The following is a 910,070-nucleotide window of genomic DNA, read 5'->3' on the forward strand; positions in this document are numbered from 1 at the left end:
GGTGGTGCTGGTGCGCGAGCACGGTGTGCTGCGCCACGCCAGCGCGACCGGGCTGGCCGATCGCGAGTCGGCCACGCCGATGCAGCGCGATCAGTTGTTCCGGCTGGCATCGGTCAGCAAGCCGCTGTTGACCACGGTGATCCTGCGCCTGGTAGCCGAAGGCGTGCTGGACCTGGATGCGCCGGTACAGCGCTGGCTGCCGGACTTCCGCCCGGCGCTGGCCGATGGCAGCACGCCGCCGATCAGCCTGCGCCAACTGCTCAGCCATAGCAGCGGGCTGGGTTACCGCTTCCTCGAAGCCGATGCGGATGGCCCGTACGCCCAGGCCGGCGTCAGCGATGGCATGGATGCGAATCCGCTGACGCTGACCGACAACGTGCATCGCATCGCGCAGGCGCCGCTGCTGTTCGCGCCGGGCAGCCAATGGTTGTACTCATTGGGCGTGGACGTCGCGGGCGCCGTGGCTGAAGCCGCGACTGGTGAAACGCTGCAGGCATTGTTCGCACGCCTGTTGGCCACGCCGCTGGGCCTGAGCGATACCGCGTTTGCCATCGACGATGCCGCACGGCTGGCCGCGCCCTATGTCACCGACGCGCCGCAGCCGCATCGCCTGCAGGAAGGCGAGGTGGTCGCTCCATTCGAGGGTACCGTCGGCATCGAGTACAGCCTCGCCCGTGCTACCGATGCCAGCCGTTTCCCTTCGGCCGGTGCTGGATTGATTGGCAGCGCCGACGAGGTGATGGCGGTGTTGGAGGCCTTGCGCGATGTGCAAGCTTCGAATCTGTTGCCGCCCGCGCTGGTGGCGGAGATGGCCAGCCCGCAGGTGGGCGAGCAGGGGCCGCCGGAACCGGCCGGCTGGGGCTTCGGGTTGGGCTTTGCGGTGCTGCGCGATGCCGCCGCCAGTGGCACACCGCAGAGCGAAGGCACCTGGCGCTGGGGCGGTGCCTACGGCCATAGCTGGTTTGTCGATCCTGCGCGTGGGCTGAGCGTGGTGGCGCTGACCAACACCCTGTACGAAGGCATGGACGGTGCCTTCGTTGATGAGCTGCGTGACGCGGTCTACGCCGATCTGGAGGCTGCGCGATGAGCGGCCATGCCATTGATGCGGCCAGCCCGGCCGGTGAAGCCACGCGCCTGCCGTGGGCGGGGCTGCTGGCGCTGGCCGGCGGCGGCTTCATCACCCTGCTGACCGAAACCCTGCCGGCCGGTGTACTGCGGCCGATGGGCGAGAGCCTGGGCGTGAGTGATGCGGCGGTGGGCCAGCTGGTCAGCGTGTACGCGCTGGGATCGGTGATGGCCGCACTGCCGATGACCGCGTTGACCCAGCGCCTGCCGCGACGCCCCTTGTTGCTGGCCGCCATTGCCGGCTTCGTGGTGGTCAACACGCTGACCGCCGTGAGCAGCAGCTATCCGCTGATCCTGGCCGCGCGTTTCCTGGCCGGTGTGAGTGGTGGCCTGCTGTGGTCGCTGGTGGCCGGCTACGCGGCGCGCATGGTGGTGCCGTCGCTGCAGGGCCGGGCAATCGCGGTGGCGATGGTTGGATCGCCGTTGGCGCTGTCGCTGGGCGTACCGGCGGGCACGTTGCTGGGCCAGCAGATCGGCTGGCGCTGGGCGTTCGCGTTGATGAGCGTGCTGGGTGTCGGACTGCTGGCGTACGCGCGCTGGACACTGCCGGCGTTGCCGGCTGCCGGTGCCGGCCAGCGCACGTCATTGGGCACGGTGTGGCGCATGCCCGGCGTGCGCAGCGCGCTGGCGGTGATGGTGCTGTACGTGCTGGCGCACAACGTGCTCTACACCTACATCGAACCGCTGGCGGTGGAGGCCGGCGCCGGCCCGTGGCTGGACCGCCTGCTGCTGGCCTTCGGCGTGGCTGCCATCGTTGGTATCGGCATTGCCGGTTGGGGCGTGGACCGTCATCTGCGCACGCTGGTGTGGGCGGCCGTGATCGGTTTCATTCTTCCGGTGTTGGCCCTGCTGTTGTGGCCAGGAGAGGCCACACCGCTGCTGCTGGCAACGATCCTGTGGGGCGTGGCGTTCGGGTCGGTTGCGACCCTGTTCCAGACCGCGCTCGCACGCCGTGCCGGTGCTGCTGCCGACCTGGCGCAGTCGATGCTGGTGACCGGCTGGAACCTGGCGATTGCCGCCGGTGGCGTAGCAGGCGGTGTGCTGCTGCAGGCCAGTGGCCCGAGCCAGCTGGGATGGCTGCCGTTGCTGCTGCTGGCGGTGACCGTGGCGTGGCTGCTGGCACGGCCGAAGGCCTGGGCGTAGGCGCAGACCAGACGTTACCGAGGTGCCGGCCAGCGGCCGGCACTACCGTGGTCCACGCCATCCACGCATGGCGTGGATCCACCGAGCGCAGCGACCCGCGTTTGCTTTTGCTTTTGCTTTCTTCTGTTGATTCCGTGGTGGGACGCCGCCGCAATGTGTCCGTGGCCGGGTGGGTGGGTTGCGCAGGGGCGTGAGCCGCATGGATGCGGCGACCGAGCTTACATGGACGTACTTGCAGCGCCCCCTGCGCGACCCATCCACCCGGCCCCAACTGATGGATCCACTGGGCGCGACCCACCACGAGGGGCTCCGCCGTTGGCCGTCCTACTCGATCCCCTCACGCTCGATCGGCACGCTGCGCGGATTCTGCATGTGCTCCCGCGCCGCGCCATAGCGCTGCTGCCGCTTGTGATGGAACACCACGAACTCATCCCGCGGCAGCGGCCGCGAGAACAGCCAACCCTGCGCGAACTCGACCTTCCGGGTATGCAGATACGCCAGCTGTGCCTCGGTCTCCACGCCCTCGGCCACCACCCACAGGCCCAGCTCCTTGGCCATGTCGATGATGTGCGGGGTTACCGGGCTGGTGGCGCTCTCGGTGTCGATCGCATCGATGAATGACTTGTCGATCTTCAACGCGTCCAGCGGCAGCTGTTCCAGGTACTGCAGGCTGGAGAAGCCGACGCCGAAATCGTCAATGGCCACGCTGTGTCCGGCCCGACGCGCCTGCGCCAGCATCGTGCGGGCGCGGTCCAGATCCAGGAAGCCGCGCTCGGTGGCCTCCATCCAGATCTGCTGCGGCAGGATGCCGCTGCCGGCCATGTGCTTGGAGATCATCTTCAGCGCACGGCCGCTGCTGATATCTTCGGCGGCCAGGTTGATCGCGATGTGCGCGCTGCGGTCGGCCACCAGCAGTTCACGCATGTCGCGCACCACGTTCTCGATCACCAGATCGGTGACCGCGCCGATCATGCCGGCCTCTTCGGCCAGCGGAATGAACAGGTCCGGCCGCACCTGGGTGCCATCCGGGCGCTGCCAGCGCACCAGCGCTTCGGCGCCGACGCAGATGCCGGTATCCAGCTCGATGATCGGCTGGTAGTGCAGGTACAGCTCGCGGCGGCGGATCGCTGTGGCCAGCTCGCCGCGCAGGGACAGGCGGCGACGCGACAGCCAGATCACCAGGCCGGCACCGGCAGCGGCCAGCAGAACGCCGATCGGCACGAACAGCCACGCCTGCTGGCGGAAGGTCGCGGCAAGCGCGGTACGCGGCATGGTCGCGATCGCCAACCACTCTTCGTTGCGGGCGGTGGCATACAGGGTGTGGTGGTCCAGGCCTTCATCGGGGGCGCGCAGCAGGGTCTCCAGCAATGCCGGATCCATGCCGTCCTGCCTCGCCAGGAGACGCCCATCGGGGCTGGCCAGGGCAAGGCGCACGTTCGGGTCGGCGATGACATCGACGAAGCGGCGCGGATCGACCAGCACGTCGTAGTTGCCGTACAGGAACGACAGGACCTGGCGCCGTCCGCTGGCCTCGGGGCGCACATCCACGGCGATGCCGGCGCCATCACTGGTGACGTGGTCGGCCTTGGGCTGGTTGACGTCGGACAGGAACGGCCCCCACGACGTACAGCGCAGCTTGCCACCCTCGAAGTAGCCCATCTGGTCGACCGACGGCGAGGTCATCACCAGTGTCTGCATGCGCCGGATATGGTCGGGCCCGCAGGCGTCGTGGGCGCCGACCTCGGCCGACTGCAGTGCCGCCAGCGCTTCCTGGTAGGACTGGTCGGCGCGGCGCAGCGCGCGACCGGCGATGTCGCGCAGCCGCTGCTGCTCGACGCTGACTGCACGGTCCCAGGTGGCATAGGCCATCACCGCGATCGGCACGGCCGCGGCCAGCAGCGCCAGCGCGGTGCCACCAATGATCACGCGCAGCCGACTCAAGGCCGGAGCTCCAGCGGGGCGGGCAGGGCAGGGCACATGGTCGGGCCGATCCTTGGGCAGGTGCGGCTATCTGAGCATGACGCCGGGCCGGGCGGAATGGGACGAATCCGGTATTCGGTCACAATGTGATGAAAGCGACCATCATTGACGTAATCGGGCCGTCCAGCGCTGGCGCTCCGGGCCGGGGAGGACTAACGTCGAACGCTTCGCCCGCCCCAGTGCACGCCCATGACCGAGCCCGCAACGCCCCCCGAGCACCTGCGCCGCAGCCTGTCCAACCGCCACCTGCAGTTGATCGCCATCGGTGGTGCCATCGGCACCGGCCTGTTCATGGGCTCGGGCAAGACCATCAGCCTGGCCGGCCCGTCCATCGTCTTCGTCTACCTGATCATCGGCGCGATGCTGTTCTTCGTGATGCGCGCGATGGGCGAGCTGCTGCTGTCCAACCTGCAGTACAAATCCTTCATCGATTTCTCCACCGATCTGCTCGGTCCCTGGGCTGGCTTCTTCTGTGGATGGACGTACTGGTTCTGCTGGATCGTCACCGCCATCGCCGACGTGATCGCGATTGCCGCCTACGCGCAGTTCTGGTTCCCCGGGCTGGATGCGTGGATACCGGCACTGGCCTGCGTGCTGCTGTTGCTGGCACTGAACCTGGTGACGGTTAAGCTGTTCGGCGAGATGGAGTTCTGGTTCGCGCTGATCAAGATCGTGGCGATCTGTGCGCTGATCATCACCGGCGCCGGGCTGGTGGCGTGGGGCTTCACCTCGCCCAGCGGTCACACCGCGTCGTTGTCGAACCTGTGGAATGACGGCGGTATGTTCCCGATGGGCCTGGTCGGTTTCTTCGCCGGTTTCCAGATCGCGGTGTTCGCTTTCGTCGGCATCGAGCTGGTGGGAACCACCGCCGCTGAAACCGCAGACCCCGAGCGCAACCTGCCCAAGGCGATCAACTCGATCCCGGTGCGCATCATCATCTTCTACGTGCTGGCGCTGATCGCGATCATGGCGGTCACCCCGTGGCGCCAGGTGGTGCCGGACAAGAGCCCGTTCGTGCAGCTGTTCGTGCTGGCCGGCATTCCCGCCGCGGCCAGCCTGATCAACTTCGTGGTGCTGACCTCGGCCACGTCTTCGGCCAACAGCGGCATCTTCTCCACCAGCCGCATGCTGTACGGCCTGGCCGAAGAGGGCCACGCACCGCGCGGGTTGTCGAAGTTGTCACGCGCCGCAGTGCCCGCCCGTGGCCTGCTGTTCTCGTGCCTGTGCCTGCTGGGCGGCACGTTGCTGATCTACCTGATCCCGAACCTGGTGACCGCCTTCACCCTGGTGACGACGCTGGCCACCGTGCTCTTCATCTTCGTCTGGTCGCTGATCCTGGTGGCCTACATGGCCTACCGCCGCCGCTACCCGGAACGCCACGCCGCCTCGATCTTCAAGATGCCCGGCGGCGTCGCCATGTGCTGGGCCTGCCTGGTGTTCTTCGCCGCCGTGCTGGTGCTGCTGAGCCTGCAGGCCGACACCCGCCAGGCGCTGGTCGCCAGCCCGGTGTGGTTCGTGCTGTTGGGCGTGGGGTATTGGGTGCGGCGGAGGACCGCGAAGTAACCCAGCGTTTGCGTTCCATCGATTGATCCAGAGATCTCTCTGGAGTGGGGTCAGAGACCGTTGCGCAGCAACGGGATCCGACCCCCGCAGGAAATCGGCCGTTGCCGTTGCTGTTGAGGTTGCCGGCCAGCGGCCGGCACTACCACGGGTGCAGGGCGCAGCCCTGCCGACCCCCATTCACCCAGCATTAGCGGGCGCGGCCGGATGATCCGGCCGCCATGTTCCGTCGCCCTCTCCTGCTTGCGCTGTTGCTGCTGCCCAGCCTGTGGCCCGGGCTGGCGGCCGCGCGCACCGTCTACCGCTGCGTGCAGGGCAACACCGTCAGCCTGGCCACCGCGCCGGAACCCGGTTCACGCTGCACCCCGAAGGAAATCGACGACAACGCCATCCAGACCCCGAACCTGTGGGGCAACATGGGCGTGTTCAGCGGCGTGCTGTACGAGCGCGAGCAGGATGGCGCGCTGGTCTACTCCACCCGCAACCTGCCCGGCTCGCGGGTGTTCCTGAAGTTCACCATGGCCACGCCGCCGGGTGAACCTGCCCACGAAGGCCTGGGCAAGGTGGGCAAGCCGCAGCTGGCGCAGCATGCCAAACAGTTCAAGGCCGCCGCCAAGGCCACCGGCGTGGATGACGCGTGGCTGCGCGCGATCGCCCATGCCGAAAGCAACTTCGATGCACTGGCGGTGTCCAGCAAGGGCGCACAGGGCGTGATGCAGTTGATGCCGGACACCGCGCAGGAGTACGGGGTGAATGATCCGTTCTCGCCGCAGCAGTCGATCGATGGCGGCGCCCGCTACATGCGCGCGTTGCTGCGTCGCTACAACGGTGATCGGCCGCTGGCAGCGGCCGCCTACAACGCCGGCATCGGCGCGGTCACCCGCTACAAGGGCGTGCCGCCCTATGCCGAAACCCTGGCCTACGTGGACAAGGTGATGGCCCTGTACGCACGCTACCGCGAGGCGATGGGCATCCGTACCGAGGTGCCGGCGCGCTAGGCGGGTGGTGCTGCACGCACGTGGTTCTACATGGGAGCTTGCTCAGCGCGAGGTGGAGGTGCTGACCAGTTCGTAGCGTTCGATGCGGCCCAGGCGGGCAACCTCGGCCTGCACGTCGGCGCGCTGCTTCAGCGCACGCCAGGCCGCATCGATCTTCACGTCACCGGGCAGCGACGGATAGGTGCGCATGTCCTGCAGGCTGGCCAGCGTTTCACCGCGTTCAACGGGTGAGCGCAACTGTTCGATCAGCACGGCAGCTGCGCCGTCGAGATTGCCCTCGTCCAGCAGCATCTCGCGCTGGAACAGGCGCGCGTCATCGCCCTGGGCCAGGATCGCTGCACGCGCGGCCTGTTCGGCCTTGGCATCGCCACGTTCACGGGCGGCAACGAACTGCAGCAGTGCCTGGGCCGCCTTGCCGTAACCGGCCAGGCCCGGCATGTCATTCACTGCCGTGGCGGCATCCTGCATGCGGCCCAGCGAACTGAACACGAAGCCGACGTTGAACTGGTGCTCGGCACCATCCGGGCCCAGTGCACCGATGCGTGCGGCCAGCTTGGCTGCCGCCAGCGCATCCTCGTTGCGACCCAGCCGGCGCAGCGCCGTGAGCCGGCTGTTGAGCAGCCATGCCACCCATTCGGCTTCCGCCGCCGAGGGCGACTCACCTTCGGCCGCCGCAGCGGCCATGCCATCGGTCAGTGCCAGCACTTCCTCGTTGCGGTCCAGCATCAGCAGCGTACTGCTGAACTCGGCCATGCGTGCGTCCAGCGCCCGGTCGAGCAGGCCGGAGACCCGCAGTTCGTCGAGGTGTTTCTGTGCAGCCTGCACCGGATCGAAGCGGACATCGGCGCGGTCGACATAGCGATCAAACCGCTTGTCACTGCGCAGGCGGATGATCTCGGCGGGGCCGGTGATGCGCGCCAGCGTGGCGGGAATCCTGTCGCCACGGCCGTTGTCGGCCTGCAGCGTGGCCAGCGCCAGCCACAGCCCGGTGGGTTCCAGGCCGCCGCTCTTCCAGCCGTTGTCGAACAGCGCCTGCAGCAGTTCCATACGCTGCTGCGGCTGGTCCCGCAGGCGGAACTGCAGGTAGTTGATCGCGTGGTGGTCCACCGGCAACGGCGCGCCGGCATGCTTCAGCGCCTGCACCAGGTGCTTGGTGGCAGGCGCCGGTTGGTTCTCGGACAGTTCCACCGAGACCAGGGTCAGCAGGATCTGCGCATCGTCCGGCAGTGCCTCCTGCGCGCGCTGCAGATAGCGGCGAGCCTGGTCCGGCTTCTTCTGCACCATCGCGGTCCAGCCGGCCACCTGCGCGGCGCGGCCGCGATGTTCAGCATCGAAGTCATCCAGCATCGGATCTTCCATCAGCCGTTCCATCGCGATCAGTGCGCCCAGCGTGTTGCCACTGCGTGACTGCTGGATCGCCTCATCCCATCGCGTGGCATAGGCCTGGTGCATCGCATCGGCGGTGACTGACGGCTTCTGTGGTGCCACCGAGATCGAGGCGGAGGCCGGCGCGCTGGCCAGTGCGGCCACCAGCAGGGCGGCGAGGGGGAAGATGCGGGGCATGGAGGATCTCCATCCGTGGGAAGAGCATTGAACCCGCTGTAGCCAGGGAGAACAAGCGCGACGCATGGAACTCTGGTATCCGGCAGTACGTTTGGCCTTGGCGGATCCTGCGTTCAGCGTCTATTGTCGGTGTCTCTTCAGACAGCAGGCAGGCAGCGCAGCACGATGGCACGGTGGCAATGGATGGCGGCAGGCGTAGCGTTGGCGACCGTAGTGGCACTGGCCGCGACCTGGTGGGAGACGCCGCTGCATACGCCGGCTGAACCGGCAGGTCCGGTTCCAACGCCGCTGGCGTGGACCGCGCAGATCGAGCCGCTGGCCGGCGATGGCCACCCGGGTGACCGCGATGGCGCGTCCGCGCAGGCGCGTTTCGCCGATCCGTACGCGTTGCTGCGCAGTGCCGATGGCAGCGTCTATTTCACCGATGCCGGTGACAACAACCGGATCCGTCGCCGACTTCCCGATGGCCGCGTTGAAACGGTGGCCGGGCAGGGCGAGGGGCGTATCGATGGCCCGGCACTGCAGGCCAGTTTCAATACGCCCTCGGGCATCGCCGCCGACGCGCAGGGCAACCTGTATGTGGCCGACACCGGCAACCACGCGATCCGCCGTATCGGCACCGATGGCCAGGTGACCACGCTGGCCGGTGGCGAACAGGGCTATGCCGATGGCCCTGCCGCGCAGGCCCGCTTCGATGCGCCGATGGGCATCGCAGTGGATGCGCAGGGCCAGGTCTACGTGGCCGATACGTTCAACGATCGCATCCGGGTGATCGGTACCGATGGCAGCGTGCGCACCCTGGCCGGTGGCGATCGGCCAGGCTTTGCCGACGGCGTGGGTGCCGCCGCGCGTTTTGATACGCCGGTGGCGCTGGCCTTCGATGCACACGGTGCGCTGCTGGTGGCCGACCTGTTCAACAACGCGGTTCGCCGGGTGGCGGCCGATGGCACGGTCAGCACCGTGGTCGCCGCCGGTGGCGTGATCAATGGGCCGCTGTCACTGGCCACCACTCACGACGGCGTGCTGTACGTGGGTGACCTTGATGGCCGCATCGTGCAGGTAACACCGCAGGGCCACCAGATCGCGCTGGTGGGCAACGGCCGCCTGCCACGCCTGGCCCGCCCCAGTGGCCTGGCGATGGATGCCGATGGCAGCGTGCTGGTGGCCGATTCTGCCAGCTATCGCCTGCACCGCCTGCGCCCGCTGCCGGTGGGTGACCTGCCGGCACCGGCGCTGGTCGGGCCCGCTGCCGATGCAGCATTGCCGGACACCGGTGGGCGCTGGCCATTGGCACCCCAGGATGGCTGGCATGAAGTGGTCGGCACGCTGGGCGAGGTGCGCGGCAACTTCAAGGGCGAGAGCCGCCACCACCTGCACGGCGGTTTCGATGTGCGCGGCGATGTCGGCCAGACCGTGCTGGCGATCGCCGATGGCAAGATCAGCAGCCCGGTAGCGGCGTGGAGCCTGGGTGGGCAGGCCGAGGGCCTGGCCGTGGACCGCCTCAAGTACATCCACATGCGGGTCGGCCGCACACCGCGCGACCAGCCGTTCGATGCGCGCTGGCAGGCGCTGTACGACGAACAGGGCAAGCTGGAGCGGATGCGGGTGCGTCGCGGCACGCGCATCCACGTCGGCGATCGCCTGGGCAGCATCAACAACCAGGCGCACGTGCACCTGGCGGTGGGCACCGGCGGCTTCGAAACCAACGCCGTGGCGCTGGGCTTCCACAACTACGCCGACCACTTCGCACCGCGCATCACCGATGTGGCGCTGCTGGACGACAACGACCAGCCACTGGCGGCGGGCAGCGACGGCGTGGTGATGCTGGCGCGGCAGGGACGTGGCGTGCAGATCGTGGTCGAGGCCTGGGACCAGGTCGACAACAACCTGCCGCGGCGCCGGCTGGGCATGTACCAGGTGGGCTACCAGATCCTCGATGCTGCCGGGCAGCCGCTGCAGGGTTATGAGCAGCCGCGCTGGAACATCGTGTTCAACCGCATGCCGCCGCAGACCGAAGCGGTGCGCGTGGCCTACGCACCGGACAGCGGCATCACCGTGCATGGCAGCGCGGTGACCCGTTTCCGCTACCTCGCCACCAACACCGTGCGTGACGGCCTGATGGAAACCGGGCGCTGGCAGCCGGCGGCATTGCCTCCGGGCGAGTACACCGTGCGCGCCAGCGTGCGCGACTACAGCGGCAACGAAGGCGTGGGCCCTCGCGAGATCAGGGTACGGCTGCTGCCATAGCCGCAGCCGGGGCGCCGCAGCGTTCGCGCTCGGCGTCCATGTCTTCCAGCGGCCGCACCTCGATGCTGCCGAAGCGCGCCCAGGGGAAGTCGCGGGCGATGCGCATGGCTTCGTCGCGGTCGCGGGCGACGATCAGGTTGAAGCCGGCCAGCAGTTCGCGGGTTTCGGCGAACGGGCCATCCAATACACGGCTGTGGCCATCGCGCACGCGCAGGGTCTGCGCGGTGTCGACCGGCTGCAGCTTCTGCGCGGCCAGCAGCGTGCCTTCCGCCTGCAGTTTGTCGGCGTGGGCGAGGCAGTCGCGCATCAGCGCGTTGAATTCTTCGGTGGGCAGGGCCTGCAGCAGGGCAGGCTCGATGTAGATCAGAAGCAGGTACTGCTGCATGGGACGGTCCTGGCGGGGGCGGGGTGCCCATGATGGCGCAGGTTTGCCTGCCGGCATGCTGCAGCGCGAAAGGCCGCCTGCGGCGGGCGATCGGCGAACGGCGGAGCCCCTCCGTGGTGGGGTGGGTTGGTTGCTGAAAGCTGGGTTTCTGCGGGTGGGCCGGGCGGGTGGGATTGGCGGGGACGCCGTGAATCCGTCCGTGGAGGCTTAGCCGCGCCATCCATGGCGCGGATACCCCGCCAACCCCACCCGCCCGGCCCCAGACAGATTCCGGTCGCCGAGTCACCACGGGAAATCAACAACAAGAGCAAAAGCGGGTCGCTTCGCTCGCAAAGCCGAGGCCGCCAGCCAACCGCCGTTGCTGTTGCTTTTGTTTTTTTTCTTGATCTTCCCGTGGTGGAACGGAGACAGGAACTTGTCCAAGGCCGGGTGGGTAGGCGGGGCGGGGGTGTCCGCGGCATGGATGCCGCGGCCAAGCCCCCAGGGACGGGTTTACGGCGTCCCCCGACCCGCCTACCCACCCGGCCAAACCCATGAACCCGAGCTTTTCAGCGACCAACCCACCCCCACCACGGAGGGGCTCCGCCGTTCGCCGACGCCCGCCGAAGGCGCGCTTTCCACGGAAGAAATAATTTTCAAAAGACGTGTCGATTCCCAGCCCCCTGGTTCGTTGTACCCAGTGAAGGGCACGCACCACGCGTCCCCACGGGAGACCGCAATGAAAGTGATGGTGATCGTGAAGGCCAACGCCGACTCCGAAGCCGGCCGCATGCCCAGCGAACAGGAATTGTCCGAAATGGGCGCCTTCAACGAACAGCTCGTGGCCGCCGGCATCATGCTGGCCGGTGAAGGCCTGCATGCCACCCAGCGCGGACGTCGCATTCATTTCGGCAGTGGCGCGCCCAAGGTCGAGGCCGGCCCGTTTGGACCCGCCAGCGAGCAGATCGCCGGCTTCTGGCTGTGGGACGTGCGCTCGCTGGACGAGGCCGTCGAGTGGGCCAGCCGTGCGCCGTTCGGCAGTGGCGGCACCCTCGAACTGCGTCCCTTGATCTCCGCTGAAGACTTCGGCGAAGCCTTCACCCCCGAATTACAGCAGCAGGAACAGCGTCTGCGTGCACAGCTGGAAGGTTGACCCGATTCAATTCCGCCGCCGGGCATGGCCCGGCGCTACCACCCTGAAATCCACGACGGAGCATCGCCATGAAATTGATTCCCTTCCTCGGCTTCAGCGGCCAGGCCCATGAGGCGATGGCGTTCTATGCCAAGGCACTCGGTGGCCAGGTCACCTCGGAAATGAAATACCGCGACATGCCGCCCTCCGATGGCTCGCCGGGCTGCAATGAGATGCCGCCGGAAACCCTGGACCACGTCGCGCACAGCCAGCTGGAAATCGGTAGCGCCATCGTGATGGCGGCCGACGGTCCCGGCGGTGGCGAGGGTGGCTCGACCACCATCAATGTCGACGTCGACAGCATCGAAGAAGCCGAACGCGTGTTCGCCGCGCTGGCCGACGGTGGCCAGGTGCAGATGCCGATCGCCGAAACGTTCTGGGCGCACCGCTGGGGCATGTTGATCGACCGCTACGGCAAGCCGTGGATGGTCAACTGCATGAAGCAGCCCTGATCCCTCTTCTTTTCATCCACAAGGAGCTTCACCGATGAATGCACCGCAACCGCAGATGATCTTCGTCAATCTTCCGGTGAAGGACCTGGAGAAATCCAAGGCCTTCTTCACCGCGCTGGGCTACAGCTTCAATCCAACTTACACAAACGATGACGCGGCAGGCATGGTCATCAGCGAGAGCATCTACGTGATGCTGCTGACCCAACCTTTTTTCCAGCAGTTCACCAACAAGCCGATTGCCGATGCGCACACTCACACGGAAGTGATCAACGCACTCTCGGCACCCAGTCGCAAGGCAGTTGACGAGTTGGTGGACAAGGCACTGGCCGCCGGCGGCAGCGAACCGCAGCCGGCGCGCGACCTGGGCTTCATGTACCAGCGCGGCTTCCAGGATCTGGATGGCCATCTCTGGGAAATCGCACACATGGACGGCGAGCCGGGCTGACGGCCGCCGCAGGGAGAATCCTCATGGCTTACGTGGATGCTTACGTGCTGCCGTGCCCCCAGGACAAGGTGGCGGCCTACCGCCGCCTTGCCCGCAAGGCCGGTACGGTGTGGAAGGACCATGGCGCGCTGCAGTACATGGAATGCGTGGCTGACGATGTGGAACCGGGAAAGAGCACGTCGTTTCCGCGTGCGGTCAAGGCCAAACCGGGCGAAACGGTGATCGTCGCCTTCGTGGTGTTCCGTTCGCGCGCGGCGCGCGACCGTATTAACGCGAAAGTAATGGCGGCCCCGCGGCTGGCGTCACTGGGCCCGAAGGACATGCCGTTCGACACCAAACGCATGTTCTGGGGCGGCTTCAAGCCGATTGTTGAAGCATGAGCCACGGCGCTTGTGCGGGCCACGCCTGCGTGCTGTGATCGGCGCATGCTCGAGCCCGCACTGACGCAGCGTCTGGAAACCCTCTGGCGGATGGAGTCGCCGGTGTTGATCGCGCGCCTGGCGCGGCTGCTCGGGGGCGATGTCGGCCGCGCCGAGGAGCTGGCCCAGGACACCTGGCTGGCCGCGCTGGAGCGCTGGCCGGAGCAGGGCATCCCGGACAACCCCGGAGCCTGGCTGATGACCACTGCGCGCAACCGTGCCATTGATGTGCTGCGCCAGCACCAGCGGGTGGCGCAGCAGCATGCGCAGTGGGGCGAGGAACTGCATCCGGCGCCACTGCCGGCGCCCGATGACAGTCAAGCGCTGGAAGATGATCTGGGTGACGACCTGCTGCGGCTGATGTTCGTGGCCTGCCATCCGGTGCTGCCGGCCGATGCACGGGTGGCATTGACCCTGCGCCTGCTCGGTGGCCTGACCACTGTCGAGATCGCGCGCGCCTTCCTGCAGCCCGAGCCGACCATCGCCCAGCGCATCGTGCGCGCCAAGCGCACCTTGGCGCAGAAGCAGGTGCCCTACGAGGTCCCGCGTGCTGACGCGATGCCCGAGCGGCTGACATCGGTGCTGGAGGCGATCTACCTGGTGTTCAACGAAGGCTATGCGGCCAGTGCCGGTGATGACTGGATGCGTCCGGCGCTGTGCGAGGAGGCATTGCGGCTCGCGCGCATCCTGGCGCACCGGCTGCCGGTGCCGCCGGTGCTGGGCCTGCTGGCGCTGATGGAGCTGCAGGCCTCGCGTGCTGCGGCACGGACCGATGCGCAGGGCGTGCCGGTACTGCTGGACCAGCAGAACCGCGCGCGCTGGGACTGGCTGCAGATTGAACGCGGGCAGCAGGTGCTGGCGCGCGCGCTGGCCGCCGGTGGCGCTGATGATCCCTATGTACTGCAGGCGCGTATCGCAGCGTGCCATGCAGCGGCGCGCCGCCCCGAGGATACCGACTGGCCGCGCATCGCAGCGCTCTATACGCAGCTGCTGCAGGTGCAGCCCTCGCCGGTTGTTGCATTGAACCGGGTCGTGGCGGTGCTGCGCAGTGACGGTGCCTTCGCGGCGTGGGCGCAGCTGCAGCCGTTGCTGGTGGACGCGCGGCTGCGCGAGTACGCGCCGCTGCAGGTGGTGCGCGGGGAGTTACTACAGGCGCTGGGGCGCGACCTGGACGCACGTCACGCTTTTGCGGAAGCCGCCAGACTCAGCCAGAACCAGGCAGAGCGGGGCCTGCTGCGGCAACGGGCCGGCCTGCCTCCCACGGAGTGACCTCGACGAAGGCAGCACTTGTCGGCGGGCCCGCGAGCCGTTATGTTTCGCGCCCAGCGGACGCGTCAGCGTCCACTTTCCATGCGTATTGACCGAGGAGCGGTTGGATGTATTCAAGGACGAAGAGCGCATCGCGCGCTTTTGCGCGCCTGCTTGCCTGTGCCCTGTGCCTGGCCGTATGGCCGATGGCCGTGCAGGCGGCAGACAAATCACAGCAGGCCTATTGGGCCGGTTTTGCCTATACCGCTGATGCCGCTGCCGTGCAGGCGACCACGCCGCATGCGCATGCCGTGCTGGAAAAGCGTGGCTTGATCCCGCTCAACCAGACCCTGGGGCAGGGGCTCAAGCGTCGCCCGCCGGCCAATCTGGAACTGATCGACCAGCCGGTGGCGATGCTCGACGGCACCACCAGTGCGACAGTGCTGGCCGCGGCACTGGACCGCGAACTGGTCTCGGTCGAGCCGATCGGCGACCAGTACAAGGTGCTGGTGGAAGTGGCGCTGCAGGCGCTGTTCTTCGATTTCCGCGAGCGCCAGGTGATCGCGTCCTATCCGCTTACCCTGCAGCGCATCGACGTGCAGGATTACCGGCCGGACAACGACGATATCGACGCGATCGTCGCCGATCTCCTGTATGGCAGCGCCGATACCAGCCTGTCGCAGGTGCTGGCTGCCAGCCTCGCCCAGGCCAGGCTGCCCGATGCCGCCGTGCGTCGCCTGCAGGTCGGTGGCGTAACCCTGTCCGACGTGGTCCGCGCCAAGCTGCCCGACCCGAAGTGGGAAGCCCCGCTGCGCGCCACGCTGGCCCATGAGCTGTCCAAGACGCTGTCGTCCAATACCGGCGTCGGCCTGCTGCCGCCGGCCTCGGGCCAGGCGATCGGTGGTGCGATGGCGGCGCGCTTTGCCGACGGCAAGGTCTACCAGCTGAAGATTCCCGAGCCGGACTACGTCATCAACCTGCAGGTGGATGCGCTGAAGAACGGCGTGATCGAAGAAACGCCGGCGATGAAGACGATGCTGTTCGGCGCGTTCTTCACCGCCAAGGTGACCGAGCCGTTCTCCGGCAAGGTCTATTTCGAACAGCCGCTGCGCAAGGGTGCCACCAAGGTGGTGCCGGTCACGCAGTGGCAGGTCGACCAGTGGTCGGCCAGCTACGAAACCCTGCTGGCCGGCTTCGACGCCTTCGCCGGCGCCGCCGCCAAGCGCGCCGATTCGCGCGGCTGGCTGGACGAACAGAAGCCGGGCGGCCGCCCGTTGCAGCAGCAGACCCAAGCCCTCCAGGAGTTGATCAAGTCATGTCGTTGATGCGTACCATCCTGCTCATCCTCATCGCCCTGGTGGTGGCCTCCCCGGTCGCTGCACAGACCGCCAGTTCACGCGGTACCGGTTCGGCCAGCTACGGCCTGCGCCTGAGTGCCGACACCCGCGCCCAGGCCCTGAACAAGGCCAAGGTCAATGCACTGGAGGCGTACATCGCCGAAACCGGTGCGGCCAAGCTGCGCCTGTTCGAAGCACGTCGCGCCGAGTTCATCGGCGAGATCGACCGCTACGTGCTCAGCGCCGTGCAGCTGTCGGACACCGAAGACAAGAAGGCCAAGACCTACACCGTCACCGTCCGCGCCGAGATCAACACCACACTGCTGCAGACCAAGCTGGATGCCGGCTCGGCCGTGGCCGGTGCCACCGCCTCGCAGCGCTCGCTGCTGACCTTCCTGTTCATGGCGCGCTCGCAGGACACCGTGCAGTCGTTCCAGGACAAGGAATACCGCCGCGTCGACGCCAGCAGCAGCTACAGTGAGAACACCCGTGAAGGCGACAGCTTCCGCGGCAACTCGGTCAGCACCAACGGCAGCATCAACCAGAACGGTTCGATGTCGGTCACCAGCGGCGGCAGCACCACCCAGCGCAGCGACAACATCAGCTGGAAGGTGGCCAACGCCGCCGAAGTGAACACCGCGATGACCGGTGCCTTCAGCGCCGCCGGCTACGAAGTGGTTGAAGCCGAATACGTGGAAGGCGAGTCGCGCGGCCTGCTCAGCATCGAGCGTATCCGCAAGGACTTCAGCACCGGCAACGACCTGGCTCCGGCCACCCTGCGTGATACCGCTAACGGCATCCGTGCGGCCAACATCCCGTACATCGCCGTCGGCACCCTCGACGTCGGCATGCGCGACCGCGACCCGGCCAGCGGCAACACCCGCGTGTTCGTCACGGTCACCGGCAAGGTGCTGGACGTGACCGGTCGCTTCCCGCGCACAGTGTCGTCGGTGGGCCCGGTGCAGTTCTCCGGTACCGGCCCGAACGAAACCGTCGCCCGTACCAACGCGCTGCAGCTGGCGGCTGAAAAGGCTGCCCAGCAGATGATCAACGAACTGAACGTCAAGGCAGTTCGTTGATCCGCCACCCCGGTGGGTGCCGAGCTCGCTCGGCATCGCCCTGGGGTTACCGATTTCCCACGTGCCGCTTCGCGGCCGTCTCTCCCAAAAGGACACTCACATGATCCGCAATACCGCTCTTGTCGTGGCCATCGCTGCCGCCACCCTGTCGATGCCGGCCCATGCTGGCCTGGGCAAGCTGAAGGACCTGGCTGGCGCCGCTACCGGCACCTCCAGCAGCAGCGCCTCCAGCGCCGCCGCTCCGGACGAAGCCGCGCAGGAAGCGCTGGTGCGTCGTTTCGTCAGCTCGCAGTCGCACTCGCTGCAGGCCCAGACCTCGTTTGCCCGCGCCTTCGGCCTGGCCGAGCAGGTGCAGCTGCTGGAAGCAGAGCGCCAGGCGCTGTCGTCGGGTTCGGTCAGCGTCGATGCGATGAAGAAGTCGGTGTCGGTCAGTGAAGCTGCGCAGGCGGCGATCAACGAGCGCCAGGCCGCACAGCCGGAACTGAACGCTGAATCCAAGCAGCACTACGCCGAAGGCCTGGTCTCGCTGCTGTCCTCGGCGGCCGAAGCACAGAAGCTGGGCGGCGAAGCCAGCAACTTCACCGCCGGCATGAAGAACCTGGGCGCGACCCAGCTGGCCACCGTCGGCCGCAAGCTGGCAGCAGGTGCATGGGTGGCCAAGGAATCGCCGGGCTTCATCCAGGGCCTGTACGGTTCGACCAAGTCGGCCGTGACCTTCGCCAAGAAGAGCAAGGTGAAGGTGCCGTCCAACGCCGATTCGATGCTCGACACGCTCTGATCCGAGGCGAATCTCCATGCGTATGACCTACCGTTTGATCGGCCTGGGCCTGGCTGCCACGCTGCTTGCAGCCTGTGGCAAGCAGGACACCCCGGCCGCCGCGCCCGCCAAGGACAAGGCAACCAGTGCACTGGCCAGCAATGCGCCAGTGGAAGCAGCGCCCCTGCGTGGCACGCCGGATTTCGGCGGCACCACCCAGGTCGCGCGCGAAGCCGACGGCATCGGCAGCACCCCGGAACTGGCGGTGCTGGCGGCATTGCAGTCGGCGGTGGCGCAGGTCAACGGCGTACGCGTGGCCAGTCAGATGCAGAGCCTGCGTGCAGGCCTGCATGTGGATGTGGATGACGAACACGTCGGCGATATCCGCGCCGACGCGTTCACCCAGCAGATGATCGCCGGCTCGCAGGGCGCGGTGCTGGGCTATGAAATCCTGTCGCAGGATGAAGTGCGGCAGCTGGACGAGGAAACCATCGCCCGCGTGCGCGCCAGCGACGAAGGCTGGAGCTTCAAGGGCTCGGCGTCGGCCAGTGCCTCCGGCGAAGCATCGGCCAAGAGCGGTTCGGCCTCGGCCAGCGTCAGGGAAAGCTACGACGAGAAGGTCAACGTCGATGCCAAGCGTGGCGCCAGTTCGTTCGATTCCGACGTGACCCATCGCAGCATGCGCAGCTACTGGAAGGTGCGCGTGCGCGCACAGATTGCCCAGTACCGCGCGCCGGACGAGCAGGGCAAGCCGAAGATCGTGGTTGCACTGCCGCGCACCAAGGCCGGCAGCTATGCCGTGGGCGACGGCCGCGTGGACGCGGACGAAGTGGCCGATGCGATCCGCGCACGGCTGTCCGACACGCTGACCCAGACCCAGCGCTTCATCGTGCTGGACCGCGAATTCGGCGACGAACTGCAGGCCGAGATCGACCACATCAACAGTGGCAACGTGCGCCTGCAGGACACCGCACGCGTGGGCCAGCAGCTGGCGACCGACCTGATCCTGATCCCGACCATCGAACGCTTCGAGTACCCGCGCAGCGTGCGCAACCTGCGCATGTCCGACCGCCAGGTGACCTCGTACTCCGGTGGCGGCCGCATTACCCTGCGCCTGATCAACGCCACCACCGGCCAGGTGGTGATGTCCGACAGCTTCGATCACCAGCTGGCCTCGACCGGCCCGAGCACCCTGCCGCGCGTGGTCAACGGCCGCAACATGGCCGCGGCGATGATGGAATCGCTGTCCGGCCAGATCGGCACCACCATCGTCACCACGCTGTTCCCGGTGTCGGTGGTTTCGGTGGACGGTGACCAGGTGGTGCTGAGCCAGGGCGGTGACACCGTGCAGGCCGGCCAGCGCTGGCAGGCCGTGCGCCTGGGCGAAGAACTGAAGGACCCGCAGACCGGCCGCTCGCTGGGCCGCAGCGAACACCCGTGCTGCACCATCCGCATCGACCGCGTGGCCGCACAGACCTCCTACGGCACCATCGAAGACGGCGTTGACGCCATGCGCGGCGGCTTCCGTCCGGGCCAGATTGAACTGCGCCAGAAGCTGGGCAGCAAGCCGGCTGCTGCCGCTGCCGGCGCAACGGCCTCGGCTGCACCGGCCGCCGCCGCGCGCCCGGCGGCCAAGCCGAAGCCCAAGCCCGCTGCCGCCCCGGCCGAAGACCCGAACTGGTAACACGCCAAGGCAGCACACAGATGGGGTCAGAGCCCTTTCCCACCGGGAAAGGGAACTGACCCCTTCTTGTTTCCGTCCGTGTCGACCAAGGTCGACCCCTACCAACAGCGGCGTGTCGACCAAGGTCGACACCTACCAACAGCGGCGTGCCGACCAAGGTCGACACCCACCAACAGCAGCGGGAACCTGTCGAAGGCGGGGTGGGTCCGGTTGCGGGGGTGTAAGCGCCATGGATGGCGCGCCCAAGCCTCCAGGGACGGATTCACGGCGTCCCCCGCAACCGGACCCACCCCGCCTACCCTCAGGAACCCAGCTTTTGCTGTTGCTTCGGCCGTTGTCGTTGTTTCTGCGGGTGCAGGGCGCAGCCCTGCCGAACCCCTTACACTCCAGAAGGATTTCCCTGCTGGAGAGAGCAATGAAACGAGTGGTACTGGGCGTGCTGGCCCTGTCGGTATCGAGCGCACTGATGGCGGCCACCCCGAAATTCGATGGCGCGCGGATCTCCGCCGACGTCAAGGAACTGGCCTCCGACGCCTACGAAGGCCGCTCCCCGGCCACCGCCGGCGAAGAGAAGACCATCGCCTTCCTCAGCAAGCAGTTCGCCGACGCCGGCCTGCAGCCGGGCGGTGACCTCAAGGATGGCAAGCGCCTGTGGACCCAGGCCGTGCCGCTGCGCAAGGGCGACATCGTCGGCGTACCGCAGCTGGCGCTGCACCAGGGCGGCAAGACCGTTGCGCTGGAGCAGGGCAAGCAGATCGCCGTGCGCGCTGCCATGAACGGCGCCAGCAACGTCGACATCAGCAAGGCCCCGCTGGTGTTCCTCGGCTACGGCGTGAAGGCACCGGAGCGCAACTGGGACGACTTCAAGGGCGTGGACCTGAAGGGCAAGATCGCCGTCGTGCTGATCAACGACCCGGACTTCGAAACCGGCCAGGGCGATTTCGACGGCAAGGGCATGACCTACTACGGCCGTTGGACCTACAAGTACGAAGAAGGCGCCCGCCAGGGCGCGCTGGGCGTGCTGATCGTGCACGAGACCGCACCGGCGTCGTACGGCTGGGCCACCGTGGCCGGTTCCAACACCAACACTATGTTCGATGTGGTGCGCGACAACCCGGCCGACAGCCACCCGCTGCTGGAAGGCTGGATCCAGCGCGACCTGGCCGTGGAGCTGTTCCGCTCGGCCGGCCAGGACTTCGAGGCGCTGAAGAAGAAGGCGCAGCAGCGCGACTTCACCCCGGTGCCGCTGACCGGCGCCAGCCTGGACGCGAAGTACGCGGTGAAGACCGAAGTGATCACCTCGCACAACGTGGCCGCACGCCTGGAGGGCAGCAGCCACCCGGACGAGACCATCGTCTACAGCGCGCACTGGGACCACATCGGCGTGGGCGAGCCCGACGCACGTGGCGACCGGATCTTCAATGGCGCTCTGGACAACGCCAGTGGCACCGCATCGCTGATCGAACTGGCCCGTGGCTTCGCCAAGGCCAAGCGCCCGCAGCGTTCGCTGCTGTTCCTGGCGGTCACCGCCGAGGAAAAGGGCCTGCTGGGTTCGGAGTACTACGCCACCCATCCGCTGTATCCGCTGGAAAAGACCGTGGCGGTGATCAACATGGATGGCATGGCGCCGTTCGGGCCGTCGCGTGATTTCGGCATCTACGGTGCCGCGCGCTTCGAGCTGCTGGACCAGCTGAAGGACGTGGCCAAGGGCTGGGATATCCGCTACACCCCGGACCCGAAGCCGGAAGCCGGCCTGTTCTTCCGCTCCGATCACTTCCCGTTCGCCAAGCGTGGCGTTCCGGCACTGTCGTGGTCGGCCGGCCAGGACTGGGTGGACGGTGGGGTGGCCGCAGGCAAGAAGGCCTCCGAGGACTACACCGCCAAGCGCTACCACCAGCAGGGCGACGAGTGGCAGCCGGACTGGGTGTTCGCCGGTGCCGCCCGCGACCTGGAAGTGCTGTACACGCTGGGCAACCAGCTGGCCAACTCGCGCAGCTGGCCGAACTGGAGCAAGGACGAATCGTTCCGCGCCGTGCGTGACGCCAGCGCCGACCAGCGCAAGTAAGGGAATGCGCCGGGCTTGCCCGGCGCCTCCCGGGTAGTGCCGGCCGCTGGCCGGCAACCTTGTGATGCTTGTGGAGGTCATGGGGAGCCGGCCAGCGGCCGGCTCTACCAGAATGGCTTCCATCCCCGCTTTCCGGCCCTTCGTCGCAACCCGCTTGTTTGCCCGGCGGGCCGCCCTATGCTCGGCTCACCCCCTTCCTCCAAGGCGCCGCCGTGTTCGCCAGCCTCTCTCTCCTGCTTCGTCACCTGCTGGCCTGGGCTGCGGCGCTGTTCGTCGCCGGCATGGTCTGGAGCGGCATCTTCAGCGGCATGAACGATGGCCCCGGCTGGATCTTCGGCCTGCTGGCGATGTTCCTGATGATTTCCGCGCTGGGCAGCGCGATTACCCATGTACGCCGCGTCTGGCTGGTCGCCGGCCGGCTGGATTCGACCACGCTCTCCGGCCGCCAGCGCCGCCAGGTGGAACTGCCGATGGATGCCGGCCAGGCATTCTCGGTGGTGGAAGCGGCCATCGCTGAGCTGCCGCGCGTTGAAGACGTGGAAAGTTCGGCCGGCAGCCTGCAGGTGCGGGCCTACGTGCGCCGCGTGGATGCCTGGAACGGCCGCCAGCCATCGCGCTGGAACCTGCCGGCACGGCTGGCGATCAAGCGCAACAGCGTGCTGGCGACGGTCACGCCGGGGCAGGGCACCAGTACCGTCACCCTGTTGTTTGAGCCGGATGCCGGCTGGTGGGCCGACCTGCTGGCACTGGATGAGGGCAGCAACTTCGAGAACGCCGAAGCGGTCACCCGCGCGATCAGCCGCCGTGTTGCCGACCAGCGTCGCGACGAGCAGGCCGCGGCCGAGCAGACCCAGGTGGAAAAGGAGCTGTCGGTGGCCCGGTTGAACCTGCTGCACGCGCAGGTGGAACCGCACTTCCTCTACAACACGCTGGCCAACGCGCAGGTGCTGACCCGCACCGACCCGGCACGTGCCGACCAGATGCTGGGCCACCTGATCCAGTACCTGCGCAGCTCGTTGCCACAGGTGGACGAATCGCTGTCCACGCTGGGCGTGGAGCTGGAGCGTACCCGTGCCTACCTGGAGATCCTGCGTATCCGCATGGGCGCACGGCTGGGGGTGGAGGTGCAGGTACCGAACGAACTGCACGGCGTGCAGCTGCCGGCGATGGCGCTGCAGACGCTGGTGGAGAACGCGATCAAGCATGGCCTGGAACCGAAGCCCGGCGGTGGCACGATCTGGATCCTGGCGCGTGGCTTCGATGACCATGTAACGGTGACGGTGGCCGACGATGGCCTCGGCTTCGGCCAGGGCACCAGCGGTACCGGCATCGGCCTGAAGAACCTGCGCGAGCGCCTGCGCCTGACCTGCGGCGAGCAGGCCGGCGTGGCGATCGTCGCCAACTTCCCCAGCGGCGTGGCCGCGACCATGACCCTGCCGCAGTCGAGCAAGGAGCGCAGCCATGCCGCTTGAGGCGCTCATTGCCGAAGACGAGGAACTGCTGCGGCAGTCACTGGTCGAGCAGCTGGGCCGGTTGTGGCCGGACCTGAAGCTGGTGGCCGAGTGCGAGGATGGCGCCAGTGCGCTGGAACAGCTGGCCGAGAAACAGCCGGACATCGCCTTCCTCGATATCCGCATGCCCGGCATCAGTGGCATTGAAGTGGCCCGTTCGCTGTCCGAACTGAGCCCGCGCACCCAGGTGGTGTTCGTTACCGCCTACGACCAGTACGCCATCGACGCGTTCGAGCAGGGTGCGATGGACTACCTGCTGAAGCCGGTCAGCGATGAGCGCCTGCTGGCCACGCGCGAACGCATCCTGTCGCGGCTGCCATCAACGCGCCAGGACGATGCCGTACTCGAACGCCTGCTTCAGCGCCTGGGGCCGTCGCAGAGGGCGGCAGAGCGCCCGCCCTTGGCCTGGATCACCGCCAGCAACGGCCGCGAGACGCAGCTGATCATGCTGGAAGACGTGGCCTACTTCCGTGCTGACAACAAGTACACCACCGTGATGACCGCGGCCGGTGAGAGCCTGCTGCGCACACCGTTGCGCGAGCTGCTGGAAGTGCTCGATCCGCAGCACTTCCGCCAGATCCATCGCTCGACCATCGTCAACATGAAGGCGGTGGCAGCGGTCAGCCGCGACGATACCGGGCGCGGGATGCTGCGCCTGCGTGGGCGTACGGAGACGCTGGTGGTCAGCCAACCGTTCATGAGCCTGTTCCGCGGCATGTAGCCGCACCCTGGAGGCACCATGCGCCTGTTCCTGTTTGCCTGCGTTGCTGCGCTGTCATTGGCCGGCTGCGAGAAGTCCAGCGAAACCTCGATCACCCGTACCAATGCCAACGGCGTGGACACGCTGTACAGCAAACGCACCGTGGTCGATGGCGAGGCGCGGTTCCAGTGCATTGCCAGCAGCAGTGGCGCCTGCCACTACCTGGTGCTTGATCCGGCCTGCAGCCCCGACGCCGCGTGTGCCACGCCGCCGCTGCGCCGGTTCGCGGTGGCGGTGGGAAAGACGGAGGCCATGCGTGGCCTGCCCAACGGCTTCCGCCAGTGCGTCAGCCAGGACCCGATAGAACAATGCCACCGTGAGTGATCACGGTGGCATTGTGGGTCCCCCCGCTTCCCTGAAGGGTCAGTAGGCAGGTTGCAGTGTCAGGTCGTGGTGGTGCTCGTTCTCACCCACATGGTTCAGGCGGCCGACCAGTTCTGAGTGCTGCTTCATGCGCCCGATCTCGGTCATGATGCGGATGTCCTCATGGCGCAGCTCGCGCTTGGCGGTGACGGCCTGCTTGTAGTCCAGCACTTCCGGGTAGTGCTCGGCCAGGTCCAGTGCCTCAGCCACGTGCTCGACGCTGTCGGCCTTGGAGCTGATGCGGGCGCGGCTGTTGAAGGCCTTCATCCAACGCTCGAAACCGGCGGTGCGGTCGAACATGTTGGCCATGAACCAGATCACGAACAGGATCGAGATCCATGAGCCGAACACCACGACCACGCGGGTGAAGGTGATGTGGTAATCGTCGCGCCACAGGTAGTTGGTGATCAGCCCGAGGATCAGCAGCGAGGCCGCCTGCCAGCCGACGATCGAGGCGATCAGCCATTGGCACTTGGCCTGGGCCAGCACAGCCACTTCATCGCGGATCTGCTGCTCGCTGAGGCTGCGCCAGTGCGCGACCTGTTTTTCGAACGGGCTGCTGTAGAGCTCGTTGTCGCGAAGCAGTAGTCCCAAACCCTTGAACAAAGCAATCATGGCTGGCTCCTTGTGGAACGTGCGTCGATCAGCGTTGGACGGTGTGGCGGGTTCAGTTCTAGCACTTCCAGCGAGCCGTGCAATGGGCGCAATGCCTAGCGGCGTAAGGGTTTTGTCTGAATGGGTGAATGTTGTTGCATTGCAACATCATGGTCGCAGCCTGCGACAGGATGTCGCAGGGTGAAACGTGCTGCGGCTGCACATGAAACCGTGGCTGAGCGCGGAGACTCGCCGTCGGCGTCGTGATCGCCCAGAATCGGGGCCGACCGCGCAACCTGCGGCCGCTCTTCCGCCTTTCCTGGACCTGTGATGCCGGCTCTGCTGCAGCGACTCTCCCGCCCCGTCACCGCGCCTATCCGGCGCTGGGTACTGGAGGCCTTTCCGCGTGGCCAGAGCGGCATCGATTACGACCACCCGCTGGGAGACCCGGGCTGGTTCGGCCCGGACAGCGTCACCTGGCGGCTGCACGCCGAGTTCCCCTCGATGCTGGCCGGAGGCCTGTGTGCGCTGATGCTGCAGACCCTGCACCCGCGCGCGCTGGCCGGCGTCTACGACCACTCCAATTTCCGCCAGGACCTGGTGGGACGCCTGCGCCGCACCACCGCCTTCGTTGCCGGCACCAGCTATGCGCCCAGCGGCGAGGTGGAGGCGCTGGTGGCCAAGGTACGCCGCATCCATGCGCAGATCCGCGGCCAGACCGTGCAGGGGGAGCCCTATGCGGCGGACGATCCGCAGCTGCTGACGTGGGTGCACGTGACCGAGGCGTTTGGCTTCCTGCAAGGCTTCCGCCGCTACGGGCGCGAGGTGCCGGCGCACATCGCCGATCGCTACTACGACGAGTACCGCTGCGTGGCCGAGGCACTGGGTGCGGTGGATGTGCCGCGCAGTGAAGCGGAAGTGGCCGCGTACTTCTGCGCGCGGCAGCCGGAACTGCGCGTCGACGAACGCTCGCGCGAAGTGCTGGAGGTGTTGTCCGGCGTGCGCCTGCCGGTACCGGTGCCGGGCCTGTCGCGCGAAGTGTTCCTCGGCGCCGGTGCCGCGCTGCTGCCGGACTGGGCCGAAGGCATGCTCGAGCGCAATGGCCGCCAACGGGCGCAGGCGGCCGCGTCGGCGAAATTGATGCGGGGCATGGCGCCGCTGTTCCGCCGCGCACTGCCCGATGGCCTGGCCAGCCGCGCCTGCACGCGCGTGGGCGTGCCGGTGGATGTGCTGCGCGAGTGGCCGACCGTTCCCTGGTAGGTGCCAACCTTGGTTGGCACGCATTTCGCGCAGTGCCGCAGAAGCGCCAACCAAGGTTGGCCTCTACCAGAGCGGATTCCGCAGTAAGTGGATCTACTGACACCATGGTTCTGGTAGCTGCCGACCTTGGTCGGCACGCATTTCGCGCGGTGCCGCAGAAGCGCCAACCAAGGTTGGCCTCTACCAGAGCGGATTCCGCAGTAGATCCACGCCATGCGTGGATGGGCGTTACCCGGCCGACTTCAACCCACGCAACAGCATCTCCAGCGCCGCCGTCGCCTGCTGCAGGCGCGCGTCGCCATCCTCGCCCTCGGCGATCCAGAACGCGGCCTCGGCCAGGCTGCCGTAGATCAGCGACGCCAGCGCCTGCGCGTCCACCGGCGCCACCACGCCCTGCGCCACCAGATGTTCGATCAGGTGCTGCATCGAGTGCACGCAGTGGCGCTGCGATTCCGGTGAGGCGCCACCCAGTACCGCGCGCGCATCGCGCAGCACGATGCGCTGGATTTCCGGCTCCAGTGCCATCTCCAGATAGGCGCGGCAACGCTGCACGAAGCCGTCCCAGGCATCATCCGCGCCATCGCTGATCGCCTGCAGACGCAGGTCGGTCTCGGCATCGAGCTGGGTGACGACAGCCGCCAGCAGACCCTTCTTGTCGCCGAAGTGGTGGTACAGCGCGCCGCGGGTCAGCCCGGCCTGGGCGGTCAGGTCGTCCATCGAGGTGGCGGCATAGCCATGCGCGCTGAACACCCGGCGGGCGGTGGCCAGCAGGGTGGCGCGGGTTTCTTCCATCTCGGCGCGGGTGCGACGAACCATCCGGAGCTCCTTACATACACAGTGCATGATTATTTACATACGGTACGTATGAATGTAGCCTCTTATTCATACGCTCTGTATGTATTGTCGTGGCGCCCGGTGCGCCAGGCAAGTCACTGCCCTGGAGAACCTGATGGCCACCCCCTATCGCGACCTGTTCGCTGCCCCCGGCACCGCCGGCCTCGCTCTGGCCGGGCTGCTGGCACGCCTTCCTCTACCGATGACCGGTATCGGCATCATCACCCTGCTGTCCCAGCTGCGCGGCAGCTATGCACTGGCCGGTGCGGTGTCGGCCACCTTCGTGCTGACCTACGCGTTGCTGTCGCCGCAGGTATCGCGCTGGGTCGACCGGCGCGGGCAGGGCAGGGTGCTGCCGTGGGCCACCGCGGCCAGTGCGGCCGGGTTGCTGTTGCTGCTTGCGTGCACGCTGCTGGCCGCGCCGGACTGGACGCTGTTCATTGCGGCGATGCTGGCCGGTTGCATGCCCAGCGTGTCGGCGATGGTGCGCGCGCGCTGGACCGCGATCCATCGCGGGCGCCCGCAGCTGCAGACCGCGTATTCGCTGGAGACCGTGTTCGACGAGGTGACCTTCATCGCCGGGCCACCGTTGTCCGTCGGGTTGTCGGTGGCGGTATGGCCGCAGGCCGGCGTGCTGGCCGCCGCCCTGCTGCTGGTGCTCGGGGTGACCGCACTGGTTCTGCAACGCGGTACCGAACCACCGCTGCAGCACTGCGAAGGCGCAACACCCTCGCGCTCGCTGCTGCGGCAAGCGGAGATCCGCATGCTGGCGTTGCTGATGCTGGCGATGGGTGTGATTGTCGGTACCGTCGACATCACCAGCGTGGCCTTCGCCGAACAGCGCGGGCAGCCACTGGCTGCCAGTTGGGTGCTGTCGGCCTATGCGCTGGGCAGCTGCGCGGCGGGCCTGCTGTTTGGTGCGCTGAAGCTGCAGATCCCGTTGCCGCGCCTGTTGCTGACCGGAGCAGCGGCCACTGCATTGGCCACGCTACCGCTGCTGTGGGTCGGCAGCCTGCCTGCCCTGGCCGTTGCCGTGTTGCTGGCCGGGGTGTTCTTCGCGCCGACGATGATCGTGGCGATGTCGCTGGTCGAACAGTACGTGCCCGAATCGCGCCTGACCGAAGGCATGACCTGGTTGCTGGCCGGATTGAACATCGGCGTGGCGCTGGGCGCGGCACTGTCCGGGCAGGGTGTTGATGCGGGGGGCGTGCGCAGCGGTTTTGCTGTTGCGCTGGTGGCAGGCGGTGGCGTGCTGCTGTTCGCCGTGCTCGCGCACCGTGCACTGCGCCCGTCCGCCTCGACCACATCCCCTGAAGGAATCGTCCCGTGAGCGCTTCATCGCCTGCGCACGCCGCGCCTGTGCCTCGTCATCCGTGGTGGGCGGTTTCCGCCGTCGGCCTCGCCACGTTCTCGGTGGTCACCACCGAAATGCTGCCGGTCGGCCTGCTGACCCCGATCGCCGAAGATCTCGGCGCGTCCACCGGCACCGCCGGCCTGATGATCTCGCTGCCGGCCCTGCTGGCGGCAGTATTCGCACCGCAGGTGGTGATCGCAGCCGGTGGCATCGATCGCCGTCGCATCCTGTGCGCGCTGCTTGCGCTCCTGCTGGTCGCCAACCTCGCGTCGGCGCTGGCACCGGGCATCGGCTGGCTGCTGGCCGCGCGCGTACTGGTGGGGTTCTGCATGGGCGGGATCTGGGCCATCGCCGGCGGTCTGGCCGCGCGCCTGGTGCCGGCCCACCGCATCGGCCTCGCCACCTCGATCATCTTCGGCGGCGTGGCCGCGGCATCGGTGCTGGGCGTGCCACTGGGCGCGCTGATCGGCGATGCACTGGGCTGGCGCTGCGCGTTCGCGGCGATGGCGCTGTTCAGCGCGGCGGTGATGCTGCTGCATCTGCGCGTGGTTCCGGCGTTGCCGGTCAGCACATCGGTGCAGGCGCGGCAGTTCGTGCAGCAGCTCGGTCATCGCGGCCTGCAGCGAGGACTCTGGCTGACCCTGCTGCTGGTGGCAGGGCACTTCATCGCGTTCACCTATGTGCGGCCGCTGCTGACGTCCGTCTCGGGCGTGGAGGCGTCGTGGATCGGTGCACTGCTGTTTGCCTACGGCCTGGCCGGCATCGCCGGCAACTTCATTGCCGGGCCGCTGGCAGCGCGCCATCCGCGCGGTACGTTGCTGGCGATCGCATCGGGCCTGCTGCTGACGCCGCTGCTGTTGCTGTGGCTGGGGGGCACGCCGAGCGGTGGCATTGCGGTGCTGCTGCTATGGGGCCTGGCCTATGGCGGCGTATCGGTGGGCATGATGAGCTGGATGATGAAAGCGGTGCCGCAGGCCGTGGAGATCGCCACCGCCCTGTATGTGGGCGTGTTCAACATCGGTATCGCGCTCGGCGCGTGGGGCGGGGGACGGCTGCTGGATGGTGTCGGGCCATACGCCACGCTTTGGGCTGCTGCGGTGTTGGCTGCGAGCGCTCTGCTGATGGTTGCCACCACCCGCAGGTAGATCCACGCCATGCGTGGATTCCCACGCCCGTGCCAACCAAGGTTGGCACCCACCAGAGCGGGGCATGTGCCAACCAAGGTTGGCACCCACCAGAGCGGGGCATGTGCCGGCCAAGGTTGGCACCCACCAGAGCGGGGCATGTGCCGACCAAGGTCGGCAGCTACCAGAGCGGGGCATGTGCCGACCAGGGTCGGCAGCTACCGGGAAATGAAACGGGCGCCTTGCGGCGCCCGTTCCGGCTACATCACCACACCTTGACCCGCTTGTCCGGGGCCAGGTACAGCTTCTGGCCTTCCTTCACTTCGAACGCCGGGTACCAGGCGTCGATGTTGCGCACGGTGAGTGCGCGGAACTGGCCCGGTGCATGCACATCAGTCAGCAGCGAGTTGCGCAGCGCCTGCTCGCGGCTCTTGCTGCGCCACGCCTGGGCGAAGCCGAGGAAGAAACGCTGGTCGGGGGTGAAGCCTTCCAGGGTCTGGCCCGGCTTGCCCTGCAGCGACAGCTGGTAGGCATCGTAGGCGGTACCCAGGCCAGCCACGTCGGCGATGTTCTCGCCCAGGGTCAGCTTGCCGTTCACATGCACGCCCGGGAACGGCTCGTAGCTGCTGAACTGTGCGGCCAGCGCATCACCAGCGGCGTTGAACTGCTTCAGGTCTTCAGCGGTCCACCAGTTGTGCAGCTTGCCGGTCTCGTCGAACAGCGCACCGGCGTTGTCGAAGCCGTGGCTGATCTCGTGGCCGATCACTGCGCCGATGGCGCCGTAGTTCACCGCGTCGTCGGCAGCACCGTCGAAGAACGGCGGCTGCAGGATCGCGGCCGGGAACACCAGGCGGTTCTCCAGCGGCACGTTCATCGCGTTGATGGTCTGCGGCAGCATCGCCCACTCGCTGTGGTCGACCGCCTTGCCCAGCTTGGCGATGTTGCGCTGGTACTCGAACAGTTCGGCGCGCTGCGCATTGCCCAGCGCGTCATCACGGCGGATCTCCAGGCCGGTGTAATCACGCCACTTTTCCGGGTAACCCATGCCCACGGTCAGGCCGGCCACCTTGGCCTTGGCGCTGGCCTTGGTCTGCGGCGACATCCACGCGAGCGCGTCGATGCGCTTGGCGAAGGCGGCGATGATGTTCTTTGCCATCTCGTCCGCGCGTTCCTTGGTCTTGGCGTCGAAGTGCTTCTCGACGTAACGCTTGCCGATCGCTTCGCCGATGGCATGGTTGGCGTCGTCTACTGCACGCTTCCAGCGGTCGCTCTGCTGCGGCGTGCCGCTCAGCGTGGTGCCGTGGAAGGCGAAGCGGGCATCAGCGAATTTCTTCGGCAGGTAGGCAGCGGCGCGGTCCAGCGCGTGGAAGGCCAGGTAATCCTTCCAGACATCCAGCGGCTCGGTGGCGACCAGCTTGGACAGGCCGGCCACGGCCTTGGGCTGCCAGACGATGAAGTCCTGCTGCTTGCCCAGCGCGGCCGCGTCGAGGAAGGCGTTCCAGTCCATGCCCGGCGCCTTGGCATTGAAGTCGGCCTGGGTCCAGGGATTGGCACCCTTGGTCACATCATTGGTTTCTTCCTGGGTGGCGTGCGCCTGCGCGATCTTCGTCTCCAGCGCGAGGATGCGCTGCGCCTTGCCCGCCGGATCGGCGACACCGGCCAACTGCAGCATCTGTGCGATGTAGGCCTGGTACTGCTTGCGCAGCTCGGCCATGCGGCCGCCGCCCAGGTAGAAGTCACGGTCGGGCATGCCCAGGCCGCCCTGCACCAGGTAGGGCGCGTTGCGGTCCGGCTGCAGCAGGTCCACCGACACCCACAGGCCGAACAGGCGGTCGGTGTAGAAGTTGGTCGCATTGAGCAGGTCGACATCGGCACGCACGTCGCCGCCGAGGGCACGGGCCAGCCCGGCCTTGTCGGCGATCGCATCGATGGCCTTCAGCTGCGGCTGCACCGGCGCGATGCCGTGCTGCTCGATGCCGGCTTCGTCCATGTAGGCGGCGTAGTAGTCGCCGATCAGCTTGTCATCACCGCTGGCCTGGGTGTTGCCGGCGGCGCCTTCGAGAATGGCGCGGGTGTCGGCCAGGGTCTTCTCGGCGATGACGTTGAAGCTGCCGAAGCGCGAGCGGTCGGCCGGGATCTCGGTGTTCTTCACCCAGGTGCCGTTGGCGAAGCCGAAGAAATCATCGCCGGCGTTGATGCTGCGGTCCATGCCGCTGGCATCGAAGCCGAAGCTGCCCAGCATCGGCTTGGCGGCCGCAGGTGCGGCATCGGCAGGCGCGGCGGTGCCGGCAGCCGGATCGGCCGGGCGATCGCAGGCGGCCAGGGACAGGCTGGCAACGATGGCCAGTGCCAGGGTGGGACGGCGCAGCTTGGACATGGACTTCTCTTGCAGCGGAAAACCCCAAGTCTAATCTGCTCCGCCCCGGCTGGCCCTCCCGTAGTGCCGCCCGCCCTGTGCGGGATCTGGCTGAACGCGCAGAAGCGATCTTCACGCCGTCACCGGTGTGGTGCATGCTGGCCTCAGGAGCCCTGCGCGGACACGGGGAGGTGGCCATGCGGGGGCGGGTCAGGCGTCAAGAATGGCGCCCGCCGGCCGTTGAGGTCGGGGATGTGGAGGATTCGTTCGCGCATGAAGCCAGCCGACTGCACAAGGAAGACCAACCGATGCCCGCGCTGAAACGGGCGTTGGCCCGGCCGCTGCGCGCCATTACCTGGGGCGGGGTGTTGCTGGGCATTCTGCTGGTGGCCGGGTTGACCACCATGCTGGCCAACGACCATCACCGCCGGCTGGAGGCCGCACAGCGCCAGAGCCGTGCACTGGCGGTGGGCAGCGAGCGCCTGCTGGCGCTGGAGCTGCGCAACCTGGAGCGGGCGATGTCCGGCATCGCCGCCGATGCCGTTGAAGTGTTCCGCAGCGTGCCCGCGCAGGCGCCGGCGCTGCTTGATGCCTCCATCGGCGGCGTGCTGCGCCGGCATGCCGAGCTGCACAGCATCGTGGTGCTGGACAGCTATGGCCGCGCCCTGACGGCCGGCAAAGGTGACCTGAACCTGCCGCTGTGGACCGATCCGCAGCGCCGCGGCCTGGGCAGTTCGCTGTACATCGGCCCGCCGCTGCGCGCCAGCGACGGTGGCTGGGTGGTGCCGCTCGCGCTGCCGATGGCCGGTGACCGCTGGTTGCTGGCGCGGCTGCGCTGCGGCGAACTGCAGCGCATCATCGGCGGCCTCGATGTTGGCCCGAACGGGCTGGTGTCGATCAGCGATGCGGAAGGCTACATGCTGGCCCGCGTACCGGACCCGCACGGTACGGTCGGCCGTCGCTACGATCTCCCGCATCGCGACCTGCTCGGCAAGCAGGCCGTGGTCGAGTTGGGCAGCCTGCCGGGCGCGGTCGATGGTGTGCAGCGCATCATCACCATCAGCACGCTGGAGCGCAGCCCGCTGGCGGTGCAGGTCGGGTTGGCCGATGAGGACGTGCTGGCGCCATGGTGGCCCTACCTGCAGGCGTCAGTAGCGATCGTGCTGGCCTACGTCGGGGTGCTGCTGGTCCTGCTGTACGCGGTGCGCCGCAGCACCCGCCGCCAGCAGTCGATGGCGGAGGAACTGAAGACCGGGCATGCCGAGCTGCGCCTGGCCCACCAGGTCGGGCGCGTCTGCACCTGGTACGTGGACGAGGATGCCGCACTGTTGCGCTGGTCACCGCTGGCGCGTGAGATCTTCGGCGTGCAGACCGATGCGCTGCCGGTGGCCGATTTCTTCGCGCGCGTGCATCGTGATGATGCAGCGCGCCTGCAGCAGGCCTTCGACCAGGCCTTCGCCGGTGGCGCGGTGCTCGACCAGGTGTTCCGCCTGGTACTGCCCGGAGGCGCAGTGCGCTGGGTGGGCGCACGCGGGCAGCGGGTGGAGGTGGCCGACAGCGAGCGCCGCATGATCGGTGCCCTGACCGACCTGAGCGAACGCTACCAGGCCCGCGAGCAGATGAGCGAAGTGGAACGCCGCTTCCGCCTGTTGTTCGACCGCAATCCAGCACCGTTCTGGGTGTTCGATCCGGATACGCTGCGCTTCATCGAGGTCAACGATGCCGCCGTGCGCCAGTACGGCTACAGCCGCGAGGAATTCCTGGCGATGAGCATCCTCGACATCCGCCCGCGCGAAGGCTGGGACGAGGTGAAGGGTGCGATCGCCAAGGCCCGTGTCGGCGAGCTGCAGGATGCCACCGTGCGCCTGCACCGGCGCAAGGACGGCAGTGTGTTCGAAGTGCGCGCACACCTGTCCAAGCTCGATTTCGATGGCCAGCCCGCCTGCCTGGTGCTGGCCGAGGATGTGAGCGAACGGCTGGCTTACGAGCGCGACCTGGCCTACCAGGCGCGGCACAACCCGGCCACCGGCCTGCTCAACGTGCGTGCGTTGACCGAACAGCTGGACGAGCAGCAGGAGGGCTACACCATCGCCTTCGTGCAGTTGCGAGGGCTGCAGCTGGTGGCCGACACGCTGGGCCGCGAGATCGGCGATGCGGTGCTGCAGTCGATGGCGACCCGGCTCGGTGGCCTGGGCGCGCGCTGCGGCACGCTGGCATTCCAGCCGGCGGAGGACTTCGTGTTCGCCATCGGTGCCGAGCACGATACCCAGCGCGTGCTGGACGACCTGCTGCAGATCGTGTCGGCACCGATGCGCGGCAAGGATTCGCTGCACCAGTTCGAGCCGCGCATCGGCGTGGCCGTGCATGTGCCGGGTGATGGCCACTCGGCCGAGCAGGTGATCGGCATGGCTGCACAGGCCGCGCATGCCGCGCGCGCCGAAGGCAACGTGGTGGTCTGGTTCGACGCGGCGGTGACCACGCGGCTGGCCGACCGCCTGCGCCTGGCCGGACGCATCCACGCCGCCATCGACAACGAGTTCCAGCTGTATTTCCAGCCGATCCGGCACGCCAGCGATGGCAGTCCGGCCGCGCTGGAGGCTCTGCTGCGCTGGCCGCAGGCCGATGGCAGCTTCATCCCGCCCAACGAGTTCATCCAGCTGTGTGAGGACACCGGGCTGATCCTGGCACTGGGGCGCTGGGTGATCCGTGCGGCGGCGAAGGCGCAGCGCCGGCTGGTCGAGGCCGGTTGGGGCGAGCTGCCGATCGCGGTCAATGTATCGGCGGTGCAGTTCTTCAACAGCGATCTGGTGGCCGAGTTCACCCGCGCGCAGCAGGAGTTCGGCCTGGCCCGCGGCGCGCTGCACGTGGAGCTGACCGAGAGCAGCCTGATGCGCAAGCCGGCGCAGGCGATGCAGACCATGCAGCGGCTGCACGAGCAGGGCATCAGTGTGTCGCTGGATGACTTCGGTACCGGCTATTCCAGCATGTCCTACCTGCAGCACCTGCCGCTGGACATCCTGAAGATCGACCGCAGCTTCGTCGCCGACGTGGAAACCAACCCACGCAATGCCTCGATCTGCCGCGCGCTGTTGTCGCTGGGCCACAGCATGGGCCTGACCATCATCGCCGAGGGCGTGGAAACGCCGGGGCAGCTGGACTGGCTGGCTGCGCACGGCTGCGACCAGGTGCAGGGTTACCTGCTTGGGCGACCGGCGCCGCTGGAACGGATCATCGAGGCGCTGGATGAGGTTGCCGCCTAAGTGGTAGTGCCGTCCGCTGGCCGGCATTCGCCCAGGACCGGGATGTGTCTGATTGCCGGCCAGCGGCCGGCACTACCGGCAAGCGCCAGATTCGGCTACACCCCGGCCTCCACCAGATGGTCGATGAAACTGCGCACCTTCGGTGCCAGATGGCTGCGGCTGGTATACACCGCGAAGATGCCGATCGGCGAGGCCTCCCATTCGGGCAGGATGCGCACCAGGCGACCATCGGCCAGCGCGTCTTCCAGCAGGAAATCGGGCTGCAGGATCACGCCCATGCCGGCGATTGCTGCTTCGCGCAGCACGTCGCCGTTGTTGGCGTGCAGCAGGCTGCTCACCGCCACCTTCACTTCGCCGCCCGGCCCCTGCAGCGGCCAATGGTCGCCGGCGGCCCAGTAGCTGTAGCTCAGGCAGGCGTGGGCCTGCAGCTCCTGCGGCGTCTGTGGCGTACCGCGTGCGGACAGGTAGGCCGGCGCGGCGCACAGGCTCACCCGCGATTCGCCCAGACGTCGCGCGATCAACGTCGGCCCCGGCTCGCGGGTGATGCGAATGGCGACGTCGTAGCCTTCCTCGACCATGTCCACCAGCCGGTCGGACAGGGCCAGGTCCAGTTCCACCTGCGGGAAGCGTTCGCGGTAGCTGGCCAGCAGCGGGCCGAGGCGGGCGATGCCCCAGCTGACCGGTGCGTTGATGCGCAGCGTGCCGGAGGGCTCCAGCGCCTGCGCGCCGATGCTGGCCTCCAGCGCGTCGAACTCGGCCAGCAGGCGCACGCACTGGGCGTAGTAGGCGGCACCGGCACTGGTCGGGCTGACCCGGCGCGTGGTGCGGTGGAGCAGGCGGGTGGACAGGCGCTTTTCCAGCGCGGCGACCTGGCGGGTGACGCCGGCAGTGGACATGTCCAGGGCCTGGGCGGCGGCACTGAAGCCGTTGCGCTCGACCACCGCCACGAACACGCGCATCGCCTCGAGGGTGTCCATTGTTGCGCCTTTTGAAATAAATACGGTCAATCCATCGTATTTATTGGTCCACGAAGGCGCAATAACCTGTGCCCACTCCCTTCAAGGTGTTTCCCCATGCACACCACGACCGCTCCTGTTTCGCCGCTGGCCCCGTACGGCGCCACCCTGCTGCGCCTGGCCCTGGGCGTGCTGTTCCTGGTCCATGCGCTGACCAAGCTGCTGGTATTCACCCCGGCCGGCACGGCGGCGTTCTTCGAGTCGCTGGGCCTGCCCGGCGTGCTCGGCTACCTCACCATCGGCGTCGAGCTGGTGATCACCGTCGCGCTCCTGCTGGGCATCTACGCGCGCTGGGTGGGCCTGGTCGGCGTGCCGCTGCTGCTGGGCACCATCATCACCGTGCATGGTGCCAACGGCTTCGGTTTCGCCAATGCCGGCGGCGGCTGGGAATACCCGGCGTTCTGGGCACTGGCGCTGGTAGTGCTGTTCCTGGTCGGCGACGGCAAGTGGACCCTGCGTTCGCGCTGATCGCCGCCTGACCCTGCAACTGGAGAATTCCATGTCCCGCCTGCCTTCGCTGTACATCTCGCATGGTTCGCCGATGACCGCCCTGCATCCGGGCCAGGTTGGCGTGCGCCTGGCCGAGCTGGCGCGCGACCTGCCGACGCCGCGCGCCATCGTGATGGCCTCGGCGCACTGGCTGGGCCGGCAGCCGCTGGTCGGCGCGCATCCGCAGCCACCGACCATCCATGACTTCGGCGGCTTCCCGCGCGCGCTGTTTGAACTGCAGTACCCGGCGCCGGGCGATCCGGCGCTGGCCGAAGAGGTGGCCGGCCGCATCGCCGCCGCTGGCCTGCCGGTGGCACTCGACCCGCAGCGTGGCCTCGACCACGGTGCCTGGGTGCCGCTGCGGCTGCTGCGCCCGCAGGCCGACATCCCGGTGGTGCCGGTGTCGATCCAGCCGATGCTCGGCCCCGAGCACCAGTTCGCGCTCGGCCGCGCGCTGGCGCCGCTGCGCGAGCAGGGCGTGCTGCTGGTCGGCTCGGGCAGCATCACCCACAACCTGCACGACTGGGGCGACTACCAGGACGGCAAGGAAGCGCCGTACGTGCGGCCCTTCATCGAGTGGGTGGAGCAGCGCCTGGCCGCCGACGACCGCCAGGCCCTGCTCGATTACCGCCGGCAGGCGCCGTTCGCCGAACGTGCGCACCCGACCGACGAGCACCTGCTGCCGCTGTTCTTCGCGATGGGCGCGGCCGGCGAGGGCGGCTTCGGTGCACGCCGCATCGACGCCGGTATCGATGCTGGCTTCCTCGCCATGGATCTGTACCGCTTCGACGGGGCATGAGCCGGGGCTGACGCGCGGCGGCCCCGGCCGTCGCGGTCATGGCCGCATGTGGTAGTTTTTTCCGGGTTTCCGGCGCTGGCTTGCGAGCCTCCCCGCGCGCCGCTTCCTGGAAGAAGCATGCATACCATTGAAGTCGTCCTGGCGATGCTGGTGGCCGTTGTCGCCAGCGGCTACCTGGTTCGTGTCCTGCCGTTCTCGTTGCCGCTGCCGCTGGTGCAGATCGGCCTGGGTGCGGTCATCGCCGGCGTGTTCAACCGCGGCCACGCGCTGGAGCCGGAAGTGTTCTTCCTGCTGTTCCTGCCGCCGCTGCTGTTCCTGGATGGCTGGCGTATTCCCAAACAGGGCCTGTTCCGCGACAAGGGCGCGATCCTCGAGCTGGCGTTCGGCCTGGTGGTGTTCACCGTCATCGGCGCCGGCTTCCTCATCCACTGGCTGATTCCAGTGATGCCACTGGCGGTGTGCTTCGCGCTGGCGGCCATCGTGTCGCCGACCGACCCGGTGGCGGTCGGGGCCATCGCTTCCAAGGCGCCGATTCCCAAGCGCCTGATGCACATCCTTGAGGGCGAGTCGCTGCTGAACGATGCCTCGGGCCTGGTCTGCTTCCGCTTCGCGGTGGCGGCAGTGATGACCGGCACCTTCTCGCTGGCCACGGCCTCGCTGACCTTCGTATGGGTGGCGGTGGCCGGCCTTGCTGTGGGCGTGGCAGTGACGCTGGGTGTGTCCACCTTCCAGCGCTGGCTGTGGCGTCGCTTCGGCGAAGAGCCGGGCGCGGCGATGCTGGTCAACCTGCTCATTCCGTTCGCGGCCTACCTGCTGGCCGAAGAGATCCATGCCTCGGGCATCCTCGCCGCGGTCGCCGCCGGTATCGCGATGAGCTATGTCGAGCTGACCGGCCGCGTCTCCGGCAGCATGCGCGTGCAGCGCGCCGGGGTCTGGAACATGCTGCAGTTCAGCTTCAACGGCATCATGTTCGTGCTGCTGGGCGAGCAGCTGCCGGGCATCGTCGAACGCGCCACCACCACCATGAACGAGACCGGCCACCAGAGTGCGTGGTGGCTGCTGGTGTATGTGGTGGTGATCAATCTGGCACTGGTCGTGCTGCGCCTGCTGTGGGTGTGGCTGTCGCTGCGCTGGAACCTGCTGCGCGCGCGTCGTCGCGGCCTGGAGCGGGGCGAGGCGCCGAACTGGCGCATCGTGGTGGCGACCTCGGTGGCCGGCGTGCGCGGTGCGATTACCCTGGCCGGCGTGTTGACCCTGCCGCTGTTCCTGCCCGACGGCAGTGCGTTCCCGGCGCGTGACCTGGTGATCTTCCTGGCCGCGTCGGTGATCCTGTTCTCGCTGCTGGGCGCCAGCATCGCGCTGCCGCGGCTGTTGAAAGGCCTGCAGCTGCCGTCCGATTCGGGTGAGCGCAAGGAAGAGGATCTGGCACGCCGGCTGTCGTCGAAGGCGGCGCTGGCCGGGGTCGAGCGCATGCGCCAGCAGATGGTGATGAACCAGAACACCGAGAACGTGCAGCTGTACAACGACGCCGCCTCGCGGGTCAGCCTGCTGTACCAGCGCCACCTGGAGAAGGACAGCGACGGGCCCGACGTGGACCCGGAGAAGGTGCGGCGCATGGAACTGGGCTACCGCCAGCTGCGCAGCGCCGGCCTGAATGCCGAGCGCGAGGAACTGTTCCGGCTGACCCGGCGCGGGGTGATCTCCGATGAGATCTCGCGGCGCCTGATCCGCAACCTGGACCTGCTGGAATCGCGCAAGCGCGAGTGACCCTGCCCCGAAACGTAGAGTCGAGCTTGCTCGACTGCTCTTGCCCCAGGCGTCATGAACCCGGAACGGAAAGCAGTCGAGCATGGCTTGTATGTTCCTCCCGGCTCCTACGCGGTATGTAGGAGCCAGGGTGGAGGGACCGTCAAGCATGCATCTGCGGATACTAGCCGACAGACGAGTCGAGCGATCCCCATCCCGCACACGAACGTCGATAAAGGATCGTACGGCCCCCAAAGGGGATCGTCGATGTAGGCAAGCTAACGTCGGTGCGGTACCACCCCAGCCCCTTAAAGATAGCTGGGAGCCGTACAAATGTCTGATTCTCTCGATATTGGCGTGGACGTGGACTCCAAGGAGTTCGTACCGGCAGTGGCCGACCGCAAGGCCGGCGACAGGATCGCCAACACCCGGGCCGGCATAGCCCAGTGGCTCAACACCTTGCCCCAGCGATGCCGGATTGGCATGGAGGCGACGGGGCGGTACTACGAGTTGTTGGCTCGGATGGCTGGCCAGGCAGGCCACGTTGTCTATGTGATCAATCCACGTCTGATCAAGCACTACGGCCGGGCGACGGGCTCGCGTGGCAAGACGGACGCCATGGACGCCGAAGCGATCGCCCGATACGTGAAGAAGGAGAACGATCGCCTGCGTGAATACGTACCGCGTACCGATGAGCAGCAGCAGATGCACGATTTGCTGCGCAAGCGGCAGACGCTGGTAAAGACACGCGCGCGCCTGGAGCAATCCTTCGGGGTAAGCAAAAGTGCCCCCGGGGAGCTGTCAGATCTGTTCTGCGCTCTGGCTGGGACGCTGTCCGAGCTGGAAAGCGAACTGCAGCGCTTGGGTCGCGATGGAGAGCATGGCACGCTCTACAAGCGCCTGTTGACCATCCCTGGTATCGGCCCCGCTGTCGCCGCTCACCTGATCTACTACATGACGCGCTGGCCGTTGGCCAACGCCAACGCGTGGATCGCCTGCACCGGCCTGGATCCCCGGCCCAACGAGTCTGGCGGAAGAACGGGACGGCGTCGGCTGTCCAAACAGGGCGCGCCAGTGCTGCGCCAGATGCTCTACATGGCCGCCATGGGGCTCAAGCGGTGTCGCCGGGGGCAACCGCTCTACGACGAGCTGTCAAAACGCGGTCACCCCAGCACCGCCGTCTTCAACATCCTGGCCAGAAAGCTGGCCAGGATCGCCTGGGGTGTCTTCAAAAGCGGCCGGGACTTCGATCCGGCCATGCTGAAGGTGGGTCAAGCCTGCTTCCAGCAGGCTTGACCACGAACATAGGATCTCGACTCTACCGATCCGACGGCGCGGGTTATTCCGGCTTCTGGTCCAGGAAATACGCCTCGACCTTGCCCTTGACCTTGATGGTCATCGGGTTGCCGCGGCGGTCGCGGGCCTTGCCGGCCTGCACGCGGATCCAGCCTTCGCTGACCGAGTATTCCTCGACGTTGTCGCGCTCGACGTCGTTGAAACGCACGCCAACGCCGCGCTCCAGCGCCTGCGCATCATGGAAGGGGCTGGCCGGGTTGATCGCCAGGTGGTCGGGAGGGGTATCGCTCATCGCTTCATTCACAGTGACGGCCACCAAGGCCGGCTTCAGCGGCACAGGATAAACCGTAGAATGCCGGCCTGCCCCAGAGGAAGTTCCGCCATGCCCGACAACAGCGACTATTTCGACTTCGAGGAAGACATCCACGACTTCGACGAAGACGGCTTCGAGGCGCGGGTCTGGAACCTGCTGGTACTGATCAACCCGGGCGACGAAGAGCTGGCCCTGCAGCAGTTCAACCGCTGGCGCGAGCACCTGGCCGAGGACGGGCAGCCGCTGGAAGCGGACAGCGACTGGCTGCCAGCGCTGTTCACGGCCATTGCCTGGCAGTCCGGTTTCGAGGTGGAACGAGATGACCTGGAATCGCTGCAGTCGGCGGTGAACGAGCTGTCGGCGCGCTTCAACCTGCAGCTGGACTGGGGCGGCGACCTGGACGACGAGGACTTCGCCGAAGACCTGGACGGCGTGCAGCTGATGTCCACCGCATTCGACCGCCTGCGCGAGCACAATTACACGCTGTGGAGCGTGGATGCCGGCAGCGACGGCTTCACCGGCGTGATGGCGCTGACCCGCGACGACGACGCGATGCTGGCGCTGTGCTCGCTGCTGAACGTGGAAATCCGGCTGGGCAGCGACCCGTTCTGAGATTGATCGGTAGCGCCGGGCCATGCCCGGCGCTCCCATCTACGGCCGGTACTGCGCCCTGGCGTTGGCGATCACCGCTTTGACCAGCGCGCGGTCGGTGTGCCTTGAGATCGCCCGCGCACCGAGCGCGATCGCCTGCGTACGCAGTTCGGCGGTGACGTCGTAGTGGGCGCCGCTGGCCTTGTTCTGGAAGGCCCGCAGGGGAATGCCGAGCTGCGCCGCCATCGCGTGCAGCTCGGCCAGGGTGTCGGCCATCAGGTGCGCCCAGCGCTGTCCGCGCCAGGGATGCACCGCGTCATCGACGTAGACCGTCACCGCCGCGGCCGGTTCAGGCCTGCGGCTTGCTGTCGCTGTCAGCGGCCGGAGCGGCCGGAGCGGCCGGAGCGGCCTCGGCAGCGGCTTCTTCGGCCACGTCGCCCTCGGCGGCTTCGCCTTCCTCGCCCTCAGCAGCGTCGACGCCTTCGAACTCGGCGACCAGCTTGTCCAGGTACTCGTCGGCGGTCTGCTCGGATTCGGCGGCCAGGGTGTCCAGCAGCTTCTGCAGCAGTTCGGAGTACTCCAGGTTGACCTTGCGGCCTTCCTTCTCCTGCACGTTGGCCAGGTGCTTGAGCATGGCCAGCATCGGCACCGGGTTCTCGGCGTTGCCCATGGTCTGGCCGCCGATGGCCAGCAGCCACTCACGGCCCTGCAGGCCGATGGCCGCGACCACCTGGCCGTCTTCGTTGGTCAGCACGGCATGGTTCTGCACCTGCTGCTGGGCGTTCAGGCGGAGGAACGGGCGCTTGGCCTGCTGCTTCTTGCGCTTGTCGCGCTTGGCCTTGGAGTTCTGGGACATGGGGTGGAGTCACCTGGAAACGGAAAGACCGCCATTGTAGCGGGTGCGCCGGGTCATGCCCCTGGTGGGTGCGGACCTTGGTCCGCACGCTTTTCCCGGATGTGCGGACCAAGGTCCGCACCTACCGTTTACTTTGCCGGACCCTGCGCGGTCTGCACGTCCGGGTCGGCGGCGGGGGCCGACAGCCCCACCTGCGGGCCGGCACCGGCCAGGGCGGCTGCTTCGGCGGCCTGGGTCATCACCACGATGCTGATGCGGCGGTTGATCGGATTCTGCGGGTCGGCCTTGTCGAACAGCACCGACGAAGACAGGCCGACCACGCGGGTGATCTTGCTGTCCTCCAGGCCGCCGTCCACCAGTGCGCGCCGTGCGGCGTTGGCACGATCGGCGCTCAGTTCCCAGTTGCCGTAGCCGCGCGCGGCCGAATAGGCGGTGATGTCGGTGTGGCCGGTCAGGCTGATCCGGTTCGGCACGTGGTTCAGGTAGTTGGCCAACTCGTGCAGGATCTGCTGCGTGTACGGCTTCAGCGTGGCGCTGCCGAGGTCGAACATCGGCCGGTTCTGCTTGTCCACGATCTGGATGCGCAGGCCTTCCGGGGTCAGATCCAGCAGCAGCTGGTCCTTGAACGGCTCCAGCGCCTGGCTCTTGCTGATCGCCTCCTGCAGTTCCTTCATCAGCGCTTCCAGCTGCTGCTTGTCGCGCTGCTGCTGGTCCACCGGCTGCGGCACCGCTTCCTTCTGGTTCTGGAAGGGATCGTTGCTGCTGCCCCGCGAGATGTCGGTGGCACCACCGAGCTTGATCATCGAGGTGCTGGCGCCACCCGGGCCGGCCATGCCGGGCGCCGGCGTGGCGTTCTGCCCGCTCAGCGGGCTGGGGTTGCGGAAGTACTCGGAAATGGCCGCACGGTCGTTCTTGTTGGTGGTGGCCATCAGCCACAACACCAGGAAGAACGCCATCATCGCGGTCACGAAGTCGGCATACGCCACCTTCCACGAACCGCCATGATGGGCGGCGTGGCCGGCCTTCTTGACCCGACGGACGATGACGGTGGGCTTGGTCTCGGCCATGGCTTACTTGACCGTCTTCAGGTGCTGCTCGAAATCGGAGAAGGCCGGGCGCACGTTCGACGGCAGCGTCTTGCGGGCGAATTCCAGCGCGATCTTCGGGTTGTAGCCACGCAGGCAGGCCAGCAGCGCGGTCTTCACCGATTCGTAGATGCGGCTGTCCTGCTCGGCGCGCGCTTCCATCGCTGCCGCCATCGGGCCGACGAAACCGTAGCCCAGCAGGATGCCCAGGAAGGTACCGACCAGCGCGCCGGCCACATGGCCGCCGACCTCGACGATATCCCCGCCGATCGAACCCATGGTGATGACGATGCCGAGCACCGCCGCGACGATGCCGAAACCGGGCAGTCCGTCGGCGACCTTGGTCAGCACCTGCGACGGCGCCATGGCCTCGGCGTGGTGCTTTTCCAGCTCCAGTTCCAGCAGCGGCTCCAGCTCGTGTGGCTCGATGTTGCTGCCGATCATCAGGCGCAGGCAGTCGGTGATGAAGTCGATCAGGTGGTGGTCGGCCTGCACCTTGGGGTAGTTGCCGAACAGCGCGCTTTCGGCCGGGCGCTCGACGTGGTCTTCCAGCGCCATGAAGCCTTCGCGGCGGGCCTTGTTGAGCAGTTCATAGAGCAGGCTGAGCACATCGATGTAGTCCTGCTGCTTGTAGCGCGGGCCCTTGAACACGCCGACCATGGCCTGCAGGGTCTGCTTGACCGTCTTGGCCGGGGTGCCGACCAGGAAGGCGCCGAGCGCGGCGCCACCGATGATGACCAGCTCGTAGGGCTGCCAGAGGGCACCCAGGCGGCCGTGGGCACCGAGATAGCCCCCGATCACGCTGACGATGACGACCAGGAATCCAACGATGATGAGCATGGGGCGACGCAAGGAGAGGGGATATCTCCTTGTCGGCCCGTCGCCCGGATTTCTGAAGAGGGAATTCTGTGAAATCGGTCAGCGGGGTGTTTCAGCCCGCCACGCCACTTTCGGCGCCGCCACGCTGCAACGGGTCGGGCCAGGGCTCGCCATTGCCGGTGAACGAAAGTGAGACGGAGTTCAGGCAGTGGCGCTCGTAGGTGGGTGGCGGGCCGTCCGGGAAAACGTGACCCAGGTGGCTGCCGCAGCGCGCGCAGGTGATCTCGGTGCGGACCATGCCGTGGCTGGTATCGCGGATCTCGCGCACGTGTGCCGGGTCGAACGGGGCGAAGAAGCTCGGCCAACCGGTGCCGGAATCGAACTTGGTGCTGGAGCGGAACAGCGGCAGCGCGCACAGCCGGCAGCAATAGACGCCCTCGCGCTTGTTGTCGAGGAACACGCCGCAGAACGGCGCCTCGGTACCGTGCTGCAGCAGCACGCGGCGCTCTTCACTGCTGAGGCCGGCGATCAGCGCCTCGGTCTGGGTGGCGGTGGGGGGCGTCAGGTCGAAGGCAGTCATGGCGGCGCTCCGTGGGGTTGATGGCCTGGGGATGGCGGAAAACGTGGGGGTGCCGGCGCGCGCTTGCAAGTGTGATGGCCGTTCATGGCCGGCACACAGGTGCAGGCGCAAGGTAAATGTGATCCACGCCGGAGCGTGACATGAAACCGACCCTTTCCCTGCTGTTGATGGCCCTGTTGCCCCTGGTCGCGCAGGCCCAGGTACCGACGTCGTCGAGCCCGACCGCCACCCGCAGTGCCACCACCGTGGCACCGCAGCCGGTGATGCCGCCGCCGCAGGCCGCTCGCCCGCAGCCGCAGGTCCTGCCGTCGCCGCAGCCGGCGCAGCCGATCAGGTCCACCGGTCCCGCCCAGATCGCGCCCACCCCGGCGCCGAAGCCGGCCGACAAGGTGTACGACCGCAATGGCCGCATCGTCCCCGGGGTACGCCCGGCCGGTCCGAACCGCGTGTTCGATTCGCGTACCGGCCGCTATTACGACAGCGTGCCGGCCGGCGATGGCCAGCAGATCAAGCGCTGATCTCGGGTGCCAGCCAAGGTTGGCAGCTACCGCACGCTGTCCGGCCTGAACGCACGAAAACAACGTCCTGCAGATCACTGCTTTTTCGCCTGCGATTAACCGTTCCGGGACCAACGTGACCGTGCGCCGGCATTGCGCCGCCGCATGTCCTTCGTCCACTGGATCGCGATCATGAAAAACCAGCAGAACCGTCATCCCGGCAAGGAACCGCAGGGCCGCAACCCGCAGCAACAACAGCAGCAACAGCAACAGCAGCAGATGGAGCCGCAGCAGCCGCACAAGGGTGGCAAGCAGCAGGAACAGCGCTCGCAGAAGCAACCGCAGCAGCGCTGACGGACCCGGGGGTCAGAGCCCGCTGCACGGGATCTGGCCCCACTACCGTTCCGGACTCAATCCGGAATCGGCAGGCTCAGCGTTTCCTTCACTTCTTCCATCACGATGTAGCTCTTCGACTCTCGTACATGCGGCAGTGTCAGCAAGGTGCTGCCGAGCAGCTTGCGGTAGGAGGCCATCTCGCTGATCCGCGCCTTCAGCAGGTAATCGAAGTCGCCCGAGACCAGATGGCACTCCAGCACGTTGGGCAGCTTCAGGGCCGCGCGCCGGAACTCCTCGAAGATGTCGCCGGACTTGTAGGCCAGGCTGATCTCCACGAACACCAGCAGGCTGGCTTTCACCGCCGCCGGATCGAGGTGGGCGTGGTAGCCGGTGATCACCCCTTCGCGCTCGAGGCGACGCACGCGCTCGGTGCACGGGGTGGTGGACAGGCCGACCCGCTCGCCCAGTTCGGTGAAGGAGATACGGCCCTCGGCCTGCAGGATGCGCAGGATCTTGCGGTCGATCTTGTCCAGTTCGCGGGTACGGGTGGCCATGGCCGTCAACCTTGGGGAATGAATTGCAGGGGAACATCCTGCCGGTTGATTGCAAATCAGGCAAATCAACTGGGAATGGCTGTCTATACTTCCCCAATTATGGTCCCGGCACGCTCCAGTGCAGGGAATGATCGGGTTGGAGAAGTCCCATGCGAGTCCTAGTTCTCGGCAGCGGCGTGATCGGCACCACCAGTGCCTGGTACCTGCGACAGGCCGGGTTTGAAGTCACGGTCATCGACCGCCAACCCGGCCCGGCGCTGGAAACCAGCTTTGCCAATGCCGGCCAGCTGTCGTTCGGCTACACCTCGCCGTGGGCCGCCCCGGGCGTGCCGAAGAAGGCCATCGGTTGGCTGTTCGAGAAGCATGCGCCGCTGGCGATCAAGCCGGGCATGGACCTGGCCCAGTACCGCTGGCTGTGGCAGATGCTGCGCAACTGCACCCACGAGCGCTACGCGATCAACAAGGCGCGCATGGTGCGCATGTCCGAGTACAGCCGCGACTGCCTGAACGAGCTGCGCGCGCAGATCGGCATCGAGTTCGAAGGCCGCGACCTGGGCACCACCCAGCTGTTCCGCACCCAGCAGCAGCTGGATGCCTCGGCGCAGGACATCGAGATCCTGGCCCAGTACGGCGTGCCGTACGAGGTACTGGACCGCGCCGGCATCATCCAGGCCGAACCGGCCCTGGCCCATGTCGACGGCCTGGTCGGCGCGCTGCGCCTGCCGCGTGACCAGACCGGCGACTGCCAGCTGTTCACCCGCCGCCTGGCGCAGATGTGCGTGGATGCCGGGGTCGAGTTCCGTTTCGACCAGGACATCACCGGCCTGGAATTCGATGGCGACCGCATCACCGGCGTACGCATCGACGGCAAGCTGGAAACCGCCGACCGCTTCGTGGTCGCGCTCGGCAGCTACTCGCCGGCGCTGGTCGCATCGTTGGGCATGCGCCTGCCGGTGTATCCGCTGAAGGGTTACTCGCTGACGCTGCCGATCACCGACCCGGCGATGGCGCCGACCTCGACCATCCTCGATGAGAGCTACAAGGTGGCGGTGACCCGCTTCGACGACCGCATCCGCGTCGGTGGCATGGCCGAAGTGGCCGGCTTCGACCTGTCGCTGTCGCAGCGCCGTCGCGAGACCCTGGAGCTGGTGGTCAGCGATCTCTACCCGAAGGGCGGCGACCTGTCGCGCGCGCAGTTCTGGACCGGCCTGCGCCCGGCCACGCCGGACGGTACGCCGGTGATCGGCGCCACGCCATTCCGCAACCTGTACCTCAACACCGGCCACGGCACGCTGGGCTGGACCATGGCCTGCGGCTCGGGCCGCTACCTGGCCGACCTGATGAGCGCGCGCCAGCCGCAGATCAGCACCGAAGGCCTGGATATTTTCCGCTACGGCCAGTACGGTCACGCGCCGCAACAAGAGAACCGCACATGCGTCCTGCCCGCGCGCTGATCGATCTGGGCGCCCTGCGCAGCAACTACCGGCTCGCCCGTGAACTGGGCGGTGGCAAGGCCCTGGCGATCATCAAGGCCGATGCCTATGGCCACGGCGCAGTGCGCTGTGCGCAGGCACTGGAAGGCGAGGCCGATGGTTTCGGCGTGGCTACCATCGAAGAGGCGCTGGAACTGCGCCAGGCCGGCATCCGTGCGCCGATCCTGCTGCTGGAAGGCATCTTCGAGCCCAGCGACATGGCGCTGGTGGCCGAGCATGATTTCTGGTTCGCCGTCGGTTCGCCGTGGCAACTGGAAGCCGTCGCTGCCTTCGACAGTCCGCGTCCGTTGACGGTGTGGCTGAAGCTGGACAGCGGCATGCATCGCCTCGGCCTGGACGTGGACAGCTTCCGCGCCGCGCATGCACGCCTGTCGGCGCTGCCGCAGGTCGAACGGATCGTGCTGATGACCCACCTGGCGCGTGCCGACGAGCTGGACAGCGAGCGCACCCACGAGCAGGCCGCGACCTTCGCCCGCGCCACTGACGGGTTGGAAGGCGAGACCAGTGTGTGCAACTCGCCGGCGCTGCTGGGCTGGCCGGATGTGCGCAGCGACTGGGTGCGCCCGGGCCTGATGCTGTACGGCGCCAATCCGCTGCCTGACAACACCGTACTGACCGAGCGCCTGCGCCCGGTGATGACGATGCAGTCGAAGGTGATCGCCGAGCGCTGGATCGAGGCCGGTGAGCCGGTGGGCTATGGCGCGCGCTTCGTGGCCAAGGCACGCACCCGCGTGGGCGTGGTCGCGCTCGGCTATGCCGACGGTTATCCGCAGTTTGCCCCGAATGGCACCCCGGCGCTGATCGATGGTCAGCCCGGTGCCCTGATCGGGCGCGTGTCGATGGACATGCTGACCGTGGACCTGACCGCGCACGCGCAGGCCGGCATCGGAAGCGTGGTGGAACTGTGGGGCAGTGCACCGACGCTGTCCGAACTGGCGCCGCGCTGCGGCGTGAGTGCGTACCAGCTGCCCTGCGCGGTCAAGCGCGTGGCGAAGGTCTATCAGGACTGACCGAACGCTGGCCGTGCACGGCTCTGGTAGAGGCCGACCTTGGTCAGCGCTGTGAATGCGTGTCGACCAAGGTCGACACCTACCGATGGGTCTAACGCGCAGTGGCCGCCGGGCGCGGCTCTGGTAGAGGCCGACCTTGGTCAGCGCTGTGAATGCGTGTCGACCAAGGTCGACACCTACCGGTAGGGACCGGTCGGCGCGCACGGCTCTGGTAGCGGCCGACCTTGGTCGGCGCTCTGAATGCGTGTCGACCAAGGTCGACACCTACCGGTAGGGACCGGTCGGCGCGCACGGCTCTGGTAGCGGCCGACCTTGGTCGGCGCTCTGAATGCGTGTCGACCAAGGTCGACACCTACCGGTAGGGACCGGTCGGCGCGCACGGCTCTGGTAGCGGCCGACCTTGGTCGGCGCTCTGAATGCGTGTCGACCAAGGTCGACACCTACCGGTAGGGACTGGTCGGCGCGCTCGGCTCTGGTAGCGGCCGACCTTGGTCGGCGCTTTGAATGCGTGTCGACCAAGGTCGACACCTACCGGTGAGTCGCGCCGCCCGGGATCATCGCGCGGCGGTGGCCTGGCTGGCCAGCTGCCGCTTCACCCAGTCATCGATCAGGCGCTTCTCGTAGCGCAGCGGATCACTGTCGCTCTTCAGCCCCAGGTTGTGCAGGTAGCCGGTATCGCTGAGGCGCGCATCGCCCTCGCTGACGATACGGCCGCTGGCGTCCTTCAACGTGTACTGCAGGCTGATCCGCGGCGGGTAGATGTCACGCATGATCCGGATGTCGCGGCCACGCGGGCCATGCCACGGCTCGTAGTCACCGGCGCGCTTGATGTCGACCAGGGTCACATCGAGGGTCTGCCCAGGCTGCAGCGGCTTGGCGGCGGTGGTCTGCAGGTAGCGTGCCAGCTGCTGTACCCAGTCGCCACGCTCGGCCTCGAAGCGGTTGGTGCTCTGGCGGATCTCGGTGAATTTGGCCGGGTCCTCCCATTTCACGCTGACCGGGCCATCGGCCTGCAACGCACGTGGCGCGTCCGCATCGGTCACGGTGCGCGGTGCAGCGGCGGCGCCGCCCGCCACCAGGGCGCCTGCCAGCAGGGCAATCGCGAGTGAGCGTTTCATGACGGTCTCCTGCGTCCCCGCGATGGGGACGATGTTGATCACAGATCGAGTGTGATCCTGCGGCCGGGGCGCCGCAATGGCAGATTGCGTCATGCGCAAGAGTGGTTGCCGCCAATTCATCGTCGTCAACCATGACTGACGGCGCTTGACGCTGTGAATACGCCCTTTGGAAGATGCTGTGCCTCCAACCCGGCCTGCACTGACGCCCTTGTCCACACTGCCGCCCCTCGTGGAGCGCCCACCGATGATGGTGCCGGCGCCCGAACCCGACCTGCATCATGGCGTGCTTGAGCGCATCAACGCCGGTTTCTGCGTGATCCAGGTGCTGTTCGAGGGCGATCGTGCGGTCGACTATCGTTTCATCGAGGTCAACGACGCCTTCGAGCGCCACACCGGCCTGAAGGATGCGCGTGGCCAGCGCATGACGGCGCTGGAACCGGGCCACGAGGAAGACTGGTTCCGCATCTACGGCGAAGTTGCCCGCAGTGGCCGGCCGGCACAGTTCGAGATGGAAGCACGTGCGCTGGGCCGCTCGTTCGCGGTGGATGCGGTGCGCGTGGGCCGCCCGGGTGAGGACAAGGTCGGCATCCTGTTCTTCGACATCACCGCGCGCAAGCAGATGGAAGTGGAGCTGGGCGAAAGCGAAGCCCGCTTCAGTGCGCTGGCCGATGGCCTGCCGATGCCGGTGTGGGTGCTCGACGAGCGCGGCCATGCCCGTTTCGTCAACAGCGCTTTCAGTGAGTTCTTCGGCGGCGACGAGACGCGCGTGCCGGAAGATGTCTGGCGTGGCCTGGTGCACCCGGACGATGCGTCGGTGTTCGAGTACGAACTGCAGGAAGCGCTGAAGGCGCAGCGGTCGATGCATGCGCTGGTGCGGGCCCGACGCGCCGATGGCGACTGGCGTTGGTTGGAGATGAACGCGCGTCCGCGCTTCTCGCGGATGGGCCGCTTCATCGGCCTGGCCGGCAGCAGCCCGGACGTGACCGAACGCCGCGAGATCGAACTGGCCCGCGAGGAGCTGCTGCAGTCCGAGCGTGCCGCGCGCAGCGCAGCCGAGAACATGGCGCGACTGAAGGACGAGTTCCTGGCCACGCTGTCGCATGAACTGCGTACGCCACTGACCACCATCCTCGGTTGGAGCGAACTGCTGCTGCAGCGCGTGGACAACACCAGCCCGCTGTACAAGGGCCTGAACGTGATCGCCAACAGCGCCGGTGCGCAGAAGCGGCTGATCTCGGACATGCTCGACCTCAGCAGCATGCTGCTGGGCAAGGTGCAGCTGGAGGTGGAGATACTGGATCTGCGCGACCTGCTGGGCGAAGCCATCGGCGCGCAGGAGCTGGTCGCCGAAGGCAAGGCGCTGGACGTGAGCCTGCAGCTGCCGGAGCAGCCCAGCCTGGTGCTGGGCGATGCCACCCGCCTGCAGCAGGTGTTGTGGAACCTGCTGTCGAATGCGATCAAGTTCACCCCGGCCGAAGGCCGCATCGATCTGCAGCTGCAGGCCGACGGCAACCACTGGGTGATCACCGTGCGCGACACCGGCGACGGCATCGCGCCCGAATTCCTCAATCATCTGTTCAGCCGCTTCCGCCAGGCCGATGGCACCACCACTCGACGGCATGGCGGCCTCGGCCTGGGTCTGGCAATCGTGCAGCAGCTGGTCGAACTGCATGGTGGTACCGTCACCGCTGCCAGCGAGGGCCATGGCCACGGCGCCACCTTCACCGTGCGCCTGCCGCAGCACATTCCCGATGCCGAACGGCGGCCGCTGCGCGAAGTGATCAGCGGACCGATCCTGGAGCCGGTGATCGTCGAGCCGTATCCGCTGCGTGGCATGCACGTGCTGGCGGTGGAAGACCAGCCGGAAGTGCTGGAGTACCTGCGGCGCATGCTGGAAGAGCAGGGCGCAAGCGTGTCGGCAGCCAGCTCGGCCGGTGAAGCGCTGGCGCTGCTGGCCGATACCGGGCACCTGCAGTACCACGTGATGCTGACCGACATCGGCATGCCGGGCATGGATGGCTATGGCCTGGTGCGCACGCTGCGCGAGGACATGGGCGTGGATGCGATGACCCTGCCGGCGGTTGCCGTGACCGCGCTGGCACGTGCCGATGACCGGCGCCGAGCGTTGGCGTCGGGCTTCCAGGAACACGTGGCCAAGCCGTACTCGGTGGCACAGCTGGTGGCTGCGGTACGCAAAGTGCAGGTGCCACGCGCGGACAGCGCGCTGCACTGAGCATTCACGGCCGATCGGCGACCCTGCACGCAGGAGGTCGCCGATGTCCCGTACAGCTCCCCGCATCCATACCGATCCGGCGCAGATCGCGCGCCTGGAAGCCCTGCTGCCGCAGCTGGAAGGCGAAACGCAGGTGGAACTGACCCTGCAGGATGGTCGCCGGTTGCTCGGCACCGTCGCCGTGAAACCGACGGTGCAGCAATACCGCAACGAGGCCGGCGACGAAGGCAGCAACGGCCAGCTGCGGCTGGATGACTACGATACGCCGGTGCAGCAGCACCACGTGTGGCTGGACGAGATCGCCAGCATCCGCAGGTTGCCGCCCAGGGTCTGACGGCAACCTGCCAACCCCATCCACGCATGGCGTGGATCTACTGGAAAGGGCCACGCATGGATGTGCGTGACCTCGTCATCGGCCAGGCCTCATGCCGTCCACGCACAGCGTGGATTTTCCAGAGGTTGCAGTAGAGCCACGCCATGCGTGGCTGTTGGGATCAATGCTCGAACAACGTAGGCGTCGCCTCGAACCGGCGCGCGTAGGCGCGTTCTTCCGCGACCCTCGCCACCTCGTCGTCGGCCAGGTCCGGTGCGCCGTACACCGCATAGGCCACGCTTCCGTCGGCACCATGGCCGACCTGGTGTAGCCGGTAGCGCGAGTGGCCACCGCCGGTGTCCTCGGGGTAATGCACGGGCGGATGGCTGCCTTCCAGGTCCATTTCACTGTTGTCGACCACGCCACCGACGAACAAGGCTCGCATGCAGGTTCTCCTGGGTTTCCGGGGGAGCCTCTACCCTGAACGTTTCAATGTTGCTGGCAGATCAAGGCCCCGTTCGGGTTTCGCAAAGCGGCCGCCGGGGCCGGCCCGGCCAAGCCGGTACAATGGACGGCCCTCACGCTTGAAGTACCCGCGCCGATGGCCTCCAGCGACGACGCCCCCCTGCAGACCCTGTTCCTGCCGTTCTCCCAAGGCGCCCTGCGCTGGCCGGAGGGCCCGGTGGCCTTCCTGCGTGCCCGCGACGGCTGGCCGCTGCGCGAAGTGGCCGGCAACCGCGAAGTGCATTGCGAGCAGAGCTTTGCCCCGTTCGCGCAGCCGCTGCAGCAGGCCGCCGGCTGGACCGTCAGCGGCCAGCTGGATGATGTGGCCGGCAAGGGCCGCTACCCGCTGGTGCTGGTGCTGCCGCCGCGCCAGCGCGAGGAGGCCCGTGCCCTGTTCGCGCGCGCGCTGGCGCTGGTCGCCGACGGCGGCCGCATCGTCGCCTGCCAGTCCAACAACGAAGGTGCACGTTCGGGCGAGGGTGACCTGAAGCAACTGACCGGCCTCGGCGGCAGCCTGACCAAGAACCACTGTCGCGTGTACTGGACCGCCCCGATGCAGGGCCAGCACGACGCGGACCTGGCCAAGCGCTGGTCGGCACTGGATGCGGTGCGGCCGATCGTCGGCGGCCGTTTCCTCAGCCGCCCGGGCGTGTTCGCCTGGGATCGCATCGACCCGGCGTCGGCGCTGTTGGCCGAGCACCTGCCGGCCGACCTGGCCGGGCGTGCCGCCGACCTCGGCGCGGGCTATGGCTACCTGTCGCGCGAGCTGCTGGAACGCTGCCCGAAGATCACCGCGCTGGATCTGTACGAAGCCGAGCAGCGTGCGTTGGCCCTGGCCGAACTGAACCTGGCGCCGCCGCCGCGCCCGCTGCCGCTGCGCTTCCTGTGGCAGGACGTCACCGCGGGTATCGAACCGGGCTACGACGTCATCATCAGCAACCCGCCGTTCCACACGCCGTCGCGCGCCGATCGCCCGGACATCGGCCAGCGCTTCATCGCCGTGGCCGCGCAGGCGCTGCGCCCGGGCGGACGCCTGTACGTGGTGGCCAACCGCCACCTGCCGTACGAGTACACGCTCAACGAGAGCTTTGGCGCGGTGCGCGTGATCGCCGAGCGTGATGGCTTCAAGCTGGTGGAAGCGGTGAAGGGGAAGGGCAAGTGAAGCTGGTCAAGCTCATCGCCAACCTGGGCTATGGCAGCCGCAAGCAGGTGCAGTGGATGTTCCGCGAAGGCCGCGTCACCGACGCCGACGGCGAGGTGCTGTATGCCGACGACCGGGTGCCGCACGAGGCGATCCGGGTCGACGGCGAGCCGCTGGACCCGCCGGTGGGGCTGTCGATCGCGCTGCACAAGCCGGCCGGCTACACCTGTTCGACCAAGGACACCGGCCGCCTGATCTACGACCTGCTGCCGCCGCGCTTCCGCGACCGCGATCCGGTGCTGTCCACCGTGGGCCGCCTCGACCGCGAGACCAGCGGCCTGCTGCTGCTGACCGACGATGGCGGCCTGCTGCACCGGATCATCTCGCCGAAGTCGAAGCTGCCCAAGGTCTACGAAGTGGAACTGAGCGACGACCTGCGCGGCGACGAAGTGGCGTTGTTCGCCAGCGGTACGCTGATGCTGGAGTCCGAGAAGACCCCCCTGCTGCCGGCTGAACTGGAAGTGCTGGATGCGCGTCGCGCACGCCTGGTACTGCATGAAGGCCGCTACCATCAGGTACGCCGCATGTTCGCCGCCACCGGCAACCGCGTGCAGACCCTGCACCGCAGCCGCGTCGGCGGGCTGGACCTGCAGGGACTGGACGAGGGGCAATGGCGGCAGCTCACCTCCACCGATCTGGATACGCTGTTCGCTCCATGACCACCATCGCTGCGCTGCCGTTCCTGCCCGACGCCGTCATCTTTGACATGGACGGCCTGATGATCGACAGCGAGCGGGTCTCGCTGGCCTGCTGGAGCGAGGCGGCCGACGAATTCGGGCTGGGCCTGGACGAGACCGTGTTCCTGCGCATGGTCGGCCTCGGTGACCGTGACACGCACGCGTTGCTGCGTGCGCAGGGTATCGAGGACAGCGTGATCGAAGCGGTGGCCGCACGCTGCCATGAGCTGTACGAAGCACGCACACAGACCGGCCTGCCGCTGCGTCCGGGCATTCTGGAGCTGCTGGAGCTGCTGAAAGCGCACGCGGTACCGCGCGCGGTGGCAACCACCACGCGGCAGCCGCGGGCCAACCGCAAGCTGGCCGCTGCCGGCCTGCTGCCGTATTTCGATGCCGTGATCACCAGTGGTGATGTGGCGCGGCCGAAGCCGGCGCCGGATATCTACCTGCTGGCCGCGCAGCGGCTGGGCCAGGTGCCCGAGCGCTGCCTGGCGCTGGAAGACTCACCGGCCGGCACGCGTGCAGCGCTGGCTGCCGGCATGACCGTGATCCAGGTGCCGGACCTGGTGCATCCGGATGAAGAGCTGCGCGCACTGGGTCACCGCATCGTCGGCTCGCTGGTGGACGCGCACGCGCTGCTGCTGCCGTTGCTGCCGAGGTAACGGTGGGCGCCGACCGTGGGTCGGCACACCCAATGCCCCGGTAGGTGCCAACCTTGGTTGGCACGCCCAAACGCCCTGGTAGGTGCCGACCTTGGTTGGCACGCCCAAACGCCCCGGTAGGTGCCAACCTTGGCTGGCACGCCCCAAATCTCCGGTAGGTGCCGACCGTTGGTCGGCACGCCTTCCCATCACACCCGGCCGAACACCAGCGCAGCGTTGGTGCCACCGAAGCCAAAGCTGTTGGACATCACCGTATTCAGCTTCTGCTCGCGGCTCTCGCGCAGGATCGGGAAGCTTTCCACCTTCGGGTCCAGTTCGCCGATGTTGGCCGAACCGGCAACGAAGCCATCGCGCATCATCAGCAGGCAGTAGATCGCCTCATGCACGCTGGCCGCACCCAGCGAGTGGCCGGACAACGCCTTGGTCGAGGACAGCGGTGGCACCGCATCGCCGAACACTTCGCGGATCGCGTTGAGCTCGGTGACGTCGCCCAGCGGCGTGGAAGTGCCGTGGGTGTTGAGGTAGTCAAGCGGACGATCGACGCCCTGCAGCGCCATCTTCATGCAGCGCACCGCGCCTTCACCGGACGGCGCGACCATGTCGGCGCCATCGGACGTCACGCCATAGCCGATCAGCTCGGCATGGATGCGCGCACCGCGCGCAACGGCGTGGTCGTAGTCCTCCAGCACCAGCATGCCGCCGCCACCGGCGATGACGAAGCCGTCGCGGTCCTTGTCGTACGGACGCGAGGCGCTGGCCGGGGTCTCGTTGAAGCTGGTCGACAGCGCACCCATCGCATCGAACATCACGCTCATCGACCAGTGCAGGTCTTCACCGCCACCGGCGAACATGATGTCCTGCGCGCCATGGCGGATCATGTCCGCGGCGGCGCCGATGCAGTGCGCCGAGGTCGCGCAGGCGGCCGACAGCGAGTAGCTGACACCCTTGATCTGGTAGGCGGTGGCCAGGCAGGCCGAGACCGTCGAGCACATCGTGCGCGGCACCATGTACGGGCCGACCTTGCGCACACCACGTTCGCGCAGCAGGTCGACTGCGCCGATCTGCCATTCGCTGGAGCCGCCGCCGGAACCGGCGATCAGGCCCGTGCGCAGGTTGCTGACCTGCTCGGGGCTGAGCCCGGCATCGGCGATCGCATCGCGCATGGACAGGTAGGCGAAGGCCGCCGCATCGCTCATGAAGCGCTTCTGCTTGCGGTCGATCAGCGCCTCCAGGTCGAGGTCGACGCGACCGCCTACCTGGCTGCGCAGGCCCGCTTCGGCGTGGTCGGCCAGGGCGGTGATGCCCGAGCGCCCTTCGCGCAGCGCAGCCGAAACGGTATCCAGATCATTGCCGAGGCAGGACGTGATGCCCATGCCGGTGATGACGACGCGACGCATCAGAAGCTCCCGGTTTCAGTGAACAGGCCGACGCGCAGGTCGCGCGCGCTGTAGATTTCGCGGTCATCCACGTACATGCGGGCGTCCGACTGGGCCATCACCAGCTTGCGGTTGATGACACGGCTGATGTCGATCTCGTAGCGCACCAGCTTGGCCTCCGGCAGTACCTGGCCGGTGAACTTCACCTCGCCGCAGCCCAGGGCGCGGCCCTTGCCGGGGGCGCCCAGCCAGGTCAGGAAGAAGCCGGTCAGCTGCCACATGGCATCCAGGCCGAGGCAGCCGGGCATCACCGGGTCGCCGATGAAGTGGCAGCCGAAGAACCACAGGTCCGGGCGGATATCCAGTTCGGCGCGTACCATGCCCTTGCCATGCGGTCCGCCGTCCTCGCGGATGTCGGTGATGCGGTCGAACATCAGCATCGGATCGTTGGGCAAACGGCCGGCGGCGGTGCCGAACAGTTCACCGCGTGCGCTGGCCAGCAGCTGTTCGCGGTTGAACGCGTGGAGACGGGTCATGAAGCACAATCCTGGAAGCGGGGAAACAGGGAAACAAGCGCTCGAGGATGCCCGTGGAAACTGCGCCGATCAAACATTTCAACCGTACGCAACCGTAGTGTTTTCAATGGAATACGCGCATCCTGTTGATGTGCAACGACCATACTTCGGCGTGTGGCCCGTTCGGCACGCCCCCGCCCTTTCCGCCTGACATGACCCGACTGCGCAAGATCATCCACGTCGACATGGACGCGTTCTACGCGTCGGTGGAGCAGCGCGACGATCCGTCACTGCGCGGCAAACCAGTGGTTGTGGCATGGCGTGGTGCACGCTCGGTGGTGTGCGCGGCCTCGTACGAGGCACGCGTGTTTGGCGTGCGTTCGGCGATGCCTGCCGTGCGTGCCGAGCGCCTGTGCCCGGACGCGATCTTCGTGCCGCCGGACTTCGCGCGTTACAAGGCGGTGTCACAACAGGTACGCGCGATCTTCCTGCGCCATACCGACCTGGTCGAGCCGCTGTCGCTGGACGAGGCCTACCTGGACGTGACCGAGCCGAAGAGTGGCATCGAACTGGCCACCGACATCGCCCGCACCATCCGCGCGCAGATCCGCGAGGAGACGAACCTGACCGCTTCAGCCGGGATCGCGCCGAACAAGTTCCTGGCCAAGATCGCTTCGGACTGGCGCAAGCCCGACGGCCAGTTCGTGATTCCACCGCAGCGGGTGGACGCCTTCCTGCTGCCATTGCCGGTGAACCGCGTGCCCGGCGTCGGCAAGGTGATGGAAGGCAAGCTGGCCGCGCGCGGCATCGTCACCTGCGGCGACCTGCGGCAGTGGGCACTGATCGACCTGGAAGAGGCGTTCGGCAGTTTCGGCCGCAGCCTATACAACCGCGCACGCGGCATCGACGAGCGGCCGGTGGAGCCGGACCAGCAGGTGCAGTCGATTTCCTCCGAAGACACCTTCGCCGAGGATCTGCCGCTGGAAGATCTGGGTGAGGCCATCGTGCAGCTGGCGGAGAAGACCTGGAACGCCACCCGCAAGACCGAACGCGTCGGCCATACCGTGGTGCTGAAACTGAAGACCGCGCAGTTCCGCATCCTCACCCGCAGTTTCACCCCGGAGCGCCCGCCGGAATCGATGGAAGAACTGCGCGACATCGCCCTGGCCCTGCGCGCCCGCGTCGACCTGCCGGCGGAGACACGTTACCGCCTGGTCGGCGTCGGGCTGGGCGGCTTCCGCGAAAAGGAACCGATGGTGCAGGGCGAATTGTTCGAGCACGGGCCGAACGAGTCCCCACGTAGCTGATCTTCGTGTCGACCAAGGTCGACACCTACCAAGAGCAGGTCATGCCATCCAGACAGGTTGCGGAGACATGCCATCCCACAGATAGGCAGCTGTTGCTGTTGCTTCGGCTGTTGCTGTTGCCTCTGCAGGTGCAGGGCGCAGCCCTGCAAAAGAAAACCGCCTACCTCATGGCCACTGCATCTCGCCCTTGGCCACCTTCGCACTCAGTTCCAGCGATGCCACGCCGTCCAGCTTCGGGTAGCGCGCCTGCATCGCCTTCATCAGCGCCGCACTGTCCTTGGCCTTTGCCGCCTCCGCATCGAACGCGCGGATGTAGTCCGCGGTGAAGCGCAGCGCACTGGCATCCAGCGCCGCGCCCGGCGCGTAGTGCCCCGGCACTACCACCTTCGGCTTCAGTGCCTGCAGCCGCTGCAGGGTCTGCAGCCAGTCGGCATGTGACTTCGGCGTCTGCGTGTCGGCCATCCACACGTGTTCGCCCGCCACCACCGGAATACCACCGACGATCGCGCGCAGCGACGGCACCCACAGCACCGTGCGGTCCGGGGTCGGGCCATCGAGGCCGATCAGCGGCAGGCGCTGGCCTTCCAGTTGCAGGGCATCGCCGTCCAGCACCTGCGGCACCACGATGCGCGCCGGCACGTCGGCGCCCATCTTCGGTCCCCAGTAGGCCAGCTTGCCGGCCTGGGTCTGCTGGATGTGGGCGACGGTCTGCGCAGTGGCGACGATGCGCGCCTGCGGGAACGCGTCCTGCAGCGTGGCCAGGCCGAAGTAGTAGTCCGGATCGCCGTGGCTGATGTAGATGGTGGTCAGCTGCTTGCCGCTGGCGCGGATCAGCTCGACCAGCTTGCGCGCGTCACTGGCACCAAACTGCGTATTGACCAGGATCGCGTCGTGGCGGCCTTCGATCAGCACCGAGGATACCGAGAACATCGCCTGCGGGCCGGGATCGAAGGTCTGCAGGTGCAGCTGGGATTTCGTCGCCGTGGCCGGCGCTGCGGTGGCCGGCGCGGCCAGCAGCGGCGCACTGGTGAAGGTGGCGGCCAGGGCGAGGGGAAGCAGCAGGGCAGCGGTACGCATCGGAATTCCTTGTGTAGAGCCGAGCCAATGCCCGGCTGCAGGTTCGCGCAGCGCCGGGCGCGGGCTCGGCGCTGCAAGGGACGCACGTGGATCAATACGCCGCGGTGATGATCTGCTTCGGATACGCGTGCGCTTCCAGCTCGGCGACGAACGCCGCGCCGTAGTCGGCGTAGCTGATGCGGCTGTGCCCGCTGGCATCAGCCAGGAAGGCCTTGGGCTGTACGCGGTACTGGCCGCGCTCTTCACCCGGGCCGATTTCGGCGGCCGGCGAGAAGAAGGTCCAGTCCAGGTCATCCACCGCCTGCAGGCGGTTGAACGCCTCACGGTGGGCCAGTGCGTACGGCTTGTAGGCCTCCGGGAAGGTGGGGGTATCGACCAGCTGCACGCCGGGTGCGACTTCGAGGCTGCCGGCGCCACCGACCACCACCAGGCGGGGCACGCCGGCCTTGCGTGCGGCGGCGGCCAGCTGCGCGGCGACCTCGCCGACGCGGCCGATGTCATCGCCCGGGCGCGGGCCGTAGGCACTGGCCAGCACGTCGTGGCCGGTGATGGCGGCAACCAGCGCGTCCTGGTCATCCAGCGAGGCGATCACCGGATGGGCACCGGCCAGCTCGGCCGGGAGGTCCTGCGCGCTGCGTACGATGACAGTGAGTTCGTGGCCGCGGGCCAGCGCGTGGCGGGCGATCTGGCGGCCGATGTTGCCGGTGGAACCAACGAGGGCGATCTTCATGGCAGGACTCCGTGGGGCGGTGTGGGGTGGGAACGGGGCCACTCTAGGCTGCTGCAGTTGATCGAAAAACAGCGTATAACGCGCTTGTTTGTTGCATGGATCGAGCATATGGACCGATTGACCGCCATGACCGTCTTCGTCGAGGTGGCCGAGCGCGGCAGCCTCACCGCCGCCGCCGAGGTGCTGGACATGTCGCGGGCGATGGTCAGCCGCTACCTGGCCGAGGTCGAGGGCTGGCTGGGCGCACGGCTGCTGCACCGGACCACGCGCCGGGTCAGCCTGACCGGTCCTGGAGAGGCGGCACTGGCGCGCTTCCGGCAGATGCTGGCGATCGGTGAAGAACTGCAGGGCGAACTGGCCAGCGATGATCCCGAGCCGCATGGCACGTTGCGGGTGACCTGCAGCGTCTCGTTCGGGCAGAGCCATCTGGCACGGGCGGTGGCTGGCTTCGTCGCGCGCCATCCGGCGGCGCGCATCGAGCTGCTGCTGGTCGACCGCACGGTGAACCTGGTGGAAGAGCGCGTGGATCTGGCGGTGCGCATCGCCCGCCAGATCGACCCGAGCCTGATCGCGCGGCGGCTGGCCACCTGCCGTTCGGTGCTGTGCGCGACGCCGTCCTACCTGCAGGCGCGTGGCACACCGACCGCTCCCGAGCACCTGGCCGCGCACAACTGCCTGACCCACCACTACGTCGGCAAGAGCCTGTGGCAGCTGCACCGCGACGGTCGTTCGCTGTCGGTGGCGGTGGGTGGCAACATCAGCGCCAACGAGGCCTCGCTGCTGCTGGAGGCGGTGCGCGCCGGTGCCGGCATCGCCATGCTGCCGACCTACCAGGTGGCGCCGCTGCTGCGCAGTGGCGAGCTGATCGAATTGCTGCCCGAATTCAGCCTGGACGAACTCGGCATTCATGCCGTGTACGCGTCACGGCGCCAGCAGCCCGCTATCATGCGGCGATTCCTGGATTTCCTGGGCGAGTGTTTCGCCAGCCCGGCCTTCCAGGATCTGGATTGGCGCCCACCGGGCAAGGAGAACACATGAACCATGGACAGGCCTTGATCGACCACAACCGTGCTGCCTGGGACCGCCAGGCCAGCGAAGTGCGCGAATGGTCGCGCCCGGTGGAAAGTTCAACGATTGCCGCCGCGCGCGAAGGCCGCTGGCAGGTGCACCTGACGCCCCGCGCGTTGCCACTGGACTGGATGGGTGATGTGCGCGGCCGTCGCATCCTGTGCCTGGCCTCAGGCGGTGGCCAGCAGGCACCGGTGCTGGCCGCTGCGGGCGCTGACGTCACCGTGTTCGATCTCTCCGACGGGCAGCTGGAACAGGACCGCAGGGTCGCCGCGCGCGATGGCCTGCAGCTGCGCACCGTGCAGGGCGACATGCGCGATCTGCACGTGTTTGCCAACGACAGCTTCGATGTGGTGTTCCACCCGATCTCCAACCTGTATGTGCCCGATGTGCGCCCGGTGTGGACCGAATGCCGCCGCGTGCTGGCGCGTGATGGCATGCTGATGGCCAGCTTCTACAACCCGGTGCTGTTCGTCGGTGCGCGCGATCCGCAGCTGGATGCACAGGGCCTGATCCGGCCGCAGTACGCCATTCCCTATTCGGACCTGGAAGACCTGCCACCGGCCGAGCGCGAGGCGAAGCTGGCGCGGGGCGATGCGCTGACCTTCGGCCACAGCCTGACCGAACTGATCGGTGGACAGCTGGATGCCGGCTTCGTCATCGATCGCTTCATGGAAGACTGGCAGCCGCAGCCGCGCTTCCTGATCGACCGCTATCTGCCCACCTACCTGGCTACCCGCGCGCGCCGGATCGGTTGAGGCAGGCCTGCCCAAAATACTGCGGCGTACAATGGACGGCCCCACGTCGCACAGGTGCCGTTCCCTTGTCGTATCCCTATCCGCTGGTCGTGTTCGACCTCGATGGCACGCTGGTCGACAGCGCTGCCGATATTGCCGAAGCACTGAACCGCACGCTGGAAGACATCGGCCTGGCACGCGTGCCGGAAACCACGGTGCTCGGTTGGATCGGCGACGGTGTGCGCCGCCTGGTCGAGCAGGCCGTGCAGGCCGCCGGCCGCGAGGTGGACCTGGCCGAGGTGATGCCGGTGTTCATGGTGCACTACCGTGAGTGCCTGCTGCGCAGCCCGCGCCTGTTCGACGGCGTGGCCGAAGCGCTGACGCAGCTGCGTGCACGCCATGTGCCGCTGGCGATCTGCACCAACAAGCCCGAAGCGCTGGTGCCGCCGCTGCTGCAGCACCTGGGCATCGGTGATGCGTTCGCGCTGGTGCTGGGTGGTGATTCGCTGCCGCAGCGCAAGCCCAGCGGTGAGCCGCTGCGGCATATCGCTGCGCACTTCGGGCTGCCGATCGACGCCTGCCTGATGGTGGGTGACTCGCTGACCGACTACCGCGCCGCCGAAGATGCAGGGATGCCGATCGCGCTGGTGCGTTACGGCTACCCGCGTGGCCTGGACCTGGCCACCGCACAGGCGGTGGCGGTGATCGACGACCTGCGTGAACTGCCGGGGTTGCAGGGCTGAGGCAACGGACATCCCTGGTCGCTGGCCGGTAACCCGGGCCGACGCAATGGGTAGTGCCGGCCGCTGGCCGGCAACCCGGGATGCGCTGCCGAAGGTCATGATGTTGCCGGCCAGCGGCCGGCACTACCATGACCGTCGCGCTCACTTCGGCTGGTAACGCACGCTCAGCTGGTACTCGCGGCCGGGCTGGTTGAACCACGCCACCGTCTCGTAGCGGCGATCGAACACGTTGGCGGCACGGGCCAGTAGCGACCACTCCGGCGTCAGCGCGTACTCCGCGCGCAGGTCCAGCGTGCCGTAGCCGCCGACCTTCACTGCGTTGGCCGCATCGTCATAGCGCTTGCCCGCACCCTGCACGGTCAGGCCGGCGCGGAAATCGCCGAAGCGGCGGTCGACGTCCAGGCGTGCGGTCTGCTGTGCACGGCGCGGCAGCCAGTTGTCGAACTGGGTGCTGCCATGGGTGCGGTTGCGCGGATCGGTGTAGCTCAGCTGCGCGTTGATGTCGAAGCCGGCCAACAGCACGCCACCGGTCAGCTCGGCACCACGGATGCGCGCCTTCTCCACCTGCTGCATTTTCATCGTGGACGCATCGTAGGTGATGAGGTCATCGATGCGGGTCTCGTAGACGTCCAGGCCCCAATGCCAGCCCTGGCCCTGCTGCGAAACACCGAGGTTGGCACTCTTCGACTTCTCCGGGTTCAACGTTGGCACGCCGCTCCACGGGTCGTACAGGTCGCTGAAGGTCGGTGCCTTGAACGCGGTGCCGTAGCTGGCGTTGACGCGCAGGCCGTGGTCCAGCTGCATCGCCCAGCCGAGACTGCCGGTGGCGTGGTTGCCGAATTGCTGGTTGTCGTCGTTGCGTACGCTGGCCTGCAGCTGGTGGCGGCCGAAGCGGCCCTGATACTGCACGAACACGCCGGTGTTGCGACGGCTGTCGACGAGGTAGCCCGCGCTGCTGCCATCCAGGTTGTCTTCGCTCCAATCCACGCCTGCACTCAGCAGCTGGCCCTCGGCCACGCCGAAGTCGCCCTGCAGCGAGGCGCTGTCACGATGGGTCTGGGCGCTGCCGAACACCCCCGGTGCGCCGAAGTTGTCCGACTCGTTGTCACTGCGGCCGACGTTGGCGGTGAATGCCAGGCGTTCAGACGGGGTGTAGCGCACTTTGCCAGCGAGCACCTGCTGGCGGGTTTCCGAATAGTTGTAGTAACCGTCGTAGTGGTTCTTGCCGTCGGCGCGCAGCGCGCTGCCTTCCACGTTCCACTGGTCGTTGAAGGTGTAGCCGCCACGCAGGCTCTTGGACAGGTTGCGGTAGCCGTCGCGGTCGGGTTCGTCGGCGAAGCAACCGGTGAACAGCGTCGCCGAGCCACGGCAGGCATCGATGCCATCGGAATGCTGGTAGGCGATGTCGGCGCCGAACCAGCCGCGTTCGGTGCCACCACCGATGCCGCCGCTGGCTTCGCGCAGGCCGTTGCTGCCGCCACCGAGCTGGAAGTGCGGAGCGAAATCACCCTGGTTGCGGCGCGTGAAGATCTGGATCACGCCACCGATGGCGTCGGCGCCGTACAGGCTGGACTGCGGGCCGCGCACGATTTCCACGCGCTCGATCTGCGCCAGCGGCAGGTCCTGGTACATGGCCAGGCCGAGGTCGGCACTGTTGATGCGCACGCCATCGACCAGCACTACGGTGTGGCCCGAGTTGGTGCCGCGCAGGAACAGCGAGCTCTGCTTGCCGAGGCCGCCGGCATTGGTCAGGTTGATGCCGGCACGGCCGCGCAGCAGCTCCTGCAGCGAGGTGGCCTGGCTGGATTCGATCTGCGCGCGGTCGATCACCTGCGCTGGCGCGATGCTGTCCTGCAGGGAGATCGGGGTGCGGGTGGCGGTGACCAGGATCTGGTCGAGCGCGGTGGTGTCATCGGCGGCCTGGACCAGCGCGGGCAGGGCGGCCAGCACGGCCAGGGACAGCATTCGGGACTGCAGCTTCATGGGGGACTCCAAGTGCCACGCACGCCCGCGTGGCGAAGGGGAGGAGCCGCGAAGGCAGGCATGCGCCGACGCCGCAGCGCAGGCTGCGGTCATCCAGCGCCATGCCCACCGCATCGCGACCTGAGGCTTCCTGGCCGGTCTCCGGGCTTGCCGCCGGGTGGCGCGAGGCCACCGTCCAGGCGCCTTCCCATGCCTGCGGCACAGTGGCGTTGTTGCCTGGAACTGACGTGCTTACCGTTGCGGGGGCAGCGCCGGCCTGGCGTGGATCCACGCGTCACCGGCTTCCCGTTTCAACCTGCCGGCCGTGGCCGCAGGTCACCTGGAAGTGCGCGCAGTCTACGGCATCGCAGGCGGCCCGTAGCGTCGAGCCTGCTCGACTGCCTTTGCTGTGCCCTTAGAATGGTCCCTCGATCCCGTGGTGCCGTTGCCGATGTCCGCCCGTTTTCCGCTGTTCCCGCGTTGCCTGTACAGGACGCACGCATGATCCTCGACCTGGTCCGCCATGCCGGCAACGGTCGCGATGAGTTCCTCGATGGCCGCAGTGATCCACCGCAGCTGGCCCGCCTGCCGCAGGAACTGGTCGACGCCTACGCTGCGCAGCCCTGGGAGCGGGTGATCAGTTCGCCACGGCTGCGCTCGCTGCACACGGCGATGGCCCTGGCCACGCCGCGTGGGCTGGACGTGGAAGCGGACGAGGAATGGGAAGAGCTGGATTTCGGCGATTGGGACGGGCAGTCGCTGTTCGACCTGCCGGAGGACGCATTGGCGGCCTTCCATGCCGACCCGCATGCATTCCCGCCGCCGAACGGCGAAAGCTGGGGCCACTTCGAGCGGCGCATCGCGCGCGCGCTGGATCGCCTGCTTGATGATGACGATCCGGTACCGACGCTGGTGGTCAGCCACGGCGGCCCGCTGCGCATGGTGCTGTCGCAGGTCTGCGGCCTGCCGATGTCGCTGTGCTGGGCCCTGCGTATTGACCACGGCACACGCCTGCGGGTGTGGCTGGAGCGCGGCGAGGTCGGGCTGGTGGGCGAACTGCTGGAGCTGCAGCAGCCCTGACCGCACTCGCCGGGCATGACCCGGCGCTACCGATCCCGCATCACAGTGGTAGTGCCGGCCGCTGGCCGGCATCCCCAGGAACGCGGAGGCCTCAATCCTCGTCCGCGCGCTCGGCCACGCTGTCCTCAGCGTCGTCGTCAGCATCGAAGCGCTGCTCATGCACCGGGCCCGAAGCGGGGCCGGCCGCCTTCAGCGGATGCGCAGCGATGCGCGCTTCGTAATCCTGCACCAGCGCCTCACGCTGCGGCTCGCTCAGTTCCTGCCAATGGCAGTCCAGCAACGCGCCTTCCAGTGAATAGAGCAGGTTCAGGCTGGGCTTGAAGCCGGCGCGCTTGACCTTGACGAAGGCACCGACCGCGCCGATCGCAACCAGATCCTCGCGGCTGCGCAGGCCGACCTGACGCAGCCACGCCGCACTCTTCGGGCCGATGTTGCGCAGCTTCGGTGCGCTCATCCCAGCGCCTCGACGAACACGCGGGCGATGGCTTCCAGGCCGGCTTGGTCGTCGGCATCGAAGCGGCCGACTTTCGGGCTGTCGATGTCGAATACGCCGATCAGTTCATCGCCGCGCAGCAGCGGCACCACCAGTTCCGAGCGCGAGGCCGAATCGCAGGCGATGTGGCCGGGGAAGGCATCGACGTCCTCCACGCGCTGGGTCACGCGCTGGCTGGCGGCGGCACCGCACACGCCCTTGTCCAGCGGGATGCGCACGCAGGCCGGCAGGCCCTGGAATGGCCCGACCACCAGTTCCTTGCCGTCGTACAGGTAGAAGCCCACCCAGTTCAGGTCGGGCAGAGCGTGATAGACCAGTGCGGAGAGGTTGGCCGCGTTGGCGATGCGGTCGGACTCGGCGTAGACCAGGCCGCGGGCCTGTTCCAGCAGCTGGGCGTATTGTTCCGGCTTGCTGCCGGTGAGCGAGGCATTGGCGAACATGCCCGCAGTCTAGCAAGCGCGCCGGGCCGGCGATAATGCAGGCTCTGTTGCCCCGCTGGAGCTTATCGATGCCGTTGCCCGCCACGCTGCCGCCTGCCCTGTTCGTCACCGGCACCGATACCGGGATCGGCAAGACCGCAGCCAGCACCGCGCTGCTGCATGCACTGCGCCGGCGCGGCCTGCGCGCGGTTGGCATGAAGCCGGTGGCCAGCGGCAGCGAAGACCTGGGGCAGGGCCTGCGCAACGAGGACGCGCTGGCGCTGCAGGCGGCCAGTTGGCCGGTGCCGGACTATGCCGACCTGAATCCGTACGCGCTGCGGCAACCGCTGGCGCCGGAGCTGGCCGCTGCCGAGGATGGCGTGCAGGTGGAACTGGCGCCGATCGTGGCAGCGTTCGCGCGCCTGCGTGCGCAGGCCGATGTCGTGGTGGTGGAGGGCGTTGGCGGTTGGCTGGCGCCGGTCTCGGCCACGCTCGACCAGCTCGACCTGGTGCGTGCATTGCATCTGCCGGTAGTACTTGTGGTCGGCATGCGGCTGGGCTGCGTCAACCACGCACGGCTGACTGCGCAGTCGCTGCAGGCCAGCGGCGTGGAGTGCCTGGGCTGGATCGGCAACCACATCGACCCGGTGATGCAGCGCCAGGATGAGAACATCGCGACGCTGCAGCAGCGCCTGCCGATGCCGTGCTGGGGGCGGCTGCCGTATCTGCCGGGAGCGGATGGCGAAGCACTGAGCGCGTACCTGCTCGAGTGACCCTGGGTAGTGCCGGCCGCTGGCCGGCAACTGCATCCACCCGGCGATCCCGAGGTTGCCGGCCAGCGGCCGGCACTACCGTGTTGCAGCTGCCAGCTCCTTCGCGATCGCACCGAGCCGCTCCACCGCGCCGATGAAGCGCGCATCCAGCATCTGGCAGCACGACAGCCGCAGGCAGTGGCGATAGCGCGCGCCGCGCGAGTACACGCGGCGCTGGGCGTGCACCTGCTTGAGTGATCCTAGGTAGTGCCGGCCGCTGGCCGGCAACTGCATCCACCTGGCGATCCCGAGGTTGCCGGCCAGCGGCCGGCGTTACCGTGCTGCAGCCGCCAGCTCCCGCGCGATCGCACCCAGCCGCTCCACCGCACCGATGAAGCGCGCATCCAAGGTCTGGCAGCACGACAGCCGCAGGCAGTGGCGGTAACGCGCACCACGCGAATACACCTGGCCGGGCATGAACACGATGTCCTCTACCAGCGCACGTTCGAACAGCTCACGCGTATCCACGCCCGGCAGTTCGAGCCACAGCAGGAAGCCGCCTTGCGGCTCGGTGGCACGGGTGCCGGCCGGGAAGTGTTCGGCCACCAGCTGGCGCAGCCGTCCCACCTGTTCGCGGTACAGCCGGCGCATGCGGTGCAGGTGATGCTCGTAGCTTCCGGCTTCCAGATACGCCGCCACCGCATCGCCGAGCAGTTGAGGCTCGCCACCGGTGGACTGGAATTTCAGCAGCGCGATGCGCTCGGCGAAGCGGCCGCCATCCAGCCAGCCGATACGGTAATCCGGCGCCAGTGTCTTGGAGAACCCACCGACCACCATCACCCAGCCATCGCGATCGAAGGCCTTCAGCAAGGGCGCCGGCGGTTCGCAGAACTGCAGCTCGGCGTACACCGCATCCTCGATCAGCGGCAGTTGCCGTGCGTTGACCAGTTCGGCCAGGCGTTGCTTGGCGGGTGTCGGCATGGTGCAGCCCAGCGGATTGTGCACGGTGGGCATCACCACCAGTGCGGCCAGCGGCGTGTGCTCCAGCAGCGCATCCAATGCGTCGACATCCAGCCCGTGCTGCGGGTGGGTGGGCAGCTCGATGGCCTGCAGGCCGAGGTTGGCCAGCAAGGGGTAGAGGTTGAAGTAGGACGGCGCCTCGATGCCGACCGCGTCGCCGGGCTGGGTGACCGCGCGCAACGCCAGCTGCAGGGCCTCCATCGCGCCGTGGGTCAGCAGCAGCCGCTCGCTATGGGTGTGCAGGCCCATGCGTGGACCGCGACGCACGATCTGCGCCAGCAGCCTGGGGGAGCCGTTTGGGCGCGCGTAGGTTTCCACTGTCTGCTGGCCGTGCCGCAGCACCTGCGCGGTATGCCGGGCCAGCTGCGCGCCCGGATAGAACTGGCGACCGCGCGGACCGGCGAAGGCCAGGTCGATCACTCCGGAGCGACGTTGTGCCTCCAGCACGCGCGCCATCAGCACCTGCTGCAGTGGTGCGGTGGGGGCGGACGGGGTATCACGCAGCGAACGCTCTGGCACCGACAATCGCGGCGCGACCTCGAAGCCGGCCTTTGGCCGCGGAATGACCAGGCCGGCGTCCTCCAGCTGGCGATAGGCCGCGATCACCGTGTTCAGGCTGAGCCTTCGCTGCAGGGCCATCTGCCGCAGTGAAGGCAGGCGGCTGCCGACCGGGAGACGTCCGCCGTGAATGGCCTCGGCCAGTTCGTCGGACAGCCGTTGGTAGCGGGGTGGGATCATCGCGCTCTGGTCATCTGTATCCATCGAACTTCCCGCCATCTGGTTCTGTACCCATGATGATGGCGAGCCTAGCATGTCGTTGTCGGACGGGCCTGATCGGGGCACGGCCGATACTTCCCAAGCGCACGGCTGGATGGCCGTGCGTCTTTTTTTGGAGGTGGTACCGGCCGCTGGCCGGCGATCCCCAGATCCGCAGGAGCCGGCCAGCGGCCGGCACTACCCGGGTCGTTACCGCATCGGCACCAGTGCCGCGTCGCGCCGGTACAGCGCCGGGAACTGCTTGCCCAGTGCCGCCAGCTTCGGTGCGTCGTAGTAGCGGATGTAGGCCGCCTGCGGGTAGTTGGTCATGTAGTTCTGGTGGTAGCTCTCGGCCGGGTAGAAGTGCTGGCCGCTGACCAGCTGGGTGACGATCGGTGCGCGGTAGCTGCCGGCCTGGCCGAGCTGGGCGATGTAGGCGCGGCTGGCCGCCTGCTGGCGTGCGTCATCACTGAAGATCGCCGAGCGGTACTGACTGCCGTGGTCCGGCCCCTGTCGATTGAGCTGGGTCGGATCGTGCACCACCGAGAAGAACACCTGCATCAGCTGGCCATAGCTGACCTGGCGCGGGTCGTAGTCGATCTTCACCGCCTCGGCATGACCGGTCTGGCCACCGCTGACGCGCTCATAGCGCGCATTGGCCGCGCTGCCACCGATGTAGCCGGACACCGCATTGCTCACGCCTTTGACGTGCTGGAACACGCCCTGCACGCCCCAGAAGCAACCGCCGGCGAACACCACGCTGGCATGGGTGGCGTCATCGCGGAACGCGGCGTCGCCGCTGGGCGCCGGTAGTGCCTTGGCCTGCGCGCTGGCTTCCAGCGGTGCCGCGACTGCGCCGTGGTCGACCAGCAGCACGCCAGCGATCAATGCAGTAGCTACCAAGCCGGCGACACCGGCGGCGATACCTTGTTCAAAAGAGAGTTTCATCGTGTGCTCGCGTTTCAACCGAAGGTGAAGGCATAGGCCTGCACGCCCGCATCGAGGAATTCGATCTCGAAGCGATGCGGGCCGACCGCGCCGCGCTGGCGCACCAGCTGGTACAAGCGGTGTTCGTTGACCACGCCGCTGCCATCGGCGCCGACATCGCTGCCGGCATCGGCGATGGGCAGCGGCTTGCCATCCAGCCAGACGCGGAAGCGCACTGGCTTGCCGTCCTCGCTCGGTGCCAGCACCAAGTGCAGGTCGCGCGCATGGAACTGGAATGCAATGCGGCCACCGGCCTGCTGCAGCTGCGCAGCTTCATCGGTAACGGTCCAGCGCCCCGACAGTCCCCACCGGTTCAACGCCAGGGTGGCCGGCAGGTTGTAGTCGAACGCGGTGTCGCTGCGCTGCCCGCCGGGCGAGGCGAACTGCTCGGCGCGGGCGTGGCCCAGGTAGGTTTCCGGCGAACGCAGGTTGCCCATGTCGGCCTGCACGGCCACGCCCTTCAGGTCGGCGGCAGCGGGATCGGCCGGTGGTGGCAGGTTGGTCTGCCCGGCTTCGGTCAGCAGGCGACGGATCATCTGTTCCGAGCGCGCATAGTTGCCCTCGCCGAACTGGTGGCCGCGGATATTGCCCTGCGCGTCGACGAAGTACTGCGCCGGCCAGTAGCGGTTGTTGAACGCGCGCCAGATCGTGTACTGGTTGTCGAGCGCCACCGGGTACTCGACCTTCAGTTCCTGCACCGCTTTCATCACGTTGCTCGGGTTGCGTTCGAAGGCGAACTCCGGCGTGTGCACGCCGATCACCACCAGCCCATGGTCACGGTAGCGACGCTCCCATTCGTGCACGAACGGCATCGCGCGCAGGCAGTTGATGCAGGAATAGGTCCAGATATCGACCAGCACCACCTTGCCGCGCAGCTGCTGTGCACTCAGCGGCGGGCTGTTGAGCCAGCCGGTGGCGCCATCCAGCGCGGGCAGGGTGCCTTCCACCGGCAGCGGTGCATCGGCACCTGCATTGGCGCCGGCCATCATCATCATCGGTGGTGCCGCCGGCTGCGCGCCGGGCACTGCGTCCAGCAGGCTTTGCTCGATACGCGCGGTGCTGACCGTGGACAGGCGGGTCAGCAGGCCGGTATCCCAGCCGAGGCCGATCGCCACGACGGCCAGCAGCGCGGCTACACCCAGCACCTTGCGCAGGACATCGCCGAGGCCGAGCCTCGCCTGCAGCGCACGGAACACCCGGCCGCCGGCCCACACCGCCAGCGCCAGCGCGGTGATCGCACCCGATGCATAGGCAAGCAGCAGGGTGCTGGTACCGACGCTGGCGCCATGCAGGGCAGCACCGGTCAGCACCAGGCCGAGGATCGGCCCGGCGCACGGTGCCCACAGCAGGCCGGTGGCGATGCCGATCAGCAGCGAGGTCCACGCGCCGCCGTGCCCCGCGGCATCAGCGGCATCGGCACGCGCGCTCAGGCGTGCACCCACACGCTGGAACGGCGCCAGCAGATGGTCGGCCAGCCGCGGCCAGAGCAGGGCGACCGCGAACAACGCCATCAGCAGCAGGGCGATCCAGCGTCCAACCTGGTTGGCCTGCGCCACCCATTGGCTGCCCACCGCGGCCAGGCTGGCGACCACGGTGAAGGTGAGCGCCATGCCCAGCAGCAACGGCAGCGTGCTGCGCAGGAACGGGCGATCGGCACGCGCGAACACGAACGGCAGCACCGGCAGGATGCAGGGGCTGAGCAGGGTCAGCGCGCCCCCGAGGTAGGCAAGCAGCAACAGCAGCATCGTCAGGCTCCGGAAGCAGGGGAAGAACCGACCGGCACCCGCCAGCCGTCGGCAGTGCCATCAGTGGCACCGGGAACGAACACCATCGCCGCACCGTTCATGCAGTAGCGCAGCCCGGTCGGGCGTGGCCCATCGTTGAACACATGGCCGAGATGGCCGCCGCAGCGGCGGCAATGCACCTCCACCCGCAGCATCCCGAAGGTGACGTCGCGGTCTTCGCCGATGGCGTTGTGCAGCGGTGCCCAGAAGCTGGGCCAGCCGGTGCCGCTCTCGAACTTGGTGGACGAGGAGAACAGCGGCAGTGCACAGCCGGCGCAAGCGAAGGTGCCCTGCCGATGTTCCTTGTTGAGCGGGCTGCTGTACGGGCGCTCGGTGGCCTGCTGGCGCAGCACCGCGTACTGCGCCGGGGTCAGCTGCTGGCGCCACTGAGCATCGCTGCGCATGACCTCGAACTGTCGCGACGGACGCGCTTCGGCGGCGGCCGGGGCGGCGCGGCTGCAGGCCCCCAGGCCGAGCAGGCCGGCGGCGGTGGCAACACCACCCAGGCCGAGTAGATGGCGGCGGGAGAGGGGCATGGCGGACTCCGGGAAGGGGCGACGGGGCCATGCTGCGCCCGCCCGGGTCAACGAATCCTCACGCAGGATTCAATTTTTCGTGAGGTATCGGCGGCCGTCCCGCGCCACAATGCAGCCAGCTTCCCCACTGGCTCCGAGCTGCCGATGTCGACCAAACGCGTGCTGATCGTCGAAGACGATGCCCACATCGCTGACCTGCTGCGCATGCACCTGGGCGATGAAGGCTATGACGTGGCCCACGCCGCCAGCGGTGACGGTGGCCTGCGCCTGCTGGAACAGGACGGCCCATGGGATGCGCTGGTGCTGGACGTGATGCTGCCCGGTGTCGACGGCCTGCAGGTGTGCCAGCGTGCACGCGCGATGGCGCGCTACGTGCCGATCATCATCATCAGCGCGCGCGGCAGTGAGACCCAGCGCATTGTCGGCCTGGAGCTGGGCGCGGACGACTACCTGGCAAAACCCTTCTCGATGCCGGAACTGGTGGCACGGGTGCGCGCCCTGCTGCGCCGCGCCGAGGCGATGGCACAGAGCGCACGCATCGATGCCGGCGCGATCGAGCTGGGTGGGCTGCAACTCGATCCGGTCGCGCGCACCGCGTCGGTGGATGGCAATGCGCTGGAGCTGACGCCGCGCGAATTTGATCTGCTGCTGTTCTTCGCCCGTCATCCGGACCAGGTGTTCGCGCGCATGGAACTGCTCAACCAGGTCTGGGGCTACCAGCACGATGGTTACGAGCACACGGTCAACACCCACATCAACCGCCTGCGCAGCAAGATCGAACCCGACCCGGCGAACCCGCGGCGATTGCTGACGGTGTGGGGCCGCGGCTACAAGCTGGTCGATCCGGCCGGGGCGGCGGCATGATCAAGCCCAATCTGTGGCAGAAGCTGGCGGTGGTGACCGCCGCGCTGATGCTGATGTGCTGCATGGCGTTGCTGGCACTGCAGATGCGCGCCAACACCCGCCATGAGCAGGAAGTGGTGCAGCGGCTGTCGCTGGGCCTGGCCGAACACATCGCCCAACGCAGCGAACTGATGGACACCAGCGGCATGCGCGATGCTGCGGTGCGTGCGCTGTTCGGCCAGCTGATGGCGGTCAATCCCAGCGTCGAGGTCTACCTGCTGGACGACCAAGGCCGCATTCTCGGCCACGACGCGCCCAGCGGCCATCTGGTGCGCAACAAGGTGGACGTGGCACCGCTGCGCCGCCTGCTGTCGGGTGCGCCACTGCCGATCCTCGGCGATGACCCGCGCAGCGCCGAGGGCCGCAAGGTGTTCAGTGCTGCACCGTTGATCGTGCAGGGCCGCCAGGCCGGTTATGTGTACGTGGTGCTGGTGGGCGAACACCGGCAGATGCTCGCCGACGATCTCGCCGCCGGCAGCCAATGGAACACCACATGGTGGTCAGTCGTGCTGGTGGGGGGCCTCGGCCTGTTTGCCGGGCTGGTGGCGTTCTACTGGGTGACGCGTCCGCTGCGGCGCCTGACCCGACGCATCCAGGCGTTCGACATCGACGCGCCGACCCCACTGCCGCCGCCGGAGCCACTGCGGCCCGGTGAGCGCGATGAACTGGTGATCCTGGAACACGCGCATGCGCAGATGGCGCAGCGGCTGGGTGAGCAATGGCAGCAGTTGCGCCAGCAGGACCTGCAGCGGCGCGAGCTGGTTGCCAACATCTCGCACGACCTGCGTACGCCGTTGTCGTCGCTGCATGGCTACCTGGAAACGCTGGCGCTGAAGGACGCCACGCTGTCACCGGACGAGCGCCGCCGCTACCTCGGTATCGCGCTGGCACAGAGCGCCAAGGTTGGCCGGCTGGCGCGCGCGCTGTTCGAGCTGGCGCGGCTGGAGCACGGTGAAGTGCGTCTGGAGTGGGAAGTGTTCGCGCTGCCGGAGCTGCTGCAGGACGTACTGCAGAAGTTCGAGCTGGCCGCGCAGGCGCGCAACCAGCGCCTGCACGCGGAATTTCCGCCCGGCCTGCCGCTGGTACGTGCCGACCTGGGCCTGGTCGAGCGGGTGCTGACCAACCTGCTCGACAATGCATTGCGGCACGCGCCGGAAGGTGGGCGGATCGAAGTGTGCCTGCGTGCGACCGCGGACAGCATCGAGGTGAGCGTGGCCGATGATGGTCCCGGTGTGGCAGCGGCGCTGCGCGCACAGTTGTTCCAGGCGCCGGCCGCACTGGGCGCACGGCGTGGCGAGAACGGTGGCCTCGGCCTGTTGATCGTGCAGCGTATCGTGCAGCTGCATGGCCGCCGCATCGAACTGCGCGACAGTGAGCGTGGCGCGCTGTTCGTGTTCGCGTTGCCGCGCGCGGAGCCGGCGGCCTAGCAGGCCGCCTCGCTCACCACGGCACCGCCGCTTTCCAGAGGCAGGTGCAGGCGGATGCAGGCACCGCCCAGTTCGGAGTCGGTCACTTCAACGTGGCCGCCATGCTTGTCAGCCACCACCTGCACCAGTGCCAGGCCGAGACCGAAACCGGGGCTGCCCGGGTCCAGCCGCACATAGGGTTGCAGCACCTGGCCGCGCAGTTCGGGCGCGATGCCGGGGCCGTCGTCCTCCACCTGCAGGCACAGCCAGCCATCGTTGACCGTGCTGGCGATGCGGATCTGCCGCCGCGCATAGCGCAAGGCATTGCCGAGCAGATTGCGCAGCGCCAGTTCCAGCATATGCCGGTTGACGTTGACCAGGCCTGCTGGCGACAGCGCCTGCTGTACCGGCAGCGGCAGCGGTGCGAACTGGGCCACCACGCCACGGACCAGCGCGGCCAGCTGCAGGCGCTGGCGGGTCAGCTGATGGCAGCGGCCCAGCGCGGCGTACTCGACGCCGGCATCGGTGAGGTGCTGCAGGCGATCGACGTCGGTGCGCAGGCCACCCAGCGCATCGCGCTGGATCTCGTCGAGTGCGGTGTCCTCCAGGTCGGCCAGGCCGAAGCGCATCCGCGCCAACGGCGTGCGCACTTCATGCGCGACCGCCTGCGCCAGCACGCGCTGGCTCTCCAGCAGCTGCTGCAGCTGCTCGGCCATGTGGTTGAAGGCATTGGCCAGCGGCCGCACCAGCGCGGTGCCGGCACGCGGCGCACGCGTATCCAGCTGGCCGTCGCGCATCTGCCGCGCCGCCTGTGCCAGCTGCGACACATCGCGCCACAGGCGGTAGACCATCACGTACATCGGCAGCGCCACGGCCACCATCAGGATCAGCAGCAGGATCGCCACGCCGGACACTTCGCTGTCCTGCCAGCCTTCCTCAGGCAACGCTTCATCCAGTGGCCCCAGCATCACGGCATAGTTGCTGTCGCCGATCCGCTGCAGGCTGCGCATGTGTTCCAGGTCGATCTGCACACGGCCGTTGTTGAACGGCGGTCGCTGGCTGGCCGACAGCGCCTTCTCCGCCTCGGCCAGCGGCACCATTCGCAGGGCATAGGCGAAGTCGGCGTCGAGCCCTCGTGCCAGCGCCGGCCACTGGTCACGTGGTGTTTCCGCGAAGCGTTGCTGCAGCAGCGCATGGGTGCCACGCATCTCGGCCAGCAGGCTGGCTTCGGTGCGGTCTTCCAGCAGCGCATCCCAGGCCCACAGGCCCAGCACGATCAGCAGCAGGTGGGCGACCAGGAAGCCGATGCCGTAGCGCAGGAAGTGGAAGGCGTGGCCGCGCATCGCCGAGTGCGTGCGCTTCATCCCCATGCCGAGCGGCTGAACAGGTAGCCGCGTCCACGGACGGTCTTGATCCGCTCCGGTTGTTCAGGGTTGTCGCCCAGCTTGCGGCGCAGGCGCGAGATGCGCGCATCGATCGAACGGTCCAGGCCGTCAAAGGCGATGCCACGCAGGCCGCGCAGCAGCGCATCGCGGTCCAGGATCTGGCCGGCGTTGCTGGCCAGCAGGAACAGCAGGTCGAACTCGGCCGTGGTCAGCTCCAGCAGGCCGCCCTGCAGGTGCACGTTGCGGGTGGACGGGTCGATGTTCAGCTCGCCGAAGCGCAGGCTGCCGTCGCGCGGTTCGACCCGGCGGTGGCGGCGCAGATGGGCACGCAGGCGGGCGAGCAGCACCCGCGGTTCGATGGGTTTACCGATGTAATCGTCGGCCCCCAGCTCCAGTCCCAGCACCTGGTCAATGTTGTCGGTGCGGGCGGTCAGCACACAGATGATGCCGTCATAGTGGGGCCGGATCTGCCGACACACTTCGAAACCATCCTGGTCGGGCAGGCCGACATCGAGCAGGACCAGGGCCGGCTTCTCGGCCAGGATCCGGGCCACCGCGCGCTCGCCACTGCGCTCATGGGCCACCTGGTAGCCATGCCGCCGCAGATAGTCGCTGACCATCGTACCCAGGCGGGCATCGTCTTCAACCAGTACGATATCCAGCATTTTCAAGGCCTCCGTGGGCGCAAACGTACCGCCACGGCACGAGCGCGGCGATGCTATCCCAGCCTGCGGGCCGCCCGGGTCCCGGGGGCGGGCGCCATTCAGCCGGGGTTGCTGGCGCTCGGGCCGGGCCTCAGGCCTGGCAACAACTTGGCGTCCAGCATAGCTTGTTGCCGTTACAAAACGTTACCTTCGTGATACGTCTGGTGACCATCGCTGACAGCAAAGCGACTGACGCGGGGCAGGTGGGGCGCCGAGCATGGAGTCTCCTCCGCTCCGCGTGCCGTTCCCATGTCGCTCGCCGCCCCCTGCCTGCTGAACCCGTCCCGCCGCTGCCGCTGCGGAGGTGCCCGATGAGCGGCGTGGTCGGGGCCTGGTTGCCGCCCGCCGAGGACGAGCACCTGCTGCAGCAGCTGGCGCCGATGCTGCGCGCCCTGCAGCAGCGTGGCCGGGGCCGCATCGGTTACTGGACCGACGCCGAGGCCGGTCTGGCGCTGGGTCACTGCCGGGCGCCGACCGACACTCCGCTGCAGCCACTGAGCTCGGATTGCGGCCGCTACGTGTTGTGCCTGGACGGCCGCCTGTACAACCGCGCCGACCTGCAGGCGCAGCTGCGCGAGCTGCCACGCAGCTGCAGTGACGCCCGGCTGTTGCTGCAGGCGATCGTTGAATGGGGCGTGGAGCGGGCGCTGTCGCGTATCGAAGGCGCGTTCGGTTTCAGCGTCTGGGACCGCGAATCGCGTGAGTTGTGGCTGGCGCGTGATCCGGTGGGCGAGCGGCCGCTGTATTACGGCTGGTTCCAGGGCCAGTTCCTGTTCGCCTCGGAAATGAAGGCGCTGCAGGCCTTCGCCGGCTTCGCGCCGAGCATCGACCAGGATGCGCTGAGCCTGCTGCTGCGCCACGACTATGTGCCGGCGCCGCACACCATCTACCGGGGCATCCACAAGCTGGTGGCCGGCGCGGTGCTGCGCGTCGATCTGGATGACCACGCTGCCGGCGGTTCCAGCCAGGCGGCGGAAGGGGGCGCGCGCTACTGGTGCGCACGCGATGCGATGCAGAGTGCGCTGCAGGAACCCCTGCAGCCGGCGCCGAGCCTGGAACAGGCCACCGACCAGCTGGAAGTGGTGTTGCAGAAGGCGATCGCGGCACGCATGCATTCGCCGCTGGCCTGCGGTGCGTTCCTGTCCGGCGGCACCGACTCGTCGCTGGTGACCGCGATGATGCAGGCGCAGTCGACGCTGCCGATCGAGGCCTGGACGGTCGGCTTCGACGATCCCGGCCACGACGAAAGCGATTGGGCCTCGCAGGTCGCTCGCCACCTGGGTGTGCAGCACCATCTGCACCGGATGGATGCGCGCCAGGGCCTGGACCTGCTGCAGCGCCTGCCGCAGGTCTGGTGCGAGCCCTTCGCCGATGCCTCGCAGCTGCCGACCCTGCTGGCCAGTGAACTGCTGGGCGCGCGCAAACCGGTGGCGCTGACCGGCGACGGTGGCGATGAACTGTTCTTCGGTCATCCCAGCTATGGCCGGGCGCTGCGCAATGCACGCCTCTGTGGTGGCTTGCCGGACTGGGTGCGTGATCTGGCGCGGCGCAGTGGCAACCGCATGAACGTCGAGCGTGGCCGCCTGGGCGGCTGGCGTGCGCTGGTGGCCGAGGTTGCCGCCAACGATGTGGAAGGGCATTACCTGCAACGTGTCACCCGCTGGCGGCAGCCGGCGCAGGTGGTGCTGGGCGCACGTGAGCCGATGACGATCTTCCAGCAGCAGGACTCTGCGCTGCCGGCCGAGGCGCGCATCCAGCTGTTGGATTTCCGCATGGATCTGGCCGAGGGCATCCTCGCCAAGGTCGACCGTGCCGGCATGGCGGCGGGCGTGGAGACGCGTGCGCCGCTGCTGGACATGGAGGTGGTGCGTCTGGCCTGGCGCCTGCCGCAGCACCTGAAGTACCACGATGGTGAGCACAAGCGGATCCTCAAGCACCTGCTGGCGCGCTACCTGCCGGAACCGCTGGTGTACCGCCCCAAGCGCGGTTTTGGCCCGCCGATGGCGCGTTGGCTGGCGGGCCCGCTGCGCGATTGGGCGGAGGCGCTGCTGGATCCGCAGCTGCTGCGCAACCAAGGGTGTTTCGATGTTGCGCGCGTGCGCGGTATCTGGGAGGCGTTCCTGCGTGGTGAGCGCAAGTGGCACACGCACCTGTGGAACGTGCTGATGTTCCAGGCGTGGCATCAGCACTGGCACGGTGGTCGCGGGCGCTGAGCGATTTCTGCATCGCGTGCGGCGGATTGAATCATCGTGGCGCGGGGCGGATGCCCTTGCGTACGAATGTCCTCCGGCGCCTAGTTGAAAGGCGCCACGAGCGCTGCGCTTTACCTGCCGTAAGCCGAGTCTCGTCGGGGCGGGCAGGGGTCTGGGCAAAGTAAAAGTAAAGGAGGAGGTGACGGCCAACGGCCGGCGCCGGGGGACATTTGCCCAGGCCCCTGCCTGTCCCGGCGGGGCCCTTCAGTTCGCGGCGAATCCAGACGAGGAAGCGCTCTTCAATGCAGACGCCAGGCAAAAAAAGACCCGGCAGAGGGAGGGATCTGCCGGGTCCGGATTGCGCGGGGGGAGGGACCCACGCAATGAGCGTTGCGTCGCGTCAGTGGTTGTTCGCGTCCGCCGTTGATTCGTTGTAGCCGTGCACCAGTTCGGACCAGGCCTTGCCGGCCTGCAGGCCAAGGCCGACCACGTCCTGCTGGGCCTGGCCGAGCCGCTGCAGGTTGTCCTGCCACAGCTGTGCGCCCTTGTTGAGCACCCCGGCCGCGTCGTCACTGCGGGCCAGCTCGCCGAGCCAGCCGCCGGTCGCGGTCAGGTTGCGCTCCATCGCCTTCAGCTGCACCCCGAACATGCTTTCCGCGTTCTCCAACGCCAACCGGTTCGCACGCGTTGCCGCGGCGGCGAGCTGGCGGGTGGCATCACTGAAGCGATCGCTGAAGGCGGTGGCCATGGGGGCATCAGGGAGTGGCTTGATGCAGTGCAGCATACGCCGTTGATGCGGCAATGCAACAAAAATAACAAAGGCGCCCAGGGCGCCTTTGAAACACCTTTCAGATCAATGGGTTGATCAGGCTGTTGGGCCGCGGTAACGGCAACCCGAGGTGCAGGTTTCGTGCACGGTGATCTCGCTCAGCGCCGGCAGGCCCGGCTTCAGCTCGTTCCAGATCCACACCGCCAGGTTCTCGCTGGTCGGGTTCTCCAGGCCGGGGATGTCATTGAGGTAGTGATGGTCCAGGCGGTCGTAGATCGGCTGGAAGGCCGCCTTCACGTCGCCGAAATCCATGATCCAGCCGGTCTGCGCACCCGGCTCGCCCTCGACCTTCAGTTCCACCCGGAACGAGTGGCCGTGCAGGCGCGCGCACTTGTGCCCCGGCGGCACGTTGGGGAGGCGGTGCGCCGCCTCGAGCATGAAGACTTTGAAGATTTCCATGGCGCGATTGTACGCCGCAGGTGGCCGGCCAGCCTGAGCGGAGGTTGGGCTTTCGTGAAGAAAGTCTTTCCATCCGGATGAAGAGATGATAATTTCTCTTATATCCGTATGAAGAGATGTTATTGGCCGGACCCCGGCCAGGCATGGACTACTGCGGAACTTCGTCGCCCTTACCACCTCCCCCACATCGTCATGCCCAAGCACACCCTGCTCGTGGCGGCCCTGGCCGTCGCTCTGGCCGCGCCTTTGTCCGCCGCCGCCGAAACCTCCGCCGACGCCAGTGGCGAAGCCAGCACCCTGGCCGCCGTGCGCGTCACCGGTTCCAACATCAAGCGCACCGATACCGAGGCCTCCAACCCGGTGCAGGTGATCGGCCGCCAGCAGCTGGAACAGACCGGCAAGGCCACCGTGGCCGATGTGCTGCGCTCGATCTCGGCCAACACCGGCAACGCCAGCAACGAAACCACCAACAACGGCTGGGCCTCCGGCTCGGCCGGCATCGGCCTGCGTGGCCTGTCGCAGAAGAACACGCTGGTGCTGCTCAATGGCCGTCGCCTGGCCAACTACGGCTTCCCGGCCGGTGGCCTGTCCGACACCTTTGTCGATCTCAACGCGTTGCCGCTGGTCGCGGTCGAACGCATCGAAGTGCTCAAGGATGGCGCCTCGGCGGTCTACGGCTCCGACGCCGTGGCCGGTGTGGTCAACATCATCACCCGGCAGAACTTCGAAGGCGCCGAGATCGGCGGCAGCTTCGGCGGCGCCGACCAGGGCGGCCTGCACGAGCAGAACCTGAAGTTCGTCGGCGGCCTCGGTGATCTCGATACCGATGGCTACAACATCCTCTTCAGCCTGCAGGGCTACAACCGCGAACGCCTGGATCAGGACGAACGCAACCTGACAAAGAGCGGCATCTACACCGACAAGCCCGGCGGCCGCTGGAACGGCTGGTCGGCCAAGGGCGCGCGCTACCTGGTCAACGGCGTCTCGGTGCCGATGCTCGATGCCAACGGTAACTGCCCGACCGGCACCACCCGCGTGGCCAGCGCACCGATCGACGGCCTGGCCGGCGACACCTGCGGCTTCAACCAGGCACCGTTCACCACGCTGATCCCCTCGACCAAGCGCTACCAGGCCTACGCCAACGGTACCTTCCGCCTGAACGACAACGTCGAAGCGTTCGGCGAAGTGCTGTACAGCCAGATCAAGAGTGCTGCGTGGTTCGGCAGCAGCCCGTTCTTCACCCTGGAGAGCGGCCGCTTCGCACTGAACGCGAACAGCGGCCTGGCCGAGCCGGTGTCGTCGCTGCTGCCGGCCAACAATCCGTACAACCCGTACGGCCGCGCGATCCCGATCGAGTACACCTTCTTCGACCTGGGCGGCACGATCAAGACCAACCGTTCCACCGCCTACCGCGGCGTGTTCGGCCTGCGTGGCACCACCGCGTCGTGGGACTGGGAAGTGGCCGCGTTCGGTGCACGCAGCAGCGAGCGCGAGAGCGTGTCCGGTGGCTTCGCCAACCGCTGGGCGCTGGCCGATGCGCTGGCCACCGGCAGTTACAACCTGCTGAACCCGGCCGCCACGCCGCAGTCGGTGCGTGACTCGATCAACATCGCCACACTGCGTCCGGCCGAGTCCAAGCTGCAGGGCATCGACGCGAAGATCTCCGGCAGCCTGGGTCATACCTGGGCAGGTGAGATCGGCTTCGCTGCCGGTGCCGAGTGGCGCCGTGAGAAGCTCGATTCCAACAACCCGTGGCAGATCGATGCCGGCCTGCAGGTGCGCCCGGCGATCGCCGAAGTGCACGGCAAACGCCAGGTCAGTGCGGCCTACGCCGAAGTGAACGTGCCGCTGGCATCGACGCTGGAGCTGTCCGCTGCCGCGCGCGCCGATCACTACGATGATTTCGGCGATGCGTTCTCGCCGAAGATCGGCCTGCGCTGGCAGCCGCTCGACTTCCTGCTGGTGCGTGCCTCGGCCTCGAAGGGCTTCCGCGCTCCGTCGCTGTCGGAGAACTCCAACAGCACCAGCATCGCCTACGGCAGCGTGGTCGATCCGCGTGACCCGGACGTGCCGGGCTCGCGCCAGAACCCGACCTTCTTCACCGTCGGCAACAACGAACTGAAGCCCGAGCGCACCAAGAGCGTGAACTTCGGCGTGGTGCTGTCGCCGTGGGCCAATACCAACCTGAGCGTGGACTACTACCGCATCCAGCTGGACAACCTGGTCGGTACCAACAACACCCAGACCCTGGTCAACGACAACGTGGCCGGCGCCGTGCAGCGCGATGAGCGCGGCAAGCTGCAGGCGGTCTACAACCGCTACCAGAACCTGAGCGAGCTGAAGACCTCGGGCATCGACGTCGAGCTGCGCCAGCGCATCCCGACCGCTGCGCTGGGTGACTTCACCGTGTCCTCGGCCTACACCCACGTGCGCGACTACCGTCGCCCGACCGTGGTCGGCGGCCCACTGGTGGACTACGCCGGCAGCAACCTGGGCGCAACCCTGCCCAAGGACAAGGCCACCACCACGCTGGACTGGAAGTACGGCGACTTCAACGCAGCCGTGACCTGGTACTACACCAGCAGCTACCGCCAGGAAGCCAGTACCGCCGCCAAGGCCGTGCAGCAGCGTGTCGGCAGCTACAGCCAGTACGACCTGTACCTGGCCTACACCGGCATCGACAAGCTGACCGTGTACGCCAAGGTGCAGAACCTGGCCGACAAGACGCCGCCGTACGACGCCTCGTTCCCGGGCATCCGCGCGCCGTACGACTTCAGCCAGTACGACCTGCGTGGCCGCTACTTCACGCTGGGCTTCGATTACCGCTTCTGATCCATCCGCCGCGGCCGGTCACCTGAAGGGACCGGCCGCGCGACTGTCTGCCGTTGTGTTCCAGGGGAGTCATCGTGTCCTTGCATCGCCGTGCCGTTCTTCCGTTGCTGCTTGCCGCCGCCACCGCACTGTCCTCGCCGCAGCCGGCGCAGGCACAGAGCGCGTACTTCTTCCCGCAGGTGACCGACGCAGCGGCGTTCGATGCAGCGGTGCCCACGCCGGAGCAGTTCCTCGGCTACCCGATCGGCAGCCGTTACACCCGGCACGACCAGCTGGTGGCGTACTTCCAGGAACTTGCGAAACGCTCGGACAAGATCAGCGTGCGCGAGATCGGCCGCAGCTATGAAGGTCGCCCGCTGCTGATCGCCACCGTCACTGCTGCAGGCAACCACGCGCGGCTGGAACAGATCCGCCAGCAGCACGCGACCCTGGCCGATCCGGGGCAGCCGCGCAGCGCCGCCGGTGACAGCCCGGTGGTGGTGTGGCTGGGCTACAGCGTGCATGGCAACGAGACCTCCAGTGCCGAAGCGGCGATGCTGACGGCGTACTACCTGGTGGCCAACCGCAGCGCCGAAACCCAGCAGTGGCTGCAGCAGGCGGTGGTGCTGTTCGACCCGGCACAGAATCCGGATGGCCGTGATCGTGCCGCCAACTGGCACAACGCCTGGGCCTCTGATCCGGCCTCGGCCGACCCGGCCGACAAGGAACACGTTGAGCCGTTCCCGCAGGGCCGCACCAACCACTACTTCACCGATCTCAACCGCGACTGGCTGGCCCTGACCCAGCAGGACTCGCGGCCGAAGGTGGAGGTGTTCCACCAGTGGTACCCGAACGTGCAGATTGATTTCCACGAGATGGGCAAGGACAGCACCTATTACTTCGAACCGTCGCCGAAGAGCATGCACAGCCCGCTGATTCCGGCGGCGTCGTACGAATTCAACAAGACTCTGGCCAAGTACCACGCGCAGGCGCTGGATGCGCTGGGCTCGCTGTACTACACCGGCGAGAACTTCGACAACTTCTCGCCGGTGTACGGCTCGACCTATCCTGATTTCCACGGTGCCGTCGGCGTTACCGTCGAGCAGGCCAGCTCGCGGGGCCGCGTGCAGGAGTCGATGAATGGTCTGCTGACGTTCCCGTTCACCATCCGCAACCAGGTGGCTACCGGGCTGGGCACGGTGCGCGGCGCGTTAGCCGAGCGCAGCGGCCTGTTCGACCTGCAGAAGCAGTTCTTCCAGAGCGCGTTGAAGCAGGCCGCACAGCAGCCGGTGAAGAGCTTCGTATTCGGCGATGCGCATGACCCCGCATTGACCCGTCGTTTGCTGGAGCTGTTGCTGCTGCATCGCATCGAGGTGCGCGCGCTGGATCGTGACGTCAGTGTCGATGGTCAGCGCTTCGATGCCGGCAGCGCCTACGTGGTGCCGGTGCAGCAGGCGCAGTTCCGCCTGGTGCATTCGATCTTTGCCGAGACGCCGCCGATCAAGGGCGATGTGTTCTACGGCAGCACCAGCTACGCGATTGCACCGGCCTACGGCGTGGCCTTCGCCGGTAGCCGCAGCCGCATCGACGGCGGCGCACGCGTGGCGGCGCTGCCGGCGGAGCAGGGCACCGTGCTGGGCGGCCAGGCAGGATTCGCCTACGCGATCGACTGGCGCGACTACAATGCCGGGCGCGCGCTGGCCGCGCTGCAGGGCAAGGGCGTGAATGCACGCGCGGCATTCCAGCCGTTCACCACCGCGACCGCGCAGGGCGAGGTCAGCTTCGCCGCCGGCAGCCTGGTCATTCCGGTCACTGGGCAGTCGCTGCAGGGTGCGGCGCTGCTTGAGGCAGTGACATCCGCCGCACGCGAGGCAGGTGTGCAGGTGCACGCGCTGTCCAGTGGCCGCAGCCGCGAAGGCATCGACCTCGGCAGTGACGGCGTCAAAGCGCTGCGCAAGCCTGCGGTGGCACTCGTGATGGGCGAGGGCGTGGCCGCCACCGAAATCGGATCGGCGTGGTTCCTGTTGGACCAACAGCTGCGGTTGCCGGCCAGCAAGCTGGATCCGCAACAGCTGGGCAAAGTGCCGCTGGACCGCTACACCACCATCGTGTTGTCCGGCGGCACCTATACCGGCGTCGATGCCACGGCGGTGGCTGCACTGAAGCGCTGGGTGCAGGCCGGTGGTTCGTTGGTGACCTACGGCAGTGCCTCGAAATGGGCGATCGAACAGAAGCTGGCCGACGGCGAGAAGCTTGGCAAGGAAGAAGAAACCGCTGACGAGAGCCGCCGTGCGTTTGGTGACCAGCGTGACATCGCTGCGATCGAGCGGGTCAGCGGCAATATCCTCAGTGCCGACGTGGATACCAGTCATCCGCTGGCGTTCGGTGTGCCACGCCGGCAGCTGGCGATCAACAAGGAGAACACGGTAACGCTGCAGCCGAGCACGAACCCGTTCTCGACGGTGGTGCGCATCGACACGCCGCCGCGGGTGAATGGTTATCTGTCCGAGCGCAACCGCGCGCGGGTGGCAGGCAGCGCGTGGCTGCTGGTGTCGGCGCAAGGGCAGGGCAACGTGGTGCTGTTTGCCGATGATCCGGCGCATCGCAAGTACTGGCACGGGACGGATCGACTGCTGGTCAACGCGATCTTCTTCGGAAGTCTGGTGAATCCGAGTAAAGTGCGGGGTTGAGGCTTTACGCGCTTTGATTGATGCGTGTGGGGGAGGCCGGGCGGGCCGCGCAGGACACGCTGTAAATACGTCCATGTAAGCTCGATCGGCGCATCCATGCGCCTCACGGTCCTGCGCAGCCCGCCCGGCCTCCCCTCGACAGTTTCCTGCGGGCGCGGACGCATCAAACCCAAGGCGGGAGCAAGGGCAAAAGCAAAAGCAAAAGCAAAAGCATCAGCACTTGCTCTTGAACTTGATCTTGATCCTTCTTCGCCCGGCTACCCGGCGGGAGAAGAAGGCGCAGGCAATGCTTGAAGCGGATGGGCGTGGGGCCAGCGCAAAACCGTGAGGCGCATGGATGCGCCGACCGAGCCCCCATGGATGGGTTTACGGCGTGTTTTGCGCTGGCCCCACGCCCATCCGCCCTCAGCGCAACGCACCGCCGGCTTCTACTCACGGTAGCCAGCAACAAAAAAGGACGGCGCGTCAGCGCCGTCCCTCGATAGCCTTCCCGCGCAGCGGGAAGCACAACAGCTGTCAGCTGGGATCAGCCGGCGCGACCGCCGCCGTTGCCACCCTGGCCGCGGCCACGGCCGCCACCATTGCCGCCACCGCCACGACGCTGGCCCTGACCGGCGCCTGCACGCTGCTGGCCATTGCCACCGCCCTCGCGACGGCCACCACCGGCCTTCTTCGGGCCCGCATGCGCATGGCGCGGCGCATCGCCGTGCGGACGGCGTGCGTGGCTCTTGCGCGGTGCGCGCTCGCCGGTATCGTGCTCGGCCTTGCCCGGCGCACTGTTGCCCCAGCGGATCGGCGTCTGCAGCTCGAAGCCCGGCACATCGCGGATGTCCATGTCGCGGCCCAGCAGGCGCACGATCGCGCGCAGCAGCTTCACTTCATCCTGCGCCACCAGCGAGATCGCCTGGCCGGTCGCGCCGTTGCGGCCGGTGCGGCCGATGCGGTGCACGTAATCTTCGGCCACCATCGGCAGGTCGAAGTTGATCACCTTCGGCAGCTCGTTGATGTCGATGCCGCGCGCGGCGATGTCGGTGGCCACCAGCACGGTCACGCGGCCGGCCTTGAAGTCGCCCAGCGCACGCAGGCGCTGGCCCTGGCTCTTGTTGCCGTGGATCGCCGCGGTCTTGATGCCCGACTTTTCCAGGAACGTGGCCAGCTTGTCGCTGCCGTGCTTGGTGCGGGCGAACACCAGGGTCTGCTCGCGGCTGTCCTGCGCCAGCAGGTGCAGCAGCAGGTCGCGCTTGCGGCCGGCATCGACCGGGTGCACGCGATGGGTGATGGTTTCGGCCACGGTGTTCTTCGGCGTCACCTGGATCTGTTCCGGGTTGCGCATGAACTCCAGCGCCAGCTGGCGGATGTTGTCCTCGAAGGTGGCCGAGAACAGCAGGGTCTGGCGGTTCTGCTTCGGCAGCTTGGCCAGGATGCGCTTGATCGACGGCAGGAAGCCCATGTCGAGCATGCGGTCGGCTTCGTCCAGCACCAGCAGTTCAATGCCGGACAGGTCGATGCTGCGACGCTCCAGGTGGTCGATCAGGCGGCCCGGGCAGGCCACCAGTAGGTCCACGCCACGGCGCAGGATGTCCAGCTGGTTGCCCATGCCGACGCCACCGTAGATGCAGGCGCTGGGGATGCGCAGGTACTTGCTGTAGCCGCGCAGGCTGTCATGCACCTGAGTGGCCAGCTCGCGGGTCGGGGCCAGGATCAGCGCGCGCGGCTTGCGCGGGCCGCTGCGCACTTCCTGCGAGGCGGTGCCCAGGTGCTGCAGCAGCGGCAGGCCAAAGGCAGCGGTCTTGCCGGTACCGGTCTGTGCACCGGCCAGCAGGTCGCGACCGGCCAGCGCCAGCGGGATCGCCTGCTGCTGGATCGGGGTCGGGTTTTCGTAGCCCTGCTCGGCGAGCGCACGCAGCAGGAAGGGCGCCAGGCCCAGCGATTCAAAAGACATTGAGATTGCTCCAAGTACAAGAAACGCCTGTCCGAACGGACAGACGGGGGCAGATCAAACTGATCGGCTGACTCGGAGCGTTCCCGTGAACCGCGCTGCGAGAATTGGGTGCAGCCGGCACGGAGCGCAGGCTGGAATGCGTGACGAACGGCGTCGGAGTGGGGGCGGGCGAAGAGGGCGGACCCTAGTCGCCGGCGGTCCCGGAGGGAAACGGACGGCCGCTGCAGACCCTGCAAGTCTAAACGATGTTTGAGACTTCACGCAAAAAGGCCTGTTCAGGTAGGGGGGCTCTCTGCAGGGCTGCGCCCTGCACCCGCAGAGGCCGAAGCAACGTCAGCGTCAACGTCAAAAGCCGGTTTCCTGAGGGATGCGGGGTGGGTCCGGTTGCGGGGGGCGCTGCAAGTACCCCTCCGGGGCCCGGCCCAGCCGCTGGCGGCTGTGCGTTCGGGCGCTTGCGAAGCGGTGCTTCGCAAGCAAAGCGCCCTCACCCATGTAAGCTCGGTCGCCGCATCCATGCGGCTCACGCCCCCGCAACCGGACCCACCCCGCCTTCGAGAGTTTTCCGCGATCTGTCGAATCTCATTCGATCAATTTCGATATCTGACGGATTTCGACGATGAATGATGTGGATGTTCGATCCGTCATCGGGAAATTGTCAGGGGTGGGACGGTGTGGGTGGGCAGGACCGTTGGCGCCATGGATGGCGCCATCGAGCCACCAGGGACGGGTTTACGGCGTGTCCTGCCCACCCACACCGTCCCGCCCAGCTCACAGACAACCCAGAGCCGGCTGTTGCTGTTGACGTTGCCCTGGCTTGAAGCAGGTGCAGGGTGCAACCCTGCCGAACCCCCCACTACGGTAGGGTGGGCCGATGCCGCGCTGCAGCTTGGCGTCGACGCAGATTTGATTACACTTGAAACTTGTTTGCCCACGACTCCGGACACCCACCAATGAAGCTTGGTTCTTTGAAGGAAGGCGGCCGCGACGGCACCCTGATCGTCGTCTCGCGTGACCTGCGCCACGGCGTGCGCGCCACCGGCATTGCCGCCACCCTGCAGCAGGCCCTGGAGGACTGGAGCCACATCGCGCCGCGCCTGAACGCCCTGTACGAATCGCTCAACGCGGGCGACGCCGATGGCGTGTTCGACCTGGACCCGCAGGCGCTGGCCGCGCCGATGCCGCGTGCCTATGAGTTCGTCGATGGCAGCGCCTACCTGCCGCATGTCGAGCGCGTGCGCCGCGCCCGTGGCGCCGAGGTGCCGGAGAGCTTCTACACCGACCCGCTGATGTACCAGGCGACCAGCGCCGGTTTCTACGGTCCGCGCGACGCGGTCAAGGTGGTCAGCGAGGACTATGGCATCGACCTGGAAGCAGAGATCGTGGTGATCACCGACGACGTGCCGATGGCCGCCACCCCGGAACAGGCCGCAGGCCATATCCAGCTGGTCGGCCTGGTCAACGATGTCTCGCTGCGCAACCTGATTCCGGGCGAGCTGGCCAAGGGCTTCGGCTTCCTGCAGTCCAAGCCGCGCTCGGCGCTGTCGCCGGTGTTCGTCACCCCCGACGAGCTGGGCGCCGCGTGGCAGGACAGCAAGGTGCACCTGCCGCTGCTGACCCACATCAACGGGCACTGGTTCGGTGCGCCGGAAGCGGGCGTGGACATGCAGTTCAACTTCGCCCAGCTGGTTGCGCATGCGGCCAAGACCCGTCCGCTCAGCGCCGGCACCATCGTTGGCTCTGGCACCATCGCCAACGAAGACACCAGCAAGGGTGCTTCGTGCTTCGCCGAACAGCGCGTGGTCGAAACCCTGCGCGACGGCAAGCCGAGCACGCCGTTCATGTCCTTCGGCGACGTGGTCCGCATCGAGATGCTCGATGCCGCCGGCAACAGCATCTTCGGTGCGATCGAGCAGCGCATCGAACAGGCGACCAGGCCCTGAGCAGAGAGGCGGCGATGGAGATCCCGGTCGACGACGGCATCGTGCTGTACACCTACTGGCGATCCAGCGCCGCCTACCGCGTGCGCATCGGCCTGGAGCTGAAGGGCCTGGCCTGGGAAGCCCGGCCGGTGCACCTGGTGCGCGACGGTGGCGAGCAGCATCTGGATGCCTATCGCGCGCTCAATCCGCAGCAGCTGGTGCCGACCCTGCTGCACGAGGGGCATGCGCTGACCCAGTCGCTGGCGATCGTGGAGTATCTGGATGAGCGCTTCCCGCAGGTGCCGCTGCTGCCAGCTGATGCTGCCGGCCGTGCGCGGGTGCGTGCGCTGGCCCAGCTGGTGGCCTGCGACATCCACCCGATCAACAACCTGCGGGTGATGCAGTACCTGGAGCGCACCCTGCAGGTGCCGGCCGATGCCCGTACGCAGTGGACCCTGCACTGGATCGCCGAAGGCTTTGCGGCGATGGAAGCGATGCTGGCCAACAGCCGCGACACCGGCATCTTCTGCCACGGCGATCGCCCCGGGTTGGCCGATCTCTGCCTGCTGCCGCAGCTCTACAACGCGCATCGCTTCGGCCTGGACCTGACGCCGTACCCGACCCTGCGCCGTATCGAAGCTGCCTGCCAGGCACTGGACGCCTTCGACCGCGCACGCCCGGAAAACCAGCCCGACGCCGCCTGAAAGGAGAGGGGACGGAGGGGATTAAGTCGTTTGTGCAGTTACGACTTAATCCCCTCCGTCCCCTTTTTGTTGCAATCGGGCCAGATCATCGCGGAACAGTCGATAGGCATCCTCGCGGCGCGCATCGTCGGTCTGCCGCAATACCCATGCCGGGTGTACCGTGGCATAACCGCGGGTGCCGTCCTCGAGGGTGTGCCAGCGTCCGCGGTCGCGTGAAAGGTCGAACCCACGACCAAACACCGAGGCTGCCGCTGTCGCGCCGAGGCACACGATCACCTGGGGCCGCACGCGCGCGATCTCACCCATCAGCCAGGGGCGGCAGGCCTGGATGTGCCGGCTTTCCGGTCGCTTGTGCAGTCGCACCTTGCCACGCCGTTCATGATGGAAGTGCTTCACGGCGTTGGTGAGGTACAGCGCCGCGCGATCGATTCCCAACTCGGTCAGCGCACGGTCCAGTAGCTGACCGGCAGGACCCATGAACGGCTGTCCGCGCAGATCCTCGGTGTCGCCAGGTTGTTCCCCGATCAGCATCATGCGGGCGTCTGCAGGCCCCTGCCCGAACACGGTCTGCGTGGCCTGCTCCCAGAGCGGGCACTGGCGGCAAGCGCTGGCCTGTCCGCGCAGATTCTCCAGGCTGCTGGCATCGGTCGCCGATGTCGCAGTGTTCGCCCGCAGGGGAATCCGGCGCTGCGGTGCCTGCGCGGGACGGTCATGCATTTCCTGCACGCGGTCGGCCGCATCGCGCACCAGGCGTGGCAGCAGCTGGGCCTCCGGCAGGTGGCGCCAGTACTTTGCCGGCATCTCCTGCATCATCATCCGTGTATTGAGTCGCGCCGGATTGAAGATGTTGGCGTAGTAAGTCTGCCACAGTGATTCGCGCGCATCCTCGGCCGGGGCATCCTCGCGCCGTGCGCCGGGGCCGAAGGCGAGCGCCTGCCCATCCCATGCGACGCTGCGCGGAGGCGTGAGGATCGCCCAGCGCATGCCGGTGAAGCGGCGCGCGAAGAAGGGCGCGACCCGGTCGACAATGTGGTGCTGTGGCTCAAACCAGGCGATGAACGCATCAGGCTGGCCAGGCACCTCGCGGAAGCGCACGAATGCCTTCATCTTGTGCGTGTCACGGCGGACGGCCTGGGCGAGCGCCGTTGCGCGCAGGACATCGGCGTCGGCGGGGTTGCTCAGCACCGAACGCTCGCCATGGACGATGCGCCACAGCAGGCGATACAGCAAGGCCAGTCGCTGGGGGTCGCGATGGCACAGGCAGGTGGCCGCCAGTTCCAGGAAATCGCGGGGCACGTTGGGTGCACTGGCATCAGCCAGCATCGGCGCCCGCTGCACGGCCGGCGCATCCAGCAACGACGTTTCGCTCCCTTCCAGCCAGTCCAGCTGAGGCGGGGCCACGCCTCGCAGCAACGCTTCGCGCGCAGCGTCGCGCCAGGCCTGCAGCGACCACTGCGGGTCCACCCGCAGCGACCAGCGCTGCGCGTCAGGCGGCGGGCGGTGCATCAAACAGCGATCCCTGACGAGGCGGTGGGGCCAACTGCGCGCGCAGCGCCGCCGGATCGTCCAGCGATTTGCGTGGATGGTGGTCAGCCAGCTGCACAAACGGAAGCAGTTTGCTCATCGGTGCCTTCAGGCGTGCTACATCGGCAACCCGCAGGCGACCGTGGCGGCGTGCCATCAGCACCCGTTTCACGTTGCGCACGCCCAGCCCGGGTACGCGAAGCAGCATTTCCTTCGGCGCGCGGTTGAGATCCACGGGAAAGCGCTCGGGGTGACGGATCGCCCAAGCCATTTTCGGGTCGATGTCCAGGTCGAGCATGCCGTCCTGGGTGGTATCGGTAATCTCATCCACGCCGTAACCGTAGAAGCGCAGCAACCAGTCGGCCTGGTAGAGGCGATGTTCGCGCTGCAGCGGAGGCGGTTGCAGTGGCAGCTGCCGGCTGGCGTCCGGAATCGGGCTGAACGCGGAGTAGTACACCCGGCGCATGCGGTAGTTGCCGTACAGCGCATCGGCGCTGGCCAGGATCTGTTGGTCGTTGGCCCCGTCCGCGCCGACGATCATCTGCGTGCTCTGCCCGGCGGGTGCGAAACGGGGAGGGCGTGGACTGCGGTTGGCCCTCGGTGCCATCGCTGCGGGGGCTTTGCGCGCCTCCTTGGCTTCCTCGATGCGCCAGCGTAGTTCGCCCATCGCGCCGCGGATCGAATGCACCGTCTTCTCCGGCGCCAAGGCGCTCAGGCCGGCTTCGGTCGGCAGTTCCACGTTGATGGACAGGCGGTCGGCATAGCGCCCGGCGCTGGCCAGCAGCTCCGGCGAGGCCTCGGGAATGGTCTTGAGGTGGATGTAGCCGGCGTAGCGGTGTTCTTCGCGCAGCTGCCGGGCCACTTCCACCATCTGTTCCATGGTGTAGTCCGCATTGCGGATGATGCCGCTGGACAGGAACAGGCCCTCGATGTAGTTGCGCTTGTAGAAGTCCAGGGTGAGTGTGACCACCTCGTCCACGCTGAAACGTGCGCGGGGCACGTTGCTGGAGACGCGGTTCACGCAATAGGCGCAGTCGTAGATGCAGAAGTTGGTCAGCAGGATCTTCAGCAACGAAACGCAGCGGCCATCGGGCGTGTAGCTGTGACAGATGCCCATGCCCTCGGTGCTGCCGATACCGCCACTGACGCGCGAATCGCGCTTGCCCGAGCCGCTGGAGGCGCAGGAGGCATCGTACTTGGCGGCATCGGCCAGAATGGCCAGCTTGCGGATGGTTTCCATTGAGGAAACCTACGGATGAGGGGTCTCATTGGATGAGACCGCCCCTGAATTCTTCAGGAAAAGGGGACGGAGGGGATTAAGTCGTAAATGCACTTACGACTTAATCCCCTCCGTCCCCTTTTTCGTGCGGTCAGAAGCCGTGGGTGATGCTTGGCTGCCCGGCCGAGAAATCCGCATACGGGTCGTGCTCGCCGCTGCTGCCTTCGGACAGGCGGAACTTCAGGGCCAGGCCATCGCGCGAGTCGGCCGCGCGCAGCGCTTCCTCCTGCTCGATGATGCCAGCCTTGGCCAGACGGAACAGGCACTGGTCGAAACTCTCCATGCCTTCCTCCAGCGAGCCTTCCATCGCCGCCTTGATCTCGTGCACCTGGCCGCGACGCAGCAGGTCACGGATCATCGGCGTGTTGATCAGCACCTCGGTGGCCGGCAGGCGACGGCCCTCCTTGTTCTTCACCAGGCGCTGGCTGATCACCGCACGCAGGTTCAGCGCCAGGTTCATCAGCACGTTCTTGTGCGCGCTTTCCGGGAAGAAGTTGAGGATGCGCTCGATGGTCTGGTCGGCGTTGTTGGAGTGCAGGGTGGCCAGGCACAGGTGGCCGGTTTCGGCGAAGGCGATCGCCGCCTCCATCGTTTCCGCATCCAGGATCTCGCCGATCAGGATCACGTCCGGCGCTTCACGCATCGCGTTCTTCAGCGCGTTGTGGAAGGCATGGGTGTCCAGCCCGACCTCGCGCTGGTTGACGATCGACATCTTGTGCTTGTGCAGGTACTCGATCGGGTCCTCGATGGTGAGGATGTGACCGGTGGTGGTGCTGTTGCGGTGGTCGATCATCGACGCCAGCGAGGTGGACTTGCCGGAACCGGTGGACCCCACCACCAGCACCAGCCCGCGCGGGGTCATGATGACGTCCTTCAGCACCTGCGGCAGGTTCAGCTCCTCGATGCTCGGGATGCGGCTGCGGATGGCGCGGATGACCATGCCCACTTCGCCGCGCTGCTTGAACACGTTGACGCGGAAGCGCCCGGCATCGGGCAGGGCGATGGCCATGTTGAGCTCCAGCTCGCGCTCGAACTGCGGCACCTGGCCTTCGTCCATCAGTGAGTAGGCGATCTTCTTGACCATGCCCGGCGGCAGGCCGGTGTTGCCCAGCGGATAAAGCTTCCCCTCGATCTTGATGTAGACCGGTGCCCCGGTGGTCAGGAACATGTCCGAAGCGTTCTTTTCGGTCATCAGCTTCAGGAAGTAGCCGATATCCATTGCGAATTTTCCCCAACGAAACGGCCGACGCCCGTTGCCAGCACGGTGTCGGCTTGACGACAATGGCCGTGAACCGACAACCGGTACGGCCTCCCCAATGAAACGACTTAGCTTCGCACGAATGCGCCATGGCCTGTATGTGATGGCGTTTGCATTCGCACTGTCTGCCCCCGCCTGGGCGCAGGACGGCGCACTGGAACTGGCCCAGGCCCGGCAGGCGGTCGACAAGGCCACCCAGGCCGACGCCGACCAGTACGCCCCGGACCTGATCGGGCTGGCCCGGCAGGGGCTGGAACAAGCCCAGCGTGCTGCCGGCGACCGCCGCGAGCGCAAGAACGCCCCGGCGATCGCCCTGCGCGCCGCTGCCGATGCCGACCTGGCCCGCGCCCGCAGCGAGGAAGCCACCGTCACCGCGCAGCTGCAGCTGCGCCGCAACGAGGTCAACCAGCTGCAGCGCCAGCTGTCCACCGGGGAGGACCGCCGGTGAAGCCGATGACTGCCACAACCCTGGCTGCGCTGCTGGCGCTGCCGACCCTGGCCCTGGCCGCCGACAACCCGATGGTGGCGCAGCTGAGCCAGCGTCTGATGGCCATCCAGGCCAATCCCGACACGGCTGAGCTGGGCGCCTTCGAGCGCATGCAGGCCCAGCAGGCCATCGCCACCCTGGACAAGGCCAAGCGCCGCGACCAGGAGCTGGCCACCTACCTGGCCGAGCGCCGGGTGGAGATTGCCGAGACTGCCGTGCGTGCCGCACTGGCCGCGCGTGAGGTCGATCGCCTCGAGCGCACCCGCAGTGATCTGCTGATCGAGGCCAGCCGCCGCGATGCCGCCCGTGCCCGCCAGGAGGCCGAGCAGCTGCGCATGCAGGCGCAGATGCAGGCCGAGGAGGCTGAGCGCCTGCGCCAGGCCGCCGAGGCCGAGACCCTGGCCCGCCAGGATGCCGAGAATGCTCTGACCAGCGTGGCCGGCAAGCAGCAGCAGCGCCTCAGCGCCGCCCAGCAGAACGCCGCCAAGCTGGCCCGCGAGGAAGCCGAGCTGGTATCCGGGCAGAAGCTGCCGGGCTCGAAGTTCGATGGCCGTGGTGAGGTCTTCACCTTCAATGGTGACGCATTCGCCGCTGGCGCCGCCAGCCTGTCCGGTGGGGCCCGCAACCAGGCCAAGGCGCTGGCCGAGTACCTGAACATCGGCAAGAAGGGCCGCCTGCGCATCGAGGCCTATGACAGCGCCAACGGGGTCGGTCAGAAGCGTGCCGAGGCCCTGCGCGATGCCCTGGTGGCGGCGGGTGTCGCGAGCAACCGGATCCAGCTCAGCGGCAAGAAGGCGGCGTCCACCCGGGCACGCTCGGCCGAGGTCATCATCGCCCCGTAATTGCTTGATATTGTTTGTTTTTCGTTGCGATGAGCATTCAGCCTGAACCCCGCCCCGGCGGGGTTCGGTCTTTTTGCCGCAGGGGTCTTGTACCCCGCCTTGAGCAGGCGTAGGGTCAATCGTCCGGGACGCAATGCCGCGGACCGGACGATGGGAGGGCCGGGCCGATGCAAACAGGGCGCGAACCGCAGCAGATCGACGTGCGCAGGCCAGTGCCGCAGGTCGTTGCAGGCGTCCAGGTGGCCATCGACCGGCGCTCCTCCATGAACAACGCCCCGTGCCTTGCGGCCGGGGCGTTCGTGTATCTGTCGAAGGAGGTCCATCATGTTTGAAGATCAGCCCCAGAGCGAGATCGACGCCCGTCGCGCGCGTGATCCGGAGTTCAGGGCACTCCATGACCAGCACCGCAAGTTGAACAAGAAGTGCATGGACGCGGAGTTGGGTGTACTCCCGATCGATGATGTCACCCTGGGTCGCATGAAGCGCGAGAAGCTGCTGGCCAAGCAACGACTTCTGCGAATGTACGAAACACCGCTCCCAATGACGTCCCCCACGCTTTGACGCACCCCGTCACGCCCGGAACGGCGTGACCCGGCCATCGATGGCCCCGCCGGGCGCTCCTGCCCCGGCATCGCGGCACCGCCGATGAGGCGGCCGCGCCAAGGCACCACAGGCCGTGGTGCCTTGGCCTGCAGGCACAGCTCACCGATGCGGGCGGTACCGGTCTCCTCGTCGATCCGGGGCCGTCCGCATCTCTTTTTTACGGTGGACAGGCTGCGGCCCTGCCGACCTGACTTTCATCGCCATCCGTCGGATAATCATCGGTCCGGCCCTGTGCGGCGCGAACCGAAAGTCCTCCGAATGCCCATCCATTCTTCCGTCCTCGAACTCATCGGCCAGACCCCGATCGTCAAGGCCCAGCGCCTGGACACCGGCGTCTGCGAGCTCTACCTGAAGCTGGAGAGCGCCAACCCGGGCGGATCGATCAAGGATCGCATCGGCCTGTCGATGATCGAGGCGGCGGAAAAGCGCGGCGACCTGAAGCCCGGTGCCACCCTGGTCGAGGGCACGGCTGGCAACACCGGCCTGGGCCTGGCGCTGGTGGCCCAGCAGAAGGGCTATAAGCTCATTCTGGTCGTTCCCGACAAGATGAGCCGGGAAAAGATCTTCAATCTGAAGGCGATGGGCGCCGAAGTGCGCCTGACGCGCTCGGACGTGGCCAAGGGCCATCCGGAGTACTACCAGGACCTGGCCAAGACCATCGCCGAGCAGACCCCGGGCGCCTACTTCATCAACCAGTTCGGCAACCCGGACAATCCGGCCGCGCATGAATTCGGTACCGGCCCGGAAATCCTCGAGCAGATGGGCGGCGACCTCGATGCCATCGTGTTCGGCTGCGGCAGCTCCGGCACCATGACCGGCCTGTCGCGCGCCTTCGCCAAGCTGTCGCCGAAGACCGAGCTGGTGCTGGCCGACCCGGTCGGCTCGATCCTGGCCGAGTACATCAACGACGGCAATCTGAACGACAAGTCGGGCAGCTGGCTGGTGGAAGGCATCGGCGAGGACTTCCTGCCGTCGATCTCCGATTTCAGCCGCGTCAAGAAGGCTTATGCCATCAGCGACGCCGAGAGCTTCCACACCGCACGCGAACTGCTGGGCAAGGAAGGCATCCTGGGTGGCTCGTCCACCGGCACCCTGCTGGCCGCCGGCCTGAAGTACTGCAAGGAGCAGACCACGCCGAAGAAGGTGCTGGTGCTGGTGCCGGATACCGGCAACAAGTACCTGTCGAAGATGTACAACGACTACTGGATGCTGGACAACGGTTTCCTGCAGCGCCCGCAGCACGGCGACCTGCGCGACCTGATCCTGCGCCCTTACGGCCAGCGCGACACCGTGGTGATCGGTCCGAACGACCTGCTGACCACTGCCTACCAGCGCATGAAGCTGTACGACGTGTCGCAGCTGCCGGTGATGGACGGCGAGCAGCTGGTCGGCATCGTCGACGAAAGCGACGTGCTGCTGCACGTGTATGGCGATGAGGCACGCTTCCGCGACACCGTCGCCACCGCGATGGTCAGCAAGCTGGACCGGCTGGACGTGAAGTCGCCGATCGAGGCGCTGCTGCCGGTGTTCGACCGCGGCCAGGTGGCGATCGTGATGGACGGCGACACTTTCCTGGGCCTGATCACCCGTATCGATCTGCTGAACTATCTGCGCCGTCGCGTGCAGTAAGCCGCTGATCGCCGACGTTCACCGCTGAATCCTGGTTTATCCGCGTCAAAGGTCGTTAAGGCCGCGCTGGTAGACTTCCGCACCTTCGATGGCGCCGTGCGTCGGCGCCCCTCAGGAAAGAACATGTCCAACGCAACTTCCCAGGATCGCGCCCTGGCCCTGGCTACCCTGGCCATCCACGGTGGCCAGTCGCCCGACCCCAGCACCGGCGCGGTGATGCCGCCGATCTACGCCACCTCGACCTACGCCCAGTCCAGCCCGGGCGAGCATCAGGGCTTCGAGTACTCGCGCACCCACAACCCGACCCGCTTCGCCTATGAGCGTTGCGTGGCGTCGCTGGAAGGCGGCACCCGCGGCTTTGCCTTCGCTTCGGGCATGGCGGCCAGCTCGACCGTGATCGAGCTGCTGGACGCCGGCAGCCATGTGGTGGCAATGGACGATATCTACGGCGGCAGCTTCCGTCTCTTCGAGCGCGTGCGTCGCCGCACCGCCGGGCTGGACTTCAGCTTCGTCGACCTGACCGATCTGGCGGCGTTTGAAGCCTCCATCACGCCGAAGACGAAGATGGTGTGGATCGAGACCCCGACCAACCCGATGCTGAAGATCGTCGACATCGCTGCGGTCGCTGCCATCGCCAAGCGCCATGGCCTGATCGTCGTCGTCGACAACACCTTCGCCTCGCCGATGCTGCAGCGCCCGCTGGAGCTGGGCGCTGACCTGGTCCTGCATTCGGCCACCAAGTATCTCAATGGCCACTCGGACATGGTCGGCGGCATGGTCGTGGTCGGCGACAACGCCGAACTGGCCGAGCAGATGGCCTTCCTGCAGAACTCGGTGGGTGGTGTGCAGGGCCCGTTCGACAGCTTCCTGGCCCTGCGTGGCCTGAAGACCCTGCCGCTGCGCATGAAGGCGCACTGCGCCAATGCGCTGGCCCTGGCACAGTGGCTGGAGAAGCACCCGGCCGTGGAAAAAGTGATCTACCCGGGCCTGCCGTCTCACCCGCAGCATGAGCTGGCCGGCAAGCAGATGGCCGGCTACGGCGGCATCGTCTCGATCGTGCTCAAGGGCGGGTTCGAGGCGGCCAAGCGCTTCTGCGAGAAGACCGAACTGTTCACTCTGGCCGAGTCGCTGGGCGGCGTGGAAAGCCTGGTCAACCACCCGGCGGTGATGACGCATGCCTCGATCCCGGTTGCGCGGCGGGAGCAGCTGGGTATCAGCGATGCGCTGGTAAGGCTGAGCGTGGGTGTTGAAGAGTTGGGGGATCTGCAGGTGGATCTGGAACGGGCGCTGGGCGGCTGACCGAGGTCGTGCCCCAGCGCTCTATCGACTGTCCACCCAAAGGGGCAGGCAAGCCATGAATCCAGGAAGTCCAAGCATGTTCAATTCAAATCAAGCGATGAGCATGGCGCCGACGACGGCGCTGCGCTCCATCTTCCACTACCGAACGCTGATCCTGGAGATGGTGAAGCGGGAAGTGATCGGGCGCTATCGTGGATCGGTCATGGGGCTCTTGTGGTCGTTCTTTACCCCTGTGCTCATGCTGGTTGTGTACACCTTTGTCTTCAGTGTCGTGTTTCGTGCGCGTTGGGCTGGAGGATCTGGCTCCAAAACTGAGTTCGCGGTGGTTCTGTTCGTGGGCATGATGATCTTCGGACTGTTCTCTGAATGCATCAATCGGGCGCCGTCGCTCATCCTGTCCAATGCGAACTACGTGAAAAAGGTGATCTTCCCCCTGGAGATTCTTCCAGTGGTGTCGTTGGGTGCGGCGCTGTTCCACTTTGCCATCAGCATGGTGGTCTGGGTGCTGTTCTACCTGATCCTGTTTGGTATCCCCTCGGTCCAAGCGCTTTGGTTGCCGATCGTGATGGTGCCCTTGTTGATCCTGTGTGTTGGCGTGTCATGGTTCCTTGCGTCGCTGGGGGTCTACCTGCGTGACGTTGGCCAGGTGATCGTGGTCGTCACGACCGCGCTCATGTTCATGTCGCCCGTGTTCTTCCCGGCAGTTGCGATGCCTGAGGAATTTCGGCCCTATCTGTACATCAGTCCGATCACTTACTTCATTGAACAGTCCCGCGAGCTCCTCATCTGGCACGGCAGTATGCATTGGGGCATGTGGCTGAAGATGCTGGGTGTTTCCATTGCGGTCGCGGTACTGGGCTTTGCATGGTTCCAGAAGACCAGAAAGGGTTTTGCCGATGTCATCTGAAAACGCCATTGAGGTCGAGAGCCTCAGCAAGTGCTACCAGATTTACGACAAGCCCCGCGACCGGTTGATGCAGATGCTGCTGGGCAATGACGAGCGGCGTTTCTACCGGGAGTTCTGGGCTCTTCGTGATGTGTCGTTCAAGATTCCCAAGGGGCAGGTGTACGGCATCCTTGGCAAGAACGGCGCGGGCAAATCGACGCTGCTGCAGATCATCTGCGGTACCTTGGCGGCGACGTCCGGCGAGGCCAGGGTCGCTGGTCGCGTCTCGGCTCTGCTGGAGCTCGGCTCGGGGTTCAATCCCGAGTTCACGGGTATCGAAAACATCTACATGAACGCCCAGCTGCTGGGCCTGACCCGCAAGGAAGTTGACGGCAAGCTGGACAAGATCATCAGCTTTGCCGACATCGGCGATCATGTCAGCCAGCCGGTCAAGACCTATTCGAGCGGCATGTTCGCGCGACTGGCATTTTCTGTAGCCATCCATGTCGATCCAGACATCCTCATTGTTGATGAGACGCTCAGCGTTGGTGACGCCTGGTTCCAGCACAAGAGCATGGCGCGAATGCGCAAGCTCATGGAAAGCGGTTGCACCGTGCTCTTCGTCAGTCACTCCATCGACGCAGTGCGGGCACTCTGTGATTACGCCATCTGGATCGATGGTGGCACCCTCAAGATGCAGGGAAATGTCACCGAGGTGACCAATGCCTACATGAATGACGTGTTCGTCGAGCACAACCGACTCATCTTGGAAGCGAGCCAGGGGGGGATCCATGACGAGCCTGGCAGCGTAGCAATGGCCACCCCTACTACGTCTGGGCCGGCCGACCAGGCAGGGGATGACATGATCGACGCCGAGCAGGTCACAGACCGCACTGTGCTCAACGTTCAGGCAGTCCAGATCCTGAATACGGACGGACAACCAACAGACCAGATTGAACAGCGCGACGAGCTTACATTGGCCATCGATGTCAAGTTCTACAAGGCATTGAAGAACGTCAGCATCGGATTCCTCATCAAGGACCAGTTCGGCCAGGAATTGACGGGCGAGAGTATCTTTAACAGCTTCCGTAAGGGAGTAGAGGTATGTGCGGGGCAGCTGTTGCAGGTCAGATTCAGAGGGGCGAATTTGCTGAGAGGAGGGCAATCCTACTCCATTGCCATTCGCATCAATCAGGTCAGCCATTGGGACCGCAGCGATAACGTCGTCATATATGCCGACGAACTGGCCGCGGTCTTTGATGTGCGGACAGACAAAGATGAACCCATGTGGTTCAAGTTCAGAATGCCATTCAAGGTGGAATGCAAGTGAATCGTATGGAAGTCAGCGTAGTTTTGAACTTGCACCGTGAAGCTCTTCTTCTGACACCAACGTTGCTCTCGCTTGACGCGTGCGCTCGCGAGGCCCGGGCTGCAGGTATCTCCGTGGAGCTCATTGCGGTATTTGACCGCACGGATGATGCTACCCGGGACGCGTTTAATGCGCAGCCTATGGGAGGGTTTGATCGCATCGAGACGTTGGAAGTGGATGTAGGCTCACTTGGTCTAGCTCGAAATGCGGGAATCGAGCGTGCGACCGGCGAATACATCTGGACCTCCGATTCTGATGACATCGTGTCATCCAACTCGATCGTTGCCCTGCTGCAGACCGCCCGGAGACACCCCAACCCCAAGGTGGTCGTCTTCATCGAATACCTCTGCGCATTCGGTGACCGCTACCACAATGTTCGCTACTTTGATTCAAGGTACCTCACTGCGGGGGATTTTGCGTTTCAGCATCCCTACATTTCTCGAATCTTTGTGCCAAGGGCCGCCTTTGACAGACTTCGTTACGGCGACTTGCGCGTCGCATCGGGATTCGCCTACGAAGATTGGGATTTCAACTGCAATCTGCGTGCAGATGGCTACGATATGGTTGTCGCGCCGGAGACAGTCATCTTCTACCGCCAGCGCAATGGCAGTCTGCTGAGGCAGGCTGACGCCGCTTCCTCGCGCCTGATTCCTCACGGTCCATTGTTTGATCGCAGGACTTTCTTGGGCGACATGCAGCGTTCGCGCGCGGGGGACTGGGCCAGGCTCTGCCGAGAGCGCCAGGAAATACTCTTGGCGGACAACACGCAGTTGTTCACCTCATCGCCGAAGATGATGGGATACCTGAATGACGCCATCGAGCTGGAGCCGGAAATCGAGCCGTACAGGGTCGAGACAGCGGGCAGCTACAGCCCCATGCCTTGGAGCCCGGCGCATTGGGGAATGCAGCTGGAGAGCCTTTATCGAATGATTGGAGATGGGCCCTTCACTGACATCGTGCTGTTGCCATGGCTGCGGCCAGGAGGGGGGGAGAAGTACATTCTGCAGATTTTGGACGAGATTTCAGCGCAGGAGCCCGATTCGCGTTTCCTGGTTGTAGCGGGCGAATCCGTACCTCGGCATGAGTGGGTGGCACGCCTCCCTTCCGGAAGCGTGTTCATCGACATTTGCAATGCCTTCCCCTCGCTTGATGCGGGCGATCGCGATGCATTGCTCATCCGCGCATTGTTGGCGGTTTCCTCCGTTCGCGCCCGTCTACATGTGAAATCGTCGGGTTTTGCCCACCGCCTTCTGGATTCCTTCGCCCCGGTCATGAGCGCCAGCTTCCGCATTGTGTACTACCGGTTCTGCGACGGAACGTATAGTTGGGGCGGGAAGATGCGGCGCGGGCCTTGGGGAATCGAGGTGATGAGAAAGCACCTTCGAGGATTCTGGAAAGTCGTGACAGACTGTCAGGCAACCCTGTCCGAAGATCAGCGTTTCCTTGGGCCGCTTCCCAGTTACGAGGTGGTCTATGCGGAATGCGACACGCCGCGAGCGGTTGAGTCGCAGCGTATCCCCACCAAGCGCCTCCTTTGGGCTTCACGGGTAGACCCGCAAAAGCGGCCGGAGCGGTTGGCTCAAATTGCGAGTGCCCTGAGCGATGCAGGTATCGAGGTGGAAATTGATGCGTATGGTTCGGCAGATCCGGGCGTGGACGCAAAGATGATTTTCAACGGTGGCAAGAATGTCCGCTATCGAGGGGGGTTCTCAGCCGTGTCGGATTTGCCTCTCGAAAAGTACGATGCATTCATCTATACAAGTGACTTTGATGGTCTCCCGAACATCCTGCTCGAAATGCTGGGCGCTGGATTGCCTGCGATCGCACCGGATGTTGGTGGGATTCGTGAGGCTGTCATCAATGGCGTCACTGGCAAATTGGTGAGCGGAGCTGATGAGGAATCGCTTGTCCTCGCATACGTGGATGCTGTGAAGGATACATATGGCGATTGGAGTGCCACGCTTCAGGCTGGGCTTCGGGCGCGTGAACTGGTTCTGACCCAGCATGGACCAGCTCTATTCTCCCAAAGAGTAGCCGGGGTCCTTGAACTCGCTCGTTTGAACTCCCGCAAGGCTTCTTGATGTCAACAATGTTCTTTTACGCTGACGCAGAGAGTATTGATGTTCTGCGTTCTGGTCGCTCCAAGGCGCTGATGCTTGGCAGCGACTTTGGCTACGGCAATTTCGGCGATGTGCTCCAGCACGTTGGAGCTCTGTCTCGCCTGCGGGACACCTCGGCTTTGGAGCTGGTTTCGATCTTCGCGTTGGAGGCGATCTCCAGGTTTGTCGCGGTCGACGCACTCAGGAAGATCTACAGAGTCAATGCGTTGATGTTTGTCGCCTCTCAACCTCTCCGGGCTGACGATTTGACCAGGTTGGGCCTTCAGCAGGTGCTTGTCGTCAACAATGTTGCAATGCTTCATCTTTACGGTGGGGGCTTCCTCAATGAAATGTGGGGGGACTTCTCCCTAGATATTGCCGAAAGCCTGCTTCAGAAGCTTCCCAGTGCCATCTACGTTATTTCCGGGCAGCAGGTGGCCGCTGGCTATTCAGGTCGGGTCGTCGAGCACATCGCCAATTACAAGCCCGCTTTGGTCGGTGTGCGTGATCGCGACTCGCTGCGCAACGTTCAGGAGCATGGCGCTGCTGCCGAGTTCTCCTTCGACGATGCGGTTGAGCAACTTCTGTCGCTGTCCAGACTGTTCCAGATACGTCGAGGTGCTGGTGCATTCCTACATCTGAACTCCTCCGGATACACCGGCAATGACACTGCGCTGCTGGAAATGACCCAGCACCTTTCGCTTGTGACGCAGCGAGTGGGCTCGTCGAAGCAGGCGGTTCTCTTCCAAGCATTCCAGGACGGCCGTGAAGAAGTGGTTGATTCGCTTGAGACCGTCAAGCGGCTTGAGCGGGCTTTCCCTTTCGCCAGTGTGCAGACGGCATTGCTGGTCGAGGCAATTCTGGCTCCTTCCGGGAAATGGTCGCCGCGTGTACTCCAGGGTGAATTCGGCTACTCCTGCTCTTACCACGTCACCATGTGGCTGCAGCTCAATGGCATTCCCTGCTGGTTGCGTGGCAGCAACAGCTACTATGACCAGAAGCGCCGTTCATTGGGAGTGGAGGGTGACTTCGAATCGTTCTTGGAAACTCTGCCATGCGTCGACCATGGAGAGAATCTCGACGCGCGTGCTCAATGGCATGCCAAACTAGATGCCGTGGTTGATGCTGCGGGTCGCGCTCAGAATAGCGTCACGTGGGATCCGGCTTCCGGTGAGGGGAGAGTATTCCATTTCAAAGGCGAACCCCGCCTTGAAGCGCGGCTTGGCGATAGTTGGAAGACGGTCAGTCAGCTGCTGGAGGAGAGAGAAGCATTATCTGAGAGTCGGACGTCGCTGGCTACTGAGAAGCAGGCCATGTTTGAACGGCTCGAAGAGGTGGAAACCAGATTCGACCAAGTAAGCCTAACGCTTCGGGAAGTGGAGCGGGAGCGCGATGAGCTGTCCCTGCAATTGCAGAGCACCAATGAACGCTGCGAGTCCTTGGATCTGCAATTGCATGAGGCCAAGGTTGCCGCAGCAGAAGCCACTGATCAGCTTAAACTACTGTTTGACGACGCTCTGTCGGCGGGAGCGCGTGTCGGCTCCCTAGGTGCCGTCCGGGATTACGCGCAGGAGCAGCGGTTCGAAATCGAGGATCGGTTGTTGGCCTGCAATGAGCGGCTGACCGAGGTGGGCTTCGACGCCGGGCGATACCGAAAGCAGGCTGAATCCGAGCATGATGCACGCGTCTATCATATGGAGCGGGCCCAAGCGGCCACCAACTTGCTAAAGGAAATGATGGCAAGCCGCTCGTGGCGTTGGACGTCGCCGCTTCGGGTCGCCAATCGATTCGCCAGAACGCGACGATTTGATGCGGCGGGCGACGTGGGTCTGTTCGAAATCCTACGTCTTGCAGGGATGCGAATGCCGGTTCCCCAAAGCATGAAATCTCGCTTAGGGAGTTGGCTGAGGGGCTTGCGCAGGCGTTGATGGTGGCTTAGCCGCACTTGGTCTCAGGCGTCCGCATAACCCTCGATTTTGCACATATCCCGCGCGAACGCCTCCCAAGTGAATGTTGCGACCTGCAGGTTCTGTATGCAAAGACGTTGCTGACGGACGTGGTTATCCGACAACCGCTCAATGTCCTTCACGTAATCCAGTGCGGCAGCGCGAGTGCCCAGCAGCGATTGCGCGGGTACAAGATCTCTGATGCCGCCAACATCGGGCGCTACGATCGGGAGGCCTGCGGCTGCGGCCTCCAGCAGAACGTTGGGAAGGCCGTCCCAGGCGGTCGTATAGACGTAAGCCCGATGCTGCGGCAGAACGATATCTTGAAAGCGGTCAAATGGACCATGCAGGGTTACGTTGTCCAGTCGGATGAGCGCAGCCAGATGCGGATCGTCCGCCGACAGCGCGGTTCCATGAACGTCCCAGTGGACATCCTTGAGCATGGTAGCGATTTCAACCAGAAGATCAGGTCGCTTCTGCCGCTCAAGACGGCTTGCCCACAGGACGCGCTTGCCTGGTTGCAGCGTGAAGCTTGGCGCATTGTCCATCGAGGGAGCGGGGAAGTGCACAACCCGAAAAAGGTCACGGCGAATACCAAGCTGCTGACACCAGCTTTCGGGCGAGGCGCTGTTGTCAGTGATGACTGCGTCCAGCCATTGGGAAGTGGTCGGGAGGTGCTGCTGTGCGAGGCCCTGTGCGCGGCCGCTTTCTGCCAACTCATCGCAGTAGAGTGAAGCGAAGATACGGGTTCTTTGGCGAATAGCTAGTCCAAATCGCTCCAGCATTCTCCATGCGGAATGGGAGTTGATGATATGGATCCGGGATGGTGCCAGCTGAAGAATCAATCGCGCAAGAACGATTTCCCGCTCTTCCATTGCAGTGCTTAGTCCGCGAAATTCTTTGCCCGCATCAATGTACAGTGAAGTTCTCGGCAAGCGATCTGCCCAAGGGGAGTCTCCATCTTCAGTGGCAAGGACCAATGTTCGATGCCCCAGCTCACCACTGCAGAGTCTGGCATGGTACAGCGCAGCCAGATCTGCCCCGCCACGCTTCAACCATGGTACGAATAGAATGGTGTCGAAACGTCGGCTTCCAATCAGATCCAGGATTCGCTGATAGGCCTTGCCCGCCTGTGTCCAATGGGTGGGTGCGTAGCGCGCCTGCGGGTGCGAGCTCAGGAACTCGCCGGGCGATAGCAGTGGATCTACCCGCAGTGAGAGACTCTCCATGTCTTCAACCGCCCACTGGGGCAGCGTCCGAAGCGCTGCCACGGGTTCGCGTAGGCTCCTGCGATCCAGTACATGGTCTGCCGAGACTGGCCATTTCGCCGATGGATGGATACGCTTGCCCAGGCTCAGGAGTTGCGAGATCAGCTTGCGCTGGATGTGATCGGGTAGCCGGGAGAGCAGCTGTCGGTCCAGCAGGTGATAGGCCCGACGGGCAAAGGATCGTGAAATCATGGACGGGGGGCGAACAACTGGGTGGGGGCGATCAGCGCGCGGTTGCTGGCGTGCGCTTGGTTCAATGAGCCGACTTTCTTCTTGCGTACATAATGCACGGTCCGTTCCGCGATCAGGTGGGGGTGGCCTAGCGAGAGTGTCTGGCAGTTCCAATGCCAGTCTTCGAAGCCGAATCCTGATTCGCCTGGGCGGGAGAGGGTATATGGGGTCTGGAGATAAATACTCTTGGCAGCGAAGCTGCATGCATTCCAAGGGTTGGTTACCAGCATGCAGTCAGGGTCAAAGCCGTAGGCGTCGCTTCCTGTTTGCCACCAAATGCCCTGCTCAGCATCGAAAGTAACAATCAACTCGGGGTGAATAATGGAGTTCTCGTTTCCTGCTGCGGTTTCCAAGCAGCGGATGACAAAGTCCGCAGAAAGATAGTCATCACCATCACATATCAGGACCCAGTGGCCCGCTACAGATTCAATTGCCTTGTTCCGCGAAACCCCCAGATCACCGCACTCCAGCTCCAGTACTTTATCGATCAAACCGGTATGGTGATGCCAGGTGATCACGCGTGTCGTTTCAGCGTCGGCGTGGTCAAGGGTGGCGACGACTTCCACCGAAATACCGTGCTCCGCTGCGGCAAGCTTGCAACGGAGCAATGACAGCAGGGACTTGTGCGCCAGGAGACCTTCCCTGTGGAATGTGATGACTGCCGAGACCTCAGGCTTCATTGGAACGCTCCCGCAAATCAGGCTGTACCCCGGTCGTTGTGAACCTGCCAGCGCCATGCATCAACACACATCTGGTCCAAGCTCCGCTCCGCGGTCCAGCCCAAAAGGCAGTGAGCGAGGGATGGGTCGGCAAAGCAACTGGCTGCATCTCCAGGCCGCCGCGCCACGACACGGAACGGTACGCTTCGGCCGCTTGCGCGTTCAAACGCGGCAACGACGTCCAAGACGCTGTATCCCTTGCCTGTACCAAGATTGACTGTAAGACTCTGATTCATTTCCGTGATGTAGTCCAGCGCGCGCACATGGGCTGCTGCGAGATCCATGACATGGATGTAATCACGCACGCCGGTGCCGTCATGTGTTTCGTAGTCGTCGCCGAATACTTGAAGGTACTCGCGCTGCCCGAAGGCAACCTGGGAAACATACGGCATCAGGTTATTGGGCGTTCCAGTCGGAGCTTCGCCTATGAGGCCGGATGGATGTGCGCCTACGGGATTGAAGTAACGAAGCGTGGCTACTTGGAATTTCGGATCAGAAGCCGCCTTGTCAGCTAGCAACTGTTCGCAGATGAGTTTGGTTCGGCCGTACGGATTGGTCGTTCGGGTCACTGCTGATTCGGGTATCGGGCAGAAGTCCGGGTCACCATAAACCGTTGCAGAAGAACTGAAGACAAAGTTTCGTACACCAGTGTCCTCCATCGCCTGCAGGAGCGTAATTGTTCCCGAGATGTTGTTGTCGAAATAATCAAGCGGGCGTTTCCAAGATTCGCCGACTGACTTGAGCGCGGCGAAATGGATTACTGCGTCGATCTGGTGATCCCGCAGGACAGTACGAAGAGTGGAGCCGTCGCGGACATCACCCTCGATGAATGCAGGTAGTTTTCCTGTGATCTCTTCGATCGCCTTCAGCGTTCCCTTCTGGCTATTGTCCAGGTTGTCGAGGATGGTTACCTCGCTCCCGCGCGCTAGTAGATCGACGCAAGTATGGGAGCCAATAAAGCCAAGGCCGCCAGTTACAAGGATATTCATCTTTATATATACCTGGAAAGTTCTGCAAATTCTAGGGTTGCAGATTGCACTGAACGGTGAAAGTCCAAGATTGCTGTGACTATTGAATCATGCAGACGAGGATGCTGCCGTCTGCTTGCTTTGACACCGATGCTTGCGACGGCCATGCGGCGATCCCGTTGCACATCTCTTTTTTTGTTCCACGGATATCCAATTTTTCCCCCGTCGACACGGCAAACAGTCCGGGCAGTGACCAATCATAGAGGAAGGCGGATTCATTGATGCCTTCGCCTGTCATGGATTGGGTTCTGGTGTGGGCGGGCCATCCTGCCGCAATCTGGAGGCGCGGAATGTCGTCAAACTCCAATGCGCGCGCGTAGATTGCGTTAGCGGTTCGTTGATCCCATTGTGTTACAAGTAACTGCTGGTAGAACAGAGTTGACCCGATGGCGCAGAAGGCGAGCACAAGTGGAGTCAATGGAATCAATAGCAACTTGCCAAAGGGGGGGCGAATTCCTGCCCAGACCATGCAGATGAAGAGAGCAAAGCAGAGGCCCACCGGCGAAAAGGTGCGGGGTACATGCCCCCCCCAGGAAAGAGCAAGCGGGCTTACTGTCGCTAGCAGACCGGCGGCTAGAAAGAGCGCTGCCGAGAGTGCTCTGAACCAGTCGCGGGCTAAGCAGAACAAGAACATCGATAGCAATACAACACCCAAAAGAATCTTGAGCCACAAGGCCATGATCGGCTCGCCTCGAAGCAGTATTCCGTAAGCCAAGCTTAGTCCGGAGTGGAGTGTGTTGATCACTCCACCCTGAAGATGAGGTGTATAGGTTTCCGATGCACCTACGCCCAGGATGCTTCGTAGGACGCTGCTTGTTAAAAGGTAAACGGTGGTGCTTAGGAGCAGCGCCGCCAGAACAAAGACGATGCCGTACAGAGCTTGGGGCCATTCGCCGTTCCGCTGCTTGACCTCGCACATCAAGTTGATTGCCCATGCCCCGGCCGCGAGGGCATACAGGATTAGAATCGCTTGGTTGGCGTGGCTACAGATGACCAACACAAGCAAACTCAGCGTGAACTTTATGCCTGTCTTCAATTGGGTTGTCAGAACGAGTAGGGCGAAGAACAGGGACAGATAGACGAACGCATGTGTGATCGCACTCATGCGGAACAGGAAGTACGAGGTCAGGTAAGGATGGGTTGCTGCGAAAACGGCTGCGGCGTAATGGACAAAACCGTTGCGCTCACTGACACGGGTTAGCGAAACGGCCGCTGCAATTGCCAGTGAGATCGAGCTGAATGCAAGCAATGACGTGAAGAACGAGATGCCGGTAAGCGAAAGTCCGGTTACGTCCACGCTTTGGGTAAGTAGGGACAGCACCACCCTTCCCTGAGAGACAAAGTTCTCCAGGTTTCCCGCAGCGTCACCTTGGAAGGCAAAGGCGTAGTCGTCGGGCGCCATTCCCGGAAGTAGCGTTGCGCCTTTGCTTAGCAGGTTGCCAACAAGGGCGGTGAGAAAGAGCAGCCAGAAGCTTCTTTGGAGAAGCAGGCCGCTTTCGCTGCTAGGCAGAGAAGGAGGATGGATCACTGAGTGACCTGCATTGCTTGTTCCGCCGCCTCAGTTACAAGGTCGAGTTGCTCCTCAAGATCCAGCCACAGCGGAAGACGGACCAGTCTGTTGCTGATGTCGTCCGTAACATCAAGATTGCCAGATGTGCGGCCGAGCTGCTCTCCCGCAGGCGAAGAATGTAGGGGGATGTAGTGAAATACCGTCTGCACTCCGTTTTCCTTCATGCTGGAAATGAATTTCGTACGTGCTTCCAGATTGGGAAGAAGCAAGTAGTACATGTGTGCGTTGTGGACACATTCTTCCGGAACTATCGGGCGACGTAGCGCACCCGCTGCCTCATGTGGCGCTGCCCATGCATGATAGCGGTCCCATATCGCGAGGCGTCGAGACGTAATGTCCTCGGCTTCATTCAGTTGGGCATTCAAGAATGCTGCGATGATCTCCCCGGGAAGATAGGAGGAGCCAACGTCGACCCAAGTGTATTTGTCGACTTGACCGCGGAAGAAGCGACTCCGGTTTGTGCCCTTCTCACGGATGATTTCCGCACGCTCGCCGAACTCGGCGTCACGGCACAGTAGAGCGCCGCCTTCGCCGGAAATGACATTTTTGGTCTCGTGGAAACTAAACGCCCCGAGCTCGCCAATTGTTCCCAATGCGCGCCCCTTGTAACTGGACATGATTCCTTGGGCCGCATCTTCCACAACAGCCACGCCGTGCCGTTGAGCGATTTCGGTGATGGTATCCATTTCGCAGGCGACGCCGGCGTAATGGACGACACAGATTGCTCGCGTGCGGGGAGTGATGGCGGCTTCGATCAGAGCTTCGTCGATGTTGAGAGTGTCGCTCCGTATGTCGACGAATACTGGTACCGCACCACGCAGTGCGAAGGCATTGGCCGTCGACACGAACGTGAATGAGGGCATGATCACTTCATCGCCGGGTTCAAGGTCCAGCAGAAGAGCGGCCATTTCAAGTGCTGCGGTGCACGAGTGGGTGAGCAGGGCACTCGCAGCGCCTGTGCGTTCTCGCAACCACTGGTGGCACTTCTTCGTAAACGGACCGTCTCCCGAAAGATGGCCATTGGCGTGCGCCTGGCCGATCATGGGAAGTTCCTTGCCGGTCATGAACGGGCGATTGAACGGAATCATGAGGTCTCTTTGGTGTGAGCAGTTGATATCAGCCTTGGCTGATGATGATCAGGCCGGCGACAACGGTCGCCAGGCCGACCGCCTTTGATAGGGTAAAAGCTTCGCCAAACAGCGGAATGGCCGCAACGCAGACGATCAGGAAGTTCAGTGCCATGAATGGATAGGCACGACTAAGTTCCAGTCGCGAAACCGCCAGCATCCAGCAAAGGGATGCAGCGAACGCCGCGACAAACGCAGAAATCACCCAGGGCTGCAAGAGTAACTGGATGACAGGAGGGAGTTTCCCTAGCAGTCCGGTCGTCGTTGCCTGGTACGAACTCGCCTGCCATTTGATGACGAGCTGACCATAGCTGGTCAGCAGAATCGTTGCGGCGACCATGAACCAGGGGAAGAAGGGGGTTGTGGAGTTCACGGCTTGCTCCGCTGTGCAGCCAGGCGGCGGTCGATATGAAACGTATCGTAAGCTCTCGCCAGAAACAGACCGGCACGCGCCCATTGTCTCTGCACGGTGTAGTTCCATATCTGGGTGGAGATACTCAGGCGCGCCAACCCCGCTCCTGCGTAGTGGTGCAGCAGGTGACGCAACAGCGTGCCGTAGTGACCTCGTCTCGCGAACGCCGGATGAACTGCGTTGAGCACGATCTCCACGCTGCCGTCATGCACATCGCAGGTAGCGAAACCAGCGGCAACGTCGCCATCGAACACCAGCCAGGTATCGCTGGTTGTGTCGGTCGGGTCGGCACGGCTTTGGGCCCACTCTATGTATCCGTCCAGAATCTGTGCGGCGGGCAATAGTGGATTGGCCGCATAATGGGCGCGGTAGTCTTGAAAGGCTGCGGAGGCGATGACGCGAATTGCCTCAAGGTCGCTCAGTTGCGCGCGGCGAACATTGGGAGCCGCGTTTCCCGCAGAAGCTGGCAGCCGCGCTTCATAGTAGGCAAGCGTGTCTGCATGAATCATCGCTTCTCCCCGTTGCAGCAACGCATTGGGAATCGCGCAGTCGCCTGCAGGAAAGCGCGCAATGATCAGGTCAGCAGGCGAGGCCAGAATAGCCTCGACTACAGACTCGACGGGCGCGTCGGATTCGATACTCGTACGCTCGACGTGGATGGCAAATCGGTTCGAGTCCAGGGTCGAGTAGTTGAGCAAGGACTGTTCAGGCATTGTCGTTGCTCCAGGAGTCATACCAGATCAGGTACTGCGGACGTCTCTTGGTTTCGTTGTGCATACGACCGACGTAAAGGCCGACCACCCCGATGCTTGCCATGAGGAAGCTTCCCACCAGCCAGACCGAAGCAAGGATACTGGTGAATCCCGCAACTCGAATATCGCCCATCAGATAGCGGTACACGGCGAACGCCGCAACGCAGAGGCCCACGCCGGCGAGTGCGAACGAAGCGGACATTACCAATCTCAGCGGTTTGTCCGAGAATGAAAGGGCGATGCGGGTCGCCATCTGCAACAGCTTGCTGAGCGTGTAACTGCTCTTGCCTTCGGTACGCTCCCCGTGCACAACGGGGGTACGGACCGTCCGAAACCCCGTCCATCTGGCAAGCAGAGGAAGGAATCTGTCCGTTTCCGGCATCGCATTCATCGCGTCGATGACTTTGCGGCTGTAGGCGCCGAAGTTGGCAGTGCTCGGATCGTAGTTGGTATCGGTCAACCAGCCCAAAGTACGGTAGAAAGCGCGCGAGCCAGCCTGCTTGAACCAGGTGTCCTGACGTTCGATGCGTTGTCCGAGGACGATCTCGACATCGTCCTTAAGGCCTGCCAGAAGCGTGGGAATCTCTTCAGGTATGTCCTGCAGGTCACAGTCCATCACAATCATGGACCTGCCTCGTGCTCGTGCGATTCCAGCGCTTATCGCTGCGTGTTGCCCAAAATTCCGTGAAAGCTTGAGCCCTCGTACTTCGGCGTGGAGTTGAGACAACTCCAGGATGCGTTCCCATGCCTGGTCTGGGCTGTTGTCGTCGACGAAGATGATTTCGACTGTTCTGCTCTCATTCTTGACCGCAGCCAGGACCCTTTGGGTCAGCTCTTCCAGGCAGCTTGAGCATCCGTAGACCGGAATGACCACGGATACGTCCGGGACGAATGAGAAATCCCGAGACGGTGCCTGATTCTGGACGGTCTTTGACATGGGCTTTGACGGTTGCGGAGACACGCTGGTAAGGGGTCCAATAGCCGGAGCGGGAAGAGCATCGGCCGCACTAGGCGGCCGATGCAGCAAAGCCTACTATTTCACAACGTACCTTACAGCGCCTTTTCCAGCTCTGGCAGGATCGCAAACAGATCCCCCACCAGGCCGATATCGGCAATCTCGAAGATCGGCGCATCGCCGTCCTTGTTGATCGCGACGATCGTGCCGGCATCCTTGATGCCGGTCAGGTGCTGGATCGCACCACTGATGCCGACGGCTACATACAGTTCCGGCGCGATGATCTTGCCGGTCTGGCCGACCTGCAGGTCACTGGGAACGTAGCCGGCATCAACCGCGGCGCGCGAGGCGCCGACGGCGGCACCGAGCTTGTCGGCCAGCTGGAAGATGACCTTGAAGTTCTCTTCCGAACCGACGCCACGGCCACCCGAAACCACGCGCTTGGCGCTCTGCAGGTCCGGACGGTCGCTGGCACCGGCGGCCAGGCCGACGAAGCGGGTATGGGTCGGCAGGGCAGCGTCGACGCTGGCTGCTTCAACGGCGGCATTGCCACCTTGGGCAGCTTCCGGCCACGAGGCGGCACGCACGGTGGCGACCACGATCTGGTCGGCCGGGGCTTCCACGGTGATGATCGCGTTGCCGGCGTAGATCGGGCGCTTGAAGGTGTGGCTGCCTTCAACGCTCATCAGGTCGGAGACCTGGTTGACGCCGAGCAGGGCGGCCACGCACGGCATCAGGTCCTTGCCGAAGGTGGTCGACGGGCCGAATACGTGGGTGTAGCCCTTGGCCAGCTGTGCGATCTGCGGCGCCAGCACCTGGGCGATGGCCTGCGCGTTGGCAGCGTTGGCGACGGTCAGGACCTTGGCGACCCCAGCGATCTTCGCGGCTTCAGCGGCGACAGCGGCCGGATCGGCGGCCAGCACCAGCACGTCGATGCTGGCACCGCTGATGGCGGCGGCGGCGCTGACGGTCTTGGCGGTGGCGGCATTGAGCTTGCCGTCGTGGTGCTCGGCGATGACGAGAATCCTGCTCATTACAGCAACCCCTTCTGCTTGAGTGCGGCAACCAGTTCGGCCGCGTCCTTGACCATCACACCCTTGCTGCGCTTGGACGGCGCGGCGTACTGGGTGGTCTTGAAGGTGTCGGCGGCTTCAACGCCGAGGTCGGCCAGCTGCAGGGTCTCCAGCGGCTTGGCCTTGGCCTTCATGATGTCCGGCAGCTTGATGAAGCGCGGCTCGTTCAGGCGCAGATCGGTGGTGACCACGGCCGGCAGATCCACTTCCAGCGTTTCCAGGCCGGCGTCGACTTCACGGGTCACCGTGGCCTTGCCATCGGCAATTTCGAGCTTGCTGGCGAAGGTCGCCTGCGGGCGGCCCCAGAGTGTGGCCAGCATCTGGCCGGTCTGGTTGGCGTCGTCATCAATGGCCTGCTTGCCAAGGATCACCAGGTCCGGCTGTTCCTTTTCGATCAGCTTGAGCAGGGTGCGCGACGCGGTCAGCGGCTGGATGGCCTGGTCGGTGACGACGTGGATGGCACGGTTTGCGCCCATGGCCAGGCCGTTGCGCAGGTGCGCCTGGGCGTCGGCCGGAGCGATGGTGGCGACCACGACTTCGCTGGCGATGCCCTTGTCGCGCAGGCGCAGGGCTTCTTCCAAGGCGATTTCATCGAAGGGGTTGGGGGACAGCTTGACGCCGTCGGTGACCACGCCGGAACCGTCCGGCTTGACCTGAATGCGGACGTTGTAGTCCACCACGCGCTTGTACGCGACGAGGATTTTCATCTGGTACGGGGTCCTTCAATAACGGAGAGAACGTCCGGTCCTGGAGCAGCAACCGGTTCGGGGGTGGGACTCCGATTCTAGCTGGCTTGGGGTGACCATGCGAATGCGTATGGTTATGCTGCGGCGCCGCAGGGAAGCCGCCTCCGCGAGTTCGCGTTCACGTCACGCAGGCGGTCGTGAAGGCCATCGGGATGTATCCTGTCACGCTGCGCTGGGGCGCCCGTGGGCGCTCCTTGGATGAATTTCGATCAGGAGAACAGGTAGTGCCCACATGGCTTGTCACCGGCGGCGCCGGATTCATTGGCAGTAACTTTGTTCTCGAAGCCGTCGCCCGTGGCATCAAGGTCGTCAATCTCGACGCTCTGACCTACGCCGGTAACCTGAAGACCCTGTCCAGCCTGGACGGCAATCCCACCCATGTGTTCGTGCAGGGCGACATTGGCGACAGCGCCCTGGTGGCCCGCCTGCTGGCCGAACACCAGCCCGGCGCGGTGCTGAACTTCGCCGCCGAAAGCCACGTGGACCGTTCCATCGACGGCCCGGGCGCGTTCATCCAGACCAACGTGGTCGGCACCCTGGGCCTGCTGGAGGCGGTGCGCGACTACTGGAAGGCGCTGCCGGCCGAGCAGGGCGCGGCCTTCCGTTTCCTGCACGTGTCCACCGACGAGGTGTACGGCACGCTGGGTGAGACCGGCAAATTCAGCGAAACCACTCCGTACGCCCCGAATTCACCGTACTCGGCGTCGAAGGCGGCTTCGGACCATCTGGTGCGTGCGTTCCACCACACCTACGGGTTGCCGGTGCTGACCACCAACTGCTCCAACAACTACGGCCCGTACCACTTCCCCGAGAAGCTGATCCCGCTGGTGATCGCCAAGGCGCTGGCCGGCGAGCCGCTGCCGGTGTACGGCGACGGCAAGCAGGTGCGTGACTGGCTGTTCGTGTCCGACCACTGCGAGGCGATCCGTACCGTGCTGGCCAAGGGCCAGGTCGGCGAGACCTACAACGTCGGCGGGAACTCGGAAAAGCAGAACATCGAAGTGGTGCAGGCCATCTGCGCGCTGCTCGATGCGCGCCGCCCGCGTGAGGATGGCCTGCCGCGCAGCAGCCAGATCACCTACGTCACCGACCGCCCGGGCCATGACCGCCGTTACGCGATCGATGCATCGAAGCTGAAGAACGACCTGGGCTGGGAACCGGCCTACACCTTCGAGCAGGGCATCGCCTTCACCGTCGACTGGTACCTGGACAACCAGGACTGGGTCAACGGTGTGCTCGACGGCAGCTACCGTCTGCAGCGCATCGGCACCACGGCTTGAACCCAGGAGACACCATGACCCAGCGCAAGGGCATCATCCTCGCCGGTGGTTCCGGCACCCGCCTTTATCCGATCACCAAGGGCGTCAGCAAGCAGCTGCTGCCGGTGTACGACAAGCCGATGATCTACTACCCGCTCAGCGTGCTGATGCTGGCGGGCATCCGTGAAGTGCTGATCATCAACACCCCGCACGAGCAGGCGTTGTTCCAGCAGTTGCTGGGCGATGGTTCGCAGTGGGGCATGGACATCCAGTACGCGGTGCAGCCGAGCCCGGATGGGCTGGCCCAGGCTTACCTGATCGGCCGCGACTTCGTCGCCGGCAAGCCGAGCTGCCTGGTGCTGGGCGACAACATCTTCCACGGCCACGGCCTGCGCGAAGTGCTCAAGCGCGCCGACGAGCGCGTGGACGGCTCGACCGTGTTCGGCTACTGGGTGAACGACCCGGAGCGTTATGGCGTCGCAGAGTTCGACACGAGCGGCAAGGTCATCGATCTGGTCGAGAAGCCGGAGAATCCCCGTTCGAACTACGCAGTCACCGGCCTGTACTTCTACGATGGCAAGGCCAGTGACTACGCTTCCGAGCTGAAGCCGTCGCCGCGCGGCGAGCTGGAGATCACCGATCTCAACAAGCGTTACCTGGAAGAAGGCAATCTGCACCTGGAGGCACTCGGCCGTGGCTATGCCTGGCTCGATACCGGCACCCACCAGTCGCTGCTGGAAGCTTCCAACTTCATCGAGACCATCCAGACCCGCCAGGGGCTGCAGGTCTGTTGCCCTGAAGAAATCGCTTTCGGCAAGGGTTGGATAAGCGCCGAACAGTTGCAGGCGCTGGCCGCGCCGTTGATCAAGAATGGCTATGGTCAGTACTTGAACAAGCTGGCTGAACGAGGCGTAGTGCCGTGAAGATCGTTGAGACTTCGCTGGCAGGATGCCGGGTGATCGAACCGGCAGTGTTCGGCGACTCGCGCGGATTCTTCTTTGAGACCTGGAATGCCGAACGCTTCCAGGACCAAGGCCTGCCGGGCAGTTTCGTGCAGAGCAACGTATCCTCGTCCGTCCGCGGTGTGCTGCGCGGTTTGCACTACCAATGGCCACGCCCGCAGGGCAAGCTGGTCAGCGTGCTGGAGGGCGAGGTCTATGACGTGGCCGTGGACATCCGTCGTGGCTCGCCGACCTTCGGCCAGTGGGAAGCGGTGGTGCTGAGTGCTGAAAACAGGAAGCAGTTCTGGATTCCGGAAGGCTTCGCGCATGGGTTTGCCGTGCTGTCCGAACGTGCGCTGTTCAGCTACCTGTGCACCGATGTCTACGTCAAGGAGGTGGATGCGGGTATCCGCTGGAACGATGCTGATATCGCGGTGGACTGGCCGGTCAGCGCACCGACCTTGTCGGCCAAGGACGAGAACGCGCCGTTCCTGAAGGACATCGCTGAAGATCGTCTGCCGGTCTACGTGCCATGACCGTTCTGGTGTTCGGCGGCAATGGCCAGGTCGGCCAGGAGCTGCTGCGCGCGCTGGCGCCGCTGGGCAAGGTGGTCGCAACTACCCGCAGCGGGCAACTGCCCGACGGAAGTGCCTGCGAAACCGCCGATTTCGGCCAGCCCGACAGCCTGCCGGCATTGCTGGATCGCCTGCAGCCATCGGTGGTGGTCAACGCGGCCGCCTACACGGCGGTCGATCGCGCCGAGCAGGATGCCGAGGCCGCCTTCGCCGCCAATGCGCAGGCGCCGGGCGTGATCGCGCGCTGGTGTGCGGCGCACGGCGTGCCCTTCGTGCATTACTCCACCGACTACGTGTTCGATGGCCAGGGCAGCGCGCCCTACCGCGAAGACGAGCCGACCGCGCCATTGGGTGTGTATGGCGCCAGCAAGCGTGATGGCGAAGAGGCCGTGCGCGCTGCCGGTGGCCGCCATCTGATCTTCCGCACGGCGTGGGTGTACGCCTCGCATGGCGCCAATTTCCTGCGCACGATGCTGCGGGTGGGTGCCGAGCGCGACCAGTTGCGTGTGGTAGCCGATCAGATCGGCACGCCGACACCGGCTGCGCTGATCGCTGATGTCACCGCGCAGGCACTGCAGCATCCGGGGCAGCTGTCCGGCACCTGGCATCTGACGGCCAGCGGCCAGACCAGTTGGCATGGGTTCGCCGAGGCGATCTTCGCCGAAGCGCTGGCGACCGGCGTGTTGGCGAAGGTGCCGACCGTCGAGGCGATTCCCAGTTCCGAGTACCCGACCCCGGCCAAGCGCCCGGCCTGGTCGGTGCTGGACAACCGCAAGCTGCAGCAGGATTTCGGCATCGTGCTGCCGACATGGCAGGACGGGCTGAAGCGGGTGATGGCGGAGATTGCCTGACCCGGTAGGCGACGTGCCGACCGACGGTCGGCACCCGCCGCAGGGCGTCGGATCAACTACGCCCGTACGTGTCCTCGAAACGCACGATGTCATCCTCCCCCAGGTAACTGCCGGACTGCACCTCGATCAGCTCCAGCGGCAGCTTGCCCGGGTTGCGCAGGCGATGGGTCACGCCCAGCGGAATGTAGGTGCTCTGGTTCTCGCTGAGCAGGATCAGCTCGTCGCCACGCGTGACCTCAGCGGTGCCGCTGACCACGATCCAGTGCTCGGCGCGATGGTGATGCATCTGCAGGCTCAGCGTGCCGCCGGGCTTGACCGTGATCCGCTTGACCTGGAAGCGCTCGCCGTTGTCGATCGAATCGTAGGCACCCCACGGGCGATAGACCTTGCGGTGCCAGGTGGCCTCGCTGCGGCCCTCGGCCTTGAGCTGCGCGACCACCGTCTTGACGTCCTGCATGCGGTCGGCCTTGCCGACCAGCACCGCGTCGTCGGTCTCGACCACGATCACGTCATCCAGGCCGACCAGTGCCACCAGGCGCTGTGCATAGGCATAGGTGTTGCGGCAGTCGATCGCGATCACGTCACCCTGATGCGCATTGCCATCGCCATCCTGATGCGAGACATCGCGCAGTGCGGTCCACGAGCCGACATCGTTCCAGCCGGCGTCCAGCGGAATCACCGCGGCGTCTTCGGTTTTTTCCATCACGGCATAGTCGATGGAATCGGAGGGAACGGTGGCGAACGCCTCCTTGTCGAGGCGGGTGAAATCCGAATCGCGACGGGCCTGCTGCCAGGCCTGGCGGCTGCCGGCCAGCATGTCGGGCTGGAAGCGCTCCAGTTCCTGCAGGTAGCGCGAGGCCTTGAACAGGAACATGCCGCTGTTCCAGTAGTACTGGCCGCTGGCCACATAGCCGGTGGCGATGTCCAGGTCGGGCTTTTCGACGAAACGCTCGACGGCACGCAGGCCCTGCCCATTGGCGGCCTTGATATAGCCGTAGCCGGTTTCCGGACCGGTCGGCACGATGCCGAAGGTCACCAGCTTGCCGGCCTCGGCAGCGCTGGCTGCAGCCTGCACGACTGCACGGAACGCAGCCTCATCGGTGATCACATGGTCCGAGGGCAGCACCAGCAGCAGCGCATCGGCGCCGTCGCGGGTGGCCTCCAATGCTGCGACCGCAATCGCCGGCGCCGTATTGCGGCCAACCGGTTCCAGGATGATGGCAGCCGGCTCGGCGCCGACCTGCTGCAGCTGCTCGGCAGCGACGAAGCGGTGCTCTTCGTTGGCGATCACCAACGGGCCGTGGGTGGCGATGGGCGCGACGCGCTGCCAGGTGGCCTGCAGCATCGTCAGTTCGCCTGCCAGCGGCAGGAACTGCTTCGGATACGCCTCGCGCGACAGTGGCCACAGGCGGGTGCCGGAACCACCGGACAGGATGACGGGCTGGATGTTGCTCATGATCTTCCTTGATTACTGCTGGATAAGGCGGGAGATTTCGTCGGTGCGCGCCTGCATCAGCGCTGCGTCGCCGCGGGCTTCAACGTTCAGGCGCAGCAGCGGCTCGGTGTTGGAACTGCGCAGGTTGAAGCGCCAGTCGCCGAAATCGGCGCTGATGCCATCGGTATGGTCCAGCGCGGGCGACCGCGCGGCGAAGTGCTCCATCACGCGGGCCACGGCGGCCTTGGCATCGGCCACCTTGAAGTTGATCTCGCCGCTGCAGGGATAGGCCGCCATGCGGTCTTCGACCCAGTCGGCCAGCGAGCGGCCGCTCTCGGAGATCAGCTGCGCGATCAGCAGCCACGGGATCATGCCGGAGTCGGCATAGGCGAATTCGCGGAAGTAGTGGTGGGCGCTCATCTCGCCGCCGTACACCGCATCTTCGGCGCGCATCTTTTCCTTGATGAAAGCGTGGCCGCTCTTGCACAGCACCGGCACGCCGCCTGCCTGTTCAACCATTTCCACGGTGTTCCAGACCAGCCGCGGGTCGTGCACGATCTTGCCACCGGGATTGCGTGCCAGGATGGCCTTGGCCAGCAGGCCGACCAGATAGTAGCCCTCGATGAAGCGGCCGGTATGGTCGAAGAAGAAGCAGCGATCGAAGTCACCGTCCCAGGCAATGCCGAAGTCGGCGCCGTGTTCGCGCACCGCATTGGCGGTGGCGGCGCGGTTTTCCGGCAGCAGCGGGTTGGGAATGCCATTGGGGAAGCTGCCATCGGGTTCGTGGCAGATGCGGATGAACTCGAACGGCAGGTGCGGTGCCAGCAGGTCGACGATGGCGCCCGCACCACCGTTGCCGGCATTGACCACCAGCTTCAGCGGCTTGAGCTTGGCGGCGTCGACGTAGCTCAGCAGATGCTGGATATAGGCGCTCTTGTCATGCTGGGCGGTCTGCCCGGCGCGTGGCGGCTGGGCCTCGGACGTATCGACGGCGACCGCATCGGAGATCGCGAACAGGCCGGTATCGGAGCTGATCGGGCGGGCGTTCTCCTTGACCAGCTTCATCCCGTTGTAGTCCATCGGGTTGTGGCTGGCGGTCACCATCACGCCGCCGGCCGCGCCGAGGTGATCGGTCTGGAAGTAGACCTCTTCGGTACCGCACAGACCGATGTCGATCACCTCACGACCGGTACCACGCAGGCCTGCGGCCAGTGCATCCTGCAGCGCCGGGCTGGTCAGGCGCACATCGTGGCCGAGGACCACCGGGCCGGGAGCGAGCTGCGCAGCCAGGGCGACGCCGATGCGGCGGGCCAGGTCTTCGTTCAGTTCTTCCGGCACGCGGCCGCGGATATCGTAGGCCTTGAAGGCGGGCAGGGGCATCGATCAGATCCTTTGTGAGCTCAGCCCTCAATTGTAGTCCCAGTCCCGTTTGGGAATCGTTTCCATCGGAGAACGCCACCTGACTGGCGCCACGGATCAGGCCTGCGGCGATCGTCGGCCTGGCCGGCGGGTGCGCTTGGCCGGCAGGCCCGGCAACGGCGCCAGCAGCGCCTGGACGTCTTCCTCACTGAAGCGTGGACCCGTGCTGCCGCCGCCTTCCAGAATCGATTCCGCCAGCAGGGCCTTGCGTTCCTGCAGCTCGGCAATCCGTTCTTCGATGCTGCCTGCGGCGATCAGCCGGTAGACGAACACCGGCTGCTGCTGGCCGATGCGATGGGCGCGGTCACTGGCCTGGTTTTCGGCCGCCGGGTTCCACCAGGGATCGAAGTGGATGACGGTGTCTGCAGCAGTCAGGTTCAATCCGACGCCACCCGCCTTCAGGCTGATCAGGAACACGGGTACCTCGCCCTGCATGAAGCGCTGCACCGGTGTGGCCCGGTCCTGGGTATCGCCGGTCAGCGTCACATAGGCCAGCCCGAGCTCCTCCAGCGCCTGCGCGATCAGCGCCAGCATGCCGGTGAACTGCGAGAACACCAGGATCCGCCTGCCTTCCTCGACCATCGACGGCAGCATGTCGCGCAGCAGCTCCAGCTTGGCCGAGCCGGCATTGCGTGTCGGTGCGTCGCCCGGCAGCAGGCGCGGATCGCAGCAGACCTGGCGCAGCTTCAGCAAGGCATCCAGCACCACGATATGGCTGCGCGCCAGCCCGCTGCCGCTGATGGCTTCGCGCACCTGCTTTTCCATCGCGGCACGCACGGTTTCATAGAGATCACGCTGGCCACCCTCCATCTCCACCGCGCGGGTAATGAGGGTCTTGGGCGGAAGCTCTGACGCGACCTGATCCTTGCGCCGGCGCAGGATGAAGGGGCGCAGACGCTGCGCCAGCAACGTGGCGCGACGGTGATCGCTGCCGCGTTCGATCGGATGGCGCCAATGCTGGTTGAACTGTTTCTCGCTGCCGAGCAGGCCGGGCAGTAGGAAATCGAACTGCGTCCACAGTTCGCCCAGATGGTTTTCCAGCGGCGTACCGGTCAGGCACAGGCGATGGCGGGCCTGCAGCGTGCGCAGGGTGACCGCCGCACGTGATTTCGGATTCTTCACCTGCTGGGCCTCGTCGAGGATCAGCAGATGGTAGGCATGTGCCTGCAGCGCCTGCTCGTCGCGCCACAGCAGGGGATACGTGGTCAGTACAAGATCGTGCTCGGGGATCGCCTCGAACAGTGCTTCACGTGCCGGTCCGTGCAGGGTCAGTGCGCGCAGGCCCGGAGTGAAGCGTGCCGCTTCGCTCTGCCAGTTGTGCAGCAGCGAGGTCGGCACCACCAGCAGCGCCGGCTGGTCCAGGCGGCCACTTTCCTTTTCGACCAGCAGATGCGCCAGTGTCTGCAGGGTCTTGCCCAGCCCCATGTCATCGGCCAGCACCCCGCCCAGCCCCTGCTGGCGCAGGTACTGCAGCCACGACAGGCCCTCCAGCTGGTAGGGACGCAGCGTTGCCACCAGCCCCGCTGGTGGCGGCACTTCGCCAAGTGCGGGTGCCTGCATCAGCCGCTGCACCAGCGCCTGGGTATCCTTGCGGCCCCGGAACTGCAGCCGCGCCGTGTCCTGCAGTGCCTGCAGGCGGCCACGGTCAAGCGCTGACAAGCGCAGCGGCGCGCCACGCTGGGCGAACAGGTCCGCCAACAGGGCCATGATCGGCTTCAGTCGCGCGGCCCGCAGTGCCAGGCGGGTGTTGTCGCCTGCCATCAACAGGACGTTCTCGTCGTCGCCGATGGCGTCCAGCTGGCCACGCATCCAGCGGGGATCGGACTGCAGCACCTGCTGCAGCAGCGGAACCATCGATACGTTGCGGCCTTCCACCTGGATGTCCAGACCCAGGTTGAACCAGCCCGCATCCGTCGGGTCCGCCTGGATGTCCAGGTCGATCTCATCCACCCGGGTGATGCGATGGCGGAAATCGTCGTCCGTCTCCACCTTCCAGCCCAAGGCTTCCAGGCGCGGCACGTCATCCAGCAGGAACCGTGTCCAGTCATGGGTGCGCAGCTGGAACTGCGGGCCAGCGCCGTCCAATGGCGCCCGCGGGTCCGTGTCGCGATACAGTCCCACCGTGCGCAGCTGGGCCTCGCGCCGTGATTCCTCAGCCAGGTCACGGGGCAGCAGGGCGAGCTGGCCCTCCGGATCGAGTGCGAACAGGCTCGGATCATCCAGGAACCGCACGTGCTCGTCGTACTCGAAGGCCACGGTCGCGATATCGGCCCATTGCGACGGGTCGCGGCGACCGAGCCATGCCGGCCGGAACTCAATCGTATGCAGGCGCAGCACGGGGATCATCGCGCTGATCTGCAGGGTGGGCAGCGTGTCGCTTGCACCGGGGCGCGGCAGGGCAGGGTCGATCTGTTGCAGCATCTGTGCGACCACCGCTTCTTCGTTGGGTAACAGATTGGGCAGGCTCAGGAAGGCGTCGGCGTCCTCGGCCCTGACATCCAGCAGCAGCGGACCGACCTCGCCGGTGACCGGGTCCAGATAGCACGCACTCCGGCCCAGGACCACGCCTCTGGCGCCGCCCTCCACGCTCAACGCGGGTTCCAGCAGCGTCGCGCCCTGCGTCATGCCAACGGTCCAGCCCAGTTCGCCGCGGCGTGGAGCTCCTGACCGGGCCGGCACGTCGCCGTGCGTACCGCAGGAGACCCAGCCATGGCCGCTGGAGACGATCAACTGCAGGGTGGCCGCGAAGTCGATCCATTCGTCCTTCGTCGCGGGCTGCCGCTGGGTGCGTAGCTGGATCATCACCGCCAGATCAGTCGGCGTGAGATAGGCCGGAGGATCCAGCAGCAGGTCCGCAGTGATATCCATCCACTTGCCCGTGCTGATCGCACCATCGGTCCCGTACTTGACGCGCCGGACCAGCACGGCGGGGTGGTGGTTGTAGGTGGACAGTTCGAAGATGACACCGTTCCGGCGTGGCTGGGCCGGCCGGATCCGCGCGCTCTGCCAACGCGAAAGCTCTGCCAGCAGTTCAGGACGCGGCGGTTGCGTCAGGTCCTGTTCGGTCAGGGGGCTCTCGTCGTCCATGGCAAGCGAATCCAGCATGTACGAGACCAGCACCGCCGCCACATGCTTGCAGGTGCGGCCGACGGGGCAGGAACAGGCACTCTGCAGGCGGCTGCGCGCGGTGCGCGTACTGGCCGTCAGATCGATCTCCACGTAGTAGGGATGCCTGGCCGAACCCTGTACCTCGGCCGTCAGCAGGCCATCGCGGAGTTGCCGGTTGCGCACGCCACCCAGGCACTGCTCGCTTTTCTGCAGTGTCCATTCGTCGATCCAGCGGAACAGGTCTTCGTCTGTGAAGGTCGGCGTCATCGTAGATCGAGGGGCGTAGGCGCTGAAGCACCCTTCTGCGTGGAATCGCCCATTCTACCCAATGCCCGCCTGGTGCTCCGTCAATGCTGCGGCGCATCCAGGCCCTTCGCCGCCCTCCAGCTAGAATGCGGTCATCCTCAACGTGCAGGGTAGTACAGCAATGCAGCAATCGACTTCCACCGGCAAGCGCGGCAAGCGCTTCGCCAGTGCGGCGGAGGCCCTGCAAGGGGTGGTCGCCGATGGCCAGACGCTGGCCGTGGGCGGCTTCGGCCTGTGTGGCATTCCCGAGGCGCTGATCGCCGCGCTGCGCGACAGTGGCGCCAAGGGCCTGACCGTGATCTCCAACAATGCCGGCGTCGATGGTTTCGGCCTGGGCCAGCTGCTGGAAACCCGCCAGATCAAGAAGATGATCTCGTCCTACGTGGGCGAGAACAAGGAATTCGAGCGCCAGTTCCTGGCTGGCGAGCTGGAGCTGGAATTCAATCCGCAGGGTACCCTGGCCGAGCGCCTGCGTGCCGGTGGCGCGGGCATCCCGGCGTTCTTCACAGCCACTGGCTACGGCACGGTGGTGGCCGAGGGCAAGGAAACCCGCGAGTTCGACGGCAAGCACTACGTGATGGAGACCGCGCTGCGTGCCGATGTCGCGCTGGTCAAGGCGTGGAAGGCCGACGAAGCGGGCAACCTGGTGTTCCGCAAGACCGCGCGCAACTTCAACCCGGCCTGCGCGATGGCCGGCAAGGTCTGCATCGTGGAAGTGGAGGAGGTGGTGCCGGTCGGCGCCATCGATCCGGACCAGGTGCACCTGCCCGGTATCTACGTGCATCGCATCGTGCACAACCCGCATCCAGAAAAGCGTATCGAACAGCGCACCATCCGCGCGGAGGGCAACTGACATGGCGTGGACCCGCGATGAGATGGCGGCACGCGCCGCCCGCGAACTGACTGATGGCGCCTACGTGAACCTGGGCATCGGCCTGCCGACCCTGGTTGCCAACCACATTCCCGAAGGCGTGGACGTATGGCTGCAGTCGGAGAATGGCCTGCTCGGTATCGGCCCGTTCCCGACCGATGCCGAAGTCGATGCCGACCTGATCAACGCCGGCAAGCAGACCGTGACCGCACGCGCCGGTGCCAGCTACTTCGGCAGCCACGACAGCTTCGCGATGATCCGCGGCGGCCACGTCAACCTGGCCATCCTCGGCGCCATGCAGGTCACCCACAAGGGCGACCTGGCCAATTGGATGGTGCCCGGCAAGATGGTCAAGGGCATGGGCGGCGCGATGGACCTGGTGGCCGGCGTGCAGCGCGTGGTGGTGCTGATGGAGCACACCGCCAAGAACGGCGAGCACAAGATCCTGACCGAATGCACGCTGCCGCTGACCGGTGTGGGCGTGGTCGACCGCATCATCACCGATCTGGCCGTGTTCGACGTCACCGACAAGGGCCTGTTGCTGGTGGAAGCGGCGCCGGGCGTCAGCGATGACGAGTTGAAGGAAAAGACGGGCGTGGCGTTCGTTCGCGGTTGAAGGTCCGGGGCGGCCCGGCTCAGGGACGCCCCATTCTCAGGTAGCGCCATGCTGTTCCCTCACGACCTGCCCGATGCCGATGTCCAGCACCTGTCGGGCTGGCTGGCCGCGACCGATGCCGACCGGCTCCTGTCCGTGCTGCAGGCCGAAGTCCCCTGGGAAGTCCACCGCATCCGCATGTTCGGCAACTGGGTGGATTCGCCGCGGCTGAGCTGCTGGATCGGCGATCCGCAGGCGCGCTACCGCTATTCCGGGGCTGAATTCGTGCCGCACCCCTGGCCACCCGCGTTGCAGGCCATGCGTGATCGCCTGCAGGTGGAGGGCCTCGGCCGCTTCAACAGCGTGCTGCTGAACCGCTATCGCGGCGGCGGTGATTACATGGGCTGGCACAGCGATGACGAGCCGGAGCTGGGGCCGGCCCCGGTGATTGCTTCGCTGAGCCTGGGCGCGGCGCGGCGCTTCCTGCTACGCCGGGGCGATGACCCGGCGCGGAAGGCCGAGTATCTGCTCGGCCACGGCGATCTGCTGGTGATGGCCGGTCAGACCCAACAGTTCTATCAGCACGCGCTGCCGAAGATGGCGCGGGTGCAGGGCGAGCGGATCAACCTGACGTTCCGCTGGATCACGCCGCGCTGATCGATCAGCGCGCGACGGTCGGCTGGTCGGCCTGTCCGCTCAGCAGCGTCCAGCCCACCACATCCTGCGCCAGCTGCTGCAGGCCGCGCTCGAAGGCCGCGGTCACCGCCGGTACGTCGGTGCTGCCGACCGGCTGCGCCTGGCGGAAGGTGCGGTCCGCGACCACGCGCTGGTCGGCGACGTGGATCAGCTTGGCGTTGACCTCGATCACCACCGTCGGCGTGGCCTGTCCCTGGTAATCCGATTCGAAGCGGCGCACGTCGGTGGACAGCTTGTAGTCGGCGCGGATGCCGGCGGTGCTGCGGGCCACGCCACGGATGCGGCCGGAATCCTCGAAGCCGCGCAGCAGGGTGTCCTCGATCATGTCGGTGGCCGGCTGCGCCCAGCTGGCGCCCTTGTAGATCTCCAGCTGAGACGGCGTCGGCCGCACGTTGATGCGCGGGCTGTCGACCATGCGCGCGGCGCTGGGCTTGGCCAGTACCAGCTGCCAGCTGGCCTGTGGCCACGCCGGGTCCGCCTTGACCTGCACGGACGGCGAGTACAGCGTCACTGCGGTTTTCTCGCTGCTGCCAAGGATGGAGCAGCCGCCCAGCAGGGTGACCATCGAAGCGGCCAGCAGCAGGCGCGGAAGGGTGGTCGGGCTCATTTGGGTTCGAACTCCTTCGGTGCGTCGCGGCCCAGCAGGTAGCGCGCGGGGTTGTTCTCGAGGCGGTCGCTGACCCGGCGCAGGTCGCGGATCAGGCCGCGCAGTTCGGTCAGCGTCGGGCCGAGCTGGCCGAGGCCATCGTTGGCGAAGCTGTTGATGGCAGCGCGGTTCTCGCCAAGGATCGAATCGGCGTTGCCGGCGGCCGAATCAAGCTTGGCCAGGGTGCCGTCGAGCTTGTCGATGATGCCGGGCAGCTGCTGCACCAGGTTCTTGTCGAGGCGCTCGATGGTGCCGTTGGTGGTCTTCAGCGTGGTGTCCAGGCTGCGGGCGGCATCGCGCGCGCTGAGCAGCAGCGCCTGCGTGCCCTGGTCACGGTCGGCCAACCCCCCGCTGATGGTTTCCAGGTTGGCCAGTGTCGCGTTGATCGAAGCCACGTTGCGGTCGCTGAGGATCTGGTCCATGCGCTCGACGATGCGGTTGGCGACGTCGGTGATGTTCTGCAGCGCCGACGGCGTGGTCGGGATGATCGGCGCCGGGTCCTTGTTGACCGTGGTCAGCGCCGGCGACTGTGGCGTGCCACCGCTGAGCTGGATGATCGACGGGCCGGTCAGGCTGGTGATCGCCAGCTTGGCGCGGGTATCGGTCTTGACCGGCGTGTTGGAGTTCAGGCGGATGCGCGCGACCACCTGGCGCGGGTCGTCCGGTACCAGGTTCAGTTCGGTGATCGAGCCCACCGCGATGCCGTTGTACTGCACCGGGCTGCCCACCGACAGCCCGGTCACCGCTTCGCGGAACACCACGCGGTATTCCTGCCAGGTGCGGTCGGAAGAGTACTTGGCGGCCCACAGGCCGAAGGCCAGCAGGGCCAGGCCGGTGATCAGGGTGAACGCGCCGATCAGCACGTAGTTGGCTTTGGTTTCCATGGCTCAGGCACTCTCGATCTGTTCGCCACGCGCGGCGCGCGCGCGGGGTCCGTGGAAGTATTCCTGGATCCACGGATGATCCAGTTTCTCGATGTCAGGCAAGGGTGCGTTGGCCACCACCCTGCGGTCGGCTATCACCGCGACCCGGTCGCAGATCGCGTACAGCGTGTCCAGGTCGTGGGTGATCAGGAACACGGTCAGCCCCAGCGCTTCCTGCAGGGTCTTGATCAGGCGGTCGAATGCAGCCGCACCGATCGGGTCGAGGCCTGCGGTCGGTTCGTCCAGGAACAGCAGCGGCGGGTCCAGCGCCAATGCACGGGCCAGGCCGGCGCGCTTGCGCATGCCACCGGACAACTGCGAGGGCAGCTTGTTGATCGCATCGGCGGGCAGGCCGGCCAACTTCACCTTCAGCAGCGCCAGCTCGTAATGCCAGCGCTCGGGCAGTTCGCGATGGTGCTCCTTCAGTGGCACCTGCACGTTCTCGCCCACGGTCAGCGAGGAGAACAGGGCGCCGTCCTGGAACAGCACGCCGGTGTTGCGCTCGATGTGCAGGCGGCTCTCGGTATCGTCGGCACGCGCGTCGCGGCCGAGCACTTCGATCTGCCCGGCATCGGGCACGCGCAGGCCGAGGATCGAACGCATCAGCACCGATTTGCCGGTACCCGAACCACCCACCACGCCCAGGATCTCGCCGCGGCGCACGTCCAGGTCCAGGTCTTCATGCACGGTCTGGCTGCCGAAACGGTTGACCAGCCCGCGCACGCGGATGGCCAGCTCGTGGCCGCTCTCGTCCTGCATGGGAATTTCTTCGGGCGTCGGATGCGTGCTCATGTCACCAGTCCATGTGCATGAACCACAACGCCGCGAAGGCGTCGATGATGATCACCAGCGAGATGGTCTGCACCACGCTGGAGGTGGTGCGTTCGCCAACCGACTGCGCCGTGCCTTCGACCTTCAGGCCTTCCAGGCAGCCGATCAGGCCGATCACCAGCGCGAACACCGGCGCCTTCGACAGGCCGACCAGCATGTGCCGCACTTCCATCGTCTCGTGCATGCGCGCGATGTACATCTGTGGCGGAATATCCAGATCGAACGCACCCACCGTGATGCCGCCGGCCAGGCCGGCGACCATGGCGATGAAGGTCAGCAGGGGCAGGGTGACCAGTAGCGCCAGCAGTCGTGGCAGCACCAGCAGGTCGATCGGGTCCAGGCCCAGGGTGCGCATCGCATCGATTTCCTCGCGCGCCTTCATCGCACCGATCTGCGCGGTGAAGGCGCTGGCGGTGCGGCCGGCCAGCACGATCGCGGTCAGCAGCACCGCGAACTCGCGCAGGAAGGCGATGTTGACCAGCTCGACCACGTAAATTTCGGCGCCGAAATCGCGCAGGATGGTCGAGCCGAGGAAGGCGATCACCGCGCCGACCAGGTAGGACAGTAGCGCCACCAGCGGTACCGCATCCAGCCCGACCTGCTCCATCTGGTGCACGGTGGCGGTCAGGCGGAAACGGCGGGGTTCCTTGACCAGGCGCGCGGCCTTGACCAGGTTCTCGCCGAGGAAACTGCACAGCGCCTTGATGTTGTGGCCGGTGGCATGGACGCTGACACCCAGCCGTTCCAGCGCAGCCAGCACGCCGAAGTCGCGCTTGGGCTTGGGCCGGTCGTCGGCCACTTCCTCGATGGTGCACACCAGCGCCTGGTGGTCCGGGCGGAACTTCAGTGCGTCCTCACCGAGGTCGGCGCGATGGGCCACGCGCAGCACCTGCAGCACGCCGGCCGAATCCATCTTCTCGATGGCGGTGGCATCGATGCCGGTCAGCGTGTCGGGAACGCCGCGCAGGACTTCGGCCGCGGCCAGCGCGGTCTTCAAGGTCCAGGTGCCGGACAGGCGGATCACGCCCGGGTCATGGGCATCCTGTTCGAGCTGGGGGGCGTGGTTCGGGGTCACTTGGGCCATTCGGGTCGCAGCATAACCGTTCTGTATTGGGCATCGCGTCGAACTCGGATGAATTTCTCCGGTAAGGCCCAGCCTAGGTAATACTACGGCGCATGTCCGCAGACGCTCACACGATCCCCACGCCCCAGGCCACCTACGCGCAGCGCGTGGCCTTCGTTTCCGAGATCGCCGGACGCCTGCACAGCTACGGCACAACGGCCCAGCGCCTGGAAACGGCAGTGGTGGCACTGGCCCGCCAGCTCGATCTGGATTGTGAACCGTGGTCGAATCCCACCGGTATCATCCTCAGCTTCAGCGACCCTGCGCAGGCGATCGGCTCCAGTGACATCACCCGCGTGATCCGCCTGGCCCCCGGCGAGAACGACCTGCACAAGCTCAGCGTGGCCGACCATATCGCCGAGGAAGTGGCCAACGGGCGGATGAGCATCGCCCAGGGCCACACCGCGCTGCGCCAGCTGGACAAGGATCCGGGTCGGCGCGGCAAGCTGCGCACCATCCTCTCATTCACCCTTGGCGCAGCCGGTGTGGCCGGCATGTGGAAGCTGCCGTGGCTGGACATTGCCACCGCCGGTGTCATCGGCCTGATGATCGGCCTGCTCGGCATGGTCACCGACCGTCGCCCGGCCACCCGCGAAGCGGCCGAGGCGCTGGCGGCGCTGCTGGCCGGCCTGGTCGCCACCCTGGTGGCGTCCTTCATCGGCGCGCTCAACCTCAACACGGTGATCATCGCCTCGCTGGTGGTGCTGCTGCCCGGCATGTCGCTGACCAATGCGGTCAATGAGCTGGCCAGCCAGCACTGGGTGTCTGGTACCGCGCGCTTTGCCGGTGCGCTGACCACCATCATGAAGCTCAGCGTCGGCGCGATGATCGCGGTGACCCTGGCCGATGTGCTCGGCCTCGATCCGGTGATCCGCGCCACGCGGCCGCAGGGGCCGTGGGTGGAGTGGGGCTCACTGCTGACCGCGGCGTTTGCCTTCGCGATGCTGTTCAAGGCCAACCGCCGCGATTATCCGTGGGTGATCGCGGCCTCGGTCGCTGGTTATGCGATCTCCAAGTTCGGTGGCCACGCCTGGGGGGCGCCGGCTGGCATCTTCCTGTCGGCGATGCTGCTGACCGCCGGTGGCAATCTGTTCGGCCGCCTCGTCGGCCGCCCGGGCGCAATCATCCGCCTGCCCGGCATCATCATGATGGTGCCCGGCAGCACCAGCCTGCGCGGCGTGCTGACCCTGGTCCAGCAGCAGGACGTGGGCGCCGGCCAGAGCGTGTTCCTCACCGTGCTCAACGTGGTGATGGCGCTGGTCGCTGGCCTGCTGTTCGGCAACCTGCTGATGCCGGCCCGCAAAACCCTGTAATCGCCCTCTGGGCTGCTTCCTGTGGGTGTGGACCGTTGGTCCACACCCCTTTCCTTTCCGGGGAATGAAAAAACGCCGGCTTTCGCCGGCGTTTTTCAGTGCATCCCGATCCGGCCTCAGGCCTTCTTGATCAGGAAATCTTCCGGCTTCTTGCTGCCCTTGGCGGTCAGCTCGGCCATCCAGCGCGGCTGCTTGCCACGGCCGGTCCAGGTTTCCTTCGGATTGGCCGGGTTGCGGTACTTCGGCGCAACCTTGCCCAGCTTGCGGCCAGCGGTCTTCGACGGTGCCTTGGCGGCCTTGGCCACCTTGCGCGCGCGGGGGGCCGGGGCGTCGCCAAACAGTTCCTCGATGGTGTAACCCTCGGTCTTGGCCAGCTTGGTCAGCTGTGCCCGGACCTTGGTGATCGGCCGGCGCTTGGCGACGATGGTCTGCTGTTTCTTGGCGGTGCGGATCAGGGCGCCCAGCTCGCGTGCCGACAGGCCGGTCAGGTCAATGCTCATTTACGGTTACTCCGGAAACTAATAAGTGGACGGGACGAGCCAGTCCCTGGCGTCGCGGGACAGAATAAAGATGAATTAATCCCAGCACAAATGCAGACCGGTCATGGCCTGGCAGCATCCCGGCTGCATTGCGTCGATTTTGACCGGATTATGTCCGCTGCAATATTGCTCAAATGGGCGTCAGGCAAAAAAAGACCGGGGCATGCCCCGGTCTTTTCCTGATCAACCCTGCAGGCGCTGCAGCAGGGTGGCCTTGTCCAGGCTTTCCGCTTCGCTGGCACGACGCGAGCGGTACTCGTAGGTGCCGGCGGCCAGACCACGTTCGCTCACCACCACGCGGTGCGGGATGCCGATCAGTTCCATGTCGGCGAACATCGCGCCCGGGCGCAGGCCACGGTCGTCGAGTGCCGCGTCCAGGCCCGCATCGCGCAGCTCCTGCAGCAGGTTGGCCGCGGCGTCGGCCACGGCGGCGTCACCCTTCGGGTTGATCACGCACACCACCACCTGCCACGGCGCCATCGCGTCCGGCCAGATGATGCCGGCATCGTCATGGTTCTGTTCGATCGCGGCAGCCACCACGCGCGAGATACCGATGCCATAGCAGCCCATCGCCATCACCGCCGCCTTGCCGTTCTCGTCCAGAACGGTGGCATCCAGCGCTTCGGCGTACTTGCGGCCGAGCTGGAACACGTGGCCGACTTCGATGCCACGGGCGATCTTCAGTTCACCACCGTCCAGCGCGCGGTCACCGGCACGCACGTTGCGGATGTCGGCCACTTCCGGTTCCGGCAGGTCGCGGCCCCAGTTGACGCCAGCCAGGTGGAAACCGGCTTCGTTGGCGCCGACGACGAAGTCGGACATCGCCGCCACTTCGCGATCGGCCACCACGCGGATGGCCTTCGTCGGGGCGACCGGGCCGAGGAAGCCCGGCACGCTGCCCAGGTGCTCGGCGATTTCCGCCTCACTGGCGAAGCGCTGTTCGTCCAGGCCGGCAACCTTGGCCAGCTTGATCTCGTTGACCTCATGGTCGCCGCGTACCAGCAGCAGCACGAACTGCTGTGCCTTGCCTTCGCCGGCGATCAGCGCCACCGATTTCACCGTGCGCTGCAGGTCGATGCCGAGCAGCGCCGCGACATCCTCGCAGGTCTTCTGGGTGGGGGTATCGACCTTGCGCATGGCTTCGCTGGCGGCCGCACGCGGTGCCGGATCGGCAGCGATTGCCGCTTCCATGTTGGCCGCGTAGTCCGAACCGGTGGAGAACACCAGCGCGTCTTCGCCGGAATCGGCGATGACGTGGAACTCCTGCGAGGCATCACCGCCGATCGCGCCGGAGTCGGCCTGCACCATGCGGAAATCCAGGCCGAGTCGGGTGAAGATGCGGCTGTAGGCCGACTTCATGTTCTCGTACTCGCGTACCAGGCACTCATCGTGCAGGTGGAACGAATAGGCGTCCTTCATCAGGAACTCGCGCGAACGCATCACGCCGAAGCGCGGACGGATCTCGTCGCGGAACTTGGTCTGCACCTGGTAGAAGTTGACCGGCAGCTGCTTGTAGCTGGACAGCTCGCTGCGCGCGAAGTCGCAGGCGGCTTCTTCGGCGGTCGGGCTGTAGCAGAACACCTGGTCCTTGCGGTCCTTGATCTTCAACAGCTGCGGGCCGAACTTCTGCCAGCGGCCGGTCTGCTCCCACAGTTCCTTCGGCTGGATGGTCGGGATCTGGAATTCCACGGCACCGGCGCGGTCCATTTCCTCGCGCACGATGCGCTCGACCTTGCGCAGCACGCGCAGGCCCAGCGGCGACCAGGTGTACAGGCCCGATGCCAGCTTGCGGATCATGCCCGCGCGCAGCATCAGCCGGTGGCTGGTCAGCTCGGCGTCGCTGGGGGTTTCCTTGGTGGTGTGCAGGTGAAACTGGGAGAGGCGCATCGTCGGCTTCGGATAACGGCAGAGACGCCTATTCTGCCAGCCCGGCCGGGGGGAGGGGTATCGGCAGGGCTGCGCCCTGCACCCGCCTCAAGCAACGTCAACTGCAACTGCAACAGCGGGCTTCCCGTGGGATGGCGGGGTGGGTCCGGTTGCGGGGGACGCCGTAAATACGTCCCTGTGGCTCGGTCGCGCCATCCATGGCGCTCACGCCCTCGCAACCGGACCCACCCCGCCTTCGACAGTTTTCCGCGATCTGTCGCCCTTTTGTAGGGCCGAGCCATGCTCGGCTGCTGTTCGATCAATTCTCGAACTATTCGATTTCCATGGAGATTCATCCACGCATGGCGTGGATCTACTGACCACCGGGAATCTGTCGGGGGTGGGGCGGTGTCGGGTTGCGGGGTGTCAGCCGCATGGATGCGGCTGCCAAGCCTACATGGACGTACTTGCGGCGTCCCCGCAATCCGACACCGCCCCGCCATTCCACGGAATGCCCGCTTTTGACGTTGCCCTTGCCATTGCCTCTGCGGGTGCAGGGCTGCAAGCCCTGCCGATAACCCTCACTCCGCCGGGCAGTACGCCTTGATGGCGGCTTCAGCCAATCCCTTCTGCGCGCTGCGCTGCTCCGGAGCCAACGGGGTATCGGCCTTGCCATCACCATCGGTGTCCTGCATCACCTGGCCGCCGCCCTCCAGCAGGGCCAGGTTGGCGCGGGCGGTGCTGCACTGCTCGGGCACCGGCGCGGCCGGGGTCTCGGCGCTGGCCGCCGCCTGGGGACTGCGCGCCTGCGCCCGGGTCTCGAACTTCCTGCCCGCCGGCGGGGTCTCCGAATACTGGGTCACGCCATTGGCGTCCTTCCATTTATAGACCGGGCCGGCCACGGCGTTGGCACTGGCCAACAACAGCAGGCATCCAAGGCAGGACAGGGCACGCATGGCAAACTCCACGGAATGGGCGTAGAACGCCGATTGCAGCATTGGCGCCGAGCACTGGCAAGTCGATTAAACTGGATTCCATGGACCCGATCACACCGCCGCCGCGTTCGCGCACGATTTACCTGCTGCCCAACCTGTTCACCACCGCCGGCCTGTTTGCCGGCTTCTACGCGATCATCGCCGCGGCCAACGGGGACTTCGTCAACGCCAGCATCGCCGTGTTCGTGGCGGCGGTGATGGATGGCCTGGATGGGCGCGTGGCGCGCCTGACCGGCACCAGCAGCGAATTCGGCGTGCAGTACGACTCGCTGGCCGACCTGGTCAGCTTCGGCATGGCCCCGGCGCTGGTGATGTACCACTGGTCGCTGTCGTGGCTGAAGTTCGACGACCCGCTGCTGGGTCGCGTCGGCTGGGCCGTGGCCTTCCTGTATGCCGCCTGCGCGGCGCTGCGCCTGGCCCGCTTCAATACCCAGGTAGCGGTGGTCGACAAGCGCTGGTTCGTCGGCCTTGCCAGCCCGGCCGCGGCCGGCCTGATGATGTCCTTCGTCTGGGCGTTCGCCGATGGCAACCTGGGCTGGGACGGCAACCAGCTGCGCTACGTGGCGCTGGCGGTGACGATCATCGCGGCGCTGCTGATGGTCAGCCGCATCCGCTTCTGGAGCTTCAAGGGCGGCGGCGCCAAGGGCACCCGCTCCGACCGCGTGCCGTTCCTGGTACTGGCCCTGGTGCCAGTGGCGATCGCCATTGCGGTCATCGACCTGCCGCGCGTGCTGTTCGCGGTGGGCATCCTGTACGCCTTGTCGGGCCCGGTGATGTGGGCCGTGCAGCGCCTGCGCAAGAAGCCCGAGGCCGCGTGAGCGAGGACCTGCCCGTGCTGTGGTCACCGGCCCAGCAGGCCTGGCTGCAGGCCATGGGCTACACCGTCTATCACGACGGCCAGCTGGCCGCCGAGCTGGATGCCGCGCTGCAGCTGAGCGTGGCCGAAGCCGAGGCGGCTGCCACACCAGCGGCGGAGCAGGCGCGGGCGTCGACCGCACCCGCGCGCGAACCTCTGGCTGCGGCCGCACCGGTTTCCCGCCAGGAACGCCCGGCGCCAGCGCGTCGCGAGACCCCGATCAGCGCACCGGACACCGCGCCCGCGGCTGCCCGGCCGCTGCCTGGCGGCAATGCCCGGCAGCCGGTGGTGCGCCTGCCGGATCGCCTGCAGATCGCCTTGCTGCGCGCGTCCGGCTGCAATCCCAATGATCCGGCCACGCAGGCGCTGATGGACAGCTGGCCGCTGGACCAGCTGCGTCAGGACCCGGCCGCCAAGCGCGCGCTGTGGCCGCAGCTGCGCGCCCTGCGCAAGCGGGGCGCGCCATGAGTGCGGTCAGCCAGCCCGGTCCGGTCAGCCTGCGCGCGCTGCGCGAGAGCGACCTCAACGCGGTGATGGCGATTGAAGTACGCGGCTATCCGTTTCCCTGGACCCGCGGCATCTTCGTCGACTGCCTGCGTGCGGGCTATCCGGGCCTGGCCATGGAGCGCGATGGCCAGTTGATCGGCTATGGCGTACTCAGCATCGCGGCCGACGAAGCCCATGTGCTGAACGTCTGCATCGACCCGCTGACGCAGTCGCGTGGGCTCGGGCGCCAGCTGCTGCGCGCGCTGGTACAGCTGGCCGGCGACCGGGGTGCGCAGCGTGTGTTCCTGGAAGTGCGTCCGTCCAACACACCCGCGCTGGCCTTGTACCACAGCGAAGGCTTCAACGAGATCGGTCGCCGCCCGCGTTACTACCCGGCCGCACAGGGCCGCGAAGACGCGGTGGTGATGGCGATCGAACTGGTCGACGGCGACCTGCAGGCGATGCCGCCGCTGTAACGGAGAAGGGGTGCCGGCCAGCGGCCAGCACTACCGATGGATCTCCGCTGTCATCGACACATCACCTACCGTGGTAGGTGCCAACCTTGGTTGGCACGCTTTCCTCACGCCAGCCGCAGTGCCAACACACCCCCGACGATCAACGCCGCCGCCAGCCAGCGCGCGCGCGGAATCCGTTCGCGCAGCAGGAACACCGAGATCAGCAACGCGAACAGGATCGACGATTCGCGCAACGCCGAGACCATCGCCACCGGCGCCTGGGTCATTGCCCACAACGCCATCGCATACGAGGCGGTGGTGCCGACGCCACCGGCCAGCCCCAGCGGCCAGTGCTGCCGCGCATAGTCCAGCACCGCGCCGCGGCGCGTGTACAGCGCCCACAGTGGCAGTGGAATGCCCGACAGCAGGAACAGCCACAACGTATAGCTGAGTGCGCTGCCGGACTGACGCGCGCCCTGCGCATCGACCAGCGTGTAGGTGGCGATCATCGCCGCGGTCAGCAGCGGCAGGCGCAGCTGACCGCCACGCGCGCCCAGCGCCATGCACAGGATGCCGGTGCTGACCAGCACCACGCCCAGCCACGCTGCCGGTGGCAGCTGCTCGCCGAGCAGGGTGCCCGCCAACGCGACCAGGATCGGCGCGCTGCCACGCATCAGCGGGTAGGCCAGGCTCATGTCGACCTGCTGGTAACAGCGTGCGACCAGGCCGTAGTAGGTCACCTGCAGCAGCACCGACGCGCCCAGCCACGGCCAGCTGTGCGCGGCGGGAAATGGCAGGAAGGGCAGGGCAGCCGCCGACAGCAGTGCGGCGCTGCCGGTGACCAGCACGGTGCCGAGGAACTTGTCCGGCCCGCGTTTGACGATCGCGTTCCAGCTGGCGTGCAGGGCTGCAGCGGCGAGAACCAGCAGGAAGATGGAAAGCGGCATCCAGCGATGATGCCATGCGCGGGAAATGTAGAGTCGAGCCATGCTCGACTGCTGTCATGAGTCGAGCACGGCTCGACTCTACAAAAGGAAACGCCGGGCAGTACCCGGCGTTTCCCTGCACTTACAGCTTCGCGCGCTGCTCGCGCAGGCCGGCCAGCTGGGTGTTCCAGTCGACCAGGCGCACGCGCTCCTGCTCGACCACCGCCGGCGGCACCTTGTCGGTGAACTTGGCCAGCTTGGTTTCGCTCTTCTCCTGCTCGCCTTCCACGCGCTTGATCTCCTTGTCCAGGCGGGCACGCTCGGCATCGAGATCGACCAGGCCTTCCAGCGGCACCAGCAGCTTCAGTTCACCGACGATCGCGGCGGCAGCCGGCGGTGCACTTTCGCCTTCAGCCAGCCACTGGATGCTGTCCAGCTTGAGCAGGAACGACAGCGAGGCGCTGAAACGTTCGATGCGCACGCGGTCCTGCTCCAGACCGGCCTGCAGGCGCAGCGGCACCAGCTTGGACGGCGCGACGTTCAGCTCACTGCGCACGCGGCGCACGGCACTGATCACGGCCTTCAGCCATTCCACGTCGGCCTCGGCCTGGGCGAAATCGCCTTCGAACTCGGCGGCGGTCGGGTACGGACGCAGCGACAGCGTGGTTTCGGCCAGGCCCAGGCGCGGGGCCAGCTGCTGCCACAGCTGTTCGGTGATGAACGGCGTGAGCGGGTGCAGCAGGCGCAGCAGCGCTTCCAGCACGTACAGCAGAGTGTGGCGGGTGCTTTCGGCGTCGGCGGCATCGGCACCATTCAGTGCCGGCTTGCTCAGCTCCAGGAACCAGTCGCAGAACTCGTTCCAGGCGAACTCGTACAGGCACTGCGCCAGCAGGTCGAAGCGGTAGTTGGCGTAGTGGCCCTGCGCCTCGGTGGACACCGCCGCCAGGCGCGCAAGGATCCAGCGCTCGGCATCGGTGCGCGGCGTCGGCACGCCGGTGAACGTTGCACCCTCGGTGTTCATCAGGGTGAAGCGGCTGGCGTTCCACAGCTTGTTGCAGAAGTTCTTGTAGCCCTCGGCGCGGTTCATGTCGAACTTGATGTCGCGGCCGTGGGTGGCCAGCGCGGCGATGGTGAAGCGCAGCGCATCGGCACCGTGGGCAGCAATGCCGTCCGGGAATTCCTTGCGGGTGGCCTTCTCGATCTTCTCCACCATCTTCGGCTGCATCAGGCCGCCGGTGCGCTTGGCGACCAGATCGTCGATGGTGATGCCGTCGATGATGTCCAGCGGATCGAGCACGTTGCCCTTGCTCTTGGACATCTTCTGGCCCTGGCCGTCGCGGATCAGGCCGGTGAAGTAGACGTCCTTGAACGGGATCTTCCCGACCAGGTTGTCGGTGGCCATGATCATGCGCGCCACCCAGAAGAAGATGATGTCGAAGCCGGTGATCAGCACCGACGACGGCAGGTAGCGGTCGAAGCCGCGCTCGGCCATGGCCTGTTCGTTCGGCCAGCCCAGGGTGGAGAACGGCCACAGCTGCGAGGAGAACCAGGTCTCCAGCACGTCGCTTTCCTGGTTCAGCACCACGTCGCTGCCCAGGTTGTGCTTCGCCCGCACTTCCTCTTCGCTGCGACCGACGTAGCAGCTGCCGGTGGCTTCGTCGAACCACGCCGGAATGCGGTGGCCCCACCACAGCTGGCGGCTGATGCACCAGTCCTGGATGTTGTTCATCCAGTGACGGTAGGTGTTGATCCAGTTCGGCGGCACGAAGGAAATGCTGCCGTCTTCGACCAGCTCCAGGCCACGCTTGGCCAGGTCGTCCATCTTCACGAACCACTGGTCGGTCAGGTACGGCTCGATCACCTGGCCGGTACGGTCGCCGCGCGGCACCTGCAGCTTGTGCGCCTTGGTCTCGACCAGGATGCCCAGGTCTTCCAGCTCGGCCAGCACGGCCTTGCGCGCGGCGTAGCGGTCCAGGCCCTGGAAGCGCTCCGGCGCGTTTTCGTTCAGCGCCGCCACCGGGGTGAACAGGTTGATCATCGGCAGGCTGTGGCGCACACCCACTTCGTAGTCGTTGAAATCGTGCGCCGGGGTGACCTTGACCACGCCGGTGCCGAACGCACGGTCCACGTAGTCATCGGCGATCACCGGGACGCGGCGGCCGGTCAGCGGCAGCACCACGCTCTTGCCGATCAGGTGCGCATAACGCGCGTCTTCCGGGTGCACCATCACCGCGGTATCGCCCAGCAGGGTTTCCGGGCGGGTGGTGGCGACAACCAGGTAGTCGCGGGTTTCGCGCAGGGTTTCCACGCCGTCGGCATCGCGCTCGACGTGTTCGTAGCTCAGGCCCTCATCCAGCGTGTAGGCGATCGACCACAGGAAGCCGTCTTCCTCGGCGCTTTCCACTTCCAGGTCGGAAATGGCGGTCTTCAGCACCGGGTCCCAGTTGACCAGGCGCTGGCCGCGGTAGATCAGGCCCTGCTCGTACCAGCGCACGAAGGCCTCGTTGACCGCCGCCGACGGCTGCGGGTCCATGGTGAAGGTGCTGCGCGACCAGTCGGCGGAGGTGCCGAGGCGGCGCATCTGGCGTTCGATGGTGTCGCCGGACTGCTGCTTCCACTCCCAGACCTTGCCGATGAAGCCTTCGCGGCCCAGCGAATCGCGGGTCTCGCCCTTGCCTTCCAGCGCCAGGTTGCGGCTGACCACCATTTCGGTGGCGATGCCGGCATGATCGGTACCGACCTGCCACAGCGTGTCGTAGCCACGCATGCGGTGGTAGCGCACCAGCGCGTCCATCAGGGTCTGCTGGAAGGCGTGGCCCATGTGCAGGGTGCCGGTCACGTTCGGCGGCGGCAGCAGGATGGTGTAAGGCTCGCCCGTGCCGGACGGCTTGAAGTGGCCGGCCTTCTCCCAGGCCTCGTAGAGGTTGGTCTCGAAGGACTTCGGGTCGTAACTGGAGGCGAGTTGGGTCATGCGGGGGAACCGGTAATCAAGGCGGAAGGGAGATCAGCGCGGCCCGAGGGCGCGCCGGATCTTCTGGTCGGTGTGGTACTGGCTGACCGCGTAGGCGGCCCAGATGGCGGCGGGCAGCCAGCCGATCAGGGTGATCTGCAGGATCAGGCAGACAATGCCGGCAAACGGCCGGCCGATGGTGAAGAAGGACAGCCAGGGAAGAATCAGGGCGATCAACAGGCGCATCAAGGGGTCCTCGCTGGACTTACATGTCGTGCTTGTTCAGGTCGTAACCGGCGGTCTTGTACTGGCGCCAGCGTTCGCGCAGCGGTTCGCGCGCTTCCGGGTCGGCCGGAACCACTTCCAGCACGCGCTCGCACTCGCCCAGCCAGGGTTCATCACGCAGGTTGATCACCAGCGGGCGCGCCGGTGCCTCGGTGCCCGGCACGGCGATCAGCACCAGGGCTTCTTCCTCGTCCATGTCCTCGCCGGCGATCTGGTGCGGGATGTAGGCATCGTTGTCGAACGCCCACAGCAGTTCGTCCAGCTCCTCGGCCTGGGCCTGGTCGCGGGCCAGCACCAGGGTGAACAACCCGGCGTCGTTGGCCTTGCGCGCCAGCTCGCAGACCAGGCGCAACGGCTCGGTCAGGAAGCGGGGCTTGGCGATCAGGTAGAAGTCGGCGCGGGGCATGGCAGGGTCCGGGTCAGGCAGGGGCCCGGCAGTGCCGGGCGAGGCCCTGGCCGGCGGGGCCGGCCAGGGTCGGGTACGGCATCAGGCGCGGGCGGCCTGGTCCAGCAGCCACTGGCTCAGCAGGCCGACCGGGCGGCCGGTGGCCATGCCACGCTTGCCTTCATCGCTGGCCACGCCGGCGATGTCCAGGTGGGCCCAGCGCTGGCCTTCGGCGAAGCGCGACAGGAAGCAGCCAGCGGTGATCGCGCCGGCCCAGCGGCCGCCGATGTTGTAGACGTCGGCGAAGGTCGAATCCAGCATCGGCTGGTATTCGTCCCACAGCGGCAGGCGCCAGGCGCGGTCGAACACCTGCTCGCCGGCGGCCAGCAGCTCGTTGGCCAGGTCGTCGTGCTTGCTCATCAGGCCGGCGGTCTGGTGGCCCAGGGCGACCATGCAGGCACCGGTCAGGGTGGCGACGTCGACCAGCGCGGCCGGCTCGAAGCGCTGCGCGTAGGTCAGCGCGTCGCACAGGATCAGGCGGCCTTCGGCGTCGGTGTTGCCCACTTCGATGGTCTTGCCCGACATCGAGGTGATCACGTCGGACGGACGGTAGGCGTTGCCGTCGATGGCGTTTTCCACCGCCGGCACCACCACCACCAGGTTCAGCGGCAGCTTGGCCTTGACCGCAGCGACGAAGGTGCCGATGACGTTGGCGCCACCGCACATGTCGTACTTCATCTCTTCGATGCCGCCCTGGGTCTTCAGGTTGACGCCACCGGTATCGAAGGTGATGCCCTTGCCGACCAGCACGTACGGCTTGGCGTCGCCGCCATTGCTCCACTTCAGCACGACCAGGCGCGGGCGGTTGGCCGAACCACGGGCCACGGCCAGCAGCGAGCCCATGCCCAGTGCTTCCATCTGGTGCTCGTCGAGGATCTCGGCTTCGGCACCGTCGTGCTCGCCGGCGAACTTCACGCCGACCTCGGCCAGATGGGCCGGGGTGCAGTAGTTCGGCGGCAGGTTGCCCAGTTCGCGGGCGAACTCGACACCGGCGGCGATGGCCTGGCCCTGGGCCAGGGCCTGCGCGTCGTCACCGGCGATGGCCAGCTGGGCCAGGCCGGCGTCGTCGGCCTTCTTCTTGCCCAGGGTGGCGGTGTAGCGGTACGCGGCATGATCGGCGGCGATCACCGCCTGGCGGATCGCCCAGGCCGCGTCGCGGTCCTTCACCGCCACTTCGGACAGGGTGAACAGTGCGCTGCGGGCAGCACCGGCCTTCAGCGCGCGCACGGCGTCGCCGACGGCCTTCAGGTACTGCGGCACGCCGAAGCGGGCGGCTTCGCCCAGGCCGACCACCAGCACGCGCGGGGCGGTCACGCCCGGCAGGTCGTGCAGCAGGGTGGTGGCGCCGGTCTTGCCGGACAGGTCGCCGCGCTGGGCCAGGGCGGCCAGGCGGCCACCGCTGGCGGCGTCCAGGGCCTGTGCGGCCGGGGTCAGGGTATGGTCGGCATACGCGCCAACCACCAGGCAATCGACGGTGGCGGCGGCCGGAGCAACGTGGTTCAGGGTGAATTCGAGGGCCATTGAGCAGATTCCATTGGCGAGTCCGTACAATCGCAGGCCGTTTACGCCCAGACAGTAGACTGGGCGGCACCGCGAACGAACCCCAGAGTTTAAACCACCGCCCCATGCTGAAGCTCGACCGATACCTGCTGGGCGATTTCGTCCAGAGTTTCCTGGCTACCCTGATCGTCCTGCTGGTGGTCAGCGTGGGCGGCGTGCTGGTGGACATCCTCGGCAACATCGCCGACGGGCGCCTGCCGGCCAAGCTGCTGTTCTCGCAGCTGGGCCTGCAGTTCATCGCCTACCTGCCGCTGATCCTGCCGCTGGCGCTGATGCTGGGCCTGCTGCTGGCCATCGCCCGCCTGTACCGCGACTCGGAAATGGCAGTGATCACCGCCATTGGTGTCGGCCCCAAGCGACTGCTGCGGCCACTGCTGATGCTGGTGGTGCCGGTGGTGGCACTGGTGGGCGCCTGCTCGCTGTGGCTGGGCCCGTGGGCCGGCCGGGTGGCCGAGCAGATGATCATCGAGGCCAACCGCAGCGTGCTGATGGCCGGTCTGGAGCCGGGCCGCTTCACCCCGCTGCCCAACGGCGGCGTGGTCTACCTGTCCTCGATCTCGCCCGATGGCACCCAGCTGGGCAAGGTGTTCCTGCAGCGCCAGAAGGATGACCGCCTGGAGGTGGTGTCGGCCAATGGCGGCCGCATGTTCTTCGAGGGCACCCGTCAGCGCTTCCTGGAGCTGGATGACGGCCACCAGGTGGAAGGGCCGGTGGCTGGTGGCCTGGACTACCGCCTGGCGACCTTCGCCCGCAATGACGTGGCCCTGCCCGATGGCGCGCAGACCCGCACCGAGGATGACCCGGAACTGATGCCGACCCTGCAGCTGATCGGCGATGAGCGTCCGCAGGCGCAGGCGCAGCTGCACCGCCGCCTGGCGCCGCCGCTGATCGCGCTGGCGTTCGCCCTGCTGACCGTGCCGCTGGGCCGCAGCTCGCCGCGCCAGCAGCGCTACGGCCGCATGATGCTGGCGCTGATGGCCTACATGGTCGGTACCAATCTGATGTTCATCGGCAGCGGCTGGATCGCCAACGGCAAGATCCCCCCAGCGCTCGGCCTGTGGTGGTTGACCCTGCCGTTGCTGGCGCTGGCAATCTGGATGTATGCACGTGATGGCCGCCTGGGCCGCTCGAAGGGAGCCCGCGCATGAGGCTGCGCCCGATGCGTTTCGACCTGTACCTGGGCCGGTCGGTGTTCACCACGGTGCTGCTGACCTGGGCCGTGCTGGTTGGCCTGGACGTGGTGATGGCGTTCTCCGGCGAGTTCAAGGACATCGGCAAGAACGGCTACACGCTGGGCCATGCCGCCGCATGGGTGCTGTACACGGTGCCACGCCGCGCCTACACCATGTTCCCCACCGCCGCGGTGATCGGTGCACTGATGGGCCTGGGCCAGCTGGCGGCGACCTCGGAGCTGACCGCGCTGCGAGCGCTGGGCCTGTCGCGCAAGCGCCTGAGCGTTTCAGTGGCGATCGCGCTGTCGCTGCTGACCGCGGTGATGGTGTTCAGCGCCGAGACCCTGGGCCCCTGGGGCCAGGACCGCGCCGATGCGTTGAAGTCCAGCGCCAAGTGGGGGCGGGATATCGCCACCAGCCGTTACTCGGGCCTGTGGGCACGCGAGGGCGATACCTTCCTCAACGCGCAGAGCGGCGAGGAGCAGCTGGTCGGCGACAAGGGCACGCGCCTGATCCTGCGCGACGTGCGCCTGTACCGCATCGCCGAGAATGGGGGCATCGCCTCATTGACCCATGCCGACACCGCCGAGCATGACAGGGATGGCTGGGTGCTGACCGGGGTACGTCGCGATACCTTCGGCGAGCGCTCGGCGACCCGCCAGGAAATCGCGCGCGAACCGTGGAATTCGAAGCTGGATGCGGCCGCATTGGCCACCGGCATCGCCAAGCCGCGCAACCTCAGCCTGGCCGAACTGAGCACCAGCATCACCTACCGGCAGCGCAACGGGCTGGACGCGCGTGACTTCGAGGACGTGTACTGGAGCCGCTGGTTCTACCCGTTGAACGTGCTGGCGCTGTGCCTGGCGGCGGTGCCGTTCGCGTTCGGTTCGCTGCGCAGCGGCGGCATGGGCAAGCGCCTGTTCCTGGGCATCCTGTTCGCGCTGGGCTTCTGGCTGCTGCAGCTGTTCTTCGGCCGCATGGCCGGCGCGCTGAAGTTCGATTACCGCATTGCCTATGCGCTGCCACCGATCGTGATGCTGGTGGTGTCCGGACTGCTGTTCCGGCGCAAATCAGGTTGATTCCCAGGGAGCCGGGCAAGGCCCGGCTGTTTCCGTTTCACTTCAAGGACGAACATGAGCTTCCAACGCTTTCTGCCGTACATCGCGGCCGTGCTGCTTTCTGCCGGCTGCAGCCGGTCCACCGTCGACTTCGAGATCGACAACCCGACGGATGCACCGCTGACCTTGTCGGTCGACCAGCAGGTGCATACCCTGCCGCCGCACACCTCCATGCCCCTGGTCCTGGAGCCGGGCCAGTACCGGCTGCAGAGCGAGAAAATCGGCAGCGTACGCATGGTTGTCTACGCCGACGGGATCGGTGGGCTGATCAACCCGGCCATGGCCGAGTACGTGATCGTCACCGAGCAGTACGTCACCAGCAAAACCAATACCGGCAACCTGGCATCGAAGATCGAACTGAACGATGTGGAGATCGAGGGTCCCTACGTGAAGGCGACCGGCTTCTTCATTCCGCGCCGCTGGGACGCAGGACTGAAGGGCGAGCTGCCTGACACGGTGGTCTCCAGCAGCCCGGATACCTCGTCCGACTACCGGACCAAGCTCTACAACGTGCCTGGCTTCTTCGAATACCTGGATGCCGGGGACGAGCTGAAGGAGGCTTTCGGGCCGGATGGCTACCGGCCGCCGGCAGCATCGGTGGCTTTCACTGCCGCCCAGCTGCCGCCGCTTCCGGCGGCCTATGAGGCCCAGGGCAAACCGATGCGCGAGCTGTACGCGCAGTACCTTGCCGCAACCGATGCAGGCGAGCAGAAGCGCCTGAAGAAGGCCAGCCTGAAACTGTGGCAGGAGTTCGTGAAGACCCGTGCGCAATTGAGCGGACAGTCGCCGGTGGCCGATGATGTGCAGGCCAATGCGTTTGCGTCCGCCTTCTTCGACCTCTGGACGCAGCCGGCGGTGATCCTGCCGGACCCGGCGCCAGCCGGCTGACCGCTGCGTTGATCGTGTAGAGCCGAGCCCATGCTCGGCTCTACACGTGGTGCATCACTGCTTCGGCATGCGCATCAGGCGGGTGCCGCTGGCGCGGTCGTGCCAGGTCAGGCGGTCGCGGTCGACCCATGCCCACCAGAACCCCAGTCCACCCAGCAGCAGCGACAGTGAGCCCACCGCGAAGCGCAGCCACAGTTGGCCGCGCCGCAGCGGCGTGCCATCGCTCGATTGCAGTTTCAGCCGCCACGGTCGCATGCCCAGCGTCTGCCCGCCGCGTCGCCAGCTGGCCGTGGCGTACCCCCCCGTGATCACCCAGCACACCGCCCACAGCAGCCACTGCCAGGCACTGAACGGTGCGATGTTCTCGCGCTGCGCGTGGCCGCTGAAGGTGTAGGCGAGGGTGAACAGCGTGCCGGCCAGCATCCACAGCGCCAGCACCGGCAGTGCGTCGTAGACCATCGCCAGCACGCGCCAGACCAACAAGGCACGTGGGCGCGGCGCTTCGGTAGTGGCCGCAGGGGCGGTGTCGGTGACGGGGCGGGACATGCGCCGAGCATACGCAAAGCTGGCCGTGCCCGCAGTGGCCCTCGTATCCTGCACCCATGGCCCTTGTTTCAACCCCCGCCGAACGCCGCCAGCTGGTGCAGCAACTGCCCGAACTGCGCGCCGACGACAGCGTGCGCATCCAGCGCTTCCTCGATGCGATCTGGGCCGAGAACGGCCTGGCCCGCGCCACCCTCGACAGCTACCGGCGCGACCTGGAAGGGCTTGCGCGCTGGATGGATGGGCGCGACGGTGGCCTGGCCGGCATCGAGCGCCCGGGGCTGTTCGATTACCTGGCCTGGCGCACCCGGCATGGCTGGTCGCCGCGCAGCAATGCGCGCCTGCTGTCGGCGCTGCGCGCGTTCTTCGCCGATGGCGTGCGCCGTGGTGAACGCAGCGAGGACCCCAGTGCACTGCTGGACCCGCCGAAGCTGCCGCGGCTGTTGCCGAAGGCGCTGGCCGAAAGCCAGATCGACGCACTGCTGGCGGCGCCGGACATCGACAGTCCGCTGGGCCTGCGCGATCGCGCCATGCTGGAGCTGATGTATGCCGCCGGCCTGCGCGTGAGCGAGCTGGTGCTGCTGCCGGCCACGGCAGTCAACCTGCGCCAGGGCGTGCTGCGGGTCACGGGCAAGGGCAGCAAGGAGCGGCTGGTGCCGCTGGGCGAGGAATCGCAGCACTGGCTGGAACGCTACCTGCAGCAGTCGCGGCCGCAGCTGGTCGGCAGGGGCAGGGTGCAGGCACTGGCCGATGGGCAGACGCCGTTGTTCGTCGAGCCGACGCTGCATGCGCTGACCCGGCAGGCCTTCTGGCACCTGGTCAAGCGCCACGCGCAGGTGGCCGGTATCGACCCGGTGCGGATCAGCCCGCATGGCCTGCGCCACAGCTTCGCCACCCACCTGCTCAACCGCGGCGCCGACCTGCGCGCGCTGCAGATGCTGCTCGGCCACAGCTCGCTGTCGACCACCCAGATCTACACCCTGGTGGCCCGCGAACACCTGCAGAAGCTGCACGCGCGCCACCATCCGCGCGGCTGAGCAGCGGCCTGAACCCCGGCCTCGGACGGTGGGCGGTGTCGCGGCCCGGTAGCGGCGGCTGTGTCAGAATCCGGGGTCTTCTTCTGTCGCGGACCGCTCCATGCTCCGATTTGCCATCGCCGCCGTGTTCGGTGCGCTCAGCCTGACCGCCTGCGCCCAGCCGGCTCCGCCGGCCGCCAAGGCACCCGCCGCGGCTGCGGCCAAGGCCGTCCCGGCCGCCAACGCTTCGGCCGACCAGGCCGTACGCGCCGCGCTGACCGCCCTGAATCCCGGCTTCCAGGTGGACTACATCGGCGCTGCGCCGTTCCCCGGCTTCCGCGAAGTGGTGGTCTCCGGCCAGTTGCTGTACGTGTCCGACGATGGCCGCTACCTGTTCCAGTCGCAGCCCTACGACACGCGTGCCAAGGGCCCGGCCAACAGCGAGGGCCTGCTCGGCTACCGCCGCGATCTGCTGGCCAAGGCCAACCACGGCGACCGCATCGTATTCGCTGCGCCCAACGCCAAGTACACCATCAGCGTGTTCACCGACATCGAGTGCGGCTACTGCCGCAAGCTGCATCAGGACATCGCGGAGCTCAACCGCAACGGCATCTCGGTCGAGTACCTGGCATTCCCGCGCATGGGCCTGGGCAGCAAGGACTACACCGACATGATTTCGGTCTGGTGTGCAGCGGATCGCCGCCAGGCCCTGACCAACGCCAAGCGCGGTGGCAGTGTGCCGGCCAAGAACTGCACCAACCCGGTGGCGATGCAGTACGCGCTGGGCCAGCAGTTGGGCGTGAACGGCACGCCGGCGATCTTCGCGCCGGATGGCACCCAGCTGGGCGGTTACCTGCCGCCGGCGCAGCTGCGTGCGGCGCTGGAAAAGCTGTCGGCCAAGCGCTGATCGCCGCCGACCTCTACAGGTGGGAGGCCGGGGATGCGTGCCGCATCCCCGGCTTTTTTCTTACTTCAGGCCATCACTGACCGCCTTGGTCAGCGTGCCCTGTGCATCGTCACCACTGAACTCCCAGACGAACGCGCCGCCCAGGCCCTGGGTCTTCACGTAGCCCATCTTGCGGGTGATGTTGGCCGGGGTATCGAAGCTCCACAGCGTGCTGCCGTTGTAGATCCAGGTGGCACCGGCCGTGTTGTCGGTGTAGCCCGGCCACGCCAGGTTCTTCAGCACCTTCCAGTCTTCGATGCCGGCTTCATACGTGCCCGGGGCGGCACCGGTCGCGGTCTGGTACAGGCCGTTGTTGGCGTTGGTCACACCGGTCCAGCCACGCCCGTAGTAGCCGATGCCCAGGTTGAGCTTGGCGGCGGGCACGCCACGGCTGATGAAGGCCTCGATGGCGTCGTTGCTGTTGTAGAGCTTCTGGTCGCCGGTGGACGGATCATTCGGCGAATCGAACAGCGCCGACTGGTGATTGGTCTTCGCATCCCACGCGCCGTGGAAGTCGTAGGTCATCACGTTGATGTAGTCCAGGTACGGGTGGTACGCGGCCGGATCAGTGACGCGGATCTTGTCGATGCCGGCACCCACCGCCACCGTCAGCAACAGGCCCGGACGCACCGCATCGAGCTGGCGGCGGAACTCGGCCATCAGCGCGGTGAAGTTGGCGTTGTCCTCCGGCTTGCCGCATTCGATACCACAGGCCACCGGGTACTCCCAGTCGACGTCGATGCCGTCGAACACGCCCAGTGCGGCACCGGCGCCACCGGCACCGTCGGTCACCGGCAGGTTGCCCTTGATGTAGGCGTCGATGCACGAGGCGACGAAGGCCTGGCGGTTTTCCGGACGCGCCGCGCTGGAGAAACCACGCGACCAGGTCCAGCCACCCAGCGAGATCAGCACCTTCATGCCCGGGTACTTGGCCTTGAGCTGCTTGAGCTGGTTCCAGTTGCCGCGCAGCGGCTGATCCCAGGTATCGGCGCTGCCGCTGACGCTCTCGGCGGCACTGAAGGCCTTGGTGTAGTCGGCGAAGGCATCGCCACCGGCACCGCTGTTCGGATCCGACGGCTGGGTGATGCCCACTTCGCAACGGTTGTTGCGCACATTGCCGAACGCGTAGTTGATGTGGGTCAGGCGTGCGGCCGAGCCACTGCTGTCGATGTTCTTGACCCGGTAGTTGCGGCCGTAGATGCCCCACTGGGTGAAGTAACCGATCACCCGCTTGCCGGTGGTGCCGCCGTCGCCGGCCAGCGTAGTGGCGCTGATCTCGGTGCCCTGGGCCGAGGCGTTGCCGGCGTTGTCGCGGGCACGAACCCGGTAGCGGTAGGTGGTGGAGGCAGTCAGCCCGCCATCGATGTAGCTGGCGCTGGACGGTGAACCGACCAGGCTGCCGTTGCGGTACACGTCGTAGCCGGCCACGCCGCTGCCACCGGTGTTGTCGGTGGACGGGCTCCAGCTGAGCGCGATGCTGTTGGCGGTGCGGGTGCCGACCGCCAGCCCGCCCGGCACGCTCGGTGCGGTGGTATCGCCACCGGCGGCGTTGACGGTGATGGTGATGGTCGCGGTGCTGGTGGTGGCGTTGTTGTTGTCGGTCGCGACTGCACGCAGGGTGTGGCTGCCGGCGCTGGCATTGGCCCAGCTGGCCGCGTACGGCGCACTGGTGGCCACGCCCAGCGTGCTGCCATCGCGGAAGAACTCGACCTTGGCGACGCTGCCGTCCGGATCACTGGCGTTGGCGGTCACGTTGACCGTGCTGCCGGCGCTGAAGGTGGCGCCGTTGGCCGGCGAGGTCAGGCTGACCACCGGCGGCTGGTTGCTGCCGCTGCCATCGCAGGCACCGAGGTTGGTGTAGTAGGGCGCACCGGCCGGATGGTCCGGCGGCGCGTTCCAGATGTCCTGGTTCGCCCGATAGAGGACGCCTCCTTTCTGCAGGGTATCGCCGGCCCGGTAGATCTTGGCCTGGTCCCACTGGGCCACCCCGGCACAGCTGGCGGCCTGCGCCAGGCCGGGCAGGGCGGCGGTACCGGCGGCCAGGGCAAGCAGCCAGGCCAGGCGGCGGGGACGACAGCTTCGGGTCGAACGTTCGGCACTGCGCACAATCGGGTCGTACATGGGTAAGTCTCCGATCAAAGGGCGCGCGGGCCCCGATGGCGCCGCGCGTGACGCAGGTCCGGGCGTCGCCGGGGAAGGCGACGGAGGGGGCGGACGGAGGTACCTGGGAGGCCGGGGAGAGAGTCCGGCGCCAGGTAGGGACAACGTTGTCATCAATCGTGTGGTCAATCCGTGAGCGAGTGCATGGTTCGGGGATTTGGCGGAGAGCGGCGCTGGTGCGCGGTCGGCGGCCATCGGCGGAGCCCCTCGTGGCTGGGGTGGGTCGCTGAAAGCGGGTTTCTGAGAGTTGGCCGGGTGGGTGGGCTGCGCAGGGGACGCTGCAAGTACGTCCATGTAAGCTCGATCGCCGCATCCATGCGGCTCACGCCCCTGCGCAGCCCACCCGCACGGCCACGGACAGGTTCCTGCGCGGCCAGCCACGGAAGACAGAACAAAAAATCAAAAGCAAAAGCCGTTCGCTTCGCTCTTCAATGCCTGACTTCTGAGATTTCCCTGGTTGCCGGCCAGCGGCCGGCACTACCGGGGAGCATCCACGCATGGCGTGGATCTACTGCAGATCGCGGAAATCTGTCGAAGGTGGGGTGGGTCCGGTTGCGGGGGCGTGAGCCGCATGGATGCGGCGATCGAGCCTCCATGGACGGATTCACGGCGTCCCCCGCAACCGGACCCACCCCGCCATCCCACGGGAACCCCGCTTTTGCTTTGGCAGTTGCCGTTGCCTTGGCCTCTGCGGGTGCCGGGCGCCGCCCGGCCAAAGCCCTTCCCCCGCTTCCGGTACAATGTCGGGCCCGTTTCCCAACTACGGTTCCCCGGACATGATGGTCCTCGAGGGCGCGCCCGCCCTGTCGCCGTTCCGCCGCGAACGTCTTGAATCCCGCCTGCAGTCCATCGCTCCCTCCCTGCGCATCAGCGGTGCCTGGCACGTCTACTTCGTGCAGCCCGAAGGCAGCGCCGCCCCCGACCTGACCACCCTGTGCCGCATCCTCGAAGCCGCGCCGCAGGCCGAGGCCGTGGCCGACGGCGCGGTCAGCCGCATCGTGGTGCCGCGCCTGGGCACGCTGTCGCCGTGGTCGAGCAAGGCCACCGAACTGGTCCGTGGTGCCGGGCAGCCGGTCAGCCGGGTCGAGCGTGGCCTGCGCATCGACGTGCAGGGGTGGCCGGCCGATGCCGCCGCCCAGCAGGCGCTGGTCAAGGCGCTGCACGACCCGATGACGCAGTCGGTGCTGGAGACCGTGGAACAGGGCCAAGCGCTGTTCTCGGCGCCGGCCCGCGGTGAACTGGAACGCGTGCCGGTGGACCAGCTGGAAGCCGCCAACCAGCGCCTCGGCCTGGCCATGGCCCAGGACGAGATCGACTACCTGCGCGAACGCTTCACCGCGCTCGGCCGCGCGCCGTCCGACGTCGAGCTGATGATGTTCGCGCAGGCCAACTCCGAGCACTGCCGGCACAAGATCTTCAACGCCAGCTGGACCATCGACGGCCAGGAGCAGGACCGCTCGCTGTTCCGGATGATCAAGAACACCCACCAGCAGACCCCGCAGCACACGCTCAGCGCGTACAGCGACAACGCCGCGGTGATCGAAGGCCATCCGGCGTCGCGTTACCGCCCGGATCCGGCCAGCGGCGAATACCGCCGCGAGCCGCAGGTGCCCAGCGCGTTCCAGATCAAGGTTGAAACGCATAACCATCCGACCGCGATCGCGCCGTTCCCGGGTGCATCGACCGGCAACGGTGGCGAGATCCGCGACGAAGGCGCGACCGGCCGCGGCGGCAAGCCGAAGGCGGGCCTGTCCGGGTTCTCGGTCTCGCACCTGCGCATTCCGGAACTGCCGCAGCCGTGGGAAGCGCCGCGCGCGCTGAACCCGCGCATGGCACCGGCGCTGGAAATCATGACCGACGGCCCGCTTGGCGGCGCCGCGTTCAACAACGAGTTCGGCCGCCCGAACCTGCTCGGCTACTTCCGCAGCTTCGAACTGCCGGAAGGCGCCGATCTGGTGCGCGCGTACGACAAGCCGATCATGCTGGCCGGTGGCCTCGGCGCGATCGACCGCGTGCAGGTTGACAAGATCCAGCTGCAGGCCGGTGACGCGGTGATCGTGCTGGGTGGCCCGGCAATGCTGATCGGCCTGGGCGGCGGTGCCGCCAGCTCGGTGGCCTCCGGCGAAAGTGCCGAGGATCTGGACTTCGCCAGCGTGCAGCGCGACAACCCGGAAATGGAACGTCGCTGCCAGGAGGTCATCGACCGCTGCGTGGCGATGGGCGCCAACAACCCGATCAAGTTCTTCCACGACGTCGGTGCCGGTGGCCTGTCCAATGCCATCCCGGAACTGCTGCACGACTCCAAGGTCGGCGGTGTCATCGATCTGGGCAAGGTGCCCACCGATGATCCGTCGCTGTCGCCGATGCAGCTGTGGTGCAACGAGTCGCAGGAACGCTACGTGCTGGGCGTGGCCCACGAGCGCCTGGCCGAGTTCGCCGCACTGTGCGCCCGCGAGCGCTGCCCGTTCGCCGCGGTTGGCGTGGCGACTGCCGAGGAGCACCTGGTGGTGGCCTACGGTGCCGTGCCGGGCCATACCCCGGCCGATGCGCCGATCGACCTGCCGATGGATGTGCTGTTCGGCAAGCCGCCGAAGATGCACCGCGACACCGCGCATCCGCCGGCCCCGCGCTGGCCGGCGCTGAAGACCGGCGGCCTGGACCTGCAGGAAGCCGGCCTTCGCGTGCTCGCGCACCCGACGGTGGCGTCAAAGAACTTCCTGGTCACCATCGGTGACCGCAGCGTCGGTGGCCTGACCGCACGCGAACAGATGGTCGGCCCGTGGCAGCTGCCGGTGGCCGACGTGGCGATCACCCTGGCCGACTTCGACGGCGTGTCCGGTGAAGCGATGTCGATCGGCGAGCGCACCCCGCTGGCCCTGCTCGACGCCGCTGCTTCGGCACGCATGGCGGTGGGCGAAGCGTTGACCAACCTGTGCGCGGCCCCGGTCGATGCGCTGGATGAGATCAAGCTGTCGGCGAACTGGATGGCCGCGGCCGGCCACCCGGGCGAAGACGCGCTGCTGTACGACGCGGTGAAGGCGGTGGGCATGGAACTGTGCCCGCAGCTGGACATCAGCATCCCGGTGGGCAAGGACTCGCTGTCGATGCAGGCGCAGTGGCACGACCAGGGCGAAGCGCACAAGAGCGTGTCGCCGGTGTCACTGGTGATCTCGGCGTTTGCGCCGGTGGCTGACGTGCGCCAGCAGCTGACGCCGCTGCTCGACCGCGACGTGGAAAGCGAGCTGTGGCTGATCGGCCTGGGCGCCGGCAAGCAGCGCCTGGGCGGTTCGATTCTGGCCCAGGTGCATGCCGACCACGGCGAGCTGCCGGCTTTCGCCGGTGCCGCTCCGGACCTGGACGACCCGCAGCGCCTGCGTGGCTTCTTCGAACTGATCCGCGATGCGCGCCAGTCCGGGCTGCTGCTGGCCTACCACGACCGCAGCGACGGCGGTGCCTTCGCTGCGCTGTGCGAAATGGCGTTCACCTCGCGCCTGGGCCTGGACATCACTCTCGATGCCTGGGGCGATGATCCGTTCCGCAGCCTGTTCAACGAAGAGCTGGGCGCGGTGGTGCAGATCGCGCGCGAAGACCGTGCGGCCTTCGCCGACTTGGTTGAGCGCCATGCACTGACCGAATGCGCGCAGCGCATCGCCAAGCCGACCACCGCACCGGTGGTGCGCGTGTCGCTGGGTGGCGAGAACCTGGCCGAGTGGCGCTGGGACGCGCTGTTCGATGCCTGGTGGTCGGTCACCCACGCCATGCAGAAGCGCCGCGACAACCCGGCCAACGCCGACGCCGAGCGCGAGATTGCGCGTTCCTTCACGGCGCCGGGCCTGAAGCCCAAGCTCAGCTTCGACCTCAACGAAGACGTGGCGGCGCCGTTCATCAGCACCGGTGCGCGCCCGCGCGTGGCCGTGCTGCGCGAGCAGGGCGTGAACGGCCAGATTGAAATGGCCAACGCCTTCGAACGTGCCGGCTTCCGCGCCTTCGACGTGCATATGAGCGACCTGATCGAAGGCCGCGTGGCCCTGCAGGACTTCACCGGCCTGGTCGCCTGTGGTGGCTTCAGCTACGGCGACGTGCTCGGTGCCGGCCGTGGCTGGGCCACCTCGATCCTGGAGCGCAGCGCGCTGCGTGATGCCTTCGCTGCGTTCTTCGCCCGCGAGGACAGCTTCGCGCTGGGCGTGTGCAACGGCTGCCAGATGATGAGCCAGCTGAAGGGCATCATCCCCGGTGCCGAGCACTGGCCGCAGTTCCGCCGCAACGCCAGCGAGCAGTTCGAAGCCCGCACTGCGTTGCTGGAAGTGGTGGAATCGCCGTCGATCCTGCTGCGTGGCATGGCCGGCTCGCGCCTGCAGGTGGCGGTGGCGCATGGTGAAGGCCAGGCGGTGTTCGACAACGCCGTCGACCAGGCCGCCGCACGCGTCTCGCTGCGCTACATCGACGGCAATGGCAACGTCGCCAGCCAGTACCCGCTGAACCCGAACGGTTCGCCGGACGGCATCACCGGCCTGACCAGCAGTGACGGCCGCGTCACCATCATGATGCCGCACCCGGAACGCACCCCGCGCGCGCTCAACCTGAGCTGGGCTCCGGCCGAGTGGCAGGGGGACTCGCCGTGGATGCGCATGTTCCGCAACGCGCGGGTGTGGTGCGGCTGATTGCACTGCATCGCGCAGGCCTCAATGCCATCGCGTATGGAAAAACCCGCCGTTGATCGGCGGGTTTTTCTTTGCGCGCTTGAAACTCCAGTCGCGACCGCTAGTTACATGCATTTTCATGCGTCGAGGAATCGTCACGCATGCATAACAAAATCCTTTCATAAACACGTGAAATAGTGATGTGCTTCACGGCAATAGGATTTGCTGTGTCAAAGTCTTGACGATCTGCAAAGTTGCCGTTAACACTTGAACCCCGTTTCAGAATCATTCATTTCGCAGTAACCGCTTGGCGCACGCGCTCGGTTTTCTGTCGCTGCGCGCCGTTCGGCAATACCCCGCAGTAAATCACGCGAATAAACGCCCCCAGGGGACGTTGGGCCGGAAAGCCCAGCGGTGGCGTTGCTTTGCCCAAAACCAGTCCAATCAGGAGCCGTACCGATGAATCGGATTTATCGCAAGGTCTGGAACAAAGCATTGGGTCAGTTGGTGGTGGCCTCGGAACTGGCCTCCTCCGACAGCGGCGGCGGGGTCGTCGACCAGCGCCGCGATGCAACGCAGGCTGCGCCCGCAAGGTTGGCGATGGCACTGGGCCTGGTATTGGGATTGGGCATGAGCGGTATCGCCGCAGCACAGTCGGTGCAGATCGGCGGCAGCGCCACCTGCGTGGCATTCAGCGGCAAGCTGCTCGAAAAGTGCCTGATCGAAGGCTCGGCCACGGCCAAGGGCAGCAACGCGGTGGCGATCGGCAGCAACAGCAGCGCCAGTGCGGCCAACAGCGTAGCGCTGGGCGCCGGCTCCAAGGCCACGCGTGCCAACACGGTGTCCGTGGGTGATACCGGCAAGGAACGGCAGATCACCAATGTTGCCGCAGGCAGCCAGGCCACCGATGCGGTGAACAAGGCGCAGCTGGACGCGCAGGCGCGCGCCACGCAGGCCGCGCTGGCCGATGTCGCCGCAGACGGCAATCGTTATTTCAAGGCCGATGGCGCAGGCGATGACAGCGACGCGGCGAAGATCGACGGGCAGGGCGCAGTCGCGGCCGGTGCCGGCGCACAGTCGCTGGCCAATGCCACCACTGCCATCGGTACCCAGGCCATTGCCGCGGGCCTGGGCGCAAGCGCGTTCGGCCAGGGCGCCTTGGCAATCGGCGATGCCAGCGTGGTGGTCGGGCAGAGCGCTGCGGCCTTCGGTCTCGGCGACACCGCGGTTGGCGCAAGCGCGACCGCCGCCAGCGAGAACGGCGCGGCCACCGCGCTGGGTGCGCTGTCCGAAGCGACTGCCGATGGCGCCACCGCTGTTGGCGGCGGTGCCGTGGCGATGGGCCCGGGCAGCACCGCGCTGGGCCGCGGCGCTACCGCAGCCAACGAAGCATCGATCGCGGTGGGTGCGTTCAGCACCGCCGTCGGTGAATACAGCACCGCGCTGGGTTCGAATTCCGCGGCGGTGGCCACCGGCAGCGTGGCGCTCGGCGCGGGCTCGCTGGCCGACCGCGTCGATACCGTGTCCGTTGGTGCCGCCGAATACGGGCTGACCCGGCAGATCACCAGCGTGGCCGCAGGCACCGAAGACAACGATGCAGTCAATGTCGGTCAGCTGAAGGACGTCGCCGCCGTGGCCGATGCCACCGCCAAGCGCTTCCAGGCCAATGGCAGCAGCAACAGCGATGCCGGTGCACTGGCCGAGGGCGACGAGGCGCTGGCGGCCGGCGAGGCTGCCAATGCCATCGGCAACGGCACCACTGCAGTCGGTGCCGGCGCCACCGCCGTCGCGCAGAACGCCACTGCCGTTGGCAACAACGCGCTGGCCTCGGGCCAGAACAGTGCCGCGTTCGGCAACAACGCGCAGGCCAACGGTCCAGGCAGCGTTGCCGTGGGTGGCGCTGCGGTGGATGCCGATGGCAACCCGCTGATCACCAGCGGCGGCGTGCCGGTGGAAACCGGCGCAACCAGCGCAGGCGTCGGCGGCACTGCGGTCGGCGCCAGTGCCGAAGCCAGTGGTTTTGCGGCGTCGTCCTACGGCGTCGGCGCCTATGCGGCCGGTGCGCAGGCGTCGGCCTTCGGCGCCGTGGCCAATGCCATCGGTGACTACTCCACCGCGCTGGGTACGCAGAGCAACGCGACGGGCACCAGCAGCGTCGCCATCGGTGGTCCGGCTGACCTGATCCCCGGCCTGGGCTTCTTCGTGCAGACTCAGGCCAGTGGCGAAGCCGCCACCGCCGTCGGTGCCGGTGCCATCGCCAGTGGCGACCGTGCCGTGGCCAACGGCAGCCTCAGCGAAGCCTCCGGCGCCGAAGCGACCGCGGTCGGCTACTTCGCCTATGCACCGGGCGAGAACGCCAGTGCCCTGGGCGCGCAGACCTGGGCGAGCGGAGCGCAGAGCACGGCCGTGGGTTACTACGCCACCGCACGCGGCGCGAACAGTGTGGCACTCGGCGCGAATTCCGAAGCGGTGCGCGCCAACAGCGTGGCCGTCGGCAGCGCCGGCAACGAGCGGCAGATCACCAGCGTCGCTGCGGGCAGCGAAGCCACCGATGCGGTGAACAAAGCCCAGCTCGACGCCGTGGCCGGCACTGCCGACACCACCGCGCGTTTCTTCCAGGCACAGCCGGAGGCGGGCAGTGATGCTGGCGCACTGGCTGATGGCGAAGGCTCCATCGCTGTGGGTTCGTCGAGCAATGCGATCGGCGCAGGTGCCATTGCACATGGTGCTGCCGCGTCGGCCATCGGCGATGACAGCGTGGCCGTGGGCCGCAACAGCGCGGCCACCGGTAATGGCGGTGTCGCCATCGGTGGCCTCGGCCAGGCCTACGACGAGTTCAACCAGCCGATCATCGGTGCCGATGGCACGGCGCAGCAGGTGGGCACCACCGCTGTTGCCGATGCCACCGCAGTCGGCAGCGGTGCGCAGGCCACCGGGGCTGCCAGCAGCGCCTTCGGCAACGCGGCCAAGGCCAGTGGTGACAACAGCTTCGCCGCAGGCGGCAAGTCGCGCGCCACCGGCAACTATGCGGTTGCGGTCGGCGACAGCGCATTCGCCAGCAGCGATGACAGCACCGCAGTAGGCGGATACAGCTGGGCCACTGCCAGTGGCGCAGCAGCATTCGGTTCGGGTGCATGGGCCACTGCCACCAATGCCTCGGCGTTCGGCAACGCGGCCTGGGCCAGTGGCAGCGGCGCAACATCCATCGGTTACAACAGCTGGGCCAACGGCGCCAGCTCCACAGCGGTCGGCCGTGGTGCCTTCGGCTATGGCGACAACAGCGTGGCGCTGGGCTTCCAGGCGCTGGGCAACAGCATCAACAGCATCGCCATCGGCACCAACACGGTAGCCGGTGGTGAAAGCGCGATCGCGCTGGGTGCGGGCAGCAATGCCAGCGCCAGCAATACGGTCGCGCTGGGTGCCGGTTCGGTCGCCAACCGCGCGCGCACGGTGTCGGTGGGCAGCGCCGGCAACGAACGCCAGGTCACCAACGTCGCCGCCGGCACCCAGGCCACCGATGCGGTGAACAAGGCGCAGCTGGATGCGGTGGCGACCACGGCCACCACCACCAGCCGCTTCTTCCAGGCCAGCGGCAACGGCGACGACGTAGCCGGTGCATTGGTGGAAGGTGACAACGCACTGGCGGCCGGTGATGCCGCCAACGCCATCGGCAACGGCGCCACCGCACTGGGTAGCGGCGCCAATGCGCTGGCCAGCAACGCACAGGCGCTGGGCTTCAATGCGTTGGCGACCGCAGCCAACGCCAGCGCTGTTGGTGCCAACGCACAGGCCACGGGCGAGTACGCCACCGCGCATGGCGCGGAAAGCGAAGCCAGCGGCGAGCAGAGCGCGGCGTTCGGTGCGGCCAGCATCGCCAGCGGCGCCGGTAGCACTGCCAATGGCGTGCTGTCCGAAGCGTCCGGCGAAGAAGCCGTGGCTGTGGGTTACTTCAGCAATGCCAGCGGTGACGCGGCCACCGCTGTCGGTAGCGAGAGCGTAGCCAGTGGTACGGCGTCGGCGGCCTTCGGTATCGGTGCCGAAGCCAGCGGCGGTTACAGCACCGCCATCGGTGGCTACGCACAGGCCTCGGCGTTCAACGCCACCGCGTTCGGCAACTTCGCCAACGCCTCCGGCTCCAACAGCGTGGCCGTGGGTGGCGACTCGGAAGCGTCCGGCGCCTACAGCACCGCCACCGGCCAGGGCAGCCTGGCCACCGGCACCAACAGTGTCGCCGTTGGCGGCTCGCTGTTCGGTCTGCTGGCCACCGAGGCATCGGGCAACTACTCCACTGCGGTGGGTGGTGGCGCCTGGTCGGGGGGCATCAACAGCACCGCACTGGGCAACGCCGCCGAATCGCGCGGTGCCAACAGCGTGGCGCTGGGTGCGGACTCGATTGCCGACCGCGACAACACCGTGTCGGTGGGCGGCGGCGGCAATACCCGCCAGATCACCAACGTGGCCGACGGCACCCAGGGCAATGATGCGGTCAACAGGAATCAGCTCGATGCCGTAGCCGCGGCAGCGGAAAAGACCAGCCGGCAGTTCCAGGCCAGCGGCAATGCCGATGGTGAAACCGGGGCGCTGGTGGAGGGCGACAACGCGCTGGCCGCAGGTGACGCCGCCAATGCCATCGGCAACGGCGCCACCGCGCTGGGCAGTGGTGCCAATGCGCTCGCGGCCAACGCCACGGCGGTAGGCATCGATGCGCTGGCCACCGGCAGCAACGCGGCTGCCCTGGGCAGCACGGCACAGGCCACCGGCGAAGACAGCCTGGCGCTCGGTACCGGCGCCAGCGCCAGTGAACTGGGCGCCACAGCCACCGGTGCGCGTGCGCAGGCCAGTGGTGCGTACAGCACCGCCAGCGGCGCCGAAGCCAATGCCAGCGGCACCCAGGCACTGGCCAGCGGCTTCCGCAGCGCAGCGTCCGCCGATGGCACTACCGCTGTCGGCGGTTATGCCGAAGCCAGCGGTCGGCTCGGCACGGCACTGGGCTACGGTTCGGCGGCCAGTGGCGCCAACACCACGGCGGTCGGCTTCGGTGCCGCCGCCGCCGGTACCGGTGCAGTAGCGGTCGGTCAGTCCAGCGAAGCCAGTGGCGAAGAAAGCGTGGCGATCGGCGGCAGCACCTTCTTCGGCCTGATCCCGTCGCGTGCCAGTGGCACCGGTGCCGCGGCATTCGGTGCGGGCGCGTGGGCCACCGAAGACTACGCGACCGCCATTGGCTGGAATTCGTGGGCGGCAGGCAGCAGTGCCACCGCGCTGGGTGCCAATGCCACCGCCAACGGCAGCAACAGCGTCGCGCTCGGCGCCGGCTCCAAGGCCGACCGTGACAACACGGTGGCCGTCGGCAAGGCGGGCGGTGAGCGCCAGGTCACCCATGTCGCAGCCGGTACCGAAGCCACCGATGCGGTGAACAAGGGCCAGTTGGATGCAGTCGCCAGCGTCGCCGACAAGACCAGCCGGCAGTTCCAGGCCAGCGGCAATGCCGATGGCGAGGCCGGTGCCCTGGTGGACGGTGACAACGCACTGGCCGCCGGCAACGCGGCCAACGCCATCGGCAACGGCGCCACCGCGCTGGGCAGTGGTGCCAATGCCATGGCCGGCAATGCCACGGCCGTGGGCTTCGATGCGCTGGCCACCGGCAACAATGCGGCGGCGCTCGGCAACGCGGCGCAGGCTGCTGGTGTCGACAGCGTAGCCGTGGGCAGTGGCGCCAGCGCCAGCGAACTCGGCGCCAGTGCTACCGGCGCCGGCGCCCAGGCCAAGGGCGCTTACAGCACTGCCAGCGGCGCGCAGGCCACGGCCAGCGGCACCCAGTCGCAGGCCAGTGGTTTCCGCGCCAATGCTTCGGCCGACGGCGCTTCGGCGCTGGGCAGCTATGCCGAAGCCAGTGGTCGCCTTGGCACTGCAGTGGGTTACGGCAGCAAGGCCACCGGCGCCAATGCCACTGCGGTGGGTGTCAGTGCCAACGCGTCGGCGGCCGGCAGCATCGCACTGGGCGCAGGCTCGGTGGCCGACCGTGCCAACACCGTGTCGGTGGGCAGCAGCACCAGTGATCGTCAGATCACCCGCGTCGCTGCCGGTACCGAGCGCACCGATGCGGTCAATCGCGGCCAGCTTGATGCGGTCGCAGCGACCGCCGATGGCACGGCACGTTACGTCAAGGCCACCGGCGCAGGTATCGCCAGCGCCAGCGGCAGTGATGCCGCCGCGATCGGTTCGGCGGCCAGTGCCAGCGGCGCACGCAGCAATGCGCTGGGCGCCAACGCGATGGCGATCGGCAACGGTGCACTTGCACTGGGCAACAGTGCCGGCGCATCCGGTGCCAACTCGGTGGCGCTGGGTGCAGGCTCGCGTGCGCTCGATGCCAACGTGGTGTCGGTCGGCGGTGGCAATGGCACCGATGGTCCAGCCACGCGCCGCATCGTCAATGTGGCCGATGGCCGCATCGCCGCCGGCAGCAGCGATGCCATCACCGGCTCCCAGCTCAACGTCACCAACCAGCGGGTGGGCGCGGTGGAAACGCGCGTGGGCGATTTCGATTCGCGCATCGCCACCGTGGAAACCACCGCGGCCAGCGCGGTCGGTTACGACGACGCCAGCCGTGACCGCCTGACCCTGTCCGGTTTCCAGGGCACTACCATCGACAACGTCGGTGCCGGCAGCATTGCCGCGGGCAGTCGCCAGGCGATCAACGGCGGCCAGCTGTTCCAGTCGCTCAGCGATGCCGCCAGCTTCCTCGGCGGTGGTGCCAGCGTCGGCATGCAGGGTGTGTTCGTGGCCCCGAACTACGTGATCCAGGGCGCCACCTACAGCAACGTCGGCGATGCGCTCGGCGCGCTGGACCGCAAGGTCAGCGAGATCGACCGCAGAACCGCCGGTGGCTCGCGTGCCGGGACTGCCAACCTGCGCGCGATGAGTGCCTCGCTGGATGAGAGCCCGCTGGCAAGCACCGCTGATGCACCTGCAACGGCCGACGCGGCACCGGCCAGCACCGCGCGTGTGCAGGGCACGCCGACCGCTGCTGCCGCCGGTGCCGGGATTCCGGTTGGCACTCCCGCGACGGGCTTCAATGCCGTCGCCATGGGCGAGGGCGCCGTCGCCAGTGGCGCTTCGTCCACGGCCATCGGCCAGGGCGCCAATGCCACTGCGGCAAATGCCGTGGCGCTGGGCCAGGGCTCGGTTGCCGATCGTGCCAACACGGTCTCGGTGGGCAGTGAAGGCAACGAGCGCCAGGTCACCAATGTGGCGGCGGGTACCACGGCCACCGATGCGGTCAACAAGGGCCAGCTCGACCGTGGCATGGCCACGGCCAACAGCTACACCGACAGCCGCGTCCAGGCCGTCGCCGACAGCTTCGATGTGTTCAAGGGCGAGATCGACGGACGCCTGCGCCACATGGATCGCCGCATCGACCGCCAGGGTGCGATGAGCGCGGCGATGCTCAACATGGCCACCAGTGCCGCCGGTATCCGCACCCAGAACCGGGTCGGCGTCGGCATTGGTTTCCAGGGCGGCGAGTCGGCGTTGTCGCTGGGCTACCAGCGTGCGATCAGCGATCGCGCCACGGTGACCTTCGGCGGTGCTTTCAGCAGCGACGACAGCTCGGTTGGCGTCGGTGCCGGCTTCGGCTGGTAAGCCACTCCATCGCGCCGGCGGCCACCCACGCCGGCGCAGCACCTGCAATGAGGGCCTGGGGGGAGGTCACGGCAATCCCGGCTGGGCCGGCCGGGAGTCGTCAAGGAATGATGGCCGCAGTGTTGGTTCGATCCATGACCCAGAAGAGGAATTCGACGTGATCAAGAAGCAGAACCTTCGCATCAATGTGCTTGCCGCCGCCGTGCTGTCGATGACGGCCGTCGGTGCCGTCCACGCCGCCGGCCTGCCGACCCGCGAACCGGTGCGCCAGGCCAGCACCGCCCAGCCGGGCGCCGAGCGCATCATCGTCAAGTACCGGGCCGGCGCTGCCGCCGCCACCGACCGCTCGGCGAAGCTGTCCACCGTGCAGTCGGCGCTGACCCGGGCCAGCCTCTCCGGCGGTACCTCACGTGCCAGTACCCTCGGCCCGCAGGTGGTACGCAAGCTCGCTACCGGTGCGGACCTGATCCGCGTGCAGGGCCGCCTGGCCCCGGCCGAACTGCAGCGTGTGCTGAAGGAACTGCAGGCCGACCCGTCGGTGCAGTACGCCGAAGCCGACGTCAAGCTGCGCCGCACCGAGCTGCGTGCCGGCAACGTACAGCCGGCGCTGGTGCCGAACGATCCCTTCTACCAGCAGAACCAGTGGCACCTGCACAACGCCGTCGGCGGCATCAACGCACCGGCGGCATGGGATGTCTCGCAGGGTGAGGGCATCGTGGTGGCGGTGATCGATACCGGCATCCTGCCGCAGCATCCGGACCTGGTCGGCAACCTGCTGGAAGGTTACGACTTCATCAGCGATGCGGAGACCTCGCGGCGCCCGACCAACGATCGTGTGCCGGGTGCGCAGGACTACGGTGACTGGGTCGAGAACGACAACGAGTGCTATGACGGCTCGCTGGCCGAGGACAGTTCCTGGCACGGCACCCACGTCGCTGGCACCGTGGCCGAGCAGACCAACAACGGCGTCGGCATGGCCGGTGTCGCCTACAAGGCCAAGGTGCTGCCGGTACGTGTGCTGGGCAAGTGCGGCGGTTACCTGTCCGACATCGCCGACGCGGTGGTCTGGGCATCGGGTGGCACGGTGACCGGTATTCCGGCCAACACCAATCCGGCCGAGATCATCAACATGAGCCTGGGCGGCAGCGGTACCTGCGGCAGCACCTACCAGGACGCCATCAATGGCGCGATCTCGCGTGGCACCACCGTGGTGGTCGCGGCGGGCAATGAAGCCGACAACGCATCCAAGTACCGTCCGGCCAGCTGCGAAGGCGTGGTGACCGTGGGTGCCACGCGCATCACCGGCGGCATCACCTACTACTCCAACTACGGCACCCGCGTGGACCTGTCCGGTCCGGGTGGCGGCGGCAGTGTCGACGGCAACCCGGGTGGCTACATCTGGCAGACCGGCTCCAATGCGGCCACCACGCCGGAATCGGGCACGCCGGGTTACATGGGCATGGGCGGTACCTCGATGGCTTCGCCGCATGTGGCCGCCGTTGCCGCACTGGTGCAGAGCGCGCTGATCGCCAAGGGCAAGGATCCGTTGACCCCGGCCGCGATGCGTACCCTGCTGAAGGAAACCGCACGTCCGTTCCCGGTCGCCATCCCGGCGGCCACCCCGATCGGTACCGGCATCCTCGACGCCAAGGCTGCGCTGGCCAAGGCACTGGAAGAACCGTGCACCGAGAACTGCGGGCCGGTGGCCACACCGCTGACCAACAAGGCCGCCGTCGGTGGCCTGTCCGGTGCGGCCGGCAGCAGCAAGCTCTACAGCTTCGAAGCGGCTGCCGGCAAGCAGTTCAGCGTGATCACCTACGGTGGCACCGGCAACGTTTCGGTCTACGTGGCTGAAGGCCGTGAGCCCAGTGCCAGCGACAACGACGCCAAGTCGACCCGTCCGGGCACCTCCGAGACGGTGCGGGTGACCAAGCCGGTGGCGGCCACCTACTACATCAAGGTGGTGGGTGAAGCGGCCTACAACGGGGTGAGCATTCTCGCCACGCAGTAAGCTTGAACTGTCGTAGTTGAATGGCCGAAGCCCGTCATCCCATGTGACGGGCTTCGTCTTTTTACGAAAGGTGGCGCAGGGGCGGCGGAAATCATGGCTTAACTGTTAAAGTCGAGCCGATTGACAGGAGAGTCATGTGAACGCGCTTGCTGCTACCGCCGCTGCCGACGACGCTGAAGGCCGCATCCTGGATGCGCTGCTGGCGCGCGGCCGGCTGAAGGAAGGCGATCTGGCACGTGCGCGGCCGCTGCACGCAGAGGCCGGCGGTAGCCTGCTGGGCCTGCTGGTGCGGCTGGGGCTGGTGTCCGAGCGTGACCAGGCCCAGGCCAGCGCCGAAGTGCTGGGGCTGCCGCTGCTGGAAGGCAAACAGCTGCCGGAAGCACCGCCACAAGGGCTGGCGGAAGGCTTGCCGTTGTCGCTGCGCTTCCTCAAGCAGTTCCATGTCTGCCCGCTGGCGCTGGATGAACAGGGGGTCCGGCTGTGGCTGGCCGATGCCCATGATCCTTATCCGCAGCAGGCCGTGCAGCTGGCACTGGGTGTACCGGTGACACCGGTGCTGGGCATGCGCGCAGAAATTGATGACCTGGTCGAACGCTGGTTCGGCCAGGGCCGCAGCGCGATGGGCGCGATCGTCGAAACCGCCGATGGCGAGGGCGGTGTGGTCGATGACATCGAGCATCTGCGTGACCTCGCCTCGGAAGCGCCGGTGATCCGCCTGGTCAACCTGGTGATCCAGCGTGCAGTGGAGCTGCGCGCTTCGGACATCCATGTCGAACCGTTCGAAAGCCGGTTGAAGGTGCGTTACCGCGTCGATGGCGTGCTGGTGGAAGGCGAAAGCCCGCCGGCCAACCTCACTGCTGCGGTGATCAGCCGCATCAAGATCATGGCCCGGCTCAACATCGCCGAGCGCCGCCTGCCGCAGGACGGCCGCATCATGCTGCGCGTGCAGGGCAAGGAGCTGGACCTGCGCGTGAGCACGGTGCCGACCGCGCACGGCGAAAGCGTGGTGATGCGATTGCTGGACCGCGAAACGGTGGTGTTCGATTTCCATCGTCTCGGTTTCACTGACGCCTTCCTGCCGCAGTTCCGCAAGGTGCTGGAACAGCCGCACGGCATCCTGCTGGTGACCGGCCCGACCGGTTCAGGCAAGACCACCACGCTGTACACCGCGCTGAGCCAGCTGAACACTGCCGACGTCAAGATCATCACGGTCGAAGACCCGGTGGAATACCAGATCGAAGGCATCAACCAGATCCAGGCCAAGCCGCAGATCGGCCTGGACTTCGCCAACGCCCTGCGCAGCATCGTGCGCCAGGACCCGGACATCATCATGATCGGCGAAATGCGCGACCTGGAAACCGCGCGCATCGCGATCCAGTCGGCGCTGACCGGCCACCTGGTGCTGTCCACCCTGCATACCAACAACGCAGCCGGCGGCATCACCCGCCTGCTCGACATGGGCGTGGAAGACTACCTGCTTACCTCCACCATCAACGGCATCCTGGCCCAGCGCCTGGTGCGTCGGCTGGAGCCGACCCATGCCGAGCGCTATGAAGCCTCGCCGGAGGAGATCGAACGCTTCGAGCTGCGCCGCCTGCAGCCGGAAGGACCGATCCACCTGTACCGCCCGAAGCCCTCCGCGCTGGCGCCGACCGGTTACCTCGGCCGGACCACCATCATGGAATTCCTGGTGATGAACGACGCGCTGCGGCGCGCGGTGATGCGCCGCGACGGCATGGGCGAGATCGAACGCATTGCCCGCGAAGCCGGTATGCGCACGATGTACGAAGATGGTCTGTCCAAGGCCCTCAGTGGTCAGACGACCATCGAGGAAGTGCTGCGTGTCACCGAGGAAAGCTGATGCGCGCAGGACGCCGGGGCTGACATGCCGACCTACCGTTACAAGGCACTGAATCCGCACGGCGAGATCTTCGACGGGCAGATGGAAGCGGCCAGCGAGGCCGAGCTGGTCGCGCGCCTGCAGGACCAGGGCCATCTGCCGATGGAGACCCAGCTGGCCGATGGCGGTGCGATCGGTGGCAGTACCTGGCGCAACCTGTTCCGCCAACGGCCGCTGCAGGGTGCGGCATTGCTGCAGTTCACCCAGCAGCTGGCGACACTGCTCGGTGCAGGCCAGCCGCTGGATCGCGCGCTGTCGATCCTGCTCGGGTTGCCCGAAGACGAACGCTCGCGCCGCGCGATCACCGACATCCGCGATGTGGTGCGCGGTGGCGCGCCGCTGTCGACCGCACTGGAGCGCCAGCATGGGTTGTTCTCGCGCCTGTACGTGAACATGGTGCGGGCCGGTGAAGCCGGCGGCAGCCTGCACGAAACCCTGCAGCGCCTGGCCGACTACCTCGAACGCAGCCGCGCGTTGCAGGGCAAGGTGATCAACGCGCTGGTGTACCCGGCCATCCTGCTGGTGGTGGTGGGTGGCGCGCTGCTGTTCCTGCTCGGCTACGTGGTGCCGCAGTTCGCGCAGATGTACGAAAGCCTGGATGTGGCGCTGCCGTGGTTCACCAACGCGGTGCTGCAGCTGGGCCTGTTCGTGCGCGACTGGTGGGTGTTGCTGCTGGTGGTGCCAGGGATACTTGCGCTGTTCTTCGAACGCAAGGCGCGGCAACCGGCCTTCCGGCTGGCGCTGGATGGCTGGCTGCTGCAGCGTCGCGGCATCGGCCGCCTGCTCGGCGAACTGGAAACCGCGCGGCTGGCCCGCACGCTGGGCACCCTGCTGCGCAATGGCGTGCCGTTGCTGGGTGCCTTGGGCATCGCCCGCAACGTGCTGGGCAACCGCGCGCTGGCCGCCGATGTGGAAGCCGCCGCGGATGAAGTGAAGAACGGTACCGGCCTGTCGCTGGCGCTGTCGCGCGGCAAGCGTTTCCCGCGCCTGGCGCTGCAGATGATCCAGGTCGGCGAGGAATCCGGTGCACTCGATACCATGCTGCTGAAAGCCGCCGATACCTTCGAACAGGACAGCGCCCGGCGCATCGACCGCCTGCTGGCGGCGATGGTGCCGGCGATCACCCTGGTGCTGGCCTCGGTGGTCGGTGCGGTGATCGTTGCCGTGCTGGTACCGCTGTACGACCTGACCAATGCCATCGGTTGACGATGGATCCCTACGCAACCCCGACACTCCGCAACTGAAAGGACCGACCATGATTGCTTCCCGTCGACCGATCCGCCTTTCCTTCACCGCCGCGCGCAACCAGTCGGGCATGAGCCTGCTGGAAATCATCATCGTCATCGTGCTGATCGGTGCGGTGCTGACCCTGGTCGCCAGCCGCGTGCTGGGCGGCGCCGATCGCGGCAAGGCCAACATCGCCAAGGCGCAGGTGCAGACCGTTGCGTCCAAGGTCGACAACTACCAGATCGATACCGGCAAGCTGCCCGGCTCGCTCAACGATCTGGTGACCGCACCGGCGGGTGTCGGTGGCTGGCTGGGGCCGTATGCCAAGCCGGCTGACCTGAACGACCCGTGGGGCCACGCGCTGGAGTACCGTGCGCCGGGCGAAGGCCAGCCGTACGAGCTGATCAGCCTCGGCAAGGATGGCAAGGCCGGCGGCAGCAGCGTCGATGCCGACATCCGCTACCAGCCGTAATCCTGCATGACGTATTTCCTGCCGCGCCGGCTGCCTCGCCCGCGCCTGCACGGCAGGCGCGCAGCAGGCCTGTCGCTGCTGGAAATGCTGCTGGTGATCGCGCTGATCGCAGCGATCGGCCTGATTACCGCCGCCGGCCTGTCGCGCGGCTTCGCCGGCATGCAGCTGCGCAGCACCGGCAAGGACATCGCCAACCAGCTGCGGGTAGTACGCGCGCAGGCGATCGCCCGCGGCGAGCCGCAGCGCTTTGTCATCGAACCGGCAAAGCGGCGCTGGGAAGGCGCCAACCAGCGCCATGGTGACGTGCCGGCACAGCTGCAGGTGCAGTTCGAAGGCGCCGCGCAGCTGGCCACCGCGCCAGGGCAGGGCGTGATCGAGTTCCATCCCGATGGTGGCTCCAGCGGTGGCCGCATCCGGCTGCAGCGTGACGATGCCGAATGGCGCATCGACGTGGGCTGGCTGACCGGTGAGGTCCGCTCCGGCCCCTGGCGGTCGCAATGAGGCGGCGCGCCCGCGGCTTCACCCTGCTGGAAGTGATCATCGCCTTTGCCCTGCTCGGGCTGGCGCTGACCCTGCTGCTGGGCAGTCTGTCCGGTGGTGCCAGGCAGGTGCGCGAGGCCGAGCTGCGCACGCGCGCGATACTGCATGCGCAGTCGCTGCTGGCTGAAACCGGTGTCGCCACGCCACTGCAGGTGGGTAGCCAGCAGGGCGACTGGGAACAGGGACGCTACCACTGGGAGCTGCAGGTGCAGCCGTGGGTGGAGCCACGTGCCGGCAACGCCGTGCAGTCACAGTCGGCCGGTGCCCCCTGGCTGGCCGAACTGCAGCTGCAGGTGCGTTGGGGCGACAGCGAACGCGAGCAGCTGCGCTGGCGCAGCCTGCGCCTGCTGCCGCCGGACCTGGAGAGCGCGCGATGAAGCGCCGCGCCGCGGGTTTCACGCTGGTTGAAGTGATGCTGGCCACGGTGCTGCTGGCCGGTGGCCTGGCGCTGGCGTTCGCCAGCGTCCGCTCGGCAATGGCAGTCAGTCAGCGTGGCGAGCAGATCGCGGCCGAGAGTGAGCGCATGCGCGCGGTGCAGGCGCTGTTGCGGCGGCAGCTGGCCGGTGCGCTGCGCACGCCGCTGGAAGTACCCGATCCCACCCGCGAACCGATCTTCTTCCAGGGCGAAGAGCAGCGCATGTTGTTCGCCGCCGATCTGCCGGGTTACCTCGGCCGCGGCGGACCCTACCTGCACGCGCTGCAGGTGGACGGCCGCGATGGCCAGCAGCGCCTGCTGCTGGACCTGGTGCTGCTGCAGGAAGGCGAGCGCATCGCCGAGAACCCGCCGCGCCCGCCGGAAGTGCTGGTGGAAAACCTGAAGTCGGTACAACTGCGCTATCGCGGCATCGATGCCAGTACCGGCCAGGTGAGCGACTGGATGCCGCGCTGGGACGATACCCGCCGCCTGCCGATGCTGGTGGAGATCAAGATCGTCCCGGCCAGGGGCGCGCCCTGGCCGACGCTGGTGGTGGCGCCGCGTAACGGTGGCAGCGGAGGCGCGCGATGAACCGGCAACACGGTGCGGCACTGGTACTGGTGCTGTGGTTGATCGCATTGATGACCGCGCTGGTCGGTGCATTCGCACTGAGCGCACGGGTCGAGCATCTGCAGCAGCGGGTGCTGGATGACGACGCACGCGGCCAGGAACGGGCGCGCGCCGGCCTGGAGTACGCGCTGCTGCGCCTGTCCGCCGATCCGCTGCGGGCGCCCTGGCGCGCTGATGGCCGAACCTACCGCTGGCAGTTCGATGACGCCAGCATCGAGATCAAGGTGCTGGACGAGAACGGCAAGATCAACCTGAACCTGGCCGACGTGACCTTGCTGACCGCGTTCCTCAAGGCGCTCGGCGAAGACGAAGGGGCAGCCCTGCAGCTGGCCGGTGCCATTGTCGACTGGCGTGATGAAGACAGCCTGCTGCAGCCGGGCGGCGGTGCCGAAGCCCCGGACTATGCGGCGGCGGGGTTGCCGTATGGCCCACGCAACAAGCGTTTCGAGACGCTCGGTGAACTGCAGCGGGTACTGGGCATGCGCGGCCCGCTGTACAAGGCCATGCTGCCGCACCTGACCCTGTACAGCCGCCAGGCACGCCCGGATCCCCAGTTCGCCAGCGCGCCGGTGCTGACCGCACTGGGCCTGGATGCGGATACCGTGCTGGCGCAGCGCGCACAGCAGGAGCGTGACGCAGATACCGCTGGCGGTGCGACAACGCTTGCCAGCAGCAGCGGCACCTATAGTATCGAGTCTCGTGCAACCGACGGCAGTGGACGCCGGTCGGTGTTGCAGGCAGTGGTACGCAATGGCTCGGGCGGGGTTCCCGGGCGGTCCTACACAGTGCTTCGCTGGGAGCAGGGAATGACAGCAAGATGACGGCATGGCAGGACAGTGTGCGGCAGGTGCAGGGCCGGATCGGCCCTGGCGCCGGCCGTTTCCTGCGCTGGTGGCGGCAATCGCTGCTGGCCTGGGTGCCGGCACGTTGGCAGTGGGCACTGGGCTGGGCACAGGCGCGCCTGCTGCTGCAGCGCCAGGGTGAGCAGCTGCAGGTCTGGCGAGAGGCCGGAGAACGCCGCGAAGCAGTTGCCAGCGTGCCATGGCCGCTGTCGCCGGCCGAACTGGACCGCGTGCTGGAACCGCGACTGCGCAGCCTGCCGCGGGTGTGGCTGCTGCCGGCCAGCGAGGTACTGCGTCGTCATCTGCGCCTGCCTGCGGCTGCGGCCGACCGGCTGCGCGCTGTGGTCGGTTTCGAGATCGACCGCCAGACGCCGTTCGAATCCAGCCAGGTCAGCTATGACGTGCGTGAACTCGGGAGCGCCGCCGAGGGCCAGCTGCAGGTCGAACTGATCGCCTGGCCACTGCGCCAGCTTGAGGCGTGGCGGGCCAGCGTAGGCGAATGGGCCGATGCACTGGCCGGTGTCGATGCCATCGACACCGAGGGTGAATCCCTGCAGGTGAATCTGTTGCCACCGGGGCAGCGCCAGCTGCGGGCAGACCCGACGCGGCGCTGGAATGTGCTGCTGGCCGCGGCCGCGCTGGTGATGCTGGTGCTGGCGGCCCTGCAGCTGCTCGACAACCGCCGCGCCGCCGCCGACGAACTGCGTGCGCAGGTCGAGCGCAGTGCACGCAGTGCGCGTGGTGTCGCCAGCGAACGCGCGCAGCTGCAGGCGCTGATCGATGGTGCCGCATTCCTGGAAAAGCAGCGCAGCCAGCGCGCCGGAACGGTGGAAATCTGGAATGAACTGACCCGGCGCCTGCCGGAGGGCACCTACCTGGAAAAGCTGGCCATCGAGAACAACAACCTGCAGCTGATCGGCCTGAGCCGCGAGGCCTCGCAGCTGGTGCAGCTGCTGCAGGACGCACCGCAGTGGCGCAAGGTCAATCTGACCGGCGTACTGCAGGCCGATGGCGCCGCCAGTGGCCGTGACCGCTTCACCATGACCGCCGAACTGCAGCCGTTGTCGGCTGCGGCCCCGACCCGGGAGGCGGCCGATGCCGATGCCAAGCGCACGCCGTGACCGCTGGCTGGCACTGGCGCTGCTGCTGGCAGTGCTGGGCCTGGCGTACCTGCTGCTGGTGCACCCCTGGTTCACCCAGCCACTGCGCGAAATCGACGCCGACGTGGCTGCCCTGCGCGAGCGCGAGCAGCGCGTGCAGGCGCAGCTGCAGCAGCAGCCGCAGATCGAACAGCGCCTGCGCGCCACCCGCGAGGCACTGCAGCAGCGGCCGGGCTTCCTGCGCGAAGCCACCGCCGAAGCTGCGGCCGCTGCGCTGGGCGCGAAGCTGCAGGATGCGGTGGCGATGGCCAGCCCGGGCAACCGCAGCTGCACCATCAGCAACCGTACGCCACTGACCGACAACCGCCGTGACGCCGAATTCGTGCGCGTGGCCATGCAGGTGCGCCTGCGTTGCGGTGTGGCCGAACTGGCCACGGTGCTGCACAGCCTGGAAACCGGCAGCCCGCGCCTGTTCGTCGACAACCTCAACCTGATCGCGCAGCGCTTCCAGCAGTCGCCCAACGAGTCCGGGCTCGGCCTGGACGTGTCGTTCGAACTGGCCGGTTACCTGCTGCCCGGTGCTGCGGCCGATGGCGCTGCGCCGGCACCTGCAGCCGAACCGGGCGCGGCGCCGCAACCGCCTTCGGCCACACCTTCACCGGCCGCCGCACCGGCTGCGCCGGAAGAAGGGCAGGAGGTGGCCGATGAAGCTTGAGCAGATCAGCCTGCGCACCGGCTTCCTGCTGGCACTGGCCGGCTGGGCGGCAGCGGTCTGGCTGGCCACCGGCTTCGGTCTGGGCAGCCAGCTGCCAGGTGCGGACGGTGATGCCGATGCAGTGCCTTCGTTGCCGGTGCTGCCGCCGTTGGCCGCAGAACGCATGGCCAGCGCCGACAGCTACAGCGCGATCGGCGAGCGACCGCTGTTCGCCGAGGACCGCAGGCCGAAGCCCTACCTGCTCGGCGGCAGCGAGCCCGCCGCCAGCGCCGCGCTGCGCCTGACCGGCGTGCTGCTGACCGGCGACTTCGGCATGGCCACCTTCACCACCGAACAGAACCGCTCGCTGCGCCTGCGCCTCAACGGTGAAGCCGTCGACGGCTGGCAGCTGGTCGCACTGCAGCCGCGCCAGGCCACCGTGATCGGCCCCGGTGGCAACCAGGTGCTGGAACTGGCGGTATTCAACGGGCAGGGGGGGGAACCGCCGACCGTGCTGCGCGGCGCCAACGGTGCGCCACCGGCCGGTGCGATCGTTGTGCCGCCCCCGGCAGGCGCTCCGCCGGCACCGCCGCCGGCTGCGGCAACCGCATCGCCGTCGCCTGTTGGCAGTGCGCCGGCATCCTCGGCTGCGGCGGCCGCCACACCGCCTGCCAACAACAACGGCCCCAGCGAAGCGCAGATGCAGGCCATCCGCGAACGCATCCAGGCCCGTCGCCGCCAGCTGCAGCAACAACAACAGCAGCAACAACCGTCGCCGCCCCCGGGCGATGGCACCAACCGATAGAGTGAATGCATGAGCCTGCGTTTCCTTCCCTGGTCCTTTGCCCTCGCGCTGCTGGTCGGCTGCAGCACCGTGTCCGCACCGCATGTGCAGCGCAAGGGCAATCTGTCGCCCACTGCCGAGGCCGGCCAGGCGGCCGAAGTCGCCGCTGATGCTGCCCGTGACGCCCAGGGCGCTCCGCAGGCGGTGATCCGCCGTGGCACCGGCACCATGATCAACCGCGAAGCAGCACGCGCACCGGCTCCGGCACTGCATGGCGCCAGCACCGGTGAAGCAACCTTCAATTTCGAAGGCGAATCGGTGCATGCGGTGGTCAAGGCCATCCTCGGTGACATGCTGGGCCAGAACTACGTGATTGCACCGGGGGTGCAGGGCACGGTCACCCTGGCCACGCCCAAGCCGGTGTCGCCGGCACAGGCGTTGAACCTGCTGGAAATGGTGCTGGGCTGGAACAATGCCCGCATGGTGTACAGCGGCGGCCGCTACAACATCGTCGCCGCCGACCAGGCATTGGCCGGCACCGTCGCACCGAGTACGGCCCCGGCGGCCAGCGCACGCGGTTTCGAGGTGCGGGTGATCCCGCTGCAGTTCATCTCCGCAACTGAAATGAAGAAGGTGCTGGAGCCGTACGCGCGCCCCAACGCCATCGTCAACGTCGACAGCGGCCGCAACGTGATCACCCTGGGCGGTACCCGCGCCGAGCTGGAAAACTACATGCGCACCGTCGAGATCTTCGACGTCGACTGGCTGTCGGGCATGTCGGTGGGCGTGTTCCCGATCCAGTCCGGCAAGGCCGAGCAGGTGGCCGCCGACCTGGAGAAGGTGTTCGGCGAGGAGAGCAAGACGCCCAGCGCCGGCATGTTCCGCTTCCTGCCGCTGGAAAACGCCAACGCGGTGCTGGTGATCACCCCGCAGGTGCGTTACCTGGACCAGATCCAGCAGTGGCTGGACCGCATCGACACCGCCGGTGGCAGCGCCCGCCTGTTCTCCTATGAGCTGCGCTACATCAAGGCGCGCGATCTGGCCGAACGCCTCAGTGAAGCCTTCGCCAGCAGCGGCAATCGCGGCGGCTCCAGCCCGGCCTCGCTGGCACCGGGTGCAATGCCGTCGCAGCTGGGCAGCGACGGTGATCGTGGCATGGACAGCAACAACAGCAGCAATTTCGGTTCGACGCCGGGCAGTGGCTCCAGTGGCACCGGCAACGGCAGCATGAACCTGCCGCAGCGCCAGTCCGGCAATGTCAGCGTCAGCCTGGAAGTGGAAGGCGATCGCGTGGGCGTGTCGGCGGTGGAGGAAACCAACACCCTGCTGGTGCGCTCGACCCCGCAGGCCTGGCGTTCGATCCGCGAAGTGATCGAGAAGCTGGACGTGATGCCGCTGCAGGTGCATATCGAAGCGCAGGTGGCCGAGGTCGCACTGGAGGGGGACCTGAAGTACGGCGTGAACTGGTTCTTCGACAACGCGGTGGCCGGGCGCGCGCTGACCGGCGCATTGGCCGGCGTGACCCTGCCGGCCGCCGCCGGCGGCTCCTGGAGCAGCTTTGCCGGTGCCGCGACCGGTGGCGAAGGCCTTGGCTGGGCATTCACCGGCCACAATGGCGCGGCGGTGGTGAGCGCGCTGGACAAGGTCACCGATGTGCGCCTGCTGCAGACCCCCTCGGTGTTCGTGCGCAACAACGCCGAGGCCACGCTCAACGTGGGTGACAAGGTGCCGATCAATACCACCACGGTGAACACCGGTATCGGCACCAGCAGCTACAGCTCGGTACAGTACATCGACACCGGCGTGATCCTGAAGGTACGCCCGCGCGTCACCCGCGACGGCACGGTATTCCTCGACATCGTGCAGGAAGTGAGCAGCGCCTCGAACGTGCCGGAGAACTGCAACCCGCAGGAGCGCAACTGCAACCCGCGGATTTCCACCAAGAAGCTGTCGACCGAAGCGGCGGTGCAGAGCGGCGACACCATCATGCTGGCCGGCCTGATCACCGACACGGGCACCGATGGCAGCAGCGGCATCCCCGGCCTGAGCCGGATTCCGGTGGTGGGCGCACTGTTCGGGCAGAAGAGCCGCACCAGCCGCCGTTCGGAGGTGATCGTGCTGCTGACGCCGAGCATCGTGCGCAACGGGCAGGAGGCACGCACCCTGACCGACGAGTACAGCCAGCGCTTCCGCGCGATGGAACCGCTGAACCAGCCGCGCGCAAAGAAGTAAGGGGTTACGGCCGGGCTGCGCCCGGCACCCGCAGAGGCCAGAGCTGGAGCAACGGCAACAGCGGGTTTACTGAGGGGGGGCGGGGCACTGTGGGTTTGCGGGGACGCCGTAAATCCGTCCATGGAGGCTTGGTCGCCGCATCCATGCGGCTCACACCCCGCAAACCCACAGTGCCCCGCCTTCGACAGTTTCCTGCTGCTGTTGGTAGGTGTCGACCTTGGTCGACACGCTGGATCCACGCCATGCGTGGAAGACTCTCCATCGAAATCGAATATTTCGATATCTGTGAGATCTGAGCCGAGCAAGGCTCGGCTCTACAGAAGGCAATGCCCGACAGATCGCGGAAAACTGTCGAAGGCGGGGTGGGTCCGGTTGCGGGGGGGGGCCGCGGCATGGATGCCGCGGCCAAGCCCCCATGGGTGAGGGCGCTTTGCTTGCGAAGCACTGCTTCGCAAGCGCCCGAACGCACAGCCGCCAGCGGCTGGGCCGGACCCCGGAGGGGGGTTAACGGCGTCCCCCGCAACCGGACCCACCCCGCCATGCCACGGATAGCCGGCTTCTGCTGTTGCTTCGGCTCTGGCCTCTGCAGGCGCCGGGTGCAACCCGGCCGATACCCTCCCAGTGCTAGGCTGTGGCTACCGACAACCACGGAGGCGGGATGGGGGCGATCGTGTTGTTGCCGCTGTGCGTGGACGATGCCGCACTCGACCGCTGCCTGGCTGCGCTGGATGCCGGCACCGCGCCGGGAACCGCGGTCTGGCTGGCCGATGACGCGCAGACCGGCCCGCGTGCGCAGGCGGTGGTGGAGCATTGGTTGGCGCATACGCCGTTGCAGGCCGAATACACCCGTCGCGCGCGGCCGTTGGGCGAGGTCGCCCATCTGGATGAGATGCTGCGCGCCTGCGAGGGCATGGACGTGGCGGTGCTGGCGCCGGACAGCGTGCCCGCGCCGGGCTGGCTGCAGCAGCTGCAGGATGCCTTCGCCCGCGACGCCGCCATCGCCACCGCAACCCCGTGGTGCAATGCCGGCGAAACCGCTGCATGGCCGCGGCTGGGCGAGATCAATCCGGAACCGGAGGACCCGGCGCTGCTGGCACACACCTGTGCCACGCTGCCGGTGCTGCATCCGGAGCTGCCCTCGGCGGTCACCCACGCGGTACTGGTGCGCGGCAACGCGCGCCGGCGTGCCGGCGGCCTGGACGTGGACAGCTACGTGGGTTGGAACGCGGCACTGGTGGACCTGAGCCTGCGTATGGCTGGCCTGGGATGGCGCAACGTGCTGTGCGAGACCGCCTTCGTCAGCCGGGCAGGGGAGGCGGTCAGCCGTGATGGCGATCTCGAGGCCCTGGCCGCGCGCTGGCCGGGGTGGGTGCCACGGTTGGCTGACTTCCTCATGCACGATCCGCTGCGTGGCCTGCGTGTCGATCTGCAGCAGCGCATGCGGCAGGCGATAATGCCGAAGGAACAGGGTGACCTGTTCGTCTCGTCTTCCGCGCCGGAGCCTCCTGCTTGAATGTTGCCATTGCCGCCATCGTCGTCACCTACCAGAGCGGCAGCACCATCGACGCCTGCCTCTCGCGTCTGCGCCAGGCGCAGGACGTGGCCGAGATCCGGGTGATCGACAATGGCTCGATGGATGGCACGCTGGATATCGTGCAGCGCCATGCCAGCCACGACCCGCGCGTGCGTTTCGTCGGCAATCCGGACAATCCCGGCTTTGCCGCCGCCAACAACCAGGGCGTGGCCGATTCGCACAGCCCATGGCTGGCCTTCATCAACCCGGACCTGATGGTCGAACCGGAGACGTTGGCCGCACTGCGCAGCCGCGCGGAAGGACTGGGCGACTGCCTGCTCGGTGTCGAGCAGGTGGACGAGCAGGGCCATGCCGACGAAGCCGTGCGCCGCCGCGACCCGGATTTCCTGATGATGCTGCGCTCGCCGGGCAAGGGCTCGAAGCTGGCGGTGCCGCGTGACCCGCAGCAGGCGCTGCAGCGGGTGCCGGCGCTGTCCGGTGCGCTGCTGGTGATGCCGCGTGCATTGTTCGACTGCATCGGAGGTTGGGACGCCGGCTATCGTCTGCATGCCGAAGACCTGGACCTGTGCCGGCGTGCACGCGAAGCCGGAGCAGTGGTGGCGATCGCCAATGACCTGCAGGTCACCCACGTTCGTGGCGTCTCCAGCCGCTCGCGGCCGTTCTTCGTTGAATGGCACAAGCACAAGGGCCTGTGGCGCTATTTCCAGAAGTTCGAGGCCAGGCAGCGTTCGCTGCCGGTGCGGGTAGCGGTGTGGGGCGCGATCTGGGCGCACGCGCTGATGCTGGTGCCGAAGCTGCTGCGCAAGGCGCTGTAGCGCCGCAAGAGCATCCACGCATGGCGTGGATCTACCAATGTTGTTTCCCGTGAGCTGAGTGTGGCCGCAGGCACCCCGGTTCACCCTGCCGGGCGCATAATCCGCCCCATGCCTATCATCCAGTCCCTGCTCGACACCGACCTGTACAAGTTCACCATGATGCAGGCGGTGCTCCACCAGCACCCCGGCGCCCAGGTGCAGTACCGGTTCAAGTGCCGCACGCCCGGCATCGACCTGGCCCGTTACATCGACCAGATCGACGAAGAGATCGACCATCTGTGCAGCCTGCGTTTCAGCGACGCGGAGCTGGACTACATGCGTGGCCTGCGCTTCGTGAAGCCGGACTTCGCCGATTTCCTCGGCCTGTTCCACCTCGACCGCAAGTACATCCAGCTGCGCGCGTCGAAGACCGTGCCCGGCGAGATCGAACTGGACATCACCGGGCCCTGGCTGCACACCATTCTGTTCGAAGTGCCGCTGCTGGCGATCATCAACGAAGTCTGGTTCCGCAACACCACCACCGCCGACTTCGCCGAGGGCGAGCGCCGCCTGCAGGCCAAGGCCGCGCTGCTGCGTGATACCCCCGGCTTCGAGCAGTGCCGCATCGCCGACTACGGCAGCCGCCGCCGCTACTCGCGCGACTGGCATGCCCGCCTGCTGCCGTTGCTGCGCGACGCCCTCGGGCCGCAGCTGGTCGGCACCAGCAACGTGCATTTCGCCCGCCTGTACGGCATGACCCCGCACGGCACCATGGCCCATGAGTACCTGCAGGCGTTCCAGGCGCTGGGCCCGCGCCTGCGCGATTCGCAGGTGGCGGCACTGGAGTCGTGGGCACGCGAGTATCGCGGCGACCTCGGCATCGCGCTGTCCGACGTGGTCGGCCTGGATGCGTTCCTGCGCGACTTCGACATGTACTTCTGCAAGCTGTTCGACGGCGTCCGCCATGACTCCGGCGATCCGTTCGACTGGGGCGACCGCATGCTGGGGCACTTCCAGCAGCGCCGGGTGGATGCACGCAGCAAGGTGCTGGTGTTCAGCGATGGGCTCGACATCGCCAAGGTGATGCGCCTGTACGACTACTTCCGTGGTCGCTGCCAGGTCGCCTTCGGCGTCGGCACCCACCTGACCAATGATCTGGGGCCAACGCCGCTCAACATCGTCATCAAGATGGTCCGCTGCAACGGCCAGCCGGTGGCCAAGCTCAGCGATTCGCCGGGCAAGAGCATGTGCGACGACCCGGGCTACCTGGCCTATCTGCGCCAGGTCTTCGAGCTGCCGCCGGCGTAAACACGCCGGCTTACAGGTAGTCGACCACCACCAGGTAGGCGCCCTGCAGCGGCTGCTGCTTCGAAGCCTGCACGCTGTAACGCTCGGAGAAGGCGATATCGCCGGCGCGCATCGCGCTGGCCGACACCGACAGCTTCTGGCCCTGGCGCTTGCCGTCGCGCAGCGTCGCGGCCTGGCCATCGGCCAGCGCCGTCACGGCCACCGTCGAGCCCTTGGCCGAGGGCGGGCAGGCGGCCAGGCTCAGCTCACCCTGGGACAGGTTCGTCGTGCAGCCCGGCTCGGCGATACGGCCGCTGAAACGGATGCTGCCGCTGCTGGCTTGGGCGAGCGCACTGACGGACATCAGGGCCACACACAGCAGAATGGAGTTCCTCATGACACGTTCTCTGGTTCGGTGTGTCCTAGTTAGCGACAGGTTCGATCCGTCTTTAATAGGACAAATCCGAATCTGCTAGGGCCATCACCAAGAAAGAGTGATGCGCATCAAATAAGGCGATTTCTACCTGAAAAAGGCCTGTTTTCGCGCATGCCGAACGCGCCACGGGAAGCGTCATGCAGGGTCGTTTGTGACCTGATCGCCTTGCCGTCAAATCCCCCACGCCCGCCGGGCTCTCATTCCGCCTACCACGTCACATTTGAGGCGTCAATGAATTGGCGTTCAGAAAAATAATGAGACTTTCATCACAGTTGTGCCTATACTTGCGTCACGGATTCAGGGGAAGGTATGTCCGAGTCCGGCCACAGGTGAGACGCAAGGATGGGTCTTGATAGCCCGGCAGTGCTCCTTGCTTCCTCCTCTACTTCTCATCTCTTCAGTAGGGTTAGGTAAAAGCGAATGCACAAGATCAATATCATCGCCGCTCTGATGCTGGCCGCCGCTCCGCTGGCCGCCAACGCCGCCGACGGCACCATCACCTTCAACGGCAAGGTGACCGACAAGACCTGCACCATCTCGACCCCGGGCGGCAAGGACTTCTCCGTCAACCTGCCGACCGTGTCCAAGAACACCCTGGCCGCCGCCGGTAACGTTGCCGGTCGCACCCCGTTCGCCATCAACCTGACCAAGTGCAGCGCCGGCAACGTCGCGACCTACTTCGAGCCGGGTTCGACCGTTGACTTCAACACCGGCCGCCTTCTGAACCAGGCTTCGGCCAACGCTGCCACCAACGTGCAGCTGCAGCTGCTGGGTTCGAACAACCAGGTCCTGCCGATCAAGGCTGCAGGCGCTGGCCAGGCCCAGACCAACTCGCAGTGGGTCACCGTCGGCACCGACGGCTCGGCCGATCTGAACTACTACGCTGAGTACTACGCCACTGCCGCCGCCACCCCGGGCGACGTCACCAGCAGCGTCAAGTACACGATCATCTACAACTGATCGTAGTCGTACCCGCACTGGCCGGCGTACGCGCCGGCCAGTGCATCGCGGCCCCTGGCCACATACCTCGAGCGTAGTACTTCCGATGAAAGCATTCTTTCCCCGGGCGCTGCTGCTGGCAGCGTTCACGCTGCCCTTCTGCCAGAACGCTCTGGCCGGCGTGGTGGTCAATGGCACGCGAGTGATCTATCCGGCGCAGGCGCGCGAAGTCACCGTGCAGGTCGACAACGTGGGCGATTCGCCGGCGCTGGTGCAGGCCTGGATCGACAGCGGCGACGCCAACCAGACCGCCGACACCAGCGATGCCCCGTTCGTGCTGACGCCGCCGATCGCGCGCGTCGAACCGGGCCGCAGCCAGGCGCTGCGACTGATCTTCTCCGGCGCGCAGCTGCCGACCGACCGTGAGTCGGTGTTCTGGCTCAACGTGCTGGATGTTCCGCCGTCCCCGGACAACGCCGACAGCGGCGAACAGAATTACCTGCAGGTCGCGTTCCGTTCGCGCCTGAAGCTTTTCTACCGGCCGCAGGGCCTGAAGGGCGTCGCCAACGACGCGCCGGCAGCGCTGCGCTGGACCCGCACGGGCGACCGTCTGCGGGTGGAAAACCCGAGCCCCTTCCACGTCACTCTGGCCGAAGTACATGCCGTGACCGGCAGCAGTGAAAAGGCCGTCGAGGACAAGGGCGCGATGGTCGCGCCGAAGCAGAGCCTGGAGTTCGCCGCACCGGCGGGCACCGACCAGGTCCGCTTCATCACCATCAACGACTACGGCGGCCGGGTGGAACACACCATCCGCCTCGGCAGCACCGGGGGCTGAACGCGCCGCGCCGGCCTTGGGCCTGCGCATCCCGCCACCGCCGCTGTGCGGCGAATTGAAGGAATGTCAGTGTGATCGGAAACAGATTGACATTGTCGATCCATCAGGCGCTTTGCCTGTTGGTTGCTGGCGTGGCCTGCCCAGGATGGGCGCTGGCTGCCCCGGCCAATCTCGGCGAACAGGCGCTGATGGCGCAGAGTGGTGCGGCCAATGCGCGTGCACCGGAATCGGCCCAGTTCAACTCCAGCTTCCTGTCTGGCCAGGCCAAGCAGGTCGATCTGGCGGCCTTCAGCAACGGCAACCCGATGGTGGCCGGCAACTACCGTGTCGACGTCTACGTCAACGGTGCCTGGCAGGGCCGTCGCGATCTGCAGTTCAAGGCCGATGCGCAGGGCCGTGTCGACGCCTGCCTGCCGCTGCCGATGCTGGAAGAAATGGGCGTGGACAGCGAAGCCGTGCTGCTGCAGCAGGATCCGTCCGTGCCGACCGACAAGACCAGCTGCGTGCCGGTCCAGCAGCGCATGGCCAATGCCTATGGTGTCTATGACAGCGGCAACCTGCGCTACGACCTGAGCATCCCGCAGGTGTTCCTGCGCCGTGAGGCACGCGGCTACGTCAACCCGGCGCTGTGGGACCGCGGTATCAATGCCGGCTTCGTCGGCTACAGCTTCAATGCCATCGACAGCGACAGCCGTGTCGAAGGTGGCCAGCGCAACCGCAGTGCCTACCTCGGCCTCAACGCCGGCCTGAACCTGGGTGGCTGGCAGTTCCGCCACGATTCGAACCTGACCTGGTCCGAGGGCGATGGCCGCCATTGGCAGAGCATCGCCACCTATGCGCAGCGCGGCATCCCGCAGGTGCGCGGCATGCTCACCATCGGTGAGGCCTACACCACCGGTGAACTGTTCGACTCGATCGGTTACCGCGGTGCCAGCCTGGCCAGCGACGACCGCATGCTGCCCGATTCGCTGCGCGGTTACGCGCCGGTCGTGCGCGGCATCGCCGAGACCAACGCACGCATCGAAGTGCGCCAGAACGAGCAGCTGATCTACTCCTCCACCGTGTCGCCGGGCAGCTTCGTCATCGACGACCTGTACCCGACCGGCTACGGCGGCGACCTGGAAGTGAGCGTGATCGAGGCCGATGGCCGCCGCCGCGAATTCAAGGTGCCGTTCGGTTCGGTGCCGCAGATGCTGCGCGAAGGCGTGTCGCGTTACTCGCTGACCGCCGGCCAGGTGCGCAACAAGCTGCTGGCCGATGAGCCGTGGCTGGTGCAGGGCACCTACCAGCGCGGTATCGGCAACCAGCTGACGCTGTACGGCGGCAGTGCACTGAGCGATGGCTACCTGTCGCTGCTGTACGGCGTCGGCCTGTCCACGCCGGTTGGCGCGTTCGCCGCCGACGTCACCCACGCACGTACGACGTTCGACCACTACGGCAACCACACCGGTGCCAGCGTGCGCTTGAGCTACAGCAACATGATCGGCGAGACCGGGACCAACCTGACCCTGGCCGCCTACCGCTATTCGACCGAAGGCTTCTACAGCCTGCAGGACGCGCTGTATGGCCGTGATTCGGACAAGCGCGGCATCGATCCGACCACCCGTGGCCGTCAGCGCAGCCAGTTCCAGGTAACGCTGAACCAGCCGCTGGGCCGTCGCGGCGGCGCGCTGTACGTGACCGGCTCGGTGCGTGACTTCTACGACCGCCCCGGCACCTCCAAGCAGTACCAGGTCGGCTACAACAACGCCTGGCGTTCGGTGAACTACGGCTTCTCGGCGCTGCGCACCGAAGAGGGCGTGCTCGGCCGTTCCGATACCCAGTACCTGCTGTCGATGAGCGTGCCGCTGGGCCGTGGTTCGCACCCGGTGTCGTTCAGCGCCGACCTCGGCGTGCGCGAGCGCGGTGGCTACGACAACAGCCGCGTTGGCATCACCGGTTCGACCGGCATCGACAACAACTTCAGCTACGGTGTGGCGCTGTCCGACTCCCGCGAAGGTGGCACCACCGCGGTGGGCAGTGCGGAGTACCGCAGCCGCTACAGCGCGTTGAACGCGACCTACAGCCACTCGCGCGATTTCCGCCAGGCGTCGGTCGGTGCCAACGGCAGCGTGGTCGTGCATCCGGGTGGCTTCACCTTCACCCCGCAGCGTGGCGACACCATGGTGCTGGTGGAAGCGCCGGGCGCACGCGATGCGATCGTCAGCAACGCCCCGGGCCTGCGCGTCGACGGCCGCGGCTACGCGGTGGTCCCGTACGTGTCGCCGTACCGCCTCAACACCGTCACCCTCGACCCGCAGGGCATGGCCCACGACGTCGAGCTGGAAAGCACCAGCCAGTCGATCGCGCCGTTCGCCGGTGCCATCAGCTACCTGCGCTTCGATACCCGCAAGGGCAACGCGCTGCTGATCCAGGTGCGCAACACCGATGGCCGCACCATGCCGTTCGGTGCGCAGGTCAAGGATGAGCAGGGCCAGCCGGTGGGCATGGTCAGCCAGGGCGGCCGCCTGTACGTGCGCAGTGACAAGAACCAGGGCAGCCTGCTGGTGGAGTGGGGCGCCGGCGCCGACCAGCGCTGCACGGTCGATTACCAGGTTCCGGCGGGCGCCGATGCGTCCAAGACCGGCTTCATCCCGCTGGAGGCAGCATGCCGATGATTTCTTCCCGTGGCCGCAAGGCGCTGAGTGCCCTTGCATTGCTGGGCAGCGTGCTGCTGGCCCAGCAAGCCAGCGCCGCGTGCCGTATCAGCTCAAGCTGGTTCACCGCACAGGACGTCACCATGGACATGGGCCAGATCGTGATTCTGCCCAGCACCCCGGTCGGCGGCGTGATCAAGGAGATCAGTGAATCGATCACTCAGCGCGATCGGGTTGCCAGCTGCGACTACTGGTCCGGAGGCCGTTCGATCGGTGAGTACGTCAACGCCGCGCAGAAGCGCCCGGTGCCGGGCTTCTCGGATACGTATGAAACCGATGTTCCTGGCGTGGGCATCAAACTGTTCCGTGATTCGGGATCGATCCAGGTCTACTACCCCCATCAGCTGAGCTTCGGCGGTGGCAGCAGTGTTACGTTGATCGGCGGTCGCTTCCGCATCCAGTTGATCAAGACTGCCGCACAGACGGGTTCGGGCGTGATCGCGCCGAATGGTCGCTTCACTACGTATTACTTTGATGGTGATGGTCCCAGCAAGCCAGTGCTGACCTCGACCTTCAGGGGCTCGGGCACCACCGTGGTCAGCCCGACCTGCGAAGTGCAGGCGGGCAGTCGCAACATTGCTGTCGATTTCGGCAGCGTGCCCAACACCACGTTCACCGGTGTCGGTTCCAAGGCTGTCGATCGCGATTTCGAGATCCGCCTGAACTGCCAGGGCAGCAATGTCGCGCAGTATCAGAGCAAGATCGGTATCCGCCTGGATGCCGACCAGGACAGCTCGAACATGCCGGGCGTGCTGAAGCTCAGCGCGGCCACCAACAGTGCCACCCGCATCGGCATCCAGATGGTCCAGCGTGATGGCAGCACCGAGCGCGAAGTGCGTTTCGGCCAGACCGTCAACGTCGGTACCACCACGCCCGGCACCAGCACGATGACCTTGCCGCTGCGTGCGCGTTACGTGCAGACCCAGGCCGGCACGGTGGGTGCAGGTGTCGCAAACGGCCAGGCCACCTTCACCATCCAGTACGAGTAAGTCGGCCGCAGGCCGCGCCACGGCTGCGTTCCACCGCAACGTCGCCCGTTCCACGGGCGGCGTTGACTGCGTCTTGATCTTCCAACGATGAAGATCAATGCCACGACGCACGTACCATCATTCGAATGTGATGTACGTCGCGATTTTGGAGTTTCCTCATGAGGTGACCGTCTCCTGCCTAAGGGTGTTGGACGGGAACGCCGAAAGGATCCAGACGTGGCTACAGCTCCTGGCATTCCCTCGCGCCGGCCTTTCGGAGCGCTGCGATGAAGGTTCTGTCGGTGTTCGGCACGCGACCGGAAGCGATCAAGATGGGGCCGCTGGTAAGGGCCTTGGCGGAGGCTGCGGACATCGAATCGGTGGTCTGCATCACCGGCCAGCACCGGGCGATGCTGGACCAAGTGATGTCGCTGTTCGCGATCACCGCCGACCATGACCTCGATGTCATGGTGCCCAACCAGACCCTCAATGGCCTGTGTTCCAAGCTGTTCGAACAGCTTGACGCGCTCTACACGCAGGTTCGCCCGGACCGGGTGCTGGTGCACGGCGATACCACCACGGCGATGACCGCCGCACTGGCCGCGTTCCACCACCGCATTCCGATCGGCCATGTCGAGGCCGGCCTGCGCACCGGCGACATCAACCGGCCGTGGCCGGAGGAAATGAACCGGCGGGTGATCGATGTGGTCGGCCACCAGCTGTACGCGCCCACGCCCAGCTCGCGCGCCAACCTGGCCGGTGAACACCTGGGCGGGCAGATCCTGGTCACCGGCAATACCGTCATCGATGCCCTGCAGCAGACCGTAGAGCGGCTGGATGCCGACCCGGCGCTGCGTGCGCGGGCTGACGAACCCTTCCACATGCTTGACCCCGATCGTCGCCTGCTGCTGGTCACCGGCCACCGCCGCGAGAGCTTCGGCCAGGGCTTCGAGGACATCTGCCGTGCACTGGCCGAACTGGCCCGGCGGCCGGACCTGCAGGTGCTGTACCCGGTGCATCTCAACCCGAACGTGCAGGGACCGGTCAACGCCCACCTCGGCCATCTCGACAACGTGCACCTGGTGCCGCCGCAGGACTACCTGCGCTTCGTGCGCCTGATGCAGCGCGCCGACGTCATCCTCACCGACTCCGGTGGCGTGCAGGAAGAAGCGCCTGCGCTGGCCAAGCCCGTGCTGGTCATGCGCGACGTCACCGAACGCCCGGAGGCGGTCGAGGCCGGAGTGGTGACGCTGGTCGGCACCAGGCCCTCGCGCATTGTCGAGGCGGTCAACGCGGCACTGGCCCAACCACCGCACCCGACCCGCTTCGATCCCGACGCCAGTCCCTACGGCGATGGCCGTGCCAGCGCGCGCATCGTCGCCGCCCTGCGTGGCACGCCGCTTCCCGAATTCTCGCCCGGCCTCCGCAACAGCGGTGCCGCCCACTCCCATCCACGCGAAGTGACGCCATGACCCAGACCGGCCGCTCTCCCCTGTTTGCATCCGCCGCCGCGTTCGTCCTGTCGGGCGTGGTTGCCAGTGCCCATGCCGCCGACAGCGTCGCCGGCCAATTCGCCGAATGGAGCGGCGACAGCACGGTCAACCGGCAGATGACCCTGCGTGAACTCGGTTTCCGCCAATCGCTGGTGCTCAGCGGGCAGGAGAGCCAGCGCGAGGTCTACCTGCCGGTGCCGGCCGGCGTCGCCACCCGCGATGCGCAGCTGCAGCTGGACGGGCGCTATGTGCGCGGCCACGCCGGGCGCACTTCCGGCCTGTGGTCGGTCGATGGCGATCCGATCGCCGCGCGCTCGATCACCGATGCGCAGGGCGACGCCAGCCAGCTGCTGGCCATTGATGGCGAACCTCGCCAGAACGGCTTCGTGCGGGTCGGCGTCGGCTGGTGGTCGATCGTCTCCGACTACCAATGTGCCGACCAGAGCGCGCCGGCCAACGTGTTGCGGCTGTCGCCGGACTCGCGTTTCAGCTACCGCTTCGATGGCCGGGCCGTGGACACCGTGGCCAAGGCCTGGGGCGCGCTGCCACCGCAGGTGCGGCTGCTGGTGGATGGCAAGGCGCTGCAGGCGCCGGCCTACGACGCCGCTTGGCGCATCGGTACCGCGTTGCAGGCCGGCGGCAAGCAGGTGCAGGTGGTGGCGCTGCCCAAGGTCGGTGACAGCGTCGACCTGGCCGGCATCAGCATCCCGGCCAGCCTGCAGGGCGTGCCGGCCTATGCCGCGCTGGTTGCCGGCGAGCGTACGCATGCGATCAAGGACCTGGCCGAAGTGGGGGCGCTGCTGTCGTTGCGTGACAGTGGGCCCTTGGCCGCTGACGTGATGATCGGCAGCGAAGCGTTGCGGACCGGCATGCGCGCGGCACTGGACGCGCTGGCCGTACAGGTTGCGGCTACGGGTGCCGATGCGGGCGCTGCCTTCGCCGCGTGGCGCGGTACCGATATGGGTGGCCTGGAAAAGCCCACGGCCAACGCATCGGTCAGCGTGGTCGCCGTTGCTGGCCGTCCGACGCTGGTGGTCGACCCGGCGGCGGCAGGCAAGGTCGCCGGACTGTTCGCCGAACAGTGGCGCAGCTATGCGCTGGGCCGCAGCCTGCAGGTCAGCGCGGCGGGAACACCGAAGCTGGACGGTGACCAGGTGCTGCTGAGCCGGCTCGGCAACATCGCCGGCACGATGGATGTGGTCACCCGCGCGGACCGCAGTGCCACCTTCGACCTCGGCGTGCTGTCGGCCGATGGGCGCCTGCCCGAGGACGTGGTGATCGATGTCTCGGCGGCGCCCAACGCCGCCGGGCAGGGCGCGGTGGCCACGATCCATTTCAACGATTACCTGCTGGGCGGCAAGGTGCTGTCGGCCAATGGCCAGCCGCAACGGCTGGTGGCCAAGGTGCCGGCCTACGCGCTGTCGGCGCGCAACGAGATCCGCGTCAGCTTCCTGCGCCAGCCGGCACGACCTTATTGCCACGATCCGGCCACCGCCTATCCGGTCTCGATCCTGCCCAGCAGCCACCTGACCCTGGCCAAGCGGTCGCTGGGCAGTGATTTCGTCGGCGCCAGCAGTCAGCTGTCGCGCGGCAACCAGGTGTTCGTGCCGGCCACGTGGCTGCAGGATGCACCGGCATCGCTGCGCAAGGTGATTGCGGTGGCCAGTGCAGTGGGTGCCTCGCCGGAGGCGTCGGAACTGAAGGTGGTCGATGCCGGTGCGGCGGTCAGCCCGGGCGCACCGTGGCTGGCGTTCGGTGTGGCGCCATCGGGTGTCGATGTGGCCGGCCTGAAGGGCGGTCATCTGCTGATCGGCGGGAAGCCGCAGCCGCTGCTGGATGTCAGCGGGTTGGATCGTGCCGCGGTGGTGCAGGTCGGCACCTCCGGCGGCCAGCTCGGCGTGCTGTACAGCGACCTGGGCGCACAGGCACCGTCATTCGGCGCACCGTTCCGGCTGCTGCGCGGTGATCTCGCTGTGCTCGACGGCAGTGATGCCGTGCGCGAATTCGACCGCCAGGATCCTTACGGGAGCCGCGTTGCACAGGATGGCAATCCGCAATCGAAGTGGGAACGGCACATGGTCTGGTTGCTGCTGCTGGTCGGCGTGATCGTGTTCGCGCTGCTGGCCGCCCGCGTCACCCAGGTGCGCCGCCGCAAGTCCGCCAACACAGGGCACTGATCCACCGTGGACGGTCTGTTCTGGAATATCCAGCTGGCCAACTACTACGCCGCCCTGGAAACCACGGCGGCGGCGGTGGCCGTGCTGATCCTGATCTCCAGCCTCGATGACCTGTTCATCGATGTCTGGTACTGGGTGCGCGAGAGCTGGCGGGCGCTCACCATCAAGCGTCGCGAGGCGTACCGGCCACTGAGCCAGGAAGACCTGCTGCAGCGGCCGCAACAGCCGCTGGCGATCATGGTGCCGGCGTGGATGGAGTACGACGTCATCGCGCAGATGGTGGAGAACATGATCAACGTGCTCGACTACCGCGAGTACGTGGTGTTCGTCGGCACCTATCCCAACGACCAGCAGACCATCGACGAAGTGGAGCGCATGCGCCGCCGCTACAAGCGCCTGCGCCGCGTGGAAGTGCCGCATGACGGGCCGACCAGCAAGGCCGACTGCCTGAACTGGCTGATCCTGGCCATCTTCGATTACGAGAAACGCCACGACATCGAGTTCGCCGGGGTGATCCTGCACGACAGCGAGGACGTGCTGCACCCGATGGAACTGCGCTTCTACAACTACCTGTTGCCGCGCAAGGACATGATCCAGTTGCCGGTCACCTCGCTGGACCGCGAGTGGTACGAACTGGTGGCCGGCGTCTACATGGACGAGTTCGCCGAATGGCATGCCAAGGATCTGGTGGTGCGCGAAAGTGTTTCCGGCATGGTGCCGTCGGCGGGCGTCGGTACCTGCTTCTCGCGGCGCGCGCTGCTGGCGTTGAGTGCACAGACCGACAACCAGCCCTTCAACACCGACAGCCTCACCGAGGACTACGACGTCGGTGCACGTTTGGCGGCGATGGGCATGCAGTCGATCTTCGCGCGCTTCCCGGTGCAGTTCCGCGTGCGCCGCCCGTCCTGGTTCGGTTGGGGACCGGTGCGCGAGCGCACCCAGCTGATGGCGCTGTGCGTGCGCGAGTACTTCCCCGACAACTTCCGCGCATCGTACCGGCAGAAGGCGCGGTGGGTGCTGGGCATCGGCCTGCAGAGCTGGGAGTCGCTGGGCTGGCGCGGCTCGCTGGCCACCAAGTACCTGCTGGCGCGCGACCGCAAGGGCATCATCACCTCGTTCGTCAGCATCATCGCCTACCTCATCTTCCTGCAGCTGCTGCTGTTCTGGCTGCTGAAAATGACCGGGCTGTGGACGATGCAGTTTCCCAGCGTGTTCCAGGCCGGTACCTGGCAGATGAACGTGGCGCTGCTGACCACGGCGGCGCTGGCCACCCGTGTCGTGCAGCGCTTCTACTTCGTCAACCGGCTGTATGGCTGGGAGCATGCGCTGATGTCGATCCCGCGCATGGTGGTCGGCAACATGATCAATTTCATGGCCACCGCACGCGCGTGGAAGGTTTTCCTGGCCTACCTGCTGTTCGGCAAGCGCATGGTCTGGGACAAGACCATGCACGACTTCCCGGATGCGGCGCAGCTGGTGCAGACCCGCAAGCAGCTCGGTGAGCTGTTGAGCACCTGGCAGGCGGTGGAGCCCGAACGCCTGCAGCAGGCGCTGGATCAGCAGCAGGCAGGCCGCCAGCAGCCGTTGGGCCGCATCCTGCTCACCCAGGGCTGGCTGGATGATGAAACGCTGGCCGAGGCGATCGCCTTCCAGGGCGACCTGCCACGCGCGGTCATCGACGTGGACTACCTGCGCGCCTGCCAGTTCCCGGTCAGTGCCGATGCCTGCGTGCAATGGCGCATGCTGCCGCTGCCACCGCGCCAGCAAGGCACCCTGCGGCTGGCCGTGACCAGCCCATTGCCCGAAGAGGCGTTGGCACTGCTGAAGCAGGAAACCCGCAGCGAGCACGTTGAACAGAGCATCGCCCGCGAAAGCGAAATCAACGCGGGCCTGCGCCTGATCGGCGGTGACCGGCAGTGGCACCTGGACAACGTGCCCTTGCTGGGCGACCTGCTGGTGGAGATGCGCCTGATCGACCACGCGCGGTTCGAGATCGCACTGGATGACTACATGCCGCAGCGCGACGGCCGCATCGGCGATTACCTGGTCAAGCAGGGCATCACCACCGAGGAGGCCGTGGCCCAGGCCATGCAGGAGCAGCGTCGACGTGCGGCCGCGCTGCAGTCACCGCCTCCCGGAGCCTTGCCGGCATGAAGACCACGCTGCTGTCCACCGTCATTGCCGTCGCGTTGGCCACGGCCAGCGTATCGGTACAGGCCCAGGCCGATGCGCAGCTGCCATTGTCTGGAGCTGCCTACCGTATCGCCGAACAGGCGTTTGCCGCCTATGAGCGTGGTGACTACCGAGCGGCGTACCAGCAGTCCACTGAAGCGATCCGGCTGCGCCCGGATGTGGTGCGGCTGCGCCTGCTGCAGATCTATGCGCTGCAGAAGCTCGGGCGTGGCGCAGAAGCGCAGCAGCAGGCGCGGCGTGCGCTGGACGCGGGGATGAAGGATCCGGCCTTGCCGGCGCTGGCCGCCGCTGCGCCCAGGACGGCCACAGGTGCGGCGCGTAGCGCAGCGGTACCGCGTGCACCCGCAACAGCGGCCGACCGCAACAACCGGCAGGCCTACATGCTGGCAACCGAAGCCTATGCGGCCTACGGCGCCGGGCAGATGGGCATCGCCGCCAGCAAGGCCGAACAGGCGTTCCGGCAGCAGCCGAAACAGGGCGCATGGGCCCTGCTGTGGGTGGCGGCACTGGAGGCACAGCAACAGCCCGAACAGGCCGACGCCGCCATCGGCACCGCGCTGCAGCTGGGTGCACCGAATGCCGAGGCGCTGCGCGCGCGGCGCGTGGCACTGGGTCGCCAACGCGCCCTGCTGCAGGCCCAGCAGGCCTATCAATCGCTGTCCGCAGGCGAGGATGCCGCCGCCATTGAGCAGGCGCACGCTGCCGTGGAACTGGCCCCCGACGTGGCTTCATACCGGCTGCTATTGATCACCGCGCAGCTGCAGGGCGATCAGCTGGCCGACGCTGAGCACAGTGCTGATCAGGCATTGCAGGTAGATGCCAACGACCTCAATGCACGGGTCATGCGCGGTTACCTGCGCCAGCGCCAGGGCAGCACGTTGCGGGCCAATGAAGATTTCGACGCCGCGCTTGCCACGCCGGGATCAACCGCGCAGCAGCGCAACGTGCGACTGCTGGCGGTAGATGCGGCACTGGCCGCAGGTGATCGGGTACGCGCTGCTGCACTGCTGGCACCGTTGCAGGCGACGGTACCGCCAGCTGAAGGCGATGCACGGACACGGCAGCTTCTGCAGCAGGGCATCGAGCAACGCAGCCGGGCGATCCGCTCCAGTCGCGAGCTTCCGCGTATGAGCGCGCAGACCTATCCGGTGCCGTTCCAGCACTGCCAGTCGGGCGACACAGGCAATGTCTGCGAGTTGATGCCGGCCGACCTGCAGGGCGACGGCGGTGCCGCACAGCGTGCCTATGCTGCCTACGCGCGCCAGGATTACACCGATGCCATCGGTGAGGCACGGCAGGCCGTGCAACTCGCACCGGACGACGCGAACCTGCAAGCCCTGCTGACCACCACGCTGGCAGCGGGCAACCGCGCACAGCAGGACGAAGCACGGCAGCGCCTGGATGCGGCACTGGCACAGCGTCCTGACGATGCGGAGGCGCTGATGCAGCGCGGCTACCTCAACCAGAAGGCGCACGAACCTGCGCAGGCACTGGCCGACTTCCGTGCCGCCGAGGCCACCGGCAAGGCACCGAAAAGCGTGGTGCTGGACCAGGCCTACGCCAGCGCAGCCAACGGCGATCATCCACAGGCGGTGTCACTGCTGCGTAGCGCCATCGACCGCGCCGACGTCGGTGAGCTGCCGCTGGATGAGCATCAGCGCTACAACGTGCGCAATGCCATCGCCAACTATTCACGCGAGTGGGGCGTGGTCGCCTCGGCGGGTTTCCGGGGTGCGCGCCAGGCCGCAACCAATGTCGGCGGTGCGGCGATCAGTACGCCCGGCGATTCGGTGTTCAGTACGCTGGAAGCGTTCTGGCGGCCACCAGCGTTCAATGACCAGCATGGCACGCTGGAGCTCTACGCACGCCTGCTCAACACGCTGTACGACGAGGGTGGCACCTACGAGTCGATCCGTGCGGTGGATCCGTGCACCGGCGAATCAACGCCGGATGCGCGTGCACGCGCCGAGCGCCTCAGTCATTCGCGCTCGACCACCGGCTGGCCGTCCACCATCGCCTCGTTCGGCCTGCGCTACGCCTTTGGCCAGACCGGTTTGAGCGCCGGCATCGAGCGCCGCCAGTTCCTGGGCAGTGCCACCCGCCAGGGCGAGGTCTACCCCGCATCGGCAGCGGTGCAGTGCCGCCTGCAGCTGGCCCTGAACCGGCCACTGGAAGCCAGCACGCTGGCGCGCTACCGCTTGGCCAGCGGTTCGGGTGGATGGATGTCCTACCTGACCTACGGTTATTACCACGGCACCGATCTGCGCACCGATGTGAACCAGTGGTGGATGGTCAGTGGCTATGCGCAGGGGGGATATACCTGGGACGACAACGGTGCCACCTTCACCCTCGACGCGCTCGATGCCAACGGCACGCCGGTGCGGCGGATCGGCGACGCCAACGGGCGCCTGCATCGCGAACAGTGGTTCGCTGCTGGTGAACTGCGCGCCGGGCGCAGCTTCCGTTTCGGTGCCGGGCAGACGCACTGGGTGGTGACACCCTATGTCGTGGTTGGCGCCGATTGGCTGGACCAGCGCTCGCGCGTGCGTGACATCCGTTATCCGCCGTTCCCGGCGCAGTCGTTCGCGCTCAACGATACACAGCGCAGCTGGTCACTTGGCGCAGGGCCAGGCGTGGGCGTGCGTTACTGGTTCCGCGAGGACCACTACAACACGCCGCGTTCCTACCTGGACCTGACCGTGCAGTACCGCATCGCGATCGGCGGTGGTGATACGCAGCGTGCCAAGGGCCTGTTCGCCACCGCCATCCTCTACTACTGAGGCAGGCCCCAGCGTCGCCGCAGCGCTGCGGCCTGCGGTGTGTCCTGGGTCAGCCATGGCTCCAGTGCATAGACCAGCACGTGCTGTGCGCCGCTGTCGCGTGCCCATGCCAACTGCCGCTGGATGCGTGCGGCATCGGCCGTTTCGCCCTTGAATCCGCTGCCGTCGGCGGGGCCGCCGGGCAGTTCGCGGAACAGTTCAACGATCGCATCGAAACCGATGCCGTTGGCATGGAGATGATCGAGCAGCGGTTGCAGCTGCTGCACGTTGCCGGCGCCGGCCACCCCCACGCCGTCCTGCACCATGGGCCGCACGGCCGCGCGCGCGAGTACCGCCTGCCACAGCGTGACCAAGTTGCCATCGGTCTGCAGGCGGCTGAAGTAGCAGGACATCGCGCAGTCGCCACCGCGTGCGCTGGCGGCCTGCACCAGCCCGTGCAGCCACTGCGCCAGCCACAGCTGGCGTGCCGGATCGGCCCAGTGATACTGCTCCAGCTCGTAGGGCAGGTACCAGCCCCCGAAGGCCGGCTGCTGCGCCCAGGGTGCCTGTGCCAACCAGCTGCGTGCGTGCGCCAGGCTCTCGGCCAGGAAGGCCTGCAGCGTTGCGTCGTCTGCGCCGATGGCCTGCCACCAGCGCTGCTGGAAGGGCAGGCCGACGCGGATGCGGATGTCGTTCTCGCTGGCAGCGGTGAACAGCTGCTGCAGGCTGCCGTCGGGCAATGACCAGTCGCCGTCACTGCCACCGACGATGCCGGTCCATTGCAGCACCAGCTGCCTGCAGCCCAGCGTACGTGCAAGCTTCAAGGATCGCTGCCAGTCGGCCAGGCCCCACTGCAGGTGGCTGCGCCAGGGCTGCAGGAAGGTGCCATCGACCTGCACCGGCAACGAGCAGCCGGGCAGGATGGTCAGCGCAGCGGCCAGCGGTGCCAGCACTGCCGCACGCAGCAGCCGGCGGCGCAACGGCGAAGACGGATCCGCGGGAAGGTCAGGCCGAACCATGCCCGCATCATCCCAGAGCACCGTGCGCAGCAGGTGAACCAGCGCCCGGTAGCGCCGGCCGCTGGCCGAAGCGTGCTCCGGTAGTGCCGGCCGCTGGCCGGCATCACCTACCGCTTATTCCAACGCGTAGCGCAGGGTGAACAGCACCGCCACCAGCCACACCGCCGGATGCACTTCGCGCCAGCGCCCGGTACCGGCCTTCAGTGCGGCATAGGCGATGAAGCCGAACGCCAGGCCATTGGCGATGGAGTAGGTGAACGGCATCGCCAGCGCACACAGCGCGGCCGGCACCGATTCGGTCAGGTCGCTCCAGTCCACTTCCACCAGCTCACGCAGCATCAGCCCGGCCACGAACAGCAGTGCTGGCGCAGTGGCATAGCTGGGCACCATCGCCGCCAGCGGCGAGAACAGCAGCGCGGCCAGGAACAGTGCCGATACCACCAGTGCGGTCAGGCCGGTGCGGCCGCCGACCTGCACGCCCGAGGCGCTTTCGGCAAAGGCCGTGGTGCTGCTGGTGCCGAGCATCGAACCGGCCACGATCGCGGTGCTGTCGGCCAGCAGCGCACGGCCGAAGCGCTTCTGCGCGCCCGGAAGTTTCAGCAGGCCGGCGCGACCGACCACGCCGTACAGCGTGCCGGTGGCATCGAACACTTCCACCAGCACGAACACCAGCACCACCTGCAGCAGCACCGCGATCGGCGCACCGCCGTCATGGTGCAGCAGGCCCGGCAGGTCCAGCTGCAGGAAGGTGGGTGCCAGGCTCGGCGGCAGCGAGACCAGGCCCTGGTACTGCACGTCGCCCAGCGCCCAACCGGCGCCGGTCACCGCCAGGATGCCGATCAGGATCGCGCCACGGATGCGACGCGCTTCCAGCACCGCGATCAGCAGGAAACCGGCCAGCGCCAGCAGCGGCGGCGCCGTGTTCAACGGGCCCAGCGCCACCAGCGTGTCTTCATTGCCGACGATCACGCCGGACTTCTGCAGCGCGATGATCGCCAGGAACAGGCCGATGCCGGCCACGATGGCCGAGCGCAGCGACGAAGGAATGCCCGACACCAGCCATGCACGCACACCGGTCAGCGACAGCACCAGGAACACCAGGCCGGAGATGAACACCGCTCCCAGTGCCTGCTGCCACGGCAGGCCGGCAGCGCCGACCACGGTGAAGGCGAAGAACGCGTTCAGGCCCATGCCGGGCGCCATGCCGACCGGGAAGTTGGCGGCCAGCGCCATCACCGCCGAACCCAGTGCAGCAGCCAGGCAGGTGGCCACGAACACCGCGCCCGCGTCCATGCCGGTGGTGCCGAGGATTTCGGGGTTCACGAAGACGATGTAGGACATCGTCAGGAAGGTGGTGACACCGGCCAGCAGCTCGGTGCGCACGGTGGTGCCGTGCTGCTGCAGCTGGAACAGGCGCTCGAACAGGGACATGGGGTCGCTCATGGGTAGATGCCGGCCGCTGGCCGGCATGCATGGTCGGTACACATTGCAAAAGGAGAAAGGCCGCGCGAGCGCGGCCTTTCCTGTTGCCTTACTTCAGCGCCTTGAAGCGCAGGCGCTTCGGCGCGGCGTCGTCGCCCATGCGGCGGCGCTTGTCTTCTTCGTACTCGCGGTAGTTGCCCTGGAAGAACTCCACGTGCGAGTCGCCTTCGAACGCCAGGATGTGGGTCGCGATGCGATCCAGGAACCAGCGGTCATGCGAAATGACGAAGGTGTTGCCCGGGAATTCCAGCAGCGCATCTTCCAGCGCACGCAGGGTTTCGATGTCCAGATCGTTGGACGGTTCGTCGAGCAGCAGCACGTTGCCACCCTGCAGCAGGGTCTTGGCCATGTGCAGGCGGCCACGCTCACCACCGGACAGCGAACCAACCATCTTCTGCTGGTCCTGGCCCTTGAAGTTGAAGCGGCCGATGTAGGCGCGCGACTGGATCTCGATGCCGTTGATGTTGAGGATGTCCAGGCCGCCAGCGATTTCCTGGAAGACGTTGTGGTTGCCTTCCAGCGCGTCGCGGCTCTGGTCCACGTAGGAGAGCTTCACGGTCGGGCCGACCACGATCTCGCCGGTATCCGGCTTTTCCTGGCCGGTGATCATCTTGAACAGGGTCGACTTACCGGCACCGTTCGGGCCGATGATGCCGACGATGGCGCCGGCCGGCACCAGGAAGCTCAGGTTGTCGAACAGCAGGCGGTCGCCGAACTTCTTGGAGACGTTCTTGAACTCCATCACCGCATTGCCCAGGCGCTCGCCCGGCGGAATGAAGATTTCATTGGTCTCGTTGCGCTTCTGGTAATCGACCGACTGCAGCTCTTCCAGGCGGGCCAGACGGGCCTTGCCCTTGGTGCGGCCGCCCTTGGCGTTCTGGCGCGACCACTCCAGTTCCTTCTGGATCGCCTTCTGGCGAGCCTTTTCCTGGTTGTCTTCCTGCTTCAGGCGCTCATCCTTCTGGGTCAGCCAGTCGGTGTAGTTGCCCTTCCACGGAATGCCGCGGCCGCGGTCCAGTTCCAGGATCCACTCGGCGGCGTTGTCCAGGAAGTAGCGATCGTGGGTGACCGCCACCACGGTGCCGGTGTAGCGCGCCAGGAACTGTTCCAGCCATTCCACCGACTCGGCGTCGAGGTGGTTGGTCGGTTCGTCGAGCAGCAGCATGTCCGGCTTCTGCAGCAGCAGGCGGCACAGCGCCACGCGGCGCTTTTCACCACCGGACAGCTTGCCGACCACGGCATCCCACGGCGGCAGGCGCAGCGCATCGGCGGCCACGTCCAGCTGGTTCTCCAGGGTGTGCGCGTCGCCAGCGGCCAGGATCGCCTCCAGGCGCTCCTGTTCCTTGGCCAGCGCGTCGAAGTCGGCGCCTTCCTCGGCGTAGGCCAGGTACACCGCGTCCAGCGCGGCCTGGGCCTGCAGCACTTCGCCCACGCCTTCCTCGACCGCTTCACGCACGGTCTTGGTCGGGTCCAGTTCCGGTTCCTGCGCCAGGTAGCCGACCTTGATGCCCGGCTGCGGGCGGGCTTCGCCCTCGAAATCGGTGTCCACGCCGGCCATGATCTTCAGCACGGTGGACTTGCCGGCGCCGTTCAGGCCCAGCAGGCCGATCTTCGCGCCCGGGAAGAAGGACAGCGAGATGTCCTTGATGATCTGCCGCTTGGGCGGGACCACCTTGGACACGCGGTTCATGGTGTAGATGTATTGCGAGGACATGCGGTCTCCGTAGGCGCGGCCCTGCGCCCGACCCGTCACGGGAACATCCCGTTGCGGCAGCGGGCACAGACTGAAATGGAATACCGCCAATTATAGCCGGAACCGGTTCCGGGCCGCGCCCGGGCAGGGGCGCCGGGCTGGCCGCGGCCTGAATACCCGGTCACAGTCCTGTAGCGGGAAGCGTTTCCAGCCGGAAACGGTTCAGATCGGGTGCGCAATATGGGCTCACCACCCACCCGAGCAGAGGTCTGACATGCGCATCAATCGAGTAATGGCCGGCGCCGTGGCCTCTGTGCTGGCGCTCGGCGCCGTGGCCCCGGCCTTCGCCGACAACGACCACCGCCGCGACCACGACCGCCGCGAGTGGCGCGAGGACCGCCGCGAATGGCGCCAGGACCGTCGTGACTGGGAACGCGACCGCCGCGAGGCCCGGCGCGACTACCGCCAGGATCGCCGCGAGTGGCACCGCGACCATGACCGCTACTACCGCCCGGCACCGCCGCGTGTGGTGTACCGCCCGGCCTATGGCCCGGGATACGGCTGGAAGGTCGGCCATCGCTACCGCGACTACTACCGTGGCCCGGTCTATGTGGTGAACGACTACCCGCGCTATCACCTGCGTCGCCCGCCGTATGGCCACCACTGGATCCGCGATGACCGCGGCAACATGCTGCTGGTGGCCATCGCCACCGGTGTGATCGCCCAGTACGTGCTCAGCAGCCGCTGAGTCCGCAGCCACCTCCACGCATGGCGTGGATCTACCGGTACGCCGGTACAGCGCACTCGAAACCATACGGGGCCGGATTCCTTCGGGGATGCCGGCCCCGTCCGTTTCGGCCCCGGCAGGCCCGGTGCGGGGCTACAATCGGGGGCTGAGCCGTACCCCCTTTTCCCTGCCTGCTGGAGTACCCGATGTTCCCGCGTGACGTCCGCATCGAATCCTACGATCCCGAACTGGCCAAGGCCATCGCCGCTGAAACCCAGCGCCAGGAAGACCACGTCGAGCTGATCGCCAGCGAGAACTACACCAGCCCGGCGGTGATGGAAGCGCAGGGCAGCCAGCTGACCAACAAGTACGCCGAAGGCTACCCGGGCAAGCGCTACTACGGTGGCTGCGAATACGTGGACATCGCCGAGCAGCTGGCGATCGACCGCTTGAAGCAGCTGTTCGGCGCCGACTACGCCAACGTGCAGCCGCACAGCGGCTCGCAGGCCAACCAGGCCGTGTACTTCGCCCTGCTGCAGCCGGGTGACACCATCCTCGGCATGAGCCTGGCCCACGGCGGCCACCTCACCCACGGTGCCAAGGTCAACGCCTCGGGCAAGCTGTTCAACGCCGTGCAGTATGGTGTGAACGACCAGGGCCTGATCGATTACGACGAAGTCGAGCGCCTGGCCCTGGAGCACAAGCCGAAGATGGTCGTGGCCGGCTTCTCGGCCTACTCGCAGGTGATCGACTGGGCGCGCTTCCGCGCCATCGCCGACAAGGTCGGTGCCTACCTGTTCGTCGACATGGCCCACGTCGCCGGCCTGGTTGCTGCTGGCGTCTATCCCAGCCCGCTGGAACACGCGCACGTGGTCACCTCGACCACCCACAAGACCCTGCGCGGCCCGCGTGGCGGCATCATCGTCGCCAAGGGCGCCGACGAAGACCTGGTCAAGAAGCTGCAGTCGATCGTGTTCCCGGGCATCCAGGGCGGTCCGCTGATGCACGTCATCGCCGGCAAGGCCGTGGCCTTCAAGGAAGCGCTGGAACCGGGCTTCAAGGCCTACCAGCAGCAGGTGGTGAAGAACGCCCAGGCGATGGCCAACACGCTGATCGCGCGCGGCTACAAGATCGTCTCCGGCGGCACCCAGAACCACCTGATGCTGGTCGACATGATCGGCAAGGACGTGTCCGGCAAGGACGCGGAAGCCGCGCTGGGCAAGGCCCACATCACCGTCAACAAGAACTCGGTGCCGAACGATCCGCGTTCGCCGTTCGTGACCTCGGGCCTGCGCCTGGGCACCCCGGCGGTGACCACCCGTGGTTACGTCGAACAGGATTGCGTGGACCTGGCCAACTGGATCGCCGACGTGCTCGACGCACCGAACGATGACGCCGTCATCGCCCGCGTGCGCGACGCCGTCAGCGCGCAGTGCCGCAAGTACCCGGTCTACGGCTGATCGCAGCAGGGGTCGGATCCCTTCCCGCCGGGAAGGGCTCCGACCCCGAAGCCCGGATCGAAGCAGGGGTCGGATCCCTTCCCGCAGGGAAGGGCTCTGACCCCGGTATCGGAGCAACCGCGCATGGATGAGCGCCACCTCAAGTACCTCTACGCCGCGCTGGCGGTGCTGTTCGGCCTGCCCAGCCTGGCGATGGGCGGCGCGGCGGCGACGATGCTGTTGCTGATGGGGCTGGGCCAGTTTGGTCATGGCACGCTGGTCTCGGTAACGGTGATGCCGCTGTGGGGCCTGGCCGGCATTGCCGGCTGCCTGGCCTGGTTGTGGCTGAGCGCGGGTTTTCTGTTGCAGGGGCGTGCCGGGCTGCACGTGCACCGCCTCTGGTGGTGGATGCTGCTGGCGGGCGGTCTCGCCGCCTTGCCCCCGCTGGGGCTGGCGCTGTGGTGGGGCATCGCCGTGCACGGCGAAGGCCTCGGCTTGTTGCTGCTGGGCCCGTCGATGCTGGTGCCGGCTGCGATGCTGGTGTGGATCAAACGCTGCGGATGATGCGGCCCAGGGAAGGAAACCGAACGCATGGATGAGCGTCTGCACAAACGCTGGATGGCCATTGCCGGCCTATTGGTGGGCCTGCCCACGGTGGCCGCCGGAGGCACGGGTGCCGTGCTGGGTCTGATGGTCGTATGGGATGGCAAGTACCTGACCGGTGACGAGTACAGGATCCTGCTGCTGTGGTCGTCGGCCGGGATCATCGGCCTGCTGTCGTGGTTGTGGCTGAGCGGCCTGTTCCTGTGGCGCGGTGTTACCGGCCTGCGCCAATCGCCGGTTGTCGCCTGGATAGGCCTGGCGCTGGGAAGCCTGGCCGCGCTGGGCGTGGTCGCCGCCACGCTGTACTTCACCTTCAAGCGCGGGGAGATCTCGACCCTGGCCTTCTTCGGGTTCGGCCCGCCGCTGTTGGTGATGGCAGGGCATCTGGCGTGGCTGCGTTGGGCGCGCGCGGCCTCGGCGCCGCCGGCACCCGGTTGAACGCGCAGCGCTGACCGCGCTGGCGGTTCTGTTCGGCCGAAATGCAGGCACTTCCGCGCAGACAGCATTTGCTGCGGGGCCCTTTCTCAGGTACCTTTGCGACGCTGCCATGACCGTGGCAATAGGTACTTTCCTGAGCCAGGCGTTCCATGCACTGCCCCTTCTGCCAACATGCCGATACCCGGGTCATCGACTCGCGCGTCTCCGAAGACGGCGCGACGATCCGTCGTCGGCGTGAATGCGAAGCCTGTGGCGAGCGCTTCAGCACCATGGAAACGGTGGAGTTGAAACTGCCCGCCATCGTCAAGAGCGATGGCACTCGTGAAGCATTCGACCAGCGCAAGGTCCGCGCTGGCTTCGACCGCGCGCTGCAGAAGCGTGCGGTGGCCGAAGACAAGATCGAAGCGGCGGTACGCGCCGTGGTCCATCAGCTGCGCATCAGCGGCGAGCGCGAAGTGCCCTCGATCAAGGTCGGCGAGTTCGTCATGAATGAACTGCGCAAGCTCGATCATGTCGGCTATGTGCGCTTCGCTTCGGTCTACCGCAGCTTCGAGGACGTGGCCGATTTCCGAGAGGAGATCGAGAAGCTGGAGCGTGATCTGCCCTCCAGTACCGAACAGCTGCAGCTGCTGGGCGACGTGATCGCCCTGACCAAGAAGAAGAAGGGCTGACCGCCCCGGTAGATGCCAACCTTGGTTGGCACAGATATCTGCTTCGGTGGGTGCCAACCTTGGTTGGCACAGTGGCGCCCCTCCACGCATGGCGTGGATCTACACCGGCACCGGCGGCGTTACCATGGCCGCATGACCAACCCGTTCTCCGTCCTTGACCACCTGCACATGGCCAACGCACTGCGCCTGGCCGAGCGTGCCGCCTACACCACCCGCCCCAACCCGATGGTCGGCTGCGTGATCGCCCACGGCGAACGCGTGGTCGGGCAGGGCTGGCACCAGCGTGCCGGTGGACCGCACGCCGAAGTGTTCGCGCTGCGCGAGGCAGGAAGCGAGGCGCGCGGTGCCACCGCCTACGTCACCCTGGAGCCTTGTGCGCACTACGGGCGCACACCGCCGTGTGCGCTGGCCTTGATCGAAGCGGGTGTGTCGCGCGTCGTTGCCGCGATGCGCGATCCGTTCCCGAAGGTCGATGGGGGTGGCTTCGATCTGCTGCGCAATGCCGGCATCGAAGTCGCTGAAGGGCTGATGGCGACGCAGGCACGTGAGCTCAACAAGGGCTTCCTGTCGCGTGTGGAGCGCAACCGGCCGTGGCTGCGGGTGAAGCTGGCGGTCAGCCTCGACGGTCGCACCGCGATGGCCGATGGTAGCTCCAAGTGGATCACCGGCCCGGCCGCGCGCGAAGACGTGCAGCACTGGCGCGCGCGCGCAGGTGCGATCCTGACCGGCGCCGAAACCGTGCTGGCCGACGATCCGATGCTGACCGTGCGCCTGGCGGACACCGAAGTGATGCCGCCACTGCGCGTGGTGCTCGATTCGCGCCTGCGTTCGCTCGAATGCAGCCGCGTGCGCGAGGGCGGGGCACCGACGCTGTACCTGCACGATGCTGCAGTGAGTGCACCGGATGCGGCCGATGCCGAATTCGCCAGCGTGCCCAGTGTTGACGGCCGTCTCGATCTTGGCGCGGTGTTGGCACTGCTGGCCGAACGCGGCATCAACGAGGTGCATACCGAAGCCGGCGCGACGCTGGCCGGTGCCTTGCTGCACGGCGGCTGGGTGGACGAACTGCTGCTGTATCAGGCGCCCACGCTGCTGGGCGATACCGGTCGCCCGCTGCTGGCTGGCCTCGGCATCGATGCCATGGACCAGCAGCGCCGCCTGCGCGTGGTTGACCAGCGTCAGGTCGGTGAGGACATCAGGCTGCTGCTGCGCCCGTGAGGGAATGACGCGAAGCAGGGGCGATGCCCTTGTCGTCAGGCTTCCTCGTCGTCTTCTTCGCCGACGGGGCACTGGCCCTTCCACTGCTGCTTCCACAGCCCATGCAGGTTGCGGCAGTACGCGCCCAGTGCCTCGCCCGGCAGTTTCCTCGCCTTCAATCGCAGCTGGTGACGGGTAAAACCGTCGTCGTACTCATGCGGCAATACCAGCACTGCGCACTGATCGTGATACATCAGGAACGCGTGGCAGTCGTCGTCTTCGCTCATCCACGCATCCAGCTGCCTGTCGCTCAGCAGGGTTGACTCGAAGGCAACCGCTGGGATGACCGAGAAGGTCGTAATCCTGGACTTGGGAGCTTTGGCTTGCCCGCACGCCACAAGCGCCAGCAGCGTCAGCAACATGACCATGGTCGACGTCGTGCGGTGTTTCATGCGGTTGCCCCGATGGAAGAGGGCAACAGCATTGACCATGCAGGCCACGCAGGGCCATGCAACGGTTCTGAAAGTGCGGCCGCCCTCGTCGTCGGCGACAATGAGCCGAGCGTGGGCTCGGCTCTACACGAGGCTCACGCGCACTCGTCGGTCCACATCATCTCGGCGATCGGGCGCAGTGCCTTGCACTCCTGCGTCATCTCATCGGCCGACTGCACCTGTGCCTTGGCCTTCAGCTCCTCGGCCATGGCGTCCACGCCGCTGATCTGGTCCGGTGCGACCTTCGCCACGCAGGCACGATGCTGCTGCAGCAACAGGTCGCAGCCCGGTACGCCGGTCACCTTCGGCGCGTTGGCCGCCTGCGCGTCCTGCATCCAGTCCTCGAACGGTGCCAGCGCACCGGCCACGGTGCCCACCAGGTCATCGAAGTTGCCGCTGTACCAGTAGCCGTTGTCCTTGGCCGGGTACAGGGTGAAGGTGCCGATGACCGGCACGCGCGCGCCACTCTGCAGCGCCTGGGTGTAGGCATCGGTGAACTGCTTGCGCGAGGCCGGGCTGGCATCGGATGCGAGGCTGGCGGCGAACAGCGGGCGCACCTTGCCCAGGTCGGGCAGCTGGCAGCTGAAGGTGATCCGCGCCAGCTTCTGGTCTTCAACGTATTCGTTGTCTTCGATCACGCTCTTGGTCGCGCGGCACTTCGAATCACGCAGCGCCTTGGCATACAGCGCTTCGGTGGCCGCAGCGTCGACCTTGGCGCCGGTGCTGGCGAGGACGGTCTGCCAGGGTTCGGCCAGCGCCTTGGCCAGCGCACCCGGGTTCGGGGTCACGGCGTCCTGGCCTTCGAATGCCGGTTTCAGTGCGTCGTTGAGCGTGCGCGTGGCGGCCGCGTCGTCTTCCAGCAGGGTGCGTGCATACAGGTCGAACGCCTGTTCGGGCGACAGCGTGGCCGGGGCGGCCGTGGCGATCAGCGGGGCGCACAGCAGCATGCTGGCCAGCAGAGTACGGGTGGGGGTCTTCATGACGGTGTTTTCCTGTTCCAGAGGCGCGCAAGCCTAGCGCATCTGCGTGGACTTTCGATGGCGCGATGGGGGCATGAGGTCGTGTATGCCGGCCAAAAAAACGGGCCCCTTGCGGGGCCCGTTCGATCGCACGACGAGGAGCGATCGCTGGATCAGAAGCTGGCGCGGACGCCGGCCGAGTACTGGGTGACGTCGCGGTAGCCGGAAATCTCGCCCACCAGACCCCAGGTCCTGGTGAAGTTGATCTGGCCACCGATGGTGCCGACCCAGGTGCCCTTGTAGTTGTTGCCGCCGTCCATGTAACCGGCCTTGGCCCAGGCTTCGGTCATGCGCGACGGCTTGCCGCGGATGCCCATGGTGGCGCGGGCCAGGTTGGTATGGTCCTTGTAGCGGTCGCTGTAGCCGTCATAACGATCGGTCAGCTCGGCGTTCTGGCGCACCCAGGCGATGTCGGCGGTGAAGTCGACGCGGTCGGTCCACGGCATGTGGTAGCCGATGCCCAGCTCCGGCTGATTCAGTTCAACCTTCAGCGAACCGTCGCTGTAGTGATAGGTCTTGCTGGTGCGCGACCAGCCACCGAACACGTAGACCTGTTCGGCGATGGCCACGGAGCCACGCAGGTAGCCGCCGTCGACCTTCGGGTCGTCCAGTGCGTTGTCGTCAACCTTGACCTGCGTCCAACCGCCTTCAACGTAGGTGTAGCTCAGGGCGGCGGCCGAAGCCGAGAGCGGGGCGGCGGCCAGCAGGGCGGCCACGATCAGCATCTTGCGCATGGGAATTCCTGTGAATTTCAGTCCTTTGGCGGGCATGCCCAGCGGGCTGCCCGTGGCGACCTCATGTCGTCCGGGGCAGAATTTTAATGAAAGTTTTACAAATTGCGAGCGACGGCCGTCACAGCTGTGGCATCCGACCCCGTTCAGCACGGGCTGGTACACTAGCCACGCCGGTTCGCCGGTACACAAACGTCTTCAGGGCGGGGTGCAATTCCCCACCGGCGGTAGGTGCGCAAGCACGAGCCCGCGAGCGCCCCGGCCCACGGCCGGGGGTCAGCAGATCCGGTCCAATGCCGGAGCCGACGGTCATAGTCCGGATGAAAGAAGACGGTGCCACAGGGCTCATGCCCTGCGTGCGCCTGTTTGCCTTGCGGCGTTTTTCGCTCACTTTTCGCGGAGAACGTTACTTGTTTACTGGAATCATCGAAGGCGTCGGCCGTCTGGCCGCACGCGAATCCATCGGCGGCGATGTCCGCTTCACCTTCAATGTCGGGACTCTGCCGTTCGACAACGTGCAGATGGGCGAGAGCATTGCCATCAACGGCGTCTGCCTCACCGTCATCGCATTCGACGCCAGCAGCTTCCAGGCCGATGCCTCCACCGAGACCCTGGGCCTGACCACGCTGGGCCAGCTGGGCGAGGGTGCGGTCATCAACCTGGAACGCGCCATGCGCCCGACTGACCGCCTCGGCGGCCATCTGGTCAGCGGCCACGTCGACGGCCTCGGCCAGGTGCTGTCCATCCACGAAGACGCGCGTGCCCAGCGTTGGCGTTTCGCAGCGCCGGCCTCGCTGCGCCGCTACATCGCCAAGAAGGGCTCGATCTGCGTGGACGGCGTCAGCCTCACCGTCAACGAAGTGGACGATGAAGGTTTTGAAGTCGCCCTGATCCCGCACACGGTGGCCAACACCGCCTTCTCCGCCGCAGGCGTGGGCAGCGCGGTCAATCTTGAAATCGATCTGGTCGCCCGCTACGTCGAACGCCTGATCAGCGTGCCGGCCAACGGCCAGCACCCGCATGGAGATGCAGCATGAATTTCGCCCCGATTCCGGAAATCCTGGAAGACATCCGCCTGGGCCGCATGGTCGTCATCGTCGATGACGAAGACCGCGAGAACGAAGGCGACCTGATCATGGCCGCCGAGCTGGTCAAGGCCAGCGACATCAACTTCATGGTCACCCATGGCCGTGGCCTGGTGTGCCTGCCGCTGAACCGCACCCGCGCCGCCGATCTCGGCCTGGCGCCGATGGTGCAGGCCAATACCGCGCAGTTCCAGACCAATTTCACGGTCAGCATCGAGGCCGCCGAGGGCGTCACCACCGGCATCTCGGCGCATGACCGCGCGCACACCATCCGTACCGCGGTGAAGCCCAACGCCAAGCCGTCGGACCTGCACCAGCCGGGCCACATCTTCCCGCTGATCGCTCAGCCGGGCGGCGTGCTGACCCGCGCCGGCCACACCGAGGCGGCCGTGGACATGGCCATGCTGGCCGGGCTGGAACCGGCCGGCGTGCTGGTGGAGATCCTGAACCCGGATGGCAGCATGGCACGCCGCCCGGAACTGGAAGTGTTCGCCCGCGAGCACGGTCTGAAGATGGGCTCCATCGCCGACCTGATCGCCTACCGCCTGGCCACCGAAAAGACCGTCGAGCGTGTGGACGAGCGCGAGATCGAGACCGAGTTCGGCCCGTTCAAGCTGGTCACCTACCGCGATCGCATCGCCCACGACGTGCATTTCGCCCTGGTGCGCGGCACCCCGGATGCCGAAACGCCGACCCTGGTGCGCGTGCAGGTGGAAAACCCGCTGGCCGACCTGCTGCACTGGCGCCGTGATGACTTCGGCGTGGCTGCCACCGATGCCCTGCGCGCGATCGATGCCGAAGGCGCCGGCGTGATGGTGGTGCTGTCGGCCCCGCGCGACGGCGAGGCCCTGCTGGCCCGCCTGCGGCAGCAGCCGGCGCCGGTGGTACCGGGCAAGGACAAGGACGTGAGCCAGTGGCGCCGCAATGGTGCTGGCGCACAGATCCTGTCCGACCTGGGCCTGGGCAAGCTGCGCGTACTGGGCACCCCGCGCCGCCAGATCGGCCTGGCCGGCTACGGCCTGGAAGTGGTGGAGACGGTGACCCTGTAATGGGTAGTGCCGGCCGCTGGCCGGCAACCGCAGTCCCCGTGATTGCCGGCCAGCGGCCAGCACTACCGGTGGGTGGCGACCCCGTGCCACCGGTGGGTGCCGACCGTTGGTCGGCACGCCCCGGGCCCCCATCGGCCACGGCCGGGGCCCATCCACGCTAGAATTACCCCCTTATCGAGTCCCCCAAGCCGCATATGAGCCACTTCGAAGGCGATCTTCGCACTCCCGAATCGGCGCGCTTCGCCATCCTGGCCAGCCGCTGGAACGCCCGCATCACCGACACGCTGGTCGCTGGCGCCCGCCAGAGCCTGGCTGGCAACGGCATCACCGAAGCCAACATCGACGTGATCCGCGTGCCGGGTGCCTGGGAACTGCCGCTGGTGGCCGCGCGCCTGGCCGCCGCCCACGAACACGCCGCCATCCTTACCCTGGGCTGCGTGATCCGTGGCGATACCCGCCACTACGAGCACGTGGCCGATCGCTGCGCCGAAGGCCTGATGCGCGTGCAGCTGGACTTCGGCGTGCCGGTGCTGAACGGCGTGCTGGCGGTGGAACGCGTTGAAGACGCCGAGGCCCGCGCAGGCGGCAGCCACGGCAACAAGGGCGAGGAAGTCGCACTCGCCGCATTGGAAATGGTCAATCTTCTGGAGCAGCTGCCATGAACAAGAACACCCAGGGCAAGCCCTCCGGTAAACCCGTCCGCCGCGATGGCGTCGATCCGGTGCTGCGCTCGCGCGCCCGTCGTCGTGCCGTGCAGGCCATCTACGCCTGGCAGATCTCCGGCGGCAACGCCCAGTCGCTGATCGCCCAGTTCGCCCACGAGCAGGCCCGCGAGATCGCTGACCTGGCGTACTTCGAGGCGCTGCTGCACGGCGTGCTCGATAACCGTCGTGACATCGACGAAGCGCTCGGCCCGTACCTGGACCGTGGCATCGAGGAAGTGGACGCGATCGAACGCGCGGTGCTGCGCCTGGCCGCCTATGAGCTGCGCTACCGCCTGGACGTGCCGTACCGCGTGGTGATCAACGAAGCCATCGAGTCGGCCAAGCGCTTCGGTTCCGAGCATGGCCACACCTACGTCAACGGCGTGCTGGATCGTGCCGCCGTGGAATGGCGCAAGGTCGAATCGGGTCACTGACCCGCCTGTGGTAGTGCCGGCCGCTGGCCGGCAGCTGCAGGGATCCTGAGGTTGCCGGCCAGCGGCCGGCACTACCGCCCACCGCGCACTGCGCGGCACGTACAACAGCGGGAACGCCCCATGTCCCTGGCCGAATTCGCCCTCATCGACCGCATCCGCGCCCGCACCCTCGAGCGCGACGACATCCTGCTCGGCATCGGTGACGACGCCGCGCTGCTGCAGCCGCGTGCCAACGAGCAACTGGTGGTCACCGCCGATACGCTCAACAGCGGCGTGCACTTCCCGGTGGAAACCCCGGCCTTCGACATCGGCTGGAAGACCCTGGCGGTCAATCTGTCAGACCTGGCCGCGATGGGCGCGCGCCCGGCGTGGTGCACGCTGGCCCTGTCATTGCCGGAGGCCTCTGAAGACTGGATCGAGGCTTTTGCCGATGGCTTTTTCGCCCTGGCCGATCAGCACGACATCGCGTTGATCGGCGGTGACACCACGCGTGGTCCGTTGTCGCTGTCGGTGACCGCGATGGGCCAGGTGGGACGTGGCCAGGCGCTGCGTCGCGACCGCGCGCAGGTGGGCGATGACATCTGGGTGAGCGGCACGCTCGGCGATGCCGCCGGTGCGCTGCGCCTGTGGCAGCAAGCTGCGCTGAGCATCGCCACCGCCACGCTGCTGGCCGACTACGAAAGCCTGCGCCTGCGTCTGCTGCGGCCGACGCCGCGTGTGACCCTGGGCCTGCGCCTGCGTGCGTTCGCACACGCGGCGGTGGATGTGTCCGATGGCCTGCTGGCCGATCTGGGTCACATCACCACGCGCAGCAACGTGGCCGCACATGTCGATGCCGATTCGTTGCCGATCTCCCACGCGCTGCGTGAGCTGCTCGGCCGCGATGGCGCCCGCGACTGCGCACTGCGCGGTGGAGACGACTACGAACTGTGCTTCACCGCCGCCGCCGACCAGCGCGACGCGCTGCACTACCTGGCCGAATCGCTGGACGTGCCGCTCACCCGCATCGGTCGCATTGCCGAAGGGCAGGGCGTGCATGTGGATGGCGAAGCCGCCGACGGCGGATACCAGCACTTCGTCTGATTGATGACGCCGGGCATGGCCCGGCGCTGCCACGCGACTGAAACCGCTGGGCATGACCGGGTGCTGTATCGGTGCGCGGTTGCTGGATGACATCGTCGCTGCAGAGCCGAGCCTACGCTCGGCTCACGCGCGACGCGCGGCTTTCATCGCGATGTGCCCCATGGCAGCCGAGCATGGGCTCGGCTCTGCAGATGTCGCTAAGCTGCCTGCAACTGCACACCCAGTACTCAGTCAGCCTGCGGCTGCCTGCCGCGACGCTGCTGCAGGCAGGACTCACACGTGACCGTTGCCAGCGACCGCGCATCGTTGACCGCTGCCAGGGCCTGCTCCAGGATCGGCGCGAGGTCATGTGGCAGGCGCGCAGCGGCTTCGCCAAGAGTGGTGATGACATGGGGATAGAGAGGCTTGTACATCTCGGCATCCTTGTTCGCAGGGCGTGGGTGCTGTTGCTTCGACCCAACCCGTTCGGCGGTTGCCAACGGCTCACAGAGAGGCCGATGGTGCTGTCACTGCAGGCTCGCTGGACCAGGCAGCTGGCGCTCACGGCGGGCGTGGGTCAGAGCTGTGTGGTGCTGTTGGCGATATGTTCCTGGCAAAGGAGCAGTTTTCCCATGCAACAAGTTGCAAAGCACACTGGACACCGGATGGAGCTTCAGTTGACCGCTGGCAGCGTGAAGGTCCGTAGCGGGTACAGTGCGACGCCTCCAGCTGGGGAGGGCTCCTGCGGGTCGTCGTCAACACATTGGCAGTGGCACTACACCGGCGGCAGCACCTTGCCGGGGTTGAGGATGCCGTCCGGGTCCAGCGCGGCCTTGATCGCTCGCATCGTCGCCAGCGTTTCTGCGGTAAAGGCCTTCGCCATGAAATCTCGCTTGGCCAGGCCAATCCCGTGTTCGCCGGACAGCGTGCCTCCGAGCGCCAACGTCAGCTCGAAGATCTTCGGCAGTGCGGCATGCGCGCGCGCGTTCTCGTCGGCATCGTCGGGGTGATAGAGGATGTTGACGTGCAGGTTGCCGTTGCCGGCATGGCCAAAGGTGACGATGGTCAGCGCGTAGTCGCGTGCCAATGCCTGCACGCCGGCCACCAGTTCCGGAATGCGCGATACCGGTACCACCACGTCTTCGTTGATCTTGCCCGGGGCAACGCTGCGCAGCGCCGGCGACAGCGCCTTGCGTGCGGCCCATAGCTGGTCACGCGCGCGGCCTTCCATCGCGACGTCCAGTTCGATCATGCCGTCGCCTTCGGCGGCGCTGGCCAGCGCCTGCAGCAGGTAGGGCAGGGTGTCGTGGTCACCATCGGCTTCGACCAGCAGCATCGCACCGGCCTCCGGCACGTCGGCACCATTCAGCCGCAGCAGCTCCAGGCTGCGTGCGTCCATGAACTCCAGGCGGGTCGGCACCACCGGCTGCGACATCAGCCGCGATACCGCCGCAGCGGCGGCATCGGCATCGCGGTACAGCACACGCAGGCCGGCCTGGCTGACTGGCAACGGGGTCAGTTTGAGCGTGGCTTCCACGATCAGTGCCAGCGTGCCTTCGCTGCCCACCAGCAGATGCGTGAGGTCATAGCCGGTGGCGTCCTTGGTGTAGGCACCGCCGCAGCGGATCACGTCGCCGGTGCCGGTAACGGCAACCAGGCCCAGCACGTTGTCGCGGCTGGTGCCGTACTTCACCGCGCGCGGGCCGCCGGCATTGCAGGCCAGGTTGCCGCCGATGCTGCAGATCTCGGCGCTGGATGGATCCGGCGCCCAGAACAGGCCATGCGGGGCCAGCGCCTGCTGCAGGGCGCCGTTGAGCACGCCCGGTTGCACCACCGCGCAACGGTCACCGGCGCGGATCTCGACGATGCGGTCCATGCGGGTGAACGACAGCACGATACTGCCGGGCAGCGGCACCGCCGCGCCGGTGGTGCCGGTACCAGCGCCACGTGCGACCAGGGCCACGCCATGCGCACGGCAGGCCCGCACCAAAGCCTGCACCTGTTCGATGTCGGCTGGCAGCGCCACCGCCGCCGGGCGCTGGTGACGCCATGAGTTGTCCTGCGCGTTCGCCTCCAGCGCGCTGTCATCCATGCGCCAGCCCTCCGCGCCCAGCAGGGTGGACAGTTCGGCAACCAGGGCAGCAGGCAGGGCAGGACTCATGACGGATCTCGTGGGGCAACGGGAGCGGGTTGGATCAGTTTCCAGGCAACAACGGCGGTAGCCAGTGGCAGCCACACCCAGCGCAGTTCAGAGAGCAGGGTGGCCACGCCGCGTGCGCTGAAGAACTGCGGCGCGAACGGAGAAACGCGGATGGGTCGCCACGGCGCGAAGAAGCGCTGCTCGCTCCATGGCCAGGCAAGGGCGACGCCGAGGCCGCCGGAGGTCATCGCATCCAGCAGCGGGTGGCTGGCGGCGCAGACGAAGACGAACGCCGCGGCTTGTAGGGTCGATGCCACCGTTGGCCCTGCCTTGGCAGGTGCCAACCTTGGTTGGCACGAAACCGCCGACCAAGGTCGGCCACTACCAGAGCGTGCCATTGCCTCTTCGGTAGGTGCCAACCTTGGTTGGCACAGAAGCGCCGACCAAGGTCGGCGACTACCGGAGTTGCGGGGCGCCGACCAAGGTCGGCCGCTACCAAAGAACGCCAACACCGCGGCCACCGCCGCCAGCACGCAGGCAAACAGCAACGAATGGCTGGCACCGCGGTGGCCGAAGGCATCGGCATAGGGAATGTGCAGTGCAAAGGCCAATACGTCCGCATCGGGCAGCATCGCAGCGATCACACCGGCCGCCAGCAGGCGCGGCGGGATGCGGCCACGGTCAGCGGCGCACCAGAGCGCCAACGGCACAGCGGCATGGGTGATGATCGAAGGCATCAGTCACGCACCGTGGTCGTGCCGGCCAGGCTGCGCTCTGGTAGGTGCCAACCTTGGTTGGCACAGAAGCGCCGACCAAGGTCGGCCTCTACCAGAGCGGACGGTAACCATCAGCAGTCATCCAGCCGGAACGCATCACGCAGCCACCGCAGCTGCGGTGGTTCACCACTGGCTTCAACCACATCAAAACGGCAGGGTGCATTGGCCAGCGCCGGGTTGTCCTGCAGGTACAGTTGCGCGGCATGGGCCAGGCGCCGGCATTTGCGCGCATCCACCGAAGCGGCGCCGCCACCGAAATCCGATCGCGCGCGATAGCGCACTTCCACGAACACCACGGTGCCGGCGTCGTCCATCACCAGGTCCAGTTCACCGCCGCGATAGCGCACGTTGCGCGCACGCCGCTGCAGTCCGGCCTGTTGCAGATGCAGCTCGGCGGCGGCTTCCACCGCCGAGCCACGTTGGCTGCGCTCAGCGACCACCGACGATCGGCATCGGCCGGCCGCCATTGAAGGTGGACCATGCCGGCTGGCGCAGGATGTTGCCGTTGCTGTCCAGGAACAGGGTGCCGGTGGCACCGTCCAGGCCGCCCTCGTTGGACAGCTTGTCCAGATAGGCGGTGATCTTCCAGGCATCGGCACCGAAAGCGAACAGGCGGCCAGCGGCGCCGCGAGCGCTGGGCAGCGCGCTGGCCACCTGGCTGGCCGACGGCAGGTCGGACACGCTGCGCACATTCCAGGCTTCGTTCGGGTAGACGATGCCGTCCAGCGCCACGTCTTCTTCCACCTTGCCGCTGCCGACGGTCAGCTGCGAGGTGCCGACGCGGGTCGCGCCACCGGCACCGGCCAGCGCAAGCTGCGGCGCCAGCAGTCGGGCCTGCGGGGCGCGCACGGCGAGGAACACGGCATCGACCTGACCGGCATTGCGCACCTGCGCGCCGACATCGCCGACGGCTTCGCTGACATTGACCGTGGCCACCACCTGGCCGCCGCGCTGTGCGAAGCGCTGGGCAAAGGCGGCGGCGGAACGGCGGCCGGTGTCGTCGTTGCTGCTGATCACCAGCGCGCGGTTGCGCTCGCGGCCACGCAGGTACTCGGCGGCGACGATGCCGTCGTCTTCCGGTGCCAGCGAGAAACCAGCGCTGCCGGCCGGCGGTGCATCCTTGCCGCGGTTCAGGGCCAGCACCGGTACCTGCAGCTGCTGGCGGCCGTACACGGCGTCCACTTCGTCGCGGCCCAGCGGGCCGACCACGAAGTCGGCACCGGAGGCGACGGCCTTGTCGTAGGCGGCGAGGGCACCAGCCGGGGTGCCAGCGGTGTCGAAGAAATTGATGTCCGGGCGGCGACGGCTTTCACCGTAGTAGGCGCTCAACAGGCCGTCGCGCACCGGCTGCGCGGCGGTGGCCAGGCGGCCGCTGAGCGGCAGCAGCACGGCCAGCTTGGCCGGCGGTCGGTAGCCGTCGCTCATCGCCGGCGGACGCTTGCTGGTATCAAACTGGGCCGCGCCATCGCGGTCGAACGGGCGCGGCAGCGGCAGGCCGCGCGCGATCAGCGCACGGCCGGCGAAGTTGTACAGAGGATCGTTGGCCGGCAGGGCAGCGGCACGGCTGCGCAAAGTGGCGTCGTCGAGGGTACCGAGCAGGCCGGAGATGGCGGCCTGGTTCTCGCTGCGCGCACTGCCGGTCAGGCTGGCATGGGCGCGTGCACGTTCGGTGGCGGCGCCGAAGGCATCGCCGGTGCCCTGCAGCGCGTTGGCGCGGGCCAGATACCAGCGCGTACGCAGCGCCGGCAGCACGTTGTCGCCGTGGTCCTTCAGCAGGGCCAGGGCCTGCGCCGGCTGCTTGTCGGCCAGTGCCAGCTCGGCACCGGTCAGCTGGTAGCGCTGCAGGCTGGCGCCGGACAGCTGGCGGGCGGTGAGCTGGCCCAGCAGGCTGCGCGCGCGCGCACTGTCACCGGCCAGGTGCCAGGCCCAGGCCGCGTCGGCCAGCGCATTGCTGCGAGCGCCGCCGCGCAGGGTGGCGGCCAGGCCTTCCAGCTGCAGCGCGGCGTCGCGCGGCTTGCCCTGTTCGATCAGCGCCAGCGCCTGGCTCTGGGCCGGCGAATCGGGCGTGCTGGTCAGGCTGGTGGTGGCGCAACCGGCCAGCAGCATCAGCGACAGCGACAGGGCGGAGATCCGTGCGGCGGGCTTGTTCATGATCGGGTCCATGCGATGAGGGCAGCGGCCTTGGTCGGGTACACGCTACGATTCTACCCTTGCCCCGTGAGTACCGCTGAAATGAGTGTGCCAACCCTGTACGTCGTCGCCACCCCGATCGGCAACCTGGCCGATCTGAGCCCGCGCGCGCAGGAGGTGCTGCGTTCGGTGGCGGCTATCTGTGCCGAGGACACCCGCCGCAGCGGCCAGCTGCTGTCCCATTTCGGCATCCAGCAACCACTGGTGGCCCTGCACGAACACAATGAAGAGGCCCTGGCGCAGCGCCTGGTTTCGCGCCTGCAGGCCGGCGAGTCGCTGGCACTGGTCAGCGATGCCGGCACCCCGCTGGTCAGCGATCCCGGTTTCCGCCTGGTGCGCGCCGCGCGCGCGGCGGGCATCAAGGTCAGCCCGGTTCCCGGTGCCTGCGCCGCCATCGCCGCGCTGAGCGTGGCCGGCCTGCCCAGCGACCGTTTCAGTTTCGAGGGTTTCCTGCCGGCCAAGGCCAGCGGCCGCCGCGACCGCCTGCAGGCGCTGGCCGGTGAAGTACGCACCATGGTGTTCTACGAATCCTCGCACCGCATCGCCGAATCGCTGGCCGACATGGCGGCGATCTTCGGCGGTGAGCGCCCGGCGGTGTTGGCCCGCGAGCTGACCAAGCTGTTCGAGACCGTGCTCGATGGTGACCTGGCCGGCCTGCTGGCGAAGGTGGAAGCCGACGAGAACCAGCGCAAGGGCGAGTTCGTGGTGATGGTGCAGGGCGCGGGTGATGACGAAGAAGCGCAACTGGCGCATGGCCGTCGCGTCTACGCCACGCTGAGCGAGCATCTGCCGCCGTCGACTGCCGCCAAACTGGCTGCCGAGCTGACCGGCGCACCGCGCAAGGCGTTGTACGGCAGTTGATGGATCGTGCGGACCAAGGTCCGCACCCACCAGAGCGGAATCCGCACCCACCAGAGCAGCGGAATCGGTAGATCCACGCCACGCGTGGATGGATGAAGCGGATGCCGCGATCAGCACGGCAGGAAGGGCGTGCGTAGGCTAGAATGTGCGTTGGCGGAGCCGGCCAGACAGTCGCGTCATCCCTTCGGGGATGCCGAGGAAAGTCCGGGCTCCATAGGGCAAGGTGCCAGGTAACGCCTGGGCGGCGCAAGCCGACGGAAAGTGCAACAGAAAGATACCGCCTACGTCTTCTTCGGAAGGCCGGTAAGGGTGAAATGGTGCGGTAAGAGCGCACCGCGAGTCTGGCAACAGACCGGCACGGCAAACCCCACCTGGAGCAAGACCAAATAGGGATCCTTTGGCGCGGCCCGCGTTGGATCCGGGTAGGTTGCTTGAGCGTTGCGGTGACGTAACGCCTAGAGGAATGACTGTCCACGACAGAACCCGGCTTATCGGCCGGCTCCGCCTCCTTCTTCCATATGCGTGAACCGCGCATCGGTAGTGCCGGCCGCTGGCCGGCAGCTTCACGATGCCTGCAGGGCGGACAGAGTGCCGGCCAGCGGCCGGCACTGCCTCGACGTCGCGCGTTCGTCAGCCCGGCGTACGGTACTGCCCTGCGGAAATGAACTGCGAGAAGCGCTCGCACCACACCACCACCGTGGTGTAGTCGTCGACGTTGACGTCATCGGGTACATCGACCAGGAAACGGTTGAAGGTCTTCACCTCGCCGATGCGCCGGGCCTGCGCCTTGATCTTCAGGAAGTCCGCTTTGTTGTCGACGAAATCGCGGACCAGGTAGACCTTGTAGTCCGGTCCCGGTCCCATCTTCCCGTCGAAGGCCACCTGGCGTGCGCTGACGCTGACCTTGCCTTCCGCCCAGTGCACCGCGTCGCTGCCCTTGAGGTCGCGGCGGAACGTGGTGTGATGGGTGGCTTCGTTCATGGCGGCCTGCACCTGTGCCGCGGGCGGATCATCAGGAGCGATCAGGATCGGCAGGAAGTAGACGCCCAGGCCGAAGCCGAGGCCGAGAGTGAGCAGATGGGTGGCGAGCAGGATGAGGGTGCGGCGCATGGGGCCTCCATGTGGATGTGGATCGCGCGGCATGGTGCCGGGCATGACCACCTTGGGAGGTTGCGGGCGGCATTTATAGACACAGTGCCAAGTGCAAAAAGGGCACAGTGGGGTGGCTGCGGCAACGCAGGCCCTGTGGCGCGGGCGGAAAGGCGCTGCGTCGGGAAGCTGAATGACGTTGGCAGCCTTGGATCGCAGTGACGGGTAGTGCCGGCCGCTGGCCGGCAGCTGCGTGGCCTGCCCGAAGATCCGGAGGTTGCCGGCCAGCGGCCGGCACTACCCTGCTGGAAAGAGATTCCGGCCAACGGTAGGCAATACCCCTGCTGGAGAGAGATTCCGGCCAGCGGCCGGCACGACCCGGTCAGAAAATGACGTGACTCTGTCCGTTGGCTGCGCCCTGCGGGCCAAAGCGGCGCTCGTGGATCTGGCCGTGGCCGTCGGCGTCGATCAGCAGCACGGTGCTGGCGCGGGTGCCGTAGTCGTCGCCGCGGATGAAGGCGGGGCTCAGCCAGCGCTCGCGTTCCAGGCCGATGCCGGTGTCGGGCAGGTCGCTGTCGGCGGGGCGATGTTCGTCGGCCAGGGCGGCCCAGAGCGGGGTCAGGTCCGGGGTCAGATCCTTTTCGCTTTGCGAAAGGGATCTGACCCGGTCTTCCTGCAGCCAGGCTTCAAGGGCCGCCATCAGCCGCCGGGTCTTCGGCCAGGGCGCGTCCAGCGCACCGTTGGACATGCCATGCACGCCCGGGCCCAGGCTCTGCCGCTCGGCGGGGTGGTTGCCCAGGAACTCCAGGCTGTGGCCGTCGGCCAGCAACAGGTTGAACGGCGCGTAGGCGCCGGCCACCGTTGCCAACCGGTCGATATGCACGGCGGCCGGGTCGCGGCCGCGCAGGAAGTCGGCCACCAGCGCGCCCCGTGAAGGGCCGGTCTGGGCGGCCAGCGGATCACGCACATTGGTGACCACTGCCATCCGGCCTACGGCACCGACGCCCGCCCAGCCGCCGCCGGAGCGCAGGTCGCGCCCCCCGATGACGGAGGTCTCATCTTGCCAGGCGGCCAGCGCCGCCGTCGGGCGGGCGTGGAACTCATCACGGTTGCCGGTCATCACCAGCCGCCAGCGCGGGTGGTGCATCCAGCCAAGAGCGAGCAGGCACATGGCCTCATTGTGCACGGTTTGCGCAGTCTGGCGCCGCTTCCGGCCCGTTTTGGATGAATGCGCGGCCGATGTTTCACGCGCTGTCCACAGCCCTGAACTTCCGTTCAATCTCAAAAATTGAGACGGATCAGCAACTTGTGGATAAGCCTTGAACAATTCTCTAAAGGTTGTTGCAAGCCATTGATGTGGCTGGCGATTTCCCCGCTGAAAAGTTGTTGACAACCCTTCGGCCGCTGCTAAGGTGGGCATCAGAGGGAAATCCGGGTGTTTTGTGGGTTTTCGTGGTTCAATGTTTCACCGGGCGAAGGATAGGTGCACGCGTCGTGTTCCAGGGCGAGACGGCCATCACAGTTGACGATAAAGGGCGCATGGCGGTTCCCACCGCTTACCGCGACCTCGTCGCGCGCGCCAGCAACAACCGTCTCGTGCTGACCTACAACCCGTTCGAAGCCGGCTGCCTGTGGCTGTATGCAGAGTCGGAATGGGAGCGGGTCCGCGACGACGTGATGTCCAAGCCCAACACCCAGCGCGTCGTGCGCCTGTTGCAGCAGAAGCTGGTCGGCTCGGCCGCCCATCTTGAGCTGGACGGCAACGGTCGCATCAGCATCCCCGCCAGCCACCGCGGTGCGGTGGGCATTGAGAAGAAGGCGGTATTGCTCGGTATGGGCGACAAGTTCGAATTGTGGAGCGAGCAGGCGCATCGGGCCCTGATCCAGCAGACATTGTCTGACGAGGATCTGGGTGATGGGTTGCTCGACCTGAAGTTGTGAGCCGGGGTGCCCGGATGCGCCCAGAAGCGCAGGCCGGTCACCTTCCGGTGTCGCAGTCGCCGGCGGTGCACCTGCCGGTCCTGTACACCCAGGTCCTTGAAGGCCTGAGGGTGATCGAAAACGGACGTTATCTGGATGGCACGTTCGGTCGTGGCGGTCATGCACGTGGCGTGCTCATCCAGCTCGGTCCCGAGGGGCGCCTGCTGGTCATGGACAAGGATCCGGAAGCCATCGCCGTAGCCGAGCGCGATTTCGCGCCGGACCCGCGCGTGTCCATCTTCCGTGGCAGCTTCGCCCAGCTGCTGCAGTGGGATGCGACGGCTGAAGGCCTGGACGGCGTCCTGTTCGACCTGGGCGTGTCGTCGCCGCAGCTGGACGTGGCCGAACGTGGCTTCAGCTTCGGCAAGGACGGCCCGCTGGACATGCGCATGGATCCGGACAACGGTGAAAGCGCCGCACAATGGATCAACCGCGTTGAAGAACGCGAGATTGCCGACGTGCTGTGGACCTACGGCGAAGAGCGCCAGAGCCGCCGTATCGCCCGTGCCATCGTGGCCCGCCGCGAGAAGCAGCCGTTCTCCCGTACCGCCGAGCTGGCCGAGCTGATCGCCTCGGTGATGCCGCGCGGCAAGGACAAGATCCACCCGGCCACGCGCAGCTTCCAGGCGATCCGTATCCACATCAACCGCGAGCTGGCCGATCTGGAAGCCGGCCTCGATGCGGCCGTGGAACGGCTCAAGCCCGGTGGCCGCCTGGCGATCATCAGCTTCCACTCGCTGGAAGACCGCATCGTCAAGCAGTACATGAACCGCCTGGCCAAGGCCCCGCCGGCCAACCGCCGCCTGCCCGAAGCGGAGCTGTTCGTGCCGACCCTGGATCTGATCGGTGGCGCCATCAAGGCCACCGACGAAGAACTGGCGGCCAACCCGCGTGCCCGCAGCGCCGTGCTGCGCGTGGCCCAGAAGCGGGAGGCCGATGCATGAGCCGGCTGCTGCTGATCATCCTGTTGGCCTCGACCGTGGCCTCGGCGATCGGCGTCGTGTTCGTGCGTCACCGTCACCGGCAGACGTTCATCGAGCTGTCGCGCGCTGAGCGCAAGCGCGATGACATCAATCTGGAATTCGGCCGCCTGCAGCTGGAACAGGCCACCCTGGCCGAAGCCAACCGTGTGGATCGCATCGCCCGCGAGAAGCTCGGCATGAAGTTCCCCGAGGCCGCCGACATCGTGGTGGTGCGCCCATGAGCAAGACCGGCCGCAACCGCCCCCGCAACGCCTTCAACCTGCGCCAGCGCCTGCGTTGGGTTGCCCTGGCGCTCGGCCTGTGCTCGGTGTCGCTGGTCGGCCGCGCGGCCTACGTGCAGATCATCAACAGCGATTTCTACCAGCGCCAGGGCGAAGCCCGCTACCTGCGCGAGCTGCCGATCAAGACCTCGCGCGGCATGATCACCGACCGCAACGGCGAGCCGCTGGCGGTGTCGACCCCGGTCGCTTCGATCTGGGTCAACCCGCAGGACCTGCTGCGTTCGCCCGAGCGGATTCCCGAGCTGGCCCAGGCGGTCGGCATGTCGGTGGATGAGCTGAGCAGCCGACTGTCGCAGAAGTCGGACAAGGAATTCATGTACCTGCGCCGCCGGATCAATCCGGACGAGGCAGAGAAGGTGGTCGCGCTGAAGATTCCGGGCGTGGCCGCGCAGCGCGAGTTCCGCCGCTTCTACCCGCAGGGTGAGGCGATGGCGCACGTGCTGGGCTTCACCAACATCGACGACCGCGGCCAGGAAGGCCTGGAGCTGGCGTTCGACGAATGGCTGCGCGGCAAGGCCGGTGCCAAGCGGGTGATCCGCAACCGCAAGGGCGAGACCGTCGAAAGCGATCTGCTGCGCGCCGCCGAACCGGGCAAGGACCTGACCCTCAGCATCGACCGCCGCATCCAGTACCTGGCGTTCAAGGAACTGCGCAACGCGCTGGTGGCCAACAAGGCGGCCGGCGGTTCGATGGTGATCATGGACGTGACCACCGGCGAGATCCTGGCCATGGTCAACCTGCCGACCTACAACCCGAATTCGCTGACCGGCGCGCTGCCCGATGCGCGCCGTAACCGTGCAGTGACCGACCTGGTCGAGCCGGGTTCGACGATGAAGCCGTTGACCATTGCCACTGCGCTGCAGGCCGGTGCGGTGACCAAGGACACCGTCATCGACACCAATCCGGGCTACATGCAGGTGGCGCGCTTCACCATCCGCGACGTGCCGCGCAACAACGGCGTGTTGAACGTGACTGGTGTGATCACCCGCAGTTCCAACATCGGCGCGGCCAAGGTCGCGGCGAAGATGCCGGACCAGGTGTTCTATGACGGCGTGCGCCGCTTCGGCTATGGCTCGGTGCCGCACAGCGGCTTCCCGGGTGAATCCGGTGGTGTGGTGCGGCGCCCGGCCAACTGGGACGGTGCCACCAAGACCACCATGTCCTACGGCTACGGCCTGAATGTGACCCCGCTGCAGATCGCCACCGCCTATTCGGCGCTGGCCAATGGCGGCAAATTGATCGCGCCGACCTTTGTCAAAGGCCAGCGCAACGAAGCGCATCAGATCATCGATGAGAGCGTCGCCAGGCAGGTGGTGGCGATGATGGAAACGGTTGTTACCCAAGGCGGCGCCAAGCAGGCGGCGGTGCTGGGTTACCGCGTGGCCGGCAAGACCGGTACCGCGCGCAAGACCGGCCCGGGTGGTTACGAGCGCGGCCATTACAACGCGCTGTTCGCCGGCGTGGTGCCGGCCACCAATCCGCGCTTCGCCACCGTCATCGTCATCAACGACCCGCAGGCCGGCAAGTTCTACGGCGGCCTGGTGTCGGCGCCGGTCTACCACAACGTGATGGAAGGCACCCTGCGCCTGATGGACGTGCCGCTGGACGACCTGCAGTCGTGGCTGGCCGCACAGCAGTCCGGCAAGGTCGGCCATTCGGCCTCGATCCTGCCCGCGCCGCCGGCCGAGGCCGCGCTGCCGGTGGATGCCGCCGCTGAATTCGACGCTGCGCTGCCCAGCGCGCAAGCCCAGACGCCGCCCGCTACGGGAGGCACGCAATGAGTCCTTCGATGTTGCTTTCGCAGTTGCTTCCGGATGTGGCCCTGGCGGGCCACGATCCCGTTTTGACCGGCCTGGTGCTGGACAGCCGCGCCGTGCGCCCCGGCAATGCCTTCGTCGCCATCGCCGGTTTCGGCGCGCATGGCCTGGGCTTTGTCGAGCAGGCCCGTGCGGCCGGCGCTGGCGCCATCCTGTTCGAACCGCCGGCACCGGTCGAACTGCCGGCACCGGACGATGCGATCGCTGTGCCGGGCCTGCGCGCGCGCATGGGTGCGATGGCCGACCAGTTCCATGGCGCACCGTCGCGGGCGATGGCGATGGTGGGCGTGACCGGCACCAACGGCAAGACCTCCACCGTGCAGCTGCTGGCCCAGGCCTGGCACCTGCTCGGAACGCCCAGTGGCAGTATCGGCACGTTGGGCGCCGGACTTTATGGTTCGGTTGAGCCGACCGGTTTCACTACGCCGCTGGTGCTGCAGATGCATGCGCTGCTGGCGCAGCTGCGTGATGCCGGTGCGCGCGCGGTAGCGATGGAAGTCAGCTCGCACGCGCTGGACCAGGGCCGCGTGGATGCGGTGCACTACGACGTGGCGGTGTTTACCAATCTCACCCGCGACCATCTGGACTACCACGGCGACATGGCCAGCTACGGCGCGGCCAAGGCACGGCTGTTCCATCGCCCGGGACTGAAGGCCGCGGTGATCAATCTTGACGACGCGTTCGGTCGCCAGCTGTTCGCCGGCCTCCCGGCGGGCGTGCAACCGATCGGCCTGAGCTCGCGCGGTGCCACCGATGCCAGCGTGCGCGCCGAGGCGCTGCAGCTGGACGGCCGTGGCATTGCCTTCGAACTGGTCATCGACGGCCAGCGCGCGGCGGTGCAGTCGCCGCTGCTGGGCCGCTTCAACGTGGACAACCTGCTGGCCGTGGCCGGCACCCTGCACGCGCAGGGTCAGCCGCTGCCGCGCATTGCCGAGGTGTTGTCGGCGCTGCAGCCGATCCGTGGCCGCATGAACCGCCTGGGCGGCGAAGACGGCCTGCCGACCGTGGTGGTCGATTACGCGCATACCCCGGACGCACTGGAACAGGCGCTGGACAGCCTGCACGGCCACCTGCAGGGCACGCTGTTCTGCGTGTTCGGCTGCGGTGGCGAGCGTGATACCGGCAAGCGCCCGCAGATGGCCGCGATCGCCGAGCGCTTGGCCAACCAGGTCATCGTCACCGACGACAATCCGCGTGGCGAAGATGGCGACGTGATCGTGGCCGACATCCTGGCCGGCTTCACCGATGCCTCCGCCGTGACCGTGCAGCGCAGCCGCGCGCGTGCGATCGGCCTGGCGGTGAAGCGTGCCGGTGCCGGCGACATCATCCTGATCGCTGGCAAGGGCCACGAGCCGTACCAGGAAGTGAATGGCGTGCGCCATGACTTCGACGACACCGAAGTGGCCGCCGCTGCGTTGGCCGCCAAGGCCGGTGTGCTCAGCGCGCAGGCCGGGGAGGGCATCGCATGAAGCGCACTCTGCTTTCGCTGATCGCACACTGGGCCGGCGGCGAGATCCACGGCGACGACGTGGCCATCGATGCGGTCAGCAATGACACCCGCAGCCTCGGCCCGGGCAGCCTGTATGTGGCGCTGCGCGGCGAGCGTTTCGATGGCCATGACTTTGCCGCCGACGCGCAGGCGCGCGGTGCCAGCGCGCTGCTGGTCGAGCGCCTGCTGCCGACCGAACTGCCGCAGGTGCTGGTGGCCGACAGCGAACTGGCGCTGGCGAAGATCGCCACCGGCATGCAGCGTGACCGTGATACCGAGGTGTTCGCGATCACCGGCAGCAACGGCAAGACCAGCGTGAAGAGCCTGCTGCTGTCGGTCCTGCAGCAGGTGGCCCGTCATGCGCACAAGGTGGTCTACGCCAACCCGGGCAACCGCAACAACGAGATCGGCCTGCCGCTGGCAGTGATCGATGCCCCGGAAGATGCCGACTACGCTGTCTACGAGATGGGCGCGGGCAAGCCGGGTGACATCGCCTACCTGACCGACATCGCCCGCCCGCGTTATGCGCTGGTCAACAACATCGCCCCGGCGCACCTGGAACGCATGGGCAGCCTGCTCGGCGTGGCAGTGACCAAGGGCGCGATCTATGCCGCGCTGCCGGCCGATGGCGTGGCCGTGATCAACGTCGACGATGCCTACGGCCGCTGGTTCGAACAGCACTTCGTCGGCACCCCGCCGCGCTGCCGCGTACTGCGCTATGGCCTGGAGCACACCGCGGACATCACCGCGCGCGACATCCGCGCCGGCGCGCAGGGCAGCCAGTTCACCCTGGTCGCACCGGGCGGCGAAGCCCGCGTGGTGCTGGGCCTGCCGGGTCGCCACAACGTCAGCAATGCGCTGGCCGCTGCCAGCCTGGCGCTGGCCGCCGGTGTCGATCTGGCGCTGATCGCGGCCGGCCTGGCCGAAGCACAGCCGGTACCGGGCCGCCAGATCGCCCATCAGCTGCGCAACGGCGCGGTGCTGGTGGACGACAGCTACAACGCCAACCCCGGTTCGCTGGCCGCGGCCATCGACGCCCTGGCCGCCGCGCCGGAAGAGGGTTGGCTGGTGCTGGGCGACATGCGCGAGCTGGGTCCGGACGCCGAAGCGCTGCACGCGCAGGCAGGGCTCCGCGCGCGCGCTGCTGGCCTCAAGCGCCTGTATGCGCTGGGCCCGCTCAGCGCCGCTGCCGCCACCGCCTTCGGTGAAGGCGGCCGTCATTTCGCCACCCATGACGCGCTGTCGCAGGCGCTGAAGGACGAGCTGCACGCCGGCGTGCGCTGCCTGGTCAAGGGTTCCCGTGGCAGCGCCATGGACACGATTGTCAAAGCGCTGCTGGCGCAAGGAGAGGAATCCCCGCATGTTGTATGAACTGGCTCGATGGTTGCAGCAGTTGGAGAGCCTGTTCGGGCTGTTCAACTACCAGACGTTCCGCGCCATCCTTGCCGCGTTGACGGCCCTGTTCCTGTCGCTGTGGCTCGGCCCGGCGATGATCCGCAAGCTTGCCCAGTTCAAGGGCGGCCAGCCGATCCGCAAGGACGGTCCGCAGACCCATTTCTCCAAGGCCGGTACGCCGACCATGGGCGGTTCGCTGATCCTGCTCACCATCACCCTGTCGGTGCTGATGTGGGCCGACCTGCGCAACCGCTACGTGTGGCTGGTGCTGGCGGTGATGCTGTGCTTCGGCGCCATCGGCTGGTATGACGACTGGATCAAGATCGTCCGCCGCGACCCGAACGGCCTGAAGTCGCGCTGGAAGTACCTGCTGCAGTCGATCTTCGGCCTGGCCGCGGGCCTGTTCCTGTTCTACACGGCCGACGTGCCGGCGGCGCTGACCTTCTACATCCCGATGTTCAAGTCGATCGCGCTGCCGCTGGCCGGCATCGGATTCGTGGCCATCGCCTACTTCTGGATCGTCGGCTTCTCCAACGCGGTGAACCTCACCGACGGCCTGGACGGCCTGGCGATCATGCCGACCGTGCTGGTGGCCTGCGCACTGGGCGTGTTCGCCTACGCCTCGGGCAACGTGGTGTTTGCCAACTACCTGCAGATCCCGCAGATCCCGGGCGCCGGCGAGCTGGTCATCATCTGCGCGGCCATCGCCGGTGCGGGCCTGGGGTTCCTGTGGTTCAACACCTATCCGGCCATGGTGTTCATGGGCGACATCGGCGCGCTGGCGCTGGGTGCGGTGCTGGGTACGATCGCAGTGATCACCCGTCAGGAGCTGGTGCTGGTGATCATGGGCGGCGTGTTCGTCATCGAAACGCTGTCGGTGATGATCCAGGTCGCCTCGTTCAAGCTGACCGGCAAGCGCGTGTTCCGCATGGCGCCGATCCACCACCACTTCGAACTGAAGGGCTGGCCGGAGCCGCGCGTGATCGTGCGCTTCTGGATCATCTCGGTCGTGCTCGTGCTGATCGGCCTGGCCACGTTGAAGGTGCGCTGAGATGAACGACCTGTCCCGCCAGGCAACACGCCTTGAGGCCATCGAAGGCAGCTACGACAAGTGGCTGCTGGGCGCGATCATCGCGCTCACGGGCATCGGCGTGGTGATGGTGGCGTCCAGCTCGATCGCTCTGATGAGCAGCCCGTTCTACTACCTCAACCGCCACCTGATCTTCCTGGCGGTGGGTATCGTGCTGGCGGTCGTAGCCGCCCGCACTGAACTGAAGTCCATCGAGCAGTACAACCAGATGCTGCTGCTGGGCTGCTTCGTGCTGCTGCTGGCGGTGTTCGCACCGGGCCTGGGCAGCACGGTCAACGGCGCACGCCGCTGGATCAATCTGGGCATCTCCAAGTTCCAGACGGTGGAAGCGGTGAAGGTGCTCTATATCGTCTGGCTGTCCAGCTACCTGGTGCGCTTCCGCGACGAGGTCAACGCGACCTGGCCGGCGATGCTCAAGCCACTGGGCGTGGCCGGTGCGCTGGTGCTGTTGCTGCTGCTGCAGCCGGACTTCGGTTCCTCGACCCTGCTGCTGGCGATCACCGCCGGCATGCTGGTGCTGGGCGGTGTGAACATGCCGCGCATGTCGATGCCGGTGATCATCGGCCTGGTCGGCATGAGCGCGCTGGCGATCATCGAGCCGTACCGCATGCGCCGCATTACCTCCTTCCTCGACCCGTGGGCCGACCAGCAGGGCGACGGCTACCAGCTGTCCAACGCGCTGATGGCCGTGGGCCGCGGCGAGTGGACCGGCGTTGGTCTGGGCAACTCGGTGCAGAAGCTGTACTACCTGCCGGAAGCACATACCGACTTCATCTTCTCGGTCACCGCGGAGGAGTTCGGCTTCCTCGGCACCTGCGTGATCGTGGCCCTGTACGCGCTGCTGGTCGGCCGCACGTTCTGGCTGGGCATGCGCTGCGTGGAAATGAAGCGCCACTTCTCCGGCTACATCGCCTTCGGCATCGGCCTGTGGATCAGCATGCAGACCTTCGTTTCGATCGGCGTGAATCTGGGTATCCTGCCGACCAAGGGTCTGACCCTGCCGCTGATCTCCTCCGGCGGTTCGTCGGTGCTGATGACCTGCGTGGCGATGGGCCTGCTGTTGCGCGTCTCCTATGAGCTCAAGCGCGCCGAGCGTCGCCAGGCCGTGCGCATCGGCGGTGGCGACGAGGCCGTGGCCGATGCACCCGTGGACGCGCCGGCCGCGCCGGCTGCGGCCAGCGTGCCGATGAGCGCCGAGCCGACGGCTGCCGCTGCAGCGAACGCCGCACGCGGTACCAGCCGCCTGCAGTCGCGCATCGAACCGACCTTCGGGAGGCTGTCATGAGCGCAGCCACCGATAACGTGCGCCCGGTGATGATCCTGGCTGGTGGCACCGGCGGTCACATCTTCCCCGGCCTGGCCGTGGCCCGCGTGCTGCGCGCGCGCGGCGTACCGGTCACCTGGATGGGCGCCGATGGTGCGATGGAAACCCGCCTGGTGCCGCAGCACGACATTCCGATCGACACGCTAGCCATCACCGGCCTGCGCGGCAAAGGCAAGCTGGCCCTGCTGGGCGCGCCGTGGCGGCTGATGCGCGCGCTGCGTGCCGCCGGCATGATCATCCGCAAGCGCCAGCCGCGTGCGGTGGTCGCCTTCGGTGGTTTCGCGTCCGGCCCGGGGGGCATGGCCACACGCCTGCACGGTCTGCCGCTGCTGGTGCACGAACAGAATCGCGCTCCCGGCATGACCAATCGCATCCTGTCGCGCTATGCGCGCCGGCTGCTGACCGGCTTCCCGGGCACCTTCGCCAAGGGCGAAGAGTTCGTCGGCAACCCGGTACGTGCGGAGATCGCCGCCATCGCACCGCCGGAACAGCGTTTCGCTGACCGCCAGGGTCCGCTGCGCGTGCTGGTGGTCGGTGGCAGCCAGGGCGCGCGTGCGCTCAACACCGGCGTGCCGCAGGCGATTGCTGCGCTGGGCACGAGTGTGCCGGTGCAGGTTCGCCACCAGAGCGGCGAAAAGCTGCATGCCGAAGCGGTCGAGGCATATGCCAAGGCCGGCGTGCAGGCTGAAATCACGCCGTTCATCGCCGACATGGCCGAGGCCTTTGCCTGGGCCGATCTGGTGGTGTGCCGTGCGGGCGCTTCGACGCTGGCCGAGCTGTGTGCGGTGGGTGTCGGCAGCGTGCTGGTGCCTTTCCCCGCTGCCGTCGACGATCACCAGACCCGCAATGCGGAGTACCTGGTCGAGCGCGGCGCGGCGGTTTTGCTGAAGCAGGACGGAACGCTGGCCGACGGCATTGCCGCACTGCTGCGCGATCTGTCCGAAAATCCCGCCCGCCGCATGCAGATGGCGCAAGCCGCGCGTGCCCTGGCCAAGGTCGATGCCGCCGAGCGCATCGCCGATATCATTCTTGAGGAAGCTGTATGAAGAAGGCATGCCACCGCGCCTGCCCTGCGCGAGGCCGCGCATGATCCGTCGCCTGCACGACACCAACGACCTGGTGCGCGCGTTCCCGCGCGTGCATTTCGTCGGCATCGGCGGCACCGGCATGAGCGGTATCGCCGAAGTGATGCTGACGCTGGGCTATGAGGTGTCCGGCTCGGACAACGCCGACAACGTGGCGACCCGTCGCCTGGCCAGCCTGGGTGCGCGCATCATGCGCGGCCACTCCGCAGCCAACGTGCTGGGCACCGACTGCGTGGTGGTCTCCAGCGCCATCCGCGAAGACAACCCGGAACTGATGGAAGCGCGCAGCCAGCGCATTCCGATCATGCCGCGTGCGGCGATGCTGGCCGAGCTGATGCGCTTCCGCCGCGGCATCGCTGTGGCCGGTACCCATGGCAAGACCACCACCACCAGCCTCACCGCTGCAGTGCTGAGCGAAGGCGGGCTCGACCCGACGTTCGTGATCGGTGGCCAGCTGCTGGCTGCCGGCGCCAACGCCAAGCTGGGCGGTGGACAGTGGCTGGTGGCCGAGGCCGACGAAAGCGATGGCAGCTTCCTGCGCCTGAACCCGCTGATGTCGATCATCACCAACATTGACGCCGATCACCTGGAGAACTACGGCAACGACTTTGCCCGCGTGCAGGCGGCGTTCGCCGAGTTCCTGCAGCGCCTGCCGTTCTACGGCCTGGCGGTGCTGTGCATCGACGATCCAGAAGTCGCGGCTCTGGCTGCCAAGACCCCGCGCCACGTGATGAGCTACGGCATGAGCCCGCAGGCCGACGTGCGCGCCGAGAACGTGGTGCAGGAAGGCTCGCGCATGCGCTTCACCCTGCGCCTGCCGCAGGGCACCAGCCAGGAAGTGGTGCTGGCGCTGCCGGGCAAGCACAACGTACTCAACGCGCTGGCCGCCGCTGCGGTGGGCTGGCAGCTGGGCGTGGCACCGGACGCGATCGCGCGCGCACTGGAAGGCTTCGCCGGTGTCGGCCGTCGCTTCAACGATCTGGGCGAAGTGACCACCGCCAGCGGCGCCAAGGTCCGCATCATCGACGACTACGGTCATCACCCGAGCGAGCTGGAAGCGGTGTTCGCCGCCGCCCGTGGTGGCTGGGCCGACAAGCGCCTGGTGGTGGCCTTCCAGCCGCACCGCTACAGCCGTACCCGCGACCAGTTCGACAAGTTCGCCGCAGTGCTGTCCAGCGTCGATGCACTGGTGCTGAGCGAGGTCTACCCGGCCGGCGAGGAACCGATTGCTGGTGCCGATTCGCATGCGTTGGCCCGCGCCATCCGTGCGCGTGGCCGCAGCGAGCCGGTGGTGGTGGGCAAGGCCGCCGAGCTGGCCAGCGTGCTGCCGGACGTGCTGCAGGACGGTGACCTGCTGCTGATGATGGGTGCCGGCGACATCGGTGCCGTGGCCACCCATATCGCGGTGGAAGGCTTCAAGGGGGAGGGCGAGGCGTGAGCGCGCTGACCTTCCCGCCGCTGCGCGTGACCGACCCGGCCGTGTTCGGCCGCGTCGCCGTGCTGCTCGGCGGCAGTTCCAGCGAACGCGAGGTGTCGCTGGACTCCGGCCGCAACGTACTGGAAGCGCTGCATTCGCGCGGCGTCGATGCATTCGCGGTGGATGGCATTCCGGCGCTGGCCAAGGCGCTCGCCGCCGGTGGCATCGATCGCGTGTTCAACATCCTGCATGGCCACAACGGTGGCGGTGAGGACGGCATCGTGCAGGGCCTGATGGACGCCTTCGGCGTGCCGTACACCGGCTCGAACGTGCTGGGCTCGGCGCTGAGCATGGACAAGATCCGCACCAAGCAGGTGTGGTTGTCGCTGGGCCTGCCCACCCCGCAGTACCGGAAGGTGGACGCGACCACGGTGCATGCACTGGCAGCCGAACTGGGCCTGCCGGTAGTGGTGAAGCCGGCCAATGAAGGCTCCAGCGTGGGTATCAGCCGGGTCACCGACGACGCCGGCCTCGATGAAGCCGTGGCGCTGGCCGCGCGCTACGACGGCCAGCTGCTGATGGAACAGATGGTGGTGGGCGACGAACTGACCGTGGCCATCCTCGACGATGTCGCACTGCCGTCGATCCGCATCGTGCCCAAGGGCCAGTGGTACGACTACAACGCCAAGTACATCGCCGAGGACACCCAGTACCTGTGCCCAGGCCTGGACGGTGACGACGAAGAGGAAATCCGCCGCATCGCGCTGGCCGCGTTCCGTGCCGCCGGCTGCCGTGGCTGGGGCCGCGTGGACGTGATGCGCGATCGCAGCAGCGGCCGCTTCTTCCTGCTGGAAGTGAATACCGCGCCGGGCATGACCAGCCATTCGCTGGTGCCCAAGGCCGCAGGCCAGGCCGGCATCAGCTTCGAAGAGCTGGTGTGGCGCGTGCTGGAACAGACCCTGGAGGCCTCGCACGCATGAACGCGGTGCTGCGCATCTTCGTCTGGCTGTTGGCGCTGTCGGTGGTTGCACTGCCGGTGGTGGCCGTGGTCAATGGCTGGGTCGGCGCCGAGCGCTGGCCGCTGGCGAAGCTGCGCGTGCATGGTGAGTTCAAGCGGGTGCCGGCCGAGCAGTTGCAGCAGGTACTGCTGCCGTACGCGCACGCGGGCTTCTTCGCGGTCAAGCTGCAGGATGCGCAGGACGCACTGGAACAGCTGCCGTGGGTGGAAAGCGCGCAGGTGCGCAAGCAGTGGCCGGACGTGCTGGAAGTGACCCTGGTCGAGCACAAGCCGTTCGCGCGCTGGGGCAACGACCGCCTGGTTTCCGAGCAGGGCAAGTTGTTCCCCACGCCGAAGAAGCTGGCCGATCTGGCGCTGCCCGAACTGGACGGCCCCGACAGCCAGACCGAAGAAGTGATGAAGCTGTACAGCGACTCGCGTGCATTGTTCGCACCGGCCGGCGTCGACGTGCGCCGGGTGACGATGGATGCGCGCGGCAGCTGGTCGCTGGTGCTGAGCAACGGTACCGAAGTGGTGGTCGGCCGCGACGACGCGCGCTCACGCATGCAGCGCTTCGTCAAGGTGCTGCCGCAGCTCAACCGTCAGGACGCGCCGATCGAGCGCGCCGATCTCCGTTACACCAATGGTTTCACGCTGAGCTGGGGTACCCCGGCCACGCCGGCGAAAACGCCGGCGACCCCAGCCAGCAGGACGCAGGAAAGGACATGAATCGCAAGGGTGACAAATCGCTGATCGTTGGCCTGGACATCGGCACCTCCAAGGTGGTGGCGCTGGTGGGCGAGTACTCGCCGGGCAACCCGATCGAAGTGATCGGCATCGGCTCGCACGAGTCGCGCGGGCTCAAGCGTGGCGTGGTGGTGGACATCGAATCGACCGTGCAGTCGATCCAGCGCGCGGTGGAAGAAGCCGAGCTGATGGCCGGCTGCGAGATCCGCTCGGTGTATGCCTCGATCTCCGGCAACCACGTGCAGTGCAAGAATTCGCCCGGCATCGTGCCGATCCGCGACGGCGAAGTGACCTGGGGCGACCTGGATCGCGTGCTCGATGCGGCCAAAGCAGTGGCGATTCCGGCCGACCAGAAGATCCTGCACGCGATCCCGCGCGAGTACGTGCTGGACGATTCGCAGGAAGGCATCCGCAACCCGGTCGGCATGACCGGCGTGCGCCTGGAAGTGCATGCCCATCTGGTGGTGTGCGCGCAGTCGGCTGCGGCCAACATCAGCAAGTGCGTCCAGCGCTGTGGCCTGCAGGTGGACGACCTGGTGCTGTCCTCGCTGGCCTCCAGCGTGGCGGTGCTGACCGCCGACGAGCGCGAGCTGGGCGTGGTGCTGGTCGACATGGGCGCCGGCACCACCGATATCGCGGTGTTCGTGCAGGGCGCGATCTGCCACACGGCTTCGCTGCCGATCGCCGGCGACCACGTCACCAATGACATCGCGCACATGCTGCGCACGCCGACCCCGGAAGCCGAGCAGATCAAGGTGCGCTATGCCTGCGCCCTGGCCCAGCTGGCCACCGCCGAGGAAAGCATCCAGGTGCCGTCGGTGGGCGACCGCCCGCCGCGCCGCATGCCGCGCCATTCGCTGGCGCAGGCCGTGCAGGGCCGCTACGAGGAAATCTTCGAGATGGTGCAGGCCGAACTGCGCCGCTCCGGCTTCGAGGAACTGGTGCGCGCCGGCATGGTGCTGACCGGTGGCGCTTCGAAGATGGAAGGCGTGGTCGAACTGGCCGAGGAAATGCTGCAGATGCCGGTTCGCGTGGGCATCCCGCAGCACGTCACCGGCCTGGGCGAAGTGGTGGGCAACCCGGTGCATGCCACCGGCGTGGGCCTGCTGCTGATGGGCAGCCAGATCGAGCACCCGCGGCGGCCGTCGCTGCCGACCGGGCGCGCTGGAAGCATGTTCAAGAAACTCAAGACCTGGTTCCGCGGCGAGTTCTGACGCGGAACCCGTAACACCGGGCATCGCCCGGGCGCAGCACCCGCAGTACCCGTAGCACAACGCAACACCGGCAACACACAACCCACACAGCCGCAACGCCGGCATGCAGCAGGACGGCAGGACGCCCGAATGCCCATGCCAGCCAAAGCGGATACAACGAGGACACGGACATGGCGCATTTTGAACTGATCGAAAAGATGGCACCCAATGCGGTGATCAAGGTGGTTGGCGTGGGCGGCGGCGGCGGCAATGCCGTGGCGCACATGGTCAACTCGGCGGTGGACGGCGTGGAATTCATCACCGCCAACACAGACTCGCAGGCCATCAAGAATTGCGGTGCCAAGCTGCAGCTGCAGCTGGGTACCAACGTGACCAAGGGCCTGGGCGCAGGCGCGAACCCGGAAGTCGGCCGTCAGGCCGCGCTGGAAGACCGTGAGCGCATCATGGACGCCCTGCAGGGTGCGGACATGGTGTTCATCACCGCCGGCATGGGCGGTGGTACCGGCACCGGCGCTGCGCCGGTGGTGGCACAGCTGGCCAAGGAAATGGGCATCCTGACCGTGGCCGTGGTCACCAAGCCGTTCCCGTTCGAAGGCCGTCGCCGCATGCAGGTGGCGCTGAAGGGCATCGAGGAACTGAGCCAGCACTGCGACTCGCTGATCACCATCCCGAACGAGAAGCTGATCACCGTGCTGGGTCGCAACGCGACCATGATCCAGGCCTTCCGTGCCGCCAACGACGTGCTGCAGGGCGCCGTGCAGGGCATCGCCGACCTGATCGTGCGTCCGGGCCTGATCAACGTCGACTTCGCCGACGTGCGCACCGTCATGTCCGAAATGGGCCTGGCGATGATGGGTACCGGCACCGCCCGTGGCGATGACCGCGCCCAGGCCGCCGCCGAAGCCGCGATCCAGAACCCGCTGCTGGACGATGTGAACCTGGCCGGTGCCAACGGCATCCTGGTCAACATCACCGCCGGCGCCGACTTCACCATGGCCGAGTTCGACGAAATCGGACGCACCATCGATGGCTTCGCTTCCGAAGACGCCACCGTGGTGGTCGGTACCGTGCTGGATCCGGACATGCAGGACGAAGTGCGCGTGACCGTGGTCGCTACCGGCCTGAACCGCGTGTCGGCCAGCAAGACCCAGCGTCCGGGCGAGCGTGCGCCGATCAAGCTGGTCCGCAATGCCACCACCGGCCAGCCGGAATTCGGTGACTTCGACAACGGCGGCGACGCCGTGTCCAAGGCCGTGGGCGGCATGGGTCTGGGCCTGCGTCGCGCCAGCAGCGATACCGCGGCAGCCTCCGCTCCCTCGGCCCCGGCCGCTTCGGCCCCGGCGGCGGCGGAACTGCCGAACGACTACCTGGACATCCCGGCGTTCCTGCGCCGCCAGGCGGACTAAGCGGGGCGCCCGGGGCTTGTCCTCCCCGGGTTGCGCCACCATGTCCTGAAAACGCGGGCGCCGGGCCAGGATGGGTCCGGCTGCCCTGCTTCACGCGCGTCCCCGCGGCGTGCCGGTGCGTCCTGCCGGCAGCCTTCACTGGCGTTTCAGCCAGGGTAGGGGAGGGCGCGTGTTAATCTAATGTGTCACTTCCGGCCCATCCCCCATGATCCAGCAACGCACCCTCAAGAACACGATCCGCGCCACCGGCGTTGGCCTGCACAGCGGTGACAAGGTCTACATGACCCTGCGCCCGGCACCGGTCAACCATGGGATCGTGTTCCGTCGCGTGGATCTGGACCCGGTGGTGGAAGTGCCGGCCAAGGCCGAACTGGTCACCGAAGTGACCCTGTGCACCGGCCTGACCTGCAACGACGCCAAGATCCAGACCGTCGAACACCTGATGTCGGCGCTGGCCGGCCTGGGTGTGGACAACATCATCGTCGAACTGTCCTCGGCCGAGCTGCCGATCATGGACGGTTCGGCCGGCCCGTTCGTGTTCCTGCTGCAGTCGGCAGGCATCGTGGAACAGGATGCGCCCAAGCGCTTCATCCGCGTGCTGAAGACCGTGGAAGTGACCGAGGGCGACAAGGTGGCCCGCTTCAGCCCGTACGAGGGCTACAAGCTGGGCTTCACCATCCAGTTCGATCACCCGATGATCCCGGCCAAGCAGTCGCGCCAGGAAATCGAGTTCTCGACGCTGGCCTACACCAAGGAAATCTCCCGCGCGCGCACCTTCGGTTTCATGCGCGACCTGGAATACATGCGCGAGCGCAACCTGGGCCTGGGCGGTTCGATGGACAACGCCATCGTGCTGGACGAGTTCCGCGTGCTCAACGAAGACGGCCTGCGCTACGCCGACGAATTCGTGCGCCACAAGATCCTCGACGCGATCGGCGACCTCTATCTGGCCGGTGGCCAGGTGCTGGGTGCCTACGAAGGCTTCAAGTCCGGTCACGCCCTCAACAACAAGCTGGTGCGGGCGCTGATGGCCGACGCCACCGCCTGGGAATGGGTCAGCTTCGACTCGCCGGCCACCCCGGACCCGGTGGAATATGCCACTCCGGCCTACGCCTGATTCCTGTAGATCGTTGAATTGAAAGACAAAAGCGCCGCCTTCCAGGGCGGCGTTGTCGTTTCAGGCGTGTCCGGCGCATTCAGCATGCTTGACGCGCGTCAAGGCCGGTTCGAGGTCACGGTTTTGTGAACCTGTTGGATCGGAAGCCTGAATTTAACGTAGTTTTAACAACAATCTAACGACAGGCCCCCGGATGGCAGCTAGGATGCGACCCGGCCCCCGAAATGTTTCACGCCGTGGTGACACGCGCGACGGGGAGCGGAGCCGGATGCTCCGTTGTCGTCAGGACCGCTTCTTCGGCTTCGAAGGAACGTCCTGCAGGCAAGCCAAGGCGTCGCGTAGCCCTTTGTGCGTGGCGGCTGAAACTGCGTGGGGTCCATTCCGGTTGTCGAGCGCTGGGGAGCGCGTGGGAGTGGGAGACGCAGTCTTGATGGTCACCTTGGTGGCCTTCAGCCCGATGGAACGGGCCGCGTCGAGCAACTGGGCTTCGGCAAGCCGCAACTTGGCATGCCAGACCGGGGACTCGACGAGAAAAACGAGGTGTTCCCCGTCCACATTGGCCAGCCGGCAACGGCTGCGCAGAGGTGGCGGCAACTGGGGGCGCAACTGACGGTCCAGCGCGTCGAGCCACAAGGCACGCCGCAGCGGGTTCCCGCTTTTGTCCGCCATCACCGCATCCAGCGCCGGCTTCGGCACTGACGCGGGGCGAACGCTGGATTTCGGCTCAGACATGAAAACTCACTGATGGCATTCAAAAAGATCGTAATCAAAACGCGTGAAGGACAGGCCAAAGCGTCGCCCATCGCGCGTTTGCGGTTCTATTTCGAGGACCGCCCCCGCGCCCTGCTGGGCAGTGTGCTCGGGGTAGGCTGCATTATCGGCCTTGCCGGCGGCATTGGCGCCAGCGCGCTGAATGATTCCCGCCTGCAGGCCAAGGTCGAGCGCCAGGATGCAGAGCTGGCCAAGGTCAAGCGCGATGCGCAGACCCAGGTCAACGCGCTGGCGGCCCGCCTCGGCGAGCTGCAGGCCCAGGCCACCCGCCTCAACGCCCTCGGCGAACGGCTGACCCAGATGGGCAAGCTGGAAGACGGCGAGTTCGACTTCAACGAGACCCCCGGTCTCGGTGACGGCGACGCCGGCGGCCCGACCAGCGACATCCCGGTCAAGGACGTCAACGCCGACTTACAGGTGCTGGAGCAGCGCTTCGCTGCTTCAGGCCGCCAGTTGTCGGTGATGGAATCGCTGATGTTCGACCACCAGCTGCAGCAGAACGCCGTGCCGTCGCGCATGCCGATCCGCAACAGCTACGTGACCTCCGGTTTCGGCACCCGTGCCGACCCGTTCGGGCGCGGTGCCGCCACCCACAAGGGCATGGACTTCCACGCCAAGGTCGGTGACCCGGTGATGGCCGTCGCCGAAGGCGTGGTCAGCTTCGCCGGCGTGAAGGGCGGCTACGGCAACGTGGTCGACGTCGACCACGGTAACGGCTACGTCACCCGCTACGCGCACAATTCGCGCCTGGTGGTGAAGGTCGGCGACCTGGTGCGTGCCGGGCAGGAAGTGGCCAAGGCCGGTTCCACCGGTCGTTCGACCGGCGCCCACGTGCACTTCGAGGTGTGGGAGAACGGCAACGTGGTCAACCCGCGCAAGTTCCTCGGCGACGGCGGCAACACGCCGGTCGGCCGCGTCAGCCGCGGCTGATGCCCCATTGGGGTGCCGGCTGCCGTCGGCACTACCGCCCCCGGAGTACGGGGGCAGCGCCGTAGGCGCGGGGGTGTGGAGGCGAGGTAAGTGGGGCCCACGGTTCGCGCAGCGAAGCGTGGGAGCGCCAGCGCGCATGCGCTGACGCGTACCCGGCCAGCGGCCGGCACTACCCCTCGGGGTTGAAACCTCAGCCGGCCGTCCCAAGCTACAATGGGTGTTGCCATCGACAGGGCGCCAGGCGCCCTGTTTCGTTTGCGGCGGACGGATCCCAAGGGGGAGGCCGGGCGTCGTGTCCATCCAACCCGGTTCCTTCAATGATCAACAGCCTGCTTACCCGCGTATTTGGCAGTCGTAACGAACGACAGCTGCGCCAGCTCAACCGCATCGTCGCCAAGATCAATGCGCTGGAGCCGGAGATCGAGAAGCTTTCCGACGAGCAGCTTCAGGCCAAGACGCCGGAGTTCAAGCAGCGCATCGCCGACGGTGAAGCCCTGGACAAGGTGCTGCCGGAAGCGTTCGCGGTCTGCCGCGAAGCCGGTCGCCGCGTGCTGGGCATGCGCCACTACGACGTGCAGCTGATCGGCGGCATGGTGCTTCACCTGGGCAAGATCGCAGAAATGCGCACCGGTGAAGGCAAGACCCTGGTGGCGACCCTGCCGGTGTACCTCAACGCGCTGGAAGGCAAGGGCGTGCACGTGGTCACCGTGAACGACTACCTGGCGCGCCGCGACGCCGCGCAGATGGGCAAGCTGTACAACTGGCTGGGCCTGAGCGTGGGCGTGGTGTACCCGGGCATGCCGCACAGCGACAAGCGCGAAGCCTACGCCTCGGACATCACCTACGGCACCAACAACGAATTCGGCTTCGACTACCTGCGCGACAACATGGCGCTGTCCAAGGCCGACCGCTACCAGCGCGGCCTGCACTACGCCATCGTCGACGAAGTCGACTCCATCCTGATCGACGAAGCGCGTACCCCGCTGATCATCTCCGGACCGGCCGACGATTCCCCGGAGCTGTACATCCGCGTCAACCGCGTCGTGCCGAACCTGGTCAAGCAGGAAGCGGAAGACGGCGAAGGCGACTTCTGGGTCGATGAGAAGGGCAAGCAGGTGCACCTGTCCGAAGCGGGCATGGAGCACGCCGAGCAGCTGCTGGTCGAGGCCGGCATCCTCGACGGCGAGACCGAAGGCCTGTACGCGCCGCAGAACCTGACCGTGGTCCACCACCTGAACGCCGCGCTGCGCGCGCACGCGATCTACCAGCGTGACGTGGATTACATCGTGCGCGATGGCGAAGTGGTCATCGTCGATGAGTTCACCGGCCGCACCCTGTCCGGCCGCCGCTGGTCCGATGGCCTGCACCAGGCGGTGGAAGCGAAGGAAGGCGTGCCGGTCCAGCGCGAGAACCAGACGCTGGCGAGCATCACCTTCCAGAACCTGTTCCGCATGTACAAGAAGCTGTCCGGCATGACCGGTACGGCCGATACCGAAGCCTTCGAGTTCCAGAGCATCTACGGCCTGGAAGTGGTGGTGATCCCGACCAACCGCCCGACCATCCGCAAGGACAGCCCGGACCAGGTATTCCTGAACCGCAAGGGCAAGTTCAATGCGGTGCTGGCCGACATCGAAGAGTGCGCCAAGCGCGGCCAGCCGGTGCTGGTGGGTACCACCTCGATCGAAACCTCGGAAATGCTGTCCGAGCACCTGCGCAAGGCGGGCGTGAAGCACGAAGTGCTCAACGCCAAGCAGCATGACCGCGAAGCGACCATCGTCGCCAATGCCGGCCGTCCGGCGGCCGTGACCATCGCCACCAACATGGCCGGCCGCGGTACCGACATCGTGCTGGGCGGTTCGCTGGAAGCGGAGATCCACGAGCTGGGCGAAGGCGCGACCGACGAACAGAAGGCCGCGGTCAAGGCCGATTGGCAGAAGCGCCACGAGGCCGTCAAGGCTGCCGGCGGCCTGCACATCGTCGGTACCGAGCGCCATGAATCGCGCCGTATCGACAACCAGCTGCGCGGCCGTTCGGGCCGCCAGGGTGACCCGGGTTCGTCCCGCTTCTACCTGTCGCTGGAAGACAACCTGATGCGCATCTTCGCCTCCGACTGGGTGCAGAAGGCCATGCGCATGATGGGCATGAAGGAAGACGACGTCATCGAGGACCGCCTGGTCAGCCGCCAGATCGAGAAGGCACAGCGCAAGGTCGAGGCCCACAACTTCGACATCCGCAAGAACCTGCTGGACTTCGACGACGTCAACAACGACCAGCGCAAGGTGATCTACGCACAGCGCGATGAACTGCTGGACGCCGAGTCGGTGAAGGACAACGTCGACGGCATCCGCGACGACGTGATCTTCGACGTGGTGGCCCGCTTCGTGCCGCCGAACTCGATCGACGAGCAGTGGGACCTGCGTGGCCTGGAAGCGACCCTGGAGTCGGACTTCGGCCTGCAGATGTCACTGACCGACCTGGTCAAGTCGCACGAAGAGCTGGACGCCGAAGCCATCGCTGCCAAGGTGCAGGAGCGCGTCAACCAGCACTTTGCCGAGAAGGAAGCCGGTGTCGGTGAGGAAACCATGCGCGCGCTGGAGAAGCACGTGATGCTGACCGTGCTGGACCAGAGCTGGAAGGAGCACCTGGCGCGCATGGACTACCTGCGCCAGGGCATCTACCTGCGTGGTTACGCGCAGAAGCAGCCGAAGCAGGAGTACAAGAAGGAAGCCTTCGAGCTGTTCTCGGACATGCTGGAGAACGTCAAGCGCGAAGTGGTGACCCTGCTGTCGCGCGTGCGCATCCGCAGCGACGAGGAAGTGCAGGCGCTGGAAGCAGCCGAACGCCAGCAGGCCGAAGCGCGCCTGAGCCAGTCGCAGTTCCAGCACCAGGACGTGGGCGGCTACAGCGCCGACGAGGAAGCCGCGCAGGTGCAGGCTGCCCAGCAGGGCATTGCACAGGCGCAGCGCGATGAGCCGAAGATCGGCCGCAACGATCCATGCCCGTGCGGCAGTGGCAAGAAGTACAAGCACTGCCACGGCCAGCTGAGCTGACCCCGAAGAGCCCCGCGAAAGCGGGGCTCTTTTTTCATGGCGGCTGTTTCGCGGGGCTGATCCGGCCCGATCCGAGATTGCGCGGGCCGCCCTGTTCTGGGCATGCTTCCCCCATGGCTCCCCCCACCCGATCGATCCACGTCGTGGCCGCCGTCATCACCGACGCCCGTGGCCGCGTGCTGCTCAACCGTCGTACCGAGAACCGCGACATGGCCGGCCTGTGGGAGTTCCCCGGCGGCAAGCGCGAATCCGGCGAGACCTCCGAACAGGCGTTGGTTCGCGAGCTGCGCGAGGAACTGGGCATCGAAGCCGATGTCGGCGAATGGCTGATGGATGTGCCGCAGCGCTACCCGGACAAGCACCTGACCCTGGAAGTGCGCCACGTGCGCAGCTGGAAGGGGACGCCACGTGGCCGCGAGGGCCAGGCCATTACCTGGGTGGCGCCGGACAAACTGGGTCGCTATTCGATGCCACCGGCCGATCTGCCGGTGGTGGCCGCGCTGCGCCAACCCGACAGCTACCTGATCACCCCGGCGCCGGCCGATGACGCCGACGGCGTGCAGCACTGGCATGAGCAGCTGAAGCGTGTGGTGGCGGCGGGCCAGCAGCGCATCCAGCTGCGGTTGCCGACGGCACATCCGGAGCGCCAGGCGATGGTCGAACAGGCCGTGCGCGCGCATCGTCGCAGCGGGGTGCAGTGGCTGCTCAACCGCGATATCGAACGCGCGCGCGTACTGGGCGTTGGGGTGCACCTGGGCAGCGAGCAGCTGCTGGAGCTGTCGCAGCGTCCGCTGCCTGAAGGCCAGCTGGTGGCCGCGTCCTGCCATGACCTGCAGCAGCTGCAGGCCGCACAGCGGTTGGGCTGCGACTTCGCCGTGCTTGGCCCGGTGCAGGCCACGGCCAGTCATCCCGATGCCGTGCCGCTGGGCTGGAACGCGTTCGCCGAGCTGCGTGCGCAGGTGTCACTACCGATCTACGCCCTGGGCGGCATGGGCCGCGGTCACATCGCCGAAGCGCGTCGCCATGGTGGGCAGGGCATCGCCGCCATCCGCGCGCTGTGGCCGGCGTGATGCAAACAGGGTCGGATCACAGCGTGATCCAGAAACACCCGTACTGGCGCCGCAACCCCAGCACCGTCGAAGCGCGCGACGCGCTGCCGGGCAGGGTCTGCTCCAGGCGCAGGCCGATGGGATGCCGCGCCACAGAGGCCACAGGGTCGGATCCCAACGCGGCAGGGCTCTGATCCTCATCCTGCGATTGCGGCAGCGCCTGTGACGGATACACCGGCACCACGTCCACCAGGGGCCGCCGCGCCAAGGATTCCAGCTGGCCGAGGATGCGCTGCGCGCCCGCATCGGAAACCGCGCCCCACAGATACAGTGAGGACAGCCGATTCACATCGTTGCTGACGATGCCGACGCGCAGCGCGTCCACCAGTTCACTCAGCCGCCGCGGGCAGCGTGCCCCCAGGGTGTCGCGCTGCAGGGTGTTGCCGGCGGGCGCAGGCGGTGGCAACCGCGACCGCGCGCCCAGGCTGTCGCAGGGCCGGTCGGTGTAGACGCTTTGGCCCTGGGCATCGGTGCAGCGGTTCAGGCGCGTGGACTGTGCGTGGGCGGCGCTCGACAGAACGCACAGCGGCAGCAGCAACAGCAGGAAGGAAAGCCGGATCATCCTCGCAGGGTAGCGCCGATCACGCTTGCGCGCCGTGCTGTCAGCCCTGCAGCAGCTTCAGCACCGAAGTGGTCGGCTTGGCCAGGTTCAAGGTGTAGAAGTGCAGGCCGGGTGCGCCGCCTTCGATCAGGCGCTGGCACAGCTTGGCCACCACTTCAGTGCCGAATGCACGCACCGACTCTGCATCATCGCCATAGGCCTGCATCTTGCGGCTGATCCAGCGCGGGATCTCCGCACCGCACTGTTCGGAGAAGCGGCGCAGCTGGCTGAAGTTGGCGATCGGCATGATGCCGGGCGTGATCGGTACCTGCACGCCCAGCCGCCGCACTTCGTCGACGAAATGGAAGTAGGCATCAGGGTTGAAGAAGTACTGGGTGATCGCCGCATCGGCACCGGCGTCGATCTTGGCCTTGAAATGCTTCAGGTCGGCCAGTGCGTCGGAAGCCTGCGGGTGCGTTTCGGGGTACGCGCCCACTTCGATATGGAACGCATCGCCGTGCTCGGCGCGGATGAAGTCGATCAGTTCGGCGGCATAGCGCATGTCACCGGGGAAACCCATGCCCGACGGCAGATCGCCGCGCAGCGCGACCAGGCGGCGGCAGCCGATGGCGCGATACAGCTTGAGCAGCTCGCGGATTTCCTGACGGGTGCCGCCGACGCAGGACAGATGCGGTGCGGCATCGAAGCCATGGTGCTGGTTGAGATGGCGCACGGTCTCGGAGGTATAGCTCAGGGTCGAGCCACCGGCGCCGAAGGTACACGACACGTACTCGGGACCGTAGTCCTTCAGCCTGGCCGCGGCGCGGTCCAGCTGGCTGCGCTGTTCGTCGGTCTTGGGCGGATAGAACTCGAAGCTGATGGCGGTCATGGCACGGGCGGCAGCGGCGGGTGCGGATTAGTATATCGCTTCATCAAGATGGATGTTGTCAATTTCTGCGGGCGTATATCGTCAGCCGCCTGCGACCGTTCGCCCCGGCGATCGGCCGCTGCTCCGAAATCGCCCCCCGGGTGCCATGGCCGGCGGCACGCTGTTCCCATCCCGGCAACACCCACCCGACGAAGGAGCAGACGATGAAGATCTTCCTGGCACCCTGGTATGCAATGAAGGCCTTGGCCCGGCTGGCGATGATCGGCATGGCGATGGCCGTGCTCGGTTCCGGCTCGGCGCACGCCGCCAGCGCCAGCGCCCCGGCGGCGGGCAAGGTGCAGGTCGAGGTGGTCGGCAAGGGCCGCCCGCTGCTCATGATCCCCGGTCTCAACAGCAGCGCCGAGGTGTGGCGCGAGACCTGCCTGGCCCTGAAGGATGTGCAGTGCCATCTGGTGCAGCTGCCCGGCTTTGCGGGCGCCGCAGCCGCTGATCCGCGCCCGGCCGAGTTCCTGCCGGCGATGCGCGGGCAGCTGCTGGCCTACCTGCATGACCAGCACCTGGGGCCGGTGGTGGTGGTTGGCCACAGCCTCGGTGGCCTGCTGGGCCTGCAGATGGCGCAGGCCGAGCCGAAGGCGGTCAGCGCGTTGGTGGTGGTTGACGCCCTGCCATTCCTGCCGGCCGCGCGTGACCCGAAGGCCACCGCTGACAGCGTGCGGCCGATGGCCGACCGGCTGCGCAAGGGCATGCTGGCCGCCGGCGCCGCGCAATGGCAGGCGCAGTTGAAGGCGGGCCTGCCGGGGATGACCCACGATACTCAGCGCCAGGCTGAACTGGGCCGCTGGGGCGAAGACAGCGATCGCCAGACCACGGCCGATGCCATGCATGCGGTGATGACCACTGACCTGCGTGACAGCATTGCCTCGATCACCGCACCGACGCTGGTGCTGGGCAGCTGGGCCGGCTACCAGCCGATGGGTGGCACCGAGGACGGCACCCGGGCGGTGTTCCAGTCGCAGTACGCGAAACTGCAGGGCGTACAGATCGCGATGAGCGCGCAGGGTTTCCACTTCCTGATGTGGGATGATCCGCGCTGGTTGCAGGAACAGGTGCAGGCCTTCCTCGACCGCCACCACTGAGTTTCAACACGCCTCGGAATGGACATGCCGGATTCCTCCTCGACGGTACGCTTCTGGCTGCTCAATGCGCTGGTATGGGCGCTCTATGGCGTTGCCGGAATCGGCCTGCGCCAAGCCTATTTCAGCGATGCCGGAAGCGCAGGCGTGTTGATCACGCTGGGCCTGGCGTTGGCCCTGTTCGGATGCAGCGGTGCCATCCGCGCGCTGGCGCTGCGCGCAGACTGGTGGGCGCGCGGAACGGCCGGGCTGTTGCTGCGGCTGGCGCTGTCGGTGGCATTGGGCGCGGCAGTGGCGCAGCTGCTGGTGAACATCGCGCTGCACTCGGCGCTGGCCTGGAACTGGGTGAGCCTGGGGCGGCAGACGGCCGACTTCAGCCCCAAGGCGCTGCTGCTCTACTGGTACACCACTGCGGTGATGCTGGCCCTGTGGGCAGCGCTTTGGGCAAGCCTGCACAGCCTGCGCCGGATACGCGGGGCGGAACTGGCCCGCCTGCGCGCCGAAGCCGAGCGCATTGCGCTGGAACGCGATGCGCTGCGTGCGCGGCTCAACCCGCACTTCATGTTCAATGCGCTGAACAACCTGCGTGCGCTGATCCTGGAAGATCCTGAGCGTGCGCGCGACATGGTCACCCGCCTGTCGCGCACGCTGCGCCAGGCGCTGGCGCACAACCGCAGCGAGCAGGTCACGCTGGCCGAGGAACTGGCGGTGGTCGACGACTATCTGGCCATCGAGGCCATCCACTTCGAGCAGCGCCTGCAGGTGCGGCAGCAGATCGATGCCGATGCCATGCAGGCGCAGCTGCCTGCGATGGCGTTGCAGCTGCTGGTGGAGAACGCGATCAAGCACGGCATCGCCAGCCGCCCCGGCGGCGGCGAGGTGCGGATCCGTGCCACGCTGGACAATGACGTGCTGCGCCTGCAGGTGGACAATCCGCTGGGCAGCGCCAACGAGCCCACCCCTGGGCATGGCGTCGGCCTGGCCTACCTGCGTGCGCAGCTCGGTACGCAAGGTCGTTTCACCCTGCAGCCGGTCGGCGACCGCATGCAGGCCCTGCTGGAGATTCCGCAATGAGTGGCGTGCTGCGCGTATTGATCGTTGATGATGCGCGGCTGGCGCGGCAGGAGCTGCGCACGCTGTTGTCGGCGCTGCCGTGGGTGCAGTGCGTGGGCGAGGCCGACGATGTGCCGGCCGCGCGCGAGGCGATCGCCACACTGGCGCCGGACCTGGTGCTGCTGGATGTGCAGATGCCCTCCGGCAGCGGCTTCGATGTGCTGGATGGACTGGAGACGGTGCCGGCGGTGATCTTCGTTACTGCCTACGACACCTACGCGGTGCGCGCGTTCCAGGCCAATGCGCTGGACTATCTGGTGAAGCCGGTCGAGGCACCGCGCTTGCTGGAAGCGTTGCAGCGGGCGCGCCAGCGCGAGGTGGTGGCGGGCGAAACACCGGAGCCGCGCAGCACGCTGGGCGCGCAGGACCAGGTGTTCGTGCGCGAGGGCGAACGCTGCTGGTTCGTCGCGGTCTCGGAGATCCGCCGGCTGGTGGTGGATGGCAACTACACGCGGCTGTGGTTCCGCGACCAGAACGCGTTGCTGACCCGCAGCCTGAGTGCGCTGGAATCACGTCTGCCGCCGGATCTGTTCTTCCGTGCCAACCGCAACACGCTGGTCAACCTGCGCCGTATCCGAGGCGTGACGCCCAGCATCGCTGATGGTTATGACCTGGCACTGGACGACGGCAGCGAGGTGGAGGTGTCGCGCCGGCAGGCGCGTGAACTGCGTGAACGGATGGCGTTGTAGCTGCCGCTACAGCTCGGCACTGACGGGGCTGGTGATGAAGCCCCATAGCAGGCGTGCCATCACCGCCGGTGAACGTGCCTGCTTGCGCGCATAGGCCAGCAGCGCATCCAGCCGCGGGCGGTCGTAGAGGTGCCCGGCCAGCAGCACCGCGTGCACACGACGGGTGTTGGCGGTGTCCTGCAGCGGGTTGCCGTCGAGCAATACCAGGTCGGCGGCTTTGCCGACCTCGACACTGCCATGCGATGCCTGCAGCTCCAGATGACGCGCCGCGTGCAGCGTTGCCGCGCGCAGCACGTCGGCCTGGCTCAGGCCTGCCTGGCGCAGCCACTGCAGTTCCTCGTGATAGCGGAAGCCACCCAGCCCGGTATCGGTGCCGACCAGCACGGTGACGCCGGCACGATGCGCGGCACCGGTGAGGGCCAGTCCATGCTCGAAGTACGCCTTCAACGCGTCTTCGCCGCGCAGGCCAGGATAGCGTTCGGTGGTGGCCGTCAGATCATCGCGCCATGCCCAGCGCGAAAGTGGATCGAGATAGGCCAGACGTGGATCGTTGATGAAGGCGGGGTCGCGCGCACGCGCATCCTCTTCGCGGGTGACATGGGTGGGTACGAACGCGGCACCGCTGGCCTGCATCACACCGAACGCCTCGTTGCATAGCGCGGGCTGGTAGCCGCCGACCATGCGTTCGGCCAGCGCGGTTGGATCCTCGCTGTCGAGCGTGCCACCGCGCCACGCCGCCGCGTTGTCGAAGCAGTGGCGTACGAACAGATGGGCATGCTCGAAGCTGCGCTGGCCCGCCCGCACCGCGGCGTCCAGAGGCACGGCCTTGGGCAGGTGGCCGATCAACGGACGGCGCAGCTGCTGCGCCTCGGTGGCCAGCCGCTGGTAGGTGTCCGCACGCAGCTGGTTGTAGACCTTCAACGCGTCGACACCGCGCGCGCTGTACGTGCGTGCACGCTCGGCGGCGGCCTCCGGCGCGAGTGATGGATCCTCGAAGTAGAAACTGGCGATCTGCACGAAGCGCGGTGCAACCTGCTGCCCGGCAATGGCCTGTGCGGTCCAGCGACGCTTGTCGGCCACGCAGGCGATCAGCGGATCGGTGGCCTGCGGGCAGTCCATCATGTCGCGGGTGCCGGTGATGCCGTTGGCCAGCATCAGCGGGAACTGCAGCTGCGGCGACAACTGCAGTGCATGGGTGTGCATGTCCCAGAAACCGGGCAGCAGCCAGCGGCCACCGGCATCGAGCACCGGCAACGCGGTGTCCCGTGGAGCTTCGCCAATGGAAGTGATCGTGCCGTTGCGCACTGTCACTGTGGTGGGTTCGCTGACCTGGCCGCGCGCGACGTCCACCACCCGCGCGTTGACGATCATGCGGCTGTTGCCCGGCTCGGGCAACGGCGGTGCCGACAGCGGCCAGAGCAGGGCGGCGGTGAACAGCAATGGCGGCGCCAGCAGGAGGACGGCCAGGGCGATCGGCCATCGCCGACGGCGGGCGGAACGGGGCAAGGCGTGTGCTGCATCCATGAGCCGGCGATCCTTGCATTGGGTCGCCTGCAGAGTGCTGCAAGCCGGACGCGGGCGCCAGTGACCATCGGCATCCGACCCTGCCTGCCTCCGGGGCGGTTACCCTGTGCGGTGGAACTCCTGACCACGCCACGCCATGTCCATCGTCCTCACCGATTTCGCCCGTCCCCGCCTGTTCCCGCGCGTGCCGCGTGGCAACACCATCCAGGACTGTACTGCCGAGCAGTTCGAGGCACACCTCAATGCGCACGCGCCACTGAAGGTGCTCGACGGCTACGCGCCGTTCTGCAAACTGTTCGTCTACGAGAACTGGACCAGCACGCGTTGCCTGACGGTGCCGGTCACCGACGCCAACCGCCACCAGCTGCGCAGCGGCTATGAGGCGCGCAACCGCGAGGAACTGCCGGTGCTGGTGCGCTGGTTCGAGGGCGTGGAATCACCGCGCGCGAACTACCTGGTGGTGATCCTGTACAGCGCCGGGCAGCTGGCGAAGGAGGGTTCACCGATCGAAGCCGACTGGGGCATCGTCGGTTGCATCTATACCTCCGAGCCCGAAGAGGTACCGATGGCGCCGATCACCATGATGCGCAATGCACTGGGCGTGGAGGAGGGCGGTTCCGGTGTGCCGCTGGATCGCGAGGCCTACCAGCGCTCGGTGGCGTTCTGGGAGAACAACGCCAACTGGCGGCCGTGAGCCCACGCTGCGGCCGGACAGTCGGCATGTGAACAGGGAGGATTGCAGCGGGGCGCTACCATGGCAGTGAATCAACGCAGGGAGCACAGGGATGGATGTTCGCAGTTGGATGCCGTTTGCATGGGTCGCCGCAGGTCTGCTGGCCGCAAGTGAAGGCTCGGCAGCAAAGTACGATGCAGGCGCCGCCTGTGGGGCCCTGTCCGACGTGACGCCGATCCGTGATGCCGGCGTGGGTTCACTGCAGGCGCAGGCAACGTCGGGGCGCTGCACGTTCCATGTGGAAGCGGATGACGCTGCAGCGCTTTCGCGTCAGCAGTCGTTGCTGCAGAGCGTGTCTGCGATCGCCTGTGGTGCGCCAGCCACCACCCGGCCTTCGCAAGGGGCTGCAGGCTTCGACCTGCAGATGCCTGCACGTTGCCCACTCTCTTCCAGCACGCCGTTGATTGCCCGGGAAGGAGGCTGGCACCAGCGGCGACTTTCGTCGGTCCCGACGTATCCTGCGGCCGCCATGCGCGAGGCCCAGCAGGGAGGTGTCGAGCTGATGCTGCTGCTGGATGCGCAGGGCAAGACCCAGGCGATCATCCTGTCCCGATCCAGCGGCTACCCGCTGCTCGATGCGGCGGCGCTCAAGCACGCGCGTGACTGGCGCTACGAGCGTGAAGCGGCAGGCAAGGCACCAAGCATGAGCCTGATACGCGGCACGGTCACGTTCAAGCTCAACTAGGGCGTCTGCAGGGCGGGCTCGGGCTTCCACTCCCACCAGGTGTAGTGGTATTCGCGCTCGGTCGCGCTCCATTGCTGCGCGCAGCAGGTGCATGTCAGCCGGTAGCATTCGCCCCAGCCGTCCTCCGCTTCGCCCCGTGCACGCAGCTGCACGTGACCTTGTTCCAGCAGCGGCTCGGGGCTGAAGAACACATAGGATGGGTAGAGCGCGCACAGGCAGCCTTCGCGTGCCTGCCAGTAGCGCAGCCGTTGCAGGGCCGCCTTGAGGTGCGCCTGGTTGCTGATCAGCATGCCGCCAAGGGCGATGCCTTGGCAGCTGCGTTCGATCGTATCCACATGCGCGACCAGCGCGTCCAACGATGAGGCGTTGAACAGCCGAGCGACCGTACGCGCGGCATCGGTGATGCGCGTTGCATCGCGCGACAACAGGTCCTGCAGCAGCACATCGGCCTGTGCATCGTCGAGCCGGGGTATCGGTACTGCAGACCACGGCCAGCGCATCAGCGTGACTTGCCGATGGCGGCGTAGTGGCCGGCCGTCAATCGCTGCAGGTCGGCTGGTGCCAGTTCCACTTCCAGGCCGCGGCGACCGGCGCTGACATGCAGCGCGGGCAATGCCTGCGCGCTGGCGTCCAGGAAGGTGCGCAGGCGCTTCTTCTGCCCCAGCGGGCTGATGCCACCGACCAGGTAACCGGTCGCGCGCTGTGCGGCATCGGCCGCGGCCATTTCGCACTTCTTGCAGCCGGCCGCTTCGGCCAGCGCCTTCAGGTCCAGCTGGCCGGCCACCGGCACGATCGCTACCAGCAGTTCGTGGGTCTCGGTGCTGGCCAACAGGGTCTTGAACACCTGGGCCGGGTCGAGGCCGAGCTTGTCGACGGCTTCGCCGCCATAGGATTCGGCGTGCGCGTCGTGCACGTAGCTGCGCACGGTGTGGGCGATCTTCTCGCGCTTGAGCAGGTTGATGGCCGGAGTCATGGGGGCATCCTAGCGCGGGGCAGGGGTGTTGCCTTGACCGAGGCTATTGTTCCCGCTCCGGTGGGGAACATCCACGCATGGCGTGGATCTACTGTGGGTTGGCTGGGGGATATCCACGCATGGCGCGGATCTACTGGGGCCGGACGATCAGTAGATCCACGCCATGCGTGGATACGTGGTGTACGGCCACACGCGAACGCAGAACGGGCGCCCGAAGGCGCCCGTTCCGTGTGTTGCATGCACCGGTAGTGCCGGCCGCTGGCCGGCACCGCGCAGGCATCAGTAGCGGTAGTGGTCCGGCTTGAACGGGCCTTCCACCGGCACGCCGATGTAGTCGGCCTGTTCCTGGCTCAGGGTGGTCAGCTTCACGCCGATCTTTTCCAGGTGCAGGCGGGCCACTTCTTCGTCCAGCTTCTTCGGCAGCAGGTAGACCTTCTTCTCGTAGCTGTCCTTGTTCGCCCACAGGTCGATCTGTGCCAGGGTCTGGTTGGCGAAGCTGTTGGACATGACGAAGCTCGGGTGGCCGGTGGCGCAGCCCAGGTTCACCAGGCGGCCTTCGGCCAGCAGGAAGATCGCGTTGCCGTTCGGGAAGATGTACTTGTCCACCTGCGGCTTGATGTTGACGTGCTTGATGCCGGCGAACGACACCAGCGCATCGACCTGGATCTCGTTGTCGAAGTGGCCGATGTTGCAGACGATGGCCTGGTCCTTCATCGCGCTCAGGTGCTCGATGCGGATGATGTCCTTGTTGCCGGTGGTGGTGACGTACAGGTCGGCACGGCCCAGGGTCGATTCGATGGTGTTGACTTCATAGCCTTCCATCGCCGCCTGCAAGGCGCAGATCGGGTCGATCTCGGTGACGATCACGCGCGCGCCGTAGGCACGCAGCGAGGCCGCGCAGCCCTTGCCGACGTCGCCGTAGCCGCAGACCACGGCCACCTTGCCGGCCAGCATCACGTCCATCGCGCGCTTCAGGCCATCGGCCAGCGACTCGCGGCAGCCGTACAGGTTGTCGAACTTGCTCTTGGTGACCGAGTCGTTGACGTTGATCGCCGGGATCAGCAGGGTGCCGGCCTGGGCCAGCTGGTACAGGCGGTGCACGCCGGTGGTGGTCTCTTCGGAGACGCCCTTCCAATCCTTGACCACGCGGCCCCAGTAACCCGGGCGCTCGGTGGCGACGCGCTTGAGCAGGTTCTTGATGACCTGTTCTTCGTGCGAGGCAGAGGCGGTGTTGACCCAGTCGCTGCCGTTTTCCAGCTCGTAGCCCTTGTGGATCAGCAGGGTCACGTCACCACCGTCGTCGACCACCAGCTCCGGGCCGGTCAGGGTGCCGTCGGCCAGGGTGAAGGTCAGCGCGTCCAGGGTGCAGTCCCAGTACTCTTCCAGGGTTTCGCCCTTCCAGGCGAACACCGGGGTGCCGGTGGCGGCAATGGCGGCAGCGGCGTGGTCCTGGGTCGAGAAGATGTTGCACGAGGCCCAGCGCACGTCGGCACCGATGTCCTTCAGGGTCTCGATCAGCACCGCGGTCTGGATGGTCATGTGCAGCGAGCCGGTCACGCGCACGCCCTTCAGCGGCAGCTCGGCCTGGTACTTGCGGCGGATCGACATCAGGCCCGGCATTTCGTGCTCGGCGATGTCCAGTTCCTTGCGGCCCCAGTCGGCCAGCGTGATGTCGCGGATCTTGTAATCACCTTCGGTGGAGAAGGTCTTGGCAACAGCGTTCATTCGTGTGCTCCGGTTGTGGGCGAGCGGGTGCTCGCATCTAGCCGGGCGCCGTTGTTACAAAGCCACCTTACCGAGCCTGGCCGGGCCTCATGGGATCCGGTCGCAGCGCCCCTCGGCAGGGGAGAACCCCCATTATATCGCGGCCCCGGCGTGACATCCGGATGACCCAACCATCGGCAGGTGGGATCGCGTGCACGGCCTGTTAAGGTCGGTGTTTTCACGCATCACACAGGTGGAACGATGAGCATGCACGCGCGCCGCACACGGCGCTGGACCGGCCTGGTCCTGTCGATGGGACTGCTGGCGGTGGCTCCGCTGGCCTGGGCCGCGGCCCCGCAGCCCGCCCAGGTACAGGCCCAGGGCGTCAACGGCTACGAACTGCCGTCGGCGGCGCTGCAGGCGGTGGTGGACGCGCCGCGCGCGCCCTCGCTTTACCTGTCGCCACGCCGCGATGTCGCCGCGATGATGCAGATGCCGTCGCTGCCGTCGATCCAGGTGGTGGCGCAGCCGGAACTGAAGCTGGCCGGCCTGCGCATCAACCCGCGCACCTTCTCCGACAGCCGCTTCAGCTTCGGCGAGAAGCTGTGGCTGATGAACGTGGCCGACGGCAAGGAACGGCAGATCAGCGGCCTGCCGGCCAAGCTGTCGATCGCCAGCGTGATGTGGTCGCCGGATCAGAAGTGGCTGGCCTTCAACCAGGTCGACGCCGCCAGCGGCGCCAATGAACTGTGGCTGGTGGATGTGGCCAGCGGCAGCGCCCGTCGTCTGGTCGCCAGCCTGAACACGGTGATCGGCAGTGGCTACCAGTGGCTGCCGGACAGCCGCGGCCTGGTGGTATTCATGCGCCCGGCCAACCTTGGTGCGGCCCCGGCCGCCGACGGCATTCCGACCGGCCCGGCCGTGCAGCAGACCAGCCAGGGCGGCGGCGTGGTGTCGATCCGTACCTACCAGGACCTGCTGAAGAACGAGGCCGACGCGCGCCAGTTCGATTACTACGCCACCACCCAGCCGATGGAAGTCAGCCTGGATGGCAACACCCGCGCGATCGGCGCAGCTGGCATCTTCATGGGCTTTGCGGTGTCGCCGGATGGCCGCTTCGTGCTGCGCCAGCCGGTGCAGCGGCCGTATTCCTACGTGGTGCCGGTGAGCAGTTTCCCGCGCCGTATTGAAGTGATCGACCGTGCCAGCGGCAAGCTGGTGCACACCGTGGCCGTGCGTCCGCTGGTGGAAGGTTTGCCGACCGGCAACGACGCTGAAGTGACCGGCGTGCGCGATATCAGCTGGCGTGGTGATGCCGATGCCACGCTGGTCTGGGCCGAAGCCCAGGACGGCGGCGACCCGAACAGGGAGGCCAAGGTGCGCGATGCGGTGCTGATGCAGGCTGCGCCGTTCGACAAGCCGCCGGTCACGTTGGCCCAGCTCGGCAGCCGTCTGGTGGGCATCAACTGGGGCCGTGGCGACCTGGCCCTGCTGACCGAGTCGTGGTGGAAGACGCGCAAGACCAGGACCTGGCTGATTGCCCCGGACAATGCCGGCGCCGAGCCGCGCCTGCTGTGGGATCGCGACGGACAGGACCGCTATTCCGATCCGGGCCGGCCGCTGTTGTCCAGCGACGACCGCGGGCGCTCGCTGCTGCAGACCAGCGCCGATGGCAGCAGCCTGTATCTGGCCGGTGCCGGTGCATCGCCGGAAGGCGATCGTCCGTTCGTGGACCGCTTCGACGTTGCCACGGGCAAGGCAACCCGCCTGTTCCACTCGCAGGCGCCGAGCTATGCGCTGCCGGTGGCGCTGCTGGACAGCCAGGCCAGCTCGCTGCTGCTGAGCCGCGAGAGCCCGGACGAGCCGGCCAACTTCTACGTGCAGTCGCTGGCCGATGCCGGTGCTGCGCCGCGTGCGCTGACCCACTTCGCGCATCCGCTGCCGCAGTTGAAGGGCGTGCAGAAGGAGCAGATCCGCTACAAGCGCAAGGATGGCGTCGACCTGACCGCGACCCTGCTGCTGCCGCCGGGCTACGACCCGAAGCGCGACGGCCCGCGGCCGCTGCTGATGTGGGCCTACCCGGGCGAGTTCAAGAGTGCGGCTGCGGCCAGCCAGGTGACCGATTCGCCGTACCGCTTCAATGCGGTCAGCTACTGGGGCCCGCAGGCGTTCCTGGCCAAGGGGTATGTAGTGCTGGCCAGCCCGTCGATGCCGATCATCGGCGAGGGCGACAAGGAGCCGAACGACACCTACATCGAACAGTTGGTGGCCAACGCCCAGGCAGCCGTGGATGAAGTGGTGCGCCGTGGCGTGACCGATCGCGATCACATCGCCATTGGTGGCCATTCCTACGGTGCGTTCATGACCGCCAACCTGCTGGCGCATACGCGCCTGTTCAAGGCGGGCATCGCGCGCAGCGGCGCCTACAACCGCACGCTCACGCCGTTCGGCTTCCAGGCCGAGGAGCGCAACTACTGGCAGGCGCAGGACGTCTACCAGAAGATGGCGCCGTTCAACTACGCCGACAGGATCAAGGATCCGATCCTCTTCATCCACGGCGTGGACGACAACAACTCCGGCACGTTCCCGATGCAGAGCGAGCGCATGTTCGCCGCAGTGAAGGGCCTGGGTGGTACCGCGCGCCTGGTGATGCTGCCGAACGAATCGCATGCCTACCGTGCACGCGAGTCGATCATGACCATGCTGGCCGAAAGCGAGCGCTGGCTGGAACAGACCATCGGCCCGGCCGAGCAGGGCAAGGCGAAGAAGAAGCGCTGACGTGACCCGGTAGTGCCGGCCGCTGGCCGGCAACCTCATGGACCTACGCGACCTGAGGTTGCCGGCCAGCGGCCGGCACTACCAGATGAAACCATTTTTGCAACGCAGCACGATGCCCGTTCTGGGATAGGCTTGGGGTCTGGATCCGTTGACCGAGGCCTGTGCGTCGCCGATGAACGAGTACCGCAGCAGCATCGAGTTTGCTTCCCCCGATCTTCCGCTTCGCGATGATGTGCGCCGGCTCGGCGCGCTGGTTGGCGACCTGCTGGTCGAGCAGGTATCCGCCGCCTTCCTCGACGATGTCGAGGACGTGCGCACCCGCGCCATCGCCCGCCGTGAGAATCAAGCTCCATTGTCGGAGCTGGCCGATGGCCTGGCCGGACGCACGCCGCAGCAGGCAGAAACCATGGTGCGGGCCTTCAGCACCTACTTTCAGGTGGTCAACATCGCCGAGCGCGTGCATCGCATCCGCCGTCGCCGTGACTACCAGCGTGGCGGTACCGCCGGGGCGCAGCCCGATGGCCTGCAGGATGCGCTGCAGCACCTGAAGGCACAGGGGGTGGGCCTGGACGAGCTGGCGCAGTGGCTGCCACGCATCGACATCGAACCGGTGTTCACCGCACACCCGACCGAAGCGGTACGCCGCGCGCTGCTGGAAAAAGAGCAGTTGATGGTGGCCAGCCTGGTCGACAACCTCGACGGCCAGCGCACGCCGGGCGAGGCCGCCGCCGATGCCGCTCGCTTCCGCATGGCATTGACCGCTTCGTGGCAGACCACCGATTCCTCGCCGGTGCGGCCCACCGTCGATGACGAACGCGAGCACGTCGGCTTCTATCTGGTGCAGGTGCTGTACCGGGTGATTCCGGTGCTGTACGAATCGCTGCAGCAGGCGTTGCGCGATACCTATGGCGAAGAACTGCCGCTGCCGCGCCTGCTGCGCTTCGGCACGTGGGTGGGCGGCGACATGGACGGCAACCCGAACGTGGATGCCACCACCATCCGCAACACGCTGGATGCGCAGCGGCAGGCGGTGCTCGGGCGCTACCAGAAGGAACTGCTGCAGCTGGCCAGCCTGCTCAGCCAGTCCACCGAGCGGGTAGGGGTGAGCGATGCGCTGCAGGCGCGCGTGGTGCAGTACCAGCAGCTGCTGCCGCAGGTGCAGTCGCGCCCGCGCCACGCCGATATGCCGTACCGCCTGCTCAACGACCGCATGCGCGCACGCCTGCAGGCGACGCTGGACGATGGCGAGGGCGCCTACGCCGGCCCCGCCGAACTGATCGACGACCTGCAGCTGATCCTCGACAGCCTGCTTGCGAACCGTGGCGAGCACGCTGGTGGTTTTGCCGTGCAGCGCCTGCTGTGGCGGGTGAAGACCTTTGGCTTCCATCTGGCGCGGTTGGATGTGCGCCAGGAATCGAGCGTGCATGCGCGTGCGCTGGCGACGGTGCTGGGCGGCGACACGGCGTGGGAGGGCCTGGATGCCTTGGGCCGCGCGCGCCTGCTGGCACCGCATGCCAGTGGTGAGGCACGGTTGCCGAAGGGCGACGACGAGGGCAACCAGCGGCTGGATGCGGTGTTCGCCGCGCTGGCCGATGCGCGTGCGCGGCATGGCAGCGATGCGCTGGGCAGCTACATCATCTCGATGGCGCACGACCGCAGCGACGTGCTCGCGGTGCTGGCGCTGGCACGCCGTGGCAGCCTGGTGGAAGAGAACGGATCAGTACCGCTGGATATCGCACCGCTGTTCGAGACGGTGGATGATCTCAAGCGCGGCACCGCGACCCTGCGTGACCTGCTGGCCGACCCGATCTATCGCGCGCACCTGCAAGCACGCGACGACGTGCAGATGGTGATGCTGGGCTACTCGGACAGCAGCAAGGACGGTGGCATCGCCGCCTCGCGCTGGGGCCTGCAGCGCGCGCAGGTGGAACTGCTGGAGGTGGCGGCCGAGGCCGGCATCCGCCTGACCTTCTTCCATGGCCGTGGTGGTTCGATCAGCCGTGGAGGTGGCAAGACCACGCACGCGGTCGATGCCTCGCCACGCGGCAGCATTGATGGCCGCCTGCGGGTGACCGAGCAGGGCGAAGTGATCCATCGCAAATACGGCATCCGTGCGTTGGCGCTGCGCTCGCTGGAACAGGCTACGGGTGCGGTGTTGCGCGCCAGCCTGCGCCCGCGTGCCGCCGAACCCCGCGAGGATGAGTGGCGACCGGTGATGGACGTGGTGTCATCGGCCAGCAGCGAGGTGTACCGCGCCTTCGTCGGCCAGTCTGGTTTCATGGACTACTTCCGCACGGCGACACCGATCGATGTGATCGAGCGGATGACGCTGGGTTCGCGTCCGTCGCGCCGGCTCGGTCAGGACGCAGCACTGGGCAACCTGCGTGCGATTCCGTGGGTGTTCGCCTGGAGCCAGGCGCGTGCCGTCATTCCCGGCTGGTATGGCGTGGGCAGCGGACTGCAGGCGGCGGTCGATGCTGGTCACGAGCAGACGCTGCGCGAGATGGCACGTGACTGGCCGTTCTTCCGTACCTTCCTGGACGACATCGCGATGGTGCTGTCCAAGGGGGATATCACCATTGCCGAGCAGTTCTCGCTGTTGTCGGGCGACCTGCACGGGCGCTTCTTCCCGCAGGTACAGCGCGAACTGGAACTGACCCGGCACTGGCTGCTGGCGCTGATGGACCAGCAGACGCTGCTCGACCACGATGCGCGGCTGTCGCTGTCGATCCGTCTGCGCAATCCCTATGTCGATCCGATCAGCGTGCTGCAGGTGGATCTGCTGCAGCGTTGGCGCGAAAGCGGGCGCGAGGATGACGAGCTGCTGCGCGCGCTGGTGGCCTGCGTGAACGGTGTTTCGCAGGGTGTGCAGAACACCGGGTGAAATGCATCCGCCGGGCGTGGTCCGGCGAATTCGAAATGGTAGTGCCGGCCGCTGGCCGGCAACCTCATGATGTTCGGCAGCACGCGCGAGGTTGCCGGCCAGCGGCCGGCACTACCTCACTCTTCCGGCGACGGCGGGTTCGACGCCAGCAGTTCCAGATGGCGCTGCTCCATTTCCTGGCGCAGTTGGCGGCGGATCAATGCGGCTGCCTGGCGGCGCTTCTCGTCCGACGTGACCGGCTGCAACGACGGCACCGGCGTCGGCCGGCCTTCCTCGTCCACGGCCACCATGGTGAAGAAACAGCTGTTGGCGTGGCGCACGCTGCGCTTGAGGATGTCCTCGGCCACCACCTTGATGCCGATCTCCATCGACGAGGTGCCGGTGTAATTCACCGAGGCCAGGAAGGTGACCAGCTCGCCCACCGCGATGGGCTGGCGGAACATCACCTGGTCCACCGACAGGGTGACCACGTAGCTGCCGGCGTAACGGCTGGCGCAGGCGTAGGCGACCTGGTCGAGCAGGCGCAGGATGGCGCCGCCGTGGACCTTGCCGGAGAAATTGGCCATCTCCGGCGACATCAGCACGGTCATGGACAGCTGGTGGGTTTTCAGTTCGGTCGACATGGGGCGATTGTATCGGCAACCGGTTGTGCCGGCCGCTGGCTGGCAATCACGCGATTGTTTCCGGAGGCCATGAAAAAGCCGGCCAGCGGCCGGCTCTACCAGAAGCAGAAGGGCCGCGTGAGCGGCCCTTCGTGTTTCTTACTTCAGCTTCGCATCGGCGCGCAGGGCGGCGGCGCGGTCGGTCTTCTCCCAGGAGAAGGCCGTGGCGTTGACGGTCTCGCCTTCGCCGTTGAGGTAGCTGAACTCCTTCGGCTTGCGGCCGAAGTGGCCGTAGGCCGCGGTCTGCTGGTACATCGGGTGCACCAGGTCCAGCATCTTGATGATGCCGTACGGGCGCAGGTCGAAGTGCTTGCGGATCAGCTTCTCGATCTTGTCGTCGCTGATCTTGCCGGTGCCGAAGGTGGTGACCGAGATCGAGGTCGGCTCAGCCACGCCGATGGCGTAGGAAACCTGCACTTCGCAACGGTCGGCCAGGCCGGCGGCAACCACGTTCTTGGCCACGTAGCGGGCAGCGTAGGCCGCCGAACGATCGACCTTGGACGGGTCCTTGCCGGAGAAGGCACCACCACCGTGACGGGCCCAGCCGCCGTAGGTATCGACGATGATCTTGCGGCCGGTCAGGCCGCAGTCGCCCACCGGGCCGCCGATCTCGAACTTGCCGGTCGGGTTGATGTGGAACTTGGTGCCCTTGTGCAGCCACTTGGCCGGCAGCACCGGCTTGATGATCTCTTCGCGGACGGCCTCGATGAGGTCCTTCTGCTTGATGCCCGGGGCGTGCTGGGTCGACAGGACCACGGCGTCGATGGCCGAGACCACGCCGTTTTCATAGCGCAGGGTGACCTGGCTCTTGGCGTCCGGGCGCAGCCACGACAGCGGCGAGTTCTTCTTCTTGCGGATCTTGGCCTGCTGCTCGACCAGGCGGTGCGACAGGTGGATCGCGGCCGGCATGTAGCTGTCGGTCTCGTTGGTGGCATAGCCGAACATCAGGCCCTGGTCGCCAGCGCCCATTTCTTCCGGCTTCTTGCGATCCACGCCCTGGGCGATGTGCGGCGACTGCTTGCCGATCAGGTTCAGCACCCCGCAGGTGGCGCCGTCGAAGCCGACGTCGGAGCTGTCGTAGCCGATGTCCGTGATGACCTTGCGGGTCAGCGCTTCCAGGTCGATCCAGGCGCTGGTGGTGATCTCACCGGCCACAATGGCAACACCGGTCTTGACCATGGTCTCGCAGGCCACGCGGGCGCGCTGGTCCTGGGTCAGGATCGCGTCCAGCACCGCATCGGAGATCTGGTCGGCAACCTTGTCCGGATGGCCTTCGGAGACCGACTCGGAGGTGAAGAGATAGCTGGACATCAGGCGTAATATCCCTTGATTCGGATGGAAAGATGGGCGCGAATGATACACGGGGTGCGCCGCCTGTGCATTGTGAACCTGTACCGGTTGCCGGTGGTTAAGCCCGCGTAGGCCCGGCAGGGGCCGTCCGGCCGGGATTGGGGCTCAGCCTCGAGGCCCAGTGTTCCACCAGCGTGACAACGCAGCGGGCGCCTACCGGCCCCGACTGCGCGGGCCACAACGCCCGGCAGCGGCTGTGCGGCCGTCATCGTTCTGCCCAAAAACCGCCATCTGGCTGCCGCCTGCCGGGCGCAGGCTGTCGGCCAATCCGGCCGCCGGGCATGAGTGGATCCGCCATGCAGGAACTTGAACAGCGTCTCCAGCAACGCTTCCCCGATTGGTTCCATGGCCGCCGGGGCCAACTGGCGCGGCCGTTGCTGCGCAGCGTCGGTCGCTGGTCGCGGTTGGACCAGATCGAAGCCTTCCTGCAGCGCAGCTCAGGCCTGCGTGGCTTCAGCTTCGTCGCCGCCGGCCTGGAGTTCATCGACGGCCAGTACCAGGTGGACCCGGCCGCGCTGGCCAGGATCCCGGCCACCGGCCGCCTGCTGATCGTCGCCAACCATCCCTCCGGGGCACTGGATGCCCTCGCCCTGCTGGACGCGGTCGGCCGCATCCGCCGTGACGTGCGGATCGTGGCCAACGACCTGTTGGGGGCGATCGCGCCACTGCAGGACCTGCTGCTGCCGGTACGCATCCTCGGTGGCAAGGCCCAGCGTGGCAGCCTGCATGCCGTCGAAGAGGCGCTGGCCGCCGAGCAGTGCGTGATCGTGTTCCCGGCCGGCGAGGTCTCGCGGCTGTCGCTGCGCGGCATCCGTGATGGTCGCTGGCAGCGCGGTTTCGTCCGCTTTGCCCGTGCCGCTGGCGCGCCGGTGCTGCCGGTGCGTGTGGAGGCGCGTAACTCGGCGCTGTTCTACGGCGCCTCGACCCTGTTCAAGCCGGCGGGCACCGCGCTGCTGGCGCGCGAGATGTTCACCCGTCGTGGCCGTCCGCTGCGGCTGAGCATCGGTGAGCCGATGCAGCTGGGCAAGGGCGGCGACCCGGGCGCACAGCTGCTGGCGGTGCGCCGCGCGCTGTATGCGCTGGGCCGTAATGGGGCGGCGGGCGATGCAGCCGCTGTAGCAGGCCCCGAGCCGCTGGCGTCCCCGGTGCCGCCTTCACAGGTGGCCGCAGGCATCGCCGCGGCGACCCAGCTGGGCCAGACCGCCGACGGCAAGCAGATCCTGCTGGCGACCTGTACCGCCGATTCGCCGCTGCTGCTGGAGCTGGGGCGTCTGCGCGAGCTGACCTTCCGCCAGGTAGGCGAGGGCACCGGGCGCAGCCGCGATCTGGACGATTACGATCCGCGGTACGAACACATCGTGATCTGGGACGCGGCCGCGCAGCGCATCGCCGGCGCCTACCGGATCATGCGTGGTGCCCACGCGCTGGCCCGGCACGGCCTGTCCGGGCTCTACAGCGCGTCGCTGTTCCGCTATTCCGACGACGCCATCACCCACATCGCCGAAGGCCTGGAACTGGGCCGCAGCTTCGTGGTGCCTGATTACTGGGGCAGCCGCAGCCTGGACTACCTGTGGCAGGGCATCGGCGCCTACCTGCAGTGCCGGCCCGGCATCCGCTACCTGTTCGGCGCCGTGTCGATCAGCGCAGCGCTGCCACGCGATGCACGCGAGCAGCTGGTGGCGTACTACCAGCGCTACTACAGCGGTACCGCCGGCCTGGCCGAATCGAACCGCCCGTTCCAGTACTTCGCCGCGCCGCCAAGTTTCGGCGAGCTGGATGCAGGTGCCGCGTTCGATGTGCTCAAGGCCAACCTGGCCGCACTCGGCACCGGCGTGCCGACGCTGTATCGCCAGTACACCGATCTGTGCGAACCCGGTGGCGCCCGTTTCCTTGCCTTCGGTGTCGACCCGGACTTCAGTGATTCGATCGACGGCCTGATTGAAGTGGACCTGTGCGCGATCAGGCCGAACAAGCGCAAACGCTACCTGCGCGACGCGGGGACGCCGGCATGAGCGCGCTGGCGAACCTGTCGCCGCACCGGCGCGCAGTGTTCGTCTCCGACGTGCACCTGGGGTCACGTCATTGCCATGCCACCGAGCTGGCGAGGTTCCTCTCGCAGCTGCGCTGCGAACGGTTGTACCTGGTGGGCGACATCATCGACCTGTGGTGGATGGCGCATCGCCGCGCCAACTGGCGCCAGTCGCACAGCGAAGTCATCCAGGCCCTGCACGCGCTGCGCCGTGCCGGGACCGAGATCGTCTACATCCCCGGCAACCATGACGCTTCACTGCGCCACGTGTGCGGGCTGATGCTCCCAGCGATGCAGGTGCGCCGCCGCGCCATCCATGTGACCGCCGATGGCCGTCGCCTGCTCGTTGCGCATGGGGACGAGTACGACGGCGTGACCCACTTCGGTGGCCTGCAGGAAAAGTTCGGTGACTGGCTGTACTACCGCATCCTGACCGGCAACCAGGCGTTGAATGCGGTGCGGCGGCTGCTGGGGATGCGCTACTGGTCGCTGTCGGAGTTCCTGAAGAAGCGCAGCGGTGCGGCCGAACGCTACATCGAACGCTTCGTGCAGGCCGGGCTGGACGACGTGCGGCGGCGCGGACTGGATGGCATCGTCTGTGGCCACATCCACCGCGCCGCGCTGATCGAGCGCGATGGCCTGGTCTATGCCAACGACGGCGACTGGGTGGAGAGCCTGACCGCGCTGGCCGAAGACCATGATGGCGCGCTGCGCCTGCTTGACCACAATGGCCAGACCCTGGTGGAACTGCCGGGCGCGCGCATCAAGCAAGCGGCTTGACCCACTCTTGTAGAGTCGAGCCATGCTTGTATGTTCCTCCCGGCTCCTACGAGGTATGTAGGAGCCAGGGTGGAGGGACCGTCAAGCATGCATCTGCGGATACTAGCCGACAGACGAGTCGAGCGATCCCCATCCCGCACACGAACGTCGATAAAGGATCGTACGGCCCCCAAAGGGGATCGTCGATGTAGGCAAGCTAACGTCGGTGCGGTACCACCCCAGCCCCTTAAAGATAGCTGGGAGCCGTACAAATGTCTGATTCTCTCGATATTGGCGTGGACGTGGACTCCAAGGAGTTCGTACCGGCAGTGGCCGACCGCAAGGCCGGCGACAGGATCGCCAACACCCGGGCCGGCATAGCCCAGTGGCTCAACACCTTGCCCCAGCGATGCCGGATTGGCATGGAGGCGACGGGGCGGTACTACGAGTTGTTGGCTCGGATGGCTGGCCAGGCAGGCCACGTTGTCTATGTGATCAATCCACGTCTGATCAAGCACTACGGCCGGGCGACGGGCTCGCGTGGCAAGACGGACGCCATGGACGCCGAAGCGATCGCCCGATACGTGAAGAAGGAGAACGATCGCCTGCGTGAATACGTACCGCGTACCGATGAGCAGCAGCAGATGCACGATTTGCTGCGCAAGCGGCAGACGCTGGTAAAGACACGCGCGCGCCTGGAGCAATCCTTCGGGGTAAGCAAAAGTGCCCCCGGGGAGCTGTCAGATCTGTTCTGCGCTCTGGCTGGGACGCTGTCCGAGCTGGAAAGCGAACTGCAGCGCTTGGGTCGCGATGGAGAGCATGGCACGCTCTACAAGCGCCTGTTGACCATCCCTGGTATCGGCCCCGCTGTCGCCGCTCACCTGATCTACTACATGACGCGCTGGCCGTTGGCCAACGCCAACGCGTGGATCGCCTGCACCGGCCTGGATCCCCGGCCCAACGAGTCTGGCGGAAGAACGGGACGGCGTCGGCTGTCCAAACAGGGCGCGCCAGTGCTGCGCCAGATGCTCTACATGGCCGCCATGGGGCTCAAGCGGTGTCGCCAGGGGCAACCGCTCTACGACGAGCTGTCAAAACGCGGTCACCCCAGCACCGCCGTCTTCAACATCCTGGCCAGAAAGCTGGCCAGGATCGCCTGGGGTGTCTTCAAAAGCGGCCGGGACTTCGATCCGGCCATGCTGAAGGTGGGTCAAGCCTGCTTCCAGCAGGCTTGACCACGAACATAGGATCTCGACTGCTCTTCTCAGACTGCCCCGCGTACAGCAGTCGAGCATGGCTCGACTCTACAAAAGAGCGCGAGCGGCTGTGCCATCAAGACGGCACGCCCGCAAGCCGCTAGCATCGGCCCATGGATTCCCTGACCCAGATCGTGCTCGGCGGCGCCGTCGCTGCTGCCATCGCCCCGCCCGGACATCGCCGTGCGGCCCTGCTGGCCGGTGCTGCGCTCGGCACCCTGCCGGACCTCGACGCCCTGTGGCTCGGCTTCACTGCCGCCGACCCGGTGGCGAACATGATCGAGCACCGCAGCTTCAGCCACTCGCTGCTGGTGCTGCCTTGGGTGGCGGCACTGATCTGGTGGTTGTTCAAGCGCTTCGGCAATGGCCGCGTCGCCCAGTCACCGGTGCGCTGGTTCTGGGCGATCCAGCTGGCGCTGGTCACCCATCCCATGCTGGATGCGTTCACCGTCTACGGCACCCAGCTGTGGTGGCCGCTGCGCCCACACCCGACCATGGGTTCCAGTGTCTTCATCATCGATCTCGGCTACACGGTATGGCTGCTGCTGGGCTGCGTGCTGGCCTGGTTTGGTCGCGCCCGCCCCTGGGCTGGCAAGGTGCTGGGTGTGGCGTTGCTGGTCAGCAGTGCATACCTGGGTTGGGGCCTGATCGCCAAGGCGCAGGTCGACCGTGCTGCCCAGCAGAGCCTGGCGGCGATGGGCCTGGGCGATGCGCCGCGCTTCTCGGTGCCGATGCCGTTCAACACCCTGCTGTGGCGCGTGGTGGCAATGACGCCGAACGGCTACGTGGTGGGCGACCGCTCGCTGGTGGCCGACCACGGGCCGATGCGGTTCGAAGGCCACGCATCCAACGTGCAGGCCTTGCGCGAAGCGCAGGCCATCCCGGCGGTGCAGCAGCTGACGTGGTTCAACCGTGGCTTCATGCGTGCGCAGGTGGTGGACGGCCGGCTGGTGCTGAGCGACCTGCGTATGGGGCTGGAACCGGACTACACCTTCAACTTCGCGGTGGCCGAGCAGGCTGATGGGCAGTGGCGGGCGATCACGCCCGAGCAGGTGCGGGTGGATTACAGCAGCCCGGCTGCACGCGCCGACGTCGGACGCCGGTTGGCCGCGATGTGGCAGCGGATCTGGCAGGAGCCGGCAGCACAGCCGGGTGCGGTCGACCACAGCGCCGTGCATTGATCAGTAGATCCACGCCATGCGTGGATGGCGGGGTGCATCGGCCAAGGCAGCCACGCATGACGTGGCTCCACCGAATCAATACACCGTGGCGCGGCCCTGCACGAACGAATAGAAGAACACCGCGTTCGGATCGTTCTGCACCAGACGGAACTCGCGACGCATGCCTTCCACGGTTTCCTCGTCCACCGATCCGGCCTGCAACAGCTGGTCGGCAGCCGACAGCAGCAGTTGTTCCCAGAACGCGATCATCGTCTTGCGACGGGCCGGTTCGCGGTTGTCCAGGTGGATGGTCTTGATCTCGGTGTGCACGTCGCGGAAGCCGCCGGCTAGCAGCAGGTTGCCCAGCTTGGCGCCGACGAACGGATCTCCCCCGTGGTCGTACTGGAAATCGTTGAAGGCCATCCAGTAGCGCCAGATATGCGGCGAATACGGGTCGAGCAGGAACGAGGCATTCATCACCTCGGTGATGTAGACCGGCGAACCCGGGGCCAGCACGCGGCGCACTTCGCTCAATACGCGTGCTGGTGACGGCACGTGCTCCAGCACCCAGCACAGGAACGCCGCGTCGAAGCTGCGTGCTTCGAACGGCAGCTCGCCGGCGTCGGCCTGCTGCAGGGTGTAGCGGTCGCTGCACCACGGTGTGCGCGCCAGGTTCTCGCGCGCGGTGGCCAGCTGTGTTTCGCTCAGGTCCACGCCGGTCACGTGCAGCTCGGGGAAGCGGCGCAGCAGGATTTCGGTCTGCGCGCCGACGCCGCTGCCGACTTCCAGCAGGCGACGCGCGCCGCTGTAGTCGATCTGGCCGAAGATGCTCGATTCCAGCAGCCGTGCCTGGGTCATCAGGCGCTGCTGCTCGGTGCCGGAGAATCCGTGCAGGTAGGTCGGGGAGGAAATCGGCGGGGTCATGGGGGCGGGCTCTTGTAGCGTCGAGCGTGATCAATGGAAGGGGCGCGTAGAGTCGAGCGTGCTCGACTGTTCAGAAAGCCAGTCGAGCACGCTCGACTCTACGGTGTGGAGCAGTCGAGCAAGCTCGACTCTACGGATCAAGGCAGTCGGGCGGGTTACGAGGGGCTGGCGCGCTCAGGCTGCCGAAGACAACGCCGGTTCCCCGGCAATCAGGCGGTCGAAGTACTCGGTGGTCAATGCGATCTGGCTGGCCGGATCTTCGGCACGGTTGACCACCGCGCGGAAGGCGGCATTCTCCGGCCGGTCCTTGGCGTACCAGCCCAGGTGCTTGCGCGCGATGCGCACGCCCTGCGGCTCGCCATAGAACGCATGCAGCGCATGCAGGTGACCAAGCAGGATGTCGCGCACTTCCGCCAGTGACGGCGGCGGCAGTTCCTCGCCGGTGGCCAGGTAATGCGCCACCTCGCGGAAGATCCATGGCCGGCCCTGTGCCGAGCGGCCGATCATCACTGCATCCACGCCGGTTTCCTTCAGGACGTAGGCGGCCTTCTGCGGCGAATCGATATCGCCGTTGGCGATCACCGGAATGCGGAGTGCGGCCTTGATCTCGCCGATCGTGGCGTACTCGGCCTGGCCGGTGTAGTGCTGGTCGCGGGTGCGGCCGTGCACCGCCAGTGCGGCGATACCGCTGTTCTCTGCGATGCGCGCGATCACCGGACCATTGCGATGGTCGCAGTCCCAACCGGTACGGATCTTCAGCGTGACCGGCACGTCCACCGCGTTGACCACGGCTTCGAGGATGCGCGCCACCAGCTGCTCGTCGCGCATCAGTGCCGAACCGGCCCAGGCGTTGCACACCTTCTTGGCCGGGCAGCCCATGTTGATGTCGATGATCTGCGCGCCGTGGTCCACGTTGTAGCGCGCGGCCTCGGCCAGCTGCTGCGGCTCGGTGCCGGCGATCTGCACGCTGATCGGTGCCGGCTCGCCCTCATGGTCCATGCGATGGATCGACTTGCGCGTGGTCCAGAAGCGCGGGTCGCTGATGGTCATTTCCGAGGCGGCCAGTCCCGCGCCCAGCCGTTTGCACAGCAGGCGGAAAGGCTTGTCGGTGACGCCGGCCATGGGCGCCAGCACGACGTTGGGGGCAATGGTGTACGGGCCGATCTGCATGCTCCCATTGTAGGGCGCGGGCGGCGGTACGGCCGTGTCGGGCGCGGTCCGGTTCAGGCCGATCCGCACCCAGCTCATGCCGTACCGGCATCAACAGATGCTTGACGGTTGCTTCCGCTGCCCCCAAGGGCGGGCGATGGTAGGTGGCTACCCTAGGCTCTGCCAGGCCTGGCGGGTACCCAACGCGAAGGCCAGCCCCAGGCTGAGGCAGGCCAGTGAACTGACTACCCAGAAGTACCGGCCGTTGTAGCCGGGCCGGAGCAGCGCCAGCCCGAAGCCCATCGCCGCGCGCACCAGCAACAGCAGGGCGATGCCCGACAGCACCGGACGGCTGGCCGGCAGCGGCGAATGCCAGCCTGCGGCTGCCAGCGCGTACAGCGTCCAGGCCACCAGCACGGCAGTAATGCCGGCGGTCATCAGTGGTGGCCACCAATGCCCCGCCTGTGCCAGCCGGACCATGCGCTGGCCAGCGCCGAACCACCGGTACCAGGGTGCCCCAAAGGCAATGCAGCCGATATGCAGCAAGGCTGCGATGGCACTGCCGGCGGCGGCAACCAGCAACCAGGGGAATCCGTCCATGTCCTGCCCGTGCAGAGAAGCTGCGCGGATGTTCGGCGAGGGGCGGGGTGAGGGCAATGCGGCAGGCGGTCGCAGAGCTGGACAATGGGCAAAAGAAAGGCCCGGATGCCAGCGCACCCGGGCCTTCCCATCCACGCATGGCGTGGATCTACTTCACTTCCACGTCGGCCGGGGTGAAGCGCGGCATCGCCGCTGCAGCGCCTTCCTTCTCGGTCGAACGACCGGCGAACTGGTTGGCGAAGCGCACGTGGCGGGCGAACGGGGCGTCGGCCACCTGCGCCAGCGACGCGGCCAGCGCACCGTTGAAGGCGTCACCGGCACCGGTGGTGTCGATCGCCTGCACCTGTTCGGCACCCACGCGGTAGTACGGCTGGGTATCGCCGCGCAGGTTCTCATCGGCATGCGACACGAACACACCCACCGAACCCAGGGTCACCACCACGGTGCCGTTGCCGACCAGCTTGCGGCACAGCGCATGCAGGCTGGCACCGTCCAGCGCGGCGACGTCATTGGCATCCACGCGCTCACCGACATGGCGGCCGAGCAGGGCGGCGAACTCGGTTTCGTTCGGGGTGATCACATCGGCCAGCTTGAGCAGGCCGATGGTCGAGGGGGCGTCGGCCGGTGCGGTGTTGAGCACGGTGGTGACGCCGGCCTCGCGGGCCGTGGCCAGTGCCGCTTCGATGGTCTGCACCGGCGATTCCAGCTGCACCAGCACCACCTTGGCGCCGGTCAGCAGGGCCTGCTGCTGTTGCAGGAAGTCGGTGCTCAGCGCGGCGTTGGCACCCGGTCCGATCACGATGGTGTTGCGGCCACGGGCATCGACGTAGATGCCGGCGGTGCCGGTCGGTTCGCTGCTGGCTTCGGCGATCAGACCGAAGCCGTCCTGCGCGGCCAGCTCACGGGCGGTGGCGCCACCAGCGTCGTCGCCCAGCGCGCACACGAAGTGCGTGTCGGCACCGGCGCGGCAGGCCGCCACGGCCTGGTTGAAGCCCTTGCCACCGGGGCCGGTGCTGTAACGGCCGGCAATGGTCGCACCCGGTGCCGGCAGCGACTCGCACCGCCACACGTGATCGACATTGAAGGAACCGACGACAACGACACTGCTGCTCATAGGGAATCTTTTCTCAACCAAGGGTTCAACTGAAGTGCGTCAGCACGCCGGCGATGGTCGCCGTCATGAAGGTGGCAATGGTACCGCCCAACACCGCGCGCAGGCCGAACTTGGCCAGATCGTGGCGACGTTCTGGGGCCAGGCCGCCGATGCCGCCGATCTGGATCGCGATCGAGCTGAAGTTGGCGAAGCCGCACAGCGCGTAGGTAGCGATCAGGCGACCTTCCTCGGACAGGCTCACGCCGGCGATCTGGCCGTTCACGATCTGCGACAGCTCGGTGTAGGCCACGAACTCGTTGATCACGACCTTCTGGCCGATCAGCGAACCGACGGTGGTGGCATCGGCCCACGGGGTGCCGATCACCCAGGCGATCGGGGCCAGCACGTAACCGAAGATGGTCGACAGGTTGGTCGGCTTGCCGATGGCAGCGGCCAGGCCGGTCACATCGCCGATCCAGGTCAGCGGGGCATTCAGCAGCGCGATCAGGGCGATGAAGGCCAGCAGCATCGCACCGATGTTCAGCGCCAGCTTCAGGCCGTCACCGGCGCCGGCGGCGGCCGCGTCGATGATGTTGCTGGAGGTCTTCTCGACTTCCATCTTCACCGTGCCGCGGGTCAGCGGGGTGCCGGTTTCCGGGATCAGCAGCTTGGCCACGACCAGCGTGGCCGGGGCGGCCATGATGCTGGCCGCCAGCAGGTGCTTGGCGTAGAAGGCCTGCTGCGCCGGGTCGCCACCGCCGAGCATGCCCACGTAGGCCGCCAGCACGCCGCCGGCGATGTGGGCCATGCCGCCGATCATCATGGTCAGCAGCTCGGACTGGGTCATCCTGGCGATGTACGGGCGCACGGTCAGCGGCGCCTCGGTCTGGCCGATGAAGACGCTGGCGCAGACGCTGGTGGTTTCAGCACCGGACACGCGCATCACCTTGGTGATCGACCAGGCCATCACGCGCACGATGCCCTGCATGATGTTGAGGTGGTACATCACCCCCATCAGCGCAGAGAAGAAGATGATGGTCGGCAACACCTGGAAGGCGAAGATGAAGCCGTAGTTCTTGGTGTCCATCAACGAGCCGAAGATGAAGCCCGAGCCCTCGTTGACGTAGCTGAGGATCTTGACGAAGCCCTTGCCCAGCGCGTCGAACACGTCGCGCCCGCCCGGCACCAGGATCACCAGCGCCGCAAAGGCGATCTGCAGGGTGATACCGGTGGCAACCAGCTTCCAGTCAACCGCGCGCTTGTTATTGGAAAACAACCAGGTGATGCCGATCAGCACCGCCAACCCGAACAGGCCGAAGCCGATCCTGCCCAAACCTTCGACCATGTGAGTGACTCCCCTGGGGCGTCGCGAAAAACGGGAAGCCTAGTGCAGGGCAGGGGCCGGGGCAAGAAAAAGCAGCGTGTGCGCGGCCAACGGTACCGATCAGGCCAGCAACGGCAAGGGCTTGCGGCTGGCGGCGGCGGGTAGAATGGGGTTCGATCCCGGCCCGGATGCGGGCCCGCAGCAGGAGATTCGCATGCAATACCGTCGCCTGGGCTCCACCGGCCTGCCGATTTCCGCCTTGTCCTTCGGCGCCTGGGTGACCTTCGGCGACCAGGTCCCGCGCGATGAGGCCCGCAACCTGGTGGCCGCCGCCTGGGATCATGGCGTCAACTTCTTCGACAATGCCGAGGGTTATGCCAACGGCCGTGCCGAACAGGTCATGGGCGACGTGATCACCGACCTGCGCCTGCCGCGCGACGGTTTCTGCGTGTCCAGCAAGGTGTTCTTCGGCAGTGCCAAGGACCCGCGGCCGACCCAGCGCGGCTTGTCGCGCAAGCACGTGACCGACGCCTGCCATGCCGCGCTCAAGCGCCTGCGGGTGGACTACCTGGACCTTTATTACTGCCACCGCCCGGATCCGGACGCGCCGATCGCCGAGACCGTGCACGCCATGGATACCCTGGTACGGCAGGGCAAGATCCTCTACTGGGGCACTTCGGAGTGGTCGGCGGCGCAGATCCAGCAGGCGCTGGACATCGCCGAGGCGCGCAACCTGCAGGGCCCGTCGATGGAGCAGCCGCAGTACAACCTGCTGCACCGCGAGCGGGTCGAGGTCGAGTACGCGCCGCTGTATGCGGGTGCCGGCCTGGGCACCACCATCTTCTCGCCGCTCGCCTCGGGCCTGCTCACTGGCAAGTACGACCAGGGCATCCCGGCCGATGCGCGGCTGGGGCGGGAAGGCATGGAGTGGTTGCAGGACCTGGTGCTGGGGGCCGACGCCGGGGCCCGCCTGGGCCAGGTGCGGCGCTTCAGCGAGGTGGCACGCGCGCTCGGCCATGCCCCGGCCACGCTAGCCATCGCCTGGTGCCTGCGCAACCCGAACGTTTCCAGCGTGATCCTCGGCGCCAGCCGGGTCAGCCAGCTGCTTCAGAACCTGCAGGCACTGGACGTGCTGGGGCAGGTCGACGCGGCCGGCTGGGCCCAGGTCGAAGCCGTCTTCGCCTGACAACCCTTTGGAGAGTCGAGCCACGCTCGACTCCAGGTTGGTCGGGTCTTCGTAGAGTCGAGATCCTATGTTCGTGGTCAAGCCTGCTGGAAGCAGGCTTGACCCACCTTCAGCATGGCCGGATCGAAGTCCCGGCCGCTTTTGAAGACACCCCAGGCGATCCTGGCCAGCTTTCTGGCCAGGATGTTGAAGACGGCGGTGCTGGGGTGACCGCGTTTTGACAGCTCGTCGTAGAGCGGTTGCCCCCGGCGACACCGCTTGAGCCCCATGGCGGCCATGTAGAGCATCTGGCGCAGCACTGGCGCGCCCTGTTTGGACAGCCGACGCCGTCCCGTTCTTCCGCCAGACTCGTTGGGCCGGGGATCCAGGCCGGTGCAGGCGATCCACGCGTTGGCGTTGGCCAACGGCCAGCGCGTCATGTAGTAGATCAGGTGAGCGGCGACAGCGGGGCCGATACCAGGGATGGTCAACAGGCGCTTGTAGAGCGTGCCATGCTCTCCATCGCGACCCAAGCGCTGCAGTTCGCTTTCCAGCTCGGACAGCGTCCCAGCCAGAGCGCAGAACAGATCTGACAGCTCCCCGGGGGCACTTTTGCTTACCCCGAAGGATTGCTCCAGGCGCGCGCGTGTCTTTACCAGCGTCTGCCGCTTGCGCAGCAAATCGTGCATCTGCTGCTGCTCATCGGTACGCGGTACGTATTCACGCAGGCGATCGTTCTCCTTCTTCACGTATCGGGCGATCGCTTCGGCGTCCATGGCGTCCGTCTTGCCACGCGAGCCCGTCGCCCGGCCGTAGTGCTTGATCAGACGTGGATTGATCACATAGACAACGTGGCCTGCCTGGCCAGCCATCCGAGCCAACAACTCGTAGTACCGCCCCGTCGCCTCCATGCCAATCCGGCATCGCTGGGGCAAGGTGTTGAGCCACTGGGCTATGCCGGCCCGGGTGTTGGCGATCCTGTCGCCGGCCTTGCGGTCGGCCACTGCCGGTACGAACTCCTTGGAGTCCACGTCCACGCCAATATCGAGAGAATCAGACATTTGTACGGCTCCCAGCTATCTTTAAGGGGCTGGGGTGGTACCGCACCGACGTTAGCTTGCCTACATCGACGATCCCCTTTGGGGGCCGTACGATCCTTTATCGACGTTCGTGTGCGGGATGGGGATCGCTCGACTCGTCTGTCGGCTAGTATCCGCAGATGCATGCTTGACGGTCCCTCCACCCTGGCTCCTACATACCGCGTAGGAGCCGGGAGGAACATACAAGCCATGCTCGACTCCGCACGTAGCGCGGGCATTTCCAGGCGACGGCGCGAGAGCAGTCGAGCGTGGCTCGACTCTACAAAAGCCGTGTGCCCCCATCTTTCAATAGATGAAATCTATCGTATTTCAGAATTCGATCATTAATCTCATCAATGAAATTGAGAATGGTTGTTGATTGTCAACTGAGAATCATTATCATTTAACTCGTCCCTCGCACGAGTCCAGATGCTCATGAATGCTCAACCTGTACTGCTGCGCCCCGAAACGCTGACCCTCCGCGATCGACCGGTCCGCGTCGTTCCGCCGGAAGAGGTCATCGACAGCGAAGCCCTGCTCAAGGGCCGTCGTGAAATCCTGATCCAGCACGGCGACCGCTTCTATCGCCTGCGGCACACCAGCAACGACAAGCTGATCCTGACCAAGTAATCGCGGCCTGGTCGCCCGCCTCCCTCCCTCCTGCCGGCAGCGCCGACAGGGTGGGCGACCCGTCCGCTCCCGCTCTCTCCCCCTCGGTCTACCGCGTGCACCTTCCGGGTGTGCCGGTAACCGGGGGTTCCCCTGCCTGACCGAATGAACCCGATGACCCGCCATACCGCCCTGTGTCTTGCTGTCTGGATGGCGTTGCCGCTGTCCGCCCACGCTGCTGCCACCGCCGCCCCTGATGCGCGCGAATTCGATCGGGTGCAGGTCACCGCCACCCGCACCGAGCGGGCCGTGAGTGACGTGGCGGCCACCGTGGACGTCATCGACCGCGAGCAGATGGACCGGCACCTGGTGCAGGACATCAAGGATCTGGTGCGCTACGAGCCGGGCCTGTCGGTCACCCGCAGCGCGACCCGCTTCGGCCTGGATGGTTTCCGCATCCGTGGCCTGGACGGCAACCGTGTGCGCATCCAGACCGATGGCATCGTCATGCCGACCCGGTTCGACATCGGTTCGTTCGCCAGTTCCAACCGCAACTTCACCGACCTCGATACGCTCAAGCGCGTGGAGATCGTGCGCGGCCCGGCCAGCTCGCTGTACGGCTCCGATGCACTGGGCGGCGTGGTGGCGTTCGTCACCAAGGACCCGGCCGACTACCTCAAGGACGGCAAGAACAGCTACTTCGGCCTGAAGTTCGGCTACGACGGTGAGTGGAAGGGCCTGCTCGGCGGTGCCACCGCCGCCTTTGGTGGCGACCACTGGAGCGGCCTGGTCAACGTCAACCACCACCAGGGCCAGGAAACGGACAACAAGGGCACGGTGCGCAGCGACAACGACACCCGTACCGCGTCCAATCCGCAGGACCGCGACGGCCGCAGCCTGCTCAGCAAGCTGGTCTATGCACCGAGCGAAGACCAGCGCTTCCGCTTGACCGTGGAAGGCAACGAAGACACCACCGATACCAATGTGTTGTCGGCGATTGCCAGCGTTGCACCGCGCCCCGGCGCGATGGCTGCGGCTACTGGCATGAAGTCCCACGACACGCAGAAGCGTACCCGCGTGTCCTTTGCCCACGAAATGGATGCGCTGGACCAGCCGTTCGCCGACAGCCTGCATTGGCAGGTGTATGCGCAGAACAGCGAAACGCGGCAGCAGACCGACGAGACCCGCACCGACGGCAGCCGCCGTCACCGCGTGTTCTCCTTCGACCAGCATGCCTTTGGCCTGCAGGCGCAGTTCAACAAGGCGTTCAGCACCGGCAGCGTCGAGCACGCATTGACCTACGGCTTCGAAGGCACCCGTACCGAGATCCGCCAGAAGCGCGACGGCTACCAGGTCAACCGTGCCGGTGTGGTCAGCAACATCGTTACCCCCGACACCTTCCCGGTGCGTGACTTCCCGATCAGCAAGACCACCGAGTTGGGCCTGTACGCGCAGGATGAAATGCGCCTGGCCGACGGCAAGCTGTCGCTGGTGCCGGGCGTGCGCGTGGACCGTTACGAGCTGAAGCCGGAAGTGGACAGCATCTTCGCCGAAGACAACCCGACCACGGCCGTGGCCCAGCTGAAGAAGACCAGCGTGTCGCCGAAGCTGGGCATGGTCTGGCGCTTCACCGACCAGTGGTCGCTGTTCGCCGGGTATGCGCGTGGCTTCCGCTCGCCGCCGTACAACGACGTCAACATCGGCCTGACCAACGTGGCCTTCGGTTACACCGCCATCGCCAACCCGGACCTGAAGCCGGAAACCAGCGACGGCTATGAACTGGGCCTGCGTTTCATCGCGCCGGCGGCGTACGTCAGCGTCAGCGGCTACTACAACGACTACAAGGATTTCATCCAGTCCAACGTCGAGACTGGCCGCAACGCACAGGGTTTGACCGTGTTCCAGTCGCAGAACATCGCCGACGCGCGCATCTATGGTGCGGAAATGAAGGCCGGTATCGAGTTTGGTGAACTCAGTCCGGCGCTGAAGGGCTGGGCGCTGCGCAGTGCGTTGGCGTGGTCGCGTGGTGACAACCGGACCGATGACGAACCGCTGGCTTCGGTCGATCCGTTGCGTGGCACGCTGGGCCTGATGTACGACACCGATACCTGGGGCGTCGAACTGGCCGGCACCTTCGTGCAGCGCAAGAAGCGCCTGCCGCCGCCGGCCGCGCAGACCAACCCGAATGCACCGGCGCCGTTCGTCTACCAACCGGCGGGCTACGGCGTGCTGGACCTGATGGCGCACTGGAACTTCGCACCGGGTGCGACCTTCAATGTCGGCGTGTTCAACCTGGCCGACAAGCGCTACATCGAATGGTCGTCCATCACCCCGAGCCTGATCACCAATCGCGCACTGAGCGATCGTTTCAGCAGCCCGGGCCGCACCTTCTCCGCCAGCCTTGCCGTTTCCTGGTGACCTCATGAGCCGAGCACTGTCCGCACGCAGGAATGACTCCATCGCCGCGCCGCACAGCGCGGCCTGGCCGACCCCGGCACAGCTGGCCACGCTCGGCACCGTGCTGTGCCTGTACCACGCCGACGGCAACGAGCTGGGCGGCTGGCGCCAGGCCGTACGCGTGCATGCCTGCCAGGGCGTGGACAGCGAAGGCCTGCGCGAAAGCCTGTGCTTCCTCGATGGCCGCGGCCGCTGCGTGTGGCGCCTGTACCTGCTGCCGGACAGCGACTTCCTGGCCTGGGACCGGCTGGTGGCTGCGCTGCCGCCGGGGCCCGAGCACGACAGCGATGGCAGCGTCGGCGAACGCCTGTGGCGGCGCCTGGCCGGTCATCTGGGTGGCCAGCGCTGGCGCCTGTGCGCGCTGCGCCTGCATGCCGCCGACGATGGCCGCACGCTGGCCGCCAGTCTGTCGACCCTGTCCTCGCTGGGCGCAGCCACCGCGCGCCGCATTGCACGGCTGGAAGGTGCCGAAGGCGAGCTGGCAATCGACGATTGCTGCTGTGCCGATGCCGCGCGGCGTCCGGCGCCGCGGATTCCCGGCGACCTGCCGCTGATCCGCCTGTGACCCACTCCTGATGGAACGCCTGTCGGCCACGGACGGCCTCTCAACGCATCTGCAACCCCGAAGGAAGACCCCGATGAAGCTCCAGACAGCCAGCGCCCTGCTTGTGCTCGCCGCCAGCGGCGTGGCCAGCGCGCAGCCCTCCGATATCGCCCGTGACCACGACAGCATCCTTGCCATGCAGGGTGAGTACACCGTGGACTTCGCCTTCGACGAGACCGTGCTGCTGAAGCCGGGCTACGAGCGCGCACCGGCGATGCGCAGTGGCGGCAACGAAGTGGTCATCGTGGTCGAAGACACGCCGAAGCGCATCGTGCTGCAGCACCTGCTGCTGGACGAGAAGAGCGGCCACATCACCAAGCACTGGCGCCAGGACTGGGTGTACGAAGCACCGAACCGTTTCGAGTTCAGTGCCGACCAGACCTGGAAGGTGCGCAGCATTCCGGCGGCGGTGAACCAGGGCGCCTGGACCCAGTGCGTATACGAAGTGAGCGACGCACCGCGCTATTGCGGCACCGGCACCTGGACCTACACCAACAACGTGCCGAGCTGGACCAGCGACCTGAGCTGGCGTCCGCTGCCGCGCCGCGAGTACACCAAGCGCAGTGACTACAACGCGCTGGCCGTGATCAACCGCCACACGCTGACCCCGAACGGCTGGACCCACGAGCAGTTCAACACCAAGGTGCAGCGCAACGCCGATGGCAGCCAGGTGGAGATCGCCCGCGAGTTCGGCTTCAACGACTACGTGAAGACCACCGAGGTCGACTTCACCCCGGCGCGCAACTACTGGAAGGCCACCGCCGGTTACTGGGCAAAGGTGCGCCAGCGCTGGGACGGCTTCCTCGGCCAGGCCCCGGGCGTGCACCTGAAGACCAAGATCGACGGCATGGCGATGATCATCCCGATGTTCACCCAGGCCGAAGAGATCCAGGCCGGCAAGAAGGTGAAGGACAAGCAGATCGACGACGTGTTCGCCAAGTACGTGGAAAAGGCCCAGTAGGTCGAGCCCTGCTCGACTCATGGCGCGGATCCTCTGGTCAGGTGCCGCGCCGCGTATCCGCTTCTGGTAGGTGCCGAGCTTGCTCGGCACGCTCTTCGCCGGTGATCGCACACCGCATCCACGCGTGGTGTGGATGTGCCGTGCCGGATATCCGCGCCTGGTAGGTGCCGAGCTTGCTCGGCACGCTCTTCGTTGGCGATTGCACACCGCATCCACGCATGGCGTGGATCTACCGTGCCGCATATCCGCTCCTGGTAGGTGCCGAGCTTGCTCGGCACGCTCTCCATCGGTGATCGCACGCCGCATCCACGCATGGCGTGGATCTACCGTGCCTCATGTCCGCTTCTGGTAGGTGCCGAGCTTGCTTGGCACGCTCTTCGCCGGTGATCGCACACCGCATCCACGCGTGATGTGGAGGTGCCGTGCCGGATATCTGCTCCTGGTAGGTGCCGAGCTTGCTCGGCACGCTCTCCATCGGTGATCGCACGCTGCATCCACGCCATGCGTGGATGCGATGCACTCAGGACGCCGGCCCACTCAAGGTGGTCAGGTCCAGCCCAGCGTCCTGGAACGCACGCAAGGTGGCCTGCAGGCTGGCCTCGTCATCGCGGGTGCGGACGCCCATTACAGCTTGGTGGCAACGCACTCGATCCGTGCTGCAGGCGCTACGGTCCGGCAGCAGCAGCGCGGTCTGTGCGACGAGGATCGCCATGTGCGCCACTTCCTTTCTCGGCTTCGGTTGGCCCCGGTAGAACCGGTCGAACTCAGCACGCAGGTCGGCCACCACGTCGGCATCGCTGCGCGTGCGTGACATGCTGACCGGAACCAGAGAGGTCGGGTGGCCCTCGTGGAAGGCTTGCGCTTCATCAGCCAGCACCGTTTCCAGCACGAAGGCCTGCACCGCGTCAGGAACATAGCCCTCCGCCGCGCGGGCGCCTGCGGGTAGCACCGCGGCGAACAGTGGGGAACTGGCCAGAAGGATGCGCAGACAGAGGCCGTATTTCATCTTCATTCCTTGAACCTCGGGAGCACGGGAGCAACCTTCCGTGCTTCCGGACGATCTGATCGGGTGGGACGCGCAGCATAGCGCCCCACCCGAGCGTGTCACGATCGCGTCAGGCTTCGCGCAGGGCCAGTGCCGGTGGCGTATGCAGGATCGCGCGCGTACCCCACCAGCCTGCCAGCAGGCTCAAGCCGATGCCGACCACGCCGCCGATCAGCAGGCCCGGCCACGGCGGCAGCAACGGCAGTTCGAACACCTTCTGCGAGACCGCCACGCCGATCGCAGCGGCCGCGCCCACCGCCAGCAACGCGGCCAGCGTGCCCAGCGCACCGAATTCCACCAGTACCGCGCCACGCAGCTGGCGCCGGGTCGCGCCCAGCGTGCGCAGCACCGCGCTGTCGTAGCGGCGTTCACCGGCCGTGGCCTGCAGCGCGGCCAGCAGTACCAGCACGCCGGCCAGCAGACTGAACACCATCACCAGCTGCACCGCCTGTGCCACCCGTTCCATCACATCGCGCACCTGCGAGATCACCGCGTCCACGTCCAGCAGCGACAGGTTCGGCTGCGCGCGTACCAGCTCGCCCAGTCCGGCGGCCTTGCCGGCCGGTAGATGGAATGCCGACAGCAGGTTGTGTGGCGTATCGCCCACCGCATTCGGGTTCAGCAGCACGAAGAAGTTCGGACGGAAGGTGTTCCAGTCGGCCTTGCGCACGCTGGTGACAGTGAACTCGCGTTCCTGCTCGCCCACCGCAATGGTGATGCGGTCGCCGGGATGCACGCCGTAGCGCTTGGCCCAGCCGATTTCCACCGAGGCTTCGGCGGCGGTGCTGTCTGCCTTCCAGAAGGTGCCGTTGACCAGTGTGTTGGCCGGCGGGAAGCTGCTGCGCCAGCTGAAGTTCAACGGCCGGTTCTCGTCGTCGTCATCGCGCTGGCCTTCGCCCTGTGCCGGCTGCCCGTTCTGTTCAGGCGAGCGGTCCACGCGCAGCGGCGGCTTGCCGTTGATCGCGATCAGACGGCCAGTGGCCATCGGTTCGATGCTGGCGTCGTTGGCGCCCAGTCCACGCAGTGCGGCCAGCACGCTGTCGCGCTGTTCGGGCTGGATGTTGATCAGGAAGTAGTTCGGCGTATCCGCGGGCAGTCGCTCGCGCCACTGCTGCAGCAGGCCGGGGCCGGTCACCGCCAGCAGCAACAGCGCGCACAGCGACAGCGACAGCCCCACCAGCTGCATCACCGCCAGCATCCGGCGCCGGGTCAGCGCGGCCAGTCCCAGCCGCCAGTGGCCATGCAGGCGGTGCTGCAGGCCGCGCAGCAGCTGCAGCAGCACGAAGCCGACCACGCCGGCCGCCACCGCCAGCGCGGCCAACCCGCCCAGCACCCACAGCGCCAGCTTGAGATCACCGGTGACCTGCACCGCCAGCAGCAGGCTGGCCGCCAGGGCAGCCACGTAGGCCAGCAGCGAGGCCGGCGGCAGGGCGGCGAAGGAACGGTTGAGCACCCGCATCGGCGGCACCCCGCGCAGGCGCAGCAGCGGCGGCAGGCCGAAGCCGAACAGCAGCAACAGCCCGATGCCGGCACCGGTCAGCGCAGGCATTGCCTCGGGCAGCGGCAGGCGCTGCGGCACCAGGCTGCCCAGCACCTGCACCAGGCCTTCCTGCGCCGCCATGCCCAGGCCGATGCCGAGTGCGCAGGCCGGCACCGCCAGCATCAGCAGCTGCAGTGCCAGACCGGACAGGATGTCGCGCTGGCGCGCGCCCAGGCAGCGCAGGATCGCCACCTGGTCGATGCGGCGCAGGGCGAAGCGGTTCGCCGCCAGCGCCGTGGCAACACCGGCCAGCAATACCGCCAGCAGCGCGCTGAGGCCGAGGAAGCGCCCGGCCAGGTCGAACGCCTGGCGCACGCCACGCTGGGTGTCGTCCACACTCAGCAGGCGCAGGCCCTTCACCTGCGGCAGCAGCCATTGCCGAAGTGCCGCGATCGGCTCTGCTGCTCCGGCGAACATCAGCCGGTAGTTGATGCGGCTACCCGGACCGAGCAGGCCGGTGCCTTCCACATCGGCGCGGTTGACCAGCAGGGTGGGGGAAAGCGTAAGCAGGTCGCCGCCGCTGTCCGGCTCGGCCTCGATGATGCCAGCGATGCGCAGCGTGCCAGCGCCGAATTCAAGGTCGTCACCGGCCTTCAGTCCCAGCCCCTGGAGAAGGCGTGGGTCGGCATAGGCCTGGCCTTTGGCCGGCATGCCGGCGTTGTCGATCAGGGCGCCCCCGGGCGTGGCCCGCACCCGCAGCGTGCCACGCAGCGGATAGCCCGCCTGCACCGCCTTGATGCTGGCCATCTGGCTGGCATCACCGTTGAACAGCACGCTGCCGAAGCTGGCGATATGGGTGTAGGCCAGTCCGCGCCGCTGCGCCTCGTCGGCGAACGCCTGCGGCGGGTCATCGCGCCCGGCGATGCCGAGGTCGCCGCCTAGCATTTCCGCTGCGCTGCCGGTCAGTGCCAGGTTGACCCGGTTCACCAGCGTGCCGACTGCGGTCATCACCGCCACGCCCAGCACCAGCGCGGCGAACACGGTCAGCAGGTCGCCGGCCAGCGCCTCGCGGCGCAGCGCGCGCCACGCGTGTTGCAGCAGGTTCATGCCTGCGCCCCACGCTCGACCGGCAGCAGGCGGCCGTCGTCGATGCGGTGGATGTACTGGCAACGCTGGGCCAGGCGCAGGTCGTGAGTGACCAGCACCAGGGTGGTGCCGCTGCCGGCGTTGAGTTCGAACAGCAGGTCGCTGATGTGCTGGCCGGTGGCGTGGTCCAGCGAGCCGGTCGGTTCGTCGGCGAACAGAATGCGCGGGCGGGTGACGAAGGCACGTGCCAGTGCCACGCGCTGCTGCTCGCCGCCCGACAACTGGCGCGGATAGTGGCGGGCGCGATGGGCCAGGCCGACCTGGGCCAGCACTTCTTCGACCCGCGCCCGGTCTTCGCGCCCAGCCAGTTCCAGCGGCAGCGCGACATTCTCGGCGGCGGTCAGTGCCGGCAGCAGATGGAAGCTCTGGAACACGAAGCCGACCTCACGCGCGCGCAGCTGGGCGCGGGTCTCCTCGTCCAGCGCCGCCAGGTCCTGGCCGGCCAGCGCGATGCGGCCGCGGCTGGGCAGGTCCAGCCCGGCCAGCAGGCCGAGCAGGGTGGTCTTGCCGGAACCGGAGGCGCCGACGATGGCCGCGCTGGTCCCTTCATGGACGGTCAGGATGATGTTGTCCAGTATGTGGACTTCACCCTCCGGGCCCTGCACGGATTTGCCGACCTGGTCGACGGCGATGGCAACGGACGCGCTGCGGGGGGACAGGCTGTCGATGAGGAGACTCCAATGCGCAAGACGGGATGGAGCCGGCGAGCCGGCGTGATGATGGTGCTGCTGCTAGGGTTCCTGCTGCTGCCCGGGCTGGCGTGTGCCAAAGGTCCGGCTGGCACCGTGCTGGTGCTCGGCGACAGCCTCAGTGCTGCCCACAATATCCCTGCCGACGCCGGCTGGGTGAGCCTGCTGCAGCAGCGGGTCAGGCAGCAGTCGAAAACGCCGGCGCGCATCGTCAACGCCAGCATGAGCGGGGAGACCACCGCTGGCGCGCTGACCCGCCTGCCCGGCCTGCTGGCGAAGGAAAAGCCGACCGTGGTGGTGATTGCCCTCGGCGGCAATGACGCACTGCGCGGGCTGACCCCGGCGCAGGTGCAGGGCAACCTGGAAAAGATGGTGCAGGCCAGCCAGAAGGCCGGTGCCAAGGTGCTGCTGCTGGGCATCGACGTGCCGCCCAATTACGGGCCAGCCTATCGCCAGCGCCTGGCGGCGGCCTACAAGGCGCTGGCCACGCAGTACAAGGTGCCGCTGCTGCCCTTCCTGCTGGAGGGCGTGGCCCTGCAGCCGGGCATGATGCAGGCCGACGGGCTGCACCCGACCGCACAGGCGCAGCCGAAGGTGCTGGACAACGTCTGGCCGCTGCTCAGACCGCTGCTCTGAACCGTTTGTTTACCTCTTGACGGAACTTCACATCGCGTCCACCGTCGATCCGGCATGTTTCACAAAGCTGAAGTTAGAGGGAATCACATGCGTCAGACGAAGGAGACCTCCGGCTTGGTGCTGGTGGTCGAAGACAACCGCAACATCTCCGAGATGATCGGGGAATACCTGGAAGGTCGCGGCTTCGAAGTCGACTATGCACAGGACGGCCTGGATGGCTATCGCCTTGCGGCGGAAAACAGCTATGACGTCGTGGTGCTCGACTTGATGTTGCCGCGCCTGGATGGCATCGAAGTGTGCCGTCGCCTGCGCAACGATGCGCGCAAGTCCACCCCGGTGCTGATGCTCACGGCACGCGACACGCTGGACGACAAGCTCACCGGCCTCGGTTTCGGCGCCGATGACTACCTGACCAAGCCGTTCGCGATCCAGGAGCTGGAAGCCCGCCTGCGCGCGCTGATCCGCCGCGAGCGTCGCCAGGTCGGTTCGGAAGTGCTGAAGGTCGCCGACCTGGTGCTCGATCCGGTCAGCATGCGTGCCACCCGTGCCGGTACCGAGCTGCAGCTGTCGCCGATCGGCCTGCGCCTGCTGACCATCCTGATGCGCGAATCGCCGCGCGTGGTCACCCGCCAGGAGATCGAACGCGAGATCTGGGGCAACGGCCTGCCGGATTCGGACACCCTGCGCAGCCACCTGTACAACCTGCGCAAGATCATCGACAAGCCGTTCGACCGTCCGCTGCTGCATACCGTGCAGAGTGCCGGCTACCGCATTGCCGACATCGCCCAGCCGATGGCCTGAGCAGGCCCGCGCCGGTGCAGCCGCAGGCCGGGCCGGGCTGCGGCCAGGCACAAGGGCAGGGGATGACCGTCCGGCAGTGCCGCCGGTCATCGCCCGTGCATCCCAACGGCGCGGTGCGCTGCCTATAATCGCAGCGCTCTGACCGGGACCCCGCAATGCCGCACGGCCTGCCGCGCAAGATCCGTATCGCTTTCATCCTGCAGGCAGTGCTGGCCAGCCTGGGCATCCTGCTCGGTGCGTGGCTGGTTTCGCTGGTGATCAAGCACAGCCTGGTCGGCGCCGCCCTGCGCGAGGAGGCGGCGTACTTCTGGACGCTGCACGAGGCCTCGCCGGTGCAGCCGCCACCCAACACCCAGAACATCCGTGGCTACCTGCTGGAAAGCGGGCAGTCGGCCCTGTCGTTGCCGGCCAATCTGCGCAACCTGGAGCCCGGCTTCCACGAACTGCCCAAGGACGACCAGCTGGTGCTGGTCGATGTACGCCCGGCCGGTCGCCTCTACCTGGTATTCCTGCGTTCGCGTGCGGAGATGCTGGCGTTCTGGTTCGGCATCGTGCCGGTGCTGCTGACCCTGCTGGCGGTGTATGGCGCCAGTTGGGTCACCTATCGTGCGTCCAAGCGCCTGGTATCGCCGGTGAACTGGCTGGCGCGGCGCGTCTCGCGCTGGGACCCGGGCCACCCGGAGGCGGCCGACCTGGAGCCGAACAAGCTGCCGGCGGACATGCAGGGCGAGACCCGCCAGCTGGCGGCCGCACTGCATTCGCTGGCCAACCGGGTCAGCGCGCACGTGGCGCGCGAGCGCAATTTCACCCGCGATGCCAGCCATGAACTGCGCACACCGTTGACCGTCATCCGCGTGGCCAGCGACATGGCGCTGGGCGATGACAGCCTGGAGCCGCGCCTGCGCCGCAGCCTGCAGCGCATCCAGCGTGCAGGCCGTGACATGGAGGCGGTGATCGATGCCTTCCTGATCCTGGCCCGCGAGGCCGACGTCGAGCCCCAGGTCGAGCTGTTCGACGTCAACGACATCGTCCGCTACGAAGTGGACAACGCCAACGAACTGCTGGGTACGCGCCCGGTGTCGGTGCACCTGCACAGCGATGGCCCGGTGCAGCTGCATGCGCCGCCGCGGGTGCTGCAGGTGGTGGTCAGCAACCTGGTGCGCAACGCGTGCAGCTATACCGACGAAGGGCGCATCGACGTGCATGTGCACAACGATCGGGTGGTGGTGCGCGATACCGGTATCGGCATGTCGGCCGACGCACTGTCGCGGGCCTTCGAGCCGTTCTACCGCGCCGAGCCGAGCCGCCCGCAGGGTACCGGCCTGGGCCTGTCGATCGTGCGCCGGCTGTGCGATCGCTTTGGCTGGAAGGTCAGCCTGGCCAGCGAGCCGGGTCAGGGCACCGAGGCCACGGTGATCTTCCGGTAGAGGGCTTTTGCCGGGCTGCGCCCGGCACCCGCCGAGGCGACATCAACATCAAAAGCGGGCATTCCGTGAAATGGCGGGGCGGTGTGGGTTTGCAGGACACGCCGTAAACCCGTCCATGGGGGCTCGATGGCGCCATCCATGGCGCCAACGGTCCTGCAAACCCACACCGCCCCGCCTTCGACAGTTTCCCGCGATCCGCAGTAGATCCACGCCATGCGTGGATGGGGTTGCTCAGTTGCACTTCACCTTCGGCGCCAGCGCCTTGGTCCAGATCGCATAGCCGGCCGGGGTCATGTGCAGCATGTCCTCGCGGAACAGCGACGCATCCGGCTGGCCGTCGGCGCCCAGCATCGGCGTGTAGACGTCGGTGAAACCGGTGTTGGGCAGCTTGGCCAGGGCTGCCTTGATCAGCGTGTTGGCCTCGTTGATCGCCGGCAGCAGGTGCGCGCGCGACGGGCTTGGCTTGATCGACAGGTACTCCACCTTCGTCTTCGGCAGGTCGCGTTGCACGCGCTGCACGAAGGCAACCACATCGTCGCGCACCTGCACGGCGCTGCGGCCGCTGTTGAGGTCGTTGTCACCGGCGTAGAAGAACACCTTGCACGGTGCATACGGCACCACGATGCGGTCGGCATACCAGGTGCTGTCACGCACTTCCGAACCGCCGAAGCCACGGTTGAACACCGGCTGGCCGGGGAAGTCGGCTGCCAGGCCTTCCCACATGCGGATCGAGGAGCTGCCGATGAACTCGATGCCGCCCCGTGGCGGCGGGCTGGCCTGGTCGGCGCTGGCAAAGTGGGCCATGTCGCCGGCCCAGGCCACGTTGGAGACCTGCTCGGGCACGCGCGGCGGCTTGGCCGGGCTCAGCGCCTGGGCCAGGGGGGCGGCGGTCAGCAGGCCCAGCATCAGCAGGCAGGTACGGCGACGGGACATCAGGCGCTCCAGCAGGGAAGGGGAAAGCCATCATAGAAGCTGGGGCGGGCCGGGGCTTGCCCCTGGCAGTCCATTCACCGGGCCGGTGCCGGGATGCGGCTGGCGGCCTTGTGGCAAAATGGCGGCCATCTGCCTATCCCTGTGCACCCATGATTCCCTGCCGTGCGTCTGAGCGGTCGCTGCGCCGCGCCCCTGTTGCTGGATGTTCCACCCGTGGCTGATCAGTTCGGCCATCTGCCCCGCGGCCCGCGCCGCATCTTCCAGGCCGCCCGCTGGTCCTGGCAGGGCCTGCGCGCCGCCTGGCTGCATGAGTCCTCGTTCCGGCTGGAGGTCTACCTGCTGATCCTGCTGACCCCGGTCGCGGTCTGGCTGGGCCAGACCCCGGTCGAGCGTGCGCTGCTGATCGGCTCGATGCTGCTGGTGCTGGCGATGGAACTGGCCAACTCGGCCATCGAGGCGGTGATCGAACGTTACGGCAGCGAGATCCACGAGCTGGCCGGCCGCGCCAAGGACATGGGTTCGGCGGCGGTCTTCGTGCTGATGATGAACGTGCTTCTGTGCTGGGCGCTGGTCGTGGTCCCGCATGCAATGGCCGGCAATTACGGCTGATCCCCATTCCCCCACTGCCCTGAAGAGTTTCCATGTCCTTTGAGTTCCTCGCCGACCCCAATGCCTGGGTGACCCTGTTCACCCTGAGCGCACTGGAAATCGTGCTCGGCATCGACAACCTGGTGTTCATTTCCATCGCGGTCAGCAAGCTGCCGGAAGAGCGTCGCCCGTTCGCGCGCAAGCTCGGCATCGCCGTGGCCTGCATCACCCGCATCGCCCTGCTGGTGTCGCTGGCCTATCTGGCGCACATGTCCGCCAACCTGTTCACCGTGGCTGGTATGGGCATCTCCATCCGCGACCTGGTGCTGATCGTCGGTGGCCTGTTCCTGATCATCAAGGGCTACATGGAGATCAAGGAACTGATCACCGGTGGCGAAGACGAGAACCCGGCCACCAGCAAGGCCTCGGGTGTATTCGGCATGGTCATCCTGCAGATCGCCATCATCGACATCGTGTTCTCGCTGGACTCGGTGATCACCGCCGTCGGCATCGCCGATCACATCCCGGTGATGGTCGCCGCCATCCTGCTGTCGGTGCTGGTGATGCTGCTGGCCGCCAACCCGCTGGGCCGCTTCATCGACGCAAACCCGACCGTGAAGATGCTGGCACTGGCCTTCATCCTGCTGATCGGTGCGGTGCTGATCCTGGATGGCCTGGACGTGCACGTGCCCAAGCCCTACATCTATGCCGCCATGGGCTTCTCGGTGCTGGTGGAATGGCTGAACCTGCTGATGCGCCGCCGCGCACGCGATCACCACGTGCCGGGTGCTGGCGACTGGTAAGCAGATCACAGGCAAATGTGTGTCCCAGAACCCCCGGCCAGCGCCGGGGGTTCTGCGTTATGGGACCCATTGGGCTCGCCGGGCCATGCCCGGCGGGGAGGTTCCCGCCAGCTGTGAATTGAGGTCAACAGTGTTTTCCCGGGGCGAGGCTTAATCCGCGGCAGCAAAGCGCGCAGGCTACGCGCTCTTTTCCAGGACCTGCCCCACGCAGGATGACCCCATGAACTCCAGAGCCGCCTTGTTGGCCCTTGCCGTCGGCGCCTTCGCCATCGGCACCACTGAATTCGCGCCGATGGGCCTGCTGCCCGTCATTGCCGACGGCGTCGGCGTGAACATTCCCACCGCCGGCATGCTGATCACCGCCTATGCCGTGGGCGTGATGCTGGGCGCGCCGGTGATGACCCTGCTGATGGGACGGTTTGGCAAGCGCACCGCGCTGATGCTGCTGATGTCGATCTTCGTGGTCGGCAACCTGCTCTCGGCACTGGCCCCGAACTACGGCCTGCTGTTGCTGTCGCGTCTGGTCACCAGCCTCAATCACGGTGCCTTCTTCGGCATCGGTGCGGTGGTCGCCGCCAGCCTGGTGCCGAAGGACAAGCAGGCTGCCGCCGTGGCCACCATGTTCATGGGCCTGACCATCGCCAACATCGGCGGTGTGCCGCTGGCCACCTGGGTGGGCCAGCAGCTGGGCTGGCGTCTGTCCTTCGCCGGTACTGCGGTGCTGGGCCTGGTCGCGATCACCGCGCTCGGCCTCGCGCTGCCGGCATCCGCGCCGGGGCCGCGCCCGGACGTGCGCCGCGAACTGAGAGCGATCCTGCAGCCGCAGGTGCTGCTGGCGATGGCTACCACCGTGCTTGGCGCCGGCGCGATGTTCACCCTCTATACCTACGTGGCACCGGTGCTGACCGAACTGACCGGTGCCTCCAACGCCTTCATCGCGATGTCGCTGGCGCTGATCGGTATCGGCTTCACCTTCGGCAATGGCATCGGTGGGCGCATGGCCGACTGGTCGCTGGATGGTGCCACCCGCATCCTGCTGGCGGTCCTGGCCGTGTTGATGTTCGTGCTGCCGCTGGCCTTCATGAATCACGCCACGGCGGCGCTGGGCGTGCTGCTGTTCGGTGCGGCGACTTTCGCCATCGTGCCGCCGTTGCAGATCCGGGTGATGCAGGCGGCCAGCGAGGCGCCGGGGCTGGCGTCGTCGATCAACGTGGGTGCGTTCAACCTGGGCAATGCGCTCGGTGCAGCACTGGGTGGTGCGGTGATCAGTTCGGGCTTGGGCTACGCCGCGATTCCGGTGGCCGGTGGCCTGCTGGCGGCCTCGGGGTTGCTGCTGGCATGGCTGGGGCGTCCGCGCACTGCGGTGGCTGAGGCTTGCTGAGAGGGGAGGGTTTCCGGCAGGGCTGCGCCCTGCACCCGCCGAAGCAACAGCAACAGCAACAGCAACAGCAACAGCCTGCATTCCGTGGGTTGGCGGGGTGGGGCCGGTTGCGGGGGACGCCGTGAATCCGTCCATGGAGGCTTGGCCGCGGCATCCATGCCGCGGACACCCCCGCAACCGGACCCACCCCGCCTTCGACAGATTCCCGCGGTCTGTCGGAACGTCGTTCTGCTTTGGTAGGTGTCGACCTTGGTCGACACGAATGCCTGAAGAACCGGCTTTTGCTTTTGCTTTTTTCTTTTGATCTTTCCCGCGGTGGCAGGAAATTGTCCCTGGTCGGGAGGGTGGGTTGGCTGGGGGCGTGAGCCGCATGGATGCGGCGATCGAGCTTACATGGACGTACTTGCAGCGCCCCCCAGCCAACCCACCCTCCCGGCCTACCCCGATATCCAGCAAACACAACCACCGCGGAGGGGGCGGCGCCCGATGGCCGGTCTTTCACCCGAACCATGGCATGCTCGGCGCCAAGCCCACCCGGAACCTCCGCCATGCGCCTGTTCACCCGTGTCCTGCCCCTGATGCTGCTGGCCTCCCTGCTGTCCGGCTGCGGCTACAACGCCATCCAGCAGAAGGATGAAGCGGTCAAGGCCAGCTGGTCGGAGGTCATCAACCAGTACAAGCGCCGCGCCGACCTGGTGCCCAACCTGGTGCAGACCGTGAAGGGCTTCGCCAGCCAGGAAGAGCGCGTGCTGACTGAAGTGACCAACGCCCGTTCGCGTGTCGGCCAGATCAACGTCAATGCCGACGACGAAGCCTCGCTCAAGCAGTTCCAGCAGGCACAGGGCGAACTTGGCAGCGCGCTGTCGCGGCTGCTGGTGGTCACCGAGAACTACCCGGAACTGAAGTCGAACCAGAACTTCCGCGACCTGCAGGCGCAGCTGGAAGGTACCGAGAACCGGGTCACCGTCGCCCGCGGCCGTTACATCCAGCAGGTGCAGGACTACAACACCTACATCCGCTCGTTCCCGCAGGTGATCACCGCCAAGATCTTCGGCTACAAGACCAAGCCGAACTTCACCGTGGACAACGAAGCGCAGATCTCCAACGCGCCGGCGGTCGATTTCGGCAACGCGCCGCAGCAGCAGCCGGCACCGCAGCCGGGGACCTGATCGATGCGCCTGGCCTCTGCGCTGCTGGCCCTGCTGCTGTGGCTGCCGCTGGCCTCGCATGCGCAGCAGCTGGCGCCGGTTCCTGCGCTGGATTCGCCGGTGGTCGATACCACCGGCACGCTGGATGCCGCGCAGAAGCAGGCGCTGGTGCAGCAGGCGATCGAACTGCAGCAGCGCAAGGGCAGCCAGCTGCAGGTGCTGGTGGTGCCGACCACCCAGCCGGAGGACATCGCGCAGTACACCACGCGGGTCTTCGACCAGTGGCAGATCGGCCGCAAGGGCGTGGATGACGGGGTGCTGCTGGTGGTGGCCAAGGACGACCGGCGCGTGCGCATCGAGCCGGGCTACGGTCTGGAAGGCGCCATTCCCGATGCCATCGCCAACCGGGTCATCCAGGAATACCTGGTGCCGCGCTTCCGCAGCGGCGACTACGCCGGTGGCATCACCGACGCCACGGCGGTGCTGGTCAAGCTGATCGACGGCGAAACGCTGCCGGCACCGGTCAGCGGCCATCGCGGGCGTGAGCCCAGCAGTGGTGGCGATACCTGGTTCCTGGCGCTGTTCATCGGTGTGTTCGCCGGCAGCATCCTGCGCGGCGTGTTCTCGCGCGTGCCGCGCCCGCTGCGCGGCCTGCTCGGCGGTGCCGGTGCGGCGCTGGCGGCGTTCCTGTTCACGTCCACGCTGCTGGCCAGTGGCCTGGCAGGCGTCGTAGGGCTGATCGTGGCCATGCTCTCCGGCCATCCGGGCCGCTTTGCCGGTGGCGGCGGCTGGGGCGGTGGCAGCTGGGGCGGCGGAGGCGGCTTCGGTGGGGGCGGTGGATTTGGTGGTGGTGGCGGCTGGGGTGGCGGTGGTGGCCGCTCCGGTGGTGGCGGTGCTTCGGGGGGCTGGTGATGATCCAACGTCTATGTCGGCACGTGTTTTCGCCGTCGGTACGGCGCGCGTTCCCGCCCGCCACATTGCAGGCGATCACCGAGGCCATCGCGGCCGGTGAGCAGCGCCACGGTGGGCAGGTGATGTTCGCGGTGGAAGCGGACCTGCCGCTGGGGGCGCTGTGGCACAGGGTGACCCCGCGCCAGGCCGCCGAGCATGCCTTTGCCCGCCTGCGCACCTGGGATACCACCCACAACAACGGTGTACTGATCTACCTGCTGCTGGCTGACCACGCCATCGAGATCGTCGCCGACCGGGGTCTGCAGGGCCGGGTCAGTCCGGCGCAGTGGCAGCGGGTCTGCACCCACCTGCGCGAGGGCCTGCGTGGTTCCCATCCGGTGGAAGCGCTGCAGGATGCCATCGACGAGGTCTCCAGCCTGATCGAAGGGCACTTTCCGGCCTCGACGCGGTCGAACGATGACGCGTTGCCGAACTCGCCCCAGCTCCTTGGTTGAGCCGGGGCGGCACTGGCCCGAGAATAGGCGTTCAACCGCAAGGCACCTTCCATGATCTATTTCCACGACATCGACCCCATCGCCCTCTCGCTGGGGCCGATCAAGGTGCACTGGTACGGCATCATGTACCTGCTCGGCTTCACTGCGGCCTGGCTGCTGGGCCGCAAGCGCATCGCTGACGGGCGCCTGCCGGGTGTCGATGCCAACGGCTTCTCCGACCTGCTGTTCTACGCCATGCTCGGCGTGGTGCTGGGCGGGCGCATCGGCTACATGCTGTTCTACGCGCTGGGCGATTTCCTGCATAACCCGCTGCTGCTGTTCAAGGTCTGGGATGGCGGCATGAGTTTCCACGGCGGCCTGCTGGGCGTGATTGCCGCCTGCTGGTGGTGGTCGCGCAAGCACAAGCTGCATTTCTTCGACACCATGGACTTCATGGCGCCGCTGGTGCCGCTGGGCCTGGGCTTCGGCCGTATCGGCAATTTCATCGGTGCCGAGCTGTGGGGCAAGTACACCGACGGTAGCTGGGGCGTGGTGTTCCCGTCCGGCCTGCCGGCGCCGCTGAACCAGCTTGACCACGCGACGCTGCAGGCGCAGTTCGCCACCGGCGCATTGAACCAGTTCGCCCGCCATCCCTCGCAGCTGTATGAGGCGTTGCTGGAAGGCCTGGTGATGTTCGTCGTGCTGTGGACGGTGTCTGCCAAGCCGCGTCATCGCTACCTGGTTGGTGGCCTGTTCGCGCTGATGTACGGCCTGTTCCGCTTCGCGGTGGAGTTTGTGCGCATGCCCGACAACGGCGTCTACGTGGCCTTCGACTGGCTGACCCGTGGCCAGATCCTCAGCTTGCCGCTGATCGCCTTCGGCCTGGTGCTGCTGGTGATGTCGCGCCGCGCGCCGGTACTGCAGCCGCAGCCGCTGGTAGCTGCCGAGGGCAAGGCATGAAGGCTTACCTGGACCTGCTCTCGCACGTGCTGGAACACGGCGCCGAGAAGAGCGATCGCACCGGCACCGGCACCCGCAGCGTGTTTGGCTGGCAGATGCGTTTCAACCTGGCCGAAGGCTTCCCGCTTGTCACCACCAAGAAACTGCACCTGCGCTCGATCATCCACGAGCTGCTGTGGTTCCTGAAGGGCGACACCAACATCGGCTACCTGAAGGACAACCAGGTGCGGATCTGGGACGAGTGGGCCGACGAGAACGGCGACCTCGGCCCGGTCTACGGCAAGCAGTGGCGTAGCTGGGCTACCGCCGATGGCGGTGAGATCGACCAGATGCAATGGCTGGTGGACGAGATCAAGCGCAACCCCGACTCGCGCCGGCTGGTGGTCAGCGCTTGGAACGTGGGCGAGCTCTCGCAGATGGCGCTGATGCCGTGCCACAACCTGTTCCAGTTCTACGTGGTGGACGGCAAGCTCAGCTGCCAGCTGTACCAGCGCAGCGGCGACATCTTCCTCGGCGTGCCGTTCAACATTGCCAGCTACGCGTTGCTGACCCACATGGTGGCGCAGGCCACCGGCCTGGGCGTGGGTGACTTCGTGCACACGTTGGGCGATGCGCACCTGTATTCGAACCACTTCGAGCAGGCGCGCGAGCAGCTGTCGCGTGAACCGCGCGCGCTGCCGACGCTGTGGTTGAACCCGGAGGTGACCGACCTGTTCGGCTTCCAGTTCGACGACATCCGCATCGACGGCTACGATCCGCACCCGGTCATCAAGGCGCCGGTGGCGGTATGAGTACCCGCCTGATTTCCAGCGGCCTGCTGGCGCTGTGCGGCATGCTGCCGCTGGCCATGGTGCAGGCCGGACCGGCCGATGCGCTGTCGTTGGCCAGGCAGGTCAATGAGCAGATCGTGCACAAGCACATGCGCGAGGAAGTGCAGGCGTTCGCCGGGGCATTCAACGGCAGCACGATGCTGCCCCAGGATGTTCCGGAAGGCTGCCGGGCGCAGATGCGTGAGGCGGTAACCGGCATGTACACGGCGATGACCGAGCACCTGAAGGCGGGCGTCGAGAACCCGGCGTATCAGCGTGAGCTTGAACAGGGTCTGGCCACCGTCTATTCCAACGACCAGCTGAAAGCGTTCCTGGCGCGCGGCGCCAGCGACGATATCGCTGCGCTGTCGGCAGAGATCCTGTCGGGACCGGGCCTGAAGGAGATCGAAGAGGCGCAGAAGCAGAAGATCCTCGCTGGCCTGGATGAGCAGACCACGTCCAGCCCTGCGCTGGCTGCGGCGTTGCAGGCCGCCAGTGCCGCAAACGCTGCCTGCGAACGCCTGCAGATCGACGCCAGCTGAGGAGGTGGTAGCAATGAAGCTGTCGATGATCGTGGCGCTGGACCGCAACCATGGCATCGGCCAGGGCAATGCCATGCCCTGGCACCTGCCGGACGACTTCAAGCACTTCAAGGCGCTCACCCTGGGCAAGCCGATCCTGATGGGGCGCAAGACTGCCGAGTCGATCGGCCGCGTGCTGCCGGGGCGGACCAACCTGGTGCTGACCCGCAGCGGCCAGGTGCCATTCGAGGGCATGCGTGCGGTGGCGTCGCTGGACGAAGCGAAGTTGATTGCCGAAGGCGAGGGCGCCAGTGAGCTGTGCATCATTGGCGGCGGCGAGATCTTCCACCAGCTGCTGGAGCAGGCCAGTGACCTGTACCTGACCTGGGTGGATGCCGAAGTCCCCGCCGATACCCATTTCCCCGAAGTAGACGTGCAGGACTGGCGGGAAGTGAGCAGCGAGCCGCACCCGGCCGACGAACGCCACGCCTACGCGTTCCGCTTCGTGCACTACGTGCGCCGCTGATCGCTGCGCATCTGTAGAGCCGAGCCATGCTCGGCTGCTGTTGCCGGACACATCCCGTAGCCGAGCATGGCTCGGCTCTACAGGATTGCCTACGGCATCCGGTAATGCCCGATGATCGTGTGCTGGAACAGCAGGTTCTCTTCCCGCGTGCCGCGCGCGATGTTGTGCAGCACCAGCGGCGTGCCATTGGCCAAGCGCCGGTCGGAGACGATACCCACATGCAGCAGGCCGTTGCCGTTGAGCTTCCAGGCGACGATGTCGCCGGCTGCGTAGTCGGCGGCGGCGGTGCTGATCGGCTGCTGCCAGCGCTGCCGCTCGAACCAGCGCATCAGGTTCGGTACGCGACGATGATCGATGTTGCGGTCCGGCCGTGACAGGGCCCAGATCGCCGGATAGGCACTGAAGTTGCCGCGCATGTCTTCATGCACGCGTGCCTGCAGGTCCAGGCCCTGGCTGCGCAGGGCGCGCACCACCACATCGGTGCACACGCCGCGATCCAGTGGCACGTCGCCGCCGGGATAGGCCAGCACTTGATAGGCAGGGTCGTAGCGGGTGGTGACGCCGATCTGCGCGCGCGCCGCAGCCACCAGTGGCGGCGAAGGCGCCTGTGGTGGCGTCGGTGTGCGTTCAGCGCTGTCCGCAGCCGTGGGAGCAGTCGGCGAGCCGGGTTGGCAGCCGCTGGCCAGGGCCAGCGTCAGCAGCAGCACCGTCCATGGTGCCCAGCCGTGCCGCGTCATGCCTGCGGCGGGGTGCTGTTGTTGTTGGGACCGCCGGAGCCACCACCACCACCGCCACCACGGCGACGACGACGGCGCGGGCCGCGGTTGCCCGGGTTGGCGGCCGGAGCATTGCCGCCGCCCTGTTCCTTGCCCTGCGCCGGTGCAGCCGGGCGCTCGTGCGCCGGGCGCGCTGGCGGGCGGGCGTTGGGCACGGGTGCCGGTACATCGCGGCCTGGCACCTGCACCACGCGCAGTTCATCGGTATCGAGCTGGATCGCGGTCAGCTTGCCGCCCCAGACCGCGCCGGTGTCGATGGCGTGCACGCCCTGGGTGATGGTCAGGCCCAGCGCCGACCAGTGGCCGCAGACCACCTTGAGGTCACGCTCGACCCGGCCCGGCACTTCGAACCAGGGATACAGCCCCTGTTCCTGGGTGCCCGGCGTGCCCTTGTCCTCGATGCCGATGCGCCCGCGCGGGGTGCAGTAGCGCATGCGGGTGAGCACGTTGATGATCGCGCGCGAGCGGTCGTAGCCGGACAGGTTCGGTGCCCAGCTCGGCTTGTCGCCGTACATGTTGCGGAACAGCTTGCGGTAGCCGGCGCCGTGCAGCTGCACCTCGACTTCGGCTGCATGCTTCTCGGCCATCTGCGTGGTCCACTTCGGCGCCAGGCCGGCGTGCACCATCATCCAGCCCAGCTCGCGGTCCACGTGCACCAGCTTCTGCAGGCGCAGCCAGTCCAGCAGTTCGTCGCGGTCCTCAGCCTGCACGATGCGCAGCAGGTCCGGGTTGACCTTGCGCTGTTCCTCTTCGGTGCGCGCACCGACGGCCAGCAGCGAAAGGTCATGGTTGCCCAGCACCACCACGCTGTGCTCGCGCAGCGAATGCACCAGCCGCAGCGTTTCCAGTGACTGGCCACCGCGGTTGACCAGGTCGCCGCAGAACCACAGGGTGTCCTGCGCCGGGTCGAAACGGATCTTCTCCAGCAGTCGCTGGGTGACGTCATAGCAGCCCTGCAGGTCGCCGATCGCCCACACACTCATCGTTCGGCCTCCGTGTCAGTGCAGGGTACGCGGGATGGCCAGCACGAAAGGTGCGACCGGCGCGGCAAATTCGGTGCCGTCGTCGGCGACCATGTCGTAGTGGCCCTGCATGGTCCCGTGATCGGTCCCCAGCATGACACCGGACGTGTAATGGAAGTCTTCACCGGGACGCAGGCGCGGCTGCTCGCCGATCACCCCGTCACCATCGACGTGCTCGACGCGGCCGTTGGCATCGGTGATGCGCCAGTGGCGTGCGACCAGGCGCGCGGCAACACGCCCCTGGTTGTGGATGCGGATCGTGTAGGCGAACGCATAGCGCCCGTCTTCCGGCGCGGATTGATCGTCGAGGAAGCGCGGTGCGACTTCGACGGAGATGGCATAAACGTCAGCGTCTTCCATACCGGCAGTGTAATCAGGAGGCATTGGCCAAAGCGATGAATTCGGCCACGTCCAGCTGTTCGGCGCGGGCATCGGGACGCACGCCGGCGGCAACGAACTGTTCGGCGGACACCACGTTGTTCAGGGCGTTGCGCAGGGTCTTGCGGCGCTGCCCGAAGGCGGCCTTGACCACCTCGGCGAAACGCTTGTGGTCGTGGATGTAGATCGTGGCCGGGTCACGCGGCACCAGCCGCACCACGGCCGAATCGACCTTCGGCGGCGGCCGGAACGCGCCCGGCGGCACCACGAACAGCGAGGTCACCTGGCAGTAGGCCTGCAGCATCACGCTGAGCCGGCCGTACACCTTGCTGCCGGGGCCGGCGGCCATGCGGTCGACCACTTCCTTCTGCAGCATGAAGTGCATGTCGCGGATCACCGCCGCATGTTCCAGTGCATGGAACAGGATCGGCGAGGAGATGTTGTAGGGCAGGTTGCCGACCAGGCGGATCGGCTGGCCGGCAGCCAGCTCGGTGAAGTCCACGCGCAGCACGTCGCGGTGGACGATGGTCAGCTCGCCCAGCGGCTCGGCGGCGGCGGTCAGTGGCGCGATCAGGTCGCGGTCGAACTCGATCACCGTCAGTTTCGGATGCACGCGCAGCAGCGGCAGGGTGATCGCGCCCTGGCCGGGGCCGATCTCGACCAGGCGGTCACCGTCTTTCGGGTTGACCGCCATCACGATCTTGTCGATGTAGTGGCGGTCGGCCAGGAAATGCTGGCCAAGCTGCTTCTTGGCCGGGGCGGTGAACACCGGGCCGGAGGGGGAATGCGGGGAATTCATGCGCTCAGTGTACGTTGCCGCGCAAGCTGCGCACACAACGTCGTTGCCGCCTGCAGGCTGGAAGGATCGGCAATGCCGCGGCCGGCAAGGTCCAGCGCGGTGCCATGGTCCACCGCCACGCGCGGGTAGGGCAGGCCCAGGGTCAGGTTCACCGCCTGCTCGAAGCCCGAATACTTCAGCACCGGCAGGCCCTGGTCGTGGTACATCGCCAGCACGGTGTCGAAGCCTGCCAGCTTGGCCGGCAGGAAGGCGGTATCGGCCGGCAGCGGCCCGATCAGGTCCATGCCCTCCGCGCGCAGGCGCTGCAGCAGCGGGATGACCAGGTCCAGTTCCTCGCGGCCCAGATGACCGTCTTCACCGGCATGCGGGTTCAGGCCGAGCACGGCGATGCGTGGCGCGGGCAGGCCGAATTCGCGGCGCAGCGCAGCGTGTACGGTGCGCAGGGTGTGTTCCAGGCCGGGCGCGGTGATCGCGTCGGCCACCTCGCGCAGTGGCAGGTGGGTGGTGGCCAGGGCCACGCGCACGATGTGGTTGGCCAGCATCATCACCACCTTCACCCCGGCCTGGTCGGCCAGCAGTTCGGTGGTGCCGCTGTAGGCGATGCCGCCTTCGTTGATGACCGCCTTGTGCACCGGGCCGGTGACTACGCCGTGCAGTTCGCCGGACAGGCACGCCTGGCCGGCACCGAGCAGGGCGCCGATGACGGCGCCGGCGTTGGACGGATTGGCCTGGCCGAAGTGGCTGGGCACGGTATTGGCCACCACGCGCACACGCAGATCGCCGGGGACGCGTGCTTCGGCGTCCTCGGGCAACAGCTGCAGGGGCAGGTTCAGCGCGGCCGCGGCCGCGCGCAGGGTATCCGGGTCGGCGAAGGCCAGCAGCCGGCAATCTTCACGCGGCTGCTGGACGAGGCGGACACACAGCTCCGGGCCGATCCCGGCGGGCTCGCCCGGTACCAGAGCGAGCTCGGGGCGCATCGGTCAGGACTGCGGCGGCGTGGCGGTGTTTTCCGCGCGGTCGCCGCTGCGGAAGCTGACGTAGGCTTCGCCACGCAGTTCCTGCAGGAAGCGGTTGTACTCGTCTTCCAGCTTGCGGCGGCCGATGGTCTCGCGGACCTGGGCACGCTGGTTGTCAGTGGTCACGTCGGTCTGGCGGGTGCCCACGCGCTGCACGATGTGCCAGCCGGCATCGGTGCGGAACGGCTGGCTGACGCCACCGTCCTGGATGCCGGACACCTGCTGGCCGAACGCCGGACCGAACGCGTCGGCCGGGAACCAGCCCAGATCGCCGCCCTGGCCCTTGCTGTTGTTGTCCTCGGAGGACTCCTTGGCCACGGTCTCGAAGTCCGCGCCACCGGCGATGCGGGCACGCAGGGTATCGATCTTGGCCTTGGCGGCAGCGTCGGTCTGGTGATCGTCCACGCGCACCAGGATGTGGCGGCCGTGGTACTCGGTGACCGTGTGCTCGCCACCGCTGGCGGCGCTGGCATCACGCACTTCCACCAGCTTCAGCAGCTGGAAGCCGCTGGGGCCGCGGATCGGGCCGACCACTTCGCCGGGCTTCATCTTTTCCATCATCTGCGCGAAGGCCTGCGGGATTTCGTCCAGGCTGCGCCAGCCCAGGTCGCCGCCTTCCAGCGCGTTGGGGCTGTCCGAATAACGCACGGCGGCGGCGTTGAAGTCCAGCTCACCCTTGTCCAGCAGGGCCTTCACGCCTTCGGCCTTCTTCTGGCCGGTGGCGATCTGGTCGGCGTTGGAGCCGTCGGGCAGGGCGATCAGGATGTGCGCCAGGTGGTACTGGTTGCCAACCGTGGCCTGCTGCTTCAGGGCGGCGTCGACTTCGCCCTCGCTGACGCTGATGCGGCTCTGCGCGAAGCTCTGGCGCAGGCGCTGCACGGTGATTTCATCGCGCACCGAAGCGCGGAAATCGTTGAAGTCGATGCCGTCGTGGGCCAGGCGCTGGCGCAGTGCATCCAGGTTCGAGCCGTTCTGCTGGGCGATGGCATTCATCGCCTGGTTCAGCTCCTGGTCGCTGACGCGGATGCCGCTGCCCTGGGCGCGGGCCACCTGCAGCTTGACCAGCACCAGGCGCTCGAGCACCTGGCGGCTGAGTACGTCTTCCGGCGGCAGCTGGTTTTCACGGCCGGCGTACTGCGCCTTGATGTTGGCGATCGCACGCTGGAGCTCGCTCTGCAGGATCACGTCCTCGTCGACGACGGCGGCGATGCGGTCCAACGGCTGCGCCTCCTGCGCGAGCACCTGCAGGGGGGCGGACACGCTGGACACCGCCAGCAGGGAGGCGAGAAGAACGGGGAAGCGCTTGGTCATGGGATCTGATTCGGATCGTAGTCATCCCGGGTCGCCCCGGTGTTGCTGGGCGGCACGAGATAGAGGTCGTCGCGGTTGTAGCCGAGGATAGCACGGCGCAGCGTACGGTCCGTGTCCTGGCCGATGGAGCTGAGGCCCTTGAGGACGAACTCCAGCTGGATGGAATTGTTCATGTCGCCTTCGCGGTTGCGCACGTAGCGGCGGGCCACTGCACGCACGGCCAGGCAGCAGCTGTCCCACTGCACGCCGGCGATGATCTCCAGCGGTTCCTTGTCCTGCAGCGAGTAGTAATACCGGCCCACCAGGCTCCAGCGCGCATTCAGCGGGTACAGGAACGACAGGTCGGCCTGCTCAAGCAGGGTCCGGTCATGCTTGTTGGCGGTTGCCGGGGCGCCGGCATTGATGCGGTAGCGGTAGCTGAGATTGATCACGCCATCGTTGGGCATCAGATAACGGGCGCGGACGCTGGCCAGATCCTCGCGCTTGTACTTCGGGTCCCACTGGTAGGTGGCGCCCAGGGTCCAGCGGTCGTTGATCATGTAGTTGCCGTCGGCGATCCACGCCGACTTGCCCTTCTCCACCGGCGCGCCGCCCGGCGTGGTGCTCACCCGCGATTCGTCGAAGTACTGGATCTGGCCGATCGCGGCCGAGAAGCGTTCCTTGCCGGTGGTCTGGTCGATGAAGCGGGTGCCCAGTGCCAGGGTCAGCTGGTTGGCATCGTTCTGGCGGTCGGCGCCGGTATAGCGCGAGTCGCGGAACAGCTGGCCCCAGCTGAAGGTGAAGTCACGGGTGTCGAAGATCGGCAGCTCGTCCTGGTTGCGGTAGGGGGTGCGCAGGTAGAACAGGCGCGGCTCCAGGGTCTGCAGGAATGACTTGCCTCCGATCGACGTCTCGCGATCGAAGAACAGGCCGGCATCAAGGCTGCCGATCGGCAGGCTGCGGCTGGGCGAGGTATTGCCGCGCAGCTGTTCCGGAGTGGCCGTGGCCGGGTCGATGCCCTGCGAGCGCAGGATCTGGGCCTGGATGCCCCTTACCCCATCCACTAGACCACGGTCCAGTTGATAGGCGGTGTAGCGGTAGGCCAGGGTAGGGGTCACATACCAAGCTGCGCCACTGATCGGGAACGACACATACGGCTTCACGTCCAGTCGCGAACCGCCGCTGACACCGACGCCGTCGGTCCACTGCACTCCATTACGGGTGTACTGCAGATCCTCGCCGGCGCCGACGGCATTCTTGAAGTTGATGTCGTCATGCGTGAAGCGCACCGCTTCGGTGTAGATGCCGGTTTCCAGCCACGGCAGCACCGGCTTGTTCCAGTTGAAGAACAGGCGTGGCTCGCGGTTGTAGGGCAGGGCGCGCTCGTCGAGGGTGTAGTCGGTCAGCTGCCAGCGGTCGGCCATGATGCCGGCCGTCCAGTTCTGGCCTGTGCCGTACAGGCCGATGGTGCTCTGCAGGTTGGAGGCGGTCACCCCCACCAGGCGGTTGGCGAAGTCCTCGACATAGCGTTCGTCGCTCACCCAGGCCAGGTTGGCGCGGGCCTGCCAGTGGCTGTTCACGTTGTGGTAGCCGTCGAACATCACCCGGCCGCGGTCGCGGTCGCGCAGCTTGTCGTCGGGCATGTAGCTGGTCAGCACCTCGCCACGGCCGCCGTTGTAGAGGTAGCGGAACTCGTTGTCGAGCAGCAGGCCGCGCCGGCTCATGTAGCGCGGGGTCAGGGTATCGTCGTAGTTCGGCGCCAGGTTGAAATAGATCGGCTGCGCATAATCGAAGCCATTGCGCCCGGACATGCCCAGCTGCGGGAACAGCAGGCCGGTCTTGCGGCGGTCATCGATCGGGAACTTGAAGTAGGGCGCCCACAGCACCGGCACCTTGCCGATCCGCAGCACGGCGTTGCGGGCCGTGCCGAAGCCTTCGTCGTTGTCCACTTCGATCTGCGGCGCCGACAGCTTCCACACCGGCTGCGACGGGTCGCAGGTGGTGTAGGTGGAGCGGTGCATCTGGCCGACCGCGCCCTGCAGGTCGACCGACTCGGCATCACCGTTGCCCCGGCGCGACACCAGCTGGTACTTGATGTCGGAGATCTTGTGGGTGTCGCTTTCCTGGTTGCCTTCGGCGCGCTTGGCGACCATCCGGATCGACCCGTCCTGGTAGCGGACATTGCCGTCGGCGATGTAGTTGCCGGTCTCGGTGTCGAAGCTGAGCTTGTCGGTACCGACGAACTGGTCACCCCGGCGCAGCGCCACGTTGCCCTCGTACTGCGGCACCGTGGTGGTGCCCAGCAGCTGGTCGCCTTCGATGTCGGTCGGCTGGTTCTCGCGGGCGGCTGCGGCAGCAGCCTTGTCCTGGGCCGGGACCGGGGTGGGGGCGTCGGTGAACGCGGGAATGACGTCGGTGGCCGGGCACAGGCCCCAGTTGAGCGGCTTATCATCGGCCATCGCCGGCAGGCTGATGGCGATGCTCAGAGGCAGGGGAAGCAGGCGGAGGGCTCGGCGCACGCGGTTCGGATTCGGGCGAAAACGGACGGTAGCTTGCCCCATCCCTTGCATAGGGGCAATGAAGGGCGCCGGAGCCTGCCGGTTCGGGTTCATCCGGCGGAGGCACCCGCAGAGGGGGTGATCAGGGCCTGGACATGGGCCATGCTGCACTCGGCCAGGGCCTGCAGGTCGTAGCCGCCCTCCAGCATCGAGACCACCCGGCCGGCGGCGTGACGGCGTGCCAGCGCATGCAGTTCACGGGTGATCCAGGCGAAATCGTCGGTCTCCAGCATCAGATCGGCCTGCGGGTCGCGCAGGTGGGCGTCGAAGCCGGCGGAGATCAGCAGCAGCTGCGGACGGAAGTCGTCGATGGCTGGCAGCATCTCGTCGGCCCAGACGTTGCGGAAGCGGAAGCCGCCGCTGCCCGGTGGCAACAGGATGTTCATCAGGTTGCCGGCACCGCGGTCGCGGCGCAGGCCGGAATTGGGGAACAGCCCGGCCTGGTGGGTGCTGTAGTAGGAGACCCGGGCATCGTGCTGGAAGATGTCCTGGGTGCCATTGCCGTGGTGGACGTCGAAATCGACCACCGCGATCCGCTCCAGGCCATGGCGGTCACGGGCATAGGCGGCAGCGATGGCGATGTTGTTCAGCAGGCAGAAGCCCATCGCCGTGCTGCTGGTGGCGTGGTGGCCCGGCGGGCGTACCGCGCAGAAGGCCAGCGGGTCCTCGCCCAGCATTACCGCATCGACCGCGGCCACACCGGCACCGGCGGCGTGCACGGCGGCGCTGGCCGAACCTGGCGAGGTCCAGGTGTCCATGTCCAGCTGGCGCAGCGGCGCGGTCTGCGGCTGCAGCACGAAGTCGAGCAGGGCGCTGTCGTGGACCCGGGTCAGTTCGCCGAACTTGGCCGGCGGCGCCTCGCGCCAGTCCAGCTGATCAGGGAAGGCGGCGTGCAGTGCGTCGAGTACGTACTGCAGGCGCTGCGGGCACTCCGGATGGCCGGGGCCGGGGTCATGCAGCAGGCAGGACGGGTGGGTATAGACCAGCATCGTGCCGACTCAGCGCTGGCGCTGCTGTGGCTGCCACAGCGCTTCGCCGTGGCCATCGGCACGGGCCAGCACCCGGGCCAGCACGAACAGCAGGTCCGACAGCCGGTTGAGGTACTGCAGCGCTTCGCTGCGCACAGCCTCGTGGCGGGCCAGGGTGACCGTTTCGCGCTCGGCGCGGCGGACGATGGTGCGGACCAGATGGCAGCGCGCGGCGGCTTCGCCGCCGGCCGGCAGGATGAATTCCTTCAGCATCGGCAGGTCGGCGTTGTAATGGTCCAGCTGCTGTTCCAGGGCCGAGACGTCGGCGGCGTGGATCGCGGCATGGCCGGGAATGCACAGCTCGGCGCCCAGGTCGAACAACTGGTGCTGCAGATGCACCACCAGCGCGCGCACATCCTCGGGCAGGGGCGCGGCCAACAGCAGGCCGAGCGCGGCATTGGCCTCGTCGACGGTGCCGAAGGACGCCACGCGTGCGTCATCCTTGGCTACGCGCTGGCCGTCGCCAAGGCCGGTACTGCCGTCGTCGCCGGTGCGGGTGTAGATGCGCGAGAGGCGATGACCCATGGCGCGGCTCAGTGGCGGATGTCGCGGCGGGCCTGCTGGAGCTTCAGCACCTGCTCCACGGCCAGCTGCAGGGCGGCGGCCAGCGCCACATAGATCGCCGTGATGCGCAGGTAGGGCCCGAACCACTGCGCGTAGTTCTGTGCCCAGCCGGCCAGGGTCGGCTCGGCCACGTTGCGGCTGCTCCAGTAGAAACCGCCCTGTGCCAGCAGGTGGCAGACCGCCACCGAAGCGACCAGCAGCACTGCGCCCTTGGCCAGTACCGGCCAGCGCGCGCTCTGGTAGTTGCGGCCCAGCAGCATGCCGCCGGCCCACAAAGAGAAGTAGGCAGGCAGCAGCAGCCAGTAGCCCGGCGACACGCAGTAGTGCTGCCAGAAATCCAGACCGCTGCTGCGGATCACGATCCAGTCCACCAGCACCGCGAACACCATCAGCAGCGGGAACGCCCAGCGCGTCCAGCGGGCCAGGTAGAAGCCACCGATGAAGAACACGGCCCAGGAGGCATCCGGAATGGCCGCGAAGTGATTGACCCGGGTCGCCGCCAGCAGCAGTACGAGTACGGACAGGACGAAGGCGCGGTTGGCGGTATCGGACATGGTGGGGGCCCGGAGCGGATTCAGGTTTCATTCTAGCCCGCCGCGCAGGTTGGCGCAGGTGCCGCCCGTTCGGCGTACAGTCGGGGCGAGCGCGTATCATGAACACATGAGTGAACGACATGACGTGCTGATTGTCGGTGGTGGCCTGGTCGGTGCCAGCCTGGCCATTGCCCTGGACCGCCTGGGCCGCGACGTGGGCCTGCTTGAGGCCAGCCCGGCCGGCGAGCTGCCTGCGGTGTTCGACCAGCGCAATCTCAGTTTCGCCGCTGCCACCGTCAATGCGCTGACCGCGCTGGGGGTGATGCAGAAGCTGGCGATGGCACCGGGCCCGATCCGGCGCATCCATGTCAGTCGTGCCGGCGATTTCGGCCGTGTGCAGCTCGAAGCGGCCGATTACGACCGGCCGTGGTTCGGCCAGGTGGTGGTCGCGCGCGATTTCGGCCAGGCGCTGGAAGCGCGCCTGCAGGAACTGCCGCGCCTGCGCCGTTACCGGCCGATGCGGTTCCTGGGGCTGGGTGAGGTGGTCGATGGTTACCGCCAGGTACGGGTGGCTGACGAGGCTGGCGAACGCGTGCTGCTGGCACGGTTGGTGGTGGGGGCCGATGGCACCACCAGCGGCGTGCGTGGCGCGCTGGGCATCGAAGTCGACCGCCATGATTTCCAGCAGACCCTGTTCGTGGCCCGCGTGCGCAGCCAGCGCGCGCCGGATGGCACCGCCTGGGAACGCTTCACCGATACCGGCCCAACCGCCCTGCTGCCGCGTGGCGATCGTCACTTCGGCACCGTGCATGGCGTGGCGCGCGACCAGGCCGATGCGGTGATGGCGCTGGACGACGCGGCCTGGCTGCAGCGGCTGCAGGATGCGATCGGCTGGCGTGCCGGCCGCCTGCTCGAATCTGGCCCGCGCAGCGCTTACCCGCTCATCCAGGTGCTGGCGCGCGCGCTGGCCGGTGAACGCACGGTGCTGCTCGGCAATGCCGCGCAGACCATCCATCCGCTGGGTGCGCAGGGCTTCAACCTGGGCCTGCGCGATGCGCTGACCCTGGCCGAGCTGCTGGAGGATGCGCATGAGGATGCCGGCAGCGATGCGCTGCTGCAGGCCTATGTCGCGCGCCGCGAGGACGACCGCCGGCAGACGGTGGCGTTCTCCGGCGGCCTGGCGCGCCTGACCAGCAATCCGGCACCGCTGATGCGGCCGCTGCGCAGCCTCGGCCTGGTGGCTGCACAACGCGCCTCGGTGCAGTCGATGCTGGTCGGTGGTGCGATGGGCTTCCGTGGTGAAGTGCCGCGCCTGTGCCGCGGAGAAGCCGCATGAGCCGGCGCACGCGCCTGGACGTGGCCATCGTCGGTGGTGGCGTGGTCGGTGCCGCCTGTGCGCTGGCGCTGGCCGATGCCGGTCTGTCGGTTGCGCTGGTGGAGGGCCGCGAACCCGCGCCATGGCAGGCCGCGCAGCCGGACCTGCGGGTGTTCGCCTTCGCCGCCGACAACGTGCAACTGTTGAACCGCCTGGGTGCGTGGCCGGCCATCGCGCAGGCCCGCGCGTGGCCCTACCGGCGCATGCAGGTGTGGGATGCGGCGGGTGGCGAGGATCTGTTGTTCGACGCCGACCGCTTCGGTCGGCGCGAGCTGGGCTACATCGTCGAGAACGGCCTGCTGCAGGATCGCCTCTGGTCGGCGCTGCCGGCGGCGGGCGTGCAGCTGCACTGCCCGGCACGGGTGGAAGCGCTGGAGCAGGACGAGGACGGCGTGCGCCTGCGGTTGGATGACGGGCGCCGCCTGGAAGCGGCGCTGGCCGTGGCCGCCGACGGTGCCGAGTCGACCCTGCGCCAGCTGGCCGGAATCGAGGTCGAGCGGCATGACTACCACCAGCGTGGCGTGGTGGCCTACGTGGACAGCGAGCTGCCGAACCAGGCCACCGCCTGGCAGCGCTTCCTGCCGACCGGACCGCTGGCGTTGCTGCCGGTGGCCGAGCGCCGCAGTTCGATCGTCTGGACCCTGCCCGAAGACGAAGCGGCTCGCGTGCTGGCCTTGGACGAGGACGCCTTCAACCGCGAGCTGACACGGGCCTTTGCTGCGCGCCTGGGCGAACTGCGGCTGGCATCACCGCGTGCGGCCTTCCCGCTGCGTCGGCAACTGGCCCGTCACTACGTGGCTGGCCGCGTGCTGGCGCTGGGTGATGCTGCGCATGTGGTGCATCCGCTGGCCGGGCAGGGCGTGAACCTGGGCCTGCGCGATGTCGCCGCCCTGCAGCAGTGGCTGGCGCCGTCGGCCGAGCGCCGCGGCCAGCCGCGGCTGTCGCCGCAGCGCCTGCAGCGCTGGGCGCGCGAACGGCGCAGCGACAACCACATCGCCGCCTACAGCTTCGATGCGATCAACCGCCTGTTCTCCAACGACGAAATGCACCTGACCCTGGCCCGTGGACGCGCACTGGGCTGCGTCGGCAAATGGCCGCCGCTGGTGCAGGCGTTCTGGAAGCGCGCCGCCGGCGTCTGACCGGAATACAGGTCGCTCTGGCAGGTGCCAACGTCGCTCTGGTAGGTGCCAACCTTGGTTGGCACAAGGCTGGAAATACCCTCGCCTCATCCGGGCCCAGGATGCCTGATGGATGTGCCAACCAAGGTTGGCACCTACCAGAAGCGGGCTCCGTTACCGCCGTTGATCCAGTAGATCCACGCCATGCGTGGATGAAGATCGCGCCGGTGGATCAATCAACCAGCCAACCAGCCAGGTCGGCACGATCCAGCTTGCCGCGACGCTTCACGTCCAACGCATTGAACTCATCGGCCAGCGCCGGATTGGCCTGCGCTTCCTCGCGGCTGATGAAACCGTCGCCGTTCACATCCAGCGCGGCGAAGTGGATGCGGTACTGGCCGACCACGCTGCTTGGTTCCAGCGAACGCACGGTCACCTGTGCCTCGCCGGCCGGCCGTGCAATCTCGACGCTGCCGCTGACCCGGCCGGCATCCAGCGGTTGCTGGCGGATCGCGCCGCCGGTCGGGCCCAGTGGTTGGCTCTGTGCAGGGGTGTGCGGCAGCTGCTGGGCAATGGCCGGTGCGGCTGCCAGCACGGTGATCAGCATGGCGAGCGGGTGGTATCGCATGGTTCCCTTCCTCGGTAGCGCCGGGCCATGCCCGGCGGGCATGTTCCTCAGCGCAGCGGCGAGGCCAGTACCGTGATCTCCTCACGGTCGTGATAGAGCTGCTTGGCACGTACCACCAGCGGCTTGCAGGCCTGCTCCTGGAACAGGTCCAGGCACAAGCGGGTTTCGTCCCAGCGCTTCTTCATCGGCAGTTTCAGGTTGAAGATCGCGTGCCTGCACCAGCCTTCGCGGAACCAGGTGGCCATGCGTTCGGCCACGCGCCGCGGCTGCTCGACCATGTCGCAGACCATCCAGTCCAGCGGCTGTTCCGGGTGCCAGTGGAAGCCATCGGCGCGCAGGTGCTCGACCAGGCCGGTGTCCAGCACGTGCTGGCGCAGCGGGCCGTTGTCGATGCTCAGCACGTGCATGTGCTGGCGGGTCAGCACCCAGGTCCAGCCGCCGGGTGCGGCACCCAGGTCGGCCGCGCGCATGCCGGGCCTGGCCAGCGCCTCACGTTCTTCCGGCGTCAGCAGGGTCAGCAACGCTTCGTCCAGCTTCAGCGCCGAACGCGACGGCGCTTCGGGCAGCAACTTCAATCGCGGGATGCCCAGTGCCCACGGCGCGCTGTCGGCCGGGTCGGCCACGCAGACGAAGGCGTGGGTGCCGTCGACGAACACCACGTGCAGGCGCGGCAGGCGGTCGTTCGGCTTGTCGGTGAGCTTGCCGGCCTTGCGCAGCGCCGGGCGCAGCGCATTGCCGAAGGCACGGGCCAGCCCGGACAGCGGCTTGCCGGCGTCCGAATCGGGATGTTCCACCCACAGGTCGCCGAAGCGCGGCGCATCGGCCAGCACCTCCAGCATCGGGGTGATGCGGTCGGCTGGGTCCAGCTGCGGCAGCTCGGCCAGCACCACCAGCTTCTGCCGCGCGAAGATCAGCTCGCGCCAGCGCAGGCGCGGTGCCAGGGCGGCGGCTTCGTCGCACATGAACAGCACGTAGCCATCATTGCGCTGGGTGCGCGCATAACCGGCGAAACCGGCTTCACCGGCGCGGAACTGCAGTTCGCCGGCCAGCTCGGGCTCGAAGCCCTGCCGGCACAGGCACAGCAGGCCGATGCCGGCCTCAGTAACGGGCGCCATCGCTTTCCCCATAGGCACGCAGCACGCTGCGCGCGGCGTCGCGGTTCAGGCCCTGCACCACTTCGATGCCGCGCTTGTTGAGTTCACCCACCCAGTCGGCCGGCAGCGGGCCTTCATCGAACGGGGTCAGCTCTTCGACGTCGGCCGAGTTGGCACCGATCAGCAGGCGGTCGATGCCGGCCCACACGGTGGCGCCGTAGCACTGGCAGCACGGCTGCGAACTGGTGGCCAGGGTGACCGGCGACAGCACTGCGTTCAGGCGCGGGGTCTGCAGGCGCTGCTGGGCCAGCATGTAGGCCATGTTCTCGGCGTGCGCCAGCGAGGTCGCGTGCGGCATCACCCGGTTCACGCCGGCGGCGATGACCTTGTCATCCGGGCCGAACACCACTGCACCGAACGGGCCGCCACTGGCGTGCTCGACGTTCAGCCGCGACAGCTCGATCGCCAGCGCGACCTTGGCCTCATCGCCCGGATATCGACGATCCAGGTCGATCTGGTCGTGGATCCAGGCGGGAAGGGTCAGGTGGACTTGCGCGTACAGCATCGCGGGGGTGCCTCGTAATGGGATGGAAGAAGGTGCGGTTGCTTGGGAAACCGGCGCGCAGTGTAGCCGCACCGGCCTGTATCGGGTGTGGCGGTGGGTCAGCCCGGCGAGCCGGTGCGGATCACCACGTACTGCTTGCGGAACTCCAGCCCGGCCTGCGGCCAGCTGGCCGCGTAGGCGCGCAGCAGGGGCAGGGCGGCGGCGAAGTCGTGGCCGTTGACCCGGCAGTCGGCTTCGCACAGGCCGTCGGCATCGCGCGAGGCGAACAGGCGGATGGCGAGGAACTGGCGGGCTTTCAGCAGCTCATCGAAGGCCTCCATGCTGCGGGTGAACAGGCAGCAGGGGCAGGAACCGTGGTCGTCCTCGCTGCAGGTGGAGGCATCCACCTCTTGGGCGCGGTAGTGCGCCAGCGGCCCCAGCACTACGGTGCGCTGGTGTTCCTCGCCGTCATCGCCGGCCGGATAGGTCAGGCCCATCATCGGCAGGCCCTGCGCGTCTTCGGCGCCGATCGCGGTCTGCAGCGTTGCCAGGTCCACCCGCACCCAGGCCTGGAAGCCGGACAGCAGCGATGCCTGCTCATCGGCACCGTTGGCGTGCTGGTACTCGAACAGGCCATCGGCGAACAGCACCGGATGCTGGCTCTCGATGACGGTGGAGGTCTGCCAGCCGCCGTTGTCGCGCGCGTGCGCGGCCATCGCATGCGGGGTCAGGTGCAGGCCGCTGTCCAGCAGCAGCGCGTCGCCGTCGACGTGGCTGGCGATGCCGGCCTCCTGCAGGACCTGCTGCAGCAGCGGGAGGAGGGCGGTGGAGGTCGTGGTCATGTCAGGCCTGTGGATGGGGTGGAACATCCAGGCAAGGCCTGGGGATCTAGCGGTCGAGCGCGTCAAGTTCGGCGCGATATCGCTGCGCGTCGGACTGCTGCTGCGGATCGTTGCCGTGGTCGCGCAGCCAGGTTTCCAACTCGCGGCGATAGTCCGCGCGGAAATCGGCGTTGCCGGGGCTGAAATGCAGCTTGCGTGCCGCCACTTCCACCCGCTCGCGCGCGCTGGCACGGGCCTGGGCGATGCCGTGCGGGGATTCGTTGGTGAGGATGACGAAGTTGCGCGGGAAACCCGGCGTGTACTTGACCACGAACGGCTGGTCGGGCGCCGGGATGCGGATCGCGTTCTCCAGCGGCCACAGCGAGGCGGTGTTGGTGTGGAACACCACCTCCACGTCGCGGCCCTCGGCGGTGCGCAGCACCCCTTCGTAGCGCCAGATGTACTGCTCGTTCATCGTCGAACTGGTGCGCTCGGACTTCACGATCACCGCTTCACCACGCTCGCCCACCACGTTGAGGAAGGCGGCGTTGAGGAAGTGGCCGAGGAAGATGTTGAGCATCGCCAGCGGGAACACCACGATGGCGTAGCCCGGAAAACGCCGCCACCACGAGACCAGCCCGGCCAGCACCATCGCCGAAAAGAACGTCAGCAGCGGATGCTGCGAGATGAACCAGAACAGGACGGAAAGGGCGGTGATCATCGTCGGAGTCATGCGGGCGCCGTGCTGGCGCCCGCGCAGGTCCTCAGGCCGACCAGGTGTCGCGCAGGGTCACGCTGCGGTTGAACACCGGCTTGGCTTCGGTGTGGTCGCGGCGGTCGGCCACGAAGTAGCCGGTGCGTTCGAACTGGAACGACTGCTCCGGGGCAGCGCTGGCCGCGGCCGGCTCGACATAGCCGGTGACGGTGCGGCGCGATTCCGGATTGAGGTAATCACGATAGGTCTTGCCTTCCGATTCGTCGTCGGGGTTCGGCACCGAGAACAGGCGGTCGTACAGGCGGATCTCGGCCGGCACGCCATGTACGGCGCTGACCCAGTGGATGGTGCCCTTGACCTTGCGGTTGGCGCCTTCCATGCCCGGACGCGATTCCGGATCCAGCCAGCCACGCAGCTCGGTGATGGTGCCGTCGGCATCCTTGATCACTTCATCGCAGCGGATGATGCCGGCACCGCGCAGGCGCACTTCGCCACCCGGGACCAAGCGCTTCCAGCCCTTCGGCGGCACTTCGGCGAAGTCCTCGCGGTCGATCCACACTTCGCGTGCGAACGGCACTTCGCGGCTGCCGAAGCTCTCGTCCTTCGGGTGGTTGCTGAAGGTGAGCTGCTCTACGTGGCCTTCCGGCAGGTTGGTCAGCACCAGCTTGACCGGGTCGACCACCGCCATGCGGCGCGGCGCGGCGCTGTCCAGGTCTTCGCGCAGCGCGCCTTCCAGCACGCTGAAGTCGATCAGCGAATTCTGCTTGCTGATGCCCACGCGCTCGGCGAACAGGCGCATCGCGGCCGGGGTGTAGCCACGGCGACGCAGGCCCTGCAGGGTCGGCATGCGCGGGTCTTCCCAGCCGTCCACCAGCTGCTCGGTGACCAGCGCCATCAGCTTGCGCTTGCTCATCACCGTGTAGTTGATGTTCAGGCGCGAGAACTCGATCTGGCGCGGCTTGGCGGCTTCGCGCGGCAGGCCGGCGTCGACCAGCGGCTGGGTCAGCGCGTCGTCATGGGCGAAATCGACGTTGTCCACGCACCAGTCGTACAGCGGGCGGTGGTCTTCGAATTCCAGCGTGCACAGCGAGTGGGTGATGCCCTCGATCGAGTCGCCCAGCGCGTGCGCGAAGTCGTACATCGGGTAGATCGGCCACGCGTTGCCGGTGTTCTGGTGCTCGACGTGCTTGATGCGGTACAGCGCCGGATCGCGCAGGTTGATGTTGCCGCTGGCCATGTCGATCTTCGCGCGCAGGGTGCGCGCGCCATCCGGGAATTCACCGGCGCGCATGCGGCGGAACAGGTCGAGGTTTTCCTCGACGCTGCGGTCGCGCCACGGCGACGGGCGGCCCGGCTCGGTCAGGGTGCCGCGGTAGGCGCGCACTTCCTCGGCCGACAGGTCGCAGACATAGGCCTTGCCCTGTTCGATCAGCTTCTCGGCGGCCAGGTAATAGGTCTGGAAGTAGTCCGAGGCGTGGCGCAGCTCGTTCCAGCTGAAGCCCAGCCAGCGCACGTCGTCCTGGATCGCGGCCACGTATTCCGGGTCTTCCTTGGCCGGGTTGGTGTCGTCGAAGCGCAGGTTGCAGACGCCGCTGAACTCGCCGGCGATGCCGAAGTTCAGGCAGATCGACTTGGCATGGCCGATGTGCAGGTAGCCGTTCGGTTCCGGCGGGAAACGGGTCTTGATCGCCTGGTGCTTTCCGCTGGCCAGGTCCTCGCGCACGATCTGGCGGATGAAATCGCGCTTTTCGTGGCTGTCGGCGGGGGTCTCGGGGCTGGCGGGGGTGTGCTCGGACATGAGTCGGCGAAAAGAAAGGCAGAAAGGCCAACAGTCTAGCGCGTACCGGGCAGGGCTGCCCGGTGGGGCGTGGGGATGCCGGCCAGCGGCCGGCACTACCAGGCCCTCTTCCCGGTAGCGCCGGCCGCTGGCCGGCGGAATGGTCATGCGCCGTCACCACCACCATTCAGCCCCCCGGCGTATGCTGGAACTCTCTCCCACGGAGCTGCCGCATGCACATCGTGTACAAGGCCGACAACCTGTTCGACGCCCACCTGGTCAAGCACGCGCTGGAGGATGCTGGCATCCCGGCTTTCGTGTTCGGCGAGTCGTTGCTGGGTGGCATGGGCGAGCTGCCGCTGTTCGGCGTGCTGCGGGTAGGCATCCCTGATGCGGCACGGCCGCAGGCCGAGGACATCGTGGCGGCGCTGGACTTGGGCCACGCGCCGGACGCCCCCATTTCAGATGCAGACGACATAGCCGGCCTTCCGGCGTAGGAGCGCATCATGTTGGGAATTGGCCAGGGCATCCTCGGCATCGGCGCCTTCAAGCAGCGCCTGCCGCGCCCGGAAGAAGCACTGCCGGGCCGCGAGCAGCCGTTGCCGCTGCACAGCAACCAGCACTTCGTGAACAGCCATCCGCTGAAGGACCGTTTTGCCGGCCTGCAGCAGATCCGTTTCGCGCTGGGCTGCTTCTGGGGCGCCGAGCGCAAGTTCTGGACCGAACCGGGCGTGTACAGCACCTCGGTGGGCTATGCCGGCGGCATCACCCCGAACCCGACCTATGAAGAGGTGTGCTCGGGCCTGACCGGCCACACCGAAGTGGTGCAGGTGGTGTTCGACCCGGCGGTGGTGAGCCTGGAGCGGCTGCTGCAGCTGTTCTGGGAAAGCCACGACCCGACCCAGGGCATGCGCCAGGGCAACGACACCGGCACCCAGTACCGTTCGGCGATCCACGCCACCGACGAGGCGCAGTACGCCGCCGCGCTGGCCAGCCGCGAGGCCTACCAGGCGCAGCTGGATGCGGCCGGCTACGGCCCGATCACCACCGAGATCGTGTACCCGGCACCGGAGTACTACTACGCCGAGGACTATCACCAGCAGTACCTGGCGAAGAACCCGAACGGTTATTGCGGCATCGGCGGCACCGGGGTGAGCTGCCCGATCGGATTGGATGTGGAGGCGCCGCGCTGACGCGCGGTGGTCCGCCTGCGGCGGGCAGAATCTACGGCAGAAGCCAAAGCCAAAGCGGCTCTGCGTTTCTGCGGGTTGGGCGGGGCGGTGTGGGTTGGCAGGACACGCCGTAAACCCCGCTCCGCGGTCCGGCCCAGCCGCTGGCGGCTGTGCGTTCGGGCGCTTGCGAAGCAGTGCTTCGCAAGCAAAGCGCCCTCACCCCTGGGGGCTCGATGGCGCCATCCATGGCGCCAACGGTCCTGCCAACCCACACCGCCCCACCCCCGACAGTTTCCCGGTGACGGTGGGCAAGAGCATGGGTTACTGACGAACTGAAAGAAAAGAAAAAGGACGCGGCCTTCGCCGCGTCCTTTTTGTTTGATCCTGCAGTGCTCCGTAGAGTCGAGCTTGCTCGACTGCGAGCAAGCGAAGCGCGCGACCCGCTGTTGCTCTTCTTTCTTTCATCCGTGGCGGGCGGCCGCCGGAAACTGTCAGAGGGCGGGCGGGTTGGGTTCGCGGGAGTGTCCGCGGCATGGATGCCGCGGCCAAGCCTCCAGGGATGGATTCACGGCGTCTCCCGCGAACCCAACCCGCCCGACCCAGCGCGGCTTTTGCTTTAGCAGTCAGTCGAGCAAGCTCGACTCTACAAAACGATCCGCCACGAGGGGCTCAGCCGTTGGCCGGAATCACAGTTCCGAACGAATGCGCTCGCGCAGCGCCTGCAGATCCTTGGCAAACGCATCGATACCGGTCGCCAGCTTCTCGGTCGCCATCGGATCGGCCGCCAGATCCGCTGCGAACTTCGCTGCATCGATCGGGGTCACCGCCGCGCCATCCGCCGCACCGGCCACCAGCTTGCGCGGCAGCTCGCCGTGGTCGGCGTCCAGCTTCTCCAGCAGGTCCGGCGAAATCGTCAGGCGGTCGCAACCGGCCAGCGCTTCGATCTGCGCGGTCGAACGGAACGAGGCGCCCATCACCACCGTCGGCGAACCGCGGCGCTTGAATTCGGCATACACGCCGCGCACGAACTTCACGCCCGGGTCTTCATCGATGTTGGCCGGGGTCTGGCCGTTGGCCACGTACCAGTCCAGGATGCGGCCGACGAACGGCGAGATCAGGAACGCGCCGGCTTCGCTGCAGGCCAGCGCCTGGGTCGGGTTGAAGATCAGGGTCAGGTTGCAGTCGATGCCTTCGGCCTGCAGGATGCGCGCGGCTTCCACGCCTTCCCAGGTCGCGGCGATCTTGATCAGGATCTTTTCGCGCGGCACGCCGGCATCGGCGTACATCTGGATGAACTGGCGGGCCTTGGCTACGGTGGCAGCGGTGTCGTGGGCCTGGTCGGCATCCACTTCGGTGGACACGCGGCCCGGCACCAGCGTGCTCAGCAGCGCGCCGACGCCGATGGTCAGGCGGTCGGCCACGGCGTGCACCACGGCTTCGCGGTCGCCACTCTGCTGGCGGCCCCAGGCCAGTTCGCGTTCGATCAGCTCGGCGTAGACCGGCAGGTCCAGCGCCTTCTTCACCAGGGTCGGGTTGGTGGTGCAGTCCACCGGCTGCAGGCGCTTGATCGCCTCGTAGTCACCGGTATCGGCAACGACCACGGACAGTTCGCGCAGCTGGGACAGTTTGGACGGGGTACTCATTACGGCTCCTGGTGCAGGGGGATCGAGTCGCGCGCGGTGCGCAGCGGTAATCAGGGGCGGTCGTTGTGGACCGCGGTCACGCGCAGGCGCAGCTTGCGGCCGCCGGGCGCGTTCCAGTCGATGCTCTGGCCGATCGAAAGGCCGAGCAGGGCACTGCCGACCGGGGCCAGTACGGAAACCTTGCCTTCATCGACGTTGGCTTCGCGGGGGAAGACCAGGGTCAGGACGTGCTTCTCGCCCGACACTTCATCTTCGCACTCCACGCGCGAATGCATCATGACGATGCCTTCGGGAATCTGGTCCGGTGCCAGCACGGTGGCACGGTTGAGTTCTTCAGCAAGCGCGAGCGCGGCAGGCGTCTGGCTCAGCGCAGGGGATTCGAGCATGGCGTCCAGGCGGTCCATGTCGAAGGTGGAAACGGTGATCGACGGCGGCAGGCCGCTGGCGGTACTCATGGTGAAGCTCCTTGGTTGAAAGCCATGCAAAAGGCGGCACCTGCTGGCGCCGCCTGTCTGTATTGTGGGGACAAATGCGACCGGAATCGACTCCTGCCGATTCCAGGCCGGTGCTGCGGGGGTTCAGCCGTTCAGCGCGGGGCCGGGCAGGGCGGTCGTGTCGCCGGCGGCGTTGACCGCTTCCAGGGTGAACAGCGCCTGCGGCAGGCGCTTGAACTGATCGGCCAGCTCCATCAGGAAGTCGTTCATGGCCGAGCTGCGGCGCCAGATCATCGCGATGCGGCGGCTGGGGCGTCCTTCGCCGGTGAAGTCGAGCAGGCGGATGTTGTTCGAGCGCGGCACCGGCGGCTGCACCGACAGGCTTGGCAGCAGGGTGATGCCGACGTCGGCGGCGACCATCTGCCGCAGGGTTTCCAGGCTGGTGGCGCGGAACTCGGACTTCTCGTTGGCACCGAACAGGCGGCAGACTTCCAGTGCCTGGTCGCGCAGGCAATGGCCATCTTCCAGCAGCAGCAGCTTCTGCGTGGCCAGCTCCTGCACGTCCAGGTGTTCGCGACGGGCCAGCGGGTGGCGCCCGGATACGGCCAGCAGGAAGGGTTCCTCGAACAGGAACTCGGCATGCAGCTGGTCGTCGATCACCGGCAGGGCCAGCAGTGCAGCGTCGAGCTTGCCTTCGCGCAGACGGTCCAGCAGCACATCGCTCTTTTCCTCGACCAGCAGCAGTTCCAGCTCCGGGAAGCGATCGCGGATGCGCGGAATCACATGCGGCAGCAGGTACGGGCCCAGGGTCGGGAAGATCCCCAGGCGCACCGTACCGGCTTCCGGATCGCGACTGCGACGTGCCGCTTCCTTCAGCTGTTCCACTTCGGACACGATCACCCGTGCCCGTGCTGCTGCTTCCTGGCCGGCCGGGGTCAGCATCACCTTGCGCGGTGCACGTTCCACCAGCGGCAGGCCCAGCTCTTCTTCCAGCTTGCGGATCTGCGTGGACAGCGTCGGCTGGCTGACGAAGCAGGAGGCGGCAGCCCGGCCGAAATGCTTGTGCTCGGCCAGGGCTACCAGGTACTTCAGATCACGTAGGTTCATCCTTACACCCCAGGGGTAACGGACCGGCTGACGGCATGGTTACCCGACAGGCAGACAATGTTCCCGGTGATCTGGGAACGATGGATCAGGCAGCTTCAGCAACAGCACCACTGCTGCTGCTCACCGACGAGCGGATCAGGTGGTCGAACGCGCTCAGTGCGGCGGTCGAACCGGCGCCCATGGCAATGATGATCTGCTTGTAGGGTACCGTCGTGCAATCGCCAGCAGCGAACACGCCCGGCAGGTTGGTCTGGCCACGGTCGTCGATGACGATCTCGCCACGCGGCGACAGCGCCACGGTGTCCTTCAGCCACTCGGTGTTGGGCAGCAGGCCGATCTGCACGAAGATGCCTTCCAGCTCGACGCGGTGGGCGTCGCCGCCGACACGGTCCTTGTAGACCAGGCCGGTGACACGGCTGCCGTCGCCCAGCACTTCGGTGGTCTGTGCGCTGGTCAGCACGGTGACGTTGGCCAGGCTGCGCAGTTTCTTCTGCAGCACTTCGTCGGCGCGCAGGCTGGAATCGAACTCCAGCAGGGTTACATGCGACACGATGCCGGCCAGATCGATGGCCGCTTCCACGCCGGAGTTGCCGCCGCCGATCACCGCCACGCGCTTGCCCTTGAACAGCGGACCATCGCAGTGCGGGCAGTAGGCCACGCCCTTGTTGCGGTACTGGTCTTCGCCCGGCACGTTCATCTGGCGCCAGCGTGCGCCGGTGGACAGGATCACCGAACGCGACTTCAGCACCGCGCCGTTCTCCAGCTGCACCTGCACCAGGCCGTCTTCACCGGCCGGCACCAGCGCACTGGCGCGCTGCAGGTTCATGATGTCCACCTCGTACTCGCGCACGTGCTGTTCCAGCGCCGTGGCCAGCTTCGGGCCCTCGGTCTCCTTCACCGAGATGAAGTTCTCGATCGCCATGGTGTCCAGCACCTGGCCACCGAAACGCTCGGCGGCGATGCCGGTGCGGATGCCCTTGCGTGCGGCGTAGATCGCCGCTGCAGCACCGGCCGGGCCACCGCCCACCACCAGCACGTCGAAGGCGTCCTTGGCGGCGATCTTCTCTGCATCACGCTTGCTGGCATTGGTGTCCAGCTTGGCCACGATCTGCTCCAGGGTCATGCGGCCCTGGTCGAACACTTCGCCGTTGAGGTACACGGTCGGCACCGACATGATCTCGCGCTTCTCGACTTCGTCCTGGAACAGGGCACCGTCGATGGCCACGTGCTGGATGCGCGGGTTGAGCACCGCCGCCAGGTTCAGCGCCTGCACCACGTCCGGGCAGTTCTGGCAGGACAGCGAGAAGTAGGTTTCGAACCTGTATTCACCTTCCAGGTTCTGCACCTGCTCGATCAGCTCGGCGGTGGCCTTGGACGGATGACCGCCCACCTGCAGCAGCGCCAGCACCAGCGAGGTGAACTCGTGGCCCATCGGCAGGCCGGCGAAGGTCAGGTGGATGTCCTGGCCCGGGGTGCCCAGGTCGAAGGACGGCACGCGGCCCTGGCCATCGCGCAGCACCTGCAGCGAGATCTTGTCCGACAGGCTGCCCAGGGTCTGCAGCAGTTCCAGCATTTCCTGCGACTTGGCGCCGTCGTCGGCGTGCGCGGTGATCTGGATCGGGCGGGTCACGCGCTCCAGATAGGTCTTCAGCTGCGACTGCAGGTTGGCGTCCAACATCGGGTCATCTCCTGGCTTCAGGCAAACAGGGGGCGTGGCACCGCTGTAGAAGGTAGCGGACCAGCAGGGGGTAGGGGTGAACCCAAGACAGCGACCGTGGAAGGGGCTGGCTGGCCAAGGCGGGCGAGCGTTGGCTGTCTTGGGTTCACCCCCACGCCGGCGGGGGGACCGGCACGGGGATGAAAGGCGCGCCGTGGCGTGGGGCCACGGCAGGCCGGTACTGCTTTAGATCTTGCCGACCAGGTCCAGCGACGGGGTCAGGGTCTTCTCGCCTTCCTTCCACTTGGCCGGGCACACCTGGTTCGGGTTGGCGGCGGTGAACTGGGCAGCCTTCAGCTTGCGCAGGGTTTCGGAGACGTCACGGGCGATCTCGTTGGAGTGGATCTCCAGGGTCTTGATCACGCCTTCCGGGTTGATGATGAAGGTGCCGCGCAGGGCCAGGCCTTCTTCCGGAATGTGCACGCCGAAGGCGTTGGTCAGCTGGTGGGTCGGGTCGCCGACCAGCGGGAACTGGGCCTTGCCGACGGCCGGCGAGGTTTCGTGCCACACCTTGTGCGAGAAGTGGGTGTCGGTGGTGACGATGTAGACCTCGGCGCCGGCCTTCTTGAACTCGGCGTAATGGTCAGCGGCGTCTTCGATCTCGGTCGGGCAGTTGAAGGTGAAGGCGGCCGGCATGAAGATCAGGACGGACCACTGGCCCTTCAGGCTGGCGTCGGAAACCTTGATGAACTCGCCATTGTGGTAAGCGTTGGCTTCGAACGGCTGGATCTGGGTGTTGATCAGGGACATCGTTTTTCCTCTGGTGAAGGGGAGTGGGTGAATCGACAGGAGCTAGGTTACCGACTCGCTGGCGATAAGAACAATCCATTGATTGCATCTATTTGATAGATGGAATCTATCATTTGGTCATGAGCAGGCACTGAACCTTGCCGCTCCCATCCTGCAACTGGCTGTGTGACAAGGGAAATCTCCCGGAGGCGCGGAAAGGGGCCGATAGCCCCTCCTTATTCCCTCCGGCAGAACCTGAACGAATTGCAGCTTTTTGTAGTGTCGAGCCACGCTCGACTGCGGATCTCTGGAACCGAGCCCATGCTCCGCTGTTCCAGAAGCAGCCGAGCATGGGCACGGCTCTACAATTGCGGCATGTCTTTCCAAACCGAACCCTCCCTGCGCCAGATCGTGGCCGAGGCCAGTGCCCGCCTCGGCGGCGTCGAGGCCCGCCACGAGGCCGAACTGCTGCTGCTGCATGTGCTGGAGCGCCCGCGCAGCTGGCTGTTCGCGCATGCCACCGATCCGCTGGCCGCCGCCGACCTGGCCGCCTTCGAAGCGTTGCTGGCCCGCCGCGTGGCCGGTGAGCCGGTGGCCTACCTGACCGGCCGCCGCGGTTTCTGGACGCTGGACCTGGAGGTCGACCCGGCCACGCTGATCCCGCGTCCGGAAACCGAGCTGCTGGTCGAGCTGGCGCTGGAGCGGCTGCCGCCAGACCAATCGCTGCAGCTGGCCGACCTCGGCACTGGCACCGGCGCGATCGCCTTGGCGCTGGCCAGCGAACGGCCCCAAGCGCAGGTGCTGGCCACCGATGCCAGCCCGGGCGCGCTGGCCGTGGCCGCGCGCAATGCTGCGCGCCATGAACTGCGCAACGTCCGCTTCGCCGATGGCGGGCACGACTGGTATGCGCCACTGCAGGGTGCACGCTTCGACCTGATTGCCAGCAACCCGCCATACATCGCCAGCGACGACCCGCATCTGGAGCAGGGCGACCTGCGTTTTGAACCGGCTTCCGCGCTGGCCTCCGGCGTGGATGGCCTGGATGACATCCGTCGCATCGTAGACGGTGGCCAGGCCCACCTGCTGCCCGGCGGTTGGCTGCTGATCGAGCACGGTTGGGACCAGGGCGCGGTGATCCGCGCGCTGTTCGACGCCGCGGGTTTTGCAGAGGTGCAGACCGTGCAGGACCTGGAACAGCGCGACCGCATCACCCTGGGCCGGTGTCCGGCCTAGAATGGAGGTTCTCCTGCCCCGGCAGGGCATCACCCTGGAGCTGCAAGCATGCGTACGCTGTACCCCGCCATCACCCCCTACGACGTCGGCACCCTGAAGGTCGACGACCGCCACACGCTGTACTTCGAACAGTGCGGCAACCCGGATGGCAAGCCGGTGGTGATGCTGCACGGTGGCCCGGGCGGTGGTTGCAGCGACAAGATGCGCCAGTTCCACGACCCGTCCAAGTACCGCATCATCCTGTTCGACCAGCGCGGTGCCGGCCGTTCCACCCCGCACGCGGACCTGGTGGACAACACCACCTGGGATCTCGTCGCCGATATCGAGAAGCTGCGCGAGCACCTGAAGGTGGATCGCTGGCAGGTGTTCGGCGGCAGCTGGGGTTCGACCCTGGCGCTGGCCTATGCCGAAACCCACCCGCAGCGCGTGACCGAACTGGTCCTGCGCGGCATCTTCATGCTGCGCCGCTGGGAACTGGAGTGGTTCTACCAGGAAGGCGCCAACCGCCTGTTCCCGGATGCGTGGGAGCACTACCTCAAGCCGATCCCGTCGGTGGAGCGCCATGACCTGATCTCGGCCTTCCACCGCCGCCTGACCAGCGACGACGAAGCCACCCGCCTGGAAGCGGCCAAGGCGTGGGCGGTGTGGGAAGGCGCGACCAGCTTCCTGCACGTCGATGATGATTTCATCAACAGCCACGAAGACCCGCACTTCGCGTTGGCCTTTGCCCGCATCGAGAACCATTACTTCGTCAACGGCGGCTTCTTCGAGGTGGAAGACCAGCTGCTGCGCGACGCGCACCGCATCGCTGACATTCCCGGCGTGATCGTGCACGGCCGCTACGACGTGGTCTGCCCGCTGGCCAACGCCTGGGACCTGACCAAGGTGTGGCCGAAGGCGAAGCTGGAAATCACGCCGGCGTCGGGTCACTCGGCGTTCGAAGCCGAGAACGTGGACGCGCTGGTGCGCGCCACCGACAGTTTTGCTTGAGGCAAAACTATCCACGCATTCCACCTTATCCCCGCGCCTGTCGGCGCGCCCCCTTGAACAACAAGGGGGCTCTGCTCCAGACCGGGTTCGGTGCACTGATCAGTAGAGCCAGGCCACGCCTGGCTGCGGTAGTGCCGGCCGCTGGCCGGCAAACCTGAGACGGTTGGATTCCTGGAGGCGCCGGCCAGCGGCGGGCGCTACCACTCCCCGGCCAGCAGCGCGTCGGCCAGCACCTGCAGCTTCGGCGAGTGCTGGCGCGACGGCGGGTAGATCAACGACAGTGCACGGCTGCGGCCTTCAAACGGCTGCAGCACGCGCTGCAGGCGGCCATCGGCCAACGCATCGGCCACGGCGAAATCCATCACCTGCACGATGCCGATACCGGCGATGGCCGCTTCCACCAGCGGATCGCCGCTGTCGAACACCATCCGCGTCGGCGGCGTGAACTCGCGCAGTTGCCCGTCCTGCAGGAACTGCCAGTCCACCAGCCGGCCACTGCGCAGGTTGCGCACCGCCAGGCAGGCATGGTCCTGCAGCGCGGCCACATCGTCCGGTGCGCCACAGCGGGCCAGATAGGCGGGGCTGGCCACCGTCACCCAGCGCAGCGGCCGCAATGGCCGCGCGACGATGCGCTGGTCGGCGATGACGCCGGTGCGCAGCGCGGCATCGAAGCCTTCTTCGACCAGATCGACCAGACGGTCGCTGAGCACCGCTTCCACCTGCAGCTGCGGATGCTGTTGCAGCAACGGCGCCAGCATCGGCACCAGCACCTTGCGCCCGAACATCGACGGCGCACTGATCTTCAACGTGCCCGAGGGCGTGCACGGGCGGTCGGCCAGTTGCCGTTCGGCATCGTCCAGGCCGGCCAGCAGTGGTGCCACCTGTTCCACGAACTGGCGGCCATCCGGGGTCAGCGCCACGTTGCGGGTGTTCCGCTGCAGCAGCTTCACCCCCAGCGACACTTCCAGCCGCCCGATCGCGCGCGACAGGCCGGATTGGCTCAGGCCGAGCTGGCCGGCGGCCACGGTGAAACTGCGGGCTTCGGCCACCTGCACCAGCATGCGCACCGCATTGAGGTCCATCGAGGCTCCATTCATGCCGAAAATCATGACAGATATGGTCGGGGAGGGGTTTATTGATTGGCTCGCATCAATGAGACTGCGCTCCCCCACCGCGCCAGACCGCCGATGCCTCCCCTCAAATACCCGCGCTGGGCGCTGACCCTGCTGGCCACCGCCCAGCTGATCATCGCCCTGGATGCCACCATCATCTTCGTTGCCCTGCATGACATGGGCCGCGCGCTGCAGATCAACGCGCAGCAGCTGCAATGGGTGGTCAGTGCCTACACCGTGGCCTTCGGCGGCAGCCTGCTGCTCGGCGGGCGCGCCGCCGACCTGATCGGCCGCCGCCGCTTCTACCGGCTGGGCATGCTGCTGTTCGCGCTGGCCTCGCTGCTCGGTGCGCTGGCGCCGAACGCCACGCTGTTGATCATCGCGCGCGCCGCACAAGGCGTCGGGGCGGCGCTGCTGTTCCCGGCCACGCTGGCGCTGATCAACACGCTGTACGCCGAAGGCCCGGTACGCAATCGTGCGCTGGCGATCTGGAGCATGGCCAGCGCGGTCGGCCTGGCGCTGGGCACGCTGCTCGGTGGCGTGCTGACCCAGGCGTTCGGCTGGCCGGCGGTGCTCGCGGTGATCGTGCCGCTGGCCACGGCGTGCGCGGTCGCGGCCGGTACATGGCTGCCGGCCGATGGTCCACGCGTGCAGGGCCGTTCCTTCGATCTGGCCGGTTGTCTCACTGTCACCGCTGGCGGCAGCCTGCTGGTCACCACTCTGGTGCAAGGGCCGGAGTGGGGCTGGACGGCGCCGGCTACGCTCATCTGCCTGCTGCTTTCAGCCGTATTGTTGACGGTGTTCGTACAGATCGAAAAGCGCAGCCGTGACCCGCTGATGCAGTTTTCGCTGTTGCGCCTGCCCGGCCTCCGCGCCGCGCTGGGTCTGACCTTCGCTTTCATGAGCAGCTATGGCGTGCAGTACTACTTCCTGGCGCTTTACTTCCAGGATGGCTATGGCTGGAGCCCGCTGCAGGCCGGTATGGCCTTCCTGCTGCCGACATTGGTGTGCACCTTCGGCATCCGGATTGCCGAACGCATGCTGCGGCGCCGTTCGCCACGGCAGGTGCTGGCCTGGGGCTTCGCCGCAGGTGCCGTCGGCATCGCCGCGGTTGCGTTGGCGATGCCGCATGGCGCCAGCTACTGGCCGCTGTTGCCGGGCATCGTGGTGCTCAGCATCGGCCAGGGCATGAGCTGGACGGCGATGTGGATCGTGGCCGGGCAGGGCGTGCCGGGTCCGCAGCAAGGCGTCGCGTCCGGCATGGCGGCCACCGCCCAGCAGATCGGCGGCGCCTTGGGATTGGCGGTACTGGTGATGGTCGCCAACGCCGCGCGCGGCACGCAGGCGGCAACCAGCCCTGATGCGTTGCAGGGCATGGTCAATGCACAGTACGGCGCCGCGCTGTTCGCCGCGCTCGGCGTGGTGATCGCGCTGGGCCTGCGCCCGGCGCCGGTAGACTCGGCAGCGACTGCCTGCCTGAGCACCGACGCATGATCGAACTGCTGGACCTGCAACAGACCCTGCATGCCTTCGCTGCCTGCAACGATGACGATGAGGTGTGGAACGCCTTCGGCTGGGTGATGGCCAGCAACGAGGACCTGCTGGCTGCGCGGTTGTGGTTGCCGTCATCCAGTGATGAAGCGCTGGATGACGACGGCGAGCGATCGGCCGCTTCGGCAGCGATGGGGCTGTTCCCGTATCTGGAGCCGGCCACGTTTGCCGACGTGCTGGATGTGCAGAAGCGGCAACGCCCGCTGTCGTCGCTGCAGGACTACGCGCAGGCGCTGGCGTACTACACCGAGTACGACGCATTCCAGCAGGTCGAAGGTATCGACGAGGCCCTGGGCGAAGCGGGTGCTGAGGAACAAGCGGAGGCGCGCGAGGCAGGGCTGGGCGCAGGCATCTTCGCTTCCTTCGATCTGACGCTGAAGGCGTGCTCGGAGGGGCAGATCAAAGCCGCAGCGCAGCGCGTGGCGCGCCTGCTGGAGATGCCGGTGGGCGAGGCGTTGGCGCGCTGCCGTGCGTTGCCGCTGGTGCTGGGTGAAGCGCTGGATCGTCGCCGCGCGCAGGCGATCAAGGATGATCTCGAAGCGATCGGTGCGACCGTGCAGGTGCACGGGTTCAAGCCGTTCCCGTGGATGGATGCGCCCGTATTGCGGTAGTGCCGGCCGCTGGCCGGCAACCTCAGGTTCGTTGGATCATTGCAGTTGCCGGCCAGCGGCCGGCACTACCAAGCCTGGGTAAATCACCCGGCGGCCAGCAACTGCGGTTGCAGCGCGCTGAAGATCCGCGCCAGCCGCTGCGCCCATGCCAGCTGCCCGGCGGCATCGGCGATCAGGTCCTGGCGGATCTCCAGTTCCACGTGCACCAGCCCGCGGCCTTCGCCATGCACCGGCACCGCGTAGTCGCTGGTACTGCTGACCGAATACGGTTCGTTGTCGCCCACCACCAGGTCGCCTTCGTCGCGCAGTGCCTGCAGCAGTGCATGCGCAAAGCGCGTGTCCTGGTGGTACAGCACGCCGGCATGCCACGGCCGCTGCGTGCCGTTCATCGCCGGGGTGAAGCTGTGCATCATCACCAGCAGGGTGGGGCGACCGGCATCGCGGCGTGCGTCCAGTTCGGCGTCGATGCGTGCGTGGTACGGCGCATGGATCGCATCAATGCGCTGTTGCCGCTGCGCCGCCGACAGACCGGCATTGCCCGGGACCACGGTGTGGTCGCTCACCTCCGGAATCAGCGTCGGCGAGGCCAGTGGGCGGTTGCAGTCGATCAGCAGCCGCGAATAGGTCTGTTCGATCGCCCAGGCATCCAGCCGTTCGGCCAGTGCGCGGGTGGTGCCGGCAATGCCGATGTCCCAGCCGATGTGGCGATCCAGTTCGGCCTGTGGCAAGCCCAGGCCGGCGAGGGCACGCGGTACCTGCTGGCCGGCGTGGTCGGCCAGCAGCAGGTACGGCGACGCGCCCTGCGCCCGGTGGATCGCGTAGATTGCCGGATCATCGGCGCCAAGCAGCGCCGGCAGTGCATGCAGGTCGGCGTCAGCCACGCGGGCGCCCGTCCAGGTGGTGCTCGATCATCCACAGGCCGGCCCACAGCTTGGCATCCAGCTCGTAGCCTTCGCCCATCTTCTGCACCAGCCAGGCCGCGGCCTCACTGCGTGGAATCTCGTGCACGGTGATGTCCTCGCTGTCATCACCGCCACCTTCGCCGATCCGGCGCAGGCCGGTAGCGCGTACGAAGGCGATCTTCTCGCTGCTGGCGCCGGACGACGTCGGGCCGATCATCAGCACTTCGGCGTGATCGGCGGTCCAGCCGGTTTCTTCTTCCAGTTCGCGCACGGCCGAGACTTCAATCGATTCGCCGGCGTGGATGTCGCCGACCAGGCCGGCCGGCATCTCGATGGTGGGTGCCTGCAGCGGCACGCGGAACTGCTCGACGAACAGCACCTTGTCCTCCGGGGTGACGGCGATGATGATCGCGGCCAGGCCACCGGCGTGGGTACGTTCGCTGTATTCCCAGGTGCCGCGCACCAGCATGCGCTGGTACTTGCCTTCATAGACGACACGCGGGGCTTCGGTGTTGCGCTGGCTCATGCGGGCTCGCCGGAATTGGAAAAGGATGGAGTGGGAACGGGGTCGGCCACACCGGCGGCATCGAACAGCCGGCGGCGGGTCATCGGGCCGAAGCGCAGGGTCTGGCACAGGCCACCGAGCAGCTCCGGATCGGCTGCCTGGCGCAGCAGCCCGGGCTGGCTGCCTTCCAGCGGCGCGTCCAGCGCGATGGTGGTCAGCTGGCGCCAGAGCTGGGCGTGCTCGCGCTGTTCGCGCAGGCGCACCGCCATCTGTGCCGCGCCGCGCAGGCGCAGGAACGGCACTTCGTCCAGGCGTTCGTACAGCGCATCCATGCTGCCGAAGTGGGCCAGCAGCACGGCGGCGGACTTGCTGCCGACACCACTGACACCGGGAATGTTGTCCACCGCATCGCCGCACAGTGCCAGGTAATCGGCGATCTGGTGCGCGTGCACGCCGTGCCGCGCCTTCACTCCGGCTACGTCCCAACGCTGGTTGCGTGCGTAGTCCCACTGCTCGTCGTGATCCAGCAGCAGCTGCGACAGGTCCTTGTCGGCGGAGATGATCACCCCGCGGTGGCTGCCACGGTGCACGTGCAGGGCGCTGCCGATCAGGTCATCGGCTTCGTATTCGTGGTGGGCAAGCACCGCAAGGCCCAACGCCGCGCACAGCGCCTTGCAGTGTACGAACTGGCGCTTGAGCGCTTCCGGCGCCGGGTCCCGATTGGCCTTGTAGGCCGGATACAGCCGGTGGCGGAAGCCGCTGTCGAGTGCTTCGTCGAAGGCGATGGCGATGTGCCGCGGGCGCTCGCGTTCGAGCAGATCGAGCAGGAAGCGGGCGAAGCCGTGCACGGCGTTGGTCGGCCAGCCCTGCGCGTCCTGGAACTGGTCCGGCAGCGAGTGCCAGGCGCGGAACACGTAGATGCTGGCGTCGACCAGATACAGCGATGGCGGTGGTGCCGGCAGGCTCATGCCGGTGGCGTCCAGTCGCGCAGCAGGGCCGCCGGATCGGGGCGCTCGCGCTCAGGTACATCGGCCTTGGGTGTACCGATGTGGATGAAGCCGGCGATGCGTTCGCCTTCGGCCAGGCCCAGATGTACCTGCACGACCGGGTCGAAGGCCATCCATGCAGTCAGCCACTGCGCACCGAAGCCCAGCGCCTGCGCGGCCTGCAGCAGGGCGAAGCAGACGCAGCCGGCGGTCATCAGCTGTTCCTGCTCGGGCACCTTCGGGTCCGGCCGCGGGCTGGCCACCACCACGATCACCAGCGGCGCATGGCTGAAACGCTGGCGGTCCTTCTCGAATACCGCCTCGCCCGCATGCGGGTCGCGCTGGCGGCTGCGCTCGGCCAGGAAGTCGCCCAGAGTGTGACGTGCATCGCCGGCGATCTTCAGGAAGCGGAACGGTACGCGCTTGCCGTGGTCGGGCACGCGCACGGCCGAGGCCAGCATGCGCTGCAGGGTGGCTGGATCCGGTCCGGGCTCGCCCAGTTGCCGCGAGGGCACCGAGCGGCGGGCATCCAGGGCAAGCAGGGCAGCGGGGTCGGGCATGGAATCTGAACCGGTCATCACGGGTGTTTGATTATAGTCGGGGTGGTCAATGACGCCGTCTGTGTCGCGTCCCGCCCCTGAATATCAAACTGTGATGAACGTCATGCCACTGGCGGGAAACGGACGACCGCTTCCCCTCGCCTCGCAGGCCTTGCACGGCTTACGATATCTATCTTGCCGGGCCGCCGGTCATGAGGTTTGAAGTGAGGACTGTTTCACTGTCCGCGACGGGCTGGCCGGCCTACCATCGACATACCGGTACATGGGGTGTACCGGTCGTCGCGATGTCCATGCTGTCTGTCGTACCAGAGAAGGTGGGGAGCCTTCCCGAATGATGAGCGTGCCCACACCGATGGGATCGCCGGGGCGTGACCCGGCCCAGCTCCAGCGTGCCCGGGACATGGTCCTGCCGGCGCTGTGCCAGGCGTTCGGGGCCGCACTGGCGCGCTTCGACGATGCCCTGTTCGACCGCGCCGGCAATGCTGGCTCGTCGCAGCTGCTGTTCCTGGATGCAATGCGCGAACTGCGCCGCCGCCGCGAGGACATCGCCGCCGCCTTCGCCGGCCACCTGCAGCGGGCCTGGGAGGCGCTGGCTAGCGGTGAACCGTTGTCGGCCGAAGCGACCCTGTCCGGTCCGGCCGAGGACGGCCTGAGCCTGCTGGCGGAACACGTGCTGGAATCGCGGCTGGCGGTACGCAACTTCGCCACCGTGCTGCTGCGTGACTTCAAGCCGGTGCTGGCGCGGCTGGACCGCCGCCTCGGCCGCCTGATCGGCGGCGCCGAGCTGGATGCCGATCACAACCCGGTCAGCCCCGAACATCTGGGCGTGGCCATCCATGAGGCCTTTGCCGGCTGCGAACTGGCGCCGGAAGTGCACCTGGTGCTGATCAAGCTGTGTGAGCGCGACCTGCGCGCGCCGGTGGGCCGCATCTACGAGAAGCTGGACGAGCAGCTGGCCGCCGCTGGCGTGATGTCGCAGATGGGGGCGCCGCGGCGTCCATTGTCGGCCGCGCCCGACCCGCGCATGGCGCCCGGGTCGGACGATCTGGTCGAGCCGCGCCACGCGGCGGGCTTCGAATCCGAATTCAGCGATGATGAACAGGCCGCGCCGGCCTGGGCACAGCGCTTCGCTGCGCGCTGGTCCGAGCGCCGTGGCCACATGCAGCAGCACCTCGGGAGCGAGGATGCCGGCAACGGCGAGGCGTATGCCGGCCAGCAGGGAATGCTGCTGGAGGCCCTGCATGAGCTGCTGCAGCAGACCCGTCATGTCCGCGAAGACGCCACCTCGGCAGCGCAGGTCGCGGTTGGCCAGCACCGCCCGTTGAGCCAGCGCGAGATGATGTCGGTGCTGTCGCTGCTGCAGGCCACGCCCAGCGCCACCCTGCGTGCGGCCATCGGCGAGGACGGCGAATCACTGGCGCAGCGGCTGAAGAGTGAAGTGCTGTCCAGCGCCACCCGTCTCGGCGTCGATCCTGGCCAGACCCGGCTGGACCCGCAGGACGAAGATGCGATCGATCTGGTCGGCATGCTGTTCGACGTGATGCTGGACGAACGCGAGCTGGAGGGCCGTTCGCGCGAGCTGATCGGCCGCCTGGTGGTGCCCTTCGTCAAGGTGGCGATGCTCGACCGCCGCATGTTCGTGCAGAAGACCCACCCGGCCCGCAAGCTGCTCAACTCGCTGGCCGAAGCCTGCGAGGGCAATACCGGCGAAAGCCAGGCCGAGCGCATGCTGATGGCCAAGGTCGAGGAAATCATCGAGCGCCTGGTTGCCGAGTTCAACGAGAACCTGGCGATCTTCCTGACTCTGGAAGAAGAATTCCGCGAATTCCTTGTGCAGCATCGCCGCCGTGTGGAGATCGCCGAGCGCCGCGCCGCCGAAACGCAGCGCGGCCAGGAGAAGCTGGAAATGGCCCGCAGCCGGGCGGGTGCCGAACTGGATCGCCGCATCGGCGATGCCACCCTGCCGCCGGCCATCGCCGAGTTCCTGCGCCAGCCATGGCAGCACCACCTGACCCTGGCGCTGCTGCGCGAGGGCGAGGAGGGCGCGTCGGTGGCCGAGGCACTGAGCCTGGCTGACGGCCTGCTGGAGGAAGTGGCCGAGGCCCGCCGCCAGATCGTCGGCAAGCCGTGGCTGCAGGCCTGGCAGCCGGTGCTGGCCAAGGTATTTGCCAGTGTCGGCGTGCACGGCGATGCCGCCACCGGTGCCATCGACGCCCTGCACGACACCCTGCAGGGCATTGCGGAATCGCGACCGGAACTGCAGCGCGCGCTGCCGGAGCTGCCGCAGGTCGCCTTGCCGGCGCCGCCGGTGGCTGAGTCGCCAGCGGTGGAGCTCGGCGGGCAGATCGACGCCGACGATTTCGACAACGCCGACGCCGACCGCTTCCGACGCATGGAAATCGGCAACTGGCTGGACTTCGTCGACAAGGACGGCAAGGTGCAGGCCGGCAAGCTGTCCTGGGTCAGCCCGATTTCCTCGCGCCTGCTGTTCGTCAACCGCCGCGGCGTGCGCTTCTGCGTGGCCTCGCCGGAAGAACTGGCAGTGATGGTGCGGCTGGGCCGCCTGCGCGCCCACGTCGACGATGGCGCCTTCGACAGCGCGATGCAGGGTGTGATCGATCGGCTGGACCCGGGCAGCGCAACACTGCACTGAGCCGTGGCCGCCTGCTAGGATCGGGAAAACTCACCGATCAGCGGGGACCTGCATGGCCGTGGCGTTGCTGGGGATCAAGGAGACCGCGCCGGGCGAACGGCGCGTGGCGTTGACGCCGGAAACCGCGCGCAAGCTCGGTGCCTTGGGCATCACTGTCTGGTATGAGGCCGGCGCCGGTCTGGCGGCGGGATTTACCGATGCTGCCTATGACGACGCCGGTGCACGTGTGTTCGATGTAGGTCGCTGGGCCGAGATCGATATCCTGCTGTGCGTGCAGGCACCGCCGGTGGCGGTGCTGGAGCAGCTCAAGCCCGCTGCCAGCGTGGTCGGCCTGCTGACTCCGGCCAGTGATCCGGCGCTTGCGGCATTGGCCGCTGGCGACCGCCTGCACCTGTTCCCACTGCAGCAGCTGCCGCGCACCACCCGCGCGCAGGCGATGGATGTACTCAGCTCGCAGGCCGGCATGGCCGGTTACAAGGCGGCACTGATCGCGGCCGAGCGTGCGCCGCGTTTCTTCCCGATGCTGACCACCGCCGCCGGTACCGTGCGCCCAGCCAAGGTGCTGGTGATCGGTGCCGGTGTGGCCGGTCTGCAGGCCATCGCCACCGCGCGTCGTCTCGGTGCACAGGTGGAAGGTTTCGACGTGCGCCCGGAAACCCGCGAGCAGATCCAGTCGCTGGGCGCGCGCTTCCTTGATCTTGGTGTGAGTGCAGCCGGTGAAGGCGGCTATGCGCGTGCGTTGACCGATGAGGAACGCGCCGAGCAGCAGCGCCGGCTGGCCGACCACCTGCGCAGCGTGGATGTGGTGATCTGCACGGCAGCGGTACCGGGGCGACCGGCGCCGACGATCGTGACTGCCGCGATGGTGGAAGGCATGGCCACCGGCAGCGTCATTGTCGATCTGGCGGCAGAGAGCGGCGGCAACTGCGCACTGACCCAGCCGGGGCAGTGCATCGAACATCAGGGCGTGACCATCGATGGCCCGCTTGGCCTGGCCAGCCGCGGCGCGACCCAGGCCAGCGAGATGTACGCGCGCAACCTGCTCAACTTCGTCGCCTTGTTCGTGCGCGAAGGGGAGCTCAGTTTCGACTGGGACGACGAGTTGCTGGCGAAGACACGCTGGCAGGCGTGAGCCGGTAGCGCCGATTGCCTTCCCGGTAGATCCACGCCATGCGTGGAGGAACGGCCCAGCGTGCGGACCAGGGTCCGCACCCACCCTGCGGATGCCGGCGTTACCGCGGCTTCGCCGGCGGCGGGTTGTCGCGCACCCAGTCCTTGCGTTGTTCCGGCGTCATCTGCGACCAGCGCTCGCGCAGGGCGTCGCGCTGTTCCGGCGGCATGTTCCGCATCTGACCGAACAGGGCCCGGGCCTGCTCACGCTGTTCCGGGTTCATGTGCTCGAAGCGGCGCAGGCCACGGCGGGCCTTGTCGCGCTCCTCCGGGCTCATCGATTGCCAGCGCTGGCCATGCGAAAGCATGCGCTGGCGCTGGCCGGCATCGGCGCTGTTCCAGCGGTCGCGCAGCGGCGCCAGCAGGGATTCGCGCTGCGCTTCGCTGAGGTGTTCCCACGCCGGCAGCGGTGCGGCCGGCGCAGGGCGTGCGGCAGGGGCGGGCGCGGCGCTCTGCGCCAGGGCCGGGAAGGCCGGCAGCAGCAACAGGGTCATCAGCAGGGGCAGGGTGTGCAGTCGGGACATGATTCACTCCATCGCCAGGTCGGTATCGCCCAGCCACAGGTACAGATCGGGATTTTCGTCGTAGAGCGCGCTGTTGTCTTCCGCCGAGGCAAGCACAGGTGCCGGCGCAGGGCCCGTCAGGGTGCCGTGGCCGGTGAACTGCAGGCCGATACCCAGTGCCACCACCAGTGAACAGGCACTGGCCAGCCACCAGCGCCAGCGCCCGCGATGGGCGGCCGTGGCGCCGTGGCGAGCCTGGCGCAGCCGGGCCAGCGTTGCCGGCGACAGCGCGTGCAGCGACTGCGCGTGCAGGCTGCGCAGGGTGTCATCGGAAGGCAGGGAGCGGTTCACGGATGGGTCTCCAGATAATCCTGCAGCGCCTGGCGGGCGCGTGCCAGATGGGTTTTTACCGCGCCTTCGCTGCAGCCCATGGCGCGGGCGGTGGTGGCCCCGTCCAGGTCCTGCAGCACGCGCAGGGTGAAGGCCTCGCGCTGGCGGGCGGGCAGGCGGCGCAACGCGTCCACCAGCTGTTGGTACTGCTGGCGCTGTTCGTGCGCCTGTGCCGGGTCCGGGCCGGGGTCGGCCCAGTCGATCTCGCCGCCGTCGGCGTCCTGGTTGTCGCGCCAGAACGGCAGTCGGAAGCGGCGCCGGCGCTGCACGTCGATCACGCGCCGGCGCAGGATGCTCCAGAACAGCGGGGCCCATTCGGCAGCCGGCTTGTCGGCGTAGTCCAGCATGCGCAGCAGCGCGTCCTGCACCGCGTCCATGGCGTCTTCGCGCTGGCGCAGGCCGGCCTCGGCGAAGCGGAACGCGCGCGGGCCAACACTGGCCAGGAACGCCTCCAGCGACGCCGGCAGGGCATCGGTCTCGGCGCTCGGGGGGACGGGGCTGCTCACCAGCACAGGGTACGGTTCCTCGCTCGGGGTCACCATCGACAACGCGTGAGCGCGGCTTCGGTTGACGCCGGGCGCGCACCGGGTTCAGCCCATGGTTATGATGGGACGACGAAGACAGAGCAGGAGCGTTGCCGGTGAGTGACGGGTTCGTAGCGCTGTACATCTTCATGCTGGCAGCCATCGCCGGTCACGTGATCATTTCGCGGGTGCCGGTGATCCTGCATACCCCGCTGATGTCGGGCTCCAACTTCATCCACGGCATCGTGCTGATCGGTGCAATGGTGGTGCTGGGGCACGCGCAGACACCGCTGGAGAAAGCTCTGGGCTTCCTCGCCGTGGTGCTTGGTGCCGGCAACGCCGCCGGTGGCTACGTGGTCACCGCGCGCATGCTGGAAATGTTCAAGCCGAGCGCGCCCAAGGGCGGCAAGGACGAGCCGAAGGAGCCGCAGGCTTGAACATCAGCACCGTCGAACTGCTCGATTGGCTGGTCAAGGCCAGCTACCTCGTCGCCGCCACGCTGTTCCTGCTGGGCCTGCAGCGCATGGCCTCGCCGCTGACCGCGCGCAGCGGCATCCGCTGGGCCGGGCTGGGCATGCTGCTGGCCACGGTGGCGACTTTCTTCCTGCCCGAACTGCATAACGTGCCGCTGATCCTGGTGGCGCTGCTGCTGGGCGCGGGCCTGGCCTGGTGGTCGGCCGGCAAGGTTGCCATCACCGACATGCCGCAGATGGTGGCGCTGTACAACGGCATGGGCGGCGGCTCGGCCGCGGCCATCGGTGCAGTGGAACTGCTGCGCTACGCGTTCCTCGCCAACCGTGATACCAGCCACTGGAGTGCGCAGGCGTTGGCCGACCTGGCCGCGCGCCAGCCGTCGGGCATGGTGCTGCTGCTGGCGGTGGTCGGCGCGGCCATCGGTGCGGTGTCGCTGTCCGGCTCGGTGATTGCCTGGGCCAAGCTCGATGGCCGCCTGGACAAGCGGGTGACCTGGCCGGGCCAGCAGGTGATGAACCTGCTGGTGGCACTGGCGGTGGTGGTGGTGGCGATCATCGCGGCCAGCACGCTCAACACCTGGGCGATCGTCGCTTTCTTCGTGCTGGCACTGGCACTGGGCGTGCTGATGACGCTGCCGATCGGTGGCGCCGACATGCCGGTGGTGATCTCGCTGTACAACGCGTTCACCGGCCTGGCGGTGTCGTTCGAAGGCTATGTGCTGGGCAACGAGGCGCTGATCATCGCCGGCATGATGGTCGGCGCGGCGGGCATCCTGCTGACCCGGCTGATGGCCAAGGCGATGAACCGGCCGATCCGCAACGTGTTGTTCTCCAACTTCGGCGGCGGCGCCGGCGGCGAAGCGCAGGCGATCACTGGCGCGCAGAAGCCGATTGAAGCGTCGGACGTCGCGGCGATGATGGCCTACGCCGAACGCGTGGTGATCGTGCCCGGTTATGGCATGGCGGTGGCGCAGGCCCAGCACAAGATCTGGGAGCTGGCGCAGCGGTTGGGCCAGCGCGGGGTGAAGGTGAAGTTCGCGATCCACCCGGTGGCTGGGCGCATGCCTGGGCACATGAACGTGCTGCTGGCCGAAGCGGGTGTGCCCTACGACCTGATCGCCGACATGGACGACATCAACCCGGAATTTGCCAACACCGATGTGGTGCTGGTGATCGGTGCCAACGACGTGGTCAATCCGGTGGCACGTACCGACCCGGCCAGCCCGATCTACGGCATGCCGGTGCTGGATGTGGTCAACGCGCGCAACGTGGTGGTGATCAAGCGCGGCAAGGGCACGGGCTTCGCGGGCATCGAGAATGCGCTGTTCTACGCCGACAACACCCGCATGCTGTATGGCGACGGTGCCGAAGCGGCAGCCTCGCTGGTGAGCGAACTGAAGGCGCTCGACGGCGGGCATTGAGCGGCGGCTGCATCGGGTAGGTGCGGACCTTGGTCCGCACGCTTCTGCCGGCCAGCGGCCGGCACTACCTGCCGGTGGGTCAGCGCGCCAGCCAGGCGCCCACGGCCACGCCCAGGGCCAGCCAAAGCCATTCCATCGCGCCATTGGCGAGGGTGATCAGGGTCCAGGCCAGGTGCGGGCCCATCCGCAGGGTGGCGTCCCACAGGTCCAGCCCGATCGAGCCGCCCATCCACGCGCTGGCGATGGCCCAATTGGCCACGGCCGCCACCAGCACGGTGCCCAGCACGACCAGGGCGATGCGCAGCCGGCCCGGGCCCAGCGTGCCCATGCGCAGCATGAACACCAGTTCCAGGGCGGTCAGTACCGCCATCCAGCCGACCTGCCGGCCGGTCATCAACGCCAGCATCATCCAGGCGAGGGGAGCAACAAGCAGACCCAGCAACAGCATGATGGGCCAGAGCCAGGTCACGGTCCTGGCACGCGCGGCATTGGAGGACATCGAAGCTCCCTGAAGATCACCGACAGGATACTGTGGTTTGCCGCAGTGCACCGGCGGCGGCAGGGCGGCTGGGCTAGAATGCCGTCTTGCGTGGCCTTGGCCACGGCCCCATATCGGTCCCCATGTATTCCCGTAGCAGCGAACCTGTCCACTTCGAACGCGATTGCGAGGCCGTGATGGTCCCGCAGGGCGACACCGTGACCCTGCCCGCCGGCAGCTATGGGTACATCACCCAGGCGCTGGGCGGCAGTTATTCGGTGTTCGTCGAGGGCAACCTGTTCCGCATCGCCGGCAAGGACGGCGACGCCATCGGCAAGGAGGCACCGGCACCGCTGGAACTGCCGGCCGACGCCACTGATGAACAGGTGGAACAGCTGGTGTGGCAGCAGCTGCGCACCTGCTTTGATCCGGAAATTCCGGTGAACATCGTCGAACTGGGCCTGGTCTACGAGGTCGAGATCAAGCACCTGGACGAAGGCAAGCGCGAGATCGACGTGAAGATGACCCTGACCGCACCGGGCTGTGGGATGGGCGACATTCTGGTCGACGACGTGCGCAGCAAGCTTGAAATGATCCCGACGGTGGCCGAGGCCGACGTCGACCTGGTGTTCGACCCGCCGTGGAACCAGCACATGATGTCCGAGGCGGCCCGGCTCGAGACCGGCATGCTTTGACCCAGGGCCCGCAGTGACGCGGGCCCGGCACTACCCGCAACCAGAACAGGAATCCTCCGGTGTCCCAGTCCATCCCCAGCTTCGCCGTCACCCGTTCGGACCACCCGCGCAGCGCTGAAGAGCGCGCCCAGATCCTGGAGAAGCCGGGTTTCGGCCTGCACTTCACCGACCACATGGTGGAAGTGCGCTGGGACAAGGACACCGGCTGGCACAACGCCAACGTGCGCGCCTATGGCCCGCTGCAGCTGGACCCGGCCGCGGCCGTGCTGCACTACGGCCAGGAAATCTTCGAGGGCATCAAGGCCTACCGCCATGCCGACGGTTCGATCTGGACCTTCCGCCCGGATGCCAACGGCCGTCGCCTGCAGCGTTCGGCGCAGCGCCTGGCGCTGCCGGAACTGCCGGTGGAGATCTTCGTCGAATCGCTGAAGCAGCTGATCGCCGTCGACAGCGCCTGGGTGCCGTCGGCCGATGAGTCGAGCCTGTACTTCCGTCCGTTCATGATCGGCGACGAAGCTTTCCTCGGCGTGCGCGGCGCGCACAAGGCCGGCTACTACGTGATCGCCAGCCCGGCCGGCCCGTACTTCGCCAAGGGCGTCGCCCCGGTGTCGATCTGGCTGTCCACCGAATACGCGCGTGCGGCCAAGGGTGGCACCGGTGCCGCCAAGTGCGGTGGCAACTACGCCGCCTCGCTGCTGCCGCAGCAGAAGGCACAGGCACAGGGCTGCTCGCAGGTGCTGTTCCTCGACCCGGTCGAAGGCAAGTACCTGGAAGAACTGGGTGGCATGAATGTGTTCCTGGTCTACAAGGACGGCACGCTGGTTACCCCGCAGCTGTCCGGCAGCATCCTCGAAGGCATCACCCGCGAGAGCATCCTGCAGCTGGCCCGCGACCGCGGCATGAAGGTCGAAGAGCGCAAGGTCAGCATCGACGAGTGGAAGGACGGCGTTGCCTCCGGCGAGATCACCGAAGTGTTCGCCTGCGGCACCGCGGCGGTGGTCACCCCGATCGGCCAGCTGAAGGGCGAGGGCTTCTCGGTGGGCGACATCAACGCACCGGCCGGCGAAGTGACCATGTCGCTGCGCAAGGAACTGACCGACATCCAGTACGGCCGCCTGCCGGACCGCCACAACTGGCTGGTCAAGCTGGGCTGATCGCCCGCGTTGAACCGGTAGCGCCGGGCCATGCCCGGCGGCGCTTCTTGAAAGCCCGTCCCAGTGACGGGCTTTCTGCGTTGTGGGCCCGCCCGTCGACCGCAGCAGACGGGCGCTTGACGCAAATAGGTTTGCAATGCAAACTAAATTCAGGCGACCCCGATGGAGCGTGTCATGCAGCAGCCGTCCGTCATTGATCCTTCCTCGCGCCTGCAGGCGCTGACCCGTGAATATTCGCGGTACTCGCGAAGTGCCGGGGGCCTGTCGGCGATGGCAGGCGGCATTGCCTGCCTGGCCTCGTTCCTTGCCGGCGCGCTGCTGCCGACCACCCTGGCGCTGCGCATCGTGCTGATTGCCGTGCCGGTGCTGTGGATCGTCGGCAAGCAATGGCTGGCACGCCGTTACTACCAGCGGCTGGGCCAGGTCGAGGAGCAGGTCACGCCGGTCGAGCGCAATTTCCAGCGCTTCTTCATTGCCTTCACCGCGCTGGTAAGCGTGCTGGTGATCGGCAGCGTGCTGACCCGGCTGGCGCCGATGGGCGAGCTGCCCTGGGACCTGCGCGCCATCGGTTACCTGGCCGTGGTGGCGCTGCTGCCCTGGGTGGTGTGGCGCTGGCTGCGTACACCGCTGGAGTTCATCGTGGGCGTGTTCCTGTTGTGCCAGGCCGCGCTGGCCTTCACCGGGCAGGCGTATGGCTTCGGTCCGAGCACCGCCGTGTTCCCGCTGGCATCCATCGCACTGATCGTGGTCGGCTGGCGCGACCATCAGCGCTTCCAGCGGCTGCAGGTGGAGATGCGCGCGTTCATGGCGGCGCGGACGAACGCCGAATGACCCAGCTGCCTGATTCCAGAGCGCTGCTCCAGCTCGACCGCTTGATCCACGAGCCGGCACGCCTGCTGATCCTGTCGATCCTGGCAGGTGCCGAATCCGCCGAGTTCGGCTTTGTCGAACATCTCAGCGGGTTGAGCAAGGGCAACCTCTCCAGCCATCTGAGCAAGCTGGAGGCTGCTGGACTGGTCGCCATCGACAAGTCGTTCCGCGGCAAGCGCCCACTGACCACCCTGCAGTTGACGCCGATGGGCCGCACTGCCCTGGCCGAGTACCGCACGCAGCTGGCGGCGATCGTTGCCGGCATTCCCGATCCGGATCGAAAGGACGCCTGACATGACATTGCTCCCGCGCCTGTTTGCAGTTCTGGTTGTTTCCTTCTCTGCCCTCATCGGCGCGGCTGCGGCTGCAGATCCGCGCCAACAGGGAGCTGCGCTGACCACGCAGTTCTACGAAGGGCACATCGACGCACTGTGGGAACGGATGACGCCGCAGATGCAGGCGGGGCTGCAGTCCCCGCAGAACCTGGTGGCGCTGCGCGAGCAGGTGCTGGCGGGCTGGGGCGCAGAAACCGAGCTGGTCAGTGAGAAGGTCGAGAAGGTTGATGGATTCGACACCTATCTGCGGCAGGCGCGCTTCGCCAGGAGCCCGGACCTGATCCAGGTGCTGTGGGCCATCGATGCCGACGGGCGGATTGGCGGCTTCTACATCCGCCCGCTACAGACCACGCCGCCGCAGGCCGCAGCGAGCGGGTTCCTCGACTACCAGACCCGCACACGGCTGCAACTGCCGTTCGACGATGAGTACTTCGTGTTCTGGGGCGGGCGCAGTGTCGAACAGAACTACCATGCGGCCCATGCCGGCCAGCGCTTCGCGCTGGATCTGCTGGTGGTCCGCGATGGCCGCTCGCACCGTGGCGATGGCCTGCGCAACGATGATTACTACTGCTTCGGTCGCCCGATCCTCGCGCCCGCCGACGGCACGGTGGTGGAGGTGATCGACGGAGTCGCCGACAACGTGCCGGGCCAGATGAATGCCGCCCAGCTCACCGGCAACCGCGTCATCCTCGACCACGGCAACGAGGAATACTCGGTGCTGGCGCACCTGCGCCAGGGCAGTGTGCGTGTGGCGCAGGGACAGGCTGTCCGCAGCGGCGCGCACCTCGGTGACTGTGGCAACAGCGGCAACTCCTCCGAGCCGCACCTGCACTACCAGCTGCAGGCCGGGCCCGTGTTCGGTGTCGGCGAAGCGCTCCCGGCACAGTTCTCCGGTTATGTGGCCGATGACCAGCCGGTTGCACGCGGCGAGCCGGTCAAAGGTCAGCGGATCCGGCCGGCGCGCCTCCCGCAGGCAAAGTAGTCAGCGCGTCCGACGCGATGGGCAGGCACGCCGCGGGCACGCTGCGCCGTCGTTGGTGTCAGCAGTGCACGCCGATGTCGGCAAAGTCATCGCAGGACACGTGATGACCCAGTCAGGTGCGTGCAGGGCAGGAGAAAGTTCCTTCACCTTCACAAACCCTCGACCCGAAAAGTCTCAGAACGAACATTTCATCTTGCTGAAAAGACGCTGAAAATCTTGTGGTGTCCGGTTTTGGTCATTAGCGTCATCTGCACGGCGGATCGTTAGGGGGATCCGCTGGCTCGCCGGACTTCGAACCTCGCCAACGCAAGCCAGCCCAGGGTTCGGGCCGGTGCTTCTGCCGATTCCGGCATTCACACCACAAGAAAGGGAAATACGATGTCCCAGGTAACGCAACCGCGTGTGCGTCGAGTGTGGGTGGTCCTTGGTGCGTCCGTTCTGTCATCGCTGCTGCTGGCCACGCCTGCGCTGGCCGGTGATGTCCAGCTCAGCGGCCTGCAGTCCGCACAGACCCACCAGCGTTTCATCGTGAAGTACCGCGACGGCAGCGCGCCGGTGGCCAACACCACCGCACTGGCCTCTTCGCTGAAGAGTGCCGCCGCCGGCCTGGCCAGCAGCCAGGGCCGCGCGCTGGGCCTGCAGCAGGTCCGCAAGCTGGCCGTCGGCCCGACCCTGGTCAAGACCGATCGTCCGCTCGACCAGGCCGAATCCGAGCAGCTGATGCGCAAGCTGGCCGCCGACCCGAACGTGGAATACGTTGAAGTCGACCAGATCATGCGTGCCACCCTGACCCCGAACGACACCCGCTTCAGCGAGCAATGGGGCTTCGGCACCTCCAATGCCGGCATCAACATCCGCCCGGCCTGGGACAAGGCCACCGGCACCGGTGTGGTCGTGGCGGTGATCGACACCGGCATCACCAACCACGCCGACCTCAATGCCAACATCCTGCCGGGCTACGACTTCATCAGTGATGCGGCGATGGCGCGCGACGGCAACGGCCGCGACAACAACCCGAACGATGAGGGCGACTGGTACGGCGACAACGAGTGCCAGGCGGGCTACCCGGGTTCCAACTCCAGCTGGCACGGTACCCACGTCGCCGGCACGGTGGCGGCGGTGACCAACAACAGCACCGGCGTGGCCGGTACCGCGTTCAACGCCAAGGTCGTGCCGGTGCGCGTGCTCGGCAAGTGCGGCGGTTACACCTCCGACATTGCCGACGCGATCGTGTGGGCGTCCGGCGGCAGCGTCAGCGGCGTGCCGGCCAATGCCAATCCGGCCGAGGTCATCAACCTCTCGCTGGGCGGCGGCGGCAGCTGCTCGACCACCTACCAGAACGCGATCAATGGCGCTGTCGGGCGTGGCACCACCGTGGTGGTCGCCGCCGGCAACAGCAACACCAACGTGTCCTCGTCGGTGCCGGCCAACTGCCCGAACGTGATCGCAGTGGCGGCCACCACCTCGGCCGGTGCACGTGCCAGCTTCTCCAACTATGGCAACGGCATCGATATCTCGGCACCGGGCCAGGGCATCCTGTCCACCCTCAACAGCGGCACCACCACCCCGGGCAGCGCCAGCTACGCTTCGTACAACGGCACCTCGATGGCAGCACCGCACGTGGCCGGCGTGGTCGCGCTGATGCAGTCCGTAGCCCCGAGCCCGCTGAGCCCGGCGCAGGTGGAGAGCATCATCAAGAGCACCGCACGTCCGCTGCCGGGCGCCTGCTCGGGCGGCTGCGGCGCAGGCATCATCGACGCCGACGCGGCCGTGGCTGCGGCGATCAACGGTGGCGGCCCGAACCCGGGTGGCAACGTGCTGCAGAACAACGTTCCGGTGACCGGCCTGGGCGCTGCCAGCGGCGCTTCGCTGAGTTACACCGTGAACGTTCCGGCCGGCAGCACCCAGCTGCGCGTGGCGATCAGTGGCGGCAGCGGTGATGCCGACCTGTACGTGCGCCAGGGCAGTGCCCCGACCGATACCGCCTACACCTGCCGCCCGTACCTGAGCGGCAACAGCGAGACCTGCACCATCAACAGTCCGGCTGCCGGCACGTGGTATGTGCGGGTGAAGGCCTACAGCACCTTCTCGGGCCTGACTCTCAACGCCCAGTACTGAGCCCAAGCCCCTCTCCATGGGCACGCCCCGGCTCCGGCCGGGGCGTTTTTGCATGGGGACGCGCGGTGATGCGAGCCGCCGCGTCGTGGTAGGTGCCGACCTTGGTCGGCACGCTGTTCCTCAGACCGATTCGAAGCGGTTCGCGGCGACGTTCTTGCGCACGTGCTGCGGGTCGAAAATCCGCCCGTTCATCGCGATGTACACGCCGCTCGGCAGCGACTGCACCGCACCGATCGCGCAGCCGATGTTGAACTCCGCATCCGAGCCGCGGAAACGCGCCGGGCTCAGCGCGCCGGTCATCACGATGGTCTTGTCCGCGATCGTCGCCAGCACCTTGCCGGTCTGCACCATCGAATCGGTGCCGTGGGTCACCAGCACGTGGCGGGTCGGCTGTGCGGCGATGGTGGCGCGGATCAGTTCGCGGTCCTCATCGTTGATGTGCAGCGAATCCTTGCGCAGGATCGGAATCACGTTGAAGCGGAACGTCACGCCCAGCTCGCGCAGGATCATGCCGATCTGGGGGTCGCCGATCTGGTAGTCCGACTTGTCGTCGAAGTAGATCTTGTCGATCGTGCCACCGGTGGTGACGACCAGGAGCTCTTCCATCATGTGCATGCGCGAAACCAGGACAGGTACAGCGGCGCGGGGCCAGGAACACAGATGATACGGCCCGGCGGCCGCAGCGTCAGCGTCGCTTGCCGAAGCGGGCGCGCAGCCCGGGGAGGCTGGCGCTGAAGATCACCAGCAGGGCCAGCGCGATCTCGATCAGCGCCAGCCAGCGTGTTTCCGGGTGGCTCCAGGCACTCATCACCCCGTGGCTGAACCAGCCCAGGGCCAGCACCGAGGCCCAGAAACCGGCCTTGCGCCAGCCCAGTCGCAGGGCAACGGCCAACGCCAGCGGCGGCGCGGTGAACACCAGCTGGGTGGCCAGCCAGTGCTTGTCATTGATGAACCAGCCGGCGAACAGCGCGGCCAGCCCCATCAGGGCCAGCAGCAGGACCGTGCGCGGCGCCGCGCTCATCGGGCCAACCGCTGTGCGATGTCGGCCACCCGGCGGCCCAGCGCGCGCGCCAGCACGGCTTCATCGTCGGTCGGCTGCGGGTCGTCGGCTGCACCGGCCACATGGCTGGCGCCATACGGCGTGCCGCCACTGGTGGTGTGGCTCAGCGCCGGCTCGGTGAACGGGATGCCGACGATCACGCAGCCATGGTGCAGCAGCGGCACCTGCATCGACAGCAGGGTCGATTCCTGGCCGCCATGCATCGAGGCGGTGGAGGTGAACACGGCGGCCGGCTTGCCGGAGAGGGTGCCGTTGACCCATTCGGCGCCCAGCCCGTCCAGGAAGTGCTTGACCGGCGCCGCCATGTTGCCGAAGCGGGTCGGGCTGCCGAGCAGCAGACCCTGGCATTCGACCAGGTCCTGCACGCTCACGTAGGGGGCACCATCGTCGGGGACCGGCGGCTGTGCGGTCTGGGTCACGGCGGCCACCGGCGGCACTGTGCGCAGGCGCGCGCTCATGCCCGGCACTTCGCCGATGCCCCGCGCGATCTGGCGCGCCAGCCGTGCCACTGAACCGCCCCGGCTGTAGTACAGCACCAGAATCTCGCCCATCGTGCCCGCTTCTCCTCGTCGTGTGGCCACCAGTATGGCTATCCTGCGAGCATTCCGCATCGGGTACCCTTTCGCCGATGGAACCTTTGGATACGCTCAACCTGTGGATGGAGCGCGCGCGGGATCGCGCACGGGCCATCAGTTTCGGCCGCTTCCTGTGGCATCGCTTCCTCGACGACCGCCTGTTCCAGGCGGCGGCGGCGCTCGCGTACACCACGGTGTTCGCGCTGGTGCCGCTGGCCATCGTGGTGTTCGGCGTGCTCTCGGCCTTCCCTGTCTTCGACCGCTGGAGCGACCAGCTCAGCGATTACGTCTTCTCCAACTTCGTGCCCAACGCCGCGCGTGCGGCCGAAGGCTACCTGCGGCAGTTCTCGGCCAGTGCCGGGCAGCTCACGGCTGCCGGCTTCATCGCACTGGTGGTCTCGTTGCTGATCACCCTGAACAGCGTTGAAGAGACCTTCAACCAGATCTGGCGGGTCGGCTCGACCCGGCCCAAGCTGACCCGCTTCCTGGTCTACTGGACCGTGCTGACCCTGGGCGCAATGCTCGCTGCCGCTTCGCTGGCGGTGTCGGCGCGGGTGTTCGCGATGCCACTGTTCGGCACCCAGGAGGGCCGCTGGCTGGCCGAGTTCGCGCTGCGGCTGGCGCCGATCCTGATCGAGTTCGTCTGCATCACGCTGATGTTCCGGGTGGTGCCGCACCACACCGTGAAATGGCGGCACGCGGTGCCCGGCGCGATTCTCGCGGCGGTCATCCTGGAACTGGTGAAATGGGGCATCGGCGCCTACCTGGGCAGCTTCCAGTCCTACCAGAAGCTCTACGGCACGGTCGCCTTCGTGCCGATCCTGCTGCTGTGGATCTACCTGTGCTGGGTGGCGGTGCTGCTGGGCGCGTCGCTGTCCTCGTCGATGGCCGCCTTCCGCTACCAGCCGGTGGAACTGCGCCTGCCGCAGGGCTACGAGTTCTATGGCCTGCTGCGCCTGCTCGGCCGCTTCCACCATGCCCGAGCCAAGGGCAAGGGCCTGGCCGATGATGAAATCCTGCGGCTGGAGCCGATGCTGACCGATTCGCTGCTGCAGGACCTGGCCTGCAACCTGCAGGAGATCGGCCTGCTGCGCCGCGATGAACGTGGCGAATGGCTGCTCTCGCGCGACCTGGACCAGGTCAGCTTGGCCGATCTGTACGAATGTACCCAGTTGCGCATTCCGGTAGCCGAGCAGCATCTGCCATACCGCGACGACACACTGGGCCGTGCTGCGCTGGCGGCACTGGACGATCTGCGGCTGCCCCTGCGCGAACGCCTCAAGCGCAAGGTCAGCGATATCTACACCGATTCCGGAGACATGCCATGACCCGCAAGACCCCGTTGCTGCTGCTTCCGCTGGCCCTGCTGCTGGCGCTGTCGGCCTGCAAGCCGGCGCAGGAGCCGCCCCCCGCCAGCAGCCAGCCGCCGGCACAGGCTCCGACGCCGACCACACCGGCACCGGTCGAAGAGACCCCGGCCGAGCGCACCACTGCCGAGTTCCCCACGCTGAGGATGAAGGCGGTGGATGGCAGCGACTACGACCTGGCGGCGCACCGCGGCAAGTGGGTGATCGTGAATTTCTGGGCGACCTGGTGTGCCCCGTGCCGCAAGGAGATGCCGGAGCTGTCGGCGCTGCATGCGATGCGCAGCAACATCGAGGTGGTTGGCCTGGCCTATGAGGATATCGAGGTGCCGGAGATGCAGTCGTTCCTGACCAAGCATCCGGTGACCTATCCGATCGTGATCGTGGACCCGTTCGATCCGCCGGCGGACTTCGCCACGCCGCGTGGCCTGCCGTTGACGCATCTGCTGGATCCGCAGGGCAAGCTGGCGCACACCTTCCTCGGCCCGGTGACGGCCGCCGACATCGAAAAGCAGATCGCTGCTGCCAAGTAATGGGGTTGGGCGGCAGGGCCTGCGGCCCTGCACCCGCGGTAGTGCCGGCCGCTGGCCGGCAACCCCAGCAACAGCAAAAGCAACAGCCCAAGCGGGGTTTCCTGTGGGTAGGCGGGGTGGGTCCGGTGGCGGGGGGCGCTGCAAGTACGTCCATGTAAGCTCGGTCGCCGCATCCATGCGGCTCACGCCCCCGCCACCGGACCCACCCCGCCTTCGACAGTTCTCCGCGATCTGTCGGAATGCATGGCCTGCTCTTGGTGGGTGTCGACCTTGGTCGACACGTAGATCCACGCCATGCGTGGATGCTCTTCGTTCAATTGTCGAAATAATCGATTTCAATGGAGATTCATCCACGCATGGCGTGGATCTACCTCCGTCACCGGAAATCCGTCGGGAATGGGGCGGTGTGGGTTGGCAGGACCGTTGGCGCCATGGATGGCGCCATCGAGCCCCCATGGATGGGCTTACGGCGTGTCCTGCCAACCCACACCACCCCAGCCAACAAGCAAAACTCCCAGAGCCGGCTGTTGTCGTTGCCTCTGCAGGTGCAGGGCCGCAGGCCCTGCCGACCCACCCTAATCCTCGACCGGGAAGTCCTCGATCGGCTTCAGCACATCATAGTGCTCGCGATGCAGCTTGCCCTTCAGCTTCGGCAGCTCCGGCAACGGTGCATCCACCCGCGTGTCCGGCAACCGGTCCAGCAGGTTGCGCACCAGCGTCAGCCGACCCAACCGCTGGTCGTTGAAATCCACCAGCGTCCACGGCGCCGCCTCGCGATGCGTCGCGCGCAGCATCGCCTCGCGGGCCTCGGTGTAGGCGCTGTACTTGCTGCGGGATTTCAGGTCCACCGGGGAGAGCTTCCAGCCCTTCAGCGGATCGAGGTGGCGCTCGGCGAAGCGTTTTTCCTGCTGTTCCTGATCCACGCACAGCCAGTACTTGAACAGCAGGATGCCGTCGTCCACCAGCAGTTGCTCGAATACCGGCGCCTGATGCAGGAACTGCTGGTACTCGGTTTCGCTGCAGTAGCCCATCACCCGCTCCACGCCGGCACGGTTGTACCAGCTGCGGTCCATCAGCACGATCTCGCCGGCGGCCGGAAGATGCGAGGCATAGCGCTGGAAATACCACTGGGTGGCTTCGCGGTCGGTGGGCCTGGGCAGTGCCACCACCCGGCATTGACGCGGGTTGAGGTGCTGGCTGATGGCCTGGATCGCGCCGCCTTTGCCTGCGGTATCACGGCCTTCGAACAGCACCAGCAGGCGTTGCCCGCTGTGCTGCACCCAGCGCGCCATCGCGGTCAGTTCCAGCTGCAGCGGCAGCAGCAGTTCGTCGTAGTCCTTGCGCTTGAGCTTGGCCATCATCACACCACGCGGGGAGGAAGCCCGAGCGTAGCGCAGGGATCGCTCAGGCGATGTCGAGGCCCTGCCAGCCATGCTCGCCGGCCAGTCGCTGCAGCAGCGCCGACAGGTTGCGGGCGAAGCCGGCCATGTCGAACAGTCCACTGTGGTCGCGTGCCTGGGCCACTTCGGCGCGCAGCGTGGCCAGCGCCGACGGGTCATTGCCCAGCGTACTGGCGGTGGCGATGAATGCCGCATCGTCGGCGACATTCATCCGTGCCAGCCCCAGATGGTGATTGAGGCTGCCGGCCACGCGCGCGGCGAAGGTGTCGCCCGGGCAGGTCAGTACCGGGCAGCCGGCCCACAGCGCATCGGACGCGGTGGTGTGCGCGTTGTACGGATGCGTGTCGAGGAACAGGTCGGCCAGCGGATAGCGAGCCAGGTACTGCGGATGTGGCAGCTTGGCCATGAACACCAGGCGTTCCGGATCCAGGCCAGCGGCCTGTGCGGCGCTGCGCAGGCGCGCGTCGGCCTGGCCGGGACCGGACAGCAGCCACAGTACGCTGCCGGGCACCGCCTGCAGCACCGCGAAGGCGCGGCCCATGCTGCGTGGATTGAGCTTGTAGCTGTTGTTGAAGCAGCAGAACACCACGCCCTGTTCGGGCAGGCCGCACTCGGCCCGGGACGGTGCCGGTTCGAGCAAGCGGGTGTTGTCCGAGGGCTGGAACGCACGCGGCAGGCGCAGTACGCGCTCGCTGTAGTGGGGTTCCAGTGACGGCGGCAGAACGAAGCTGTCGCCGATCACCGCATCCATCCACGGCGCACCGGACGTGCCGGGATAGGCCAGCCAGTTCAACTGCAGCGGGGCAGGGCGCATCGCCAGCACTTCCGGCGTACCGCCGCCGCCCCAGCCGCGCAGGTCGAACAGCAGGTCGATGCCCTGTGCGCGGATGCGTGCAGCAGTGTCTGCATGGCGCAGCGCGGCCACATCATGCAGCTGCGTGGCCACCTGCAGGCGCTGGCGGATGCGGCTGCCGTCATCGTGGTTCAACGCGAACAGGTGCAGCTGCAACGCCGGGTCATGACGCAACTGCTCGAACAGGGCCACGGTCAACAATCCGGTGGGATGGGCGCCGAAACCATTGGAAAGGAAGCCGACCCGCAGCGGGCCCTGGGAACGCACCTTCACTGGCGGCAACGGCCGCACTGAAGCGGCAACGGCGGATGCCCGGGCACGCGCGCAGGCCAACTGCTCGGCTGCGCTGGCATCTTCGCTGAGGAACGCGAACGGTTCGACCACGCCCTGCCCAGAGGCAAGTGCACCACGTACCTGTGCCGCCAGCGCGTCCACGTCCTGCCAGTCGCACAGGCGACGCTGCCAGGCCAGGCGCTGGGCGGCGATATAGGGTTCGCCCGGCATCAGCGCATGCGCTCGGCGATAGGCTGCCGCCGCGCCTTCGGCATCATCGGCATCTTCCAGCGCATGGCCCAGCCACAGCGCAATGCCCGGGTGCTGCGGGGCCAACGCCGAGGCTTGGCCGAGCAGTTTCGCCGCATCGGCATGCGCGCCGGCCATCCAGGCCACGCGGCCCAGCCGCGCCAGCGCTTCAGGGTGGTTCGGGCGCAGCTGCAGTGCACGGCGCGCGGCCTGCTCGCCGGCGGCGATGTCGCCGGCTTCCAGTTCCAGGTCCGCCAGCATCACCCAGGCGACGAAGTCGCCCGGCTGGCGTGCAATCGCCTGTTGCAGGTGCTGCCGCTGCTGCCAGGCCGACATGCGACTCAGCCCGCCGACAACTGGGCCAGGGCGTCGACCTGGTGCTCGTGGCTGAGCCGCTGCAGCAGCGGGTCGAGGTCGCCGGCCAGCACGTTGGGCAGGTCGTACAGGGTCAGGCCTTCCACGCGGTGGTCGGTGATCCGGCCCTGCGGGAAGTTGTAGGTGCGGATGCGCTGGCTGCGGTCACCGCTGCCCACCTGCAGGCGCCGCGACTCGGCCTGCGCCGCGTCCTGGCGCTGGCGCTCGGCATCGAGCAGCTGTGCCTTCAGGCGCTTCATCGCCTTGTCGCGGTTGGCGTGCTGGCTGCGCTCGGTCTGGCATTCCACCACCACGCCGGTCGGCACGTGGGTGATGCGGATGGCCGATTCGGTCTTGTTGACGTGCTGGCCGCCGGCACCGGACGAACGGAACGTATCCACCTTCAGGTCGGCCGGGTTGATGACGATGTCATCGACCTCATCGGCCTCGGGAATGATCGCCACGGTGGCCGCCGAGGTATGGATGCGGCCCTGCGATTCGGTGGCCGGCACGCGCTGCACGCGGTGCGTGCCCGATTCGAACTTCAGGCGCGAGAACGCGCCACGCCCGACCACGCGCGCCACCACTTCCTTGAAGCCGCCATGCTCGCCCGGGCTGTCCGATTCGATCTCGACCTTCCAGCCCTGGCGCTCGGCGTAGCGGGCGTACATGCGGAACAGGTCGCCGGCAAAGATCGCGGCCTCGTCGCCGCCGGTACCGGCGCGCACTTCCAGGAACAGGTTGCCTTCGTCACGCGGGTCGCGCGGCACCAGCAGCAGCGCCAGCTCCTGCTCCAGTTCCTGCAGGCGCGCCTGTGCAGCAGCGATTTCCTCATCGGCCAGCTCGCGCAGGTCCGGGTCGGCGCGCATGCCTTCGGCGGCGGCCAGATCGGCCTTGGCACGGGCTTCATCGGCCAGGGCGATGGCGATCGGTTCAAGTTGGGCGAATTCGCGCGAAAGGTCGCGGAAACGAGTGTTGTCGGCGACCACATCGGGTTCGGCGAGCAGGCGTTCCAGTTCTTCGCGGCGCTCGGCCAGCGCTTCCAGCTTACGGCGCAGGGTCGGCGTCATCGGGTCTCACGGGTGGGTGGCGGTAACCCGGCGTGGCCGGGAACAGGCGCTCGGCGGCGCGGGTCAGGTCGGCATCGCCACTCAGCGCGGCCGCACGCAGGGCGGCGGTCGGCGGATGCAGCAGGCGGTTGGTCAGGCCGTGGGCAAGCAGCTCCAGCACTTCGTCGGCCGGCTTGCCGTTGGCCAGTTGCTGGCGTGCGCGCTCCAGCAGCTCGGCACGGGTGGCTTCGCCGAACGCGCGCAGCTGCCGCAGCGGCGCCTGATGGGCGCTGGCCTGCTGGGTCTCGACGAAGCGCGACACCTGCAGGTCGATGATCGCCTCGGCTTCGGCGGCGGCCTCGCGGCGGCCACGGCGGTTGTCTTCCACCGCGCGTTCGAGATCGTCCACGGTGTAGAGGAAGGCGTCGTTGAGCGTGCCGACCTCGGCCTCGATGTCGCGCGGTACGGCCAGGTCGAACAGCAGCATCGGCTTGTGCCGGCGCGCGCGCAGGGCCTTGGCCACCATTTCGCGATGGATCACCGGTTCGCGCGCAGCGGTGGCCGAGAACACCACGTCGGCCTCACCCAGGTGGCGGTCCAGTTCGGTCAGCGGCAGCGCCACGCCACCATGTCGGCTGGCCAGTTCCTGCGCGTGGGCGAGGGTGCGGTTGGCGATCAGCAGCCGGCGTACCTTGCCTTCGCTCAGGTGCCGTGCAGCCAGTTCGATGGTCTCGCCGGCACCGACCAGCAGTACGGTGGAATCGTCCAGCCGCGCGAACGCGTTCTGCGCCAGGCGCACCGCAGCCGACGCCACCGATACCGGGTTGGCGCCGACCTGGGTATCGGTGCGCGCACGCTTGGCCACCGAGAAGGTCTGCTGGAACAGGCGGTCCAGGCGGTGGCCGAGCAGGCCATGGTCGCGCGCGGTCGACCAGGCATCCTTCACCTGGCCGAGGATCTGCGGTTCACCCAGCACCATCGAGTCCAGCCCGGTGGCGACCCGGAACAGGTGGCGCACGGCCTCGGCGTCAGCGTGCTGGTACAGGTAGCCCTGCAGGTCGCCGGCCTGGGTGTGCAGCCACTGGTCCAGCGCCTGTGCCGAATCGGCCACGGCGTACAGCTCGGTGCGGTTGCAGGTGGACAGCAGCACCGCCTCGGCGATCTGCGGAGTATCGCGCAGCGAACCGAGCGCGCGCGGCAACGCCTCACCGGCGAAGGCCGCGCGCTCGCGCAGCTCCACCGGTGCGGTCTGGTGATTCAGTCCGAGCACCCACAGGGTCATTGTTCAGTTGCTTGCGATAAGCTGCTGGCCATTGGACGACATTTTAAGGCCCCGATGCCGACGATGCCCGCATTGATTCGCATCCCCAGTGTTCTGCTGCTGTCCCTGGCCTGCAGCCAGGCCCTGGCGGCGGTGCCGGCCAAGGCCCCCGTGCGGGCTGCGGCCACTGAGGAACTGGCGCTGGAACCGGTGATGGCCGGTGAGTTCGCCCTGCAGGCCGGCAAGCTGGCCGAGGCCGCGCGCTGGTACCTGCAGGCGGCCCAGCAGACCGACGGCGACGCCGGCCTGGCCGAGCGCGCGACCCGCATTTCCATGCTCGCCAACGATGATGCCAGCGCCGCCAAGGGCCTGGCCCTGTGGCAGCAGCGCGCCCCGCGTTCGTTGACCATGCGCAGTGCGGCCGGTGCACTGGCCATGCGCCAGGGCGATGTGAAGGCGGCCCGCACCGAACTGCAGGGCCTGCTGGCCGACCCCGACGAGCGCGGCTGGAAGTTCGCCCTGGCCGCACTGATCGGTGGCGGCCGTGATCCGGCGGTGCCCGCGCAGGTGCTGGGTGAGCTGGTCGACGCCAATGCCATTCCGCCGAAGATCGAAGCCTGGCAGGAGTTTGGCCGCCTTGCCCTGCGCATGGAAAAGCCCGAGCTGGCCCGGCGCATGATCGATGAAGTGGTCAAGCGCTTCCCGGAAGAGCCACGTGTGGCGCTGCTGCGTGCCAGCCAGCTGCAACAGGCGGGCGAGACCGGCAAGGCGTTGTCGCTGCTGCACGATGTGGAGCCGAAGACCCGCCAGGACCCGGAGCTGCGCAATGCGGTGGCCATTGCCTATGACAGTCTCGGCCAGCCGTCCGCCGCCGAGCGCGTGCTGGCGTTCGGCCCGCAGGACGTGCAGACCTGGGGCATGCGCGCCTCGCTGCTGGCCAAGCAGGGCGACAAGGCCGCGCTTTCCAATCTCTACAACGAACTGTCGCGGCAGGCGGCCAAGCCGGACCCGGCGCAGCGCCTGCTGCTGGGCAAGATCGCCGAGTACCTGAAGCGTTATCCCGAGGCGGTGCAGTGGTACCACAGCGTGCCCGGTGGCGATGAGCTGAGCGAAGCGCGCCTGCGCGCAGCCAATGCCCAGGCCCTGGCCGGGCGCCTGCCGCTGGCGCTGGAAGAAGTGCATGCGATCCAGTCCGATGCTGTGGTCGACGACGATGTGCGCCGCGACGCCTACCTGCTGGAAGCCGAACTGCGCCAGCGCGCCGACGACAGCGCCGGTGAACTGGATGCGCTGGCCCGCGGCCTGGCCGCTTACCCGGATGACAACGGCCTGCTGTACGCCCGTGCGCTCACCTGGGAACGCCGCGACGACATCCCGCGCGCCGAGGCGGATCTGCGCAAGATCCTGGTGACCGAGCCGGAGAACGTGCCGGCTTTGAACGCGCTGGGTTACACCCTGGCCGATCGCACCGGCCGCCTGCAGGAAGCACTGGAGCTGATCGACCGCGCCCGCGTGGCCGAACCGGACAACGCCGCCATCGTCGACAGCTACGGCTGGGTGCTGTATCGCCTGGGCCGCAAGGAAGAGGCACTGGTGCAGCTGCGCCGGGCCTGGACCCTGGCCAAGGACCCGGAGATCGCTTCGCACGTTGGCGAAGTGCTATGGGTGCTGGGCAAGCACGATGAGGCCCGTCATTTCTTCGAGGAAGCGGCCAAGCTCGACCCTGAAAACCGCGCGCTGCTGCGCGCCCGCGAGAAATTCAATCCATGAGTGTTTCCCTGATCCGGCCGCTGCTGTTGGCGGCCGCGACCCTGGCGGTCAGCGCCTGCACCAGCGTGGGCACGCAGAAGACCCCGGCGCCGGCGGTGGTCGAGATCGTTTCGGCCGAAGCGGCGCAGGCCGAGGCCGCACGCGTGGCCGCGCTGCAGGCACAGCCGGACTGGGCCTTCCAGGGCCGGGTCGCGGTCAGCAAGGGCAAGGACGGTGGCAGCGGTCGCATCGACTGGAAGCAGGAAGGGCGCCGTTATGTGGTCGAGCTGAGCGCGCCGGTGACCCGGCAGAGCTGGAAGCTGACCGGCGATACCCATTCCGAAGCTGGCCGCCTGGAAGGGCTGGCCGGCGGTCCGCGCGATGGCGAGGACGCCCAGCAGCTGCTGCTGGAGGCGACCGGCTGGGACATTCCGGTCAACCAGCTGCCGGAGTGGATCCGTGGCCTGGTGGCCGGCGACGCCGCTGGCCCGGAAAAGGTCGAGCGCGACGGTGAAGGCCGGCCGCGTCGCATGCAGCAGATGGGCTGGCAGGTGCAGTACCTAGACTGGTACCCGGCCGAGGCCGGGCACCCGGCGTTGCCGCGCCGGATCGAAGCCAGCAATGGCGACGCCAAGGTACGCCTGCTGGTGGACCAGTGGGGGCAGGGCGCGCCATGAGCGGGGCAGTCGACGACGCGGGCTGGTCCTGGTGGCCGGCCCCGGCCAAGCTGAACCTGTTCCTGCACATCACCGGCCGCCGCGCCGACGGTTACCACGAGCTGCAGACCGTGTTCCGGCTGCTGGACTGGGGCGACCGCATCGGCCTGCGCCTGCGTGAAGACGGCCAGGTGCGCCGGCAGGGCGAGGGGCTGGCTGGCGTGGCCGAGGCCGATGATCTGGCGGTGCGTGCCGCGCGATTGCTCAAAGAAGTGGCAAATGTCGCGCAAGGTGCGGACATCGTCGTTGAAAAGCATGTATCTGCCGGTGGCGGCTTCGGCGGCGGTTCGTCCGATGCCGCCACCGTGCTGGTGGTGCTGAACCGCCTGTGGCGGGCCGGTCTGGACGAGGACGCGCTTGCCGCGCTGGGCCTGCGCCTGGGGGCGGACGTGCCGGTGTTCGTGCGCGGGCGCAATGCCTGGGCCGAAGGGGTGGGCGAGCGCCTGCAGCCGATCGCGCTGGAACCGGCCTGGTATGTGGTGGTTGAACCGGGCGTTCATGTTCCCACCCCGGCCCTGTTCGCAGACCCGGATTTGACGCGCGACAGCCCAGTGGCGAAAATAGAGGACTTCGCTTCCGGAACCCTGGTCGGGAACGCGTTCGAACCGGTGCTGCGCCGCCGTGAGCCTGCCGTCGAGGCAGCGTTCGCCGCGTTGAGCGATATCGGCACGGCGCGGCTGACCGGTTCGGGAAGTGGTTGTTTCGTCGAGTTCGCATCGCAGTCTGCCGCAGAGCAGGGACGGTCGAAGTTGCCGAAGGAGTTGCGGGCAAGGGTGGCAGCGGGCGTTGCGCGTTCGCCACTGCTGGATGCACTCGAGCAACACTGATTTATCAATGCAGGGGCGTCGCCAAGAGGCCCAAGGCACCAGGTTTTGATCCTGGCATTCGTAGGTTCGAATCCTACCGCCCCTGCCAATAGCGGCTGTGTCCGCGCCTTCCAGCGCATCGCCCGCGCGGGACGTGGAAACAACCGCGGTGTTGTCAGCAGCAAGGGTCCATCGGGGTCCTTGCCGACTCCGGATCCCCGCCACTCGTCCCCGCCCGAGACAATCATGATGCAAGAGTCCCCGAACCTGCTGGTCTTTTCCGGCAACGCCAACAAACGTCTGGCGCAGAACATCTGCAAGGAACTGGGGGTTCGCCCGGGCAAGGCGCTGGTCTCGCACTTCTCCGATGGTGAAGTGCAGGTGGAGATCGAAGAGAACGTCCGCAAGCAGGACGTGTTCGTGATCCAGCCGACCTGCGCGCCGAGCGCGGAAAACCTGATGGAACTGCTGGTGCTGATCGACGCGCTCAAGCGCGCATCGGTGGCCAGCGTGACCGCCGTGGTGCCGTACTTCGGTTACTCGCGGCAGGATCGCCGCATGCGTTCCTCGCGCGTGCCGATCACCGCCAAGCTGGCGGCGAAGATGTTCAGCACCGCTGGCGCTGATCGCGTGCTGACCGTCGACCTGCACGCCGACCAGATCCAGGGCTTCTTCGATATTCCGGTGGACAACGTGTATGCGTCCCCGCTGCTGCTGGCCGACATCTGGCGTGCCTACGGCACCGAGAACCTGATTGTTGTGTCGCCGGACGTGGGCGGCGTGGTCCGCGCCCGTGCGGTGGCCAAGCGCCTGGATGACGCCGACCTGGCGATCATCGACAAGCGCCGCCCGCGCGCCAACGTCTCCACCGTGATGAACATCATCGGTGACGTCGAAGGCAAGACCTGCGTGATGGTCGATGACATCGTCGACACCGCCGGCACCCTGTGCGCCGCTGCTGCTGCCCTGAAGGCGCGCGGTGCGCTCAAGGTCGCCGCCTACTGCACCCACGCGGTGCTGTCGGGCCCGGCGGTGGACAACATCACCAATTCCCAGCTCGACGAGCTGGTGGTGACCGACACCATCCCGCTGAAGGACGCGGCGCGGGTGTGCAGCAAGATCCGCCAGCTGAGCGTGGCGGAAATGCTGGCCGAAACGATGCGCCGCATCGCCTTCGGCGAGTCGGTCAGCTCGCTGTACGTCGACTGAGTTCTTCGCCCCTGCCGGCAACGGCGGGGGCATACCCGGATGCTTCTGGTCGCGGAAGCATCTTCAACCGCCACGCCGCAGGGCGCGGCAACAACCTGAGTAGTCGAAAATGTCGAAGACCCATGAAATCAAGGTCACCAAGCGTGAACTGCAGCGTAAGGGTGCGAGCCGCCGCCTGCGTCACGCTGGTGTGATCCCGGCCATCGTGTACGGCGGCAACGCCGAGCCGGTCGCCATCAGCCTGGACCACAACGAAATCTGGCTGGCCCAGCAGAACGAGTGGTTCTATGCCTCGATCCTGGACCTGAACCTGGACGGCCAGGTGCAGAAGGTCCTGCTGCGTGACATGCAGCGCCATCCGTACAAGCAGCTGATCATGCACCTGGACTTCCAGCGCGTGAACGAGAACGAAGCCCTGACCGCTTCGGTCCCGCTGCACTTCATCAACGAAGACACCTCGCCGGCCGGCAAGGCTGCCGACGTCGTGGTCACCCACGAACTGAAGGAAGTGACCATCACCTGCCTGCCGAAGGACCTGCCGGAGTCGATCGAAGTCGACCTGGGCGAGCTGAAGGCCGGTGACGTGGTGTACCTGTCCGACATCAAGCTGCCGAAGGGCGTGGAAATCCCGGCCCTGGCGCTGGGCAAGGACCACGACGACGCCATCGTCACCGCCAAGGCCGGCAAGGCCGACGCGGCTGACGAAGAAGCGGCTGCCGCCGAGTAATACCGCTACGGTGCCTGCCTCCGGGCAGGCACCGTATTGGAAGGAACCATGGCAGGACTGCGACTGATCGTCGGTCTGGGCAACCCCGGATCGGAACACGCCCGGACCCGGCACAATGCCGGGTTTCATTTCGTTGAGGCCCTGGCGGAAAAAGCCGGTGCACGATGGAATGTGGACAGCAAGCTGTTCGGTGAGACCGCCAAGGTCGAGATCGCCGGGCAGACGGTGTGGCTGCTCAAGCCCGCCACCTTCATGAACCTCAGCGGCAAGTCGGTCACCGCCGCACAGCGGTTCTGGAAGATCGAGCCGGAAGAAACCCTGCTGGCCCACGACGAACTGGACCTGGCGCCCGGCGTGGCGCGGCTGAAGTTCGACGGTGGCCACGGTGGCCAGAACGGCCTGCGCGACACCATCCGCCTGCTCGGCCACGGCAAGTTCCATCGCCTGCGCGTGGGTATCGGCCATCCTGGCCACAAGGACCGCGTGGTGGGTTGGGTGCTGGGACGCCCTTCCAAGGATGATGACGTACTGATTTCGCGCGCCATCGACGATGCCATCGACGTGCTGCCGCTGGCAGTGCAGGGCGACTTCAGCGAAGCGATGAAGCGGCTTCCTACCCCGAAATAGCCCGCTTTCGGTAGGTGCCAACCTTGGTTGGCACACAATGATCGACACCGAGATGGATTGGCCAAGCAGCGCGCGCGCTGTTTCACCAATCACTTTCACCCCAGAGAGCTGTCACCCATGGGTATCAAATGCGGCATCGTCGGCCTGCCCAACGTCGGCAAGTCGACCCTGTTCAATGCGCTGACCAAGGCGGGTATCGCCGCGGCGAACTTCCCGTTCTGCACCATCGAACCGAACGTCGGCATCGTGCCGGTGCCGGATCCGCGCCTGAACGAGCTGGCAGCGATCATCAACCCGCAGAAGGTCATCCCGACCGCAGTCGAATTCGTCGACATCGCCGGCCTGGTGGCCGGTGCCGCCAGCGGTGAAGGCCTGGGCAACAAGTTCCTGGCGCACATCCGCGAAGTCGATGCGATCACCCACGTGGTGCGCTGCTTCGAGAACGCCGACGTCATCCACGTCAACAACAAGGTCGACCCGATCTCGGACATCGAAACCATCGATACCGAGCTGGCGCTGGCCGACCTGGACAGCGTCGAGAAGGCGCTGAACCGCGCCGAGCGTGCGGCCAAGGGGGGTGACAAGGACGCCGCGGCGCGCAAGCCGGTGCTGGCCAAGCTGCAGGCGGCGCTGTCCGACGGCAAGTCCGGCCGTTCGGTGGGCCTGGACGAGGAAGAGAAGGCGCTGGTGCGCGATCTGTTCCTGCTGACCCTGAAGCCGGTGATGTACATCGCCAACGTGCTGGAAGACGGTTTCGACAACAACCCGCACCTGGAAGCCGTGCGTGCGCATGCTGCCGCCGAAGGCGCGCAGGTGGTGCCGGTGTCGGCCGCGATCGAAGAGGAGCTGTCCCAGCTCGATGACGAAGACCGCGATACCTTCCTGGCCGATCTGGGCCTGAGCGAGCCGGGCCTGAACCGCGTGATCAACGCGGCCTACAGCCTGCTCGGCCTGCAGACCTACTTCACCGCCGGCGTGAAGGAAGTCCGCGCGTGGACCGTGCGCAAGGGCGCCACCGCCCCGCAGGCCGCCGCGGTCATCCACACCGACTTCGAGAAGGGCTTCATCCGCGCCGAAACCATCGCGTATGACGACTTCATCAAGTACAAGGGCGAAGCCGGCGCCAAGGAAGCCGGTCGCCTGCGCCTGGAAGGCAAGGAATACCGCGTGCAGGAAGGCGACGTGCTGCACTTCCGCTTCAACGTCTGATCCAGCGGCATCGGATCGACCCAGGACGCCCCGCCTTGTGCGGGGCGTTCGCGTTTCTGGTGATGGACAAAAAAGCACCAGGCTGCGAAACGCTTGCGGTGCGACGTTTGCCGGCACTTGTCCACAGAAAACTCCCATCGCTTTCCACGCCGGATGTGGAAAACCGTGGGGGCGGATCCCTTTCCACGGGAAAGGGCTCCGACCCCGATCAGTGCAGTCGGACCGTGGACAGAATTTCACCACGCTTCGAAACGCCTGCGCTGCAATGCTCGCGCCCACTTGTCCACACCAAGTTCCCATCGCTCTCCACGTCCGGTGTGGAAAACAATCGAAGGACATGGACAAAAAATCACCACGTCCGGAAACGCCCGCACTGCAAGCCTCGCGGCCACTTGTCCACACCAAGTTCCCATCGCTTTCCACGCGCGGTGTGGAAAACCCGCGTGGCCCGCTCTGGTAGTCGCCCACCTTGGTGGGCGCGTGGCAGATCAGTGCCCACCAAGGTGGGCATCTACCAGAGCCAGGTTCCCAAACAACAAGGCCCGCCAATGGCGGGCCCTGTCGTCCACGTTCTGCAATGCGGCGTGCCTTACAGCGCGCTGCCACCGAACTTGTGGGTGTACTGCAGGTTGATGGTGCGGCCGACGCTGTCGAACCAGGACACGTCGTAGTACGGATACGCGGTGTACGTGGCGTCCTTCGGCGGCATCTTGTTGAACACGTTGACCACCGACAGCGACAGGCGCGAGTGGTCGTCGAAGCGGTACTGCAGCGACGCGTTGTAGCGGTAGGTTGCCTTGATGTACGGGCTGTCACCGCTGTCCCAGTCGAAGGTCTGGCCGTAGCTGTCATAGGTTGGCAGCTTGCCAAGTCGTGAACCGTAGACTGTGGCCGACCATGCAGCCTTCTCCCAGGTCACGCTCAGGCTGGTCTTGGTACGCGGGATGTCGAAGTTGCTGTTGACCGCGAACTGGTCCTGGATCGGATCACCGGGGTAGCGCTGGAAATCGTGCTTCTTCACCCAGGTGTGGGTGCCGTTGAGGATGAAGTCGCCGATGCCGGTCTGCAGGCGGTAGCGCAGGCCAATGTCGATGCCGGAGGTGGATTCGCGGGCGACGTTGATCGGGGCGACACGCACGCCGTACAGGCGGCCATCACTGGTGCGGGTGATGCGGTCGAGCGCGTCCACGCAGGTCGGCGAGTTGATGTCGGCACTGCCGAGGCGGCAGTTCGCTTCGCTGGCCAGGATCGTGCGCACGTCCATGTCCTGCACCTGCTTGCGCATGTCGATGTCGAACCAGTCCACCGACAGGTCCAGGCCGATCGCCGGCGACCAGACGAAGCCGGCACTCCACGAGGTGCTGGTTTCCGGGTCGAGCTGGCGGTTGCCGGTGCGGCTGCGGATCAGGTTGTGCTCGTAGTCGGAACAGTCGGCGGCATCGTCGGCGCGGCAGCTGTACAGGTCCACTGCGCTGGTCTCGTCGTTGCCCGGGCCGGCGAACACGTAGTGGAGGTCCGGCGCACGGAACGCGGTGCCGTATGAACCGCGGACCAGCAGCGTGTCGATCGGGCGCCATTCCAGGCCACCGCTCCAGGTCGCCTTGCCGATGGTGTGGCCGGAATAGCGGTACTGGTCGTAGCGGCCGGCCACGCTCAGGTTGACCGTCTCGTGCAGCGGCATGCGCAGCTCCGCAGCGGTCGCCCAGCGGTTGCGCGAACCGTTGCCGTCCGAATCCTTCCAGCTGTAGTAGTAGTACTCGGTCGCCAGCGGATCGGGGTTCAGCGAGTACGCCTGCTGGCCCACTTCCACGGTCGCGGCGAAGCCGGCATCACCGCCCGGCAGGCCGAACAGCGCGGAATTGGTCAGCGTGAACGCAGCCGTCTCGGTGCGCGACTTCGGGGTGTAGGTGGTGCGCGCCGCGATCGAATCGTACTCGGCGCGGGTCAGCGGCCGGTACAGGCGCGACGGGTCGGCGTTGTAGATCGGGAAGCCGTCGTCGTCCACGCCCAGCTGCGGGCCCAGGAACAGGTCATTGGCTTTGGCGGCGATGATCTGTGCCCAGCTGATCCGCGACTGGTACTGCGAATGGCTCAGGGCCGCTTCGTAGTCCCAGTTGCCGGCCAGGTTGCCCTTGAAGCCGGTGGTCACGCTGAAGGTCTTCTGCGTGCTGCGCACCATTGCATTGCGCAGGCCACCCATCTCCTCGGGCGAGAACTGGCGCTGCCAGAACTCGATCTCGCCGGTGGCCTGGTTGTTGAAATAGCCCGACTCATCGCCGTTGGCGTCCATGCGGCCCCACTTGGTGACGTCGCGCATCAGCGACATCGTGTGGTAGCCCAGCTGCACATCGGCGAACCACTGCTGGCCGTTGTCGAAGTCGTAGCTCAGCGAGGCGTAGCCATTGGCGCCGCGGCGCTTGCTGAGTATGGTGCCGTAGCCGATCGAGCTGTCGCTGCCGCAGTAGTAACCGTAGCGCGGGCGGTAGGCGCGGTAGGTGCTGCCCTGGTTCTGCCCGGCCAGCGCTTCGCAGGTGGCCGCGCCCGGATCCAGGTAGTCGTCGTTGTAGTCCGTGCGCAGGTAAGCGCGGCGTGCGATGCGTGAGCCCTCGGTGGGGCCGTCCTGGGTCGAATCCTGGATGTCGCGCTCGTACGCCCACAGCGGGGTCTGCGACTGCAGTTCAACGCTGTACACGGCGTTGAAGTTGCCACGGCTGAAGCCACTGGCCAGGCTCATGTCGAACGACTCGCCACCGCCTTCGCTGGTGGTGCCCATGCGCATGTCGACGGTGGTGCCGTCGGCCTTCTTCTTCAGGATGAAGTTGACCACGCCGGCGATCGCGTCCGAACCGTAGATGGCCGAGGCACTGCCGGTCAGCACTTCGATGCGCTCGATCATGCCCAGCGGGATGTTGGAGACGTCGGTGAAGTTGCTGCGGCCCTTGAACGGCATCGGGAAGTCGGCGATGCGGCGGCCATTGACCAGCACCAGCGTGTGGTTCGGGCCCAGCCCGCGCAGGTCCACCTGCTGGGCGCCCGGCGAGAAGTCGGCGCCGCTGGACGACTGCTGGCTCTGCGTCTCACCGCCGTTCTGGGTCATCGAGCGCAGTACGTCGGGCACGCTGGTGAAGCCGCTGGAGCGGATCTGCTCGGCGCTGATCACCGTGATCGGGGCGGGGCCTTCCACCTGGGCGCGCGGAATGCGCGAACCGGTGACCTGCACCGCATCCAGTTGTTGAACCGAAGAGGAGGCCGGTGCCTGGGCCGCCGCGGAAGCAGCCACGCCCATCAACGCCAGCTGGATCGACCACGCCATCGCCTTTCTACGCATGAGGAATTCTCGGAAATGAAGCCGGCCCGCAGAGGAGGGGCCCTGTCCCCCATTCAGATTTCCGGAATGGGCGCGCGCATTTAACGCCTTTTTCATGCCCTTGACTACTGGGTCCCTATCTGGCAAAGAGTGAAAACGCTTGCAAGTCGATTTTGTTCAGGGAGATCAAGATGCGACGCCTCCATTGCACCCTGCGTGCCCCCTTCGCCTGGCTGGCGCTGCTGGTGTTGGACGTGCCGTTGGCCGCCCTTGCGCAGGACCTGCAGGGCCCGGGCTTCGCCTACTACGAAGCCGGGGATCTCGACGCACCCAGGCCCGGCCCGCGCGCGCCGGCCATGATGCTGATGGGCGGTGGCGAATGGGTGCCGGAGGCCTTTCACTGGTGGCTGAAGCAGGCCGGCAACGGCCGCGTGCTGATCCTGCGCGCTTCTGGCAGTGATGAACTGCAGGACCGCCTGTATCGCGAGATTGGCGGGACCACCGCAGTGCAGACGCTGGTCTTCGACAGCCGCCGCGGCGCCGACGATCCGGCCGTGCTGCGCGTGGTGGCTGCGGCCGATGCCATCTTCATTGCCGGTGGTGACCAGTCGCGCTACATCCGCTTCTGGAAGGGCACCGCGCTCAACCGCGCGCTCAATGCCCATGTGCGCGCCGGCAAGCCGATTGCCGGTACCAGCGCCGGGCTGGCCATCCTCGGTGGCTACGCCTACGGCGCGATGGACGGCGGCAGCATCACCTCCGCCGGTGCGCTGGCCGACCCGATGGGCAGTGCGGTGACCATGGACAGTGGCTTCCTGCAGATGCCCTACCTGCAGCGCGTGGTCACCGACACCCACTTCGACAAGCGCGATCGGCTTGGCCGCCTGATCGTGTTCGTGGCGCGCGCCGCGCAGGACAGTGGCGACCCCGACATCGTCGGCATCGGCGTCGACGAGGACACCGCCCTGTGCGTGGAGCCCGATGGCCAGGCGCAGGTCTACAGCGCCGACGGCGAAGGCAAGGTCTGGGTGGTCAGCCCCGGCCGCGATGCCGACCGTCTGGTCGAGGGCGAGCCGCTGCGCTTCCACGCGGTACCGGTAACGGTGGTCGCCAGCGGCAGCCGCATGCGCCTGGATGACTTCCAGGCCGACGCCGACTACCAGGCCGTGGCCGACGTCAGCGACGGCGAGATTGAGTTCACGCTTCGGTAGTGCCGGCCGCTGGCCGGCAACTCGCCTTCCCTGATGCGCCCCTTGCCGGCCAGCGGCCGGCACTACCCCGCAATCCATTCCCTCGTTCTGCTGGAGACGTACCCGATGAAACTGCGCCTGGCGCTGTCCGCACTGTTGTCCCTGCCCATGCTTGCCCAGGCCGCACCGGCGGCTTCACCGCTGCTGGTCATCCACGGCGGCGCCGGCGTCGAGCGCAAGGACCTGTCGCCGGCCGAGGAAAAGGCCGCACGTGACGCGCTGCGGGCGGCCCTGTTGAAGGGGCATGCGGAGCTGGCGGCGGGTCGCCCCGCGTTGGCTGCAGTCACCGCTGCGATCACCGTCCTGGAGGACGATCCCACCTTCAACGCCGGCAAGGGCGCGGTGTTCACCCATGACGGCCACAACGAGCTGGATGCCGCAGTGATGGACGGGGCCACCCAGGCTGCAGGCGCGGTGGCCGGCGTGCAGCGGGTGCGCAACCCGATCCTGCTGGCGCAGACCGTGATGCAGAAATCGAGGCACGTGATGATGGTGGGGCAGGGCGCCGAAGCCTTCGCGGTCGAGCAGGGGATGTCTTTGGTCGATCCCTCCTACTTCCGTACGGAGAAGCGTTGGCAGCAGCTGCAGCGTGCACTCAAAGAAGAGGCCAGTGGCCAGGCGCATGCCGACCTGGAGACTGCAAAGCACTTCGGGACCGTCGGTGCGGTCGCATTGGATGCGCAGGGGCACCTGGCCGCCGGTACCTCCACTGGTGGCATGACCAACAAGCGCTATGGCCGGGTGGGTGACTCGCCGATCATCGGTGCAGGCACCTGGGCCGATGCGCGCTGTGCGGTGTCCGGCACCGGCTGGGGCGAGTACTACATCCGCACCGCGGCCGCGCACGAGATCTGCGCACGCATGCGCTACCAGGGGCAGACGCCGGAACAGGCCGGCAAGGGCGTGATCAACGAGACGATTCCGCAGATGGGGGGTGACGGCGGTGCGATCGTGCTCGCTGCAGACGGAAAAATGGGCACGCCATTCAACACCCAGGGCATGTATCGGGGCTGGATCGGCGGCGACGGCGTCCCTCATGTCGCAATTTTCGCCAACGAGACCCTGCCGGTTCCCGGGCAATAACCTTGCGTATCAATGGGTTTGCGACAGCGTGTGAAAAAAATGGAAAAAAGCGTTGACAGCCCCCCGTCCCATCAGCAGAATAAGCGGCTCACCACCACACACCGCAACGCTTCGGCGGCAACGGAATGGGGTGGTAAGGAGGGATACCCAAGCGGCCAACGGGGGCAGACTGTAAATCTGCTGGCTTACGCCTTCGGTGGTTCGAATCCACCTCCCTCCACCAGTTTCACGTTGTGACATTCCCGGCGCGGGAGTAGTTCAATGGTAGAACCTCAGCCTTCCAAGCTGATGGTGCGGGTTCGATTCCCGTCTCCCGCTCCATTGAATGAACTTTGAATATTATCGAGTTCATGTCATAATGCAAAACTCGGCTCACGTAGCTCAGTCGGTAGAGCACTTCCTTGGTAAGGAAGAGGTCGAAGGTTCGATTCCTTTCGTGAGCACCATCTTAAGCATCACCTCTCAGACGAATTCGAGATAAGCAGCCATGGCCAAGGGTAAGTTCGAGCGCACCAAGCCGCACGTCAACGTCGGCACCATCGGTCACGTCGACCACGGCAAGACCACGCTGACCGCCGCACTGACCAAGATCGGTGCCGAGCGCTTCGGTGGCGAGTTCAAGGACTACTCCTCGATCGACGCCGCGCCGGAAGAAAAGGCGCGTGGCATCACGATCTCGACCGCGCACGTCGAATACGAATCCCCGATCCGTCACTACGCCCACGTTGACTGCCCGGGCCACGCTGACTACGTCAAGAACATGATCACCGGTGCCGCCCAGATGGACGGCGCGATCCTGGTGTGCTCGGCCGCTGACGGCCCGATGCCGCAGACCCGTGAGCACATCCTGCTGTCGCGCCAGGTCGGCGTGCCGTACATCGTCGTGTTCCTGAACAAGGCCGACATGGTGGACGACGCCGAGCTGCTCGAGCTGGTCGAGATGGAAGTTCGCGAGCTGCTGAGCAAGTACGAGTTCCCGGGCGACGACACCCCGATCATCGCCGGTTCGGCCCGTCTGGCGCTGGAAGGCGACCAGAGCGACATCGGCGTGCCGGCCATCCTGAAGCTGGTCGACGCGCTGGACAGCTGGATTCCGGAGCCGGAGCGTGCGATCGACAAGCCGTTCCTGATGCCGGTGGAAGACGTGTTCTCGATCTCGGGCCGCGGCACCGTGGTGACCGGTCGTATCGAGCGCGGCGTGATCAAGGTTGGCGACGAAATCGAAATCGTCGGCATCCGTCCGGTGCAGAAGACCACCGTGACCGGCGTTGAAATGTTCCGCAAGCTGCTGGACCAGGGTCAGGCAGGCGACAACGCTGGCCTGCTGCTGCGCGGCACCAAGCGTGACGACGTCGAGCGTGGCCAGGTGCTGGCCAAGCCGGGCACGATCAAGCCGCACACCAAGTTCGAAGGCGAAGTGTACGTCCTGTCGAAGGACGAGGGCGGCCGCCACACCCCGTTCTTCAACGGCTACCGTCCGCAGTTCTACTTCCGCACCACCGACATCACCGGCGCCGCCAAGCTGCCGGAAGGCGTCGAAATGGTGATGCCGGGTGACAACGTCAAGATGGAAGTCACCCTGATCAACCCGGTGGCCATGGACGAAGGTCTGCGCTTCGCCATCCGCGAAGGCGGCCGTACCGTCGGCGCCGGCGTGGTCTCGAAGATCATCGAGTAAGCCTGCAGTACCGGTGGTTGCATAGCGCCGCCGGTTACGCGAATGGCGGGCCGGGAACCTCGGTCCGCCTTCGCCGTCTAAGGGAAGGCAAGTTTCAATACGTACGCCAGTAGCTCAATTGGCAGAGCAGCGGTCTCCAAAACCGCAGGTTGGGGGTTCGAGTCCCTCCTGGCGTGCCATCTGCCCACCTTATCCAGCGGCCTGGGCCGCTAAAGCAGACACAGTCGGATGAATAGCAAGATCGAACACTCCAAGGACAGCTCCGCCAACGGCGGGGATATCGTCAAGTACGTCGCCGCATCGCTGCTGGTGCTGGCCGGTCTGTTCGTCTGGTTCTGGTTCTCCGCCGACTCCGGTCGCGCCACCCAGCTGGGTGCGTGGGCGGGTCAGCTGCGTGCGTTGGCGGTCGTGGTCGGTCTGGTTGGCGGTATCGGCGTGTTCATGCTGACCGGCAAGGGGCGCGACACCCGCGAATTCCTCTCCGAGTCGCGCTTCGAACTGCGCAAGGTGGTCTGGCCGACGCGCCAGGAAGCCATCCGCATGACCTGGGTCGTGATGGTGGTGGTGACCATTCTCAGTCTGTTGCTGGGTGGGTTCGATTACGTCATTCAGTGGCTGGTTCAGTTGTTCCTGAGCCGCTAAGGAGAATTGCATGAAGCGTTGGTACGTCGTTCACGCCTATTCGGGCTTCGAGAAGTCGGTGGCGCAGGCTCTGCGCGATCGCATCGTCCGTGACGGCATGGAAGAGCGCTTCGGCGATGTCCTGGTCCCGACCGAAGAAGTGGTCGAGATGCGCGCTGGCCAGAAGCGCCGCTCCGAGCGCAAGTTCTTCCCGGGTTACGTGCTGGTCCAGATCGAGACCCACGAAGAAGCCGGTATTCCGCGCATCGACAACGAAAGCTGGCACCTGGTCAAGGAAACCCCGCGCGTGATGGGCTTCATCGGCGGCACCGCCGACCGTCCGCTGCCGATCGCCGATTCCGAGGCCGAAGCCATCCTGAATCGCGTTCAGGAAGGTGTCGAGAAGCCGCGTCCGAAGGTGCTGTTCGAGCCGGGCCAGATGGTCCGCGTTACCGACGGCCCGTTCAACGATTTCAATGGCGTCGTCGAAGAAGTCAACTACGAGAAGAGCCGTCTGCGCGTCTCGGTGCTGATCTTCGGTCGTGCCACTCCGGTCGAACTCGAGTTCGGCCAGGTCGAAAAGGCCGTCTGATCTGGCCGTGGGTCGAGCAAGCTCGACCGCTACGGGACCAGAAACCGGGCGCTGCCCGGTTTCTCTCGTTTACGTGCCGCTTCAGGCATGTGAAGAAAAAACCTGATATAGTGCGCGGCTCCCCGCTGGGAAGCCAGCAGGACGAGGCCGCCGCAAGGTGGCCTTCAGCATGATTTCAAAACGCGATGCCGGGACGCGTGATTCCCGGTCCGATGGGGAGCCTGTTGTCGAAAGGCGCTAGCACCCGGAGAGTACTCACATGGCAAAGAAAGTTGTCGGTTACATCAAGCTGCAGGTGAAGGCCGGTCAGGCCAACCCCTCGCCGCCGGTCGGTCCTGCGCTGGGTCAGCGCGGTCTGAACATCATGGAATTCTGCAAGGCGTTCAACGCTGCCACGCAGAAGCTCGAGCCGGGCCTGCCGGTTCCGGTGATCATCACGGCCTACTCGGACCGTACGTTCACCTTCATCACCAAGAGCACCCCGGCCACCACCCTGCTGAAGAAGGCCGCTGGCATCTCGTCGGGCTCCAAGCGCCCGAACACCGAGAAGGTCGGCAAGGTCACCCGTAAGCAGCTGGAAGAGATCGCCAAGGCGAAGGAACCGGATCTGACTGCCGCCGACCTGGACGCCGCCGTGCGTACCATCGCTGGCTCTGCCCGTTCCATGGGCCTCGTGGTGGAGGGTTAATAAGATGGCACAGACCAAGCGTGAGAAGGCCATCAAGGCCGCCGTCGTTCCGGGCAAGGCATACGCCTTCGAGGACGCGATCAACATCCTGAAGAGCGCCACCAAGGCCAAGTTCGTCGAGTCGATCGACGTCGCTGTGCGCCTGGGCGTCGATGCGAAGAAGTCCGACCAGCAGGTCCGTGGGTCCACCGTGCTGCCGGCCGGTACCGGCAAGTCGGTCCGCGTCGCCGTGTTCGCTCCGGCCGGTGCCAAGGCTGACGAAGCCCTGGCCGCTGGCGCCGAAGCCGTCGGTATGGATGATCTGGCCGAGAAGATGCAGGCCGGCGATCTGAACTACGACGTCGTCATCGCGACCCCGGACGCCATGCGCGTCGTCGGTAAGCTGGGCACCGTGCTGGGCCCGCGCGGCCTGATGCCGAACCCGAAGGTCGGCACCGTTTCCCCGAACCCGGGTGAAGCCGTGAAGAACGCCAAGTCGGGTCAGGTCCGTTACCGCACCGACAAGGCCGGCATCATCCACTGCACCATCGGCAAGGCCGACTTCGCCGAAGACGCGCTGAAGTCGAACCTGACCGCGCTGCTGCTGGACCTGATCAAGGCCAAGCCGGCCACCTCGAAAGGCACCTACCTGCAGAAGGTTTCGGTCAGCTCGACGATGGGCCCGGGCGTCACCGTCGACCAGTCGTCGCTGACCCTGAAGTAATTGTTTCAAGCGGTCACGGTACCTTCGGTGCCGTGACCGTGACATTTGAAGGCATCGCTGGCCTTACATCGCCCGCGGTAGCCGTCAAAGACCGCAGGCGCGGTCGTGGCAATACCGGCGACGGGCACGGAAGCTCGATCTGGCAAGGAGTCGCCGCCGGAGCAGTCATGAGCGCTTAATCGATTCCCCGGAATCACCCTGCGTAGATGGTGCCCTTCTGGAGTTTTTCTGGTTCACGCACGTCTGGGTTTCCCAGGTTGGCCCACTCCAGGTCTAGAACGGCCCACCCCCGGAACATCATCCCGATGTTCCCGGCGTCCAGGACGGATGCCGCACAGGACCGCACACGGCAGGAGCCGTAAGCGGAGTTCAATAGGAGGAGTGCAATGGCTCTCAATCTGTCCCAGAAGCAAGAAGTAGTCGCCGAGCTGGCAGACGTCGCCGCCAAGGCCCACTCCTTGATCGCAGCCGAATACGCTGGCACCACGGTCGCCCAGATGACCGCGATGCGCAAGCAGGCTCGTGAAACCGGTGTTTTCTTGAAGGTTGTCAAGAACACCCTGGCTTCGCGCGCCGTTGAAGGCACCGAGTTCGCAGTCGCCCAGGACCAGATGGTTGGTCCGCTGCTGTACGCGTTCTCGCTCGAGGAGCCCGGCGCTGCCGGTCGCCTGATCAAGGAAGCCGCCAAGGGCAACGACAAGCTGAAGGCTAAGGTCGTCGCCATCGGTGGCGAAGTGTTCCCGGCAAGCCACGTCGAAGTGCTGGCCTCGCTGCCGACCCGCGACCAGGCCCTGGCCATGCTGGCCCGCGTCCTGACCGAGCCGGTCACGATGTTTGCCCGCGCCATCAAGGCCGTTGGCGAGAAGCAGGGTGGTGGCGACGTCGCCGCCGACGCTGCCGAGCCGGCCGCCGAGACCGCCTGAGTTTCGACTTACCGTGGTTCCTGACGGAACCTCAACCCAGAAAATCATCCAAAGGTATTAATCATGTCCCTTACCAACGAACAGATCGTCGACGCCATCGCCGAGAAGTCCCTGATGGAAGTGATGGAGCTGGTCAAGGCCATCGAAGAGAAGTTCGGCGTCTCCGCCGCTGCTCCGGTTGCCGTGGCTGCTGCCGCTGGCCCGGCCGCTGCTGTTGAAGAGCAGACCGAGTTCACCGTCACCCTGAAGTCGGCCGGCGACAAGAAGGTCGAAGTCATCAAGGCCGTCCGCGCCATCACCGGCCTGGGCCTGAAGGAAGCGAAGGACCTGGCCGAAGCCGGTGGCGTCCTGAAGGAAGGCGCTTCGAAGGACGACGCCGAGAAGATGAAGAAGGACCTGGAAGCTGCTGGCGCGACTGTCGAAGTCAAGTAAGCAGTTACCTTGCATCGTCACCGATTCACGGCGATGCAGCCAAGGCTGGGGGCGTAAGCCCCCGGCCTTTGGTCGTTGTTGCAGTACCGGTAGGGTCGACTGTTGGTCGACTGTTTCAAAAGCAGAAAAAGCCCAACACGGGCTGCGGTCAGACCCCGGCAGGCCAGCGCAGAGCGCGGCAGCGGGGGAGTGGATGCAGACGAGTTGGCAGTTGGAAGTAGCGGGAGAAGGCGTGCTGGTGCCGGCAATACCAGCGACTTCCAACTGACAATTTCAAGTTCCCTTCGGATCGTGGGCGCACGATCCGCACAACAAGGTGGAAGACCTCATGACGTCCTATTCGTTCACCGAAAAAAAGCGTATCCGCAAGGATTTCGGCAAGCAGCGCTCGATTCTCGAAGTGCCGTTCCTGCTCGCCATCCAGGTGGATTCCTATCGTGAATTCCTGCAGGAAAACGTCGATCCGGCCAAGCGCACGGACCACGGCCTGCACGCTGCGCTGAAGTCGGTCTTCCCGATCGCCAGCTACAGCGGCAATGCTGCCCTGGAATACGTCGGCTACAAGCTGGGCGAACCGGTCTTCGACGAGCGTGAGTGCCGCCAGCGTGGCATGAGCTACGGCGCGCCGCTGCGCGTGACCGTGCGCCTGGTGATCTACGACCGTGAGTCGTCGACCAAGGCCATCAAGTACGTGAAGGAGCAGGAGGTCTATCTGGGCGAAATCCCGCTGATGACCGAGAACGGCACCTTCATCGTCAACGGCACCGAGCGCGTCATCGTCTCGCAGCTGCACCGTTCGCCGGGCGTGTTCTTCGACCACGACCGTGGCAAGACCCACAGCTCGGGCAAGCTGCTGTACAGCGCCCGCATCATTCCTTACCGCGGCTCCTGGCTGGACTTCGAGTTCGACCCGAAGGACGCGCTGTTCACCCGTATCGACCGCCGCCGCAAGCTGCCGGTGTCGATCCTGCTGCGCGCGCTCGGCTACAGCAACGAAGAGATGCTGGCCGAGTTCTTCGAGATCAACACCTTCCACATCAACCCGGATGAAGGCGTCCAGCTGGAGCTGGTGCCGGAGCGCCTGCGTGGCGAAACCCTGGGCTTCGACCTCGCCGACGGCGACAAGGTCATCGTGGAAGCCGGCAAGCGCATCACCGCGCGTCACATCAAGCAGCTGGAAGCCTCGGGCATCGCCGCCCTGGCCGTGCCGGACGACTACATCGTCGGCCGCATCCTGTCGCACGACGTGGTCGATGCTTCGACCGGCGAACTGCTGGCCCAGGCCAATGACGAGATCACCGACGAGCAGCTGCAGGCCTTCCGCAAGGCCGGCGTGGATGCCGTGGGCACCCTGTGGGTGAACGATCTGGATCGTGGCCCGTACCTGTCCAACACCCTGCGCATCGACCCGACCAAGACCCAGCTGGAAGCCCTGGTCGAGATCTACCGCATGATGCGTCCGGGCGAACCGCCGACCAAGGACGCCGCGCAGAACCTGTTCCACAACCTGTTCTTCACCTTCGAGCGCTACGACCTGTCCGCGGTCGGCCGCATGAAGTTCAACCGTCGCGTGGGCCGCAAGGAAACCACCGGCGAAGCCGTGCTGTACGACCGCAAGTACTACGGCGAGCGCAACGACGAAGAGTCCAAGCGCCTGGTTGCCGCCCATGGCGACAGCTCCGACATCCTGGACGTGATCAAGGTCCTGACCGAGATCCGCAACGGTCGCGGCGTGGTCGATGACATCGATCACCTGGGCAACCGTCGCGTGCGTTCGGTCGGCGAAATGGCCGAGAACGTGTTCCGCGTGGGCCTGGTCCGCGTCGAGCGCGCGGTCAAGGAGCGCCTGTCGATGGCCGAGTCCGAAGGCCTGACCCCGCAGGAGCTGATCAACGCCAAGCCGGTTGCCGCTGCCATCAAGGAGTTCTTCGGCTCCTCGCAGCTGTCGCAGTTCATGGACCAGAACAACCCGCTGTCGGAAGTGACCCACAAGCGTCGCGTCTCGGCCCTGGGCCCGGGCGGTCTGACCCGTGAGCGCGCCGGCTTCGAAGTGCGCGACGTGCACCCGACCCATTACGGCCGCGTCTGCACCATCGAAACCCCGGAAGGCCCGAACATCGGCCTGATCAACTCGCTGGCCGTGTACGCCCGCACCAACCAGTACGGTTTCCTCGAGACCCCGTACCGCAAGGTCGTGGACGGCAAGGTCTATGACGAAGTCGAGTTCCTGTCGGCGATCGAAGAAAACGAGTACGTCATTGCGCAGGCCAACGCGCTGACCGACGCCAAGGGCACCCTGACCGAGCAGTTCGTTCCGTGCCGCTTCCAGGGTGAGTCGCTGCTGAAGCCGCCGGCGGAAGTCCACTTCATGGACGTCTCGCCGATGCAGACCGTGTCGATCGCGGCCGCGCTGGTTCCGTTCCTGGAGCACGATGACGCCAACCGCGCACTGATGGGCGCCAACATGCAGCGTCAGGCCGTGCCGACCCTGCGTGCGCAGAAGCCGCTGGTCGGTACCGGCATCGAGCGCGCCGTGGCGCGTGACTCCGGTGTGACCGTGAATGCCCGTCGTGGTGGCGAGATCGTGCAGATCGATGCCGCCCGTATCGTGGTCAAGGTCAACGAGGAAGAGATCGTTGGCGCCACCGACGCAGGCGTGGACATCTACAACCTGGTCAAGTACACCCGTTCGAACCAGAACACCTGCATCAACCAGCGTCCGCTGGTCCAGGTGGGTGACGTCATCGCCCGCGGCGACGTGCTGGCCGACGGTCCGTCCACCGACATCGGCGAACTGGCCCTGGGCCAGAACATGCTGATCGCGTTCATGCCGTGGAACGGCTACAACTTCGAAGACTCCATCCTGCTCTCCGAGCGTGTGGTGGAAGAGGATCGTTACACCACGATCCACATCGAAGAGCTGACCTGCGTCGCGCGTGACACCAAGCTGGGGCCGGAGGAAATCTCCGCCGACATCCCGAACGTCTCCGAGCAGGCGCTGAACCGCCTGGACGAGAGCGGCGTGGTGTACATCGGTGCGGAAGTCCGTGCCGGCGACATCCTGGTCGGCAAGGTCACGCCGAAGGGCGAAAGCCAGCTGACCCCGGAAGAAAAGCTGCTGCGCGCGATCTTCGGCGAGAAGGCTTCGGACGTGAAGGACAGCTCGCTGCGCGTTCCGCCGGGCATGGACGGTACCGTCATCGACGTGCAGGTCTTCACCCGCGACGGCATCGAGAAGGACAAGCGCGCCCGCCAGATCGAAGAGTCTGAAATCAAGCGCGTCAAGAAGGACTTCGACGACCAGTTCCGCATCCTGGAAGCCGCCATCTACATGCGTCTGCGTTCGCAGATCGTGGGCAAGGTGGTCAACGGTGGCGCTGGCCTGAAGAAGGGCGACGTGATCAGCGACGCCTTCCTGGACGGCCTGAAGAAGGCTGACTGGTTCGCCCTGCGCATGAAGGACGAGGACGCTTCGGAAGCCATCGAGCGCGCCCAGAAGCAGATCCAGGCGCACGAGAAGGAATTCGAGCGTCGCTTCGCCGACAAGCGCGGCAAGATCACCGCCGGTGACGACCTCGCCCCGGGCGTGCTGAAGATGGTCAAGGTGTTCCTGGCCGTGAAGCGCCGCATCCAGCCGGGCGACAAGATGGCAGGCCGCCACGGTAACAAGGGTGTGGTCTCCAACGTGGTGCCGGTCGAGGACATGCCGTACATGGCCTCGGGCGAAACCGTGGACATCGTGCTGAACCCGCTGGGCGTGCCGTCGCGTATGAACATCGGCCAGATCCTGGAAGTGCATCTGGGCTGGGCTGCCAAGGGCCTGGGCCGCAAGATCCAGGCGATGATGGAAGCCCAGGCGGCGGTCGCCGACCTGCGCAAGTTCCTGGACGACATCTACAACCACGACGACACCAACGTGGCCAACCGTGTCGACCTGTCGCAGTTCAGCGACGAGGAACTGCTGCGTCTGGCCCGTAACCTCACCGACGGCGTGCCGATGGCCACCCCGGTGTTCGACGGCGCCACCGAAGCGGAAATCAAGCGCATGCTGGAACTGGCCGACCTGCCGAGCAGTGGCCAGACCCAGCTGTACGACGGCCGCACCGGTGAAGCGTTCGATCGCCACACCACCGTCGGTTACATGCACTACCTGAAGCTGAACCACCTGGTCGACGACAAGATGCACGCCCGTTCGACCGGCCCGTACTCGCTCGTCACCCAGCAGCCGCTGGGCGGCAAGGCGCAGTTCGGCGGCCAGCGCTTCGGTGAAATGGAAGTCTGGGCGCTGGAAGCCTACGGCGCGGCCTACACCCTGCAGGAAATGCTGACGGTGAAGTCCGATGACGTGCAGGGCCGCAACCAGATGTACAAGAACATCGTCGACGGTGAGCACGAGATGGTCGCGGGCATGCCGGAATCCTTCAACGTGCTCGTGAAGGAAATCCGCTCGCTGGCCATCAACATGGAACTGGAAGACAACTGATCCATGCCGGCGCGGCGGCCTCTGCCGCCGCGCCGCTGGCAGTGAACTGAAAGCCCATCGACACAGCATTCCTCCTTCTGGAGAACACCATGAAAGACCTGCTCAACCTCTTCAACCAGCAGCGCCAGACGCTGGACTTCGACGCGATCAAGATCGCGCTGGCCTCGCCGGACCTGATCCGTTCGTGGTCCTTCGGCGAAGTGAAGAAGCCGGAAACCATCAACTACCGTACCTTCAAGCCGGAACGCGACGGCCTGTTCTGCGCCGCCATCTTCGGCCCGGTGAAGGACTACGAGTGCCTGTGCGGCAAGTACAAGCGCATGAAGCACCGCGGCGTGGTCTGCGAAAAGTGCGGCACCGAAGTGACCCTGGCCAAGGTGCGTCGCGAGCGCATGGGCCACATCGACCTGGCTTCGCCGGTCGCGCACATCTGGTTCCTGAAGTCGCTGCCGTCGCGCATCGGCCTGATGCTGGACATGACCCTGCGCGACATCGAGCGCGTGCTGTACTTCGAAGCCTACGTGGTGACCGAGCCGGGCCTGACCGCCCTGGAGCGCCGCCAGCTGCTGACCGAAGAACAGTACCTGCAGGCCCGCCAGGAGCACGGTGACGACTTCGACGCCGCGATGGGCGCCGAGGCCGTGTACGAACTGCTGCGCACGATCGACCTGCAGTCGGAAATGACCCGCCTGCGCGAGGAAATCGCCGCTACCGGTTCGGAAACCAAGCTCAAGCGCCTCACCAAGCGCATCAAGCTGATCGAAGCCTTCCTGGAATCGGGCAACCGTCCGGAGTGGATGGTCATGACCGTGCTGCCGGTGCTGCCGCCGGACCTGCGTCCGCTGGTCCCGCTGGATGGCGGCCGCTTCGCGACCTCCGACCTGAACGACCTGTACCGCCGCGTCATCAACCGTAACAACCGCCTGCGCCGCCTGCTCGAACTGAGCGCGCCGGACATCATCGTGCGCAATGAAAAGCGCATGCTGCAGGAATCGGTCGATGCGCTGCTGGACAACGGCCGTCGTGGCCGTGCCATCACCGGCACCAACAAGCGCCCGCTGAAGTCGCTGGCCGACATGATCAAGGGCAAGCAGGGCCGCTTCCGCCAGAACCTGCTGGGCAAGCGCGTCGACTACTCGGGCCGTTCGGTCATCGTGGTCGGTCCGTACCTGCGCCTGCACCAGTGCGGCCTGCCGAAGAAGATGGCGCTTGAGCTGTTCAAGCCGTTCGTCTTCGCCAAGCTGCAGCGTCGTGGCCTGGCCACCACCATCAAGGCCGCCAAGAAGCTGGTCGAGCGCGAAGAAGCCGAAGTCTGGGACATCCTGGAAGAGGTCATCCGCGAGCATCCGGTGATGCTGAACCGTGCGCCGACCCTGCACCGTCTGGGCATCCAGGCGTTCGAGCCGGTGCTGATCGAAGGCAAGGCCATCCAGCTGCACCCGCTGGTCTGCACCGCGTTCAACGCCGACTTCGACGGTGACCAGATGGCCGTCCACGTGCCGCTCTCGCTGGAAGCCCAGCTGGAAGCGCGTGCGCTGATGATGTCGACCAACAACATCCTGTCGCCGGCCAACGGCGAGCCGATCATCGTGCCGTCGCAGGACGTCGTGCTGGGTCTGTACTACATGACCCGCTCGCTGGAAAACAAGAAGGGCGAGGGCATGGCCTTCGCCAACATCGCCGAAGTCAAGCGCGCCTACGACAACCGCGTGGTGGAACTGCACGCGCGCGTCAAGGTCCGCATCACCGAAGTGGTGACCGACGAAGACGGCAACAAGCAGAACAAGACCTCGATCGTGGACACCACGATCGGTCGCGCCCTGCTGGCTGAAATCCTGCCGGAAGGCCTGCCGTTCGCGCTGGCCAACACCGAGCTGACCAAGAAGAACATCAGCCGCCTGATCAACTCCAGCTACCGCCAGCTGGGCCTGAAGGACACGGTCGTGTTCGCCGACAAGCTGATGTACACCGGCTTCGCCTACGCGACCCGCGCCGGCGTCTCGATCGGCATCGATGACATGCTGATCCCGGACGAGAAGAAGGGCATCCTCACCGAGGCCGAAGCCGAAGTGCTGGAAATCCAGGAGCAGTACCAGTCGGGCCTGGTCACCGCCGGCGAGCGCTACAACAAGGTGGTCGACATCTGGTCGCGCACCAACGAGCGCATCGCCAAGGCGATGATGGACACCATCGGTACCGAGAAGGTGGTCAATGCCAAGGGTGAGACCATCGACCAGAAGTCGATGAACTCGCTGTACATCATGGCCGACTCCGGTGCGCGTGGTTCGCAGGCGCAGATCCGTCAGCTGGCCGGCATGCGTGGCCTGATGGCCCGCCCGGACGGCTCGATCATCGAGACGCCCATCAAGGCGAACTTCCGCGAAGGCCTGAACGTGCAGGAGTACTTCAACTCCACCCACGGTGCCCGTAAGGGTCTGGCCGATACCGCGCTGAAGACCGCGAACTCGGGTTACCTGACCCGTCGTCTGGTCGACGTGGCACAGGACGTGGTGATCACCGAGGTGGATTGCGGTACCACCGAAGGCCTGATCATGACCCCGATCGTGGAAGGCGGCGACGTGGTCGAGCCGCTGAAGGACCGCGTGCTGGGTCGCGTGGTTGCCGAGGACGTGTTCCTGCCGGGCAACGACGAAGATCCGATCGTCACCCGCAACACCCTGCTGGACGAAGCCTGGGTTGCCAAGCTGGAAGATGCCGGCGTGCAGACCATCAAGGTCCGCTCGACCATCTCCTGCGAATCGGCCTTCGGCGTCTGCTCGCGCTGCTACGGCCGCGACCTGGCCCGTGGCCACCTGGTCAACATCGGTGAAGCGGTCGGCGTCATCGCCGCCCAGTCCATCGGTGAGCCGGGTACCCAGCTGACCATGCGTACGTTCCACATCGGTGGTGCGGCGTCGCGAGCTGCTGCGGTCGACAACATCACCGTCAAGACCACCGGCTCGGTCAAGTTCAGCAACCTCAAGTCGGTCGAGCATGCCAACGGCTCGCTGGTGGCAGTGTCGCGCTCGGGCGAAATCTCGGTGCTCGATGCCCACGGCCGTGAGCGTGAACGTTACAAGCTGCCGTACGGTGCGACCATCACGTCCAAGGACGGTGATGCGATCAAGGCTGGCCAGACCGTGGCCAACTGGGATCCGCATAACCACCCGATCGTGTCGGAAGTGGCCGGTTTCATCCGCTTCATCGACTTCGTCGACGGCATCACCGTCATCGAGAAGACCGACGAGCTGACCGGCCTGGCGTCGCGCGAAATCACCGATCCGAAGCGTCGTGGTACCCAGGCCAAGGACCTGCGCCCGATCGTGCGCATCGTCGACGCCAAGGGCAACGACCTGTCGATTCCGGGCACCGACCTGCCGGCGCAGTACCTGCTGCCGCCGCGCTCGATCGTCAACCTGCAGGACGGCGCTGCCGTCGGTGTGGGTGACGTGGTCGCCAAGATTCCGCAGGAAGCGTCGAAGACCCGCGACATCACCGGTGGTCTGCCGCGCGTGGCCGATCTGTTCGAAGCGCGCAAGCCGAAGGATCCGGCGGTGCTGGCCGAGCGTTCGGGCATCATCAGCTTCGGTAAGGACACCAAGGGCAAGCAGCGCCTGATCATCAAGGACACCGATGGTTCGGAGCACGAAGAGCTGATCCCGAAGTACCGCCAGGTCATCGTGTTCGAAGGCGAGCATGTCACCAAGGGTGAAACCATCGTGGACGGCGAGCCGAGCCCGCAGGACATCCTGCGCCTGCTGGGTGTCGAACCGCTGGCCGCCTACCTGGTGAAGGAAATCCAGGACGTGTACCGCCTGCAGGGCGTGAAGATCAACGACAAGCACATCGAGGTGATCACCCGCCAGATGCTGCGCAAGGTCGAGATCACCGATCAGGGCAGCAGCAAGTTCCTGAACGGCGAACAGGTGGAGCGCCAGCGCGTTATCGAGGAGAATGCCCGCCTTGCAGCCCGCAATGAGCTGCCGGCGCACTTCGATCCGGTCCTGCTGGGTATCACCAAGGCGTCGCTGGCGACCGAATCGTTCATCTCGGCCGCTTCGTTCCAGGAAACCACCCGCGTGCTGACCGAAGCGGCCGTCCGCGGCACCTCGGACAACCTGCGTGGCCTGAAGGAAAACGTCATCGTGGGTCGCCTGATTCCGGCCGGTACCGGCCTGGCGTACCACAGCAACCGCCGTCGCGGCGCTTCCGGCCTCACAGAGTCGGAAATGCAGACCCTTGCCGGCACCCCGGCCGCGGTCGAGGCACCGGTGGTTGAAGCCGAAGCTGAACAGGCGTCGGGCGAAGAATGAGGTATCCGGTCCGGCTGCAAGGCCGGACCACCCCGTCGGTCCATCGATGGGAGTGGGAAAGGGCAGGGAGATCGTCCGCGATCGACCCTGTCAATCTGAACGGGGTACATGGAGGCCCCCCAGTAACGTCCCGGGATCAGGGACGGGCTTGACAGGAGGCGTTTGACTGCTTTCCTGGCAGGTTGCTACAATCGTCTGTCTCAGCAGGCCAGAATTTCGGCCTGCTTTAACATTTCCGCATCTCTGGTCGGATTTTCCGGCCACCAATCAGAAGAACCTACTGATGGCGACGATCAACCAGCTGGTCCGCAAGCCGCGGCAAGCGACCACCTACAAGAGTGCCTCGCCGGCGCTCGACAAGTGCCCGCAGCGCCGTGGCGTCTGCACCCGTGTCTACACCACCACTCCGAAGAAGCCGAACTCGGCTCTGCGCAAGGTTGCCAAGGTCCGCCTGACCAACCAGGAAGAAGTGATTTCCTACATCGGTGGTGAAGGCCACAACCTGCAGGAGCACTCCGTGGTCCTGATCCGCGGCGGTCGCGTCAAGGACCTGCCGGGTGTGCGTTACCACACCGTTCGTGGCTCGCTCGACGCCGCCGGCGTTGCCAAGCGTCGCCAGGCCCGTTCCAAGTACGGCGCCAAGCGTCCGAAGGCATAAGGAGAGAGCACTATGTCGCGTAAGGGTAATACTCCGCAGCGTTCCGTCCTGCCCGATCCGAAGCACGGAAGCGAAACCATCGCCCGCTTCATCAACATGGTCATGCAGAGCGGCAAGAAGTCCGTCGCCGAAAAGATCGTGTACGGCGCCATGGACGTGATCACCGAGAAGAACAGCAGCGCCAACGCCATTGAACTGGTGCAGAAGGCTCTGGACAACGTCGCTCCGGCGGTCGAAGTCAAGTCGCGCCGCGTCGGTGGTGCCACCTACCAGGTGCCGGTAGAAGTGCGTTCGTCGCGCAAGATGGCCCTGGCCATGCGCTGGCTGATCGACTCCGCGCGCAAGCGTGGCGAGAACACCATGCCGAAGAAGCTGGCTGCTGAACTGATCGACGCCTCGGAAAACCGTGGTGGCGCCATCAAGAAGCGCGAAGAAACCCACCGCATGGCCGAAGCCAACAAGGCATTCGCCCACTACCGCTGGTGAGTTTGACGGCCTTGTAAAACAGGCAGGGCAGCACCACTTCGGTGCGTGCTGCCTCGCGGTCCCAGAAGGGCTGCGCCAATCCGAAGGCCGCCGAAAGGCGGCGTTCGGCCATCCGAAATCCAAGAAATCTGAGAGGCTCCCGTGGCCCGTTCCACTCCCATCGAGCGTTACCGTAACTTCGGCATCATGGCTCACATCGATGCCGGCAAGACCACCACGTCCGAGCGCATCCTGTTCTACACCGGCAAGAGCCACAAGATCGGTGAAGTGCATGACGGCGCCGCCACCATGGACTGGATGGAGCAGGAGCAGGAGCGTGGCATCACGATCCAGTCCGCTGCCACCACCGCGTTCTGGAAGGGCATGGACAAGTCCCTGCCGGAGCACCGCTTCAACATCATCGACACCCCCGGGCACGTCGACTTCACCATCGAAGTGGAGCGCTCGCTGCGCGTGCTCGACGGTGCCGTCTTCGTCCTGTGCGCCGTCGGTGGCGTGCAGCCGCAGTCGGAAACCGTGTGGCGCCAGGCCAACAAGTACCACGTGCCGCGCATCGCGTTCGTCAACAAGATGGACCGTACCGGTGCCAACTTCCAGAAGGTCGTCGGCCAGCTGAAGGCCAAGCTGGGCGCGGTTGCCGTGCCGATGCAGCTGCCGATCGGCGCTGAAGACAACTTCAAGGGCGTCGTCGACCTGCTGAAGATGAAGGCCATCCACTGGGATGAAGCTTCGCAGGGCATGAAGTTCGAATACGGCGACATCCCGGCCGAACTGCAGGGCCCGGCTGAAGAGGCTCGCCAGTTCATGGTCGAGACCGCTGCCGAAGCCAGCGAAGAGCTGATGGAAAAGTACCTGGGCGGCGAAGAGCTGGCCGAGGCTGAAATCATCAATGCCCTGCGTACCCGCACCCTGGCCACCGAGATCGTGCCGATGTACTGCGGCTCGGCCTTCAAGAACAAGGGCGTGCAGGCCATGCTGGATGGCGTGATCCAGCTGCTGCCGTCGCCGGTCGACGTGCCGGACGTGAAGGGCGTGGACGTTGACGACGACACCGTCGAAATGACCCGCAAGTCGGACGACAAGGCTCCGTTCTCGTCGCTGGCCTTCAAGATCATCACCGACCCGTTCGTCGGCGCGCTGACCTTCTTCCGTGTCTACTCGGGCACCCTGAACGGTGGCGACACCGTGCTGAACTCGGTGAAGGGCAAGAAGGAGCGCATCGGCCGCATCCTGCAGATGCACTCGAACAACCGCGAGGAAATCAAGGAAGTTCTGGCCGGTGACATCGCCGCTGCCGTGGGCCTGAAGGACACCACCACCGGTGACACCCTGTGCGCCGTGGACGCCCCGATCATCCTGGAGCGCATGACGTTCCCGGAGCCGGTGATCTCGATGGCCGTCGAGCCGAAGACCAAGTCGGACCAGGAAAAGATGGGCCTGGCCCTGGGCCGTCTGGCACAGGAAGATCCGTCGTTCCGCGTCAAGACCGACGAAGAATCCGGCCAGACCATCATCTCGGGCATGGGCGAGCTGCACCTGGACATCATCGTTGACCGCCTGAAGCGCGAGTTCAACGTTGAAGCCAACGTTGGCGCGCCGCAGGTGGCCTACCGCGAAACCATCACCCTGGCTGACGTCAAGTCGGACTACAAGCACGCCAAGCAGTCCGGTGGTAAGGGTCAGTACGGTCACGTCGTGATCGAACTGTCGCCGATCACTGCTGCCGACCGTGCCGATCCGAAGATCGCTCCGATGATCAAGGACGACTTCCTGTTCATCAACGACATCACCGGCGGCGTGATCCCGAAGGAATTCATCCCGTCGGTCGAGAAGGGCCTGCGCGAAACCATCACCAGCGGCCCGCTGGCTGGCTTCCCGGTCGTGGACGTCAAGGTGAAGCTGGTGTTCGGTTCGTATCACGACGTCGACTCCTCGGAAATGGCGTTCAAGCTGGCTTCGTCGATGGCCTTCAAGCAGGGCTTCGCCAAGGCCAAGCCGGTGCTGCTGGAGCCGATCATGAAGGTCGAGATCGTGACCCCGGAGGATTACCAGGGTGACGTGATGGGCGACGTCAGCCGTCGTCGCGGCGTGCTGCAGGGTTCCGACACCACCGGTGACGGTTCGGCCAGCATCATCAACGCGATGATCCCGCTGGGTGAAATGTTCGGCTACGCCACTGCACTGCGTTCGCAGACCCAGGGCCGCGCCACCTTCACCATGGAATTCGATCACTACGAGCCGGCTCCGACCAACATCGCCGAAGCCGTCATGAAGAAGGGCTGAGCCTCGCTCAGCCTCTCTTGAAACCACTTACGAACAATCAAGGTATAGAACAATGGCAAAGGGTAAGTTCGAACGCACCAAGCCGCACGTCAACGTCGGCACCATCGGTCACGTCGACCACGGCAAGACCACGCTGACCGCCGCACTGACCAAGATCGGTGCCGAGCGCTTCGGTGGCGAGTTCAAGGACTACTCCTCGATCGACGCCGCGCCGGAAGAAAAGGCGCGTGGCATCACGATCTCGACCGCGCACGTCGAATACGAATCCCCGATCCGTCACTACGCCCACGTTGACTGCCCGGGCCACGCTGACTACGTCAAGAACATGATCACCGGTGCCGCCCAGATGGACGGCGCGATCCTGGTGTGCTCGGCCGCTGACGGCCCGATGCCGCAGACCCGTGAGCACATCCTGCTGTCGCGCCAGGTCGGCGTGCCGTACATCGTCGTGTTCCTGAACAAGGCCGACATGGTGGACGACGCCGAGCTGCTCGAGCTGGTCGAGATGGAAGTTCGCGAGCTGCTGAGCAAGTACGAGTTCCCGGGCGACGACACCCCGATCATCGCCGGTTCGGCCCGTCTGGCGCTGGAAGGCGACCAGAGCGACATCGGCGTGCCGGCCATCCTGAAGCTGGTCGACGCGCTGGACAGCTGGATTCCGGAGCCGGAGCGTGCGATCGACAAGCCGTTCCTGATGCCGGTGGAAGACGTGTTCTCGATCTCGGGCCGCGGCACCGTGGTGACCGGTCGTATCGAGCGCGGCGTGATCAAGGTTGGCGACGAAATCGAAATCGTCGGCATCCGTCCGGTGCAGAAGACCACCGTGACCGGCGTTGAAATGTTCCGCAAGCTGCTGGACCAGGGTCAGGCAGGCGACAACGCTGGCCTGCTGCTGCGCGGCACCAAGCGTGACGACGTCGAGCGTGGCCAGGTGCTGGCCAAGCCGGGCACGATCAAGCCGCACACCAAGTTCGAAGGCGAAGTGTACGTCCTGTCGAAGGACGAGGGCGGCCGCCACACCCCGTTCTTCAACGGCTACCGTCCGCAGTTCTACTTCCGCACCACCGACATCACCGGCGCCGCCAAGCTGCCGGAAGGCGTCGAAATGGTGATGCCGGGTGACAACGTCAAGATGGAAGTCACTCTGATCAACCCGGTGGCCATGGACGAAGGTCTGCGCTTCGCCATCCGCGAAGGCGGCCGTACCGTCGGCGCCGGCGTGGTCTCGAAGATCATCGAGTAATCTGGTAGTATCTGCGCCCCGATGTTGCCTGGGTAGGGCATCGGGGCGTATCAAATGGGAAAGCAGGCACAGGATGTGCCTTGTGTTCCCTGGACCAGGAAGGGTCAATGCCATTCAGGCGGCGTCAACAGGCGACTGTTGACAGCTGCCTTGCGTGCCATTATGCTTCTACGTCTGGGCAGGCCGGGTAACTGGTCTGCCTACGTTTTTGAGGTCTATGGAGTGACCTTGGCGGCCTGCAGGACTGCGGGCCGTCCGTATTCAGGAATTTCATGGGACAAAGCAACCCAGAGGCTTTGTCTGTCGCTCTTTTAACGAAGGAACCTACCGCCATGGCGGACCAAAAGATCCGGATCCGGCTGAAAGCGTTCGATCATCGTCTGATCGACCGTTCGGCCAGCGAGATCGTTGAAACGGCAAAGCGGACCGGCGCGCAAGTGCGTGGCCCGATCCCGCTGCCGACCAAGATCGAGCGTTACACCGTTCTCGTTTCCCCGCACGTCGACAAGGACGCGCGTGACCAGTACGAGACCCGCACGCACAAGCGCGTGCTCGATATCGTTGACCCGAATGACAAGACCGTGGACGCGCTGATGAAGCTCGAACTGGCTGCCGGCGTCGACGTTCAGATCAAGCTGACCTGAGGACTACGACCATGACGAAGAAGTATTCGTTGGGCTTCGTGGGCCGCAAGGCTGGCATGAGCCGCGTGTTCACTGAAGATGGCCGCTCCATCCCGGTGACCCTGATCGAAGCAACCCCGAACCGCATCGCGCAGATCAAGACCGTCGAAACCGACGGCTACAGCGCCGTGCAGGTGACCGTCGGCGCGCGTCGCGCTGCCCTGGTCAACAAGCCGGAAGCCGGCCACTTCGCCAAGGCGAAGGTGGAAGCGGGTCGTGGCCTGTGGGAATTCCGCGTTGAAGACGCGCAGCTCGGCGATTTCGCCGTTGGCGGCGAAGTCAAGGCGGACATCTTCGAAGTCGGCCAGATCGTCGACGTCCAGGGTGTCACCAAGGGTAAGGGCTTCCAGGGCACCATCAAGCGCCACAACTTCCGTATGGGCGATGCAACCCACGGTAACTCGCTGTCGCATCGCGCGCCGGGTTCGCTGGGTCAGCGCCAGACCCCGGGTCGCGTTTTCCCGGGCAAGAAGATGTCGGGCCACATGGGCGCGGTGCAGCAGAGCACCCAGAATCTGGAAGTGGTCAAGGTCGACGTCGAGCGCGGTCTGATCGCCGTTCGCGGCGCCGTTCCGGGCGCGGCGGGTGGCGACGTGATCGTCCGTCCGGCGAGCAAGGCATAAGGAGAGATGACGATGGAACTCGTTATCACGGGTAGCAACAACAAGGTCTCGGTCTCCGACGCCGTGTTCGGTCGCGATTTCAGCGAAGATCTGGTCCACCAGGTCGTCGTTGCCTACCGCAACGCCGGTCGCGCCGGCACCAAGGCACAGAAGACTCGCTCCGAAGTGGCTGGTACCACCAAGAAGTCGAAGAAGCAGAAGGGCGGCGGCGCGCGTCATGGCGCACTGACGGCTCCGATCTTCGTCGGCGGCGGTGTCACCTTCGCGGCCAAGCCGCGCAGCTTCGAGCAGAAGGTCAATCGCAAGCAGTACCGTGCCGCCATGTGCGCGATCCTGTCCGAGCTGAACCGTCAGGGCCGTCTGACCATCGTGGAGTCCTTCGACGTCGAAGTGACCAACACGAAGGGTCTGATCGCCAAGCTGGCCGGCCTGGAAGTGGGCAAGCGCCCGCTGATCGTCACCGAAGAAGCGTCCGAGCACCTGTACCTGTCCGCCCGCAATCTGCCGTACGTGCAGGTGCGTGACGTCCAGGGTCTGGACCCGGTCTCGCTGGTGGGTGCCGACACGGTCGTCATCACCGCTGACGCGGTCAAGAAGGTCGAGGAGTGGCTGGCATGAACAGCAACGAAAAAATCTTCAGCGTGCTGCGTGCCCCGCGTGTCTCCGAAAAGACCGCGCGCCTGCAGGAACTCTCCAACCAGTATGTCTTCGAAGTTTCGAACGAAGCCACCAAGGCCGATGTAAAGGCCGCGGTTGAGCAGCTGTTCGACGTCAAGGTCGAAGCCGTCAACGTGGTCAACGTCAAGGGCAAGAACAAGTCCTTCCGTAACCGTGCTGGCCGCCGCGGCGATTGGCGCAAGGCGTACGTTCGCCTGGCCGATGGCCAGTCGATCGATGTAACGGCCAAGGCCTGAGGTACATCCCATGCCATTGATGAAATTCAAGCCCACTTCCCCCGGCCGCCGTTCGGCCGTGCGCGTGGTCACTCCCGACCTGCACAAGGGTGCTCCGCACGCTGCGCTGGTCGAGTCGCAGAGCCGCTCGGGTGGTCGTAACCACCATGGCCGCATCACCGTGCGTCACGTCGGTGGTGGTGCCAAGCAGCACTACCGCATCATCGACTTCAAGCGCAACAAGCTGGGCATCCCGGCGCGCGTGGAACGCATCGAATACGATCCGAACCGCACCGCGCACATCGCCCTGCTGTGCTACGTCGACGGTGAGCGTCGCTACATCATCGCCCCGAAGGGCCTGAAGGCTGGTGATCAGGTGATCGCTGGTTCGGATGCCCCGATCAAGGCTGGCAACACCCTGCCGCTGCGCAACATCCCGGTCGGCACCACCATCCACTGCATCGAACTGAAGCCGGGCAAGGGCGCTCAGATCGCTCGCGCCGCTGGTGCGGCCGTGCAGCTGGTGGCTCGCGAAGGCATCTACGCCACCCTGCGCCTGCGCTCGGGTGAAATGCGTAAGGTTCCGGTCGAGTGCTGCGCCACCATCGGCGAAGTCGGCAACGACGAGCACAGCCTGGAAAAGCTGGGCAAGGCCGGTGCCAAGCGTTGGCGCGGCGTCCGCCCGACCGTTCGTGGTGCTGCCATGAACCCGGTTGACCACCCGCACGGTGGTGGTGAGGCGAAGGCCGGCCAGGGTAACCCGCATCCGGTCACCCCGTGGGGTGTCCCGACCAAGGGTTACAAGACGCGCCATAACAAGCGCACTCAGCAGTTCATCGTCCGCGATCGTAGGGGCTAATCGACCATGGCACGTTCACTCAAGAAGGGCCCGTTCGTCGATCACCACCTCGTCAAGAAGGTGGAGGCCGCTGCGGGCAGCAAGAAGCCGATCAAGACCTGGTCGCGCCGTTCGATGATCCTGCCTGACATGGTAGGCGTCACCATTGCCGTGCATAACGGCAAGAACCACATCCCGGTTCTCGTCAACGAGAACATGGTCGGCCACAAGCTCGGCGAATTTGCCATCACCCGGACCTTCAAGGGTCACGGTGGTGACAAGAAGTCGGGCAAGTAAGGAGAGATGACAATGGAAGCGAAAGCCATCCTGCGCACTGCGCGCATCTCCCCGCAGAAGGCTCGTCTGGTCGCTGACCAGGTGCGCGGTCTGCCGGCCGAACGTGCGGTCAACCTGCTGAAGTTCTCGGACAAGAAGGCTGCCCACCTGATCAAGAAGGTGGTGGAGTCGGCAATTGCCAACGCCGAGAACAACCAGGGCGCCGACGTCGACGAGCTGAAGGTTCAGACCATCATGGTTGATGAAGGTCCGACCCTGAAGCGTTTCATGGCGCGGGCGAAAGGCCGCGGTACCCGCATCCTCAAGCGCACCAGCCACATCACTGTGGTTGTGGGCGCCGCCAAGTAAGCGGATAAGGAAAAGACCATGGGTCATAAAGTTCATCCGATTGGTATCCGCCTCGGCATTTCCAAGGACTGGAACTCCAAGTGGTACGCCAACAAGGCCGAGTTCGCTGGTTACCTGGCAGCCGACCTGAAAGTGCGCGAAATGCTGCGCAAGAAGCTGGCTCAGGCCGGCATCAGCAAGATCCTGATCGAGCGTCCGGCCAAGACCGCTCGCGTGACGATCCACACCGCCCGTCCGGGCGTGGTGATCGGCAAGCGCGGTGAGGACATCGAGAAGCTGCGCAAGGAAGTGAGCGAGATGATGGGCGTCCCGGCGCACATCAACGTCACCGAAGTGCGCAAGCCGGAACTGGACGCGCAGCTCGTTGCCGAGTCGATCGCCCAGCAGCTGGAGCGTCGCATCATGTTCCGCCGTGCAATGAAGCGCTCGGTCGGCAACGCGATGCGCCTGGGTGCCCTGGGCATCAAGGTCAACGTCGGTGGCCGCCTCAACGGTGCAGAAATCGCCCGTTCGGAGTGGTACCGCGAAGGCCGCGTGCCGCTGCACACCCTGCGTGCCGACATCGACTATGGCTTCGCTGAAGCCAAGACGACCTACGGCATCATCGGCATCAAGGTCTGGATCTACAAGGGCGAGGTCTTCGATTTCTCCCAGGTTGGCCAGGAAAAGCAGGACGACACCCCGTCGCGCAACGATCGTCACGATCGCGGCGACCGTGGTGACCGTCAGCGCCCGGCCCGTGAAGCGAGGTAACGACAATGTTGCAACCCAAGCGAACCAAGTACCGCAAGGTACACAAGGGCCGTAACGATGGCCTGAGCTGGAGCGCCAACGCTGTCAGCTTCGGCGAATACGGCCTGAAGGCAACCGCACACGGTCAGCTGACCGCGCGTCAGATCGAAGCGGCCCGCCGCTCGATCAGCCGCTACGTCAAGCGCGGCGGCAAGATGTGGATCCGCGTGTTCCCCGACAAGCCCATCACCAAGAAGCCCATCGAAGTCCGAATGGGTTCTGGTAAGGGCAACGTGGAATACTGGGTGGCCCAGATCCAGCCCGGCCGCATGATCTATGAAATCGAGGGTGTTTCCGAGGAAGTGGCTCGCGAGGCGTTCCGCCTGGCCGCCGCCAAGCTCTCGGTCACCACCACTTTCGTGACCCGTACGGTGCGCTGATGGATATCAAAACTCTCCGTGAAAAGTCGGCTGACGAACTCAAGGCCCACCTGATCGACCTGCGTAAGGAACAGTTCTCTGTCCGTATGCAGCAGGTCACCGGCCAGCTGCCGAAGACCCACGACATTCGCCGGGTCCGTCGCGAGATTGCTCGCGTCAAGACCCTGCTCGGCAGCACGAAGTAAGGATGGCCGCTATGAGCGACAATACTGAAAAGAAGACGCTGCGCACGGTCGAAGGCCGTGTCGTCAGCAACAAGATGGACAAGACGGTTACCGTCCTGGTTGAGCGTCAGGTCAAGCACGCGCTGTACGGCAAGTACATCAAGCGCTCGACGAAGCTGCACGCCCACGATGCCGACAACGCCTGCAAGGAAGGCGATGTCGTCCGCGTGACCGAGATTGCTCCGATGTCCAAGACCAAGAACTGGCGCGTGGTGGAAGTCATCACGCGCGCGGCTGAATAAGGAGCTGAATCATGATCCAGATGCAGAGCTACCTTGACGTCGCGGACAATTCGGGTGCCAAGCAGGTGATGTGCTTCAAGGTGCTGGGTGGTTCCAAGCGCCGTTACGCCGGCATCGGCGACATCATCAAGGTCACCGTGAAGGATGCGATTCCGCGCGGCAAGGTCAAGAAGGGTGAAGTGTATGACGCCGTCGTGGTGCGTACCCGCAAGGGTGTGCGTCGCGCCGACGGCTCGCTGATCCGCTTCGACGGCAACGCTGCCGTTCTGCTGAACAGCAAGCAGGAGCCGATCGGTACCCGTATCTTCGGGCCGGTGACCCGTGAACTTCGTTCGGAGAAGTTCATGAAGATCGTCTCGCTCGCTCCCGAAGTGCTGTGAGCGACAGGAGATAATCATGGCTAACCGTATCAAGAAGGGCGACCAGGTTGTCGTCAACGCTGGCAAGGACAAGGGCAAGCAGGGCGAAGTCGTCCGCGTCGACGGCGACCGTGTGGTCGTCGCCAACGTGAACATCGTCAAGCGCCACACCAAGCCGAACCCGCAGGCAGGTGTTGCCGGCGGCGTGGTCGAGCGCGAAGCTTCGATCCATATCTCCAACGTGAATGTTCTGAACCCGGCTTCGGGCAAGGGCGAACGCGTTGGCTTCAAGGTGCTGGAGGATGGACGCAAACTGCGTGTGTTCCGCTCCAGCGGTGAGGCGCTCGACGCCTGAGGAATGAGAAGATGAGTTCCCGTCTCGAAAAGTTCTACAAGGACGAAGTGGTGCCGGCGCTGATGAAGCAGTTCGGCTACACCAATCCGATGGAAGTGCCGAAGCTGGTCAAGGTCACCCTGAACATGGGTGTCGGCGAAGCGGCCACCAACAAGAAGATCCTGGAAAACGCCGTCGGCGACATGACCAAGATTTCCGGCCAGAAGCCGGTTGTCACCAAGTCGCGTGTGTCGGTTGCGTCGTTCAAGATCCGCGATGGTTGGCCGATCGGCTGCAAGACCACGCTGCGTCGCCACAAGATGTACGAGTTCCTGGATCGCCTGATCAACATCTCGCTGCCGCGCGTGCGCGACTTCCGTGGTGTTTCCGGTCGTTCCTTCGACGGCCGCGGCAACTTCAACATGGGTGTGAAGGAGCAGATCATCTTCCCGGAAATCGACTTCGACGCCGTCGACGCGATCCGCGGTATGGATATCGCCATCACCACCACTGCGAAGACCGACGCGGAAGCGAAGGCGCTGCTGGCAGCGTTCAAGTTCCCGTTCCGTAACTGATCTGTCGAGGAAACCGAAATGGCAAAGACCTCCATGGTCAACCGCGACATCAAGCGGGAAAAGCTGGCAAAGAAGTACGCTGAAAAGCGTGCAGCTCTGAAGAAGATCGTGTCCTCCGTGGACGCGACCTACGAAGAGAAGATCGACGCCGCAACCAAGCTGGCCAAGCTGCCGCGCGATTCGTCGCCGAGCCGCCAGCGCAACCGTTGCGAGCTGTCGGGTCGTCCGCGTGGCGTCTACAGCAAGTTCGGCCTGGGCCGTAACAAGCTGCGTGAAGCCACCATGCGCGGCGACGTCCCGGGTCTGCGCAAGGCCAGCTGGTAATCCCAGCCGGCCCTGCGATCAGGCGCCCCTTCGGGGGTTCCTGAACCGGGCAGGGGAGGCATTCAGCTTTCCCGACGCAAAAAAACCGAAGAGCCCGGCGCAAGCCGGGCTCTTTTGGCGTATACTCCCGCGTCTTGCCCTGTGCAAACGGGGTTGTAGGAGTGGGCCCTTGGCCCGCTGCATCAAGGGACCTGGCCCGTTTCCAGGAGACAACAGATTTTCGCGAAAGCGGATATCGGTGCACTCAAAGGTACTCATATGAGCATGACTGATCCCATCGCCGACCTGCTGGTCCGCATCAAGAATGCGGCCGCGGTTGGCAAGCAGACGGTGAAAGCCCCGTCGTCCAAGATCAAGGTTGCGATTGCCCAGGTCCTGAAGGACGAGGGTTACATCACCGACCTGCGCGTGACCCAGCTGGAAAACAACAAGTCCGAGCTGGAAATCGTGCTGAAGTATTTCGAAGGCAAGCCGGTCATCGCGACCCTGAAGCGCTTCTCGCGTTCGGGCCTGCGCCAGTACCGCGGCAAGAGCGAGCTGCCGAAGGTCATGAACGGCCTGGGTATCTCCATCATTTCCACCTCCAAGGGCATCATGACTGATGCGCAGGCGCGCCAGCTGGGCGTCGGCGGCGAAGTCCTGTGCTTCGTGGCCTAAGGCGAAAGGAGTAGAACTATGTCCCGCGTAGCCAAGAAGCCGATCGACCTGGGTAAGGTTGAACTGAACGTCCAGTCGGACAGCGTCACCGCCAAGGGCCCGAAGGGCACCCTGTCGCTGGCCAAGCCGGCCGGTATTGCCATCAACGTCGACAACGGCGTTGCCACCCTGAGCACCGAGAACGCTGACCTGGTCGCACTGACCGGTACCGTGCGTGCGATCCTGTCCAACATGGTCAAGGGCGTGTCCGAAGGCTTCGAGCGCAAGCTGGAGCTGGTCGGCGTGGGTTACCGCGCTGCCATGCAGGGCAAGGACCTGAGCCTGTCGCTGGGCTTCTCGCATCCGGTCGTGTTCGTGGCGCCGGAAGGCATCACCCTGTCGACCCCGACCCAGACCGAGATCCTGGTCCAGGGCGCTGACAAGCAGGTCGTCGGTGAAGTTGCCGCCAAGATCCGTGCGTTCCGCAAGCCGGAGCCGTACAAGGGCAAGGGCGTGAAGTACTCCGACGAAGTCATCATCCGTAAGGAAGCCAAGAAGGCATAAGCGCGAGTCCCTCGCAAGAGCCCGCACATCCCTGTGCGGACTTCTCAGGGAAAAGCTCTTCCTTCAGCTTTCAAGGAATAATCAAAATGAACAAGAACATCGCCCGCCTGCGTCGCGCCAAGTCGACCCGCGCCCACATCCGTGAGCTCGGCGTCGCCCGCCTGTCGGTGCTGCGCACCGGCCAGCACCTGTACGCCCAGGTCTTCACCGCCGACGGTTCCAAGGTGCTGGCTGCCGCCAACACCACCCAGACCGACGTCATGGAAGGCCTGAAGAACGGCAAGAACGCCGATGCCGCCGCCAAGGTTGGCCGCATCGTCGCCGAGCGCGCCAAGGCCGCCGGCGTCGAGAAGGTTGCCTTCGATCGTTCGGGCTACCGCTACCACGGCCGCATCAAGGCCCTGGCAGAAGCGGCCCGCGAAGCCGGCCTGCAGTTCTAAGGGACAAGGGCAGGGGGTCATTGGCCTCCTGCCTGCCTGCTCGCCAGCCTGAGTGAGGCTGGACGGCGCCGCTCTTCTGCAGCGGCCAACCGGAACGCCGCGTCACGCCACAACCATAAGCGGCTTCGAGCCGTACATACCCAAACAACCAAGGAATCAACATGGCAGAAGAGCGTCAGCAGCGGGGTCGCGATCGCGACCGTAACCGCGAAGAGAAGATCGACGACGGCATGATCGAAAAGCTGGTCGCGGTCAACCGCGTCAGCAAGACCGTCAAGGGTGGCCGCCAGTTCACCTTCACCGCCCTGACCGTTGTCGGCGACGGCGAAGGCAAGGTCGGTTTCGGTTATGGCAAGGCCCGCGAAGTGCCGGTCGCCATCCAGAAGTCGATGGAACAGGCCCGCAAGAACCTGGTCAGCGTTGACCTGAACAACGGCACCCTGTGGCACACCATCAAGGATGGTCACGGCGCAGCCCGCGTGTTCATGCAGCCGGCTTCGGAAGGTACCGGCGTCATCGCCGGCGGTGCCATGCGCGCCGTGCTGGAAGCGGTTGGCGTGAAGAACGTGCTGGCCAAGGCCACCGGTTCGCGCAACCCGATCAACCTGGTGCGTGCCACCGTGAAGGGCCTGTCTGCTGCGCAGTCGCCGGCCCGCATCGCGGCCAAGCGCGGCAAGAAGGTGGAGGAACTCAACCATGGCTAATGAGTCCAACAAGACTGTCAAGGTCCGCCTGGTGCGTGGCCTGCGTGGCACCCAGTCGCGTCACCGCCTGTCGGTGCGTGCCCTGGGCCTGAACAAGCTCAACGATGTGCGTGAACTGAAGGACAGCCCGCAGGTGCGCGGCCTGATCAACAAGGTTCAGTACCTCGTCCAGGTTGAGGAGTAATCGACCATGACTCTGCGTCTCAATGAACTGAGCCCGGCACCGGGCGCCCGCACCGAGCGTACCCGCGTCGGTCGCGGTATCGGTTCGGGCCTGGGCAAGACTGCCGGCCGCGGCCACAAGGGTTCGTTCGCCCGCAAGGGTGGCGGCAAGATCAAGGCTGGCTTCGAAGGCGGCCAGACCCCCATGCAGCGTCGTCTGCCGAAGATCGGCTTCCGTTCGCCGATCGCCAAGGACACCGCTGAAGTGCTGCTGTACGCGCTGGACAAGCTGCCGGCCGGTGAGATCGACTTCGCCGCCCTGCGTGCTGCCAAGCTGGTCCCGAGCACTGCCAAGAAGGCCAAGGTCGTCGTCAAGGGCGAAGTGACCAAGGCGTTCACCCTGAAGGGTATTGCTGCCACGGCGGGTGCCAAGGCCGCGATCGAAGCTGCCGGCGGCAGCGTAACGGAGTAAGAAAATCATGGCGCAAGCTGGCATCGGTAACCTCGCGGGCGGAATGGGCAAGTTCACTGAACTTCGCCAACGTTTGCTGTTCGTCGTCGGGGCTTTGATCGTCTATCGCATCGGCTGCTACGTGCCGGTGCCGGGCGTCAATCCCGATGCCATGCTTGCCATGATGCAACAGCAGGGCGGCGGCATCGTGGACATGTTCAACATGTTCTCGGGCGGCGCCCTGCACCGTTTCAGCATCTTCGCGCTGAACGTGATGCCGTACATCTCGGCATCGATCGTGATGCAGCTGGCCGTGCACATCTTCCCCGCCCTGAAGGCGATGCAGAAGGAAGGTGAGTCCGGCCGCCGCAAGATCACCCAGTATTCGCGCATCGGCGCCGTGCTGCTGGCAGTGGTGCAGGGCGGCTCGATCGCGCTGGCCCTGCAGGGCCAGGTCTCGCCGTCGGGCGCTCCGGTCGTGTATGCGCCGGGCATGGGCTTCGTGCTCACCGCCGTGGTCGCGCTGACCGCCGGCACCATGTTCCTGATGTGGGTCGGTGAGCAGGTCACCGAACGCGGCATCGGCAATGGCGTGTCGCTGATCATCTTCGCCGGTATCGTCGCAGGCCTGCCGGGTGCGATCATCCACACCTTCGACGCCTACCGCGACGGCAACATCCAGTTCATCCAGCTGCTGCTGATCGCCATCGTCGTGCTCGCCTTCACCTTCTTCGTGGTGTTCGTCGAGCGTGGCCAGCGCCGGATCACGGTCAACTACGCGCGCCGCCAGGGCGGTCGCAACGCGTACATGAACCAGACCTCGTTCCTGCCGCTGAAGCTCAACATGGCCGGCGTTATCCCGGCGATCTTCGCCTCGAGCCTGCTGGCCTTCCCGGCCACCCTGGCCATGTGGTCCGGCCAGGCTGCCAACCAGAGCAGCTTCGGCCAGGTCCTGCAGAAGGTCGCCAACGCGCTCGGCCCGGGCGAGCCGCTGCACATGATCGTGTTCGCTGCGCTGATCACCGGTTTCGCGTTCTTCTATACCGCGCTGGTGTTCAACTCGCAGGAAACCGCCGACAACCTGAAGAAGTCGGGCGCGCTGATTCCGGGCATCCGTCCGGGCAAGGCCACCGCCGATTACATCGACGGCGTGCTGACCCGCCTGACCGCAGCCGGCTCGGCCTACCTGGTGATCGTCTGCCTGCTGCCGGAACTGATGCGCACGCAGCTGAACGCCTCGTTCTACTTCGGTGGTACTTCGCTGCTGATCGTGGTGGTGGTGGTGATGGACTTCATCGCCCAGGTGCAGGCGCACCTGATGTCCCACCAGTACGAGAGCCTGCTGAAGAAGGCCAACCTGAAGGGCGGCAACCGCGGCGGTTTTGCCCGCGGCTGATTGGCCTGTTATACTTTCGTCTTCCTGACGTGATGGTCCCTCCGCTTCGCGGACTCCGGCCACACAAACGAAGGGCGGCCCCCGCAGCGGTTCCGGGTGGGGGTGTGATGAGGTGGTCCCGCGCTGGAGTAGCGCGGGCGGCCCCGGGGGAAACCCCAGGTCCAACCCCATCCGGCGCCGGAGCCTGGGCACACTCCCCAGGCCGGGTTCATGAAACCAATGGTTTCACGGGCTTCCATGTAAACCGGAACCTTGTTAGTATCGCTAGTTCACTTTTTTGATCCATCCTGCCGGATTGGCGTGCCCGAGGCGCGCTGTCGGCCATCACTCAGCTGGAGAACCGCGTCATGGCGCGTATTGCAGGCGTCAACCTGCCAGCCCAGAAGCATGTCTGGGTCGGGTTGCAAAGCATTTACGGCATCGGCCGTACCCGTTCGAAGAAGGTCTGCGAAGTCGCAGGCGTTGCTTCGACCACCAAGATCCGCGATCTGTCGGAGCCGGAAATCGAGCGCCTGCGCGCCGAAGTCGGCAAGTACATCGTGGAAGGCGATCTGCGCCGTGAGATCGGCATCGCGATCAAGCGCCTGATGGACCTGGGCTGCTACCGTGGCCTGCGTCACCGTCGTGGCCTCCCGCTGCGTGGCCAGCGCACCCGTACCAACGCCCGCACCCGCAAGGGTCCGCGCAAGGCGATCAAGAAGTAAGGGACTGAGAAATGGCTAAGCCCGCTGCTAAGACCAAGAAGAAGATCAAGCGCGTCGTCACCGACGGCGTTGCCCACGTCCACGCTTCGTTCAACAACACCATCGTCACCATCACCGACCGCCAGGGCAACGCTCTGTCGTGGGCGACCTCCGGTGGCGCTGGCTTCCGCGGTTCGCGCAAGTCGACCCCGTTCGCTGCCCAGGTGGCGGCTGAAAAGGCCGGTCGTGCTGCGCTGGACTACGGCGTGAAGTCGCTGGAAGTCCGCATCAAGGGCCCGGGTCCGGGCCGTGAGTCGGCCGTGCGTTCGTTGAACAACGTCGGCTACAAGATCACCAACATCATCGACGTGACGCCTATCCCGCACAACGGGTGCCGTCCGCCGAAGAAGCGTCGCGTCTAAAGGGAGCGATAAGAAATGGCTCGTTATATCGGTCCTACCTGTAAGCTCGCCCGTCGCGAAGGCGCCGACCTGTCCCTGAAGAGCCCGGCGCGTGCGCTGGACTCGAAGTGCAAGCTGGAGCAGAAGCCCGGCCAGCACGGCGCCACTGCCCGCAAGGGCAAGCTGTCCGACTACGCCACCCAGCTGCGTGAAAAGCAGAAGGTCAAGCGTATCTACGGCCTGCTGGAGCGTCAGTTCCGCAACTACTACAAGAAGGCCTCGACCAAGAAGGGCAACACCGGCGAGAACCTGCTGCAGCTGCTGGAAACCCGCCTGGACAACGTCGTCTACCGCATGGGCTTCGCCGTGACCCGTCCGGCTGCCCGTCAGCTGGTGTCGCACCGCGGCGTCACCGTGAATGGCAAGTCGGTCAACCTGGCTTCGTACCAGGTCAAGGCTGGCGACGCCATCGCTCTGTCTGAAAAGGCTGCCAAGCAGCTGCGCGTCCAGGAAGCCCTGACCGTCGCCGCCCAGCATGACCTGAGCCCGTCGTGGGTTGAAGTGGATTCCGGGAAGTTCACCGGCATCTTCAAGGCTGTTCCGGATCGTTCGGATCTGCCTGCGGACATCAACGAAGCGCTGATCGTCGAGCTGTATTCGAAGTAATTCACATTGGAGAGCCCCCGGCGACGGCCGGGGGTTCACTAGGAGAACCCGCAACATGACGGTTACCGCCAACCAGGTTCTGCGTCCTCGCGGTCCGCAGATCGAACGCCTTACCGACACCCGTGCAAAGGTCGTTATCGAACCTTTGGAGCGGGGTTACGGGCATACGCTGGGTAATGCCCTGCGTCGCGTGCTGCTGTCGTCCATCCCGGGCTTCGCCATCACGGAAGTCGAAATCGACGGCGTGTTGCATGAGTACACCACGGTCGAAGGTCTGCAGGAGGACGTGCTCGAAGTCCTGCTGAACCTCAAGGACGTGGCCATCCGTATGCACTCCGGCGACAGCGCCACCCTGTCCCTGTCCAAGCAGGGCCCGGGCGTTGTCACCGCTGCCGACATCAAGGTCGACCACAATGTGGAGATCCTGAACGGCGAACACGTGATCTGCCACCTGACCAAGGATACGGCGATCAACATGCGTCTGAAGATCGAACGTGGTTTCGGCTACCAGCCGGCTGCCGCGCGTCGTCGTCCGGACGAAGAAACCCGTGCCATCGGCCGTCTGGTCCTGGATGCCTCGTTCTCGCCGGTCCGCCGCGTCGCCTATGCCGTGGAAGCGGCCCGCGTCGAACAGCGTACCGACCTGGACAAGCTGGTCATCGATATCGAGACCAACGGCACCATCGACGCCGAGGAAGCCGTGCGCACCGCCGCCGACATCCTCAGCGACCAGCTGTCGGTGTTCGGCGACTTCACCCACCGCGACCGCGGTGCAGCCAAGCCGGCGAACAACGGCGTGGATCCGGTGCTGCTGCGCCCGATCGACGATCTGGAGCTGACCGTGCGTTCGGCCAACTGCCTGAAGGCTGAAAGCATCTACTACATCGGCGATCTGATCCAGAAGACCGAAGTGGAGCTGCTGAAGACCCCGAACCTGGGCAAGAAGTCGCTCACCGAGATCAAGGAAGTGCTGGCTCAGCGCGGCCTGTCGCTCGGCATGAAGCTGGAGAACTGGCCGCCGGCCGGTGTCGCCAGCCACGGCATGCTGGGCTGATATCGGTAATGCCTGAAGGCTCCACCGTTCGCGGTGGGGCCTTCAACGCAACACACCATGCCATGACGAACCCCAGGTTCGCGCGGCAGGTCGCCCAGGACGGGTGGCCAGGACCAACCGCAGTCCGCGCAGCAACGCCAGGATGGCGACAACGATCCGCACAGTCTCATCATTAACCAAGGAATATCACCATGCGTCACCAGAAGTCTGGCCGTAAGTTCAGCCGTACCAGCGCCCACCGCGAAGCGATGTTCAAGAACATGGCTGCCTCGCTGTTCAAGCACGAGCTGATCAAGACCACCCTGCCGAAGGCCAAGGAACTGCGCCGCGTTGCCGAGCCGCTGATCACCCTGGCCAAGGTCGACTCCGTCGCCAACCGCCGTCTGGCCTTCGCCCGCCTGCGCGACAACGAAGCCGTGGGCAACCTGTTCACCATCCTGGGCCCGCGCTACGCGAACCGTCCGGGCGGCTACCTGCGTCTGCTGAAGTGCGGCTTCCGCGCTGGCGACAACGCGCCGATGGCCTACGTCGAGCTGGTTGACCGTCCGGTCGTGGCCGAGGAAGTGGCCGAGTAATCGGACCGCTCCAATGCGACACAGCGAAAGCCCGGCCTCTGCCGGGCTTTTGCGTTTCCGGGGTCGGATCCCTTTCCGCAGGACAGGGCTCTGACCCACACCGTTCCGACAGGCGTCACCTGTGGCGGTTCGAATGGCGCGCACTCTCGGTTACGCTGGGCGCCTGATCCATTCGAGCGTTGACGATGAATCCACTGCGCTGGCCCTTCCGCGCCCAGTTCTTCCTGGGCTTCCTGATCTGCGCGGGCCTGCTTGGCTACGCGATCTTCCTGCAGCTGAAGATGGGCCTGGAGCCGTGTCCGCTGTGCATCTTCCAGCGCCTGGCCTTCGCTGCGCTTGGCCTGCTGTTCCTGATTGGTGCACTGCATGGTCCGTCCAACCGCCCCGGACGCGCGACCTATGGCGTGCTGGCGTTCATTGCCGCCGCAGTGGGTGTCGGCATCGCCGCGCGCCACGTCTACGTGCAGATGCTTCCGCCGGAAATGGGGTCCACCTGTGGCCCGCCGCTGGCCTTCCTGAGCGAGACCATGGGACCGCTGGAAGTATTCCGCACGGTGCTGACCGGCACTGGCAACTGCGGCAACATCGACTGGACCTTCCTCGGCCTGACCATGCCGATGTGGTCGGGCGTGTGGTTCGTGCTGCTGGCGCTGTGGGCGCTGGTGGTGTCGCTGCGCAAGGTCAAGCGCTGAGGCAAGGTAGTGCCGGCCGCTGGCCGGCAACCTCGTGAACGACGGCAGCTTTCCCGTAGATGCCGGCCAGCGGCCGGCACTACCACGGTCCGTTCTCAGAAATCCTGCTGCAGGCTCAGGTAGGCGCCGCGGCGCGGTCCCCATTGCGGAGCGAACACGCCGACGCCACCGCCATCGCGCAGCTGGTAGCTGCGGTCCAAAGCGTTGATCACCGCCAGCTGCACGTGCAATGGATGGCCGCTGTCGGCATTGAAATCGTGCCCGGCGCTGAGGTTCACCTGCAGGTACGACGGCAGCTCGCCGCCGTTGGGTACGCCTTCGATGTCCGAACGCAGGCCGCTGCCGAACACGTAGTTGGCACCGATCCGGTTGTGTCCGGCGAAGGCGTAGCTGAGACCACCCGATGATGTCAGCTTCTGGTCGTGGTCGAGGTGGATCCAGTGGTTGGCCACATAGGCCAGCGCCTCGGGATCGAGGTTGTACTGGCTGGTGATGACATCCGTACCGATGGCTTTGTTCAGCGCGGCATTGAAGTAGGCACTGAACGGACCGTTGCTGTAGTCGGCACTGAACTCCAGACCACGGATGTGTCCGCGGCGGTAGTTGAAGGTCGAGTAGATGTAGGCGGCGCCGAACTGGCCTTCGTCCTGCAGGCGGGCGACGCGGCGGTCGTAAGCGTCCAGGCCCAGGGTCAGGTGTTCACCCAGCTGCTGCGAGACGCCGATGTCGTAGTAGTCGCTGCGCTCGGCCAGTGGCGTGTTGTTGCCGCCACTGGGTTGCTGGTTGGTGGTGCCGTCATACAGTGCGATATCGCTGCTGGCGATCAGCTCACTGGCCGGTGGCGTGAAGTAACGCGAGTAGCCGGCGTGCACGGTGGTGCTATCGCTGGCATTCCAGACCACGCCCACGCGCGGGCTGAGCTGGCCCTCGGTGCGGCCGAAGGCCTTGTAGCGGTCACCGCGCAGACCGTAGTTGACGGTCCAGTCGTCGCCGATTTTCCACTCATCCTGTACGTACAACGCCAGCGTGCTGGCATGGAAGGCGCTGTGGTCAGGAATCAGCAGCGGCGTGGTGCTGGACTGCTGGCCGCCGTCATCAACCGGGAACACCCAGCTGTTGCTGCTGGCCCGTGCGTTCTCGTAGTTGCCGTACAAGCCGTAGCGCAGCGTGTGGTCGTTGCCCAGTGGTGTGGAGAAGTCGGCCTGCAGGGTGTTGGCACGGTTGCTGCGCTGCACCTTCGAGGCGACGCCACTGAACACCAGATCGCCGACGACGTCCGGGTTGAACGCTGCATCGCTGTAGCGCTGCCCGGCCGATAGCTGGTACGCGGTGCTGCCCAGCGTGCCCTGCAGTACCAGCATGCCGAAGCGGGTGGTCTCGCGCTGGGTCTCATCCAGCTGGCTGGAATCGAAGGTGGTGGTGTCCAGGTAACCGAACTGCGGCGTCTGCCCTGGATTGACCGGAATCTGGAAACGGTTGTTGGCGAAACCGGCGAACACACTCAGGCGGGTGTTGTCGTTGACCAGGTAGGTCAGGTCGGCGAAGGCCTTGCCCTGGTGGGTATCGTCGTGCAGCGGCTTGCGCGAGTTGGTCGGATTCTCCAGGCCGACTTCGTTCTGGTCGTAGTTGCCGGTCAGGAACCAGCTCCAGCGTCCCTGGTTGCCCCACCAGGAGGCATTCGGGTTCACCTTGCCGAACGAGCCGGTGGTCAGTCCGGCGCTGCCACCGTTGCCCAGCTCGGCGCCATTGCGGGTGGTGATGTCGACCACCGCCGCGGTGCGCTCGCCGAACTGCGCCGGCAACGCGCCGTCCATCAGACGGATGCTCTTGATGGTGCGCGCATCCAGGGTCTGGCCGAAGCCGGAGATCGATTCGGGCAGCAATACGCCGTTGATGCGGTACTGCAGGTTGGCGTGGTCGCCGCGCACGTGCACGCCGCCATAGGAATCCTGGACCACGCCGGGGGCCTGCAGCAGTACCTGGCTGAGTGGTGCGGAGGCACCCAGCGGCTGCTTCTGGATGTCCTCGGCGGTGATCTGGTACTGGCTGCTGCCGATGTCCGGCGACAGCGTGTTGCGGGCCTGGTCGAGCTGGGCGTGGACGGTGACCGCATCCAGATCCTTGACGGACGAAGAGGTGTCGTCGGCTGCCGAGGCGAGGGCGGGCAGGCTGGCCAGGGCCAGGGCGAAGGTGATGCCGGTAGCGAGGGGCGAGGGCTTCATGGTGGGAGAGGTGGCGGCTGGATGTGGAAGGGGCCGGTCCATGACATGGAAGTGTTACTCCATAACAAAGCATGCGCCTGTCCCGGGCGGCTGACCATGCAGGATCTGGCCGCTGGCGTCGGCCTTTCTCTGCCGTTCAGGCGAGCAGGTCGGCCGGACCGGCCCTTTGCGTCAGCGGCCGGCTCTGCGACCATGACCGCCCCCCATCCCGGAAGTCTGCAATGAGCCTGTCCGCCGTTCCGCCCGTGCCCGATCCCGCCGCAGCCGCCACTGGCGCCGCCTGGTCGCCGGAGAGCTGGCGTGGCAAGACCGCGCTGCAGATGCCGACCTACCCGGACCCGGTGGCGCTGGACGCCGCCCTGCACGAGCTGAAGCGGCTGCCGCCGCTGGTGACTTCCTGGGAGATCCTGGCGCTGAAGCAGCAGCTGGCCGAGGCGCAGGAAGGCAAGCGCTTCCTGCTGCAGGGCGGCGACTGCGCGGAGAACTTCAGCGACTGCGAATCGGGCACCATTTCCAACCGGCTGAAGGTGCTGCTGCAGATGAGCCTGGTGCTGGTGCATGGCCTGCGCCAGCCGGTGATCCGCGTCGGCCGTTTCGCCGGCCAGTACGCCAAGCCACGTTCGGCCGATACCGAGACCCGCGACGGCGTGACCCTGCCGAGCTACCGCGGCGATGTGATCAATGCGCCGGCGTTCACCGAGGCGGCGCGCCTGCCGGACCCGAAGCGGATGCTGCAGGCGCATGCACATTCGGCGATGACCATGAACTTTGTGCGTGCGCTGATCGATGGCGGCTTCGCCGACCTGCACCATCCGGAGTACTGGAACCTGGAGTGGGTGCGGCATTCGCCGCTGGCCGCCGAGTACCAGAAGATGGTGGCGTCGATCGGTGATGCGGTGCACTTCATGGAAACCCTGGCCGGGGCCCGCGTGCACAACCTCAACCGCATCGATTTCTACACCTCGCATGAAGCGCTGCTGTTGCCCTACGAGCAGGCGTTGACCCGGCAGGTGCCGCGCCAGCAGGGCTGGTTGAACCTGAGCACGCACTACCCGTGGATCGGCATGCGCACGGCCGCACTCGATGGCGCGCACGTGGAATACCTGCGTGGCGTGCGCAACCCTATCGCGATCAAGGTCGGCCCGTCGGTGACGCCGGACCAGCTGCTGCGCCTGATTGATGTGCTCAACCCGCATGACGAGCCGGGTCGACTGAGCTTCATTCACCGCATGGGTGCAGCGCAGATCGCCGAGAAGCTGCCGCCGCTGCTGGATGCGGTCAAGCGCGATGGCCGCCGCGTGCTGTGGGTGTGCGATGCGATGCATGGCAACACCGAAAGCACTGCCAATGGTTTCAAGACACGCCGCTTCGACAACGTGCGTGGCGAAGTGGAGATGTCGTTCGATCTGCACGCGGCCGCAGGTACGCGACTGGGCGGTGTGCACCTGGAGCTGACCGGCGAAGACGTGACCGAGTGCACCGGTGGCGCGCGCGAACTGACCGAACGTGACCTGGAGCGCGCCTACCGTTCGACGGTGGACCCGCGGTTGAACTACGAGCAGTCGCTGGAGATCGCGATGGCGATCGTGCGCAAGCAGGAGCAAGTGCGGTAAGGGTTTTTCGGCAGGGCTTGCAGCCCTGCACCTGCTGCAGTCAACGTCAACGTCAACAGCGGGCATTCCGTGGGTTGGCGGGGTGGTGTCGGAGTGCGGGGGCGCCGCAAGTACGTCCTTGTAGGCTTGGCAGCCGCATCCATGCGGCTGACACCCCGCACTCCGACACCACCCCACCTCTGACAGATCTCCGCGGCTGTTGGATCCACGTCATGCGTGGATGAATTCCCATCAGAATCGAATATTTCGATATCGGAACGATTTGAGCCGAGCATGGCTCGGCTCTACAGAAGTGCCGGCAGATCGCGGAAATCTGTCGAAGCTCGCGAGAAACTGTCCAAGGCGGGGTGGGTCCGGTTGCGGGAGTGTCCGCGGCATGGATGCCGCGGCCAAGCCCCCATGGACGGGTTTACGGCGTCTCCCGCAACCGGACCCACCCCGCCATCCCACGGAATGCCAGCCTCTGCTGTTGCTTGTGCTTCGGCTGTTGCTGTTGCTTCGGCTCGCAGCAGGTGCAGGGCTGCAAGCCCTGCCGACCAACACCCTTCTTACGAACGACTGACGTGACACTCATGCGTCATGCGCGAGGCTGTCCGCTTGGCTGTTCGAGTGGAGGTGGCAACGGTGCACTGGCAAAGCGCACAGGCCTACGCATGGCCGTTGGGATTGGCAGCAGTAGTGGGTGGCATCGGCGCGTGGCTGATCCTCTGGATCTACCATCGATTGAAAGGGCGTGATCGCCGGCGTGCACGCATCGGTCGCGTGCTCGGGTTGCCACTGGCCACCGCATGGCCGCTGCTGTTGTTGATTCCCGCATTGCAGGCCACGCCGCTGCAGGATCCGGTGCTGGGCAACCTGCAGCATGTGCTGCACATCGCGCTGACCGCGTGCTTCATCTGGTTGCTGGTACGCGCGGTGGCGGCGGGCGAGCGCGCGATCCTGCGCAGCCATCCCATCGATGTTGCCGACAATCTGGAAGCGCGCCGCATCCAGACCCAGACGCGGGTGCTCAGCCGCGTGCTGATGGGCGGCATCATCGTGCTGGGCGCATCGCTGGTGCTGTTGACCTTCCCGATGGTGCAGAAGATCGGCACCGCGCTGCTGGCATCGGCAGGCCTGATCGGCCTGGTGGCGGGTATCGCGGCCAAGCCGGTGTTCGGCAACCTGATCGCTGGCCTGCAGATCGCGGTGACGCAGCCGATCCGGCTGGATGACGTGGTGATCGTCGAGGGCGAGTGGGGCCGCATCGAGGAGATCGGCAGCAGCTATGTGGTGGTGCGCATCTGGGATGAGCGACGGATGGTGGTGCCGCTGACCTGGTTCATCGAAAACCCATTCCAGAACTGGACGCGGCGCAGCGCCGACCTGCTTGGTACCGCGTTCCTGTGGTTGGACTACCGTGCGCCGATTGCCGCGATCCGCGCTGAGCTGGAACGCATCTGCCGTGGCGAAGCGCTGTGGGATGGCCGGGTCTGCGTGACCCAGGTGACCGAGACCAGCGAGCGTGCGATCCAGGTGCGCCTGCTGGTCAGCGCGCGCAGCTCGGGCGATGCCTTCGATCTGCGTTGCCTGGTGCGCGAGCGCATGCTCGATTTCCTGGCGCGCGAGCATCCGCAGTCGCTGCCGCAGGTGCGTGCGCGGCTGCAACACGAAGATGAGCTGGATATGCCGCGCGGTCCACGTGCACGCACCGCGGATGTGCGTTCGCCGGGTGCTGAAGATGGTGAGGCGGCGATCGTGCCGGTGGAGCCGGAGCCCGGACGGTAGCGCCGGTCGCTGGCCGGCGACCGGGGATCTGCCGGCCAGCGGCCGGCACTACCGGATCACGGCTCGCCAGCGTCGATCAGTGCGTCGGTATCGAAGTGCGGTGGGCGCCGCGCGCGCGTGCGCTGTTCGTAGGCGTAGGCCATCTCGATCAGCTTCGGCTCGCTCCAGGCGGTGCCCATGAACAGCAGACCGACCGGCAGGCCATCGATCTGCCCCATCGGCACGGTGAGGCTGGGATAGCCGGCCACGGCGGCGGCGCTGTAGCTTTCACCGGGGAAGTCGTCGCCCTCGCTGCGGATCGGCCATGCCACGCCGGTGGTCGGCGCCACCAGCGCATCGAGCTGGTGGGCGGCGAGGGCAGCATCGATGCCTTCCGGGCCGGCCAGCCGGCGCGCATCGCTGCGGGCGCGGATATAGGCGGGGTCGGCCAGGCCGGCGGTGGCATCGGCCTCCACCAGCAGCTCCTGGCCGAACAGGCCCAGTTCCTGCTTGCTGTGCGCCTGGTTGAAGGCGATCAGTTCGGCCAGGCTGCGCAATGGTGCGCGGTGGGTGCTGAAATAGCGCTCCAGCCCGGCCTTGAATTCGTACAGCAGCAGCGTGCGCTCGGCCTCGGCCCAGGCGCCCTGGTTGGGCAGCTCCACCGGCACCACCACGGCGCCGGCGCGGCGCAGCTCGGTTGCCGCCTGTTCGATCAGTGGCGGCATGCCGCGGTACTTCAGCAGCGGTGTCTGCAGCAGGCCGATGCGCTTGCCACGCAGGCCCTGCGGGTCCAGTCGCGCGGTGTAGTCGTAGACCGCGCGGCCAGGCATGGTCGCGGTGGCCGGATCGGCATCGTCGCGGCCGGCGATCGCGGTCAGCACGGCGGCGGCGTCAGCCACACTGCGCGCCATCGGTCCGGCGGTGTCCTGGCTGAAGGAGATCGGGATGATGCCCTCGCGGCTGACCAGGCCGACCGTCGGCTTCAGGCCGACCACGCCGTTGATCGCCGCCGGGCAGACGATGCTGCCGTCGGTTTCGGTGCCGATCGCCACGCTGGCCAGGTTGGCGGCCACGGCCACCGCGCTGCCGCTGCTGGAACCACACGGCGAATGGCTGATGCGATAGGGGTTGCGGGTCTGGCCGCCACGCGCGCTCCAGCCGGAGATCGAAGCATTGCCGCGGAAGTTGGCCCATTCGCTGAGGTTGGTCTTGCCCAGCACCACCGCACCGGCGTCGCGCAGCCGGCGCACCAGGTAGGCATCGTCCGGACGGAAGCCCTGCAGGGCCAGCGAACCCGCACTGGTGGCCATCGGCGCGGCGTTGATGTTGTCCTTCAACAGCAGGGGAATGCCATGCAGCGGGCCGCGCAGGCGGCCGTCACGGCGTTCGCGGTCGCGCGCGGCGGCTTCCTTCAGGGCATCGGGGTTGAGCTCGATCACCGCGCGCAGGCGCGGCCCGGTGCGGTCCAGCGCGGCGATGCGCTGCAGGTAGGCCTGGGTCAGGGTGGTGCTGTCCAGTTCCCCGGCGGTCATCCGCGCCTGCAGGTCGGCGACATCGGTTTCGGCGTACGGGAACGGCACGTTGCGGCTCGCAGGTTCGGCCGCATGCGCGCTGGGCGTGGCCGGGCTGCAGCCAGCCGAAAGCAGCGCCGGCAGCGCGGCGAGCAGGCAGGTCAGCAGAGGCGGCAAGGACGGGCGCATGGGGCGGCTTGGTCGGCTCCAATCCCCAGTGTAGCCGGTGCTCAGCGGTGGCGCTTGCGCAGGTCGCGGGCGAGCACGTAGACCACGATCAGGTTGATCGCCAGGATCGTCCACGACGGCCAGCCGGGGTGGCGGATGATCGCGAAGATGTCGAAAGGAAGATACAGGGCGGCGGTCAGGCAGCCCAGCCAGGAGGCCCAGGCCTTGGCCCGCCACAGGCCCCAGGCTTCGACCAGGTGCAGCAGGCCGTAGCCGATCATCCCCGCCGCGGCCAGGTGGACCGCGTCGGGGCTGATCATGTGCAGCAGCGAGGGCAGGGTGCCATGGTCCGGATCCAGGCTGAAACGCCGGATCAGGGCCATGATGCCGTGCCGTAGCGGCTGCGGTCCGAGCACTTCCAGCCCGGTGGCGGCCAACAGCGCCAGCATCGCCTTGCTCGCTTCGAGCAGGGCGATGACATGGAGACCCGGATGCCGGTGTGGATCCGGGTTGTAGCCGCTCTGGTTCACGGGGTGCTGGCTCAGCCGCCGCGCGAAGCCTTCTTGCGGTCGCTTTCGGTCAGGAACTTCTTGCGCAGACGGATCTCCTTCGGGGTGATCTCGACCAGCTCGTCGTCTTCGATGAAGTCCAGGGCCTGTTCCAGCGAGTACTTGATCGCCGGGGTCAGCTGGATCGCATCGTCCTTGCCCGAAGCGCGCATGTTGGTCAGCGGCTTGGTCTTGATCGCGTTGACGGTCAGGTCGTTGTCCTTGGAGTGGATGCCGACCAGCTGACCTTCATACACGTTGTCGCCTTCAGCAGCGAACAGCTTGCCGCGCTCCTGCAGCGGGCCCAGCGAGTAGGCCGGCGTGGTGCCCGGCGCATTGGCGATCATCACGCCGTTGATGCGCTTGGCGATCGCGCCCTGTTCCTTCGGACCGTAGTGGTCGAACACGTGGAACAGCAGGCCCGAACCCTGGGTCAGGGTCTTGAACTCGTTCTGGAAACCGATCAGACCACGGGCCGGGATCGAGTATTCCAGGCGCACGCGGCCCTTGCCGTCCGATTCCATGTTCTTCAGCTGGCCCTTGCGGGTGCCCAGCTTTTCCATCACGCCGCCCTGGTGGATTTCTTCGATGTCCACCACCAGCTGCTCGATCGGCTCCATCATCTGGCCGTCGATTTCCTTGATGATCACTTCCGGGCGCGACACGGCCAGCTCGTAGCCCTCGCGACGCATGTTCTCGATCAGCACCGACAGGTGCAGTTCGCCACGGCCGGAAACCAGGAACTTGTCGGCGTCTTCCAGCTGCTCGACCTTCAGGGCCACGTTGTGGACCTTTTCACGGTCCAGGCGGTCCTTGATCTGGCGGCTGGTCAGGAACTTGCCACCGGACAGGTCCTTGTTGCCGGCGAACGGCGAGTTGTTGACCTGGAAGGTCATCGAGATGGTGGGCTCGTCGACGGTCAGCGCCGGCAGCGCTTCCGGGGTGTCCGGAGCACAGATGGTGTCGGAGATGGTCAGCTCCTGGATGCCGGAGATGGCCACGATGTCGCCGGCCTCGGCGGTATCCTGCTCGATGCGCTCCAGGCCCATGAAGCCCAGCACCTGCAGCACCTTGCCGTTGCGCTTCTTGCCTTCACGGTCGATGACCGCGACCTGCATGTTCTTCTTCAGGGTGCCGCGCTGGATGCGGCCGATGCCGATCACGCCCACGAAGTTGTTGTAGTCCAGCTGGCTGATGCGCATCTGGAACGGGCCTTCCGGGTCCACTTCCGGACGCGGCGCGTGCTGCATGATCGCTTCGTACAGCGGGGTCATGTCGCCGTCGCGCACGGTGTCTTCCAGGCCCGCGTAGCCGTTCAGGCCCGAGGCGTAGACGATCGGGAAGTCCAGCTGCTCGTTGGTGGCGCCGAGCTTGTCGAACAGGTCGAAGACCTGGTCGATCACCCATTCCGGACGGGCGCCCGGACGGTCGACCTTGTTGACCACGACGATCGGCTTGAAGCCCATCGCGAAGGCCTTCTGGGTCACGAAGCGGGTCTGCGGCATCGGGCCGTCCATCGCATCGACCAGGATCAGCACGGTGTCGACCATCGACAGCACGCGCTCGACCTCACCACCGAAGTCGGCGTGGCCGGGGGTGTCGACGATGTTGATCCGGTTCTTGATACCGGTCTTCTTGTCTTCCCAGGTGATGGCGGTGTTCTTGGCCAGGATGGTGATGCCGCGTTCCTTTTCCTGGTCGTTGCTGTCCATCACGCGCTCGGCGAGGACGGTACGCTCGGACAGGGTGCCGGACTGCTTCAGCAGCTGGTCGACCAGGGTGGTCTTGCCATGGTCGACGTGGGCGACGATGGCGATGTTGCGAAGATTTTCGATGGACATACGAAAGGGGGCCAGTCGGCGCCGGATTTGGAAAAAGAAGTCCAACATTATACGTCGAACTTGACGATTCGCGAAAAGGTGGATTTCACACCCGTCATGGGGCCCATTCAGCTGGGGGGCCGCGGCGCCGGTCGAGGCCGCCTGGCCTGCACCGCGGGGCACCCCGTCCCGTGGCTGAAGCCCGGATCTGCGCCCATGGTCGAAGCCGCCGCCGCCACGAGGCAGGTGTAAACTAGGTGGCTAGACGCGTTCCCCATCTGCATCAAGGATCTTCATGTCCCTCATCGCCACTTTCGACACCACCCAGGGCCCGATCAAGGTCGAGCTGTTCGCCGACAAGGCGCCGCTGACCGTGGCCAACTTCGTGAACCTGGTCAAGCACGGTTTCTATGACGGCCTGATCTTCCACCGCGTGATCGCCGACTTCATGATCCAGGGCGGCTGCCCGCAGGGTCGTGGCACCGGCGGCCCGGGCTACAAGTTCGAAGACGAGAAGAATGGCGTGAAGCACGAGGTCGGCTCGCTGTCGATGGCCAACGCCGGCCCGAACACCAACGGCAGCCAGTTCTTCATCACCCACATCAAGACCGACTGGCTGGACGGCCGCCACACCGTCTTCGGCAAGGTCCTGGAAGGCCAGGCCATCGTCGATTCGGTCAAGCAGGGCGACGTGATCCATTCGATCACCCTGGAAGGCGACGTCGACGCCGTGCTGGCCGCCCAGGCCGAGCGCGTCGCGGAGTGGAACAAGCACCTCGCCGCCTGATCCCCCTTCGAAACGGCCACCCTCGGGTGGCCGTTTCCCTGTTCCCCGCCGCCCGCCAGGCCTGCGTGGCCACGCCCGCGGCGTCCCATCAAACGCTTGCAAGCAAGAGGAAACCCCCATGAAAGCACCCGTTCGTGTTGCCGTGACCGGCGCCGCCGGCCAGATCGGTTATGCCCTGCTGTTCCGCATCGCCTCCGGCGAAATGCTGGGCAAGGACCAGCCGGTCATCCTGCAGCTGCTGGAACTGCCGGTCGACAAGGCCCAGGCCGCCCTGAAGGGCGTGATGATGGAGCTGGAAGACTGCGCCTTCCCGCTGCTGGCCGGCATGGTCGGCACCGATGACGCCGAAGTCGCGTTCAAGGACGCCGACATCGCCCTGCTGGTTGGCGCACGTCCGCGTGGCCCGGGCATGGAGCGCAAGGACCTGCTGCTGGAAAACGCCAAGATCTTCACCGCCCAGGGCGCGGCGCTGAACAAGGTCGCCAGCCGTGACGTGAAGGTGCTGGTGGTCGGCAACCCCGCCAACACCAACGCCTACATCGCCATGAAGTCGGCCCCGGACCTGAAGCCGGAAAACTTCACCGCCATGCTGCGCCTGGACCACAACCGCGCACTGAGCCAGCTGTCGACCAAGCTCGGCAAGCCGGTCGGTGGCATGGAGAAGCTGGTCGTGTGGGGCAACCACAGCCCGACCATGTACCCGGACTACCGTTTCGCCACCGCCGATGGTGCGTCGATCGCCGATGCGATCAACGACCAGGAGTGGAACGCCAACACCTTCATCCCGACCGTCGGCAAGCGCGGCGCGGCGATCATCGAAGCCCGTGGCTCGTCCTCGGCTGCTTCGGCCGCCAACGCAGCCATCGACCACGTGCGTGACTGGGTGCTGGGCAGCAACGGCAAGTGGGTCACCATGGGCGTGCCGTCCGACGGTTCCTACGGCATTCCGGAAGGCGTGATCTTCGGCTTCGCCGTGACCACCGAGAACGGCAAGTACACCCTGGTCAAGGATCTGCCGATCGACGACTTCAGCCAGAAGTACATCGATAAGACCCTGGCCGAGCTGGAAGAAGAGCGCGCCGGCGTCGCCCACCTGCTGGGCTGATGCAGGCGGTACCGGCGCGAGCCGGTACGTCTTCCATCGAGGTAGGTGCCGGCCGTTGGCCGGTACGTGATCCAGAAGGTAGGTACCGACCGTTGGTCGGTACGCAGCAACGGGGAAGCTCAGGCTTCCCCGTTGCTGTTTGAGGAATACAGGAACTGATGATCCACCTGCATTACATCGACGACGCGCTGCTGGTGGCCGAGAAGCCGGCCGGCCTGCTGTCCGTGCCTGGCCGCAGCGCCGAGAACCAGGACTGCGTGGTCGCGCGCCTGCAGGCGCTGTACCCGGATGCATTGACCGTGCATCGCCTGGACCAGGCGACCTCCGGCCTGCTGCTGCATGCGCGCGGCAAGGACATGCAGGTGGCGTTGTCGATGCAGTTCGAGCAGCGCCAGGTTGGCAAGCGTTACGAAGCGATCGTGGAGGGGCTGCTTGAAGGCGATGCCGGCGAAGTGGACCTGCCGTTGATCGTGGACTGGCCGAACCGGCCGAAGCAGATGGTCGATCACGAACGCGGCAAACCGGCGCTGACACGTTGGCACGTAATGGCGCGTGATGTTGAAGCGCAGCGCACCCGCGTGGCGTTGGAACCGATCACTGGCCGCAGCCATCAGCTGCGCCTGCACATGGCCAGTCTCGGCCATCCCATCGTTGGCGATGTGCTGTATGACGCCGCGCCGGCGCAGCGTGTGCATCTGCATGCGCGCAGCCTGCGGTTCACCAATCCGGTGACGGGCGAGGCGCTCGCGTTCGAGTCCGCGACTCCGTTCTAGGGGTTCGGCAGGGCTTGCAGCCCTGCACCTGCAGAATCAACGTCAACGTCAGAAGCGGGCTGTCCGTGGGGTGGCGGGGCGGTGTGGGTTGGCAGGACACGCCGTAAACCCATCCATGAAGTGACCCCCGGGAGTTGGACGCTAGATCCAACCCCGAGGGATACATGAACAAATACGACGCGCGTTTCAAACTGCAGGTCGCCAAAGAGGCCTGCAAGACCTCCACATCGGTCAAAGCCATTGCCCGTCGCCACGGCCTGGAGTTCTCCACGGTCAGGCGCTGGGTGGCGACCTATCGGCTGCATGGTTGGCGGGGATTTCATCGCCAGGCCCGGTCCTATGACCTCCCGTTCAAGCTGGCTGTCCTGGAGAAGATGAGCCAGGACGGCCTGTCCGGGCGCGAGGCCACCACCTACTTTCAAATTGGCGATGCCGGCGCGGTGGGGCGATGGCGGCGCCTGTATGCTCAAGGCGGTGCCCAAGCGTTGGCACCCCCTCCGCCGCCGCCCCGAAAGCCGATGAAGAAGACCCGTTCGTCCAAGCCGCCTGAAGATATGAGCCGCGATGAGCTGCTCAAGGAAGTCGCCTATCTGCGTGCGGAGACCGACTACCTAAAAAAACTCGATGCCTTGATCCGGGAAGAGCAGGCGGCGCAGGACGCAAAGCGCAAGCCGTCCAAGGATTGAGGCAGGTTCATACGCTGTCGCTTCTGCTCGAAGCAGCTGAGCTGTCACGCAGTACGTTCTATTACCAGAACCATGTCCTGGCCCATCCGGATCAGGATGAGGCAGCCCTGTGCGAGCGCATCCGTGCAATCTACGATCAAAGCCAAGGGCGCTATGGCTATCGCACGGTGACGCTGGAATTAGCCAATCAGGGTCATCGGACCAATCACAAGCGGGTTCAGCGCCTGATGGGGGAGATGGGGCTGAAATCGCGGGTGCGTGTGAAGCGCTACCAGGCCTTCAAGGGGGCGGCCAATGTTGTGGTTGGCAATGACCTCAATCGCCAGTTCCATGCCGAGCGGCCCAACCAGAAGTGGGTGACTGACGTGACCGAGTTCAAGGTGCAGGGCATGAAGCTATACCTGTCGCCGATCATGGACCTCTACAACGGCGAAATCGTGGCTTATCAGATCAAGCGTCGGCCCGTATTTGATCTGGTGGGTCAAATGCTGGAGGAGGCCATCAAGAAGCTTTCCCCGGATGAGCGCCCCATGATCCACTCCGACCAGGGCTGGCAGTACCAGCATGAAAACTACCGGCACATGCTGGAAAAGCACTCGTTGAAGCAAAGCATGTCCCGGCGCGGCAACTGCCTGGACAATGCGGCGATGGAGAGCTTCTTTGGAACGCTGAAGTCGGAATTCTTCTACCTGAACAGCTTTGACAGCCTCGAGAGTCTGGAGGCTGGGCTGGTGGAATACATCCAGTACTACAACGAAGAACGCATCAAACTGAAACTGAAAGGTCTGAGCCCGGTAAAGTACCGGGAGCAGGCCCAATCGGCCGCCTGACCCCGTCCAAGTCTCGGGGGTCACTTCACCATGGGGGCTCGATGGCGCCATCCATGGCGCCAACGGTCCTGCCAACCCACACCGCCCCACCCCCGACAGATTCCTGCGGCGGTTGGTAACGGCTGTCGCTGTTGGTCTTGGTAGGTGTCGACCTTGGTCGACACGATTTTTCTGTCAGATATCGAGTGAATCATCCACGCATGGCGTGGATCTACCGTGTCGACCAAGGTCGACACCCACCAGAGCAGTCGACCAAGGTCGACACCCACCAGAGCAATTTGCCGTTCCGACAGATCGCGGAAAACTGTCGAAGGCGGGGTGGGTCCGGTTGCGGGAGTGTCCGCGGCATGGATGCCGCGGCCAAGCCTCCAGGGACGGGTCTACGGCGTCTCCCGCAACCGGACCCACCCCGCCATTCCTCAGTAGCCCAGCTTTTGACGTTGACGTTGATTCTGCAGGTGCAGGGCTGCAAGCCCTGCAGGACAAAACCCCACCCCCTACCAAGGTAGGGCGGCCCGCGCGGCAGCACCGGACTATCCTCGAACCCATGACTTTGTCTGGGAGGGCTGCGTCATGAACTACGAGGAAACCTACCGTCGCTCGATCGACGAGCCGGAGGCCTTCTGGGGCGAGGAAGCCAAGCGCATCCATTGGCAGAAACCGCCGCAGCAGGTGCTCGACTACAGCAACCCGCCGTTCCGGCGCTGGTTCGTCGGTGGTGAAACCAATCTCTGCTACAACGCCGTCGACCGCCACCTGGCCGAGCGCGCCGACCAGCTCGCGCTGGTCGCCATCTCCACCGAAACCAACAGCACCCGCGAAATCACCTATCGCCAGCTGTATCGCGAAGTGAACGACTTCGCCGCCGTGCTCAAGCACCTCGGCGTCGGTCACGGTGACCGCGTGGTGATCTACATGCCAAACATGGCCGAAGCCGTGTTCGCGATGCTGGCCTGCGCGCGCATCGGTGCGGTGCACTCGGTGGTGTTCGGTGGCTTCGCCGCGCACAACCTGGCGCTGCGCATCGACGACGCCAAGCCCAAGCTGCTGATCGCGGCCGATGCCGGCATGCGCGGTGGCAAGTTGATTCCGTACAAGCCGATGGTCGATGCAGCCTGCGCCGAAGCCACGTCGTCACCGCCGCACGTGCTGATCGTGTCGCGTGGGCTGGATGCCGCCGAACCACGCGTGCCGGGCCGCGATGTGGACTACGCCGAGCTGCGTGCGCAGATCGGTGAGGTCGACGTGCCGGTGCAGTGGCTGGAAGCGAGCGAGCCGAGCTATCTGCTGTATACCTCCGGCACCACCGGCAAGCCGAAGGGCGTGCAGCGCGATGTGGGGGGCTATGCGGTGGCGATGGCGCAGTCGATGGAAACGGTGTTCGACTGCAGGCCGGGCCAGGTGATGTTCTCCACCTCCGACGTCGGCTGGGCGGTCGGCCATTCCTACAACGTGTACGGCCCGCTGATCGGCGGCTGTACCTCGCTGCTCTACGAAGGGCTGCCGACGAATCCGGACCCGGGCATCTGGTGGGCGCTGTGCGAGCAGTACAACGTGCGCACGATGTTCTCGTCGCCCACCGCCATCCGCGTGCTGAAGAAGCACGACGCGGACTTCATCCATCGCCACGACCTGGGCGCGCTGAAGTACCTGTTCCTGGCCGGCGAGCCGCTGGACGAACCGACCGCGCACTGGATCAGCGAAGCGCTCGGCAAGCCGATCATCGACAACTACTGGCAGACCGAAACCGGCTGGCCGGCACTGACCCTTCTGCCGGGCCTGGAGATGAAGCCGGTGCGTTTCGGCTCGCCCGGGTTCCCCAATCTCGGCTACCGGATGAAGGTGATCGACGAGAACACCGGCGAGGAAGTGGCACCGGGGCAGAAGGGCGTGCTGGTGGTGTCGCCGCCGCTGCCGCCGGGCTGCATGAGCACGGTGTGGAACGACGACAGCCGTTTCCTGCAGAGCTACTTCAGCCACTTCAAGGAGCTGCTGTACAGCTCGCTGGACTGGGCGATCCGTGACGACGATGGCTACACCTTCATCCTCGGTCGCACCGATGATGTGATCAATGTGGCCGGTCACCGGTTGGGTACGCGCGAGATTGAAGAAGCCATCTCCAGCCATCCACGTGTGGCCGAGGCGGCGGTGATCGGGGTCAAGGATGAGCTGAAGGGGCAGGTGCCGCTGGTGTTCGTCACCCTCAAGCAGGGGCTGGATGGCGAGGATCCGGCGCCGGTGGTGGCCGAGATGATGGCCACGGTGACCACCTCGCTCGGCGCGGTCGCGCGCCCGGCGCACGTGCACGTGGTCAATGCGCTGCCCAAGACCCGATCCGGCAAGCTGCTGCGGCGCTCGCTGCAGGCGCTGGCCGAACAGCGCGACCCGGGTGACCTGTCGACGCTGGACGACCCCAGCGCGCTGGAGGAGATCCGCCGCGCGCTGGGACGCTGACCCGGTAGTGCCGGCCGCTGGCCGGCACCCCCCATCAATCCCGAGGTTGCCGGCCAGCGGCCGGCACTACCCGCAGCACTTGCGCTAAGCTCGGCCTGTCATCGACCTGCAACACGCGGTGCGCGCCGGGGAAGGCGCGTGCCGTCCGGGGATGGCACACAGGGGAGCGCGCCCGCCAGGGCGCGCCGGCATTGCGCATCGAGGGAGGGGGAGGCAATGGCTTTGCTGCACGCCAAGACGGCCGCTGGCCGCCAGGAAATCGAGGACCGTGGTCGGCGCCTGCCGGCGGCACTGCGTTCGATCCTGCTGATGGTCGACGGCCATCGCGATGACACTGAATTGCGCGGCCTGTTCGAAGGCCTGCGGGCACCGCCGGATGCACTGGAGCAGTTGGCCGCGCAGGGCCTGATTGAAGTGATCGGCGGAACTGTCGAAACCGCACCGACGCGCAGCATCAGCACCGGCCGTGAACAGGACCCGGCGCTGTACCAGCAGCTGTACGACGCGATGAGTGAGGCCGTGCGTCGGCATCTGGGCCTGAAGGGCTATTTCATGCAGTTGAAGATCGAACGCTGCACCGATGCGCTGGCACTGGAACGCCTGTGCCCGGAACTGCTGGCGGCGGTGGGCAAGGCGCGCAGCCCGGCATTGGCGCAGCGCTGGTGGCAGGAGACCCAGGCGGCCGTGGTCAATGGTGGCGGCGAGGTCGTGCAGGCCTGAGCCACCGCGTAAAGTGATCGGTTCACTTCCCCACAAGGAGTCCCGCGTGCAGGACGACCACGACGACACCGATACCCCCGGCTGGGACGCGATCAATGCGGCGCTGGCGCCGCTGTATGCCGGGCAGGAACCGCGTCACTTCGGCACCGCGCTTCCGTACACGTTCGGTGGCCAGGATCCGCTCGATGGCATCAGCGTGTACTGGGCGGATGCGCCGGTACCGCATTGGCATTACATCACCTACGGCTTCTCCGAGCTGTACGCAAAGGAGAGCAGTGATGCCACCGCCAGTGGCTATGGTTTCGAGCTGACCTTCCGCCTCGCTGCCGACGCCGGTGAGAACGCCGGCAGCACGCCACCGGTGTGGCCGATGAACCTGCTGCAGAACCTGGCGCGCTATGTGTTCGGCAGTGGCAACGTGTTCGAGGATGGCCATCACCTCAACGCCAACGGCCCGATCGCGTTGGAGACCAATACGCGCTTGTGCCATCTGGCCTTCGTCGCTGATCCGCAGTTGCCCGCACGCGACACCGCCAATGGCCACCTGCAGTTCCTGCAGCTGGTCGGGTTGACCGATGAGGAGATGGAAGCGGTCAAGCGCTGGTCGACGCGCGGCGTGCTGCAGGCGCTGCAACCGGCGATGCCGCTGTGGATCAGCGACCTGCATCGCGGCAACCTGCTGGAGGATCCGGCACTGGCTGCACAGGTGCAGGCCGGCAGCGAGCGCGAGGGCTCCAGCACCGGCATGTTGTTCATCGAGACGCTGGACTGGCGCCAGGAGGCGGGCGTCACCACCCTGGTGCTCGGTGCGGGCCAGGTGGCCAGCGTGTGCGAGCTGCTGCCATTGCGCCTGCGCCACGGCAAATCACTGGAACTGGTCAGCCGCGAGCGGCAGTGGGAATTCATTCCGGCCGCGCGCGGTGAAACCGGCGAGGTATCGGCCGACAGCGCGCGCTGGGCACTGGACGAGTCGGGACTGCAGGCGCTGGCAGGCGTGCGGGCCGAGCGCGGCATCTACCCGGTGGCGGCGGCGCTGCGCATCGAAGTGGTGCCGACGTACCTGCGCGATGCCAAGGGCGAAGTGATCCGCCAGATCGGCTGAGTGTGGCGATTGCACCGATGGGGGCAGAGCCGTCTGCTGCGCAGACGGCTCCGACCCATGGTCTGGATCAGGCCAGGCCTTCGGCCTTCAGCGCGGCCTGCACGCCGGCATCGGCATCCATGCGCGCCTTGTAGGCGGCCAGGTTGTCCAGGCCGGACAGGTCGACCTTGGTGCCAGCAGCCCAGCGCAGCGTGATGTAGAAGTACGGGTCGGCGAAGCTGCGGAAGCCGGCCAGCCACGGCTTGTCGGCCAGCTGCTTGTCGGCGGTCTCGAACAGGGCGCGCAGGCGCTTGTGCGCGGCGGCGCGGATCGCATCGAACTGGCTCTCGTCGGCGATGAACTTGCCCGGCGCGAACAGCGGCGAGAAGGCCGGATGCACATCGGAATTGACGAAGGCCAGCCAGCGGGTGGCTTCGGCGCGCTGGCGCGGGCTGCCGTCGCCGCCGAGGCCGGCCTGCGGGAAGCTGTCGGCGATATAGCCCATGATCGCGGCGTTCTGCAGCAGCACGAAGTCGCCGTCGACCAGTGCGGGGACGGCACCGGCCGGATTGATCTTGAGGAATTCCGGGCCCTTCAGGGTGTCCTTGTTCAGCAGTTCAACCTCGAACGGCTGGCCGGTCCACTGCAGGGCGATGTGGTCGGCGGTGGAACAGGCACCGGGCTTGCTGTACAGCTTCATGGGAACTCCAGGTGATGCGGGCGGGAAACGCCCACTATCCCAGAGCTTGCCAGCGGGCGGCAACGCTGCCGCCAGCACGGATCGTTACGACTGCCGCGGCTTGAGGTTCTGCACCTTATAGAAGGTGTGATCGCCGATGGTGGCCACCTGGTAGGCATTGCGCCAGTTCGGGCTGGCAATGGCCAGCGCGGCGAAGTGGCTGGCACCGGGCACGATCTCGCGGCGCTCGCCGGCCGGCAGCGCCCAGTTGCGCTCGGCGTCGAAGGCCACGTTCATCGCCTCGCTCCAGGCCGCATCATTGCCCAGCTGGGTGCCGGGCGAGACGATGGTCGGTGCGAACTGCTTGCGCGCGGTGACCACCTGGCACATGGAGTCGCCCCACAGGCCACTGTCGAGGCGGCGCAGGGCGACCTCGGCGACGGCCTGCTGGCCACGCAGGGTCTGGTCGCGGGCTTCCAGGTAAACGGTGGTGCTCAAACACAATGAATCAGCGGCCGGCTGAGGCAACAACTGCGACAGCCAGAGAATCCAGGCCAGTTTCATATAACTCCTTGCTCCGTATGGGCCGCACGCTCCGGTTCCGGCCGCGGGGGCGACAGGAGGCGGGGTACGACTTGGCGTCATGGGGAGGCGGCCATCGGGGCCGCCCCGTGGGCAGCCCCAAAAGAAACGATCAGTACCGATCGAGGGGCTGCGCCGGCTCACCGGAAACTGGCTGGTGAGCGGAAAGATGGCGCAAGGTAGGGGGGGGTAGCCGAACGCATCGTGAACCGCCCGGCTTGACATTCAGGTTCGGCAGGGGTGACGGAAATCACATTCCGCCCCCCATTCAGGCGCTCATCAGAGCGCGGCGGCCACCCGGCTGCCCTGGTCGATGGCCCGCTTGGCGTCCAGTTCGGCCGCTACATCGGCACCGCCGATCAGCTGCGCGTTGATGCCGGCAGCCTGCAGTTCGGCCTGCAATGCACGGTTCGGTTCCTGCCCGGCGCAGATCACCACATGGTCGACCGGCAGCAGCTGTTCGCTGCCTTCCACGCGGATGCGCAGGCCCTCGTCGTCCACGCCCAGGTACTCGACGCCACCGAGCATGCGCACGCCCTTGGCCTTCAGTGTGGCGCGGTGAATCCAGCCAGTGGTCTTGCCCAGTCGCGCGCCGGGCTTGCCCGGGCTGCGCTGCAGCAGCCAGAGCCGACGCGGTGACGCCTCGACCTCGGGCCGGCCCAGCGAGCCGCGGGCCTCGAACGCGCTGTCCACGCCCCATTCGGCCATCCAGCGTTGCGGGTCGAGGGAGGGTGACTCACCTGCGTGGCTGAGGAACTCGCCGACATCGAAGCCGATGCCGCCGGCGCCGATGATCGCCGCATTGGTGCCCACTTCAACCCGGCCCAGCAGCACGTCCAGGTAGCTGACCACCTTGGCGTGGTCGGCGCCGGGGAAGTCGACCTTGCGCGGGGTGATGCCGGTGGCCAGCACCACCTCGTCGAAGCCGGCCAGGGTGGCGGCATCGGCGCGGGTGCCGAGGCGCAGCTGCACGCCGGTTTCGGCCAGCGTGTGGCGGAAGTAGCGCAGGGTCTCGTGGAACTCTTCCTTGCCGGGGATGCGCTTGGCCACGTTGAACTGGCCGCCGATCTCCTCGTTGGCATCGAACAGGGTGACCTGGTGGCCGCGCTGGGCAGCGACGGTGGCACACGCCAGGCCTGCCGGGCCAGCACCGACCACGGCAACTTTCTTCGGCGTGGCGGTGGGGCGATAGACCAGCTCGGTCTCGTGGGCGGCGCGCGGATTGACCAGGCAGCTGGCCAGCTTGTTCTCGAACACGTGGTCCAGGCAGGCCTGGTTGCAGGCGATGCAGGTGTTGATCGCCTCGGCGCGGCCGGCACGGGCCTTGTTCGGCCATTGCGGGTCGGCCAGCAGCGGACGCGCCAGCGACACCATGTCGGCACCGCCGCTGGCGAGGATGCGCTCGGCGACGTCGGGCATGTTGATGCGGTTGGTCGCCACCAGCGGCACCTTCACATGCGGCTTGAGCTTGGCGGTGACCCCGGCGAAGGCGGCGCGCGGCACCGAGGTGGCAATGGTCGGAATACGGGCTTCGTGCCAGCCGATGCCGGAATTGATGATCGTCGCGCCGGCGGCCTCGATGGCCTGCGCCTGCTGCACGATCTCCTCCCAGTTGCTGCCGTCCTCCACCAGGTCCACCAGCGACAGGCGGTAGATGATGATGAAGTCCGGGCCACAGGCCTCGCGGATGCGGCGCACGATCTCGACCGCGAAGCGCATGCGCTGGTTCGCATCGCCGCCCCAGCGGTCGGTGCGCTTGTTGGTGCGCGGGGCGATGAACTCGTTGATGAGGTAGCCCTCCGAGCCCATCACTTCCACACCGTCGTAGCCAGCCTCGCGGGCCAGCTTCGCGCTGCGTGCGTAGTCGGCGATATGGCGCTCGACGCCACTGGCCGACAACGCGCGCGGGGTGAACGGGTTGATCGGTGCCTTCAGCTTCGACGGTGCCACCGACAAAGGGTGGTAGGCATAGCGGCCGGCATGCAGCAGCTGCAGGCAGATCTTCGCGCCGTGCTGGTGCGCGGCGGCGGTGAGCTGACGGTGCGGGCGTACTTCCCAGGGCCAGGACAGCTTGCCGCCGAACGGCTTCAGCCAGCCGACCACGTTCGGCGCGAAGCCGCCGGTGACGATCAGGCCGACACCGCCCTCGGCGCGTTCGGCGAAGTAGGCCGCCAGCCGCGGGAAGTCGCGGGCGCGATCCTCCAGGCCGGTGTGCATCGAGCCCATCAATACGCGGTTGCGCAGCTGGGTGAAGCCCAGGTCCAGCGGGGCGAACAGATGGGGGTAGGCGCTTTCGTTGGCTGGCGACATTGTCGATACGCTTGCGTACGGAAGCGCGAAGCGTGCCGCGAAACGGCGGCCGGGGCAAGGGCCGCCTGGTGGGTAGTGCCGGCCGCTGGCCGGGTACGCTCGGCACATGCGTGCTGTCGCTCCCGCAATTCGCTGCGCGAACCGCAGGCCCCACTTACCGGCCTCCACGCCCCCGCGCCTGCGGCGCTGCCCCGAACTCCGGGGGGTAGTGCCGGCCGCTGGCCGGGTACGCTCGGCACATGCGTGCTGTCGCTCCCGCAATTCGCTGCGCGAACCGCGGGCCCCACTTACCGGCCTCCACGCCCCCGCGCCTGCGGCGCTGCCCCCGAACTCCGGGGGCGGTAGTGCCGGCCGCTGGCCGGCATCCCGATCAGCTCAGGGGGACTGCGGCTGCCGGCCAGCGGCCGGCACTACCGGGGTGCGACCGATCCCGAACCAGCCCAGCGTGACACCACACAGCGGACCGATCAGCAGGGCGAAGGCGAGGGTGCCGAGGCCGACATTGCCGCCCAGCCACCAGCCCAGCAGCAATACGCTGCCTTCGATCAGGCTGCGCACCTTCCAGATCGGCCAGCCGGTGCGGGCATGCAGGCCGGTCATCAGGCCGTCGCGCGGGCCAGGGCCAAGCCTGGCGCCGATGTACAGGCCGGTGGCCAGCGCGACCAGCAGCATGCCGGCGCAGAACATCGTCAGCTGCCAGCCAAGGCCGACGGCCGGCGGCAGCAGCCATAGCCCGAACTGCGCGGAGGGGCCGATCAGCATCACGTTGAGCACGGTCCCTACACCCGGCTTCTGCCGCAGCGGCCACCACAGCAGCAACACCAGTGCACCGATCACGTTGGTGGCCAGCCCGAACGACAGCGGCGTCTGCGCGGCGATGCCCTGCGACAGCACGTCCCAGGGCGCCACGCCGATGGCCGCACGGATCATCAGCGAGGCGCCGAAGCCGTACAGGAACAGGCCGGTGATCAGCTGCAGCAGGCGCAAGGGCAGGGCGGTCGGCATGGCGGTCTCGGGGGAGGGTAATCTGTTTCCACCGTAATCCCGATTCAGTCACTTCCATAGATACAGATGCCAGCCAATTCGCTGCCACAGGCGGGATCTGCTCCGTTCTGTAGAGTCGAGCTTGCTCGACTGCTCCTGATGAATCAGTCGAGCACGCTCGACGCTACGATCAGACCGCACGGCCGGGCATGGGCTCGGCTTTACATCGGCGTTCCAGCCTGGCTCAGTCGCCCCAGCCTGCCAGCGCCAGCTTGCCCACCGTGCGTCCGCTGGCCAGGCGCTGATGCGCGATGTCCAGATTTGCCGCATTGATCGGGCCCAGGCTTTCACTGAGGGTGCCGCGCAGCTGGCCGGCATCGATCATGCTGGCCGTGCGGCTGAGGATGCGGTGCTGCTCGATGCAGTCGGCAGTGGCAAAGCGCGAGCGCGCGAACATGAACTCCCAGTGGATGCCGATGCACTTGGCTTTGTAGGGATCGCCGATGCGCAGCGGCCCACGCGGCTCGACGATCAGGCCCACATGTCCCTGCGGCGCCAGCAGCAGGCCCAGTTCGTCCCAGTAGTGATCGGTGTCGGCCAGGTTGAGTGCGACCTGCACCGTGTCGATGCCCAGCGCCTGCAGCTGGGCCTGAAGTAGTTGCCGGTGGTCGATCACGTGCCGGGCACCCATCTGCCGGCACCAGTCGGCCGAGGCCTCGCGCGACGCCGTGGCGATCACCTCGAAACCCGCATGGCGGGCCAGCTGGATTGCCATCGAGCCGACCCCGCCCGCACCGCCGATCACCAGCAGGTGCTGGCCGGCGTGGCGGCGATCGTCCAGCCGCAGCGGCATGCGCTCGAACAGCAGCTCCCAGGCGGTGAGCGTGGTCAGCGGCAGCGCTGCGGCTTCAGCGAAATCCAGCGTGGTTGGCTTGCGCGCGACCAGGCGTTCATCCACCCAGTGGTACTGCGCATTGCAGCCGGGGCGGGTGACATCGCCTGCGTAATAAACCTCGTCACCGGAGGCAAACAGGCTCGCCTCGTCGCCGATTGCCTCGACCACGCCGGCAGCGTCCCAACCCAGCACGCGGGGTGCCTGGAGCGTGGCCGGATCCGTGCTGGCGCGCTGCTTGCCATCGACGGGGTTGACTGAAACCGCCTCGACCCGGACCAGCAGGTCACGGCCCCGGGGAGGCGGCGGCGGAGGCAGGTGGATATCGCACAGGGCAGGGGCGGATTCACGACTCAGGGCGACGGCTTTCATCACGGCTCCGGCTGGGTTCGTGGCTCCATCATAAGGTTCCTCACGTTTCCGCAGACGCGCTGAACCGTTTGATGCAGCGCGCCGCGCAATATGTCGTTTTCCCCGCCTAAACCCCGTCAAACCCTTGCAGCGTGAGGGTCTTGCGGATTTTCATCATCCTGTATAGGGTTTCAACGTCGGACCGGCGGACGGTCGGGCGCAACACTTCACATGTTACGGGACTGTTAACATGGCCTTCACCCGCCTGAGCATAATGTTCGCGGCGGTGGCGTGCTGAATCGGCTGTCGTACATCGACGCACTTGTGCTGGCCCATGCCTCTACCGGTTTCATACCCCCGAAATAGGAGCTGTACTCAATGAACAAGAAGATCCTTACTGCCGCGCTGCTGGGCGGCCTGGCTTTTGCCCAGGCAGCTTCGGCGCAGGAGTTCGATGACCGCTGGTACCTGACCGGTTCGGCCGGCTTCAACTTCCAGGACAGCGACCGTCTGACCAATGACGCTCCGTTCGTGACCCTGGGCCTGGGCAAGTTCATCAGCCCGAACTGGTCGCTGGACGGTGAGCTGAACTATCAGAACCCGAACTTCGATTCGAACAAGGACCTGAACTGGTCGCAGTACGGCGTCTCGCTGGACCTGCGTCGCCACTTCATCAAGGAAGGCCGCGGCTGGAACCCGTACATCGTCGGTGGCCTGGGCTACCAGAAGTCGGAAGAAGAGTACCCGGCGCTGAATGCCAATGGTCCGCGCCAGCGTAAGGACGGCAACCTTGCCGCCAAGCTGGGCGTCGGCCTGCAGACCACCTTCGAAAAGCGCGTTGCTGTCCGCGCCGAAGTGGCCTACCGCGCTGACTTCGACGACCAGAGCGTTGCCGCTCCGAAGGAAGACTGGTTCGGTGACGTGCTGGCCTCGGTCGGCGTCGTGATCCCGCTGGGCCCGGCTCCGGTCGCGGCTGCTCCGGCTCCGGCTCCGGTTGCCCCGAGCTGCGCCGACCTGGATGACGACGGTGACGGCGTCAACAACTGCGACGACAAGTGCCCGAACTCGCAGCCGGGTCAGACCATCGGTCCGGACGGTTGCCCGGTGCCGGTCTCCATCGACCTGAAGGGCGTCAACTTCGACTTCGACAAGTCGAACCTGCGTCCGGACGCCGTGGCGATCCTGAGCGAAGCCACCGAGATCCTGAAGCGTTACCCGGATCTGCGCGTTGAAGTTGCCGGTCACACCGACTCGAAGGGTACCGACGCTTACAACCAGAAGCTGTCGGAGCGTCGTGCTACCGCCGTGTACAACTACCTGACCAAGAACGGCGTTGACGCCGGTCGCCTGGTCGGCCCGATCGGCTACGGCGAGAGCCGTCCGATTGCTCCGAACACCAACCCGGATGGTTCGGACAACCCGGAAGGTCGCGCCAAGAACCGTCGTACCGAGCTGAACGTCCAGAACTAAGTTCTGACGGTCTGCCAGTAGGACACAGCAGGACCCGGCTTCGGCCGGGTCTTGTTGTTTCTGCGGTCCGGAATCCGCGTGTCCGTCGGTCCGGGAACAACCGTTCGTCGGGTTTTTATCCGTAAAACCAATGAGTTGCCGTATTCATTGAAAGTGGCGCTTGAAAGCTGTCGCGGCATTGCTAAACTCGCCGCGTCACTTCCTTTCCTGGATGCCCTTCATGCTGCGCTCTGCATCGGCCGCCTTCCTGGCGCTGGCCCTGGTTCCCGCCGCCCACGCTGCGGTCGATTGCTCGGTCAACACCAGCGCCTCGCCGCTGCCGTTGCCGGCCACGACCATCGCGCCGGTGGCCGACGAGCTCTACATCCGTGGCAACCAGCTGGGCATGCCGGCCGGCGTGCTGAGCAGCAACTACGATCCGTCGCAGTCGCTGGATCAGGTGCTGCAGCGCCTGCGCATCGATGGTTGCCAGAACATCGCCAAGGCCATTCCGAGCGCCCCGGCAGTGAAGCCGAACGATCCGGCGGCCTACAAGCCGCAGACCGAATTCGACAACACGCCCTGGCGCTTCGACATGAGCCAGAACGGCAAGCGCATGACCGCCGAAGAGTTCGACGCCTGGATGAAGGCGCGTGGCGTGCGTGTGGTCAAGGCGCGTCCGGCTCCGGCCGCCACTCCGGCCCCGGCCGAAGCACCGGCTGAGACCAAGCCGGTCGACAAGAAGTAAGCACCGCGGGGAGCAGAGGCTTGCGCACGCGCCGCCCACCTGCCGCCCCCGCCGCCCGCTCCCACGCACCGCGTGGGCGTGCGACTCCCGCTGCCACAGCCGCCGGTGTCCGTCATGGCCTGGCGCGCGTGCTGTCCAAGGCCGGCGTGTGTTCGCGCAGCGAGGCCGCGCGCTGGATCGCCGATGGCCGCGTGCGCGTCTCCGGCCGCATCGTGCGGGATCCCGAATTCCCGATTGGGCAGCCGGCGCCGCCGATCGAGGTCGATGGCCAGCCGATGGGCGCGCCGCAGCGCCTGTACCTGATGCTCAACAAACCGCGTGGGGTGGTGACCACCGCGCAGGACGAACGTGGCCGCGACACCGTGTACCGCTGCTTCGATGGTGCCGGCCTGCCGTGGATCGCGCCGGTCGGGCGCCTGGACAAGGCCAGTGAAGGGTTGTTGCTGTTCAGCAACGATCCGCAGTGGGCCGCGCGCCTGACCGATCCAGAGACCGGCCCGCAGAAGACCTATCACGTGCAGGTGGATCGTCTGCCCGATGAGGACACCCTGGCCGCGCTGCGCGCCGGTGTCGAAGACGAGGGCGAGTTCCTCGTCGCCCAGGCTGTGCGCGTGCTGCGCAGCGGCGATAAGACCGCGTGGCTGGAGGTGGTCCTCGACGAGGGCCGCAACCGCCACATCCGCCGCCTGTTGGCGGCCTTCGACCTGCAGGTGCTGCGCCTGGTCCGGGTTGCGATCGGCGGGCTGCAGCTCGGCGATCTCGGCAAGGGCCAGTGGCGGGTGCTGGAGGTCAGTGACCAGCAGCGGCTGGGGGCCGCTGCACCGGGCTGATCATCGCCCGCGGCCGGCGGTTGCCGGCCACCGTTCCAGGCGTAGGGGGCGTCTGGCTGCTGAATTTCCCGAACGGAGCCTGCCATGTACCACCCGACCCTCAACCAAACCCTGCGCTGCGCAGGCCTGCTGCTGCCGATGGTGCTGCTGACCGCCTGTGGTGGCCACAAGAAGGTGGCCAAGGCGGAAATGCCGGCCGAGACCCCGGTGGTGGAAGTGAAGACCCCGGAGCTGGATGGTCGCGGCAGCTACCGCTTCCTGATGAGCAACGGCGACAAGAAGATGACCGCCGATGAGTTCGATGCCTGGATGAAGGCCAATGGCATCCGCGTTGCCAAGGGTAACGGCCAGGATGCTGCCGCCAAGCCGGTGGTGGTGGCCAGCAAGGACGAGCCGAAGGGCAAGAAGAAAAAGAAGTGATGCCGGGAAGGTGCCGACCTCGGTCGGCACGCCCTCACGCCCGGTAGGTGCCGACCTTGGTCGGCACGCTTTGGCCGGTGGGGATCAACCCTTGATCACGCCCAGCTCGACACCGATGCGGGTGAACGCATCGATTGCGCGGTCCAGATGCTCGCGACTGTGCGCGGCGCTGATCTGGGTGCGGATGCGCGCCTGGCCCTTGGGCACCACCGGGAAGAAGAAGCCGATCGCGTAGATGCCTTCTTCCAGCAGGCGCTCGGCGAACTTCTGCGCCAGCGGTGCGTCGTACAGCATCACCGGGCTGATCGGGTGTACGCCCGGCTTCACGTCGAAACCGGCGGCGACCATCTTTTCGCGGAAGTAGCGGGTGTTTTCCACCAGGGTGTCGCGCAGATCGTCAGCGGCGGCCAGCATCTCGAACGCTTTGATGCCGGCGGCCACCACATGCGGCGGCAGCGAGTTGGAGAACAGGTACGGGCGCGAACGCTGGCGAAGCAGCTCGATCACCTCGGCGCTGGCGCAGGTGAAGCCGCCCAGTGCACCACCCATGGCCTTGCCCAGGGTGCCGGTGATGATGTCGATCTTTTCCAGCACGCCCTTCACTTCGGCCGAGCCGCGGCCGGTGGCACCGAGGAAGCCGGTAGCGTGGCATTCGTCGATGTGCACCAGCGCGTTGTACTTCTTCGCCAGCGCGGTGATCTCGTCCAGCGGCGCAATGAAGCCGTCCATCGAGAACACGCCGTCGGTGGTGATCAGCTTGGTCTTGCAGCCGGCGGCATCGGCGGCCTGCAGCTGGGCTTCCAGGTCGGCCATGTCGCAGTTGGCGTAGCGGAAGCGCTTGGCCTTGCACAGGCGCACGCCGTCGATGATCGAGGCGTGGTTCAGTGCATCGGAAATGATCGCGTCGTTCTCACCGAGCAGCGGTTCGAACAGGCCGCCGTTGGCGTCGAAACAGGCCGCGTACAGAATGGTGTCCTGCTTGCCGAAGAAGTCGGCAATCTGCTTCTCCAGCTGCTTGTGCAGGTCCTGGGTGCCGCAGATGAAGCGCACCGAGGCCATGCCGAAGCCGTGGGTATCCAGCGCATCCTTGGCGGCCTGGATCAGGTCCGGATGGTCGGCCAGGCCCAGGTAGTTGTTGGCACAGAAGTTCAGCACCTTGCGGCCATCCTCGAGGGTGATCTCGGCCGACTGCGGGCTGGTGATGATCCGCTCGGACTTGAACAGGCCCTGGGCGCGGATGGCGTCCAGTTCCTCGGCGTAGTGGCGGGTCAGGGCGGAGGAGGCGTCGGTCATGGCGTGGGCACGGCTCTGAACGGGGAAACCGTTGATTCTACCGGGCTACGACGGCCTTCGACCGGGCCGGGCAGGGCACCGCCACGGGTGGCACATGTTGCATCGCAATAGCAAACGGGTTAAAAATTCGTGAACCGCGCCTGTCTGGCGCCGGTTGCCCGCTCCCCCTTCCCGCCCCCGCCACCCTCGGAGACGCCCATGAAGCACGCCCGTGCCTGCCTCGCCATTGCCGCTGCCCTGACCCTGGCCGCCCCGTTCGCCGCCAGCGCCCAGGAAAACGAATCGCCGTACAGCTGGAACGTCACCGCTGTTTCCGATTACCTGTTCCGTGGTGTGTCGCAGACCGACGAGGATCCGACCCTGCAGGCCGGTTTCACCTACACCAGCCCGGTTGGCCTGTACGCAGGCGTGTGGGGCTCGGGCGTGGATTTTGGTGCGGGTGACCCGAAGACCGAGGTCGACTACCTGATCGGCTACGGCGTGGACGTCACCGAGCGCGTCAACTTCGACGTGCTGCTGAACCGCTACACCTACCTGAAGTCCAGCCACCAGAACTACAACGAGCTGATCACCACCACCACGCTGGATGACACCTACAAGCTGACGGTGGCCTACACCAACGATGTCTGGAACAGCAGCACCGATGGCTGGTACTTCGGCCTGGGCGGCAGCTGGGGCCTGCCGAAGGACTTCACCCTGAATGCCAACGTCGGTCGCAGCACCTTCGAGGACGGCATCGCCAAGGACTACACCGACTGGAACGTCGGCGTCGCGCGCCAGTTCGGCCTGTTCAACGTCGGCCTGGGCTACTACGGCACCGACGGCAACGGCCGTGACAATTCCGGCAAGCTGGCCCACAGCCGCGTGATGCTGAGCGTCGCGATCGGTAACTGATGCGCCTTCGCTGATGTCCACGAAAAAGGCGCCCAATGGGCGCCTTTTTCAATTTCAGCCGCATGCCTTACCCCGGCTGGGGGAGAGCCCCCTTGTTGTTCAAGGGGGCGCGCCGACGGCGCGGGGATAAGGAAACCTGCGGGGGAATTGACCCGAAGGGTCAATTCCAGCTCAACACAACCTTGCCGGCCTTGCCTTCTTCCATCAGGTCGAAGCCCTTCTGGAAGTCGTCGATCGGCAGCTGGTGGGTCATCACCTTGCCGAGCGGGAAGCCGGACAGCACCAGCTGGGTCATCTTGTACCAGGTCTCGTACATCTTGCGGCCGTAGATGCCCTGCACGGTCAGGCCCTTGAAGATGATCTTGTCCCAGTCGCAGCCGGCGCCCTTGGGCATGATGCCGAGCATGGCGATCTTGCCGCCGTGGTACATGCAATCGAGCATGTCGTTGAACGCGCGCGGGTTGCCGCTCATTTCCAGGCCCACGTCGAAGCCCTCCATGTGCAGTTCCTTCATCACGTCCTTCAGCGACTGGTTGGCCACGTTGACCACGCGGGTGGCACCCATGTCGGCGGCCAGCTTCAGGCGGAAGTCGTTGACGTCGGTCACCACCACGTTGCGCGCACCGATGTGCTTGCAGATGCCGGCGGCGATGATGCCGATCGGGCCGGCACCGGTGATCAGAACGTCTTCACCGATCACGTTGAACTCCAGCGCGCAATGCGCGGCGTTGCCGTACGGATCGAAGAACGCGGCCAGCTCGGACGGAATCTGGTCCGGGATCGGCCACAGGTTGCTGGCCGGCATCACCATGTACTCGGCGAAGGCGCCGTTGACGTTGACGCCGATGCCGACGGTGTTCGGGCACAGGTGCGGGCGGCCGCCACGGCAGTTGCGGCAGTGGCCGCAGACGATGTGGCCTTCGGCCGAGACGCGCTGGCCGATTTCATAGCCGGTCACGGCCGAGCCGAGTGCGGCGACGCGACCGACGAATTCGTGGCCGATGGTCAGGCCCGGCTTGATGGTGCGCTGGCTCCACTCGTCCCACAGGTAGATGTGCAGGTCGGTGCCGCAGATCGCGGTCTTCTCGAGCTTGATCAGGACCTCGTTCGGGCCCGGGGTCGGAACCGGAACTTCTTCCAGCCAGATGCCCTTGGCCGCTTCGCGCTTGACCAGGGCCTTCATCGTTTGCTGCGCCATCGGGGTGGAACTCATCAGGGGGAAAGCGCGGATTATAGGGTGCCGCGCGGATTTCCCATGTTGCGCTGCGGGTGCAGTGGCGGAACGAAAGGCGTGCGCCGGCGGGCGTTTCGAACGTGCTGCGAACAGCAGCGCCTCCCTGGTTCGGGAAAGGGGGCGTGGTCACCCTGGCCAGGACACGCAAAAGCCCCTCCATGGTGCTCGATGGCGCCATCCATGGCGCCAACGGTCCCGTCCAGGGTGACCACGCCCCCTCTGGACGATTTCCGTGTGCGCGGCCGACGTGCGCGTGGCAGAGCAAGAAGCAGGCCCATGACTTCCGGGGTTCGGGCCGGGGCAGGGCGGCGGGCTACAATCGAAGGTTCCACTACCAGGGGCCGCTCCATGCGCTCGAACCTGCTTGCATTCTCCATCGTCGCCAGCCTCGGGCTGGCCCAGGTCGCCCATGCCGCTGAAGGCATGTGGGTGCCGCAGCAGCTGCCGGAAATCGCCGGCCCGCTGCAGAAGGCCGGCCTGAAGCTGTCCCCGGAACAGCTGGCCAACCTGACCGGCGACCCGATGGGCGCCGTCGTTGCCCTCGGCGGCTGCACCGCCAGCTTCGTCTCGCCGCAGGGCCTGGTGGTCACCAACCACCACTGTGCCTACGGCGCCATCCAGCTGAATTCGACCGCGCAGAAGAACCTGATCAAGGACGGCTTCAACGCGCCGACCCTGAAGGACGAACTGAGTGCCGGCCCGAACGCCCGCGTGTTCGTGCTCGACCAGATCACCGACGTCACCGCCCAGGCCAAGGCCGCCATTGCTGGCGCCGGCAACGACCCGCTGGCCCGCAGCCGCGCGCTGGACGCCTTCGACAAGGCCCAGGTCGCCGCCTGTGAAGCCGATGCCGGCTTCCGCTGCCGCCTGTACAGCTTCTCCGGCGGCAACACCTACCGCCTGTTCCGCAACATGGAAATCAAGGACGTGCGCCTGGTCTACGCGCCCCCGGGCAGCGTCGGCAAGTTCGGTGGCGACGTCGACAACTGGATGTGGCCGCGCCACACCGGCGACTTCTCGTTCTACCGGGCCTATGTGGGCAAGGACGGCAAGCCGGCCGCCTTCGCCGCCGACAACGTGCCGTACCAGCCCAAGCACTTCCTGAAGTTCGCCGACCAGCCGCTGGGCGCCGACGACTTCGTGATGGTGGCCGGCTACCCGGGCCGCACCAACCGCTATGCACTGGCCGGTGAGTTCAACGAAACCGCCAGCTTCACCTACCCGACCATCGCCAAGCACTACAACGCAGTGCTGAAAATGATCGCCGACGCCGGCAAGGCCGACGCCGACGTCAAGGTGAAGTACGCAGCGACCGCCGCCAGCATGAACAACGTGGCCAAGAACTACCTGGGCCAGCTGGAAGGCTTCAAGCGCATCGACGCCGCCGGCCAGAAGCAGGCTGAAGAAGCCGCCGTGCTGGCCTGGCTGAAGAAGCAGGGTGCTGCCGGCAAGCCGGCCCTGGCCGCCCACGCGCAGCTGCTCAAGCATCTGGATACCAGCAAGTCGACCCGCGAACGCGACCTGTTCGTCGGCCAGTTCAACAACACCTCGGCCGTTGGCGCAGCGATCACCCTGTACCGCCTGTCGATCGAACGCAGCAAGCCGGATGCCGAGCGCGAAGCCGGTTACCAGGAACGCGACCTGACCACCATCGAAGGTGGCCTGAAGCAGATGGACCGTCGCTACGTGGCAAAGATGGACCAGCAGCTGCAGACCTACTGGCTGGACCAGTACGTGGCCCTGCCGGCCGCGCAGCGCGACAACGAAGTGCTGAACAAGTGGCTGGCCGGCAGCGATGCCGCTGCGGTCAAGTCGCTGGTGAACAAGCTGGGCGGCACCGAGCTGGGCAGCCTGGACAATCGCCTGAAGTGGTTCAAGGCCGACCGTGCCGCGTTTGAAGCCAGCAGCGATCCGGCCATCCAGTACGCCGTGGCCGTCATGCCGGCACTGCTGAAGCAGGAAGAGCAGAAGAAGATCCGCGAAGGCGAATCGCTGACCGCCCGCCCGCTGTACCTGCAGGCCGTGGCCGACTACAAGAAGAGCCAGGGCGAGTTCGTCTATCCGGATGCCAACCTGTCGCTGCGCATCACCTTCGGCAACGTCATGGGCTATGGCAAGGACGGCGTGAAGTACACCCCGTTCACCACCCTGGAAGGCGTGGCGGCGAAGGAAACCGGTGAAGATCCGTTCGATTCGCCGAAGGCGCTGCTCGATGCGGTCAAGGCCAAGCGTTACGGCGGCCTGGAAGACAAGCGCATTGGTTCAGTGCCGGTGAACTTCCTGTCCAACCTGGACATCACCGGCGGCAACTCCGGTTCGCCGGTGCTGGATGCCAACGGCAAGCTGGTCGGCCTGGCCTTCGATGGCAACTGGGAATCGGTCAGCTCCAACTGGGTGTTCGACCCGGTGATGACCCGCATGATCGCCGTCGACAGCCGCTACATGCAGTGGATCATGCAGGAAGTGGCGCCGGCGCCGCAGCTGCTGAAGGAACTGAACCTGGTCAAGTAAGGTTCGCGGTTCGGGGCGGTCCATCCACGCATGGCGTGGATCTACTGCCTGTACCGATGGTAGTGCAGGCCGCTGGCCGGCAACCTCGACCAGATAGCCGGAGTTTCCGAAACCCCGCGACCCACGTCGCGGGGTTTTTTCATGCCTGGCCCGGCCCGGTGCGCCGAACAGGTATCATCCCTGTTCCGCGTACTTCACAGGATGTGAACGAAACGCGGAAACCTCCTCCCCCCAGGACCCCTTGCACGCATGCGCATCCTGCTTGCCCGCCACGGCGAAACGCCGTGGAACGCCGAAGGCCGCTACCAGGGCCAGATCGATATTCCGCTTTCGCCGATCGGTGAAGCCCAGGCCCAGGCATTGGGTGCCCGCCTGGCCTCGGTGGACATCACCCGTGCCGTTGCCTCGCCGCTGTCGCGCGCGCAGCGCACCGCGCAGCTGGCGCTTGGCGCCGCCCGCGCCGACATGCTGCTGACCGAGCCGGAGCTGCAGGAAATCGCCCACGGCGAATGGGAAGGGTTGCTGGCCAGCGAGATCCACGAGAAGGATCCGTCGCGCCTGCAGGCCTGGCGCGAGGAACCCGATACCGTGCTGATGCCCGGCGGCGAATCGCTGCGGCTGGTGCTGGAGCGCAGCTGGCGCGGCCTGGCCCGGGCCACCGAAGGCCTCGGCGAGCACGACACCCTGCTGGTGGTTGCCCATGACGCGGTCAACCGCGTGATCCTGTGCAAGGTGCTGGGCCTGCCGATTTCCCGCCTGTGGACCTTCCGCCAGGCGCCGACCACGCTCAACCTGCTCGAAGGCGCCGACCTGGACAGCCTGGAAGTGGTGCGCCTGAACGACTGCGCCCACCACACGCCGTTCTTCGGCGAAGCCAAGCACCGCGCACTCTGACCCGCCACACCGAACCACCTGTACCTGCTGGAAGCACTGCCGTGACGAACACCCCGACCACCCTGGCCGATTGGCTGGATTACATTGAACGCCAGCACCCGGCGACCATCGACATGGGCCTGGAACGCGTGCGCGCCGTGGCCACGGCGATGGGTCTTGGCGCGCCGGCCGGGCGCACCATCGTGGTCGGTGGTACCAACGGCAAGGGCTCGACCGTGGCCTTCATCGAGGCCATCGGCCGTGCTGCCGGTTGGAAGGTCGGCGCCTACACCTCGCCGCACCTGCTGCGCTACAACGAACGCGTGCGCATCGATGGCCAGGACGTGGACGATGCGGCGCTGATCGCTGCGTTCACTGCGGTCGAAGCCGCGCGTGGCGAGACCACGCTGACCTATTTCGAGTACGGCACGCTGGCCGCGCTGCAGCTGTTCGCCGACGCCGGGCTGGACCTGGCGGTGCTGGAAGTGGGCCTGGGCGGCCGCCTGGATGCGGTCAACATCGTCGACGCCGATGTATCGGTGATCACCACCGTGGACATCGACCATGCCGAGTGGCTGGGCGAGGACCGCGAAGCGATCGGCGCCGAGAAGGCCGGCATCATCCGTGGCTGGAAGCCGGTGATCCTGGGCGAGACCGATCCGCCGTCCAGCGTGCTGGCGCGTGCCTATCTGGTCGGTGCCAACGCGATCCGCGGCGGCAGCGATTACTTCTACGAGCCGATCGACGCCCAGCGCTGGCGCTGGCGCGACGTCGGCCTGCGCATGGAGCTGCCGACCCCGGCGCTGGCCGGCCCGATCCAGCTGGCCAATGCCGGTGCTGCCATCGCCGCCCTGCGCGCGCTGGACAAGCCGGTGCCGCGTGCGGCGTGGGCCGCGGGTATCGCAGCAGCGCGAATCTCCGGCCGCATGCAGGCATTCGAGCGCGACGGCGTGCAGATCCGCGTGGACGTGGGCCACAACCCACAGGCGGCGGGCCAGCTGGCGCGTGCGCTGAAGGCCGAAGTGTCAGCCGGCCGCACCCTGGCGGTGTACGCCGCGTTGCAGGACAAGGACGCGGCGGGTGTGGTGCAGGCCCTGCAGGACGTGGTGGGCGAGTGGACCCTGGCCGGGCTGGACGGTCCGCGTGGGCAGAGCGCCGCTCAGCTGCAGGCACGCCTGAGCGGTACGGTGGCGGCCAAGGCACCGCTGGCCGATAGCGTCGAACAGGCGCTGGCGCAGGTGCTGGCCCAGGCTGAGCGGGGTGACCGGGTGCTGGTGTTCGGCTCCTTCCATACCGCCGCTGCGGCCCTGCAGTGGCTGCAGGGCGACGCCTGATCCGCGTTCAGCCAACGCCGACGCCGGCCGGTCCGGCACCCGTATAATCGACGGCAATCTCCGGACAGTTGCCTGCCTCACGTGGATACGCCTCTGAAACAGCGTCTGATTGGTGCCATCGTGCTGGTGGCACTGGCCGTGATTTTCCTGCCGATGCTGGTCAAGGGACCCGCACCCGACAGCGGTGTCGCCAATGTGCCGATCGCCGCGCCGGATGCGCCGGCCGATGGCCAGTTCGAAACCCGTGAGCTGCCGCTGGTCGCCCCGGCCGGTGGTGCCACCGGCCTGCAGGCCGGGCAGGCCAAGCCGCTGCAGGAGGCTGCCACGCCGGCTACGCCGCCGACCGTGGACACCTCGCCGGCAGTCGCCGCCGGCAACTATGCGGTCACCTTCGGTGCCTACGGCAGCAAGGCCGACGCCGATGCGGTGATCGCCTACCTGAAGCGCTCGCAGCTGCCGGGCTTCGCTGAAACGGCCACCATCAACGGCCGCCAGGCATGGCGCGTGCGCGTTGGACCTTACGCCGACCGTGCCCAGGCCGAAGCGGCCCGCCTGCAGGCGGTGAAGATCCGTGCGGATGTGAAGGCCGAAGTGATCACCCTGGACGCGGCGGCCGGCAGCAGTACTCCGGTTGCGGCCACCCCGGCACCGGCTGCGCCGAGCGCCAGCACCCCGTCCGCAGCTGTTGCGCCCTCGGCCAGCGGCAACCCGGTCCGCAGCGAAAGCCTGCCGCCGAGCACGCCAACGGCGACCGCGCCGCCGGCCGCCAAGCCGGAACCGCCGAAGCCGGCGCCGAAGCCCGAACCGAAGCCGGAGGCCACCGCCAGCAAGCCGGCGACGGTGCCGACCACACCGGCAGCACCGGCTGCCAGCGGCGTCGGCTTTGCCGTGCAGCTGGGCGCGTTCGGTCAGGCCAACGATGCCAATGCCCTGCGCGACAAGGTTCGTGCCGCTGGTTTCAGCGCTTTCGTCGAGCAGGTGCGCACGGACAAGGGCACCCTGCATCGCGTCCGCGTCGGGCCGGTGGCCAACCGCGCTGACGCCGAGCAGCTGAAGGCGCAGGTCGCCGCCAAGGTCGGCGTGGCCGGCATGGTCCGACCGCACCCATGACCCACGCGCAGCCCCGTTGCCAGCGCCGCCGAAGGAGCGGGGCGCCATGATCGACGTGGTGCTGCTGATCGTGATCGCCGCCTCGACCCTGCTGGGGATGCTGCGCGGCTTCGTCGGAATCGTCATCGGCACCCTGTCGTGGCTGCTGGCCGCGTGGGCGGCCTTCGCCTTCGGTAATGACGCGGCCCACTGGTGGGCCGCGCCGGCGGCCCCCGGAGGCGAGCACTTCGTCGGTGGCTACCTGGGGGTCGGCATCGGCGTGATGATCGTGGTCGCGGTGATCGGCATGGTCATCAAGGCCCTGGTCCACCGCAGCATGCTGACCAGCCTGGACCGCCTGCTGGGCGGGGTGCTGGGCGCGGTGCGAGGCGGCCTGATCGCCGCGGTCCTGCTGCTGCTGGGCAGCTTCACCCCGCTGACCGCCGAACCCTCGTGGCAGCGCTCGGCGGTGCGTCCGTTGCTGAACCCGACCGTGGCCTGGATGAACAGCAAACTGCCGCACTGGGAGGTTCCCGGGGCCGATCTGCTGCCCAAGGCCTTGCCGACCGACGCGCTGTCCCCATCTGCATTGATGGAATTGGGCAAGAACGCAGGCGCCGGGTTGGGAAAGCCGGGCGCGGCAGGCGATAATGGCATCCTCAACCAGGTAGTGGCAGGCAGCGGATGGCTGCGGCCTGCGAAAGCGGAACAGGGCGATTCCTACGATCCGGCCGAAGTGCGCCCGGACGCTCCTGCACTGCCGGACAGTATCGAGCCGGGCGATCCGGCCAACGTCGACCGCGCGCGCGGCGACCACCGCGGCCAGGTACGGCCACCTTCCTTGTAACTGGGCACAGCCCAGCGGAGACCTCGCACCATGTGTGGCATCGTCGGAATCGTCGGCAACCAGAACGTCGCCGGGCAGTTGTATGACGGCTTGACCGTCCTCCAGCACCGTGGCCAGGACGCGGCGGGCATCGCCACCGCCAACGGCAGCCGCCTGCGAGTGCAGAAGGCCACCGGCCTGGTCCGCGATGTGTTCGATGCCCGCACCATGTCCACCCTGGAAGGCAGCGTCGGCATCGCCCATGTGCGCTACCCGACCGCCGGTTCGGAAGGCATGGACGAGGCACAGCCGTTCTACGTCAATTCGCCGTACGGCATCGCGCTGGCCCACAACGGCAACCTGATCAACACCGAAGCGCTGCGCCAGCAGGTGTTCGAGCAGGACCGCCGCAACGTCAACACCGATTCGGACAGCGAAGTGCTGCTGAACGTGTTCGCCTATGAACTGGAGCAGCAGCGCCAGCTCAGCCCGGAAGCGGCCATCCGCGCGGTGGCTGGCGTGCACCGCCGCTGCAAGGGTGGCTATGCAGTGGTCAGCGTGGTGCTGGGCCTGGGCCTGGTCGCCTTCCGCGACCCGCATGGCATCCGTCCGCTGGTGCTGGGCAAGCGCAGCCATGCCGAGGGCGACGAGTACATCGTGGCGTCCGAGTCGGCCGCGCTGGACGTGCTGGGCTTCCAGCGCGTGCGCGATGTGCAGCCGGGCGAAGCGCTGGTGATCACCGCGCGCGGCGAGCTGTTCTCGGAAATCTGCGCCGAGCCGGCCGAGCACACCCCGTGCATCTTCGAATACGTGTACTTCGCGCGCCCGGATTCGATGATCGACAACGTGTCGGTGCACAAGGCGCGCATGCGCATGGGCATCAAGCTGGGCGAGAAGATCCTGCGCCTGCGCCCGGACCACGACATCGACACCATCATCCCGATCCCGGACACCTCGCGCGACGCTGCGCTTGAGATCTCCAACGTGCTCGGCGTGAAGTACCGCGAAGGCTTCATCAAGAACCGCTACATCGGCCGTACCTTCATCATGCCGGGGCAGGGCGAACGCGTGAAGTCGGTGCGTCGCAAGCTCAACCCGATCCACCTGGAGTTCCGCAACCGCGTGGTGCTGCTGGTGGACGATTCGATCGTGCGTGGCACCACCAGCCAGCAGATCGTGCAGATGGCCCGTGACGCGGGCGCGCGCAAGGTCTACCTGGCCAGCGCCGCGCCGCCGGTGCGCTACCCGAACATCTACGGCATCGACATGCCGGCGGCCGAGGAACTGGTCGCGCACAACCGCACGGTGGAAGAGATCGAAGCCCACCTGGGCTGCGACTGGCTGATCTACCAGGACCTGGAAGACATGGAAGCGGCAGTGAGTGAGGGCAATCCGGCGCTGCGCAACTTCGATTCGTCCTGCTTCAACGGCCACTACCCGACCGGCATTGAACCGGGCTACTTCGAGCGCATCCAGCAGCTGCGGTCGGACGACGCCAAGCACAAGCGCCGCGCCTGAGGACCAGGCGTGGTTGACGTGCCCGATGTTGCTGGCGACCTGCTGCGCGCAGCGCAGCAGTGCCTGGCCGAAGCCGACCCGCTGCGCAAGGTTGCGCTGACCCAGGCCTACGCCGCTGCGTTCCGTGCCGGCCGCCTGAAGGTGGCTGCCGACGCGCCACCGCCAAAGCCGATCCGCATGCCGGGCCGGCCGGCGCAGCTGGTGCTGGTGCATCCGCGCGAAGTGCCGCGGCGCGGACTGGGCGGTGTGGAAGGACGGGCTGCCTTCATCCACGCCATCGCGCATATCGAACTCAACGCGATCGACCTGGCCTGGGACGCGGTGTACCGCTTCCGCGACCTGCCGCCGGCGTTCCATGCCGACTGGGTCAGCTGTGCCGACGACGAATCGCGGCACTTCATGCTGCTGCGGGAGCGCCTGCAGGTGCATGGCCACGACTACGGCGACTTCCCCGCGCACAACGGCCTGTGGGAAATGTGCGAAAAGACCGCGCACGATGGCCTGGCACGCATGGCGCTGGTGCCGCGCGTGCTGGAAGCGCGCGGCCTGGACGTGACGCCCGGCATGATCGAGAAACTGCGCAATGTCGGCGATGGCGAGACCGCCGATGTGCTGGAAGTGATCCTGCGCGAGGAAGTGGCACATGTGGCTGCCGGTTCGCGCTGGTACCGCTGGTACTGTGACCGTGCCGGTGTCGAACCGCGTGCGCGCTTCAAGGAACTGCTGGTGGAGTACGCCGGCGGCTACCTGCATGGGCCATTCAACATCGAAGCGCGCCTGCTGGCCGGGTTCGATGCGGATGAGTTGGCCAACCTGATTGAACAGGCCGGTTGAAGAAAAGGGGACGGAGGGGATTAAGTCGTTTGTGGCACAAACGACTTAATCCCCTCCGTCCCTTTTTTCATGCGTTCGGCAACACCACGCGCTTGCCATCCACCGTTGGCCGGTTGATGTAGAACAGGCCGGGACCCGGCCGGTACGGCAGTTCGCTGACGCCGGCATCGGCGGCGTAGGTCAGTGCGGTGTCGCCCAGTGCATCGAAGTTCCAGTGCGCCGACTGCATCAGGTAACGCCGTCGCAGCAGCGCCTCCTGTGTCTGCGTCAGCGGCTGTCCGGCAACCAGTCGGCGTGCGATCGGCTGCAGGGCGGACGGCAGCTCCCAGCCGGGAACTCCAGCGGCATTGGCGGTCCATTGCACGCCAGCATCGATGGCCTGCTGCTGCATCACCTGCAGTGCGATCAGCTGGTAACGCCAGTCGATGCGCCGACGCAGCACCACCGCGGCGGTCACATACAGCACCGGCGACAACAGCACGCTGCGGCTGCCGGCGCGACGCTGCTGCTGCCACTGGTGCCAGACATCCACCCAGATCTCCTTTTCACCCACGCCCAGCTGCTGCCGCCAGCGTTCGGCGTCGGCCTGCGTTTCGGCGTAGGCCGTGGTGGCCTGCAGCAACGCCAGTGGAGGGACCTGGTAGTCGGAAACCGGTGGGCGGCGCAGCTGCTGCCGGCGTGGACGGCTGAGCAGCTTGGGCCCTTCTTCCAGCTGGTTGTAGCCACCGCCGATGTTGGCGTGCACGCCGGGCAGGGCGACCTCGGTGAACGTTGGCGCGACGCTGGTCAATGGATAGTGTTGGCGATGCTCGTCACGCGCGGCCAATTGCACGACGTGTGCCGCGATGCCACTGCGCAGGGCGAGCTGCGGGTGTTCATCGGCGCGGCCACCATTGACTGCAACCACGGTGTCGAACAGTCCGATGAAGCGCAGCACCGGCGTGGCCGGGGCGAAGTCCGCAGTGCAGGGCAGGCCGGCGCCCTGCAGCAGCTGGCGCCAGCGCGCGCTGTCCCAGGCCCGCAGCTGGTTTGCGATATCACGTGCCGCGGCAGCACCGCGCGAATAGCCGAACAGATCCAGCTGCACGCCACGCAGCGGTCGCTGCCAGCGCGCGGACAGCTCGGCCAGTGCCGCCGGCAGCAGCACCTGCAGCGCGCGCTGCACTTTCGCGCGAACGCCACTGGCACCGATGCCGAAGGCCAGTCCGATCAGATCGTCATCGGCATCATCGCGGGTCCCCACGCCCTCGACATAGATCGACAGCGAAGGCGCGGCCATCGCATCGCGGCGGCTGTCCGGATACAGCTGCTGCAGGCGCGCGATGTTGGTCAGGCCGTTGTCGTAGCTGCTGGTCAGCCGGCTCTGGTAGGTCGAATCATCATCCGCGCGCAGCTGCGCCGGGCGTGGCTGCGGAACCTGTGGGCGACCGCGTGCCAGGTTGTGTGCGTTGTTGCGGGTGCCATCAAAGAACAGGCCGATCCGCAGCAAGCCGACATCTTCGTCCGTGTCCTGCGATGGTGCCATGTGCATTCCCCGTCGTGGCTGCGTCACGGTAGCGCGAAAGCGGTGTATTGGCGAAGTGTAGTGACGCTTTTGACCTTACTTAACGCAGATGCGGTCGATCACAGTTCCTGATTTTCATTCCCATCTTCTATTGAATTCACACGACCCGCGCAGGCCAGATGGCCAGACCCGGTAGACCCGGGCGTGCTGCATCAACGCTGTTCACATCATTCAAGGAGCGACGCAATGTTGTCCAGATCGATTGGCAAAGCGGCAGGTGGCCTGGTGTTGGGTTTGTCGGTGGCAGCGGCCGCGCATGCGGCACCGTTGTTCGAGCCGGTGACGGTCATCAGCCGCGCATCGGCAAACAGTGAGCCCGCGCTGGGCAAGCTGCTGGCCACCCCGTCCACCGCGACGGTACAGGAAGTGCGTGTCGACGCTGCTGCCACTGCGCAGCCGCAGCTGGAGTTCGAACTGCTTGGCCAGCGTGTGCAGGCGGTGCGCAGCAAGGTGGAAGCCCTGCCCGATGGCGGCAGCATCTGGTACGGCCAGTTGCGCTCGCCGTCCGATCGGCTGACTGCCGCCACTTCGAATGGCCAGGATGATCCTGGTAATTCAGTGATCCTGGTGCGTTCGGGCAACACCCTCACCGGTTCGATCCGCAAGGACGGCAAGCTGTATCGCCTGCGCCCACTGGGCAACCGCCATGTACTGGTGGAAGTGGATGAGTCGCGGATGCCGGCCGACCATCCGGCCGACTACAACCAGCTGCCGAAAATCCCGATGGGCAACAATGACCGCATCGGCATCGCGCAGGCCTCGTCCGGTACCCCGGCCACCATCCGCGTGCTGGTGGTGGCGACCAATGCAGCGGTAACGGCCTATGGCGGCAACATGCAGTCGCTGGTGCAGCTGGCGGTGGCCGAATCCAACCAGGGCTACGTCAACAGCAACGTGGGCATCACCCTGCAGCTGGCCGGCTATGAAACCACCAGTTACACCGAATCCGGCAACTTCACCACCGACCTGACCCGCTTCCGCAACACCAGCGACGGCTACATGGACAGCATCCACACCAGCCGCAACAACACTGCGGCCGATGTCGGCGTCCTGCTGATCAACAACACGAGCTACTGCGGGTTGGCCTCGGGCATCGGTTCGACGGCATCGACGGCGTTCGCGGCGGTGTACTGGGATTGCGCGACCGGCTATTACTCCTTCGCGCATGAGATCGGCCACCTGCAGAGTGCGCGGCACGATATCGCCAGTGATCCCAGCACGTCGCCCTATGCCTATGGGCACGGTTATCGCTACGAGCCGTCCTCCGGTTCGCGCTGGCGCACGATCATGGCTTATGACTGCTCGGCCGGCTGCCCGCGCCTGAACTACTGGTCCAACCCGAACATCAACTACAACGGCATCCCGATGGGCAATGCCAGCACCGCCGACAACCAGCGCGTGCTGGTCAATACCAAGGCCACCATCGCGGCCTTCCGCTGAGGCCAACCGCCGACCGAGGTCGGCGTCTACCTGGGTGCGTTCACCTGCCCTGGTAGATGCCAACCTTGGTTGGCACCCCGCGATCCATCATTCGCGCGCGAGCGTATCCAGCGACCAGCCGCCGGCATCCACGCGCAGCACCGATCCCTGTTCGTACCAGTCACCCAGCACGATGCGGTTGCAGGCGCGGCCACCGGCCTGCAGCGTGTGTACCGCCGGGCGATGGGTGTGGCCGTGGATCATGGTGTCCACGCCATGGCGCACGAAGGTGGCATCGACTTCGGCGGGTGACACGTCGGTTACCGACTCGAACTGCGCACGATCATCCTGCTTCATTTCCGACTGGCGGGCCTGGCTGGCGTCGCGTGCCTTCTGCGCGAAGGCGATGCGTGCGGCCAGCGGCTGCGACAGGAACTGCGCCTGGAAGACCGGGTCGCGCGTCTGTGCACGGAACTGCTGGTAGGGGATGTCGTCCGTGCACAGCAGGTCGCCGTGCTGCAGCAGCACCGGGCGGCCGTACAGCTCGATCACGCACGGGTCGGGCAGGATGCGCAGGCCGGCACGGCGCGCATAGTCTTCGCCGAGCAGGAAGTCGCGGTTGCCGCGGATGAAGTACACCGGTACGCCGCTGTCGGAAAGTACCTTCAGCGCGTCGGCCACCGCATCGGCAGCAGGCGAGGGCGTGTCGTCGCCGATCCAGGCTTCGAACAGGTCGCCGAGGATGTACAGCGCATCGGCGCCGGGCGCCTGCTCGCGCAGGAAGCGCAGGAACAGGTCGGTGATCTCCGGACGGCTGGGGTCCAGGTGCAGGTCGGAAATGAACAGCGTGGTCATGCAGGCATTCTAGGGCATCCACCGCCGGGCATGGCCCGGCGCTACCGAAGGGATCTGACCCCGGGGGCTACACCGGCAGCGGCAACCAGGCCAGGCTGGCCGATGCCAGCAGGATGGCAATGCCGGTGGCGGCCAGTACATCGGACGGGTAGTGCAGGCCAAGCACCACCCGCGACAGCGCGACGCCGAAGGTGAACGGCACCAGTAGCGGCGCCAGCCACGGGTAGTAGGCCAGCGCGACGATGGTGAACGACACCGCGTGCAGGGTGTGCCCGGAGGGGAAGCTGAACTCGTCCAGCGGCGCCACCCAGGCGCGGATGCGCAGATCGGCCGCATACGGGCGGGGACGCCGGGTCCAGCGCTTGAGGCCTTTGTAGAGCAGCAGTGCGGCCAGGCCGGTGGCGGCCATGTGCACCGATGCACGCAGTCCGTCGAAGCCGTCCAGCGCCACCAGCGCGCCCATCAGCACGTACCAGAACACGCCATCGCCGAGCCGGCTGATGACCGAGAACAGGCGACGCACGCGGCGACGCCGGCAGTAGTGGTTGGCCCGGCGGCAGAGCCGCGCCTCGCGGCCAGCCAGCAGCTCAAGCGGCGTGGTGCGCATGGCCGCTCCTCCGCGACTGGGCCAGCTCGGCCAGCAGGGCATCGAATTCGGCAACCACCTGCTGTGGATGCAGGCGCTTCATCGCACGCGCGGCGCTGCTGCCGAATTCGCGGCGCCGTGCATCATCGGCGGCCAGCTGCACCGCTGCCTCGATGAACTGCTCATCGTTTTCCACGGCCGCACCGTTCTCGCCATCACGCAGGTATTCGCGGGCCGCACCGTAGTCGAAAGCGACGGTGGCCAGGCCGCTGGCCATGCTTTCCAGGGTCACGTTGCCAAAGGTCTCGCTGCGGCTGGGGAACAGGAACAGGTCACCGCTGGCGAAATGCCGTGCCAGGGCTTCGCCGCGCTGGATGCCGCAGAAAATGAAATCGGGGTTTTCATGTGCCAGTTTTTCGCGGGCCGGACCATCACCCACCCAGACGAAGCGGGCTTTGGGGCGGATCTGCTGCAGGCGGCGGAAGGCTTTCACCGCCAGGCCAAGGTTTTTTTCCGCAGCGATGCGGCCGACATGGATCGCGACCAGGCCGTTGCCGTCCACGCCCCATTCCTCGCGCAGCGCCGGGTCGCGCCGGCCCGGATCGAACTGCTGGCTGTCGACCGCGCGTGCCAGCAGGCGCACGCGTTCGAAGCCCTGTTCACCGAGGAACTGTTGCAGCTCGCGGGTGGGCACCAGGGTTGCATCGGCCTGGTTGTGGAACCGGCGCATCCAGCGCATCGCGGCAGCCTGCAGCCAGGCCACGCCGTAGTCGGGCAGGTACTCGTCGAAGCGGGTATGGAAACCACTGGCGACCGGAATGCCAAGGCGGCGCGCGGTGCGCAGCGCCGACCAGCCCAGCGGGCCTTCGGTGGCGATGTAGACCGCATCGGGACGCTGCTGCTGCCAGTGGCGGTTGAGCCTGATCGGTGCAGGCAGGCCAAAGCGCAGGCCGGGGTAGCGCGGCAGTGCGGCGCCCGGCACCAGCAGCGTGCCCGGTGCCGAGTCCAGTGCTTCGCTGGTCTGGCGTGGCCGGATCAGGTCGATGTCATGGCCGGAATTGCGCAGTCCCTGCTCCAGGCCCTGCACGGTGAGGGCAACGCCGTTCACTTCCGGCGGGTAGGTCTCGGTGACGATGGCATAGCGCATGGCGGGCCTCCGGGTTTCCGGCATGCTCGGGCCTGGCGATGTAGCCGATATGACCGCTTTGCGACCACGGGATGACGGTGGTCAGGTCCCTGTACGAAGCCACGGCCCCGAAGGGCCGTGGCGGTCGTGCAGGGGGCGCGGTGGATCAGAAGCGCTGCTGGTATTTCATGTAGATGAAACGACCGATGTCGAAGCCACCGTAGTAGGAGAAGTTGGCGCTCGGCTGGCTGTACATGGCCGGTCCCTGGCGGCCGAACACATTGTTGGCACCGATCGAGACGGTCGCATCCCATGGCAGGTTGTAGCGCGCCTGCACGTCGTGGAAGGTGACCGATCCGCGACGGTTGTAGTCACGGCTGCCACTGAACCACGGCGCGCGCTGGCCCGGGTGCGAGCACTCACCCGGATACGTGGCTGCATCCAGGCAACGCTCCTTGACCGCGGAGAAATAGCGCAGGCCCCAGTTAAGGCCGAGGTTGCCACGCTCCCAGCCCAACGATGCGTTGGAGCGCACACGGAAGCCGATGCCGCCGTTGCTGGCGATGCCATTGCTGGGAATGGGCGGGGCATCCGCCTCGTTGGTGGTCCGTTCTTCCGCGGCGACCACATAGGTGGTCTTCCAGTCGGCGCTCAGCGTGCCCCAGGACGTTTCGATCTTGTGGCCGATCTCCAGGTCATAGCCTTCGGCCTGGCGGAACCCGCTGTTGCGGCTGCCATAGTTGAGCGTGTTGACGATGCCCAGTTCCGGGTCGCGGGTGAAACTGCCGCAGCGCTCGGCGATGCCCAGTTCGTAGCAGTCGCGGAGGATGTCGTTGGGATGGTCGGCGACGATGGTGTTGTCGATGCGGATCTTCCACCAGTCCAATGCAATGTTCAGTCCTTCGGCAAACGTCGGGCTCCAGACCAGGCCCAGCGTGCGGCTGGTCGAGGTTTCCGGCTTCAGGTCGGGATTGGAACCGTTGGTGAAGGGCAGGGGCGTCTGCCCACTGCTGCCGGTGATCGGCTCGTTGCCCTGGCCGAGCTGGCGGTAGCTGTCCGCATTGGCGATGTCGGCGGCGCAGCGTGCACGTACCTCCGGGCTGCTGGCGGCGGCGCCATAGACCGTATCGCAGGGATCACGGAAGCCGGTGGTGAAGGTCTGCGAGCCGCCGCCGTACAGATTCGAGATGGTCGGCGCACGGAAACCCTGGGCCCAGGTGCCACGGACCAGCAGCTGGTCGATCGGCTTCCACGAGATGCCGAACTTGCTGTTGAGGGTTCCGCCGAAGGTGGTGTAGTCCGAGTAGCGCGTTGCCATGTCCAGGGTCAGCTGGCGTGCACCGGGGAGGTCGCTCAGCACCGGCACGCTCAGCTCCAGATAGGCCTCGTCGACACGGTAGCCACCGCCGGTGGGGCCCGCCGCCAGATTGGTGGTGGCGCCGGTCTGGGCCAGCGCATCGGGAATGAAGCGACCCTCCTCGCGGCGGCTCTCCACACCCAGGGCGAAGCCCAGTTCCCCGGCAGGCAGCGTGGCAAGGCCGCCACTGAGGCTGGCGAACAGGTTGCGGGTGGTGTTGCGGCCACGGGTGAGTTCCTCGGGGAACAGCCAGTCCTGCAGTTCGCCATTGCCGGTCAGGCCGTACGGGTCATCCTGGCCATACGGCACCAGTGGATTCCAGGGCTTGCAGCCGGCAATCGGTGCATCCGGTGTACCGCATTCCACCTTGCCGGTGGCCGGGTTGTAGAACGAAGGACCGGTGGAATCGGCAACGCGCTGCTTGTGCAGGTCGCCGGTGGCACGCTGCTCCAGCTCGCTGCGGTTGTACTGGTAGCCGGCTTCCCAATCGAAGTCGCGACCGGCGAACTGGAAGCTGCCTTCAAACGCTGCGACACCCTGCCAGGTGGTCAGTTCGCTGGTGCTGATGCGTGGAATCTCCCAGGTGCGGCGGTTCCAGTGCACGTCGCTTGGGCGTTCATAGCCGTGGTGGCTGCCGAACGGATTGAACCAGCTGTCGGCGGACATCGGCGTGATGCCGGCCGCACCGGACTGGAACGGATAGCCGGCAATCTGGCGCGTGGTGGTGCGTCGGTTGTAGGCCAGCTGGGTGTTGAAACGGATCTGGTCGTTCAGATCCATGCGTGCATCGACGAAGAGCGAATCGCGCTTGATCGGCGTCTGTACGTGCATCTGTTCATTGCTGTTGCTGACATCACCGGTGAACGGCGTGTTGTCACTGAGGTGGAAGCTGTCCGGCCCGCCCGGCTGGCTGCCGCGATCGAGCGAATAGCTGCAGCCACGGACGCTGCTGCAGCCCGGGCCCTTGAAGCCGACGATGCGCCCCCACTGCCCGACCGTGGTCCAGCCATCGTCCGGATGACGATCGGTATAGGTGTAGGCGCTGAAGCCGCGGTCCTTCGCCCAAACGCCCTTTTCTTCGACATGCTCGGCGGCGACACTGATCGAAGCGCGGTCATTCGACCAGCCGGCAACCACGTCGTACTGGGTGCGGGCCCCATCGCCTTCGCTGAACTGCCCGTGGTAGACGTTGGCGGTCACGCCCTGGACGTTGCGCCGGGTGATGATGTTGACCACGCCGGCCATCGCGTCGGAACCGTAGATGGCCGAGGCGCCGTCCTTCAGCACTTCCATGCGTTCCACGGCAGCGGCGGGAATGCTGGATATGTCCTGGTAACCCGAAGTGGTCATGCCCAGGCGCTTGCCGTTGACCAGCACCAGGGTGCGCTGTGCACCGAGGCCGCGCATGTCCACGTAGCTGCCGCCTGCGGCCTCGCCCGCACTGAGCGGGCTGGCACGGCTCAAGGCCGGGCTGCCGGTTGCGGTCAGGTTCTGCAGGATGTCGGCAACGGAATTGAAGCCCTGCCGCTCGATGTCGGCGCGGCTGATGGTCAGCACCGGCTGCGCGGTTTCCAGGTCGACCTGGCGGATGCGCGAACCGGTGATCTCGATACGGTCCAGCGTGGTGGCTTCCGGTGCGTGCTGGGCGAATGCGGGGGCGGCCAGTGCGGTGGTGGCCGTCATCGCCAGTGCACGACGGATCGCCAACCCGAGCTCGGGAATACGGATGGTCATGGGTCTCTCTCTCAGTCTTCGAAGTCTTCGGAACACAGCCAAGCGGGGCTGCGTCAACTCCACCGCGGCGGTGGATGTTCGAACCTAGTGAAGATGGATGGGGAGACGTATGGGCAAGCGACGAAAGCGCTGCAGATGGCTGTGACGCTTCTGCACAAAGCGGAAGCAAATCAATCGATTGCTCCAACCTGTGGCATCGCGGCGGACGCAGCGCAGAGGACCGTGTCCCTGATTGAACGCATCACGGTCAATGTGGAAAGCGACAGTCTGCGCGGAGGCAGAAAAAAACCACGGCCCTGAAGGGCCGTGGTCGTCGAGCTTCAACAGCGCGGATGGATCAGAAGCGCTGCTGGTACTTCATGTACATGAAACGACCGATGTCGTAGCCACCGTAGTAGGAGAACGACGAGTTCGGCTTGCTGTACATCACCGGCGCTTCCTTGCCGAACACATTGTTCGCGCCCACCGAAACGGTGGCATCCCACGGCAGGTTGTAGCGGAACTGCACGTCGTGGAAGGTCACGGCACCGCGCTCGTTGTACGCGGTCGGCGACTTCAGCCACGGAGCCAGGAAGGTCGGATCGGAGCATTCGTCCGCATAACGCGAGGCGTTGAGGCAGCGCTCCTTCACACCGGAGTAGTAGCGTGCCGTCCAGCTGACGCCGAAGTCACCCACATCCCAGCCCAGCACCAGGTTCGAGCGCACGCGGAACGCAAGGCTGGTGGCGGTGCCGATGGTGTTGGCAACGCCGTTGATCGGCGTGATCGCTTCGCGGACATCGTTGGTGGAGCGGTAGACGTTCTTGCTGACGTAGGTGCTGGTCCAGCCTGCGCTCAGCTTGCCGTAGCTGGTGTCGACGCGGTAGCTGACATCCAGGTCGTAACCTTCGGTCTCGGCAAAGCCGGCATTGCGGTTGCCGAACTTCAGGCCGGTGACGATGCCGTTGGACGGGTCACGGCTGAAGCGGCTGCAGCGCGATTCGATGCCCTGCTCGTAGCAGTCCCTCAGGATCTGGTTCGGACTGTCACCGACGATGGTGTTGTCGATGCGGATCTTCCACCAGTCCAGCGCCACGTTGAGGTTGCTGAGGAAGGTCGGGCTCCACACCAGGCCCAGCGTCTTGCTGGTCGAGGTTTCCGGAACCAGCAGCGGGTTCGAACCGGACACGAACGGCGTCGGGGTCGCATCCTGCGCCGTGGTCACCGGGGCGTTGCCCTGCTTCAGCTGGCGGAAGTTGGCGGCATCGGCGATGTCACGTGCGCATCGCGCGCGGACTTCGGCACTGCCCTTGGCCGAGCCGAACACGGTGTCGCACGGATCGCTGAACTGCGCGAAGGTTTCCGAACCACCACCGTACAGGTCGTTGATGGTCGGGGCGCGGAAGCCTTCTGCCCAGGTACCACGGACCAGCAGCTGGTCGATCGGCTTCCACTTGAAGCCGAACTTGCTGTTGAGCGTGTTGCCGAAGGTGTTGTACTTGGAGTAACGGGTGGCGGCACTGAAGCTCAGCTCACGCGCACCGGGCAGGTCGGCCAGCACCGGCACGCTGAGCTCCAGGTAGGCTTCCTTCACGTTGTAGCTGCCACCGGTCGGGCCTGCGGCCAGGTTGGTGGTAGCGCCGGTCTGGGCCAGGGCATCGGGGGTGTAGCGGCCATCTTCCTTGCGGCTTTCCACGCCGAAAGCGAAGCCGAGGTCGCCGGCCGGCAGGGTCATGATGCTGCCGGACAGGTTGGCGAACGCGTTCTTGGTGGTGGTCCGGCCGGTGGTGTGCTCCGCCGGGAACAGCCAGGCCATCAGTTCTTCATTGCCGGTCAGTCCGTTCGGATCGTTCTTGCCGTAGGGCACCAGCGGGTTCCACGGCGTGCAGCCGCTGATCACCGCGCCCGGACGGCCACACATCACCTTGCCGGTGGCCGGATCCAGGAACGACGGACCCACGGCGTCACGCACGCGCTTCTTGTGCAGGTTGCCGGTGGCGGTAGCGGTCAGCTCGTTGCGGTTGTACTGGTAGCCCACGTCCCAGTCGAAGTAGCGCTGGCCGATCTCGAAGCTGCCATCCAGCGACACTACCGCACGGTAGGTCTTCAGTTCGCTGGTGCTCACACGCGGGATTTCCCAGGTGCGGCGGTTCCAGGCCACGTCGGTTGGCTTGGCATAGCCGTGCTGGTTGCCGAACGGATTGAAGTAGCTGTCCTTGGACATCAGGCCGGTGGCGGTCGGGTCGCCCGAGATGGACACCGAGCTGGACTGCAGGGGGTAGCCTGCAATCTGGCGCTCGGCCGAACGCTTGTTGTAGCCGAATTCGGTGCGCAGGTTGACCTGGTCGGTGATCTTGAAGCGACCGTCGAAGTACACCGAATCACGCTTGAGCGGATACATGACGTGCATCTGTTCGTTGGCGTTGCTGACGTCGCCGGTGAACGGGGTCGCATCGGTCAGGTGGTAGTTGGCCGGGTTGGTCGGGTCAGCACCACGGTTGAGCGAATAGCCGCAGCCGTCCTTGGTGTTGGTGCAGCCCGGGCCGCCCTTCAGGCCGGTGACCTGGCCCCACTGGCTCAGCGTGGTCCAGTTGGAGGCATCGTTCGGGTGGCGGTCGCTCACGCCGTACTTGCTGAACCAGCGGTCCTTGGCCCAGACGCTCTTTTCTTCGGAGTGCTCCAGTGCCAGGGTCAGCGACACGCGGTCATTGCTCCAGCCACCCACCACGTCGAAGCGATCGCGCGCGCCGTCACCTTCGCTGTACTGACCGTGGTAGACGTTGGCGGTCACGCCGTTGACGTTGGAACGGGTGATGATGTTGACCACGCCGGCCATCGCATCGGAACCGTAGATGGCCGACGCGCCATCCTTCAGCACTTCGATGCGCTCCACCGCCGACACCGGCAGCGAGGACACATCCTGCAGGCCCGAGGTGCTGATGCCCAGGCGCTTGCCGTTGACCAGCACCAGGGTGCGCTGCGCGCCCAGGTTGCGCATGTCGATGTAGGTGCCGCCGGTGTTTTCGCCCGAGCTCAGTGCGTTTGCACGGCTGATCGCCGGGCTGCCCATGGCGGTCACGTTCTGCAGGATGTCGGCCACCGAGCTGAAGCCCTGGCGCTCGATGTCCAACCGGCTCAGTGCCAGGACCGGCTGAGCGGTCTCCACGTCCACCTGGCGGATGCGCGAGCCAGTGATCTCGATGCGATCCAGGGTGGTCGGCGCGGCGGTGCTGCCACTCTGGGCGAACGCAGGCAGGGCGGCCAGCGTCGCAGTGGTTGCCAGGGCGTAGCGGATGGCCTGCCCCAGGGGGGTGGTACGTGAAGTCATGACGAGCTCTCTCTCTCTCAGGTCGTGCAGGGACGCCAAAAGGGGCGTCGAAGAAATCGGCCGCCCACAAGCGGACCGATGACCCGATAGTAGTCTCGTTGGTTAATGCTCTGTAAAGAGGTCGTGTCGATTTGTACCAGGCTTCATCGTCAGATTTCACGAAAGCTCAACAAAAGCAGTCGCTTAGCTGTAACGCTGAATGCGCTCCCCCGACTTGATCTGCTGCGTCGCAGCAGGTCAACCGGGGGCGCATGCGCGAACCGTAACGGTGTGTGACCTTCTTTCCCTCGCGGGAAAGCGTGAGCCTCAGGCTACGAAGGGCCGGAACTGGATGCCCAGCCCGGCGATGCCGTCGGTCTCGCCGATCAGATCGGCGCGCAGCAGTGGCCGGGCATCAATGAAGGCCTGCGGCACGATCAACGACAGGCGGTTGTCGTCGGCGGTCAGTTCCAACGCCGGCAGTGGATCGTCCTCATGGGCACGATTGAGCAGCACCGCCAGGCGCAGCAGGGCGGCCAGCCGGCGAGCGGTCAGCAGCAGGCGCTCGGGCAGGGCGTCGAAGGCGGTCTTGGTCACGCTGCGGCGATGGCTGCGCACCAGCGCGGCCAGCATCTGCTGTTCCTGCCGCGAGAAGCCGGCGATATCCGAGTGTTCCAGCACGTAACTGCCATGCACGTGGTAGCCGCTGTGCGCGATCATCAGGCCCAGCTCGTGCAGGCGCGCGGCCCAGCCGAGCATGCGCGCGTCGTCGGCATCGAGCCGCCAGCGTTCCTGCACCTGTTCCAGCAGTGACAGCGCGGTGTCCTGCACACGGTCGGCCTGCACGGTATCGATGCCGTAGCGCTGGCTGAGCGCGGACACCGATTCATCGCGCAGATCGTTCTCGCCAGCGCGGCCGACGATGTCGTAGAGGATGCCTTCGCGCATCGCGGCCTTGCTGACCAGCAGCTTCTGCAGGCCCAGCGCCTGGAAGGCGGCCTCCAGCACCAGGATGCCGCCGGCAATGATCGGGCGGCGGTCGCTGGACAGTCCCGGCAACTGGATGTCGTCGATCTTCTTGGCCTTCAGCAGTTCGTCGCGCAGTTGCGGCAGGGCCTCGGCGGTAATCGCGCCCTTGCTCAGCTTCATCGTCGCGCAGATCTCGCTGATCGCCTTGTGCGTGCCGGACGAGCCCAAGGCTTCCTGCCAGCCCAGCGCGCGGTACTTGCTGGCGAAGGGCTGGAACTCGCGGCCGATCTCGGCCAGTGCGTCCTTCCAGCGCTTCTTGCTCAGCTTGCCGCCGGGGAAGAAGCGCCGGGTGCTGGCGATGCAGCCGGCCTGCAGGCTTTCGCGCTCCAGGGTCTGCATGCCCATGCCGATGATGAATTCGGTGGAGCCGCCGCCGATGTCGATGACCAGCCGGCGCTGGCCGGGCTTGGGCGGTTGTGCATGGGCCACGCCCAGGTAGATCAGGCGCGCTTCTTCGCGGCCGCTGACCACTTCGATGGCGTGCCCGAGCGCGGTTTCGGCGGGAACCAGGAACGACTGCGGTGAACGCAGCTGGCGCACGGTATTGGTGGCCAGTGCGCGCACCCGGTGCGGCGGTACATTGCGGATGCGCTGGCCGAAGCGGGCCAGGCATTCCAGCGCGCGCTGCCGGGCAGCGGAGGAGAGCCCGCCTTTGCCGTCCAGGCCGTCGGCCATGCGCACCGTCTCGCGCAGGCGGTCGATTACCCGCAGCTGGCCGAGCGTGTAGCGCGCGATGACCATGTGGAAACTATTGGAGCCAAGGTCGATGGCGGCCAGCAGGTCGCCATCCTGCAATGCGGGCGGAGTCGTGGTGGTGTGCGGCATGGACGAATGTTAGCCGAAGGGGCGGTGTGCTCGTCACCGCGCGGCCTTCACATTTTGGAAGAGGGGAGTGCGGCAGGGCTGCGCCCTGCACCCGCAGAGGCCAGAGCAACAGCAACAGCAACAGCAACAGCAACAGCAACAGCAACAGCGGGCTATCCGTGGGATGGCGGGGCGGGTCCGATGGCAGGGGACGCCGTGAACCCGTCCATGGGGGCTTGGTCGCCGCATCCATGCGGCTCACACCCCTGCCACCGGACCCACCCCGCCTTCGACAGTTCTCTGCGATCTGCCGGGACGGCGTTCTGCGCGGCTGTTGGTGGGTGTCGACCTTGGTCGACACGGTAGATCCACGCCATGCGTGGATGAATCCAAACGTGCCGACCAAGGTCGACACCTACCGGGTCAGAGACCCTGCATCAGTGCCATCTGCGCAGAATGCGGTGCCTCGTCGTGGGCGGGCGCACGCTTGTGGTAGATGCCGTCGGCATCCAGTTCCCAGGCATTGAGGTTGTCGTCCAGGTAGTTCTGCAGGACCTCGCGGTAGACCCGCTTGGCCAGCTCCGGGTCGAGGATCGGGAAGCAGGTCTCGACCCGGCGCAGCAGGTTGCGTTCCAGCCAGTCGGCGCTGGCGCAGTACATCTCCGGTGCGCCGTCGTTGCCGAACCAGTAGACGCGGCTGTGCTCCAGGAAGCGGCCGACGATCGAGCGCACGCGGATGTTGTCCGAGATGCCCGGCACACCCGGGCGCAGGGTGCAGGCGCCGCGGATGATCAGGTCGATCTGCACGCCGGCCTGCGAGGCGGCGTACAGCGCGCGCACCACCTGCGGTTCGTTCAGGGCGTTCATCTTGGCGATGATCCGCGCCGGGCGGCCGGCGGCGGCGATGCGCGTCTCGCGCTCGATGCGGCCGAGGATGCCAGTGTGCAGGGTGAAGGGCGACTGCAGCAGGCGCTTGAGCTTCATCTTCGACGCCAGCCCGGACAGCTGCTGGAACAGCAGGTGCACGTCGTTGCCGATGTCCGCATCGGCGGTGATCAGGCTGATGTCGGTGTACGCGCGGGCGGTGCCGCTGTGGTAGTTGCCGGTGCCCAGGTGCACGTAGCGGCGCAGCTTGCGGCCCTCGCGGCGCACGATCAGCAGCATCTTGGCGTGGGTCTTGTAGCCGACCACGCCGTACACCACCTGCACGCCGGCCTCCTGCAGGCGATCGGCCAGGCCGAGGTTGGCTTCTTCGTCGAAGCGCGCGCGCAGTTCGACCACCACGGTCACGTCCTTGCCGTTGCGCGCGGCCTGGATCAGTGCGTCGACGATCAGCGAATCCTTGCCGGTGCGGTAGAGGGTCTGCTTGATCGCCAGCACGTTGGGGTCGATCGCCGCCTGCCGGATCAGGTCCAGCACTGCGGTGAAGGCATCGAACGGGTGGTGCAGCAACAGGTCCTGGCGCGCCGTGGTCTCGAAGATGCCGTCACTGTCGCGCAGCGTGCGCGGGGTCATCGGCGGGTACTTCAGGTCCGGCTGCGCGATCAGGTCGTACAGCTGGATGATGCGGTTGAGGTTGACCGGGCCATCGATGCGGTACACCGCGTTCTCGGTCAGGCCGAAATTCTGCAGCAGGGTTCGCACGATCTCGCGCGGCATGTCGTGGGCGATCTCCAGCCGCACCGCCGGCCGGTAGCCGCGGTCGACCAGCTCGTCACGCAGTGCCAGCGCCAGGTTCTCCACTTCCTCCTCGTCCACCACCAGCTCGGAGTTGCGGGTGACGCGGAACTGGTAGGCGCCCTGGACTTCCATGCCCGGGAACAGCTCATCGACGAAGGTCGACAGCACCGAGGAAAGGAACACGAAGTTCTGCGGCCCGCCGAGCTTCTCCGGCAGCTGGATGATGCGCGGCAGCGAGCGCGGCGCACGCACGATGGCCAGGTGGCCGGCGCGGCCGAACGCGTCGGTGCCCTTCAGCACCACCACGATGTTCAGCGACTTGTTGAGGATCTTCGGGAACGGGTGCACCGGGTCCAGGCCCAGCGGCGACAGCACCGGCATGATCTCGTTGCGGAAGTACGCACGCAGCCAGCGCTTCTGGCGATCGGTCCAGGAATGGCGGCCGAGCACGCCGATGCCGGCGTCCATCAGCGCCGGGCGCAGCGTCTCGTTCCAGCAGCGGTACTGCTGGTCCACCAGTTCCGCGGCGCGGTCATGGATGGCGTTGAGGATGGCCTGCGGGCTCATCCCGTCCGGCGCCGGCGGCAGGCCGAATTCCTGCGCGTGGCGTACGGCAGCGGCGCGGATCTCGAAGAACTCGTCGAGGTTGGTGCAGGAGATGCACATGAAGCGCAGGCGCTCCAGCAGCGGCACCTGCGGGTCCATCGCCTGGGCCAGCACGCGGAAGTTGAAATCCAGCTGCGACAGCTCGCGGTTGATGTACAGCGCCGGGTCGCGCAACGGATCGTTGTCCGGGCTCACGGGGAGGGGGAGGGATCCGAGGCTGCTCATGGCGTCATTCTTCGATGGAGGTCAGGGGGGCGGACTCGCGCGGGCGCACGTGGTCGGCATCGAAATGGCAGGAGAACACCGAGCCCTTGCCGACCTCGCTTTCAATCTCCAGCCGTGCGTGGTGCAGGCCGAGGATGTGCTTGACGATGGACAGGCCCAGGCCGGTGCCGCCGCTCTCGCGCGAGCGGCTGCTGGACACACGGTAGAAACGTTCGGTCAGGCGCGGCAGGTGGGTGGCCGGGATGCCGTAGCCGGAATCGCGCACCGCCAGCACCGCGCCGTCGCCTTCGCGGCGGAACTCCACCGCGATGCGGCCCCCGGCCGGGGTGTAGCGCACCGCGTTGGTGACCAGGTTGGAGAAGGCGCTGTGCAGTTCCTTGGTCGAACCCTGCAGGTCGACACCGGCGAGGTCGTCGATGCTGATCTGGTGGCGGCCCTGGCTGTGCGCCTCGGCCTCGCGGCGCAGCGTCGCCAGCATCGGCTGCATGGCCACGGTCTCTTCCTCGCTGTGTTCCTGCGATTCGAGGCGCGACAGCGTCAGCAGGTCTTCCACCAGCTGGGCCATGCGCTGGCTCTGCTTGCGCATTTCTTCCAGCATCGGACCGGTGCCCGGGAAATCCTCCGGGTCCATCATGTCCAGGTAACCGTGGACCACGGTGAGCGGCGTGCGCAGTTCGTGTGAAACGTTGGCGACGAAGTCGCGGCGCACCTGTTCCAGGCGCAGCAGCTTGCTGACGTCGCGGGCGATCAGCAGCCAGTAGTCCGAAGAATACGGAATCAGTCGCAGGTTCAGGCGGATCGCAGGATCGACGGGTGAGGGCACGTCCAGGATCGGCTCGGCGTTGCGGCCGCCGGCCAGCCAGTGCGCCAGCGGCATCGGCTGCAGGCGTTCGACCAGCGCCTCGCCGAGGTCGCCCGGATGATGCAGGCCAAGCAGGGCGGTGGCCGCTTCGTTGAACCACTGCACGCGCTGGCTGTTGCGGTCCAGCACCACCACCGCATCGGGAAGTGCGGCGGCCGCAGCGCGATAGCTGCGCAGCATGTCCAGCAGGCGGCGCTTGCGCACGCGCATTTCCACCTGGTTGCGGTACAGCAGGCGGTCCAGCTCGTTCCAGACGCCGGTGCCTTCTTCGGCGGTATCCCAGCGCTGGCGCGCGGTCAGGCGCCGCAGCACGCTGCGCAGTCGCCAGTAATGCCATGCCAGCGTGGCCAGCGCGCCCAACGCGATGCACAACCACAGATGGCCCGTGAACCACCCCACCAGTCCGGCGAACAGCAGTACCGCGGCAACGGTGGCCAGGGTCTTCAACCAGGCAGAGCGGATGTGGCGGGGCATTGCGATCTCGTCGTTGAGGTGCGGCGGTTCACTGGGGTGAACCGAGGGTTATAGCAGAGTTGCCGGCGCCGGCACCCGCAGGTGCGTGGCGCCGGCACGACGAGGCTCAGGTAGCAGTGGAGAAGCGGTAGCCGGCGCCGCGCACGGTCTGCACCATGTTTTCGGCGTTGAACGGTTCCAGCGTCTTGCGCAGGCGGCGGATGTGCACGTCGATGGTGCGCTCCTCCACGTACACGCTGCCGCCCCACACATGGTCCAGCAGCTGGGCGCGGGTATAGACGCGCTCCGGGTGGGTCATGAAGAAGTGCAGCAGGCGGTATTCGGTCGGGCCGATCGGCACCGGCTGGTCGTTGGCGAACACGCGATGGGCGGCGCCGTCGATGCGGATCGGGCCGACCGCCACGCTGCCGTCCTCGTCGTCCTCGCGGGCGCGGCGCATCACCGCACGGATGCGGGCCAGCAGTTCGCGCGCCGAGAACGGCTTGACCACATAGTCGTCGACGCCGGCTTCAAGGCCACCCACGCGGTCGTTCTCTTCGCCGCGGGCGGTCAGCATGATGATCGGCACTTCGCGGGTCAGGGTTTCCTTGCGCCAGCGCCGGGCCAGATCCAGGCCACTGGTGCCGGGCAGCATCCAGTCCAGCAGGATCAGGTCGGGGACGCGGTCGGCGATGGCGGTCTGGGCCTCACGGGCGTCGCCGGCGTGGACCGGTTCGTAATCGCCCTTGCGCAGGGCGAAGGCGACCATTTCACGGATCGCGGGCTCGTCATCGACGATCAGGATGCGTTTCTGCACGAGGACACCGTAGGGCTCGGTTACTGGAGTGGTGCCAGTAGACTACGGTTTGATGACATGTTTGTGACTACCTGGCCGGAACCGTTCGGGATTGCCATCGGCCGGTCATGCAGCGCTCAGCGGCGGTCCAGGTCCGGGTCCTGCACGCCCTGCCGGCGCAGCTCCAGCACGGTGGGGGTGATCGCCTCGATGCGCGCATCCACCCGCGCCCGGCCTACGTAGTCCAGCGCCGGGTTGCGCTTGAGCGCCTGCAGCTGCATCAGCGACTGTTCCGGTCGGCCGCTGAGGAAGGCCGCCTCGGCGTAGGCCTCGCTGGCACGCACGCTGTCGCCGGCCAACTCGCTGGCGCGGGCGTACCGCTGCTGGAAGACCGGATCGTTACCGCTTTGCGACAGCAGGGGCCGCAGCATGGCCTGCGCACGCTGGCCCGCCTCGCGGCTGCCCTGTTCGTTCAGGATCTCGGCATAGGTCAGCGCCACCGGACGGCTGTTGGGGTGCTGGCGCAGCAGCTGCTCGAAGCGGCTGTTGGCCTGGGCGGTCTGGCCTGCACGCGATTCGGCCTCGCCCAGCCCCAGAGCCAGCCACAGGTTGTCCGGGCGGGTCTGCAGCAGGCCTGCCAGGGTCTGCCGGGCCTGGGTGGCGCCGGCGCGACCGCTGCGCATCACCGCCAGCGCCTGGCCATAGCGCTGGGCATCGTTGAGGCCGTCCTTCTGACGCTTGGCCAGATCGGCATACTCGCGTTCCAGCTCGGGGGTGGAATCCGCGCTGAGCACGCGCAGGCGCTCGCGCGCCCAGTCGAAGTCGCCACTGGCGCCGCGGCTGAGCTGGCCCATCGGGATGCGCAGCACGCTGCTGGGCAGCAGCGGGTTGGTTCCGCGCAACAGGGGTTCGGCCAGGCTGGGATCGGCCGGGTCCACGCGCTCCCTGCGCTCGCCGCTGGGGGTGCTGGTGGTCAGCAGCACCGTGTCCTTCTTCATCTGGTCGGCGCGGGCCTTCGCCTCGCTGATGCGGGTGATGTTGACCGGATGGGTGCGCAGGAACTCGGGCACGCTGTAGCCCCCCTCGTTGCCGCGCATCGCCGATGCCATCCGCTCGAAGAAGCCGGCCATGGCGTCCACGTCGTAACCGCTGCGCGACAGCGTGCGGATGCCGAGGCGATCGGCCTCGGATTCGTTGGAGCGGGTGTAGTTGATCTGGCGCTGCTGCATCAGGCCCATGCCCGAGCTGATCGCGGCCATCGTCGCGTTGCCGGACGACGTGCTGTTGCTGGCCTGTGCGGCCACCACCGCCGCCAGCATGCCGAGCAGGATCGGGATCTGGTCGCGCTGGGCACGCTCGACTCCGCGCAGCACGTGCTGCTGGGTGACGTGCGCGATTTCGTGCGACAGCACCGCAGCCACCTCGTCTTCGCGCTCGGCGGTCAGCACCAGGCCGGCATTGACCCCGATGTAGCCGCCCAGCGTGGCGAAGGCGTTGATCTGGCGGTCCTTCATCACGAAGAAGGTGTACGGCTGGCGAGGCTGGTCGCTGTTGGAGCCGAGCCGGGTACCCATGGTCTGCAGCCAGTCGTTGACCAGCGGGTCATCCAGCAGGTAGCCGTAGTTGCGCAGCTCGCGCAGCATCATCGCGCCGTACTCGGCCTGGCGGGCCGGGGTCAGCAGCTCGCCGGCCGAGGAGCCGATGTCGGGCAGCTTCTCCTGGGCCTGGGCGAGCGGCATGGCCAGGGCCAGGGTGACGGCGGTAGTCAGCAGCAGGGCTCGCAAGCAGTGGGTCCTCGGGCAGGGCGCGCCAAGCGTGGCAGGGTGGGGGGCAACCATTCGTTAATCCACAGTGTTGCGGCCGTGGCGTGGAAATTCCAGCGCACCGGTACCATATGTAGACCGTCGATCCATCGTGGAGTTTCCCGTGACAGCCCAGACCGCCGGCGGTGCCCCCGCCATCACCATCTATTCCACCGCCGTCTGCCCGTACTGCGTGGCCGCCAAGAACTTCCTGAAGAGCAAGGGCCAGCAGTGGACCGAGGTCCGCATCGACCTGGACCCGGTCGAGCGCGAGAAGATGATGGCACTGACCCGCCGTACCAGCGTGCCGCAGATCTTCGTCGGCGACGTCCACGTGGGCGGCTACGACGACATGATGGCCCTGCACCGTGAAGGCAAGCTCGAGCCGCTGCTGGCCGGGCAGGGCCAGGCATGAGCGCGGCCGACGACGGCAGCAAGGATCGCATCGCCGAGTTCACCGACTTCCGCAAGCGCATGAACGAGCGGATCCTGGGCGAGCCGAACCAGGTGGTGCGCCGCTTCTTCGCGCTGGACACGCAGACCTACCAGGCCGGCGCGCTGGACGTGAAGACCAAGGAACTGCTGGGCCTGGTGGCCTCGATGGTGCTGCGCTGCGACGACTGCATCAGCTACCACGTCGCCCAGTGCAAGGACGCCGGGGTGACCCGAGAAGAGTTCTTCGAGACCTTCTCGGTCGGCCTGGTGGTGGGCGGTTCCATCGTGATCCCGCACCTGCGCCGCGCGGTCGACTTCCTCGACCAGCTCGAAGGCGGCGCCGCCGCCCCGGAAGCGCACGCGCACTGAACCTGACGGGCGCCGGGAACCGGGGTCTGCGGCCCTCCCGGTAGTGCCGGCCGCTGGTCGGCATCCCGTGAACCCCACATGGCCGAGGTTGCCGGCCAGCGGCCGGCACTACCGAGCGCTTCCCCGCAATCCAACAGCCCAGGAGCCCCTTCTTGTTGAAGGGGCGCGCCGACAGGCGGGGGTAGAGGAAGCATGCGCGGGCAATTCTGCCTTACCCGGCTCGGACTAATTGCCTATTTGGGGTCTCCGAGCCGGGTAAGGCATAATTGCCGGTGAAACTTCCTTTGCGCCGGCGTTTCCGGGCACGTCCGGACGGCGTTTTTCCCCCTGTTCGGAACATCGATCAATGACGCAGAAAATTACGGTCATCCGCGGCGACGGCATTGGCCCGGAAATCATGGACGCCACCCTGTTCGTGCTCGACCAGCTCAAGACTGGCCTGGAGTACGAAGACGCCGACGCCGGCCTGGTGGCCCTGGAAAAGCACGGCGACCTGATGCCGGCGGTGACCCTGGAATCGATCGCGCGCAACAAGGTCGCGCTGAAGAGCCCGCTGACCACCCCGGTCGGTGGTGGCTTCACCTCGATCAACGTCAGCCTGCGCCGTCACTTCGACCTGTACGCCAATGTGCGTCCGGCCCACACCTTCCCGAACACCAAGTCGCGTTTCGACAACGTCGACCTGATCACCGTGCGTGAGAATACCGAAGGTGCCTACCTGGCCGAAGGCCAGGAAGTGTCGGCCGACGGCGAGACCGCCTTCTCCGGCACCCGCATCACCCGCAAGGGCTCCGAGCGCATCGTGCGCTACGCCTTCGAGCTGGCCAAGAGCACCGGCCGCAAGAAGGTCACCGCCGTACACAAGGCCAACATCATCAAGTCGACCTCGGGCCTGTTCCTGAATGTCGCCCGTGAAGTGGCTGCGCAGTACCCGGACATCGAATTCCAGGAAATGATCGTCGACAACTGCTGCATGCAGCTGGTGATGCGTCCGGAACAGTTCGACGTGATCGTCACCACCAACCTGTTCGGCGACATCATCTCCGACCTGTGCGCCGGCCTCGTCGGTGGCCTGGGCCTGGCCCCGGGTGCCAACATCGGCAAGGACGCGGCGATCTTCGAAGCCGTGCACGGCACTGCGCCGGACATCGCTGGCCAGGGCAAGGCCAATCCGTGCGCGCTGCTGCTGGCAGCGGCGCAGATGCTGGACCATGTCGGCCAGCCGGAAAATGCCGAGCGTCTGCGCAAGGCCATCGTGGCGACCATGGAAGCCAAGGATTCGCTGACCGGCGACCTGGGCGGCACCGGCACCACCATGAGCTTTGCCCAGGCCATCGCCAGCCGCCTGTAAGCGGCCGGCGTTCCTTGACGGAACCGCAGCGGGGCGCCTTCGGGCGCCTCGTTGCGTTGTGGGTCGGCTCGGTAGATCCACGCCATGCGTGGATGGCGGGGCTTTGGTCCGCAGCCACCCATGGGGCGGCTCTACAGGGGATTGTCTGTGCGAAATTCGCACAGATCATGTGCTTTTACATGGCTGGTTCGTGCGCCGTCCGCTCCGCATCATGTGCCCACTTTTCACCGCACAGGAGCTTGAACATGAACCTCACCGCCTTTGGTCTGGCCAGCCTGATCGGCATGGCCACCGTTACCCCCGTCACCGCTGCCGAACCGGCCCATCCCACCATCCGCCACATGGCTGGCGCACCCGTTGTGGCTTCGCTGGATGCGGCGAAGACCGCCGTGCTGGTGATCGACTTCCAGAACGAATACTTCGACGGCAGCGCTGCGCCGGGCTTCGCCGGTGGCCGAATGGTCATCCCCGATGGCGTGGCCGCACTGCGGCAGGCGAAGCGGGTGGTCGAGTTCGCCGATGCCCACGGCATCCGCGTGATCCATGTACAGCACGTGTTGCCGGCGGGTGCGCCGCTGTTCGCGCAAGGCAGCGTCAATGCCGCCTTCCATCGCGACCTGCAGCCGCGCAAGGGCGAGACCGTGGTGCAGAAGGACAACGTCAGCGTGTTCGCCGGTGACTCGGCCGCAGTGCTCGACCAGGTGCTGAAGGATGCCGGCATCGACACCCTGATCGTCACCGGCCTGCAGACCCATGCCTGCGTGGCAGGTGCCGCCCGCGATGCCGCAGCGGCACCGCGTGGCTACCGCGTCATCGTGTCGTCCGATGCAACTGCCAGCCGTGATCTGGATCTTGCCGGAGGCCAGCGCATCGGTCATCGCGCGCTGCATGACGCCTCGCTGGCGCAGATTGAGGACACCTTCGGCGATGTCATGGCGACTGACGCGATCCTGGCACTGCCTGTGCGCAAGGCCGGCGACGGCGCTTGATAAGCTGACGGGGCCCGCACGCCGCGGGCCCCGCCACCTGGAGCCGCCCGCCGATGGACCATTTCGCCGCCCTGCGTGCGCTGCGCGCCATCGTCGATGCAGGCAGTTTCACCGCCGCCGCCGAACGACTGGGTACCACCCATTCGGCGATGTCACGGCAACTGCGGCAGCTGGAAGAACATCTAGAGGTTCGACTGCTCGATCGCAACAGCCGCCGGCTGTCACTGACCGAAGCCGGTCGCGATTACTACCGCGAGGCGGCAGCGCTGCTGGATCGCCTGCAGGAGGCGGATGACCGCGCACGCGCAGGGCAGGCACAGCCCAGCGGCACCGTGCGGATCAGCGTGCCGCAGGTGGTCGCCAGCCAGGAGCTGCCGCATTGGTTGCCGTCGTTCCTGCAGCGCTACCCACAGGTCACGCTGGATCTTTCCGCCGACGACCAGCTGGTTGATGTGGTCGGGGGCGGCTTCGACCTGGCGCTGCGCATCGCGCCTTCCTTGCCGGACAGCCAGCTGGTCGCGCGCGAGCTGGCCAGCTGCCCACGCATCCTGGTCGCCGCACCGGCCTATCTGGCGCGGCACGGTCTGCCCCGGCAGGCTTCGGACCTCGCACAGCACACGCTGCTTGGTTTCAGTCCCACAGCGGCGATGTCGCCCTGGCAGCTGCAGGGGCCACGCGGTGCCGCCGCGAGCATCGAGGCGGGGCAGCGCCTGCGGGTGGATGCGACGCCAGCGTTGTATGCCGCTGCGTTGGCTGGCATGGGCATCAGCCTGTTCACTGCGCTGACCGTGCAGGAGGACCTGCGTGCCGGCCGCCTGATCCGTGTGCTGCCCGCCTGGCACGCCGGACAGCGGCGCTACTTCGCGCTGTATCCGCACGCGCGGGCGCTGGCGCCGAAGGTGCGTGCGCTGGTCGAGCACCTTGCGGCGCACTACGCTGCACAGGTGGGCGCGGCGGGGTAGTCGCGCGGCAGCAACCGAGGTGGTGATGGAGTCGGTGTATCTGCTGGTCGCGCTGGGCGCGATCGTCGCCGGATTCGTGCAGGGCCTGTCCGGCTTCGCCTTCGGCATGGTGGCGATGTCGTTCTGGGCGTGGGGACTGGAGCCGCGGCTGGCGGCGACGCTTTCGGTGTTTGGTGCGCTGGTCGGGCAGCTGGTCGCAGTGTTCACCGTGCGCCGCGGTTTCAACCTGCGCCTGCTGCTGCCGTTCGTGCTGGGTGGGCTGGCCGGCATTCCGCTGGGCGTGACGGTGCTGCCACGGCTGGACATGGACTGGTTCAAGGCGCTGCTGGGTGGCTTCCTGGCGCTGTGGTGCCCGGTGATGCTGATGGCGCGCTCGTTGCCTCCGGTCCGCGTCGGCGGCCGTATCGGTGATGCGATTGCTGGCATGGCCGGTGGCGTGCTCAGTGGCATCGGCGGCTTTGCCGGGCCGGTGCCGACGTTGTGGAGCACCCTGCGAGGCTTCGGCAAGGACGAGCAGCGCGCGGTCATCCAGAACTTCAACCTGGCGATGCTGGCGGTGACCATGGCCACCTATGTCGGCAGCGGCCTGGTGAGTCGGCAGATGTTGCCGTACTTCGCCATCGTGGCACCGGCCATGCTGGTGCCGACCCTGCTGGGCGCGCGGGTCTACATCGGCATCAGCGAGGCACGCTTCCGGCAGGTCGTGCTGGGCCTGCTGACCGCGTCAGGCATCGCGTTGCTGGCGTCGTCGCTGCCGGTACTGCTGGCGCGCTGAGGGAAGAACAAAAAAGGGCGCCACGAAGGGCGCCCTTTGTCGTCTACGGCATGTTTCGGCTCAGCGCTGCTGGATCTTCGACAGCAGGCGCAGGAATTCAACATACAGCCAGACCAGGGTCACCATCAGGCCGAATGCGCCATACCACTCCATGTACTTCGGTGCACGCTGGGCGACACCGGTTTCGATGAAGTCGAAATCCAGCACCAGGTTCAGCGCGGCCACGACTACCACGAACAGGCTGAAAGCAATGCCCAGCCAGCTGGAGTCGTGGATCACCGGCACGTCGATGTTGAAGAAGCCCAGCACGAACGACGCGAGGTAGAGCAGGGCGATGCCGCCAGTGGCGGCGACCACGCCCATCTTGAAGTTCTCGGTGGCCTTGATCAGGCCGCTGCGGTACGCGAACAGCAGCGCGAACAGGGTGCCAAAGGTCAGCAGCACCGCCTGGAACACGATGCCCGGGAACTTGGCGTTGAACACGGCCGAGATGGCGCCCAGGAACAGGCCTTCCACCAGCGCATACATCGGTGCGGTGACCGGCGACCATTCCTTCTTGAAGACGGTGATGAGCGCCAGCACGAGGCCGCCGATGGCGCCGCCCATGGCATACAGCTTGGCTCCGGCCATGACCTGGCCGTAGTCATCGATGGTCTGGTTCCAGGCGAAGGCGGCGGTCAGCACGGTCAACAGCAGCAGGAAACCGGTCTTGTTGACGGTGCCGTTGAGGGTCATGGCCTGGTCGGGGCTGGTCACCACCGAGCCGCTGGCGAGGTCGAGGAAGGTGGACTCGGAAAGAGCCGGGTTGCCGCTGCGCATACGCGTTCTCCGTGCGAATGAGGGTCAGGACGGCCATCCGGCCGATGGGCGTGAGCATAGCCGATGACTGCTTTCGGCGTTGTGGCAGGCGCCGGATCTACGCATCCTGCGTTGACAGTTCCCAATGCGCTTGGCGACAATGACCAGCTCCCCGGGCATGGCCCGAGGGGATTGCAAGACCGGGGTATAGCGCAGTCTGGTAGCGCGCCTGCTTTGGGAGCAGGATGTCGGGGGTTCGAATCCCTCTACCCCGACCAATCCCACATCACGTCGGATTGGACACCGTTCCGGTTCGGGCGCCCGTAGCTCAACTGGATAGAGCACCGGCCTTCTAAGCCGGCGGTTACAGGTTCGATTCCTGTCGGGCGCGCCATTGGAATCAATGGTTTAAGTGCTCACATCCGTGAACATTGGTTCCCATTCGATGGCTGCACGACCCTGGGTGGCGAGCATTCCACCTTCCTCTTTTCCGATGAAAGATGCCCTTTGCATGGGGTGCAGTCGCACGGCGTGATGTCATGCAGGTTGCGGTTGACCGGCATCTGGCGACGATCGGCTCACTCCGCAGGTGCTTGAGCAGCGCCGCCTGGGATGGGGCAATGCGCCCGGCAACGAAAAAAGGCCAGCGCTATGCGCTGGCCTTTCTCATGTCGCGATGGTCGCGATGGATGCACTCTGGTCGAGTGCACCCCGGATGGATCACATCTGTTCCAGTTCGCCCACTCGCACCTTGCCGCCACCGCCGCAGTTGCCGTGGCAGCCGCCGCTGATCGGGCCGCTGCCGCCGCCACCACCGCCGCCACCGCCGCCGCCACCACCACCGCCGCGGGAGTTGGGCGGGAGGACGGTCGAAATCACTTCGCCGGAGTCGAAACCTGCACCTCGCCACGTGTAGTTGACGCAGGAAATACCGTTGCAGACGGTCAGGACATCGCCGGTCTGGACGCGCGTCTGGGCAGTCCAGACCGTGGTCCGGCCGTCATTGAGCTTCTGGACCTCTTGGGAAAGCTGCTGGTTGGTCACCGGATCGGGATACGGGGTTGTCAGCGTGCATCCGGCGGTGCAGTTGATGACGCCAGGAAGCTTTTTCGCTTGAAGGCTCCCGGCCGCCATGAACAGCAGCACGCCTGCAATGGCGGGAATGGAGTTTCTACCAAGCGAAGGGATAATCCCAATCAGTCTAGCTTTCACAATAGGTCCTTATCGTGGGATGCAACAGTTCTTGAAGATTTCGTTCGATGAAATGCGGGCTTTCTCTTTCTCTTGGCTGCTCAGGTTTTTCTCATGGTTGGCAATGTCATCGGTGGTGGCAAAACGTGGGTCCAGCCGGTTGAGGACGCGGGTGTACGCCAGGGCCGCAACGGGATCCGCAGGAACGATGCCGCCATAGGTGTAGGCCATCGCCATGTCGCTGATGACATTGACGTTCCCTTGTGATTCCAGTTCGCGCAGATATCCGGTGGCGGTGTCCTTCCACGCCTCGAGCGCCGCGGGATCACGGATTGCGTCATCAAGCGAACCGATGACTTTCTCCGGCGATCGCGAGTAGGCGCGCATCGCTTCCTGCGAGCCCATGGCGGCGGCCTTCGAAAGCCAATCGGCGTGATAGATGTCCTGATCCAGAGCCAGCGACTCACACTCTTTGAGGATTCGTTCCGACCGCTCCAGGAACCAGTTGCCGGCCCCGACCGTGGTGGCCGAATCCGCCAGCTTGTCAGCGCGATCCGAGATGAAGGTCTGGCATTGCTCGATGGTTCGATAGATTTCGTAGGTTGCCGTGGCATCTCCGGATTCGGAGCGCAGCATCAGTTGCTTGACGTGGGCAAGCGCGTCACCGGGAGGCCGGAACTCATTGCCTCTTACGATTTCGTAGGCCTTGGGGCCCACGGCCTTGTACGAGCCCGGCGGGATTTTGTTGTCCCGCTCAAGCCTTTGCGCGGCCGCCGCACCTGACGCCGGAAGCTGCCTTCCCTGGTCAGGCCGTTCATCGAGGCTGCCACTCTTCCCGGATTCCTCTGCCGTGGCATCCGCAGTTGCCTGCTGCCGGTAGCCGGACATTGCAACGGCTGCCACTGCCAGCACGGCTGCCAGCGCGACGAATCCGATTAGCCGCTTGCTCATCTATTGATCTCACCTTCATTGCAGGAATCGGCATGGTTGCAAACGCGCGCCCTGCGTTCCATGTCCTGCAGCTAACGTTGTATGAATGGATCTCCCCCATCCCTATTTGAGATTCATTCACGATTTGTTCACTAAGCGTTCATGCTCTCGGGGCGTGCCCGACGACGGGCGGGCTGTTCGCCAGCGCCTGACATCCGGTGCGTGCGGCACGCGCCTTCTCTAGCTCGGGATGGATGCAGATTCGAACGGCGTGGGTGAGGTGAAGCAGGTGCTGGTCGAAGTACATCGGCGGCGCAGGCGCCAACGGCGGCTTACCTTCTGCCGCGGTGCTGTCGCCTTGCGGGCGTTTGCTGGCCTGCTGATGGGGGTGACGGCCGAACGCAACACGTCGTTCGATGTGATCGAAACGATGTCGCCGATGGACAGTTGCGACCGATGTTCTGGGCCGACGATGAGCGCTTGCACGCGCAGGGTGTGCAAGCGATTACCCGTCGAGTGCTTCCTGGCAGGACGCAGTCGCGCAACGTGATGTTTCAGTTGCTCGACGGAGCGGGCCAGCCACGCCTGCAGCTGCAGGTCACGCCGAAAGGGGAGGCCACGCTGTCATTCCTGGATGGGCATGCGGACATCGCGCGCGTGACCTCGGCGGAGCAGCATTGATCTCCTGTTCCGGCCCCTGCACATCAATGTGAAGAAGTGCTTGCAATTCCTTCGCGACTCCCGGAAAATGCCGGACTCGCTTCGGGGGACGGACTTCTGGCTCCACCCGCTAGCAAAGCATCAAGGTCCAGCGTCAGCCTCATCGGCGGTGGAGCGAAAGTTTCAGTGGTGGCTGTAGCTCAGTTGGTTAGAGTACCGGATTGTGATTCCGGTGGTCGGGGGTTCGAATCCCCTCAGCCACCCCACTGATTCAACCGCATCGGCGCAGCCGAAACGGTATTGCAATAAACAGAAAGCACGCTACAATGTGCGTCTGAGTTTCACGGGCCGTTAGCTCAGTTGGTAGAGCAGTTGACTCTTAATCAATAGGTCCAAGGTTCGAATCCTTGACGGCCCACCAAGACAGAAGCCACCTGGTATCCCAGGTGGCTTTTTTCTTATAAGTGTGACTCCCATCGTTTCGATGGATCACGGGTTGCAGAGCCCCGCTTGGCCGTGGATCTGCAATGCAGCGGGACCGCAGTGCTGGTTTCAACGATGTTGAAAAAAGTGCTTGCACCCACCGAGCGGATCGGGTCATAATTCGCGCCCCGATTTCGGGCTGTTAGCTCAGTTGGTAGAGCAGTTGACTCTTAATCAATAGGTCCAAGGTTCGAATCCTTGACAGCCCACCAGACGAAAGCCACTTGGTTTGCCAGGTGGCTTTTTTCTTGTCTGCGCGCCGGGTTGCGCTTCATCCACGCATGGTGTGGATCTGCTGAAACGGCGCATGGCGTGGATCTACTGAAGCGATGCTGAAATCAGGGGCATACGCGTCATCAGTGTTTTCAATGCTGTGCGCTGCTTCTCACCGCATCCTTCCTGCATCGCACCCAATGGATCTTCCGCGCCGAAGGCGCATGCACGAAGGAAGATGTTGATGGCTGATATCAATCGATTGCACCGCACGCTGTGGGTTCCCTTCGCGTTGATGGCGCTGGCTGCCTGCGCGCCGGCCAATGATCCCGCGAAGACCGTTGAACGCGATGCGGGCACGGAGAGCACTCCGGCGCGCCCGGTGGGTGACGCCATGCAGATGCAGCCGGCTCAGCCTGCGGAAGCGGAGGTCCTGCCTGACGCGGTGGATGTGCAGCGCAATGCGGACGGTTCGGTGGATGTGCGCAAGGCCATGCCGGAGTCGGTGGCTCTGCGGCGCACCGATGACGGGGGCGTGGAGATCCGCAAGGGGGAGGCGCCCGCCGAACATGCAGGCATGGCACCGGCCCGCGCTGTACCGCAGCAGTAAGCCGCAGTCGTCCTGGCGGGTGGTGCGCCCGCCGGGGCGGCAGCGATGCAGGGGCCGCGCGCATCGCGGCAGATTCAGTTTTGTGCAGGCCTTCCGCTTCCAGCCCCCGCCTGCGACAATGAACGCCTGAGCCGGCCACGCGAAAGTGGCGGAATTGGTAGACGCCCTGGATTTAGGTTCCAGTGCCGCAAGGCGTGGGGGTTCGAGTCCCCCCTTTCGCACCAGTGCCGGCCTGTCCCCGCCCTGATCGGGCCATCTGCGCCCCCTTGACCGGCACGCGCTGGCAGTGCAGGCCGAATTGGGCGAAACTAAAGGGCTGCGGCAAGCAGGCGCGTCCCAGACGTCGTGTCCTTACAACCGTTTCATCCCAATCATCGAGCCGGGGGCGTGGGCCGCCGGTGGCAGGAGTCAACATGCAAGCTTCGATCGAATCCACCGGCAACCTGGAACGCCGCCTGAGCTTCTCGCTGCCGGAAGAGCGTCTGCAGAGCCACATCGTCGGCCGCCTGGGCGAAATCGCCCGTACCACCCGCATCAAGGGTTTCCGTCCGGGCAAGGTGCCGGCCAAGGTGATCGAGCAGCGCTTCGGCGCGCAGGTCCGTGGCGAGGCGCTGGACGGCCTGCTGCGCGAAACCTTCGATGCCGCCGTGCGTGAGCACGACCTGCGCATCGTCGGCAGCCCGCGCATCGACAAGGGCGACGAGGGTGAATTCTCCTTCGTGGCCACCGTGGAAGTGGTGCCGGACTTCGGCGATATCGACGTCAGCAAGCTGACCGTCGTGCGCCACAGCGCCGAGATCACCGACGCCGACATCGACCAGATGATCGAGAACCTGCAGAACCAGCGTCGTACCTGGGCCCCGGTCAGCCGTGGCGCGCAGGACGGTGACCTGGTCGCGGTGGAAACCTGGTCGCAGGCCGGCGAAGAGCGCCTGCCGGCCGAGGGCACCGAGAAGGGTTCGATCGTGCTCGGCCAGGGCATGATGTTCGACACCATCGAAAAGGGCCTGGTCGGCCTGGCCAAGGGCGAAGAAAAGACCCTGGACGTCGAGTTCCCGGCTGACTGGCGCGTGCCGGTGCTGGCAGGCAAGACCGTGCAGGTGACCGTCAAGGTTGCCGAAGTGTCCGAGCCGGTCGTGCCGGCGGTCGACGAAGCCTTCATCAAGAGCTTCGGCGTGAAGGGCGGCGACGTCGAGCAGTTCCGCAGCGACATCCGCGCCAACCTGGAGCGCGAGCTGAAGGGTGCCCTGATGAACCGCCTGCGCCGCGAAGTGGGCGAGCAGCTGATCGCCGCCTATTCGTCGGTGGAAATGCCGCCGCGCCTGGTCGAGAACGAAGCCCGCGCCATGCTGGCCCAGCAGGTCGAGCAGATCCGCCGCAACGGCCAGAACGTCGGCGAGATCCCGGCCGATGCCCACGAAGGCTTCAAGGAAGCGGCCGCCAAGCGCGTGCTGGTCGGCCTGCTGGTCGGTGAAGTGGCCCGCATCAACGACCTGCGCCTGGAAGCCAAGCGCCTGAACGAAACGATGCGTCTGATCGCTTCGACCTACGAAGAGCCGGAACAGGTCATTGAGATGTACCGCAACGACCCCCAGCTGATGTCTGGCCTGCAGAACCGTGTGATGGAAGAGCAGGTGATCGACTGGATCGCCGAACGTGCCCAGCACACCGAAGAGAAGCTGTCGTTCCAGGACGCGATCCGCCAGTAAGCCCGGGCGGATCACCGGATGCCCCGCGCCTTTGCCGGCGCGGGGTTGTTGCCCCCCAAGATAGGTACCTCACGTAATGGACAACCGAACCAAAGCCCTGAACCTGGTTCCGATGGTGGTCGAGCAGACCAGCCGCGGCGAGCGTGCCTACGACATCTATTCGCGCCTGTTGAAGGAGCGCCTGATCTTCCTCGTGGGCCCGATCGACGATCACATGGCCAACGTGGTGGTGGCGCAGTTGCTGTTCCTGGAGTCGGAGAACCCGGAAAAGGACATCAACATCTACATCAACTCGCCGGGTGGCGTGGTCACCGCCGGCATGGCGATCTACGACACCATGCAGTACATCAAGCCGAATGTGAGCACCACCTGCATCGGCCAGGCCGCCTCGATGGGCGCCCTGCTGCTGGCCGCGGGCGAAGCTGGCAAGCGCTATGCGCTGCCGAACTCGCGCGTGATGATCCACCAGCCGCTGGGTGGCTACCAGGGCCAGGCCACCGACATCGACATCCACGCGCGTGAGATCCTGACCCTGCGTTCGCGCCTGAACGAAGTGCTGGCCAAGCACACCGGCCAGTCGCTGGAGACGATCGCCCGCGACACCGAGCGCGACAACTTCAAGAGCGCCTTCGAGGCGCAGGCCTATGGTCTGGTCGACCAGGTCCTGGAGCGTCGTCCGGACGAGTCGATCCAGGCCGGCTGACCGGCCATCACGGGGCCATGGAGGCCCCGTTCCTGCAGGGTCGGGCGGGACTGGTGTCCCCTCGGCCCTGTGCTATTCTCGAATCGAACCCCCGTTCAGCGGGTGGGGTAACTGGGTAAGCGAAGCATGAGCGAAGACCGCCAAGGTCGTTCCACGGACACCGGCAAGATCCTCTACTGCTCTTTCTGCGGCAAGAGCCAGCATGAAGTGCGCAAGCTGATTGCGGGTCCGAGCGTATTCATCTGCGATGAGTGCGTGGAGCTGTGCAACGACATCATCCGTGAGGAACTTGAGGAAAAGGCGCAGTCGGCGCGCAGTTCGCTGCCCAAGCCGCGCGAGATCCTCGAGGTCCTCGACCAGTACGTGATCGGCCAGAACCGCGCCAAGCGCACGCTGGCCGTGGCCGTGTACAACCACTACAAGCGCATCGAGAGCCGGCAGAAGAACGACGACGTCGAACTGGCGAAGTCGAACATCCTGCTGGTCGGTCCGACCGGTTCGGGCAAGACGCTGCTGGCCGAGACCCTGGCCCGCCTGCTCAACGTGCCGTTCACCATGGCCGACGCCACCACGCTGACCGAAGCCGGTTACGTGGGCGAGGACGTGGAGAACATCATCCAGAAGCTGCTGCAGAAGTGCGACTACGACGTCGAGAAGGCGCAGCAGGGCATCGTCTACATCGATGAAATCGACAAGATCTCGCGCAAGAGCGAGAACCCGTCGATCACCCGCGATGTGTCCGGCGAAGGCGTGCAGCAGGCCCTGCTGAAGCTGATCGAAGGCACCGTGGCCAGCGTTCCGCCGCAGGGCGGCCGCAAGCACCCGCAGCAGGAATTCCTGCAGGTGGACACCAAGAACATCCTGTTCATCTGCGGCGGCGCGTTCGCCGGGCTGGACAAGGTGATCCAGGCCCGTTCCACCGACGTCGGCAGCATCGGCTTCGGCGCCAAGGTGAAGAGCAGCGAGCGCAAGCAGGAAGTGGGCAAGGTGCTGGCCGAAGTCGAGCCGGAAGACCTGATCAAGTTCGGCCTGATTCCCGAGTTCGTCGGCCGCCTGCCGGTGGTGGCGACCCTGGAGGAGCTGGACGAGCCGGCCCTGATCAAGATCCTGACCGAGCCGAAGAACGCCATCACCAAGCAGTTCAAGAAGCTGTTCGAGATGGAGAACGTCGAGCTGGAGTTCCGCCCGGACGCGTTGTCGGCCATTGCCCGCAAGGCGCTCAAGCGCAAGACCGGTGCCCGTGGCCTGCGCACCATCGTCGAATCGGTCCTGCTGGACACCATGTACGACCTGCCGTCGCAGGAAAACGTCAGCAAGGTGGTGGTGGACGAGTCGGTGATCGAGCACAAGTCCGAGCCGTACCTGATCTACCAGACCCCGGCGGCCCCTGAACAGAAGGCCGCAGGCGCCGAGTGATCCTTCCAGGTTGTTGATTGGAAAGGATTTTCAAGGAATGCCTTGCATCTGAAAGCCGATGGCCCCATAACGGGGCCATCGGCTTTTTTTGTCTCCGGAAGATGCCCTCCCGGAGGCGGTTTTCCCCTTCCCTGGAGCCCCCATGGCCCGTTCCCCAAGTGAAACCCTCGACCTGCCGGTCCTGCCGCTGCGCGACGTAGTGGTGTTCCCGCACATGGTCATCCCGCTGTTCGTCGGCCGTGACAAGTCCATGCACGCGCTCGAACAGGCAATGGAAGCGGACAAGCGCATCCTGCTGCTGGCGCAGAAGTCGGCCGAGACCGACGACCCGCATGCGGCCGACCTCTACCAGGTCGGTACGCTGGCGCAGGTGCTGCAGCTGCTGAAGCTGCCCGACGGCACCATCAAGGTGCTGGTCGAAGGCCTGTCGCGCGTGCAGGTCACCCACGTCGACGAGCGTAACGGCTCGCTGCACGGCCAGGCCGTGGAGATCGACGCCACCGACGAGCGCGAAGCACGCGAGGTGGAGGCGATCGCCCGCTCGCTGATGTCGCTGTTCGAGCAGTACGTGAAGACCAACCGCAAGCTGCCGCCAGAGCTGCTGCAGACGCTGTCGGGCATCGATGAGCCGGCCCGCCTGGCCGACACCATCGCCGCGCACATCAGCGTGCGGCTGGCCGACAAGCAGCGCCTGCTGGAAACGCTGGCCGTCGGTGACCGCCTGGAGATGCTGGTCGGCCTGGTCGATGGCGAGATCGACGTGCAGCAGATGGAAAAGCGCATCCGCGGCCGCGTGAAGTCGCAGATGGAGAAGAGCCAGCGCGAGTACTACCTCAACGAACAGATGAAGGCCATCCAGAAGGAACTGGGTGACCTGGACGATGCACCGGGCGAGCTGGAAGAGCTGGCCCGCAAGATCGCCGAAGCCGGCATGCCGAAGGCGGTTGAAGCCAAGGCACGCAATGAACTGAACAAGCTCAAGCAGATGTCGCCGATGTCGGCCGAAGCGGCGGTCGTGCGCAACTACCTGGAGTGGCTGCTGGGCGTGCCGTGGAAGAAGCGCAGCAAGGTGCGCAAGGACCTGAAGGCCGCACAGGACACCCTCGACGCCGACCACTACGGCCTGGAGAAGGTCAAGGAGCGCATCCTTGAATACCTGGCGGTGCAGTCGCGCGTGAAGCAGATGAAGGGCCCGATCCTGTGCCTGGTCGGGCCGCCGGGCGTGGGCAAGACCTCGCTCGGCCAGTCCATCGCCAAGGCTACCAACCGCAAGTTCGTGCGCATGTCGCTGGGCGGCGTTCGCGATGAAGCCGAGATCCGTGGCCACCGTCGTACCTACGTTGGTTCGATGCCGGGCCGCATCGTGCAGAACCTCAACAAGGTCGGCAGCAAGAACCCGCTGTTCGTGCTCGACGAGATCGACAAGATGTCGATGGACTTCCGTGGCGATCCGTCGTCGGCGCTGCTGGAAGTGCTCGACCCGGAGCAGAACAACGCGTTCAACGACCACTACCTGGAAGTGGACCTGGACCTGTCCGAAGTGATGTTCGTGGCCACCTCGAACTCGCTCAATATTCCCGGCCCGCTGCTGGACCGCATGGAAGTGATCCGCATCCCCGGCTACACCGAGGACGAGAAGCTCAACATCGCCACCCGCTACCTGGTGCCGAAGCAGATCAAGGCCAACGGCCTGCAGCCGGAAGAACTGGAGATCGGCAGCGATGCGATCCAGGACATCGTGCGCTACTACACGCGCGAATCGGGCGTGCGCAACCTGGAACGCGAGATCGCCAAGATCTGCCGCAAGGTGGTGAAGGAGATCGCGCTGGCCGGTCCGCAGCCGGTGAAGGCGAAGAAGGGCGCGAAGAAGTCCAAGGCGCTGGTGAGCGTGTCCAGCAAGAACCTGGACAAGTACCTGGGTGTGCGTCGCTTCGATTTCGGCCGCGCCGAGGAAGAGAACGAGATCGGCCTGGTCACCGGCCTGGCGTGGACCGAAGTCGGTGGCGATCTGCTGCAGATCGAATCGACGCTGGTGCCGGGCAAGGGCCAGCTGATCCTGACCGGCCAGCTCGGCAACGTGATGAAGGAATCGGCTTCGGCGGCGTTGTCGGTGGTGCGTTCGCGCGCCGTGGGCTTTGGCATCGACAGCGACTTCCTGCAGAAGCACGACGTGCACCTGCACGTGCCCGATGGTGCCACGCCGAAGGACGGACCGAGTGCCGGTGCGGCAATGGTCACCTCGCTGGTGTCGATGCTGACCAAGGTGCCGGTGCGTGCCGACGTGGCGATGACCGGTGAGATCACCCTGCGTGGTCGTGTCACCGCCATCGGTGGCTTGAAGGAGAAACTGCTGGCCGCACTGCGCGGTGGTATCCGCACGGTCATCATTCCGGAAGAGAACCGCAAGGACCTTGCAGACATTCCGGCCAACGTCACCCGCGATCTGGAGATCGTGCCGGTGAAGTACATCGAAGAAGTCCTGGACCTGGCGCTGGAGCGCCCGCTGGCACCGAAGAAGGCGCGCAAGAGTGCGCAGCGTGTCACGGTGCGCAGCAAGGCCAAACCGAGTGGAAGCGCGCGCGTCAAGCATTGACGCGCGCTGTCCGATGGCCCGAAACCCGCGTCGTTGCTGGCTTTCCAGCTTGCGTGGGGGTAGGGCCACTGGTATAAAAGCAGCACTCGCGAATGAGTGATCGCTGTCAGCGATGACTGAATCGGCGAACCGTTTCCACATGGCGGCCGCATGCAGAAGGCGTGCGGTTGCTTCCCTGTCGAATAAGCGGAACCCACCGCCAAAGGAGTTGTAGAGAATGAACAAGACCGAATTGATCGATGCCGTTGCTGAAGCTGCCGACCTGACCAAGGCCGAGTCCAGCCGCGCTGTCGATGCCGTCGTTGCTGCCGTCACCAAGGCGCTGAAGGACGGCGATGCGGTCACCCTGGTTGGCTTCGGTACCTTCCAGGTTCGCGACCGTGCTGCCCGCACCGGCCGCAACCCGAAGACCGGCGACACCATCAAGATCGCTGCTTCGAAGAATCCGTCGTTCAAGGCTGGTAAGGCCCTGAAGGATGCTGTAAACTAAGCGGCTCGCTGGGGTGCTTAGCTCAGCGGTAGAGCGTCTCCTTTACACGGAGAGGGTCGGGGGTTCGAAACCCTCAGCACCCACCACAGCACCGCGGTAAAAGTTTGAGTGTGGAGCGGTAGTTCAGCTGGTTAGAATGCTGGCCTGTCACGCCGGAGGTCGCGGGTTCGAGTCCCGTCCGCTCCGCCATTCAACGAGGCCTCCGGCCAAAAGCTGGAGGCTTTGTTTTCTCCCCGGTCCAGGCCGGTGGAAAAACAAAAATAGCAACAATGCGGAGCGGTAGTTCAGCTGGTTAGAATGCTGGCCTGTCACGCCGGAGGTCGCGGGTTCGAGTCCCGTCCGCTCCGCCACTACATCGAGGCCCCCGGCCTAAAGCTGGGGGCCTTGTCTTCTCACCGACAGGTTCGGAAGGAAGGCGAAAAGGTTTTTGCAAGAACGGAGCGGTAGTTCAGCTGGTTAGAATGCTGGCCTGTCACGCCGGAGGTCGCGGGTTCGAGTCCCGTCCGCTCCGCCATTGCAGAATTCTTAAGTCCCTGTGAAAAAACTTTGAAAAAAGTGTTCATCGGGCTGGGTTTCCAGGGAGTCTTCGGATATACTGGGCGCCTGCAAAGTTTCAGCGCGGAGCGGTAGTTCAGCTGGTTAGAATGCTGGCCTGTCACGCCGGAGGTCGCGGGTTCGAGTCCCGTCCGCTCCGCCAACTTTAAAAGCCCTCGGCGCAAGCCGGGGGCTTTTTCTTTGTGCCCTGCGGCAGGCCTGCCGAGGTGCTGACGGCACAGGTCCGCGGAGATCGGCGCAGGCCACGCCGGCGCTGCTTTTGGTCCCTGCGACGAAGCGGGTTACACTGCCGGGCTCGCCAATCAGGCCTTGTGATTCCTCACCATGCTGCAGAAACTCCGCGACAAGACCTCAGGCTGGATCGTCACCGTGATCCTGGGGCTGCTGATGATTCCGTTCCTGTTCGTGATCGACAACAGCTACCTGGGTGGCGTTGGCGCACAGAACGTGGCCAAGGTTTCCGCGCCTCCGACCTGGTGGCGTTCGGCACCGTCGTGGTGGCCGGTGCGCATGCTGTGGCAGCACCACGAGATCAGCGCGCAGGATTTCCGCACCCGCTTCGAGCAGGAGCGCATGCGTGAGCGCCAGCAGCAGGGCGAGAACTTCGACCCGCGCGCGTTCGAAAGCACTGAAAACAAGATGGCCGTGCTCGATCAGCTGATCGACGAGCAGGTCGTGCGCCTGGTGGGCGAGCAGGCCGGTGTTGTGATCGGCGATGGCGCGGTGCGCGAGTACATCGCCACCATCCCGGCCTTCCTCGATTCGAACGGCAAGTTCAACGAGAACAACTACCGCCTGGCCTTGGCCGGTGGCAATCCGCCGCGTACCCCCACGCAGTTCCAGGAGCTGGTGCGCGAGAGCCTGCAGCAGTCGGTGATCCCGTCGGGCCTGCAGAATTCGGGCTTCGTCACCCAGGCCGAGACCGAGCGCCTGCTGAAGCTGCTGGGTGAGACCCGCGACGTCGAACTGGCCGCGCTGCCGGAGGTTCCGGCCGATACCGCGCCGGTCACCGATGAGCAGATCAAGCAGTGGTACGACAGCCACGGCAAGGATTTCCGCCAGGCCGAAAGCGTGTCGCTGGAATACGTCGAGATCAATGGCGCCAACCTGCCGGCACCAACCGCGGCCGACGAAGCGACCCTGCGCAAGCGCTATGAGGACGAGAAGGCGAAGTTCACTTCGCCGGAACAGCGCCAGGCCGCGCACATCCTGATCACCGGTGACGGTGCCGAAGCCAAGGCGAACAAGATCGCCACCGAAGCCAAGGCGGCGGGTGCCGACTTCGCTGCACTGGCCAAGGCCAATTCGGAAGACCCGGGTTCGAAGGACCAGGGCGGTGATCTGGGCTGGGTCGAGCGTGGCGCGATGGTCAAGCCGTTCGAAGACGCCCTGTTCGCCGCCAAGGCGGGTGACGTGATCGGCCCGGTCAAGACCGACTTCGGCTACCACGTCATCAAGGTCGCCGCGGTGCGTGGCGGCGAAGGCAAGTCGTTCGAGGAAGTGCGTGACACGCTGGCCGCCGAGCAGCTGAAGGCCGACGGCGAGCGCGGCTTCAACGAGCTGGCCGGCCACCTGGTCGATGCCATCAACAAGAGCCCGAGTGATCTGGCTGCTGCGGCCAAGGAAGTGAACCTGCCGCTGCAGACCCTGGGCCCGATCACCCGTGCCACCGCCAGTGGCATCGCCACCGATCCGGCTGTGCTGCGTGCGGCCTTCTCCGAAGTGCTGGTGCAGGATGGTACTGCCAGCGACCCGATCGCCCTGGGCGGTGCCACCAACCACAGCGTGGTCATCCGCGTTGCCGCGCATACCCCGGAACAGGCAACGCCGCTGGACAAGGCGCGTGAACAGGTGATCGCCGCGATCCGCGCCGACCGCCAGCGCCAAGCCAGCGACAAGGCCGCCGACGCCGTGCTGGCCAAGCTGAAGGCGGGCGCCACCCTGCAGTCGCTGGCCGCCAGCGAGAAGCTGCAGGTGAGCCCGATGCCGGGCCTGCCGCGCAGCCAGCCGGTGCCGACCCCGGAAATCAACCGCGCGATCTTCAGTGCACCGGTGCCGGCGGAAGGCAAGCCGAGCTACGGCAAGGTCGACGTCAACGGCCACGCGCTGCTGTTCGCAGTGAACAAGGTCAACCCGGGCGACATCAAGGAAGTGACCGCCGAGCAGCAGAAGCAGCTCAAGGATCAGCTGAGCCAGATCGACGGCATGGCCGCAGCCAAGGCCTACGTCGAGGCGATGCGCAGGAAGTTCGTGATCCAGACCACCGAAGAGAACCTGTAAGCCTCGCGGCGGGGCAGGATCGAAGAAGGCCCGGCATTGCCGGGCCTTTTTTGTGCCTTCGTGTCGTCTGTGGCGCGCTTGAGCTTTGGTAGTGGTCGAGCTTGCTCGACCGCCTTTTGTAGAGTCGTGCAGATGCAGTCGAGCATCGCTCGACTCTACAAAGAGCAGATACAGCGGGGTTGGAGCGCGTCAGTCCTCGACGCGCAGCACTGCGCCGGGCTTCAGCACGCTGCTGCCACTCAGGCCGTTCAGCGACAGCAGGGCCTTTACCGGCATGCCGTAGCGGCGGGCGATGGTCCAGGCCGACTCGCCATCACGCACGGTGTGGCGGCGGCTGCGCGGGCGGTCGGCGATCGCGGCCACGGCCTTGGCCACCTGCGGCGTCGGCGTGGTCGTGGCAACCGGTGCGGTGCTGGCCACCAGCGTGGTCGCGGCTTCCGTCACCGTCGCATTGGCGGCCGAGACCGGGGCCAGGACCCGGGTGGTTCCCGAAGCGCGGTTGCCGGCGGCCAGGGCCGGGTTGAGGCGGGCGATCCTGGCGGGGTCCAGGGCGCGCTGTGCGGCCCACTGCTGGACGCTGGTGCCGGCTGGCAGGGTGTGGTCCTTCAACACCGGCACTGTGCGGTCCAGCGAGGCCATCACGCGAGGCTGGTCCTCCACGTCTTCCAGCACGCAGGCCAGGGCATGCAGCTTCTCGACATAGGCATGGGTAACCGGCGACAGCCCCGGCAGGGCTGCCGGCTTGGCGTTCTGCGCGTTCATGCCGGCCTTGCGCATGGACTGCAGCACCCGGTACTCGCCGGCGTTGTAGGCCATGGTGGCCAGGCGCCAGTCGCCGCCGAACATGCCATGTAGGGTCTTCAGGTAGCGCACCGCGGCCTGGGTGGAATCAACCGCCGACAGGCGGCCGTCGTAGCCGTTGGCCATGGGGACGCGGTGGTTGCGCGCCGTGGTGGCGATGAACTGCCACAGGCCGGTCGGGCCGCTGCCGTTGCGGGCATTGGGCCGATAGCCGCTTTCCACGAACGGGATCAGCGCGAATTCGGTGGGCAGGTTCGCCTTGCGCAGCTCTTCGACCACATAGCCGAACAGCACCAGCGCATCGTCATCCTGGTTGGCCAGGCGCGAGGGGGCGTGGGCGAACTGCTTCTGCCAGCGCGGGCTGGTAGCCTCGGCATCGCAGCTGGGCTCGGCCAGGCCGTCGCGGAAGCTGGTGAAGATCTCCTGGCCATTGCGCACCGAGGGCGCAGGCAGCGCGGACGGATCCAGCGGCAGCGCCGCAGCGGCGGTCAGGTTCTGGCTGATGCCGGCGCCCAGCGACTGTGCGCCCGCGGTTCCGGCCAGCCCCAGGGCAAGGCCCAGGGCCAGCGGCAGACTTCGGCGCATCATGCGCGGAAGCCGTCTTTCCAGTGCCGGAGACCGGCCATCACGTCGACGTCGTCCACGACGTCACGGCCCAGGTGTGCCGACACCGACGCACGGATCGGTGCAGCGTGCACACGCAGGAAGGGATTGCAGTCGAATTCGTTGGCCAGGGTTACCGGCAGGGTGGAACGGTCATCGCGGCGCATGGCCAAAGCCTCCTCTTGGCGCTGCCACAAGGCAGCGTTGGCGGGGTCGACATGCCGCGCGAAGACGGCATTTGACACGGTGTACTCATGAGCGCAACAAAGCAGCAGTTGCGCGGGCAGGGCACCCAACTTGCGCATCGACGCCAGCAGCTGGGACGGCGTACCTTCGAACAGGCGTCCACAGCCCAGGCTGAACAACGAATCTCCGCTGAAAAGATGTTCAGCAGTGTGAAACGCGATGTGGCTGCGGGTATGCCCGGGCACGGATAGTACGTGGAACGTCTGGCCCAGTGCCTGAACGCGTTCACCTTCGCCGACCCGTTCGGTGGCCGTGGGGATGCGCTCTTCGACCGGCGCGATGACCCGTACACCGGGAAAGCGAGCCTGCAGTGCCGGCACGCCACCGATGTGGTCGTCGTGGTGATGGGTGAGCAGGATCGTGTCCACGCGCAGGCCCTGATCGGCCAGTGCGAGCACTGGCGCGGCATCGCCGGGGTCGACGACCACGGCAGCGCCCTCGTTGTCGATCAGCGTCCAGATGTAGTTATCCGCAAATGCGGGCAGGGCAGTCAGTCGCATAGAATTGGACCATGCCCGCGCTGCAGAGCACCCGTCAAGCGAGCCAGACCCCTTGGTTCGACAGCGAACCGGCGGAGGCCTTGCGTGTGCTGGAGCGGCAATTGCTGCTGCCGCAGCTGTCGGTGCTGCCGGCGCAGCCCTGGCTGTGGATCGCACCAAGTGCGGCCTGGCTGGACGATGCACAGTTGGGCGGACGCGGTCTGCGCCTGTTCCGGCAGGGGCAGGGCTATGACGGCGACACCCGTTGTGCGCTGCCGCTGCCGCTGGCCAATGAAAGCGTCAATGCGATCGTGCTGCAGCATGTCACTGCGGCCGACGCTGATCGGCTGCTCGACGAGTGCGAGCGCGTACTGATGCCGGGCGGCCATCTGTGGCTGAGCAGCCTCAATCCGTTCAGTCCGTATCGCACGCGATGGCGCCAGCATGGACTGGTGGTGCGCACGCCACAGCGGATCCGCCTGCTGCTCGGCCGTCATGGGCTGGAATGCGACGATATGCGTTACCTGGGCCCGCTCTGGCGCGGTGCGGGCAGCCGTCGTCCCGGAGGTTGGGCACCGCTGCGCGCGGCCTGCCTGTTCCATGCGGAAAAACGTACGCTGGCCCTGCCTGGGCCGAAACCGCTGCCGGTGCGCTGGCACGGCACCGTAGCTACCTGATTCTGGAGTTGTATTGAAAACCATCGAAATCCACACCGACGGTTCCTGCCTTGGCAATCCCGGCCCCGGCGGCTGGGCTGCGCTGCTGCGCTACAAGGGCCACGAGCGCGAACTGAGCGGTGGCGAGGCGCACACCACCAACAACCGGATGGAGCTGATGGCGGCCATTTCCGGGCTGGAGTCGCTGACCGAGCCGTGCAACATCGTGCTCTATACCGATTCGCAGTATGTGCGGCAGGGTCTGACCCAGTGGATGCCGGGCTGGATCCGCAAGAACTGGAAGACCGCTGGCGGCGATCCGGTAAAGAACCGCGAGCTGTGGGAGCGCCTGCAGGCGGCCACGCTGCGGCATCAGATCGACTGGCGCTGGGTGAAGGGTCACTCCGGCGACCCGGACAATGAGCGGGTGGATACGCTGGCCCGCAACGCGGCGATCCAGATCCGCGACACCAGCCCGGTAAACTGAGCCCATGCGTCAGATCATCCTCGATACCGAAACCACCGGCCTGGAGTGGAAGAAGGGCAACCGCATCGTCGAAATCGGCTGCGTGGAGCTGTTCAAGCGCCGCCCGACCGGCAACAACTATCACCAGTACATCAAGCCGGACTGCGAGTTCGAACAGGGCGCGCAGGAAGTCACCGGCCTGACCCTGGAGTTCCTCGATGACAAGCCGGACTTCGCGCAGATCGCCGACGAGTTCCTGGCCTTCATCGATGGCGCCGAGCTGATCATTCACAACGCGGCGTTCGACCTCGGCTTCCTCGACAACGAGTTGTCGCTGCTGGGGCCGCAGTACGGGAAGATCACCGACCGCTGCGCCGTGATCGATACCCTGGTGATGGCGCGTGAGCGCTTCCCGGGCCAGCGCAACTCGCTGGATGCGCTGTGCAAGCGGCTGGGCGTGGACAACTCGCACCGTGCGCTGCATGGCGGCCTGCTCGATGCGCAGATCCTGGGCGACGTCTATATCGCGCTGACCTCGGGCCAGGAAGAAATCGGCTTCGGTCTGGGCGATGACGATGGCGGCGCTGCCGGTGCGGCGCTGCAGGCCTTCGATACCAGCAAGCTGCTGCCGCGCCCGCGCGTGGTGGCCACGCCGTCGGAGCTGGAAGCGCATGCGGCGCGACTGGAGCGGCTGCGCAAGAAGGCTGGCCACGCGCTGTGGGATGGCCCGAAGGTGGAAGAGCCCGCCAGCGCGTAATGCCTGGAGTGGAGTAGTGCCGGCCGCTGGCCGGCAGCGTCGCATCCACGCATGGCGTGGATCTACCGGTTAGTGGCAGCGCACCAGGATCACGCTGATGTTGTCGCGGCCGCCGCCATCGAGCGCGGCGGCGACCAGCGTGTCCACGCATTCCTGTGCGCTGGCATCCTCGAAGGCGAGGGTGCGCGCGATGCTGCGGTCGTCCACTTCTTCGGTCAGGCCGTCACTGCACAGCAGCAGCTGCATGCCCGGACGCAGTTCGCCGCTGGTGGTGGCCACGTTCAGATGCGCCGGATCGGTCACGCCCAGCGCCTGGGTGACCACGTTGCGATGCGGATGCGCACGCGCCTGTTCGGCGGTCAGGTTGCCCTGCGCGACCAGCTCCCGCACCACGCTGTGGTCCTGGCTGAGCTGGGCCAGCTGTCCGTCGCGCCACAGGTAGGCACGGCTGTCGCCAACCCACGCCACTTCATAGCGGTTGCCCTGTACCCGTGCGGCGACCACGGTAGTGCCCATCGGCAACGTGTCGTTGCGCCGGCGCGAGGCGCGGATGATCTCTTCGTCGGCGGTGCGGATGGCCTGCGCCAGCGGTGCGCCGCGGCGGATCTCGCGCACGATGGTCTCGCGCGCCAGCGCGCTGGCCACTTCACCGCAGGCGTGCCCGCCCATGCCGTCGGCCACCAGCCACAGGGCCAGCTCACTGTCACCGTAGTAGGTGTCCTCGTTGAGCTCGCGGCGCATGCCGGGGTGGGTGAGGTGTCCGAATTCGATCATGGGCGCTGGGGCGGGGTGTTGCTGGGGAGACAGGCATCATCGGGTGGCTGCGCGCATCCGGCAAGGCGTGCGCTCAGGAAATTTTCACTTCGTTGGCCGGAATGACTTGTCGTCGGCCTCACTTCCTCGTATGATGCGCGTCCCCGGTCCGCCGGGGACCACCCGGAGAGGTGGCAGAGTGGTTGAATGTACCTGACTCGAAATCAGGCAGGCGTTTATAGCGCCTCGGGGGTTCGAATCCCCCCCTCTCCGCCAGATTGACTCGTCCTGCCATAGGTTGACACCGATGGGTGGATGGTCCGGCCGCCGTCAGGCGGCCAAAGACGCCCGATGCATCGCATCGGGCGTCTGCATTTTAAGGGACAGGTGGGGGCGCTCAGCGTTGTAGATGTCTACGGCCTCAGCCACCATCTGGCGGGCTTGCCCCAGGTCCCGTGGGCGATGAAGCAGGAACTCGCACTTGAGGATCCCGTTGACTCGCTCTGCCAGAGCGTTCTGATAGCAGTCGTAGCCGTCGGTCATCGAGCAGGTCAGGCCGTGCCGCGCATGGATCTTCTGGTAGTAATCCGAGCAGTACTGGATTCCACGATCAGAGTGATGGATCAGCTTCTGCGATGTCTTTCTCCCTTTCAGCGCCATCTCCAGCGCCTGAGCTACCTGCTCTGTCTGTAGCGTTTCATGCACGCTCCAGCCCACGATCTTGCGCGACCAGGCATCGGTGACCAGGCTCAGATACACGAACTTCCCCTGCGTCGGCAGATAGGTGATGTCCGCCACCCACACCTGCTCGCTACCGGTTGGTATTACGCATCCTTGGCCAGGTTTGAGCAGATTCGGATGCCTGCGAAAGCGATGATGGCTGTCGGTAGTCTTGTGATAAGCCCGACGTTTCGGTACCAGCAGGCGCGCTTCCCGAAGTACGTCAAACAACCGGTCACGTCCCATGGTGATTCCCGCCGCCTGCAGCTTCGGTCCGATCAAATGGTGCAACTTGCGCGTCCCGATCCGTGGCTGCCGCACGCGGCAATCGCTCACCAGCGCCAGTGCTTTGGTCTCGCTGGCGCGTCGTCGTTGATGCCGGCACCCCGCTTGATAGAACGCCTGTCGACTGATGCCGAAATGGCGGCAAGCCCTTGCCACGCTTACGCCTTTGAGGCGCCCTTGCGTGAGGACTTGCCTGAAGGCTTTTTTACGATGCGCACCCCGTAATCCTCTTTGAGGACATCCACGATGGCTTCGAAAAGCTGTGCTTTCTCGTTGGCCTCCCGCAACTGGACCTGCAGGGCCTTGATCTGTTGTTCCGGCGTCAGCGGCGTGGCCGGTCCACTTTTGGGAGAAGTCGTCATGGGGGCAGATGATGCACCACCTGACCAATCCTGCCGACCATAGCGGCGAAGCCACTTCAGAACCGTGCTGCTACCTTGGATACCGTATCGCTCCTGAGCCTTCTTATAGGTCAGTTCTCCACGCTCGACCTGATCGACCACGGACAACTTGAAGGCCAGCGAGTAATCCCGCTGACTGCGCCTGATTGTTGATTTCATTGAACATTCCTTTTCCAGAGGGAAAAGGTGTCAACCCAATTCAGGACGGGTCAGATTAAAGAAAAAGGGCTGCCGAAAGGCAGCCCTTTTTCTTTAATCTGGCGCGGGACGCGCCGCGCTCTGCGCGTCGCCCCACACGTTGCAGCGCAACCTGTGGGCCCCTCCCTTTGCCGGCCTCTCCCCGCCCCTGTCGGGGCAGGTGCATCAGTAGATCCACGCCATGCGTGGATGCTGTTCCTGCTGGCAGGCTCATCCACGCATGGCGTGGATCTGCCCATTCCATCGCGAGCTGCGGGTTAAACTGCCTGCATCACCTGTTGGAGCTTTCCCCATGACCGCTGAAATCCTCGTCCCCGTTTCTTTCGGCGAGCTGCTGGACAAGATCTCGATCCTGCAGATCAAGTCCGAGCGCATCAGTGACGAGGGCAAGCTGGCCAATGTGCGCAAAGAACTGTCGGCGCTGGAGCAGACCTGGATGGCACACCCGGCGGCGGTGAAGGACATCGCCAAGCTGCGTGCCGAGCTGAAGGCGGTCAACGAGCAGCTGTGGGACATCGAGGACGACATCCGCCTGAAAGAGAAGGCGCAGGCGTTCGACCAGGGTTTCATCGACCTGGCGCGCAGCGTCTACCTGCGCAATGACGAACGCGCGCGCATCAAGAAGGCGATCAACCTGGCGCTGGGTTCGGCGTACGTGGAAGAGAAGTCCTACCAGGATTACGCGCAGCGCGCGTAATCCGGGGCAGCCTGCTGCTCACCCCAGGTGGTCGGCGACGTAGCGTTCGAACGCAGCGATACCGTCTTCCACGGTGATCAGTTCCATCACATCGTCGAACTCGATCTTGGTGCCCCACTTCAGATCCGAGGCCTGCTTGGCCAGGTACTTGCGCGCGGCATCGTCGTAGCGGTCCACGCAGTAGCGGCGGTCGGAATAGGGACCGCTGCGGTTCGGGTTGCTGGCTGCATGCAGGCCCAGTACCTTGGCGCCCATCGCGTTGGCGATGTGCATCGGGCCCGAGTCCGGGGTCATCACCAGATTGGCGCGGGCCAGCAGCGCCGGCAGCTGCTTCAAGGTGTCCTTGCCGACCAGGTCAAGCGCCGGTGTGTGCAGCTGCGCCTGGATGGCATCGGCCATGCTGCGCTCCAGTTCGCTGCGGCCTCCGCACAGCACCACCTGCCAACCGCGCTGTGCGGCGTGGTTGGCCACGGCGGCGTAGCGGTCTGCATACCAGTTGCGGCGCACGTGGCTGGAACAGGGCGAGATCATCAACACCGGGCGGCCATCGTCCTGCCATTGCGCGGCAGCCCACTCATACGCGGACTGTGGCACCGCCAGGTCCCAGCTGACCTCGGTCTGGCGCAGGCCAAGGGGTTCACAGAAACTGCCGATGGCATCCAGCACATGGATGCCGGGGCGGTCGGGGATGCGTTCGTTGATGAAGAGACCATGCAGGTCCTTCGAGCGGCTGCGGTCATAGCCGATGCGACGCTCTGCGGGAATGAAGGCCGACAGCAGGTTGGCGCGGAACGCCACCTGCATCTGCAACAGCGCTTCGAAGCGCCCCGGCGGCAGCTGCCTGCGCAGTTCCTTGACCCCGGCCATGCCGCTCTTCTTGTCGTAGGCATGGAAGGTGACACCGGGCAGGCCGTCGAGCAGCTTGTGGCCGGCCTTGTCGATGATCCAGTGGATCGGCGTATCCGGGTGCGCAGCCTGCAGGGTGCGCACCAGGGGCACCACGTGGGTGACATCGCCAAGTGCGGACAGGCGCAGGAGGCACAAGGAGGAGGACGCTGATGCCATGTGTTGTTAGACTCAATGAAATGGTCGCATTCGACGCCAATGAAGCGCTGACGCCATGCCGCGAGGGTCGCGGCATCGGGGCCATTCTGTTCGACCGCGAGCGGCTGCGGCAAGCCGAGATCGGCCTGTTCTCGCCCCAGCACTGGGGCAGCAGGGCTCGGCCGGTGGGCGAGGGCGGTCGTGGCAGCGCCTGGTTCGTCGATGCGCCGTTCGGCGCCAGCGTGCTGCGCCACTACCTGCGCGGTGGCCTGGCGGCGAAGATCAGCCATGACCAGTACCTCTGGCGCGGCGCGGACCGGACGCGCAGCTTCGCCGAATTCCGGCTGATGCGCGCGCTGCGCGAGAAAAAGCTGCCGGTGCCCCGGCCGCTGGCGGCGTTCTACATGCGCGAGGGCCTGCGCTACCGGGCTGCGATCCTGATGGAGCGGATCGAGGGTGTCCGTTCGCTGGCCGACCGCGCGCTGGTCGCGGGGCGGGGCGCACCGTGGGAGGAGACCGGGCGGCTGATTGCCCGCTTCCATCGTGCCGGCCTGGACCATGCCGACCTCAATGCGCACAACATCCTGTTCGACGGCAACGGCCACGGCTGGTTGATCGACTTCGACCGCGGGGTGATCCGCATCCCGGCGACCGCCTGGCGCGAACGCAATCTCAAGCGCCTGCTGCGCTCGCTGATCAAGCTGCGCGGCGAGCGCAGCATGGAAGACGTGCAGAAGGATTACGCGCGGCTGCGCCGCGCCTATGACATGGCCTGGAACCGGGGCACCTGATGGACTGGTCGTTGCGTTTCCTCGGCGTCGGCAATGCGTCGGCGGTCGAGCTGGGGTCGCCGATGTCGGTGATCGAGCGGGAGGGGCGCCCGTGGCTGACCATCGATTGCGGTGGTGAAGGCCTGACCGCGTTCAAGGCGCACTACGGGCACATGCCGCAGGCGCTGTTCGTCACCCATGTGCACCTGGACCACGTGGCCGGCTTCGAACGCCTGTTCGTGGACACCTTCTTCAACGCGCACCGGCGCGGCAAGGTGCGCCTGTACGTGCCCGCCACGGTGGTGCCGCTGCTGCACAAGCGCATCGGGGATTACCCGAACGTGCTGGCCGAGGGCGGTGCGAACTTCTGGGATGCCTTCCAGTTGATCGTGGTCGGTGAGGCGTTCTGGCACGAGGGTGTGCGCCTGGAAGTGTTCCCGGTGCGCCACCACTGGCCGGAGACGGCCTATGGCCTGCGCCTGCAGGGCGCGTTGACCTGGAGCGGCGATACCCGGCCGATTCCGGAGATGCTGGCCCGCTTCGCCAACGACAATGAACTGATCGCGCACGACTGCGGCCTGCACGGCAACCCGTCGCACACCGGCGTGGACGACCTGGAGCGCGAGTACAGCGCCGAACTGCAGGCGCGGATGATGCTCTACCACTATGCGAGCGCGGCCGACGGCCAGGCGCTGGCCGCGCGGGGGCACCGTGTGGCGCAGCCGGGGCAGTGCGTGCCGCTGGCCAACCCCACTGCACCGCACGTGCTGGTGCAGGATCCGCCGTGAGCGGTGCTGGCCAGCCCGCCGACGCGGCGCTGGCTGCCGAGCTGGAGGCGCTGGAACGCGCGCTGCATGCGCCGCAGGTGCGGGCCGATCGCGAGCAACTGGCGGCACTTCTGGACGAGGATTTCAGCGAGATCGGCAGTTCCGGGCGATGCTACGGCCGTGATGCGGCGTTGCAGGAGATCCCGCTGGAGCGCGCTCAGGTGCTGATCGAATCGGAACAGTACGCGGTGTGGCTGTTGGCCGAGGATCTGGCCCAGGTGCGCTACCGCAGCCGCTATCACGTTGATGGCCAGGCCCAGGGCTGGGTGTTGCGCAGTTCGCTGTGGCGACGGCATGCGCAGGAATGGAGGGTGGTGTTTCACCAGGGCACGCCCGCGGCGGGGTAGTGGTGGGCGATGCCCGGTGAAGGGCGCCAGCCAAGGCTGGCATCTACCAGAGGCGGGGCGTCGCCGGAAAAGGCGGTGGCCCCGCCGGCTGACCTCGGCGCCCGCGTCGATCGATACCGTTGCTGCCTTCCGGCCCTGGCGGGATTTTCGACCTAGCGTCGCGAGGGGCCGACGGGGCCACCATAGAGACGTTGGCCGCCCAGTGGGCGGCCGGTTCACGGATCAGGGGAAGCAGCGCGCGATGCGCCGGAGACCACAGCCGGACTGCACATCGGCTGGCCGATGGCAGACGGCAACTATAGCGCAGGCAGGTACATCGACGCCAGCTTCGTGCACTGAATCGGCTGTAACCCGCGTCTGCCGGCAACGCCCCGCGCCGACCGGCGTTGCTAGAATGCCGGCCAGGAGGAACGACCTCCCCCACATCGGGAATCAATGACCAGGACGGCCTGGCCCTACCAAGAGGAGGGCTGTCATGGCCTGGATCTATCTGTTGTTCGCCGGCCTGCTGGAAATCGTCTGGGCCGTGTCCATGAAGCAGTCCGAAGGCTTCACCAAGCTCACCCCTACCGTGGTCACCATCATCGGCATGATCGCCAGCTTCTGGCTGCTGGCGGTGGCCATGCGCAGCCTGCCGCTGGGCACCGCCTACACGATCTGGACCGGCATCGGCGCGGTCGGTGCGTTCGTGGTCGGCATCGTCTTCCTCGGTGAGCAGGTCAGCCCGATGCGGATCGGTGCGGCGGTGCTGATCGTTTCCGGCCTGGTGCTGATGAAACTCTCGAGCAGCTGAATGCATTTAGTTGGGCGGAGAAAGGAATCTCCGCCTGCTGCAGGTATATGCATTTTCGGCAAAACCATTTTGTCCTCCCGTTTTATTTGACGTGCGTCATGAAAATAACGAGCGTGATTCACATGCCGCTGGCGCCATCGGCCGCACAGTGCCGCCATTCGTCATGCGAAATCGGGGAGTTTTCGCCTTGACGGACACGTTGACCTGCCTTTTCCAGGTGCGGTCGCGTGAAGATGTGAAGATTTTCAGAAGTTAATGACGCCAGGCCTTGTTCCCGTGTCGGGAGCCGGGGTGGGCCGCATTGTCTTCAAAAAACCTGCCTGCAGTGCCATCCGGTCTTTTCATGGAGATTTACCGATGAACCGCATTTACCGTCTGGTTTTCAATCGCGCCCTCGGCGTAATGCAGGTTGCTTCGGAGGTCACTCAGAATCCCGGCGGAAGCGCGGTCTGCGCAGGGCGGGTGCCGCGATTGCGGGCGCACCAGTTGGTGGTGGCATTGGCTGCCACGCTGGCCAGTGGTTCGGCCTTCGCAGCGTGCACTGGCACCACGACCGTCAACTGCGACAGCTCCACTAACATCAACAACTACGTCAACCCGACCAGCGGCCTGACGTTGAACATCGCCAATGGCGCGGTGTTCAGCGTGCCTCTGCTGTTGGGCGGCAATGCGGTGACGTTGAGCGGCAGCAACACCACGGTCAACAACGCCGGCACGATCGATCCGTTCCTGACCGGTGGTCTCAGCCTGGCCGCGGCCGGCCTGGTGGTCGGCAACAACACCGCCGGTGGCAGCGCGATCACGGTCAACAACCAGACTGGCGGCCAGATCAAGGGCATCTTCAACATCGGCACTTTGCTGGGTTTCGGCGGCCAGGCGGTCACCGCGCAGAATGCCGCAGGTGGGACCACCACGCTGGTCAATGATGGTTCGATTGGAATGTCGCTGCTGGGGATAGGGCAGCTTGCGGATGCGACGTCGGTGGTGACCTATGGCGGAGCACAGGCCAACGTGACCAACCGTGGCAGCATCACCGGTCGTGTCGGCCTGGGTGCTTCGACAGGCAATACGTTCACCAATTCGGGCACGATCTCGGGCAGTGTGCATCTGGGTGATTCCACCGGCGGCAATACTTTCACTGCCGTGGCAGGGTCCACCGTGGTTACCGGTGGCGGTAGCGCACCTGCAGGCCTGCTCGCCGGCGTAACCGGGGTCAAGGTCGCAGCGGCGGGCACGGTTGATGCAGGCATCGGCACCGGTGCCGCCAACAACACCCTGGTGCTGCAGGACAACGCCAGTAACAACGGGCCTGCGTCGAGCATCGGCTGGACCAACTACATCGGCTTCCAGAAGCTCACCGTCAACAGCGGCACCTGGAACCTGCAGGGGCCGTGGTCGGGCACGGGCGCGATCACCCTCGGTGGCGGCGTGGTGAACTTCAACAACAACGCCGCATTCGGTTCCGGCCTGTTTACCGTCACTGGCGGCTCGATCGCGGCCAGTGGTGCAGGCCTGTCGCTGGGCAACAATTTCACCCTCAATGGCGGGTTGAACCTGGGCGGTGCCCAAGGCTTCGGTTTGAGTGGCGTGCTATCCGGTACCGGTGGGCTGACGGTCAACAACACCGGCATCGTCACCCTGGGCGGTGCGAACCTGTTCAGCGGTGGCGTCAACCTCAATGCTGGCGGCCTGGTGCTCGGCAATGCCGGTGCGCTCGGCAGCGGCAGTCTGACCGTCGGTGGCAACGCTTCGCTGGATACCTCGGCCAACTTCAATCTGGGCAACAACCTCGTCATCAACGGTGGCGGCACGCTCAACCTGCTGGGCAGCAACGCGCTGGGCCTGAATGGTTCGATCTCCGGCGCTGGCGACCTGGTCAAGGCGGGTCCGGGTACCCTCACCTTGAATGGTGCCAACCTGCTTACGGGCTCCTTCGCGGTCACCGGTGGTGCGCTGGCATTGGGCGCCGGTGGCAGTCTGTCGCCGACAAGTGCGATCTCGCTGACCGCAGGTACCAACCTCGATCTCTCGGTTGCGGCCAGCCAGACCATCGGCTCACTCGCCGGATCCGGTGCGCTCAACCTTGGCGCGCGCAGCCTCACGTTGGGTGGCTTGAACACCAGCACCAGCTTCTCCGGCGTCATCGGCGGTGTCGGCGGCGCGCTGGTCAAGGTCGGTACGGGTACCCAGACCCTGTCGGGCGCCAATACCTTCACAGGTGGCGTCACGCTCAACGGCGGTGGCCTGCTGCTGGGCAATGCAGGCGCGCTGGGTACTGGAACACTTAGTGTTGGCGGCAACGTGTCTCTCGATGGCACCGGGGCGCTCGCTCTCACCAACGCGGTCCATCTGGGCGCGGGCAGCATCCTCAATCTGTCCGGGAACCAGGCATTGACCTTCAACGGCGTGATCGGTGGCTCCGGCAGCCTGGTCAAGAACGGCGCGGCCACCCTGACCCTCAACAACGCCAACACGTTTGGTGGAGGGCTGTCGCTCACGGCTGGAGGACTGGTGCTCGGCAACGGCGGTGCGCTGGGAACTGGCGCATTGAATGTCGGTGGCGCGGTGACGCTTGATGCCAGCTCGGCACTGACCGTGGGCAACGGCATCAACCTGGGGGTGGGTGGTTCGCTCAACGTGCTGGGCTCCAACGCGCTGACGCTGGGCGGCGTGATCGGTGGTACCGGCAGCCTGGTCAAGAACGGCGCCTCCACGCTCACGCTGGGTGGGGCCAACGCGTTCACCGGCGGTCTGAACGTGAACGCAGGAAAGGTGGCACTGGCCAGTGGCGGCAGTCTGGCGGCCACCGGGGCGGTGAGCCTGGCGGGGGCCGGCGCCGAACTGGACATCTCGCTCGGCGGCAACCAGACCATCGGTGCGCTGTCCGGTGCGGCAGGCAGCATCCTCTCGCTGGGCGGCAGCACGCTCACCTTCGGTGATGCCACCAACCAGGCATTCGGCGGCGTGATCGGCGGTACCGGTGGCCTGGTCAAGCAGGGAACGGGCACGCAGACGCTCAGCGGCGCCAATACCTTCAGTGGTGGCCTGAACCTGGCGGCCGGTGGCCTGTTGCTGGGCAACGGCAGTGCACTCGGTACCGGCGCGTTGACGGTCAGCGGCAATGGCACGCTCGACGCAACCGCAGCACTGAATCTGGGCAATGCCATCAACCTTGGCGCGGTGCTGACGCTGCCGGGTAGCCAGAACCTCACCCTGGGCGGCAACATCACCGGCACCGGCAGCCTGACCAAGAACGGTGCCTCGCTGCTGACCTTGAACGGCACCAATGCATTCAGCGGCGGCCTGAACCTCAATGCCGGCAGCCTGCTGCTGGGCAACAGCGGTGCACTCGGGACGGGCGCATTGAGCGTGGGTGGCAATGCATCGCTCGATGGCAGCACGGCGTTGAACCTGGTCAACAATGTCACTCTGGGCAGTGGGGCCGTGTTGTCGCTGCCGGGTTCGCAGGCGATCACGCTTGGCGGGGTGGTTTCCGGAGCCGGTGGCCTGGTCAAGAACGGCGCCAGCACGCTCACGCTCAACGGCGCCAACAACTTCGCCGGTGGGCTGACGCTCAACGGCGGTGGCCTGATGCTGGGCAACGCTGGCGCGCTGGGAACCGGGCTGCTTGCCGTGGGCGCGAACGCGACCCTGGGCAGTACGGTGGCATTGAACCTGGGCAATGCCATCGATCTCGATGCCGGTGCGCAGCTGAGCCTGACCAGCAATGAGAATGTTGCTCTGGGCGGACTGATCACCGGCACCGGTGGCCTGATCAAGACCGGCACTGGCGTGCTGTCGTTGAACAACAGCAACACCTTCAGTGGTGGTCTGACGCTGAATGCGGGCGGTCTGTCGGTCGGCGCCAACGGTGCGTTGGGTACCGGTGCACTGAACATCGGCGGCAATGTTTCTCTGGATGCGAGCGCCCCGGTTTCGCTGGTCAATGCAGTGAACCTGGGCGCCAATACGCTGACCCTGCCGGGCAGCAGCAATCTCACTCTGAGCGGTGTGGTGAGTGGTGCCGGTGGCCTGATCAAGGACGGCGCCTCGACGCTGACCTTGTCCGGTGCCAATACCTTCCTCGGTGGCGCCACGGTCAACGCAGGTACGCTGGCACTCGGCGCGGGTGGCAGTCTTGCCGCCATCGGTGCGGTGGACCTCGCCGGTGCCGGCGCGACGCTGGACATCTCCGCAGCGGGTGCCGGGCAGACCATTGGCGCGTTGAACGGCGTGGCAGGCAGCCATGTGGCATTGGGCACGCAGACCCTTACTTTCGGTGGCGCCAGCAATGGCAGCTTTGCCGGCGTCATCGATGGCAGCGGTGGGCTGATCAAGGTCGGTGCTGGCGTGCAGACGCTGTCCGGTGCCAATACCTTCAGTGGCGGTGTCGCGCTTGATGCAGGTGGCCTGATCCTCGGGAATTCGGGGGCGCTGGGCACGGGCACGCTGGGCATCGGCGGCAACGTCAGCCTGGACGGAACGACGTCACTGAATCTGGCCAACGCCGTGAACTTCGGTGGGGGTACGCAGCTGACGCTGGGCGGCAGCAGCGATCTCACCCTTGCAGGCGTGGTGGCCGGCAGCGGCAGCCTGATCAAGAACGGTGCAGGCCTGCTGACGCTCAACAACACCAATACCTTCGGTGGCGGCCTGGCCTTGAACGGTGGTGGCCTGGTGGTTGGCGCGAACGGCGCACTCGGTTCCGGCACGCTGGCGGTGAATGCCAGCACCACGCTGGATGCGGGTGCTGCAGCGACGCTCGGCAATGCGGTCACGCTGGGCTCGGGTGTCGCACTGACATTGCCGGGTAGCAATGCGCTGACGCTGTCGGGTGTGATCGATGGCAACGGCAGCCTGATCAAGAACGGTGCCACCACGCTGACGCTGTCCGGTGCCAACACCTATACCGGCGGTACCACCATCAACGCCGGTACGCTGGCACTGGGAACAGGTGGCAGCCTTGCCGCGGCGGGTGATGTCACGCTGGGCGCAGGCGCTGGCTTCGATATCTCCGGTGCCGGCAGCAGCCAGACCATCGGCGCGCTCAACGGTGCGGGCGGAAGCACGCTGGCGCTGGGCGGAAACTCATTGACGTTCGGAACCGCCAGCAACGCTGCGTTCGATGGCGTGATCAGTGGCGGCGGCGGCCTGGTGAAAGTGGGTGCAGGCGTGCAGACATTGTCCGGTGCCAACACGTTTGGCGGCGGCGTGACGCTCAACGCAGGCGGGCTGGTGCTCGGCAATGACGCGGCGCTGGGCTCTGGCGCGCTTACCGTCGGCGGGGTCGCCACGCTGGACACCACCGGCCTGGCAGCACTGACCAACAACATCGCGCTCAACGCAGGCCTGACCGTACTGGGCACCAATGCGCTGACGCTCAACGGGGTGATTTCCGGTACCGGCAGCCTGACCAAGGATGGTGGCGCAACGCTGACCTTGAACGGTATCAACTCCTATACCGGTGGTACCAACATCAACGCCGGCACACTGGCGCTGGGTGCCGGTGCCAGCCTGGCGGCGAGCGGTACCGTGAACCTTGCCACCGGCGCGACGCTGGATCTGTCGGCCGGCAGTGGCACGCAGGTGTTCGGCACCCTGGTCGGCAACGGTACGGTCAACCTGGGCGCCAATTCGATCGAAGTCGGCGGGGCGACCAATGGCACCTTCAGTGGCTCTATCGCAGGTACGGGTGGCCTGACCAAGGTCGGTGCGGGCATCGAGACGTTGACCGGTGCCAACACCTACACCGGCGGCACCTTCATCAATGCCGGCACACTGGCGATCGGTCCGGGCGGCAGCCTGGCGGCCACCGGTGCAGTGACACTTACCGCAGCGGGAACCGGCTTCGACATCTCGACGTCCGGTGCCAGCCAGACCATTGGTTCGTTGGCCGGGGTGACCGGCTCCACGGTCACTCTGGGCGCGCAGTCGCTGATCCTCGGCGGCAACGGCAACAGCGTGTTCGACGGCGCGATTTTCGGCACCGGTGGCCTGGTCAAGAACGGCACCGGCACCCTCACGCTGGGCGGCGCCAACCTGTTCAACGGCGGCCTGGCGCTCAACGGCGGTGGCCTGGTGGTCGGCAACAGCGCCGCGCTCGGCAGCGGTGCGCTGACGGTGGGGGCCAGCGCTACGCTGGATGCTTCGACCGCGGCCAACCTGGCCAACAACATCACGCTGGCATCAGGTGCCAACCTCAACCTGCTCGGCAGCAATGCACTGACCTTGGGCGGCATGGTTTCCGGTACCGGTGGACTGATCAAGAATGGTGCGGCCACCGTGACCCTGACCGGTGCGAATACCTACACCGGAGGCACCACCATCAACAGCGGCACGCTGGCGATCGGCGCCGGCGGCAGCCTGGCCTCGACCGGCGCGGTGAACCTGGCAGGTACCGGTACCCTCGATATCTCTGCGGGCAACCAGAGCATCGGTTCGCTTGCCGGTGTGGCCGGCAGCACCGTGGCGCTGGGGGGCAGTGCGCTGACCCTGGGCGGCACGGTAGACAGCACGTTCAACGGTGCGATCACCGGCAATGGTGGCCTCGTCAAGAGCGGCGCAGGCGTGCAGACCCTCAACGGCGCCAGCACCTTCAGTGGCGGTGTAACGCTCAATGCAGGCGGCCTGGTGGTCGGCAACGATGCTGCGCTGGGCACCGGGGCGGTAACGGTGGGTGGCAACGGTACGCTCGATTCGAACACTGCGGTGACGTTGGCCAACAACTTCGTCCTCAACGCCGGGCTGACCGTACTCGGCAGCAACAACCTCACCCTCAACGGCAGCCTGAGTGGCACCGGCTCGCTGACCAAGGAGGGCGCGGCAACGCTGACCTTGAACGGTGCCAATACCTATACCGGTGGCACCTTCATCAATGCCGGTACGTTGGCATTGGGTGCCGGCGCGAGCTTGAATGCCAGTGGCATCGTCAACCTGGCCAGTGGTGCGACCTTCGATCTGTCGGCGGGCAGCGGCACGCAGCAGTTCGGTACCCTGATCGGCAACGGCACGGTGAACCTGGGCGGCAACACCTTGACCATTGGTGGTCCCGTCAATGGCACGTTCAGTGGTTCGGTGGGGGGCACCGGTGGGCTGATCAAGGAAGGCACCGGCACCCAGACCCTGACCGGTGCCAATACCTTCACTGGTGGCACCACCATCAATGCGGGCACGCTGGCGATTGGCGCCGGAGGAAGTCTGGCAGCGAATGGCGCGGTGACACTGGCCAACGCCGGAACAGCGTTCGATATTTCTGCCGGTGGTGCGCAGAGCATCGGATCACTGGCGGGTGTTACCGGCAGTACGGTTGCGCTCGGCGGCAGCACGCTGACCCTCAATGGCGTAGGAAACACGACCTTCGCTGGTGACATTACCGGTACCGGTGGCCTGGTGAAGAATGGTGCAGGCATCCAGGGCCTGACCGGCAGCAATACCTTCAGCGGTGGCGTGGCACTCAACGCCGGTGGCCTTGCCTTGGGTAACAACAATGCACTGGGAACCGGCACGCTGACCGTGGGCGGCAATGCCAGCCTGGACGGCACCAGCGCGCTGACGCTGGCCAATACCGTGCAGCTGGCCAGTGGCACGCTGACCCTTGCCGGCAGCAACGCGCTGACCTTGAACGGCCCGATCAGCGGCGCTGGCGGCCTGCTCAAGGATGGCGCAGCAACGGTCACCCTGGGCGGTGCCAGCACCTACACCGGTAACACCACCATCAACAGCGGCACGCTGGCGGTGGCGGCCGGTGGCAGCCTGTCGGGTGCGAGCACGGTGAACCTGGCCGGTGCCGGTACGCTGGACATCAGTGCCGGTGGCAACCAGAGCATCGGAGGCCTGGCCGGCGTAACCGGATCCAGCGTGGTGCTGGGCGGTGCGACCCTGACCACCGGCGGCAACAACGGCAGCACCACCTTCGGCGGTGTGCTCAGTGGCACCGGTGGCCTGGTGCAGAGCGGCACCGGCACGCTGACCCTGAGCGGCGACAACGTCTATACCGGTGGCACCACCATCAATGGTGGCAGCACGCTGCAGCTCGGCAACGGTGGCAGCTCCGGTTCGGTGGTGGGCGACATCACCAACAACGGCAGCCTGATCTACAACCTGGGCAGCACCGCAACCGTGGGCGGTGTGGTCAGCGGTAGCGGTGGCCTGACCCAGGCCGGCAGCGGCACGCTGGTGCTGACCGGCAACAACACCTATACCGGCGGTACCACCATCAATGCCGGCGGCACGTTGCAGGTGGGCAACGGTGGTGCGACCGGCGCGATCGTCGGCGACATCACCAACAACGGCGCGCTGGTGTCCAACGTGGCGGGCAACACCACGCTGGGCGGCACCATCAGCGGCAGCGGTGGCCTGACCCAGGCCGGCGCTGGCACACTGGTGCTGACCGGCAACAACACCTACACCGGCGGTACCACCATCAATGCCGGTGGCACGCTGCAGGTCGGCAATGGCGGTGCGACCGGTGCGATCACCGGCAACGTCGCCAACAACGGCAGCCTGGTGTTCGACGTGGCGGGCAACACTACGGTTGGCGGCGCGATCAGTGGCAGCGGTGGCCTGACCCAGGCCGGTGCCGGCGTACTGACCCTGGTCGGCAACAACACCTACACCGGCGGCACCATCATCAATACCGGTGGCACGCTGCAGGTGGGCAATGGTGGAGCGACCGGTTCGATCGCTGGCGACATCACCAACAATGGTTCGCTGATCTCCAACGTCGCGGGCAACACCCTGCTGGGCGGCACCATCAGTGGTACGGGTGGCCTGACCCAGGCGGGCAGTGGCTCGCTGGTGCTGACCGGCACCAACACCTACACCGGCGGTACCACCATCAATGCCGGCGGCACGCTGCAGCTGGGCAATGGTGGTGCGACCGGCTCGATCGTCGGCGACATCACCAACAACGGCACGCTTGTGTCCAACGTCGCGGGCAACACCACGCTGGGCGGCACCATCAGCGGCAGCGGTGGCCTGACCCAGGCCGGCAGCGGCACACTGACCGTGACCGGCAACAACACCTACACCGGCCCGACCACCATCACTGCCGGTGGCACCCTGCAGGTGGGCAATGGCGGCGCGACCGGTGCGATTGGCGGCAGCGTCACCAACAACGGCAGCCTGATCTTCAACGTGGGTGGCAACACCACCGTCGGCGGCGCCATCAGCGGCAGCGGTGGCCTGACCCAGGCCGGCAGCGGCACGCTGATCCTGGGCGGCAACAACACCTATACCGGCGGCACCACCATCAACACCGGCGGCACGCTGCAGGTCGGCAACGGCGGCGCGAGCGGATCGATTGCCGGCAACGTCAGCAACAACGGCAGCCTGGTGTTCAACGTCGGTGGCAACACCACCATCGGTGGCACCATCAGCGGCAGCGGTGGCCTGACCCAGGCCGGTGCTGGCACCATCACCCTGACCGGCAACAACACCTACACCGGCGGCACCACCATCAACGCCGGTGGCACCGTGCAGGTTGGCAATGGCGGCGCCAGTGGCTCGATCACCGGCAACATCACCAACAACGGTGGGCTGATCATCAACACCGGTGGCAGCACCACGCTGGGTGGCACCATCAGCGGAGGTGGCAGCATCGTGCAGGCCGGTCCGGGGGGCCTGAACCTTGGCGGCAACAGTGGTGGTTTCAGCGGTACCGGCCAGGTCACCGGCGGTGGCCTGAATGTCACCGGCAACATCGGCGGCCAGTGGACCATCGGCAGCGGTACCACGCTGTCCGGCACCGGCACCATCGGGGGTACCGGTGGTGGCGTGACGGTATCCAGTGGCGGCGTGCTGTCGCCGGGTAATGGCCCAGGCAATGGCAGCGGTGCGGGCAATGGCACCGGCACGATCACGGTGGGTGGCAACCTGACCTTGTCGCCGGGCAGCACGCTGGGCATCGATCTGGGGGCCACCGGCAGCGACACGGTGCAGGTGGGTGGCAGTGCCAACGTGGGTGGCAGCAGCGTGCAGGTGAATACCATCTCGCCGAGCACCAGCTACCAGCAGGGCCAGCAGTACACCGTGGTCAATGCGGGCGGTGGCGTGAGCGGGCAGTTCGCTTCGGCGAAGACGCCGTCGGCCTTCCTGACCATCACCCCGGTCTACACGGCGAACACGGCCAATCTGCAGATCGATGTGGCGCAGACCGCAGCCTTCACCACGGCGGCGAAGACGCGCAACCAGTACAACACCGCCGCAGCGCTGGACAGCCTGCCGCAGAGTGGTCCGGCGCTGGGCCTGTACAACACGCTGCTGATGTATGACGCGGGTACCGCGCGCGCGGCCTTCGACCAGCTGTCCGGTGAAGTGCATGCGGCCAGCCGTGCGGTGCTGTTGTACGACAATTACCTGGAAGAGGGTATCCGCCAGCGTCTGGGCAGTGAGCTGCCGACCGTGCGCGGTGAGCGTGCCTCGGCCTGGCTGGCCGGCAGCGGCAAGGTGTTCAGGCAGGATGGTGATGGCAACGGCGACGACATCCGCTCCAACCGCAATGCGCTGATGGCCGGCGTGGACTGGCAGCTGGGCGAGCACGTGGTGCTGGGTGCAGCGGCCGGCAACGAACGGCTGGATACGCGCCTGTACGATCGCAGCTCGCGCGCCCGCCTGCGTGGCAACACCTTCGGCCTGTATGCGCAGGGTCAATGGAACAACGGCGTTGCGGTCGGTGGCAGCGTGTCGCGCGGCGACTACCGCACGCGCACCACGCGTGAGGTGCCGCTGCTGGGCCAGACCCTGTACAGCCGCCAGGACTCGGATGTGACCATCGCCCAGGTGGAAGGCAGCTGGACCTGGACCCACGGCAGGACCCAGCTGCAGCCGTATGTGCAGTTCACCAAGCACTGGGTCGACAGTGATCGCGCGGTGGAGCAGGGCGGCACTGCTGCGCTGGCGCTGGAAGGCGGCAAGGACACGCTCAATGTCAGCACCGTGGGCGTGCGGGGCCGCTGGGACGTGGGCAGCGGCGAGCGCTTCCCGGCACAGCTGACGGTCGGCCTCGGCTGGCAGCATGCTTCGGGTGACACCGACGTGGCCAGCCGCAACCGCTTCGCGGTCGGCGGCAATGCGTTCGATGTGTACAGCGCGGTGATGGCACGCAACGCGCTGGTCAGCCAGCTGGGCGTGGCGGTTGGGCTCGGCCGAAACAGCCAGCTGTCGATGTTCGTGCAGGGCCAGCACGGCGACGGTCGCCGCGACGTCGGCGGGCAGATCAACCTGCGAGTGGGCTTCTGAGGGGAGCGGGCCAGCGGTAGAACCACGGCGGGCGTGGATGGGACCGGGGCGGGAGCGCTAGAGCTCCCGCTCCATTTCCACGGCGTCGATCCCGGCACCGTGGCCATCGCGCACCACACGTGTCACCTGGAAGCCGAGACCGGAATAGAAGCCTTGGGTGTGTTGGCTGGTACTGAGCGTGACGCGATTGATCGAGGGATCCACTTCGGCCTGGCGCAGGCGCGCCAGCGCCAGTTCGCGGCCCAGTCCATGCCGGTGCAGCGCGCGCTGCACCATGCCCCAGCAGAAACCGGCACTACCATCGCCGCGTCGCGACAGGCCGCCACAGGCCACGATGCGGTGGTCGCGCTCGATCACCTGGAAGGCGCAGTCCATGGCCTGCTCACGCAGGAAGCGTTCAAAGTCGCTGCGCTCTTCGGGCGCGAAGTAGGTTGGCACGTTGCTGTCGAAAATCGACAGGCAGGCGCTGGCATCTGCGGGTCGGTAGAGGCGGAGGTTCATGGGCCCACGATAGACGATCGTCAGTAGATCCACGCTACACGTGGATTCATGGGCCGGATGCCGTGCGTGTATCCCTCAGGCCGAGATTCCCGCCAGCACCGCATACATCACCACGAAGCTCACCAGGAACAGGTAGACGCCGCCGATGGCAAGGTAGCGCAACACGGTCAGCGCCTTGTTGCCGCCATACACGCGTTGCTGCATCCACAGCAGATAGACCGGGACCGCCAGCCACAGCAGGGCATACAGCCATTGGCTGGCGGCGGCGAAGGCGGGGGATGCGAGCGCGCTGCTGATGCCGGCGATGAGGAAGGTTGCCAGCAGCACCATCATCAGCCAGCAGTGGCTGTACAGCGCCACCACCAGATGTTCCAGATACCCCATCTGCCGTGGCACGTAGACGATGCGCAGTACCAGCGCGAACACCGGCATCAGGAAGAACAGGGCACCGGGCAATGCGGTCAGGATCGCCTGCATGTACAGATCGGTCTTGCCCCCCATGCGCTGGATGTTGGCGTTGCCGTTGTGCAGGCGCTTGTTGAGCCAGTTGTTGGCGAACCGGGGCCAGCCGGCCACCACGATGGGGTTGGTGTCAGCGTCCCACGGTTTGCCGTTGACGGTGTGGTTGAAGAAGGTGCCGGGCTCGGTCGTGGCGACCTCCTTGCTGGTGCCGGTGAGCTCGGCTTTGCGCTGTGCGGCTGCCGCATTCACCGCCGCTCTGGCCATGGCGAAGCCGGCGTTGCCGGTGGCGGGTGAGTTGGCCTGCTGGCGATCGATCGTCGCGAGCTGTTTCGCGCGTGCGGCCTCGACCTGTTCAACGGTGATGGACTTGGCATACAGCGAATCGCCTCCGCCCATGCGGATGTCGTCGACGTGCACGAACAGTTTGCCGATGAAGAACGTAAACAGGGTGAGGATGACGAACAGCCGCAAAGGCTGCACGTATCCGACCCGGCGGCCCTTGAGGTAGTTCTGCGTGATGCGGCCGGGAACCCAGAGATCGCGCAGCGTGCGGAAGATGCGCCCGTCCAGGTGCCAGAAGGATTCGAACACTTCTTCGATGGCATGGCCCACGTGCTTGAGCGGGTTGTGCGCCGATTGCCCGCAGCGATGGCAGTAGTGGCCCTGCAGGGCGGTGTTGCAGTTCTCGCAGTCGGCGTGAGCGCTGTCGGTCGAACTCATGGGCAATGGGCCAGGCGTCGGATGAAGGCGTCTACGATAGCGAATTTTCAGGTTTCGTTCAGCTTTGTTTTGGAGTGCCAACGAGCGTGTGTAAGGCGATCAAAAGCATCCACGCGTGGCGTGGATCTACCGATGGATCTGGAGGAACAAGCCCCTCTGTTGAGGGGCTGCCCCGACAGGGGCGGGGAGAGGCCGGCAAAGGGAGGGGCCCAAAGGTTGCGCAGCAACGTTTGGGGCGAAGCGCGCGCAGCGCACTTCGCGTCCCGCGCCAGATAACTGAAAAAGGCCGCCCCTGGGGGCAGCCTTTTTCAGTTATCTGGCGGAGAGAGGGGGATTGTCGTGTGCATCCATGCACCCGATCCCGATGCGCGTTGCGCCTCGGGACCCGCCTGCGGCGGTCCGGTTCTGCTCCTGCAGAACCGTCGAACCCCGGCGTGGCTTCTCACCACCCATCCCATCCGCCAGACAAACGCAAAAGGGCCACCCTGTGGGCGGCCCTTTTGCGTTTGTCTGGCGGAGAGAGGGGGATTCGAACCCCCGAAGCGCGGTTTAGACGCTTACACACTTTCCAGGCGTGCTCCTTCAACCACTCGGACACCTCTCCGGATCCCTGCCATCGGCAAACGCCTCAGCAGGGGCGCAGATTCTAGCGGGCCGCGCGGCACTTCACAAGCACCCCGGTCAGGAACCTGCGAAGGACGTGCCGGAGGCGAGGGGGCTGGACAGGCATGGCACAATGGAACATCCGATGGAAAACGGTGGCCTGATGTCCTATCTCGTCCTTGCCCGCAAGTGGCGTCCGAAGCGTTTTGCCGAGCTGGTGGGCCAGGAACACGTGGTCCGTGCGCTCAGCAACGCGCTGGACAGCGGCCGGGTCCACCATGCGTTCCTGTTCACCGGTACCCGCGGCGTGGGCAAGACCACCATCGCGCGCATCTTCGCCAAGTCGCTGAACTGCGAGCAGGGCACCAGCGCAGACCCATGCGGCCAGTGCGCGGCCTGCCTGGACATCGACGCTGGCCGCTACATCGACCTGCTGGAAATCGACGCCGCGTCCAACACCGGTGTGGATGACGTGCGCGAGGTGATCGAGAACGCGCAGTACATGCCCTCGCGTGGCAAGTACAAGGTCTACCTGATCGACGAAGTGCACATGCTGTCCAAGGCGGCGTTCAACGCGCTGCTGAAGACGCTGGAAGAGCCGCCGGAGCACGTGAAGTTCCTGCTGGCCACCACCGACCCGCAGAAGCTGCCGGTCACCGTGCTCAGCCGCTGCCTGCAGTTCAACCTCAAGCGCCTGGACGAGGATCAGATCCAGGGCCAGATGACCCGCATCCTGGCGGCTGAGGAAATCGAGGCCGACGGCAGCGCCATCGTGCAGCTGGCCAAGGCCGCCGACGGCAGCCTGCGTGACGGCCTGTCGCTGCTGGACCAGGCGATCGCCTACGCCGGCGGCGCGCTGCGCGAGGACGTGGTGCGCACCATGCTGGGCACGGTCGACCGCACCCAGGTGGCAGCGATGCTCGATGCGCTGGCCGAAGGCGATGGTTCGCGCCTGTTGCAGGTGGTGGCTGCGCTGGCGGAGTTCTCGCCGGACTGGAGCGGCGTACTGGAAGCGCTGGCCGAAGGCCTGCATCGCATCCAGGTGCAGCAGCTGGTACCGGGTGCCGCAGCGGCTGCCGAAGGCCTGGATGCGACGGTGTTCGCCGAACGCCTGCGTCCGGAAGTGGTGCAGCTCTGGTATCAGATGGCCTTGAACGGCCGTCGCGACCTGCCGCTGGCACCTAGCCCGCGCGCGGGCTTTGAAATGGCTGTGCTGCGCATGTTGGCGTTCCGCCCGGCCGCGGCGGTCCCGCCGGTGCCGAAGTCGGTGGATGGTGCAGGCAATGCGCCGGGTGGCAATACTGCCGGTGGTGGCAGCGGTACGGGTACCCACGAAGCGACACCGGCGGCTGCCGCCACTTTGGCAAGCCCGGCCGTAGTAGCGCAGGTGGCCGCTCCGGCGCAGGTCGCGCCGCGCGAACCTGAACCCGAACCTGAGCCGGCCCCACGACCCGAACCGGACCCGACCCCGGAGCCCGAGCCGGTTCCGGTGGAAGAGCCCGTGTCACCGCCGCCGGTGAAGGCCGAAGCAGCGGCACCGGCATCCGTTGAAGCCGAAGCGGGCGACGACCCGCCGCCGTGGGCCACCGACGAAGCCGAGGCGCGTGACGAGGCGCTGGCGGCCGAGATGGCTGGGCCGGACGCTGCCATGGTGGCGCCCTGGCATGAACCGCCAGCTCCCGTCGCGGCTCCCAGCGAGCCTGCGCCGCCCGAGCGCCCGTTCCGCACTGAAGGCATTGCCATCGCGCCGGCCGAGCCGGCCCCGGCACGTGATGCCGTGCCGCAGGAAGGTGTCAGCGATCTGGCCAGCGCCGAGGATTGGCTGGATCTGGTCGCCAACAGTGGCCTGAGCGGCCCGTCGCGGCAGCTGGCCGCCAACGCTGCCTTCATCAGTTGCCAGCACGGGACCTTGAAACTGGGCCTTTCGCCCGGATTTGAATACCTGCGCTCGGAGCGCGCGCTGGCCGCCCTGGGCGAGATGCTGGAGAAGGCCCTCGGCCAGGCGCCGAAGATCGTGGTCGAGACCGTGGAAACCGAACACGTTCCGGCCGAGACCCTGCACCAGCGTGCCGACCGCCAGCGTAGTGAGCGGCAGCAGGTGGCAGAGGCCGTTTTCATGGACGACCCGGAAGTGCAGGTGCTGATCCAACAGCACGGTGCCCGGGTTGTTTCCGATTCCATCCGTTCTTTTGACGAGTAAGACACCATGCGCGGAAACATCGCCCAACTGATGCAGCAGGCCCAGAAGATGCAGGAAAACCTGCAGAAGGCCCAGGAAGAAATCGCCAAGATCGAAGTGACCGGCAGCGCCGGCGGCGGCATGGTCAGCGTGACCCTGACCGGTGCCAAGGAATGCCGCAAGGTGCGCATCGACCCGTCGCTGACCAGCGACCCGGAGATGCTGGAAGACCTGATCGCCGCCGCCTTCAATGATGCGTCGAACAAGATCGATGCCGAGTCGAAGTCGAAGATGGGGTCGGCCACCGCCGGCATGCAGCTGCCGCCGGGCATGAAGCTGCCGTTCTGATTTTCAGCGTGGCACCCGTGTAACCGGGTGCCACGGATCCCGTAGAGTCGAGCTTGCTCGACTGTTCCAACCTTCAGTCGAGCATGGCTCGACTCTACAAACAGCTGTCGAGCGTGCTCGACGCCATGAAAGCATGCCGCCGTGTCCGCACCCCTGCTTGAACAATTGATCGACGCATTGCGGGTGCTGCCTGGCGTCGGCCAGAAGACTGCGCAGCGCATGGCCTATCACCTGCTCGAGCGCGAGCGCGAAGGTGGCCAGCGTCTGGCCGAGACACTGGCATTGGCGGTGGAGCGAATCGGCCACTGCGTGCAGTGCCGCGATTTCAGCGAAACCGAGCTGTGCCCGACCTGTGCCAACGGCAGCCGCGAGCGCAGCCAGCTGTGCGTGGTCGAATCGCCGGCCGACCGCCTGGCCATCGAAAACGCCACCGGTTTCCGCGGTGTCTACTTCGTGCTGCAGGGGCGGCTGTCGCCGCTCGATGGCATCGGCCCGCGCGAGCTGGGCCTGGAGCAGCTGGAGCGGCGGCTGGCCGAAGGCGAGGTGCAGGAGCTGATCATCGCCACCAGCGCCACTGTCGAGGGCGAGGCCACCGCGCATTACCTGGCGCAGCTGGCGCGCGCACGCAAGGTGCAGCCGAGTCGTTTGGCGCAGGGCCTGCCACTTGGCGGTGAACTTGAATACGTCGATCGCGGCACGCTCTCGCACGCGTTCGGAACGCGCAGCGAATTCCGCGATTGAGCAACGGCCGGCATGGCCGGGCGCGGGCGCGGCCGGCCTACAATGCGGATGACATCCCCGCCGAGGCCGACCATGAGCAACGAAACCCTCTTCAGCAAGATCATCCGTCGCGAGATCCCGGCCACCATCGTCTACGAGGATGACGAGGTGCTGGGCTTCAAGGACATCGCACCGCAGGCGCCGGTGCACGTGCTGTTCATTCCGAAGAACGAGATCATTCCGACCCTGGATGACCTGCAGCCGTCGCAGGCGCACCTGATCGGCAAGCTGGCGCTGGCTGCCGCCGAGTACGCGCGCCGCGAGGGCTTTGCTCAGGACGGCTACCGCATCGTGATGAACTGCCGCGAGGACGCCGGGCAGACCGTGTTCCATATCCACATGCACCTGCTGGCCGGTGCGCCGCTGGGGCACTTCGGTACCCCGGGGCGTTGAAGCCCCTATCCACGCCTGGCGTGGATCTACCGTATCCCGACGAGGATGGAAAAAGCCGCCCGAGGGCGGCCTTTTCCGTCATGCCTGTGCGGTGACGATCACCACCAGCCCCAGCGACCATAGCCGCCCCAGTACGGGCCATACGGGCTCGGGCCCCACGGGCCATAGGGGTAGGGCACCACGTCGACCTGACGCTGTTCCGGCCACAGGTAGATCACATCGGCCGACAGCTTCGGCAGGCGGTAGTCGTATTCGCCGATGCGGGTGTTCTGGTAGCCGTCGATCTTGCCGATGAAGGTCACGTCACGACCGGCTTCGAACACCGCCGGGTCGTAGAAGCCGGCACGGCAGGCGATGAAACGACCGTCGCTGGCATCGGACGAAGTGGTGTTCGGGCGGCCACTGCCATTGAGCGGGCGCGAGATGATCTGGAAGCAGGTCTCGCCCTGGCCGGGCTTGGTTTCGATGATGCGACCGCCCCAACGGACCGGCGTGCCGACCTGCTGGGTAGCGACCGAATCGCGAGGGGAGACCAGGCTGAACTGTCCCTGCAGCGGCTTGGGGGCCGTGGCGCAGGCCGACAGGGCCAGCGTGGCCACAGCGGTGAGAAGGAACTTGGTGTTCATGGGGAGGCTCCGGAAGTCGGGCGATGCCTGCGCAGGTCCCGCAATAATGAAGCGAGGTCGGTGCAAGTTCCAGCGTAACGCGCATCAGCGAAACGCTGGCTGAGCGCGAGCAAGGCCGGGTCAGGACGCTGCCGGTGTACGCGCTGTGCCCAGTCCTGGGCGGTTTCGTGCGGTTCACGGGCCAGGCCGAGGCGGGCGTAGCGCCGTCCGAGCCGGTGCCACGCGCGCAGCAGCGGGTCGCGTTCGCGCTCGCCACGGGCCAGCAGCCAGGCCATCCACGCCAGCGCCAGCAGTGCGGCCACCACGAAGCCAGCGACCAGCTGCCCAGGGCCCAGATCGTCCAGCCCGAACGGCTTGAGCAGCTGTTGCTGGCGGCGCGCATCGAACGACAGCACCAGGTCGTTCCAGCCGCGGCGCAGCCAGTCGCCCAGCTGGCCCAGCTGCAGCCAACGCTGCTGCAGTGGCGTGTCCGTGCCGGCCTGCAGGCGGTCATCCAGTGTGTCCAGGATGCGTTCCGGTGCCACGGCTGCGGTCGGGTCAACCCGGACCCAGCCGCGCTGCGGCAGCCACACCTCGGCCCAGGCGTGGGCATCCATTCGCCGCACTACCCAGTAGTCGCCGATGCGGTTGCGGGTGCCGCCGGCGAAACCGGTCACCACCCGCGCCGGGACGCCGGCGTTGCGCATCAGCACCACGAAGGCCGAGCTGAAGTGTTCACAGAAGCCGGCCTTGTAGCCGAACAGGAACTCGTCGATCGGGTCGCGTCCCGCCGCAGGGGTGTCCAGCGTGTACGAGAAGTCGGTGGTGATCCATTGCAGCGCGCGGCGCACGATGGCCTCGTCATCGCTGCCAGCCTCCTGTCGCCATTGCTGCGCCAACGTGGCGGTGCGCGGGTTGAAGCCGGTTGGCAGCTGCAGCGTCGCGCGGCGCAGATAGGGCGACAGCGTGCTGTCGAAACGCAGGGGAGGGGCCGAATGCAACCGCCAGCGGCTGAGCGAGGCCAGCGGGCGTTCGCTGTTCAGGCTCATGTCCGCATCCAGCATGCTGCCTGCAGGCGCGCGGCTGGGCAGGTCCAGCGCCACCAGCTGGCGGCGGTCGGTCGGCTCGTAGTCGATCTGGTAATCCCAGCCCTGTGTACTTGCTTCAACCACCGCAGCAGGCCGCCGCGCGCTGGCGCGGTCGCGTGTCCAGCGCCGTCCATCGAAGGCTGTCAGTACAGGGCCGCGCCAGTAACGCTGCGCCGGCTCGGGTGGAGTGCCGAAGAACTGCACGCGCAGCGCCGGGCTGTCGTCGGCCATCAGGTCCAACCACTGGCCGGGCTCCATGCTGTCGGACAACCCCGGTGTACCCACGGCGCGCTCGGGAACACCCCACAGTGGTGTGGCCAGGCGCGGGAACAGCCAGAAGCAGGCCAATGCCAGCGGCAGGCCGATCGCCAACAGGCGGCCGACACCATGCAGCTGCCCGCGCAGTGGCAGGCGGCCGGCATGACCTTCATCCTGGGCCAGGCGTTGCAGCGCGATCAGTGCGCTGCCCCCGGCCAGCGCGGCCAACGCGGTTGTCAGCGGCCCCTGGTCGAGCAGGAATGCTGCAAAGGGCGAGAACAGCGCGAAGCCGAGCAGGCTGCGGGCATCACGCAGGCTGCGCAGCTCGCTGGACTTGATCGCCAGCATCGCGGCCAGCAGTGCGCAACCGGTATCGCGCCCGGGGCGCACCATGCCCATCTGCCAGACGATGGCGCCGAGCATGCCCAGCACCAGCAGCAGGCGTACCGGCATCGGCAACACTGTCCGCCACGACAGGGCGGCGGTGATGATCGCCGCCAGCGCGATCACACCAGCCAGCAGTGGCGGCAGCTGCAGCAGCAACGGCAACAAGGCCAGCGCCGCGCTGGCCAGGGTCCAGTTGCGGGCATTGCGGTCGAGCAGGGCCGGGGTCTCAGTCATGCGGCATCAGCGCCAGCGCGCGCAGGCACAGGTGATGGTGGCTGGCGCCCTGACCGGGCCCGAACGGCGGGTGTGCAGGCAGCAGCAGGGTGTAGCGGCGGCCCTCGCGCTCTGCCACATCCACCCAGCGCGCCAATCGAGCGATGCGTGCTTCATGGCCCAACGGCGCCAATGCGCGCCAGTCGAGGATCACTTCGATGCCGACCGGCTTTTCGTACTCGCGCACCAGCAGGCTGTCGCGGCGAGCCGAGTGCTTCCAGGAAATGCTGCGCGGCGCATCGCCCGCCCGGTAGGGGCGCAGCTGATGCAGTTCCTCGCCGCTGGCATGGGCGCGGGTGTGCAGCGGATCGCTGCCGCGCTCCGGCAGTGCAGGCGCCACGGCTTCGGCCAGCGGGTAGACCAGCAGCGGCTGTTCCGGCCACACCCACGACCACGCCCGCACCAGGCCCAGCGGCTGGGTGGTGGACAGTCGGATGCGCGGCAGTTCCAGCCAGCCACGGCGTTCGCTGGGAACGTCCAGTTCCACTTCGCCACGGCCGTGCGCAGGCAGCGAGGTCCAGGCGTTGCTGTCACCCAGCTGCAGATGCAGGCCGTGCCGCGCACGCGGGTCACGCAGTGAGAGGTCCACGCGCAGACGCAATGGTTGCCCGGCCGCTACCGGCTCGGCGGAGATCGCATCGATCTGCACGCCGGACAACTGGAGATGCGCGGCAATGGCACTGGCGATTGCTGCTGCCGCGAGCAGCAGGGCCAGCAGCAGCGCCGGGTTGTTGTTGTAGTTCAGTGCGCCCAGCAGCATGGCCGCCAGCAGGGTGGCAACGAACAGGCCGAAGCGGGTGGGCAGCACATAGATGCGATGGCGGTCCAGCCGCCTCGGCAAGGCTTCGGGCCTGCGTGGCCGAGCCAGCAGCTGCATGCGTGCCCAGCGTGTGGCCACGCTCAGTCCACCGCGACGGTCTGCAGGATCGCGCGCGCCAGTGCCGGACCCGAACTGGATTCGGCTTCCGCCACCAGTCGGTGACCGGCCACCGCCACGAACAGGGTCTGCACGTCTTCGGGCACCACATGGCCGCGCCCCAGCAGCAGTGCATGTGCCTTGGCCGCGCGCAGCAGCGCCAGGCCCGCACGTGGCGACAGGCCCACGCGCACACCGGCATGCTGGCGGCTGCGGGTCAGCAGCGCCTGCACATAGTCGATCAGCGCGTCGCTGGCATGCACCTGGTTCACTGCGTCGCGCAGCGCGCGCACCTGGGTGTCATCCAGTTTCGGTACGGCACGCGCGATCAGGTCGCGGCGATCGCTGCCGCGCAGCAGCTCGCGCTCGGCCTGCGCGCTGGGGTAACCCATCGCCAGTCGCAGCAGGAAGCGGTCCAGCTGCGAATCCGGCAGCGGGAACGTGCCGGACAGATCCACCGGGTTCTGCGTGGCGATCACGAAGAAAGGATCGGGCAGGGCATGGGTCTGTCCATCCAGGGTGACCTGTTGCTCGGCCATCGCTTCCAGCAACGCGCTCTGCGTGCGCGGTGGTGCGCGGTTGATCTCGTCGGCCAGCAGTACGTGGGTGAACACCGGGCCGGGGTGGAACTGGAACTGACGGCTGCCGGCTTCATACACCGACACGCCCAGCACATCGGCGGGCAACAGATCGGAGGTGAACTGCACGCGCTGGAAGCTGAGGCCGAGGCTGCTGGCCAGCGCATGCGCCAGCGTGGTCTTGCCCAGGCCGGGCAAATCTTCGATCAGCAGGTGACCGCCGGACAGCAATGCGACGAACGCCAGCCTGACTTCCGGCACCTTGCCCAGTACCAGTGCGTTCACCTGATCCTGTGCCTCCCGCAGGGCCTGACGCAATTGATCGGTTAGCATGCTGGGGTTGGGGGACGAAGCTGGCATGATCGTCTCAGATCTGGAATCCACTCGATTATCCATAGAGCAATGCAAGGCGAACAGCGCGCACGGACGATATTTCTCTGGTTATGGACGCTGGTCACAGCGGCCAAGCTGATCGTTGCCGCGCGCTTGCCGCTGTTCGTCGACGAAGCGTTCTATTGGCAGGAAGGCCAGCATCTGGCCGCGGCCTATTCGGATCTGCCCGGGTTGACCGCCTGGCTGGCCCGCCTGGGCGTGGAGCTCGGCGGTCATCACGTGCTTGCGCTGCGCCTGCCGTTCCTGGCCATCGGTGCACTGTTGCCGCTGCTGGTGGTGCGCACGGCCACGCGCTGGTTCGGCAATGTGGCGGGTTGGCAGGCGGGCAGCCTCACGCTGTTGATGCCGTTGTCGGCGACGCTGGGCCTGCTGGCGGTACCCGACGTGCCGATGGCGCTGGCGGCGGTGATCTGCCTGCACGCCGGTGCGCGCCTGCTGCACAACGTGGATGCCTCCTCGGCGATGAAGCTGGCGCTGGGCCTGCTGATCGGTGCACTCAGCCACTACCGTTTCATCGGTGTCATCGGCGTCGGTTTCATCGCGCTGCTGGCATTGCCGCAGGGGCGGCGCATGCTGGCCGATCCGCGCGTATGGGTCGCACTGGCGGTGGGCGTGCTGGCATGGCTGCCACTGCTGGCGTGGAATGCGGACAACCACGATGCCGGTCTGAAATTCCAGGTGGTCGAGCGTCATCCCTGGGCCTTTGAATGGGGCGGGCTGTGGTTCCTGGTGATCCAGCCGATGCTGGTGACGCCGATCCTGTGCATGGCGATGTGGAAGGTGGCGCTGGCAGGAACCCGGAGCGGTGGCGGTGCGCGCGTGCAGTGGCGCTATTTCGGCCTGGTGGGCGGCGTATCCACGCTGGGCATTTTCGTGCTTGGCTTCTTCACTGACGTCGAGCGGATCAGTTTCCATTGGCCGCTGCCGGGCTACCTCGCACTGCTGGTGGCGGTGCCGGTAGTGCTCAACGGCTGGCCGCGCTGGCTGCGCCGCACCGGCTGGTGGCTGGCAGGCGCGGGCATGGTGCTGGCGTTCGGCTACTACCTGATGGCATCCACGCCGGCACTGCGCGAGCAGATGGCCGGCAGCAAGTACTACCCGCGCAATTTCGCTGGCTGGCAACCACTGGCCGTAGCGGTCCATGAAGAGCTTCGGCAGATGCCGGAAGGGACGCGCGTGCTGGCCGGCAACTTCAAGGTCGGCGCCGAACTGGGCTTCCAGCTGGGCAATGGCAACATCGAGGTGCTGCCGCATCCGCTCAATGACAAGCATGGCCGCACCGCGCAGCTGGCACAGTGGGGCCTGCTGCATGAGGGCGAGCGCACGGCGCCGATGCTGCTGGTGCTGTCACCCAGCGACCAGCGCTATCGCGAACTGCTGGAGCGCTATCACGCCATCTGCGATCAGGTGGGGCCGATGCCGGCGCCGCGCGTGGTCAGCAGTGATCACGGGTTCCAGCGCTTCCTGTTGTTCCGCCTGCCGGTGCAGCGCGCGGAAGGGCCGTGCGTGACGCCGGCGATGGCGTGGCTGGATGCGCCGTCCAATGGCGAGAAGGTGTCCGGCACGTTCGCGATCAAGGGCTGGGCGTTCAAGGATGGCGTCGGCCTGGCACGCGTCGAAGTGCTGGTCGATGGCCGTTCCATCGGTGACGCCCGCTATGGGCGTGTGTTCGACGTGCGCCCCGTGTGGCCGGACAGCACCGATCCGCAGCACCCGGCGGTGGGCTTCGACGCATCGCTGGATACCACCACGCTGGCGCCGGGCAGGCATTGGCTGGGCCTGCGCCTGTATGGCCGCGATGGCAGCGTGGAGCAATGGCAGGAGCAGCCGTTCGAGGTCCGTTGAGGCTTCTGCTTTTGTAGGGTCGAGCCATGCTCGACTGCTTTTTCCGGGCCGCCTGCCATCTACAGCAGAAGCAGTCGGGCAGGGCTCGACGCTACAGTTCAGGGCACCGCGAAACCGGCCCTGCGCAGCAATCCGCATACCGCGATCAGCGGCAGGCCGACCAGCGCGGTCGGGTCGCGGTTGTCGATGGCGTCGAACAGGCTGATGCCCAGGCCCTCGCATTTGAAGCTGCCGGCGCAGTCCAGTGGCTGCTCGGTGGTCACGTAGCGGGCGATCTCGTCCGGTTCCAGTGCGCGGAAGCAGACTTCGGTCAGATCGACGGCCGTGAATGATTCTCCATCACGGCTGAGACAGACGGCGGTGTGGAAGCGCACGGTCTGCCCGGACATCGCTGTCAGCTGCGCACAGGCGGCCTCGACCGTACCGGGTTTGCCCAGCGGCTGGCCGTTCAGGTCCGCGATCTGGTCCGAGCCGATTACCCAGGCGCCCGGATGGCGGGCAGCCACCTCGGCGGCCTTGGCCGCAGCCAGGCGCGTGGCCAGAGCCCGCGGCGCTTCGCCATTCAACGGGGTTTCATCCACCTCCGGGCGCGCGCAGTCGAAGGCAAGGCCCAATCGCTGCAGCAGCTCGCGGCGGTAGCGGGAGGTGGAGGCCAGGACCAGTGACATGCGAGAATACCGGGGCAGGGCGCGGCAGTCTGGCGTGTCCGCAGCGCCAGCGGCAAGTCCTGTATGGCGGGCATTTGACAGCCGCCGCCCCGATCCTTAGTATTCAGCGGCTTATGTCCGCGAACGTGCCCGAAACGCTGGATGCCTGGCGGATGGTTGTAGCGCGAAGGCGCTTCGACGGTCAGGTGTCCCTGGCTGAATTGACCCGCCTGCAGGGGTTGGTCGCAGATACCGACGGTGAGTGCAATTACTCGCTTGAATTCGGTCGCGACGACGTCTTGCGGGTATCCTATGTGGAATTGACCATCGACACCGCGTTGCCGCTGACCTGTCAGCGCAGCATGCAGCGATTCCTGTTGCCGGTGAAGATGACCCAGAGGCTTGGCCTGATCCGCGACGAGGACGAGGAATCGTCCCTGCCGGAGGAGTACGAGGCGTTGCTGGTGCCGGAAGACGGCCAGCTGCGTCCGCTGGACCTGGTCGAGGACGAGTTGGTGCTGGCGGTGCCTGTGGTGCCGCTGTCGCCCGACGGTGAGGCAGTCGATCAGGACTGGGCACCGAGCGAAGAAGAAACAAAGCAGGCCAACCCGTTTGCGGCGTTGGCGGCATTGAAGAAACAATAGCAGCCGGTTGTCGTCGGCGGCTGCGGCGAAAGCGAAAAGTGTGCTGGGCGCTGGCGTCCTGTGCGACGAAACGACGAAGCAAAACGAACCGAGTTTGGAGCAATCCCATGGCTGTCCAGAAATCCCGTGTTACCCCGTCCCGCCGCGGCCAGCGCCGTTCGCATGACGCCCTGAGCGCCAAGCAGCTGTCGACCGACCCGACCACCGGCGAAGTGCATCTGCGTCACCACATCACTGCCGATGGTTTCTACCGCGGCAAGAAGGTCATCCAGACCAAGACCTCGGCCGTCGAAGAAGATTGATGTGCCGGGAAGGCCGCTGCCTCCGGGCAGCGGCCTTTGCCTTCTTTCCCGGGCGTGCCGGTGATCGGCGGCCCGCGCAACAGGAAACATGATGAGCAAGCGGATCTATTCGAGGATCGCGGGCACCGGTAGCTATTTGCCGGAGAAAGTCCTGACCAATGCCGACCTGGAAAAAATGGTCGAAACCTCGGATGAGTGGATCCAGTCGCGCACCGGAATTCGTGAACGGCACATCGCGGCCGAAGGCGAGACCACCAGCGACCTTGGCTACAACGCTGCCCTGCGCGCGCTTGAAGCCGCAGGCATCGATGCCTCGCAGCTCGACATGATCGTGGTCGGCACGACCACCCCTGACCTTATTTTCCCGTCCACCGCGTGCCTGATCCAGGCCAAGCTCGGTGTGGCCGGGTGCCCCGCCTTCGACGTCAATGCAGCCTGTTCCGGCTTCGTGTTCGCGCTGGGCGTGGCCGACAAATTCATCCGCTCCGGCGACTGCAAGCACGTGCTGGTGATCGGCACCGAAACGCTGACCCGCATGGTCGACTGGAACGATCGCACCACCTGCGTGCTGTTCGGTGATGGCGCCGGCGCCGTCGTGCTCAAGGCCGACGAAGAAACCGGCATCCTCAGCACCCACCTGCATGCCGATGGCAGCAAGAAGGAACTGCTGTGGAACCCGGTTGGCGTCTCGAGTGGTTTCAAGGACGGCGCCAACGGTGGTGGCACCATCAACATGAAGGGCAACGACGTGTTCAAGTACGCCGTCAAGGCGCTGGACTCGGTCGTGGACGAGACCCTCGCCGCCAACGGCCTGGACAAGTCCGACCTGGATTGGCTGATTCCGCACCAGGCCAACCTGCGCATCATCGAAGCCACCGCCAAGCGCCTGGACATGTCGATGGACCAGGTCGTGGTCACCGTCGACAAGCACGGCAACACCTCGTCCGGCTCGGTGCCGCTGGCGCTGGATGCCGCCGTGCGCTCGGGCAAGGTCGAACGTGGCCAGCTGCTGCTGCTGGAAGCCTTCGGCGGCGGCTTCACGTGGGGTTCGGCTCTGCTGCGCTATTGATAGTGCAAGTTACGACAACGTGAAGCTTTGTCGTTGCGGCCCCTCTGGGGCCGTAACGCGTTTAAGGAGGACCTGTCATGGTTGAGCCCATCGTCATCGAAGGGCAACGTGCCTGGCTGAAGCAGTACGGCAAGGGAAGCCGCGCGCTGGCCCTTGGCCTGCTCAATTTTGTTGCCCGTCGTTTTCATCTGGATGCCCTGCGCCCGCCGCCGCACCGTGGCGGTGACGCCGCGCGCGAAACCGAAGCCCGTCGCCTTGCAGAACTGCAGGCGCAGGGCGTGAACGTGCCCGATGTGCTGGGCACCGGCCATGCTGCGCTGGTGATCGGCGACAACGGCAGTTCGTTCAATACCTGCCTGCGCGAAGCCGACGAGGCCGGTCGCGACCGCCTGGTGATGGCGGCCATGCTGGCCATTGCCGCAGCGCATGCGCGCGGCGCCTATTTCGGCCAGCCGTTGCCGCGCAATCTCACCTGGGATGGCGAGAAGGTCGGTTTCATCGACTTCGAGGAAGATCCGCTGGAAGTGATGGATCTGTCCGAAGCGCAGGCCCGCGACTGGCTGATGTTCGGCTATGGCGTGGCCAAGTACTACGCCGACCGCCCCGAGCACCTGCAGGCGATGATGGCCGAAGCGATGGGCGACGTTCAGGCGCCCGTGCGCGAGCACGTGCATGCGGTCAGTGGCCGCCTGCGCAGCCTGGCCCGGGTCTGCATGAAGCTGGGCCGCTCGGCGCGCGCGCTGGCCCACTCCATCTTCATCGCCCATGGCGCCAGCACCGCTGGCGTGCTGATGCTGGTGGGCCTGTGCGTGGATTTCCTCGCCGACGGCGATCTGGACGTCCTGCAGCTGTTCTGCTGACTGTGCGTCCGCCGGGCCATGCCCGGCGGCGTTCCGCGGCTGGCCCACCATACGCCTGCATACGCGCACGTACAGACGACACAGCGGATTCGCCCTTATCATGGCCCGCTTCGATTGCAACAAGCGGATGACCGCGTGACCGTATCCACCCTCGCTTTTGTCTTCCCCGGCCAGGGCTCGCAGTCTGTGGGCATGGTGGCCGAGCTGGCCGAACTGCACCCGCAGGTGCGTGAAGCCTTCACCGAAGCATCCGATGGTGCCGGCGTCGACCTGTGGGCGCTGTCCCAGGGGGGCCCGGAGGAAATGCTCAACCGCACCGAATACACCCAGCCGGCCCTGCTGGCCGCAAGCATCGGCGTGTGGCGCGCCTGGAACGCCGTGTGCGGTCCGCGCCCGTCGGTGCTGGCCGGTCACAGCCTGGGCGAGTACACCGCCCTGGTTGCCGCTGGCGCGCTGAGCCTGCATGACGGTGCGCACCTGGTGCGCCTGCGCGGCCAGCTGATGCAGGAAGCCGCACCGGCCGGCGTCGGTGCCATGGCCGCCGTGCTCGGCGCCGAAGACCAGCTGGTGCTGGACGTCTGCGCCGAAGCCGCAGGCAGCCAGGTGGTGGTGCCGGCCAACTTCAATTCGCCGGGCCAGATCGTGATCGGTGGCGACGCCGACGCGGTCGACCGTGCGCTGGCGCTGCTGGCCGAGAAGGGCGTGCGCAAGGCGGTCAAGCTGGCCGTGAGCGTGCCCTCGCACACCCCGTTGATGCGCGAAGCCGCCAACCGCCTGGCCGAAGTGATGGCCGGCCTGGCCTGGCAGGCGCCGCAGCTGCCGGTGGTGCAGAACGTCGACGCCAAGGTGCATGACGGCATTGACGCGATCCGTACCGCGCTGGTCCAGCAGCTGTACCAGCCGGTGCAGTGGACCGGGTGCGTGCAGGCGCTGGGTGGCCGTGGCGTCACCCGGATCGCCGAGTGCGGCCCGGGCAAGGTGCTGACCGGTCTGGTCAAGCGCATCGACAGGGCCATCGACGGCCGTTCGCTGGCCACGCCAGGCGACTTCGAAGCCGCCCGCGAGGCATGGTCGGCCTGATCCCCCTTGTTCCTGCCGACCGTACCGGTGGCCGCTGCAAGCGGTACGGGTACGGCGGCCGTCCCAGCCTGAGGAAAACATCATGAGCAAGCCCCTGCAGGGTGAAATCGCACTGGTCACCGGCGCCAGCCGTGGCATTGGTGCCGCCATCGCCGATCTGCTGGCCGCCCAGGGCGCCACCGTCATCGGCACCGCCACCACCGAATCCGGCGCCGCCGCGATCGGTGAGCGCCTGGCCGCCCACGGTGGCCACGGCCGCGCGCTGAACGTCACCGACGCAGCTGCGCTGGACAGTGTGCTCGATGGCATCGCCAAGGAATTCGGCCCGATCTCGATCCTGGTCAACAATGCCGGCATCACCCGCGACAACCTGCTGATGCGCATGAAGGACGAGGACTGGGCGTCGATCATCGACACCAACCTGACCAGCGTGTTCCGCACCAGCAAGGCGGTGATGCGCGGCATGATGAAGGCGCGCAAGGGCCGCATCATCAACATCGCATCGGTGGTGGGCGTGACCGGCAATGCCGGCCAGGCCAACTACGCTGCCGCCAAGGCCGGCATCATCGGCTTCAGCAAGTCGCTGGCCAAGGAAATCGGTTCGCGCGGTGTCACCGTCAATGTTGTCGCACCCGGCTTCATCGACACCGACATGACCAAGGCGTTGCCGGAAGAAGCGCGTACCGCGCTGATCAACGACATCGCCCTCGAACGCCTGGGTTCGCCGGAAGACATCGCCCATGCGGTGGCCTTCCTGGCCGGCCCGGCTGCCGGTTACATCACCGGCGAAACCCTCCATGTGAACGGTGGCATGTACATGCCGTAAGCAAGGGGCGCAGGGATTGCGCCGCAAGTGGTTGATCTGCGGAGGTTTTTGCTGCGATGCAAGGCCGCGCCGGTTTCCACTACACTATCCCACGGCCATCGCCTTTGATGGCGACCACTTTTGAACCACAACTCCATCTGGAGCGAGATCCCATGAGCACCATCGAAGAACGCGTCAAGAAAATCGTCGTCGAACAGCTTGGCGTCAAGGAAGAAGAAGTCACCAACAGCGCATCGTTCGTCGATGACCTGGGCGCTGACTCGCTGGACACCGTCGAGCTGGTGATGGCCCTGGAAGAAGAATTCGAGTGCGAGATCCCGGACGAAGAAGCCGAGAAGATCAGCACCGTGCAGGCCGCCATCGACTACATCAAGGCCCACGTCAAGGCCTGATGTCAGACGGCAGTGCGCGCGCGGGCTCACGCTCGCCGCGCACCGCACCCCATGGGGCCGCTGTTGCGGCCCCGTGTGTTTGAGCATCACACCGAAGCAAACCGAGTTGCCCGTTGAAATCATCCGGGCCAGGAGAATCAGCAATGAAGCGTCGCGTCGTCGTAACCGGCCTGGGTATCGTCTCGCCGTTGGGCAATGATCTGGCCAGCAGCTGGGAAGGCATCACCCAGGGTCGTTCGGGCATCGGTCCGCTGACCAACGTTTCTGATGCCTATCTGGATCGGTTCACCACCAAGATTGCAGGTGAGGTCAAGGGATTCGACATCACCGCCGACAATGAACTGTTCGGCAAGTTCCGGGTCAGCGGCAAGGATGCCAAGAAGATGGACCCGTTCATCCATTACGGCCTCGGTGCCTCGTTCATGGCCCTGCACGACTCGGGCCTGGAAATCACCGACGCCAATGCCGAGCGCATCGGCGCCATCGTCGGCGCCGGCATCGGCGGCCTGCTCGGCATCGAAGAGCAGACCATCGAGTTCCATGAGGGCAAGAAGATCTCGCCCTTCTACGTGCCCAAGACCATCATCAACATGCTGCCGGGCCAGCTGAGCATCATCACCGGCCTGAAGGGCCCGTCGTTCTCGGCGGTGTCTGCGTGCGCAACCTCGAACCATTCGATCGGCACCGCCATGCGCATGATCCAGTACGGCGATGCCGACGTGATGGTGGTCGGTGGTGCCGAGCGTGGCTCGTCGCCGACCGCACTGGGCGGCTTCTGCGCGATGAAGGCCATGAGCACCCGCAACGACGCCCCGGAACAGGCCTCGCGCCCGTGGGACAAGGACCGTGACGGCTTCGTGCTGGGCGACGGCGCCGGCATCCTGATCCTGGAAGAGTACGAGCACGCCAAGGCACGTGGCGCGAAGATCTACTGCGAACTGGCCGGCTTCGGCGCCAGCTCCGACGCGTACCACATGACCGCACCGAGCGAGAACGGCGAAGGCGCCGCCCGCTGCATGGTCATGGCCATGAAGGACGCCGGCGTGACCCCGGAACAGGTGGGCTACCTCAACGCGCACGGCACCTCCACGCCGCTGGGCGACCTGGGCGAGACCATGGCGATGAAGACCGCCTTCGGCGACCACGCCTACAAGATGATGGTCAGCTCCACCAAGTCGATGACCGGCCACCTGCTGGGCGCTGCCGGCGGCGTGGAAGCGATCTTCTCGGTGATGGCGCTGCAGGACAATGTCATTCCGCCGACCATCAACCTGCAGCAGCCGGGCGAAGGCTGCGATCTGGACTACGTGCCCAACGAAGCGCGCCAGGCCAAGGTCGACGTGGTGATGTCCAATGGCTTCGGCTTCGGCGGCACCAACGGCACGCTGATCTTCAAGCGCGTCTGAGCGACGTTGTAGCGTCGAGCTTGCTCGACTCCGCCCTTGTGTAGAGTCGAGCCATGCTCGACTGAACGTGCAACACAGTCGAGCAAGCTCGACTCTACGCACGAGGAGGCCGCCGCAAGGCGGCTTCCGTGCATCTGAATCCCCGAACTGGCCGCCATGACCCACGCACCGCTGATCCACCCGCTGCCGCACCCGATCGATCTGCTGGCCCTGCAGCAGCACGACCCGTCGCGCTTCCCGCTGCTGATGGAATCCACTGCCTCGGGCACCGCCCAGGGCCGCTGGAGCCTGCTGCTGGCCGCGCAGGGCGATAGCCTGCGGCTGGATGCCGATGGCCAGGTGCGCGACCAGCATGATGCGGTGCAGGCCGGCAGCTTCCTGCAGGTGCTGGACCGCGCCTGGCAGCACGAACGCCTGCCGCATGACGGCAGCCACAGCCTGCCGTTCCGCGGCGGCTGGGCGTTGATGCTGGACTACGAAGTGGCCAGCCAGATCGAACCGGTGCTGCCGGCGCGTGCGCGCGAGGACGGCCGCCCGACCGCACTGGCACTGCGCTGCCCGGCCGCGGTGCTGCACGACCATCACCACGAGGCCAGCTTCGTCATCGCCGAAGCCGGCGAGCAGGCGTTGCTGGATGCGCTGGTGGCACTGGCCTCAGCCGCGCTCCCCGAAGCCGGGCAGGGCTGGCAGCCACCGCAGTCGGTCGGCGAGGACGCGCCGCAGCGCTTCACCGACGGCGTGCGCCGGGTGATCGAGTACCTGCGTGCCGGCGATGTGTTCCAGGTGAACCTGTCGCGGCGCTGGAGCGCGCAGTTTGCCGCACCGGTCAGCCCGCAGGCGCTGTACGCGCAGCTGCGCCGTGCCAACCCGGCACCGTTCGCCGGCCTGTTCAGCGCGCACGGCCGCCATGTGGTCAGTTCCTCGCCGGAGCGGCTGGTGTCGGTGCATGCCGGCCACGCGCAGACCCGTCCGATTGCCGGCACGCGTCCGCGCTTCGAGGGGGACGATGATGCTGCGCGCATCCAGGAGCTGGTCGGTCACCCGAAGGAGCGTGCCGAGCACGTGATGCTGATCGACCTGGAACGCAACGACCTGGGCCGTATCTGCCTGCCCGGTACCGTGGTGGTCGATGAGCTGATGACCGTGGAGAGCTACGCGCACGTGCATCACATCGTCAGCAACGTCAGCGGCCATCTGCGCCCGGAGGTCACCCCCGGCGAGGTGATCGCCGCCACCTTCCCCGGCGGCACCATCACCGGCTGCCCGAAGGTGCGCTGCATGCAGATCATCAGCGAGCTGGAGCAGGTGCCGCGTGGTGCCTACACCGGCGCGTTCGGCTGGCTGAACCGCGATGGCGACCTGGACCTGAACATCCTGATCCGCACCGCCGAAGTGGATGGCCACGAGGTGAGCTTCCGCACCGGCGCCGGCATCGTGGTCGACTCGGACCCGGACAAGGAACTGGACGAGACCCGCGCCAAGGCCCGCGGCCTGCTGCGCGCGCTCGGCCAGCAGGGGTAGGCGTATTCCGGTAGTGCCGGCCGCTGGCCGGCAACCTCATGCACCCATGATCCGCGCGATTGCCGGCCAGCGGCCGGCACTACCGGTACCGGTGGGTGCCATTGTTCGGGTGGGTGCCGACCGTCGGTCGGCACAGGCGCATGCCCCCGGTCATGACCCCAATCCACCGGCACGGTATCCTGCACGACGGAATCGAGTTCAGAGGTAGTCCATGGCGGGAGCCAAGCGCGGGTGTCTGTTCGTGGTAACGCTGGTGGTGGTGCTGGCCGCCGTCGTGGCCGGCGCGGGCGCGTGGTTCTTCTACCAGCAGACCCGGTTCGCCGACGCCCCGATCACCCCGTCCGCCGAAAGCGTGGTCATCGCCAGTGGCGACGGCATGAGCACGGTGCTGCGCAAGCTGCGCGACGCCGGCGTGGACGAGGGCCAGGACGCGCAGTGGCAGCTGCTGGCGCGCCAGCTCGATGCGGCCGGCAAGCTGAAGGTGGGTGAGTACGCGCTCAGCAGCGACCTGACCCCGCGTGATCTGCTGCTGCGCATGCGCGCCGGCAAGGTGCTGCAGCACCGCGTCACGATCATTGAAGGCTGGAACATCCGCCAGTTGCGTGCCGCGCTCAAGCGCGCCGAGCCGCTGCTGCACACCACCGACAACCTCGATGACGCCGCGCTGATGCAGCGCCTCGGCTTCGGTGGCCAGCATCCGGAAGGCCGCTTCCTGCCGGAGACCTACGTCTACCAGCGTGGCGACAGCGATCTGGATGTGCTCAAGCGTGCTCACGCTGCAATGCAGGACGCACTGGATGAAGCCTGGGAAAGCCGTGCGCCGGACCTGCCGATCAACACGCCCTACGAACTGCTGACGATGGCCTCGATCATCGAGAAGGAAACCGCGCTGGCCAGCGAGCGTCCGCAGATCGCCGGCGTGTTCATGCGCCGCCTGAAGATCGGCATGCGCCTGCAGACCGACCCGACCGTGATCTACGGCATCGGTGCTGCGTATGACGGCAACATCCGCCGCCGCGACCTGACCACCGATACGCCCTACAACACCTATACCCGCGCCGGCCTGACCCCGACCCCGATCGCCATGCCCAGCCGCGATGCGCTGATGGCAGCCGCGCAACCCGCAGCGGGCGACGCGCTGTACTTCGTCGCCGTGGGCGATGGCAGTGGCGCGCACGTGTTCTCGCCCAGCCTGGACCAGCACAACGCCGCAGTGGCCCGCTACCTGCAGCAGCTGCGCCAGCAACGTACCAAGGAGACCCCGGCGCAATGAGTCCCGCGCTGCTTCGCCACCCGCGTTTCGTCAGCCTGGAAGGCGGCGAGGGCGCAGGCAAGACCACCGCCATCAATGCCATCCGTGACTGCCTGCGCAGCCACGGCCACGAGGTGGTGCTGACCCGCGAGCCGGGCGGTACGCCGCTGGCCGAGCGCATCCGTGGCCTGGTGCTGAAACCCGATGCCGAGATCGCCGCCGAGCCGCTCAGCGCCGAAGCCGAGCTGCTGCTGGTGTTCGCTGCACGCGCGCAGCATGTGCGCCAGGTGATCCAGCCCGCACTGCAGCGCGGCGCCTATGTGCTGAGCGATCGCTTCACCGATTCCAGCTACGCCTACCAGGGCGGTGGCCGTGGCCTCGACCCGCAGTGGATTGCCGATCTGGAACGACGCGCGGTGGGCCTGCTGCCGGGCCTGACCCTGCTGCTGGACGTGGACGTGGCAGTAGGCCGCGCACGCGCCAACGGGCGCGATCTGTGGCCGGACCGCATCGAAAGCGAACAGGATGATTTCTTCCAGCGCGTGCGCGAAGTGTTCCGCAGCCGCGCGCAGCAGGACCCGCAGCGCTTCGCGCTGATCGACGCCGGCCAGGTGCAGGCGCGTGTAGCGGCCGATGTGGTCGCGCAGGTCGAGCGCTGGCTGCAGGACGGGGAGGGCGCATGAGCACATTCTCGCCGTGGCAGCAGCGCGCGTTCGACCAGACCGTGGCAGCGCTCGATGCCGACCGCCTTGGTCATGGCCTGCTGATCTGCGGCCCGGCCGGGCTGGGCAAACGCGAGGTGGCACTGGCGCTGGCCGACCACGTGCTGGCGCGCGGTGATGCCGCGCATGCCACGCGCACGCGCCAGCTGATCGCCGCCGGCACCCATCCTGACCTGCAGCTGGTCAGCTTCATTCCGAACAAGAGCGGCGACAAGCTGCGCACCGAGATCGTCATCGAGCAGGTGCGCGAGATCACCGACAAGCTGGCGCTGACCCCGCAGTACGGCGTGGCGCAGGTGGTGATCGTCGACCCGGCCGATGCGATCAACCGCTCGGCGGCCAACGCGCTGCTGAAGACGCTGGAAGAGCCGCAGCCCGGCCGCTACCTGTGGCTGATCAGCAGCGACCCGGCGCGCCTGCCGCAGACCATCCGCAGCCGTTGCCAGCGTCTGGAATTCAAGTTGCCGCCGCAGCACGAAACGCTGGCCTGGCTGCAGCAGCAGGGCCACAGCGAAGCATCGGCACGCGAAGCGCTGGACGCGGCGCGCGGCCACCCCGGCCAGGCCGACAACTGGCTGCGCGAAGATGGCCTGAGCCTGCGCCGCGAAGTGGGCCGCGAGCTGGAACAGCTGGCCGCCGGCAAGACCGGCGCGGTGGAGCTGGCGCAGAAGTGGTGCGGTGATGACAACGCGGCGCTGCGCCTGCGCTTCGCCGCCGACCTGGCGCTGGCCCAGGCCAGCACCGATGCCTTGACCACGCCGGAGCGATTGCACAAGCTTGCAGCCTGGTTCGATGCGGCCAACCGCACCCGCGACCTGCTGCGCACCACGGTGCGTGCAGACCTTGCCGTGGTCGAGTTGCTGCTGGCCTGGAACAAGGTGAACGAGCGGCCTGCCGCAAGGGGAAATCGATGAGTGCCAGCAACGCCCGCCAGGGCATCCTGTCCCTGGCCGTGAAGGACAAAGCCGCGCTGTACAGCGCGTACATGCCATTCGTGAAGAACGGCGGCATCTTCGTGCCCACGCCCAAGCGCTACTTCCTGGGTGACGAAGTGTTCCTGCTGCTGACCCTGCCCGATTCCAGCGAGCGCCTGCCGGTGGCCGGCAAGGTGATCTGGGTGACCCCGGCCGGCGCGCAGGGTAACCGCACCGCCGGCATCGGCGTGCAGCTGGCCGACGGTGCCGAAGGCGAGGGCGTGCGCCACAAGATCGAGACCCTGCTGGCCGGCCTGACCGGCTCGGACAAGCCGACGCACACGATGTAAGGCTGCGCCGGGCTGTTCTGTAGAGTCGAGCCATGCTCGACTGCCGCCCTCGAAAACACCCGTGAACACGAATGTGAAAAACGGTTGACGGCCTCTGAAAAGCCCCTATAATGAGCGGCTCAGCAACACACCGGGCGGTTAGCTCAGCGGTAGAGCATTGCCTTCACACGGCAAGGGTCACAGGTTCGATCCCTGTACCGCCCACCATGTTGCAGAACGAAAGAAGCCTCCAGCAATGGGGGCTTTTTTGTTGCCTGTGATTCCGTAGTGCCCGCCGAAGCGATCACCGTTTCAGCCGAAGTCCTCCAGCAGCTCGCGCGCGTTCATCGTCGTTGCATCCAGCAGGTCGTGACCGTTGCCCGCCCGCACCACCACCGCCAGCAGGCTACGGCCCACATCGGCATTGCCGCCGCTCAGTTCCATCTCGCCTTCAAAGCACAGATCGGCCAACCATTCATGGGCCTGCTGCAGTCCGCGCTTGCGGACGCGGCGGAACTCCGCGAGCAGCTTCGCCTGGCCGGCCTCCTGTTCACCATCGGCAAGCAGGCCGATGGCACCGCCGTGCGCCGCGCGCCAGATGGCCGGTAGCGGGCGACCGTTCGCGTCCACCACGTCCGCCGAGAACTGCGCGCAGTACATTTCGTAGCGCTTGCCCGCTGTGCTGCAGGGCACGATGCCGGCCTCGGCCAGCAGGCGTTCGGCTTCATCCAGTTTGCTGAACTTCAAGCGCAGCAGTGCAGGACGGCTCAGGTGTTGTGCCAGCGCCTGCTGGTTGGCGGTGAACCAGACGTTCCAGCCCACGCTTGCGCGGCCTTCCAGTGCGGCCTTGAAGTACTCCAGGTGTTCGGCGTCCATTGCGGTCTCCTGCGCTCCCTGCTCGATTGTAGCGGGCGCATATCCGGGCCGGTCAGGCGTCGTCGCCGGAGAGGCAATGATGTGCCTCGCGTACCAGCTGTCGCGCGGCCACGATCAGCCCGTCGGTGTGGAAGGCGCCCAACTGTTCGTCCGGATCGCCTTCGTTACGCACGTGGGCGGGCCCGTGCTACGAATGGAAGCAGAGGGTTCCATTCCTGCGCTGTCCCACCGCCCCGGGCAGGCGTAGTCTCGGCCCGTTGCCGTGCCCATCCACTCTGGAGTGCCACCATGCCGCTCGCCCGTATCGATCTTCGCAAAGGTAAATCCGCCGACTACCTGCAACGCGTCGGCGAAACCATCTACCAGGCCATGCGCGCGGTGGGCGTGCCGGAGAACGATCGCTTCCAGATCTTCCAGCAACACGAGCCGGGCACGTTGATCTATGACCCCGGTTACCTGGGCGTGGACCGCACCGACGATTTCATCTGCATCCAGATCACCTGGAACGAAGGGCGCACGCTGGAGCAGAAAAAAGCGTTGTACCTGGGCATTGCCGATGGCCTGCATGCGGCGGTGGGTATCCGCCGAGAGGATGTGTTCATCAACCTGGTGGAAGTGAAGCGGGAAAACTGGTCGTTCGGTAATGGTGTGGCCTAGTACGTGAGTTGATGCGCGAAAAGCATCCACGCATGGCGTGGATCTACTGAATGGAGGGCGTGTGCGGGGGAGGTCAGCGCTGCGTCACCGTGTCGCAGGGGGCAAACTCTGAACATGGTCCAAGGTTGGCCATGGCCCCGTAGAATGGCGGCGTGCGCCGTTCTGCTCTCCACCGCCGGTTCCAGGCCCTGGCATGGCTTGCCATGCTGCTGGTGCTGCTTGCCCCGCTGGTGAGCCGCTGGCTGGCGCATGGCCACGTCGCGGCCGCCGCACCGGTGGCCGCCATGGACCACGCGATGCACGCAGAGCATGCGCAGCACGCGATGGAAGGCCATCACGACCACCACGCGATGGCGATGCCGCACGGCGAGGCCGCAAAGAAGCCACCTGCCGATCCACACGCCGATCATGAGATGGGCGTGGACTGCGATTACTGCCTGATCGCTGCACGGCTGATCACGCTGCTGGTGGCGGCAGTGCTGCTGTTGGCGCCGATGGCACCGGTGTGCCGCGCGCTGCGCGGTGCGGTGCGATCGTTGCCGCAACGGATCAGCGGCACATTGGGAGCGCGTGGGCCGCCGGCTCTGATGGCTGCCTGAGCCGCACGCGCGTTGCATTGAAGATTTTTCCATGAGGTTGCCGGCCACGGCCGGTGCCCGCACGCGCGTGTTTGTCCCTTTCTGATTGCTGCCCTGCCATTGCGGGGTGGCCTTGCATGCCGTGAACAAATGAAAACGAACCCCAACCCCGCGCACCTGCGCCGGGCGACGCTACCTGTCCTGTGCGCATTGCTCCTGCACGCCGCGCCCCTGCTTGCCGCCGATGCGGCACCACCGACCACGCTGGATACCGTGCGGGTGGTCGATACCCGCAGCGGTGAGCTGTCGTCCACCGCCAACGCCGGTTCCGCGCTGGGCCTGAGCGTGCTGCAGACACCGGCCAGCCTGACGGTGATTTCGCGCGAACAACTGGAGCAGCGTGGCGACAGCAACCTCAACGATGCGATCAGCCGGGCAGGTGCGATCAGTGTGATGCCGCATCCGGGCAACGGCCTGAGTGCGCTGTCCAGCCGCGGCTTCACCGATGGCGCTTCGGTGATGCGCCTGTACGACGGGCTGCGCCAGTACGGCGGCGTGGGTATCACCTTCCCGTTCGATACCTGGTCGATCGAGCGCATCGAAGTGCTGCGCGGCCCGGCCTCGGTCATCCATGGCGACGGTGCGATCGGCGGCGTGATCAACATCGTGCCGAAGATGCCCACGCGTGGTGCGATCGAGAACGAGATCAGCGTAACCGTGGGCAGCGAGGACACCGCGCGCCTGGGCTTCGGCAGTGGTGGCGCGCTGACGCCCGAGCTGGCCTACCGGCTGGACGTGAGTGGCAACTACAGCGGTGGCTGGGTCGATCGTGGGCGCAACAGTGACGCGACATTCTCCGGTGCGTTGCTGTGGCAGCCGCGCGCGGACCTGCAGCTGACCCTCACCCATGCGCAGGGCTACCAGCAGCCGATGCGTTACTTCGGCACGCCGCTGGTCGAGGGCCGCCAGCTGGAGGCGCTGCGCCACCGCAACTACAACGTGGACGACAGCCAGATCCGCTATCGCGACCGCTGGACCCAGCTCGATGCGCTGTGGACGCCGACCGCGAACGTGGAATGGCGCACGCGCCTCTACCAGATCGACAGCCAACGCGATTGGCGCAATGCCGAGGCCTATGTTTACAACCGCGCCACCGGCTTGATCGATCGATCGGGCAACACCGAGATCACCCACAACCAGGACCAGACCGGACTGACCTCGACGCTGCGCGTGCAGGGGACCGCAGGTGGCCTGCAGAACAGCTTCGCGGTGGGCCTGGACGCCAACCGCGCGCACTTCAAGCACACCAACAACACCTATGCCGGCAGCTCGGGCCCGATCGACCCGTTCGAGCCGGTGCCGGGCCAGTTCGTCAGCGACGCGCCGAACCTGCCGCGCTACCGCAATCGTGCCGAGCAGTACGCGCTGTTCGCGGAAGACCGGTTGGCGCTGAGCGAGCGCTGGTCGGTGCTGGGTGGGCTGCGCCACGACCGCGCGCGCATCGACCGTACCGATCTGATCAGCGGCCAGAATGCGTTCTCGAAGACCTACAGCAGCACCGGCTGGCGTGCAGGCACGGTATTCGCGCTGCAGCCGACGCTGAGCCTGTATGCGCAGTACTCGCAGGCGGCGGACCCGGTCAGTGGCCTGCTGATGATCAGCCCGGCCAACGGTGCCTTCGACCTGGCCAAGGGCCGGCAGATCGAGGTGGGCCTGAAGCAGGCCTTCGATGGCGGCGAGTGGACGCTGGCGGCGTATCGCATCCGCAAGACCGGGCTGCTCAGCCGCGATCCGCTGGTGCCGGACCGCCGCGTGCAGATGGGCGCGCAGACCTCGCATGGTATCGAGGCGTCGTTGAACTGGAACGTCGCGCCGCACTGGACGTTGGATGCCAACGCCACGGTGCTGAAGGCCGAGTTCGAGGACTTCCTGGAGACCACCGGTTCGCCGCCGCTGCTGGTGTCGCGCGATGGCAACGTGCCGCCGAACGTGGCCGAACGCCTGGCCAATGTGTGGTTGAGCTGGCAGTTCGCACCGGACTGGAGCGCGGCGGGTGGCGTTCGCTATGTCGGCAAGCGCTACGCAGACAATGCCAACACGCTGGAGTTGCCCAGCTACAGCACCACTGATCTGGCGCTGACCTGGCAGGCAGCACCGCGCACGCGATTGTCAGCGCGCCTGTTCAACGTGTTCGACAAGGCGTACTACGCCACCGCGTACTACACCAGCACGCAGTGGCTGCTGGGCGCGGATCGTCGCGTCGAGTTCACCGTCGACCATCGCTTCTGAGGACACGCACCATGTCGCTGCGATCCACTGCCAAGCGCTGGACCTACCTGGTGCACCGTTGGCTCGGCATCGGCGGATGCCTGCTGATGCTGTTGTGGTTCGTCAGCGGCATGGTGATGTTGTTCATTGGCTACCCGAAGCTGACGCCCGGTGAACGTCTGGCGGCATTGCCGGTGCTGCCGGAGGCCCGCGATCTGCGCGGGCTGTCGGTGCTGCCTGCAGCCGTGCAGACCGAGCCGGAGGCCGTGGCGCTGACCACGCTGCGTGGCGAGCCTGCGTATGTGGTGCGCACGGGAAGCAACGTGGGGGCGTGGTCAGCCGTCACCGGCCAGGCCCTGCTGCCAGTGTCGGCACAGCGCGCCGAAGCGTCAGCGGCACAGTTTGCTGGCGGCCCGGCCTTTGTCGGTGCAATGCGCGTGGAAGAGGACCGTTGGACGCATTCGCGCGCGCTGGACGCGCACCGGCCGCTGTACCGGGTGGAAGTGGGGGGCGCACAGCCCGGTGACCTGTATGTGTCCTCGCGCACCGGTGAAGTGGTGCTGGACGCACCGCATGTGCAGCAGCGCTGGAACTACGTGGGTGCCTGGCTGCACTGGTTGTACTTCCTGCGCATGCAGTCGGTGGATCCGGTGTGGACGTGGGTGGTGATCGTGCTGTCCGCGCTGTGCACGGTGGCGGCGGTCAGCGGCATCGTGGTGGGTGTGTGGCGCTGGCGTTTCCGCGGGCGCTACCGCTCCGGTGCGAAGACGCCGTACGTCGAACCGTGGATGCGCTGGCACCATCTGATCGGACTGATGGCTGCGGCCTTCGTGTTCACCTGGATCTTCAGCGGGCTGATGTCGATGAATCCATTGGGGGTCTTCAGCAGCACGCGCGAGGCGATCGATGTTGAACGCTATCGTGGCAGCGCGGTAACGGTGGATGGCGCGTTGGGTGAGCCGGTGAAGCTTCTGGCGGTGGCCGATGCTGAGCGCTTCCAACCGGTCGAGATCCAGTGGCGCCGCATCGGAGGCGAGCTGTTCGCAGTGCTGCTGGACGGGCGGGGCGAGACCCGCATCGTGTCCAGCGACAATGGGCACTTGCAGGTTGCGCGGTTGCTGCCGGCAGCGTGGCTGCAGCAGAAGGTGCGTGCGCTGTCCGCTGCGCCGATGCAGGGCTTCGTGGTGCAGCAGGCAGCGGATGCCTACTTCTATCCGCGTGCGCCCGAGGCCATGAATGGTGCAGCGGTACGCCGCTTCCCGGTAGCAGTGGTGGACTTCGGCGATGCCGAGGCGACGCGGGTCTACCTCGATCTGGCCACGGGCGATCCGTTGCTGACGATGGGGCATCGGGAGCGCGTGGGGCGCTGGTTGTTCTACTTCCTGCACAGCTGGGACCTGCCGGCGATGCTGCGCCAGGAAGGTGCCCGGCTGGCGGTGTTGCTGCTGCTGAGTGCTGCTGGCACCGCGCTGTGTGCCACGGCGACGGTGATCGGCTATCGGCGATTGCGGATGAAGCTGCGGCACAGGCGGCGCTGAGGCCCTGGGCTACATCCGAAGCCAACGTGTGGACACGGCCACCAGCAACAAGGCCGTGGCCACCCCGATGAACGCAGCGATCAGGCCGAAGTGGTTGGCGGCGAAGCCGATCAGCGCCGGCCCGGCAAGGATGCCGGCGAAGCCCAGCGTGGATACCGCGGTGATCGCCAGCGCACCCGGCATGCGGGTCTGGTGGCCGGCCAGCGAGAACAGCGCCGGCGCGATGTTGGCGCAGCCGAGGCCGACCAGCACATAGCCGATCAGCGACGCCTGCCACGGCGTGACCAGCGTCAGCACCAGCACGCCAGCGGCGGCAAGCAGAGCACCGAACACGATCGCGCGCTCACGGCCCATACGCGCTACCAGCGCATCGCCGAACAGGCGTGCGACGGTCATGGTCAGGGTGAAGGTTACATATCCGATACCGGCGAGGCTGGCATCGACGCGACGCACGTCGCTGAGAAACACTGCGCTCCAGTCCAGCATCGCGCCTTCACCGAGGAAGGCGACGAACGCCAGCACGCCGATGAACAGCACGATGCCGTGCGGCAGGGCCAACATCGGTGTGTCGTGCGGCATGCGTTCGCTGTGCCAGTACGCCGCCGACAGCAGCATCACCAGCAGCATGGCGCCAACGCCGATCAGCACCGATGCCAGTGGCGGCAGCTGTGCGGACAACAGCACGGTCATGGTGGCCGCGCCGAGGAAGCCGCCGATGCTGAAGAAGGCATGGAAGCCGGACATCATCACCCGCTGTGCTTCGCGCTCGACGATGACGGCCTGCACGTTCATCGTGCAGTCCATTGCGCCCACGGCGGCGCCGAACACGAACAGCACCAGCCCCAGTGACCAGGCCGAACCGGCCAGCGCCAGGCCGGGCACGGTCAGGCAGATCAGCAGGCTGCTGGCCACCATCACCCGCCGGCAGCCCAGGCGGGCGGCCAGTACACCGGACAGCGGCATGGCCAGCAGCGAACCGGCACCGAGGCAGAGCAGCACCAGGCCCAGCGTGGCGTCGTTGATGTCGGTGCGCGCTTTGGCGAATGGCACCAGGGTGGCCCACAACGCCGTGGCGAAGCCGGGAATGAAGAACGCAGCGCGGGTCGCGTGCTGTTCGGCACGCGCGCGGTTGGCAAGGGACATGAGCGGTACGGTCAGGGCGGACTGGGGTGTACCGCGATGCCTGCGGCGCGGAAGCGCGCCGCCAGTGCGGCGGGCGCGGTGGTGGTCAGCACCAGGTCGTCGATCTCGTCCAGGCTGGCGATCTGCCAGTTACCGCGGGCACCGAGCTTTTCAGTGGTGGCGGCGACGATGACGCGGCTGCTGCAGGCCACCATCGCGCGCTTGAGCGTGGCTTCTTCCGCATCCATTGCCCAGACGCCGGTGTCGCCGTCCACTGCGCAGGGGCCGGGCAGGTATACGTCGGCGCGCAGGCGCTGCACCTGCGCCAACGCTTCAGCGCCGACCGCGCCGCCACCACTGGCCAGGCGGCCGCCGATCAGCTGCACCGAAGTGCCTTCGAGCATGCTGGCGGCGGTGGCGATCTGCGGAGCATTGGTGATCACCGTCAGGCCGAGAGCGGTCGGCAGCTGCTGGGCGATCGCCAGATTGGTCGAGCCGGCATCGAGCAGTACCACCTGGCCCGGTTGCAGCAGCGCGCAGACGCGGGCGGCCAGTTCGGCCTTGTCGCCACGGTCGCGGGTCAGGCGCTCGCGTAGCGGGCGTTCCTTGGGGGGCGGCAGCACGGCGCCGCCGTAGACACGCTGGCACAGGCCTTGGGCGGCCAGCTCGCGCAGATCACGGCGGATCGAATCTTCGGAGACGGCATAGCGGCGCGCCAGTTCGGCGGCGACCACGCGGCCCTGCTGGCGCAGTTCCTCGAGGATCTGCAGGGTGCGCTGGGCGGGGAGGGGGCTGGGATCGGAGCTCATGACGCAAGTCTGCACGTTCGTGCATTAACGTGCAACAACGTGCGTTGGGCGGGCGTGGCCACAGATCGGCTGGACTGTCGGTGAACCCAACCGCGCCAGCGTCTATGGATCGCCCTCGCGGCCCGGCATCATGGCGGGGCACCTGGCATGGAATCCACGATGTCCCCCACCGTTCACCGCAAGCTGCGCATCGGCGCGGACCAGTACACCGGCCAGAAAGTGGTCGACCAGCAGTTCCACGAATGCGATTTCTCCGGCGCTGACCTCACCGCCACCGAGTTCATCAACTGCAGCTTCTATGACGCTGAAAACCGCGCCGGTTGCCGCTTCAATGGCGCCACATTGAAGGAAGCCAGCTTCCGTAGTTGCGACATCAGCATGTGCCACTTCAGTTTCATCAAGGCGCTGGGCCTGGAGATCAGTGAGTGCCGTGCGCAGGGCGCGGACTTCAGCAACGCCAGCTTCATGAACCAGATCACCACGCGCAGCTGGTTCTGCAGTGCCTTCATCAAGAAGTCGAACCTGCGCTACGCCAATTTCTCGCGGGTGACATTGGAGAAGTGCGAACTGTGGGAAAACCGCTGGGATGGCGCGAATGTGAGCGGTGCCAGCTTCGCCGGTTCGGACCTGTCCGGTGGCCAGTTCGAGGGGATCGACTGGAACAGTGCCAACTTCACCGACTGCAACCTGACCAACTCGGAGCTGGGCGAGCTGGACCTGCGCAGCACCAATCTGCGCGGCGCCACACTGGATGTGCAGCAGGTGGCGCTGTTGATGCAGCGTATCGGCATTACCGTGGTGCCGTAGGCATCATCCGGCGTACGCCACCCAGCCCTTGAAGCTGAAGCCGGCGTAGAACAGCTCCACGTTGTCGAAGCCGGCCTCCTGCAGTAGCGCAACCTCCTGCTCGGGCGACAGCAACGGCAATCGCTCGGCAATGGCGTCGATCGCGCGCTGCGCATCGGCGTGGGCAACCCCCGAGGCTTCGGCGAACGCCGCGTAGCGCTGCAACCAGCGCAGCTTGCCGGCCGGGTCCTGCGGCACGCTGTGGTGCGCCACCACCAGCGGCGCGCCGGGTTGCAGGCGCCGGTGCAGTTCGCGCAGCGTGTGCAGGCGCTGCCCGGCATCGAGGAAGTGCAGGGTCAGCAGGCAGCTGGCACCGTCGAAGCGCGCATCGGGTGCATCGTCGATATAGCCTTCCAGCAGCTGCACGCGCGACATCAGCGGACCCAGTGTCTGCTCGGCCAGGGCCAGCATCGGCGCGGCCGGGTCTACGCCCAGCAGCTGCCAGCCCGGCTGCGCCTCGGCGAAGGCCTTCAGTTCCAACCCGCCACCGGCACCCAGCACCAGCACGCGGCCCTGCGCAGGGACACGTTCGGCCAGCAGCAGCCGGCTCATCTGCTGCAGGGCGAGGAAGCCCGGCACCTGGCGCAGCGGTGCTTCGGCATAGCGGGCCACCGCCTGCGGATCGGAGAACGTGGACATGCGCGGATTCCTGCGGCGGGGGACATACCACTGTAGCGCGGCGCGCAAGAGGCATTGCGCGCCGCTGCCGCACAGGCCGGGCCGGGCTCAGGCCGCTGCGGCCTCAAGCACTTCTTCCAGCCGCACCTCGCCGAGGAAGCCGCCGCTGCTGGTTGCCGGCCGCTGCGCTTCAACGGCGTGGGCGAACTGCACGCCGGCGTCGTCCTGCAGGCGCTCGAACAGCTGCTGCAACTTCGGGAACTCGCGGCGGTCGACCACCTGGTGGTAATCGTTCCAGCGCGCGATGCCGGCGAAGTAGGCATCGGCGAAGCTGCGCTGTGCGCCCAGCAGCCAGGGGCCGTCGCCGATCATCTGCTCCAGTGCCCGATGTGCGTGGCGCACCTTGGTCGTGCCGTAGGCACGCAGCGCCTCGCCTTCATCGCCTTCCGCATGCTCCAGTGCGTGCCAGAGCGGCGCATAGGCACCGAAGAAACTGGTGTTGAGATAGGCCAGCCGATGGTTGAGGCGATCGAAGCCGGACGTACCCTGTGCGAAGCCCAGCCCCTGTGCGATGCCCTTCGCGGCCAGGTGGTTGAGGATGGCCAGGCTTTCGCTGAGCAGTTCGCCCTGCCCGGTGCGCAGGGTCGGGGTTTCGCCCAGTGGATTGAGGTGGCGGTAGTCTTCGCCCTGCACCTGGCCGGGCATGTCGATGCGGCACAGCTGGTAAGGCTGGCGCAGCCACTCCAGGGCAACGATGGAGCCGAACGAGCAGCCCGAGGGCACGCCGTAGAAGAGGATCGGGGTCATGGCAGGTTTCCGGTTCAAGCCGCGATGCGGCGGGTGAGGAAAGCGTGCCTGCGTGGACATTGCCCCGGAAGCCGTCAGAATGGCATCCTGAAGTCCACATCTGTGGACGTTGCGCATGCTCAATCTCAACGATCTGGCTCTGTTCGTGACCGCAGTGGAGCAGGGCGGGTTCGCTGCTGGTGGCCGCCATCTGGGCTTGCCGCGCTCGACCCTGAGCAAGCGCGTGGCGCTGCTGGAAGAACACCTCGAGGTGCGGCTGCTGCAACGCAGTTCGCGTCGCTTCGCATTGACCGAGGTCGGCCAGGACTTCTTCGAGCGCGCACGCGCAGCGTTGTCTGAGGTCGAGGCCGCCGAGGCCATCGTCCGCGACCGCCAGGCCGAACCCAGCGGCACCGTACGCATCAGCGCTTCGATTCCGGTGGTGCAGGGCGAGCTCGCCGCGTGCCTGCCTGCACTGGCCCGCCGCTATCCACGGCTGCGCATCGAAGTTGAAGTGAGTGATCGTTTCATCGATCTGGCTCAGGAGGGCATCGACATCGCTCTGCGCAGCCACTTCGGTCCGCTGCCGGATTCCGGGTTGGTGCAGCGCTCGCTGGGTAGCGAGCGCATCGTGCTTGTGGCGTCCCCTGGCTATCTGGCAGCCGCGCCGGCAGTGGATACGCCCGAGCAGCTGCTTGCGCATGCCGGCCTGCTGACCGCGCGTCATGCAACGCGCTGGACGCTGCATGGCCCCGACGCGCGCACCGTGCAGGTGGAGCCGCAGGTGGCGCTGGTCGGCAATGAATCGCAGCTGCTGATCGCGGCGGCCGAAGCGGGTCTTGGCATTACTGTGTTGCCACACAGCCTGTGTGCCGCGGCACTTGCCGCCGGCCGCCTGCAGCAGGTGCTGCCGGCGTGGCATGCCGGCGAAGTGACCACCAGCGTGCTGCTGCCGCATCGTCGCGGCCAGTTGCCGGGCGTGCGCGTGGTGGTGGATGCGCTGGTCGCGCATTACCAGCTCAACGCAGCGCGCGCGCCAGTACCTGCCAGATCCTCGGGTCCTGGCACTGCGAAACGTTGAAACGTACATAGTCAGCCGCGCGCTGCGATTGGCTGAACGCGTTGCCCGGCGCCAGCACGATGCCCTCGCGCAGGCATTGCCGCGCCAGTGCAGCGGCGTCGCGGCCATCCGGCAGCTGGCACCACAGGAACAGGCCGGCCTCCGGCTGCAGCCACGGCGTGATGCTCAGCGTCTGCAGCTTGCGCAGCGTGTGCCGGCGCGCATCGGCCAGGCGCGAACGTACCGACTGCATATGGCGGCGGTAGCCACTGTCGGTCAGCGCGATGTGCATCAACTGCATCGCCAGATGGCCGCCGCCGAAGCTGGTGGCCAGCTTCAGGTCGGTCAACGCTTCGATCCAGTCGTGGCGCGCAGCGATGTAGCCACAGCGCGAAGCCGCCGACAGCGTCTTGGAGAAGCTGCCGACGTGGATCACCCGCGACAGTCCATCGAGCGCGGCCAGCCGCGGCGCAGGCTGCAGTTCGAAGTCGGCGAAGATGTCGTCCTCGACGATGATCAGTTCATTGCGTTCGGCCAGGCCCAGCAGGCGGTGCGCGGTGCTGGCGGAAAGCACCGCGCCGGTCGGGTTGTGCAGGCCCGAGTTGGTGATGTACAGCCGCGGCGTATGCGCCTGAACTGCCTGCGCGAACGCCTCCAGGTCCGGGCCGCTGTGCGTGTACGGCACGCCGATGGCCTGCACCTGGTGCGCCTTCAGCAACGCGTGGTAGTTGAAGTAGCTCGGGTCATCCACCAGCACGCAGTCGCCGGGTTTGAGCAGGAAACGGCAGAGCAGATCGACCGCGTGCGTACCGGATTCGGTCAGCAGGATCTGCTCCATCGGTGCATCAATGCCCAGCGCGGCGCTGCGTCGTTGCAGCAGCTGGCGCAGTGCGGGCAGCCCGAGCGGGCCGGCGTAGTCGACCAGCTGTGATGCATCGGCACGCGCCAGCCGACGCAGGCCGCGGCGCACGCCATCGTGGTACAGCCAATCGCTGGGCATCCAGCCGCAGCCCGGCTTGAGATGGCCGGCCGGTGTTTCCAGCGATTGCCGCGACACCCACAGCGGGTCCACGGCGCGATCCAGCCGGGGTTCCATTTCAGCCAGCGCCAACGGTGCGGTCGGCCCACTGACGTAGAAGCCGGATCCTGCGCGCGCACTGATCAGGCCTTCGGCGGCCAGGCGCTCGTAGGCCTCGACCACGGTCGAGACCGACACCCCCATCGCCACCGCCTGCGCACGTACCGAAGGCAGGCGCGAGCCGGGGCCATCCACCCGCGCACCGATGCGGGCGCGGACAGTCTGGATGACCGATTCAATGCGGGTGAGCGAACGTTGCATGTGGGAACCGTAGTGGATGTGTAGGCAGTACAGTTACTTGCGACTGTACTGGATTGTAGCTGGGGTCGTTCCGCGCTGGATGCTTCCATACAGGTCCAGCCGGGCATCGTCCGGCATCTTCAGGAGTACAGGCGTGGAACGGTCGGCGAGTGGTTGGATCAATGGCTTCATCGGTGTAGTGATCTTCGCGGGCTCCCTGCCGGCCACCCGCTTGGCGGTGCTGCAGCTGGACGCCGGATTCGTCACTGCTGCACGCGCGACCATTGCCGCTGTGCTCGGCCTTGGCCTGCTCCTTCTGCTGCGCCAGCCGTGGCCGCGGCGCAATGACCTGCCAGGCCTGGCGGTGGTCAGTCTGGGGGTGGTGGTCGGCTTTCCGCTGTTGACCGCGCTCGCGCTGCGGCATGCGTCATCGGCACACACCATCGTGTTCCTCGGCCTGCTGCCACTGAGCACTGCGGTGTTCGGCGTGCTGCGCGGCGGCGATCGACCGCGCCCGGCGTTCTGGTTGTTCTCGCTGCTGGGCAGTGCCTGCGTGGTCGGCTATGCGGTGCGCAACGGCATCGAGGCCTCGCTGCAGGCTGACCTGCTGATGCTGGCGGCGATCGTGGTGTGCGGGCTGGGCTATGCCGAGGGTGGTCGGCTCGCCCGCCATCTGGGCGGCTGGCAGGTGATCAGCTGGGCGCTGCTGCTGGCGTTGCCGGTGATGCTGCCGCTGACACTGCTGATGCGCCCGGCCTCGTTCACCGCGGTCGGTGCGTCGGCGTGGTGGGCGCTGGGCTACGTGGCGGTGTTCAGCATGCTGATCGGCTTCCTGTTCTGGTACCGCGGGCTGGCGCAGGGCGGCATTGCGGCCGTCGGCCAACTGCAGCTGCTGCAACCGTTCTTTGGCCTGGCCCTGGCCGCGCTGCTGCTGCACGAATCGGTCAGCCTCAGCATGGTGCTGGTGACCGTGGTCGCGGTGATCTGCGTGGCCGGCGCGCGCCGCTTCAGCCGCTGAACGAAAAAGGGGACGGAGGGGATTAAGTCGTAATCGGTCCTACTGTGCCTGAAACGACTTAATCCCCTTCGTCCCCTTTTCCAGTGATAGCGCGGGCGTATCGTGCGCTGTGGTCAATGGTATTGGCCGCAACCTGGGTGCATGGCCGAAGCTGTGCAGATGCAGCCGATTTCCCGAATTTCCTTTGAAGGCCAGGTGGGCCTGGTGACGGGTGCCGCCGGTGGACTGGGCCTGGCCTACAGCCGCCTGCTGGCCGAGCGCGGTGCACAGGTGCTGATGCATGACGTCGGCGCCGGTACCGACGGCCGCGGCGCCGATCCACAGCGCATCCTGCGCAGCGTCGAAGCGCTGCAGCGGCAGGGTTTGCCGGTGCAGGCCGCAAGCGGTCCCATCGACCATCGTGGCGGTTGCCATGCGCTGGTGCAGGAACTGCTGCAGGCGCATGGCCGCATCGATTTCCTGATCCACAACGCTGGCTGGGTCGAGTACCAGACGCTGGAAGCGATCGAGGACGAGGCGCTGGAGCAGATGCTGTGCCTGGCCGCGAAGACGCCGCTGTGGCTGGCGCAGGCGGCGTGGCCGGCAATGCGCGCGGCGGGCGGTGGGCGCATCGTCATCACCACCTCCGATCGCGCGCTGTATCCGCAGTACGCACAGCGCGGGCTGTCTGCGTACGCGATGGCCAAACTGGCCGCGCTCGGTCTGGTCAATGTGCTGGCACTGGAAGGTGCCGAGCATGGCATCGTGGTCAATGCGGTTTCGCCGGTGGCAAAGACGCGCATGTGGGGCATCGAGGGTGAGCCCGATGAGCTGCATCCGGAAGCTGTTGCGCAAGGTGTGGCCTATCTGGCATCCACGCGCTGCCAGGACGGCGGCTGGGTGCTGCGCGCAAGCAATGGCCAGTTCCACGCACTGCGCCTGCAGGAGGCCGAGCATGTGGCGTACCCAAGGGATCTGCGCGCGGTCAGTGCCGACAGCATCGAGTCGGTGGCGCTGCAGTGGCCGGCCATCGCCCGCGCCAGCGTCGACGTGCGCGGCTGAGGGCGTACCCTAGGCGGGTTCCCACTGCCTGCTTCGAGATGATCGACCTGCGCCTGCTTCGCCAGTATGTGGCCGTGGCCGAAGAACTGCATTTCCACCGCGCCGCCGCCCGCCTGCACATGTCGCAGCCGCCGCTGACCGCGGCGATACGACGGCTGGAAGACGAGCTCGGAAGTGAACTGATCGTGCGCGGCAACCGCACGCTGGGCCTGACCGTGGCCGGGCAGACCTTGCTGGTGGAGGCGCGGGCAACGCTGCAGCAGGCCGAGCAGGGGTTGCAGCGCACGCGCGAAGCTGCAGCGGGGCAGTCCGGCAGCCTGCGCGTAGGCTATGTCGGCAGTGCGCTGTATGGCCGCCTGCCAGGTTTGATCCGCCGCTTCCGCCAGCAGTACCCGCAGGTGCAGTTGCACCTGCAGGAAGCCACGTCGCGCCAGCAGCAGTTGTGGCTGCGTGAGCAGCGCATCGACGTTGGCGTGTTGATTCCACCGATTCCCGCCGCCGAGCTGGTACTGCACGACTTCGACCATGACCGCCTGGCGATTGCGCTGCCGCGCGCTCATGCGCTGGCCGACGCGCCGGAGGTCAGTGTGGCGATGCTGGCTGAAGAACCGTTCATTTCATGGCCGGCGGGCGAGGGCATCGGCTTCCACGCGCAGGTGCTGGGCCTGTGCACTGCGGCGGAATTCACCCCGCGCGTCGTGCAGGAAGCGCAGGGCATGCATGCGGTCCTGTCGCTGGTGGCGGTGGATGCCGGCGTGGCGATCGTTCCGGCCAGCATGGCCAGCTTCCGCCCGCAGGAGATCGTCTATCGCGTGCTGGAGAGCGAAGCCGCCCGTTTCGCCCTGCAGTTCTGCATGAGGCCGGAACAACCGTCGCCGGTGCTGCGCAATTTCCTGCAGACGGCGGGCACCAACTGATTCTGTGGAGCTGCTATGCCTCGTCGCCGCGGAACAGGTTGGCAACGGCGTAGTCGATGAACACCCGCAGGCGTGCACTGGGATGGCGCCCACCGGGCCATAGCAACGAGAACTGCCCCTGGTGCGTGGGCAGTGCTGGCAGTACCCGCTGCAGGCGGCCATCGGCCAGCGCGTCGGCTGCGAGGAAGTCAGGCATCCAGGCCAGGCCCATGCAACCGATCGCAGCGGCCAGCACGGCTTCCATGTTGTTGCAGGTCATCGCGGTGGGAAGGAGCGCTCCAGCATCGCCTTCGATGCCCGGCAGCTGCCACGGGTGCAGCTTTCCGGTGGTGGGGTAACGGAAGCGCAGCGCGCTATGCAGGCGCAGCTCGCTCACATCACCGGGCGTGCCGTGCGCCTGAAGATAGCCGGGCGCCGCACAGAGGATGAAACGGAAGCCGCCCAGCCGCCGTGCGGTCAGGCTGGAATCGGCCAGTTCACCGCTGCGTATCACCGCGTCGAGGCCTTCGCTGACCACGTCGACGATGCGATCGTTGAAGTCCAGCTCCAGCTGCACCTGTGGGTAGCGTTGCTGGAAGCCAGGCAGCACCGGCAGCAGGAAGCGGTAGCCGATGGTGGGCAGGCCGATGCGCAGCAGCCCGCTGGGGGCGTGCTGTCGCTGCGCCAGGTCTGCCTGCGCTTCGGAAAGTTCATCCAACGCACGCCGGCAGCGCTGCAGCAGCAGTTCGCCTTCGTCGGTGAGGTGCACGCGGCGGGTGGTGCGCTGGAACAGGCGCGTGCCGAGTTCCTGTTCAAGGCGGGCGATGCGCTTGCCCACGGCCGACGCGGAGAGGCCGAGGACGCGAGCGGCGCCGACGATGCTGCCTGCTTCGGCGGTACGGACGAAGGCCAGCAGGGCAGAGATGGAATCCATGCGGGGCATGATTACGGAACATCGGGCCGCAATCAACGTCCATCGAGCCTGTTTTTCTGGAATAGCGGCCTGTCCATCATCAATGCCCCTGATGGATGGAGGCCCGCATGGCCCCGGTTTCGATGCTTCCCGTACCTTCCCACACGCAGCAGCGCTGGGCCCTGCTTGCCGTCTGCCTGGCTGCACTGGCGCTGCCGTTGTCCTTCTCGGCCGGTGCCGTCGCGGTGCCGGCGCTGGCCCGTTCCGCGGCGTCGTCGCCGACTGCGCTGGCCTGGGTCACCAACGCCTTCATGCTCACCTTCGGCAGCCTGTTGCTCGCTGCCGGTGGCCTGGCCGATCGTTATGGTCGGCGGCGGTTGTTCCTGCTGGGTACGGCGGGCTTCAGCATCGCCACTGCCGTCGTCTGCCTTGCGCCCACGCTGCTGTGGCTGGATCTGGCGCGCGGGCTGCAGGGCGTTGCCGCTGCAGCGGCGCTGGCGTCCGGCACCGCTGCGCTGGCGCATGCCTGGCAGGGGCCGGTGCGTGCCCGTGTGTTCGCCCTGCTGGGCACCACATTCGGTGCGGGGCTGGCGCTGGGGCCGCTGCTCGCGGGTCTGCTGTTGCAGGCATTGGGATGGCGCAGTGTGTTCGCCGCGGCCGGTGTACTGACGCTGGCGGCGTTCGCCGTGGGCGCGCGCGCGTTGCCCGAAAGCCATGGCGAACGCGGGCGGCTGGATGTCGGCGGCATGCTGGGTTTCAGCCTGATGCTGGCGGCGTTGACCCTGGCCCTGCTGTGGCTGGGGGAATTCGGCCTGCATGCCATGCGCGTGCAACTGGCGCTGTTGGCGACGCTGGTGCTGGGAGGGGTATTCGTCTGCATCGAACGACTGCACCGCTCACCGTTGCTGGACCTCTCGCTGTTCTCGCAACCGGCGTTCCTCGGTGTCCAGCTGCTGCCGGTCGCAACCTGCTTCGGCTACGTGGTGCTGCTGGTGGTGTTGCCTCTGCAGCTGTTGGGCGTGCATGCACAGAGCGCGACATTGGTCGGGCTGCAGATGCTGGCCTTGTCTGCGCCGATGCTGGTGCTGCCGATGCTGGCCGCGCGCTGGGCGGAACGCGTTGGAAATACGCGGCTTTGTACGCTGGGCCTGCTGGTCTGTGCCTCTGGGTTGTACCTGTTGTCGCGCCATGCATCGCATCCGTCGCCGTCGCAGTGGGTGCCGTTGCTGATGCTGATCGGCGCAGGAACGGCCTTGCCGTGGGGCCTGATGGATGGGCTGTCGGTCAGCGTGGTGCCGGTACAGCGTGCGGGCATGGCCGCCGGCATCTTCGGAACCGTGCGGGTGGCCGGTGAAGGCATCGCATTGGCCGCAGTCACCGCCTTGCTTGCGGTGCTGATCGGCTACCAGCTGCAGGGAGCATCGCCTGCATCGCTGGCGCGTGCCGGTGCCTATCTGGCCACGGGGGCGCAGGCACAGGCGCAGGCACTGCTTCCGGCGATGAGCGGCGCACAGCTGCAGCAGGCCAGTGCCGAGGCGCTGGCGATACTGCTGCGTGTCCTGGCGCTGCTGACTGCCGCATGCGCTGTGCTGTTGCACCTGCTGCTGCGGCGGCCAGCGTTGGCCGTGATCAGAACCGATAGCTGATGGTGCCGGTCACCACGCGCGGGTAGCCGGCGAAGCAGTCGCCAAAGGTGCGGCACGGCGCGTAGTAGCGCTTGCCGGTGAGGTTGGTGATGTTCAACGCCATCGTCCAGTCGGTCACCTGCACTTCCAGCAATGCATCGGCCAGCGTGTAGCTGGGCGTGACGATGCGCCCGCCATTGCCCAGCGACACCGTGTTGCCGACATGGCGCACGCCCAGGCCCAGGCGCAGGCGTGCGGCATCGTCCAGTTGGAAGCCCTTCGAAACCCAGGCCGAGGCCAGGTCCTGCGGGGTGTCGTTGAGGCGCTGGCCCACTTCCAGTGCGAAGTTGCTGCGGCTGACCTCAGCCTCGTTGCGCGCAACGGCAGCGGTGATTGTGAGGTCGTTGGCGAACTGGAACTGGCCTTCCAGCTCGATGCCCTTGGAGCGGATCTGCCCGGTCTGCACCACGTTCAACACGTTGTCCGGGTCGTTGGTCTGCCGGTTGGTTTCGATGATGCGATACGCTGCCATCGTCAGCAGCAGGTTGCGTGCGGGTTGCCACTTGATGCCGGCCTCGCTCTGGCGGCCACGCATCGGCTTGAAGGCGCTGCCGAACAGATCCTGGCCGGACACCGGCAGGAACGATTCGCTGTAGCTCAGGTAGGGCGAAACGCCCGCACCCAGTTCGCCGATCAGCCCGGCGCGGTAGGTGGTGGCATTGTCGGTCTGGCTGGGCTGGCCTTCGGTCTTCGAGCGTGCATGGTCGCGGCGCGCGCCCAGCACCAGCGAGATGCGGTCGGCCCAGCGGATCTGGTCCTGCACATAGACACCCAGCTGGGTGGAGGTCTGGTCCGGCTGACGATCCCAGCCACGCACGATCGGTGCGACCGATACCGGGGTGTAGATGTCGATCGGCGTGCCGGTGGCGTCCAGCCGCTGCAGCTGCTCCTTGTATTGGCTGTAGTCCACGCCGGCCAGCAGCAGATGCTGGAAGGCACCGGTGGCGAAGTCGAACTGCAGCGCATTGTCGGCGCTGAAGATCTGCACGTCGGGGCGGGTGCCATAGGCCGTGCGGTTGACCACGCGCCGCTCGGCGTCGATGAAGGGATCTTCCGGATTGCTGTAGCTGTCCACGTACATCTGCTGCAGAGTGGTCCTGCCATCGATGTAACGCACTGCCGAGCGCAGGCTGAGCGTGTCGTTGAAGCTGTGGTCGAACAGCGCGGTCAGGCTGTAGACGCGCGAGTCGATGCGGTCGAAACCGGGATCGCCGATGAAGGTGGACGGGTCGAGGCGGCGTCCGGGCGGTGCAAGCAGGGTCGCGGCCAGCGGCAGGAACTGCTGGCTGGAGCCTGTCTTGTCATGCTGATAGCTGGCCAGCAGGGTCAAGGTGCTGCGTTCACCGCGCCAGCTGATCGACGGTGCCAGATAGACGCGGTCATCCTTCAATACATCGGTCTGCATGTTCGATTCGCGCACCAGCCCGACGAAGCGGCCGGCAAGCGTACCGGCATCGTTCAATGCGCCGCCGATGTCACCCTGCAGCTGCCTGCGGTCGAAACTGCCGAGCTGCACGCCGACCTCGCCGTTGAGGGTGCCGAAGGTCGGGCGCTTGCTCATTGCATTGATGATGCCGCCGGTGGCGCCGGCACCATACAGCACCGAGGACGGGCCGCGCAGCACTTCCACCCGCTCCAGGCCATAGATTTCCGGGCGGGCGAGGGGGCTGAAACCGTAGCTGCGGCGCAGGCCATCCTGGTACTGCACCGGGTCCAGCCCGCGCACCGAGGTCGCATCGTTGCGGGTATCCAGCCCCCACGCATCGGCGGTGACGCCGGCGCTGTAGCGCAGCACTTCCTGCAGGTTGTGCGCGCCGCGATCGGTGAACAGCTGCTGGGTGACCACGCTGATCGCCTGCGGCGTCTCGGTCAGGGCGGTGTCGGTCTTGGTCGCGGTGCTGGCCCGCTCGGCCACCACCGTTACCTTGTCCAGGGTGCGCGCCGCCGGGGTGTCCTGGGCCTGGGCGATGGCCGAGGCCAGCAGGGTGGGCAGGGCGAGCGTGTACAGCAGCGGACGCGACGGCAGAGCGGGCATCGGGAGTGATCCGGGAAGGGCGGTGACGGCGGATTATCCGGATGCCCGCCCTCAAATACAAATGATTCCCAAGTGCGATTGTGCCGCCCTGGCCCGGCGTCAGGGCAGGCCGTCCGTCGCGCCGCGGATGCTCATCCAGGCGCCGCCACCGGGGGCGCTGCCGGCGCGGACACGGAAGCCGTGCAGGCCGGCAATGGCGGCCACGATCGACAGGCCCAGGCCGAATCCAGGCCCTTGGGCGGCGCTGCTGCTGCCACGGAAGAAGCGCTGGTAGATCAGCGTGCGGTCCTGTGGCGGAATGCCCGGCCCGTTGTCGATCACATCGATCCTCGGGGCGCCGTGATCATCGACCGCACGCAGCAGGATGCGGCCGTGTGCAGGGGTGAACTGCAGGGCATTGGACAACAGGTTGGCCAGCGCTTCGAACAGCAGCTCGCGGTCGCCACGCAGCGGGCTCACCTTCGGCTCCACCTGCAGCTCCAGCAACTGCTGCTTCTCTTCGGCCAGCGGCAGGTAGAACTGGTGCAGTTCCTGCAGCAGCTCGGTGACGTCGACCGCGTCGAAGGCCGAGCGCCGCTGGTGGCTCTCCAGTTCCGACACCCGCAGCAGCGCGGCGAAGCGCGCCATCAGCATGTCAGTCTCGGCCAGCGCCTTGTCCAGTGGATCGGCATGCGGGTCCCGTTCGTCCAGGCCCACGCGCATGCGGTACAGGTGGGCACGCAGGCGGGTCAGGGGCGTGCGCAGGTCGTGGGCAATGCTGTCGCACACGCCCTTGACCTCGGTCATCAGCTGTTCGATGCGTTCCAGCATTGCATTGACGATGCTCGACAGCCGATCGATCTCGTCGCGACGGCTGGACACCGGCAGGCGCTGGCCGAGGTCGCCGGCGACGATGCGGTTGGTGGCCGCTTCGATCTGCTGGATCCGTTTCAACGGGCGCCGGCGCAGCAGATGCCAGCCCACCAGGCCGGGAATGACGGTCAGCGACACGCCCCACAGCAGCGCATCGAGGATGATGCTGTTGACCGCCATGAGCTTGCCATTCTGGCGCACGAATACCAGCGTGCGGCCATCGCGGGTCACCACGCCGAGCGCACTGCCGCCGTTGTCGTGGCGGCCATCGGCCAGCGTCCAACCGTCCACCGCATGCGAGTTGCCATCCAGCGGCAGTCCCTCGGGGATCGCTGTCAGCGGGCCCGCCATCGGCATGCCGGCCTTGTCGAACAACCCATAGGTATAGACCTGGTGCAGATCGAAGCGCTGGCTGTCGCGCAATGCTTCATCCAGTGCCGGCCCGTCGAAGCTCATGAACAGGTGGGCGCGCTGCTGCAGGCCTGATTCGGTCAGGTCACTCAGGTAATCCGAGATGCGCCAGTACATCACGCCCAGCAGCAGGCTCGACCACGCCACGAACAGGATGCAGTACAGGCCCAGCAGTCTGCTGCTGGAAGAGCGCCAGTGGTCAGGATTGCGCGTCGAAGACATAGCCGGTTCCACGGACGGTCATGATCGGCTGCGGTCGGCCGGGTTGTTCGATGCGTTTGCGCACGCGACCGATATGCACATCGATCAGGTTGGTGCCCGGATCGAAGTGGTAGCCCCAGACTTCCTGGAACAGCATGCTGCGGGTGACCACCTGGCCGGCGTTGCGCACCAGGAATTCGAGCAGCTTGAACTCGGTCGGCAACAGCGCGATTTCATGCCCGCCGCGTCGCGCCGAACGGGCCATCAGGTCCAGTTCCAGGTCACCGGCGCGCAGCACGTTGTCGATGGCGCCAGTCGGGCCCTGACGCCGGATCAGCACTTCCACACGTGCAGCCATCTCGTCCGAAGCGAAGGGCTTGGTCAGGTAGTCGTCGCCACCGGCGCGCAGGCCACGCACGCGTTCATCCACGTCCGACAGTGCGCTGATCATCAGCACCGGCGTGGTGATGCCTTCGCGGCGCAAGGTGGTGACCAGGGCCAGCCCGTCGATGCCGGGCAGCATGCGGTCCAGGGTGATCACCGCGTAGTCGCCTGCACGTGCCAGCGCCAGGCCGTTGCTGCCGTCGCTGGCCAGGTCCACGTCGAAGCCGTGGCTGCGCAGTTCGGTGGCGATCTCCTCGGCGGTGACAAGATCGTCCTCGATGGTGAGTACGCGCGGCATGGGCCAGTGTGCAGAGTGGGACAGGGGCATCCTCGCAATCGTGGGCAGCGACTGCAAATGAAAAATGTTTCATGCGCCATTTAGCAGGATCGCGCCGCCACGTCTTCTATATTCGGCGCCGAACGCTCCCCCACGCGTGGAACCTGCAGCCGATGATCCTTCCGAACCCCTCCCGTCCGTACCGTGCTTGGCGGCTGCCGCGAACCGCGGGCCTGCCGCTGCTGGCGCTTGCCCTGGCCGGCCTGCTCAGCGCCTGCGGCAAGGACGCGCCCAAGCCTGCCGCCACGACGCCTGAGGTGACGGTGCTGACCCTGCGCAGCCAGCCGCTGGCACTGCAGCAGGAATTGCCTGGGCGCAGCGTCGCCTCGCAGGAATCGGATGTGCGCCCGCAGGTGGATGGCGTGCTGGTGAAGCGGTTGTTCGAGCAGGGCCAGTGGGTGAAGGCCGGGCAGCCGTTGTTCCAGATCGAGCCCGCGCTGTACCAGGCGGCGCTGAACGAGGCACAGGCCAACCTGAAGACGGCCGAGGCCGCTGCGGTGACCGCGCGCCTGCGGGCGCAGCGCATGCAGGCGCTGGGCAAGGACCAGTTGGCCGCGCGCCAGGACGTGGATGATGCGGTGGCCAGCGACCAGCAGGCCGCCGCCGCCGCGCAGGCCGCACAGGCGGCACGTGACACGGCCAGCACACGGCTGGGGTTTGCCACGGTGACCTCGCCGATCGCCGGGCGCATCGGCCGCGCGCTCTTCACGCCCGGTGCGCTGGTCACCTCGGGCCAGGCCGATCCACTGGCACGGGTGCAGCAGATGGACCCGATGAACGTGGACATCACCCAGTCCAGCAATGAGTACCTGGCACTGCGCCGCGCCATCGCCGACGGTGGCGTGCAGGCCGATACAGCGCCGGTGCGGCTGCGCCTGTCCGATGGCACCGACTACCCGTTGCCGGGCACGCTGGAATTTGCCGACGTGGACGTGCAGCAGGAAACCGGCAGCATCACCCTGCGCGCGCGTTTCCCCAATCCGGACGGGCTGCTGCTGCCGGGCATGTACGTGCGCGCGCTGGTGGGGCAGGGAACCCGCCAGCAGGCGCTGCTGGTGCCACAGGCGGCGGTCGACCGCAGCCCCAAGGGCGAGGCACAGGCGTGGCTGGTGGATAAGGACGGCAAGGCGCGGCTGCGCCTGTTCCGCACCGCGCGTGCGGTGGGCGACCAGTGGCTGGTCCTTGATGGCCTGGCCGCCGGCGAGCAGGTGGTGGTGGCCGGCGCGCAGGGCCTGGCCGATGGCATGACGGTGCGGGTGAAGCCGGCACCGGCACCGGTCGGGAAGGACTGAGCAGATGCTGCCGCGCTTCTTCATCCATCGCCCGGTATTCGCCTGGGTCCTGGCGATCTGCATCATGGCCTTCGGCACCATCGCGGTGACCCAGCTGCCGGTGGAGCAGTACCCGGACATCGCGCCGCCGCAGGTCAACATCACCGCCAACTACACCGGTGCCTCGGCGCAGACGGTGGAAGACAGCGTCACCCAGGTGATCGAGCAGCAGATCAAGGGCATCGACCACCTGCTGTATTTCTCGTCCACCAGTTCCTCGTCCGGGCAGGCGCGCATCACGGTCACCTTCGACCAGAGCGCCAATCCGGATATCGCCCAGGTGCAGGTGCAGAACAGCGTCAACCAGGCCATCAACCGGCTGCCGCAGGAAGTGCAGCAGCAGGGCGTGACGGTCGCCAAGTCGCAGGGCGATTCGCTGATGGTGGTCTCGCTGTACGACACCAGCCGGCGCATGGAACGGGTGGATGTTTCCGATTTCCTGGTCAGCAACGTGCAGGACCCGATCAGCCGTATTCCCGGCGTTGGCGAGATCAACGTGTTCGGCTCGGCTTACGCAATGCGCGTGTGGCTGGACCCGCACAAGCTGCGCGCCTATGACCTGATGCCCTCGGACGTGCGCGCTGCGATCCAGGCGCAGAACACCCAGGTGACGGCGGGTGAGCTGGGCGCGATGCCGTCCAGCCCGACGCAGAGCCTCAACGCCACGGTCACCGCGCAGTCGCGCCTGCAGACCCCCGAGCAGTTCCGCGCGATCATCCTGCGTACCCTGCCCAATGGCGCGGCGGTGTTGCTGGGCGACGTCGCGCGGGTCGAGATTGGCGCGGAGAACTACCAGACCAGCAGCTATCTCAACGGTTATCCGGCGGCCGGCTTCTCAGTCACCCTGGCCTCCGGCGCCAACGCATTGGCCACCGCCGACGCGGTCCGCGCGGAGATCGAACGGCTGCGACCGACTTTCCCGCCGGGGTTGCAGGTGGCCTATCCGCGTGACAGCACGCCGTTCGTGCGGGTCTCGATCGAGGGGGTCATCCATACCCTCATCGAAGCCATCGTTCTGGTCGTGGTGGTGATGTTCCTGTTCCTGCAGAACCTGCGCGCCACGCTGATTCCGGCGATCACGGTGCCTGTGGTGCTGCTGGGCACCTTCGGCGTGCTGGCCGTTGCCGGATTCACCATCAACACACTGACCCTGTTCGCGATGGTGCTGGCGATCGGCCTGCTGGTCGACGATGCGATCGTGGTGGTGGAGAACGTGGAGCGCATCATCCACGACGAGCATCTGCCGCCGCGCGAAGCGACCGAAAAATCGATGGGCGAGATCACCGGCGCGTTGATCGGCATCACCGTGGTGCTGGGCGCGGTGTTCCTGCCGATGGCGCTGTTCGGTGGTTCCACCGGCATCATCTACCGGCAGTTCTCGATCACGATTGCGTCTGCCATGGCATTGTCGGCGCTGGTGGCGCTGACGCTGACCCCGGCGCTGTGCGCGACCCTGCTCAAGCCGTCTTCGGCGCAGAAACCGCAGGGCCGCTTCTTCCGGGCGTTCAACCGGGGCGTCGAGCGCAGCCAGTTGGCCTACCAGGGCAGACTCGGCGGCGTCGTCTCCCGGCCGCGGCGTTGGATGGCGTTCTACCTGCTGCTGGTGGTCGCCATGGTCGCGCTGTACGCGCGGATGCCCACCGGCTTCCTGCCGGTGGAAGACCAGGGCCAGGTCACCTTCCAGTTCTCCACGCCGGAAGGCACGCCGATGGCACGTACCGAAGCGCTGGGCGAGCAGATCAGCCGCTACTTCATGGAGCACGAGAAGCAGAACCTGGATGTGGTGTTCGTGGTGGTCGGCCGCAACAATGCCGGCACCGGCCAGAACGCCGGGCAGGGTTTTCTCGCACTGAAACCCTGGGATGAGCGCACGGGCGACAACACCGCTGCGGCGATCATCACGCGAGCCAATGCCTACTTCCGCCGCTTGCCGGATGCCAAGGTCAATGTACTGGCACCGCCGGCGGTGCGTGGACTGGGCCAGTCCAGCGGCTTCGAACTGTGGCTGCAGGACACCAGCGCAGCCGGGCGCGTGGCCCTGCAGACGGCGCAGGAACAGGTGGTGCGCGCGGCCGGCGAAGACGACGGGCTCACCTCGGTGCGCCTGAACGGCCTGGGCGACAAGGCCGAGCTGCGGCTGGACATCGACCATGCCCAGGCCAGCGCGCTGGGCCTGGCCCAGGCCGACATCAATTCCACGCTGTCGGCGGCCTGGGGCGGCAGTTACATCAACGATTTCCTCGATCGTGGCCGGGTCAAGCGGGTCTACATGCAGGGCGACCAGCCCTACCGCAGCGTGCCCGACGACATCGGCCAGTGGTATGTGCGCGGTGGCAACGGCCAGATGGCGTCGTTCGCCAGTTTCGCCAGCAGCCACTGGGCACGCGGGCCGCAGCTGCAGCAGCGTTTCAATGGCCTGCCGGCAATGCAGATCCAGGGCAGCGCCGCTGAAGGGCGCAGCTCGGGCGAAGCGATGCAGCGCATGCAGGCGCTGGTTGCCGATCAACCCGGGTTCAACCTGCAGTGGAGTGGCCTGTCCTACCAGGAACAACTGGCCAGCAACCAGACGTTGTGGCTGTACACCGCCTCCATTGCCTTCATCTTCCTGTGCCTGGCAGCGCTCTATGAGAGCTGGACGGTGCCGGTGGCAGTGGTGCTGGTGATCCCATTGGGCGTGATTGGTACCGTGCTGGCGACCACCGCGGCCGGGTTCGTCAACGACATCTACTTCCAGGTGGGTCTGCTGACGACCATCGGCCTGTCGGCCAAGAACGCGATCCTGATCGTGGAGTTTGCCGAGGCCCGCTATCGTGCCGGCAGTTCAGCGGTGGAAGCGGCCCTGCAGGGCGCACGCCTGCGACTGCGCCCGATCGTGATGACGTCGTTGGCCTTCGTGGCTGGTGTGATCCCGTTGGCGTTGGCGACCGGTGCAGGCGCGGTCAGCCGCCGTGAAATCGGCATGAGCGTGATCGGCGGCATGGTCTCCGGCACGGTGCTGGCAGTGGTGCTGGTGCCGTTGTTCTTCGTGCTGGTGCGCCGCCTGGGCCGGTCACGGCCGCAGGACTGAGGGGGGCGCGGCTGTCATCTGGCTGCCGCAGCGCCCTCACCCGTTCTTTGCCCAGGTGCCGCTAGCGTAGGTCGTCCCCGTCCCCCACGGAGACCTGCCATGTGGCTGCTCGACCATCTCTGGCCAGGCCGCAGACCTTCACCTCCCCCGGTCGCGGCCGAGCCGCAGGCCGCGCCCCGTCGCCCCTGGCTGAAACGCCCGGTGCGGGCCGGGCGCAGCGGCATGGCGCCCTGGCAGAAGGTCGCCACGCCGCCGCGGCGCACGCGCCACTAGCCGGTGCGGTCGGCGGGGTGGTTGACCCCATCGTTGACCGGGATCACACCCAGCGCGAACGGGTCGATGCCTTCCAGGCAGGCCACGTTGTAACCGTACTGTTCCGGGTTGGAGCGGCGCCGGTGATGGGTGTAGATGCCGCACACGCCGCAGAAGTAGTGCTCGGCCACATGGGTGTTGAACTGGTACAGCTGCAGGTGGTTCTGCCCGCGCACCACCTGCAGGCCCGCGCGGCTGACGCTGGCCGCAATGGCACCCCGCCGCCGGCACATCGAGCAGTCGCAGCGGCGCGGGTCGACGATGCCGTCCGGCAGGTCCAGCAGCAGTTCGACCGTGCCGCAATGGCAGGTGGCGCGGTGCTGGGGTTGGACCGGAACGCCGGCCACGGAAGTGATGCCCATCGTTGCTCCTGTGAAGTGAACCTGGCCGCAGAGGCCGCCGCCGACGGTGCGCTGCCCAGCCTGAACGGTCTGTAGATGCCACGGTGAACCCGCTTGTGGCTAACTATGCGGCTTCAAGACCGCGACAGGATGCCAGTGAACGCCGCAGGACGTTGGATGACAGGGAGTGCCATGGCGCTGGCGGCGCTGTGGGTGAGCGGGCTGCTGGCCTACCAGCTGCCGGGGCCGGGTTGGCTGGCCACCGGCGTGGCCGTGCTGTGGCTGCTGGTGGCGCTGTGGGCGTCGTGGCGGGTCGCGCGGGGACGTGCCTCCCGCCGCCTCGGCACGGCCTTCGGTGTGGCGCTGGCGTTGGCCGGCCTGTGGTGGCTGCTGCTGACCCCGCGCCAGGACCGCGTATGGGCCGACGACGTGGCCCAGCGCCTGCACGTGGTGTCCTTCGACGGGCGCCATGTGGTGCTGGACAACGTGCGCGACTTCACCTGGCGCAGCGAAACCGACTACGACGCGCACTGGGTGCGCCGCGAATACGACCTGGACCAGCTGCGCTCGGCCGACCTGGTGCTGTCGTACTGGATGGGCCCGGCGATCGCCCACACGCTGATCTCGTTCGGCTTCGAGGATGGACGCCACGTGGTGTTTTCGCTGGAGATCCGCAAGGAGCGCGGTGAGTCGTTCTCCGCGCTGGGCGGCTTCTTCCGCAAGTTCGAGATGACCCTGGTGGCTTCGGAGGAGACCGACATCATCCGCACCCGCACCAACGCGCGTGGCGAAGATGTCTACCTGTACCGCCTGCATGGCATGGACCGCGCGCAGCTGAAGGAACTGTTCGCCGCGTACATCGAACAGGCGCGTGAACTGGATGCCAAGCCGGGCTTCTACAACACGCTGACCAGCAACTGCACGACCATCGTCTTCGACCTGGCCCGCCACATCGCACCGCGCCTGCCGTTGGACTATCGGCTGCTGCTGTCCGGCTATCTGGCCGAGTACGCGCAGGAGGTCGGTGCACTCACGCCGGGCGTGCCGTACGCCGAGCTGCACGACAAGGGCCGCATCACCCAGCGCGCATTGGACCTGGGTGATGGCGAGCATTTCTCCACCGTGATCCGCCAGGGCGTGCCCGGCACCGAGCAGGACCCGCAGTAATGACCCAACTCTTTCTGACCCGCTGGCAGCGCCTGCTGCCGGTGTTGTTCGCCGCCTTCCTGCTGCTGGGCAGCAGCGGCTGCGCGATGGTTACCGTCAAGCAGGTCAAATCCAGTGATTCACTGGTCAACAAGCGCGCGGATGTGCTCAACACTGGCAAGCTCAGCCCCGCCGCGCGTGAAACGCTCAGCGCAGCGGGCCTGGACGAATCGCAGTGCGAGAAGGACTTCCTGGTCTGCCGCAGCACGTTGCTGATGACCGACGACCTCAATGTCGAGCAGCGGCTGTCGGCGCTGTCCGAGCTGTGGGTGAAGGCTGCATTGGCGATGACGCCGAAGAAGACCGCCGCAGGCGACCCGCCGATGAGCGATGCGGCATTGGATGCCTGGCTGGAAGCCGCGCGCTATGCCTATGCCTACCTGTTCTACAGTGGCCGCTCACCGTCCGACCGGGCCTTCGAGGACCGCCAGACGCAGGTGCGCGACTACTACAACTACGCGGCCGAGAAGGCGGCGGTGGTGCTGTTCGTGCGCGCACGTGCCGCTGCGCTGGCCGGCGAGGACTACACGAAGCCGCTCACGGTCGGTAGCTGGTCGCTGGCCTCCAACTACCAGCAGCTGGGTCTGAAGAGCATTCCGGCGCAGCTGGTGCCAGCGGGAACGGTCAGCTTCGTTGGCCTGCGCAGCACCTATCGCCGCGATGGCTTCGGTGCCGAACTGGTGATGGTGATGGACCCGCCGAAACTGGTCGCGCCAGTGATCGCGCCCGACGGCCCGAAGGCTGAAACCGCGCAGGACGACGAGGACGACGAGCGTCGTGGCCGCCGCCACCGCCATGACGATTCAGTGCCCGAGTTCAGTGAGATGTCCTCGATCAACGTCACCGCACTGCTGCGGTTCGAGGGCAGCAGCCTGGAAGACGTGATGCGCACGCGCCGGGTCGAGCTGGATGCCTATTCGCCGGAAGCGACCGAGCGCATCACTCTGCACGGTGAGCAGGTACCGCTGGCCGGCAACTTCACTGCCGCCTACGGCCTGTGGCTGGCGCAGAGTGGCTTCGCCCGGCAGTCGCTGCGTACCCTGTTCGGTATGAGCGAGGGCATCGGCGAGCCGCACATCTACCTGATGCAGCCGTGGGACCCGAACCGCCGCATCATCTTCATGCTGCACGGCCTGGCCAGCAGCCCGGAAGCGTGGGTGAACCTGGCCAACGAGATCATGGGTGACCCCGAGCTGCGCCAGCAGTTCCAGGTGTGGCAGGTCTATTACCCGACCAATGCGCCGATCGCGCTGAACCGCTACGAGATCGCCAATGCATTCAACGACACGCTGAAGCATTTCGATCCCAATGGCAGCACGCGTGCGTCGAAGGACATGGTCTACATCGGTCACAGCATGGGCGGCGTGCTGGCGCGCCTGCTGGTGAGCGATTCCGGCGATGTACTGTGGAACGACCTGCTGGCCAACTACGACCTGAAGGGGGAACGGCTGAAGCGGGTGCAGAACAAGCTGGGCCCGCTGCTGCATTTCAAGGCGCAGCCGAACGTGGAGCGTGCGATCTTCATCGCCGCGCCGCACCAGGGCACCGACATTGCCGGCAACAAGGTCGGTCGCCTGATTGGTCGCTTGGTACGCCTGCCGCTGACAATCCTCGGCAAGTTCGAGGACGTGTTCATGGCGCTGGCGCAGGCCGAGCAGCAGGTCGATGGCACCGCCAAGCCGAAGATCCCGAACAGCATCGACAACCTCAAGGCCAGCGATCCGTTCGTGAAGGCCGCCGCACAGCTGCCGATTGAGGCGGGCCTGAAGTACCACTCGATCATCGCCCAGCGCAAACCCGAGCTGCCGGTGGAGAAATCCGATGATGGGCTGGTGCCGTACTGGAGCGCACATCTGCCGGGCGCGCTGTCGGAGAAGGTGATCATCTCGGGCCACAGCGTGCAGGAAACCCCGCAGGCGGTGCTGGAGGTGAGGCGCATCCTGCACCGGGATATCGATGACATGGGGACCGGCAGCCGGTAGTGCCGGCCGCTGGCCGGCAATCCCGCAATGCGGCGGTGCTACACCCGCCGCGCGATCACCGTGGACAGCAGCGCCAGGCCGAAGGTGATCGCCAGGCACAGCAGGTAGCCGGTGTGTGGCGCGGCTTCCACGAACAGCGCGAACAGCGCACCGGAAACCGCCAGCGCGGTGGTCACCGACAGCGCCTCGCTCAACTGCAGCGCCGAGGTGTTGGCACCCTGCTCGTGCGGTGCGGACAACGACAGCGTCAGCACCGACAAGCTGGCGTAGATCATGCCCATGCCGAAGCCGGTCACCGCCCAGCCGACCAGGGCCACCGGCAGCGGCGCTGCGTTGAACAGCACGGCTAGTGTGGCGGCGATACCGATCGTCATCAGCGGTGTGCCAACGCGCAGCAGCTGCTGGCGTGACCAGCCGCGCTGCTGGTGGCCCTGCAGCCATGAACCGGCGAACCAGCCCAACGCGCCGAGGCTGAGCACCGCGCCGGCCCAGCTGGGCGAGAGCCCGCGTTCGCGCTGCAACAGCAGTGGCAGGTAGGCCTCACAGGCGAAGAATGCGGCCGCCGCGACGCCGCGCAGCGCGATCACGCTGGGCAACCCGCGGCGCAGCAGCAACGTGCCGGCTGGCAACAGGCGGTGCACGCAGAACAGCAGCGCCAGCATGGCCACGCCGATGCAGAGCAGCGCAGGCAGGCCCTGCTGCTGGCCGCCGAAGTAGAGCAGCAGCGCCGCCAACGAAGCACCGCTGGCCCAGCGCACCACGTTGCCGCGTCCATCGTCGCTGCTGGCAGCATCAGTGGGCTGCATGCGTGCCAGTGCAGGGCGCAGCAGCAGCGCGGCCGGGACCGCCAGTAGCGGCACCGCCAGGAATACCCAACGCCAACCGAGGTGCTGCACGATCAGGCCGCTCAGTGCCGGGCCGATCATCGACGGCACCACCCAGCCGGCGGAGAACGCGGCGAATACCTTCGGGCGCAGGTGTTCGGGATAGCTGCGGCCAACCATCACGTACAGCGAGACCGAGATCGCGCCTGCGCCCAGGCCCTGTAGCAGGCGCCCGGCCACCAGCATGCCCATGCGCATGGCGAAGCCGGCCAGCAGCAGGCCCAGCACGAAGCAGCCCAGGCCATACCACAGCGGCCGAGCTGGCCCATGGCGGTCGGCCCAGCGTCCGGCCAGGGTCATGCCGATGACACTGGTGGCCAGGGTGCCGCCAAAGGCCAGCGCATACAGGCGCAGGCCATCCAGCGCCTCGGCCACGGTCGGCATGGCGGCGGCCACCGCCAGGGCCTCGAAGGCATGCAGCGCCACCAGTGCCACCATGCCGATGGTGGTGGCGCGATAGCGGGGAGACAGGATCGACGTATCAGCCGGCGCACGGGCGTCGGCGGGCGAAAGAGTGGGGGACATACGAGTCAGATGCGGGCCGCGCTTGTCAACTGGCGGCGAAGATAGCAGCATGCCACCTCAACTGCAGTTTAGGTCAAGCAATGGTTTCCCAGGAACTCAGCGTTGGTGAAGTCTCCCAGCGCAGTGGCGTGGCGGTTTCCGCGCTGCATTTCTACGAGCGCAAGGGGCTGATCAGCAGCCTGCGCACATCGGGCAACCAGCGGCGCTACAGCCGTGATGTGCTGCGACGGTTGGCCGTGATCCGCGTCGCGCAACGGGTGGGCATGCCACTGGAAGCTGTCGGCCGTGCCTTCGAAAGCCTGCCCGAGGGCCGCGCGCCGACCAAGGCCGACTGGGCCAAGCTGTCCGCGCGCTGGCGCACCGAGCTGGAGGAGCGCATCCACATGCTGGAACTGCTGCGCGATGAACTGACCGGCTGCATCGGCTGCGGCTGCCTGTCGCTGCAGCGCTGCCGCCTGGCCAACCCCGAAGACGTCCTCGGCGAACGCGGCGACGGCCCGATGCGCTGGGAGTGACCCGCGAAAAGGGGACGGAGGGGATTATGTCGTTTGTGCATTAACGACTTAATCCCCTCCGTCCCCTTTTTTCTTACCAGACCGTGATCGTTTCGCCGCTCTGGATGCCTTCCACCGCGCGCTGGAAGGCCAGCGCCGCGCGCTGCGCGCTCACCGCTTCGAAGCCTGGGAAATAGGGGCCGTAAGCCGTCATCGATTCGATCAGTACGTTCGGGCTGACCACGTTGATGCGCAGGCCACGCGGCAGCAGCTCCAACGCGGCGGCACGCACGAAGCCTTCCAGTGCGGCATTCACCGAGGTGGCGTTGACCCCATCGCGGATCGGCTGTGCGCTGACGATGCCGCTGGTCAGGGTGATCGAGCCGCCGGCGTTGAGGTGGTGCTGGGCGACCAGTGCCAGCCGCACCTGGCCCAGCAGTTTGTCCTGCAGGCCGAGGTTGAACTGCTCGGGTGTCATGTCCTTCAGCGGACCGAAGTGCAGCTTGCCAGCGGTGGAGATCACTGCATCGACCGGACCGATGCGCGAGAACAGTTCGGCGACGCTGCCGTCGTCTGTCAGGTCGACGCGCAGCTCACCGCTGTTGCGGCCGGCGGCGAGGATCTGATGCTGCTGGCCGAGCTGGTGGGCGACTGCCTGGCCGAGGGTGCCGCTGGCACCGACGAGGAGGATCTTCATGGCCGTTCCTTGCGAGAGGGGGAATGGGCGCAGTCTGCGCCCTCACAGTGGGGTTAGGTAAGCGGCGTATGCTTCGCAGATTCCTAACTCTGGATTAGCAATGGATACCCTTCGCTGCATGCAGGCCTTCGTCGCCGTGGCCGAGTGCGGAAGCTTTGCAGGAGCCGCCGAACAGCTGCAGGTGTCGGCGGTGATGGTCGGCAAGTACATCCAGCAGCTGGAGGCGCACCTGGGTACCGCGCTGCTGCAACGGAACACCCGCCGCCAGCGCCTGACCGAAGCCGGCAGCGCCTACCTGGCCGGGTGCCGGCAGGTGCTGGAGCAGGTGCAGCAGGCTGAGGCGGACGTGGCCGGACTGCAGGTACAACCCCGCGGGCTGCTGCGGGTCAGCGCGCCAACCACCTGGGGCAGCTGCGTGCTGGCGCCACAACTGGCCGGCCTGCTGCGCGCGCAGCCGCAGTTGAACATCGAGCTGGACCTGAGCAACCGCCGCGTGGACCTGATCGAGGATGGCTTCGACGTGGCGATCCGGGTCGGGCCGCTGCCATCGCAGGAGGTGGTGGCGCGGCCGCTGCCGCCGTATGCAATGAGCCTGTGTGCGGCACCGTCCTACCTGCGCCGGCGCGGCACGCCGCGCACGCCCGCGGATCTGCAGGGGCATGATTGCCTGAGCCACCTGGCCTGGCGCGGCGGCCATGGCTGGCAGTTGGCCAACGGCGAACAGGTGGACTGGGAGGCGCGGCTGACCTGCAACGACGGTGTTGCACTGCGCGAGGCCGCCGTGGCCGGCGCAGGGCTGGTGCTGCAGCCGACCGCGCTGCTGGCCGGCGAAATCGCGGCCGGGCGGTTGAAGCCGCTGCTGCGCGACTACCTGCCCGAACCGCGGCCCATGCATCTGATCTACCTGCCGGATCGACGGCCGCGCCCGCGGTTGCAGTGCTTCGTCGATTTCGTCATGGCCACATTGGGGCAGTGAACATCCACGCCATGCGTGGATGATGGTAGGTGCCGACCGTTGGTCGGCACACATCGGGATCAATCATTCGCCGCAGACAGTTCCTGCCCACGCACCTGCGCGGCGCGCAGCGCCGTATCCACCAGCGCCTCGAAACCACCGGCCTGGAAGCTCTCGATCGCGGCCTGGGTGGTGCCGTTCGGCGAGGTCACGCGGCGACGCAGTTCGGCCGGACTTTCGCCGGCTTCATCGAGCATGCGCGAGGCACCCAGCAGGGTCTGCACCACCAGCGTGCGCGCCGCTTCTGCAGGCAGGCCCTGTGCGATACCCGCCGCTTCCATCGCTTCGGCCAGCAGGAACACATAGGCCGGCCCGCTGCCGGATACGGCAGTCACCGAATCCATCAGCGACTCGCTGTCGATCCACACCGTGCGCCCGGCACTGGCCAGCACCTGTTCGGCGCGTGCGTGCTGCTGCGCATCCACCGACGCGGTGGCGTACAGGCCGGTCACGCCGGCGCCGAGCAGGGCCGGGGTGTTCGGCATCGCGCGCACCACCGGCAGATTGCCACCCAGCCAGCGTTCCAGCTGCGCGCTGGTGATGCCGGCGGCGATCGACACCACCAGTGGCCGGTTCGCCTGCGCCAGCGCCTGCAGCGACTGGCACACATCGCGCAGCACCTGCGGCTTCACCGCCAGCAGCCAGGTGCGGCCGTGCGCGGCGGCATCGGCGGCGTTGTCGTGCACCTGCACGCCGAAGTCGGCAGCCAGTGACTCGCGCAGTGCGGCCACCGGTTCGGCCACGTGGATGTGCGCGGCGGGCACGCCCTGGCGGATCAGGCCGGCGATCAGGCTGCGCGCCATGTTGCCGCCGCCGATGAAGGTGATGGAATCAGCTGCCATGGAAGTCTCCTTGGAAAATCAGGCCGGGCGCGGGCGCGCGCCGAACAGGGCGGTGCCGATGCGCACCAGGGTGGCGCCCTCGGCGATGGCTTCGGCGTAGTCGCTGCTCATGCCCATCGACAGCGTATCGACCTGCGCGTACTGGGCGGCCAGTGACTGGAAAAGGGCGCGCATGCGCACGAATGCATCCCGACGACGCTCGGCCTCCGGCCACGGTGCGGGAATCGCCATCAGGCCGCGCAGGCGCAGCTGGGGTTCGGCGGCGATCGTGGCGGCCAATGCGTCCACGGCCTCCGGCGCACAGCCGTGCTTGCTGGACTCATCGTCGATGTTGACCTGGATCAGCACGTTCAGCGGGCCGCGCGTGGCCGGGCGATGGCGTGCCAGCGCGGTCACCAGCTTGGAACGGTCCACGCTCTGCACCCAGTCGAAATGCCTGGCCACGGCCTCGGCCTTGTTCGACTGCAGGTGGCCGATCAGGTGCCATTCCAGCGCCAGGTGCTGCAGCGCCTGCATCTTGGCCAGCGCTTCCTGCACGTAGTTCTCGCCGAAGGCATGCTGGCCCTGCGCGGCCAGTGCCGCCACGGCCTCGGCCGGCTGGGTCTTGGACACCGCCAGCAGGCGTGGGTCGGGCCTGCCAGCGGCCTCGGCGGCGGCGTGCAGGTTGCTCAGGATCTGGGGCAGGGGAGTGGCCACGTAACGCGTTCCGTTGAATCAGGAGGCTATACTGCCGCCCGGGGAAAGATCCTTCCAGTCGAAGCCGTTATTGGGGAGTAGCCGCTCATGGATATCGCCGAGCTGTTGGCGTTTTCCGTAAAGAACAAAGCGTCCGACCTGCACCTGTCCGCAGGCCTGCCGCCGATGATCCGCGTGGACGGCGACGTGCGCCGGATCAACATCCCAGCCCTGGACCACAAGCAGGTCCACGCGCTGGTGTACGACATCATGTCCGACAAGCAGCGCCGCGATTACGAGGAATTCCTCGAAGTGGACTTCTCCTTCGAGATCCCGTCGCTGGCGCGCTTCCGTGTCAACGCGTTCAACCAGAACCGCGGTGCCGGTGCGGTGTTCCGTACCATTCCGTCCGAGGTGCTCACCCTCGAGGACCTGGCCTGCCCGCCGTTGTTCCGCGAAGTGATCCAGCAGCCGCAGGGCCTGATCCTGGTGACCGGCCCGACCGGCTCGGGCAAGTCGACCACGCTGGCGGCGATGATCGACTACATCAACAAAAACGAATACGGCCACATCCTCACCGTCGAGGATCCGATCGAATTCGTGCACACCTCGCAGAAGTGCCTGATCAACCAGCGCGAAGTGCACCGCGACACGCATGGCTTCAACGAAGCGCTGCGCTCGGCACTGCGTGAAGACCCGGACATCATCCTGGTCGGCGAACTGCGCGACCTGGAAACCATCCGCCTGGCACTGACCGCCGCGGAAACCGGCCACCTGGTGTTCGGCACTCTGCACACCAGCTCGGCGGCCAAGACCATCGACCGTATCATCGACGTGTTCCCGGCCGGCGAAAAGCCGATGGTGCGTTCGATGCTGTCCGAATCGCTGCGTGCGGTGATCTCGCAGGCGCTGCTGAAGAAGGTCGGCGGCGGTCGTACCGCTGCATGGGAAATCATGGTCGGCACCCCGGCCATCCGCAACCTGATCCGCGAGGACAAGGTGGCGCAGATGTATTCGGCCATCCAGACCGGCCAGCAGTACGGCATGATGACCCTGGACCAGCACCTGCAGGACCTGGTCAAGCGCAGCCTGATCACCCGCAACCAGGCCCGCGACTACGCCAAGGACAAGCGCCTGTTCGAGTAAGGCGGGGCCGCAACGGGACGGCGTGCGCCAGTGCGCCGCCGTTTCCGCGCCGTTTCCGCCTCCGACCGTTTCCTGGTACATGCCCCATTGGGAGCCCGCCGTGAACACCACCGCGACCACCATCGATTTCACTTCGTTCCTCAAGCTGATGGCGCACCAGCGCGCCTCGGACCTGTTCATCACCGCGGGCATGCCGCCGGCGATGAAGGTCAACGGCAAGATCTCGCCGATCACGCAGACCCCGCTCACGCCGCAGCAGAGCCGCGACCTGGTCCTCAACGTGATGACCCCGGCGCAGCGCGAGGAATTCGAGAAGACCCACGAGTGCAACTTCGCCATCGGCCTGTCCGGCGTCGGCCGCTTCCGCGTCAGCTGCTTCTACCAGCGCAACCAGGTCGGCATGGTGCTGCGTCGCATCGAGACGCGCATTCCGACCGTGGAAGAGCTGAGCCTGCCGCCGATCATCAAGACGCTGGCGATGACCAAGCGCGGCATCATCCTGTTCGTCGGTGCCACCGGTACCGGTAAATCGACCTCGCTGGCGGCGATGATCGGTTACCGCAACCAGAACTCGACCGGCCACATCATCACCATCGAAGACCCGATCGAATTCGTGCACAAGCACGAGGGCTGCATCATCACCCAGCGCGAGGTCGGCATCGATACCGACAGCTGGGAAGCCGCGCTGAAGAACACTCTGCGTCAGGCGCCGGACGTGATCATGATCGGCGAGGTGCGTACCCGCGAAGGCATGGACCACGCCATCGCGTTTGCCGAAACCGGCCACCTGGTGCTGTGCACCCTGCATGCCAACAACGCCAACCAGGCGATGGACCGCATCGTCAACTTCTTCCCGGAAGATCGTCGCAACCAGTTGCTGATGGATCTGTCGCTGAACCTGAAGGGCGTGGTTGCGCAGCAGCTGGTGCCGTCGCCCGATGGCCGTTCGCGCAAGGTGGCGATGGAGATCCTGCTGGGCACGCCGCTGGTGCAGGACTACATCCGCGACGGCGAGATCCACAAGCTGAAGGAAGTGATGAAGGACTCGGTCCAGCTGGGCATGAAGACCTTCGACCAGAGCCTGTTCGAGCTGTACCAGGCGGGCGAGATCAGCTACGAGGACGCGCTGCGCTACGCCGATTCGCAGAACGAAGTGCGCCTGCGCATCAAGCTCAGCCAGGGCGGCGACGCCCGCACCCTGTCGCAGGGGCTGGATGGCGTGGAGATCTCCGAGATCCGGTAATCTGCGTGTTCCGTAGCGTCGAGCCTGCTCGACTGTTCTTGTCGAGTCGAGCAAGCTCGACTCTACGGGCGGGCGGCTGCGCGTATTGATGAATTCCAGTCATGACCAACTGCAATGCTGCCCATTCAATCCGTGGGCTCTGCAGGCGTATCGTCAACGCTCCCCCTCTGGAGCACGACGATGCAGACACGTGAACTCGGCCGCAGTGGCCTGAAGGTTTCCGCCCTCGGCCTGGGCTGCATGGGCCTGAGCCATGGCTACGGCCAACCGGTGGAGCGCAGTCAGGGCATCGCCCTGCTGCAGGCCGCCGTCGAACGTGGCGTGACCTTCTTCGACACCGCCGAAGTGTATGGCCCCTACACCAACGAAGACCTGCTCGGCGAGGCGCTGGCGCCGTACCGCGACAGGCTGGTGATCGCCACCAAGTTCGGCTTCAAGGATGCGCGCGTCGATACCGGGCTGGACAGCCGTCCCGAGAACATCCGCGCGGTGGCGGAGGCCAGCCTCAAGCGCCTGCGCACCGACCATATCGACCTGTTCTACCAGCACCGCGTCGACCCCAACGTGCCGATCGAGGATGTGGCCGGTACCGTGCGCGACCTGATCGCCGAAGGCAAGGTCGGCCACTTCGGCCTGTCCGAGGCCAGTGCCGCCACCGTGCGTCGCGCCCATGCAGTGCAGCCGGTGGCCGCCGTGCAGAGCGAGTACTCGCTGTGGTGGCGTGAGCCGGAGCGCGAACTGTTGCCGACGTTGCAGGAACTGGGCATTGGTTTCGTGCCGTTCAGCCCGCTCGGCCGTGGCTTCCTGACCGGCGCGATCAACGCCGATACCACCTTCGACGCCAACGACTTCCGCAACACCGTACCGCGTTTTGAAGTGGAGGCGCGTCGTGCCAACCAGGCGCTGGTTGACCGCATCAGCACGATCGCTGCCGCACGTGGCGCGACGCCGGCGCAGGTAGCGCTGGCCTGGCTGCTGGCGCAGGCACCGTGGATCGTGCCGATTCCGGGCACCACCAAGATCCATCGCCTGGAAGAAAACCTGGGCGCGGCCGACCTGCAGTTGGTGCCGGAGGAACTGCAACGCATCGCGCAGGCGCTGGATGAAGTGTCGATTGTCGGTGAGCGCTACAACGCGCAGCGCGCCGCGCAGGCCAAGGGCTGATCACCAGGTGGGTGCGGACCGTTGGTCCGCACTCCTCAGCTCATCCAGCCATCGGCCCGCGCAACGCATCAAGCACAGTGCGCATCGCCACGGTGACGTAGCGGCGTGACGGGTAATACGCGTAGTAGCCATCGAAGTGCGGGCACCAATCGTCCAGCACGGATTGCAGGCGGCCATCGTCCAGCATCGGCTGCACCTGGTCTTCCGGCAGCCAGGCCAGCCCGCTGCCGGCCAGTGCAGCCGCGCGGGTCATGCCCATGGTGTTGAAGGTCCACTGACCGGTCACGCGCACGCTCAGTTCGTTGCCGTCCTGGCCGAAATCCCACGGCATCAGTCCGCCATGCGTAGGCAGGCGCAGGGTGACGCAGTTGTGCTCGGCCAAGTCGTTCGGATGCCGCGGCACCACGTGCTGGCGGAAGTAGCTGGGCGCACCGACCACGCGCATGCGCAGCGGTGGGCTGACCGGTACCGCGATCATGTCGCGCGCCAGCCGTTCGCCGAGGCGGATGCCGATGTCGTAGCGCTCGGCGACGATGTCGGCCAGCCCGTAGTCTGCAGCCAGTTCCACCTTCAGGTCCGGGTACTGCTGCAGCAATGGCGCCAACCGCGGCCAGGCGATGTATTCGGCGGCATGGCCGGTGGCATTGATGCGGATGGTGCCGGCCGGGCGTTCGCGGTACTCGGCCAGTGCGGCCAGTTCGTCCTCGATCTCGGCCAGGCGCGGGGCGAGGGTCTCGAGCAGGCGCGCACCGGCTTCGGTGGTGGACACGCTGCGGGTGGTGCGGGTCAGCAGGCGCACGCCGAGGCGCTCTTCCAGGCCGCGCATGGCATGGCTGAGCGCGGACTGGGAGACACCCAGCTGGGCGGCGGCCCGGGTGAAGCTGCCTTCGCGGGCAACGTGGACGAAGGCCTGCAGGTCGTTGAGATTTTCACGGGGCATGACGGGATGATACGGCCGGGCTGCGCCCGGCACCCGCCGAAACAACGTCAATGGCAACGTCAAAAGCTGGCTTCCTGAGGGGAGGCGGGGTGGCTCAGGTTGCGGGGGACGGCGCAAGTACGTCCATGTAGCCTCGGTCGCGCCATCCATGGCGCTCACGCCCCCGCAACCTGAGCCGCCCCGCCTTCGACATTTTCCCGCGAGCTGTTGGAACGGCTCCGACCCCATTCTGTGTAGGCGTGTGGGGATGTCGATTTCAGGGACTGTGGTTCGTCGAATGAATGACTTCAACGGGAGCTGCACATGAGCGCTGACACCAAGCCGAAAGGCCCGGCCTCGTACTTCCCCTCCATCGAGAAGACCTACGGTCAGCCGGTGGCGCACTGGTTCGGGCTGCTGGCGGGCAAGAAGGGCCTGAAACACATGGAACTGGTCAGCTTCCTTAAAAGCGAGCATGGGCTGGGCCATGGCCACGCCAACGCGCTGGTGGCGCACCATCTGGCCGGAAAGGGCTGAGCAGGCAACCCGGCGCTGAACGGTCGTGTGGGGGTCAGGCTACACGGCCTCCGGGGTCAGGCAGACTGGGCGTTCATCCCGAGGCAGGACGCCCTCATGCAGGTCACGCTGGACGCGATCACCGTCGACAACTACGAAGCGGTATGCGATCTCGACGTCAGCGAGGCGCAGCAGGACTTCGTGGCCGGCAATACCTGGTCGCTGGTGCAGGCAGCATTCCATCCCGGCTACCAGACCCGCGCCATCCAGGCCGATGGCGAGCTGGTCGGGTTCTTCATGTGGGTGCCGGAGACGCCGCAGCGCATCTCGATCTGGCGCTTCATGGTCGATCAGCGCTGGCAGGGGCGTGGCATCGGGCGGCGCGCGCTGGAACTGGCGCTGGCGCAGATCCGGGACACGCCCGGCCTGGCCGAGATCGAGATCTGCTACAACCCGCGCAATCCGGTGGCGGGCGCCTTCTATGGCAGCTTCGGTTTCGTCGAGACAGGCATGGACGATGATGGCGAGGACATGCTGGCCGTGCTGCCGGTGACGCCTCCGGAATAACCTGAATGGGCGAGCGCAGCTGAACGATTTCATCTGCAACTGTCATGCAGATCGTGTCTAATAGCGCTCCCCACCTGCTGTTCCCCCACCCGTATGTCCCTTCCCGCCCATGGCTCTGCGCCGTGCGACGACGCTGACGGCCACCTGGTCACCGCCGGTCCGCTGACCCCACCGCCCGACAGCGCCGGCACCGCCGCCGACGAAAAAGCGCTTCGCCACTCGATTGCCGAGGACGTGCAGGGCATGGTGCTGGCTACGATGGTGGCCTCGCTGGGCCTGGCCATCTTCGCCAAGGGTGGGCTGATGATCGGCGGCATGGCCGGCATGGCCTTCCTGCTGCACTACTCGATGGGCTGGAACTTCGGCCTGGTGTTCGTGCTGGTCAATCTGCCGTTCTACTGGGTGGCGCTGCGGCGCATGGGCTGGGAATTCACCCTGAAGACCTTCGCTGCGGTCACCGCCTGTGGCGTGCTGACCGACCTGCTGCCGCGCTGGATCGACTTCTCGCACATCAACCCGTTGTATTCGGCGATCGTGGGCGGTGCGTTGTCCGGCCTGGGCATCCTGTTCTTCATCCGCCACCGCGCCAGCCTCGGCGGCATCGGTATCCTGGCGGTGTACCTGCAGCGCACCCGCGGCTGGAGCGCGGGCAAGGTGCAGATGTCCTACGACGCCTGCCTGATGGTGGCCGCGTTCTTCGTGCTGTCGCCGTCGAAGGTGCTGTACTCGGCGATCGGCGCGGTGGTGCTCAGCCTGGTGCTGATGTTCAACCACCGCCCGGGCCGTTACATGGGCGTGTGACGATTCGACGGTAGTGCCGGCCGCTGGCCGGCAACACCTGAGGCGTTCCGAGGTTGCCGGCCAGCGGCCGGCGCTACCGGGAGGCCTGCAACCACGGCGGCGACAGCGTCAGCAGCCGCGCATGCACCGGGCAGTCCTCGGCGTGCGCACCGGGCAGGTAGCCCAGGCTCATCAGGAATTCGCCGGTGATCTCGCCGCCGGTGAAGCGGAACGTCTTCTTGAACAGCTTCACCCAGTCGGCCTTGCTGCGCGGATGGTGCGCGTCCAGCCACGCCGCGAAGCTGCCGTGGCTGACCCGCAGCTGCTGGATCACCTGTGCGTTGTGGATCGCCGCCAGCACCTTCAGCCGGTTGCGGATGATGCCCGCGTCCGACAGCAGCCGTTCGATGTCCTGCTCGGCGTAGGCTGCAACCCGATCCACATCGAAGCCGTCATAGGCCGCGCGGAAGCCCTCGCGCTTCTTCAGGATGGTCTCCCAGCTCAGCCCGGCCTGGTTGATCTCCAGCACCAGCCGCTCGAACAGCTCGCGCTCGTCACGCTGCGGGAAGCCGTATTCGTTGGCGTGGTAGTAGTCGTGCACCGGATGGCCCGGGGCGATGAGGCAGTAACCGCTCATGGGGAAGGCTCGTTGGATTCGGGTTCGGGATCGATGGCCAGCGCGGGGCGCCCGCCGATGGACAGCATCGGCCAGCGCGGTGGCACAAGCGTGAGTTTGCCGTCACGCAGGGCCTGGTTGATCGCCTCGGCCTGGCCGCTGACGGTGCCGAACAGCGAACCGGCCCGGCGCCACTGGCCATCCCCGCCACGTGCGTACAGCACGCAGTCCGGCCCACGGTGGGTGTACAGCTCGCACAGCAGCACCTCGTTGCTGCCATCGCCATCCAGGTCGCGATGCACGATCAGGCAGTCGCGCTCGCTCTGGGCGCAGGATTCGCCATTGATCGCGCGGGTGGCCAGTGCCTGCCACCAATCGTCCGGTGGCGAGCTGGATCCCTTGGCCAGCTTCAGCGCGCGCTGCAGGGCGGCGACGTCCTGCAGACCCTTGTCCAGGCGCTGTCCATCGTCCCAGCGCGAGGTACGTGCCAGCGCGGCAGCGATCACCTGTGGCGCGTTGGCATCGGCGGTGATGGCCGGATCACGCTGCAGCTCGCGCAGCGCCTGCACGCCACGGCGCCCAAGATCGAAGCGCAGCACGTTGACGTCACTGCTGGTGATCGCTGGCGGGTCCGCACGCAGGCGCGCCAACTGGCTGGACAGGGTCAGCCGCACCGGGTCCAGCAGCGGCGAGTTGCCCAGCAATGCCAGTGCCAGCACCGCCCAACACATCCAGCGGTTGACCGGCTCCAGCGTCTGCAGCCAGCGGCCCTGCCGGCGCACTACCGCCAGCGCGTAGCCCAGTGCATAGCCGGCCACGGCCAACGCGATCAGCACCGCCCAGAAGCGGTCCAGGGTCCAGCCGTACTGCACCACGCGCAGGCCCAGTGCATACAGCGCCAGCACCGCATAGACCGGCAGCGCCAGCAGGCTGGCCTCGACCAGCCGGCGCAGCACGACGGGGTAGGGCGCGGTGTCGTCGCCTTGCTGGTAGACCGCATTGGTGAATGACACCAGCAGCAGCGACAGCACCAGCAGCAGGCTGGCGGCCGAGCGGGTCTTCCACAGCGGCTCCAGCCCGGTCAGCGGCAGGCTCAGCACGAACAGCACGGCGATGAACGAGAGCAGCGGCAGCAGCCCGCGGCAGATCGCGAACAGCACCTGGCGGGTGATCTGGATCGCGCGGTGCTGGGTGCGCCCGATCAGCACGCCGAACCCGGCCAGGCTGCCGGTGGCCAGCGCGATGAACGCGTCCTGCCGGAACAGGTCGCGGAAGATGGTCACGTCGAGCAGCTGGAACAGCGCCGCCCACAGCCACAACAGCAGCCAGGTCAGCCCGGTGAACAGCGCCGCCAGGGCCAGTGTCAGGCCGTTCTGCCAGGCGCGCTCGAACAGCTCCGGATAGCTGGCGCGCCAATGCCCGTGCTGCAGCTGGAACTGCCACCAGGGCAGGGCCACGAACACCGCCACGGCCATGCCCAGGGTCAGCGGGAACTGCAGTGCGCCCGATTCCAGTGCGGTCTCGCCGTTGAGGTTCCAGCCGATCCAGGCGGCCAGCGCCAGCACCACCGCCGAGCCGAGCACCGCCTGCAGCCACAGGCGGCGCTGGCCCAGCTCGACCAGGCTCAGCGCCACCGCGCTGGGAATGGCCAGCACCCAGGCATACCAGCAGTAGCGCCAGCCGATATCGCGGAACGGCCACGCATCGGACAGCTCCTGCGCGGCATACAGCATCAGGCCCTGCAGCAGCGCGATCAGGACGATGGCGCTGCGTGCCGGCAGGGTCAGGGGCGATGAAGACTGCATCGACGACCTTCCATGGCAAAGCACCATCCTAGCCCATCGCGGTTCGGCGCCATCGCGCGACCATCCCGCCCCCAGCAGGTAGAATGGGCCCATGCCTGTAACGCCGACCTCCCTTGCCGATCACCTGCTCGTCGCGCTGCCGTCGCTGCTCGACGCGACCTTTGCCCGCAGCGTCGCGCTGATCTGCCAGCACGACGAGAACGGCGCGATGGGCGTGCTGGTCAACCAGCCTTCCGAGTACACGCTGGGTGAAGTGCTTGCGCAGATGGACATCACCACCGGTGATGGCGACCTGCAGGCGCGCATGGTGCTCAATGGCGGCCCGGTGCATCCCGAACGCGGCTTCGTCATCCATGACGACGCGCGGGCGTGGGATTCCAGCCTGACCGTGGGCGACGGCCTGTACCTGACCACCTCGCGCGACATCCTCGAAGCGATGGCGCGCGGCGAAGGCCCGGCCAATGCCGTGGTCACCCTCGGCTGTGCCGGTTGGGGTGCAGGGCAGCTGGAAAGCGAGCTGTCCGAGAACAGCTGGCTGACCGTGCCGGCCGATGCCGAGCTGGTGTTCCAGCTGCCGCTGGAGCAGCGCTGGCAGGGCGCGGCTTCGCGCATCGGCGTGGACCTGTTCCGGCTGACCGACTACAGCGGCCATGTCTGAGCCCATTACGCCCGCGCCGGATTCTGCTGCCCCGGCCATCCGCCGTGATGGCACCGTTCTGGGGTTCGATGTCGGCTCGCGCCGCATCGGCGTGGCCATCGGCAGTGCCTTCGCTGCGCATGCGCGCGCGGTGGCGGTGGTCGATGTGCATGGCAACGGCCCGGACTGGACCGCGATCGAACGCCTGCTCAAGGAATGGAAGCCCGACGGCCTGGTGGTCGGCGACCCGCTGACCCTGGACGGCCAGGACCAGCCCAACCGCAAGCGCGCGCAGGGCTTTGCCCGCCAGCTGCGGGAACGTTTCAAGCTGCCGGTGGTGATGATCGACGAGCGTTCCAGCTCGGTCGAGGCCGCCCGCCGCTTCGCTGTCGAGCGCGCCGAAGGGCGCAAGCGCCGCCGTGATGCGGCCGCCCTCGATGCCGTTGCCGCGGCGGTGATCATCGACCGTTGGCTGTCGTCGCCGGACGACGCCACCCCCATTCCCTGACTGCCCGACACCGCCATGACCACCCAGCAACTCGATGCCTCCGGCCGCCTGCGCCACCTGCTGACCCTCGAAGGCCTTCCGCGCGACACCCTGCTGCAGCTGCTTGACCGGGCAGGGCAGATCCGCGACGCCGCGGTCGGTCGTGTCGGCAACAAGCGCCACGTGCTGGCCGGTTCGGCGGTGTGCACGCTGTTCTTCGAACCGTCCACGCGCACCCGCAGCTCGTTCCAGCTGGCCGCGCAGCGCCTGGGCGCCGACGTACTGAACTTCGATGCCTCGACTTCGTCCACGCGCAAGGGCGAAACCGCCTGCGACACGCTGCGCAACCTGGAGGCGATGGGCGTGCGCGGCTTCGTGGTGCGCCACCCCGATGATGGCGCCGTGGCCGCACTGGCCGAGGCAGCGGGTGAGGGCACTGCACTGATCAACGCCGGTGACGGGCGCAGCGCGCACCCGACCCAGGGCCTGCTGGACATGCTGACCCTGCGCCAGGCCAAGGGCCCGGATTTCTCGAAGATGAAAGTGGTGATCGTCGGCGACGTGAAGCACTCGCGCGTGGCCCGCACCGACCTGCATGCGCTGCGCACGCTCGGCGTGGGCGAGATCCGCGTGTGTGGCCCGCAGTCGCTGCTGCCGGACGACGAGACCCTGAAGGGCTGCGTGGTCGGTGATGATTTCGACGCGATGCTGGAAGGCGTCGACGCGCTGATGATGCTGCGCCTGCAGCGCGAGCGCATGGAAGAAGGCCTGGTGCCGTCGCTGGAGCAGTACCACGCGCAGTACGGCCTGACCAACGAACGCCTGGCCCGCGCCGGCAAGGATGCCGCGGTGCTGCATCCAGGCCCGATCAACCGCGGCGTGGAAGTGACCGACGAGGTGGCCGACGGCCCGCAGTCGTGGGTGCTGCGCCAGGTCGCCAACGGCGTCGCCGTACGCATGGCCGTGCTGGAAACGCTGCTGGGCTGACCACTTTGGTGGGTGCCAACCTTGGTTGGTACTGCTGTTGTGGTGGGTGCCAACCTTGGTTGGCACACTCACCGCTCGGCTTGTCCGCGCACCGCTTTGGTAGATGCCAACCTTGGTTGGCACTATCCACCGGAGCTCATGTCATCGGGCAGATCACATGATGCCCCAAGCTCCCATTCGCACCAGGCATGGGGATATTGCCCCAACCGCGTCGTCAGCCCGGCCCTGATCGGATTTCCCATCAGGTACATCGCATGTCGGTGCAACGATTCGTCCGAGCGGATCGCATGATCGTGATAGCAGGCCTGCCAGAAGCGCCCGACTCGCCCCAGCAGCCGGTTTGCCTGCTGGGCTGTGCGCGACTTGAAACGCTTCATGACGGTTTCCAGTGACCCGGCGCGCAGTTCGACCAGCCAGTGAATGTGGTCGGGCATGACCACGTAGGCAATCGAGCGGGTGAAGCCTTCCTGATCAAGTCGCTGGAATTCGCGCACTGCCAAGGCGGCCACTGCGGCGTTGGTGAAGAGCGGTGCGCGGTCATGGACGACTGTGGTGAGGATATAGCTGAGGCCGACGCTGGAGCGACGACCGAGCAGGAGACGTGTGTTCTGCATGGAGCAAGCATGGATGGGCCTGCTTCCAGTGAACATCGGGGAATGGCTTGGTTTCAGGTAGGCCAGTGCCAACCAAGGTTGGCAACTACCAGAGCAGTCAATGCCAACCAAGGTTGGCAACTACCGGAGCAGTCAATGCCAACCAAGGTTGGCAACTACCGGAGCAGTCAATGCCAACCAAGGTTGGCAACTACCAGAGCAGTCAGTGCCAACCAAGGTTGGCAGCTACGAGAAACTGCGGTTCAGCGCTTCTGCGCGAACAGCCACGCCCACATTGCCGGGTCGGCGTAGGTAGCGTCCCAGGCATTGTGATTGCCTTCCGGGTACTCGGTGTAGCGCACGTCGCGTGCAGCGGCGCTCTGGAATGCGCTGTGCAGCCTGCGGTCGTCATCCGGAGGCACCACGTCGTCCAGCGCGCCGTGGAAGATCCAGACCGGCGTGTGCTGCAGGCGCTGCGCGATCACGGCATACGGATCGGTTTCCTGGACGACCTGCTCGACGAACAGGGTCGGGCGCTTTGCGCGTGGTGCCAGCACGGCACCGCACACCGGCACGATCGCGGCAAAGCGGCGCGGGTCGTCCAGGGCGATGTTCCAGCTGCCGTAGCCGCCCATCGACATGCCGGTCAGGTACTGCCGTGCCGGGTCGGCGCCGAATTCGGCGATCGTCGCGTCCAGCGCGGCAACGGCCGCACGGTTGTTGCGGCCGCTCCATTCCTCATGGCCCGGTACCTGTGGGAACACCACCAGGGCAGGGAAGTCGGGATGCTCGCGCAGATAAGGCCCCAGCCCGGCGTGGGTCTGCTTGATGCCATCGGCGCCGCGCTCGCCCGAACCGTGCAGGAACAGGATGACCGGGACGTTGGAGGTTGCGGGCGTCTGCCCACCAGGGCTGTGGGCCTGCAGGCCCGCGGGAATGAACACCTGGTAGTAGGCCGTGTGTCCATCCACCTTCACCGCACGTGCTTCGAAGCGGCCACGCGCGCTGTCCGGCAGCGAAGTGCAACCGCTCATCATCAGAAGGGCCAGCAGTGGCAGCCAGCGCGACAGCAGACGGACCATGGGGTTTTCCGAAGCGGCAAGAACGCCTGCATCGTAGTCCGCCAACGTCGGCCCGGCATCATGCGCCGCGTCACTGCGGGCGCGGGAAGCTGGCGATGATGTCCAGCTGCTCCTGTGCCTCGGCATTGCCTTCGGCGGCCGCAGCCTGCACCTGCGCCATATCCGGGTGCAGCACCACCAGCAGTGGGTTCTCGCAGACCGGGCAGTCGTACTCGGTGGCGTCCTCGTCCAGCTCCATCTCCATGGCACGCGAGCTGCCCTTCCATTCGCAGGCCGGGCAGGTGTGCTGCTGGTCGCGCCAGCCGGGCTGGAAGTAATTTTCGATCGTCGTTGCCATGGGTGTTCCAGTTGGGATCGGGTCAGCGCCCCGCGCGGTGCGGATCCGACCCTTGATACGGTCAGTGCAGCAGCACCAGGGTGGCCAGGCCGAGGAAGGTGAAGAAGCCCATCGAGTCGGTCACGGCGGTCAGGAAGATGCCGCTGGCCAGCGCCGGGTCGAAGCCGAAGCGTTTCAGCGTCAGTGGCACCAGCACGCCGGCCAACGCGGCGAACAGCAGGTTGCAGGTCAGCGCGATGGCGATCACCGCCGACAGTCCGGGTGAATGGAACCAGGCCAATACGATCAGGCCCAGTACCGAGCCCAGCATCACGCCGTTCAACAAGGCGACCCGCACTTCCTTCCACAGCAGCGTGCGCGCGTTGGAGGCGCCCACCTGGCCCAGCGCCAGGCCGCGCACCATCAGCGCCAGCACCTGGGTGCCGGCATTGCCGCCGAGGCCGGCGACGATCGGCATCAGCACCGCCAGCGCCACCAGCTTGTCGATGGTGCCCTCGAAGTGGCCGACCACGCTGGACGCCAGGAATGCCGTGCACAGATTGACCGACAGCCACATCAGGCGGCGGCGCATGGCGCGCCAGACCGGGCTGAACAGATCCTCGTCCTCGTCCAGGCCGGCGGCGCCAAGCGCCTGGTGCTCGGCCTGTCCACGGATGATGTCGACCACGTCATCGATGGTGATGCGGCCGACCAGGATGTTGTTGTCGTCCACCACCGGCGCGGAGATCCAGTCATGGTCGGAGAACTGGCGGGCGACCTCCTGGTCGCTTTCGCCGACATCGATCGCCGGTTGCTCGTCGTCGATCAGGCGGTTGATCGGGGTGGTGTCCTCGTGGGTCACCAGTGCCGCCAGCGACACCCGGCCGAGGTATTGATGGCGACGGCTGACCACGAACAGATGATCGGTGTGGTCGGGCAGTTCGCCACGCAGGCGCAGGTAGCGCAGCACCACGTCAACGTTGACGTCGGCGCGCACGGTCACCACGTCCGGGTTCATCAGGCGGCCGGCGCTGTCCTCGGGGTAGGACAGCACCTGCTCCAGGCGCTCGCGGTTCTCGCGGTCCATCGACTTGAGGACTTCGTCGATGACCGTGTCCGGCAGGTCTTCGACCAGGTCGGCCAGATCGTCGATGTCCAGGTCTTCGACCGCGGCGATGATCTCGTCCGGGTCCATGTCGGCGAGCAGGCTCTCGCGCACGTCGTCGCCGACGTGGACCAGCACCTCACCGTCATCTTCCGGATCGACCAGGCCCCAGACCACCTCGCGCTTGCCCGGCGGCAGCGATTCGAGCAGGTTGCCGATCTCGGCCGGGGCCAGGGTGTTGACCAGGCGGCGCACCGGGCCCAGCCGACCGCTGTCCAGTGCGTCGGACAGCATCCGCAGTTGGCGTGCAGTCTTGTCGTGGCGTACAGCTTCAGCCATCGCAGCTCCCGCGGGATAAGAAAAGCCGCGATCCCGGCAAGGATGCGGCAACAGGGGTGTTCAGCGCGTCATTATCGCAAGGGGATGTTTCAACGCATAGCCGCCGGGCGGTGGTAGTGCCGGCCGCTGGCCGGCAAGCGTCCCCATCGAAGGCCATGAGGTTGCCGGCCAGCGGCAGGCACTACCCTTGGCGCTCAGGGCGTATCCGCCACCAGCGCCAGCCAGCGCTCGATCGCGCGACGGTCGCGTGCGGCCAGCAGCTTCGGCGCGCGCGCGCGCAGCGCGGCCAGGTCGGCCTCGCGGATCGCGCGGCGCACCTCCAGCAGTGTGCCGGGGTGCAGGCTGAATTCGCTCAGGCCCAACGCCAGCAGCAGCGGAGTCATCCGTGCATCACCGGCCATCTCACCGCAGACCGCCACCGGAATGCGATGCCGCGCGCCGGTCTCGATCACCATCTGCAGCAACCGCAGCACGGCCGGATGCAGCGGCGAATACAGCTCGCCCAGTGCCTCGTTGTTGCGGTCAGCGGCCAGCAGGTACTGCACCAGGTCGTTGGTGCCGATCGACAGGAAGTCGACCAGGTCGATGAAGCTCTCCAGCGCCAACGCCGCAGCGGGCACCTCGATCATCGCCCCCAGCGGCACATGGTCGGACACCATGTGGCCTTCGCTGCGCAGCTGCTCGGTCAGCTTGAGCATGCGTCGGCGCACCGCCAGCAGTTCCTCGCGGGTGCTGACCATCGGCACCAGTACGCGCAGCTTGCCGTAGGCCGAGGCGCGCAGGATCGCGCGCAGCTGGGTGTCGGCCACCTTGGGCCGTGCCAGCGACAGGCGTACGCCGCGCAGTCCCAGGGCCGGGTTTTCTTCGTTGCTCAGGGTCAGGCCGGTGCGGTCGGCCTTGTCCGCGCCCAGATCGAGCGTGCGGATGGTGACCGGTCGCCCGCTCATGCCCAACGCGGCATCGCGGTAGGTCTGGAACTGTTCTTCTTCGTCCGGCAGCTCGTTGCGCTGCAGGAACAGGAATTCGGTGCGGTACAGGCCCAGCCCCTGCGCGCCCAGCGCATGCGCCTGGGTGACGTCCTCCAGCGATTCGGCATTGGCCAGCAGGGCGATGTCGACCTGGTCGCGGGTACGGCTGGGTTTGCTGCGCAGGCGGCCGAGCTCGCGCTGCTCGCGCGCATGTTCTTTCAGGCGCGCGCGGTAGTCGCGCAGGTTGTCGGCCTGCGGGTTGGCGGTGATGCTGCCGTCGGCGCCATCGATGATCAGCACGTCGCCATCGGCGATGCGGCTGAGCAGCTGCGGCACGTTGACGATCAAGGGCAGGTGCAGGCTGCGCGCCAGGATCGCACTGTGCGACAGCGCGCTGCCGGCGGCGGTGACGATGCCGACGACGCCCTGCGCCTGCAACTGGGCAAGCTCGGAGGGCGCGATGTTGTCGCAGACCAGGATTTCACCGGCCAGGCCTTTCATCACCTCCGGGCGTTCGGGCTGCAGGAAGGCGTGGATGCGGCCGATCACATGGTCGAGGTCGTCCATGCGGCTCTTCAGATAGGCATCGTCCATGCCATCGAAGACCTTGGCCAGGCGGTCACGCTGCAGGCGCAACGCATAGCCGGCGCTGTACGGGCCGCTGCGGATCAGCTCGTCCAGCCCGAACAGCAGCTCGGGGTCGTCCAGCAGCAGTGCATGCAGGTCGAGGAACTCGCCCACTTCCTGGTTCAGTGCACCCTGCAGGCGCTGTCGCAGCTCGTGCATTTCCGTGCGCGCGGCATCCACGGCACGGTGCAGGCGGGCCAGTTCGGCCTCGACCTGGTGGACGGCGACCCGTTGCTCGGCAACCTCCAGTGCATGCGGCAGGCGTACACGGGCGCGGCCCATCGCGGTGCCACGGGCAGCACCGTGCCCGGCCAGCAGCTGTACCGGCCGCTGGCCGGAAGGGACCTGGCCGGCGCGCGCGCGCGGCACGCTCAGCTGTCCTCGTCGAAGCGGCGTTCGAACAAGCCGACCACCGCTTCCATCGCGGCGGCTTCGTCCTCGCCGTTGATGCGCACCGTGACCGGGGTGCCCTGGCCGGCGGCCAGCAGCATCACGCCCATGATGCTCTTGGCGTTGATCTCACGGCCCTTGGCGGCCATGGTCACGTTGCAGCGGAACGGCGCCAGGGTCTGCACCAGCTTGGCGGTGGCCCGGGCGTGCAGGCCCAGGCGGTTGCTCACGGTGAGTTCTCGTTCAAGCATCGTCGACTATCGCTCCATTACGGGTACCCGCCGCGGCTGTGGCGGGCAGTTGATCCAGTCCCTGTTCCGGATAATTCATCACCCGCAGCAACATCGGCAGGCTCAGCGCCGACACCCGGCGAACCGGGGTCCCCAGCCGGGCCAGCTGCCCGGCAAGGTTGGCGGGGCTGGCGCCGTACAGGTCGGTCAGGATCAGCACGCCTTCACCATTGTCGACCCGCCGCAGAGCGGCTGAGGCGAGCGGGAGCAGGGCGTCCAGGTCTGCGTCGAACGGTACTTCGAAAGCTTCGGTTTTCAGCGGCAATTGCCGCAGGAGCCGGGTCGCCACGTCTAGCAGGGCGGTCCCGACCCCGGGATGTGTTACGAGGAGAATGCCACAGGTCATTACTGCACGTTAACAGGTCAAGGTGAATTGGCGATAGCAGCAGATGAGGGGCACTGTGTCCCGTATTCAGTGTTGCTCGGATCGGAGCCCATTTCCGTTGGAAAAGGATCCCACCCCATCCGTTTTTCGGTGCCTGACCGGGATTCATCCACGCATGGCGTGGATCTACTGTGTCGACCAAGGTCGACACCTACCAACAGCACACGGAATCTGTCAGAGGTGGGGCGGTGTGGGTCTGCAGGACCGTTGGCGCCATGGATGGCGCCATCGAGCCCCCATGGACGGGTTTACGGCGTGTCCTGCAGACCCACACCGCCCCGCCATCCCACGTAATCCCGCTCTTGCCGTTGACGTGGCCTCTGCGGGTGCCGGGCGCAGCCCGGCCGCATCCCTCAATCCTGTTCGCGGTGGTAGGTCGCCACGTCTTCCCAGCCCATCTCGCGGGCATGCCGGGCGAGGCGCTCGGCCAGGAACACCGAACGGTGCTTGCCGCCGGTGCAGCCGAAGGCCACGGTCACATAGCTGCGGGTGCCATCCCCCAGCTTCGGCAGCCAGGTATCGAGGAAATCCATCAGCTGGGTCAGGTAGCGCTGCACGTCCGGCTGCGCTTCCAGGTAGTCGCGCACACCCGGTTCGCGGCCACTCAGCGCACGCAGATCCGGGTCCCAGTGTGGATTGGGCAGCACCCGCGCATCGAACACGAAGTCAGCCTCGGCCGGCACGCCGCGCTTGTAGGCGAACGATTCGAACAGCAGCGACAGGCCGGTGGCATGGTCCATCGTGAACTCGGTGATGATCCGCCGCCGCAGCTGATGCACATTGAGATTGCTGGTATCGATCACCGCATCGGCCTCGCGGCGCAGCGGTGCGGTCAATTCACGCTCACGCGCGATCGCTTCGGGCAGCGACAGGCCCAGCTGGCTCAGTGGATGGCGGCGGCGGGTGTCGGCGTAGCGTTTGAGCACAGCCTCGTCGCTGGCCTCGAAGAACAGCACCTTCACTTCCACGCCGGCATCGGTGGCCAGCTGCCGCCAGTCGCCCAGCTGGCTCAGGTCGGCCTGGCCGCGCACGTCGATGCCTACGGCCAGGCGGCGTGGTGCGCTGCCGTCGTGGTTGGCCAGCAGGCTGCGCACGAAGTCGGGCAGCAGATTGATCGGCAGGTTGTCCGAGCAGTAGTAGTCCTGGTCCTCGAAGGTCTTCAGGGCGACGGATTTACCCGAGCCGGACAGGCCGCTGACGATGATCAGGGTCGGGGCGGAGGGGGTGACGGTGCTCATGGACAGGCTCTTCGAAGGACAGGGGAATCAGGGTGTTCGCCGTTCCAGCAGGTTGCTGTGGCGGGCGATGAACATGGCCGCCGGGTCGATGCCCTTGGTGCGCAGGATGTGCAGGCGGGTCGCGGCCTCGGTCAGCACGGCCAGGTTGCGGCCGGGCATCACCGGCAGGGTGATCAGCGGTACATCCAGGTCCAGCACATGGCGGGTGCCCGAGTCGCCGGTCAGGCGCTCGTAGCCATGCGGGGTGGGTTCGGTCATCGGCTTGGTCAGGTGGACGATCAGCCGAAGGTACTTGTTCTTCTTTACAGCCGTGTCGCCGAACATCTCGCGCACGTTCAGCACGCCCAAGCCGCGCACTTCCAGCAGGTCCTGCAGCAGTTCGGGGCAGGTGCCATCGAGCACGTCGGGCGCGATCTGGGTGAATTCGGGGGCATCGTCGGCAACCAGGCGGTGGCCGCGGCTGAGCAGCTCCAGCGCCAGCTCGCTCTTGCCCGATCCGGCCTCACCGGTGATCAGCACGCCGATGGAGTAGATCTCCATGAACACGCCATGCAGGATCACCCGCGGCGCCAGCGTGCGCGCCAGGTGGTAGGACAGATGGTTGAGCAGTTCGTGGCCGCGCTTGGGCGACAGCCACAGCGGCGTGCCGGATTCGTCAGCAGCGGCGCGCAGGTCTTCCGGGCAGGCCTGGTTGCGGGTCAGCACCAGCGCCAGCGGGTGCGACTGCATGATCTTTTCGATGGTCTCCCAGCGCTGGCGCGGTTCCAGCGCATCCAGCCAAGACAGTTCCTCGGTGCCCAGGATCTGCACCTTGTTGGGGTAGATCGCATTGAGATAACCAGCCAGCGATGGACGCCGCGAGACCGTGTTGCCGGCCTCCAGCTCGCGCTTCTCGCCGGACTTGCCGGCAGCCCAGCGCAGCCCCAGCCGCTCGCGCTGCTGTTCGAACAGTTCACGGGCGGTGATGCTGGTATTCATGCGGCACTCGCAGGTGGGGTCATGTCCAGCGCCTCGCGCAGCGCCCGGGCATCGCCCGCTTCGCGCAGGGCCTGGCGGATGTCGGGCGCCGAAAACAGCTCGGCCAGCTCGGACAGCAGCATCAGGTGCTGGTGGGTGTAGTGGGCGGGGACGGCCATGGCGAACACCAGGTCCACCGGCTCGTCGCCACCGAAGTCGACCGGGGTGACCAACCGCAGCAGGGCGCCGCGGGGGCGGTCCAGGGTTGGCGCGCGGCCGTGGGGAATGGCGATGCCGTGACCGATCGCGGTGCTGCCCAGCGCTTCGCGCTGGCACAGGTTCAGATAGATCTGTTCGGCGTTGGCCTGGCGGCAGGCCAGCAACCCGGCGGCGGCCTGCAGGACGCTGTCGCGGTCGGTGGCCGTGCAGAGCTGGGTCTGCACGGCCGCCAGGAGGTCAGTCAGGGGCATGTCTGCGGGGAACGGTGGCGATCAGCCACCATTGTCGCCCACCGGCAGCGGTGCGTGCTGCTGTTTTTTCTCCTTGTGCTTGATCACCAGACGGTCAAGCTTGTCCGCAAGCAGGTCGATCGCGGCATACATGGTCTGGGCATTGGCCTCGGCGTGCAGGGTCTGGCCGGGAATGTTGAGGCTGGCGTCGACGTGGTGTTCGGTCTTCTGCAGCTTGAGGGTCACCCGCGCTTCGCAGTGCTGGTCGAAGTGTTTGCCGATCCGGGCCAGCTTCTCCTCTACATAGGACTGCAGGGCCGGGGTGACTTCGACATCTTTGCCAAACGTTTCGATGCGCATCGGGTTTCTCCTGTGTTCGGATGTGCCAATGAACCTCTCCGCCGGGCGCGGCGGCGCGTCAAGCGATTCTGACCCTTTCGTGCGAGGCGGAAATGTTCATGGCTTCACGATACTTCGCCACGGTGCGTCGCGCTACTGGAATTCCCGACGATTTGAGCAGGTCAGCCAGCTTGGCGTCAGAAAGCGGCTTGCGCGGGTTCTCGTCGTCGATCAGGCGCCGGATCATCGCCTGGATGGCCGTGCTGGACGCCTCGCCACCGCCCTCGGTATCGATGCCCGAGGCGAAGAAGGCGCGCAGCGGCAGGGTGCCGCGCGGGGTACGCACGTGCTTGCGGGCGATCGCACGCGAGACCGTGGATTCGTGCAGGCCGAGCTCGGTGGCGATCTCGCGCAGGGTCAGTGGACGCAGCGCCTGCTCGCCGAATTCGAGGAAGCTGGCCTGCTGCAGGATCAGGCTGCGTACCACCCGCAGCAGGGTTTCGCCACGCTGCTGCAGCCCTTTCAGCAGCCAGCGCGCTTCCTGCAGCTGGGCACGCAGGTAGCCGGCATCGGCGTCGCCACAACGTCGGATCAGCTGTTCGTAGCCGCGGTGGATCACCACCTTCGGCCCGGCATGCGCGGCCAGCGCTGCGCGCCATACGCCGTTCTGCCGCCACACCACCACATCCGGCACCACGTAGGTGTCCTGCGACAGCGGTGCGATCTGCGTGCCCGGGCGCGGGTCCAGCGAGCGCAGCAGGGTGACTGCGGTCTCGACCTCGTCCAGGGGCTGTTTCAGTTCATGGGCCAGCCCGGCGACGCCGCTGCGCGGCAGCCGTTCCAGCGGGCCTGCGGCAATCTGTCGCGCCAGCACCAGGCCGGGCGTGTCACCGGCCAGCACATCCAGCTGCAGCAGCAGGCATTCGCCCAGCGTGCGTGCAGCCACACCGACCGGATCGAAACGCTGGATGCGATGCAGCACGGCGAGGATCTCGTCCTCGTCGGCGTGGATCGCCGGCAACAGGGTTTCGGCGATGGTGGCCAGCGGCTCGCGCAGGTAACCGTCGTCGTCCAGTGCATCGATCAGTGCGGCACCGATACTGCGATCACGCGAGGACAGATGCGACAGATGCAGCTGCCACAGCAGATGGTCGGCCAGTGTTTCGGTTTCGGCTACGCGCTCGGCGGCGCTGCCGGTGTCGTCGTCATCGTCGAAGCTGCCGCCGCTGCCGGCCGCGCTCCAGTCCAGTTCGGCCGGTGCCCAGTCGTCACCGGCATCGGTACGTTCTGCGGGCGCATCACCGTCGTTGCCATCGTTGCCATCGTTGCCATCGCTGCCTTCGTTGCTGGCGCTGCTGCTGTCACTGCTGTCGGCCCAGTCCAGCAGCGGATTGCTTTCCACCGCCTGGGCGATCTCCAGCTCCAGCTCGGTGGTGGACATCTGCAGCAGCTTGATCGCCTGCTGCAACTGGGGCGTGAGCACCAGTTGCTGTCCCAACGATGTCTGCAGCCGAGTCTTCATGCCTGTGCCGAAAGGAAGGAGAGGAACCCGGCGACTGCTTCACAGCTTGAAGGAATCCCCGAGGTAGACGCGACGTACATCGGCGTTGTCCAGGATCGCTTCCGGCGAGCCCTGGGCCAGCACGCTGCCCTCAGCGAGAATATACGCGCGGTCGCAGATACCCAAGGTCTCGCGCACGTTGTGGTCGGTGATCAGCACGCCGATGCCACGCTGCTTGAGATGGGTGACGATGCGCTGGATCTCGCCGACGGAAATCGGGTCGACGCCGGCGAACGGTTCGTCGAGCAGGATCAGGCGCGGCTGCGCGGCCAAGGCACGGGCGATCTCGCAGCGGCGACGTTCGCCACCGGACAGGCTGGCGCCGAGCTGGTCGGCGACATGGCCCAGCTGTAGTTCGTCGAGCAGGCTGTTCAATTCACGCTCGCGGCCAGCCGAATCCAGGCCCTCGCGCAGCTCCAGCACCAGGCGGATGTTGTCGGCCACGGTCAGCTTGCGGAACACCGACGGCTCCTGCGGCAGGTAACCCACGCCCTGCTTGGCCCGGGTATACATCGGGTCGCCGGTGATGTCCTTGCCGTCGAGCACGATGCTGCCAGCATCGGCGGCAACCAGACCGACGATCATGTAGAAGCAAGTGGTCTTGCCGGCGCCGTTGGGGCCCAGCAGGCCGACCACTTCACCGGCGTCGAGGGTCAGCCCGAAGTCCTTGACGACTTCGCGTTGCTTGTACTTCTTGCGCAGGCCCTTGGCGACGAGCATTACTTCCTGCTCCCGGCCGGCTGTGCCGGCGTGGTGGCCTTGGGCTGTGCCGCAGGTGCGGCCGGGGTCTTGTTCTTCGGCGGGATGACGGTGCGCACGCGGCTGCCGTCGCCACCGGAGTTCATTTCGCCGGTGCGGGTGTTGTAGACCATGCGCTGGCCGGCATTGGTGCCGCGCGCGCTGGTGACCTTGTAGTTGCCTGTCAGGGTGATGATCTCGGTCTTGATGTCGTAGTCGATGCGATCGGCCAGCGCGTCCATCCAGGTGCCATCATCGAGCTGCTGCTTCATCTTGGCCTGCTTGCCGGTGAACACCACACGCACCGCTTCGCCGTCCTTGAGGTAGATCTCGGCCTCGGACGAGCGCAGGTCCAGCGTGCCCTGGGTGATGATCACGCCCTGCGACAGCACGGTCTTGCCGTCGCCGGTGAGCGTGCCCGACTGGGCGCCGGAATCGATGTGCATGTCTTCGTTGCGGTCGGTGGACTTGGCGAAGGCGGCGCTGGGGACAAGAAGACCAAGCGCGAGTACGGCGGCAAAGGGAATCTTCATCGGGGTCCGTTCTACCGGTGGGGGCCTCCCGGGTGGACCGGGGGCGGGCGGGTGGGGCTGCCGGCCTTGCGCCTGTCCGGAGACGTCGCAGGCTGGCGGCGGAATCAGCGTTTGGGCGTGTAGCGGCCCTTGGACTGGCTGAGGAAATGATACGTGTTGTTCTTCGAATCCACTTCGAAGCCGACGCCGGACTGTTCCATGCCCGGGCGGGTCATGGTCACCAGGGCGTCGGTGCGGGCGCGGTTTTCCTTCGGGAACACGTCCAGATGGTCGGTGCGGAAGGTGGTCGGCACCGTGCCCGGGCCGACCGGGCTGTCGCCGGCGACATTGCCGCGCAGCTTCATCTCGTCGCCCTTGGCGCTGAGCCAGCCGGTTTCGGCACGCAGGGTCCAGTGCCTGCCATCCTTGTCCGGCATCTCGAACAACGGCGTGGCGATGTTGATGGTCTGGTCACCGCGCTGGCGTTCCAGCAGCGGCGCACGCAGCGTGGTCGATTCCTTGCCGTGCTCATCCAGGGCGACGATCTGGAAGTCGTGCAGGATGTAATCCACGCCCACTTCCTGGCCGCCACTGGCTGGCCCCTTGTCGCGGTTGCGCAGCGCCGCCCAGCTGCTCAGCAGGGCGGCCAGCAGCAGGCCGATGCCGAGCAGGGTGCGCCAGTTCACGGTCGGCAGGTTCATGCGCCGAACCTCGCCAGCACCGCATCCACATGCCCCTGCGCGGCCAGCAGGATGTCGCACAGCTCGCGCGCGGCGCCACGCCCGCCATCGGCACGGGTCTGCCAGTGCACGCGCTCGGCGATCCACGGATGGGCGTTGGCCGGCGCCACCGCCAGGCCGACCGCACCCAGTGGTGCCAGGTCGGGCAGGTCATCGCCCATGAAGGCCACCTGTTCCAGGCCGATGCCATGCTGCGCGCACAGCGCCTGCACGCTGGCCAGCTTGTCGCCCACGGCGATCTGGGTGTCGATGCCGAGGTCGGCGCCGCGCTTGAGCGCGGACTGGCTGTTGCGCGCGGTGATCAGCACGGGGTGGATGCCGTGCTGCTGCAGCAGTTTCAGGCCCAGGCCATCCTGCACGAAGTACGCCTTGCTCTCGTTGCCGTCCTTGTCGTAGTACAGCCGACCGTCGGTGAGGGTGCCGTCCACGTCGAAGCAGGCCAGGCGGATACGGGCCGCGGCGGCATGCAGGTGGGCAGGGAAGGCGGGCAGGGGGGACCAGGGCATCAGGGCGGCAGGCTCGGTGGGTTCGGGTGGGGCAGTACAGACTGAATGGGGTCTACGGACTGTCGGTTAAACCACCCGGGCCCGCAACAGGTCATGAATGTTCAGGGCGCCGACTGCACGGCCCTGGTCATCGACCACGATCAGGCCGGTGATCTTGTGGGTCTCCATCAGCCGGGCTGCCTCCACCGCCAGCTGGTCGGCGCCGATGGTGCGTGGGTTGCGCGTCATCACATCGGCGATCTTCGCCGTGCGCACGTCCAGCGCGCTGTCCAGCGCGCGGCGCAGGTCGCCGTCGGTGAACAGGCCGATCAGCACGCCGCCGGCATCGACCACGGCGGTCATGCCCAGCCGTTTGCGGCTCATCTCCATCAGCGCTTCACTGAGACTGGCGTCGGCGCCCACGCTGGGCAGGTCGTCGCCGGTGTGCATCACGTCGGTGATGTGCAGCAGCAGGCGGCGGCCGAGGCTGCCGGCCGGGTGCGAGCGGGCGAAGTCATCGGCGGTGAAGCCGCGCGCATCGAGCAGGGCCACCGCCAGCGCATCGCCCATCGCCAGCGAGGCGGTGGTGCTGGAGGTCGGCGCCAGCGCCAGCGGACAGGCCTCGGCCGGCACGCTCACGTCCAGGTGGATGTCGGCGGCGGTGGCCAGGCTGGACTGTGGGCGCCCGGTCATGGAAATCAGCACGTTGCCCTGGCGCTTGAGCACCGGCAGCAGCATCAGCACCTCGTCTGACTCGCCCGAATAGGACAGGGCCAGCACCACGTCGTCCTCGGTGATCATGCCCAGGTCGCCGTGGCCGGCTTCACCGGGGTGCACGTAGAACGCCGGCGTACCGGTGGACGCCAGGGTGGCGGCGATCTTGCGGGCGATGTGCCCGGACTTGCCCATGCCGGTGGCGACCACCCGGCCGCGGCTGCCCAGGATCGCCTGGCAGGCCTGCTGGAACGCCTCGCCAAGGCGGTCGGCCACGGCGTCCAGCGCCTGCCGCTCGATCTCGAAGACGCGGCGGCCGCTGGCGACCAGGCCGGCAGGGTCGACGGAACGGGGGGGCAACAGGGATTCGGCCATGCGGACGCCACGCAGCGGAAGTAGAATGGAGGCACATTTTATTAGGAAAGCCCGTTGGACGCCGACACCATCCGCAATCTGATCGAAACCGGCCTGCCCGGCGCCCGCGCCGACGTGCAGGGCGACGATGGCGTGCATTTCGAAGCGACCGTGGTCTGCGAGGCCTTCGCCGGCAAGATGCCGCTGGCCCGCCACCGCATGGTGTATGCCACGCTGGGCGACCTGATGGGCGGCGCGATCCACGCGCTGGCGCTGAAAACCGTGACCCCGGCCGAAGCCGGCTGAACCGCAGAAGATCCCGAATACATGGCCAAGATCGTTGTGACCGGCGGCGCTGCGCTGCACGGTGAAGTGAGCATCTCCGGCGCCAAGAACGCCGTCCTCCCCATTCTCTGCGCGACCCTGCTGGCCGATGCGCCGGTGGAGATCACCAACGTGCCGCACCTGCACGACGTGGTCACCACGGTGAAGCTGCTGGGCGAGCTGGGCGCCAAGGTCACCATCGACCAGGGCACGCTGTCGCGCGGCAGCGCGATCGTGGTCGACCCGCGCTCGGTGAACCAGCACGTGGCGCCGTACGAGCTGGTCAAGACCATGCGCGCCTCGATCCTGGTGCTGGGCCCGCTGCTGGCCCGCTTCGGCGCTGCGGAAGTGTCGCTGCCCGGCGGCTGCGCGATCGGTTCGCGTCCGGTCGACCAGCACATCAAGGGCCTGCAGGCGCTGGGTGCCGAGATCGTGGTCGAGAACGGCTTCATCAAGGCCAGCGCCAAGCGCCTGAAGGGCGGCCATTTCACCTTCGACATGGTCAGCGTCACCGGCACCGAGAACGTGCTGATGGGTGCGGTGCTGGCTGAAGGCACCACCATCCTCGACAACTGTGCGATGGAACCGGAAGTGACCGATCTGGCGCATTGCCTGATCGCGCTGGGCGCGAAGATCGAAGGTCTGGGCACTGCCCGCCTGGTCATCGAAGGCGTCGAGCGCCTGTCCGGTGGCCGCCATGAAGTGCTGCCCGACCGTATCGAGACCGGCACCTTCCTGGTGGCCGCGGCGATGACCGGCGGCAAGGTCACGGTCAACCGTGCGCGGCCGAACACCATGGATGCGGTGCTGTCCAAGCTGGTCGAGGCCGGTGCGAAGATCGAGACCACCGACGACACCATCACCCTGGACATGCAGGGCAAGCGGCCGAAGGCGGTCAACCTGACGACCGCGCCGTACCCGGCGTTCCCGACCGACATGCAGGCGCAGTTCATGGCGCTCAACTGCGTGGCCGACGGCGTCGGCGTGATCAACGAAACGATCTTCGAGAACCGTTTCATGCACGTCAACGAGCTGCTGCGCCTGGGCGCGGACATCCAGGTCGAAGGCCACACCGCCATCGTGCGTGGCAGCGAACACCTGAGCGGTGCGCCGGTAATGGCCACCGACCTGCGTGCCTCGGCCTCGCTGATCCTGGCCGGCCTGATGGCCAGCGGCGAGACCACCATCGACCGCATCTACCACCTTGATCGTGGCTACGAGAACATCGAAGAGAAGCTGTCTTCGCTCGGCGCCACCATCCGGCGCGTGCCATGATCCTGCGCGGCAAGTTCAGCCCGCGTCGCAAGGCGCTGCTGGCCCTGGTGCTGATCGTGCTGGCGTGGCTGGGCTATGCCTGGTACGCCAACATCGCCATCACCCAGGGCATCGAGCAGAAGGACATGGACTGGAACGGCGATGGCACGGTCTCGCGTGATGAAATCATCGAGTCGTTCTATGCGGTCGCAGTGAACGACAGCCAGGACGGCAACCGTCATTGCCGCACCTTCGTCTGGCACAGCACCGGTGAGCAGATCCGCGTGGACTGCCGGACCGAGTTCAAGCCGGCCGAGGAACAGAAACCGGCTGAAGCGAAGAAATAAGAAAACGCCCGCGAAAGCGGGCGTTTTCTTTTCGGTAGTGCCGGCCGCTGGCCGGCAACCCCATCAACCTCGTGGAGCATCGCGAGAATGCCGGGCAGTGGCCGGCACTACCGGTTCGCGCGTCAGTTCATCGCCTTGATGGTCAGGTCCAGCGCATCGCGGCCGCTCTCACGCTGCAGCATGCGCGCCGGCACCGGGAATTCCGGCACGATCCAGGCGATCAGCTCCTTGTTGCCGTCGGCGCGCGAGACCTTGGTGGCCTCGTAGCTCTTGCCGCCCACGGTGATCGATTCCTTGCCGATCACACGGTACGTCATGTTCTTGATGCGGCCTTCGTCGACCATGCGATAGGTCAGCGGCTTGCCCGCCGCCAGGTCACGGGCGATCGCCAGGTTGATCAGCAGCGCGTCCATGTCACCGGTTTTCAGCGCAATCGGGCCAGCGCGATCCGGCTTGATGTCACCGGTCCAGGTGGCCTGGTTGCTGGTCCAGTTGTAGTTGGCCTGCACGTTGCGCTTCTTCACCAGCAGCGCCGAACGGTCCTGGCTGCTGAGCGGGCGCAGCTGGCCACGCACTTCCTCGAACACCGTGCTCTGGCTGAGGTCGGCCAGCTGGTTCTTCACCTGCAGGCTGTAGCGCCACTTGTTGCTGCCTTCGCTGACCAGGGTCATGGTGCCGTTGGCCTGCATGCCCATGTAGCTGGCCAGGTAATCGGCCTTGAACGGTTCCAGCGCCATGGCCGGCAGGCTGGCCACGGTCAGGGCAGCGGCTGCGATCCAGGTGAGGGGGCGGGTCAGGGTATTCATGCTCAGACTCCTTGGTATTCGATCAGGCGCAGATCGACGCGGTCTTCGCCGTCTTCGCGTTGCAGGATGCGCACCGGGGTGGGGACACCGTTGGCGATCCAGAGAATGGTTTCGTTTCTGCCACCGTTGGTCCGGTAGACCCGCAGTGCGTTGTAGGACAGGTCGCCGACCTCGACGTTCTCGGTCTGCGGCGCGGCCTGGTAGTCGTGTTCGCGGACCTTGCCCATGTCCACGTAGCGGTAATGCATGGAGGCGCCTGGACGCGCATCGCGCATGATCGCCAGGTTGATCAGTAGCGCGCTCTGGTCGCCTGCCTGCAGCGGGATCGGTTGCGCGCGTTCCTTCTTGACGTCACCGGTCCATTGCGCGGTGCCGGCCTGCCAGTTGTAGGTGCCGACCGCCTTCTTGCCCAGGAACAGGCCCTTGCGCACCGTGCTCTGGCTGAGCGGCGCATACACGCCGCTGCGCTCCTCGAACACTGTGCTCTGTTCGATGTTCAGGCCCAGCACGCTGGCAAAGCCGCGGCGGCCGACCACCTGCATGTCCACCCGCCACTGGCTGCCGCCGGTGTGGGTGACCTGCATGCTGGCATCGCCCGCTTCCTTGCCCTTGTAGAAGGCCTGGTAGGTGGCGCTGAACGGTTGCAGCGGCGGTGGCTCCCAGGCCAGTGCCGGTGGCATCGGTACGGCCGGCGCATCGGCTGGCGGCTGCGCTGCGGGCACCGGTGCCGGCACCGGTGCCGGCGGGGCGGCGGGCGCCTGTGCCTGGCCCCAGCCCACGCCGGGGAACACGGCAAGCGACAACAGCAATGGAGTGGACAGCAGGGTCGTGGTCTTCATGGAGGACAGGGACCGCAGGAGGGGGCAGGATGCCAGCCCCGCAGTCAGCGGGGCGTGTGCATGGGGACTACCGGTTCAGGTTCCCGGCGGAATCTAGGGCCAACGGGCTAAACAGGGGGTGACCGTCCAGTTGCGGCTGGCCATCCCGTTCAGCCAGGCGGCCGGCGCACAACAGCTGCAGGGTGGCGATCAGCAGCGGATGCTCCACCGCCAGCACGCGCGCGGCGAGGCTGTCGGCGTCATCGCCGGGCAGCACCGGCACCCGCACCTGCGCCAGCACGGCGCCCGCATCCAGCTCGGGCACGACCAGATGGACGCTGGCACCGTGCTCGGCGTCGCCCGCCTGCAGCGCCCGTGCGTGGGTGTCCAGGCCCTTGTGCAGCGGCAGCAGCGATGGATGGATGTTGACCAGCCGGCCATTGAAGCGCTGTACGAAGGCCGCGCCGAGGATGCGCATGTAGCCGGCGCAGACGATCCAGTCCGGTTGTACTGCGGCCAGCGCATCGCCGAGCGCCTGCTCGTAGCTGGCGCGGTCGCTGAAGGACTTCGGTGCATGCGCCCAGCGCAGGTTCGGTGCGACGCGCTGCAGGGCCTCTGCGGCGGGGCGGTCGGAAAACACGCCGACCACCTCGGCGGGCAGTCGGCCGTCGGCAATGGCATCGAGGATGGCCTGCAGGTTGCTGCCGCGGCCGGAGGCGAGCACGCCAATGCGGGTGGTCGCGGTCACTGCTGGGCGCTCCGGCGGATCAGCGGCCAGATCAGCAGGCTGCCGAGGGTGGCCATCAGCATGTCGGCGTGCGCGTCCCACATGTCGCCCTGCTGCCCGTTGTAGGCCTCGGCAGCATCCGGTGACAGCGCCAGCGCGATGGCCCACTCGAACCATTCGTAGACCAGGCTGGCACACATCACCGTCATCACCGCCAGGGTGAAGGCCTGGCCCAGGCGCAGCGCCGGCCACGCATGACGGGCAAGCTGCAGCAGCGCAGGAGTGAAGCAGACGCCGAACAGGAAGTGGATGAGGCGATCGAAATGGTTGCGCTGCCAGCCGAAGGCCGCATTCGGCGACCAGCCGCTCAGCGTCTGCGCCCAGGCGTCGTAGGGCACGTTGGAATACAGCCAGCGCGCGGCCACGCAGTGCAGGGCGATGAAGCCGCAGATCGCGATGAAGGCACCGTTGCCCAGCCAGCCGCCGCGACGGTCGACCCACAGCAGCGCGGCCAGCCCGATCACGGTCAGGGTGCTGTGCAGGGCCTGTTCGGTAGGCCACAGCGGGTGGACCCAGCTGATTGCGAACACCGCCAGCACGGCGGCAAAGGCCAGCTTCTTGGGGCCCGAGAAACGGTGGGTGGTGGGCGAAGCGGACGTGGGGAGGGCAGGCGCGGACATGGGAAATCGATCAGGAAAGGACGGGGCGTCTGCCGGCAGGTTCAGACACTGAGGTGGTCGCCGCGGTCGAACAGCGCGGCCATGTCAGGTTTGGACAGGAACACCCAGGCATAGGCGGCCAAGGCCATGCCCAGCGGGCCGGCCAGTACGCCCAGCCACGCCGCGCGCCGGCACCAGGCCAGCCCGGTGCGATGTGACAGCTGGCGCGCGGTATACAACTGCACGAACCCCAGCACGGCCGCCAGCACGGCGATGGACGCATAGACCGTGGTCAGCATCCAGGCATCGTCCAGCCCGCGCGAGTGGGCCACCCATCCGCTGAGGCCAAGAAACGCCACTGTGGCGAACCAATGGAAGCCGGCCAACGCGTAGAACAGCACTTTCAGCGTCTGCAGGTGGCTGGTCAGCTGCAGCTGCGCCAGGGTCTGATGCGGCAGCGGCGGCGGATTGCCGGAGGCGGTCATGCGGGCGTGGCGGGAAGGTCGAAGGCGGCCTTCACCTGCGGGCGCAGCAGGGTGATCAGGCCGAACACCCCCAGCACCGTGCCGATGGGGGTGAACAGGCAGGCCAGGCCGGCCGCGATCAGGCACAGCAGGTAGCGGCGTCTCTGGGCCAGGCAGCGGCCGGCATAGGCGACGAACGCGCCCAGGGTGACGCCCCCGAATACGGCGACGCAACCGATGAGGGTGAACATCCAGCCGAACAGGCGCTGTTCGGCCGGCGACGACGGCTGGCCGCCGGAATTCATCGGCAGGTTGCCGGTGAGCGCGGTGATGCCCAGCACGATGTGGATGATGAAGATCAGCGAGAACAGCACGATCAGGCCGCCGACCACGTAGTGCGCGATGGCCAGCATGCGCAGGTGGTCGGCATCCTGCGCGTTGAACACCGGTACCGTCGCCAGCGGCGGCGGCACGGGGGCGGGCGACAAGGGGGGCGTTGCGTCCATGCGGGCTCCTGGGTTGTCGGGATCAGGCGATGTGGACGCGCTCGGCGCCTTCGGCGGTGACCACCTGGCCGATGGTCCAGTGCTCCAGGCCCTGCGCCTTGACCGCATCGGATACCGCGGCCACCTGGTCCGGCGCCACGATCAGCACGAAGCCGATACCGCAGTTGAAGGTGCGCCACATCTCGCTGTCGGCGACCGCGCCTTCCTTCTGCAGCCACTGGAACACCGGCGGCAGGGTCCAGGCCGAGGCCTGGATGTCCAGGCCGAGGCCGTCGGGAACCACGCGGATGATGTTCTCGGTCAGGCCGCCACCGGTGATGTGGGCCATGCCGTGGATGGCCGCGCCGTGCGACTTCAGCAGCGACAGGATCGGCTTCACGTACAGGCGGGTCGGCGCCATCAGCGCATCGACCAGCTTCACGCCGCCTTCCAGCTCCAGCTCGGCCGGGCGGCCGGCGCGGTCGTAGATGCGGCGCACCAGCGAGTAGCCGTTGGAATGCGGGCCGGACGAAGCGATGCCGATCAGCACGTCGCCGGCAGCCACGCTGGCGCCATCCTTCAGCTCGCTCTTCTCAACCGCGGCGACGGTGAAGCCGGCCAGGTCGTACTCGCCCGGGGCATACATGTCGGGCATTTCAGCGGTTTCGCCGCCGATCAGCGCGCAGCCGGCCTCGGTGCAGCCGTTGGCGATGCCACCCACGACCGCTGCGGCGGTGTCGATGTCCAGCTTGCCGGTGGCGAAGTAGTCCAGGAAGAACAGCGGCTCGGCACCCTGCACCAGCACGTCGTTCACGCACATCGCGACCAGGTCGATGCCGATCGTATCGTGGCGGTCCAGCTGGTGGGCCAGCTTCAGCTTGGTGCCCACGCCGTCGGTACCCGACACCAGCACCGGCTCGCGGTACTTGTTGGACAGGTCGAACAGGGCGCCGAAGCCGCCCAGGCCGCCCATCACTTCCGGGCGGAAGCTGCGCTTGACCAGGGGCTTGATCCGCTCGACCAGTTCGTTGCCGGCGTCGATGTCGACACCCGCGTCACGGTAGGTGAGGGGGGAGGGGGCGGAAGACGGGGTGTTGGTCACGGGCGTCGGCGCTGGCAGGGGTTGAACGGGCGATTTTAACAGGCCGCATTGGCGCAAAGGCCGTATTCGGGCAACAATTCCCCCGGATACGTCGAGCCAATGGATGTCCTGATGCGCCGCAGCCTGATTCTGACCCTGCTCCTTGCGCTGAGCCTGCCGGTGGCCACGATGGCCCAGAGCGGCCTGCGCACCGAGGGTGATGTTGCCACCGCCACTGGCGCGTACGAGGCCGAAGTGCCCGTCAACAGCCAGGCCGAAGCCGACCGCAACGGCGCCCTGGCCCGCGCCTTGAGCGTTGTACTGGGCAAGTTGTCCGGCGATCGCAGCGTGATGTCGCGCCCTGGCGTGGCGCAGGCGCTGCGCAATGCCAAGGATTACGTGGCCAGCTACGACTACAAGCAGGACCAGAGCGTGAGCGCCAGTGGCGCCCCCAGCTTCCGCACCCTGCTGGTGGCCCGCTTCCGCGAGGACGATGTCGATTCGCTGGTGTCGGCGCTGGGCCTGCCGCTGTGGCCGCAGCCCCGACCGAAGCCGGTGCTGTGGCTGGCCGTCGATGACGGCAGCGGCCCGCGCCTGGTCAGCGTGCAGCAGGCCAACGCCGCCCGCCCGTTGCTGAACCGCGCCATCGAGCGCGGCTACAAGCTGGGCCTGCCCAGCGGTGGTGCCGCCGAACAGGCGCTGGCCGGTGCCATCTGGCGCCAGGACAGTGCCGCCGTGGCCCGTGCCTCTTCGCGCTACTCTCCGCCGATGCAGCTGATCGGCAAGCTGTACCGCGCCAATGGCGGCTGGCAGGCGGACTGGGTGTTCGTCGACAACGGCCGTGAGCTGAACAAGTGGACCAGCAAGGACGCCAACGCCATGCGCGCGATGGCCGCCGGTGCCGATGGTGCCGCCGATGCGCTGGTCAAGCGCTATGCCAAGGCCGGCGCGGCCGTCGGCCAGGCCGGCACCTATCGGGTGGTGGTCACCGGCATCAACAGTGCCGACGACTACCTGCGCCTGGCTGCCGGCCTGCGTGAGGTGCCGGTGGTGCGCAACGTCACCCCGCTGCACGCTTCGGCCGGCCAGCTGGAGCTGAGCCTGGAGATGACCACCGGCCTGGCCGGCTTCAACCGCATGCTGGGCGACAACGGCGTGCTGGTGCCGAGCGCACCGCTGCCGGCCCTGCCGACGCCGATCGACGACGCCACCGGTGCCCCGGTCGCTGCGCCGGTCAGCAACGAGTACCGCCTGCGATGAACCTGACCCCGGAAGCGGAAATCGCGCAGTTTCTGCGCCGCCTGAAGTACATCCTGTTCGCCGGCCTGATCGGCTGGGTGGTGTGGTTGCTGGCGCCGATCCTGACCCCGTTCGTGCTGGCGCTGGCGCTGGCCTGGCTGGGCGATCCGCTGGTGGACCGCATCGAGGCCACCGGCCGTTCGCGCATGACCGGCGTGGTGCTGGTGTTCGCGGCGATGGTGCTGGTGATCGTGGCGCTGCTGCTGGTGCTGGTGCCGATGATCGAGCGCCAGATCACCACCCTGATTGCGGTCGCGCCGCAGGCACAGGCGTGGCTGATGGAAAAGGGCATTCCCTGGTTCGAGCAGAAGACCGGCCTGGAAGTGATGCAGTGGCTGGACCCGGACCGCCTGATCGAATGGGTGCGCAGCCACTGGCAGCAGGCCGGCGGCTTCGCCACCACGTTCATGGGCTATGTCTCGCGTTCGGGCTTTGCGATGGTGACCTGGGTGGTCAACATCCTGCTTCTGCCGATCCTGGCGTTCTACTTCCTGCGTGACTGGGACAAGCTGGTCGAGCGCGTGGCGTCGGTGATTCCGCGCAACCAGATCGGCACCATCAGCGCATTGGCGCGTGAGTCCAACGAGGTGCTGGGCGCCTTCATCCGCGGTCAGTTCCTGGTGATGCTGGCGCTGGGTGTGATCTATGCCGGCGGCCTGTCGCTGGTCGGCCTCAAGCTGGGTCTGCTGATCGGCCTGATTGCCGGCCTGATCAGCTTCATTCCCTATCTGGGCGCGACCACCGGCATCCTGATGGCGGTGGTCGCCGCACTGGTGCAGGCACAGGGCTTCGACCTGAAGCTGCTGATCCTGGTCGGCGTGGTGTTCACTGTGGGCCAGCTGCTGGAAAGCTACGTGCTGACCCCGCGGATTGTCGGCGACAAGATCGGCCTGCACCCGGTGGCAGTGATCTTCGCGGTGATGGCCGGCGGCCAGCTGTTCGGCTTCCTCGGCATGCTGCTGGCGCTGCCGGTGGCAGCGGTGACCAACGTGCTGCTGCGCTACGCGCACCAGCGTTATCGCCAGAGCGAGCTGTACGTGGGTGAGAAGCCGGCGATCGTGCTTGATGGCGTGGTCGATGCCCCCCATATCATCATTCCGAACGACAAGGGCCCCGACCTGAAGTGATGGGTGTGCCGCAACTGCCGCTGGCCCTGCATTACCCGCAGGACCAGCGCCTGGAGACCTTCATCGGCGCGCCGGATGGCGCGCTGGCGCAGCTGCGCGCGATCGCGGTCGGCGCCAGCCACGATTGGGTCTACCTGGAAGGTGCGGCGGGCACGGGCAAGACCCACCAGGCGCTGGCGATGTGCTCCAGCGCCGAGCAGGCCGGGCGACTGCCGACCTACGTACCGCTGGCCAGCGCCGCTGGCCGCGTTCGTGCGGCGCTCGATGGGCTGGAAGCGCGCGAACTGGTGGCGCTGGACGGCCTGGATGAGGTTGCCGGCAACCGCGAGGACGAGATCGCGCTGTTCGATTTCCATAACCGTGCGCGCGCTGCGGGCGTGACCGTGCTGTACACGGCGCAGAAGGCGCCGGGCGAACTGGGCCTGGTGCTGCCGGACCTGCGTTCGCGGCTGGGCCAGTGCGTGCGTGTGCTGCTGCAGCCGCTGGATGAGGAAGGGCGGGCAGCGGTGCTGCGTGAGCGCGCGCTGCGGCGTGGGCTGGCGATCGACGAGGCCTCGATCGAGTGGCTGCTGTCGCATACCGGGCGCGAGCTGGGTGGGTTGATCACGCTGCTGGACTGGCTGGACCGCGAGTCGCTGGCGGCGAAGCGGCGGATCACCGTGCCGTTCCTGCGCCAGGTGCTGGAAGAAGGGCGGCCTCGTTACTGAGGGTGGGGTTTGCTTTGCAGGGCTGCGCCCTGCACCCGCCGTAGTGCCGGCCGCTGGCCGGCAACAGCAAGAGCCGAAGCAACAGCAGAAGCTGGCTTCCTGAGGGGAGGCGGGGTGGCTCAGGTTGCGGGGGACGGCGCAAGTACGTCCATGTAGCCTCGGTCGCGCCATCCATGGCGCTCACGCCCCCGCAACCTGAGCCACCCCGCCTTCGACAGGTTCCCGCGATCTGCCGGGACTGCATACTGCACTGCTGTTGGTGGGTGTCTACCTTGGTCGACACCAGAGCGAGCATAGCGACGCGACCCGCTTTTGCTTTTCTTTTTTCTTTTCCGTGGCTGGACGCGCACGGAAACTGTCAGAGGCCGGGCGGGATGGGTACGCGGGGGTGTCTGCGGCATGGATGCCGCGGACAAGCCTCCATGGATGGATTCACGGCGTCCCCCGCGTACCCATCCCGCCCGGCCAAGCACGGCTTTGCAGTCGAGCAAGCTCGACTCTACTGATTAGGCATCCAGCCACGAGGGGCTCAGCCGTTCGCGGCCAACTCAACATCCAGCGCGCGCAGGCGATCCACGGTCCCGACATCGGTCCAGCGCCCGCGATGGTGCTGCCCCGTCATCAATCCCTGCGCCATGAAGTGCTTCTGCAGCGGCACCACCGAGAACTTCGGTGGGAGCCGCTCGCTGCCCGGTGCATCACCGATCACCGTGTGCCAGTCGGCCACGATGGAAGGGCGATACACGCCGATGCCGGCATAGGTCAGGCACGGTCCTTCGCGGTCGTGGTGCAGCAACCCCTGCGCATCGATGCGGTAGTCACCGTTCGGGTGCTGAAGCGGATTGTCGACCAGCACCAGATGCGCCTGGCCCTGCGGCTCGCGCGGCAGCGTGGCGAAATCGAAATCGGTCCAGATGTCGCCGTTCACCACCAGGAACGGGGCGTCGCCCAGCACCGGTAGTGCATTGAGGATGCCGCCGCCGGTTTCCAGCGGGGTCTGCCCTTCGTACATGAAATGCAGGCGCAGGCCCCATTGGCTGCCATCGCCCAGCGTCGCTGGAAACTGCTCGGCCAGCCATGCGGTGTTGACCACCACCTCGCGCACGCCGAGTGCGGCCAGGCGTTCCAGGTGCCAGACGATCAGCGGTTTGCCGGCCACGTCCAGCAGCGGCTTGGGCGTGTGCAGTGTCAGCGGGCGCATGCGCTCGCCGAGGCCGGCAGCAAAGACCAGCGCCTTCATCGGGCCACGCGCATCGGTGCGGCCAGGTCGGTCAGCGCCGGCTTGATGCGGTGTTCCAGCAGCTGCTGCAGCGGTGCCAGCTCGCGGTAGCGCGGCAGCACTTCGTCCAGATAGGCGATGAAGCGCGGCGCGTCGTCGAGGTAGTGACCCTTGTTGTCGCGGTAGCGCAGGCGGCAGAACAGGCCAAGGATCTTCACGTGGCGCTGGATGCCCATCCAGTCGGCATCGCGCAGGAAGGTGGCGCGGTCGGGCACCGGCAGGCCGGCGTTGCGGGCGCGCTCGTGATACTGCGCCAGCCACTCGTCCACACGCTGCAGCGGCCAGCTCAGGAACGCGTCCTTGAACAGGCTCATCGCATCGTAGGCGATCGGGCCGCGCACCAGGTCCTGGAAATCCAGCACTGCCGGACCATTCTCGACCGGCATCAGATTGCGCGGCATGTAGTCGCGATGGGTCATCAGCTGGGCCTGGCCCAGCGCGTTGTCCATCAAGCGGCGGTGCACCAGCTGCAGCCCTTCAATCTCGCCGCAGTCCAGTTCCAGGTTCAGGTGGCGCTGCAGGAACCATTCGTCGAACAGGCCGGCATCGCGCTGCAGCAGTGCTTCGCCGAACTGGCCGAAGTCGGCCGGCACCGGGATCGCCTGCAGGCGCAGCAGCTGTTCGATCGAACGGCCGAACCATTCATCGGCGTTGCGCTCGTCGAGGATCTTCGCCAGGGTCGGGCCGCCGAGATCTTCCAGCAGCAGGAAGCCGGCATCCAGATCCTGTGCCAGCAGCGCGGGCACACGCAGGCCGTTGTCATCCAGCAGGCCGCGCATGCGCAGCCACGGGCGCGGATCTTCCAGCCCCGGCGGGGCATCCATCACGATGTGGCTGCCGCGCGTGCTGGTGGTGCGCCAGTAGCTGCGCATGCCGGCATCGACCGAGGCGCGTTCGACCACCGCACTGGAATCATCGAGCTGGGTACGGGCCCACTGCAGGCGCTGCGCGCTGCGCTGGGGATCGGAGGCGGGTTCGGTCATGCAGGCATATCCGGGCGCGCCGGGCGCGCCTACGTCGGGAACAGGAAGGGAAGAGGGTGCGGGATCAGCGGCGACCGCTGAACAGACGCAGGACGGCCAGCACGGCCACTGCGCCCAGCACAGCACCGAGGAAGCCGGCCGGCTCACCGGGGGCGTACCAGCCCATGTACTGGCCGAACCACCCGGCCAGCAGCGCGCCGATGATGCCCAGCACGATGGTCAGCAGGCAGCCCATGCGGTTGTTGCCGGGCATGAAGAATCGCCCGAGCAGGCCGACGAAGAAGCCGACCAGGATGATGTAGAGCCAGCTGCTGCTGCCGAACAGACCATTCATGCGCGCGATTTCCACCAAGGGTGGACGCAGCCTAGCAAGGCCAGGCTGCGTCCGTCACGGTGTGCCGGATTCAGCAGCAGCCGTGGTCGCCGTGGCGGGTGCCACTGTCGGCAGCCACCGGCGAACCGCTGGTCTCGCCGCGCAGGCTGGCGGCGTAGTGCTCGCTGATCACCTTGGACACGCAGGCGGTGACCTTCTTGCCCATCGGAATGTGCAGGAACTCGTTCGGGCCGTGTGCATTGGAGTGCGGACCGAGCACGCCGGTGATCATGAACTGGGCGCCCGGGAACTTCTCACCCAGCATGCCCATGAACGGAATCGAGCCACCTTCGCCCATGTACATCGCCGGCTTGCCGAAGAAGGCCTGGCTGGCGTCGTCGATGGCCTGGGTCAGCCACGGCGCCATGGCCGGGGCGTTCCAGCCGGTGGATGCCTTTTCCAGATCCAGAGTGACCTGCGCACCGTTCGGCGGGTCGCGCAGCAGCGCTTCCTTCAGCAGCTCACCGCAGGTCTTGCCATCGGCGGTCGGCGGCAGGCGCAGCGACAGCTTCACCGAGGTCTGCGGGCGCAGCACGTTGCCGGCCGATTCCAGCGCCGGCATGCCACCGACGCCGGTGACCGACAGTGCCGGGCGCCAGGTGCGGTTGAGCACCAGCTCGGTCAGGTCCTCGTTCATCGGACGCAGACCGTCGACCATCGGGAACTTCTCGAAGATCTCGGTATCGACCACTTCGGCGGCGCGCTTGGCCTGTTCCTGGCGCTCGGCCGGGATCTCAACGTTCATGCCGTCGATCAGGATGCGGCCGGTGTCCTGGTCCTCGATGCGCGACAGCAGCTGGCGCAGCAGTCGGAAGCTGGACGGCACCACGCCGGAGGCATCGCCGGAGTGCACGCCTTCGTTGAGCACCTTCACGGTGAAGTTGCCGCCGGTCAGGCCGCGCAGCGAGGTGGTGCACCACAGCTGGTCGTAGTTGGCGCAGCCCGAATCCAGGCAGACCACCAGCGACGGCTTGCCGATGCGGTCGGCGAGGTGGTCGACGTAGGCCGGCAGGTCATAGCTGCCCGACTCTTCACAGGCTTCGATCAGCACCACGCAGCGGGCGTGCGGCAGGCCCTGGGCCTGTAGTGCCAGCACCGCGGCCAGCGAGCCGAAGATGGCGTAGCCGTCGTCCGCACCGCCGCGGCCATACAGCTTGTCGCCGCGCAGGACCGGGGTCCACGGGCCGAGGTCGTCGTCCCAGCCGGTCATTTCCGGCTGCTTGTCGAGGTGGCCGTAGAGCAGGATGGTGTCGTCGCCGGTTTCGGCGCCGGTAGCCGGAATTTCCAGGAAGATCAGCGGGGTACGGCCTTCCAGGCGCACCACTTCAACCTTCAGGCCGGGCAGCTGCTGGGCCTTGGCCCAGTTCTCCATCAGGGTGACCGCCTGTTCCATGTAGCCGTTCTGCACCCAATTGGCGTCGAACATCGGCGACTTGTTGGGAATGCGGATGTAGTCGACCAACTGCGGGACGATCTCGCTGTCCCACTTGTCATTGACGAATTGGCCGAGCTTGGCGCTGTCCATCTGAAACTCCGGTTGCATGGGCTGATCCGGCCATTCTACGCCTGTGCCGTGGGTAGGGTTTTTCCTACATCACGTCGGGTATTTGGCTGGCTTTTAGAAATCCAGGAAACCGATAGGCTGTGTGCATGTGGTGACGGACACTGTTCCTACCGACGGGATTGCCGGTCGGGACGGCCAGAATCACAAGGAGATACACGTCGTGCCTTGGAGTGTCGTGTTGAGGGCACTGGTGCTGGTCGTGTGGATCGCTGGGGCGCATGCCGCCGAACCGATCGACATCAACCGCGCCGATGCCCAGGCGCTGCAGCAGGGATTGACGATGGTCGGAGCCGCCAAGGCCGAGGCGATCGTCGAGCACCGGCGCAGACACGGCCCGTTTCATCGCGTCGAGGACCTGACGCAGGTGAAGGGGATAGGGAATGTAATCGTCGAACGGAATCGACAGCGGATCACCGTAGGCAACAGGTTGTTGCCGGCGGATCCGGTACCCGGATCGGTACCGGTGCGAACCGTACCGAGGCGCTGACAGCAGGAATCGTCGGAACCGGCAGGAGGCTGGTTCACCGGACACGGACAGGAAGGCCGTGACCACCGACCGCCGCAGGACGCGGCACCAATCACCAGGATGGTGGCATCACAGACCTGTGGAAGGGGCTGAGATACAAACAGGACAGACGCGGCCGCGTGCAGGATGCAACGCTACCCCCACAGCGCAGGATGCGAGGGGGCGGCAGCAGGCCGACAAGGACGTAACGATTGCCCGGTACGACACATGGCTGTGTCGCCGGGCAGTTTCATTTCCGGCACCTGGTTTTGCCGCGGCCACCACGGGTCGATGGTGTACGGTGGCCGCACCGCATGGAAAGGACCCCCGCTGGATGCTTCTGCACCGCCCCACTACCCTGATGCTCGCCCTTGCACTGGCCCTGCCGCTGCTGGGCCATGCCGCTGCGCCAACGCCGGCCGCCAAGCCTGCCGCTGCCGCAGCCAGCACCGCCGAAGTGCGCGGACCGACCGACCTCAAGCCGGGCGAATACCTGTGGCATCCGGAAATTTCACCGACCGGCCCGATCGTGCTGGTGGTCAGCCTCGATGAGCAGCGCGCGTACGTGTACCGCAACGGCATTGCCATCGGCCTGACCACGATCAGCTCGGGCAAGGCTGGGCATGAGACGCCGACCGGCGTGTTCACCATCCTGCAGAAGGACAAGGACCACAAGTCCAACCTCTACAACAGCGCGCCGATGCCCTACATGCAGCGGCTGACCTGGGACGGCATCGCCCTGCATGGCGGCAGCCTGCCCGGTCATCCGGCCTCGCATGGCTGCGTGCGCCTGCCGCAGGCCTTCGCGCAGAAGCTGTTCAGTGAAACCCAGCGTGGCGACACCGTGGTCGTGGCCGATGCCAAGAGTTCGCCGATGACGCTGGCCTATCCGTCGGTGTTGGCGCCGGTCAACGCGCGCGGCCAGGCCCTTCCTGAAACCGGGGATGGGGCCCCGGCGCAGGCCTGGTGGGATGACGCCGCAGCGCCGGCCGGGCAGGTCGGCATCCTGGTCAGCCTGCACGACCAGCGCCTGTACGTGCTGCGCGATGGCGTGATGATCGGCGAGTCGCCGCTGAAGGCCGACGCCCTGCCGGCGTTCCAGGGCACCACCCTGTTCGTGATGGGGCAGGGCTACAGCGATACGCCCAGCCCGCTGGACGCGAACCAGCGCCTGCACCAGTGGACGGCCTATCCGCTGCTGGGCCAGGACCGTGCCCAGGCCACCCCGGACCTGCTGGCCACGCCCTCGCTGCCGATGGCGTTGCCGGCCGATTTCGCCCGCCAGCTGTACCAGGTGCTGGTACCGGGCACGACCCTGCTGGTGACCTCGCTGCCGGCGGTCCGCCCAAGCCCGGCTGAATCCGGAATGCAGCCGGTCTTGGAATCCGAGCCGCCAGGGTCCACCCTCAAGAGCAACTGAGTTCCTTCGTTGTGCCCATGACTGCATCCCGCCTGTGCCGGCTGGCCGCGTTCGGCCTGCTGGCGACCTCGGCCAGCGCTCCGGCGCTGGCACAGACGCCCGCCCTTGCCACCAGTGCCGATGATCTGGCTGCCTTGCTGTCGCGCAGTGCGCCCAAGGCCGACCGCCACGTATTGCAGCTGGCGGCGCACGCCATGCGCTGCGCGCTGCAGCGGCCCGAGCTGGGCATCAATGGTGATCGCCTGAGCGTGATCGACTATTCGCGGCCGTCCACCGAGCCGCGCCTGTGGGTGTTCGACCTGGCCCACCAGCGCCTGCTGTTCGAGGAATGGGTGGCGCATGGCCGCAACAGCGGTGAGAACCGCACCGAGCACTTCTCCAACCGCGATGGCAGCTTCATGTCCAGCCTCGGCGCGTTCACCGCGCAGGAGACCTACATGGGCGGCAACGGCTATTCGCTGCGCCTGGCCGGGCTGGAACCGGGCTTCAACGACCGCGCGCGCGAACGCGCCATCGTCATCCACGGCGCGCCCTATGTGAATCCGGCGACCGCGCAGCTGCAGGGACGGCTCGGCCGCAGCCTGGGCTGTCCGGCAGTGCGCCTGTCGGTGGCCAAGCCACTGATCGACGCATTGCGTGGCGGCACGATGGTGTTCGCCTACTACCCCGACCAGGACTGGCTGAAGCACTCGCAGCTGCTGGGCGGTGAGTGCGGTGGCCAGGGCACGCTCGCCACGCGGTGATGCATGACGGCGCGCGGCATGATGCAATGCGCCGATGAACATCGACTCCCTGCTGCACACTCCGAGCCAGGTGATCTCCCGCCTGGACTATCGCCGCGAACGCTGGCGCAACGGCCTGGGCTGGACCCGCGAGATCCTGCGACTGCCGGCGCAGGGTGATGACTGGGCGCTACGCCTGTCGGTGGCCGAGATCGAGCAGGATGCCGCGTTCTCCGCCTTCCCCGGCGTGGAGCGCGAGCTGGTGCTGCTGCAGGGCAATGGCGTGCGCCTGCGTTTCGAGGATGGCCATGTGGCCGAGGTGCTGCCACCGCACGGGCGTGTGCGTTTTGCCGGTGAGGAAGCGCTGCACGGCGAACTGGTCGATGGCACCACCCACGACTTCAACCTGATGTGGAAGCGCGAGCTGCTGCAGGCCGAACTGCTGCACCGGCCGCTGGTGGGCACGATGTTCTTCTTCTGCGAGCCGGGCGTGGCCTGGGCGCTGCATCTGCTGGCCGGTCAGGCGGAGTTTGGTGCAGATAGTGGCCTGCCGGCGTTGCAGGCGGGAGACACTGCGTGGTTGGCGGCCGGTGAACGGCAGCGTCATGCATTGCAGGGCGGTGGCGAGTTGCTGGCGATCCGGATCAGTGCGGCGGCGGGATGATTCCTGGGCGCCGGTCGGCACTATCCACGCATGGCGTGGATCTACTGGGGTGCGGTTGCCACCATGTCTGGACACACCGTTCAGTAGATCCACGCCATGCGTGGATGGGGCCACCGACACCGCGTCACGGTGCGAACCAAGGTTCGCACCCACCAGAAAGCGGTTCGCACCCACCAGGAATCGGTTCGCACCCACCAGGATGCGGTGGCCTCAATACACATCGCGCCGGTAACGACCGGCCAGCAACAGCGCTTCCTTGCCCGCGGTACCCAGCACCTGCTCGATCACTGCATCCACCGCCGGGGCCATGCCCTGCAGGCTGCCGCAGACCAGGATCGTGGCGCCTTCATCCACCCATTGGCGCAGCGTTGCCGCTTCCGCCAGCAGCCGGTCCTGCACATAGCGGTGCGCACCGCCATCGCGGCTGAACACTGCATCCAACCGCACCAGCGTGCCGTCGGCCAGCATCGCCTGCAGTTCTTCACCGAAGTGGAAGTCGTGCGCGGCGGTGCGCTCACCGAACAGCAGCCAGGTGCGGCGTGCGCCACTGCGTACGCGTTCGTGCAGATGCGCGCGCAGGCCGGCGATGCCGGTGCCGTTGCCGATCAGCAGCAGCGGCACGTCGGCGGCCAAGCCGTGGAAATTGTCGTTGCGGCGCAGACGCAGCTGTACCGGTTCGCCGATGGCAGCGTGGTCGCACAGCCAGCCGCTGCCGATGCCGGGTGTACCGTCAGCGCGCAGCTGGCGGCGCAGCAGCAGCTCAACCGCACCGTCGGCCATGACCGAGGCGATCGAGTACTCGCGATGCGGCAGCGGTTGCAGGGTCGCCAGCAAGGCAGGCAGATCACCCGGGGGAACCAATGAGGGCAGGTGCGAGCGCGCGACGCGTGCCAGCAACGTCTGCCCGTCATCCAGCACGGTGTCCGCGTCGAAGCGTTGTGCATCCAGCCAGGCACGCACGGTGTGCGATGCGTGCTGTGGGCCGATCTCGGCGATGTCACCGGCCTGCCACTGCGCAACTGCATCGGCCGGGGGCTGCAGGCGCAACCAGTACACCGGACCACCGGGGCTGCCCGGGTTCAGATGCTCGCGTTGCAGCAGCGTCCACGGCTGGTACTCGGCCGGGCTCCAGTCGGGCAGTTCACTGGCGCCACCACCGAGCTGTCCCAGCAGCTGCTGCCAATGACGCAGTGCTGCCGGATCGGCGTTGTCGACCTCGATGGCGTCGAACATCGGATGCGCGCCGTGCTGGCGCAGCCAAGTGTCCAGCTGGTGGCCGAATCCGCAGAAGTGGCCATAGCTGCGGTCGCCCAGCGCGAGCACCCCGTAGTGCAGGTGCTGCAGCGAGGGCGGCGTGGCCATCACTCCGCGCAGGAAGGGCAGGGCGTGGTCGGGTGGATCGCCTTCGCCGGTGGTGCTGGCGATGAACAACGCGCGCTGGCTGGAAGCCAGCAGTCCTGCATCCACCTCATGCAGTCCGCGCACACGCACCGGCACGCTGGCACCGCGCAGGGCCTCGGCGCTGCGCTCGGCGAGTTCGCGGGCGAAGCCGGTCTGGCTGGACCAGACCAGCAGGATCGGGGGCCTGTCACCGGTTGTGGCATCGTCGCGCGGGCGCCCTCGCCACCACAGTGCAGCGCAGGCCAGCGCATACAGCGCCGTGGCGATTCCCGCGATCTGCGCGTGCCGCACCGGTGGCGCGCCCTGCCACCACGCTTCGCCGAGATGCAGGCGCAGCAGCGCCCAACCGATCAGCGCCAGCAGGAGCAGAACCAGTGCGTTGCCGAGCCAGGCGTGCGATGGACGTGCGCTCATGCGTCCTGCTCGTCGAGCAGGCGCTGGAAGGCGCTGCTGAGAAATTCCTGCGGGCCGTCTGCCGCACGCTGCAGGTAGCGCGCAGCCAGTCCTTCGCGCTCGGCCAGTGCCATGCCCTGTTCGCGACCAAGTACGGTCAGTGCGGTGGCCCAGGCATCGGCGTGCATGGCGTCGTCGGCCACCACGGTTACTGCCGCGGCAACCTGCCGCACCGGTCTGCCGGAGCGCGGGTCCAGGCTGTGACTGTAGGCCTCGCCATCGGCCTGATACTGGTGCCAGCGATCGCCGGAGGTGGCCACCGCCTTGCCGTCCAGCGCCAGCACCCGTGGCGGGGTATCGGTGTGCACGTCTTCTTCGGGTGCGGATTCCACCAGCACGCGCCACGGCTGGCCGTCCGGTTTGCGGCCGTAGCCGGCCAGTTCGCCGCCGACTTCGATCAGCGCGGCAGTGATGCCTTGTCCACGCAACCAGGCGGCCACGTGATCGACGCCGAAGCCCTTGGCGATCGCAGAGAGATCCAGTTCCAGTCCACCCGGTTGCAGCAGCGCATCGTCCTGCCACTGCAGGCGCTGCCAACCGCAGCGATCACGCGTGGCCTGCAGGGTAGCGTCGTCGGGCTGGCGGCGTTCACCGGCATGTGCCCCGAAGCCCCACAGTGCAACCAGCGGACCGACGGTGGGATCGAAGGCGCCGCCACTGGCGGAAGCGATGGCCTGTGCGCAGACCAGAACGTGACGGGTTTCGGCCGGCAGCACGCACCATTGGCCGGCGTCGGCGCGGTTGTAGCGACTCAGATCCGAACCACGCTCCCAGGTGCTCATCTGCGCGACCACCTCGTCCAGCCGCGCCTGGATGCCAGCATGCAGCGGGTGCAGGTCGCGCTGGCGCGACGCGACCAGCGACACGCTCCAGGTGGTGCCCATGGTGGTGCCACCGAGGCGGGCGATGTCGAGCAGGGGATCGGTCATGGTGGTGTGCTGCTGGCGCGATGCCGGGGCGTGCCCGGCATCGCGGTCCACGTCATTACTGCGGCAGCACTTCCAGCGTGGCGACGTAGCTCAGGCGGCGCTTGGCGGCCTGCTTCACCGAGGTCTTGTTGTCTTCGGTGCCGGTCTCCAGCCAGTACATGCCGGCTTCCGGCCAGGTCACCTTGATCTCACCCTTGGCATCGCTGGTGACCTTCAGCTCGTCCTGCGCGTTGCGGTAGCGGGTGGCGCCACGCACGATCTCGAACTCCAGGCCGGCGGTCGGCTTGCCGTCGACCAGCACGCGGAAGGTGGCTTCCTCGCCGGCGAACAGATCGTTCGGGTGGCCGACGGCGACCAGCTCGATGCCACGGTTGGTCGGCTTCAGCGCGGTGTCGTTCGGGGCGCCGTTGGTGACGAAGGTCTCCACGCGGCCGACCGACTGGCTCACTTCCAGCTTCTTCGCATCCTTGGGCAGTTCGCCGAAGGTGGCGACGCTGCCGCGCCAGCGCTTGCGCTCGCCGTTCTGCTCGTAGGTGGCGAACAGGCCGTCATTGACCGACGCGATGCGGTAGGTGCCCGGCTGCTTCAGCTCGACATCGAACACGCTGCGGTACTTGCCGGTGGACGCGTTCTGCGGCTGCACGGTGCTGCCGTCCGGCGCGGTGATCACCACCGACTCCAGGCGCAGCGGCACGTGGTTGAAATAGAACAGGTCGTTGGAGACCGCACCGTCGACGGTGATCCACGGCGCATTGCCGGCGATCACGGTCTGCGAGGGCAGCAGCCAGGCCTTGTGGGCCAGGGCGGAGAAGGGAAGGGCAGCGGCCAGAGCGGCGGCGAGGACGAGCGTGCGCTTCATGCGGAAGACTCCAGGTGGATGCAGGGTGGTGCGGCGAGAGGAGGGGAATTACGACTTAATCCCCTCCGTCCCCTTTTCAGGGTTTGACGGCGAGGGTGACCTGGCCCAGTTCGGTGGCGCCCTGCGCCTTGCCGTTCTGCGCGGCGGTGGCCGGCCAGGTGAAGGGGATCTTCAGCAGTTCACGGCCGCCGACTTCGCGCACCGCTTCTACCACCAGGGTGTAGTTGCCCGGAGCCAGCTGCTTCAGCGCCGGCTGCCTGTCGTTGAACGACAGCGCGTGCTTGCCGGCCGGGCGGGTCGGGCCGGTCACGCCGTCCACCGGCACCTGCAGGGTGCGGCCGCTCTTGCGCCACCACTGGCGCAGGTCCGGCAGCCACTTGGTGCCGTGGCCTTCGCTGTTGCTGGTCTGCTGGTACCAGACCGACAGGTTGGCCGCGACCTTCTGGTCGGCGCCTTCCAGCCACACCGCCACGTACGGGCGGTGGTACTCGGCCACGTTGAGCTTGGGCACTTCGACGTTGATGTCGAGGGTGGTGGCATAGGCCGGCGAGGTGGCCAGCAGGCCGCTGAGGGCGATGGTCAGGGTGACGCGCATGGGGCGGCTCCGGAAACGAAGGAAAGTCAGTGGATCAGCAGCAGGGCGATCAGCAGCGGGATCATCAGGCCGAGGCCGACCAGCGGCCAGGTCATGCGCCGCTGCCGTGCATGCAGGTGAAGCAGGAACAGGCCGGTGATGCAGAACACCAGGCAGGCCACGGCGAACAGGTCCAGGAACCAGCCCCACGCTGGGCCCGCGTTGCGGCCCTTGTGCAGGTCGTTGAGGTAGGACACCGCGCCGCGCGAGGTTGATTCGTACTCCACCGCGCCGGTCGCGCGATCGATGCTCAGCCAGGCGTCGCCACCCGGGCGTGGCAGTGACAGGTAGATCTCTTCAGCCGACCACTCGGCCGGGCGCCCGCCGATGGCGATGCCCAGCTGCGTGTCCAGCCATTGCCGGGCCGGGCGCGGGATCGGCGCGTTGCCGTCCTCGCGCGTGCCCAGCTGGCCCAGCAGCGCGGCCGGCAGTTCCAGATGCTGGTTCTGCACCTCGGGCTTGGCCTCGATCTTCGCGGCATGGTTGAGGGTCAGGCCGGTCACCGCAAACAGCAGCATGCCGATCAGGCAGACCGCCGAGCTGATCCAGTGCCACTGGTGCAGCGTCCGCAGCCAGAAGCCACGGTTCTGTTGCTGCTGCACGGTGGAAGAGGCAGGACGGCTCACGGCACGGTTCGAGGCGGACGGGGACTGCCCATTACATCATTGATGAGAATAGCTCGCAATTGCGTATCGTTCTGTATCCCTGGGGGGGGGAATTGCCGGCCAGCGGCCGGCACTACCGACTGGCCGGCAATCCCACGGATCAGTAGATCCACGCCATGCGTGGATGGAGCGGTGCCGACCAAGGTCGGCACCCGCCAGGGCAGGGCGCAGAGATCAGAACTTCGCGTTCAACGAAATCCAGTAGCTGCGGCGCTGGTCCTTGGTCGCGTAGTCGTCCACGCAGCTGAACTCGCTGGGATTGAGCAGCAGGCACGACTGCGAAACGAAGTTCTTGTCGAACAGGTTGTTGACCCGTGCGTTGACCGTCAGCCACGGCGTGGCCTTCCAGCTGCCACCGAGATGGAAGATCGTGTAGTCCTCGTAGTAGCGCACGTGGCGGGCGCCGGCACTGTCGATGAGGGTGTCGCGATAGCGGTCGTAGCGGCCTTCGCCGATCAGCGACAGGCTGATCGCTTCGTTGATCTGCCAGTTGAGGCTGGCGTTGGCCATGTGCTTTGCCGGCGTCGTGCCAGAGATCGGGCGCCCTTTGTCGGGGCCGCTGGTCTGTTCGCTCTTGGTCCAGGTGTAGTTGCCGCGCAGCTGCAGGTTGTCGAGCAGGTCGACGTGGCCGGCCAGTTCCGCACCGCGGGTCTCGGCCTTGTCGATGTTCACGCTCTGGGTGAAGGTGCTGTAGCCCAGTGCTGCCCAGCCCGGGCCGATGTCCACGCAGTAACCGCTGCCGGCGCGGGCCACTTCGCAGTTCGGGAACGTGCCGCCGCTGGCGATCTTGTCTTCGAACTTGTTGAAGAAGCCGGTGACATTGAAGCCCCAGCGCTGGCCTTCGTAGTACGCGGCCAGCTCGTAGTTGGTGCTGGTTTCAGGCTTCAGGTTCGGCGAACCCACCAGCGGCAGCACGCCCTGGCCACCGAAGCCGGTGATGCCCGGGAACAGCTGATCCGGTCGCGGGGTCTTGTAGCCGGTGCTGACGCCACCCTTGAAGGTCCAGGCGTCAGTGGCGTTCCACACCAGGTAGCCGCGCGGGCTGACATGGCTGCCGAACACGTTGTGGTCGTCGTAGCGCAGGCCGAAGGTGGCGGTGAGGGTGTCGGTCAGCGACCAGTTGTCCTCGGCGAACAGCGCCCACATGCGGTGCTTCTGCTTGGTGTTGCTGCGGTAGCCGGCGCCATCCATGCCGAACACGCCGTCGATCATGTCGGTGTCGTTGTACTGGCCGCCGACGGTCAGCTTGTGCGCGCCGAAGTCGAGGTCGAGCATGGTGTCGAGCACGTAGCCTTCCAGCTCCATGGTGCGCAGCGGACGCGGCAGGAATGCCTGCAGGCGTGCCATTTCACTTGGGTTGAGGGCGGCCAGTGCATTGCCGCGGCCGGCCGCGCAGTTGTTGGCGCCGCCGGTGCGGCGGCAGACGTCGTTCCACAGTGTCTGCAGGTTGGCGCGTTCGTCCAGGGTCAGCGGCAGCGAGCGGCCCAGGTTGCTGCTCTTGCTGTGGGTCAGCGATGTCTGCCAGGTACCGAAGCTGTAACGGCCCTGGTGGGTCAGCGACAACTGGTCGCGCTCGTATCGCTGGTAGGCGGTGTAGCCCACGCGCGGCTGCACCACGCGGCGGGTGACGGTGCCGCTGCCGTTCGGGTTGGGGATGACGGCATTGCCGACGCGCCACAGGCTGGCCAGGCTGTCGAGGGTGCCGGTCTGGCCCTCGCTGTTGTCGTACTTCTGCCGCGACACGTCGTAGTCCAGCCACAGTTCGTGGTCATCGTTGACGTGGAAGTTCAGCCGCACACCGGTGTTCCAATTGGTGTTGGCCACCGACTTGCCGCCGCCACCGAAGCCGATGCTGCGCTCCCACAGGCTGCCGTCCGGCAGGGTCAGTGCATCCCACTCCGGATTGGAGGCCTTGGCGTCGTAGTAGCTGCCGCGTACTGCCAGGCTCAGGCGATCCTTCAGCAGCGGGCCGCTGAGGTAGACGTCGGTGGTGCGTGCATCGCCGAACTGATCGTCTTGCTGCACGGTGAAGCCCTGGGTGAGCGCGCCGTGCCAGCTGTCTTGGTTGCGACGGGTGATGATGTTGATCACGCCGCCCATTGCATCCGAGCCGTACAACGTGGACATCGGGCCGCGCACCACTTCAATGCGCTCGATGGCATCCAACGGCGGCAGGTAGGCGAACTGGCCACCGCCGAAGTTGTTCGGATACAGCTGGCCGACATTGCTCTGGCGGCGGCCGTCGATCAGCACCAGGGTGTACTCGGAGGGCAGGCCGCGCATCGAGATGGTGGCACGGCCGTTCTTGTCGCTGGCTTCCAGGCCGACGTCGATGCCTTCAACGTCGCGAAGCGCGTCGACCAGATTGGTGTACGGGCGCTTGCTGAGTTCTTCGCGGCTGACCACGCTGATGCTGGCGGGTGCATCGACCACCTTCTGCTCAAAGCCGGAGGCGGTGACCACCACCTTGTCCAGCGTCTGTGGCGCGCCGGAAGCGTCACCGTGGGCGAAGGCAGGGGCGGTCATGGCTGCCAGCACGGCGCTGGTCAGCAGGGTACGGGACAGGGACGAACGGACACGATGGCGCTGGGCCATGGCAGTAACCTCGAAGGATGCAGGGTGGTGCAATGCCAGGCGCGAACGGCGCGGCATGCACGGGGAGGCCCGGTCAGGGGCGGCAGGGATGAAGCAGGCAGCGGCGTGCGGGCACGACCGCGCAGGCGGTCACGCGGGGCCGTGAATCAGGCGAGCGGAGGCGCCTGGCCGCGTTGCTGGCGGCGCCCGGGCGCGTCGGCCCAGGGCGTGTCCGGAGCGGCCAGCGGCCAGTCCGGGCGCACGCCGGGCATGGCCGGCGTGGCGGGTACGAGTTCAAGCTCGGTGCGCAGCCATTGGCTGGCCAGCAGCAGCGGCGGGCGCGCCTTCTCGGCCGATTTCACCGGGGCGGCAGCACAGCGGCGCAGTTTGGCCGGTGCTTCTTCCTGCGGGGACGCTTCGCCACCGCGCTCTTCCAGCGGCATCTGCACGGCCATTCCGGCCTGGCCGTGTGGCAGCAGCGGCAGGGTGCCCAGCAGCAAAGCCAGCATCGCCACCCACGCCAGCAGGCTGGCCAGCGCAGGACGCTGACCGCGCATGGCGGTGCCCATCTTTCGATGGATGAGTGGGCGAGGGCGAAGCGGGCGCAGCAAGCAGGGGTCCCCAGGGGTCTGCCGGCAGCGGCCGGCATCAACGGGGCGTGATTGTAATGAGAGCTGTTAGCTGTTGCAAATGAGAATGATTGCCAAATTGTCGCGGGTCGGCCGGATGTGGCTCAGACTTCGCTCCAGCGTCGCAGCAGGTTGTGGTACACGCCGGTCAGCTGCAGCACCGCCTCGGCGTCACCGCCGGTCTGCCGCAGGCGCTCGATCGAGCCATCCATTTCCCACAGCAGGCGGCGCTGCACATCGTCGCGGATCATGCTCTGTACCCAGAAGAACGAGGCCACGCGCGCACCGCGGGTGACCGGCCGCACCTGGTGCAGGCTGCTGGACGGATACACGATCAGGTCGCCGGCCGGCAGCTTTACCTCGTGCTCGCCGTAGGTATCGCTGATGATCAGCTCGCCGCCTTCGTATTCGTCCGGATCGGACAGGAACAGGGTGCAGGAGATGTCCGAGCGCAGCTGTTCGCCGTTGGCCAGGTTCATCACCGCGCCATCGACATGGAAGCCATAGGTGCCGCCCCCGCTGTAGCGGTTGAAACGCGGCGGCAGGATCTTCAGGGGCAGCGCGGCAGCAAAGAACAAGGGGCTGCGGCTCAGCGCGGCCAGTAGGTCCCTGCCCAGCTCCGCCTTCAGGGGAGATGCATCGGGTAGCTGCAGATTGTGCTTGACCATCGCGCCCTGTGCACCGACGGTCTCGCGACCGTCGGTCCAGTCTGCAGCGTCGAGTCGCCTGCGTGCCTGCGCCACGTCCTGGGGTGAAAGCACGTCGGGAATGTGCAGCAGCATGGCGGTTCCTTTGGGGGCGCGGGGGAGTGGGCTCCCCCGCGTGCTGCATCAGAAGCGGATGTCCGCGCTGAGCAGGAAGGTGCGCGGGGCACCCGGGGTGTAACGGTAGCCGCTCTTGTTGATGCTGGCCACGTACTGCTTGTCGAACAGGTTGTAGCCGTTCAAGCGCAGCGAGATCGTCTCATTGATTGCCCAGGACACGACCGCGTCATACACCACGTAGGACTTGGTGAACGACGGGGTGCCCACCGCGCCGTCGGTGCCGCGGTGCATGCCGGCGGCATAGCGTACGCCGCCGCCCACGGTGATGCCGTAGGGCAGGGTGTAGCTGGTCCAGCCGGTGAATGTGTCGTCCGGGGTATAGGTCAGGTTGGTGGTGCCATCGGCGGCCACCTTCGCGCCTTCCCTTACGTCGGTGTCCAGGTGGCTGTATCCGGCGCTGACCGACCAGTTGTCGGTCAGGCGGCCGACTGCGGAGAGCTCCACGCCCTTGACCCGCTTGCTGCCGGTCTGGGTCGGGTTGCCGGCATCGTCGAGCACGGTGGTGTTGATCTCGTTGTCCACGTCCGTCTGGAACAACGCAAGGTTCACTGCCAGAGCGTCATCCAGGAAGGCCCACTTGCTGCCCACTTCGAAGGTCTTGGCCTTCTGCGGATCCAGCTTGGGATTGTCGGCACTGCTGGCCGAGCTGCTCAGCTGGAAGTTGGCGCCACCCGGGGGTTGCTGCGAGATGGCGTAGTTGGCGTAGACGCTGACGGCATCGCCGACCTTGTAGAGGGCGCCGAGCTTCCAGTTCAGCAGCGTATCGGACGCGTCCAGCGTCGGGTTGCGCAGCACCGTGCCGGCAGGATTGCTGCCACACGCCGGGCCGCCGCGGCCACCACACACCGACGCGCTGGCGTACTCGGTCTTGTAGTGGTCTGCACGCACGCCAGCGGTCAACAGGAAGCTTTCGCCGAAGGACAGGGTATCGAACAGGTACACCGAGGAGGTGGTGGTCTTGCCATGTGCATCGGCGCCGTTGTGCGCCCAGTTCAGGCCGCTGACGTTCCAGTCCGGGTTGTACAGGTTCGCAGCGGGCCAGCTGGTACCGGCAGCGGCGGCCTGGCCGTAGCTGTCCAGTTCTTCACGGGTGAATTCCAGGCCAGCGCTCAATGCGTGCCCGACCGCGCCGGTGGCGAAGTCGGCGCGCAGGTTCAGCTGATCGGTGAGGATCGTGTTGCGCTGGTCCTTGAAGGTCGGCAGGCTGCGCGCGATGGCGTAGCTGGAAAGGTCGGCCGGGTTGGCATAGGTGATGTTGCCGGTCGGGCGGCCGCCTGCGCCGCGCACGCCGGTGCCCATGAAGGCGGTGAGCAGGTAATCCTGTTCGGTGCGACCCCAGCGGGCGGTGTTGGTCAGGCGCACGCTGTCGTTGAAGTCATGCTCGAAACGGAACGTGGCCATCTTCGCGGTCACGTCATCGTGGTCGGCGCGAGTGCCGTAGAAGTTCTCCGGATCGACCGGGTGCCCGGCCAGCGCTTCCAGCGTCGGCTGCGGCGTCCAGCCCGGCAGGCCCAGGGTGGGCACGCCACCATCGGGCACGTTGTCCTGCTTCACATACAGCAGGTTGAGGTAGTAGCGGGTGGCGGTACCCAGACCGAAGGCCAGCGACGGTGCGATGCCCCAGCGCTTGTTCTGCACGTGGTCGCGGCCGGGCTGGTCGCTGTCCTGCCACATGCCGTTGATGCGCAGCGCGCTGGTGGTGCCCAGCGACTGGTTCCAGTCGGCGGTGGCGCGGCGCTGCTGGTCGCTGCCGAGCGAAATGCTGGCCGACGTCGCGTCCTGCAGGTTGGCCTGCTTGCTGACAAGGTTGATCGCGCCGGTCGGCGCCGAACGGCCATTGTCGGTGCCGGCCGGCCCCTTGGTCACTTCCACCTGTTCGATGTTGAACACATCGCGCGAGATCGAGCCCAGGTCGCGCACACCGTCCACATACAAGCTGTTGGAGGTGTCGAAGCCGCGCATGAACAGCGCATCGCCGGTGGTCGTGTTGCCGTTCTCGCCGGCATAGAAGGTGCCCACGCCCGGGCTGTTGCGCAGCGCCTCGGTCAGCGTGGTGGCACCCTGCTGGTTGAACAGGTCGCTGGTAATCACTTGGATGGTTTGCGGCGTGTCCTGCAGGCGCTGGGTGAACTTCGGCGAGGCCACCTTGTCGGCTTTGTAGCCCCGGGTGGCGTGCACGTCGATCTTGTCCAGCGTGCGGGCGTTGTCGGTGGCTTCAGCGTGGGCCAGCGTGGGCAGGGTGGCCAGGCCGAGGCCGGCGGCAAGACTGGCGGTGGCCAGCGGCAGGGTACGAAGCGGCGAAGCGTGCTTGCGGCTCTTGATCGGGTTCATGGGCGTCTGCAGAAGGGGAACAGGGAGAGGCGGCCGGCGCGGGCCGCGCGGCAGCAGTACGTAGAACGAGGGGGGGCGTGCGGATGCGGCTGCGCATGGCGCAGCAGAGCGTCAGGCCAGCAGCGCGGGCGGTGCGTGGGATGGGGGCTGGCGCCGGCCCGGTGCGAGCGCCGGAGGGGTCGGTGTCACCGGCGCCGGAGCGTCTGCAGGTGCATTGTCAGGGTGCTGCAGGCAGAGTCGCCGCAGGGCACGAGGTTTGTCACCGCGACTGCCATCGGGTTCGGATTCAGCGGGGTGCATCGCCTGTTCGTGCGGCAGCACGTTTGGCGGGGACGCGGGCGACACATCATGAGCATACAGAGTCGGCGCATCGGCGGTCGCCGTGTGCCTGCCTTCATGCAAAGCAGACCAGCCCAACACCAGCGTCAGCAGCACGGCTACGAGCAGCGGCCACCCTTGACGGGCAAGCTGGCACAGCGTGGCGGTGGGCGCGGGCGAAGCCATGGCGCGGGGGCGGAGTCGTTACGAAGATGTTACGTAGAATAACATCAACGATAATGATTCGCATGTACGGGTCGTTCCGGGCCACCGAGATGGCCCGGGGGCGCCCTGGGGAGGCTCTAATGGCCTTCCGGTAGATTCACCCCATGGGTGGATGCTCTCCCGCGGGGCGCCCTTTGGGAGGTCCGTGAGGGCCGAGCGCCGCCTCAATCCCGGTCGTCGCGGGTCCAGACAGCGTCGTGCTCGCGCTTCACCGGAAACTTGGGCACAGGGCTGTAGGCCGGGGCACACAGGGCGCGGCCGTCACGCACGTCGAAGCGCGCGCCGTGCAGCACGCACTCCACGCTGCCCTCGGCGGTGTTGAACTCGCCCGAGGACAGCTCGAACTCTTCATGTGTGCACTGGTCTTCCAGCGCGTACAACTCACCGTCGAGGTTGAACACCACGATCGGCGTGCCGGTCACTTCGTCGAACACGCTCTTCATTTCACCCGGCAGCAGCTCGGTGCCGGCACAGACGAAGGTCCAGGTATCGCTCACGCGGCGGCTCCGGCCAGCGGCTTTTCCAGGACCTCGAAGCGCAGGTCGTCGCGCTTGGGAATGCCGAAACGCTCGTCGCCGTATGGGAACGGCTTCTTGATGCCGGTGCGCTGGTAGCCGCGGCGTTCATAGAAGGCGATCAGCTCGTCGCGCACGTCGATCACCGTCATCTGCATCACCGGCACCTTCCATTCGCGTGCGGCATGCGCTTCGGCGGCGTCCATCAGCTGCTTGCCGACGCCGCCACCCTGCTGGGCCGGGTCGACCGAGAACATGCCGAAGTAGCCCTTGCCGTCGACATCGGCGACGTGGGCGCAGGCCACCAGCTGGCCATCGCGCTCGGCCAGCAGGATGGTGGAGCGCGGGCGGTCCAGGTCGGCCTGGATGCCTTCAGCGTCGATGCGGGCGCCGTCCAGCAGGTCGGCTTCGGTGGTCCAGCCAACGCGGCTGGCGTCACCCCGATAGGCCGAGGTGACGAGGGCAATGAGGGCGGGGATGTCGGCCGACGTGGCGGCGCGGAAGGTCAGGGTGCTCATGGGGACATTCTAGGTGGAGCGGGGAAGGGCGCGGGAGGCTGCCGCTTGGGTCGACTTTGCCGAGTTTGGCCAATACGCAGGGTTGACGTCGTCTTCATTATTCGTTCATATCCATGGTCAGCACCCGCCCACCGTGATGCAACGCGTGGCTGTCTGCCGGAGTGGGTGCCGCCTGGTCGAAGGCCAACTGCCGTTCGGCGCAGGTGGGGCACACAGGGACGTCGATCCAGGGAGGATCTTCATGCAGTCTGGCCTCATTTCTCATCCGCGCGCCGCAACGGCTGCCAAGGGTCTGTTTCTCGGTTTCATTGCCCTGTGTGTGCTGGCACCGGTCGGCGTTTCAGCCCAGATCGTTCCCACGTGGCGCCAGGAGTACGACAAGCGACTGAAGTACGGGGACCTTGTCGAACCGCTGAAGGGCGAGATCTTCGGCGAGCAGGTCAACCTCTATGACGGCTCGATCAGCTTCAAGGCCACGGATATTTCGATTCCAGGCAATGGCGGGCTCGCGGTTTCACTCAGCCGCAGCTACGGGGATGTCAGCGGCGGTGCAAATGACAAGGAATATGGAAACTGGGATCTCGACATTCCGTCGCTTTCAGGCACATACGGAGACCAGCCCGAAACCGCGATCGGCGGGCATTGGATGCCAAGCGCCCGTTGCTCGACAGTTACCGCACCCCCGTCGCTGGATGTCTGGAATTACAAGCATACCCAGACCATCAATTTTTCTCCCCACACCTATTGGGATGGGGTGAGGCTTTCATTGCCGGGCGGAGGCGGTGAAACCGTCCTGGCGGGCAGCGGGGACGCACGCCAGCCAACGCCCCAGATTGGCACGCCAACGCCTTGGAACACAAAAGGGGGATGGTTCTTCTCATGCCTCAGTGCGCTCAAGAGCGGCCAGCCGGGCGAAGGTTTCCTGGGCCACGCGCCAGACGGAACCAAGTACTACTTCGACTGGATGGTGGCGCGCGAGAACGAGTCTGCCGTTCTCCAGCCCTACGACACCATCACCCATGCCACGCTGAAACGGAAAAAGGTCTTCCTCTATCCATCCCAGGTTGTCGATCGTTTCGGCAACTGGGTCCGCTACGAATGGAGTGGCGGGCGGCTGGATCGAATCGTTGCCAACGATGGGCGCAGCATCAGCCTTGCCTATGACTCCCTGGGCCGCATCGCAACCGCAACAGCAGCGGGCCGCACCTGGACCTATGGCTACACTCCGGCTGGTGTGTTGCAGTCGGTGACGCTGCCGGATGGCACCGCCTGGCGTTACGACCTGCCTCCGGTCCACGTGACGAAGAAGTACCCCGAATACACCGGGCAGGATCCTTCAGCCTACATGGACTTCGCTGGGCTGTGCGCGAAGACGAACAAGATTGTGCAGACCGAGGTCACGGCTACTGTCACACATCCCTCTGGCGCACTCGGTACTTTTGTGTTTCGACCGTTCCGACACGGGCGCAAGAATGTTCCGTTCAACTGCCAGACCTCCGGCGACGATCAGTTGCTGGCCGACGGATGGAATCTCACGCCCCTCTATCGGGACGCGATGTCTTTGGTGGCAAAGCGGATAAGCGGCCCGGGGATGCCCACCGCGCAGTGGAGCTATCAGTACACCAATCTGGGGTGGCAGTACGACAGGAGAGTCGACCAGGCCGGGTGGCCGATGATTCCGGTGGGGCAGGCAGAGCCCAAGATAACGATTGAAACCCTACCCGATGGGGTTATTCGGACCTACGAATTCGGTAAGGAAGTCGGCTACAACGACGGTCTATTGCTGTCCACGACTACCAGCTCTGGTGGCGCGGTGGTTCGCATCGAGCGCAGCAACTACTACCCGGACGCGCAACTTGCCAGCGCGCCGTTCCCGCGCGAGGCGGGCCGGAATCTCAAGTACGGGGCCAGGGAACTGGGAGAGCATCTGAATCGCCCAGTGCAGAGCACGGTTGTGAATCAGGATGGCGTGCAGTTCACGCGTACTGTGCAGGCCTTTGATGCCTTCGTCCGCGAAGTCACCGTCGCAGAAGCGAATTCCGCCGGCCAGAGTCGCACCACCAGCACCAGCTACTACGACAATCCCGCGCTATGGGTGAACGGCCAGACGGCGCGCAGTGTGCTCAATGGCATCGAACAGTCCCGCACCGAATTCGATACGGCCAAAGCACTGCCGCTGCGCGCCTACGCATTTGGCCGCCTGGCGCAGCAGGTGACCTATGCAGCCGACGGCACGGTTGCCTCGGTGGCCGATGGCCGTGGAAATACCAGCCATCTGTCGGGATGGAAGCGTGGTGTTCCGCAGCAGCTCCGCATGCCGGCCACGCCCGAAGCGCCCAATGGTGCGGTGCGCACGGTTGCCGTCGACGACAACGGTTGGATCACCTCGCTGACCGACGAAACCGGCGCAACCACCAGCTTCAGCTACGACAGCATGGGCAGGCTGCGCAGCCAGCAGTTCCCTGGCGGCGACAGCGTTAACTGGAATGGCGTAACCATGGACCTGCAGCGGCTGGGTGGCGCGCAGCTGGGGGTGCCCGCCGGTGCGTGGAAGCACTCCCGCACGCAGGGCGGACGGCGCACGGATACCTACCTGGATGCGATGTTCCGCCCGGTGCTGGTGACCGAAAACGCCAACAATGTGCTGGACAGTGCCGTGGTGACCCGCTACGACACCAGCGGCAAGACCGTGTTTGCCTCGTATCCCACGCGGCAGCTCTCCGATATCAATGCCACCCTGACTGGCACCACGACGCAGTACGACGCGTTGGGCCGCCCCACCGTGGTCAGTCAATCGTCCGAGTTGGGGGCACTGGTTACCCGCACCGAGTACGTGGGCAACCTGTCGGTGAAGGTGACCAACCCCCGCGGCCAGGCCACGACGACCCGTCACCTTGCCTACGACCAGCCCAGCTACGAGATGCCGCTGACGCTGCAGCACCCGGAAGGCGTGGTGACCGAGATCCAGCGCGACACGCTGGGCAAGCCGCTGGCGATCACCCGCCGCAATGCAGACGGCAGCCAGTCGCTCACCCGCCGCTACGTCTATGACGGCTACCAGCAGCTGTGCAAGACCATCGAGCCGGAAACCGGTGCGACCGTGCAGGACTACGACGCGGCAGGCAACGTGCTGTGGTCGGCGGCCGGCACGGGTTTGACCAGCACCACCGACTGCAACCGAAGTGAAGCCCTGGCCAGCGGACGTGCGGTGAAGCGTAGTTACGACGCCGCCAACCGCTTGTCGTCCCTGATCTTCCCGGATGGGCGCGGAAATCAGAACTGGTCCTACGCGCCTGATGGTCTGCCGGCCGAGATCAGCACGCAGAACGATCCGGCCCGGCCGATGGTCGTCAACCGCTACCAGTACAACCGCCGCCGCCTGCTCAGCGGCGAAACCCTGCAGCATCCGGATCTGGGAAGCCTGAGCCTGGCCTATGGCTACGATGCCAACGGCACACTGGCCAGCAATACCTATCCGGGTGGGCGTGTCGTCAGCTATACGCCGGACGCACTGGGTCGGGCGACGACGGTCGGCGGCTATGCGAAGGAGGCCAGTTACTTTGCCAACGGCGCGTTGGCCCGCTTCGTATATGGCAACGGAATCGTGCACACGTTGACCCAGAATGCCCGCGGGCTGCCCGACCGCAGCCGCGATGCCACTGCAGCGGCCGCAGTGCTGGATGACAGCTATGACTACGATGCTGGTGGCAACGTGATGGCCATTTCCGATGGTCTGCCCGGGGCGCCCGGCAACCGGGACATGACCTATGACGGCCTGGACCGGTTGCGGACGGTCACTGCGCCGGGCTTCGGCAACGCCTTGTATGAGTATGACGCGCTGGACAACCTGCGCCGTGCCAAGGTCGGCAGCCGCGATCGTACGCACTACTTCGATCCGACCAATCGGCTGGTCAACGTGATCGAAACCGGAACCGGGGCAACCGTGACCGGTCTTGGCTATGACGTGCAGGGCAATCTTTCGGTGCGCAATGGTCAGGCTTTCGCGTTTGACTACGGCAACCGGCTGCGCGCGGCGGGAACAGCAGAGAGCTACGAGTACGACGCCCACGGTCGCCGGGTGAAGGCCAGCGCCAGTGGCAAGGGGGCAATCTACTCGTTCTACGACAACGGCGGCGTGCTGCGATTCCAGCGCAACGAACGTACCGGCAAGCAGACCGACTATCTCTACCTGTCAGGCAGCCTGGTTTCCCAGGTGCATGGTGAAGCCGCACCCAGCGTTCCCGCGCTGAGTGCGCCGGGCTACATCACCCAGGGCAGCGTGAACCTGACCTGGAGCCCGGCCGGTGGTGCCAACCGCTATGAGTTGCAGCGTGCCCTTGCGGGCACCTGGAGCACGGTCTTCGATGGCGCGGCGCAATCCTTCACCAGCACCGGCCTGGTCACGGGGACCTATCAATTCCGGGTGCGCGGCTGCCGGGCGGTGTGCGGCGGATGGAGCAATGTCGCGTCAGTGGCCGTGGCATTGGCGCCATCCACCGTGCCGACCCTGAACGTGCCTGCCACAGCCTTCAACGGCAGCTACAACGTAGCTTGGTCTGCGGCTTCCGGTGCCGAGCGCTATGAGCTGGAGGAAAGCGCCAATGGTGGCGCTTGGGCCCAGGTGCACAACGCCATCGGTCAGTCCAAGGCCTTCAGTGGCAAGGCAGCGGGAAGCTACAACTACCGGGTTCGCGCATGTAACCCGGTAGGGTGCACGGGATACAGCGCCACGGCTGCGGTGACGGTCGTATATCCGCCTGCCACTGCGCCCGGACTCTCTGCGCCGGCACGCGCTGCGCCGGGCAGTATTGGTATTGGCTGGAACGGGGTGGCTGGTGCCACGCGTTACACCCTGCAGGAGAGTAGCAATGGTGGCGGATGGGTCACGCTGTTCGACGGCAACGCGGGTTCCTATGCCACCGCTGCGCGCGGTGTGGGCAACTATGGCTATCGGGTTGCCGCCTGCAATGGCGCGGGCTGCGGACCGTGGTCGGCTACGTCGACGGTAGCGGTGATCGGGCCGCCGACGATCGAGCCGGTGATCAGTGCGCCGGGCCTGGTGAACGTGCCGCAGTACAGCCTGAGCTGGTCGGTGCCGGCCAACAGCGAGAGCTTCGTGCTGGAGGAGAGCGCCAACGGTGGTGGCTGGACGGTGGTGCATAACGGCGACGGGAACAGCTTTGGTGCCAGCCGTGGTAAAGGCAGCTACGCCTATCGCGTGAGGGCGTGCAATTTCGCGGGGTGCAGTCCGTACTCGGGAGTCGTGACTGTCGCGGTGGTGCTGCCGCCGGGGGCGACGAGTCTCTATCTAGCAGAGTGGTTGACGACCCGCAGGCCGCCCTATCAGGTCCAGTGCTCTGCAGGATGGAGTCTGGTGGCAGACGCAACCGAGTATCAGCTTGAAAGCGGTGGCGGTGGCAAGCGTCTTTACACGGGCCCCAAGACCTACGTGCAGTCGAATGGCGGGACCTACTGCGCGCATGAGTATCGCGTGCGTGCCTGTAATGCAGGCGGTTGCTCCCCATGGTCGGCCGAACGGCCGGTCACCCAAGGTGTACTGAGCTGGGACTAAGCCATGAATGGACTCTCTTCGCTGTTGATTCGGGCGGTACTCGCGGTGGTGGTGCTGGCGGCCTGCGTGGCTCCGGCAGTCGCCCAGGAAGTGGTCGAGTACATCCACACTGATGCACTGGGTTCACCGGTGGCGATCACCGATGCCAGCGGAAACGTCATCGAGCGTACGGTGTATGAGCCGTATGGGGCGGTGGTGAATCGGCCGTTGAAGGATGGGCCGGGATATACGGGGCATGTGACGGACTCGGGGACCGGGTTGATCTACATGCAGCAGAGGTATTTCGACCCAAGTACTGGCGTATTCCTTTCAGTTGATCCCGTCGCGGCGGATACGGTGACGGGAGGAAATTTTGCGAGATATCTCTATGCGAATGGGAATCCTTACAAGTATGCCGATCCAGATGGGCGGATCGGTAAGCTAATCGCGGAATTGATAAAGAAAATTCTTCCTAAGATTTTGCCAAAGGCATCGCCAAAGCCCGCTCCCAAGGCTGCTCCCAAAGGTTCTCCTCGCACGGAGAAAAAGCCTGATAGTTCTAAGCCGGAATCAGCAGGTGGCGAAGGTTCTGGAAATCGATTTCCTGATCGAGATCTACCGCGAGATCAACACGGAAATCCCACCCCGGATCCTGGTGCAAAAGGACCACATACTCAGCTTGGTCAGAAGGACGGAAGGAAGTCACGATATGATCAGGCTCGAGAGTTCGATGGGGATGGAAAGCCGGTGAAAGACATTGATTTCACTGACCACGGTCGCCCAAGTCAGCATGTGAATCCACATGAACACCCGTATGTTCCGAATAAGACGGGCGGAACACCAATGCGTGGCGATGAAAGACCATTGAATGGAGGGTAGGTCATGAGTGAAGGGTTTGCCCAATTTCCTATTACAGGGAGAGCAGTTGCTGATGCACTCGAGTCGCTCGCGGGACCTGGAGATATCTGGGAGGTTTCAGCCATTGAAACATTAACTTCAGCGGATGACGTGCTGCTGGGTGACCTGTGGCGACGCGTGGTCGCGGGGGACAGGGTCTTCGCTACTCGAGAGATTTGCTCCGCACTGGTAAGAGCAGATCAGGTGGTTACCCTGTATGCGCGTCTGATTGGCAAAGACAATGTTCACCTCTACATTGATGATGGCATTGCTGCCTCTGATGACGGAATTAAGGAAGGCCGCTAGATGAGGAGGGTTTGCTGGCGCAGCTGAGGACGTTGATGGCCCCGCGGAATACATCAGAGGTCATATTGCGCCCTTGAACGCATCGGTTCCATAGCTGTTTGCTGCGTAGAAGATTGGGTGTGCAGGTGCTATGTGATGGAGTAGCCTCAAAAGGAGGAGCTGAGTGCCAGGGTTTGTTGAAAGCTTCCCCATTTGGGCTTCCATCATTCTAGGTGCCATGTGGATAAACGCATTTGCGGCTCACAGGATGTTGCTTAAAATCGAGCGTGAACGGCCGGAAGTACTCGCTGCAGTCGGAATCATCAAGGTTGATTGGTGGCTTAGGTGCTTGCGCGGTATTGCAGTGCTTGCCCTTACTTCCAAAGGGCAGACGCTCCATCAGGGGGAACGGTGGGTGTTGAGGGGCGTCGTGATGATGTACGTCTTCTTGATTGCCTCCGGGGTATCCATGCTTGTTGGCATGTAGGGGACGGTGCCTCAAGGCCGTTGATGGTGGATGGAACGGCATTACGGTGAGATTGCCCGTTCCTGGCATCACTCGGTGTTTCCCGGTCACGCCTCTGCTTGCTTTCGTCCAGCGCGCAATAAAAAACGCCGCAGTTTCCTGCGGCGCTCTCATGCTTCCCCGATTCTGGCGAATCCTCAGCCCAGCAGCTTTCGCACCTTCGTCAACGCGGTCATGAACCGCTCGATCTCGGCGTGCGTGTTATAGAACGCCAGCGAGGCACGGCAGGTAGCGGCAACGCCAAAGTACTGCAGCAGCGGGTGTGCGCAGTGCTGGCCCGAGCGCACGGCCACGCCTTCCAGGTCGAGCAGGGTCGCCAGGTCGTGCGCATGCGCGCCATCGATCAGGAAAGAGACCACCGCAGCCTTCTCCGGCGCTTCGCCGATGATACGCAGGCCGTCAACGCGGCGCAGCTCTTCGGTGAAGTGCGCCAGCAGTTCGGCTTCGCGCGCTTCGACGTTCTCCTGGCCAAGCTGCTGCAGGTAGTCGGCAGCCACGCCCAGGCCGATGAAACCGGCGATGTTCGGGGTGCCGGCTTCGAACTTGTGCGGGGCATCGTTGAACACGGTGCCGTCGAAGCTGACTTCCTTGATCATCTCGCCGCCACCAAGGAACGGCGGCATCGCGTCCAGGTGCTCGCGGCGTGCCCACAGTGCGCCGGTACCGGTTGGCCCGCACATCTTGTGGCCGGTGATGGCGTAGAAATCGCAGCCGATCGCGGCGACATCGACCTTGCGGTGCGGTACCGCCTGCGAGCCATCGACCACGGTGATGATGCCGCGCTTGCGCGCTTCGCGGCAGATCTCGCGCACCGGGTTGACCGTGCCCAGCACGTTCGAGACGTGGGTGACCGCCAGCAGCTTGACCTCCGGGGTCATTGCCGCGCGCAGCGCATCCAGATCGAGTGCGCCGTCAGGCGTGATCTCGGCCACGCGGATGGTGGCGCCGGTACGCTGCGCGACCAGCTGCCACGGCACGATGTTGGCGTGGTGCTCCATGCGCGTGATCAGGATCACGTCACCGGCCTTCAGCCGTGGCAGCGCCCACGAGTAGGCCACCAGGTTGATGGCGAAGGTGGTGCCACTGCACAGCACCAGGTCGCTGGGGCGCACGTTGAGGAAGCGCGCCAGCTTGTTGCGTGCGCCTTCGTAGGCATCGGTGGCTTCGCTGCCCAGTGCATGCACCGCGCGGCTGACGTTGGCGTTGTAGCGGCGGTAGAACTCGTCCACCGCGCCGATCACCTGCACCGGCTTCTGGCCGGTGTTGGCGTTGTCGAAATAGACCAGCGGCTTGCCGTGCACTTCACGCATCAACAGCGGGAAGTCGAGGCGGACGCGGTCCCAGTCGGGGGCGCCGGTGCGTTCTTCGATCGGTCGCGGCGTGGACAGGTTCATGCCACACCCGCCTCGGCCAGCGCCTTGTCCAGCCGACGTGCCAGCTGCGCACGCAGTGCGTCGGGCAGGATCTTCAGCGGCTCGTGGCAGAACGCGGCGCTCAGCAGTGCCTGCGCCTGGGCCTGCGGCAGGCCGCGCGAGCGCAGGTAGAACAGCGCATTGGCATCGAGCTGACCGACGGTCGCGCCGTGCGCGGCCTTCACTTCATCGGCGTCGATCACCAGCGTCGGCTGGGTGTCGATCTCGGCATCGGCCGACAGCAGCAGGTTCTTGTTGGACAGGTTCGCGTCGGTGCCATCGGCGCCTTCGCGGATCTGGATGCCACCATGGAACACCACGCGGCTGCGGTTGGCGGCGACGCCGCGCCACAGCAGTTCGCAGGCGGTATCGCGTGCGATGTGGTCGATGCCCAGGCGGGTTTCGACGTGGCGGCGGCCATTGCCAAGCAGCACGCCGTTGGCGGTCAGCTGGGCATTGTCGCCTTCCAGGCGCACGTTCAGTTCATGGCGGCTGAGCGCGGCGCCCAGTTCCAGGTCGACGCGGTGGTACTGCGCGTCGCGGGCCAGCACCGCGTCGGTGCGCAGGAAGCTGGTCTGGCGCCCGCTGCCGGCCTGCACGCGGGCGTGCTTGAGCACGGCATCACGGGCGACGTGGGCATGCAGCACGGTGTTGTCCAGGTGGGCGGAGTCACCCACGCTGAAGCGATGCTCGACCACGCCCAGGCTGGCGCCGGCACGCAGTTCGATCAGGTGACGGTGGTGCCAGGCCAGGTCAGTGTCGCCGGCGACGCTGGCGAATACCAGCTGCAGCGGCGTTTCGACCTGCACGCCTTCATCCACGCGCAACACCACGCCTTCATCGGCCAGCGCGGCATTCAGGCGGGCGAAGATCTCCTCGCTGCGTTCGTAGCGGCGGCCAAGGAAACGCACGGCGTCTTCGCCGGAGGCCAGTGCGGCCGACAGCGGCTGCAGCTGCACGCCGGACGGCAGGGCCTGCACGTCGCTCAGCGCGGCATCCAGGCGACCATTGACGAACACCAGGCGCGGCGCCGGGATGTCGTCCAGCAGCGTGGCGTCCAGCGCCGGGCCCTGCAGCGGTGCCGCAGCGAACGCACGGCGTTCCAGCTGGCGCAGCGAGGTGTACTTCCAGGCTTCGTTGCGGGCGGCCGGCAGGCCGTCGCGCAGGGCCGCATCCAGCACTTCGCGGCGCGCATCGCTGCCGCAGAAGGCCTGGGCCATCGAATCAAGCAGGGCGCTCATCAGACCGCCGCCTCGGGCACGACCCGGTCCTTCAGGAAATCATAGCCGTGCGCTTCCAGTTCCAGTGCCAGCTCCGGGCCGCCACTCTTGACGATGCGGCCATCGGCCAGCACGTGCACCACGTCCGGCTTGATGTAGTCCAGCAGGCGCTGGTAGTGGGTGATGACCAGGAACGAACGGTCGGCGGCGCGCAGTGCGTTGACACCATCGGCCACGCTCTTCAGCGCGTCGATGTCCAGGCCCGAGTCGGTCTCGTCCAGGATCGCCAGCTTCGGTTCCAGCACGGCCAGCTGGAAGATCTCGTTGCGCTTCTTCTCGCCACCGGAGAAGCCTTCGTTGACGCCACGGTGCAGCAGTTCGTCCTTCAGGTGCAGCACGGCCAGCTTCTGGCGCACCAGCTTGAGGAACTGCATGGAATCGAGTTCTTCCTCACCGCGCGCCTTGCGCTGGGCGTTCAGTGCCGCGCGCAGGAAGTAGGTGTTGTTCACGCCCGGGATTTCCACCGGGTACTGGAACGCCAGGAACAGGCCGGCAGCGGCGCGCGCTTCCGGGTCCTGCTCCAGCAGGTCGACGCCGTCGAACTGCACGCTGCCTTCGGTCACTTCGTAGCCGTCGCGGCCGGCCAGGACATTGCCCAGGGTGGACTTGCCGGCGCCGTTCGGGCCCATGATGGCGTGCACCTGGCCGGGCTGGACGTCCAGCGACAGGCCCTTGAGGATTTCCTTGTCGCCGATGCGGGCGTGGAGGTTTTCGATCTTCAGCATGGTGGGGGTTTCCGTGGGGCGGGCCGCGGCCCGCCGGTAAAGAGAATGCGTTTGCGAGGGGCAGGGGCGGGCGGTCAGCCCACCGAACCTTCCAGCGAGACTTCCAGCAGCTTCTTGGCTTCCACCGCGAACTCCATCGGCAGTTCGCGGAACACCTGCTTGCAGAAGCCGTCGACGATCATCGACACCGCGTCTTCCTGGCTGATGCCACGGGCGCGGCAGTAGAACAGCTGGTCGTCGGAAATCTTCGAGGTGGTGGCCTCGTGCTCGACGGTGGCGCCCGGGTTCTTCACCTCGATGTAGGGGAAGGTGTGCGCGCCGCACTGCTTGCCGATCAGCAGCGAATCACACTGGGTGTAGTTGCGCGCGCCATCGGCATTGCGGTCCACACGCACCAGGCCGCGGTAGGTGTTCTGGCCGCGGCCGGCGCTGATGCCCTTGCTGACGATCTTGCTCTTGGTGCGCTTGCCGACGTGGATCATCTTGGTGCCGGTGTCGGCCTGCTGGCGGTGATGGGTCAGCGCCACGGAGTGGAACTCACCCACCGAGTCGTCGCCCAGCAGCACGCAGGACGGGTACTTCCAGGTGATCGCCGAGCCGGTTTCGACCTGGGTCCAGGTGACCTTGCTGCGCGCACCACGGCACTCGGCACGCTTGGTGACGAAGTTGTAGATGCCGCCGACGCCGTTTTCGTCGCCCGGGTACCAGTTCTGCACGGTGGAGTACTTGATCTCCGCGTCTTCCAGCGCGACCAGCTCGACCACCGCAGCGTGCAGCTGGTTCTCGTCGCGCATCGGCGCGGTGCAGCCTTCCAGGTAGGACACGTAGGCCTTGTCCTCGCACACGATCAGGGTGCGCTCGAACTGGCCGGTGTGGCCGGCATTGATGCGGAAGTAGGTGCTCAGTTCCATCGGGCAGCGAACGCCTTTGGGAATGAACACGAAGCTGCCATCGGAGAACACCGCCGAATTGAGCGCGGCGAAGTAGTTGTCGCCCACCGGCACCACGGTGCCCAGGTACTGGCGGACCAGTTCCGGGTGTTCCTTGATGGCCTCGGACATCGAGCAGAAGATGATGCCCTTCTCGGCCAGTTCCTTGCGGAACGTGGTGCCGACGGACACCGAGTCGAACACCGCGTCCACCGCCACGCCGGCCAGCTTGGCACGCTCGTGCAGCGGCACGCCCAGCTTGTCGTAGGTGTCCAGAAGTTCCTTCGGCACGTCATCCAGCGAGGCGTACTTCGGGCCCTTCGGCGCGGAGTAGTAGCTGAGCGCCTGCAGGTCGATCGGCGCGATCTCCAGCTTGGCCCAGTCCGGCATCGGCATGGTCAGGAAGTGGCGGTAGGCGTCCAGGCGCCACTGCGTCATCCACTCCGGCTCTTCCTTCTTGGCCGACAGGGCGCGGATGGTGTCCTCGTCCAGGCCCGGCGGCAGGGAGTCCGATTCGATCTCGGTGATGAAGCCGGCCGAATACTTGCGGCCGAGCTGCTCGTGGATCTCGCGGTTGGGGGTGTCGTCGTGGGCGACGTTTTCGATGGTTTCGGTGGCCATGGGGGGCTGCCTACGGATCAGGAGACGACGTCGACAGCGATGGTGCGGCGCTGTTCGTCATCGGCAAGGGGGAGAGGGGGCAGGATCTGCGCAAGGGTGACATCGCGCAGGGCCTCGGAAACCACGTCGTTGATCAGCCGCCAGCTGCTGCGCGCGCCGCACTTGGGCGCCATGCCGCACTGGTGGTGGTCGTGGCTGCATTCGGTCAGGGCCAGTGGCCCTTCCATCGCTTCGACCACTTCGAACAGCGAGATCTCGATGGCCGGGCGGGTCAGGCGGTAGCCGCCACGCACGCCGCGCAGGCCTTCAACCAGGCCGGCCTGGGCCAGCGGCTTGAGCACCTTGCTGACGGTGGGCGGCTCCAGACCGGTGAATTCGGCCAGCTCGGTGGCACTGAGCACCTCGCCCGGACGGGCGGCGAGCACGGTCAGCACGACGGTGGCGTAATCGGTGAGTTTGGTGACGCGCAACATGGGGATGCGAGTGGTTCTTAAAGCGGACTGAAATTGTACGCTTTTATTCGCCGCCATCCAACCCGGGCATTCAGCCGGCGCTGGGGCCGGGCCGGGAGGAAACACCGGGGCCGTTGCCAGGGCGCAATGCTGCGCCAACGGGGTGATTTTCGCAATCACCCGGAATGGGCGAGAATCCCTGTTCCATTCGCTGCAAACAGCCCGTGCCGATGCCGAAGAAGATCCAAGCCCGCAAGTCCGCCATCCATGGCAACGGCGTGTTCGCCGTGGCCCCGATCAAGCAGGGCGAGCGCGTGATCCAGTACAAGGGCCTGCTGCGCAGCCACGGCGACGTTGATGCCGATGACAGCGGCGACGTCGAAAGTGGCCATACCTTCCTGTTCACCCTCAACGACGACTGGGTGATCGATGCCAACTACAAGGGCAATGACGCGCGCTGGATCAACCACAGCTGCGACCCGAACTGCGAGGCGGTGATCGAGGAAGACGAGGACGGCGACAGCCGCGGCGACAAGGTGTTCATCGAGGCGCTGCGCGATATCAAGGCCGGCGAAGAGTTGACCTACAACTACGGCATCACCCTGGCTGAGCGTCACACCGCCAAGCTGAAGAAGATCTGGGAGTGCCGCTGCGGCTCGCCCAAGTGCACCGGCACCATGCTGCAGCCCAAGCGCTGACCCGCAGCGGGTAGTGCCGGCCGCTGGCCGGCACACATGTGAAAAGCGTGCCGGCCAGCGGCCGGCACTACCTTACTTACCCAGCACGCCTGCCGGCACCAGGTTGCCCAGGTTCTGGTTGAAGGTGACCACCAGCTTGCCGTTCTTCACCTGCGCCGACTGCACCTGCAGGGCGCCGAGCAGGCCGGCCACGGCCGGGTCCAGCTTGTAGATCGGTTCGCGCTGGGCGTAGTCGCTCAGCCAGGCATTGAGCAGGCCGCGGGTGCGCGAATCGAGGCGACCGCCCTGGTTGGCCGGGGTGAAGTCATCCACGCTCGGCTGCTGCAGGTGGAAGCCCTGGGTCTGCGCGTCGTAGCGCAGTCCACTGCTGAGCTTCACCGTGCCCAGCTTGGCCGGGTTGCCACCGGCGGTGGCCAGTGCCACATCCATGCCCAGGTTCAACCGTTCGCCGGCCGGAAGACTCAGTTGCGGGTGACTCATGGTCAGGGCGATCAGGCCGCCGAGGGCGTCCTGGGTGCGCGGGAAGCTGCCATCGAGGTACTGCTGCACGTCGCTGGCGCCGACCGACAGTTCGCGGCCGGAAATGGAAGGGGCGGCCTGGGCGCCGATCGCAGCGGCGATCAGTACGGTGGAGGCGGCGAGGCGGGTCATCAGGGAACGCAGGCGCATGGCGGTGACCGGTGGATATGAATGGACGAATCAAAGAGTAGCCGTGCCGGCTGAATCGCGCGTGCATGCCGCTGCAACGGTTCAGTCCAGCGATGGGCGCAGTTGCGCCGACTGGATCTGCCAGGCGCGACCATCGGCACGGGGTTGCACCCGGTACCAGCCACCGAAGCGGAAGGTGCCCTCAGGGGTCACTGCGCGGATCTGCACCGGAACCTCCAGCAGCTGCGGCGGCTGGTGACCGTCGCGCGCGATCGGTAGTTCGCTGGTCAGGCGCAGGCTGCGCACGTCCGTGAGCTGGCGCAATGCGGCATCGTCGGCGCGTCGTGCATCGCTGGGCGGGAAGGTCCACGCGGCGTCGACGGCCTTGCGATCGCGATTGAGCAGGGCCATGACATAGGCATTGAGCATTCCCGCCGGCAGCTCGGCCTCGGCCGCGACGGCGGCAAACAGGGGATCGACATCGATGCCCTGCACGGTCGGTGCATCGCCTTCTGCGGCGGTCTGTGACTTCGTGCGGGCAGCCGCCTCGGCCGTGGCCGACGGTGTGGCATCCGCTGGATCGGATTGCGATGTCGGCCGGGAACAGGCCAGCAGCACCAGCGGTGCGAGCAGTATCAGGAACCTGCGCATGTCTGCCTCCTCCCCGAGGCGAACGGAAGGAGGCAGTGTATCGGCTGTTCCGCGATCAGCGGGAGGAGGGCAGCTGTTCCAGTGCATCCAGCGCCGGCAGCACCTGCGCGGCGATGGCGGCCAGGGCATGGCCTTCGGTGTCGGCGTGGCGCTGCACGATGTCGCGCAGCAGCTGGGTGGCGATCACCAGGGTCGCGCGCTCGTCGCCGCTGATACCAGCGGTACGCGGTGCCGCTTCCAGCAGGCGCATCAGGTCGCGGCTTGCGCGATGTTCCAGTTCGATGGTGCAGCGCCCGGTGCACTGCAACCCGTCCTTTTCGATGGGGGTCACCGAGATCCGGTAGCGGGTGGAGGGGCTGGCCATGAGGGTGTGCTCGCCGTAGCTGTGGAGGATGTGCCCACCTTAGGCAAGGCCGTGCCCGGCGGCGATGGCCGGGGCTGCACGCAGTGTTCCACCCGGTACGTTCCGGGGCCGCAACGGACCACGCCCAGCCAATGGCGACGGGCCTGTACGCGCATTCCCGGGGATGCGGCAACGCTGTGTTGCGGGCTGTGGTTGGGACAAAAAAAACGGGACGGCCAGAGCCGTCCCGTCGGAATCCGCGTTGGGGCGCGCGCTTACAGCGCGGCGTCCTTCAGCTTCTTCAGCGGACGCACCTTCAGCTTGGTGGTGGCCGGCTTGGCAGCGAACCACTGCTCTTCCTTGGTGAACGGGTTGATGCCCTTGCGCTTCGGCTTGGCCGGCACATTGACGGTGGTGATCTTCAGCAGGCCCGGCAGGGTGAAGGAGCCAGCGCCCTTCTTGTGCACCGAGGAGGCGACGGCGCTTTCAAGCGAGGCCAGCACAGCGCGGACGTCCTTGGCGATGACGCCGGAGGCTTCAGCGATGTGTGCAACCAGGCCGGACTTGGTCAGCACTTCCTTGATCGGCTTCGGAGCGGCCGGCTTGGCGGCTGCCTTCGTCGCGACTTTCTTCACTGCCTTCTTCGGGGCAGCCTTCTTAGCGGTCTTTGCCATGGTTTCCTGTTCCGTGAACGGTTGGTTGTTTGGTCGGCGCCGAACCCCGTCGGCAAGCGCAATGTAGGGCAACTCTCGGGCGCCGCCAATAGCCCGAAGCGTGGAAAGTGCATGTTTTTTCATATCCAGGCCGATTCAGTACATGGCCGGCAGTGGGGGAAGGGGGCGTGGCAGCGCGCGCGATGGTCCGCGCCCGCCCGTCGGAGGAATGCGCGAAACCACTGAAAACAAGGGAAAAATGCGCGCCGGCCTGGCGAAGAAGTGACCAGTTGTCCGGTTTCCGGCGGACCTGTGGCGTGCGGCGGAGCGACGCAGGGCTAACGCCTCCCGTGCGAGGGTGACCGTTCATCACCGTCACGCAGGAGCAGCACATGGGAATCTCGCGACACGCCACCGCGCACTGGGAAGGCGATCTGAAGTCGGGCAAGGGGCAGTTGAGCACGCCGCAGAGTGGGCTGCTGGACAAGACCCGCTACGGCTTCAACAGCCGCTTCGGCGACGAAAAGGGCACCAATCCGGAAGAACTGATCGCTGCCGCGCACGCCGGCTGTTTCACCATGGCGCTGTCGGCCAAGCTCGGCGAAGCCGGCTTCACCCCGACTTCGCTGGATACCGAAGCCAAGGTCGATCTGTCGCTGGAAGGCGGCCCGCAGCTGTCGCAGATCCGGCTGAAGGTGAAGGCGGTGGTGCCGGGCATCGACGCGACGCAGTTCCGTGCGATTGCCGATGACGCCAAGCAGAACTGCCCGGTATCCAAGGCGCTGAGCGCAGTGCCGATCAGCCTGGAAGCCGAGCTGGGCTGAGCGGCCGCTACCTGTAGAGCCGAGCCCGCGCTCGGCTCTACCGCTTGCGGATCACCAATCGATGGTGCCGCTGATCACCGTCTGCACCTGGCCGCCCGACCAGACCTCGCCGTCCTCGTCGACCAGCAGCGTCAGGCGTGCATCGTGGCCGACTTCGCGGCCCTGGCTGACTTCGAACGGTGCACGACCACGGGGCAGGGCATCGCGCAGGTCCAGCCATGCGGCCAGCACGGCGTTGGCGGCACCGGACGCGGCGTCCTCGAAGCGGCGTCCATTGCCGACGAAGGCACGTACCGCCAGATCGAAGCCCTCACCGCCATCGCTGAAGGCATAGGCGAACACGCCCATGCTGTCGGTGGACTCGGCCAGTGCGGCCACCGCATCCCAGTCCGGCTGCAGCGCGCGCAATGCGGCCTCATCGGCCACCTGCACCACCCACCAGCTGCGTCCGCCCTGCATCCGCGCCGGCGGCAGCGTGCCCAGCGGCCAGTCCTTCAGTGCGGCCTGCAGGCGTGGATCGGTCGCCTCGGCAGTCTCGGCCAGCTGCGCGCGCGGCGTGCGGATGGCGATGCGCTGCTGCACACCCTCACCGCTGACGCGTAGCGGCAGGGCACCGGCAATGCCGTCCTGCACCAGCACACCATCGACCGCTGCGGCCAGGCCGGCCTGCAGCACCGCATGCGCGGTGCCGACGCTGGGGTGGCCGGCAAACGGAACTTCCTTCTGCGGGCTGAACATGCGCAGCCGGTAACTGGCACCGGCGACCTGCGGCGGGAACACGAAGGTGGTTTCGGGCAGGCGCGTCCAGCGCGCGATGGCCTGCATGCTGGCGTCGTCCAGGCCCTCGGCATCGAGCACCACGGCCAGCGGATTGCCGGCGCCGGCGCGCGGGGAGAACACATCCAGCTGCAGGAAACGGCGGGTGGACATCAGGCGGCACTCCAGTAAACAGGCCGCATAGCGTAGCGCGGGGCACCCAAAAGGGGACGGAGGGAATTAAGTCGCTTTTGCCCCATGTGCCATAAGCGACTTAATTCCCTACGTCCCTTTTTTCCGTGGGCTACCAGCGAATGTGGCCGTCGATGACCGCCTGCACCTGGCCGCCGATCCAGACAGTGCCCTGCGCATCGACCTGCACCTGCACGCGGCCATCGCGGCCGACTTCGCGGCCCTGGCTGGCCACGTAGTGGCCCTCGCGGCCGGGCAGAGCGTTGCGCTGCCGCAGCCAGGCACCGATCAGGGCATTGGCGCTGCCGGTCACCGGGTCCTCGGGTACGGCGGCCGCATCAGCGGGGCAGAAGGCGCGCACCACCCGGGTGTGGTCGGTGCCAGCTTCGTCGGCGAACACGGCCAGGCCGGTGGCATCAGTGGTGAGGCTCCAGTCGGCCAGTGCGGCCATGTCCGGCACCAGGTTGCGTACGGCGGAGGCGTCGCGCAGCGGCAGCAGCCACCAGCGAGCGCCGTTGTCCCACAGTTCGGGTACGTGCCCGCTGGCAGCCAGCGCCAGCAGCGCTTCCGGCGCTCCGTCCGCCGCTGTGTCCAGTTGCTGCGCCGGTGGGCTGGCCAGTTGGATCTGCAGCGCCTCGGCCGGGCCGCACACCCGTACCGGCAGCAACCCCGCCGCGCATTGCTGCAGCAGGGCACCGTCGCGTGGATGCGCCAGGCCGCAGGTCACCGCCGCCCAGGCGGCGCCGACGCTGGGGTGGCCGGCAAATGCCAGCTCGCGGGTCGGGGTGAAGATGCGGATGTGGTAGTCGGCGCCCGGCGCACTGGGGCGCAGGAAGAACACCGTCTCGGACAGGTTCAGCCAGGCGGCCAGGGCCTGCATCTGGCTGCTGGAGAGCTCGTCGGCGTCCAGGATGGCGCCCAGTGGGTTGCCGGTGCCGGGGCAGGGGGCGAAGACATCGAGCTGCAGGTAACGGAGGACGGCCATCTACGAGGATATTGCGCTTAGAATCAAAGGTTCCGCCCCCGAGGGCGGCTTCCCCACATTCTACATAGCCAATCCATGTCAGCTTCCCCCCTTGTCGATCGTTGGATCGTACTGAAGTTCGGCGGCACCTCGGTGTCGCGTCGTCATCGCTGGGACACGATCGGGAAGCTGGCGAAAAAACGTGCGGAAGAGACCGGCTCGCGCGTGCTGGTGGTGGTTTCGGCGCTGTCCGGGGTCACCAACGAACTGACTGCGATCGCCGATGGCGCGCCGGACAGCCGTGATCGCGTGGCGGCGCTGGTCGAACGCCACGAGGCCTTCCTGGTTGAACTCGGCCTGGGCCGCGAGGTGCTGGCCGAGCGCCTGGCGGCGCTGCAGGGGCTGCTCGACGACGCGCGCGCGGCCACCCGGCCGCTGCAGTGGCAGGCCGAAGTGCTGGGCCAGGGCGAACTGCTGTCCTCCACCCTGGGCGCGGCTTATCTGCACGCTTCGGGCCTGGACATGGGCTGGATGGATGCCCGCCAGTGGCTGGACGCGATGCCGCCGCAGCCGAACCAGAGCGACTGGTCGCAGCGGCTGTCGGTGAACTGCCAGTGGCGTGCCGATGCGGAGTGGATGCAGCGCTTCCGCGCGCAGCCGACCCGCCTGCTGATCACCCAGGGCTTCATTTCGCGGCATGCCGATGGTGGTACCGCCATCCTCGGCCGTGGTGGCTCGGATACCTCGGCGGCGTACTTCGGCGCGCTGCTCGGCGCCAGCCGCGTGGAGATCTGGACCGATGTGCCGGGCATGTTCAGTGCCAACCCGAAGGACGTGCCGGACGCGCGCCTGCTGACCCGCCTGGACTATTACGAGGCGCAGGAAATCGCCACCACTGGCGCCAAGGTGCTGCACCCGCGCTCGATCAAGCCGTGCCGCGATGCCGGTGTGCCGATGGCCATCCTCGATACCGAACGCCCTGAACTGCCGGGTACCAGCATCGATGGCAGTGCTGCGCCGGTCCCGGGCGTGAAGGCGATCAGCCGCCGCAACGGCATCGTGCTGGTGTCGATGGAAGGCATCGGCATGTGGCAGCAGGTCGGCTTCCTGGCCGATGTGTTCAACCTGTTCAAGAAGCATGGCCTGTCGGTGGACCTGATCGGTTCGGCCGAAACCAACGTCACCGTATCGCTGGATCCGTCCGAGAACCTGGTCAACACCGATGTGCTGGCCGCGCTGTCGGCCGACCTGTCGCAGATCTGCAAGGTGAAGGTGATCGTGCCGTGTGCGGCGATCACTCTGGTGGGCCGTGGCATGCGTTCGCTGCTGCACAAGCTGTCGGACGTGTGGGCCACCTTCGGCCGCGAGCGCGTGCACATGATCTCGCAGTCGTCCAATGACCTGAACCTGACCTTCGTCATCGACGAGGCCGATGCCGATGGCCTGCTGCCGGTGCTGCACGCCGAGCTGATCGACAGCGGCGCGATGCCGGTGGAAGAGACCGAAGTATTCGGCCCGCGCTGGCGCGAGATCGCCGGCACCGTGCGCCCGCGTGGCACGCCGTGGTGGCGGGGCCAGCGGGCGCACCTGCTGCAGCTGGCCGATGCTGGCACGCCGCGCTATGTCTACCACCTGCCGACCGTGCGCGCCCGTGCCCGCGCGCTGGCCGCGATCAAGCCGATCGACCAGCGCTACTACGCGATCAAGGCCAACAGCCACCCGGCCATCCTGCAGCTGCTGGAAGCCGAGGGCTTCGGCCTTGAGTGTGTATCGCACGGCGAATTGAAGCACGTGTTCCAGCACCTGCCGGAACTGTCGCCCAAGCGTGTGCTGTTCACCCCCAGCTTCTGCCCGCGCAGCGAGTACGAAGCCGCGTTCGCGCTGGGCGTGACCGTCACCGTCGACAACGTCGAAGCGCTGCAGCGCTGGCCGGACCTGTTCCGCAACCGCGAGCTGTGGCTGCGCGTGGATCTGGGCCGTGGCGAAGGCCACCATGCCAAGGTCCGCACCGGCGGCAAGGACTCCAAGTTCGGCCTGCCGATCGCCCGCGTCGATGAGTTCGTGCGCGCGGCCACCGATCTGGGCAGCCGCGTGGTCGGCCTGCACGCGCACCTCGGCAGTGGCGTGGAAACCGCGCAGCACTGGCGTCTGATGTGCGATGAGCTGGCCGGTTTCGCCCGCCGCATCGGCAGCGTACACACCATCGATATCGGCGGTGGCCTTCCAATTCCGTACAGCGACGAAGACGAGCCGTTCGACCTGGACGCCTGGGCCGAGGGTCTGGCCGAGGTCAAGGCACTGCATCCTGCATTCCGCCTGGCGATCGAGCCGGGCCGCTACCTGGTGGCCGAGTCCGGCGTGCTGCTGACCCATGTCACCCAGGTGGTGGAGAAGGACGGCGTGCGCCGTGTTGGTCTGGACGCCGGCATGAACGCACTGATGCGCCCGGCCCTGTACGACGCCTGGCACGACATCGAGAACCTCAGCCGCCAGGGCGGTTATGCCGAAGCGGCATTCGACGTGGTCGGCCCGATCTGCGAATCCAGCGATGTGTTCGGCAAGCGCCGCAAGCTGCCGGTGTCGACCGCACCGGACGACGTGATGCTGATCGCCGATGCCGGCGCCTACGGCTATTCGATGGCCAACACCTACAACCAGCGGATGCTGCCGCGCGAAGACGTGATCGAATGACCACCGCGCGCGCCCTGCACCCGCCCACCGACACGCCCCGCACCATCGCGCGGGCCCGTGCCTGACCGGATACACCATGACTGCTTTCGACAAACACCAGGTTTCCCGCTTCCGTTTCGTCCGCTGCGAATTCGCCGCGGACACCGGCGTGGCCAAGCTGGTCTACGCCTTTGATGATGGCCCGGAGATGGTGGAAACCATCACCGTGCCGGGCGCTCCATTCGTGCTGGACGAAGCGCGTACCGCCGCTGTGCAGCGCGCGCTGCAGCTGCTGCACCTGATCGCCGGTGTCAGCTACTACAAGGCGGGCGTGCCGGAGACGGTCAGCATCGACAGCTACGCCATCGATGCCGATACCGCTGCGCTGGTGGAGACGGTCTACCTCAACGGCCTGGGTGAATTCGCGTACCGCAATGGCCTGAACCTGCGCGGGCGGTTCCGCCTGCCGGTGCAGGGCGACGCGGTGCAGGCGCCGGTGCTGGGCCTGCAGCCGCACGCGCTGGTGGCGATCGGTGGCGGCAAGGATTCGCTGGTCAGCATCGAAGCGCTGCGCCGTGCCGGCGTGGACGAGACGGTGACCTGGATCGGTGGCTCGCAGCTGATCCGTGCCTGCGCCGAACGCACCGGCCTGCCGACGCTGAACCTGGGCCGCGCGCTGGCGCCGGAACTGTTCGAGCTCAACCGTCAGGGTGCGTGGAACGGGCATATCCCGGTCACTGCGGTGAACTCGGCGATCATGGTGCTGGCCGCGCTGCTGCAGGGCGTGGACCAGGTGGTGTTCTCCAACGAACGTTCGGCCAGCTACGGCAGCCAGATTCCGGGCACCGGCGAAGTGAACCACCAGTGGTCCAAGGGCTGGGCATTCGAGCAGGCGTTCGGCAGCCATGTGCAGACGCACGTAGCGGCGGACCTGCAGTACTACTCGCTGCTGCGCCCGATGTCGGAGCTGGCAGTGGCCCGCCAGTTCGCCAAGACCGATTTCTACGACGCGCATTTCTCCAGTTGCAACCGCAACTTCCACATCCTCGGCGAGCGCCCGGTGAACCGCTGGTGCGGCGTCTGCCCGAAGTGCCATTTCGTGTTCCTGGCGCTGGCCCCGTTCATGCCCAAGACGCGCCTGGTACGCATCTTCGGCCGCAACCTGCTGGACGATGCCGAGCAGGCCGGTGGCTTCGATGCACTGCTGGAATTCCAGGACCACAAGCCGTTCGAGTGCGTGGGCGAAGGCCGCGAATCGCGTGCGGCGATGGCGACCCTGGCGCAGCGCCCGGAGTGGAAGGAAGACGTGCTGGTGAAGCGCTTCTGCAATGAGATCCAGCCGCAGCTGGATGCCGCCGAACTGGAACTGGCACCGCTGCTGCAGCTGCAGGGCGAGCACCGCGTTCCGGCTGCGCTGTGGGAACGGGTGCGTGAAGATTTCGACGCTTGAAGGAAAGCGCGTTGCGCTGTGGGGCTGGGGCCGTGAGGGCCGCGCCGCGTTTGCGGTGCTGCGCGAGCGCCTGCCCACGCTGCCGCTGAGCCTGTTCTGCCCGGCGGCCGAAGTGGAGGCCGCGCGTGCGGAAACACAGGGCGTGCTGGACGTGCGTGGCGAGCCTTCTGCTGAAGCGCTGGCCGCGTTCGACGTGGTGATCAAGTCGCCCGGCATCAGCCCCTACCAGCCGGTCGCGCTGGCGGCGGCGGGGCAGGGCACCACCTTCATCGGTGGCACCGCGCTGTGGTTTGCCGAACATGCAGGTGCCGATGGCATCGTGCACGACACCGTGTGCGTGACCGGCACCAAGGGCAAGAGCACCACCACCGCGCTGGTCGCGCACCTGCTGCGTGCCGCCGGCCACCGCACCGGCCTGGTCGGCAACATCGGCCTGCCGCTACTGGAAGTGCTGGACCCGCAGCCCGTACCCGCGTACTGGGCGGTGGAACTGTCCAGCTACCAGACCGGCGAAGTGGCGCGCAGTGGCGCCCATCCGCAGGTAGCGGTGGTGCTGAACCTGTTCCCGGAGCACCTGGACTGGCACGGCAGCGAGCAGCGTTACATCGACGACAAGCTGCGGCTGGTGACTGAAGCCGCGCCGCGCATTGCCGTGCTCAATGCCGCCGATCCGCACCTGGCCGTGCTGTCACTGCCCGATAGCGAGGTGGTCTGGTTCAACCAGCCGCAGGGTTGGCACATGCGCGGTGACATCGTGCATCGCGGTGAGCAGGCGGTGTTCGATACCCGCAACACCCCGCTGCCGGGTCGCCACAATCGCGGAAACCTGTGCGCGGTGCTGGCAGCGCTGGAAGCGCTGGGATTGGACGCGGTGGCGCTGGCGCCGGCGGTGCAGGATTTCCGCCCGTTGCCGAACCGCCTGCAGCGCATCGGCGTGGCCGATGGCCTGACCTACGTGAACGATTCGATCAGCACCACGCCGCATGCCAGCCTGGCCGCGCTGGAGTGTTTCGCCGGCCAGCGCATCGCGCTGCTGGTGGGGGGCCATGATCGTGGCCTGGACTGGACCGATTTCATGCAGCACATGGCGCACGACGTGCCGCCGGTGGAGATCGTGACCATGGGCAGCAACGGCCCGCGCATCCACGCCATGCTGCAGCCGCTGGCCGATGCTGGTCGCTTCGGCCTGCACGCGGCGGCGGATCTGCCCGAGGCAATGGCGCTGGCACGTGCCGCGTTGGGTTCTGAAGGCGGGGTGGTATTGCTGTCGCCGGGCGCGCCGAGCTTTGGTGCCTACCGGGATTACGTGGCGCGTGGCCGTCATTTCGCTGAGCTGGCTGGGTTTGACCCGGAGAGCATCAGCGCGATTCCCGGGCTGGGTATCGCTTGAAGGTAGTGCCGGCCGCTGGCCGGCAACCTCCGGAGAAATTCATCCACGCATGGCGTGGATCTACTGTTCGTCTTCGATGAACGCGTAGCCGCCTTCGATCAGCTGCTGCAGGTACGCATCGAAGCTGGGCGCGATCACCGCATAGCTGTCCGGATCGTGCAGGTAGCGCACCACCTGGCCGACCGCACCGCCCGGCGCGGGATCAAAATCCAGGTACAGCATCGAGGTGCCGCCGTTGTTCATGCAGTGCGAGAAGCACAGGCGGCGGTTCATCGGCAGATCGGCGTCGATGCCCTCACCCAGGATCTCCGGCTCGTCATCCAGCCACTCTTCGTAGATGGAACGGATGCTGTCGTCCCACTGCTGCTGGTCTTCGAAGATCTGCGCAACCGAACGCAGGTAGTAGGGATAGCCGCCGTCCTCCACGTCCGAGCCGAGCACCAGCACGCAGACCTCGCCGCCGGGGTACTCACGGAAGTGGGTGCCATCCACGCGGGACAACAGTTCCAGCAGGCTGTCTGGCACCTGAGGCCACTGCGCACGCAGGCGCTGCAGGTCTTCGCCGCTGGCGCCCTGCACGTGGGCCCACTGCGGGGCATCCTCGGCAGGCAGGCGGGGGATCAGGCCAGACAGAAAGCGATCAACAAGGTTCATGCAGAAAAAAGGGGACGGAGGGGATTAAGTCGTATCCAACCACACCTGCGTCACGTCGCCAATGCAGAATGCGACGCGGGAGGGGCGAATACGGCTTAATCCCCTCCGTCCCCTTTTTCTTGCGGAGCAGGCGCATGAATCGTTGGCGATGCAGTGTGGCGGTGGTTCTGGGGCTGGCGGCGATGCCGGCGTGGGCGGCGATGAAGACGCAGCCGGTGGAGTGGAAGCACCACGGCACGACTTTCAGCGGCGTGCTGGTCTATGACGACGGCGACAACGATAAGCGCCCCGGGCTGGTGATGGTGCCGAACTGGAAAGGCGTGAACGAATCGGCGGTCGAGAAGGCCAAGCAGCTGGCCGGCGATGACTATGTGGTGCTGGTGGCCGATGTCTACGGCAAGAGCGTGCGGCCGAAGACCGATGCCGAGGCCAGGCCGGTGGCGACCAAGCTCCGCAATGATCGGCCGCTGCTGCGTGCGCGTGCGCTGGAGGCGGTGAACGTGCTCAAGGCCCAGGCCGGCAAGGCACCGCTGGATGCCAGCCGGATCGGTGCGGTGGGCTTCTGTTTCGGTGGCACCACGGTGCTGGAGCTGGCCCGTGCCGGTGCGCCGCTGGCAGGGGTGGTCAGCCTGCACGGCGGGCTGGGTTCGCCGCTGCCCGCACAGGCTGGTGGCAGCCACCCGTCGGTGCTGGTGCTCAATGGCGCCGACGACACCAGCGTGACCGCCGAGGACATCGGCAGCTTCCAGAAAGAAATGGACGCGGCCAAGGTCGATTGGGAGTTCACCAACTACAGCGGCGCGGTGCACTGCTTTGCCGAGCGCGATGCCAACAGCCCGCCGGGCTGCCAGTACAACGAGCGCGCGGCGAAGCGCGCGTGGAAGGCGCTGGATGAGTTTTTCGAGGAGCGCTTCGAGAAACGTTGAACCGTGCAGCGGTAGTGCCGGCCGCTGGCCGGCATTCCCGTGACATCCGCAGCATCATGAGGTTGCCGGCCAGCGGCCGGCACTACAATGCGGTAAACGTGATCGGTCGGCAGCCACCGGAATGCCGGTTTGGTGGGTGCCGACCGTTGGTCGGCACGCCTCAACCCATCAATGCGAGCGCTGCACCGCGTAGCGGGCCAGGCCGCGCAGGGCGGCCACGGCATCGTTGTCGCCCAGGCCGTCGAGCGCGCGCTCGGCGGCTTCGGCATATTCCTCTGCACGCGCGCGGCTGTACTCCAGGCCGCCGGTGGCGCGGATCGCGGCCAGCACTTCCGGCATCGCCGAGGCGTCGCCGTCCTGCACGATGGTGCGCAGGCGTTCGCGGGTGGCGGCGTCCGAATGGGCCATGGCATGGATCAGGGGCAGCGTGGCCTTGCCCTCGGCGAGGTCGTCACCCAGGTTCTTGCCCAGCTCCTCGGCATTGGCCGAATAGTCCAGCACGTCGTCGGCAATCTGGAACGCGTAGCCCAGGTGCATGCCGTAGTCGAACAGGGCCTGCTGGGTGGCTTCATCCACGCCGCTGGCCAGCGCGCCCAGGCGGGTGCCGGCGGCGAACAGCACCGCGGTCTTGCGCTCGATCACGCGCAGGTAGGCGGCTTCGTCGGTATCCGGGTTGTGCACGTGCAGCAGCTGCAGCACTTCACCCTCGGCGATGCGGTTGGTGGCATCGGCCAGGATCTGCATCACCGACATGCGCTCCAGCTCGACCATCAGCTGGAAGCTGCGCGAGTACAGGAAGTCGCCGACCAGCACGCTGGGCGCGTTGCCCCACAGGGCGTTGGCGGTGCTGCGGCCACGGCGCAGGCTGGATTCGTCCACCACGTCGTCGTGCAGCAGGGTGGAGGTGTGGATGAACTCGATGATCGCCGCCAGCTGGTGGTGGTCCGGGCCGGCCTGGCCGACCGCATGGCCGGCCAGCATCACCAGCATCGGGCGCAGGCGCTTGCCGCCGGCGGAAATGATGTGGTCGGCGATCTGGTTGATCAGCACGACGTCCGAGGACAGGCGGCGCCGGATCAGGGCGTCGACGGCGGCCATGTCGGCCGCGGCAAGCGACTGGATCTGGGGCAGGCCCAGGGCGGGACGGGTGTCTTCGGTGATGGTCATGCGATCAGGCTTTCAGGCTCATCGCTGATTATAGGCGTTGCCTGTGAATTCGGGCGCAAACCGGGCAGGCCGGCGTCTGCGGCCCGGCCACGGATGCCGCCTGCGTGAATACGTATGCAGGTTGCGCCATGCCCGTGAGGCCACCGCTAAGCTTGCGGCATCAGGATTTCGGCCCGCTCCCGGCGGGTCCCGCACGCCCGGAGGGGGGCTGTCGATGTCGCACTATCCATGGTGGCGCGGAGCCGTCATCTACCAGATCTACCCGCGCAGTTTCCTTGACGCCAACGGCGACGGGGTAGGCGACCTGCCGGGCATCATCCAGCGCTTGGACCACATCGCAACGCTGGGCGTGGACGCGATCTGGATCTCGCCGTTCTTCAAATCGCCGATGGCCGACTTCGGCTACGACATCGCCGACTACCGCGACGTCGACCCGCTGTTCGGCAGCCTGGACGACTTCGACCGCCTGCTGGCCAAGGCGCACGGTCTGGGCCTGAAGGTGATGATCGACCAGGTGCTGAGCCATACCTCGATCGAGCACGCCTGGTTCCGCGAGAGCCGCCAGGACCGGACCAATCCGAAGGCCGACTGGTACGTCTGGGCCGACCCGCGCGAGGATGGCACCCCGCCCAACAACTGGCTGTCGCTGTTCGGCGGCTGCGCCTGGCAGTGGGAGCCGCGCCGTGAGCAGTACTACCTGCACAACTTCCTGGTCGACCAGCCGGACCTGAACTTTCATCACCCGGACGTGCAGCAGGCGACCCTGGACAACGTGCGCTTCTGGCTCGACCGCGGTGTGGATGGCTTCCGCCTGGATGCGATCAACTTCTGCTTCCATGATGCGCGCCTGCGTGACAACCCGGCCAAGCCCGCCGACAAGCGGGTGGGGCGCGGCTTCAGCCCGGACAACCCGTACGCCTACCAGTACCACTACTACAACAACACCCAGCCGGAGAACCTGCCGTTCCTGGAGCGCCTGCGCGCGCTGCTGGACGAGTATCCGGGGGCGGTCAGCCTGGGCGAGATCTCCTCGGAGGACTCGCTGGCCACCACCGCCGAGTACACCCGGGATGGTCGTCTGCACATGGGCTACAGCTTCGAGCTGCTGGTGGACGACTACAGCGCGGCCTACATCCGCGATACGGTCTCGCGGCTGGAAGCGGCAATGACCGAAGGCTGGCCGTGCTGGGCGGTTTCGAATCACGACGTGGAGCGGGCCGTCAGCCGCTGGGGCGGCCACCCGGCTGACCCGCGCCTGGCGAGGATGCTGGTGGCGATGCTGTGCTCGCTGCGCGGCTCGGTCTGCCTGTACCAGGGCGAGGAACTGGGCCTGGCCGAGGCCGAGGTGCCGTTCGAGGCCCTGCAGGACCCCTATGGCATCACCTTCTGGCCCAACTTCAAGGGCCGCGATGGCTGCCGGACCCCACTACCGTGGACCGACGCGCCGCTGGCCGGTTTCACCGCCGGCCAGCCGTGGTTGCCGATTCCGCCCGAGCACCGCGCCGCGGCCGTGGCGGTGCAGGAGCGCGACCCGGACTCGGTCCTGGCTGCGTTCCGCGGGTTCCTGGCCTGGCGGCATAGCCAGCCGGCACTCCTGCATGGCAGCATCCGATTCATCGAAAGCGCCGAGCCAGTGCTGCTGTTCGAGCGTATGCTTGCAGATGAAACCCTCCTGCTGGCCTTCAACCTGTCGGCCGAGGCGGTGAGCCATCCGCTGCCGCCGGGCAACTGGCAGCAGGTGGCGGTGCCGGGCCCGGATGCGGGCACGGTGCAGGGCAATGAACTCCAGCTGCCGCCGCGCGCGGTGTATTGCGCCCGACGCAGCTGACCGTTTTCTCCGGTGGCGGTACTTGCGGGGACGGGGCCGAAGCGCCCCGTCCCTTTTTTGTGGGTGGGATGCCGGTGAAGGGCATTCGCGCAAAAGAAAGCCCGCTGCCTGCGCAGCGGGTTTCCGGTCCTGCTCCCTGTTTTCTGTTGCCGGCCAGCGGCCGGCACTACCGGGTCCGGGTTGCCGGGCGCGGCCCGGCGCTACCTCAGAACTTGTAGTTCACGCCCAGCATGTAGGTACGGCCCCACTCGATGTATTCCAGCGGGCGGTCCTTGCTGCCGGCATAGGTGCGGTACGGCTCGTTGGTCAGGTTGCTGCCCTGCAGCAGCAGGGTCAGCCCACGCAGGGCGCTGCTGTCGCTGAAGGTGTAGCTGACCTGTGCATCGGTCACGTTCTCGCCCACCACGTAGCGCAGCGTGCGGTTGCCGTTGAAGTTGCCGATCTCACCAATGAAGTCCGAGCGGCGTCGCTGGCTCACGCGTGCTTCAAAGCCACTGCGCTCGTAGTAGGCGGTGAAGTTGTAGACACGCTTGGACAGGCCCGGCAGGCTGATCGGGCCGGTGCCCACGCTGTTGGCGCTTTCCGGATCCAGGATGGTGATGTCGCTCTTGTTGAACGTTGCGCTGGCCTGCACGCCGAAGCCGCGCAGGCTGTCGGTCAGCATCTCCAGCGGGAACGACCCGGTCAGCTCCAGCCCCTTCAACGTGCCGCCCTTGCCGTTCTGCGGCGTGGAGAAGGTGCCGGTGGTCAGCACCGGTGCGGTCATGCCCGGCGGTGGCACGTAGTTGCCGAGCAGGCCGCTGAAGTCGTAGTTGTCCACCGACTGCGTGTAGACGTAGCTCTTCAGGTCCTTGTAGAAGATCGCCGCAGCCACGTAGGCCTTCTCGCCGAAGTACTTCTCATAGGACAGATCCAGCGCGGTGGCGCGCCACGGATCCAGCAGCGGATTGCCACCGCTGCCACCAGGGCGGCCGTTGTTGGTATCCACGCCGAATTCCAGGCCGGCACGCATCTGGTCCACGCGCGGGCGCGCGACCTGCTTGGCGGCGGCGAAGCGCAGCGTCTGCTGGTGCGGGAACATGAACACCAGGTTCAAGCTTGGCAGCCAATCCTTGTAGGTCTTGCCGGCAGAGAAGGGCTGGATGTTGCTGCCCGCCGGCTGCGAGCTGTCCCAGTAGCGCGAATCCGAGCTCTGGTCGGTGTGCTGCATCTGCACGCCGATGTTGCCGCGCACGCCGACCACGCCGATGTCGGTGTTGATGTTCAGGCGTGCCCACGCCGTGGTGATCTTCTCCTCGACCGTCCACGACTTGGGAATCAGGTAGTCCAGGTTGTCGACCGGGTTGAAGGTCATGTAACGACCGACGGCTGCCGGCACATTCCACGACGGGATGTAGCCGATGCCGGCGAAACCGAGGTTGACCGGGCGGTACTGCAGGTCCGGTGCGATGGTGGATTCGCCTTGGGCGCCGAGCAGGATGTTGCCTTCGGCCTGGGCCTTCTGCTTGCGGCGGTCGGCATAGTTCACGCCCACGTCCACATCCGAGAACCAGCTGGACATGGCCTCGGGAACCGGCAGCGTCGCCGCCAGCTTGGCGCCCTTCAAGCGGTCTTCGACCTCTGGCACCTTGCCGTAGCCGGAACCATAGATCGTGTTGGTCAGGAACAGGCTGTCCGCATTGGAATAGTCGCGCCCCGGTGTGATCTGCGAGAAGCTGTTGTTGTTCACCACCAGGCCGATCGTGTCGAACTGCGGGCGCGGCACCAGCTGCAGGTTGTTTTCCAGATTGATCTCGCGGCGGGTCGCCTTGGAGTAGTTCAGGTCGGCGACCAGCTTCACGCCACCGACGTTGAACTCGTTGTTCCAGCCGAACGCATCGATCTTGTCCTTCCGCTTGTTGTACATGCCGCGCACCAGCGGGTATGCATTGTTGATCGTGCCGCCGGTGAAGCTGCCATCGGCATTGCGGCCGACATTGCTGAACACCGGCAGGATCGCGTTGGGGTTGTTGCTGTCCTCGCCGTTGCCGCTGAGGCTCAGCTCGAACTGGTTGGCGGTGTCGATCTGCTCGGCTTCGGTGTGGAACGCATCGAAGGTGCTGGTCCAGCTGTTGCTGGGGCGGAACTGGATCGTTGCCATCACGCCGTCGCGCTTGTTGTTGCCGGTGCGGCGCAGGGCCTTGATGCCATCGGTGAAGTAGGTGCCAGGTGCGATTCCGCGACGCTCGCCCTTGTCGGTGTGTTCGGTGGTCCAGGGCTCGTACAGGCCGACCTGGTTCTCCTGGATCGGCATGTCGCTGTGCGCATAACCAATGGCGATGCCCAGGGTGTTGTCGAAGAACTGGTCGATGTAGCTGGCGCTGAAACGGTTGCCATACGGGTCGATGTTGGCAGCGCGGCCCAGGGAGCTCTTCTGGTAGCGGCCGCTGACCGCGATCACCCGCTCGCCGAAGCTGAGCGGGCGTGCGGTCTGCATGTCGATGGTGCCCGACAGGCCCTGGCCGACCAGCGCCGCGTCCGGGGTCTTGTACACGGTCACGCCGTTGACCAGCTCGGACGGGTACTGGTCGAATTCGACGCCGCGGTTGTCGCCGGTGCTGACCACTTCACGGCCATTGAGCAGGGTGGTGGCGAAGTCGGGCGACAGGCCACGCACACTGATCACCTGCGCACGGCCGGCCACGCGCTGGGCAGCCAGGCCGGGCAGGCGCGAGATGGATTCGGCGATGCTGACGTCGGGCAGTTTGCCGATGTCTTCGGCGGAGATCGCTTCGACCACCGAGGTGGCGTCCTGCTTGATCGCGATTGCGTTCTCGATGCCGCGGCGGATGCCGGTGACCTGCACCGTATCCAGGTTGGTGGCGGCGGTGGCGGCCGGCGTGGTGGTGCTCTGCGTGGACTGTGCCGACGCCAGCGTCGGCGCCAGGACAACGGCCAGCGCGATGCTCAGCGCGCTGCGCTTGTGGTTCAACATTTTCCCCTCCCAGGCAATGTTGCAGATCGATTCGTGAACGTCCCGGAGTGACCGTGGACGTGCGACGCGGTGGCCGCTGTCGTCGCCGCTATGGTAGGCAGCGCGTTCTTCGCGGGAATCACCCTGCATACGTATTCAATGGCGTTTGCAGGGATGTAATCGCTTTCAGGTTCTGTTTGCGGTAGTGCCGGCCGCTGGCCGGCAATCGCGTTCACCGGGTTGCCGTCCAGCGGCCGGCACTACCGCGGCATTCAAAGCGGCGTGAAACGAATGGCCTGCCCACCCCCCGGTGCCAGCACCAGCGTCAGCACGTCGGCGCTGGTCACCTCTCGGGTTTCGCGCGCGAATGCGAAGGGATTGCTGCGGAAATCCGCGCCCTCGCCATCGCGGTAGATCTCGGCGCGATAGCGCACGCCCGGCTCCAGGAAGCCCAGCGATACCGGCAGCACGCGGCCGTGCTCGTCGGTGATGCTGCCGAGGAACCAGTCGCGGCTGTTGCGGTCGCGTCGCACGATCGTCGCGTAGTCGCCCACTTCGCCATCGAGCACGCGGCTCTGCTCCCAGTCCACCGCCACGTCTTCGATGAAGCGGAATGCCTGGCGATGCTGCAGGTAGTGCTCGGGCAGGTCGGCGGCCATCTGGATCGGGCTGTACAGCACCACGTACAGCGCCAGCTGGCGTGCCAGCGTGCTGGGGATGGCCTGGCCGTGGCGGCCCTTCAGGCTGAGGATGCCGGGGGTGTAATCCATCGGCCCGGCCAGCATGCGGGTGAACACCAGGTTGACCTCATGTTCCGGCGGGTTCGGCGGCTGGCCCCAGGCGTTGTACTCCATGCCACGTGCGCCTTCGCGCGAGATCCAGTTGGGATAGGTGCGGCGCAGGCCGGTGTCCTTGATCGGCTCATGCGGGTTCACCGACAGGTGCCGCCGCGCCGCTTCCTGGACCACCTTCAGGTGGTGGCGCGCCATGAACTGCCCGTCATGCCACTCACGCCACAGCGGGCCGCCCGAGGGATTACGGCGGTCGACCTGGCCGTCGTCACAGACGTAGCCGGTCTTGAACTGGTCCACGCCCAGCCGCGCATACAGGTCCAGTGCGGTACCCAGCTGGTCCTCGTAATGCTCGATGGCACAGCCGGTTTCGTGGTGGCCGATCAGATGCACATCCTTCTTCAGGCCATACGCTGACAGCGCTTCAATGTCGAAATCGGGTGTGGCACGGGTGAAATCGAAGTCGTAGCCATTGCCCACCCACATGCCGTCCCAGCCCGGATTCCAGCCTTCCACCAGCACGCCACGGAAGCCGTGTGCGGCGGCGAAGTCGATCACCTTCTTCGTCTTGGCGGTGGTGGCCGCATGCTTCGGCCCGGTCGCCCAGCTCTCGTTGTCCAGGTGCATCGACCACCACACGCCCAGGTACTTGGCCGGCTTCACCCAGCTCACATCACCCAGCGCATTGGGTTCGTTGAGGTTGAGGATCAGGTCCGATTCGACCAGGCCGCCGGCACGGTCGGCAATCTGCAGCGTGCGCCACGGCGTGGCGAAGGGCAGGCCGCGGCGCACCTTCCAGCCTTCGGCCGAGGGCGACAGCTGCGCGCGCAAGCGTTGGCCGTCGGTGCGGCGCAGCCACATGCCGGCATAGTCCACCAGCGCGGCCTCGTGGATCGCCACGTGCAGGCCATCGCGGCTGCGCAGGCTCATCGGCGTATGCACCAGCGGCACCTCGCGCAGTGGTGTGCGCTGGTACAGGTACTCGTAGTGGATCGGTTCGCCGGCAGGGATCCACCACGCGGTGGAATCCTGAGCGATGGCGAACTCGGTCAGCTCGTCATCGATGATCGCTTCGTGCAGGTTCGGCTGCTCGGGGAACACATAGCGGAAGCCAACGCCATCGTCGTAGACGCGGAACACCACGTCCAGCCGCCGCTTGCTGCCGGTGGTTTCGGCCAGCTGTACGGTCAGCTCGTTGAAGTGGTTGCGGGTGAGCCGGCGTTCGCCCCAGGGCTGCTCCCAGCTGTCATCGATGCTACGCCGTTGCTGGCCGAGCAGGGCGAAATCACGGTCCAGGCGGCCGTCGCGCAGGGCGAAGCCCAGCTTCGAATCCTCCACCACGACCTCGCCGAAGCGCTCGACGCGATAGCGCGCGGTGCCACCGTCCAGCATCAGACTGACCTTGAGCACCTTTCCCGGTGATTCGACGCTGGCCACCTGCGGCGCGGCCTGCGCCAGCGTGGCCAGGCCCAGCAGAGCCAGACCGAGCAGGTGCGCGAACACCGCGCGTACAGCAGTGGGTGACATCGGCATTTCCCCTCCCAAGGCGCCGTTGGCAGACCCGGACCATAAGCCAGCGCGGCAGGCCCGCTACCGCGCAACGCCATGAATACGTATGCAACTGGACGCAGCCGACAGCCCCGCGTCTACCATGGGGCCAGGGCACCTTGAGGGAGGGGCCGCGCCCGCCCGCCGACAACGACGGTGCGGACCTACAACGCGTGCAGAGAGGGAGGGAGGCCGACGGGCGCAAGCCGGTCCGCCGCTTCGATGCTGAAGATCATTTGCCTGACCGCTGCCCTGGGGGCAGCGCTGGGATCGACCGCGCAGGCGGCCGACCTGCAATTCGACGGCCGCCATGCGCGCGCCGAAGCCGCTGCCAAGGGCAGCTACGTGCTGCATGCGCCGAAGGCTGAGGTGCGTATCGCGCCCATGCCGATGCGCAGCCAGACCGGCAGCGTGATGTTCGATGCACTGTTCGCGCTGGCCCAGCAGGAGATGGACCAGGACCGCGTGGATGCGATCCGCGATCCCGCGTTCGACGAAGGCCGGCCGGTGCCGTGCGAGTGCTTCCAGACGGGCGCGCGCTGGCCCTACGTGTGGACCCGCGATGTCAGCTTCGCCGCCGACCTGGCGCTGGCGCGGCTGGACCCGCAGCGCACCCGGCAGTCGCTGCAGTTCAAGCTCTCGGCAGCGCGCGATGGCCATACGCCCGGCCTGTTCGTGGCGCAGGACACCGGTTCCGGCGGCAGCTGGCCGATCAGCAGCGACCGGGTGGTGTGGTTCCTGGCGGCACGCCACCTGCTGGACGATCGCGCGTTTGCCGACCAGGTCTGGCAGGCGCTGCAGGGCACGCTGGCGCAGGACCGCGCGATGGTGTTCGACGCGCAGGTGGGCCTGTACCGTGGTGAGACCTCGTTCCTGGACTGGCGCGAGCAGACCTATCCGGACTGGACCCGCGAGGACGTGCGCTTCATCGGCGATTCCTATGCGCTGTCCACCAACGTGCTGCACTACCAGGCGCTGCGCCTGGCCGAACGCCTGGCTGGCCAACATGGTGATGCCCGCGCGGCTGACTACAAGGCGTGGGCCGATGCGTTGGCGCAGCAGATCGATGCGCGCTTCTGGCGCGAGGACATGGGCCAGTACATGAGCTACATCGGCGAAGCCGCGCACCCTGTGCCGTACGTCAAGGTCGATCTGCTCGGGCTGTCGCTGGGCATCCTCGCCGAGGTGCTGCCGCCCGAGCGCGCGCGCCGTGCACTGGCTGCCTACCCGATGGGGCCAGCCGGCAGCCCGGTGGTCTGGCCGCAGGAATCGCAGCAGCCGATCTACCACAACCGCGCGATCTGGCCGTTTGTCAGCGCGTACTCTCTGCGTGCGGCGCGGCAGCTGGACGATGCGCCGCGCATCGCCGCTGAGATCCGCTCGCTGATGCAGGGCGCTGCGCTGGCCGGTTCCAACATGGAAAACTACGAACTGGTCAGCCAGGCCGTGCATGTCGAGGAAGGTGCGGTGAGCGGCCCGGTGGTCAACTCCGAACGCCAGTTGTGGTCGGTGGCCGGCTACCTGTCGATGGTGGTCGAGGGCGTGTTCGGCGTGCAGGACGATGGCCGCGTGCAGCCCAAGTTGCCGGCCGTGCTGGTGCCAGAACTGTTCGGCACGCACCCCCGCATCACCCTGGAGGCCGGTGGCAAGCGCTACGTGCTGGAGCGCCCGCAGCAGCTGGGTGATGGCTTGCTGGTGGCGGGCAGGACGCTGACCCAGGGCAACACGACCACGGTGCAGCTGATGGCTGCCCCGTCCGCGACCGGCTTCGGCGGCACAACCGCCGAAGCCAATGCGCGTGCGCCGGCCACGCCGACCGCACCGCAGGCCACACGCGATGGCGCTGGCTGGAGCGTGCCGGTCACGACTGGGCAGGTTCTGTGGAAGGACGGCAGGGCCGTCGCCGCCAGCAATGGCCAGGCGCACATCAGCGACGATGGCCTGCAGCACTGCTTCAGTCTGACCCGGCGCGAGGGTGCATTGGAATCACTGCACAGCCCGACGCGCTGCGTCGGTCCGCAGCAGGTGCTGAAGGGCGAGGATCGCTGGCAGTTCACCGCGGGCCAGGCCGGGCAGGTGCGCCTGCGCTTGCAGTACCGCAACGCGAACGGGCCGATCAACACTGGCGTCACCGCTGCGGTCAAGCAGCTGGTGCTGCAGTGCCCGGGCCAGCCGTTGCAGCAGCATACGGTCACCCTGCCGCACAGCGTGGCGATGCAGGACTCGACCTCGGCGACATTCACGGTGCCCAAGGGGCAATGCACGGTCGCGCTTGAAGAGGGCTTCAACATGAGCGCGCTGCAGCACTTCGCGCACTACACCGGCGGCAAGGGGGGACGCGATGGTGTGCTCAACCAGGCCCAGGTGCAGGCGCTGAAGGTGGCGCCGGTGGCGATGGAAGAGGGCGCACGATGAGTCGTCCCGCCAAACCGCAGTTGTCGTTCTGGCAGATCTGGAACATGTGTTTCGGCTTCCTCGGCATCCAGTTCGGGTTCGCCCTGCAGAACGCCAACGCCAGCCGCATCTTCGAGACACTGGGCGCGGACATGGACGCGGTGCCCGGGCTGTGGATCGCGGCGCCACTGACTGGCCTGCTGGTGCAGCCGGTGATCGGTTACCTGTCCGATCGCACCTGGACGCGCTGGGGCCGTCGCCGCCCGTTCTTCATGATCGGTGCGGTACTGACTACGCTGGCGCTGCTGGTGATGCCGAATTCGCCGACGCTGTGGATCGCCGCCGGTACCTTGTGGGTGCTGGACGCCTCGATCAACGTGTCGATGGAACCGTTCCGCGCCTTCGTCGGCGATCAGCTGGCGCCGCGCCAGCGTCCGGCCGGCTATGCCATGCAGAGCTTCTTCATCGGTGTGGGCGCCATCGTCGCCAGCTTCCTGCCGTTCATCCTGGCCCACTTCGGTGTTGCCAATACCGCAGCTGCCGGAGAAGTGCCCGATACCGTGCGCTATGCGTTCTACTTCGGCGCGGTGGTGCTGCTGGCGGCGATCACCTGGACGGTGGTCAGCACCCGCGAGTACTCGCCGGCGGAGCTGGCCGGGTTTGACGATGCCGAGCCGCCGGCGCACCACGCAGGGGCTGCGATCAGTGGCCCCGCACCGTGGACGCAGGTGGCGCTGTGGCTGGGGCTCGGCGTGGTGCTGGCGCTGTTGATCGCCTGGCGGCAGGGCGACAGGATGCTGTATGTGCTGGCAGGACTGTGCGCCGGCTACGGCCTGCTGCTGGCGGCCGCGCGTGCCTTGCCGGCCACGCATATGCTGGCCGCCATCGTCGGTGACCTGCGCGCGATGCCGGTGACCATGTGTCGTTTGGCGTGGGTGCAGTTCTTCTCGTGGTTCGCGCTGTTTGCGATGTGGATCTACACCACCGCCGCGGTGGCGGGTATCCACTTCGGCTCGACCGATCCGCAGTCGGCGGCCTACAACGAGGGCGCCAACTGGGTGGGCGTGCTGTTTGGTGCCTACAACGGCTTCGCCGCGCTGGCCGCAGTACTGATCCCGCCGATGGTGCGTGCGATCGGCCTGCGCTGGAGCCACCTGGTCAACCTGTGGCTGGGCGGCGCCGGCCTGGTCTCGCTGATGTTCATCCGCGACCCACACTGGCTGCTGCTGTCGATGGTCGGCGTCGGCTTCGCCTGGGCGTCCATTCTTTCGCTGCCCTATGCGCTGCTGTCCGACAGCGTGCCGGCATCGAAGATGGGCGTGTACATGGGCATCTTCAATTTCTTCATCGTGATCCCGCAGCTGGTCGCGGCCAGCGCGCTCGGCTTTGCCCTGCGCGCCTGGCTGGGTGGCCAGCCGATGCATGTGCTGGTGCTGGGCGGCTGCAGCCTGTTCGTCGCCGGCCTGTGCGTGCTGCGGGTTCCGTCCCGTCCGGAGGTGGTGTGATGCGTGGTGCGCTGTCTGTTGCTGTTTCCCTGGTGCTGCTGGCCGGCCATGCGGCGGCCGCGCCACGCCCGGACTATGTGGGCACCACCGAACCGTTCGCCAGCGATGCGGTGTACTTCGTGGTCACCGACCGCTTCGTCAACGGCGACCCGTCCAACGATCATCGCGACCAGGGCGGAACGCATCGCACCTTCGATATCCCGGTGCCGTGCCCGGACAAGGTGGACGGCAACATCGGCTATCTCGGCGGTGACTTCCGCGGCGTGCTCGACAATGCGCAGTACATCCGCAACCTCGGCTTCGGCGCGGTATGGATCACGCCAATCATCGACAACCCGGACGAGGCGTTCACCGGCAGCAAGGCGATCAGCTGTACCAGCACGCTGACCGATCGCGGCAAGACCGGCTACCACGGCTACTGGGGCATCAACTTCTACAAGCTCGATGAGCACCTGCCGAGCAAGGACCTGGACTTCGCGGGGTTGACCAAGGGCCTGCATGGCGCAGGCCTGAAGGTGGTGCTGGACATCGTCGGCAACCACGGCTCGCCGGCCTGGACCATGCCGACGCGGCAGCCGCAGTTCGGCCAGATCTTCGACAAGGACGGCAAACTGATTGCCGACCACCAGAACCTGCCGCCGCAGGAGCTGGATCCGAAGCACAACCCGCTGCACGCGTTCTACAACAACATCGGTCCGGTCGACAGCAAGGACGGCTCGATCTTCGACGGCAACCTTGCCGAGCTGTCCGACTTCAACCAGGACAATCCGGCGGTGATGGATTATCTGGTGGGTGCTTACCTGCAGTGGACCGCGCAAGGCGTGGATGCGCTGCGCATCGATACCATCGGCTGGCTGCCGCACCCGTGGTGGCATGCCTTCGTCAAGCGCATCCGTGCTGAACATCCGGGCATGTTCATGTTCGGCGAAGCGTTCGATTACAACGCGGCGAGCATCGCCGAACACACCTGGCCGGCCAACGCCAATGTCAGCGTGCTCGACTTCCCGCTGCGCGGCGCACTGGAACAGACCTTCGGCACCGCCGGCAAGGGCTTTGAAACCCTGTCCGGGCCGCTGCACCTGAGCGGTGGCCCGTACGCCAACCCGTATGAGCTGATGAGCTTCTACGACAACCACGACATGCCGCGGCTGCAGGCCAGCGACAACGGCTTCATCGATGCGCACAACTGGCTGTTCACCGCGCGCGGTATTCCGGTGGTCTATTACGGCTCGGAAACCGGCTTCATGCGTGGTCGCGCCGAGCATGCCGGCAATCGTGCCTACTTCGGTCAGCCGCGCGTGGACGCTGCCCCGCAGAGCCCGATCTTCGCGCCGCTGCAGCGCATCGCCAGGCTGCGCGCAGCCACCCCGGCGCTGCAGCGCGGCCTGCAGGTGAACGAGCGCCTGCAGGGCGATGAGGCAGTGTTCTTCCGCGTGCTGCAGCATGGCGAGGTGGCGCAGACCGCGCTGGTGCTGCTGAACAAGGGCGACAGGGCAAAGAGCTTCACTGTGTCGCGTTACGTCCAGGCGGGCCGCTGGCGCGACGCGCTGGACGGCGGTTCGTTGCAGGTGAACGGTCTGCTGAAGGCCGACGTGCCCGCGCACGGCGTGAAGGTCTATGTGCTGGACGCTGCCGTGCAGCAGCCGGCGCTGCAGGCCGAGCTGGACAAGGCGATGGCCGACCAGAAGGCGCGGGACCAGCGTCTGGGGCGGTAGTGCCGGCCGCTGGCCGGCAACCCATGAATCCATGGCTCCTGCCTACCGCTCTGGTGGGTGCCAACCTTGGTTGGCACGCTTTTCGAGCAGTCGAGCAAGCTCGACTCTACAATAGGCACCCCTCACGCCCCGCCGTACCGCCATGACCGACCTCGCCCCGCAGACCCCGATCGAAACCCTGCTGAAGGCGGCGATGGACGGGGCGGTGCCGATCCGCGCCTTCATGGAAGCCTTCGTCGCCTCCGAGGTGGTGCTCCTGACCGGCAGCCTGGTCACCCCCGACGGCAGCGGCTTCGACCCGCTGCTGTTCGACAAGCAGGGCACCCTGCATGTGGCCGTGTTCACCGACCCGTCGCGGGTGGGCATCTACAGCCAGCAGGCCGAACACCAGATCCGCTGGCGGATGCTGGACGTGCTGCGCCGCGTGCCGGGTGGCTATGGCGTGGTGATCAATCCGGGCACTTCGCTGGGCTTTGAGATTTCGCCGAGCGGCGTGGGCGAGATCCTGAAGGACTTCGCCCAGGGCTGAACCGCCACCGCGCTATATTTGTAGAGTCGAGCCATGCTCGACTGCCTTTCGCACAGTGCCAGATCAGTCGAGCATGGCTCGACTCTACAGAACGCTTCCCCATCGAGGCATTGCCATGGAATTCAGGGTATTACCCGCCGATGCACCGGAACGGCAGCAGTTGGCCCGGTGGTACCACGCCGAATGGGGCCGCGACGCCGGCCTGTCGCTGGAACAGGAACTGCAGCGGCTGAACACACCTCAGGACGCCGAGGGTTTCCCGCACCTGATCGCTGCCTTCGATGACGGTCAGGTGGTCGGTGCGGTGCAGCTCAAGCGCCGGGAGATGCAGGCCTTCCCGCAGTACGAGCACTGGCTGGGCAGCGTGTTCGTGGCCGATAGTCATCGCGGGCGTGGGCTGGCTGGCGGCCTGGTCGAGCAGGCAGCAGCGCAGGCGGTGCGGATGGGTGTATCCGACCTGTATCTGCAGACCGAATCGTTGGATGGCGGCCTGTATGCGCGGTTGGGCTGGAAGCCGCTGCAGGAAGCCGACAACCGCAGCCACCGCGTGCTGGTGATGGTGCGCAGGTTGGCCGCATGAGCGCCGCAACGGCCCGGCACTCCCGCTCAGCACTGATCTTCCTGATCGCAGCCATCGTTGCCGCACTGGTCTCCATGCCCCTGCTGCGCGCGGTGGGCATGGTGCTGTGGCCGGTCTTCGCCATTGCCTGGCTGATCAACCTGGGCGCGGCGTGGCACCTGGCGCAGTGGGCGCGCCAGCAGGGCCGGTCGGCCTGGGCCTTCGGGTTGCCGGCGGCACTTGGTACCGTCGCCTCGATCGTGGTCTATGTGCTGCTGGCGTTGCTGGGGTCGAAGGCGACGGTGCGCTGAAGCTTCGCGGTCACCGTGTGCAGTATGCCGAGCATGGCTCGGCACTACAGTAAGGCCGAGCCAAGCCCGCAGGTGTTGCGTGGAGCGCCGGCGGACAGGCCGGCGCCCCGTTGCCTCACATCGTCACCTTGCGCCGGTTGTCATCGCTCACCCGGTCGATCAGCTTGTTGTACGGGTCGAAGCCTGCTTCATCCGGCTTTTCATCCACCGTCACCGTGATCTTCGGCTCGGCACTGGTGATATGGTGGCGCTGCAGATACAGCACCTTCTGGTCGCGTTCCTTGCCGGAGGGCCCATTGGCGAACACGCCGATCTCAACCCAGTCATCCATCGTGCCGTCGCTCTCCTTGCCCTTGCCATCGGCGTACTGCTTGGCCGCGTGCAGGTCCAGGGTCACGTCGTAGCGACCGTCATCGCGCTTGCGGGCGCTGGCGGCCATCACCCGGTTGTCGTAGAAGCTGATTTTCTCGAACAGGTCGGTGACCAGCTGCTGGCGGTCGGCCGGGGTCTCCGCCCGGATGTAGTCCAGCAGTTCGCGTGAGGTGGTGTACGGCGGTTGCTGATAGCCCTTGTCCTGCAGGAAGCGCTTCAACGCGCGGTTCAGCGCCTGCTCGCCGATTTCCTCGCGCAGCCGGTAGAACACCAGCGAACCCTTCTGGTAGTGGATGTACTGCTGGTTCTCCACGCGCTCCAGCGGCTGCTCCTCGATGGCCTCGCCACCGCGTCCGGACAGGTAGCCATCCAGCTCGCGCTTGAGGAACTGGCGCATGTGCTGGCGGCCGTACTCCTGCTCCATCACCATCAGCGCAGAGTACTGCGACAACGATTCGGACAGCACCGTCGCGCCCTGCACGTTGGCGCCGATCACCTGGTGCGCCCACCACTGGTGCGCGATCTCGTGCGCGGTCACGTAGAACACGTAGTCCACCTTGTCCGGATCGCGCAGGTCGGCGATGAAGCCGATGGCCTCGGAGTAGGGGATGGTGTTGGCGAACGACTGCGCGAAACGCGCATAGCCCGGGAACTCGATGATGCGTACCTGGCGGTGCTGGTAAGGCGTGAAGTTGGCTTCATAGTAGGCCAGCGACTTCTGCACCGCTTCGATCATCCGGTCCACGTTGTAGCCGTGCGCCGGGTCGAAGTAGACCTCCACCGGGATGTCCTTGTACTTCGCCCTGCGCACCTCCCAGCGTGCCGACAGGTAGGCGTAGAAGTTCAGCATCGGCCGGTCCATGGCGTAGCTGAAGCAGCGGCGGCCATTCACCGTGGTCTCCTTCTGCAGGTAGCCCGGCGCCAACGCCACCTGGTCCGGTGCGGTGCAGACCGTGGTGCGGAAATCGAGCCAGTCGGCGTCGTTGGAAATGTAGGTGTTGGCGCGCGCGGCTTCGTCTTCCAGCTTGGGCATGCGCCGCGGCTCGCCGAGGCCGCGCTTGCGGCGTTCGTTGCGGTCGCTGATCTCGGCACCCTCGTTGTAGCCGAAGGAAGGCAGCACGCGGCTGTTGAAGAAGGTGCCGTTGTCGACGATGTTGCTTGGTGCCTGGCCGGCGGTGATGCCATTGGGTTTCTGCACCACCCGGAAGTGGACGTTGCGGCTTTCACCCGGTTGCAGTGGCGCGGCCAGGCGGTAGATGCGGTAGCCAAGGTCGGCGTCGTGCATCGACAAGGTCTGCCCACCCAGGTCAGCCGCGACCAGCTGCTTGTCGTCGCCCATCGAGACATGCACGTCCTGGATCGGCACGGCATGCGTGTTGCGCACCGTCCAGTTCGCATCGATCACCATCGACTGCGATTCGGGGAACAGGTCCACGCGGTTGTCCACCGCCACGATGCGAGGCTGCGGCAAAGTGCGGTACTTCGACAGCTCGCGCTCGTAGCGGGCCTGCAGATCCAGCTGCTGGTCGGGCGAGATGAACTCGTTGCGGATGTTGGTGCTCCAGTAGAGCCAGCCGCCCACGCCGATGAAGGCCAGTGCTGCGAGCGCTGCAAAGGCGCCGGTCGGACCGTGCAGGCGGCGGCCGGCCAGGGCCAGGCGCTGGCGCAACCCTTGGCTGACACCGTGCACCCAGAATGCCGACGCCAGGCACATCAACGTCAGCAGGAACAACGCCCAGTAGCCCTGGAACGCCAGCTGCCCGGTCAGGAAGTGGCCGTAGCCGTTCATGTCCGAATAGGGCGCGTTGGGCCAGCTGCCGAAGTTGTACAGGTTCTGCGTGTAGTCGAGCAGGCCGAGCACGCCCTGGCCGATCATCACCACGATCAGCAGCGCATAACCGACGAACTTGTTGTTGGTGAGCACCTGCAGCACCAGCGCCAGGCCCCCCATCAGGATGTAGACCACCGAATCCAGCGCCAGGCTGCGCAGGTACAGCAGCGGCTCAAGATGCGTGTAGCCCTTGGCCAGCTGCACGCCCATCGCCGCCATCGCACCGGCGGTCTGGAAGCAGACGATCACCGCCAGCAGCGCGGTGAACTTGGCCAGCAGCGGTACCCAATTCGGCACCGGCATGGCGTCCGTCACTTCGTTGATGCGCGCGCTGCGTTCCTTCCAGACCAGCTCGCCGGCGAAGAACAGCACGATGATCACCAGCAGCCAGCTGAAGGCGCCCTGCAGACCCATGATCATCTGCGAGGTGACCGGCCAGATCGAGGTGCCGTACAGGGTCTGCCGGAACAGCGCGCTGGGCAGGAAGTTGGCCAGGCCCAGTACCAGCAGCACGATGAACGGCACGCTGTGCAGGACACCACGTGTATCGAAGCGGACCTGGCGCAGGAACTGCTGCCACGCCGTGGTGGTAGTGAACGCCGGTACCACGCGCGGCAGCGTTGCGCGGGTGGGGCGGACGGCGCCGGCATCGGCAACCGGTTGCGCCTGCCTGCGGCCCCAGCGCCGACGGCCACTGCCGCTGCGTTCGGTGCGGAACAGCGCGAAGGTGGCGGCGAACAGCGCGGCGGCTACGCCCAACCACAGGGCGCGATTGGCCAGCAGGTAACCGGCCAGCTCGGGAATCCCGTTGTTGCGTTCGGCGGTGGACCAGTAGCGGATCGTGCGGCCCAGTGCGCGCATGCCCAACGGTTCGCTCAGCACCGCGATCCACGTGTTGTCGATGTCGCGCAGCAGGGCCGCGCTGGCGCCGTACAGCACCAGGTAGGCCACCAGGCCGATGTAGACCCACAGGATCGAGCGGGTCAGCGCCGCCAGCAGCGACAGCAGCGCGGTGGTGAACAGCAGGTTCGGAATGACGATGACCGCGAACGTCCACGCATAGCCCTGCCAGCTGATCGGGCCCATGCGCTCGGGATCGACCCACGGCATGAACGGCGCCAGCCACAGGCCAAATGCAATCACCATGTAGACCAGCAAGCCGGCGGCCAGGGCGGCAGCGATGCGCCCGGCCAGGTAATCGCGGCGCTTCACCGGACTGGCGAAGATCAGTTCGGCGGTGCCGAGTTCGAAGTCACGCAACAGCGCGTTGCTGACGAACAATGCGGTGACCAGCATGCCAAGCAGGGTGAAGATGCCCAGCATCTGCGCGATCACGGTGGGCGCGTTGCTGTGCACGTTGCCAGTGCCGCCACCGATCTGCACGGCGTCGCTGGAGGCGGCGGCGAAGGCGAGCAGGGCGAACAGCCCGGCCAGCAGCCACAGCAGCGGGGAACGCAGCTGCTCGCGCAGCTCGAAGCGGAAGAAGTTGAGGATCATGGCGTGCTCCGCTCAGGCTGCCGCGCGGGCACGGGCCTGCAGGCGCAGGCGCTGGAAGTACACGTCCTCGAGGTCGGGAGCTACGGCCGCAAAGCCGTCGCCGGGGTCGTTGGCGCTGTGCACGTGGATCACCGGGCGACCACCGACCAGGCGGGTCGACAGCACCACGTAGCGCGCTTCGTGGTCGGCCAGTTCAGAAGAATCGACCTGCTTGCGCCAGACCTGGTGCTGCAGGGCGTCGATGGCTTCGGCAGGACGGCCGGTCAGCAGCACCTGGCCCTTGTTCATGATCGCCATCGTCGGGCACAGATCGGTTACGTCCTCGACGATGTGGGTGGACAGGATCACCGCCACGTTCTCGCCGATGGCGGCCAGCAGGTTGAGGAAGCGGTTGCGTTCTTCCGGGTCGAGGCCGGCGGTGGGTTCATCGACGATCACCAGCCGCGGGTCACCCAGCAACGCCTGGGCGATGCCGAAGCGCTGGCGCATGCCGCCGGAGTACGTGCCGAGCTTGCGCTTGCGCGCGTCCCACAGGTTCACCTGCTGCAGCAGTCCATCGACCACCTCGCGGCGCTGGGCGCGCTGGGTCAGGCCCTTGAGCACCGCGAAATGTTCCAGCAGGTCCAGCGCGCTGACTTTCGGGTACACGCCGAAATCCTGTGGCAGGTAGCCGAGCCGGCGGCGCACGGCGTCCTTGTCGCGCAGCACGTCGATCGGCGCCTCGCCTGGAATGGTGAGGGTAGCCGTGCCGCTGTCGGCCTCCTGCAGGGTGGACAGCGTGCGCATCAGCGACGACTTGCCGGCGCCGTTCGGGCCGAGCAGGCCGAACATGCCGCGCGGGATGTCCAGGGTGACGTTGTTGAGGGCATGCACGCCGTTGGCGTAAGTCTTGGACAGCGAATCGATCTTCAGCATGCGACGTACACCTTTCCCTGGGCAATGTCTGCGGGTTATCCGCGCAACCGCCTCCTTGCGCATCCGCCGTTGGTCATGGGGGGAGAATCCCGCCGTCGTGCGTTGGGGTGTGGCCGGAGGTCTGGCGGCACCTACCGGCGTAGCGACGATTCCCGCACCACCAGCTTCACCGGGATGCTCTGGCTGTCCACCGGCTGCCGCCCGATCAGGGCCAACAGGCGCTCCACCAGCAGTTGGCCGGCCTGCTTGGTGTCCTGCTGCACGGTGGTCAGCGCCGGGGACACCGAAGCCGCCAGCGGGATGTCGTCGAAGCCGGTTACTGCCACGTCCTCCGGCACCCGCCGGCCGGCTTCGCGCAGGGCGCGCATCGCGCCGATGGCAATCAGGTCGCTGGCCGCGCAGATCGCATCGATCGGTTCGCCGCGCGCCAGCAGCGCCTGGCAGGCCTCCTGGCCGGAGGCTTCAGTGGTGATCGCATCGTGCTGCAGGGCCGGCTCCGCCGCCAGGCCGTGTTCCTGCAGGGCCGCGACATGACCGCGGTAGCGTTCCTGGAATTCGGGGTAGTGGCTGGACGCATGGCCGAGGAAGGCGATGCGGCGGCAGCCCTGCTGCAGCAGGTGGGTGGTGATGTCGTGCCCGCCCTGGAAGTTGTCGCTGCCGATCGACACGCCGGGCTGGCCGGGCAGGGCGGCGCCCCAGCGTACGAAGTGCGTGCCCTGCTCGACCAGCCGCTGCAGTCGGTCGCGCGATTCGTGGTAGTCGCCGTAGCCGAGCAGGATGATGCCGTCGGCCTTGTTGCTGTCCTCGTAATCGGCCTGCCAGTCGGTGGACAGCTGCTGGAACGAGACCAGCAGGTCCTGCCCGTGCAGGGCGCAGGCGCGGGTGATCGAGCCCAGCATCGAATGGAAGAACGGGTTGATCAGCGAGTCGTCGTTGGTCGGGTCCTCGAAGAACAGCAGGGCCAGCGTGCCGGCATTGCGCAGGCGCAGGCTGGAGGCGTTCTTGTCGACCTTGTAGTTCAGCTCGCGGGCGATGCGCAGGATGCGCTCGCGGGTCTCGGCGTTGACCATCGGGCTGCCACGCAGGGCCCGCGACACGGTCGGCTGGGAGACCCCGGCCAGGTGGGCGATGTCCAGGGAGGTGGCTTTGCCTTTGATCGTCATGGGAACGGATAGGGAACGTGCAGCGATCATGATGCCATGAGGCTGGCCCTCCGCTCGCAGGTGCGCTCCTGTCTGGATGAACAGGATTGATGTTGAAAAATGTGACCAATTTGTCACTTTGACCTGATTTGCACAAAAGCGCATTCAGCAGATGGACAGCTGCCATGGCATGGCCCTAGAGTCCGCGCACCAGGGGACAACAAGGCAGTTGACGTGGGCAGTAACGGATCAGGGATCGATCTGCAGGAGTCACTGTGCGTGGACGATGGAGGCGCGCTGGCGTGCTTCGTCGCCCTGTTGGGGTTTCTGGATCGGCCTGCCGACCCCGACCAGCTCCGGCACCAGCTGGGCCACCCCGAAGGCCGTATCGATACACAGGATCTGTTGCGCCTGGCCAAGCGGATGGACGTCAAAGCACGCGTGGTACAGGCGCGGGTAACCGCGCTGCGCGACCATCCGTTGCCCGCCATCGCCTGCCTGGCCGACGGGCGCTATACGCTCGTGCTCAAGGCCGACGCCGAGAACGTGTTGTGCTTCGACGCGGCGGCCGACGGACGCCCGGTCACGCTGTCCCTTGGCGAGTTCTCGCAGGAGTTCGATGGCCGCCTGTTGCTGATGACCACGCGTGAAAGCGTGGCCGGCGCCGTGAGGCGCTTCGATGTCGGTTGGTTCATTCCTGCCCTGGTGAAGTATCGCCGCCTGCTGCGTGACGTGTTGGTAGCCTCGTTCTTCCTGCAGTTGATGGCACTGATCACGCCGCTGTTCTTCCAGGTGGTGATCGACAAGGTACTGGTGCACAAAGGCATCACCACGCTGGAAGTGCTTGCCCTCGGCCTGCTGGTGGTTTCGGTGTTCGAAGTGCTGATGGGCGGACTGCGCACCTACCTGTTTTCGCACACCACCAGCCGCGTTGATGCCGAACTTGGCTCGAAGCTCTTCTCCCACCTCACGCATCTGCCATTGGCCTATTTCCAGGCGCGTCGGGTGGGCGATTCGGTGGCGCGCGTGCGCGAACTGGAAACCATCCGCGAGTTCCTCACCTCTTCGGCGCAGACGGTCGTGCTGGACCTGTTCTTCGCCATCGTGTTCCTGGCCGTGATGTGGCTGTACAGCCCTGCATTGCTGCTGATCGTACTGATCACGCTGCCACTGTACGCGGTGGTGGTCATGGTGGTCGGGCCGATGCTGCGGCGCCGCCTGGATGAAAAGTTCGTGCGCGGTGCCGAAAACCAGTCGTTCCTGGTCGAAGCAGTGACCGGTGTGGAGACCATCAAGGCGCTGGCGGTCGAGCCGCAGGCGCAGAACCGCTGGGACAAGCAGCTGGCGGGTTACATCCAGGCCAGCTTCCGCGCCAGCATGCTGGCCAACTGGGGCTCGCAGGCGGTGCAGCTGATCCACAAGCTGGCCACCGTGGCACTCCTGTTCTTCGGCGCGCGGCTGGTGATTGACGGCAAGCTGACCGTGGGCGAACTGGTGGCGTTCAACATGCTTGCCGGGCAGGTTGCCGGGCCGGTGCTGCGCCTGGCGCAGTTGGCGCAGGACTTCCAGCAGGCGCGCATTGCCGTGGAGCGGCTGGGCGACATCCTCAACTCCCCTACCGAACCGGCCAGCTCACCCTCGCGTGCCAGCCTGCCGGCAGTGGATGGCCGCATCGCGCTGGAGCACGTGTCGTTCCGCTATCGGCCTGAGGGGCAGGAAGTGTTGTCGTCGGTCAGTCTGGAGATTGCTCCGGGTGAGATCCTCGGCGTGGTCGGGCCCTCGGGATCCGGCAAGTCGACCCTGACCAAGCTGATCCAGCGCCTGCACACCCCGGAGCGCGGCCGTGTGCTGGTGGATGGTGTCGATCTGTCCATGGTGGATCCGGCGTGGCTGCGGCGACAGGTGGGTGTGGTGCTGCAGGAAAACCTGCTGTTCAACCGCAGCGTGCGCGAGAACATCGCCATGGCCGACCCGGCGATGCCGATGAGCCGGGTGGTGGAGGTGGCCAAGCTGGCGGGGGCGCACGACTTCATCCTGGAGTTGCCCGAGGCCTACGACACGCGCATCGACGAGCGCGGCGGCAACCTCTCCGGCGGGCAGCGTCAGCGCCTGGCGATCGCTCGCGCGCTGGCCATCGACCCGAAGATCCTCATCTTCGACGAAGCGACCTCGGCGCTGGATGCGGAGAGCGAGGAAGTCATCCAGGACAACCTCAAGCGGATGTCCGCTGGCCGCACCGTGATCATCATCGCGCATCGTCTTTCGGCGGTACGCCAGGCCAACCGCATCGTGACCCTCGAACGTGGCCGCATCACCGAGACCGGCACGCACGAGGATCTGCTCCGCGCGGGAGGCCGTTACTCACTGCTCTACACCAAACAGATGGGCCTGCCCGCCGTGGCGGCCCCGCTGAACTGACCACCGCGGGCCCAGCCAAGGACAGCACGCATGTTGAAGGGACTGAGGCATCACCTGGGCATCCTGCGCGAGAGCCTGCGCGCGGAGCGTGCGCAGCCGGACCAACGCGACTCGGCGGCGCCGGACTTCCTGCCGGCGGCGCTGGAGATCCTGGAAAAGCCCCCGAACCCGATCGGCCGCACCGTTCTCTGGCTGCTGATCGCCTTTCTCGCCATCGCATTGGTCTGGTCGTGCCTTGGCCGCCTGGACATGGTCGCGGTGGCCGAAGGCAAGGTGATTCCGCGCGGCAACGTGAAGGTGATCCAGGCTGCGGACCAGGGTGTGGTCCGTGCGATCCACGTGGTTGAAGGGCAGTCGGTGAAGGCCGGCACGCCGCTGCTCGAACTGGACCCGACGGTCAGCCATGCCGAAGTCGAGCAGGCGCGCCAGGCGTTGCTGACCGCGCAGATCGATGTGGCACGGGCGCAGGCCGTGGTTGACCACGTTGCCGGTCGGGCCGGTCGCTTCATCGCACCGGAGGGAGCACCTGACAGCATCATTGCCATCCAGCAGGCACTGGTGGCCGCCAAGCAGCGCGAGTTCGATTCCACTGTGGGTGGCTTGCAGCAGGAGCGCAGCCAGCGCGATGGCGAGCACGGCATGATCCTGGCCGAGATCGCCAAGCTGGAAGAGCAGCTGCCGCTGGCTACCGACCAGTTGAACAAGCTGGAGGAGCTGAGCCGCGAAAACTATGTGCCGCGACTGCAGGTGGCCGAAGTAAAGGAGCGTGTTGTCGGCATGCGCCAGGACCTGGCGATCCGTCGCGAAGAGCAGCGTAAAGCGACCGCTGCGCAGCTGGCGGCCAGCCAGCAGATGAGCAAGAGCCGCAGCGAGTTCGCACGTGAAGCACTGGACGCCCTGACTGAGGCGGAAGCGGCACGCGCGTTGCGAGGCGAAGAATTGAAGAAGGCCCATGACAAGGCTGGGCACACGGTATTGCGCGCACCCGTGAATGGCGTCGTGCAGCAACTACAGGTGCACACCATCGGCGGCGTGGTGAAGCCGGCTGACGCGCTCATGGTGCTGGTGCCGCATGACGGCGAGCTGGTGGTCGATGCGATGCTGCCCAATCGCGATGCCGGCTTCGTCCGCGACGGGCAGCCGGTGGAGGTGAAGCTGGAGGCCTATCCGTTCACCCGCTACGGTGTGGTGGATGGCGTGGTCGAGACTGTGGGCCGTGATGCGGTGCAGACCGAGAAGGAAGGGTTGCGCTATCCGGCGCGCGTGCGCCTGCTGCGGCCCTGGATCGAAGTGGATGGCCGGCGCCGCGCGCTGGCGCCGGGCCTGGCCGCAACGGCGGAAATCAAGACCGGTGACCGCCGCATCATTGAATACCTGTTGTCGCCGCTGTCCAGGCGCGTGCAGGAAGCGGGGAGGGAGCGATGAGGAGAATGCCGTTCTGGCAAATCCTGGGCGCTTCAGTCCTTTGCCTCACTGCGGCATCCCCGGCAAACGCGCGGGAGCGTCACGTCTGGGCAGCATCCGAGCTGGAGAAGATGCTTATCGCATTGGTCCTGGAGCAACCGCGCCACGGTAGTTGGCGTGGCGTCGAACGCTCGGATGTCGAGCGAAGATTCGGTGTACATCTGTCATCTCTGGATGTCAACTCGAGAACGATTCAGTCGAGGCTGCCGACACGTGAAGGGTGGTCCGCCGCAATCAAGGTGGAGTACAGGCGGGAAGGTCGCGCGGTGAAATTCGACGCATTGGCGTCCCGCCGATTCAACGATCTTGAACGGCCATGCACGTTCAAGGCTGACGCAATGACGTCTTCAATGCTGGCTGCGGGATTCCATGGAGGAAGGAACGCCGCGCCGCTCAGCCCGGATACCCGAACCTACTCTCGGGGTTCCGTCTCTGTCCATATCACGACGTTCGACGCGGCCATCAATGCCGCGCTGCCTGAACAGTGTGTAGATACCCTGACCATAGCCCCGCCGGAGCATGACAATGTCTGAACTTAGCATCAGGTTGAACACCTTGCTGGACCAGTTCGCATCGCGAAATGCGGATACGCGTACCGCAGCGCAGAGGCTACGTCAGGCAATTTCCTCGTCACCAAGCTTGGTCAAGCGCTTCGAATCGGCTATTGCCGAGGGCAAGTTGAAAACGATTGAGTTGCTGCCTAGATCGGCGACCGAAAGAGCTCATATGTCGGACGAGGGAGTGCTCGCGATAGGCCGGGATGCCGTCGTGGGCAACGCGACCACTGAGTTCATGGACCAGCTCCGCGATACCTTGGGGCACGAGATCGCGCATGCGCACTATAAAGGCTACGACTTTGCCTTGAATGTGCTGAGTGAAGAAGTAGAGAAGCTGGCGTTTGAGAGAACAGAGACTCGCAATTACACCGCGGTCCTCCAGAATTTCCTTGCTGCCGCACGAAGGAATGAGGCTGTCGCAGCTATCGGAGGCTGGAACGCCAACATTTCCAAGATGATCGCAGACAGTGGAGGCCGTCCTCTAGACCGAGCCGCAGTTCTGGAGAGGATGGCCCAAGTTAATCCGCGATGCGTCATCGAGGTCAATGGCGTCTATCAGATGGCTGCCGGAATCGTGCTGAATGCCGATCTCACTGCAAATGTTTCAGATCAATCCGTTGAAGCATTCGCAAAGTGCTACTTTGATGGCAGCAAGGGAAGCCTGGGGCCTCAAGGAAAGTCTTCCTACACCGATTACTACTTGTCCTACGGCGTCAGCCTGATTGTGCGCATGGAGCGCTACAACAACCCGTACGGGGATCCCGACAGGGCACTGGTACAGATCAATCTTGCCGCTCTGGGAACGACAGAGGCAGCGCTGGAGGTCGCGGGTCTGACATTCCAGGGCAAAGGAGATATCTTCTTCTATACCGACCTTGGTGGTGGCCCGAACAACGGCTTCCAGCGCAGCGGAACCACGACGGGGCCGCGATTTGATCCGGACCAATGGAATGCCTTCTTCGATCGTACGCGCCTGCAGCAGATTGCCCAGGCGGGTGCGCTTGGTGGTGTGATTGGTGGCGCAATCTCTTCTGCCCTGAAGTTGAATGACCCGGCATGGCAGGTCATTTCCTCGGCAACGCTGTCGACCATCGGAGAGAACTTCGCCGAGGCGATCTCGGCCAGGGGCCTCGGGGTTCGGCTGTCCAGTGGGGACTTCAGCAGCATTCTTGCCGATCTTCCTGAGGAGTTTCAGGCCAATCTCAGGAGCGCAGGGGCTGGAGCTGTCTCTTCCTACCTGACCGCAGAGCTGTTCAGGACACTGGGTATCGAAGGGACGCTCGGTGAAATTGCACAGACCGCTGCTGGTGCAGCACTGAGTCAAGTTATCCAGAATGCGAACCTGATCGCCGATGGTGCCAAGATCAGCGTGTTCGAAGGTCTGGGTGAAACGCAGATATTCAACGCAGTCGGTGGCTACGTTGGCGCACGGCTGGGCGCTAGTTTGGTCAAGTTCGATACGGTCGGAGGGCAAATCGGTGCACAGGTTGGTTCGGCGATCGGCGCCTATGTCGGTGCGTCCGTTGCGACCACCTGGGCTGCAGCAGGTAGCAAGGTCGGAGGTGCCGCGTATGGCGCAATCGGAGCGGCAATCGGTGCGCTGGTGGGCTACATCCTGGGCGGGCTCGTTGGCTCGTTCTTCTCAAGTGGCAAGCCGCGTTCGTGGGCGTCGGTCAGCTGGGAAGAGGCATCGGACGGCTTCGTGGTCACCGGCATTCGTTCCCGATCGGGTGGCTCCAAGGCTGGGGCGAGGGTTCTTGCCAATGCCGTAGCGGACAACCTCAACGCGGTGCTGAAGATGTCGGGAAGCCGTGTGGCTTCGGGGGCCAGCATCGATGGCGGTACCTACGGTACCTACGGAAAGGACTATCGATACTGGTCTGCAACGCCCGTCGGGTTTGCGACGGCTGAGGAGCTTATCGGTCACGGCTCTGCGCTGGCTCTGGCGGGGATGGCGGACAAGATGGTTGGCGGAAACATCTATATCAAGCGGGCCATCGTCCAACATCTGGGTATGTTGCCTTCGCCTCGCGGTTTCAATGTGACGTCAATGATTGGCGACTTGGCCATGGCTGCTGATTATGGTCAGTATGTAATGGATCCTTTCCAGGTCAATTCGCTCATCGCCGGTGCGCCAGACAGCGGGTTGGCAGCTCAATGGGCGATCACGCTTGCGCGTGCGATCGAATTGGGCCTCAACAAGCGCGCATCGACCGATTGGACAGGGGGATTTGCAGCGTGGATGGACCAGCTTCCTGACGGTGAGCTGGACGGGCGTGGCTTGAACGCCGCGAACGTCAGTGCGCGATACAATGCCATTGATGGCAGAAAGTTCGTCCTGACTGGCGGAAGCGACGAAGAGCTCTTCTCGATCAGCGACACCATCGTCACCGCGGATAAGGATCGCATTCTCGGTGGCATCGGCAACGACAGCATCATCGTCAATGGTGCCACGCTGTCCAGCACCACCGGCCTGCTGATCAATGGCAAGGCCGCCCCGGCCACCCATCGCATTGGCATCGCTGCGGTCATTGATGCCGGTGCTGGCGACGATCTGGTCCGCGGCGGAGACCTCGGCAACGATCTGCTCGGCGGCAGCGGCAACGACACCCTGGTGGGGGCCCTGCTCGATGACTGGCTGCTTGGCGGTGACGGCAACGACGTGCTGTTCGCCGGCAATGTCACCAATGTGAACTTCGCCATCGGTGATGCCAGCGCACAGGCGCTGGCGATCGCCGCGCGTGGTGGCAACGGCAACTACCTCGACGGCGGTGCCGGCGACGATCGCCTGTATGGCGGCACCGGTTCGGACTGGCTGGAAGGCGGCGCCGGCAACGATCTGCTGGTGGGTGGCGAGGGCGGCGACATCATCGCCGGTGGCGCCGGCGATGATCGGGGTGCCAATGGCGAAGCACGCCTGTTCGGTGGGGGCGGCGCGGACCAGTACCTGTTCCGGCTCGGTGACGGCCGCGACGTGATCTACGACGAAGAGGGCGCAGGCGCCATCCGTGGCAGCGGCGACAGCTTGAATGATCGCCTCGCCAAGATCGCCAATGGACAGCTGGCGCGCAACTGGGCCGGTGGCGGCGAGTACGAGGTCAACGGTTCGGTGAAGGGCGGTGAGGACGCGATCGTGTTCGGCACCGGCCTGTCGCTGCAGAACATCCAGATGCGCCGCTCCTCGGCCAGCGGTGCCGGCAACGACCTGATCATCGCCCTGGTCAGCTATGACGCCGCCGGCAACGCGACCCTCACCGGCGATGAGCTGACCATCAAGGACTGGTTCGAATCCTCGCATCGCGTGGAGTGGCTGCGGTTTGCCGATGGCGAGGACATCCGCATCGGCGACATGACCTCGTACATCATCGGCACCGGTGGCTCGGATGTGATCCTGGGCACCTACGGTGCGGACTTCCTCTATGGCGGCGCCGGCAATGACGAGATCCGGGGCCTGGCCGGCAATGACTTCGGCAATGGTGGCTCGGGCGACGATTTCGTTGCTGGCGATGGCGACCAGGACTGGGTGATGGGCGGCTCCGGCAACGACCAGGTGCTGGGCGGCGCGGGCAATGACACGGTGTTTGGCGATGATGGCAATGATCGTGTGTATGGCGGTACGGGTTCGGACCTGGTGGTCGGCGGCCGTGGCAACGACGAAGTGGTGGGCGGTGAAGGCGATGACGTCTTCCGCTACCAGCGCGGCGATGGCGACGACATCGTCATGGACGACTATGTCGACAACTGGGATCTGGTCTGGGAAAGGGGCGCCTATGTCAACGGCTATGTGCGCAATGCCGATGGCACTGTCAGCAAGGATGGCGTGGTCTACTTCGATGGCTCCACCTGGATCAGCCACAACGACTGGAATGATGAGGCGCAGGTGCTGCGCCGGCACAAGGGCGCGCTCAATGGCCTGATTGCGCGCAACGCGGGTGTTGATTCGCTGGAGTTTGGCGTTGGCATCGACATCCAGGATGTGATGTTGCAGCGCGATGGCAATGACCTGCGCCTGGTGATCGGCCGCGATGGTGAGAAGGAGCGCCTCTCGGCGTCCAGTGACCGCATCACGATCAAGGACTGGTACGCGCTGGGTGGATCGATCGAGAACATGGTGTTTGCCGCGACCGGCCGCCATACGCTCACCGACATGACCCTGCTGGGGGGCGGCGATGGCAATGACACCATTGCCGGTACGGCCGGCAAGGACTGGTTGACCGGCAACGGTGGCGATGACGTCATCGACGGCGGCGCGGGCAATGACCTGCTGATGGGCAACGAAGGCGACGATACGCTGCGTGGCGGTGCGGGTGACGACATCCTGTACGGCGGCCAGGGCGATGATCTGCTGCACGGCGGTGCCGGCGCGGACACCCTGTTCGGCGGCGGTGGCGTGGACATCGCCTCTTACGCGGGAAGTGCGGCGGTGCGCGTTTACCTGGAAGGCACGTTCGCCAATACCGGCGACGCCAAGGGAGATGTCTACAGCAGCATCGAGGGTATTGAAGGCAGTGCCGGTGCCGATCGCCTCGGCGGCAGCATCGGCGCGGACGTGCTGCGCGGTGGTGGTGGCGCGGATGCGCTGTACGGCGGTGAGGGCGACGATGCCTATGAGTACAACGTCGGCGACGGTAGTGATGTCATCTATGAAGGCGCCTTCTATCTGGATGAGGTGATGTCCAGCTCAGGGACGTTTGGATCAGCCTACACGGCGTCCTGGGAGTATCTGGGCCTTGGCGAGACAACGGCGGGCAACAAGCATCAGTATCGGTTGACGGTCAAGGAGATCGCATCCGGCACCGTTGTCTACCAGAGCGTGGACAAGGTGGACTTCCTGTTTGACGCCCCAGTGGCGAACGCGCCAGCCTCCACCACGTGGCCATCGGCGCAGGGGCAGTTCCGTTCGTCGACCTGGCGAAACGGGCCAAATGGACAACAGATCGTGCGCGAAGTGTTCCAGGCCACCGACGGGGGCCAGGATACGCTGGTACTGGGAGCAGGGCTCAGCCTCTCAAATCTTCGGTTGGCGCTGAGCGGGACGACGCTCCAGGTGGATGTCTTCGCCGCACAGAACGGTACGATCAAGCTCGCCAATCATACGAATGCCCAGCGTCGCGTCGAGTTCATGCAGTTGAAGGACGGACTGGTGCTGGATCTGCGCCAGTTCCGCCAGCTTTCCCAAGGCGGTAGCGCGAGTGACGATGTATTGTTCGGGTCCGATGGCGCGGACACGCTTACGGGTCTTGCAGGTCACGACGTGCTGGCGGGTGGAGATGGCAATGACACGCTGCGGGGCGGCGACGGCGACGACACGCTGGAGGGCGGCGCCGGTGCCGACATCCTCGACGGCGGCAGCGATCGCATCAGCCTCGGCCAGACCGCGGTGGCGGGTGAAGCCTATGGCGATACCGTCCGATACGTGACCTCCACTGCGTCGCTGGTGCTGGACCTGGCTGCGGGTACTCTGTCGGGCGGGCACGCCGATGGCGATACCCTGGTTGCAGTCAACGGCGTCAGCACGCTGGAGAACGTAGTTGGCAGCGACGGCTTCGCCGATACGATCAGTGGTGATTCACGCGCGAATCGCTTGATCGGGCTGGGTGGCAACGACTGGCTGGATGGGCGGGGGGGCGACGACGTGCTCATCGGTGGTGATGGCAATGACACCCTGATGGGCGGCGACGGCAACGACGCGTTGTCCGGTGATGCCGGCGATGACCGGCTTGAAGGTGGCGGGGGCAACGATGTGCTGGCCGGCGGCGCCGGTGCCGACGAGCTTTACGGCGGGCTGGGCGACGACCAGATCAGCGGCGATGTGGGCAACGACAAGGCTTGGGGCGGCGAAGGCAATGACACCCTGGGGGGCCAGGACGGAGACGATCAGCTCTATGGCGAGGCCGGCAACGATACCCTGGTGGGCGGCGCAGGCGACGACCTGCTGGATGGCGGCACCGGCAACGACACCCTGGCCGGTGAGGCCGGCAACGACCTGATGCGGGGCGGGGATGGCAATGACACCTACCTGTTCGATCGGGAGGGTGGCAACGACCGCATCGAAGACGCACTGGGCGTCAATCGCATCGTGCTGCAGAACGTGGCCAACCACGAGGTCTGGCTGCAGAAGGTGGGCAACGATCTGCTGGTCAGCGTGATTGGAGGCAGCACTCGGATCACCATCGCGGGCTACTACACCGGCGCCAGCCGGATCACCGAGATCGCGACCGGTGCAGGCTCGCTGTTCCTCGCCCACGCCGAGCCGCTGCTTGCGGCAATGGCGGCAGAGTCGGCGTCCGTGCCGGCTGGGATGTCCTCCAGCTTGCAGGGCATGCTCGGCAGCTACTGGCAGAACTCGAGCAAGCCGGCACCGCTGGTCGAAACGCAGTACCTGGCCACCGACGAGGACGTGCCGCTCAGTGGCGGCGTCAATGCCGTCGACCATGACGGGAACATCACCGGGTACACGGTGATCACCGCCCCCGGCATGGGGACCGTCACGCTTAATGCGGCCACCGGCGCCTGGGTCTACACGCCGGCGGCGGACCGCCACGGCAATGACCATTTCGTGGTCCGGGTCACCGATGCCGACGGCAATACCGCCGACCAGATCGTCGATCTGGAGGTGCGCTCGGTCAACGACGCGCCCAGCGACATCCTCGCACCCGGTCCGCTGGCCGTGGACGAGAACGCCGCCAACAACCTGTCGCTGGGCCGCTTCGGCCATGTCGATCGCGACGGCGCGGAAGATACGGCCAGCTTCACCCTGATCAATGATGGCGGCGGCCGCTTCAAGCTCACCGCCGATGGCACGCTCAGCGTTCGTGATGGCACCAAGCTGGACTATGAGACCGCCACCGCGCACACCATCCGGGTGCGCGTGACCGACGGCGCCGGCGCGTGGTTCGAGAAGGACTTCAAGATCGACGTCCGCAACGTCAACGAGGCGCCGTTCACGCCGACCCGGCCACCGAACACTGCGGCCGTACTGGCCGGCGAGAAGACCGGGGCCGGTACGGTGGTGGGCACCTTCGTGATCGGGGACCCCGACAAGACCACGCCGACCCTGCAACTGGTGACCAACACGGGTGGCCTGCTGGAAGTGGTGGGCAACCAGGTGCGTGTGCGTGCGGGCGTTGCGATCGACTTCGAGACGCTGGCCGCCGCGCAGGGCGCGACCCTGGTCGATCTGGATGGCGATGGCATCAAGGAGGTGCTGCTGACCGCCAGCGTGAGGGCGTACGACGGCAGCCTGGCATCGGCCTCGACGCTCAGCTTCACCTATGCCATTGAAGATGAGAACGAAGCGCCGACGGCGGTGGTGTTCGCGGCCACCACCACCAGCTTCAGCGAAACCGATCGCGTTCCCACCGGAACCGCGCTGCCGGCGATCCTGCTCGGCACGCTGTCGGCCACCGATCCAGACACCACCGCCGGCAGTGATTTCGCCACGATGGTGTTCAGCGTGTCCGACAGCCGCTTCGAGATCATCAACGGCAACCAGCTGCGCCTTAAGGCCGGTGCGATCGTTGACTATGAAGCGGGAGGCAACGTCACCGTGACGGTCACCGCGACCGATCGCGGCGGCGCCGGATTGAGCGTCAGCAAGCAGTTGGTCTTCACCGTGGTCAACCGGGATGACTACCTGTACGGCACTGCCGCTGGCGAAACGCTGGTCGGCCAGGCCAACCGGGACGTGATCCAGGGGCTCGGCGGCAACGACATCATCAACGGCGGCGGTGGCAACGACGACCTGTACGGCGGCGATGGCGATGACAATCTGCGCGGTGAGGCTGGCGACGACAAACTGTGGGGCGAGCTGGGTCGCGACACGCTGTACGGTGGCGCAGGCGTCGACGAACTGCGTGGTGGTGATGGCGATGACAACCTGTATGGCGAAGACGGTGATGACCGCCTGTACGGCGACGCCGGCAATGACATCCTCGATGGCGGTGCCGGCAATGACCTGCTGGAAGGGGGCATCGGAAATGACACGCTGCGCGGCGGCGTCGGCAACGACATCCTGCGCGGTGGCGATGGCGACGATATCCTCGATGGCGGCGTCGGTGCCGACACCCTGTCCGGAGGCGCCGGTGTCGATACGTTGACCTACGCCTCGGCGACGGCGGGCATCGTGCTGAACCTGGCTACCGGAACACATGGCGGCGCGGCCGCCGGCGATGTGCTGGAAGATGCGTTCGAGCGCGTGATCGGCAGTGGGTTCGACGACGTCATCAATGGTGGCGCGGGGGATGATTACATCGAGGGTGGCGCAGGCAACGACAAGCTCTACGGCGGCGCTGGCAACGACACGCTGTATGGCGGTGATGGTGACGACCTGCTCGATGCGCAGGCCGGCAATGACACCCTGTATGGCGGCGCCGGTAACGACATCCTGATTGGTGGCGATGATAGCGACGTCTACTTGATCGACCGCAACTCCGGTGCCGACGAAATCCGTAACTACGACTCCAGTGGCGACGATATCGACGTCATCGGCTATCGCGACATCAGCCGCAATGACCTGTGGTTCAGCCGTACCGGCGATGACCTGGTGATCTCGGTGATCGGCACCAGCGTGGTGACCACGATCAAGGGCTGGTACACGACCACCAATGCCAATGATCGCGCCAACTACAAGATTGATTTCTTCCTGGCCGGCGAGCACGCCAGCAGCACGATCAATGCAGAGGCACTGGTCGCGCTGATGGCCGGTCGCACCAAGCCGGCCACGGTCGCGGCCTATCAGGCATTGCATGCGGACGGCACGTTCGAGAACCAGTGGCGGCACTACTGGGATGGCAACGGCCTGCCGTCGATCAGCATCGTGCCGGATCAGTCGATCAACGAGGATGGCCAGGTCGCCCTGCAGTTCACCGTCGGTGATGACCTGACCCCGGCATCTGGGGTCACCGTGCGTGCCGTGGCGGTGGATGCCACTGACCTCACGACGGTGGTGGCCTGGATGAATACTCCGACGATCACTGCGGGGGCCAACGGCGAGCGTACGGTGACGCTGGTGCCGAAGGGCAACGCCAGCGGACGCGTTGCGATCAAGCTGATCGCAACCGATGCCGGTGGGCTGGTGACCGAGCGCGTGTTCTTCATGAATGTGGCGCCGGTAGTGGACGCGCCGGTGATTACCCGTGCCGTGCAGGTCGGCAAGACACTTGATAGTGGCACGCTGACGCTGGATGTGCAGGCGGCGCTGTCCGATGCCGATGGTTCGGAGACCCTGGAGATCCGCATCTCGAACCTGCCGACCGGGCTGACCCTGAACAAGGGCACGAACCTGGGCAACGGCGTGTGGTCGCTGACGCCGGCGCAGCTGGCCGGTCTGGCGCTGGTCGGTCCGGCCACGTGGTCGGCCGACCTGACCGGCACTGCGGCGCTGACGGTGACTGCCATCGCCAAGGAGACCGCGACGGGCAAGACCAGCAGCAAGACGCAGACGCTGTCGGTCACCATCAATGCGCGTCCGACCGACATCACTGTCGACCGCGCGTTGAGTACGGTCGAGTCAACCGCGGATGCACCGGTGGCCAATGGCACGGTGCTCGGCAATTTCGCCCGCGTCGATGCGGACAACGATGGCTTCACCTTCAGCCTGACCAACAACGCGGGCGGCCGCTTTGCGATTTCCGCAGCCGGTGTGCTGACCGTGGCCAATGCCAGCCTGCTCGACTACGAGGCCAACACCTCGCACCAGATCGTGGTGCGGGTGACCGATTCGGGCGGGTTGACCCGCGACAAGACCTTCACCGTCGCGGTGACCAACGTCGATGAAGCCCCGGCCACGCCGACCGTCTCCAGCCAGCCGGTGGCGATTGCTGCGGAGAATGCAGCATTGGGTGGTGTGGTGATTGCCAACTTGGCTTCCAGCGGTGGCAATGGCACCTACAGCTATGTGCTGGAGGGCGACGCGCGCGGCTGGTTCACCCTGGTCGGCAACCAGCTGAAGTTCCGTGATGGCCTGGTACTGGATTTCGAGGCGCTGAAGGCCGCCGGCATGACCCTGAGCGATGCTGACAGCGATGGCCGCCAGGAAGTGGTGTACTCGGTGTCGGTGAAGGCGGTATCCGGTGGATTGACCTCGGCAGGTGCGCGCACCATTACCGTACGCCTGGAGGACGTCAATGACGCGCCTCATGGCATCACTGCCGACCGCTCGCTCAGCATTGCCGAGAACTCGGGCAACGGCACCGAGGTCGGCAGGTTCAGCGGCCAGGACCAGGACGTTACCGACGGTCTGACCTTCACCCTGGTCAACAACGCTGGCGGCCGCTTTGCCATCACCGCGGCTGGTGTACTGAGCGTTGCCAATGGCGGGCTGCTGGACTACGAGGCCGCCACTTCGCATGCAATCACGGTGAGGGTGACCGACACCCACGGCGCGACCCGCGACCAGGTGTTCCAAGTGGGCGTGTCCAACGTCAACGAAGCACCACGAACGCCGGACGTCGTACAGCACGTGGCGCTCACCTCCGAGAACACCGGCGTGTCCGGGCAGGTGGTAGCCACGCTGTCCTCGTCTGATCCGGACGGGACCGTACCCTCGTATCAGATCATCAACGACCCCTTTGCCTGGTTCGTCATTTCCGGAAACCAGCTCAAGTACAACGTCAGCAGTTTCGATTTCGAAGCGGTTGCACCGTACCTGCAGCTGATCGACGGCGACGGCGACGGCCAGCTGGAGGCTTACTACAACGTCACGGTCCGTGCCACGGATGGTGCGCTGGTGTCGGGCAATCGCGAGATCACGGTACGCATCGAAGACGTCAACGAGGCACCGACGACCTGGGGCCAGAGTCTGACGCTGGCCGAATCGGCGCCGGGCGCGGGCCAGACCGTGTTCCAGTTCACCAACTGGTCCGACCCCGACAGCCAGTGGTACAACCGCGACCACCGGTTTGCCATCACAGGTGGTGCCAGCAACCTGTTCGGCATCAACGCCACCACGGGTCAGATCGCGCTGCACGGGCAGCTGGACTATGAAACCGCGCAGAGCCACCAGATCCAGGTGACGGTCACCGATCGTGGTGGCCTGTCCAGCAGCACCTGGGTGACGATCAATGTGCAGAACGTCAATGAGCGGCCGACGGTCGTGACTTGGCAGGATGGGAATTTCTATCAGGTGCTCTCAGCGAGTGACCAGGAGGACTTCTACGCCATCATGCATGTCACCAGTGCAGTGGAGTTCACTGGCATCTCCAGCCAGTATTGGGATACCTACTCGGGTGAAACCGAAATGCTCGATGGAGGTATTACAACGCGCGGTATCTCGGGCGATGGTTTCCTTACTTCTTACGGAAGCAACATCTTCGATTCGCGCATCGTGGGCCGTGGCGGCCGTCGAACGGAGATATCTGGAAACTGGGGCGATCCGCGAGGCAGCGGCGCGGGCTACTACCAGGAAACCTACTACGACACCTGGTATGAAATCGTCGTTCAGGCGGTGGATTCTGCAGGGCAGTGGAGTGATCCTTTGAAGTTTGTCGTCAACCAATGGGGCGGGCGCCTCGGTCCGGTCGTACTTGACCTGGATGGCGACGGCGTGGAGACCGTGGGCTGGGCGCAGAGCGCCACGCGCTTTGACATGGACGGTGATGGCGTGCGTGATCTGACCGGTTGGGTCGGGCCGCACGACGGTCTACTGGTGCTCGACCGCAACCGCAACGGCACGATTGATTCCGGCGCCGAAATCTCGTTCACGATGGATCTGGAGGGGGCCCATTCCGACCTCGAAGGTCTGGCTGCCTATGACAGCAATGGTGATCGGCGTCTGGATGCCAATGACGCCCGCTTCGAAGAGTTCCAGGTCTGGCGTGACGCCAACCGCGATGGCATCAGCCAGGCGGGTGAGCTGTTGACGTTGCAGCAGGCCGGCGTGGCGTCGATCAACCTCGATGCGCGCCGCACCGGGCAGATGCCGGGTACATCGGTGGACAACACTACCTATGCCAACGGTCAGTACACCCGTACCGATGGCACCCAGGCGGCCCTGTCGGACATGTTCTTCGCTTTCGGCGAGCGCGATGAGGAGGGCAACGGTGACGGCCTGAATCTGAATGCTGGCGCCGGCAAGGGCGGACGCGACCTGGGCAGCGGTGATGCCGCCTCCGGCCGGGTCAACCGTCGAGGCGGCGATCCACGCTTCGCGCCTGCAGCTGACCTGCCGCAGGCCCCGGTGGCGCAAGCAGTGACGGAACCGGGGGATCGTTTCGGTGGCGTTGAGCCCACAGCCGCCGAGCGGATGCAGCAATCGGCTCGTTCGGAACATCGTGCTCCCATCGACGAAAGCATTCCCTCCGGCCAGGCATCACAGCGCTCAGCCTTGCATGACAATCTGGCGCTGGCACAGAAGAAGCGGTTCCAGATGATCGAAGCGATGTCCACGTTCGACGCCCAGCCCTATGCCCAGGGCATCAGCACAGCGGCGCGCGATCCGGCCACCATGGAACTGTTGACCGCCATTCCCGACTACAGGATTTCCCGTTCATGATCACGTCCACGACCGCCACCGCCACCACCACCACCGACGGGGCGCCGCGTACCGTTGCCGAGGCCCTCGGCCAGATCGTCTGGCTGCTTTCACAGTCGCCGCTGCACCGTGAGATGCAGTTGAAGGACCTCGAATGGTCATTCATGCCGCCGCTGCTGAAGGAGCAGTTCCGGGTGTTCCGTTTCGGCACCCTGCCGCCGTTGCCGGGCATGCAGGAGGCCGGTGCGGCCTTCGCCGGGGTGACCCAGCAGGCGCTGGAACAGTTGCCGCTTGGAGTTGCAATCTGGGCCAATTTGTCAGAGGAGGCCGAGCGCAAGCTGGAAGCCGGCGAGCGGCTGGAACTGGACGACTGGAACAGCGGCGATCGCCTGTGGCTGATCGAGTTCATCACCCCCTTCGCCCAGCCCGGCAACGGCCTGGCCGAGGCCATGCTGGGCGATCTGCTGACCGGGCCGTTCGCGGGGCGCAGTCTGTCCATGCACCGGACCGATCCGGCCACCGGCCGGCGTGACAAGGTGACCCTGGGCGGCGTGCCGTCGCAGGCGGCCTGATCCGGGAGAGGTGAACGTCCGCCCCGGTCGCCACGCTGGCGGTCGGGGGAGTAGAGGCAAGCCCGGTGGGCCGGGGCTCGATGATAGAATGCCGGGTTTCTGGCAGTGCCCACCCATGGGCGGCCGGGTATCGGCAACTCCGGCTGTGTGCTATGACAGGCACCAGCCCCCGGACAATGGAATCACTTACCTATGGCGCGCGGCATCAACAAAGTCATCCTGGTCGGCAACCTCGGCAACGACCCGGACGTGAAGTACACCCAGAGCGGCATGGCGATCACCCGCATCAGCCTGGCCACCACCAGCGTCCGCAAGGACAAGGATGGCAACCAGCAGGAACGTACCGAATGGCACCGCGTGGTGTTCTTCGGCAAGCTCGGCGAGATCGCCGGCGAGTACCTGCGCAAGGGGAGCTCGGTCTACGTCGAAGGCAGCCTGCGCTACGACAAGTACACCGGCCAGGACGGCGTGGAGAAGTACTCCACCGACATCGTTGCCGATGAAATGCAGATGCTGGGCGGCCGTGGTGAAGGGGGCGGTGGCGGCGGTGGTGGCAACTACGGTGGCGATCGCCCGCAGCGCCAGCAGGCCCCGCGCCAGGAGTACGGCGGCGGTGGCGGCGGCCAGCGTGGCGGCCAGGGCGGTGGCTATGGCAACCAGGGCGGCGGTTACGGCAACCAGGGTGGCAACCAGCGCCCGCAGCCGCAGCAGGCGCCGCCGATGGACGACTTCGCTGACGACGATATTCCGTTCTGATCGGACGCTCGCCTGCAGCACAAAAGAAAGCCCCGCTCATGCGGGGCTTTTCTTTGTCCGCGATTCCTGCGGAGTTGTGCCCCGCAGCATCAGTTTTCGTGCACCGCGACTTGCAAACAGACAATTTCCTCCCCTATGGTGCAATCGATTGCATTGCTGTGAATCGTTGCGTTTGATACCGGTTGGGAGGCCGGCAGGTGGATGTCCATCCATTCGATCAGACCGGCTCCGGCGACGGGCCTCACGCGGCGCGATGCGTTGCGCATGGCGGTTGCTGGAGGCGTAGCTCTGGGTACTGCGGGTACGCTGCCCGCATTCGCCGCCACGGCGCCGCTCAAGGGCAACCTGAAGCATTCTGTCGCCCGCTGGACCTTCCCGCAGCTGTCGGTCGCCCAGCTTTGCGCGACGGTGAAGGACATCGGCTTTGCCGCGATCGACCTGGTCGGCCCGGAAGACTGGTCCACGCTGAAGGCGAATGGCGTGTACAGCTCGATGTGCAACGGCGCGGAGCTGGGCCTGACCAAGGGCTTCGCCGGCCGCGAATTCCACGACCAGCTGGTGGAGCGTTACACGCGGCACATCGACCTGGTCGCCGATGCCGGCTACCGAAATCTCATCTGCTTCTCCGGCAACCGCAACGGCATGGACCCCGCCGAAGGCATGGCCAATGCCGAGGCCGGCCTCAAGCGCATCCTCGGGCACGCCGAGAGGCGCGGGGTGGTGCTGGTGATGGAACTGCTGAATTCCAAGGTCGATCATCGTGACTACCTGTGCGACCACTCCGCCTGGGGTGTGGAGCTGTGCCAGCGGCTCGGCTCGGACAACTTCGGCCTGCTCTACGACATCTACCACATGCAGATCATGGAGGGCGACATCATCGCCACCATCGGCAAGCATCACGCCTGCTTCAAGCATTACCACACCGCAGGCGTGCCCGGCCGGAACGAGATCGGAGACCAGCAGGAGCTCCACTATCCGGCCATCTGCCGCGCGATCCGCGACACCGGTTTCAAGGGGTATCTGGCGCAGGAGTTCACGCCTGCAGCGCCCGATCCCGTTGCCTCATTGCGCGAGGCGATCCGCCTCTGCGACGTCTGAAACGATATCCACCCAGGTGAGAAACCCATGGCAGATAATCACTACGACGCCATTGTTGTTGGCTCGGGAATCAGTGGCGGTTGGGCGGCGAAGGAGCTGACCGAAAAGGGCCTGAAGGTCCTGATGCTGGAACGCGGACGCAACATCGAACACGTCAAGGACTACGTCAATGCGATGAAGGAAGCGTGGGACTTCCCGCACCGCAACCGGCCAACGCAGGCGATGAAGGCCGACTTCCCGGTGCTGATGCGCGACTACGGCCTGGCTGAGAACCTGGAAGGGATGTGGGCCAACGAACAGGACTCGCCCTACATCGAGACCAAACGCTTCGATTGGTTCCGCGGCTATCACGTCGGCGGCCGCTCATTGTTGTGGGGCCGGCAGAGCTATCGCTTCTCCGACCTGGATTTCGAGGCGAACCTCAAGGACGGTATCGCCGCTGACTGGCCGATCCGCTACGCCGACATCGCGCCGTGGTACGACCATGTGGAAAAGTTCGCCGGCATCGCTGGTACGCGTGAAGGGCTGGACGTGTTGCCGGATGGCGAGTTCCTGCCGCCTATCCCATTGAACATCGTCGAGAAGGACGTGGCCGCACGGATCAAGAAGGCATTCGGCGGTACCCGGCACATGATCCACTCGCGCACCGCCAACATCACCAAGCCGATGCCCGAGCAGGGGCGCGTCAACTGCCAGTACCGCAACAAGTGCATCCTGGGCTGCCCCTTCGGTGCCTACTTCTCGACCCAGGCGGCGACGCTGCCAGCGGCGATGAAGACCGGCAACCTGACCTTGCGGCCGTTCTCGATCGTCAAGGAAGTGCTCTACGACAAGGACCGCAAGCGTGCGCGCGGGGTGGAGGTCATCGACGCGGAGACCGGGCAGACCTACCAGTACACCGCCAAGGTCATCTTCCTCAACGCATCGTCCTTCAACTCGACCTGGCTGCTGATGAACTCGGCCACCGATGTGTGGGAGGGCGGGCTGGGCTCATCGTCGGGCGAGCTCGGGCACAACGTGATGGATCATCATTTCGGTGCAGGTGCCTCGGGTCGGGTCGAGGGCTACGAAGACAAGTACTACTTCGGGCGTCGCCCCTGCGGTTTCTACATTCCACGGTTCCGCAACGTCGCGACCGACAAGCGCGGCTACCTGCGCGGGTTCGGCTACCAGGGCGGTGCCAGCCGCACCGGCTGGTCGCGCGAGATCGCCGAGCTGAACATCGGTGCCGACCTGAAGGAGGCGCTGACCGTGCCCGGTGACTGGCGCATCGGCATGACCGGGTTCGGTGAAATGCTGCCGCACCACGACAACACGATCCGCCTGGACCGCGACCGCAAGGACAAGTGGGGGCTGCCAGTGCTGGCGATGGACGTTGCCATGCGTGCCAACGAACTGGCGATGCGCAAGGACATGGCCGCCGATGCCGCCGAGATGCTGGAGGCGGCCGGCGTCAAGGACGTGAAGATGCACGACAACGATTACGCCCCGGGCAAGGGCATCCACGAAATGGGGACCGCGCGCATGGGACGTGATCGGAAGAGCTCGGTGCTGAACCAGCACAACCAGGTCTGGGATGCACCCAATGTCTATGTGACCGACGGGGCCTGCATGACCTCCAGCGCCTGCGTTAATCCTTCGCTGACCTACATGGCGCTGACGGCTCGGGCCGCAGATCATGCGGTGCGCGAACTGAAAGCGGGGAATCTCTGATGGATCGCCGCGAGCTGTTGAAGATGATCGTCGCCGCCACCGGTGCGGCCATGGTTGGGTTGCCTGCCCTTGTGCAGGGTCAGGCACCGGCGGGCGCCACCAAGATTCATTTCTCCGATACCGACGTCGCTACGCTGGATGAGATCGCCGAGACCATCCTGCCGCGGACCCGGACACCAGGGGCGAAGGATGCCGGCGCCGGTCTGTTCATGGCGACGTTCGTCAGTGACTGCTACACCGCCCGGCAGCAGGCAACCTTCCGCGCAGGGCTGACCGATATCGACAAGCGCGCGGGTGGCCGCTTTGTGTCGCTTGCGCCGGACGCCCGCACCGAATTGCTGCGCACGCTCGATGCAGAAGCCAAGGCACGCCATGCCGATGTGACCGAAACCGGTACGCCTGAAGAGGGCGAGGCGATGCCGCACTACTTCACGATGCTCAAGCAGCTGGCCATCTTTGGCTTCTTCACCTCGAAGGTCGGCGCGACCGGGGTGCTGCAGTACGTCGCCGTGCCGGGGCGCTACGACGGCGATCTTGCCTATGTTCCCGGCACGCCCGCCTGGGGGACCAGCTGATGGAGTGCAACAGGATGATCAAGCCGCTGCTGATCGCGGCCACCGTGCTGGCCGCCGCACCCGTGTTCGCGCAGAACGGTGCCGACGCCGCGCGCGATCCGAAGAAGACCGAGGTGTGGTCGCCGGTACCTGCGACCGTTGCCACGCCGCCAGGCAGGGCCCCGTCCGACGCAATCGTGCTGTTCGATGGCAAGGATGTCTCCGCGTGGGAGTCGGAGCAGGGCGGAGGCGTGCCCTGGAAGGTTGCCGATGGCGCCATGACCGTCGTGCCCGGCAGCAAGGGCATTCGCACCAGGCAACGCTTCTGCGACGTCCAGCTGCATGTCGAGTGGCGCACGCCCACCGACACGAAGGGCTTCGACGGACAGAACCGCGGCAACAGCGGCATCTTCCTGCAGGAGCTGTATGAACTGCAGGTGCTCGACAGCTACAACAACCCGACCTATGCCAATGGCCAGGCGGGCTCGATCTACAAGCAGGCCATGCCGTTGGTGAACGCCTCGCGCGCACCGGGTGAGTGGCAGGCCTACGACATCCTCTGGAAGGCGCCGCGCTTCTCGCAGGGCGGTGGGCTTGTGTCGCCCGCGCGCATCACGGTGCTGCACAACGGCGTGCTGGTGCAGGACGACACTGTGCTGGCGGGCAAGACCGAGTACATCGGCGCGCCTTCCTACGCGCCGCATGGGTGTGCGCCGCTCTATCTGCAGGAACATGACTCCAGGGTCAGCTACCGCAACATCTGGGTGCGTGAGCTGTAGGGGCACGCGGCCGGCGTGGTCGCCGGCCGCTTACTTCGCCAGGTAGCTGGCGATGTCGTTGATCTCCTGCTGTGACAGCTGGGAGAAGGGCGGCATCAGCCCGCCGCCCTTGCTGATCTTTTCCTTGATCTGCGCAGGAGCCATGCGCTTGCCGATATCGGTGAGCGCCGGGAATGCGCCCGGCATGCCCGCACGATCCGCACCATGGCAGGCCACGCAGTTCGCGGTGTAGAGCTTTGCACCCGCAGCCGGATCGTCCTTGCACCAGGCGGCCGTCGCAACGCTCATGCCACCCAGGGCCACCGCCATTGCCAGGATCATTTTCATGTGGGGCTCCTTGATGCGTCAGCGCCGCGCACGGGCGGGCACGTTGGTGGTCAGGTGTTCACGCAGATAGTCCGCACCGGTCTGGATGATCCTGGCCGGATCGCGTGGCTGGTCGTGCTCGATGATGTACCAATGCACGCCGGCGGCTGCCGCAGCAGGCAGGATCGCGTTCCAGTCCAGCACGCCCTGGCCCACCGCGGCGAATCCGCCTTCGTTCTGGGCCTGGCCCTTCGGTGCATTGTCCTTGGCGTGTACCGCGAACACGTGGCCGCGGAACTTTGCCAGCATCACTGCCGGGTCCAGGCCTGCACGCGCGACCCAGGCCAGGTCCAGCTCGGTCTGCAGGTCTGGACCGGCGGCGGCGAACAGCAGCTCCAGTCCGGTCCTGCCGTCGAAGTCGGCCAGTTCGAAGTCGTGGTTGTGGTAGGCCAGGCGCATGCCCTTGCCGCGCACCTGTTTCGCGATCCGGCCCAGTTCCTGGCCCAGGGCAGTCCAGCCGGCGGCATCGCCCGGGCGATCCTTCTTGTCCAGGTACGGCACCACCAGCGTCGTGTTGCCGATCGACCGGTTGAAGGTCACCACCCCATCCAGGTTGCTGCGCAGCTCGGCCAGCGGCACATGCGATGAAACTGCCTTGATCGAATACCGGTCCAGCAGCTGCTTGAGCTCGGCGGCGCTGGTGTTCTGCGTGCCGACCGTTTCCACCGCATGGACGCCAGCGTCGTGGACGATCTTCAGTTGCTGCTCGAGCGAGCCGGCATCGCGCAGGGTGTACATCTGTACCGCGATCGGCTTCTGCGTGCTGGCGGCTTCGACTGCAAAAGCGGGCAGGGCAGCGAGCAGCAGAATGAGGCTTGCAGTTCCATGGACAAGGGCTTTCATCAACAGATCCTCCCGGGTTTCAACCGATGGCAGTCCAGGCGCGCGACCTGGCTGATGCAATGACACGATCGACGATCTGCGCCGAGCGCAGGCCGTCCTTGAAGGTGGGCAGGCCCTGCGGCCGCTCGCCCTCGATGGCGCGATAGGTGTCGGCGACAAACGCTTCGAAGCACTGGGCGTAGCCCTGAGCGTGTCCGGCCGGCAGCACGGAAAGGCGGCGTTGATCGGCACTGCCGGCGCCTGGTCCGCGCACGAAGATCTCCTCGCGTTGGTCGGGTAGGCCGATCCACAGGCGCTCGGCGTCTTCCTGGTTGAAGGCCACACTGGCGTTGGCACCGTCGATCTCGAACCAGAGGCGGTTGTGGCGTCCGGCCGAGACCTGGCTGACCGTCAGAGATGCCAGCGTACCGGCGCCGGTCCTGAACATCGCCGCCGCTACGTCCTCGCTCGTTACCGACTGCATTGCGCTGGCTGCGGTTGGCGTGCTGAAGCTCTGCCCGCTGACGGCGCCGCGCTCGGCGATGACCGTAGAGAACGCCGCGCTGACCTCGGCGAAGCGTTCGCCGCTGACCCATTCCACCAGGTCGCACCAGTGGGAGCCGATGTCGGCGAATACGCGCGATGCGCCACCCAACGCCGGGTCCACGCGCCAGTTGTTGCTGGCAGGGTCCAGCAGCCAGTCCTGCAGGTAGCTGCCGTGGATCAGGTGCAGCGGCCCCAGATCGCCTTCGGCGATGCGTGCGCGTGCCTCGCGCACCACCGGGTGGTAGCGATAAACGAAAGGTACTGTGGCGACCAGCCCGGTTGAGGCGGCCAATGCTGCAAGGGCCTGCGCATCGTCCAGCGTGGTCGCCAGCGGTTTCTCGCAGATCACATGCTTGCCGGCTTCCAGCGCGGCCTGCGCCATCGCGCGGTGCAGATGGTTGGGCGTGCAGACATGCACGACCTGCACCTGCGGATCGGCGATCACCTCTTCGATATCCCGATAGGCGCGCGGGACATTCCACAGCTGCGCCATCTCACGCGCGCGCTGCGCTGACGAAGCGGCAACGCCGCGTACCTCGGCACCGGCGAGCAAGGCCGCGCGGCGGTGCACGGCGCCGATCATGCCGGCGCCGACGATGGCGATTCCAAGCGTTGGCATCGGCTCGAATCCTCAGCGTGTGGAAGATGCGGCGGCCACGGCGGGCCGGTCGCGGAACAGCAGCAGGAAGGCGATCAGAACCACCAGCGCGACGCCAGCCGGGAACAGCCAGATCTGCTGCCAGTCGGGGCCGGCCTCGGTGGTGAAGTGCTCCACCACCGCGCCGGACAGGAAGGTGCCGATCAGCATGCCTACGCCGTACGTGGCCAGGGTGATGAAGCCCTGCGCGCTGCTGCGCACGGCGGGGCCGGCATGGGCATCGGTGTAGATCTGGCCGGTGACGAAGAAGAAGTCGTAGCAGATGCCGTGCAGCACGATGCCGATCACCAGCAGCGAGAAGCCGCTGCCCGCATCGCCGAAGGCGAACAGGACGTAGCGCACCACCCACGCCGCCATGCCGACCGCCAGCATGGTCTTCACCCCCAGCCGCACGAACAGGAACGGCATGGCCAGCATCAGCAGTACCTCGGAAACCTGGCCCAGCGACTGCAGGCCTGCGGCGCCGCGCACGCCCAGGTCGTTGAGATACGGATTGGTGAAGTTGTAGTAGAACGACAGCGGGATGCAGATGGCGATGGAGGCCAGGAAGAACACCAGGTAGGCGCGCGACTTCAGCAGCCGCAAGGAATCCAGTCCCAGGATCTGCCCCAGCCCGGCATCGCGCTGCTGTGCCAGTGGCGGCGTGTGCGGCAGGGTGAACGCATACAGGCCCAGCACCAGCGATGCCAGCGCGGCCATGCGGAAGGTCAGTTCAAGCCGATGCGCCTGCTCCAACCCCAGCCAGCCGATCAGCACGCCTGCGACGATCCAGCCGATGCTGCCGGCCACGCGTACCAGCGGGAACTGCTTCTCGGGCGATTGCATGTGCCGCATCGCCACGCTGTTGGCCAGCGCCAGCGTGGGCATGAACAGCAGCATGTAACCCATCACGCAAGCCGAGAACATGCTGAAGCTGGCCGCCGTGGACGCCAGCCACATCAGCACCGCGCCGGCCAGGTGCAGCACCGCGAGGATGCGCTGCGCGGCGAAGTAGCGATCGGCGATCAGGCCGACCAGGAAGGGCGCGACGATGGCGCCGATGGACTGGCTGAGGAAAGCGGTGGCGACCTGGCTGGCGCTGGCCTGCAGCGGGCCCTGCACCAGGTACGTCCCGAGGGTCACGAACCACGCTCCCCAGATGAAGAACTGCAGAAACATCATCGCGCCCAGGCGCGACATTGCGTGCGACATGGCTTGCCCTCCCGGGGCGGTAATGGCTCAGATTCCCAGCATGTGGTGCAGTGATGCGGCGTCCGTGCCGCTGCCGGCGAAGTCATCGAAGGCGCGTTCGGTCACGCGGATGATGTGGTCGCGGATGAAGGCGGCACCCTCGCGTGCGCCGTCCTCCGGGTGCTTCAGGCAGCACTCCCATTCCAGTACCGCCCATCCGGGGAAGTCGTACTGGGCGAACTTGGAGAAGATCGCCTTGAAGTCGATCTGGCCATCACCGGGCGAACGGAACCGGCCCGGACGATCGATCCAGTCCTGGTAGCCGCCATACACGCCGCTGCTCGCGCTGGCGCGATACTCCGCGTCCTTGACGTGGAAGATGCCGATGCGCGCGTGGTAGCGGTCAATGAAGCCCAGGTAGTCCATCTGCTGCAGCAGCAGGTGGCTGGGGTCGTACAGGATCTTGGCGCGGGGGTGATGGTCCACCACGTCGAGGAAGCGTTCGAAGGTCGCGCCGTCGTGCAGGTCCTCACCCGGGTGGATCTCGAAGCAAAGGTCCACGCCGCAGGCGTCGAACGCATCCAGGATCGGGCGCCAGCGGCGGCCGAGTTCGGCGAAGGCTTCTTCCACCAGTCCCGGTGGACGCTGCGGCCAGGGATAGAAATAGGGCCAGGCCAATGCGCCGGAGAACGTGGCATGCGCGGTCAGCCCCAGGCGCTGGCTGGCTTTGGCGGCCAGCAGAAGCTGCTCGACTGCCCAAGCCTGGCGGGCAGCCGGATCGCCGCGCTTGTCCGCCGGCGCGAATCCGTCGAACAGGCTGTCGTAGGCCGGATGCACCGCGACCAGCTGCCCCTGCAGATGGGTGGACAGCTCGGTGATCTGCACGCCATGACCGGCCAGCATGCCGGCGACGTCGTCGCAGTACGCCTGGCTGCGCGCGGCCTCGGCCAGATCGAACAGGTGGGGCGCGCCGGTGGGGACTTGTACGCCAGAATAGCCCAGACCCGCGGCCCATCCGGCCAGCGTGTCCAGCCGATCAAAAGGAGCTGTGTCGCCGATGAACTGCGCCAGGAACAGCGCTGGACCCTTGAGCGTCTTCAACGTGATTCGCCCTCGATGCAATCGATTGCATTATCCTAGCAGGGGCTCACGCAGGACCTGTTGTGCACTGCACAGCAGACAGGAGAACTAACGCCATGGCCACCATCTACGACATCGCGAAGCACGTCGGCGTCTCCGCAGGCACGGTGTCGCGGGCGCTTTCCCGGCCGGACAAAGTGCTGCCGGCCACGCGCGCGCGCATCGAGCAGGCCGCTGCCGCACTCGGTTATGTGCCCAACACGGTGGCCCGCACGCTCAAGACCCAGCGCAGCGGCAAGATCCTGGTCACCGTCCCGGACATCGCCAATCCGTTCTTCGCGCAGATCCTGCAGGGGGCGGAGGACGCCGCACAGGCGGTCGGCTATGCGGTTCTGCTCGGCGATACCCAGCATCAACCCGACCGCGAGGAGCGCTATGCGCAGATGCTTCGGCGCAACGAGGCCGACGGCATGATCGTGCTGGGGCACCGCCTGCCGCCCACGGCGCGCGAGATCGTCCAGCAGCGCGGTGCCGCCGCGCCGGTGATCAACGGCTGCGAGTTCGACCCCGCACTGGGCATTCCCAGCGTCCATATCGATAACGCCGCGGCCGCGCGCGTGGTGATGGAACATCTGTATGGGCTGGGACACGAGCGGATCGCCGTGGTCGGCGGACCGCCGGACAATCCGCTGCACCAGCAACGGCTGGAAGGGGTGCGGGCGGCTGGCAAGGCGCGTGGACGCCTGCGCCAGCTGAACATCGTGCCGGGTGACTTTTCGGTGGAATCCGGCCATGCGGCTGCCATGGCGCTGCTGGACGGCATGTCTGCGCCAACGGCGATCTTCTGTTTCAGCGATCAGATGGCGCTGGGCACCCTGGCGGCCTGCCGCGATCTGGGCATCCGCGTGCCGGAGGACCTGTCCATCGTCGGCTTCGATGATCTGGCATCTTCCCGCTACCTCACGCCGCCGTTGACCACCATCCGGCAACCGATGCGGGAGATCGGTGAGCGCGCGGTCAACCTGCTGCTTGCCATCATCGAGCACATGGATGTGCCGCTGCAGCAGACGCTGGATTTCAGCCTGATGCTGCGGGGTTCAACGGCGCCACTCAGGCGTGGGTGAGGCAGGGTAACCGCCGTGAATCCTTGATCCCGAATTGACGCAGAGCTGTCAGACTCACCACAGGCCGCCCGGCAAGGGCGTGCGATCGCGCAAGGGGGTCGGCAATGCCGTTCTTGACGGACTCGACGGAAGTCGCGGTCGAAGGCATCGGCGCGGCACGTCGCATCGGCTGGATGCGCTTCGTGGGCAATGGGCTGGGCGCGATTCCCATCGCCTCGATCATTCTTGAACGTCAGGACGGTGTGTTGGCCTGGGCGTTGCTGCTGCTCAATGCGTTGGCATGGCCGGCGCTCGCGCTGGTGCTGACCCAGCGCTCACGGCAGCCTGCGGTGGTCCAGTTCCGTTGCATGGTGGTTGATTCCTTCTTTGGCGGTGGCTGGATCGCCTTCATGGGGCTCAGCGTGGTACCCAGTGCGTTGTTCGCCGCGCTGCTGGTCGCCGACAAGATCGCCGCCGGTGGGGTGAAGCTGGCGGTACGGGCCACACTGGCACTGGTGGTGGGGTTCGCGCTCACCTGGTGGGGGCTCGGGTTTCCTTACCAGCCGGTGTCATCGCAGCGCACGATCGTGCTCAGCGTGCCGTTCCTGTTCGTCTACGGCATCGGCCTCAGCATCCTCAGCTGGCAGCTGGCGCGGCGGGTGAAATCGCAGAACCGCCAGTTGAAGCGGCTGAGCCGCATGGACCCGCTGGTGGAGCTGGCCAACCGCGGCTTCCTGATCGTCCGTGCGCAGCAGGCACTGGACAAGGCGCAGGGGCAGGGTGGTTTTGCCTGCCTGCTGATGCTTGATGTGGATGACTTCAAGCGCATCAATGACTCGCACGGTCATCGCGCCGGGGACGAAGTGCTGCGCCATATCGCGTCCACCTTGCGCGCCTTCGCCCGGCCTGGCGATACCCCTGCGCGGCTGGGAGGCGACGAGTTCGTCGTGCTGCTGCAGGACTGTGCGCCCGTCGATGCGATGCATGTGGCAGAGCGGGTTCGGCTGCAACTTCTGGAGGCAGCACGGCAGGCAACCCCGGGCATCGAGTTCAGCGTCAGCATCGGAATCGCGGCGACGCCGCGCGGTGGCAGCGTCGAGGACTGGCTGGCACTGGCCGACCGCGCGCTGTACCACGCCAAGCGCCAGGGCAAGAACAACGCCAGCTATGGCGAATGAGGTGTTGCCAGGTCTCTGGCGCAGGCCAGCAGCTGGGCGGCCGTTGCCGGAGGCTTGCAGCGCACCGCCAACTGCAGCGTAGTGGTCGGCATGCCCAGTTCCAGCGCAACAAAAGCCAGGCCGCTGCGGTGCATGCTCTGCATCGAGGCCGGCACGATGGCGATACCCAGGCCGGCAGCGGCAAGGTTGATCGCCGAAGCCACCTGCGGCGCTTCCTGCTGGATGGTAGGCGCGAAGCCCTGGCTGCGGCAGGCAGCGACGACGTCTGCACTCAGGCCCTGACCCGATTTCCGCGAGAACAGGATGAAGCGCTCGTCGCGCAGCTCGGCCAGCGCGATGCTCGTCCGGCACGCCAACGGGTGATCGGCCGGCAGTACTGCCACCAGGGGTTCGGCACTGAGTTGCTGTGTCATCCGTTCACCGGTATTGGAAAACGGCGGGCGCACGATCACTGCATCGAGTTCGCCATCATCGAGGCGCCGGACCAGCGATTCACTGCCATCTTCGACCAGCTGCACCTGCACCGCCGGATGTGCCCTCTGGAAGCTGCGCATCAGCGCGGTGACCGCCTCGTTGTAGGTCGCCGATTCTGTCAGCCCCAATGTCAACGTGCCGACCTCGCCGCGTGCGGCGCGCAGCGCCTCCTCCTTGGCCTGGTCGACGCGCGCGAGGATGTCCTCCGCGGCTTTCCAGAATACCTGGCCAGCATCGCTGAGCACGATGCCGCGTCCCTGCCGGTGGAACAGCGGTGTGCCGATCTCTTCCTCCAGGGCGCGGATCTGCTGCCCGAGCGGCGGCTGGGCGATATGCAGGGCCTCGGCGGCCTTGGTGAAGCTCTGCAGCTGGGCAGTCATGACGAAGTAGCGCAGGTGCCGCAGTTCCATTGGAACCTCAAACGTTCTGGTGCTGTACGAACACGGTATTGGACGGTCGCCGCTGGCGGCAACATCATCGGTATCCCACGGAAGATGTCCAACGACAAGGGAGACCACATGAAAAAGACACGTCAGTTGCGCGATCTGCTCCGCCAGGGCAGCGTGATTGCGCCAGGTGCATTCGATGGATTGTCGGCACGCCTGGTGGAGCTGGCCGGCTTCGATGCGGTCTATGCCAGCGGCGGCGCCATCGCACGTTCGGCCGGCGTGCCGGACATCGGCCTGCTCGGCCTCAGCGAAGTGCTTGCGCAGGTTGAACGGATCGTCGATGCCTGCGATCTGCCGGTGATCGCCGACGCTGACACCGGCTTCGGCGGCACCGCGAATGTTGAACGCACGGTGCGCGCGTTCGAAAGGGCAGGGGTTGCCGCCCTGCATATCGAGGACCAGGCCTTCCCCAAGCGCTGCGGACACCTGGATGACAAGACGCTGGTCGACGCGGGCGAGATGTGCACGAAGATCCGTGTCGCCTGCCAGTCGCGGATCGACCCGGAGTTGATGATCATCGCGCGTACCGATGCCATCGCCTGCGAAGGCCTGGATGCGGCGATCGAACGGGCGCAGGCCTATGTGGACGCGGGCGCGGACATGATCTTCGTCGAGGCACCGGAAACGCTGGAGCAGATTGAGGTGATTTCGCAGCAGGTTCCCGGGCCGAAGCTGATCAACATGTTCCACAGCGGCAAGACGCCGCTGGTGCCGGTGGCGCGGCTGGCCGAACTCGATTACCGGCTGGTGATCATTCCCTCTGACCTGCAGCGCGCTGCGATCCGGGCCATGCAGCGCACCCTGCAGGAGATCGCAGCGACTGGCGACAGCGGGCGTGTTGCCGGCGAGCTGGCCAGCTTCGGCGAGCGTGAGACGATCGTGCGCACGGCGCGGTATCTGGCACTGGACCGGGTGTGATCCGGGCGTGATTGCGGACGTGCCGATGGACGGAGAAGGGGCGGCGGAATCCGCGTGTGTTGCCTGTTCATCCTGCACCCGGAATCATCGCCGACAATCCTCTACCATGGGCCACCCTGCCCGGACGTGCCGCCCATGCAAGACGCCCTCGTTGCCCAGCCCAAGCCCCCCGTCCCGAGGATCGCGGCCTGGCTGATGATGCTGCTGGGCATGTGGCTGGCGTTGAAGCTGGGCCTGGTGGTGACCCTGCTGTCGGGCCTGCTGGTGTTCCAGCTGACCCACCTGCTGGCCTCCACCGTGGAGGGCAAGCTGCCGCCAGGCCGGGCGCGGGCGATCGCGGTGATCGTGCTGTCAGCGGTGATCATCAGCGCGCTGGTGCTGGCCGGGATCGGCGTGGCGTCATTTTTCCGCAACGAGACCGGTGGACCGGACGCATTGCTGGCGCGGCTGATGGAGATCCTCAATTCGTCGCGGCACCAGGTGCCGGCGCTGCTGCAGCCGTACATCCCCGAGGACATGCCGGCGCTGCGCACGGCACTGAACGACTGGGCCGCCGAGCATCAGCGCCAGCTGGGCGTGGCCGGTACCTCGGTGGTGCAGGTGGGCGTACGCGTACTGATCGGTATGGTGCTGGGCGCGATGATCGCGCTGTATGACGAACTGCCGCTGCCGAAGATGGGCCCGCTGGCGCAGGAGCTGATCGGCCGCACCAGCCGCCTGGCCACCGCGTTCCGCCAGGTGGTGTTCGCGCAGGTGAAGATCTCGCTGCTCAACACCGTGTTCACCGCCATCTTCCTGCTGGGCGTGCTGCCGTTGTTCGGCGTGCACCTGCCACTGTCCAAGACCCTGGTACTGATCACCTTCATCGCCGGCCTGCTGCCGGTGGTGGGCAACATCATTTCCAACACCATCATCACCATCGTCGCGCTGTCGGTCTCGTTCTACGTGGCCGTGGCGGCGCTGCTGTACCTGATCGTGATCCACAAGCTGGAGTACTTCCTCAATGCGCGCATCGTTGGCGGCGAAATCCAGGCCCGCGCCTGGGAGCTGCTGTTGGCGATGCTGGTGATGGAAGCGGCGTTCGGCCTGCCCGGCCTGGTGGCGGCGCCGGTGTTCTACGCCTACGTGAAGCGCGAACTGGTCGACCAGCGCTGGATCTAGTACGGCAGGGTGTGACGCATTCGCCTCAGCCCGGCGCGGGGTGAGACCTTGCCGGCGCGTTCGCGGTGGCTGCGGTATACCTATGGTCACGGTTCGCGCGGCACTGGCTTGGCGCTGCCGGGACCGGCGGCTACAGTGATCCGCACTTCAGGGGAAATTTGCATGGCCGGCAAGGCATCGCCCATCGGACTGCGGACCTGGGTCTGGATCCTGGCGGGGTCGTTCGTGGTCTGTACGCTGCCGTTGATGGCCATCGCGCTGGTCCAGGGCGCGCTGCGCTACAGCGCTGCCGAGGACAACCTGGTCAGCCTGCGCCAGCTGCGCCAGACCTTCGACCTGGCCAACCTGGTCTCGGCCGAACGCGGCCCGGCCAACAGCCTGCTCGGTGCCGACCCGGCCGATGCCAGCGAGCATGCGCGGCTTACGCTGCAGCTGGCGGTGGTGCGCAGGCGTGTGGACACCGCGCTGCAGCAGCTGGATGCCGTGTTCACGGCTGATCCGGGCGTGGTGGATGAGCATGGGATGCTGGCAGACGCGCAACGTCGCCTGCAGTCGGCACGCGCGGGCGTGGACCGGGTGGCAGCGCAGCCGCGCGACGCACGACGCGTCGAAGACGTGGAGCGCGCGATCAGCGGCATGTTTGCCGTGGTCGACCGCCTGCACCTGCTGACCTCGGCACAGATCAACGTACTGGTCCGGGCCGACCGCGAAGCGGCGATTCCAGCCATGCAGGGCCAGGTGCTGATCGACCTGCGCGAGCACGGCGGGCGTCTGGCCTCCAACGTGATGGCGCCGGTGGCGGTACCCGGTGCCTGGCGCAACGAACAGGTGCGCGCGGCGCTGCAGACCGAGGGCCGCCTGCTGGAACTGTGGCGGCTGGCCGGCAGCCACGAATCGGTGTTCCGCAGTGATCCGACGCTGTCCTGGCATTGGGATATGGCGCGCCGGCAGTTCTTCGGCGAGTCACTGCCGATGATCGAACAGCTGATCGACGACGGACGGCGTGGCCTGCCGCCGCCGTGGACCGCTGCCGAGTTCACCACGCGCTACGTGCCGACCCTGCAGTCGCTTGAGGCGCTGCGTGACGGTTACCTGAGTGTGTCCATCGCCAGGTTCGAGCACACCCGCAACCGGGAGGCTACGCGGCTGGCGGTACTTCTGGCCACCGCGCTGGGAACCCTGGTGGTACTGGGTGTGGCGCTGCGTATCGCGCATCTGCAGATCCTGCGGCCTCTGCTGCAGGCACAACGGCAGGTGATCCAGATTGCCTCCGAAGCGCCGGGGCCCGAGCAGCATGTCACCCATCCGCTGGCCGAGATGCAGCGCCTGTTCGATGCGATTGAAGTGCTGCGCGAGAAGTCGCGCGAACGCTCGGCGCTGACCAGCGAGCTGCGCCAGCTGGCCGGCACCGATGAATTGACCGGACTGCTGAACCGTCGCGCGCTGGAGGAACTGGTGCAGCAGCGCCACGACGAGGGGCGGATGAGCGCAGTGGTGATCCTGCTGGACGTTGATCGCTTCAAATCGATCAATGATGGTCATGGCCACGATGCGGGTGATGAAGTGCTGGTACAGGTGGCGCAACTGCTGCAGCGCCATCTTCGCCGCAGCGACAGCATTTCCCGCTATGGTGGCGAGGAGTTCCTGGTGCTGCTGGCCGACGGTGACCTGGCCGCTGGCCGACAGCTGGCCGAATCGCTGCGGCTTGCGCTGCAGCAGCTGGACATCGTGGTGGCCGGCGGTACCGTGCTGCGGGTGACCGCCAGCTTCGGCGTGGCCCGCGGTGCTACCGACGCCTTGGGCTGGCGGACCCTGCTGCGTGCCGCCGATGCGGCCATGTACCAGGCCAAGGCGCAGGGCCGCGACCGCGTGCGGGTCGCCGGTGGTGGGCGCATTCCACGCTGAAACATCATGTTCATCGCTGGCGCACGCATGGCTGCCTAGACTGGACCTTCGACCATCTGGCAGGAGCGCATCATGACCGTTCGCCCCGTCGTTGCTGCAGCGCTGCTGGCCGGGATGCTGGCCGGCTGTACCTCCACTTCGTCGCAGACCGCTGCGGATGCGCCACGCCACCCCTCGGTTGCCGCCGACCTGAGCCCGGTGCCGGCTTTCACCGGCGGCGGTGCGGGTTGGAGCATTGAGATCGCCTCCACCGGCCAGGGCAACCACGATGCCAGCCTCAGCGCTGACGGCCGTACCCTCAAGGGCACGCTGCGCTATCCGGGGCAGCCGGCCGATGCACCGAGCTCGCTGATCGTGCTCAACGGCGAGCTTGGCGAGCAGCCCGCCATCGTCGAGATCAAGCGTGAGTCGTGCCGCACTGCCGAAGGTGTGGACACCCTGGCCAGCGTGCAGGTGACGATGGAAGGGCAGCCGCAGCGCCGCGGTTGTGGCCACCTGGCCGTGTACTGATCCTGTGCGCCGTCGTGCTTGAGATTCCAACCCTGCACACCGTGCGCCTGCGGCTGCGTCCACAGCAGCTGGATGACTTCGGCGTCTATGCCGCGTTCCTGGCCTCGCCGCGTGCGCGGGGCATGGGCGGGCCGTTCGGTGAGGTGGCGGCGTGGGGGCAGTTCTGCCATGACCTCGCCAGCTGGCATCTGTTCGGCCATGGCGCGTTGATGATCGAGCGTGCCGATACGGGAGCCTGCATCGGCCAGGTCGGGATCAATCATGGCCCGCTGTTCCCGGAAAAGGAACTGGGCTGGCTGCTGTATGACGGCCATGAAGGGAAGGGCTTTGCCACTGAAGCGGCCGGTGCACTACGCGATTGGGCGTTCGTGGTGGTGCGGCTGCCGACGCTGGTCAGCTACATGGCGCCGGACAACCTGGCATCGCAGGCCGTCGCGCGGCGCCTGGGCGGGGTGCTGGATGCGAACGCCGCGCGCAGCGATGCGGATGATCTGGTCTACCGCTACAGCACCCGGTAGTGCCGGCCGCTGGCCGGCATCATCGGTGCACCCGGGGGCGTCATCTACGCATGTCAAGCCATGACCCATTGCGCGTGGCGCCCGGGCTTTGCCATCCTCCCTGCTGTTTTCCGTAGCGTGGAATCCCGATGCGTCCTGTGTTCTGGCTGGCTTTGGCCCTGCTGCCCACCCTGGCGGTGGCGCAACCCGCGCGTATTGCCAAGACCAAGGCTCCGGCGCAGGATCCCTTCAGCGAGCTGTTCGATACTGCCTGCATGCAGCACATCGGTGCCCCGGCGCGGTTGCAGTCGCTGATGGAATCCAATGGGCTGTCGCCGTTGCAGCCCGCCGAAGCCGCGACGCTGTTGCAGGGGCAATCGGGCGTGGCCTGGATGGTGCCTCTGGCCAGTGGCCGCTATGCGGTGAGCTGGGCTGACGATGGCACGTGTACGGTCTACGCCGAAAAGGCCGACGCGGCGGTCGTGCAGAAGGGATTCGCCCGGTTGGTGCAGGCCGCACCGAAGCCGTTGCAGGTGCGGTCGCTGCCAGGGCGTGGGCCGCTGTCGGCCGATCAGGTGGCCATCCAGTACGGCTGGGCCACGCCGGGGCAGGGCAAGCTGCAGGTGCGATTCCGCCTGGTCACACGGCAGGCGGCCGAAGCCGGCGTGCAGGCGATGGCCTCGGCGACGCCGGGTGAAGCGATGCTGGAGCGGGGCGCACCCGGGCCCTGACAGGAGCCACGCCTGCGGTTCAGCCTTTCACGCAGCGTGTGATATATCGTTTATCGATAAATCCATCCCGGGGGCGGCGAGTCCACCCCAACACCGGAGGCCGCTTGACCGCTCGTCCCGCCCGCGCCAGACCCGCGCGAGGCCTGTTTGCCCTGGCCCAGGCCGCCGTACAGGCCGTCCGGGCGATGTGCTGGCTGGGCATCTTGGCCGCACTGCTGGCGGTGCCGCTGGTCGCCCACGACCGCCGCTGGCTGCTCGACAGCGTGCATGACGCCGAGGCCGCTGCCGCGCACGGCAATGATCTGTTCCTGCACTTCTGCCTGGGCCTGGGCGCGATCATCGCGCTGCTGGTGCTGTGCCTGCTGTTTCTGCGCCATCTGCTGAGGCTGCTGAAGTCGGCGGCGCGCGAGCGGCCGTTCACCCACGCCAATGCACGGCGCCTGCAGCGCATGGCCTGGCTGATGCTGGCAATGGAACTGCTGTCGATCCTGATCGGTGCCTATTCGGCCTGGATGGGCCCGGATTTCACCTGGATGGAGGTCGGCGGTGGCATGTCGATCACTGGCCTGGTGGCCGTGCTGATGCTGTTCGTGCTGGCGCGCGTCTTCGCCGTGGGCGCAGCGATGCGCGACGACCTCGACGGTGTCATCTGATGGCGATCGTCATCACCCTGGACCGCATGCTGCAGGAACGCGGCATGACCCTGTCCGAGCTGGCCGGGCGCATCGACATCACCCTGGCCAATCTGTCGATCCTGAAGACCGGCAAGGCGCGCGCCATCCGCTTTTCCACCCTTGATGCGATCTGCCGCGAGCTGCAGTGCACGCCCGGCGACCTGCTCGGGCACGACCCGGCGCAGGCACAGGACGCTGACTGAGCGGTCGCTCTTTTCCCTTACCTACTGACGAAACGGACCTGAAATGGAATGGTTGGCTGACCCCTCGATCTGGATGGGCCTTGCAACCCTGGTCGTGCTGGAGATCGTTCTCGGCATCGACAACCTGGTGTTCATCGCGATCCTTGCCGACAAGCTACCGCCGCACCAGCGTGACCGCGCGCGGGTAATCGGCCTGGCGCTGGCCTTGCTGATGCGGCTGGTGCTGCTGGCGGCGTTGGCGTGGATCATGAAACTGACCGAGCCGCTGCTGACGCTGTTCGACCACAGCTTCTCCGGGCGTGACCTGATCCTGCTGGGCGGTGGTCTGTTCCTGCTGTTCAAGGGCACGATGGAACTGCACGAGCGGCTGGAGGGCCGCGAGCATCACGAGGATGGCAAGAAGGTCTACGCCAGCTTCGCGATGGTGGTGGCTCAGATCGTGGTGCTCGACGCGGTGTTCTCGCTGGACTCGGTGATCACCGCGGTCGGCATGGTCGACAACCTGGGCGTGATGTACGCCGCGGTGACCATCGCGATGGTGCTGATGCTGGTGGCCAGCAAGCCGCTGACCCGCTTCGTGAACAAGCATCCCACGGTGGTGGTGCTGTGCCTGGGCTTCCTGTTGATGATCGGTTTCAGCCTGGTGGCCGAAGGCCTGGGCTACAAGATCCCGAAGGGTTATCTGTACGCGGCGATCGCCTTCTCGATCCTGGTTGAAGCCTTCAACCAGTGGGTGCGCTTCAATCGCGAGCGCAACGAGCGTCGCCAGCCATTCCGTCAACGTACTGCCGACGCCGTACTGAGGATGCTCGGCGCGCGGCCGGCCAACGGCCATCACGACGAAGAGGCCAGCGAGCAGGTGGATGCTGAAGAGCGCCTGCAGCCGGCCGAGCACGAGATGATCCGCAGCGTGCTGGGCCTGGCTGATCGCCCGGTGTCGAGCGTGATGACCGTGCGTGCCGACGTGCAGTGGATTGACCTGGCACGTGGGCAGGAGGATGTGGTGGCACGCCTGGTGGCATCGCCGCACACCCGCCTGCTGGTGGGTGATGGCGACCTGGACAGCCTGCGCGGCGTGGTGCAGAGCCGCGACCTTCTGGCCGACCTGCTGCAGGGCAGGCCGCTGCAGCTGGAAGGCAACCTGCGCGAGCCGCAGTACGTGCTGTCCAGCGCCAGCGCACTGCAGGCGCTGGAACTGATCCGCCAGCACCCGGTGCCGTTGGCGGTAGCGGTGGACGAGTACGGCAGTGTGGAAGGTCTGGTGACCGCCAACGATCTGCTGGCGGCCATTGCCGGTGACCTGGTCGACACCCAGGACGAGCGCTATGGCGTGGAGGCGCAGGGCGAGAACCAGTGGGAGGCCGACGGTGCGCTGACCCTGGACGACCTGCAGCGCCTGGCCGGCGTGTCGCTGCCGCGCAGTGCCGACTACATGACCATCTCCGGACTGGTACTGGAGCAGTTGGGTCGCCTGCCGGACATCGGTGACACGGTGGAGATTGCGGATGTACGCATCACCGTACTGGCAATGGAGAAGCGTCGCATCGCCCGCCTGCGGGTGGAGCGCATCGGGCTTTCGTAGAGTCGAGCCTGCTCGACTGGCCCTCTGTAGAGTCGAGCCATGCTCGACTGCTTCCTGAGCAGCCGGGTACGGGCCCGGCTCTACACAACACTGCCGGCAACCGTCACCATGGCGGGCCCGCTTTCTTTCCAGGATGGTTGCAGTGCTGAGTACGATCGGTTTGTTGATGGGCCTGTATGTGGCCTGGCGCCTGTTCTGGCCACTGCGCATGCCCATCTGGATGAAGGTTGTGCTGTCGCTGCTGCTGGTGAGCGTTGCCGTGCAGCTGCGGATCGTCGCCATGTTCTGGGGCACGATGGCCTCGCCGGAAATCCCGAAGCTGGCCATCGCCTCGTTGGCCACGGGTTCGACTGCCGTACTGCTGCTGGCGCTGTTCCTGCTAGTGCTGGACGCGGGCCTGTTGGTGTCGCGCATCCTGCGCAGGCCACGTGCTGTATCGGCGTTGCGCGCGCCGAAGCTGCGCCCGGCGGCGGGTGTGCTGGCGCTGCTGGTCAGCGCCTATGGCGTCAGCCAGGGAATGGCGGTGCCCAAGCCCAGGCACATCGAGGTGAGCATCGCCGGGTTGCCGGCCGGGTTCGACGGCTATCGCGTGCTGCAGCTGACCGACATCCATGCCAGCCGCCTGCTGACCGGCGACTGGGTGCGCAGGGTGGTGGAGGAGAGCAACGCACTGAAGCCGGACCTGATCGTGATCACTGGCGATCTGATCGACGGCAGTGTCGAGGCCCGTCGCGACGACGCGCGTCCGTTGGCCGACCTGCAGGCGCCGGATGGCGTCATTGCCATCACCGGCAATCACGAGTACTACGCGCAGTACCAGGAGTGGATGCAGGCGTTCCGCGCACTGCACATGCAGGTGCTGGAGAACAGCCACCTGCAGGTGCGGCGCGGCGATGCGGCGCTGACCATCGCCGGTGTCACCGATCCGGTGGCCGCACGCTACGGTCTGCCGCTGCCGGACCTGGAGGCCGCGCTGGCCGGTGCTGATCCGGGCGCGCCGGTGATCCTGCTCGACCATCGCCCGCGCAACGCACGCGAGGCGGCCGCGCGTGGGGTAAAGCTGCAGTTGTCCGGGCATACACATGGCGGCCAGATCATCGGCATGGACCAGCTGGTGAAGCGCGCCAATGGCGGTTTTGTGTCCGGCCGCTACGAGGTGGATGGCATGACACTGTACGTGAGCAATGGCGCCGGCCTGTGGGCCGGTTTCCCGGCACGCATCGGCGTTCCTTCGGAGATCACCCTGATCACCCTGCGCCGCGCCCCGTGACCTGAAGTGGGGTCAGAGCCCTTTGCCTGCGGGAAATGGATCTGACCCCTGACAAACCAAATGGAAGGAACCATGTCCCATCCCCGCGCACCCATGGAACGTCTTATCCGCGCCAATGCGGACGAGATCAATCGGCTGCGCCAAGCCATCCGCGAAGCCGCTGGCGCGTGCTGGCGTGGCCCGGAAGCAATGCAGCGGCACGTGGCAGCCTGCGCGGAATACAACCAGCGCTATGAACAGCTTGCTTTCCCGGGGGGCTACGCCAACGCGCTGAAGCAACTTGCCGAACGCGATCCAGATACGGTGGATGTCGTGCTGACCTTCCTTGAGGTGCGCCCGTACTTCTTCCGTTCCGGATATATGTGGAAGACGCTGCTGAAGCGCGTGCAGCGGGCACCGATGGGTGTGAAGCAGCAGGCCCGGATGCAGAAGATCCTCGATGCCTACGCTGCCTATCGCGCCACACGTGACGGCTGATGGGGACGACATGATGGGGTCAGATCCCTTCGCCTTTGGCAAAGGGATCTGACCCCCGGCCCGTCAGGCCGCTCGCAGCGGCGGCCGCGCATGCGCACTTCGACGCAGCGCTTGCGCCCGCTTGGCGATCCAGCGCACCACGAAGGCGGTGAACAGCAGCGCCGACGGCACCGCATACCAGAAGTTGCCCGGCACGCGCTTGAAGTACGAGTAGGTGAAAACCGCCGCGATGATCCACATGCCGGTGACGTGCAGGCGACGCCAGGCCGTGGGTCCCATGCGCCGGGCGAGCCCCCGATGCGAGGTGATGGCCAGCGCCAGGATGGCGATGTAGCCCACCGTGCCCGGGAGGTTGGCCAGCGCTGAGCGTGCTGGCCAGAATGCCGGGTTGAGGATGCCGAAACTGGTGATGGCGATGGCATGCAGCAGGTGCGAGAACGCGAAGGACAGGCCGATGATGCGCCGTTCGCGCAGCAGGAACCGGGTGAACGGGCTGGGCAGCAGGCTGGCGAACGACGATGCCGTGAACGCTGCCAGGAACAACAGGAACGATGTGCGTGCAGTGACCCGGATCGCGGCTCGGCTGCCTTCGGCCGCATCGGGATACAGGGCGAAGGCCGCCAGCGCGAAGGCGATCAGGACCACCGCCACGGACACGAACAGGCGCCAGCCGTGCAGGAAGGGAGTATTGGATGCAGCCATGGTGAGACCTCGAAGTAGGGGGGCGGTAGTGCCGGCCGCTGGCCGGCAATCTCAGAAAGCAGGCAATGCGACCAGCACGCCCGCCGCGCACAGCTCGCCCAGAACAGGCACGCAGGCAATGCGCAATGCGTCCGCTGCCTCGCCATGTGTTTCGGACAGCAGCTGCAGTGCTTCATCCACCGACGCGCTGTCGTCACCGAACACCGACAGCAGCGCGTAGGCCGGCGGTGACAGTTCCTCGGTCTGCAGGCTGAAATCGGCGAGGCGCTGGATCACCAGCAGCGTGGGAGCCGTGCTCAACACCGGCTCCAGCGCCCCGTCCTCATGTACTGGCCACTGGTAGCCAAGCACCCGCACCAACGGCGAAACCGCCAGCACATCATTGCCTACGGGAGCGCGCTGCAGCGGCCGCCCGCCGTCACGCGTTTCAATGTGCAGCGACTGCTGCGTGCTCTCGTAGTGCGCCAGTTCTGCTGCCCAGCCCGGCAGTGCCAGCGTGTCCTGCACTGCCAGCCAGGCCGCGAACTCGCCGGCGATCCGTGGGAACAACGGGGTGTGACAGATGTGGCTGGCGTAGTAGTGCTCCACGATGTCGCGCCAGCGCGACGTGCCCAACTGTTGCTGCAGTCGCGGCAGGCTGCTGGCCAGCAGGGTGTCCAAGCTGTCGATGCACAGGCGGCGGTAGACCGCCATCCGCCGCGCCTCGATGCCATCGGGTGCGGTCTTTGCAGGGTCGCGCACATGATCGGCCCAGCGCCGTTGCAGGGTCGCCAGCGACTCAGCCATGGGCCACCTCGGGCCAACGTGCCTCGGCCTGCGCCTGGCGGATCTGCCCGACCTCGGCCAGCAATTCGGCAAGCGGGGGGAAGTTGAAGTCGCGTTCGAGCAGCGTGGGGCGAACGCCCACCCGCGCATAGGCCTCGCGCAACAGTGCCCAGACCACGCCTTTCACCGGTGCACCATGGGTATCGATCTTGAAGCCATCGTCTTCATCGAAGTGGCCCGCCACATGCAGCGAGGCGACGCGGTGGGCCGGCACGCGGGCCAGGAATTCGAAGGCGTCATAACCATTGTTGCAGGCGTTGACGAAAACGTTGTTGACGTCCAGCAGCAGGTCGCAGTCGGCTTCGGCGAGCACGGCGTTGATGAAGTCGATCTCGCTCATGTCCGCGCCGGCAACGGCGTAGTAGGAGATGTTCTCCACGGCGATGCGTCGGCCCAGCATGTCCTGCACCTGGGCGATGCGACCGGCGATATGGTGAACGGCCTCGGCGGTGAACGGCAGCGGCAGCAGGTCGTAGACGTGGCCACCGGCAGCACAGTAGCTCAGGTGTTCGCTGTACAGCTGCACCTGGTGCAGGTCGAGGAAGGCACGCGTCTGGGCCAGCAGGGTGCGGTCCAGCGGATCAGGACCGCCCAAAGAAAGCGACAGGCCGTGGCAGGTCAGGGGGTGGCGTTCGCTCAACCTGCGCAGCGCTGCACCGTGTGCACCGCCGACGCCGATCCAGTTGTCGGGCGAAACTTCGAGGAAGTCGATGGCACCGGCCGGCATGGCCAGCAGTTCGTCGATCAGGCCACGGCGCAGGCCAAGACCGGCGGCATTGGAAGGCAAGGGCAGGGTCATGACGGATGCTCCAGGGAGAGGGCGCCGCCTCGGAGGCGGCGCCGGTTGAACGTCGATCAATCGGCGACGCGGGAGAACAGGCCCTTCGGCATCGGCTTGCCGTTGGCGGTGTAGACGCTGCGCAGGTAGTCGTGTGCCTCCTGCTCGCTGATGTAGCCGTCGTGGTCGGTGTCGATGCGGTCGAACTCGGCGGCACGCTTGGCGGCCACGGCGTTGAACTCGGCACGCGAGACCCGGCCATCGTGGTCGCGGTCGGTGCGGGCAAACGAGGCGTCGCCGCACTTGCCTTCGCCACACTGGCCCTCGGCCACCTTGGCCTTGCCGGCGGGCTTGCCGGTGGCGGTCTTGTTGGCTCCGCACTTGCCTTCACCGCACTTGCCTTCGGCAGCAGCGCTCATGGCCATGGCACTGACCGCCAGCGGCTGGATCGCCGCGGCCTGGCCGGCCAGCAGCAGGCCACCGGCCAGGGCGATGCCGATGGCACCGATGCGCGGCAGGCGGGAGGAGGGGGTGTTCTTGGTCGAGACGGACATGGTGGTGACTCCTTGGGAAAGCACGCGGGGCGTGCGGGATGGACGCCGCTTGAAGGCGACGGAAACGAAGGGAAGAAGCGCGGTGAGGGGGCGAAGCGGATCAGGCGTTGCGGCGACGGCGCAGTACGTAACCCACCAGCAGCACACCGCCGAGCAGGGCGCCGCCGAAGCCGATGCCGGGCAGCAGCGCGGCAACCGGCAGCAGCAGGGCGATGAGGGCGACGCCCCAACCCAAGCCGTCATTGCCAACGGGGGCGTGCTGCGAGCCGGCCAGCAGTCGGTCCACGCTGAGTGCGCCGCCGCCGTTGAGGATCAGTGGTAGCAGCATGGCCAGGAACAGCAGCGGCAGCTTGAAGTTGCCGTAGCCCTGGTCGGTGATCGCATAGCCCTGCCAGAGTTCGCCCAGGCCGTTCCATTGGTCGGGCCAGTGCACGGCGGCGATGGCGACCACGGTCAGCACCCAGAACACATAAGCCACCGAGCGCGTGGCCAGGCCGAGCAGCAGCATCACCGCACCCACCAGTTCCAGCCAGGTGGCCAGCTGCCAGTTCAGTGATGCGGGCAGGGTGGAGAACGGGAACGGGAAGCGACCTTCCAGGTCGGCGAACCAGTTCTGGCCGCCCAGCTTTTCGCGGCCGGATTCAAAGAACTCCCAGGCCAGCAGGGTGCGCAGCGCCAATGGCGAAAGCCAGCGGCCGACGGCGTCCAGGCGGGGGGTGTACACGGAAGAGGCGGTGCTGATCATGGTGGTGTCCTGCGGGCCAGTGGTCGATGGAGGCCATTTCAGGCGGCGCAGGTATCGGCAACGTGTGCCGTTGCCCGGGGTTTTGTCAGCGACTGTGGCCGCGGCCGGGGTTTCGTACAGTCAGATACAAAGACGATGCGTTGGTGCACATCGGGGCCTTGCACGCCCGCGTGCGGGGAGCGATATCCACCCGTTAGCGCCCAGCCAGGACCGGCGCCCGAATGTATCCCACTGTAGAAACCCGCCTGCGCCCTACAGTCCGGTACAACTCCGTGCCGCGGCGAAACAGCGCCGATACACCGGCAGGCGGAAATGGCCGCTCCCAACACCGGAGTGCCACTCATGATCCGTACCACGTTGCTTGCCGCCGCTCTCGCCCTTGCCGGCGCCGCCGCCCCGGCCTTCGCTGCCCAGGTCGACGCCGGCGCGCCGCCCACCATCATCCTGGTGCACGGCGCGTTCGCCGATGGCTCCAGCTGGAGCAAGGTCATCAGTACCCTGCATGACTGGAAGCTGCCGGCGGTGGCCGTACAGAATCCGCTCACTTCGCTGGCCGACGATGTTGCCGCCACCCGCCGTGCGATTGCCGCTGCACCCGGCAAGGTGGTGCTGGTCGGCCACAGCTGGGGCGGCACGGTCATCACCGAAGCGGGCGATGACCCGAAGGTGCAGGCGCTGGTGTACGTGGCCGCGTTCGCACCGGATGCCGGGCAGTCATCGGCACAGCAGGGCGAGGGCTTCCCGGTCGGTCCGGGCCTGGCCCGACTGCAGGAGAGGGATGGCTACCTGACCTTGCCTGCCGATGCGATCGCCCAGGACTTCGCGCCGGACGTGATGAAGAAGTCGGCTGCGCTGCTGTACAGCACCCAGGTCCCGTTGAAGGCCAGCGCGCTGGGCGAGGTGGTGAACGTTGCGGCGTGGCGCAGCAAGCCGAGCTGGTACGTGCTCAGCCGCGATGACCGCATGCTGTCGCCGCAGCTGCAGGCCGCCACCGCACGCCGCATCGGCGCACAGCTGCAGTCGATCGGCAGCAGCCACGTGTCGCTGCTTTCGCATCCGGCGCAGGTGGCCGACAGCATCCTGGAGGCGGCAGGCGTGAAGCCGGCCGAACTGCCGCTGGCCGAGCAGGGGGGCTGAGCGATGGCCGCACTGCGAGGGTATGCACTGCCCCTGCTGCTGGGCCTGCTGGGTGGAGCGGCGTTGCTGCCGGCCTGGCCCAGCGCCGAGGCCGGCGCGCAGCCACTCGACGCAGCACCGAAGGCGGGGTTCGGCGATGGCGGGCCCTGGCACAACAGCCCACCGATGACACTGAAGCAGTTGCAGGGGCAGGTGGTACTGGTCGAGTTCTGGACCTACACCTGCAGCAACTGCCTCAACGTGGCGCCATACGTCCACCAGTGGCATGCACGCTACGCGTCGCAGGGCCTGAGGGTGATCGGCGTGCATACGCCCGAGTTCGCCTATGAAGGGCTGCCCGGCAACGTGCGCAAGGCCATCGCACGGTTGGATATCACCTGGCCGGTGGTGCAGGACAACCAGTACCGGATCTGGAACGCGTGGGGCAACCGCTTCTGGCCCGCGCTGTACCTGCTCGACCGGCAGGGGCGGGTGGTCTACCGCCATTACGGCGAGGGCGACTACGCACGCACCGAAAGCGAGATCCAGCGCCAGCTGGCCAGCCCCTGAGCCGCGCTACCATGGCCGCGCCGCGCGGCGCTGTCCCCCTGCCTTCATCGAGAACGCAATGAACCCTGTACCGCACATCCTGGTCGTCGACGATGACAGCGATATCCGCCAGATGCTGGCCGACTACCTGCAACGCAACGGCCTGCGCGTGAGCCAGGCCGACGGTGGCCGGGCCATGCGCGCGCTGATGGATACCCATGCCGTGGATCTGGTGGTGCTGGACGTGATGATGCCAGGCGAGGACGGCCTGAGCCTGTGCCGCAACCTGCGCGCCGGCAAGCATCGTGCGGTGCCGGTGGTGCTGCTGACCGCCCGCGACGACGAGACCGACCGCATCATCGGCCTGGAAATGGGCGCTGACGACTACGTGACCAAGCCCTTTTCCTCGCGCGAACTGCTGGCACGCATCAACGCGGTGATCCGTCGCACCCGGATGCTGCCGCCGAACCTGCAGGTGAGCGAAGCCGGTCGCCAACTGGCCTTCGGTGCCTGGCGCCTGGATACCACCGCGCGCCATCTGCTGGATGCGCAGGACACCGCGTATCCGCTCAGTGGTGCCGAGTTCCGCCTGTTGCGCGTGTTCCTCGATCACGCCAATCGGGTGCTCAGCCGTGACCAGCTGCTCAGCCTCACCCAGGGCCGCGATGCCGAACTGTTCGACCGCTCGATCGACCTGTTGGTCAGCCGCGTGCGGCAGCGCCTGGGTGACGACGCACGCGAGCCGACCTACATCAAGACCGTGCGCAGCGAAGGCTATGTGTTCAGCGTGCCGGTGCAGTTGCTGGGGCCGGACGAATGAACACCACCGCACGCCGTCCACGCTGGCCGCGCACGCTGTCGGCGCGGCTGCTGCTGGTGTTGCTGGGCGGACTGGCCCTGGCCCACGCACTGTCCTTCGGCCTGCTGTTCTTCGAACGCTACCAGTCCACCCGCAGCATGATGCTGCGCAACCTCGACGAGGATGTGGCGGTGAGTGTCGCGCTGCTGGAGCACCTGCCTGTGGCGCAGCGTGAGGCCTGGGTGCCGCGGCTGGAGCGGCGCACCTACCGCTACCTGCTGCGCCCGGCTTCGGCCGGGCCGGGGCTGCAGACCGATCGTGCACGCCAGGTCACGGCGATCATCGACGACAGCCTGCAGCACCGCTATCCGTTGCAGGCGCGCCAGGTGGCTCGCCTGCCGGAGCGGTTCGAGGTGGAACTGCGCCTGCACGACGGCACACCCTTGACCATTGAAGTCACTCCGTCGGGCCTGCCGCTGGCACGTTGGCTGCCCGCCGTGCTGCTGGTGCAGCTGGCGCTGCTGCTGGTGTGCGCGTGGTTGGCGGTGCGCCTGGCCATGCGCCCGCTGCAGCAGCTGTCGCATGCGGTGGAGCATCTGCAGCCGGGCAAGGACGGGCCGGCACTGCCTGAAGATGGTCCTGCGGAAGTAGGCGGTGCGGCGGCCGCACTCAACGCGCTGCAGGCACGCATTCGTGGCCATGTCAGTGAGCGCCTGCAGATCCTGGCCGCGATCTCGCACGACCTGCAGACCCCCATCACGCGCATGAAGCTCCGGGTGGAGACCCTGCCTGAAGACAGCACCCAGCAGCGGCTGCTGGCCGACCTCGACCACCTGGGGCAACTGGTGCGTGAGGGCGTGGCCTATGCGCGCAGCAGCCACGTCGCCAGTGGCGCGCCGGTGTCGATGGACCTGGGCGCGTTCCTGGCCAGTGTGGTCGGCGATTACGAGGACATGGGCAAGCCGGTCAGTGGTGGTGCGCCCGCTGGACTGGTCGTGCAGACCTGGCCGCAGCCGCTGCGCCGGGTGGTCGGCAATCTGGTCGACAACGCGTTGCGCTACGCCGGTGCCGCCGAGATCGAGGCGGGCCGCGATGAGGCCGGAAGGGTGTGGATCGGAATTTCCGACCGTGGCCCCGGCATTCCCGAGGGCCAGCTGCAGGCAGTGCTGGCGCCGTTCCACCGGCTGGAAAGCTCGCGCAATCGCGATACCGGCGGGACCGGCCTGGGCCTGGCCATCGCGGTGCAGCTGGCGCAGTCGCTGGGCGGCTCGCTGCGGTTGCACAACCGCGAGGGGGGCGGCCTGCGGGCGGAGCTGCAGCTGCCGGGGTAACCGGCGGAGTCAGATCCGTTTGCCGCAGCAAAGGGATCTGACCCCGACGCGAGAGCATCCACGCATGGCGTGGATCTACGGCATTCCTGCACCACCCCGGGATCGGCGATCATCCGCAGCGAGTGTTGAAACCAGGGAGCACCACGCAATGCAGGGAGCGCATCATTCAATCCGGCGTCCGCGCCACGTCGCGCTGCTGGTTGGTCTGCTCGCGCTGGCGGCATGCCAGCGCACAACGGATGCGCCGACCGGAGCACCCGCAGCGGGCACACCGCTTGCCGCCCCGGCCATGGCAGAAGACCTCTCTCCGCTGCTCGATGCGCTGCCGAGCTGCGCGCTGGACGGCTGGTACATCGACGTTCAGACCGATCGCCCGGCACATCCCTGGCTGGCCACGAATGCGCCGAAGCCCTGCAAGGTGGACGAAGAGAGCGAGATCGCCACGTTCTGCGTGCAGGGGCAGTGGAAGGGACTGCCGGTGGAGGAGGTGATCCTGCCGACGATGACCTTCGTCTCGTTCCGTGGCGTGAAGATCGGCCTGCCGCTGGAGAAGGCACGTCCCATCGTCCGCCAGCGCTTCGGGCAGGAATTTCCGGGCGGCGCGTCTTACGAGCAGGGCCGCGAACCGAAGCTGATGGCCGATCCTGAAGATGCGCAGCGTTCGTGGCTGCTGTGCAGCACCCCGGAACTGGGCCACGACGTGGACAGCGAGGGGAGCATCAGCTATTCCGGCATGAACCTGCCCTACGACCACGACGGTTGCAGCTACCGCTACAGCCCGGTCGACTTCTGCGATGCGCGGCACCGGGCCGCCATTGAAGAAGCTCTCCAGCATCAGAAGCCCAATTTCAACCAGCACTATCTGCTGGTACAGGTCGATGATCGTCCCGAGTACTTCCAGCGCACGCTGGTGCTGGTCGACACCCGCACCGGACGCGCCACGCCATTGCCGATCGATGCCTTCACCGGCCCGGCGGGGAAGGGCGGAGACGCCACCGGCTACGGGACCTTGGAAACGGGTGTGGACCAGCAACAGTTCTGCCTTGATGGTGCGTTGCTGGTCTACCGCGTGTTCGAGGAAGGACGCTTCTGCTTCGGCTTTGACGGTGAGCGATTCACCGGCCATGAAACCCAGTACATGCAGGCGACGGACAGCCGATGACCGGTATTTCACCCCGGCCGTGACATCCTCCCCGAACCTGCGCAACCGGGATCGAGGCTGTTGAAGGCGAACACGCAATGACTGCCGAGCGGCAGCGCTCGATGTGGGTGGCCGGCCTGTCCACGGTGGTGGAGTGGTACGACTTCACCTTGTACCTGTACTTCGCCACGGTGCTGTCGCGGGTGTTCTTCGGTGGTGGCGAGCAGGCGCTGCTGGTCACCCTGGCCGGCTTTGCGGTGTCCTACCTGATGCGCCCGCTGGGCGCACTGTGCTTCGGCCACCTGGGGGACCGGCTGGGCCGGCGCTGGATGCTGCTGGCATCGATGGCCCTGATGGCAGCGGCGATGCTGGCCACCGCGCTGCTGCCGACTGCGGCCACGGCGGGCACTACGGCGGGCGTGCTGCTGCTGGTACTGCGCTGCGTGATGGCATTTTCGGTGGGCGGTGAGTACACCGGCGTGGTGGCGTACCTGCTGGAAAGCGCACCAGCACGGCGACGCGGCCTGGTGACCTCGCTGGCATCGGCGGCCAGCGAGGTGGGCGCGCTGCTGGCGGTGGCGATCTCGGCGCTTACGGTTGCGCTGCTGCCCACCGCGCAGTTGGACAGCTGGGGCTGGCGCATTCCGTTCTTCTTCGGTGCCGCGCTGGCACTGGTGATCCTGGTCGCGCGCTCGGGCATGCACGAATCGCCGGAGTTCGAACGCCAGCGTCGCGAGGGCAGTATTCCGGCTACGCCGCTTCGCCACGTATTGCGTAACCACCCGCTGGCGGTAGCGCGCACGTTTGCGATTTCGGCGCTGGGGTCGATCACTTACTACGTCGGCATCACCTATGTGCCGGCATTCCTGCATGCGCAGGGTCATGACGAAGGTGATGCACTGTGGCTGTCGACGATTGCGGCAGTGGCGGTCATTGCGATCACGCCGCTGTGCGGCGCATTGTCCGACCGCGTCGGACGACGGCCGATGCTGTTGGGCCTGACCGTGCTGGCGGCGCTGCTGCCACTGTCCCTGTTCGCGTGGATGGCACAGGCGACGGCGCTGGGCATCGCGCTGGCGGCGGTGCTGCTGGCCTGTGTAGCCGGTGGAGTGAGCGCGGTGGCGGCCCCGGCTACGGCCGAGCAGTTCCCGGGCGAGGGCCGGGTCAGCGGGTTGGCACTGGGGGTGACCATGGCCACCGCCTTCTTCGGCGGGGCAACGCCATGGCTGGCGCAATGGTGGGTGGAGCGCAGCGGCTGGGCAGCGGCGCCGGGCGCGATGATCGCGCTGGTGGCGGTGCTGGTGCTGCCGGTGCTGTGGACCCTGCCCGAGACGGTCCCGGGCAGGGCCAAGCGCTAGCGGGTCAGACCTTCAGGGTCTGCTCGATGTCGGCCAGTACCGCGGCCGCATCCACGCCGATGGCAATCGACTGCACCACGTGGCCATCCCACACGCTGGGACCGAACGCCAGGCCTTCCGGCTTGGGAATGGTCATGCCGCGGGCGACACCGTCGGTGGCCACGCGCACGCTGGCGCGCTCGAACTGGAACAGCTCCGGGCGGGTCAGCGCGATGCACGCGCAGCAGTCGTGCACGACCATGCCCTTGTGGCCGGCCTGCAGGTAGAAGTCTACGTAGTCCTGCGACAGCGCACGGACCAGCTCGGCGTCGGCACCGCCGATGGCCGCCAGCGTGTCCAGGCCGTCACGGTCCATTTCCACGCGGGTGGTCACGTCCAGACCGATCGCGGTGACCGGCCAGCTGGCGGTGAACACCACGTCGGCGGCTTCGGCATCGCCCCAGATGTTGGCCTCGGCGGCCGGGGTGATGTTGCCGTTGACGTGGAAAGCGCCACCCATGATCACCACGCCGCGCACCAGGCCGGCGATGTCCGGGGCCTGCTGCAGGGCCAGGGCCAGGTTGGTCATGCGGCCGACCGCGACCAGGGTCACCTCGCCCGGATGGGCGCGGACCAGGTCGATGATCAGCTGATGGGCCGGGCGCGCATCGGCGGCTACGTCCAGGCTGGCCGGCACCGGGTGGTTGCCCAGGCCGTTTTGGCCATGGATGTGCACCGGCCAGGCTTCCGGGGTGGCTTCCGGCTGCAGCGGGCCACCGGCACCGCGCGCGACCGGAGCGGCAAAGCCCCAGGCCTGCTTCAGGTACAGCGCGTTGTGCGTGGTCGACTCCACCGAGGCATTGCCGAAGGTGGTGGTGACGCCGATCAGGTCGATCTGGGCGTGCTTGTGCAGGTACAGCAGGGCCAGGGCGTCGTCGACGCCCGGGTCGGTATCGAAAATGACTTTCAGCATGTTGTTGTTCTTCTTCTTCCGTGTGGTGCGGGGGGCGCCGGCGGCCACGGGGCAGGCCGGCGCGCCCTACATTGTCCCATCTTCATGACAGGCAGGGCCATTGCCGGGGTGGCAGGCCATAATGCCCCCAGTCCAGGCATGGAGTCGCCGAATGCTGATCGTTACCCTTCTGCTGGTCCTGCTGGTGCTGGGCCTGAACGTGGTGGCCACCGTGGTGATCGCGCAGCGCGACGGCCTGTCGGCGGGCGGCCGGACGGTGCAGCTGCTGCTGGTCTGGCTGCTGCCGCTGGTCGGCGCGATCCTGTGCATGGCAGTGGCCACGGCCGATGGCTCACCCGCGCGGAGCGATGGCAGTGGCGGTGGGCCCGCCGATTTCTCCGGCGGCTATTCCGGGGACAGCCACAGTCATCACAGCTACAGCAGCTCCGACTGTGGAAGCGACGGCGGCAGCAGTGACGGTGGTGGTGGCAGCTGCAGCGATTGAGGTCTCTGTAGAGTCGAGCCATGCTCGACTGCCCTTCGTTCCAACGCCGCGATGCCTGATCGAAAAGCAGTCGAGCATGGCTCGACTCTACAAAGGCGACGACAGTGCGCTCAGCCGCCGCCTTCGGTCGGCAACGGCGCCGGTACGTTCAACAGCCCGCCCGCCGCCACATAGGCGGCCAGTGCCTGGCCCTGGCTCAGCAGATGGCGTTCCATGGTGCGTTCGGCAGCCTGCGCGTCGCGGCGGCGGAAGCATTCCATCAGCTCGCGGTGTTCGGCCAGCGACTGCGCGGTGCGACCCGGGGTCAGCAGCTGACGGCCACGATGCATCTTCAGGATGCGGTGCAGATCGTGGGTGATGCGGATCAGCCAGGGGTTGCCCGCGTAATGCTGCACGGTTTCGTGGATCAGGTAGTTGTTGCGGTAGTACTCGGCGATGTTGCCCTCGGCCGCCGCTGCTTCCATCGCTGCATGCAGGTCTTCGAGCTGCTGCACGCCGGCATCGTCGATGTGCTTCACCGCCTCATGCGCGCAGCGGCCTTCCAGCATCGCCATCACCGGGAACAGCTGGTTGAGGTCTTCCAGCGTCAGTCGCGTGACCCGGCTGCCACGACCCGCATCGATCTGCACCAGGCCTTCGGCGGCCAGCAGCTTCAGCGCCTCGCGCAGCGGCGTGCGGCTGATGCCCAGTTCTTCGCACAGCGCGGGCTCGTCGATCCACTCTCCCGGCGGCAGCCGGTAATCGTAGATGCGCTCGCGCACGTGTTCGGCCACCTCTTCGTACAGGGGTGCGCGCTTCTTCGGTGACCGCGGGGCAGGGGCAATGGCCATGGTGGAAGTGTACCGCCAGGTAGTGCCGGCCGCTGGCCGGCAACCCATGATCGCTGGATGGCTTCATGAGAGTGCCGGCCAGCGGTCGGCACCCCCGCTGGGCGGTTACATCCAGCCTGGCACCACGAACACCAGCCAGGCCAGCAACGGCCCCAGGGCCACCACCAGGCCGCTGTACACCAGGAAGCGGCGGAACAGGGTCTCGCGCTCTTCCTGCGCTGCCGAGGCCACCACCAGTGCGCCATTGGTCGAGAACGGGCTGACATCGACGATGGTGGATGACACCGCCAGCGCGCAGATCACGCCGGCGGCGCTGAGGTGGCCCTGCATCAGGAACGGCACCGCCAATGGAATCGTCGCGCCGAGTACCGCTGCCGACGAAGCGAATGCAGAGACGATGCCGCCGACATAGCAGACCAGCAGCGCGCCGAGCAGTGGGATGCCGATGTCGGACACACCGTTGCCGATGAAGTCCACCGCGCCGGCATGTTCCAGCACGCCGATGTAGGTCACCACGCCGCAGATCAGCAGCACGGTGGACCAGCTGATGCCATCGACCGCACCCTTCTGGCTCTGTGGCGACAACAGCGCCAGCGCCACCGCCACGGTGATCGAGACCAGGCCGACGTTGAGGTTGTAGATCAGCGCGGCCACGCCCAGGCCGAGCAGGCCGATCAGGGTGAACAACCGCTCGCGGGTCAGGTTCACCGCATCCAGTGCCACCGGATCATTGCTGAGCGTGCCGCCGCCTGCCGCGACCAGCGCGCCATGACCTTCGATCGCGAACTGGCGCGACGACGCCTGCGGGCCACCGGCCATCGCCAGCTCGGCATTGCCGAGTGTTCCTGCTGCGGTGATCGAGCCACGGCGCAGCAGGGCGATGCCACCAAAGGCGAAGAAGCAGATCGTCGCCATCATGAAGTTGAAGCCCAGACTGGTCAGGAACACCGCCATCTCGGTCACTTCCAGCCCGGCTTTCTGCACCACGCCATTGGTGATGCTGCCGTACACGCTGATCGGCGAGAAGCCGCCCGCCTGCGCACCATGGATGACCAGCAGGCCCATCATCAGTGGATTGATGTTGTACTGCTTGGCAAAGCGCAGCGCGACCGGGCCGATGATCGCGACCGCCGCCGGGCCCAGTGCACCGAACGCAGTGAGGACCGCGGTGATCACGAACATCACCCACGGAATGGCCACGATATGGCCGCGCACGGCTTTCACTGCCCAGTGCACCAGCAGGTCGATGGTGCCGTTCTTCTGCGCGATGGCGAACAGATAGGTAATGCCGACCAGGGTCAGGAACAGATCGCCGGGAAAGCCGGCCAGGACCTCCTTGCCGCCCATGTCGACCCACAGCCCGCCGATGATGAAGGCCAGCGCGAAGGCGACGGCACCCATGTTGATCGGCATCGCGGTGGCGACGATGAACATGATCACCAGACCGATGATCGTTGCGATTTGTGGACTCATGCGCCCTCCCAGACACGTGACTCACGTACAGCGCGGATGGAGACCCGCCATCCCGGGGTAAGGCGACGTACTGCGTGTTGCGTGATACGTACTGCTCGAACCCGTTACTGCAGCCGTTCCAGCGCACTGCGGCCCCAGCCCGCGGCGCCTTCAAGGCTCTGGAACTCTTCCACCGCGCGCACTTCGCAGCACGGATAGGCCGGCGCGACCATGCGCGCCAAGGCGTTGCCCGGGCCCAGCTGCAGGAACACCCGCGCGCCACGCTCGAAGGCCTGGCGCATCACCTGCGCCCATTCGATGGTCTGTGCGAGCTGCGTCGACAGCGTGTGGACTGCCGTTGCCCGATCCCGCACCGGTCGCGCATCGATGCCGGCCAGCAGCGGCAGGCGTGGGGCCTGCAGTGGCGAGGCGTCGAGTGCGGCAGCGAACGGTGCGACCGCCGCTGTCAGCAACGGTGTGTGTGCAGGCACGTGCACCGGCAGTGGACGGATGTCCGCACCCTGCGGCCGCGCGGCATCGGCCAGCCGCTGCAATGAGGCGTGCGTGCCGCCCACGATGAAATGGTCCTGCCCGTTGGCGATGGCCACGTGCGCTCCGTGCAGATCGCACAGCGGCTGCAGTACATGGCGTTCCAGGCCAAGCACTGCCTGCAGGCCTGCATCGGCGGGGCTGGCACTGTCCATCAACAGTGCGCGCTGCGCAGCCAGGGCAAGGCAGGTGGCCGCATCGACGCCGCCGGCGATGGCATGTGCGGCCAGCTCGCCGATGCTGTAACCCGCGATCACCGTCGGCGTTGGCAATATCTCGCGCAGGCCCTGCCAATGCGCCAGGCTTGCTGCGCACAACAGTGGTTGCGCCCGCACATTGTCGAAGCGGTCGTCGGCCGCCGCAGCGGCGAATACATCGCGGCCGAGCAGTTCGCTCGTGGCATCGAGCACCGGCCGCGCAGCAGCCAGATCGCGCACGCGATCGAACATCGCCGCGTGCTGCGCGCCTTGGCCAGGGCAGAGCAGGGCCAGGCTCATGCCTGCTCCTGCTGCAGCAGGAACACGCTGCAGGCCAACAGGTCTGCGCTGCCGCCCGGGCTCAGCCGGCGCATGACGAAGCCGTCACCGATGCGACGCAGATGTACCTGCCAGTCCGGCGCGAAGGTGCCACCGGCGTCCAGGAAGGTGCGTGCCTGCCGCTGGGCCCAGCGCAGGCCGTCGGCGCCGCCCCGGTGCAGCAGGTTGAGGTCATCCACGCACGCGATCAGCTGCATCAGGGTCTGGCACATCGCGGCCTCGCGTGGCAGGCCGCTGGCCAGTGCGTGGCGCAGGGCAGGCAGTGCCACTTCGCGCAGCAGCGGGTAGCCGGCGGCCGCTTGTTCGCGCACACCTTGCACGCCGTGCCGTGCACGCGCGCGCTGGCCAGGGCTGTTCGCATCCAGAGGCGCGGCGGCGAGCTCGGGCGCCCAACGGCGCACTTCCTGGCAGACCTGCTCGGCTGCGGCGACACGGCCCGCGCGGCCCCAGCAGGCAGCGGACGCGGCCACCAGCAGGCCAAGGCTGAAGATCGCACCGCGATGGGTGTTGATGCCCGCAGTGGCGTGCAGCATCGATATCTCGGCGGCGATGCCATGCCGGCGCAGCGTCTGGAACGGCGCCGCGCTGGCACCGGCGTCGGCCACGGCGATGAAATAGTGGCGCAACGCGAACAGGCTGCGCAGGAAGGTGCCGGCATCCATGTCGTGGTGGCTGCCGCGATCGAACGGTGTAACCAGTCCCGGTTTGGGGGCAAGGGCCAGTTCGGCGTGCAGGCTGGCGATGGCAAGGCGCCCCAGGCGCGCGCTGTCCACCGCCGGGGTGGACCGGGCGACGCGCTTCACGACGGCGTTCATGCGACAACTCCAGTGGCGTTGAACAAGGCCTCGCGCAGTTCCAGAGCGGCACCATCAATGCGTTTGACCAGTACTTCGCGGCTGCGACCGGCGTATTCGCGCCAGTTCACCGCGCCACCATCCACCAGGCACAGTTCGCCATCTACGCGATGCCCGTAGGCGCTTTCCCAGTGCTGCAGGCGTTCGACCAGCAGGTCGGCCTGGCGCGCGTCATCCACCTGCCACAGCAGGTCGATGTCCGAGCGCGCGTGCACATAGGGCAGTCCGCTGAGGTGCTGCCATGCGAAGGCGCCGAATACGCGGGCCGGTGCAAGTCGCAGCATTGCCTGCAACGCCGCCTGCCAATCCGCCGGAACGCCGCCGGCGAGAACGTGATCCAAGGGAGGGGGAGGCTGCAGCTGCTGGACGTCCTGCAGGGCCACGCGCAGCGCCAGCCGTTGCTTGCCTTCGCTTGGCGGTAGCGGTACCCCCAGACGCAGCCGAGGGTCGGGGTCGTCCGCCGCACAGCGCGCCACCATGGCCGGCAGGCCCTGCGCGAACCACGCTGCCAGGCGTGGTTCCTGTGCAGTCACGTCAGCCCGCCAGTCGGCATCGGCCGACAGCCAGGCCAGCGTGTGGCGGGCGGGCCGCTCAGGCATCGCCGTGGGCCACCGCAGTCGAAACCCCTGCCGCCAGGGCACGACCGCCGCGCTGTGCGCCGCGTGCGGCACGCAGGTCGCCTTCGGCGGGCGTGCGCAGCGCCTGCAGCAGGTGCTGGGCAAGATCGCCCTCCCACAGCGATTCCACCGCACCCATCGCCACGTAGTTCTCCACGCCCGGCGCGAACACCGGCGAGCTCTGGCTGAGTGCCTGCAGTTTCTCCAGCGGTTGCTTGGTCACCCGCGCCATCGCGCGCAGGTCCATCACCCGCACCTGTGCATCGGGCAGGGCGTGGATGTGGTCGGCCATCAGGCCGAACGACAGAAAGCCGCCGCTGACCGACTCGCCATAGACCAGGGTCACCAGCCGCGCACCGCGTCGGCGTGCCAGATCCAGCGTCTGCGCCAAGTGAGCGAAGTAGCCGTTGATGCCAAGCAGTTCGTCACGCCGCGCCAGGCGCTGGCCAGCGGTGTCCACCAGCATCACGATCGGTCGCTGTGGAAGCGCGGCGGTGCTGGCAAGCACGGTTTCGGCCAGTGCCAATGCGTGGTCCACGCCGACTTCGAGTTTGTCGGCGGTACCGATCACGGTCACCTCGCCATCCTCGGTGGTGGCGCTACCGGTCAGCACCGAATCGTTCACGGCAATGGCATGCCCATGCGGGAACAGGGCATCGAGCAGGGTCTGCAGCGGCATGCTCATGGCAGGCTCCGGTCGGCGGTGGCGATGAGGAACGCATCGGTGTCGAGCAGCGTCAGTCGCTCGGGGGTAGTGATACCCAGCCGCGCCCAGATCTCAAGGCCATCGCGGCAATCGCCCCAGGCCTGCACGCGCGCCTTCAGTGCCGCATGGCGTTCCTGCAGCGCGGCCAGTGCAGTATCTGGATCGGTGCTGCTGGTATCGGGCTGCAGCGCATTGCTGGCAGCCTGCGCGAACGCCTCGATGGCATCGGGCACCAGCACCTGTGCCTGGTCGATCAGGTAGCGGTGCTTGCCTCCCGTTACGCGCCAGACCAGCGCACGATCGCGGGAATCGAACTCTTCCACACCACGCACGGTCTCGATTACTTCCGGTCCGGACAGTGACAGCCGGCCTTCCTCGGACATGACCACCGTGCTGCAGCAGCGGGCGACGATGCCCATGCCACCGAATGCGCCGTTGCCGCTGCCGATCAGCGCCACCACCGGCACGCCTGCAGCGCGCGCGTCCAGGGTGGCGCGCATGATCTCGGAAATGGCAATCAATCCCGCGTTGGCTTCGTGCAGGCGCACGCCGCCGGTATCGAGCAGCAGCAGCACACCGTCAGGTCGGGTTTCCGCTGCACGGTGCAGCAGCCCGGTCAACTTGGCGCCGTGCACCTCGCCCACGCCGCCGCCCATGAATTCACCCTGCTGTGCGGCCAGCAGCACGCGTCGGCCGCGCAGTGTGGCTTCGCCGACAACGATACCGTCGTCGAACGCCGCGGGCTGGTCGAGCTGTGCCAGGTGCGGGCTCATCATCCGCCGCGCCGGGCCGAGGAATTCACGGAACGAGCCGGCGTCGATCAGGCCGGCGATGCGCTCACGTGCATCGGCTTCGTAGTAACTGTGGCGCTGCGTCCGGCTCATCGTGGATCTCCAGCAAGCAGGGTTTCCACGGCCTGGTCCAGGCGCAGGCTGACCACCGCCGGGGTCGCACCGGCATCGTTGATCGAGACGCGTACATCGCGCAGCGGATGGCGCTGTGCGAAATCACCGATCACCGCCTCCCAGACACGGCCAAAGCCCTGAGCGGCGGTGATGATGCGCACCGTCATCGCGCCGTCCAGTACGGCCGGCTCCAGCAGGATTTCCAGGTTGCCCGAGGCCAGTACGCCGACCAGCACTGCATCGCGCGGAAACTGCACCGCCGTGTGTCCTTCGAATCGATAGTCGAGGGTTTCCATGCTCAGCCCCTTACCAGTTGCGGAAGCGCTTGGGCGGGTCGTACAGGCCGCCGGACCAGCGCACCAGGTCCTTCACCGAACGCGCCGCAAGCAGGTCACGGCTGGCATCGCGCACGGAAATGCCGAGGTCATCGGGACGGCGGATCACGCCGCGGTCGCGCAGGTTCTCCACCATCGCGCGGTCGCGCCCCATGCCCACGGCGGTATAGCCGGACACGCCGCGGATCGCCTGTTCGCGCTCTTCAGGGGTGCGGCACAGCAGCAGGTTGGCGATGCCTTCTTCGGTCAGTACATGGCTGACGTCGTCGCCATAGATCATCACCGGTGGCAGCGGCATGTCCGCGCGCTCGGCCAGCTCCCAGGCGTCCAGCCGATCGACGAAGGCCGGTGCCATGTGTTCGCGGAAGGTTTCCACCATCTGCACCACCAGCTTGCGGCCACGCGGCATCTCACCGGGGCGTGCGGCCTGCTGGCCGGCCTTGATCCAGGCCTCGCTGGCATGGCGGCGGCCACGTGCATCGGAGCCCATGTTCGGTGCGCCACCGAAGCCGGCAATGCGGTCGCGGGTGGCAGTGGAGCTGTTGCCCTGCAGGTCGATCTGCAGGGTGGAACCGATGAACATGTCGCAGGCATACAGGCCGGCGGTCTGCGAGAACGCGCGGTTGGAGCGCATCGAGCCGTCGGCACCGGTGAAGAACACATCGCTGCGTGCGGCGATGTACTTCTCCATGCCCAGTTCGGAACCGAACGAATGCACCGATTTGACGAAGCCCGATTCGATCGCCGGAATCAGTGCGGGGTGTGGATTGAGCGCCCAGTGCTGGCAGATCTTTCCCTTCAGCCCGAGCGATTCGGCGTAGGTCGGCAGCAGCAGCTCGATGGCGGCGGTGTCGAAGCCGATGCCATGATTGAGGCGGTTCACGCCGTACTCGGCGTAGATGCCCTTGATCGCCATCATCGCCATCAGCACCTGGATCTCGGAGATCTGCGCCGGGTCGCGGGTGAACAGCGGCTCGATGTGGTTCGGCTTCGGCGCCTGCACCACGAAGTTGACCCAGTCAGCAGGGATGTCGACGCGGGGGAGGGTGTCGACGATCTCGTTGACCTGGGCGATGACGATGCCGCCACCGAACGCGGTGGCCTCGACGATGACCGGGGTGTCTTCGGTGTTCGGGCCGGTGTAGAGATTGCCGTGGCGATCGGCGGCCTGCGCGGCGACCATCGCCACGCGTGGGGTCAGGTCGATGAAGTAGCGGCCGAACAGTTCGAGGTAGGTGTGGATGGCACCGATCTGGATGCGCCCTTCGGCCACCAGATTGGCCAGCCGCACCGATTGCGGGCCGGAGAACGAGAAGTCCAGCTTCGCGGCGATGCCACGCTCGAATACATCCAGGTGCGACGGCAGAGACAGCACCGACTGCACCATGTGCAGGTCGTGCACCCGGGCCGGGTCAAGGTCGGCCAGGGCCTGGGCGAGGAAATCGGCCTGTTTCTGGTTGTTGCCCTCCAGGCAGACCTTGTCGCTTGGCTCCAGCAGTGCGTGCAGCAGCTCGCCCACGTCGGTGGCGGCGACCTCACGTCCCCGGGCCCACGGCGCGGCACGTTCCAGGCGGGCCTGGCGGCTGCGTTCCAACGTATCCCAGCTCGGGTTCATCGACCGGCTTCCGATTGGTGTCGATGTAATTACGTCATAATTATGATGGGCGTGCAACCCGCGGTGCAGCAAATGAAAGGGCCCGCACAGAGGCGGGCCCATTCAGATTGAAATGGAGGAGGACCGCATCGATCGGGGTAGTGCCGGCCGCTGGCCGGCTCCGCGTCATCGATGCATCGCTTGGAGCCGGCCAGCGGCCGGCACTACCGTTTCTGGTGGCTCAGAACTTCCAGCGCAGGCTGGCCGACACGAAGCGCGGTTCGCCGTAGTTGTTGTAGTCCAGATTCGCCCAGTAGGTCTTGTCCAGTGCGTTGCGCACGCTCAGGGTTGCCGTCCAGTTGTCGCTGATGCGGTAGTTGGCGTTGAACTGGACCAGCATGTAGGCCGGCTGGTTCACCGTCACTGTGCCGCCCAGCGGGTAGGCGATGTTGTAGCCCTGCACCTTGCTCTGCCACTGCACGCCACCGCCGATGCTCAGGCGCTCCAGCGCGCCACGCAACTGCAGCTGCGTGTTGAGCTGCAGCAGGTCCTTGGGCGGGTTGGCGTACAGCAGATCGGTGGCGGCGCGGGTGACCTTGACGTGGGTATAGCCGGCATTGACCGTCCAGCCCGGCAGGATCTCGCCGTTGACGTCCATCTCCCAGCCGCGCGCCTTGGTGCCGTTGATCCCGATGTAGGCGGAGGTGCCATCGCTCAGCGAACCGTCCGGCACGCTCATGTCACGCACCGCGTAGTTGTCCTGCTTGGCCTCGAACACCGCGGCATTGGCAGTCAGGCGGCCATCGAGCCACTGCGTCTTGATGCCTGCTTCCAGGTTCGAGCCCTGTACTGGCGCCAGCAGGTTCTCGTTGCGGTCCTTGAAGTTCTGCGGGTTGAAGATCTCGGTGTAGCTGGCGTACGCCGAGACGTTCGGCGTGATGTCGTAGACCAGGCCCACGTACGGGGTGACTTCATCACTCACCTTGTATGCACCGCTGGTGCCGGTGTAGGCGCCTGCGGCGTTGTAGGAGCGGCTGAGGGTTTCCCAGCGGCTCAGGCGTGCGCCGGCAATCAGCGACAGCGGATCGGCCAGGCGCAGGCGGGTGGCAAGATAGACGCCACTCTGCGTGGTCTTGGCCATGCGGCGCGCGCCGGTACGGCGGTAGGTGACCTCGGAGATATCGCCGTTCCAGCTGTACACGTTGGGAATGTAGTAGCAGCGTTCGCGTGCACCCGTGGCGCTGACACACGTTGCCCAGTCGGCCGGGAAGTTCAGTGCCAGGGTATTTGTCGTGCCTTCCAGGTCCGACCATTGCGCCCCCACGGTGAGGTCGTGGTCGCGGCCGAACAGATCGAAGCTGCCGGTCAGGTAGGCATCGACGTTGCGCCGGGTGTCCTTCGAATCACCGGCGGCCGCGCGCAGGAAGATGCCCGAGCCGGTCACCGGGTCCGGCTCGCCGGTGCCGTACAGGCGCACATTCTGAACGTTGCCGCGGGTGTAGGCGGTGTTGATCTTCAACAGCCAGTTGTCGCCGAAGCGCTGTTCCAGGTTGGCGAAGGCAGTGTTGCTCTCGCGCTTCCAGTAGCTCCACTTCGGCGACAGGTTGGTCGAGCGCGGCAGGTGCGCGAAATTGCCCTGGTTGTCGAAGAACGGCACGGTGCCCCAGGTCGAGCCGGTCGGATTGTTGTCCTGGCTCTGGTAACCGAGGGTGATCGTCGTGCTGTCGGTGACGTCGCCTTCCAGCACCGCCATGCCGGCCATCTTGTTCTCGTCGTAGCGGTCGTAATACAGGCCACGATCGGTATAGGCGGCGACCACGCGGCTGCGGAAACGGCCGTCATCGGTCAGCGGCGCGGTCACGTCCGCCTCCATGCGCCGATAGTCCCAGCTGCCGGCGCTGATCGCGAACGAGGCATCGAACTCCTTGCCCGGCCGCTTGCGCAGCAGGTTGACGGTGGCCGACGGCACGCCGGCGCCGCTGAGCAGGCCGTTGGCACCGCGGATCACTTCGATACGGTCGTAGAAAGCGGTGTCGTATTCCTGGTTGGTGGAACCGCTGTAGGTCGGGATGCCGTCGACCTGGAAGTCAGTGATGGCGAAGCCGCGTGCGTAGTACAGCGGGCGCTGGGTGTCATAGAAGGACACGCTGACGCCGGTGACGTTGCGCATCACGTCGTTGATGCTGAACAGCGATTCGTCCTGCAGGCGCTTCAGGCTGATCGCAGTGGCCGACTGCGGGGTTTCCTGCAGTGTGATCGGCAGGCGGGTGGTGCTGGATGGCGGAGCGGACTGCTTGGCACGGACGCTGACCCGGTCCAGGGTCTTGGCATCGGATGCATCGGCGGCGGCCTCGGCGAACGCCGGAGACGCGACCAGCGCGAGCGAAGAGAGCAGGGTAGCCGGCAGCAGCGCACGGCGGGGCAGGCGGTTACGGAACGTCAGGGACATGGTGGGTTCGAAGCTCGGAGACGGGAAGGGGGCGGCAACAGTCGTCCAGCACCCGGGGCGGCGGCTTCGGGCACATCAGGTCCATCTGGGAGGGGCGCGGTCACTGCGCAGTGCGCAAATGTAAATAATTCTTAACAACATTACAATTCGCGTCATTGTGCATAGGATTCCCGGCGCCGGGCATCGCTTTCTGCAGCAGGGAGCGGCCCAAACGCGAACGGCCGCCCGAAGGTGGCCGTCCGTGTCTGCTGCAGGGAATCTGCCAGGCTTACAGCGCCTGCAGTTCCTCATTGGCGTTGCGCTTTTCCTTGGTTGGTGCCGGAACCGCTGCCGGCACTACCGCCGGGTCCGGAGCCGCCGCATTGGCGTCCACCGGCACCTCCAGGTACGGCAGGCGCAGGGTCTGGCTGGTCAGCGTGCGGATCTCGTTGACCAGCGCGGCGTTGTCGTTGAGCTTGCGCCCGTACGACGGCACGATCTCGCGCAGGCGGGTTTCCCAGCCGGCCTTCATCTGGTCCGGGAAGGCCTTGGCCATCAGGTCCAGCATGATCGGCGGCGAGGTCGATGCACCCGGCGAGGCACCGAGCAGGGCGGCGATGGTGTGGTCCTTGTCGGTCACGATCTCGGTACCGAACTGCAGCACCGGGCCCTTCAGCGGATCACGCTTGATGATCTGCACGCGCTGGCCGGCGGTGACCAGCTTCCAGTCGCCCGGCTTGGCATTGGGGAAGTACTTGACCAGTTCGGCCTGGCGATCGGCATCGTTCAGGCGTGCCTGGGCCATCAGGTACTGCACCAGGTCCAGGTTGTCCTTGCCCACTTCCAGCATCGGGCCAACGTTGTTGTGGGTGACCGAGGAGTACAGGTCCCACCACGAGCCGTGCTTGAGGAACTTGGTGCTGTACAGCGCGAACGGTCCGAACAGGACCACCGGCTTGCCGTCCAGCTTGCGCGCATCCAGGTGCGGCACCGACATCGGCGGCGAACCGGTTTCGGCCATGCCGTAGGCCTTCACGCCATGGCGCGAGGTCACGTCCTGGCCCTGGAAGGCGAGGAACTGGCCACCGACCGGGAAGCCGGCGTAGTCCTTCGATTCCGGAATGCCGGACATCTGCAGCAGCTTCAGCGCGGCGCCACCGGCACCGATGAACACGAAGCGGGCGTGGGTGGTGGACTCGGTTCCGGCCTTGAGGTCCTTCACGGTCACGTTCCAGCTCTTGTCGGCGTTCTGCCGCAGCGCGCTCACTTCGTGGTTGAGGTGCAGGCTGAAGTTCGGGCTGCGCTGCAGGCCGGCGGTCAGCTGGCGGGTGATCACGCCGAAGTTGACGTCGGTGCCCAGCGGCATCCAGGTCGCGGCAACCTTCTGCTTCGGGTCACGGCCTTCCATCAGCAGCGGTGCCCACTGCTTGATCTGTGCCGGATCCTCGGAGTACTGCATGCCGTAGAACAGCGGATTCTTCACCAGGGCCTGCTGGCGCTTGTGCAGGTAGGCGATGTTGTCATCGCCCCAGACGAAGCTCATGTGCGGGGTCGGGTTGATGAAGTCGCTGGGCTGGCTCAGCCGGCCTTCCTTCACCTGGTGCGACCAGAACTGGCGCGAGACCTCGAACGATTCGGCGATGCCGACCGCGCGCTTGGTCTCGATGCTGCCGTCGGGCAGTTCGGGGGTGTAGTTCAGTTCGGCGAAGGCCGAGTGGCCCGTGCCGGCGTTGTTCCAGCCGTCGGAGCTTTCACCGGCGACGCCGTCGAGGCGTTCGTAGACCTGGATGTTCCAGTCCGGCTGCAGTTCCTGCAGGTAGGTGGCCAGGGTGATGCTCATGATGCCGGCGCCGACCAGTACCACGTCGACGGGCTTGTCGTTGCTGGCGGCGGGCACCGAGCGCTGGGTCAGCGGCCAGTACAGGAACAGCGCGGCGGCCAGCAACAGCAGCACGAGCAGGGCGAGCAGGGCCTTGCCAAATTTCTTCATGGGGGCGGGATCGTTGGCGGAGGGGAAGGGGTCAGGATGCGCGTGGGGCAGGGAAAGGGCGTGAAGAAACAACGCCTTGCGCCATCCATCCGCGATTCTAACCGGATCCGGTCCGTTTTTGATGCAACGCAGCATCCGACGTTTCGCGGCCCCGTCACGTGAGCGGCGGGCCCAGCCTGGCGATCGTAGCCCCAGTAGCGCCAGGCCATGCCTGGCGACGCCCTCAATCAGACCAGCTCCAGAATCTCGTCACCGGCCTCATCTATCTCCCCGGTCGGGCGCCAGCCCAGGCGCCGGTAGAAGCCATGCGAGCGCGAACGCGGGTCGGCCGAGCACGCCAGGAACAGCCGGGCATGGCCGACATCGCGGGTCAGGCTCACCACCTCCTGCAGCAGCTGGCGGCCGATGCCACGGCCTTCGTAGTCCGGCAGCAGGGCCAGCACCAGCACCTCGCCACTGTCGCGGTCGGCGAAGCAGTAACCGGCCATGCGCTCCCCCTCCCAGGCGACGCGGCCGATCGAATCGCCCTGGGTGATGCCGGCCGCCCAGCTTTCCGGCGTGATGCCCAGCTCCGCCAACTGCGCGGCACTGAAGGCGTTCTCGCGGGTGCGCCCGCGCAGGTCGATGCAGGCGGCGGCATCTTCGGGGCGCGCATCGCGGACGAATACAGGCATGCAGGGCATCCTTGCAGTGATCGGCCGACCAGTATCCGCATCGCGCATGGACCTGGTGTGGAGACTTCGTGGAGATTGGATGGAGCAAAAAGGGGACGGAGGGGATTAAGTCGTCTTTGCCCAGAATGTCGTATGGGCCTTAAACGACTTAATCCCCTCCGTCCCCTTTTTTGCAGGGCTGCCTCAGCGCTTGCGCCGCACCAGCGCTGAGGAGGCATCCAGCACGGCGCGGGTCAGCAGGGCCATGGTCTGGACGTCACCCTTCCAGTGCTGCCAGTACAGCGGCACGTCTTCCCACGCGCGCTGGCGTACGTAGACCAGGCGGCCGGCGTCCAGATGCCGCTTGACCAGGGGCAGGGGATTCATGGTCCAGCCCATGCCGCCCAGGTTGGCCTGCACGAACGCGCGGGTGGAGGGAATCCACCAGGTGGGCGCGGTGCTGGGCAGGTCGTCGCCGGCCATGCGCCGGGCAAAGCGCGACTGCATCTCATCCTTGCGGTTGAACACCAGCACCGGTGCCGTGGCCAGGGCTTGGGCGGTCACGCCCTTGGCAAAATGGCGCTCGCGGAACTCCGGGGTGCAGGTCGCCGCGTAGCGGATGCTGCCCAGCGCATGGATCTGGCAGCCCTGCACCGGCTCGTCCAGGGTGGTCACCGCGCCCAGCACGGTGCCCTGGCGCAGCAGTTCGACGGTGTGGTCCTGGTCCTCCACGCGCAGGTCCAGGGTGGTGCCGGTGCTCTGTGCGAACTGCGAGGCGGCCTGCGGGAACCAGGTTTCCAGGCTGTCGTGGTTCACCGCCACCGGAATGCTGGCCTGCGGCAGGTCCTCATCGGCCAGGCCCATCCGGTGCAGGGCGTCGTGCTCGAGCAGGGCGGTCTGCTCGGCCAGCTGCACCAGCACCTGGCCCTCGGCGGTGGCGGTGGCTGGGGTGCCGCGCTTGACCAGCAGGCGACCGACCCGATCCTCCAGTGCCTTGACCCGCTGCGAGATGGCCGAGGGCGTGACATTCAGCGACTGCGCGGCGCGGTCGAAGCTGCCTTCGCGGATCACTGCGGCGAGGGCGCGCAGCTGGGCATGGTCGATACGCATCGAATTAAGTTCCGCTAATGTTGGTTTAGGAAGTTTAGCTCGTCTTTTTCATGTTGCGGCGCGACAATGGCGCCCGTTCCGGTGCTGTCCGCCTTCGCGAGGCACCGTCCCCCCAAGCAAGTAAAGGCAGTGAATCCCATGTTCTCGGTCATCTCCGCCAGCACCGGCCTCGGTGCCTGGTTCTCTGGTGCAGCTACCGGCATCGGCCTGTTCGCCGTGGTCGGGGCCCAGAGCGCCTTCATTCTGCGCCAGGGCATCCTGCGCAAGCACATCGTGCCGGTGGTTGCCACCTGTGCGGCCATCGATGCGATCTTCATCTTTGCCAGCGTGGCTGGCCTGCGCACGCTCACTTCGGCGCTGCCGTGGCTGACCACCGCCGTGCTGTGGACCGGCGTGGCGTTCCTGGCCTGGTACGCCATGAAGTCGGCACGCCGTGCGATTGCCGGTGGCGGCGGCATGGGCGAGGCTGACAGCGACGACGGCAGCCGCCGCGCGGTGCTGATGGCTGCGGTCGGCTTCTCGCTGATCAACCCGCACTTCTGGCTGGACATGATGGTGATCGGCTCGATCGCCGAGAACTTCGGCAACGCCCGCATGGCCTTCGCCGCCGGCGTGGTGACTGCCAGCTGCCTGTGGCTGACCGCGCAGGGCCTGGGCGCACGCCTGCTGGCGCCGCTGTTCACCAAGCCCAGTACCTGGCGCGTGCTCGACGGCACCATCGCCGTGATCCTCAGCATCCTGGCCCTTACGTTGGCGGTGCGCGGGGTCCACTGACCCGGCGCATGCCCCCCGAACCCACGTCCTGACTCTCTCTCCAAGGTAGTGGTAACGACGGCACCGGCAACGGTGCCGTCGTTTTTTCTGCCGATGTGGCGCGGCAAACGGTCACGTGCCTAGAATCGTGCATCCGGACAGGGTGTCCGGTTTTCCATGGGGGAAGGATGCGCAGGATTGTGCTGGCTGTACTGTTGGGCGCGGTTGTGGGTGGGGCATCGGCCGCAACGCTGGACCTGGATCGCTATCTGCGGCAGGAGTCGTTTACCGACATCAAGATTTCACCAGGGGGCGAGTACATCGCCGCGACGGTTCCGCTGGAGGCGGGAACCGCATTGGCGATCTACCGCATTGCCGACATGAAGATGGTCGGCAGCTTCCGCCCGCCCCGCAACGATCACGCCCACACCTTCGACTGGGTCAGCAACGAGCGGCTGCTGGTGGGCATGGCACAGAAGTTCGGTGTGCTGGACCGGCCGACGCCGACCGGCGAACTGTTCGGTATCAATGCCAACGGCAAGGGCGGCGAGCTGCTGGTGGGGTACCGGGTTGCCGACCAGAGCCTGGGCACCAACATCAAGGTCAAGCCGGCAGGCCTGGTGGCCGCCTACCTCAGTGATGAACTCAAGGACGATGACCGCAACGCGCTGGTGACGGTGATCCCGCTGGTCGGCAGTTCGCATGCGCAGGTCGAGCGCCTGGACGTGATCACCGGTCGCCGCAACGCCGTGGCGCGCGCTCCCATTCCCGATGCGGACTTCACGACCGATGAGCAGGGCGAGGTGCGTTTCGCACGCGCTGTCGTTACCGATGGCACGCAGAAGCTCTACTACCGCACGGGCAGCAACAGCGACTGGGTCCTGCTCAATGATGAATCCCTGAGCAAGCGCATCGAGGCGCCGCTCGGCTTCTCGGCCGATGGTCGCCTGGCGTACCTGCAGGTCGAGCAGGCAGATGGACCTGATGCCATTGTCAGCTGGGACCCCCAGAGCAATGAACGACGCACCGTGCTGCGCGATGGGAGTGCCGACCCGGCGCGCATCATCCGGCACCCCGGCAGCCGCGTGCCGGTCGGGGCCCTGTTCCTTGGCAGTGCGCCGCGAACGGCATTCTTCGATGACGCCTCGGACGACGCTCGCCTGTACCGCAGCCTCGAAGCCGGCCTGGGCGGAGCGGTCTACATCACCTCCAGCACGCGCGATGGCAAGACGGTGCTGGTGGAAACCTGGTCAGGCAGCAATCCGGGCGATTTCTATCTCTATGACACGGTTGGCAAGAGTGCACGGCACCTGATCAGCCGCAGCGACTGGATCGACCCCGCGCTGGCGGCGGAGGTGCGTCCGATCAGCCTGACGGCGCGTGATGGGCGTCCGCTGCATGGCTTCCTTACCGTCCCGCATGGCCGCGAGGCCCGGGCGCTGCCGATGGTGGTGGTGCCGCACGGAGGTCCGATCGGTGTTGCCGACCAGGGCGCCTATGACACCGAGACACAGATGCTGGCGGCGGCAGGTTACGCGGTACTGCAGGTGAATTTCCGCGGCTCTTCCGGCTATGGCCGGGCCCACATGCAGGCCGCGCGAAAGCAATGGGGGCTGTCGATGCAGGATGACGTCACCGATGCCACGCGTTGGGCGATCGAACAGGGCGTGGCCGACAAGAACCGCATCTGCATCTATGGGGCCAGTTACGGTGCCTATGCGGCGATGATGGGGGCGGTGCGCGAACCGGGCCTGTACCAGTGCGCGGCCGGCTACGTCGGCATCTACGACCTGCCGTTGATGTACGCCCGCGGAGACATCCAGAGCGACGAGTCAGGCCTGGCCTACCTGCGGAACTGGCTGGGATCGCCCAAGGATCTGGCAGAGCGTTCCCCGGTGAATCTGGCCGCGCAGGTGCGGGTGCCGGTATTCCTGGCCGCGGGTGGCCAGGATCAACGTGCGCCGATCGTGCACAGCGAACGCATGGAAGCTGCGTTGAAGAAGGCCGGCTCGCCGGTGGAAACCCTGTACGTCAAGAATGAAGGGCATGGTTTCTATTCCCCTGCCAACCAACGTGCGTACTACAGCAGGTTGCTGGCCTTCCTCTCGCGCAGCCTGGGGGGCCAGGTGGCCGGGCAGGCCGCACCTGCGGAGAAGAGCAGCGCGCCCTGAACAAGCCGGGGGCGGCGGATGATCGATCCGCCGCCCCCGGAGTTCGCCTGCATCAGGCTTACTTGACCCCGTGCATCATCTTCTTCAGCAGCGGCGCGGCGATGAAGGCGGCCAGCGCACAGCCCAGGCCGATCCACATCAGCAGCCAGAACAGGTGCGCATAGGCGCCGGCAGCGGCCACCATGTCCAGCGATTCGCCCTCCGGCACCTCGATCGCGGCCAGCTTGCCGAACAGCGCGGCCAGCGTTTCCGAGAATGCGGTGGCCAGGAACCAGGTGCCCATCATCAGGCTCATCACCCGCGGCACGGCCAGCTGGGTCACTGCCGACAGGCCGACCGGCGACAGGCACATCTCACCGCTGGCCAGCAGGAAGTAGGCCAGCACCAGCCACCACACGCTGGCCATCTCGCCGGTGGCGCCGACCTGCTGTGCGGCCAGTGCCAGTGGCACGAACGACAGCGCACCGATCACCAGGCCCCACGCTGATTTCACCGGCTTGCCCGGTTCCCAGCCGCGGCGGTCCATCCAGGTCCACAGCGCGGCGAAGGCCGGTGCCAGCAGCACCAGGAACAGGCCGCCCAGGTAGGTCAGCGAACCGGCGGTCTGCGGAATCACCAGGCAGTCGCGCACCAGCAGCACCAGCATCAGCGCAACGATGCCGATGAAGAACGCACGCGGTGCGGTCGAGCCGGGGCGCCGTTCGGACAGGCGCGCGCTGACCACGAAGCCCAGCGGTGCCAGCAGCAGCGAGATGATCGACCACGGCAGCGGCGTACCGCCGGTGATCACCAGCGAGGGCACGATGTCCTTGGTCAGCAGGCGGTCGGTGAAGGTCACCCACGAGCCATACGACTGCTCGTACATCGTGAAGAACACCAGTGCCATGAAGATCAGCACCATCAGCGCGATCATCTGCTGGCGCTGTACCGGCGTGCACTTGCTGCCGGTGAACCAGGCGAACCAGACCAGCACGCCGCCCAGCACCACCAGCATCAGCATCAGTGCCAGGCTGATTTCACCGCCCAGCGCGAACGCGCCGTTGCCGGCTGCCCACATCAACCACGCCACCGGCAATACACCGAGCATCGCGCACAGATAGATGAGCCATTCGCGCGGCAGGCCCAGCACCTTCTGCTTCAGCGCGGCCGGCTGCGGCGGTTCGGCATGGCCCTGCAGGTACTTCTGGCCCCACAGGAACATCGCCAGGCCGGCCAGCATGCCGATGCCGGCCGCACCGAAACCGTACTTCCAGCCATAGGCCTCGCCGAGGAAGCCGCACACCAGCGACGAGAACAGTGCGCCGAGATTGATGCCGGCGTAGAACAGCGAGAAGCCCGAATCACGGCGCGGGTCGTCCTTGGCGTACAGCTTGCCGACGATGGTGGAGATGTTCGGCTTGAGGAAGCCGACGCCCATGATGATGAGCGCCAGCGACAGGTAGGTCACCGCCAGTGCCGAGGTATCGCGCACCACTTCACCGTTGACCCGATAGGCCGCGTGACCTTCGAATGCCATGCCGAGGTGGCCGAGCACCAGCAGGATGCCGCCGAACAGCACCGCCCGGCGCATGCCCAGCCAGCGGTCGGCCAGCATGCCGCCGAACACCGGAATGCAGTACACCAGGCCGCCGTAGGCACCGAGCAGGTCCAGGCCGGCCTTGTCGCCGAACAGGTGGTACTTGGTGAGATACAGCAGCAGCAGCGCCTTCATGCCGTAGAAGGAGAAGCGCTCCCACATTTCGGTGAAGAAGCAGACGTAGACGCCCTTGGGATGGCCCAGGAAATCGTCGGAAGCGATAGCGGTGGAATTCATCGCGGAATTATAGGCCTGTGGCCCGATCCGCTTTCAGTAGATCCACGCCATGCGTGGATTGCCGGACTGGCCTGGGCGATCACAGGTACCGCAGCCACGCCAGATCGCGCCTTCGTGCCTTGAACCGCGCAAATGCCCGCGTCGGCGGATACAGCACCACCGCCAGCGCACAGGCCACCAGCAGCAGGCCGGCCACCGAATCCAGTGCGTACAGATCACCGTGTGTCGGCCCCCAGATCGCCAGCGCGGCCAGGTACAGCCCCTTCAGCACATACAGGTGCAGCAGGTAGAAGAACATCGGCGCGGCGCCGACATCGGCCAGCGGGCGCAGCGCACGCGCCAGTGGCGGCCATTCGTACAGGCGCAGCAGCAACAATCCCACGCCCAGGGTCAACAGCAGGAACTGCAGCGACGGCGGGTACTTGGTGATGTTGAACACGCTCATCCAGGTGCGCAGCGTGCTGGTCTGGTACTGCCACGGTGCATCCCCGTACTGGTTGGCGAACCGCAGCAGGGCGAACAGGGCCAGCGCGCCGACGCCTGCGCACAGCAGCCAGCGCTGGCGTTGCGCCGGGTCGCGGTCGCGGGCGAACCACGGCCCCATCAGGTAGCCCAGCGCGATTACCCCGATCCACGGCAGCACCGGGTAGGAAGTGCGCAGGCGCAGCGCGCCGGTCTCGATCCAGTCGCGCTGGTGCAGCACTTTCCACAGCATCGCCAGCAGACCGTGGCCTTCCACTCGCACGCCGTCCAACAGGTTGTGCCCGGTCACCACCGCGACTGCCAGCACCAGCAGGGCCAGGCGCGGCAGCCACAGAAGGCCGGCCAGCGCGATCATGCTCAGCCCGATGGCCCAGATCACCTGCAGGTACAGCGTTTCCGGCGGCAGCTGGAAGGTCCAGGCGAAATTCACCAGGGTCAGTTCCAGCACGACCAGGAACAGCCCGCGCTTGAGCAGGAAGGCGGCCGTGGCCCGGCGCGGATCCGCCTGGCGCTGGCCGTACAGCCAGGCCGACAGACCAGTGAGCAGCACGAATACCGGGGCGCACAGATGCGCCAGCAGACGGCAGGCGAACAGGCCGGGAGAGACCGTCGATGCGTCCATCGGGTCGCTTACCTGATGCTGCAGGAAGAAGGTCTCGCGCACGTGGTCCAGCAACATCAACAGCATCACGGTGCCGCGCAGCTGGTCGATGGAGGCCAGGCGAGGGGAGGGGGAAGGGGGCATGCGATGCAGTAACAGCAAGGTAGCATTAAGATATAACATATCATTTGCTTCGCGCCCAGCCGGACTTTGCCGGGTCGGTCGATTGCCGGTCCACGTACTGGCCCATTGCGCTGCAGCACACGCCCCCATCCTTTGGCACGCTGGACTTGATCTGCCCTGAACGCTAGCGTGGCAGGGATTTTTTGCCAGCAGGGGCTTCCATGAACCACGACGCTGCGCCCAAGCAGCTCACCTTCCGCGCAGTGGCCCTGGCCATCGTGCTGGCGGTGGTGCTGTCGGCCGCAAACGCCTACCTCGGTCTGTTCGCAGGCCTGACCATCGCCACCGCCATTCCCGCCGCGGTGATTTCCATGGGCGTGCTGCGCCTGCTGGGCGGTGGCTCCATCCTTGAAAACAACATCGTGCAGACCGGCGCCTCGGCCGGTTCGTCGATCGCCGCCGGTGTGATCTTCACCATCCCGGCGCTGGTGATCATGGGCTACTGGCCGGACTTCAAGTACTGGTGGGTGCTGGGCATCGCCGGCCTCGGTGGCCTGCTGGGCGTGCTGTTCTCGGTGCCGCTGCGCCGTTCGATGATCGTTGAAGACCCGCTTCCGTTCCCGGAAGGCAAGGCCGCGGCCGAAGTGCTCAAGGCCGGTGAGAACCCGGGCCCGGGCCTGAAGATCCTCGGCCTGTCGGCAGTCATCGGTGCCTTCGTCAAGCTGGCTGCGGAAAGCGGCATGCGCCTGATTCCCGACGCCTGGGCCACCTCGGCCTACGTCGGCAGCTCCAAGGTCACCGCCTTCATCGGTACCAACCTGTCGCCGGCACTGCTGGGCGTGGGCTACATCGTCGGCCTCAACGTCGGCATCGTGGTCGTGTCCGGCTCGATCCTGACCTGGCACATCGCCATTCCGATCTACCAGGCGTTCTTCATGAACACCGATCCGGCACTGGCCGCGTCGGTCGCCACGGCATCCTCCACCGAAGCGGCGTTCGCCATCTGGGGCGCGAAGATGCGTTACCTGGGTGTCGGCGCAATGCTGATCGGCGGCATCTGGACCCTGATCTCGCTGCGCAAGTCGCTGCTCAATGGCGTCAAGAGCGGCTTTGCCGCCGCCCGCAAGAGCGGTGGCCCGGTGCTGGCGCACACCGAGCGCGACCTGCCGATGAAGTGGATGCTGGTGGCCCTGGTGGTCTTCGTGCTGCCGCTGCTGGCCCTGTACCAGGCCATCGTGGGCCAGTGGCACGTGTCGATCCCGATGACCATCATCATGATCGTTGCCGGCTTCCTGTTCGTGTCGGTCTCGGCCTACCTGGCCGGCTTGATCGGTTCGTCCAACAACCCGGTGTCGGGCATTACCATCTCCACCATCCTGTTCGCCTCGGCCGTGCTGGTGGTGCTGCTGGGCGCCGATGGCCTCAAGCCGGTCGGTGCCGGCGGTGCGCCGCTGGGCGCGGTGGCGGCGATCATGATCGGCGCGGTGGTGTGCTGCGCCGCAGCGGTCGGTGGTGACAACCTGCAGGACCTCAAGGCCGGTTACATCGTGGGCGCCACCCCGTGGAAGCAGCAGCTGATGCTGGGCATCGGTGCCTTCTCGTGCGCGCTGATCATGGCCCCGGTGCTGAATCTGCTGGCCACCGCCTACGGCATCGGCGTGAAGTCCGAGCTGCACCCGAACGCGCTGGCTGCGCCGCAGGCCAACCTGATGGCCTCGGTGGCCAAGGGCCTGTTCGGTGGCGAACTGCCGTGGACCTTCATCGGCATCGGTGCCGTGGTCGGTGCCGCCATCATCGCCTTCGACAGCTGGTTGAAGTCGCGCAACGCACGCTTCCGCGTGCCGGTGCTGGCCGCCGCCATCGGCATCTACCTGCCGCTGGAGCTGATGGTGCCGATCTTCCTCGGCGGCCTGATCGCCCACCTGGTCGAGCGCTTCCACAAGGTGCGCGCCGATGACGAAGAAGGCCGCGACCGCGTGCACAAGCCGGGCGTGCTGTTCGCTGCGGGCCTGATCACCGGTGAGGCACTGATGGGCATCGCCATCGCGATTCCGATCGTGGTCAGCAGCCGCGCCGACGTGCTGGCCGTGCCGTTCCACCTGCCGGGCGCGCAGTGGATCGGCCTGGCCGTGCTGTTCCTGGTGGGCTGGCTGATCTACCGCACCGGCAAGTACACCAAGGCGTAAGGGATGGGTAGTGCCGGCCGCTGGCCGGCAATCCCGGAATCCCGTGATACCCCTGGTTGCCGGCCAGCGGCCGGCACTACCGCAAACCGCGCTACGGCGCGGTTTGCTTTTTCTGGCGGCGGGGCCAACCCCGCGCGCAGCCATGACCGATGGCCTTGGCAGCCCCGGCCGCACGGGCCTACCATCGGTTTTTTGCCGTCCTGCGGAGACCTCGATGAAACTGCGTCATGCCCTGCTGCCACTGAGCCTGCTGGCTGCCCTGCCCAGCGTTGCCGCTGCCCGTGGCCTGGAAGTCCGCGACATGGTGGCCATGGACCGCGTCTCCGCGCCGGTACTGACCACGGACGGTGGCACTGTGGTGTTCGCCAAGCGCAGCGTGGACGCCAACCTGAAGGCCTCCACCGCGCTGTTCGCGCGCAACCTGCGCACGCGTGACGCCGCTCCGCCGAAGCAGATCACCCCGGCTGGCTGGAGCGTCAATTCCGCGTCGCTGTCGGCCGATGGCCAGACCGTGTATTTCCTCAGTGCCAAGAACGGCAGCCAGCAGCTGTACGCGCAGCCGATCAACGGCGGCACCCCGCGCCAGCTGACCGACTTCCCGGTGGACGTGGACAGCTACCACGTGTCACCGCAGGACGACCGCGTGCTGTTCAGTGCCGGCGTGTTCCAGGCCTGTGCCTCGGATCTGGCCTGCACCGAGAAGAAGCTGAAGGAAAAGAAGGACGCCAAGGCCAGCGGCCAGGTGTGGGATTCGCTGTTCGTGCGCCACTGGGATACCTGGAACGACGGCCGCCGCAACACCCTGTTCGTGGCACCGCTGCCGGCAGGCAAGGCCGGGGCGGTCAAGGGCGCCTCGGCGCTGAGCGCGACCATCGACGGCGATGCACCGTCCAAGCCGTTCGGTGGCAATGACGATTTCGCGTGGTCGCCGGATGGCGCCAGCGTGGTGGCCAGCATCCGCGTGGCCGGCAAGCAGGAGCCGTGGTCGACCAACTTCGACCTGTACCGCTTCGACGCTGCGGGCAAGCAGGCGCCGGTCAATCTGACCGCCTCCAATCCGGCCTGGGATGCCGGCCCGGTGTTCAGTGCCGACGGCAAGACCCTGTTCTACCGTGCGATGAAGCGCCCGGGCTTCGAGGCCGACCGTTTCGGCCTGATGGCGATGGACCTGGCCAGCGGCAAGAGCCGTGAGATCGCCCCGCAGTGGGATCGTTCGGCCGGCGGCATCACCCTGTCCGCCGACGGCGCCAGCATCTACACCACTGCCGATGATCTCGGCGAGCACCCGCTGTTCCAGATCGACGTGGCCAGCGGCAAGGCCACCAAACTGATCGGCGACGGCAGCGTGACCTCGGTCGACGTGGCCGGCAACAGCGTGGCGATCACCCGCAACAGCCTGAAGAGCAACGACCAGGTGCTGGTCGGCCTGCTGCCGGCCGCGGGCGAAGCCATCGGCGAACTGCGCGCGCTGACCCCGTCTGCCGGCGAGGTGCTCAAGGATGTCAGCTTCGGCGACTACGAACAGTTCGAGTTCAAGGGCTGGAACAACGACACCGTGCACGGCTATGTGGTCAAGCCGCACAACTACCAGGAAGGCAAGTCGTACCCGGTCGCGTTCCTGATCCACGGCGGCCCGCAGGGCAGCTTCGGCAATGGCTGGAGCTACCGCTGGAACCCGCAGACCTATGCAGGCCAGGGCTACGCCGTGGTGATGATCGACTTCCACGGTTCCACCGGCTATGGCCAGGCCTTCACCGATGCGATCAGCCAGCACTGGGGCGACCGTCCGCTGGAAGACCTGCAGAAGGGCTGGGACGCGGCGCTGAAGAAGTATTCCTTCCTCAACGGTGACAAGGCCTGTGCGCTGGGCGCCAGCTACGGCGGCTTCATGGTCAACTGGATCGCCGGCAACTGGAACGGCCCGTTCAAGTGCCTGGTCAACCATGACGGCGTGTTCGACCAGCGCATGATGGGCTACGCCACCGAAGAACTGTGGTTCACCGAGTGGGAGCAGGGCGGTACGCCGTACCAGAAGGCGGCGAACTACGAGAAGTTCAACCCGGTCAACCACGTGGCGGACTGGAAGAAGCCGATCCTGGTCATCCACGGCCAGCAGGACTTCCGTATTCCGGTCGAGCAGGGCCTGGCCGCGTTCACTGCTGCCCAGCGCCAGGGCATCGAATCGAAGTTCCTGTACTTCCCGGATGAAAACCACTGGGTGCTGAAGCCGAACAACAGCATCCTGTGGCATGACACCGTCAATGCCTGGCTGAAGCAGCACATCGGCAACTGATGACTGCAGCGCCGCCCTTCGGGGCGGCGCTTTTGTTTCGCCATCTGCTGTACCGGTGGGTGCCGACCGTTGGTCGGCACACCTTCCTGATCTGCCGCCAACAGCAGCCGGCCAGCGGCCGGCTCTACCCAGAGCGCCTGCATGCCCTCGACCGCCCTGATCCAGAACGACATCGTCGTCTTCGGTTTGATCGCCGCCACCCTGGGCGCCGTGTTCTGGACCGCCTCGCGCGAGCAGGGCCTGTGGAAACGCTTCTACACCTTCGTGCCGGCACTGCTGCTGTGCTACCTGATTCCCGGCATCTACAACACCGTCGGCCTGATCGACGGTCAGAACACCAAGCTCTACAACCCGATCGCACGCGACATCCTGTTGCCGGCAGCGTTGATCCTGCTGACCCTGGCGGTGGACATCAAAGGCATCCTGCGGCTCGGCCCGAAGCTGGTGCTGATGTACCTGGGTGCGTCCGCCAGCATCATGCTGGGAGCGGTGGTGGCTTTCCTGGTGATGCGCGCGCTGCATCCGGAAACGGTGGCCGGTGACACCTGGGCCGGCATGGCCGCACTGGCCGGCAGCTGGATCGGCGGCGGTGCCAACATGCTGGCGATGCGCGAAGTGTTCGACGTCAACGCCACCACGTTCGGCCAGTTCGCGGTGGTCGATGTCGGTGTCGGTTACGTGTGGATGGCCGCGCTGATCTTCCTGGCCGGGCGCGCAGCGAAGATCGACGCGCGCAGCGGTGCCGACACGTCGGCCATCGATGAGCTGAAGGAGCGCATCGCGCGCTTCCAGGCCGAGCATGAGCGCGTCCCCAGCCTCACCGACCTGATGCTGATCGTGGCGGTGGCCTTCGGCGGCGTGGGTCTGTCACACGCGATCGGTGCGCCGCTGGCGGCATGGTTCAAGGCCAATGTCAGCTGGGCCTCGCAGTTCAGCCTGGATGCGCCGTTCGTGTGGGTGGTGGTGCTGTCGACCACGCTGGGCCTGAGCCTGAGCTTCACCCGTGCACGCACGCTGGAAGGTGCGGGCGCCTCGCGGCTGGGTTCGCTGCTGCTGTACTTCCTGATTGCCTGCATCGGCATGCAGATGGATCTGCTGGCGCTGCTGGACCGCCCGTGGCTGTTCCTGCTCGGCCTGATCTGGATTGCCGTGCACATCGCGCTGCTGTGGTGCCTGGGCAAGCTGCTGAAGGTGCCGTTCTTCTATTTCGCGATCGGTTCGCAGTCGAACATTGGTGGCCCGGCTTCGGCGCCGGTGGTGGCTGCAGCGTTCCATCCGGCCCTGGCGCCGGTGGGCGTGTTGCTGGGCACGATGGGCTACGCCACCGGCACCTACCTGGCCTACATCGTCGGCATTACCCTGCGCGCGCTGGCAGGGCAGGGCTGATGGGGTAGTGCCGGCCGCTGGCCGGCAACCAGGTAATGCTGCACGGGTTCATGAGGTTGCCGGCCAACGGCCGGCACTACCGATGCGTTACGCCACCGGCAATCCGCGTTCGATCAACCACGCCTTCGCGTCTTCGGCGTCCTGCTCGAACCGCGCCGAGTGAAAAGAGGGGCGCCGCAAGGTCCGGCGCGTCGCCACGCGCCCGTGGCCAACCGCGCCCGCGGCTTTACGCCACCGGCAACCCGCGTTCGACCAGCCACGCTTTCGCGTCTTCGGCGTCCTCTTCAAACCACGCTTTCGTAGACCCCAGCCGATACGTATACCCCCAGGCATCCATGTCGGCCATCAACCGCGCACTGCCAACGCCAGGCAGCTGCCCGGCCAGCACGATCTGCAGGTAGCAGGTGGCATCTTCCTCGGCCACCGAGTCGGTGGCGTCGGTATGCACCTGCGCACGCCGCTCCGGCGGCAGCACGATCAGATGGCAGGCTTCGTGCAGCATCGAGTGCACGGGCGTGTCATCGCGCACGTACACGTTGCTGGCGATGATGCCGGCCTCGGGCTCGCCCCAGTAGCTGCCGGGAATCGGTTCACCGGCCGCGACGTGGTGCAGCTGCAGGCCATGCGCGGCGAGCAGGCACTGCGCATCAGCGAAGGCGATGTCGCCCACGCAGGTGATGTCCACGGCGGTTGTCGTATCGGTCATGCGGGTCAGGCAGCCCCGCCCGTGCAGGCACGGGCGGGGCAGAGCATCAGGGTTTGTCCGGGCCTTCAGGCAGCGCCACTGAGATGTCCAGTACATCGTGCTGGCCATCCTTCACCAGGTCGACCTTCACTGCATCGACGTCGATGTTCACGTACTTCTTGATCACTTCCAGCAGTTCGCGCTGCAGCAGTGGCAGGTAGTCCGGGCCACCGCGGTTGCTGCGTTCCTGCGCGATGATGATCTGCAGGCGGTTCTTGGCGGTTTCGGCGGTGGTCTTCTTCGCTTTGAGGAAATCAAACAGGCCCATGCTTACCCTCCGAACAGCTTGCTGAAGAAGCCCTTCTTCTCGACGTTGGTGAAGCGCATCGGGCGTTCTTCGCCGAGGATGCGCGCGACGGCGTCGTCGTAGGCCTGGCCGGCTGCGGACTCGACATCCAGGATGACCGGCTCGCCCTTGTTGGAGGCGTTGAGCACGTCACCCGACTCGGGGATCACGCCGATCGCCTTCAGGCCGAGCACTTCCTCGACGTCGGCGATGCTGAGCATCTCGCCGCTTTCCACGCGCAGCGGGGTGTAGCGGGTCAGCAGCAGGAAGGCCGGCACGTCCTGGCCGGACTCGGCCTTGTGGGTCTTCGAGTCGAGCAGGCCGATGATGCGGTCCGAGTCGCGCACCGACGACACTTCCGGGTTCACCACCACCACCGCACGGTCGGCGAAGTACATCGCCAGGAAGGCGCCCTTCTCGATGCCGGCCGGGGAGTCGCAGATGATGTAGTCGAAGCCGTCGGCGGCCAGGTCCTTCAGGACCTTGCCCACGCCTTCCTGGGTCAGTGCGTCCTTGTCGCGGGTCTGCGAGGCGGCCAGCACGTACAGGTTCTCGAAGCGCTTGTCCTTGATCAGGGCCTGCTTGAGGGTCGCTTCGCCGTGCACGACGTTGACGAAGTCGTACACCACGCGGCGTTCGCAGCCCATGATCAGGTCGAGGTTGCGCAGGCCGACGTCGAAGTCGATCACCGCCACCTTCTTGCCGCGCCGTGCCAGGCCGCAGGCCAGGCTCGCGCTGGAAGTGGTCTTGCCGACGCCGCCCTTGCCGGAGGTGACTACGATGATTTCAGCCAAAGGACTTCTCCTGATGATTCTGTTTGGGTGCTGCGTCAGTCCAGCGCAGCGATCTTGATCTGGTCCTGTTCCAGCCACACCTGCACGGCCTTGCCGCGCAGGGAGTCCGGGACATCGTCCAGTACCTTGTAGTGGCCTGCAATGGCGACCAGTTCCGCATGGAAATCACGGCAGAAGATGCGTGCCGCGGTGTTGCCCTGTGCCCCTGCCAGCGCGCGGCCGCGCAGGGTGCCGTAGATGTGGATGCTGCCATCGGCGATGACCTCGGCGCCGGCGCCGACGGTGGCCATCACGGTCAGGTCGCAGTTTTCAGCGTACAGCTGCTGGCCCGAACGCACGTTGCCCAGCTGCATGCGGCCCGGCTGCGGTGCGGCGGCGTCGGCAACCTTGGCCACCGGCGTGGCCGGTGCCGGCTTCGGTTCGGCACGGGCTGCGCGACGCGGTTCCGGCGCGGGCGGCGGCGGCGGGGCCGGCTCGGCCTCGGCACGCTCGTACTGGGCGCGGAACTTGGCCAGCAGTGGCAGCCCGAGCTGCTGCGAGAGCAGGTCGACCGCGCTGGTGCCATAGGCCAGCGCCACCGGCAGCACGCCGGCACTGCGCAGGCCATCGACCAGCGCCTGCGCGGTGGCCACGTCCGGCACCTGGCTCAGGCCGCCGAAGTCGAGGATCACCGCGGCGCGGCCGAACAGTTTCGGCGCACGGGTGACGCGTTCGCGCATTTCCTGCACGAGGCGTTCGACATCAAGGGTACGGATGCGCAGGTTGGCGATGCCCACCTGGCCGATCTTCAGTTCACCGGCCTGTTCGTAATCGAAATTCACCGCCACGCTCAGGTCCCCGTCGGCCGCTGTGCCTGCGCCGGCAGATGCCGGGCACGTGTCCATGCCACATCCGGCAGCTTGCCGCCGTAGGTCTCCTGGACCCACGGGTAGCTGCACAGTTCCTTGGCCAGCATGCTGGCGCGCACGTCGACCTGCGGCATGGTGTTCTGGCCCAGCTCGCGGAAGCCGAAGCTGCCGTGGAAGAGCAGGGCGGCATCGGCGCCATGGTCGAGGAAGACTTCGCAGGTCATCTGCGGGTAGCGCAGCTCGGCAAAGCTCTGCGCGTCGGCATAGAACGCACGGCCGACGCCACCGCCACGACGGCGGCTGGCGACCACGATGCGGTCGATATAGAAGAACGGGGTGTCCAGCTGCTGCTTGAACCAGGCGAAATTGCTGCTGTCGTGCTGGCTGTCGCTGCCGAAGCCGATCAGGAAGCCGGCCAGGTTGCCGTCGCGCTCGGCGACGCGGAAATACTCAGCGGTTTCGTAGAACAGGCGCAGGCGGGCCGCATCCAGGGGAAGGATGGCCAGGCCAGCGTTGTTGTTCAAAGCCAGGACGGAATCGAGCTCGTGCTCGCGCACGTCGCGGATGACAATCGACATTGTGACTCCGTGGGGTAACGCGGTTGGTCCGTCAAATTGGACCCTGCGCACGATTATTGCATGCCCGGGGTGGGCTGCGGCATGAACAGGGGATATGCCCGAGCATGACTTTCGGCGCTTGGGAGCGGCCGTGCACGGGCTACGATGAGGGATGCTGGCCCGACTGAACCACAATGCGATGCTGCGCTACTCCGGGTTGTTCACCTGGGGCACCGTCGGCCTTTGGCTCGCGATCTACCTGATCGATCCTGTCTCGCTGACGCTGGAGACGCTGGACGGCGAAGCCGGCTTCCGCATCATTCCTTGGGCCTCGGCCTACCTGGCTTTCGGCATCGTGTACTGGGCGCTGACCCGCTCGCTGGGCGAGGGCCGTCCGGGCTTCTTCGACCACGCGGCGCTGATCCTGCTGACCGCCTGCGCGATCGGCGTGAGCTATTTTTCCGGTACCGCGCTGGGCAGCATCCTGCTGATGGTGGTGGCCGGCCTGCTGCCATGGCTGCTGGGGCCGCGCATCGGCGTGGTCTGGCTGGTGGCCAGCAACCTGGCGGTGTTGCCGGTCTACATCCAGCCGCTGGGCTTCCCGCCGTTCATCGCCGTGCTGCAGGCGGTGGGCTACATGGGCTTCTCCAGCTTCGTGTTCGTGATCGCGCTGGTGGCCCGTCGCCAGGCCGAGGCCCGCGACGAACAGCGCCGGCTCAACTCGGAACTGCGTGCCACCCGCGCCCTGCTGGCCGAGAGCGCCCGGGTCAATGAGCGCACGCGCATCTCGCGCGAGCTGCATGACCTGCTGGGCCACCAGCTGACCGCGCTGACCCTGAACCTGGAAGTGGCCGGCCACCTGGCCGACGGCCAGGCGCTGGAGCATGTGAAGCGTTCCCACGCATTGGCCAAGCTGCTGCTGGGCAACGTGCGTGAGGTGGTCAGCCAGCTGCGCGAGACCGGCGCCATCGATCTGGCGGCGGCGCTGCGCCCGCTGACCGAGAACGTGCCCTCGCTGGACATCCAGCTGGAGATCGAGGATCCGCTGAACGTGGAGGACCCGCAGCGGGCCCACGTGCTGCTGCGCTGTACCCAGGAGATCATCACCAACGCGGTGCGCCATGCCGGCGCCCGCCACCTGTGGATCAAGGTGTACCGTGAAGCCCCCGACCGGGTGGTGGTGGAGGCCCGCGACGACGGCGTCGGCGCGGATATGGTCAATGTGGGCAATGGCTTGCGCGGCATGCGCGAGCGCCTGCAACAATGTGGTGGCCAGCTGCAGGTCGAAACCCGTCCCGGTGAAGGCTTCCGGCTGCGGGCGACGGTGCCGGCAACGGTGCTGGTGGCCGCCCTTACCAAGGTTCCTGAAGGAGTGCGTTGATGATTCGCGTCTGCCTGGTCGACGACCAAACCCTGGTGCGGCAGGGAATCCGCTCCCTGCTGGCGCTCGACGACGGTATCGAGGTGGTGGCCGAGGCCGGCGATGGCCGGCAGGCGGTCGAGCTGATACCGCAGGTGCGCCCCGACGTGGTGCTGATGGACATGCGCATGCCGGTGATGTCCGGGCTGGAGGCGCTGCAGGTGCTGTCGCGCCAGGAGCAGCTGCCACCGACCATCATCCTCACCACTTTCGACGACGACCAGCTGGTGCTGGCCGGGCTCAAGGCCGGAGCCAAGGGCTACCTGCTCAAGGACGTGACCCTGGCGCAGCTGGTCGGTGCCATCCGCACCGTGGCCGACGGCGGTTCGCTGGTGCAGCCGGCCGTGACCCAGCGCCTGCTCTCCGGCCTGGAGCACATGCGCAACGAGTTCGTCAGCCTGGACCGCCCGGACCCGTTGACCGACCGCGAAACCGAGATCCTGCGCCTGATGGCCAGTGGCTTCTCCAACAAGGAGATCGCCAACTCGCTGGGTGTGGCCGAAGGCACCATCAAGAACCATGTGTCCAACATCCTGTCCAAGCTGGGCGTGCGCGACCGTACGCGCGCCGTACTGAAGGCGTTCGAACTCCAGCTGGTCTGAGGAAAACCTTTTCAGGACAATGACTTGAGGTCCAGTCATGGCCCTCGGGTGGGGTTGCCCCCTACTTCACGGGTATCGGTATGCGGTACCCTTCGAATTCTTTGTCCATACAAATACGCAGCCGGCAGGGAAACCGGTGCGCCAATCCCGATAAACAATGCCCGCGAAGCCTGCTAGGATTGGCGCTTCGCTTCAATCAACCCGGCCGTGGGATCGGCCCCGGAGACTCTCTGAATGACCCGTATTATCGAGTTCCTGATCGCCTTGGGGATCGTGGCTGGCCTGTTCGTCATCATTGGCGTATGTCTGCCGGGCGAGCGTCACATCACCGAAAGCATCGAGACCAACCGCAAGATGACGATCGTGTACGACACGGTCAGCAGCCTGCGCCGCTTCAAGGACTGGAACCCGCTGGTACTGCGCGATCCCGCCGTTGAACTGAAGCTGTCCGGCCCGGCCTCCGGCGTCGGTGCCACCCTCGACTTCACCTCCAAGGACCTGGGCACCGGTTCCTGGAAGATCACCGAAGCCGAAGAGAACAAGCGTGTTGCGATCGCCATCGATGACGCCACCAAGGGTCACGACAAGATCACCACCTTCACGCTGGAGCCGACCGGCAAGGGTGGCCGCAACGTCAAGATCACCCAGGACTACTCGGTGAAGTACGGCTTCGACCTGTTCGGCCGTTATGCCGGCCTGTATGTCAGCCGCCAGATCGGCGACGACATCAAGATGGGTCTGTCGCGTATGGCCAACATGCTGGCCAGCGTCCCGAACGTGGACTACCGCACCCCGGAAGCCCCGCTGACCGATCTGGCCATCGTCAATGTGCCGGCTGAAGACCTGCTGGTCGTCAACGCCGGTAACGTGGACCGCGGTCAGGACACGATCACCAAGTCCATCAAGGACAACCAGGAGTGGATCAAGCGCGTGATGGAGGCCAATGGCCTTGAAGCCGCCGGTCCGTTCCGCATCATCACCACCGATTTCGGTCAGGAAAAGTACGCCTTCGACATCGCCCAGCCGGTGAAGAAGAAGGGTGCTGAAGGTGCCACTGCTGAAGAGCTGACCGTCAAGATCGACGGCGGCGCTCCGGTCAAGTACGTGCACGTGGCCCCGCACCGTTCGGCGCATGCCGCCTACACCGGCCACATGGCGGGTCTGGACGTGGCCCGCAACGGCCTGCGTGCCTGGGCTGTGACCAACGGTTCGGAAGTGGTCGATCGCCCGTACGAAACCTGGAAGGACGGTCTGGACAAGTCGTTCACCCCGGAAGCGACCTACGACATCTACTGGGCCGTCAAGTAAGCCTCGGCTGACCCATGTAGTGTTGGACACGAAAACGCGCCGCTCATTGCGGCGCGTTTTTTTTCATCTGGCGCCCGGCAAGGGCGCTGCGCAAGGAGCCCACATGTTCAATCTCGAACGTCGCGCACGTAAGCCATCACTGCTGGCCTGCCTGGGGGCGCTGCTGGCCGCCGCCTCTATCGGCCTGTCGGCCTATGCCTCGCACGGTGTGGCCGACCCGCTGGCGCAGCAGCATCTGAACATGGCGGCGCTCTATGCGTTCGCGCATGGCGCGGTACTGGTGGCGCTCGGGCCGCGCGCGCAGGGTGCGATCGCGCACCTGGCGTTGTACGTGCTGCTGCTGGGCGTGCTGCTGTTTTCCGGCAGCCTGGTGGGCGGTGCGTTGTGGCAGTGGCCGACGCGGATGGCACCGATCGGTGGCACCAGCATGATGGCCGGATGGGTGCTGCTGGCGATCAATGCGTTGAGGCGGTGACGGTCGCAGGGCTGTCGCTTCGATCCATGCCGATGCGATCCTAAGGGTTCATGGGCGTTACTTTTCTTTTCGCGCGAAAAGAAAAGTAACCAAAAGAAACGCGCCGCCGGCCGCGAGCCGGTGCTGCGCACCGGTCCCCTGTGCTCCTCGGCCCGTCGAGGGACGGTGCGGGAACTCGCTGCGCTCAGACACCCGCACCTCTTCGCCCTCGCCGGACCTGCGGTGCTCGGCTCGCTTGAAGGCGGACCCAACAGCTGCGCGCTGATCCGTTACAGGGGCTTCGAGCTTTGCCTTTGCCTTCTTGTCCCATTTCGTGGCGGGCACACGCGGAATCCGCCCGGACAGCTCCATGAAGTTCGCCGTGCAGCCGCCACGAGGGGCTCAGCCGTTGGCCGGTCTCCAGCACCAGTGCCAAGGTTCGTAGACGATCCCATGCGGGTTGTCGCGCGGGTAGCTCAGCTGGAAGCCATGCCCACCGGCATTCGCCTGCAGCCACGCAAACGCGTCGGTGGCTTCGAACGATTCTTCAGCCGGGGCGTCGCCCGGTGTACCGATGTCCAGCGCGTGGCCGCTGTGGTGTTCACTGAAACCCGGGGCGGCATTGACCTTCAGGATCTCCGCCACGCTCAAGCCGCGCGCCAGCTTCCGTTCGAAGATGCCCAACTGGTAGGCATGGCTGCGGAAGCCGGAGATGGCGTCCAGCGCAATGCCATCCTGTGCTGCGTGCAGTCGCATCCGCCGCCAGCCCTGTGCGGCGCCTTGGCGCAGCCACAGCGGGCGGGCGAAACGATCACGGCCGGCGAAGTGCAGCAGGCAGGGTTCGGGTTCCAGCGGCAGGCCGCTGTGGTCGGCATAGCGCTGTGGATCCAGTCCCAGCTGCTGAAGGCGCTGCTGTAGCCCCGCCAGCGGCAGCCACTGATCTTCCAGTCCGGCGCCGAAGGGCCGTGCAGCCGCGGCATCCAGCAGCGCCAATGCTTCCTCGACCCCGGGCTCGCGCGGCAGGCGCGGCACCATCGAATGCACGCCGTGCGGCAGTACCGCCGCCAGATAGCGGCCATCACGCTTGCGCCGCAGCACCCACTGCGCCTGCGACAGCAGGCGTGCATCCAGGTTGCTGCGCGCGCGCAGCAGGTCGGCAGGCCACAGTTCGATGGCCTCGGTATTGATCAGCAGGGGCAGGCGTCGTTGCATCGCCTCAGCTTACTGCCGTGGTGCCGACGCGGCCACCTTGCGCAGCGCATCGAGCGGCGCCTGCGGCCGGTCCACGCTGAGCAGCAGCGTGCTGCCATCACTGACCGGCAGGGCGAGGACACGCGCACGGTCGGTGACCAGGGCGAAGCCCTTGCCGCCTCCCTGCAGGCGGAAGTGGCCCGAGTAGAAGCCCGGCATTGAATAGCCATTGGTTTTGACACGGATGCCATAGCGGCGGTCACGCTGCAGGTCGACCACCTCGGCCTGGTCCAGCCGCAGCTGCGCCACCGGCACGCGCCGCCGGTACATCGTCGAGCGCACGTCCAGCACGTTGCCGGCCAGCTCCACCCGGCGGCGGAAGAAGGCGGCCCCCAGCCCGACAGCGAGTACAGCGATGACGATCAGGCTCCATGCCGCACTGCCGCCCATCCGGAACCAGGGCGGCGACAGCGTTACTTCGATCCAGGGTGCGTTCGCCGGTGCCTTGTACAGCTGCGCATACAGGCAGGCCACGAAGGCAGCCAGCAGCGGCAGCACGATCCACAGCACGCGCAGCGGCGAACTCTCGGCCACGTCAAAGGGTTTCGGGTCACTGCCGCCCATGGTTCAGGCCTCCTTCTTGAACACCAGCATGGCCGGGCGCATCGGCGCGGGGATGATGATGTTGACCAGCTCCCAGCCCAGCTGGCCCTGCCGGCTCAGCTCGGCCTGGACATCCTCGGCCTTGAGTACGCCCATCATGGAGGTCTTGACCTCGATCGTCTGGTAGCTCCAGCGCTTGCTCATTCCTTGTCCTCCGGCGATGCCTTGGGTTTGGGCAGGCGTCCTGCCTTGCGCAGCGCGTCGCGCAGCACGTATTCGATCTGAGCGTTGAGGCTGCGCAGTTCGTCATCAGCCCAGCGCTGCGCCGCAGCCAGGACGTCGGCGTTGATGCGCAGCGGGTAGGCTTTCTTCTCACTCATGGGGGCTCCTGGCGGGGCGGTGGGGCGCCCCGTTGCGAGTGTGGCTCAATACAGCGAGCCTGCATTGACGATCGGCTGGGTGCCGCGGTCCGAGCACAGCACGGTCAGCAGGTTGCTGACCATGTGCGCCTTGCGTTCCTCGTCCAGCTGCACCACGCCGTTCTTCTGCAGTTCGGCCAGGGCCATCTCGACCATGCCGACCGCACCGGCAACGATGCGCGTGCGTGCGGCGATCACCGCGTTGGCCTGCTGCCGCTGCAGCATCGCCTGGGCGATTTCGGCGGCGTAGGCGAGGTGGCTGATGCGTGCGTCGATGACCTGCACGCCGGCGTCGGCCAGGCGCTCGGCCAGTTCGTTCTTCAGGTGCTGGGAAATCTCGCTGGCATGACTGCGCAGTGCCAGCTGGCCATCCTCATGCTGGTCGTAGGGGTAGCTGGTGGCCATCGCGCGCAGTGCCGATTCGGACTGGATGTGCACGAAGCTCTCGTAGTCGTCCACGTTGTAGACCGCCTCGGAGGCATCGACCACCTGCCAGACGATGACCGCGGCGATCTCGATCGGGCTGCCGTCCAGCTCGTTGACCTTCAGCTTGCCGCTCTCGAAGTTGCGCACGCGCTGGCTGACCCGGCGCTTGGCGTAGAAGGGGTTGTTCCAGCGCAGGCCGTTGTCCTTCACGGTGCCCACGTATTTGCCGAACAGGCTCAGCACCGCCGCCTGGTTGGGCTGGACGGTGTACAGGCCGGCCAGGGCGAAGATCGCCAGCGCCGCCACCAGGATGCCTGCCAGCATCAGCAGCAGGTTGGGGGAACCGGTGCTGGCCTTGGCTGCTACCCCCAGTACGAACAGGGCGCCGCCGGCGAGGGCGACAAGCAGGGCGCCGGCCAGCGTGCCGAGGCCGTTGAGCGAAGACAGCGACTTCTCTTTCATGGCGGTACGTCCTTGAGGGTTCGGAATGAAGATATCAAAGTGATATCACTTATCGACTACCGTTCGTCGGATGCCATGGCCGGGGTGCCCGGCCAGCTAGAATGCCCACCCGCCTTCACATCGCTGCTGGAACCGCCATGGCCAAGCTTGGAACTCCGTTGTCCCCCTCCGCCACCCGCGTGCTGCTGCTGGGCTCGGGCGAACTCGGCAAGGAGGTGGCCATCGAGCTGCAGCGGCTGGGTGTGGAAGTGATCGCCGCCGACCGCTATGCCGATGCCCCGGCCATGCAGGTCGCGCACCGCTCGCACGTGATCGACATGCTCGATGCGATGGCGCTGCGTGCCCTGATCGCCCGGGAGCAGCCGCACCTGGTGGTGCCGGAGATCGAGGCCATCCACACCGAAACCCTGGTCCAGCTGGAACAGGAGCAGGGCCTGCGGGTGATCCCGACCGCGCGCGCCGCCCGCCTGACCATGGACCGTGAAGGCATCCGCCGCCTGGCCGCCGAAACCCTGGGCCTGCCGACCTCGCCCTACCGCTTCGTCGATACCGAAGCCGAGTACCGCGCCGCTGTGGCCGCCATCGGCCTGCCCTGCGTGGTCAAGCCGGTGATGTCGTCCTCGGGCAAGGGCCAGAGCACGCTGCGCAGCGAGGCGGACATCGCCCCGGCCTGGGACTACGCGCAGACCGGGGGCCGTGCCGGTGCCGGCCGCTGCATCGTCGAAGGTTTCATCGATTTCGACTACGAGATCACCCTGTTGACCGTGCGCCATGCCGGCGGCACCTCGTTCTGCGCGCCGATCGGCCATCTGCAGAAGGACGGTGATTACCGCGAAAGCTGGCAGCCGCAGCCGATGTCGAGCGCGGCACTGGCGCGTGCCGAAGAGATTTCGCGCGTGATCACCGATGACCTCGGTGGCTGGGGCCTGTTCGGTGTCGAGCTGTTCGTGAAGGGCGACGAGGTGTGGTTCAGCGAAGTGTCGCCGCGCCCGCACGACACCGGCCTGGTGACGCTTGTTTCGCAGGAACTGAGCGAGTTCGCGCTGCACGCGCGCGCCATCCTCGGCCTGCCGATCCCGGTGGTCCGCCAGAGTGGCCCGTCGGCCTCGTGCGCGCTGCTGGCGCATGGCGAGGGCGTGCCGTACTTCAACAACGTCGCCGCCGCCCTGCAGGTGCCGGACACCGCCGTGCGCCTGTTCGGCAAGCCGAGCGTGCACGGCCATCGCCGCGTGGGCGTGACCCTGGCGCGCGCGGAAACCATCGACGAAGCGCGCGCCATCGCGCGTGATGCCGCCGACGCCATCGGCGTCGAACTGCGCCCGTAAAGCAAAAAGGGGACGGAGGGGATTAAGTCGTTTGTTGCACAAACGACTTAATCCCCTCCGTCCCCTTTTTGTTATTTCACATCCACCCACACCAGGTGATGGTCGCTGCCATCGGCGATCTTCGCTTCCGGGCTTTCATTGGCCGGCCAGAACACGCCGCTGCCGATGTACTCGAAACCGGTCGAGGGCAGCACGTAGTCCAGGCGCATGGTGCCGGACTTCGGGCCGAAATCGCCGGTGGCATGGAACGGTGCGCCCTTGCGCTCGATGCCCTTGGCCGCATAGGCCAGGCTGGTCTGCTCGCCACCAACGCTGCGCGGGGTGGGGTAGCGCAACACGCGGGCGTTCTCGATCAGTTCGACGATCGCCTCATGGCGGCCATCACCATCGATCGGGTCGTTGTTGAGGTCGCCAAGGATCACGAAGCGCGCGTCCTGCGCCAAGCCACCGCACTGGCCCTTGTCGTCGCACAGCCACGGCTTGTCACCCTTGGACAGGTATTCCTGCCACAGGCGCAGTTCGTCGTGGTTGCGCGCGGCGTTGCGCTTTTCCGGGCCATCGAACACTGGCGGGGTCGGGTGCGAGACCAGCGCGTGGACCACGCCGGCCGGGGTCTTCACCGGCACGTCCCAGTGCGACTTCGACGACAGCCGCAGCTGCGACCACACATGGTCGTTGTAGAAGCTCTTGCCGGTGCGCGGGTCGACCGGACGGATCGCGCCCGGCATCGCGCTCCACTTCAGCAGCTGGAAGCTGCGCACCTTGGCTTCATCGATCGGGTAGCGCGACAGCACCAGCATGCCGTACTGGCCCGGGTGCAGGCCGTAGCCCCACGCATCGTTGCCGCGGCTGCGGCCTTCGCCGCCGACCACGCCGTTGTTGTCCAGGTCCAGGCCGCTGGGCACGCCGGTGTTGACCGGGGCCAGGTAACGGTAGGCGAAGTGCAGCGGCTTGCCGCCGCCGGGCTGGGCCACTTCCAGGTAGCGCTTCTGGAACAGGTCGGCGGCGCGGTGGGCGTCGTCGAAATCGAATTCGTTCAGCAGCACCAGGTCCGGGCGTGCCTGCTGCAGCACCGCGGCGATCTTGCGCGCGTGCTCGCTGTCGCCTTCCAGTTCCTTGATCAGGCCACCGGTCTCATCGGAGTACAGTGAGGTGTTGTAGGTGGCCAGGCGCAGCGCAGCGGACGGCTTTTCGGTCATCGCAGGGGACGTGGCGAAGGCGGGGGCCGTGGCGCCGCAGAGCAGGGCCAGGGCGAGGATCAGGGGATGGCGGCGGGTCATGTTCATGGGCCGTATTGTGCACCCGGCCCGGTGTCAGTGGTTTGTCAGCGTCCGTCCAGTTCGTCGTCGAAATCGTGCCAGCGGCGGCCGTCGTAGGCTTCCAGCGGTCGATAGCGCCGTTTGTAGTCCATCTTCTGATGCCCGCGGATCCAGTAGCCCAGGTATACGTGCGGCAGGCCCTCGCGGCGGGCCCATTCGATCTGCTGCAGGATCGCGAAGGTGCCCAGCCCACGCGCGGCATGGTCCGGGTCGAAGAAGGTGTAGACCGCCGACAGGCCGTGCTCGGTGACGTCGGTCACCGCCACACCCAGCAGCTGGCTGGGCTGGCCGTCGTGGCCGGGCAGGCGCATCTCCATGAAGCGGGTGTGCGACCAGCTGCCGATCAGGAACTGCTCGAATTCGTGCGGGCCATGGTCGTCCATGCCACCGTTGGCGTGGCGATGCACCAGATAGCGGTGATACAGCGCGAACAGGTCGTCACGGGCGGTGGCGGCGGTGATCCGCACCTCCAGGTCTTCATTGCGGGCCGCGCAACGGCGCTGGCTGCGGTCCGGGGCGAAGCGCGCCACCGGGATGCGCACCGCCACGCAGGCCTGGCAGTGCGCGCAATGCGGCCGGTAGACCAGGTCGCCGCTGCGGCGGAAGCCCCAGCTCAGTGCCAGCGGGTACAGGCCGCCAAGGCGGCGATCGTGCGGGTCCAACACCAGGTCGCGCGCCACCCGGTCCGACCAGTACCCGCAGGGGTGCTCGCCGGTCTGGAAAAGCCGCAGTTCGTCGTCTCTGTCGCCGTGTATCGCCATGGGCACAGCATAGCCCCAGGCTGTCGCAGTGGCGGCGACTGTCCGCCGGATGAATGGAACCGGCAGCGGCGTCAACCGATGACGCGCCCGGGCGTTGTTGTCCCCGAGGGTGAAGCGATCACCCCGACGCAATCCCCATCCCCAGGAGTGACCTCATGATCCGTACCCCCCTGCTGCTGGCCCTGCTGCTCGGCACTTCCGCTACCGGTATCGCGCTGGCCGCCGATGCCCCGACTGCGCCGGCGCAGCGCCCGGCCAAGCTGGACACCAACGGCGACGGCGTCATCGACCGCAGCGAAGCCGCTGCCAACCCGCGCCTGGCCGCGAAGTTCGACGAGCTGGACAAGAACAAGGACGGCAAGCTCTCGCGCGATGAGCTGCCGCGCTGGCAGCACGGTCGCCGTGGTGGCCACGGCGGTGAGCGCTGGGCCAAGCTGGACGTCAACAAGGATGGCCGCATCAGCCGCGAGGAAGCCAAGGCCGATCCGCGCCTGGCCGCGCGCTTCGACCAGCTTGATCTGAACAAGGACGGCTACCTGGACAAGGCCGACCGCGAGCTGCGCATGAAGCAGCATCGTGATGCCTGGTTCGCTGCCGCCGACACCAACAAGGACGGCCAGCTGAGCAAGGCCGAGTTCGACGCCGCCAAGGGCCCGATGCATGGTGGCCCGCGCCATGGCGGTCCGCGTGATGGCGCTGCGCCGAAGCCGCAGCGCTGAGGTTCAATGCAGTGATTGATGACAACGCCGGCGTACTGCCGGCGTTGTCCGTTACACGTTTCCGTTGCGCATCAGTGAGTGCACCACAAGCGCGATGACCATCAGGTTCATGGCGATGATGCCGGTGCGGCCGTACATCGATTCGAACTTCCAGTTGATGCCGGTGCGTCCGCGGCGGGCCGAATCGCGCGCGATCATCGGTGCCATCACCCGCTGCAGCGGCACCAGGCACTGGTAGTTGACCACGCCCAGGCCTACCGCCAGCACCGTCAGCTGCGCCCAGACCGGCGCCTGCAGCATCACAGCCAGCAGGATCGCCAGGCACCAGAACATGCCGGTGATGATGTTGAGGTACAGGAAGCGGCGCACGTCGGCGCGCTCAGACGCCGTTTCGGTGTACGACATCAGGAAGCGGCCGCCGAGATAGCTGCCGATCGCACCACCGACCACGCCGCCGATCACCGCCCCCCAGCTTTCGGCCGGCAGCACGTGCAGCTGGCCCAGCGTGGCAGTCAGCGAGCCCATCGCGGTGCCGCCCGCAACGCTGGCGCCGCCAAGGCCAAGCTTGCTGCCGCCGATGCCGACGCCGGTGCCGAGCAGGATCGCGGCGCTGGCTGTGCCGGGCGCGGCCACCAGCACCATCGACACCACGGCAGTGGCGAATGCCGCGCTCGGGGCGCTGCTGCGCGCGAATTCACCGAAGCGCTGCAGCAGGCCGTCGCGCACCAGGGCGCGGGCACGCGACAGGCGCTTGCGCACGGCGGCGTCACTGAGCCCGAGCAGGTCAGCCACCTGCTGCGAACGCTGGCCTTCGCGGTAGTACAGCAGCAGCACTTCGCGGCTGTCGGCCGGCAACGCGGAAATGATGTCCTCGGCGGCGATCTCTTCTTCCACCCGTTGCAGCCGGTCGGCCGCGCCCGGGGCCGGGTCGGCCGCCATGCCCATCGCCACCTCGGCGGCCTCGCCGGTCAGCGGCCGGCCGCGCTGAGTGCGCAGCCAGTCGCGGGCCAGGTTGCGGGTGATCTGCCGCAGCCAGGGCAGGAAGCTGGTCGAACTGCGCAGCTGGTGCAGCTGCTGCCAGCCCTTCACGAAGGCCTCCTGGGCGATGTCCTCGCTGGCCTGACGATCGCGGGTGATGGCCAGCGCGATGGCGGTAACCGTGTTCTGGCAGGCCAGCACGATGCGGCCATAGGCGTGCTGGCAACCGCTGGCAGCGGCAGGCAGTTCGCGTTCCAGGGTCTGGTCGATCGATGCGGCGAACGTCGTCATGGCGGCGGCTCTCCTGCTGGGATTGTGTCCCAAGACGGAGCCGCGCGCCGAATGTGACCGGCCTTCTGCACGGTAGTGCCGGCCAGCGGCCGGCACTACCCGTGCGTCACTTCGAGGGCTGGATGCGAACCCGGATTTCTTCCTCTTCCGGTGCGGCCTGCGGAGCCGGTTGCGCCTGCTGCGGCTGGGTCTGCGGGGCAGGGGCCGGTGCGACCGGCGCCGGGGCGCCGCGATGGCGCAGGCCGATCACCAGCGCCACGCCGGCGATCACCACCAGCAGGGCGATGCGGATGCGCCAGGCCCAGCCACGGCCGCCGCCGGTCGTCTCTGCGGTGTCGCGGAAGGCGAATTCGGCGGTCGGATGGTCGCGGCGGGTGGTGTCGAGCAGCCGCGCCTCGCGCAGGATTTCACGCGCGCGCGGCTGGTCGTCGGCGCGCACGATCCACACCGCTGGGTAGGCGTTGGCGTTGCCCAGGTCGGTATAGCTGAACTGGCCGCGGCGACGGGTCTTGTACGAGCGCCCATTGGTCACCTTGACGTCGATGCCATGCCCGCGCAGGAGCTCGGCGACGCCTTCGACGGTTTCCACGCGCTGGCTGCTGAAGATCTGGCGCATCGGATCAATCCTTGGCCGGCACGGCGGCGGCCGCGGCCTGGTCGGGAACCACGCGGATCAGGCCTTCCTGCGCGCTGCTGGCCACCAGCACGCCATTGCGGGTGAAGAACTGGCCGCGGGCCAGGCCGCGCGAATCCTGCGCGCTGGGGCTGTCCAGCGAGTACAGCAGCCAGTCGTCGGCACGGAACGGGCGGTGGAACCAGATCGCGTGGTCGAGCGAGGCCATCTGCACGTGCGGGTGGTAGTAGCTGATGCCATGCGGGAACGTCGCAGTGCCCAGCAGGTGGAAGTCGGAGGCGTAGGCCAGCAGCGCCTGGTGCAGCTCCGGGGCATCGCCGACCGGCTCGCTCAGGCGCAGCCACACCTGGTGGTACGGGGGGCGCTTGGGCGGATTGAGTTCATCGCGCGGGTAGACGTGGCGGAACTCGAACGGGCCACCGCGCGACAGCCAGCGCTGCACCTTGATCGGCAGCCGCTCCAGCACTTCGGCCGGCAGCGGGCGGTTCGGTTCGATGTCTTCCGGCTGCGGCACTTCGGGCATCTTGTGCTGGTGCTCGGCGCCGGTTTCGGCCTGCTGGAACGAGGCAGCACAGAAGAAGATCACCTTGCCGTGCTGGATTGCGGTAACCCGGCGCACCGAGAAACTGCCGCCGTCGCGGGTACGGTCCACGTCGTAGACGATGGGGTGGTCGATGTTGCCGGCGCGCAGGAAGTAGGCGTGCAGCGAGTGCACGTGGCGCCCGTTGTCGACCGTGGCCTGCGCCGCAGCCAGCGCCTGGCCCAGCACCTGGCCGCCGAACACGTACTTGGTGCCGATGTCGCGGCTCTGCCCGCGGAACAGGTTGTCCTCCAGCCGCTCCAGGGTGAGCAGGTCGATCAGCTCGGAGACGACGGGTTCGGGCGTGTCGTTCAAGGGGGCGGCCACAGCAATGAAGAGGCCCCGATTATACCGTTGCAGGCCAGTCCATCATTGGTAGTGCCGGCCGCTGGCCGGCAACCTCATGATCCTCCTGGGGCACCTGCGGTTGCCGGCCAGCGGCCGGCACTACCGGTTACTTGCCCAGCCGGGCGACCAGCGCCTGCAGGGCATTCTGCGCATCCGGGGCGAACCAGGCCTCGACGAAGCGGTCGAGCTGGATCAGGTCCGGGTGCAGGGCTTCGTGCAGGTCGGCACGGGCAATGGCGCGGGTCAGCAGCATCGGCTGGCGTGGCTGCCTGAGCAGGTTCTGCAGCCAGGCCACGGCACGCGCCACCACCAGATCGCCATCGGCCAGCTCATCCACCAGGCCGATCTGCAGCGCCTGTTCGGCCGGTACCAGCGAACCGGTGGTCAGCAGGACGCCCGCGCGGTGCACGCCCACTGCACGGCGCAGCAGGCGCTGGATGCCCTCCGGCGCGATCAGGCCCACCTGCACCTCGTTCAGGCCGATGGCATACGGCCTCGACGGATCGGCGCTGCGCGCCATCACCCGGTAATCGCAGCACAGCGCCAGCACGCAACCGCCGGCCGGGGCGTGGCCGGTGATCGCCGCGACCACCGGGATCCGGCTCTCGGCCAGTGTGCGTACGGCGCCAAAGAAGGCGTTCCAGGTGTCCAGCAGCTTGTGCTTGTCATCGCCATGCGAGAGCAGGTGCGGCACGTCCATGCCGCCGGTGAAGATGCGCTCGCTGCCCGACAGCACGATGCCGTGCGCGTCTTCGGCCATGGCCAGCTCGATGGCATGGATCAACTGCCGGCACAGTTCGGTGTCCAGTGCGTTGACCGGCGGCCGCGCCAGGCGCAGTTCGCGGATGGGGCCATGGTTGATCACCTCGATGAGCGTCGTCATGCTGCGGTCTCGTTGCGAAGAAGGAACCTGGGCGATGATAACCAAACCATTCGTTGGCGTACTGTTGGTTCTGTGTGCGGCCGCAGCATCGGTCTCGGCGGCGGAACCGGCGTGCGTCACGGTGGAGCAGGGCTGGGCGCGGCTGCCGCCGAACCCGTCGATGCCGATGACCGCCGGCTACGGCGTGATCCACAACGGCTGCAGCAAGGCGGTGGCGATCACTGGCGCGACCAGCAGCAGCTTCAATGATGTGTCGCTGCACGAAACCACGATCACGGATGGGGTCAGCCGGATGCGCGCGATCGAGCGTCTGCCGCTGGCACCGGGCGCACGCGCCGAGCTCAAGCCCGGTGGCCTGCATCTGATGCTGATGCAGGGCAAAGGCGCGTTGAAGGAAGGCCAGGCGCTGCCGCTGCGGCTGCAGCTGCAAGGCGGTGGCGAAGCGAGCGCGACGTTGGTGGTGCGCAAGGCCGCGCCGTAAGCGCGCGGGGAAACGGGACGCTGCTGCTGACGCAAGGGGTTGGGATGGCCGTCGTAGCGTCGAGCTTGCTCGACGGCCCCGGCCTGCAGCAGTCGAGCAAGCTCGACTCTACGGATGAGGCGACGATTGGGATGGCTGCCGTAGCGTCGAGGACGCTGGGCGCGAACGGAATATCCGGTAGTGCCGGCCGCTGGCCGGCAGGACGCGAAATGCCGGCCAGCGGCCGGCACTACCAGGGGGCTTACGACCAGTCGTACGAGAACAGCACCGTGCGGCTTTCCGGCTCGTACAGCATCACGATCGCATCGGCACCGGTGGCGCACCAGTTGTAGCCGGCTACGTCGGCCACGGCGAAGAATTTGTTGCCATTGCGGGTGATGATCACTGTTTCGGCATCGTCCGCAGCGTTGGGGTCATCGGCAGCTTCGGTGAAACCCAGCTCGAATGCCGCGGGAATCTCTGCGGTCTCGGTCCAGTTGCCGAAACCGATCGGGCCACCCAGCGTATCCAGGTAATCGCGCTCGCTGGCCTCACCCTTGCCGTAGCGCGAGTAGCAGGCGAGGCGGCAATGCGTGGCATGGTAATCGCGGGCCTTGGCGTAGCTCTCGCGCATCTGCGCGATGTGTTCCTGCGCATCCTTGTCCTGTACCGCATCACTGATGAAATAGCCCGCGTTGCCGAGGAAGCGCAACTCGTTGCCGGCGGTCAGTTCGAAGGCGATCCAGTTGGTGCCGGTGAAATCGTTGTGGTGTTCTTCGGTGGTCTCGCCGATGCAGCCGTCATACGGCTCGATCGGGCACAGCATCGTTGCCACCTGGCCGGCCAGTTCCGGGCGCAGCACGCCGAGGTCGATCTTCAGTAGCGGCAGCAGGTGCTGGCCGAGCCACGCCTGGTCGGCGGGGAAGACATCGGCGGGGAAGGGGACCATGCCGGGCAGCAGGTCGCGCAGTTCAGTCTGGTGGATCACGTCAGTCCTTTGAATTGGATCGGTAGTGCCGGCCGCTGGCCGGCATCCGCGATACATCTGGAGGTTGCCGGCCAGCGGCCGGCACTACCACAGGCGCGTCAGGTCGACGCGTTGCGGATCGCCTCCGGCAGCGGTGCGCTCTTGCCGGTCTGGGTGTCCATCCAGACCACCACCACGTTGCCGTCCGAATAGAGCTTCGATTCGTCCTGCTGGTCGACGATGCGGTGGCCGATGGTCACGCTGCTGTTGCCCAGGCGCTCGACGAACAGCTCGACCAGGATGTCGTTGGGCCACACGATGGGCAGCCGGTAGTTGACGTTGGTCGCGGCCACCACCGGTGCGATGCGGTCGGTCATCGACACACCGTCCACACCCAGCATCCAGCGCACGCGCGCTTCTTCCAGGTAGGAGATGTACTTGGCATTGTTCACATGGCCCATGCTGTCCATGTCACGCCAGCGCACGCTGATCGGGATGCGGGCCAGGATCTTGTGTTCGCTGCTCATCAGGCGTCCTTTTTCTTCTTGCTGGCAGTGGCGGTCTTGCTGGTCTTGCCGGTGCTCTTGGCGGCTACCGCTTTCTTGGCGACCTTGGCCGGCTTTTCAGGCTTCACCTTGCGCGGCGGGCGGGCGTCTGGCTTGTTGGCCACGGCAGCCGGCTGCTCGGGGCGGGCGCTGGTGGAGGGCAGCATGCGGGCCAGGAACTGGCCGGTGTACGACTGCGGGCAGGCCGCCACGTCTTCCGGCGTGCCGGTGACCAGGATGGTGCCACCGCGATGGCCGCCTTCCGGACCCAGATCGACGATCCAGTCGGCGGTCTTGATCACGTCCAGGTTGTGCTCGATCACCACCACCGTGTTGCCTTCGTCGCGCAGCTTGTGCAGCACGCCCAGCAGCGCTTCGATGTCGTGGAAGTGCAGGCCGGTGGTCGGCTCGTCGAGGATGTACAGGGTGCGGCCGGTATCGCGGCGCGACAGTTCCTTGGACAGCTTCACGCGCTGCGCTTCACCACCGGACAGCGTGGTCGCGCTCTGGCCCAGCTTGATGTAGCTCAGGCCGACGTCGACCAGTGTTTCCAGCTTGCGCGCAATCGACGGCACCGGCTCGAACAGCTTCAGTGCATCCTCGACGGTCATTTCCAGCACGTCGTTGATGTTGAAGCCCTTGTACAGGATCTCCAGCGTTTCGCGGTTGTAGCGCTTGCCATGGCAGACGTCGCAGGGCACGTACACGTCCGGCAGGAAGTGCATCTCGACCTTGATCAGGCCGTCACCCTGGCAGGCTTCGCAGCGGCCGCCGCGCACGTTGAAGCTGAAACGGCCCGGCGAATAGCCGCGCGCACGCGCTTCGGGCACCTGTGCGAACAGTTCGCGCAGCGGTGTGAACAGGCCGGTGTAGGTGGCCGGGTTCGAGCGCGGGGTGCGGCCGATCGGCGACTGGTCGATGTCCACCACCTTGTCGAACAGGTCCAGGCCATCGATCTCCTTGTACGGAGCGATCGGGTGCGAGGCGCCGTTGATCTCGTTGGCGGCCAGCGAGAACAGGGTGTCGTTGATCAGGGTCGACTTGCCCGAGCCGGATACACCGGTCACGCAGGTCAGCAGGCCCGACGGAATCGCCAGGTCCACGCCCTTCAGGTTGTTGCCGGTCGCCCCGCGCAGGTGCAGGGTCATCTTCGGGTTCGGCGTGTGCCGGCGCGCCGGAATCTCGATCGCGCGCTTGCCCGACAGGTACTGGCCGGTCAGCGAACGCGGTGCCTCCAGGATGTCCTGCAGGGTGCCCTGGCCGACGATCTCGCCGCCGTGCACGCCCGCGCCCGGGCCGATGTCCAGCACGTAGTCGGCCAGCCGGATCGCATCCTCGTCATGTTCGACCACGATCACCGTATTGCCCAGGTCACGCAGGCGGGTGAGGGTGCCGAGCAGGCGTTCGTTGTCGCGCTGGTGCAGGCCGATCGACGGCTCGTCGAGCACGTACATCACACCGACCAGGCCGGCGCCGATCTGGCTGGCCAGGCGGATGCGCTGTGCCTCGCCACCAGACAGGGTGTCGGCCTTGCGCTCCAGGGTCAGGTAATCCAGGCCGACATCGACCAGGAAGCCGAGGCGTTCGCCGATCTCCTTGACGATCTTCGCGGCGATCTCGCCACGCCAGCCCGGCAGGCTCAGTTCACTGAAGAACTTCAGTGCCTCGTCGATCGGCAGCACCACCAGCTCCGGCAGCGGGCGATCGGCCACGAACACGTTGCGTGCTGCCTTGTTCAGGCGCGCGCCATTGCATTCCGGGCACGGCTGTTCGCTGATGTACTTGGACAGCTCCTCGCGCACCGCCGGCGACTCGGTTTCCTTGTAGCGGCGTTCGAGGTTGGGAATGATGCCCTCGAAGCGGTGCTTGCGCTGGGTGCGGCCGCCGGCTTCGGTGAAGTAGGTGAAGGTGATCGTTTCGTCGCCGCTGCCGTACAGCACGGCCTGCTGCACCTTGGCCGACAGCGAATTCCACGCGGCATCCACGTCGAACTTGTAGTGCTTGGCCAGCGAGGCGATCAGCTGGAAATAGTAGGCGTTGCGGCGGTCCCAGCCGCGCACCGCACCGGCGGCCAGCGACAGCTCCGGATGCACCACCACGCGCGAGGGATCGAAGAACTCGGCGATGCCCAGGCCATCGCAGCCGGGGCAGGCGCCCATCGGTGCGTTGAACGAGAACAGGCGCGGCTCCAGTTCCGGCAGCGAGTAGTCGCACACCGGGCAGGAGTACTTGGAGGAGAACAGCGCCGGCGTGGCGTCGGCGGTGTCCAGGCTCTGCACCGAGGCCATGCCATCGCCCAGCTTCAGTGCGGTCTCGAAGCTCTCGGCCAGGCGCTGCTTGATGTCCTCGCGCGGGCGGAAGCGGTCGATCACCGCCTCGATGGTGTGCTTCTGGCGCAGCGCCAGCGGCGGCACCGCATCGATTTCATACAGCTCGCCGTCCACGCGCACACGCACGAAGCCCTGCGCACGCAGCTGGTCGAACACCTGTGCGTGTTCGCCCTTGCGGTCGCGGATGACCGGCGCCAGCAGCATGTAGCGCTGTTCCGGGTCCAGCGTCAGCACCTGGTCGACCATCTGGCTGACCGTCTGCGCTTCCAGCGGGTAGCCGTGGTCCGGGCAGCGCGGAGTGCCGACGCGGGCGTACAGCAGGCGCAGGTAGTCGTAGATCTCGGTGATGGTGCCGACGGTCGAACGCGGGTTGTGCGAGGTCGACTTCTGCTCGATCGAGATGGCCGGGGACAGGCCTTCGATGTGGTCCAGGTCCGGCTTTTCCATCACGCTCAGGAACTGGCGCGCATAGGCCGACAGCGACTCGACGTAGCGGCGCTGGCCTTCTGCATAGATGGTGTCGAACGCCAGCGAGGACTTGCCCGAACCGGACAGGCCGGTGATCACGATCAGCTTGTCGCGGGGCAGGTCGAGGTCGAGGTTCTTCAGATTGTGCGTCCGCGCGCCGCGGATGCGGATGAAATCCATCGCCATGGGGGATCCGGTTGTGGGGGCGTTGGCTGGGTGCCGGGCCAGCAGGGAACGGCAATCGGTCAGCCTACCGAGGTGACCAGATGGGGGCAATGGGCGACAATGCCAGCCCGATGTCTCACCTGATGAGACCGGCCGACAGCTTTGTGCAGAGCCGAGCCATGCTCGGCTGCCGGGACCCCGAACCGTTCAGCCGAGCATGGCCCGGCTCTACAGGGCCCGGTCTCCAGGCCGTTCAGGGGTTGACTTGACCCGCGCCCGCTGATCTGCGTACAATTCCGCTCCTGTCCGCCCTCGATGGCGGCAGCTCAGACCACAATAACTACAGAGGAAGGCCTGGTCATGTACGCAGTACTGGTCACCGGCGGTAAGCAATACCGCGTGGCGCAGGGCGAAAAGCTCCGCATTGAAAAGCTCGAAGTCGAAGTCGGCAGCGAGATCAAGTTTGACAACATCCTGATGCTGGGTGACAGCGACGGCGTGAAGCTGGGCGATGCGCTGAAGGGCGCTGCCGTCACCGCCAAGGTCCTGTCCCAGGGTCGTGCTGACAAGGTCCGGATCATCAAGTTCCGTCGCCGCAAGCACCACATGAAGCGTCAGGGTCACCGTCAGTACTACACCGAAATCGAGATCACCGGCATCGCCGGCTAAGCATCAGGAGAAGCAGTCATGGCACATAAAAAGGGCGTAGGCTCCTCGCGCAACGGTCGCGACTCCAACCCGAAGTACCTGGGCGTCAAGATCTTCGGCGGCCAGGCCATCGAAGCCGGCAACATCATCGTGCGTCAGCGCGGCACCCAGTTCCACCCGGGTTCGGGCGTTGGCCTGGGCCGTGACCACACCCTGTTCGCCCTCGTGGACGGCAAGGTGGAGTTCTCGGTCAAGGGCGCCAAGAAGCGTCGCACCGTCAGCATCGTCTCGGCCGACGCCTGATCCAGGCATCGCCGGCACCCGTGCCTCGGCATGGGGGTGCTGCATGAAGAGCCCCGCTTCGGCGGGGCTTTTCGTTAGAGTGAAAGCAAGACCGGCCAGGCCGGGTTGCCGGCCAGCGGCTGGCATAACATTCAAGGCGTCGGCAGGCAGGCCGCGCCCATCGCAGGCATCGAAACAATGAAACTGGTAGACGAAGCAGAAATCGAAGTGTTCGCCGGCAACGGCGGCAACGGCTGCATTGGCTTCCGTCGCGAGAAGTTCATTCCGCTCGGCGGCCCGGATGGCGGCGACGGCGGTGCGGGCGGCAGCGTGTACATCCGCGCCGACGAAAACCTGAACACCCTGGTCGACTTCCGCCATGACCGCATCTTCAAGGCGCAGCGTGGCGAGAACGGCATGGGCCGCCAGGCCTATGGCAAGGGCGGCGAAGACCTGACCATCACCGTGCCGGTCGGCACCGTGGTGATCAACGTCGCCACCGATGAAATCATCGGCGACCTGACCCGGCATGGTGATCGCCTGCTGGTGGCGCAGGGCGGTCGTGGTGGCCTCGGCAACATGCACTTCAAGAGCTCGACCAACCGCTCGCCGCGCCAGGCGCTGCCGGGCGAGCCGGGCGAAGAGCGCACGCTGAAGCTGGAGCTGAAGCTGCTGGCCGACGTCGGCCTGCTGGGCTTCCCCAACGCTGGCAAGAGCACCCTGATCCGTGCCGTTTCGGCGGCGACGCCGAAGGTGGCCGATTACCCGTTCACCACGCTGTACCCGAACCTGGGTGTGGTGAAGGTGGAGAACTACCGCAGCTTCGTGATTGCCGACATTCCCGGCCTGATCGAAGGCGCTGCCGACGGTGCCGGCCTGGGTGCGCAGTTCCTGCGCCACCTGCAGCGCACCCGCCTGCTGCTGCACCTGGTGGACATCTCGCCGATGGAAGGCGGTGTGGAAGGCATTTCCCCGGTCGAGCAGGTGCGCGCGATCGAGCGCGAACTGGAAAAGCATGATCCGGAGCTGCTGCAGAAGCCGCGCTGGCTGGTGCTGAACAAGGCCGACCTGATGTTCGAAGACGAAGCGAAGGCTGCGGCCGAACAGATCGTCGCCGAGCTGGGCTGGAAGGAGCCGTGGTTCCTGGTTTCCGCGCTGGGCCGCGAAGGTACCTTCCCGATCATGAGCCGGATCATGGCCTTCTTCGATCGCCAGAAGGAAGACGAGCTGGAAGCCCGCAACGCGCAGTAATGCTGTTGTGGTTCCATGCGAAAAACCCGGCTTCGGCCGGGTTTTTCATTTTCCGGTAGTGCCGGCCAGCGGCCGGCACTACCGGATCGCTGGCAACAAAAAACCCGGCCGGGGCCGGGTTCTTGTCTGCTGCCCGACCCCGAAGGGGCAGGGCGGCAACGCCGGATCAGGCGGCCTTGAGGGCCTTGATGCGGTCGTTCAGGCGGCTCTTGTGGCGAGCAGCCTTGTTCTTGTGGATCAGGCCACGCGCGCTGAAGCGATCCAGGATCGGCTGGGCAACGGCGAAGGCGGCTTCGGCGCCGGCGGCATCGTTGGCGTCCAGCGCCTTGATCACTTTCTTGACAGCGGTGCGCAGCATCGAGCGCTGAGCCACGTTGCGCGCGTTGCGCACGACGGTCTGCTTGGCGCGCTTCTTGGCGGACTTGATATTGGCCACGGTGGTGGTTTCCTGAAAAAATCGGTGTTATGGGAACAGCAAGCTAGCTAGTATGATGGCCCGAGAAATGCACGTCAAGTCGATTGTCAAGAGGGACGCTGAGTGAGTTCACCGAAGATGTTGCGAGGCCTGCTGTCGTTCAGCAGCATGACCATGGTCTCGCGGGTGCTCGGACTTGTCCGTGACCAGGTGATCACCACCACGTTCGGCACCAATGCGGTTACCGATGCGTTCTGGGTTGCCTTCAGGGTACCCAATTTCCTGCGCCGGTTGTTCGCCGAAGGCTCTTTCGCCACCGCTTTCGTGCCGGTGTTCACGGAAGTGAAGGAAACCCGCAGCCATGCCGAGCTGCGTGAACTGATGGCCCGCACCGCCGGCACCCTGGGTGGGGTGCTGATGCTGGTCACCGCGCTGGCGCTGATCTTCGCGCCGCAGCTGGCGGTCGCATTCTCGAGTGGTGCTGATACCGACCCGGTCAAGCAGACCCTGCTGGTCGACCTGTTCCGCCTGACCTTCCCGTTCCTGTTGTTCGTCTCGTTGACCGCGCTGGCCGGTGGCGCGCTGAACAGCTTCCAGCGTTTCGCGATGCCAGCGCTGACCCCGGTCATCCTCAACCTGTGCATGATCGCCGGTGCGCTATGGCTGGCGCCGCGGCTGGGCGGCACCCCGGAAAAACAGATCCTGGCGCTGGGCTGGGCGGTACTCGCCGCCGGCATCCTGCAGCTGCTGTTCCAGCTGCCCTCGCTGAAGGGCATCAACCTGCTGACCCTGCCGCGCTGGGGCTGGCGCCATCCGGGCGTGCGCAAGGTGCTGACGCTGATGGTGCCGACCCTGTTCGGTTCGTCGGTGGCGCAGATCAACCTGTTGCTGGATACCCTCATCGCGGCCAAGCTGACCGACGGCTCGCAGTCGTGGCTGTCGCTGGCCGATCGCTTCCTGGAGCTGCCGCTGGGTGTGTTCGGCGTGGCGCTGGGCACGGTGATCCTGCCGGCGCTGGCCCGCCATCACGTCAGCACCGACCGCGAGGGTTTCTCGCGCTCGCTGGACTGGGGCCTGCGGATGACCCTGCTGATCTCGGTGCCGGCCATGCTGGGCCTGCTGCTGCTGGCCGAGCCGCTGATCGCCACTCTGTTCCAGTACCGCCAGTTCACCGCCTTCGATACCCGCATGACCGCGCTGTCGGTGTACGGCCTGAGTTTCGGCCTGCCGGCGTTCGCCCTGCTGAAGGTGGTGCTGCCGGCGTTCTATGCCCGCCAGGACACCAAGACCCCGGTCCGTGCCGGTGTGGCCGCGCTGGTGGCCAACATGGTGTTCAACTTCGCCCTGCTGGCCATGCTCTACCAGGTCATGGTGCCGGACGAGCTGAAGGCGCAGGGCGTGATGGCGGCCATCGGCAAGCAGCCGGGCCTGCACCTGGCGCTGGGCATCGCCAGCGCACTGTCCAGTTACCTGAACCTGGGCCTGCTCTGGTACTGGCTGGGCAAGACCGATGTCTACCAGCGCCGGCCGGGCTGGGGCGGCTACCTGGTGCGGCTGCTGCTGGCCTGTGCGGCCATGGTCGGCGTGCTGTTGGCCCTGCTGCACTGGGTTCCCGACTTCACCGTCATGGACAAATGGCACCGTATCGGTGGCCTGATGCTGCTGGTCGGCGGCGGTGGCGCGACCTATGCGGTGGCCATGCTGGCGATGGGCTTCCGCCCGCGCGACCTGCGTGGGCATTGATCGCGGCCCGTGGCGGCTATACTTCAGGGTTACACCATTGAAGCAGCGGCCCCGGTCGGGCCGGAACGAGAGTTGATGAGCAGGCTGTTCAGAAGCGTCGAGGGCGGGGAGCTGTTCCCCAACGGAAGCGTGGTCTGTATCGGTGCATTCGACGGCCTCCACCTGGGCCATCGTGCGCTGGTCCGCCACGCGGTTGCCCGCGCGCGCGCCTTGGGCGTGGCCGCGGTGGCCGTGGCGTTCGAGCCGCTGCCGCGTGAATTCTTCGCCCAGGGCACGCCGCCGCCGCGGCTGACCCTGGCGCGCAGCAAGGTCGAGATCCTGCGCGAGCTCGGCGTCGATGCGATCGGCCTGTTGCGTTTCGACGCGGCGATGGCGGCGATGCCGGCCGAGACCTTCGTGCGCCAGTTGCTGGTCAATCGCCTGAGTGCGCGTGAGGTCTGGATCGGGCCGGAGTTCTGCTTCGGCAACCGCCGCCGCGGCGACCTGGCCCTGCTGCAGCAGCTCGGCGCCGAGCTCGGCTTCAGCGCCGGCGAGATCGAAGCGGTCGATCTGCACGGCGAGCGCATCTCCAGCACCCGCATCCGCCAGCTGCTGCAGGACGGCGATTTCGCCCGTGCCGGCGATCTGCTCGGCCGTCCCTACGCGATCAGCGGGCGGGTGGTGCGTGGGCGCCAGCTCGGCCGCACGCTGGGCTTCCCCACCGCCAACCTGCGGTTCCCGAAGACCCCGGCGCTGTCGGGCATCTACGCGACCTGGGTGCACGGCGTGTTCGACCAGCCGTGGCCGTCGGTGTCCAGCTTCGGCACGCGGCCGACGGTGGACGGCGTGGAGCCGCTGCTGGAAGCGCACCTGTTTGATTTCCAGGGCGACCTGTACGGGCGCCACATCGACGTGGAGTTCGTCGCCAAGCTGCGCGACGAAGAGAAATTCAATGATCTGGCGGCGCTGACCGACCAGATGCACCGCGATGCCGAACAGGCGCGCGCCATCCTTTCCGAACATAGATTGCGAGCCACTGCGTGAGCCAGGACTACAAGACCACCCTGAACCTGCCAGCCACCGAATTCCCGATGCGCGGCGACCTGCCCAAGCGCGAGCCGGGCATTCTGGCGCGGTGGGAAGAGCAGGGGCTCTACCAGCAGCTGCGCGAAAACGCCGCCGGCCGCCCGCTGTTCGTGCTGCACGACGGCCCGCCGTACGCCAACGGCCGCATCCATCTCGGCCACGCGGTCAACAAGATCCTGAAGGACATCATCGTCAAGTCGCGCTACCTGGCCGGCTTCGATGCGCCCTACGTGCCGGGCTGGGACTGCCACGGCCTGCCGATCGAGATCGCGGTCGAGAAGAAGTGGGGCAAGGTCGGCACCAAGCTCGACGCCGTCGAATTCCGCCAGAAGTGCCGCGAGTTCGCCGAAGAGCAGATCAACATCCAGCGCGTGGACTTCAAGCGCCTGGGCGTGACCGGCGACTGGGACAACCCGTACAAGACCTTGAGCTTCGACTTCGAAGCCAACGAGATCCGTGCGCTGGCCAAGGTCGTGGCCAATGGCCACCTGGTGCGTGGCGCCAAGCCGGTGTACTGGTGCTTCGACTGTGGCTCGGCGCTGGCCGAGGCCGAGATCGAATACCAGGAAAAGGAATCGCCGGCGATCGACGTCGCCTACGCCGCGCGCGATGCGCAGGCCATCGGCCAGGCGTTCGGCGTGAGCGTGCCGGCCGATGTGGAAGTGGCCGTGCCGATCTGGACCACCACCCCGTGGACGCTGCCGGCTTCGCTGGCGGTGTCGCTGGGCGCGGAGATCAACTACGTGCTGGCCGAAGGCCCGGCGCACAACGGCAAGCGCCGTTGGCTGGTGCTGGCCGCGGCCCTGGCCGAGCGCGCGCTGCAGCGCTATGGCGTCGAAAACGTGGTGCTGCACGGTGAAACCACCGGTGCCGCGCTGGAGAACCAGCTGCTGGCGCACCCGTTCTACCCGGAGCGCGAGATCCTGGTGCTCAACGGCGAGCACGTCTCCGACGAGGACGGTACCGGTGCGGTGCACACCGCCCCCGGCCACGGCCAGGAAGACTTCGTGGTCAGCCAGAAGTACGGCCTGCTGGACAAGTACAACGCCGGCCAGGTGACCCCGATCGACGGTCGTGGCGTGTACCTGGAATCGACCCCGCCGGCCGGTGACGTGGTGCTGGCTGGCCAGCACCTGTGGAAGGCGCAGGAGGCCATCGTCGGCGTGCTGCGCGACAACGGTTCGCTGCTGGCCTTCCACCCGATCCGCCACAGCTACCCGCACTGCTGGCGCCACAAGACGCCGGTGGTGTTCCGCGCCACCCCGCAGTGGTTCATCTCGATGGACAAGGCCAACCTGCGCAACGATGCGCTGGCCGCCATCGATACCGTCGGCTGGTTCCCGACCTGGGGCAAGGCGCGCATCCAGAGCATGGTCGACGGTCGTCCGGACTGGACCATCTCGCGCCAGCGCACCTGGGGCGTGCCGATCGCCCTGTTCACCCATCGCCAGACCGGCGAGATCCACCCGCGTTCGGTGGAGCTGATGCAGCAGGTCGCCGACCGCGTCGAAGCCGAGGGCATCGACGTGTGGTATTCGCTGGATGCTGCTGAACTGCTGGGCGCCGAAGCGGCCGACTACGAGAAGGTCACCGACATCCTCGACGTCTGGTTCGACTCGGGCGTGACCCATGAAGGCGTGCTTGCGGCGCGTGGCTTCGGCAAGCCGGCCGACCTGTACCTGGAAGGTTCCGACCAGCACCGCGGCTGGTTCCAGTCCTCGCTGCTGACCGGCGTGGCGATCGACAAGCGCGCGCCGTACAAGCAGTGCCTGACCCACGGCTTCACCGTGGACGAGCACGGCCGCAAGATGTCCAAGTCGCTGGGCAACGGCATCGAGCCGCAGGACATCATGAACAAGCTGGGCGCGGACATCCTGCGCCTGTGGATCGCCTCGGCCGACTACAGCAACGAGATGTCGCTGTCGCAGGAGATCCTCAAGCGCAACGCCGACGCCTACCGTCGCCTGCGCAACACCGCACGCTTCCTGCTCGGCAACCTGGACGGTTTCGATCCGGCCCAGCACCTGCAGCCGCTCGACCAGATGGTCGCGCTGGACCGCTGGATCGTGCATCGCGCGTGGGAGCTGCAGGAGAAGATCAAGGCGGCCTACGACGGCTACAACATGGCCGAGATCGTGCAGCTGCTGCTGAACTTCTGCAGCGTGGACCTGGGCTCGCTGTACCTGGACGTGACCAAGGACCGCCTGTACACGATGCCGACCGATTCGCACGGTCGCCGTTCGGCACAGAGCGCGATGTACCACATCGCCGAAGCGTTCACCCGCTGGGTGGCGCCGATCCTGACCTTCACCGCTGACGAGCTGTGGGGCTATCTGCCGGGCGAGCATGCCGGCCATGTGCTGTTCACCACCTGGTACGACGGCCTGGCGCCGCTGCCGGCCGATGCCCAGCTCAACGCCGCCGACTTCGACCAGCTGCTGGCCGTGCGCGAGCAGGTGGCCAAGGTGCTCGAGCCGATGCGTGCCAACGGCGCGATCGGTGCCGCGCTGGAAGCGGAAATCACGATCGCCGCCAGCGAAGAGCAGGCCGCGCGCTGGCAGCCGCTGGCCGATGAACTGCGTTTCCTGTTCATCAGTGGCGACGTGCAGGTGCGCCCGGCGACCACCGACGAGGTGTTCGTCAGCGCCCAGCCGACCACCAAGGCCAAGTGCGTGCGCTGCTGGCACCACCGCGCCGACGTCGGCAGCAACGCCGACCACCCGGAACTGTGCGGCCGCTGCGTGAGCAACATCACCGGCGCCGGTGAAGTGCGGAGCTGGTTCTGATGGCCGCGCCCCGTCCGCATCCGAACGCCCTGGTCTGGCTGCTGCTGTCGGCCGCCATCATCGGCCTGGACCAGTGGTCCAAGGCCTGGGTGTTGTCGAGCCTGCCGGAGTTCCAGCCAGTGGTGGTCATCGACGGCTTCTGGAACTGGTACCGCACCTACAACACCGGTGCCGCGTTCAGTTTCCTGAGCGACGCCGGTGGCTGGCAGAAACACTTCTTCACCGTGTTGGCGATCGTCATCAGCGGCCTGATGGCCTGGTGGCTGCGTAGCACTGCCCGCGGCAACTGGAAGGCCGCGGTGCCGTACGCGCTGATCATCGGCGGCGCGATCGGCAACGTGATCGACCGCCAGGTGCATGGCCATGTGGTCGACTTCATCCAGTGGTACGTGGGCAGCTACACCTGGCCCTCGTTCAACATCGCCGATTCGGCCATCGTGGTGGGTGCCATCGGCATCGCCCTGTTTGGCCTGTTCGACGGCAAGTCCGCCAAAAAGGCGGATAATGCCAACCCGAAACCGTAAGCCGGCCGCTGCCGGGAGACTGAACTGATGGATGTGCTGCTCGCCAACCCGCGTGGATTCTGTGCCGGCGTCGATCGTGCGATCGAGATCGTCAAGCGCGCGATCGAAACGCTGGGCGCGCCCATCTACGTCCGCCATGAAGTGGTGCACAACCGCTTCGTGGTCGACGACCTGAAGCAGCGCGGTGCGATCTTCGTCGAGGAACTCGATGAAGTGCCGGACAACAACACGGTCATTTTCAGCGCGCATGGCGTGTCCCAGGCCGTGCGCCAGGAGGCCGAGCGTCGTGGCCTGAAGGTGTTCGACGCCACCTGCCCGCTGGTGACCAAGGTCCACTTCGAAGTCGCCCGCCACTGCCGTGCCGGCCGTGACGTGGTGCTGATCGGCCACGCCGGTCACCCGGAAGTGGAGGGCACCATGGGCCAGTGGAACCGCGAAGCCGGCACCGGCCAGATCTATCTGGTCGAGGATGTCGAGCAGGTTGCCACGCTGCACATCAACCAGCCGGAAAACTTCGCCTATACCACCCAGACCACGCTGTCGGTGGATGATACGCGCGGCATCATCGATGCATTGCGCGAGCGTTTCCCGGCAATGCAGGGCCCGAAGAACGACGACATCTGCTACGCCACGCAGAACCGCCAGGACGCCGTGCGCGATCTGGCCAAGCGCTGCGACCTGGTGCTGGTGGTCGGCTCGCCGAACAGTTCCAACTCCAACCGCTTGAGCGAGCTGGCCCGTCGTGAGGGCGTGGAGTCGTACCTGATCGACGGCGCGCACGAGATCGACCCGCAGTGGGTGGTTGGCAAGCAGCACATCGGTGTGACCGCAGGTGCCTCGGCGCCGCAGGTGCTGGTTGATGGCGTGCTGGCGCGTCTGGCCGAGCTGGGCGCCAGCGGCGTGGGCGAGCTGGACGGCGAACCGGAATCGATGGTGTTCGCGCTGCCAAAGGAACTGCGCCTGCGCCTGGTCGACTGACCGGGCCTGACTCTGGTGGGTGCGAACCTTGGTTCGCACTGTCGGATGGCGTTTTGCCACATCAGGCCGGAGCGCCACCGACCATGACCTTCGGCCATGGGGCCGGGCACTGCACAGGCCTAGCATCGGAAGATTCTCCGTTGTTGGAACCTGCCCGATGAAGACCCGAGCCCTGGCCATGTCATTGCTGTTCGCGCTCGCGGCCACGCCCGCGCTGGCGCAGACCTCGCCGTCGGGCGATGCCGCGGCCCCTGGCCTGCTGCGCATCGACGTGGATGCACGCGACCTCGCGCGCCGCATCTTCAAGGTGACCGCCACGGTGCCGGCCAAGCCCGGCCCGATGACCCTGCTGTACCCGCAGTGGATTCCCGGCAACCATTCGCCCACCGGTCCGATCGACAAGCTGGCCGGACTGCGCGTAACGGCCAACGGCAAGCCGCTGGCCTGGCAGCGCGACCAGTTCAACGTCTATGCGTTCAAGGTGAACGTGCCCGAGGGCGTGAGCGAGATCGTCGCCCACTTCGATTTCCTGTCCTCGCAGGGCGGCAGCCAGGGGCGGGTGGTGATGACCCCGGAAATGCTCAACCTGCAGTGGAACGCCAACTCGCTGTACCCGGCCGGGGTGGATGCACGCAACCTGCAGGCGCAGGCCAGCGTGACCCTGCCCAAGGGCTGGTCGTTCGCCACTGCGCTGGAAACCGCGCGACGCGACGGTGACGCCGTGGTGTTCAAGCCGATCTCGTATGACCATCTGGTCGATTCGCCGTTGTTCGCCGGCGAGCACTACCAGCGCATCGATCTCGACCCGGGTGCGAAGGTGCCGGTGCACCTCAATGTGTTCGCCGACGACGCCAAGTCGCTGAAGCCGACCGACGAACAGATCAAGCTGCACCGCGCGCTGGTGCAGCAGGCCGACAAGCTCTATGGGGCGCGCCATTACAACCACTATGAGTTCCTGCTGGCGTTGACCGACCGCCTCGGTGGCATTGGTCTGGAACACCACCGTTCCAGCGAGAACAGTGCCGATCCAGGCTACTTCACAGAGTGGGACAGCAACGCGTGGATGCGCGACCTGCTGCCGCATGAGTACACCCATTCGTGGAACGGGAAGTACCGTCGCGGCGCCGATCTGGCCACCGCCAATTTCAACGTGCCGATGGGCGACAGCCTGCTGTGGGTGTACGAGGGCCAGACCCAGTTCTGGGGCCAGGTGCTGGCGGCGCGTTCGGGCCTGTGGTCGACCACACAGGCGCGCGACATGCTGGCCAACGTGGCCGCGACTTATGACCGTGGTCGCCCGGGCCTGGCCTGGCGGCCGCTGCAGGACACCACCAACGACCCGACCATCGCCCAGCGCCGCACGTTGCCCTACCGCAACTACCAGATGAGCGAGGACTACTACTCCGGCGGCCAGATGCTGTGGCTGGAAGTGGAGGGCAAGCTGCGCGAACTGAGCGGCAATCGCCGCAGCCTGGACGACTTCGCACGTGCGTTCTTCGGCGTCGGCAATGGCAATTGGGACGTCAATCCGTACACCTTCGATGATGTGGTCGCGACCTTGAACGGTATCGCGCCGTACGACTGGGCGACGTTCCTGCGCGGACGCCTGGATGGCCATGGTTCGTTGACCGGTGGCCTGGAACTGGCGGGCTGGAAGCTGGTTTACCGCGATACCCCGAACGACGCCTACAAGGCGCAGGAAAAGCGCGCCAAGGCCGCGTTGCTGGCGTACTCACTGGGTGCGACCGTGCTCGACAACGGCACGGTCGGTGACGTGATCTGGGACAGTCCGGCGTTCAACGCCGGTCTTGCACCGGGCATGAAGGTGATCGCGGTTGGCGGCCGTGAATACAGCAGCCAGCGCTTGAAGGATGCAGTCGCCGCCGCAGCAAAGGACAAGGCGCCGATCGTGTTGCTGGTGAAGCAGTTCGATCGCATCGAAACGATGAGCATCGCCTACCACGGTGGCCTGCAGTACCCGGTGCTGGAGCGCATCGCCGGCAAGCCTGACCGCCTTGCGGATCTGTGGAAGGCGCGATGAAACCGCGGGCCCGCGATGGCGTGATCCTGTTGATGGCGGTCCTCGCCATCATCGGCGCGTTCCTGCACGGTGACGGGCGTTGGCTGCACTGGCTGGCCAAGCCGACGACTACGCTGCTGATCGCTGCCATCGCCTGGCGCGTGCACGATCCCGCGCAGCCGCTCTACCGCCGCGCGGTGCTGGCCGGCATGCTGCTCTCGTGCGTGGGTGACATCGCGCTGATGTTGCCAATGGATGCGTTCGTACCGGGACTGGTCGCATTCCTGCTGGCGCATGTCTGCTACATCGTCGCCTTCTGCGGAGGCCTGCGTGCCGGGCGTGGGCTGGTCGGCGCCAGCGTCCTGCTCGGTGCGTTTGCCGTGCTCAACGTGCTGGGCCTGTGGCCACACCTGCCCGCACCGATGCGTATTCCGGTGCTGGCGTACGTGGTGGTGCTGGCATCGATGGCGGTGCTGGCCCTGGCACGGCAGTGGCGCCGCCCGCAGCCTGACGCCATGGAGGCCGCCAGTGCCCGTTGGGCCGCCGCCGGTGCGTTGCTGTTCGTCGCCAGCGATTCACTGCTGGCCTGGGACCGCTTCGCCGGCGGCCTGCCGCTGGCCAGCCTGCTGGTGCTGTCCACGTACTACGCCGCGCAGTACGCCATCGCGCGCTCGGTGAAATAGAAAAAAGGGGACGGAGGGGATTAAGTCGCAAACCGCACCAAGGCACATACGACTTAATCCCCTCCGTCCCCTTTTTTGTGTGGCCTACCGGCGGCTCACGCCGCGCAGGGCGCCCTGCGCATCGAACTGCAGGCGCACGGATTCGCGGTCACCGGCGACTTCGTCCGGCAGCCATACCACCTTGCCGGCTTTGCGCACGATCACGTAGACGTGGCCGACTTCAGATGCGGGGTTCTGCAGCGCATTGCGCTGTTCCTGCAGCGCCTGCGCCACGCGCGGCACAGCCTCGAAATCGATGCTGGCCAGTGATGTGCTGCTGCGCTGCAGGCTGATGGTCGGCGCAAACTGCTGCGGGTTCACCGGATTGCCCTTGCGCCATTGGCCACGTTCAAAGTGATAGCTGTCGACGTGGCCCGGCTGTTGCGGATCGACCAGATCGAGGTTGATGCGGCCATCGTCGTAGAAGTGGATGCTGTGGAAGACCGTCAGCCTCTGGCCGGCCAGCGCTGGCATCTGCTCCAGTGCCTGACGGGCAGCCAGCAGGTAGTCCGCATCGAACAGGCGGTTGTTGCGCTCGGGCGCTCCAGCGGTGCTCGCGGCGGGGAAGGGCGCCGGGGACGGCACAAGCGATGCGGATTGTTCGCGCGGCGACTGGGACGAGACGGACGCGGGCAACCGGTCCGGCTGTACCGAATGCCCCAGCGTTTCGCTGATGGTCTGCAGGGCGCCTCCGGCAACGGCCACGCCCGCCAGAACCAGCAGCAGTACCAGGAACACGGTGCGGGTTGAGGGTGGCTGTTTCATACTCCCTCCAGGCGCACGTTGCTGCGGTCATCCGGGTCGTACAGCAGCGTCACATGCTCGCGCGGGATGTTGGCCAGTTCAATCAGCGGGATGAAGCGGCGCACGCGAGCCTGCTGCACGTTGCCTTCGCGGTCGATGTATTCCAGCTGGAACTCCACCTGCGGCTGTTCGTTGAGGTAGGTGCCGGTCTGACGCACCTTCAACACCCTGGCCTCCACGCCGATGCCGCGATACTTCAGCGCATCGCCGCGGGCATCGGCGTGCAGCAGGCGGCCGAGCAGGCGCAGGCCCAGCGCATAGCCACACAGCACCAGCGGGCACACCAGCAGCGGGTGACCGAACGACAGGAAGGTCCAGCCCAGCCCCTCGCTCTGCAGCTGGTAGGCCCACACATAGGCAGCGGCAACGACGGCGATGCCGAGTGCTGCACCGATGCCGCGCCGCCACAGGCTGGCGACATTCAGTTCGGGCTGGGCACCGTCCAGCACGATGTTGGGGAATGCTCCGGGTGTCCGGCCCAGGCGCGCATCGATGTGCCTGCCCACCTCGAAGCGATGCAGCTGGGGTTTGCTGTCGACCACCAGCATCTGTTCGCGGACCGGCGTACCGGACAGGTTCTTGAAGAACAACTGCAGTTTCCATTGCGCGAACCCACGTACCTGCACGCCGGTCTGTTCGGCCTGCTCGATCAGCGCACTGCGCGGTTCACCGTCGGCCAGGATCGACTGCACCCGGTGCAGTGCGCGTGGCGGCCCCAGCAACAGGTAGTGCAGGAAGGCGAACAGCAGCATCAGCCACAGCACCATCGACAGTGCGAGCAGCAACAGTGCCAGCCACGGTGCGCTGCGGTCGACCAGCGCTACCGGCCACGAAGTGCCGAAATAGAGAATGCAGGGAAAAGGCAACGCGAAGAACAGCAGGAACGCGCCCCAGAACCAGAGATAGGCTTTCATGGGGGAAGGGGACCGCGGTGGAACAGGGCGCGTAGATTACTACGCTTCAGCGGAACTGCAGGGTAAGCAGGTAGTAGCGGCCGAGCGGATCGTCCAGCCCGGGCATCTGCCCGCCATTGCCGACCAGATAGTTCACCGGTTGCGTGTCCAGCACGTTGTGCACGTCCAGCGCTGCAACGATGCGCGGCCCCAGCCGGCGTGCGAGGTGCAGGTTCCAGCGCAGCTGCCGTGGGTTCATGCAGTGGTTCCGGTCGACCTGCTTCTGCGGGCACTCCGCCCCCGGCAGCCAGGCACGCGTGCGCCCGATCTGGTTGCCGCGCAGCGCGATGTCCCAGTTGCTGTTCTGCCATTGCACGTTCAACACCGCAGCCAGCTCGGGTGTCACATGACCACGCAGGTCCACGGCGGCCTCATGGTCACGGCGGCGAAGCAGTTCCTGCTGCTTCAGCGCATCGAGCGAAAACAACCATTGGCCGTTGCTGCCGCTGTCGATGCGGTACTCGCCACGCAGCACCCAGTTGCGGGAGGTGGTGCGGCCGATGTTGTCGAACGACAGGCGCAGGCTGCCCAGGTGGCCGTCTTCATCCAGTTCCCACGTGCTGCGGTTCCACACCGCATCGCTCGGCTGCAGGGCGAGGATCTCGTTGCGCAGTTCCACGATGTTGTGGGTCAGCGACAGCGAGAATGTGTCGTTGGGCGTCCACGTGGCTGCCAGCGAATGGCTGCGTGATCGCTCGGCCTTCAGTGCATCGTTCTCAACCACGTTGGCCGTGACGCTGCAGCCGCCACCACGCGTGGCGATCGCACATTCCGGAAGGGCACTGGACACCGGAAGCGTGATCGAGCCGAAGTAGCCGGGAGGCCGCCGTTGCTCGAACAGGCTCGGTGCACGATAGCCGCGCCCGCTGGCCAGCAGGAACGACCAGTGCGGCGTCGGGCTCCAGCGCAGCCCGGCACGAGGCGAGAACGCCATGAAGCCGCCGTCGCGGTCCCAGCGTGCAGCCAGGTCCGCGCGCAACGTGGGGGCCAGCGGCAGGCCCAGCTCGGCGTAGACGCCACTGCTTTGTCGCGACAGGCGGCGTCGCTGCTGTGGCAGGCCCAGCGCAAGGTCGCCCTGACTCAGCAGTGCGTCCGGGCGCGAGGTCCAGCGTTCATGGCGCAGGTCGATGCCGGTGGCCAGCTGCGCATTGCCGCCGGGCATTGCCATCAGCTCACGCTGCACGCCCCACCAGCCCTGCCATTGTGCGGTGCTGCCGCGGTTGCGGATGGACGGAAACAGCGTGTCCGCCTCGGCCGCCGGCGGCGCGTCGAAACCGGGAGTGAACCTGCGCGCCTGCGTTGCTTCAAGCAGGCGTGTCGTGCGCACGGTGCCTGCAGTGGACAAGGTCACGTCGCTGCGCTGCGCGCTGATGCCCGCCTCCCAGCTGCGCCGGCCCTGGTCGCGGCCGATGCCGAAGGTAAGGTCGGCATCGGTGGCGCGGACGCTGGGGCGCACGTTGCCGGCCTCACGCAGCACACTGTTGAAGGTGATTCCGCGCGAGACCACCGCAACGGCGGTCGGGCCCAGATCGAAGCGCTGGCGGTTGTGACTGGCCCGCGCCTCGACATAGGCATAGCGTCCCTCACCACGTTCATGCCGGTAGTGCAGGAAGGCCGACGCGGTATCCGAGGCGGGCTGCAGCGACCGCGGCCGCGCGCTGTCAAACCAGCAGCCATCCTCGCGCCGCTTCAGGGGCGGCTCGCAGCGCCGGGCGGGCACGTACCAGTTGCCGAAGATCGCGCCGATCGGATACAGCGAGGTTTCCGCGTGCCAGTCACGCTGGTCACCGGCGACATGTTCGACACGGTGCAGATCGAGTCCGGCAAACCAGCGGTCCCCGTTGCCACGCGCGCCGCCCGTGGCGGCCTGCAGGCGGTACTGGCCCGCATCGCCGCGGCTGCTGAGCCCGGTCTGCAGCATGGCTTCGGGCCCATCGGCCTGGTCGCGCAGGATGATGTTGACCACGCCGGACATGGCGTCGGCCCCATAGATGGCCGAGGCACCACCGCGTACCAGTTCGATGCGGTCGACGAAGCTCAGCGGAATGCCGCCGAGGTCGGTGAGCCCACCCTGTTCCAGCGACACCATCGGATAGCGCGGCAGGCGCCGGCCGTTGACCAGGAACAGCGTCGCCCGCGGGCCCATGCCGTCGAGACTGGTGGTGGCCGCTGCGCCCACCGGCAGGTACTGCGAATCGCCGCCGCGCGAGGTGCTCATGGCCGGATGGCCGTTCATGCCGGGCAGGTGCCGCAGCAGGTCGAACAGATTGCCGTAGCCGCTGCGCAGGATATCGTCGCGATCGATGGTGGTGACCGGCAGTGTGGTCTGCACCGAAGAGCGCGGCAGCCGGCTGCCGGTGACATGGATGGGCGCCAGTTCCACCTGGTGTGGCGTGTCGGCGGACTTGGGAGCCGGGCGCGGCAGGCGCGGGGCTGCGACCGCTTTCGGCGGCGTGGCAGGGGGCTCGGGATGGACGCGCCGCACGACAAAGGCACCGGATGAAGTGCGCAGGATGTTGACCGGCAGGCCGGCGACCAGCTGCTTCAGGGAGGCCCCGGTATCGCGTTGGTCACGGCTGCCGCCGGTGCGCAGATCATCCAGTTCACGTGCGTCGAACAGCAGGGCGGTGCCACTCTGCCGGGCCCATTGCTGCAGTGCCGGCACCAGTGGGCCGGCGCCCACGTCGATCTCCAGCGTGCCGGCGGGCTCGCCGGCATCGGCCATCGGTAGTGCGGCAACACCCAGTGCAAGGCATAGCAGGGCGCGGAGCAGCCCCCACTGCAGCGCACCCGGACCTGCCTTCACTGCCGGTCTCCTCAGTAGGTGCGGCGCAGTTCCAGCGCGCCATCCGGACGCGTCTGGCCAGCCACGGACCAACCCAGTTCCAGCGCCGACAGCAGCTCCTGTGCATCACCGGCGCGGAAGGTGCCGCTTACCGCCAGGTCGGTGATCTCCGGATCGACGATCACCAGTGGCGTGCGGCCATAACGGTTCATGCGCTCGACCACGATCGACAGTGGCGTGGCATCGAACACCAGTTGCCCACGCAGCCAGCCTTCAGCGGCTGCGTTGGACGAGAGGGCAGGGCCCGGCTGGATACGGCCGGAGGGCAATACCTGCAGCTGTTGGCCGGGTGCCAGCGTGTGCTGCGCTGCGCCGTTGCTGACTTCCACGGCACCTTCCAGCAGCGCGACCTCGACCAGACCATCGCGCAGGCGTTCCACCTGGAAGGTCGTGCCGATGTCGCGGATCGTACTGCCGCCGGCGTGCAGCTGCAGCGCCTTGTTCGACGGAGCGACCTGCAGTTGCAGCCGACCCCGCTCCAGCACCAGATCACGATGACGCCAGCCGAAGCGGGCGCGGAGGGTGGTGCCGGCATCCAGCATGGCGACGCTGCCATCGGCCAGCGTCTGCTGCTGTGCCTGGTGCGAATCATTGGCGTAGACCTGTGGCGTCGGGTTGCCGTCGACGGCAACCATCCAGCCGATGCCGATCGCCATGCAGACACCGGCGGCAGCGGCCACGCCCGGCAACCAGCGCCGGCGCGGCGGACGCGCCGCCCGTGCCGCGGCGGTGCGCAGCCAGGGGTCAGCCGCAAGCTCCGCACCCTGCTGGAACAGGGTTTCGGCCTGCACCCAGGCTTTGACGTGGGCCGGATCTTCGGCCAGCCAGTCCTCGAACGTTTCGCGTTCGGCCGATGTGCAGTCCGGGGCTTCCAGGCGGGCTACCCAGGCGCTGGCGCGTTCAAACAGCTGTGCATCATTCCTGTGCGGGGTGCCACTCATTGGCCGTCCCTGTCGTTGTGCAGCGGATCCGATCCCAACTCCTGACGCAGGCCCTGCAGGGCCCGGGCGATATGTTTTTCCACGGTCTTGGCAGTAATTCCACAATGCCGCGCGATCTGGGTGTAGCTCATGCCGGTGATGCGGTTGAGCAGATAGACCTCGCGTGCGCGTTCGGGCAGCTTGAACAGGGCCTGCCGCAGCAGGGACAGCATCTGCCCTGACTCGGCCTGGCGCAATGGATCGGGCGAGGAACTGGGCGGTTCGTCGCTGCCATCGTGTTCGGCCAGCGGCAGATGCGGCCGCGACTGCGGCGAGCGTCCGCGGTCTGCCAGGCGGTTGCGGGCGATACGATACAGCAGCAGGCGCAGTTCGTCCGGGCCCTGTGCGCGATAGCGGATCAGCCGCTCCATGCAGTCCTGCGCGATATCCTCCGCATCCTCAGGCCCGACCCCCCGCGTGCGCAGGAACGCGCACAGCGGTGCGCGCTCTTCGCGTACGAACGCGATGAAGGCATCCGCAGGTGCGGGCGGCTCCGGCGCGCGATGGATCAGGGGAGACGGGGTGGACAGGGCTGGCCTCGACTGTCGGTGGCGAATGCGTCATCGAGTTTTACGCGACGATGACCGGATGGGGAAGAGTGTGCATCGATCGGATTCTTATTGTGAATGTATTCATTTTTCAGGATCCGTTCCACTGGGGGAGATCGCCCCGCTGCGGCGTTGATCGTTCTACCCGCGTGTTGCGGGTGGAGAGAGAGAACGCATGAAGTATTCGAAGTTGAGCCTGGCCCTGGCCGGGCTGATGGGCGTTGGCGCCATCGCGGCAGCTGATGACGTCATGGCAATGAGTTATCACGTGCAGGACGATCGCGTCTTCCTCAGCGGCGGCGTCACCGTCGCCGATGTGGTGGCGCTGCCCGCACTGCTGGCCAAGGCGCAGGCTGAAGGCCGTCCGATCCGCGAAGTCGTGCTGCGAACGTCCAACGGTGGCGCGCTGATTGCCGGCGAGTGGCTGCAGGCGGTGATCCGTACCCAGGGCCTGGACACCATCGTGTCCGGCCACTGCATTTCGTCCTGCTCGATCATGCAGTCCGGTGGCGTCAACCGTTACCTCGGCGGCGATCTGCCGCTGGTCGACTCGGTGCAGATCCATGCCGCCAGCAGTGGTGGCAGGATCACCTATGCGCCGTCGGCGCGCATGACCCAGATCTACACAGGCAACTACGGCGGCGGCATGGATGCGGGCCTGTTGCACAAGGCCATGTATGAAGTGGTGCAGCCCAATGGCCTGCTGGTATTCCGCGACCCGGCGCGTACCACGGGTACGTCGGTTACCTTCGATCCGGATGGCAGTGGGAGCAAGCTGGAGTCATTCCCGGGCCAGGACATCCGCAGCAACAGCATCATCAACACGGCGGGCTATCGCGATCCGGGCGACACCCTTCGTGTCACCAGCAACGTCAGCGGCGACATCAACCCGGGCTACCTTCGTACCGCGCGCCAGCTGCAGGCCTTTGTCGACGACGATTTCGCGCGCTGGAACACCGACTGGGCCAGCACCTACATCAACTATGCGGTGAGCCTGTACAACTTCTCCACGCGGGGGGCGAACGGTATCGGCGCGCAGTCGTTGCAGCAGCTGCTCGCCGACCCCGACCTCCAGGATGAACTGCGCGGCCAGCTGCGGCTGGCCGATCTGGATGCCTCGACCCTGGCCAACTCCGCCGGCGTGATCCGTGTCAGCAATGGCGCCACCTGGCGCACCGCTGAAACCACCGGCGCCGATTTCATTCTGGTGGACAACGGCACCATCGCACTGGAGGGTGGTGCGCTGCGCACCCCCGAGCTGCGGGTGATGCCGGGCAGCATCGTGGTCGGCCACGGTGATATCGCATCGGTCGGCACCGACAGCGATGCGCTGCTGGATGGCACCGGCCCGTCCTACCGCGAAGATGGCTTCAACCGCCTGCGCGTGTTCGGCACGCTGATGCCGCGCGGTGGGGACCTGGTGACCCACGGCTACGTCAACATCATGCCCGGCGGCCAGGTGTTGTTCGATGTTACCGAAACCGGTGGTACCGGCAATGGCCGCCTGCGCGTCGGCAGCTTCTACGATGGCGGCACCGAGGAGGGCGCGCTGGTGATCGCGCAGGGCGCACACCTTGCGTTGAATGTGGCCCAGGGCTTCTATGCCAGTGCCTACCGCCGCGATCTGGTGGAAGGGCCGATCTACCAGGGGGGCTTCCAGGATGTCGTGCGGCTGGGGGACGCCGGATACAGTGCCAGCATCACTGCCGGTGAAGTGTTCCGCCCGCGCCACAATTCACTGCTCAGCTTCAACGTGAAGCAGACGGCCGATGGCCTGTGGCTGACCGCCAACCCCGGCTTTGACCAGCTGGGCCTGTTCGCCAATGGCACGTCCGGCGACGGCCTGGGCCGCGCGCTGGCGACCGCCTCCGATCGCCAGGACAAGGGACTGAGATCGCTGCTGGGCGCACTGCAGTTCGCCGACCGCGATGTGATCGCACAACAGGCCGGTGCCCTGCGCGGTGATGCGCACGCCAGCCTGCGACTGGCCGACACCGCGCTGGTGGGCAGTATCGGCAACGTCGTGCAGCAGCACCAGTCGGCCATGCGCAGCGGCGGTGATGCCGATGGCCTGGCCTCGCAGGTGGCGCAGTCGGTCTCCTCCCAGCCGGGCATGCGCCATGGCAGCCTGTTCAACCAGCTGGCGATGCACCTGGTCGAGCCGGCGTCGGGCAGCGTTGCGGGCAGCGGTGATGCTGGACGCAGCCACGGCATCTGGGCACGTGGTTTCGCCAGCCATGGTCGCATCGATGCTGACGGTGGCGTGGCCGGCCTGAGCCACACCATCGGTGGCATCGTGGTCGGTGCCGATACCCGCGTGGCCGATGACCGCGTGACCCTGGGCGTCAGCGTGGCCGCGGCGGACATGTCGACCAAGGCCAGCGATGGCTCTGGTTTCACTGGTGACGTGCGTGCGCTGGACGTGGGCGGCTACCTCGATGCGACGTACGCGCGCGGCTATCTGTCGGCGGCCGTGCGCTACACCGATCTGCGCCACGATACGCGTCGCAGCATCAACGGCATCGATGGCCTGCAGCAGCCACTGCGCGCCAAGTACAGCAACGATGCGATCTCCGCACGGGTGGAACATGCGTTCTCCTTCACCACCGCCAAGGGCCTGGTGATCCAGCCGTTGCTGCCGGTGGTGGACTACGCGCGCACCTCGGCCACCCGCTTCAACGAAGGGCAGGGCGCCGGTGCGCTGGTTGGCCGCAGCGGCAGCCTGGAGAGCATCCGCGTGGGTGCGGGCCTGCAGCTGTTCAAGACCTTCGAAGGCAACAACGGCGAGCGCATCACCCCGCGCGCGCGGGTGGTCTGGCAGAAGGAACTGGGCGATTCGCAGGCCCGCTACAGCACCGGCTTCGCCGCGGCACCGGATCTGGTGTTCGGCGCCAGCAGCCAGGCGGTGGGCGAGCAGGTGCTGGCCTGGAACCTGGGCGTGACCAGCCGTGCCAGCGAGCGGCTGTCCATCATGGCCGATTACGTGGGTGAGCGCCGCGACGGGCAGATCCAGAATGGCGTAATGCTGGGGCTGGGCTACAAGTTCTAAGTGGTGCACGGCACCGGCGATGAAGGCATCGCCGGTGCCATCCCCAGAACGCGCGTTGCTGCGGTATGGTCGGCGTGGCATTCCACCCAGGCCCTTCCATGCAGATCGCCGTCTTCAGTGCCCGTCCCTACGACCGTCGTTTCCTTGATGAGGCGAACCAGCGCGATGCGGCTGGGGACGGCTTTGCGTTCGTGTACTTCGATGTGGCGCTGGACGTGCACACGGCCGCGCTGGCGCAGGATTGCGCAGCCGTATGCGTGTTCGTCAACGACCGCCTGGATGCGCCGGTGCTGCACGCCCTGCATGCGATGGGCGTGCGGGCCGTACTGCTGCGCTGTGCCGGCTTCAACAATGTGGACCTGGCAGCCGCGAAAGCGCTGGATCTGTTCGTCGCACGCGTACCGGCCTATTCCCCGGAGGCGGTGGCCGAGCATGCGTTGGCGCTGGTGATGACCCTCAACCGGCAGACCCATCGCGCCTACAACCGCGTGCGCGAGGGCAACTTCATGCTGGATGGCCTGCTCGGACGCACCTTGCATGGACGCACGGTTGGCATTGTGGGTACCGGCAAGATCGGGCTGGCCACCGCGCGCATCTTCAACGGCATGGGCTGCACCGTGCTGGGGCACGATCCTTATCCGTCACCCGCGTTCGGTGGTATCGGCGAAATGGTCGGGCTGGATGAACTGCTGGCGCGTGCCGACATCGTGTCGCTGCATTGCCCGCTGACGCCTGAGACCCACCACCTGATCAATGATGCGTCGCTGGCGCGGACGAAGCCGGGCGCGATGCTGGTCAATACGTCGCGCGGCGCACTGGTCGATACCCATGCGGTGATCCGCGCGCTGAAGTCGCGCCGGCTGGGTCATCTGGCCATCGACGTGTACGAGCAGGAAAGCGCGCTGTTCTTCCAGGACCTGTCTGGCGAGATCATCGACGACGAGGCCTTCCAGCGCCTGATGACCTTCCCGAATGTGCTGGTGACCGGCCACCAGGGCTTCTTCACCGTGGAGGCGCTGCAGGAGATCTCGGCGATCACGCTGGGGAATCTGCAGGATTTCGCGGCCGGGCGGGTGTGTGCCAACCGGGTGGAGGTGGGCTGAGCCGGATGGATTGACCGCCGGGGCGCCCAGCCCGTAAAATCGCGGGCTCCGCCGGAATAGCTCAGTTGGTAGAGCGGCGCATTCGTAATGCGTAGGTCGCAGGTTCGACTCCTGTTTCCGGCACCAGTTGTAATGAAAAGCCCCGGCCTTGGTCGGGGCTTTTCGTTTTGGGCTGTGCTGGCGCGGCCCGACCCCGGCGGAAGCGTCCGATGGAACTGCAGGCATGTACCTGCCGGTCGGGGTCATCACCATTGCCGAGGTGGGTTGCTTGCGGCGCTGGACGGGGCAAGTCAGTTTCAACCAACAGGGGATGTCATGAAGAAGATCGTGGTGAGCCTGATGGCGTGCGTCGTTCTCGCCGGCTGTGCAACCCGCCAGATCAGCTCCGAACAGGCGCAACCGGTGCCTGCCGAGCGGATTTTCGCCTTCAATGGGATTGGGGACAGTGCTTCCGGACAGGTAATCTTTACGCGCGACGTCGGCGCGGTTGGTGGGGCATGCCCACTTGCACTGTATATCGACGGCACCCTGGCAGCCCATCTGCAGCGGGGAGAGTCTGTCTCGCTGTCTGTGCCTGCCGGCAATCGCATTGTCAGCGCAAGTTTCGCGGGTAAAGGTCTCTGTTTGTGGGGGGATGAATCGGCGCACAGGCGCGAAATTTCCCACGTGGTCACGGCGGGTGGCAGAACCAGGATCCGTCTCGCATTGACCCATGATGGTGTGATCCAAATCGGTCCGACCGCGTTCTAGACGCACTCCACGCAAGACGAGCAGTTGCATCAACAGAAAGCCCTGGCCTTTGCCGGGGCTTTCTGTTTCTGCCCAAGGGAAAGGTCGGTCGGCGACGTCACCGATGCAAACACAGCTTCATTCACGTCCAACGATCTCCGCACCCCGTGCCAGCCACCACGCGAGCTGCCGGAGATAGCCACCTGCCGCTCCCGCCAATGCGCCCATCATCAGGCGTGTAAGCACCCTGGTCCCGCGCACGGCCCGCTCCCGCACCCAAGGCAGTACCGCCACCACCTGTGCACCCAGCAACAGCACCAGCACGTCCAGCCCGAGCGCGTCCACCACCGGCAGCAACGGCAACAGCGCCGGGTTGCAGGCCAGCACGATCACCAGCGCAGCACCCAGCACGGCCATCAGGCGGCGCCCAGCGGGCAGGGTAGTCCAGTGCAGCAGCCGGCTGATCAGGCGCATGGCATTCCTTGTGTCACGTGTGGGAGTCCTCATCAGGCTCAATCGGCCGCACCGGCTGCCGCAGCACGGTTTTCAACCGCGCCGCGTCGGTCCTGCGCGGGTCGCTCAGGTAGATCTCATGATGGGGGCCGGCAAAGGTGTATCCCAATGCGGGCATCAGTTCGTCATGCAGATGCGCCAAGGTGGGCCCTTCGTCATCGTAGGCGCCCACGTGCAAGGTCTGCAGGCTGGGGCCCTCGGCAAGGATTTCATGGCGAAGGCTGGGCGGGACCTCGCCCAGTTTCTTCGCCGACTTGGCGATGGCAGCCTCCAACTGCGCTGGACTGATCCCGTCCGGCGTACGGATCATCACCGTCCACCTCCACTCATCCTTGCGGCGTGCGACAAAGCTCGACGGATCCTCGGCGGTCCACAGGGCTTCCAGCGGTGGCACCACGTAGTCCTGGCCCCCGGACTTCAGCGCGAACTTCAGTGCATAGCTCACCGCGTACAGCCACTGCACCGCCTGCACATACGCGGGGGCGGTATTCGGATCACCGTGGCCGTCGACCATCAGGTAGGGCAGGGGCGGTACGTCTACCGTCACGAACCGGCCCGCCGGGGGCAGGTACAACGCGCGATCGCGCTTCTTGAAGTCGATCTTGTCCACGGGCCTTCCTCCTGCGCCGAGCATCCCACGCCGGGCACCCGCCAGCACGCCTGAACAGGTTCAGACGACTTTGCCGAACGAGTCCGGACCGCCGGCCAGCACCTGATGCTAGGATGCCGCCCCCGGGTGTTCTGCCCGCCGCGCCTGCGCGGTGCGACAACGTGTCGCAGCCAGAAACGGGCCTTTCCTGCGCTCGATCATTGTCAATGCCTTTCTTAAATGGTGGGTGACGGCCTAAAATTGAAAGGCTGACTCGACCCCACCTCCCTGCCTGTCTTCCGGACCGGTGGGACCGGCTTTGGCCGGAACAGGCAGGACGGGGAACGGCATTCCCTCGCAATTGGATCGACCGATGATTCCGTTGAAAACCCTTGGGCGCTGGTTGCGCCCGGGCCTGCTGCTGTCGCTGCTGGTGATGCTCACCGGCTGCGATGCGGTGGCCATCCTCAGTCCGAAGGGCCAGATCGGCCAGGATGAGAAGACCCTGCTGATCACGGCTACCGTGCTCATGCTGCTGGTCGTCATCCCGGTCATCATCATGACCCTGACCTTCGCGTGGAAGTATCGCGCCTCCAACACCAAGGCCCGCTACGAGCCAAAGTGGTCCCACTCGACAGCGATCGAGGTGGTGGTGTGGTCCATTCCCTGCATGATCGTGCTGGTGCTGGCGGTCCTGACCTGGCGTTCGTCGCACGCGCTGGACCCGTACAAGCCGCTGGAATCGGACGTCAAGCCGGTCACCATCGAGGCGATCTCGCTGGACTGGAAGTGGCTGTTCATCTATCCGGAAGAGAAGGTGGCGGTCGTCAACGAAATCAAGTTCCCGGTCAACACGCCGCTGAACTTCAAGATCACGTCCGATTCGGTGATGAATGCGTTCTTCATCCCGCACCTGGGCAGCATGATCTACTCGATGGCTGCGATGGAGACCAAGCTCCATCTGATCGCCAACGAGACCGGTGAATTCCCGGGCATGTCCTCGCACTACAGCGGCGCGGGCTTCGCCAAGATGCACTTCACCGCCTACTCGGTCACCGATGCCGAATACCACCAGTGGCTGGACCAGGTCCGCGCCGGCGAGCAGACCCTGGACAAGGCCTCGTTCAAGGCGCTGGGTGAAGCACGCAACGCCGAGTGGTATCCGGTCACCTACTTCGGCAAGACCGAAGAAGGCCTGTTCGACTGGGTCATCGCCAAGCACATGGGCGACAACAAGCATTACGGCATGAAGCACGAACACGCCGGTGCCGCCGCTGCCGATGCCGCCAGCCATGAAGCGCACGAGGGCCATGCCCCCAGTGACGCGCATGATTCCAAGGAATCGGGTGAAAACCTGGATGCCAACGAACACGAACACGCTGGCCATGCTGGCCACGCGGGTTCGGGAGAATGAACATGTTGGGAAAACTCTCTCTTGAGTCGATCCCCCACGATCCGATCGTGCTGACCACCCTGGTCGGCGCGGTGCTGGGTGGCCTGGGCGTCATGGCCCTGATCACCAAGTTCAAGCTGTGGGGCTATCTGTGGAAGGAGTGGTTCACTTCGGTGGATCACAAGAAGATCGGCGTGATGTACCTCATCGTCGCCTTCGTCATGCTGCTGCGCGGTTTCTCCGACGCCATCATGATGCGTACCCAGCAGGCGCTCGCCGTCGGCGGGTCCGAGGGTTACCTGCCGCCGCACCACTACGACCAGATCTTCACCGCCCACGGCGTGATCATGATCTTCTTCGTGGCGATGCCGCTGATCACCGGCCTGATGAACCTGGCCGTGCCGCTGCAGATCGGTGCGCGCGACGTCGCGTTCCCGTTCGTCAACTCGCTCAGCTTCTGGCTGTTCGTGTCCGGCGCGGTGCTGATCATGCTGTCGCTGTGGATCGGTGAGTTCGCTGCCACCGGCTGGCTGGCGTTCCCGCCGTTGTCGGGCATCGAATACAGTCCAAGCGTAGGCATGGACTACTACATCTGGGGTCTACAGGTCGCAGGCCTGGGTACCACGCTGAGCGGTATCAACTTCTTCATCACCATCCTGAAGATGCGTACCCCCAGCATGAAGCTGATGCAGATGCCGGTGTTCACCTGGACCGCCCTGGTGACCAACGTGCTGATCGTCGCTGCCTTCCCGGTGCTGACCATCACCCTGGTGCTGCTGACCCTGGACCGTTACCTGGGTACGCACTTCTTCACCAATGACGGTGGCGGCAACGCCATGCTGTACATCAACCTGATCTGGATCTGGGGTCACCCGGAGGTGTACATCCTGGTCCTGCCGGCATTCGGTGTGTTCTCCGAAGTCATCGCGACCTTCTCGCGCAAGGCGCTGTTCGGCTACAAGGGCATGGTCTACGCCACCGCCTGCATCGGCGTGCTGTCGTTCATCGTGTGGCTGCACCACTTCTTCACCATGGGCTCGGGTGCCAACGTCAATGCCTTCTTCGGCATCACGACGATGATCATCTCGATCCCGACCGGCGTGAAGATCTTCAACTGGCTGTTCACCATGTTCCGCGGCCGCGTGCACTTCACCACCCCGGTGCTGTGGACCATCGGCTTCATGGTCACCTTCGTCATCGGCGGCATGACCGGCGTGATGCTGGCAATCCCGGCCATCGACTTCGTGCTGCACAACAGCCTGTTCCTGATCGCCCACTTCCACAACGTCATCATCGGTGGCGTGGTGTTCGGCATGTTCGCCGGCATCACCTACTGGTGGCCGAAGATGTTCGGCTTCCGCCTCAATGAGTTCTGGGGCAAGTGCGCGTTCTGGTGCTGGTTCATCGGCTTCTACGTGACCTTCATGCCGATGTACGTGCTGGGCTTCATGGGCATGACCCGTCGCCTGCAGAGCACGGTCAACCCGGCCTATGAGCCGCTGCTGCTGATCGCAGCTGCAGGTGCCTTCATCGTCGGCGCCGGCATCCTGTGCCAGATCATCCAGGTGGCCGTGTCGATCCGTGACCGCAAGAAGACCGTCGACCTGACCGGCGACCCGTGGGATGCGCGTACGCTGGAGTGGGAAACCTCTTCGCCGCCGGCCTTCTACAACTTCGGCACCCTGCCGGAAGTCACCGAACTGGATGATTTCTGGGAGCGCAAGCAGCGTGGTGAAGCCTGGCCGAAGCCGGCCAAGTACACCGACATCCACATGCCGCGCAACACCGGCACGGGCGTTGTCATCGGTGCCTTCAGCCTGGTGTTCGGCTTCGCGATGATCTGGCACATCTGGTGGCTGGCCATCGTCGGCTTCGTCGGCATGATCGCCACGTTCATCTACCGCACCTTCGACCAGGACGTGGACTACTGGGTCCCGGCCGCCGAGGTGGAACGCATCGAGAACGAACACCGCAAGCACCTGGAAGCCCAGGGCCTGGTGAAGTCGGAGCTGAAGGCATGAGCACCAATACCTCGACCCTGAGCCACGGGCACGCCGCGCACGCGGCGGCCCATGGCCATGACGACCACGAGCACCACGACACCGGCGGCAACACCGTCTTCGGTTTCTGGGTGTACCTGATGAGCGACTGCCTCATCTTCGCCTCGCTGTTCGCCACCTACGTGGTGCTGGCCGGCGGTACCGATGGTGGCCCGACCGCGAAGGACCTGTTCGAACTGCCGTTCGTGGCATGGGAAACCGCGCTGCTGCTGACCTCCTCGCTGACCTTCGGCCTGGGCATGATTGCCATGCACCGCAAGCAGATGGGCCAGATGTACCTGTGGCTGGGCATCACCTGGCTGCTGGGCTTCGGCTTCATGTGCATGGAAGTGTGGGAGTTCCAGCACCTGATCCATCAGGGCTACGGTCCGGACCGCAGTGCCTTCCTGTCGGCGTTCTTCGCCCTGGTCGGTACCCACGGCCTGCACGTCAGCGCCGGCCTGCTGTGGCTGCTGGTGATGTTCGTGCAGCTGAAGAAGTACGGCCTGACCCCGACCAACAAGACCCGCATGGCGTGCCTGAGCCTGTTCTGGCACTTCCTGGACCTGATCTGGATCGGCGTGTTCTCCGTCGTCTACCTCAATGGAGCGCTGTAATGGCACATGACAACCATGCACACGACCACGGCACCGGCGGCGAAAGCCATGGCACCGTGAAGTCGTACCTGATCGGCTTCGTGCTGGCGGTGGTGCTGACCGTCATCCCGTTCTGGATGGTGATGTCGGGTGATTTCTCGCGCACCGTCAACGGTGTGGTGATCGCGATCACGGCAGTGCTGCAGATGCTGGTCCACCTGGTGTTCTTCCTGCACCTGGACCGTTCTTCGGAAAGCCGCTGGAACGTCAACGCTGCGGCCTTCACCGTGGTGGTGATCGGCATCATCGTGGTCGGTACCCTGTGGGTCATGCACAACATGAACGTGCACATGATGCACTGACGTCCGCGCGACGTTGCCACGCAGAAAGGCCGCCCTCGGGCGGCCTTTTTGTTTGTCGCGCCCACCGGGAATGGCACGCGCGGTGGTAGTGCCGGCCGCTGGCCGGCAATTGCGGGAAGCCGGCCAGCGGCCGGCTCTACCAGGAGATCCACGCTGTACGGGGATGGGGTCAGAGCCCTTGCCTGCAGCAAGGGATCCGACCCCAAAGCCATCGGCCTCATCCCACCCGGTATGGCCGGCACAGCGTGGTAGTGCCGGCCGCTGGCCGGCAATTACGGGAAGCCGGCCAGCGGCCGGCTCTACCAGGATCCACGCCATGCGTGGATGGGTCAGAGCCCTTGCCTGCGGCAAGGGCTCTGACCCCAAAGCCATCGGCCTCATCCCACCTGGCATGGCCGGCACAGGGTGGTAGTGCCGGCCGCTGGCCGGCAATTGCGGGAAGCCGGCCAGCGGCCGGCTCTACCAGGATCCACGCCATGCGTGGATGGGGTCTCACCCCACCCGGCGCAGGAATTCCTCGGCGTCCATTGGTCGGCCCAGGTGGTAACCCTGCAATTGATCACACCCCAGTTCGCTCAGGTACTCGCGCTGTGCCTGCGTCTCCACACCCTCTGCCACCACCTGCAGCTGCAGGGTGCGCCCCAGCGCGATGATCGACGAGACGATGGCGGCATCCTCTTCATTGCATTCCAGATCGTGCACGAACGCGCGGTCGATCTTCAGTTCGGTGGCGGGCATGCGCTTCAGGTAGAGCAGGCTGGAATAGCCCGTGCCGAAGTCGTCGATGGCAATGTGCACGCCCATCGCGGTCAGGTCGTTGAGAATCGCCAGGCTGGCGTCCACGTCCTTCATTGCCGTGGTCTCGGTGATCTCCAGGGTCAGGCACGCCGGCTCGATGCGGTGCCGTTGCAGCACCTCGCGCACACTGTCCAGCAGCGCCGGCGAGGCGAACTGCAACGGTGACAGGTTCACCGCCATCGACCATCCGGAATGTCCGGCATCGTGCCACGCGCGCAGCTGTGCACAGGCACGGTCCAGTACCCAGTCGCCGATCGGCAGGATCAAGCCACTGCGCTCGGCGATGGGAATGAACACATCCGGCGCCAGCAGGCCCAGTTCCGGGTGCTGCCAGCGCAGCAGGGCCTCGGCGCCGGTAGCTGGTGCGCCAGCGGCCGGGAACTTCGGCTGGTAGTGCAGCAGCAGCTCGTCACGCGCGATCGCCTTGCGCAGATCCTGCAGCAGGCGCAGCTGGCGGTTGGCGCTGAGCTGCATCGACGGGGTGAAGAAGGTATAGCCGTTCCGGCCGGTTTCCTTGGTGTGGTACATCGCCGCATCGGCGTGCGCCATCAGTTCGCGCTCGTTGCTGGCGTCATCCGGGTACAGGGCGATGCCGAGACTGGCGCTGACCTGCAGTTCGGCGGCATCCAGGGTGAATGGTTCGCCGGCGGCGGCGATGATGCGTTCGGCCACCACCACCGCATCGTCCGGGGTGTCGATGGCCAGCACGATCACGAACTCGTCGCCGCCGAGGCGCGCGAACGTGTCCTGCGGCCGCAGCAGGCCGCCGATGCGCTGTGCCACCGCCACCAGCAGGCGATCTCCCAGCTGGTGGCCGTAGGCATCGTTGACCGCCTTGAAGCCGTCCAGGTCGCAGAACATCACCGCCACTGCGCGGCCGCGGCGGCGCGCCTTCTCGATGGCCTGTTCGATGCGGTCCTGCAGCAGCATGCGGTTGGGCAGCTGGGTCAGCGGGTCGTGCAGGGCGGCCTGGATCAGCCTGTCGTTGGCGTGCGCCAGTGAATCGGCCAGCAGCCCGGTGCGCACGCGCATCTGCCGGTCGAACAGCGAGGCCACCAGGGCGATGCCCAGGGTCGCCACCGTGGTGACGATCACCAGCACCGCCAGCCAACGCGTGTCGATGCCGCCGCTGCCGACCGCGCCGCAGATGCTGCCCTCCGGGAAGCGCGCCGCGGCCATGCCGGTGTAGTGCATGCCGACGATGGCCAGGCCCATCACCAGTGAGGCGAGCAGGCGCAGGCGCGTGGTGTTGCGCTGCTCGGCACGCAGGCGGAAGGCAATCCACAGCGCCGCACCGGCGGCACCGATGGCTACTGCAATGGAGGCGGCGAACCAGCCCGGGTGATAGTCGATACCCGGCTGCATGCGCATCGCGGCCATGCCGAGGTAGTGCATGGTGGCAATGCCCAGGCCCATCAGCACGGCGCCGGCCAGCAGTCGTCGCCAGGGCAGGCTGGGTCGTGACACCAGCCACAGCGCATAGGCCGAAGCGCCGATCGACACTGCAAGCGAATACAGGGTGATGCCGAGGTCGTAGCCGACCGGGATCGGCAGGTCGAAGGCCAGCATGCCGATGAAATGCATCGACCAGATACCCAGGCCCATCGCCGCCGCGCCGCCGGCCAGCCACCAGCGGGCCACGCGGCCCTCGGCCGTGGCCAGGCGGCCGGCCATGTCCAGCGCCGTGTACGAAGCAAGAATGGCCACCAGCAGGGAGATGGCGACCAGGCTCTGACTGTAACTGCCAGTCATGTTGAATCCAGAGGGGGAGGGAGGGGCGCCCGCAAGGCGCACGCCCGCGACAGCTATCGGCGCGGGTGGGCGGGACTTGAGCGGTCGCAGCACCTGCGACCCGGCTCGGCTATCCTGCCACGCCTGTTCCCGTTGCTGGAAATCATCCGATGGCAAAAGCCCGCACCGCCTACGTCTGCAATGAATGCGGCGCCGAATTCAGCAAGTGGCAGGGCCAGTGCACCGAGTGCAACGCCTGGAACTCGCTGTCGGAAATCGTGCTGGAGAGCGCGGCGGCGGCCAAGGCGCCCGCGTCGCGCCGGGCCGGCTGGGCCGGCAAGATCGACCCGCCGAAGATCACCGCCCTGAAGGACGTGGAGCAGACCGAGCATCGCCGCGTCTCGACCGGCATCGGCGAGTTCGATCGCGTGCTGGGCGGTGGCCTGGTCGAGGGCGCGGTGGTACTGGTCGGTGGTGACCCGGGCATCGGCAAGTCGACCCTGCTGCTGCAGGCGGTGGCGAAGATGGCGGCCGAGCTGCCGGTGCTGTACGTCACGGGCGAGGAGTCGCTGGCCCAGGTGGCCGGCCGCGCACACCGGCTGGAATTGCCGCTGGATGGTGTCAACGCTCTGGCCGAGACCGGCGTCGAGTCGATCCTGCAGCATGCGTCCAAGGCCGGCCCGCGGCTGATCGTGGCCGACTCCGTACAGACCCTGTGGACCGAGAGCCTGACCGCCGCGCCCGGCTCAGTCAGCCAGGTGCGCGAGAGCGCGGCGCGGCTGGTGCGTTTCGCCAAGGAGACCGGCACCGCCGTGTTCCTGGTCGGCCACGTGACCAAGGAGGGCGGTATCGCCGGCCCGCGCGTGCTCGAACACATGGTCGATGCGGTGCTGTACTTCGAAGGCGAGAGTGGCAGCCGCTTCCGCCTGCTGCGCGCGTTCAAGAACCGCTTCGGTGCGGTCAACGAGCTGGGCGTGTTCGCGATGGGCGACAAGGGCCTGAAGGAAGTCTCCAATCCGTCGGCGATCTTCCTGTCCGGCGGCAGCACCCACCAGCCGGGCAGCTGCGTGATGGTCACGCGCGAGGGGACCCGGCCGCTGCTGGTGGAAGTGCAGGCACTGGTCGATGCGTCGCCGCTGTCGAACCCGCGCCGCGTCGCGGTCGGCCTGGAGCAGAACCGGCTGGCCATGCTGCTGGCGGTGCTGCATCGCCACGGCGGCGTGCTGGTCGGCGACCAGGATGTCTTCGTCAACGTGGTCGGTGGCATCCGCGTGCAGGAGACCGCTGCCGACCTGCCGGTGCTGCTGGCGGTGCTGTCCTCGCTGCAGGACCGGCCGCTGGCGGAAAAGACGATTGCGTTTGGCGAGGTTGGCCTGTCCGGCGAGATCCGACCGGTACCCAATGGCGAAGACCGCTTGCGCGAAGCCGCCACGCATGGCTTCAAGCGCGCCATCGTGCCCAAGGCCAATGCGCCCAAGGGGGGGTCGGTGAAGGGTATGGAAGTGATCGCGGTGGAGCGCCTGTCCGAGGCTATCGACGCGGCGTGATCGCGTCGGGCATGGCCCGGCGTCACCACAGCGCACGTGGAATACGGCGGCCGACACGGTAACGGTCAGCCTCCCTGTGCTAGTTTTTCCCGCTCGACGAAGACGCCCTCTGGCGTCTTTCCGTGCCCAGGAGTAAACGATTACATGCAGGACACCGCGCTCACCGCCCCCAACGCCGAAATCCGTCGTGCCGGGGTCGATCTCAATGGACTGATGACGGTGCTGGGCAAGCACCTGTATTCCACCCCGGTGGTGGCGCTGCGTGAGCTGGTGCAGAACGCGCACGACTCGATCATCCGCCGCCGCATCGAACAGCCCGGCATCGAGGTACCTTCGCGCATTTCGGTGCAGGTCGATGCCGCTGCCGGCGTGCTGCGCATCATCGATACCGGTGCCGGCCTGACCCGCCAGGAGATCCATGACTACCTGGCGACCGTCGGCGTCGGCTACACCCGCGGCCTGCGCCAGGGCGGCGAGGACGATGAGGGCCTGATCGGCATGTTCGGCCTCGGCTTCCTGTCGGCCTTCGTGCTGGCGCGCCGGGTCAGCGTGCGCACCACCTCGTACCAGACGCCGGAACTGGGCCATCTGTACGTGTCCAGCAACGCCGAGCAGTACACCGTCAGCGAAGTGCCGGCACGCGCGGTCGGCACCGAGGTGGAACTGGAGCTGCATCCGGACTTCCTGCCGCTGGCCAACGAGGCGCGCCTGCACGAAGTGCTGGGTCGCTATTGCGCGCTGCTGTCCGAGCCGATCTTCATCGGTGCTGCAGGCGAGGCGCTCAACCCCGAGCCGCCGCCGTGGCGCAGCCAGGGTGACGTCGTCGTGCATCCGGTGCAGGCGCGTCGCCAGGCGCTGCAGTTCGCTGCGCGCTTCGAGCACGATTTCGAGCCGATCGTCACCGTGCCGCTGCGTGCCGATGGCAACAGCGATGCCACCGGCCTGCTGTGGGTGCAGGACGGTGCCACCTACGGCACCAGTGACAACCGCAACCTGTCGGTGTTCGTGCGCGGCATGCTGCTGGACGACGATGCGCGTGACCTGCTGCCGCCGTGGGCGGGCTTCATCGGCGGGGTGATCGAATCCTCGCGGCTCACGCCTACCGCCAGCCGCGAAGACCTGCAGCGCGACGACCAGTACCGCGCCGTGCAGCATGCGTTACTGGAAGCGCTGATTGATGGCCTGGCCGACGTCGCGCGGCAGCAGCCGGAAGCGTGGCGACGTGTATTGAGCCGCCACAACGAGGCGCTGCTGGGCGCGGCGCTGTGCGATGACCGCCTGTTCGACCTGTTGCTGGAGCACGTGCGCGTGCCGACCTCGCAGGGCGATCTGCCTGCCAGTGCGCTGCCCGCACGCGGTGCCGTGCATGTGATCCTCGACAACGGTGGCGGCTTCGAGGAAATGCTGTTCCGTGCGATGGGCGTGCCGGTCGCGCATGGTCATCGCTATGCAGTAGTGCCGTTCCTGCGGCGCTGGGCCCAGGCCAAGGGCCTGCGCCTGGTTGAACTGGGCACCGAACAGGGCAACCGTGCGCTGTTCCGCAGCGATGACAGCCTCGATGAGGCGCAGCTGGCATGGCTGCGCGAGCAGCTGGGTGACGGAGAACAATTGCTGCCGGCACGCTTCAGTCCCGAGTCGCTGCCGGTGGTGGTGGTGCCCGATCGCGAAGCCGAACTGAAGCAGCGCCTGGAAGACGATGAGAACGACAAGCGCGTTTCAATGGCGGCGCTGCGGCTGGCGCGTCAGTTCACCGCGCGCATCGAATCGCGTGCGCCATCGCGGTTGTACCTCAACCTCGACAACCCCGCGGTGCAGGCGCTGCTGCGTGCCCAGCGCGACGGCCACCCGCAGGCCGAAGCCGCAGCGCGCCTGCTGCGCTCACTGAAGATCATCGTCGCCGCGCAGGGCCGTCCGCTGGCCCGCGCGACCGCCACGCCCGGCCCGGATCTCAACGGCGCCTTCACCGATATCGCCGGTGCCCTGCAGCAGATGCTGCGCTGAGCACCGCATCCTCTCATCCAGCCTTCGCTAGACAGGAGTACTTACCCCATGGACATCTGGAACTGGGTCGAAAAACTGCAGGGTGACCTGCGCCAGGCCGGCCAGGCGCAGAATGCGCACCTGCTGAACCGCCTCGCCGACGAGGTGAGTGAACTGCGTGTCGACCGCGTTGACGCGCTGCTGCCCGAAGCGCGAGCGCTGGGCAAGGCGCTGGACAACCCGTGGGTCGACGTCTACGTCGGTCACTGGGCGCTGCGCAACCGCGTCGGCAACCGCGTCGAAGGCGAGAGCGCGCTGGGGGAAGCCGTGGCGCTGTTCGAGCGTGCGCATCGCGAGGACACCCTGGAATGCCCGCAGTCGATCTGCGTGACCCAGGATCTTGCCGCCTGCTACGGCAACATCGATGGCCCCGGCTGGGTGCCGGAGCGCATCGAGGTGTGCGATGAAACACTGGGCCGCATCGACCCGAGCTGGGCCTGCTTCCAGTGCCTGAGCTGCGAGAAGGCCGATGCACTGCTTGATGATGGCCGCGGCCAGGAGGCACTGGATTACCTGCAGGTGCAGTCCGACGCGATCGAGGCCTGCGGCAAGGAAGTGTTCGACAGCTTCCCGGAGATGCAGATCAAGATCCTGCTGGGCATGGGCCGCGCCGAAGAAGCGCTGCTGCTGATCGAGAAGCGCGAGGCCGAAGTGGCCGCGTCCGGCGAGTACGAGCCGGCCAACTGCACGGTGCCGCGCCGCCTGTCCAAGGCGTGGGCGCTTGCGCAGCTGGACCGCGACGAAGAGGCCTTGCAGCAGCTGGTGCCGTGGAGCGAGCTGACGCCTACCTACTGGCGGCTGTGGGCGAACACCGCCGCAGCGCTGTGCCGGCGTGATCCCGCACGCAATACCTGGGACCTGGGTACGCGCTTCAACACCATCATCGAACACTTTGCCGAGGTTGGCTCGCACCGCCTGCTGATCGAAGTCGCTGCGCTGAGCCTGGAGCTGGCCCTGCAGCGTGGCGCACGCTGGGTGGCGCTGCGCCAGCTGGAACTGGCGCGTATCCATCTGGCAAAGCTGCGCCAGGACCGGGGTGCGGCTGCGCTGGTGGCCGGCCTGGCGGCACGCATCGATGCATTGCCGGATGTGGCGCCGCTGCCGGTGCCAGCCGCTGAACTACTGGTTTGGCTGAACGAGCAGGGAGAGCAGAATCAGTCGCGCGATCCCGAACGTGAGGCGCAGTGGCTGCTGCAGGCACAGGCGCAGCTGCCAGATGACGAGGCGCTGGCCGAGATGGCTGCCTCCGCGCTGAGCGCCTGTGGGGCGCAGACGGAAGCGCGCGCATTGCTGTGGCGCTTCGTGCGCGCACACACGCAGGATGATGGCCCGGCCGCCTACACGCTGATGCGCTGGCTGACCGAGCAGGGCGACGATGCAGGCCTGCGCCAGTTGGCTGATCTCTATCGCGGCAGCGTGCCGGTGTTCGCGCACTGGTGCGAGGTGCAGCGTGCCCGTCGCGTGTCCGACTGGCCGGCACTGGAGCAGGCCGCGCAGGCGCTGCTGGCGGCCTCGCCGGGCTCGCATGGCGCACGCGGTACGCTGGCGCGGATGTACATGGAAACCGGTCGCTTCAGCGAGGCGCAGGCCTGCTATGCGCAGCTGGTGGAGCTGCTGGAAGAACCCAACGCCGCGCATTGGGACCACATGAGCGCGGCCAGTGCGGCGCGCGACTGGGACGCAGTGCGCCGCTCGGCGGCAGCGATCGGCATGGAGCTGTCCAGCCAGGACGGCGTGGTCGAGGAGCCGTGGGGCTGGGTGATCATCCGCAGCGAAGAGCATGGCGAGCCGATGGAGTATTACGCGCGCCGCAGCGGCCCGGTCACCGCGCGCATCGTCGAGAACGCACCGGCCAACCGCGCCCAGCAGGTCGGCGACTGGGTGGTGTTCGATGCTGCGCTGGTGCACCCGGCGCCGGAGGAGGAGGAAGCGCGCGAGCATTTCATCCCGACCTATGCGCAGGTGCATGTGCTGGAGCGCGGCGGCTTTGCCCGCAGCTGGCTGATCGACGGCGCGCACCCGGGTGAAGACGCGTGGAATGCCTTTGTCGCAGCGGCCGAGGCGCAGGGCTGGCAGGTGTGGTCGCACAGCCGCCCGGACTACACCGTAACCGATCCGGACGAGGAGGAGGGCACGCTGCCGGGCCTGCTGTTCACCGTCGCCCAGCCGCAGGACCATGCACCGCTGGCGCTGCACCGCTTCCTGCAGCAGGAAACCGCGAAGTGGCAGCATCCGCATTGCTGGCTGCGGCTGGCCGAAGCCTGCGACCAGGATCGCCAGCCGCACCTGGACGTGATCGAGCGTTACGGCTTGTAAGCCTGGTATCGGGTAGTGCCGGCCGCTGGCCGGCAGCGCCGGGATATCCTGTGTTGCCGGCCAGCGGCCGGCACTACCTCAAGGAGAAATACATGCGAAAGACAGGGATGTTCATGATCGCCGGGCTGCTGCTGGCCCCCGCCGTGCAGGCCGCATCGGCCTGCCAGGAACCAGTGGCTGTCGCCCGTGCCTTCTACGAGGCAACCACCGGCAATGGCGATCTGCTGGAACCGCCGCTGGCGCTGGTCAGCCCGGCCTTCGGCAAGGCCCTGCGTGGCGAGCGCGCCTGCCAGACGCGCGAGGAAGGCATCTGCACCATCGATTCCGATCCGTGGCTGGATGCGCAGGATGGCGACATCGAAACCCCGGTGCGTTACAGCTGGAAAGAGGCGTCGGCCACCGCCGGCCAGGTCGAGATGCGCTATTCGGTATGGAAGAAGGCCTACGTGACCCGTCTGCCGATGATGCGCCAGGGCCAAGGCTGCTGGCAGGTGGATGACATCATCACCAACAGCGGTCGCTCGGTACGGAAGATCCTGGCCCAGCCGCTGCCTTGACCGTCTGCGGCATACACGCAGGGTGCGGTCCTGTTGCCGGCCAGCGGCCGGCACTACCGGGGTGGGTGCCGACCGTTGGCCGGCACACCGCTATCGCGAATGCCCGAACACCAGTTCGATCGCGAACTGGCTGCCGAAGAAGGCCAGCAGCAGCAACAGCATTGCCGCCAGCGTCCAGTGCACCGCCTTCATGCCGCGCCAGCCGTAGCGGCGACGGCCGATCAGCAGCACGCCGAACACGATCCACGACAGCACGCTCAGCACGGTCTTGTGCACCAGCTTCTGCGCCAGCAGGTCGTCGACGAACAGCACGCCGGTGACCAGGGTCAGGGTCAGCAGCGCGAAGCCGACGGTGATCACCCGGAACAGCAGCGATTCCAGATCCGCCAGCGGCGGCAGGGCGCGCAGCCACGGCCGGAACTCGCGGCGGCGCAGGGCGCGTTCCTGCAGCCACAGCATGATCGCCAGCAGCGCGGCGATGCTCAACGTCGCGTAGGCCAGCAGCGCCAGCCAGGCGTGGCTGGCCAGGCGCCAGCCCAGCACCTTGCTCGGTTCATGGCCGTAGCCGTGGTAGGCCAGCAGCAGTACCGCGGCCAACGGGAACACCACCACGCCCAGTGCCGACATGCGCCCGCGCGCGCCGACCAGCGAGGTCAGCCAGGCCATGCCCAGGCCGACCAGCGACAGCGCGGCGAAGAAGTGCATGTCCGGCCCGCCGTTGGTGCGCATCGCCACCATCACGTGGTAGCCGCCGTGCAGCAGCATCGCCGGCAGGGCGGGCCACAGCCAGGCGGGGGAGCCGGTGCTTCCATCGCGGCCAAGCGCACGCACCAGCAGGGCGCTGGCGGCCAGGTAGAGCAGGGCGGCGATGAGAACGATTAACATCGTTGCAGTTTCGCATACCCCTGCGGTGGTGGCGACGGCCCTGTGGTCGCAGTCCGGGGAGGGGAGCGGACCCGTTATACTGTCTGCCTTATTGTCCCCCGCTTTCAGACAGGTTGCGCCGCATGTTCGAGTCACTGACCCAGCGCCTTTCCGGCACCATCGAGCGCCTGCGTGGCCGCGGCCGCCTGACCGAGGAGAACATCCGCGAGGCCACCCGTGAGGTCCGCATCGCGCTGCTCGAAGCCGACGTTGCGCTGCCGGTGGTGCAGGCCCTGATCGAGCGCATCAAGGTGCGCGCGGTCGGCCAGGAAGTGCTGAAGTCGCTGACCCCGGGCCAGGCGCTGATCAAGGTTGTTCGCGACGAGCTGACCGCGGTGATGGGCGCCGAAGCCAGCGACCTGAACCTCAATGTGCCCGCTCCGGCCATCATCCTGATGGCGGGCCTGCAGGGCGCCGGCAAGACCACCACGGTGGGCAAGCTGGCCAAGCACCTGAAGGAAAAGCGCAAGAAGAAGGTGATGGTGGTCTCGGCCGACGTCTACCGTCCGGCCGCGATCGAGCAGCTGAAGACCCTGGCCGAGCAGGTCGGCGTGCTGTTCTTCCCGTCCAGCGCCGACCAGAAGCCGGAAGCCATCGTCCGCGCCGCCATCGACGACGCACGCAAGTCGTTCGTCGACGTGCTGCTGGTCGATACCGCCGGCCGCCTGGCCATCGACGAAGCAATGATGGCCGAGATCAAGGCCCTGCATGCGGCGGTGAATCCGGCCGAAACCCTGTTCGTGGTCGACGCCATGACCGGCCAGGACGCGGCCAACACCGCCAAGGCCTTCGGCGACGCCCTGCCGCTGACCGGCGTGGTGCTGACCAAGACCGACGGTGACGCCCGTGGCGGTGCCGCGCTGAGCGTGCGCTACATCACCGGCAAGCCGATCAAGTTCGTCGGTGTCAGCGAGAAGCCGGAAGGCCTGGACGTATTCCACCCGGACCGTATCGCCAGCCGCATCCTCGACATGGGCGACGTGCTGTCGCTGGTCGAGCAGGTCGAGCAGCAGGTCGACAAGGACAAGGCCGCCAAGCTGGCCGAGAAGGTCGCCAAGGGCAAGAAGTTCGACCTGAACGACATGCGTGACCAGCTGGAGCAGATGCAGAACATGGGCGGCATCGGCGGCCTGATGGACAAGCTGCCGGGCCTGGGCAACATCCCCGACCATCTGAAGCAGCAGGTCAGCCAGGGCAAGGAAGTGCCGCGCATGATCGCCATCATCAGCTCGATGACCAAGAAGGAACGGCGCAACCCGAACCTGCTCAACGGCTCGCGCCGCGCGCGCATCGCCAAGGGCTCGGGCGTGACCCCCGCCGACGTCAACAAGCTGATGAAGCAGTACATGCAGATGGAAAAGATGATGAGCAAGATGGCCGGCGGCGGCATGAAGGGCATGTTGCGCAGCATGAAGGGCATGATGGGCGCCATGGGCGGCCGCGGCATGCCGTTCCGTTGATGTAGCGACGGGGCCGGCGCGCATTGCGACGCGGCCCCGGTCACAACGACTGGCGTATGCTGGATGGCGACTTCTCCAACAGGTATGTCGCGTGAATGCATCGCCGATTCTTGAACGCGCCGACACCTTCTGTCGGCGTTTTTCATTGCAGCTTCCGATCCTGCTGGCACCGATGGCCGGTGCCTGCCCGGTGCCGCTGTCGGCCGTGCTGGCCAACGCCGGCAGCATGGGGGCGATGGGCGCAGTGCTGTCGTCATCGGCCGATATCGGCCACTGGATGGCTGACTTCCGCGCTGCCTCGACGGGCCCCGCACAGGTGAACCTGTGGGTGCCGGACCCGGCACCGACCCGTGATGTCGCCGCTGAAGCCGCCAGCCGCGCCTTCCTCGCGCAGTGGGGTCCGGACGTGCCGGCCAGCGCCGCCGATGCCACGCCCGCCGACTTCGAAGAACAGTTCGCCGCACTGCTGGCGGCGCGCCCGGCGGTGGCCTCGACCATCATGGGCGTGCTGCTGCCGCGCCACGTACAGCAGTTGAAGGATGCCGGCATTGCCTGGATCGCCTGTGCGACCACCTTGTCCGAAGCGCGTGCGGCACAGGACGCCGGTGCCGACGCGGTGGTCGCACAGGGCGTGGAAGCCGGTGGCCATCGCGGCGCGTTCGATCCGGCGATGGCCGAGCGTCAGTTGGTCGGCCTGTTTGCGTTGTTGCCGCGCCTGGCCGATCACCTGCAGATTCCGGTGATCGCCGCCGGTGGCATCGCCGACGGCCGTGGCATTGCTGCCGCACTCACCTTGGGGGCCAGCGCCGTGCAGATCGGCACTGCCTTCCTGCGCACGCCCGAAGCGGCGATCGCTTCAGCGTGGGCCGATGGATTGGCGGCCAGCGAACCGGAAGATACCTGGCCGACCCGCGCCTTCAGTGGCCGCCTGGGGCGTGGCCTGGCGACACCCTATGTGCGCGCCGCCGCTGCGGAAGGCGCACCGGCGCCACGCCCGTACCCGGTGCAGCGCGGCCTGACCGCGCCGATGCGCAGGCAGGCCGTGCAGGAAAATCGTCTTGCAGCGATGCAGGCCTGGGCCGGGCAGTCGGCGTGGATGGCCCCGGCACAGCCGGCCGCCGACGTGTTGCGCGGGATGTGGGAACAGGCGCAGGCGCTGCTGCGATGACCGTGACCTGCAACGGCCAACCGGCGCAGGTGGAGGATCTGCTGCCTGCACTGGTCAACTATGGCCACTTCACCTCGCTGCAGGTGCGCGGTCACGCCGTGCAGGGACTGGACCTGCATCTGGCGCGGCTGTCGCAGGCCACGCGCGAACTGTTCGGCAGCGAACTGGACGCGGCGCAGGTGCAGGGCTGGATGGCGCAGGCGCTGCAGCAGGCCGGCCTGGCCGATGCCTCGCTGCGGGTGACGGTGTACTCGCGCCGCTTCGATTTCCGCAATCCGCTGGCGGCCGTACCGGTGGACGTGCTGGTGGCGGTGTCCGCGCCGGTGACGCTGACCGCCTCCAAGCGCGTTCGCAGCGTGACCTGGCAGCGTGAACTGCCGCAGATCAAGCATGTCGGCACCTTCGGCCTGTTTGCCGAACGCCGTGCTGCGATGGCGGAAGGATTTGACGATGTGCTGTTCGTGACCGCCGATGGCGAGGTGAGTGAAGGCAGCACCTGGAACCTGGCCGTGCACGATGGTGACCGGCTGCTCTGGCCTCAGGCGTCGGCCCTGCGCGGGACCGCCGAAGCGCTGCTGAAGCAGCATTGGCCGGGGGCGCAGGCCACGCAGCCGTTGCGGCTGGCGGACCTGATCGGTATGAACGCCGCTTTTGCCTGCAACGCCAGCGGCCTGTGGGCGCTGGAGGCCATTGACGGGCATGTCCTGCCCGGCTCGCAGGCCTTGGCTGAACAGGGAAGGGCGGTGCTTGCGAGTGTGCCGTGGCAGCCGCTTTCCTGAACGGGGCGCGCGGGTTACCGGTCGCTGGGCATGACCCGGCGTTACCGTGGCAAGCCGTAATCGGTAGCGCCGGGCCATGCCCGGCGGATGCCTCCGCAGCGCAGAACCCCTCAGGAGATCCAATCAGTCATGGGCACGGTCACCGAGCAGCATCGTGCGGTAGCGATGCACGCAATCAAGATCATGGGCGGTGAGGGACGGCCCAAGGTCCAGGCCTTTCACGATGATCATCGCCAGCGTTCGGTCGATATCCTCACGACGTTCAGCTCTCCGGAAGCAGGGCTGAAGTCCATCGCGTCCATCGGGCTGTCGGACTTTGTCTTACGTCGTGCGGAGGGGCACGAACTGGAAACGCGCGTCGAACTGTGTGCGTGTGCAGAACAGGACGCGCTGCATTGGGACAACGTCGTCGCCTCGACGGCCTTTGCAATCATGCGCGATCGCGCAGCGGTGCAACCCGGAAGTGTGATTCCCAACATCCTGCAGGACTACTTCCCATCGACCCGGATGCCTCACGTCTATCTGGTGCCGCCCTTCTTCTGGAATGACGCCAGGTTCCCGGGACTGCAGTTCCCGCCGGTGGCGATCAACTGGCTGCAGTGCATCGCCATCCACGAATCCGAGCGGCAACTTGTCGAGCGGATTGGCAGTGATGCATTTGATGACCTGTTGCAGCAGCAGGAGATGGACGTGCTGGGCATGCATCGGGCGCCTGTCACTGGAGCACTCTGACGCTATTGCCCTGGGGCGTCGGCGGGGGCGGTCGGAGATTGATCACGTTGCTGAACGAAAGCCGCCGGGCATGGCCCGGCGCTGCCGTGAAGGCGGATTCACCCCGGGGTTGGCTCGGCCGGGCTCTGTCGCTATAATCGCCCGCTTACCTCGCCATCCTGGCGACTGGGCAATAGGAAAAACACCATGGTCAAGATTCGACTGACCCGCGGCGGCGCCAAGAAGCGTCCGTTCTACCACATCATCGTCACCGACGTGCGCAGCGCGCGCGACGGCCGCAACATCGAGCGCGTTGGCTTCTACAACCCGGTCGCCCAGGGCGCCGAGAAGCGCATCGAGCTGGACCTGGCCCGCGTTGACCATTGGGTCAAGAACGGCGCCCAGCCGACCGACAAGGTCCGCAACCTGATCAAGGAAGCGACCAAGTCCCAGGCCGCTGCGGCCTGATCCTGACGGGCCACGCTTCGGCGTGGCCCTCTTGGTTGAAGCAGATGAAAGATATCGAGCGCCGCATCCTGCTGGGCAGGGTTGTCGGCGCTTTTGGTGTGCGCGGCGAGATCAAGCTCGAGTCCTGGACCGAGCCACGTTCCGCCATTTTCCGTTACCAGCCGTGGATCGTGCGCAGCCCGTCCGGCGTGGAAACCACGATTGAAGGTGTACGCGGCCGCGACAGCGGCAAGCACCTGGTCGCCCGTTTCCCCGGCGTCGAGGACCGCGATACCGTTGAAGCGATGCACGGCACCGAGATCTACGTGGCCCGCAGTGCGTTGCCGCCGCCGAAGCCCGATGAGTACTACTGGGTGGACCTGGAAGGCCTGGACGTGAAGACCACCGAGGGCGTTGCCCTGGGCCAGGTCTCGCACCTGTTCAGCACCGGCGCCAACGACGTGGTGGTGGTCCGTGGTGACCGCGAACGGATGATTCCGTTCGTGCAGCCGGACTTCGTCAAGTCGGTCGACTTCGAGGCCAACCTGGTCGTGGTCGACTGGGATCCCGAGTTCTGACTGTGAGCATGCGTTTCGACGTCATCACCCTGTTCCCCGAGTTCCTCGCCCAGTCCGCTGGACTGGGCGTGGTCGGGCGCGCGCAGGAGAAGGGCCTGTTCAGCCTGCATGGCTGGAATCCCCGTGATTACGCCGAAGGCAACTACCGCCGGGTGGACGACCGTCCGTTCGGTGGTGGCCCCGGCATGGTGATGCTGATCGAGCCGCTGCAGGCCTGCCTGCAGGCGATCCGTGATGCTGATCCGACCCCGGCGCGGGTGATCTACCTCAGCCCGCAGGGAGCGCCGTTGACCCAGGCCAAGGTGCGGGAACTGGCGGCGCTGCCGCGCATGGTCCTGCTCTGTGGCCGCTACGAAGGCATCGACGAGCGTTTCCTGGAGGCCAATGTCGACGAGGAGATTTCCCTCGGCGACTACGTGCTGTCGGGTGGCGAGCTGGGCGCGGCGGTGATCATCGACGCCGTGGCCCGCCTGCAGGACGGTGCCCTGAACGACGCGGAATCGGCGGCGCAGGACAGCTTCGAGGGCGACCTCGGCCTGCTCGACTGCCCGCATTACAGCCAGCCGGCCCAGCACCCGCTGGGTGACGTGCCGGACGTGCTGCGCTCGGGCAACCACGCGGCCATCGCGGCCTGGCGCCGCCAGCAGTCGCTGGTCCGTACCGCCCAGCGGCGCCCGGACCTGCTGGATGAACAGGCGCTGGGCAAGTCCGACCGCAAGCTGCTGGAGCAGGGCCGTCAGGCCCAGAAACACAAGGCCAGCCCCTAGCGCAGGGCTGGCGTTATCGGCTATCATGGCCAATTCCCGTCGGCCCCGGCCGGCGCGCGCAGTACCCAAAACAAACGTGCAGCACAGTCCGGTGACTGCATGAGCCTACGTTGTCGATACGACACGCCCACCCGAACAAGAATCGGTGTAACCCATGAGCAAGCTGAACAAGTCCATCGTCGCGGAATTCGAATCCGCCCAGATCACCCGTGAACTGCCGAAGTTCAGCCAGGGCGACACCGTTGTCGTCAACGTGAAGGTGAAGGAAGGCAGCCGCGAGCGCGTGCAGGCCTACGAAGGCGTTGTCATCGCCACCAAGAACGCCGGCCTGAACTCCTCGTTCACCGTGCGCAAGATCTCGCACGGCTACGGCGTCGAGCGCGTGTTCCAGACCCACAGCGCCATCATCGACTCGGTCGAAGTGAAGCGTCGTGGTAAGGTCCGCGCCGGCAAGCTGTACTACCTGCGTGGCCTGGAAGGCAAGGCTGCCCGCATCAAGGAAGACCTGGCTGCCGCTGCTGCCGCCAAGGCTGCCCGTCTGGCCGAAAAGGCCTGATAAACAACTTCGGTTGTTGCCGCGACGGCCACCTTCGGGTGGCCGTTTGCGTTTCCGGCATCGCTTCGGCCACGATCAGGGGATGAACGACATCAACCCGCGCTATCCCGCCGTGATCCAGTCGGCGCTGCGCTTCCTCGACGGCAAGGGGCTGGCGCGCGTGCAGTCGGCACCGCTGCTGCATCGCCTTCTGTGGCGCATGGGCATCGCACTGCCACCGCCGATCCTGGCCGGCTTCGGCACCAATGCGCTGGTGCAGGGTCTGCTGTTCGGGCTGTTCTGGACCGCGCTGATGTGGCTGATGCTGTGGCAGGGCAGTGAACGCCCGCTGGCCCTGCTGCTGGCGGCCGGCCTGGTGGCCGGTGCGCTGTTCGGCGTGGTGATGGCGGCCTTGATGCGCTCGCTGCGCCGCCACCGCAAGCTGCCGGACTGGCAGCAGTTCCGGGCGCGGCAAGCGGACTGAGCCGATGGCGCACTGCGCCGTGACCGTTGGGGACAGGCCGCGCTAGGCTGCGGTTTCATCCCGATGGACGTGCTGTGCGATGCCTGCCAAGCGAACCGCACCTTCCACCGCGCCCGAGCTGTTGTCAGGCGGCAACCCGCAGATCGCCAAGGGCGAAGGCGATGCGCCGGTGCAGGCCTATATCGCGGCGATGCCGGACTGGAAGCGGCCGATCGGAGCACAGCTGGACGCGCTGATCGAACAGGCTGTACCCGGTGTGCACAAGGCAGTGAAGTGGAATTCGCCGATGTATGCGGTTGCGCCGGGCGAAGGCTGGTTTCTCAGCTTCCACTGCTTCACCCGCTACATCAAGGTGGCGTTCTTCCGCGGCGCTGCGCTGAAGCCGGTGCCGCCGGAGCCGTCGAAGAGTGCCGATACGCGCTACCTGCACATCCAGCAGGAGGGTGCGTTGGATGAGGCGCAGTTCCTCGACTGGGTGCGCCAGGCCGCGGCATTGCCCGGCGAGCGCATGTAAGTGCATCGTTCCGATCTCCCTGCCGACGAGAACCGCTGATGGCCACGCATGCACCGAACCCTGCCGATGCCGGAACCCCGGCCGCTGAACTGATCGATGCACGCATCGCCGAGCTGGGCGACTGGCGTGGCGAGGCGCTGGCACGCGTGCGTGCCTTGATCCATGAGGCGCTGCCGGACGTGCAGGAAACCTGGAAGTGGCGCGGTACACCGGTGTGGGAGCACAACGGCATCCTGTGCACCGGCGAGACCTACAAGCAGGCGGTGAAACTGACCTTTGCCAACGGTGCGGCGTTGGCGGACCCGAAGGGCCTGTTCAACGCCAGCCTGGACGGCAACACGCGACGTGCGATCGACATCCATGAAGGCGCGATGCCGGATGCCGCGGCGTTGAAGGCACTGCTGCGCGCGGCGGCCACGTTCAACGCTGCCAAAAAGAAGAAACGGTAGAGCCGGCCGCTGGCCGGCTGTTGCGCGATGCTTCCGGAGGGGCTTGAGGTTGCCGGCCAGCGGCCGGCACTACCGTGGTAATGACCGGCGGAGAAGAAGAAGCGGTAGAGCCGGCCGCTGGCCGGCTGTTTTGCGATGCCCCCGGAGGGGTTTGAGGTTGCCGGCCAGCGGCCGGCACTACCGTGGTAATGACCGGCGGCGAAGAAGAAGCGGTAGAGCCGGCCGCTGGCCGGCTGTTGCGCGATGCTTCCGGAGGGGTTTGAGGTTGCCGGCCAGCGGCCGGCACTACCGCAGTGGCGCGGCATCCGGGTCGGCCACCGGAGACGGCGGGCAGGCCGGAATCTCCGACGGCGTGGCCAGTTCTTCGGCGTGCGAGGGCTTGCCCATCATTTTCGCCTTGCGCCAGCCACCCCAGCGGTAATAGGCCAGTGACAGCAGCATCGAGACCAGCGAGCTGACCGGGAAGCTCCACCAGATCGCATCGGCGCCCCAATACGGCTGCAGCAGTTCGGCGAATGGCACGCGCACGCCCCACAGCGAACCGGCCAGGATCAGCAGCGGCGGAATCACTGCGCCGGTGGAGCGCACCACGCCGGAGATCACGAAGCTGACGCCGAAGAACAGGAACGAGCCGATCACCACGTGGTTGAGGTGGCGGGCGATGTCCAGCGCCTGGCTGGCCGGTGGCAGGAACAGTGCCAGCAGCTGGCGATCGAACACCACCAGCGGCAGGATCAGCGCGCCGGTCAACAGGAAGTTGAACAGCACGCCCTGGCGCGCGGTGCCGCGCACGCGATCCCAGCGCTGCGCACCGACGTTCTGTGCCGCCATCGAAGAACACGCCGCACCGATCGCCATCGCCGGCATCTGCAGGTAGTTCCACAGCTGCAGGGCAGCGCCGTAACCGGCGCCGGTGTCGGTGCCGTACTGGTTGACCATGGTCATCAGCAGGATCACCGACAGCGAGATCAGCACCATCTGCAGGCCCATCGGCACGCCCTTGAGCACCAGCGCCTTGAGGATGGTCAGGTCGAGCTTGAGCAGGCGCATGTCGGCGCGGCCCAGCCACAGGGTGTGGCGCTTGTGCCGCATGTACAGCAGCAGGCCGGCCAGCGACAGCGTCTGCGCGACCAGCGTGGCCCAGGCCGAACCGGCAATGCCCAGCGCCGGGAACGGCCCCATGCCGAAGATCAGCACCGGGTTCAGCACGATGTCCAGCGCCACCGACACCATCAGGAAACGGAACGGCGTGCGTGAATCACCGGCACCGCGCAGCGCGGCGGTGAGGAAGGCGAACGCGTACAGCGTCGGCATCGCCAGGAAGATGATCTGCAGGTAGGCCTCGGCCAGCGGCAGCGAGGCGGCCGGCGTGCCCATCGCCGCCAGCAGCGGATGGGCCATGAACCAGCCGGCGATGGCGATGATCACCGACAGGCCGATGAAGAAGGTGGCGCTGGTACCGACCACGCGCCGTGCCTGCGCGATGTCGCGCGCACCGATCGCCTGGCCGATCAGGATGGTCGAGGCCATGCCGAAGCCGAACACCGAGCCGATCAGGAAGAACATGATGTTGTTGGCGTTCGCGGTGGCGGTCAATGCCGCCTCGCCGAGGAAGCGCCCCACCCAGACCGCATTCACCGAACCGTTCAGCGACTGCGCGATGTTGCCCGCCAGGATCGGCAGGGAGAACAGCAGAAGGTTGCGGCCGATCGGGCCGGAGGTCAGGTCAAGCGGCGCTTTTGCCATGGAGTGGTGATCGATTCCCGGGAGGCGCACACTAGCACCACGCCGGTTTGCAGGATGTGGCAATGCATCAACGACTGCAGGTGAAATGGAGCCTGGCGATGGCCTTGATCGGCACCGCACTGGCCGCATGTTCGACAGGTGACCGGCTGGGCGATACCCAGGTGCGGCCGACCGACCGCCCCGAGTGCCTGGTCGGCAGCCAGCGCCAGGATCTGTCTGCTGGCGTACCCACCTTGATCGGGGGCAGCGGTTGCCGCACTGACCCCGATCATCCGCGTCCCCTGAACAAGCCACCGGAGTAGCACGCACCAATGCCCGAGCTTTCCCCGCTGTCGCCCAGTGTCCGCCTGGACATCTGGTTGTGGGCGGCCCGTTTCTTCAAGACCCGCAGCCTGGCCAAGCAGGCCATCGAAACCGGCAAGGTCAGCGTCGCCGGGCAGCGCCCGAAATCCTCACGCGCAGTGCGCGTCGGTGAGCAGCTGCAGGTCGACCGCGGCGAGGAACATTTCGAGATCCAGGTGCTGGGGCTGAGCGATCAGCGTGGGCCCGCGCCGGCGGCGCAGCAGCTGTATGCAGAGAGCGAGGCCTCGAAGGCACGCCGTGCCGAACAGCGTGCACTGCGCATTGCCGCACGCGATGGTTTCCAGCCGCCGGAACACAAGCCGGACAAGCGCGCGCGGCGTTTGATCCGGGCCTTGGGTGACATCGACGCGCTCTAGCGAAATCCTGATTCCAACGGATTGTTCCTATCGCGGTGCGAAACAAAGCGCCGGTCACGGTGCGTTCGGATTGCGCTGGGCAGGCTGGTTTTTCACCTATCGGAGGCCTGCCCATGCGTCGTCTGCTGTTATGCCTGTCCCTGCTTGCTGCGGCGCCACTGCACGCTGCCGACATCACCTTCTGGGACGTTCCGCAACGCGGTGGCAACAGCATGAACATGTCGCCTCCGGACCGGAAATACTTCGAGGCGCTGCGTGCGACCGGTGCGACCTGGGTGCGGCTGGTGCCGGACAAGTGGAAGGGGCAGGGCGGTCGTGACTTCCTGATCGGCAACGCCGATGACTATCGCGGACTGGTTCCGGCCGACCTGGCCACGCTGCGGCGGGTGCTGGATGACGCCGATGCGGCCGGACTGAAAGTGGTGCTGACGCCGCTGTCGCTGCCGTTGCTGCGCTGGAAGCAGCACAACGGCAATGTGGTCGACCAGCGCCTGTGGCAGTCCTTCGACAACCATGTGCCGGCCCGTCGCTTCTGGCATGACCTGGCCACGGCGCTGAAGGGTCATCCTGCCTTGGCCGCCTACAACCTCATCAATGAGCCGGTGCCCGAGTACGGTGCAGGCCTGGCCGAGCATGCGTCCACCGAGGCGATGCAGCGGTGGTATGCCGGAGTGCAGGACGGCCCACGCGATCTGCGCCGCTTCTACTCGGAGCTGATCGCCAGCATCCGCGAGGTCGACACCGTGATGCCGCTGATGCTGGATGCGGGCTGGTATGCCGCCGCCGACGGTTTCAACTACTGGCCGGCACCGCTGGCGGATTCGAAGCTGCTGTACAGCGTGCACATGTACGAGCCGTATGCAGCAACCAGTGCACCGAACCAGACGCGTGCCAAACCCTGGCGCTATCCGGCGCAGGTGCCGTTCGGTGCAGGCAGCGAGCGTTGGGATGCGGCGCGTGTACGCCGTTACCTGCAGCAGCCGATGACGTGGGCCGCCTCGCATGGCGTCGGTGCCAACCGCATGGTGGTGGCCGAATTCGGCTGCATGCGGCGGTGGCCGGACTGCAGCCGCTACCTGCAGGATGTGCTGCAGGTGCTGGAGCAGGACAAGGTGCACTGGGCCTTCTACGCCTTCCGCGAGGATGGCTGGGACGGCATGGACTACGAACTGGGCGACAAGCCGCTGCCGTGGTCGTACTGGCAGGCGCAGGAAAAGGGCGGCCATGTCGAGCCGCCGCGCTCGATGCAGGCGCCCTTGTTCGCACCGATCCTGCAGCGTTTGAAGGCGGGCAACCGGTAAGCCGCCGGGCCTGGCCCGGCGCTACCCATGGCGATGCCGGTAGCGCCGGCCCATGTCCGGCCAGGCTTTCCCTCAGCGCTTGCCGCCGAGCAGATTGCCGCCCAGCTTGAGCAGATCGCCCACGCCCAGCTGACCATCACCATCCTGGTCCAGCAGGCTGCCGAGCAGGCCACCGGCAAGACCGCCCTGCTGCTGCACCTGCTGCTTTTCCTGGCCGAGGGCCTGGCTGAGCGAGCTGGCATCGGCCTGGCCGCCACCCAGGCGCTGGGCGAGGAAGGCCATCACGATCGGCGCGAGGATCTGCAGCAGTTGGCTGGTACGGCCGCTGTCGAGCTGGGTGGCCTGGGCCAGGCCGGTTTCCACCTTCTGCTGGTTGCCGCCGAAGATGTGGCCGAGGATGCCGGCGCCGTCGCTGGCAGCGCCACCGCTGGCGCCACCGCCGCCCAGCACCGAACCGAGCACGCCGCCCAGGTCCAGGCCGCTGTGGTTGTTCTGCAAGGCGCCGAGCAGTGCCTGCGCGCCCTGTGGCTGCGAGGCGTTGTTGCCCAGCGCGCCCATCAGTACCGGCAGCGCGGCACTGATCGCGCCGGAAGCCTGGGTATCGCTGATGCCGAGCTGCTGCGACACCTGCTGCAGCGGGGCGCCCTGCAATTTGGCGAGAAGTTCATCGGTCAGGCTCATCTGCGGAATCCTTGATTGGGGTTGGGCGTGCAGAAGGTACGACGCGGACCGTTAAAACGGCGACGCCGCCTCACGGGGAGGCGGCGTGCCGTACACGGGGCAGGGCGATCAGAGCTCGATGTCTTCGGCGCCCGGGGTGGCGGTGGGGAAGTCCGCTTCCGGCTGCGCCGGCTTGAACGGATCCGACGGCTGGCTGGCCAGCGCCTTCAGCGCCGCGGCAACTCCGGCACCGTAGGCCGGGTCGGCCTTGCTGCAGTTGTCGATGTGGCGCTGCTTGATGAAGTCCGGCGCATCGCCCAGGGCGCGGGCGGTGTTGGCGAACAGGCGCTCCTTCTGTGCCTGGTTATAGCTGCGGAACAGCGCACCGGGCTGGCTGAAATAGTCGGCGTCGTCCTCGCGGAAATTCCAGAAGTCGGCGTCGCCGCGGATCTTCATCGGCGGCTCGCGGTACTGCGGCTGCTCCTGCCACTGGCCGTAGCTGTTCGGCTCGTAGTGCGGCAGGCCGCCGTAGTTGCCGTCCACGCGCATCGCACCATCGCGGTGGTTGCTGTGCACCGGGCAGCGCGCTGCGTTCACCGGAATCTGGTGGTGGTTCACGCCCAGGCGGTAGCGCTGCGCATCGGAATAGGCGAACAGGCGTGCCTGCAGCATCTTGTCTGGCGACGGGCCGATGCCCGGCACCAGGTTGCTCGGTGCGAACGCCGACTGCTCCACGTCCTGGTACCAGTTGACCGGGTTGCGGTTCAGTTCGAACTGGCCCACTTCGATCAGCGGATAGTCGCTCTTCGGCCACACCTTGGTCAGGTCGAACGGATGCACGCGGTAGGTTTCCGCGTCCAGCTCCGGCATGACCTGGATGAACAGCTTCCACTTCGGGAAGTCGCCCTTCTCGATCGCGGCGAACAGGTCGCGGCCGTGGCTTTCGCGGTCATGGCCGACCAGGATCTGCGCCTGTGCGTCGGTCAGCGATTCGATGCCCTGCTGGCTGACGAAGTGGAACTTCACCCAGAAGCGTTCGCTGTCGGCGTTGGTGAAGCTGTAGGTGTGCGAGCCGAAACCGTGCATGTGGCGGAAGCTGCGCGGAATGCCGCGGTCGCTCATCACCACGGTCACCTGCAGCAGGGCTTCGGGCAGCAGCGTCCAGAAGTCCCAGTTGTTGCGCGCGCTGCGCAGGTTGGTGTGCGGGTCGCGCTTGACCGCCTTGTTGAGGTCGGCAAACTTGCGCGGGTCGCGCAGGAAGAACACCGGGGTGTTGTTGCCGACCAGGTCCCAGTTGCCTTCTTCGGTGTAGAACTTCAGCGCGAAGCCGCGGATGTCACGCTCGGCGTCGGCGGCGCCACGCTCGCCGGCCACCGTGGTGAAGCGGGCGAACATCTCGGTCTGCTTGCCGACCTTCTCGAACAGCTTGGCGCGGGTGTACTTGCTGATGTCGTGGGTGACGGTGAAGGTGCCGAACGCGCCCGAGCCCTTGGCATGCATGCGGCGCTCGGGAATGATCTCGCGGTTGAGGTTGGCCAGCTTTTCCAGCAGCCACACGTCTTCCATCAGCAGCGGGCCACGCGGGCCGGCGGTCTTGCTGTTCTGGTTGTCCACCACCGGTGCGCCGAAGGCCGTGGTCATCGGCGTGACCGGATCATCGCCGTGCTTCTGCTTGGGCGTGGTGCTCAGTTCACGCTGCTGCTGGGCGCCTTCCGCAGGCGACGGCGCGGTGTGATACGGGCACTTGGGGCTGTTGTTATCGGACTGGCTCATGGCTGGCTCCTGCGGGTGAAGACGGGATGGAACATCTTCACTCGACTTTAGCTAGGGCCAGATGAAATGAATAATCGAATGATCCATTCAGGTTGATAGATTCTGTCAATTGAAACTCAGAATCGGATTTGCAGAACCTTTCGATGGGCCTCCCGCAAGGTAGGCGGGGAGGCCTTGGGCGTGCGCTGCGGTTACAGCAGCGCCTTCAACCGGTACAGGGCTTCCAGCGCCTGCTTCGGGGTCAGCTCGTCCGGGTCGATGGCGGCCAGCGCTTCCTGGGCCTTGTTCGACGGTGCTGCGAACAGCCCGAACTGCTGTGGCGCATCCAGCGCCTGCGGCGCCAGTTCGGCGGCATGGCTTTCACCGCCACGTTGCTCCAGCTCGGCCAGGCGACGACGCGCCTGCGCCACGGTGGCGCGCGGCAGGCCGGCCAGTGCGGCCACCTGCAGGCCGAAGCTGCGGTTGGCGGGGCCGTCCTTCACTGCGTGCATGAACACCAGCGCTTCGCCGTGCTCGACGGCATCCAGATGCACGTTGGCGATGCCGCTGCGGCCACCCTCGTGCTGCTCGTCGGCCAGCGCGGTCAGCTCGAAGTAGTGGGTGGCGAACAGCGTGTAGCAGCGGTTCTGGTAGGCTAGGTGACGGGCCACCGCGTCGGCCAGCGCCAGGCCATCGTAGGTGGACGTGCCACGGCCGATCTCGTCCATCAGCACCAGCGAATGGGCGGTGGCGTGATGCAGGATGTAGCTGGTTTCGGCCATCTCGACCATGAAGGTCGACTGCCCGCGGGCAAGGTCGTCGCCGGCGCCGATGCGGGTCAAGATGCGGTCGATCGGGCCGATCAGCGCACGGCTGGCCGGCACGAAGCTGCCGATGTGGGCCAGCAGCACGATCAGCGCGTTCTGCCGCATGTAGGTCGATTTACCGCCCATGTTCGGGCCGGTGATGACCAGCATGCGACGGTCCGGATGCAGATCCAGATCATTGGGTTCGAACGGCTGCTCGCGCACCGCCTCGACCACCGGGTGGCGGCCACGCTCGATCTTCAGGCACGGCTCGGCCTGCAGCTCCGGGCGCGCCCAGTCCAGCGCCTGCGCGCGTTCGGCGAAGGCCGCCAGTACGTCCAGTTCGCTCAGCGCAGCGGCGCACTGCTTCAGCGGTTCCAGCTGCGTGCCAAGGGTATCCAGCAGCTGCTCGTACAGGTATTTCTCGCGCGACAGCGAGCGGTCACGCGCGGACAGCACCTTGTCCTCGAACGCCTTCAGTTCTTCGGTGATGTAGCGCTCGGCATTGGTCAGCGTCTGGCGGCGGGTGTAGTGCACCGGCGCACGGTCGGACTGGCCCTTGCTGATTTCGATGTAGTAGCCGTGCACGCGGTTGTAGCCCACCTTCAGGGTGGGAATGCCGCTGCTCTCGCGCTCGCGCAGTTCCAGGTCGACCAGGAACTGGTCGGCATGGGTGGACAGGCGGCGCAGCTCGTCCAGCTCTTCATCGAAGCCATCGGCGAGCACGCCGCCGTCGCTCAGCTTCAGCGGCGGCATTTCGGCGATGGCGCTGGCCAGCAGCTGCGCGCACTCATCGTGTTCGCCCAGCGCGGCATGCAGGGCCTGCAGGCGCGGCGAATCCAGCGGCGCCAGCACGTCGCGCACCGCCGGCAGCAGGCCCAGGCCATCGCGCAGGGTGGAGAAATCGCGCGGACGCGCCGAACGCAGTGCGACGCGGGTGAGGATGCGTTCCAGGTCGCCGAGGCGGCGGAACTGCTCGCGGATATCGGCGTCGCTGCCGCGGTGGATGAGGGTTTCCACTGCGTGGTGGCGCTGCACCAGCACCTCGCGCAGGCGCAGCGGGCGGTGCAGCCAGCGCCGCAGCAGGCGCCCGCCCATCGGCGTCACCGTGCTGTCGAGCACGCCCAGCAGGGTATTGCGGGTATCGCCGTCGACGCGCGTATCCAGTTCCAGGTGGCGGCGGGTGGCGGCGTTCATCGCGATCGCTTCGCCTGCGGTTTCCATCGCGATCGAGGTCAGGTGCGGCAGGCGCTGCTTCTGGGTTTCCTCGACATAGCCGAGCAGGGCACCGGCGGCAGCGGTCGCGCGCGGCTTGTCGTCGATGCCGAAGCCGCTCAGGTCATGCAGCTTGAAAAAGTTCAGCAGCTGGCGGCGGCCGCTGTCGGCGTCGAACAGCCACGGCGCGCGGCGACGTACGCCAGTGCGCTGGCGCAGGAACTCCGGCCAGTTCTCTTCATCGGGCACCAGCAGCTCGGCCGGTTCCAGCCGTGCCAGTTCGGCTTCCAGCGCGTCGTCGGTTTCCACCTCGTTGACCAGGAAGCGGCCGCCGGCCAGGTCGGCCCAGGCCAGGCCGTAGCCCTGCTTGCTGCGCGACAGGGCCATCAGCAGGGTGTCGCGGCGTTCATCCAGCAGGGCTTCGTCGGTGACGGTGCCGGGGGTGACGATGCGCACCACCTTGCGCTCGACCAGGCCCTTGGCCAGCGCCGGGTCACCGATCTGCTCGCAGATCGCCACCGACTCGCCCAGCGCCACCAGCCGTGCCAGGTAGCCTTCATAGGCATGTACCGGCACGCCGGCCATCGGGATCGGTGCGCCGCCGGAGCTGCCGCGCTGGGTCAGGGTGATGTCGAGCAGGCGCGCCGCCTTGCGGGCGTCGTCATAGAACAGTTCGTAGAAGTCACCCATGCGGAAGAACAGCAGCAGGTCCGGGTAATCGGACTTGGCCGCGAAGAACTGCTTCATCAGCGGGGTGTGTTCCTTGGACGCCTTGGCGTTGCTGGTGTTGTCTTTTGTATCAGTCACTTGGGGCGTTTCGCGTCTTGGGCAGGGCGTCGGGGCGTGGCCACGCGCAGGCATGGCCGGAGAGGACATTAGTGTAGCGACCTGGGGCGGTCGATGATCCGCGGCACCCGCGCTGGGCCCGGGGGCTGTCCGTGTGCCAACGCCTGCGCCCCTGCGCCGGCACTTTGGTTGATTTCCCCAGGGGCCCGCGGTAGTGTCAGCCCCGGCGATTTCCGCCAAGCGGCCTCCATGGAAACCGGGGCGACTTATCCCCCGGGCGGGCGTTGATGGAAAGAACAAGCATGACTGCAGCCTGCATGGCCGCCGAACCTCGTTACACCTGGCGTACCGTCCTGCTGAGCATCCTGGTCGCCATCGTTCCGCTTGCCGGTTCCGCACCCTACACCTTGCTGAAGGCGGTGCTGCTGCTGGCCCTGCTGGTCACCGGCGTGGTTCTGATCCGCCGCCAGCCCGATGTCCGCCTGCGCTACCGCATCGCCCGGTTCATCGTGATCGTCTGCTTCCTGCGCCTGGCCTATGCCTTCTACAGCATCCTCTGGCACGGGCTGCGCTGGAACGAGCTGGATCTGCCGGCGCAGACACTGCTCTACCTGGGTACCGCTGCCGTGTTCGCCACTGCGCTGGACTGGCGCCTGATCTGGAAGATCTTCGCCGTGTCCACCCTGGTCTTCGGCGGGTCGTGCATCGTGCAGCACCACGTGATGGGCCTTGAACGCGCGCACGGTTTCAGTGGCGGCGAATGGACGGCGATCGAGTTCACCATGGTGACGCTGTGCATGGCGTTGTTCTCGGTCATCCGGTTGATCCAGCCCAATGTGCATCCGGCCGAACGCTGGCTGCACGGCGTGGCCATCGCGGTCGGCGTCTACGGTTCGATCCTGGCGCAGAGCCGCGGGCCGATCCTGGCGTTCATTCCCGCCATGCTGATGGTGATTGCGGTGCACGTCCGGCGCACCCGGCGCTGGCGGGGGGCACTGGCCTTCGTCGGTGCCCTGGTCATTGGCGTGGTCGGTGCCACCTCGGTGCTGAACCATGAGGTGATCCAGCGCTTCGGTGAGGTCAGTGGCGAGATCTCCGGTTTCAACCAGGAAAACGAGGTCGGCTCGGTCCGTGAGCGCATCGCCATGTGGGGCGTGGCGGTCGACGCCTTCGCCGAGCATCCCGTGGCGGGGGTGGGCCTGAACCAGTTCGGTACCTATGCACGTGAGGGCATCGCCCGCGGCGAGGTGTCCGAGTCGATCTTCCGCTACAACCACCCGCACAACGAGTACCTGGAAGCGGCGGTGACCGGTGGCGTGCCGTTGCTGCTGATCATGCTGCTGGTCTTCATCCTGCCCGGCATTCATTTCGTGCGACGTCTCGGCCACGCCGACGACATCACCGCGATGATCGCCACCGCCGGACTTGCCGTGGTCATCGTCTATGCGCTGTCGGCGTTCACGGACAACGTGTTCTACCGGGCGATGCCCCATTCGTTCTATTTCTACCTGGTGCTGGGCTTCATGCTGGCGACCGCCTTGCCTGCGCGCGACCTGCGCCGGCCAGGGAGTCCCTCCTGATGGCGCATATCCACCTGCTGGCCGCCGACAACCAGCGTGGCCTGTCCCATGACATCCAGGTGATCGAGCGCTCGTTGCAGCAGCTCGGGCACACGGTGACGGTCAGCCGTCTGGACGCGGTGCGCAATGGGGGGGCCTGGAAGCTCCGCGGGATGCGCCTGCGCAGGCTGCTGGCCTCGTGGCTGAGCCTGGGGCGCACGCCGGCCCGGTTCGACATCAACATCTCGCTGGAGCATGTCCGGCCGGCAAGCTTCGGACTGGCCGAGGTCAATCTGTTGATTCCGAATCCGGAATGGGTGTCCGCACGCAGCCTGCGGATCCTGCCGCGGTTCGATGCGTTGTTGACCAAGACCGAAGACGCCACGCGCATCTTCAATGCGCTGGGCATGCGCGCGCTGGAAGTCGGTTTCTGCAGCCGTGACCGCTACGACCCGGCGGTGCCGCGCAGACCGCGCAGCTTCCTGCATGCAGCTGGTACCAGTCGCATGAAGGGGACGGCTGCACTCGTCAATGTCTGGAAGCGGCACCCAGAGTGGCCCTTGCTGACCATCCTGCGCGGCGGCCCTTCGGACGAAGATGAGGGCGGGGCCGCGAACCTGCGGATCGTCCGCGAGCGCCTGCCCGACCAGGAGGTGCAGCGCCTGCAGAACGAACATGCGTTCCACCTGTGCCTGTCGCAGACCGAAGGCTGGGGCCATTACCTGGTGGAAGCGATGAGCTGCGGGGCGGTGGTGATCACCTGCGACGGCGCGCCGATGAATCAGATGATCGACGACAGCCGCGGCATCCTGGTTGCCGCGCACGAGGGCGCGCCCTGCCATCTGTCCAGGACCTGGCATGTGGATGAGAAGGCGCTGGAACAGGCCGTCGAGCGTGCGCTGGCGATGGATGAGGCCGAGTGGACCCGGCTGGGCGCCAATGCACGCGCATGGCACCTGGCCAGCGAAGTGGCGTTCCCACGCCGGCTGGGCGAGGCCCTGGCCAAGCTTTGAGCTGATGGGGGCTGGTTGCTGCAGAGTGCTCAGCCTGGCACCAGGGTGATCTGCGGATGGCTGCCGAAGATCTCCATGACGATCTCGAAGTAGGTCTGTCCCTGGCCAAGTGACAGTGCCGTCAACTGAGCGTGGATGGCCGGACCGTTGAACCTGCCGCCCTGATCGAGTTTCGACTGCAGCCAGGCGCGTGTGGTCTCGCGGCCCAGTGCCTCGCGGCTGTGGGCGATGTCGCGCCACACCACCGTGGCGGTGGCATGACCGGCGAGCGCGCCGTAGCCCCCGTGCAGCAGGTCATCAAGCGCGTCCAGGCTTGCGCCCAGCTGCCAGTCTTCGTCGGCCATGAATACACGATTGATTTCCACGTAGAGGCTGGCGATGTCGTTGATGGACGCGCCTTCGATGTGCAGGATCCGTGTCATCTGCAGACTGTAGCCCTCCGGGGCGACGGTTGTGTCCGGCGCAGATAATCCGGGCCGCCCTGGATGGGGTGGCGTTATTATGGTGTTAATCCTGCGTGATTTTCATCGGGCGCTGGCGTGTCAGCGCTATTCGATAAGGATATGGCGCTATTATCGGTCGCCGCATTTTCTGACTGCCTGCACAGTTCCATATATTTGGATCGGTCCATATATAAAGTCCCGTAAAGTTTCCCTCCGCTGCGCCGCCATCGAACGTACGGCCACGATCAAGGGAATTGAGATGCTTGCCTTACGTAATCTCCGTGTGGGATCCCGGCTTGGCGCCGGCTTCGGTCTGCTGCTGCTGTTCATCATGGCCATCGTCGGCCTGGTGCTGTATGGGAATCAGCTGAAATCCGCCCAGTTCGAGAAAGTGGTGGACGTCAACATGGTGAAGATGCGCCTGTTGAATGACATGCTTGATACCAACAACGCGGTGCTGATGCATCGTCGCCTGATGGTGATCAAGCGGGGTGACGAGTTCGACAAGGATTACCAGCGTGCCCAGGAGTTGTCGCGGACCTATGACGGTATCTGGGCCAAGTACATCAAGATTCCGCGTGACGCTACCGGCGATACCCTGGTCGCGCGCATCGAGGCGGCCCGCAAGGCCACCGATGCATCAACCCAGCAATTGCATGAGCGCATGAAGGCGGGGGATTTCGATGGTGCAGCGAAGGAGCTGCTGGCCGAGCACGGATTGGCAACGGCCTGGAATGAATCCATTTCGGCCCTGCTGCGCCACCAGGAAACACTGACCGAACGCAGCCGCGAAGAGTACCGCGCAACTGAATCGTGGACCGGCACGCTGTCGATCGCGTTCGGGGCACTGAGCCTGTTGCTGGGGACGTTGGCGGCCTGGGCGATCACCCGCAGCCTGACCCGCCCGCTGGAAGGAGCGGTGAAGCTGGCCGACGGCATCGCCAGTGGCCGCCTGGACAGCAGCATCGACGCCACCGGCAACGATGAGGTGACCCAGCTGCTGAAGTCGATGCAGCGCATGCAGGCACAGCTGCAGTCGGTGATGGCGGCACAGGGGGAGCTGGCCCGCCAGCACGATGCCGGCAGCCTCAGCTACCGCATGGACGAGAGCGCGTTCCCCGGTGACTACGGGCGCATGGTGCATGAGACCAATGCGCTGGTTGGATCGCACGTGCAGGTACAGAACCGGCTGATCGAGGTGATGAAACACTACGCACGCGGCGATCTGTCGGTGGACATGGACCCGCTGCCCGGTGAGAAGGCGGCGATCACCCAGGCGATGGACGAAACCAAGTCCAGCCTGTCGGCGATCAACAGCGAGATCCGCCGGTTGGCGACAGCGGCTGCGGCAGGCGACTTCAGCCTGCGCGGCGACGAAGATCGCTTCGCCTATGATTTCCGCGACATGGTGGCCGGGCTCAACCGCCTGATGCAGACCACCGACGAGAACCTGGTGCAGGTCTCGACCCTGCTGCAGGCCATCTCGCGCGGCGACCTGACCGTGCGCATGCGGGGTGATTTCCATGGCGTGTTCGCGCGCATGCGTGATGACTGCAACGCCACCGTCGACCAGCTCAAGCAGATCGTCGGCCGCATCCAGTCCAGCGCCTCCAGCATCAATCTGGCCGCAGGTGAAATCGCTTCTGGCAACACCGACCTGTCGCGGCGTACCGAACAGCAGGCGGCAAACCTGGAAGAAACGGCAGCATCGATGGAGGAACTGACCTCCACCGTGAAGCAGAATGCCGAGCATGCACGGCAGGCCAACCAATTGGCCATCGGCGCGCATGGTGTTGCTTCCCAGGGCGGTGAAGTGGTGGGCCAGGTGGTCACCACGATGTCGGCCATCGAGGCATCGTCGAAGAAGATCGCCGAGATCATCAGCGTCATCGACGGCATCGCCTTCCAGACCAATATCCTCGCGCTGAACGCGGCGGTCGAAGCTGCGCGTGCCGGCGAGCAGGGCAGGGGCTTTGCAGTGGTGGCCAGCGAAGTGCGTACGCTGGCGCAGCGCTCGGCGGGTGCGGCCAAGGAGATCAAGGGGCTGATCGAGGATTCGGTCGGCAAGGTCGCCGACGGCTCGGCACTGGTCCGCCAGGCGGGCACCACGATGGGCGAGATCGTGGCCTCGGTGCAGCGCGTGACCGACATCATGGCCGATATCTCTGCTGCCTCCCAGGAGCAGAGCTCGGGCATCGAACAGGTCAACCAGGCGGTGGTGCAGATGGATGAGACCACGCAGCAGAATGCGGCGCTGGTCGAGGAAGCCAGTGCTGCAGCGCGCTCGATGGAGGAGCAGGCCAACCTGCTGGCCGAGGCGGTTTCGGTGTTCCGCACGGGGGCGGTGACCGCCGCCGCCGCGGTGCGCCCGGCGCTGGCAGCCGTGGCGGCATCGGTTGCGCCGGTGCGCCGGCCCGCGGTGCTGTCGCCGCGGATCGAGCCGACGCTGGCCGCCAATGCGGGTGGCTGGGAAGAGTTCTAGCAAGGCAGCACGCCGGCAGGGAGACGGCGCCCATCGCGACGGCTGGTCGCGATGGGCGCGGATTTTCTTCCTGAACGTGCGATGGCCGATGAAGTGGCGGACACGCGCATTTCACTTCCGGTTGCCAACCGCGGGAGGACACTGGCGCCATACCGGAACTCAGGAGATGGCCATGAAGACCTCGACCCGATTGCTTGTGCTGGGCACCCTGCTGGCAGCTTCGTCGGTGGCCGGCGCGCAGACCTATGGCCCGCGCGATGAGGGACGCAAGTTCAACGACGGCAGCCGCGTGGTCTGCAAGAACGTGGAAGTGCAGCGCAACTCGCGCGATCCGAACCGCATCACGGGTACCGCTACCGGCGCCGTGATCGGTGGCCTGCTCGGCAATCAGGTGGGCGGCGGCAATGGCAAGAAACTGGCCACCGTGGCCGGTGCCGTTGCAGGTGGTGCAGCCGGTCGCCAGATCCAGGGCAACAGCCAGCAGAAGAACGGCGACCGCGTGGTGGAACGTCGCTGCGAACGCGTCTACCGCTGATTGACCGACCTGGTTGGCCCTTCCACGATGCAGTATCCGAACGCCGGCCTCGCGCCGGCGTTCTTCGTTGCAGGAAAAGGGGACGGAGGGGATTAAGTCGTAATTCCCCAAACCGGCCGCTTACGACTTAATCCCCTCCGTCCCCTTTTTTGCGAGGAGGCGCCAGCTGGCAAGGCTGCCGTAGAGCACAAGCAGGGCGGTGAGGGTGATCAGTTCGTGGCTGACTTCGGCCAGGCTGGCGTCCATCTGGTTCAGGCGCACCATCAGGTTGATGCCCGAGGTGGTCGGCAACAGCTGCGCCAGCCAGACCAGCGGTTGTGGCGTCATCACTGCCGGCCACGACAGGTTGGCCAGGAAGAACAGCGGGATCGAGGTGGCGATGATGTACTGGAAGGCGCGTTCGCGGGTGCGGAAGAAACTGCCGACGAACAGGCCGAAGGCCACGGTGGCGGCGATGAACAAGGTGCCGCCGAGCAGCTGGCCCAATGGGTTGCCGCCGCGCGGATAGTCCTGCACCCAGGCGGTGAAGCCGGCGTAGTAGAACAGGCCGAACAGGCCGATCAGGCCGAAGCCCAACGCCATGCCAGCCAGGGTCGGCAGGTCGAAGCGCAGGCGCCGGCCGAGTGCGAGGCGACGGCCACCGAGCAGGACGCCGATGCCCATCAGCAGGGTCTGGTGCACGATCAGCTCGGCCACTCCCGGCACGATGGCGCTGCCGTAGCCTTCCTGGGTGTTGTACAGCGGGCGCTGCACCAGCGTGACCGGCGGTGCCTGCGGTGCGCCCATGAAGGCGGCCTGGCCGACCACGGCATCACGTCCGAACGCGCCCAGTGCATCGGCCACGCTGCCCAGCACCCAACTGGCACGGCCCAGGTAGGCGCCGTTGCCGAGCAGCACCAGCTTGGCCGGATGGCCGCGCAGGATGTCGCGCTCCAGGTTGGCCGGGATCAGCACGATGCCTTCGGCGTGGCCGGCTTCCAGCTGCTGGCGCGCGCTGTCGATGTCTGCCGGTTGCCCGACCACGCGCGCAACACGGAGTGCATCGAGCTTGCGCAGCAGCTCGCGGCTGGTCGCGCTGTGGTCTTCATCCACCACCAGTACCGGCAGGTTGCCGGCCACCTGGTGGCGATACGCGGCCGGGTAGAAGAACGAGTACAGGATCACCGCGCCGACCATCACCACGATCGCATAGCGGTCGCACAGCACCGCCATCAGGGTCTGCCGCAGGCTGCGCCACAGTGCGCTCATGCGTCGGCCCCCGCCGGTTGCGCGGCTTCGGGCGTACGCGCGAAGGCGATCAGGCGCAGCCCACCGATGCCGCCAGCCACCACTGACATCAGCAGCAACGTGGCCAGCGGCCATACCGAAACCTGCAGCGGCGAACCGATGAACTGTTGCTGGGTCTGCAGCTTGATATAGGCGCTGAGCGGCAGCAGCTGATGCCAGATGCGGGTGAACAGGGGGCCATCCAGCACCGGGAAGGTGGCGCTGGAGAACGCCAGTGCAGTACCGATGCTGAGGCCGACCGCGGACAGCGCGGTACCCATGTCGCGGGTGACGCCGACGAAGAACAACGCGTAGGCCGCAGTAGCCAGATAGAACAGGGGTTGAGCGAGCAGCAGCAGGAGCACGCTGCCGGCCACACCATCACCGCGCAGCCAGGCCAGGTAGCCGATGCCGAGCGCGCCATACAGCGAGAACAGCAGGACGTACGGCGCGATCTTGCCGGCAATCGCCGGCCACGGTGTGCGGCCGAGCCAGGCGGGCAGGCTGCCGTCGCGGATCTCGCGGCCGAGACTGCCGGCCACGGCAAGCGCCAGTACCAGTGACAGCACCGCTGGGAAGATCAGCGGCAGCAGGAACAGCTCGTAGCTGCGCGCCGGGTTGTACAGGATGTCCGACTGCACCGCGATCGGTGCCGCACGCAGCTTGCCCGGGCCGACCTGCAGGCCGATGCGCTCGCGCAGCAGGCGTGCGTTCCAGGCCGAGACCGCGTCGCCGATATCGCGCGCCGCGGACTGGCCGGTGGTCATGTAGGTGGCGTTGTAATAGGCGAACACCGTGCCCTGGCGTCCACGCAACGCCTGCCGGGTGACATCGCGCGGCACCAGTACGATGGCGAATACATCCAGCCGACGCAGCTGCGAACGTGCATCTTGCATGTCCGCAGGCTGGCTGGCGATGCGCACGCCGGGGCTGGCATCGAGCATGCGCAGCAGCAGGCGGCTGTCGCTGCTGTGGTCGAGGTCGACCACGGCGATCGGGATGTCGCGCATCACCGAGGGCGTGAACATCCACGCCATCACGGCCAGCATCAGCAGCGGCAGCAGGGTGACCAGCAGCAGGTCGGCGCGGTTGCCGCGCAGCGACCGCAGCTCGCGCCGCCAGTTGGCGGCGAAGCTGCTGCTGTCGGGGCTCAGTGCTGGGGCCATGCGAACAGCACGCTCATGCCGGGGCGGAAGCCCTCGATGCGGCGTACCGGGCGCACCCGCACCTCGAAGCTGCGGACGTCGTAGCCGGACGACTGGCGGGTGGTCCGCCAGGTCGCATAGTCACCGGCCGGATTGATGAAATAAACCTCGAACTCGCCGTCCTGGCCAAGCGCCGGCACGCTGCCCTGCAGCTTGCTGCCGACCTTCAGGCCCTGCATCTGCGATTCGCGCAGGTTCATCGCCACCCACATGCGGTCGATGTCGACCAGGGTGAACACCGGATAGCCCGCTGGCACCAGTTCGCCGGGGTCGGCCATGCGCTTGTTGATCTCGCCGGCCACCGGCGCGCGCCCTTCCACTTCGACACGCGCGGCGTTGACTTCGGCCACCGCGCCCTGTGCCTGCTGCACCTGGCCCTGCGCGGCACGCTTGTCCTGCTCGCGTGCGCCGGCCAAGGCCATGTCGTACTGCGCGCGGGCGGCACGGGCCAGTTCGCGCGAGCTGGTGGCCTGGGCATGCGCTTCATCGCGCTTCTGCCGGGTCATCACCCCTTCGTTGAACAGGTTCTGCACGCGCTGGTAGGTGGCTTCAGCCAGCGTCGCACCGGCTTCAGCCCGCTTCCAGTTCGCTTCGGCGGCGCGGATGTCCTCGCTGCGCGCACCTTCGTCGGCCTTGTCGGCCACCGCCTGTGCGGCGGCCAATGCGCCGTGCGCCTGCTGCTCCTTGGCGGCCACTTCGGGGCTGTCGAGCAGGAACAGCACCTGCCCGGGCTGCACGCGGTCGCCCTCGCGCACCTTCAGTTCGGCCACGCGCGCGGTGATCTTGGCGGCCACGTTGATCGTGTCCGCATCGGCCATGCCCTGGATCTGGTCGGCCGGACTGCGCCAGGCCAGCCACAGGCCGAGCACCACCACGACCAGCAGCACCACTATCAGGATCGGGCCCAGACGGCGCTTGGCCGGGGGCGTAGTTGCATCGTCGTGCAGCACATCACTCATGGTCGATCACCTCGTCCGCACGCCGCCGGAACTCTTCGAAACGGTCCATCTGTCCACTGACCTCCAGCAACTGTGCCAGCGCAATATCGTATTGGTAGGCGGCCTGTGCGCGCTCGACGCGGGCGCCGCCGAGGCCGAGCCGCGCGTCGATCACATCCAGCGAGGTGGCCTGGCCTTCGCGGAACGCCAGCTCCTGCAGGCGCAGGTTTTCCTGTGCCTGGGCGATGCTGCTGTCGAGCAGCACGTACTGCTGGCGTGCGGTTTCCAGCTCGTTCCAGGCCTTGCGCACGCCCAGTGCGACCTGGTTCTCGGCCTCGCGCAGGCCCGCTTCGGCCTGTTCCTGCTGTGCACGCGCGGCGCTGATCTGCGCCGGCCGCGAGTTCGGCGACAGGAAGGTGTACTTCAGGCCGATGCCGAACGCCCAGTCCGGATCGGTCAGCATCTCGTCGCGGCGGCGGAAGTCGTACTGGCCGAAGGCGAAGATCTGCGGCTTCAGCTTGGCCTGCTGCACGCGCACGCCCTGTTCTGCCTGCGCCACCATCGCCCGCAGGCGTGCGATCTGCGGCTGGCGCGCCTGCGCCGTGCGCTCGAAGCTGGCCACCGGTTCCAGCGGCACGCGCCGCACGAACAGCGGCGACACCGGCTGCACCTCGCCACCACTGCGCAGCAGCGTGGCCAGCGCGGCCTTCAGCGTGGCCAAGTCGTTCACCGTTTTCTGGTATTCGCGCTCGGCCTTGTCGCGAGCCACGGTGGCCTGCAGGCGCTGGGCGCGGGTGGCGAAGCCCTCGCGTTCCAGCTTCTCTGCGTCGGACAGGTGGCGGTTCAGGCCATCGCGTACGTCGCGCCGCACATCCACTGCCTGCTCGGCCAGGCGCTGGCCGAAATAGGCCTGGGCCAGCTGCACGGCCAGCGATTGGCGCTGAGCCTCGCGCTCGGCGCTGGCCTGCTCGTGGGCAGCGCTGGCGGCACGTTGCGCGGCCGGAATCACGCCGCCGGTGTACAACGGCAGCACCGCCGTCACCACCGGGCGGGTACGCCAGTCGCGTTCGGTGAACGACAGCGGCGAGTCGATGCCATAGGCCTCGGCCACCGGTGCCAGCGAACCCAGTGGCAGGGTGAGGGTCTTCTGGAACTGCAGGCGGCGCACTTCGCCGGTGATCTCCGGCAGGCGCAGCAGGCGGGTGGCGTCCTGCAGGTCCTGCTTGTTGCGTACCGCTGCATCGGCGGCGGCCAGTGCATCGGAGACCTGCTCCAGGCGCTGCCGTGCCTGCTCCCAGTCCAATGCGGGTGCATCGGTGAGGGTCTGCGCCTGCGCAGCCAGTGGCAGGCAGGTCGTCAGCGCCAGCGCCAGCGCGGCCTTCGCGCAGTGCATCCTTGTACGTCGGCCGATCACGCCCATGCCGTCCCAATGGTGAAGAAGTGCGCAAACGGTAGTGCGCGCGGCGTGAAGCCCGGGTCTGCGGTCATTGGATTGTCCTCAACGAAGGGTGCCGCTGGCTGCAGTGCGCAGCGCCTGGGTGATGTGCTGCAGCGTGCTTGAACGCACGGCAGCATGCTGCCAGTACAGCGGCACGTCGAGCCAGCGGCGGGGTTCCAGTACCACCACGCGGCCGGCGCGCACGGCGGGCGCGACCAGGGTTTCCGGGGCCATGCCCCAGCCGAGTCCGCACGCGGCGGCTTCGACGAAACCGGTGGAGGAGGGCAGGTAGTGTAGCGGCGGCTGCAGTCGCGCGCGGGTCAGCCGCCGCACGAAGCGCCACTGCAGTTCATCCTTGCGGTTGAACACCAGCATCGGTGCGCGCGCCAGGGCCGTGGCCTGCATGCCGTCGCGGAAGTACTGGCGGGCGAAGCCGGGCGAGGCGATGGCGTGGTAACGCATGGCGCCGAGCGGATGCACGTTGCAGCCCTTCACCGGTTGGCTTTCGGCAGTGACCGCGCCGAGCACGCTGCCATCGCGCAGCAGCTGCAGGGTATGGTCCTGGTCATCCATGCGCAGGTCGAACAGGTAGCCATGGTGCTGGTGCAGTTCGGCGATGGCCGGTACGAACCAGGTATCGAGCGAGTCATCGTTGACCGCCAACGGGATCGGCGTGCGCGCGGCATCGCTGCCGCGTTCGGGCAGCAGTTCGGCCAATGCCTCGGCCTCCAGCGCCTGCATCGGCCGGACCCGGCGCAGCAGCGCTTCGCCTGCGGCGGTGGGCCGGCACGGTGCCTGACGTACCACCAGTACCTGGCCGAGCCTGTCCTCCAGCGCCTTGATCCGTTGCGACAGGGCCGACGGGCTGATCGACAGGCGGCGTGCCGCGGCGTCGAAGCTGCCTTCTTCCAGCACCGCAGCAAACGCGGCCAGTTGCGGATGTACCAGATCCATGCCGGTGCCTCTTCAGTTTTCCTGCACAGGATAAAGAAAAATCAGATTGTCTAAACAGGGTCAGCGGCCGCACCCTGCGCGTCCCCTCGCTGCCTGGCCTGTCCTGATGTGGATCGCCGCTACCGCCGCCGGCCTGTTCGCAGGTGCCGGCCTGATCATCGCCATCGGCGCGCAGAACGCCTTCGTGCTGCGCCAGGGCCTGCAGCAGCGCCATGTGGGCAGGGTGGTGCTGGCCTGTGCCGGCGCGGACATCGTGCTGATCCTGGCCGGCGTCGGTGGCATGGGCGCGCTGGTGCTGCAGTGGCCGCTGCTGCTGCAGGTGCTGCGCTTCGGTGGTGCGGGTTTCCTGCTCTGGTATGGCCTGCAGGCGGGGCTGCGCGCATGGCGCGGTGGCAGTGCGCTGGCCGCCGCCGAGGCGCAGGGCGGCAGCGGACGGCAGGTACTGCTGACCTGCCTGGCCTTCACCCTGCTCAACCCGCACGTCTATCTGGATACCGTGGTGCTGCTGGGCAGCCTGTCCACGCGCTACCCGGGCGATCTGCGCTGGGCCTTCGCCGCCGGTGCCTGCGCCGCCAGCGTGGCCTGGTTCTGCACGCTGGGCTATGGCGCGCGCCTGTTGCAGCCGGTGTTCCGCAGGCCGGGCGCCTGGCGTGTGCTGGATGCAGGCGTGGCGATCTTCATGTTCTGCCTGGCGACGTTGTTGCTGCTGCGTCCTTTATCGCCATGAGTGCGTGACGTACGCCGGTGTTGCGTATGTGTTCCACCGGTACGGTTCACGTGGCCGGATACAGCGCGGATAATGCGCGCCTGGTCGCGACCCCGCCGCGCATGCCGTCGTTCGGCAGCCCCCCGGTCGCCTGTGTTCTCGTTGTACGACCGCCACGGCGCGGCATCGGTGTTGCATGAAAGACAATCTACAGCTGCTCCTGTCCCACCTGGGGCGCACCTTCCTGTTCGGCCTGATGATGGCGCTTCCGCCTGCGTTGGCCTGGCTCGACATCCATTGGCTGGGCAATGCAGTCGGCGAGTGGTCGCTGGTCGAACTGACCCAGGAAGGCTTCCTGGTCGCCAGCGTGGCTGCCTTCGTCCGGCTTGCATTGCGACGTGCCGATGATCGGGCCTTTGCCGTTCTGGCGGCCGCGCTGTTCGCCTGCATGCTCCTGCGTGAAATGGATGAGGCGCTGGACCTGATCGCACACGGCTTCTGGAAGTACCCGGTGGCCGTGCTGATCATCGGTTCACTGGCCTGGGCCAGCCGCGACTGGCGCCGGGCCATGCCGGCGCTGGTGCGTTTTCTCGTATCTCGGCCGGGTACCGTGATGACGATCGGCCTGGTTCTGCTGCTGTTCTATTCGCGTCTGATCGGCATGACGTCGTTGTGGACCGGACTGCTGGGTGACCAGTACATCCGCGTGTTCAAGAACACCATCGAGGAGACCACCGAACTCCTTGGTTACACCTTCATTCTCGCAGCCAGCGTCGGCTATGTGGCACAGCGGGTACGCGAACCGCTGACGGCACGGAAGCGCGCCGTGCACGAGGGTGCCGGGATGCAGCAACGGCCACTCTAGGCGGCATCCACCGCGCACAGCGGCGTCTCGCCGGGGCGCAGGGTCAGCACGCGCACGCCATTGCGAGTGACCGCCACCGTATGCTCGAACTGCGCCGACAGCTTGCCGTCGCGGGTGTACACCGGCCATTCGTCCGGCTGCTGGCGGATGGCCGGCTTGCCCTGGTTGAGCATCGGTTCGATGGTGAACACCATGCCTTCTTCCAGCACCATGCCGGTGTTGGGATGGCCGTAGTGCAGGATCTGCGGTTCCTCGTGCATCTCCTGGCCGATGCCGTGGCCGCAGTATTCCTTCACCACGCTGTAGCCGTGGCTGCGCGCGTGGCGGGCGATGGCGTGGCCGATGTCGCCCAGGCGCGCGCCAGGACGCACGGCGGCAATGCCTTTCCACATCGCCTGGTAGGTGGTCTGCACCAGCCTGCGCGCGGTGTAGTCGACCTCACCGACCCGGTAGGTGGTGCTGGAGTCGGCGATGTAGCCGTTCTTCTCCAGGGTGATGTCGAGGTTGACGATCTGGCCGTTGCGCAGCACGTCGGTGGTGCTGGGTACGCCGTGGCAGACAACGTTGTCGATCGAGGTGTTGAGCACGTACGGGAAGCCGTACTGGCCCTTGCTGGCCGGCCTCGCCTGCAGTTCATCGACGATCATGCGTTCGACGAAATCGTTGATCTCCATCGTGCTGCGGCCCTGCAACGGCAGCTGGTCGAGCGCGGCGAACACCTGCGCCAGCAGGCGACCCGATTCGGCCATCAGCGCGATCTCGTCGGGGCGCTTGATGATGCCCATTGGCTCAGACCTGGCCCGGCGGCAGCAACGGGGGCTGCACGCCGGCCGCGCGCAGCTCGCTGGCGACGATGTCCTGGAAGCTCAGCGTGGGGTTCAGCTCGCACAGCATGCCGACCCGGATCCAGAAGTTGGCCTGGGCGTTGATCGAGCGGCTGGAGACGGTACAGGCACGGCGCAGCTGGTCGTGCAGGGTGTCATCGATGTTGACGATGCCCATGGGCGGTCCTGAAGGAGGGGGTATACGAAGCGTATATGTTTCGTATATCCGGCTCAAGGCCGCCCGGTTCAGCTCGCGTCGGTGGCGAAGCGCAGGCGGTTGCCGTCGGGGTCACGCAGCAGCATCTCGCGGCTGCCCCATTCGGTGTCATGCGGCGGCTGTTCGATGGGGACGCCTGCGGCGCTGAAGGCGCGGTGCAGGGCGTCGACGTCCTCGACGATGAAGTACACCGCGCCGCCGACCTCGCAGTCGCCGCTGTGTTCGGTGAGGAAGATCGTCTGGCCGTCGCGGGTGAGCTGGGCGAACAGCGGGAAGCCGGGTTCGAAGCGGTGTTCCCAGTCAACCACGAAGCCCAGTCCCTGCACGTAGAACGGCAGGGTGGTGTCGGCGTGGCGCATGCGCAGCTGGGGGATGACGGTCTGGGGCATGGCGAGGGCTCCTGGGGCAGGCGTCCAGTGTAGTGCCGGCCGCTGGCCGGCATCCCCGTGAGCCCGGGAACAATGAGGTTGCCGGCCAGCGGCCGGCACGACCGCCGCTGCCTGGGTCTGGTAGTTGCCAACCTTGGTTGGCATTGCCGGCCAGCGGCCGGCACTACCGACGAAGCCACGCTGGCCAGCAGCCGGCACTAACGGAAGCGGTCAGCAGGCCGTCGGCACTGCGGCCATCGCCGCCAGCAGCTCGCGGTTCACCTGCTGGTGCCGCGCCTGCCACACAGGTAGATCCTTGGCGCTGACGTCAGGCTGGCCATCCAGCGACGACAACCAGCGCTTGAAGCGACTCTGGTAGTTGGCCAGCGACACTTCCCCGGTGATGTCACTGCCGACCAGGCCGCCGGCACGCAGCGCCTCGATCACCACCAGTGCGTCTTCCAGCTGGAATCGGCCCTGGTCCCAGTTGCTGCGCGCGACGTCCTCGGCAAACACGTCCTTGTCGATCGACAGGTAGGTCGGCTGCGGCGACTTGGCCTGTTCGGCAGCGAACGCTGCCACCAGCGCTTCGGGGTGCTCGAAGCGGCGGAACACGTGGCCCATGCCGAGGCGATGGCCCCAGCTGACATCCACGTCCATGCACCAGTACGTCAAGCGACTGCCCAGCAGCGGGCGCCAGTGGTTCTCCCAGGCATGGCCGAGGCCGATGTCGCTGGAGGTAATGCCGAGCACATGGATGTGCGAGATCTGCGGCAGCTTGCTGGCGGCATTCACCCATGAGCCGCAATGCATGCCGAACGGAAAACGCATGTTGTCCGGATGGTTGTCCAGCACTACCAATTGGAACGGCCCCTGTGTGCGCATGCGGCGCAGCAGCGGCAGGCTGAGATGATGGAAGTCGCCACTGCCCAGCATCACGGTGCCGAGCTGCGCGGGCAGCGGCGCCATCACTTCGGCGGCGAAACGGTCCAGGGTGGCAGTGCTGCAGGCGAAGCGCAGCGGGTCGTGCCACTGCGGCAAGGCCAGGGTCTGCGCCTGGGGCAGCGGCAGCACGCCACCGTCCAGGTCGAGGATCAACGGAGAACGCAACGGCATGTTCAACCGCCTCCATCAGGTTCGCCCTGCAGGTACGGGGCCAGCCGGCGCAGGGCGGCGCGCAGCAGCGGGGAACGGGCGTGGATCGCATGCCGGGTGGAGGTGAAGCTGGCACCCAGTTCGGCCTTGATCCGCGAATCGGTCCAGCCGGCCACGTAGTGGCTCAGGCTGTGCTGCAGCGCGTATTCGAGGTTGTGCATCCAGCTCACCGCGTACAGGTTGTGCTCGCGGGACTGCGGATAGGCCAGGCCGATGTACTTGTCCACCAGCTTGCCCGCATGCACGTAACACAGGTTCCAGCCGATCAGCTGGCCCTGGTGGCGGTACAGGAACATCCGTCCCTGGCCCTGGCTGTCGGCCAGAAGATGCTGGAAGTAGGGCAGGTCGAGCTGGTCGAAATGCACCGCGCTCTGCGCGTACACGCCCAGGTACAAGGCATACAGTTCGGCCTGGAGCTGCGGGTCGGCCAGGGCCGGATCGCCGGTGGCGATGCAGTCGATCTGCAGGTCGTCGCGCGAGCGCAGCTTGCGCCGGATGTTCTTGCGGCGCGAAGACGACAGGCGGCCGAGATAGCCATCGATCGAATCGAAATCGATCGCCACCCAGGCCAGCGGCATGCCTTCCAGTTCGACGAAGCCGCGTGCCAGCAATGCCTGCAGGAAGGCACCGCTGTGTGCGTTGGCCGCGTCGTCCAGCAGCGGCGAATCGATCGCCAGGTCCTTGACCACCAGCAGGCGGGTATCGCCGATCGCGTGACGCGTCACGTCCTCGGCCAATGCTTCTGGTGCGACGTGCGCGGGCAGCGGGGTGTACTCGGTGCTGGTGGCACCGACGAAGCGGGTTTTCCAGGTGATCCATGGCCGCCACAGGCGCGACAGCGGCAGGCCAAGCAGCTTGCCGCGCAGGTCGTCGTCCATCGTGGTGGTCAGGTCCAGCGGCGCACGGAAGGTCGGCAGGCCGCTCGGAAGGCGGCCCGCCTCGAATCCGAGCGGCGGGTGGGCCAGGAAGCCCTCCAGCAGCGCGGCCGGTTCCAGCGCGGTGCTGGATGCGCGTGACGTCATTTCCATCGGCACGGGAACCGGCAGCGCATCGGACCTCAGCCCTTGGCCTTGGTCAGCGCCTGGTCAAGCAGGGTGATCGCCAGGTCGATCTCTTCGTAGCTGATGTCCAGCGACGGCGCGAAGGTGATCACGTTCTTGTACCAGCCACCCACGTCGAGCACGAGGCCCATGCGCTTGCCGTCGTGCAGCAGGTCGCCGGCCAGGCCGATGTCGACCATGCGGTCCAGCAGTTCCTTGTTCGGCGTGTAGCCGTCGGTCTGGCAGATTTCCGCGCGCAGGGCCAGGCCCAGGCCGTCGACGTCGCCGATTTCCGGGTGGCGCTTCTGCAGGCCACGCAGGCCATCGAGGAAGTACGCGCCCTTTTCCGGCACGGTGCGCTCGTAATCCATTTCCTTGCCCAGCTTCAGCACTTCCAGGCCCAGGCGGGTGCCCAGCGGGTTGGAGTTGAAGGTGGAGTGGGTGGAGCCCGGCGGGAACACGGTCGGGTTGATCAGCTCTTCGCGCGCCCACAGGCCCGACAGCGGGTTCAGGCCGTTGGTCAGCGCCTTGCCGAACACCAGCACGTCCGGGGTCACGCCGAAGTGCTCGATCGCCCACAGCTTGCCGGTGCGCCAGAAGCCCATCTGGATTTCATCGACGACCATCAGGATGCCGTACTTGTCCAGCACGCGCTTGAGGCCGGTGAAGAAGTTGCGCGGCGGGATGACGTAGCCGCCGGTGCCCTGGATCGGTTCGACATAGAATGCGGCGTACTCCGCCTGACCGACCTTGGGATCCCACACGCCGTTGTATTCGCTTTCGAACAGGCGCTCGAACTGCCACACGCAGTGGTCGGAATACTCTTCCGGGGTCATGCCCTTCGGGCGACGGAACGGGTACGGGAACGGGATGAACATCGCGCGCTCGCCGAAGTGGCCGTAGCGGCGGCGGTAGCGGTAGCTGGAGGTGATCGACGACGCACCCAGGGTACGGCCGTGGTAACCACCCTCGAAGGCGAACATCAGGCTCTTGCCGCCACGCGCGTTGCGCACGATCTTCAGCGAGTCTTCAATGGCCTGCGCGCCGCCGACGTTGAAATGCACGCGGCCGTCGAGGCCGAACTTCTCGTGCATGTCCACGGCAATGGTCTTGGCCAGCTGCACGCGGGTCGGGTGCAGGTACTGGCTGGCGACCTGCGGCAGGGTGTCGATCTGGTCCTTCAGCGCATCGTTCAGACGCTTGTTGCTGTAGCCGAAGTTGCAGGCCGAGTACCACATCTGCAGGTCGAGGTAGGGCACGCCCGCACCGTCGAACATGTAGCTGCCTTCGCCGCGCTGGAAGATCTTCGGCGGGTCGACGTAGTGGACGGTATCGCCGAAGGAGCTGTAACGGGCTTCGTCGGCCAGCAGCTGCGCGTCGGAGGCAGCGGCGTCGGCGTTCTTGTCAAAAATGTTCATGCAGTTCGGTTCCGTGAAGGACGTTCGAAAGAGGTAGCGGGGGCGTGCTTGGAAGGGAGTGCTCAGGCGGTGGCCAGCAGCAGGGGCAGTACGGCGGGCTGCGGGCTGGCGTCGATACGACGTGGCTGCAGCAGGCTGCCATCGAGCAAGCGCGGCAGCAGTGCGATTGCATCGTGGAAGGTATCGATGGCGGCATGCTCGATGCCGGCATGGGTGCAATGGGTGATCAGGCGACGCTTGGCGAACACGAAGTCGGCATCTTCGGAGACGCAGAAATCCGAACTGCCATCGCCGATCATCAGCACACGCGGTGCTTCGTTGGCGCGCGCCTGCGCAGCGCAGGTGCACTTGCAGGTGCCGCTGCGGCAGCCTTCGGCCTGGTAGGGCGATTCCAGTTCCCAGTGGTCATCGCACCAGCGCAGGTGGTTGGCCACCACCGGCAGTCGCGACAGGCCGTGGTTGGCGAGGATGCGGTGGATCGCATGGTCCAGGCCGTCGCTGACGATGCGCAGCGGCACGCCCAGCTGTTCGGCACGGCTGACAAAGGCGGCAAAGCCCGGATCGATCTGCACCTGGTCCAGGTGGGCGTCGAGCGTGGCCGGGTCCAGCTTCAGCAGCCTGACCTGGCCCTGCATGCATTCGCGCGAGCCGATCTTTCCCGCTTTCCACTGGTCTTCCAGTTCCTGCCAGCCCGGCTGGCCGTATTTCTCCAGCAGCGAGTCGATGACATCTTCGAGGCTGATGGTGCCGTCGAAGTCACACAGGATGCTCCAGTGCATGGGCAGGTCCGTCGATGAAAGGAACGTCCGGCGCGATGCCGGGGCAGGCTCAATGTAGACAGGCAGCCTTTCTCGTTCCTTTCCTGTTGAAAGCCTGCATTGCAGGGCGCGGAAAGCGTTCAGGAAGGTGCATGGATGAATGCGTGAGGCGCACTCCATCCGTGCGTCCTGGCGTCACGCGCGGGCCAGTGCCCGCAGTATTTCGGCGGTCTCTTCACGGGTCTGCCAGGCGCTGTTGCCGAGGGTCAGCATGCGTGCGGCGAAGTCGCGTGCGTTGGGCATGTCGTCCTGCGGCACGATGCCGCGCAGGTAGGCATAGCCGGGCAGGGCATGGATGAACATGCGGCTGGCGCCAAGCCCGCGTGGCCACAAGTCCTTCAGTACCGCATCGCGGGCGCGTTGGCTGGGCAGCAGCAGCATCAACAGTGGCCAGGTGCCACCGCTACCGGCCAGCCCATCGACCACCTCAACGGCGGGCAGCTGTGCCAGCTGCACCCGCAGCTGCAACGCACGCAGCCGACCGGCCTGAAGGAATGCCGGCAAGCGCCGCGCGGCATGCGCGCCGATGTTCTGCCGCCACTGGCTGACCCGGTGCTGCGGGATATCCAGCGGGAAAATGTCACCGACCGCATCTTCCAGATCGCCACGCTGAAGCGCATTGCGCAGTGGATTGCCATACACCAGTGACAGCAGCGAAGGGCGATAGCAGGCAGCAAGGCCCAGCAACTGCACGCTGCGCAGCAGCTCCCAGCGCAGGCTGGAGCGAACGTGCTGGACGGCATGTTCGGCCAGCGCAGCACGCAGTTCGTCATCGCGGCTGACCAGCAGGCCGCCTTCATGCAGGCTCAGGCCCTTGCCGGCGGCCAGGCTGAAGAATCCGATATCGCCGCGCAGGCCGACACTGCTGTTGCCGACCCGTGCGCCGAGTGCCTGCGCGGCATCTTCGATCACCCAGGCGCCGGCGTTGCGGGCGACTTCGCAGGCCAGCTCGACGTCGGCAATGCGCCCGCCCAGGTGGGTGGGCAGGATCGCCAGCGTGCGCGCATCGGCCAGCCGCTTGAGCTGGCCGGGGTCGAAGTCGAAATGACCGCGCCGGGTATCGCACAACTGCACGCGCAGGCCCAGGCTGTGCACCGCGATCGGCACCAGCGGGCAGGTATAGGCCGGCATGATCACGGTGTCGCGCTTTGGCGCACGCTTGCGCAGCGTGCGCAGGGCGATCAGCAGCGCGTGCGTGCCGGAACAGGTCAGCTGCAGCGGCGGTGTGCCGAGCTGGCTGGCCAGGATGTCACGCAGGTCGCCGCCACCGGGAAGGAAATCGCTGGCCTGCATCGGCAGGCCGGCGGTTGGTGGCAGTTCGCGCGCGAACAGGCTCATTGCAGCGTGCTCACGTCGTGGTTTCGGCAGGGCTGTGTGGGTCGTCCGCCTCGGCGCGGCCGAGGCAGACGATGCCGGCCACGATCAGTACCGCACCGAGCAGATGGTGCAGGGTCAGCGGCTCGTTCAACAGCCACGCCGACAGCAGCAGCACGCTGATCACTTCCAGATGCGAGACAGCAAAGGCGGGACCGATCGGCGCATGGCGCAGCAGGCTCATCCAGGTGAAGAATGCACCCACGTAGCCGAGGATGGCGCCGTAAACCCACGGCTGCGACAGCACGCGCAGCAGCCAGGCGGTGTTGGCCTCGACCGGCAACGCGGCGTCACCGGCGTACTTGAAGCAGAGCTGGGCCAGCGTGTCGAACGCCATCAGCAGCGGGAAGCCGATCACATACAGGCGCCTCATGAGCCGGCCCCCACTACGGCTACGCCGGCGGTGACCAGCAGCATGCCGGTCACCCGCAGCGGCGTGAGTTTCTCGCGGAACAGGAAACGGCCGGCGATCATCAGCGCGACGATGTTGATCGAGCCCAGCAGCACGCCCTTGGACAGCGGCACCAGCGACAGGAACGCGATCCAGGCGACGAACTCAAGCACGTAGCAGGCGATGCCGATCCACAGCCAGGGACGGCTGAGCATGTGTTTCCAGCGCTGCAGTCCTTCGCCCTCCTGCGGGTCGCTGGCGGCGGCCTTGAAGGCGAGCTGGCCACCGGTATCGAGCACGACATTGGCCAGCCACAGCAGCGTGGCAAGTGCCCCCATGTCAGGCCACCGCCTTGAGCACGCCAGTGCGTTCACCGATTTCGGTGAAGAAGCGCGCGCTGCGGCGGATCACATCGCGGCGTTCGCGGTCGATGGTGATCATGTGGTAACTGTCTTCCAGCACCACCAGTTCCTTCGGGCCGCTGACCCGCGACATCACCAGCTCGGCGTTGCCCATGCTGGCCACGTCGTCCTCGCGGGCGTGCATCACCAGGCACGGCGCGGTGACCTGGTGCAGGTGGCGGCGGGTCCAGTTGCTCAGCGCGCGCATTTCGGCCAGGGCGTGCCAGGGGTTGCCCGGCAGGCCGGCGGCGGCGCTGTCGCCGGACAGCATGGCGGCACTGACCTGTGCACGCAGGCGCTCGTCACGCAGGCCGTACGGCGGTTCTTCCATGAACATGCGGTCGCGGCCGATGTTGAAGCGCTTGAACCACGGCAGCAGGAACGAGAAGCGGGCCACGGCGGGGATGTTCCAGCCGTCATAGCGGAAGGTGGCGCCGTACACGCCGACCCCGGACACCCACTCGGGGCGACGTGCAGCCAGTGCCAGCGACAGCACCGCGCCCATCGACAGGCCGCCGACGAACAGCTGGTCGACCTTGCCGCGCAGGGTTGCCGCCGCATCTTCCACGCCCTGGTACCACTGTTCCCAGGTGGTCGCCAGCAGGTCATCCACGCTGCCGCAATGGCCGGGCAGCTGCACGCCGTGCACGGTGAAACCGGCGTTGTTCAGCCCTTTGCCCAGCATGCGCATTTCCGCCGGGGTGCCGGTCAGGCCATGGACCAGCAGCACGCCCTGTGGGCCACCGGGGAGGAAGAAGTCGTGCGATTCGGTCACCTGGCGGCTCCGGGACGGCAGTGGGGATGGCAGGATCGCAAGCGCGATTTTCGCCAGCCTTTCAGCGCCCCGGGCCGGGTCAGGGCGCCTTCAGCAGCGGCAGCGTGATGGCGACCTTCAGTCCGCCACCTGGGCGGTTCAGGAAGCTCAGGCGGCCGCCGAAGTGCTCCACCGCCTCGTGCGCGATGGCCAGGCCGAGGCCGGTGCCGCTGGCAGCGGTGCCCGGCGCCCGGAAGAAGCGCTCGCCCAGCCGTGGCATCACGTCGTCGGGCACGCCAGGGCCATTGTCTTCCACATACAGTTCGACATCATTGTCGTCCAGCGCGTGCACGCCCACCGTGACGGTTGCATTGCGGCCGGCATAACGCAGGGCGTTGTCGATCAGGTTGTCCAGCGCTTCCTGCAGCATGGCGCCGTTGCCCAGTACACGCAGCGGATGGGGACTGCCGCGGTAGCCCAGATCGATGCCATCGCGGATCGCCTCCGGTACGCGCATGCCGACCCACTGCGGTACCAGCTCGCACAGGTCCAGTGCCTCCACGGTATCGGGCACGGTCTGCGCCCGGCTCAGTGCCAGCAGCTGGGTGCTGACCCGGGCGGTGCGCTGGTTGAGCCGGCGGATGTGCTGCAGCGCCTCGCGCACTGTATCGGGGTCGCCATGTGCCAGCGCCTGGTCCACGTGCAGGGCCATGCCCGCCAGCGGCGAACGCAGCTGGTGCGCGGCATCGGCGATGAAACGGTTCTGCAGGGTGATCATTTCCGCCTGGCGGGCAAACAGATCATCGATGGTGCTGATCAGTGGCTGGATCTCCTCGGGCACGTCGGCATCGGAGATCGGCGCCAGTTCGCCGCGGCGCTGGGCCAGGCGGGTCCTCAGCGGGGTCAGGATGCGCAGGCCATAGGTCACGCCGAACCAGACCAGCGCTGCGGTACCCAGCGCCAGCATGGTCATCAGCGGGATGATGATCATCAGGATCTCGCGCGCACGCTGCCGGCGGTCAGCCATGCTCTCGGCCACGGTCACCGCCAGCTGGTCCTGCGGATCGTTCATCGCCTGCGTGCAGACGGTGGCCATGCGCACCTGCTGGCCATTGAGGTTGCCGTCGTACAGCGCCGGATGCACACCGGTGCAGTCCTGCGAAGGGGCGTACGGGCTGAAGTCTGCATTGCCGCTGAGCGTACCCATGCGGCTGCTGTCGACGTTGAAGTAGCGATGGCCGTCGGGGTCGTACTCGATCAGGAAGCGCGCCTGCGGAGACAGGTCGCTGGTCACCGGCATGGTGCTCAGCATCTGCGCGAACGAATGCGTGTCGTCGATCAGGTTGCGGTCGTGGATGCGGTTGGAATAGTCCAGCGCAACGTAGTAGGCCAGGATCGTGTTGAAGGTGAGCAGGCCCAGCATCGGCAACGCCAGAAAGGCGAGCAGGCGCCGGCGCAGGCTGGGCGGGCCACTGATCACGGCGTGCTTTCGTCCTGCGCGTCTTCCAGCATGTAGCCCAGCCCGCGCACGGTGCGGATGCCCATGCCGCCGGGCTGCAGCTTGCGGCGCAGGCGGTGCAGGGCGATGTCCAGGCCGTTGTCGGTGAGGTCCTGGCCCCAGTCGCACAGCGCCTCCACCAGTTGCGCGCGCGACACGATGCGCTCGGCGCGTACCGCCAGTGCCGACAGCAGGCCGAACTCGCGCGCGGTCAGTTCCAGCGACTGGTCGTCGATCCACACGCGGTGCCCGGCCAGGTCCAGGCGCAGGCGGCCGATGCGCAGGTCTGGGTTGCCATTGCTGGTGACCCGCCGCAGCTGCGCACGCACGCGTGCTTCGAACTCGTCCAGCGCGAACGGCTTGACCAGGTAGTCATCGGCGCCCAGGTCGAGCACGCGCACGCGCTCGGCCAGGCCGTCGCGGGCGGTCACCACCAGCACCGCCAGGCCATCGCCGCGCTGACGCAGGCGCTGCAGCACGTCGCGGCCATCCAGCTGCGGCAGGCCCAGGTCCAGCACCAGCAATGCGTACTGGGTCGAGCCCAGTGCCGCGTCGGCGTGCGCGCCGTTGTCGACGTGGTCAACCACGTGCCCCTGCCGGCGCAGCGAGGCGCACAGGCCGGAGGCGATATCCGGGTCGTCTTCAGCAATCAGAACGCGCATGCGCGGGGGCTCCTGTAACGGTCAGGCCCACCGGATGGACGGGGTGGGCCTCTCTCGGCTGCCGAGGGTAGCCGCAAACCGGGTGAAGGTGGAGCGCGCCGCCGCCGCCCGGTGCCGTCGCGCTGTCCCTTCATTCAGTCCTGCAGGCCCGGCTCACCCGGGGCCAACGGCACCCGCGAGCCATCCAGCAGGCCACGGCTGAGCCTGCCATTTTCGATGAACAGCAGTTCGCCGTTCTCGCCGTTCTTGATGCTGCTGTCGATGGCGATCACGCGGTCGCCATGGAAGCTGCTGACGTGTGGCATCGAGGTGTGGCCGACCACGATGCGTTTGAGCTGCAGGCGGTCGAGTACGGTCTGCACCCCCGCGGTGTCGAGGCGGCCATCGAAGTAGCCGCGGTACCAGATCGGGCTGGTCTTGCCGTCATACAGCGGTGCGGTGGCCGGGTCGGCCTTTACTTCGGCCTTTGGCAGGCCCAGTGACGCCTGGTAGGCCGCATTGGTGCGCGCCGGGTCCAGCGCCAGCTGCACTGCCTCGGGCGAAATGCCGCCGTGCAGGAACAGGGTGTCGCCGATCTTCAGCAGCACCGGGCGGGTGCGCAGCCACTGCCCGATCACCGAATCGGCACCGTACAGCTGCGGGTAGCTGCGGCCGAGCAGCTGCGCGCTGCGCAGGTACTTCGGGTTGACGTAGCGCAGGTCGTCGTACAGCACCATGGTTTCGTGGTTGCCGAGCACGAAGTGCACCGCGCCGCCGGCGGCGGCCGCCTGCTGCTGCAGGCCATACAGCAGCCAGAAGGCCTCGGTCACCTGCGGGCCGCGGTCGAACACATCGCCGGCGATGACCAGCGTGTCCTTGCCCAGCGCCCAGCGATCCTGGGCATCGATGACCTGGTGGGCGCGCAGCAGGCGCACCAGCAACCCGTACTGGCCATGGATGTCGGACAGCGCAATGATGCGCGGCACGGCCGGCAGCACGGAAACCGAAGGCGCATTCGGGGCAGCCACGTGCACCGTGTGCTCGTAGCCGCAGCGCGGGGCGATGTCGGTACCTGCGGCCTGCGTGGCAAGCGTGTGCGACTCGACCTTGTCGTCGCAGATCCACTTGGCCTGCAGCTGGTCGCCCTGGCGGAACACATAGGGGCCATCGGCCTGCACGTGGTCGGCGGGCGCGGCAACCTCGCGGGCCTGCGTGGTTGCTGTGGCGCAGGCCAGCAGCGGCAACAGCAGGGCGGTCAGCAGGGAAGGGCGATCACGCGACATCGGCGGCATCCAGTGGCGGAAAGACCCGATGCTAACCGGCGCGGGTGTTCGGCGGTGTGCGCGAATGGGCGGATCAGGTGTCGCGCCCGTCGTCCCTGAGCTTGCGCACGCGGGTGGCGGTGGGCTGAAGTGGCTGGCCGTCGCGCCCGCGCGGCTGCATGTAGGGCAGCGGCCGCCGCGTCGCCGATTCGATCAGCTGTGAATGGGCTTCACCGGCCTCGAAGCGATGGCGTTCCGCCCACTGGCGCAGCGCGACCAGCAGCGGGAACAGTTCCCGGCCGGCGTGGGTGAGCACGTATTCCTGGTAGGCCGATCCATCGGAGGCCGGCTGCAGCTGCAGCACGCCGGCCTCTACCAGCCGGCGCAGGCGGTCGCTGAGGATGTTGCGGGCCGCGCCGAGGCTGCGCTGGAAATCACCGAAACGGGTGACGCCATCGAAGGCATCACGGATGACCAGCAGCGCCCAACGGTCACCGAGCAGATCGGCGCTGCGGGCGACGGGGCAGGGGCTGTCGGCGTGCATGGTGGACCTCTCTGATGTGGTTGCAGTTTAAAACCAATGGCAGTAGCCTGCATCAAGTTGCAAATTGCAACCACATCATGAGTGCCATATCGCTTCCCCGCCCGCTGCTGGTCCTGCTCGCGGTTGCCGCAGGTGCCAGCGTTGCCAACGTCTATTACGCGCAGCCGCTGCTGGATCAGCTTGCACGCGCCTTTGCGCTGGACCGGGCCGTGGCCGGCGCGGTGCTGGCTGCTACCCAGGCCGGTAGCGTGCTGGCGTTGTTTGGCCTGCTGCCGCTGGCGGACCGTGGTGACCGGCGACGCCTGCTGCGGCTGCAGTTGATCGCATTGGTGCTGGCGCTGCTGTGGCTGGCAGCGTCACGCACGGCGGGCTGGCTGTTGTCGGGCATGCTGCTGGCCGGCTTGCTGGGCACGGCGCTGACCCAGGGCCTGATCGCCTATACCGCCATGCTGGCACCGCCCGAGCAGCGCGGTCGCGTGGTCGGTGTGGTGCAGGGCGGCGTGTTCATCGGCCTGCTGCTGGCGCGCGTGGTGTCCGGTACGGTGGCGGCGGCCTTTGGCTGGCAGATGGTCTACCTGTTGTCAGCGATGGTGATGGCGGGGTTGGCGGCGCTGCTGTGGCGGCGCCTGCCCGCAGTACCGGTGCCGTCGGTTCCCCCACGCTGGCGCGAGCTGCTGGGCTCGATGCTGGGCATGCTGCGCCGCGATCGAACGCTGCGCGAGCGTGGGCCGCTGGCACTGCTGCTGTTTGCCGGCCTCAATGTGTTCTGGGCGGCGGCACCCTTGCCGCTCTCGGCGCCACCGCTGCATTGGTCGACCGCCGCCATCGGTGCACTGGGTCTGGCCGGGGTGATCGGTGCGCTGCTGGCGGCGCGGGTAGGGCACTGGATGGACCGTGGTTTCGCGCATCCGGTCAGCGTCGGTGCGTTGTTGTTGATGCTGGTTGCGTGGTGGCCCTTGCTGGGCCTGCCGCAGTCGCTGTCGTTGCTGCTGTTGGGCGTGATTGTGCTCGACCTGGGTGGGCAGGCACTGCACGTATCAAACCAGGCATTGCTGCTGCGCGCGCCGGCTGAACAACATGGACGCCTGGTGGCTTTGTACATGCTGTTCTATGCGGTGGGCAGTGGTGCCGGAGCAGCGGCCGGGCCGTGGATGCAGGCGCGCCATGGCTGGCCTGCCGTGTGTCTTCTGGGTGCAGGCATCGCGTTGCTGGCGCTGCTGTGGTGGGCAGCGTGGCGGGTGGTGGCGGTGAAAGCAGCGGCCGGCGGCCGTATCGGTAGTGCCGGCTGTCAGTAGAGTCGACTGTCAGTCGACTGCTCTTCGCCCTGCGTGCGAAAAACCCCGCGGTGCGCGCGATAGTCGACCCGCGGTCGACTCTACCTGTCCTGCCGTCATCGCTGCAGTGCGCGCCGTCCCGGCGCTTCCTGCAGGTCCGCACTGGCCACCACCACGCGGTTGCGGCCGCTGCGCTTGGCCTCGTACATTGCCGCGTCGGCACGGGCCATCAGCCGCTCGTAGTCCGGATGGCCGTCGTGGCCGGCCACGCCGATGCTGGCGGTCAGTGCCAGCACCTGGCCGTTGGCCAGTGCCACCGGCGACTGTGCGATCTGCTGCCGCAGGCTCTCGGCGATCACGGTCGCCTGCGATTCGCTGGCAGCCACCAGTACCACCACGAATTCTTCGCCGCCATAGCGGAACAGGTAGTCGCTGCCGCGCGTGAGCTGGCCGAGCAGGCCGGCGACGTGCTGCAACGCGCGGTCGCCGGCATCGTGGCCGTGGCCGTCGTTGATTGCCTTGAAGTGATCCAGGTCGAGCAGCAGCAGCGAGAATGGTGTGCGGTTGCGTGTGGCCAGCTCGATTTCCCGGCGCAGCACGGTGGGCAGGAAGCGACGGTTGAGCAGGTTGGTCAGCGCGTCGCTGCCGGCATCCAGTTCGCCGATGCGCTCGAACAGCAGTGTCATCAGGGTGCGGATGGCGGCCAGGTCCTCGCGGATGGCCGGCAGCACCGCCAGTCGCTGCGCCGGAGCATCGCCGCTCGCGCGCTGCAGGTGGCCATCAATGCGGGCCATCAACTGGCCCACCTGCTGCGTTTCGCTGCTTTCGCCGAAGCTGGGGATGCCCTTGTGGGTGAACCACAGGCCGAACTCCGAGGTGGCCAGGCTGGCGTTGTCGCTGGCCTGCACGTGGCCGGCCAACGCGTAGAGCAGGGCGTTTTCCCAGTCCAGCAGCAGTGCGCGCTGGCGCTCGCGTTCGGTACCGACGTTCTGTACCAGCGAGAACAGTCGGTAGGCGGCGTCGGCACGGGTGGAGCGCTCGCGCGCGTGGGTGTAGGCCAGGGTCATGCCTTCCATGGCGATATCCATGATCGCGCTGAGGCAGTCGATGGCGGCGAATGCGGTGTCGCTGTCAGGCGCATCGTCGCGCAGGCGCACGAACAGTTCGTGCTTGAGCACGCGCGCACCGCGGGTAACCAGGTCGACCGGAATGCCGACGCGGGCGTGCACGTCGCCGATGATCCGCTGCGAGGCCACGGTGTTGGCGATGCCGCTGGCATCAGTGGTCAGCAGCTGCGCCAGCCAGCGCTGCATGGCCGGCTGCAGGCGCTGCTTGACCTGGTCGTGGGACAGGAAACGGCGCGCACGGGTGTCCTGCAGCAGTACTTCGTAAAAGCGCTGGGCCAGCGCGGGTGGGGCATCGGTAGCAGCGGCCTTGAGCAGCGCGGTGGCGGCAGGGCCGGCCTGCAGCAGACACTGCTGCCAGGCCTCGGCCAGCGGCTGGCTGGCATCGTCCAATTGGGGTGGTTCCACGTCGATCTCTGACTGCGTACGGCAAACCACGGGTATCGGCCGCGGCGGCATACGGTTGATGGCGGGTTAGCCGGCCAGTTTACGCGCGGTGCAGGGTTGCACGGTGCGCAAACCACATCGGCGCCGCTGCGGCAATGAGTGAACGCATTTGAGAATCAATCGCATTGATGGGAGAATGCGCGCACGGAACGGGCTGCAGGTGCCTGCTGCAGGACTGCTCCGCCTCCCCCTCGTCGTTGCCTCAAGCCCTTTGCCAGAGGCCCCGTAGCCCTGCCAGAAGGTCCTGATCATGTCCCCTGCCGTTGTCCTTTCGCCGCGCCCGCTGGCGCTTGCCGTTGCCGCCCTGCTGGCCGGCAGCGCTCTGACCGCCCACGCCGAAACCGACGCCACCGATATCGACACGGTGCACGTCACCGCCTCGCAGATCGCGCGCCAGGCGCTGGGTACCTCCACCATCACCGCAGAGGACATCGCCAGGCGCCCGCCGGCCAACGACATCGCCGAGCTGCTGCGCACCATGCCCGGCGTCAACCTGACCGGCAACAGTGCCTCGGGCCAGTACGGCAACAACCGCCAGATCGATCTGCGTGGCATGGGCCCGGAAAACACCCTGATCCTGGTCGACGGCAAGCGCATCGGTGCGCGTGATGCCGTGCGCATGGGCCGCAGCGGTGAGCGCAATACCCGCGGCGATACCAACTGGGTGCCGGCGGAAATGATCGAGCGCATCGAAGTGCTGCGCGGCCCTGCAGCGGCACGTTATGGCTCGGGTGCTTCCGGTGGCGTGGTCAACATCATCACCAAGCGCCCGACCGGCGACCTGACCGGCGCGGTCGACCTGTATGGCCTGGTGCCCGAGCACAGCGCCGAAGGCGGCAGCGAGCGCGTCGGCCTGCAGCTGAGCGGGCCGATGACCGACACCCTGTCGTTCCGCCTGTACGGCAATCTCAACAAGACCGACGCCGATTCGCTGGAACTCAACCGTGACTTCGCGGCGAATCCGAACGCGGTGCCGCCGGCCGGTCGCGAGGGCGTCAAGAACCGCGATGTCAACGCGCTGCTGCGCTGGGACGTGACCGCCAACCAGGTGGTCGAATTCGAAGCCGGCACCAGTCGCCAGGGCAACATCTATGCTGGCGATCGCGCGGTCAGCACCACCGGTACCTCGACACCGATCGATCTGGGGGCGTTGGCCGAGCAGCAGGCCGAGACCAACCGCATGTACCGCAACACCGGCGCGATCACCCATCGCGGCCGCTGGGGTGATGTGACCTCGCGGGTAACGGCTGCAGTGGAGGCGGTGAACAACTCACGCATCAACGAAGGCCTGGCCGGTGGCCCGGAGGGCAGCTTCAACGGCACCGACTGGTCGACCTCGCGCCTGCGCAACTACCAGCTGGACGGCGAAGTCAGTTTCCCAACCACGCTGGGTGGTGCCGAGAACATCTGGACGCTGGGCTTTGAATACCTGGACAGCCGCCTGACCGACCCGTACTCGATGAGCCAGTCCAGCAGCAGCGGCGGCGGCATCCCGGGGCTGTCGGCCGATCGCGCACGCGGCAAGTCCGACGCGCAGACCACCGCCGTGTTCGTGGAAGACAACATCTACCTGGGCGAGCGCTGGATCGTCACCCCGGGCCTGCGCTTCGACCACCACAGCCAGTTCGGCAACAACACCAGCCCCAGCCTCAACGCGCAGTTCCGCATCAACAGCGACTGGGTGGTGAAGGGCGGTATCGCCCGTGCATTCAAGGCGCCGAACCTGTACCAGTCGAATCCGGACTACCTGTACTACACCCGGGGCAATGGCTGCCCGAATGCACTGCCGAGCCTGGGCGCCGGCTGCTACATGCGCGGCAACTCGGACCTGAAGGCGGAAACCAGCCTGAACAAGGAACTGGGTATCGAGTGGGCACCGCAGAGCGGCTGGCAAGCGTCGTTGACCTACTTCCACAACGACTACAAGGACAAGATCCAGGCCGGGTACAACCAGATCGGGCTGACCGCCGACACCAAGGGCCGCATCTTCCGCTGGGAGAACGCACCCAAGGCGATCGTGCAGGGTCTGGAAGGCAACCTGGTGGTCCCGCTGCTGGGTGAGCAGGGCAACCGCCTGAAGTGGAGCAACAACTTCACCTACATGGTAGAGAACGAGAACAAGAGCACCGGCCAGCCGCTGTCGGTGATTCCGAAGTACACCGTCAACACGATGCTGGACTGGCAGGCCACCGACAAGTTGTCGGTGCTGCTGACCGGCACCTTCTACGGCAAGCAGAAGCCGGCCACCACCAACATCAACAATGATCCGCGCTGCACCGGCACCTGCGATCCGTCGATCGCGCTGCAGGACCGTGGTGCGTACAACATCTGGGGCGTGAGCGCGCGCTACAAGGTGACCGAGACGGTCAGCTTCGGTTTCGGCGTCAACAACCTGGCCGACAAGCGCCTGTTCCGCGGGGCCAACAGCAGCGATGCCGGCGCGGCGACCTACAACGAGCCGGGCCGCGCGTACTGGGCCAGCCTGCGCTTCGGGTTCTGACCGCAGGCGGACGTCGGTCCGCTGCGTCCGCCAGGCGTGGCCTGGCGTTGCCGGCCGCGCTCCGGTAGCGCCGGGCCATGCCCGGTGAGGGACCGCGTGGCCTGCAATGTTATAAACACCGTGATAGTTTCCCAACGCCCTCCGGCGTAGCCTGCCTCCCATCGCAAAGGAGCTGTTGCCATGGGCCACGACCACGATCACCTGCCATCCGAGATCCGCCACGAGAAACCCTTGTGGTGGGCACTCGGCCTGACCTCCACCTTCCTCGTCGTCGAGGTGGTGGGCGCGTTCTGGACCAACAGCCTGGCACTGCTGTCAGACGCAGCGCACATGGCCACCGATGCGCTGGCGCTGATGATCGCACTGGTCGCGGTGCGGCTGAGCCGGCGCCCGCCGGACGCGCGCCGCACCTACGGCTATGCGCGCCTGGAAGCGCTGGGCGCGATGATCAACGGCGCGATGCTGTTCGTGGTTGCCGGCTATATCTTGTGGGAGGCCATTGGACGTTTCCGCGAGCCGCAGGAGATTGCCTCGTCGGGCATGCTGGTGATTGCCGCGGCGGGCCTGGTCATCAATCTGATCTCGATGCGCCTGCTGCAGGCCGGCAGCGGCGAGAGCCTCAACGTGAAGGGCGCCTACCTGGAAGTGTGGGCAGACATGCTCGGCTCGGTGGCCGTGATTGCTGGCGCGCTGTTGATCAAGTGGACCGGCTGGAAGCCGATCGACCCGATCCTGGCGGTGCTGATCGGCCTGTGGGTACTGCCGCGCACCTATGTGCTGATGCGCGAAGCGATCAACGTGCTGCTGGAAGGCGTGCCCAAGGGCATGGACGTGGCCAAGGTGCGCGACAGCCTGTCCGGCCACGCTGCGGTACTGGACGTGCATGACCTGCATGTGTGGGCGCTGGCCTCCAGCACCCCGGCGCTGACCGCGCACATCGTGATGCGCGACGGCACCGATGCCGATGCGCTGCGTCGTGATCTGGGCGGGCGCCTGCACGATGACTTCGGCATCGTGCACGTGACACTGCAGATCGAAGCGGACCACTGCGGCGAAGCCTGTGGTGAGCCGGCGCCGGCCAAGGCCGGCGAGCACGAGGGCCATGAAGGCCATGACCACGGCGAGGACGCGCAGGGCCATCGCGGTCACGTGCATCGTTGATTGAAATTGAGGGCCGTGCCGGGTGGTGCCCGGGGTGGCTATTCGTCCCGTCGCGAGGCCAGCCGGTCTGCCAGCCGCGTCGGCTCCGGCAGCCGGTAACCGCGCAGCGTGCGCCGTACCCAGTCCAGCGCGGTATCCGCACTGACCCGATGGCCGCCGGCCACGAACAGCGGTTTGCAGCGCAGCTTGCTGCGCAGCACCCAGCCCAGTTGCTCATCGCCATCCAGCAGCGGCGTATGCGCACCGGCCTCGGCGCCCGGTTCGACGAACCGGCCCACCAGTTTCGACTTGGCGACGCCGATGCTTGGCAGGTCGGTGACCACACCGAGGTGAGCGGCCACCCCCAGCCGGCGCGGGTGGCTGATGCCATGGCCATCGACGAACACCAGGTCCGGCGTGCGTGGCAGCAGCGCGAGTGCGGCCAGCAATGCCGGCAGCTCGCGGAAGCTGAGCAGGCCGGGGATATAGGGCATCACCGTGGGGATGCGCGCGATCTCCTGCGCCACGGGCTGCAGCGTTTCTGCGTCCAGCAGTACCGCCGCGGCGCGGGTGATGGCGCCATCGTCCTCGAAGCCGACATCCAGCCCGGCCAGCCAGCGCACGTTGCGTGGCAGCCGGTCCTGGCGCTCCACGCGGCCAGCCAGCTGGATCTGCTGCTTGCGTGCCGCAGCGACGCTGCCTTCCCAGCGCCCGGGGTCGATCACCGTATTCATTGGTCACAGCATCGCATGCGCGGTGCCACGGCCCGGTGAGCGGCGCCCGGGGCTACAATGGCGGCCTGCCTTTCCTCGCGTTGGAGACCCTGCAGTGACCCGTAAACTCGTACTGTTGCGCCATGGCCAGAGCCAGTGGAACCTGGACAATCGCTTCACCGGCTGGGTCGATGTCGACCTGACCGAGCAGGGGCGCCGGGAAGCGGCCGCCGCGGGTCGCCTGATGCGCGAGGAAGGCCTGCAGTTCGACGTCGCCCACACCTCCGTGCTGAAGCGTGCCATCCACACCCTGCAGGGTGCGCTGGCCGAGCTGGAGCAGGACTGGCTGCCGGTGAACAAGTCATGGCGCCTCAACGAACGCCATTACGGCGGCCTGCAGGGCCTGGACAAGGCCGAGACCGCCGCCAAGCACGGCGAGGACCAGGTCAAGGTGTGGCGTCGTTCGTATGACATCCCGCCGCCGGCCATGGACCTGGAGGATCCGGGCCACCCGATCCATGACCGTCGCTACGCTGGCCTGGACCGCAACGCGCTGCCGGGTACCGAATCACTGGCCACCACGCTGGACCGCGTGCTGCCGTACTGGCACGACGCCATCGCGCCGCAATTGAAGGACGGCAAGACCGTGCTGGTCACCGCCCACGGCAATTCGCTGCGCGCGCTGTACAAGTACCTCAACAACGTCTCGCGCGAGGAAATCCTCGAGCTGAACATCCCGACCGGCATCCCGCTGCTGTTCGAACTGAACGACGACCTGACGGTGAAGTCGTTCCGCTACCTGGGCGACCCGGAAGCAGCGCGCAAGGCCGCTGAAGCCGTGGCCAACCAGGGCAAGGCGAAATAAAACAGAAGGCCGGCGCAAGCCGGCCTTCGCTTTTTGTAGAGTCGAGCCATGCTCGAATGCTGTTGGCCTCTTGCCGCAAGGACAATAAACCCGGAACGGAGAGCAGTCGAGCATGGCTCGACTCTACATAAGCGCGTCCTGTGACCTTTGGCCGGTCCCACCGCAGGCCTCCCCGGCTACCCTGTGAAATTACCCGCAGGAGAGCCTCATGAACGTCCGCAACCTGGTCCCGCTGGGCCTGACCATCGCCATCGCTGCCTCGCTGGCGGCCTGTGGCAAGAATGAAACCGCGCCGGCGGCCAGCGCCGACGCCAAGCCGGCCTTCGACCTGTCGCAGATCAAGACGCCGCTGATCTCGCTCAACAGCGCCGACCTGGATCCGTCCATCTCGGCCTGTACCGACCTCAACGGCTTCGTCAACAGCAAGTGGCTGAAGGCCAACCCGGTGCCGGGCGACCAGACCACCTGGGGCAGCTTCGAGATCCTGCGCGAGCGCTCGCTGGAAGTGCAGCACGCACTGGTGCAGCAGGCCGCGGCCAGCCAGGCCAAGGCCGGCTCGGTGGAAGCCAAGATCGGCGACATCTGGAAGACCGGCAACGATGAAGCCAAGATCGAAGCCGCCGGCCTGGCGCCGCTGCAGCCGCAGCTGGACAAGATCACCGCGCTGAACGATACCGCCGCCATCACCCAGTACCTGCGCGACAGCCAGGCCGAGGGCAAGGGCGTGCTGTTCTCGCTGTTCGCCAATGCCGACTACAAGGATTCGGCCAACGTCATCGCCTACGTCGGCCAGGGCGGCCTGGGCCTGCCGGAGAAGGGCTACTACTTCGATGACGCGCAGGCCAAGATCCGCGACGCCTACGTGGCCTACATCGCGCAGGTGCTGACGCTGTCCGGCGTGGACGCGGCGCAGGCTGCCGAGCAGGCCAAGGCCGTGATGGCCTTCGAAACCCGTCTGGCCAAGGCCTCGATGTCGCGCATCGAAATGCGTGACCCGGCCAAGCGCTACAACCCGCTCAGCGCGGCTGACGCCGACAAGCTGACCCCGAACTTCAGCTGGACCGCGCTGTTCGACACCCTGAAGGTGCCGGCCGCGCAGAAGTTCTCGCTGGCGCAGCCGGGCTTCTTCGGTGAAATGGACAAGATGCTCGCCGATGTGCCGGCCAGCACCTGGCAGGCCTATCTGCGCTTCCACACCATCGACGACGCCTCGCCGTACCTGAGCAGCCAGTTCGAGAAGGCCAACTTCGATTTCTATGGCACCACCCTGCGTGGCCAGAAGGAAATGCAGCCGCGCTGGAAGCGCGTGCTGGAGTCGGTCAACGGCGGCATGGGTGAAGCCCTGGGCCAGCTGTACGTCGACGCCGTGTTCCCGGCCGAATCCAAGGTGGCCATGCAGCACCTGGTGGAGAACCTCTCGGTGGCGCTGAAGGCGCGCCTGGAGCAGCTGCCGTGGATGGGCGAAGAGACCAGGAAGAAGGCGCTGGAGAAGTGGGCCAGCTTCACCCCGAAGATCGGCTACCCGGACAAGTGGCGTGAGTGGACGGGCCTGCAGACCAACGGTGACAGCTACCTGGGCAACATGCAGGCTGCGCGCGCGTTCAACTATCGCTACATGCTGGACAAGATCGGCAAGCCGGTGGACAAGACCGAGTGGGGCATGACCCCGCAGACCGTCAACGCCTACTACAACGCCACCAAGAACGAGATCGTGTTCCCGGCCGCCATCCTGCAGGCGCCGTTCTTCGACGCCAAAGCCGATCCGGCGCTGAACTACGGCGGCATCGGTGCCGTCATCGGCCACGAGATGATGCACGGCTACGACGACTCGGGCAGCCAGTTCGCTGCCAACGGCAACTTCGACAACTGGTGGACCGACGCCGACCGCAAGGCCTTCACCGAACGTACCGACCAGCTGGTCGCGCAGTTCGATGGCTATGAATCGGTGCCGGGCGTGTTCGTGAAGGGCAAGCTGACCCTGGGTGAGAACATCGGCGACCTGGGCGGCTTGACCGTGGCCTACGACGCGTTGCAGATGGCGCTGAAGGAAGATCCGAAGGCGAATGTCGAAGTCGATGGTCACAGCCAGGACCAGCGCTTCTTCATGAACTGGGCCACCGTGTGGCGCCGCAACTTCACCGACGGTGAGCTGCGCGTCCGCCTGAACACCGACCCGCACGCGCCGGCCAACTTCCGTGCCAACGGCGCGCCGTCGAACATGCCGTCGTATGCCGCTGCGTTCCAGTGCAAGGCCGGCGACGCGATGGTGCGTGCCGACGACAAGCGCGTGGTGATCTGGTAATCGATCGCACGTGATGCGTGATGCAGAAGGCCCGGCGAATGCCGGGCCTTTTGTTTGTCTGATCGGAGGCGCCGGGCCATGCCCGGCGGATCTCAGGCCAGCGCTGGTTCCTGCGCCAGCATGCGATGGAAGCGCTGCAGCACATAGGGATCGATCAGGCCGCCGGACTGCTCGTCGATGATGCGCAACGCAGTCTCGCGTTCCATCGCTGCGCGGTAGGGGCGCACGCTGGTCATGGCATCGTAGGCATCCGCAACGGTGACGATGCGTGAGCCCAGCGGAATGCTCTCGCCACGCAGGCCGTCGGGATAGCCGCTGCCATCGAACGCTTCATGGTGGGCGCGAATCAGCCGCGCGACCGGTGCCGCATCGCTGCGGCCGGTGGCCAGGAAGATGTGTTCGCCGCGCACCGGATGCTCGCGCATGATCGCGCGTTCCTCGTCGGTGTGCCGGCGCGGTGTCAGCAGTACATCGTCGGGAATGCCGATCTTGCCGATGTCATGGAAGCGCGCGGCCAGGGCGATCTGCGAGCAGGCATCGTCATCGAGATCGCAGTGCGTGGCCAGGCGCTGCGCGAGCAGGCCAACGCGGTCGCAATGGTGGCGGGTGTAGGCGTCGCGCATCTGCAGCGACATCGAGAGGGCATCGATCAGGCAGGCCTGTGCGTGCAGCAGGTCGGGGGCGGGTACGGCGTCAGGAAACATGGTCATCCGCCCGCACCGGGTGGGGACCGGTGCGGGGTGTTCGGGGGGGCGATCAACCCGGGGCGAGGGTGGTCAGAAGGGCGCGGGCCGCATTGAAGCGGTCTTCCGGCAACGGCAGCGGGTGCTTGATGCGCAGCTTGTCAGGCCCTTCCATGGCGTAGAGATTGGGTTGTTTCTGGATCAGCTGGATCACCGCCATCGGGTCGATGTTCGGCTTGGACTCGAACACGATGCGGCCACCGTTCTCGCCCAGGTCCAGCTTGCGGATGCCGAGGGTGTTGGCCTTCAGCTTCAGCTCGGCGATGGCGAACAGGTGCTTGGCCGCATCCGGCAGCAGGCCGAAGCGGTCGATCATCTCCACCTGCAGTTCGCGCAGCGCATCACTGTCGCGCGCGCTGGAAATGCGCTTGTACAGGGTCAGGCGGGTGTGCACGTCCGGCAGGTAGTCTTCTGGAATCAGCGCCGGCACATGCAGCTCGACCTCGGCACCACGCACTTCTTCGCCGGCATCCAGGTCGGGCAGCGTGCCCTGCTTGATGCTGCGCACCGCGCGCTCCAGCAGCTCGGTGTACAGGCTGAAGCCAACCTCGGCCATCTGCCCGCTCTGGTCCTCGCCGAGCAGTTCACCAGCACCGCGGATCTCCAGGTCGTGCGTGGCCAGGGTGAAGCCGGCGCCGAGTTCGTCCATCGAGGCGATCGCTTCCAGGCGCTTCTCCGCATCCGGGGTGATCGAACGACGATCAGGTGCCACCAGGTAGGCGTAGGCGCGGTGGTGCGAACGACCGACACGGCCGCGCAGCTGGTGCAGCTGGGCCAGGCCGAAGCGGTCGGCGCGGTTGATGATGATGGTGTTGGCGTTGGGGATGTCGATGCCCGACTCGATGATCGTGGTCGACAGCAGCACGTTGAAGCGCTGCTTCTGGAAATCCAGCATCACCTTTTCCAGCTCGCGCTCGGGCATCTGCCCGTGGGCGATGCCGATGCGCGCCTCGGGCACCAGCTCGGACAGCTCGCGCTGCATGCGGCCGATGCTTTCCACGTCGTTGTGCAGGAAGTACAGCTGGCCGCCGCGTGCCAGCTCGCGCTGGAAGGCTTCGCGCAGCAGCGCGTTGTCCCACTGGGTGATGAAGGTCTGCACCGCCAGCCGGTTCGGCGGCGGCGTGGCGATGATCGACAGGTCGCGCAGGCCGGCCATGGCCATGTTCAGCGTGCGCGGGATCGGCGTGGCGGTCAGGGTCAGCAGGTGCACGTTGGCGCGCAGCGCCTTCAGCGCTTCCTTCTGGCGCACGCCGAAGCGCTGTTCCTCGTCGACGATGACCATGCCCAGGTCCTTGAACTTCACGTCCGGCTGCAGCAGGCGATGGGTACCGACGATGACGTCGATGGTGCCGGCGGCGACCTTCTCCAGCTCGGCCTTGATTTCCTTGGTGGTCTTGAAGCGCGACAGCACCTCGACCTTCAGCGGGTAATCGGCGAAACGGTCGCGGAAGTTGCGGTAGTGCTGTTCGGCCAGCAGCGTGGTCGGCACCAGCACGGCCACCTGCTTGCCGGCACTGGCGGCGGCGAACGCGGCACGCACCGCCACCTCGGTCTTGCCGAAGCCGACGTCGCCGCAGACCACGCGGTCCATTGGCTGGCTGCTGGCCAGGTCGCGCAGGGTGGCGTCGATCGCGGCCAGCTGGTCCGGCGTTTCCTCGAACGGGAAACCGGCCGCGAACGGCTCGTACATCGCGCGGTCTACCTGCAGCGCCAGGCCAGCACGGGCCTGGCGGCGGGCCTGGATCTCCAGCAGCTCTGCAGCCACGTCGCGCACCTTCTCGGCGGCCTTGCGCTTGGCCTTGCTCCACTGTTCGCCGCCCAGCGAATGCAGCGGCGCGGTTTCCGCCGAAGCACCGGAGTAGCGGCTGATCAGGTGCAGCTGGGCGACCGGCACATACAGGCGGTCACCCTTGGCATATTCGATTTCCAGGAACTCGCCGGGCATGCCGCCGACGTCCATCGCAATCAGGCCGCGGTAGCGGCCGACGCCATGGTCCTCGTGCACGATCGGCGCACCCTCGGTCAGTTCGCCGAGGTCGCGGATGATCGCTTCCGGCTCGCGGCCGGCACGGCGCGTGCGGCGGGTGCTGCCGGCGCGCTCGGGGAACAGCTGGCGCTCGGTCAGCACCGCGATGCGCGGATCGTCCAGTGCGAAGCCATCCTCCAGCGGCGCCACCGCGATCGCGAAGCGCGCATCGTCGGCGAGGAAGCTGGGCAGGTCGGCCACCACCGGCGGCTTCAGCTCGGCGGCCTGCAGCACTTCCAGCAGGGCCTCGCGACGCCCGGGCGAATCGGCGGCGATCAGCACCCGGCCCGGATAATGGCCGAGGAAGGATTTCAGCGCGTCGCCAGCGGGGGCCTCGCGCGCGGCCACCGGCAGCGGCGGCAGCGGCTGGTCGCCTAACGCATGGGCATCGGCGATGCGCGCGTGGTCAGCCGACCACACTTCGATGCGCGGGGCATCGTTCAGGCGCTCGCGCAGCAGTTCCGGCGACAGGTACAGCGCCGACGGCGGCAGCAGCGGCCGTTCGACGTCGTGGCGGCGCTGCTCGTATCGCTCGCCGGTCTGCGCCCAGAACGCCTCGGCGGCTTCGCCGGCACCGGCGCAGACCACCGGCAGGCTGCCTTCGGGCAGATAGTCGAACAGGGTGGCGGTGCGTTCGAAGAACAGCGGCAGGTAATACTCGACGCCGGCCGGGGCCAGCCCGGATTTCAGGTCCTGGTACAGCGAACTGCGCCGGGTATCGACATCGAAGCGTTCGCGCAGCGTGGCCAGCACGCGGGCGATGCTGGCTTCGTCCATCGGCACTTCGCGGCCCGGCAGCATGTGCACCGCCTCGACCTTGTCCAGCGAGCGCTGGCTTTCCGGATCGAAGGCACGGATCGAGTCGATGTCCTCGTCCAGCAGCTCCACCCGCAGCGGCTCCTCGGCACCCATCGGGTACACGTCGAGCAGGCCGCCGCGCACCGCGAAGTCGCCCGGGTCCATCACCTGCGGCACGTTGCGGTAGCCGGCGCTTTCCAGGCGGCGCTTCTCGGTTTCCAGGTCCAGGCGCTGGCCGACCTTCAGGTCGAAGCTGCCACCGATCACATAGCTGCGCGGGGCCAGTTGCTGCAGCAGGGTCTGCACCGGCACGATCACCAGGCCGCGCTTCAGCGCGGGCAGGCGATGCAGGGCGGACAGGCGCTGCGAAATGATGTCCGGATGCGGGCTGAAGCGGTCGTAGGGCAGGGTTTCCCAGTCCGGGAAGGCAACCACTGGCAGGGCAGGGTCGCCGCCGAGCAGGGTGTGCAGGTCGGCTTCGAGCTGGTTGGCACCGTGGTTGTCACGGGCGATCACCAGCAGCGGGGCGTCGTGCGCACGCGCGGCCTGGGCCAGGTACCAGGCCAGGGCGGTCGGCGATGCGGGGGCGCGCCACCAGGCGCGGAGCTGGCCGGCGCGCGGCAGCGGCGGGGCGGGGTATGAGGTACGCGACATGGACCCCGGATTTTAGCAGAAGCCCGATCGAAGCCCGGCGAGTCGTGCCGGCCGTTGGCCGGCCGCCTCATGTGCCGTTGGGGTATCGGAATGCCGGCCAGCGGCCGGCACTACCGGGAGGCGTCGCCGGGCCGAGCCCGGCGCATCCGTCAGTTGTCCAGCTCCAGCACCATCCGCACCAGGCCTTCGGCACCGGTCGGGTGCGGCACCGGCTTGAAGCCCAGCGAGGCGGCCAGCTGCTTCATCGGCTCGTTCTCGGCGGCAACGTCGCCGTACAGGCGGTCCAGGTACTTGCCGCGGCCCCACTTCACCAGCTTGCGCATCAGCTGCCGGCCCAGGCCCTGGCCAATGAGGAAGCGGCTGATCAGGATCGCGTACTCGGCTTCACGGGTACCGGGGATGATCGAGGCCCGGGCGACCGCGCCGACCACCGCTTCGCCAGCGGGCAGGGATTCGGCAGCGACCAGGGTGATCTCGGTCTTGGGATTCGGGTGGGTCAGGCGCTGGGTGGTTTCCGGCGACAGCTCGGTCACCGCCTGCAGGAAACGATCACGGATTTCTTCCGGCCCGAACAGGCTGAACGCCGCTTGCAGCGGTGCGCCATCTTCCGGGCGGATGGGGCGGATCAGCAGCTCGTGGCCGCTGGGAGCCTTGAAGATCTCATGCCAGGGCGGCATGCGGTTGCGAGTGGCCATACCGGGTGATTCCTTGGTGGTCCATCGATTGTGGCATCACCGGGGCTGCATTCCGTGAACGAAAGGCTCACGGCGGTACAGCCTCGTGAAGGCCGTTATTCGGGTGCTTTGAGCCAATCCAGGCGGGTGCTGGCCCCGGGTTCACCCAGGTGCTGGCGCAGCGCCGGCAGGGCCGGGCCGACCACCCGGTCGAACTGCCAGGGCGGGTTGAGCAGCAGCATGCCGCTGCCGTTGAGGCGCAGCGGTGAGTCGTCCGGGCGCACCAGGAACTCGATCGTCATCGCCGATTTCACCGGCAGGGCGGTGGCCTTGCGCAGGAAGTGCAGGATGGTGCGGCGCTGCTTGATCGGGAACCAGACGGCACACGTGGCCTGCGGCCAGCGCGCCAGGGTTTCGGCCAGGGCGGCCAGAACGGCCTGGTATTCGGCGTCCTGGGCCTCGTAGGGCGGGTCGATCAGGACCAGGCCACGGCCGATCTTGCTGCCGTTGAACTTCGGCGGCAGCAGCGAACGCAGCAGCGCATAGCCATCGCCCGCCCGCACGTCGACGCGGCTGTCATGGGCGAACAGGGCCTTCAGCGTGGCCGTTTCGGCTTCCTGCAGCTCACAGACCGCCATGCGGTCCTGCGCGCGCATCGCTTGCGCGCTCAGCAGCGGCGATCCCGGGTAGTTGGTCAGGGCGCCCACCGGATTATCGGCCTGCACCGCCTTCAGATAGCGCTCGACCACCTCGGGCAGCTTGGGCTGGGCCATCAGCCGCATGATCCCGGATTCAGCCTCGAGGGTCTTGCGGCTCTCTTCGCTGGCCAGCAGGTAGCGGCCGGCGCCGCCGTGGGTGTCGAGCACGAAGAACGGGCTGTCCTTGCGCTTGAAGCTGTCGATCAGGGCCAGCTGCACGATGTGCTTGAGCACATCGGCGTGGTTGCCGGCATGGAAGGCGTGGCGATAGTTCATGGGCGGCAGTGTACGGGGCGGCGGCCGCAGCGGCTATGCTGCGCGCCATGACAGCTCCCGTTGCCCATGTCCTGGTGGTCGAGGACGAAGCCGCCATCGCCGAAACCGTGCTCTATGCGCTGCGCAGCGAGGGCTATGCCGCCAGTCACTGCCTGTTGGGCGGTGAGGCCCTGCAGCGGCTGCAGGACGGCGATATCGACGTGGTGGTGCTGGACGTGGGCCTGCCGGACCTGGGCGGTTTCGAGGTCTGCCGGCGGCTGCGTGCGCAGGCCGGGCCGGCGGCGCAGCTGCCGGTGATCTTCCTGACCGCGCGCAACGACGAAGTGGACCGCGTGCTCGGCCTGGAGCTGGGCGCCGACGACTACATGACCAAGCCGTTCTCGCCGCGCGAGCTGGTGGCGCGGGTGCGTGCACGCCTGCGCCGTGCGGCGCCGGTCGTCGCAGCGCCCAGCGCCGATGCGGGCTGGCAGGAGCATGGCGCGTTCGCCATCGACCGCGAGGGCCGGCGCATCCGCTTCCGCGGACAGTCGCTGGACCTGACCCGCTACGAGTACGCACTGCTGGAAGCATTGCTGCAGCGCCCGGGTGCCATCCTCAGCCGTGCCCAGCTGATGGACCGGGGCTGGGACAGCAGTGCCGACAGTGCCGACCGCACCGTCGACACCCATGTAAAGACGTTGCGCGCCAAGCTGCGCGCGGCCGGTGCCAGCGACGACCCGATCCGCACCCACCGTGGCCTCGGCTACGCGCTGGAGGTCTAGCCGATGCGCCTGGTACTGAAGCTGTTCCTCGGCTTCTTCCTGATCACCGGCATCGCCGCGTTCTTCGTGATGCGCGTGTTCGTCAACGAGGTGAAGCCCGGTGTGCGCCAGGCGATGGAATCGACCCTGGTCGATGCGGCCAACGTGCTGGCCGAGATGGCCGCCGCCGACGTCAAGGACGGCACCATCCGCAGCGGCAGCTTCACCCGCAACCTGGCCAAGGCGCGGCAGCGCGACCTGAAGGCGATGGTCTGGCGTTTCCCCAAGCGCTCGCTGGATTACCGGGTGACCATCACCGACGCCAAGGGCATCGTCATCTACGATTCGCTGGGCCGTGATCTCGGCCGCGACAACTCGCGCTGGAATGATGTCTACCGCACCCTGCGCGGTGAGTACGGCGCACGTTCCAGCCCCGAGATTGCCGGCGAAGAGGGCGATACGGTGATGCATGTGGCGGCGCCGGTGTACGACCCGGCCGACGGCCGCACGCTGATCGGCGTGCTCAGCCTGGCCCAGCCCAACCGCAGCATCGATCCGTTCATCGCCGCCAGCCAGCGCGCCATCATCGAGCGGGGTGCGTGGCTGATCGGGCTGTCGGCGCTGGTCGGCGTGCTGGTGACGATGTGGCTGACCACGGGCCTCGGTCAGCTCAGCCGCTATGCACGCGCGGTCAGCGCGGGCGAACCGGTGCCACCACCACGGCGCCGTCGCGACGAGATCGGCGATCTCGGCCAGGCGCTGGAAACGATGCGCCGCAAGCTGGAGGGCAAGGCCTACGTCGAGCAGTACGTGCAGTCGCTGACGCACGAGATGAAGAGCCCGCTGGCGGCGATCCGCGGTGCCGCCGAACTGCTGCAGGAGCCGCTGCCTGAAGCCGATCGCGTGCATTTCGCGCGCAGCATCGTCGACCAGCAGGAGCGGCTGACCGAGACCATCGACAAGCTGCTGGCGCTGGCCGAAGTGGAACAGCACGGCTGGCTGCAGACGCGTGACCCGATCGCGCTGCCGGCATTGCTGGCCGATGCGGCGGCGGCCGCGCAGGTGCGCGCGCAGGCGGCCGGCGTGCAGGTCCGCATCGGCAACGTGCCCGACCTGCGGGTGCAGGGCGACGGCTACCTGCTGCGGCAGGCACTGCACAACCTGATCGACAACGCGATTGCCTTCTCGCCAGCCGGCGCGGAGGTCGCGCTGCAGGCCGAGGTGGACGGGCAGGGCGTGCGCCTGCAGGTGGCCGACCGTGGCGCCGGCATTCCCGACTACGCGCGTGAGCGGGTGTTCGAGCGCTTCTATTCGCTGGCCCGCCCCGGCAGCGGGCGGCGCAGCTCCGGCCTGGGCCTGCCGTTCGTGCAGGAGGTCGCGCGCCTGCATGATGGGCGCGCCAGCGTGGATATCCGCGAGGGCGGCGGCACCGTGGCCAGCCTGTGGCTGCCGTTGAGTGCGCCGGGCCAGCGCCCGCGCCGCTGACTTCACACTCGCTTCAAATTCGCCACAAACCCTGCTCACTGCGGCGGTCCATCCTGCAGCCCTCTCCAACGAGGATGGACCATGAAATCCCTGAAGATGCTGCTGCGGTTCGCCATTGTCGGCGGGCTGATCCTGCTGCTGCTGGTGCCGCTGACGATGATCCGCGGGGTCATCAACGAACGTAGCGCGTACCGCGACGAGGCCTTCTCACGGGTGGCCGACAGCCGCGCCGGTGCACAGCAGCTGGTGGGCCCGGTGCGGGTGGTGCCGTGGGTGGAACGCAAGCAGGTTGAACTGGTCGACCCGCTGGGCGTCAAGAAGACCGAGGTGCAGGTCACCGAGGGGCACTGGCTGCAGATGCCGGCGTCGCTGGAGGTGGGCGGCGAGATGCTGCCGAGCCAGCGTGAGGTCGGCCTGTTCAAGGTGCCGGTATACAGCTGGAACGGCCAGATGAAGGCGACGTTCGCTGCAGACGACTATCCGGTGAAGGCCGGCCGCAGCTACGGCCAGCCGTATGTGGCGGTGGGCATTTCCGATGTGCGTGGCCTGGTCGGTACGCCGAACCTGCGCGTGGATGGCAAGCAGCTGCGCCTGCTGCCGGGGGTTGGTGCGGCCAGCGAGGTGGGGCGAGGCCTGCATGCGCCGGTGGCCGGTTTCGCCGCGGAACAGGGCGGTACGCTGGCTGCCAGCACTGTCGAACTCGAGCTGCGCCTGGATGGCAGCCGCATGCTGTCGGTGGTGCCGGTGGGCGATGACACCAAGATCGCACTGCGTTCGAGCTGGCCGCATCCGTCGTTCAGCGGCGCCTTCCTGCCCAACGAACGTCGCGTCGACGCACAGGGCTTCGATGCGCGCTGGGCGGTGTCTTCGCTGGCCTCCGATGCACAACGACAGCTGCGCAATGATGGTGCGGTCGAGTCGCAGGCGGTGACGGTGTCGCTGGTTGATCCGGTCGATGCCTACACCCAGGCCGACCGTGCCTCGAAATACGGCGTGCTGTTCGTGCTGCTCACCTTCGTCGGCTTCATCCTGTTCGAGCTGATCAGGTCACTGCGCATCCACCCGCTGCAGTACCTCATGGTGGGCCTGGCGCTGGCGATCTTCTTCCTGCTGCTGATCAGCCTGTCCGAGCACATCGCGTTCTGGAAGGCCTACCTGGTTTCGGCGGTGGCCTGTATTGGCCTGCAGGCGGTGTACCTGGCCAACGTGCTGGGCCACTGGAAGCGCGGCCTCGGCTTCGCTGCGCTGCTGACCGTGTTGTATGGCGCGCTGTATGGCCTGCTGGTGTCGGAGAACAACGCGCTGCTGATGGGTTCGCTGCTGCTGTTCGTGATCCTGGCGCTGGCGATGTGGGTGACCCGCCGGGTGGACTGGTACGCGCTTGGCGCGGAACTGAAGTAAGGAGCACGTCATGAGCTGGCGCCAGGGATTGCGGCAACGGGCACGGCAGGGCATTCCGGCCCTGCTGGAAGTGGATGCGCTGCTGCAGGCACATGGCGTGCTGGCGGCCCTGCCGGGGGCACGGATCGCCCCCGGTCTGGTCCGCTTCCAGCTGGCAGCGGTGACCTGCGAGGGATTGCAGGGCCAGGGACTGGCCTGGCTGCACGGCGCGCGGCAGGGACGCGGCGCGCTGGCTGGCCGGGTGCCGCACTACCGGCCATGGAAGGCCGGGGCGGAGGCGCTGGCCGAGATCGGCATCGGCGGCCTGCCCGAGGACTGGCCCGCGCATGCGGCGGTGTACGGCTGCAGCAGCATCGACCGGCGGCACTGGTTGCTGCTGCTGCCGGAACGGGCGCAGTTGTGGCTGGGATGGAGTGGATGAGGTGGCGTGGCAGGTGCGAACCAACCACTCTCCTGTGGCTGCGAACCAACCACCTCTCCTGTGGGTGCGAACCTTGGTTCGCACGCTTCCGCGCTGTCCATGACCGATGGGACGGTATCGGCGCGCCCCTGCTGGCTAGACTCGATGGGTTGATGATCGAGCCGAAGGGCAGGGGTGCGATGTGATGAAGTGGGGCATGCTGGCGGTCGCGCTGGCGATGGGTGGCAATGCAGGCGCGCAGCAGCGCGAGCCGGTGGACCTGGACATGGTCAGCCGCATCCGCCAGGAGGCCTTCCACCGTTCGCAGGTGATGGACACCTTCAGCTACCTCACCGAACGCATCGGCCCGCGACTGACCAATTCGCCGGCGATGGGCCGCGCCAATGCGTGGACCCGCGGCAAGTTCAACGAATGGAAGCTGGACAACGTCCACGACGAAGCCTTCGACGACTTCGGGCGCGGCTGGGAGTTCACCTCGGCCAGCGTGGAGATGCTGGGGGACCGTGTACAGCCGCTGCATGCACTGCCGAAGGCGTGGACGCCGGGCACCAAGGGACCGGTTGAAGGCGAACTGGTGCAGGTCGAGATCAAGAAGCCCGAGGACATCGAGAAGTACCGCGGCAAGCTGCGCGGCAAGATCCTGCTGCTGGGCGAGGCGCGCGAGTACAAGCGCGGCACCGAGGCGGATTCGCACCGCCACGACGCCACCTCGCTGGAGGGCCTGCAGGAGTTCACCCTGCCCAAGGACAAGGACGCCACCGCCGAGCGTGCGAAGCGGGTCAAGGAATACCAGGAACGCCAGCAGCTGGCGACCAAGGTCAATGCGTTCTTCGTGGAAGAAGGCGCGCTGGCCTCGATCAGCATCAGCAGCTGGGACAACGGCATCATCCGCGTTGCCGGCGGCGGCTCGCGCAAGGCCGGTGAGTCGGTGGGCATTCCCGAGCTGGCGATGATCAGCGAGCACTTCAATCCGCTGGTGCGCGCGCTGGAGGCCAAGCAGACCGTGCGCCTGCGCGTGGATGTGGCCGCGCGCTTCACCGACGAGGCCGACCAGCCGGGTTACAACACGCTGGCCGAGATCCGTGGCAGCAGCAGGCCCGATGAAGTGGTGATGATCGGCGCGCACCTGGATTCCTGGCACAGTGGTACCGGTGCGGCCGACAACGCGGCCGGCGTGGCGGTGATGATGGAAGCGATGCGCATCCTCAAGGCCACCGGCGCCAAGCCCAAGCGCACCATCCGCGTGGCGCTGTGGAGCGGCGAGGAGCAGGGCCTGATCGGCTCGCAGGCCTATGTGGCCAAGCACTTCGGCCGTTTCCCGGAACCCACCGACCCGGCGCAGAAGGCGCTGCCGGCCTCGCTGCGCGAGCCGACCGGCGCGCTGCAGAAGACCCGCGACTACGGCAAGTTCCAGGTCTACTTCAACATGGACAACGGCTCGGGCCGCTTCCGTGGCATCTATGCACAGGAAAACCTGGCGGCGATGCCGATCTTCGAAGCCTGGCTGGCCCCGTTCCATGACGTCGGCGCCACCACCGTGGCCACCCGCAACACCGGCAGCACCGACCACATCAGCTTCGACCGCATCGGCCTGCCGGGCTTCCAGTTCATCCAGGACCGGCTGGACTACTTCACCAACGTCCACCACAGCCACCTGGACACCTGGGACCACGCCGAACCGGAAGACCTGAAGCAGGCCGCAGCCATCGTCGCCTCGTTCGCCTACAACGCCGCGATGCGCGAGCAGTCCTTCCCCCGCAAGGTAGAACCGTAAAAGGGGACGGAGGGGATTAAGTCGTTTCTCCCATCCGTTTCACGGTTGCAGGCCCAGCGGCTGGGCAATCGCGACTTAATCCCCTCCGTCCCCTTTTTCCGTCGGGGGCGGCGGGCTGGTAAAATCGGGGGATTCCCGTTCCTCGAGCCGTCCATGACCTGCCGCACCCGCTTCGCCCCCAGCCCCACCGGTTACCTGCACATCGGCGGTGCCCGCACCGCGCTGTACTGCTGGCTGGAGGCCCGCCACCGTGGCGGCGAGTTCGTGCTGCGCATCGAGGACACCGACCGTGAACGCAGCACCCAGGGCGCGATCGACGCGATCCTGGAGGCGATGGAGTGGCTGGGCCTGGACTATGACGAAGGCCCGATCTACCAGACCGACCGCGTCGCCCGTTACATGGAAGTGGCCGAGCAGCTGGTGGCCGACGGCAAGGCGTACTACGCCTATGAGACCCGCGAAGAGCTGGACGCGATGCGCGAGGCCGCCATGGCCAGGCAGGAAAAGCCGCGCTACAACGGCGCTGCACGCGAACTGGGCCTGCCGCGCAAGGACGACCCGAACCGCGTCATCCGCTTCAAGAACCCGCTGGAAGGCACGGTGGTGTTCGACGACCTGATCAAGGGCCGCATCGAGATCGCCAACAGCGAGCTGGATGACATGGTCATCTTCCGCCCGGACGGCTACCCCACCTACAACTTCGCGGTGGTGGTGGACGACTGGGACATGGGCATCACCGAGGTCATCCGCGGCGACGACCACATCAACAACACCCCGCGCCAGATCAACCTGTACGAAGGCATCGGCGCGCCGGTGCCGAAGTTCGGCCACATGCCGATGATCCTCGACGAGCAGGGCGCCAAGCTGTCCAAGCGCACCGGCGCGGCCGACGTGATGCAGTACAAGGACGCCGGCTACCTGCCGGACGCGCTGCTGAGCTACCTGGCCCGCCTGGGCTGGTCGCACGGTGACCAGGAGCTGTTCAGCCGCCAGGAGCTGATCGACCTGTTCGACGTGAAGGACTGCAACTCCAAGGCCTCGCGCTTGGACATGGCCAAGCTGGGCTGGGTCAACCAGCACTTCCTGAAGACCGAGGACGTGGCCGCGATCGTGCCGCACCTGGTCTACCAGCTGCAGAAGCTGGGCCTGGACGTGGCCGCCGGCCCCGCCCCGGAGGACGTGGTGATCGCCCTGCGTGAACGCGTGCAGACCCTGAAGGAAATGGCCGAGAAGGCCGTGGTCTGGTACCAGCCGCTGACCGAGTACGACGAAGCGGCGGTGGCCAAGCACTTCAAGGCCGGTGCCGAAGTGGCGCTGGGCAAGGCCCGCGAGCTGCTGGCCGCCCTGCCGGAATGGACCGCCGAGTCGGTGGGCGTCGCCCTGCACGACGCGGCCGCAGCGTTGGAAATCGGCATGGGCAAGGTGGCCCAGCCGCTGCGCGTGGCCATCACCGGCACCCAGGTCAGTCCTGACATTTCCCATACCGTTTACCTGGCCGGCCGCGAGCAGGCCTTGAAACGCATTGATGTGGCCATCACCAAGGTAGCAACGGCCTGAGGCATCCTTGCCAGGCCCGAACCGGAGAACACGCATGCCCGCCAAGACCGCCACTGCCTGTACCGCCCCGCACCACCACGTCCACGACGCATCGGATTTCGTGGCGGTGGTCGAGCGCGTCTCGCGCGAACGCGGGCTGCGCCTGACCCCGATCCGCGCCAATGTGCTGAAGCTGATCGCCGAGGCCGGCAAGCCGGTCAAGGCCTACGAGCTGCTGGAATGGGTGCGCAACGGCAAGGGCGTGGGCGCCGATGCCCCGCCCACCGTGTACCGCGCGCTGGACTTCCTGATGGCCAATGGCTTCGTGCACAAGTTGGAATCGGTGAATGCCTTCGTGGCCTGCCACCATCCCAGCAGTGCCGCGCACTCGGTGCCGTTCCTGATCTGCAACAGCTGCCACAGTGCTGTGGAGCTGGAAGACCGCGAGATCGTCACCCAGCTGGAGAAGCGCGCCAAGGAGCTGGGCTTCCAGCCGCAGGCGCAGACCCTGGAAGTGCACGGCCTCTGCGCGCGCTGCGCGGGCTGAGTCGCGGCGCGTACCCGGACTGAGCCGTACGCTCAGTCCCGGGCGGCGTGCTCTTTCAGACGCTTCAGGACGCTGCGCTGTGCGTCGACCAGCACAGGGTCGTCCACCCGCAACTGCTCGACCCAGGCGAGCGCTGGTACCGGGTCGGCACGGCGCACGAAATACAGTGCCTGCGCCAGGAAATGCACATTGGGCACCCTGGCGTCCCAGATGAGCTTGGCGATACGCAGCATCGACGCCTGCATGCCGGGTGTAACCTCAACGCCGGTCTTCCCCGAAAGCGCGGTATTGAGGCAGTAAAGCGCCTGGCAGGGCAGATCACGCGGTGTGCCCGCACGCGACCAGTCAGCGCGTTCGGCAAAGTCCAGCAGGATGGCAATGGCGGCGGGGCCACTCACATCGGCCAGTGTGCCGAGCGCGAACACTGCCAGCTGGGGGTCACCCAGCATATCGCGCAGACCTTCCACGCCCTGGCGTCCCCAGGCGGTGCAGGCCTTGGCCCAGCCGCCGAACGGTACGACCCGGCTACCATCGCCCAGCAGGCCATCATCCGGCCAACCGTGCAGTATCCGCAGCCGCTCAATCTCCTCGCCACCTTCGGCGCCGTGCTCCTGCACGAAGGCGATCAGATCTTCCGCTTCCAGCGTGTCCTTGGCCGCCCGCCTGGCCAGTGTCGTGAATTTCATCGTCTTCCAGCGATCCTGATCCAGATCCGCAACGGTAGCGGATCAATGGGGTGAAGGCAGCCAGCAGCCTGCACCCTAGTCCATCGGCTTGGACCGGGTATCCACCCGCACGATCACCGACATGCCGGGCCGCAGCTGCGCGGCCAGCGTCTGGCCTTCATTGATCGATATCCGCACCGGCAGCCGCTGCACCACCTTGGTGAAGTTGCCGCTGGCGTTGTCCGGGCGCAGCACGCTGAACTCCGAACCTGTGGCGGGTGCGATCTCCTGCACGCGGCCGCGCAGCACCTGGCCCTGGAACGCGTCCACCGAGAACGTGGCCGGCTGGCCGATCGCCATGCCCCAGGTCTGGCCTTCCTTGTAGTTGGCCACCACCCACAGCGTGTCAGGCACCAGGAACAGCAGCTGCGAACCGGCGGTGACGTACTGGCCCACGCGCACGCTGGCTTCGCTGATCTGGCCGTCGCGCGGTGCGTGAATCACCGTGTTGGCCAGGTCGATGCGCGCCAGCTCCAGCTGCGCCTGCGCGCTTTCCACCTGGGCCTCCAGGCTCTTGCGCGCCACCTGGGTCGAGACCAGCGTTTCCTCGGCGATGCGGATCTGCGCCTGCGACTGCTGCACGCTGGCCTGTGCCGAGGCCTGGGTGGTGCGGAACTTGTCGCGGTCGTTGACCGACACCAGTTGCTGCGCAGCCAGTTCCTCGTAGCGTTTCAATTCATTGCGCGAACGCTGCAGCTCGGCCTGGCCGGCCGACAGTGTGGCGTGCGCCGAAGCGATCTGCGCACGGTTCTGTGCCTGCGACTGGTCCGAGTTGGCCAGTGCCGCACGTGCGCTGTCCAGGGTTGCCTGCGCCTGAGCGACACGCTGCGTGTAGATGCGGTCATCGATGCGCAGCAGCGGCTCGCCCTCCCTCACGTGCTGGAAGTCCTTCACCAGCACCTCGGTCACGTAGCCGTTCACCTGTGGCGCCATCACCGTGATCTGCCCGCGCACATAGGCGTTGTCGGTCACCATCACGCTGCTGGTGAACGGCCACAGGTGCCAGGCGCGCAGGATCAGCGCAATGCCCAGCAAGGCCACCACCACCATCACCACCACGCTGCGCGCGCTGGGCTTGAGGTACTTCGGCGCGGCAGCCGGTGCCGCGGGCGTGGGCGCAGGCGCCGCATCGGTCGGCGGCGGTGGAGTGACGTTGTCGGCGTCGATGTCGTCGGGGCGGGGCGGGACGGGAGGCATGGAGGAGGACTCAGCGGGGCGCGGCCGGCGTGACCGCAGCGGGGGAAGTGGGGTGGCGCTTGCGCCATTGCTTGAGCACGGCGGTGCGCAGCGACAGCAGCAGCAACCAGCCCAGGAAGCCGATCGCCAGCCAACCGCTCAGCGTGAACACATCATTGAAGCCACGCACGTTGGCTTCGCGGCGCGTGGTCTGCGCCAGCTGCGCGCTGCCCTGCGCGCTGCGCAGCACCGGGTCGGTGATCTGTGCGCTGTACAGCTGCTGCTGGATGCGCAGGCGCTGCGCCACCACCGGGTCGGCCGGGTCGAGCTGGCTGGTCAACGCGCTGGAGTACAGCTGCTCGCGGTGCAGCTGGAAGGTACCCAGCACCGCCGAACCGGCCAGGCCGCCCAGCGTCTGGGTGATCGACAGCGTCACCAGGAAGGTGATCATGTGGTCCACGCCCTGTTTCAGCGCGGCGGAAATGCCGAGCATGATCAACGGGCCCATGAACATGCCGGCACCGACCGAGGCCAGGAACTGGCTGACGTAGAAGTCGTGCGGTCGATCCATGCTGGTGCGGTGCTGATCGAAGAAGGCGGCAGCGCCGAGCAGCAGGATCGCCATCAGCAGCTGGGCGATCAGCCGCTTCGGGCCGAAGGTCAGCGAGGCACCGGCGATGCCGGTGACCACGCCCGCGAGGATCACTACGAACAGCGGGCGCATCTGGTCCGGGCCCATGCCCAGCGTGCGCATCAGGTTGACCACGCCATAGGACTGCTCGGTGGTCAGGAAGCGGATCAGGAACGCGCCGACGATGAAGTGCAGCACCGGCAGCTTCGACAGCCAGCGGATCTGCAGCAGTGGATTGCGCCGGTAGTGTTCGATGATGAAGGCAGTGGTGGAGAGCACGATCGAGGCGACCAGCGCCCAGCCCAGCCATGGCGTGTTGAGCCACCAGCGGGTGTAGCCCTGCGCCAGCACGATCACCAGCAGTGCGACGGCCGGTGCAAGCAGGGCGAACGTGAGGAAGTCCAGCGGTTCGAACGCCTTCACCTGGATGCCGGGCGGCAGCTTCAGCACCACCACTGCCGCGAACGCGCACAGTGCCAGCCCGGCTTCGAATGAGTAGAGCTGGTGCCATTGGCCGGTATCGACCAGGCCTGGTGAAACGATCCAGGCGATCGGCACCGCCAGCTGCGAAAGGCCGACGCCGACCACCAGCAGATTGCCGGTAAAGCGGCGCGGCAGCGCCTGCAGCATGTACAGCGTGCCCAGTGTCGAACAGGCCGCACCCGCGAAGCCGCTGGCGGCGCGGGTCAGCATCGTGGTCTCGAAGCTGCCGACGAACAGATGCAGGACGGCCAGAGCTGCGTACAGCCCCAGCCCGATCTCGGCGAACAGGCGGATGCCGTACTGCTGGCGGAACTTGAAGGCCAGCAGGTTGGCCGTGACGTTGACCATTGCATAGGCCGCCACCAGCCAGCTGCCCTGGGTCGGCGTCAGTGCCAGCTGGCCCTGCAGGAAGGGCAGGTTGGCGGTGACCAGTGCATTGCCAAGACCGCCGGTAATCGCCACCAGCAGCGACACCAGTGCATAGGCCACGCGTCGATACGGTGGGTGCCAGGGCATCGACGCCGAACCGGGCATGGTCGGCTTCTCGTGCTCCTCCCAATCCGGAACCGGCTTCAGATACGGCTGGACCATCAGCGGGCCTCGCTGGTTGCTCCCTGGAGACCCCCGCGCAGCAGCTGCAGGGCACGCCCGGCCAGGTGGGCGCGCTCGTCGCGGGTCTTGCCGCGCAGGGCTGCGCCCAGCATGCCCGAGATCAGTGAAATGTCCGTCTTCTCCAGGTCGGCACGGCACAGTCCGGCGGCCTTGGCACGGGCGATCGGTGCTTCCAGCAGATCGCGCACGGTCTCGCGCGCGGTGCGCATGGCTGGCACGTCCGAATCCACCGCGCGCCAGTAATCGGCCAGTGCCGGCGAATCGATGATGCGCTGGGCCATGCCTTCGAACACCTCGAACAGGGCATCGTCGCGGTCGCCGAGCTGCTCGACCTGGCGCCGGATACGGTCGACCGTACGTTGCAGCAGTGCCTGGATCAGCGCGGTGCGGTCGGGGAAGTTGCGGTACAGGGTGGCGCGGCCCACCTGGGCGCGTTCGACCACCAGATCCAGCGGGGCGGTGACACCGTGTTGGCCGAACACATGATCGGCGGCGTCGAGGATGAGGGCACGGCGGGCAGCAGCATCGGCACGTTGGGCAGTCATGGAATTATTTTCGGACAAAAGTGTCCGATTGGCGAGACTTTGAGTGACGGGATTGTCCGCTTGTTGTGGTACGCACATCTTTGTGACGAATGCGTGATGGATGTTGCACAAAGAGATGGGGGCCAGAAGGCCCCCATCGGATCTGCTTGCATTGGATCCACGCCATGCGTGGGCTGAGGCTGGGGTCAGAACCCATTCCTCTGGAATGGGATCCGACTCCACTACGCGATCAGAAGAACGCGCGGATGCCGAATGCGACACCACGGCCCGGCAGCGGCGAGTAATCACGCAGCAGCGAGGTATGCGGACGCACTTCGCGGTTGGTCAGGTTGCTGCCATCCAGGAACACTTCGTAGCTGTTGCTCGCGTTGCGATCCCAGCGGTAGGCCAGATGCGCGTCGACCAGGGTGTAGCCGTCGCTCGGCGCTTCGTTCTGGGCGACATCCTTCTGGCGGCTGTAGCGGACCGCACCGACCGAGGCGCGCCAGCCGTCCTTCGACCAGCGCAGGTCGGCGCCGACGCGGGCCGGGGCGATGCGCGGCAGGTAGCCGGTGTTGGCCAGTTCCACCGAGTAGTTGTGGTTGTGGTCGCCATGCGGCACGGCGATGTCGAGGTTGCGGCTGCCGCTGCCATCCAGCTTGGCCTTCACGTAGTCGCCGAACACGCGCAGATCCCAATCACCGGCGCCGCCTTCGAACAGGTGCACCAGCGCTTCGGCTTCGGCACCGCGGAACACCGCATCCTGCTGCGTCCAGGCGCGAACCGGCAGGCCCTCGGTGACGCCGGTGTCGGCCAGGTAGATGAAGTCCTTGAACCTGGTCTGGTAGACCGACGCGGAGAAGTCCAGGCGTTCGCTGTGGGTGTGGATACCCAGTTCCACGCGCTGGCCGCGCTCGGTCTTCAGGTTGGCGTCGCCGATTTCCAGCGAGCGGGTGGCGATATGCGCGCCGGCGGCATACAGCTCTTCGTTGGTCGGTGCACGCTCGGAGCTGTCCACGCCGATGCGCAGGTCAACGGCATCGTTGAGCTTCCAGATGCCGGCCGCAGACAGGTTGGTGGCGCCGAAGGTGCGGCGGCGATAGTCACCGGTCGGGTCCAGCTTGACCTGGTCGTGGCGGCCGCCCAGTTCCAGCTTGAACGGGCCGAACTGCTTTTCCTGCAGTACGAACAGGCCGATGTTCTTCGTGCCGGTATCCGGAACGAACGCCTCTTCGCCCTTGGCACCGAAATCACTGTTGCCGAACTGCAGGCCGAAGGCGCCGTCCCAGCCGCCGATCTGCTGCTGCACCGCTTCCAGGCGCGCCTCGATGCCACGGTTGGTAAAGCGGGTGGACGGCGTGCCGGCTTCCAGCTCCACGTGTTCGTAGTCGGTGTAGGCCACGCGTGCATTGATGTTCTTCAGGAACGAGACCGGGTTGTAGATGCCGGCCTTGGTCTCGAAGCGGTTCTGCACCATGTCGATGCGCACGTCATGCTCGTCGCCGCCTTCCTCTTCATCGCCATGGTCGTGGCCGTGGTCATGGCCATGATCATCGCCATCGGCATGCACGTGCGCGCCATTGGGAATGCCGTAGTTGGTGCGATAGGTGCTGGCGGATACGCCGAAGTAGCCGCCGTCGCCCAGCCACGTTGCGCCGACACCGCCGGCGCGGGTGCGGATCGAGCTGTTGTCGAGGCGGCCGCGGCGCGGCTCTTCGCCTTCCTCGCCCGCGTGGTCATGGTCGTGATCGTGATGATCTTCAAGGCTGTCGATCACGGCATAGCCGGGAATGCGGTAGTCATCGCCATTGCGGACCAGGCCATCCACGTGCAGCACGACATTGCCGCTGACGCCATCGAGGCGGAACATGCCGCTACGTTCGTTGTTCACCGAATTGCCGCGCAGCTCGGCGCGGCCGCTCAGCGGGCGCTCCGGCAGCTCGCGCGCGATGCGGCCATCGACCACATTGACCGCGCCACCGATGGCGCCGCTGCCGAACAGCAGCGTGGCCGGGCCCTTCAGTACTTCGATCTGGTCGGCCAGGAACGGCTCGATGCTGGTGGCATGGTCGGCACTGACGGTGGAGGCATCCATGTTGCCCATGCCATTGGACAGCACGGCCACGCGCGGGCCTTCCTGGCCGCGGATGATCGGGCGGCCGACGCCAGGGCCGAAGAAGGTGCTCTGCACGCCGGGCAGTTTGGCCACGGTATCGCCGAGGGTGCCGGCCTTCTGCTCGTCCAGGCGCTCACCGGCCAGCACGTCCACCGGGCGCGCCAGCGATTCGGCATCGCCCTGCAGCGGCGACGCGGTGACCTGCACCGACGACAGTTCAGTCAGGTGGCGGTCACGATGGGAATCGTCTTCGCTGGCGGCGAAGGCAGCGGTCGGAAGCAGGGCGGTCAGGGCCAGGGCGAGGGAATGCGGCTTCAACCGCGGGGTACGGGCGGGCATCGGTGGGTCCTTTGTTACACTGTATCAATCGCTGGGCGCACGTATCCCGTCAGCGGGACAGGGGGAGGGAAACCGTGCGGGTCGGGAACAGATGTTATATTATTCCATAACGATTCGCCGACCCTGCTGGAAGTCATGTCCCTGTCCTCACGCCTGCGCCACCTGCTAGACCGTTTCGGCGCCACCGGTTCGATGCTGTGCGCGGTGCACTGCGCGGTGATCCCCGTGCTGCTGGCCGCGGCGCCGTCGCTGGGCCTGTCGTTCTGGCTGAGCGATGGGGTGGAACAGGCGCTGGTGGTGTTCGTCACCCTGCTCGGATTGTTCAGCCTGGTCTGGGGCTACCGCCGGCACGGTGCGCTGCGTGCGCTGGGCTTCCTGATTCCCGGCCTGGTCGCGTTGTGGGCCGGCGTGCTGTACGACCCGCTGCACCACAATGCGGTGCCACACGCGGTGGTGATGACCATCGGCGGCCTGCTGGTGGGGGTCGCCCATCTGGTCAACCTGCGCCTCAACCACGGTCACGTGCACGACGCCAGCTGCGCGCACTAGGCGCTCCGTGATAGGATTTTCGATCGTGCGCGGGGGCGCCCAGCAAGGCGGCCCCGCCGAACCCGTGTCAGTACGGGGTAACCAGATTTCACATTTGAGGAGTTGAAGACATGGGTAAGGGTGACCGCAAGACCGCCAAGGGCAAGCGCTACAACGCCAGCTACGGCAACGCCCGTTCGCACACCGCGAGCAAGGTCGCCGTAGGCGCCGCTGCTCCGGTTGCCAAGAAGACCGTGGCCAAGGCTCCGGCGAAGAAGGCTGTGGCGAAGAAGGCCGTCGCCAAGGCCTGATCCGGCCTGGACCGGTTCAACGAAAAACGCGGCGCCTGGCGCCGCGTTTTTTTGTGCTCGTCGTTCCGCTTGCTGCGTTCGCCGGGCCATGCCCGGCGGAAGACGTACGATCAGCGCAGGGTTTTCTTCAGCGTTTCCGGATTGCCGTCGTTCGGTGCGGCCGGCACCTGCAGCAGGTGCGCCAGCAGCGGGTAGACGTCGACATTGTCGAAGCCATCGATCACCAGGCCCTGGCGGAACGACGGGCCGCTGGCCACGAATACCGCGCGCATGGAGGGCAGGGCATTGTCGTAGCCATGCGAGCCGCGATCCTGATGGTCTCGCTTGGCGATCTTCCCCTGGTGCAGGGCATCCCAGCCTTCATCCATCATGCAGACAATGGCGGGAATGCGCGGGTGGGTGCCGTAGTGCAGGCGCGGCGGCAGGTTTTCTTTCTTCCAGCACTCGTAGTGCGCGTGACGACCGAGCAGGGCGCGCTCGGCTGCGGCTTCGTGACCGGCCAACGGCGCAAAACCCACCGACTGGCCCTGGCTGACGTTGCGAGCGATGGCCGGGGCGGCCATTGATTCGGTGGAGATCACCTGGCCGACCGGGACGCTGGCCATGCCATGGTCGGAGACCACGATCACGTTGGTGGTCGCGGCCAGGCCGCGCTGCTGCAGTCCATCGAGCACCTGGCCGATGATCTGGTCGGCGCGCACGATGGCGTCGGCGTACTGCTTCGATTCGGGGCCGTAGTTGTGGCCGGCCTTGTCCACGTGCTCCATGTACAGCGTGGTCAGGCGGGGGGCGTCGGCATCGGTCTGTGCAAGCCAGTCCAGCACGGTGCCCGCGCGTTGTTCCAGCGGTTCCTTGCCGTCGTACACGCGCCATTGGCTTGGGCGCACACCGCGGATTTCCGATTCACTGCCCGGCCACGAGGTGGTGGCCGAACGCACCCCGGCGTTCTCGGCGCCGACCCAGATCGGTTCGCCGCCCCACCAGCCGCTGGTGGTGACCGCCTCACGGTTGCTCAGCTCGAACCGCCCTAGGGCTTCATCGTCCATGCTGTTGTTGACGATGCCGTGGTGGTCCGGGCGCAGGCCGGTGACGATGGTGTAGTGGTTGGGGAAGGTCAGCGACGGATAGGACGGGGTCATCCAGCGTGCACGCACGCCGCCGTCGATCAGGCGCTGCAGGTTCGGGGTCAGGCCGCGGTCCAGCGCATCGGCGCGCAGTCCGTCGATCGAGATCAGCAGCAGCTTCGGCGGCGCAGCCGCAGCGACAGCGGTGGGAGCGGAGGCGGAAGGGGCGGGCGCGGTGGTGCAGGCGGCCAATGGCAGCAGCAGCGCCAGCGCGCAGGTCAGGCGTACGGAAGTCATCCGCCCATGATAAGCCGGTGCAATGACCACCCCAAGACACGTTGCGCCGAAGGGCGCAGCGTGTCCGCGCATTTTTCCTTATCCCCGCGCCTGTCGGCGCGCCCCCTTCAACAAGAAGGGGGTTTTTCTCCAGGCATATTCCTGATGCTTCCATCCACGCATGGCGTGGATCTACCGTGTCGACCAAGGTCGACACCTACCAGCAGCCGCGCAGTGCGCCGTCCCGACAGATCGCAGGAAGCCCGCTGTTGCTGTTGCTCTAGCCTCTGCGGGTGCCGGGTGCAGCCCGGCCAGCCCTCTCAGGCGAACAGCGGGGCCTGGCGTTGTTCCAGCCGCAGCAGCGCGGCTTTGGTTTCCAGGCCGCCACCGAAGCCGGTCAGTGCGCCGTTGCTGCCGATCACGCGATGGCAGGGCAGGATGATCGGCAGCGGATTGCGCCCATTGGCAGCGCCGACGGCGCGGGTCGCACTGGGCTGGCCCAGATGCTGCGCCAGCTGCAGGTAGCTCCAGGTCTGGCCGAACGGGATCAGCGCCAGCGCCTGCCACACGCGCAGCTGGAACGGCGTGCCGCGTGGCGAAAGCTCCAGGTCAAAGCTGCTGCGTTCGCCGTGCAGGAACTGCAGCAGCTGCTCGCGTGCTTCCGGCAGCGCATCCGGCGCGTAGTGCCAGTCGTCGCGGCCGCGTGCCGGGTGGCGGTTTTCCGGGAACAGCACATGGGACAGGCCACGCTCGTCACCGGCGATGGTCAGCACGCCGATCGGGCTATCGAAACGGTCGAACAACAGGGTCATGTCGGTTCTCCAACGAAAGTGCCGGACAGGTGCCAAAGATGCAGCACGGCATAGGCGCGCCAAGGGCGCCACGGTTGCGAGCGTGCTTCGGTGGCACGTTCGCTCAGGCGCTGGCCCTGCGCATGGCCGAGCACCTGCTGCAGTACCAGGTCGCCGGCGGGGAAAGCATCGGGCTGGCCGAGCCCGCGCAGGGCGATGTACTGCGCGGTCCACGGACCGATGCCGGGTAGTGCCACGCAGCGGGAAACGAACTCTTCCAGCGCCTGGCCCGGGCCGAAGTCGAGCGCGCCACTGGCACAGGCGGCGGCAAGCGCACGCACGGTGGCGGCGCGGCTGCGTGGCAGGCCGATCGATTCCAGTGGCGCTTCTGCCAGCAGCTCGGGGGCCGGGAACTGGCGATCGAATTCCGGCGGCATGCCCGGCAGGTGCGCGCCATAGGCATCCACCAGCCGCCGCGCGAAGGTGGTGGCCGCGGCCACGCTGACCTGCTGTCCGAGCACGGCGCGTACGCCGACCTCGAAGCCATCCCAGCCGCCGGGGACGCGCAGCCCGGGGCGCTCGGCGATGCCACGCGCCAGCAAGGGTTCCTCATCCAGTGCGGCGTGGACCTGCTGCAGGTCGGCATCCAGATCGAATACGCGACGCACACGGCGGACGATGTCGGGGATCAGGCGCGGATCGACCGCGCCCAGCTGCAGGCGCAGTTCCGGGCGCTTCGGGTCGGCGGTGACGCGCAGCAGGGTGGGGCGCTCCGGCGTGCCGAGCACGCGCTGGTAGCTGTCTTCGCCGATCAGCTCGATGCCGGGCAGGCTGCGCTTGCGCAGGAAGGCCAGCATGCGTGGGAAATCCAACGGCGGGCGGTACGCCAGGCGCAGTACCAGGCAGCCGTCATCGGCGGCCAGCGGCTGGTGCTGGCGACGCAGTGCTGTCGGTGCCATGCCGCAGCCCTGCAGGAAGGCCGTATTGAAACGGCGCAGGCTGTTGTAGCCGGCGGCCAGCGCGACGTCGGTCACCGGCAGCGTGGTCTCGGTCAGCAGCTGCTTGGCCAGCAGCAGCCGATGGGTGGCGTGGATCTGCCCTGGCGTTGCGCCCAGATGTTCGACGAACAGGCGCTGCAGCTGGCGCGCGCTGAGTCCGATCTTCTCTGCGAGGTCGGCTACCGGCTGTTCCTGCAGGAAGCCACCATGGATCAGGGCCAGTGCGCGCTGCACGGTCTGCCCGGCCAGTGCCTGCTGCGCTTGCGGTGCCAGCTCGGGGCGGCAGCGCAGGCACGGGCGGTAACCGGCTGCCGCAGCAGCGGCCGCAGTCGGGTAGTAAGCGATGTTGCGCGGCTTCGGTGGCGGTGCCGGGCACACGGGGCGGCAATAGATGCCGGTGCTGCGCACGGCGGTGAAGAACACGCCGTCGAAGCGTGCGTCGCGGGCCAGGCGGGCGCGGTCGCAGGCGGCGGTGTCGAGGGCGAGGGCGGTGTCCATGGCGCCAGTCTAGGCGCGTGCGGGCGGCGATACTCGCCGGATTCGGACATGGATGCTGGAGGGGGTTCTGGCAGGGCTTGCAGCCCTGCACCCGCAACGTCAACGTCAACGTCTCAATCAAAAGCTGGCAGTCCGTGGGATGGCGGGGCGGTGTGGGCTGTCAGGACACGCCGTAAACCCGTCCATGGGGGCTCGATGGCGCCATCCATGGCGCCAACGGTCCTGTCAGCCCACACCGCCCCACCTCTGACAGTTGGTCGCTGCAGTTGGTGGGTGCCGACCGTTGGTCGGCACGCTTTGCTGTTGGTAGGTGTCGACCTTGGTCGACACGCTTTTTCCCAAGGGTCAGAAGGGGTTCAGTGCCACGCGCTGAATGCGCGGCCTGGACGGGTAGACTGTGGCTCTTGCTCCCATGAATCCCGGTTGCCCGATGTCCGCCAAATTTCGCTGGTTGCCCCTGTTGTGCCTGGCCCTGGCGGGCTGCAGTCAGCTGGAGAATCCGGGCAATGTGACCGCTGCCGACAAGGCGGCGCGGGCGCCGGCCAGTGATGGCGAGAACATGGTGTCGATCAATGCGGCTGACGCACCGCCACCGCCGGCGCCGCCGCGCAGCCGGGCGGATCGGCCTTGGCCGCAGGCGCAGTTGGAGAATGGCCGCGCCTGGGTCAGCTGCAGTACCGAGTACGCCGGTGAGGCGGGCGATGGCGTCGAGCTGGAGGGCCTGCAGCGCGAGCAGATTGCCCAGGCCCTGGCGCCGTGTGCCGAGCGTGGCCTGATGCGTGTGCGTTACGCCGGCAAGATCAATCCGGGCTTCGCCGAAATGATGTGGCGACTTGCCGTGGTCGCCGATGAACAGAAGATCCACAAGCGCATCCTCGATCTGGACTCCAGCGGCGGTCAGGTGGAATCGGCGATCGTCGCCGGTGACAGCATCGGTGAATCGGGCTGGACCATCTGGGTGCGCGAAGGCTCGATCTGCCACAGCGCCTGCGTGTTCGTGCTGGCCGCTGGTGACAACCGGCTGCTGTCGGGAAAGGTCGGCATCCACCGCATGATGCGCATCAGTTCCAAGGCCACTTCGCGCGCCGAGCTCAACCGCGAGCTGCACGAGGTCTACGACAACGTAAAGGACTACCTGCAGCGCAACGGCGTGGCGGTGGGCGTGGCCGATCTGATGATGACGGTGCCCAACCGCAGCCTGCGCCTGCTGACGCCGGACGAACTGCGCCAGTACGGCCTGGACGGCACCAACGCGGTGCAGGACGACCTGGAGCGGATCAAGCAGATGCGTGCCTGTGGTGACGACTTCGTGCAGCGCAAGGACGCGTTCCTGATCGCCTTCGACCAGCAGTGCAAGCACGAAGGCGCCGACATGGAATCGATCAACAGCTGCGGCCAGGCGTTGAAGCAGCGCTTCGGCTTCCCCGATGCGGTGTGCCCGGAAGAAAGCCCGCTGTCGGAGATCGATGTGGCAACGCTGCCGCCTGCGCCTTCGGAGCCACCGCCGGTGGCCGAACAGGCGCCAGCAGACGCCGGCACGCCTGCCGCGCAGGCCGATGCCGCAGCGGTGGAAGGCAGCGCCCACGCGCGCTGACGAACAGCTCACCGCGCTGGCGTAGACTGCGGTTCTTTCCCGAGAACCGGCGGTGTCCATGAAGCGCGTGCTCCTGCTGCTGTCCCTGCTGCCCCTGACCGCATTGGCGCAGGCACCCGCGCCGGCCACGCCTGCACCGGCACCCGCGCGCCCCGCACCGGCATCGCCGGCGGCTGCGAAACCGGCCACGGCCGGCGCTCCGGCGTTGACTGCCGCGCAGCAGGCGCAGGTGCAGAAGCAGGATGCGGAAATGGGCGCGGCCGCAGTGAAGGCGGCGCAGCTGGTCGATGCCAACCGCGCAGGCGAGTTGTGGGATGGCGCTTCGGCCGTCGCGCGCCGTGCAGTACCGAAGGCCGCCTTCGTCAGCCAGTTGACTGCCGAGCGCACGCGCCTGGGCGCGCTGGCCGGGCGTGGCCAGCCGACCATCACCCGGGTCAAGTACAGCGCCGGTGCCGCGGTGCCGGAGGGGCTGTACATCAACGTCAGCTTCCCGACCCGTTTCGCCAACAGCGCGCAGCCGGTACGCGAGCTCGTCTCGTTCCGTTTCGACGAGGACCAGGTGTGGCGCCTGGCCGGTTACAGCCTGCGTGCGTCGGCACCCTGAGGAGATGATCGATGGCAACTGAACTGACGATGCTGGCCTGGTCGGTGCTGCTGGGCTTTGTCTACATCTTCGCTACCTCCACTGTGGTCACCCGCGAGCGCGGGATGAAGTGGAATGCCTCGGCGCGTGATGGCGAAGCCAGGCCACTCAGCCCGCTGGCCGGGCGCCTGCAGCGTGCGCAGGCCAACTTCCTGGAGACGTTCCCGTTCTTCGCTGCCGCCGCCATCGCAGTGGTCGTGGCCGGGCGCGGCAACGACACCACGGCGCTGGCGGCGCAGGCCTACTTCTGGGCGCGCGTGGTCTACCTGCCGCTGTATGCCGCGGGCGTGCCCTACGTGCGCAGCCTGGTCTGGGCAGTGTCGCTGCTGTCGATCCTGGCGCTGGTGTTCGCGTTGTTGTGATCCCGGCCTGATCCAGATCAAGGCCGGTCAGGTGCGCGGCGCTATGCTGGCGCGGACTGAATCAACGGCAGGAGGCGCGCATGCGCAGGATGGACGTGGTGGTGGTCGGCGCCGGACCGGCGGGGCTGTGTTTCGCGCGTGCGCTGGCCGGTAGCGGCCTGCAGGTCGGGCTGGTCGAAGTTCAACCGCGCCAGGCCCTTGCCGAGGCCGCCTTCGATGGCCGTGAGATTGCGCTGACCCATGCCTCGCGGCAGAGCATGGAGCAGCTGGGGCTGTGGCAGCGCCTGCCGCAGGCCGAAGTCGCTGAACTGCGCGATGCCAAGGTGATGAACGGCGGCTCGCCGTTCGCGCTGACCTTCGCCAGCAGCCAGGTGGACGGTCAGCCGCTGGGTTGGCTGGTGCCCAACCATCTGATCCGCCGCGCTGCATGGGATGCCGTGCAGGGGCAGGACGGCCTGGAGCTGTTCGACGGGCGCAAGGTTCTGGGCGTGCAGGCCGATGCGCAGGGCCACGTGGTCAAACTCGATGACGGCAGCCAACTTCATGCGCGCCTGCTGGTCGCCGCTGACAGCCGCTTCTCCGCAACCCGCCGCATGCTCGGCATCGGCGCGCAGATGCGCGACTTCGGCAAGTCGATGCTGGTGTGCCGCATGCAGGTTGAGCGTGATCATCACCACACTGCCTGGGAATGGTTCGGCTACGGCCGCACGATGGCGTTGCTGCCGCTCAACGAAGGCCAGGCATCAGCAGTGATCACGCTGCCACCGCGGCAGATTGAAGAACTGCTGGCGATGGACGAGGTGGCCTTCGGTGAGGCCATCGGTGCCTGCTTCGAACACCGTCTTGGCCGCATGCAGCCAGCGGCCACGCCGCAGGCGTATCCGCTGGTGGGTGTGTACGCGCACCGTTTCGTCGGCGAGCGTTCGGCGCTGATCGGCGATGCCGCGGTGGGCATGCATCCGGTCACCGCACATGGCTTCAATCTGGGCCTGGCCAGCGCGCAGCGGCTGGCGCAGGGCATCGTCGAACAGCAGCGTCGCGGTGCCGACATCGCTGCCGCCGGCATGCTGGCCAGGTACCAGCGGGGTCACCGGCTGGCGTCGCGGCCGCTGTACGAGGCCACCAATGCCATCGCCAGCCTGTATACCGACGATCGCCGCCCGGCGCGGCTGCTGCGCGCGGCGGGCCTGCGTCTGGCACAGGGCGTGGCACCGTTCAGGCAGCTGATCGCCTCGCACCTGACCCAGCGCGTGGCCTGAACCGGTTCAGATCAGCCCGTTCAGATCAGCCGGCGGCCAGCACCCGGATCTGGCTGTCGGCGAACTCGACCACCTGGCCTGCGCGGATCTTGCAGGCCTTGCGCAGTTCGACTTCGCCGTCGACCCGCACCTGGCCGTCACCGATGACCATCTTGGCCTCGCCGCCACTGGTGACCAGGTCGGCCAGCTTGAGCAGCTGCTTGAGTTCGACGTAGTCACCGTCGAGGTCGAATTCGAGAATCTGCATGGAGCGAGGTTCCTGGGGAAGGGCGCAGCCAGCGGCCGGGCCGGTGAAGAGGGCGCGTATTGTGCGCCAGCTTGGGGCATGACGGTACGCGCACGGCAAGCTGTACGCCTTGTTCAGGATCAATGCGGTATGATTCCGCTCTGAGCGAGTGAAATCTCCTCCAACCGAGCAGCGCCAGGGCACGCGATAAGAAGGGCGCCCAAAGCGCGGACCATCACCTTTTTTATCGCACTGCCAGGAAGACGGCAGTGTCTTCGGAGTTCCCCATGTCCCAAGATTCCCAAGCGCCGCTGCAGTTCGCGCAGCTCGGCCTGTCCGAGCCCGTGATGCAGGCGGTCACCGCCATCGGCTACGAAACCCCGTCGCCGATCCAGGCCGCCACCATCCCGGCGATGCTGGAAGGCCGCGACGTGCTGGGCCAGGCCCAGACCGGCACCGGCAAGACCGCAGCGTTCGCGCTGCCGGTTCTGTCCAACATCGATCTGCAGCAGATCAAGCCGCAGGCCCTGATCCTGGCGCCGACCCGCGAACTGGCCATCCAGGTTGCCGAGGCGTTCCAGTCCTATTCGTCGAAGATCCCGGGCTTCCGCGTGCTGCCGGTGTACGGCGGCCAGCCGTACGGCCAGCAGCTGTCGGCCCTGCGCCGCGGCGTGCACATCGTGGTCGGTACCCCCGGCCGCGTGATCGACCACCTGGACCGCAGCACTCTGGACCTGTCCGAGCTGAAGACGCTGGTGCTGGACGAAGCCGATGAAATGCTGCGCATGGGCTTCATCGACGACGTCGAAGCCGTGCTGAAGAAGCTGCCGGAGCAGCGCCAGGTGGCCCTGTTTTCGGCCACCATGCCGCCGCAGATCCGCCGCATCGCGCAGACCTACCTGCAGGACCCGGTGGAAGTGACCATCGCGGCCAAGACCACCACCTCGGCCAACATCCGCCAGCGTTACTGGTGGGTGAGCGGCATGCACAAGCTGGACGCGCTGACCCGCATCCTGGAAGTCGAGCCGTTCGACGCGATGATCATCTTCGCGCGCACCAAGGCCGGCACCGAAGAACTGGCCAGCAAGCTGCAGGCCCGTGGCCTGGCCGCTGCCGCCATCAACGGTGACATGCAGCAGGCCCAGCGTGAGCGCACCATCGCCATGCTGAAGGAAGGCAAGCTGGACATCCTGGTCGCCACCGACGTGGCTGCCCGCGGCCTGGACGTGGAGCGCATCAGCCACGTGCTGAACTACGACATCCCGTACGACACCGAAAGCTACGTGCACCGCATCGGCCGTACCGGTCGTGCCGGCCGCAGCGGCGAGGCGATCCTGTTCGCCACCCCGCGCGAGAAGGGCATGCTGCGCCAGATCGAGCGCGCCACCCGCCAGCCGATCGAAGAGATGCAGCTGCCGAGTGTGGAAGCGGTCAACGACACCCGCATCAACAAGTTCACCTCGCGCATCAGCGAAACCCTCGGCGCCGGTGGCCTGGACTTCTACCGCCAGCTGCTGGAGCGTTTCGAGAACGAGCAGAACGTGCCGGCCATCGAAGTGGCTGCCGCGCTGGCCAAGATGCTGCAGGGTGACACCCCGTTCCTGCTGCAGCCGCCGGTGCGTGCCCCGCGTGAAGAGCGCGCACCGCGCGAACGCTTCGACCGTGGTGACCGTCCGGAACGTGGCGATCGCTTCGACCGCAACGAGCGTGGTCCGCGCTTCGAGCGTGGCCCGCGCCGCGACGACGCCGAAGGTGGCTTCGAGCAGCGTCCGCGCCGTGAGGTTCCGCCGCGTGGTGCGCCGGAGCAGGGCATGGAGACCTACCGCATTTCGGTCGGCCACCAGCACGGCGTGAAGCCGGCCAACATCGTTGGCGCCATTGCCAACGAAGCCGGTCTGGAAAGCCGCTTCATCGGCCGCATCGACATCCACGACGACTTCTCGCTGCTGGACCTGCCGGCACAGATGCCGCCGGACGTGCTGTCGCACCTGCAGAAGGTGTGGGTGTCCGGCCAGCAGCTGCAGATGCGTGCGCTGGCTCCGGGTGAAGACACCAACCCGGCCCCGCGTCCGTTCAAGCCGCGCTTCGACAGGCGTGGTCCGGGCGGCCCGGGTGGCCCGCGTCGCGGTGGCCCGGGCGGTCCGGGTGGCCACGGTGGCGACCGCGGCGGTGACCGCGGCGGTGACCGCGACAGCCGCCCGCCGCGTCGTGACGGCTTCAAGCCGCGCGGCCCGCGCAGCTTCTAAGCCGCACCTGCGGTCCTGAACAACGCCAGCCTCCGGGCTGGCGTTGTCCGTTATGGGCCTGGAAAAGGGGACGGAGGGGATTAAGTCGTTTATGCCCGGCAGTGCGCTTATGCCGAAAACGACTTAATCCCCTCCGTCCCCTTTTCGCATGGCAAACACATTGCCGGTCATAGGCTGGGCCGGTTCCAAGGGAGGTTGTCACCGCAGCACATTCGGGGGGATCCGGGATGGGTAGAAGTGGCACGGACCAGCAGAGCCGGCGGGTGCCGATGACCCGTGGCCTGGGATTGCGCTTTGCGTTGTTGACGGGCATGGCGATCGGGTTGGTCGCGCTGTCCGCGTTGATCCAGGAACTGCAGGCGGCCTCGACGGCCTGGATTGCCGGCCAGGGCTACTGGTCGCGGGGGCAGCAGGATGCGACCGCTGCGCTGAGCCGCTACCTGGCGCGTGGCGATGCGCAGGACCTGGATGACGCGCGCCAGGCCCTGCGGATTCCGTTGGGGGATCTGCAGGCCCGGCTGGCGCTGGAACAGGCGGTACCGGACGAGGAGAAGGCCCGGCAGGGTTTCCTGCAGGGCGGCAACGCGCGCGCCGATATTCCACGCCTGGTGTTCTCGTTCCGCTACGCCCGTGACCTGGGAGCATTCCGCGAAGCCACTGCACTGTGGCGGCAGACCGATGGTGATCTGGAGGCTGTGCAGGCCCTGGTCGCCGAGCTGCAACGGAGGCATGCGGCAGGTGAACTGCCCGTGGCCGACCGCAATCGCTACCTGCAGCAGCTGCGGGATCTCGACCGCCGCCTGCAGGTGCAGGCCCAGGCGTTCTCGCAGGCGCTGCTGAGGATGGCCACCATGGTCCGGATCGCCACGCTGATGGTTGGTGGCCTGTCGGTGCTGGTGATCAGCCTGATGGCAGTGGCGCTGGCGCGTCGTGTAGGCAAGGACCTGACCGAGCACGAGAGCCGCTTCCGCGCGGCGTTCTACCAGGCCAATGTCGGCATGCTGAAGCTCGACACCGATGGCCGCGTGGTCGAGGCCAACCAGGCGATGGCGGATATCCTCGACTATCGGCGCGATGTGCTGCTGCAGATGCTGCTGGGTGACCTGCTGATGGAGGGGGAACTGGTCCTCGATGGTGTCGGCCGCATCGACTGGGACCGGCAGCTGCGGCCGAGCGAGCTGCGTTTCCGCCGGCGCGATGGCAGCCTCGTCTGGGGACGCTGGAGCGGTACCGCGGTTCGCGGCTCGGGCGGTGGATTGTCGGTGTTCGCGATCATCGAGGATGTCAGCCAGAACCATGCACTGGCGCGCGAGATCGAGCATCACGCCAGCCACGATCCGCTGACCGGCCTGATCAACCGCCGCGAGATCGAACGCCTGCTGGAACGCGCGCTGCTGCAGGTCCGGACCGACGGTGGTACGCATGCGCTGTGCTACATCAACCTGGACCACTTCAAGCTGGTCAACGACAGCTTCGGTCATGCCGCCGGCGACCAGATGCTGCGCGGTTTCGCCGACTATCTGGTGGCGGCGGTGCGTGATGGCGATTGGGTCGGCCGCCTGGGGGCCGATGAGTTTGCGGTGTTCCTCGCCCACGCCGGCCAGGATGAAGCCAAGCGGGTACTGCAGCGGGTGATCCGCAACCTGGGCCAGGCCACGTTCCCGATCAGCGAGGGCAGCCCGCAGTTGAGCTGCAGCATCGGCGTGGTCGAGGTCAGTGCCGACGCCCCCGATGTGAACTGGCTGATGAGCGCTGCCGACAGCGCCTGCTATGCCGCCAAGCAGGCCGGTCGCAACCGCGTGCACTGCTTCAACGAGAACCGCATGGCGCTGGAGGAGCGGCGGCAGGAGGCCGAGCGTCTGCAGGGTGTCAGCCTGGCCATGGCGGAGAATCGCATGCTGCTGTACGCGCAGCGCATCGCCCGCGTGGGCGATCCGTCCTACCTGCACTACGAAGTGCTGGTGCGCATGCGCGGTACCGATGGCAGCCTGCACCTGCCCGGTCAGTTCATGCCGGCGGTGGAGCGATACGGCATGGCGGTGGCGCTGGATCGGCACGTGCTCGGGCTGTTGTTCCGCCACCTGCAGGTCTGCCCGGCACACGTGCGCCAGCTGGGCCTGTGCAACGTCAACGTTTCGGCGCAGTCGATCGCCGAGCCCGGATTCCTCGCCTTCGTCTGCGACCTGCTCGAGCGCAACCGCGCGCTGGCCTCCAAGTTGTGCTTCGAGATCACCGAGACCGCGGCGATCAGCAACCTCAGCCAGGCCCGCGCCTTCATCGATGCGGTGAAGGCACGGGGGTGCCGGATGGCGCTGGATGACTTCGGCTCCGGCCTGTCTTCCTTCGGCTACCTGCGCCAGTTGCCGGCGGACATCCTGAAGATCGACGGCGCCTTCGTGCGCGACATGGATACCGACCCTGTCAGCCACGCCACGGTGCGTGCGATCAGCGAGCTCGGGCGCGAGCTGCAGATGGAAGTAGTGGCCGAGTGGGTGGAGACCGCCGAGGTTGCCGGTGCGCTGACCCGGCTTGGCGTACAAGGGCTGCAGGGCTATGCCATCGAACGGCCGCAGCCGCTGGAGCGGCTGACCCTGGTCGATCTGCGCCCGGTACGGCTGGTCGCGGTGAAGGGGCCGCCGGCGGCTGGCTGAACCGCGGGCGCCGACTTTGGTCTACACATGCGTGGCGTGCCCGGCTGCGATAATGCGCGCCAGGGGCGGCGCGCAGTGGGCGCGGACGTAAGCAGGAACAGGACGTGGCGTGGGCGGCAGGCAGTGGCGGTATGGAACAGGAGCGGTGCTGGCCGTCCTGATGGTGTGGTTGGCGTTGCCGTGGCCGCTTCAGGCTGCAGAGGCCGTGTCGGGCCATGATTATCTCCTGGTCGGCGGCGCTACCGACGAGCCGACGCCGCACCGCGCATGCACGCCGCAGATGCTGTCCGGCGCCCGCCAGCAGGTGCTGGTACCGGCTCCGCCGCAGGGCTGGTCAGGGCAACCGCAGGCGCTGGACGTGTTCAACGTCTTTGCCGGTGAAGTGCGCGTCCAGCACGGCGACCGCGAGATCTGCGGCAACATGCACGACGCGCGCACCCGCGATTCACGTTTCCGGGCTGGCATCGGCCTGGTGGCGGTACCGCCGGCCGGCAGCCATGAGCCGTTCCTGGTCTCCTGGCAGACACCGCTGAAGGCACGTTGGGTACCGACCCTGCGGCTGGGCGCGCCCAGCCCGGTGCAGCAGAACGACACCGCCCGCCTGCTGGTGCGCGCGGCCTGCATCGCGGTGGCGATCGCGCTGGCGCTGTCGGCGTTGATGGCCTTCCTGACCACCCGGGACCGCAGTTTCCTGGTCTACATCGCCGGCACCACCGTGATGGTGCTGTGGCAGGCCATCCTCGGCGGGCTGAGCGGCTATCCGGAACCCTGGCTGCCGGTGGGCGAGCACGGCGCCTGGTGGCTGCTGGCGCTGACCGCTGCGACCCAGGCACTGGTGCTGCCGGCGCTGTGGCGGCTGAACGGAGGCGACCGCGTGCTGCCTCGATCGCGCCCGGCCCAACTGGCGGTGTTGTGGACCCTGATGGCGCTGGCCGTGCTGGTGCCGTGGCTGCGCTGGGAGCATCTGGCCTGGGTCGCGAAGGGCTTGCAGGTGTCCTATCTGTCCGGATGTGGCCTGGCACTGATGGTCGGCGTCTGGGCACGCTGGCGCGGCGACCGTTGGGCACAGGCGGGTCTGGCCGCGCTGGCACCGATGCTGGTACTGATCATCGCCGATGCCTGTGGTGCTGCGTGGCTGCTGGAATACCGGGTGGAGGCGCTGCAGCTGGCGGTGACCTGGCTGTTGATGATGGCCGCATATGCGTTGAACCAGCGGCTGGGCCGGCTGCGCCAGCAGCGTGATGAACTTCGCCAGCTGGCCGAGACCGATGGCCTGACCGGGCTTCCCAACCGTCGCGCCGGACTGCAGCAGCTGGCCCGCCATCTGGAACGGGTGGACCGTGAGCGCGGCCCGTTGGTGATCGGCTTCCTCGACATCGACCTGTTCAAGGACATCAACGACCGCCACGGCCACGCAGTGGGCGACCAGGTGCTGGTGGCGGTGGCGCGTGCCCTGCGCGCGGCGGTGCGCAGCCAGGACGAAGTGGTGCGGATGGGCGGCGAAGAGTTCCTGCTGCTGATGCCCGGCATGCCGCGCGAGGCGGCGTCGGCACGGCTGGACCGCCTGCGCCAGCGCATCACCGAGGCTGGCCAGGCCCTGCAGGTGCCGGGGCTGGAGGTGACCGCCAGCATCGGCCTGGCGCAGTGGCGACCGGGCGAGGACGATCTGGCCGGGCTGCTGCGGCGCGCCGACCATGCCATGTACGTGGCAAAGCGGGCGGGCCGCAACCGGGTCTTCGACGGTGAGGAGCTCGATCCGCCCGCCCTGGCATGAAGCGCAGCGGGCGGCGATGCCGGATAATGGGCCGATGACCACCCGACTCAACAAACATATCGCCGACACCGGCTTCTGCTCCCGCCGCGAGGCCGATCGCCTGATCGCCGCGCGCCGCGTTACCGTCAACGGCCATCCGGCCGGTACCGGCGCGGTGGTGGGCGAGGAAGACCAGGTGCTGGTCGACGGCCAGCCGCTGCGCGCTCGCGTGGCACGCAAGCCCGGCGCCCGCCGCCACGTCTACATCGCGCTGAACAAGCCGGTGGGCGTCACCTGCACCACCGAAACCTCGGTCAAGGGCAACATCGTCGACTTCGTCGGCCACGAACAGCGCATCTTCCCGATCGGGCGCCTGGACAAGGAGTCCGAGGGACTGATCCTGATGACCAGCAACGGCGACATCGTCAACCAGATCCTGCGTGCCGAGAACGGCCACCAGAAGGAGTACCTGGTGGCGGTGAACAAGCCGGTCACCGACGAGTTCCTGCGTGGCATGGCGCGCGGCGTGCGCATCCACGACCAGATGACGCTGCCGTGCAAGGCCTCGCGCATCGCCAAGTTCGGTTTCCGCATCACCCTGCAGCAGGGACTGAACCGGCAGATCCGCCTGATGGCCGCCGAATTCGGCTATCGCGTGACCCAGCTGCGCCGCGTGCGCATCGACAACATCAAGATCGGCGCGCTGAAGCCGGGCCAGTGGCGCAACCTGACCGAGCAGGAACTGCAGGGCCTGCTGCCGAAGCAGCTGGACTGGTAACGCGCGGTAGTGCCGGCCGCTGGCCGGCTGCTCCAGGCATCGAATGAGTGCGGGATGCCGGCCAGCGGCCGGCACTCCCCGTTGTGCGGATTGCGCACCGGCATCAGCTAGACTCCGCAGTGACCTGCCGGAACGTGACGCTGCATGATCAAGCCCGACAAGCCTGCCAACGAAGCCCTTCGGCTCGAGGCGCTGTACCGCTACCGGATCCTGGATTCGCAGCGTGAGAAATCCTTCGACGACCTGGTCGCGATCGCCAAGGCGGTCTGCGGTACCTCGATGGCGGCGGTGACCCTGATCGACGTCGAACGGCAGTGGTTCAAGTCGATCCAGGGCATCGACGCGGCGGAAAACCTGCGCAGCGAATCGATGTGTGGCCACGCCATCCTGCAGCCGCAGGAAATCATGGTGGTCGAGGACGCGTTGCAGGACATCCGCTTCCACGACAACCCGGTAGTGACCGGCGACCCGCACATCCGCTTCTACGCCGGTGCGCCACTGATCAGTTCCGATGGCCTGCCTCTGGGCACGCTGTGCGTGTTCGATGCACATCCGCAGCACCTGCCCAGCGACAAGGCCGAGGCACTGGCCGCGCTGTCACGGCAGGTGATGCTGGTAATGGAGCTGCGCCGTTTCGCGCTCGACATCCAGAAGCACATGCTGGAGCGCGATGACTACGAGCGCCTGTTGGCGGAGTACCAGGACGTGCTGCTGGCGCAGAATGCCGACCTGGCCGAGCAGAGCCGCACCGATGCGCTGACCGGCCTGCCCAACCGCCGCGCAATGGCGGCGGCACTGGAAGAGGCGGTGGTGGAGATCGATGGGCAACCGGGCGTCGCCTGCGTCGCGTTGCTCGACATCGATCATTTCAAGCACATCAATGATTTCCAGGGCCACGCTACAGGCGACCGGGTGCTGGCCGAGCTGGGCGTGCTGCTGCGCTCGCACTTCGCCGGCCGCGGCATGGCTGCGCGCTACGGCGGCGAGGAGTTCGTGGCGGTAATGCCGGGCACCGACCTGCACACGGCCGAACTGCAATGCGAGTTCCTGCGCCTGGCCGTGGCTGACCTGCCGCTTGGATTCCCGGTCACGATCAGCATCGGTGTTGCCCAGCACCAGCCAGGTGAAAGCGTGGATGACATGCTGGCGCGCGCCGACAAGGCGCTGTACCGGGCCAAGGGCAATGGTCGCAACCGGGTGGAACGGGCGGGCTGAGCCCTGCATGCAGTAGATCCACGCCATGCGGGGATGCTTTTGCAGATGAGGTAACGCCGTGTCGCGGCCTGTGCGATTGCGCCCGGCGAATATGCCGTCCCTGTTCCCACGGACACGACCATGCTGCAGACCCTGGCCATCGCCCACTATCGCTCGCTGCACGGGCTGGTACTGCCGCTGCAGCCGTTGAACGTGGTCACCGGTGACAACGGCAGTGGCAAATCCAGCCTGTACCGCGCGCTGCGCCTGCTGGCGGAGACCGCGCAGGGCGGCGTCGCGGCGGTTCTGGCGCGCGAAGGTGGGCTCGGTTCGGCGCTGTGGGCGGGGCCGGAAAAAATGGACCGTCGGGTTGCTGCCGGCGAAATTCCCTTGCAGGGCGGCCCGCGTCAGGAATCGGTGGGGCTGAAGCTGGGCTTCACCACCGACGAGTTCGGCTATGCCATCGACCTGGGCTACCCACCGCCCAGCCGTTCGGCCTTCGCACTGGACCCGCAGATCAAGGCCGAGGCGATCTGGGCCGGGCCGTTCCTGCGCAGCGCCAACCTGCTGGTCGACCGACGTGGGGCAATGGTGCGGCAACGCCATGCGCGCGGCTGGGATCTGGTCGATGACCGGTTGTCGCTGTTCGACAGTCTGTTCACCCAGGTTGGCGATCCGCAGCGCATGCCGGAAACCATCGCCCTGCGCGAGTACATCCGTCGCTGGCGCTTCTACGACCATTTCCGCAGCGACGCCGATGCCCCGGCACGGCAACCGGCGATGGCCACGCGCACGCCGGTGCTGCATCACGACGGTCGCGATCTGGCGGCGGCCTGGGTGACCATCCTCGAGATCGGTGATCCGGGCGCACTGGCGCGCAGCGTGGAGGATGCGTTCCCGGGCGCCACGGTGGGGTTCGAGGAACTGGACGGTCGACTCGCCCTGCGCTTCCACCAGCCGGGGCTGCTGCGGCCGTTGTCGATGGCCGAGCTGTCCGACGGCACGCTGCGCTTCCTGCTGCTGGCCGCGGCACTGCACACGCCGCGCCCGCCGCCGCTGCTGGTGCTCAACGAACCGGAGACCAGCCTGCATCCTGACCTGCTGCCGGCGCTGGCGCGGCTGATCATCGCGGCCAGTGCGCGCAGCCAGGTGTGGGTGGTCTCACACGCCAGCCGACTGATCGCAGCACTGGAGCAGGCGCCCGGCTGTCATTCGCTGCATCTGCACAAGGAACAGGGGCGCACGCTGTTGAGCGGGCAGGGCTTGCTGGATGCCCCGGCATGGCACTGGCCACAGCGCTGACAAGGCGATTCGCACCCTGCGCGGATACGCTCAATCGGCGATGTTGCGTGCTTCCGACGTACCGAGAATCTCCGGGTGCTGCACCGGCTTGCGGCGGTTCAACAACGGATGCAGGAACACCGCGCCGACGATGATCGCCACGCCCAGGTAGAACCACGGCGTGACCTCGTGCTGCTCGCGCAGCAGCACCACTGCCAGCACCACCGCGTAGACCGGTTCCAGGTTGGTCACCAGCTGCACGGTGTAGGCGCTCAGGTGGCGTAGCGCGACCAGGGCCAGGGCGAACGGCAGCAGCGTGCAGAACCCGGCCAGTACCAGCAGCAGGATGCCGTCGTGCAGGTCCGGAACCACCCATAGCGGGCTGGCCAGCGCCGGCAGCAGGTAGGGCATCAGTGGCGCCAGCAGGGTCAGGGTGAGGGTGCCGGCGCCCAGCTCCAGTGCGGTGACCGTAAGCGGATCGGCGTGGCTGACCATGCGCTTGTTGAGCGAGCCAAACACCGCCACCAGCAGCGCCGATATCGCGCCGATCAGTACACCCAGGCGCATGCCATCGGGCACGCCACCGACCACCAGTGCAACACCCGGCAGCACGGCCAGGCCGAAGGCGAGTTCACGCAGCTGGAACGGTCGCTTGGCTACCCACGGTTCGATGATCGAGGTGAATACCGGCGCCAGCGCGATGCAGGTGGCGGCCACCGAGGCGTTGGCCAGCTTCACCGCGCCGTAGAACGTCAGCCAGTGCAGGGCGACCAGCGCGCCGATGCCGGCGTAGCCCGCCACCAGGCGCAATGGCAGGGGGCGCAATCCGCGCCAGACCCGCGGCAGCAGCGCCAGCATCGCCGTCACCAGCAGCATGCGCCACCACACCAGCGGCAGCGCCGGCAGGGTGATCAACTTGCCGAGGATGGCGGTGACGCCCCACAGCAGGACACAGAAGTGGATCTGCCACAGCGCTTTGCGGGTGTCGGGTGTGCTCATCCGCCTATTGTGAGGCAAGGCGATGACCGCAGCGCTATCCGCGTGAGGAATTGCTGGCCCCATCTACCCGCCGCTGCAGGGCCATCGCCGCCGCCGGGTTGCGTGCCTTGCCCGCACCAATGCACAGCAGGTAGACCTCGCGCGGCTCTGACGGTGCCGGCGCGGCCAGGCAGGGCAGGTCGTCCACCGGTTCGCCGCGTGACCAGTGGAGCGCGCGTTCGGCCCAGCGCTGCTGCACGGGTGCCGGCAGACCCTCGTTCAAGCGGGCCTGGCTGCGCTTGATCCTGGCGTAGACGAAGCCGGCACTGACATCGCCGTGTAGTGGCGCCTCGTCGCTGTCCTCGATCACCAGCGCCACGCCGTGTCGACGGGCGGCAGCAACCAGTGCCGGGCCATGTGCCTCGGCGTTGCGGACCTCCAGCGCATGCTGCAGCGTCACCCCTTCCAGTTGCTTCGGCAGCTGCGCCATCAGGGCACCCAATGCATCGGTATCGGCCGGATGGCGCGGATCGAACTGCCACAGCAACGGCCCGAGCCGGTCACCGAGTGCAATCGCCGCCTGCAGGAAGGGCGCGGCCGCTTCCACCGTACTGGAGAGGTCGCGGCGCTGCACCAGGTAGCGTGGTGCCTTCATCGAAAACCGGAAACCGTCGGGTGTCTGTGCGGCCCACTGCGTGCACTGCGCCGCTGTTGGCGTGCGGTAGAAGGTGCCGTTGATTTCGATGCAGCGCAGGGCGCGGCTGGCGTGGGCCAGTTCTTCACGCTGCGGCAGGCCCACGGGGTAGAAAACGCCGCCGCGCCATTCGGGAAACACCCAGCCACCGATGCCGCAGCGGATCTCCGCCGGACGGGCGGTCGCGGTCACTGGCCGTGGTCCGCGCGCCACGGGTCGTAGCTGCCGAACCACCACAGATAGCCTTCCGGGTCGGCGCAGGCGTAGCCGCGTCCGCCATAGTCCTGGTCGGCGATGTCGATGACAATGCGGGCACCGGCGGCCTTGGCCCGTGCATAGTGCGCATCGGCATCGGTGACGATCACGCAGGCGTTCTGGGTCTGGCGGCCGCCGACCTCATCAGGCATCGCCGCATGCTGGCTCCACTCGCTTTCCTTGTCGGCCGAGCCGAGCATGATCATGCCGGTGCCGAAGGTCAGCTGTGCATGGAAGACCGTATCGCCATCGGCGTAGACGGCCTGGGCATGGAAGCCGAAGGCGCGCTGCAGCCAGTCGATGGCGGCCTGCGCGTCGCGATAGCGCAGGCATGGAATGATGGTGGAGCCGTTGCTCGGTTGGCCGTTCCCGCCCATGACACCCCTCCTATGGCACAGGGCAGGGTGCGCCGCAGACCGTTACCATCGCGCGAAACCCCGGTGACGGCCTGCACATGGCCGCCACCCCTGTTCGGAGATCGTGCTGGATGAAACCCTGGATTGGAGGAGCCGTGCTGCTGGCGTGCACGACCATGGCGAGTGCTGCCACCCCGGCGCAGCTGCAGGACCTGGATGCGACCGTCGAGCGCGTGCGCGCGCAGTTCGACGTGCCCGGCATTGCCGTGGCCGTGGTCAAGGATGGCGAGGTGGTGCTGGAACGCGGCTGGGGCGTGCGCGAGCAGGGCAAGCCGGAACCGGTGCAGGCCGATACGCTGTTTGCCATTGCGTCCAACACCAAGGCGTTCACCGCCACCTCGCTGAACCTGCTGGCCGAGGACGGCAAGCTGAAGATGCACGACAAGGTGATCGACCACCTGCCGTCGTTCCGCATGTCCGATCCGTTCGTGACCGGCCAGATGACGATCCGCGACCTGCTGTCGCATCGCAGCGGACTGAGCCTGGGCGCCGGTGACCTGTTGTTCTGGCCGACCACCTCCTACAGCAATGCCGAAGTGGTGGAACGGCTGGGCAGGGTGCCGCTGAAGGGTGGATTCCGCGAGGGCTATGCGTACGACAACATCCTGTACGCGGTTGCCCAGCAGGTGATCGAGCATGTCTCCGGCATGAGCTACCAGCAGTTCCTGCAGACCCGCATCTTCGACAAGGTGGGCATGGCCGGCACACGCTACAACGCCGATCACCTGAAGCCGGGCGACAAGGCCGCGGTCGGCCACGCCAAGTACGATTTCAAGGACCTGCGTACCGTTGCACCGCTGACCTGGTCGAACAATGCCGGCGCCGGTGGCATCTATTCCAGTGCGCACGACATGGCGCGCTGGATGCAGGTGCAGCTGGACGAAGGCAAGCTGGCCGATGGCACCGCGCTGTTCAGCGACAAGAGCCAGCAGCAGATGTGGCGGATGATCACGCCGCAGTCGATCCCGGCGCCGAGCGTGCCGGAGCTGGCACCGGCGCGGGCCAACTTCGCCGGCTATGGCGAAGGCTGGAGCCTGAGCGACTACCGCGGGCAGAAGCTGGTCTGGCACACCGGTGGCTGGCCGGGCATGGTCTCGCGGCTGACCCTGGTACCGGGCGAGAAACTGGGCGTGGTGGTGCTGACCAATCAGGAAGTGGGCGCGGCGTTCAATGCGATCACCCTGAGCGTGCTCGATGCCTACCTGGGCGGTGAAAAGCATGACTGGGTGGACGCCTATGCCAAGGCCGTGGCCAAGGGACAGGACAAGGCCGACGAGGCGTGGGCCAAGCACCAGAGCGCGCGCGACAAGGGCAGCAGGCCGTCGCTGGCGCTGGCCGGCTACACAGGCACGTTCCGCGACCGCTGGTATGGCGACATGCAGGTCAGTGCCGAGGGCAAGGGACTGCGCCTGCGCTTTGCCAAGACCGCGCAGCTGAGCGGACGCCTGGAGCACTGGCAGCACGACACCTTCATCGTGCGCTGGGACGACCGTTCGCTCAACGCCGACGCGTTCGTGAACTTCAGCCTGGATCCGGACGGCAAGGTGCGCGAGGTGCGCATGCAGTCGATCTCCGACCTGACCGATTTCAGCTTCGATTTCCAGGACCTGCTGTTCACCCCGGTGAAATGACGTCGCCGGGCGTGGCCCTGCGCTGCCGTTTGACGAATCCCATCGGTAGTGCCGGCCGCTGGCCGGCAACCTGATGATCCCCGGAAGCGTCGCGAGGGGGCCGGCCAGCGGCCGGCACTACCGGAACCGCGGCGATCATCGGCTGGCGTACACACCCGGCGTGGGATACTCCGCCGGCTATTGATGGCGAGGGAATGCGATGTTCCGTTGGTTTGAATCCCTGATCCCGGTGTTTCCGCCCGTGGACGGGCGCATGCCGCCGCGCAAGGTGGTGCCGTTCTACCTGCACTACCTGCGCCCGGTGTGGCCGGTGCTGCTGGCCACCCTGATCGCCGGCCTGCTGCTGGCGCTGGTGGAAGTGGCAATGTTCGATTACCTGGGCCGCATCGTCGACATGGTCGCCGAGCAGCCGGGGGGCGATTTCTTCAAGCGCCATGCCAATGAGCTGGGCTGGATGCTGTTCATCACGGTCATCGCGCGGCCGATCCTGGTCGGCCTGCACAACCTGCTGGTCAACCAGGCCATCGTGCCTGGCCTGAGCAACCGCTCGCGCTGGCTGATGCACAACTACGTGGTGCGGCAGAGCCTGAACTTCTTCCAGAACGACTTCGCCGGCAGCGTGGCCAACCGGGTGATGCAGACCGGTACCTCGCTGCGCGAATCGGCAGTGCAGATGGTCGACTCGCTCTGGTACATCGTGGTCTACACCGGCACCGCGCTGTACCTGTTCGCGCAGGCCGACTGGCGGCTGATGGTGCCGTTGATCCTGTGGCTGCTGGCCTATGCAGTGATCCTGGCCTACTTCGTTCCGCGCGCGAAGGAACGCGCATGGATCGCCTCCGAAGCGCGTTCCAAGGCGATGGGCCGCATCGTTGATGGCTACACCAACATTCCCACGTTGAAGCTGTTCGCCCATGGCGGACGCGAGCAGGCCTATGTGGCCGAGTCGATCCAGGAACTGGCGGTCAAGCACCGTGCGCAGACCCGCATCACCACCGGCATGGACCTGACCATCGCCATCGTCAACGGTTTCCTGATTGCCGGTACCTGTGGGCTCGCGCTGTGGCTGTGGAACGGTGGCCACATCACTGTTGGCGCGATCACGCTGGCGACCGGCCTGGTGATCCGCATTCACAACATGTCCGGCTGGATCATGTGGACCATCAACGGCATCTTCGAGGACATCGGCACGGTGCAGGATGGCATCACTACCATCGCCCAGCCGCTGACCGTGCAGGACCGCGAGGATGCGGTGCCGTTGCAGGTGACCCGTGGTGGCGTGCACTTCCAGGACATCCACTTCCACTACGGCAAGAAGGGCGGCGTGATCGCCGGACTGGACCTGGTGGTGAAGCCGGGCGAGAAGATCGGCCTGGTCGGTCCTTCCGGTGCCGGCAAGTCGACCCTGGTCAACGTGCTGCTGCGGCTCTACGACCTGGAAAGCGGCCGCATCCTGATCGACGATCAGGACATCGCCCATGTCACCCAGGAGAGCCTGCGCCAGCAGATCGGCGTGGTCACCCAGGACACCTCGCTGCTGCATCGCTCGATCCGCGACAACCTGCTGTATGGCCGCCCCGATGCCACTGACGAGCAGCTGCATGCCGCTGTGGCCAAGGCGCGCGCCGCAGCCTTCATCGATACGCTGGTGGACGGGCAGGGCCGGCGTGGCTACGACGCGCACGTGGGCGAGCGCGGCGTGAAGCTGTCCGGTGGTCAGCGCCAGCGCATCGCCATCGCCCGCGTGCTGCTGAAGGACGCACCGATCCTGGTGCTGGATGAGGCGACCTCGGCACTGGACTCGGAAGTGGAAGCGGCGATCCAGGACAGCCTGGACCAGCTGATGGGCGGCAAGACGGTGATCGCGATCGCGCATCGGCTGTCGACCATCGCACGCATGGACCGGCTGGTGGTGATGGACCAGGGCCGCATTGTCGAGACCGGCACCCATGCCGAGCTCATTGCGGCCGGTGGCCTGTACGCGCGCTTGTGGGCGCGGCAGACCGGTGGTTTTGTGGCTGCAGACCAGTAGACCCACGCCATGCGTGGATGCATTCCTTGGGGTCGGAGGCCCGCATGATTCGTTCTCTACGCCCCCTGCTGCTGGCGCTGGCGCTGGCGCTGGTGCTGGTGCTGGCACTGGTCGCCACTGCCGCAGCCGCTGCATCGCCATCAGTGGAAGGCGAAGCCCTCGAGCAGGTCATCCTTCTCAGCCGCCACAACCTGCGCGCACCGGTGGTGGCATCGGGCGCGTTGGCCAATGCGACTCCGGAGCGCTGGCCGAGCTGGGACGTAGGCGCCGGCGAGCTGACCAACAAGGGCGGCGTGCTGGAGGTCTACATGGGCCGTTACATCGGCCAGTGGCTGCGGCAGGCAAAGTTGCTGCCGGCAACGGGCTGCCCGCAGCCGAGCGACTTCCACGCGCACGCCAACAGCCTGCAGCGCACCCAGGCCACCGCGCAGTTTTTCGTTGCCGGTGCGTTCCCGGGCTGCCACGTGACGGTGGAACAGCGCATTCCGCTGGGCACGATGGATCCGTTGTTCAATCCGGTGATCCACAACGGTGATGCGGCCTTCCGCGAACGCGCGTTGTCGGCGATGCAACAGGCGCAGGCCGCATCGGATCTGGCACCGGCGCTGGCGATGGTGGAGGCGATCACCCGCTACCCGCAGTCGGCGGCATGCAAGGGGCACAGCGACTGCCATCTGGCGCTGGCCGATACCACCTTCAGTACGGAACCGGGCAAGGAGCCTCGCGCGTCCGGATCACTGGCGCTGGCCAGCGGGCTGGTCGATGCCTTGTTGATGGAGCACTACCAGGGCAGTGGCATCCCCCGCGAAGGCTGGGGCCGGTTGACCACCGAGGCGCAATGGCAGGCGCTGGCGCAGATCCGCAACCGCTACCAGGACATCCTGTTCGGAACACCCGAGGTGGCGCGGGACGTGGCCGCGCCGCTTTTGGCAAGAATAAACGGGCTGTTCGAAGATCCGGCGTCACCGAAGGTGAGCCTGCTGGTCGGCCACGATTCCAACATCGGTTCCGTACTGGCGGCGCTGGGAATCACGGACTACACGTTGCCGGGCCAGTATGAGAAGACACCGATCGGCGGCCTGCTGCAGTTTGAACGCTGGCGTGATCGTGGGGCCGGCGAAGTGCGTTTCCGCCTGGCCTACGTCTACCCGACCACCGCGCAACTGCGAGATGCGCTGCCGTTGAGCGATGTACAGCCACCCGGTCGGGTGGAGCTCGCGCTTCCCGGGTGTGGGCAGAATGGATGCAGTGACGTGCAGTTCGAGCGCGTGCTGCATCGCGCGCTGAATTGAATGCCATCCACGCATGGCGTGGATCTACTGGCAGGCGGGTAGTAGATCCACGCCATGCGTGGATGGGTCCATCCCGGGACGCCGAACAGAAAACGGCCCGGGTTTCCCCGGGCCGTTCCGTTTCCAACTCACATCTGCGCGATCACTCGATCGGCTGGTCCAGCATCAGCTGGCGTGCGAAACGCACCGGCGGCGCGCCGTAGGACAGCATCTGGTCGTGATAGGCCTTGAGGTTGAACTTGTCGCCCAGCTTGTCCTGCATCGCCTTGCGGGTGTCGAAGTGTTCCTGCGCACCGACGAAGTAGGTCGGCAGCTGTGCCGAGGTCAGCTGCGCGCGCACCCACTTGCCCGAGGCTTCGCTTTCCTGCTGGAAGGCATCGTGGGTCATCAGGTGCATCGCCTTTTCGCGATCCCAGTTGTCCACGTGCACGCCCTGGTCGAGGATCGCGTTGGAGATCGTGCGCAGGTAGAACTTCAGCTGCACCAGGTGGAACAGCGGGTCGTTGTTGAGGTAACCCTGCTCCTGCATCATGCGCTCGGTGTAGACCGCCCAGCCTTCGGCGAACAGGCCCGAACGCAGCACGGCACGCAGGGTGGAGGGGAACTTGGCCGAATGCCAGCCTTCCAGGTAGTGGCCCGGGGTGCCTTCGTGGATGCTCAGCAGGTGGATCATGCGCGAGTTGTACTCACGCAGGAACGAGTCGACCTGCTTGTCGTTCCAGTCGTCCGGAATCGGCGACACGGCGTAGAAGGTCTTCAGGTTCTTGTCCAGCGGGCCCGGCGAATCGCAGTAGGCCACGGCCACGCCACGCTGGAATTCCGGCATCAGGATGATGTCCACCGGCGCGTCGGGCAGGGTCATCAGATCGTGCTCGCGCACGAATGCGGTGGACTGCTCCAGTGCGGCCTTGGCATCGTCGACCACCTTGTCGCGCGCCGGCTTGTCGGCGTAGGCCAGCTCCAGCGCGGCCTCGATCGCCTTCTGCTGCTGCTCGTCGGTCGGCTGTGCCGGCATCTCCGGTGCGCCCGGCTTGTCCTTCAGCACGGTCTGCGCGATGCCGTACATGTCTTCGCGCACGCGCTTGAGTTCGGCGCGTGCTCGCTCGCCGATCTCCTGGCGCGACAGCGACGAGTTCAGCGCGAACTTCAGCTTCTGGTCGTACTTTTCCGCACCGATGCGGAAGTCGCCCTTGGCGTTCGGCACCAGGGTCTTGTCCAGCCAGGTCTGCTGCTCGTCCACGGCCTTCTTCAGGCCATCGATGGCGGCCTGCAGGCGCTGCTGGTCGGCCTGCGGCAGTTCACCGATGTGCGGGGTGATGAAGGTATCGACGATGCTGAGGATGCCCTTGTTCTGCTTGGCCACCGTCTCGGCGTGGATCTTCGGCACGCGGGCCGGATCCAGGTTCTCGCGTGCCTGGGCGAAGATCGCCGGCAGCTTTTCCATACGCGCGGTGGCCGACTTCAGGCGCTCCGGCAGCGGCGCGAACTCGCGGGCCATCAGGCCGTAGATCGCGCTGCCGGCCACGCCGTTGTACAGCTGCGGGTCCCACTTGCCGGACTGCATGACCTCGGCATTCCAGATCTCGGACTGCAGCTGGTTGCGCAGGATCGCCGCGTCCACCTGGTTTTCGCGGCCCAGCTTGGCCACCTCGATCTTGTCCAGCTCGCCCAGCAGCGCCTTGTAGGCGGCCAGGGTCTTCTGCTGGCCGGCGGCGCTCAGGTCGTCGATCTCGCTGTCATAGCGGTGGTCACCGATCTGGGTGGCGCTGACCGGCGAGAGCTGCATCCAGGTGTCCAGGGCGCGCTTGGACAGGTCGGCGAAGGCGGCATCAACAGCCGCGTCACCGGCCTGCTGGTTGGCGGCCGGGGTGGAACCGTTGGTCGGGGCGTCGGCCGGCTGGCAACCGGCAAGGGCGGCGACCAGGGCGAAGGCAAGAAGATGCGGGCGCATCGGCGTTCCTGTACTGGGGTCAATTCCCGAGCATAGGCCTCCGGGGCTGCTTTGTCCCCGTGCCATAGGATTACCATGGGCACTGACAAGGACCCTCCAGCGGAGCGCAGGACATGGAATACCAGGGAAGCTGCCATTGCGGCAGGATCGCATTCACCGTACAGGCCGAGGCGCCGATCAGCGACGTCATCGACTGCAACTGCTCGATGTGCCGTCGCCGCGGCAGCCTGCTGTGGTTTGCCCCGCGCGAGGCGTTCCAGCTGAGCACCAATCCCGCGGACGTGGCCACCTACCACTTCAACAAAGCTCACATCGATCATCACCACTGCCGCGAGTGCGGCGTTGCCCCCTACAGCGAAGCGGTGGACCCGCGCACCGGTACGCCGATGGTGGCGGTGAACGTGCGCTGCGTACCGCAGGTGGATCTGGCCACGTTGGCGGTGATGTCCTACGACGGAGCGGCACTGTGACGCCGCTGCGCGCGTGGACGCGTGTGGTGGCGATGCCGGTGCTGCTGCTGGCACTGGCGGCCTGTGCCAAGAACGGCGAGAGGGCGCAGGAGGCGGGTGCCGCCGCTGCCGATGCTGCTGTCGCTTCGCCGGAAGGTGCGTTCCTGGCCTACGAGCATGACGTGCAGATCCAGCTGGAAGCGGCGCAGATTGCACCGCGCATCCAGCAGGTGGCGCAGGCCTGCCAGAGTGCGAAGTTCGGTGATTGCGCGGTGCTGCAGGTCGACCAGCGCAGTGGCGAGCAGCCCAGCGGTGAGGTCAAGGTACGCATCGCGCCGAAGGGCACCGAGCCGTTGATCGCTCTGGCCGGTGAGGGGGGCACGCTGCAGTCGCGCAATACCCGCGCCGAGGACCTGGCGCAGGAGGTAGCAGACACCGCACTGACCAAGGCGCGGCTGGAGAAGGAACACGCGCGGCTGCTGTCCTACCAGGACCGCAAGGACCTGAAGATCGAGGACCTGATGGCGATCACCACGCGCCTGTCGGAGATCGAAGCGGGCGTCGAACAGGCCAACAAGGATTCGGCGCAGCAACGCCGGCGCATCGATACCCAGCTGGTCACGATGCACTTCGATACCACCTCGGGCCAGCGCAGCCGCAGCGAGATTGGCGAGGCGCTGAGCGAATCGGGCAGCATCCTCAGTACCAGCGTTGCGTTCCTGATCCGCGCCGCGGCCGCGCTGCTGCCGGTGGCGGTGCTGGCCCTGATCGCGGCCTGGGGTGTGCGGGCGTGGTGGCGTCGCCGCCGCCGCAGGCTGCCGCCCAGCCTCTGAGGTGAAGGTTGATGCCGGCAACCCGCCGGCATCAGCCCTCGTCGGTCTCGTACTCGACGAACACGTCCAGCTCCAGTGCCAGTTCCTGCACGGCATCGCGCACCTTCTGCGCGGTGCTTTCATTGCCGACTTCCACTTCCAGTTCGTGGATGCCCGGGCCGATGTCATCGGACAGCCCGGCCGAACTGGAATCGTCGTCGTCCATGTGCGGCATCAGGTCGTCGGTTTCCTCGACATGTTCGATGCCGTCCAGGCCGAGCAGCAGGTCGCTGATGGCACGGGCGTCGTCTTCGGTTCCGGTGATGCGCAGTCGCAGCATGGCCATGGCGTCGATACGGTGTGGGGTTGCCTGCAGCCTAGCCAGCGTGAAGCAAAGAACGGGTGAGGGCGCAGTCAGGCGCGTGTGGCCGGGCGCCCGAGCAGGCTTTCCGGCAACGCGGGAATCGGCGTGCGTTCGTCCTGCGCCTGCTCCAGCAACCAGTCAATGAACAGGCGCGCGGCGTGGCTCGGCGGTTGCCCTTCGGCGTGCACCACGTGATACGCATAGCGCGCTTTCAGTGCCGGGCCGGGCAGGCGTACCACTTCGTAGCGCTGCAGGTAGGGCTGCGCGATGTGGGTACGTGCCAGCACCGCGCCCATGCCGTACACCGCGGCACGCATCGCATCGGTACTGTCGGCGAAGGTGTGCATCGGCGGCAGTGGCGAGGGTGGGCGCACGCCGGCATGGCGGAACCAGTCACGCCAGCCCTGCGGCGACAGATCGGTCAGCAGCGGCAGGTCGGCGATGCGCGCCGGATCGACCAGCGTTTCAACCCCGGCCAGCGCCGGCGAGGCCACCGGGAACAGGTAGTCATCCATCAGGTGCTGTGCACGCAGGCCCGGCCACTGGCCCAGGCCATAGCGGATGCCGACTTCCGGGCCGTTGTCGTCGTAGCGATCCAGACCGCTGCCCGTGTGCAGTTCGATGCGGATGTGCGGATGGGCCTGGGTGAAGCGTGGCAGCCGTGGCAGCAGCCAGCAGTAGGACAGCGAGCGCAGCGTGGTGATCCGCAGCGGCACGCTGTCGGCATCCGGCTGCAGGTGATGGGCGACGGCCGCGACATCGGAGAAGGCGGCGCTGGCGGCGTCGGCCAGCTGCCGGCCCTCGGCAGTCAGGCGCACGCCGCGGGCGTGGCGCAGGAACAGCCGGGTTTCCAGCACCTCCTCCAGCCGGCGCACATGGTGGCTGACCGCGCTGGCGGTCAGGTGCAGCTCCTGGGCGGCCTGGGCGAAGTTCTGGTGGCGCGCGGCGACCGCGAACACGGCCAGTGCGGGGAGCAGGGAAGGGCGTAGCTGCATGTCCAGCCTCAAACCATATTTGTGGCTGGCAGCGATACTACGCGCTTGTGTGGCGGGCGTCTGCGCCTGATCCTGTCTGCCTTGGCGAGGAACAGACGATGGACGGAGGCAGGGCATGAATGCGGTCCCACAGGCGGCCGAGCGCGACTGGCGCACGCCGCTGGAATTGACCCTGCTGGGCGCCATCTGGGGCTGCTCGTTCCTGTTCATGCGGGTGGCGGTGCCGTCGTTCGGCCCGTTCGCGCTGGTCGAGGTGCGGCTGGTGCTGGGCGCGCTGGTGCTGCTGCCGTTCCTGTGGCGCGCCCGCGCGCAGTTCCCGCCGCGGCGCTGGCTGTGGCTGGCACCGATCGGCCTGATCAACTCGGCGCTGCCGTTCGTGCTGTTCGCCTATGCCGCCGAACAGGCACCGGCCGCGATCGGTGCGATCTGCAATGCGATGACCGTGCTGTTCGCCGCGCTGATCGCCTTCCTGTTCTTCGGCGAGAAGATCGGCATGCGCCGTGCGGGCGCGCTGCTGGTCGGCTTCGCCGGCGTGGTGGTGCTGGCCACTGCCAAGGTCTCCGGCCTGAGCATCGGCACCGCGGTGCTGGCCGGTGCGGCGGCTTCGTTGCTGTACGGCCTGGGCGTGAACCTGGTGAAGCGGCACATGACCGGCCTGCCGTCGGCGGCCGCGGCGGCGGCAACGCTGTCGTGTGCCTCGCTGTGGATGCTGCCGATGGCGGTCAGCCATTGGCCGCAGGCGGCGATTCCGGCCAAGGCCTGGGGCGCAGCGATCGCGCTTGGCGTGGCCTGCACCGGGCTGGCGTTCCTGATGTTCTATCGTTTGATCGGCCGTATCGGCCCGTCGCGTGCGTCGACCGTGACCTATCTGATTCCGCTGTTCGGCGCTGCGTTCGCGTGGTTGTTCCTGGGTGAGCCGGTGACGCTGCAGATGCTGATTGCGGGTGCGTTGATTCTGGGTAGCGTGGCGGTGAGTCAGAAGGGTTGATGCGTTGGCGTTTTGCGCGTGGCGCGTGCTGAAGGTGCTTCATCGTTCATGGGCGTCACTTTTCTTTTCGCGCGAAAAGAAAAGTAACCAAAAGAAACGCGCCGCCAGGTCGCGAGCCGGTGCTGCGCACCGGTACCCTGCGCTCCTCGGCCCGTCGAGGGACGGCGCGGGAACTCGCTGCGCTCAGACACCCGCGCCTCTTCGCCCTCGCCGGACCTGCGGTGCTCGGCTCGCTCAAGGCGGACCCAGATCAAAGGCCACAGCTGCACCCAGTAGATCCACGCCATGCGTGGATGCCTTTGCCGTTGATCTTGACCTTCCAGTCCGCCTTGAGCGAGCCGAGCATCGCAGGGGAATCAGGGGCGAAGAGGCGGCGATGTCCTGTAGAGCCGACTGCTAGTCGGCTGACTTCCTCGCGCCGTCCCCTGATTCACCGAGAAGCGCAGGGGACCGGCGTGCGAAGCACGGCGGCTCGCGACCTGGCGGCGCGTTTCTTTTGGTTACTTTTCTTTTCGCGCGAAAAGAAAAGTAACGCCCATGAACGATGAAGCACCTTCAGCACGCGCCACGCGCAGAACCCGCGACGGCGTTACTTCACCGGCACCGGAATACTGCAGAGATCGATATGCCCCGCCGGGCGCTTGTAGAAATCATCCACGCGATTGCGACGCGCTTCGACAGTATCGGCAAACGTCTTCGAGTCGGTACGCAGCACCTGGATCGACGTGCGCTCGGCCACCGGCACATCGCTGGCACGGCGGATAGACACGATCGGCGTGCGCAGCTTCGGGTCGGCATAGAAACCCATCGGCGCCGGGCCGCGCGGGGTCGCGCTGAGCAGCTCCATGCCCTTCAGCACGCGGCCGACCAGGGTGATGTTGCGGTCCAGCTGGCGCGGCGACTGGCCGGTCACCACGTACAGTTCGGCACCGATGCTGCTGTCTTCCTCGTTGCTGCGGCCAGCGCCGAGCATGCCGTAGCAGTGCGCCAGCCAGGCCTTGCCGGCCTGCGGGTCCTGGCCGACCGGGAAGCCGTCGACGAAACCGGTCTGCGCGGCCCAGCCATCGCGATCCGGCAGCACGCTGACCTTCAGGCCGGCGCTGGCGCGTTCGAATTCGGCCGGCAGCTTGCGCGCGGCGCTGCCGAACGGCTTGGCCTTGGCCGCGTCATCGGCATCGGCATCGCCGAACTGCACCACGAAGTTGTCCTGCGAGCGGTAGATGCTGGTGCCGTCCCAGAAGTGCTCGCGGGCGAAGGTCTGGATGTTGGCGACATGGCGCGGGGCGAACTGCGGCGCCAGCTCGATGATCACCCGCCCGGCCGGCAGGTCCATGTACAGCAGGTTGGCCGGGTCCGGGGTGCGCCAGTCGCTGGCCGCCGAAGCATCAAGAATCTGCTGCGGACTGCGGTAGGGCGTGGCCGCGCCGGCCAGGACGGGCAGCAGGCAGGACAGGGCGAGGGCGGTCAGGGCAAGGCGACGGCGGTGCGGCATGGGAACCCCGGAACATGAACGAGGCTTCGATTCTGCGTGAGCGGCCCGGCCACGCCAACCGGCAGAGTGACTAACGACACACTCGCTATACCGAACTTCGCACTACTGTGGACTTCAACGTAGTGGAGGGCCGGTCATGTCCGAGGACGATGTCCAGCTGAAGAAGTTCCAGAAGGAACTCAGCGCTGGAACGGTGTCGCTGGCCCTGCTGGCGGTGCTGGCCCGGGCTGGGGAGCCGCTGTACGGCTACCTGATCGCCAAGGAGCTGGAGCGGGTGGGCGAGGGCGTGCTGAGCGGCAAGCAGAGCGCGCTGTACCCGGTGCTGCGCAATCTGGAGGGCGCCGGCCTGCTTGAAAGCCATGTGGAGCCGTCCAGCAGCGGGCCGCCGCGGCGCTACTACCGCATCAATGAACGTGGCCGCGAGGTGCTGGCGCAATGGCGCCAAGCCTGGCAGGCCACACGCGATTCCGTCGATTCCGTGTTGGAGGGGGTACCGCAATGAACGACCCGAGCCTGGCAGGCCGAGCCCTGCCCACGACCATCCCGCAGTACCTGGCGCAGCTGCGCGCGGCATTGGAAGGCGCCGACCCGGCGATGGTGCAGGACGCGCTGTACGACGCCGAGGAATACCTGCGCTCGGAGCTGGCGGCGCAGCCCGGCCGCAGCGAGGCCGAGGTGATCGCCGACGTTGCCGGCAGCTACGGTGCGCCGGACGAGGTAGCCGAAATCTACCGCGAGACCGAAGTGACGGTGAATCGCGCGCTGCGTACACCGCGTGCGGATACCGCGCCGGTGCTGCGTGCGGCGGCGGAAGCCAGTGGCGTCGAGCCGGCCGCACCCCCGCCGGTACCGGTGCCGCGTTCGCTGCTGGCGCGCTTCTTCGGCGTGGTGGCCGATCCGCACACTTACGGTGCGCTGTTCTACATGCTGCTGTCACTGGCCACCGGCATCTTCTTCTTCACCTGGGTGGTGACCGGCCTGTCGCTGTCGCTGGGCCTGCTGATCCTGATCATCGGCATCCCGCTGACCGTGCTGTTCTTCGGTTCGGTGCGCGGGCTGGCGCTGCTGGAAGGGCGGCTGGTGGAAGCGCTGCTGGGCGAACGCATGCCACGTCGTCCGCGTTACACCGACCGCAGCCGCACGTGGCTGCAGCGCATCGGCGACATGTTCACCGATGGCCGCACCTGGCTGACGCTGCTGTACTTCGTGCTGATGCTGCCGCTGGGCGTGATCTACTTCACCATCGCGGTGACGCTGCTGTCGCTGTCGCTGAGCCTGATCTGGGCGCCGGTCGCGGCGATCTTCAGTGGCGACATCCCCGGCGTGTACATCAACGACGTGAACGTACTGCCGATGGCGGCCTCGCCGCTGGTGGCGATCGCGGTTGCCGCGGCGGGGGCGCTGCTGCTGCTGCTGACGATGCATCTGGCACGCGGCATCGGCAAGCTGCATGGGCTGATCGCCAAGAACCTGCTCGTGCGGCTGTAAGCGGGAATCCACGCTTCGGTAGGCTTCGCTCTGGTAGGTGCCAACCTTGGTTGGCACGATCCATCAGTGCAGGGGCGCTTGGCGGAATTCGCTTCGGTAGGTGCCAACCTTGGTTGGCACAATCCATCAGATACCGGGATTCAGGGTAGAGCGCCAACCAAGGTTGGCATCTACCAGGGCATACCGACCAAGGTCGGCACCCACCCTGGGCGAGTTACCCCGCCTTTCGCCGCAACGGGGTGACGTTGCTCTTCTTCTTCGTGACCTTCGCCGCCGGTGCTTCGGCATGCGCGGCGAAGAAATCGCGCACCTTCGGGTACACCACTTCGCGCCAGCGACGGCCGCTGAAGATGCCGTAGTGGCCGGCGCCTTCAACGATGAAATGCTCGCGACGGTCCGCGCCGATGCCAGTGCACAGCGCCTGCGCCGCTTCGGTCTGGCCGAGGCCGGCGATGTCGTCCAACTCGCCTTCGATGCTCAACAGCGCGGTATCGCGGATCGCCGACGGATCGACCTTCTCGCCGTTGACCACCCACTCGCCACGCGGCAGCAGGAAGTCCTGGAACACCACGCGGATGGTATCGAGGTAGTACTTGGCCGGCATGTCCAGCACCGCGTTGTACTCGTCGTAGAAACGACGGTGCGCGTCGGCGTCTTCCAGGTCGCCCTTGACCAGGTCGGTGTAGAAGTCCCAGTGCGAGCTGAAGTGGCGGCTCGGGTTCATCGACAGGAAACCGGCGTGCTGCAGGAAGCCCGGGTACACGCGGCGGCCGGCGCCGGGATAGCTGGCCGGCACGGTGTGGATGACGTTGTTCTCGAACCACGACAGCGGGTTCTGCGTGGCCAGGTTGTTCACTGCGGTCGGGCTGCAGCGTGCATCGATCGGGCCACCCATCATCACCAGCGTGCGCGGCGTCGGCTCGCCACGGCTGGCCATCAGCGAAACCGCAGCCAGCACCGGTACGGTCGGCTGGCACACACTCACCACGTGCAGGCGCTCCACGCCGAGGTGGCGGATGAACTCCTGGATGTAGGCGATGTAGTCGTCCAGGCCGAACTCGCCTTCGCTGGCCGGCACCATGCGCGCGTCGACCCAGTCGGTCACATACACGCGGTGGTCGCGCAGCAGCGTGCGCACGGTGTCGCGCAGCAGCGTGGCGTGGTGGCCGGACAGCGGCGCCACCACCAGCACGAACGGCTGGTTGAGCATGGTGTGCAGCTGGTCGGCTTCATTGCTGTGGCGCTTGAAGCGCAGCAGCTTGCAGAACGGCTTGCTCACTTCCTCGTGCACGACGATCGGCACGCGCTCGCCATCGACGTCGATTTCGTTGATGCCCCACTCGGGCTTCTCGTAATCCTTGCCGATGCGATGGAAGAGTTCATTGACCGCCGCCAGGCGATCAGCGCCGGGCATCTGCGACCACCAGTGGCCCTGGTTGGCGAAGAACCTGGCGTTGGCCTGGGCCTGGTGCACCCAGGGGGCGAGCAGGTTGCGGGTCAGTTCGTGCAGTTGATAGAGCATGACGACCGAATATGTATGGTCATATGTTGCCGCGCAGCATATCCCATCCGGGTGTCCCGCAGGTTAAGTTGGCTGAAAATAATGAATCCGGATTCACATCCGCTCCAGCGCGGCCGTATCGCCTGCCAGAGCGGGGCCGAGCCAGCAATGCGACCCTACCGGCTGCAGACCGTGCCGGGCCAGCGTCCGCCGGTACCAGCGCGCCGGGCGGGCCTGGAAACCCTCGTGGTCGCCCTCGAACGCGTCCTCGGCGGCGAAGGTCTCCAGGAAGGCCACGCCGCCGGTCAGCTCCGCCACGCCGGCCAGTCCGGCACGCAGCTCACGGTCGGGCACGTAGTGCATCACGTCCGAGCAGATCAGCAGGTCGACCGGGGCGCAGGGCCGCAGCCAGGCGAAATCACCGAAGCGGGCCAGGTGCAGGTTGCGGGTGCGGCCGTAGCGGCGCACAGCGTACTCGCTGCTGTCGAAGCCGAGGTATTCGACCTTCGGACGCAGCTTCAGCAGGGGCGCACGCCAGGCGCCTTCGCCGCAGCCGATATCCAGTACGCTGCGGATCGGTCGCTCCAGGTAGTACTCGGCGCTGGCCACAGCCAATGCCACCTTGCGTGCCAGGCGGGCGCTGCCACCGATGTCGGCACGTCGGTACCAGCGTTGGAAGTAGGCGGCGTCGTAGGTCTTGTCCATGGGGCGGTGCACGATCGGGGAAAACGGCGCTTATCGTACGGCGTTGCGGCGTGCCATGCGTCGATGTGTCGCGGCGTGCGTGCCTGCGGCGGCCTTGCCACGGCATGCGAGAATGGCCGCCAACCTACGCCAGCCGCCGGAGCGAGCGCATGCAGAGCTATTACTGGGTCAAGACCTTCCACATCGTGTTCGTGGTGGCGTGGATGGCGACGGTGTTCTATCTGCCGCGCATCCTGGTGAACCTGGCCGAGACCGCTGGCCAGCCGGCGGTGACCGAGCGCCTGCAGCTGATGGGCCTGCGCCTGTACCGTTTCGGCCACTCGATGTTCGGCCTGGCGTTCCTGCTGGGCCTGGTGCTGTGGCTGGGCTACAAGGTCATTCCGGATTTCCCGACGATGGTTGCCTCGGGCGGCGCCGGTTGGCTGCATGCCAAGCTGGGGCTGGTGGTGCTACTGCTGGTGTACTTCAGCTGGATCGG

At 66.6% G+C, this 910,070-nt stretch carries 811 protein-coding genes, 20 tRNA genes, 2 other RNA genes, 1 pseudogene and 3 riboswitches (2 of these 837 only partly in view); of the genes and pseudogenes, 479 read left to right on the forward strand and 355 right to left on the reverse strand.

The genetic code is table 11. The features are described from left to right. Positions 1-1,087: the 3' portion of a serine hydrolase domain-containing protein gene (locus MG068_RS02055; protein WP_132809028.1), read on the forward strand. The gene continues 92 nt to the left of window position 1, outside the view; only the last 1,087 of its 1,179 coding nucleotides appear in the window; the start codon falls outside the window, past its left edge; it ends in the stop codon at positions 1,085-1,087. Next, positions 1,084-2,268, forward strand: coding sequence for an MFS transporter (locus tag MG068_RS02060; RefSeq protein ID WP_132809030.1), 1,185 nt, complete (start codon positions 1,084-1,086; stop codon positions 2,266-2,268). Before MG068_RS02055 ends, MG068_RS02060 begins: the two co-directional genes overlap by 4 nt. A 324-nt stretch (positions 2,269-2,592) precedes the next feature. Here the strand turns inward: MG068_RS02060 and MG068_RS02065 are convergent, their stop codons facing one another. Next, positions 2,593-4,209: an EAL domain-containing protein gene (locus MG068_RS02065; RefSeq protein WP_049399139.1), complete on the reverse strand. Its 1,617-nt coding sequence runs from the start codon at positions 4,207-4,209 to the stop codon at positions 2,593-2,595. Between the two features lie 228 nt (positions 4,210-4,437). Here MG068_RS02065 and cycA point away from each other — a divergent pair, with 228 nt between their 5' ends. Both cycA and MG068_RS02075 read left to right on the forward strand, forming a co-directional pair. After that, on the forward strand, positions 4,438-5,811 hold the full coding sequence (gene cycA, locus MG068_RS02070; RefSeq protein WP_049399140.1) for a D-serine/D-alanine/glycine transporter: 1,374 nt from the start codon (positions 4,438-4,440) through the stop codon (positions 5,809-5,811). Between the two features lie 218 nt (positions 5,812-6,029). Next, complete coding sequence (locus MG068_RS02075; protein ID WP_125892404.1) at positions 6,030-6,806, forward strand: lytic transglycosylase domain-containing protein; 777 nt, start codon at positions 6,030-6,032, stop codon at positions 6,804-6,806. Between the two features lie 42 nt (positions 6,807-6,848). Here MG068_RS02075 and MG068_RS02080 read toward each other — a convergent pair whose 3' ends face one another. Beyond that, the gene (locus tag MG068_RS02080; protein WP_132809032.1) at positions 6,849-8,369 is read right to left on the reverse strand and encodes a tetratricopeptide repeat protein; all 1,521 of its coding nucleotides are present in this window, start codon (positions 8,367-8,369) and stop codon (positions 6,849-6,851) included. Positions 8,370-8,534: 165 nt separating this feature from the next. Between MG068_RS02080 and MG068_RS02085 the strand changes: the two genes are divergently transcribed. Continuing rightward, on the forward strand, positions 8,535-10,616 hold the full coding sequence (locus MG068_RS02085; RefSeq protein ID WP_132809033.1) for an NHL repeat-containing protein: 2,082 nt from the start codon (positions 8,535-8,537) through the stop codon (positions 10,614-10,616). Here the strand turns inward: MG068_RS02085 and MG068_RS02090 are convergent. After that, complete coding sequence (locus MG068_RS02090; RefSeq protein WP_004153945.1) at positions 10,594-11,001, reverse strand: YciI family protein; 408 nt, start codon at positions 10,999-11,001, stop codon at positions 10,594-10,596. The two genes, MG068_RS02085 and MG068_RS02090, sit on opposite strands and share 23 nt — an antisense overlap. 718 nt (positions 11,002-11,719) lie before the next feature. On the opposite strand from MG068_RS02090, the gene MG068_RS02095 reads away from it, so the two are divergent. From MG068_RS02095 to MG068_RS02155, 13 genes are all read left to right on the forward strand, one after another. Beyond that, on the forward strand, positions 11,720-12,133 hold the full coding sequence (locus tag MG068_RS02095; RefSeq protein ID WP_110710912.1) for a YciI family protein: 414 nt from the start codon (positions 11,720-11,722) through the stop codon (positions 12,131-12,133). A 68-nt stretch (positions 12,134-12,201) separates the two neighbouring features. Continuing rightward, positions 12,202-12,624: a VOC family protein gene (locus MG068_RS02100; protein ID WP_012509913.1), complete on the forward strand. Its 423-nt coding sequence runs from the start codon at positions 12,202-12,204 to the stop codon at positions 12,622-12,624. 34 nt (positions 12,625-12,658) lie between these two features. Further along, positions 12,659-13,069 carry a VOC family protein gene (locus MG068_RS02105; protein WP_032128772.1) on the forward strand — a complete coding sequence of 137 codons (411 nt, stop codon included), beginning with the start codon at positions 12,659-12,661 and terminating at the stop codon, positions 13,067-13,069. A gap of 23 nt (positions 13,070-13,092) precedes the next feature. Continuing rightward, on the forward strand, positions 13,093-13,449 hold the full coding sequence (locus MG068_RS02110) for a DUF1428 domain-containing protein (protein WP_132809035.1): 357 nt from the start codon (positions 13,093-13,095) through the stop codon (positions 13,447-13,449). Between the two features lie 45 nt (positions 13,450-13,494). After that, complete coding sequence (locus tag MG068_RS02115; protein WP_032128770.1) at positions 13,495-14,757, forward strand: RNA polymerase sigma factor; 1,263 nt, start codon at positions 13,495-13,497, stop codon at positions 14,755-14,757. A 107-nt stretch (positions 14,758-14,864) separates the two neighbouring features. Next, positions 14,865-16,061 (forward strand): hypothetical protein, encoded by a 1,197-nt coding sequence (locus MG068_RS02120; RefSeq protein ID WP_132809037.1) that lies wholly within the window; start codon positions 14,865-14,867, stop codon positions 16,059-16,061. Further along, positions 16,052-17,152 (forward strand): hypothetical protein, encoded by a 1,101-nt coding sequence (locus tag MG068_RS02125; protein ID WP_132809039.1) that lies wholly within the window; start codon positions 16,052-16,054, stop codon positions 17,150-17,152. The genes MG068_RS02120 and MG068_RS02125 overlap by 10 nt, the downstream gene beginning before the upstream one ends. A 100-nt stretch (positions 17,153-17,252) precedes the next feature. Continuing rightward, positions 17,253-17,930, forward strand: a complete 678-nt coding sequence (locus MG068_RS02130) for a hypothetical protein (RefSeq protein WP_049398327.1) — start codon at positions 17,253-17,255, stop codon at positions 17,928-17,930. A gap of 16 nt (positions 17,931-17,946) precedes the next feature. Beyond that, on the forward strand, positions 17,947-19,593 hold the full coding sequence (locus MG068_RS02135) for a CsgG/HfaB family protein (RefSeq protein WP_032128766.1): 1,647 nt from the start codon (positions 17,947-17,949) through the stop codon (positions 19,591-19,593). Positions 19,594-20,008: 415 nt separating this feature from the next. Continuing rightward, positions 20,009-21,658, forward strand: coding sequence for a M28 family metallopeptidase (locus MG068_RS02140; RefSeq protein ID WP_132809041.1), 1,650 nt, complete (start codon positions 20,009-20,011; stop codon positions 21,656-21,658). Between the two features lie 212 nt (positions 21,659-21,870). Beyond that, positions 21,871-23,130 (forward strand): sensor histidine kinase, encoded by a 1,260-nt coding sequence (locus MG068_RS02145; RefSeq protein WP_010484138.1) that lies wholly within the window; start codon positions 21,871-21,873, stop codon positions 23,128-23,130. Further along, a complete protein-coding gene (locus MG068_RS02150) occupies positions 23,120-23,890 on the forward strand; it encodes a LytR/AlgR family response regulator transcription factor (RefSeq protein ID WP_132809043.1) in 771 nt (256 codons plus the stop codon). The genes MG068_RS02145 and MG068_RS02150 overlap by 11 nt, the downstream gene beginning before the upstream one ends. An 18-nt stretch (positions 23,891-23,908) precedes the next feature. Beyond that, a complete protein-coding gene (locus MG068_RS02155) occupies positions 23,909-24,253 on the forward strand; it encodes a hypothetical protein (protein WP_132809045.1) in 345 nt (114 codons plus the stop codon). A gap of 39 nt (positions 24,254-24,292) precedes the next feature. On the opposite strand, the gene MG068_RS02160 is transcribed toward MG068_RS02155, so the two are convergent. Continuing rightward, positions 24,293-24,907, reverse strand: coding sequence for a hypothetical protein (locus tag MG068_RS02160; protein ID WP_049432369.1), 615 nt, complete (start codon positions 24,905-24,907; stop codon positions 24,293-24,295). Positions 24,908-25,216: 309 nt separating this feature from the next. On the opposite strand from MG068_RS02160, the gene MG068_RS02165 reads away from it, so the two are divergent. Continuing rightward, positions 25,217-26,146, forward strand: a complete 930-nt coding sequence (locus MG068_RS02165) for an oxygenase MpaB family protein (RefSeq protein ID WP_132809046.1) — start codon at positions 25,217-25,219, stop codon at positions 26,144-26,146. A gap of 228 nt (positions 26,147-26,374) precedes the next feature. Here MG068_RS02165 and MG068_RS02170 read toward each other — a convergent pair whose 3' ends face one another. Continuing rightward, the gene (locus tag MG068_RS02170) at positions 26,375-26,962 is read right to left on the reverse strand and encodes a TetR/AcrR family transcriptional regulator (protein WP_132809048.1); all 588 of its coding nucleotides are present in this window, start codon (positions 26,960-26,962) and stop codon (positions 26,375-26,377) included. Between the two features lie 133 nt (positions 26,963-27,095). Between MG068_RS02170 and MG068_RS02175 the strand changes: the two genes are divergently transcribed. Beyond that, entirely contained in the window at positions 27,096-28,310 is a 1,215-nt protein-coding gene (locus MG068_RS02175; RefSeq protein WP_132809050.1) for an MFS transporter, read from the forward strand. Further along, positions 28,307-29,479 carry an MFS transporter gene (locus MG068_RS02180; protein WP_132809052.1) on the forward strand — a complete coding sequence of 391 codons (1,173 nt, stop codon included), beginning with the start codon at positions 28,307-28,309 and terminating at the stop codon, positions 29,477-29,479. The genes MG068_RS02175 and MG068_RS02180 overlap by 4 nt, the downstream gene beginning before the upstream one ends. A gap of 244 nt (positions 29,480-29,723) precedes the next feature. On the opposite strand, the gene MG068_RS02185 is transcribed toward MG068_RS02180, so the two are convergent. Beyond that, positions 29,724-31,835 (reverse strand): M13 family metallopeptidase, encoded by a 2,112-nt coding sequence (locus MG068_RS02185; RefSeq protein WP_032128756.1) that lies wholly within the window; start codon positions 31,833-31,835, stop codon positions 29,724-29,726. Between the two features lie 176 nt (positions 31,836-32,011). Here MG068_RS02185 and MG068_RS02190 point away from each other — a divergent pair, with 176 nt between their 5' ends. Further along, entirely contained in the window at positions 32,012-35,074 is a 3,063-nt protein-coding gene (locus tag MG068_RS02190) for a bifunctional diguanylate cyclase/phosphodiesterase (RefSeq protein ID WP_132811096.1), read from the forward strand. A gap of 95 nt (positions 35,075-35,169) precedes the next feature. Here the strand turns inward: MG068_RS02190 and MG068_RS02195 are convergent, their stop codons facing one another. Continuing rightward, on the reverse strand, positions 35,170-36,051 hold the full coding sequence (locus MG068_RS02195) for a LysR family transcriptional regulator (RefSeq protein WP_121504790.1): 882 nt from the start codon (positions 36,049-36,051) through the stop codon (positions 35,170-35,172). 96 nt (positions 36,052-36,147) lie between these two features. On the opposite strand from MG068_RS02195, the gene MG068_RS02200 reads away from it, so the two are divergent. The 4 genes from MG068_RS02200 to MG068_RS02215 all read left to right on the forward strand — a co-directional run bounded on the left by MG068_RS02200 (position 36,148) and on the right by MG068_RS02215 (position 40,420). Next, positions 36,148-36,558, forward strand: a complete 411-nt coding sequence (locus MG068_RS02200; protein ID WP_132809054.1) for a DoxX family protein — start codon at positions 36,148-36,150, stop codon at positions 36,556-36,558. 31 nt (positions 36,559-36,589) lie between these two features. Continuing rightward, a complete protein-coding gene (locus MG068_RS02205) occupies positions 36,590-37,378 on the forward strand; it encodes a dioxygenase family protein (protein ID WP_049424806.1) in 789 nt (262 codons plus the stop codon). Positions 37,379-37,495: 117 nt separating this feature from the next. Next, complete coding sequence (locus MG068_RS02210) at positions 37,496-39,145, forward strand: Na+/H+ antiporter (protein ID WP_032128751.1); 1,650 nt, start codon at positions 37,496-37,498, stop codon at positions 39,143-39,145. A 312-nt stretch (positions 39,146-39,457) separates the two neighbouring features. After that, positions 39,458-40,420 carry an IS110 family transposase gene (locus tag MG068_RS02215; protein WP_132808894.1) on the forward strand — a complete coding sequence of 321 codons (963 nt, stop codon included), beginning with the start codon at positions 39,458-39,460 and terminating at the stop codon, positions 40,418-40,420. Between the two features lie 43 nt (positions 40,421-40,463). Here the strand turns inward: MG068_RS02215 and MG068_RS02220 are convergent, their stop codons facing one another. Then, positions 40,464-40,712, reverse strand: coding sequence for a DUF3297 family protein (locus tag MG068_RS02220; RefSeq protein ID WP_032128750.1), 249 nt, complete (start codon positions 40,710-40,712; stop codon positions 40,464-40,466). A 90-nt stretch (positions 40,713-40,802) separates the two neighbouring features. Here MG068_RS02220 and MG068_RS02225 point away from each other — a divergent pair, with 90 nt between their 5' ends. Next, positions 40,803-41,345 (forward strand): DUF6630 family protein, encoded by a 543-nt coding sequence (locus MG068_RS02225; RefSeq protein WP_005407911.1) that lies wholly within the window; start codon positions 40,803-40,805, stop codon positions 41,343-41,345. A gap of 39 nt (positions 41,346-41,384) precedes the next feature. Here the strand turns inward: MG068_RS02225 and MG068_RS02230 are convergent, their stop codons facing one another. From MG068_RS02230 to msrB (MG068_RS02250), 5 genes are all read right to left on the reverse strand, one after another. Further along, positions 41,385-41,660: a DUF4031 domain-containing protein gene (locus MG068_RS02230; protein WP_132809056.1), complete on the reverse strand. Its 276-nt coding sequence runs from the start codon at positions 41,658-41,660 to the stop codon at positions 41,385-41,387. 13 nt (positions 41,661-41,673) lie between these two features. Continuing rightward, entirely contained in the window at positions 41,674-42,180 is a 507-nt protein-coding gene (locus MG068_RS02235; RefSeq protein ID WP_132809058.1) for a hypothetical protein, read from the reverse strand. Positions 42,181-42,308: 128 nt separating this feature from the next. Beyond that, entirely contained in the window at positions 42,309-43,247 is a 939-nt protein-coding gene (gene motB, locus MG068_RS02240) for a flagellar motor protein MotB (RefSeq protein ID WP_132809060.1), read from the reverse strand. Positions 43,248-43,250: 3 nt separating this feature from the next. Continuing rightward, positions 43,251-44,105 (reverse strand): flagellar motor stator protein MotA, encoded by an 855-nt coding sequence (motA, locus tag MG068_RS02245; RefSeq protein WP_032128746.1) that lies wholly within the window; start codon positions 44,103-44,105, stop codon positions 43,251-43,253. Between the two features lie 91 nt (positions 44,106-44,196). Beyond that, positions 44,197-44,664, reverse strand: a complete 468-nt coding sequence (msrB, locus tag MG068_RS02250) for a peptide-methionine (R)-S-oxide reductase MsrB (RefSeq protein WP_005415117.1) — start codon at positions 44,662-44,664, stop codon at positions 44,197-44,199. Between the two features lie 140 nt (positions 44,665-44,804). Between msrB (MG068_RS02250) and MG068_RS02255 the strand changes: the two genes are divergently transcribed. Both MG068_RS02255 and MG068_RS02260 read left to right on the forward strand, forming a co-directional pair. After that, positions 44,805-45,182 carry a hypothetical protein gene (locus tag MG068_RS02255; protein WP_049398340.1) on the forward strand — a complete coding sequence of 126 codons (378 nt, stop codon included), beginning with the start codon at positions 44,805-44,807 and terminating at the stop codon, positions 45,180-45,182. A gap of 144 nt (positions 45,183-45,326) precedes the next feature. Then, complete coding sequence (locus MG068_RS02260) at positions 45,327-45,515, forward strand: lana protein (protein ID WP_107433507.1); 189 nt, start codon at positions 45,327-45,329, stop codon at positions 45,513-45,515. A gap of 56 nt (positions 45,516-45,571) precedes the next feature. Here the strand turns inward: MG068_RS02260 and MG068_RS02265 are convergent, their stop codons facing one another. Then, on the reverse strand, positions 45,572-46,051 hold the full coding sequence (locus MG068_RS02265) for an Lrp/AsnC ligand binding domain-containing protein (RefSeq protein ID WP_005407919.1): 480 nt from the start codon (positions 46,049-46,051) through the stop codon (positions 45,572-45,574). Positions 46,052-46,200: 149 nt separating this feature from the next. Between MG068_RS02265 and MG068_RS02270 the strand changes: the two genes are divergently transcribed. Beyond that, on the forward strand, positions 46,201-47,505 hold the full coding sequence (locus MG068_RS02270) for a D-amino acid dehydrogenase (RefSeq protein WP_032128742.1): 1,305 nt from the start codon (positions 46,201-46,203) through the stop codon (positions 47,503-47,505). Next, positions 47,484-48,554, forward strand: a complete 1,071-nt coding sequence (gene alr / locus MG068_RS02275) for an alanine racemase (protein ID WP_132809062.1) — start codon at positions 47,484-47,486, stop codon at positions 48,552-48,554. The genes MG068_RS02270 and alr overlap by 22 nt, the downstream gene beginning before the upstream one ends. A gap of 554 nt (positions 48,555-49,108) precedes the next feature. Here alr and MG068_RS02280 read toward each other — a convergent pair. Next, positions 49,109-49,672 (reverse strand): DUF3016 domain-containing protein, encoded by a 564-nt coding sequence (locus MG068_RS02280; protein ID WP_032128740.1) that lies wholly within the window; start codon positions 49,670-49,672, stop codon positions 49,109-49,111. Positions 49,673-49,916: 244 nt separating this feature from the next. Here MG068_RS02280 and MG068_RS02285 point away from each other — a divergent pair, with 244 nt between their 5' ends. Both MG068_RS02285 and MG068_RS02290 read left to right on the forward strand, forming a co-directional pair. After that, positions 49,917-51,905 carry a hybrid sensor histidine kinase/response regulator gene (locus MG068_RS02285; protein WP_049424820.1) on the forward strand — a complete coding sequence of 663 codons (1,989 nt, stop codon included), beginning with the start codon at positions 49,917-49,919 and terminating at the stop codon, positions 51,903-51,905. Positions 51,906-51,948: 43 nt separating this feature from the next. Then, positions 51,949-52,239 (forward strand): DUF3247 family protein, encoded by a 291-nt coding sequence (locus MG068_RS02290; protein WP_032128738.1) that lies wholly within the window; start codon positions 51,949-51,951, stop codon positions 52,237-52,239. 160 nt (positions 52,240-52,399) lie between these two features. On the opposite strand, the gene MG068_RS02295 is transcribed toward MG068_RS02290, so the two are convergent. Next, on the reverse strand, positions 52,400-52,663 hold the full coding sequence (locus MG068_RS02295; RefSeq protein WP_005407925.1) for a hypothetical protein: 264 nt from the start codon (positions 52,661-52,663) through the stop codon (positions 52,400-52,402). 156 nt (positions 52,664-52,819) lie between these two features. On the opposite strand from MG068_RS02295, the gene MG068_RS02300 reads away from it, so the two are divergent. The 3 genes from MG068_RS02300 to MG068_RS02310 are packed head-to-tail and all read left to right on the forward strand — an operon-like array spanning position 52,820 to position 55,262. After that, positions 52,820-53,884, forward strand: a complete 1,065-nt coding sequence (locus tag MG068_RS02300; RefSeq protein ID WP_049395664.1) for a class I SAM-dependent methyltransferase — start codon at positions 52,820-52,822, stop codon at positions 53,882-53,884. After that, positions 53,881-54,582 (forward strand): pseudouridine synthase, encoded by a 702-nt coding sequence (locus tag MG068_RS02305; RefSeq protein WP_132809064.1) that lies wholly within the window; start codon positions 53,881-53,883, stop codon positions 54,580-54,582. Before MG068_RS02300 ends, MG068_RS02305 begins: the two co-directional genes overlap by 4 nt. Beyond that, on the forward strand, positions 54,579-55,262 hold the full coding sequence (locus tag MG068_RS02310) for an HAD family hydrolase (RefSeq protein WP_049398344.1): 684 nt from the start codon (positions 54,579-54,581) through the stop codon (positions 55,260-55,262). Before MG068_RS02305 ends, MG068_RS02310 begins: the two co-directional genes overlap by 4 nt. A 188-nt stretch (positions 55,263-55,450) precedes the next feature. On the opposite strand, the gene fabB is transcribed toward MG068_RS02310, so the two are convergent. Beyond that, positions 55,451-56,659 (reverse strand): beta-ketoacyl-ACP synthase I, encoded by a 1,209-nt coding sequence (gene fabB / locus MG068_RS02315; RefSeq protein ID WP_132809066.1) that lies wholly within the window; start codon positions 56,657-56,659, stop codon positions 55,451-55,453. After that, a complete protein-coding gene (gene fabA / locus MG068_RS02320) occupies positions 56,659-57,174 on the reverse strand; it encodes a 3-hydroxyacyl-[acyl-carrier-protein] dehydratase FabA (RefSeq protein WP_005407930.1) in 516 nt (171 codons plus the stop codon). The genes fabB and fabA overlap by 1 nt, the downstream gene beginning before the upstream one ends. Positions 57,175-57,365: 191 nt before the next feature. On the opposite strand from fabA, the gene dinB reads away from it, so the two are divergent. Continuing rightward, complete coding sequence (dinB, locus tag MG068_RS02325) at positions 57,366-58,460, forward strand: DNA polymerase IV (RefSeq protein WP_132809068.1); 1,095 nt, start codon at positions 57,366-57,368, stop codon at positions 58,458-58,460. 165 nt (positions 58,461-58,625) lie between these two features. Here dinB and MG068_RS02330 read toward each other — a convergent pair whose 3' ends face one another. After that, positions 58,626-59,537 carry an MBL fold metallo-hydrolase gene (locus tag MG068_RS02330; protein WP_132809069.1) on the reverse strand — a complete coding sequence of 304 codons (912 nt, stop codon included), beginning with the start codon at positions 59,535-59,537 and terminating at the stop codon, positions 58,626-58,628. 91 nt (positions 59,538-59,628) lie between these two features. Beyond that, on the reverse strand, positions 59,629-60,267 hold the full coding sequence (locus MG068_RS02335; RefSeq protein WP_132809071.1) for an NAD(P)-dependent oxidoreductase: 639 nt from the start codon (positions 60,265-60,267) through the stop codon (positions 59,629-59,631). Positions 60,268-60,375: 108 nt separating this feature from the next. Between MG068_RS02335 and MG068_RS02340 the strand changes: the two genes are divergently transcribed. The 3 genes from MG068_RS02340 to gph all read left to right on the forward strand — a co-directional run bounded on the left by MG068_RS02340 (position 60,376) and on the right by gph (position 62,815). Continuing rightward, entirely contained in the window at positions 60,376-61,305 is a 930-nt protein-coding gene (locus MG068_RS02340; RefSeq protein WP_132809073.1) for a LysR family transcriptional regulator, read from the forward strand. Then, positions 61,302-62,093 (forward strand): class I SAM-dependent methyltransferase, encoded by a 792-nt coding sequence (locus MG068_RS02345; protein ID WP_132809075.1) that lies wholly within the window; start codon positions 61,302-61,304, stop codon positions 62,091-62,093. The genes MG068_RS02340 and MG068_RS02345 overlap by 4 nt, the downstream gene beginning before the upstream one ends. A 65-nt stretch (positions 62,094-62,158) precedes the next feature. Continuing rightward, positions 62,159-62,815, forward strand: a complete 657-nt coding sequence (gene gph, locus MG068_RS02350) for a phosphoglycolate phosphatase (protein ID WP_132809077.1) — start codon at positions 62,159-62,161, stop codon at positions 62,813-62,815. A 141-nt stretch (positions 62,816-62,956) separates the two neighbouring features. On the opposite strand, the gene btuB is transcribed toward gph, so the two are convergent. Beyond that, a complete protein-coding gene (gene btuB, locus MG068_RS02355) occupies positions 62,957-64,798 on the reverse strand; it encodes a TonB-dependent vitamin B12 receptor (RefSeq protein WP_132809079.1) in 1,842 nt (613 codons plus the stop codon). 115 nt (positions 64,799-64,913) lie between these two features. Beyond that, a riboswitch (cobalamin riboswitch) is annotated at positions 64,914-65,136 on the reverse strand. 142 nt (positions 65,137-65,278) lie between these two features. On the opposite strand from btuB, the gene MG068_RS02360 reads away from it, so the two are divergent. After that, positions 65,279-65,857 (forward strand): histidine phosphatase family protein, encoded by a 579-nt coding sequence (locus tag MG068_RS02360; RefSeq protein ID WP_032128728.1) that lies wholly within the window; start codon positions 65,279-65,281, stop codon positions 65,855-65,857. Positions 65,858-65,948: 91 nt separating this feature from the next. On the opposite strand, the gene MG068_RS02365 is transcribed toward MG068_RS02360, so the two are convergent. Continuing rightward, positions 65,949-66,311, reverse strand: coding sequence for a TfoX/Sxy family protein (locus MG068_RS02365; RefSeq protein ID WP_032128727.1), 363 nt, complete (start codon positions 66,309-66,311; stop codon positions 65,949-65,951). Then, the gene (locus MG068_RS02370) at positions 66,308-66,790 is read right to left on the reverse strand and encodes a GAF domain-containing protein (protein ID WP_005407940.1); all 483 of its coding nucleotides are present in this window, start codon (positions 66,788-66,790) and stop codon (positions 66,308-66,310) included. The genes MG068_RS02365 and MG068_RS02370 overlap by 4 nt, the downstream gene beginning before the upstream one ends. Before the next feature lie 68 nt (positions 66,791-66,858). Between MG068_RS02370 and bioD the strand changes: the two genes are divergently transcribed. After that, positions 66,859-67,542 carry a dethiobiotin synthase gene (gene bioD / locus MG068_RS02375; RefSeq protein ID WP_132809081.1) on the forward strand — a complete coding sequence of 228 codons (684 nt, stop codon included), beginning with the start codon at positions 66,859-66,861 and terminating at the stop codon, positions 67,540-67,542. Between the two features lie 75 nt (positions 67,543-67,617). Here the strand turns inward: bioD and MG068_RS02380 are convergent, their stop codons facing one another. The 5 genes from MG068_RS02380 to msrB (MG068_RS02400) all read right to left on the reverse strand — a co-directional run bounded on the left by MG068_RS02380 (position 67,618) and on the right by msrB (MG068_RS02400) (position 72,604). Beyond that, on the reverse strand, positions 67,618-67,815 hold the full coding sequence (locus tag MG068_RS02380) for a hypothetical protein (protein ID WP_049461855.1): 198 nt from the start codon (positions 67,813-67,815) through the stop codon (positions 67,618-67,620). Positions 67,816-67,854: 39 nt separating this feature from the next. Beyond that, complete coding sequence (locus MG068_RS02385) at positions 67,855-69,303, reverse strand: aminotransferase-like domain-containing protein (protein WP_125892471.1); 1,449 nt, start codon at positions 69,301-69,303, stop codon at positions 67,855-67,857. 204 nt (positions 69,304-69,507) lie between these two features. Then, positions 69,508-70,245 (reverse strand): peptide-methionine (S)-S-oxide reductase MsrA, encoded by a 738-nt coding sequence (gene msrA, locus MG068_RS02390; protein ID WP_049424850.1) that lies wholly within the window; start codon positions 70,243-70,245, stop codon positions 69,508-69,510. Positions 70,246-70,259: 14 nt separating this feature from the next. Further along, positions 70,260-72,029 (reverse strand): cytochrome c biogenesis protein DipZ, encoded by a 1,770-nt coding sequence (locus tag MG068_RS02395; RefSeq protein ID WP_132809083.1) that lies wholly within the window; start codon positions 72,027-72,029, stop codon positions 70,260-70,262. Between the two features lie 2 nt (positions 72,030-72,031). After that, on the reverse strand, positions 72,032-72,604 hold the full coding sequence (gene msrB, locus MG068_RS02400) for a peptide-methionine (R)-S-oxide reductase MsrB (RefSeq protein WP_132809085.1): 573 nt from the start codon (positions 72,602-72,604) through the stop codon (positions 72,032-72,034). Positions 72,605-72,748: 144 nt separating this feature from the next. Here msrB (MG068_RS02400) and MG068_RS02405 point away from each other — a divergent pair, with 144 nt between their 5' ends. Both MG068_RS02405 and MG068_RS02410 read left to right on the forward strand, forming a co-directional pair. Next, positions 72,749-73,468 (forward strand): response regulator transcription factor, encoded by a 720-nt coding sequence (locus tag MG068_RS02405; RefSeq protein ID WP_012509950.1) that lies wholly within the window; start codon positions 72,749-72,751, stop codon positions 73,466-73,468. Next, the gene (locus MG068_RS02410) at positions 73,465-74,934 is read left to right on the forward strand and encodes a sensor histidine kinase (protein ID WP_132809087.1); all 1,470 of its coding nucleotides are present in this window, start codon (positions 73,465-73,467) and stop codon (positions 74,932-74,934) included. The genes MG068_RS02405 and MG068_RS02410 overlap by 4 nt, the downstream gene beginning before the upstream one ends. On the opposite strand, the gene MG068_RS02415 is transcribed toward MG068_RS02410, so the two are convergent. Continuing rightward, positions 74,931-76,277, reverse strand: a complete 1,347-nt coding sequence (locus MG068_RS02415) for an ATP-binding protein (protein ID WP_049461657.1) — start codon at positions 76,275-76,277, stop codon at positions 74,931-74,933. The two genes, MG068_RS02410 and MG068_RS02415, sit on opposite strands and share 4 nt — an antisense overlap. Continuing rightward, the gene (locus tag MG068_RS02420) at positions 76,274-76,963 is read right to left on the reverse strand and encodes a winged helix-turn-helix domain-containing protein (RefSeq protein WP_049461656.1); all 690 of its coding nucleotides are present in this window, start codon (positions 76,961-76,963) and stop codon (positions 76,274-76,276) included. The genes MG068_RS02415 and MG068_RS02420 overlap by 4 nt, the downstream gene beginning before the upstream one ends. Before the next feature lie 350 nt (positions 76,964-77,313). On the opposite strand from MG068_RS02420, the gene asnB reads away from it, so the two are divergent. Further along, positions 77,314-79,215, forward strand: coding sequence for an asparagine synthase (glutamine-hydrolyzing) (gene asnB, locus MG068_RS02425; protein ID WP_049461655.1), 1,902 nt, complete (start codon positions 77,314-77,316; stop codon positions 79,213-79,215). Between the two features lie 379 nt (positions 79,216-79,594). Here asnB and MG068_RS02430 read toward each other — a convergent pair whose 3' ends face one another. Together MG068_RS02430 and queD are read right to left on the reverse strand one after the other, a co-directional pair. Beyond that, the gene (locus tag MG068_RS02430) at positions 79,595-79,942 is read right to left on the reverse strand and encodes a phasin family protein (protein ID WP_132809089.1); all 348 of its coding nucleotides are present in this window, start codon (positions 79,940-79,942) and stop codon (positions 79,595-79,597) included. Between the two features lie 117 nt (positions 79,943-80,059). Next, a complete protein-coding gene (queD, locus tag MG068_RS02435; protein WP_014645831.1) occupies positions 80,060-80,422 on the reverse strand; it encodes a 6-carboxytetrahydropterin synthase QueD in 363 nt (120 codons plus the stop codon). A 192-nt stretch (positions 80,423-80,614) separates the two neighbouring features. Between queD and MG068_RS02440 the strand changes: the two genes are divergently transcribed. From MG068_RS02440 to MG068_RS02450, 3 genes are all read left to right on the forward strand, one after another. After that, the gene (locus MG068_RS02440) at positions 80,615-83,254 is read left to right on the forward strand and encodes a TonB-dependent receptor plug domain-containing protein (protein ID WP_132809091.1); all 2,640 of its coding nucleotides are present in this window, start codon (positions 80,615-80,617) and stop codon (positions 83,252-83,254) included. 74 nt (positions 83,255-83,328) lie between these two features. Then, positions 83,329-85,923 (forward strand): M14 family zinc carboxypeptidase, encoded by a 2,595-nt coding sequence (locus tag MG068_RS02445; protein ID WP_132809092.1) that lies wholly within the window; start codon positions 83,329-83,331, stop codon positions 85,921-85,923. 96 nt (positions 85,924-86,019) lie between these two features. Beyond that, a complete protein-coding gene (locus MG068_RS02450; protein ID WP_132809094.1) occupies positions 86,020-86,217 on the forward strand; it encodes a hypothetical protein in 198 nt (65 codons plus the stop codon). Between the two features lie 232 nt (positions 86,218-86,449). On the opposite strand, the gene MG068_RS02455 is transcribed toward MG068_RS02450, so the two are convergent. Further along, positions 86,450-87,865 carry a DEAD/DEAH box helicase gene (locus MG068_RS02455; protein ID WP_049461652.1) on the reverse strand — a complete coding sequence of 472 codons (1,416 nt, stop codon included), beginning with the start codon at positions 87,863-87,865 and terminating at the stop codon, positions 86,450-86,452. 950 nt (positions 87,866-88,815) lie between these two features. Here MG068_RS02455 and MG068_RS02460 point away from each other — a divergent pair. Continuing rightward, positions 88,816-89,805, forward strand: a complete 990-nt coding sequence (locus MG068_RS02460) for a fumarylacetoacetate hydrolase family protein (RefSeq protein WP_132809096.1) — start codon at positions 88,816-88,818, stop codon at positions 89,803-89,805. Between the two features lie 14 nt (positions 89,806-89,819). Further along, on the forward strand, positions 89,820-90,488 hold the full coding sequence (gene maiA / locus MG068_RS02465; RefSeq protein ID WP_132809098.1) for a maleylacetoacetate isomerase: 669 nt from the start codon (positions 89,820-89,822) through the stop codon (positions 90,486-90,488). Positions 90,489-90,533: 45 nt separating this feature from the next. Here maiA and MG068_RS02470 read toward each other — a convergent pair whose 3' ends face one another. The 3 genes from MG068_RS02470 to MG068_RS02480 all read right to left on the reverse strand — a co-directional run bounded on the left by MG068_RS02470 (position 90,534) and on the right by MG068_RS02480 (position 94,510). Then, on the reverse strand, positions 90,534-91,994 hold the full coding sequence (locus MG068_RS02470) for a UdgX family uracil-DNA binding protein (protein WP_132811097.1): 1,461 nt from the start codon (positions 91,992-91,994) through the stop codon (positions 90,534-90,536). After that, positions 91,975-93,252 (reverse strand): putative DNA modification/repair radical SAM protein, encoded by a 1,278-nt coding sequence (locus MG068_RS02475; RefSeq protein ID WP_132809100.1) that lies wholly within the window; start codon positions 93,250-93,252, stop codon positions 91,975-91,977. The genes MG068_RS02470 and MG068_RS02475 overlap by 20 nt, the downstream gene beginning before the upstream one ends. A gap of 130 nt (positions 93,253-93,382) precedes the next feature. Then, on the reverse strand, positions 93,383-94,510 hold the full coding sequence (locus MG068_RS02480) for a PilT/PilU family type 4a pilus ATPase (RefSeq protein ID WP_032127971.1): 1,128 nt from the start codon (positions 94,508-94,510) through the stop codon (positions 93,383-93,385). Positions 94,511-94,631: 121 nt separating this feature from the next. Between MG068_RS02480 and MG068_RS02485 the strand changes: the two genes are divergently transcribed. The 9 genes from MG068_RS02485 to MG068_RS02525 all read left to right on the forward strand — a co-directional run bounded on the left by MG068_RS02485 (position 94,632) and on the right by MG068_RS02525 (position 105,691). Continuing rightward, on the forward strand, positions 94,632-94,997 hold the full coding sequence (locus tag MG068_RS02485) for a DUF4398 domain-containing protein (RefSeq protein WP_049398394.1): 366 nt from the start codon (positions 94,632-94,634) through the stop codon (positions 94,995-94,997). Beyond that, positions 94,994-95,878 carry an OmpA family protein gene (locus MG068_RS02490; RefSeq protein ID WP_132809102.1) on the forward strand — a complete coding sequence of 295 codons (885 nt, stop codon included), beginning with the start codon at positions 94,994-94,996 and terminating at the stop codon, positions 95,876-95,878. Before MG068_RS02485 ends, MG068_RS02490 begins: the two co-directional genes overlap by 4 nt. Before the next feature lie 324 nt (positions 95,879-96,202). Continuing rightward, the gene (locus MG068_RS02495) at positions 96,203-96,439 is read left to right on the forward strand and encodes an HP1242/YdcH family protein (protein ID WP_004154075.1); all 237 of its coding nucleotides are present in this window, start codon (positions 96,203-96,205) and stop codon (positions 96,437-96,439) included. A gap of 300 nt (positions 96,440-96,739) precedes the next feature. After that, entirely contained in the window at positions 96,740-98,110 is a 1,371-nt protein-coding gene (locus MG068_RS02500) for a pyridoxal-phosphate dependent enzyme (protein ID WP_032127973.1), read from the forward strand. 123 nt (positions 98,111-98,233) lie between these two features. After that, entirely contained in the window at positions 98,234-99,409 is a 1,176-nt protein-coding gene (locus tag MG068_RS02505) for a cystathionine gamma-synthase (protein WP_132809103.1), read from the forward strand. 76 nt (positions 99,410-99,485) lie between these two features. Next, positions 99,486-100,316 carry an ABC transporter permease gene (locus MG068_RS02510; RefSeq protein ID WP_240792110.1) on the forward strand — a complete coding sequence of 277 codons (831 nt, stop codon included), beginning with the start codon at positions 99,486-99,488 and terminating at the stop codon, positions 100,314-100,316. Then, positions 100,306-101,625: an ABC transporter ATP-binding protein gene (locus MG068_RS02515; RefSeq protein WP_132809105.1), complete on the forward strand. Its 1,320-nt coding sequence runs from the start codon at positions 100,306-100,308 to the stop codon at positions 101,623-101,625. Before MG068_RS02510 ends, MG068_RS02515 begins: the two co-directional genes overlap by 11 nt. A gap of 5 nt (positions 101,626-101,630) precedes the next feature. Then, the gene (locus tag MG068_RS02520) at positions 101,631-103,745 is read left to right on the forward strand and encodes a glycosyltransferase (RefSeq protein ID WP_240792137.1); all 2,115 of its coding nucleotides are present in this window, start codon (positions 101,631-101,633) and stop codon (positions 103,743-103,745) included. A gap of 8 nt (positions 103,746-103,753) precedes the next feature. Beyond that, positions 103,754-105,691: a hypothetical protein gene (locus tag MG068_RS02525; protein WP_132809109.1), complete on the forward strand. Its 1,938-nt coding sequence runs from the start codon at positions 103,754-103,756 to the stop codon at positions 105,689-105,691. A 23-nt stretch (positions 105,692-105,714) separates the two neighbouring features. On the opposite strand, the gene MG068_RS02530 is transcribed toward MG068_RS02525, so the two are convergent. From MG068_RS02530 to MG068_RS02575, 10 genes are all read right to left on the reverse strand, one after another. Next, positions 105,715-107,169 (reverse strand): glycosyltransferase family 4 protein, encoded by a 1,455-nt coding sequence (locus MG068_RS02530; RefSeq protein ID WP_165929919.1) that lies wholly within the window; start codon positions 107,167-107,169, stop codon positions 105,715-105,717. Continuing rightward, positions 107,166-107,888, reverse strand: a complete 723-nt coding sequence (locus tag MG068_RS02535) for a glycosyltransferase family 2 protein (RefSeq protein ID WP_165929920.1) — start codon at positions 107,886-107,888, stop codon at positions 107,166-107,168. Before MG068_RS02535 ends, MG068_RS02530 begins: the two co-directional genes overlap by 4 nt. A gap of 17 nt (positions 107,889-107,905) precedes the next feature. After that, positions 107,906-108,916, reverse strand: coding sequence for a UDP-glucose 4-epimerase GalE (gene galE / locus MG068_RS02540; RefSeq protein WP_132809115.1), 1,011 nt, complete (start codon positions 108,914-108,916; stop codon positions 107,906-107,908). 79 nt (positions 108,917-108,995) lie between these two features. Then, positions 108,996-110,483 carry a hypothetical protein gene (locus MG068_RS02545; RefSeq protein ID WP_132809117.1) on the reverse strand — a complete coding sequence of 496 codons (1,488 nt, stop codon included), beginning with the start codon at positions 110,481-110,483 and terminating at the stop codon, positions 108,996-108,998. Then, positions 110,480-111,613 carry a dTDP-4-amino-4,6-dideoxygalactose transaminase gene (gene rffA, locus MG068_RS02550; protein ID WP_132809118.1) on the reverse strand — a complete coding sequence of 378 codons (1,134 nt, stop codon included), beginning with the start codon at positions 111,611-111,613 and terminating at the stop codon, positions 110,480-110,482. Before rffA ends, MG068_RS02545 begins: the two co-directional genes overlap by 4 nt. A 28-nt stretch (positions 111,614-111,641) precedes the next feature. Next, positions 111,642-112,025: a DMT family transporter gene (locus tag MG068_RS02555; protein WP_240792111.1), complete on the reverse strand. Its 384-nt coding sequence runs from the start codon at positions 112,023-112,025 to the stop codon at positions 111,642-111,644. Next, on the reverse strand, positions 112,022-112,777 hold the full coding sequence (locus tag MG068_RS02560; protein WP_132809120.1) for a GNAT family N-acetyltransferase: 756 nt from the start codon (positions 112,775-112,777) through the stop codon (positions 112,022-112,024). The genes MG068_RS02555 and MG068_RS02560 overlap by 4 nt, the downstream gene beginning before the upstream one ends. After that, positions 112,770-113,753: a glycosyltransferase family 2 protein gene (locus MG068_RS02565; RefSeq protein WP_132809122.1), complete on the reverse strand. Its 984-nt coding sequence runs from the start codon at positions 113,751-113,753 to the stop codon at positions 112,770-112,772. Before MG068_RS02565 ends, MG068_RS02560 begins: the two co-directional genes overlap by 8 nt. 113 nt (positions 113,754-113,866) lie before the next feature. Continuing rightward, complete coding sequence (locus MG068_RS02570; protein ID WP_132809124.1) at positions 113,867-114,805, reverse strand: electron transfer flavoprotein subunit alpha/FixB family protein; 939 nt, start codon at positions 114,803-114,805, stop codon at positions 113,867-113,869. Next, on the reverse strand, positions 114,805-115,551 hold the full coding sequence (locus MG068_RS02575) for an electron transfer flavoprotein subunit beta/FixA family protein (RefSeq protein WP_012509979.1): 747 nt from the start codon (positions 115,549-115,551) through the stop codon (positions 114,805-114,807). Before MG068_RS02575 ends, MG068_RS02570 begins: the two co-directional genes overlap by 1 nt. A gap of 263 nt (positions 115,552-115,814) precedes the next feature. Between MG068_RS02575 and rfbB the strand changes: the two genes are divergently transcribed. Genes rfbB through rfbD form a run of 4 tightly spaced genes read left to right on the forward strand, consistent with a single transcriptional unit; the run spans position 115,815 to position 119,216 of the window. Further along, positions 115,815-116,870 (forward strand): dTDP-glucose 4,6-dehydratase, encoded by a 1,056-nt coding sequence (gene rfbB, locus MG068_RS02580; protein WP_132809126.1) that lies wholly within the window; start codon positions 115,815-115,817, stop codon positions 116,868-116,870. 14 nt (positions 116,871-116,884) lie between these two features. Beyond that, complete coding sequence (gene rfbA, locus MG068_RS02585; protein ID WP_032127987.1) at positions 116,885-117,772, forward strand: glucose-1-phosphate thymidylyltransferase RfbA; 888 nt, start codon at positions 116,885-116,887, stop codon at positions 117,770-117,772. Further along, on the forward strand, positions 117,769-118,326 hold the full coding sequence (rfbC, locus tag MG068_RS02590; protein ID WP_132809128.1) for a dTDP-4-dehydrorhamnose 3,5-epimerase: 558 nt from the start codon (positions 117,769-117,771) through the stop codon (positions 118,324-118,326). The genes rfbA and rfbC overlap by 4 nt, the downstream gene beginning before the upstream one ends. After that, on the forward strand, positions 118,323-119,216 hold the full coding sequence (rfbD, locus tag MG068_RS02595; RefSeq protein WP_100437839.1) for a dTDP-4-dehydrorhamnose reductase: 894 nt from the start codon (positions 118,323-118,325) through the stop codon (positions 119,214-119,216). The genes rfbC and rfbD overlap by 4 nt, the downstream gene beginning before the upstream one ends. A 52-nt stretch (positions 119,217-119,268) precedes the next feature. On the opposite strand, the gene MG068_RS02600 is transcribed toward rfbD, so the two are convergent. The 3 genes from MG068_RS02600 to MG068_RS02610 form a co-directional block, all read right to left on the reverse strand. Further along, positions 119,269-120,672 (reverse strand): mannose-1-phosphate guanylyltransferase/mannose-6-phosphate isomerase, encoded by a 1,404-nt coding sequence (locus MG068_RS02600; protein ID WP_132809130.1) that lies wholly within the window; start codon positions 120,670-120,672, stop codon positions 119,269-119,271. 12 nt (positions 120,673-120,684) lie between these two features. Further along, positions 120,685-122,031: a phosphohexomutase domain-containing protein gene (locus MG068_RS02605; RefSeq protein ID WP_049398412.1), complete on the reverse strand. Its 1,347-nt coding sequence runs from the start codon at positions 122,029-122,031 to the stop codon at positions 120,685-120,687. A gap of 96 nt (positions 122,032-122,127) precedes the next feature. Further along, positions 122,128-125,445 carry a DEAD/DEAH box helicase gene (locus tag MG068_RS02610; RefSeq protein ID WP_132809131.1) on the reverse strand — a complete coding sequence of 1,106 codons (3,318 nt, stop codon included), beginning with the start codon at positions 125,443-125,445 and terminating at the stop codon, positions 122,128-122,130. Positions 125,446-125,605: 160 nt separating this feature from the next. Here MG068_RS02610 and MG068_RS02615 point away from each other — a divergent pair, with 160 nt between their 5' ends. From MG068_RS02615 to MG068_RS02625, 3 genes are read left to right on the forward strand one after another with little or no spacing between them, the layout of a single operon-like run. Next, entirely contained in the window at positions 125,606-126,337 is a 732-nt protein-coding gene (locus MG068_RS02615) for a CoA transferase subunit A (RefSeq protein WP_012509993.1), read from the forward strand. Position 126,338: 1 nt separating this feature from the next. Beyond that, positions 126,339-126,971 carry a CoA transferase subunit B gene (locus tag MG068_RS02620; protein ID WP_132809133.1) on the forward strand — a complete coding sequence of 211 codons (633 nt, stop codon included), beginning with the start codon at positions 126,339-126,341 and terminating at the stop codon, positions 126,969-126,971. Positions 126,972-127,019: 48 nt separating this feature from the next. After that, positions 127,020-127,607, forward strand: a complete 588-nt coding sequence (locus MG068_RS02625; protein ID WP_132809135.1) for an alpha-ketoglutarate-dependent dioxygenase AlkB family protein — start codon at positions 127,020-127,022, stop codon at positions 127,605-127,607. A gap of 4 nt (positions 127,608-127,611) precedes the next feature. Here the strand turns inward: MG068_RS02625 and MG068_RS02630 are convergent, their stop codons facing one another. Genes MG068_RS02630 through MG068_RS02645 form a run of 4 tightly spaced genes read right to left on the reverse strand, consistent with a single transcriptional unit; the run spans position 127,612 to position 131,130 of the window. Continuing rightward, the gene (locus tag MG068_RS02630) at positions 127,612-128,253 is read right to left on the reverse strand and encodes an ABC-type transport auxiliary lipoprotein family protein (protein WP_049398417.1); all 642 of its coding nucleotides are present in this window, start codon (positions 128,251-128,253) and stop codon (positions 127,612-127,614) included. Beyond that, the gene (locus MG068_RS02635) at positions 128,250-129,176 is read right to left on the reverse strand and encodes an MlaD family protein (protein ID WP_014035909.1); all 927 of its coding nucleotides are present in this window, start codon (positions 129,174-129,176) and stop codon (positions 128,250-128,252) included. Before MG068_RS02635 ends, MG068_RS02630 begins: the two co-directional genes overlap by 4 nt. Positions 129,177-129,179: 3 nt before the next feature. Further along, a complete protein-coding gene (locus MG068_RS02640) occupies positions 129,180-130,007 on the reverse strand; it encodes an ABC transporter ATP-binding protein (RefSeq protein WP_049424923.1) in 828 nt (275 codons plus the stop codon). A 1-nt stretch (position 130,008) separates the two neighbouring features. Beyond that, on the reverse strand, positions 130,009-131,130 hold the full coding sequence (locus MG068_RS02645) for an ABC transporter permease (RefSeq protein WP_032127999.1): 1,122 nt from the start codon (positions 131,128-131,130) through the stop codon (positions 130,009-130,011). 92 nt (positions 131,131-131,222) lie between these two features. Here MG068_RS02645 and MG068_RS02650 point away from each other — a divergent pair, with 92 nt between their 5' ends. After that, the gene (locus tag MG068_RS02650; RefSeq protein ID WP_049398420.1) at positions 131,223-132,482 is read left to right on the forward strand and encodes a threonine/serine exporter family protein; all 1,260 of its coding nucleotides are present in this window, start codon (positions 131,223-131,225) and stop codon (positions 132,480-132,482) included. Positions 132,483-132,598: 116 nt separating this feature from the next. Here MG068_RS02650 and MG068_RS02655 read toward each other — a convergent pair whose 3' ends face one another. From MG068_RS02655 to MG068_RS02670, 3 genes are all read right to left on the reverse strand, one after another. After that, positions 132,599-132,982 (reverse strand): H-NS histone family protein, encoded by a 384-nt coding sequence (locus MG068_RS02655; protein ID WP_132809137.1) that lies wholly within the window; start codon positions 132,980-132,982, stop codon positions 132,599-132,601. A gap of 222 nt (positions 132,983-133,204) precedes the next feature. Next, complete coding sequence (locus MG068_RS02660; protein ID WP_132809139.1) at positions 133,205-134,908, reverse strand: proline--tRNA ligase; 1,704 nt, start codon at positions 134,906-134,908, stop codon at positions 133,205-133,207. A gap of 560 nt (positions 134,909-135,468) precedes the next feature. After that, the gene (locus MG068_RS02670; RefSeq protein WP_049461832.1) at positions 135,469-135,843 is read right to left on the reverse strand and encodes a DUF4124 domain-containing protein; all 375 of its coding nucleotides are present in this window, start codon (positions 135,841-135,843) and stop codon (positions 135,469-135,471) included. 80 nt (positions 135,844-135,923) lie between these two features. Here MG068_RS02670 and pssA point away from each other — a divergent pair, with 80 nt between their 5' ends. Genes pssA through rimI form a run of 3 tightly spaced genes read left to right on the forward strand, consistent with a single transcriptional unit; the run spans position 135,924 to position 137,700 of the window. Then, on the forward strand, positions 135,924-136,700 hold the full coding sequence (gene pssA / locus MG068_RS02675) for a CDP-diacylglycerol--serine O-phosphatidyltransferase (protein WP_019660986.1): 777 nt from the start codon (positions 135,924-135,926) through the stop codon (positions 136,698-136,700). Further along, positions 136,697-137,206, forward strand: a complete 510-nt coding sequence (locus MG068_RS02680) for a hypothetical protein (protein ID WP_049461823.1) — start codon at positions 136,697-136,699, stop codon at positions 137,204-137,206. Before pssA ends, MG068_RS02680 begins: the two co-directional genes overlap by 4 nt. Beyond that, complete coding sequence (rimI, locus tag MG068_RS02685; RefSeq protein ID WP_032128003.1) at positions 137,203-137,700, forward strand: ribosomal protein S18-alanine N-acetyltransferase; 498 nt, start codon at positions 137,203-137,205, stop codon at positions 137,698-137,700. Before MG068_RS02680 ends, rimI begins: the two co-directional genes overlap by 4 nt. A 104-nt stretch (positions 137,701-137,804) precedes the next feature. Here rimI and MG068_RS02690 read toward each other — a convergent pair whose 3' ends face one another. From MG068_RS02690 to MG068_RS02710, 5 genes are all read right to left on the reverse strand, one after another. Further along, positions 137,805-138,626 (reverse strand): EamA family transporter, encoded by an 822-nt coding sequence (locus MG068_RS02690; RefSeq protein ID WP_132811100.1) that lies wholly within the window; start codon positions 138,624-138,626, stop codon positions 137,805-137,807. Positions 138,627-138,747: 121 nt separating this feature from the next. Continuing rightward, a complete protein-coding gene (locus MG068_RS02695) occupies positions 138,748-141,576 on the reverse strand; it encodes a valine--tRNA ligase (protein ID WP_132809141.1) in 2,829 nt (942 codons plus the stop codon). Between the two features lie 33 nt (positions 141,577-141,609). Next, the gene (locus MG068_RS02700; RefSeq protein ID WP_012510005.1) at positions 141,610-141,801 is read right to left on the reverse strand and encodes a YqaE/Pmp3 family membrane protein; all 192 of its coding nucleotides are present in this window, start codon (positions 141,799-141,801) and stop codon (positions 141,610-141,612) included. Between the two features lie 19 nt (positions 141,802-141,820). After that, positions 141,821-142,246 (reverse strand): DNA polymerase III subunit chi, encoded by a 426-nt coding sequence (locus tag MG068_RS02705; protein WP_032128006.1) that lies wholly within the window; start codon positions 142,244-142,246, stop codon positions 141,821-141,823. A gap of 81 nt (positions 142,247-142,327) precedes the next feature. Then, the gene (locus MG068_RS02710) at positions 142,328-143,806 is read right to left on the reverse strand and encodes a leucyl aminopeptidase (RefSeq protein ID WP_132809143.1); all 1,479 of its coding nucleotides are present in this window, start codon (positions 143,804-143,806) and stop codon (positions 142,328-142,330) included. Between the two features lie 104 nt (positions 143,807-143,910). Here MG068_RS02710 and lptF point away from each other — a divergent pair, with 104 nt between their 5' ends. Genes lptF through MG068_RS02725 form a run of 3 tightly spaced genes read left to right on the forward strand, consistent with a single transcriptional unit; the run spans position 143,911 to position 147,023 of the window. Then, entirely contained in the window at positions 143,911-144,993 is a 1,083-nt protein-coding gene (lptF, locus tag MG068_RS02715; RefSeq protein ID WP_100437851.1) for an LPS export ABC transporter permease LptF, read from the forward strand. Then, positions 144,990-146,096, forward strand: a complete 1,107-nt coding sequence (lptG, locus tag MG068_RS02720; protein WP_132809145.1) for an LPS export ABC transporter permease LptG — start codon at positions 144,990-144,992, stop codon at positions 146,094-146,096. Before lptF ends, lptG begins: the two co-directional genes overlap by 4 nt. A gap of 54 nt (positions 146,097-146,150) precedes the next feature. After that, on the forward strand, positions 146,151-147,023 hold the full coding sequence (locus MG068_RS02725) for a hypothetical protein (RefSeq protein WP_132809146.1): 873 nt from the start codon (positions 146,151-146,153) through the stop codon (positions 147,021-147,023). A gap of 54 nt (positions 147,024-147,077) precedes the next feature. Here MG068_RS02725 and MG068_RS02730 read toward each other — a convergent pair whose 3' ends face one another. Continuing rightward, positions 147,078-147,569, reverse strand: coding sequence for an RDD family protein (locus tag MG068_RS02730; protein ID WP_132809148.1), 492 nt, complete (start codon positions 147,567-147,569; stop codon positions 147,078-147,080). Between the two features lie 56 nt (positions 147,570-147,625). On the opposite strand from MG068_RS02730, the gene xerD reads away from it, so the two are divergent. Both xerD and MG068_RS02740 read left to right on the forward strand, forming a co-directional pair. Next, entirely contained in the window at positions 147,626-148,603 is a 978-nt protein-coding gene (xerD, locus tag MG068_RS02735) for a site-specific tyrosine recombinase XerD (protein ID WP_110710998.1), read from the forward strand. Positions 148,604-148,703: 100 nt separating this feature from the next. Then, the gene (locus MG068_RS02740; RefSeq protein WP_132809150.1) at positions 148,704-149,489 is read left to right on the forward strand and encodes a DsbC family protein; all 786 of its coding nucleotides are present in this window, start codon (positions 148,704-148,706) and stop codon (positions 149,487-149,489) included. 60 nt (positions 149,490-149,549) lie between these two features. On the opposite strand, the gene MG068_RS02745 is transcribed toward MG068_RS02740, so the two are convergent. Further along, positions 149,550-151,649, reverse strand: a complete 2,100-nt coding sequence (locus MG068_RS02745; RefSeq protein WP_049424946.1) for a glycosyl hydrolase family 18 protein — start codon at positions 151,647-151,649, stop codon at positions 149,550-149,552. Positions 151,650-152,464: 815 nt separating this feature from the next. Between MG068_RS02745 and purL the strand changes: the two genes are divergently transcribed. From purL to pncB, 17 genes are all read left to right on the forward strand, one after another. Beyond that, on the forward strand, positions 152,465-156,349 hold the full coding sequence (purL, locus tag MG068_RS02750; RefSeq protein ID WP_132809152.1) for a phosphoribosylformylglycinamidine synthase: 3,885 nt from the start codon (positions 152,465-152,467) through the stop codon (positions 156,347-156,349). A 438-nt stretch (positions 156,350-156,787) separates the two neighbouring features. Further along, complete coding sequence (locus MG068_RS02755; RefSeq protein WP_132809154.1) at positions 156,788-163,966, forward strand: ESPR-type extended signal peptide-containing protein; 7,179 nt, start codon at positions 156,788-156,790, stop codon at positions 163,964-163,966. Between the two features lie 157 nt (positions 163,967-164,123). Then, entirely contained in the window at positions 164,124-165,977 is a 1,854-nt protein-coding gene (locus tag MG068_RS02760; protein WP_032130135.1) for a S8 family peptidase, read from the forward strand. Positions 165,978-166,113: 136 nt separating this feature from the next. Next, positions 166,114-167,838 carry a type II secretion system ATPase GspE gene (gene gspE / locus MG068_RS02765; RefSeq protein ID WP_132809156.1) on the forward strand — a complete coding sequence of 575 codons (1,725 nt, stop codon included), beginning with the start codon at positions 166,114-166,116 and terminating at the stop codon, positions 167,836-167,838. 24 nt (positions 167,839-167,862) lie between these two features. After that, positions 167,863-169,083 carry a type II secretion system protein XpsF gene (xpsF, locus tag MG068_RS02770; RefSeq protein ID WP_032130133.1) on the forward strand — a complete coding sequence of 407 codons (1,221 nt, stop codon included), beginning with the start codon at positions 167,863-167,865 and terminating at the stop codon, positions 169,081-169,083. Positions 169,084-169,132: 49 nt separating this feature from the next. Then, the gene (gspG, locus tag MG068_RS02775; protein WP_004142831.1) at positions 169,133-169,576 is read left to right on the forward strand and encodes a type II secretion system major pseudopilin GspG; all 444 of its coding nucleotides are present in this window, start codon (positions 169,133-169,135) and stop codon (positions 169,574-169,576) included. 6 nt (positions 169,577-169,582) lie between these two features. Then, positions 169,583-170,077, forward strand: coding sequence for a type II secretion system protein XpsH (xpsH, locus tag MG068_RS02780; protein ID WP_132809158.1), 495 nt, complete (start codon positions 169,583-169,585; stop codon positions 170,075-170,077). Then, the gene (gene xpsI / locus MG068_RS02785) at positions 170,074-170,493 is read left to right on the forward strand and encodes a type II secretion system protein XpsI (protein WP_132809160.1); all 420 of its coding nucleotides are present in this window, start codon (positions 170,074-170,076) and stop codon (positions 170,491-170,493) included. The genes xpsH and xpsI overlap by 4 nt, the downstream gene beginning before the upstream one ends. Beyond that, a complete protein-coding gene (locus MG068_RS02790; protein WP_049398128.1) occupies positions 170,490-171,122 on the forward strand; it encodes a type II secretion system protein J in 633 nt (210 codons plus the stop codon). The genes xpsI and MG068_RS02790 overlap by 4 nt, the downstream gene beginning before the upstream one ends. After that, positions 171,119-171,982 carry a type II secretion system minor pseudopilin gene (locus MG068_RS02795; protein WP_132809162.1) on the forward strand — a complete coding sequence of 288 codons (864 nt, stop codon included), beginning with the start codon at positions 171,119-171,121 and terminating at the stop codon, positions 171,980-171,982. The genes MG068_RS02790 and MG068_RS02795 overlap by 4 nt, the downstream gene beginning before the upstream one ends. Continuing rightward, positions 171,979-173,124, forward strand: a complete 1,146-nt coding sequence (locus tag MG068_RS02800) for a PilN domain-containing protein (protein WP_132809164.1) — start codon at positions 171,979-171,981, stop codon at positions 173,122-173,124. Before MG068_RS02795 ends, MG068_RS02800 begins: the two co-directional genes overlap by 4 nt. Further along, on the forward strand, positions 173,099-173,818 hold the full coding sequence (gspM, locus tag MG068_RS02805; RefSeq protein ID WP_049424965.1) for a type II secretion system protein GspM: 720 nt from the start codon (positions 173,099-173,101) through the stop codon (positions 173,816-173,818). The genes MG068_RS02800 and gspM overlap by 26 nt, the downstream gene beginning before the upstream one ends. After that, positions 173,808-174,602, forward strand: a complete 795-nt coding sequence (locus MG068_RS02810) for a general secretion pathway protein GspN (RefSeq protein ID WP_132809166.1) — start codon at positions 173,808-173,810, stop codon at positions 174,600-174,602. The genes gspM and MG068_RS02810 overlap by 11 nt, the downstream gene beginning before the upstream one ends. Positions 174,603-174,611: 9 nt before the next feature. After that, entirely contained in the window at positions 174,612-176,813 is a 2,202-nt protein-coding gene (gene gspD, locus MG068_RS02815; RefSeq protein ID WP_032130125.1) for a type II secretion system secretin GspD, read from the forward strand. 658 nt (positions 176,814-177,471) lie between these two features. Beyond that, positions 177,472-178,326 carry a glycosyltransferase family 2 protein gene (locus MG068_RS02820; protein ID WP_132809168.1) on the forward strand — a complete coding sequence of 285 codons (855 nt, stop codon included), beginning with the start codon at positions 177,472-177,474 and terminating at the stop codon, positions 178,324-178,326. After that, on the forward strand, positions 178,323-179,162 hold the full coding sequence (locus tag MG068_RS02825; RefSeq protein WP_132809170.1) for a glycosyltransferase family 2 protein: 840 nt from the start codon (positions 178,323-178,325) through the stop codon (positions 179,160-179,162). The genes MG068_RS02820 and MG068_RS02825 overlap by 4 nt, the downstream gene beginning before the upstream one ends. 108 nt (positions 179,163-179,270) lie before the next feature. Then, positions 179,271-180,449: a nicotinate phosphoribosyltransferase gene (pncB, locus tag MG068_RS02830; protein WP_132809172.1), complete on the forward strand. Its 1,179-nt coding sequence runs from the start codon at positions 179,271-179,273 to the stop codon at positions 180,447-180,449. A 10-nt stretch (positions 180,450-180,459) separates the two neighbouring features. Here the strand turns inward: pncB and MG068_RS02835 are convergent, their stop codons facing one another. Beyond that, positions 180,460-180,825, reverse strand: coding sequence for a hypothetical protein (locus MG068_RS02835; protein ID WP_014645902.1), 366 nt, complete (start codon positions 180,823-180,825; stop codon positions 180,460-180,462). 459 nt (positions 180,826-181,284) lie between these two features. Between MG068_RS02835 and MG068_RS02840 the strand changes: the two genes are divergently transcribed. The 8 genes from MG068_RS02840 to MG068_RS02875 all read left to right on the forward strand — a co-directional run bounded on the left by MG068_RS02840 (position 181,285) and on the right by MG068_RS02875 (position 194,945). Beyond that, the gene (locus MG068_RS02840) at positions 181,285-181,824 is read left to right on the forward strand and encodes a fimbrial protein (protein ID WP_032128057.1); all 540 of its coding nucleotides are present in this window, start codon (positions 181,285-181,287) and stop codon (positions 181,822-181,824) included. 85 nt (positions 181,825-181,909) lie between these two features. Further along, on the forward strand, positions 181,910-182,638 hold the full coding sequence (locus MG068_RS02845) for a fimbrial biogenesis chaperone (protein WP_032128056.1): 729 nt from the start codon (positions 181,910-181,912) through the stop codon (positions 182,636-182,638). A 92-nt stretch (positions 182,639-182,730) separates the two neighbouring features. Further along, a complete protein-coding gene (locus MG068_RS02850) occupies positions 182,731-185,295 on the forward strand; it encodes a fimbria/pilus outer membrane usher protein (protein ID WP_132811101.1) in 2,565 nt (854 codons plus the stop codon). Continuing rightward, the gene (locus MG068_RS02855) at positions 185,286-186,323 is read left to right on the forward strand and encodes a fimbrial protein (protein ID WP_132809174.1); all 1,038 of its coding nucleotides are present in this window, start codon (positions 185,286-185,288) and stop codon (positions 186,321-186,323) included. The genes MG068_RS02850 and MG068_RS02855 overlap by 10 nt, the downstream gene beginning before the upstream one ends. Positions 186,324-186,589: 266 nt before the next feature. Then, positions 186,590-187,774, forward strand: coding sequence for a non-hydrolyzing UDP-N-acetylglucosamine 2-epimerase (gene wecB / locus MG068_RS02860; protein ID WP_132809176.1), 1,185 nt, complete (start codon positions 186,590-186,592; stop codon positions 187,772-187,774). Beyond that, complete coding sequence (locus tag MG068_RS02865; RefSeq protein ID WP_132809178.1) at positions 187,771-189,972, forward strand: hypothetical protein; 2,202 nt, start codon at positions 187,771-187,773, stop codon at positions 189,970-189,972. Before wecB ends, MG068_RS02865 begins: the two co-directional genes overlap by 4 nt. Before the next feature lie 6 nt (positions 189,973-189,978). Next, a complete protein-coding gene (locus MG068_RS02870) occupies positions 189,979-192,126 on the forward strand; it encodes a glycosyl transferase family protein (protein ID WP_132809180.1) in 2,148 nt (715 codons plus the stop codon). Continuing rightward, a complete protein-coding gene (locus MG068_RS02875) occupies positions 192,123-194,945 on the forward strand; it encodes an NfrA family protein (protein ID WP_132809182.1) in 2,823 nt (940 codons plus the stop codon). Before MG068_RS02870 ends, MG068_RS02875 begins: the two co-directional genes overlap by 4 nt. Here the strand turns inward: MG068_RS02875 and MG068_RS02880 are convergent. From MG068_RS02880 to ettA, 3 genes are all read right to left on the reverse strand, one after another. Further along, on the reverse strand, positions 194,939-195,943 hold the full coding sequence (locus tag MG068_RS02880; protein ID WP_206138680.1) for a DUF4434 domain-containing protein: 1,005 nt from the start codon (positions 195,941-195,943) through the stop codon (positions 194,939-194,941). The two genes, MG068_RS02875 and MG068_RS02880, sit on opposite strands and share 7 nt — an antisense overlap. 114 nt (positions 195,944-196,057) lie before the next feature. Then, positions 196,058-197,374: an NCS2 family permease gene (locus tag MG068_RS02885; RefSeq protein WP_005408048.1), complete on the reverse strand. Its 1,317-nt coding sequence runs from the start codon at positions 197,372-197,374 to the stop codon at positions 196,058-196,060. Positions 197,375-197,474: 100 nt separating this feature from the next. Continuing rightward, entirely contained in the window at positions 197,475-199,139 is a 1,665-nt protein-coding gene (ettA, locus tag MG068_RS02890; protein WP_005412220.1) for an energy-dependent translational throttle protein EttA, read from the reverse strand. A gap of 253 nt (positions 199,140-199,392) precedes the next feature. On the opposite strand from ettA, the gene MG068_RS02895 reads away from it, so the two are divergent. The 6 genes from MG068_RS02895 to ribD all read left to right on the forward strand — a co-directional run bounded on the left by MG068_RS02895 (position 199,393) and on the right by ribD (position 204,214). Further along, positions 199,393-199,866, forward strand: coding sequence for an RcnB family protein (locus MG068_RS02895; protein ID WP_049424990.1), 474 nt, complete (start codon positions 199,393-199,395; stop codon positions 199,864-199,866). Between the two features lie 185 nt (positions 199,867-200,051). Next, a complete protein-coding gene (glyA, locus tag MG068_RS02900; protein ID WP_010481990.1) occupies positions 200,052-201,305 on the forward strand; it encodes a serine hydroxymethyltransferase in 1,254 nt (417 codons plus the stop codon). Positions 201,306-201,428: 123 nt separating this feature from the next. Beyond that, positions 201,429-201,848, forward strand: a complete 420-nt coding sequence (locus tag MG068_RS02905; protein WP_049462847.1) for a hypothetical protein — start codon at positions 201,429-201,431, stop codon at positions 201,846-201,848. Positions 201,849-201,875: 27 nt separating this feature from the next. After that, positions 201,876-202,325 (forward strand): hypothetical protein, encoded by a 450-nt coding sequence (locus MG068_RS02910; protein WP_049462848.1) that lies wholly within the window; start codon positions 201,876-201,878, stop codon positions 202,323-202,325. Between the two features lie 149 nt (positions 202,326-202,474). Continuing rightward, positions 202,475-202,996 (forward strand): transcriptional regulator NrdR, encoded by a 522-nt coding sequence (gene nrdR / locus MG068_RS02915; protein ID WP_004143350.1) that lies wholly within the window; start codon positions 202,475-202,477, stop codon positions 202,994-202,996. Positions 202,997-203,128: 132 nt separating this feature from the next. Beyond that, entirely contained in the window at positions 203,129-204,214 is a 1,086-nt protein-coding gene (ribD, locus tag MG068_RS02920) for a bifunctional diaminohydroxyphosphoribosylaminopyrimidine deaminase/5-amino-6-(5-phosphoribosylamino)uracil reductase RibD (RefSeq protein ID WP_132809184.1), read from the forward strand. Between the two features lie 35 nt (positions 204,215-204,249). Here ribD and MG068_RS02925 read toward each other — a convergent pair whose 3' ends face one another. The 3 genes from MG068_RS02925 to MG068_RS02935 form a co-directional block, all read right to left on the reverse strand. After that, complete coding sequence (locus MG068_RS02925) at positions 204,250-204,645, reverse strand: hypothetical protein (protein WP_049462857.1); 396 nt, start codon at positions 204,643-204,645, stop codon at positions 204,250-204,252. 134 nt (positions 204,646-204,779) lie between these two features. Further along, on the reverse strand, positions 204,780-205,664 hold the full coding sequence (locus MG068_RS02930; RefSeq protein WP_049462850.1) for a hypothetical protein: 885 nt from the start codon (positions 205,662-205,664) through the stop codon (positions 204,780-204,782). Positions 205,665-205,816: 152 nt separating this feature from the next. Beyond that, on the reverse strand, positions 205,817-206,437 hold the full coding sequence (locus MG068_RS02935; RefSeq protein ID WP_132809186.1) for a hypothetical protein: 621 nt from the start codon (positions 206,435-206,437) through the stop codon (positions 205,817-205,819). Positions 206,438-206,624: 187 nt separating this feature from the next. Beyond that, a riboswitch (FMN riboswitch) is annotated at positions 206,625-206,770 on the forward strand. 74 nt (positions 206,771-206,844) lie between these two features. Between MG068_RS02935 and MG068_RS02940 the strand changes: the two genes are divergently transcribed. From MG068_RS02940 to thiL, 5 genes are all read left to right on the forward strand, one after another. Further along, entirely contained in the window at positions 206,845-207,471 is a 627-nt protein-coding gene (locus MG068_RS02940; protein ID WP_121504934.1) for a riboflavin synthase, read from the forward strand. Continuing rightward, positions 207,468-208,568 (forward strand): 3,4-dihydroxy-2-butanone-4-phosphate synthase, encoded by a 1,101-nt coding sequence (ribB, locus tag MG068_RS02945; protein ID WP_049425006.1) that lies wholly within the window; start codon positions 207,468-207,470, stop codon positions 208,566-208,568. The genes MG068_RS02940 and ribB overlap by 4 nt, the downstream gene beginning before the upstream one ends. Before the next feature lie 194 nt (positions 208,569-208,762). Further along, positions 208,763-209,230, forward strand: a complete 468-nt coding sequence (ribH, locus tag MG068_RS02950; RefSeq protein WP_005408061.1) for a 6,7-dimethyl-8-ribityllumazine synthase — start codon at positions 208,763-208,765, stop codon at positions 209,228-209,230. Beyond that, the gene (gene nusB / locus MG068_RS02955) at positions 209,227-209,706 is read left to right on the forward strand and encodes a transcription antitermination factor NusB (RefSeq protein ID WP_005408062.1); all 480 of its coding nucleotides are present in this window, start codon (positions 209,227-209,229) and stop codon (positions 209,704-209,706) included. Before ribH ends, nusB begins: the two co-directional genes overlap by 4 nt. Before the next feature lie 120 nt (positions 209,707-209,826). Continuing rightward, positions 209,827-210,789 (forward strand): thiamine-phosphate kinase, encoded by a 963-nt coding sequence (gene thiL / locus MG068_RS02960; RefSeq protein WP_132809188.1) that lies wholly within the window; start codon positions 209,827-209,829, stop codon positions 210,787-210,789. A gap of 227 nt (positions 210,790-211,016) precedes the next feature. Here the strand turns inward: thiL and MG068_RS02965 are convergent, their stop codons facing one another. The 5 genes from MG068_RS02965 to MG068_RS02985 form a co-directional block, all read right to left on the reverse strand. Continuing rightward, the gene (locus MG068_RS02965; protein ID WP_032128040.1) at positions 211,017-211,202 is read right to left on the reverse strand and encodes a hypothetical protein; all 186 of its coding nucleotides are present in this window, start codon (positions 211,200-211,202) and stop codon (positions 211,017-211,019) included. 341 nt (positions 211,203-211,543) lie between these two features. Further along, positions 211,544-212,929 carry an FAD-binding oxidoreductase gene (locus MG068_RS02970; protein ID WP_132809189.1) on the reverse strand — a complete coding sequence of 462 codons (1,386 nt, stop codon included), beginning with the start codon at positions 212,927-212,929 and terminating at the stop codon, positions 211,544-211,546. Continuing rightward, the gene (locus MG068_RS02975) at positions 212,926-213,645 is read right to left on the reverse strand and encodes a metal-dependent hydrolase (RefSeq protein ID WP_100437874.1); all 720 of its coding nucleotides are present in this window, start codon (positions 213,643-213,645) and stop codon (positions 212,926-212,928) included. Before MG068_RS02975 ends, MG068_RS02970 begins: the two co-directional genes overlap by 4 nt. Positions 213,646-213,755: 110 nt before the next feature. Then, positions 213,756-214,124: a YraN family protein gene (locus tag MG068_RS02980; protein WP_032128038.1), complete on the reverse strand. Its 369-nt coding sequence runs from the start codon at positions 214,122-214,124 to the stop codon at positions 213,756-213,758. Continuing rightward, positions 214,114-215,835 carry a penicillin-binding protein activator gene (locus MG068_RS02985; RefSeq protein ID WP_132809191.1) on the reverse strand — a complete coding sequence of 574 codons (1,722 nt, stop codon included), beginning with the start codon at positions 215,833-215,835 and terminating at the stop codon, positions 214,114-214,116. Before MG068_RS02985 ends, MG068_RS02980 begins: the two co-directional genes overlap by 11 nt. Positions 215,836-215,916: 81 nt before the next feature. On the opposite strand from MG068_RS02985, the gene rsmI reads away from it, so the two are divergent. Together rsmI and rnpB are read left to right on the forward strand one after the other, a co-directional pair. Then, positions 215,917-216,735 (forward strand): 16S rRNA (cytidine(1402)-2'-O)-methyltransferase, encoded by an 819-nt coding sequence (rsmI, locus tag MG068_RS02990; protein WP_132809193.1) that lies wholly within the window; start codon positions 215,917-215,919, stop codon positions 216,733-216,735. A 155-nt stretch (positions 216,736-216,890) separates the two neighbouring features. Continuing rightward, positions 216,891-217,242, forward strand: an RNA gene (rnpB, locus tag MG068_RS02995) — RNase P RNA component class A. A gap of 123 nt (positions 217,243-217,365) precedes the next feature. On the opposite strand, the gene MG068_RS03000 is transcribed toward rnpB, so the two are convergent. Continuing rightward, complete coding sequence (locus MG068_RS03000) at positions 217,366-217,845, reverse strand: DM13 domain-containing protein (RefSeq protein ID WP_107432417.1); 480 nt, start codon at positions 217,843-217,845, stop codon at positions 217,366-217,368. 361 nt (positions 217,846-218,206) lie between these two features. Next, complete coding sequence (locus tag MG068_RS03010; RefSeq protein WP_049461626.1) at positions 218,207-218,995, reverse strand: NRDE family protein; 789 nt, start codon at positions 218,993-218,995, stop codon at positions 218,207-218,209. A gap of 368 nt (positions 218,996-219,363) precedes the next feature. Between MG068_RS03010 and MG068_RS03015 the strand changes: the two genes are divergently transcribed. The 15 genes and pseudogenes from MG068_RS03015 to lpxC all read left to right on the forward strand — a co-directional run bounded on the left by MG068_RS03015 (position 219,364) and on the right by lpxC (position 236,166). Beyond that, positions 219,364-219,765, forward strand: a complete 402-nt coding sequence (locus MG068_RS03015) for a division/cell wall cluster transcriptional repressor MraZ (RefSeq protein ID WP_008266948.1) — start codon at positions 219,364-219,366, stop codon at positions 219,763-219,765. A 14-nt stretch (positions 219,766-219,779) separates the two neighbouring features. Next, positions 219,780-220,748: a 16S rRNA (cytosine(1402)-N(4))-methyltransferase RsmH gene (gene rsmH / locus MG068_RS03020; protein ID WP_132809197.1), complete on the forward strand. Its 969-nt coding sequence runs from the start codon at positions 219,780-219,782 to the stop codon at positions 220,746-220,748. Next, the gene (ftsL, locus tag MG068_RS03025) at positions 220,745-221,008 is read left to right on the forward strand and encodes a cell division protein FtsL (RefSeq protein ID WP_005412242.1); all 264 of its coding nucleotides are present in this window, start codon (positions 220,745-220,747) and stop codon (positions 221,006-221,008) included. The genes rsmH and ftsL overlap by 4 nt, the downstream gene beginning before the upstream one ends. Beyond that, positions 221,005-222,849 (forward strand): peptidoglycan D,D-transpeptidase FtsI family protein, encoded by a 1,845-nt coding sequence (locus MG068_RS03030; RefSeq protein WP_049425022.1) that lies wholly within the window; start codon positions 221,005-221,007, stop codon positions 222,847-222,849. Before ftsL ends, MG068_RS03030 begins: the two co-directional genes overlap by 4 nt. Next, positions 222,846-224,354, forward strand: coding sequence for a UDP-N-acetylmuramoyl-L-alanyl-D-glutamate--2,6-diaminopimelate ligase (locus MG068_RS03035; RefSeq protein ID WP_049425024.1), 1,509 nt, complete (start codon positions 222,846-222,848; stop codon positions 224,352-224,354). The genes MG068_RS03030 and MG068_RS03035 overlap by 4 nt, the downstream gene beginning before the upstream one ends. Further along, on the forward strand, positions 224,351-225,745 hold the full coding sequence (locus MG068_RS03040; protein ID WP_132809199.1) for a UDP-N-acetylmuramoyl-tripeptide--D-alanyl-D-alanine ligase: 1,395 nt from the start codon (positions 224,351-224,353) through the stop codon (positions 225,743-225,745). The genes MG068_RS03035 and MG068_RS03040 overlap by 4 nt, the downstream gene beginning before the upstream one ends. Next, positions 225,735-226,820 (forward strand): phospho-N-acetylmuramoyl-pentapeptide-transferase, encoded by a 1,086-nt coding sequence (mraY, locus tag MG068_RS03045; RefSeq protein WP_010481929.1) that lies wholly within the window; start codon positions 225,735-225,737, stop codon positions 226,818-226,820. Before MG068_RS03040 ends, mraY begins: the two co-directional genes overlap by 11 nt. 1 nt (position 226,821) lies before the next feature. Then, complete coding sequence (gene ftsW, locus MG068_RS03050) at positions 226,822-228,144, forward strand: putative lipid II flippase FtsW (protein ID WP_049399807.1); 1,323 nt, start codon at positions 226,822-226,824, stop codon at positions 228,142-228,144. Then, positions 228,141-229,229, forward strand: coding sequence for an undecaprenyldiphospho-muramoylpentapeptide beta-N-acetylglucosaminyltransferase (gene murG, locus MG068_RS03055; RefSeq protein WP_049461621.1), 1,089 nt, complete (start codon positions 228,141-228,143; stop codon positions 229,227-229,229). Before ftsW ends, murG begins: the two co-directional genes overlap by 4 nt. A gap of 40 nt (positions 229,230-229,269) precedes the next feature. After that, positions 229,270-230,706: a UDP-N-acetylmuramate--L-alanine ligase gene (gene murC / locus MG068_RS03060; protein ID WP_012510048.1), complete on the forward strand. Its 1,437-nt coding sequence runs from the start codon at positions 229,270-229,272 to the stop codon at positions 230,704-230,706. Continuing rightward, positions 230,703-231,665, forward strand: a complete 963-nt coding sequence (locus MG068_RS03065) for a D-alanine--D-alanine ligase (protein WP_132809201.1) — start codon at positions 230,703-230,705, stop codon at positions 231,663-231,665. The genes murC and MG068_RS03065 overlap by 4 nt, the downstream gene beginning before the upstream one ends. Further along, positions 231,662-232,339: pseudogene (locus MG068_RS03070) on the forward strand (cell division protein FtsQ/DivIB); the annotation flags it as partial. The gene MG068_RS03065 and the pseudogene MG068_RS03070, both read left to right, overlap by 4 nt. A gap of 68 nt (positions 232,340-232,407) precedes the next feature. Continuing rightward, entirely contained in the window at positions 232,408-233,643 is a 1,236-nt protein-coding gene (gene ftsA, locus MG068_RS03075; RefSeq protein WP_005408083.1) for a cell division protein FtsA, read from the forward strand. A gap of 170 nt (positions 233,644-233,813) precedes the next feature. Beyond that, the gene (gene ftsZ, locus MG068_RS03080) at positions 233,814-235,049 is read left to right on the forward strand and encodes a cell division protein FtsZ (RefSeq protein ID WP_043397963.1); all 1,236 of its coding nucleotides are present in this window, start codon (positions 233,814-233,816) and stop codon (positions 235,047-235,049) included. Positions 235,050-235,254: 205 nt separating this feature from the next. After that, positions 235,255-236,166, forward strand: a complete 912-nt coding sequence (gene lpxC, locus MG068_RS03085) for a UDP-3-O-acyl-N-acetylglucosamine deacetylase (RefSeq protein WP_005408085.1) — start codon at positions 235,255-235,257, stop codon at positions 236,164-236,166. Between the two features lie 282 nt (positions 236,167-236,448). Here lpxC and MG068_RS03090 read toward each other — a convergent pair whose 3' ends face one another. Continuing rightward, positions 236,449-236,898 carry a DciA family protein gene (locus MG068_RS03090; RefSeq protein WP_029379786.1) on the reverse strand — a complete coding sequence of 150 codons (450 nt, stop codon included), beginning with the start codon at positions 236,896-236,898 and terminating at the stop codon, positions 236,449-236,451. A gap of 12 nt (positions 236,899-236,910) precedes the next feature. On the opposite strand from MG068_RS03090, the gene MG068_RS03095 reads away from it, so the two are divergent. The 3 genes from MG068_RS03095 (at position 236,911) to MG068_RS03105 (ending at position 241,987) form a co-directional block, all read left to right on the forward strand. Next, positions 236,911-237,867 carry a M23 family metallopeptidase gene (locus tag MG068_RS03095; RefSeq protein ID WP_057501038.1) on the forward strand — a complete coding sequence of 319 codons (957 nt, stop codon included), beginning with the start codon at positions 236,911-236,913 and terminating at the stop codon, positions 237,865-237,867. Positions 237,868-238,184: 317 nt separating this feature from the next. Further along, the gene (gene secA / locus MG068_RS03100; RefSeq protein ID WP_032129708.1) at positions 238,185-240,917 is read left to right on the forward strand and encodes a preprotein translocase subunit SecA; all 2,733 of its coding nucleotides are present in this window, start codon (positions 238,185-238,187) and stop codon (positions 240,915-240,917) included. Positions 240,918-241,030: 113 nt separating this feature from the next. Further along, positions 241,031-241,987, forward strand: a complete 957-nt coding sequence (locus MG068_RS03105; RefSeq protein WP_132809203.1) for a Nudix family hydrolase — start codon at positions 241,031-241,033, stop codon at positions 241,985-241,987. A 16-nt stretch (positions 241,988-242,003) separates the two neighbouring features. On the opposite strand, the gene MG068_RS03110 is transcribed toward MG068_RS03105, so the two are convergent. Together MG068_RS03110 and metF are read right to left on the reverse strand one after the other, a co-directional pair. Then, positions 242,004-242,588: a DUF4124 domain-containing protein gene (locus MG068_RS03110; RefSeq protein WP_132809205.1), complete on the reverse strand. Its 585-nt coding sequence runs from the start codon at positions 242,586-242,588 to the stop codon at positions 242,004-242,006. A 40-nt stretch (positions 242,589-242,628) separates the two neighbouring features. After that, the gene (metF, locus tag MG068_RS03115; protein ID WP_049399801.1) at positions 242,629-243,456 is read right to left on the reverse strand and encodes a methylenetetrahydrofolate reductase [NAD(P)H]; all 828 of its coding nucleotides are present in this window, start codon (positions 243,454-243,456) and stop codon (positions 242,629-242,631) included. A 203-nt stretch (positions 243,457-243,659) separates the two neighbouring features. Between metF and MG068_RS03120 the strand changes: the two genes are divergently transcribed. From MG068_RS03120 to MG068_RS03130, 3 genes are read left to right on the forward strand one after another with little or no spacing between them, the layout of a single operon-like run. Then, positions 243,660-244,592 (forward strand): alpha/beta fold hydrolase, encoded by a 933-nt coding sequence (locus MG068_RS03120; protein WP_132809207.1) that lies wholly within the window; start codon positions 243,660-243,662, stop codon positions 244,590-244,592. A gap of 24 nt (positions 244,593-244,616) precedes the next feature. Beyond that, positions 244,617-245,663, forward strand: coding sequence for a sensor histidine kinase (locus MG068_RS03125; RefSeq protein WP_132809209.1), 1,047 nt, complete (start codon positions 244,617-244,619; stop codon positions 245,661-245,663). Then, entirely contained in the window at positions 245,660-246,391 is a 732-nt protein-coding gene (locus MG068_RS03130; RefSeq protein ID WP_132809211.1) for a LytR/AlgR family response regulator transcription factor, read from the forward strand. The genes MG068_RS03125 and MG068_RS03130 overlap by 4 nt, the downstream gene beginning before the upstream one ends. 6 nt (positions 246,392-246,397) lie before the next feature. Here MG068_RS03130 and MG068_RS03135 read toward each other — a convergent pair whose 3' ends face one another. Then, positions 246,398-247,915, reverse strand: coding sequence for an amidohydrolase family protein (locus tag MG068_RS03135; RefSeq protein ID WP_132809213.1), 1,518 nt, complete (start codon positions 247,913-247,915; stop codon positions 246,398-246,400). A 136-nt stretch (positions 247,916-248,051) separates the two neighbouring features. Here MG068_RS03135 and MG068_RS03140 point away from each other — a divergent pair, with 136 nt between their 5' ends. Then, positions 248,052-248,609: a DUF3228 family protein gene (locus MG068_RS03140; RefSeq protein WP_049461613.1), complete on the forward strand. Its 558-nt coding sequence runs from the start codon at positions 248,052-248,054 to the stop codon at positions 248,607-248,609. 109 nt (positions 248,610-248,718) lie between these two features. Then, positions 248,719-249,333 carry an energy transducer TonB gene (locus MG068_RS03145; protein WP_165929921.1) on the forward strand — a complete coding sequence of 205 codons (615 nt, stop codon included), beginning with the start codon at positions 248,719-248,721 and terminating at the stop codon, positions 249,331-249,333. Here the strand turns inward: MG068_RS03145 and MG068_RS03150 are convergent. The 3 genes from MG068_RS03150 to ahcY all read right to left on the reverse strand — a co-directional run bounded on the left by MG068_RS03150 (position 249,330) and on the right by ahcY (position 252,031). Then, positions 249,330-249,833, reverse strand: coding sequence for a hypothetical protein (locus MG068_RS03150; RefSeq protein WP_132809216.1), 504 nt, complete (start codon positions 249,831-249,833; stop codon positions 249,330-249,332). The genes MG068_RS03145 and MG068_RS03150 overlap by 4 nt on opposite strands. Beyond that, positions 249,833-250,306, reverse strand: a complete 474-nt coding sequence (ybaK, locus tag MG068_RS03155; RefSeq protein ID WP_132809218.1) for a Cys-tRNA(Pro) deacylase — start codon at positions 250,304-250,306, stop codon at positions 249,833-249,835. Before ybaK ends, MG068_RS03150 begins: the two co-directional genes overlap by 1 nt. 279 nt (positions 250,307-250,585) lie before the next feature. After that, positions 250,586-252,031, reverse strand: a complete 1,446-nt coding sequence (gene ahcY / locus MG068_RS03160) for an adenosylhomocysteinase (RefSeq protein ID WP_132809220.1) — start codon at positions 252,029-252,031, stop codon at positions 250,586-250,588. A gap of 36 nt (positions 252,032-252,067) precedes the next feature. Further along, positions 252,068-252,151: riboswitch (S-adenosyl-L-homocysteine riboswitch) on the reverse strand. A gap of 120 nt (positions 252,152-252,271) precedes the next feature. On the opposite strand from ahcY, the gene MG068_RS03165 reads away from it, so the two are divergent. Beyond that, complete coding sequence (locus MG068_RS03165) at positions 252,272-254,788, forward strand: S9 family peptidase (RefSeq protein WP_132809222.1); 2,517 nt, start codon at positions 252,272-252,274, stop codon at positions 254,786-254,788. A gap of 172 nt (positions 254,789-254,960) precedes the next feature. Then, positions 254,961-257,672, forward strand: a complete 2,712-nt coding sequence (ppc, locus tag MG068_RS03170; RefSeq protein WP_132811103.1) for a phosphoenolpyruvate carboxylase — start codon at positions 254,961-254,963, stop codon at positions 257,670-257,672. 116 nt (positions 257,673-257,788) lie between these two features. Here ppc and MG068_RS03175 read toward each other — a convergent pair whose 3' ends face one another. After that, on the reverse strand, positions 257,789-258,295 hold the full coding sequence (locus MG068_RS03175; protein ID WP_049399791.1) for an acyl-CoA thioesterase: 507 nt from the start codon (positions 258,293-258,295) through the stop codon (positions 257,789-257,791). Between the two features lie 138 nt (positions 258,296-258,433). Next, positions 258,434-259,645, reverse strand: coding sequence for a methionine adenosyltransferase (gene metK / locus MG068_RS03180; RefSeq protein ID WP_010481882.1), 1,212 nt, complete (start codon positions 259,643-259,645; stop codon positions 258,434-258,436). 335 nt (positions 259,646-259,980) lie between these two features. On the opposite strand from metK, the gene olsF reads away from it, so the two are divergent. The 4 genes from olsF (at position 259,981) to MG068_RS03200 (ending at position 264,909) form a co-directional block, all read left to right on the forward strand. After that, on the forward strand, positions 259,981-261,696 hold the full coding sequence (olsF, locus tag MG068_RS03185) for a bifunctional ornithine lipid synthase OlsF (RefSeq protein WP_132809224.1): 1,716 nt from the start codon (positions 259,981-259,983) through the stop codon (positions 261,694-261,696). Beyond that, positions 261,693-262,493 carry a UDP-2,3-diacylglucosamine diphosphatase gene (locus MG068_RS03190; protein WP_032129692.1) on the forward strand — a complete coding sequence of 267 codons (801 nt, stop codon included), beginning with the start codon at positions 261,693-261,695 and terminating at the stop codon, positions 262,491-262,493. The genes olsF and MG068_RS03190 overlap by 4 nt, the downstream gene beginning before the upstream one ends. A 251-nt stretch (positions 262,494-262,744) precedes the next feature. Beyond that, positions 262,745-263,707, forward strand: a complete 963-nt coding sequence (locus MG068_RS03195) for an IS110 family transposase (protein ID WP_132809226.1) — start codon at positions 262,745-262,747, stop codon at positions 263,705-263,707. Between the two features lie 134 nt (positions 263,708-263,841). Continuing rightward, positions 263,842-264,909, forward strand: a complete 1,068-nt coding sequence (locus MG068_RS03200) for a metal-dependent hydrolase (protein ID WP_132809228.1) — start codon at positions 263,842-263,844, stop codon at positions 264,907-264,909. A gap of 75 nt (positions 264,910-264,984) precedes the next feature. Here MG068_RS03200 and MG068_RS03205 read toward each other — a convergent pair whose 3' ends face one another. The 5 genes from MG068_RS03205 to MG068_RS03225 all read right to left on the reverse strand — a co-directional run bounded on the left by MG068_RS03205 (position 264,985) and on the right by MG068_RS03225 (position 269,999). Then, on the reverse strand, positions 264,985-265,812 hold the full coding sequence (locus tag MG068_RS03205) for a class I SAM-dependent methyltransferase (RefSeq protein WP_005408109.1): 828 nt from the start codon (positions 265,810-265,812) through the stop codon (positions 264,985-264,987). A 174-nt stretch (positions 265,813-265,986) separates the two neighbouring features. Next, on the reverse strand, positions 265,987-266,982 hold the full coding sequence (gene dusB, locus MG068_RS03210) for a tRNA dihydrouridine synthase DusB (RefSeq protein WP_107431466.1): 996 nt from the start codon (positions 266,980-266,982) through the stop codon (positions 265,987-265,989). 147 nt (positions 266,983-267,129) lie between these two features. Then, complete coding sequence (locus MG068_RS03215; RefSeq protein WP_107431460.1) at positions 267,130-267,561, reverse strand: hypothetical protein; 432 nt, start codon at positions 267,559-267,561, stop codon at positions 267,130-267,132. 148 nt (positions 267,562-267,709) lie between these two features. Further along, complete coding sequence (locus MG068_RS03220; protein WP_132809230.1) at positions 267,710-268,675, reverse strand: ribokinase; 966 nt, start codon at positions 268,673-268,675, stop codon at positions 267,710-267,712. A 25-nt stretch (positions 268,676-268,700) separates the two neighbouring features. Continuing rightward, on the reverse strand, positions 268,701-269,999 hold the full coding sequence (locus MG068_RS03225) for a NupC/NupG family nucleoside CNT transporter (RefSeq protein ID WP_010481870.1): 1,299 nt from the start codon (positions 269,997-269,999) through the stop codon (positions 268,701-268,703). A gap of 193 nt (positions 270,000-270,192) precedes the next feature. On the opposite strand from MG068_RS03225, the gene MG068_RS03230 reads away from it, so the two are divergent. Further along, positions 270,193-271,164, forward strand: a complete 972-nt coding sequence (locus tag MG068_RS03230; protein ID WP_132809231.1) for an aldo/keto reductase — start codon at positions 270,193-270,195, stop codon at positions 271,162-271,164. Between the two features lie 77 nt (positions 271,165-271,241). On the opposite strand, the gene MG068_RS03235 is transcribed toward MG068_RS03230, so the two are convergent. Next, positions 271,242-272,204, reverse strand: coding sequence for an IS110 family transposase (locus tag MG068_RS03235; RefSeq protein WP_132808894.1), 963 nt, complete (start codon positions 272,202-272,204; stop codon positions 271,242-271,244). 453 nt (positions 272,205-272,657) lie between these two features. Between MG068_RS03235 and hemP the strand changes: the two genes are divergently transcribed. The 4 genes from hemP to MG068_RS03255 all read left to right on the forward strand — a co-directional run bounded on the left by hemP (position 272,658) and on the right by MG068_RS03255 (position 276,853). Further along, entirely contained in the window at positions 272,658-272,852 is a 195-nt protein-coding gene (hemP, locus tag MG068_RS03240) for a hemin uptake protein HemP (RefSeq protein WP_005412278.1), read from the forward strand. Between the two features lie 153 nt (positions 272,853-273,005). Further along, a complete protein-coding gene (locus MG068_RS03245) occupies positions 273,006-275,249 on the forward strand; it encodes a TonB-dependent hemoglobin/transferrin/lactoferrin family receptor (protein ID WP_489686040.1) in 2,244 nt (747 codons plus the stop codon). Positions 275,250-275,253: 4 nt separating this feature from the next. Then, a complete protein-coding gene (locus MG068_RS03250) occupies positions 275,254-275,853 on the forward strand; it encodes a ChuX/HutX family heme-like substrate-binding protein (RefSeq protein WP_032129934.1) in 600 nt (199 codons plus the stop codon). A gap of 73 nt (positions 275,854-275,926) precedes the next feature. Then, positions 275,927-276,853, forward strand: coding sequence for a DUF6607 family protein (locus MG068_RS03255; RefSeq protein WP_121504894.1), 927 nt, complete (start codon positions 275,927-275,929; stop codon positions 276,851-276,853). A 520-nt stretch (positions 276,854-277,373) separates the two neighbouring features. On the opposite strand, the gene MG068_RS03260 is transcribed toward MG068_RS03255, so the two are convergent. The 3 genes from MG068_RS03260 to MG068_RS03270 form a co-directional block, all read right to left on the reverse strand. Continuing rightward, a complete protein-coding gene (locus MG068_RS03260; RefSeq protein ID WP_240792113.1) occupies positions 277,374-277,859 on the reverse strand; it encodes a hypothetical protein in 486 nt (161 codons plus the stop codon). 109 nt (positions 277,860-277,968) lie between these two features. Next, positions 277,969-280,485, reverse strand: coding sequence for an ABC transporter permease (locus MG068_RS03265; protein ID WP_132809235.1), 2,517 nt, complete (start codon positions 280,483-280,485; stop codon positions 277,969-277,971). Further along, entirely contained in the window at positions 280,482-281,129 is a 648-nt protein-coding gene (locus MG068_RS03270) for an ABC transporter ATP-binding protein (RefSeq protein WP_132809237.1), read from the reverse strand. The genes MG068_RS03265 and MG068_RS03270 overlap by 4 nt, the downstream gene beginning before the upstream one ends. Positions 281,130-281,204: 75 nt before the next feature. On the opposite strand from MG068_RS03270, the gene MG068_RS03275 reads away from it, so the two are divergent. The 3 genes from MG068_RS03275 (at position 281,205) to MG068_RS03285 (ending at position 284,077) form a co-directional block, all read left to right on the forward strand. Then, positions 281,205-281,849: an arylesterase gene (locus MG068_RS03275; RefSeq protein WP_049422849.1), complete on the forward strand. Its 645-nt coding sequence runs from the start codon at positions 281,205-281,207 to the stop codon at positions 281,847-281,849. A gap of 87 nt (positions 281,850-281,936) precedes the next feature. Beyond that, complete coding sequence (locus MG068_RS03280) at positions 281,937-282,650, forward strand: response regulator transcription factor (RefSeq protein ID WP_002811889.1); 714 nt, start codon at positions 281,937-281,939, stop codon at positions 282,648-282,650. Between the two features lie 155 nt (positions 282,651-282,805). Then, positions 282,806-284,077: a sensor histidine kinase gene (locus MG068_RS03285; protein WP_032129926.1), complete on the forward strand. Its 1,272-nt coding sequence runs from the start codon at positions 282,806-282,808 to the stop codon at positions 284,075-284,077. A 231-nt stretch (positions 284,078-284,308) separates the two neighbouring features. On the opposite strand, the gene MG068_RS03290 is transcribed toward MG068_RS03285, so the two are convergent. Then, positions 284,309-285,010, reverse strand: coding sequence for an SGNH/GDSL hydrolase family protein (locus tag MG068_RS03290; protein ID WP_132809239.1), 702 nt, complete (start codon positions 285,008-285,010; stop codon positions 284,309-284,311). Positions 285,011-285,223: 213 nt separating this feature from the next. Between MG068_RS03290 and MG068_RS03295 the strand changes: the two genes are divergently transcribed. The 10 genes from MG068_RS03295 (at position 285,224) to MG068_RS03340 (ending at position 293,131) form a co-directional block, all read left to right on the forward strand. Further along, positions 285,224-285,619, forward strand: coding sequence for a diacylglycerol kinase (locus MG068_RS03295; protein ID WP_032129924.1), 396 nt, complete (start codon positions 285,224-285,226; stop codon positions 285,617-285,619). Between the two features lie 32 nt (positions 285,620-285,651). Beyond that, the gene (locus MG068_RS03300) at positions 285,652-286,401 is read left to right on the forward strand and encodes a TerC family protein (protein ID WP_004144462.1); all 750 of its coding nucleotides are present in this window, start codon (positions 285,652-285,654) and stop codon (positions 286,399-286,401) included. Positions 286,402-286,621: 220 nt separating this feature from the next. Beyond that, a complete protein-coding gene (locus MG068_RS03305; protein WP_132809241.1) occupies positions 286,622-287,782 on the forward strand; it encodes an MFS transporter in 1,161 nt (386 codons plus the stop codon). 548 nt (positions 287,783-288,330) lie between these two features. Further along, a complete protein-coding gene (locus MG068_RS03310; protein ID WP_032130538.1) occupies positions 288,331-288,951 on the forward strand; it encodes a LemA family protein in 621 nt (206 codons plus the stop codon). 3 nt (positions 288,952-288,954) lie between these two features. Further along, positions 288,955-289,842, forward strand: coding sequence for a TPM domain-containing protein (locus MG068_RS03315; RefSeq protein ID WP_132809242.1), 888 nt, complete (start codon positions 288,955-288,957; stop codon positions 289,840-289,842). Continuing rightward, positions 289,842-290,336, forward strand: a complete 495-nt coding sequence (locus tag MG068_RS03320; protein ID WP_032129898.1) for a TPM domain-containing protein — start codon at positions 289,842-289,844, stop codon at positions 290,334-290,336. The genes MG068_RS03315 and MG068_RS03320 overlap by 1 nt, the downstream gene beginning before the upstream one ends. Positions 290,337-290,387: 51 nt before the next feature. After that, positions 290,388-291,275 (forward strand): prolipoprotein diacylglyceryl transferase, encoded by an 888-nt coding sequence (gene lgt, locus MG068_RS03325; RefSeq protein WP_049422854.1) that lies wholly within the window; start codon positions 290,388-290,390, stop codon positions 291,273-291,275. Next, positions 291,272-292,066, forward strand: coding sequence for a thymidylate synthase (locus tag MG068_RS03330; RefSeq protein WP_132809244.1), 795 nt, complete (start codon positions 291,272-291,274; stop codon positions 292,064-292,066). Before lgt ends, MG068_RS03330 begins: the two co-directional genes overlap by 4 nt. Continuing rightward, positions 292,063-292,626 (forward strand): hypothetical protein, encoded by a 564-nt coding sequence (locus MG068_RS03335; RefSeq protein ID WP_240792114.1) that lies wholly within the window; start codon positions 292,063-292,065, stop codon positions 292,624-292,626. Before MG068_RS03330 ends, MG068_RS03335 begins: the two co-directional genes overlap by 4 nt. 13 nt (positions 292,627-292,639) lie before the next feature. Further along, positions 292,640-293,131 (forward strand): dihydrofolate reductase, encoded by a 492-nt coding sequence (locus MG068_RS03340; protein ID WP_132809246.1) that lies wholly within the window; start codon positions 292,640-292,642, stop codon positions 293,129-293,131. Between the two features lie 89 nt (positions 293,132-293,220). On the opposite strand, the gene MG068_RS03345 is transcribed toward MG068_RS03340, so the two are convergent. The 10 genes from MG068_RS03345 to MG068_RS03390 form a co-directional block, all read right to left on the reverse strand. After that, positions 293,221-293,868, reverse strand: coding sequence for a DUF1287 domain-containing protein (locus MG068_RS03345; protein ID WP_132809248.1), 648 nt, complete (start codon positions 293,866-293,868; stop codon positions 293,221-293,223). After that, positions 293,865-294,890: a symmetrical bis(5'-nucleosyl)-tetraphosphatase gene (locus tag MG068_RS03350; RefSeq protein ID WP_121504905.1), complete on the reverse strand. Its 1,026-nt coding sequence runs from the start codon at positions 294,888-294,890 to the stop codon at positions 293,865-293,867. Before MG068_RS03350 ends, MG068_RS03345 begins: the two co-directional genes overlap by 4 nt. A 15-nt stretch (positions 294,891-294,905) precedes the next feature. Continuing rightward, positions 294,906-295,289 carry a Co2+/Mg2+ efflux protein ApaG gene (apaG, locus tag MG068_RS03355; RefSeq protein ID WP_005412297.1) on the reverse strand — a complete coding sequence of 128 codons (384 nt, stop codon included), beginning with the start codon at positions 295,287-295,289 and terminating at the stop codon, positions 294,906-294,908. A gap of 13 nt (positions 295,290-295,302) precedes the next feature. Further along, entirely contained in the window at positions 295,303-296,106 is an 804-nt protein-coding gene (rsmA, locus tag MG068_RS03360; RefSeq protein ID WP_132809250.1) for a 16S rRNA (adenine(1518)-N(6)/adenine(1519)-N(6))-dimethyltransferase RsmA, read from the reverse strand. Then, entirely contained in the window at positions 296,103-297,083 is a 981-nt protein-coding gene (gene pdxA / locus MG068_RS03365; protein ID WP_132809252.1) for a 4-hydroxythreonine-4-phosphate dehydrogenase PdxA, read from the reverse strand. The genes rsmA and pdxA overlap by 4 nt, the downstream gene beginning before the upstream one ends. A gap of 3 nt (positions 297,084-297,086) precedes the next feature. After that, entirely contained in the window at positions 297,087-298,433 is a 1,347-nt protein-coding gene (locus MG068_RS03370) for a peptidylprolyl isomerase (RefSeq protein WP_032129906.1), read from the reverse strand. Beyond that, a complete protein-coding gene (lptD, locus tag MG068_RS03375) occupies positions 298,430-300,931 on the reverse strand; it encodes an LPS-assembly protein LptD (RefSeq protein WP_132809254.1) in 2,502 nt (833 codons plus the stop codon). Before lptD ends, MG068_RS03370 begins: the two co-directional genes overlap by 4 nt. Positions 300,932-301,020: 89 nt before the next feature. Continuing rightward, positions 301,021-301,959, reverse strand: a complete 939-nt coding sequence (locus tag MG068_RS03380) for a histone deacetylase family protein (RefSeq protein ID WP_049460914.1) — start codon at positions 301,957-301,959, stop codon at positions 301,021-301,023. 9 nt (positions 301,960-301,968) lie between these two features. Continuing rightward, positions 301,969-302,523 (reverse strand): cob(I)yrinic acid a,c-diamide adenosyltransferase, encoded by a 555-nt coding sequence (locus tag MG068_RS03385; RefSeq protein WP_132809256.1) that lies wholly within the window; start codon positions 302,521-302,523, stop codon positions 301,969-301,971. Between the two features lie 8 nt (positions 302,524-302,531). After that, the gene (locus MG068_RS03390; protein ID WP_132809257.1) at positions 302,532-303,116 is read right to left on the reverse strand and encodes a hypothetical protein; all 585 of its coding nucleotides are present in this window, start codon (positions 303,114-303,116) and stop codon (positions 302,532-302,534) included. A gap of 106 nt (positions 303,117-303,222) precedes the next feature. Here MG068_RS03390 and ubiH point away from each other — a divergent pair, with 106 nt between their 5' ends. Together ubiH and MG068_RS03400 are read left to right on the forward strand one after the other, a co-directional pair. Next, a complete protein-coding gene (gene ubiH, locus MG068_RS03395; RefSeq protein WP_132809259.1) occupies positions 303,223-304,431 on the forward strand; it encodes a 2-octaprenyl-6-methoxyphenyl hydroxylase in 1,209 nt (402 codons plus the stop codon). Further along, a complete protein-coding gene (locus tag MG068_RS03400) occupies positions 304,428-305,609 on the forward strand; it encodes a UbiH/UbiF family hydroxylase (RefSeq protein WP_132809261.1) in 1,182 nt (393 codons plus the stop codon). The genes ubiH and MG068_RS03400 overlap by 4 nt, the downstream gene beginning before the upstream one ends. 211 nt (positions 305,610-305,820) lie before the next feature. Here MG068_RS03400 and MG068_RS03405 read toward each other — a convergent pair whose 3' ends face one another. From MG068_RS03405 to MG068_RS03430, 6 genes are all read right to left on the reverse strand, one after another. Further along, on the reverse strand, positions 305,821-306,216 hold the full coding sequence (locus tag MG068_RS03405; protein WP_049398146.1) for an EF-hand domain-containing protein: 396 nt from the start codon (positions 306,214-306,216) through the stop codon (positions 305,821-305,823). Positions 306,217-306,263: 47 nt separating this feature from the next. Continuing rightward, complete coding sequence (gene rlmM / locus MG068_RS03410; protein WP_132809263.1) at positions 306,264-307,331, reverse strand: 23S rRNA (cytidine(2498)-2'-O)-methyltransferase RlmM; 1,068 nt, start codon at positions 307,329-307,331, stop codon at positions 306,264-306,266. Beyond that, positions 307,315-307,875, reverse strand: coding sequence for a nucleoside deaminase (locus MG068_RS03415; RefSeq protein ID WP_004154307.1), 561 nt, complete (start codon positions 307,873-307,875; stop codon positions 307,315-307,317). Before MG068_RS03415 ends, rlmM begins: the two co-directional genes overlap by 17 nt. A 98-nt stretch (positions 307,876-307,973) precedes the next feature. Further along, a complete protein-coding gene (locus MG068_RS03420; RefSeq protein ID WP_049460925.1) occupies positions 307,974-308,696 on the reverse strand; it encodes a DUF6348 family protein in 723 nt (240 codons plus the stop codon). 46 nt (positions 308,697-308,742) lie between these two features. Continuing rightward, complete coding sequence (locus MG068_RS03425) at positions 308,743-309,396, reverse strand: membrane protein (RefSeq protein WP_049460927.1); 654 nt, start codon at positions 309,394-309,396, stop codon at positions 308,743-308,745. 43 nt (positions 309,397-309,439) lie between these two features. Further along, positions 309,440-311,188: a glutamine--tRNA ligase/YqeY domain fusion protein gene (locus tag MG068_RS03430; protein WP_132809265.1), complete on the reverse strand. Its 1,749-nt coding sequence runs from the start codon at positions 311,186-311,188 to the stop codon at positions 309,440-309,442. Positions 311,189-311,400: 212 nt separating this feature from the next. Here MG068_RS03430 and MG068_RS03435 point away from each other — a divergent pair, with 212 nt between their 5' ends. Further along, positions 311,401-311,664, forward strand: coding sequence for a putative signal transducing protein (locus tag MG068_RS03435; RefSeq protein WP_010481810.1), 264 nt, complete (start codon positions 311,401-311,403; stop codon positions 311,662-311,664). A 30-nt stretch (positions 311,665-311,694) separates the two neighbouring features. Continuing rightward, positions 311,695-312,360, forward strand: a complete 666-nt coding sequence (gene msrA, locus MG068_RS03440; RefSeq protein ID WP_165929946.1) for a peptide-methionine (S)-S-oxide reductase MsrA — start codon at positions 311,695-311,697, stop codon at positions 312,358-312,360. Positions 312,361-313,025: 665 nt separating this feature from the next. Here msrA (MG068_RS03440) and MG068_RS03445 read toward each other — a convergent pair. The 5 genes from MG068_RS03445 to ahpC form a co-directional block, all read right to left on the reverse strand. Next, positions 313,026-313,982 (reverse strand): transaldolase, encoded by a 957-nt coding sequence (locus tag MG068_RS03445; protein WP_049399989.1) that lies wholly within the window; start codon positions 313,980-313,982, stop codon positions 313,026-313,028. A gap of 50 nt (positions 313,983-314,032) precedes the next feature. Further along, a complete protein-coding gene (gene rnk, locus MG068_RS03450) occupies positions 314,033-314,437 on the reverse strand; it encodes a nucleoside diphosphate kinase regulator (RefSeq protein ID WP_005408156.1) in 405 nt (134 codons plus the stop codon). A gap of 123 nt (positions 314,438-314,560) precedes the next feature. Next, entirely contained in the window at positions 314,561-315,523 is a 963-nt protein-coding gene (locus MG068_RS03455; RefSeq protein ID WP_132809267.1) for a LysR substrate-binding domain-containing protein, read from the reverse strand. Positions 315,524-315,608: 85 nt separating this feature from the next. After that, the gene (gene ahpF, locus MG068_RS03460; protein ID WP_132809268.1) at positions 315,609-317,201 is read right to left on the reverse strand and encodes an alkyl hydroperoxide reductase subunit F; all 1,593 of its coding nucleotides are present in this window, start codon (positions 317,199-317,201) and stop codon (positions 315,609-315,611) included. A 225-nt stretch (positions 317,202-317,426) separates the two neighbouring features. Further along, positions 317,427-317,990, reverse strand: a complete 564-nt coding sequence (gene ahpC, locus MG068_RS03465) for an alkyl hydroperoxide reductase subunit C (protein WP_005408159.1) — start codon at positions 317,988-317,990, stop codon at positions 317,427-317,429. A gap of 354 nt (positions 317,991-318,344) precedes the next feature. Between ahpC and prmC the strand changes: the two genes are divergently transcribed. Next, positions 318,345-319,202, forward strand: a complete 858-nt coding sequence (gene prmC / locus MG068_RS03470) for a peptide chain release factor N(5)-glutamine methyltransferase (RefSeq protein ID WP_107431578.1) — start codon at positions 318,345-318,347, stop codon at positions 319,200-319,202. Between the two features lie 48 nt (positions 319,203-319,250). Further along, complete coding sequence (gene pip / locus MG068_RS03475) at positions 319,251-320,192, forward strand: prolyl aminopeptidase (RefSeq protein ID WP_005408161.1); 942 nt, start codon at positions 319,251-319,253, stop codon at positions 320,190-320,192. A 197-nt stretch (positions 320,193-320,389) separates the two neighbouring features. Here the strand turns inward: pip and MG068_RS03480 are convergent, their stop codons facing one another. Then, entirely contained in the window at positions 320,390-321,274 is an 885-nt protein-coding gene (locus MG068_RS03480; protein WP_132811106.1) for a LysR family transcriptional regulator, read from the reverse strand. A 105-nt stretch (positions 321,275-321,379) separates the two neighbouring features. Here MG068_RS03480 and MG068_RS03485 point away from each other — a divergent pair, with 105 nt between their 5' ends. After that, on the forward strand, positions 321,380-322,798 hold the full coding sequence (locus tag MG068_RS03485; RefSeq protein WP_049463643.1) for an MFS transporter: 1,419 nt from the start codon (positions 321,380-321,382) through the stop codon (positions 322,796-322,798). Beyond that, positions 322,795-323,466 (forward strand): DUF7716 domain-containing protein, encoded by a 672-nt coding sequence (locus tag MG068_RS03490; protein WP_132809270.1) that lies wholly within the window; start codon positions 322,795-322,797, stop codon positions 323,464-323,466. The genes MG068_RS03485 and MG068_RS03490 overlap by 4 nt, the downstream gene beginning before the upstream one ends. A gap of 83 nt (positions 323,467-323,549) precedes the next feature. On the opposite strand, the gene MG068_RS03495 is transcribed toward MG068_RS03490, so the two are convergent. Genes MG068_RS03495 through MG068_RS03510 form a run of 4 tightly spaced genes read right to left on the reverse strand, consistent with a single transcriptional unit; the run spans position 323,550 to position 326,419 of the window. Further along, positions 323,550-324,347, reverse strand: a complete 798-nt coding sequence (locus MG068_RS03495; RefSeq protein WP_132809272.1) for an N-formylglutamate amidohydrolase — start codon at positions 324,345-324,347, stop codon at positions 323,550-323,552. Further along, the gene (locus MG068_RS03500; protein ID WP_010481791.1) at positions 324,340-324,894 is read right to left on the reverse strand and encodes an NUDIX hydrolase; all 555 of its coding nucleotides are present in this window, start codon (positions 324,892-324,894) and stop codon (positions 324,340-324,342) included. The genes MG068_RS03495 and MG068_RS03500 overlap by 8 nt, the downstream gene beginning before the upstream one ends. Then, complete coding sequence (locus MG068_RS03505; RefSeq protein ID WP_032130090.1) at positions 324,891-325,841, reverse strand: 5'-3' exonuclease; 951 nt, start codon at positions 325,839-325,841, stop codon at positions 324,891-324,893. The genes MG068_RS03500 and MG068_RS03505 overlap by 4 nt, the downstream gene beginning before the upstream one ends. Beyond that, positions 325,838-326,419, reverse strand: a complete 582-nt coding sequence (locus MG068_RS03510; protein ID WP_049422899.1) for a nitroreductase family protein — start codon at positions 326,417-326,419, stop codon at positions 325,838-325,840. The genes MG068_RS03505 and MG068_RS03510 overlap by 4 nt, the downstream gene beginning before the upstream one ends. Positions 326,420-326,750: 331 nt before the next feature. Between MG068_RS03510 and MG068_RS03515 the strand changes: the two genes are divergently transcribed. Further along, positions 326,751-329,072: a PacR family protein gene (locus tag MG068_RS03515; RefSeq protein ID WP_132809274.1), complete on the forward strand. Its 2,322-nt coding sequence runs from the start codon at positions 326,751-326,753 to the stop codon at positions 329,070-329,072. A 52-nt stretch (positions 329,073-329,124) separates the two neighbouring features. Next, positions 329,125-330,204 (forward strand): NAD(P) transhydrogenase subunit alpha, encoded by a 1,080-nt coding sequence (locus MG068_RS03520; RefSeq protein WP_049422877.1) that lies wholly within the window; start codon positions 329,125-329,127, stop codon positions 330,202-330,204. A gap of 100 nt (positions 330,205-330,304) precedes the next feature. On the opposite strand, the gene MG068_RS03525 is transcribed toward MG068_RS03520, so the two are convergent. From MG068_RS03525 to MG068_RS03535, 3 genes are read right to left on the reverse strand one after another with little or no spacing between them, the layout of a single operon-like run. Next, on the reverse strand, positions 330,305-330,766 hold the full coding sequence (locus tag MG068_RS03525; RefSeq protein ID WP_049463518.1) for a DUF3106 domain-containing protein: 462 nt from the start codon (positions 330,764-330,766) through the stop codon (positions 330,305-330,307). Positions 330,767-330,769: 3 nt separating this feature from the next. Then, the gene (locus MG068_RS03530) at positions 330,770-331,096 is read right to left on the reverse strand and encodes a hypothetical protein (protein WP_032130086.1); all 327 of its coding nucleotides are present in this window, start codon (positions 331,094-331,096) and stop codon (positions 330,770-330,772) included. Then, a complete protein-coding gene (locus MG068_RS03535) occupies positions 331,093-331,677 on the reverse strand; it encodes an RNA polymerase sigma factor (RefSeq protein ID WP_080356593.1) in 585 nt (194 codons plus the stop codon). The genes MG068_RS03530 and MG068_RS03535 overlap by 4 nt, the downstream gene beginning before the upstream one ends. 98 nt (positions 331,678-331,775) lie before the next feature. Here MG068_RS03535 and MG068_RS03540 point away from each other — a divergent pair, with 98 nt between their 5' ends. Then, complete coding sequence (locus MG068_RS03540; RefSeq protein ID WP_005408173.1) at positions 331,776-332,096, forward strand: NAD(P) transhydrogenase subunit alpha part 2; 321 nt, start codon at positions 331,776-331,778, stop codon at positions 332,094-332,096. Further along, positions 332,093-333,553, forward strand: a complete 1,461-nt coding sequence (locus MG068_RS03545) for an NAD(P)(+) transhydrogenase (Re/Si-specific) subunit beta (protein WP_132809276.1) — start codon at positions 332,093-332,095, stop codon at positions 333,551-333,553. Before MG068_RS03540 ends, MG068_RS03545 begins: the two co-directional genes overlap by 4 nt. Positions 333,554-333,632: 79 nt before the next feature. Here the strand turns inward: MG068_RS03545 and MG068_RS03550 are convergent, their stop codons facing one another. Next, positions 333,633-334,052: a hypothetical protein gene (locus MG068_RS03550; RefSeq protein ID WP_100437932.1), complete on the reverse strand. Its 420-nt coding sequence runs from the start codon at positions 334,050-334,052 to the stop codon at positions 333,633-333,635. Positions 334,053-334,174: 122 nt separating this feature from the next. Between MG068_RS03550 and sufT the strand changes: the two genes are divergently transcribed. The 6 genes from sufT to MG068_RS03580 all read left to right on the forward strand — a co-directional run bounded on the left by sufT (position 334,175) and on the right by MG068_RS03580 (position 340,185). Next, entirely contained in the window at positions 334,175-334,726 is a 552-nt protein-coding gene (gene sufT / locus MG068_RS03555; protein ID WP_024957743.1) for a putative Fe-S cluster assembly protein SufT, read from the forward strand. 59 nt (positions 334,727-334,785) lie between these two features. Next, positions 334,786-335,880 (forward strand): branched-chain amino acid aminotransferase, encoded by a 1,095-nt coding sequence (locus MG068_RS03560; RefSeq protein ID WP_049463521.1) that lies wholly within the window; start codon positions 334,786-334,788, stop codon positions 335,878-335,880. A 174-nt stretch (positions 335,881-336,054) separates the two neighbouring features. Beyond that, positions 336,055-336,711 carry a hypothetical protein gene (locus MG068_RS03565; protein ID WP_049399977.1) on the forward strand — a complete coding sequence of 219 codons (657 nt, stop codon included), beginning with the start codon at positions 336,055-336,057 and terminating at the stop codon, positions 336,709-336,711. Next, complete coding sequence (locus MG068_RS03570) at positions 336,708-337,043, forward strand: transcriptional regulator (protein WP_012510131.1); 336 nt, start codon at positions 336,708-336,710, stop codon at positions 337,041-337,043. Before MG068_RS03565 ends, MG068_RS03570 begins: the two co-directional genes overlap by 4 nt. A 1-nt stretch (position 337,044) precedes the next feature. After that, positions 337,045-338,067, forward strand: a complete 1,023-nt coding sequence (locus tag MG068_RS03575) for a M23 family metallopeptidase (RefSeq protein ID WP_132809277.1) — start codon at positions 337,045-337,047, stop codon at positions 338,065-338,067. A gap of 378 nt (positions 338,068-338,445) precedes the next feature. Continuing rightward, entirely contained in the window at positions 338,446-340,185 is a 1,740-nt protein-coding gene (locus MG068_RS03580; RefSeq protein WP_004144921.1) for a S8 family peptidase, read from the forward strand. A gap of 120 nt (positions 340,186-340,305) precedes the next feature. Here the strand turns inward: MG068_RS03580 and MG068_RS03585 are convergent, their stop codons facing one another. The 3 genes from MG068_RS03585 to wrbA all read right to left on the reverse strand — a co-directional run bounded on the left by MG068_RS03585 (position 340,306) and on the right by wrbA (position 341,796). Beyond that, the gene (locus tag MG068_RS03585) at positions 340,306-340,791 is read right to left on the reverse strand and encodes an asparaginase domain-containing protein (RefSeq protein ID WP_049463528.1); all 486 of its coding nucleotides are present in this window, start codon (positions 340,789-340,791) and stop codon (positions 340,306-340,308) included. A gap of 79 nt (positions 340,792-340,870) precedes the next feature. After that, complete coding sequence (locus MG068_RS03590; protein WP_032130425.1) at positions 340,871-341,206, reverse strand: DUF2069 domain-containing protein; 336 nt, start codon at positions 341,204-341,206, stop codon at positions 340,871-340,873. Further along, positions 341,203-341,796 (reverse strand): NAD(P)H:quinone oxidoreductase, encoded by a 594-nt coding sequence (wrbA, locus tag MG068_RS03595; protein WP_132809279.1) that lies wholly within the window; start codon positions 341,794-341,796, stop codon positions 341,203-341,205. The genes MG068_RS03590 and wrbA overlap by 4 nt, the downstream gene beginning before the upstream one ends. Before the next feature lie 77 nt (positions 341,797-341,873). On the opposite strand from wrbA, the gene MG068_RS03600 reads away from it, so the two are divergent. Further along, on the forward strand, positions 341,874-343,148 hold the full coding sequence (locus tag MG068_RS03600; RefSeq protein ID WP_032130426.1) for a YihY family inner membrane protein: 1,275 nt from the start codon (positions 341,874-341,876) through the stop codon (positions 343,146-343,148). Further along, positions 343,145-343,717, forward strand: a complete 573-nt coding sequence (locus MG068_RS03605; protein WP_132809281.1) for a TlpA family protein disulfide reductase — start codon at positions 343,145-343,147, stop codon at positions 343,715-343,717. Before MG068_RS03600 ends, MG068_RS03605 begins: the two co-directional genes overlap by 4 nt. Before the next feature lie 575 nt (positions 343,718-344,292). On the opposite strand, the gene ppk2 is transcribed toward MG068_RS03605, so the two are convergent. Genes ppk2 through hemA form a run of 4 tightly spaced genes read right to left on the reverse strand, consistent with a single transcriptional unit; the run spans position 344,293 to position 349,177 of the window. After that, entirely contained in the window at positions 344,293-345,075 is a 783-nt protein-coding gene (gene ppk2, locus MG068_RS03610) for a polyphosphate kinase 2 (protein ID WP_049462703.1), read from the reverse strand. A 46-nt stretch (positions 345,076-345,121) separates the two neighbouring features. After that, positions 345,122-346,828: an O-linked N-acetylglucosamine transferase, SPINDLY family protein gene (locus tag MG068_RS03615; protein WP_132809283.1), complete on the reverse strand. Its 1,707-nt coding sequence runs from the start codon at positions 346,826-346,828 to the stop codon at positions 345,122-345,124. A gap of 5 nt (positions 346,829-346,833) precedes the next feature. After that, the gene (gene prfA, locus MG068_RS03620; protein ID WP_049462696.1) at positions 346,834-347,916 is read right to left on the reverse strand and encodes a peptide chain release factor 1; all 1,083 of its coding nucleotides are present in this window, start codon (positions 347,914-347,916) and stop codon (positions 346,834-346,836) included. Continuing rightward, positions 347,894-349,177 (reverse strand): glutamyl-tRNA reductase, encoded by a 1,284-nt coding sequence (hemA, locus tag MG068_RS03625; RefSeq protein ID WP_132809285.1) that lies wholly within the window; start codon positions 349,175-349,177, stop codon positions 347,894-347,896. The genes prfA and hemA overlap by 23 nt, the downstream gene beginning before the upstream one ends. Positions 349,178-349,240: 63 nt before the next feature. On the opposite strand from hemA, the gene MG068_RS03630 reads away from it, so the two are divergent. The 8 genes from MG068_RS03630 (at position 349,241) to ychF (ending at position 356,199) form a co-directional block, all read left to right on the forward strand. Then, positions 349,241-350,926, forward strand: a complete 1,686-nt coding sequence (locus MG068_RS03630; RefSeq protein WP_183080233.1) for a tetratricopeptide repeat protein — start codon at positions 349,241-349,243, stop codon at positions 350,924-350,926. Then, positions 350,923-351,582 (forward strand): lipoprotein insertase outer membrane protein LolB, encoded by a 660-nt coding sequence (lolB, locus tag MG068_RS03635; protein ID WP_132809287.1) that lies wholly within the window; start codon positions 350,923-350,925, stop codon positions 351,580-351,582. The genes MG068_RS03630 and lolB overlap by 4 nt, the downstream gene beginning before the upstream one ends. Beyond that, a complete protein-coding gene (ispE, locus tag MG068_RS03640; RefSeq protein ID WP_049462699.1) occupies positions 351,579-352,448 on the forward strand; it encodes a 4-(cytidine 5'-diphospho)-2-C-methyl-D-erythritol kinase in 870 nt (289 codons plus the stop codon). Before lolB ends, ispE begins: the two co-directional genes overlap by 4 nt. An 11-nt stretch (positions 352,449-352,459) precedes the next feature. Further along, positions 352,460-352,536 (forward strand) — tRNA-Gln (locus tag MG068_RS03645). A gap of 140 nt (positions 352,537-352,676) precedes the next feature. Continuing rightward, a complete protein-coding gene (locus MG068_RS03650; protein ID WP_005415400.1) occupies positions 352,677-353,636 on the forward strand; it encodes a ribose-phosphate diphosphokinase in 960 nt (319 codons plus the stop codon). Between the two features lie 109 nt (positions 353,637-353,745). Continuing rightward, positions 353,746-354,363: a 50S ribosomal protein L25/general stress protein Ctc gene (locus tag MG068_RS03655; protein WP_065178966.1), complete on the forward strand. Its 618-nt coding sequence runs from the start codon at positions 353,746-353,748 to the stop codon at positions 354,361-354,363. A gap of 48 nt (positions 354,364-354,411) precedes the next feature. Beyond that, on the forward strand, positions 354,412-354,990 hold the full coding sequence (gene pth / locus MG068_RS03660) for an aminoacyl-tRNA hydrolase (protein WP_132809289.1): 579 nt from the start codon (positions 354,412-354,414) through the stop codon (positions 354,988-354,990). A gap of 117 nt (positions 354,991-355,107) precedes the next feature. Further along, positions 355,108-356,199 (forward strand): redox-regulated ATPase YchF, encoded by a 1,092-nt coding sequence (ychF, locus tag MG068_RS03665; protein WP_049422893.1) that lies wholly within the window; start codon positions 355,108-355,110, stop codon positions 356,197-356,199. A gap of 589 nt (positions 356,200-356,788) precedes the next feature. Here ychF and MG068_RS03670 read toward each other — a convergent pair. Beyond that, positions 356,789-359,527 (reverse strand): TonB-dependent receptor plug domain-containing protein, encoded by a 2,739-nt coding sequence (locus MG068_RS03670; protein WP_132809291.1) that lies wholly within the window; start codon positions 359,525-359,527, stop codon positions 356,789-356,791. 170 nt (positions 359,528-359,697) lie between these two features. Here MG068_RS03670 and MG068_RS03675 point away from each other — a divergent pair, with 170 nt between their 5' ends. From MG068_RS03675 to MG068_RS03915, 47 genes are all read left to right on the forward strand, one after another. Beyond that, entirely contained in the window at positions 359,698-360,717 is a 1,020-nt protein-coding gene (locus MG068_RS03675; RefSeq protein WP_071229187.1) for a cyanophycinase, read from the forward strand. Positions 360,718-360,822: 105 nt separating this feature from the next. Next, a complete protein-coding gene (locus MG068_RS03680; protein ID WP_132809293.1) occupies positions 360,823-361,839 on the forward strand; it encodes an isoaspartyl peptidase/L-asparaginase family protein in 1,017 nt (338 codons plus the stop codon). 137 nt (positions 361,840-361,976) lie between these two features. Then, positions 361,977-362,062: transfer RNA gene (locus MG068_RS03685), tRNA-Tyr, on the forward strand. Between the two features lie 24 nt (positions 362,063-362,086). Beyond that, positions 362,087-362,160: transfer RNA gene (locus MG068_RS03690), tRNA-Gly, on the forward strand. Positions 362,161-362,209: 49 nt separating this feature from the next. Further along, a tRNA-Thr gene (locus MG068_RS03695) sits at positions 362,210-362,285 on the forward strand. Between the two features lie 41 nt (positions 362,286-362,326). Continuing rightward, a complete protein-coding gene (gene tuf / locus MG068_RS03700) occupies positions 362,327-363,517 on the forward strand; it encodes an elongation factor Tu (RefSeq protein ID WP_049416993.1) in 1,191 nt (396 codons plus the stop codon). A 103-nt stretch (positions 363,518-363,620) separates the two neighbouring features. Further along, positions 363,621-363,696, forward strand: a tRNA-Trp gene (locus MG068_RS03705). Positions 363,697-363,745: 49 nt separating this feature from the next. Next, a complete protein-coding gene (gene secE, locus MG068_RS03710) occupies positions 363,746-364,159 on the forward strand; it encodes a preprotein translocase subunit SecE (RefSeq protein WP_049462865.1) in 414 nt (137 codons plus the stop codon). 10 nt (positions 364,160-364,169) lie between these two features. Then, a complete protein-coding gene (gene nusG / locus MG068_RS03715) occupies positions 364,170-364,730 on the forward strand; it encodes a transcription termination/antitermination protein NusG (RefSeq protein ID WP_004154362.1) in 561 nt (186 codons plus the stop codon). A 259-nt stretch (positions 364,731-364,989) separates the two neighbouring features. Next, positions 364,990-365,418: a 50S ribosomal protein L11 gene (gene rplK / locus MG068_RS03720; RefSeq protein ID WP_004145248.1), complete on the forward strand. Its 429-nt coding sequence runs from the start codon at positions 364,990-364,992 to the stop codon at positions 365,416-365,418. A gap of 4 nt (positions 365,419-365,422) precedes the next feature. Further along, positions 365,423-366,121 carry a 50S ribosomal protein L1 gene (gene rplA, locus MG068_RS03725; RefSeq protein ID WP_004154350.1) on the forward strand — a complete coding sequence of 233 codons (699 nt, stop codon included), beginning with the start codon at positions 365,423-365,425 and terminating at the stop codon, positions 366,119-366,121. A gap of 386 nt (positions 366,122-366,507) precedes the next feature. Next, positions 366,508-367,044, forward strand: a complete 537-nt coding sequence (gene rplJ, locus MG068_RS03735; RefSeq protein ID WP_010480377.1) for a 50S ribosomal protein L10 — start codon at positions 366,508-366,510, stop codon at positions 367,042-367,044. 63 nt (positions 367,045-367,107) lie between these two features. Then, a complete protein-coding gene (gene rplL / locus MG068_RS03740; RefSeq protein ID WP_010480374.1) occupies positions 367,108-367,476 on the forward strand; it encodes a 50S ribosomal protein L7/L12 in 369 nt (122 codons plus the stop codon). Between the two features lie 328 nt (positions 367,477-367,804). After that, positions 367,805-371,959, forward strand: a complete 4,155-nt coding sequence (rpoB, locus tag MG068_RS03745; protein ID WP_107433390.1) for a DNA-directed RNA polymerase subunit beta — start codon at positions 367,805-367,807, stop codon at positions 371,957-371,959. 89 nt (positions 371,960-372,048) lie between these two features. Next, positions 372,049-376,272, forward strand: a complete 4,224-nt coding sequence (rpoC, locus tag MG068_RS03750) for a DNA-directed RNA polymerase subunit beta' (RefSeq protein WP_049462863.1) — start codon at positions 372,049-372,051, stop codon at positions 376,270-376,272. Between the two features lie 283 nt (positions 376,273-376,555). Continuing rightward, positions 376,556-376,930: a 30S ribosomal protein S12 gene (gene rpsL, locus MG068_RS03755; protein WP_004145320.1), complete on the forward strand. Its 375-nt coding sequence runs from the start codon at positions 376,556-376,558 to the stop codon at positions 376,928-376,930. A gap of 12 nt (positions 376,931-376,942) precedes the next feature. Then, on the forward strand, positions 376,943-377,416 hold the full coding sequence (rpsG, locus tag MG068_RS03760; protein WP_004145321.1) for a 30S ribosomal protein S7: 474 nt from the start codon (positions 376,943-376,945) through the stop codon (positions 377,414-377,416). Between the two features lie 141 nt (positions 377,417-377,557). Beyond that, positions 377,558-379,699, forward strand: coding sequence for an elongation factor G (gene fusA, locus MG068_RS03765; protein ID WP_049422946.1), 2,142 nt, complete (start codon positions 377,558-377,560; stop codon positions 379,697-379,699). Between the two features lie 52 nt (positions 379,700-379,751). Next, positions 379,752-380,942, forward strand: a complete 1,191-nt coding sequence (tuf, locus tag MG068_RS03770; RefSeq protein WP_049416993.1) for an elongation factor Tu — start codon at positions 379,752-379,754, stop codon at positions 380,940-380,942. A 332-nt stretch (positions 380,943-381,274) separates the two neighbouring features. Then, positions 381,275-381,586, forward strand: a complete 312-nt coding sequence (gene rpsJ, locus MG068_RS03775; RefSeq protein ID WP_005408208.1) for a 30S ribosomal protein S10 — start codon at positions 381,275-381,277, stop codon at positions 381,584-381,586. Between the two features lie 11 nt (positions 381,587-381,597). Then, the gene (gene rplC, locus MG068_RS03780) at positions 381,598-382,248 is read left to right on the forward strand and encodes a 50S ribosomal protein L3 (protein WP_004145336.1); all 651 of its coding nucleotides are present in this window, start codon (positions 381,598-381,600) and stop codon (positions 382,246-382,248) included. A gap of 12 nt (positions 382,249-382,260) precedes the next feature. Next, positions 382,261-382,866, forward strand: coding sequence for a 50S ribosomal protein L4 (gene rplD / locus MG068_RS03785; protein ID WP_004145337.1), 606 nt, complete (start codon positions 382,261-382,263; stop codon positions 382,864-382,866). Then, on the forward strand, positions 382,863-383,162 hold the full coding sequence (gene rplW / locus MG068_RS03790) for a 50S ribosomal protein L23 (protein ID WP_004145338.1): 300 nt from the start codon (positions 382,863-382,865) through the stop codon (positions 383,160-383,162). Before rplD ends, rplW begins: the two co-directional genes overlap by 4 nt. A 10-nt stretch (positions 383,163-383,172) precedes the next feature. Beyond that, complete coding sequence (rplB, locus tag MG068_RS03795; RefSeq protein WP_004145339.1) at positions 383,173-384,000, forward strand: 50S ribosomal protein L2; 828 nt, start codon at positions 383,173-383,175, stop codon at positions 383,998-384,000. 6 nt (positions 384,001-384,006) lie between these two features. Further along, entirely contained in the window at positions 384,007-384,276 is a 270-nt protein-coding gene (gene rpsS / locus MG068_RS03800; RefSeq protein ID WP_004154485.1) for a 30S ribosomal protein S19, read from the forward strand. A gap of 12 nt (positions 384,277-384,288) precedes the next feature. Continuing rightward, positions 384,289-384,624, forward strand: a complete 336-nt coding sequence (rplV, locus tag MG068_RS03805) for a 50S ribosomal protein L22 (protein ID WP_004145348.1) — start codon at positions 384,289-384,291, stop codon at positions 384,622-384,624. An 18-nt stretch (positions 384,625-384,642) separates the two neighbouring features. Next, positions 384,643-385,377: a 30S ribosomal protein S3 gene (gene rpsC / locus MG068_RS03810; protein ID WP_004145350.1), complete on the forward strand. Its 735-nt coding sequence runs from the start codon at positions 384,643-384,645 to the stop codon at positions 385,375-385,377. Between the two features lie 5 nt (positions 385,378-385,382). Continuing rightward, positions 385,383-385,796, forward strand: a complete 414-nt coding sequence (gene rplP / locus MG068_RS03815; protein WP_004154486.1) for a 50S ribosomal protein L16 — start codon at positions 385,383-385,385, stop codon at positions 385,794-385,796. Further along, positions 385,796-385,981: a 50S ribosomal protein L29 gene (gene rpmC, locus MG068_RS03820; protein WP_004154487.1), complete on the forward strand. Its 186-nt coding sequence runs from the start codon at positions 385,796-385,798 to the stop codon at positions 385,979-385,981. The genes rplP and rpmC overlap by 1 nt, the downstream gene beginning before the upstream one ends. Positions 385,982-385,992: 11 nt before the next feature. Next, positions 385,993-386,262, forward strand: a complete 270-nt coding sequence (rpsQ, locus tag MG068_RS03825) for a 30S ribosomal protein S17 (protein WP_004154489.1) — start codon at positions 385,993-385,995, stop codon at positions 386,260-386,262. 11 nt (positions 386,263-386,273) lie between these two features. After that, positions 386,274-386,642, forward strand: a complete 369-nt coding sequence (gene rplN, locus MG068_RS03830) for a 50S ribosomal protein L14 (protein WP_004145357.1) — start codon at positions 386,274-386,276, stop codon at positions 386,640-386,642. Between the two features lie 16 nt (positions 386,643-386,658). Then, the gene (gene rplX, locus MG068_RS03835) at positions 386,659-386,976 is read left to right on the forward strand and encodes a 50S ribosomal protein L24 (RefSeq protein WP_004154490.1); all 318 of its coding nucleotides are present in this window, start codon (positions 386,659-386,661) and stop codon (positions 386,974-386,976) included. Between the two features lie 11 nt (positions 386,977-386,987). Beyond that, positions 386,988-387,530, forward strand: coding sequence for a 50S ribosomal protein L5 (rplE, locus tag MG068_RS03840; protein ID WP_004154491.1), 543 nt, complete (start codon positions 386,988-386,990; stop codon positions 387,528-387,530). Between the two features lie 18 nt (positions 387,531-387,548). Beyond that, complete coding sequence (gene rpsN / locus MG068_RS03845; protein WP_005408209.1) at positions 387,549-387,854, forward strand: 30S ribosomal protein S14; 306 nt, start codon at positions 387,549-387,551, stop codon at positions 387,852-387,854. A gap of 258 nt (positions 387,855-388,112) precedes the next feature. Further along, positions 388,113-388,511 carry a 30S ribosomal protein S8 gene (rpsH, locus tag MG068_RS03855; protein ID WP_005408210.1) on the forward strand — a complete coding sequence of 133 codons (399 nt, stop codon included), beginning with the start codon at positions 388,113-388,115 and terminating at the stop codon, positions 388,509-388,511. Positions 388,512-388,529: 18 nt separating this feature from the next. Beyond that, positions 388,530-389,054 (forward strand): 50S ribosomal protein L6, encoded by a 525-nt coding sequence (gene rplF, locus MG068_RS03860; protein ID WP_005408211.1) that lies wholly within the window; start codon positions 388,530-388,532, stop codon positions 389,052-389,054. 80 nt (positions 389,055-389,134) lie between these two features. Further along, entirely contained in the window at positions 389,135-389,494 is a 360-nt protein-coding gene (rplR, locus tag MG068_RS03865) for a 50S ribosomal protein L18 (protein ID WP_024957318.1), read from the forward strand. 161 nt (positions 389,495-389,655) lie between these two features. Further along, positions 389,656-390,198 carry a 30S ribosomal protein S5 gene (rpsE, locus tag MG068_RS03870; RefSeq protein ID WP_005408213.1) on the forward strand — a complete coding sequence of 181 codons (543 nt, stop codon included), beginning with the start codon at positions 389,656-389,658 and terminating at the stop codon, positions 390,196-390,198. After that, on the forward strand, positions 390,191-390,382 hold the full coding sequence (gene rpmD, locus MG068_RS03875) for a 50S ribosomal protein L30 (protein ID WP_005408214.1): 192 nt from the start codon (positions 390,191-390,193) through the stop codon (positions 390,380-390,382). The genes rpsE and rpmD overlap by 8 nt, the downstream gene beginning before the upstream one ends. A 6-nt stretch (positions 390,383-390,388) precedes the next feature. Next, on the forward strand, positions 390,389-390,832 hold the full coding sequence (rplO, locus tag MG068_RS03880; RefSeq protein ID WP_004154498.1) for a 50S ribosomal protein L15: 444 nt from the start codon (positions 390,389-390,391) through the stop codon (positions 390,830-390,832). Positions 390,833-390,839: 7 nt separating this feature from the next. Then, positions 390,840-392,207, forward strand: coding sequence for a preprotein translocase subunit SecY (gene secY / locus MG068_RS03885; RefSeq protein WP_005408215.1), 1,368 nt, complete (start codon positions 390,840-390,842; stop codon positions 392,205-392,207). Between the two features lie 347 nt (positions 392,208-392,554). After that, positions 392,555-392,911, forward strand: coding sequence for a 30S ribosomal protein S13 (gene rpsM, locus MG068_RS03890; protein ID WP_004154500.1), 357 nt, complete (start codon positions 392,555-392,557; stop codon positions 392,909-392,911). An 11-nt stretch (positions 392,912-392,922) separates the two neighbouring features. Beyond that, positions 392,923-393,312: a 30S ribosomal protein S11 gene (gene rpsK / locus MG068_RS03895; RefSeq protein ID WP_004145443.1), complete on the forward strand. Its 390-nt coding sequence runs from the start codon at positions 392,923-392,925 to the stop codon at positions 393,310-393,312. Positions 393,313-393,327: 15 nt separating this feature from the next. Then, a complete protein-coding gene (gene rpsD / locus MG068_RS03900) occupies positions 393,328-393,957 on the forward strand; it encodes a 30S ribosomal protein S4 (protein WP_004145446.1) in 630 nt (209 codons plus the stop codon). A gap of 55 nt (positions 393,958-394,012) precedes the next feature. Next, a complete protein-coding gene (locus MG068_RS03905) occupies positions 394,013-395,011 on the forward strand; it encodes a DNA-directed RNA polymerase subunit alpha (RefSeq protein WP_010483975.1) in 999 nt (332 codons plus the stop codon). Positions 395,012-395,202: 191 nt separating this feature from the next. After that, positions 395,203-395,586: a 50S ribosomal protein L17 gene (gene rplQ, locus MG068_RS03910; RefSeq protein ID WP_005408217.1), complete on the forward strand. Its 384-nt coding sequence runs from the start codon at positions 395,203-395,205 to the stop codon at positions 395,584-395,586. Between the two features lie 185 nt (positions 395,587-395,771). Beyond that, positions 395,772-396,278 carry a disulfide bond formation protein B gene (locus tag MG068_RS03915; RefSeq protein WP_010483974.1) on the forward strand — a complete coding sequence of 169 codons (507 nt, stop codon included), beginning with the start codon at positions 395,772-395,774 and terminating at the stop codon, positions 396,276-396,278. Between the two features lie 95 nt (positions 396,279-396,373). Here MG068_RS03915 and MG068_RS03920 read toward each other — a convergent pair whose 3' ends face one another. Continuing rightward, complete coding sequence (locus MG068_RS03920; protein WP_132809295.1) at positions 396,374-398,500, reverse strand: TonB-dependent receptor; 2,127 nt, start codon at positions 398,498-398,500, stop codon at positions 396,374-396,376. 221 nt (positions 398,501-398,721) lie between these two features. On the opposite strand from MG068_RS03920, the gene MG068_RS03925 reads away from it, so the two are divergent. Next, the gene (locus tag MG068_RS03925; protein ID WP_049421673.1) at positions 398,722-400,113 is read left to right on the forward strand and encodes a class II 3-deoxy-7-phosphoheptulonate synthase; all 1,392 of its coding nucleotides are present in this window, start codon (positions 398,722-398,724) and stop codon (positions 400,111-400,113) included. Positions 400,114-400,692: 579 nt separating this feature from the next. Then, a complete protein-coding gene (locus MG068_RS03930; RefSeq protein ID WP_317218575.1) occupies positions 400,693-401,880 on the forward strand; it encodes a mechanosensitive ion channel family protein in 1,188 nt (395 codons plus the stop codon). Positions 401,881-401,936: 56 nt separating this feature from the next. Here the strand turns inward: MG068_RS03930 and MG068_RS03935 are convergent, their stop codons facing one another. The 3 genes from MG068_RS03935 to typA are packed head-to-tail and all read right to left on the reverse strand — an operon-like array spanning position 401,937 to position 405,927. After that, positions 401,937-403,559 carry an amidase gene (locus tag MG068_RS03935; protein WP_132809297.1) on the reverse strand — a complete coding sequence of 541 codons (1,623 nt, stop codon included), beginning with the start codon at positions 403,557-403,559 and terminating at the stop codon, positions 401,937-401,939. A gap of 41 nt (positions 403,560-403,600) precedes the next feature. Further along, positions 403,601-404,068: a DUF2127 domain-containing protein gene (locus MG068_RS03940; RefSeq protein WP_005408223.1), complete on the reverse strand. Its 468-nt coding sequence runs from the start codon at positions 404,066-404,068 to the stop codon at positions 403,601-403,603. An 11-nt stretch (positions 404,069-404,079) separates the two neighbouring features. Next, positions 404,080-405,927: a translational GTPase TypA gene (typA, locus tag MG068_RS03945; protein WP_032129766.1), complete on the reverse strand. Its 1,848-nt coding sequence runs from the start codon at positions 405,925-405,927 to the stop codon at positions 404,080-404,082. Positions 405,928-406,201: 274 nt separating this feature from the next. Here typA and MG068_RS03950 point away from each other — a divergent pair, with 274 nt between their 5' ends. From MG068_RS03950 to MG068_RS03980, 7 genes are all read left to right on the forward strand, one after another. Beyond that, a complete protein-coding gene (locus tag MG068_RS03950; protein ID WP_004153629.1) occupies positions 406,202-406,693 on the forward strand; it encodes a peptidylprolyl isomerase in 492 nt (163 codons plus the stop codon). A 118-nt stretch (positions 406,694-406,811) separates the two neighbouring features. Then, complete coding sequence (locus MG068_RS03955) at positions 406,812-407,798, forward strand: malate dehydrogenase (RefSeq protein ID WP_004153634.1); 987 nt, start codon at positions 406,812-406,814, stop codon at positions 407,796-407,798. A 158-nt stretch (positions 407,799-407,956) separates the two neighbouring features. Further along, entirely contained in the window at positions 407,957-408,571 is a 615-nt protein-coding gene (locus MG068_RS03960) for an RluA family pseudouridine synthase (protein WP_132809299.1), read from the forward strand. A gap of 164 nt (positions 408,572-408,735) precedes the next feature. After that, positions 408,736-410,087 (forward strand): IS3-like element ISStma2 family transposase gene (locus MG068_RS03965; RefSeq protein ID WP_132809301.1). Its coding sequence is split into 2 segments (ribosomal slippage): positions 408,736-409,183 and positions 409,183-410,087, totalling 1,353 coding nucleotides; the frame shifts between segments, so codons are not numbered across the junction. A 573-nt stretch (positions 410,088-410,660) separates the two neighbouring features. Then, positions 410,661-412,541: a propionate--CoA ligase gene (gene prpE / locus MG068_RS03970; RefSeq protein ID WP_132809303.1), complete on the forward strand. Its 1,881-nt coding sequence runs from the start codon at positions 410,661-410,663 to the stop codon at positions 412,539-412,541. A 216-nt stretch (positions 412,542-412,757) separates the two neighbouring features. Next, positions 412,758-413,261, forward strand: coding sequence for a hypothetical protein (locus MG068_RS03975; RefSeq protein WP_107431241.1), 504 nt, complete (start codon positions 412,758-412,760; stop codon positions 413,259-413,261). A 46-nt stretch (positions 413,262-413,307) separates the two neighbouring features. Continuing rightward, positions 413,308-414,363 carry a suppressor of fused domain protein gene (locus MG068_RS03980; protein ID WP_132809305.1) on the forward strand — a complete coding sequence of 352 codons (1,056 nt, stop codon included), beginning with the start codon at positions 413,308-413,310 and terminating at the stop codon, positions 414,361-414,363. Between the two features lie 67 nt (positions 414,364-414,430). Here MG068_RS03980 and MG068_RS03985 read toward each other — a convergent pair whose 3' ends face one another. From MG068_RS03985 to MG068_RS04005, 5 genes are all read right to left on the reverse strand, one after another. Next, positions 414,431-415,042 (reverse strand): glutathione S-transferase N-terminal domain-containing protein, encoded by a 612-nt coding sequence (locus MG068_RS03985; protein ID WP_032130478.1) that lies wholly within the window; start codon positions 415,040-415,042, stop codon positions 414,431-414,433. Positions 415,043-415,126: 84 nt separating this feature from the next. Beyond that, entirely contained in the window at positions 415,127-415,585 is a 459-nt protein-coding gene (locus tag MG068_RS03990; protein WP_004145661.1) for a cell wall hydrolase, read from the reverse strand. Positions 415,586-415,882: 297 nt separating this feature from the next. Continuing rightward, positions 415,883-417,913: an NADPH-dependent 2,4-dienoyl-CoA reductase gene (locus MG068_RS03995; protein ID WP_049422603.1), complete on the reverse strand. Its 2,031-nt coding sequence runs from the start codon at positions 417,911-417,913 to the stop codon at positions 415,883-415,885. Between the two features lie 375 nt (positions 417,914-418,288). Next, positions 418,289-418,918 (reverse strand): membrane protein YczE, encoded by a 630-nt coding sequence (gene yczE / locus MG068_RS04000; RefSeq protein ID WP_132809307.1) that lies wholly within the window; start codon positions 418,916-418,918, stop codon positions 418,289-418,291. A 223-nt stretch (positions 418,919-419,141) separates the two neighbouring features. After that, positions 419,142-420,161: a zinc-binding alcohol dehydrogenase family protein gene (locus tag MG068_RS04005; protein WP_132809309.1), complete on the reverse strand. Its 1,020-nt coding sequence runs from the start codon at positions 420,159-420,161 to the stop codon at positions 419,142-419,144. A 357-nt stretch (positions 420,162-420,518) separates the two neighbouring features. Between MG068_RS04005 and MG068_RS04010 the strand changes: the two genes are divergently transcribed. The 4 genes from MG068_RS04010 (at position 420,519) to MG068_RS04025 (ending at position 423,587) form a co-directional block, all read left to right on the forward strand. Continuing rightward, the gene (locus MG068_RS04010; protein ID WP_132809311.1) at positions 420,519-421,610 is read left to right on the forward strand and encodes an OmpA family protein; all 1,092 of its coding nucleotides are present in this window, start codon (positions 420,519-420,521) and stop codon (positions 421,608-421,610) included. A gap of 220 nt (positions 421,611-421,830) precedes the next feature. After that, entirely contained in the window at positions 421,831-422,337 is a 507-nt protein-coding gene (locus MG068_RS04015; RefSeq protein WP_010483956.1) for a hypothetical protein, read from the forward strand. A gap of 20 nt (positions 422,338-422,357) precedes the next feature. Continuing rightward, the gene (locus tag MG068_RS04020) at positions 422,358-423,167 is read left to right on the forward strand and encodes a pseudouridine synthase (RefSeq protein WP_071229156.1); all 810 of its coding nucleotides are present in this window, start codon (positions 422,358-422,360) and stop codon (positions 423,165-423,167) included. A gap of 84 nt (positions 423,168-423,251) precedes the next feature. Next, a complete protein-coding gene (locus tag MG068_RS04025; protein WP_049463434.1) occupies positions 423,252-423,587 on the forward strand; it encodes a hypothetical protein in 336 nt (111 codons plus the stop codon). A gap of 84 nt (positions 423,588-423,671) precedes the next feature. Here the strand turns inward: MG068_RS04025 and kbl are convergent, their stop codons facing one another. Further along, complete coding sequence (gene kbl / locus MG068_RS04030; RefSeq protein WP_005408238.1) at positions 423,672-424,880, reverse strand: glycine C-acetyltransferase; 1,209 nt, start codon at positions 424,878-424,880, stop codon at positions 423,672-423,674. 198 nt (positions 424,881-425,078) lie between these two features. On the opposite strand from kbl, the gene MG068_RS04035 reads away from it, so the two are divergent. Continuing rightward, complete coding sequence (locus tag MG068_RS04035) at positions 425,079-425,774, forward strand: TorF family putative porin (RefSeq protein WP_099527802.1); 696 nt, start codon at positions 425,079-425,081, stop codon at positions 425,772-425,774. Between the two features lie 160 nt (positions 425,775-425,934). Here MG068_RS04035 and tdh read toward each other — a convergent pair whose 3' ends face one another. Continuing rightward, positions 425,935-426,957 carry an L-threonine 3-dehydrogenase gene (tdh, locus tag MG068_RS04040; protein ID WP_010483949.1) on the reverse strand — a complete coding sequence of 341 codons (1,023 nt, stop codon included), beginning with the start codon at positions 426,955-426,957 and terminating at the stop codon, positions 425,935-425,937. A 399-nt stretch (positions 426,958-427,356) separates the two neighbouring features. On the opposite strand from tdh, the gene MG068_RS04050 reads away from it, so the two are divergent. The 7 genes from MG068_RS04050 to MG068_RS04080 all read left to right on the forward strand — a co-directional run bounded on the left by MG068_RS04050 (position 427,357) and on the right by MG068_RS04080 (position 435,993). Continuing rightward, positions 427,357-429,519 carry a S46 family peptidase gene (locus tag MG068_RS04050; RefSeq protein ID WP_049400929.1) on the forward strand — a complete coding sequence of 721 codons (2,163 nt, stop codon included), beginning with the start codon at positions 427,357-427,359 and terminating at the stop codon, positions 429,517-429,519. A 249-nt stretch (positions 429,520-429,768) separates the two neighbouring features. Further along, positions 429,769-430,413, forward strand: coding sequence for a histidine phosphatase family protein (locus MG068_RS04055; protein ID WP_008268389.1), 645 nt, complete (start codon positions 429,769-429,771; stop codon positions 430,411-430,413). A 41-nt stretch (positions 430,414-430,454) separates the two neighbouring features. Further along, the gene (gene folC / locus MG068_RS04060; protein ID WP_132809315.1) at positions 430,455-431,726 is read left to right on the forward strand and encodes a bifunctional tetrahydrofolate synthase/dihydrofolate synthase; all 1,272 of its coding nucleotides are present in this window, start codon (positions 430,455-430,457) and stop codon (positions 431,724-431,726) included. An 81-nt stretch (positions 431,727-431,807) separates the two neighbouring features. Further along, positions 431,808-432,836: an SPOR domain-containing protein gene (locus MG068_RS04065; protein WP_132809316.1), complete on the forward strand. Its 1,029-nt coding sequence runs from the start codon at positions 431,808-431,810 to the stop codon at positions 432,834-432,836. A 46-nt stretch (positions 432,837-432,882) separates the two neighbouring features. Continuing rightward, a complete protein-coding gene (locus MG068_RS04070) occupies positions 432,883-433,662 on the forward strand; it encodes a CvpA family protein (RefSeq protein ID WP_049400926.1) in 780 nt (259 codons plus the stop codon). A gap of 30 nt (positions 433,663-433,692) precedes the next feature. Continuing rightward, a complete protein-coding gene (purF, locus tag MG068_RS04075; protein ID WP_005408246.1) occupies positions 433,693-435,159 on the forward strand; it encodes an amidophosphoribosyltransferase in 1,467 nt (488 codons plus the stop codon). Between the two features lie 9 nt (positions 435,160-435,168). Then, positions 435,169-435,993 (forward strand): ferritin-like domain-containing protein, encoded by an 825-nt coding sequence (locus tag MG068_RS04080; RefSeq protein ID WP_132809317.1) that lies wholly within the window; start codon positions 435,169-435,171, stop codon positions 435,991-435,993. A gap of 67 nt (positions 435,994-436,060) precedes the next feature. Here the strand turns inward: MG068_RS04080 and MG068_RS04085 are convergent, their stop codons facing one another. Next, entirely contained in the window at positions 436,061-437,518 is a 1,458-nt protein-coding gene (locus MG068_RS04085; RefSeq protein ID WP_132809319.1) for a phospholipase effector Tle1 domain-containing protein, read from the reverse strand. A 225-nt stretch (positions 437,519-437,743) separates the two neighbouring features. Here MG068_RS04085 and MG068_RS04090 point away from each other — a divergent pair, with 225 nt between their 5' ends. Then, positions 437,744-438,997: a zinc-dependent metalloprotease gene (locus MG068_RS04090; protein WP_032129071.1), complete on the forward strand. Its 1,254-nt coding sequence runs from the start codon at positions 437,744-437,746 to the stop codon at positions 438,995-438,997. Between the two features lie 87 nt (positions 438,998-439,084). Here MG068_RS04090 and lpxH read toward each other — a convergent pair whose 3' ends face one another. The 10 genes from lpxH to MG068_RS04145 all read right to left on the reverse strand — a co-directional run bounded on the left by lpxH (position 439,085) and on the right by MG068_RS04145 (position 456,159). Next, a complete protein-coding gene (gene lpxH, locus MG068_RS04095) occupies positions 439,085-439,831 on the reverse strand; it encodes a UDP-2,3-diacylglucosamine diphosphatase (RefSeq protein ID WP_032129072.1) in 747 nt (248 codons plus the stop codon). Between the two features lie 67 nt (positions 439,832-439,898). Further along, positions 439,899-440,438, reverse strand: coding sequence for a phosphatase PAP2 family protein (locus MG068_RS04100; RefSeq protein WP_049400923.1), 540 nt, complete (start codon positions 440,436-440,438; stop codon positions 439,899-439,901). Further along, complete coding sequence (locus tag MG068_RS04105; protein WP_032129074.1) at positions 440,419-441,564, reverse strand: glycosyltransferase family 4 protein; 1,146 nt, start codon at positions 441,562-441,564, stop codon at positions 440,419-440,421. The genes MG068_RS04100 and MG068_RS04105 overlap by 20 nt, the downstream gene beginning before the upstream one ends. Positions 441,565-441,709: 145 nt before the next feature. After that, a complete protein-coding gene (locus tag MG068_RS04110; protein ID WP_132809321.1) occupies positions 441,710-444,634 on the reverse strand; it encodes a TonB-dependent receptor domain-containing protein in 2,925 nt (974 codons plus the stop codon). A gap of 337 nt (positions 444,635-444,971) precedes the next feature. Beyond that, positions 444,972-447,941: a TonB-dependent receptor domain-containing protein gene (locus MG068_RS04115; protein WP_049422614.1), complete on the reverse strand. Its 2,970-nt coding sequence runs from the start codon at positions 447,939-447,941 to the stop codon at positions 444,972-444,974. A 306-nt stretch (positions 447,942-448,247) separates the two neighbouring features. Continuing rightward, a complete protein-coding gene (ppx, locus tag MG068_RS04120; RefSeq protein ID WP_010483920.1) occupies positions 448,248-449,774 on the reverse strand; it encodes an exopolyphosphatase in 1,527 nt (508 codons plus the stop codon). Between the two features lie 402 nt (positions 449,775-450,176). Then, entirely contained in the window at positions 450,177-452,264 is a 2,088-nt protein-coding gene (ppk1, locus tag MG068_RS04130) for a polyphosphate kinase 1 (RefSeq protein ID WP_132809325.1), read from the reverse strand. 4 nt (positions 452,265-452,268) lie between these two features. Next, a complete protein-coding gene (gene phoR, locus MG068_RS04135) occupies positions 452,269-453,600 on the reverse strand; it encodes a phosphate regulon sensor histidine kinase PhoR (RefSeq protein ID WP_005415460.1) in 1,332 nt (443 codons plus the stop codon). Positions 453,601-453,706: 106 nt separating this feature from the next. After that, positions 453,707-454,396, reverse strand: a complete 690-nt coding sequence (gene phoB / locus MG068_RS04140; RefSeq protein ID WP_005408258.1) for a phosphate regulon transcriptional regulator PhoB — start codon at positions 454,394-454,396, stop codon at positions 453,707-453,709. 116 nt (positions 454,397-454,512) lie between these two features. Then, positions 454,513-456,159 carry a M48 family metalloprotease gene (locus tag MG068_RS04145; RefSeq protein ID WP_032129079.1) on the reverse strand — a complete coding sequence of 549 codons (1,647 nt, stop codon included), beginning with the start codon at positions 456,157-456,159 and terminating at the stop codon, positions 454,513-454,515. 142 nt (positions 456,160-456,301) lie between these two features. On the opposite strand from MG068_RS04145, the gene grxC reads away from it, so the two are divergent. From grxC to MG068_RS04175, 6 genes are all read left to right on the forward strand, one after another. Then, positions 456,302-456,592: a glutaredoxin 3 gene (gene grxC / locus MG068_RS04150; RefSeq protein WP_049400919.1), complete on the forward strand. Its 291-nt coding sequence runs from the start codon at positions 456,302-456,304 to the stop codon at positions 456,590-456,592. Then, positions 456,589-456,981 carry a carboxymuconolactone decarboxylase family protein gene (locus tag MG068_RS04155; protein ID WP_004146041.1) on the forward strand — a complete coding sequence of 131 codons (393 nt, stop codon included), beginning with the start codon at positions 456,589-456,591 and terminating at the stop codon, positions 456,979-456,981. Before grxC ends, MG068_RS04155 begins: the two co-directional genes overlap by 4 nt. Before the next feature lie 346 nt (positions 456,982-457,327). Then, positions 457,328-458,332: an isocitrate dehydrogenase gene (locus MG068_RS04160; protein ID WP_032129081.1), complete on the forward strand. Its 1,005-nt coding sequence runs from the start codon at positions 457,328-457,330 to the stop codon at positions 458,330-458,332. A 245-nt stretch (positions 458,333-458,577) separates the two neighbouring features. Then, a complete protein-coding gene (locus MG068_RS04165; protein ID WP_049400917.1) occupies positions 458,578-459,321 on the forward strand; it encodes a cysteine hydrolase family protein in 744 nt (247 codons plus the stop codon). A 53-nt stretch (positions 459,322-459,374) separates the two neighbouring features. Beyond that, the gene (locus MG068_RS04170) at positions 459,375-460,283 is read left to right on the forward strand and encodes a LysR family transcriptional regulator (RefSeq protein WP_132809327.1); all 909 of its coding nucleotides are present in this window, start codon (positions 459,375-459,377) and stop codon (positions 460,281-460,283) included. A 25-nt stretch (positions 460,284-460,308) separates the two neighbouring features. After that, positions 460,309-461,058, forward strand: coding sequence for a sulfite exporter TauE/SafE family protein (locus MG068_RS04175; protein WP_032129085.1), 750 nt, complete (start codon positions 460,309-460,311; stop codon positions 461,056-461,058). A 60-nt stretch (positions 461,059-461,118) separates the two neighbouring features. Here the strand turns inward: MG068_RS04175 and MG068_RS04180 are convergent, their stop codons facing one another. Continuing rightward, positions 461,119-461,877: a Bax inhibitor-1/YccA family protein gene (locus tag MG068_RS04180; protein ID WP_049400915.1), complete on the reverse strand. Its 759-nt coding sequence runs from the start codon at positions 461,875-461,877 to the stop codon at positions 461,119-461,121. A 180-nt stretch (positions 461,878-462,057) separates the two neighbouring features. Between MG068_RS04180 and MG068_RS04185 the strand changes: the two genes are divergently transcribed. Together MG068_RS04185 and MG068_RS04190 are read left to right on the forward strand one after the other, a co-directional pair. After that, positions 462,058-462,134: transfer RNA gene (locus MG068_RS04185), tRNA-Pro, on the forward strand. A 39-nt stretch (positions 462,135-462,173) separates the two neighbouring features. Next, positions 462,174-462,250 (forward strand) — tRNA-Arg (locus MG068_RS04190). A gap of 326 nt (positions 462,251-462,576) precedes the next feature. Here MG068_RS04190 and MG068_RS21020 read toward each other — a convergent pair. Continuing rightward, positions 462,577-463,002: a hypothetical protein gene (locus tag MG068_RS21020; protein ID WP_165929922.1), complete on the reverse strand. Its 426-nt coding sequence runs from the start codon at positions 463,000-463,002 to the stop codon at positions 462,577-462,579. 75 nt (positions 463,003-463,077) lie between these two features. Then, a complete protein-coding gene (locus MG068_RS04200; protein WP_071228867.1) occupies positions 463,078-463,998 on the reverse strand; it encodes a hypothetical protein in 921 nt (306 codons plus the stop codon). Between the two features lie 435 nt (positions 463,999-464,433). Between MG068_RS04200 and MG068_RS04205 the strand changes: the two genes are divergently transcribed. From MG068_RS04205 to MG068_RS04285, 17 genes are all read left to right on the forward strand, one after another. Then, positions 464,434-464,658: a hypothetical protein gene (locus MG068_RS04205; RefSeq protein WP_071228866.1), complete on the forward strand. Its 225-nt coding sequence runs from the start codon at positions 464,434-464,436 to the stop codon at positions 464,656-464,658. 168 nt (positions 464,659-464,826) lie between these two features. Continuing rightward, positions 464,827-464,903: transfer RNA gene (locus MG068_RS04210), tRNA-His, on the forward strand. Positions 464,904-464,982: 79 nt separating this feature from the next. Further along, a tRNA-Lys gene (locus tag MG068_RS04215) sits at positions 464,983-465,058 on the forward strand. 198 nt (positions 465,059-465,256) lie between these two features. Beyond that, positions 465,257-465,332: transfer RNA gene (locus MG068_RS04220), tRNA-Lys, on the forward strand. A 245-nt stretch (positions 465,333-465,577) separates the two neighbouring features. Further along, on the forward strand, positions 465,578-465,943 hold the full coding sequence (locus tag MG068_RS04225; protein WP_071228865.1) for a hypothetical protein: 366 nt from the start codon (positions 465,578-465,580) through the stop codon (positions 465,941-465,943). Between the two features lie 139 nt (positions 465,944-466,082). Then, positions 466,083-466,167, forward strand: a tRNA-Leu gene (locus MG068_RS04230). A 189-nt stretch (positions 466,168-466,356) separates the two neighbouring features. Further along, positions 466,357-467,652 carry a trigger factor gene (gene tig / locus MG068_RS04235; RefSeq protein WP_049400909.1) on the forward strand — a complete coding sequence of 432 codons (1,296 nt, stop codon included), beginning with the start codon at positions 466,357-466,359 and terminating at the stop codon, positions 467,650-467,652. A 76-nt stretch (positions 467,653-467,728) separates the two neighbouring features. Next, positions 467,729-468,355, forward strand: coding sequence for an ATP-dependent Clp endopeptidase proteolytic subunit ClpP (gene clpP / locus MG068_RS04240; RefSeq protein WP_004146318.1), 627 nt, complete (start codon positions 467,729-467,731; stop codon positions 468,353-468,355). Between the two features lie 126 nt (positions 468,356-468,481). Continuing rightward, positions 468,482-469,771 carry an ATP-dependent Clp protease ATP-binding subunit ClpX gene (gene clpX, locus MG068_RS04245; RefSeq protein WP_004154600.1) on the forward strand — a complete coding sequence of 430 codons (1,290 nt, stop codon included), beginning with the start codon at positions 468,482-468,484 and terminating at the stop codon, positions 469,769-469,771. 142 nt (positions 469,772-469,913) lie between these two features. Next, positions 469,914-472,364: an endopeptidase La gene (gene lon / locus MG068_RS04250; protein WP_049422624.1), complete on the forward strand. Its 2,451-nt coding sequence runs from the start codon at positions 469,914-469,916 to the stop codon at positions 472,362-472,364. A gap of 217 nt (positions 472,365-472,581) precedes the next feature. Further along, entirely contained in the window at positions 472,582-472,854 is a 273-nt protein-coding gene (locus MG068_RS04255) for an HU family DNA-binding protein (RefSeq protein WP_004146343.1), read from the forward strand. An 11-nt stretch (positions 472,855-472,865) separates the two neighbouring features. Continuing rightward, positions 472,866-472,940: transfer RNA gene (locus tag MG068_RS04260), tRNA-Val, on the forward strand. Positions 472,941-472,966: 26 nt separating this feature from the next. Next, positions 472,967-473,043 (forward strand) — tRNA-Asp (locus MG068_RS04265). Positions 473,044-473,127: 84 nt separating this feature from the next. Then, a tRNA-Asp gene (locus MG068_RS04270) sits at positions 473,128-473,204 on the forward strand. An 87-nt stretch (positions 473,205-473,291) separates the two neighbouring features. After that, positions 473,292-473,368: transfer RNA gene (locus tag MG068_RS04275), tRNA-Asp, on the forward strand. A 106-nt stretch (positions 473,369-473,474) separates the two neighbouring features. After that, positions 473,475-473,551: transfer RNA gene (locus MG068_RS04280), tRNA-Asp, on the forward strand. A 182-nt stretch (positions 473,552-473,733) separates the two neighbouring features. Beyond that, positions 473,734-475,689 (forward strand): peptidyl-prolyl cis-trans isomerase, encoded by a 1,956-nt coding sequence (locus MG068_RS04285; protein WP_132809331.1) that lies wholly within the window; start codon positions 473,734-473,736, stop codon positions 475,687-475,689. 189 nt (positions 475,690-475,878) lie between these two features. On the opposite strand, the gene MG068_RS04290 is transcribed toward MG068_RS04285, so the two are convergent. Together MG068_RS04290 and gloB are read right to left on the reverse strand one after the other, a co-directional pair. Beyond that, complete coding sequence (locus MG068_RS04290) at positions 475,879-477,078, reverse strand: lytic transglycosylase domain-containing protein (RefSeq protein ID WP_071228862.1); 1,200 nt, start codon at positions 477,076-477,078, stop codon at positions 475,879-475,881. After that, positions 477,075-477,839 carry a hydroxyacylglutathione hydrolase gene (gene gloB / locus MG068_RS04295; RefSeq protein ID WP_071228861.1) on the reverse strand — a complete coding sequence of 255 codons (765 nt, stop codon included), beginning with the start codon at positions 477,837-477,839 and terminating at the stop codon, positions 477,075-477,077. Before gloB ends, MG068_RS04290 begins: the two co-directional genes overlap by 4 nt. 11 nt (positions 477,840-477,850) lie before the next feature. On the opposite strand from gloB, the gene MG068_RS04300 reads away from it, so the two are divergent. Genes MG068_RS04300 through dnaQ form a run of 3 tightly spaced genes read left to right on the forward strand, consistent with a single transcriptional unit; the run spans position 477,851 to position 479,697 of the window. After that, a complete protein-coding gene (locus tag MG068_RS04300; RefSeq protein WP_071228860.1) occupies positions 477,851-478,495 on the forward strand; it encodes a methyltransferase domain-containing protein in 645 nt (214 codons plus the stop codon). Positions 478,496-478,508: 13 nt separating this feature from the next. Further along, positions 478,509-478,961, forward strand: coding sequence for a ribonuclease HI (gene rnhA, locus MG068_RS04305; protein ID WP_132809333.1), 453 nt, complete (start codon positions 478,509-478,511; stop codon positions 478,959-478,961). 4 nt (positions 478,962-478,965) lie between these two features. Then, on the forward strand, positions 478,966-479,697 hold the full coding sequence (dnaQ, locus tag MG068_RS04310) for a DNA polymerase III subunit epsilon (RefSeq protein ID WP_049420978.1): 732 nt from the start codon (positions 478,966-478,968) through the stop codon (positions 479,695-479,697). 69 nt (positions 479,698-479,766) lie between these two features. On the opposite strand, the gene MG068_RS04315 is transcribed toward dnaQ, so the two are convergent. Next, positions 479,767-480,471 (reverse strand): PP2C family protein-serine/threonine phosphatase, encoded by a 705-nt coding sequence (locus MG068_RS04315; protein WP_132809335.1) that lies wholly within the window; start codon positions 480,469-480,471, stop codon positions 479,767-479,769. A 164-nt stretch (positions 480,472-480,635) separates the two neighbouring features. On the opposite strand from MG068_RS04315, the gene MG068_RS04320 reads away from it, so the two are divergent. Then, positions 480,636-480,726, forward strand: a tRNA-Ser gene (locus tag MG068_RS04320). A 54-nt stretch (positions 480,727-480,780) separates the two neighbouring features. Here MG068_RS04320 and MG068_RS04325 read toward each other — a convergent pair. Next, positions 480,781-482,015, reverse strand: a protein-coding gene (locus tag MG068_RS04325; RefSeq protein ID WP_240792077.1) for an IS3 family transposase whose coding sequence is annotated in 2 segments (ribosomal slippage) — positions 480,781-481,664 and positions 481,664-482,015 — 1,236 coding nt in all. Because the reading frame shifts where the segments join, the coding sequence is not laid out codon by codon here. Positions 482,016-482,346: 331 nt separating this feature from the next. Between MG068_RS04325 and MG068_RS04330 the strand changes: the two genes are divergently transcribed. After that, entirely contained in the window at positions 482,347-482,751 is a 405-nt protein-coding gene (locus MG068_RS04330; protein WP_046982834.1) for a DUF6165 family protein, read from the forward strand. Positions 482,752-482,769: 18 nt separating this feature from the next. On the opposite strand, the gene MG068_RS04335 is transcribed toward MG068_RS04330, so the two are convergent. Then, positions 482,770-483,816: a glycosyltransferase family 9 protein gene (locus tag MG068_RS04335; RefSeq protein ID WP_132809337.1), complete on the reverse strand. Its 1,047-nt coding sequence runs from the start codon at positions 483,814-483,816 to the stop codon at positions 482,770-482,772. Positions 483,817-483,836: 20 nt separating this feature from the next. Between MG068_RS04335 and MG068_RS04340 the strand changes: the two genes are divergently transcribed. Genes MG068_RS04340 through MG068_RS04350 form a run of 3 tightly spaced genes read left to right on the forward strand, consistent with a single transcriptional unit; the run spans position 483,837 to position 485,739 of the window. Beyond that, a complete protein-coding gene (locus MG068_RS04340) occupies positions 483,837-484,586 on the forward strand; it encodes a 3-deoxy-D-manno-octulosonic acid kinase (RefSeq protein ID WP_049400634.1) in 750 nt (249 codons plus the stop codon). Beyond that, positions 484,586-485,353, forward strand: a complete 768-nt coding sequence (locus tag MG068_RS04345) for an MBL fold metallo-hydrolase (RefSeq protein WP_132809339.1) — start codon at positions 484,586-484,588, stop codon at positions 485,351-485,353. Before MG068_RS04340 ends, MG068_RS04345 begins: the two co-directional genes overlap by 1 nt. Continuing rightward, the gene (locus tag MG068_RS04350) at positions 485,350-485,739 is read left to right on the forward strand and encodes a nuclear transport factor 2 family protein (protein WP_125894644.1); all 390 of its coding nucleotides are present in this window, start codon (positions 485,350-485,352) and stop codon (positions 485,737-485,739) included. The genes MG068_RS04345 and MG068_RS04350 overlap by 4 nt, the downstream gene beginning before the upstream one ends. Positions 485,740-485,817: 78 nt before the next feature. Here MG068_RS04350 and ffs read toward each other — a convergent pair. Further along, positions 485,818-485,914: signal recognition particle sRNA small type (ffs, locus tag MG068_RS04355), an RNA gene on the reverse strand. Between the two features lie 300 nt (positions 485,915-486,214). Between ffs and MG068_RS04360 the strand changes: the two genes are divergently transcribed. Both MG068_RS04360 and MG068_RS04365 read left to right on the forward strand, forming a co-directional pair. Continuing rightward, entirely contained in the window at positions 486,215-486,532 is a 318-nt protein-coding gene (locus MG068_RS04360) for a DMT family transporter (protein WP_010483859.1), read from the forward strand. 357 nt (positions 486,533-486,889) lie between these two features. Beyond that, a complete protein-coding gene (locus tag MG068_RS04365) occupies positions 486,890-497,770 on the forward strand; it encodes an autotransporter-associated beta strand repeat-containing protein (RefSeq protein WP_132809341.1) in 10,881 nt (3,626 codons plus the stop codon). Positions 497,771-497,827: 57 nt separating this feature from the next. On the opposite strand, the gene MG068_RS04370 is transcribed toward MG068_RS04365, so the two are convergent. The 3 genes from MG068_RS04370 to MG068_RS04380 all read right to left on the reverse strand — a co-directional run bounded on the left by MG068_RS04370 (position 497,828) and on the right by MG068_RS04380 (position 500,057). After that, positions 497,828-498,271, reverse strand: a complete 444-nt coding sequence (locus tag MG068_RS04370) for a GNAT family N-acetyltransferase (protein ID WP_049462946.1) — start codon at positions 498,269-498,271, stop codon at positions 497,828-497,830. Between the two features lie 75 nt (positions 498,272-498,346). Further along, positions 498,347-499,534 (reverse strand): DUF3667 domain-containing protein, encoded by a 1,188-nt coding sequence (locus tag MG068_RS04375; RefSeq protein ID WP_240792115.1) that lies wholly within the window; start codon positions 499,532-499,534, stop codon positions 498,347-498,349. A 430-nt stretch (positions 499,535-499,964) separates the two neighbouring features. After that, a tRNA-Ser gene (locus MG068_RS04380) sits at positions 499,965-500,057 on the reverse strand. A gap of 162 nt (positions 500,058-500,219) precedes the next feature. On the opposite strand from MG068_RS04380, the gene dnaX reads away from it, so the two are divergent. From dnaX to MG068_RS04400, 4 genes are all read left to right on the forward strand, one after another. After that, entirely contained in the window at positions 500,220-502,256 is a 2,037-nt protein-coding gene (dnaX, locus tag MG068_RS04385) for a DNA polymerase III subunit gamma/tau (protein ID WP_165929923.1), read from the forward strand. A 6-nt stretch (positions 502,257-502,262) separates the two neighbouring features. Continuing rightward, positions 502,263-502,583, forward strand: a complete 321-nt coding sequence (locus MG068_RS04390; protein ID WP_005408298.1) for a YbaB/EbfC family nucleoid-associated protein — start codon at positions 502,263-502,265, stop codon at positions 502,581-502,583. Positions 502,584-502,724: 141 nt separating this feature from the next. Then, on the forward strand, positions 502,725-503,324 hold the full coding sequence (gene recR, locus MG068_RS04395) for a recombination mediator RecR (RefSeq protein ID WP_005408299.1): 600 nt from the start codon (positions 502,725-502,727) through the stop codon (positions 503,322-503,324). Positions 503,325-503,396: 72 nt separating this feature from the next. Next, positions 503,397-503,756, forward strand: a complete 360-nt coding sequence (locus MG068_RS04400) for a histidine triad nucleotide-binding protein (protein WP_014646179.1) — start codon at positions 503,397-503,399, stop codon at positions 503,754-503,756. Between the two features lie 98 nt (positions 503,757-503,854). Here MG068_RS04400 and MG068_RS04405 read toward each other — a convergent pair whose 3' ends face one another. Genes MG068_RS04405 through MG068_RS04420 form a run of 4 tightly spaced genes read right to left on the reverse strand, consistent with a single transcriptional unit; the run spans position 503,855 to position 508,221 of the window. Then, a complete protein-coding gene (locus MG068_RS04405) occupies positions 503,855-504,382 on the reverse strand; it encodes a Slp family lipoprotein (protein ID WP_032127773.1) in 528 nt (175 codons plus the stop codon). Continuing rightward, complete coding sequence (locus tag MG068_RS04410; protein ID WP_132809344.1) at positions 504,379-506,328, reverse strand: transglutaminase TgpA family protein; 1,950 nt, start codon at positions 506,326-506,328, stop codon at positions 504,379-504,381. The genes MG068_RS04405 and MG068_RS04410 overlap by 4 nt, the downstream gene beginning before the upstream one ends. Next, positions 506,321-507,244, reverse strand: coding sequence for a DUF58 domain-containing protein (locus MG068_RS04415; RefSeq protein WP_165929947.1), 924 nt, complete (start codon positions 507,242-507,244; stop codon positions 506,321-506,323). Before MG068_RS04415 ends, MG068_RS04410 begins: the two co-directional genes overlap by 8 nt. A 23-nt stretch (positions 507,245-507,267) precedes the next feature. Beyond that, entirely contained in the window at positions 507,268-508,221 is a 954-nt protein-coding gene (locus tag MG068_RS04420; protein WP_032127770.1) for an AAA family ATPase, read from the reverse strand. Positions 508,222-508,263: 42 nt separating this feature from the next. Between MG068_RS04420 and MG068_RS04425 the strand changes: the two genes are divergently transcribed. Then, positions 508,264-510,099, forward strand: a complete 1,836-nt coding sequence (locus MG068_RS04425) for a glycosyltransferase family 39 protein (RefSeq protein ID WP_032127769.1) — start codon at positions 508,264-508,266, stop codon at positions 510,097-510,099. A gap of 98 nt (positions 510,100-510,197) precedes the next feature. Here MG068_RS04425 and MG068_RS04430 read toward each other — a convergent pair whose 3' ends face one another. Beyond that, a complete protein-coding gene (locus tag MG068_RS04430) occupies positions 510,198-510,767 on the reverse strand; it encodes a Maf family protein (RefSeq protein ID WP_132809348.1) in 570 nt (189 codons plus the stop codon). A gap of 113 nt (positions 510,768-510,880) precedes the next feature. On the opposite strand from MG068_RS04430, the gene MG068_RS04435 reads away from it, so the two are divergent. The 14 genes from MG068_RS04435 (at position 510,881) to MG068_RS04500 (ending at position 522,291) form a co-directional block, all read left to right on the forward strand. Continuing rightward, entirely contained in the window at positions 510,881-511,390 is a 510-nt protein-coding gene (locus MG068_RS04435; protein ID WP_132809350.1) for a YceD family protein, read from the forward strand. Between the two features lie 107 nt (positions 511,391-511,497). Next, entirely contained in the window at positions 511,498-511,692 is a 195-nt protein-coding gene (gene rpmF / locus MG068_RS04440; RefSeq protein WP_005408308.1) for a 50S ribosomal protein L32, read from the forward strand. A 91-nt stretch (positions 511,693-511,783) separates the two neighbouring features. Further along, on the forward strand, positions 511,784-512,761 hold the full coding sequence (locus tag MG068_RS04445) for a beta-ketoacyl-ACP synthase III (protein WP_132809352.1): 978 nt from the start codon (positions 511,784-511,786) through the stop codon (positions 512,759-512,761). Positions 512,762-512,838: 77 nt separating this feature from the next. Next, positions 512,839-513,621, forward strand: a complete 783-nt coding sequence (locus MG068_RS04450) for a BUD32 family EKC/KEOPS complex subunit (RefSeq protein WP_132809354.1) — start codon at positions 512,839-512,841, stop codon at positions 513,619-513,621. 135 nt (positions 513,622-513,756) lie between these two features. Then, on the forward strand, positions 513,757-514,701 hold the full coding sequence (gene fabD, locus MG068_RS04455) for an ACP S-malonyltransferase (protein ID WP_132809356.1): 945 nt from the start codon (positions 513,757-513,759) through the stop codon (positions 514,699-514,701). Between the two features lie 82 nt (positions 514,702-514,783). Further along, the gene (fabG, locus tag MG068_RS04460; protein ID WP_004146899.1) at positions 514,784-515,527 is read left to right on the forward strand and encodes a 3-oxoacyl-ACP reductase FabG; all 744 of its coding nucleotides are present in this window, start codon (positions 514,784-514,786) and stop codon (positions 515,525-515,527) included. A 152-nt stretch (positions 515,528-515,679) separates the two neighbouring features. Further along, entirely contained in the window at positions 515,680-515,919 is a 240-nt protein-coding gene (acpP, locus tag MG068_RS04465; RefSeq protein ID WP_005415509.1) for an acyl carrier protein, read from the forward strand. Positions 515,920-516,062: 143 nt separating this feature from the next. Next, positions 516,063-517,325 carry a beta-ketoacyl-ACP synthase II gene (fabF, locus tag MG068_RS04470; RefSeq protein ID WP_049463472.1) on the forward strand — a complete coding sequence of 421 codons (1,263 nt, stop codon included), beginning with the start codon at positions 516,063-516,065 and terminating at the stop codon, positions 517,323-517,325. 156 nt (positions 517,326-517,481) lie between these two features. After that, positions 517,482-518,846, forward strand: coding sequence for an aminodeoxychorismate synthase component I (locus MG068_RS04475; protein ID WP_132809358.1), 1,365 nt, complete (start codon positions 517,482-517,484; stop codon positions 518,844-518,846). Between the two features lie 211 nt (positions 518,847-519,057). Next, the gene (gene mltG, locus MG068_RS04480; RefSeq protein ID WP_132809360.1) at positions 519,058-520,119 is read left to right on the forward strand and encodes an endolytic transglycosylase MltG; all 1,062 of its coding nucleotides are present in this window, start codon (positions 519,058-519,060) and stop codon (positions 520,117-520,119) included. Further along, positions 520,116-520,781, forward strand: a complete 666-nt coding sequence (tmk, locus tag MG068_RS04485; RefSeq protein ID WP_049400648.1) for a dTMP kinase — start codon at positions 520,116-520,118, stop codon at positions 520,779-520,781. Before mltG ends, tmk begins: the two co-directional genes overlap by 4 nt. Then, positions 520,778-521,734, forward strand: coding sequence for a DNA polymerase III subunit delta' (locus MG068_RS04490; protein ID WP_132809362.1), 957 nt, complete (start codon positions 520,778-520,780; stop codon positions 521,732-521,734). The genes tmk and MG068_RS04490 overlap by 4 nt, the downstream gene beginning before the upstream one ends. Further along, a complete protein-coding gene (locus MG068_RS04495; protein ID WP_005412452.1) occupies positions 521,731-522,084 on the forward strand; it encodes a PilZ domain-containing protein in 354 nt (117 codons plus the stop codon). The genes MG068_RS04490 and MG068_RS04495 overlap by 4 nt, the downstream gene beginning before the upstream one ends. Positions 522,085-522,216: 132 nt before the next feature. Further along, positions 522,217-522,291 (forward strand) — tRNA-Val (locus MG068_RS04500). Between the two features lie 84 nt (positions 522,292-522,375). Here the strand turns inward: MG068_RS04500 and MG068_RS04505 are convergent. Then, positions 522,376-522,939, reverse strand: a complete 564-nt coding sequence (locus tag MG068_RS04505) for a hypothetical protein (RefSeq protein WP_132809364.1) — start codon at positions 522,937-522,939, stop codon at positions 522,376-522,378. A gap of 288 nt (positions 522,940-523,227) precedes the next feature. On the opposite strand from MG068_RS04505, the gene MG068_RS04510 reads away from it, so the two are divergent. The 4 genes from MG068_RS04510 to MG068_RS04525 all read left to right on the forward strand — a co-directional run bounded on the left by MG068_RS04510 (position 523,228) and on the right by MG068_RS04525 (position 527,980). Beyond that, a complete protein-coding gene (locus MG068_RS04510) occupies positions 523,228-523,596 on the forward strand; it encodes a tautomerase family protein (RefSeq protein WP_132809366.1) in 369 nt (122 codons plus the stop codon). Positions 523,597-523,799: 203 nt separating this feature from the next. Continuing rightward, complete coding sequence (locus MG068_RS04515) at positions 523,800-524,195, forward strand: DUF2946 family protein (RefSeq protein ID WP_132811108.1); 396 nt, start codon at positions 523,800-523,802, stop codon at positions 524,193-524,195. Positions 524,196-524,324: 129 nt separating this feature from the next. Then, on the forward strand, positions 524,325-526,463 hold the full coding sequence (locus MG068_RS04520; protein WP_165929924.1) for a TonB-dependent receptor: 2,139 nt from the start codon (positions 524,325-524,327) through the stop codon (positions 526,461-526,463). An 11-nt stretch (positions 526,464-526,474) separates the two neighbouring features. Further along, entirely contained in the window at positions 526,475-527,980 is a 1,506-nt protein-coding gene (locus MG068_RS04525) for a PepSY domain-containing protein (RefSeq protein WP_132809368.1), read from the forward strand. Positions 527,981-527,989: 9 nt separating this feature from the next. On the opposite strand, the gene MG068_RS04530 is transcribed toward MG068_RS04525, so the two are convergent. Beyond that, the gene (locus MG068_RS04530; RefSeq protein ID WP_132809370.1) at positions 527,990-529,123 is read right to left on the reverse strand and encodes an MFS transporter; all 1,134 of its coding nucleotides are present in this window, start codon (positions 529,121-529,123) and stop codon (positions 527,990-527,992) included. 11 nt (positions 529,124-529,134) lie between these two features. Continuing rightward, on the reverse strand, positions 529,135-529,911 hold the full coding sequence (locus MG068_RS04535; protein ID WP_132809372.1) for a DeoR/GlpR family DNA-binding transcription regulator: 777 nt from the start codon (positions 529,909-529,911) through the stop codon (positions 529,135-529,137). Between the two features lie 159 nt (positions 529,912-530,070). On the opposite strand from MG068_RS04535, the gene smqnr reads away from it, so the two are divergent. Then, positions 530,071-530,718, forward strand: a complete 648-nt coding sequence (smqnr, locus tag MG068_RS04540) for a SmQnr family pentapeptide repeat protein (protein ID WP_121504026.1) — start codon at positions 530,071-530,073, stop codon at positions 530,716-530,718. Positions 530,719-530,721: 3 nt separating this feature from the next. On the opposite strand, the gene MG068_RS04545 is transcribed toward smqnr, so the two are convergent. Then, entirely contained in the window at positions 530,722-531,396 is a 675-nt protein-coding gene (locus tag MG068_RS04545) for a class I SAM-dependent methyltransferase (protein ID WP_132809373.1), read from the reverse strand. Positions 531,397-531,483: 87 nt separating this feature from the next. After that, positions 531,484-532,182 carry a glutathione S-transferase family protein gene (locus MG068_RS04550; RefSeq protein WP_132809375.1) on the reverse strand — a complete coding sequence of 233 codons (699 nt, stop codon included), beginning with the start codon at positions 532,180-532,182 and terminating at the stop codon, positions 531,484-531,486. A gap of 115 nt (positions 532,183-532,297) precedes the next feature. Between MG068_RS04550 and MG068_RS04555 the strand changes: the two genes are divergently transcribed. After that, positions 532,298-533,242, forward strand: coding sequence for a LysR substrate-binding domain-containing protein (locus MG068_RS04555; RefSeq protein ID WP_132809377.1), 945 nt, complete (start codon positions 532,298-532,300; stop codon positions 533,240-533,242). Here the strand turns inward: MG068_RS04555 and MG068_RS04560 are convergent. Further along, on the reverse strand, positions 533,181-534,560 hold the full coding sequence (locus tag MG068_RS04560) for an aminotransferase-like domain-containing protein (RefSeq protein ID WP_132809379.1): 1,380 nt from the start codon (positions 534,558-534,560) through the stop codon (positions 533,181-533,183). The genes MG068_RS04555 and MG068_RS04560 overlap by 62 nt on opposite strands. A gap of 133 nt (positions 534,561-534,693) precedes the next feature. Here MG068_RS04560 and MG068_RS04565 point away from each other — a divergent pair, with 133 nt between their 5' ends. The 3 genes from MG068_RS04565 to MG068_RS04575 all read left to right on the forward strand — a co-directional run bounded on the left by MG068_RS04565 (position 534,694) and on the right by MG068_RS04575 (position 537,515). Then, complete coding sequence (locus tag MG068_RS04565; RefSeq protein WP_132809381.1) at positions 534,694-535,557, forward strand: DMT family transporter; 864 nt, start codon at positions 534,694-534,696, stop codon at positions 535,555-535,557. Positions 535,558-535,698: 141 nt separating this feature from the next. Then, entirely contained in the window at positions 535,699-536,598 is a 900-nt protein-coding gene (locus MG068_RS04570; RefSeq protein ID WP_240792116.1) for an SDR family NAD(P)-dependent oxidoreductase, read from the forward strand. A gap of 38 nt (positions 536,599-536,636) precedes the next feature. After that, entirely contained in the window at positions 536,637-537,515 is an 879-nt protein-coding gene (locus tag MG068_RS04575; RefSeq protein WP_132809382.1) for a LysR family transcriptional regulator, read from the forward strand. 13 nt (positions 537,516-537,528) lie between these two features. Here the strand turns inward: MG068_RS04575 and MG068_RS04580 are convergent, their stop codons facing one another. Next, positions 537,529-538,428 carry a LysR family transcriptional regulator gene (locus tag MG068_RS04580; RefSeq protein ID WP_132809384.1) on the reverse strand — a complete coding sequence of 300 codons (900 nt, stop codon included), beginning with the start codon at positions 538,426-538,428 and terminating at the stop codon, positions 537,529-537,531. A gap of 107 nt (positions 538,429-538,535) precedes the next feature. Here MG068_RS04580 and MG068_RS04585 point away from each other — a divergent pair, with 107 nt between their 5' ends. Further along, positions 538,536-540,053, forward strand: coding sequence for an MFS transporter (locus MG068_RS04585; protein ID WP_132809386.1), 1,518 nt, complete (start codon positions 538,536-538,538; stop codon positions 540,051-540,053). Here the strand turns inward: MG068_RS04585 and MG068_RS04590 are convergent. From MG068_RS04590 to MG068_RS04600, 3 genes are all read right to left on the reverse strand, one after another. After that, the gene (locus MG068_RS04590; protein ID WP_132809388.1) at positions 540,037-542,127 is read right to left on the reverse strand and encodes a TonB-dependent siderophore receptor; all 2,091 of its coding nucleotides are present in this window, start codon (positions 542,125-542,127) and stop codon (positions 540,037-540,039) included. The two genes, MG068_RS04585 and MG068_RS04590, sit on opposite strands and share 17 nt — an antisense overlap. 99 nt (positions 542,128-542,226) lie before the next feature. Next, positions 542,227-543,612 carry a sensor histidine kinase gene (locus MG068_RS04595; protein WP_132809389.1) on the reverse strand — a complete coding sequence of 462 codons (1,386 nt, stop codon included), beginning with the start codon at positions 543,610-543,612 and terminating at the stop codon, positions 542,227-542,229. Beyond that, positions 543,590-544,273: a response regulator transcription factor gene (locus tag MG068_RS04600; RefSeq protein ID WP_071228043.1), complete on the reverse strand. Its 684-nt coding sequence runs from the start codon at positions 544,271-544,273 to the stop codon at positions 543,590-543,592. Before MG068_RS04600 ends, MG068_RS04595 begins: the two co-directional genes overlap by 23 nt. A gap of 152 nt (positions 544,274-544,425) precedes the next feature. Between MG068_RS04600 and MG068_RS04605 the strand changes: the two genes are divergently transcribed. Both MG068_RS04605 and MG068_RS04610 read left to right on the forward strand, forming a co-directional pair. Further along, positions 544,426-545,604, forward strand: a complete 1,179-nt coding sequence (locus MG068_RS04605; protein WP_132809391.1) for an efflux RND transporter periplasmic adaptor subunit — start codon at positions 544,426-544,428, stop codon at positions 545,602-545,604. Positions 545,605-545,608: 4 nt separating this feature from the next. Then, on the forward strand, positions 545,609-548,710 hold the full coding sequence (locus MG068_RS04610; protein WP_132809393.1) for an efflux RND transporter permease subunit: 3,102 nt from the start codon (positions 545,609-545,611) through the stop codon (positions 548,708-548,710). Between the two features lie 269 nt (positions 548,711-548,979). Here MG068_RS04610 and MG068_RS04615 read toward each other — a convergent pair whose 3' ends face one another. Next, complete coding sequence (locus MG068_RS04615; protein WP_100471489.1) at positions 548,980-549,384, reverse strand: GFA family protein; 405 nt, start codon at positions 549,382-549,384, stop codon at positions 548,980-548,982. 171 nt (positions 549,385-549,555) lie between these two features. Between MG068_RS04615 and MG068_RS04620 the strand changes: the two genes are divergently transcribed. After that, a complete protein-coding gene (locus MG068_RS04620; RefSeq protein ID WP_132811111.1) occupies positions 549,556-550,530 on the forward strand; it encodes an Lnb N-terminal periplasmic domain-containing protein in 975 nt (324 codons plus the stop codon). Continuing rightward, positions 550,530-552,551, forward strand: a complete 2,022-nt coding sequence (locus tag MG068_RS04625) for an esterase/lipase family protein (protein WP_032127736.1) — start codon at positions 550,530-550,532, stop codon at positions 552,549-552,551. Before MG068_RS04620 ends, MG068_RS04625 begins: the two co-directional genes overlap by 1 nt. A 38-nt stretch (positions 552,552-552,589) precedes the next feature. Here MG068_RS04625 and MG068_RS04630 read toward each other — a convergent pair whose 3' ends face one another. Then, positions 552,590-554,011, reverse strand: a complete 1,422-nt coding sequence (locus tag MG068_RS04630) for an MFS transporter (RefSeq protein ID WP_132809395.1) — start codon at positions 554,009-554,011, stop codon at positions 552,590-552,592. A gap of 29 nt (positions 554,012-554,040) precedes the next feature. On the opposite strand from MG068_RS04630, the gene soxR reads away from it, so the two are divergent. Further along, positions 554,041-554,475 (forward strand): redox-sensitive transcriptional activator SoxR, encoded by a 435-nt coding sequence (soxR, locus tag MG068_RS04635; RefSeq protein WP_032127734.1) that lies wholly within the window; start codon positions 554,041-554,043, stop codon positions 554,473-554,475. A gap of 73 nt (positions 554,476-554,548) precedes the next feature. Here the strand turns inward: soxR and MG068_RS04640 are convergent, their stop codons facing one another. After that, on the reverse strand, positions 554,549-555,151 hold the full coding sequence (locus tag MG068_RS04640) for a short chain dehydrogenase (RefSeq protein ID WP_132809397.1): 603 nt from the start codon (positions 555,149-555,151) through the stop codon (positions 554,549-554,551). A 100-nt stretch (positions 555,152-555,251) separates the two neighbouring features. On the opposite strand from MG068_RS04640, the gene MG068_RS04645 reads away from it, so the two are divergent. After that, a complete protein-coding gene (locus MG068_RS04645) occupies positions 555,252-556,127 on the forward strand; it encodes a LysR family transcriptional regulator (protein WP_132809399.1) in 876 nt (291 codons plus the stop codon). A 59-nt stretch (positions 556,128-556,186) separates the two neighbouring features. Here MG068_RS04645 and proC read toward each other — a convergent pair whose 3' ends face one another. After that, positions 556,187-557,008, reverse strand: a complete 822-nt coding sequence (gene proC / locus MG068_RS04650; protein WP_132809401.1) for a pyrroline-5-carboxylate reductase — start codon at positions 557,006-557,008, stop codon at positions 556,187-556,189. Positions 557,009-557,026: 18 nt separating this feature from the next. Then, positions 557,027-557,704: a YggS family pyridoxal phosphate-dependent enzyme gene (locus MG068_RS04655; RefSeq protein ID WP_132809403.1), complete on the reverse strand. Its 678-nt coding sequence runs from the start codon at positions 557,702-557,704 to the stop codon at positions 557,027-557,029. Positions 557,705-557,791: 87 nt separating this feature from the next. Here MG068_RS04655 and MG068_RS04660 point away from each other — a divergent pair, with 87 nt between their 5' ends. The 3 genes from MG068_RS04660 to MG068_RS04670 all read left to right on the forward strand — a co-directional run bounded on the left by MG068_RS04660 (position 557,792) and on the right by MG068_RS04670 (position 561,236). Next, entirely contained in the window at positions 557,792-558,829 is a 1,038-nt protein-coding gene (locus MG068_RS04660; protein ID WP_006422551.1) for a type IV pilus twitching motility protein PilT, read from the forward strand. A gap of 79 nt (positions 558,830-558,908) precedes the next feature. Continuing rightward, positions 558,909-560,072 carry a PilT/PilU family type 4a pilus ATPase gene (locus MG068_RS04665; protein ID WP_049400675.1) on the forward strand — a complete coding sequence of 388 codons (1,164 nt, stop codon included), beginning with the start codon at positions 558,909-558,911 and terminating at the stop codon, positions 560,070-560,072. 180 nt (positions 560,073-560,252) lie between these two features. Beyond that, positions 560,253-561,236, forward strand: coding sequence for an aldo/keto reductase (locus tag MG068_RS04670; protein ID WP_107431433.1), 984 nt, complete (start codon positions 560,253-560,255; stop codon positions 561,234-561,236). Between the two features lie 40 nt (positions 561,237-561,276). On the opposite strand, the gene MG068_RS04675 is transcribed toward MG068_RS04670, so the two are convergent. Continuing rightward, positions 561,277-562,176, reverse strand: coding sequence for a LysR family transcriptional regulator (locus MG068_RS04675; RefSeq protein ID WP_132809405.1), 900 nt, complete (start codon positions 562,174-562,176; stop codon positions 561,277-561,279). Positions 562,177-562,479: 303 nt separating this feature from the next. On the opposite strand from MG068_RS04675, the gene MG068_RS04680 reads away from it, so the two are divergent. The 3 genes from MG068_RS04680 (at position 562,480) to MG068_RS04690 (ending at position 564,039) form a co-directional block, all read left to right on the forward strand. After that, on the forward strand, positions 562,480-562,692 hold the full coding sequence (locus MG068_RS04680; protein ID WP_049462135.1) for a DUF4287 domain-containing protein: 213 nt from the start codon (positions 562,480-562,482) through the stop codon (positions 562,690-562,692). Between the two features lie 96 nt (positions 562,693-562,788). Beyond that, a complete protein-coding gene (locus MG068_RS04685; RefSeq protein WP_049421544.1) occupies positions 562,789-563,238 on the forward strand; it encodes a GNAT family N-acetyltransferase in 450 nt (149 codons plus the stop codon). 93 nt (positions 563,239-563,331) lie between these two features. Next, the gene (locus MG068_RS04690; protein WP_132809407.1) at positions 563,332-564,039 is read left to right on the forward strand and encodes a YitT family protein; all 708 of its coding nucleotides are present in this window, start codon (positions 563,332-563,334) and stop codon (positions 564,037-564,039) included. 73 nt (positions 564,040-564,112) lie between these two features. On the opposite strand, the gene MG068_RS04695 is transcribed toward MG068_RS04690, so the two are convergent. Together MG068_RS04695 and MG068_RS04700 are read right to left on the reverse strand one after the other, a co-directional pair. Further along, positions 564,113-564,655, reverse strand: coding sequence for a DNA-3-methyladenine glycosylase I (locus MG068_RS04695; protein WP_107431676.1), 543 nt, complete (start codon positions 564,653-564,655; stop codon positions 564,113-564,115). After that, positions 564,652-566,439, reverse strand: a complete 1,788-nt coding sequence (locus MG068_RS04700) for a DUF4153 domain-containing protein (RefSeq protein ID WP_132809409.1) — start codon at positions 566,437-566,439, stop codon at positions 564,652-564,654. The genes MG068_RS04695 and MG068_RS04700 overlap by 4 nt, the downstream gene beginning before the upstream one ends. Positions 566,440-566,530: 91 nt before the next feature. On the opposite strand from MG068_RS04700, the gene MG068_RS04705 reads away from it, so the two are divergent. The 3 genes from MG068_RS04705 to MG068_RS04715 are packed head-to-tail and all read left to right on the forward strand — an operon-like array spanning position 566,531 to position 568,550. Continuing rightward, positions 566,531-567,097 carry a YqgE/AlgH family protein gene (locus MG068_RS04705; protein WP_005408377.1) on the forward strand — a complete coding sequence of 189 codons (567 nt, stop codon included), beginning with the start codon at positions 566,531-566,533 and terminating at the stop codon, positions 567,095-567,097. Then, on the forward strand, positions 567,090-567,584 hold the full coding sequence (gene ruvX, locus MG068_RS04710; protein WP_005408378.1) for a Holliday junction resolvase RuvX: 495 nt from the start codon (positions 567,090-567,092) through the stop codon (positions 567,582-567,584). The genes MG068_RS04705 and ruvX overlap by 8 nt, the downstream gene beginning before the upstream one ends. A gap of 15 nt (positions 567,585-567,599) precedes the next feature. Then, entirely contained in the window at positions 567,600-568,550 is a 951-nt protein-coding gene (locus tag MG068_RS04715; RefSeq protein WP_132809411.1) for an aspartate carbamoyltransferase catalytic subunit, read from the forward strand. A gap of 122 nt (positions 568,551-568,672) precedes the next feature. Here the strand turns inward: MG068_RS04715 and MG068_RS04720 are convergent, their stop codons facing one another. From MG068_RS04720 to MG068_RS04805, 17 genes are all read right to left on the reverse strand, one after another. Then, positions 568,673-569,164, reverse strand: coding sequence for an REP-associated tyrosine transposase (locus tag MG068_RS04720; RefSeq protein WP_071228058.1), 492 nt, complete (start codon positions 569,162-569,164; stop codon positions 568,673-568,675). A 242-nt stretch (positions 569,165-569,406) separates the two neighbouring features. Further along, on the reverse strand, positions 569,407-570,225 hold the full coding sequence (locus MG068_RS04725; protein WP_132809413.1) for a carboxylesterase family protein: 819 nt from the start codon (positions 570,223-570,225) through the stop codon (positions 569,407-569,409). A 70-nt stretch (positions 570,226-570,295) separates the two neighbouring features. Further along, positions 570,296-570,562, reverse strand: a complete 267-nt coding sequence (locus MG068_RS04730; protein WP_010483664.1) for a hypothetical protein — start codon at positions 570,560-570,562, stop codon at positions 570,296-570,298. A gap of 61 nt (positions 570,563-570,623) precedes the next feature. Further along, positions 570,624-571,985, reverse strand: a complete 1,362-nt coding sequence (mgtE, locus tag MG068_RS04735; RefSeq protein WP_010483662.1) for a magnesium transporter — start codon at positions 571,983-571,985, stop codon at positions 570,624-570,626. Between the two features lie 194 nt (positions 571,986-572,179). Next, positions 572,180-573,949, reverse strand: a complete 1,770-nt coding sequence (gene ptsP, locus MG068_RS04740; RefSeq protein WP_132809415.1) for a phosphoenolpyruvate--protein phosphotransferase — start codon at positions 573,947-573,949, stop codon at positions 572,180-572,182. Positions 573,950-573,951: 2 nt separating this feature from the next. Further along, a complete protein-coding gene (locus MG068_RS04745) occupies positions 573,952-574,221 on the reverse strand; it encodes an HPr family phosphocarrier protein (RefSeq protein ID WP_005408385.1) in 270 nt (89 codons plus the stop codon). Next, positions 574,214-574,606, reverse strand: coding sequence for a PTS sugar transporter subunit IIA (locus MG068_RS04750; RefSeq protein WP_049462131.1), 393 nt, complete (start codon positions 574,604-574,606; stop codon positions 574,214-574,216). The genes MG068_RS04745 and MG068_RS04750 overlap by 8 nt, the downstream gene beginning before the upstream one ends. A 392-nt stretch (positions 574,607-574,998) precedes the next feature. Beyond that, positions 574,999-575,883, reverse strand: a complete 885-nt coding sequence (gene rapZ / locus MG068_RS04760) for an RNase adapter RapZ (RefSeq protein ID WP_032130190.1) — start codon at positions 575,881-575,883, stop codon at positions 574,999-575,001. A 27-nt stretch (positions 575,884-575,910) separates the two neighbouring features. Next, positions 575,911-576,861, reverse strand: coding sequence for an HPr(Ser) kinase/phosphatase (gene hprK / locus MG068_RS04765; protein ID WP_005408388.1), 951 nt, complete (start codon positions 576,859-576,861; stop codon positions 575,911-575,913). Beyond that, the gene (locus tag MG068_RS04770) at positions 576,858-577,310 is read right to left on the reverse strand and encodes a PTS sugar transporter subunit IIA (RefSeq protein ID WP_132809419.1); all 453 of its coding nucleotides are present in this window, start codon (positions 577,308-577,310) and stop codon (positions 576,858-576,860) included. Before MG068_RS04770 ends, hprK begins: the two co-directional genes overlap by 4 nt. A 21-nt stretch (positions 577,311-577,331) precedes the next feature. Beyond that, positions 577,332-577,649 carry a ribosome hibernation-promoting factor, HPF/YfiA family gene (gene hpf / locus MG068_RS04775; RefSeq protein WP_004147311.1) on the reverse strand — a complete coding sequence of 106 codons (318 nt, stop codon included), beginning with the start codon at positions 577,647-577,649 and terminating at the stop codon, positions 577,332-577,334. Positions 577,650-577,707: 58 nt separating this feature from the next. After that, complete coding sequence (locus tag MG068_RS04780; protein ID WP_132809421.1) at positions 577,708-579,150, reverse strand: RNA polymerase factor sigma-54; 1,443 nt, start codon at positions 579,148-579,150, stop codon at positions 577,708-577,710. A gap of 39 nt (positions 579,151-579,189) precedes the next feature. Next, entirely contained in the window at positions 579,190-579,909 is a 720-nt protein-coding gene (gene lptB / locus MG068_RS04785) for an LPS export ABC transporter ATP-binding protein (RefSeq protein ID WP_049400688.1), read from the reverse strand. Further along, positions 579,909-580,460 carry a lipopolysaccharide transport periplasmic protein LptA gene (gene lptA / locus MG068_RS04790; protein WP_121504002.1) on the reverse strand — a complete coding sequence of 184 codons (552 nt, stop codon included), beginning with the start codon at positions 580,458-580,460 and terminating at the stop codon, positions 579,909-579,911. Before lptA ends, lptB begins: the two co-directional genes overlap by 1 nt. A 104-nt stretch (positions 580,461-580,564) precedes the next feature. Next, positions 580,565-581,140, reverse strand: a complete 576-nt coding sequence (gene lptC / locus MG068_RS04795; protein WP_049462883.1) for an LPS export ABC transporter periplasmic protein LptC — start codon at positions 581,138-581,140, stop codon at positions 580,565-580,567. After that, positions 581,137-581,685, reverse strand: a complete 549-nt coding sequence (locus MG068_RS04800) for a KdsC family phosphatase (RefSeq protein WP_049398160.1) — start codon at positions 581,683-581,685, stop codon at positions 581,137-581,139. Before MG068_RS04800 ends, lptC begins: the two co-directional genes overlap by 4 nt. A gap of 66 nt (positions 581,686-581,751) precedes the next feature. Next, positions 581,752-582,753, reverse strand: coding sequence for a KpsF/GutQ family sugar-phosphate isomerase (locus MG068_RS04805; RefSeq protein ID WP_049462884.1), 1,002 nt, complete (start codon positions 582,751-582,753; stop codon positions 581,752-581,754). Positions 582,754-582,807: 54 nt separating this feature from the next. Between MG068_RS04805 and MG068_RS04810 the strand changes: the two genes are divergently transcribed. The 3 genes from MG068_RS04810 to MG068_RS04820 are packed head-to-tail and all read left to right on the forward strand — an operon-like array spanning position 582,808 to position 584,657. Further along, complete coding sequence (locus tag MG068_RS04810) at positions 582,808-583,038, forward strand: BolA family protein (protein WP_005408396.1); 231 nt, start codon at positions 582,808-582,810, stop codon at positions 583,036-583,038. 21 nt (positions 583,039-583,059) lie between these two features. After that, entirely contained in the window at positions 583,060-584,331 is a 1,272-nt protein-coding gene (murA, locus tag MG068_RS04815; protein WP_019659444.1) for a UDP-N-acetylglucosamine 1-carboxyvinyltransferase, read from the forward strand. Beyond that, positions 584,328-584,657 (forward strand): EF-hand domain-containing protein, encoded by a 330-nt coding sequence (locus tag MG068_RS04820; RefSeq protein ID WP_132809423.1) that lies wholly within the window; start codon positions 584,328-584,330, stop codon positions 584,655-584,657. Before murA ends, MG068_RS04820 begins: the two co-directional genes overlap by 4 nt. Before the next feature lie 122 nt (positions 584,658-584,779). On the opposite strand, the gene MG068_RS04825 is transcribed toward MG068_RS04820, so the two are convergent. The 7 genes from MG068_RS04825 to purM all read right to left on the reverse strand — a co-directional run bounded on the left by MG068_RS04825 (position 584,780) and on the right by purM (position 589,718). After that, complete coding sequence (locus tag MG068_RS04825; RefSeq protein WP_132809425.1) at positions 584,780-585,463, reverse strand: DUF3108 domain-containing protein; 684 nt, start codon at positions 585,461-585,463, stop codon at positions 584,780-584,782. A 2-nt stretch (positions 585,464-585,465) separates the two neighbouring features. Further along, complete coding sequence (locus MG068_RS04830; protein WP_132809427.1) at positions 585,466-586,302, reverse strand: DUF3108 domain-containing protein; 837 nt, start codon at positions 586,300-586,302, stop codon at positions 585,466-585,468. Positions 586,303-586,369: 67 nt separating this feature from the next. Beyond that, positions 586,370-587,029, reverse strand: a complete 660-nt coding sequence (gene purN / locus MG068_RS04835) for a phosphoribosylglycinamide formyltransferase (RefSeq protein ID WP_132809429.1) — start codon at positions 587,027-587,029, stop codon at positions 586,370-586,372. After that, positions 587,026-587,688: a DUF2238 domain-containing protein gene (locus MG068_RS04840; protein ID WP_049398166.1), complete on the reverse strand. Its 663-nt coding sequence runs from the start codon at positions 587,686-587,688 to the stop codon at positions 587,026-587,028. Before MG068_RS04840 ends, purN begins: the two co-directional genes overlap by 4 nt. 41 nt (positions 587,689-587,729) lie before the next feature. Further along, positions 587,730-588,152 (reverse strand): hypothetical protein, encoded by a 423-nt coding sequence (locus MG068_RS04845; protein ID WP_032130364.1) that lies wholly within the window; start codon positions 588,150-588,152, stop codon positions 587,730-587,732. Beyond that, a complete protein-coding gene (locus MG068_RS04850; RefSeq protein ID WP_032130363.1) occupies positions 588,149-588,637 on the reverse strand; it encodes a hypothetical protein in 489 nt (162 codons plus the stop codon). Before MG068_RS04850 ends, MG068_RS04845 begins: the two co-directional genes overlap by 4 nt. A 22-nt stretch (positions 588,638-588,659) precedes the next feature. Then, positions 588,660-589,718: a phosphoribosylformylglycinamidine cyclo-ligase gene (gene purM, locus MG068_RS04855; RefSeq protein ID WP_132809431.1), complete on the reverse strand. Its 1,059-nt coding sequence runs from the start codon at positions 589,716-589,718 to the stop codon at positions 588,660-588,662. Positions 589,719-589,817: 99 nt separating this feature from the next. On the opposite strand from purM, the gene MG068_RS04860 reads away from it, so the two are divergent. The 3 genes from MG068_RS04860 to hda are packed head-to-tail and all read left to right on the forward strand — an operon-like array spanning position 589,818 to position 592,830. Next, complete coding sequence (locus MG068_RS04860; protein ID WP_132809433.1) at positions 589,818-590,957, forward strand: DUF2066 domain-containing protein; 1,140 nt, start codon at positions 589,818-589,820, stop codon at positions 590,955-590,957. Beyond that, a complete protein-coding gene (locus MG068_RS04865; protein ID WP_032130360.1) occupies positions 590,954-592,123 on the forward strand; it encodes an AI-2E family transporter in 1,170 nt (389 codons plus the stop codon). Before MG068_RS04860 ends, MG068_RS04865 begins: the two co-directional genes overlap by 4 nt. Next, positions 592,123-592,830, forward strand: a complete 708-nt coding sequence (gene hda / locus MG068_RS04870) for a DnaA regulatory inactivator Hda (protein ID WP_132809435.1) — start codon at positions 592,123-592,125, stop codon at positions 592,828-592,830. Before MG068_RS04865 ends, hda begins: the two co-directional genes overlap by 1 nt. A gap of 529 nt (positions 592,831-593,359) precedes the next feature. Here hda and murU read toward each other — a convergent pair. From murU to MG068_RS04890, 4 genes are all read right to left on the reverse strand, one after another. Continuing rightward, entirely contained in the window at positions 593,360-594,070 is a 711-nt protein-coding gene (murU, locus tag MG068_RS04875; RefSeq protein ID WP_132809437.1) for an N-acetylmuramate alpha-1-phosphate uridylyltransferase MurU, read from the reverse strand. Next, complete coding sequence (locus MG068_RS04880) at positions 594,067-595,092, reverse strand: aminoglycoside phosphotransferase family protein (protein WP_049463134.1); 1,026 nt, start codon at positions 595,090-595,092, stop codon at positions 594,067-594,069. The genes murU and MG068_RS04880 overlap by 4 nt, the downstream gene beginning before the upstream one ends. A gap of 64 nt (positions 595,093-595,156) precedes the next feature. Continuing rightward, entirely contained in the window at positions 595,157-595,426 is a 270-nt protein-coding gene (locus MG068_RS04885) for a GlsB/YeaQ/YmgE family stress response membrane protein (protein WP_049398791.1), read from the reverse strand. Between the two features lie 70 nt (positions 595,427-595,496). Then, positions 595,497-596,990, reverse strand: coding sequence for a M20 family metallopeptidase (locus MG068_RS04890; RefSeq protein WP_010483606.1), 1,494 nt, complete (start codon positions 596,988-596,990; stop codon positions 595,497-595,499). Between the two features lie 214 nt (positions 596,991-597,204). On the opposite strand from MG068_RS04890, the gene MG068_RS04895 reads away from it, so the two are divergent. From MG068_RS04895 to MG068_RS04910, 4 genes are all read left to right on the forward strand, one after another. Beyond that, positions 597,205-597,516 carry a helix-hairpin-helix domain-containing protein gene (locus tag MG068_RS04895; RefSeq protein ID WP_240792138.1) on the forward strand — a complete coding sequence of 104 codons (312 nt, stop codon included), beginning with the start codon at positions 597,205-597,207 and terminating at the stop codon, positions 597,514-597,516. A gap of 352 nt (positions 597,517-597,868) precedes the next feature. Next, the gene (locus MG068_RS04900) at positions 597,869-598,954 is read left to right on the forward strand and encodes a L,D-transpeptidase (RefSeq protein WP_132809439.1); all 1,086 of its coding nucleotides are present in this window, start codon (positions 597,869-597,871) and stop codon (positions 598,952-598,954) included. 17 nt (positions 598,955-598,971) lie between these two features. Beyond that, on the forward strand, positions 598,972-599,697 hold the full coding sequence (locus MG068_RS04905; RefSeq protein WP_004147404.1) for a murein L,D-transpeptidase catalytic domain family protein: 726 nt from the start codon (positions 598,972-598,974) through the stop codon (positions 599,695-599,697). 34 nt (positions 599,698-599,731) lie between these two features. Continuing rightward, positions 599,732-600,340 carry a HutD/Ves family protein gene (locus tag MG068_RS04910; RefSeq protein ID WP_132809441.1) on the forward strand — a complete coding sequence of 203 codons (609 nt, stop codon included), beginning with the start codon at positions 599,732-599,734 and terminating at the stop codon, positions 600,338-600,340. A gap of 210 nt (positions 600,341-600,550) precedes the next feature. On the opposite strand, the gene MG068_RS04915 is transcribed toward MG068_RS04910, so the two are convergent. From MG068_RS04915 to MG068_RS04970, 11 genes are all read right to left on the reverse strand, one after another. Then, positions 600,551-602,155 (reverse strand): sulfite reductase subunit alpha, encoded by a 1,605-nt coding sequence (locus MG068_RS04915; protein ID WP_132809443.1) that lies wholly within the window; start codon positions 602,153-602,155, stop codon positions 600,551-600,553. Further along, a complete protein-coding gene (locus MG068_RS04920; protein ID WP_132809445.1) occupies positions 602,152-603,123 on the reverse strand; it encodes an FAD:protein FMN transferase in 972 nt (323 codons plus the stop codon). The genes MG068_RS04915 and MG068_RS04920 overlap by 4 nt, the downstream gene beginning before the upstream one ends. A 55-nt stretch (positions 603,124-603,178) precedes the next feature. After that, positions 603,179-603,982 carry a DUF4198 domain-containing protein gene (locus MG068_RS04925; RefSeq protein ID WP_049398797.1) on the reverse strand — a complete coding sequence of 268 codons (804 nt, stop codon included), beginning with the start codon at positions 603,980-603,982 and terminating at the stop codon, positions 603,179-603,181. A gap of 76 nt (positions 603,983-604,058) precedes the next feature. Further along, complete coding sequence (locus MG068_RS04930; protein ID WP_005408420.1) at positions 604,059-604,577, reverse strand: DUF2271 domain-containing protein; 519 nt, start codon at positions 604,575-604,577, stop codon at positions 604,059-604,061. Positions 604,578-604,603: 26 nt separating this feature from the next. Then, the gene (locus MG068_RS04935; protein WP_071228079.1) at positions 604,604-605,242 is read right to left on the reverse strand and encodes a PepSY-associated TM helix domain-containing protein; all 639 of its coding nucleotides are present in this window, start codon (positions 605,240-605,242) and stop codon (positions 604,604-604,606) included. 213 nt (positions 605,243-605,455) lie between these two features. After that, positions 605,456-607,876 carry a TonB-dependent receptor domain-containing protein gene (locus MG068_RS04940; protein WP_132809447.1) on the reverse strand — a complete coding sequence of 807 codons (2,421 nt, stop codon included), beginning with the start codon at positions 607,874-607,876 and terminating at the stop codon, positions 605,456-605,458. 146 nt (positions 607,877-608,022) lie between these two features. Then, positions 608,023-608,424, reverse strand: a complete 402-nt coding sequence (locus MG068_RS04945; RefSeq protein ID WP_049463139.1) for a hypothetical protein — start codon at positions 608,422-608,424, stop codon at positions 608,023-608,025. A 164-nt stretch (positions 608,425-608,588) separates the two neighbouring features. Next, the gene (locus MG068_RS04950) at positions 608,589-609,266 is read right to left on the reverse strand and encodes a Fe2+-dependent dioxygenase (protein ID WP_049463140.1); all 678 of its coding nucleotides are present in this window, start codon (positions 609,264-609,266) and stop codon (positions 608,589-608,591) included. Between the two features lie 48 nt (positions 609,267-609,314). Next, on the reverse strand, positions 609,315-611,639 hold the full coding sequence (locus MG068_RS04955; protein ID WP_107433672.1) for a catecholate siderophore receptor Fiu: 2,325 nt from the start codon (positions 611,637-611,639) through the stop codon (positions 609,315-609,317). A 707-nt stretch (positions 611,640-612,346) separates the two neighbouring features. Then, positions 612,347-612,679, reverse strand: a complete 333-nt coding sequence (locus tag MG068_RS04965; RefSeq protein WP_132809451.1) for a non-heme iron oxygenase ferredoxin subunit — start codon at positions 612,677-612,679, stop codon at positions 612,347-612,349. After that, on the reverse strand, positions 612,676-613,215 hold the full coding sequence (locus MG068_RS04970; protein ID WP_132809453.1) for a GNAT family N-acetyltransferase: 540 nt from the start codon (positions 613,213-613,215) through the stop codon (positions 612,676-612,678). The genes MG068_RS04965 and MG068_RS04970 overlap by 4 nt, the downstream gene beginning before the upstream one ends. A gap of 241 nt (positions 613,216-613,456) precedes the next feature. Between MG068_RS04970 and MG068_RS04975 the strand changes: the two genes are divergently transcribed. Genes MG068_RS04975 through MG068_RS04985 form a run of 3 tightly spaced genes read left to right on the forward strand, consistent with a single transcriptional unit; the run spans position 613,457 to position 619,969 of the window. Next, positions 613,457-618,787 carry an RHS repeat domain-containing protein gene (locus tag MG068_RS04975; protein ID WP_132809455.1) on the forward strand — a complete coding sequence of 1,777 codons (5,331 nt, stop codon included), beginning with the start codon at positions 613,457-613,459 and terminating at the stop codon, positions 618,785-618,787. Positions 618,788-618,790: 3 nt separating this feature from the next. After that, complete coding sequence (locus MG068_RS21135; RefSeq protein ID WP_206138683.1) at positions 618,791-619,645, forward strand: RHS repeat-associated core domain-containing protein; 855 nt, start codon at positions 618,791-618,793, stop codon at positions 619,643-619,645. 3 nt (positions 619,646-619,648) lie between these two features. After that, positions 619,649-619,969, forward strand: a complete 321-nt coding sequence (locus MG068_RS04985) for an apurinic/apyrimidinic endonuclease family protein (protein ID WP_125894193.1) — start codon at positions 619,649-619,651, stop codon at positions 619,967-619,969. 642 nt (positions 619,970-620,611) lie between these two features. Here the strand turns inward: MG068_RS04985 and MG068_RS04995 are convergent. The 5 genes from MG068_RS04995 to MG068_RS05015 form a co-directional block, all read right to left on the reverse strand. Next, complete coding sequence (locus MG068_RS04995; RefSeq protein WP_005408431.1) at positions 620,612-621,868, reverse strand: cysteine desulfurase; 1,257 nt, start codon at positions 621,866-621,868, stop codon at positions 620,612-620,614. Then, positions 621,865-623,127, reverse strand: coding sequence for a Fe-S cluster assembly protein SufD (gene sufD, locus MG068_RS05000; RefSeq protein WP_071228085.1), 1,263 nt, complete (start codon positions 623,125-623,127; stop codon positions 621,865-621,867). The genes MG068_RS04995 and sufD overlap by 4 nt, the downstream gene beginning before the upstream one ends. Next, positions 623,127-623,891, reverse strand: a complete 765-nt coding sequence (gene sufC, locus MG068_RS05005) for a Fe-S cluster assembly ATPase SufC (protein WP_019337095.1) — start codon at positions 623,889-623,891, stop codon at positions 623,127-623,129. Before sufC ends, sufD begins: the two co-directional genes overlap by 1 nt. A 74-nt stretch (positions 623,892-623,965) precedes the next feature. Next, the gene (sufB, locus tag MG068_RS05010; RefSeq protein WP_043396952.1) at positions 623,966-625,441 is read right to left on the reverse strand and encodes a Fe-S cluster assembly protein SufB; all 1,476 of its coding nucleotides are present in this window, start codon (positions 625,439-625,441) and stop codon (positions 623,966-623,968) included. Positions 625,442-625,458: 17 nt separating this feature from the next. Then, entirely contained in the window at positions 625,459-625,914 is a 456-nt protein-coding gene (locus MG068_RS05015; protein WP_005408436.1) for an SUF system Fe-S cluster assembly regulator, read from the reverse strand. A 209-nt stretch (positions 625,915-626,123) separates the two neighbouring features. On the opposite strand from MG068_RS05015, the gene MG068_RS05020 reads away from it, so the two are divergent. Continuing rightward, on the forward strand, positions 626,124-626,591 hold the full coding sequence (locus tag MG068_RS05020) for an SET domain-containing protein (protein WP_012479369.1): 468 nt from the start codon (positions 626,124-626,126) through the stop codon (positions 626,589-626,591). A gap of 72 nt (positions 626,592-626,663) precedes the next feature. Here MG068_RS05020 and MG068_RS05025 read toward each other — a convergent pair whose 3' ends face one another. From MG068_RS05025 to MG068_RS05040, 4 genes are all read right to left on the reverse strand, one after another. Beyond that, entirely contained in the window at positions 626,664-627,260 is a 597-nt protein-coding gene (locus MG068_RS05025) for a YceB family lipoprotein (RefSeq protein ID WP_012510326.1), read from the reverse strand. Positions 627,261-627,341: 81 nt separating this feature from the next. Then, positions 627,342-627,890 carry a hypothetical protein gene (locus MG068_RS05030; protein ID WP_132809459.1) on the reverse strand — a complete coding sequence of 183 codons (549 nt, stop codon included), beginning with the start codon at positions 627,888-627,890 and terminating at the stop codon, positions 627,342-627,344. Between the two features lie 55 nt (positions 627,891-627,945). Then, entirely contained in the window at positions 627,946-628,254 is a 309-nt protein-coding gene (locus MG068_RS05035; protein ID WP_049398822.1) for a DUF3861 family protein, read from the reverse strand. A 254-nt stretch (positions 628,255-628,508) separates the two neighbouring features. Further along, complete coding sequence (locus MG068_RS05040; protein ID WP_010483539.1) at positions 628,509-628,907, reverse strand: HU family DNA-binding protein; 399 nt, start codon at positions 628,905-628,907, stop codon at positions 628,509-628,511. A 371-nt stretch (positions 628,908-629,278) separates the two neighbouring features. On the opposite strand from MG068_RS05040, the gene MG068_RS05045 reads away from it, so the two are divergent. Beyond that, the gene (locus MG068_RS05045; protein WP_005408443.1) at positions 629,279-629,710 is read left to right on the forward strand and encodes an OsmC family protein; all 432 of its coding nucleotides are present in this window, start codon (positions 629,279-629,281) and stop codon (positions 629,708-629,710) included. Between the two features lie 51 nt (positions 629,711-629,761). Here the strand turns inward: MG068_RS05045 and MG068_RS05050 are convergent, their stop codons facing one another. Both MG068_RS05050 and MG068_RS05055 read right to left on the reverse strand, forming a co-directional pair. Beyond that, entirely contained in the window at positions 629,762-630,640 is an 879-nt protein-coding gene (locus MG068_RS05050; protein ID WP_049422719.1) for a PhzF family phenazine biosynthesis protein, read from the reverse strand. A 130-nt stretch (positions 630,641-630,770) separates the two neighbouring features. Next, a complete protein-coding gene (locus tag MG068_RS05055; RefSeq protein ID WP_132809461.1) occupies positions 630,771-631,643 on the reverse strand; it encodes a PhzF family phenazine biosynthesis protein in 873 nt (290 codons plus the stop codon). A 75-nt stretch (positions 631,644-631,718) separates the two neighbouring features. Between MG068_RS05055 and MG068_RS05060 the strand changes: the two genes are divergently transcribed. The 3 genes from MG068_RS05060 to murD all read left to right on the forward strand — a co-directional run bounded on the left by MG068_RS05060 (position 631,719) and on the right by murD (position 637,132). After that, positions 631,719-634,313 carry a bifunctional aspartate kinase/diaminopimelate decarboxylase gene (locus tag MG068_RS05060; protein WP_132809463.1) on the forward strand — a complete coding sequence of 865 codons (2,595 nt, stop codon included), beginning with the start codon at positions 631,719-631,721 and terminating at the stop codon, positions 634,311-634,313. 76 nt (positions 634,314-634,389) lie between these two features. After that, positions 634,390-635,742, forward strand: coding sequence for a UDP-N-acetyl-alpha-D-muramoyl-L-alanyl-L-glutamate epimerase (murL, locus tag MG068_RS05065; protein WP_132809464.1), 1,353 nt, complete (start codon positions 634,390-634,392; stop codon positions 635,740-635,742). Continuing rightward, on the forward strand, positions 635,723-637,132 hold the full coding sequence (murD, locus tag MG068_RS05070) for a UDP-N-acetylmuramoyl-L-alanine--D-glutamate ligase (protein WP_132809466.1): 1,410 nt from the start codon (positions 635,723-635,725) through the stop codon (positions 637,130-637,132). The genes murL and murD overlap by 20 nt, the downstream gene beginning before the upstream one ends. Positions 637,133-637,192: 60 nt before the next feature. Here the strand turns inward: murD and MG068_RS05075 are convergent, their stop codons facing one another. Then, a complete protein-coding gene (locus MG068_RS05075) occupies positions 637,193-637,786 on the reverse strand; it encodes an SMI1/KNR4 family protein (protein WP_049462184.1) in 594 nt (197 codons plus the stop codon). A 134-nt stretch (positions 637,787-637,920) separates the two neighbouring features. On the opposite strand from MG068_RS05075, the gene MG068_RS05080 reads away from it, so the two are divergent. Then, a complete protein-coding gene (locus tag MG068_RS05080) occupies positions 637,921-638,712 on the forward strand; it encodes a dienelactone hydrolase family protein (RefSeq protein WP_132809468.1) in 792 nt (263 codons plus the stop codon). A 168-nt stretch (positions 638,713-638,880) separates the two neighbouring features. On the opposite strand, the gene MG068_RS05085 is transcribed toward MG068_RS05080, so the two are convergent. Next, positions 638,881-639,879: a polyprenyl synthetase family protein gene (locus MG068_RS05085; protein ID WP_132809470.1), complete on the reverse strand. Its 999-nt coding sequence runs from the start codon at positions 639,877-639,879 to the stop codon at positions 638,881-638,883. Between the two features lie 214 nt (positions 639,880-640,093). Here MG068_RS05085 and MG068_RS05090 point away from each other — a divergent pair, with 214 nt between their 5' ends. After that, positions 640,094-641,707 carry an alpha-glucosidase family protein gene (locus MG068_RS05090; RefSeq protein ID WP_132809472.1) on the forward strand — a complete coding sequence of 538 codons (1,614 nt, stop codon included), beginning with the start codon at positions 640,094-640,096 and terminating at the stop codon, positions 641,705-641,707. A 205-nt stretch (positions 641,708-641,912) separates the two neighbouring features. On the opposite strand, the gene MG068_RS05095 is transcribed toward MG068_RS05090, so the two are convergent. Together MG068_RS05095 and MG068_RS05100 are read right to left on the reverse strand one after the other, a co-directional pair. Further along, a complete protein-coding gene (locus MG068_RS05095) occupies positions 641,913-644,681 on the reverse strand; it encodes a TonB-dependent receptor (protein ID WP_165929925.1) in 2,769 nt (922 codons plus the stop codon). Between the two features lie 251 nt (positions 644,682-644,932). Further along, positions 644,933-646,984 (reverse strand): glycoside hydrolase family 97 protein, encoded by a 2,052-nt coding sequence (locus MG068_RS05100; RefSeq protein WP_132809474.1) that lies wholly within the window; start codon positions 646,982-646,984, stop codon positions 644,933-644,935. A gap of 237 nt (positions 646,985-647,221) precedes the next feature. Here MG068_RS05100 and MG068_RS05105 point away from each other — a divergent pair, with 237 nt between their 5' ends. The 6 genes from MG068_RS05105 to MG068_RS05130 all read left to right on the forward strand — a co-directional run bounded on the left by MG068_RS05105 (position 647,222) and on the right by MG068_RS05130 (position 654,012). Continuing rightward, entirely contained in the window at positions 647,222-649,414 is a 2,193-nt protein-coding gene (locus MG068_RS05105) for a glucosidase family protein (protein WP_132809476.1), read from the forward strand. Further along, on the forward strand, positions 649,411-650,898 hold the full coding sequence (locus MG068_RS05110) for an MFS transporter (RefSeq protein WP_132809478.1): 1,488 nt from the start codon (positions 649,411-649,413) through the stop codon (positions 650,896-650,898). Before MG068_RS05105 ends, MG068_RS05110 begins: the two co-directional genes overlap by 4 nt. Beyond that, positions 650,898-652,613 carry an alpha-amylase family glycosyl hydrolase gene (locus tag MG068_RS05115; RefSeq protein WP_132809480.1) on the forward strand — a complete coding sequence of 572 codons (1,716 nt, stop codon included), beginning with the start codon at positions 650,898-650,900 and terminating at the stop codon, positions 652,611-652,613. The genes MG068_RS05110 and MG068_RS05115 overlap by 1 nt, the downstream gene beginning before the upstream one ends. 142 nt (positions 652,614-652,755) lie before the next feature. Next, on the forward strand, positions 652,756-653,142 hold the full coding sequence (locus MG068_RS05120) for an SseB family protein (RefSeq protein WP_021203054.1): 387 nt from the start codon (positions 652,756-652,758) through the stop codon (positions 653,140-653,142). A 115-nt stretch (positions 653,143-653,257) separates the two neighbouring features. Beyond that, complete coding sequence (locus tag MG068_RS05125) at positions 653,258-653,722, forward strand: GNAT family N-acetyltransferase (RefSeq protein WP_132809482.1); 465 nt, start codon at positions 653,258-653,260, stop codon at positions 653,720-653,722. Beyond that, complete coding sequence (locus tag MG068_RS05130; RefSeq protein WP_132809484.1) at positions 653,719-654,012, forward strand: hypothetical protein; 294 nt, start codon at positions 653,719-653,721, stop codon at positions 654,010-654,012. The genes MG068_RS05125 and MG068_RS05130 overlap by 4 nt, the downstream gene beginning before the upstream one ends. A 115-nt stretch (positions 654,013-654,127) precedes the next feature. Here MG068_RS05130 and MG068_RS05135 read toward each other — a convergent pair whose 3' ends face one another. The 3 genes from MG068_RS05135 to MG068_RS05145 form a co-directional block, all read right to left on the reverse strand. After that, entirely contained in the window at positions 654,128-657,712 is a 3,585-nt protein-coding gene (locus MG068_RS05135; protein WP_132809486.1) for an ABC transporter permease/M1 family aminopeptidase, read from the reverse strand. Positions 657,713-657,724: 12 nt separating this feature from the next. Further along, entirely contained in the window at positions 657,725-658,627 is a 903-nt protein-coding gene (locus MG068_RS05140) for an ABC transporter ATP-binding protein (protein ID WP_132809488.1), read from the reverse strand. A 131-nt stretch (positions 658,628-658,758) separates the two neighbouring features. Next, a complete protein-coding gene (locus MG068_RS05145; protein ID WP_132809489.1) occupies positions 658,759-659,790 on the reverse strand; it encodes a LacI family DNA-binding transcriptional regulator in 1,032 nt (343 codons plus the stop codon). Positions 659,791-660,048: 258 nt separating this feature from the next. Between MG068_RS05145 and MG068_RS05150 the strand changes: the two genes are divergently transcribed. The 10 genes from MG068_RS05150 to MG068_RS05195 all read left to right on the forward strand — a co-directional run bounded on the left by MG068_RS05150 (position 660,049) and on the right by MG068_RS05195 (position 682,152). Further along, positions 660,049-662,187 carry a type I secretion system permease/ATPase gene (locus tag MG068_RS05150; RefSeq protein WP_235202901.1) on the forward strand — a complete coding sequence of 713 codons (2,139 nt, stop codon included), beginning with the start codon at positions 660,049-660,051 and terminating at the stop codon, positions 662,185-662,187. A 30-nt stretch (positions 662,188-662,217) separates the two neighbouring features. Next, entirely contained in the window at positions 662,218-663,612 is a 1,395-nt protein-coding gene (locus MG068_RS05155) for an HlyD family type I secretion periplasmic adaptor subunit (RefSeq protein WP_132809490.1), read from the forward strand. A 305-nt stretch (positions 663,613-663,917) separates the two neighbouring features. Next, positions 663,918-664,184 (forward strand): hypothetical protein, encoded by a 267-nt coding sequence (locus tag MG068_RS05160; RefSeq protein WP_132809492.1) that lies wholly within the window; start codon positions 663,918-663,920, stop codon positions 664,182-664,184. Continuing rightward, positions 664,177-676,701, forward strand: coding sequence for a cadherin domain-containing protein (locus MG068_RS21190; protein WP_240792117.1), 12,525 nt, complete (start codon positions 664,177-664,179; stop codon positions 676,699-676,701). The genes MG068_RS05160 and MG068_RS21190 overlap by 8 nt, the downstream gene beginning before the upstream one ends. Further along, entirely contained in the window at positions 676,698-677,252 is a 555-nt protein-coding gene (locus tag MG068_RS05170) for a toxin-activating lysine-acyltransferase (RefSeq protein ID WP_132809494.1), read from the forward strand. Before MG068_RS21190 ends, MG068_RS05170 begins: the two co-directional genes overlap by 4 nt. A 192-nt stretch (positions 677,253-677,444) precedes the next feature. Then, complete coding sequence (locus MG068_RS05175; protein WP_100437502.1) at positions 677,445-678,008, forward strand: single-stranded DNA-binding protein; 564 nt, start codon at positions 677,445-677,447, stop codon at positions 678,006-678,008. Positions 678,009-678,209: 201 nt separating this feature from the next. Beyond that, positions 678,210-679,106 (forward strand): hydroxypyruvate isomerase family protein, encoded by an 897-nt coding sequence (locus MG068_RS05180; RefSeq protein ID WP_132809496.1) that lies wholly within the window; start codon positions 678,210-678,212, stop codon positions 679,104-679,106. A gap of 27 nt (positions 679,107-679,133) precedes the next feature. Further along, positions 679,134-680,819, forward strand: a complete 1,686-nt coding sequence (locus MG068_RS05185) for a GMC oxidoreductase (protein WP_132809497.1) — start codon at positions 679,134-679,136, stop codon at positions 680,817-680,819. Further along, positions 680,819-681,394, forward strand: coding sequence for a gluconate 2-dehydrogenase subunit 3 family protein (locus MG068_RS05190; RefSeq protein WP_132809498.1), 576 nt, complete (start codon positions 680,819-680,821; stop codon positions 681,392-681,394). Before MG068_RS05185 ends, MG068_RS05190 begins: the two co-directional genes overlap by 1 nt. A 14-nt stretch (positions 681,395-681,408) precedes the next feature. Next, the gene (locus MG068_RS05195) at positions 681,409-682,152 is read left to right on the forward strand and encodes a 3-keto-disaccharide hydrolase (protein ID WP_240792118.1); all 744 of its coding nucleotides are present in this window, start codon (positions 681,409-681,411) and stop codon (positions 682,150-682,152) included. A gap of 30 nt (positions 682,153-682,182) precedes the next feature. On the opposite strand, the gene MG068_RS05200 is transcribed toward MG068_RS05195, so the two are convergent. From MG068_RS05200 to MG068_RS05220, 5 genes are read right to left on the reverse strand one after another with little or no spacing between them, the layout of a single operon-like run. After that, positions 682,183-682,479 (reverse strand): c-type cytochrome, encoded by a 297-nt coding sequence (locus tag MG068_RS05200; protein WP_032127645.1) that lies wholly within the window; start codon positions 682,477-682,479, stop codon positions 682,183-682,185. A gap of 18 nt (positions 682,480-682,497) precedes the next feature. Next, the gene (locus MG068_RS05205; protein ID WP_132809501.1) at positions 682,498-683,361 is read right to left on the reverse strand and encodes a sugar phosphate isomerase/epimerase family protein; all 864 of its coding nucleotides are present in this window, start codon (positions 683,359-683,361) and stop codon (positions 682,498-682,500) included. Between the two features lie 19 nt (positions 683,362-683,380). Continuing rightward, positions 683,381-684,505 carry a Gfo/Idh/MocA family protein gene (locus MG068_RS05210; RefSeq protein WP_132809502.1) on the reverse strand — a complete coding sequence of 375 codons (1,125 nt, stop codon included), beginning with the start codon at positions 684,503-684,505 and terminating at the stop codon, positions 683,381-683,383. 12 nt (positions 684,506-684,517) lie between these two features. Further along, the gene (locus tag MG068_RS05215; protein ID WP_132809504.1) at positions 684,518-685,735 is read right to left on the reverse strand and encodes a nucleoside permease; all 1,218 of its coding nucleotides are present in this window, start codon (positions 685,733-685,735) and stop codon (positions 684,518-684,520) included. A gap of 27 nt (positions 685,736-685,762) precedes the next feature. Then, positions 685,763-686,815, reverse strand: coding sequence for a sugar phosphate isomerase/epimerase family protein (locus tag MG068_RS05220; protein WP_132809505.1), 1,053 nt, complete (start codon positions 686,813-686,815; stop codon positions 685,763-685,765). Between the two features lie 95 nt (positions 686,816-686,910). Here MG068_RS05220 and MG068_RS05225 point away from each other — a divergent pair, with 95 nt between their 5' ends. After that, positions 686,911-687,918 carry a LacI family DNA-binding transcriptional regulator gene (locus MG068_RS05225; protein WP_132809507.1) on the forward strand — a complete coding sequence of 336 codons (1,008 nt, stop codon included), beginning with the start codon at positions 686,911-686,913 and terminating at the stop codon, positions 687,916-687,918. 104 nt (positions 687,919-688,022) lie between these two features. Next, a complete protein-coding gene (locus tag MG068_RS05230; RefSeq protein WP_132809508.1) occupies positions 688,023-689,075 on the forward strand; it encodes a sensor domain-containing diguanylate cyclase in 1,053 nt (350 codons plus the stop codon). Here MG068_RS05230 and MG068_RS05235 read toward each other — a convergent pair. Next, the gene (locus MG068_RS05235) at positions 689,063-689,959 is read right to left on the reverse strand and encodes a LysR family transcriptional regulator (protein WP_132809509.1); all 897 of its coding nucleotides are present in this window, start codon (positions 689,957-689,959) and stop codon (positions 689,063-689,065) included. The two genes, MG068_RS05230 and MG068_RS05235, sit on opposite strands and share 13 nt — an antisense overlap. 108 nt (positions 689,960-690,067) lie before the next feature. Between MG068_RS05235 and MG068_RS05240 the strand changes: the two genes are divergently transcribed. From MG068_RS05240 to MG068_RS05290, 11 genes are all read left to right on the forward strand, one after another. Beyond that, a complete protein-coding gene (locus MG068_RS05240; RefSeq protein WP_049398866.1) occupies positions 690,068-690,916 on the forward strand; it encodes an isocitrate lyase/PEP mutase family protein in 849 nt (282 codons plus the stop codon). 135 nt (positions 690,917-691,051) lie between these two features. Further along, positions 691,052-692,077: an AI-2E family transporter gene (locus MG068_RS05245; RefSeq protein ID WP_012510371.1), complete on the forward strand. Its 1,026-nt coding sequence runs from the start codon at positions 691,052-691,054 to the stop codon at positions 692,075-692,077. A 162-nt stretch (positions 692,078-692,239) separates the two neighbouring features. Beyond that, a complete protein-coding gene (locus MG068_RS05250) occupies positions 692,240-693,982 on the forward strand; it encodes a GGDEF domain-containing protein (RefSeq protein WP_132809511.1) in 1,743 nt (580 codons plus the stop codon). Positions 693,983-694,054: 72 nt separating this feature from the next. Next, positions 694,055-694,492: a hypothetical protein gene (locus MG068_RS05255; protein WP_132809512.1), complete on the forward strand. Its 438-nt coding sequence runs from the start codon at positions 694,055-694,057 to the stop codon at positions 694,490-694,492. Positions 694,493-694,506: 14 nt separating this feature from the next. Then, positions 694,507-695,010 carry a GNAT family N-acetyltransferase gene (locus tag MG068_RS05260; RefSeq protein WP_132809513.1) on the forward strand — a complete coding sequence of 168 codons (504 nt, stop codon included), beginning with the start codon at positions 694,507-694,509 and terminating at the stop codon, positions 695,008-695,010. A 128-nt stretch (positions 695,011-695,138) separates the two neighbouring features. Beyond that, positions 695,139-695,720 carry an NMCC_0638 family (lipo)protein gene (locus MG068_RS05265; RefSeq protein ID WP_132809515.1) on the forward strand — a complete coding sequence of 194 codons (582 nt, stop codon included), beginning with the start codon at positions 695,139-695,141 and terminating at the stop codon, positions 695,718-695,720. A 185-nt stretch (positions 695,721-695,905) separates the two neighbouring features. Then, complete coding sequence (locus tag MG068_RS05270; protein ID WP_005412578.1) at positions 695,906-696,373, forward strand: DUF2975 domain-containing protein; 468 nt, start codon at positions 695,906-695,908, stop codon at positions 696,371-696,373. Then, positions 696,373-696,597 (forward strand): helix-turn-helix domain-containing protein, encoded by a 225-nt coding sequence (locus MG068_RS05275; protein ID WP_005408494.1) that lies wholly within the window; start codon positions 696,373-696,375, stop codon positions 696,595-696,597. The genes MG068_RS05270 and MG068_RS05275 overlap by 1 nt, the downstream gene beginning before the upstream one ends. A 43-nt stretch (positions 696,598-696,640) precedes the next feature. Next, positions 696,641-698,179, forward strand: coding sequence for a TerC family protein (locus MG068_RS05280; RefSeq protein ID WP_132809516.1), 1,539 nt, complete (start codon positions 696,641-696,643; stop codon positions 698,177-698,179). 133 nt (positions 698,180-698,312) lie between these two features. Then, positions 698,313-699,449, forward strand: coding sequence for a metallophosphoesterase (locus MG068_RS05285; protein ID WP_049461802.1), 1,137 nt, complete (start codon positions 698,313-698,315; stop codon positions 699,447-699,449). A gap of 72 nt (positions 699,450-699,521) precedes the next feature. Further along, complete coding sequence (locus MG068_RS05290; protein WP_132809518.1) at positions 699,522-699,926, forward strand: hypothetical protein; 405 nt, start codon at positions 699,522-699,524, stop codon at positions 699,924-699,926. Between the two features lie 63 nt (positions 699,927-699,989). Here MG068_RS05290 and MG068_RS05295 read toward each other — a convergent pair whose 3' ends face one another. The 5 genes from MG068_RS05295 to MG068_RS05315 form a co-directional block, all read right to left on the reverse strand. Then, complete coding sequence (locus MG068_RS05295; protein WP_049422757.1) at positions 699,990-700,628, reverse strand: ferric reductase-like transmembrane domain-containing protein; 639 nt, start codon at positions 700,626-700,628, stop codon at positions 699,990-699,992. A gap of 51 nt (positions 700,629-700,679) precedes the next feature. Then, the gene (locus MG068_RS05300) at positions 700,680-701,414 is read right to left on the reverse strand and encodes an HvfC family RiPP maturation protein (RefSeq protein WP_049461799.1); all 735 of its coding nucleotides are present in this window, start codon (positions 701,412-701,414) and stop codon (positions 700,680-700,682) included. After that, the gene (locus MG068_RS05305; RefSeq protein WP_049422759.1) at positions 701,407-702,252 is read right to left on the reverse strand and encodes an HvfB family MNIO-type RiPP peptide maturase; all 846 of its coding nucleotides are present in this window, start codon (positions 702,250-702,252) and stop codon (positions 701,407-701,409) included. The genes MG068_RS05300 and MG068_RS05305 overlap by 8 nt, the downstream gene beginning before the upstream one ends. A gap of 56 nt (positions 702,253-702,308) precedes the next feature. Further along, positions 702,309-702,785 carry an HvfA family oxazolone/thioamide-modified RiPP metallophore gene (locus MG068_RS05310; protein ID WP_132809519.1) on the reverse strand — a complete coding sequence of 159 codons (477 nt, stop codon included), beginning with the start codon at positions 702,783-702,785 and terminating at the stop codon, positions 702,309-702,311. 100 nt (positions 702,786-702,885) lie between these two features. Then, positions 702,886-703,530 carry an HvfX family Cu-binding RiPP maturation protein gene (locus tag MG068_RS05315; RefSeq protein ID WP_132809521.1) on the reverse strand — a complete coding sequence of 215 codons (645 nt, stop codon included), beginning with the start codon at positions 703,528-703,530 and terminating at the stop codon, positions 702,886-702,888. Positions 703,531-703,872: 342 nt separating this feature from the next. On the opposite strand from MG068_RS05315, the gene MG068_RS05320 reads away from it, so the two are divergent. From MG068_RS05320 to MG068_RS05345, 6 genes are all read left to right on the forward strand, one after another. Beyond that, complete coding sequence (locus tag MG068_RS05320) at positions 703,873-704,667, forward strand: alpha/beta fold hydrolase (RefSeq protein ID WP_132809522.1); 795 nt, start codon at positions 703,873-703,875, stop codon at positions 704,665-704,667. Positions 704,668-704,670: 3 nt separating this feature from the next. Continuing rightward, positions 704,671-705,216: a redoxin family protein gene (locus tag MG068_RS05325; RefSeq protein ID WP_132809524.1), complete on the forward strand. Its 546-nt coding sequence runs from the start codon at positions 704,671-704,673 to the stop codon at positions 705,214-705,216. Positions 705,217-705,274: 58 nt separating this feature from the next. Continuing rightward, the gene (locus tag MG068_RS05330; protein ID WP_049461794.1) at positions 705,275-706,015 is read left to right on the forward strand and encodes a response regulator; all 741 of its coding nucleotides are present in this window, start codon (positions 705,275-705,277) and stop codon (positions 706,013-706,015) included. Continuing rightward, positions 706,012-707,325, forward strand: coding sequence for a sensor histidine kinase (locus MG068_RS05335; RefSeq protein ID WP_132809525.1), 1,314 nt, complete (start codon positions 706,012-706,014; stop codon positions 707,323-707,325). The genes MG068_RS05330 and MG068_RS05335 overlap by 4 nt, the downstream gene beginning before the upstream one ends. 148 nt (positions 707,326-707,473) lie before the next feature. Next, a complete protein-coding gene (locus MG068_RS05340) occupies positions 707,474-708,487 on the forward strand; it encodes a hypothetical protein (protein WP_132811114.1) in 1,014 nt (337 codons plus the stop codon). Positions 708,488-708,564: 77 nt separating this feature from the next. Next, positions 708,565-709,824, forward strand: coding sequence for an MFS transporter (locus MG068_RS05345; RefSeq protein ID WP_049422767.1), 1,260 nt, complete (start codon positions 708,565-708,567; stop codon positions 709,822-709,824). Between the two features lie 4 nt (positions 709,825-709,828). On the opposite strand, the gene MG068_RS05350 is transcribed toward MG068_RS05345, so the two are convergent. Further along, the gene (locus tag MG068_RS05350) at positions 709,829-710,776 is read right to left on the reverse strand and encodes a nucleoside hydrolase (RefSeq protein WP_049461808.1); all 948 of its coding nucleotides are present in this window, start codon (positions 710,774-710,776) and stop codon (positions 709,829-709,831) included. A 151-nt stretch (positions 710,777-710,927) separates the two neighbouring features. Here MG068_RS05350 and MG068_RS05355 point away from each other — a divergent pair, with 151 nt between their 5' ends. Continuing rightward, a complete protein-coding gene (locus tag MG068_RS05355) occupies positions 710,928-711,260 on the forward strand; it encodes a hypothetical protein (RefSeq protein ID WP_107433624.1) in 333 nt (110 codons plus the stop codon). Between the two features lie 110 nt (positions 711,261-711,370). On the opposite strand, the gene MG068_RS05360 is transcribed toward MG068_RS05355, so the two are convergent. The 13 genes from MG068_RS05360 to MG068_RS05420 all read right to left on the reverse strand — a co-directional run bounded on the left by MG068_RS05360 (position 711,371) and on the right by MG068_RS05420 (position 725,819). Next, positions 711,371-712,090, reverse strand: coding sequence for a GntR family transcriptional regulator (locus MG068_RS05360; RefSeq protein WP_012510388.1), 720 nt, complete (start codon positions 712,088-712,090; stop codon positions 711,371-711,373). Positions 712,091-712,195: 105 nt separating this feature from the next. Continuing rightward, on the reverse strand, positions 712,196-713,563 hold the full coding sequence (locus MG068_RS05365) for an SLC13 family permease (protein ID WP_132809527.1): 1,368 nt from the start codon (positions 713,561-713,563) through the stop codon (positions 712,196-712,198). A 104-nt stretch (positions 713,564-713,667) separates the two neighbouring features. Then, positions 713,668-714,588, reverse strand: a complete 921-nt coding sequence (mdcH, locus tag MG068_RS05370) for a malonate decarboxylase subunit epsilon (protein WP_132809529.1) — start codon at positions 714,586-714,588, stop codon at positions 713,668-713,670. Further along, a complete protein-coding gene (gene mdcB, locus MG068_RS05375) occupies positions 714,585-715,442 on the reverse strand; it encodes a triphosphoribosyl-dephospho-CoA synthase MdcB (RefSeq protein ID WP_165929926.1) in 858 nt (285 codons plus the stop codon). Before mdcB ends, mdcH begins: the two co-directional genes overlap by 4 nt. Next, positions 715,439-716,080 carry a malonate decarboxylase holo-[acyl-carrier-protein] synthase gene (gene mdcG / locus MG068_RS05380; protein ID WP_132809531.1) on the reverse strand — a complete coding sequence of 214 codons (642 nt, stop codon included), beginning with the start codon at positions 716,078-716,080 and terminating at the stop codon, positions 715,439-715,441. The genes mdcB and mdcG overlap by 4 nt, the downstream gene beginning before the upstream one ends. Continuing rightward, on the reverse strand, positions 716,073-716,777 hold the full coding sequence (gene mdcE, locus MG068_RS05385; protein WP_132811116.1) for a biotin-independent malonate decarboxylase subunit gamma: 705 nt from the start codon (positions 716,775-716,777) through the stop codon (positions 716,073-716,075). The genes mdcG and mdcE overlap by 8 nt, the downstream gene beginning before the upstream one ends. A gap of 2 nt (positions 716,778-716,779) precedes the next feature. Next, positions 716,780-717,688: a biotin-independent malonate decarboxylase subunit beta gene (locus MG068_RS05390; RefSeq protein WP_132809533.1), complete on the reverse strand. Its 909-nt coding sequence runs from the start codon at positions 717,686-717,688 to the stop codon at positions 716,780-716,782. Beyond that, the gene (gene mdcC / locus MG068_RS05395) at positions 717,685-718,005 is read right to left on the reverse strand and encodes a malonate decarboxylase acyl carrier protein (protein ID WP_132809535.1); all 321 of its coding nucleotides are present in this window, start codon (positions 718,003-718,005) and stop codon (positions 717,685-717,687) included. Before mdcC ends, MG068_RS05390 begins: the two co-directional genes overlap by 4 nt. 10 nt (positions 718,006-718,015) lie before the next feature. Beyond that, entirely contained in the window at positions 718,016-719,659 is a 1,644-nt protein-coding gene (gene mdcA / locus MG068_RS05400; RefSeq protein WP_132809537.1) for a malonate decarboxylase subunit alpha, read from the reverse strand. Positions 719,660-719,879: 220 nt separating this feature from the next. Then, positions 719,880-722,087, reverse strand: a complete 2,208-nt coding sequence (locus MG068_RS05405; RefSeq protein ID WP_132809538.1) for a TonB-dependent siderophore receptor — start codon at positions 722,085-722,087, stop codon at positions 719,880-719,882. Positions 722,088-722,355: 268 nt separating this feature from the next. Next, entirely contained in the window at positions 722,356-724,056 is a 1,701-nt protein-coding gene (gene mqo, locus MG068_RS05410) for a malate dehydrogenase (quinone) (protein ID WP_132809540.1), read from the reverse strand. A gap of 227 nt (positions 724,057-724,283) precedes the next feature. Beyond that, positions 724,284-724,730 carry a GNAT family N-acetyltransferase gene (locus tag MG068_RS05415; RefSeq protein WP_132809542.1) on the reverse strand — a complete coding sequence of 149 codons (447 nt, stop codon included), beginning with the start codon at positions 724,728-724,730 and terminating at the stop codon, positions 724,284-724,286. Between the two features lie 183 nt (positions 724,731-724,913). Beyond that, entirely contained in the window at positions 724,914-725,819 is a 906-nt protein-coding gene (locus tag MG068_RS05420) for a LysR family transcriptional regulator ArgP (protein ID WP_071227763.1), read from the reverse strand. Between the two features lie 138 nt (positions 725,820-725,957). Between MG068_RS05420 and MG068_RS05425 the strand changes: the two genes are divergently transcribed. Both MG068_RS05425 and MG068_RS05430 read left to right on the forward strand, forming a co-directional pair. After that, entirely contained in the window at positions 725,958-726,593 is a 636-nt protein-coding gene (locus MG068_RS05425) for a LysE/ArgO family amino acid transporter (protein WP_005408523.1), read from the forward strand. Between the two features lie 167 nt (positions 726,594-726,760). Further along, a complete protein-coding gene (locus MG068_RS05430) occupies positions 726,761-728,743 on the forward strand; it encodes an alpha/beta hydrolase family protein (protein ID WP_132809544.1) in 1,983 nt (660 codons plus the stop codon). Between the two features lie 58 nt (positions 728,744-728,801). On the opposite strand, the gene MG068_RS05435 is transcribed toward MG068_RS05430, so the two are convergent. Both MG068_RS05435 and MG068_RS05440 read right to left on the reverse strand, forming a co-directional pair. Then, positions 728,802-730,556 (reverse strand): peptide MFS transporter, encoded by a 1,755-nt coding sequence (locus MG068_RS05435; RefSeq protein WP_071227761.1) that lies wholly within the window; start codon positions 730,554-730,556, stop codon positions 728,802-728,804. A 79-nt stretch (positions 730,557-730,635) separates the two neighbouring features. Then, positions 730,636-731,784 (reverse strand): acetyltransferase domain-containing protein, encoded by a 1,149-nt coding sequence (locus MG068_RS05440; RefSeq protein WP_132809546.1) that lies wholly within the window; start codon positions 731,782-731,784, stop codon positions 730,636-730,638. A 200-nt stretch (positions 731,785-731,984) separates the two neighbouring features. Here MG068_RS05440 and MG068_RS05445 point away from each other — a divergent pair, with 200 nt between their 5' ends. The 3 genes from MG068_RS05445 to MG068_RS05455 all read left to right on the forward strand — a co-directional run bounded on the left by MG068_RS05445 (position 731,985) and on the right by MG068_RS05455 (position 737,628). Continuing rightward, complete coding sequence (locus MG068_RS05445; protein WP_032127608.1) at positions 731,985-733,949, forward strand: OPT family oligopeptide transporter; 1,965 nt, start codon at positions 731,985-731,987, stop codon at positions 733,947-733,949. 214 nt (positions 733,950-734,163) lie between these two features. Further along, a complete protein-coding gene (locus MG068_RS05450; RefSeq protein ID WP_132809548.1) occupies positions 734,164-736,242 on the forward strand; it encodes an alpha/beta hydrolase family protein in 2,079 nt (692 codons plus the stop codon). A 141-nt stretch (positions 736,243-736,383) separates the two neighbouring features. Then, on the forward strand, positions 736,384-737,628 hold the full coding sequence (locus MG068_RS05455) for a DUF819 family protein (RefSeq protein ID WP_032127606.1): 1,245 nt from the start codon (positions 736,384-736,386) through the stop codon (positions 737,626-737,628). Between the two features lie 226 nt (positions 737,629-737,854). Here MG068_RS05455 and MG068_RS05465 read toward each other — a convergent pair whose 3' ends face one another. Genes MG068_RS05465 through MG068_RS05485 form a run of 5 tightly spaced genes read right to left on the reverse strand, consistent with a single transcriptional unit; the run spans position 737,855 to position 740,879 of the window. Next, the gene (locus MG068_RS05465; protein WP_049398895.1) at positions 737,855-738,334 is read right to left on the reverse strand and encodes a hypothetical protein; all 480 of its coding nucleotides are present in this window, start codon (positions 738,332-738,334) and stop codon (positions 737,855-737,857) included. A 46-nt stretch (positions 738,335-738,380) separates the two neighbouring features. After that, positions 738,381-738,641 carry a cell division topological specificity factor MinE gene (gene minE, locus MG068_RS05470; RefSeq protein ID WP_004148073.1) on the reverse strand — a complete coding sequence of 87 codons (261 nt, stop codon included), beginning with the start codon at positions 738,639-738,641 and terminating at the stop codon, positions 738,381-738,383. A gap of 2 nt (positions 738,642-738,643) precedes the next feature. After that, positions 738,644-739,453: a septum site-determining protein MinD gene (gene minD / locus MG068_RS05475; RefSeq protein ID WP_010483375.1), complete on the reverse strand. Its 810-nt coding sequence runs from the start codon at positions 739,451-739,453 to the stop codon at positions 738,644-738,646. A 35-nt stretch (positions 739,454-739,488) separates the two neighbouring features. Beyond that, on the reverse strand, positions 739,489-740,337 hold the full coding sequence (gene minC, locus MG068_RS05480) for a septum site-determining protein MinC (RefSeq protein WP_050509775.1): 849 nt from the start codon (positions 740,335-740,337) through the stop codon (positions 739,489-739,491). After that, on the reverse strand, positions 740,283-740,879 hold the full coding sequence (locus MG068_RS05485) for a GNAT family N-acetyltransferase (protein ID WP_032127604.1): 597 nt from the start codon (positions 740,877-740,879) through the stop codon (positions 740,283-740,285). The genes minC and MG068_RS05485 overlap by 55 nt, the downstream gene beginning before the upstream one ends. A gap of 151 nt (positions 740,880-741,030) precedes the next feature. On the opposite strand from MG068_RS05485, the gene MG068_RS05490 reads away from it, so the two are divergent. From MG068_RS05490 to MG068_RS05505, 4 genes are all read left to right on the forward strand, one after another. Next, a complete protein-coding gene (locus MG068_RS05490) occupies positions 741,031-742,239 on the forward strand; it encodes a sensor histidine kinase (RefSeq protein ID WP_132809551.1) in 1,209 nt (402 codons plus the stop codon). Continuing rightward, positions 742,239-742,880, forward strand: a complete 642-nt coding sequence (locus MG068_RS05495; RefSeq protein WP_006424175.1) for a response regulator — start codon at positions 742,239-742,241, stop codon at positions 742,878-742,880. The genes MG068_RS05490 and MG068_RS05495 overlap by 1 nt, the downstream gene beginning before the upstream one ends. 234 nt (positions 742,881-743,114) lie before the next feature. Then, positions 743,115-744,188: a polyketide cyclase gene (locus tag MG068_RS05500; RefSeq protein WP_032127602.1), complete on the forward strand. Its 1,074-nt coding sequence runs from the start codon at positions 743,115-743,117 to the stop codon at positions 744,186-744,188. A gap of 103 nt (positions 744,189-744,291) precedes the next feature. Next, positions 744,292-744,663, forward strand: a complete 372-nt coding sequence (locus MG068_RS05505; protein WP_019659313.1) for a DUF423 domain-containing protein — start codon at positions 744,292-744,294, stop codon at positions 744,661-744,663. Positions 744,664-744,720: 57 nt separating this feature from the next. Here MG068_RS05505 and MG068_RS05510 read toward each other — a convergent pair whose 3' ends face one another. The 6 genes from MG068_RS05510 to MG068_RS05535 are packed head-to-tail and all read right to left on the reverse strand — an operon-like array spanning position 744,721 to position 747,743. After that, a complete protein-coding gene (locus MG068_RS05510) occupies positions 744,721-745,014 on the reverse strand; it encodes a hypothetical protein (protein ID WP_132809553.1) in 294 nt (97 codons plus the stop codon). Positions 745,015-745,044: 30 nt separating this feature from the next. Beyond that, a complete protein-coding gene (locus tag MG068_RS05515) occupies positions 745,045-745,854 on the reverse strand; it encodes a M15 family metallopeptidase (protein WP_132809554.1) in 810 nt (269 codons plus the stop codon). A 9-nt stretch (positions 745,855-745,863) separates the two neighbouring features. Continuing rightward, the gene (locus MG068_RS05520; RefSeq protein ID WP_132809556.1) at positions 745,864-746,457 is read right to left on the reverse strand and encodes a PH domain-containing protein; all 594 of its coding nucleotides are present in this window, start codon (positions 746,455-746,457) and stop codon (positions 745,864-745,866) included. A gap of 3 nt (positions 746,458-746,460) precedes the next feature. After that, the gene (locus MG068_RS05525) at positions 746,461-746,640 is read right to left on the reverse strand and encodes a DUF4177 domain-containing protein (protein ID WP_032127598.1); all 180 of its coding nucleotides are present in this window, start codon (positions 746,638-746,640) and stop codon (positions 746,461-746,463) included. Then, positions 746,637-746,816 carry a type II toxin-antitoxin system antitoxin gene (locus MG068_RS05530; RefSeq protein WP_049398902.1) on the reverse strand — a complete coding sequence of 60 codons (180 nt, stop codon included), beginning with the start codon at positions 746,814-746,816 and terminating at the stop codon, positions 746,637-746,639. Before MG068_RS05530 ends, MG068_RS05525 begins: the two co-directional genes overlap by 4 nt. A 45-nt stretch (positions 746,817-746,861) precedes the next feature. Further along, complete coding sequence (locus tag MG068_RS05535) at positions 746,862-747,743, reverse strand: SPFH domain-containing protein (protein ID WP_032127597.1); 882 nt, start codon at positions 747,741-747,743, stop codon at positions 746,862-746,864. Positions 747,744-747,880: 137 nt separating this feature from the next. Between MG068_RS05535 and purT the strand changes: the two genes are divergently transcribed. Continuing rightward, positions 747,881-749,068, forward strand: a complete 1,188-nt coding sequence (purT, locus tag MG068_RS05540; protein ID WP_132809558.1) for a formate-dependent phosphoribosylglycinamide formyltransferase — start codon at positions 747,881-747,883, stop codon at positions 749,066-749,068. 71 nt (positions 749,069-749,139) lie between these two features. On the opposite strand, the gene MG068_RS05545 is transcribed toward purT, so the two are convergent. Beyond that, entirely contained in the window at positions 749,140-750,354 is a 1,215-nt protein-coding gene (locus MG068_RS05545) for an endonuclease/exonuclease/phosphatase family protein (protein WP_132809560.1), read from the reverse strand. Between the two features lie 38 nt (positions 750,355-750,392). Further along, positions 750,393-751,148 (reverse strand): arginyltransferase, encoded by a 756-nt coding sequence (locus tag MG068_RS05550; protein WP_125893787.1) that lies wholly within the window; start codon positions 751,146-751,148, stop codon positions 750,393-750,395. A 155-nt stretch (positions 751,149-751,303) separates the two neighbouring features. Here MG068_RS05550 and MG068_RS05555 point away from each other — a divergent pair, with 155 nt between their 5' ends. Further along, on the forward strand, positions 751,304-751,867 hold the full coding sequence (locus MG068_RS05555; RefSeq protein ID WP_132809561.1) for an EF-hand domain-containing protein: 564 nt from the start codon (positions 751,304-751,306) through the stop codon (positions 751,865-751,867). A 51-nt stretch (positions 751,868-751,918) separates the two neighbouring features. Here MG068_RS05555 and MG068_RS05560 read toward each other — a convergent pair whose 3' ends face one another. The 4 genes from MG068_RS05560 to MG068_RS05575 all read right to left on the reverse strand — a co-directional run bounded on the left by MG068_RS05560 (position 751,919) and on the right by MG068_RS05575 (position 755,581). Then, on the reverse strand, positions 751,919-753,136 hold the full coding sequence (locus MG068_RS05560) for an RNA polymerase sigma factor (RefSeq protein WP_132809563.1): 1,218 nt from the start codon (positions 753,134-753,136) through the stop codon (positions 751,919-751,921). 106 nt (positions 753,137-753,242) lie between these two features. Further along, positions 753,243-753,752: a pathogenicity-like protein gene (locus MG068_RS05565; protein WP_032127591.1), complete on the reverse strand. Its 510-nt coding sequence runs from the start codon at positions 753,750-753,752 to the stop codon at positions 753,243-753,245. A gap of 4 nt (positions 753,753-753,756) precedes the next feature. Further along, a complete protein-coding gene (gene tesB / locus MG068_RS05570; RefSeq protein WP_489686041.1) occupies positions 753,757-754,677 on the reverse strand; it encodes an acyl-CoA thioesterase II in 921 nt (306 codons plus the stop codon). A 127-nt stretch (positions 754,678-754,804) separates the two neighbouring features. Beyond that, complete coding sequence (locus MG068_RS05575; RefSeq protein ID WP_049424345.1) at positions 754,805-755,581, reverse strand: enoyl-CoA hydratase/isomerase family protein; 777 nt, start codon at positions 755,579-755,581, stop codon at positions 754,805-754,807. Between the two features lie 34 nt (positions 755,582-755,615). Between MG068_RS05575 and MG068_RS05580 the strand changes: the two genes are divergently transcribed. Continuing rightward, a complete protein-coding gene (locus MG068_RS05580; RefSeq protein WP_132809567.1) occupies positions 755,616-756,062 on the forward strand; it encodes a copper chaperone PCu(A)C in 447 nt (148 codons plus the stop codon). A gap of 241 nt (positions 756,063-756,303) precedes the next feature. Here the strand turns inward: MG068_RS05580 and MG068_RS05585 are convergent, their stop codons facing one another. The 3 genes from MG068_RS05585 to uvrA form a co-directional block, all read right to left on the reverse strand. Next, a complete protein-coding gene (locus MG068_RS05585; RefSeq protein ID WP_132809568.1) occupies positions 756,304-757,029 on the reverse strand; it encodes an enolase in 726 nt (241 codons plus the stop codon). Between the two features lie 98 nt (positions 757,030-757,127). Next, positions 757,128-757,535, reverse strand: a complete 408-nt coding sequence (locus tag MG068_RS05590; RefSeq protein ID WP_053449117.1) for an acyl-CoA thioesterase — start codon at positions 757,533-757,535, stop codon at positions 757,128-757,130. Further along, positions 757,535-760,537 carry an excinuclease ABC subunit UvrA gene (gene uvrA, locus MG068_RS05595; protein WP_132809569.1) on the reverse strand — a complete coding sequence of 1,001 codons (3,003 nt, stop codon included), beginning with the start codon at positions 760,535-760,537 and terminating at the stop codon, positions 757,535-757,537. The genes MG068_RS05590 and uvrA overlap by 1 nt, the downstream gene beginning before the upstream one ends. Before the next feature lie 339 nt (positions 760,538-760,876). Between uvrA and rplU the strand changes: the two genes are divergently transcribed. The 3 genes from rplU to cgtA all read left to right on the forward strand — a co-directional run bounded on the left by rplU (position 760,877) and on the right by cgtA (position 762,697). Further along, the gene (rplU, locus tag MG068_RS05600; protein WP_005408557.1) at positions 760,877-761,185 is read left to right on the forward strand and encodes a 50S ribosomal protein L21; all 309 of its coding nucleotides are present in this window, start codon (positions 760,877-760,879) and stop codon (positions 761,183-761,185) included. A gap of 18 nt (positions 761,186-761,203) precedes the next feature. Then, positions 761,204-761,467 carry a 50S ribosomal protein L27 gene (gene rpmA / locus MG068_RS05605; RefSeq protein WP_005415704.1) on the forward strand — a complete coding sequence of 88 codons (264 nt, stop codon included), beginning with the start codon at positions 761,204-761,206 and terminating at the stop codon, positions 761,465-761,467. Between the two features lie 177 nt (positions 761,468-761,644). Next, complete coding sequence (gene cgtA, locus MG068_RS05610) at positions 761,645-762,697, forward strand: Obg family GTPase CgtA (RefSeq protein WP_049398916.1); 1,053 nt, start codon at positions 761,645-761,647, stop codon at positions 762,695-762,697. A gap of 166 nt (positions 762,698-762,863) precedes the next feature. On the opposite strand, the gene rpsT is transcribed toward cgtA, so the two are convergent. Beyond that, positions 762,864-763,133 carry a 30S ribosomal protein S20 gene (gene rpsT / locus MG068_RS05615; protein ID WP_005408560.1) on the reverse strand — a complete coding sequence of 90 codons (270 nt, stop codon included), beginning with the start codon at positions 763,131-763,133 and terminating at the stop codon, positions 762,864-762,866. Between the two features lie 117 nt (positions 763,134-763,250). Here rpsT and murJ point away from each other — a divergent pair, with 117 nt between their 5' ends. The 7 genes from murJ (at position 763,251) to MG068_RS05650 (ending at position 772,911) form a co-directional block, all read left to right on the forward strand. Further along, positions 763,251-764,855, forward strand: coding sequence for a murein biosynthesis integral membrane protein MurJ (gene murJ, locus MG068_RS05620; RefSeq protein ID WP_132809571.1), 1,605 nt, complete (start codon positions 763,251-763,253; stop codon positions 764,853-764,855). A gap of 75 nt (positions 764,856-764,930) precedes the next feature. Beyond that, entirely contained in the window at positions 764,931-765,878 is a 948-nt protein-coding gene (locus MG068_RS05625) for a bifunctional riboflavin kinase/FAD synthetase (RefSeq protein ID WP_032127582.1), read from the forward strand. Beyond that, a complete protein-coding gene (gene ileS / locus MG068_RS05630) occupies positions 765,875-768,706 on the forward strand; it encodes an isoleucine--tRNA ligase (protein WP_132809573.1) in 2,832 nt (943 codons plus the stop codon). Before MG068_RS05625 ends, ileS begins: the two co-directional genes overlap by 4 nt. Further along, positions 768,706-769,230, forward strand: a complete 525-nt coding sequence (gene lspA / locus MG068_RS05635) for a signal peptidase II (RefSeq protein WP_049424357.1) — start codon at positions 768,706-768,708, stop codon at positions 769,228-769,230. The genes ileS and lspA overlap by 1 nt, the downstream gene beginning before the upstream one ends. A gap of 27 nt (positions 769,231-769,257) precedes the next feature. Continuing rightward, entirely contained in the window at positions 769,258-770,208 is a 951-nt protein-coding gene (gene ispH, locus MG068_RS05640; RefSeq protein ID WP_049424359.1) for a 4-hydroxy-3-methylbut-2-enyl diphosphate reductase, read from the forward strand. Positions 770,209-770,365: 157 nt separating this feature from the next. Further along, positions 770,366-772,249 carry a M61 family metallopeptidase gene (locus MG068_RS05645; protein WP_132809575.1) on the forward strand — a complete coding sequence of 628 codons (1,884 nt, stop codon included), beginning with the start codon at positions 770,366-770,368 and terminating at the stop codon, positions 772,247-772,249. After that, entirely contained in the window at positions 772,246-772,911 is a 666-nt protein-coding gene (locus MG068_RS05650; protein WP_132809577.1) for a lysoplasmalogenase, read from the forward strand. The genes MG068_RS05645 and MG068_RS05650 overlap by 4 nt, the downstream gene beginning before the upstream one ends. Positions 772,912-772,995: 84 nt before the next feature. On the opposite strand, the gene MG068_RS05655 is transcribed toward MG068_RS05650, so the two are convergent. From MG068_RS05655 to MG068_RS05675, 5 genes are read right to left on the reverse strand one after another with little or no spacing between them, the layout of a single operon-like run. Beyond that, entirely contained in the window at positions 772,996-773,715 is a 720-nt protein-coding gene (locus tag MG068_RS05655; protein WP_132809579.1) for a hypothetical protein, read from the reverse strand. Continuing rightward, positions 773,712-774,668 (reverse strand): hypothetical protein, encoded by a 957-nt coding sequence (locus MG068_RS05660; RefSeq protein ID WP_132809581.1) that lies wholly within the window; start codon positions 774,666-774,668, stop codon positions 773,712-773,714. The genes MG068_RS05655 and MG068_RS05660 overlap by 4 nt, the downstream gene beginning before the upstream one ends. A gap of 46 nt (positions 774,669-774,714) precedes the next feature. Next, the gene (locus MG068_RS05665; RefSeq protein WP_071227738.1) at positions 774,715-777,513 is read right to left on the reverse strand and encodes a TonB-dependent receptor plug domain-containing protein; all 2,799 of its coding nucleotides are present in this window, start codon (positions 777,511-777,513) and stop codon (positions 774,715-774,717) included. Positions 777,514-777,524: 11 nt separating this feature from the next. After that, complete coding sequence (locus MG068_RS05670; protein WP_049424370.1) at positions 777,525-778,493, reverse strand: FecR family protein; 969 nt, start codon at positions 778,491-778,493, stop codon at positions 777,525-777,527. Further along, positions 778,490-778,969 (reverse strand): RNA polymerase sigma factor, encoded by a 480-nt coding sequence (locus MG068_RS05675; protein ID WP_235202849.1) that lies wholly within the window; start codon positions 778,967-778,969, stop codon positions 778,490-778,492. The genes MG068_RS05670 and MG068_RS05675 overlap by 4 nt, the downstream gene beginning before the upstream one ends. Before the next feature lie 286 nt (positions 778,970-779,255). Between MG068_RS05675 and MG068_RS05680 the strand changes: the two genes are divergently transcribed. The 4 genes from MG068_RS05680 (at position 779,256) to MG068_RS05695 (ending at position 783,982) form a co-directional block, all read left to right on the forward strand. Then, complete coding sequence (locus MG068_RS05680) at positions 779,256-782,129, forward strand: autotransporter domain-containing protein (protein ID WP_132809582.1); 2,874 nt, start codon at positions 779,256-779,258, stop codon at positions 782,127-782,129. A 98-nt stretch (positions 782,130-782,227) separates the two neighbouring features. Then, entirely contained in the window at positions 782,228-783,232 is a 1,005-nt protein-coding gene (locus MG068_RS05685; protein ID WP_107433595.1) for a 2-hydroxyacid dehydrogenase, read from the forward strand. 50 nt (positions 783,233-783,282) lie between these two features. Then, a tRNA-Thr gene (locus MG068_RS05690) sits at positions 783,283-783,358 on the forward strand. Between the two features lie 189 nt (positions 783,359-783,547). Next, positions 783,548-783,982, forward strand: coding sequence for a putative periplasmic lipoprotein (locus tag MG068_RS05695; RefSeq protein ID WP_107433553.1), 435 nt, complete (start codon positions 783,548-783,550; stop codon positions 783,980-783,982). 117 nt (positions 783,983-784,099) lie between these two features. On the opposite strand, the gene MG068_RS05700 is transcribed toward MG068_RS05695, so the two are convergent. Together MG068_RS05700 and MG068_RS05705 are read right to left on the reverse strand one after the other, a co-directional pair. Then, positions 784,100-784,435 carry a hypothetical protein gene (locus tag MG068_RS05700; RefSeq protein ID WP_132809584.1) on the reverse strand — a complete coding sequence of 112 codons (336 nt, stop codon included), beginning with the start codon at positions 784,433-784,435 and terminating at the stop codon, positions 784,100-784,102. 13 nt (positions 784,436-784,448) lie between these two features. After that, entirely contained in the window at positions 784,449-785,084 is a 636-nt protein-coding gene (locus tag MG068_RS05705) for a GyrI-like domain-containing protein (RefSeq protein ID WP_132809586.1), read from the reverse strand. A gap of 352 nt (positions 785,085-785,436) precedes the next feature. Between MG068_RS05705 and cyoA the strand changes: the two genes are divergently transcribed. Genes cyoA through cyoD form a run of 4 tightly spaced genes read left to right on the forward strand, consistent with a single transcriptional unit; the run spans position 785,437 to position 789,453 of the window. Beyond that, positions 785,437-786,477, forward strand: a complete 1,041-nt coding sequence (gene cyoA / locus MG068_RS05710; protein WP_107433550.1) for a ubiquinol oxidase subunit II — start codon at positions 785,437-785,439, stop codon at positions 786,475-786,477. A 2-nt stretch (positions 786,478-786,479) separates the two neighbouring features. Continuing rightward, entirely contained in the window at positions 786,480-788,477 is a 1,998-nt protein-coding gene (gene cyoB, locus MG068_RS05715) for a cytochrome o ubiquinol oxidase subunit I (protein ID WP_005408582.1), read from the forward strand. Next, the gene (cyoC, locus tag MG068_RS05720) at positions 788,474-789,112 is read left to right on the forward strand and encodes a cytochrome o ubiquinol oxidase subunit III (RefSeq protein ID WP_005408583.1); all 639 of its coding nucleotides are present in this window, start codon (positions 788,474-788,476) and stop codon (positions 789,110-789,112) included. The genes cyoB and cyoC overlap by 4 nt, the downstream gene beginning before the upstream one ends. Next, entirely contained in the window at positions 789,112-789,453 is a 342-nt protein-coding gene (gene cyoD / locus MG068_RS05725) for a cytochrome o ubiquinol oxidase subunit IV (protein WP_005408584.1), read from the forward strand. Before cyoC ends, cyoD begins: the two co-directional genes overlap by 1 nt. Before the next feature lie 492 nt (positions 789,454-789,945). On the opposite strand, the gene MG068_RS05730 is transcribed toward cyoD, so the two are convergent. Next, a complete protein-coding gene (locus MG068_RS05730; RefSeq protein WP_132809588.1) occupies positions 789,946-792,003 on the reverse strand; it encodes a putative bifunctional diguanylate cyclase/phosphodiesterase in 2,058 nt (685 codons plus the stop codon). 149 nt (positions 792,004-792,152) lie between these two features. On the opposite strand from MG068_RS05730, the gene radA reads away from it, so the two are divergent. The 4 genes from radA (at position 792,153) to MG068_RS05750 (ending at position 798,442) form a co-directional block, all read left to right on the forward strand. Further along, positions 792,153-793,529, forward strand: a complete 1,377-nt coding sequence (radA, locus tag MG068_RS05735) for a DNA repair protein RadA (protein ID WP_014646395.1) — start codon at positions 792,153-792,155, stop codon at positions 793,527-793,529. Positions 793,530-793,673: 144 nt separating this feature from the next. Then, positions 793,674-795,530, forward strand: coding sequence for an ATP-binding protein (locus MG068_RS05740; protein WP_132809590.1), 1,857 nt, complete (start codon positions 793,674-793,676; stop codon positions 795,528-795,530). A 48-nt stretch (positions 795,531-795,578) separates the two neighbouring features. Then, positions 795,579-797,885, forward strand: coding sequence for a tetratricopeptide repeat protein (locus tag MG068_RS05745; protein WP_132809592.1), 2,307 nt, complete (start codon positions 795,579-795,581; stop codon positions 797,883-797,885). Between the two features lie 92 nt (positions 797,886-797,977). Further along, positions 797,978-798,442 (forward strand): YqhG/Tai3 family protein, encoded by a 465-nt coding sequence (locus MG068_RS05750; RefSeq protein ID WP_132809594.1) that lies wholly within the window; start codon positions 797,978-797,980, stop codon positions 798,440-798,442. 90 nt (positions 798,443-798,532) lie between these two features. On the opposite strand, the gene MG068_RS05755 is transcribed toward MG068_RS05750, so the two are convergent. Next, positions 798,533-799,327, reverse strand: a complete 795-nt coding sequence (locus MG068_RS05755) for a cytochrome C assembly family protein (protein WP_107433545.1) — start codon at positions 799,325-799,327, stop codon at positions 798,533-798,535. 122 nt (positions 799,328-799,449) lie between these two features. Between MG068_RS05755 and ffh the strand changes: the two genes are divergently transcribed. The 11 genes from ffh to MG068_RS05810 all read left to right on the forward strand — a co-directional run bounded on the left by ffh (position 799,450) and on the right by MG068_RS05810 (position 807,258). Further along, entirely contained in the window at positions 799,450-800,826 is a 1,377-nt protein-coding gene (ffh, locus tag MG068_RS05760; protein WP_005408591.1) for a signal recognition particle protein, read from the forward strand. Positions 800,827-800,917: 91 nt separating this feature from the next. Then, entirely contained in the window at positions 800,918-801,994 is a 1,077-nt protein-coding gene (locus MG068_RS05765; RefSeq protein ID WP_132809596.1) for an NAD(P)H-dependent flavin oxidoreductase, read from the forward strand. Then, positions 801,991-802,773 (forward strand): aminotransferase class IV family protein, encoded by a 783-nt coding sequence (locus MG068_RS05770; protein WP_132809598.1) that lies wholly within the window; start codon positions 801,991-801,993, stop codon positions 802,771-802,773. The genes MG068_RS05765 and MG068_RS05770 overlap by 4 nt, the downstream gene beginning before the upstream one ends. A 129-nt stretch (positions 802,774-802,902) precedes the next feature. Further along, complete coding sequence (locus MG068_RS05775) at positions 802,903-803,505, forward strand: suppressor of fused domain protein (RefSeq protein ID WP_107433542.1); 603 nt, start codon at positions 802,903-802,905, stop codon at positions 803,503-803,505. 186 nt (positions 803,506-803,691) lie between these two features. After that, on the forward strand, positions 803,692-803,952 hold the full coding sequence (gene rpsP, locus MG068_RS05780; protein WP_005415733.1) for a 30S ribosomal protein S16: 261 nt from the start codon (positions 803,692-803,694) through the stop codon (positions 803,950-803,952). Positions 803,953-803,996: 44 nt separating this feature from the next. After that, entirely contained in the window at positions 803,997-804,509 is a 513-nt protein-coding gene (gene rimM / locus MG068_RS05785; protein ID WP_010483256.1) for a ribosome maturation factor RimM, read from the forward strand. Positions 804,510-804,517: 8 nt separating this feature from the next. Continuing rightward, entirely contained in the window at positions 804,518-805,276 is a 759-nt protein-coding gene (gene trmD, locus MG068_RS05790) for a tRNA (guanosine(37)-N1)-methyltransferase TrmD (RefSeq protein WP_125894523.1), read from the forward strand. Positions 805,277-805,430: 154 nt separating this feature from the next. Continuing rightward, positions 805,431-805,832, forward strand: coding sequence for a 50S ribosomal protein L19 (rplS, locus tag MG068_RS05795; RefSeq protein ID WP_005408597.1), 402 nt, complete (start codon positions 805,431-805,433; stop codon positions 805,830-805,832). A gap of 82 nt (positions 805,833-805,914) precedes the next feature. Beyond that, positions 805,915-806,295 (forward strand): DUF6404 family protein, encoded by a 381-nt coding sequence (locus MG068_RS05800; protein ID WP_032127554.1) that lies wholly within the window; start codon positions 805,915-805,917, stop codon positions 806,293-806,295. Positions 806,296-806,374: 79 nt separating this feature from the next. Further along, positions 806,375-806,809, forward strand: coding sequence for a DUF1801 domain-containing protein (locus tag MG068_RS05805; protein WP_132809600.1), 435 nt, complete (start codon positions 806,375-806,377; stop codon positions 806,807-806,809). A 38-nt stretch (positions 806,810-806,847) separates the two neighbouring features. Then, the gene (locus tag MG068_RS05810) at positions 806,848-807,258 is read left to right on the forward strand and encodes a DUF1801 domain-containing protein (RefSeq protein ID WP_032127552.1); all 411 of its coding nucleotides are present in this window, start codon (positions 806,848-806,850) and stop codon (positions 807,256-807,258) included. A gap of 285 nt (positions 807,259-807,543) precedes the next feature. On the opposite strand, the gene MG068_RS05815 is transcribed toward MG068_RS05810, so the two are convergent. Beyond that, positions 807,544-809,004, reverse strand: a complete 1,461-nt coding sequence (locus MG068_RS05815) for an MATE family efflux transporter (RefSeq protein WP_132809602.1) — start codon at positions 809,002-809,004, stop codon at positions 807,544-807,546. Positions 809,005-809,066: 62 nt separating this feature from the next. Here MG068_RS05815 and MG068_RS05820 point away from each other — a divergent pair, with 62 nt between their 5' ends. The 3 genes from MG068_RS05820 (at position 809,067) to MG068_RS05830 (ending at position 811,024) form a co-directional block, all read left to right on the forward strand. Beyond that, positions 809,067-809,306, forward strand: a complete 240-nt coding sequence (locus MG068_RS05820; protein ID WP_032127550.1) for a hypothetical protein — start codon at positions 809,067-809,069, stop codon at positions 809,304-809,306. Positions 809,307-809,315: 9 nt separating this feature from the next. Further along, on the forward strand, positions 809,316-809,723 hold the full coding sequence (locus tag MG068_RS05825; protein WP_110711637.1) for an RNA-binding S4 domain-containing protein: 408 nt from the start codon (positions 809,316-809,318) through the stop codon (positions 809,721-809,723). A 113-nt stretch (positions 809,724-809,836) separates the two neighbouring features. After that, positions 809,837-811,024, forward strand: coding sequence for a glycoside hydrolase family 5 protein (locus MG068_RS05830; protein ID WP_132809604.1), 1,188 nt, complete (start codon positions 809,837-809,839; stop codon positions 811,022-811,024). 72 nt (positions 811,025-811,096) lie between these two features. On the opposite strand, the gene MG068_RS05835 is transcribed toward MG068_RS05830, so the two are convergent. From MG068_RS05835 to mutS, 3 genes are all read right to left on the reverse strand, one after another. Next, a complete protein-coding gene (locus tag MG068_RS05835; protein ID WP_132809606.1) occupies positions 811,097-811,705 on the reverse strand; it encodes a DUF937 domain-containing protein in 609 nt (202 codons plus the stop codon). A 108-nt stretch (positions 811,706-811,813) separates the two neighbouring features. Then, the gene (locus MG068_RS05840; protein WP_132809607.1) at positions 811,814-813,457 is read right to left on the reverse strand and encodes a catalase; all 1,644 of its coding nucleotides are present in this window, start codon (positions 813,455-813,457) and stop codon (positions 811,814-811,816) included. 191 nt (positions 813,458-813,648) lie between these two features. Next, complete coding sequence (gene mutS / locus MG068_RS05845) at positions 813,649-816,318, reverse strand: DNA mismatch repair protein MutS (protein WP_489686044.1); 2,670 nt, start codon at positions 816,316-816,318, stop codon at positions 813,649-813,651. Positions 816,319-816,545: 227 nt separating this feature from the next. Here mutS and MG068_RS05850 point away from each other — a divergent pair, with 227 nt between their 5' ends. Both MG068_RS05850 and MG068_RS05855 read left to right on the forward strand, forming a co-directional pair. Continuing rightward, entirely contained in the window at positions 816,546-817,823 is a 1,278-nt protein-coding gene (locus tag MG068_RS05850) for an O-antigen ligase family protein (RefSeq protein WP_032127545.1), read from the forward strand. Next, on the forward strand, positions 817,823-818,815 hold the full coding sequence (locus MG068_RS05855) for a glycosyltransferase (RefSeq protein WP_132809611.1): 993 nt from the start codon (positions 817,823-817,825) through the stop codon (positions 818,813-818,815). The genes MG068_RS05850 and MG068_RS05855 overlap by 1 nt, the downstream gene beginning before the upstream one ends. Positions 818,816-818,844: 29 nt before the next feature. Here MG068_RS05855 and MG068_RS05860 read toward each other — a convergent pair whose 3' ends face one another. Beyond that, the gene (locus tag MG068_RS05860) at positions 818,845-819,237 is read right to left on the reverse strand and encodes a barstar family protein (protein WP_049462356.1); all 393 of its coding nucleotides are present in this window, start codon (positions 819,235-819,237) and stop codon (positions 818,845-818,847) included. Between the two features lie 280 nt (positions 819,238-819,517). Here MG068_RS05860 and MG068_RS05865 point away from each other — a divergent pair, with 280 nt between their 5' ends. Then, on the forward strand, positions 819,518-821,740 hold the full coding sequence (locus MG068_RS05865; RefSeq protein ID WP_132809613.1) for a methyl-accepting chemotaxis protein: 2,223 nt from the start codon (positions 819,518-819,520) through the stop codon (positions 821,738-821,740). A gap of 166 nt (positions 821,741-821,906) precedes the next feature. Next, a complete protein-coding gene (locus tag MG068_RS05870; protein WP_032127541.1) occupies positions 821,907-822,275 on the forward strand; it encodes a glycine zipper 2TM domain-containing protein in 369 nt (122 codons plus the stop codon). A gap of 120 nt (positions 822,276-822,395) precedes the next feature. On the opposite strand, the gene MG068_RS05875 is transcribed toward MG068_RS05870, so the two are convergent. The 5 genes from MG068_RS05875 to MG068_RS05895 form a co-directional block, all read right to left on the reverse strand. Continuing rightward, positions 822,396-823,523, reverse strand: a complete 1,128-nt coding sequence (locus MG068_RS05875) for an ABC transporter permease (protein ID WP_132809615.1) — start codon at positions 823,521-823,523, stop codon at positions 822,396-822,398. Further along, entirely contained in the window at positions 823,520-824,707 is a 1,188-nt protein-coding gene (locus tag MG068_RS05880) for an ABC transporter permease (RefSeq protein WP_132809616.1), read from the reverse strand. The genes MG068_RS05875 and MG068_RS05880 overlap by 4 nt, the downstream gene beginning before the upstream one ends. Next, on the reverse strand, positions 824,692-825,705 hold the full coding sequence (locus MG068_RS05885; RefSeq protein WP_032127538.1) for an HlyD family secretion protein: 1,014 nt from the start codon (positions 825,703-825,705) through the stop codon (positions 824,692-824,694). Before MG068_RS05885 ends, MG068_RS05880 begins: the two co-directional genes overlap by 16 nt. Beyond that, positions 825,698-827,104, reverse strand: a complete 1,407-nt coding sequence (locus MG068_RS05890; RefSeq protein WP_132809618.1) for a TolC family protein — start codon at positions 827,102-827,104, stop codon at positions 825,698-825,700. Before MG068_RS05890 ends, MG068_RS05885 begins: the two co-directional genes overlap by 8 nt. Before the next feature lie 78 nt (positions 827,105-827,182). Beyond that, positions 827,183-828,076, reverse strand: a complete 894-nt coding sequence (locus MG068_RS05895) for a LysR family transcriptional regulator ArgP (RefSeq protein WP_132809620.1) — start codon at positions 828,074-828,076, stop codon at positions 827,183-827,185. Between the two features lie 106 nt (positions 828,077-828,182). Between MG068_RS05895 and MG068_RS05900 the strand changes: the two genes are divergently transcribed. Continuing rightward, the gene (locus MG068_RS05900; protein ID WP_049399621.1) at positions 828,183-828,803 is read left to right on the forward strand and encodes a LysE/ArgO family amino acid transporter; all 621 of its coding nucleotides are present in this window, start codon (positions 828,183-828,185) and stop codon (positions 828,801-828,803) included. Between the two features lie 175 nt (positions 828,804-828,978). Beyond that, the gene (locus tag MG068_RS05905; protein WP_032127534.1) at positions 828,979-829,647 is read left to right on the forward strand and encodes a hypothetical protein; all 669 of its coding nucleotides are present in this window, start codon (positions 828,979-828,981) and stop codon (positions 829,645-829,647) included. Here the strand turns inward: MG068_RS05905 and map are convergent. The 15 genes from map to MG068_RS05980 form a co-directional block, all read right to left on the reverse strand. Then, positions 829,644-830,426 (reverse strand): type I methionyl aminopeptidase, encoded by a 783-nt coding sequence (gene map, locus MG068_RS05910; RefSeq protein WP_206138708.1) that lies wholly within the window; start codon positions 830,424-830,426, stop codon positions 829,644-829,646. The genes MG068_RS05905 and map overlap by 4 nt on opposite strands. Before the next feature lie 10 nt (positions 830,427-830,436). Beyond that, the gene (locus tag MG068_RS05915) at positions 830,437-830,649 is read right to left on the reverse strand and encodes a ParD-like family protein (protein ID WP_005412680.1); all 213 of its coding nucleotides are present in this window, start codon (positions 830,647-830,649) and stop codon (positions 830,437-830,439) included. 68 nt (positions 830,650-830,717) lie between these two features. Then, positions 830,718-831,077 carry a bleomycin resistance protein gene (locus MG068_RS05920; protein WP_071228487.1) on the reverse strand — a complete coding sequence of 120 codons (360 nt, stop codon included), beginning with the start codon at positions 831,075-831,077 and terminating at the stop codon, positions 830,718-830,720. 210 nt (positions 831,078-831,287) lie between these two features. Further along, positions 831,288-832,172, reverse strand: coding sequence for an arginase family protein (locus MG068_RS05925; protein WP_132809624.1), 885 nt, complete (start codon positions 832,170-832,172; stop codon positions 831,288-831,290). A gap of 2 nt (positions 832,173-832,174) precedes the next feature. Further along, positions 832,175-833,239 carry a GNAT family N-acetyltransferase gene (locus MG068_RS05930; RefSeq protein ID WP_049399616.1) on the reverse strand — a complete coding sequence of 355 codons (1,065 nt, stop codon included), beginning with the start codon at positions 833,237-833,239 and terminating at the stop codon, positions 832,175-832,177. 29 nt (positions 833,240-833,268) lie between these two features. Next, positions 833,269-834,669: an aspartate aminotransferase family protein gene (locus MG068_RS05935; RefSeq protein ID WP_032127529.1), complete on the reverse strand. Its 1,401-nt coding sequence runs from the start codon at positions 834,667-834,669 to the stop codon at positions 833,269-833,271. 62 nt (positions 834,670-834,731) lie between these two features. After that, on the reverse strand, positions 834,732-835,448 hold the full coding sequence (locus tag MG068_RS05940; RefSeq protein ID WP_032127528.1) for an MtnX-like HAD-IB family phosphatase: 717 nt from the start codon (positions 835,446-835,448) through the stop codon (positions 834,732-834,734). Positions 835,449-835,622: 174 nt separating this feature from the next. Then, positions 835,623-836,825, reverse strand: coding sequence for a DegT/DnrJ/EryC1/StrS family aminotransferase (locus MG068_RS05945; protein ID WP_132809626.1), 1,203 nt, complete (start codon positions 836,823-836,825; stop codon positions 835,623-835,625). Between the two features lie 10 nt (positions 836,826-836,835). Next, positions 836,836-837,234, reverse strand: coding sequence for a DMT family transporter (locus MG068_RS05950; protein WP_132809628.1), 399 nt, complete (start codon positions 837,232-837,234; stop codon positions 836,836-836,838). After that, positions 837,231-837,590 (reverse strand): EamA family transporter, encoded by a 360-nt coding sequence (locus MG068_RS05955; RefSeq protein ID WP_012479558.1) that lies wholly within the window; start codon positions 837,588-837,590, stop codon positions 837,231-837,233. The genes MG068_RS05950 and MG068_RS05955 overlap by 4 nt, the downstream gene beginning before the upstream one ends. Position 837,591: 1 nt before the next feature. Continuing rightward, positions 837,592-838,428 (reverse strand): alpha/beta hydrolase, encoded by an 837-nt coding sequence (locus tag MG068_RS05960; protein WP_010483180.1) that lies wholly within the window; start codon positions 838,426-838,428, stop codon positions 837,592-837,594. Between the two features lie 79 nt (positions 838,429-838,507). Beyond that, a complete protein-coding gene (locus MG068_RS05965; RefSeq protein WP_005412674.1) occupies positions 838,508-839,887 on the reverse strand; it encodes a sensor histidine kinase in 1,380 nt (459 codons plus the stop codon). After that, positions 839,884-840,567, reverse strand: coding sequence for a response regulator (locus MG068_RS05970; RefSeq protein WP_049424529.1), 684 nt, complete (start codon positions 840,565-840,567; stop codon positions 839,884-839,886). The genes MG068_RS05965 and MG068_RS05970 overlap by 4 nt, the downstream gene beginning before the upstream one ends. Positions 840,568-840,701: 134 nt before the next feature. Continuing rightward, positions 840,702-841,829: a metallophosphoesterase gene (locus tag MG068_RS05975; protein WP_049399612.1), complete on the reverse strand. Its 1,128-nt coding sequence runs from the start codon at positions 841,827-841,829 to the stop codon at positions 840,702-840,704. A 73-nt stretch (positions 841,830-841,902) separates the two neighbouring features. Further along, positions 841,903-842,352, reverse strand: a complete 450-nt coding sequence (locus MG068_RS05980) for a winged helix-turn-helix transcriptional regulator (protein WP_132809630.1) — start codon at positions 842,350-842,352, stop codon at positions 841,903-841,905. Between the two features lie 77 nt (positions 842,353-842,429). Here MG068_RS05980 and MG068_RS05985 point away from each other — a divergent pair, with 77 nt between their 5' ends. Then, positions 842,430-843,647, forward strand: coding sequence for an MFS transporter (locus MG068_RS05985; RefSeq protein WP_132809631.1), 1,218 nt, complete (start codon positions 842,430-842,432; stop codon positions 843,645-843,647). A 95-nt stretch (positions 843,648-843,742) separates the two neighbouring features. On the opposite strand, the gene MG068_RS05990 is transcribed toward MG068_RS05985, so the two are convergent. Beyond that, positions 843,743-845,158: a GGDEF domain-containing protein gene (locus MG068_RS05990; protein WP_132809633.1), complete on the reverse strand. Its 1,416-nt coding sequence runs from the start codon at positions 845,156-845,158 to the stop codon at positions 843,743-843,745. A gap of 289 nt (positions 845,159-845,447) precedes the next feature. On the opposite strand from MG068_RS05990, the gene MG068_RS05995 reads away from it, so the two are divergent. Both MG068_RS05995 and MG068_RS06000 read left to right on the forward strand, forming a co-directional pair. Further along, the gene (locus MG068_RS05995) at positions 845,448-847,697 is read left to right on the forward strand and encodes a TonB-dependent siderophore receptor (RefSeq protein ID WP_132809635.1); all 2,250 of its coding nucleotides are present in this window, start codon (positions 845,448-845,450) and stop codon (positions 847,695-847,697) included. A gap of 180 nt (positions 847,698-847,877) precedes the next feature. Beyond that, positions 847,878-848,858, forward strand: a complete 981-nt coding sequence (locus tag MG068_RS06000; RefSeq protein WP_132809637.1) for a cation diffusion facilitator family transporter — start codon at positions 847,878-847,880, stop codon at positions 848,856-848,858. Positions 848,859-848,896: 38 nt separating this feature from the next. Here MG068_RS06000 and nfi read toward each other — a convergent pair whose 3' ends face one another. After that, the gene (gene nfi / locus MG068_RS06005; protein ID WP_132809639.1) at positions 848,897-849,571 is read right to left on the reverse strand and encodes a deoxyribonuclease V; all 675 of its coding nucleotides are present in this window, start codon (positions 849,569-849,571) and stop codon (positions 848,897-848,899) included. A 94-nt stretch (positions 849,572-849,665) separates the two neighbouring features. Here nfi and gpmA point away from each other — a divergent pair, with 94 nt between their 5' ends. Beyond that, complete coding sequence (gene gpmA, locus MG068_RS06010) at positions 849,666-850,415, forward strand: 2,3-diphosphoglycerate-dependent phosphoglycerate mutase (protein WP_004150217.1); 750 nt, start codon at positions 849,666-849,668, stop codon at positions 850,413-850,415. Between the two features lie 208 nt (positions 850,416-850,623). Continuing rightward, positions 850,624-852,717, forward strand: a complete 2,094-nt coding sequence (locus MG068_RS06015) for a M13 family metallopeptidase (protein WP_121503874.1) — start codon at positions 850,624-850,626, stop codon at positions 852,715-852,717. Positions 852,718-852,809: 92 nt separating this feature from the next. Here the strand turns inward: MG068_RS06015 and MG068_RS06020 are convergent, their stop codons facing one another. The 4 genes from MG068_RS06020 to MG068_RS06035 form a co-directional block, all read right to left on the reverse strand. After that, complete coding sequence (locus MG068_RS06020; RefSeq protein WP_132809641.1) at positions 852,810-853,427, reverse strand: HD-GYP domain-containing protein; 618 nt, start codon at positions 853,425-853,427, stop codon at positions 852,810-852,812. A 46-nt stretch (positions 853,428-853,473) separates the two neighbouring features. Beyond that, on the reverse strand, positions 853,474-856,938 hold the full coding sequence (gene mfd / locus MG068_RS06025) for a transcription-repair coupling factor (RefSeq protein WP_132809643.1): 3,465 nt from the start codon (positions 856,936-856,938) through the stop codon (positions 853,474-853,476). Between the two features lie 149 nt (positions 856,939-857,087). After that, a complete protein-coding gene (locus MG068_RS06030) occupies positions 857,088-857,633 on the reverse strand; it encodes a GNAT family N-acetyltransferase (protein ID WP_004150340.1) in 546 nt (181 codons plus the stop codon). Between the two features lie 95 nt (positions 857,634-857,728). Beyond that, a complete protein-coding gene (locus tag MG068_RS06035; RefSeq protein WP_024958156.1) occupies positions 857,729-858,586 on the reverse strand; it encodes a 23S rRNA (adenine(2030)-N(6))-methyltransferase RlmJ in 858 nt (285 codons plus the stop codon). A gap of 35 nt (positions 858,587-858,621) precedes the next feature. Between MG068_RS06035 and creB the strand changes: the two genes are divergently transcribed. The 7 genes from creB to MG068_RS06070 all read left to right on the forward strand — a co-directional run bounded on the left by creB (position 858,622) and on the right by MG068_RS06070 (position 866,490). Next, a complete protein-coding gene (gene creB, locus MG068_RS06040) occupies positions 858,622-859,347 on the forward strand; it encodes a two-component system response regulator CreB (protein ID WP_132809645.1) in 726 nt (241 codons plus the stop codon). 3 nt (positions 859,348-859,350) lie between these two features. Then, positions 859,351-860,811 carry a two-component system sensor histidine kinase CreC gene (gene creC / locus MG068_RS06045; protein ID WP_132809647.1) on the forward strand — a complete coding sequence of 487 codons (1,461 nt, stop codon included), beginning with the start codon at positions 859,351-859,353 and terminating at the stop codon, positions 860,809-860,811. 81 nt (positions 860,812-860,892) lie between these two features. Further along, positions 860,893-862,212: a cell envelope integrity protein CreD gene (creD, locus tag MG068_RS06050; protein ID WP_032130265.1), complete on the forward strand. Its 1,320-nt coding sequence runs from the start codon at positions 860,893-860,895 to the stop codon at positions 862,210-862,212. 10 nt (positions 862,213-862,222) lie between these two features. Further along, the gene (locus MG068_RS06055) at positions 862,223-862,633 is read left to right on the forward strand and encodes a hypothetical protein (protein ID WP_132809649.1); all 411 of its coding nucleotides are present in this window, start codon (positions 862,223-862,225) and stop codon (positions 862,631-862,633) included. 196 nt (positions 862,634-862,829) lie between these two features. After that, positions 862,830-864,407, forward strand: coding sequence for a M20/M25/M40 family metallo-hydrolase (locus MG068_RS06060; protein WP_132809651.1), 1,578 nt, complete (start codon positions 862,830-862,832; stop codon positions 864,405-864,407). A 153-nt stretch (positions 864,408-864,560) separates the two neighbouring features. Further along, the gene (gltX, locus tag MG068_RS06065; protein WP_107433381.1) at positions 864,561-865,964 is read left to right on the forward strand and encodes a glutamate--tRNA ligase; all 1,404 of its coding nucleotides are present in this window, start codon (positions 864,561-864,563) and stop codon (positions 865,962-865,964) included. Between the two features lie 34 nt (positions 865,965-865,998). Continuing rightward, positions 865,999-866,490 (forward strand): Fur family transcriptional regulator, encoded by a 492-nt coding sequence (locus MG068_RS06070; protein ID WP_004150412.1) that lies wholly within the window; start codon positions 865,999-866,001, stop codon positions 866,488-866,490. Between the two features lie 32 nt (positions 866,491-866,522). Here the strand turns inward: MG068_RS06070 and MG068_RS06075 are convergent, their stop codons facing one another. The 5 genes from MG068_RS06075 to MG068_RS06095 form a co-directional block, all read right to left on the reverse strand. Next, the gene (locus tag MG068_RS06075; RefSeq protein WP_121503869.1) at positions 866,523-867,176 is read right to left on the reverse strand and encodes a hypothetical protein; all 654 of its coding nucleotides are present in this window, start codon (positions 867,174-867,176) and stop codon (positions 866,523-866,525) included. 75 nt (positions 867,177-867,251) lie between these two features. Further along, positions 867,252-868,412, reverse strand: a complete 1,161-nt coding sequence (locus tag MG068_RS06080) for an HlyD family secretion protein (RefSeq protein ID WP_132809653.1) — start codon at positions 868,410-868,412, stop codon at positions 867,252-867,254. A 10-nt stretch (positions 868,413-868,422) separates the two neighbouring features. Then, on the reverse strand, positions 868,423-870,096 hold the full coding sequence (locus tag MG068_RS06085) for an MFS transporter (RefSeq protein ID WP_132809655.1): 1,674 nt from the start codon (positions 870,094-870,096) through the stop codon (positions 868,423-868,425). Next, a complete protein-coding gene (locus tag MG068_RS06090; protein ID WP_010483118.1) occupies positions 870,096-870,662 on the reverse strand; it encodes a TetR/AcrR family transcriptional regulator in 567 nt (188 codons plus the stop codon). Before MG068_RS06090 ends, MG068_RS06085 begins: the two co-directional genes overlap by 1 nt. Positions 870,663-870,891: 229 nt before the next feature. After that, positions 870,892-873,096: a TonB-dependent receptor gene (locus MG068_RS06095; protein ID WP_132809657.1), complete on the reverse strand. Its 2,205-nt coding sequence runs from the start codon at positions 873,094-873,096 to the stop codon at positions 870,892-870,894. Positions 873,097-873,231: 135 nt separating this feature from the next. Here MG068_RS06095 and MG068_RS06100 point away from each other — a divergent pair, with 135 nt between their 5' ends. Then, positions 873,232-873,645 carry a MerC domain-containing protein gene (locus MG068_RS06100; protein WP_008264835.1) on the forward strand — a complete coding sequence of 138 codons (414 nt, stop codon included), beginning with the start codon at positions 873,232-873,234 and terminating at the stop codon, positions 873,643-873,645. Between the two features lie 110 nt (positions 873,646-873,755). Beyond that, on the forward strand, positions 873,756-873,935 hold the full coding sequence (locus MG068_RS06105; RefSeq protein ID WP_004150462.1) for a 30S ribosomal protein THX: 180 nt from the start codon (positions 873,756-873,758) through the stop codon (positions 873,933-873,935). A 110-nt stretch (positions 873,936-874,045) separates the two neighbouring features. Here the strand turns inward: MG068_RS06105 and MG068_RS06110 are convergent, their stop codons facing one another. The 3 genes from MG068_RS06110 to MG068_RS06120 all read right to left on the reverse strand — a co-directional run bounded on the left by MG068_RS06110 (position 874,046) and on the right by MG068_RS06120 (position 877,562). Beyond that, positions 874,046-875,296 (reverse strand): alkaline phosphatase family protein, encoded by a 1,251-nt coding sequence (locus tag MG068_RS06110; RefSeq protein WP_132809659.1) that lies wholly within the window; start codon positions 875,294-875,296, stop codon positions 874,046-874,048. A gap of 299 nt (positions 875,297-875,595) precedes the next feature. Beyond that, positions 875,596-876,087 carry a methylated-DNA--[protein]-cysteine S-methyltransferase gene (locus MG068_RS06115; RefSeq protein WP_132809661.1) on the reverse strand — a complete coding sequence of 164 codons (492 nt, stop codon included), beginning with the start codon at positions 876,085-876,087 and terminating at the stop codon, positions 875,596-875,598. Next, complete coding sequence (locus tag MG068_RS06120) at positions 876,084-877,562, reverse strand: AlkA N-terminal domain-containing protein (protein WP_132809663.1); 1,479 nt, start codon at positions 877,560-877,562, stop codon at positions 876,084-876,086. The genes MG068_RS06115 and MG068_RS06120 overlap by 4 nt, the downstream gene beginning before the upstream one ends. A gap of 430 nt (positions 877,563-877,992) precedes the next feature. Here MG068_RS06120 and MG068_RS06125 point away from each other — a divergent pair, with 430 nt between their 5' ends. The 4 genes from MG068_RS06125 to ubiM all read left to right on the forward strand — a co-directional run bounded on the left by MG068_RS06125 (position 877,993) and on the right by ubiM (position 881,420). Next, positions 877,993-879,156, forward strand: coding sequence for a COG3904 family protein (locus MG068_RS06125; protein WP_132809665.1), 1,164 nt, complete (start codon positions 877,993-877,995; stop codon positions 879,154-879,156). Between the two features lie 58 nt (positions 879,157-879,214). Further along, complete coding sequence (locus tag MG068_RS06130) at positions 879,215-879,760, forward strand: DUF4019 domain-containing protein (RefSeq protein WP_032128358.1); 546 nt, start codon at positions 879,215-879,217, stop codon at positions 879,758-879,760. Between the two features lie 11 nt (positions 879,761-879,771). After that, entirely contained in the window at positions 879,772-880,161 is a 390-nt protein-coding gene (locus tag MG068_RS06135) for an MAPEG family protein (protein WP_032128357.1), read from the forward strand. 80 nt (positions 880,162-880,241) lie between these two features. Next, positions 880,242-881,420 carry a 5-demethoxyubiquinol-8 5-hydroxylase UbiM gene (ubiM, locus tag MG068_RS06140; RefSeq protein ID WP_132809666.1) on the forward strand — a complete coding sequence of 393 codons (1,179 nt, stop codon included), beginning with the start codon at positions 880,242-880,244 and terminating at the stop codon, positions 881,418-881,420. Between the two features lie 25 nt (positions 881,421-881,445). Here the strand turns inward: ubiM and MG068_RS06145 are convergent, their stop codons facing one another. After that, positions 881,446-881,667: an RNA-binding S4 domain-containing protein gene (locus tag MG068_RS06145; protein WP_010486399.1), complete on the reverse strand. Its 222-nt coding sequence runs from the start codon at positions 881,665-881,667 to the stop codon at positions 881,446-881,448. A 266-nt stretch (positions 881,668-881,933) separates the two neighbouring features. Between MG068_RS06145 and MG068_RS06150 the strand changes: the two genes are divergently transcribed. From MG068_RS06150 to MG068_RS06175, 6 genes are all read left to right on the forward strand, one after another. Then, positions 881,934-883,892, forward strand: coding sequence for a DEAD/DEAH box helicase (locus tag MG068_RS06150; protein ID WP_132809668.1), 1,959 nt, complete (start codon positions 881,934-881,936; stop codon positions 883,890-883,892). 227 nt (positions 883,893-884,119) lie between these two features. Beyond that, a complete protein-coding gene (locus tag MG068_RS06155; RefSeq protein ID WP_132809670.1) occupies positions 884,120-886,543 on the forward strand; it encodes a putative bifunctional diguanylate cyclase/phosphodiesterase in 2,424 nt (807 codons plus the stop codon). A 109-nt stretch (positions 886,544-886,652) separates the two neighbouring features. Next, positions 886,653-888,317 carry a sensor domain-containing diguanylate cyclase gene (locus MG068_RS06160; protein ID WP_024956274.1) on the forward strand — a complete coding sequence of 555 codons (1,665 nt, stop codon included), beginning with the start codon at positions 886,653-886,655 and terminating at the stop codon, positions 888,315-888,317. 34 nt (positions 888,318-888,351) lie between these two features. Then, the gene (locus tag MG068_RS06165) at positions 888,352-889,074 is read left to right on the forward strand and encodes a pseudouridine synthase (protein WP_132809672.1); all 723 of its coding nucleotides are present in this window, start codon (positions 888,352-888,354) and stop codon (positions 889,072-889,074) included. Positions 889,075-889,218: 144 nt separating this feature from the next. Continuing rightward, on the forward strand, positions 889,219-890,289 hold the full coding sequence (locus tag MG068_RS06170; protein WP_125893804.1) for a sensor domain-containing diguanylate cyclase: 1,071 nt from the start codon (positions 889,219-889,221) through the stop codon (positions 890,287-890,289). A gap of 120 nt (positions 890,290-890,409) precedes the next feature. Continuing rightward, a complete protein-coding gene (locus MG068_RS06175) occupies positions 890,410-891,570 on the forward strand; it encodes an AAA family ATPase (RefSeq protein WP_132809674.1) in 1,161 nt (386 codons plus the stop codon). A gap of 30 nt (positions 891,571-891,600) precedes the next feature. Here MG068_RS06175 and MG068_RS06180 read toward each other — a convergent pair whose 3' ends face one another. The 3 genes from MG068_RS06180 to MG068_RS06190 are packed head-to-tail and all read right to left on the reverse strand — an operon-like array spanning position 891,601 to position 893,853. Continuing rightward, complete coding sequence (locus MG068_RS06180; RefSeq protein WP_132809676.1) at positions 891,601-892,548, reverse strand: DMT family transporter; 948 nt, start codon at positions 892,546-892,548, stop codon at positions 891,601-891,603. A 34-nt stretch (positions 892,549-892,582) separates the two neighbouring features. After that, entirely contained in the window at positions 892,583-893,413 is an 831-nt protein-coding gene (locus tag MG068_RS06185) for a DUF72 domain-containing protein (protein WP_132809678.1), read from the reverse strand. After that, positions 893,410-893,853 (reverse strand): VOC family protein, encoded by a 444-nt coding sequence (locus MG068_RS06190; RefSeq protein ID WP_049461764.1) that lies wholly within the window; start codon positions 893,851-893,853, stop codon positions 893,410-893,412. Before MG068_RS06190 ends, MG068_RS06185 begins: the two co-directional genes overlap by 4 nt. Before the next feature lie 110 nt (positions 893,854-893,963). Between MG068_RS06190 and MG068_RS06195 the strand changes: the two genes are divergently transcribed. The 3 genes from MG068_RS06195 (at position 893,964) to agp (ending at position 898,847) form a co-directional block, all read left to right on the forward strand. Further along, positions 893,964-895,523, forward strand: coding sequence for a serine hydrolase (locus MG068_RS06195; RefSeq protein WP_132809680.1), 1,560 nt, complete (start codon positions 893,964-893,966; stop codon positions 895,521-895,523). A gap of 199 nt (positions 895,524-895,722) precedes the next feature. After that, positions 895,723-897,555 (forward strand): multidrug efflux ABC transporter SmrA, encoded by a 1,833-nt coding sequence (gene smrA, locus MG068_RS06200; protein ID WP_132809681.1) that lies wholly within the window; start codon positions 895,723-895,725, stop codon positions 897,553-897,555. 44 nt (positions 897,556-897,599) lie between these two features. Further along, positions 897,600-898,847 carry a bifunctional glucose-1-phosphatase/inositol phosphatase gene (agp, locus tag MG068_RS06205; RefSeq protein WP_132809683.1) on the forward strand — a complete coding sequence of 416 codons (1,248 nt, stop codon included), beginning with the start codon at positions 897,600-897,602 and terminating at the stop codon, positions 898,845-898,847. A gap of 142 nt (positions 898,848-898,989) precedes the next feature. On the opposite strand, the gene MG068_RS06210 is transcribed toward agp, so the two are convergent. Beyond that, positions 898,990-900,798, reverse strand: a complete 1,809-nt coding sequence (locus MG068_RS06210) for a DUF885 domain-containing protein (protein WP_132809685.1) — start codon at positions 900,796-900,798, stop codon at positions 898,990-898,992. A gap of 113 nt (positions 900,799-900,911) precedes the next feature. Between MG068_RS06210 and MG068_RS06215 the strand changes: the two genes are divergently transcribed. Both MG068_RS06215 and MG068_RS06220 read left to right on the forward strand, forming a co-directional pair. Next, a complete protein-coding gene (locus MG068_RS06215; RefSeq protein ID WP_046983156.1) occupies positions 900,912-901,268 on the forward strand; it encodes a GFA family protein in 357 nt (118 codons plus the stop codon). 32 nt (positions 901,269-901,300) lie between these two features. Next, entirely contained in the window at positions 901,301-902,080 is a 780-nt protein-coding gene (locus MG068_RS06220; RefSeq protein ID WP_197655712.1) for a DUF4349 domain-containing protein, read from the forward strand. 31 nt (positions 902,081-902,111) lie between these two features. On the opposite strand, the gene MG068_RS06225 is transcribed toward MG068_RS06220, so the two are convergent. Next, positions 902,112-902,405, reverse strand: a complete 294-nt coding sequence (locus MG068_RS06225) for a hypothetical protein (protein ID WP_005415831.1) — start codon at positions 902,403-902,405, stop codon at positions 902,112-902,114. A gap of 68 nt (positions 902,406-902,473) precedes the next feature. After that, positions 902,474-903,418: a LysR substrate-binding domain-containing protein gene (locus MG068_RS06230; protein ID WP_032128340.1), complete on the reverse strand. Its 945-nt coding sequence runs from the start codon at positions 903,416-903,418 to the stop codon at positions 902,474-902,476. A 115-nt stretch (positions 903,419-903,533) separates the two neighbouring features. Between MG068_RS06230 and MG068_RS06235 the strand changes: the two genes are divergently transcribed. Beyond that, entirely contained in the window at positions 903,534-904,406 is an 873-nt protein-coding gene (locus MG068_RS06235) for a DMT family transporter (RefSeq protein ID WP_032128339.1), read from the forward strand. Here MG068_RS06235 and MG068_RS06240 read toward each other — a convergent pair. Both MG068_RS06240 and MG068_RS06245 read right to left on the reverse strand, forming a co-directional pair. Beyond that, entirely contained in the window at positions 904,394-904,693 is a 300-nt protein-coding gene (locus tag MG068_RS06240) for a hypothetical protein (RefSeq protein WP_132809687.1), read from the reverse strand. The two genes, MG068_RS06235 and MG068_RS06240, sit on opposite strands and share 13 nt — an antisense overlap. 302 nt (positions 904,694-904,995) lie before the next feature. Then, positions 904,996-905,898 (reverse strand): peptidylprolyl isomerase, encoded by a 903-nt coding sequence (locus MG068_RS06245; protein WP_132809689.1) that lies wholly within the window; start codon positions 905,896-905,898, stop codon positions 904,996-904,998. Positions 905,899-906,034: 136 nt separating this feature from the next. On the opposite strand from MG068_RS06245, the gene MG068_RS06250 reads away from it, so the two are divergent. Beyond that, positions 906,035-906,400 (forward strand): PadR family transcriptional regulator, encoded by a 366-nt coding sequence (locus tag MG068_RS06250; protein ID WP_032128337.1) that lies wholly within the window; start codon positions 906,035-906,037, stop codon positions 906,398-906,400. Then, positions 906,397-907,386, forward strand: a complete 990-nt coding sequence (locus MG068_RS06255; protein ID WP_132809691.1) for a sensor domain-containing protein — start codon at positions 906,397-906,399, stop codon at positions 907,384-907,386. The genes MG068_RS06250 and MG068_RS06255 overlap by 4 nt, the downstream gene beginning before the upstream one ends. Before the next feature lie 214 nt (positions 907,387-907,600). Here the strand turns inward: MG068_RS06255 and MG068_RS06260 are convergent, their stop codons facing one another. Next, positions 907,601-908,908 carry a polyhydroxyalkanoate depolymerase gene (locus MG068_RS06260; protein WP_132809692.1) on the reverse strand — a complete coding sequence of 436 codons (1,308 nt, stop codon included), beginning with the start codon at positions 908,906-908,908 and terminating at the stop codon, positions 907,601-907,603. Between the two features lie 93 nt (positions 908,909-909,001). Beyond that, positions 909,002-909,592, reverse strand: a complete 591-nt coding sequence (locus tag MG068_RS06265) for a class I SAM-dependent DNA methyltransferase (RefSeq protein WP_049399560.1) — start codon at positions 909,590-909,592, stop codon at positions 909,002-909,004. 149 nt (positions 909,593-909,741) lie between these two features. Between MG068_RS06265 and MG068_RS06270 the strand changes: the two genes are divergently transcribed. Beyond that, a protein-coding gene (locus tag MG068_RS06270; protein ID WP_032128333.1) for a CopD family protein crosses the window boundary here: on the forward strand, positions 909,742-910,070 show its 5' portion. It continues 127 nt past the right edge of the window; only the first 329 of its 456 coding nucleotides appear in the window; the start codon lies at positions 909,742-909,744; the stop codon falls past the right edge of the window.

Source organism: Stenotrophomonas sp. ASS1, assembly GCF_004346925.1.
Taxonomy (GTDB): Bacteria; Pseudomonadota; Gammaproteobacteria; order Xanthomonadales; family Xanthomonadaceae; genus Stenotrophomonas; species Stenotrophomonas maltophilia_A.

Excerpts from the sequence above, each read along its gene's own strand:
- MG068_RS02060 (WP_132809030.1), top strand. The coding sequence starts at position 1,084 with ATGAGCGGCCATGCCATTGATGCGGCCAGCCCGGCCGGTGAAGCCACG.
- cycA (WP_049399140.1), top strand. The coding sequence starts at position 4,438 with ATGACCGAGCCCGCAACGCCCCCCGAGCACCTGCGCCGCAGCCTGTCC.
- MG068_RS02075 (WP_125892404.1), top strand. The coding sequence starts at position 6,030 with ATGTTCCGTCGCCCTCTCCTGCTTGCGCTGTTGCTGCTGCCCAGCCTG.
- MG068_RS02080 (WP_132809032.1), bottom strand. The coding sequence starts at position 8,369 with ATGCCCCGCATCTTCCCCCTCGCCGCCCTGCTGGTGGCCGCACTGGCC.
- MG068_RS02085 (WP_132809033.1), top strand. The coding sequence starts at position 8,535 with ATGGCACGGTGGCAATGGATGGCGGCAGGCGTAGCGTTGGCGACCGTA.
- MG068_RS02090 (WP_004153945.1), bottom strand. The coding sequence starts at position 11,001 with ATGCAGCAGTACCTGCTTCTGATCTACATCGAGCCTGCCCTGCTGCAG.
- MG068_RS02095 (WP_110710912.1), top strand. The coding sequence starts at position 11,720 with ATGAAAGTGATGGTGATCGTGAAGGCCAACGCCGACTCCGAAGCCGGC.
- MG068_RS02100 (WP_012509913.1), top strand. The coding sequence starts at position 12,202 with ATGAAATTGATTCCCTTCCTCGGCTTCAGCGGCCAGGCCCATGAGGCG.
- MG068_RS02105 (WP_032128772.1), top strand. The coding sequence starts at position 12,659 with ATGAATGCACCGCAACCGCAGATGATCTTCGTCAATCTTCCGGTGAAG.
- MG068_RS02110 (WP_132809035.1), top strand. The coding sequence starts at position 13,093 with ATGGCTTACGTGGATGCTTACGTGCTGCCGTGCCCCCAGGACAAGGTG.
- MG068_RS02115 (WP_032128770.1), top strand. The coding sequence starts at position 13,495 with ATGCTCGAGCCCGCACTGACGCAGCGTCTGGAAACCCTCTGGCGGATG.
- MG068_RS02120 (WP_132809037.1), top strand. The coding sequence starts at position 14,865 with ATGTATTCAAGGACGAAGAGCGCATCGCGCGCTTTTGCGCGCCTGCTT.
- MG068_RS02125 (WP_132809039.1), top strand. The coding sequence starts at position 16,052 with ATGTCGTTGATGCGTACCATCCTGCTCATCCTCATCGCCCTGGTGGTG.
- MG068_RS02130 (WP_049398327.1), top strand. The coding sequence starts at position 17,253 with ATGATCCGCAATACCGCTCTTGTCGTGGCCATCGCTGCCGCCACCCTG.
- MG068_RS02135 (WP_032128766.1), top strand. The coding sequence starts at position 17,947 with ATGCGTATGACCTACCGTTTGATCGGCCTGGGCCTGGCTGCCACGCTG.
- MG068_RS02140 (WP_132809041.1), top strand. The coding sequence starts at position 20,009 with ATGAAACGAGTGGTACTGGGCGTGCTGGCCCTGTCGGTATCGAGCGCA.
- MG068_RS02150 (WP_132809043.1), top strand. The coding sequence starts at position 23,120 with ATGCCGCTTGAGGCGCTCATTGCCGAAGACGAGGAACTGCTGCGGCAG.
- MG068_RS02155 (WP_132809045.1), top strand. The coding sequence starts at position 23,909 with ATGCGCCTGTTCCTGTTTGCCTGCGTTGCTGCGCTGTCATTGGCCGGC.
- MG068_RS02160 (WP_049432369.1), bottom strand. The coding sequence starts at position 24,907 with ATGATTGCTTTGTTCAAGGGTTTGGGACTACTGCTTCGCGACAACGAG.
- MG068_RS02165 (WP_132809046.1), top strand. The coding sequence starts at position 25,217 with ATGCCGGCTCTGCTGCAGCGACTCTCCCGCCCCGTCACCGCGCCTATC.
- MG068_RS02170 (WP_132809048.1), bottom strand. The coding sequence starts at position 26,962 with ATGGTTCGTCGCACCCGCGCCGAGATGGAAGAAACCCGCGCCACCCTG.
- MG068_RS02175 (WP_132809050.1), top strand. The coding sequence starts at position 27,096 with ATGGCCACCCCCTATCGCGACCTGTTCGCTGCCCCCGGCACCGCCGGC.
- MG068_RS02185 (WP_032128756.1), bottom strand. The coding sequence starts at position 31,835 with ATGTCCAAGCTGCGCCGTCCCACCCTGGCACTGGCCATCGTTGCCAGC.
- MG068_RS02190 (WP_132811096.1), top strand. The coding sequence starts at position 32,012 with ATGCGGGGGCGGGTCAGGCGTCAAGAATGGCGCCCGCCGGCCGTTGAG.
- MG068_RS02195 (WP_121504790.1), bottom strand. The coding sequence starts at position 36,051 with ATGGACACCCTCGAGGCGATGCGCGTGTTCGTGGCGGTGGTCGAGCGC.
- MG068_RS02200 (WP_132809054.1), top strand. The coding sequence starts at position 36,148 with ATGCACACCACGACCGCTCCTGTTTCGCCGCTGGCCCCGTACGGCGCC.
- MG068_RS02205 (WP_049424806.1), top strand. The coding sequence starts at position 36,590 with ATGTCCCGCCTGCCTTCGCTGTACATCTCGCATGGTTCGCCGATGACC.
- MG068_RS02210 (WP_032128751.1), top strand. The coding sequence starts at position 37,496 with ATGCATACCATTGAAGTCGTCCTGGCGATGCTGGTGGCCGTTGTCGCC.
- MG068_RS02215 (WP_132808894.1), top strand. The coding sequence starts at position 39,458 with ATGTCTGATTCTCTCGATATTGGCGTGGACGTGGACTCCAAGGAGTTC.
- MG068_RS02220 (WP_032128750.1), bottom strand. The coding sequence starts at position 40,712 with ATGAGCGATACCCCTCCCGACCACCTGGCGATCAACCCGGCCAGCCCC.
- MG068_RS02225 (WP_005407911.1), top strand. The coding sequence starts at position 40,803 with ATGCCCGACAACAGCGACTATTTCGACTTCGAGGAAGACATCCACGAC.
- MG068_RS02235 (WP_132809058.1), bottom strand. The coding sequence starts at position 42,180 with ATGTCCCAGAACTCCAAGGCCAAGCGCGACAAGCGCAAGAAGCAGCAG.
- motB (WP_132809060.1), bottom strand. The coding sequence starts at position 43,247 with ATGGCCGAGACCAAGCCCACCGTCATCGTCCGTCGGGTCAAGAAGGCC.
- motA (WP_032128746.1), bottom strand. The coding sequence starts at position 44,105 with ATGCTCATCATCGTTGGATTCCTGGTCGTCATCGTCAGCGTGATCGGG.
- msrB (WP_005415117.1), bottom strand. The coding sequence starts at position 44,664 with ATGACTGCCTTCGACCTGACGCCCCCCACCGCCACCCAGACCGAGGCG.
- MG068_RS02255 (WP_049398340.1), top strand. The coding sequence starts at position 44,805 with ATGAAACCGACCCTTTCCCTGCTGTTGATGGCCCTGTTGCCCCTGGTC.
- MG068_RS02260 (WP_107433507.1), top strand. The coding sequence starts at position 45,327 with ATGTCCTTCGTCCACTGGATCGCGATCATGAAAAACCAGCAGAACCGT.
- MG068_RS02265 (WP_005407919.1), bottom strand. The coding sequence starts at position 46,051 with ATGGCCACCCGTACCCGCGAACTGGACAAGATCGACCGCAAGATCCTG.
- MG068_RS02270 (WP_032128742.1), top strand. The coding sequence starts at position 46,201 with ATGCGAGTCCTAGTTCTCGGCAGCGGCGTGATCGGCACCACCAGTGCC.
- alr (WP_132809062.1), top strand. The coding sequence starts at position 47,484 with ATGCGTCCTGCCCGCGCGCTGATCGATCTGGGCGCCCTGCGCAGCAAC.
- MG068_RS02280 (WP_032128740.1), bottom strand. The coding sequence starts at position 49,672 with ATGAAACGCTCACTCGCGATTGCCCTGCTGGCAGGCGCCCTGGTGGCG.
- MG068_RS02285 (WP_049424820.1), top strand. The coding sequence starts at position 49,917 with ATGATGGTGCCGGCGCCCGAACCCGACCTGCATCATGGCGTGCTTGAG.
- MG068_RS02290 (WP_032128738.1), top strand. The coding sequence starts at position 51,949 with ATGTCCCGTACAGCTCCCCGCATCCATACCGATCCGGCGCAGATCGCG.
- MG068_RS02295 (WP_005407925.1), bottom strand. The coding sequence starts at position 52,663 with ATGCGAGCCTTGTTCGTCGGTGGCGTGGTCGACAACAGTGAAATGGAC.
- MG068_RS02300 (WP_049395664.1), top strand. The coding sequence starts at position 52,820 with ATGGCCTCCAGCGACGACGCCCCCCTGCAGACCCTGTTCCTGCCGTTC.
- MG068_RS02310 (WP_049398344.1), top strand. The coding sequence starts at position 54,579 with ATGACCACCATCGCTGCGCTGCCGTTCCTGCCCGACGCCGTCATCTTT.
- fabB (WP_132809066.1), bottom strand. The coding sequence starts at position 56,659 with ATGCGTCGCGTCGTCATCACCGGCATGGGCATCACGTCCTGCCTCGGC.
- fabA (WP_005407930.1), bottom strand. The coding sequence starts at position 57,174 with ATGACCCGTCTCCACGCGTTCAACCGCGAACAGCTGCTGGCCAGCGCA.
- dinB (WP_132809068.1), top strand. The coding sequence starts at position 57,366 with ATGACCCGACTGCGCAAGATCATCCACGTCGACATGGACGCGTTCTAC.
- MG068_RS02330 (WP_132809069.1), bottom strand. The coding sequence starts at position 59,537 with ATGCGTACCGCTGCCCTGCTGCTTCCCCTCGCCCTGGCCGCCACCTTC.
- MG068_RS02335 (WP_132809071.1), bottom strand. The coding sequence starts at position 60,267 with ATGAAGATCGCCCTCGTTGGTTCCACCGGCAACATCGGCCGCCAGATC.
- MG068_RS02340 (WP_132809073.1), top strand. The coding sequence starts at position 60,376 with ATGGACCGATTGACCGCCATGACCGTCTTCGTCGAGGTGGCCGAGCGC.
- MG068_RS02345 (WP_132809075.1), top strand. The coding sequence starts at position 61,302 with ATGAACCATGGACAGGCCTTGATCGACCACAACCGTGCTGCCTGGGAC.
- btuB (WP_132809079.1), bottom strand. The coding sequence starts at position 64,798 with ATGAAGCTGCAGTCCCGAATGCTGTCCCTGGCCGTGCTGGCCGCCCTG.
- MG068_RS02360 (WP_032128728.1), top strand. The coding sequence starts at position 65,279 with ATGATCCTCGACCTGGTCCGCCATGCCGGCAACGGTCGCGATGAGTTC.
- MG068_RS02365 (WP_032128727.1), bottom strand. The coding sequence starts at position 66,311 with ATGAGCGCACCGAAGCTGCGCAACATCGGCCCGAAGAGTGCGGCGTGG.
- MG068_RS02370 (WP_005407940.1), bottom strand. The coding sequence starts at position 66,790 with ATGTTCGCCAATGCCTCGCTCACCGGCAGCAAGCCGGAACAATACGCC.
- bioD (WP_132809081.1), top strand. The coding sequence starts at position 66,859 with ATGCCGTTGCCCGCCACGCTGCCGCCTGCCCTGTTCGTCACCGGCACC.
- MG068_RS02380 (WP_049461855.1), bottom strand. The coding sequence starts at position 67,815 with ATGCAGTTGCCGGCCAGCGGCCGGCACTACCTAGGATCACTCAAGCAG.
- MG068_RS02385 (WP_125892471.1), bottom strand. The coding sequence starts at position 69,303 with ATGGATACAGATGACCAGAGCGCGATGATCCCACCCCGCTACCAACGG.
- msrA (WP_049424850.1), bottom strand. The coding sequence starts at position 70,245 with ATGAAACTCTCTTTTGAACAAGGTATCGCCGCCGGTGTCGCCGGCTTG.
- MG068_RS02395 (WP_132809083.1), bottom strand. The coding sequence starts at position 72,029 with ATGCTGCTGTTGCTGCTTGCCTACCTCGGGGGCGCGCTGACCCTGCTC.
- msrB (WP_132809085.1), bottom strand. The coding sequence starts at position 72,604 with ATGCCCCTCTCCCGCCGCCATCTACTCGGCCTGGGTGGTGTTGCCACC.
- MG068_RS02405 (WP_012509950.1), top strand. The coding sequence starts at position 72,749 with ATGTCGACCAAACGCGTGCTGATCGTCGAAGACGATGCCCACATCGCT.
- MG068_RS02410 (WP_132809087.1), top strand. The coding sequence starts at position 73,465 with ATGATCAAGCCCAATCTGTGGCAGAAGCTGGCGGTGGTGACCGCCGCG.
- MG068_RS02415 (WP_049461657.1), bottom strand. The coding sequence starts at position 76,277 with ATGAAGCGCACGCACTCGGCGATGCGCGGCCACGCCTTCCACTTCCTG.
- MG068_RS02420 (WP_049461656.1), bottom strand. The coding sequence starts at position 76,963 with ATGCTGGATATCGTACTGGTTGAAGACGATGCCCGCCTGGGTACGATG.
- asnB (WP_049461655.1), top strand. The coding sequence starts at position 77,314 with ATGAGCGGCGTGGTCGGGGCCTGGTTGCCGCCCGCCGAGGACGAGCAC.
- MG068_RS02430 (WP_132809089.1), bottom strand. The coding sequence starts at position 79,942 with ATGGCCACCGCCTTCAGCGATCGCTTCAGTGATGCCACCCGCCAGCTC.
- queD (WP_014645831.1), bottom strand. The coding sequence starts at position 80,422 with ATGGAAATCTTCAAAGTCTTCATGCTCGAGGCGGCGCACCGCCTCCCC.
- MG068_RS02440 (WP_132809091.1), top strand. The coding sequence starts at position 80,615 with ATGCCCAAGCACACCCTGCTCGTGGCGGCCCTGGCCGTCGCTCTGGCC.
- MG068_RS02450 (WP_132809094.1), top strand. The coding sequence starts at position 86,020 with ATGCGCCTCACGGTCCTGCGCAGCCCGCCCGGCCTCCCCTCGACAGTT.
- MG068_RS02455 (WP_049461652.1), bottom strand. The coding sequence starts at position 87,865 with ATGTCTTTTGAATCGCTGGGCCTGGCGCCCTTCCTGCTGCGTGCGCTC.
- MG068_RS02460 (WP_132809096.1), top strand. The coding sequence starts at position 88,816 with ATGAAGCTTGGTTCTTTGAAGGAAGGCGGCCGCGACGGCACCCTGATC.
- maiA (WP_132809098.1), top strand. The coding sequence starts at position 89,820 with ATGGAGATCCCGGTCGACGACGGCATCGTGCTGTACACCTACTGGCGA.
- MG068_RS02470 (WP_132811097.1), bottom strand. The coding sequence starts at position 91,994 with ATGCACCGCCCGCCGCCTGACGCGCAGCGCTGGTCGCTGCGGGTGGAC.
- MG068_RS02475 (WP_132809100.1), bottom strand. The coding sequence starts at position 93,252 with ATGGAAACCATCCGCAAGCTGGCCATTCTGGCCGATGCCGCCAAGTAC.
- MG068_RS02480 (WP_032127971.1), bottom strand. The coding sequence starts at position 94,510 with ATGGATATCGGCTACTTCCTGAAGCTGATGACCGAAAAGAACGCTTCG.
- MG068_RS02485 (WP_049398394.1), top strand. The coding sequence starts at position 94,632 with ATGCGCCATGGCCTGTATGTGATGGCGTTTGCATTCGCACTGTCTGCC.
- MG068_RS02495 (WP_004154075.1), top strand. The coding sequence starts at position 96,203 with ATGTTTGAAGATCAGCCCCAGAGCGAGATCGACGCCCGTCGCGCGCGT.
- MG068_RS02500 (WP_032127973.1), top strand. The coding sequence starts at position 96,740 with ATGCCCATCCATTCTTCCGTCCTCGAACTCATCGGCCAGACCCCGATC.
- MG068_RS02505 (WP_132809103.1), top strand. The coding sequence starts at position 98,234 with ATGTCCAACGCAACTTCCCAGGATCGCGCCCTGGCCCTGGCTACCCTG.
- MG068_RS02510 (WP_240792110.1), top strand. The coding sequence starts at position 99,486 with ATGTTCAATTCAAATCAAGCGATGAGCATGGCGCCGACGACGGCGCTG.
- MG068_RS02515 (WP_132809105.1), top strand. The coding sequence starts at position 100,306 with ATGTCATCTGAAAACGCCATTGAGGTCGAGAGCCTCAGCAAGTGCTAC.
- MG068_RS02520 (WP_240792137.1), top strand. The coding sequence starts at position 101,631 with ATGGAAGTCAGCGTAGTTTTGAACTTGCACCGTGAAGCTCTTCTTCTG.
- MG068_RS02525 (WP_132809109.1), top strand. The coding sequence starts at position 103,754 with ATGTTCTTTTACGCTGACGCAGAGAGTATTGATGTTCTGCGTTCTGGT.
- MG068_RS02530 (WP_165929919.1), bottom strand. The coding sequence starts at position 107,169 with ATGATTTCACGATCCTTTGCCCGTCGGGCCTATCACCTGCTGGACCGA.
- MG068_RS02535 (WP_165929920.1), bottom strand. The coding sequence starts at position 107,888 with ATGAAGCCTGAGGTCTCGGCAGTCATCACATTCCACAGGGAAGGTCTC.
- galE (WP_132809115.1), bottom strand. The coding sequence starts at position 108,916 with ATGAATATCCTTGTAACTGGCGGCCTTGGCTTTATTGGCTCCCATACT.
- rffA (WP_132809118.1), bottom strand. The coding sequence starts at position 111,613 with ATGATTCCGTTCAATCGCCCGTTCATGACCGGCAAGGAACTTCCCATG.
- MG068_RS02560 (WP_132809120.1), bottom strand. The coding sequence starts at position 112,777 with ATGCCTGAACAGTCCTTGCTCAACTACTCGACCCTGGACTCGAACCGA.
- MG068_RS02565 (WP_132809122.1), bottom strand. The coding sequence starts at position 113,753 with ATGTCAAAGACCGTCCAGAATCAGGCACCGTCTCGGGATTTCTCATTC.
- MG068_RS02570 (WP_132809124.1), bottom strand. The coding sequence starts at position 114,805 with ATGAGCAGGATTCTCGTCATCGCCGAGCACCACGACGGCAAGCTCAAT.
- MG068_RS02575 (WP_012509979.1), bottom strand. The coding sequence starts at position 115,551 with ATGAAAATCCTCGTCGCGTACAAGCGCGTGGTGGACTACAACGTCCGC.
- rfbA (WP_032127987.1), top strand. The coding sequence starts at position 116,885 with ATGACCCAGCGCAAGGGCATCATCCTCGCCGGTGGTTCCGGCACCCGC.
- rfbD (WP_100437839.1), top strand. The coding sequence starts at position 118,323 with ATGACCGTTCTGGTGTTCGGCGGCAATGGCCAGGTCGGCCAGGAGCTG.
- MG068_RS02600 (WP_132809130.1), bottom strand. The coding sequence starts at position 120,672 with ATGAGCAACATCCAGCCCGTCATCCTGTCCGGTGGTTCCGGCACCCGC.
- MG068_RS02605 (WP_049398412.1), bottom strand. The coding sequence starts at position 122,031 with ATGCCCCTGCCCGCCTTCAAGGCCTACGATATCCGCGGCCGCGTGCCG.
- MG068_RS02610 (WP_132809131.1), bottom strand. The coding sequence starts at position 125,445 with ATGACGCCGACCTTCACAGACGAAGACCTGTTCCGCTGGATCGACGAA.
- MG068_RS02615 (WP_012509993.1), top strand. The coding sequence starts at position 125,606 with ATGCAGCAATCGACTTCCACCGGCAAGCGCGGCAAGCGCTTCGCCAGT.
- MG068_RS02620 (WP_132809133.1), top strand. The coding sequence starts at position 126,339 with ATGGCGTGGACCCGCGATGAGATGGCGGCACGCGCCGCCCGCGAACTG.
- MG068_RS02625 (WP_132809135.1), top strand. The coding sequence starts at position 127,020 with ATGCTGTTCCCTCACGACCTGCCCGATGCCGATGTCCAGCACCTGTCG.
- MG068_RS02630 (WP_049398417.1), bottom strand. The coding sequence starts at position 128,253 with ATGAGCCCGACCACCCTTCCGCGCCTGCTGCTGGCCGCTTCGATGGTC.
- MG068_RS02635 (WP_014035909.1), bottom strand. The coding sequence starts at position 129,176 with ATGGAAACCAAAGCCAACTACGTGCTGATCGGCGCGTTCACCCTGATC.
- MG068_RS02640 (WP_049424923.1), bottom strand. The coding sequence starts at position 130,007 with ATGAGCACGCATCCGACGCCCGAAGAAATTCCCATGCAGGACGAGAGC.
- MG068_RS02645 (WP_032127999.1), bottom strand. The coding sequence starts at position 131,130 with ATGGCCCAAGTGACCCCGAACCACGCCCCCCAGCTCGAACAGGATGCC.
- MG068_RS02650 (WP_049398420.1), top strand. The coding sequence starts at position 131,223 with ATGTCCGCAGACGCTCACACGATCCCCACGCCCCAGGCCACCTACGCG.
- MG068_RS02655 (WP_132809137.1), bottom strand. The coding sequence starts at position 132,982 with ATGAGCATTGACCTGACCGGCCTGTCGGCACGCGAGCTGGGCGCCCTG.
- MG068_RS02660 (WP_132809139.1), bottom strand. The coding sequence starts at position 134,908 with ATGCGCCTCTCCCAGTTTCACCTGCACACCACCAAGGAAACCCCCAGC.
- MG068_RS02670 (WP_049461832.1), bottom strand. The coding sequence starts at position 135,843 with ATGCGTGCCCTGTCCTGCCTTGGATGCCTGCTGTTGTTGGCCAGTGCC.
- pssA (WP_019660986.1), top strand. The coding sequence starts at position 135,924 with ATGGACCCGATCACACCGCCGCCGCGTTCGCGCACGATTTACCTGCTG.
- rimI (WP_032128003.1), top strand. The coding sequence starts at position 137,203 with ATGAGTGCGGTCAGCCAGCCCGGTCCGGTCAGCCTGCGCGCGCTGCGC.
- MG068_RS02690 (WP_132811100.1), bottom strand. The coding sequence starts at position 138,626 with ATGCCGCTTTCCATCTTCCTGCTGGTTCTCGCCGCTGCAGCCCTGCAC.
- MG068_RS02695 (WP_132809141.1), bottom strand. The coding sequence starts at position 141,576 with ATGACCCAACTCGCCTCCAGTTACGACCCGAAGTCCTTCGAGACCAAC.
- MG068_RS02700 (WP_012510005.1), bottom strand. The coding sequence starts at position 141,801 with ATGCGCCTGTTGATCGCCCTGATTCTTCCCTGGCTGTCCTTCTTCACC.
- MG068_RS02705 (WP_032128006.1), bottom strand. The coding sequence starts at position 142,246 with ATGCCCCGCGCCGACTTCTACCTGATCGCCAAGCCCCGCTTCCTGACC.
- MG068_RS02710 (WP_132809143.1), bottom strand. The coding sequence starts at position 143,806 with ATGGCCCTCGAATTCACCCTGAACCACGTTGCTCCGGCCGCCGCCACC.
- lptF (WP_100437851.1), top strand. The coding sequence starts at position 143,911 with ATGCTGAAGCTCGACCGATACCTGCTGGGCGATTTCGTCCAGAGTTTC.
- lptG (WP_132809145.1), top strand. The coding sequence starts at position 144,990 with ATGAGGCTGCGCCCGATGCGTTTCGACCTGTACCTGGGCCGGTCGGTG.
- MG068_RS02725 (WP_132809146.1), top strand. The coding sequence starts at position 146,151 with ATGAGCTTCCAACGCTTTCTGCCGTACATCGCGGCCGTGCTGCTTTCT.
- MG068_RS02730 (WP_132809148.1), bottom strand. The coding sequence starts at position 147,569 with ATGTCCCGCCCCGTCACCGACACCGCCCCTGCGGCCACTACCGAAGCG.
- xerD (WP_110710998.1), top strand. The coding sequence starts at position 147,626 with ATGGCCCTTGTTTCAACCCCCGCCGAACGCCGCCAGCTGGTGCAGCAA.
- MG068_RS02740 (WP_132809150.1), top strand. The coding sequence starts at position 148,704 with ATGCTCCGATTTGCCATCGCCGCCGTGTTCGGTGCGCTCAGCCTGACC.
- MG068_RS02745 (WP_049424946.1), bottom strand. The coding sequence starts at position 151,649 with ATGTACGACCCGATTGTGCGCAGTGCCGAACGTTCGACCCGAAGCTGT.
- purL (WP_132809152.1), top strand. The coding sequence starts at position 152,465 with ATGATGGTCCTCGAGGGCGCGCCCGCCCTGTCGCCGTTCCGCCGCGAA.
- MG068_RS02755 (WP_132809154.1), top strand. The coding sequence starts at position 156,788 with ATGAATCGGATTTATCGCAAGGTCTGGAACAAAGCATTGGGTCAGTTG.
- xpsF (WP_032130133.1), top strand. The coding sequence starts at position 167,863 with ATGCCGACCTACCGTTACAAGGCACTGAATCCGCACGGCGAGATCTTC.
- gspG (WP_004142831.1), top strand. The coding sequence starts at position 169,133 with ATGATTGCTTCCCGTCGACCGATCCGCCTTTCCTTCACCGCCGCGCGC.
- xpsH (WP_132809158.1), top strand. The coding sequence starts at position 169,583 with ATGACGTATTTCCTGCCGCGCCGGCTGCCTCGCCCGCGCCTGCACGGC.
- xpsI (WP_132809160.1), top strand. The coding sequence starts at position 170,074 with ATGAGGCGGCGCGCCCGCGGCTTCACCCTGCTGGAAGTGATCATCGCC.
- MG068_RS02790 (WP_049398128.1), top strand. The coding sequence starts at position 170,490 with ATGAAGCGCCGCGCCGCGGGTTTCACGCTGGTTGAAGTGATGCTGGCC.
- MG068_RS02795 (WP_132809162.1), top strand. The coding sequence starts at position 171,119 with ATGAACCGGCAACACGGTGCGGCACTGGTACTGGTGCTGTGGTTGATC.
- MG068_RS02800 (WP_132809164.1), top strand. The coding sequence starts at position 171,979 with ATGACGGCATGGCAGGACAGTGTGCGGCAGGTGCAGGGCCGGATCGGC.
- gspM (WP_049424965.1), top strand. The coding sequence starts at position 173,099 with ATGCCGATGCCAAGCGCACGCCGTGACCGCTGGCTGGCACTGGCGCTG.
- MG068_RS02810 (WP_132809166.1), top strand. The coding sequence starts at position 173,808 with ATGAAGCTTGAGCAGATCAGCCTGCGCACCGGCTTCCTGCTGGCACTG.
- gspD (WP_032130125.1), top strand. The coding sequence starts at position 174,612 with ATGAGCCTGCGTTTCCTTCCCTGGTCCTTTGCCCTCGCGCTGCTGGTC.
- MG068_RS02820 (WP_132809168.1), top strand. The coding sequence starts at position 177,472 with ATGGGGGCGATCGTGTTGTTGCCGCTGTGCGTGGACGATGCCGCACTC.
- pncB (WP_132809172.1), top strand. The coding sequence starts at position 179,271 with ATGCCTATCATCCAGTCCCTGCTCGACACCGACCTGTACAAGTTCACC.
- MG068_RS02835 (WP_014645902.1), bottom strand. The coding sequence starts at position 180,825 with ATGAGGAACTCCATTCTGCTGTGTGTGGCCCTGATGTCCGTCAGTGCG.
- MG068_RS02840 (WP_032128057.1), top strand. The coding sequence starts at position 181,285 with ATGCACAAGATCAATATCATCGCCGCTCTGATGCTGGCCGCCGCTCCG.
- MG068_RS02845 (WP_032128056.1), top strand. The coding sequence starts at position 181,910 with ATGAAAGCATTCTTTCCCCGGGCGCTGCTGCTGGCAGCGTTCACGCTG.
- MG068_RS02855 (WP_132809174.1), top strand. The coding sequence starts at position 185,286 with ATGCCGATGATTTCTTCCCGTGGCCGCAAGGCGCTGAGTGCCCTTGCA.
- wecB (WP_132809176.1), top strand. The coding sequence starts at position 186,590 with ATGAAGGTTCTGTCGGTGTTCGGCACGCGACCGGAAGCGATCAAGATG.
- MG068_RS02865 (WP_132809178.1), top strand. The coding sequence starts at position 187,771 with ATGACCCAGACCGGCCGCTCTCCCCTGTTTGCATCCGCCGCCGCGTTC.
- MG068_RS02875 (WP_132809182.1), top strand. The coding sequence starts at position 192,123 with ATGAAGACCACGCTGCTGTCCACCGTCATTGCCGTCGCGTTGGCCACG.
- MG068_RS02880 (WP_206138680.1), bottom strand. The coding sequence starts at position 195,943 with ATGGTTCGGCCTGACCTTCCCGCGGATCCGTCTTCGCCGTTGCGCCGC.
- MG068_RS02885 (WP_005408048.1), bottom strand. The coding sequence starts at position 197,374 with ATGTCCCTGTTCGAGCGCCTGTTCCAGCTGCAGCAGCACGGCACCACC.
- ettA (WP_005412220.1), bottom strand. The coding sequence starts at position 199,139 with ATGTCCTCGCAATACATCTACACCATGAACCGCGTGTCCAAGGTGGTC.
- MG068_RS02895 (WP_049424990.1), top strand. The coding sequence starts at position 199,393 with ATGCGCATCAATCGAGTAATGGCCGGCGCCGTGGCCTCTGTGCTGGCG.
- glyA (WP_010481990.1), top strand. The coding sequence starts at position 200,052 with ATGTTCCCGCGTGACGTCCGCATCGAATCCTACGATCCCGAACTGGCC.
- MG068_RS02905 (WP_049462847.1), top strand. The coding sequence starts at position 201,429 with ATGGATGAGCGCCACCTCAAGTACCTCTACGCCGCGCTGGCGGTGCTG.
- MG068_RS02910 (WP_049462848.1), top strand. The coding sequence starts at position 201,876 with ATGGATGAGCGTCTGCACAAACGCTGGATGGCCATTGCCGGCCTATTG.
- nrdR (WP_004143350.1), top strand. The coding sequence starts at position 202,475 with ATGCACTGCCCCTTCTGCCAACATGCCGATACCCGGGTCATCGACTCG.
- ribD (WP_132809184.1), top strand. The coding sequence starts at position 203,129 with ATGACCAACCCGTTCTCCGTCCTTGACCACCTGCACATGGCCAACGCA.
- MG068_RS02925 (WP_049462857.1), bottom strand. The coding sequence starts at position 204,645 with ATGAAACACCGCACGACGTCGACCATGGTCATGTTGCTGACGCTGCTG.
- MG068_RS02930 (WP_049462850.1), bottom strand. The coding sequence starts at position 205,664 with ATGAAGACCCCCACCCGTACTCTGCTGGCCAGCATGCTGCTGTGCGCC.
- MG068_RS02935 (WP_132809186.1), bottom strand. The coding sequence starts at position 206,437 with ATGCGCAAGATGCTGATCGTGGCCGCCCTGCTGGCCGCCGCCCCGCTC.
- ribB (WP_049425006.1), top strand. The coding sequence starts at position 207,468 with ATGAATTTCGCCCCGATTCCGGAAATCCTGGAAGACATCCGCCTGGGC.
- ribH (WP_005408061.1), top strand. The coding sequence starts at position 208,763 with ATGAGCCACTTCGAAGGCGATCTTCGCACTCCCGAATCGGCGCGCTTC.
- nusB (WP_005408062.1), top strand. The coding sequence starts at position 209,227 with ATGAACAAGAACACCCAGGGCAAGCCCTCCGGTAAACCCGTCCGCCGC.
- thiL (WP_132809188.1), top strand. The coding sequence starts at position 209,827 with ATGTCCCTGGCCGAATTCGCCCTCATCGACCGCATCCGCGCCCGCACC.
- MG068_RS02965 (WP_032128040.1), bottom strand. The coding sequence starts at position 211,202 with ATGTACAAGCCTCTCTATCCCCATGTCATCACCACTCTTGGCGAAGCC.
- MG068_RS02970 (WP_132809189.1), bottom strand. The coding sequence starts at position 212,929 with ATGAGTCCTGCCCTGCCTGCTGCCCTGGTTGCCGAACTGTCCACCCTG.
- MG068_RS02975 (WP_100437874.1), bottom strand. The coding sequence starts at position 213,645 with ATGCCTTCGATCATCACCCATGCCGCTGTGCCGTTGGCGCTCTGGTGC.
- MG068_RS02985 (WP_132809191.1), bottom strand. The coding sequence starts at position 215,835 with ATGAACAAGCCCGCCGCACGGATCTCCGCCCTGTCGCTGTCGCTGATG.
- rsmI (WP_132809193.1), top strand. The coding sequence starts at position 215,917 with ATGAGTGTGCCAACCCTGTACGTCGTCGCCACCCCGATCGGCAACCTG.
- MG068_RS03000 (WP_107432417.1), bottom strand. The coding sequence starts at position 217,845 with ATGCGCCGCACCCTCATCCTGCTCGCCACCCATCTGCTCACTCTCGGC.
- MG068_RS03010 (WP_049461626.1), bottom strand. The coding sequence starts at position 218,995 with ATGTGCCTGCTCGCTCTTGGCTGGATGCACCACCCGCGCTGGCGGCTG.
- MG068_RS03015 (WP_008266948.1), top strand. The coding sequence starts at position 219,364 with ATGGCGGTTCCCACCGCTTACCGCGACCTCGTCGCGCGCGCCAGCAAC.
- rsmH (WP_132809197.1), top strand. The coding sequence starts at position 219,780 with ATGCGCCCAGAAGCGCAGGCCGGTCACCTTCCGGTGTCGCAGTCGCCG.
- ftsL (WP_005412242.1), top strand. The coding sequence starts at position 220,745 with ATGAGCCGGCTGCTGCTGATCATCCTGTTGGCCTCGACCGTGGCCTCG.
- MG068_RS03030 (WP_049425022.1), top strand. The coding sequence starts at position 221,005 with ATGAGCAAGACCGGCCGCAACCGCCCCCGCAACGCCTTCAACCTGCGC.
- MG068_RS03035 (WP_049425024.1), top strand. The coding sequence starts at position 222,846 with ATGAGTCCTTCGATGTTGCTTTCGCAGTTGCTTCCGGATGTGGCCCTG.
- MG068_RS03040 (WP_132809199.1), top strand. The coding sequence starts at position 224,351 with ATGAAGCGCACTCTGCTTTCGCTGATCGCACACTGGGCCGGCGGCGAG.
- mraY (WP_010481929.1), top strand. The coding sequence starts at position 225,735 with ATGTTGTATGAACTGGCTCGATGGTTGCAGCAGTTGGAGAGCCTGTTC.
- ftsW (WP_049399807.1), top strand. The coding sequence starts at position 226,822 with ATGAACGACCTGTCCCGCCAGGCAACACGCCTTGAGGCCATCGAAGGC.
- murG (WP_049461621.1), top strand. The coding sequence starts at position 228,141 with ATGAGCGCAGCCACCGATAACGTGCGCCCGGTGATGATCCTGGCTGGT.
- murC (WP_012510048.1), top strand. The coding sequence starts at position 229,270 with ATGATCCGTCGCCTGCACGACACCAACGACCTGGTGCGCGCGTTCCCG.
- ftsA (WP_005408083.1), top strand. The coding sequence starts at position 232,408 with ATGAATCGCAAGGGTGACAAATCGCTGATCGTTGGCCTGGACATCGGC.
- ftsZ (WP_043397963.1), top strand. The coding sequence starts at position 233,814 with ATGGCGCATTTTGAACTGATCGAAAAGATGGCACCCAATGCGGTGATC.
- lpxC (WP_005408085.1), top strand. The coding sequence starts at position 235,255 with ATGATCCAGCAACGCACCCTCAAGAACACGATCCGCGCCACCGGCGTT.
- MG068_RS03090 (WP_029379786.1), bottom strand. The coding sequence starts at position 236,898 with ATGTCTGAGCCGAAATCCAGCGTTCGCCCCGCGTCAGTGCCGAAGCCG.
- MG068_RS03095 (WP_057501038.1), top strand. The coding sequence starts at position 236,911 with ATGGCATTCAAAAAGATCGTAATCAAAACGCGTGAAGGACAGGCCAAA.
- secA (WP_032129708.1), top strand. The coding sequence starts at position 238,185 with ATGATCAACAGCCTGCTTACCCGCGTATTTGGCAGTCGTAACGAACGA.
- MG068_RS03105 (WP_132809203.1), top strand. The coding sequence starts at position 241,031 with ATGGCTCCCCCCACCCGATCGATCCACGTCGTGGCCGCCGTCATCACC.
- MG068_RS03110 (WP_132809205.1), bottom strand. The coding sequence starts at position 242,588 with ATGATCCGGCTTTCCTTCCTGCTGTTGCTGCTGCCGCTGTGCGTTCTG.
- metF (WP_049399801.1), bottom strand. The coding sequence starts at position 243,456 with ATGACCGCCATCAGCTTCGAGTTCTATCCGCCCAAGACCGACGAACAG.
- MG068_RS03120 (WP_132809207.1), top strand. The coding sequence starts at position 243,660 with ATGAAGATCTTCCTGGCACCCTGGTATGCAATGAAGGCCTTGGCCCGG.
- MG068_RS03125 (WP_132809209.1), top strand. The coding sequence starts at position 244,617 with ATGCCGGATTCCTCCTCGACGGTACGCTTCTGGCTGCTCAATGCGCTG.
- MG068_RS03130 (WP_132809211.1), top strand. The coding sequence starts at position 245,660 with ATGAGTGGCGTGCTGCGCGTATTGATCGTTGATGATGCGCGGCTGGCG.
- MG068_RS03135 (WP_132809213.1), bottom strand. The coding sequence starts at position 247,915 with ATGGATGCAGCACACGCCTTGCCCCGTTCCGCCCGCCGTCGGCGATGG.
- MG068_RS03140 (WP_049461613.1), top strand. The coding sequence starts at position 248,052 with ATGTCCATCGTCCTCACCGATTTCGCCCGTCCCCGCCTGTTCCCGCGC.
- MG068_RS03145 (WP_165929921.1), top strand. The coding sequence starts at position 248,719 with ATGCCGTTTGCATGGGTCGCCGCAGGTCTGCTGGCCGCAAGTGAAGGC.
- MG068_RS03150 (WP_132809216.1), bottom strand. The coding sequence starts at position 249,833 with ATGCGCTGGCCGTGGTCTGCAGTACCGATACCCCGGCTCGACGATGCA.
- ybaK (WP_132809218.1), bottom strand. The coding sequence starts at position 250,306 with ATGACTCCGGCCATCAACCTGCTCAAGCGCGAGAAGATCGCCCACACC.
- ahcY (WP_132809220.1), bottom strand. The coding sequence starts at position 252,031 with ATGAACGCTGTTGCCAAGACCTTCTCCACCGAAGGTGATTACAAGATC.
- MG068_RS03165 (WP_132809222.1), top strand. The coding sequence starts at position 252,272 with ATGAGCATGCACGCGCGCCGCACACGGCGCTGGACCGGCCTGGTCCTG.
- ppc (WP_132811103.1), top strand. The coding sequence starts at position 254,961 with ATGAACGAGTACCGCAGCAGCATCGAGTTTGCTTCCCCCGATCTTCCG.
- MG068_RS03175 (WP_049399791.1), bottom strand. The coding sequence starts at position 258,295 with ATGTCGACCGAACTGAAAACCCACCAGCTGTCCATGACCGTGCTGATG.
- metK (WP_010481882.1), bottom strand. The coding sequence starts at position 259,645 with ATGTCCAGCTATCTCTTCACCTCCGAGTCGGTCTCCGAAGGCCATCCG.
- olsF (WP_132809224.1), top strand. The coding sequence starts at position 259,981 with ATGCAGGAACTTGAACAGCGTCTCCAGCAACGCTTCCCCGATTGGTTC.
- MG068_RS03190 (WP_032129692.1), top strand. The coding sequence starts at position 261,693 with ATGAGCGCGCTGGCGAACCTGTCGCCGCACCGGCGCGCAGTGTTCGTC.
- MG068_RS03195 (WP_132809226.1), top strand. The coding sequence starts at position 262,745 with ATGTCTGATTCTCTCGATATTGGCGTGGACGTGGACTCCAAGGAGTTC.
- MG068_RS03200 (WP_132809228.1), top strand. The coding sequence starts at position 263,842 with ATGGATTCCCTGACCCAGATCGTGCTCGGCGGCGCCGTCGCTGCTGCC.
- MG068_RS03205 (WP_005408109.1), bottom strand. The coding sequence starts at position 265,812 with ATGACCCCGCCGATTTCCTCCCCGACCTACCTGCACGGATTCTCCGGC.
- dusB (WP_107431466.1), bottom strand. The coding sequence starts at position 266,982 with ATGCAGATCGGCCCGTACACCATTGCCCCCAACGTCGTGCTGGCGCCC.
- MG068_RS03215 (WP_107431460.1), bottom strand. The coding sequence starts at position 267,561 with ATGGACGGATTCCCCTGGTTGCTGGTTGCCGCCGCCGGCAGTGCCATC.
- MG068_RS03220 (WP_132809230.1), bottom strand. The coding sequence starts at position 268,675 with ATGAGCAGCAGTGTCGTTGTCGTCGGTTCCTTCAATGTCGATCACGTG.
- MG068_RS03225 (WP_010481870.1), bottom strand. The coding sequence starts at position 269,999 with ATGGTCGAAGGTTTGGGCAGGATCGGCTTCGGCCTGTTCGGGTTGGCG.
- MG068_RS03230 (WP_132809231.1), top strand. The coding sequence starts at position 270,193 with ATGCAATACCGTCGCCTGGGCTCCACCGGCCTGCCGATTTCCGCCTTG.
- MG068_RS03235 (WP_132808894.1), bottom strand. The coding sequence starts at position 272,204 with ATGTCTGATTCTCTCGATATTGGCGTGGACGTGGACTCCAAGGAGTTC.
- hemP (WP_005412278.1), top strand. The coding sequence starts at position 272,658 with ATGAATGCTCAACCTGTACTGCTGCGCCCCGAAACGCTGACCCTCCGC.
- MG068_RS03245 (WP_489686040.1), top strand. The coding sequence starts at position 273,006 with ATGACCCGCCATACCGCCCTGTGTCTTGCTGTCTGGATGGCGTTGCCG.
- MG068_RS03250 (WP_032129934.1), top strand. The coding sequence starts at position 275,254 with ATGAGCCGAGCACTGTCCGCACGCAGGAATGACTCCATCGCCGCGCCG.
- MG068_RS03255 (WP_121504894.1), top strand. The coding sequence starts at position 275,927 with ATGAAGCTCCAGACAGCCAGCGCCCTGCTTGTGCTCGCCGCCAGCGGC.
- MG068_RS03260 (WP_240792113.1), bottom strand. The coding sequence starts at position 277,859 with ATGAAATACGGCCTCTGTCTGCGCATCCTTCTGGCCAGTTCCCCACTG.
- MG068_RS03265 (WP_132809235.1), bottom strand. The coding sequence starts at position 280,485 with ATGAACCTGCTGCAACACGCGTGGCGCGCGCTGCGCCGCGAGGCGCTG.
- MG068_RS03275 (WP_049422849.1), top strand. The coding sequence starts at position 281,205 with ATGCGCAAGACGGGATGGAGCCGGCGAGCCGGCGTGATGATGGTGCTG.
- MG068_RS03280 (WP_002811889.1), top strand. The coding sequence starts at position 281,937 with ATGCGTCAGACGAAGGAGACCTCCGGCTTGGTGCTGGTGGTCGAAGAC.
- MG068_RS03285 (WP_032129926.1), top strand. The coding sequence starts at position 282,806 with ATGCCGCACGGCCTGCCGCGCAAGATCCGTATCGCTTTCATCCTGCAG.
- MG068_RS03290 (WP_132809239.1), bottom strand. The coding sequence starts at position 285,010 with ATGTCCCGTCGCCGTACCTGCCTGCTGATGCTGGGCCTGCTGACCGCC.
- MG068_RS03300 (WP_004144462.1), top strand. The coding sequence starts at position 285,652 with ATGTCCTTTGAGTTCCTCGCCGACCCCAATGCCTGGGTGACCCTGTTC.
- MG068_RS03305 (WP_132809241.1), top strand. The coding sequence starts at position 286,622 with ATGAACTCCAGAGCCGCCTTGTTGGCCCTTGCCGTCGGCGCCTTCGCC.
- MG068_RS03310 (WP_032130538.1), top strand. The coding sequence starts at position 288,331 with ATGCGCCTGTTCACCCGTGTCCTGCCCCTGATGCTGCTGGCCTCCCTG.
- MG068_RS03315 (WP_132809242.1), top strand. The coding sequence starts at position 288,955 with ATGCGCCTGGCCTCTGCGCTGCTGGCCCTGCTGCTGTGGCTGCCGCTG.
- MG068_RS03320 (WP_032129898.1), top strand. The coding sequence starts at position 289,842 with ATGATCCAACGTCTATGTCGGCACGTGTTTTCGCCGTCGGTACGGCGC.
- lgt (WP_049422854.1), top strand. The coding sequence starts at position 290,388 with ATGATCTATTTCCACGACATCGACCCCATCGCCCTCTCGCTGGGGCCG.
- MG068_RS03330 (WP_132809244.1), top strand. The coding sequence starts at position 291,272 with ATGAAGGCTTACCTGGACCTGCTCTCGCACGTGCTGGAACACGGCGCC.
- MG068_RS03335 (WP_240792114.1), top strand. The coding sequence starts at position 292,063 with ATGAGTACCCGCCTGATTTCCAGCGGCCTGCTGGCGCTGTGCGGCATG.
- MG068_RS03340 (WP_132809246.1), top strand. The coding sequence starts at position 292,640 with ATGAAGCTGTCGATGATCGTGGCGCTGGACCGCAACCATGGCATCGGC.
- MG068_RS03345 (WP_132809248.1), bottom strand. The coding sequence starts at position 293,868 with ATGACGCGGCACGGCTGGGCACCATGGACGGTGCTGCTGCTGACGCTG.
- MG068_RS03350 (WP_121504905.1), bottom strand. The coding sequence starts at position 294,890 with ATGAGTGTGTGGGCGATCGGCGACCTGCAGGGCTGCTATGACGTCACC.
- apaG (WP_005412297.1), bottom strand. The coding sequence starts at position 295,289 with ATGGAAGACGCTGACGTTTATGCCATCTCCGTCGAAGTCGCACCGCGC.
- rsmA (WP_132809250.1), bottom strand. The coding sequence starts at position 296,106 with ATGAATTCCCCGCATTCCCCCTCCGGCCCGGTGTTCACCGCCCCGGCC.
- pdxA (WP_132809252.1), bottom strand. The coding sequence starts at position 297,083 with ATGCGCCCCGAGCTCGCTCTGGTACCGGGCGAGCCCGCCGGGATCGGC.
- MG068_RS03370 (WP_032129906.1), bottom strand. The coding sequence starts at position 298,433 with ATGACCAAGCGCTTCCCCGTTCTTCTCGCCTCCCTGCTGGCGGTGTCC.
- MG068_RS03380 (WP_049460914.1), bottom strand. The coding sequence starts at position 301,959 with ATGCTGGTCTATACCCACCCGTCCTGCCTGCTGCATGACCCCGGCCCC.
- MG068_RS03385 (WP_132809256.1), bottom strand. The coding sequence starts at position 302,523 with ATGGGTCATCGCCTCTCGCGCATCTACACCCGCACCGGCGACGACGGC.
- MG068_RS03390 (WP_132809257.1), bottom strand. The coding sequence starts at position 303,116 with ATGTCCGATACCGCCAACCGCGCCTTCGTCCTGTCCGTACTCGTACTG.
- ubiH (WP_132809259.1), top strand. The coding sequence starts at position 303,223 with ATGAGTGAACGACATGACGTGCTGATTGTCGGTGGTGGCCTGGTCGGT.
- MG068_RS03400 (WP_132809261.1), top strand. The coding sequence starts at position 304,428 with ATGAGCCGGCGCACGCGCCTGGACGTGGCCATCGTCGGTGGTGGCGTG.
- MG068_RS03405 (WP_049398146.1), bottom strand. The coding sequence starts at position 306,216 with ATGCGATACCACCCGCTCGCCATGCTGATCACCGTGCTGGCAGCCGCA.
- rlmM (WP_132809263.1), bottom strand. The coding sequence starts at position 307,331 with ATGGCGCCCGTTACTGAGGCCGGCATCGGCCTGCTGTGCCTGTGCCGG.
- MG068_RS03415 (WP_004154307.1), bottom strand. The coding sequence starts at position 307,875 with ATGCTGTACGCGCAAGTCCACCTGACCCTTCCCGCCTGGATCCACGAC.
- MG068_RS03420 (WP_049460925.1), bottom strand. The coding sequence starts at position 308,696 with ATGACCACGACCTCCACCGCCCTCCTCCCGCTGCTGCAGCAGGTCCTG.
- MG068_RS03425 (WP_049460927.1), bottom strand. The coding sequence starts at position 309,396 with ATGATCACCGCCCTTTCCGTCCTGTTCTGGTTCATCTCGCAGCATCCG.
- MG068_RS03430 (WP_132809265.1), bottom strand. The coding sequence starts at position 311,188 with ATGTCCGAGCACACCCCCGCCAGCCCCGAGACCCCCGCCGACAGCCAC.
- MG068_RS03435 (WP_010481810.1), top strand. The coding sequence starts at position 311,401 with ATGCACATCGTGTACAAGGCCGACAACCTGTTCGACGCCCACCTGGTC.
- MG068_RS03445 (WP_049399989.1), bottom strand. The coding sequence starts at position 313,982 with ATGAGTACCCCGTCCAAACTGTCCCAGCTGCGCGAACTGTCCGTGGTC.
- rnk (WP_005408156.1), bottom strand. The coding sequence starts at position 314,437 with ATGAGTACCGCCAGCGGCCTGCCGCCGTCGATCACCGTTTCCACCTTC.
- MG068_RS03455 (WP_132809267.1), bottom strand. The coding sequence starts at position 315,523 with ATGAACCTACGTGATCTGAAGTACCTGGTAGCCCTGGCCGAGCACAAG.
- ahpF (WP_132809268.1), bottom strand. The coding sequence starts at position 317,201 with ATGTTGGACGCCAACCTGCAGTCGCAGCTGAAGACCTATCTGGAGCGC.
- ahpC (WP_005408159.1), bottom strand. The coding sequence starts at position 317,990 with ATGTCCCTGATCAACACCCAGATCCAGCCGTTCGAAGCCAACGCTTAC.
- prmC (WP_107431578.1), top strand. The coding sequence starts at position 318,345 with ATGTCTTTCCAAACCGAACCCTCCCTGCGCCAGATCGTGGCCGAGGCC.
- pip (WP_005408161.1), top strand. The coding sequence starts at position 319,251 with ATGCGTACGCTGTACCCCGCCATCACCCCCTACGACGTCGGCACCCTG.
- MG068_RS03480 (WP_132811106.1), bottom strand. The coding sequence starts at position 321,274 with ATGGACCTCAATGCGGTGCGCATGCTGGTGCAGGTGGCCGAAGCCCGC.
- MG068_RS03485 (WP_049463643.1), top strand. The coding sequence starts at position 321,380 with ATGCCTCCCCTCAAATACCCGCGCTGGGCGCTGACCCTGCTGGCCACC.
- MG068_RS03490 (WP_132809270.1), top strand. The coding sequence starts at position 322,795 with ATGATCGAACTGCTGGACCTGCAACAGACCCTGCATGCCTTCGCTGCC.
- MG068_RS03500 (WP_010481791.1), bottom strand. The coding sequence starts at position 324,894 with ATGAGCCAGCGCAACACCGAAGCCCCGCGTGTCGTCTATGAAGGCAAG.
- MG068_RS03505 (WP_032130090.1), bottom strand. The coding sequence starts at position 325,841 with ATGAGCCTGCCGGCACCACCGCCATCGCTGTATCTGGTCGACGCCAGC.
- MG068_RS03510 (WP_049422899.1), bottom strand. The coding sequence starts at position 326,419 with ATGCCCGACCCCGCTGCCCTGCTTGCCCTGGATGCCCGCCGCTCGGTG.
- MG068_RS03515 (WP_132809274.1), top strand. The coding sequence starts at position 326,751 with ATGATGAGCGTGCCCACACCGATGGGATCGCCGGGGCGTGACCCGGCC.
- MG068_RS03520 (WP_049422877.1), top strand. The coding sequence starts at position 329,125 with ATGGCCGTGGCGTTGCTGGGGATCAAGGAGACCGCGCCGGGCGAACGG.
- MG068_RS03525 (WP_049463518.1), bottom strand. The coding sequence starts at position 330,766 with ATGTCCCGACTGCACACCCTGCCCCTGCTGATGACCCTGTTGCTGCTG.
- MG068_RS03535 (WP_080356593.1), bottom strand. The coding sequence starts at position 331,677 with ATGGTGACCCCGAGCGAGGAACCGTACCCTGTGCTGGTGAGCAGCCCC.
- MG068_RS03550 (WP_100437932.1), bottom strand. The coding sequence starts at position 334,052 with ATGTCCTCCAATGCCGCGCGTGCCAGGACCGTGACCTGGCTCTGGCCC.
- sufT (WP_024957743.1), top strand. The coding sequence starts at position 334,175 with ATGTATTCCCGTAGCAGCGAACCTGTCCACTTCGAACGCGATTGCGAG.
- MG068_RS03565 (WP_049399977.1), top strand. The coding sequence starts at position 336,055 with ATGCAGCAGCCGTCCGTCATTGATCCTTCCTCGCGCCTGCAGGCGCTG.
- MG068_RS03570 (WP_012510131.1), top strand. The coding sequence starts at position 336,708 with ATGACCCAGCTGCCTGATTCCAGAGCGCTGCTCCAGCTCGACCGCTTG.
- MG068_RS03575 (WP_132809277.1), top strand. The coding sequence starts at position 337,045 with ATGACATTGCTCCCGCGCCTGTTTGCAGTTCTGGTTGTTTCCTTCTCT.
- MG068_RS03580 (WP_004144921.1), top strand. The coding sequence starts at position 338,446 with ATGTCCCAGGTAACGCAACCGCGTGTGCGTCGAGTGTGGGTGGTCCTT.
- MG068_RS03585 (WP_049463528.1), bottom strand. The coding sequence starts at position 340,791 with ATGGAAGAGCTCCTGGTCGTCACCACCGGTGGCACGATCGACAAGATC.
- MG068_RS03590 (WP_032130425.1), bottom strand. The coding sequence starts at position 341,206 with ATGAGCGCGGCGCCGCGCACGGTCCTGCTGCTGGCCCTGATGGGGCTG.
- wrbA (WP_132809279.1), bottom strand. The coding sequence starts at position 341,796 with ATGGGCGAGATTCTGGTGCTGTACTACAGCCGGGGCGGTTCAGTGGCA.
- MG068_RS03600 (WP_032130426.1), top strand. The coding sequence starts at position 341,874 with ATGGAACCTTTGGATACGCTCAACCTGTGGATGGAGCGCGCGCGGGAT.
- MG068_RS03605 (WP_132809281.1), top strand. The coding sequence starts at position 343,145 with ATGACCCGCAAGACCCCGTTGCTGCTGCTTCCGCTGGCCCTGCTGCTG.
- ppk2 (WP_049462703.1), bottom strand. The coding sequence starts at position 345,075 with ATGGCCAAGCTCAAGCGCAAGGACTACGACGAACTGCTGCTGCCGCTG.
- MG068_RS03615 (WP_132809283.1), bottom strand. The coding sequence starts at position 346,828 with ATGTCGGCCTGGCAGCAGCGGCAGCACCTGCAACAGGCGATTGCACGC.
- prfA (WP_049462696.1), bottom strand. The coding sequence starts at position 347,916 with ATGACGCCGACCCTGCGCCGTAAGCTGGAAGCGCTGGCCGAGCGCCGC.
- hemA (WP_132809285.1), bottom strand. The coding sequence starts at position 349,177 with ATGACCCTGTGGGTGCTCGGACTGAATCACCAGACCGCACCGGTGGAG.
- MG068_RS03630 (WP_183080233.1), top strand. The coding sequence starts at position 349,241 with ATGCCCGCATTGATTCGCATCCCCAGTGTTCTGCTGCTGTCCCTGGCC.
- lolB (WP_132809287.1), top strand. The coding sequence starts at position 350,923 with ATGAGTGTTTCCCTGATCCGGCCGCTGCTGTTGGCGGCCGCGACCCTG.
- ispE (WP_049462699.1), top strand. The coding sequence starts at position 351,579 with ATGAGCGGGGCAGTCGACGACGCGGGCTGGTCCTGGTGGCCGGCCCCG.
- MG068_RS03650 (WP_005415400.1), top strand. The coding sequence starts at position 352,677 with ATGCAAGAGTCCCCGAACCTGCTGGTCTTTTCCGGCAACGCCAACAAA.
- MG068_RS03655 (WP_065178966.1), top strand. The coding sequence starts at position 353,746 with ATGTCGAAGACCCATGAAATCAAGGTCACCAAGCGTGAACTGCAGCGT.
- pth (WP_132809289.1), top strand. The coding sequence starts at position 354,412 with ATGGCAGGACTGCGACTGATCGTCGGTCTGGGCAACCCCGGATCGGAA.
- ychF (WP_049422893.1), top strand. The coding sequence starts at position 355,108 with ATGGGTATCAAATGCGGCATCGTCGGCCTGCCCAACGTCGGCAAGTCG.
- MG068_RS03670 (WP_132809291.1), bottom strand. The coding sequence starts at position 359,527 with ATGCGTAGAAAGGCGATGGCGTGGTCGATCCAGCTGGCGTTGATGGGC.
- MG068_RS03675 (WP_071229187.1), top strand. The coding sequence starts at position 359,698 with ATGCGACGCCTCCATTGCACCCTGCGTGCCCCCTTCGCCTGGCTGGCG.
- MG068_RS03680 (WP_132809293.1), top strand. The coding sequence starts at position 360,823 with ATGAAACTGCGCCTGGCGCTGTCCGCACTGTTGTCCCTGCCCATGCTT.
- tuf (WP_049416993.1), top strand. The coding sequence starts at position 362,327 with ATGGCCAAGGGTAAGTTCGAGCGCACCAAGCCGCACGTCAACGTCGGC.
- secE (WP_049462865.1), top strand. The coding sequence starts at position 363,746 with ATGAATAGCAAGATCGAACACTCCAAGGACAGCTCCGCCAACGGCGGG.
- nusG (WP_004154362.1), top strand. The coding sequence starts at position 364,170 with ATGAAGCGTTGGTACGTCGTTCACGCCTATTCGGGCTTCGAGAAGTCG.
- rplK (WP_004145248.1), top strand. The coding sequence starts at position 364,990 with ATGGCAAAGAAAGTTGTCGGTTACATCAAGCTGCAGGTGAAGGCCGGT.
- rplA (WP_004154350.1), top strand. The coding sequence starts at position 365,423 with ATGGCACAGACCAAGCGTGAGAAGGCCATCAAGGCCGCCGTCGTTCCG.
- rplJ (WP_010480377.1), top strand. The coding sequence starts at position 366,508 with ATGGCTCTCAATCTGTCCCAGAAGCAAGAAGTAGTCGCCGAGCTGGCA.
- rplL (WP_010480374.1), top strand. The coding sequence starts at position 367,108 with ATGTCCCTTACCAACGAACAGATCGTCGACGCCATCGCCGAGAAGTCC.
- rpoB (WP_107433390.1), top strand. The coding sequence starts at position 367,805 with ATGACGTCCTATTCGTTCACCGAAAAAAAGCGTATCCGCAAGGATTTC.
- rpoC (WP_049462863.1), top strand. The coding sequence starts at position 372,049 with ATGAAAGACCTGCTCAACCTCTTCAACCAGCAGCGCCAGACGCTGGAC.
- rpsL (WP_004145320.1), top strand. The coding sequence starts at position 376,556 with ATGGCGACGATCAACCAGCTGGTCCGCAAGCCGCGGCAAGCGACCACC.
- rpsG (WP_004145321.1), top strand. The coding sequence starts at position 376,943 with ATGTCGCGTAAGGGTAATACTCCGCAGCGTTCCGTCCTGCCCGATCCG.
- tuf (WP_049416993.1), top strand. The coding sequence starts at position 379,752 with ATGGCAAAGGGTAAGTTCGAACGCACCAAGCCGCACGTCAACGTCGGC.
- rpsJ (WP_005408208.1), top strand. The coding sequence starts at position 381,275 with ATGGCGGACCAAAAGATCCGGATCCGGCTGAAAGCGTTCGATCATCGT.
- rplC (WP_004145336.1), top strand. The coding sequence starts at position 381,598 with ATGACGAAGAAGTATTCGTTGGGCTTCGTGGGCCGCAAGGCTGGCATG.
- rplD (WP_004145337.1), top strand. The coding sequence starts at position 382,261 with ATGGAACTCGTTATCACGGGTAGCAACAACAAGGTCTCGGTCTCCGAC.
- rplW (WP_004145338.1), top strand. The coding sequence starts at position 382,863 with ATGAACAGCAACGAAAAAATCTTCAGCGTGCTGCGTGCCCCGCGTGTC.
- rplB (WP_004145339.1), top strand. The coding sequence starts at position 383,173 with ATGCCATTGATGAAATTCAAGCCCACTTCCCCCGGCCGCCGTTCGGCC.
- rpsS (WP_004154485.1), top strand. The coding sequence starts at position 384,007 with ATGGCACGTTCACTCAAGAAGGGCCCGTTCGTCGATCACCACCTCGTC.
- rplV (WP_004145348.1), top strand. The coding sequence starts at position 384,289 with ATGGAAGCGAAAGCCATCCTGCGCACTGCGCGCATCTCCCCGCAGAAG.
- rpsC (WP_004145350.1), top strand. The coding sequence starts at position 384,643 with ATGGGTCATAAAGTTCATCCGATTGGTATCCGCCTCGGCATTTCCAAG.
- rplP (WP_004154486.1), top strand. The coding sequence starts at position 385,383 with ATGTTGCAACCCAAGCGAACCAAGTACCGCAAGGTACACAAGGGCCGT.
- rpmC (WP_004154487.1), top strand. The coding sequence starts at position 385,796 with ATGGATATCAAAACTCTCCGTGAAAAGTCGGCTGACGAACTCAAGGCC.
- rpsQ (WP_004154489.1), top strand. The coding sequence starts at position 385,993 with ATGAGCGACAATACTGAAAAGAAGACGCTGCGCACGGTCGAAGGCCGT.
- rplN (WP_004145357.1), top strand. The coding sequence starts at position 386,274 with ATGATCCAGATGCAGAGCTACCTTGACGTCGCGGACAATTCGGGTGCC.
- rplX (WP_004154490.1), top strand. The coding sequence starts at position 386,659 with ATGGCTAACCGTATCAAGAAGGGCGACCAGGTTGTCGTCAACGCTGGC.
- rplE (WP_004154491.1), top strand. The coding sequence starts at position 386,988 with ATGAGTTCCCGTCTCGAAAAGTTCTACAAGGACGAAGTGGTGCCGGCG.
- rpsN (WP_005408209.1), top strand. The coding sequence starts at position 387,549 with ATGGCAAAGACCTCCATGGTCAACCGCGACATCAAGCGGGAAAAGCTG.
- rpsH (WP_005408210.1), top strand. The coding sequence starts at position 388,113 with ATGAGCATGACTGATCCCATCGCCGACCTGCTGGTCCGCATCAAGAAT.
- rplF (WP_005408211.1), top strand. The coding sequence starts at position 388,530 with ATGTCCCGCGTAGCCAAGAAGCCGATCGACCTGGGTAAGGTTGAACTG.
- rpsE (WP_005408213.1), top strand. The coding sequence starts at position 389,656 with ATGGCAGAAGAGCGTCAGCAGCGGGGTCGCGATCGCGACCGTAACCGC.
- rpmD (WP_005408214.1), top strand. The coding sequence starts at position 390,191 with ATGGCTAATGAGTCCAACAAGACTGTCAAGGTCCGCCTGGTGCGTGGC.
- rplO (WP_004154498.1), top strand. The coding sequence starts at position 390,389 with ATGACTCTGCGTCTCAATGAACTGAGCCCGGCACCGGGCGCCCGCACC.
- secY (WP_005408215.1), top strand. The coding sequence starts at position 390,840 with ATGGCGCAAGCTGGCATCGGTAACCTCGCGGGCGGAATGGGCAAGTTC.
- rpsM (WP_004154500.1), top strand. The coding sequence starts at position 392,555 with ATGGCGCGTATTGCAGGCGTCAACCTGCCAGCCCAGAAGCATGTCTGG.
- rpsK (WP_004145443.1), top strand. The coding sequence starts at position 392,923 with ATGGCTAAGCCCGCTGCTAAGACCAAGAAGAAGATCAAGCGCGTCGTC.
- rpsD (WP_004145446.1), top strand. The coding sequence starts at position 393,328 with ATGGCTCGTTATATCGGTCCTACCTGTAAGCTCGCCCGTCGCGAAGGC.
- MG068_RS03905 (WP_010483975.1), top strand. The coding sequence starts at position 394,013 with ATGACGGTTACCGCCAACCAGGTTCTGCGTCCTCGCGGTCCGCAGATC.
- rplQ (WP_005408217.1), top strand. The coding sequence starts at position 395,203 with ATGCGTCACCAGAAGTCTGGCCGTAAGTTCAGCCGTACCAGCGCCCAC.
- MG068_RS03915 (WP_010483974.1), top strand. The coding sequence starts at position 395,772 with ATGAATCCACTGCGCTGGCCCTTCCGCGCCCAGTTCTTCCTGGGCTTC.
- MG068_RS03920 (WP_132809295.1), bottom strand. The coding sequence starts at position 398,500 with ATGAAGCCCTCGCCCCTCGCTACCGGCATCACCTTCGCCCTGGCCCTG.
- MG068_RS03925 (WP_049421673.1), top strand. The coding sequence starts at position 398,722 with ATGAGCCTGTCCGCCGTTCCGCCCGTGCCCGATCCCGCCGCAGCCGCC.
- MG068_RS03930 (WP_317218575.1), top strand. The coding sequence starts at position 400,693 with ATGCGCGAGGCTGTCCGCTTGGCTGTTCGAGTGGAGGTGGCAACGGTG.
- MG068_RS03935 (WP_132809297.1), bottom strand. The coding sequence starts at position 403,559 with ATGCGCCCGTCCTTGCCGCCTCTGCTGACCTGCCTGCTCGCCGCGCTG.
- typA (WP_032129766.1), bottom strand. The coding sequence starts at position 405,927 with ATGTCCATCGAAAATCTTCGCAACATCGCCATCGTCGCCCACGTCGAC.
- MG068_RS03950 (WP_004153629.1), top strand. The coding sequence starts at position 406,202 with ATGTCCCTCATCGCCACTTTCGACACCACCCAGGGCCCGATCAAGGTC.
- MG068_RS03955 (WP_004153634.1), top strand. The coding sequence starts at position 406,812 with ATGAAAGCACCCGTTCGTGTTGCCGTGACCGGCGCCGCCGGCCAGATC.
- MG068_RS03960 (WP_132809299.1), top strand. The coding sequence starts at position 407,957 with ATGATCCACCTGCATTACATCGACGACGCGCTGCTGGTGGCCGAGAAG.
- prpE (WP_132809303.1), top strand. The coding sequence starts at position 410,661 with ATGAACTACGAGGAAACCTACCGTCGCTCGATCGACGAGCCGGAGGCC.
- MG068_RS03975 (WP_107431241.1), top strand. The coding sequence starts at position 412,758 with ATGGCTTTGCTGCACGCCAAGACGGCCGCTGGCCGCCAGGAAATCGAG.
- MG068_RS03985 (WP_032130478.1), bottom strand. The coding sequence starts at position 415,042 with ATGAAGCTGTACAGCAAGCCCGGTGCCTGTTCCACCGCCGACCACATC.
- MG068_RS03990 (WP_004145661.1), bottom strand. The coding sequence starts at position 415,585 with ATGAAACTGGCCTGGATTCTCTGGCTGTCGCAGTTGTTGCCTCAGCCG.
- MG068_RS03995 (WP_049422603.1), bottom strand. The coding sequence starts at position 417,913 with ATGTCGCCAGCCAACGAAAGCGCCTACCCCCATCTGTTCGCCCCGCTG.
- yczE (WP_132809307.1), bottom strand. The coding sequence starts at position 418,918 with ATGCCGACCGCCCTGCCCTTGCGCCTGCTGCAGCTGATCACCGGCCTG.
- MG068_RS04005 (WP_132809309.1), bottom strand. The coding sequence starts at position 420,161 with ATGAAAGCCGTCGCCCTGAGTCGTGAATCCGCCCCTGCCCTGTGCGAT.
- MG068_RS04010 (WP_132809311.1), top strand. The coding sequence starts at position 420,519 with ATGAACAAGAAGATCCTTACTGCCGCGCTGCTGGGCGGCCTGGCTTTT.
- MG068_RS04015 (WP_010483956.1), top strand. The coding sequence starts at position 421,831 with ATGCTGCGCTCTGCATCGGCCGCCTTCCTGGCGCTGGCCCTGGTTCCC.
- MG068_RS04025 (WP_049463434.1), top strand. The coding sequence starts at position 423,252 with ATGTACCACCCGACCCTCAACCAAACCCTGCGCTGCGCAGGCCTGCTG.
- kbl (WP_005408238.1), bottom strand. The coding sequence starts at position 424,880 with ATGACCGACGCCTCCTCCGCCCTGACCCGCCACTACGCCGAGGAACTG.
- MG068_RS04035 (WP_099527802.1), top strand. The coding sequence starts at position 425,079 with ATGAAGCACGCCCGTGCCTGCCTCGCCATTGCCGCTGCCCTGACCCTG.
- tdh (WP_010483949.1), bottom strand. The coding sequence starts at position 426,957 with ATGAAGGCCCTGGTCAAGCGCGAAGCGGCCAAGGGCATCTGGCTGGAA.
- MG068_RS04050 (WP_049400929.1), top strand. The coding sequence starts at position 427,357 with ATGCGCTCGAACCTGCTTGCATTCTCCATCGTCGCCAGCCTCGGGCTG.
- MG068_RS04055 (WP_008268389.1), top strand. The coding sequence starts at position 429,769 with ATGCGCATCCTGCTTGCCCGCCACGGCGAAACGCCGTGGAACGCCGAA.
- MG068_RS04070 (WP_049400926.1), top strand. The coding sequence starts at position 432,883 with ATGATCGACGTGGTGCTGCTGATCGTGATCGCCGCCTCGACCCTGCTG.
- purF (WP_005408246.1), top strand. The coding sequence starts at position 433,693 with ATGTGTGGCATCGTCGGAATCGTCGGCAACCAGAACGTCGCCGGGCAG.
- MG068_RS04085 (WP_132809319.1), bottom strand. The coding sequence starts at position 437,518 with ATGGCACCATCGCAGGACACGGACGAAGATGTCGGCTTGCTGCGGATC.
- MG068_RS04090 (WP_032129071.1), top strand. The coding sequence starts at position 437,744 with ATGTTGTCCAGATCGATTGGCAAAGCGGCAGGTGGCCTGGTGTTGGGT.
- lpxH (WP_032129072.1), bottom strand. The coding sequence starts at position 439,831 with ATGACCACGCTGTTCATTTCCGACCTGCACCTGGACCCCAGCCGTCCG.
- MG068_RS04100 (WP_049400923.1), bottom strand. The coding sequence starts at position 440,438 with ATGCGCACCACGCCGCTTGAGCTGCTGGCTGGCCGCGAGGCGCGGCTC.
- MG068_RS04105 (WP_032129074.1), bottom strand. The coding sequence starts at position 441,564 with ATGCGCTATGCCATCGTCACCGAGACCTACCCGCCGGAAGTGAACGGC.
- MG068_RS04110 (WP_132809321.1), bottom strand. The coding sequence starts at position 444,634 with ATGACCATCCGTATTCCCGAGCTCGGGTTGGCGATCCGTCGTGCACTG.
- MG068_RS04115 (WP_049422614.1), bottom strand. The coding sequence starts at position 447,941 with ATGACTTCACGTACCACCCCCCTGGGGCAGGCCATCCGCTACGCCCTG.
- ppx (WP_010483920.1), bottom strand. The coding sequence starts at position 449,774 with ATGCCGCACACCACCACGACTCCGCCCGCATTGCAGGATGGCGACCTG.
- ppk1 (WP_132809325.1), bottom strand. The coding sequence starts at position 452,264 with ATGAGCAGCCTCGGATCCCTCCCCCTCCCCGTGAGCCCGGACAACGAT.
- phoR (WP_005415460.1), bottom strand. The coding sequence starts at position 453,600 with ATGCCCCGCCACATCCGCTCTGCCTGGTTGAAGACCCTGGCCACCGTT.
- MG068_RS04155 (WP_004146041.1), top strand. The coding sequence starts at position 456,589 with ATGAGCGCGGCCGACGACGGCAGCAAGGATCGCATCGCCGAGTTCACC.
- MG068_RS04160 (WP_032129081.1), top strand. The coding sequence starts at position 457,328 with ATGACGCAGAAAATTACGGTCATCCGCGGCGACGGCATTGGCCCGGAA.
- MG068_RS04165 (WP_049400917.1), top strand. The coding sequence starts at position 458,578 with ATGAACCTCACCGCCTTTGGTCTGGCCAGCCTGATCGGCATGGCCACC.
- MG068_RS04170 (WP_132809327.1), top strand. The coding sequence starts at position 459,375 with ATGGACCATTTCGCCGCCCTGCGTGCGCTGCGCGCCATCGTCGATGCA.
- MG068_RS04175 (WP_032129085.1), top strand. The coding sequence starts at position 460,309 with ATGGAGTCGGTGTATCTGCTGGTCGCGCTGGGCGCGATCGTCGCCGGA.
- MG068_RS04180 (WP_049400915.1), bottom strand. The coding sequence starts at position 461,877 with ATGCGCAGCGGCAACCCGGCTCTTTCCGAGTCCACCTTCCTCGACCTC.
- MG068_RS04200 (WP_071228867.1), bottom strand. The coding sequence starts at position 463,998 with ATGAGCAAGCGGCTAATCGGATTCGTCGCGCTGGCAGCCGTGCTGGCA.
- MG068_RS04205 (WP_071228866.1), top strand. The coding sequence starts at position 464,434 with ATGTTCTGGGCCGACGATGAGCGCTTGCACGCGCAGGGTGTGCAAGCG.
- MG068_RS04225 (WP_071228865.1), top strand. The coding sequence starts at position 465,578 with ATGGCTGATATCAATCGATTGCACCGCACGCTGTGGGTTCCCTTCGCG.
- tig (WP_049400909.1), top strand. The coding sequence starts at position 466,357 with ATGCAAGCTTCGATCGAATCCACCGGCAACCTGGAACGCCGCCTGAGC.
- clpP (WP_004146318.1), top strand. The coding sequence starts at position 467,729 with ATGGACAACCGAACCAAAGCCCTGAACCTGGTTCCGATGGTGGTCGAG.
- clpX (WP_004154600.1), top strand. The coding sequence starts at position 468,482 with ATGAGCGAAGACCGCCAAGGTCGTTCCACGGACACCGGCAAGATCCTC.
- lon (WP_049422624.1), top strand. The coding sequence starts at position 469,914 with ATGGCCCGTTCCCCAAGTGAAACCCTCGACCTGCCGGTCCTGCCGCTG.
- MG068_RS04255 (WP_004146343.1), top strand. The coding sequence starts at position 472,582 with ATGAACAAGACCGAATTGATCGATGCCGTTGCTGAAGCTGCCGACCTG.
- MG068_RS04285 (WP_132809331.1), top strand. The coding sequence starts at position 473,734 with ATGCTGCAGAAACTCCGCGACAAGACCTCAGGCTGGATCGTCACCGTG.
- MG068_RS04290 (WP_071228862.1), bottom strand. The coding sequence starts at position 477,078 with ATGATGCGCCGAAGTCTGCCGCTGGCCCTGGGCCTTGCCCTGGGGCTG.
- gloB (WP_071228861.1), bottom strand. The coding sequence starts at position 477,839 with ATGCGACTGACTGCCCTGCCCGCATTTGCGGATAACTACATCTGGACG.
- MG068_RS04300 (WP_071228860.1), top strand. The coding sequence starts at position 477,851 with ATGCCCGCGCTGCAGAGCACCCGTCAAGCGAGCCAGACCCCTTGGTTC.
- dnaQ (WP_049420978.1), top strand. The coding sequence starts at position 478,966 with ATGCGTCAGATCATCCTCGATACCGAAACCACCGGCCTGGAGTGGAAG.
- MG068_RS04315 (WP_132809335.1), bottom strand. The coding sequence starts at position 480,471 with ATGATCGAATTCGGACACCTCACCCACCCCGGCATGCGCCGCGAGCTC.
- MG068_RS04330 (WP_046982834.1), top strand. The coding sequence starts at position 482,347 with ATGACCGCTGAAATCCTCGTCCCCGTTTCTTTCGGCGAGCTGCTGGAC.
- MG068_RS04335 (WP_132809337.1), bottom strand. The coding sequence starts at position 483,816 with ATGGCATCAGCGTCCTCCTCCTTGTGCCTCCTGCGCCTGTCCGCACTT.
- MG068_RS04340 (WP_049400634.1), top strand. The coding sequence starts at position 483,837 with ATGGTCGCATTCGACGCCAATGAAGCGCTGACGCCATGCCGCGAGGGT.
- MG068_RS04345 (WP_132809339.1), top strand. The coding sequence starts at position 484,586 with ATGGACTGGTCGTTGCGTTTCCTCGGCGTCGGCAATGCGTCGGCGGTC.
- MG068_RS04360 (WP_010483859.1), top strand. The coding sequence starts at position 486,215 with ATGGCCTGGATCTATCTGTTGTTCGCCGGCCTGCTGGAAATCGTCTGG.
- MG068_RS04365 (WP_132809341.1), top strand. The coding sequence starts at position 486,890 with ATGAACCGCATTTACCGTCTGGTTTTCAATCGCGCCCTCGGCGTAATG.
- MG068_RS04370 (WP_049462946.1), bottom strand. The coding sequence starts at position 498,271 with ATGAACCTCCGCCTCTACCGACCCGCAGATGCCAGCGCCTGCCTGTCG.
- dnaX (WP_165929923.1), top strand. The coding sequence starts at position 500,220 with ATGTCCTATCTCGTCCTTGCCCGCAAGTGGCGTCCGAAGCGTTTTGCC.
- MG068_RS04390 (WP_005408298.1), top strand. The coding sequence starts at position 502,263 with ATGCGCGGAAACATCGCCCAACTGATGCAGCAGGCCCAGAAGATGCAG.
- MG068_RS04400 (WP_014646179.1), top strand. The coding sequence starts at position 503,397 with ATGAGCAACGAAACCCTCTTCAGCAAGATCATCCGTCGCGAGATCCCG.
- MG068_RS04405 (WP_032127773.1), bottom strand. The coding sequence starts at position 504,382 with ATGAACACCAAGTTCCTTCTCACCGCTGTGGCCACGCTGGCCCTGTCG.
- MG068_RS04410 (WP_132809344.1), bottom strand. The coding sequence starts at position 506,328 with ATGACTGAGACCCCGGCCCTGCTCGACCGCAATGCCCGCAACTGGACC.
- MG068_RS04415 (WP_165929947.1), bottom strand. The coding sequence starts at position 507,244 with ATGCAGCTGCTGGCTCGGCCACGCAGGCCCGAAGCCTTGCCGAGGCGG.
- MG068_RS04420 (WP_032127770.1), bottom strand. The coding sequence starts at position 508,221 with ATGCCAGCTTCGTCCCCCAACCCCAGCATGCTAACCGATCAATTGCGT.
- MG068_RS04425 (WP_032127769.1), top strand. The coding sequence starts at position 508,264 with ATGCAAGGCGAACAGCGCGCACGGACGATATTTCTCTGGTTATGGACG.
- MG068_RS04430 (WP_132809348.1), bottom strand. The coding sequence starts at position 510,767 with ATGTCACTGGTCCTGGCCTCCACCTCCCGCTACCGCCGCGAGCTGCTG.
- MG068_RS04435 (WP_132809350.1), top strand. The coding sequence starts at position 510,881 with ATGTCCGCGAACGTGCCCGAAACGCTGGATGCCTGGCGGATGGTTGTA.
- rpmF (WP_005408308.1), top strand. The coding sequence starts at position 511,498 with ATGGCTGTCCAGAAATCCCGTGTTACCCCGTCCCGCCGCGGCCAGCGC.
- MG068_RS04445 (WP_132809352.1), top strand. The coding sequence starts at position 511,784 with ATGAGCAAGCGGATCTATTCGAGGATCGCGGGCACCGGTAGCTATTTG.
- MG068_RS04450 (WP_132809354.1), top strand. The coding sequence starts at position 512,839 with ATGGTTGAGCCCATCGTCATCGAAGGGCAACGTGCCTGGCTGAAGCAG.
- fabG (WP_004146899.1), top strand. The coding sequence starts at position 514,784 with ATGAGCAAGCCCCTGCAGGGTGAAATCGCACTGGTCACCGGCGCCAGC.
- acpP (WP_005415509.1), top strand. The coding sequence starts at position 515,680 with ATGAGCACCATCGAAGAACGCGTCAAGAAAATCGTCGTCGAACAGCTT.
- fabF (WP_049463472.1), top strand. The coding sequence starts at position 516,063 with ATGAAGCGTCGCGTCGTCGTAACCGGCCTGGGTATCGTCTCGCCGTTG.
- MG068_RS04475 (WP_132809358.1), top strand. The coding sequence starts at position 517,482 with ATGACCCACGCACCGCTGATCCACCCGCTGCCGCACCCGATCGATCTG.
- mltG (WP_132809360.1), top strand. The coding sequence starts at position 519,058 with ATGGCGGGAGCCAAGCGCGGGTGTCTGTTCGTGGTAACGCTGGTGGTG.
- tmk (WP_049400648.1), top strand. The coding sequence starts at position 520,116 with ATGAGTCCCGCGCTGCTTCGCCACCCGCGTTTCGTCAGCCTGGAAGGC.
- MG068_RS04490 (WP_132809362.1), top strand. The coding sequence starts at position 520,778 with ATGAGCACATTCTCGCCGTGGCAGCAGCGCGCGTTCGACCAGACCGTG.
- MG068_RS04495 (WP_005412452.1), top strand. The coding sequence starts at position 521,731 with ATGAGTGCCAGCAACGCCCGCCAGGGCATCCTGTCCCTGGCCGTGAAG.
- MG068_RS04505 (WP_132809364.1), bottom strand. The coding sequence starts at position 522,939 with ATGGACGCCGAACACCTGGAGTACTTCAAGGCCGCACTGGAAGGCCGC.
- MG068_RS04510 (WP_132809366.1), top strand. The coding sequence starts at position 523,228 with ATGCCGCTCGCCCGTATCGATCTTCGCAAAGGTAAATCCGCCGACTAC.
- MG068_RS04515 (WP_132811108.1), top strand. The coding sequence starts at position 523,800 with ATGCTGCTGGTGCTGCTTGCCCCGCTGGTGAGCCGCTGGCTGGCGCAT.
- MG068_RS04520 (WP_165929924.1), top strand. The coding sequence starts at position 524,325 with ATGAAAACGAACCCCAACCCCGCGCACCTGCGCCGGGCGACGCTACCT.
- MG068_RS04525 (WP_132809368.1), top strand. The coding sequence starts at position 526,475 with ATGTCGCTGCGATCCACTGCCAAGCGCTGGACCTACCTGGTGCACCGT.
- MG068_RS04530 (WP_132809370.1), bottom strand. The coding sequence starts at position 529,123 with ATGTCCCTTGCCAACCGCGCGCGTGCCGAACAGCACGCGACCCGCGCT.
- MG068_RS04535 (WP_132809372.1), bottom strand. The coding sequence starts at position 529,911 with ATGAGCTCCGATCCCAGCCCCCTCCCCGCCCAGCGCACCCTGCAGATC.
- smqnr (WP_121504026.1), top strand. The coding sequence starts at position 530,071 with ATGTCCCCCACCGTTCACCGCAAGCTGCGCATCGGCGCGGACCAGTAC.
- MG068_RS04545 (WP_132809373.1), bottom strand. The coding sequence starts at position 531,396 with ATGTCCACGTTCTCCGATCCGCAGGCGGTGGCCCGCTATGCCGAAGCA.
- MG068_RS04550 (WP_132809375.1), bottom strand. The coding sequence starts at position 532,182 with ATGACCCCGATCCTCTTCTACGGCGTGCCCTCGGGCTGCTCGTTCGGC.
- MG068_RS04555 (WP_132809377.1), top strand. The coding sequence starts at position 532,298 with ATGCTCAATCTCAACGATCTGGCTCTGTTCGTGACCGCAGTGGAGCAG.
- MG068_RS04560 (WP_132809379.1), bottom strand. The coding sequence starts at position 534,560 with ATGCAACGTTCGCTCACCCGCATTGAATCGGTCATCCAGACTGTCCGC.
- MG068_RS04570 (WP_240792116.1), top strand. The coding sequence starts at position 535,699 with ATGGCCGAAGCTGTGCAGATGCAGCCGATTTCCCGAATTTCCTTTGAA.
- MG068_RS04575 (WP_132809382.1), top strand. The coding sequence starts at position 536,637 with ATGATCGACCTGCGCCTGCTTCGCCAGTATGTGGCCGTGGCCGAAGAA.
- MG068_RS04580 (WP_132809384.1), bottom strand. The coding sequence starts at position 538,428 with ATGGATTCCATCTCTGCCCTGCTGGCCTTCGTCCGTACCGCCGAAGCA.
- MG068_RS04585 (WP_132809386.1), top strand. The coding sequence starts at position 538,536 with ATGGCCCCGGTTTCGATGCTTCCCGTACCTTCCCACACGCAGCAGCGC.
- MG068_RS04590 (WP_132809388.1), bottom strand. The coding sequence starts at position 542,127 with ATGCCCGCTCTGCCGTCGCGTCCGCTGCTGTACACGCTCGCCCTGCCC.
- MG068_RS04595 (WP_132809389.1), bottom strand. The coding sequence starts at position 543,612 with ATGTCTTCGACGCGCAATCCTGACCACTGGCGCTCTTCCAGCAGCAGA.
- MG068_RS04600 (WP_071228043.1), bottom strand. The coding sequence starts at position 544,273 with ATGCCGCGCGTACTCACCATCGAGGACGATCTTGTCACCGCCGAGGAG.
- MG068_RS04605 (WP_132809391.1), top strand. The coding sequence starts at position 544,426 with ATGATCCTTCCGAACCCCTCCCGTCCGTACCGTGCTTGGCGGCTGCCG.
- MG068_RS04610 (WP_132809393.1), top strand. The coding sequence starts at position 545,609 with ATGCTGCCGCGCTTCTTCATCCATCGCCCGGTATTCGCCTGGGTCCTG.
- MG068_RS04615 (WP_100471489.1), bottom strand. The coding sequence starts at position 549,384 with ATGGGCATCACTTCCGTGGCCGGCGTTCCGGTCCAACCCCAGCACCGC.
- MG068_RS04620 (WP_132811111.1), top strand. The coding sequence starts at position 549,556 with ATGGCGCTGGCGGCGCTGTGGGTGAGCGGGCTGCTGGCCTACCAGCTG.
- MG068_RS04625 (WP_032127736.1), top strand. The coding sequence starts at position 550,530 with ATGACCCAACTCTTTCTGACCCGCTGGCAGCGCCTGCTGCCGGTGTTG.
- MG068_RS04630 (WP_132809395.1), bottom strand. The coding sequence starts at position 554,011 with ATGCTGCTATCTTCGCCGCCAGTTGACAAGCGCGGCCCGCATCTGACT.
- soxR (WP_032127734.1), top strand. The coding sequence starts at position 554,041 with ATGGTTTCCCAGGAACTCAGCGTTGGTGAAGTCTCCCAGCGCAGTGGC.
- MG068_RS04640 (WP_132809397.1), bottom strand. The coding sequence starts at position 555,151 with ATGAAGATCCTCCTCGTCGGTGCCAGCGGCACCCTCGGCCAGGCAGTC.
- MG068_RS04645 (WP_132809399.1), top strand. The coding sequence starts at position 555,252 with ATGGATACCCTTCGCTGCATGCAGGCCTTCGTCGCCGTGGCCGAGTGC.
- proC (WP_132809401.1), bottom strand. The coding sequence starts at position 557,008 with ATGGCAGCTGATTCCATCACCTTCATCGGCGGCGGCAACATGGCGCGC.
- MG068_RS04660 (WP_006422551.1), top strand. The coding sequence starts at position 557,792 with ATGGATATCGCCGAGCTGTTGGCGTTTTCCGTAAAGAACAAAGCGTCC.
- MG068_RS04665 (WP_049400675.1), top strand. The coding sequence starts at position 558,909 with ATGCCCCATTGGGAGCCCGCCGTGAACACCACCGCGACCACCATCGAT.
- MG068_RS04670 (WP_107431433.1), top strand. The coding sequence starts at position 560,253 with ATGCAGACACGTGAACTCGGCCGCAGTGGCCTGAAGGTTTCCGCCCTC.
- MG068_RS04675 (WP_132809405.1), bottom strand. The coding sequence starts at position 562,176 with ATGCCCCGTGAAAATCTCAACGACCTGCAGGCCTTCGTCCACGTTGCC.
- MG068_RS04680 (WP_049462135.1), top strand. The coding sequence starts at position 562,480 with ATGAGCGCTGACACCAAGCCGAAAGGCCCGGCCTCGTACTTCCCCTCC.
- MG068_RS04685 (WP_049421544.1), top strand. The coding sequence starts at position 562,789 with ATGCAGGTCACGCTGGACGCGATCACCGTCGACAACTACGAAGCGGTA.
- MG068_RS04690 (WP_132809407.1), top strand. The coding sequence starts at position 563,332 with ATGTCCCTTCCCGCCCATGGCTCTGCGCCGTGCGACGACGCTGACGGC.
- MG068_RS04695 (WP_107431676.1), bottom strand. The coding sequence starts at position 564,655 with ATGAGCGGTTACTGCCTCATCGCCCCGGGCCATCCGGTGCACGACTAC.
- MG068_RS04700 (WP_132809409.1), bottom strand. The coding sequence starts at position 566,439 with ATGCAGTCTTCATCGCCCCTGACCCTGCCGGCACGCAGCGCCATCGTC.
- MG068_RS04705 (WP_005408377.1), top strand. The coding sequence starts at position 566,531 with ATGCCTGTAACGCCGACCTCCCTTGCCGATCACCTGCTCGTCGCGCTG.
- ruvX (WP_005408378.1), top strand. The coding sequence starts at position 567,090 with ATGTCTGAGCCCATTACGCCCGCGCCGGATTCTGCTGCCCCGGCCATC.
- MG068_RS04715 (WP_132809411.1), top strand. The coding sequence starts at position 567,600 with ATGACCACCCAGCAACTCGATGCCTCCGGCCGCCTGCGCCACCTGCTG.
- MG068_RS04720 (WP_071228058.1), bottom strand. The coding sequence starts at position 569,164 with ATGCAGAACACACGTCTCCTGCTCGGTCGTCGCTCCAGCGTCGGCCTC.
- MG068_RS04725 (WP_132809413.1), bottom strand. The coding sequence starts at position 570,225 with ATGGTCCGTCTGCTGTCGCGCTGGCTGCCACTGCTGGCCCTTCTGATG.
- MG068_RS04730 (WP_010483664.1), bottom strand. The coding sequence starts at position 570,562 with ATGGCAACGACGATCGAAAATTACTTCCAGCCCGGCTGGCGCGACCAG.
- mgtE (WP_010483662.1), bottom strand. The coding sequence starts at position 571,985 with ATGGCTGAAGCTGTACGCCACGACAAGACTGCACGCCAACTGCGGATG.
- MG068_RS04745 (WP_005408385.1), bottom strand. The coding sequence starts at position 574,221 with ATGCTTGAACGAGAACTCACCGTGAGCAACCGCCTGGGCCTGCACGCC.
- MG068_RS04750 (WP_049462131.1), bottom strand. The coding sequence starts at position 574,606 with ATGACCTGTGGCATTCTCCTCGTAACACATCCCGGGGTCGGGACCGCC.
- rapZ (WP_032130190.1), bottom strand. The coding sequence starts at position 575,883 with ATGAGCACCGTCACCCCCTCCGCCCCGACCCTGATCATCGTCAGCGGC.
- hprK (WP_005408388.1), bottom strand. The coding sequence starts at position 576,861 with ATGAATACCAGCATCACCGCCCGTGAACTGTTCGAACAGCAGCGCGAG.
- MG068_RS04770 (WP_132809419.1), bottom strand. The coding sequence starts at position 577,310 with ATGCCCCTGACTGACCTCCTGGCGGCCGTGCAGACCCAGCTCTGCACG.
- hpf (WP_004147311.1), bottom strand. The coding sequence starts at position 577,649 with ATGCGCATCGAAACGTTTGGCAAAGATGTCGAAGTCACCCCGGCCCTG.
- MG068_RS04780 (WP_132809421.1), bottom strand. The coding sequence starts at position 579,150 with ATGAAGACTCGGCTGCAGACATCGTTGGGACAGCAACTGGTGCTCACG.
- lptB (WP_049400688.1), bottom strand. The coding sequence starts at position 579,909 with ATGCTCGTCGCCAAGGGCCTGCGCAAGAAGTACAAGCAACGCGAAGTC.
- lptA (WP_121504002.1), bottom strand. The coding sequence starts at position 580,460 with ATGAAGATTCCCTTTGCCGCCGTACTCGCGCTTGGTCTTCTTGTCCCC.
- lptC (WP_049462883.1), bottom strand. The coding sequence starts at position 581,140 with ATGAACCTGCCGACCGTGAACTGGCGCACCCTGCTCGGCATCGGCCTG.
- MG068_RS04800 (WP_049398160.1), bottom strand. The coding sequence starts at position 581,685 with ATGCCCTGGTCCCCCCTGCCCGCCTTCCCTGCCCACCTGCATGCCGCC.
- MG068_RS04805 (WP_049462884.1), bottom strand. The coding sequence starts at position 582,753 with ATGGCCGAATCCCTGTTGCCCCCCCGTTCCGTCGACCCTGCCGGCCTG.
- murA (WP_019659444.1), top strand. The coding sequence starts at position 583,060 with ATGGCCAAGATCGTTGTGACCGGCGGCGCTGCGCTGCACGGTGAAGTG.
- MG068_RS04820 (WP_132809423.1), top strand. The coding sequence starts at position 584,328 with ATGATCCTGCGCGGCAAGTTCAGCCCGCGTCGCAAGGCGCTGCTGGCC.
- MG068_RS04825 (WP_132809425.1), bottom strand. The coding sequence starts at position 585,463 with ATGAATACCCTGACCCGCCCCCTCACCTGGATCGCAGCCGCTGCCCTG.
- MG068_RS04830 (WP_132809427.1), bottom strand. The coding sequence starts at position 586,302 with ATGAAGACCACGACCCTGCTGTCCACTCCATTGCTGTTGTCGCTTGCC.
- MG068_RS04840 (WP_049398166.1), bottom strand. The coding sequence starts at position 587,688 with ATGTCCGCGCCTGCCCTCCCCACGTCCGCTTCGCCCACCACCCACCGT.
- MG068_RS04845 (WP_032130364.1), bottom strand. The coding sequence starts at position 588,152 with ATGACCGCCTCCGGCAATCCGCCGCCGCTGCCGCATCAGACCCTGGCG.
- MG068_RS04850 (WP_032130363.1), bottom strand. The coding sequence starts at position 588,637 with ATGGACGCAACGCCCCCCTTGTCGCCCGCCCCCGTGCCGCCGCCGCTG.
- MG068_RS04860 (WP_132809433.1), top strand. The coding sequence starts at position 589,818 with ATGGATGTCCTGATGCGCCGCAGCCTGATTCTGACCCTGCTCCTTGCG.
- MG068_RS04865 (WP_032130360.1), top strand. The coding sequence starts at position 590,954 with ATGAACCTGACCCCGGAAGCGGAAATCGCGCAGTTTCTGCGCCGCCTG.
- hda (WP_132809435.1), top strand. The coding sequence starts at position 592,123 with ATGGGTGTGCCGCAACTGCCGCTGGCCCTGCATTACCCGCAGGACCAG.
- murU (WP_132809437.1), bottom strand. The coding sequence starts at position 594,070 with ATGAAGGCGCTGGTCTTTGCTGCCGGCCTCGGCGAGCGCATGCGCCCG.
- MG068_RS04880 (WP_049463134.1), bottom strand. The coding sequence starts at position 595,092 with ATGACCGAACCCGCCTCCGATCCCCAGCGCAGCGCGCAGCGCCTGCAG.
- MG068_RS04885 (WP_049398791.1), bottom strand. The coding sequence starts at position 595,426 with ATGAATGGTCTGTTCGGCAGCAGCAGCTGGCTCTACATCATCCTGGTC.
- MG068_RS04890 (WP_010483606.1), bottom strand. The coding sequence starts at position 596,990 with ATGGACAGCGCCAAGCTCGGCCAATTCGTCAATGACAAGTGGGACAGC.
- MG068_RS04900 (WP_132809439.1), top strand. The coding sequence starts at position 597,869 with ATGCTTCTGCACCGCCCCACTACCCTGATGCTCGCCCTTGCACTGGCC.
- MG068_RS04905 (WP_004147404.1), top strand. The coding sequence starts at position 598,972 with ATGACTGCATCCCGCCTGTGCCGGCTGGCCGCGTTCGGCCTGCTGGCG.
- MG068_RS04910 (WP_132809441.1), top strand. The coding sequence starts at position 599,732 with ATGAACATCGACTCCCTGCTGCACACTCCGAGCCAGGTGATCTCCCGC.
- MG068_RS04915 (WP_132809443.1), bottom strand. The coding sequence starts at position 602,155 with ATGAGCGCACGTCCATCGCACGCCTGGCTCGGCAACGCACTGGTTCTG.
- MG068_RS04920 (WP_132809445.1), bottom strand. The coding sequence starts at position 603,123 with ATGACCGATCCCCTGCTCGACATCGCCCGCCTCGGTGGCACCACCATG.
- MG068_RS04925 (WP_049398797.1), bottom strand. The coding sequence starts at position 603,982 with ATGAAGCGCACGCTCGTCCTCGCCGCCGCTCTGGCCGCTGCCCTTCCC.
- MG068_RS04930 (WP_005408420.1), bottom strand. The coding sequence starts at position 604,577 with ATGCGCGTCACCCTGACCATCGCCCTCAGCGGCCTGCTGGCCACCTCG.
- MG068_RS04940 (WP_132809447.1), bottom strand. The coding sequence starts at position 607,876 with ATGGCCCAGCGCCATCGTGTCCGTTCGTCCCTGTCCCGTACCCTGCTG.
- MG068_RS04945 (WP_049463139.1), bottom strand. The coding sequence starts at position 608,424 with ATGGGCACCGCCATGCGCGGTCAGCGTCCTGCGCTGGCCAGCCTGCTG.
- MG068_RS04950 (WP_049463140.1), bottom strand. The coding sequence starts at position 609,266 with ATGCTGCTGCACATTCCCGACGTGCTTTCACCCCAGGACGTGGCGCAG.
- MG068_RS04955 (WP_107433672.1), bottom strand. The coding sequence starts at position 611,639 with ATGAACCCGATCAAGAGCCGCAAGCACGCTTCGCCGCTTCGTACCCTG.
- MG068_RS04970 (WP_132809453.1), bottom strand. The coding sequence starts at position 613,215 with ATGAGCACCCTGACCTTCCGCGCCGCCACGTCGGCCGACATCCCCGCC.
- MG068_RS04975 (WP_132809455.1), top strand. The coding sequence starts at position 613,457 with ATGCAGTCTGGCCTCATTTCTCATCCGCGCGCCGCAACGGCTGCCAAG.
- MG068_RS21135 (WP_206138683.1), top strand. The coding sequence starts at position 618,791 with ATGAATGGACTCTCTTCGCTGTTGATTCGGGCGGTACTCGCGGTGGTG.
- MG068_RS04985 (WP_125894193.1), top strand. The coding sequence starts at position 619,649 with ATGAGTGAAGGGTTTGCCCAATTTCCTATTACAGGGAGAGCAGTTGCT.
- MG068_RS04995 (WP_005408431.1), bottom strand. The coding sequence starts at position 621,868 with ATGAACCTGTCCACGCCGCGACCGATCGAAGAACGCACCGGCGCCCCC.
- sufD (WP_071228085.1), bottom strand. The coding sequence starts at position 623,127 with ATGAGCGCCCTGCTTGATTCGATGGCCCAGGCCTTCTGCGGCAGCGAT.
- sufC (WP_019337095.1), bottom strand. The coding sequence starts at position 623,891 with ATGCTGAAGATCGAAAACCTCCACGCCCGCATCGGCGACAAGGAAATC.
- sufB (WP_043396952.1), bottom strand. The coding sequence starts at position 625,441 with ATGGCCACCGAAACCATCGAAAACGTCGCCCACGACGACACCCCCAAC.
- MG068_RS05015 (WP_005408436.1), bottom strand. The coding sequence starts at position 625,914 with ATGTTGCGCGTCACCAAACTCACCGATTACGCCACCGTCGTGCTGACC.
- MG068_RS05020 (WP_012479369.1), top strand. The coding sequence starts at position 626,124 with ATGCCGAAGAAGATCCAAGCCCGCAAGTCCGCCATCCATGGCAACGGC.
- MG068_RS05025 (WP_012510326.1), bottom strand. The coding sequence starts at position 627,260 with ATGCGCCTGCGTTCCCTGATGACCCGCCTCGCCGCCTCCACCGTACTG.
- MG068_RS05030 (WP_132809459.1), bottom strand. The coding sequence starts at position 627,890 with ATGCGCAGGTTCCTGATACTGCTCGCACCGCTGGTGCTGCTGGCCTGT.
- MG068_RS05035 (WP_049398822.1), bottom strand. The coding sequence starts at position 628,254 with ATGGCCAGCCCCTCCACCCGCTACCGGATCTCGGTGACCCCCATCGAA.
- MG068_RS05040 (WP_010483539.1), bottom strand. The coding sequence starts at position 628,907 with ATGGCAAAGACCGCTAAGAAGGCTGCCCCGAAGAAGGCAGTGAAGAAA.
- MG068_RS05045 (WP_005408443.1), top strand. The coding sequence starts at position 629,279 with ATGGGAATCTCGCGACACGCCACCGCGCACTGGGAAGGCGATCTGAAG.
- MG068_RS05050 (WP_049422719.1), bottom strand. The coding sequence starts at position 630,640 with ATGTCCACCCGCCGTTTCCTGCAGCTGGATGTGTTCTCCCCGCGCGCC.
- MG068_RS05055 (WP_132809461.1), bottom strand. The coding sequence starts at position 631,643 with ATGGCCGTCCTCCGTTACCTGCAGCTCGATGTCTTCGCCCCCTGCCCC.
- MG068_RS05060 (WP_132809463.1), top strand. The coding sequence starts at position 631,719 with ATGTCAGCTTCCCCCCTTGTCGATCGTTGGATCGTACTGAAGTTCGGC.
- murL (WP_132809464.1), top strand. The coding sequence starts at position 634,390 with ATGACTGCTTTCGACAAACACCAGGTTTCCCGCTTCCGTTTCGTCCGC.
- MG068_RS05075 (WP_049462184.1), bottom strand. The coding sequence starts at position 637,786 with ATGAACCTTGTTGATCGCTTTCTGTCTGGCCTGATCCCCCGCCTGCCT.
- MG068_RS05080 (WP_132809468.1), top strand. The coding sequence starts at position 637,921 with ATGAATCGTTGGCGATGCAGTGTGGCGGTGGTTCTGGGGCTGGCGGCG.
- MG068_RS05085 (WP_132809470.1), bottom strand. The coding sequence starts at position 639,879 with ATGACCATCACCGAAGACACCCGTCCCGCCCTGGGCCTGCCCCAGATC.
- MG068_RS05090 (WP_132809472.1), top strand. The coding sequence starts at position 640,094 with ATGTCGCACTATCCATGGTGGCGCGGAGCCGTCATCTACCAGATCTAC.
- MG068_RS05095 (WP_165929925.1), bottom strand. The coding sequence starts at position 644,681 with ATGTTGAACCACAAGCGCAGCGCGCTGAGCATCGCGCTGGCCGTTGTC.
- MG068_RS05100 (WP_132809474.1), bottom strand. The coding sequence starts at position 646,984 with ATGCCGATGTCACCCACTGCTGTACGCGCGGTGTTCGCGCACCTGCTC.
- MG068_RS05105 (WP_132809476.1), top strand. The coding sequence starts at position 647,222 with ATGCTGAAGATCATTTGCCTGACCGCTGCCCTGGGGGCAGCGCTGGGA.
- MG068_RS05110 (WP_132809478.1), top strand. The coding sequence starts at position 649,411 with ATGAGTCGTCCCGCCAAACCGCAGTTGTCGTTCTGGCAGATCTGGAAC.
- MG068_RS05115 (WP_132809480.1), top strand. The coding sequence starts at position 650,898 with ATGCGTGGTGCGCTGTCTGTTGCTGTTTCCCTGGTGCTGCTGGCCGGC.
- MG068_RS05120 (WP_021203054.1), top strand. The coding sequence starts at position 652,756 with ATGACCGACCTCGCCCCGCAGACCCCGATCGAAACCCTGCTGAAGGCG.
- MG068_RS05125 (WP_132809482.1), top strand. The coding sequence starts at position 653,258 with ATGGAATTCAGGGTATTACCCGCCGATGCACCGGAACGGCAGCAGTTG.
- MG068_RS05130 (WP_132809484.1), top strand. The coding sequence starts at position 653,719 with ATGAGCGCCGCAACGGCCCGGCACTCCCGCTCAGCACTGATCTTCCTG.
- MG068_RS05135 (WP_132809486.1), bottom strand. The coding sequence starts at position 657,712 with ATGATCCTCAACTTCTTCCGCTTCGAGCTGCGCGAGCAGCTGCGTTCC.
- MG068_RS05140 (WP_132809488.1), bottom strand. The coding sequence starts at position 658,627 with ATGCTGAAGATCGATTCGCTGTCCAAGACTTACGCCAACGGCGTGCAT.
- MG068_RS05145 (WP_132809489.1), bottom strand. The coding sequence starts at position 659,790 with ATGACGATCAAAGGCAAAGCCACCTCCCTGGACATCGCCCACCTGGCC.
- MG068_RS05155 (WP_132809490.1), top strand. The coding sequence starts at position 662,218 with ATGTTGAAGGGACTGAGGCATCACCTGGGCATCCTGCGCGAGAGCCTG.
- MG068_RS21190 (WP_240792117.1), top strand. The coding sequence starts at position 664,177 with ATGTCTGAACTTAGCATCAGGTTGAACACCTTGCTGGACCAGTTCGCA.
- MG068_RS05170 (WP_132809494.1), top strand. The coding sequence starts at position 676,698 with ATGATCACGTCCACGACCGCCACCGCCACCACCACCACCGACGGGGCG.
- MG068_RS05175 (WP_100437502.1), top strand. The coding sequence starts at position 677,445 with ATGGCGCGCGGCATCAACAAAGTCATCCTGGTCGGCAACCTCGGCAAC.
- MG068_RS05180 (WP_132809496.1), top strand. The coding sequence starts at position 678,210 with ATGTCCATCCATTCGATCAGACCGGCTCCGGCGACGGGCCTCACGCGG.
- MG068_RS05185 (WP_132809497.1), top strand. The coding sequence starts at position 679,134 with ATGGCAGATAATCACTACGACGCCATTGTTGTTGGCTCGGGAATCAGT.
- MG068_RS05190 (WP_132809498.1), top strand. The coding sequence starts at position 680,819 with ATGGATCGCCGCGAGCTGTTGAAGATGATCGTCGCCGCCACCGGTGCG.
- MG068_RS05195 (WP_240792118.1), top strand. The coding sequence starts at position 681,409 with ATGATCAAGCCGCTGCTGATCGCGGCCACCGTGCTGGCCGCCGCACCC.
- MG068_RS05200 (WP_032127645.1), bottom strand. The coding sequence starts at position 682,479 with ATGAAAATGATCCTGGCAATGGCGGTGGCCCTGGGTGGCATGAGCGTT.
- MG068_RS05205 (WP_132809501.1), bottom strand. The coding sequence starts at position 683,361 with ATGAAAGCCCTTGTCCATGGAACTGCAAGCCTCATTCTGCTGCTCGCT.
- MG068_RS05210 (WP_132809502.1), bottom strand. The coding sequence starts at position 684,505 with ATGCCAACGCTTGGAATCGCCATCGTCGGCGCCGGCATGATCGGCGCC.
- MG068_RS05215 (WP_132809504.1), bottom strand. The coding sequence starts at position 685,735 with ATGTCGCACGCAATGTCGCGCCTGGGCGCGATGATGTTTCTGCAGTTC.
- MG068_RS05225 (WP_132809507.1), top strand. The coding sequence starts at position 686,911 with ATGGCCACCATCTACGACATCGCGAAGCACGTCGGCGTCTCCGCAGGC.
- MG068_RS05230 (WP_132809508.1), top strand. The coding sequence starts at position 688,023 with ATGCCGTTCTTGACGGACTCGACGGAAGTCGCGGTCGAAGGCATCGGC.
- MG068_RS05235 (WP_132809509.1), bottom strand. The coding sequence starts at position 689,959 with ATGGAACTGCGGCACCTGCGCTACTTCGTCATGACTGCCCAGCTGCAG.
- MG068_RS05240 (WP_049398866.1), top strand. The coding sequence starts at position 690,068 with ATGAAAAAGACACGTCAGTTGCGCGATCTGCTCCGCCAGGGCAGCGTG.
- MG068_RS05245 (WP_012510371.1), top strand. The coding sequence starts at position 691,052 with ATGCAAGACGCCCTCGTTGCCCAGCCCAAGCCCCCCGTCCCGAGGATC.
- MG068_RS05250 (WP_132809511.1), top strand. The coding sequence starts at position 692,240 with ATGGCCGGCAAGGCATCGCCCATCGGACTGCGGACCTGGGTCTGGATC.
- MG068_RS05255 (WP_132809512.1), top strand. The coding sequence starts at position 694,055 with ATGACCGTTCGCCCCGTCGTTGCTGCAGCGCTGCTGGCCGGGATGCTG.
- MG068_RS05265 (WP_132809515.1), top strand. The coding sequence starts at position 695,139 with ATGCGTCCTGTGTTCTGGCTGGCTTTGGCCCTGCTGCCCACCCTGGCG.
- MG068_RS05270 (WP_005412578.1), top strand. The coding sequence starts at position 695,906 with ATGTGCTGGCTGGGCATCTTGGCCGCACTGCTGGCGGTGCCGCTGGTC.
- MG068_RS05275 (WP_005408494.1), top strand. The coding sequence starts at position 696,373 with ATGGCGATCGTCATCACCCTGGACCGCATGCTGCAGGAACGCGGCATG.
- MG068_RS05280 (WP_132809516.1), top strand. The coding sequence starts at position 696,641 with ATGGAATGGTTGGCTGACCCCTCGATCTGGATGGGCCTTGCAACCCTG.
- MG068_RS05285 (WP_049461802.1), top strand. The coding sequence starts at position 698,313 with ATGGTTGCAGTGCTGAGTACGATCGGTTTGTTGATGGGCCTGTATGTG.
- MG068_RS05290 (WP_132809518.1), top strand. The coding sequence starts at position 699,522 with ATGTCCCATCCCCGCGCACCCATGGAACGTCTTATCCGCGCCAATGCG.
- MG068_RS05295 (WP_049422757.1), bottom strand. The coding sequence starts at position 700,628 with ATGGCTGCATCCAATACTCCCTTCCTGCACGGCTGGCGCCTGTTCGTG.
- MG068_RS05300 (WP_049461799.1), bottom strand. The coding sequence starts at position 701,414 with ATGGCTGAGTCGCTGGCGACCCTGCAACGGCGCTGGGCCGATCATGTG.
- MG068_RS05305 (WP_049422759.1), bottom strand. The coding sequence starts at position 702,252 with ATGACCCTGCCCTTGCCTTCCAATGCCGCCGGTCTTGGCCTGCGCCGT.
- MG068_RS05310 (WP_132809519.1), bottom strand. The coding sequence starts at position 702,785 with ATGTCCGTCTCGACCAAGAACACCCCCTCCTCCCGCCTGCCGCGCATC.
- MG068_RS05315 (WP_132809521.1), bottom strand. The coding sequence starts at position 703,530 with ATGATCAGCACCGCCTCTTCCGTGTACACCCCCCGCCTGGACGCCGTC.
- MG068_RS05320 (WP_132809522.1), top strand. The coding sequence starts at position 703,873 with ATGATCCGTACCACGTTGCTTGCCGCCGCTCTCGCCCTTGCCGGCGCC.
- MG068_RS05325 (WP_132809524.1), top strand. The coding sequence starts at position 704,671 with ATGGCCGCACTGCGAGGGTATGCACTGCCCCTGCTGCTGGGCCTGCTG.
- MG068_RS05330 (WP_049461794.1), top strand. The coding sequence starts at position 705,275 with ATGAACCCTGTACCGCACATCCTGGTCGTCGACGATGACAGCGATATC.
- MG068_RS05335 (WP_132809525.1), top strand. The coding sequence starts at position 706,012 with ATGAACACCACCGCACGCCGTCCACGCTGGCCGCGCACGCTGTCGGCG.
- MG068_RS05340 (WP_132811114.1), top strand. The coding sequence starts at position 707,474 with ATGCAGGGAGCGCATCATTCAATCCGGCGTCCGCGCCACGTCGCGCTG.
- MG068_RS05345 (WP_049422767.1), top strand. The coding sequence starts at position 708,565 with ATGACTGCCGAGCGGCAGCGCTCGATGTGGGTGGCCGGCCTGTCCACG.
- MG068_RS05350 (WP_049461808.1), bottom strand. The coding sequence starts at position 710,776 with ATGCTGAAAGTCATTTTCGATACCGACCCGGGCGTCGACGACGCCCTG.
- MG068_RS05355 (WP_107433624.1), top strand. The coding sequence starts at position 710,928 with ATGCTGATCGTTACCCTTCTGCTGGTCCTGCTGGTGCTGGGCCTGAAC.
- MG068_RS05360 (WP_012510388.1), bottom strand. The coding sequence starts at position 712,090 with ATGGCCATTGCCCCTGCCCCGCGGTCACCGAAGAAGCGCGCACCCCTG.
- MG068_RS05365 (WP_132809527.1), bottom strand. The coding sequence starts at position 713,563 with ATGAGTCCACAAATCGCAACGATCATCGGTCTGGTGATCATGTTCATC.
- mdcH (WP_132809529.1), bottom strand. The coding sequence starts at position 714,588 with ATGAGCCTGGCCCTGCTCTGCCCTGGCCAAGGCGCGCAGCACGCGGCG.
- mdcB (WP_165929926.1), bottom strand. The coding sequence starts at position 715,442 with ATGAACGCCGTCGTGAAGCGCGTCGCCCGGTCCACCCCGGCGGTGGAC.
- mdcG (WP_132809531.1), bottom strand. The coding sequence starts at position 716,080 with ATGCCTGAGCGGCCCGCCCGCCACACGCTGGCCTGGCTGTCGGCCGAT.
- mdcE (WP_132811116.1), bottom strand. The coding sequence starts at position 716,777 with ATGCCGCTGCAGACCCTGCTCGATGCCCTGTTCCCGCATGGGCATGCC.
- MG068_RS05390 (WP_132809533.1), bottom strand. The coding sequence starts at position 717,688 with ATGAGCCGGACGCAGCGCCACAGTTACTACGAAGCCGATGCACGTGAG.
- mdcC (WP_132809535.1), bottom strand. The coding sequence starts at position 718,005 with ATGGAAACCCTCGACTATCGATTCGAAGGACACACGGCGGTGCAGTTT.
- mdcA (WP_132809537.1), bottom strand. The coding sequence starts at position 719,659 with ATGAACCCGAGCTGGGATACGTTGGAACGCAGCCGCCAGGCCCGCCTG.
- MG068_RS05405 (WP_132809538.1), bottom strand. The coding sequence starts at position 722,087 with ATGTCCCTGACGTTCCGTAACCGCCTGCCCCGCCGTGCGCTGCTGCCG.
- mqo (WP_132809540.1), bottom strand. The coding sequence starts at position 724,056 with ATGAAGAAATTTGGCAAGGCCCTGCTCGCCCTGCTCGTGCTGCTGTTG.
- MG068_RS05415 (WP_132809542.1), bottom strand. The coding sequence starts at position 724,730 with ATGCCTGTATTCGTCCGCGATGCGCGCCCCGAAGATGCCGCCGCCTGC.
- MG068_RS05420 (WP_071227763.1), bottom strand. The coding sequence starts at position 725,819 with ATGCGTATCGACCATGCCCAGCTGCGCGCCCTCGCCGCAGTGATCCGC.
- MG068_RS05425 (WP_005408523.1), top strand. The coding sequence starts at position 725,958 with ATGTTCTCGGTCATCTCCGCCAGCACCGGCCTCGGTGCCTGGTTCTCT.
- MG068_RS05430 (WP_132809544.1), top strand. The coding sequence starts at position 726,761 with ATGCGCAGGATTGTGCTGGCTGTACTGTTGGGCGCGGTTGTGGGTGGG.
- MG068_RS05435 (WP_071227761.1), bottom strand. The coding sequence starts at position 730,556 with ATGAATTCCACCGCTATCGCTTCCGACGATTTCCTGGGCCATCCCAAG.
- MG068_RS05440 (WP_132809546.1), bottom strand. The coding sequence starts at position 731,784 with ATGCCCCCTTCCCCCTCCCCTCGCCTGGCCTCCATCGACCAGCTGCGC.
- MG068_RS05445 (WP_032127608.1), top strand. The coding sequence starts at position 731,985 with ATGAACCACGACGCTGCGCCCAAGCAGCTCACCTTCCGCGCAGTGGCC.
- MG068_RS05450 (WP_132809548.1), top strand. The coding sequence starts at position 734,164 with ATGAAACTGCGTCATGCCCTGCTGCCACTGAGCCTGCTGGCTGCCCTG.
- MG068_RS05455 (WP_032127606.1), top strand. The coding sequence starts at position 736,384 with ATGCCCTCGACCGCCCTGATCCAGAACGACATCGTCGTCTTCGGTTTG.
- MG068_RS05465 (WP_049398895.1), bottom strand. The coding sequence starts at position 738,334 with ATGACCGATACGACAACCGCCGTGGACATCACCTGCGTGGGCGACATC.
- minE (WP_004148073.1), bottom strand. The coding sequence starts at position 738,641 with ATGGGCCTGTTTGATTTCCTCAAAGCGAAGAAGACCACCGCCGAAACC.
- minC (WP_050509775.1), bottom strand. The coding sequence starts at position 740,337 with ATGGACACGTGCCCGGCATCTGCCGGCGCAGGCACAGCGGCCGACGGG.
- MG068_RS05485 (WP_032127604.1), bottom strand. The coding sequence starts at position 740,879 with ATGTCGATTGTCATCCGCGACGTGCGCGAGCACGAGCTCGATTCCGTC.
- MG068_RS05490 (WP_132809551.1), top strand. The coding sequence starts at position 741,031 with ATGCTGGCCCGACTGAACCACAATGCGATGCTGCGCTACTCCGGGTTG.
- MG068_RS05495 (WP_006424175.1), top strand. The coding sequence starts at position 742,239 with ATGATTCGCGTCTGCCTGGTCGACGACCAAACCCTGGTGCGGCAGGGA.
- MG068_RS05500 (WP_032127602.1), top strand. The coding sequence starts at position 743,115 with ATGACCCGTATTATCGAGTTCCTGATCGCCTTGGGGATCGTGGCTGGC.
- MG068_RS05505 (WP_019659313.1), top strand. The coding sequence starts at position 744,292 with ATGTTCAATCTCGAACGTCGCGCACGTAAGCCATCACTGCTGGCCTGC.
- MG068_RS05510 (WP_132809553.1), bottom strand. The coding sequence starts at position 745,014 with ATGGAGCTGTCCGGGCGGATTCCGCGTGTGCCCGCCACGAAATGGGAC.
- MG068_RS05515 (WP_132809554.1), bottom strand. The coding sequence starts at position 745,854 with ATGCAACGACGCCTGCCCCTGCTGATCAATACCGAGGCCATCGAACTG.
- MG068_RS05520 (WP_132809556.1), bottom strand. The coding sequence starts at position 746,457 with ATGGGCGGCAGTGACCCGAAACCCTTTGACGTGGCCGAGAGTTCGCCG.
- MG068_RS05525 (WP_032127598.1), bottom strand. The coding sequence starts at position 746,640 with ATGAGCAAGCGCTGGAGCTACCAGACGATCGAGGTCAAGACCTCCATG.
- MG068_RS05530 (WP_049398902.1), bottom strand. The coding sequence starts at position 746,816 with ATGAGTGAGAAGAAAGCCTACCCGCTGCGCATCAACGCCGACGTCCTG.
- MG068_RS05535 (WP_032127597.1), bottom strand. The coding sequence starts at position 747,743 with ATGAAAGAGAAGTCGCTGTCTTCGCTCAACGGCCTCGGCACGCTGGCC.
- purT (WP_132809558.1), top strand. The coding sequence starts at position 747,881 with ATGGCCAAGCTTGGAACTCCGTTGTCCCCCTCCGCCACCCGCGTGCTG.
- MG068_RS05545 (WP_132809560.1), bottom strand. The coding sequence starts at position 750,354 with ATGAACATGACCCGCCGCCATCCCCTGATCCTCGCCCTGGCCCTGCTC.
- MG068_RS05550 (WP_125893787.1), bottom strand. The coding sequence starts at position 751,148 with ATGGCGATACACGGCGACAGAGACGACGAACTGCGGCTTTTCCAGACC.
- MG068_RS05555 (WP_132809561.1), top strand. The coding sequence starts at position 751,304 with ATGATCCGTACCCCCCTGCTGCTGGCCCTGCTGCTCGGCACTTCCGCT.
- MG068_RS05560 (WP_132809563.1), bottom strand. The coding sequence starts at position 753,136 with ATGACGACGTTCGCCGCATCGATCGACCAGACCCTGGAACGCGAACTG.
- MG068_RS05565 (WP_032127591.1), bottom strand. The coding sequence starts at position 753,752 with ATGCGCCAGATCTTCAGCAGCCAGCGCGTGGAAACCGTCGAAGGCGTC.
- MG068_RS05575 (WP_049424345.1), bottom strand. The coding sequence starts at position 755,581 with ATGACGACGCTCATCGAGGTGATCAACCATGGCCCCATCCGCGAACTG.
- MG068_RS05580 (WP_132809567.1), top strand. The coding sequence starts at position 755,616 with ATGATAACCAAACCATTCGTTGGCGTACTGTTGGTTCTGTGTGCGGCC.
- MG068_RS05590 (WP_053449117.1), bottom strand. The coding sequence starts at position 757,535 with ATGAGCAGCGAACACAAGATCCTGGCCCGCATCCCGATCAGCGTGCGC.
- uvrA (WP_132809569.1), bottom strand. The coding sequence starts at position 760,537 with ATGGCGATGGATTTCATCCGCATCCGCGGCGCGCGGACGCACAATCTG.
- rplU (WP_005408557.1), top strand. The coding sequence starts at position 760,877 with ATGTACGCAGTACTGGTCACCGGCGGTAAGCAATACCGCGTGGCGCAG.
- rpmA (WP_005415704.1), top strand. The coding sequence starts at position 761,204 with ATGGCACATAAAAAGGGCGTAGGCTCCTCGCGCAACGGTCGCGACTCC.
- cgtA (WP_049398916.1), top strand. The coding sequence starts at position 761,645 with ATGAAACTGGTAGACGAAGCAGAAATCGAAGTGTTCGCCGGCAACGGC.
- murJ (WP_132809571.1), top strand. The coding sequence starts at position 763,251 with ATGTTGCGAGGCCTGCTGTCGTTCAGCAGCATGACCATGGTCTCGCGG.
- MG068_RS05625 (WP_032127582.1), top strand. The coding sequence starts at position 764,931 with ATGAGCAGGCTGTTCAGAAGCGTCGAGGGCGGGGAGCTGTTCCCCAAC.
- lspA (WP_049424357.1), top strand. The coding sequence starts at position 768,706 with ATGGCCGCGCCCCGTCCGCATCCGAACGCCCTGGTCTGGCTGCTGCTG.
- ispH (WP_049424359.1), top strand. The coding sequence starts at position 769,258 with ATGGATGTGCTGCTCGCCAACCCGCGTGGATTCTGTGCCGGCGTCGAT.
- MG068_RS05645 (WP_132809575.1), top strand. The coding sequence starts at position 770,366 with ATGAAGACCCGAGCCCTGGCCATGTCATTGCTGTTCGCGCTCGCGGCC.
- MG068_RS05650 (WP_132809577.1), top strand. The coding sequence starts at position 772,246 with ATGAAACCGCGGGCCCGCGATGGCGTGATCCTGTTGATGGCGGTCCTC.
- MG068_RS05655 (WP_132809579.1), bottom strand. The coding sequence starts at position 773,715 with ATGAAACAGCCACCCTCAACCCGCACCGTGTTCCTGGTACTGCTGCTG.
- MG068_RS05660 (WP_132809581.1), bottom strand. The coding sequence starts at position 774,668 with ATGAAAGCCTATCTCTGGTTCTGGGGCGCGTTCCTGCTGTTCTTCGCG.
- MG068_RS05670 (WP_049424370.1), bottom strand. The coding sequence starts at position 778,493 with ATGAGTGGCACCCCGCACAGGAATGATGCACAGCTGTTTGAACGCGCC.
- MG068_RS05680 (WP_132809582.1), top strand. The coding sequence starts at position 779,256 with ATGAAGTATTCGAAGTTGAGCCTGGCCCTGGCCGGGCTGATGGGCGTT.
- MG068_RS05685 (WP_107433595.1), top strand. The coding sequence starts at position 782,228 with ATGCAGATCGCCGTCTTCAGTGCCCGTCCCTACGACCGTCGTTTCCTT.
- MG068_RS05695 (WP_107433553.1), top strand. The coding sequence starts at position 783,548 with ATGAAGAAGATCGTGGTGAGCCTGATGGCGTGCGTCGTTCTCGCCGGC.
- MG068_RS05700 (WP_132809584.1), bottom strand. The coding sequence starts at position 784,435 with ATGCGCCTGATCAGCCGGCTGCTGCACTGGACTACCCTGCCCGCTGGG.
- cyoA (WP_107433550.1), top strand. The coding sequence starts at position 785,437 with ATGATTCCGTTGAAAACCCTTGGGCGCTGGTTGCGCCCGGGCCTGCTG.
- cyoB (WP_005408582.1), top strand. The coding sequence starts at position 786,480 with ATGTTGGGAAAACTCTCTCTTGAGTCGATCCCCCACGATCCGATCGTG.
- cyoC (WP_005408583.1), top strand. The coding sequence starts at position 788,474 with ATGAGCACCAATACCTCGACCCTGAGCCACGGGCACGCCGCGCACGCG.
- cyoD (WP_005408584.1), top strand. The coding sequence starts at position 789,112 with ATGGCACATGACAACCATGCACACGACCACGGCACCGGCGGCGAAAGC.
- MG068_RS05730 (WP_132809588.1), bottom strand. The coding sequence starts at position 792,003 with ATGACTGGCAGTTACAGTCAGAGCCTGGTCGCCATCTCCCTGCTGGTG.
- radA (WP_014646395.1), top strand. The coding sequence starts at position 792,153 with ATGGCAAAAGCCCGCACCGCCTACGTCTGCAATGAATGCGGCGCCGAA.
- MG068_RS05740 (WP_132809590.1), top strand. The coding sequence starts at position 793,674 with ATGCAGGACACCGCGCTCACCGCCCCCAACGCCGAAATCCGTCGTGCC.
- MG068_RS05745 (WP_132809592.1), top strand. The coding sequence starts at position 795,579 with ATGGACATCTGGAACTGGGTCGAAAAACTGCAGGGTGACCTGCGCCAG.
- MG068_RS05750 (WP_132809594.1), top strand. The coding sequence starts at position 797,978 with ATGCGAAAGACAGGGATGTTCATGATCGCCGGGCTGCTGCTGGCCCCC.
- MG068_RS05755 (WP_107433545.1), bottom strand. The coding sequence starts at position 799,327 with ATGTTAATCGTTCTCATCGCCGCCCTGCTCTACCTGGCCGCCAGCGCC.
- ffh (WP_005408591.1), top strand. The coding sequence starts at position 799,450 with ATGTTCGAGTCACTGACCCAGCGCCTTTCCGGCACCATCGAGCGCCTG.
- MG068_RS05770 (WP_132809598.1), top strand. The coding sequence starts at position 801,991 with ATGACCGTGACCTGCAACGGCCAACCGGCGCAGGTGGAGGATCTGCTG.
- MG068_RS05775 (WP_107433542.1), top strand. The coding sequence starts at position 802,903 with ATGGGCACGGTCACCGAGCAGCATCGTGCGGTAGCGATGCACGCAATC.
- rpsP (WP_005415733.1), top strand. The coding sequence starts at position 803,692 with ATGGTCAAGATTCGACTGACCCGCGGCGGCGCCAAGAAGCGTCCGTTC.
- rimM (WP_010483256.1), top strand. The coding sequence starts at position 803,997 with ATGAAAGATATCGAGCGCCGCATCCTGCTGGGCAGGGTTGTCGGCGCT.
- trmD (WP_125894523.1), top strand. The coding sequence starts at position 804,518 with ATGCGTTTCGACGTCATCACCCTGTTCCCCGAGTTCCTCGCCCAGTCC.
- rplS (WP_005408597.1), top strand. The coding sequence starts at position 805,431 with ATGAGCAAGCTGAACAAGTCCATCGTCGCGGAATTCGAATCCGCCCAG.
- MG068_RS05800 (WP_032127554.1), top strand. The coding sequence starts at position 805,915 with ATGAACGACATCAACCCGCGCTATCCCGCCGTGATCCAGTCGGCGCTG.
- MG068_RS05805 (WP_132809600.1), top strand. The coding sequence starts at position 806,375 with ATGCCTGCCAAGCGAACCGCACCTTCCACCGCGCCCGAGCTGTTGTCA.
- MG068_RS05810 (WP_032127552.1), top strand. The coding sequence starts at position 806,848 with ATGGCCACGCATGCACCGAACCCTGCCGATGCCGGAACCCCGGCCGCT.
- MG068_RS05815 (WP_132809602.1), bottom strand. The coding sequence starts at position 809,004 with ATGGCAAAAGCGCCGCTTGACCTGACCTCCGGCCCGATCGGCCGCAAC.
- MG068_RS05820 (WP_032127550.1), top strand. The coding sequence starts at position 809,067 with ATGCATCAACGACTGCAGGTGAAATGGAGCCTGGCGATGGCCTTGATC.
- MG068_RS05825 (WP_110711637.1), top strand. The coding sequence starts at position 809,316 with ATGCCCGAGCTTTCCCCGCTGTCGCCCAGTGTCCGCCTGGACATCTGG.
- MG068_RS05830 (WP_132809604.1), top strand. The coding sequence starts at position 809,837 with ATGCGTCGTCTGCTGTTATGCCTGTCCCTGCTTGCTGCGGCGCCACTG.
- MG068_RS05835 (WP_132809606.1), bottom strand. The coding sequence starts at position 811,705 with ATGAGCCTGACCGATGAACTTCTCGCCAAATTGCAGGGCGCCCCGCTG.
- MG068_RS05840 (WP_132809607.1), bottom strand. The coding sequence starts at position 813,457 with ATGAGCCAGTCCGATAACAACAGCCCCAAGTGCCCGTATCACACCGCG.
- mutS (WP_489686044.1), bottom strand. The coding sequence starts at position 816,318 with ATGCCTGCGCGTGGCCACGCCCCGACGCCCTGCCCAAGACGCGAAACG.
- MG068_RS05850 (WP_032127545.1), top strand. The coding sequence starts at position 816,546 with ATGACTGCAGCCTGCATGGCCGCCGAACCTCGTTACACCTGGCGTACC.
- MG068_RS05855 (WP_132809611.1), top strand. The coding sequence starts at position 817,823 with ATGGCGCATATCCACCTGCTGGCCGCCGACAACCAGCGTGGCCTGTCC.
- MG068_RS05860 (WP_049462356.1), bottom strand. The coding sequence starts at position 819,237 with ATGACACGGATCCTGCACATCGAAGGCGCGTCCATCAACGACATCGCC.
- MG068_RS05865 (WP_132809613.1), top strand. The coding sequence starts at position 819,518 with ATGCTTGCCTTACGTAATCTCCGTGTGGGATCCCGGCTTGGCGCCGGC.
- MG068_RS05870 (WP_032127541.1), top strand. The coding sequence starts at position 821,907 with ATGGCCATGAAGACCTCGACCCGATTGCTTGTGCTGGGCACCCTGCTG.
- MG068_RS05875 (WP_132809615.1), bottom strand. The coding sequence starts at position 823,523 with ATGAGCGCACTGTGGCGCAGCCTGCGGCAGACCCTGATGGCGGTGCTG.
- MG068_RS05880 (WP_132809616.1), bottom strand. The coding sequence starts at position 824,707 with ATGGCCCCAGCACTGAGCCCCGACAGCAGCAGCTTCGCCGCCAACTGG.
- MG068_RS05885 (WP_032127538.1), bottom strand. The coding sequence starts at position 825,705 with ATGAGTGATGTGCTGCACGACGATGCAACTACGCCCCCGGCCAAGCGC.
- MG068_RS05890 (WP_132809618.1), bottom strand. The coding sequence starts at position 827,104 with ATGGGCGTGATCGGCCGACGTACAAGGATGCACTGCGCGAAGGCCGCG.
- MG068_RS05895 (WP_132809620.1), bottom strand. The coding sequence starts at position 828,076 with ATGGATCTGGTACATCCGCAACTGGCCGCGTTTGCTGCGGTGCTGGAA.
- MG068_RS05900 (WP_049399621.1), top strand. The coding sequence starts at position 828,183 with ATGTGGATCGCCGCTACCGCCGCCGGCCTGTTCGCAGGTGCCGGCCTG.
- MG068_RS05905 (WP_032127534.1), top strand. The coding sequence starts at position 828,979 with ATGAAAGACAATCTACAGCTGCTCCTGTCCCACCTGGGGCGCACCTTC.
- MG068_RS05915 (WP_005412680.1), bottom strand. The coding sequence starts at position 830,649 with ATGGGCATCGTCAACATCGATGACACCCTGCACGACCAGCTGCGCCGT.
- MG068_RS05920 (WP_071228487.1), bottom strand. The coding sequence starts at position 831,077 with ATGCCCCAGACCGTCATCCCCCAGCTGCGCATGCGCCACGCCGACACC.
- MG068_RS05925 (WP_132809624.1), bottom strand. The coding sequence starts at position 832,172 with ATGCCGTTGCGTTCTCCGTTGATCCTCGACCTGGACGGTGGCGTGCTG.
- MG068_RS05930 (WP_049399616.1), bottom strand. The coding sequence starts at position 833,239 with ATGGAAATGACGTCACGCGCATCCAGCACCGCGCTGGAACCGGCCGCG.
- MG068_RS05935 (WP_032127529.1), bottom strand. The coding sequence starts at position 834,669 with ATGAACATTTTTGACAAGAACGCCGACGCCGCTGCCTCCGACGCGCAG.
- MG068_RS05940 (WP_032127528.1), bottom strand. The coding sequence starts at position 835,448 with ATGCACTGGAGCATCCTGTGTGACTTCGACGGCACCATCAGCCTCGAA.
- MG068_RS05945 (WP_132809626.1), bottom strand. The coding sequence starts at position 836,825 with ATGAGCCTGTTCGCGCGCGAACTGCCACCAACCGCCGGCCTGCCGATG.
- MG068_RS05950 (WP_132809628.1), bottom strand. The coding sequence starts at position 837,234 with ATGAGGCGCCTGTATGTGATCGGCTTCCCGCTGCTGATGGCGTTCGAC.
- MG068_RS05955 (WP_012479558.1), bottom strand. The coding sequence starts at position 837,590 with ATGGGGGCACTTGCCACGCTGCTGTGGCTGGCCAATGTCGTGCTCGAT.
- MG068_RS05970 (WP_049424529.1), bottom strand. The coding sequence starts at position 840,567 with ATGCGCGTTCTGATTGCTGAAGACGACCCGGATATCGCCTCCGGCCTG.
- MG068_RS05975 (WP_049399612.1), bottom strand. The coding sequence starts at position 841,829 with ATGTCGCGTGATCGCCCTTCCCTGCTGACCGCCCTGCTGTTGCCGCTG.
- MG068_RS05980 (WP_132809630.1), bottom strand. The coding sequence starts at position 842,352 with ATGCACGCCGACAGCCCCTGCCCCGTCGCCCGCAGCGCCGATCTGCTC.
- MG068_RS05985 (WP_132809631.1), top strand. The coding sequence starts at position 842,430 with ATGAGTGCCATATCGCTTCCCCGCCCGCTGCTGGTCCTGCTCGCGGTT.
- MG068_RS05995 (WP_132809635.1), top strand. The coding sequence starts at position 845,448 with ATGTCCCCTGCCGTTGTCCTTTCGCCGCGCCCGCTGGCGCTTGCCGTT.
- MG068_RS06000 (WP_132809637.1), top strand. The coding sequence starts at position 847,878 with ATGGGCCACGACCACGATCACCTGCCATCCGAGATCCGCCACGAGAAA.
- nfi (WP_132809639.1), bottom strand. The coding sequence starts at position 849,571 with ATGAATACGGTGATCGACCCCGGGCGCTGGGAAGGCAGCGTCGCTGCG.
- MG068_RS06015 (WP_121503874.1), top strand. The coding sequence starts at position 850,624 with ATGAACGTCCGCAACCTGGTCCCGCTGGGCCTGACCATCGCCATCGCT.
- MG068_RS06020 (WP_132809641.1), bottom strand. The coding sequence starts at position 853,427 with ATGACCATGTTTCCTGACGCCGTACCCGCCCCCGACCTGCTGCACGCA.
- mfd (WP_132809643.1), bottom strand. The coding sequence starts at position 856,938 with ATGTCGCGTACCTCATACCCCGCCCCGCCGCTGCCGCGCGCCGGCCAG.
- MG068_RS06030 (WP_004150340.1), bottom strand. The coding sequence starts at position 857,633 with ATGGCCACTCGCAACCGCATGCCGCCCTGGCATGAGATCTTCAAGGCT.
- MG068_RS06035 (WP_024958156.1), bottom strand. The coding sequence starts at position 858,586 with ATGAACTATCGCCACGCCTTCCATGCCGGCAACCACGCCGATGTGCTC.
- creB (WP_132809645.1), top strand. The coding sequence starts at position 858,622 with ATGCTGCGCGCCATGACAGCTCCCGTTGCCCATGTCCTGGTGGTCGAG.
- creC (WP_132809647.1), top strand. The coding sequence starts at position 859,351 with ATGCGCCTGGTACTGAAGCTGTTCCTCGGCTTCTTCCTGATCACCGGC.
- creD (WP_032130265.1), top strand. The coding sequence starts at position 860,893 with ATGAAATCCCTGAAGATGCTGCTGCGGTTCGCCATTGTCGGCGGGCTG.
- MG068_RS06055 (WP_132809649.1), top strand. The coding sequence starts at position 862,223 with ATGAGCTGGCGCCAGGGATTGCGGCAACGGGCACGGCAGGGCATTCCG.
- MG068_RS06060 (WP_132809651.1), top strand. The coding sequence starts at position 862,830 with ATGCTGGCGGTCGCGCTGGCGATGGGTGGCAATGCAGGCGCGCAGCAG.
- gltX (WP_107433381.1), top strand. The coding sequence starts at position 864,561 with ATGACCTGCCGCACCCGCTTCGCCCCCAGCCCCACCGGTTACCTGCAC.
- MG068_RS06070 (WP_004150412.1), top strand. The coding sequence starts at position 865,999 with ATGCCCGCCAAGACCGCCACTGCCTGTACCGCCCCGCACCACCACGTC.
- MG068_RS06075 (WP_121503869.1), bottom strand. The coding sequence starts at position 867,176 with ATGAAATTCACGACACTGGCCAGGCGGGCGGCCAAGGACACGCTGGAA.
- MG068_RS06080 (WP_132809653.1), bottom strand. The coding sequence starts at position 868,412 with ATGCCTCCCGTCCCGCCCCGCCCCGACGACATCGACGCCGACAACGTC.
- MG068_RS06085 (WP_132809655.1), bottom strand. The coding sequence starts at position 870,096 with ATGGTCCAGCCGTATCTGAAGCCGGTTCCGGATTGGGAGGAGCACGAG.
- MG068_RS06090 (WP_010483118.1), bottom strand. The coding sequence starts at position 870,662 with ATGACTGCCCAACGTGCCGATGCTGCTGCCCGCCGTGCCCTCATCCTC.
- MG068_RS06095 (WP_132809657.1), bottom strand. The coding sequence starts at position 873,096 with ATGCCCGCCCGTACCCCGCGGTTGAAGCCGCATTCCCTCGCCCTGGCC.
- MG068_RS06100 (WP_008264835.1), top strand. The coding sequence starts at position 873,232 with ATGTCCCTGTCCTCACGCCTGCGCCACCTGCTAGACCGTTTCGGCGCC.
- MG068_RS06105 (WP_004150462.1), top strand. The coding sequence starts at position 873,756 with ATGGGTAAGGGTGACCGCAAGACCGCCAAGGGCAAGCGCTACAACGCC.
- MG068_RS06110 (WP_132809659.1), bottom strand. The coding sequence starts at position 875,296 with ATGACTTCCGTACGCCTGACCTGCGCGCTGGCGCTGCTGCTGCCATTG.
- MG068_RS06115 (WP_132809661.1), bottom strand. The coding sequence starts at position 876,087 with ATGACCCTGTTGTTCGACCGTTTCGATAGCCCGATCGGCGTGCTGACC.
- MG068_RS06120 (WP_132809663.1), bottom strand. The coding sequence starts at position 877,562 with ATGGACACCGCCCTCGCCCTCGACACCGCCGCCTGCGACCGCGCCCGC.
- MG068_RS06125 (WP_132809665.1), top strand. The coding sequence starts at position 877,993 with ATGTCCGCCAAATTTCGCTGGTTGCCCCTGTTGTGCCTGGCCCTGGCG.
- MG068_RS06130 (WP_032128358.1), top strand. The coding sequence starts at position 879,215 with ATGAAGCGCGTGCTCCTGCTGCTGTCCCTGCTGCCCCTGACCGCATTG.
- MG068_RS06135 (WP_032128357.1), top strand. The coding sequence starts at position 879,772 with ATGGCAACTGAACTGACGATGCTGGCCTGGTCGGTGCTGCTGGGCTTT.
- ubiM (WP_132809666.1), top strand. The coding sequence starts at position 880,242 with ATGCGCAGGATGGACGTGGTGGTGGTCGGCGCCGGACCGGCGGGGCTG.
- MG068_RS06145 (WP_010486399.1), bottom strand. The coding sequence starts at position 881,667 with ATGCAGATTCTCGAATTCGACCTCGACGGTGACTACGTCGAACTCAAG.
- MG068_RS06150 (WP_132809668.1), top strand. The coding sequence starts at position 881,934 with ATGTCCCAAGATTCCCAAGCGCCGCTGCAGTTCGCGCAGCTCGGCCTG.
- MG068_RS06155 (WP_132809670.1), top strand. The coding sequence starts at position 884,120 with ATGGGTAGAAGTGGCACGGACCAGCAGAGCCGGCGGGTGCCGATGACC.
- MG068_RS06165 (WP_132809672.1), top strand. The coding sequence starts at position 888,352 with ATGACCACCCGACTCAACAAACATATCGCCGACACCGGCTTCTGCTCC.
- MG068_RS06170 (WP_125893804.1), top strand. The coding sequence starts at position 889,219 with ATGATCAAGCCCGACAAGCCTGCCAACGAAGCCCTTCGGCTCGAGGCG.
- MG068_RS06175 (WP_132809674.1), top strand. The coding sequence starts at position 890,410 with ATGCTGCAGACCCTGGCCATCGCCCACTATCGCTCGCTGCACGGGCTG.
- MG068_RS06180 (WP_132809676.1), bottom strand. The coding sequence starts at position 892,548 with ATGAGCACACCCGACACCCGCAAAGCGCTGTGGCAGATCCACTTCTGT.
- MG068_RS06190 (WP_049461764.1), bottom strand. The coding sequence starts at position 893,853 with ATGGGCGGGAACGGCCAACCGAGCAACGGCTCCACCATCATTCCATGC.
- MG068_RS06195 (WP_132809680.1), top strand. The coding sequence starts at position 893,964 with ATGAAACCCTGGATTGGAGGAGCCGTGCTGCTGGCGTGCACGACCATG.
- smrA (WP_132809681.1), top strand. The coding sequence starts at position 895,723 with ATGTTCCGTTGGTTTGAATCCCTGATCCCGGTGTTTCCGCCCGTGGAC.
- agp (WP_132809683.1), top strand. The coding sequence starts at position 897,600 with ATGATTCGTTCTCTACGCCCCCTGCTGCTGGCGCTGGCGCTGGCGCTG.
- MG068_RS06210 (WP_132809685.1), bottom strand. The coding sequence starts at position 900,798 with ATGCGCCCGCATCTTCTTGCCTTCGCCCTGGTCGCCGCCCTTGCCGGT.
- MG068_RS06215 (WP_046983156.1), top strand. The coding sequence starts at position 900,912 with ATGGAATACCAGGGAAGCTGCCATTGCGGCAGGATCGCATTCACCGTA.
- MG068_RS06220 (WP_197655712.1), top strand. The coding sequence starts at position 901,301 with ATGCCGGTGCTGCTGCTGGCACTGGCGGCCTGTGCCAAGAACGGCGAG.
- MG068_RS06225 (WP_005415831.1), bottom strand. The coding sequence starts at position 902,405 with ATGGCCATGCTGCGACTGCGCATCACCGGAACCGAAGACGACGCCCGT.
- MG068_RS06230 (WP_032128340.1), bottom strand. The coding sequence starts at position 903,418 with ATGCAGCTACGCCCTTCCCTGCTCCCCGCACTGGCCGTGTTCGCGGTC.
- MG068_RS06235 (WP_032128339.1), top strand. The coding sequence starts at position 903,534 with ATGAATGCGGTCCCACAGGCGGCCGAGCGCGACTGGCGCACGCCGCTG.
- MG068_RS06240 (WP_132809687.1), bottom strand. The coding sequence starts at position 904,693 with ATGGCGTGGATCTACTGGGTGCAGCTGTGGCCTTTGATCTGGGTCCGC.
- MG068_RS06245 (WP_132809689.1), bottom strand. The coding sequence starts at position 905,898 with ATGCCGCACCGCCGTCGCCTTGCCCTGACCGCCCTCGCCCTGTCCTGC.
- MG068_RS06250 (WP_032128337.1), top strand. The coding sequence starts at position 906,035 with ATGTCCGAGGACGATGTCCAGCTGAAGAAGTTCCAGAAGGAACTCAGC.
- MG068_RS06255 (WP_132809691.1), top strand. The coding sequence starts at position 906,397 with ATGAACGACCCGAGCCTGGCAGGCCGAGCCCTGCCCACGACCATCCCG.
- MG068_RS06260 (WP_132809692.1), bottom strand. The coding sequence starts at position 908,908 with ATGCTCTATCAACTGCACGAACTGACCCGCAACCTGCTCGCCCCCTGG.
- MG068_RS06265 (WP_049399560.1), bottom strand. The coding sequence starts at position 909,592 with ATGGACAAGACCTACGACGCCGCCTACTTCCAACGCTGGTACCGACGT.